The organism is Candidatus Chryseobacterium colombiense (assembly GCA_029203185.1).
In the GTDB taxonomy this organism is placed as follows: Bacteria; Bacteroidota; Bacteroidia; order Flavobacteriales; family Weeksellaceae; genus Chryseobacterium; species Chryseobacterium colombiense.
Window position 1 is genome coordinate 922,744 of the sequence record CP119310.1, and the last position, 922,746, is coordinate 1,845,489.

The 922,746-nt window shown below is 35.1% G+C and carries 837 protein-coding genes, 4 tRNA genes, 1 other RNA gene, 6 pseudogenes and 2 riboswitches (1 of these 850 only partly in view); of the genes and pseudogenes, 325 read left to right on the forward strand and 523 right to left on the reverse strand.

Going from position 1 to position 922,746, the window contains the following annotated elements; translation table 11 throughout:
- Positions 1–6 precede the first annotated feature (6 nt).
- From P0Y62_03920 to P0Y62_03945, 6 genes are all read right to left on the reverse strand, one after another.
- Positions 7–2,400 (reverse strand): 3-hydroxyacyl-CoA dehydrogenase/enoyl-CoA hydratase family protein, encoded by a 2,394-nt coding sequence (locus P0Y62_03920; GenBank protein WEK70705.1) that lies wholly within the window; start codon positions 2,398–2,400, stop codon positions 7–9.
- Positions 2,401–2,465: 65 nt separating this feature from the next.
- Positions 2,466–2,912 carry a MarR family transcriptional regulator gene (locus tag P0Y62_03925; GenBank protein WEK70706.1) on the reverse strand — a complete coding sequence of 149 codons (447 nt, stop codon included), beginning with the start codon at positions 2,910–2,912 and terminating at the stop codon, positions 2,466–2,468.
- Between the two features lie 167 nt (positions 2,913–3,079).
- Positions 3,080–4,003: an ABC transporter ATP-binding protein gene (locus P0Y62_03930; protein WEK70707.1), complete on the reverse strand. Its 924-nt coding sequence runs from the start codon at positions 4,001–4,003 to the stop codon at positions 3,080–3,082.
- 97 nt (positions 4,004–4,100) lie between these two features.
- Complete coding sequence (locus P0Y62_03935; protein WEK70708.1) at positions 4,101–4,478, reverse strand: GxxExxY protein; 378 nt, start codon at positions 4,476–4,478, stop codon at positions 4,101–4,103.
- Between the two features lie 223 nt (positions 4,479–4,701).
- Complete coding sequence (locus P0Y62_03940; GenBank protein ID WEK70709.1) at positions 4,702–5,673, reverse strand: iron ABC transporter permease; 972 nt, start codon at positions 5,671–5,673, stop codon at positions 4,702–4,704.
- 16 nt (positions 5,674–5,689) lie between these two features.
- Positions 5,690–6,244: a TlpA disulfide reductase family protein gene (locus P0Y62_03945; protein WEK70710.1), complete on the reverse strand. Its 555-nt coding sequence runs from the start codon at positions 6,242–6,244 to the stop codon at positions 5,690–5,692.
- A gap of 33 nt (positions 6,245–6,277) precedes the next feature.
- On the opposite strand from P0Y62_03945, the gene P0Y62_03950 reads away from it, so the two are divergent.
- Both P0Y62_03950 and P0Y62_03955 read left to right on the forward strand, forming a co-directional pair.
- Positions 6,278–7,402, forward strand: a complete 1,125-nt coding sequence (locus P0Y62_03950; protein ID WEK70711.1) for a ferredoxin--NADP reductase — start codon at positions 6,278–6,280, stop codon at positions 7,400–7,402.
- A complete protein-coding gene (locus P0Y62_03955; protein ID WEK70712.1) occupies positions 7,399–8,016 on the forward strand; it encodes an ElyC/SanA/YdcF family protein in 618 nt (205 codons plus the stop codon). Before P0Y62_03950 ends, P0Y62_03955 begins: the two co-directional genes overlap by 4 nt.
- On the opposite strand, the gene P0Y62_03960 is transcribed toward P0Y62_03955, so the two are convergent.
- The gene (locus tag P0Y62_03960) at positions 8,013–10,607 is read right to left on the reverse strand and encodes a BamA/TamA family outer membrane protein (protein ID WEK70713.1); all 2,595 of its coding nucleotides are present in this window, start codon (positions 10,605–10,607) and stop codon (positions 8,013–8,015) included. The two genes, P0Y62_03955 and P0Y62_03960, sit on opposite strands and share 4 nt — an antisense overlap.
- Between P0Y62_03960 and P0Y62_03965 the strand changes: the two genes are divergently transcribed.
- Positions 10,593–11,321 carry an RNA methyltransferase gene (locus tag P0Y62_03965; protein WEK70714.1) on the forward strand — a complete coding sequence of 243 codons (729 nt, stop codon included), beginning with the start codon at positions 10,593–10,595 and terminating at the stop codon, positions 11,319–11,321. The genes P0Y62_03960 and P0Y62_03965 overlap by 15 nt on opposite strands.
- A 151-nt stretch (positions 11,322–11,472) precedes the next feature.
- Here P0Y62_03965 and P0Y62_03970 read toward each other — a convergent pair whose 3' ends face one another.
- The 5 genes from P0Y62_03970 to porQ all read right to left on the reverse strand — a co-directional run bounded on the left by P0Y62_03970 (position 11,473) and on the right by porQ (position 14,566).
- A complete protein-coding gene (locus P0Y62_03970) occupies positions 11,473–11,970 on the reverse strand; it encodes a phosphoribosyl-ATP pyrophosphatase (GenBank protein ID WEK70715.1) in 498 nt (165 codons plus the stop codon).
- A gap of 3 nt (positions 11,971–11,973) precedes the next feature.
- Complete coding sequence (locus P0Y62_03975; protein ID WEK70716.1) at positions 11,974–12,282, reverse strand: phage holin family protein; 309 nt, start codon at positions 12,280–12,282, stop codon at positions 11,974–11,976.
- A gap of 79 nt (positions 12,283–12,361) precedes the next feature.
- The gene (locus tag P0Y62_03980) at positions 12,362–12,712 is read right to left on the reverse strand and encodes a YtxH domain-containing protein (GenBank protein WEK70717.1); all 351 of its coding nucleotides are present in this window, start codon (positions 12,710–12,712) and stop codon (positions 12,362–12,364) included.
- A gap of 91 nt (positions 12,713–12,803) precedes the next feature.
- Entirely contained in the window at positions 12,804–13,478 is a 675-nt protein-coding gene (gene cmk, locus P0Y62_03985; GenBank protein ID WEK70718.1) for a (d)CMP kinase, read from the reverse strand.
- A gap of 95 nt (positions 13,479–13,573) precedes the next feature.
- Positions 13,574–14,566 carry a type IX secretion system protein PorQ gene (gene porQ, locus P0Y62_03990; GenBank protein WEK70719.1) on the reverse strand — a complete coding sequence of 331 codons (993 nt, stop codon included), beginning with the start codon at positions 14,564–14,566 and terminating at the stop codon, positions 13,574–13,576.
- A 166-nt stretch (positions 14,567–14,732) separates the two neighbouring features.
- On the opposite strand from porQ, the gene pyrH reads away from it, so the two are divergent.
- Both pyrH and frr read left to right on the forward strand, forming a co-directional pair.
- On the forward strand, positions 14,733–15,440 hold the full coding sequence (pyrH, locus tag P0Y62_03995) for a UMP kinase (GenBank protein ID WEK70720.1): 708 nt from the start codon (positions 14,733–14,735) through the stop codon (positions 15,438–15,440).
- A gap of 122 nt (positions 15,441–15,562) precedes the next feature.
- Positions 15,563–16,117 (forward strand): ribosome recycling factor, encoded by a 555-nt coding sequence (gene frr / locus P0Y62_04000; GenBank protein ID WEK70721.1) that lies wholly within the window; start codon positions 15,563–15,565, stop codon positions 16,115–16,117.
- A 59-nt stretch (positions 16,118–16,176) separates the two neighbouring features.
- Here the strand turns inward: frr and P0Y62_04005 are convergent, their stop codons facing one another.
- Both P0Y62_04005 and P0Y62_04010 read right to left on the reverse strand, forming a co-directional pair.
- Entirely contained in the window at positions 16,177–17,268 is a 1,092-nt protein-coding gene (locus P0Y62_04005; GenBank protein ID WEK70722.1) for a DUF695 domain-containing protein, read from the reverse strand.
- Between the two features lie 146 nt (positions 17,269–17,414).
- Entirely contained in the window at positions 17,415–18,164 is a 750-nt protein-coding gene (locus tag P0Y62_04010) for an NUDIX domain-containing protein (protein ID WEK70723.1), read from the reverse strand.
- A 198-nt stretch (positions 18,165–18,362) separates the two neighbouring features.
- Between P0Y62_04010 and P0Y62_04015 the strand changes: the two genes are divergently transcribed.
- A complete protein-coding gene (locus P0Y62_04015; protein WEK70724.1) occupies positions 18,363–19,784 on the forward strand; it encodes a sugar MFS transporter in 1,422 nt (473 codons plus the stop codon).
- A gap of 240 nt (positions 19,785–20,024) precedes the next feature.
- Here P0Y62_04015 and P0Y62_04020 read toward each other — a convergent pair whose 3' ends face one another.
- From P0Y62_04020 to P0Y62_04030, 3 genes are all read right to left on the reverse strand, one after another.
- Positions 20,025–21,479 (reverse strand): LptF/LptG family permease, encoded by a 1,455-nt coding sequence (locus P0Y62_04020; protein ID WEK70725.1) that lies wholly within the window; start codon positions 21,477–21,479, stop codon positions 20,025–20,027.
- Between the two features lie 67 nt (positions 21,480–21,546).
- Entirely contained in the window at positions 21,547–22,194 is a 648-nt protein-coding gene (locus P0Y62_04025) for an outer membrane lipoprotein carrier protein LolA (protein ID WEK70726.1), read from the reverse strand.
- Between the two features lie 60 nt (positions 22,195–22,254).
- A complete protein-coding gene (locus tag P0Y62_04030; protein ID WEK70727.1) occupies positions 22,255–24,777 on the reverse strand; it encodes a DNA translocase FtsK in 2,523 nt (840 codons plus the stop codon).
- Between the two features lie 344 nt (positions 24,778–25,121).
- Here P0Y62_04030 and ccsA point away from each other — a divergent pair, with 344 nt between their 5' ends.
- The 3 genes from ccsA to P0Y62_04045 all read left to right on the forward strand — a co-directional run bounded on the left by ccsA (position 25,122) and on the right by P0Y62_04045 (position 29,653).
- On the forward strand, positions 25,122–28,367 hold the full coding sequence (gene ccsA / locus P0Y62_04035; GenBank protein WEK70728.1) for a cytochrome c biogenesis protein CcsA: 3,246 nt from the start codon (positions 25,122–25,124) through the stop codon (positions 28,365–28,367).
- Between the two features lie 158 nt (positions 28,368–28,525).
- Entirely contained in the window at positions 28,526–29,392 is an 867-nt protein-coding gene (locus tag P0Y62_04040; protein ID WEK70729.1) for an SPFH domain-containing protein, read from the forward strand.
- A 72-nt stretch (positions 29,393–29,464) separates the two neighbouring features.
- Entirely contained in the window at positions 29,465–29,653 is a 189-nt protein-coding gene (locus tag P0Y62_04045) for an Arc family DNA binding domain-containing protein (protein WEK70730.1), read from the forward strand.
- Positions 29,654–29,789: 136 nt separating this feature from the next.
- Here the strand turns inward: P0Y62_04045 and P0Y62_04050 are convergent, their stop codons facing one another.
- Positions 29,790–29,987, reverse strand: a complete 198-nt coding sequence (locus P0Y62_04050) for a hypothetical protein (GenBank protein ID WEK70731.1) — start codon at positions 29,985–29,987, stop codon at positions 29,790–29,792.
- Positions 29,988–30,124: 137 nt separating this feature from the next.
- Here P0Y62_04050 and P0Y62_04055 point away from each other — a divergent pair, with 137 nt between their 5' ends.
- From P0Y62_04055 to P0Y62_04100, 10 genes are all read left to right on the forward strand, one after another.
- Positions 30,125–31,675, forward strand: coding sequence for an aldehyde dehydrogenase family protein (locus P0Y62_04055; protein WEK70732.1), 1,551 nt, complete (start codon positions 30,125–30,127; stop codon positions 31,673–31,675).
- 95 nt (positions 31,676–31,770) lie between these two features.
- A complete protein-coding gene (gene lat / locus P0Y62_04060; GenBank protein WEK70733.1) occupies positions 31,771–33,099 on the forward strand; it encodes an L-lysine 6-transaminase in 1,329 nt (442 codons plus the stop codon).
- A 61-nt stretch (positions 33,100–33,160) separates the two neighbouring features.
- Positions 33,161–33,391 carry a DUF2007 domain-containing protein gene (locus tag P0Y62_04065; GenBank protein ID WEK70734.1) on the forward strand — a complete coding sequence of 77 codons (231 nt, stop codon included), beginning with the start codon at positions 33,161–33,163 and terminating at the stop codon, positions 33,389–33,391.
- Between the two features lie 274 nt (positions 33,392–33,665).
- Positions 33,666–34,178 carry a GNAT family N-acetyltransferase gene (locus P0Y62_04070; GenBank protein ID WEK70735.1) on the forward strand — a complete coding sequence of 171 codons (513 nt, stop codon included), beginning with the start codon at positions 33,666–33,668 and terminating at the stop codon, positions 34,176–34,178.
- Between the two features lie 116 nt (positions 34,179–34,294).
- Positions 34,295–34,750, forward strand: a complete 456-nt coding sequence (locus P0Y62_04075; protein ID WEK70736.1) for a transcriptional regulator — start codon at positions 34,295–34,297, stop codon at positions 34,748–34,750.
- Position 34,751: 1 nt separating this feature from the next.
- Complete coding sequence (locus P0Y62_04080; GenBank protein ID WEK70737.1) at positions 34,752–35,936, forward strand: efflux RND transporter periplasmic adaptor subunit; 1,185 nt, start codon at positions 34,752–34,754, stop codon at positions 35,934–35,936.
- Position 35,937: 1 nt separating this feature from the next.
- The gene (locus P0Y62_04085; GenBank protein WEK70738.1) at positions 35,938–39,084 is read left to right on the forward strand and encodes an efflux RND transporter permease subunit; all 3,147 of its coding nucleotides are present in this window, start codon (positions 35,938–35,940) and stop codon (positions 39,082–39,084) included.
- A gap of 85 nt (positions 39,085–39,169) precedes the next feature.
- Positions 39,170–40,585 (forward strand): TolC family protein, encoded by a 1,416-nt coding sequence (locus P0Y62_04090; protein WEK70739.1) that lies wholly within the window; start codon positions 39,170–39,172, stop codon positions 40,583–40,585.
- 265 nt (positions 40,586–40,850) lie between these two features.
- On the forward strand, positions 40,851–41,339 hold the full coding sequence (locus P0Y62_04095) for a GNAT family N-acetyltransferase (GenBank protein ID WEK70740.1): 489 nt from the start codon (positions 40,851–40,853) through the stop codon (positions 41,337–41,339).
- A gap of 3 nt (positions 41,340–41,342) precedes the next feature.
- Positions 41,343–41,828 carry a MarR family transcriptional regulator gene (locus tag P0Y62_04100; GenBank protein ID WEK70741.1) on the forward strand — a complete coding sequence of 162 codons (486 nt, stop codon included), beginning with the start codon at positions 41,343–41,345 and terminating at the stop codon, positions 41,826–41,828.
- Positions 41,829–41,883: 55 nt separating this feature from the next.
- Here P0Y62_04100 and P0Y62_04105 read toward each other — a convergent pair.
- Positions 41,884–41,957, reverse strand: a tRNA-Ala gene (locus P0Y62_04105).
- A 245-nt stretch (positions 41,958–42,202) separates the two neighbouring features.
- Between P0Y62_04105 and P0Y62_04110 the strand changes: the two genes are divergently transcribed.
- From P0Y62_04110 to P0Y62_04175, 14 genes are all read left to right on the forward strand, one after another.
- Positions 42,203–42,577, forward strand: coding sequence for a hypothetical protein (locus tag P0Y62_04110; GenBank protein WEK70742.1), 375 nt, complete (start codon positions 42,203–42,205; stop codon positions 42,575–42,577).
- Between the two features lie 161 nt (positions 42,578–42,738).
- Positions 42,739–43,308, forward strand: coding sequence for a C40 family peptidase (locus tag P0Y62_04115; GenBank protein WEK70743.1), 570 nt, complete (start codon positions 42,739–42,741; stop codon positions 43,306–43,308).
- A 149-nt stretch (positions 43,309–43,457) separates the two neighbouring features.
- A complete protein-coding gene (locus P0Y62_04120; GenBank protein WEK70744.1) occupies positions 43,458–44,270 on the forward strand; it encodes a 2,3,4,5-tetrahydropyridine-2,6-dicarboxylate N-succinyltransferase in 813 nt (270 codons plus the stop codon).
- 15 nt (positions 44,271–44,285) lie between these two features.
- Positions 44,286–44,960 carry a glycosyltransferase gene (locus P0Y62_04125; protein WEK70745.1) on the forward strand — a complete coding sequence of 225 codons (675 nt, stop codon included), beginning with the start codon at positions 44,286–44,288 and terminating at the stop codon, positions 44,958–44,960.
- On the forward strand, positions 44,944–46,044 hold the full coding sequence (locus P0Y62_04130; protein WEK70746.1) for a glycosyltransferase family 1 protein: 1,101 nt from the start codon (positions 44,944–44,946) through the stop codon (positions 46,042–46,044). Before P0Y62_04125 ends, P0Y62_04130 begins: the two co-directional genes overlap by 17 nt.
- A gap of 249 nt (positions 46,045–46,293) precedes the next feature.
- On the forward strand, positions 46,294–47,151 hold the full coding sequence (gene hisG / locus P0Y62_04135) for an ATP phosphoribosyltransferase (protein ID WEK70747.1): 858 nt from the start codon (positions 46,294–46,296) through the stop codon (positions 47,149–47,151).
- Between the two features lies 1 nt (position 47,152).
- Complete coding sequence (hisD, locus tag P0Y62_04140) at positions 47,153–48,436, forward strand: histidinol dehydrogenase (protein ID WEK70748.1); 1,284 nt, start codon at positions 47,153–47,155, stop codon at positions 48,434–48,436.
- Positions 48,433–49,458, forward strand: coding sequence for a histidinol-phosphate transaminase (hisC, locus tag P0Y62_04145; GenBank protein WEK70749.1), 1,026 nt, complete (start codon positions 48,433–48,435; stop codon positions 49,456–49,458). The genes hisD and hisC overlap by 4 nt, the downstream gene beginning before the upstream one ends.
- Positions 49,459–49,460: 2 nt before the next feature.
- Complete coding sequence (gene hisB / locus P0Y62_04150; protein ID WEK70750.1) at positions 49,461–50,555, forward strand: bifunctional histidinol-phosphatase/imidazoleglycerol-phosphate dehydratase HisB; 1,095 nt, start codon at positions 49,461–49,463, stop codon at positions 50,553–50,555.
- Complete coding sequence (hisH, locus tag P0Y62_04155; protein WEK70751.1) at positions 50,552–51,130, forward strand: imidazole glycerol phosphate synthase subunit HisH; 579 nt, start codon at positions 50,552–50,554, stop codon at positions 51,128–51,130. Before hisB ends, hisH begins: the two co-directional genes overlap by 4 nt.
- A gap of 2 nt (positions 51,131–51,132) precedes the next feature.
- Entirely contained in the window at positions 51,133–51,855 is a 723-nt protein-coding gene (gene hisA / locus P0Y62_04160; protein ID WEK70752.1) for a 1-(5-phosphoribosyl)-5-[(5-phosphoribosylamino)methylideneamino]imidazole-4-carboxamide isomerase, read from the forward strand.
- On the forward strand, positions 51,848–52,600 hold the full coding sequence (hisF, locus tag P0Y62_04165) for an imidazole glycerol phosphate synthase subunit HisF (protein WEK70753.1): 753 nt from the start codon (positions 51,848–51,850) through the stop codon (positions 52,598–52,600). The genes hisA and hisF overlap by 8 nt, the downstream gene beginning before the upstream one ends.
- Complete coding sequence (hisIE, locus tag P0Y62_04170; GenBank protein ID WEK70754.1) at positions 52,597–53,184, forward strand: bifunctional phosphoribosyl-AMP cyclohydrolase/phosphoribosyl-ATP diphosphatase HisIE; 588 nt, start codon at positions 52,597–52,599, stop codon at positions 53,182–53,184. Before hisF ends, hisIE begins: the two co-directional genes overlap by 4 nt.
- A gap of 34 nt (positions 53,185–53,218) precedes the next feature.
- On the forward strand, positions 53,219–53,362 hold the full coding sequence (locus tag P0Y62_04175) for a hypothetical protein (protein WEK70755.1): 144 nt from the start codon (positions 53,219–53,221) through the stop codon (positions 53,360–53,362).
- 52 nt (positions 53,363–53,414) lie between these two features.
- On the opposite strand, the gene P0Y62_04180 is transcribed toward P0Y62_04175, so the two are convergent.
- The 7 genes from P0Y62_04180 to P0Y62_04210 form a co-directional block, all read right to left on the reverse strand.
- Positions 53,415–54,581, reverse strand: coding sequence for a M28 family peptidase (locus P0Y62_04180; protein WEK70756.1), 1,167 nt, complete (start codon positions 54,579–54,581; stop codon positions 53,415–53,417).
- Between the two features lie 104 nt (positions 54,582–54,685).
- Positions 54,686–55,030: a 50S ribosomal protein L20 gene (rplT, locus tag P0Y62_04185; protein ID WEK70757.1), complete on the reverse strand. Its 345-nt coding sequence runs from the start codon at positions 55,028–55,030 to the stop codon at positions 54,686–54,688.
- A gap of 121 nt (positions 55,031–55,151) precedes the next feature.
- Entirely contained in the window at positions 55,152–55,349 is a 198-nt protein-coding gene (gene rpmI / locus P0Y62_04190; GenBank protein ID WEK70758.1) for a 50S ribosomal protein L35, read from the reverse strand.
- A gap of 222 nt (positions 55,350–55,571) precedes the next feature.
- Positions 55,572–56,393, reverse strand: a complete 822-nt coding sequence (locus P0Y62_04195; GenBank protein ID WEK70759.1) for an alpha/beta hydrolase — start codon at positions 56,391–56,393, stop codon at positions 55,572–55,574.
- Between the two features lie 286 nt (positions 56,394–56,679).
- Entirely contained in the window at positions 56,680–57,180 is a 501-nt protein-coding gene (gene infC, locus P0Y62_04200) for a translation initiation factor IF-3 (protein ID WEK70760.1), read from the reverse strand.
- A 153-nt stretch (positions 57,181–57,333) separates the two neighbouring features.
- On the reverse strand, positions 57,334–59,271 hold the full coding sequence (gene thrS / locus P0Y62_04205) for a threonine--tRNA ligase (protein WEK70761.1): 1,938 nt from the start codon (positions 59,269–59,271) through the stop codon (positions 57,334–57,336).
- Positions 59,272–59,879: 608 nt separating this feature from the next.
- Positions 59,880–61,424, reverse strand: coding sequence for a hypothetical protein (locus tag P0Y62_04210; protein ID WEK70762.1), 1,545 nt, complete (start codon positions 61,422–61,424; stop codon positions 59,880–59,882).
- 147 nt (positions 61,425–61,571) lie between these two features.
- Between P0Y62_04210 and P0Y62_04215 the strand changes: the two genes are divergently transcribed.
- From P0Y62_04215 to leuB, 4 genes are read left to right on the forward strand one after another with little or no spacing between them, the layout of a single operon-like run.
- Positions 61,572–62,735, forward strand: a complete 1,164-nt coding sequence (locus P0Y62_04215; GenBank protein ID WEK70763.1) for a 2-isopropylmalate synthase — start codon at positions 61,572–61,574, stop codon at positions 62,733–62,735.
- A gap of 19 nt (positions 62,736–62,754) precedes the next feature.
- Positions 62,755–64,143: a 3-isopropylmalate dehydratase large subunit gene (gene leuC, locus P0Y62_04220; protein WEK70764.1), complete on the forward strand. Its 1,389-nt coding sequence runs from the start codon at positions 62,755–62,757 to the stop codon at positions 64,141–64,143.
- A gap of 30 nt (positions 64,144–64,173) precedes the next feature.
- Entirely contained in the window at positions 64,174–64,773 is a 600-nt protein-coding gene (leuD, locus tag P0Y62_04225) for a 3-isopropylmalate dehydratase small subunit (GenBank protein ID WEK70765.1), read from the forward strand.
- Entirely contained in the window at positions 64,763–65,881 is a 1,119-nt protein-coding gene (leuB, locus tag P0Y62_04230) for a 3-isopropylmalate dehydrogenase (GenBank protein WEK70766.1), read from the forward strand. Before leuD ends, leuB begins: the two co-directional genes overlap by 11 nt.
- A 174-nt stretch (positions 65,882–66,055) precedes the next feature.
- Here leuB and P0Y62_04235 read toward each other — a convergent pair whose 3' ends face one another.
- The 9 genes from P0Y62_04235 to P0Y62_04275 all read right to left on the reverse strand — a co-directional run bounded on the left by P0Y62_04235 (position 66,056) and on the right by P0Y62_04275 (position 74,192).
- Positions 66,056–66,241 carry a hypothetical protein gene (locus P0Y62_04235; protein ID WEK70767.1) on the reverse strand — a complete coding sequence of 62 codons (186 nt, stop codon included), beginning with the start codon at positions 66,239–66,241 and terminating at the stop codon, positions 66,056–66,058.
- A 61-nt stretch (positions 66,242–66,302) separates the two neighbouring features.
- Positions 66,303–66,428: a hypothetical protein gene (locus tag P0Y62_04240; GenBank protein WEK70768.1), complete on the reverse strand. Its 126-nt coding sequence runs from the start codon at positions 66,426–66,428 to the stop codon at positions 66,303–66,305.
- Between the two features lie 11 nt (positions 66,429–66,439).
- Complete coding sequence (locus tag P0Y62_04245; GenBank protein ID WEK70769.1) at positions 66,440–67,045, reverse strand: DUF4230 domain-containing protein; 606 nt, start codon at positions 67,043–67,045, stop codon at positions 66,440–66,442.
- A gap of 5 nt (positions 67,046–67,050) precedes the next feature.
- On the reverse strand, positions 67,051–67,614 hold the full coding sequence (locus P0Y62_04250) for a thioredoxin family protein (protein WEK70770.1): 564 nt from the start codon (positions 67,612–67,614) through the stop codon (positions 67,051–67,053).
- A gap of 1 nt (position 67,615) precedes the next feature.
- Positions 67,616–68,083, reverse strand: a complete 468-nt coding sequence (locus P0Y62_04255; GenBank protein WEK70771.1) for a nucleoside triphosphate pyrophosphohydrolase family protein — start codon at positions 68,081–68,083, stop codon at positions 67,616–67,618.
- 228 nt (positions 68,084–68,311) lie between these two features.
- Positions 68,312–68,731, reverse strand: coding sequence for a hypothetical protein (locus tag P0Y62_04260; protein WEK70772.1), 420 nt, complete (start codon positions 68,729–68,731; stop codon positions 68,312–68,314).
- A 10-nt stretch (positions 68,732–68,741) separates the two neighbouring features.
- Positions 68,742–69,452, reverse strand: coding sequence for a glycohydrolase toxin TNT-related protein (locus P0Y62_04265; GenBank protein ID WEK70773.1), 711 nt, complete (start codon positions 69,450–69,452; stop codon positions 68,742–68,744).
- A 411-nt stretch (positions 69,453–69,863) separates the two neighbouring features.
- Positions 69,864–72,797, reverse strand: coding sequence for a M12 family metallo-peptidase (locus tag P0Y62_04270; protein ID WEK70774.1), 2,934 nt, complete (start codon positions 72,795–72,797; stop codon positions 69,864–69,866).
- 255 nt (positions 72,798–73,052) lie between these two features.
- Positions 73,053–74,192, reverse strand: a complete 1,140-nt coding sequence (locus P0Y62_04275; GenBank protein ID WEK70775.1) for an acyl-CoA dehydrogenase family protein — start codon at positions 74,190–74,192, stop codon at positions 73,053–73,055.
- A gap of 190 nt (positions 74,193–74,382) precedes the next feature.
- On the opposite strand from P0Y62_04275, the gene P0Y62_04280 reads away from it, so the two are divergent.
- Positions 74,383–76,248, forward strand: a complete 1,866-nt coding sequence (locus P0Y62_04280) for an endonuclease (GenBank protein ID WEK70776.1) — start codon at positions 74,383–74,385, stop codon at positions 76,246–76,248.
- Positions 76,249–76,327: 79 nt separating this feature from the next.
- Here the strand turns inward: P0Y62_04280 and P0Y62_04285 are convergent, their stop codons facing one another.
- The 4 genes from P0Y62_04285 to P0Y62_04300 all read right to left on the reverse strand — a co-directional run bounded on the left by P0Y62_04285 (position 76,328) and on the right by P0Y62_04300 (position 81,492).
- Positions 76,328–77,146, reverse strand: a complete 819-nt coding sequence (locus P0Y62_04285; GenBank protein ID WEK70777.1) for a TonB-dependent receptor — start codon at positions 77,144–77,146, stop codon at positions 76,328–76,330.
- Positions 77,147–77,208: 62 nt separating this feature from the next.
- Complete coding sequence (locus P0Y62_04290) at positions 77,209–78,756, reverse strand: TonB-dependent receptor plug domain-containing protein (protein WEK70778.1); 1,548 nt, start codon at positions 78,754–78,756, stop codon at positions 77,209–77,211.
- 25 nt (positions 78,757–78,781) lie between these two features.
- Positions 78,782–80,260 (reverse strand): trehalase family glycosidase, encoded by a 1,479-nt coding sequence (locus P0Y62_04295; protein WEK70779.1) that lies wholly within the window; start codon positions 80,258–80,260, stop codon positions 78,782–78,784.
- A 2-nt stretch (positions 80,261–80,262) separates the two neighbouring features.
- Positions 80,263–81,492 carry an MFS transporter gene (locus P0Y62_04300; protein ID WEK70780.1) on the reverse strand — a complete coding sequence of 410 codons (1,230 nt, stop codon included), beginning with the start codon at positions 81,490–81,492 and terminating at the stop codon, positions 80,263–80,265.
- A gap of 123 nt (positions 81,493–81,615) precedes the next feature.
- Between P0Y62_04300 and P0Y62_04305 the strand changes: the two genes are divergently transcribed.
- From P0Y62_04305 to purF, 5 genes are all read left to right on the forward strand, one after another.
- On the forward strand, positions 81,616–82,521 hold the full coding sequence (locus P0Y62_04305; GenBank protein WEK70781.1) for an AraC family transcriptional regulator: 906 nt from the start codon (positions 81,616–81,618) through the stop codon (positions 82,519–82,521).
- Positions 82,522–82,651: 130 nt separating this feature from the next.
- Positions 82,652–83,257 (forward strand): SatD family protein, encoded by a 606-nt coding sequence (locus P0Y62_04310; protein ID WEK70782.1) that lies wholly within the window; start codon positions 82,652–82,654, stop codon positions 83,255–83,257.
- A 1-nt stretch (position 83,258) separates the two neighbouring features.
- Positions 83,259–83,957, forward strand: coding sequence for a DUF3307 domain-containing protein (locus P0Y62_04315; GenBank protein ID WEK70783.1), 699 nt, complete (start codon positions 83,259–83,261; stop codon positions 83,955–83,957).
- 17 nt (positions 83,958–83,974) lie between these two features.
- Positions 83,975–84,694: a phosphoribosylaminoimidazolesuccinocarboxamide synthase gene (locus P0Y62_04320; protein WEK70784.1), complete on the forward strand. Its 720-nt coding sequence runs from the start codon at positions 83,975–83,977 to the stop codon at positions 84,692–84,694.
- A gap of 103 nt (positions 84,695–84,797) precedes the next feature.
- Entirely contained in the window at positions 84,798–86,297 is a 1,500-nt protein-coding gene (purF, locus tag P0Y62_04325) for an amidophosphoribosyltransferase (GenBank protein WEK70785.1), read from the forward strand.
- Positions 86,298–86,372: 75 nt separating this feature from the next.
- On the opposite strand, the gene P0Y62_04330 is transcribed toward purF, so the two are convergent.
- The 3 genes from P0Y62_04330 to aroB all read right to left on the reverse strand — a co-directional run bounded on the left by P0Y62_04330 (position 86,373) and on the right by aroB (position 89,156).
- Entirely contained in the window at positions 86,373–86,960 is a 588-nt protein-coding gene (locus P0Y62_04330; GenBank protein WEK70786.1) for a porin family protein, read from the reverse strand.
- Positions 86,961–87,203: 243 nt separating this feature from the next.
- Complete coding sequence (locus tag P0Y62_04335) at positions 87,204–87,848, reverse strand: porin family protein (GenBank protein WEK70787.1); 645 nt, start codon at positions 87,846–87,848, stop codon at positions 87,204–87,206.
- Positions 87,849–88,109: 261 nt separating this feature from the next.
- Positions 88,110–89,156 (reverse strand): 3-dehydroquinate synthase, encoded by a 1,047-nt coding sequence (gene aroB, locus P0Y62_04340; protein WEK70788.1) that lies wholly within the window; start codon positions 89,154–89,156, stop codon positions 88,110–88,112.
- Positions 89,157–89,259: 103 nt separating this feature from the next.
- On the opposite strand from aroB, the gene P0Y62_04345 reads away from it, so the two are divergent.
- Positions 89,260–90,402 (forward strand): pseudouridine synthase, encoded by a 1,143-nt coding sequence (locus tag P0Y62_04345; GenBank protein ID WEK70789.1) that lies wholly within the window; start codon positions 89,260–89,262, stop codon positions 90,400–90,402.
- A 174-nt stretch (positions 90,403–90,576) separates the two neighbouring features.
- On the opposite strand, the gene pncA is transcribed toward P0Y62_04345, so the two are convergent.
- Positions 90,577–91,182 (reverse strand): bifunctional nicotinamidase/pyrazinamidase, encoded by a 606-nt coding sequence (pncA, locus tag P0Y62_04350; GenBank protein ID WEK70790.1) that lies wholly within the window; start codon positions 91,180–91,182, stop codon positions 90,577–90,579.
- Positions 91,183–91,339: 157 nt separating this feature from the next.
- Here pncA and P0Y62_04355 point away from each other — a divergent pair, with 157 nt between their 5' ends.
- The 6 genes from P0Y62_04355 (at position 91,340) to P0Y62_04380 (ending at position 95,174) form a co-directional block, all read left to right on the forward strand.
- Positions 91,340–92,482, forward strand: coding sequence for a DEAD/DEAH box helicase (locus tag P0Y62_04355; protein WEK70791.1), 1,143 nt, complete (start codon positions 91,340–91,342; stop codon positions 92,480–92,482).
- A 144-nt stretch (positions 92,483–92,626) separates the two neighbouring features.
- On the forward strand, positions 92,627–93,214 hold the full coding sequence (locus P0Y62_04360; GenBank protein WEK70792.1) for a hypothetical protein: 588 nt from the start codon (positions 92,627–92,629) through the stop codon (positions 93,212–93,214).
- Positions 93,207–93,743 carry a putative metal-dependent hydrolase gene (locus tag P0Y62_04365; protein ID WEK70793.1) on the forward strand — a complete coding sequence of 179 codons (537 nt, stop codon included), beginning with the start codon at positions 93,207–93,209 and terminating at the stop codon, positions 93,741–93,743. Before P0Y62_04360 ends, P0Y62_04365 begins: the two co-directional genes overlap by 8 nt.
- Complete coding sequence (locus P0Y62_04370) at positions 93,737–94,198, forward strand: DUF1569 domain-containing protein (GenBank protein ID WEK70794.1); 462 nt, start codon at positions 93,737–93,739, stop codon at positions 94,196–94,198. The genes P0Y62_04365 and P0Y62_04370 overlap by 7 nt, the downstream gene beginning before the upstream one ends.
- Entirely contained in the window at positions 94,195–94,581 is a 387-nt protein-coding gene (gene ytxJ, locus P0Y62_04375; GenBank protein WEK70795.1) for a bacillithiol system redox-active protein YtxJ, read from the forward strand. The genes P0Y62_04370 and ytxJ overlap by 4 nt, the downstream gene beginning before the upstream one ends.
- Positions 94,581–95,174, forward strand: a complete 594-nt coding sequence (locus P0Y62_04380) for a Crp/Fnr family transcriptional regulator (protein ID WEK71773.1) — start codon at positions 94,581–94,583, stop codon at positions 95,172–95,174. The genes ytxJ and P0Y62_04380 overlap by 1 nt, the downstream gene beginning before the upstream one ends.
- Positions 95,175–95,234: 60 nt before the next feature.
- Here P0Y62_04380 and P0Y62_04385 read toward each other — a convergent pair whose 3' ends face one another.
- Positions 95,235–96,383, reverse strand: a complete 1,149-nt coding sequence (locus P0Y62_04385) for a helix-turn-helix domain-containing protein (protein WEK70796.1) — start codon at positions 96,381–96,383, stop codon at positions 95,235–95,237.
- Positions 96,384–96,640: 257 nt separating this feature from the next.
- Here P0Y62_04385 and P0Y62_04390 point away from each other — a divergent pair, with 257 nt between their 5' ends.
- Together P0Y62_04390 and P0Y62_04395 are read left to right on the forward strand one after the other, a co-directional pair.
- Complete coding sequence (locus P0Y62_04390) at positions 96,641–99,535, forward strand: TonB-dependent receptor (protein ID WEK70797.1); 2,895 nt, start codon at positions 96,641–96,643, stop codon at positions 99,533–99,535.
- A gap of 6 nt (positions 99,536–99,541) precedes the next feature.
- Positions 99,542–100,366, forward strand: a complete 825-nt coding sequence (locus P0Y62_04395; GenBank protein WEK70798.1) for a tyrosine-protein phosphatase — start codon at positions 99,542–99,544, stop codon at positions 100,364–100,366.
- A gap of 142 nt (positions 100,367–100,508) precedes the next feature.
- Here the strand turns inward: P0Y62_04395 and P0Y62_04400 are convergent, their stop codons facing one another.
- The 6 genes from P0Y62_04400 to P0Y62_04425 form a co-directional block, all read right to left on the reverse strand.
- Positions 100,509–100,883: a rhodanese-like domain-containing protein gene (locus tag P0Y62_04400; GenBank protein WEK70799.1), complete on the reverse strand. Its 375-nt coding sequence runs from the start codon at positions 100,881–100,883 to the stop codon at positions 100,509–100,511.
- Complete coding sequence (locus P0Y62_04405; GenBank protein ID WEK70800.1) at positions 100,880–101,182, reverse strand: DUF3817 domain-containing protein; 303 nt, start codon at positions 101,180–101,182, stop codon at positions 100,880–100,882. The genes P0Y62_04400 and P0Y62_04405 overlap by 4 nt, the downstream gene beginning before the upstream one ends.
- A gap of 2 nt (positions 101,183–101,184) precedes the next feature.
- Positions 101,185–101,643, reverse strand: coding sequence for a hypothetical protein (locus P0Y62_04410; protein ID WEK70801.1), 459 nt, complete (start codon positions 101,641–101,643; stop codon positions 101,185–101,187).
- 69 nt (positions 101,644–101,712) lie between these two features.
- The gene (locus P0Y62_04415; GenBank protein ID WEK70802.1) at positions 101,713–102,303 is read right to left on the reverse strand and encodes a TetR/AcrR family transcriptional regulator; all 591 of its coding nucleotides are present in this window, start codon (positions 102,301–102,303) and stop codon (positions 101,713–101,715) included.
- 177 nt (positions 102,304–102,480) lie between these two features.
- Positions 102,481–103,344, reverse strand: a complete 864-nt coding sequence (locus P0Y62_04420; GenBank protein ID WEK70803.1) for an NAD(P)-dependent oxidoreductase — start codon at positions 103,342–103,344, stop codon at positions 102,481–102,483.
- A gap of 38 nt (positions 103,345–103,382) precedes the next feature.
- Positions 103,383–103,673: a DUF3861 domain-containing protein gene (locus P0Y62_04425; protein WEK70804.1), complete on the reverse strand. Its 291-nt coding sequence runs from the start codon at positions 103,671–103,673 to the stop codon at positions 103,383–103,385.
- 49 nt (positions 103,674–103,722) lie between these two features.
- Here P0Y62_04425 and P0Y62_04430 point away from each other — a divergent pair, with 49 nt between their 5' ends.
- Positions 103,723–104,349: a chloramphenicol acetyltransferase gene (locus P0Y62_04430; GenBank protein ID WEK70805.1), complete on the forward strand. Its 627-nt coding sequence runs from the start codon at positions 103,723–103,725 to the stop codon at positions 104,347–104,349.
- A 56-nt stretch (positions 104,350–104,405) separates the two neighbouring features.
- On the opposite strand, the gene P0Y62_04435 is transcribed toward P0Y62_04430, so the two are convergent.
- Positions 104,406–105,572, reverse strand: coding sequence for a hypothetical protein (locus tag P0Y62_04435; GenBank protein WEK70806.1), 1,167 nt, complete (start codon positions 105,570–105,572; stop codon positions 104,406–104,408).
- Between the two features lie 167 nt (positions 105,573–105,739).
- Between P0Y62_04435 and P0Y62_04440 the strand changes: the two genes are divergently transcribed.
- Positions 105,740–107,722 (forward strand): LTA synthase family protein, encoded by a 1,983-nt coding sequence (locus P0Y62_04440; GenBank protein WEK70807.1) that lies wholly within the window; start codon positions 105,740–105,742, stop codon positions 107,720–107,722.
- A 224-nt stretch (positions 107,723–107,946) separates the two neighbouring features.
- Here P0Y62_04440 and P0Y62_04445 read toward each other — a convergent pair whose 3' ends face one another.
- Positions 107,947–108,678 carry an MBL fold metallo-hydrolase gene (locus P0Y62_04445; protein WEK70808.1) on the reverse strand — a complete coding sequence of 244 codons (732 nt, stop codon included), beginning with the start codon at positions 108,676–108,678 and terminating at the stop codon, positions 107,947–107,949.
- Positions 108,679–108,827: 149 nt separating this feature from the next.
- Here P0Y62_04445 and P0Y62_04450 point away from each other — a divergent pair, with 149 nt between their 5' ends.
- From P0Y62_04450 to P0Y62_04475, 6 genes are all read left to right on the forward strand, one after another.
- A complete protein-coding gene (locus P0Y62_04450; protein ID WEK70809.1) occupies positions 108,828–110,006 on the forward strand; it encodes an MFS transporter in 1,179 nt (392 codons plus the stop codon).
- Positions 110,007–110,040: 34 nt separating this feature from the next.
- Positions 110,041–110,739 carry a DsbA family oxidoreductase gene (locus tag P0Y62_04455; protein WEK70810.1) on the forward strand — a complete coding sequence of 233 codons (699 nt, stop codon included), beginning with the start codon at positions 110,041–110,043 and terminating at the stop codon, positions 110,737–110,739.
- A gap of 9 nt (positions 110,740–110,748) precedes the next feature.
- Complete coding sequence (locus tag P0Y62_04460) at positions 110,749–111,330, forward strand: nucleosidase (protein ID WEK70811.1); 582 nt, start codon at positions 110,749–110,751, stop codon at positions 111,328–111,330.
- A gap of 69 nt (positions 111,331–111,399) precedes the next feature.
- Entirely contained in the window at positions 111,400–112,194 is a 795-nt protein-coding gene (locus tag P0Y62_04465) for an AraC family transcriptional regulator (protein WEK70812.1), read from the forward strand.
- Between the two features lie 63 nt (positions 112,195–112,257).
- Positions 112,258–113,265, forward strand: a complete 1,008-nt coding sequence (locus P0Y62_04470) for a S41 family peptidase (protein ID WEK70813.1) — start codon at positions 112,258–112,260, stop codon at positions 113,263–113,265.
- A complete protein-coding gene (locus tag P0Y62_04475; GenBank protein ID WEK71774.1) occupies positions 113,262–113,783 on the forward strand; it encodes a GNAT family N-acetyltransferase in 522 nt (173 codons plus the stop codon). Before P0Y62_04470 ends, P0Y62_04475 begins: the two co-directional genes overlap by 4 nt.
- Positions 113,784–113,839: 56 nt before the next feature.
- Here the strand turns inward: P0Y62_04475 and P0Y62_04480 are convergent, their stop codons facing one another.
- On the reverse strand, positions 113,840–115,312 hold the full coding sequence (locus P0Y62_04480; GenBank protein WEK70814.1) for a PLP-dependent aminotransferase family protein: 1,473 nt from the start codon (positions 115,310–115,312) through the stop codon (positions 113,840–113,842).
- A 65-nt stretch (positions 115,313–115,377) separates the two neighbouring features.
- Between P0Y62_04480 and P0Y62_04485 the strand changes: the two genes are divergently transcribed.
- From P0Y62_04485 to bioA, 5 genes are all read left to right on the forward strand, one after another.
- On the forward strand, positions 115,378–116,001 hold the full coding sequence (locus tag P0Y62_04485; GenBank protein WEK70815.1) for a hypothetical protein: 624 nt from the start codon (positions 115,378–115,380) through the stop codon (positions 115,999–116,001).
- Positions 115,994–117,103 carry an aminotransferase class I/II-fold pyridoxal phosphate-dependent enzyme gene (locus tag P0Y62_04490; protein ID WEK70816.1) on the forward strand — a complete coding sequence of 370 codons (1,110 nt, stop codon included), beginning with the start codon at positions 115,994–115,996 and terminating at the stop codon, positions 117,101–117,103. The genes P0Y62_04485 and P0Y62_04490 overlap by 8 nt, the downstream gene beginning before the upstream one ends.
- Positions 117,104–117,209: 106 nt before the next feature.
- Entirely contained in the window at positions 117,210–117,860 is a 651-nt protein-coding gene (gene bioD / locus P0Y62_04495; protein ID WEK70817.1) for a dethiobiotin synthase, read from the forward strand.
- Positions 117,857–118,870 carry a biotin synthase BioB gene (gene bioB, locus P0Y62_04500; GenBank protein ID WEK70818.1) on the forward strand — a complete coding sequence of 338 codons (1,014 nt, stop codon included), beginning with the start codon at positions 117,857–117,859 and terminating at the stop codon, positions 118,868–118,870. The genes bioD and bioB overlap by 4 nt, the downstream gene beginning before the upstream one ends.
- 18 nt (positions 118,871–118,888) lie before the next feature.
- Positions 118,889–120,157: an adenosylmethionine--8-amino-7-oxononanoate transaminase gene (gene bioA / locus P0Y62_04505; GenBank protein WEK70819.1), complete on the forward strand. Its 1,269-nt coding sequence runs from the start codon at positions 118,889–118,891 to the stop codon at positions 120,155–120,157.
- Positions 120,158–120,201: 44 nt separating this feature from the next.
- Here bioA and P0Y62_04510 read toward each other — a convergent pair whose 3' ends face one another.
- The gene (locus tag P0Y62_04510) at positions 120,202–120,672 is read right to left on the reverse strand and encodes an Lrp/AsnC family transcriptional regulator (protein ID WEK70820.1); all 471 of its coding nucleotides are present in this window, start codon (positions 120,670–120,672) and stop codon (positions 120,202–120,204) included.
- A gap of 145 nt (positions 120,673–120,817) precedes the next feature.
- On the opposite strand from P0Y62_04510, the gene P0Y62_04515 reads away from it, so the two are divergent.
- From P0Y62_04515 to P0Y62_04530, 4 genes are all read left to right on the forward strand, one after another.
- Positions 120,818–122,203, forward strand: coding sequence for an MFS transporter (locus P0Y62_04515; protein ID WEK70821.1), 1,386 nt, complete (start codon positions 120,818–120,820; stop codon positions 122,201–122,203).
- Between the two features lie 59 nt (positions 122,204–122,262).
- The gene (locus P0Y62_04520) at positions 122,263–123,183 is read left to right on the forward strand and encodes a DUF3078 domain-containing protein (protein WEK70822.1); all 921 of its coding nucleotides are present in this window, start codon (positions 122,263–122,265) and stop codon (positions 123,181–123,183) included.
- 325 nt (positions 123,184–123,508) lie between these two features.
- Positions 123,509–123,793, forward strand: coding sequence for a hypothetical protein (locus P0Y62_04525; GenBank protein WEK70823.1), 285 nt, complete (start codon positions 123,509–123,511; stop codon positions 123,791–123,793).
- A gap of 202 nt (positions 123,794–123,995) precedes the next feature.
- Complete coding sequence (locus P0Y62_04530) at positions 123,996–124,817, forward strand: AraC family transcriptional regulator (protein WEK70824.1); 822 nt, start codon at positions 123,996–123,998, stop codon at positions 124,815–124,817.
- A 1-nt stretch (position 124,818) separates the two neighbouring features.
- Here the strand turns inward: P0Y62_04530 and P0Y62_04535 are convergent, their stop codons facing one another.
- On the reverse strand, positions 124,819–125,205 hold the full coding sequence (locus tag P0Y62_04535; GenBank protein ID WEK70825.1) for a helix-turn-helix domain-containing protein: 387 nt from the start codon (positions 125,203–125,205) through the stop codon (positions 124,819–124,821).
- A gap of 106 nt (positions 125,206–125,311) precedes the next feature.
- Between P0Y62_04535 and P0Y62_04540 the strand changes: the two genes are divergently transcribed.
- The 10 genes and pseudogenes from P0Y62_04540 (at position 125,312) to P0Y62_04585 (ending at position 131,128) form a co-directional block, all read left to right on the forward strand.
- Positions 125,312–125,749 carry a nuclear transport factor 2 family protein gene (locus P0Y62_04540; protein ID WEK70826.1) on the forward strand — a complete coding sequence of 146 codons (438 nt, stop codon included), beginning with the start codon at positions 125,312–125,314 and terminating at the stop codon, positions 125,747–125,749.
- A gap of 251 nt (positions 125,750–126,000) precedes the next feature.
- On the forward strand, positions 126,001–126,444 hold the full coding sequence (locus P0Y62_04545) for a sugar O-acetyltransferase (protein ID WEK70827.1): 444 nt from the start codon (positions 126,001–126,003) through the stop codon (positions 126,442–126,444).
- Positions 126,445–126,536: 92 nt separating this feature from the next.
- Positions 126,537–126,962 (forward strand): cupin domain-containing protein, encoded by a 426-nt coding sequence (locus P0Y62_04550; protein ID WEK70828.1) that lies wholly within the window; start codon positions 126,537–126,539, stop codon positions 126,960–126,962.
- Between the two features lie 45 nt (positions 126,963–127,007).
- Positions 127,008–127,211: pseudogene (locus P0Y62_04555) on the forward strand (alpha/beta hydrolase).
- 311 nt (positions 127,212–127,522) lie between these two features.
- Positions 127,523–128,392 carry a DMT family transporter gene (locus tag P0Y62_04560; GenBank protein ID WEK70829.1) on the forward strand — a complete coding sequence of 290 codons (870 nt, stop codon included), beginning with the start codon at positions 127,523–127,525 and terminating at the stop codon, positions 128,390–128,392.
- Between the two features lie 155 nt (positions 128,393–128,547).
- On the forward strand, positions 128,548–128,871 hold the full coding sequence (locus P0Y62_04565) for a metalloregulator ArsR/SmtB family transcription factor (protein WEK70830.1): 324 nt from the start codon (positions 128,548–128,550) through the stop codon (positions 128,869–128,871).
- A gap of 4 nt (positions 128,872–128,875) precedes the next feature.
- A pseudogene (locus P0Y62_04570) lies at positions 128,876–129,332 on the forward strand (SRPBCC domain-containing protein).
- A gap of 17 nt (positions 129,333–129,349) precedes the next feature.
- A pseudogene (locus tag P0Y62_04575) lies at positions 129,350–129,927 on the forward strand (YdeI/OmpD-associated family protein).
- Positions 129,928–129,995: 68 nt separating this feature from the next.
- Positions 129,996–130,553, forward strand: a complete 558-nt coding sequence (locus P0Y62_04580; protein WEK70831.1) for a DUF4256 domain-containing protein — start codon at positions 129,996–129,998, stop codon at positions 130,551–130,553.
- A gap of 74 nt (positions 130,554–130,627) precedes the next feature.
- The gene (locus P0Y62_04585) at positions 130,628–131,128 is read left to right on the forward strand and encodes a hypothetical protein (protein ID WEK70832.1); all 501 of its coding nucleotides are present in this window, start codon (positions 130,628–130,630) and stop codon (positions 131,126–131,128) included.
- A gap of 120 nt (positions 131,129–131,248) precedes the next feature.
- Here the strand turns inward: P0Y62_04585 and P0Y62_04590 are convergent, their stop codons facing one another.
- Positions 131,249–132,292 (reverse strand): aminotransferase class V-fold PLP-dependent enzyme, encoded by a 1,044-nt coding sequence (locus P0Y62_04590; protein WEK70833.1) that lies wholly within the window; start codon positions 132,290–132,292, stop codon positions 131,249–131,251.
- A gap of 85 nt (positions 132,293–132,377) precedes the next feature.
- Here P0Y62_04590 and P0Y62_04595 point away from each other — a divergent pair, with 85 nt between their 5' ends.
- The gene (locus P0Y62_04595) at positions 132,378–133,031 is read left to right on the forward strand and encodes a metal-dependent transcriptional regulator (GenBank protein ID WEK70834.1); all 654 of its coding nucleotides are present in this window, start codon (positions 132,378–132,380) and stop codon (positions 133,029–133,031) included.
- 65 nt (positions 133,032–133,096) lie between these two features.
- On the opposite strand, the gene P0Y62_04600 is transcribed toward P0Y62_04595, so the two are convergent.
- The 4 genes from P0Y62_04600 to P0Y62_04615 all read right to left on the reverse strand — a co-directional run bounded on the left by P0Y62_04600 (position 133,097) and on the right by P0Y62_04615 (position 137,414).
- A complete protein-coding gene (locus P0Y62_04600; GenBank protein ID WEK70835.1) occupies positions 133,097–134,272 on the reverse strand; it encodes an aminotransferase class V-fold PLP-dependent enzyme in 1,176 nt (391 codons plus the stop codon).
- Between the two features lie 97 nt (positions 134,273–134,369).
- Complete coding sequence (locus P0Y62_04605) at positions 134,370–135,509, reverse strand: hypothetical protein (protein ID WEK70836.1); 1,140 nt, start codon at positions 135,507–135,509, stop codon at positions 134,370–134,372.
- Between the two features lie 27 nt (positions 135,510–135,536).
- Positions 135,537–136,439, reverse strand: a complete 903-nt coding sequence (locus tag P0Y62_04610) for a TssN family type VI secretion system protein (GenBank protein ID WEK70837.1) — start codon at positions 136,437–136,439, stop codon at positions 135,537–135,539.
- A gap of 57 nt (positions 136,440–136,496) precedes the next feature.
- Positions 136,497–137,414 carry a type VI secretion system baseplate subunit TssG gene (locus P0Y62_04615; GenBank protein WEK70838.1) on the reverse strand — a complete coding sequence of 306 codons (918 nt, stop codon included), beginning with the start codon at positions 137,412–137,414 and terminating at the stop codon, positions 136,497–136,499.
- 348 nt (positions 137,415–137,762) lie between these two features.
- Here P0Y62_04615 and P0Y62_04620 point away from each other — a divergent pair, with 348 nt between their 5' ends.
- The 3 genes from P0Y62_04620 (at position 137,763) to P0Y62_04630 (ending at position 140,511) form a co-directional block, all read left to right on the forward strand.
- Positions 137,763–138,554, forward strand: coding sequence for a S1/P1 nuclease (locus tag P0Y62_04620; protein WEK70839.1), 792 nt, complete (start codon positions 137,763–137,765; stop codon positions 138,552–138,554).
- A gap of 321 nt (positions 138,555–138,875) precedes the next feature.
- A complete protein-coding gene (locus tag P0Y62_04625) occupies positions 138,876–139,742 on the forward strand; it encodes an RNA polymerase sigma factor RpoD/SigA (protein ID WEK70840.1) in 867 nt (288 codons plus the stop codon).
- 178 nt (positions 139,743–139,920) lie between these two features.
- A complete protein-coding gene (locus tag P0Y62_04630; protein WEK70841.1) occupies positions 139,921–140,511 on the forward strand; it encodes a hypothetical protein in 591 nt (196 codons plus the stop codon).
- Positions 140,512–140,600: 89 nt separating this feature from the next.
- On the opposite strand, the gene P0Y62_04635 is transcribed toward P0Y62_04630, so the two are convergent.
- The 9 genes from P0Y62_04635 to P0Y62_04675 all read right to left on the reverse strand — a co-directional run bounded on the left by P0Y62_04635 (position 140,601) and on the right by P0Y62_04675 (position 154,049).
- On the reverse strand, positions 140,601–143,387 hold the full coding sequence (locus P0Y62_04635; GenBank protein ID WEK70842.1) for a multicopper oxidase domain-containing protein: 2,787 nt from the start codon (positions 143,385–143,387) through the stop codon (positions 140,601–140,603).
- A gap of 100 nt (positions 143,388–143,487) precedes the next feature.
- A complete protein-coding gene (locus P0Y62_04640) occupies positions 143,488–143,961 on the reverse strand; it encodes a DUF3347 domain-containing protein (protein WEK70843.1) in 474 nt (157 codons plus the stop codon).
- Positions 143,962–144,065: 104 nt separating this feature from the next.
- The gene (locus tag P0Y62_04645) at positions 144,066–144,443 is read right to left on the reverse strand and encodes a hypothetical protein (protein ID WEK70844.1); all 378 of its coding nucleotides are present in this window, start codon (positions 144,441–144,443) and stop codon (positions 144,066–144,068) included.
- A gap of 106 nt (positions 144,444–144,549) precedes the next feature.
- Complete coding sequence (locus tag P0Y62_04650; GenBank protein ID WEK70845.1) at positions 144,550–146,754, reverse strand: TonB-dependent receptor plug domain-containing protein; 2,205 nt, start codon at positions 146,752–146,754, stop codon at positions 144,550–144,552.
- Between the two features lie 40 nt (positions 146,755–146,794).
- The gene (locus P0Y62_04655; protein ID WEK70846.1) at positions 146,795–147,310 is read right to left on the reverse strand and encodes a hypothetical protein; all 516 of its coding nucleotides are present in this window, start codon (positions 147,308–147,310) and stop codon (positions 146,795–146,797) included.
- On the reverse strand, positions 147,310–148,119 hold the full coding sequence (kdsA, locus tag P0Y62_04660; GenBank protein ID WEK70847.1) for a 3-deoxy-8-phosphooctulonate synthase: 810 nt from the start codon (positions 148,117–148,119) through the stop codon (positions 147,310–147,312). The genes P0Y62_04655 and kdsA overlap by 1 nt, the downstream gene beginning before the upstream one ends.
- A gap of 270 nt (positions 148,120–148,389) precedes the next feature.
- Positions 148,390–148,914, reverse strand: a complete 525-nt coding sequence (locus P0Y62_04665) for a DUF1697 domain-containing protein (protein WEK70848.1) — start codon at positions 148,912–148,914, stop codon at positions 148,390–148,392.
- A gap of 67 nt (positions 148,915–148,981) precedes the next feature.
- Complete coding sequence (locus tag P0Y62_04670; GenBank protein WEK70849.1) at positions 148,982–150,475, reverse strand: hypothetical protein; 1,494 nt, start codon at positions 150,473–150,475, stop codon at positions 148,982–148,984.
- Positions 150,476–150,563: 88 nt separating this feature from the next.
- Positions 150,564–154,049 (reverse strand): DUF2723 domain-containing protein, encoded by a 3,486-nt coding sequence (locus P0Y62_04675; GenBank protein ID WEK70850.1) that lies wholly within the window; start codon positions 154,047–154,049, stop codon positions 150,564–150,566.
- 221 nt (positions 154,050–154,270) lie between these two features.
- On the opposite strand from P0Y62_04675, the gene P0Y62_04680 reads away from it, so the two are divergent.
- The 4 genes from P0Y62_04680 (at position 154,271) to P0Y62_04695 (ending at position 159,900) form a co-directional block, all read left to right on the forward strand.
- The gene (locus P0Y62_04680; protein ID WEK70851.1) at positions 154,271–155,308 is read left to right on the forward strand and encodes a cysteine synthase family protein; all 1,038 of its coding nucleotides are present in this window, start codon (positions 154,271–154,273) and stop codon (positions 155,306–155,308) included.
- 82 nt (positions 155,309–155,390) lie between these two features.
- Complete coding sequence (locus P0Y62_04685; GenBank protein WEK71775.1) at positions 155,391–156,662, forward strand: aminotransferase class I/II-fold pyridoxal phosphate-dependent enzyme; 1,272 nt, start codon at positions 155,391–155,393, stop codon at positions 156,660–156,662.
- A gap of 87 nt (positions 156,663–156,749) precedes the next feature.
- A complete protein-coding gene (locus P0Y62_04690; protein ID WEK70852.1) occupies positions 156,750–157,634 on the forward strand; it encodes a DMT family transporter in 885 nt (294 codons plus the stop codon).
- 70 nt (positions 157,635–157,704) lie between these two features.
- Positions 157,705–159,900 carry a B12-binding domain-containing radical SAM protein gene (locus P0Y62_04695; GenBank protein ID WEK70853.1) on the forward strand — a complete coding sequence of 732 codons (2,196 nt, stop codon included), beginning with the start codon at positions 157,705–157,707 and terminating at the stop codon, positions 159,898–159,900.
- A 92-nt stretch (positions 159,901–159,992) separates the two neighbouring features.
- Here P0Y62_04695 and P0Y62_04700 read toward each other — a convergent pair whose 3' ends face one another.
- From P0Y62_04700 to atpD, 3 genes are all read right to left on the reverse strand, one after another.
- Positions 159,993–160,814, reverse strand: a complete 822-nt coding sequence (locus tag P0Y62_04700) for a hypothetical protein (GenBank protein WEK70854.1) — start codon at positions 160,812–160,814, stop codon at positions 159,993–159,995.
- A gap of 80 nt (positions 160,815–160,894) precedes the next feature.
- Positions 160,895–161,176, reverse strand: a complete 282-nt coding sequence (locus tag P0Y62_04705; protein ID WEK70855.1) for a F0F1 ATP synthase subunit epsilon — start codon at positions 161,174–161,176, stop codon at positions 160,895–160,897.
- Between the two features lie 96 nt (positions 161,177–161,272).
- Entirely contained in the window at positions 161,273–162,781 is a 1,509-nt protein-coding gene (gene atpD / locus P0Y62_04710; protein WEK70856.1) for a F0F1 ATP synthase subunit beta, read from the reverse strand.
- A gap of 289 nt (positions 162,782–163,070) precedes the next feature.
- On the opposite strand from atpD, the gene P0Y62_04715 reads away from it, so the two are divergent.
- Positions 163,071–163,991: a bifunctional riboflavin kinase/FAD synthetase gene (locus P0Y62_04715; GenBank protein WEK70857.1), complete on the forward strand. Its 921-nt coding sequence runs from the start codon at positions 163,071–163,073 to the stop codon at positions 163,989–163,991.
- On the opposite strand, the gene P0Y62_04720 is transcribed toward P0Y62_04715, so the two are convergent.
- Positions 163,988–164,341 (reverse strand): MmcQ/YjbR family DNA-binding protein, encoded by a 354-nt coding sequence (locus tag P0Y62_04720; protein WEK70858.1) that lies wholly within the window; start codon positions 164,339–164,341, stop codon positions 163,988–163,990. The genes P0Y62_04715 and P0Y62_04720 overlap by 4 nt on opposite strands.
- 93 nt (positions 164,342–164,434) lie before the next feature.
- Here P0Y62_04720 and P0Y62_04725 point away from each other — a divergent pair, with 93 nt between their 5' ends.
- On the forward strand, positions 164,435–165,091 hold the full coding sequence (locus P0Y62_04725; protein ID WEK70859.1) for an NAD(P)H-binding protein: 657 nt from the start codon (positions 164,435–164,437) through the stop codon (positions 165,089–165,091).
- A gap of 6 nt (positions 165,092–165,097) precedes the next feature.
- Here the strand turns inward: P0Y62_04725 and P0Y62_04730 are convergent, their stop codons facing one another.
- The 12 genes from P0Y62_04730 to P0Y62_04785 form a co-directional block, all read right to left on the reverse strand.
- Positions 165,098–166,003, reverse strand: a complete 906-nt coding sequence (locus P0Y62_04730) for an ADP-ribosylglycohydrolase family protein (protein WEK70860.1) — start codon at positions 166,001–166,003, stop codon at positions 165,098–165,100.
- 17 nt (positions 166,004–166,020) lie between these two features.
- On the reverse strand, positions 166,021–166,599 hold the full coding sequence (locus P0Y62_04735; protein WEK70861.1) for a glutathione peroxidase: 579 nt from the start codon (positions 166,597–166,599) through the stop codon (positions 166,021–166,023).
- A gap of 14 nt (positions 166,600–166,613) precedes the next feature.
- Positions 166,614–167,276, reverse strand: coding sequence for a histidine kinase (locus P0Y62_04740; protein WEK70862.1), 663 nt, complete (start codon positions 167,274–167,276; stop codon positions 166,614–166,616).
- A 168-nt stretch (positions 167,277–167,444) separates the two neighbouring features.
- Positions 167,445–168,167: a 3-deoxy-manno-octulosonate cytidylyltransferase gene (kdsB, locus tag P0Y62_04745; protein WEK70863.1), complete on the reverse strand. Its 723-nt coding sequence runs from the start codon at positions 168,165–168,167 to the stop codon at positions 167,445–167,447.
- Positions 168,168–168,322: 155 nt separating this feature from the next.
- Entirely contained in the window at positions 168,323–169,576 is a 1,254-nt protein-coding gene (locus P0Y62_04750) for an aminotransferase class I/II-fold pyridoxal phosphate-dependent enzyme (protein ID WEK70864.1), read from the reverse strand.
- 53 nt (positions 169,577–169,629) lie between these two features.
- Positions 169,630–169,986 carry a four helix bundle protein gene (locus P0Y62_04755; GenBank protein WEK70865.1) on the reverse strand — a complete coding sequence of 119 codons (357 nt, stop codon included), beginning with the start codon at positions 169,984–169,986 and terminating at the stop codon, positions 169,630–169,632.
- Between the two features lie 30 nt (positions 169,987–170,016).
- Complete coding sequence (locus P0Y62_04760; protein ID WEK70866.1) at positions 170,017–171,732, reverse strand: phospho-sugar mutase; 1,716 nt, start codon at positions 171,730–171,732, stop codon at positions 170,017–170,019.
- Between the two features lie 162 nt (positions 171,733–171,894).
- A complete protein-coding gene (locus tag P0Y62_04765; GenBank protein WEK70867.1) occupies positions 171,895–172,596 on the reverse strand; it encodes a DUF2807 domain-containing protein in 702 nt (233 codons plus the stop codon).
- 6 nt (positions 172,597–172,602) lie between these two features.
- Positions 172,603–173,334 (reverse strand): DUF3667 domain-containing protein, encoded by a 732-nt coding sequence (locus P0Y62_04770; protein ID WEK70868.1) that lies wholly within the window; start codon positions 173,332–173,334, stop codon positions 172,603–172,605.
- A gap of 22 nt (positions 173,335–173,356) precedes the next feature.
- A complete protein-coding gene (locus tag P0Y62_04775; GenBank protein WEK70869.1) occupies positions 173,357–173,728 on the reverse strand; it encodes a hypothetical protein in 372 nt (123 codons plus the stop codon).
- A 16-nt stretch (positions 173,729–173,744) separates the two neighbouring features.
- Complete coding sequence (locus P0Y62_04780) at positions 173,745–174,695, reverse strand: glycosyltransferase family 2 protein (protein ID WEK70870.1); 951 nt, start codon at positions 174,693–174,695, stop codon at positions 173,745–173,747.
- Between the two features lie 17 nt (positions 174,696–174,712).
- Positions 174,713–175,312 (reverse strand): DUF4199 domain-containing protein, encoded by a 600-nt coding sequence (locus tag P0Y62_04785; protein ID WEK70871.1) that lies wholly within the window; start codon positions 175,310–175,312, stop codon positions 174,713–174,715.
- A gap of 131 nt (positions 175,313–175,443) precedes the next feature.
- Between P0Y62_04785 and ffs the strand changes: the two genes are divergently transcribed.
- An RNA gene (gene ffs / locus P0Y62_04790) (signal recognition particle sRNA small type) lies at positions 175,444–175,541 on the forward strand.
- Between the two features lie 104 nt (positions 175,542–175,645).
- On the opposite strand, the gene P0Y62_04795 is transcribed toward ffs, so the two are convergent.
- From P0Y62_04795 to gyrA, 6 genes are all read right to left on the reverse strand, one after another.
- Positions 175,646–176,332 (reverse strand): metal-dependent hydrolase, encoded by a 687-nt coding sequence (locus P0Y62_04795; GenBank protein WEK70872.1) that lies wholly within the window; start codon positions 176,330–176,332, stop codon positions 175,646–175,648.
- A 331-nt stretch (positions 176,333–176,663) separates the two neighbouring features.
- Positions 176,664–177,110 (reverse strand): SRPBCC family protein, encoded by a 447-nt coding sequence (locus P0Y62_04800; GenBank protein ID WEK70873.1) that lies wholly within the window; start codon positions 177,108–177,110, stop codon positions 176,664–176,666.
- 11 nt (positions 177,111–177,121) lie between these two features.
- Entirely contained in the window at positions 177,122–178,051 is a 930-nt protein-coding gene (gene menA, locus P0Y62_04805) for a 1,4-dihydroxy-2-naphthoate octaprenyltransferase (GenBank protein ID WEK70874.1), read from the reverse strand.
- A gap of 73 nt (positions 178,052–178,124) precedes the next feature.
- Positions 178,125–178,961: a 1,4-dihydroxy-2-naphthoyl-CoA synthase gene (locus P0Y62_04810; protein WEK70875.1), complete on the reverse strand. Its 837-nt coding sequence runs from the start codon at positions 178,959–178,961 to the stop codon at positions 178,125–178,127.
- A 183-nt stretch (positions 178,962–179,144) separates the two neighbouring features.
- On the reverse strand, positions 179,145–180,188 hold the full coding sequence (locus tag P0Y62_04815; GenBank protein ID WEK70876.1) for a hypothetical protein: 1,044 nt from the start codon (positions 180,186–180,188) through the stop codon (positions 179,145–179,147).
- A 28-nt stretch (positions 180,189–180,216) separates the two neighbouring features.
- Positions 180,217–182,805, reverse strand: coding sequence for a DNA gyrase subunit A (gyrA, locus tag P0Y62_04820; protein WEK70877.1), 2,589 nt, complete (start codon positions 182,803–182,805; stop codon positions 180,217–180,219).
- 150 nt (positions 182,806–182,955) lie between these two features.
- Between gyrA and P0Y62_04825 the strand changes: the two genes are divergently transcribed.
- Positions 182,956–183,270 (forward strand): DUF4286 family protein, encoded by a 315-nt coding sequence (locus P0Y62_04825; GenBank protein WEK70878.1) that lies wholly within the window; start codon positions 182,956–182,958, stop codon positions 183,268–183,270.
- Between the two features lie 51 nt (positions 183,271–183,321).
- Here the strand turns inward: P0Y62_04825 and P0Y62_04830 are convergent, their stop codons facing one another.
- The 7 genes from P0Y62_04830 to uvrA form a co-directional block, all read right to left on the reverse strand.
- Entirely contained in the window at positions 183,322–183,543 is a 222-nt protein-coding gene (locus P0Y62_04830; protein ID WEK70879.1) for a hypothetical protein, read from the reverse strand.
- A 196-nt stretch (positions 183,544–183,739) separates the two neighbouring features.
- Entirely contained in the window at positions 183,740–184,036 is a 297-nt protein-coding gene (locus tag P0Y62_04835) for a hypothetical protein (GenBank protein WEK70880.1), read from the reverse strand.
- A gap of 106 nt (positions 184,037–184,142) precedes the next feature.
- Complete coding sequence (locus tag P0Y62_04840; GenBank protein WEK70881.1) at positions 184,143–184,637, reverse strand: GNAT family N-acetyltransferase; 495 nt, start codon at positions 184,635–184,637, stop codon at positions 184,143–184,145.
- Positions 184,638–184,642: 5 nt separating this feature from the next.
- Positions 184,643–185,155, reverse strand: coding sequence for a DUF421 domain-containing protein (locus tag P0Y62_04845; GenBank protein ID WEK70882.1), 513 nt, complete (start codon positions 185,153–185,155; stop codon positions 184,643–184,645).
- A gap of 138 nt (positions 185,156–185,293) precedes the next feature.
- Positions 185,294–185,428: a bacteriocin gene (locus tag P0Y62_04850; GenBank protein ID WEK70883.1), complete on the reverse strand. Its 135-nt coding sequence runs from the start codon at positions 185,426–185,428 to the stop codon at positions 185,294–185,296.
- Between the two features lie 142 nt (positions 185,429–185,570).
- Positions 185,571–185,972, reverse strand: a complete 402-nt coding sequence (locus P0Y62_04855; protein WEK70884.1) for a hypothetical protein — start codon at positions 185,970–185,972, stop codon at positions 185,571–185,573.
- Positions 185,973–186,723: 751 nt separating this feature from the next.
- Entirely contained in the window at positions 186,724–189,555 is a 2,832-nt protein-coding gene (uvrA, locus tag P0Y62_04860; GenBank protein WEK70885.1) for an excinuclease ABC subunit UvrA, read from the reverse strand.
- Positions 189,556–189,882: 327 nt separating this feature from the next.
- Between uvrA and P0Y62_04865 the strand changes: the two genes are divergently transcribed.
- From P0Y62_04865 to P0Y62_04875, 3 genes are all read left to right on the forward strand, one after another.
- Positions 189,883–190,452, forward strand: a complete 570-nt coding sequence (locus P0Y62_04865) for a Crp/Fnr family transcriptional regulator (protein ID WEK70886.1) — start codon at positions 189,883–189,885, stop codon at positions 190,450–190,452.
- Between the two features lie 143 nt (positions 190,453–190,595).
- Entirely contained in the window at positions 190,596–191,276 is a 681-nt protein-coding gene (locus P0Y62_04870) for a type 1 glutamine amidotransferase domain-containing protein (GenBank protein WEK70887.1), read from the forward strand.
- 24 nt (positions 191,277–191,300) lie between these two features.
- Positions 191,301–191,600, forward strand: coding sequence for a putative quinol monooxygenase (locus P0Y62_04875; protein WEK70888.1), 300 nt, complete (start codon positions 191,301–191,303; stop codon positions 191,598–191,600).
- Positions 191,601–191,887: 287 nt separating this feature from the next.
- On the opposite strand, the gene P0Y62_04880 is transcribed toward P0Y62_04875, so the two are convergent.
- From P0Y62_04880 to P0Y62_04890, 3 genes are all read right to left on the reverse strand, one after another.
- On the reverse strand, positions 191,888–193,771 hold the full coding sequence (locus P0Y62_04880; protein WEK70889.1) for a type VI secretion system baseplate subunit TssF: 1,884 nt from the start codon (positions 193,769–193,771) through the stop codon (positions 191,888–191,890).
- A 25-nt stretch (positions 193,772–193,796) separates the two neighbouring features.
- The gene (locus P0Y62_04885; protein ID WEK70890.1) at positions 193,797–194,237 is read right to left on the reverse strand and encodes a GPW/gp25 family protein; all 441 of its coding nucleotides are present in this window, start codon (positions 194,235–194,237) and stop codon (positions 193,797–193,799) included.
- Positions 194,238–194,381: 144 nt separating this feature from the next.
- Positions 194,382–195,797 carry an amino acid permease gene (locus P0Y62_04890; GenBank protein WEK70891.1) on the reverse strand — a complete coding sequence of 472 codons (1,416 nt, stop codon included), beginning with the start codon at positions 195,795–195,797 and terminating at the stop codon, positions 194,382–194,384.
- Positions 195,798–195,940: 143 nt separating this feature from the next.
- On the opposite strand from P0Y62_04890, the gene P0Y62_04895 reads away from it, so the two are divergent.
- Positions 195,941–196,447, forward strand: a complete 507-nt coding sequence (locus P0Y62_04895) for a DUF4920 domain-containing protein (protein WEK70892.1) — start codon at positions 195,941–195,943, stop codon at positions 196,445–196,447.
- Positions 196,448–196,551: 104 nt separating this feature from the next.
- On the opposite strand, the gene P0Y62_04900 is transcribed toward P0Y62_04895, so the two are convergent.
- Positions 196,552–197,661: a M14 family zinc carboxypeptidase gene (locus P0Y62_04900; GenBank protein WEK70893.1), complete on the reverse strand. Its 1,110-nt coding sequence runs from the start codon at positions 197,659–197,661 to the stop codon at positions 196,552–196,554.
- Between the two features lie 843 nt (positions 197,662–198,504).
- Between P0Y62_04900 and P0Y62_04905 the strand changes: the two genes are divergently transcribed.
- Complete coding sequence (locus tag P0Y62_04905; GenBank protein ID WEK70894.1) at positions 198,505–199,044, forward strand: helix-turn-helix transcriptional regulator; 540 nt, start codon at positions 198,505–198,507, stop codon at positions 199,042–199,044.
- 55 nt (positions 199,045–199,099) lie between these two features.
- Here the strand turns inward: P0Y62_04905 and P0Y62_04910 are convergent, their stop codons facing one another.
- From P0Y62_04910 to udk, 22 genes are all read right to left on the reverse strand, one after another.
- Positions 199,100–200,269 (reverse strand): proline dehydrogenase family protein, encoded by a 1,170-nt coding sequence (locus P0Y62_04910; protein ID WEK70895.1) that lies wholly within the window; start codon positions 200,267–200,269, stop codon positions 199,100–199,102.
- Between the two features lie 64 nt (positions 200,270–200,333).
- Positions 200,334–201,263 (reverse strand): UbiA family prenyltransferase, encoded by a 930-nt coding sequence (locus tag P0Y62_04915; GenBank protein WEK70896.1) that lies wholly within the window; start codon positions 201,261–201,263, stop codon positions 200,334–200,336.
- Positions 201,264–201,273: 10 nt separating this feature from the next.
- Positions 201,274–202,200, reverse strand: coding sequence for a mevalonate kinase (locus P0Y62_04920; GenBank protein WEK70897.1), 927 nt, complete (start codon positions 202,198–202,200; stop codon positions 201,274–201,276).
- A gap of 82 nt (positions 202,201–202,282) precedes the next feature.
- Positions 202,283–203,761 carry an MFS transporter gene (locus tag P0Y62_04925; protein ID WEK70898.1) on the reverse strand — a complete coding sequence of 493 codons (1,479 nt, stop codon included), beginning with the start codon at positions 203,759–203,761 and terminating at the stop codon, positions 202,283–202,285.
- A gap of 191 nt (positions 203,762–203,952) precedes the next feature.
- The gene (locus tag P0Y62_04930) at positions 203,953–205,131 is read right to left on the reverse strand and encodes an acetyl-CoA C-acyltransferase (protein WEK70899.1); all 1,179 of its coding nucleotides are present in this window, start codon (positions 205,129–205,131) and stop codon (positions 203,953–203,955) included.
- A gap of 52 nt (positions 205,132–205,183) precedes the next feature.
- The gene (locus P0Y62_04935) at positions 205,184–205,576 is read right to left on the reverse strand and encodes a hypothetical protein (protein WEK70900.1); all 393 of its coding nucleotides are present in this window, start codon (positions 205,574–205,576) and stop codon (positions 205,184–205,186) included.
- A 149-nt stretch (positions 205,577–205,725) separates the two neighbouring features.
- Positions 205,726–206,808 (reverse strand): hypothetical protein, encoded by a 1,083-nt coding sequence (locus P0Y62_04940; GenBank protein ID WEK70901.1) that lies wholly within the window; start codon positions 206,806–206,808, stop codon positions 205,726–205,728.
- Positions 206,809–206,896: 88 nt separating this feature from the next.
- The gene (locus tag P0Y62_04945; GenBank protein WEK70902.1) at positions 206,897–207,577 is read right to left on the reverse strand and encodes a hypothetical protein; all 681 of its coding nucleotides are present in this window, start codon (positions 207,575–207,577) and stop codon (positions 206,897–206,899) included.
- Positions 207,555–208,100 (reverse strand): sigma-70 family RNA polymerase sigma factor, encoded by a 546-nt coding sequence (locus tag P0Y62_04950; protein ID WEK70903.1) that lies wholly within the window; start codon positions 208,098–208,100, stop codon positions 207,555–207,557. The genes P0Y62_04945 and P0Y62_04950 overlap by 23 nt, the downstream gene beginning before the upstream one ends.
- Before the next feature lie 115 nt (positions 208,101–208,215).
- Positions 208,216–209,598 (reverse strand): nucleoside permease, encoded by a 1,383-nt coding sequence (locus P0Y62_04955; protein ID WEK70904.1) that lies wholly within the window; start codon positions 209,596–209,598, stop codon positions 208,216–208,218.
- A 21-nt stretch (positions 209,599–209,619) separates the two neighbouring features.
- A complete protein-coding gene (locus tag P0Y62_04960; protein WEK70905.1) occupies positions 209,620–210,219 on the reverse strand; it encodes a bifunctional nuclease family protein in 600 nt (199 codons plus the stop codon).
- Between the two features lie 159 nt (positions 210,220–210,378).
- Positions 210,379–211,326, reverse strand: coding sequence for an electron transfer flavoprotein subunit alpha/FixB family protein (locus P0Y62_04965; GenBank protein ID WEK70906.1), 948 nt, complete (start codon positions 211,324–211,326; stop codon positions 210,379–210,381).
- Positions 211,327–211,368: 42 nt separating this feature from the next.
- Positions 211,369–212,115, reverse strand: a complete 747-nt coding sequence (locus tag P0Y62_04970; protein WEK70907.1) for an electron transfer flavoprotein subunit beta/FixA family protein — start codon at positions 212,113–212,115, stop codon at positions 211,369–211,371.
- Between the two features lie 151 nt (positions 212,116–212,266).
- Positions 212,267–212,974 (reverse strand): SDR family oxidoreductase, encoded by a 708-nt coding sequence (locus P0Y62_04975; GenBank protein ID WEK70908.1) that lies wholly within the window; start codon positions 212,972–212,974, stop codon positions 212,267–212,269.
- Positions 212,975–213,049: 75 nt separating this feature from the next.
- Positions 213,050–214,051, reverse strand: a complete 1,002-nt coding sequence (locus P0Y62_04980) for a T9SS type A sorting domain-containing protein (GenBank protein ID WEK70909.1) — start codon at positions 214,049–214,051, stop codon at positions 213,050–213,052.
- Between the two features lie 129 nt (positions 214,052–214,180).
- On the reverse strand, positions 214,181–215,560 hold the full coding sequence (locus P0Y62_04985; GenBank protein ID WEK70910.1) for a dipeptidase: 1,380 nt from the start codon (positions 215,558–215,560) through the stop codon (positions 214,181–214,183).
- A 167-nt stretch (positions 215,561–215,727) separates the two neighbouring features.
- Positions 215,728–215,997: a hypothetical protein gene (locus P0Y62_04990; GenBank protein ID WEK70911.1), complete on the reverse strand. Its 270-nt coding sequence runs from the start codon at positions 215,995–215,997 to the stop codon at positions 215,728–215,730.
- A 138-nt stretch (positions 215,998–216,135) separates the two neighbouring features.
- A complete protein-coding gene (locus tag P0Y62_04995) occupies positions 216,136–217,284 on the reverse strand; it encodes a class I SAM-dependent methyltransferase (protein WEK70912.1) in 1,149 nt (382 codons plus the stop codon).
- A gap of 28 nt (positions 217,285–217,312) precedes the next feature.
- Positions 217,313–217,753 (reverse strand): DinB family protein, encoded by a 441-nt coding sequence (locus tag P0Y62_05000; GenBank protein ID WEK70913.1) that lies wholly within the window; start codon positions 217,751–217,753, stop codon positions 217,313–217,315.
- Positions 217,753–218,904, reverse strand: a complete 1,152-nt coding sequence (locus tag P0Y62_05005) for a methylmalonyl-CoA mutase family protein (protein WEK70914.1) — start codon at positions 218,902–218,904, stop codon at positions 217,753–217,755. The genes P0Y62_05000 and P0Y62_05005 overlap by 1 nt, the downstream gene beginning before the upstream one ends.
- Positions 218,905–219,057: 153 nt before the next feature.
- Positions 219,058–219,411: a septum formation initiator family protein gene (locus P0Y62_05010; GenBank protein ID WEK70915.1), complete on the reverse strand. Its 354-nt coding sequence runs from the start codon at positions 219,409–219,411 to the stop codon at positions 219,058–219,060.
- A 1-nt stretch (position 219,412) separates the two neighbouring features.
- A complete protein-coding gene (gene udk / locus P0Y62_05015; GenBank protein WEK70916.1) occupies positions 219,413–220,027 on the reverse strand; it encodes a uridine kinase in 615 nt (204 codons plus the stop codon).
- 219 nt (positions 220,028–220,246) lie between these two features.
- Between udk and P0Y62_05020 the strand changes: the two genes are divergently transcribed.
- From P0Y62_05020 to P0Y62_05030, 3 genes are all read left to right on the forward strand, one after another.
- Positions 220,247–220,627, forward strand: a complete 381-nt coding sequence (locus tag P0Y62_05020) for a VOC family protein (GenBank protein WEK70917.1) — start codon at positions 220,247–220,249, stop codon at positions 220,625–220,627.
- Positions 220,628–220,888, forward strand: a complete 261-nt coding sequence (locus P0Y62_05025; protein ID WEK70918.1) for a hypothetical protein — start codon at positions 220,628–220,630, stop codon at positions 220,886–220,888.
- A 104-nt stretch (positions 220,889–220,992) separates the two neighbouring features.
- Positions 220,993–221,625: a suppressor of fused domain protein gene (locus tag P0Y62_05030; protein WEK70919.1), complete on the forward strand. Its 633-nt coding sequence runs from the start codon at positions 220,993–220,995 to the stop codon at positions 221,623–221,625.
- Between the two features lie 17 nt (positions 221,626–221,642).
- On the opposite strand, the gene P0Y62_05035 is transcribed toward P0Y62_05030, so the two are convergent.
- Complete coding sequence (locus P0Y62_05035; GenBank protein ID WEK70920.1) at positions 221,643–222,104, reverse strand: Lrp/AsnC family transcriptional regulator; 462 nt, start codon at positions 222,102–222,104, stop codon at positions 221,643–221,645.
- A 154-nt stretch (positions 222,105–222,258) separates the two neighbouring features.
- A riboswitch (cobalamin riboswitch) is annotated at positions 222,259–222,445 on the forward strand.
- Positions 222,446–222,839: 394 nt separating this feature from the next.
- Between P0Y62_05035 and metE the strand changes: the two genes are divergently transcribed.
- The 3 genes from metE (at position 222,840) to P0Y62_05050 (ending at position 226,736) form a co-directional block, all read left to right on the forward strand.
- Positions 222,840–225,158 (forward strand): 5-methyltetrahydropteroyltriglutamate--homocysteine S-methyltransferase, encoded by a 2,319-nt coding sequence (metE, locus tag P0Y62_05040; GenBank protein WEK70921.1) that lies wholly within the window; start codon positions 222,840–222,842, stop codon positions 225,156–225,158.
- 133 nt (positions 225,159–225,291) lie between these two features.
- Positions 225,292–226,209, forward strand: a complete 918-nt coding sequence (locus P0Y62_05045) for a hypothetical protein (protein ID WEK70922.1) — start codon at positions 225,292–225,294, stop codon at positions 226,207–226,209.
- 80 nt (positions 226,210–226,289) lie between these two features.
- Complete coding sequence (locus P0Y62_05050) at positions 226,290–226,736, forward strand: KTSC domain-containing protein (protein ID WEK70923.1); 447 nt, start codon at positions 226,290–226,292, stop codon at positions 226,734–226,736.
- 80 nt (positions 226,737–226,816) lie between these two features.
- Here P0Y62_05050 and P0Y62_05055 read toward each other — a convergent pair whose 3' ends face one another.
- Both P0Y62_05055 and P0Y62_05060 read right to left on the reverse strand, forming a co-directional pair.
- The gene (locus P0Y62_05055; protein WEK70924.1) at positions 226,817–227,617 is read right to left on the reverse strand and encodes a Cof-type HAD-IIB family hydrolase; all 801 of its coding nucleotides are present in this window, start codon (positions 227,615–227,617) and stop codon (positions 226,817–226,819) included.
- A gap of 126 nt (positions 227,618–227,743) precedes the next feature.
- Entirely contained in the window at positions 227,744–228,616 is an 873-nt protein-coding gene (locus tag P0Y62_05060) for an AraC family transcriptional regulator (GenBank protein ID WEK70925.1), read from the reverse strand.
- Between the two features lie 155 nt (positions 228,617–228,771).
- On the opposite strand from P0Y62_05060, the gene P0Y62_05065 reads away from it, so the two are divergent.
- Positions 228,772–229,368 (forward strand): hypothetical protein, encoded by a 597-nt coding sequence (locus P0Y62_05065; GenBank protein WEK70926.1) that lies wholly within the window; start codon positions 228,772–228,774, stop codon positions 229,366–229,368.
- 569 nt (positions 229,369–229,937) lie between these two features.
- Here the strand turns inward: P0Y62_05065 and P0Y62_05070 are convergent.
- From P0Y62_05070 to P0Y62_05085, 4 genes are all read right to left on the reverse strand, one after another.
- On the reverse strand, positions 229,938–233,129 hold the full coding sequence (locus P0Y62_05070) for an efflux RND transporter permease subunit (GenBank protein ID WEK70927.1): 3,192 nt from the start codon (positions 233,127–233,129) through the stop codon (positions 229,938–229,940).
- A 7-nt stretch (positions 233,130–233,136) separates the two neighbouring features.
- Positions 233,137–234,198, reverse strand: a complete 1,062-nt coding sequence (locus tag P0Y62_05075; protein ID WEK70928.1) for an efflux RND transporter periplasmic adaptor subunit — start codon at positions 234,196–234,198, stop codon at positions 233,137–233,139.
- 9 nt (positions 234,199–234,207) lie between these two features.
- Complete coding sequence (locus P0Y62_05080; GenBank protein ID WEK70929.1) at positions 234,208–235,560, reverse strand: TolC family protein; 1,353 nt, start codon at positions 235,558–235,560, stop codon at positions 234,208–234,210.
- A 94-nt stretch (positions 235,561–235,654) separates the two neighbouring features.
- Complete coding sequence (locus P0Y62_05085) at positions 235,655–236,248, reverse strand: TetR/AcrR family transcriptional regulator (GenBank protein WEK70930.1); 594 nt, start codon at positions 236,246–236,248, stop codon at positions 235,655–235,657.
- A 178-nt stretch (positions 236,249–236,426) separates the two neighbouring features.
- On the opposite strand from P0Y62_05085, the gene P0Y62_05090 reads away from it, so the two are divergent.
- Positions 236,427–240,455: a T9SS type B sorting domain-containing protein gene (locus tag P0Y62_05090; protein WEK70931.1), complete on the forward strand. Its 4,029-nt coding sequence runs from the start codon at positions 236,427–236,429 to the stop codon at positions 240,453–240,455.
- A gap of 52 nt (positions 240,456–240,507) precedes the next feature.
- Here P0Y62_05090 and P0Y62_05095 read toward each other — a convergent pair whose 3' ends face one another.
- From P0Y62_05095 to recQ, 8 genes are all read right to left on the reverse strand, one after another.
- On the reverse strand, positions 240,508–241,332 hold the full coding sequence (locus tag P0Y62_05095; protein ID WEK70932.1) for a S1-like domain-containing RNA-binding protein: 825 nt from the start codon (positions 241,330–241,332) through the stop codon (positions 240,508–240,510).
- 136 nt (positions 241,333–241,468) lie between these two features.
- Complete coding sequence (locus P0Y62_05100; protein WEK70933.1) at positions 241,469–242,311, reverse strand: DUF4476 domain-containing protein; 843 nt, start codon at positions 242,309–242,311, stop codon at positions 241,469–241,471.
- Between the two features lie 92 nt (positions 242,312–242,403).
- A complete protein-coding gene (gene lpdA / locus P0Y62_05105; protein WEK70934.1) occupies positions 242,404–243,807 on the reverse strand; it encodes a dihydrolipoyl dehydrogenase in 1,404 nt (467 codons plus the stop codon).
- Between the two features lie 113 nt (positions 243,808–243,920).
- Positions 243,921–244,577 carry a hypothetical protein gene (locus P0Y62_05110; GenBank protein WEK70935.1) on the reverse strand — a complete coding sequence of 219 codons (657 nt, stop codon included), beginning with the start codon at positions 244,575–244,577 and terminating at the stop codon, positions 243,921–243,923.
- Between the two features lie 68 nt (positions 244,578–244,645).
- Positions 244,646–245,749, reverse strand: a complete 1,104-nt coding sequence (locus P0Y62_05115) for a helix-turn-helix domain-containing protein (protein ID WEK70936.1) — start codon at positions 245,747–245,749, stop codon at positions 244,646–244,648.
- A gap of 45 nt (positions 245,750–245,794) precedes the next feature.
- Positions 245,795–246,139, reverse strand: a complete 345-nt coding sequence (locus tag P0Y62_05120) for a hypothetical protein (protein WEK70937.1) — start codon at positions 246,137–246,139, stop codon at positions 245,795–245,797.
- 74 nt (positions 246,140–246,213) lie between these two features.
- Positions 246,214–247,293, reverse strand: a complete 1,080-nt coding sequence (locus tag P0Y62_05125) for a glycosyltransferase (protein WEK70938.1) — start codon at positions 247,291–247,293, stop codon at positions 246,214–246,216.
- A 42-nt stretch (positions 247,294–247,335) separates the two neighbouring features.
- Positions 247,336–249,540 carry a DNA helicase RecQ gene (gene recQ / locus P0Y62_05130; GenBank protein ID WEK70939.1) on the reverse strand — a complete coding sequence of 735 codons (2,205 nt, stop codon included), beginning with the start codon at positions 249,538–249,540 and terminating at the stop codon, positions 247,336–247,338.
- Positions 249,541–249,698: 158 nt separating this feature from the next.
- Between recQ and P0Y62_05135 the strand changes: the two genes are divergently transcribed.
- From P0Y62_05135 to P0Y62_05150, 4 genes are all read left to right on the forward strand, one after another.
- On the forward strand, positions 249,699–250,658 hold the full coding sequence (locus P0Y62_05135; GenBank protein ID WEK70940.1) for a KpsF/GutQ family sugar-phosphate isomerase: 960 nt from the start codon (positions 249,699–249,701) through the stop codon (positions 250,656–250,658).
- Positions 250,659–250,725: 67 nt separating this feature from the next.
- Complete coding sequence (tatC, locus tag P0Y62_05140) at positions 250,726–251,553, forward strand: twin-arginine translocase subunit TatC (protein WEK70941.1); 828 nt, start codon at positions 250,726–250,728, stop codon at positions 251,551–251,553.
- A gap of 210 nt (positions 251,554–251,763) precedes the next feature.
- Entirely contained in the window at positions 251,764–253,392 is a 1,629-nt protein-coding gene (locus tag P0Y62_05145; protein ID WEK70942.1) for a M1 family metallopeptidase, read from the forward strand.
- Positions 253,393–253,540: 148 nt separating this feature from the next.
- Positions 253,541–255,385 carry a peptidase M61 gene (locus P0Y62_05150; protein ID WEK70943.1) on the forward strand — a complete coding sequence of 615 codons (1,845 nt, stop codon included), beginning with the start codon at positions 253,541–253,543 and terminating at the stop codon, positions 255,383–255,385.
- 156 nt (positions 255,386–255,541) lie between these two features.
- Here P0Y62_05150 and P0Y62_05155 read toward each other — a convergent pair whose 3' ends face one another.
- The 3 genes from P0Y62_05155 to pepE all read right to left on the reverse strand — a co-directional run bounded on the left by P0Y62_05155 (position 255,542) and on the right by pepE (position 258,956).
- The gene (locus P0Y62_05155) at positions 255,542–256,714 is read right to left on the reverse strand and encodes a HAMP domain-containing sensor histidine kinase (protein WEK70944.1); all 1,173 of its coding nucleotides are present in this window, start codon (positions 256,712–256,714) and stop codon (positions 255,542–255,544) included.
- Positions 256,715–256,720: 6 nt separating this feature from the next.
- Positions 256,721–258,094, reverse strand: a complete 1,374-nt coding sequence (gene dacB, locus P0Y62_05160) for a D-alanyl-D-alanine carboxypeptidase/D-alanyl-D-alanine-endopeptidase (GenBank protein WEK70945.1) — start codon at positions 258,092–258,094, stop codon at positions 256,721–256,723.
- 169 nt (positions 258,095–258,263) lie between these two features.
- Complete coding sequence (gene pepE / locus P0Y62_05165; protein WEK70946.1) at positions 258,264–258,956, reverse strand: dipeptidase PepE; 693 nt, start codon at positions 258,954–258,956, stop codon at positions 258,264–258,266.
- 198 nt (positions 258,957–259,154) lie between these two features.
- Between pepE and P0Y62_05170 the strand changes: the two genes are divergently transcribed.
- The gene (locus tag P0Y62_05170) at positions 259,155–259,685 is read left to right on the forward strand and encodes a hypothetical protein (protein WEK70947.1); all 531 of its coding nucleotides are present in this window, start codon (positions 259,155–259,157) and stop codon (positions 259,683–259,685) included.
- A gap of 36 nt (positions 259,686–259,721) precedes the next feature.
- On the opposite strand, the gene P0Y62_05175 is transcribed toward P0Y62_05170, so the two are convergent.
- Positions 259,722–260,207, reverse strand: a complete 486-nt coding sequence (locus P0Y62_05175; GenBank protein ID WEK70948.1) for a YdeI/OmpD-associated family protein — start codon at positions 260,205–260,207, stop codon at positions 259,722–259,724.
- Between the two features lie 221 nt (positions 260,208–260,428).
- On the opposite strand from P0Y62_05175, the gene fsa reads away from it, so the two are divergent.
- Positions 260,429–261,082 (forward strand): fructose-6-phosphate aldolase, encoded by a 654-nt coding sequence (gene fsa, locus P0Y62_05180; GenBank protein WEK70949.1) that lies wholly within the window; start codon positions 260,429–260,431, stop codon positions 261,080–261,082.
- A gap of 61 nt (positions 261,083–261,143) precedes the next feature.
- Here the strand turns inward: fsa and P0Y62_05185 are convergent, their stop codons facing one another.
- The 5 genes from P0Y62_05185 to P0Y62_05205 all read right to left on the reverse strand — a co-directional run bounded on the left by P0Y62_05185 (position 261,144) and on the right by P0Y62_05205 (position 267,469).
- Positions 261,144–261,989, reverse strand: a complete 846-nt coding sequence (locus tag P0Y62_05185) for a GLPGLI family protein (GenBank protein WEK70950.1) — start codon at positions 261,987–261,989, stop codon at positions 261,144–261,146.
- Between the two features lie 118 nt (positions 261,990–262,107).
- Positions 262,108–263,010, reverse strand: a complete 903-nt coding sequence (locus P0Y62_05190; GenBank protein ID WEK70951.1) for a GLPGLI family protein — start codon at positions 263,008–263,010, stop codon at positions 262,108–262,110.
- Positions 263,011–263,021: 11 nt separating this feature from the next.
- On the reverse strand, positions 263,022–265,019 hold the full coding sequence (locus P0Y62_05195) for a M56 family metallopeptidase (GenBank protein WEK70952.1): 1,998 nt from the start codon (positions 265,017–265,019) through the stop codon (positions 263,022–263,024).
- An 8-nt stretch (positions 265,020–265,027) separates the two neighbouring features.
- Positions 265,028–266,881: a M56 family metallopeptidase gene (locus P0Y62_05200; GenBank protein ID WEK70953.1), complete on the reverse strand. Its 1,854-nt coding sequence runs from the start codon at positions 266,879–266,881 to the stop codon at positions 265,028–265,030.
- A 222-nt stretch (positions 266,882–267,103) separates the two neighbouring features.
- Positions 267,104–267,469, reverse strand: a complete 366-nt coding sequence (locus P0Y62_05205) for a BlaI/MecI/CopY family transcriptional regulator (GenBank protein WEK70954.1) — start codon at positions 267,467–267,469, stop codon at positions 267,104–267,106.
- Positions 267,470–267,801: 332 nt separating this feature from the next.
- On the opposite strand from P0Y62_05205, the gene P0Y62_05210 reads away from it, so the two are divergent.
- Positions 267,802–268,380 carry a hypothetical protein gene (locus P0Y62_05210; protein WEK70955.1) on the forward strand — a complete coding sequence of 193 codons (579 nt, stop codon included), beginning with the start codon at positions 267,802–267,804 and terminating at the stop codon, positions 268,378–268,380.
- Positions 268,381–268,486: 106 nt separating this feature from the next.
- Here P0Y62_05210 and P0Y62_05215 read toward each other — a convergent pair.
- Positions 268,487–268,559: transfer RNA gene (locus P0Y62_05215), tRNA-Met, on the reverse strand.
- A gap of 101 nt (positions 268,560–268,660) precedes the next feature.
- Between P0Y62_05215 and P0Y62_05220 the strand changes: the two genes are divergently transcribed.
- From P0Y62_05220 to P0Y62_05240, 5 genes are all read left to right on the forward strand, one after another.
- Complete coding sequence (locus tag P0Y62_05220) at positions 268,661–269,272, forward strand: L-threonylcarbamoyladenylate synthase (protein WEK70956.1); 612 nt, start codon at positions 268,661–268,663, stop codon at positions 269,270–269,272.
- 52 nt (positions 269,273–269,324) lie between these two features.
- Positions 269,325–270,083 (forward strand): peroxide stress protein YaaA, encoded by a 759-nt coding sequence (gene yaaA, locus P0Y62_05225; protein WEK70957.1) that lies wholly within the window; start codon positions 269,325–269,327, stop codon positions 270,081–270,083.
- Positions 270,084–271,013 carry a peptide chain release factor N(5)-glutamine methyltransferase gene (gene prmC / locus P0Y62_05230; GenBank protein WEK70958.1) on the forward strand — a complete coding sequence of 310 codons (930 nt, stop codon included), beginning with the start codon at positions 270,084–270,086 and terminating at the stop codon, positions 271,011–271,013.
- 3 nt (positions 271,014–271,016) lie between these two features.
- The gene (locus P0Y62_05235) at positions 271,017–271,376 is read left to right on the forward strand and encodes a DUF4180 domain-containing protein (protein WEK70959.1); all 360 of its coding nucleotides are present in this window, start codon (positions 271,017–271,019) and stop codon (positions 271,374–271,376) included.
- Positions 271,377–271,639: 263 nt separating this feature from the next.
- A complete protein-coding gene (locus P0Y62_05240; GenBank protein ID WEK70960.1) occupies positions 271,640–274,141 on the forward strand; it encodes a T9SS type A sorting domain-containing protein in 2,502 nt (833 codons plus the stop codon).
- Between the two features lie 116 nt (positions 274,142–274,257).
- Here the strand turns inward: P0Y62_05240 and P0Y62_05245 are convergent, their stop codons facing one another.
- The 5 genes from P0Y62_05245 to P0Y62_05265 all read right to left on the reverse strand — a co-directional run bounded on the left by P0Y62_05245 (position 274,258) and on the right by P0Y62_05265 (position 280,949).
- Complete coding sequence (locus tag P0Y62_05245; GenBank protein WEK70961.1) at positions 274,258–274,911, reverse strand: rhomboid family intramembrane serine protease; 654 nt, start codon at positions 274,909–274,911, stop codon at positions 274,258–274,260.
- A gap of 14 nt (positions 274,912–274,925) precedes the next feature.
- Entirely contained in the window at positions 274,926–277,511 is a 2,586-nt protein-coding gene (locus tag P0Y62_05250) for a DNA gyrase/topoisomerase IV subunit A (GenBank protein WEK70962.1), read from the reverse strand.
- The gene (locus tag P0Y62_05255) at positions 277,508–277,990 is read right to left on the reverse strand and encodes a hypothetical protein (GenBank protein ID WEK70963.1); all 483 of its coding nucleotides are present in this window, start codon (positions 277,988–277,990) and stop codon (positions 277,508–277,510) included. The genes P0Y62_05250 and P0Y62_05255 overlap by 4 nt, the downstream gene beginning before the upstream one ends.
- 40 nt (positions 277,991–278,030) lie before the next feature.
- Positions 278,031–279,902, reverse strand: a complete 1,872-nt coding sequence (locus tag P0Y62_05260; protein WEK70964.1) for a DNA topoisomerase IV subunit B — start codon at positions 279,900–279,902, stop codon at positions 278,031–278,033.
- Positions 279,903–280,166: 264 nt separating this feature from the next.
- A complete protein-coding gene (locus tag P0Y62_05265; protein ID WEK70965.1) occupies positions 280,167–280,949 on the reverse strand; it encodes a TIGR00266 family protein in 783 nt (260 codons plus the stop codon).
- Between the two features lie 102 nt (positions 280,950–281,051).
- Here P0Y62_05265 and P0Y62_05270 point away from each other — a divergent pair, with 102 nt between their 5' ends.
- Positions 281,052–282,200: a methionine aminotransferase gene (locus tag P0Y62_05270; protein WEK70966.1), complete on the forward strand. Its 1,149-nt coding sequence runs from the start codon at positions 281,052–281,054 to the stop codon at positions 282,198–282,200.
- 5 nt (positions 282,201–282,205) lie between these two features.
- Here P0Y62_05270 and cls read toward each other — a convergent pair whose 3' ends face one another.
- From cls to P0Y62_05420, 30 genes are all read right to left on the reverse strand, one after another.
- A complete protein-coding gene (gene cls, locus P0Y62_05275; GenBank protein ID WEK70967.1) occupies positions 282,206–283,672 on the reverse strand; it encodes a cardiolipin synthase in 1,467 nt (488 codons plus the stop codon).
- A gap of 78 nt (positions 283,673–283,750) precedes the next feature.
- Complete coding sequence (locus P0Y62_05280) at positions 283,751–284,515, reverse strand: SDR family oxidoreductase (protein WEK70968.1); 765 nt, start codon at positions 284,513–284,515, stop codon at positions 283,751–283,753.
- 87 nt (positions 284,516–284,602) lie between these two features.
- Positions 284,603–285,550 (reverse strand): helix-turn-helix transcriptional regulator, encoded by a 948-nt coding sequence (locus tag P0Y62_05285; protein ID WEK70969.1) that lies wholly within the window; start codon positions 285,548–285,550, stop codon positions 284,603–284,605.
- A 67-nt stretch (positions 285,551–285,617) separates the two neighbouring features.
- Positions 285,618–286,685 (reverse strand): hypothetical protein, encoded by a 1,068-nt coding sequence (locus tag P0Y62_05290; GenBank protein WEK70970.1) that lies wholly within the window; start codon positions 286,683–286,685, stop codon positions 285,618–285,620.
- Between the two features lie 87 nt (positions 286,686–286,772).
- On the reverse strand, positions 286,773–287,864 hold the full coding sequence (ychF, locus tag P0Y62_05295; GenBank protein ID WEK70971.1) for a redox-regulated ATPase YchF: 1,092 nt from the start codon (positions 287,862–287,864) through the stop codon (positions 286,773–286,775).
- Positions 287,865–287,973: 109 nt separating this feature from the next.
- Positions 287,974–289,929, reverse strand: coding sequence for an AAA family ATPase (locus P0Y62_05300; GenBank protein WEK70972.1), 1,956 nt, complete (start codon positions 289,927–289,929; stop codon positions 287,974–287,976).
- Positions 289,930–290,028: 99 nt separating this feature from the next.
- Entirely contained in the window at positions 290,029–290,580 is a 552-nt protein-coding gene (locus P0Y62_05305; GenBank protein WEK70973.1) for a ferritin, read from the reverse strand.
- A gap of 197 nt (positions 290,581–290,777) precedes the next feature.
- Positions 290,778–292,367, reverse strand: a complete 1,590-nt coding sequence (locus P0Y62_05310) for a family 10 glycosylhydrolase (GenBank protein ID WEK70974.1) — start codon at positions 292,365–292,367, stop codon at positions 290,778–290,780.
- Positions 292,368–292,491: 124 nt separating this feature from the next.
- Positions 292,492–294,297, reverse strand: a complete 1,806-nt coding sequence (gene typA, locus P0Y62_05315; protein WEK70975.1) for a translational GTPase TypA — start codon at positions 294,295–294,297, stop codon at positions 292,492–292,494.
- 186 nt (positions 294,298–294,483) lie between these two features.
- The gene (locus P0Y62_05320) at positions 294,484–294,741 is read right to left on the reverse strand and encodes a DUF1294 domain-containing protein (protein ID WEK70976.1); all 258 of its coding nucleotides are present in this window, start codon (positions 294,739–294,741) and stop codon (positions 294,484–294,486) included.
- Positions 294,742–294,793: 52 nt separating this feature from the next.
- On the reverse strand, positions 294,794–294,967 hold the full coding sequence (locus tag P0Y62_05325) for a hypothetical protein (protein WEK70977.1): 174 nt from the start codon (positions 294,965–294,967) through the stop codon (positions 294,794–294,796).
- A gap of 347 nt (positions 294,968–295,314) precedes the next feature.
- Positions 295,315–296,061, reverse strand: coding sequence for a hypothetical protein (locus tag P0Y62_05330; GenBank protein ID WEK70978.1), 747 nt, complete (start codon positions 296,059–296,061; stop codon positions 295,315–295,317).
- Positions 296,062–296,065: 4 nt separating this feature from the next.
- Complete coding sequence (locus P0Y62_05335) at positions 296,066–297,526, reverse strand: AAA family ATPase (GenBank protein WEK70979.1); 1,461 nt, start codon at positions 297,524–297,526, stop codon at positions 296,066–296,068.
- 434 nt (positions 297,527–297,960) lie between these two features.
- Positions 297,961–298,602, reverse strand: a complete 642-nt coding sequence (locus P0Y62_05340; GenBank protein ID WEK70980.1) for a DUF6266 family protein — start codon at positions 298,600–298,602, stop codon at positions 297,961–297,963.
- A 710-nt stretch (positions 298,603–299,312) separates the two neighbouring features.
- Complete coding sequence (locus P0Y62_05345) at positions 299,313–299,576, reverse strand: helix-turn-helix domain-containing protein (protein WEK70981.1); 264 nt, start codon at positions 299,574–299,576, stop codon at positions 299,313–299,315.
- Positions 299,577–300,280: 704 nt separating this feature from the next.
- Positions 300,281–300,670 carry a hypothetical protein gene (locus P0Y62_05350; protein ID WEK70982.1) on the reverse strand — a complete coding sequence of 130 codons (390 nt, stop codon included), beginning with the start codon at positions 300,668–300,670 and terminating at the stop codon, positions 300,281–300,283.
- A 34-nt stretch (positions 300,671–300,704) separates the two neighbouring features.
- Positions 300,705–304,145 (reverse strand): DUF6443 domain-containing protein, encoded by a 3,441-nt coding sequence (locus P0Y62_05355; GenBank protein WEK70983.1) that lies wholly within the window; start codon positions 304,143–304,145, stop codon positions 300,705–300,707.
- Positions 304,146–304,151: 6 nt separating this feature from the next.
- Positions 304,152–307,514, reverse strand: coding sequence for a hypothetical protein (locus P0Y62_05360; protein ID WEK70984.1), 3,363 nt, complete (start codon positions 307,512–307,514; stop codon positions 304,152–304,154).
- 5 nt (positions 307,515–307,519) lie between these two features.
- Positions 307,520–309,163, reverse strand: coding sequence for a T9SS type A sorting domain-containing protein (locus tag P0Y62_05365; protein WEK70985.1), 1,644 nt, complete (start codon positions 309,161–309,163; stop codon positions 307,520–307,522).
- An 816-nt stretch (positions 309,164–309,979) separates the two neighbouring features.
- Positions 309,980–310,549 (reverse strand): hypothetical protein, encoded by a 570-nt coding sequence (locus P0Y62_05370; GenBank protein WEK70986.1) that lies wholly within the window; start codon positions 310,547–310,549, stop codon positions 309,980–309,982.
- 5 nt (positions 310,550–310,554) lie between these two features.
- Positions 310,555–311,811, reverse strand: a complete 1,257-nt coding sequence (locus tag P0Y62_05375; GenBank protein ID WEK70987.1) for a hypothetical protein — start codon at positions 311,809–311,811, stop codon at positions 310,555–310,557.
- A gap of 98 nt (positions 311,812–311,909) precedes the next feature.
- Positions 311,910–312,635: a hypothetical protein gene (locus P0Y62_05380; protein WEK70988.1), complete on the reverse strand. Its 726-nt coding sequence runs from the start codon at positions 312,633–312,635 to the stop codon at positions 311,910–311,912.
- Between the two features lie 6 nt (positions 312,636–312,641).
- On the reverse strand, positions 312,642–313,562 hold the full coding sequence (locus P0Y62_05385) for an RHS repeat-associated core domain-containing protein (protein WEK70989.1): 921 nt from the start codon (positions 313,560–313,562) through the stop codon (positions 312,642–312,644).
- Between the two features lie 131 nt (positions 313,563–313,693).
- A complete protein-coding gene (locus tag P0Y62_05390; protein ID WEK70990.1) occupies positions 313,694–314,182 on the reverse strand; it encodes a hypothetical protein in 489 nt (162 codons plus the stop codon).
- Positions 314,160–317,648, reverse strand: a complete 3,489-nt coding sequence (locus tag P0Y62_05395) for a DUF6443 domain-containing protein (GenBank protein ID WEK70991.1) — start codon at positions 317,646–317,648, stop codon at positions 314,160–314,162. Before P0Y62_05395 ends, P0Y62_05390 begins: the two co-directional genes overlap by 23 nt.
- Before the next feature lie 10 nt (positions 317,649–317,658).
- Positions 317,659–321,156: a hypothetical protein gene (locus P0Y62_05400; GenBank protein ID WEK70992.1), complete on the reverse strand. Its 3,498-nt coding sequence runs from the start codon at positions 321,154–321,156 to the stop codon at positions 317,659–317,661.
- An 8-nt stretch (positions 321,157–321,164) separates the two neighbouring features.
- Entirely contained in the window at positions 321,165–322,754 is a 1,590-nt protein-coding gene (locus P0Y62_05405; GenBank protein ID WEK70993.1) for a T9SS type A sorting domain-containing protein, read from the reverse strand.
- Between the two features lie 265 nt (positions 322,755–323,019).
- Complete coding sequence (locus P0Y62_05410; protein WEK70994.1) at positions 323,020–323,286, reverse strand: hypothetical protein; 267 nt, start codon at positions 323,284–323,286, stop codon at positions 323,020–323,022.
- A gap of 101 nt (positions 323,287–323,387) precedes the next feature.
- Positions 323,388–323,984 (reverse strand): hypothetical protein, encoded by a 597-nt coding sequence (locus tag P0Y62_05415; GenBank protein ID WEK70995.1) that lies wholly within the window; start codon positions 323,982–323,984, stop codon positions 323,388–323,390.
- A 120-nt stretch (positions 323,985–324,104) separates the two neighbouring features.
- The gene (locus P0Y62_05420) at positions 324,105–324,782 is read right to left on the reverse strand and encodes a YceI family protein (GenBank protein ID WEK70996.1); all 678 of its coding nucleotides are present in this window, start codon (positions 324,780–324,782) and stop codon (positions 324,105–324,107) included.
- A 302-nt stretch (positions 324,783–325,084) separates the two neighbouring features.
- Here P0Y62_05420 and P0Y62_05425 point away from each other — a divergent pair, with 302 nt between their 5' ends.
- A complete protein-coding gene (locus tag P0Y62_05425) occupies positions 325,085–327,487 on the forward strand; it encodes a hypothetical protein (protein ID WEK70997.1) in 2,403 nt (800 codons plus the stop codon).
- A 166-nt stretch (positions 327,488–327,653) separates the two neighbouring features.
- Here P0Y62_05425 and P0Y62_05430 read toward each other — a convergent pair.
- From P0Y62_05430 to P0Y62_05440, 3 genes and pseudogenes are all read right to left on the reverse strand, one after another.
- Positions 327,654–328,009, reverse strand: a pseudogene (locus P0Y62_05430) (IS1 family transposase).
- Positions 328,010–328,082: 73 nt separating this feature from the next.
- The gene (locus P0Y62_05435; GenBank protein ID WEK70998.1) at positions 328,083–328,358 is read right to left on the reverse strand and encodes a hypothetical protein; all 276 of its coding nucleotides are present in this window, start codon (positions 328,356–328,358) and stop codon (positions 328,083–328,085) included.
- Between the two features lie 98 nt (positions 328,359–328,456).
- Positions 328,457–328,648 (reverse strand): hypothetical protein, encoded by a 192-nt coding sequence (locus P0Y62_05440; GenBank protein ID WEK70999.1) that lies wholly within the window; start codon positions 328,646–328,648, stop codon positions 328,457–328,459.
- 324 nt (positions 328,649–328,972) lie between these two features.
- Here P0Y62_05440 and P0Y62_05445 point away from each other — a divergent pair, with 324 nt between their 5' ends.
- From P0Y62_05445 to P0Y62_05475, 7 genes are all read left to right on the forward strand, one after another.
- Positions 328,973–331,096, forward strand: a complete 2,124-nt coding sequence (locus P0Y62_05445) for a Tex family protein (GenBank protein ID WEK71000.1) — start codon at positions 328,973–328,975, stop codon at positions 331,094–331,096.
- 290 nt (positions 331,097–331,386) lie between these two features.
- Positions 331,387–332,205: a hypothetical protein gene (locus P0Y62_05450; protein ID WEK71001.1), complete on the forward strand. Its 819-nt coding sequence runs from the start codon at positions 331,387–331,389 to the stop codon at positions 332,203–332,205.
- Positions 332,206–332,368: 163 nt separating this feature from the next.
- Positions 332,369–332,773 carry a hypothetical protein gene (locus tag P0Y62_05455; protein ID WEK71002.1) on the forward strand — a complete coding sequence of 135 codons (405 nt, stop codon included), beginning with the start codon at positions 332,369–332,371 and terminating at the stop codon, positions 332,771–332,773.
- Between the two features lie 7 nt (positions 332,774–332,780).
- Positions 332,781–333,512 (forward strand): CsgE family curli-type amyloid fiber assembly protein, encoded by a 732-nt coding sequence (locus P0Y62_05460; GenBank protein ID WEK71003.1) that lies wholly within the window; start codon positions 332,781–332,783, stop codon positions 333,510–333,512.
- Between the two features lie 11 nt (positions 333,513–333,523).
- Entirely contained in the window at positions 333,524–333,937 is a 414-nt protein-coding gene (locus P0Y62_05465; GenBank protein WEK71004.1) for a curli assembly protein CsgF, read from the forward strand.
- Between the two features lie 21 nt (positions 333,938–333,958).
- A complete protein-coding gene (locus tag P0Y62_05470; GenBank protein ID WEK71005.1) occupies positions 333,959–335,326 on the forward strand; it encodes a CsgG/HfaB family protein in 1,368 nt (455 codons plus the stop codon).
- A gap of 11 nt (positions 335,327–335,337) precedes the next feature.
- Positions 335,338–336,849, forward strand: a complete 1,512-nt coding sequence (locus P0Y62_05475) for a carboxypeptidase regulatory-like domain-containing protein (protein WEK71006.1) — start codon at positions 335,338–335,340, stop codon at positions 336,847–336,849.
- A gap of 188 nt (positions 336,850–337,037) precedes the next feature.
- Here P0Y62_05475 and P0Y62_05480 read toward each other — a convergent pair whose 3' ends face one another.
- A complete protein-coding gene (locus tag P0Y62_05480) occupies positions 337,038–337,688 on the reverse strand; it encodes a response regulator transcription factor (protein ID WEK71007.1) in 651 nt (216 codons plus the stop codon).
- Between the two features lie 371 nt (positions 337,689–338,059).
- Positions 338,060–338,236 (reverse strand): histone H1, encoded by a 177-nt coding sequence (locus P0Y62_05485; GenBank protein ID WEK71008.1) that lies wholly within the window; start codon positions 338,234–338,236, stop codon positions 338,060–338,062.
- A 246-nt stretch (positions 338,237–338,482) separates the two neighbouring features.
- Here P0Y62_05485 and P0Y62_05490 point away from each other — a divergent pair, with 246 nt between their 5' ends.
- The 8 genes from P0Y62_05490 (at position 338,483) to P0Y62_05525 (ending at position 349,034) form a co-directional block, all read left to right on the forward strand.
- Entirely contained in the window at positions 338,483–338,890 is a 408-nt protein-coding gene (locus P0Y62_05490) for a VOC family protein (GenBank protein WEK71009.1), read from the forward strand.
- Positions 338,891–339,098: 208 nt separating this feature from the next.
- Entirely contained in the window at positions 339,099–340,502 is a 1,404-nt protein-coding gene (locus P0Y62_05495; protein ID WEK71010.1) for a glycoside hydrolase family 28 protein, read from the forward strand.
- Between the two features lies 1 nt (position 340,503).
- Positions 340,504–344,112 carry a DUF4450 domain-containing protein gene (locus P0Y62_05500; GenBank protein ID WEK71011.1) on the forward strand — a complete coding sequence of 1,203 codons (3,609 nt, stop codon included), beginning with the start codon at positions 340,504–340,506 and terminating at the stop codon, positions 344,110–344,112.
- A gap of 137 nt (positions 344,113–344,249) precedes the next feature.
- Positions 344,250–346,385, forward strand: a complete 2,136-nt coding sequence (locus P0Y62_05505; GenBank protein ID WEK71012.1) for a hypothetical protein — start codon at positions 344,250–344,252, stop codon at positions 346,383–346,385.
- Positions 346,386–346,643: 258 nt separating this feature from the next.
- Positions 346,644–346,844, forward strand: a complete 201-nt coding sequence (locus P0Y62_05510; GenBank protein ID WEK71013.1) for a hypothetical protein — start codon at positions 346,644–346,646, stop codon at positions 346,842–346,844.
- 102 nt (positions 346,845–346,946) lie between these two features.
- Positions 346,947–347,678 (forward strand): IS1595 family transposase, encoded by a 732-nt coding sequence (locus P0Y62_05515; protein ID WEK71014.1) that lies wholly within the window; start codon positions 346,947–346,949, stop codon positions 347,676–347,678.
- Positions 347,679–348,108: 430 nt separating this feature from the next.
- Positions 348,109–348,789, forward strand: coding sequence for a uracil-DNA glycosylase family protein (locus tag P0Y62_05520; GenBank protein ID WEK71015.1), 681 nt, complete (start codon positions 348,109–348,111; stop codon positions 348,787–348,789).
- Positions 348,790–348,863: 74 nt separating this feature from the next.
- Positions 348,864–349,034, forward strand: coding sequence for a hypothetical protein (locus tag P0Y62_05525; protein ID WEK71016.1), 171 nt, complete (start codon positions 348,864–348,866; stop codon positions 349,032–349,034).
- Positions 349,035–349,043: 9 nt separating this feature from the next.
- Here P0Y62_05525 and P0Y62_05530 read toward each other — a convergent pair whose 3' ends face one another.
- Positions 349,044–349,238 (reverse strand): hypothetical protein, encoded by a 195-nt coding sequence (locus P0Y62_05530; GenBank protein ID WEK71017.1) that lies wholly within the window; start codon positions 349,236–349,238, stop codon positions 349,044–349,046.
- A gap of 192 nt (positions 349,239–349,430) precedes the next feature.
- Here P0Y62_05530 and P0Y62_05535 point away from each other — a divergent pair, with 192 nt between their 5' ends.
- Both P0Y62_05535 and P0Y62_05540 read left to right on the forward strand, forming a co-directional pair.
- Positions 349,431–350,474 (forward strand): GntR family transcriptional regulator, encoded by a 1,044-nt coding sequence (locus P0Y62_05535; GenBank protein WEK71018.1) that lies wholly within the window; start codon positions 349,431–349,433, stop codon positions 350,472–350,474.
- Positions 350,475–350,555: 81 nt separating this feature from the next.
- Positions 350,556–350,999 (forward strand): nuclear transport factor 2 family protein, encoded by a 444-nt coding sequence (locus P0Y62_05540; protein WEK71019.1) that lies wholly within the window; start codon positions 350,556–350,558, stop codon positions 350,997–350,999.
- Between the two features lie 225 nt (positions 351,000–351,224).
- On the opposite strand, the gene P0Y62_05545 is transcribed toward P0Y62_05540, so the two are convergent.
- From P0Y62_05545 to P0Y62_05615, 15 genes are all read right to left on the reverse strand, one after another.
- A complete protein-coding gene (locus P0Y62_05545) occupies positions 351,225–352,376 on the reverse strand; it encodes an alpha-hydroxy acid oxidase (GenBank protein WEK71020.1) in 1,152 nt (383 codons plus the stop codon).
- 92 nt (positions 352,377–352,468) lie between these two features.
- The gene (locus P0Y62_05550) at positions 352,469–353,854 is read right to left on the reverse strand and encodes an FGGY family carbohydrate kinase (protein ID WEK71021.1); all 1,386 of its coding nucleotides are present in this window, start codon (positions 353,852–353,854) and stop codon (positions 352,469–352,471) included.
- A 394-nt stretch (positions 353,855–354,248) separates the two neighbouring features.
- Complete coding sequence (locus tag P0Y62_05555) at positions 354,249–355,529, reverse strand: sugar isomerase (protein WEK71022.1); 1,281 nt, start codon at positions 355,527–355,529, stop codon at positions 354,249–354,251.
- A gap of 217 nt (positions 355,530–355,746) precedes the next feature.
- Positions 355,747–357,849: a bifunctional aldolase/short-chain dehydrogenase gene (locus P0Y62_05560; GenBank protein WEK71023.1), complete on the reverse strand. Its 2,103-nt coding sequence runs from the start codon at positions 357,847–357,849 to the stop codon at positions 355,747–355,749.
- Between the two features lie 197 nt (positions 357,850–358,046).
- On the reverse strand, positions 358,047–360,110 hold the full coding sequence (locus P0Y62_05565; protein WEK71024.1) for a RagB/SusD family nutrient uptake outer membrane protein: 2,064 nt from the start codon (positions 360,108–360,110) through the stop codon (positions 358,047–358,049).
- An 18-nt stretch (positions 360,111–360,128) separates the two neighbouring features.
- Complete coding sequence (locus tag P0Y62_05570; GenBank protein WEK71025.1) at positions 360,129–363,173, reverse strand: TonB-dependent receptor; 3,045 nt, start codon at positions 363,171–363,173, stop codon at positions 360,129–360,131.
- 320 nt (positions 363,174–363,493) lie between these two features.
- Positions 363,494–364,582, reverse strand: coding sequence for an L-rhamnose/proton symporter RhaT (gene rhaT, locus P0Y62_05575; GenBank protein WEK71026.1), 1,089 nt, complete (start codon positions 364,580–364,582; stop codon positions 363,494–363,496).
- 495 nt (positions 364,583–365,077) lie between these two features.
- A complete protein-coding gene (locus P0Y62_05580; GenBank protein ID WEK71027.1) occupies positions 365,078–366,232 on the reverse strand; it encodes a glycoside hydrolase family 88 protein in 1,155 nt (384 codons plus the stop codon).
- 4 nt (positions 366,233–366,236) lie between these two features.
- Positions 366,237–367,013, reverse strand: coding sequence for a rhamnogalacturonan acetylesterase (locus P0Y62_05585; protein ID WEK71028.1), 777 nt, complete (start codon positions 367,011–367,013; stop codon positions 366,237–366,239).
- Between the two features lie 182 nt (positions 367,014–367,195).
- Positions 367,196–369,070 (reverse strand): rhamnogalacturonan lyase, encoded by a 1,875-nt coding sequence (locus tag P0Y62_05590; GenBank protein WEK71029.1) that lies wholly within the window; start codon positions 369,068–369,070, stop codon positions 367,196–367,198.
- Between the two features lie 369 nt (positions 369,071–369,439).
- Complete coding sequence (locus P0Y62_05595) at positions 369,440–370,243, reverse strand: DUF4350 domain-containing protein (protein WEK71030.1); 804 nt, start codon at positions 370,241–370,243, stop codon at positions 369,440–369,442.
- Between the two features lie 164 nt (positions 370,244–370,407).
- Positions 370,408–373,179, reverse strand: coding sequence for a glycosyl hydrolase (locus P0Y62_05600; GenBank protein WEK71031.1), 2,772 nt, complete (start codon positions 373,177–373,179; stop codon positions 370,408–370,410).
- A 229-nt stretch (positions 373,180–373,408) separates the two neighbouring features.
- Positions 373,409–374,731 carry a rhamnogalacturonan acetylesterase gene (locus P0Y62_05605; GenBank protein WEK71032.1) on the reverse strand — a complete coding sequence of 441 codons (1,323 nt, stop codon included), beginning with the start codon at positions 374,729–374,731 and terminating at the stop codon, positions 373,409–373,411.
- Position 374,732: 1 nt separating this feature from the next.
- Positions 374,733–377,588: a glycoside hydrolase family 2 TIM barrel-domain containing protein gene (locus P0Y62_05610; protein ID WEK71033.1), complete on the reverse strand. Its 2,856-nt coding sequence runs from the start codon at positions 377,586–377,588 to the stop codon at positions 374,733–374,735.
- Positions 377,588–378,967: a glycosyl hydrolase family 28 protein gene (locus tag P0Y62_05615; protein ID WEK71034.1), complete on the reverse strand. Its 1,380-nt coding sequence runs from the start codon at positions 378,965–378,967 to the stop codon at positions 377,588–377,590. Before P0Y62_05615 ends, P0Y62_05610 begins: the two co-directional genes overlap by 1 nt.
- 265 nt (positions 378,968–379,232) lie before the next feature.
- Between P0Y62_05615 and P0Y62_05620 the strand changes: the two genes are divergently transcribed.
- The 5 genes from P0Y62_05620 (at position 379,233) to P0Y62_05640 (ending at position 382,746) form a co-directional block, all read left to right on the forward strand.
- Positions 379,233–379,613, forward strand: coding sequence for a hypothetical protein (locus P0Y62_05620; protein WEK71035.1), 381 nt, complete (start codon positions 379,233–379,235; stop codon positions 379,611–379,613).
- Between the two features lie 13 nt (positions 379,614–379,626).
- Positions 379,627–380,142 (forward strand): hypothetical protein, encoded by a 516-nt coding sequence (locus tag P0Y62_05625; protein ID WEK71036.1) that lies wholly within the window; start codon positions 379,627–379,629, stop codon positions 380,140–380,142.
- A gap of 96 nt (positions 380,143–380,238) precedes the next feature.
- Positions 380,239–380,751 carry a hypothetical protein gene (locus P0Y62_05630; protein ID WEK71037.1) on the forward strand — a complete coding sequence of 171 codons (513 nt, stop codon included), beginning with the start codon at positions 380,239–380,241 and terminating at the stop codon, positions 380,749–380,751.
- A 631-nt stretch (positions 380,752–381,382) separates the two neighbouring features.
- A complete protein-coding gene (locus P0Y62_05635; protein ID WEK71038.1) occupies positions 381,383–381,643 on the forward strand; it encodes a hypothetical protein in 261 nt (86 codons plus the stop codon).
- A complete protein-coding gene (locus P0Y62_05640) occupies positions 381,640–382,746 on the forward strand; it encodes a glycine-rich protein (protein ID WEK71039.1) in 1,107 nt (368 codons plus the stop codon). The genes P0Y62_05635 and P0Y62_05640 overlap by 4 nt, the downstream gene beginning before the upstream one ends.
- Positions 382,747–383,094: 348 nt before the next feature.
- On the opposite strand, the gene P0Y62_05645 is transcribed toward P0Y62_05640, so the two are convergent.
- Together P0Y62_05645 and P0Y62_05650 are read right to left on the reverse strand one after the other, a co-directional pair.
- Entirely contained in the window at positions 383,095–384,078 is a 984-nt protein-coding gene (locus tag P0Y62_05645) for an aldo/keto reductase (GenBank protein WEK71776.1), read from the reverse strand.
- A 92-nt stretch (positions 384,079–384,170) separates the two neighbouring features.
- Positions 384,171–384,914: an SDR family oxidoreductase gene (locus P0Y62_05650; GenBank protein WEK71040.1), complete on the reverse strand. Its 744-nt coding sequence runs from the start codon at positions 384,912–384,914 to the stop codon at positions 384,171–384,173.
- Between the two features lie 59 nt (positions 384,915–384,973).
- Here P0Y62_05650 and P0Y62_05655 point away from each other — a divergent pair, with 59 nt between their 5' ends.
- Positions 384,974–385,345, forward strand: coding sequence for a helix-turn-helix domain-containing protein (locus P0Y62_05655; GenBank protein ID WEK71041.1), 372 nt, complete (start codon positions 384,974–384,976; stop codon positions 385,343–385,345).
- Positions 385,346–385,663: 318 nt separating this feature from the next.
- Here the strand turns inward: P0Y62_05655 and P0Y62_05660 are convergent.
- The 3 genes from P0Y62_05660 to P0Y62_05670 form a co-directional block, all read right to left on the reverse strand.
- A tRNA-Arg gene (locus P0Y62_05660) sits at positions 385,664–385,735 on the reverse strand.
- Positions 385,736–385,772: 37 nt separating this feature from the next.
- Positions 385,773–387,536, reverse strand: a complete 1,764-nt coding sequence (locus P0Y62_05665; protein ID WEK71042.1) for a TonB-dependent receptor — start codon at positions 387,534–387,536, stop codon at positions 385,773–385,775.
- 87 nt (positions 387,537–387,623) lie between these two features.
- The gene (locus P0Y62_05670) at positions 387,624–390,587 is read right to left on the reverse strand and encodes a tetratricopeptide repeat protein (GenBank protein ID WEK71043.1); all 2,964 of its coding nucleotides are present in this window, start codon (positions 390,585–390,587) and stop codon (positions 387,624–387,626) included.
- A 250-nt stretch (positions 390,588–390,837) separates the two neighbouring features.
- Here P0Y62_05670 and P0Y62_05675 point away from each other — a divergent pair, with 250 nt between their 5' ends.
- Positions 390,838–392,508: an amino acid permease gene (locus P0Y62_05675; protein WEK71044.1), complete on the forward strand. Its 1,671-nt coding sequence runs from the start codon at positions 390,838–390,840 to the stop codon at positions 392,506–392,508.
- A gap of 118 nt (positions 392,509–392,626) precedes the next feature.
- Positions 392,627–392,971, forward strand: a complete 345-nt coding sequence (locus P0Y62_05680; GenBank protein ID WEK71045.1) for a DUF962 domain-containing protein — start codon at positions 392,627–392,629, stop codon at positions 392,969–392,971.
- Here the strand turns inward: P0Y62_05680 and P0Y62_05685 are convergent.
- Positions 392,964–393,419 (reverse strand): lipocalin family protein, encoded by a 456-nt coding sequence (locus P0Y62_05685; GenBank protein WEK71046.1) that lies wholly within the window; start codon positions 393,417–393,419, stop codon positions 392,964–392,966. The genes P0Y62_05680 and P0Y62_05685 overlap by 8 nt on opposite strands.
- Before the next feature lie 173 nt (positions 393,420–393,592).
- Between P0Y62_05685 and P0Y62_05690 the strand changes: the two genes are divergently transcribed.
- The gene (locus P0Y62_05690) at positions 393,593–393,940 is read left to right on the forward strand and encodes a DUF4377 domain-containing protein (protein ID WEK71047.1); all 348 of its coding nucleotides are present in this window, start codon (positions 393,593–393,595) and stop codon (positions 393,938–393,940) included.
- Between the two features lie 35 nt (positions 393,941–393,975).
- Here P0Y62_05690 and P0Y62_05695 read toward each other — a convergent pair whose 3' ends face one another.
- Both P0Y62_05695 and P0Y62_05700 read right to left on the reverse strand, forming a co-directional pair.
- The gene (locus tag P0Y62_05695) at positions 393,976–394,926 is read right to left on the reverse strand and encodes an SPFH domain-containing protein (GenBank protein ID WEK71048.1); all 951 of its coding nucleotides are present in this window, start codon (positions 394,924–394,926) and stop codon (positions 393,976–393,978) included.
- A 170-nt stretch (positions 394,927–395,096) separates the two neighbouring features.
- Positions 395,097–396,452 (reverse strand): deoxyguanosinetriphosphate triphosphohydrolase, encoded by a 1,356-nt coding sequence (locus tag P0Y62_05700; protein WEK71777.1) that lies wholly within the window; start codon positions 396,450–396,452, stop codon positions 395,097–395,099.
- 69 nt (positions 396,453–396,521) lie between these two features.
- On the opposite strand from P0Y62_05700, the gene P0Y62_05705 reads away from it, so the two are divergent.
- The 5 genes from P0Y62_05705 (at position 396,522) to P0Y62_05725 (ending at position 400,493) form a co-directional block, all read left to right on the forward strand.
- On the forward strand, positions 396,522–397,256 hold the full coding sequence (locus tag P0Y62_05705; protein ID WEK71049.1) for an endonuclease: 735 nt from the start codon (positions 396,522–396,524) through the stop codon (positions 397,254–397,256).
- Between the two features lie 915 nt (positions 397,257–398,171).
- Complete coding sequence (locus P0Y62_05710) at positions 398,172–398,675, forward strand: MepB family protein (GenBank protein ID WEK71050.1); 504 nt, start codon at positions 398,172–398,174, stop codon at positions 398,673–398,675.
- A gap of 92 nt (positions 398,676–398,767) precedes the next feature.
- Complete coding sequence (locus tag P0Y62_05715) at positions 398,768–399,502, forward strand: ATP-binding protein (GenBank protein ID WEK71051.1); 735 nt, start codon at positions 398,768–398,770, stop codon at positions 399,500–399,502.
- Positions 399,503–399,518: 16 nt separating this feature from the next.
- Complete coding sequence (locus P0Y62_05720) at positions 399,519–400,055, forward strand: GNAT family N-acetyltransferase (GenBank protein WEK71052.1); 537 nt, start codon at positions 399,519–399,521, stop codon at positions 400,053–400,055.
- Positions 400,056–400,145: 90 nt separating this feature from the next.
- Positions 400,146–400,493 (forward strand): hypothetical protein, encoded by a 348-nt coding sequence (locus P0Y62_05725; protein ID WEK71053.1) that lies wholly within the window; start codon positions 400,146–400,148, stop codon positions 400,491–400,493.
- An 83-nt stretch (positions 400,494–400,576) separates the two neighbouring features.
- On the opposite strand, the gene P0Y62_05730 is transcribed toward P0Y62_05725, so the two are convergent.
- Entirely contained in the window at positions 400,577–403,573 is a 2,997-nt protein-coding gene (locus P0Y62_05730; GenBank protein ID WEK71054.1) for a T9SS type A sorting domain-containing protein, read from the reverse strand.
- Between the two features lie 294 nt (positions 403,574–403,867).
- Between P0Y62_05730 and P0Y62_05735 the strand changes: the two genes are divergently transcribed.
- The 3 genes from P0Y62_05735 to P0Y62_05745 all read left to right on the forward strand — a co-directional run bounded on the left by P0Y62_05735 (position 403,868) and on the right by P0Y62_05745 (position 405,553).
- Positions 403,868–404,308 (forward strand): hypothetical protein, encoded by a 441-nt coding sequence (locus P0Y62_05735; protein WEK71055.1) that lies wholly within the window; start codon positions 403,868–403,870, stop codon positions 404,306–404,308.
- 31 nt (positions 404,309–404,339) lie between these two features.
- A complete protein-coding gene (locus P0Y62_05740; GenBank protein WEK71056.1) occupies positions 404,340–404,792 on the forward strand; it encodes a lipocalin family protein in 453 nt (150 codons plus the stop codon).
- Between the two features lie 221 nt (positions 404,793–405,013).
- Positions 405,014–405,553: a contractile injection system tape measure protein gene (locus tag P0Y62_05745; protein ID WEK71057.1), complete on the forward strand. Its 540-nt coding sequence runs from the start codon at positions 405,014–405,016 to the stop codon at positions 405,551–405,553.
- A gap of 144 nt (positions 405,554–405,697) precedes the next feature.
- Here the strand turns inward: P0Y62_05745 and gcvP are convergent, their stop codons facing one another.
- Positions 405,698–408,556: an aminomethyl-transferring glycine dehydrogenase gene (gene gcvP, locus P0Y62_05750; GenBank protein WEK71058.1), complete on the reverse strand. Its 2,859-nt coding sequence runs from the start codon at positions 408,554–408,556 to the stop codon at positions 405,698–405,700.
- 393 nt (positions 408,557–408,949) lie between these two features.
- On the opposite strand from gcvP, the gene P0Y62_05755 reads away from it, so the two are divergent.
- Positions 408,950–409,105, forward strand: a complete 156-nt coding sequence (locus tag P0Y62_05755) for a hypothetical protein (GenBank protein ID WEK71059.1) — start codon at positions 408,950–408,952, stop codon at positions 409,103–409,105.
- Here P0Y62_05755 and P0Y62_05760 read toward each other — a convergent pair.
- The 20 genes from P0Y62_05760 to tpx (P0Y62_05855) all read right to left on the reverse strand — a co-directional run bounded on the left by P0Y62_05760 (position 409,102) and on the right by tpx (P0Y62_05855) (position 422,968).
- Complete coding sequence (locus tag P0Y62_05760) at positions 409,102–409,752, reverse strand: J domain-containing protein (protein WEK71060.1); 651 nt, start codon at positions 409,750–409,752, stop codon at positions 409,102–409,104. The genes P0Y62_05755 and P0Y62_05760 overlap by 4 nt on opposite strands.
- A gap of 254 nt (positions 409,753–410,006) precedes the next feature.
- Positions 410,007–410,279: a hypothetical protein gene (locus tag P0Y62_05765; GenBank protein ID WEK71061.1), complete on the reverse strand. Its 273-nt coding sequence runs from the start codon at positions 410,277–410,279 to the stop codon at positions 410,007–410,009.
- Between the two features lie 86 nt (positions 410,280–410,365).
- Positions 410,366–410,707 (reverse strand): hypothetical protein, encoded by a 342-nt coding sequence (locus P0Y62_05770; GenBank protein WEK71062.1) that lies wholly within the window; start codon positions 410,705–410,707, stop codon positions 410,366–410,368.
- Positions 410,708–410,720: 13 nt separating this feature from the next.
- Positions 410,721–411,275 (reverse strand): sigma-70 family RNA polymerase sigma factor, encoded by a 555-nt coding sequence (locus tag P0Y62_05775; protein ID WEK71063.1) that lies wholly within the window; start codon positions 411,273–411,275, stop codon positions 410,721–410,723.
- 188 nt (positions 411,276–411,463) lie between these two features.
- The gene (locus P0Y62_05780; protein WEK71064.1) at positions 411,464–413,467 is read right to left on the reverse strand and encodes a S9 family peptidase; all 2,004 of its coding nucleotides are present in this window, start codon (positions 413,465–413,467) and stop codon (positions 411,464–411,466) included.
- 174 nt (positions 413,468–413,641) lie between these two features.
- Positions 413,642–414,100, reverse strand: coding sequence for a hypothetical protein (locus P0Y62_05785; GenBank protein ID WEK71065.1), 459 nt, complete (start codon positions 414,098–414,100; stop codon positions 413,642–413,644).
- 45 nt (positions 414,101–414,145) lie between these two features.
- A complete protein-coding gene (locus P0Y62_05790; GenBank protein ID WEK71066.1) occupies positions 414,146–414,592 on the reverse strand; it encodes an SRPBCC domain-containing protein in 447 nt (148 codons plus the stop codon).
- Positions 414,593–414,623: 31 nt separating this feature from the next.
- Positions 414,624–415,052 (reverse strand): SRPBCC domain-containing protein, encoded by a 429-nt coding sequence (locus tag P0Y62_05795; protein ID WEK71067.1) that lies wholly within the window; start codon positions 415,050–415,052, stop codon positions 414,624–414,626.
- 98 nt (positions 415,053–415,150) lie between these two features.
- A complete protein-coding gene (locus P0Y62_05800; GenBank protein WEK71068.1) occupies positions 415,151–416,017 on the reverse strand; it encodes a VOC family protein in 867 nt (288 codons plus the stop codon).
- Between the two features lie 23 nt (positions 416,018–416,040).
- Entirely contained in the window at positions 416,041–416,280 is a 240-nt protein-coding gene (locus P0Y62_05805; GenBank protein WEK71069.1) for a hypothetical protein, read from the reverse strand.
- A 32-nt stretch (positions 416,281–416,312) separates the two neighbouring features.
- Complete coding sequence (locus P0Y62_05810; protein ID WEK71070.1) at positions 416,313–416,726, reverse strand: SRPBCC family protein; 414 nt, start codon at positions 416,724–416,726, stop codon at positions 416,313–416,315.
- A gap of 76 nt (positions 416,727–416,802) precedes the next feature.
- On the reverse strand, positions 416,803–417,234 hold the full coding sequence (locus P0Y62_05815; GenBank protein ID WEK71071.1) for a VOC family protein: 432 nt from the start codon (positions 417,232–417,234) through the stop codon (positions 416,803–416,805).
- A gap of 121 nt (positions 417,235–417,355) precedes the next feature.
- Entirely contained in the window at positions 417,356–418,129 is a 774-nt protein-coding gene (locus P0Y62_05820) for an alpha/beta hydrolase (protein ID WEK71072.1), read from the reverse strand.
- 3 nt (positions 418,130–418,132) lie between these two features.
- Positions 418,133–418,657, reverse strand: a complete 525-nt coding sequence (locus P0Y62_05825; protein ID WEK71073.1) for a DinB family protein — start codon at positions 418,655–418,657, stop codon at positions 418,133–418,135.
- 26 nt (positions 418,658–418,683) lie between these two features.
- Complete coding sequence (locus P0Y62_05830) at positions 418,684–419,136, reverse strand: hypothetical protein (GenBank protein WEK71074.1); 453 nt, start codon at positions 419,134–419,136, stop codon at positions 418,684–418,686.
- Between the two features lie 135 nt (positions 419,137–419,271).
- Entirely contained in the window at positions 419,272–419,679 is a 408-nt protein-coding gene (locus tag P0Y62_05835) for a VOC family protein (GenBank protein WEK71075.1), read from the reverse strand.
- Positions 419,680–419,714: 35 nt separating this feature from the next.
- Positions 419,715–420,125 (reverse strand): VOC family protein, encoded by a 411-nt coding sequence (locus P0Y62_05840; protein ID WEK71076.1) that lies wholly within the window; start codon positions 420,123–420,125, stop codon positions 419,715–419,717.
- Between the two features lie 76 nt (positions 420,126–420,201).
- Entirely contained in the window at positions 420,202–420,792 is a 591-nt protein-coding gene (locus P0Y62_05845) for a Crp/Fnr family transcriptional regulator (GenBank protein WEK71077.1), read from the reverse strand.
- Between the two features lie 296 nt (positions 420,793–421,088).
- A complete protein-coding gene (locus tag P0Y62_05850) occupies positions 421,089–422,300 on the reverse strand; it encodes a DUF763 domain-containing protein (GenBank protein WEK71078.1) in 1,212 nt (403 codons plus the stop codon).
- 170 nt (positions 422,301–422,470) lie between these two features.
- Positions 422,471–422,968, reverse strand: coding sequence for a thiol peroxidase (gene tpx, locus P0Y62_05855; protein WEK71079.1), 498 nt, complete (start codon positions 422,966–422,968; stop codon positions 422,471–422,473).
- Positions 422,969–423,344: 376 nt separating this feature from the next.
- Between tpx (P0Y62_05855) and P0Y62_05860 the strand changes: the two genes are divergently transcribed.
- From P0Y62_05860 to P0Y62_05880, 5 genes are all read left to right on the forward strand, one after another.
- Entirely contained in the window at positions 423,345–425,072 is a 1,728-nt protein-coding gene (locus P0Y62_05860) for an HAD-IIIC family phosphatase (GenBank protein ID WEK71080.1), read from the forward strand.
- A gap of 6 nt (positions 425,073–425,078) precedes the next feature.
- On the forward strand, positions 425,079–425,315 hold the full coding sequence (locus P0Y62_05865) for an acyl carrier protein (protein WEK71081.1): 237 nt from the start codon (positions 425,079–425,081) through the stop codon (positions 425,313–425,315).
- Between the two features lie 6 nt (positions 425,316–425,321).
- Positions 425,322–426,755: an MBOAT family protein gene (locus tag P0Y62_05870; protein ID WEK71082.1), complete on the forward strand. Its 1,434-nt coding sequence runs from the start codon at positions 425,322–425,324 to the stop codon at positions 426,753–426,755.
- A gap of 2 nt (positions 426,756–426,757) precedes the next feature.
- Entirely contained in the window at positions 426,758–427,693 is a 936-nt protein-coding gene (locus P0Y62_05875; GenBank protein WEK71083.1) for a hypothetical protein, read from the forward strand.
- 363 nt (positions 427,694–428,056) lie between these two features.
- On the forward strand, positions 428,057–430,276 hold the full coding sequence (locus P0Y62_05880) for an NADP-dependent isocitrate dehydrogenase (GenBank protein ID WEK71084.1): 2,220 nt from the start codon (positions 428,057–428,059) through the stop codon (positions 430,274–430,276).
- A gap of 324 nt (positions 430,277–430,600) precedes the next feature.
- Here the strand turns inward: P0Y62_05880 and P0Y62_05885 are convergent, their stop codons facing one another.
- From P0Y62_05885 to P0Y62_05900, 4 genes are all read right to left on the reverse strand, one after another.
- Positions 430,601–431,833: an MFS transporter gene (locus P0Y62_05885; GenBank protein WEK71085.1), complete on the reverse strand. Its 1,233-nt coding sequence runs from the start codon at positions 431,831–431,833 to the stop codon at positions 430,601–430,603.
- 37 nt (positions 431,834–431,870) lie between these two features.
- Positions 431,871–432,872, reverse strand: a complete 1,002-nt coding sequence (locus tag P0Y62_05890) for an aldo/keto reductase (protein WEK71086.1) — start codon at positions 432,870–432,872, stop codon at positions 431,871–431,873.
- Positions 432,873–432,960: 88 nt separating this feature from the next.
- On the reverse strand, positions 432,961–433,866 hold the full coding sequence (locus tag P0Y62_05895) for a helix-turn-helix transcriptional regulator (GenBank protein WEK71087.1): 906 nt from the start codon (positions 433,864–433,866) through the stop codon (positions 432,961–432,963).
- Between the two features lie 120 nt (positions 433,867–433,986).
- On the reverse strand, positions 433,987–434,406 hold the full coding sequence (locus P0Y62_05900) for a hypothetical protein (protein ID WEK71088.1): 420 nt from the start codon (positions 434,404–434,406) through the stop codon (positions 433,987–433,989).
- 316 nt (positions 434,407–434,722) lie between these two features.
- Between P0Y62_05900 and P0Y62_05905 the strand changes: the two genes are divergently transcribed.
- Complete coding sequence (locus tag P0Y62_05905) at positions 434,723–435,010, forward strand: GNAT family N-acetyltransferase (protein WEK71089.1); 288 nt, start codon at positions 434,723–434,725, stop codon at positions 435,008–435,010.
- On the opposite strand, the gene P0Y62_05910 is transcribed toward P0Y62_05905, so the two are convergent.
- Positions 435,011–436,105 carry an MBL fold metallo-hydrolase gene (locus P0Y62_05910; protein WEK71090.1) on the reverse strand — a complete coding sequence of 365 codons (1,095 nt, stop codon included), beginning with the start codon at positions 436,103–436,105 and terminating at the stop codon, positions 435,011–435,013.
- A 139-nt stretch (positions 436,106–436,244) separates the two neighbouring features.
- Between P0Y62_05910 and P0Y62_05915 the strand changes: the two genes are divergently transcribed.
- Entirely contained in the window at positions 436,245–437,780 is a 1,536-nt protein-coding gene (locus P0Y62_05915; protein ID WEK71091.1) for a S41 family peptidase, read from the forward strand.
- A gap of 8 nt (positions 437,781–437,788) precedes the next feature.
- Complete coding sequence (locus tag P0Y62_05920) at positions 437,789–438,349, forward strand: YdcF family protein (GenBank protein ID WEK71092.1); 561 nt, start codon at positions 437,789–437,791, stop codon at positions 438,347–438,349.
- A gap of 35 nt (positions 438,350–438,384) precedes the next feature.
- On the opposite strand, the gene P0Y62_05925 is transcribed toward P0Y62_05920, so the two are convergent.
- The 6 genes from P0Y62_05925 to P0Y62_05950 all read right to left on the reverse strand — a co-directional run bounded on the left by P0Y62_05925 (position 438,385) and on the right by P0Y62_05950 (position 444,990).
- Entirely contained in the window at positions 438,385–438,981 is a 597-nt protein-coding gene (locus P0Y62_05925) for a hypothetical protein (GenBank protein ID WEK71093.1), read from the reverse strand.
- A 17-nt stretch (positions 438,982–438,998) separates the two neighbouring features.
- Positions 438,999–439,499: an RNA polymerase sigma factor gene (locus tag P0Y62_05930; GenBank protein ID WEK71778.1), complete on the reverse strand. Its 501-nt coding sequence runs from the start codon at positions 439,497–439,499 to the stop codon at positions 438,999–439,001.
- Positions 439,500–439,629: 130 nt separating this feature from the next.
- On the reverse strand, positions 439,630–441,690 hold the full coding sequence (locus P0Y62_05935; GenBank protein ID WEK71094.1) for a M4 family metallopeptidase: 2,061 nt from the start codon (positions 441,688–441,690) through the stop codon (positions 439,630–439,632).
- A gap of 92 nt (positions 441,691–441,782) precedes the next feature.
- Positions 441,783–442,595 carry a hypothetical protein gene (locus tag P0Y62_05940; GenBank protein WEK71095.1) on the reverse strand — a complete coding sequence of 271 codons (813 nt, stop codon included), beginning with the start codon at positions 442,593–442,595 and terminating at the stop codon, positions 441,783–441,785.
- 18 nt (positions 442,596–442,613) lie between these two features.
- A complete protein-coding gene (locus P0Y62_05945) occupies positions 442,614–443,114 on the reverse strand; it encodes a sigma-70 family RNA polymerase sigma factor (protein WEK71096.1) in 501 nt (166 codons plus the stop codon).
- A 247-nt stretch (positions 443,115–443,361) separates the two neighbouring features.
- Positions 443,362–444,990: an NADP-dependent glyceraldehyde-3-phosphate dehydrogenase gene (locus tag P0Y62_05950; GenBank protein WEK71097.1), complete on the reverse strand. Its 1,629-nt coding sequence runs from the start codon at positions 444,988–444,990 to the stop codon at positions 443,362–443,364.
- A 165-nt stretch (positions 444,991–445,155) separates the two neighbouring features.
- Here P0Y62_05950 and tpx (P0Y62_05955) point away from each other — a divergent pair, with 165 nt between their 5' ends.
- A complete protein-coding gene (gene tpx / locus P0Y62_05955) occupies positions 445,156–445,728 on the forward strand; it encodes a thiol peroxidase (protein ID WEK71098.1) in 573 nt (190 codons plus the stop codon).
- Between the two features lie 196 nt (positions 445,729–445,924).
- On the opposite strand, the gene P0Y62_05960 is transcribed toward tpx (P0Y62_05955), so the two are convergent.
- The 5 genes from P0Y62_05960 to P0Y62_05980 form a co-directional block, all read right to left on the reverse strand.
- Positions 445,925–446,650, reverse strand: a complete 726-nt coding sequence (locus tag P0Y62_05960) for a TonB-dependent receptor plug domain-containing protein (protein ID WEK71099.1) — start codon at positions 446,648–446,650, stop codon at positions 445,925–445,927.
- Between the two features lie 58 nt (positions 446,651–446,708).
- Positions 446,709–447,647, reverse strand: coding sequence for a tetratricopeptide repeat protein (locus P0Y62_05965; protein WEK71100.1), 939 nt, complete (start codon positions 447,645–447,647; stop codon positions 446,709–446,711).
- A gap of 197 nt (positions 447,648–447,844) precedes the next feature.
- Entirely contained in the window at positions 447,845–448,603 is a 759-nt protein-coding gene (locus tag P0Y62_05970; protein ID WEK71101.1) for a hypothetical protein, read from the reverse strand.
- Between the two features lie 13 nt (positions 448,604–448,616).
- Positions 448,617–449,195 carry a hypothetical protein gene (locus P0Y62_05975; GenBank protein WEK71102.1) on the reverse strand — a complete coding sequence of 193 codons (579 nt, stop codon included), beginning with the start codon at positions 449,193–449,195 and terminating at the stop codon, positions 448,617–448,619.
- A 219-nt stretch (positions 449,196–449,414) separates the two neighbouring features.
- On the reverse strand, positions 449,415–450,113 hold the full coding sequence (locus P0Y62_05980; protein WEK71103.1) for a DUF6261 family protein: 699 nt from the start codon (positions 450,111–450,113) through the stop codon (positions 449,415–449,417).
- A gap of 385 nt (positions 450,114–450,498) precedes the next feature.
- On the opposite strand from P0Y62_05980, the gene P0Y62_05985 reads away from it, so the two are divergent.
- Together P0Y62_05985 and P0Y62_05990 are read left to right on the forward strand one after the other, a co-directional pair.
- Positions 450,499–451,359 carry a type II restriction endonuclease gene (locus P0Y62_05985; GenBank protein WEK71104.1) on the forward strand — a complete coding sequence of 287 codons (861 nt, stop codon included), beginning with the start codon at positions 450,499–450,501 and terminating at the stop codon, positions 451,357–451,359.
- On the forward strand, positions 451,349–452,284 hold the full coding sequence (locus tag P0Y62_05990) for a Dam family site-specific DNA-(adenine-N6)-methyltransferase (GenBank protein WEK71105.1): 936 nt from the start codon (positions 451,349–451,351) through the stop codon (positions 452,282–452,284). The genes P0Y62_05985 and P0Y62_05990 overlap by 11 nt, the downstream gene beginning before the upstream one ends.
- A 49-nt stretch (positions 452,285–452,333) precedes the next feature.
- On the opposite strand, the gene P0Y62_05995 is transcribed toward P0Y62_05990, so the two are convergent.
- From P0Y62_05995 to P0Y62_06025, 7 genes are all read right to left on the reverse strand, one after another.
- On the reverse strand, positions 452,334–454,319 hold the full coding sequence (locus P0Y62_05995) for a urocanate hydratase (protein WEK71106.1): 1,986 nt from the start codon (positions 454,317–454,319) through the stop codon (positions 452,334–452,336).
- 263 nt (positions 454,320–454,582) lie between these two features.
- A complete protein-coding gene (locus P0Y62_06000) occupies positions 454,583–455,002 on the reverse strand; it encodes an endonuclease domain-containing protein (GenBank protein ID WEK71107.1) in 420 nt (139 codons plus the stop codon).
- Positions 455,003–455,174: 172 nt separating this feature from the next.
- Complete coding sequence (locus P0Y62_06005; GenBank protein WEK71108.1) at positions 455,175–455,465, reverse strand: hypothetical protein; 291 nt, start codon at positions 455,463–455,465, stop codon at positions 455,175–455,177.
- Between the two features lie 52 nt (positions 455,466–455,517).
- The gene (locus P0Y62_06010; protein WEK71109.1) at positions 455,518–456,501 is read right to left on the reverse strand and encodes a D-glycerate dehydrogenase; all 984 of its coding nucleotides are present in this window, start codon (positions 456,499–456,501) and stop codon (positions 455,518–455,520) included.
- 88 nt (positions 456,502–456,589) lie between these two features.
- Positions 456,590–456,823 (reverse strand): prevent-host-death protein, encoded by a 234-nt coding sequence (locus tag P0Y62_06015; GenBank protein ID WEK71110.1) that lies wholly within the window; start codon positions 456,821–456,823, stop codon positions 456,590–456,592.
- A 68-nt stretch (positions 456,824–456,891) separates the two neighbouring features.
- Positions 456,892–457,287: a DUF1801 domain-containing protein gene (locus P0Y62_06020; protein WEK71779.1), complete on the reverse strand. Its 396-nt coding sequence runs from the start codon at positions 457,285–457,287 to the stop codon at positions 456,892–456,894.
- 240 nt (positions 457,288–457,527) lie between these two features.
- Positions 457,528–458,178 carry a protein-L-isoaspartate(D-aspartate) O-methyltransferase gene (locus tag P0Y62_06025; protein ID WEK71111.1) on the reverse strand — a complete coding sequence of 217 codons (651 nt, stop codon included), beginning with the start codon at positions 458,176–458,178 and terminating at the stop codon, positions 457,528–457,530.
- 125 nt (positions 458,179–458,303) lie between these two features.
- On the opposite strand from P0Y62_06025, the gene P0Y62_06030 reads away from it, so the two are divergent.
- The 8 genes from P0Y62_06030 to P0Y62_06065 all read left to right on the forward strand — a co-directional run bounded on the left by P0Y62_06030 (position 458,304) and on the right by P0Y62_06065 (position 465,760).
- On the forward strand, positions 458,304–459,266 hold the full coding sequence (locus tag P0Y62_06030; GenBank protein ID WEK71112.1) for a Gfo/Idh/MocA family oxidoreductase: 963 nt from the start codon (positions 458,304–458,306) through the stop codon (positions 459,264–459,266).
- A 285-nt stretch (positions 459,267–459,551) separates the two neighbouring features.
- On the forward strand, positions 459,552–461,273 hold the full coding sequence (locus P0Y62_06035) for a cellulase family glycosylhydrolase (protein WEK71113.1): 1,722 nt from the start codon (positions 459,552–459,554) through the stop codon (positions 461,271–461,273).
- Positions 461,274–461,338: 65 nt separating this feature from the next.
- Positions 461,339–461,797 (forward strand): DUF5362 family protein, encoded by a 459-nt coding sequence (locus tag P0Y62_06040; GenBank protein ID WEK71114.1) that lies wholly within the window; start codon positions 461,339–461,341, stop codon positions 461,795–461,797.
- Positions 461,798–461,864: 67 nt separating this feature from the next.
- Complete coding sequence (gene bla-A, locus P0Y62_06045; protein ID WEK71115.1) at positions 461,865–462,743, forward strand: CGA/CIA family class A beta-lactamase; 879 nt, start codon at positions 461,865–461,867, stop codon at positions 462,741–462,743.
- A gap of 30 nt (positions 462,744–462,773) precedes the next feature.
- Positions 462,774–463,196, forward strand: a complete 423-nt coding sequence (locus P0Y62_06050) for a hypothetical protein (GenBank protein WEK71116.1) — start codon at positions 462,774–462,776, stop codon at positions 463,194–463,196.
- Positions 463,196–464,086, forward strand: coding sequence for a 3-hydroxybutyryl-CoA dehydrogenase (locus P0Y62_06055; GenBank protein WEK71780.1), 891 nt, complete (start codon positions 463,196–463,198; stop codon positions 464,084–464,086). The genes P0Y62_06050 and P0Y62_06055 overlap by 1 nt, the downstream gene beginning before the upstream one ends.
- 76 nt (positions 464,087–464,162) lie before the next feature.
- Positions 464,163–465,482, forward strand: a complete 1,320-nt coding sequence (locus P0Y62_06060) for a hypothetical protein (protein WEK71117.1) — start codon at positions 464,163–464,165, stop codon at positions 465,480–465,482.
- Between the two features lie 38 nt (positions 465,483–465,520).
- Entirely contained in the window at positions 465,521–465,760 is a 240-nt protein-coding gene (locus P0Y62_06065) for a hypothetical protein (GenBank protein ID WEK71118.1), read from the forward strand.
- Positions 465,761–465,828: 68 nt separating this feature from the next.
- Here the strand turns inward: P0Y62_06065 and P0Y62_06070 are convergent, their stop codons facing one another.
- The 5 genes from P0Y62_06070 to dnaN form a co-directional block, all read right to left on the reverse strand.
- On the reverse strand, positions 465,829–466,233 hold the full coding sequence (locus P0Y62_06070; GenBank protein WEK71119.1) for an META domain-containing protein: 405 nt from the start codon (positions 466,231–466,233) through the stop codon (positions 465,829–465,831).
- Positions 466,234–466,517: 284 nt separating this feature from the next.
- Positions 466,518–468,920 (reverse strand): phenylalanine--tRNA ligase subunit beta, encoded by a 2,403-nt coding sequence (gene pheT, locus P0Y62_06075; GenBank protein WEK71120.1) that lies wholly within the window; start codon positions 468,918–468,920, stop codon positions 466,518–466,520.
- 158 nt (positions 468,921–469,078) lie between these two features.
- Positions 469,079–469,801, reverse strand: a complete 723-nt coding sequence (locus P0Y62_06080) for a LytTR family DNA-binding domain-containing protein (protein WEK71121.1) — start codon at positions 469,799–469,801, stop codon at positions 469,079–469,081.
- 2 nt (positions 469,802–469,803) lie between these two features.
- On the reverse strand, positions 469,804–470,835 hold the full coding sequence (locus tag P0Y62_06085; protein ID WEK71122.1) for a histidine kinase: 1,032 nt from the start codon (positions 470,833–470,835) through the stop codon (positions 469,804–469,806).
- Between the two features lie 382 nt (positions 470,836–471,217).
- On the reverse strand, positions 471,218–472,348 hold the full coding sequence (dnaN, locus tag P0Y62_06090) for a DNA polymerase III subunit beta (protein ID WEK71123.1): 1,131 nt from the start codon (positions 472,346–472,348) through the stop codon (positions 471,218–471,220).
- Positions 472,349–472,544: 196 nt separating this feature from the next.
- Here dnaN and P0Y62_06095 point away from each other — a divergent pair, with 196 nt between their 5' ends.
- Positions 472,545–472,916: a diacylglycerol kinase family protein gene (locus P0Y62_06095; protein ID WEK71124.1), complete on the forward strand. Its 372-nt coding sequence runs from the start codon at positions 472,545–472,547 to the stop codon at positions 472,914–472,916.
- On the opposite strand, the gene P0Y62_06100 is transcribed toward P0Y62_06095, so the two are convergent.
- The 11 genes from P0Y62_06100 to P0Y62_06150 all read right to left on the reverse strand — a co-directional run bounded on the left by P0Y62_06100 (position 472,897) and on the right by P0Y62_06150 (position 489,530).
- Complete coding sequence (locus P0Y62_06100) at positions 472,897–473,139, reverse strand: gamma-glutamylcyclotransferase (GenBank protein WEK71125.1); 243 nt, start codon at positions 473,137–473,139, stop codon at positions 472,897–472,899. The two genes, P0Y62_06095 and P0Y62_06100, sit on opposite strands and share 20 nt — an antisense overlap.
- An 88-nt stretch (positions 473,140–473,227) precedes the next feature.
- A complete protein-coding gene (locus P0Y62_06105) occupies positions 473,228–473,854 on the reverse strand; it encodes a GDSL-type esterase/lipase family protein (GenBank protein ID WEK71126.1) in 627 nt (208 codons plus the stop codon).
- A gap of 271 nt (positions 473,855–474,125) precedes the next feature.
- Positions 474,126–474,431: a ribonuclease inhibitor gene (locus tag P0Y62_06110; protein WEK71127.1), complete on the reverse strand. Its 306-nt coding sequence runs from the start codon at positions 474,429–474,431 to the stop codon at positions 474,126–474,128.
- Positions 474,409–478,104, reverse strand: a complete 3,696-nt coding sequence (locus tag P0Y62_06115) for a phosphoribosylformylglycinamidine synthase (GenBank protein WEK71128.1) — start codon at positions 478,102–478,104, stop codon at positions 474,409–474,411. Before P0Y62_06115 ends, P0Y62_06110 begins: the two co-directional genes overlap by 23 nt.
- 140 nt (positions 478,105–478,244) lie before the next feature.
- The gene (gene purB, locus P0Y62_06120; protein WEK71129.1) at positions 478,245–479,672 is read right to left on the reverse strand and encodes an adenylosuccinate lyase; all 1,428 of its coding nucleotides are present in this window, start codon (positions 479,670–479,672) and stop codon (positions 478,245–478,247) included.
- A 350-nt stretch (positions 479,673–480,022) separates the two neighbouring features.
- Positions 480,023–480,433 carry a hypothetical protein gene (locus tag P0Y62_06125; protein WEK71130.1) on the reverse strand — a complete coding sequence of 137 codons (411 nt, stop codon included), beginning with the start codon at positions 480,431–480,433 and terminating at the stop codon, positions 480,023–480,025.
- 112 nt (positions 480,434–480,545) lie between these two features.
- The gene (bglX, locus tag P0Y62_06130; protein WEK71131.1) at positions 480,546–482,873 is read right to left on the reverse strand and encodes a beta-glucosidase BglX; all 2,328 of its coding nucleotides are present in this window, start codon (positions 482,871–482,873) and stop codon (positions 480,546–480,548) included.
- Positions 482,874–483,028: 155 nt separating this feature from the next.
- Positions 483,029–483,736 carry a prolyl oligopeptidase family serine peptidase gene (locus tag P0Y62_06135; GenBank protein WEK71132.1) on the reverse strand — a complete coding sequence of 236 codons (708 nt, stop codon included), beginning with the start codon at positions 483,734–483,736 and terminating at the stop codon, positions 483,029–483,031.
- Between the two features lie 69 nt (positions 483,737–483,805).
- Positions 483,806–485,194 (reverse strand): glucoamylase family protein, encoded by a 1,389-nt coding sequence (locus P0Y62_06140; GenBank protein WEK71133.1) that lies wholly within the window; start codon positions 485,192–485,194, stop codon positions 483,806–483,808.
- Positions 485,195–485,266: 72 nt separating this feature from the next.
- The gene (locus tag P0Y62_06145) at positions 485,267–486,700 is read right to left on the reverse strand and encodes a RagB/SusD family nutrient uptake outer membrane protein (GenBank protein WEK71134.1); all 1,434 of its coding nucleotides are present in this window, start codon (positions 486,698–486,700) and stop codon (positions 485,267–485,269) included.
- A 10-nt stretch (positions 486,701–486,710) separates the two neighbouring features.
- On the reverse strand, positions 486,711–489,530 hold the full coding sequence (locus tag P0Y62_06150) for a SusC/RagA family TonB-linked outer membrane protein (GenBank protein ID WEK71135.1): 2,820 nt from the start codon (positions 489,528–489,530) through the stop codon (positions 486,711–486,713).
- A gap of 413 nt (positions 489,531–489,943) precedes the next feature.
- On the opposite strand from P0Y62_06150, the gene P0Y62_06155 reads away from it, so the two are divergent.
- Positions 489,944–490,621, forward strand: coding sequence for a DUF4197 family protein (locus P0Y62_06155; GenBank protein WEK71136.1), 678 nt, complete (start codon positions 489,944–489,946; stop codon positions 490,619–490,621).
- 41 nt (positions 490,622–490,662) lie between these two features.
- The gene (locus P0Y62_06160) at positions 490,663–490,968 is read left to right on the forward strand and encodes a DUF493 family protein (GenBank protein ID WEK71137.1); all 306 of its coding nucleotides are present in this window, start codon (positions 490,663–490,665) and stop codon (positions 490,966–490,968) included.
- Positions 490,969–491,021: 53 nt separating this feature from the next.
- Here the strand turns inward: P0Y62_06160 and P0Y62_06165 are convergent, their stop codons facing one another.
- From P0Y62_06165 to P0Y62_06235, 15 genes are all read right to left on the reverse strand, one after another.
- Entirely contained in the window at positions 491,022–491,372 is a 351-nt protein-coding gene (locus tag P0Y62_06165) for an arsenate reductase (glutaredoxin) (GenBank protein WEK71138.1), read from the reverse strand.
- 26 nt (positions 491,373–491,398) lie between these two features.
- On the reverse strand, positions 491,399–492,013 hold the full coding sequence (locus P0Y62_06170; GenBank protein WEK71139.1) for a deoxynucleoside kinase: 615 nt from the start codon (positions 492,011–492,013) through the stop codon (positions 491,399–491,401).
- A 24-nt stretch (positions 492,014–492,037) separates the two neighbouring features.
- Complete coding sequence (locus P0Y62_06175) at positions 492,038–492,955, reverse strand: hypothetical protein (protein ID WEK71140.1); 918 nt, start codon at positions 492,953–492,955, stop codon at positions 492,038–492,040.
- A gap of 253 nt (positions 492,956–493,208) precedes the next feature.
- Positions 493,209–494,234, reverse strand: a complete 1,026-nt coding sequence (locus P0Y62_06180) for a glutaminyl-peptide cyclotransferase (protein WEK71141.1) — start codon at positions 494,232–494,234, stop codon at positions 493,209–493,211.
- A gap of 35 nt (positions 494,235–494,269) precedes the next feature.
- Positions 494,270–494,653, reverse strand: a complete 384-nt coding sequence (locus tag P0Y62_06185; protein WEK71142.1) for a VOC family protein — start codon at positions 494,651–494,653, stop codon at positions 494,270–494,272.
- A gap of 4 nt (positions 494,654–494,657) precedes the next feature.
- Positions 494,658–495,083: an SRPBCC domain-containing protein gene (locus tag P0Y62_06190; protein ID WEK71143.1), complete on the reverse strand. Its 426-nt coding sequence runs from the start codon at positions 495,081–495,083 to the stop codon at positions 494,658–494,660.
- 34 nt (positions 495,084–495,117) lie between these two features.
- Positions 495,118–496,731: a Na+/H+ antiporter gene (locus tag P0Y62_06195; protein WEK71144.1), complete on the reverse strand. Its 1,614-nt coding sequence runs from the start codon at positions 496,729–496,731 to the stop codon at positions 495,118–495,120.
- A 53-nt stretch (positions 496,732–496,784) separates the two neighbouring features.
- Complete coding sequence (locus P0Y62_06200) at positions 496,785–497,459, reverse strand: DUF2490 domain-containing protein (GenBank protein WEK71145.1); 675 nt, start codon at positions 497,457–497,459, stop codon at positions 496,785–496,787.
- 223 nt (positions 497,460–497,682) lie between these two features.
- The gene (locus tag P0Y62_06205; GenBank protein ID WEK71146.1) at positions 497,683–498,132 is read right to left on the reverse strand and encodes a VOC family protein; all 450 of its coding nucleotides are present in this window, start codon (positions 498,130–498,132) and stop codon (positions 497,683–497,685) included.
- Between the two features lie 60 nt (positions 498,133–498,192).
- Complete coding sequence (locus tag P0Y62_06210) at positions 498,193–498,564, reverse strand: VOC family protein (GenBank protein ID WEK71147.1); 372 nt, start codon at positions 498,562–498,564, stop codon at positions 498,193–498,195.
- Between the two features lie 3 nt (positions 498,565–498,567).
- Complete coding sequence (locus tag P0Y62_06215) at positions 498,568–498,966, reverse strand: hypothetical protein (GenBank protein WEK71148.1); 399 nt, start codon at positions 498,964–498,966, stop codon at positions 498,568–498,570.
- A 2-nt stretch (positions 498,967–498,968) separates the two neighbouring features.
- Positions 498,969–499,439 (reverse strand): hypothetical protein, encoded by a 471-nt coding sequence (locus P0Y62_06220; GenBank protein WEK71149.1) that lies wholly within the window; start codon positions 499,437–499,439, stop codon positions 498,969–498,971.
- A gap of 53 nt (positions 499,440–499,492) precedes the next feature.
- The gene (locus P0Y62_06225) at positions 499,493–499,948 is read right to left on the reverse strand and encodes a DUF1569 domain-containing protein (GenBank protein ID WEK71150.1); all 456 of its coding nucleotides are present in this window, start codon (positions 499,946–499,948) and stop codon (positions 499,493–499,495) included.
- 130 nt (positions 499,949–500,078) lie between these two features.
- On the reverse strand, positions 500,079–500,564 hold the full coding sequence (locus P0Y62_06230; protein WEK71151.1) for an ecotin family protein: 486 nt from the start codon (positions 500,562–500,564) through the stop codon (positions 500,079–500,081).
- A 192-nt stretch (positions 500,565–500,756) separates the two neighbouring features.
- Positions 500,757–506,666, reverse strand: a complete 5,910-nt coding sequence (locus P0Y62_06235; GenBank protein ID WEK71152.1) for an MG2 domain-containing protein — start codon at positions 506,664–506,666, stop codon at positions 500,757–500,759.
- An 18-nt stretch (positions 506,667–506,684) separates the two neighbouring features.
- Here P0Y62_06235 and P0Y62_06240 point away from each other — a divergent pair, with 18 nt between their 5' ends.
- From P0Y62_06240 to P0Y62_06250, 3 genes are read left to right on the forward strand one after another with little or no spacing between them, the layout of a single operon-like run.
- Positions 506,685–507,440 (forward strand): hypothetical protein, encoded by a 756-nt coding sequence (locus P0Y62_06240; GenBank protein WEK71153.1) that lies wholly within the window; start codon positions 506,685–506,687, stop codon positions 507,438–507,440.
- Between the two features lie 3 nt (positions 507,441–507,443).
- Positions 507,444–508,523 (forward strand): DNA replication/repair protein RecF, encoded by a 1,080-nt coding sequence (locus P0Y62_06245; GenBank protein WEK71154.1) that lies wholly within the window; start codon positions 507,444–507,446, stop codon positions 508,521–508,523.
- A gap of 1 nt (position 508,524) precedes the next feature.
- Entirely contained in the window at positions 508,525–508,818 is a 294-nt protein-coding gene (locus P0Y62_06250) for a hypothetical protein (GenBank protein ID WEK71155.1), read from the forward strand.
- Here the strand turns inward: P0Y62_06250 and P0Y62_06255 are convergent.
- From P0Y62_06255 to P0Y62_06265, 3 genes are all read right to left on the reverse strand, one after another.
- Positions 508,796–510,823 (reverse strand): recombinase, encoded by a 2,028-nt coding sequence (locus P0Y62_06255; protein ID WEK71156.1) that lies wholly within the window; start codon positions 510,821–510,823, stop codon positions 508,796–508,798. The two genes, P0Y62_06250 and P0Y62_06255, sit on opposite strands and share 23 nt — an antisense overlap.
- Positions 510,824–510,912: 89 nt before the next feature.
- On the reverse strand, positions 510,913–511,557 hold the full coding sequence (gene mtgA, locus P0Y62_06260; GenBank protein WEK71157.1) for a monofunctional biosynthetic peptidoglycan transglycosylase: 645 nt from the start codon (positions 511,555–511,557) through the stop codon (positions 510,913–510,915).
- 42 nt (positions 511,558–511,599) lie between these two features.
- Positions 511,600–512,646, reverse strand: a complete 1,047-nt coding sequence (locus P0Y62_06265; protein WEK71158.1) for an ABC transporter substrate-binding protein — start codon at positions 512,644–512,646, stop codon at positions 511,600–511,602.
- Positions 512,647–512,705: 59 nt separating this feature from the next.
- On the opposite strand from P0Y62_06265, the gene P0Y62_06270 reads away from it, so the two are divergent.
- Positions 512,706–512,779: transfer RNA gene (locus P0Y62_06270), tRNA-Arg, on the forward strand.
- On the opposite strand, the gene P0Y62_06275 is transcribed toward P0Y62_06270, so the two are convergent.
- From P0Y62_06275 to P0Y62_06310, 8 genes are all read right to left on the reverse strand, one after another.
- On the reverse strand, positions 512,745–514,319 hold the full coding sequence (locus P0Y62_06275) for a recombinase family protein (protein WEK71159.1): 1,575 nt from the start codon (positions 514,317–514,319) through the stop codon (positions 512,745–512,747). The two genes, P0Y62_06270 and P0Y62_06275, sit on opposite strands and share 35 nt — an antisense overlap.
- A 97-nt stretch (positions 514,320–514,416) precedes the next feature.
- Positions 514,417–514,638, reverse strand: coding sequence for a hypothetical protein (locus tag P0Y62_06280; GenBank protein WEK71160.1), 222 nt, complete (start codon positions 514,636–514,638; stop codon positions 514,417–514,419).
- 301 nt (positions 514,639–514,939) lie between these two features.
- A complete protein-coding gene (locus P0Y62_06285; protein WEK71161.1) occupies positions 514,940–515,203 on the reverse strand; it encodes a hypothetical protein in 264 nt (87 codons plus the stop codon).
- 645 nt (positions 515,204–515,848) lie between these two features.
- Positions 515,849–516,502, reverse strand: coding sequence for a carboxymuconolactone decarboxylase family protein (locus P0Y62_06290; protein ID WEK71162.1), 654 nt, complete (start codon positions 516,500–516,502; stop codon positions 515,849–515,851).
- 75 nt (positions 516,503–516,577) lie between these two features.
- Positions 516,578–517,039, reverse strand: coding sequence for a cupin domain-containing protein (locus P0Y62_06295; GenBank protein ID WEK71163.1), 462 nt, complete (start codon positions 517,037–517,039; stop codon positions 516,578–516,580).
- Positions 517,040–517,088: 49 nt separating this feature from the next.
- Complete coding sequence (locus tag P0Y62_06300; GenBank protein WEK71164.1) at positions 517,089–517,463, reverse strand: cyclophilin-like fold protein; 375 nt, start codon at positions 517,461–517,463, stop codon at positions 517,089–517,091.
- Positions 517,464–517,590: 127 nt separating this feature from the next.
- Positions 517,591–518,640, reverse strand: a complete 1,050-nt coding sequence (locus P0Y62_06305) for an alpha/beta hydrolase (protein WEK71165.1) — start codon at positions 518,638–518,640, stop codon at positions 517,591–517,593.
- Between the two features lie 12 nt (positions 518,641–518,652).
- Positions 518,653–519,216, reverse strand: a complete 564-nt coding sequence (locus P0Y62_06310; GenBank protein ID WEK71166.1) for a sugar O-acetyltransferase — start codon at positions 519,214–519,216, stop codon at positions 518,653–518,655.
- A 203-nt stretch (positions 519,217–519,419) separates the two neighbouring features.
- Here P0Y62_06310 and P0Y62_06315 point away from each other — a divergent pair, with 203 nt between their 5' ends.
- Positions 519,420–520,316 carry a helix-turn-helix transcriptional regulator gene (locus P0Y62_06315; protein WEK71167.1) on the forward strand — a complete coding sequence of 299 codons (897 nt, stop codon included), beginning with the start codon at positions 519,420–519,422 and terminating at the stop codon, positions 520,314–520,316.
- Between the two features lie 346 nt (positions 520,317–520,662).
- Here the strand turns inward: P0Y62_06315 and P0Y62_06320 are convergent, their stop codons facing one another.
- From P0Y62_06320 to P0Y62_06395, 16 genes are all read right to left on the reverse strand, one after another.
- Complete coding sequence (locus tag P0Y62_06320; GenBank protein WEK71168.1) at positions 520,663–521,373, reverse strand: hypothetical protein; 711 nt, start codon at positions 521,371–521,373, stop codon at positions 520,663–520,665.
- 1,081 nt (positions 521,374–522,454) lie between these two features.
- Complete coding sequence (locus P0Y62_06325) at positions 522,455–522,652, reverse strand: hypothetical protein (GenBank protein ID WEK71169.1); 198 nt, start codon at positions 522,650–522,652, stop codon at positions 522,455–522,457.
- Positions 522,652–522,948 carry a hypothetical protein gene (locus P0Y62_06330; protein WEK71170.1) on the reverse strand — a complete coding sequence of 99 codons (297 nt, stop codon included), beginning with the start codon at positions 522,946–522,948 and terminating at the stop codon, positions 522,652–522,654. The genes P0Y62_06325 and P0Y62_06330 overlap by 1 nt, the downstream gene beginning before the upstream one ends.
- On the reverse strand, positions 522,924–523,352 hold the full coding sequence (locus tag P0Y62_06335; protein WEK71171.1) for a transposase: 429 nt from the start codon (positions 523,350–523,352) through the stop codon (positions 522,924–522,926). Before P0Y62_06335 ends, P0Y62_06330 begins: the two co-directional genes overlap by 25 nt.
- 322 nt (positions 523,353–523,674) lie before the next feature.
- Positions 523,675–526,152 (reverse strand): hypothetical protein, encoded by a 2,478-nt coding sequence (locus P0Y62_06340; GenBank protein ID WEK71172.1) that lies wholly within the window; start codon positions 526,150–526,152, stop codon positions 523,675–523,677.
- A gap of 10 nt (positions 526,153–526,162) precedes the next feature.
- Positions 526,163–526,927 carry a helix-turn-helix domain-containing protein gene (locus P0Y62_06345; GenBank protein WEK71173.1) on the reverse strand — a complete coding sequence of 255 codons (765 nt, stop codon included), beginning with the start codon at positions 526,925–526,927 and terminating at the stop codon, positions 526,163–526,165.
- A 198-nt stretch (positions 526,928–527,125) separates the two neighbouring features.
- Entirely contained in the window at positions 527,126–528,250 is a 1,125-nt protein-coding gene (locus P0Y62_06350) for an MBL fold metallo-hydrolase (protein ID WEK71174.1), read from the reverse strand.
- Between the two features lie 102 nt (positions 528,251–528,352).
- A complete protein-coding gene (locus P0Y62_06355; GenBank protein WEK71175.1) occupies positions 528,353–529,930 on the reverse strand; it encodes a Na+/H+ antiporter in 1,578 nt (525 codons plus the stop codon).
- Between the two features lie 59 nt (positions 529,931–529,989).
- Positions 529,990–530,649, reverse strand: coding sequence for an NAD-dependent epimerase/dehydratase family protein (locus P0Y62_06360; protein ID WEK71176.1), 660 nt, complete (start codon positions 530,647–530,649; stop codon positions 529,990–529,992).
- Positions 530,650–530,699: 50 nt separating this feature from the next.
- Positions 530,700–531,221: a GNAT family N-acetyltransferase gene (locus tag P0Y62_06365; GenBank protein WEK71177.1), complete on the reverse strand. Its 522-nt coding sequence runs from the start codon at positions 531,219–531,221 to the stop codon at positions 530,700–530,702.
- A 50-nt stretch (positions 531,222–531,271) separates the two neighbouring features.
- Positions 531,272–532,066 (reverse strand): SDR family oxidoreductase, encoded by a 795-nt coding sequence (locus tag P0Y62_06370; GenBank protein WEK71178.1) that lies wholly within the window; start codon positions 532,064–532,066, stop codon positions 531,272–531,274.
- A gap of 19 nt (positions 532,067–532,085) precedes the next feature.
- Positions 532,086–532,685: an NAD(P)H-dependent oxidoreductase gene (locus P0Y62_06375; protein ID WEK71179.1), complete on the reverse strand. Its 600-nt coding sequence runs from the start codon at positions 532,683–532,685 to the stop codon at positions 532,086–532,088.
- Between the two features lie 14 nt (positions 532,686–532,699).
- The gene (locus tag P0Y62_06380) at positions 532,700–533,335 is read right to left on the reverse strand and encodes an NAD(P)H-binding protein (protein WEK71180.1); all 636 of its coding nucleotides are present in this window, start codon (positions 533,333–533,335) and stop codon (positions 532,700–532,702) included.
- A gap of 5 nt (positions 533,336–533,340) precedes the next feature.
- On the reverse strand, positions 533,341–533,847 hold the full coding sequence (locus P0Y62_06385) for a cyclophilin-like fold protein (GenBank protein WEK71181.1): 507 nt from the start codon (positions 533,845–533,847) through the stop codon (positions 533,341–533,343).
- 101 nt (positions 533,848–533,948) lie between these two features.
- Entirely contained in the window at positions 533,949–534,404 is a 456-nt protein-coding gene (locus P0Y62_06390) for a cupin domain-containing protein (protein WEK71182.1), read from the reverse strand.
- A 23-nt stretch (positions 534,405–534,427) separates the two neighbouring features.
- Positions 534,428–535,339, reverse strand: coding sequence for an alpha/beta hydrolase (locus P0Y62_06395; protein ID WEK71183.1), 912 nt, complete (start codon positions 535,337–535,339; stop codon positions 534,428–534,430).
- Positions 535,340–535,700: 361 nt separating this feature from the next.
- On the opposite strand from P0Y62_06395, the gene P0Y62_06400 reads away from it, so the two are divergent.
- The 3 genes from P0Y62_06400 (at position 535,701) to P0Y62_06410 (ending at position 537,638) form a co-directional block, all read left to right on the forward strand.
- A complete protein-coding gene (locus P0Y62_06400; GenBank protein WEK71184.1) occupies positions 535,701–536,306 on the forward strand; it encodes a TlpA disulfide reductase family protein in 606 nt (201 codons plus the stop codon).
- A gap of 275 nt (positions 536,307–536,581) precedes the next feature.
- Positions 536,582–537,100 (forward strand): HEAT repeat domain-containing protein, encoded by a 519-nt coding sequence (locus P0Y62_06405; GenBank protein ID WEK71185.1) that lies wholly within the window; start codon positions 536,582–536,584, stop codon positions 537,098–537,100.
- 31 nt (positions 537,101–537,131) lie between these two features.
- The gene (locus P0Y62_06410; protein ID WEK71186.1) at positions 537,132–537,638 is read left to right on the forward strand and encodes a GNAT family protein; all 507 of its coding nucleotides are present in this window, start codon (positions 537,132–537,134) and stop codon (positions 537,636–537,638) included.
- A 45-nt stretch (positions 537,639–537,683) separates the two neighbouring features.
- On the opposite strand, the gene P0Y62_06415 is transcribed toward P0Y62_06410, so the two are convergent.
- The 4 genes from P0Y62_06415 to P0Y62_06430 form a co-directional block, all read right to left on the reverse strand.
- Entirely contained in the window at positions 537,684–538,553 is an 870-nt protein-coding gene (locus P0Y62_06415) for a helix-turn-helix domain-containing protein (protein WEK71187.1), read from the reverse strand.
- A 483-nt stretch (positions 538,554–539,036) separates the two neighbouring features.
- Positions 539,037–540,056, reverse strand: coding sequence for an alpha/beta hydrolase (locus P0Y62_06420; protein WEK71188.1), 1,020 nt, complete (start codon positions 540,054–540,056; stop codon positions 539,037–539,039).
- An 18-nt stretch (positions 540,057–540,074) separates the two neighbouring features.
- Positions 540,075–540,980 (reverse strand): alpha/beta hydrolase, encoded by a 906-nt coding sequence (locus P0Y62_06425; protein ID WEK71189.1) that lies wholly within the window; start codon positions 540,978–540,980, stop codon positions 540,075–540,077.
- Positions 540,981–541,130: 150 nt separating this feature from the next.
- Positions 541,131–541,640 (reverse strand): Lrp/AsnC family transcriptional regulator, encoded by a 510-nt coding sequence (locus tag P0Y62_06430; protein WEK71190.1) that lies wholly within the window; start codon positions 541,638–541,640, stop codon positions 541,131–541,133.
- A gap of 100 nt (positions 541,641–541,740) precedes the next feature.
- Here P0Y62_06430 and P0Y62_06435 point away from each other — a divergent pair, with 100 nt between their 5' ends.
- The 3 genes from P0Y62_06435 to P0Y62_06445 all read left to right on the forward strand — a co-directional run bounded on the left by P0Y62_06435 (position 541,741) and on the right by P0Y62_06445 (position 543,481).
- Entirely contained in the window at positions 541,741–542,646 is a 906-nt protein-coding gene (locus P0Y62_06435) for a DMT family transporter (GenBank protein ID WEK71191.1), read from the forward strand.
- A 16-nt stretch (positions 542,647–542,662) separates the two neighbouring features.
- Positions 542,663–543,202 carry an alpha/beta hydrolase gene (locus P0Y62_06440; protein WEK71192.1) on the forward strand — a complete coding sequence of 180 codons (540 nt, stop codon included), beginning with the start codon at positions 542,663–542,665 and terminating at the stop codon, positions 543,200–543,202.
- 99 nt (positions 543,203–543,301) lie between these two features.
- A complete protein-coding gene (locus tag P0Y62_06445; GenBank protein ID WEK71193.1) occupies positions 543,302–543,481 on the forward strand; it encodes a hypothetical protein in 180 nt (59 codons plus the stop codon).
- A gap of 12 nt (positions 543,482–543,493) precedes the next feature.
- On the opposite strand, the gene P0Y62_06450 is transcribed toward P0Y62_06445, so the two are convergent.
- The 6 genes from P0Y62_06450 to P0Y62_06475 form a co-directional block, all read right to left on the reverse strand.
- Complete coding sequence (locus P0Y62_06450) at positions 543,494–544,339, reverse strand: helix-turn-helix domain-containing protein (protein WEK71194.1); 846 nt, start codon at positions 544,337–544,339, stop codon at positions 543,494–543,496.
- A 372-nt stretch (positions 544,340–544,711) separates the two neighbouring features.
- Complete coding sequence (locus tag P0Y62_06455; GenBank protein ID WEK71195.1) at positions 544,712–546,358, reverse strand: alkaline phosphatase family protein; 1,647 nt, start codon at positions 546,356–546,358, stop codon at positions 544,712–544,714.
- A gap of 105 nt (positions 546,359–546,463) precedes the next feature.
- Positions 546,464–547,573, reverse strand: coding sequence for an alpha/beta hydrolase-fold protein (locus P0Y62_06460; protein WEK71196.1), 1,110 nt, complete (start codon positions 547,571–547,573; stop codon positions 546,464–546,466).
- Between the two features lie 16 nt (positions 547,574–547,589).
- On the reverse strand, positions 547,590–550,223 hold the full coding sequence (locus tag P0Y62_06465) for a TonB-dependent receptor (GenBank protein WEK71197.1): 2,634 nt from the start codon (positions 550,221–550,223) through the stop codon (positions 547,590–547,592).
- Between the two features lie 31 nt (positions 550,224–550,254).
- Complete coding sequence (locus tag P0Y62_06470) at positions 550,255–551,736, reverse strand: trehalase family glycosidase (protein ID WEK71198.1); 1,482 nt, start codon at positions 551,734–551,736, stop codon at positions 550,255–550,257.
- A gap of 2 nt (positions 551,737–551,738) precedes the next feature.
- Positions 551,739–552,968, reverse strand: coding sequence for an MFS transporter (locus P0Y62_06475; GenBank protein ID WEK71199.1), 1,230 nt, complete (start codon positions 552,966–552,968; stop codon positions 551,739–551,741).
- Between the two features lie 120 nt (positions 552,969–553,088).
- On the opposite strand from P0Y62_06475, the gene P0Y62_06480 reads away from it, so the two are divergent.
- Positions 553,089–553,937, forward strand: a complete 849-nt coding sequence (locus P0Y62_06480) for an AraC family transcriptional regulator (protein ID WEK71200.1) — start codon at positions 553,089–553,091, stop codon at positions 553,935–553,937.
- Positions 553,938–554,090: 153 nt separating this feature from the next.
- Here the strand turns inward: P0Y62_06480 and P0Y62_06485 are convergent, their stop codons facing one another.
- From P0Y62_06485 to P0Y62_06495, 3 genes are all read right to left on the reverse strand, one after another.
- Positions 554,091–555,116, reverse strand: a complete 1,026-nt coding sequence (locus P0Y62_06485) for a PDDEXK nuclease domain-containing protein (protein WEK71201.1) — start codon at positions 555,114–555,116, stop codon at positions 554,091–554,093.
- A gap of 130 nt (positions 555,117–555,246) precedes the next feature.
- Positions 555,247–555,762, reverse strand: a complete 516-nt coding sequence (locus P0Y62_06490) for a hypothetical protein (GenBank protein WEK71202.1) — start codon at positions 555,760–555,762, stop codon at positions 555,247–555,249.
- 448 nt (positions 555,763–556,210) lie between these two features.
- A complete protein-coding gene (locus P0Y62_06495) occupies positions 556,211–556,777 on the reverse strand; it encodes a serine protease (GenBank protein ID WEK71203.1) in 567 nt (188 codons plus the stop codon).
- Between P0Y62_06495 and P0Y62_06500 the strand changes: the two genes are divergently transcribed.
- The 3 genes from P0Y62_06500 to P0Y62_06510 all read left to right on the forward strand — a co-directional run bounded on the left by P0Y62_06500 (position 556,710) and on the right by P0Y62_06510 (position 560,548).
- Entirely contained in the window at positions 556,710–557,255 is a 546-nt protein-coding gene (locus P0Y62_06500) for a hypothetical protein (protein ID WEK71832.1), read from the forward strand. The two genes, P0Y62_06495 and P0Y62_06500, sit on opposite strands and share 68 nt — an antisense overlap.
- Before the next feature lie 1,540 nt (positions 557,256–558,795).
- A complete protein-coding gene (locus P0Y62_06505) occupies positions 558,796–559,680 on the forward strand; it encodes a LytTR family DNA-binding domain-containing protein (GenBank protein ID WEK71204.1) in 885 nt (294 codons plus the stop codon).
- Between the two features lie 76 nt (positions 559,681–559,756).
- Positions 559,757–560,548 carry a CPBP family intramembrane metalloprotease gene (locus P0Y62_06510; GenBank protein WEK71205.1) on the forward strand — a complete coding sequence of 264 codons (792 nt, stop codon included), beginning with the start codon at positions 559,757–559,759 and terminating at the stop codon, positions 560,546–560,548.
- A gap of 47 nt (positions 560,549–560,595) precedes the next feature.
- Here the strand turns inward: P0Y62_06510 and P0Y62_06515 are convergent, their stop codons facing one another.
- Positions 560,596–560,826: a recombinase family protein gene (locus P0Y62_06515; protein WEK71206.1), complete on the reverse strand. Its 231-nt coding sequence runs from the start codon at positions 560,824–560,826 to the stop codon at positions 560,596–560,598.
- Complete coding sequence (locus P0Y62_06520; protein ID WEK71207.1) at positions 560,814–561,683, reverse strand: hypothetical protein; 870 nt, start codon at positions 561,681–561,683, stop codon at positions 560,814–560,816. Before P0Y62_06520 ends, P0Y62_06515 begins: the two co-directional genes overlap by 13 nt.
- Positions 561,684–562,227: 544 nt before the next feature.
- Between P0Y62_06520 and P0Y62_06525 the strand changes: the two genes are divergently transcribed.
- The 6 genes from P0Y62_06525 (at position 562,228) to P0Y62_06550 (ending at position 571,700) form a co-directional block, all read left to right on the forward strand.
- A complete protein-coding gene (locus tag P0Y62_06525) occupies positions 562,228–563,625 on the forward strand; it encodes a beta-lactamase family protein (protein ID WEK71208.1) in 1,398 nt (465 codons plus the stop codon).
- A 684-nt stretch (positions 563,626–564,309) separates the two neighbouring features.
- Positions 564,310–564,990: a response regulator transcription factor gene (locus P0Y62_06530; protein ID WEK71209.1), complete on the forward strand. Its 681-nt coding sequence runs from the start codon at positions 564,310–564,312 to the stop codon at positions 564,988–564,990.
- Positions 564,990–566,360, forward strand: a complete 1,371-nt coding sequence (locus P0Y62_06535) for a HAMP domain-containing sensor histidine kinase (protein ID WEK71210.1) — start codon at positions 564,990–564,992, stop codon at positions 566,358–566,360. Before P0Y62_06530 ends, P0Y62_06535 begins: the two co-directional genes overlap by 1 nt.
- Positions 566,361–566,491: 131 nt before the next feature.
- Positions 566,492–567,196: an MgtC/SapB family protein gene (locus tag P0Y62_06540; GenBank protein ID WEK71211.1), complete on the forward strand. Its 705-nt coding sequence runs from the start codon at positions 566,492–566,494 to the stop codon at positions 567,194–567,196.
- A 38-nt stretch (positions 567,197–567,234) separates the two neighbouring features.
- Positions 567,235–569,940: a magnesium-translocating P-type ATPase gene (gene mgtA, locus P0Y62_06545; protein WEK71212.1), complete on the forward strand. Its 2,706-nt coding sequence runs from the start codon at positions 567,235–567,237 to the stop codon at positions 569,938–569,940.
- Between the two features lie 623 nt (positions 569,941–570,563).
- Entirely contained in the window at positions 570,564–571,700 is a 1,137-nt protein-coding gene (locus P0Y62_06550) for a DUF4236 domain-containing protein (protein WEK71213.1), read from the forward strand.
- A gap of 104 nt (positions 571,701–571,804) precedes the next feature.
- On the opposite strand, the gene P0Y62_06555 is transcribed toward P0Y62_06550, so the two are convergent.
- From P0Y62_06555 to P0Y62_06600, 10 genes are all read right to left on the reverse strand, one after another.
- Entirely contained in the window at positions 571,805–572,545 is a 741-nt protein-coding gene (locus tag P0Y62_06555; GenBank protein WEK71214.1) for a M17 family peptidase N-terminal domain-containing protein, read from the reverse strand.
- Positions 572,546–572,915: 370 nt separating this feature from the next.
- Positions 572,916–573,626, reverse strand: coding sequence for a 6-phosphogluconolactonase (gene pgl / locus P0Y62_06560; GenBank protein WEK71215.1), 711 nt, complete (start codon positions 573,624–573,626; stop codon positions 572,916–572,918).
- A 22-nt stretch (positions 573,627–573,648) separates the two neighbouring features.
- Positions 573,649–575,130 (reverse strand): glucose-6-phosphate dehydrogenase, encoded by a 1,482-nt coding sequence (gene zwf / locus P0Y62_06565; protein WEK71216.1) that lies wholly within the window; start codon positions 575,128–575,130, stop codon positions 573,649–573,651.
- 9 nt (positions 575,131–575,139) lie between these two features.
- Positions 575,140–576,558: an NADP-dependent phosphogluconate dehydrogenase gene (gene gndA, locus P0Y62_06570; protein WEK71217.1), complete on the reverse strand. Its 1,419-nt coding sequence runs from the start codon at positions 576,556–576,558 to the stop codon at positions 575,140–575,142.
- Positions 576,559–576,711: 153 nt separating this feature from the next.
- Positions 576,712–577,299 (reverse strand): Crp/Fnr family transcriptional regulator, encoded by a 588-nt coding sequence (locus P0Y62_06575; protein ID WEK71218.1) that lies wholly within the window; start codon positions 577,297–577,299, stop codon positions 576,712–576,714.
- Positions 577,300–577,461: 162 nt separating this feature from the next.
- Positions 577,462–577,809 (reverse strand): hypothetical protein, encoded by a 348-nt coding sequence (locus P0Y62_06580; protein WEK71219.1) that lies wholly within the window; start codon positions 577,807–577,809, stop codon positions 577,462–577,464.
- A 132-nt stretch (positions 577,810–577,941) separates the two neighbouring features.
- Positions 577,942–578,562: a dienelactone hydrolase family protein gene (locus P0Y62_06585; protein ID WEK71220.1), complete on the reverse strand. Its 621-nt coding sequence runs from the start codon at positions 578,560–578,562 to the stop codon at positions 577,942–577,944.
- Positions 578,563–578,564: 2 nt separating this feature from the next.
- Positions 578,565–579,518 (reverse strand): ring-cleaving dioxygenase, encoded by a 954-nt coding sequence (locus tag P0Y62_06590; protein ID WEK71221.1) that lies wholly within the window; start codon positions 579,516–579,518, stop codon positions 578,565–578,567.
- A 56-nt stretch (positions 579,519–579,574) separates the two neighbouring features.
- Positions 579,575–579,871: a GNAT family N-acetyltransferase gene (locus P0Y62_06595; protein WEK71222.1), complete on the reverse strand. Its 297-nt coding sequence runs from the start codon at positions 579,869–579,871 to the stop codon at positions 579,575–579,577.
- 150 nt (positions 579,872–580,021) lie between these two features.
- Positions 580,022–580,954, reverse strand: a complete 933-nt coding sequence (locus P0Y62_06600) for a ring-cleaving dioxygenase (GenBank protein WEK71223.1) — start codon at positions 580,952–580,954, stop codon at positions 580,022–580,024.
- 224 nt (positions 580,955–581,178) lie between these two features.
- Between P0Y62_06600 and P0Y62_06605 the strand changes: the two genes are divergently transcribed.
- From P0Y62_06605 to P0Y62_06655, 11 genes are all read left to right on the forward strand, one after another.
- Entirely contained in the window at positions 581,179–581,652 is a 474-nt protein-coding gene (locus P0Y62_06605) for a DNA starvation/stationary phase protection protein (GenBank protein WEK71224.1), read from the forward strand.
- Positions 581,653–581,709: 57 nt separating this feature from the next.
- The gene (locus P0Y62_06610; protein ID WEK71225.1) at positions 581,710–582,405 is read left to right on the forward strand and encodes a LytTR family DNA-binding domain-containing protein; all 696 of its coding nucleotides are present in this window, start codon (positions 581,710–581,712) and stop codon (positions 582,403–582,405) included.
- A gap of 240 nt (positions 582,406–582,645) precedes the next feature.
- On the forward strand, positions 582,646–584,853 hold the full coding sequence (locus P0Y62_06615) for an ATP-binding protein (protein WEK71226.1): 2,208 nt from the start codon (positions 582,646–582,648) through the stop codon (positions 584,851–584,853).
- 12 nt (positions 584,854–584,865) lie between these two features.
- Entirely contained in the window at positions 584,866–585,924 is a 1,059-nt protein-coding gene (locus P0Y62_06620) for an NADH:flavin oxidoreductase/NADH oxidase (protein WEK71227.1), read from the forward strand.
- A 25-nt stretch (positions 585,925–585,949) separates the two neighbouring features.
- Positions 585,950–586,498 (forward strand): antibiotic biosynthesis monooxygenase, encoded by a 549-nt coding sequence (locus P0Y62_06625; GenBank protein WEK71228.1) that lies wholly within the window; start codon positions 585,950–585,952, stop codon positions 586,496–586,498.
- Between the two features lie 407 nt (positions 586,499–586,905).
- Positions 586,906–587,463, forward strand: coding sequence for a hypothetical protein (locus P0Y62_06630; protein ID WEK71229.1), 558 nt, complete (start codon positions 586,906–586,908; stop codon positions 587,461–587,463).
- 424 nt (positions 587,464–587,887) lie between these two features.
- The gene (locus P0Y62_06635) at positions 587,888–588,952 is read left to right on the forward strand and encodes a cupin domain-containing protein (protein WEK71781.1); all 1,065 of its coding nucleotides are present in this window, start codon (positions 587,888–587,890) and stop codon (positions 588,950–588,952) included.
- 5 nt (positions 588,953–588,957) lie between these two features.
- The gene (locus tag P0Y62_06640) at positions 588,958–589,650 is read left to right on the forward strand and encodes a YoaK family protein (GenBank protein WEK71230.1); all 693 of its coding nucleotides are present in this window, start codon (positions 588,958–588,960) and stop codon (positions 589,648–589,650) included.
- A gap of 5 nt (positions 589,651–589,655) precedes the next feature.
- Positions 589,656–590,117 (forward strand): redoxin domain-containing protein, encoded by a 462-nt coding sequence (locus P0Y62_06645; GenBank protein WEK71231.1) that lies wholly within the window; start codon positions 589,656–589,658, stop codon positions 590,115–590,117.
- A 2-nt stretch (positions 590,118–590,119) separates the two neighbouring features.
- Positions 590,120–590,638: a thioredoxin domain-containing protein gene (locus P0Y62_06650; GenBank protein ID WEK71232.1), complete on the forward strand. Its 519-nt coding sequence runs from the start codon at positions 590,120–590,122 to the stop codon at positions 590,636–590,638.
- Positions 590,639–590,949: 311 nt separating this feature from the next.
- Positions 590,950–591,771 carry an alpha/beta hydrolase gene (locus P0Y62_06655; protein ID WEK71233.1) on the forward strand — a complete coding sequence of 274 codons (822 nt, stop codon included), beginning with the start codon at positions 590,950–590,952 and terminating at the stop codon, positions 591,769–591,771.
- A 131-nt stretch (positions 591,772–591,902) separates the two neighbouring features.
- On the opposite strand, the gene P0Y62_06660 is transcribed toward P0Y62_06655, so the two are convergent.
- The 5 genes from P0Y62_06660 to P0Y62_06680 form a co-directional block, all read right to left on the reverse strand.
- A complete protein-coding gene (locus tag P0Y62_06660) occupies positions 591,903–592,469 on the reverse strand; it encodes an NAD(P)H-dependent oxidoreductase (protein WEK71234.1) in 567 nt (188 codons plus the stop codon).
- Between the two features lie 4 nt (positions 592,470–592,473).
- Positions 592,474–593,277 (reverse strand): enoyl-CoA hydratase/isomerase family protein, encoded by an 804-nt coding sequence (locus P0Y62_06665; GenBank protein ID WEK71235.1) that lies wholly within the window; start codon positions 593,275–593,277, stop codon positions 592,474–592,476.
- A 106-nt stretch (positions 593,278–593,383) separates the two neighbouring features.
- Complete coding sequence (locus P0Y62_06670) at positions 593,384–594,280, reverse strand: AraC family transcriptional regulator (protein ID WEK71236.1); 897 nt, start codon at positions 594,278–594,280, stop codon at positions 593,384–593,386.
- 255 nt (positions 594,281–594,535) lie between these two features.
- Positions 594,536–595,066, reverse strand: coding sequence for a RidA family protein (locus tag P0Y62_06675; protein WEK71237.1), 531 nt, complete (start codon positions 595,064–595,066; stop codon positions 594,536–594,538).
- Positions 595,059–595,757, reverse strand: coding sequence for an alpha/beta hydrolase family protein (locus tag P0Y62_06680; GenBank protein ID WEK71782.1), 699 nt, complete (start codon positions 595,755–595,757; stop codon positions 595,059–595,061). Before P0Y62_06680 ends, P0Y62_06675 begins: the two co-directional genes overlap by 8 nt.
- 229 nt (positions 595,758–595,986) lie before the next feature.
- On the opposite strand from P0Y62_06680, the gene P0Y62_06685 reads away from it, so the two are divergent.
- A complete protein-coding gene (locus P0Y62_06685; GenBank protein WEK71238.1) occupies positions 595,987–596,556 on the forward strand; it encodes a Crp/Fnr family transcriptional regulator in 570 nt (189 codons plus the stop codon).
- A 19-nt stretch (positions 596,557–596,575) separates the two neighbouring features.
- On the opposite strand, the gene P0Y62_06690 is transcribed toward P0Y62_06685, so the two are convergent.
- Both P0Y62_06690 and ribA read right to left on the reverse strand, forming a co-directional pair.
- Positions 596,576–598,018, reverse strand: coding sequence for an SDR family oxidoreductase (locus tag P0Y62_06690; protein WEK71239.1), 1,443 nt, complete (start codon positions 598,016–598,018; stop codon positions 596,576–596,578).
- A gap of 46 nt (positions 598,019–598,064) precedes the next feature.
- Positions 598,065–598,655, reverse strand: coding sequence for a GTP cyclohydrolase II (gene ribA, locus P0Y62_06695; GenBank protein ID WEK71240.1), 591 nt, complete (start codon positions 598,653–598,655; stop codon positions 598,065–598,067).
- Between the two features lie 97 nt (positions 598,656–598,752).
- On the opposite strand from ribA, the gene P0Y62_06700 reads away from it, so the two are divergent.
- From P0Y62_06700 to P0Y62_06735, 8 genes and pseudogenes are all read left to right on the forward strand, one after another.
- The gene (locus P0Y62_06700; protein WEK71241.1) at positions 598,753–599,412 is read left to right on the forward strand and encodes a TetR family transcriptional regulator C-terminal domain-containing protein; all 660 of its coding nucleotides are present in this window, start codon (positions 598,753–598,755) and stop codon (positions 599,410–599,412) included.
- 219 nt (positions 599,413–599,631) lie between these two features.
- Positions 599,632–600,951, forward strand: coding sequence for an AarF/UbiB family protein (locus P0Y62_06705; GenBank protein ID WEK71242.1), 1,320 nt, complete (start codon positions 599,632–599,634; stop codon positions 600,949–600,951).
- A 3-nt stretch (positions 600,952–600,954) separates the two neighbouring features.
- Positions 600,955–601,077, forward strand: a pseudogene (locus P0Y62_06710) (DUF2256 domain-containing protein).
- On the forward strand, positions 601,020–602,360 hold the full coding sequence (locus P0Y62_06715) for a DASH family cryptochrome (GenBank protein WEK71243.1): 1,341 nt from the start codon (positions 601,020–601,022) through the stop codon (positions 602,358–602,360). The pseudogene P0Y62_06710 and the gene P0Y62_06715 overlap by 58 nt, the downstream one beginning before the upstream one ends.
- A complete protein-coding gene (locus P0Y62_06720) occupies positions 602,345–603,823 on the forward strand; it encodes a cryptochrome/photolyase family protein (protein ID WEK71244.1) in 1,479 nt (492 codons plus the stop codon). Before P0Y62_06715 ends, P0Y62_06720 begins: the two co-directional genes overlap by 16 nt.
- Positions 603,824–603,994: 171 nt before the next feature.
- Positions 603,995–604,276: a TIGR03643 family protein gene (locus P0Y62_06725; protein WEK71245.1), complete on the forward strand. Its 282-nt coding sequence runs from the start codon at positions 603,995–603,997 to the stop codon at positions 604,274–604,276.
- A gap of 20 nt (positions 604,277–604,296) precedes the next feature.
- The gene (locus P0Y62_06730) at positions 604,297–604,995 is read left to right on the forward strand and encodes an SDR family NAD(P)-dependent oxidoreductase (GenBank protein WEK71246.1); all 699 of its coding nucleotides are present in this window, start codon (positions 604,297–604,299) and stop codon (positions 604,993–604,995) included.
- A 34-nt stretch (positions 604,996–605,029) separates the two neighbouring features.
- Positions 605,030–605,680 (forward strand): MarR family winged helix-turn-helix transcriptional regulator, encoded by a 651-nt coding sequence (locus tag P0Y62_06735; protein ID WEK71247.1) that lies wholly within the window; start codon positions 605,030–605,032, stop codon positions 605,678–605,680.
- 8 nt (positions 605,681–605,688) lie between these two features.
- Here P0Y62_06735 and P0Y62_06740 read toward each other — a convergent pair whose 3' ends face one another.
- Both P0Y62_06740 and P0Y62_06745 read right to left on the reverse strand, forming a co-directional pair.
- Entirely contained in the window at positions 605,689–606,312 is a 624-nt protein-coding gene (locus P0Y62_06740) for a response regulator transcription factor (GenBank protein ID WEK71248.1), read from the reverse strand.
- Positions 606,313–606,319: 7 nt separating this feature from the next.
- Positions 606,320–608,503, reverse strand: coding sequence for a sensor histidine kinase (locus P0Y62_06745; GenBank protein WEK71249.1), 2,184 nt, complete (start codon positions 608,501–608,503; stop codon positions 606,320–606,322).
- Positions 608,504–608,894: 391 nt separating this feature from the next.
- On the opposite strand from P0Y62_06745, the gene P0Y62_06750 reads away from it, so the two are divergent.
- On the forward strand, positions 608,895–609,701 hold the full coding sequence (locus P0Y62_06750) for a hypothetical protein (GenBank protein WEK71250.1): 807 nt from the start codon (positions 608,895–608,897) through the stop codon (positions 609,699–609,701).
- Between the two features lie 112 nt (positions 609,702–609,813).
- Complete coding sequence (locus P0Y62_06755; GenBank protein ID WEK71251.1) at positions 609,814–611,352, forward strand: membrane-binding protein; 1,539 nt, start codon at positions 609,814–609,816, stop codon at positions 611,350–611,352.
- Between the two features lie 371 nt (positions 611,353–611,723).
- Here the strand turns inward: P0Y62_06755 and P0Y62_06760 are convergent, their stop codons facing one another.
- On the reverse strand, positions 611,724–613,760 hold the full coding sequence (locus P0Y62_06760; protein ID WEK71252.1) for a M13 family metallopeptidase: 2,037 nt from the start codon (positions 613,758–613,760) through the stop codon (positions 611,724–611,726).
- A gap of 267 nt (positions 613,761–614,027) precedes the next feature.
- Here P0Y62_06760 and moaA point away from each other — a divergent pair, with 267 nt between their 5' ends.
- Genes moaA through P0Y62_06785 form a run of 5 tightly spaced genes read left to right on the forward strand, consistent with a single transcriptional unit; the run spans position 614,028 to position 618,344 of the window.
- The gene (gene moaA / locus P0Y62_06765; GenBank protein ID WEK71253.1) at positions 614,028–615,014 is read left to right on the forward strand and encodes a GTP 3',8-cyclase MoaA; all 987 of its coding nucleotides are present in this window, start codon (positions 614,028–614,030) and stop codon (positions 615,012–615,014) included.
- Positions 615,015–615,016: 2 nt separating this feature from the next.
- Complete coding sequence (locus tag P0Y62_06770; protein ID WEK71254.1) at positions 615,017–616,216, forward strand: molybdopterin molybdotransferase MoeA; 1,200 nt, start codon at positions 615,017–615,019, stop codon at positions 616,214–616,216.
- A gap of 7 nt (positions 616,217–616,223) precedes the next feature.
- Complete coding sequence (gene moaC, locus P0Y62_06775; GenBank protein ID WEK71255.1) at positions 616,224–616,700, forward strand: cyclic pyranopterin monophosphate synthase MoaC; 477 nt, start codon at positions 616,224–616,226, stop codon at positions 616,698–616,700.
- Positions 616,681–617,289: an NTP transferase domain-containing protein gene (locus P0Y62_06780; protein WEK71256.1), complete on the forward strand. Its 609-nt coding sequence runs from the start codon at positions 616,681–616,683 to the stop codon at positions 617,287–617,289. Before moaC ends, P0Y62_06780 begins: the two co-directional genes overlap by 20 nt.
- Before the next feature lie 11 nt (positions 617,290–617,300).
- Positions 617,301–618,344, forward strand: coding sequence for a HesA/MoeB/ThiF family protein (locus P0Y62_06785; protein WEK71257.1), 1,044 nt, complete (start codon positions 617,301–617,303; stop codon positions 618,342–618,344).
- 193 nt (positions 618,345–618,537) lie between these two features.
- On the opposite strand, the gene P0Y62_06790 is transcribed toward P0Y62_06785, so the two are convergent.
- The 10 genes from P0Y62_06790 to P0Y62_06835 all read right to left on the reverse strand — a co-directional run bounded on the left by P0Y62_06790 (position 618,538) and on the right by P0Y62_06835 (position 632,639).
- Entirely contained in the window at positions 618,538–619,455 is a 918-nt protein-coding gene (locus tag P0Y62_06790; protein WEK71258.1) for a bestrophin family ion channel, read from the reverse strand.
- Positions 619,456–619,489: 34 nt separating this feature from the next.
- Entirely contained in the window at positions 619,490–621,892 is a 2,403-nt protein-coding gene (locus P0Y62_06795) for an FdhF/YdeP family oxidoreductase (GenBank protein ID WEK71259.1), read from the reverse strand.
- 196 nt (positions 621,893–622,088) lie between these two features.
- Positions 622,089–622,439, reverse strand: a complete 351-nt coding sequence (locus tag P0Y62_06800) for a hypothetical protein (GenBank protein WEK71260.1) — start codon at positions 622,437–622,439, stop codon at positions 622,089–622,091.
- On the reverse strand, positions 622,436–623,311 hold the full coding sequence (fdhD, locus tag P0Y62_06805) for a formate dehydrogenase accessory sulfurtransferase FdhD (protein WEK71261.1): 876 nt from the start codon (positions 623,309–623,311) through the stop codon (positions 622,436–622,438). Before fdhD ends, P0Y62_06800 begins: the two co-directional genes overlap by 4 nt.
- Before the next feature lie 45 nt (positions 623,312–623,356).
- Entirely contained in the window at positions 623,357–623,773 is a 417-nt protein-coding gene (locus P0Y62_06810) for a molybdenum cofactor biosynthesis protein MoaE (GenBank protein ID WEK71262.1), read from the reverse strand.
- Between the two features lie 5 nt (positions 623,774–623,778).
- Entirely contained in the window at positions 623,779–624,021 is a 243-nt protein-coding gene (locus tag P0Y62_06815; GenBank protein ID WEK71263.1) for a MoaD/ThiS family protein, read from the reverse strand.
- A gap of 15 nt (positions 624,022–624,036) precedes the next feature.
- Positions 624,037–624,786, reverse strand: coding sequence for a sulfite exporter TauE/SafE family protein (locus P0Y62_06820; protein WEK71264.1), 750 nt, complete (start codon positions 624,784–624,786; stop codon positions 624,037–624,039).
- Positions 624,787–625,031: 245 nt separating this feature from the next.
- Positions 625,032–630,368 carry a hypothetical protein gene (locus P0Y62_06825; GenBank protein WEK71265.1) on the reverse strand — a complete coding sequence of 1,779 codons (5,337 nt, stop codon included), beginning with the start codon at positions 630,366–630,368 and terminating at the stop codon, positions 625,032–625,034.
- A 1-nt stretch (position 630,369) separates the two neighbouring features.
- Entirely contained in the window at positions 630,370–631,788 is a 1,419-nt protein-coding gene (locus P0Y62_06830; GenBank protein WEK71266.1) for a hypothetical protein, read from the reverse strand.
- A gap of 2 nt (positions 631,789–631,790) precedes the next feature.
- On the reverse strand, positions 631,791–632,639 hold the full coding sequence (locus tag P0Y62_06835) for a hypothetical protein (GenBank protein WEK71267.1): 849 nt from the start codon (positions 632,637–632,639) through the stop codon (positions 631,791–631,793).
- 651 nt (positions 632,640–633,290) lie between these two features.
- Between P0Y62_06835 and P0Y62_06840 the strand changes: the two genes are divergently transcribed.
- The 4 genes from P0Y62_06840 (at position 633,291) to P0Y62_06855 (ending at position 637,910) form a co-directional block, all read left to right on the forward strand.
- Complete coding sequence (locus P0Y62_06840; protein WEK71268.1) at positions 633,291–634,610, forward strand: aspartate kinase; 1,320 nt, start codon at positions 633,291–633,293, stop codon at positions 634,608–634,610.
- Positions 634,611–634,764: 154 nt separating this feature from the next.
- Complete coding sequence (locus tag P0Y62_06845) at positions 634,765–635,070, forward strand: hypothetical protein (GenBank protein WEK71269.1); 306 nt, start codon at positions 634,765–634,767, stop codon at positions 635,068–635,070.
- Between the two features lie 150 nt (positions 635,071–635,220).
- Positions 635,221–635,784 carry a hypothetical protein gene (locus P0Y62_06850; GenBank protein ID WEK71270.1) on the forward strand — a complete coding sequence of 188 codons (564 nt, stop codon included), beginning with the start codon at positions 635,221–635,223 and terminating at the stop codon, positions 635,782–635,784.
- A gap of 5 nt (positions 635,785–635,789) precedes the next feature.
- Positions 635,790–637,910 carry a cation:proton antiporter gene (locus P0Y62_06855; GenBank protein ID WEK71271.1) on the forward strand — a complete coding sequence of 707 codons (2,121 nt, stop codon included), beginning with the start codon at positions 635,790–635,792 and terminating at the stop codon, positions 637,908–637,910.
- Positions 637,911–638,046: 136 nt separating this feature from the next.
- Here the strand turns inward: P0Y62_06855 and P0Y62_06860 are convergent, their stop codons facing one another.
- From P0Y62_06860 to P0Y62_06885, 6 genes are read right to left on the reverse strand one after another with little or no spacing between them, the layout of a single operon-like run.
- Positions 638,047–638,418, reverse strand: a complete 372-nt coding sequence (locus P0Y62_06860; GenBank protein WEK71272.1) for a response regulator — start codon at positions 638,416–638,418, stop codon at positions 638,047–638,049.
- Between the two features lie 27 nt (positions 638,419–638,445).
- A complete protein-coding gene (locus P0Y62_06865; protein WEK71273.1) occupies positions 638,446–639,015 on the reverse strand; it encodes a chemotaxis protein CheB in 570 nt (189 codons plus the stop codon).
- Between the two features lie 13 nt (positions 639,016–639,028).
- Positions 639,029–639,859 carry a protein-glutamate O-methyltransferase CheR gene (locus tag P0Y62_06870; GenBank protein ID WEK71274.1) on the reverse strand — a complete coding sequence of 277 codons (831 nt, stop codon included), beginning with the start codon at positions 639,857–639,859 and terminating at the stop codon, positions 639,029–639,031.
- Positions 639,860–640,225, reverse strand: a complete 366-nt coding sequence (locus tag P0Y62_06875; protein WEK71275.1) for a response regulator — start codon at positions 640,223–640,225, stop codon at positions 639,860–639,862.
- Between the two features lie 15 nt (positions 640,226–640,240).
- Positions 640,241–643,849 carry a response regulator gene (locus P0Y62_06880; protein ID WEK71276.1) on the reverse strand — a complete coding sequence of 1,203 codons (3,609 nt, stop codon included), beginning with the start codon at positions 643,847–643,849 and terminating at the stop codon, positions 640,241–640,243.
- 4 nt (positions 643,850–643,853) lie between these two features.
- Entirely contained in the window at positions 643,854–645,329 is a 1,476-nt protein-coding gene (locus P0Y62_06885) for a response regulator (protein WEK71277.1), read from the reverse strand.
- A 333-nt stretch (positions 645,330–645,662) separates the two neighbouring features.
- Between P0Y62_06885 and P0Y62_06890 the strand changes: the two genes are divergently transcribed.
- Together P0Y62_06890 and P0Y62_06895 are read left to right on the forward strand one after the other, a co-directional pair.
- Complete coding sequence (locus tag P0Y62_06890) at positions 645,663–646,073, forward strand: NUDIX domain-containing protein (GenBank protein ID WEK71278.1); 411 nt, start codon at positions 645,663–645,665, stop codon at positions 646,071–646,073.
- Between the two features lie 249 nt (positions 646,074–646,322).
- Complete coding sequence (locus P0Y62_06895) at positions 646,323–646,706, forward strand: low affinity iron permease family protein (protein WEK71279.1); 384 nt, start codon at positions 646,323–646,325, stop codon at positions 646,704–646,706.
- 141 nt (positions 646,707–646,847) lie between these two features.
- Here P0Y62_06895 and P0Y62_06900 read toward each other — a convergent pair whose 3' ends face one another.
- Both P0Y62_06900 and P0Y62_06905 read right to left on the reverse strand, forming a co-directional pair.
- Entirely contained in the window at positions 646,848–647,018 is a 171-nt protein-coding gene (locus tag P0Y62_06900) for a lmo0937 family membrane protein (protein ID WEK71280.1), read from the reverse strand.
- 244 nt (positions 647,019–647,262) lie between these two features.
- The gene (locus P0Y62_06905) at positions 647,263–647,451 is read right to left on the reverse strand and encodes a hypothetical protein (protein ID WEK71281.1); all 189 of its coding nucleotides are present in this window, start codon (positions 647,449–647,451) and stop codon (positions 647,263–647,265) included.
- A 245-nt stretch (positions 647,452–647,696) separates the two neighbouring features.
- On the opposite strand from P0Y62_06905, the gene P0Y62_06910 reads away from it, so the two are divergent.
- Entirely contained in the window at positions 647,697–648,296 is a 600-nt protein-coding gene (locus P0Y62_06910) for a Crp/Fnr family transcriptional regulator (GenBank protein ID WEK71282.1), read from the forward strand.
- A 101-nt stretch (positions 648,297–648,397) separates the two neighbouring features.
- On the opposite strand, the gene P0Y62_06915 is transcribed toward P0Y62_06910, so the two are convergent.
- The 26 genes from P0Y62_06915 to P0Y62_07040 form a co-directional block, all read right to left on the reverse strand.
- On the reverse strand, positions 648,398–649,012 hold the full coding sequence (locus P0Y62_06915; GenBank protein ID WEK71283.1) for a hypothetical protein: 615 nt from the start codon (positions 649,010–649,012) through the stop codon (positions 648,398–648,400).
- Positions 649,013–649,100: 88 nt separating this feature from the next.
- Positions 649,101–649,853, reverse strand: coding sequence for an SDR family oxidoreductase (locus P0Y62_06920; GenBank protein WEK71284.1), 753 nt, complete (start codon positions 649,851–649,853; stop codon positions 649,101–649,103).
- Positions 649,854–650,005: 152 nt separating this feature from the next.
- Positions 650,006–652,141, reverse strand: coding sequence for a catalase (locus P0Y62_06925; GenBank protein ID WEK71285.1), 2,136 nt, complete (start codon positions 652,139–652,141; stop codon positions 650,006–650,008).
- A 50-nt stretch (positions 652,142–652,191) separates the two neighbouring features.
- Complete coding sequence (locus P0Y62_06930) at positions 652,192–652,563, reverse strand: hypothetical protein (GenBank protein WEK71286.1); 372 nt, start codon at positions 652,561–652,563, stop codon at positions 652,192–652,194.
- An 8-nt stretch (positions 652,564–652,571) separates the two neighbouring features.
- Positions 652,572–652,877 (reverse strand): hypothetical protein, encoded by a 306-nt coding sequence (locus tag P0Y62_06935; protein WEK71287.1) that lies wholly within the window; start codon positions 652,875–652,877, stop codon positions 652,572–652,574.
- Positions 652,878–652,941: 64 nt separating this feature from the next.
- Complete coding sequence (locus P0Y62_06940; protein ID WEK71288.1) at positions 652,942–653,538, reverse strand: ferritin-like domain-containing protein; 597 nt, start codon at positions 653,536–653,538, stop codon at positions 652,942–652,944.
- Between the two features lie 82 nt (positions 653,539–653,620).
- A complete protein-coding gene (locus P0Y62_06945) occupies positions 653,621–654,400 on the reverse strand; it encodes a KGG domain-containing protein (protein ID WEK71289.1) in 780 nt (259 codons plus the stop codon).
- Between the two features lie 255 nt (positions 654,401–654,655).
- Positions 654,656–654,829 (reverse strand): hypothetical protein, encoded by a 174-nt coding sequence (locus P0Y62_06950; protein WEK71290.1) that lies wholly within the window; start codon positions 654,827–654,829, stop codon positions 654,656–654,658.
- A gap of 212 nt (positions 654,830–655,041) precedes the next feature.
- Positions 655,042–655,482, reverse strand: coding sequence for a lysozyme (locus tag P0Y62_06955; GenBank protein ID WEK71291.1), 441 nt, complete (start codon positions 655,480–655,482; stop codon positions 655,042–655,044).
- Positions 655,479–656,048, reverse strand: a complete 570-nt coding sequence (locus tag P0Y62_06960) for a hypothetical protein (GenBank protein ID WEK71292.1) — start codon at positions 656,046–656,048, stop codon at positions 655,479–655,481. Before P0Y62_06960 ends, P0Y62_06955 begins: the two co-directional genes overlap by 4 nt.
- A 79-nt stretch (positions 656,049–656,127) precedes the next feature.
- Complete coding sequence (locus P0Y62_06965) at positions 656,128–657,417, reverse strand: ATP-binding protein (protein WEK71293.1); 1,290 nt, start codon at positions 657,415–657,417, stop codon at positions 656,128–656,130.
- Positions 657,418–657,438: 21 nt separating this feature from the next.
- Positions 657,439–658,344: a hypothetical protein gene (locus tag P0Y62_06970; protein ID WEK71294.1), complete on the reverse strand. Its 906-nt coding sequence runs from the start codon at positions 658,342–658,344 to the stop codon at positions 657,439–657,441.
- A gap of 11 nt (positions 658,345–658,355) precedes the next feature.
- The gene (locus tag P0Y62_06975; protein ID WEK71295.1) at positions 658,356–658,544 is read right to left on the reverse strand and encodes a hypothetical protein; all 189 of its coding nucleotides are present in this window, start codon (positions 658,542–658,544) and stop codon (positions 658,356–658,358) included.
- Positions 658,545–659,755: 1,211 nt separating this feature from the next.
- Complete coding sequence (locus tag P0Y62_06980; protein WEK71296.1) at positions 659,756–660,502, reverse strand: hypothetical protein; 747 nt, start codon at positions 660,500–660,502, stop codon at positions 659,756–659,758.
- A gap of 683 nt (positions 660,503–661,185) precedes the next feature.
- The gene (locus P0Y62_06985; GenBank protein WEK71297.1) at positions 661,186–662,046 is read right to left on the reverse strand and encodes a hypothetical protein; all 861 of its coding nucleotides are present in this window, start codon (positions 662,044–662,046) and stop codon (positions 661,186–661,188) included.
- A gap of 237 nt (positions 662,047–662,283) precedes the next feature.
- The gene (locus P0Y62_06990; GenBank protein WEK71298.1) at positions 662,284–662,694 is read right to left on the reverse strand and encodes a hypothetical protein; all 411 of its coding nucleotides are present in this window, start codon (positions 662,692–662,694) and stop codon (positions 662,284–662,286) included.
- Between the two features lie 385 nt (positions 662,695–663,079).
- Positions 663,080–663,298 (reverse strand): hypothetical protein, encoded by a 219-nt coding sequence (locus tag P0Y62_06995; GenBank protein ID WEK71299.1) that lies wholly within the window; start codon positions 663,296–663,298, stop codon positions 663,080–663,082.
- A gap of 82 nt (positions 663,299–663,380) precedes the next feature.
- Positions 663,381–663,788 (reverse strand): hypothetical protein, encoded by a 408-nt coding sequence (locus tag P0Y62_07000; protein ID WEK71300.1) that lies wholly within the window; start codon positions 663,786–663,788, stop codon positions 663,381–663,383.
- Positions 663,789–663,802: 14 nt separating this feature from the next.
- Positions 663,803–664,021 (reverse strand): hypothetical protein, encoded by a 219-nt coding sequence (locus tag P0Y62_07005; protein ID WEK71301.1) that lies wholly within the window; start codon positions 664,019–664,021, stop codon positions 663,803–663,805.
- Positions 664,018–665,688 (reverse strand): hypothetical protein, encoded by a 1,671-nt coding sequence (locus P0Y62_07010; GenBank protein WEK71302.1) that lies wholly within the window; start codon positions 665,686–665,688, stop codon positions 664,018–664,020. The genes P0Y62_07005 and P0Y62_07010 overlap by 4 nt, the downstream gene beginning before the upstream one ends.
- A 131-nt stretch (positions 665,689–665,819) precedes the next feature.
- A complete protein-coding gene (locus tag P0Y62_07015; GenBank protein ID WEK71303.1) occupies positions 665,820–666,095 on the reverse strand; it encodes a hypothetical protein in 276 nt (91 codons plus the stop codon).
- 371 nt (positions 666,096–666,466) lie between these two features.
- Entirely contained in the window at positions 666,467–666,997 is a 531-nt protein-coding gene (locus P0Y62_07020) for a hypothetical protein (protein WEK71304.1), read from the reverse strand.
- Positions 666,998–666,999: 2 nt separating this feature from the next.
- Positions 667,000–671,022 (reverse strand): hypothetical protein, encoded by a 4,023-nt coding sequence (locus P0Y62_07025; GenBank protein ID WEK71305.1) that lies wholly within the window; start codon positions 671,020–671,022, stop codon positions 667,000–667,002.
- A 404-nt stretch (positions 671,023–671,426) separates the two neighbouring features.
- Entirely contained in the window at positions 671,427–671,804 is a 378-nt protein-coding gene (locus P0Y62_07030; GenBank protein ID WEK71306.1) for a hypothetical protein, read from the reverse strand.
- A gap of 46 nt (positions 671,805–671,850) precedes the next feature.
- Positions 671,851–672,012 carry a hypothetical protein gene (locus tag P0Y62_07035; GenBank protein ID WEK71307.1) on the reverse strand — a complete coding sequence of 54 codons (162 nt, stop codon included), beginning with the start codon at positions 672,010–672,012 and terminating at the stop codon, positions 671,851–671,853.
- A gap of 312 nt (positions 672,013–672,324) precedes the next feature.
- Positions 672,325–672,483, reverse strand: a complete 159-nt coding sequence (locus tag P0Y62_07040; protein WEK71308.1) for a hypothetical protein — start codon at positions 672,481–672,483, stop codon at positions 672,325–672,327.
- Positions 672,484–673,297: 814 nt separating this feature from the next.
- On the opposite strand from P0Y62_07040, the gene P0Y62_07045 reads away from it, so the two are divergent.
- Complete coding sequence (locus P0Y62_07045; GenBank protein WEK71309.1) at positions 673,298–673,960, forward strand: S24 family peptidase; 663 nt, start codon at positions 673,298–673,300, stop codon at positions 673,958–673,960.
- 69 nt (positions 673,961–674,029) lie between these two features.
- Here the strand turns inward: P0Y62_07045 and P0Y62_07050 are convergent, their stop codons facing one another.
- The 17 genes from P0Y62_07050 to P0Y62_07130 form a co-directional block, all read right to left on the reverse strand.
- On the reverse strand, positions 674,030–674,956 hold the full coding sequence (locus P0Y62_07050) for a hypothetical protein (protein WEK71310.1): 927 nt from the start codon (positions 674,954–674,956) through the stop codon (positions 674,030–674,032).
- 89 nt (positions 674,957–675,045) lie between these two features.
- Entirely contained in the window at positions 675,046–677,625 is a 2,580-nt protein-coding gene (locus tag P0Y62_07055; GenBank protein ID WEK71311.1) for a hypothetical protein, read from the reverse strand.
- 123 nt (positions 677,626–677,748) lie between these two features.
- Entirely contained in the window at positions 677,749–681,003 is a 3,255-nt protein-coding gene (locus P0Y62_07060) for an Ig-like domain-containing protein (GenBank protein ID WEK71312.1), read from the reverse strand.
- Positions 681,004–681,016: 13 nt separating this feature from the next.
- Positions 681,017–683,845, reverse strand: coding sequence for a hypothetical protein (locus P0Y62_07065; GenBank protein ID WEK71313.1), 2,829 nt, complete (start codon positions 683,843–683,845; stop codon positions 681,017–681,019).
- A gap of 24 nt (positions 683,846–683,869) precedes the next feature.
- Positions 683,870–686,923: a baseplate J/gp47 family protein gene (locus tag P0Y62_07070; protein WEK71314.1), complete on the reverse strand. Its 3,054-nt coding sequence runs from the start codon at positions 686,921–686,923 to the stop codon at positions 683,870–683,872.
- 88 nt (positions 686,924–687,011) lie between these two features.
- Positions 687,012–687,422, reverse strand: coding sequence for a GPW/gp25 family protein (locus P0Y62_07075; GenBank protein WEK71315.1), 411 nt, complete (start codon positions 687,420–687,422; stop codon positions 687,012–687,014).
- Between the two features lie 127 nt (positions 687,423–687,549).
- On the reverse strand, positions 687,550–687,840 hold the full coding sequence (locus tag P0Y62_07080; GenBank protein ID WEK71316.1) for a PAAR domain-containing protein: 291 nt from the start codon (positions 687,838–687,840) through the stop codon (positions 687,550–687,552).
- A 5-nt stretch (positions 687,841–687,845) separates the two neighbouring features.
- Positions 687,846–689,591, reverse strand: a complete 1,746-nt coding sequence (gene vgrG, locus P0Y62_07085; protein WEK71317.1) for a type VI secretion system tip protein VgrG — start codon at positions 689,589–689,591, stop codon at positions 687,846–687,848.
- Position 689,592: 1 nt separating this feature from the next.
- The gene (locus P0Y62_07090; GenBank protein ID WEK71318.1) at positions 689,593–690,312 is read right to left on the reverse strand and encodes a LysM peptidoglycan-binding domain-containing protein; all 720 of its coding nucleotides are present in this window, start codon (positions 690,310–690,312) and stop codon (positions 689,593–689,595) included.
- 14 nt (positions 690,313–690,326) lie between these two features.
- Positions 690,327–690,485: a DUF5908 family protein gene (locus tag P0Y62_07095; protein WEK71319.1), complete on the reverse strand. Its 159-nt coding sequence runs from the start codon at positions 690,483–690,485 to the stop codon at positions 690,327–690,329.
- A 200-nt stretch (positions 690,486–690,685) separates the two neighbouring features.
- Positions 690,686–691,153 (reverse strand): phage tail protein, encoded by a 468-nt coding sequence (locus tag P0Y62_07100; GenBank protein ID WEK71320.1) that lies wholly within the window; start codon positions 691,151–691,153, stop codon positions 690,686–690,688.
- A gap of 2 nt (positions 691,154–691,155) precedes the next feature.
- Positions 691,156–691,587 (reverse strand): phage tail protein, encoded by a 432-nt coding sequence (locus P0Y62_07105; GenBank protein ID WEK71321.1) that lies wholly within the window; start codon positions 691,585–691,587, stop codon positions 691,156–691,158.
- A gap of 32 nt (positions 691,588–691,619) precedes the next feature.
- Positions 691,620–692,996 carry a phage tail sheath C-terminal domain-containing protein gene (locus tag P0Y62_07110; GenBank protein WEK71322.1) on the reverse strand — a complete coding sequence of 459 codons (1,377 nt, stop codon included), beginning with the start codon at positions 692,994–692,996 and terminating at the stop codon, positions 691,620–691,622.
- A 23-nt stretch (positions 692,997–693,019) separates the two neighbouring features.
- Entirely contained in the window at positions 693,020–693,451 is a 432-nt protein-coding gene (locus P0Y62_07115) for a phage tail protein (GenBank protein ID WEK71323.1), read from the reverse strand.
- 32 nt (positions 693,452–693,483) lie between these two features.
- Positions 693,484–695,208: a phage tail sheath C-terminal domain-containing protein gene (locus P0Y62_07120; protein ID WEK71324.1), complete on the reverse strand. Its 1,725-nt coding sequence runs from the start codon at positions 695,206–695,208 to the stop codon at positions 693,484–693,486.
- A 79-nt stretch (positions 695,209–695,287) separates the two neighbouring features.
- Positions 695,288–697,009 carry a phage tail sheath C-terminal domain-containing protein gene (locus P0Y62_07125; GenBank protein ID WEK71325.1) on the reverse strand — a complete coding sequence of 574 codons (1,722 nt, stop codon included), beginning with the start codon at positions 697,007–697,009 and terminating at the stop codon, positions 695,288–695,290.
- 44 nt (positions 697,010–697,053) lie between these two features.
- The gene (locus tag P0Y62_07130) at positions 697,054–697,635 is read right to left on the reverse strand and encodes a DUF4255 domain-containing protein (GenBank protein WEK71326.1); all 582 of its coding nucleotides are present in this window, start codon (positions 697,633–697,635) and stop codon (positions 697,054–697,056) included.
- A gap of 515 nt (positions 697,636–698,150) precedes the next feature.
- On the opposite strand from P0Y62_07130, the gene P0Y62_07135 reads away from it, so the two are divergent.
- The 6 genes from P0Y62_07135 (at position 698,151) to P0Y62_07160 (ending at position 707,917) form a co-directional block, all read left to right on the forward strand.
- A complete protein-coding gene (locus P0Y62_07135) occupies positions 698,151–698,471 on the forward strand; it encodes a hypothetical protein (protein ID WEK71327.1) in 321 nt (106 codons plus the stop codon).
- A gap of 44 nt (positions 698,472–698,515) precedes the next feature.
- The gene (locus P0Y62_07140) at positions 698,516–699,964 is read left to right on the forward strand and encodes a contractile injection system tape measure protein (protein ID WEK71328.1); all 1,449 of its coding nucleotides are present in this window, start codon (positions 698,516–698,518) and stop codon (positions 699,962–699,964) included.
- A 437-nt stretch (positions 699,965–700,401) separates the two neighbouring features.
- On the forward strand, positions 700,402–704,376 hold the full coding sequence (locus P0Y62_07145) for a hypothetical protein (GenBank protein WEK71329.1): 3,975 nt from the start codon (positions 700,402–700,404) through the stop codon (positions 704,374–704,376).
- A 2-nt stretch (positions 704,377–704,378) separates the two neighbouring features.
- Complete coding sequence (locus tag P0Y62_07150) at positions 704,379–705,020, forward strand: hypothetical protein (protein ID WEK71330.1); 642 nt, start codon at positions 704,379–704,381, stop codon at positions 705,018–705,020.
- Between the two features lie 154 nt (positions 705,021–705,174).
- Entirely contained in the window at positions 705,175–705,441 is a 267-nt protein-coding gene (locus P0Y62_07155; GenBank protein ID WEK71331.1) for a hypothetical protein, read from the forward strand.
- A 76-nt stretch (positions 705,442–705,517) separates the two neighbouring features.
- Positions 705,518–707,917: a hypothetical protein gene (locus tag P0Y62_07160; protein WEK71332.1), complete on the forward strand. Its 2,400-nt coding sequence runs from the start codon at positions 705,518–705,520 to the stop codon at positions 707,915–707,917.
- 72 nt (positions 707,918–707,989) lie between these two features.
- Here the strand turns inward: P0Y62_07160 and P0Y62_07165 are convergent, their stop codons facing one another.
- The gene (locus P0Y62_07165; GenBank protein ID WEK71333.1) at positions 707,990–710,230 is read right to left on the reverse strand and encodes an outer membrane beta-barrel family protein; all 2,241 of its coding nucleotides are present in this window, start codon (positions 710,228–710,230) and stop codon (positions 707,990–707,992) included.
- A gap of 330 nt (positions 710,231–710,560) precedes the next feature.
- On the opposite strand from P0Y62_07165, the gene P0Y62_07170 reads away from it, so the two are divergent.
- A complete protein-coding gene (locus P0Y62_07170; GenBank protein WEK71334.1) occupies positions 710,561–712,933 on the forward strand; it encodes a TonB-dependent receptor in 2,373 nt (790 codons plus the stop codon).
- A 13-nt stretch (positions 712,934–712,946) separates the two neighbouring features.
- Positions 712,947–713,660, forward strand: a complete 714-nt coding sequence (locus tag P0Y62_07175; GenBank protein ID WEK71335.1) for a hypothetical protein — start codon at positions 712,947–712,949, stop codon at positions 713,658–713,660.
- Between the two features lie 60 nt (positions 713,661–713,720).
- Here P0Y62_07175 and P0Y62_07180 read toward each other — a convergent pair whose 3' ends face one another.
- From P0Y62_07180 to P0Y62_07210, 7 genes are all read right to left on the reverse strand, one after another.
- Positions 713,721–714,137 (reverse strand): EamA family transporter, encoded by a 417-nt coding sequence (locus P0Y62_07180; GenBank protein WEK71336.1) that lies wholly within the window; start codon positions 714,135–714,137, stop codon positions 713,721–713,723.
- Positions 714,138–714,147: 10 nt separating this feature from the next.
- On the reverse strand, positions 714,148–714,879 hold the full coding sequence (locus P0Y62_07185) for a phosphatase PAP2 family protein (protein WEK71337.1): 732 nt from the start codon (positions 714,877–714,879) through the stop codon (positions 714,148–714,150).
- A 77-nt stretch (positions 714,880–714,956) separates the two neighbouring features.
- The gene (locus P0Y62_07190; GenBank protein ID WEK71338.1) at positions 714,957–715,547 is read right to left on the reverse strand and encodes an HD domain-containing protein; all 591 of its coding nucleotides are present in this window, start codon (positions 715,545–715,547) and stop codon (positions 714,957–714,959) included.
- 188 nt (positions 715,548–715,735) lie between these two features.
- Positions 715,736–718,783, reverse strand: coding sequence for an efflux RND transporter permease subunit (locus tag P0Y62_07195; protein WEK71339.1), 3,048 nt, complete (start codon positions 718,781–718,783; stop codon positions 715,736–715,738).
- 93 nt (positions 718,784–718,876) lie between these two features.
- Positions 718,877–719,800 (reverse strand): efflux RND transporter periplasmic adaptor subunit, encoded by a 924-nt coding sequence (locus tag P0Y62_07200; GenBank protein WEK71340.1) that lies wholly within the window; start codon positions 719,798–719,800, stop codon positions 718,877–718,879.
- A gap of 2 nt (positions 719,801–719,802) precedes the next feature.
- Positions 719,803–721,068 carry a TolC family protein gene (locus P0Y62_07205; protein ID WEK71341.1) on the reverse strand — a complete coding sequence of 422 codons (1,266 nt, stop codon included), beginning with the start codon at positions 721,066–721,068 and terminating at the stop codon, positions 719,803–719,805.
- A gap of 88 nt (positions 721,069–721,156) precedes the next feature.
- Entirely contained in the window at positions 721,157–721,882 is a 726-nt protein-coding gene (locus P0Y62_07210; GenBank protein ID WEK71342.1) for a polysaccharide deacetylase family protein, read from the reverse strand.
- A 93-nt stretch (positions 721,883–721,975) separates the two neighbouring features.
- Between P0Y62_07210 and P0Y62_07215 the strand changes: the two genes are divergently transcribed.
- From P0Y62_07215 to P0Y62_07230, 4 genes are all read left to right on the forward strand, one after another.
- A complete protein-coding gene (locus tag P0Y62_07215) occupies positions 721,976–724,552 on the forward strand; it encodes a phosphatidylglycerol lysyltransferase domain-containing protein (protein ID WEK71343.1) in 2,577 nt (858 codons plus the stop codon).
- Positions 724,549–725,229, forward strand: a complete 681-nt coding sequence (locus tag P0Y62_07220; protein ID WEK71344.1) for a hypothetical protein — start codon at positions 724,549–724,551, stop codon at positions 725,227–725,229. The genes P0Y62_07215 and P0Y62_07220 overlap by 4 nt, the downstream gene beginning before the upstream one ends.
- A gap of 283 nt (positions 725,230–725,512) precedes the next feature.
- Entirely contained in the window at positions 725,513–726,067 is a 555-nt protein-coding gene (locus P0Y62_07225) for a hypothetical protein (GenBank protein WEK71345.1), read from the forward strand.
- A gap of 73 nt (positions 726,068–726,140) precedes the next feature.
- Positions 726,141–726,836, forward strand: a complete 696-nt coding sequence (locus P0Y62_07230; protein WEK71346.1) for an ATP-binding cassette domain-containing protein — start codon at positions 726,141–726,143, stop codon at positions 726,834–726,836.
- Positions 726,837–726,922: 86 nt separating this feature from the next.
- Here the strand turns inward: P0Y62_07230 and P0Y62_07235 are convergent, their stop codons facing one another.
- Positions 726,923–728,860 carry an SPFH domain-containing protein gene (locus P0Y62_07235; protein WEK71347.1) on the reverse strand — a complete coding sequence of 646 codons (1,938 nt, stop codon included), beginning with the start codon at positions 728,858–728,860 and terminating at the stop codon, positions 726,923–726,925.
- Positions 728,861–729,314: 454 nt separating this feature from the next.
- On the opposite strand from P0Y62_07235, the gene P0Y62_07240 reads away from it, so the two are divergent.
- Positions 729,315–729,746: a hypothetical protein gene (locus P0Y62_07240; GenBank protein ID WEK71348.1), complete on the forward strand. Its 432-nt coding sequence runs from the start codon at positions 729,315–729,317 to the stop codon at positions 729,744–729,746.
- Positions 729,747–729,784: 38 nt separating this feature from the next.
- On the opposite strand, the gene P0Y62_07245 is transcribed toward P0Y62_07240, so the two are convergent.
- From P0Y62_07245 to P0Y62_07260, 4 genes are all read right to left on the reverse strand, one after another.
- The gene (locus P0Y62_07245; GenBank protein ID WEK71349.1) at positions 729,785–730,585 is read right to left on the reverse strand and encodes a patatin-like phospholipase family protein; all 801 of its coding nucleotides are present in this window, start codon (positions 730,583–730,585) and stop codon (positions 729,785–729,787) included.
- 94 nt (positions 730,586–730,679) lie between these two features.
- On the reverse strand, positions 730,680–731,273 hold the full coding sequence (locus tag P0Y62_07250) for a hypothetical protein (GenBank protein WEK71350.1): 594 nt from the start codon (positions 731,271–731,273) through the stop codon (positions 730,680–730,682).
- A 66-nt stretch (positions 731,274–731,339) separates the two neighbouring features.
- On the reverse strand, positions 731,340–732,728 hold the full coding sequence (gene lpdA / locus P0Y62_07255; GenBank protein WEK71351.1) for a dihydrolipoyl dehydrogenase: 1,389 nt from the start codon (positions 732,726–732,728) through the stop codon (positions 731,340–731,342).
- A gap of 233 nt (positions 732,729–732,961) precedes the next feature.
- Positions 732,962–733,213: a hypothetical protein gene (locus P0Y62_07260; protein WEK71352.1), complete on the reverse strand. Its 252-nt coding sequence runs from the start codon at positions 733,211–733,213 to the stop codon at positions 732,962–732,964.
- Between the two features lie 145 nt (positions 733,214–733,358).
- On the opposite strand from P0Y62_07260, the gene P0Y62_07265 reads away from it, so the two are divergent.
- Positions 733,359–733,733: a hypothetical protein gene (locus P0Y62_07265; GenBank protein ID WEK71353.1), complete on the forward strand. Its 375-nt coding sequence runs from the start codon at positions 733,359–733,361 to the stop codon at positions 733,731–733,733.
- Positions 733,734–733,787: 54 nt separating this feature from the next.
- On the opposite strand, the gene P0Y62_07270 is transcribed toward P0Y62_07265, so the two are convergent.
- The 13 genes and pseudogenes from P0Y62_07270 to P0Y62_07330 form a co-directional block, all read right to left on the reverse strand.
- The gene (locus P0Y62_07270) at positions 733,788–736,439 is read right to left on the reverse strand and encodes a glycoside hydrolase family 3 N-terminal domain-containing protein (GenBank protein ID WEK71354.1); all 2,652 of its coding nucleotides are present in this window, start codon (positions 736,437–736,439) and stop codon (positions 733,788–733,790) included.
- Positions 736,440–736,692: 253 nt separating this feature from the next.
- On the reverse strand, positions 736,693–738,135 hold the full coding sequence (locus tag P0Y62_07275) for an alpha-L-fucosidase (GenBank protein ID WEK71355.1): 1,443 nt from the start codon (positions 738,133–738,135) through the stop codon (positions 736,693–736,695).
- Positions 738,136–738,269: 134 nt separating this feature from the next.
- Positions 738,270–739,162: pseudogene (locus P0Y62_07280) on the reverse strand (TIGR01777 family oxidoreductase).
- Between the two features lie 131 nt (positions 739,163–739,293).
- Positions 739,294–740,019 carry a DUF2071 domain-containing protein gene (locus tag P0Y62_07285; protein WEK71356.1) on the reverse strand — a complete coding sequence of 242 codons (726 nt, stop codon included), beginning with the start codon at positions 740,017–740,019 and terminating at the stop codon, positions 739,294–739,296.
- 131 nt (positions 740,020–740,150) lie between these two features.
- The gene (locus P0Y62_07290) at positions 740,151–740,600 is read right to left on the reverse strand and encodes an SRPBCC family protein (GenBank protein ID WEK71357.1); all 450 of its coding nucleotides are present in this window, start codon (positions 740,598–740,600) and stop codon (positions 740,151–740,153) included.
- Between the two features lie 67 nt (positions 740,601–740,667).
- Positions 740,668–741,480, reverse strand: a complete 813-nt coding sequence (locus tag P0Y62_07295) for a hypothetical protein (GenBank protein ID WEK71358.1) — start codon at positions 741,478–741,480, stop codon at positions 740,668–740,670.
- A complete protein-coding gene (locus P0Y62_07300; GenBank protein WEK71359.1) occupies positions 741,477–741,857 on the reverse strand; it encodes a hypothetical protein in 381 nt (126 codons plus the stop codon). The genes P0Y62_07295 and P0Y62_07300 overlap by 4 nt, the downstream gene beginning before the upstream one ends.
- Entirely contained in the window at positions 741,841–742,245 is a 405-nt protein-coding gene (locus tag P0Y62_07305) for a hypothetical protein (GenBank protein ID WEK71360.1), read from the reverse strand. Before P0Y62_07305 ends, P0Y62_07300 begins: the two co-directional genes overlap by 17 nt.
- A gap of 79 nt (positions 742,246–742,324) precedes the next feature.
- Positions 742,325–742,729 (reverse strand): hypothetical protein, encoded by a 405-nt coding sequence (locus P0Y62_07310; protein ID WEK71361.1) that lies wholly within the window; start codon positions 742,727–742,729, stop codon positions 742,325–742,327.
- 6 nt (positions 742,730–742,735) lie between these two features.
- Positions 742,736–743,080, reverse strand: a complete 345-nt coding sequence (locus P0Y62_07315) for a hypothetical protein (protein ID WEK71362.1) — start codon at positions 743,078–743,080, stop codon at positions 742,736–742,738.
- Positions 743,081–743,212: 132 nt separating this feature from the next.
- Positions 743,213–743,713: a helix-turn-helix domain-containing protein gene (locus tag P0Y62_07320; protein WEK71363.1), complete on the reverse strand. Its 501-nt coding sequence runs from the start codon at positions 743,711–743,713 to the stop codon at positions 743,213–743,215.
- Between the two features lie 117 nt (positions 743,714–743,830).
- Entirely contained in the window at positions 743,831–746,374 is a 2,544-nt protein-coding gene (locus P0Y62_07325) for a von Willebrand factor type A domain-containing protein (protein ID WEK71364.1), read from the reverse strand.
- Positions 746,375–746,386: 12 nt separating this feature from the next.
- Positions 746,387–746,905 carry a sigma-70 family RNA polymerase sigma factor gene (locus tag P0Y62_07330; GenBank protein WEK71365.1) on the reverse strand — a complete coding sequence of 173 codons (519 nt, stop codon included), beginning with the start codon at positions 746,903–746,905 and terminating at the stop codon, positions 746,387–746,389.
- Between the two features lie 222 nt (positions 746,906–747,127).
- Between P0Y62_07330 and P0Y62_07335 the strand changes: the two genes are divergently transcribed.
- Together P0Y62_07335 and P0Y62_07340 are read left to right on the forward strand one after the other, a co-directional pair.
- The gene (locus P0Y62_07335; protein WEK71366.1) at positions 747,128–748,330 is read left to right on the forward strand and encodes a C1 family peptidase; all 1,203 of its coding nucleotides are present in this window, start codon (positions 747,128–747,130) and stop codon (positions 748,328–748,330) included.
- Positions 748,331–748,465: 135 nt separating this feature from the next.
- Positions 748,466–748,627 carry a hypothetical protein gene (locus P0Y62_07340; protein ID WEK71367.1) on the forward strand — a complete coding sequence of 54 codons (162 nt, stop codon included), beginning with the start codon at positions 748,466–748,468 and terminating at the stop codon, positions 748,625–748,627.
- 178 nt (positions 748,628–748,805) lie between these two features.
- Here P0Y62_07340 and P0Y62_07345 read toward each other — a convergent pair whose 3' ends face one another.
- On the reverse strand, positions 748,806–749,867 hold the full coding sequence (locus P0Y62_07345) for an NADH:flavin oxidoreductase (GenBank protein ID WEK71368.1): 1,062 nt from the start codon (positions 749,865–749,867) through the stop codon (positions 748,806–748,808).
- Between the two features lie 122 nt (positions 749,868–749,989).
- Between P0Y62_07345 and P0Y62_07350 the strand changes: the two genes are divergently transcribed.
- Both P0Y62_07350 and P0Y62_07355 read left to right on the forward strand, forming a co-directional pair.
- Positions 749,990–750,379, forward strand: coding sequence for a helix-turn-helix domain-containing protein (locus P0Y62_07350; protein WEK71369.1), 390 nt, complete (start codon positions 749,990–749,992; stop codon positions 750,377–750,379).
- A gap of 49 nt (positions 750,380–750,428) precedes the next feature.
- A complete protein-coding gene (locus tag P0Y62_07355; GenBank protein ID WEK71370.1) occupies positions 750,429–751,370 on the forward strand; it encodes a hypothetical protein in 942 nt (313 codons plus the stop codon).
- Positions 751,371–751,446: 76 nt separating this feature from the next.
- Here P0Y62_07355 and P0Y62_07360 read toward each other — a convergent pair whose 3' ends face one another.
- The 6 genes from P0Y62_07360 to queA all read right to left on the reverse strand — a co-directional run bounded on the left by P0Y62_07360 (position 751,447) and on the right by queA (position 759,516).
- Positions 751,447–753,879, reverse strand: coding sequence for a thiamine pyrophosphate-dependent enzyme (locus P0Y62_07360; GenBank protein ID WEK71371.1), 2,433 nt, complete (start codon positions 753,877–753,879; stop codon positions 751,447–751,449).
- A 431-nt stretch (positions 753,880–754,310) separates the two neighbouring features.
- On the reverse strand, positions 754,311–755,288 hold the full coding sequence (locus tag P0Y62_07365) for a polyprenyl synthetase family protein (GenBank protein WEK71372.1): 978 nt from the start codon (positions 755,286–755,288) through the stop codon (positions 754,311–754,313).
- A 72-nt stretch (positions 755,289–755,360) separates the two neighbouring features.
- Complete coding sequence (locus P0Y62_07370) at positions 755,361–756,269, reverse strand: hypothetical protein (protein WEK71373.1); 909 nt, start codon at positions 756,267–756,269, stop codon at positions 755,361–755,363.
- Positions 756,270–756,342: 73 nt separating this feature from the next.
- Positions 756,343–757,284, reverse strand: coding sequence for a sterol desaturase family protein (locus tag P0Y62_07375; GenBank protein ID WEK71374.1), 942 nt, complete (start codon positions 757,282–757,284; stop codon positions 756,343–756,345).
- Between the two features lie 76 nt (positions 757,285–757,360).
- Positions 757,361–758,395, reverse strand: coding sequence for a 23S rRNA (adenine(2503)-C(2))-methyltransferase RlmN (gene rlmN / locus P0Y62_07380; GenBank protein ID WEK71375.1), 1,035 nt, complete (start codon positions 758,393–758,395; stop codon positions 757,361–757,363).
- 71 nt (positions 758,396–758,466) lie between these two features.
- Positions 758,467–759,516, reverse strand: coding sequence for a tRNA preQ1(34) S-adenosylmethionine ribosyltransferase-isomerase QueA (gene queA, locus P0Y62_07385; GenBank protein ID WEK71376.1), 1,050 nt, complete (start codon positions 759,514–759,516; stop codon positions 758,467–758,469).
- Between the two features lie 264 nt (positions 759,517–759,780).
- On the opposite strand from queA, the gene P0Y62_07390 reads away from it, so the two are divergent.
- A complete protein-coding gene (locus tag P0Y62_07390) occupies positions 759,781–760,854 on the forward strand; it encodes a serine hydrolase (GenBank protein WEK71377.1) in 1,074 nt (357 codons plus the stop codon).
- A gap of 1 nt (position 760,855) precedes the next feature.
- Here P0Y62_07390 and P0Y62_07395 read toward each other — a convergent pair whose 3' ends face one another.
- The 4 genes from P0Y62_07395 to P0Y62_07410 all read right to left on the reverse strand — a co-directional run bounded on the left by P0Y62_07395 (position 760,856) and on the right by P0Y62_07410 (position 764,506).
- Complete coding sequence (locus P0Y62_07395) at positions 760,856–761,344, reverse strand: DNA-deoxyinosine glycosylase (GenBank protein ID WEK71378.1); 489 nt, start codon at positions 761,342–761,344, stop codon at positions 760,856–760,858.
- 127 nt (positions 761,345–761,471) lie between these two features.
- A complete protein-coding gene (locus P0Y62_07400) occupies positions 761,472–763,466 on the reverse strand; it encodes a S9 family peptidase (GenBank protein WEK71379.1) in 1,995 nt (664 codons plus the stop codon).
- A gap of 189 nt (positions 763,467–763,655) precedes the next feature.
- The gene (locus P0Y62_07405; protein ID WEK71380.1) at positions 763,656–764,000 is read right to left on the reverse strand and encodes a phage holin family protein; all 345 of its coding nucleotides are present in this window, start codon (positions 763,998–764,000) and stop codon (positions 763,656–763,658) included.
- 83 nt (positions 764,001–764,083) lie between these two features.
- A complete protein-coding gene (locus P0Y62_07410; protein WEK71381.1) occupies positions 764,084–764,506 on the reverse strand; it encodes a PaaI family thioesterase in 423 nt (140 codons plus the stop codon).
- 120 nt (positions 764,507–764,626) lie between these two features.
- Between P0Y62_07410 and P0Y62_07415 the strand changes: the two genes are divergently transcribed.
- Both P0Y62_07415 and P0Y62_07420 read left to right on the forward strand, forming a co-directional pair.
- Positions 764,627–765,379 carry an AraC family transcriptional regulator gene (locus P0Y62_07415; GenBank protein WEK71382.1) on the forward strand — a complete coding sequence of 251 codons (753 nt, stop codon included), beginning with the start codon at positions 764,627–764,629 and terminating at the stop codon, positions 765,377–765,379.
- A 24-nt stretch (positions 765,380–765,403) separates the two neighbouring features.
- Complete coding sequence (locus tag P0Y62_07420) at positions 765,404–766,570, forward strand: NAD(P)/FAD-dependent oxidoreductase (GenBank protein WEK71383.1); 1,167 nt, start codon at positions 765,404–765,406, stop codon at positions 766,568–766,570.
- 53 nt (positions 766,571–766,623) lie between these two features.
- Here P0Y62_07420 and P0Y62_07425 read toward each other — a convergent pair whose 3' ends face one another.
- The 4 genes from P0Y62_07425 to P0Y62_07440 all read right to left on the reverse strand — a co-directional run bounded on the left by P0Y62_07425 (position 766,624) and on the right by P0Y62_07440 (position 771,034).
- The gene (locus P0Y62_07425; GenBank protein WEK71384.1) at positions 766,624–768,747 is read right to left on the reverse strand and encodes a DNA topoisomerase 3; all 2,124 of its coding nucleotides are present in this window, start codon (positions 768,745–768,747) and stop codon (positions 766,624–766,626) included.
- Between the two features lie 111 nt (positions 768,748–768,858).
- Positions 768,859–769,605, reverse strand: coding sequence for a metallophosphoesterase (locus P0Y62_07430; GenBank protein WEK71385.1), 747 nt, complete (start codon positions 769,603–769,605; stop codon positions 768,859–768,861).
- A gap of 65 nt (positions 769,606–769,670) precedes the next feature.
- Positions 769,671–770,414 carry a pirin family protein gene (locus P0Y62_07435; protein WEK71783.1) on the reverse strand — a complete coding sequence of 248 codons (744 nt, stop codon included), beginning with the start codon at positions 770,412–770,414 and terminating at the stop codon, positions 769,671–769,673.
- Between the two features lie 323 nt (positions 770,415–770,737).
- Positions 770,738–771,034, reverse strand: coding sequence for a GNAT family N-acetyltransferase (locus P0Y62_07440; GenBank protein ID WEK71386.1), 297 nt, complete (start codon positions 771,032–771,034; stop codon positions 770,738–770,740).
- A 424-nt stretch (positions 771,035–771,458) separates the two neighbouring features.
- Between P0Y62_07440 and P0Y62_07445 the strand changes: the two genes are divergently transcribed.
- From P0Y62_07445 to P0Y62_07465, 5 genes are all read left to right on the forward strand, one after another.
- Complete coding sequence (locus P0Y62_07445) at positions 771,459–772,457, forward strand: EamA family transporter (GenBank protein WEK71387.1); 999 nt, start codon at positions 771,459–771,461, stop codon at positions 772,455–772,457.
- A gap of 12 nt (positions 772,458–772,469) precedes the next feature.
- Positions 772,470–773,498 (forward strand): ATP-binding cassette domain-containing protein, encoded by a 1,029-nt coding sequence (locus P0Y62_07450; GenBank protein WEK71388.1) that lies wholly within the window; start codon positions 772,470–772,472, stop codon positions 773,496–773,498.
- Positions 773,491–774,147 (forward strand): methionine ABC transporter permease MetI, encoded by a 657-nt coding sequence (gene metI / locus P0Y62_07455; protein ID WEK71389.1) that lies wholly within the window; start codon positions 773,491–773,493, stop codon positions 774,145–774,147. Before P0Y62_07450 ends, metI begins: the two co-directional genes overlap by 8 nt.
- Before the next feature lie 206 nt (positions 774,148–774,353).
- Positions 774,354–775,166 carry a methionine ABC transporter substrate-binding lipoprotein MetQ gene (metQ, locus tag P0Y62_07460; GenBank protein WEK71390.1) on the forward strand — a complete coding sequence of 271 codons (813 nt, stop codon included), beginning with the start codon at positions 774,354–774,356 and terminating at the stop codon, positions 775,164–775,166.
- Between the two features lie 353 nt (positions 775,167–775,519).
- On the forward strand, positions 775,520–777,781 hold the full coding sequence (locus tag P0Y62_07465) for a glycoside hydrolase family 3 C-terminal domain-containing protein (protein WEK71391.1): 2,262 nt from the start codon (positions 775,520–775,522) through the stop codon (positions 777,779–777,781).
- A 54-nt stretch (positions 777,782–777,835) separates the two neighbouring features.
- Here P0Y62_07465 and P0Y62_07470 read toward each other — a convergent pair whose 3' ends face one another.
- The gene (locus P0Y62_07470) at positions 777,836–779,338 is read right to left on the reverse strand and encodes a carbon-nitrogen hydrolase family protein (GenBank protein WEK71392.1); all 1,503 of its coding nucleotides are present in this window, start codon (positions 779,336–779,338) and stop codon (positions 777,836–777,838) included.
- 169 nt (positions 779,339–779,507) lie between these two features.
- Here P0Y62_07470 and P0Y62_07475 point away from each other — a divergent pair, with 169 nt between their 5' ends.
- The 3 genes from P0Y62_07475 (at position 779,508) to P0Y62_07485 (ending at position 781,487) form a co-directional block, all read left to right on the forward strand.
- Positions 779,508–780,050, forward strand: coding sequence for a helix-turn-helix domain-containing protein (locus P0Y62_07475; protein ID WEK71393.1), 543 nt, complete (start codon positions 779,508–779,510; stop codon positions 780,048–780,050).
- 87 nt (positions 780,051–780,137) lie between these two features.
- Positions 780,138–781,049, forward strand: a complete 912-nt coding sequence (locus tag P0Y62_07480; protein WEK71394.1) for a hypothetical protein — start codon at positions 780,138–780,140, stop codon at positions 781,047–781,049.
- Positions 781,050–781,103: 54 nt separating this feature from the next.
- Entirely contained in the window at positions 781,104–781,487 is a 384-nt protein-coding gene (locus tag P0Y62_07485) for a VOC family protein (GenBank protein WEK71395.1), read from the forward strand.
- 77 nt (positions 781,488–781,564) lie between these two features.
- On the opposite strand, the gene P0Y62_07490 is transcribed toward P0Y62_07485, so the two are convergent.
- A complete protein-coding gene (locus P0Y62_07490) occupies positions 781,565–782,539 on the reverse strand; it encodes an AraC family transcriptional regulator (GenBank protein WEK71396.1) in 975 nt (324 codons plus the stop codon).
- A 164-nt stretch (positions 782,540–782,703) separates the two neighbouring features.
- Here P0Y62_07490 and P0Y62_07495 point away from each other — a divergent pair, with 164 nt between their 5' ends.
- Together P0Y62_07495 and P0Y62_07500 are read left to right on the forward strand one after the other, a co-directional pair.
- On the forward strand, positions 782,704–783,201 hold the full coding sequence (locus tag P0Y62_07495; GenBank protein ID WEK71397.1) for a transposase: 498 nt from the start codon (positions 782,704–782,706) through the stop codon (positions 783,199–783,201).
- The gene (locus P0Y62_07500) at positions 783,194–784,378 is read left to right on the forward strand and encodes an NAD(P)/FAD-dependent oxidoreductase (protein ID WEK71398.1); all 1,185 of its coding nucleotides are present in this window, start codon (positions 783,194–783,196) and stop codon (positions 784,376–784,378) included. The genes P0Y62_07495 and P0Y62_07500 overlap by 8 nt, the downstream gene beginning before the upstream one ends.
- Before the next feature lie 61 nt (positions 784,379–784,439).
- Here the strand turns inward: P0Y62_07500 and P0Y62_07505 are convergent, their stop codons facing one another.
- The 4 genes from P0Y62_07505 to P0Y62_07520 form a co-directional block, all read right to left on the reverse strand.
- A complete protein-coding gene (locus P0Y62_07505) occupies positions 784,440–785,846 on the reverse strand; it encodes an MFS transporter (protein WEK71399.1) in 1,407 nt (468 codons plus the stop codon).
- A gap of 38 nt (positions 785,847–785,884) precedes the next feature.
- Positions 785,885–786,529, reverse strand: a complete 645-nt coding sequence (locus P0Y62_07510) for a hypothetical protein (GenBank protein WEK71400.1) — start codon at positions 786,527–786,529, stop codon at positions 785,885–785,887.
- A 16-nt stretch (positions 786,530–786,545) separates the two neighbouring features.
- Positions 786,546–787,682 carry a glycoside hydrolase 100 family protein gene (locus P0Y62_07515; protein ID WEK71401.1) on the reverse strand — a complete coding sequence of 379 codons (1,137 nt, stop codon included), beginning with the start codon at positions 787,680–787,682 and terminating at the stop codon, positions 786,546–786,548.
- A 61-nt stretch (positions 787,683–787,743) separates the two neighbouring features.
- Positions 787,744–790,167 carry a TonB-dependent receptor gene (locus P0Y62_07520; protein WEK71402.1) on the reverse strand — a complete coding sequence of 808 codons (2,424 nt, stop codon included), beginning with the start codon at positions 790,165–790,167 and terminating at the stop codon, positions 787,744–787,746.
- Positions 790,168–790,408: 241 nt separating this feature from the next.
- Between P0Y62_07520 and P0Y62_07525 the strand changes: the two genes are divergently transcribed.
- Complete coding sequence (locus P0Y62_07525) at positions 790,409–791,344, forward strand: LacI family DNA-binding transcriptional regulator (GenBank protein WEK71403.1); 936 nt, start codon at positions 790,409–790,411, stop codon at positions 791,342–791,344.
- 484 nt (positions 791,345–791,828) lie between these two features.
- Here the strand turns inward: P0Y62_07525 and hxpB are convergent, their stop codons facing one another.
- The 3 genes from hxpB to P0Y62_07540 all read right to left on the reverse strand — a co-directional run bounded on the left by hxpB (position 791,829) and on the right by P0Y62_07540 (position 794,606).
- The gene (gene hxpB, locus P0Y62_07530) at positions 791,829–792,494 is read right to left on the reverse strand and encodes a hexitol phosphatase HxpB (protein WEK71404.1); all 666 of its coding nucleotides are present in this window, start codon (positions 792,492–792,494) and stop codon (positions 791,829–791,831) included.
- A gap of 13 nt (positions 792,495–792,507) precedes the next feature.
- Positions 792,508–793,029, reverse strand: coding sequence for a hypothetical protein (locus tag P0Y62_07535; protein ID WEK71405.1), 522 nt, complete (start codon positions 793,027–793,029; stop codon positions 792,508–792,510).
- Between the two features lie 170 nt (positions 793,030–793,199).
- Positions 793,200–794,606: a PLP-dependent aminotransferase family protein gene (locus tag P0Y62_07540; protein WEK71406.1), complete on the reverse strand. Its 1,407-nt coding sequence runs from the start codon at positions 794,604–794,606 to the stop codon at positions 793,200–793,202.
- A 129-nt stretch (positions 794,607–794,735) separates the two neighbouring features.
- Here P0Y62_07540 and P0Y62_07545 point away from each other — a divergent pair, with 129 nt between their 5' ends.
- Positions 794,736–795,941 (forward strand): MFS transporter, encoded by a 1,206-nt coding sequence (locus tag P0Y62_07545; GenBank protein WEK71407.1) that lies wholly within the window; start codon positions 794,736–794,738, stop codon positions 795,939–795,941.
- 155 nt (positions 795,942–796,096) lie between these two features.
- Here the strand turns inward: P0Y62_07545 and P0Y62_07550 are convergent, their stop codons facing one another.
- The 5 genes from P0Y62_07550 to P0Y62_07570 all read right to left on the reverse strand — a co-directional run bounded on the left by P0Y62_07550 (position 796,097) and on the right by P0Y62_07570 (position 802,297).
- Positions 796,097–797,224, reverse strand: a complete 1,128-nt coding sequence (locus P0Y62_07550; GenBank protein ID WEK71408.1) for a serine hydrolase — start codon at positions 797,222–797,224, stop codon at positions 796,097–796,099.
- A 323-nt stretch (positions 797,225–797,547) separates the two neighbouring features.
- Complete coding sequence (locus P0Y62_07555) at positions 797,548–799,890, reverse strand: TonB-dependent receptor (GenBank protein ID WEK71409.1); 2,343 nt, start codon at positions 799,888–799,890, stop codon at positions 797,548–797,550.
- Positions 799,891–800,303: 413 nt separating this feature from the next.
- A complete protein-coding gene (locus tag P0Y62_07560; GenBank protein ID WEK71410.1) occupies positions 800,304–801,401 on the reverse strand; it encodes an ionic transporter y4hA in 1,098 nt (365 codons plus the stop codon).
- 123 nt (positions 801,402–801,524) lie between these two features.
- Positions 801,525–801,983, reverse strand: coding sequence for a MaoC family dehydratase (locus P0Y62_07565; protein WEK71411.1), 459 nt, complete (start codon positions 801,981–801,983; stop codon positions 801,525–801,527).
- Positions 801,984–802,102: 119 nt separating this feature from the next.
- Positions 802,103–802,297, reverse strand: coding sequence for a cold shock domain-containing protein (locus tag P0Y62_07570; GenBank protein ID WEK71412.1), 195 nt, complete (start codon positions 802,295–802,297; stop codon positions 802,103–802,105).
- Positions 802,298–802,743: 446 nt separating this feature from the next.
- On the opposite strand from P0Y62_07570, the gene P0Y62_07575 reads away from it, so the two are divergent.
- Both P0Y62_07575 and P0Y62_07580 read left to right on the forward strand, forming a co-directional pair.
- Positions 802,744–802,995, forward strand: a complete 252-nt coding sequence (locus P0Y62_07575) for a hypothetical protein (protein ID WEK71413.1) — start codon at positions 802,744–802,746, stop codon at positions 802,993–802,995.
- A 22-nt stretch (positions 802,996–803,017) separates the two neighbouring features.
- Positions 803,018–803,689, forward strand: a complete 672-nt coding sequence (locus P0Y62_07580; GenBank protein WEK71414.1) for a beta-1,6-N-acetylglucosaminyltransferase — start codon at positions 803,018–803,020, stop codon at positions 803,687–803,689.
- Between the two features lie 381 nt (positions 803,690–804,070).
- On the opposite strand, the gene P0Y62_07585 is transcribed toward P0Y62_07580, so the two are convergent.
- Entirely contained in the window at positions 804,071–804,547 is a 477-nt protein-coding gene (locus P0Y62_07585) for a helix-turn-helix domain-containing protein (GenBank protein WEK71415.1), read from the reverse strand.
- Positions 804,548–804,574: 27 nt separating this feature from the next.
- Here P0Y62_07585 and P0Y62_07590 point away from each other — a divergent pair, with 27 nt between their 5' ends.
- The 3 genes from P0Y62_07590 to P0Y62_07600 are packed head-to-tail and all read left to right on the forward strand — an operon-like array spanning position 804,575 to position 806,019.
- Positions 804,575–805,366: an SDR family oxidoreductase gene (locus P0Y62_07590; GenBank protein ID WEK71416.1), complete on the forward strand. Its 792-nt coding sequence runs from the start codon at positions 804,575–804,577 to the stop codon at positions 805,364–805,366.
- 11 nt (positions 805,367–805,377) lie between these two features.
- Positions 805,378–805,668 (forward strand): DUF1330 domain-containing protein, encoded by a 291-nt coding sequence (locus P0Y62_07595; GenBank protein WEK71417.1) that lies wholly within the window; start codon positions 805,378–805,380, stop codon positions 805,666–805,668.
- 27 nt (positions 805,669–805,695) lie between these two features.
- A complete protein-coding gene (locus tag P0Y62_07600) occupies positions 805,696–806,019 on the forward strand; it encodes a nuclear transport factor 2 family protein (GenBank protein WEK71418.1) in 324 nt (107 codons plus the stop codon).
- Positions 806,020–806,374: 355 nt separating this feature from the next.
- Here the strand turns inward: P0Y62_07600 and P0Y62_07605 are convergent, their stop codons facing one another.
- Genes P0Y62_07605 through P0Y62_07615 form a run of 3 tightly spaced genes read right to left on the reverse strand, consistent with a single transcriptional unit; the run spans position 806,375 to position 808,389 of the window.
- Positions 806,375–806,761 carry a VOC family protein gene (locus P0Y62_07605; protein ID WEK71419.1) on the reverse strand — a complete coding sequence of 129 codons (387 nt, stop codon included), beginning with the start codon at positions 806,759–806,761 and terminating at the stop codon, positions 806,375–806,377.
- A 36-nt stretch (positions 806,762–806,797) separates the two neighbouring features.
- On the reverse strand, positions 806,798–807,562 hold the full coding sequence (locus tag P0Y62_07610; GenBank protein WEK71420.1) for an AraC family transcriptional regulator: 765 nt from the start codon (positions 807,560–807,562) through the stop codon (positions 806,798–806,800).
- A gap of 44 nt (positions 807,563–807,606) precedes the next feature.
- Positions 807,607–808,389 carry an AraC family transcriptional regulator gene (locus tag P0Y62_07615; GenBank protein WEK71421.1) on the reverse strand — a complete coding sequence of 261 codons (783 nt, stop codon included), beginning with the start codon at positions 808,387–808,389 and terminating at the stop codon, positions 807,607–807,609.
- A 91-nt stretch (positions 808,390–808,480) separates the two neighbouring features.
- Here P0Y62_07615 and P0Y62_07620 point away from each other — a divergent pair, with 91 nt between their 5' ends.
- From P0Y62_07620 to P0Y62_07635, 4 genes are read left to right on the forward strand one after another with little or no spacing between them, the layout of a single operon-like run.
- Positions 808,481–808,714: a hypothetical protein gene (locus tag P0Y62_07620; protein WEK71422.1), complete on the forward strand. Its 234-nt coding sequence runs from the start codon at positions 808,481–808,483 to the stop codon at positions 808,712–808,714.
- The gene (locus P0Y62_07625; protein ID WEK71423.1) at positions 808,714–810,048 is read left to right on the forward strand and encodes a TolC family protein; all 1,335 of its coding nucleotides are present in this window, start codon (positions 808,714–808,716) and stop codon (positions 810,046–810,048) included. Before P0Y62_07620 ends, P0Y62_07625 begins: the two co-directional genes overlap by 1 nt.
- Before the next feature lie 10 nt (positions 810,049–810,058).
- Positions 810,059–811,105 carry an HlyD family secretion protein gene (locus tag P0Y62_07630; GenBank protein WEK71424.1) on the forward strand — a complete coding sequence of 349 codons (1,047 nt, stop codon included), beginning with the start codon at positions 810,059–810,061 and terminating at the stop codon, positions 811,103–811,105.
- The gene (locus P0Y62_07635; GenBank protein ID WEK71425.1) at positions 811,105–812,697 is read left to right on the forward strand and encodes an MFS transporter; all 1,593 of its coding nucleotides are present in this window, start codon (positions 811,105–811,107) and stop codon (positions 812,695–812,697) included. The genes P0Y62_07630 and P0Y62_07635 overlap by 1 nt, the downstream gene beginning before the upstream one ends.
- Before the next feature lie 383 nt (positions 812,698–813,080).
- On the opposite strand, the gene P0Y62_07640 is transcribed toward P0Y62_07635, so the two are convergent.
- Entirely contained in the window at positions 813,081–814,760 is a 1,680-nt protein-coding gene (locus P0Y62_07640; protein ID WEK71426.1) for a phospholipase D-like domain-containing protein, read from the reverse strand.
- A gap of 240 nt (positions 814,761–815,000) precedes the next feature.
- Here P0Y62_07640 and P0Y62_07645 point away from each other — a divergent pair, with 240 nt between their 5' ends.
- Together P0Y62_07645 and P0Y62_07650 are read left to right on the forward strand one after the other, a co-directional pair.
- Entirely contained in the window at positions 815,001–817,013 is a 2,013-nt protein-coding gene (locus tag P0Y62_07645) for a hypothetical protein (GenBank protein WEK71427.1), read from the forward strand.
- A gap of 77 nt (positions 817,014–817,090) precedes the next feature.
- Complete coding sequence (locus tag P0Y62_07650) at positions 817,091–819,604, forward strand: hypothetical protein (protein WEK71428.1); 2,514 nt, start codon at positions 817,091–817,093, stop codon at positions 819,602–819,604.
- A 145-nt stretch (positions 819,605–819,749) separates the two neighbouring features.
- On the opposite strand, the gene P0Y62_07655 is transcribed toward P0Y62_07650, so the two are convergent.
- Positions 819,750–820,148: a helix-turn-helix domain-containing protein gene (locus P0Y62_07655; GenBank protein WEK71429.1), complete on the reverse strand. Its 399-nt coding sequence runs from the start codon at positions 820,146–820,148 to the stop codon at positions 819,750–819,752.
- 172 nt (positions 820,149–820,320) lie between these two features.
- Here P0Y62_07655 and P0Y62_07660 point away from each other — a divergent pair, with 172 nt between their 5' ends.
- The 3 genes from P0Y62_07660 to P0Y62_07670 all read left to right on the forward strand — a co-directional run bounded on the left by P0Y62_07660 (position 820,321) and on the right by P0Y62_07670 (position 822,013).
- Positions 820,321–820,761, forward strand: a complete 441-nt coding sequence (locus tag P0Y62_07660) for a nuclear transport factor 2 family protein (GenBank protein ID WEK71430.1) — start codon at positions 820,321–820,323, stop codon at positions 820,759–820,761.
- Positions 820,762–820,783: 22 nt separating this feature from the next.
- A complete protein-coding gene (locus P0Y62_07665; protein WEK71431.1) occupies positions 820,784–821,143 on the forward strand; it encodes a DoxX family protein in 360 nt (119 codons plus the stop codon).
- Positions 821,144–821,302: 159 nt separating this feature from the next.
- Positions 821,303–822,013: a TetR/AcrR family transcriptional regulator gene (locus tag P0Y62_07670; protein ID WEK71432.1), complete on the forward strand. Its 711-nt coding sequence runs from the start codon at positions 821,303–821,305 to the stop codon at positions 822,011–822,013.
- 79 nt (positions 822,014–822,092) lie between these two features.
- On the opposite strand, the gene P0Y62_07675 is transcribed toward P0Y62_07670, so the two are convergent.
- A complete protein-coding gene (locus P0Y62_07675) occupies positions 822,093–822,848 on the reverse strand; it encodes an NAD(P)-binding domain-containing protein (GenBank protein ID WEK71433.1) in 756 nt (251 codons plus the stop codon).
- A gap of 314 nt (positions 822,849–823,162) precedes the next feature.
- Positions 823,163–824,077, reverse strand: coding sequence for an NAD(P)/FAD-dependent oxidoreductase (locus tag P0Y62_07680; protein WEK71784.1), 915 nt, complete (start codon positions 824,075–824,077; stop codon positions 823,163–823,165).
- A gap of 620 nt (positions 824,078–824,697) precedes the next feature.
- Here P0Y62_07680 and P0Y62_07685 point away from each other — a divergent pair.
- From P0Y62_07685 to P0Y62_07705, 5 genes are read left to right on the forward strand one after another with little or no spacing between them, the layout of a single operon-like run.
- Entirely contained in the window at positions 824,698–825,462 is a 765-nt protein-coding gene (locus P0Y62_07685; protein WEK71434.1) for an SDR family NAD(P)-dependent oxidoreductase, read from the forward strand.
- Between the two features lie 45 nt (positions 825,463–825,507).
- Positions 825,508–826,116, forward strand: a complete 609-nt coding sequence (locus tag P0Y62_07690) for a TetR/AcrR family transcriptional regulator (protein WEK71435.1) — start codon at positions 825,508–825,510, stop codon at positions 826,114–826,116.
- Between the two features lie 45 nt (positions 826,117–826,161).
- Complete coding sequence (locus P0Y62_07695; protein WEK71436.1) at positions 826,162–827,532, forward strand: TolC family protein; 1,371 nt, start codon at positions 826,162–826,164, stop codon at positions 827,530–827,532.
- Positions 827,533–827,536: 4 nt separating this feature from the next.
- Positions 827,537–828,583, forward strand: a complete 1,047-nt coding sequence (locus P0Y62_07700; protein WEK71437.1) for an efflux RND transporter periplasmic adaptor subunit — start codon at positions 827,537–827,539, stop codon at positions 828,581–828,583.
- A 12-nt stretch (positions 828,584–828,595) separates the two neighbouring features.
- Positions 828,596–831,655 carry an efflux RND transporter permease subunit gene (locus P0Y62_07705; GenBank protein ID WEK71438.1) on the forward strand — a complete coding sequence of 1,020 codons (3,060 nt, stop codon included), beginning with the start codon at positions 828,596–828,598 and terminating at the stop codon, positions 831,653–831,655.
- A gap of 110 nt (positions 831,656–831,765) precedes the next feature.
- Here the strand turns inward: P0Y62_07705 and P0Y62_07710 are convergent, their stop codons facing one another.
- From P0Y62_07710 to P0Y62_07775, 14 genes are all read right to left on the reverse strand, one after another.
- The gene (locus tag P0Y62_07710; GenBank protein WEK71439.1) at positions 831,766–832,449 is read right to left on the reverse strand and encodes an MBL fold metallo-hydrolase; all 684 of its coding nucleotides are present in this window, start codon (positions 832,447–832,449) and stop codon (positions 831,766–831,768) included.
- Between the two features lie 53 nt (positions 832,450–832,502).
- Positions 832,503–833,090, reverse strand: coding sequence for a Crp/Fnr family transcriptional regulator (locus P0Y62_07715; protein WEK71440.1), 588 nt, complete (start codon positions 833,088–833,090; stop codon positions 832,503–832,505).
- A 69-nt stretch (positions 833,091–833,159) separates the two neighbouring features.
- Positions 833,160–834,161 carry an NADP-dependent oxidoreductase gene (locus P0Y62_07720; protein ID WEK71441.1) on the reverse strand — a complete coding sequence of 334 codons (1,002 nt, stop codon included), beginning with the start codon at positions 834,159–834,161 and terminating at the stop codon, positions 833,160–833,162.
- 10 nt (positions 834,162–834,171) lie between these two features.
- Positions 834,172–834,936: an SDR family NAD(P)-dependent oxidoreductase gene (locus P0Y62_07725; GenBank protein WEK71442.1), complete on the reverse strand. Its 765-nt coding sequence runs from the start codon at positions 834,934–834,936 to the stop codon at positions 834,172–834,174.
- 78 nt (positions 834,937–835,014) lie between these two features.
- Positions 835,015–835,743 (reverse strand): SDR family NAD(P)-dependent oxidoreductase, encoded by a 729-nt coding sequence (locus P0Y62_07730; protein ID WEK71443.1) that lies wholly within the window; start codon positions 835,741–835,743, stop codon positions 835,015–835,017.
- A gap of 49 nt (positions 835,744–835,792) precedes the next feature.
- The gene (locus P0Y62_07735; protein ID WEK71444.1) at positions 835,793–836,884 is read right to left on the reverse strand and encodes an alkene reductase; all 1,092 of its coding nucleotides are present in this window, start codon (positions 836,882–836,884) and stop codon (positions 835,793–835,795) included.
- Positions 836,885–836,952: 68 nt separating this feature from the next.
- Positions 836,953–837,546, reverse strand: a complete 594-nt coding sequence (locus P0Y62_07740) for a TetR/AcrR family transcriptional regulator (protein WEK71445.1) — start codon at positions 837,544–837,546, stop codon at positions 836,953–836,955.
- Between the two features lie 363 nt (positions 837,547–837,909).
- A complete protein-coding gene (locus tag P0Y62_07745) occupies positions 837,910–838,896 on the reverse strand; it encodes a site-specific integrase (GenBank protein ID WEK71446.1) in 987 nt (328 codons plus the stop codon).
- A gap of 69 nt (positions 838,897–838,965) precedes the next feature.
- Positions 838,966–839,382, reverse strand: coding sequence for a helix-turn-helix domain-containing protein (locus P0Y62_07750; GenBank protein ID WEK71447.1), 417 nt, complete (start codon positions 839,380–839,382; stop codon positions 838,966–838,968).
- A gap of 453 nt (positions 839,383–839,835) precedes the next feature.
- Entirely contained in the window at positions 839,836–841,221 is a 1,386-nt protein-coding gene (gene mnmE / locus P0Y62_07755; protein WEK71448.1) for a tRNA uridine-5-carboxymethylaminomethyl(34) synthesis GTPase MnmE, read from the reverse strand.
- 84 nt (positions 841,222–841,305) lie between these two features.
- Complete coding sequence (locus P0Y62_07760; GenBank protein ID WEK71449.1) at positions 841,306–841,884, reverse strand: NAD(P)H-dependent oxidoreductase; 579 nt, start codon at positions 841,882–841,884, stop codon at positions 841,306–841,308.
- The gene (locus P0Y62_07765; protein ID WEK71450.1) at positions 841,881–842,906 is read right to left on the reverse strand and encodes a saccharopine dehydrogenase; all 1,026 of its coding nucleotides are present in this window, start codon (positions 842,904–842,906) and stop codon (positions 841,881–841,883) included. The genes P0Y62_07760 and P0Y62_07765 overlap by 4 nt, the downstream gene beginning before the upstream one ends.
- 53 nt (positions 842,907–842,959) lie before the next feature.
- A complete protein-coding gene (locus tag P0Y62_07770; protein ID WEK71451.1) occupies positions 842,960–843,526 on the reverse strand; it encodes a Crp/Fnr family transcriptional regulator in 567 nt (188 codons plus the stop codon).
- Between the two features lie 283 nt (positions 843,527–843,809).
- The gene (locus P0Y62_07775; GenBank protein WEK71452.1) at positions 843,810–845,579 is read right to left on the reverse strand and encodes an aminopeptidase P family protein; all 1,770 of its coding nucleotides are present in this window, start codon (positions 845,577–845,579) and stop codon (positions 843,810–843,812) included.
- 160 nt (positions 845,580–845,739) lie between these two features.
- Between P0Y62_07775 and P0Y62_07780 the strand changes: the two genes are divergently transcribed.
- The 7 genes from P0Y62_07780 to P0Y62_07810 all read left to right on the forward strand — a co-directional run bounded on the left by P0Y62_07780 (position 845,740) and on the right by P0Y62_07810 (position 851,357).
- Entirely contained in the window at positions 845,740–846,177 is a 438-nt protein-coding gene (locus P0Y62_07780) for a DUF6526 family protein (protein WEK71453.1), read from the forward strand.
- Positions 846,178–846,204: 27 nt separating this feature from the next.
- Positions 846,205–846,372, forward strand: coding sequence for a phosphatidate cytidylyltransferase (locus tag P0Y62_07785; protein ID WEK71454.1), 168 nt, complete (start codon positions 846,205–846,207; stop codon positions 846,370–846,372).
- Between the two features lie 9 nt (positions 846,373–846,381).
- The gene (locus P0Y62_07790) at positions 846,382–847,485 is read left to right on the forward strand and encodes a DNA topoisomerase IB (protein WEK71455.1); all 1,104 of its coding nucleotides are present in this window, start codon (positions 846,382–846,384) and stop codon (positions 847,483–847,485) included.
- A gap of 161 nt (positions 847,486–847,646) precedes the next feature.
- A complete protein-coding gene (gene pruA / locus P0Y62_07795; protein WEK71456.1) occupies positions 847,647–849,272 on the forward strand; it encodes an L-glutamate gamma-semialdehyde dehydrogenase in 1,626 nt (541 codons plus the stop codon).
- Positions 849,273–849,492: 220 nt separating this feature from the next.
- Positions 849,493–849,660 carry a hypothetical protein gene (locus P0Y62_07800; protein WEK71457.1) on the forward strand — a complete coding sequence of 56 codons (168 nt, stop codon included), beginning with the start codon at positions 849,493–849,495 and terminating at the stop codon, positions 849,658–849,660.
- A gap of 140 nt (positions 849,661–849,800) precedes the next feature.
- The gene (locus P0Y62_07805) at positions 849,801–850,019 is read left to right on the forward strand and encodes a hypothetical protein (protein WEK71458.1); all 219 of its coding nucleotides are present in this window, start codon (positions 849,801–849,803) and stop codon (positions 850,017–850,019) included.
- A gap of 174 nt (positions 850,020–850,193) precedes the next feature.
- The gene (locus P0Y62_07810; protein WEK71459.1) at positions 850,194–851,357 is read left to right on the forward strand and encodes a thioredoxin family protein; all 1,164 of its coding nucleotides are present in this window, start codon (positions 850,194–850,196) and stop codon (positions 851,355–851,357) included.
- Between the two features lie 64 nt (positions 851,358–851,421).
- On the opposite strand, the gene P0Y62_07815 is transcribed toward P0Y62_07810, so the two are convergent.
- A complete protein-coding gene (locus P0Y62_07815; GenBank protein ID WEK71460.1) occupies positions 851,422–852,444 on the reverse strand; it encodes a ketoacyl-ACP synthase III in 1,023 nt (340 codons plus the stop codon).
- 72 nt (positions 852,445–852,516) lie between these two features.
- Between P0Y62_07815 and P0Y62_07820 the strand changes: the two genes are divergently transcribed.
- A complete protein-coding gene (locus P0Y62_07820; GenBank protein WEK71461.1) occupies positions 852,517–853,416 on the forward strand; it encodes a CorA family divalent cation transporter in 900 nt (299 codons plus the stop codon).
- A 204-nt stretch (positions 853,417–853,620) separates the two neighbouring features.
- Positions 853,621–855,207 carry a patatin-like phospholipase family protein gene (locus P0Y62_07825; GenBank protein WEK71462.1) on the forward strand — a complete coding sequence of 529 codons (1,587 nt, stop codon included), beginning with the start codon at positions 853,621–853,623 and terminating at the stop codon, positions 855,205–855,207.
- Between the two features lie 597 nt (positions 855,208–855,804).
- On the opposite strand, the gene P0Y62_07830 is transcribed toward P0Y62_07825, so the two are convergent.
- The gene (locus P0Y62_07830; GenBank protein ID WEK71463.1) at positions 855,805–856,356 is read right to left on the reverse strand and encodes a DNA-3-methyladenine glycosylase I; all 552 of its coding nucleotides are present in this window, start codon (positions 856,354–856,356) and stop codon (positions 855,805–855,807) included.
- Between the two features lie 131 nt (positions 856,357–856,487).
- Here P0Y62_07830 and P0Y62_07835 point away from each other — a divergent pair, with 131 nt between their 5' ends.
- Positions 856,488–856,865: a hypothetical protein gene (locus P0Y62_07835; GenBank protein WEK71464.1), complete on the forward strand. Its 378-nt coding sequence runs from the start codon at positions 856,488–856,490 to the stop codon at positions 856,863–856,865.
- Between the two features lie 50 nt (positions 856,866–856,915).
- Positions 856,916–857,932 (forward strand): TQO small subunit DoxD, encoded by a 1,017-nt coding sequence (locus tag P0Y62_07840; protein WEK71465.1) that lies wholly within the window; start codon positions 856,916–856,918, stop codon positions 857,930–857,932.
- A gap of 96 nt (positions 857,933–858,028) precedes the next feature.
- Here the strand turns inward: P0Y62_07840 and P0Y62_07845 are convergent, their stop codons facing one another.
- The 6 genes from P0Y62_07845 to P0Y62_07870 form a co-directional block, all read right to left on the reverse strand.
- Entirely contained in the window at positions 858,029–858,928 is a 900-nt protein-coding gene (locus tag P0Y62_07845) for an EamA family transporter (GenBank protein ID WEK71466.1), read from the reverse strand.
- A gap of 169 nt (positions 858,929–859,097) precedes the next feature.
- The gene (locus P0Y62_07850) at positions 859,098–860,672 is read right to left on the reverse strand and encodes a DHA2 family efflux MFS transporter permease subunit (protein ID WEK71467.1); all 1,575 of its coding nucleotides are present in this window, start codon (positions 860,670–860,672) and stop codon (positions 859,098–859,100) included.
- Positions 860,673–860,862: 190 nt separating this feature from the next.
- Positions 860,863–861,966, reverse strand: a complete 1,104-nt coding sequence (locus P0Y62_07855) for an HlyD family secretion protein (protein ID WEK71468.1) — start codon at positions 861,964–861,966, stop codon at positions 860,863–860,865.
- Between the two features lie 18 nt (positions 861,967–861,984).
- Positions 861,985–863,301 (reverse strand): TolC family protein, encoded by a 1,317-nt coding sequence (locus P0Y62_07860; protein ID WEK71469.1) that lies wholly within the window; start codon positions 863,299–863,301, stop codon positions 861,985–861,987.
- Positions 863,285–863,911 (reverse strand): TetR/AcrR family transcriptional regulator, encoded by a 627-nt coding sequence (locus tag P0Y62_07865; protein ID WEK71470.1) that lies wholly within the window; start codon positions 863,909–863,911, stop codon positions 863,285–863,287. The genes P0Y62_07860 and P0Y62_07865 overlap by 17 nt, the downstream gene beginning before the upstream one ends.
- Before the next feature lie 271 nt (positions 863,912–864,182).
- Entirely contained in the window at positions 864,183–865,301 is a 1,119-nt protein-coding gene (locus P0Y62_07870) for a DNA polymerase III subunit delta' (GenBank protein WEK71471.1), read from the reverse strand.
- Positions 865,302–865,538: 237 nt separating this feature from the next.
- Here P0Y62_07870 and P0Y62_07875 point away from each other — a divergent pair, with 237 nt between their 5' ends.
- From P0Y62_07875 to P0Y62_07885, 3 genes are read left to right on the forward strand one after another with little or no spacing between them, the layout of a single operon-like run.
- On the forward strand, positions 865,539–866,873 hold the full coding sequence (locus P0Y62_07875) for a hypothetical protein (GenBank protein ID WEK71472.1): 1,335 nt from the start codon (positions 865,539–865,541) through the stop codon (positions 866,871–866,873).
- A gap of 3 nt (positions 866,874–866,876) precedes the next feature.
- Positions 866,877–867,467: an LPS export ABC transporter periplasmic protein LptC gene (lptC, locus tag P0Y62_07880; GenBank protein ID WEK71473.1), complete on the forward strand. Its 591-nt coding sequence runs from the start codon at positions 866,877–866,879 to the stop codon at positions 867,465–867,467.
- Positions 867,468–867,476: 9 nt separating this feature from the next.
- Positions 867,477–868,520: an anhydro-N-acetylmuramic acid kinase gene (locus P0Y62_07885; GenBank protein ID WEK71474.1), complete on the forward strand. Its 1,044-nt coding sequence runs from the start codon at positions 867,477–867,479 to the stop codon at positions 868,518–868,520.
- A gap of 30 nt (positions 868,521–868,550) precedes the next feature.
- Here the strand turns inward: P0Y62_07885 and P0Y62_07890 are convergent, their stop codons facing one another.
- Positions 868,551–868,940, reverse strand: a complete 390-nt coding sequence (locus tag P0Y62_07890) for an SRPBCC family protein (protein ID WEK71475.1) — start codon at positions 868,938–868,940, stop codon at positions 868,551–868,553.
- A 36-nt stretch (positions 868,941–868,976) separates the two neighbouring features.
- On the opposite strand from P0Y62_07890, the gene P0Y62_07895 reads away from it, so the two are divergent.
- Entirely contained in the window at positions 868,977–869,585 is a 609-nt protein-coding gene (locus P0Y62_07895) for an NUDIX domain-containing protein (protein ID WEK71476.1), read from the forward strand.
- 70 nt (positions 869,586–869,655) lie between these two features.
- Here P0Y62_07895 and murF read toward each other — a convergent pair whose 3' ends face one another.
- A complete protein-coding gene (murF, locus tag P0Y62_07900) occupies positions 869,656–870,927 on the reverse strand; it encodes a UDP-N-acetylmuramoyl-tripeptide--D-alanyl-D-alanine ligase (GenBank protein ID WEK71477.1) in 1,272 nt (423 codons plus the stop codon).
- 63 nt (positions 870,928–870,990) lie between these two features.
- Positions 870,991–872,592 (reverse strand): gliding motility lipoprotein GldJ, encoded by a 1,602-nt coding sequence (gldJ, locus tag P0Y62_07905; GenBank protein WEK71478.1) that lies wholly within the window; start codon positions 872,590–872,592, stop codon positions 870,991–870,993.
- Positions 872,593–872,756: 164 nt separating this feature from the next.
- On the opposite strand from gldJ, the gene porU reads away from it, so the two are divergent.
- The 3 genes from porU (at position 872,757) to P0Y62_07920 (ending at position 880,237) form a co-directional block, all read left to right on the forward strand.
- Positions 872,757–876,653, forward strand: coding sequence for a type IX secretion system sortase PorU (gene porU, locus P0Y62_07910; protein ID WEK71479.1), 3,897 nt, complete (start codon positions 872,757–872,759; stop codon positions 876,651–876,653).
- A 61-nt stretch (positions 876,654–876,714) separates the two neighbouring features.
- Entirely contained in the window at positions 876,715–877,878 is a 1,164-nt protein-coding gene (gene porV, locus P0Y62_07915; GenBank protein ID WEK71480.1) for a type IX secretion system outer membrane channel protein PorV, read from the forward strand.
- A gap of 76 nt (positions 877,879–877,954) precedes the next feature.
- Positions 877,955–880,237 (forward strand): FUSC family membrane protein, encoded by a 2,283-nt coding sequence (locus tag P0Y62_07920; protein ID WEK71481.1) that lies wholly within the window; start codon positions 877,955–877,957, stop codon positions 880,235–880,237.
- Here the strand turns inward: P0Y62_07920 and P0Y62_07925 are convergent.
- Positions 880,218–880,832: a 4'-phosphopantetheinyl transferase superfamily protein gene (locus tag P0Y62_07925; GenBank protein ID WEK71482.1), complete on the reverse strand. Its 615-nt coding sequence runs from the start codon at positions 880,830–880,832 to the stop codon at positions 880,218–880,220. The two genes, P0Y62_07920 and P0Y62_07925, sit on opposite strands and share 20 nt — an antisense overlap.
- A gap of 247 nt (positions 880,833–881,079) precedes the next feature.
- Here P0Y62_07925 and ahcY point away from each other — a divergent pair, with 247 nt between their 5' ends.
- Together ahcY and yiaA are read left to right on the forward strand one after the other, a co-directional pair.
- A complete protein-coding gene (gene ahcY, locus P0Y62_07930) occupies positions 881,080–882,393 on the forward strand; it encodes an adenosylhomocysteinase (protein WEK71483.1) in 1,314 nt (437 codons plus the stop codon).
- A gap of 120 nt (positions 882,394–882,513) precedes the next feature.
- On the forward strand, positions 882,514–882,906 hold the full coding sequence (yiaA, locus tag P0Y62_07935; GenBank protein ID WEK71484.1) for an inner membrane protein YiaA: 393 nt from the start codon (positions 882,514–882,516) through the stop codon (positions 882,904–882,906).
- A 33-nt stretch (positions 882,907–882,939) separates the two neighbouring features.
- Here the strand turns inward: yiaA and purE are convergent, their stop codons facing one another.
- Positions 882,940–883,443, reverse strand: a complete 504-nt coding sequence (purE, locus tag P0Y62_07940; GenBank protein ID WEK71485.1) for a 5-(carboxyamino)imidazole ribonucleotide mutase — start codon at positions 883,441–883,443, stop codon at positions 882,940–882,942.
- Positions 883,444–883,602: 159 nt separating this feature from the next.
- On the opposite strand from purE, the gene P0Y62_07945 reads away from it, so the two are divergent.
- The 3 genes from P0Y62_07945 to P0Y62_07955 are packed head-to-tail and all read left to right on the forward strand — an operon-like array spanning position 883,603 to position 885,721.
- A complete protein-coding gene (locus tag P0Y62_07945; protein WEK71486.1) occupies positions 883,603–884,508 on the forward strand; it encodes an EamA family transporter in 906 nt (301 codons plus the stop codon).
- 38 nt (positions 884,509–884,546) lie between these two features.
- Positions 884,547–885,362 carry a hypothetical protein gene (locus tag P0Y62_07950; GenBank protein WEK71487.1) on the forward strand — a complete coding sequence of 272 codons (816 nt, stop codon included), beginning with the start codon at positions 884,547–884,549 and terminating at the stop codon, positions 885,360–885,362.
- Positions 885,359–885,721: a hypothetical protein gene (locus P0Y62_07955; GenBank protein ID WEK71488.1), complete on the forward strand. Its 363-nt coding sequence runs from the start codon at positions 885,359–885,361 to the stop codon at positions 885,719–885,721. Before P0Y62_07950 ends, P0Y62_07955 begins: the two co-directional genes overlap by 4 nt.
- A gap of 44 nt (positions 885,722–885,765) precedes the next feature.
- On the opposite strand, the gene P0Y62_07960 is transcribed toward P0Y62_07955, so the two are convergent.
- Together P0Y62_07960 and P0Y62_07965 are read right to left on the reverse strand one after the other, a co-directional pair.
- A complete protein-coding gene (locus tag P0Y62_07960) occupies positions 885,766–886,878 on the reverse strand; it encodes a 5-(carboxyamino)imidazole ribonucleotide synthase (GenBank protein WEK71489.1) in 1,113 nt (370 codons plus the stop codon).
- Positions 886,879–887,040: 162 nt separating this feature from the next.
- Positions 887,041–887,589, reverse strand: a complete 549-nt coding sequence (locus tag P0Y62_07965; GenBank protein ID WEK71785.1) for a DUF1543 domain-containing protein — start codon at positions 887,587–887,589, stop codon at positions 887,041–887,043.
- A gap of 84 nt (positions 887,590–887,673) precedes the next feature.
- On the opposite strand from P0Y62_07965, the gene P0Y62_07970 reads away from it, so the two are divergent.
- Together P0Y62_07970 and P0Y62_07975 are read left to right on the forward strand one after the other, a co-directional pair.
- The gene (locus P0Y62_07970; GenBank protein ID WEK71490.1) at positions 887,674–888,504 is read left to right on the forward strand and encodes a sulfite exporter TauE/SafE family protein; all 831 of its coding nucleotides are present in this window, start codon (positions 887,674–887,676) and stop codon (positions 888,502–888,504) included.
- Complete coding sequence (locus tag P0Y62_07975; GenBank protein WEK71491.1) at positions 888,501–888,884, forward strand: DUF1634 domain-containing protein; 384 nt, start codon at positions 888,501–888,503, stop codon at positions 888,882–888,884. The genes P0Y62_07970 and P0Y62_07975 overlap by 4 nt, the downstream gene beginning before the upstream one ends.
- Positions 888,885–888,887: 3 nt before the next feature.
- Here P0Y62_07975 and P0Y62_07980 read toward each other — a convergent pair whose 3' ends face one another.
- Entirely contained in the window at positions 888,888–889,265 is a 378-nt protein-coding gene (locus P0Y62_07980) for a VOC family protein (GenBank protein ID WEK71492.1), read from the reverse strand.
- Entirely contained in the window at positions 889,265–889,708 is a 444-nt protein-coding gene (locus tag P0Y62_07985; GenBank protein ID WEK71493.1) for a nuclear transport factor 2 family protein, read from the reverse strand. Before P0Y62_07985 ends, P0Y62_07980 begins: the two co-directional genes overlap by 1 nt.
- Positions 889,709–889,843: 135 nt before the next feature.
- Here P0Y62_07985 and P0Y62_07990 point away from each other — a divergent pair, with 135 nt between their 5' ends.
- On the forward strand, positions 889,844–890,929 hold the full coding sequence (locus P0Y62_07990; protein WEK71494.1) for an endonuclease/exonuclease/phosphatase family protein: 1,086 nt from the start codon (positions 889,844–889,846) through the stop codon (positions 890,927–890,929).
- A gap of 66 nt (positions 890,930–890,995) precedes the next feature.
- Here P0Y62_07990 and P0Y62_07995 read toward each other — a convergent pair whose 3' ends face one another.
- From P0Y62_07995 to P0Y62_08020, 6 genes are all read right to left on the reverse strand, one after another.
- Entirely contained in the window at positions 890,996–892,054 is a 1,059-nt protein-coding gene (locus P0Y62_07995; GenBank protein ID WEK71495.1) for a diphosphomevalonate decarboxylase, read from the reverse strand.
- Positions 892,055–892,114: 60 nt separating this feature from the next.
- Positions 892,115–893,884, reverse strand: a complete 1,770-nt coding sequence (locus tag P0Y62_08000; GenBank protein ID WEK71496.1) for a long-chain fatty acid--CoA ligase — start codon at positions 893,882–893,884, stop codon at positions 892,115–892,117.
- Positions 893,885–894,898: an NAD-dependent epimerase/dehydratase family protein gene (locus tag P0Y62_08005; protein WEK71497.1), complete on the reverse strand. Its 1,014-nt coding sequence runs from the start codon at positions 894,896–894,898 to the stop codon at positions 893,885–893,887.
- A gap of 460 nt (positions 894,899–895,358) precedes the next feature.
- Positions 895,359–896,138 carry an alpha/beta fold hydrolase gene (locus tag P0Y62_08010; protein ID WEK71498.1) on the reverse strand — a complete coding sequence of 260 codons (780 nt, stop codon included), beginning with the start codon at positions 896,136–896,138 and terminating at the stop codon, positions 895,359–895,361.
- Positions 896,139–896,204: 66 nt separating this feature from the next.
- Positions 896,205–896,930, reverse strand: coding sequence for a pyridoxine 5'-phosphate synthase (locus P0Y62_08015; protein WEK71499.1), 726 nt, complete (start codon positions 896,928–896,930; stop codon positions 896,205–896,207).
- Positions 896,931–896,940: 10 nt separating this feature from the next.
- On the reverse strand, positions 896,941–898,209 hold the full coding sequence (locus P0Y62_08020) for a mechanosensitive ion channel (GenBank protein WEK71500.1): 1,269 nt from the start codon (positions 898,207–898,209) through the stop codon (positions 896,941–896,943).
- 261 nt (positions 898,210–898,470) lie between these two features.
- Here P0Y62_08020 and P0Y62_08025 point away from each other — a divergent pair, with 261 nt between their 5' ends.
- The 3 genes from P0Y62_08025 (at position 898,471) to P0Y62_08035 (ending at position 900,769) form a co-directional block, all read left to right on the forward strand.
- Positions 898,471–899,664 carry a carboxypeptidase-like regulatory domain-containing protein gene (locus tag P0Y62_08025; GenBank protein ID WEK71501.1) on the forward strand — a complete coding sequence of 398 codons (1,194 nt, stop codon included), beginning with the start codon at positions 898,471–898,473 and terminating at the stop codon, positions 899,662–899,664.
- 84 nt (positions 899,665–899,748) lie between these two features.
- Positions 899,749–900,240 carry a DUF456 domain-containing protein gene (locus P0Y62_08030; GenBank protein ID WEK71502.1) on the forward strand — a complete coding sequence of 164 codons (492 nt, stop codon included), beginning with the start codon at positions 899,749–899,751 and terminating at the stop codon, positions 900,238–900,240.
- A gap of 10 nt (positions 900,241–900,250) precedes the next feature.
- Positions 900,251–900,769, forward strand: a complete 519-nt coding sequence (locus P0Y62_08035; GenBank protein ID WEK71503.1) for a hypothetical protein — start codon at positions 900,251–900,253, stop codon at positions 900,767–900,769.
- On the opposite strand, the gene P0Y62_08040 is transcribed toward P0Y62_08035, so the two are convergent.
- The 4 genes from P0Y62_08040 to P0Y62_08055 all read right to left on the reverse strand — a co-directional run bounded on the left by P0Y62_08040 (position 900,735) and on the right by P0Y62_08055 (position 903,183).
- A complete protein-coding gene (locus tag P0Y62_08040) occupies positions 900,735–901,376 on the reverse strand; it encodes a uracil-DNA glycosylase (GenBank protein ID WEK71504.1) in 642 nt (213 codons plus the stop codon). The two genes, P0Y62_08035 and P0Y62_08040, sit on opposite strands and share 35 nt — an antisense overlap.
- 8 nt (positions 901,377–901,384) lie before the next feature.
- A complete protein-coding gene (locus P0Y62_08045) occupies positions 901,385–902,056 on the reverse strand; it encodes a hypothetical protein (GenBank protein ID WEK71505.1) in 672 nt (223 codons plus the stop codon).
- A 106-nt stretch (positions 902,057–902,162) separates the two neighbouring features.
- On the reverse strand, positions 902,163–902,663 hold the full coding sequence (locus tag P0Y62_08050) for a GNAT family N-acetyltransferase (protein ID WEK71506.1): 501 nt from the start codon (positions 902,661–902,663) through the stop codon (positions 902,163–902,165).
- Positions 902,656–903,183 carry a hypothetical protein gene (locus P0Y62_08055; protein WEK71507.1) on the reverse strand — a complete coding sequence of 176 codons (528 nt, stop codon included), beginning with the start codon at positions 903,181–903,183 and terminating at the stop codon, positions 902,656–902,658. The genes P0Y62_08050 and P0Y62_08055 overlap by 8 nt, the downstream gene beginning before the upstream one ends.
- A gap of 83 nt (positions 903,184–903,266) precedes the next feature.
- On the opposite strand from P0Y62_08055, the gene P0Y62_08060 reads away from it, so the two are divergent.
- Both P0Y62_08060 and P0Y62_08065 read left to right on the forward strand, forming a co-directional pair.
- The gene (locus P0Y62_08060) at positions 903,267–905,414 is read left to right on the forward strand and encodes a DNA mismatch repair protein MutS (GenBank protein ID WEK71508.1); all 2,148 of its coding nucleotides are present in this window, start codon (positions 903,267–903,269) and stop codon (positions 905,412–905,414) included.
- Positions 905,414–905,911: a YcxB family protein gene (locus tag P0Y62_08065; protein WEK71509.1), complete on the forward strand. Its 498-nt coding sequence runs from the start codon at positions 905,414–905,416 to the stop codon at positions 905,909–905,911. The genes P0Y62_08060 and P0Y62_08065 overlap by 1 nt, the downstream gene beginning before the upstream one ends.
- A gap of 47 nt (positions 905,912–905,958) precedes the next feature.
- On the opposite strand, the gene P0Y62_08070 is transcribed toward P0Y62_08065, so the two are convergent.
- Complete coding sequence (locus tag P0Y62_08070) at positions 905,959–906,999, reverse strand: GEVED domain-containing protein (protein WEK71510.1); 1,041 nt, start codon at positions 906,997–906,999, stop codon at positions 905,959–905,961.
- Between the two features lie 356 nt (positions 907,000–907,355).
- Here P0Y62_08070 and P0Y62_08075 point away from each other — a divergent pair, with 356 nt between their 5' ends.
- The 3 genes from P0Y62_08075 to P0Y62_08085 all read left to right on the forward strand — a co-directional run bounded on the left by P0Y62_08075 (position 907,356) and on the right by P0Y62_08085 (position 909,571).
- Positions 907,356–908,018 (forward strand): ATP-binding cassette domain-containing protein, encoded by a 663-nt coding sequence (locus P0Y62_08075; protein WEK71511.1) that lies wholly within the window; start codon positions 907,356–907,358, stop codon positions 908,016–908,018.
- Between the two features lie 33 nt (positions 908,019–908,051).
- Positions 908,052–908,849, forward strand: a complete 798-nt coding sequence (locus P0Y62_08080) for a hypothetical protein (GenBank protein ID WEK71512.1) — start codon at positions 908,052–908,054, stop codon at positions 908,847–908,849.
- A gap of 45 nt (positions 908,850–908,894) precedes the next feature.
- Positions 908,895–909,075, forward strand: a riboswitch (cobalamin riboswitch).
- 112 nt (positions 909,076–909,187) lie between these two features.
- Entirely contained in the window at positions 909,188–909,571 is a 384-nt protein-coding gene (locus P0Y62_08085) for an acyl-CoA thioesterase (protein ID WEK71513.1), read from the forward strand.
- A gap of 125 nt (positions 909,572–909,696) precedes the next feature.
- On the opposite strand, the gene P0Y62_08090 is transcribed toward P0Y62_08085, so the two are convergent.
- Positions 909,697–910,287, reverse strand: coding sequence for an HD domain-containing protein (locus P0Y62_08090; protein WEK71514.1), 591 nt, complete (start codon positions 910,285–910,287; stop codon positions 909,697–909,699).
- 303 nt (positions 910,288–910,590) lie between these two features.
- Between P0Y62_08090 and P0Y62_08095 the strand changes: the two genes are divergently transcribed.
- The 8 genes from P0Y62_08095 (at position 910,591) to P0Y62_08130 (ending at position 918,252) form a co-directional block, all read left to right on the forward strand.
- Positions 910,591–910,920: a PadR family transcriptional regulator gene (locus tag P0Y62_08095; protein ID WEK71515.1), complete on the forward strand. Its 330-nt coding sequence runs from the start codon at positions 910,591–910,593 to the stop codon at positions 910,918–910,920.
- A gap of 11 nt (positions 910,921–910,931) precedes the next feature.
- The gene (locus P0Y62_08100) at positions 910,932–912,653 is read left to right on the forward strand and encodes a PspC domain-containing protein (protein WEK71516.1); all 1,722 of its coding nucleotides are present in this window, start codon (positions 910,932–910,934) and stop codon (positions 912,651–912,653) included.
- A 314-nt stretch (positions 912,654–912,967) separates the two neighbouring features.
- Complete coding sequence (locus P0Y62_08105; protein WEK71517.1) at positions 912,968–913,564, forward strand: 1-acyl-sn-glycerol-3-phosphate acyltransferase; 597 nt, start codon at positions 912,968–912,970, stop codon at positions 913,562–913,564.
- A 77-nt stretch (positions 913,565–913,641) separates the two neighbouring features.
- Entirely contained in the window at positions 913,642–914,073 is a 432-nt protein-coding gene (locus tag P0Y62_08110; GenBank protein ID WEK71518.1) for a PaaI family thioesterase, read from the forward strand.
- Between the two features lie 111 nt (positions 914,074–914,184).
- On the forward strand, positions 914,185–915,258 hold the full coding sequence (locus tag P0Y62_08115) for a hypothetical protein (GenBank protein WEK71519.1): 1,074 nt from the start codon (positions 914,185–914,187) through the stop codon (positions 915,256–915,258).
- Positions 915,259–915,262: 4 nt separating this feature from the next.
- Entirely contained in the window at positions 915,263–916,357 is a 1,095-nt protein-coding gene (locus tag P0Y62_08120; GenBank protein ID WEK71520.1) for a sigma-70 family RNA polymerase sigma factor, read from the forward strand.
- A 12-nt stretch (positions 916,358–916,369) separates the two neighbouring features.
- A complete protein-coding gene (locus P0Y62_08125) occupies positions 916,370–917,263 on the forward strand; it encodes a hypothetical protein (GenBank protein ID WEK71521.1) in 894 nt (297 codons plus the stop codon).
- Between the two features lie 20 nt (positions 917,264–917,283).
- Positions 917,284–918,252, forward strand: a complete 969-nt coding sequence (locus tag P0Y62_08130) for a chorismate-binding protein (GenBank protein ID WEK71522.1) — start codon at positions 917,284–917,286, stop codon at positions 918,250–918,252.
- 151 nt (positions 918,253–918,403) lie between these two features.
- Here the strand turns inward: P0Y62_08130 and P0Y62_08135 are convergent, their stop codons facing one another.
- The 5 genes from P0Y62_08135 to P0Y62_08155 all read right to left on the reverse strand — a co-directional run.
- Complete coding sequence (locus tag P0Y62_08135; GenBank protein ID WEK71523.1) at positions 918,404–918,598, reverse strand: hypothetical protein; 195 nt, start codon at positions 918,596–918,598, stop codon at positions 918,404–918,406.
- Between the two features lie 5 nt (positions 918,599–918,603).
- A complete protein-coding gene (locus P0Y62_08140; GenBank protein ID WEK71524.1) occupies positions 918,604–919,206 on the reverse strand; it encodes a MarC family protein in 603 nt (200 codons plus the stop codon).
- A 43-nt stretch (positions 919,207–919,249) separates the two neighbouring features.
- Positions 919,250–920,992 (reverse strand): BatD family protein, encoded by a 1,743-nt coding sequence (locus P0Y62_08145; GenBank protein ID WEK71525.1) that lies wholly within the window; start codon positions 920,990–920,992, stop codon positions 919,250–919,252.
- Positions 920,992–921,735 (reverse strand): tetratricopeptide repeat protein, encoded by a 744-nt coding sequence (locus P0Y62_08150; GenBank protein ID WEK71526.1) that lies wholly within the window; start codon positions 921,733–921,735, stop codon positions 920,992–920,994. The genes P0Y62_08145 and P0Y62_08150 overlap by 1 nt, the downstream gene beginning before the upstream one ends.
- A gap of 98 nt (positions 921,736–921,833) precedes the next feature.
- Positions 921,834–922,746 carry the 3' portion of a VWA domain-containing protein gene (locus P0Y62_08155; GenBank protein ID WEK71527.1) on the reverse strand. 95 nt of this gene lie beyond the right edge of the window, so the window shows 913 of its 1,008 coding nt (coding positions 96–1,008); the start codon falls outside the window, past its right edge — the gene reads right to left on this strand; its stop codon occupies positions 921,834–921,836.

A 922,746-nucleotide genomic window follows, 5' to 3' on the forward strand; every position in this document is an offset into this window, starting at 1 on the left:
AGATGATTAATTTCTAAGTGGCTTTCCGTTTTGCAACATATACTGAATTCTCTCCAAAGTTTTTCTTTCCCCACAAAGCTGTAAAAAGGTCTCTCTTTCAAGATTCAATAGATATTGCTCAGTAACGACGGTTGGTTCAGAAAGATTTCCTCCCACCATAACATTGGCCAATTTATCTGCAATTTTCTTATCGTGTGCAGAGATGAAGTTCCCTGTTAACATTTGGTCGGTTCCTACATAGAACATTCCTAATGCATCTTTACCTAAAACTTTTACTCTTTGTTCGATTGGCTGAGTATAACCTTGTTCTGCCAATAATTTTGCAACTTTTTTAGCTTCTGCAATCTGTCTGTTTTTGCTTACTGAAACGATATCTTTTCCTTTTTCAAGGATTCCCATATCATAAGCTTCGTAAGCTGAAGTTGCTACCTTACCCATTGCGATATTCATGAAAGCATCACGAAGTCTGTTATTTTTAACATCATCGTTATGGAATTCTCTTGACGTTCTTAAAGTCAGTTCTTTTGTTCCACCACCACCAGGAATTACCCCAACTCCGGTTTCAACCAATCCGATGTAAGTTTCTGCTGCGGCAACCACTCTGTCGGCATGCATTGTCATTTCACAACCACCACCAAGCGTCATTCCGTGAGGAGCAACAACTACTGGAATAGAGGAGTAACGAACTCTCATCATAGATTTTTGGAAGTAAGCGATTGCCATGTTCAAATCATCCCAATCCTGTTCGATCGCCATCATTAAAATCATTGCTAAATTGGCTCCCACAGAGAAATTTGCACCCTGATTTCCGATTACTAAACCGTCATATTCTTTTTCAGCTAAATCAATAGCTCTGTTTAATCCATCTAATACTTCACCTCCCAAAGAGTTCATTTTAGAACGGATTTCAAAATTGATAATTCCGTCGCCTAAATCTTCGATTGCAGCACCAGAATTGCTCCAAAGCGTTTTGTTTTTTCTGATATTATCTAAAATAATGAAAGCATCCTGCCCAGGAATTTTGTTGTATTCTCCTGAGTTTTTATCTACATAAATACTTTGTCCTTCATCATTTACTTTGTAGAAAGTTTCCACGTTTTTAACCCAGTCAGAAACCTGATAACCTGCTTCTGTTGCTAATTCAATACCTTTTTGAACGCCAACAGCATCCCAAATTTCAAACGGACCGTTTTCCCAACCGAAACCAGCTCTCATGGCATCATCGATTTTGTAAACTTCATCAGAAATTTCAGGTACTTTATGAGAAACATAAGCGAATAATGCACCTAAAGACTTTCTGTAAAGTTCTCCGGCTTTATCTTTTCCACCAATCAATACTTTAAATCTGTCGATCGGTTTGTCGATATTTTTGGTTAATTCTAAAGTAGGGAAAGAAGATTTACCTTGAAGTTCATATTCTAACGTATCAAGATTTAATCCATGAATTTCAGATTTTCCCTCTGCATTTTTCACTTTTTTATAGAAACCCTGTTCCGTTTTTGAACCTAACCATTTATTGTCAACCATTTTCTGGATGTAATCAGGTAGTGCAAAAACATTGTTGAAATCATTCGCTTCAGCGCCACTTTGACGAACTCCATTTGCTACCATCACCAAAGTATCCAGACCAACAACATCCGCAGTTCTGAATGTCGCAGATTTTGGACGTCCGATAACCGGACCTGTTAATTTATCAACTTCAGAAACCGTTAAACCCAATTTCTGAACATTATGAAGCAAATCCATCATTGAAAATACTCCGATTCTGTTGGCAATAAATGCAGGCGTATCTTTTGCTAAAACCGTTGTTTTTCCTAAGAATTTCGCTCCGTAATTCATATAGAAATCTATAATTTCCGGAGCTGTATCATTTGTTGGAATAATCTCTAAAAGAGGAAGATATCTTACAGGATTAAAGAAGTGTGTCCCTGCAAAATAATGTTTGAAATCATCACTCCTTCCTTCTGTTAATAAGTGAATAGGAATTCCCGATGTATTGGAAGAAATCAATGTTCCTGGCTTTCTGAACTGTTCGATCTTTTCGTAAACTGATTTTTTAATATCAAGTCTCTCTACGACCACTTCAATAATCCAGTCTGTATTTTTTATTTTTGGTAAATCATCATCAAAGTTTCCAACCTTGATTCTATCTGCGAATTTCGGAGAATAGAGTAGAGCCGGACTTGCCTTTTTAAGTTTTTCAAAGTTTTCAGAAGCGATTCTGTTCCTTACCGCTTTATCCTCTTTGGTCAAACCTTTCTTCTGTTCTGCTTCAGTTAATTCAAAAGGAACGATATCCAAAAGCGAAACTTCTACACCAATATTGGCAAAGTGAGCTGCAATACCGCTTCCCATAATCCCTGAACCAAGAACTGTAACGTGTTTGATTCTTCTTTTCATTTGATTTATTATTTGTAATTGTTTTAATTTTTCCATCATTCTAAGAGAATGACATAACGCAAAATTTATTTTCTGTTGTTTAAGTCTGTGGCTATTTTCATGATTTCACACATCACTTCTTTGAATATATCCAGCTTTTCAGGAGGAATCTTTTCCATCACTCTTTTGTTGAAATTGACCACAACTTCTTTAGACATATTTCTGGAATTAAGACCTTTATCCGTAAGCTTAATGATTACTTCACGTTTATCAGTGGTTGTTTTTTCCTTATAGATATATCCGTTATCTTCCAACAGTTTGATAATCCTTGTCAAAGAGGTGGGCTCAATAGCCATTTTAGGACCTAGATTCGTACTTCTTGTTCCTTCTTTAGGATCAATTTTAAGAAGAGTAAGGGCTTGTACTGCCGTAGAATCATGCTCCTGAGCCAATTCTGTGTACATTTTAGAAACAGCTAACCATGTCTGTTTTAAAATTAAGTCTACGTTTTCTATTTTATCCTTATTATCCATCAATATTTTTTTGTAATGGTTTTACCCAAATTTAGCAAATATTATGCATGCATAATATTTATTAACGTTAAAATTTGTTAATACACTGAAAATAAACAGGTTAATTGATATGACAAGCATAATACTATGCATGCATAACATATGGAATATACAAAGAAAAAAGAGGATTAGTAAATGGTTTTCACTAAATTAACGATTTCTTCAAAAGATTCACATTGATACTTTGAAGAATCAGTAGAAATTAACCAAAAGTTGTTCTCAAATTCAAAATGTAGGGCAGAAAGATCTTTTTGGAAGTTTTTTTGAAGCAAAGAATACAGCATTTCTTTATAAAAATTGGGAGCTGTGATTTTTGGAGCCACAAACTGATCGTTAATTTGAAATAAGGAAGCATTGGTGAGTTCCTCATGTTGCAGCAAAACATCCTCAACAATTCCGGAATATAAATGATGGTCTTTAACATACCAGATTTTATCTGCAAACTCCTTCGCCAAACGCCAGTCGTGGGAAGAAAAAAGAATAAGCTTATTTTGTTCCTGTGCTAATTTCCGAAGTGTTTTTAAAATAATGATTTTATTTTTCTCGTCTAAATGTGTTGTAGGCTCATCAAGAATAATAACAGGAGAGTGCTGCGTTAAAGCTCTTCCAATAAAAGCTTTCTGGAGATTTCCGTCTGAAAGATTTTTAAGCGAGGTATCTTTATATTGTACTAAATCAAGTTGCTCTATAATATGGAAAACTTCTTCACGATCTTCTTTTTTAAGCTCAAAATAAAAAGGATAATAAATATATTTCCCCAGCGAAATAAGGTCTTCAACCGTATAATTCTGCGGAACAACAGACTTTGAAAAAACGACTGCAATATGTTCTGCAATTTCTTTCACCGAAAGATTCTTTACATTTTTATGATGAATAGAAATCTCTCCGCTCAAAAGCGGGATCTGATGTAAAATCGATTTGATTAAAGTTGTTTTTCCGACACCATTATTACCGATCAATAAGCATACTTCTCCTAAATTCAAATAAGCATTTGCATTTGAAATTAGGTTTTTATTGTAGCCGATATTTGCCTGGTGAATTTGTAGGTGCATTTTTATTGGTTTTTCGCAGAGACGCTAAGTTTCTTTTACAAAAATAATGTTTTAAGGCGCAAGGAATTTGACAAAGTCAAATTTTTGTTATGCTTATTTACAAAAAGTTGACAATTCTTGTTAAACCGCTTTTAAAAACATCAGATTGAAAATTTAAAAGTAATCCTAATTTACAATTTGTCATTTTCAGATAAGTCAAAAGTTGAGCTTTATGAGTGGGATTAATATATTCAACAGTTTTGATTTCCAAGATTAGTTTATTCTCAACAATCAAGTCTAATCTGAACGCATTTTCAATTTTCAATTCTTCATAGATAATTGGAAGAAGTTTTTGTTTTTCTACGAAAAGCCCGGCCTTTGTCAATTCATAAAACATACATTCTTCATAAACATGTTCAAATAATCCGGCACCAAGTTTCTTGTGTATTTTTAATCCTATTTCAAAAACTACTTTTGAAAGTTCATTTTCTGTCATTTGTATTGTGTTCTTTATTTATTGTTTTTTTTGCTAATCGCAAAGGCGCAAAGATTTCTAATTTTCAACCCTTTTTAAGGCGCAAGAAAATCGAAGATTTTCAGCAAGCGATGTGCTAACTTTACAAATATGCAGGTTTAAATTTTATCATAGATAAAATCCTTGCGCCTTAAAAACATTATTTTTGCAAAATAAACTTAGCGCCTTTGCGATTAACTAAAAATCAAATGTTATTTTGTTTCAAAAGCATCATCAAAATTACAGGAATTCCGAAAACAGAGCTTATTACATTTAAAGGAATCTGTGTTTTTTCTGCTATTATTGAAAAGAATAACATGATGAGCATTCCTAAAAACATATTTAAAATCCATTGCTGCCAAAGTTTTGCAGGATTATAAATTAATCTGCAAAAATGCGGAACAATAATTCCTATGAATAAAATAGGTCCTAAAAAAGCCGTAACAGAAGCTGAAAGCACTGAAGAAGCAACAATAATCAATATTTTCAGCTGATTTAAATTGACTCCTAAGCTTTGCGCATATGAATTCCCTAATGAATTTCCAATTAGTGGTTTTATGCTTTTAAAACAAATAAATAGACCCAGTAAAATTAAAACAGATAATACATAAATCTGATTTCTTGAAACCATATTATTAGCTCCGAAAGACCATAAAATATAGTTTTTTAGACTTTGATTTTCCGCATAGAACTGAAGCAGGGAAACAATAGCACCTGCAAAAGCTGAAACCAGAAATCCAAAAATGATTAAATATGATTTATCCTGAAACTTATTGGACATTGATAATAACACCAACATTAATAATAAGCTCCCTGCAATTGCGGCTAAACTTAAAAAGCTGTTTTGAAGAAATTCAGGAATAAGAATGTCATGTGAAAAAAAAATATAAAAAGCGACAGATAAACTTGCTACTGAAGTGATTCCAAGAATATCCGGTCCTGCTAAAGGATTCTGGAAGTATTCCTGCATCAGAAAGCCAGAAGTCGGAATTGAGATTCCAGCTAAAATCATTACCAATACACGGTTTACACGAATTTCCGCAATTTGGCTATTGGCTGAATCCTGAAAAAAATCATGAAGATGTAAACTTAAAAATCCTGTGTTCAGATTGATAATAGCAGTCAGAAAAATTGCGATTATTAAAACTAAACACAGGATTTTAAACTTGTACGACATTCTAAGAGTCTAAAGTTTATTTTAAGAAAGAATTGATTTTCTCGTTTAATTGTTCTTCACTGATCATACCTAATGTTTCATCAGTCTTATCACCTTTTCTCATGAATGTAAAAGGAATAGCATTTCCAGTCCACTGCTTGAAATTATTTTTGAAGAAATTCCCATCCATAAGCTGTCCGTCTACAATAAACGTATGATTCTGAATTCCCTGTTCTGCTACAAAACGGGGAACTTCGGCATTCCATGCTTCTTTCTGATCCAGGCTTATAAAAGTAATTTTTACCGGTTTTCCTTTTAGTTCCTCTATTTTATTTTTAAAATGCGGTATTTCTTTTATACAAGGACCACACCATGTAGCAAAAAAATTGGTTACATATAAGGTGTCGTTTTTTTTATTTAAATATTCTGAAACTTTATCCAGTGTAAGCATTTTCAACGGAGCAGCCACAGAAGTTGGTTCTGGAGATGAAATAGAATCTGCCACAACAGTAGTTTCATCATTTTTCTGGCTTTCTTTTTTGCAACTTGCAAGAGCAAATACAACAAGCGTGGATAAAATTATCTTCTTCATAAATTATTTTTTATCTATTTTTGATATTGAAGTATGGAACAACAAATCTATAAGGGGAAACTGACACAGTTTCATTGGTTAAAAATAGCGAAAAAGGTAGAACTGACCAAAAATACTTTTTCTCTGGAGTTTGAGATTCCTGAGAATTTAAAATCAAATTTTAAGTTTGAAGCAGGGCAGTTCGTAAGCTTAAAGTTCAAATCTCACGGTGAAGATGTGATTAATGATTATTCAATGACTTCAGCACCTTATGAGAAAAAAATTTCTTTGGGGATAAAAGTAAATTCTCCAGATGGAGCAACTTCTCAATTATTTAAAAATTATAATGTAGGGGATGAATTGCTGGTGAGCGAACCGAGCGGCAGGTTTACACTGGTTTCTAAACCCAGTGAATTCAGAACAATTGTCGGTTTTGCTGCAGGAATAGGAATTACTCCCATTTTAAGTCATTTTAAGAATATTCTTCATAACGAACCCAGAACAAGACTGTTTTTATTTTTTGGAAATAAAAGTTCACAAGATTTAATCTACAGAGAGCAATTGGATAATCTTGCAAGAACTTGTGGAGACAGGCTACAGATCTTCTATTTTTTTTCCCGGGAAAAAACGTCTAATAGTTTGTTCTATGGAAGGCTGGATGAAAAAAAATTAGCTTTAATTATCAATCAAATTCTACATTTAGATGATACAGATGAAGAATCGACGATTTGGGATGCGGTGGATGATGTTTTGATTTGTGGAAAAGGAGAAATGATTAAAACCTTAGCCAATGCCTGTTACCATCACGGAATTCCGAAAAAAAACATTCATTTTGAACTTTTTGAAGAGTTTAATGATGATATTTATCCTGTTGAAAAAGAATTCCCACTCATTGAAAATGTAGAAATGGAATTCAAAATACTAGGACAAGACTATAAAGCTGAACTTCCGACCAACAAAGAAAAAATTCTCCAACAATTGCTTATTCAGAAATTTCCTGTACCTTATTCATGTAAATCAGGAATCTGCGGAAGCTGTGAATGCATTTTGGAAGAAGGAGAGGTTGAGCTGCTTGAAAACGAATATTTAACAGAAAAAGAAGAGGAGAAGGGGCATATTTTAGCTTGTATGTCTATTGCTAAAAGTAAAAAAATAAAACTTAACTTTGATCTTAGTTGAGAATTCTAAAAAACATATTTAGACTTATTTTATCATCAATAGAGCTGAGCGTTTTATTGATTATCTTGGCGAATGCCTGGGTTTTTGCGCTTACCAACGGAAGAACATATACCAAAATCTCCAAAATACCTCCAAGAGAAATTGCTCTTGTGCTGGGAACTTCACCTAAAATGAGATCAGGAGTTTCCAATCCTTATTTTACAAAAAGAATGGACGCAGCTGCTTTGCTTTATCATCATGGTAAAATAAAGAAAATAATTGTAAGCGGGGAAAAAAGCAAAGGATACAATGAACCTGCGGCGATGAAAAATTATCTGGTATACGAAGAGGGAGTTCCTGAAGAAATTATTATCGAAGATCCTAAGGGATTCAACACCTACAAAAGTATTTTACGTTGCAAGAACGTATATAAAGGTAAGCATGTGATCATCGTATCACAAGGCTTTCATAATCTCCGCGCGTTGTTTTTTGCAAGGAATAATAATATGAATGCATTAGGATTTGATGCTCAGGATGTGAACAAGCCGGAAAGCTACTACAGAAACCAGTTCAGAGAAGTCTTTGCCCGAACGGCCGCTGTAGTATATTATATTTTAGGAATTTCCCCAGATTAGAAAGGATAACCGAAACCTATATTAAAGGTAGGTTTCAAAGGATTGAATTCTTTAAATCGCCATTTTTCTCCCTGAGGTTTGTTCGGATCGTAGATTTTGTAGGCAAAGTCAAAACGCAGCTTGATATAAGCGATATTTAGTCTTATTCCGACACCGCTTCCTACACCAACCTGACTTAAAAATTTATTGAATTTAAACTGATCATTAAATCCATTATCCCTTAAACTCCAGATGTTACCAATATCGGTAAAAACAGCTCCTTCATACATATCATTAAAAGGAACCCGATATTCTATATTGGTAGTCAGCTTCAGGTTATCCATTACATATGTACGTACTTTTTCATCTACCTGAGAATTTGCAGGTCCTAAACCTCCGAAGACAGTCCAAGCTCTGATATCATTTGGTCCTCCATTAATATATGAACGAATCACCGGCATTGAAGAAGAGTTTCCATAAGGAATTCCTATTCCCATGAATTGTCTCAGAACTAAAGTTTGCTCTCCAAACTTAAAGTATTTTCTTATATCAAAATCAAATTTCACAAACTGTGAGTATGCAACTCCAAATATAGTACGTTGCGGATTGGATGCCACGATACCGCTTTCTTCTCTTCTTTGATTAAAAAGACTTGGAATATTACCTGCAAATTCTACTTTACCATTAAAATAGAAAGGGTTTTCATAATCTTTTTTTCCAATTTCATTATAAATAAAATTGTAGATCATTGAAGAAATAATCACATCCTGTGTCTGCCTGTCTTTATTAATTAAAGACTGATGGAAACTGCTCAGATTATTTGCCTGCTGTGTACTGAGGCTGTTTTTATAGTCATTATTATTAATAATAATCCCCGATACATCATCTCCTGAAAGTAATCCATTATCATAATCTAGCTTTGTAGCGGGATCAAATAAAAAGTAATCCTTAAAAACTTCTTCTCTGATTATAGCATCATTCACAAAGTAATCATAGTAAGCACTTTTATTTTTTGTTAAACTCAGTTGCAGATTAAATAATGTTAGTTTATGGGTAATCCTGTCATTCACATTGGCCGCAAAATTAAGTCCGGTATTAAAGTTGATTCTACCCAGTCCTATATTATTTTGAATAGATGATCCTAAAAGAATGGAAGTAGTAGGAGTGTAACGTTTGGGAATCAGTTTATAATAATTAAAAGGAACTAATAATCTAGGGAAATTAAGCGCTACCTGTGCTGTTAACTCGTACGCCAGAATCCTTTTATCCAAATTTTTAGGGTTTTTAATTGACCCAAAAGTCCCTGCAACACTCGTCGATAGGTTTTCTGCACCTCCAAAAACATTTCGGGTCGTTAAATCTACCGATGGTGCAACTCCAAAATTTAAGAGCGGTGAATAATTCACGTCTGTAGCCACTTTAATATCGTATTTATCAAGCGGTTTTAAAACATAAAGAACATCAACTATACTATCATTTGGAGCAGTTCCGCCACCACGTCTTAAAGAATCCTTTGCCTTCAGAATACTGAAGTTATTCATTGACAGGATATTCCTTTTGGTTACATCAAGCTGCTTCTGATCATAAATAGACTTCGGACTTACAATAATGGATCTCCATAATGCAGGAGTTTTATACTGCTCGTTTATTTTATGAAACCTTATTCTTCGTAAACTGTCTTTTTTTGTATTCTTGGGAAAATCACTCATTCTGTCTACGATTGCTACATCTACGTTTCCTATGGTAGCAATTTTATAAGGCGTGTTTACAGAATCTTTATGGATTTCTAAAGTCAAAGGCACATTTTTAGTGCTCTTCAAAGAGTCTGCTACAAAGCCGACTTCTTCTCCGAAAGCATTAAATTTGTAATATCCTTGGCTTCTCATTAGTTCATTAATTCTATTTACCTCTTTTTCCAATATAGTCTGATCAAGGATTTGTCCGGATCTGATAAGACTTTTGTTTATATTGAGCTGATAATTTGCTTTTATTCCCGGATCCGGAATATTATAGTAATATTCTTTGATGAACGTCGGATCATTATGCTTAATATAATAGATGGTCTGGGCTTTTTTGGAAGTGGAATCTGTCACATTTTTAAAGTTCACTTTGGCATCCCAATATCCTCTGTAACCCATTCTGTTTTCAATAGATTCTGCTCCTTTTTCAGTTTTTGTAGGATCTAAAATTACAGGTGCAGATCCCCAGTTATGATATAGTCTATCCCAAAATAAGCTTTTCCCAAGACTGCTTTTCATATCATATTTCAAGAAAAGAGAATCTCTGAGCTTTTGATTTCTCATTTCATTGGGATAACTCATATATTCATTAAAGAACTCGTCATATTTAGGATCAGCAGCATTATAAAGCCATAAACTTAAGGGCATAAAAAGAAACTGTTTTTTATTCGGCTTTTGCTGCACATATCCTTTTAATTCACTGTCAAAAGGCTGTTTTCCATCTTCAAACTCCAATGAATTCTTAGTAAGCAAATATTCTCCGTCCGGAACTTTTTTGGTGGTACTACAAGCATAAAGCAACCCCACAAATGTTGCAAATGATATAATTTTATAATATTTTTGAGGAGAATTCATAAAATGCTTACAGCTCATACAATAAAAATTTTACAGTCTTTAGATAAAAAGAAGTTCAGACAAAAATACAATTTGTTTTTGGTTGAAGGTAATAAAACCATTCGAGAACTCTTCAATTCTAACTTTAAAATTAAAGAAATATTCTCTACCGATCCACAAAAACTGGACCACAGTAATGTACCTGTTACTCATGTCTCTGAAAATGAATTAAAAAAGATCAGCTTTCTTATGAATCCTAAAGATTCTGTTGCCGTTTGCTGGTTAAATGAAGAGCCAACTGAAATTGAAGACAAAAAAATTCAGCTTGTTTTGGATGGTATCCAGGATCCTGGGAATTTAGGAACTATTATCCGTTTGGCAGACTGGTTTGGAATAGAACAGATCGTCTGCAGTGAAGATACGGTAGATTTTTATAATCCTAAAGTAATTCAGGCAACCATGGGATCATTTACAAGAGTGAATGTTCTTTATACTCGTCTAACAGAATATCTTTCCAATACGAAAAATATCAACGTAGGAACGGATATGATAGGAGAGAACCTTTATACATTTGAAAGGCCTGAAAATTTAAATTTAATTTTAGGTAATGAAGGAAACGGAATGCGCTCTGAAACTGAAAAATTACTTCAGAAAAACATTACCATCCCTAGATTCGGAAAATCTCAATCTACAGAAAGCCTGAATGTTTCTATGGCAGCAGGAATTATTTTAGGTCAATTGTTTTCTAAATAAATTTAGATGCTTCGCCTTCGCTCACCATGACACTGTAAAAAATCACAGCCACAAAACAGAAAGTATTAGAAATGTTATACTGACGGAAATCTAAGCATCTCCAATATTAAAATAAAGCAATAAAAAAACCGCTTTTTGAGCGGTTTTTAATTTATATAAGTTGTTCCAGGCTTGAAACACTTTTATTTTTTTGATATTCTTCCAGTTTTTTTCTTACCATTTTTAATGCAATAGGAGCAATATAAATTAATGCAGCACCGATCAGTTTTTTCTTCCAATTAGAACTCCCCATATTCTTTTTTGCATAGTTTCCTACAAGAGCGGTTACTCCCAGTTTTACCACACTATCCAAAGCGTTTCCTTTAAATGCAGAAGTCGCAATTCCTAACGCTGTATTTTTATTCATAAATACATCTTTCACTTCAGTGGCAAGCTGTTTGGCAATTACATCTTTTCTTAAAACAATCTTTTCATCTCCATCTTCATCTACTTTCTCCTGCAGATATTGGTCTGTAAGTCCGTTGGTAAATGCGCTTAAACTTTCTTTTGTATTTTTAAAAGTTAATAGTCCTTCCAAATCATTAATTTCATTTTTTAATAATTTTTTCTTGATTCTTAACTCCTGTATGCTCTCATATTTTGCACTCATGGTCTAATGATTTAAAAATTTTATTACCTTATCTGCTACAGAATATACTATTTTTTGTTTGAAAGCTACAATGAAAATCATAATAACGAAATAAAATGCAGCAACAATTAAAAAACCGTAAGAAGTATTATCCAGTGCCTTTCCTATAAGAAATGCAATTCCAAAATTAAAAAGAATAATGAAAAATGCAAAAGCAACCAGCATGATAACAAGATAAGTAATAATACCCGCAGAAAGCGAAGACTTTTCCGTGGCTTCCAGTTTCAGCAGATCTATCCTCTTCGACGCATATTCTTTAATAGTTTCTATCATTGTTTTTGTTTAAAGTTACAAAAAAAGGAACTTTAGTTCACAAAGTTCCTTCTTATAATTTACTCAAAAAATAAATTATTTATGATTTCAGATCATTCAATTCTGCTTCTACATCTTTTACAACATCTGTAGTTTTAGCAACAATTTGATCTTTGTATTTATCATAGCCATCCTTTACTGTATGAGCCACGCTGCTTGCCGTTTCTTTAAAGGTAGACGAGATACTGCCATACTGATCTTTTACCTTTTCAGAAACTTCTCCGTACTTATTTTTAGCCTGATCTTTAAGATCATTCGCTTTATTTTTAATTTTCTTTCTTGTTTCTTTTCCTTCTTCCGGAGCATAAAGCATTCCTAAAATAACCCCTGCAGCAGCTCCTGCAAGAAGTCCTGCTAAAATTCCAGCTGTATTGTTTCCTTTTCTAGACATTTCTTGTTTTTTTAATAGTTAATAAAATTAGTTTTCGATAAAAATAATTACAATTAATATACCAAAAGCGGAAAAAGGCTATTAAAAATTGTTAAATCTTCTGAATATAGGCTAATATACTCTCTATAGTCTGTTCCTTGGTCAAAAGGCTGTTATCTATGACAATAGCATCATCGGCCTGCCTTAATGGCGCAATTTCCCTTTCACTGTCTATTCTGTCACGTTCGATCAGATTTTCTTTTACCTGCTGTTCCTCGGCCGGTATTCCTAATCCTATCAGTTCCTGATATCTTCTTTTAGTTCTCTCCTCTATACTTGCCGTAAGAAAAAATTTGTAATCTGCATCGGGAAGAACCACCGTTCCTATATCTCTTCCATCCATGATAATTCCGCCTTTTTCAGCCAGAGAACGTTGCGATTGCAATAAAAAATCTCTCACTTCTTTCTGTTTGGCAACCATGCTTACATTATCTGAAACTTCATTGGTTCTAATAGGCTTAGAAATATCAATATGATTAAGAAAAAGAACAAGTTCTGTTCCCACATTTTTAAATTCCAGTTCAATCTGGTCAAATGAAGAAAATAATTCATCCAAATTGATCGTTCCATCTTCATTAAGGCAATTCTGAAGAGCAAACCAGGTTACTCCTCTGTAAAGGGCGCCTGTATCTAAGTGAATCAATCCAAGCCTTTCAGCAATAACTTTAGATATTGAACTTTTTCCGGTAGATGAGTACCCATCAATTGCAATTACAGGTTTTTTCATACTGCAAATTTCAAGAAATTTTCTTAAAAAGCAAGAAACCCTGAGAGATTTTCTCAGGGTTTCATCGTATTTATATTTAAAATTTCGAATGCTGATTAATATCCGGCATGGCTTGTAAGGTCTACAGAGATTCCTATCTGATTGACATTAGAAGAGTTGTGATATCTTACATGAGCGTAATCTATTCTGAATCTTGAAAGCTTAATTCCGAAACCACCCGAAAGACCTGAAAAGTTTCTTTGATCGGCAACAGCCAATTCGTTTCCTCTTTTCACATTATACCCTAATCTTATATTGAAGCTTTTTTCCGGGAAGAGTTCAGCTCCGATAGAAAAGTGATCGGCAATTTTTCTTCCGATATTCACTTCCTGTCCGTCTATATTATACTGAGAAGAGATATCAAACTGCTGGATGTCATGAGCAGTAATGGTAACCGCCAAAGGAATCGTCTTCAAAATCCTTGTGTATCCTAAATCTATTCTGAAGGGAAGATTTTCTCTTGTCCCATTAAATGATTTGAACTGATAGCCGAAATTTCTTGCCACCGCAGAGACAGTTTCTTTGCTTTTTTTGTTATGATATGTAATTCCTGCAGTTCCTGAAATAGCAGAAGACGTATAATTATCAATTTTTGAAGTGATAAAGTTTAGCCCACCTCCAATCGTCCAGTCTTCTTCAAACTGATAAGCATATCCTGCTCCGATTGCAACATCCGAAGCTGAAAACTGACCGTTTTCAAAACCGCTTTCGTCTGTTCTTGGAATATTTCCATAACTCATATAACGGGCATTGATCGTAGCCATGTGACCATTTTCAAAATCTTTAGCGTAGGCAATGGTCCCATATTTTGAATCGGCTAGATAAGCTGCTCCGTTCACGGAAAGTTGCTGGTCTGAATCTTTATTTAATAATGCCGGATTTGCGATTGCAAAGGAAACATCATAATCTCTTATCGTAATTGCATCTCCTCCTAAAGCTGCTTGTCTAGCAGATACAGGAATATTTAAGAATGGATAAACATTTGTTCCTGTTTGTGCAAAAGAAACAATTCCTGACAGAAATAATGAAAAAATGATAATTTTCTTCAATTCAATTTATAATTAATGCAAAAATAATTCTTTTTCGTACGTATCAAAATATTTAGAACATTATTTACGCCTAAATATTTTTCTTTTTGCAATATTTTTAATGATTATATTTGCAGCATCAAATTTAAAAGAATTTGATTGTAAAATAAACTCTTAAAAATAAAAGATGAAATATAAAAGAATCCTTCTAAAACTTAGTGGTGAAGCCTTAATGGGAAACAGACAATATGGTATTGACAACGAAAGGCTACAGGAATATGCTTCGGAGATTAAAAAAGTGGTAGATAAAGGGTGTGAAATTGCTATTGTAATTGGAGGAGGAAATATTTTCCGCGGAGTAGCCGGAGCTGCGAAAGGGATGGACAGAGTACAGGGAGATTATATGGGAATGCTTGCCACAGTGATCAACGGAATGGCTCTACAAGGTGCATTGGAAGACGCGGGAATAAAAACAAGACTTCAGTCTGCTATTGAAATGGATAAAGTAGCTGAACCTTTCATCAAAAGAAGAGCTGTAAGACATCTTGAAAAAGGTAGAGTAGTCATTTTTGGAGCGGGAACAGGTAACCCGTATTTCACAACAGATACCGCAGCCACATTAAGAGCGATCGAAATTGGGGCAGATGTAATTTTAAAAGGAACAAGGGTAGACGGAATCTACGACAGCGATCCTGAAAAAAATGAAAACGCCGTAAAATATAATTCATTATCTTTCGACGAAGTTTATGCTAAGAATCTTAAAGTAATGGATATGACAGCATTTACTTTAAGCCACGAAAATAAATTGCCAATTATTGTATTCGATATGAATAAAGATGGTAATTTGGAAAGAATTGTTGACGGAGAAAATGTGGGTACTTTAGTTGATCTCTAAAATAAAGAGCCAGGTAAAAGTAAAAAGAGCTAAGTAGAACGGAGGTTATAAAGTTTGTAAGTAAATTAAACTTTTAACCTGAATCTCATTAAATGTGTAATTTATCAAATTTTTATTATATAATGGAAGAATTAGATCTTATATTAGAATCTGTACAACAGGACATGGATGCAGCAGTAAAGCATTTGGATCATGCATTTCAAAGAATTAGAGCAGGCCGTGCTTCTACAACTATGGTTCAGGATGTGATGGTAGAATATTACGGAGCAATGACTCCAATCAACCAGGTTGCTAACGTTTCTGTACCAGATGCCATGACGATTTCTATTCAACCTTGGGATGCAAAAGCCATTAATGATATTGAAAAAGCAATCATTAATTCAAACTTAGGTTTTGCACCTTCCAATAACGGAATCAATATTATCCTGAATGTACCGCCATTAACGGAGGAAAGAAGAAGGGATTTGGCAAAACAGGCTAAAGTGGAGACTGAAAACACTAAAATTGTAATCAGAAATGCAAGACAAGATGGTTTAAAAGAACTTAAAAAACTTGATGGTGTTTCCGAAGATGTTGTAAAAGGAGTGGAAGCCGAAATCCAGGTGCTTACCGACAAATATGTTAAACTGTGTGATGAGCATTTGAAAGCGAAAGAAGCTGACATCATGAAAGTATAACTTTCTGACAAGAATATAAAATAAAAGAGGTTTTCGATTGAAAGCCTCTTTTTATTTTGCTAATATTTGAACCTGTCAAAAGTCTGCCAGTATTTATCTTTATAGATATGATATTCAATTTTTAATTTATCTGAATATTTGGTGATAATTTCATGAGTAATCCTGGAGGACTCTCTAAATTCTCTGCATGCAAAGAAAATTTCTCTCAGGCTATCAGCTGTCTCTCTACCTATATTCAAGTAACCTTTTGTATCAATAAGAATAGTATTCAGTTCTTCTTCAAAGGCATTCATTAGATTCATATCTTCGGGATTTGGCAATCCGCGATTGTCTTTTCCTTCATAGCGGATCTCTATCTTCAAAACCCAAGGATGGGAGGCTTTATCATCCCACTCCAAAACAGTGGTATTGGCGATTGCAAAATATGGTTTTCCATTGCTGAGAGCTGCTTCAAAACTTCCCCAACTGTCTTTTTGAGCAGAATATCTTTTATGCTGATATTTTTGTTCGAACTCACTTTCTCTCCATGTCAGATAATCTTTCAGCTTATCAATCGGAATAAGTTCTACATTCTCCAGACTATTTCCTTTTATCTGCAAATGATCAATCATCGTTGCCGAAGATAATTCGCCCAGAAGATTATTAAGATAGATATATACTCCGTTTATGATTACATTTTTTTCTGCTTCGTTGAATTTATCATATACTATTGTAAGATCTATTTCGTCGGGATAATTGTCATCCCGAGTGGCATAAAAAAACAGATTCTCTGTAGTAAAGGTGTGATTTTCTATTTTTATCTGGAATTTGGAAACATCAACTTCGGGTTTTAATGCTGTAAATCTCCAATTATTAATATCAGGAGCTGATTTTATAAGATCTTCGACAAAGACAATATTTTTAATATTCGTATCAGCAGTTAAAATCAGTTCTGCAGTCTGGCTGTCATACATTCCTGTAAGAAAATAAATTCCGTCTTTAATCTGATTCAGCTTTGACATCATTGTATCAAAAAAAAATTCTTCTATCTTTTCTCCGTTATGTACTGTTTTCCAGAGTTTTTTCTGGTAGGTCGTAAACCAATCCCAAAAATCTTGGTGAGTAACAATATTTTCGTACTTAGAAGGGAACATTCTACGTAAAAACTTCATCTATTTGTGTATCTATTTGTATTAATACAAAATTAAGAAAGAAGTTTCTAAAAATATCCTTAATTAAATTAAATTTTTAAATGTTTTTAATGTTTTTAATGTTTTTTTATTGAAATTTTTAACGCCCCATCACATATGAGTTCTATTTACCAGCTATTAAGTCCATTTTCTAAGGCTTTCTTATAATTTTCTTCATCAAAGCTATATAAATCAGGAGATTTATAGGCTCCTCCACGACGTTGTTCATCGAGTTTTCTCAGAATCCCGAGATTTTTGATTTTTCTGTAAAAATTTCCTCTGTTTAATTCTTTTCCTAGTATGGCTTCATATAATTTTTGCAGTTCAGGTAAAGTAAATTTTTCGGGTAGAAGATTATATCCGATGGGTTTAATAGATATTTTTTCTCTTAAAGTAAGCAAAGCCTTTTCAATGATTTCACGATGATCCATTGCCAATTCTATTCCAGACAGTTCACTTAAATAAATCCATTCGCAGGTTTCACTCATTTCATCGGCTACAGGATGGAGCGCAGTGGCATTATAAAGCGCATAAAAACCAATGGTAATAAATCTTTGTTTTTGGAACAACGTTTCATCAAAATCTTCAAAGTAAAACTCGCTTCGGTTCTTTTTCCCAAAAACACCAAATTCTTCAAGGTAGGACACTGTTACACCAGCTCTTTCTTTCAAAAGCCTTACAATGCCTTCATCCAAATCTTCATCTTTACGAATATAACCTCCGGGAAGCATCCATTGCTTTCTATAGTTCATTTTAAGAAGCAAAACTTTCAGTTCATTATTATCAAACCCAAAGATCACAGGATCTGTTGATAAATGGGGCAGGAATATTTCTTTCGCTTCTAAAGATTTATCTAAAAATTGTTGTTTAGAATCCATACTACAATACTGGTATAATCTGAAACACAAAGTTAAATTTAATTTCCGAGATCAGTCTAATTCTACTTCCTAGTTTAGTGAAATTTATTTTTTTCTCACAAATTATATGCACATTTAATAAAAAGTTTGGGATTTAAAAGTTTAAAATCAAATAAAAAGGAATTACCTTTAAGCTCTTTTTATTTTAAATGAATGATTATGACGAATGAAGTAAAAACCAAAAGCAGGAACTATACCGTTCCTCTTATTACCATTACGCTTTTATTTTTTATGTGGGGTTTCATTACTTGTATGAATGATATCCTTATTCCTTATCTGAAACAGCTTTTCAAACTGACTTTTTTTGAATCTATGCTGGTTCAGTTTTGTTTCTTCGGAGCTTATTTTATAGGTTCATTAATTTATTTCCTGATCTCCACTTCGAGCGGGGATCCCATCAACAAAGTAGGCTATAAGAAAGGAATTCTTTTCGGGATTTTTCTGGCGGCTTTAGGATGTATTTTATTTTATCCTGCAGCTACTTTTTCTTCTTATGGATTATTTTTGGGAGCTTTGTTTGTATTGGGATTAGGATTTACTGTTTTACAGATTACAGCCAATGCCTACGTTTCTCTTTTAGGATCAGAAGAATCTGCATCCAGCAGATTGAATATGACACAGGCATTCAATGCATTCGGTACCACTATTGCTCCTGTTTTGGGCGGACATTTGATTTTTGAATTTTTCTCAGCCGCAGATGGATCCTTCAGTGCTGTAGCAACTAGAATTCCTTATTTAATTTTTGCAGCAATTTTACTTTTGGTGGCTTTATTGATTTCAAGAGTGAAGCTTCCTTCTTTCCAGACTGCAGAGGACGAAATTGAAAAAGGTTTTGGAGCTTTCCAGTTCGCTCACCTTAAATTCGGAGTTTTTGCCATGTTTTGTTATGTTGGTGGAGAAGTAGCGGTAGGAAGTTTTATCATCAGCTTTTTGGAACAGCCTCAGGTGATGAACCTTAATGAAGTTGTAAGTAAAAACTACCTTTCTCTTTATTGGGGCGGAGCGATGATTGGTCGATTCTTAGGGGCAATTTCGTTAAATCAATCTATTAGTCAGGCAAAGAAAGCTATTTATATGCTGGGTGCAGCCACTTTGGTTTTCCTTGTTATTTTCAGTATTGTAAACTTAACGTTTGCACAAATAAGTTTCTTCTTAGTATTTATCGTTCTTAATTTTATTGCTTTCTTTATTGGAAAAGCAGCGCCTGCAAGAACACTATCAATCTTTGCAGCTGTAAATGTAGTTCTCCTTATCTCTGCAATGCTGAATCACGGAGAACTTGCTATGTACAGTATTTTAGGAATTGGTATTTTCAACTCTATTATGTTCTCGAATATTTACACCTTAGCTATTTCAGGATTAGGAAAATATACCAGTCAGGGTTCTTCACTAGTTGTAATGGCGATTTTAGGGGGAGCAATCGTTCCTATTTTCCAGGGATATCTTGCTGATCATTTTGGAGTGCAACACTCTTTTATCATTCCTGTTTTCTGTTATCTCGTGATCCTAATTTTTGGTGCGTACTGTACCAAATATTTAAGTCATGTCCATCACGATGCCAATACAAAATCCGGACACTAAGATTATTTTATATATTATAAAAAACCTGCTTGTAAGCAGGTTTTTTTATTTAAATACTGTATTAAGATTTATTTTTGATCATCTTATTTAGCGTTTTATTTTGAAGTAGAAAAGTTCAGTTAATTTTCTAATCATATGAAAAGAATGAATCCTAATAAAAAAGCAAAGCTTTGATCATACAAATTCAGTCTATTGTCAATTGTTCACAAATAAAAAAATCCGGAAAACCCGGATTTTAAATTATTGATATCTTTTATGTTCTTTACTTTTTGAGAACCTTTTCGTAATAGGTTTCAGAAGAGATTTATATTTTTCAGCATCAAAAAGCTGAGAATCGGTAAGGGCTTTATAAGTCATCCAGACTCCAAAAGGGAACAAAACCATATTCGGAAGCCAGGAAGCCAGATAAGGATTCATTTTTCCTGCCCAGGCTATGTTTTCCATTCCAACATTGATAATGTAGAAAATAATAAAAATAACAATAGCTATAATTACAGGCAATCCCATCCCACCTTTTCTGATAATAGATCCTAAACTCGCCCCAATCAAAAAGAATATAACACAAGTAAAAGAGTAGGTCACAATTCTCTGCTGATACATGACCACTTTGCTAAAATATTTTATACTCGGATTTATTTCACTGTTTTTAGTTTCTAAAGTAGCTTTTAAATTATCTATTCTGGTATAAGCATTAGAGATCATTTCCAGTCTTTTCTCTGCTTTTACAGTATCCAGCTTTATCTGTTGCTTCGCTGCAATTTTAGACTTGCTTTTATCCATGTAGGTTACCACAGAATTCACCTGGTTCAGAACATCTCCATTTACGGTATTAAAGTAAGATGAATTATCTTTTTTACTTTTCTGAATCGTTTTATTAAGCTCACTGTACGTCTGAAAACGGTAATCATCCGTGATTTGTTCTTCCTCAATCGCTTTATTGATAAGCTCGCTGACATCAAAGTGAGAAACCAGGGTATCAAACTTAATAACCTGATCAGGCTGCTTAAGTCTTGCATTCTCTCCTTTACCTGCAAAATTGTCTTCAGTTACATAACCATCATACAATTCAAGTTTCAGAAAGTTTTTATTCGCGGGAGTCACAAACTTTCCTTTTTTAGCGACGATCGTTTGCTGATTTTCGAAAGTACTTGCCTTTTTATGAACAAAAACACCTTCTATATCTTTTCCGTCTTCACCATAAATTTTATCAAATTTCACCATATATCCCGGAAGCTGATCAATAAACTGACCGGGAGTGAAATTCAGTGCCGGTTTTGTCTGGGCAATGTTGAAAAGCATATTTTTTGCTTTCCTCTGAAAGTCGGGGATAATGTCATTGGAAAAGAAGTAAAGCATAATTGCGAGTACTGTGGCAACTCCCAAAAGCGGCGTCATTACTCTGGTTAGCGAAATTCCTGCCGCTTTCATGGCAGCAAGCTCATAGCGTTCTCCAAATTCTCCAAAAGACATGATACTCGCCAAAAGTATGGTAAGCGGTAATACCATACTGATAACACTTACTCCGAGATAAAACAGAAGCTTAACGATTTGAAAAGTAGTAAGCCCTTTTCCCATAAACTGCCCCAATTGCACCCAGATAATATTGACAATGAATATAAAAAACAATACACTGAAAATAAAGAAAAAGGGACCAAAAAAGGTTTTTATGATATAGCGGTCTAATATTTTAAACATTTGCCAAAATTAAAAAAAAAGCCACAAAGTTGTTCTTTGCGACTTATATATTTTATAGATATTAAGATTATAATTCTGTGATGATATAATTTTTAAACTTATTTTTATCAAAAACAAACATATTGGGATCCAGATTTTGATTTTCTTTGTATTCTTTTATAGAAATAACGGCAATATCTTTATTGTTTCCGTGCTGTTCAAGCTTTAACATTTGTTTTTTCGCAGAGTTTACAAAAATATAAACTGCTTCCAGTCCGTTATTCTTTACAGGAGTCAGTTTTATAAAATCTGCACTTACTCCGTCTACAGTTTTTTTGCCGCTGTAGGTTACATTATAATCTTTTCTGTATGTTGTCAGATAGTTAATAGGGGAGAACATCGCAGTGCTTCCGTTAGGTTTAGCAATGGTAACCTCCATATCTTCTGTATTAATATTGTAGATCTTATTTCCATCGAAAATCTGTTCTGTTTCCATGATTTTCAGCTTATATTTATCTCCGGCTGCATAATAGATTCCAGGTTCTGTTTTGGTAATCTGTCCATTCACGCCGCTTCCAAAAGAGAATTTGAAATAAGAATTTTTCTTAGAATTATAATTTGCAGTTACATCATCCAGTATTTTCTTAGCCTTTGCATCAATTTTTTGTGCATTTGCCAATCCTACTGTTCCCACAACTAAACCACTCAGTATAATTTTTGAAATAATATTTTTCATTTTTTTAATTTAATAATATAGATATTTTAGACTTATAAAGGTTAAACAATCATTTTTCCTCTATTTACGCAGATCTTCCAAAAACTGTTCCAAAGAATGAAGATCCCCGATGATCACTTCTCTTGCTTTAGCTCCATTAAATCCTCCAACAATACCACTTGCTTCCAGCTGATCCATGATTCTCCCGGCTCTGTTATATCCTAATTTCAATTGTCTTTGAAGCATAGAAGTAGACCCTTGTTGTGTAGAAACGATAATTCTTGCCGCTTCTTCAAATAAAGCATCTTTTTCGTTCGGATCAAAAGTTCCGACTGTGCTTGTTGAATCTTCGGAAACATATTCAGGAAGCATAAGAGCAGAAGCATATCCTTTTTGTTCACCAATAAACTCAGCCAGTCTTTCCACTTCAGGAGTATCTACAAAAGCACACTGAAGCCTTAAAATTTCGTTTCCGTTAAAATAAAGCATATCTCCTTTACCAATCAGCTGATCTGCTCCCGGAGAATCCAGAATCGTTCTGGAGTCTACACTTGAGATTACTCTGAACGCAGCTCTCGCAGGGAAGTTAGCTTTAATCATCCCGGTAATAACGTTTACAGAAGGTCTTTGTGTGGCAACAATCAAGTGAATACCAACCGCTCTTGCAAGCTGTGCCAATCTGGCAATCGGTAATTCCACTTCTTTTCCGGCTGTCATAATCAAATCGGCAAACTCATCTACCACCAAAACGATATAAGGTAAATATCTATGTCCGTTTTCAGGATTAAGTTTTCTCTCAGAGAATTTTTTGTTATATTCTTTCAGGTTTTTACAAAACGCATTTTTAAGCAAATCATATCTTGTATCCATCTCTATACAAAGAGAGTTCAGCGTATTGATTACTTTATTGGTATCTGTAATAATTGCTTCTTCTGCATCCGGAAGTTTTGCCAGATAATGTCTTTCAATTTTTGAATATAAAGAAAGTTCCACTTTTTTAGGATCCACCATGACGAATTTCAATTCGCTTGGATGTTTTTTATAGAGTAGGGAAGTCAGAATCGCATTAATTCCTACCGATTTTCCCTGACCTGTTGCACCCGCCATCAATAAGTGCGGCATTTTAGATAAATCGGCCATGAAAATTTCATTGGAAATCGTTTTACCAAAAACAACAGGAAGATCCATGTCCGTATTTTGGAATTTCTGAGAACCAATTACAGAACGCATAGAAACCATGGTAGGATTTTTTCTCGGAACTTCTATTCCAATTGTTCCTTTCCCAGGCATTGGTGCAATAATTCTGATTCCTAAAGCAGATAGGTTTAATGCAATATCATCCTGAAGTTTTTTAATGGCTGCTACTCTGATTCCCGCTTCGGGTACAATTTCATATAAAGTAACCGTCGGACCAATCGTAGCTTTAATCTCAGCAATTCCTACATTAAAGTTTTTAAGAAGACCTACAATTTTGTTTTTATTTTCTTCTAATTCTTCCTTATTGATCGAAATTTCCTCGTTTCCATAATCCTTTAAAAGATCTACAGGTGGCATCTGGAAATTAGCAAGATCTAATTTATGATCATACAGTCCGTGTTTTTCTACAAGCTCCTGTGATTTTTTATCAGACTCGTCCAACACATCAATAACGGGAGCAACTTCTACATTAAATTTAATATTCTCATCGCTTTGAGCCAAAGGTTTTGAAGGAGTAATATCAAAAGCTTCTGAAGGACTTGCAACAGGAGTTGAAGGTTTCGTATTAAGATTTAAATTAATGGATTGAGTAATTTCTTTATCATTTTCAAAAGATGTCTGATTGGGAGTAGAAATCGTTTCAATAACAGGAGAAGATGGAATTTCCGTAAAATCTTTTGCCGTATTTACAGGCTCTTCAGTAATTTTTGGAGTCACCATTTCGGTAACGGTTACATTATTTTCAACAGATTCTTCTTCCAATTCTTCGTCTGCCTCAAAGTTCTCATCAGAACTCGGCATCATAGATTTTACTCTTCCGATGGTATTTTCATTTATCTCACCCAATTTTGCTTTTACAGCACTCGGACGCAGGTTGAATTCTAAAATAAAGTACAAGGCAATACTTGCTACCAATACCAACCACATTCCGACATCTCCGATAAGCGCATTTAAAGAATCCATGATCTGATAGCCGTAAACTCCGCTTAATACACCTCCCTGATGTTTTGTAAATGCAGCACCAAAGAAAATAGGAAGCCAGCAAATGAAAAACAAAGAATGTCCAATGGTTTTCCACGGTTTGAAATAATTCTTTTTCAGAATAAGCGTTCCGAAAACCAATACTAAAAACGCAATGATAAAAGATGCAATCCCGATACTTTCAAAAATGAAAATATTTCCCAGCCAATCTCCAACCTTCCCGAAAAGATTGGATGACTTTATGGTCTTATCAAGCATGGTTCCTGCCTGGCTTTGATCTGATTTCCAGTTCATCAGATAGGAGATGAACGAAAACGTAAGGATAATAGAAAAAAGTATAAATATAAGCCCGAAGAATATACGCGGCTTCGATAATATTTTGCCTTTATCAGGCGATTCCTGTGTTTTTGTTTGCGTCTTATTCATAATATCAATGTGGGCAAATTTAATGTTTTTTAGACATTAAAAGATAATTTTGATTTCTAAATTTTAGATTCTAATTTAATAGTATTTTATTAAAAACACGTGCTTTTTTAGCTGAAATATGGAAGACTTTCACTCCATAATAAATAGACGATTACAATAAACTTAATAGCTTTTATTAATTATTACCCATAGGATATTAATATTTAAATTTTTCTCAATATTTTCAATACTATTAAGAACGAATCAAAATAAGGTTTTACAGGCTTTCAACTGATAAATGACAGTTTTTTTTGTCTACCTTTTGATTAATCATCCTTATTTTTGCATGTCAAGTATATAACATCATGAAGAAGATCCAGGATATTCTTATTTCAACCAGGACAATGGCTGTATTGCTGCTGGTTTATGCATTTGCGATGGCTTATGCAACGTTCTTAGAAAATGATTACGGAACCCCAACAGCAAAAGCACTCATTTATGAAGCATGGTGGTTTGAATTAATCATGCTACTGCTTATTTTAAACTTCATTGGAAATATCGCAAGATACAGACTTTGGAAAAAAGAGAAATGGCCGGTGCTGGTTTTTCACTTAGCCTTTGTTTTAATATTTATCGGAGGTGCTATCACAAGATACATCAGCTTTGAAGGTCAGATGCACATCCGAGAAGGAGAGACTTCTAATGAGATTGTAACAGACAAAACCTTTCTTAAAGTACAGATCGAAGAAAAAGGTGACGTGCTTAATTATCAGGACATTCCTTATTTAATGTCTCCTCTGCACAAAGATCTTCACGCAACCTATGATTTCCACGGAAAAGAAGTGAAGGTGGTCGCAAAAGAGTACATTCAGAGAAAGAAAGACAGTTTAGTGGCCGAAACAAATGGAGCTGAATATCTTCACCTGGTTTCTACAGGAAATACCGGAAGACAAAATATTTACATCAAACCGGGAGAAACAAAATCAATCAACGGAACATTGGTAACCTTCAACAGACCTATCGAAGGGGCTGTTGAGTTTAAAAATGAAAACGGGCAACTATTCATTAAAACTCCCGTAGATGCAGCTTATATGACCATGGCAACCAAAGCCACCGGAAATACTGTAAAAGATCAGTTTCAGCCTCTTGCTTTAAGAAGTTTATACACGATCAATGAATTAAAACTTGTTGTTCCTGAAGGATTGAAAAAAGGAAGATTAATGGCCATTGAAGGAGACAGAAAGAAAGACCAGAATGTTCCCGATATGCTTACCGTTGAACTTCAGGGTCCTAAAACGAAACAACTGGTAGATTTATCCGTTGAAAAAGGAAATCCAAATGCTTACAAACAGGTAACTATGGATGGACTGAACATCATGATCGGTTTCGGACCAAAAATTTACAATACTCCTTTTGCCCTTAAACTGGATGATTTCGTGATGGAAACTTATCCCGGAAGTTCATCTCCCAGTGCCTATGAAAGTCATGTAAAAATCATTGATGAAGGCAAAGAAACTCCTTATAAAATATATATGAACCATGTTCTCAACCATAAAGGTTACCGTTTCTTCCAGTCAAGTTTCGATCCGGACAGAATGGGAACCGTACTTTCTGTAAATCACGATTATTGGGGAACTCTGATCTCTTATATCGGTTATACTTTATTATTTGGTGGAATGTTCTTTATCTTCTTCTGGAAAGGAACTCATTTCTGGAAATTGAATAAAATACTGAAAGACGTTAACAAGAAAAGAATTGCAGCGGTATTGTTACTATTTTTAAGCTTAGGTTTAAATGCTCAAAAAATTGAGACTCACGGTACAACGGACGGAAGCAGAGAACACATACATGTGGAAGGAGAAAATCATAATCACACTTCTACATCTGAAGCAGTTCAGCCACAAGGTGCACAGCCATTCACAAAAATGAAAATGGTTTCGGCAGACGAAATCATCGCAAGAAATAAGATCAGTAAAGAACATGCAGATAAATTCGGGTACCTTTTAGTTCAGAATTTTGAAGGACGAATTGTTCCGATCAATACTGAAGCATTGGATGTTTTAAGAAAATTATACAAAAAAGATGAATTCAAAGGAACTGACGGAAAGTATTTAACCGCTAATCAGTGGTTCCTATCTATCAACACAGATACTCCGAGCTGGACTATGGTTCCCATGATTAAAATCGGACCTAAAGGTGGTGATGAATTAATAAAAAAGACAAAAGCTAATGAAGACGGATATACTTCACTAATGAATCTTTTCCCGGCAGATGCCAATGGAAATTTAACCTATATTCTTGAGCATGATTACAATATTGCCTTCCGTAAAAAACCGGCTGAACAGACCAATTATGACAAAGAAGTAATCTCTGTAAACGAAAGGGTTCAGATTTTTAATGAATTTTTCAGTGGACAGTTTATGAGAATTGTTCCGGTAAAAAATGATGCGAATCATACTTGGCATTCTTGGCTTGACCAAAAATTTGAACCGGATATGGAGTCTCAGCAGGTAATGGGACCTTATTTTGCAGAAGTTCTGCAGGCACAGCAATCAGGAAACTGGAGCAAAGCAGATAAAGAATTGGCAAAACTTTCCGATTATCAGCAGAAATGGGGGAAAGCAGTAGTTCCTTCAAAATCTAAAGTTGATCTTGAAGTCTTTATGAATGAAGTAAACCTTAACTTCAAATTACTGATTTTCTATACCATTATCGGAGGATTATTATTAATCTTAGGATTTGTTGAATTATTTAAACCTAAAAAAGTCTTAAATAAAGCCATTAAAGCAATTATTGTTCTCGGAATTGTGGGATACGTTTTCCATTTCTTAGGATTAGTTGCAAGATGGTATATTTCAGGACACGCTCCTTGGAGTAACGGATATGAAGCAATCATCTTTATTTCATGGGTAGGGATTACTGCAGGTTTAATACTCTATAGAAACGCAAATGCATTAATTCCGGCAGCTGGATTCATGGTAGCAGTCATTATGATGGGATTTGCTCACGGAGGTTCAGCGCTTGATCCGCAGATTACACCGCTAGTACCTGTGTTAAAATCTTACTGGCTAATTGTACACGTTGCCATCATTACATCAAGTTATGGTTTCTTTGCCTTATCAATGATTATAGCCGTACTCAGTTTAGTATTCTATATTATATCTAATAAAGAAACATACAAAATTCACCACGACACTACATTGAAAGAATTGGCCATTGTTTCTGAAATGTCTTTAACAATAGGTTTATTTGCGTTAACAGTAGGAAACTTCTTAGGAGGTATCTGGGCCAACGAATCCTGGGGAAGATACTGGAGTTGGGATCCAAAAGAAACATGGGCATTTATTTCAATCATGGTTTATGCATTTGTATTGCACATGAGATTAGTTCCTGGGCTAAGAAGCAGATGGGCTATTCACGTAGCCACTATGTTTGCTTTCTGTTCAATGGTAATGACGTATTTTGGAGTTAATTATTACTTAAGCGGACTTCACTCTTATGCAGCTGGAGATCCGGTTCCGGTTCCGGCTTGGGTTTACATTGGATTAGCAACAATGTTAACGTTGTCCATTGTTTCTTACATTAAATTTAAAGCATTGACTAAAAAGTAAATTTAAAAATTATCAATAATCAATATATGAATCCCGGGAATTTCTCCCGGGATTTTTTTGTTGTGGCATCATAGAAATAAATTCAAAAAAATGAAAATTATTCAAAATTTAATAATACCTTTATGATATCAAAATAATATCAAACTAAAAATCATATCATGGAAAAAGTTTTAAAACCAATGTCCGGCTATTTAGCTTTAGTAATATGCTTAATACTTTTCGTAGCCGCTATTTATCTTTTTATAACAGGAGTTGACAGAAACATTACCTTTGTTATCCTTTCTGTCCTTTGCTTTCTTGCATTTTGTTTTTTCATGAAAGGGTTGATGATTATTCAGCCTAATCACTCAAGAGTATTGAACTTCTTTGGAAAATATGTAGGAACTGTAAAAGAAAACGGGTTATTTTTTATTAACCCATTATACTCTTCTCAAAGAATCAGTTTACGTTCAGAGAATCTTCAGGGACAAACTTTAAAGGTAAATGACAAAATGGGAAATCCGATTGAAATTGCCGTTGTTATGGTATGGAAAGTAGGAGATACTTACAAAGCAGCATTTGATGTAGAACGGTATTCAGATTTTGTAAAAATGCAGAGTGAAGCAGCTGTACGTCATTTGGCAATGAGCTTTCCTTATGATAACTTAGAAGATGACCATGCTCCGATTACCTTAAGAGAAGGAGGAGATAAAATCAATTTAATTCTGGAGCAGGAACTTACAGACCGACTCTCAAAAGCAGGAATTGTTATCCAAGAAGCCAGAATTTCACACCTTGCTTATGCTTCTGAAATTGCAGGTGCCATGCTTCAGAGACAGCAGGCAACGGCAATTGTAGCAGCCAGAACCAAGATTGTGGAAGGAGCAGTCGGAATGGTAGATTTAGCTTTAAAAAAACTATCCGAAGAAAATATTGTCGAGCTTGATGACGAAAGAAAAGCTGCCATGGTAAGCAACTTAATGGTTGTTTTATGTGGTGAGAAAGCGGCTACTCCTATCTTAAATGCAGGAACTTTGTATAATTAATCTGCCGTTTCAACAAAGCAGAAATGTTTTTGAAACAATCTGCATTAAGCAGATAAATAGAAAATTAAAAATATGAAATCTGATAAAACTCAAGCTTCTTCCGAAAGCAAAAGCAAAAAATCTTTTGTAATCAGGATAGATGAGTCTACTTACAAACTTCTGGAAAAATGGGCCAATGATGAATTCAGAAGTGTAAATGGACAGATTGAGTATTTGCTTCATCAAAACTTAATCAACTCGGGAAGAAAGAAAAAAGAATAAATTTTATTTAGGCACTGTCATTTCGACGAAGGAGAAATCCATTGAATTTTAAATCCGAATGACAGAAATAAAAAATTTTTAATAAAGAAAAAGCAGAGAAATTTCTCTGCTTTTTACATTTCATATATCAATTAAATTAATCAAAAATTGTAGTAAAATAATTGCTGATTACCGTCCAGAAATTTTTGCCCAGAAAATAAATAAGGGTAGAAGTAATAATTCCCTTCACTGTAAAGAATATAATTCCTCCGATTCCAAACTTCTTCACCAGACTTTTCCATTTAGAATTTTTCTTTAGTTCTTCAGATTCTTTTACATCTTTGTTATTTTCCATTTCTGAAATTCAAATATTTACCTTACAAAGATAATCACGTTTATAATTAGTCCAAATAAAAAATAAGTTAAAAAAAATTAAATTTTGAGGTTCGCATAATATTTTTATCTTTAGAGAAAACGAAAAGTAAAATTTTTATGTCTAAAAAAATAAAGGATTTCGGAATCGAAAAAACACTGAAAAACTTAGGAATTAAAGAGGAAAACAAAGGAACTTCGGTAGGCGGAAAATATTTCGCATCAGGAAAAACAATAGAAAGTTTTTCACCTGTAGATGGTAATTTAATTGCCAAAATCAAGACTTCCGGAGAATCAGATTATGACAAGGTAGTTGAAACGGCAGAAAAAGCCTTTAAAGAATTCAGGTTGATTCCGGCTCCTAAGAGAGGGGAAATTGTAAGACAACTGGGACAAAAATTAAGACAGTACAAAGACGATCTTGGAAAACTGGTTTCTTATGAAATGGGGAAATCTCTGCAGGAAGGTTTAGGAGAAGTTCAGGAAATGATCGACATCTGTGACTTTGCAGTAGGGGTTTCAAGACAGCTTCACGGTTATACAATGCATTCTGAAAGACCCGGGCACAGAATGTATGAACAATATCATCCGCTGGGAATTGTGGGAATCATCACCGCTTTTAACTTTCCGGTAGCGGTTTGGTCATGGAATACAGCTTTAGCATGGATTTGTGGTAACGTTACCATCTGGAAACCTTCAGAGAAAACGCCACTTTGCGCTATTGCCTGTCAAAATATTATGAATGAAGTTTTAAAGGAAAATAATCTTCCTGAAGGGATTTCAAGTGTATTGGTTGCAGATCATGAAATCGGACAGAAATTAGTGGACGATAAGAGAATATCTTTAATTTCTTTCACTGGTTCTACTAGAGTAGGAAGAATGGTTTCTACCAATGTTGCTCAGAGATTTGGAAAATCAATCCTTGAATTAGGAGGAAACAACGCGATTATTATTTCTAAAGATGCAGATATTGATATGTCGATTATCGGAGCTGTTTTCGGAGCTGTTGGAACAGCTGGTCAAAGATGTACTTCCACGAGAAGACTGATCATTCACGAAAGCGTTTATGATGAAGTGAAAAACAGACTGGTAAAAGCGTACGGACAATTAAAGATCGGGAATCCTTTGGATGAAACTAATCATGTGGGACCGCTTATCGATATGGATGCGGTAAATATGTATCAGGAAGCCATTAAAAAAGGTAAAAAAGAAGGCGCAAAATTCATCGTTGAAGGTGAAGTTTTAAAAGGAAAAGGATACGAATCAGGTTGCTATGTAAAACCATGTATCGCTGAAGTGAAAAACTCTTACGAAATCGTTCAGCACGAGACTTTCGCACCGATTTTATATTTAATTAAATACAAAACGCTGGAAGAAGCGATTGCCATCCAAAATGACGTTCCTCAGGGATTATCATCTTCGATCATGACACAAAACTTAAGAGAAGCAGAATTATTCCTTTCTCATGCAGGTTCAGACTGTGGAATTGCCAACGTAAACATCGGAACATCCGGAGCTGAGATTGGAGGAGCTTTCGGTGGCGAAAAAGAAACAGGAGGTGGTAGAGAATCTGGTTCAGATGTCTGGAAATATTATATGAGAAGGCAAACCAACACTATAAATTACACAGCACAACTTCCTTTAGCACAAGGAATTAAATTTGACTTATAAAAAAAATAATTTAACCATTTAAGTTATTTAAAGATTTAAAAGTTGAGGCTAAATCTTCTAATTTTTAAATCTTTAAATTTTAAATCACATACAATATGGAACACACAACAATTGATATACAGGCAAACAAAGTAAAAGAAACCGTAGGAAGACACGTTTTGGCAGATGGTTTTGATTTCGTAATGGATATTGAAAAATCTCACGGATCCTGGTTATATGATAAACTTACCGACAGAGAATATTTAGATATGTTTTCGATGTTTGCCTCAGCTTCTATAGGCTATAATCATCCCTATATCGTTGAAAAATCGGCGTGGCTGGGAAAAATGGCTGTTAATAAACCCACTTTGGCAGATGTATATTCCGAAGAATATGCCCATTTTTTAGAAGTTTTTGAAAGAGTCGTGATTCCAGAAGAACTGCAATATGCTTTTTTTATTGAAGGAGGAACATTAGGAGTAGAGAATGCAATGAAAGCTTGCTTCGACTGGAAAACCAGAAAGAATTTTGAAAAAGGCCTTACTACTGAAGCCGGAATCTGTATCCATTTCAGACAGGCATTTCACGGAAGAAGCGGATATACCCTGAGTCTAACCAATACTTCCGACCCGAGAAAATACCAATATTTTCCAATGTTTGACTGGCCAAGAATCTTAAATCCTAAGTTAACTTTCCCAATCACAGAAGAAAATCTGGAAGAAACCATCAAGAATGAAAGACTGGCTTTAATTCAGATTGAAGAAGCTATTCTGATGAATCCTGATAAAGTAGCTTGTATTATTATCGAACCTATACAGGCAGAAGGTGGAGATAATCATTTCAGAGATGAATTCCTGCTAGGATTGAGAAAAATCTGTGATAATCATGAAATTCTATTGATCTTCGACGAAGTTCAGACCGGAATCGGGATTACAGGAAAAATGTGGGCTTTCCAGCATTTCACAGCTAAACCGGATATTATTTCTTTCGGAAAAAAAGCACAGGTTTGCGGAGTTTTAGCGAATAAAGAAAAATTTGATGAAATCCCTAATAATGTTTTCAGGGAAAGCTCAAGAATCAATTCTACCTTCGGAGGAAACTTTATTGATATGCTTCGCTTTCAGTTGGTAATGGAGGTGATTGAAAAGGAAAACCTTGTAGAAAATGCAAGAATTGTAGGAGATTACTTATTGGAAGAATTAAAAAAATTAGCAGAAAGATATCCTGAGAAATTATTGAATGCAAGAGGAAGAGGATTGATGTGTGCGATTGATCTTCCTACTGCCGAGCAAAGAAACTTTCTAAGAGATGAATTATGGAATGACGGCATGATCATTCTTTCCTGTGGAGATCAGTCACTTAGATTCAGACCTCATTTAAATGTAACGAAGGAAGAAATCCAGCTTGCAATAGAAAAAATAGAAAATAATATTAACAAAATTTAAAATCCGGATTTGGGATTTAAAAAAAATTGTCATATATTTAGATACTCAAACGAAAAAGAATATGGAAAGAAGCACAAGAGTATCAGTTTTTGAAAGTGACAAATCCACAGAAATCCAGTTAATCAAGTCTAAATTGGACGATGCGCAAATTGTAAATGCGATAGAAAACAATTATCTGACTTTTACGACAACGCCTACAGCAACATCGTTGAAAGTGATGGTAGATTTACAGGATGAGAAGAAAGCATTTGATATCATAGATGCATATCTTCAACAAAGTGAAAATCAATAAAAAACAATTTCATAATTTTAAATTTTACTACTTCGAACCGAAAATTAATCTCAATTAGTTTTCGGTTTTTTAATTCAAATTTTTAAACTTTTATATTAAGATTATTAAAAATTGAAAGATAGTAGATGCTTCGGCGGGCTCAGCATGACAGTGCACAAGTGACATTTAGTACTAGAGATGTCATGCTGAGCGAAGCCGAAGCATCTCAAACTTTGATAAACGGCATATTTTTTACTTAATTAAAATTTAATCTTTTAATTAAAATTTCACAGCAATGAATTCAGAAATTAAACTAAGAAAGGCAGACATTGAAGACAGAGATAAGATCTGGACTATTTTGCAACAGGCTATTGAAAGGCGAAGACAAGATGGAAGTTCACAATGGCAAAATGGGTATCCCAATTTGGATACAGTAGAAAGTGATATTGCAAAGGGGTTTGGATATGTAATGACCGTAGACGGTGAAATTGCTGTTTACAGTGCATTGATCATTAATGATGAACCTGCCTACAGCACCATAGAAGGAGCCTGGTTGAGCGATGGGGAATTCGTTGTGGTACACAGAGTTGCTGTAGATGAAAAATTTGCAGGACAGGGAATGGCGAAAAAGCTTTTTGACCACATTGAGGAATTCACCAAATCTAATGGAATTCAGAGCGTTAAAGTTGATACCAACTTTGACAATACAGCCATGTTAAAAATTCTTGAGGGAAAAGGATATTCTTATTGCGGAGAGGTTTGCCTAGCCGGCGGAATGAGAAAAGCTTTTGAGAAGATTATAATTTAATCAAAAAGTTAAATCATCTTTCATTGAATTTTTAAAAGACCCAATATCGAGAAACTCTATTGGGTTTGTTCGTTTAGTTCTGAACTAATTTTTACATTTGTTCAAATTTATATACCATGCATAAGAGTATAGAGATTGATGAAAAAATTTTTCAGGATGCTGTAAGGTTTTATGGCACCATTTTCAACGTACCTCCATTAGCTTCTAAAATTTATGCCTACCTGCTTTTCGATTATGAGAGGGTAGGAATTACTTTTGATGAGTTTGTGGAAGTTCTTTCTGCAAGCAAAAGCTCGGTTTCTACAAGTATTTCTTTACTACTGAAAGCTCAGCTTATTGTAGATCATAATAAAATGGACGAACGAAAACGGTATTTTTTCATCAATGATGAATATAAGAAGATAAGATTTGAAAAAATAGTTCAAAAGATGCAAGACGAATTAAAACTACTAGATGACTTAGATCGGTTTAAAAAAAATCATGACGATGTGTATAATGAGAAAATGGAGGCTTACAAAGCGCTTTTAAATAAAAACATAATTAATATTCAGGAATCTCTTAATAAACTATAAAATGAACAGTAAACTAGTTATACTTTCTATTGCAGCGCTTTCGCTCACTGCCTGCAAAAAAGAAGCTCCGAAACAGGATGGTGCAAAACCATATCCTGTAGTGAATGTGGAGTCAAAAAATATAGTCGGCTATCAGACTTTTCCCGCTACCATTCAGGGAAAAATAAATAATGATGTTCGGGCTAAAATACAAGGTTATATTACGCAGGTTTTGGTAGATGAAGGGCAGTACGTTACAAAAGGGCAGCCTTTGTTCCGCCTTGAAACCAACATTTTAAATGAAAATGCAGCTGCTTCCAAAGCAGGAATCGGTGCTGCTGAATCTAATATTGCAGCAGCTCAGGCTTCTGTAAATGCAGCTCAGGTGGAGGTGAACAAACTAAAACCTCTTGTTCAGAAAAATATCATCAGCAATGTTCAGCTGCAGACAGCTCAGGCAAATCTTGCTCAGGCTCAGGCTCAATTACAACAGGCCAATGCAGCCAAAAGACAAGCGGTTGCCAACTATAAAGGAGTAGAAGCCAACATCGAATATTCTGTTATTCGTGCACCTATTTCGGGGGTTATCGGGAAACTTCCTTTAAAAGTAGGGAGCTTAGTAGGCCCTACAGATCAGACTCCTCTAACTACAATTTCAGATACTTCACAATTGTATGCTTACTTTTCAATGAATGAAAAGGAGTATTTTAATTTCCTTGAAAAATCTCCGGGTGCTTCTTTACCTGAAAAAATTAAAAATCTACCCTTGGTAGAATTGCAATTGGCCAACGGAAGTATTTACGGTGAAAAAGGTAGAATTGAAACAATGACGGGGCAGATTGATGCTACAACGGGTACGATTCAGTTCAGAGTCGGCTTCTCCAATCCTCAGAAACTTTTGAGCAATGGTAACAGTGGGACAATCAGACTTCCAAAAACATATGAGAATGTTTTAGTAGTTCCTGAAAGTGCTACCTACGAACAACAAGGTATTGTTTACGTTTATAAAGTAGAAAAAGATACTGCTAAAAATGTGGTGGTCAACGTAATTGATAGAATCGACAATTTAGCTTTAATTAAATCAGGTGTCAACAAAGATGAAACCATCATCGCGGCTGGTATCGGAGGTTTAAAACCTGGAACAGCAATCATCAAAAAGCCTGTAAAAATGGATAGTCTTGTTCAATCAATAAAACCGAAATTCTAAAATGATTAAAAATTTTATAAACAGACCGGTTTTATCCACGGTAATCTCAATCTTGATTGTGATTCTCGGGGTTTTGGGATTGATCTCACTACCGGTTACACAGTATCCTGATATTGCGCCTCCTACAGTAAGTGTTTCAACGAACTACACCGGAGCCAATGCAGAAACCGTGATGAAAAGTGTTGTAGTACCTTTGGAAGAACAGATCAACGGGGTAGAAGGTATGGATTACATCACTTCTTCGGCCGGAAACGATGGTTCAGCTCAGATCCAGGTATTCTTTAAGCAGGGAATCGACCCGGATATTGCAGCGGTAAACGTACAGAACCGTGTTGCAAGAGCAACTCCTTTATTACCGAGTGAAGTTACACGTTCAGGGGTTGTTACTCAAAAACAGCAGACCAGTGCCTTGATGTATATGTCTTTCTACTCTGAAAACAAAGATTTAGACGATGTATACCTTCAGAACTTCCTAAATATTAATATTATCCCCAACCTAAAAAGGATTAACGGGGTAGGTGATGCCAATGTTTTCGGAGGTAAAAACTACTCGATGAGAGTCTGGTTAGATCCTGCTAAAATGGCGGCTTACGGAGTAACTCCAACTGATGTTACCAATGCAATCAATGAGCAGAGTAGAGAAGCGGCTGCAGGTTCTATCGGACAAAACAGTGGAAGCTCTTTCGAATACATCATTAAATATGTTGGTAAATTCAACGATAAGGCACAATATGATAATATCATCATTAAAGCTCTTCCGGACGGACAAAACCTGATGTTGAAAGACGTTGCTAAAGTAGAATTGGCAGGTCAGTCTTATACAGGAATCGGGGAAAACGGGAACAATCCATCCATCAGTATGGGGATCTTCCAGACACCGGGTTCTAATGCTCAGGAGATTATTAAAAACATTAAAGCTTATCTAAAATCTGCAGAAGGAACTTTCCCTCAGGGAATTAAGTATACATTTAACTTTGATACCAACGAATTCCTTGAAGCATCCATCGATAAAGTAGTTCATACTCTAATCGAAGCATTTATACTGGTATTTATCGTTGTTTACATTTTCCTTCAGGATTTCAGATCGACTTTGATTCCAGCAATTGCGGTTCCGGTTTCTATTGTGGGAGCATTTTTCTTCCTGAATTTATTTGGATATTCCTTAAACCTATTAACGTTATTTGCCTTGGTATTGGCTATCGGTATCGTTGTTGATGATGCGATTGTCGTCGTCGAAGCCGTGCACGCCAAGATGGAACATGGTATTTCCGATGCTAAAAAAGCTACCGTAGAAGCAATGGATGAAATTACAGGGGCAATTATTTCAATTACTTTAGTAATGGCAGCTGTATTCGTTCCCGTAACATTTATTACAGGTCCGACCGGAGTATTTTACCAACAGTTTGGGATCACGCTTATTATTGCGATTATCATTTCGGCAATTAACGCTTTAACTTTAAGTCCGGTTTTATGTTCATTATTCCTAAAACCTCACGAAGCACATCATGCAGAATATAAGAATCTGAACTTCCTTCAAAAATTCTTCTATAAGTTCAATATTGCTTTCAAAACAGCTACTGAACGTTATGGAAAAGGATTCGTATTCTTATTGAGACATAAATGGGTTACGTTAATCATTTTTGCGGTAACAGCCGGTATATTATATTGGGCAAGTTCTACCATGAAAAAAGGTTTCGTACCTACAGAAGACAGAGGGATTATCTTTACTGATGTTCAGCTTCCTCCGGGAGCTTCTATGGAAAGAACCTATAATGCGTTAAAAACCCTTCAGGCAAAAGCTTTAAAAGTTCCTGGAGTACAAAACGTTACCATTTCTACCGGTAGAGGATTCTTATCCGGAAACGGGAGTAACAATGGTCTTGCCTTCATTAAACTGAAACCTTTTGACGAAAGAAAACAAGGCGGACAGACTTCTGAAGACATCACCAAACAGTTATTCGGAATTTCAGGAGCCGTTCCTGATGCAAAAGTTGTATTCTTCCAGCCACCGAGTGTACCCGGTTTCGGTAACAGTGCGGGTTTTGAGATGGTATTATTGGATAAATCGGGGGGAGAATATGCTGACTTAGATAATAAAATGAATGAATTCATCGGTAAATTGATGCAAAGACCAGAAATCGAATTTGCACAGTCTTCATTCAACACAAAATATCCTCAGTATGAAATGCAGGTAAATGTACCATTGGCTAAGCAGATGGGAGTTTCTGTAAGTGATATTCTTGCTACCATGCAGGGCTATATCGGAGGAATTTACACTGCTGACTTTACCAAATATGGAAAACAGTTCAGGGTAATGGTTCAGGCTCTTCCTGATAACAGAAAAAGCATTGAAAACCTTAATGAACTTTATGTAAAAACAGGTTCAGGCGTAATGTCACCGATTTCTCAGTTTGTATCGATGAAAAAGGCATACGGGCCACAATCTGTAAGCCGTTACAACCTATTTACTTCGGTGAAAATTACTGGGGCCAACTCCGCGGGATACAGTTCCGGAGATGCCATTACGGCTGTTCAGCAGGTAGCTGATGAAACTTTGAACCAGAATTATGCTGTAGAATTCACAGGATTAACGAGAGAAGAATTAAATTCTGGATCTCAAACCTTATTGATTTTCGGATTAAGTTTAATTTTCGTTTACTTTATTCTTTCTGCACAGTATGAAAGTTATATTCTTCCGCTTATTGTGGTAATTTCTCTTCCTCTTGGGGTAATGGGAGCTTATTTCGGTCAGAAAATCATGGGCTTGGAAAACAATATTTATTTCCAGATTGCCCTGATCATGTTGGTTGGTTTATTGGCTAAAAATGCCATTCTGATTGTTGAATTTGCTGTCCAGAGAAGACACCACGGTGAAACGATCGTTATGTCTGCCATTAATGCTGCAAAAGCAAGATTAAGACCTATCCTGATGACCTCATTTGCATTTATCTTTGGTCTATTGCCATTGGTTTTAGCAAGTGGAATTGGTGCGGTTGGTAACCGTTCCATTGCAACCGGTGCGGCAATAGGATTATTGATAGGTACGATTCTGGGATTATTCGTAATTCCGGTATTATATGTAATTTTTGAATACTTGCAGGAGAAAATTAAGCCTATTAAAAAAGAAGAAATCAATTTAGCAGAATAAAATTAAGTTAGTTTAAGGTTTCTGAGTTCAAAGTTTAACAACCAGAGCCCGAAACCTTAAACCTAAAACTTTAAACCTTTAAAGAATGAAGAGTTTATTAAACATCATAAAAGGAATAACATTTTCAGTCGCAATTCTTGCTGCCGTATCCTCTTGTATGGCGAGAAAAGAATATCACAGACCAGATCATGTTGTTGACGAAAAGCTGTACCGTACAGATATGCTTCCTGCTGACAGTACAAACATTTCTAATGTTTCCTGGAAAGAGATTTTTACAGATCCTATCCTTCAGAGGCATATTTCAAAGGCACTGGAAAACAACCTGGATATAAGAATTGCTTTACAGAGTATCAATTCTGCGGAAGCTTATTTAAAACAAAGTAAAGCAGCTTATGAACCGACAGTAACGGTTGGTCCCGGCTATACTTTCCAGACCCAGTCTTTGAATACACAAACCGGACAGTTATTCGGGCAAAGAAGATATATCAACCAGCTTGACATTACGGCAAGTATTGGTTTTGAAGCTGATCTTTGGGGAAAATTAAAAGCCCAGGAAAAAGCTCAGTTAGCTACTTATTTAGGAACAGTTGCCGCTCACAAAGCAGTAAAAAGTGATTTGATTGCTTCCATTGCTTCTGCTTATTATCAGTTATTGACTTTTGATGAGCAGAAAAAAATCATCACAGAAACTATTAAAGTCCGTGAGCAAAATTTAGAAACCACCAAAGCTTTAAAAGTTTCAGGAACCGTTACAGAAGTAGCAGTTCAGCAGAGTGAGGCTTTAGTGTATAATGCAAAATCCTTATTAATTGACATCGATACCCAGATTCAGCTGTTGGAAAATACAATGAGCTTATTGATGGGAGAACCTTCTCATTCAATTGAAAGATCATCTTTGGAAGCTCAAAATGTTCCGATTGATTTAAAATTGGGATATCCGGCTCAGTTGTTATCAAACAGACCGGACGTAATGAAAGCGGAATACAGCTTAATGAACGCTTTTGAGCTTACAAACGCTGCAAAAGCCCAGTTTTATCCTACTTTAAAAATTACAGGTAGCGGAGGTCTTCAGTCTATGGATATCGATCACCTGTTCAGTGTCAATTCTTTGTTTGCAAGTGTTGTAGCAGGTTTAGCACAGCCTATCTTAAACAAAAGAACAATCAAGACCAATTATGAAGTAAGCCTTGCCAATCAGGAAACTGCTTATCTGAATTTCAGAAAAACAGTTCTTACTGCAGGAAAAGAAGTTTCAGATGCAATCCGCGTGTTCTCAGTTCAGGATTCTTATATCGCACTGAAGCAGAAAGAACTGGATTCCTATAAAAAATCTGTAGATTACTCTCAGGAATTGGTGAACTATGGTATGGCCAATTATCTTGAAGTGTTAAATGCAAGTGTCAATTCATTAAATGCGGAATTGAACATTGCCAATGCAAAATACAGTAAAATGAAGGCTGGAGTAGAGCTTTACCAGGCTCTTGGAGGTGGTTGGAAATAAATTCTAATATTTAAGTAAGTAAAACGTGTATTGATGAACTTCAATGCACGTTTTTTATTTTAATTTAATCATAACTCAAAAAAAAATAACTCTCTCTGTCATTCTGAATGAAACAAAATGCAATGAAGTATCTCACTTTACTTTACTACACCATTTAAAACTTAAATTAATTTAAAAAACTCATTATCAATATATTAAATATAATTTTTCATCTTTATTTGTAAATATGTAGTTAACTACGTAGTTTTGTACATAAATAATTACAATGTTAGAAATCAAAACAATAAACAACACCTATTCAAAATCAGTTATAGACCTTGTTTTGAATATTCAGCAAAAAGAATTCAATGTTCCGATCACGATAGAAGATCAACCCGATCTTATGCAAATTGAAAATTTTTATCTAAACAGTGGCGGGAATTTCTGGGGAGCTTTTATTAATGATGAACTTGTGGGAACCATTGCATTGGTAAAGTTTGATGAAAATGCCGCTGCTATCCGAAAAATGTTTGTAAAAAAGGATTTCAGGGGAAAAGAACACAATATCGCTCAGCAACTATTAGAAACGCTCATTACTTACTGTCATGAAAATGGAATAGAAGAAGTATATTTGGGAACGGTATCGATACTCAAAGCTGCGCTACGTTTTTACGAACGGAATCACTTTAAAATCATTGACAAGGAAGACTTACCTGCAAAATTCCCTTTGATGAGTGCCGATAATGTATTTTGTTTCTTAGATCTAAAATCATAAACTATGAATGTCATTAATGAATCCGGAACCCTCGCTTTATCAACAAGACTGCAGCGCCTCAGTGAACAGTTGCGTAAGGACGGAGCTTTAATTTATAAAGAATTCGGAATCGATTTCGAACCCAAATGGTTTCCGGTGATCTTTACCCTGCATCATAAACAGACACTCAGCGTAGTAGAAATCGCTAACGAAATAGGCTATACCCATCCTTCCACCATCAGTCTTTTGAAAGAGCTTGAAAAACAGCAGATGATACAGTCCAAAAAAGATAAAACCGACGAACGAAAGCGCCTGATAGAAATTGCACCTAAAGGAATGGAACTCATAGAAAAAATGAAACCGGTCTGGGAAATTATCTCAAAAGTATTAGGTGAAATAGCTGATAATGAAAACCATTTACTCAAAGCTATCAATGAGGCGGAAGAAAAAATTACCCATCAATCTTTTTTGCAGCGGGTTTTACAGCTGAAGAACGCGGATAACAAATAATTTAGACAAAATAACTTCATAAAAAAAAGAGTTACAATTAATTGCAACTCTTTTGTGGAGAATACGGGGATCGAACCCGTCACCTTTAGACTGCCAGTCTAACGCTCTAGCCAGATGAGCTAATTCCCCAGTCCGTTTCGTGGTTGCAAAAATAGAAATTATTTCCAAAATTCAATCATTATTATAAATAATTTGTTAAATAGTTTTTCACAAAACTGATTATTATGAATTTGATTACAATATCAATTGAAATTAAATCTTTCTTTAATTACTGAAAAATAAACATTTCAAAAAGCCTAAGAAATTAAATTAAAATTATATATTTGCCAAATTCAAACTCAACAAGATTTATTTCATAAAACTTTTATTAAACTATGAAGAAACTTTTTTTACTCTTATTAACAGCTTTTTTATTTATCGGATGTAGTTCGGATGACGACAGCATTTATGATTTTATCGGGACTTGGCATGGAACATATGAAGGAAGTGATAAAGGAGTGTGGAATATTGTTGTAGCAAGTGATGGAAAAGTGACCGGAACAATGCATTCTGATGTGAATCAGGAAAATTACAATATTTCCGGAAATGTTAATTCTTCCGGAGATTTAAATGCTGCAGTGGGTCTTCCGTCTGACGGACAATTCAGAGGAAATCTTAACACTGATAAAAAAGGAAGTGGAAGTTGGGTAAATTCAGTTCCTACACCTGAAAGATCAGGAACATGGAGTGGCGAAAAAGATAAAAAATAAGATTTAAAAATATATAATAAAATCCGGAAAATTAATTTTTCCGGATTTTTTGTTTTTAAAGAAAAAAATGTTTTTAATCTGTTTAATTTAACAAATCCTCAATAATATGTAATGTACTAAATTTATATATTTGCAATACATCATTAAACAATCGGAAACGCATGAAATTGGGATTATTGGAAAATCATTTAAGAATAAAACAATTATCTGTTTTACTGATTGTATCATCAATTATCATTTCCTGTGGAAGTTCAAAAAGTGTTACTGAAAAGAATTCAAAAAATAAATCAGTAGCAAGAACCGAAAGCCTTCGAAAACTGGATTCCAAATTCAGCGGAAAAGTTTCCAAATCAATTAATGACATTTTAAGGGACGCAGAAAAGTATATGGGCACTCCATATAAATTCGGAGGAAATAATTCTTCTGGCTTCGATTGTTCCGGATTTACCGTAAAGGTATTCGAAGAAAACGATTTTAAACTTCCCAGAAGATCATCAGATCAGGCTTTAGCCGGAGAAAAAATAGATATTACATACGTAAAACCCGGAGATCTTTTATTTTTTGCAACAGGAGGAGGAAGCAGGGTCTCACACGTGGGTATCGTTCATGATATCGGAAGTGATGGCGAAGTGAAATTCATTCACGCCTCCACATCAAAAGGAGTGATCATCTCTTCGCTCAACGAAAAATACTGGAATAAGGCTTATCTTCATGCTCAAAGAGTCTTATAAATAAAGATTTTATAAAATTGATTTTTCCAATCATCACGTTTTCTATAAAGGTCAAAAACTGACGCAATAATCAAATTTTTGTAGCTCTTATGGTTCAGAATAAGATGAACTTTTTTGTATATTTGGCAAAATAATTTTAAAGTAGAAACATGTCGTTACAACAAACAATTGAAAATATCTGGGACAACAGAGAATTATTGCAGAATGAAGATAGCCAAAAGGCAATTAGAGAGGTTATTTCTTTGGTTGATAAAGGAGAGCTTCGTACAGCTGAACCTACAGAAAACGGATGGCAGGTAAATGAATGGGTGAAAAAAGCTGTCGTAATGTATTTCCCGATCCAGAAAATGGAAACTATTGAAGTAGGTCCGTTTGAATTTCACGACAAAATGCCTTTGAAAAGAAACTATGCTGAAAAAGGAGTAAGAGTTGTACCTCATGCGATTGCAAGAGAGGGAGCTTATATTGCTCCGGGAGTCATTATGATGCCTTCTTATGTAAATATCGGAGCTTATGTAGATTCAGGAACAATGGTTGATACTTGGGCTACTGTGGGAAGCTGTGCACAGATCGGTAAAAACGTACACTTAAGTGGTGGTGTTGGTATCGGTGGTGTTTTAGAACCGCTTCAGGCTGCACCGGTAATCATTGAAGACGATTGTTTCATCGGATCAAGATGTATCGTTGTTGAAGGAGTTCACGTAGAAAAAGAAGCTGTTTTGGGAGCCAATGTTGTATTAACCGCTTCAACTAAAATTATCGACGTTACAGGTCCGGAACCTATTGAAATTAAAGGAAGAGTTCCTGCACGTTCAGTAGTAATTCCTGGAAGTTATACAAAACAATATCCTGCAGGAGAATATCAGGTTCCTTGTGCTTTGATCATCGGTCAGAGAAAAGAATCTACAGATAAAAAAACATCTCTTAATGATGCATTGAGAGAAAACAACGTAGCAGTTTAAATTCATATCAAAACTATGGCCATTCCTAAACAGATCTTTCAGACCTTTAAAACCGATAAGCTCCCGTGGCTTACGAGGTTTCATATAAAAAGAATGCTTAAGAAAAATCCTGAATATCAGTATCATTTCTATGATGACAAAAGGATTACCGAATTCTTTAAAGATGAGTTTCCGCCTGAATATCTGAAAGCCTACAACAGGTTAACTATAGGTGCGGCTAAAGCAGATTTTTTCAGATATGCCATCCTGTACAAAAAAGGAGGAGTATATCTGGATATCGACAGTGGAATTAATATTCCTTTGCGAAAGCTGATTCGCGAAGATGATACTGCGTTAGTAACGGATGAAGATCCACCAACATATTATGTACAATGGGGTCTGGTGTATGAAGCCGGACACCCATTTTTACAGAGAACATTAGAGAATATACTGGACAATATTAAAAACAACCCATATCCTCATAATGTTCATAAAACAACTGGACCAACAGTGTACACAGACTCAATTAAAGAATGTCTTAAAGAAAATCCAAATATTCCGCACCGGTTTTTGGGACCTCATTACGACAACAAAATGCAGTTCAAATACAAGCTTGGTAAATTCTTCCTTTATAAAGACAAATCCGAACACTGGAAAAAGAAACAACTGACTCAAAACATCATAAGACCTGAGAATGAAGATAGCTTATGATGCAAAACGTTTCTTCCATAACACATCAGGATTAGGAAACTATTCCCGGGATCTCATTCGTATTTTGTCAAAATATTTTCCAGAAAACGAATATATTTTGCTGCATAAAAATAAATCGGATAGAGGGAAAGAAATTTTAGAAAATCCAAATGTTCACTTTGTCGAAACCTCGAAAGGAAATATGTCCCGCCAGTTCAAAATGGGGAAGGATGCACAGAAACAAAATGCAGATATTTTCCATGGATTGTCCGGTGAATTACCTTTGAAATGGGATAAAAAGCCAATCAAAAAAATCGTAACGATTCACGATCTTATTTTTATAAGATATCCGCAGTACTATTCCTTTTTTGATCAAAAAATCCATTTTTGGAAATTTAAAAAAGCAGCAAATACTGCCGATAAAATCATTGCCATTTCAGAACAGACGAAAAGAGATATTGTTCAGTTTTTAAAAGTTCCGGCCTCGAAGATCGAAGTGATTTATCAGGGTTGCCATAAAGCTTTTAAAGAACAGCAGTCCCAAGAATTTATTCAGGCTACAAAAGAAAAATTCGGCCTGCCTGAAAGATTTATTCTAAATGTAGGAACCATAGAAGATCGCAAGAATCTCCTAAATATCGTAAAAGCAATAAGCGGAACGAATATTCCATTGGTTGTAGTCGGAAAGAAAACAAAATATTTTCAGAAAGTAGCAGGTTTCATTCAGAAGAACAAAATGGAAAAGCAGATTCATTTTTTAGAAGGTGTTTCTATGGATGAATTGGCCGTTCTCTATAAATTAGCCGATATTTTTGTTTATCCAAGCTTTTTTGAAGGCTTCGGAATTCCTGTGATAGAAGCACTTTTCTCAAAAACGGTTACTGTTACAAGCAATACAAGCTGTCTTCCGGAAGCAGGAGGTCCAGATTCTGTGTATATTGAACCTAAAAATTATTTAGATATTCAGTCAAAAATAAAGTTTTTGTGGGAAAACGAATCCGAAAGAAAACGCCGCGCTGAAAAGAGTTTTGAGTTCGTTCAGAAGTTCAATGACGAACCTATTACCAACGAACTTATGAGTCTCTACAGAAAAATTATTTCTTAAAATTCTTGGAAGTTTAAAAATAAGTCCTACATTTGTACCACAAAATTTCAACAATGAAACCGAATTTTTTAACAGTACATCATTATCACCATCATATCTGCTAGACGGAATTGATTGAGATGTAATATGTTAAAAATCAAAATAATTAAAAACCGTCTGAGTAAATAGACGGTTTTTTTGTTTCTAAATTTATCCCGGGAAATTTTTTCAATTCAACCATTTTATTTGCTCAGACACAACAAAAGTGAAATGAGTACATTAAAAATAGCAATACAAAAAAGCGGACGACTTTACGAAGAATCTCTTCAGCTCCTCAAAGACTGTGGAATTTTCATCAACAATGGAAAAGACCAGCTCAAAGTTTCTGTAGATAATTTTCCGATGGAAATCATGTATCTAAGAAATTCAGATATTCCTCAATATCTGGAAGACGGAGTGGTGGACATTGCCATTGTCGGGGAAAACCTTTTAGTCGAAAAACAAAAGAATATTGAAATTATTCAGCCTCTGGGCTTCTCAAAATGTAGGGTTTCTTTAGCCATTCCAAAGGAAATTGAAACGGATGATCTCAATTATTTTCAAGGGAAAAAAATAGCTACATCTTATCCGAATACACTTAAAAACTTTCTTCAGAAAAATAATGTTTCAGCAGATATTCACGTTATTTCAGGCTCAGTCGAAATTGCCCCCAATATAGGTCTTGCCGATGGAATCTGTGATATTGTAAGCTCAGGAAGCACCTTATTCAAAAACGGTTTAAGAGAAACAATAACCCTCTTGAAATCTGAAGCTGTATTGGCAAAAACGTCACAGTTAAGCCCGGGAAAAATCATCATTTTGGAGAAATTCCTGTTCAGAATCAAGGCTGTTTTAAAAGCCAAAAACTCAAAGTACATTCTGATGAATGTCCCGAATGAAAAGATTGAACTCATTTCAAAAACACTTCCAGTACTTAAAAGTCCCACTGTAATTCCCTTAGCGGAAAAAGGCTGGAGCAGTATTCATTCGGTGATTGATGAAGAACGTTTTTGGGAAGTTATAGACGAACTTAAAGAAAAAGGAGCCCAAGATATTTTAATAATTCCAATCGATAAAATGGTAATTTAATATGAAAATTAACAAATATCCTCAAAAAGAAAGCTGGACTGAACTGGTAAAAAGACCAGCTTTACAAAAAGAGAAACTTTCGGAAATTATTGCCAATATTTTTAAAGAAGTCGAAAAGAATGGAGATGAGGCACTGCTTGATTTTAATAAAAAGTTTGATGGAGTTGAAATTAAAAATATCAAAGTTTCTGAAGAAGAGATAAAAAATGCTGAAAATTTCATCAGTATTGAATTAAAACAAGCTATTCAACAGGCAAAAGACAATATTACAAAATTTCATGCCTCACAAATTGTCACAGTAGAAAAAATTGAGACTACAAAAGAAGTAATCTGCTGGAGAGAAAACAGAGCAATTGAAAAAGTTGGAATTTATATTCCTGGAGGAACAGCACCACTATTTTCCACAGTTTTAATGCTTGCTATTCCTGCTCAGTTGGCAGGATGTAAAGAAATCATTCTATGTACTCCTCCTGATAAAAAAGGAAATATTAATCCGGCCATTTTATATACCGCGAAACTTTGCGGCGTGACTCAAGTGTTTAAAGTAGGCGGAGCACAAGCCATTGCAGCCATGACTTTAGGCACAAAAAGTATTCCCAATGTGTATAAAATCTTCGGACCGGGAAATCAATACGTTGTTGCAGCGAAAGAATTCGCCCAAAACTATAATATTGCTATTGACATGCCTGCAGGACCAAGCGAAGTTTTAGTGATTGCAGATGAAAAAGCAATTCCTGCATTCTGTGCTGCAGATCTGCTGTCTCAGGCCGAACACGGAAGTGACAGTCAGGTAATTTTTCTTACAACGGATGAAGAAATTTTTAACCGGACAATTAAAGAAACGGAAATCCAGCTTCAGAAGCTTCCCAGAAATGAATTCGCAAAAGAAGCGCTGAAAAACAGTCATTTTATTTTATTACAAACATTAGAGGATGCTATGGAATTCAGCAATCTATATGCTCCGGAACATTTGATTTTAGCTTTGGATGACTTTGAAAAATATATCCCGAAAATCCAAAATGCGGGTTCCGTTTTTCTTGGAAACTATTCCTGCGAAAGTGCCGGAGATTATGCAAGCGGAACCAATCACACGCTTCCTACCAACGGATTTGCAAAGAATTACAGCGGAGTTTCTTTAGACAGCTTTGTAAAGAAAATCACTTTTCAGAACCTGTCAAAAGAAGGTCTTCAGAATTTAGGGAAAACAATAGAGATCATGGCAGAAGCAGAAGGGCTGTTTGCCCACAAAAATGCAGTAAGTATAAGATTAAAAACAAGAAAATGAAAGAATTCAATATCAATAATTTAGTAAGAAAGAATATCCTGGAATTGCAGCCTTATGTAAGCTTTAGAGATACCAATGAATTTGAGAACCCAGTTTTACTGGATGCCAATGAAAGTCCGTTTGGTGAGATGAACCGTTATCCAGATTCCACTCAGAAGAAGTTAAAACAAAAACTTTCCGGGGTAAAGAATATATCACCGGATCAAATTGCAGTCGGAAACGGAAGTGATGAGTTGATCGATCTGATTATCAAGGTTTTTTGTGAGCCGAAAAATGACTCTATTTTAATGATGAATCCTTCGTTTGCTATGTATGGTTTTTATGCCTCTATCAATGAAAATAAAGTAATAAAACTAGATTTAAATGAAAATTTTGAGATTGTAAAAGATGATTTTCTTGCGATTTCAAATGATTTCAAAAGCAAGATTTTTTTCCTGTGTTCTCCGAATAATCCTACCGGAAATTCTATTGAAGACATTGAATTTTATATTCAAAACTTCAAAGGGATTGTAGTAGTGGACGAAGCGTATATAGAATTTTCCGGAAAAAAATCATGCATTGAATTACTCGACAAATATCCGAACCTGATTGTGCTTCAAACGTTTTCAAAAGCATGGGGAATGGCTGGAACAAGAGTTGGTATTGCTTATTCTTCCGAGAAAATAATCAGGCTGATTAATACAGTAAAAGCACCTTACAACGTCAATTCATTAAGTTTAAATAAAATAATTGAAATAATTAATAAACAAGAAATTGCAAAATCAAACCTAGAAAATACTTTAAATGAAATCTCCTGGCTGAAAAATGAATTCAGAGAAATAAAATGTATCAAAAAAGTGTATCCGACCGATGCCAATTTCTTTCTTATTGAATTTGAAAATGCAGAACAGGTCTACGCAAAACTATTGGAAAATAAAATTCTGACCAGCAAAAGAAGCCCGCAAATTTCGAATTCTATCAGAGTGAATGTGGGAAATCGGGAAGAGAACATTCAATTCATTCAGGTTTTAAAAAGTATTTAATCATGAAAAAAGTATTATTTATAGACCGCGACGGAACTTTGATTATAGAACCGCCAACAGATTTCCAGGTAGATTCCTTAGAAAAACTTGAATTCTATCCCGGTGTATTTCAAAATCTTTCAAAAATTGTGAAAGAACTTGATTTTGAACTCGTCATGGTAACCAATCAGGATGGTTTGGGAACGGAGAGTTTTCCTTATGAAAATTTTATACAACCTCATGAAAAGACGCTCAAAGCATTTAAAAATGAAGGAATTATTTTTAATGATATTCTGATCGATACAAGCTTTGAAAACGAAAATTTACCTACCAGAAAGCCCGGAATCGGAATGTTGGGAAAATACATTTACGGAAATTATGATCTCGAAAATTCTTTTGTGATCGGAGATCGGTTAACAGACATTCAGTTAGCCCAAAATTTAAGTTCAAAAGCAATTTTCATTAGTAAGGACCAGAATGAAAATGCAGCATTAACGACTGAAAGCTGGAGTGAAATTTACCAATATTTAAAACAGATTCCACGAAGATCTAAAATTTCCAGAAAAACCAATGAAACCGATATTGAAATTGAAGTTAATCTTGATGGAAGCGGAAATTCTGAAATCTCAACGGGTTTACATTTTTTTGATCATATGTTGGAACAGATTTCTAAACACGGCAATTTAGACCTGAAAATTAAAGTAAATGGAGATTTACAGGTGGATGAGCACCACACGATTGAAGATACAGGAATTGTTTTAGGAGAAGCCATTTTAAAAGCTTTAGGAAAGAAAAAAGGAATAGAGCGATATGGTTTCCTGCTTCCGATGGACGATTGTTTGGCACAAGTTGCTCTTGATTTCGGAGGCCGTTCCTGGCTAATTTGGAAAGCCTATTTCAAACGCGAAAAGATCGGAGATGTTCCCACTGAAATGTTTGAGCATTTCTTCAAATCTTTCACAGATTCTGCTAAATGCAATTTAAATATTCAAGTAGAAGGAGAAAATGAACACCACAAGATTGAATCTATTTTTAAAGCCTTTGCGAAAGCAACCAAAATGGCAGTCAATCAATCTGATCAGAATTTTAATTTACCGTCAACAAAAGGAAGCTTATGATAGCGATTATAAAATACAATGGCGGGAACGTCAATTCTGTACAGAATGCCTTGGAAAGATTGGGAGCAGAATCAATCATTACGGATGATTTTGATTTGATCAAAAAGGCAGATAAAGTAATTTTTCCGGGAGTCGGAGAAGCGTCGTCTACAATGAGCAATTTAAAGGAAAAAGGATTGGATCAGTTAATTCCGACATTAAAACAGCCTGTTTTGGGAATTTGTTTAGGGATGCAATTGATGTGTAAAAACAATGAAGAAGGCAGCACGGTAGGAATGGGAATTTTTGATATCAACGTAAAGAGGTTTCCGGCGAAAGATATTGTTCCGCATATGGGATGGAATACAATTTCAGATTTCAAATCAACCATTTTTTCCGGAGCTGAAGAGGAAAGCGATGTCTATTTTGTTCACAGTTATTATTGCGAACTCTCGGAAAATACAACTTCTGTTTGTGATTATATTCTGCCGTTCAGTGCGTCTCTGCAAAAAGATAATTTTTATGCGATGCAGTTTCATCCTGAAAAATCAGGAAAAATTGGAAATCAACTATTAGAAAACTTTTTAAAACTTTAGTTATGAAAATTATTCCTGCCATTGATATTATCGAAGGAAAATGTGTCCGTCTGTCAAAAGGAGATTACGGAACTAAAAAAATATACAATGAAAATCCGGTTGAAGTAGCGAAAGAATTTGAAAATTTTGGAATAAAATATCTTCATCTGGTCGATTTAGATGGTGCCAAATCCAAACATATTGTCAATCAGAAAGTATTGAAAAATATTGCGAGAGAAACTTCTCTGGAAATAGATTTTGGAGGTGGATTAAAAACCTTGAAGGATATTGAGATTGCTTTTGATTCAGGAGCGAAACAAATCACCATAGGAAGCGTTGCTGTCCAAAATCCTGAGTTTTGTTTCGATTTAATCAAAAAATATGGTGCAGAAAAAATTATTCTTGGTGCAGACTGTGAAAATAGAAAGATCAAAACTTCAGGCTGGCTGGAAGAAAGTGATCAGGATGTTATTTATTTTATTTTCCAGTATCAGAAAAAAGGAATAAAAAATGTGATATGCACAGATATTTCAAAGGACGGAATGCTGGAAGGAGCTTCAACAGATTTATATAAGGATATTTTAAACCAAACCTCAGTCCAATTAGTGGCAAGTGGTGGAATTTCCTGCATGGAAGATGTTTATGAGATGAAAGAAATCGGCTGTTCCGGAGCAATTATCGGAAAAGCGATTTATGAAGGAAGAATTGAATTGAAAGAACTGCAGAAATTGATTGAAAATGCTTAAAAAGAGAATTATTCCCTGTTTGGATATCAAAGACGGAACGACGGTAAAAGGAATTAACTTTGAAGATCTGAGAAATGCCGGAAATCCAATTGAACTGGCAAAAAAATACGAATATGAAGGAGCCGATGAGTTGGTTTTTCTGGACATTACAGCCACCATTGAAGAACGAAAAACTTTTATTGAATTGGTAAAAGAGATTGCTCAGGAAATCAGTATCCCTTTTACCGTAGGTGGTGGAATTTCAGCGATTGAAGATGTCAGAAAGCTACTGGAAGCCGGAGCCGATAAAATAAGCATCAATTCTTCCGCAGTGAAAAACCCAAAGCTGATCTCTCATTTAGCCGAAGAATTTGGAAGACAATGCATTGTTGTTGCCATTGATACCAAGTTTGTTAATGGTTCTGATTGGGTTCATGTGAAAGGCGGACGAGAAATTACGGATTTAGGAACGTTGGATTGGGCGAGAAAAGCAGAAGAACTGGGAGCCGGAGAAATTCTTTTGACTTCTATGGATGGAGACGGAACCAAAAATGGTTTTGATATAAAAATTACAAAATTGGTCTCCGAAAACGTAAATATTCCGGTAATTGCTTCCGGTGGAGCTGGAAAAATTGAAGATTTCGAGAACGTTTTTACTCAAACAAAAGCGACAGGAGGTTTGGCAGCAAGTATTTTCCATTTTGGAGAAATAAAAATTCAGGATTTAAAAAATGAATTAAAATCTAAAAAAATTGCAGTACGATGAACATTAATTTTAATAAGGGAGAAGGTTTAATTCCAGTTATTATCCAGGATGACAGAACATTGCAGGTTCTTATGTTGGGATACATGAATGAAGAAGCTTTTGAAAAAACAAAAAACGAAGGAATAGTGACCTTTTTCAGCCGTTCAAAAAACAGGCTTTGGACGAAAGGGGAAGAATCCGGCAATTTTTTAACGGTAAAAAGTATTGAAATGGATTGTGACAATGATACAGTTTTAATTAAAACCATTCCAAAAAATGTAGCCTGTCATACCGGAAGTTTCAGTTGTTTTGGAGATAAAAATGCTAAAGGTTTTCTCTATGAACTTGAAGAAAAAATTAACCAGAGAATTGAAGAAAAAATTGAAGACTCTTACACATACTCATTATTTCAAAGAGGAATCAATAAAATAGCCCAAAAAGTAGGAGAGGAAGCTGTAGAATTGGTAATAGAAGCCAAAGACAATAATGATCATCTGTTTAAAAATGAAGCCGCAGATTTACTTTATCATTATTTGATTTTATTAAAAGCCAAAAATATGAGTTTAGAAAATATTGAAGAAATTTTGATGATTCGTAATAAATAAATCGTATTTTTATTTTTAATTAAAAACGAAAACCATGTCAGAAAACGAAAAAAAGGAAAATCCTCAGTTACCTAAAAATGAGGAAGAAAATTTAACCGCACTTTCTCAGAAAGGAGGAACGCGCGGAGGAAAGAATCCCATTAATGAAGCTTCAAAAAGCGGTACTACGGGAGGATAAAAATAAAGAGCCAATTATATTAATTGGCTCTTATTTTTTATAGATGATAATCTTATTTAATTAAGAACTTTCTCACCGCAGTTTTACCTTCTGATTTAATGATTCCTAAATAAGCCCCTCTCTTCAACATCGAAACATTCACTTTTGTTTCGTTTTCTGTTTTCAGCAAAGACCTTCCTGACAAATCCGTAATTTCAAAATTAAAATTCCTGATATCCTTAGGAAGTTCAATATTGAGAATATCTTTTGCAGGATTAGGATACATCCTAACTCCATCAAGTCTGTTGATTGTAATATCGGATGTTCCCAACGTTGTACTGGCGATTGCAAAATGCTGAAGTGCACCCACCGAAGCTTTTCCTACATTAAAAACATAAGTAGGATCTACATTGGCAAATGTATCATTTGCGGTATGCTCATTGTAGCTTCTTGTTGTTTCATAAAAGCCGGTAATGATGTCTCCTTTTCCCTCAAAAGGCATATAATCTGAAGAATAAGCATTTGACATATTTACTTGAAGTGGTGAATATAATGTGGTACAGTTTGCCAGCTGTTGCGTCATTGCTAAAGACGGGGCATTATTTCCGGTCTGTCCGCTCTGATCGCTTTCACAATTAATTGTATTGTTTGTATTTCCTATTTTGCCGCCTACCTGATCAATATTAAATATTACGCGTAAATCCAGCTGACGAACATTATTCTGGAATACTACATTATTTACATAGTGTGTACTTCCTACCAAACCTTGCTCTTCCCCTGAAAAATGAATAAATTTAATAGAATATTCCGTAGGAACATCTTTTAAAATTCTTGCAGCTTCTAATATGATAGAAGTTCCACTTCCGTTATCACTTACCCCAGGACCTACGATTGTATCGTAATGACCGCAGATAATGACATACGTATTGGGATATAAAGTTCCTGTTTTGGTAATAATAAGGTTTTTGGATATTGAGCTTCCATAAGTAAAAGAATCTTCCGTAATCTGGCTTGTAGTATAACCAAACGACTGGTATTTTGCTTTCAACCAATTCAAGGCATCAGTATTCGCTGTAGAACCCGTAGTTTTCACTCCTAAATTGCCAAACTCCTGTAAAAGAGTCGTAACATTCGTTTGGGAAACCTGGTTGGCTCTTGTTTGATAAGCCTGAATAAAACTTTGTGCCTTACTGCAAAATCCGACAACTGATAAAAATAGGAGAGTACTGATCTTTTTCACTGGAAATCCTCGATTTTAAACTTTATTAATAAAGGACAAATGTAAATAATAAAAAAATCCCGAGCAAAAAACCCGGGATTTATATTGATAACAAAAATTTTACATTATTTTACTTGATCTACAACTGCTTTGAAAGCTTCAGGGTGATTCATTGCTAAATCTGCTAAAACTTTTCTGTTAAGCTCAATGTTGTTCTTTTTAAGAGCTCCCATAAATTGAGAGTAAGACATTCCGTGTACTCTAGCTCCCGCGTTGATACGAGTGATCCAAAGTGCTCTGAAGTTTCTTTTCTTCTCTTTTCTACCACGGTAAGCATATTGCATTGCTTTTTCTACCGCGTTTTTAGCTACAGTCCAAACGTTCTTTCTTCTACCGAAAAAACCTTTAGCTTGCTTAAAAATTTTCTTTCTGCGTGCTCTTGAAGCTACGGCATTTACTGATCTTGGCATAATTTAAATTGTTTTTTTGAAATGTGCGGCAAACTGTTTCATTGCACTTAGCTGCTCCATTTCAGGGTTAAATTGTTGAATTTGTTTGAATTCTTATAAACCGAATATAGATTTATAAAAACTACTTAATGGCTAGTTGACGTTGAACGCTTTTCTCATCCACTTTAGCTACGTAAGAAGTAGTAGTAAGATTTCTCTTCTGCTTAGTTTCTTTCTTAGTTAAGATGTGGCTTTTGTAAGCATTTTTTCTTTTGATCTTACCTGTACCAGTAAGAGCAAAACGCTTTTTAGCACCTGATTTCGTTTTTAATTTTGGCATTGTTTTGCTTTTTATTGTTTTGTTATCAATATCTGTATTGGCTATTCCTAAATAGATTAGGAATAATAGTCTGCAAAATTAAGAAAAAAAAACGAGACTTGAAAAGAAAATTTCCAACCGGAATTAATCTCAGCAGTAACATACAAAAGCTTTTTGATGATTAAATAAAAAACTACAATCGGTATCTCCAATTGTAGTTTTCTTTTAAATATATTGACAAAATTAAGACTGGATGAACTCCAATAAGTCTTTATTAATTGTTTCGTGCTCCGTAGTTGGCATTCCGTGAGGGAATCCCGGATACGTAATCAACTTTCCGTTTTTCAAAAGTTTTGCTGATTTGATAGCAGAATTTTCGATGGGTACGATCTGATCATCTTCTCCGTGAAGTACCAGAACCGGAATATCCACAGCTTTCAGATCTTCGGTAAAATCAGTTTCAGAAAATGCTTTGATTCCGTCATAATGAGCCACGATTCCGCCCATCATTCCCTGTCTCCACCAGTTTCTCTGTACACCCTCTTTTACATTAGCGCCTTCTCTGTTGTATCCGTAGAAAGGGAACGTCAAGTCAATATAAAATTGGTTTCTGTTGTTCAAAGTTTGCTCTCTGATGCCGTCGAAAACTTCCATCGGAACTCCGTCTGGATTCGTTTCACTTTTAACCATAATTGGAGGAACAGCGCTGATCAAAACAGCTTTTTTAGCTCTTCCGTTAGCATATTTGTTAACATAACGGATTACTTCACCACCTCCTGTAGAATGTCCGATATGGATAACATCTTTCAGATCTAAAAATTCAACCAGTTCTGCTGCATCAGAAGCATATTGTTCGATCGTGTGGTTATAAATATTCTGGCTTGATCTTCCGTGACCTCTTCTGTCGTGAGAAATCACTCTGTAACCTCTCTGTAAAAAGAAAATTACCTGCGCATCCCAATCATCTGAAGATAAAGGCCATCCGTGGTGAAACATCAATACTGGTCCTGCTCCTTGGTCTTTGTAAAAAATCTCTGTTCCGTCTTTTAATTTTAGTGTGCTCATGTTTTGCTGTTTAATTTGTTATTCTTTGGTTTAAATAATTTTTTGTTTCTTATTTCTAAAACAAATGTATAGCAAAAATTTTATCAAAATATTGATTTATGATAAATTTTAATACATAATTAATAAGTATTATCAATTTATACAAAATAGTAATCAATTTTTAATAATTTATTGAGTTATGTTAATAAAAAATTATTTTTAAAATTTAATAGCATAAAAAACAAAAACCTCAAATTACTTTGAGGTTTTAATTATTGTAATCAGATCTTCATGATCTGGCTGTAGATTATTTAGCCGGCTTTTTAGGACTCATCATCATAATCATTCTTTTTCCTTCAAGCTTAGGAAGCTGGTCTACTTTTCCAACGTGCTCCAGTTCCTGAGCAAGTTTTAGAAGTAAGATCTCTCCCTGATCTTTAAAGATAATAGAACGGCCTTTAAAAAATACGTAGGTTTTTAATTTTGAACCTTCTTCAAGGAATTTTTCAGCATGCTTCTTCTTGAATTCGTAATCGTGCTCATCAGTCTGAGGTCCGAAACGGATTTCTTTTACTACAACTTTTACCTGCTTGGCTTTTAGTTCCTTTTGCTTTTTCTTTTGCTCATATAAGAATTTTTTGTATTCTAATATTCTTGCAATAAACGGTTCTGCCTTATCGGAAATTACTACTAAATCCAATTCTTGTTCTGCAGCAATCTGTCTTGCTTTGTCGATTGGGTAGATTCCCGGCTCTACGTTATCGCCCACTAAACGAAGCTCTCTCACACGAATTTTATCGTTGATCAAGTGAGCGTCCTCTTGTACCGGACGTCTCTGTGGGCCCCTGTTGTTAAATCTTTGTGCTATTGTATTATAATTTTATTGGTTAATCTTCTATTTTTTATCAATCATTCTGAACAAAATTAATTTTTAAATTTTCTAGAATGATATTTTTTTGATTTAAGCATTAAACTCAAATCCTGTTTTTGATGCTTCTTTAAAATAAGTAACAAAATCTTCAATCTTCATTACTCCTAAATCACCTTCACCACGTCTTCTTACAGAAATTGTGCCATCATTTTCTTCATTTTCTCCCACTACAATCATAAATGGAATCTTTTTCAATTCTGCATCACGGATCTTTTTACCCGTTTTCTCGTTTCTGTCATCAATTAATCCGCTAATATCGTGATTTTCCAGTAATTGAGAAACTTTTTTAGCATAATCTACATATTTCTCACTGATTGGTAAAATAATGAACTGATCCGGAGCCAGCCACAATGGGAAATCTCCCGCTGTATTTTCAATCAGGATCGCAATAAATCTTTCCATAGAACCGAATGGTGCTCTGTGAATCATTACCGGTCTGTGCTTTTCTCCATCATTTCCAGTATACCAAAGATCGAATCTCTCCGGTAGGTTATAATCCACCTGAATAGTTCCTAGCTGCCATTTTCTTCCTAGCGCATCTTTTACCATGAAATCCAGTTTAGGACCATAGAATGCCGCTTCACCATATTCAGTAACTGTATTCAAGCCTTTTTCAGTTGCAGCCGTTACGATTGCATTTTCAGCTTTTTCCCAGTTTTCATCGGTTCCGATATATTTTTCTTTGTTATTTGGATCTCTTAATGAAATCTGAGCCGTAAAATCAGCAAACCCTAATGAACCAAAAACATAAAGAACTAAATCGATCGTTTTCTTAAATTCATCCATCAACTGATCAGGAGTACAAAACAAATGTGCATCATCCTGAGTAAATCCACGAACTCTCGTTAAGCCGTGAAGCTCACCACTTTGCTCATATCTGTAAACAGTTCCAAATTCAGCGTATCTTTTAGGTAAATCTCTATAGCTCCATTGCGAAGTTTTATAAATTTCACAGTGATGCGGACAGTTCATTGGCTTCAGCATGAATTCTTCTCCTTCATTCGGAGTTTTAATAGGCTGGAAACTGTCTGCTCCATATTTATCCCAGTGTCCTGAAGTTACATATAATTCTTTTGCTCCGATGTGCGGAGAAATAACGAACTCATAGCCTGCTTTTTTCTGAGCTTCAGAAAGGAAGTTTTCTAATTTCTTTCTTAAAGCAGCTCCTTTTGGCAACCATAAAGGCAATCCCTGACCCACTTTTTCAGAAAAAGCAAAAATCCCCAGTTCTTTACCTAATTTTCTGTGATCTCTTTTCTTAGCTTCTTCTAAAAGCTCAAGATATTCTGTTAAATCTTTCTGTTTCGGGAAAGAAATACCATATACTCTCGTTAATTGAGGGTTATTTTCGTTTCCTCTCCAATATGCTCCGGCAGCATTTAAAATCTTCATTGCCTTCACAATGCTTGTATTCGGAATGTGTCCTCCACGGCAAAGATCTGTGAAATCATCGTGAGTTACAAAAGTGATTTCTCCATCATTCAGGTTTGAAATCAATTCCACCTTATAAGGATTATCCGCATATACTTTTAATGCTTCCTCTTTAGAAACAGGGTATAATGAGAACGTTGAGCCTTTTTTAGCATTTTCCAATACTTTTTTCTCAATCTTCTCAAAATCTTTATCTGATAAAGTTTCGTCACCGAAATCTACATCATAATAGAATCCTTTTTCGATTGCAGGACCAATAGTCAGCTTAGCATTAGGATAAAACTCAAGGATAGCCTGCGCCAAAAGGTGGGCAGAAGAATGCCAGAAAGCTTTCTTTCCAAGATCATCATTCCAGGTTAACAATTGTACCGTAGCATCCGTGGTGATAGGCGTGGTTGTCTCTACTTGTTTGTCGTTTACAACTGCGGAAATGGTATTTCTAGCCAATCCCTCGCTTATAGATTTTGCCACATCTAGCGGAGTAACTCCTGCCTCGAATTCTCTGACACTATTGTCTGGAAGTGTAATTTTTATCATTGTTTACTAAGAAATTTTAAGATGCAAAAATACGCATTTTTTAGTTAAAATACTATATTCGCATGTACTTAAACCCAGAATTAATATTAAATAATGAAAAAAATATTTTCAGTCTTTACAATTACTATTTCCATATTCAGGTTTTCATAGAAAAACACTTCAAAATTTTCAATCGGTTATAACGAAAATGTTGAAACTTCAGCGATTTCGTTCCGCAATTACTAAAAGCGTTTGAAAACAGTAGTATCGAATTCATTAATTCTGAACTGGCAAAAGCAAAAGAATAATTTCAAACTGTATTTTTCAGAAGAAATTTAGTAATATTGATGTTTAAAAGCTATCCTTATGACCATCAAAAACTTAGTAATAAATATCATTATTTTAGTCGTGATTGTTTTGATCATTAAGATTATTGTGAAATTTTTCAATATTAATATAAATGACAATCTTTTGATCGTAGTATTTACAATAAGTTTTGTAATATTCAGTTTATTGTATTGCAGATCAAAAAAATTGTAATATAATTTTAGCGAAAAAAGATTACTCAATGTAATCCTTTACTTTTTAAGATTAATAAAATAGTGTATTAGACTGTTCTTAGAAAACTGTCAGTGCCGCCTTTTATATCTTACTTTTTCCTTAATAATTTCAATCACATCCACATTTCTTACTCTAGATTTTACCCAACCGTGAATATCTATATAAAACAAAGATCTACGATAATATTCATTCTCAGCAAAGACCTCTAACTTTTTATCAAAATCTTTAAAGGAATTCAATTGCTTGTCCGGGGTTAAATTATTCAGGTTTTTAAAAAATTTAATTCCCTCAAAATGAAATTCATCAGGTTTTTTCATTTTTTTAGCAAATTTTAAGGTCGCTTTTATAAACTCATCATAATCTTCATCATTTCCAGATTCATATTTGGCCATTAAAATCAAAATTCTGGTATGGAACAGTAAATCTTCCTGTACATTTCCCTTAGATTCAATCACTCTTAGAGAATATTTCACAGTCTCTTTAAATTTTTTACTTCCAAAGAACATAGCCGCCATTTTCAGATAAAGAATCATGAAATGATGCTCATCAATTTTATCACGAAAACGCTCCATTTTAAGCTCAATTTCCGGGATCAGTTTAGAGCCTGAAAAGAATTCACCTTTCACAAAATGAATGTTCATCAAAGTATTATAATACGTCAGAAATACAAGCGATTGTATATTTTCATTTTGAGCAAAACTTGAAGAAGATACCTTTTCATTAAATTCTTTAAAACTGTCCTCAAGAATATCAATATTTCCATAGAGAAAAAGAATTTTCAAGAGGTAAGTATTTCCTTTAACATACCAGACCGGATGGCTGATTATCATTTCAGGATTTTTATGAAACAGATCCACCCATTGATAGGCATATTTCAAGGTATACTTATAGTCCTGAAGAAGTTGGTTTTTCCAGACATGTGCTTTGAAATACCATAATTTTTCGGTGAAATTCAGTTTTTCAAAAGTAATTTTCTGAATTTGAGCATCAAATATATTCATAATTTCTGCCCGGTCTTCATCATTTTTCACATAACCATGCGTCAGCATTTCACTGTATAATTTCAATGAAAGATTAGACAATTCTGTGGCATAATGATTTTGCTTGCTGATTTCCGTAGACTGCCGGATCAGTTCCTCTGCACGCCCTTCAATACTTCTCGTAATGAATTGTGATTCAATTACCTTCTCTAAATTTATTATTTCCGAAGCAATACTTTTTTCGTCTAATTCTAAAGCGGACTGTTTCGTTTTATCCAAGATTTTCAAAGCCTGTTTGTAGAGCCCTTTCTGATATAAAATATTTGCAAAATCAAGCTGTTCGCGGAGTTGTATCCTATAATTCTGATGGCTCGGATTCATTCTTAAACTCACCAGAATCTGCTTATAAAGATGAGCTTTCAGATTGGACAGCTGTTGTTTCGTTGAAATTTTCTTGTCTATAATAATATTTTCATCATATTCATTCATCTTATCGATTTCTGAAAACAGGAGTAGAAACTTTGCATCTACATTAATTCCGAGACGGTTTACATAGAGCTTAAATTGCCTTTTTTCGGAGGTTGTTAATGACTTAATCAATACAAATAAAAAATCTTTCTGCAATTCTGCCATTGTAAATTTATAGAATTTAAAATATTGATAATCAAAAAATTAAAATAAAAAATTCATGTTTTGACTATTGTAATTTTTATAAAAATTGAAAACCAAAAACCTTTTCAACTTTCTAGTTTTGAATCAAAATTAAGTAAAAACTTCATTATGAATTCCGAAAAAGTCGAAATTTTTGATACCACACTGCGTGATGGAGAGCAGGTTCCGGGGTGTAAATTAAATACCGAACAGAAATTAATGATCGCCGAAAAACTGGATGGGCTTGGAGTAGATGTTATTGAAGCTGGTTTCCCGATTTCCAGTCCAGGAGATTTTCATTCCGTTTCGGAGATTTCAAAACTGGTAAAAAATGCAAAGGTCTGTGGACTGACAAGAGCCAATCAGAAAGATATCGATGCAGCAGCTGAAGCTTTAAAATATGCTAAAAGACCAAGAATACATACAGGAATCGGAACCTCCGATTCTCATATTAAGTTCAAATTCAACTCCAACAGAGAAGATATTATTGAAAGGGCAGTCCAGGCTGTAAAATATGCCAAAACGTATGTAGAAGATGTGGAATTCTATGCTGAAGACGCAGGAAGAACAGACAATGAATATTTGGCAAAAGTTTGTGAAGCTGTTATCAAAGCAGGAGCAACAGTGCTGAATATTCCAGATACAACAGGGTATTGTTTACCTGAAGAATATGGAGAAAAAATAAAATTTTTGAGAGAAAATGTAAACGGCATTGACAAAGCTATTCTGTCTTGTCACTGTCACAACGATTTAGGAATGGCAACCGCCAATTCTATTGCAGGAATTGTAAACGGTGCCCGACAAATCGAATGTACGATCAACGGACTTGGTGAAAGAGCCGGAAATACGGCCTTGGAAGAGGTAGTAATGATCCTTAGACAGCATCCACATTTAAAATTATATACTGATGTTCAGTCCAAAATGCTCAATCCTATGAGCGTTTTGGTTTCTGAATTGATGGGAATGCCGGTTCAGCCTAATAAAGCAATTGTTGGTGCGAATGCTTTTGCCCACAGCTCGGGAATTCATCAGGATGGTGTGATTAAAAACAGGGAAACTTATGAAATCATAGATCCTGAAGAAGTAGGCGTAAATACTTCAACTATTGTACTGACAGCAAGAAGCGGACGTTCCGCACTAGCTTACAGATTCAAACATATTGGTTTTGAGGTGACCAAAAATGAACTTGATTTTTTATATCAGGAATTTTTAAAAGTTGCCGATATGAAAAAAGAGGTTAATAATGATGATTTAAGTTCAATCATCGAAAAAGCAACGAGAAAAATAGGGTAGACTTATTGATGTAAATAAAATGAATAACGATAAAAAGACACTTTTTGATAAAGTTTGGGATGCTCATGTTGTAGAAACTATTCCAAACGGGCCACAAATCATCTATATTGACAAACACCTGATTCACGAGGTAACGAGTCCACAGGCTTTTGCAGAACTGAAATCCAGAAATCTTGAGATTTTCAGACCCAAGCAAATTGTAGCCACAGCCGATCACAATGTCCCGACATTAGATCAGGATCAACCCATTCGTGATGAATCATCAAGAAATCAGGTAGAACAGTTAACAGAAAATTGCAGGAAAAACAATATTGAATTATACGGATTAGGCCATCCTTATCAAGGCATTGTTCATATCATCGCTCCTGAATTGGGAGTTACACAGCCAGGAATGAGCATTGTTTGTGGCGACAGTCATACTTCAACCCATGGTGCTTTCGGTTCGATTGCTTTTGGCATCGGGACCAGTCAGGTAGCACAGGTTTTTGCCAGCCAATGTTTACTGCTGAACAAACCAAAATCAATGAGAATTACCGTAAATGGTAAGCTCAATAAAAATGTTCAACCGAAAGACGTGATTTTATATATCATTTCAAAAGTCGGAACCGATGGTGGAACGGGATATTTCTGTGAATATGCCGGAAACGTTTTCGAAGAAATGTCGATGGAAGGCAGAATGACAGTCTGCAATATGAGCATTGAAATGGGAGCCAGAGGAGGAATGATTGCTCCTGATGAAACTACATTTGAATATGTAAAAGGCAGAACTTTTGCGCCAAAAGGAGAGGAGTGGGAAGAAAAATTAGAATACTGGAAAACCTTGAAAACAGATGATAGAGCTGTTTTTGACGCCGAATTTTCTTTTGATGCTGCTGAAATTTATCCCATGATAACCTACGGAACCCATCCGGGAATGGGAATTTCAATTCATCAAAATATTCCGGATCCACAGAATGAATCTGAAGAAAAAGCTCTGAAGTATATGGGACTAAAAGCAGGTCAAGCGCTTTCCGACATTAAAGTAAACTACGTTTTCATCGGAAGCTGTACCAATGCAAGAATAGAGGATTTCCGTTCAGCAGCGAATTATATCAAAGGAAAAAATAAATCGGAGCATGTTCAGGCTTTGATCGTTCCAGGTTCTCAACAGGTTGTAAAACAGATTTTTGAAGAAGGTTTAGATAAAATTTTCAACGAAGCCGGTTTTCAGATCAGACAACCGGGATGTTCAGCGTGCTTAGCCATGAATGATGATAAAATTCCGGAAGGGGAATACTGCGTTTCCACTTCCAACAGAAATTTCGAAGGCAGACAAGGACAGGGGGCCAGAACAATTTTAGCAAGTCCTTTAACCGCTGCAAAGGTAGCTATTGAAGGGAGAATATCCATCTTTGAAAATTTAAACTAAACACATTACAATTATTTGATTTCAGATACCATGCAAAAATTAGTCATTATCAAATCCCGCGCAATTCCTTTGCCGGTAGAAAATATAGATACAGACCAGATTATCCCTGCCAGATTTTTAAAAAGTATTGATAAAAACGGTTTTGGCAATAATCTTTTCAGAGACTGGAGATACAACGTTCATACGAATGAGCCCAACTCAGATTTTGTCCTGAATAATCCAAAATACAGCGGTGAAATCCTTGTTGCAGGAAATAATTTCGGTTGTGGAAGCAGCCGTGAACACGCAGCCTGGTCTTTAACGGATTATGGTTTCAAAGTCGTTGTTTCAAGTTTTTTTGCAGATATTTTTAAAGGAAATGCATTAAACAACGGATTATTGCCTGTAAAAGTTTCCGAAGAATTTTTGAAAGAAATCATGAACAGCATCACAGAAAATCCTGAAAAAGAAATTTTGGTAGATGTTGAAAAACAGACAATCACTTTCAATGATAAAACAGAAAGCTTTGAAATTGACTCTTATAAAAAAATATGCCTGATAAATGGTTATGATGATATTGATTTTTTAATCAGCAGAAAACAGGCTATTCATGAATTTGAATTAAAAACACAAAAAGTATATGAAAACTGATTTTAAAATTGCTGTTCTTCCGGGAGACGGAATTGGACCTGAAGTAGTACATGAAAGTATTAAAATTTTAGAGGCTATCGAAGAAGCTTTCCACTATAAATTTGAATTTAAGTACGGATTGGTAGGAGCAGAAGCCATTTTTAAAACAGGAAATCCTTTACCGGATGAGACTTTAGCAATCTGTAAAGAATCTGATGCTGTACTTTTTGGTGCTATCGGAGATCCGTCTTTTGATAATAATCCCGATGCGAAAGTACGTCCTGAACAGGGTTTATTGAAGCTTCGTAAAGAATTAGGGCTTTTTGCCAATATAAGACCATTGAAAACGTATCATTCTTTAATTGAAAAAAGCCCTTTGAAAAAAGAAATTATTGAAGGTACAGATATCCAGATTTTCAGAGAGTTGGTGAGCGGAATTTATTTTGGTGAAAAATTCACTGATGAAGAAGCAGGCTATGCTTATGATATCTGTAAGTACAACCGTGATGAAATCGCCCCAATCGTTCACATGGCTTTTCAGGAGGCGCAAAAACGCAGAAAAAAATTAACCTTGATTGACAAAGCGAATGTATTGGATACTTCCAGATTATGGCGAAAAGTATGCAAAGAAATTGCTGGAGAATATCCTGATGTGAAACTTGATTTTATGTTTGTAGATAATGCAGCAATGCAGTTAATTTTAAATCCAAAACAGTTTGATGTGATCGTTACAGAAAATATGTTTGGAGATATTATTTCTGATGAAGCGAGTGTAATTGGCGGTTCTATCGGATTGCTTCCATCTGCTTCCATTGGTCATGAAAACGCAATGTTTGAGCCTATTCATGGTTCTTATCCGCAAGCTAAAGGAAAGGGAATTGCCAATCCGGTTGCTTCAATTTTGAGCACAGCAATGATGCTTGATCATTTAAAACTGGATGCTGCCGCAGAGAAATTAAGAGAATCTGTAGAGCATGCCATAGAAAATAAATATGTTACGATAGATCTCAATACTGAACAGCCTTATTCTACCAGTGAAGTCGGAAGCTTTATCGTAGATTATATTAAATATTCTGAGAAATATTATAATGTTGAAAATGTTAAGATCGGAAAATCAACAATTGTATAGAAAATGACGAATCAATTCTGCTTCGTGAGTCAATTCGTCAAATAGTTAGGGTAGTTCACAAGCGAAGCGAATTGACCGCTGTCAGTTCATTACTGTGTTTGACTTTTATTTTTATATTTTTTTTTGAAAAAAGGTTCGGTCTCATAGAGACCGAACCTTTTGTATTTAATAAGATTATTCTTTCGTATTGTCTGTTTTTCCTGATTTGTTTTTTGAAGATTTCTGAACATCTTCTTTATCAATATCAGGCGGATTCGTTTTCTTTGACGAAGCAGGAATATTGGGAAAATCCTGATTTTGTTTCTTTGTTTCTGCATTATTGGCAGATTCTTTTCCTTTTGTATTTCCTTTGGTGTCCATAATTTTAAATTTTTATGGTTCATATCATTCAAAGGGCTTGCCAAAAAGAAACTGAAGTGAATTAGCCGCCGTTTTTCCCTGATTTATTCGCTGTTGATTTAGGAAGATCTTCTTTTTCAACCTTCTTACGAGGATTAACTTCTGTATTTTCTTCTTTTTTAGAATTTTGCTCGTTTTCTGTTGTCATGGTATTATTTTTTAAAGACCTAATATACCAATTTTTCCTGTCTGATCTTCAATTTTATAATTTAATGCTTTTGCCAAAACAAAAATATTATTCAGATTTTCCATTAATTGTTTATGTCCTTCTGATCTTAATTTATTCTGATCTACAGATTTAACGGCAGTTTCTTTTGCTTTCTGGGTAACATTCCTGATATCTTTTTCAGAAATTCTGTTAAAAAAAGAGTCATCCAGTGATTGAATCTCCACACTTGGTGTAATTCTTATATCAGCTTCCGGAAGATCTGTAATGACTAATTTTTTATTGATGGAGTCAACCTTAATTTTCATTTTATTAAGATCGTAAGAAACCTGCGCATTAGTTTTGGTATACGTAATAATGCTGTTGCTGGAAACTTCTTTTCCGAAAAATTCGTATCCCATTTTCGTCTTCTGCATGGAAGAAAAATTCTGTTCGATCACCACCATTTTATTCATTTTGGAAATCTGATTGGTCAGAATGTAATAATCTGACTGCTCCGTTTTTCCTCCAAGATTCAGGCAGGATTTCAATCCAAAAAATAACAAAACCATCAGCAGGGCTCCCGCTATGAAAGGTATTATGAATCTGGTATTTTTCAAATCTGTTATTTTAAAATTTCTTTGATTACCGATTGGTCATCTTTCTTCAGAATATTCACTAAATCTCTTTCAATATATCCCGTGGTAGGCATTTCTATGATTCTTCCGATTTCTTTGCCATATTTTTCAACAATAATGGTTGGAACTTTCTGAATATTATAACGACCTTCATCTCCGGTCGGAGATTCTTTTTTACGGTTCACCGCAATAATGGTCAGTTTATTTTCCGGATATTTTACCTCCTCAAGAATTTTCATTAATCTCGGGAAATCTCTATGACTGTCCTCACACCAGGTTCCCATGAAAACGGTAATATTATAAGAATTGATTTTATCCTTTTTAAGATCGGTAATCGCTTTTTGATCCATCGCATATTCATCATGCTCTTTCACATACCAGTCTGCATACGGAGCTTTCAGAAACTGTTCTTTCAACTGGTTTCCTAAAAGCATTTTGCCATCATTTGTTGTTTCAACCTCACGGTTTACGACTACTTTCTGAGCACTGAACTGTTGAGCTGTAAAAGCTAAACAGGAAATCACGGCAACATTTGTAATGAGTTTTTTCATATTATTTTTCGATAATGGTCTTCAAATCAGCCGGAGAATAATATTTATTTTTCAGGACTTTATGATCTGCCTGTCTGTAAACATTGAATTTCTCACCCGATTTTTCATAAAATGATTCTACGTCTTTTGCTTTGTAAAATTCAACGGTTTCCTGTGCCTGTTCTTCATTATCGCAAGCTTTTGACATATTGGAACGCTGAACTTCGTTGAATAGTTCTACAAATTTGCTGCCAAGTCCGAATTCTAATACTGCGCCGCTCAAAACATATTGTAAATCGCACAACGCATCAGCAATTTCTACAATGTTGTTATCTGCAATTGCTTGTTTCAATTCATTTAATTCTTCCTGCAACAACTCTACTCTAAGGTTACATCTTTCCGGAGAAGGAATTTGTGGGGTATCTAAAATAGGGGCTTTGAAAGTGGTGTGGAATTCTGCTACTTGGTTCAGACTATCAATTTTATCCATGAATATTTTTTATTTAAAGCAAATATAAAAAACGATTTCGAGAAATTTACAACGCTTCTTGGAATAAAATCCCATCCCTTTGAATTGCTGCATCTTCCAATAAAAAAAATCCACAGTTCTAAACTGTAGATTTTTTCAAATTATCTATTGTCATTCTGAATGAAATGAAGAATCTCTTCATCATCAATTAGATTTCTCCTTCCGTCGAAATGACAACCAATTATCTCTCTAATTATAATCTTTATACTCCCAAATACCAGAAATATCTAAAACCGTTAATCCCGGCTGTTTTTCACCATAGCTGAAAACTCCTATATAGTTGGATTGACAGGATTCGCAATGAGTTCCAAAGTATAATGTAGGTAAGTCATTCACTGTTAATTCTCCATAATGAATTCTTCCCGGTGAAGTCTCCTTCACAACATTATTATTTAAAAGCTCAGCTTTAGCCAGTACTTTATCTTCATTATAGATCTGAAAAATCGGAAACCCTGATTCGTAAGGAGTTATTTCAACTGTATTTACGTGGTTACAGTTATTGCAGGTGAATTTCACCACAGCCGATGGAATAATTTCATCATTGCTAAAGTAATTTTTTGCAATAAGAGCTTTCTTTACTAGAATTATTTTGTTTACTATTGAATGCATTCAGGCTTGTCTATTTTTGTATCACTGTACCCACCAAATTATTATATTTCCCACTCGGGCTTTTTTTGATGGTCAATTTGATATACCCCTCTTGAGCTAATTTATTCCATGTTTTCTGATATCCTGTTGTAGCATCAATCGAAATTTTCCACATGGTCTGTACACCTCCTCCCACTTGACCAAACCAAGGAATAACATCTGCAATTTGAGATTTGAAAGGTAGCGAATTATTTAATACCTCAATTTCGTAATAGAAATCATAGGCACTTTCCGGCTGATTTAAGGCTCTTTGTGAGAATGTGTATGTATATCCGTTAATAATCGGACTTGTAAAACTTCCTCCTAAAGTAGGAACTCCGGTTCCGTTATAAGTACCGATAGCACCACTGTATCTGTCGAATTTTTGTCCGGCCTGGAAAGGTATATCATCAATGATATTGTATCCTCCGTTCGCGGGTGGCCATCCTCCGTTTAAATTATCTGCTTTAAAAAGAGATTCTAATTCTCCCCATTTCCCTTGCTTATAGAGTGTAAATATACGATCTCTTGTTGGCTGACTTACTTTTCCTCCGGAATCATAAGTTGCCGCAAATTCGTTGGCACTTTTGTAGAATACCGTTTGAACATTGGGGATATGCGGTTCTACCTCATTGTCCGAATTACAGGCAATTGATAAGAAAGCCGTTGATAAAAAAAATAAATACTTAAATAAATGTTTCATATAAAAATTTTAAATTATGTAAGATGAAGACGACTGCATAATAGTTTATCTCGTTCTTAACAAAATCTCATTCTTATATGATTTACTATTATTTTACTGGAAAGATCTAAGTAAATCAAAAAGCAAGAAGAGTATCACCCGTTTTTTTCAAAATAATTTTAGAAAGTCCTTTCAGTGCAGTAGGATAGGTGGTACAATAGAAATAATTCCGCGGATAAAATTAAATAAAAAATTCATTTGTCAGTGATTTTCGGAAAAAAATTATCATTAGTACATTCATAATTACTTTTAAAAGAAAATTTAATATTCACATTTACCTGATTCTTAATTAATAATCGAAAGAGTATCAATGATTTTCAATAAAAAAACTGCCCGTTTTCACAGGCAGTCATACATAATTTAATAACGTTATTAGTTTTTAATGAATCTCTTAGAAGCCTCTCCAATCTGAATAATATAAGCGCCTTTTATAAGACTGCTTACGTTTACAGAGCCTCTTTCTAGTTTTCCTGAATTAATTAGTTTTCCACCCATATCGAAGATTTTATAATCTTCTGAGGTCGAATTTGAAACATTTAAGATATCTCGTACCGGATTTGGATACAATTTAATATCAGTTATCAAGTCTTTAGTGTTCAGTACATCACCTCTTCCTGATGAAACAATATTTAAGGTATAATCTTCAACCTGTCCGTACGTATATGTTCCGCAAGACGATGAAGGTACAGAACTGTACTGCATCATGACTCTCATTCTTGTGTTTCCAAGTGTTGCTGTTGACGGAATAGTAATGGATCCTGTTACAGGTGTAGTTGTAGATCCTGTTTTAGACCAAGCCAATTCTCCACTGTCTGCAAAATCCCCATCTCCGTTGTAATCAATATAAACAGCATATGCCTCACTATACACTGTTGATGTCCAAACCGGAGTTACAGAAATTGTATAGGCAGAACCTCTGGTTACATTTGTGGAAATGGAAGTAAAGTTCTCATATCCTGCAGTTCCTGTTGATGTATTATTAATTGTTCCAAATTTCACATTTCCGATTCTTTCGTCCGCTGTATTATTTGCTGAAGCTGAACAATAAGAAACCGTACTTCCTGCCAAAGTTGTTACACTTACCGTATTACTTGAAACAGAAGCATTTCCTGCTGCATCTTTTGCTTTTACGGTGAAACTGTAGGTTGTAGATGGAGTCAAACTTGTTACAGTATAAGAAGTAGATGCTGTGGAACCGATCAGTGAAGCGCCTTGATAAACATCGTAACCTGTAACTGCTACGTTGTCTGTCGCTCCCGACCAAGAAAGATTTGTGCTTGTATAAGTAGTGCCTGAAGCTGCTAATGTAGGTGCTGTAGGAGCCACAGTATCTGAAGATCCTGAACCTGCATTTACAGTAATATTTGCGTTATTGACGTCGAAGAAAATATGATTTGAGCCTTTCACCATAATTCTTCCTGTTGTTGTAGAAACATTAGGAATGGTTACAGCTTCGCTTCCGTCGTTTGGAGTTCCTGCCAATAGAGTAGTCCAAGTATTTCCGCTGTCTGTAGACCAAAGAATATCCACATTGGCTGCGTTTACATTATTAGCCGTAGTTCCTGCTACATTCCATGTTACCGTTTGAGAAGTACCTCCTGAATATGTGGTTGCTGTATTTTGTGAACTTACACTGAAAGGTCCGGCTGTCGCATTTACTGTAATTACGGCATCATCCGAATTGTTACCTGAACCTCCGGCTCTGTTATCCCGAACCGTAAATCTAAAATTATAGGTTCTTGCTACATTAGATAGAGCTTCCACTGTAATTTCGGAACCAGCCGTTGTAGTTGCACCAGCCAACACAGAAGCCATTCTTGGGAAATATCTTGTTGGAGTTGTTTGCGGAGTCCATGATCTGAAAGTAGGACCTGTCGCTTTTGTAGCACTTGCTGCCGAACTCGCACCGGTTTGTGAGGATGAAGCATTATCCATCTGCTCCCAGATATAAGTCAACGAATCTCCGTTTGCATCAGTTCCTGTACCAGTTAGCACAAATGGTGTTCCTTTCGGAATAGTATAATCCAAACCTGCATTTGCTGTCGGAATTGAATTCCCTGTAGCCGTATTCACAGAGCAGGTTTTGGCTTTTATATTATTAGTGATCTGCTGAACACTGATAGCATGGAAAAATGCATCGGAATGCGGCTGAACATCCTGGCTTGTAATTCCGGCATACCCCATAATCGTAGATCCTGAACCAGGCTCCATATTAGCCCCTGTTCCTTCATTATTATAAGAAAATGTATGATTTCCTCCAAATTGATGCCCCATTTCGTGAGCTACATAATCTATATCAAAATTATCACCTGAAGGGATTGCATCTGCAGGAGAAGTATAACCACTTCCTTTTGAACCATTTGTACAGATACAGCCAATACAACCTGCGTTTCCACCTCCTCCGGAAGCACCAAACAAGTGTCCTATATCATAATTGGCCTCACCGATAACTGAAGTTAAAGTAGATTGAAGTTGTGAATTCCAATTACTCATTCCTGAGGCTGCAGAATAAGGATCGGTAGAAGCGTTGGTATAAATTACAGCATCATTATTAGCAATTAAAACCATTCTAGCCGCAAAATCTTTTTCAAAAACTCCGTTTACACGTGTCATTGTATTATTCATGGCTGCCAAAGCATTGGCTTTTGTTCCACCAAAGTAGGTGGTGTATTCTCCTGTACAAGATAACGCCAGTCTGAATGTTCTCAATAACGCATCATCCGCATTCGGTCTTGCAGCAAGATTCATGGTGTTTGCAGCTCCTTTCTGAGCTACGTCAATTACGCTGCATTCAAATTTACTCAGATCATCTTTTTTATCAGACTTTTTATACACTACATAAGTGGAAAGGTCTTTTGTATAAGGCTCGATAAAAACAGCAGATTTATCTCCGTAAATCTCCATTGAAGACAATCCTAAAGGGGAAATACTAAAATAAACGGTAGAATTAGGATCTTCCAGACCAGTTCCTACATAAGACTTAATTTCGGGGTACTTTGCAGCGAGTGCAGGATCAAAATTCGAATTTTCTTTTACTTTAAAGTTTTCCATTTTCCCTTCAGAATTCGGGAAAGAAACTATAATTTGAGATTTTTCTCCGGCTGCCAATCTTTTTGGAGCTTTTGCAAGAACATTTTTCAGTCCGTTAATGTCCAGACTGAAAATCCGGGGAGTAGTAATAGAAGATTTGTTTTCAAAGATTTCCGAACTTGTTTTTCTAGAACCTTCGGACCAAAGACGGTCGGTTTGCGCGAAAGAAATTCCTGAGATCAGAAGTACTCCGATCATCGATAATTGTTTTCTCATATAATCTTTATTTTGTTTGTGGAATATCAAAGCTAATAAAAAATATATTACGAAAAACAAATTTTTTTAAGAAAATTTTAGATTATGTATTCAAAATATTATGCAATACATTGAAAATGATTGAAATCTTATTGCATCATAAAAAGAAAATAGCATACGCAAAATACGTATGCTATTCAGTTATTGATATTATAATTCTAAATTTCTAATCTCATTTACAGTTAGAAATTTTATGTTGATTAACTTTTAAAACAGTTATTTTGTAATATCTCTACCGATTACTAATCTCTGGATCTCAGAAGTACCTTCTCCGATCGTGCAAAGCTTAGAGTCTCTATAGAATTTCTCGGCAGGGAAGTCCTTTGTATAGCCATATCCTCCGAAAATCTGAACTGCATTGTTAGCAATTCTTACACAAGCTTCAGAAGCATACAGTTTTGCCATAGCTCCTTCTTTTGTCATTTTCTGTTTAGCATTTTTCAATGTCGCCGCTCTCTGAATCAATAATTCAGAAGCATCTATTTCAGTTGCCATATCTGCCAACATGAAATTGATCGCCTGGAATTCAGAAATTGATTTCCCGAACTGATGTCTTTCTTTAGCATATTTTAAAGCTGATTTATAAGCTCCTCTAGCTGTTCCCAAACTCAATGCAGCAATAGAAATTCTACCTCCATCAAGAATTTTCATAGCCTGTTTGAAACCTTCACCCACTTCTCCTAAACGGTGAGAATCCGGAACACGAACATTATCGAAAATTAATTCTGCTGTTTCCGAAGCTCTCATTCCCAGTTTGTTTTCTTTTTTACCGGAAGTAAAACCAGGCATTCCTTTTTCTAAAACAAAAGCTGTTGAATTATTTTTAGCTCCTTTTTCACCTGTTCTTGTCATTACCACTGCAATATCTCCTGAAATAGCGTGAGTAATAAAGTTTTTAGCTCCACTTATGATCCAGTCATCTCCGTCTCTTACCGCTGTTGTAGACATTCCTCCCGAATCTGAACCTGTATTATGCTCTGTTAATCCCCAAGCTCCGATTACTTTACCCGAAGCCAACTGAGGAAGCCATTTGTTTCTTTGCTCTTCATTTCCGAATTCGTAGATATGATTGGTACAAAGAGAGTTGTGAGCTGCCACAGAAAGACCGATAGAAGGATCTACCTGAGAAATCTCATCAAGAATCGCAACATATTCATGATAACCAAGACCAGAACCTCCGTACTGCTCAGGAACAACAATTCCCATAAAACCCATTTCACCTAACTGATGAAACAAATCTTTAGGAAAAGTCTGGCTTTCGTCCCACTCCATAATATTAGGTCTGATATTCTTCTCAGCAAACTCTCTTGCTGTTTCCGCTATCATTTTAATGTTGTCAATAGTCTCTGTATTCATAATAGATAATAGTTAGTTCCCAAAGATAAATAAATTGACGGAACGCCCAAAAAATTATTTTCGCCATAGCAATTGATTAACAAATCTTTAGTTTTCAAATTCTTACATTCTAATATTTAATGATTATTTAATAAATTTTTCTTAAAAACAAATTTATTAATTTACTAATTTTGCCTCCCAATACTAAAACATGAAAAAATTTCTACTTCCTGTAATTTTGATTTCATCATATTTTACAGCGCAAGCTCCGGCAGGGTATTATAATGGCACAACCGGTTTAAGCGGTTATGCCCTGAAATCAAAACTCCACGACATTATATCTGCAAAGAATATCAACTGGAATTATAGTGATCTTACCAATTATTACAATCAGACTGATTTGGATAAATATTATGATTACGGACCCAGTAACACTACTATTTTACTAGACATCTATTCTGAAATTCCGACAGGACCGGATGCTTATGAATACACCACAGCAAATATCATTGGAAGTGCAAGCGCAGAAGGGCAGGGCTGGAACCGTGAACACATGATGCCTCAAAGTACTTTCTACAGTAATTATCCAATGTATTCAGATTTATTTTATGTAGTTCCTACAGATGCTAGAATAAATCAGTTGAGAAGTAATTATCCCTATGGAATTGCGGGTTCTACAACTTATTATACATTTACCAATACTTCCAAAATCGGAAACTGTGCCATTCCGGGAATAGCTTATACAGGCCGTGTTTACGAACCCATCAATGAATTTAAGGGGGATGTAGCAAGATGCTTATTATATTTTGCAGTAAGATACGAAGGTAAATTAGGCACTTTCAATTTCAACAACAATACAAATCCTGCTTCTGATACCAATCCTTTGGATGGAACCGAGGAAAGAGCCTTTGATCCGGCTTATATCGCCATGCTTCTTCAGTGGCATCAGCAAGATCCTGTTTCTCAAAGGGAAATAGACAGAAATAATGAAGTATACGCTATTCAGAAAAACAGAAACCCTTTTATTGATAATCCAACATGGGTAAATGCAATCTGGGGACAGACTCCTGATACTATAGCACCGCAAACTCCCACTAATTTAACTGTAACTCAAAACAGTGCTTACTTCACCACATTAAGCTGGACTCCAAGTTCAAGCACAGACGTGATCGGTTATAATATTTATCAAAACGGAACGCTTGTCGGAGCAACGAAAAACACAACATTCAGCGTAGATCATTTGACTCCTTCAACAGCTTATACTTTTACAGTAAAAGCCTATGACAACGGATATTTGCTTTCTTCCGACAGCAATATTGCCTATGCAACAACTTTAGCATCCGACACCTATGCTAAAGATCTAATGGTAACAAAATACCTGGAAGGAACCTCCAACAATAAAGGATTAGAAATTACCAATAAAACAGGACACCCTGTAAATCTGAGCGACTACAGGTTATCTATTCAGTTTGCAAGCGGAAGCAATTATTATTTTCCGGCTCCTTACGAATTGGAAGGAATTGTTCAGAATAATGAAACGTTTGTAGTCCTGCATCCTGAAGCTAATTTTTCGTGCTATACCATCAATCAGGCAAAATTTGTGACAGCAGCTCCGCAAATGACGTATTCAGGAAGCCAGTATGTGGAATTAAGGTATAAATCAGCAACCGTAGATGCCATTGGAATTTCTGGCACAAATAATTTTTCAACCTTAGGTAATGTTTCTTTATACAGAAAAGCAAGCATAAATCAGCCAACAACAAGTTTTACACTCTCTGAATGGGATTCTTATGCAAGCAATTATTGCCAGAACTTAGGATCGTTATCAACATCAGATCTTATCACTTTCCGTAAAGAAGAATTTAAAATTTATCCAAATCCAGCTAATGAGAACATTTTCGTAAGCGGGAAAACTGAAGATATACAGTCAGCACAGATTTTAGATTTTTCAGGAAAAGTGATTTCTACAGAAAAAACTCCATTCAAAAACAAAAAGAATATTTCTGTTCAGCATTTATCTACAGGTTCTTATTTATTAAAACTGGATGATAAAACCTATCCGTTTATTAAAAAATAGATTTACACTTTCAAAATAACAACAAAAAAAACCGTCGGAAAATATCTGACGGTTTTTTTAATTGATAGAGAAACTAATTTTAGAAATCTAATGTAATGGATGCTCTTACAGCAGCTCCCATGATAGGTCTTGCCATTCTGATATCTCCCGTTCCTGTAAGCGGAGATCTTGGATCACCTTCTGTAATACCGATGGTATTGAAAATATTGGTTCCGTCAACTGCAAATCTTATTTTTCCAAACTGATAAGAAGTTCCTGCCCCAAATTCTGAAAATGAAGGCAAGATATTCTTGTCCGTATTCGCTTCATCCTGGAAACGTTTTCCATAATAATTCATGCTCACATAAGCTCTCCATTCTTTGGTAATATTGACTGCAGGAGCAATATTAAAGTAGAATTTCGGCATTCTTCTTACCGTATTTCCATCATAATTAAATGCGGTTCCATCAGAATTTCTTCCTGTAAAATCTTTATATTTAGGATTTTGAATCGTTCCGTTGAAAGTCACTTCCAGCAAATTGTTGAACAATCTTGCATACCCTTCCAATTCAACTCCAAAGTTAGTGGTGTTGGCGAATTTATTTTCAGAAGTTCCGTCAGAGAAAACATCTGTGAACGAAAGATTTTTCAAAGTAGAGTAGAACGGAATCACCGCTACATCAAATGTTCTTGAGTAATATTTATATCCAACCTCCAACTGATTAGTCGTCACCGGTTTTATAGCAGACAAATCATTCATATTGTTATAGTACGCTTCTTCATTCGGCGATCTGAAACCATTAGAAAAACGTGCATACACCGCATTTTCTTTATTGATTTTATAATTCAAAGCCGTTGTGAAAGAAACCCTATTCACATCGTAATACCAATACGTATATCTATTACCCAGCACAGCCATATTATCATCAGCAGTGGTTGTTAAGAAAGAATGGGTTCCGTCTGTTGTGAGCCCGGAATTATTCAGGTTTGAAGTTGTTGATAAGAATCTTTACTGTAACGAATTCCTCCATTGAAACTTAAATTATCCGTAATATTATAATCCAGATTCAGATAAAGATCATTTAAGCTCCCTTGGATTTGAGAGTCTCTAACCAGAAACGACATATCAGTAACGCCATTATACGTTTTTGAATATCCGGTACTTGTTGGAGTTAATGAAGTATCAACTAAATTCAAAAGTTCAGGTCGGTCTGTTGCTGTTGTTAAAATATTGCTCCAGTTCCAGTATTGATGAGATTTCCAGTTAGATTTATAAAATCCTGCTGTTACATTTCCTTTGTCAAATTTATAATTAAATTGTAAATCGTTGACAAAATTATTCATCTGCTTATCAATCGCCCAAAAACCTAATTTCTGAACATAAGCCGGGTTCACAACAGCTCCGTTGCTTACTAATGAATACTGATAATTATTTCCTGTAATCCCTTCCGACTTTGCAAAATCAGCCATTGTTTGAGGTCCTCCTGCCGGGAAAATTCCGGTATAGTTCATATTGATATTCGTGTACCTTGTTTTATTAATCACCGAGAAATTACCTCCCAGATCATATTTAAACTCAGCACCTAACACATCTACTCTCGGGTGAATTCCGTCTTCTAAATTTCTATTGAAAAATCCTCCTCCGGCTTGCGGAATATTCAACTGGCTGATCGCTCTGTAACTGTATGTTCCGTAATTAGAATCAAAACCCGGGAATTCTTTCAGATCATTTCCATTTTGCACCAAAGGAATAGGAAGAAAGAATGTATTTCTGTCATCAAGCTTCTTATAATAAACCTTTGCATAGCCTTTATCAAAAACATATTTAAGATTCATTCTGACTTGTCCGCCATTATTAGCCTTAAAGCCTGTTTTTCGGATTCCGTTATCTGTTCTGTAGAAACCACCGACGTTAAAGAATAGTTTATCCTGTATCAAAGCTCCTCCTAAATTAACATCAGTACGCATTAAACCATAAGTACTCGTCTCCAGTTTTGCAGTCCCTTTAAAATCATTACTTCCTTCTTTTGTAATAAAGTTAATTAAACCTCCAGGAGAATTATTGGCATAAATAGATCCCGAACCACCTCTCAATGCTTCCAGTCTGCTTACCGAATTATCTACACGGAAAAAGTTATCTGCATTCGCAAACTGCAAAGCTCCGTCTTCAAAAACAGGAAGTCCATCTTCCTGAACCTGTACAAATTCATAAGCTCCTGCGGAAGGAATACCCCTTGCAAAAAGGTTGTTTCCGACTTCACCACCCGAAGTTTCCACTGCAAAACCAGGAACTCTCTGCAATAAAGCAGCCGCGCTAATAGGGTTTTGTTTCTGAATTTCTTTCGCTGTAAAAGTAGAAATCGCCGTACTGGATTCTATTTTCTTTTTTGGATTGGAGTTTCCTGTGATTACCACCTGATCAATAGATGCCGTTCTCGTAGAATCCTGTGGAGTCTTTTCCTGAGCGTACGTATTATTAAAATAAAGTGTCGCAATTCCGGCAAGTAAGAAAATCGATCTTTTTTTCATAGCCTTTAATTTTTTATAGTTAGTTTTAATTTTGATTCAATTTAAGATAAACACCATTTGTCCATCCGAAACCGTCCTGATTAGGATATTCTCCACCTCCCGCAACAGTTTCTATATCTAATGCATTGTATTTCTCCATCAGCTTTCCTGTATTTTTATACACTCTTTCCACATTTGCACACCAGTTGTTTTTAATCTTTTCCGCTAAGTCATCAAAACCGTAGCTTTTCATAGATTTATAACCCAGCCATTGATACGGCGCCCATGCATTCGGAAGATCCCATTGCTGTCCGGTTTTCTTTGTAGTGGTAACCAAACCGCCTTGATAAAGGAATTTTTCTTCCATATTTTTTGCGACTGATTCTGCCTGTTTTTCATTTGCTAATCCAAGAAACAAAGGATAAAGAGCAGCAATATGTTCAGATGAGGTTGTTGTATTTTTCTTCGTATGATAATCTCTGTAAATTCCGGAAGCTTCATCCCAGAAATACTTGTTGATCATTTGTTTTCTGTTTTGTGCTTTTTCTTTGAAAACATTTTCCTTTTCCATTAAGTTCTGAAGTGATGAGGATTTCGCCAGTGTAGTTTCCAAATGCAACAACAGACAGTTCAGATCCACTTCCGCTAAGTTCAATGTTTCAATAGTCTGTATATGTTCTCCATCTCCAAACCATCTGCTGGAAAAATCCCAACCCGATTCACAGGCACTTCTGATATTTCTGTAAAATTCTTCACCTGCATTTTCGGCATCTTCAATATCAATTAAATAACTTTCGGGACGGGGTTCATTCTCTGCATCATAATACCTGTTTAAAATATCTCCGTCAACCGTTTTCAATACTCTTTTTGAACTTGAACCCTTTTCCAGTTTTTCAACACCATTCATCCAGAAAGCATATTCTTTTTCTAGCGTATCATGATATTTAATGTAAATATTTTCGTCTTTTGTGGTTTCAAAAAGCAGATCCAACATCAATGAAAAATAAGGTGGCTGAGAACGGCTTAAAAAATGAGTCCGGCTCGCATTAGGAACAAAACCAACAGTCTGAATTAAATAAGAACAGTTTTCAATAATATTTTCCATCATCTCCACTCTTCCGGAAACCTGCAACCCCAACATGATGAAATAACTGTCCCAATAGAAAAATTCATTAAAACGACCTCCCGGAACAATATAAGGCTTTGGAAGTTTCAGCAATGTTCCTTTTTCTTCGTAAGCTGTTCTGGTCAGCTCATCCCAAAGTTTTTCGATGTGCTCTTCAATCGGCAAATGATCTTCTCTCTGAATAGATATTTTCGCTCCTAAAAAGTCAAAATGGGATAGGACAAATTCTTTCAGATCAAAATTCTCGAACTGTTTTTCCTTTTCGTATTTTATATTAATTTCATCAATCGGAAATAACGGAACCGCATCAGTCATCATCTTCTGATCCTCGAAGATTTTCGATCGTTGAACATCGTCAAACAGAGCCTGAATTTCATTGATATATAATTGTTTGTTCATCTTTATTTTTTATGGTTTATTTTTAATTTATTCATGAAAATTGCCGAAATAATCAACAAGGAAAGAGGAATTAATGAAAGGTAAAAAGCCTGTTGCCCACTAAATTCCTGAAACACAAAACCGGTAATAACGGATCCGATGGTTCCTCCGATTGCAGAGAAAACCACGATCAAACCTGACATTGCACTATGTAAGTATTTTGGAATGGACGCTAAGATCACTGAATTGATACTTGGATAAATTGGTGCTAATAACCCTCCCATTAATGGAAATAAATACACAACCAATGGAGCATTCATCCAAGTTGTAGAAGTATTAATATGAATATTGTGAGTCAATGGAAGCACCAATAAAATACTGACTGCAAAACCCACCACACAAAAAGAAACAACATAGATCCAGCTAAATTTTTTGGAGAAAAAGCCTGACAAAAATCTTCCTAACGCAAACGCTCCCGCTAAAACCGCTCCCGCCTGAATACTCATCGAAGTCGGAACTTTTAAAATTTCTTTATAAAAAGTCGGTGTCCATGTCTGGAAACTCTGTTCAACCAAAACGAAAAGAAAAGCACATAATAAAAAGAACAATACTTTTCTGTAACCAAATAAACTCGCACTGTTTCTTAAATCACCCAGTAAATCCGTTTTCTCACTTTTTGCTTCATGCTCATCTAATTTTGTAAAAAATAAAAACAAAAATGACAAGGTTGAAATACCTCCTAAAACCCAATATACATTCAGCCAGTGGGTTGATCTTGGATCATGGTCATCTATGAACAAACTGAATAAAACATTTCCCATTAATACGCCGATCATAAAAAAACCTTCCAGATAACCCATAAAGCTTGAATGTTCCTTATCTGTATTCGTCACCAATCCGATGGAGGTGAAAACTGAAATCTTAATTAACGCGAAAGAAATTCCAACAATGGAAAATAAGAGTTTAAAAAACCAGAAATCATTGGCGAAAGGCATTACAAAACACATACAGCTTACCAAAAGCAAAGCGATTAACATAGAGTTTTTTATTCCTATTTTTGGTAGAAACGACGCCAGAATGAATGAACAGATCGCAATCGGCAGATCTTTGAACCCTTCCAGAACACTGGCATGGGATTTTGAAATTCCGAAGTTTTGCTGAACCTGCAGAATTACCGTTCCTACAGAATTCAGAAGAATTGCAAAAACGAAATAATTTAAAAATAAAACCGCCTTAATATTGAAATTTTTCATTCATATAATTTCTTGTTGGCTAAGATAGAAGCATTCAGCTTCACATTAATTTAACATTATAAATCAATATTTGAACTATATTAATATAATTATTATTTTAGAGAACAAAATTTGATTAAATAAATGAAAGTCACTTTTGAAAGGGTAGTTCCCAATGAAAAGAGCTCTTTTCGGACGATTCACAACAATTCTCCGATTTCAGAATTTAAATGGGAATATCATTATCATCCCGAAATTGAGCTTGTATGTGTAATTTCCGGGAACGGAACACGACACGTCGGATATCATAAAAGTAACTACACGAATGGGGATTTGGTATTAATTGGTTCCAATATTCCGCATTCAGGCTTTGGATTAAACTCTATCGATCCTCACGAGGAAATCGTTCTTCAGTTCAAAGAAGAAATTTTACAGTTTCCACAACAGGAAGTAGAGGCGAGGTCTATTAAAAATCTTTTGGAACTTTCTAAATACGGAATTCATTTTCATGATGAAGTACATAAAACAATGCTTCCAAAATTGAAATTAATGTTGAAGTCAGAAGGGTATAAAAGATACTTATTGCTACTGGAAATCTTGTTTGAGCTTTCAAAATGCGAAAATTACGAGCTTTTAAACAAGGAAATTATGCCTTATACCATTATCTCAAAGAACAAAACCCGTCTGGAAAATATTTTCACTTATGTTGAACATCATTATGATAAGGAAATTGATATTGAAGATGTCGCAAAACTGGCCAATCTTACGCTACCCGCGTTCTGTAATTTTTTCAAAAAAGCAACTCAGATTACGTTCACAGAATTTGTGAATCGTTATCGGATTAATAAAGCCTGTTTGTTGATGGCGCAGGATAAAAGTATTTCAGAATGCAGTTACAGCTGTGGTTTCAACAATGTGACTTATTTTAACAGAATGTTTAAAAAATATACTGAGAAAACACCTTCAGAGTTTATGAAGAATTTTGCACAGAATAAGGTGAATGTAGATTTGAAGGTAGAAGATGAGGTAAAACCTAAGGCTACTTTTTAATACCATCTACATCTATTAAAAATCTTTTGATAAAACATTATTGATATAAGTAGATTCACTAATAATTAACATCTATAAGTCTTTCCGCTTATATTTTTTATTTATAAGTAATTATGCTTATATTTGCAAAATGATAGCGGTCATTACCGGAGATATTATAAATTCACAACACGCGGAAACGGAAGTTTGGATTACCAAACTTAAAAATCTTCTCGAAAATTGGGGAAGCGCTCCTCACACATGGGAAATCTACCGAGGAGATGAGTTTCAGTTCAAATGTAATATTGATGACGTTTTCTGGCATTTCTTAGCCATAAAATCACTCATAAAAAGTCAGGAAAATTTAGATGTAAGAATAGCCATAGGAATCGGTGAAGAGAACTTTTCGTCTGAAAAAATCACTGAGTCCAACGGAACGGCCTATGTGTATTCCGGAAGGCTTCTTAATGACTTAAAAAATGACGGTCATACCGTTGCCATCAAAACCTCTAATGATTCTGTAAATAAAGATTTGAATATTCTTCTTAAATGGTCATCAAAGGATTTTGACAACTGGACCATGGCAACTTCAGAAATCATTCACGAAATGATTATGAATCAGGACATTACACAAGAAGACTTAGCAAAAAGGTTTAATATATCTCAGTCTTCAATAAGCCAGAGACTTAAACGCGCCAACTACGAACTTATCGTAGAAACCAATCAATATTTTAGAAAGAAAATTTCAGAACTGTAAGATGATTTTTATTCAACTCATATTGGCACATTTACTCGGAGATTTTATTCTTCAGCCAAATTCTTGGGTTGCAGATAAAGAAAGTAAAAAACTCAAGAGTAAATATTTGTACCTTCATGTTTTGATTCATACGGTATTAAGTTTTATTTTCCTTTGGAATCCGGAACTTTGGTGGGTAGCCATTTTAGTAGGAATTTCACACTTTATTATTGATGCCGCGAAGCTGAGTTTTCAAACTGTTAAAAATCAAAAAAACTGGTTTTTCATTGATCAGGCTTTGCATATTGTAGTTATTGCAGGAGTTTCTTTTTATTATAATGAATTCAATATTGAATTTTTAAAAAATCAGAACTTCTTAAAAATACTGATGGCAGTATTGTTTTTAACAACACCTGCTTCAATTTTTATTAAAATATTATTGTCTTCATGGACGCCCGTTCCGGAGACCGTAAGCAATATACAAACTGAATCTCTATCCAGTGCAGGAAAGTATATTGGAATTTTAGAACGTTTACTCGTTTTCACTTTTATTATGGTGAATCACTGGGAAGGCGTAGGTTTTATGGTGGCTGCCAAATCTGTTTTCAGATTCAGCGACTTGGTACAGGCCAAACAAAGAAAACTGACAGAATATGTATTAATCGGTACATTGCTGAGCTTTGGAATGGCTGTTTTAACAGGAATTTTAATTAAACAATAAAATAAATCTAGTAAGAAATGGAAAAGAAAGAAATGTTGTACGAAGGGAAGGCAAAACAAGTATTTGCTACCGATAATCCTGATCAAGTAGTAGTACGTTTTAAAGACGACGCTACAGCATTTAATGCTCAAAAAAGAGGGTCTGTTGATTTAAAAGGTGAAATGAACAACGCCATCACCACTTTGATTTTTGAATATTTGAATGAAAAAGGGATTAAGACTCATTTCATTAAACAATTGAACGAAAGAGAGCAATTGGTAAGAAAAGTATCTATTATTCCTTTGGAAATGGTGGTAAGAAACTATTCTGCAGGAAGTATGGCTCAAAGATTAGGAGTTGAAGAAGGAATCAAATCTCCGGTTACCATCTTTGATATCTGCTACAAAAAGGATGAATTGGGAGACCCGTTAATCAACGATCACCACGCGGTTTTCTTAGGTGCTGCAACTTATGAAGAGCTTGACGAAATGTATGAATTAACTTCAGATATTAATGAAATCCTGATCGATCTTTTTGATAAAATGAACATCATCCTTGTTGATTTCAAAATTGAATTAGGAAAAACTTCAGACGGTGAGATCATTCTTGCTGACGAAATTTCTCCTGATACTTGCAGACTTTGGGATAAAGACACCATGAAGAAGTTGGATAAAGACAGATTCAGAAGAGATCTTGGTGAAGTTACTGAAGCTTACGTTGAGATCTACAACAGGCTAAAAACTGTTCTTAACAAGTAAGATTTTAGATTTAAACAAGATGCAGCTTAATTTAACATAATATTAAACGTGGCATCTAATTTAAAGATCTATCAAAATAAAATCTAGATTAGAAAAAATAGAAATGAAAAGTTTAGACATTCATAAAAGTGAATATTTAAAACAGTTTGAAACCCAAACGTACGGAAGAAATCTTTTCAGAACGCAGGAAGAAGAAAGACTGGATGCTCCGAATGAGGAGTGCGGGATTTTCGGAATGTATTCTGACAATGATCTTGATACGTTTTCTCTTTCACAGTTCGGGCTTTTTGCCTTACAGCACAGAGGTCAGGAAGCTTGTGGTATTTCTGTCTTAAAAGATGGAAAAATCACCAATATGAAAGATGAAGGTTTGGTTTTGGACGTTTATAAAGAGATCGCAGATCCTGAAACTTTTATGGGAAATTCTGCAATCGGTCACACCCGTTACACGACTGCAGGAGATAAAAAGAAATATAATTTCCAGCCATTTTTCGCGAAAAACGAATATGACCAGATTATTCTTTCGATTGCACACAATGGTAATCTTACCAATGCAAAAGAACTGAAAGCTCAATTGGAAGCTGAAGGAGTAGTTTTCAGAGCAACTTCAGACTCTGAAGTTATTTTAAGATTAATCCAAAAGAATCTTGATTTGGGACTTCGTGGAGCCATCAAAGCTACCATGGAAAAAATTGAAGGAGCTTATTCAGTTGTGGGAATGACGAGAAATAAATTCTTTGCATTCAGAGATTTCAACGGAATCAGACCTTTGGTTTTAGGAGCCATCAATGAAAATTCTTATGTTGTGGCTTCAGAATCTGTAGCCTTAGATGCTGTTGGAGCTCAGTATGTTCGTGATATTTTACCGGGAGAAATCATTTATACCAATGAAAATGAACCTGGAAAACTTCACTCGTACATGGTAGATGAAGAAAAAGGAAAGCAAAGAATCTGTTCTTTCGAGTACATTTATTTTGCAAGACCTGACTCGGCTTTAGAAAATATTAATGTTTACGAAATCAGAGAAAAATCCGGAGAGAAAATCTGGGAACAGGCACCTGTAGAAGCTGATGTTGTCATTGGAGTTCCGGATTCCGGAGTTCCTGCTGCCATTGGTTTTGCTAAAGCTTCCGGAATTCCTTTCCGTCCGGTTCTGATTAAAAACAGATATATCGGAAGAAGTTTTATCGTACCGACTCAGGAAATGAGAGAAAGGGTAGTAAACCTTAAACTAAACCCGATTATTTCTGAAATCAAAGATAAAAGAGTCGTAATTATTGATGACTCTATCGTTCGTGGAACAACGTCTAAAAGATTGGTTAAAATCCTTAAAGACGCAGGAGTAAAAGAAATTCACTTCAGAAGTGTTTCTCCTCCAATCATTGCACCTTGTTATTTAGGAATTGATACTCCATCAAAAGACGATTTGATTTCTGCCAATATGACTACTGAAGAACTTAGAAATTATTTAGGAGTAGATTCTTTAGAATTCTTAAGCATAGATAATTTAAAGAATATTTTAGGTTCTGCCAATCACTGCTTCGGATGTTTCACAGAAGAATATCCTGTAGGGAAAGGAGAAGAATTTGAATTATTCAATTAAAAATAATTCAAATAAAAATGAAAGGTCAGGTTTCGTAATGGAAACCTGACCTTTCTCTATTGAAATCAAAACTGTCTAGTTAAATTTGTATGCTAAACCAATCTGGAATACATTATTTTTTCCTTCAGGCTGAACTCCTCCTGTTTTTTTAGCAATATCTACTACACCGGCAACATATCTTGCTGTCACTCCGAAATTATCCGTAATATAATATCCTGCACCAATTCCGATTCCGAAATCAAAACCTTTGATATAATCATTACCTTTTACAGATACAGACTGATATTTGAATTTAGAATCTACTAAGAAACTAAATTGTGGTCCTGCTTCTAAATAAAAATTCGGCAGAGCATTATACTGAAGCATTACAGGAACAGAAATGTAGCTTAAATTTACTTTTAAATCCTGCATTCCATCTGCTTTTGCTCCTACTCCGTTGTATAAAATTTCTGGTTGAACACTAAAACTTGATGCAACAGGAATATTTGCAAATGCACCTCCATAAAATCCAGCTTTAGCCTTAGAATCTCCTCCAGAAATAGTGGAAACATTAAGACCTGCTTTTACACCAAATGATACCGGTGAAGATGATGCTTTTGCTTTTTGCTGAGCGAATGTTAGTGAGCTAATTGCGATTGCAATTCCTAAGAATGTTTTTTTCATAATTATTAATTTTTTTTCAATTAATGATTTGTATCATTATTACACTTCAACATGCAAATATCTTGCCAAAATTTATTAATTTAATTTATTATCAACAATAAATTAACCGTATTTCATTTAAAAGCAAAAATAAAGTATAAATAAAAGGCTTTCAAATACATTTATCATAAAAAAATGTCATACTTACATGTAAGTATGACATTTTATATTGAATTAAAATTTGTCTTTGAGAATACCCAACGATTAGAATTTAAATGCTAATCCAACTTGGAATACATTATTTCTTACAGCATCTCCGTTGTTGTTTTTATAAATATCAGTCGCTCCGGCAACATATCTTGCAGTAAGACCAATATTATCTGTAAAATAATATCCTGCTCCGATACCAACTCCGAAATTGAATGTATTGAAATCATCCTTATTCAATTCTGCAGTTTGAGAACCGTTAGAGTTTCCGTTTGTAGAGCTTTTGAATTTATCTTTTGCGCTCACTAAGAAACCAAACTCAGGACCTGCTTCTAAATAGAAGTTAGGAACAAACTTATATTGGAACATTAACGGTACTGCAATGTATCCTAAATTTCTTGAAGACTCAGTGGTATAAGTGTTTCCTAAAATAACATCTTTGGTAGTTACTTTAGCTCCTAAATCACTATACAAAACCTCCGGCTGGATACTGAATGAACTAGCAACTGGAATATTAGCAAAAACACCTGCATTAAAACCAATTTTAGATTTCTGATCATCCAATCCCTGATCTTTAGATAATGAAGCAACGTTCATTCCAGCTTTAATACCAAACTGAACCGGGCTAGATGAAGATTTTGTCTGCTGCGCAAACGCCAATGAACTTGCCGTTACTGCTAATCCTAAAATTAACTTTTTCATAATTTTAATTTTTTAATACTACTATTTCTAATTTTAAATTTTACTACTGCCTGAGTTTTTCATCAGACGCAGAGTATCTTTCAAATTGCTTGCCAAAAATAAAAACAAGTAAAAACCAATAAAAAAACCGTCAATTTTGTTGACGGTTAAAATTTATATAAAACTGATATTCAATAAAATAAAAATAAAACATCCATAATCTTTAGAACGATTCTAAATTTTATTTTTCATTAAAAACGTCTTAAAAATGAGTCAAATTAACTAAGCATTATTTAATTTTCTGTAAAAATTTAATGATTCAAGTATGTTTTTCTGACTGGACTGATGATCAAAAACACTTATTCCAATTCCGGAAAGTAAAGAAAAGTTGATATTGCTATTTACATTCTTCTTATCATTTAATAGTAAGGCAAAGATGTCTTCATCCTTAAAATCGCTGATATCTAAATAAGGATAATATTTTTGAATCTTTTCAATGATCATTTTAGAATCATCTTCTGAAAGTAAACCTTCAAGATAAGAGAGATGTGCTTCACAAATCATCCCAGCAGCAACTGCTTCACCATGAAGAATAGGATTTCCCTGACTAAGACATAAACTTTCGATCGCATGTCCGATAGTATGTCCAAAGTTTAAGGTTTTTCTAATATTTTTCTCATGAAAATCCTGATCTACAACATTCTGTTTAATATTCATGGATGTTACAATATAAGGAATCACACTTTCAGTATCCAGCTTATTGATGTAAATAAGGTTTTCCCAATGCGATTTATCTGCAATCAATCCGTGTTTAAGCATTTCGGCGAACCCGCTTCTCAACTCTTTAAAAGGAAGAGTTTCTAAAAATTGAGGATATATAAAGATCTGTTCAGGGAAGGTAAAGGTTCCCACCATATTTTTAAAATGCATAAGGTCAATTCCTGTTTTTCCTCCTATAGAAGCATCACACATTGACAAAAGGGTGGTAGGAATATTGATAAACTGAATTCCTCTTTTATAGGTAGATGCTACAAAACCTCCCATATCCGTAATTACACCACCGCCGAGATTAATAACCAAAGCTTTTCTGTCGGCCTGCATTTCTGTCAAAATTTCCCAAAGCTGATTAGCGGTCTGGATATTTTTCATTTCTTCTCCCGCTTCTATCTCCAGAATTTCAAACCCCAAATCGGTCTCCATATTTCCTAAAAGAACAGGAAGACAATATTCATGGGTATTTTCATCGACCAGAATAAAAATTTTGCTAAACGATTTTTCGTGTAAGAATTCGTTTAACTGAGAAAAATTATCATTTAATATTGTTATCATTTCCAGATTTTCTGTAGGGTTAATTATAAAACTATATTGCAAAGTTATGATTCTTAATTTTTAACTCGTAACTAAATTACTATCTTTGCAAAAATATTTTAGCATGAGCAGAGACAATAATTCAGGAAAACCCAAAAGACCAAGAACTTCAACTAGAAATAATTCTGATGATTCTCGCGCTTCAAGATCCGGAAATTCTGGACCTAAATCCTTTAAAAAATCTTTTCCTAAAGCAGGAGAAAGAAATTCTGATTCCAAAAGGAGTGGTAGCACAAGTTACCAAGACAGAATGGATAAGAAATTTGGAAAAACTGAACAAACAGATTTTATTACCAATTCGAGTGAAGAGAGAAAGACTTTTGGTAAATCTGCACCCAAAAGAGGGGGCAGTAGACCTAATAGTTTTGACACCCGAGATAAATACGAAAGAGGCAGCCTAAAATACGGAAAAAGGCCAGGAACAGAAAACAGAGAAGATAAAAATAAATCTTTCGTACAAAAAAGAAGATTAAACAAGATTGAAAAAGATGTTCATAAGGACACAATCCGTCTTAATAAATATATCGCAAACTCAGGAGTTTGCAGCAGGAGAGAAGCTGATGAACTAATCACCCAAGGTTTAGTTGAAGTCAATGGAAAAGTGGTAACTGAAATGGGGTATCAGGTTCAGAAAACAGATAAAGTAGTTTTTGACGGACAGAACATTACTCCTGAAAAACCGGTTTACGTTCTTCTGAACAAACCTAAAGGATATATTTCTACTACAAAAGATGATAAAGCCAGAAAAACGGTAATGGATTTGGTAGCCAATGCTTCTCCTTATCGTCTTTTCCCTGTCGGAAGGCTAGATCGATCCACAACAGGAGTTATTCTTTTAACGAATGATGGGCATATGACGAAAAAATTGACTCACCCTTCATTTGATGCTAAAAAAATCTATCATGTAACGTTAGATAAGAAACTAACACATGAAGATATGAAGTTAATTGCAGAAGGAATTCGTCTGGATGAAGGAGTAGCAGTTGTAGACCAGATTTCTTTCATCGAAGGAAAGCCTAAAAATGAAGTCGGTATTGAAATCCATATCGGATGGAACCGCGTTATCAGAAGAATATTCCAACGACTAGGATATGAAGTTGAAGCTCTTGACAGGGTAATGTTTGCAGGATTAACAAAAAAGAATATTAAGAGAGGACACTGGAGAATCCTTACAGAGCTGGAAGTGAATAATCTTAAAATGCTTTAAAAGTTATACATTTTGAATGATGAGTTATGAATTTTCATAATTTATACTTCAAAGTTTAAAATAAACAAAGACACTGAATAATTCAGTGTCTTTGTTATTTCTGTCATTCTGACGAAGGAAGAATCCTTACATTTTAGATTCTTCCTTCGTCAGAATGACAATGTAAGATTATAATTAGCCAAGAACAGTCACGCCTTTCTCAATCATTTCATAAATAGCATCTCTTCCGTTGTCGGGCTTCACATTTACAGCTTTTGTTCCATTAAAATGCAAACAGGTAATATATCCGTTAGCTACGGCATCCAAACAGGTAAACTTCACACAGTAATCCATCGCTAATCCAACAATTTCCACCAATTGAATTTCATGGTATTTCAAGAAATCATCCAATCCTGTTTTCATAAAGTGATTATTATCCTGAAAACCGCTGTAGCTGTCAATTTCAGTATTTTTACCTTTCTGAACGATATGCGTTACCTTATCTCTGTTTAAATCTTTATGGAATTCAGCTCCAAAAGTTCCCTGTATACAATGATCCGGCCACATAAACTGAGGAATACCATTTAGAATAATACTTTCACCTACTTTTCTGCCATTATTACTGGCAAAACTTTTATGATTGGCAGGATGCCAATCCTGTGTCAGTACGATTTGATCATACTCGTTTTCTTCCATCAGAAGATTAATATAAGGTATTATTTCGTTTGCTCCCGGAACAGCCAATGCGCCTCCTTCACAAAAATCGTTCTGTACATCGACTATTATTAATGCTTTTTTCATATTTAGAATTCTCGAATTTTTGATAAATTTACAAAAACTAATCTTCAAAAATTTGTCCAAATCTGAATTTTCGGCCAAATCGGCATTCTAACAGTAAAGCCAATCTATTTTGGCTATTTCAGAGATCAATAGCTTATCTTTGCACGAAATAAGTTTTATGTCATTTGAATCTCTGGGATTATCATCCAATATTATTCGTTCTGTTAAAAAACTGGGTTATTTAAAGCCTTTTCCTATCCAGGAACAGGCTGTTCCCGTCATTTTACAGGGAAAAAACCTGATGGGAATTGCACAGACCGGTTCCGGGAAAACAGCTTGTTTTGTAATGCCTATTTTAGAAAAATTACAAAACACAGAAATTAAAAAGGACCGTAATATACAGGTTTTAATATTGGTTCCAACAAGAGAGCTGGCCATTCAGATTGATGAAGTTTTCAGAGCTTTTACAGATGACTTAAAGCGGGAAATCCGTACAATGGCTGTTTACGGAGGTGTTTCCATCAATCCGCAGATGAAGGGAATGCATGGCGTAGAAGTTCTTATTGCCACACCTGGACGTTTATTGGATCTCATTGATCATAATGCCTTAAGTATTTCCCGGATTCAGCATTTGGTGATTGATGAAGCCGATAAAATGTTTCAGCTGGGATTCGGGGAAGAAATGAATAAGCTTTTTGCCATGATGCCCGTAGCAAAGCAGGTAACGTTATTTTCTGCGACGCTGAATGATAAAGTTTCTGAAATGAAGGAACGTTTATCTATCAATCCTACAATCATTGAAATCAAAAAAGAAGAAGTTGAAATTGATAATATTGAGCAATTGGCTTATCACGTTGCTCCGGAAAATAAAGGTCCTTTTTTACGGTATTTAATTAAAGAAAAAAACATTGAAAAAGCATTGATTTTTGTTTCCTCTACAAGATCTGCAGATAATCTGGTAGAAAAACTAAAAAAGAACAAAATAAAAGCAGTGGCCATTCACAGCCAGAAATCGCAGGGTGCACGTAGAAATAATTTAGAAGAGTTTAAAGGAAAAGGTGCTCAGATTTTGGTTGCCACAGATTTAATCGGCCGTGGAATTCATATTGATGCTTTGCCTTATGTTATCAATTACGAACTGCCACGTTCTCCTTTAGACTATGTTCACCGTATCGGAAGAACAGGGCGTGCTCATGAAAAAGGAACTGCAATCAGTATCCTTACCGATGATGAATTACATCATTTTCGTGTAATCCAGAAAAAAATGGGAAAAAAGGTTACTTTGCAAAGAACTGAGGATATTAATTTACACGGTTATTAAGACCTGATTTTCCATACAAAGCTTCAATTTCCATAGAATTGAAGCTTTTTTTATATTCTGATATTCTCGAATTTTTGGTACATTTACGAAAACTAATTCTTAAAATTTTGTCCGAAATTAAATTTCACAGACAAATTACCGTTTATGAAAACATTTACTATTGTTCGCGGATTATTTGATACAAGGAAACGAACATTATCCATCGACCAAAATTCTGTGAAATTTGAAAATAAAGATCGGAATAATGATCTTTTCACTACTATTAGCAGGGAAGATATTGCAGGAATCCGCTATGGCATTCATTTCATCAGAGGATACAGAATGACTATTGGAAGGGAATACCAGATATTTATCCGAGATACGTCCAATAAAGAACTTAAAATATTTTTCAAACTCTTTTACGGAAGAAAATTACAGGAAAAACATAAGCTGTATGCCGATATTGTTGATGAATTATGGAATAATTTCATCGATGATCTTGTTAAGAATTACCTCGAAATGTTTAATCGTAATGAGAAATTCAATATTTCCGGAATTCATATTGCTAAGGATAAAATTACATTTGACAAAAAAGAAATATTATTGAAAGATGTAAGAATAAAAAAATATCATCATCATTTTATTATTTATTCTCTGGAAGACCATTATAAAAACAAAATGCTTTATTATTTAAAAGATAAAGATTCCGTAATTTTATTAAACCTACTCAACCAAATAATCAGTCATGAATGATTTAAATTTAAAAAAATTTCCGATAGGCGAATTTTTACAGCCAGAAAATATAACCCGTGAACAATTATCTGATGCCATAGATACAATCAGCGACTTTCCTAAAAGATTAAAAAAGCTGGTAGAAAACTGGTCCGATGAACAATTAGATACACCTTACAGAGATGGAGGATGGACTGTACGACAGCTTATCAATCATATTGCAGACAGCCATATCAACAGCTTTACAAGATTTAAACTGGCATTGACGGAAGATAATCCTACTATAAAGCCTTATGAAGAAGCAAAATGGGCTGAATTGGCAGACAGTGCAACGATTCCTGTAAAACCGGCTTTAAGAATGATCAAAGGCACCCACCAAAGATGGGCGGTTTTGCTGAAAAGTCTCTCTGAAGAACAATTTAACAGAACTTTTCACCATCCGGAACAAAATATTAATTATACTCTAAAAAACAGTGCCGCTTTGTACGCGTGGCATTGCAATCATCATTTTGCACACATTGAAAATCTGAAGATCGAAAAAGGTTGGTAAAAAAAACACTCCATAACAAATACTTTTTTGATGAGATTATACTAAGAATCTCTAAACTATCTGCCGATTCCGAACGGAAATGGGGTAAAATGAATGTTGCTCAAATGTTGCATCACTGCGATTTGGTCTTACAAATTCCTCTTCAGAAAATTGAACTTCAAAAGATCAATTATATTTTCAAGGCTATAGGGATTGCCACAAAAAAAGAAATGCAAATTTTTAATAACGGAATTCCTCATAATATGCCCACTTTTCAAAAACTAATCGTTAATTTTGAGTGTAATTTTGAAGAAGCCCAAAACCATCTTTTAAAAACATTGGATCTTTATTGGGAAGCCTTTGAAAAAGAACGTTTACCAAAAGAACATGTTCTTTTTGGAACTATGAAAAAAAAGGACTGGGGGTTTTTAGAATACAAACATCTCGACCATCATCTTAAACAATTTAATGTATGAGTTTTTTTGATAAAATATTTGGCGGAAAAGAAGAGCCAAAAGAGCAGAAATCATATTGGAACAGAATAGAATCCGAAGATGACCTGAAAGTTGCCATTGAAAATTCTCATGCCCGTAAAATTGCCATATTCAAACATTCCACCAGTTGCTTTATCAGCAAAACAGTTTTAAGGAATTTTGAAAAGGATATAGAAAGTCTTGAGCAGACAGATGATATAGCAGAACTTTATTTTTTAGATTTACTCGCTTACAGATCTTTGTCCAATAAGATTGCGGAAGATCTTGGTATAAGGCATGAAAGCCCGCAATTGATTGTCATAGAAAACGGAAAAGCAATAAATGATGCTTCCCATCAAAGCATATCCATAAATCAAGTATCATGATGAAAAATATTAACACCTATTTAGCAGACATTCTCGAAGTTCCCGTAGAAAATGTAAGTACATGCAGCCTTCATTATGAAATAAAAAAAGTAGCTAAAAATGATTTCCTTTTGCGATACGGGGAAGTCTGCCGATACAATTTCTTTGTAGAAAAGGGATTGATCAAGATGTATTCTATTGATAAAAACGGAAAAGAGCACATCATACAGTTTGCACCGGAAAGCTGGCTGATTTCTGACAGAAGCAGCCTTTATTTCAATGAAAAATCAGTTTACTATATTGAAGCGGTAGAAGATTCTGAAGTCTTATTGTTACAGCCTGATTTTTTTAAAAAACTGGTAGAACAATTCCCAAATATTGCTTCAAAAAATGATATTCTGCTGCAAAAGCATGTAAGAAGTCTTCAAAACAGAATCAATTCTTTATTAGGAGAAACAGCAGAAGAAAGATATCTGAGATTTATAAATATGTACCCGGATTTGCTGTTAAGAGTTCCGCAGTGGATGATTGCTTCTTATCTAGGTATTACCCCTGAAAGCCTGAGCCGAGTAAGAAAAGAACTGGCAAAAAAGAATTTTGTAACAGATAAATAAAACAATATTCATTGTTTTCGAAAATATAAAAATCATTTTCTTTTTAGGAGATGATTTTTTTTATGCACTAATTTCAAAGCTGGGCTGTTTATTTTCATTGACAGCACTTTTATAGTATTCTGAAGGTGTTTTACCAATTATTTCTTTAAAATAACGGTTAAAAGATGATTTCGATTTAAAACCAGCTTCGTAGGCAAAGGACAGGAAATTGATATTTTCATCTTTTTCTATAGCCTTTTCCACTATATTTTTAAAGTATTCAATGCGATATTCATTGATGTAGCGGTAGAATGGCTTGTGTTTATAAGCATTCAGCATTTCGCTGATCTGATACTTGTTGATTTCCGTTTGCAGAGCAAGTTGATCAAGATTCAGATCACAGTCTCTGTACAACTGTTTTTGTCTTACCGACTGATCCATCTTTTGCCAGAGTTCACTGAATTTTATCTCGTAATCAACTGTATTGAATGTTAAAGCATTCTCATTAAAAACATGATTAACAGGTATTTGATCTGTAATATTTGAATCGATTTGCTGAATAAAAGCATGATCGGTTTTTAAGCTTTTTCTTACAATTAAAAGACAGATCACCAACAGTAAAAAATAAGCGGCAGTCCGTATAGACAGATTGATTATATTCGCTTCTTCAGGAAACATATAAAGCATTGTTTTGGAAAGTATGACTCCGAATTCCATAAAAAGAATGCAGTAGGAAATTCTTGTAATTACATCGTATTCAATCTTTTCAACCTCAGTTTTTCTGACTATTAAAATACTTTTTAAAGGATAATATAAGTTGATTGTAAATATTAAATATAAACTGAAATTATTGTATAAATCGAGTAGCTTCTGATCGACATGATTTAAAATCACAAATACACAGGAAATGGTAAAATAAGCGATCATGAGTACAAAAAGCGGAATAAAAATAAACCATTTACCGGCAATGGAAAAGTCCTTTTTTGTTTTACTCAGAACATATAAATAGATCAAAGGACCATAGCAGACTCCAATAAACGTATTCATTTGCTGTCTGATACTTTCGTCAAGAATAAAATTGAAAATAACGAACTTAATTGCCAAATGAACAGCAATGGCTGAAAGAAGAAAAATAAACAGATAATTTGATACTGATTTTTTCTCTCTGAATTGCAAAAGCCAAAGCGCCACAACAGCCTGAAAAGCCCCAATAATAACTATATATTGCATTCTTCCTTAGGTTTTCACAAAATAAATACAAAATCATCATTTTATCATTCCCAGGTCTGTTATCTATCTATTAAAAATTGTGTTCTCAATTTAATATTGCGTTCATAAATAAATAACAAACAGTTCAATAACCACAAACAACTAAAAATCAATACCTTAAAAGTCCTTTTCCAACAAGCGACACGCTACAGAATTTGATTTTTTCCTTCGGACGAATAGAACCGATTGACATCCCAAATTTGCATCAAAAAAAATCTATGAACAATTCAGTTGGTTTTTCAAAACAAAAGTCAAGAATCATTCAGATATCTGCATTTTTCCTGATGGCTTCTTTGGGAACCATTCATGCACAGTCTATCAAAGGAACCATAGTAGGGAAAACAAACGGAGCTCTTCCGGGAGCTAATATTTCAATCGTAGATGCTGATGCAAAAGCAGTTTCTTCATTAGACGGAGACTTCAGCCTTCTTGCTCCGAGATTAGGAGAGATCAATCTGAAAGTAGAATATATCGGTTATGAAACAAAAATTTTTCCTATCACCATAAAGGAAGGAACTAATGATATCGGATATATTACGATAGCGCCTGAAGAAAAAAAGAATAAAGAAAAGGTAAGCGATATTCAGCAGGTGGTTATTTCAAGGCCGAATGCTTTAACTCAAGCCAAAGCTTACGAAATCAAGAAAAACAACAACGCTATTATGGAAGTGATTGCAGCCGATGCGATCGGGAAACTGCCGGACAGAAATGCCGCTGAAGCGGTACAGCGGGTTCAGGGAGTCGCAGTGGCTAGATATCATGGTGAGGCAGATCAGGCAACGGTAAGAGGAACTCCTTTTGCATGGACTTCAGCATTATTCAACGGAAACAGGCTTCCCAGTGCGAATGTTTTAGGAAACAGATCGTTTGTTTTGGATGTTATTCCTTCTGAACTGATTCAATTTGTACAGGTCTCAAAAGCAGTAACTCCGGATATGGACGGTGATGCGATTGGTGGAAGCATTAATTTCATTACAAGAACAGCACCCGCAAAGAAAACTTTGAGTGTAAGTGGAGCAGGAGGTTATAATACTTTTTCACAGAACGCTACCTATAACGGATCAATTGTGTATGGTGACCGTTTTTTTAAAAACAAATTAGGAGTTATCCTTTCAGGTGCAATCTGGGACAGACAATGGGGAGCAGATTCGTTTGATGTGACTTACAATACTGGTTCTTCCAATAATGTTCAAAAAAATTCCATCAGTACGGTTATGATGAAGCGGTACATGGGAACAAGAAGAACGATAGGTTTAAATGGAGGACTAGAATATAAGTTTAATGCAAATAATAAAATCTATTTCCGCGGTATGTTCAATAAATTTGATGACATCCGTCCGGTTTATGAATCTTATGTAGATTACAACAACAGCCGCTATCAATATAATTTCAGATATTCTCATTATCAAACCGAATTATACGGAATGGAATTAGGGGGAGAGCATTCACTTTCTAAAAAACTAAATTTAGATTGGATGTTAAGTGATTATCAGGCTAAATATTTTCTTAATACGCCTCCGACCAATGATATAAAAGGACTTCCTATTGCCACTTTCAGACAAAAAATTACCGGAGGCTTTGCCAATCTTTCGAATGATGGGAAACGGTATTGGAGTTTTGACTCACCGAATGGAGTTGGAGGAGAATATTTAGATTACGGTTCAGAAACAACCAATCTAAACGAAGTGATGAGTGCAGATAAATTGCTGCTTTCTCAATTGGTGATTGCAAAATTAGATAATAATGAAAGAGACAAAATCGCAAGATTAAACCTGAAATATGATGTCAATTCAAATATTACCTTAAAAATCGGGGCAAAATATCGTGAAAAGGACAGAAACAGTACTTATGGATATAATGCTGTTTATATTCCTACCACCTCTTCATTATTGAGTCTATCTCAATTAGCTACAACAGAGCCACCAAAAGGAACAACTTTTCTAAACGGGATGAATGGCGATTACAGTTCATACATCATGAATCCGCCAACAAAAGATCAGCTTTTCCAGATGTATTCTCCTCAGTTTCTGCAGCAGAATGGCTTTAAAGATTTTTCTAGTGCAGATGCCAATGCAACAAGTGTTTACACCGGGGAAGAAAATGTTTTTGCAACTTATGCCATGGCAGAAATTAAAGCCAGTGATAAATTTAAGATTGTCGGAGGTTTCAGAAACGAAACAACAAGACTGACTTTATACGGTTCAAAAGCTACTAAAGAAAGTGCTGCTTCCACGGTAATCAGCCCATCAACTGTAGAGAGTAATTATAATGCTTTTCTTCCCATGCTTCATTTACGATATACTATTTCACCAAAATCAAACATAAGATTTGCTTATACAAGGTCGTTCATCAGACCCAATTTCGGAGATATGTCACCGGGTTCAAGTATTGATAATACAACCAGCCCGAACAAGATCACCAGAGGAAATCCAGATTTAAAACCGACTTTCAGTCACAATTTTGATTTGATGGGTGAGTATTATTTTGACAATATTGGTATTCTTTCAGGAGGTGTCTTTTATAAAAAGATTTCAGACATCGTTTTTCAGGACACCTCCATTATGAATCTTAGCGGAACGGATTATATGGTCACCCAGGCCAAAAATCTTAAAGATTCAAATCTTCTTGGTTTTGAAATGGGAATCAATAAGCGTTTTGACTTTTTACCTGGTTTCTGGAGTGGTTTTGGGGTAGAGTTTAACTACACCTATATCGATTCTAAAGTTGATGTTTCAAGAAATGACGCCAACGGAGCATTGATCGCTACAGACCGTACTTCGCTTCCTAATCAGTCGAAGAATCTTTTTAATACTATTCTTTACTATGAAGGAAACAAAGTAATGATCCGTTTTGCCGGAAACTTCAGAGGAAAGTCTTTAGAAACCATCAATAAGGATCTTGGTCCTCAATATTACATCTGGTCAGACAAAAACTTTACAATTGATTTTTCTGCAAGCTATGACATCAGCAAGAAACTTAAATTGTTTATTGAACTCAACAACCTAAGCAATGAAAGCTTAAGACTTTATATGGGAGACAACAAAAAAAGAATCACTTCCAATGAATGGTACGGAAGCAGAGGACAATTGGGAATTCGTTGGCAAATATTTTAAAATTATATGAAAAAATTAGTATTAATAATGGCTATAACAGCTTTAGGAACAGGAGTAAATGCACAAATTAAAGACAGCCTTCGTCGTGTTGTAAAAATGGAAGGAGCATACAATTTCAGAGATACCGGAGGATACAGAACCTCTGACGGAAAAGAAGTAGCATTGGGAAAAGTATTCAGAAGTGATGCCATTGATAAATTATCGGATAAAGATTTGAAAACCTTTAAAGATAAAAAAATTGTAACGGTTCTCGATTTCAGAGGAGTTGAAGAAGCTAAAAAAGCTCCGGACAGGCTACCTCAGAATACCAACTATCTACTTTGCCCGGCAGGAAGCAATAATCTTCCTACGGCTCAAGATATGGTTAAATTCCTAAAAGACAAAAACTTTCTGTTTGATATGTACGGAGAAGGAGGACTGCCTTATTTTGGGGAAAGGTACAGATCTTTATTTGTACAGTTACTGACTTTAAAACCGGATGAAGCATTGCTTTTCCATTGTACGGGGGGACGTGACAGAACCGGAATGGCATCAGCTTTATTCCTGAATATTTTAGGAGTTCCCCAAGACGTCATTGAAAGTGATTATGTAGCTTCAAACTATTACCTGGCTAAAAATCCAACAATGAGAGGAATGTATTCCGGACTTTCAAAAATGTCGGGACTGACAGAAGCAGAAATCAAGCAACAGATGGAATTAAGGCCGGAACTGATCAGAAACTTCTTTGCAGCCATCAATAAAAAATATGGAAGTGTGGAGAATTTCTTCCAGGTAGAAATGGGGATAGGACCGCGAGAAATTGCCGTTTTAAAACAGAAATATCTTAAGTAATTAATTGTGAATCGTCAATTCGCTACGCTTGTCAATTTAAAACTTGCTATAAATTCACTATTGACTTCATTGACAATTGACTATCAAAAAAAGACCTAGTTAGATTTTTATTAAAATAAGCCGTGTAGACTGTTCTCACGGCTTATTTATTTTCTGAAACTTTTAAATTAAAACTTTTCTGCAGATCACTCCATGCTCCGCCGTTATACACGTGTTTAAAGCCTTTTTCTTTTAGAATGGTTTCCACTTTTACACTTCTCAAACCATGTGAACAAACCGTGATATACGTTTTATCCGGATCAAGTTCAGTATATCTTTCCCTAATTGTCCCTAAAGAAATATTTTTTGATCCTTCAATATGGCCGGTTTCGTATTCTTTTTCAGTTCTTACATCCAGAATTATGGCTCCCTTTTTAATTAATTGGTCCAAGCCATCATCCAGCGTCTGGTATTTATATACGCGATACACCATATAGATCAACAAAACGATTCCACAGAAGATTAATATATTTTTCATAATCTGCTTAATATTTTTCTGTCAATATAAAATGTCCCGAATGGAATAATACATGCTAAAAGTACTTTCCAGGTTGTTTCTTTAAACTTCCAGTTTTGTTCAACTCCAACACTTAAAGTATTGAATAAAAACAATAAAAATAAAGAACCATGAATAGGTCCCATCATCTTTACAAGAGCAGGATTACCAAATCCGTACTTCAAGGGAACGGCTATGAATACTAAGGTCAGCAAAGAAATTCCTTCAAGAATCGCAATAATTCTTAAACGTCCGATTTTGGTTTTCAATAAATCAATCATAATTATCTGAAATAAGGTCTGTTAGCAAGAGGAGAGAACGGCCACGGAATGGCTACAAAAATGATCAGTAAAGCAAGAACAAAGTAAATCAGCATTGTTTTAAACTTCTCCTTATCCAATGTTTTTCTTTTTGAAACCGCCGATCCGATGGTAATTAAAATAATGGAAAACAACATCAGGAAAATATGAATGAGACCGAAAAATAAAAGATCAAAAGATTCTTTGGCTTCGTTGAAATTCTTCCAAAAGTATTTAACGATAGGACTTTGAGAATATAATGTAATTCCAAGAATCAATTGAATATGAGCAATCGTTGCAGTCCAATGTCTTACACTATTATCGGTTTTCGAAAATATTTTTTGAGAAAAATATCCTTTATAAGCTCTGAAAATAGCATACAATAAACTCAGTAAAACCAGCCATCGAAAAGTGGAATGCAGAAAGGTGAGTGTCTGATACATGATCAAATTTTTATGAACACGACAAAGGTAAAACAAAACATACTAATTAGTATGTTTTTGTTGAAAAAATTATTTCAAAGTTTCAAAATAAGCCTTAAGACCTTTTAAATAAACAAGATAAACCGATTTCGAATTTTCTAATTTTCCTAAATTTCTTACTCCCCAATATCCGGATAGAACAAAAACAGCTACTTCTTTTGCATTCACCTCTGCTTTTATAATACCATTTTCTTTTCCTTTTTCAATAGATTCGATCATCGTGTTTTCCCACTGCTGAGAAAGCTGATTTAGAGCTTTCGTAAATTCGATATTCCAGGGAGCCATTTCCTGTGTAAAATTAGAAGCGGGACATCCGTATTCAACCTTCAGGTTTTCATTCTCAATTAATAAGCTGTACATTAAATTATAAATTGCATCCAACGGATTTACAACACTTTGAAAAGGCTCAATAAAAGTATTTTTGAAACTGGGAATCATAAGTTCATTAATAATTGCCACTCCCATTTCATCCTTTGTTTTAAAATGATAATAGAAAGCTCCCTTGGTTACCTGAGTGGTAGCAATAATCTCATCAACACTTGTAGTCTGATAACCATGTACATAAATCAGTTCAAATGCTTTCTGAAGGATAGTCAGGCGTGTTGCTTCCGATTTTTTCATAAAATACCAGTTAGTCTCTTTTACAAAGAAACGATATTTTAGATAAGAAAAAAAGAGCTGCCCCCAAAACAGCTCTTTAATTGAGTTTGTAAACCATTAGTCATTGTTATCAACTCATAGTAAACAATTAGATTTTCTGTTATTTTTCACTTCTAAACTACTAGATAAAAAATACTTTTAACTTTTTACTTGATTCTTTTTACTTAAAAACCGAATAATCCCTATCACATCATCTTTTCCAAAACCTTCATCATGAGCTGCCTGGTAGGTTTCGATCAAAGTTTTTGATAAAGGAAAATCTGCACCTGCATTTTTGGCCAGTACAATATCTTTTAACATTAAATCCAGTGCAAAAGCCGGATTATAAGTATCTTCGATCAATAATGGTGTTTTTACTTTTGTAGCACCGCTTCCGCTTGCACTTTCATTGATGATTTCAAGCATATCTTTTCTTTCAATGCCCAATTTATCCGAAAACAGAACAGTTTCTGCCAATCCCTGATAAATAGCTGAAATAAAATAATTAACGGAAAGTTTTGCGGCAATTCCTTTTCCGTTTTCTCCCAGATGCTTGATCGTTTTTCCTAATTTCTGAAGATAAGGTTCAGCACGCTGAAGATCTTTTTCTTCACCACCCACCATAATGATCAAGGTTCCTTCAGCAGCCGGTTTTGTACTTCCGGCAACAGGAGCATCAATAAATCCCGCTTCTTTTATTTTTACAGCACTGGATATTCCGCTTGTGGCTTCCGGAGAAATGGTACTCATATCCACAAAAAGTTTTCCTGTGACATTTTGAGTCAAAATTTCCTCATAAACAGCTTTCACTGCTTCATCATTGGTAAGCATGGTGAAAATAATATCACAATTTTTTACCACATCAGAAACTGTATTACAAACCACTGATTTTTCCTTAAAATCATCCGCTTTTTCTAAAGTTCTATTAAAAACATACAGTGGAAAACCCGCCTTTTGCAGATTTTTCGCCATCGGATGGCCCATATTTCCCAATCCTATAAAACCTATTTTCTCAGTATCCATATTCCGTTCTTATTTAAGATTTAAGCTATAAAATTACATTAAATACTTTTCAGTTTCTTCATAAATTCCACCATGGCAGGTCTGAATTCTTCAAATAACGGATGTTTTTTGCTTTTGAGCATCACTTCTGTAAAAAGCTTTACACCTAAAGCAAATTCGTGAGCTGTATTTTCATCTTCAAACAGTTTTTTCGATTGAATGACATCGAAAATGTGAAACAGATCATCATGATTTTCAAAGCTAAACTCTAATGTTTTACTTCCTTCTGACCCATCTTTTAATGATAATTCCTTAAGCTCAAGATGGTATGCATTATTTCTTTTTTCCATAATTTTTAAATTTCGTAAAACTTACGGAGATTTGCAAAAAATAAAATCAATGAAGGTAATAGATTTTGAAAGTTGGAATAGAAAAGAGCATTTTGAATTTTTCTCAGGGATGAAAAGTCCGTTTTTCGGATTTACAACAGAGGTTGACTGTACAAAAGCTTATGATGACGCCAAAGAAAAAGGATATTCTTTTTATGCTGTTTACCTTTATAAATCGATGGTGGCGATTAATACCGTAGAAGAATTAAAATTAAGAATTGTTGATGGAAAAGTCATTTTATTTGATGAAGTGCATGTAGGCGGAACAATCGGGAGACCGGACGGAACCTTCGGGTTTTCATTTTTCCATTATTCTCCGGATTTTAAAACTTTCAATGCACATCTGCAGGAACAGATACAATCCGTTCATAATTCAACAGGTTTAGGAATCAGCAATGATGTTTTGCCGATCAATCACATAAGACATACGACAATTCCATGGAATTCTTTCAGTGCGATATTACATCCGACAAATTTTGATCCTAAAGAGTGTATCCCTAAAATTGCATTTGGAAAATTCAGTATCAGAAACGGAAGAAAGTTCATGCCTGTTTCTATAGAAGCCCATCACGGATTGGCAGATGGAATTCACTTAGCAAAATATATTGAAGAATTCCAAAGACAGCTTGATCTTTAATCCATAAAAAAAACGGGCAAATTTCTTTGCCCGTTATCTATTTTAAACGTATTCTTTTAAGATTTTTCATTCTTAGGAAGACTATATGCTTCATTGAATAAATGATTCGGCTTCAGATACACCACATTTTCCTGAAAATCAAGAATTGTATTGAAACGCTTCAGAACTTCACCGCCTAAAAAATGAGTGGCAAAACCCGCAGGTTGACTGTAAGAATTGATTTGGGCAGGTACATTTTTCAAAACATATTTTCCGAATATCAGTTTTTCATTAAGTACTGTTTCTACAGGGATTTCGTCTTTATTGGAATTGTACATCACGGTTTTCGCAATGACCGGTAATTCGGCTTTAGGATAGCCGCTTTTCTTTATTAATGCATTATCCAGCATCAGTGTTTTCTGAAATCCGGAATCAAATAAGAATCTGCTTTTGAATTTTTTATTATTAACTTCCATTTCAGCATTGATACAGAAGTGTTCCTTCATAAGCTCCATCTCGAATTTTTCATAATCTTTGCTTATTTTAGGACGTTGAGAATGAACAATGATGATGTTCTTATCATAATCGATCTCCACAACTTTGCCATCAAAAGCATTCCAGCCGAACATTCCTTCGCAGCCATGTCCTGTAGTTTCAATAGGGTAGACTTGCTCATGGTGCCATTCCAGACCTCCTATCGCAAAGTCATTATCACTGATGTCTTTCATCGTCAATGGCAGTCCGTTTGGATTCAGGTATTTTTTTATGGCATCCTTTATGAGATAAAAACCTGATGCTCCGGTATCAAACATCAGATCCACTACATATTTTTTATTAAGCTTACCCTTAATTTTTATATTGTTTTGTTCTGTAAGAATAAAAGGAATAGTATCTTTTCTGGCAGGTTTCACCTTAGAAAAATTCCTGATTTCAGGGCTTTCAAATCTCGTAAGGCAAGAATCTTTACCTTTATAGAGTACAATAAAATCAAACTTTTCAGTAGGTTTTAGTTTAACTTCAATAGAATCTATGTCGGTTTTTAATTTTACTTGTTTAAACTTTACATTTTTTCCCGTGATATAAGTATCCGGTTTCACTTTAGAATTCAGAAACCACTTTGTGTTTAATTCATTATTCTCGATAATGGTTACCTCTTGCGTATTAGATTTCACAACAGGTAGCTTTTTCTGCGAATAGAAGAGGGTAGAACCTAGAAGCAGAAGAATAGATATTGATAATCTCATTTTTTATATGATATAGGTTATAGGTGCACAAATATAGGTTCTAAATCACCAAATAAAGAATAAAACAGTTTTAAAATAGACAATAATTGCCAGTTTTTCTATAATCTTTCCTCAAATTCAATTTTTTTTCAAAATTTAATAGTTACTTTACATTTTTAAAAATAACTATGTCTTCAAAAAGTTTTTCAAATCTAAGTCAGAAGATCTTCAAAGGTCGGTTTTCTGCTTTATTTAGTATTTTAGTGCTGTACATGTCTTTGTCTTTTTTGATAAGAACCGGTTTTCTTATTATTTCCATAAAAGATATCGATTTTAGTATTGTCTCTCTTTTCAGAGCTTTTTTTACAGGTTTTCTTTTTGATTTTACAATAGGATCCCTGTTTTTGCTTTTATATGCGACCTATCTTTTTGTTCTTCCGAAAAGATTCATAGGTTCTGTGTTTGACAAAATTTTCAGCTATTTCTATTTTACGCTTATTTTTATCATCATTTATTTCAGCCTTTTGGCAGAGATTCCGTTTTGGGATGAGTTTGGAGCAAGATTTAATTTTATTGCGGTAGATTACCTTATCTATACGTATGAAGTGGTAGAAAATATCAACCAGTCTTATCCTTTACCGCTTATTGCCGGAGTTTTGATTCTTTTAATTGTTCTTACCTTCGTTATATTTAAAAAATTAAAAGTTTTCAGAAACACTTTTGCGGATAAAAAACCATTTACCTCAAGATTAAAATATTACCTGCCGCTTGCAGTGGTTACCATTCTTTTAGCAGTCGTTTTGAAAAACAAGCAGGCTGAATTCAGCAACAACCTTATTGTAAATGAATTAGGAAAAAACGGGGCATTTTCTTTTGTAACAGCTTTCAAATCAAACGAACTGGATTATCTTACTTTTTATCCTAAAGTATCTGACCAGGAAGCTTATAAAACATTAAAACAAAACCTTTTACAAAATAATCAGACGTATACCTCTGCTCAATATGATGATATTTCAAGGCTTACGAAAGGGGAGAATGAACAAAACCCCAATATCATCATGATTGCGATTGAAAGCTTCAGTGCAGATTTTTTAACCGCTTTCGGAAATAAAAATAACCTTACGCCGAATTATGATAAAATGGCCAACGAAAGTATATTCTTCACGAATTTATACTCAACGGGAACCAGAACGGTAAGAGGGATGGAAGCATTGACGCTTTGTGTTCCTCCAACTCCGGGAAACAGTATTGTGAGAAGACCTAACAATCAGAATTTATTTTCAATCTCTACGGTGCTGCAATCCAAAAAATATCATCCATATTTCATTTACGGAGGAGACGGTTATTTTGATAATATGAACAATTTCTTTGGTGGACAGGGCTTTGATATTGTAGACAGAGACAGAGGAAATCCATTATCCGATGAAATTAAAACCAAAAGATATGCTATCGAAGATAAGGACGTTAATTTTGAAAATGCATGGGGAATCTGTGATGAGGATCTTTACAAGCAGTCTATCAAATATGCTGATAAAAGCACTAACGAAAACAAGCCTTTCTTCCAGTTTGTGATGACAACATCCAACCACAAACCTTATACTTTTCCTAATGGTAAAATCGACCTTCCACAAGGCGACAGAGATGCAGCAGTGAAATATACCGATTATGCCTTAGGACAGTTTATTGCGACTGCTAAAACCAAACCTTGGTTCAAAAACACGGTGTTTTTAATTGTTGCCGACCATTGTGCAAGCAGTGCAGGAAAATGGGAAATCAATATTGCTAAACACCACATTCCAGCGATTATTTATAATCTTAACCATACCCCGGAAAAAATAGACCGACTGACTTCTCAAATCGATCTTATGCCGACATTATTCGGATATTTAAACTGGAATTATAAAACAAGTCTGTACGGAAAAGATATTAACCAGACAAAACCAGGAGAGGAAAGAGCCTTCCTTGGAAATTACAGAACATTAGGATTACTAAAGAATAATGTATTTACTCAGATTGACGACAGAAAGAGAGTAAAACAGTTCAATGTTACCGGAGCAGATGAGTCTTTATCCGAGGTAAAAAATAAAAATAACAATTTGGTTACGGAAACAATTTCTTATTACCAGACGGCAAGTGAAAGATTTAAAAACGGAAAAATGAAACAAAAATAAGCTGATGTTTCAATTATAAAAAAAACTCTTCTCTGTATTTAGAGAAGAGTTTTTATTTAAAATTAACCTCATTTTTATTTAGAAATACCATTGAGGCATTAAGAAATTTAAGACCTAATCTATGATACTAAAAAAATAGATAATGCTTTTATCTTAATGGTTAAAATCTAAAACATATCCATTCTTAATTTTAAACTTAAAGGAAAAATCAAATACTTGTTAGATTAAAATTCTATTACAGCTTTCTCAAGATCATGATATAACAATATTTTCCAATGATTTTCGATCGCTTCCTGCTGCCATTTCAATCGTAGTTCCATTGCCTTTCTGCCATCAAAATCGCTTTTATAGGCAAGATGATATTTCAAATAAGATTCCTGTGGAAGATCATCGGCTCCGTAAAAAACTATTTTGTTATTTTCTCTGATCCAGAAGACCTGCATAAATGGAGTGTGTCCCCCTACAACCTCAAAGGAGATTTCTTCGGTGATGTTTCCTTTATCTTCATCCATCCAGACTATATTTTCTAATTCGATGAGTTTTTCCAGCGTATCAAAATCAAAAGAATGATTTCCTTTATTTTCCATGGCAAAGCCAAGTTCACGCTTCTGAATATAGATTTCAGCATTAGGAAAAGTAGCTTCAAATCCGTTTTCATTTCTAGTGATCACTGTTTCGATATGGTCTTTATGAAGATGCGAGAGCAAAACTTTAGTGACCTGATCCGGATAAATATTTTCCTTTTTGAGTATTTCAGAAATTACATTTTCTCCATCTTCATTTTTCCATCCGATGCCTGCATCCAGCAGAATAATGTCTTTTTCTGTAATAATTAAAAAAGGGGTGACCGACATTTTAATTCCTTTAACAATATCCTTATTTTCATCTGTTAAAAGAGTAAAGTCTTTAGTTTTACTGGTAGAAAAATTTCCTTCTTTTAATGGTATAATTTTCATACTGCAAAGTTCCTTATTATTTTTAAAATAGGAAAAGCTTTTTCTCAATAGGGATTATTGGTAAAACCGATGAACTCTTAAGGAATGCTTAATCTTAAAATGAGTATTTTTGTGTTGCAAAATTCAAAACTTACACAAAATTTATGCAGATGAATTCTACCAGCGGTATTTCACGTACTGTTATTTGGTTGATGTCCGTGATTTCCGGACTTGTTGTGGCAAACAATTATTATAACCAGCCTTTGCTGGCTCTTATCTCTGAAGATTTACATGTTCCGGAAGCTGCTGCCAGCAAAATTTCAGTTCTTACCCAACTGGGATATGCAGCGGGTTTATTACTCATTGTTCCTTTGGGAGACAAACTTTTCCGTAAAAAATTAATTTTGATCGATTTGGTTTTGGTTTTTGCTTCACTGCTTTGGATGACTTTCGCTCAGGAATTATGGATGCTATATGTAGCCAGTTTACTGATCGGTGCTACTTCTGTGATCCCCCAATTATTTGTGCCTATTGCTGCAGAATTATCTTCGGATAAAGAAAAATCTTCCAATATCGGGATTGTCATGTCCGGATTATTGCTGGGAATTCTTTTATCCAGATTCGTAGGAGGAATTGTTGGGGAAATGTGGGGTTGGAGAGCCATGTTTGGTATTGCAGCCGGAATCATGGTTTTGGTATGGATTGCTGTTTATAAAATGCTGCCTGATTTAAAACCCAATTTTAAGGGAACTTATGGTGAACTCATGAAATCCGTATTTCATCTGGCAAAAACCCAGCCCATTCTGCGACTGGCTTCTTTCCGCGGAGCTATGGCTTTCGGATCGATGTGTGCGTTATTTACAACGCTGGTTTTCCATATGGAAAAACCTCCTTTCAATGCGGGATCATCGGTGGTTGGAAGTTTTGGATTGGCAGGAGCGGTTGGAGCTTTGGCTGCTGCAAAAGTGGGAAAACTGCAACGTTTTTTAGACCTGAACAGAATTATCCTGTATTCTCTTTTGATTGTTCTGGGGAGCTGGGCTTTTACCTATTTCGCAGGAGAAACTTATTGGGGATTGATTGTAGGCGTGATCCTGGTTGATCTTGGAGTACAGTCCAGTCACATTATGAATCAAACCAATTACTTTTTAATCAAATCCAACGCAGTTAACAGGCTGAATACCGTTTATATGGTTTCGTATTTCATCGGAGGATCTTTAGGAACCTGGACCGCTTCAGTCGCGTGGCAATATGCACAGTGGAGCGGAGTTTGTCTGGTAGGAGCAACGATGGGCGTATTGGCGTTAATAGCTCATATCATCTTTAGCAGAAAATTACGTTTAAACTAATTATTTACTATAAATTCGAATAAAAATAAATACAATGAAAATAGAAATCTGGTCGGACGTAATGTGTCCGTTTTGTTATATAGGAAAAAACAATTTTGAACAGGCGTTGGAAAAGCTGCCGTTTAAAGATGAAGTGGAAATAGAGTGGAAGAGCTTTCAGCTTGATCCTACCTTAAATCCTGGGGAAACCAAAAATACCATGGAATATTTCAGGGAAAAGAAAGGTTTTCCCGAAGCTCAGGCTCAGCAAATGATAGCTCAGGTTTCACAAATGGGAAAAGGAGCAGGGATTAATTTCAACTTTGAAAAAGCCTTAATTACCAATACCTTTTCAGCGCACAAGCTTCTGCATTTAGCAAAAAAATACCATAAAGCCAACGAAATGGAAGAAGCGCTTTTCATTGCGCATTTCATTGACGGAAAAAATGTAGGAGATGTAGAAACTCTGGTTTCATTAGCAGAATCTTTAGGAATCGACAAAGAAGAAGCACAAAAAGCTTTAACATCAGAAGAATTCGATTACGAGATCAACCAGGATATTCTGGAAGCAAAAAATAATGGAGTTTCGGGAGTTCCTTTCTTTGTTTTAAACGGAAAATATGCTGTTTCTGGAGCGCAACCTGTCGAACTTTTTGAAAATGCCCTTCAGCAAACTTACAATGAAACAGTAACTCCTTTGAAAAATCTTTCAGATAACGGAGCTTCATGTGATGCAGATGGATGTGAAATTTAAATTGTAAAAATGATAAAGATTAATAACGATCATCAATTTGCTCTTGAAGATACCCTTTTTGTTTTTGCATTAGATTCGGAAGCCGGAAAGGTTTTTAATGATAAAAATAAGCTCATTACAGGGATCGGAAAAGTAAATGCAGCTATGGAACTTACTAAAGAAATTCATAGGAAAAAGCCTAAATTAATTGTAAATTTAGGATCTGCAGGAAGCCAGAGTTTTCATAAAGGAGAGGTGATTTGCTGTACCAAATTCATCCAGCGGGATATGGATGTGAGAGGACTAGGATTTAGCCTGTATGAAACTCCTCTTTCCGGAATTCCTCCTGTGCTGGAATACGGACTAAAGAAACACGACCTTCCGGAAGGCGTTTGCGGAAGTGGCGACAGTTTTGAAATGAACCATTCCGAAACCGTTTACAATATTGTTGATATGGAAGCCTATCCTTTAGCATTAATCGCTATGAAAGAAAACATTCCGTTCCTTTGTTTAAAGTACATTTCTGATGATGCAGGAAGCGATGCCGCAGACGATTGGACAGTTCAGGTTCATTTGGCTTCTGAAGCATTTAATAAAATTCTATTTTCGTAAATTTAAAATCTGGAGACTTTTCTTCAGATTTATTTTTATAATTGTTTTCTACAGTTCAGCCATTTTACAATGAAAGTGAATTTCTACAAACCCAATCATCCTGTTCTTGAAAAATATATTGAAGGATATTATTTTATTGCAAAAGATGATTCCGATACAACGTTGAATTATCTTACCTTTCCGGATAATTATTTTATTATTTCAGCTTGTGAGAATATTTCATTTTTTCGTGATGGAAATAAGATAGAGATTGATGCATCAGAAGAAGAAAATATTATTATAGACTTTGTTTCGCGCTGCAATTCTCCCGTAGAGATTCTTTATAAGCAGCCTATCAATGAAATTACCGTTTATTTTAAACCCTTAGGAATCTATCATTTTTTTAGTTCACCTGAAAGCCGTTTTTTAGAAAAGGAAATCATTTCATCGGATTGTAAAGAAGTCATGAAAACTATCCTGGCTAAACAAGACAGAAAAAATCAGATTGATATGCTGGAAAAATATTGGCTTTCAAAATATCAGGAAAAAGAATTAACCACTGTTCAGTCTATTATTAATGATTTAGATTCTGATTTAAAAATCGAAGAGATTGCAGCAAAATATACTATTTCGAGACAATATGTAAATAAACTCTGTACAAAATATTTAGGAAAACCCGCCTCAGAATTTAGAAAAATCCAACGTTTCAGAAATGCAGTTTCTTTAAATAAAAACATGAAAAATTTAACGGAGCTTTCTTATGAAAACCTTTTCTATGATCAGTCGCATTTCATTAAAAATTTTAAAGATTTAACGAAATTACAGCCTCAAAAATTTTTCAGGAACGTCAATACAGAAGAAAAAAATATTTGGTTTTTTATCTGAGTTTCCATTTTTACAATTATGATATTGGATGTGCAGATATTTTTGCATCAAATTAAATCATCAATGAAAAAAATAGGCTTATTAAGTTCAGTTTTATGGTGTTCATTAGTATTTGCACAAAATGATAAAACAAAAATACTCACGGAAATTTCGGAGAAAATTAAAGAAAATTATATTGACGAAAAGGTTTTTAAAAGTATAGATTCCTTGTTTCAAAGCGAAATTAAATCCGGAAACTTCAATTCGTTAAATGAGAAAGAATTTGCTAAAAATTTGACTCAAAAGTTAAGAACAGTAACACAAGACAAACATTTTTTTGTTAAATATTTGGACAATTATTCCCCTCAAAATCCTATCAACGAAAAAGAACGGGAAAAGCAGGACAACTTCAGCAACAGTCTTGAGAATTTTGGATTTGAAAAAGTTGAAAGGCTGGAAGGGAATATCGGATATATTAATTATAAAGGTTTTGCAGAACTGAAATCCAGTAAGAAAACTTTAGAATCGGCCATGAATTTCGTTGCCAATACCAATTCTTTAATTGTCGATTTGCGGGAAAACGGAGGAGGAAATGGTGAAACATTGATTCAGTTTTGCAGTTATTTTTTCGATAAAAAAGACGTTTTGTACACCACCTATTTCCGAAATTTAGGAAAAACGGTAAAAAACAGAATACAGTCAAATGTTTTAGGTAAAAAATATCTCAACAAAAACATTTATATTCTTACCAGCCCAAAAACATTTTCTGCAGGTGAAGCTTTGGCCTATTTTTTACAGGAAAGAAAGTTAGCAAAAGTAATTGGTGAAAAAACCGGAGGAGCCGCCAATCCTGTCGATCCCTATTATATTCAGAACAAATATCTGTTATTAGTTCCGGACGGAAAAATCACCTCTACTTATTCGGGGAAAAATTGGGAACATGTCGGAGTCATTCCAGACAAATTGGTAAGTCAGGAAAATGCTTTGAAAACAGCTTATTTACTAGCTTTACAGGAAATTATAAATCATAAAACAAAAACTGAACTTTCGGAAAACGATATCAAAAATCTTATTATTAAATTAAATCAATAATGTCAATACTCATCACAAAAGCATCAATACAAGATTTAGCAACCTTACAAAGCTTGGGAAAAGAAACCTTTTATGAAACTTTTGCTCAACACAATTCTGAGGAAGAAATGCAAAATTATCTGAATAAAAGCTTTGCTCTCGATAAATTAGCAGCTGAGCTCAACCATCAGGATTCACAATTTTTTCTGGCCTGGGAAGAAACTCTTCCGGTTGGATATTTAAAAGTAAATTCAGGAACAGCCCAGACAGAGCTACAAGATGAAACCTCTCTTGAAATTGAAAGAATATACGTAAAAAGCAGCCATCACGGTAAAAAAGTAGGACAGATTTTGTACGAAAAAGCATTAGAAATCGCTCAGAAAGAAAATAAAAAATACATCTGGTTAGGAGTCTGGGAAGAAAACATGAGAGCCGTTAATTTTTATAAAAAAAATGGTTTTGTGGAATTTAACAAACACATTTTCAGGCTGGGAAAGGAAGAACAAACCGACCTTATGATGAAAAAAATCCTTGATTAAAAAATATTTAAGAATCATAAAGACATAATTTCCCTTTTATGTTTTTATGATTCTTATTATAGTAATTTTCTGAGATTTTCAGAAAGAATTTCCACACTTTTTTCCATTTCATGCGTATTCAGATTTCCAAACCCCAATCTCATGGCCGTTAATTGCTGATTCTGATATAATAGCGTTTTAGGAATAAAAAGTTGATTCCGGCTACAGTTTCTGCTGAGCTGCATCAGATTTATTTTAACATCCAGTTCCATCCATACCGCAAGACCTCCCGCCGGTTTTTGAAAACGGACAAACTCCCCGAAGTTTTCCTGAATCAGGCACGCAAAATGATCCCGTCTTTCCTGGTAAATCTTGAGTGATTTCTTCAGATAACGGCTGATTTCCCCTTCCGCAATCATTTCTCCCAATACATGCTCCATTAAAATATCACCCTGCCGATCGATAATCCCGAGATATTTTCTCATCTCGATCATAAGATTTTCAGGAGCAACAATAAAACCTGTTCTAAAACCCGGCGCCAAAGATTTCCCAAAAGAGCCTATATAGATCACCATTCCATTAGTATCTGCACTGGCAAGCGGTAGAATAGGACTTTTATCATAATGAAAATCATAATCGTAATCATCTTCCAGGATAATAAACCCAAACTCATTGGCAAGATTTAATAATTCTAATCTTCTCTGGGCACTCAAAGTAACCGTTGTAGGATAATGATGATGTGGAGTAAGGTACAGCATCCTTATTTTTTGCCGTTTACATATTTCTCTTACTTTTTCCACATCAATTCCTTCATCATCAATAGGAATCGTGACAATTTTCACCCCGGCTTTCTGGAAAATCATGTTCACGGAGAAATAGCTTAAAGCTCCTACCAGAACTGTATCTCCTTCTGATAATAAGATTTCGGATACAATATAAATACTCATTTCGGTGCTTCGGGTGATGAGAAGATTATTATTGGAAATCGGCAGTCCCCTCGATAAATTTAAGTATTGAGCCAGATGCTTTTTAAAGAACTCGCTTCCGTCCTGATTATAATGTCCTATTTTATGGGCTCTTCTTTTTAAAGTGGAGCTATAGATTCTCGATTGCTGATCAATTTGAGTCAGACGGATATCCGGAGCGCCGTCATTTAAAATAAATTCGCAATCTGAATGCTCAAAAGGATTATCTAAAATATTGGAAGTTTTAAAGCTAAATCCTGTTGATTTTGGATAGTTTTTAAGATTAATTGTATTGAAATCAATTGATTTTTCTTCGTTTTTACCAATAATGAAAGTTCCTTTATTGGGAAAACTCTCCACCCAGCCTTGTGCAAAAAGCTCATCATATACCGCAACAATAGTATTTCTGTGAACTTCTAAAATCTGACTTAACGTTCTTGTTCCCGGAAGCTTAGTCCCGAAAGGCAAAAAGCCTCTCTGAATAGCATTGATCAGCTGATTGGTAATCTGCATATAAATCGTAGCTTCAGAATTTCTATCAATTTTAATGAAACTTTTATAAGGAATTTCAACCGGACTATTCATAATATAAAAACTGGCACCATTGAACCATCCGGCAATATACTACTTTTGAACCAAAACAAAAAAGAATGGAATTTTACGATCTTTTAGAAAAAATAGTTCAGCAGAATGAAACTCACGCCAAATGGCTGAATACTCTTTCCTTTATGGAAAACGCTGGAGCAAGAAAAATTTCGGCTTGTGAACACTCTACAGAAGTGAGTTTAATCCAGCTAAAACATGCAGCAGAAGAACATCGACATGCATATTACCTTAAAAAACAAATCCTGAAGATCAGTTCCGAATTTTGCAAAACCTATAACAGCACAGAACTTTTAGCTTCAACAGCAACAAGACAATACCTTCATTCATTGGATATTAAAGCCTGTAAATACCTTCAGCAGGTTTTTAAATTGACAAAAGAAGAATTAAAATATGCTGCGTATCTTTTCGTTACCTACGCCATTGAAGTCCGTGCCGATGAATTATATCCTTTGTACCAGGAAATCCTGACAAAGACCTCATCCAAAATTATGGTCAAATCCATCATTCTGGAAGAAGAAGGACACTTAGAAGAAATGATCAATCAGCTTAATGAATTTTCAGAAGACTGGAAAAAACATGCTGAAATCATTTTAACTATTGAAAAAGAGCTTCATGATCAATGGATCAAGGCTATTTCTCAAGAGATCTTAGAACTCAATTATGCTTAGTAAGTTTCATCATTTTCAGGAAGCTTTAGATAAAAGAAAAGAAAACGGGACATTAAGGGTTTTAAAACCTAAACCGGAAGGAATTGATTTCTATTCCAATGATTATTTAGGATTAGCAAGAAATACAAATTTTCAAAATTTATTATTAAAAAGTGTTTTAGAAAATCCTGAATTGCTTACAGGAAGCACCGGTTCGAGGTTGATAAGCGGAAACAGCTCTATTATCAACGAAACCGAAGAATATATTGCAAAAGAACATCAATACGAATCGGCTTTGTTTTTCCCTTCAGGATACAACGCCAATCTTGCTTTGCTCTCTACGCTTCCGACGCGTCATGACACCATTATTGTCGATGAAATGATTCATCGATCTGTGCATGATGCCTGCAAAATGTCGCTTGCCAAAAAGCTAAAATTCAAACATAACAATCCTGAACATTTAGAAGAAATTTTAAAAAGGCAAAATAATCACTGTTATGTGGCAATAGAAAGTTTATATTCAATGGATGGAGACATTGCACCCCTTCAGGAAATCGTACGGATCACCAGAAAATACAACGCGAGCCTCATAGTAGATGAAGCTCATGCTTTCGGTGTTTTCGGATATGGCTTGGTTAACACCCTACAACTGCAAAAAAATGTTTTAGCCACTGTAATCACCTACGGAAAAGCACTGGGAACACACGGAGCCGTAATTTTAACTGACAAGCTTATATACAATTACCTCATCAACTTTGCTTCTCCTTTTATCTACACCACATCAGCACACGATTTCCTCTGGATGAGCATTCAAAAAGGATATGATTTTTTAAAGGATAATCTACACTTAGCTATCCGGCTGCAGGAAAATATTAAATTTTTCACAACGCAAAATACATCCGGCATATCTTCTGAGAAAAGTCCCGTACAGGCCATAATCATTCCCGACAACCAACAGTTAAAAGCTTTGAAAGAAGCTTTATCTGAAAACGGATTTTTGACATATGCAGTTTTCAGCCCAACAGTGAAGGAAGGAGAAGAGAGATTAAGAATCTGTCTTCATAGTTTTAATACACAAGAGGAAATTATTGATTTAACAAAGATTATTAAGGATTTTATTTAAAGTAATCTGTTATGCTGAACGAAATATAATGGAGCGAAGAACCTTTTACTTAAAAGGATTTCTCCTTCGTCGAAATGACAGAAGATAACCAAATACATATAAAATTATGAATTTAGAAATAGAAACGAAAAACATAGAACAAAAACAGCTTTTCGTCACAGGAATAGGAACTGAGGTCGGAAAAACCGTGTGTTCGGCGGTTTTAACAAAATATTTCAATGCAGACTACTGGAAGCCTGTACAGTCGGGAGATTTAGATTTTTCTGACAGTCAGAAAATCAAAGAATGGGTAGGAGAGAACACTGTTTGTCATTCTGAAACTTACCGTTTTCAGCTTGCCGCTTCACCTCATCAATCTGCATCAGAAGAAAATGTTTTAATTGATCTCAACCAATTTAAAATTCCTGAAACTCAAAATAATTTAATCGTAGAAGGAGCAGGAGGTTTACTGGTTCCACTCAACGAGAAAGATTTCATTATTGATCTGATTATAAAACTAAATCTTCCTGTTGCTTTGGTGGTAAGAAATTACCTCGGCTGCATCAATCATACCTTATTATCAATCTCAGTTTTGAATCAGAGCGGAATAAAGCTAGAATATCTGATCCTGAACGGAGATTTTCCAAAGGATACGGAAAGAATAATTCGCAACCATATTCAACAGGAAACAAAAATCATCAGGATCCCAGACTTAGAAAAAATAACAAAAGAAAATATAGAAAACATAGTACAACACTTAGAAAAAATAGACTTATGAATAAAAAGCAATTAAGAAACGACTGGACAAAAGAAGAAATAGAGGAAATTTATAATCTTCCACTTCTTGAACTCATATACAAAGCAGCCACTATTCATCGCGAATGGCATAATCCCGAAGAAGTACAAATGTCCACTTTATTATCGATAAAAACCGGAGGATGTCCTGAAGACTGTTCGTATTGCGGACAGGCAGCCCGTTATCACACCAATATCAAAGTTCAGGCACTGCTTCCCACAGAAACAGTAATTGAGCACGCTAAAAAAGCTAAAGAAGGAGGCTCATCCCGTTTCTGTATGGCTGCAGCATGGAGAGAAGTCCGTGACAACCGTGATTTTGATCGTGTAATTGATATGGTAAAAGGTGTCAATGATCTCGGAATGGAGGTTTGCTGTACCTTGGGAATGTTGACGGAAGATCAGGCCATTCGACTGCAGGAAGCTGGTCTATATGCTTACAACCATAATCTTGACACTTCCGAACAGTATTACGAAGAAATTATTTCCACAAGAACTTTTGATAACAGAATTAATACCATCAACAACGTAAGAAAAGCAGGAATTACTGTTTGCTCGGGAGGAATTATAGGATTGGGGGAAACTCATAAAGACAGAATTTCTATGCTATTGACTTTATCAACCATGCCCAAACATCCGGAATCTGTTCCTATCAATGCATTGGCCAGAGTAGAAGGAACTCCGCTTCAGGACAACGAGAAAACAAACACCTGGGAAATGGTAAGAATGATTGCTACGGCAAGAATCGTCATGCCTTCATCTATGGTTCGTCTAAGTGCCGGAAGAATTGAAATGACCGAATTTGAACAGGGGTGGTGTTTTATGGCAGGCGCCAATTCTATATTCACAGGAGAAAGAGAAACTTTATTGGTCACTCCTAATCCCGGAGTTTCTGAAGATATGCAAATGCTGCAGACATTAGGATTAAAACCAATGAAAAGACAAGCAGAAAAAGCTATGGATCAGTTTGAAACCTGGAAAGCCAATTTCTAATTGCTTAATTTCTAAAACATGAATTTACAAGAACGCGATAAGCTTGTCAACTGGCATCCTTACACGCAAATGAAAACCGCAGAAGACGCAATCCCTATTATAAAAGGAAAAGGGGTTTATCTTTTTGATGATCAAGGAAAGCAATATATTGATGCCGTTTCTTCCTGGTGGGTAACCTTACATGGTCATGCTCATCCGTATATTGCTCAAAAAGTTTCGGAACAGCTACACACCTTAGAACAGGTAATTTTTGCAGGTTTTACACACGAACCCGCCATCCGGCTTTCGGAAAATTTATTAAAGCTTTTGCCCGAGAATCAGGAAAAAGTATTTTATTCCGATAATGGCTCAACCGCAGTAGAAGTTGCTTTAAAAATGTGTATTCAATTCGCATATAACCAAGGAAAAGAAAAGACAAAAATCTTAGCTTTTAAAGATGCTTATCATGGAGATACTTTCGGTGCCATGTCTGTAAGCGGAAGAAGTATCTGGACAAAACCTTTTGGAGATATGCTGTTTGATGTTGTATTTATTGAAACTCCAACCTCAGACAACCTGGAAAGCTTAAGGTCTCTGATCAAAAATATTGCTGATGAAATCGCGTGTTTCATTTATGAACCATTAGTTCAAGGTGCGGCAGGAATGCTGATGCACAATCCGGAAGATTTATCCGAATTAATGAAATTTTGTAAAGAGCTAAACATTTTAATGATTCAGGATGAAGTGTTCACAGGTTTTGGCAGAACAGGGAAATTATTTGCAGCCGATTACCTTACAGAGCAACCCGATATCATGTGTTTCTCAAAAGGATTAACAGGGGGAACAATGCCTATGGGAATTACGACTTCCTCTAATGAGATCTTCAACGCTTTTTTATCTGAAGACAAATACAAAACTCTGTTTCACGGGCATTCTTTTACGGCGAATCCATTAGCATGTACTGCTGCTTTAGCCAGCATGGAGCTTTTGTTGAAAGAAGAAACATGGGAAAATATTCATTCAATCACTAAAAAGCATAAAGAGTTTTCTAAAACTCTACAACAGCATCCACAAGTTGAAAATGTACGCCAGACAGGAACCATCTTAGCGTGGGATTTTAAGACAGAGCATGGAACTTCTTATTTTAATACGATCGGAAAGTTCTTTTATCATGAATTTCTGAATAAAAGCATTATTATGAGACCTTTAGGGAACGTAATGTACCTTGTTCCTCCTTATTGTATCACTTCTGAAGAACTGGACTATATTTATCAATCTATTCTGGAGGTTTTAGAAATGAAACCCTAATTAAAAAATCAAAGGTCTCCGAAAATGAAACAGAGACCTTGATTTTATATAATCTGATAGCTTTCTTTAATACTGTTCATCACAAAGATGCTTTTCGTCTGTCCGATTCCTTCTATCTCGGAAAGCTTATTGACGAAGAATTCATGAAAATCATCCATATTGGCCGCCAAGATTTTCAGCATAAAATCAAACTCTCCGCTTATATTGTAAAATTCTACCACTTCTTTTAGTTTGCCCACCTGATCAATGAAAGCTCCTGCTGTTTTTTTATTATGAACATTCAGAGCAACCATACAGATCACCATCATGCCTTTCTCAACTTTTTTTCGGTCTATAACAGCAGTGTACCCTTTAATGATTCCCAACTTTTCAAGCCGCTTTATGCGTTCATGAGTAGGAGTAGGGCTCAAATTAATTCTTACTGCAATATCACGAATACTCAGCTTTGCATCTTTCTGCAGAATTCGTAAAATAGACAGGTCTTTCTCATCCGGTATATATATTTCAGCAGCCATACGTTCTTTTTATTATTTTAATTGCCTGTAAAATAGAACAATTGATCTTTTATTAATTCAAATATATAAATATCGTTCTGAATTTATATTAAAATTTTATAAAAAGTTCTATAAAATTTAATTTTGCAACACAAAAACATGTACAATGCAGTCCAGAAAAAACCTTATTTTAATATTAGCATCGATCGGAACCTTTGTAGAAGCACTGGATATTGCGATTATCAATTTAACCATACCTTCTATTCAGTCACAGTTTGCAATCAGTGCGAATACCGTACAATGGCTGCAGACCTTATATGTTCTTTTTTTTGGAGGATTTTTAATTATTGGCGGAAAACTTTCCGATCAGCTTGGTCGTAAGAAAATTTTCATCACTGGAGGAACAATATTTATGTTAACTTCTTTAGGAGCAGGACTGTCACCTAATTTTCAAACTTTAGCTATTTTCAGAGCTCTTCAGGGACTGGGTGCTGCATTCATTATGCCTTCTGCATTATCTATTGTCACCCATACTTTTCAAAAAGATCAGGAGAGAAATCGTGCATTAGGTATCTTCAGCGCTTTCGCAGCTATCGGATCGGGAAGTGGCTTGTCAATTGGAGGAATTATCAGTACGTATCTGAGTTGGCACTGGGTATTTTTAATCAATGTACCTATACTTTTTATTACGATCATATTATCTTATAAATTTCTTCCTTCGGATCTGCAAAACAAGAATCGGGAATCTACGGATATGGTTTCGGGTATTCTCTTAGTTCTAGGATTATTACTATTGACTTACGGCACGCACGAATTCATTCACATTCAGGAAAAACCTGTTTTAATTTTGGGTTCTATTATTTTATCTTTCTCCTTATTAGGTACATTTATTTACCGTTTAAAAAATATTTCCAATCCGCTAATTGACCTTAAACTATTCTCTCACAGATCTCTGGTCACTTCTAATCTTGCTTTTTTTTCTCTGGGTGCTTTTTTCATCTCCTTTTTATTCCTCATTTCCCTGATGCTGCAAAAAGACATGGGATATAGCGCTGCCAATTCAGGACTTATGCTTGTTCCTTTTAGTATATTATCCGCTCTGATCGCCAAGTTTATTCTTCCCGCTATTTCAAAAAAACTGAATTCTGTACAAATCGGACTTTTAGGCTGGTCTTTTATGCTTACAGGAGCATTATGCTTAATTTTTGCTATTTACCTTGATCATCCAACGGTTTTGGTCTTAACCGGAGCGGCCTGTATTTCCGGAATAGGGATGACATTATGTTTTACAAGCTTATCCATACTGGGAATTCGTGATGCTGAACCAAAACAATACGGAGTTGCATCCAGCTTAACCAGTACCAGTTATTTTTTAGGAGCAGGAATCGGGTTATCACTGATGACATTAATGACTCAATTCTTTACTTCTGATTGGACAGTAAGCACTCTGTCTTTATCTATTCTTTTTACATATGGTTTTATCGCAATACTTTTCCTGTTATTCTTTATTGTAAAAGAGTATAAAACCTTACGGACTTCTCTCAATTATTAATGACAATTTATAACCAATAAGTGAAATAATATTTTTAATTTTATAGAAATTAATAGACTATGAAAAAGATTTTATTACCACTTAGTATTTCTTTGGGAGCCCTCATATCAGCTCAGGAAAAGTCTGAAGCTCCGGTTATTGACACCACAAAAGCATGGAGTATACAAGGTCAGAATACATTAATGCTTAATCAGGCAGCTTTCTCAAATTGGGTAGGCGGTGGAGCTAACAATATTGGTTGGCTTGCCGGAGTCAATTACAATCTCACTTACGAAAAAGAAAAAGATCTTTGGGAAAATATTATCATTTTAGGCTATGGACAAAACAACACCAAAGGAGTAGGGACAAGAAAAACACAAGACGTTATCAATCTATCTACTAATTATGGTAGAGAATTCGCGGAACACTGGTATATTTCCGCAGGAGCGAGTTTACAGACTCAGTTTGCAGCAGGTTACGAAGACGGCAATAATCCTGAAGCTCCAAAAATATCCAACTTCATGGCACCTGGTTATCTAAATATGGGTGCAGGGGTTACCTACCGTCCAAACGATAATTTTACAATGACTTTAAGACCTGCTAATGCAAGATGGACCTTTGTATTAGATAAGGATTTACAATACGCAGGAACCTACGGCCTTAAAAATGATGGAGATTCTTCGTTATTTCAATTCGGTTTTCTAGGTACTGCTATATATAAGGTAAAAATCATGGAGAATATCAATCTGACCAATACAGGTTCCGTTTTTTCCAATTATCTCGACCATCCCGACAGATTAGTGCTTTCTTACAGTGGTGTTCTTAATATGAAGATCAATAAATTTATTTCTACGAATGTTACCTTAGATCTATTATATGATCATAACCAGATTCAGAAAACGCAGCTGAAACAGACATTGGGAGTTGGATTTGCATATAATTTTGACAACGGAAAAAAGAGATCCGAGAAAAAAGACAACCAATCCTGGCTAAAAAAATAAAAAAGAGGAAGCTAAAATCGCCAGATTTTGTTTAAAGTAAGCACTTTTACATCTCTAAAAGACTACCTATTCACATATTATTGAAATAGAGGTGCAATTTCTAAACAAAAAATTAATCTTAAGAAATAGCTCAATTTATACTTTTACATTTTTTAACATTTAGAAAATCAGCAAAATAGAATAAAAATGAAATCCGCACCAAATACTGTTTATATTAATGAAATATTAAATCATAAAAAAAAATCATTATTTTTTTAAAAAACATATAAACATATCATTATTATTCATATCTTAGTGATGTATTAATCATATAAATAACATTCACATGAAAAATTTGAAAAAATTAAACAGAAACGAGTTGAAAACTATTTCAGGAAACGGATTACTTGACAACATCACAGGTGCTGTTAATGGTTTAGGTGGTGCCGTAGGTGGTGCTATCGGAGGACTAGGAGGAGTAGTTGGTGGTGTAGTAGGAGGAGTAGTAGGAACAGTTGGTGGTGCTGTTGTAGGTACTGTTGGTGTAGTAGGAACTACATTATGCAACGTTCAGTGCGTTGTTAACGGTATCGTTACAATCAAAGTACTTGCTTGCGGATCTACTTGTTAAGAAAAAACCAAGTTTAGTAAGGTATAACCGCTCTTTAAAAGAGCGGTTTTTTTATTGTTAAATTTTGAGATAGCTATCCTTTAATAACAAACAATACAAATTATTCATTTAATGAGCTTCTCAGAAATAATATTTGAGCTTCAGAGAAAGACCTAAGAAACTATTAATATATATTTTTACTAACTTTAATATTATTTTTAACATGGATCAGTCAGAAGCCTTACAAACAATAAGCTATTCAGGCATTTTTCTTTCCTGTTTTTCAGAGGAAAGCACAAAATGCATCCATTCTACACCGGAACATGTTCTCGTATATTTATATTCCGGTGAGCAGATCATTGAAGACAGAAATAAAACAATAAAACTTAAAGCAGGAGAGTGCGCTTTTGTTCGAAGGGATCACAGACTGAAAATGTATAAAAACGGGAAAGGAAATGATTTATACAAAGGGATCTCTCTTACTTTCAAACGAAATATCCTGCGTGAGTTCTATAGTAATTTAAACAAAAATGAAATTCCTGAACATATCAATATTTCAGATACCCATGTTTTTAAAATAAATCCTGATGCGGCAATCACAAGCCTTTTTCAATCACTGACTCCGTATTTTGACAGCAATGTAAAACCTACTGAAAATATTACCCATCTCAAGTTACTGGAAGGAATTTATGCATTGTTAAATACTAATGAGCAGTTTTATCCTGTATTATTTGATTTTGCTGAACCCTGGAAAGTAGACATTCTGGAATTTCTAAACGACAATTATATGGATGATCTTTCAATGGAACAAATAGCCTCATTTACAGGACGGAGTCTGGCAACTTTTAAGAGGGATTTCAAAAAAATCAGTAATCTTACCCCACAAAAATGGATTATGAAAAAACGTCTCGAAATGGCCTATATCAAACTAAAAGAAGAAGGAAGAAAAATACATGATGTTTATTTTGAAGTAGGCTTTAAAAATCCTTCTCACTTCTCAACAGCATTTAAAAAGCAATACGGTTTGGCGCCTTCGGAAATTTAATTTATTTAACAGAAGACATTTCGCTTTTTACTTTTTCTCTGTGCTGCATTCCCCATTTTGTAAGAGCTCCCACAACTTCTTCCAGAGTTTCGCTGTAAGGAAGCAATTCATATTCAACACTTACGGGATAGCCAACTGCCACTTTCTTAATAACAAATCCGTTCAACTCCAGTTCTTTAAGTTCATGGGAGAGCACTCTCGCAGAAATTCCCTTAACCTGCCTCTGAATTTCCGTAAATCTTTTGTTTCCTCTCGCCATTGCGATGATGATCATTAATTTCCATTTGCCGCCAATTACATATAATGCATCCGAAACCGCCATTAAAATGGTATTGCATTCTTCTGTGAATGCTTTTGTATCTATTTGATTTTCTTCTTTTTTCGCCATAACTAAGATAATTGTTAGTCACTAACCTTTTGGTAACAACTAATAAATTGTAAGCAAATATACTATAGTTTTGTCATGTAAAAACAATTCAATACAATTTAAAATTATGACAACAGAAGTTTTTAAAATTAAAGCAGAATTAAGAAATCTAATTGATACTTATGCAACGTTAGGTGATGAAAAAAAAATCTCGGAGCAAATGCAGTTGTTCATGCTGGATGCTTCGTACAAAGTTTATATAGGAAATATTTTGGCTGCAGATGTTACAGGTCGGGGTAATCTTGAAAAAGAATTTAATGGTCATGCATCTCTTGTAAAAAAATATTTTACACTTAACGGGCAACATATTGTAGAAATAGAGGGAGATACAGCCAGAGGAGCTTCATTCTCCCAAATCAAAATGATCCGAGAAACAGATGGAAAAGAAAATATTACGGATTACAGTGTAAAATATGAAGATCAATACGTTTTGCAGGATGGCAATTGGCTGATAAAAGAACGTACCGGATATTTCATCATTGTAGAGACAAGAGAATTTGCATAAATCATTTAATTCAAGTCTAAATTTAATAGAAATAATTTAACATTTATTTAGTAAACTGAGCTTTTCAGAAAACTAATTTGAGCCTCGCAGAAATATCACTGCGGGGCTTTCATATTAATTTTGTATAAAGAATTAAAGATGATACCAAAAGATAAATCCACCGAAGATATTTTTACCAAACTATTGAATGGTGAAAAGATATTGGCAGATTAAGAGAAGAAGCGTATAAAACAAAGAAACTGCTGATAAAAATGAATAATTCCTCCGATCCCGGGGAAATTTCAGAATTGCTGGAAAAGATAGTAGATAAAAAATTAGAAAATGTTGCTGTATTTACGCCCATCTACATCAATCATGGAAAGAATATCAGCATAGGAAAAGATGTTTTCATCAATTTCGACTGTACATTTCTTACACTGGGTGGAATTACGATTGAAGACGATGTTCTGATCGGGCCTAAAGTAAGTCTTATTACAGAAAATCATCCTTTAGAACCTGAACAAAGAAAAGGATTGATTGGTAAATCGATTCATATTAAAAGAAATGCCTGGATTGGCGCGAATGTAACTATTTTACCGGGAGTAACTATTGGAGAAAATGCTGTGATTGCTGCAGGCGCAGTAGTTTCAAAAAATGTTCCCGACAATACAATTGTCGGAGGTATTCCGGCTAAAATTATTAAAGTTATTCCTTGAAAATGAATCTAAAATGTCTAACAAAAGCTACATCCATTGGTGTATTATTTCTTTCACTGATGTACTGCAGCCTTATGAAAAGTCAAAATAAAATGAATACAGAAATTCCCAAAATAAGCAGTTTTCCTACAGGAGAAGAAAATACGGCATATGCACAATATTTTACAGGAAAATCCTGGCTCGCTCCATTAACGAAAAACAGTGATTTGAATATCCCGTTATCCAATGTGACATTTGAGCCAAGAAGCAGAAACCATTGGCACAGCCATACAGGTGGACAACTTTTAATTGTAGTGGGTGGAGAAGGATTATACCAGGAAAGAGGAAAACCGGCAAGACACCTTAAAGCCGGAGACATTGTTGAAATTGCCCCCAATATAGAACATTGGCACGGTGCAACTTCCAAAAGCTGGTTTTCGCATCTCGCTACAAACAGAAATCCTGAAACAAACGAAAATAGATGGCTGGAAGCTGTAACAGATGAAGTTTACAATGAAGCCAATACTCAAATAAAATAATGAATAAGAAAAATGAAAAACATAAAATTATTATCAATAGCAGCAATGCTTCTGTTTACACAACAAGCATTCAGTCAGACAAATTCAAAATCAACAAAAATGAATAATACAACAGAACATTATACATTCCCATTAAGTGATAAAGTTATCCGTAAAGAAGTTACATTTAAAAACAGATACGGAATTACGCTATCGGGAGATCTATATTTTCCAAAAAATGCTGAAAATAAAAAACTGAGCGCATTAGCAAACAGATATTGAAAAGGGTTGATCCGTTAATTTGAATTCCAGAAACAAATATAATTTAACATAATATAAATTATAGGACTTTTAATTTTTAATTATAGGAGAGTCGTTTTGATATTTTAACGCTCTTTTTCTATATTTGCTCTATTGAAATAAATATGAATCATTCGAGCTGTTTACCTCCACCAGTAATCTAATATTTTCAAATTCAATTTGAAGTATTTCTCAAGCAGATAAATTATATCAGCTGTTTTTTTACGCTTCAGATTTTGATTATCTATTAATTACTAATCTTTATACAGTTCATTTTTCAAATGAAAAAATCATATTTATTATTGCATCTGGCCGTAATTCTGGCTGGATTCACAGGTGTATTCGGAAAATTAATCTCTCTTAATGAAGGTCTTCTCGTTTGGTACCGGCTTTTATTTTCCTCAATCATTTTATTCTTTATTTTAAAATTGCTGAGAATCGGCTGTACGATTTCGGCTCGGGAAAAACTCCGTATATCCAAAGTTGGATTGCTTATCACATTGCACTGGATTTTCTTTTATGCAAGTATAAAGTATTCTAATATTTCCATCGGTGTGGTTTGTTATTGCCTTACCAGTTTTTTTACCGCAGTTTTCAAACCTTTGATTGATCAGGAAAAATTTAAAATTTCCGAATTATTGCTCAGTACATTTACACTTTTAGGAATCAGTCTTATTTTTCATTTTGATACTTCTTATCAGTTAGGAATTTGTTTAGGTGTAATTTCCTCAGCAATTGGTGCTCTTTATACTATCTATAACAATCGTTTGGTACAAAACTTTGACACTAAGATCATTAATTATTATCAAATGATTTCCGGAACCATTGTTTTGGGGCTTTTTATGCCTGTTTACCTTTATTTTTTTCCTTCAGAACGCATAATTCCTGATACAAAAGATATGGGATATTTGTTACTATTGGCTTCGTTCTGCACTGTAGGTCTTTACGTTATATTTGCTGAAGTCTTGAAAAAAATTCCTGCATTTACGGTGAATCTGACCTTCAATTTAGAACCTGTCTATTCAATTATAATGGCTTTTTTATTCTTTGATGAAAGTAAAGAAGTCAATATTTCTTTTTATATAGGAATTTCATTGATTATCACTTCAGTTGTCCTGCAAACAGTATTATCTATCAGAAGTAAAAAATAACCTTTCAGATAAGGCGCAAAGAATTTTCTAGGTGCCTTATCTTTAGTATTTAAAATACTAAAGATTTTCAAAACTGTTATAAATCAATAAATTTCTTAGAAAACATTTGCGTAGTTAAATAACTACACATAAATTCGTAGTTAAATAACTTCATAATGAATTTAAGACGAGATGTATTTCAGGCTATAGCTGATCCTACCAGAAGATCAATATTGATGCTGGTTGCTGCACAATCTATGACTGCGGGTGCAATTGCTTCAAATTTTGATACCGCGAGACCTACCGTTTCAAAACACCTTCAAATCCTTACAGAATGTGAATTATTAAGATCTGAACAAAACGGCCGTGAAATTATCTATCATTTAAATCCTGTGAAAATGAAAGAAATCGCAGACTTTATCGAACCTTTCCGCGAAATGTGGGACGACAGATTCAACAAACTGGAAGACTTAATGAAAAATTACCAATCAAAAAAATAGAAATATGGAACTGAAAACCAAAATACACGCCGAAGACGGAAAGCAGGAAATCTTCATCACCAGAGAATTTGATTTACCTATCGAATTATTGTTCAAAGCTTATACAGAAGCTGAACTTTTCGAACAATGGATGGGTACAAAAGTGACAAAATTTGAAAACAAACCGCATGGAAGCTATCGATTTGAAACCTCCAATCCAGAAGGCAATATAGTTTTCAGTGCCAATGGAACCATTCACGAAATTGTTCAGAATGAGAAAATTACAATTTGAAAAAATTACTGATACCACAAGTAAAATAACCATTCAGACGATTTATAAATCAGTGGATTTTAGAGATCAGATGCTGAAATTACCTTTTGCACAAGGCATCAATATGGCTCATAACCGTTTACAGGAAATAATTCAGAAATTAGTTGTTAGTTGTAAAATTAACAATTCACTATTGGCAATTGACCATTAAAAAATTACTTATAAATTATGAATCCAAAAGTTGATTTCTTCTTTGATAAAGCCACACAATGGCAAAAGAATTTGAAAGACTAAGAGCAATTGCCCTAGAAACCGAAATTATAGAAGATCTGAAATGGGGATGCCCGTGTTATACGTATGAAGGAAAAAATATTTTCTTAATTCACGGTTTTAAAGAATATTGTGCACTACTCTTTTTCAAAGGTGCTTTAATGAAAGATCCTGAAAAGATTTTAATTCAGCAGACTGAAAATGTACAGGCAGCAAGACAGATCCGATTTACAGATGTACAGCAGATCATTGATTTGGAAAAGACTCTCAGAGCTTATATTTTTGAAGCCGTAGAGATTGAAGAATCCGGAGCAAAAGTTGAGATGAAGAAAACGAAGGAATTCGAAATGCCCGAAGAATTTCAACAACAGTTGGATGGAAACATGACTTTGAAAGAAGCCTTCCAAGCTTTAACACCGGGAAGGCAGCGTGCTTACCTGCTCTATTTTTCGTCCGCAAAGCAACCTAAGACGAGAACCTCCAGAATTGAAAAATGCATTCCGGAAATTCTTAATGGAAAAGGGTTGAATGATTAAAATGGGAATTATATACAGTAAAACAAAGTCTCATCGTAACTTCCAAAAATACCATAACAAAACAACATATGAACAGAAAAACAATGACGCTCCAACAAAGCGAAGAGCTTTTAAAAGTTCTGAAAATCCGTTTTGAAAACAATATGAACCGCCACGAAGGGTTAGATTGGGATAAAATTCAGGCAAAGCTGGAGAAAAATCCTGAAAAACTTTGGTCTTTAAATCAAATGGAAGAAACAGAAGGTGAACCTGATGTAGTAAGTTATGACAAAACAACTGATGAATATATCTTCTTCGACTGTTCACAGGAAAGTCCGAAGCGCCGAAATCTCTGCTATGATTATCCCGCCTGGGAAGCCCGAAAAGCCAATAAACCTGAAAATAACGTGATCGACACGGCTTCGGAAATGGGAATTGAACTTCTTGATGAAGAACAGTATCGCCAACTTCAGAAATTTGGGAAATTTGACCTGAAAACTTCGAGTTGGATAAAAACTCCTTCGACAATCAGAGAATTAGGAGGAGCAATTTTCTGCGACCGCCGTTACAATACTGTATTCACTTATCACAACGGAGCAGATTCTTATTACGCAGCAAGAGGTTTCCGGGGATTTTTGAAGGTATAATTTTTAATATAGATTCAATAATAAAATGATTATTTTAGCAACTTCGAAATTTAGCTAATACAACAAAAAGGATTATGAAAAAGTTGATCTTATTAAGTACAGTATCCGTTTTTTTAATGAACTGTAACAAAAAAACAGAAACAGCAGCTCCAAAAATAGAAGCAGATTCTACTGCAACTACTGAAAAAGTAGTTGATACTTTAGGACCAAAATCATTCTGCTATATGGGAGTAACCGGAAAAGATTCTGTATTTGCCAGTATTGATGATAATCTGGGAACCATTACCGGTAAAATGTCTTATAAAAACTTCGAAAAGGACAGTAACAAAGGTGATATTTCAGGTTATAAATCCGGAGATACCTTAAAACTGACTTATGAATTCGAATCTGAAGGCAAAAAAAGCTCAAGAGATATTTTCTTTATTCAAAAAAATAATTCTTTATTAGAAGGTATTGGAGCACATAAAGAAGAAAACGGACAGGTAAAATATAGCAGTGAAAAAAACATCAGTTATAAAGATGGTCAGAAACTGGAAACTGCCGACTGCAATATAGTAAACAAAGCTTTAAAATAAATAAAATTAAAATATTTGAACCATTAAGATGATTTAGAAGTTAAGCAAAATTAAGATGAAGCGAAATCAACTTAATATTCTTAAAACAAAATCTTAATGGTTCAGATTTATGTTAATCAATTATATCTCAATACTTAATTCTTTCTGAATAATTTTAATAAAATCATTTACAGGCTCATCTCCCGTATTCCAGGAAGTAATTAGGCGGATGGCTGAGAAGTTTTCATCGATTTTTTTCCAGACATAAAATTCAAATTTTTCGGAGAGTTTCTGAATTAAATCATTGCTTAAAATCGGGAAAATCTGATTCGTGTAAGTATCTGATAAGAACTTTACTCCTCTTTCCTTCATTACATTTTTGATTTTCATGGCTTGCTGATTCGCATGTTTTGCAAGATCAAAATAAAGATCATCTTTCATCAGTTCTAAAAACTGAATTCCAAGCAGTCTTCCTTTTGCCAGCAATGCTCCTTTTTGTTTAATATTAAAAGCAAAGTCCTGTTGAAGCTCTTTATTATTGATGACGATGGCTTCACCAATTAAAGCTCCGTTTTTAGTTCCGCCCAAATAAAAAATGTCGGTAAGCTCTGCAACCTTTTCCAATGTCAGATCACTGATTTCGGAAGTCAGGCCGTGTCCCATTCTTGCCCCGTCCATAAACAATAATAAATTGTTTTTCCGGCAAAATTCTGATAGTTCCTGCAATTCTTTTAAGGTGTAAATTGTTCCCAGTTCCGTAGAATTAGAAATATATACCAGCTTAGGCATTACCTGATGCGGAACATTTTTGTGGTTTTCCAGGACAGGAATGATATCTTCGGGAATCAGTTTTCCATCCTCTTTTTCTATGCTTAAAATCTTATGTCCGGTTGCTTCAATGGCACCGGTTTCATTATTCAGAATATGTCCGGTTGACGCTGAAACAGCACATTGATAAGGTCTTAAAACGGAAGAAATTACAATTAAATTAGCCTGGGTTCCGCCGGAAACAAGATAAACTTCTGAGTCCGTTTTTTTTATTCTTTGTTTAATTAATGCTTTAGCTTCTAAAGAATACCGGTCTTCTCCATATCCAGCCTGCTGATCTGTATTATACTCTGAAAGAGCCCGTAAAATATGAGGATGACACCCCTCTGAATAGTCGTTTTTGAATGAAAATTTCATAAAGTAAAATTAAAAAAACTTAAAATATCAAGCATCAATATTTCACAATATTTTGTTAGATTTGTAACGAAAACCATCTAACATTTTGAAAACAACATTAACCGAAGAAAACTATCTGAAAGCCTTATTTCATTTGGTTGACGTCGAAAGCAAAGTAACGATTAATGAGCTCAGCAAATTCTTGACCGTAAAAATGCCGAGTGTTAACAATATGATGAAGAAATTTGCTGAAAAAGGCTGGGTGATCTATGAAACCTACAAACCGCTTATCGTGACTGAAAAAGGGCATCGTGAAGCTGCTTTGGTAGTACGAAAACACAGGCTTACGGAAATGTTTCTGGTAAAAAAGATGAATTTCGGCTGGGAAAACGTTCATGAAATTGCAGAACAGCTGGAACACGTTCATTCTGCTATTTTCTTTGATAAGATGGACGAAATTCTCAATTACCCGAAATTTGATCCTCATGGAGAACCTATTCCCGATAAAGACGGAAATATTATTGCTCAGGATTTACAAAAACTAAGCAACTGTGATCCCGGAGAAACTGTAGTTTTCACTTCTGTAACGCTTTCTGATGATGCTTTTCTTAATTATTTAACAGAAAGAAATTTGCTCCTGAATAAAAAAATAAAAGTCATCAAAATTGAAAATTTCGACAGATCCATTACCATAGAAGTGGATGGCAAACAGGAAGTTCTAAGCAGAAAAGCGACTGATAAGATATTGGTAAAAAAGTAGATTGAAATATTTCAATCTACTTTTTATTTTATTATTTATAAAGATCTTTAAATCAGTGATATAATTTACTTCAAACTGTTCTTTAAGATTTCCGAAACTTTTTCAATTTCTTCCATTGTATTGAAATAATGAGGTGATAAACGAATGGCATGGTCTACCTCTTTAAAACTAAAATCAATTAATGCATCTCCTTTACGATGTTCTTTAAAGAATACATTATTATCAGTCAGTATCTGATAGATTTTTTCAGTCTTTCCGTCTGCCTGACAAAAGGTAACAATACTGCTCAATCTATTTCCCTGATCCAAAACCCTGAAACCACTTTCCTTCAGATGGGTTCTCAAAGTATCTGACAATAAACGGTTGTAGTTCTCGATCTGGTTTATTCCAATAGCGTTTGCATAACGTAAGGCTTCTGTAAATCCTACCAGAGCTGGATAGGGTCTTTCAAAAAGCTCAAATCTTTTAGCAGTTTCACAGAGTTGAAAATCATCAAAAGAAATCCACCTGGCTCCGATACTATCTAAAAATAAGGGATACATTGTATGATGTAAAACTTTATCCGAAACGTACAAAAATCCTGTTCCTCTGGGTCCTCTCATGAACTTTCTTCCGGTCGCTGTAAGAAAGTCACAATGAATTTTTTCAACATCCACTACGATCTGTCCTACAGACTGGCAGGCATCGACAAGATAAAGCACATCATATTGCCTGCAAAGTTTCCCTACTCCTTCTACATTCTGAATAAGTCCTGAATTGGTAGGAATATGAGTAACAGCAATCAATTTAGGCGAATGCTTTTTGATTAAATTTTCAAGATCTTCAAGATCCAGCTCGTGATCTGGAAGATTGGCAGTCCTGATGATTTCAATATGATATCTTTTCTGTAAAGAAATAAAAGCAATCTGATTGGATATATAATCATCATTGGTCGTTATGATGCAATCTCCTTCTTTAAAATCAATGCTTGATAAAGCCTTGGCATAGCCATCTGTAGAACTGCTTACGAAAGCAATATTGGAAGGTTTTGCATTGATCAGCTTTGCAGCCTCTTCATAAAAATAGCCGATCTTTTCCGAGTTTTGCACGACGGCTTCATAACCTCCGATCTCCTGCTCTTCATATAAAAACTCAATTGTAGCGTTTACAACGGACCTGGGCATTAATGACGCACCGGCGCTGTTTAAAAAAATCTTATCCGAACAACCCGGCGTTTCCTCTCTGATAACATCTAAATTCATTCTTATCAATGCTTACAACAAATTTACTTTTAATTTTTTACAGGTACATAAAAAATCCCGGATTTTCACCCGGGATTCTATTTTATAATAAAAGATTTTAATCCAAAACGCTCCAACCTCTTTTCGGATTGGTATTAGAAGAAACTTCCTGCTCGTTGACAATAATATTTTCTTTTCTCTGACCGATATAATCCAGTTCGCTCAGCTTAGAGAAAATAGTTTCAAGACTTTTCAGCATCTGCTGGATATACAATAAAGGTTCACCACAGTTGTGATGGTCATAATTGGTTTCAGCCACAATTGACAGCTGGTTCAATAAAGTATGGGGAGCAATTTCGCTCCATTCTAAACTATAGTTCAGCATTTCTTCCAGTTCTGCAGGCACAAGCACTTGGGTAGAATTGTATAAATTCAGGGCTAATTTTGCAAATGATTCAATCATAAATACCGGGGGTTGCCAAGGCGTAATATTTCTAAACTGGAAATACATATCCGCAAAAGTCGTCACCATGGTATTACACAAAAATTTAACATTCTGTGCTAATGCTGTATTCTGATTTTTATGGGATGCTTTCTGAATAATTTTAAATGCATATTGCTGCAGATTACCAATTGATTTGGCAAAACCGTTGTAATAGCTCAGCAATGCAGGGTGGCTCTGAATGGAAGTACATGGCGGAATAAAATTAGAATCTACCTGTGCAATATTTCCCTTAAGATCAACTTTCCCTACAATAAGATAGTTACCTCCTGAATAACTGCTGTTTAGAGCATTTACCGGAAGTAATTCTATATGGTAATTAGATTGTGCATTGGGATGTCTCGGTGGAATTTCTTCAGGATCAATATCTCCAAAAGGAACCTTATCAAAAGGATTTACAGAAATCAGAATATAGTATTCTCCATCTATCTGCTCCTCGTTCATAGATTTTGCCAATGACTTTACGCTTACTCTCCTATCATTAAGTTCTACCCTGTATCCGGCTAATGTAACAGCACTGCAATGTTTTATCACGAGTTGTACATCATTTGTTGCCGTATTATGAACATCAAAAATAGTTTTGTCGGTAAACTCATTAGGAATCGGCAAAAGCCCGTAATTATAATTGGTAATTCCCAACGAATTAGAATCTCTGATGGTATCAATTAAAAAATTATCCTGATCATTCAAATGTCTCTGGGAAACTTTCATTCCGTCTACCCAATTGATCGCAAAATGTTTAATTGGCTGTATCATATTAAATACTTTTAAAATTTGTGTGTGTTATGATTTTTTAGCAATTCCTTCTTCTTCATGCTGAATTACTCTTTTGCAAATGACCACTTCATTTTCTGAAATGCTGTTTGCTGAAATATCCTGATCGAAATTGATATATTTTCTAAAACTGAAAAATGATTTTTTAGTGTAAAAAATCCAGTAGTAAGGCGAATTCTCATTATCTGAGAGATGAATAATAGATCCCGGATTTTTGTGATTATAATCATCCACTACTCTGTAGAACCAATCACCAAAAGTAACGCCTGTCGGTAAGGTTTTAGCTTTAATCCTGAAACGGTTGGATTCTTCTAAATTTTTACTTAATTCCACATTCAAGACCATTAATCTGTCAAAATCTACGCCTTCAAAATCGGGAAGTTTCTGATCCGGCGAATATCTCCAGGTCTTATAGATATCAACCGGAATACTGATAAACTGAACATAGCAATAATGAAATACCAACGGAACAAGGAATATACATACACTTGTTGCAGCCATTACAGGATAACCGGTTCCTTTGCTCATCAAGTTAAAGATCAATGTAAAAAGATAGCCTCCAAATACAATACAAGTTAAAGAAAGCACTGACTCAAACAATATACTCATCGATAAAGAATCAATGTGCTTTTTAAAATATCTGTCTAAAAGATTAACATGGATAATCCCCAAAATGAAATAGACAATCTGAGCAATCAGATACCAATAAGGATTAAAAGAATTTCCGGAAAAACCAAAAAATCCGGGTACAGCTATACACAAACTGCACAGAAGAACGTATATAATGATGGTTTTTATTTTAATGGCAGGTTTATTTCTTCTGATTATTCCCAAAATAACCATCATGATTACTGCAATTAAAGGCATCAAAATATATCTTAAAAATATACCTTTTACTGAAGAGATTTCCATTTGTCTTTTTTCAATTAATAATATGTAGGTTGGTGTTTGTAAATATAATAAAATATTTTAGAGGAATGTGGAGTAACCAAGACGGTTTGCATTTCTTTCATCATCTTCCAGAGCAAAAGAATATTCCTGTTTTTCCGTAATGAAATTTTCTTTCACATCTACGCTTACGGGTAAAAAGTAATCGTATAGTGTATGAAGAACTTTTCTAAACGGACTTCCGTCAATAAACTTTTTCATCTCTGAATAAGGAATAGGTCCAATGTTAACTACCCAGTTCCTTTGTCCGTCCATATGACTTCCGCTCGGGATATAAGTCACTCCTAATCTTGAGTTTCCCAGCAACATAGAATCATCATTCTCCTCTATATTATCTATCACGTTGGGAGCAAAGGTAACTTCTACAGGAATCTGAAGAAAGGCTGTCATACACCTCTCAAACCATCTTTTATCTCCTCTGATCTGATGAAAAAACGGTAATATATAAATAAAAATATAGGCATTTTGCTTGTCAAGCATCTTAATTAAAGGCCAAAGCTCACTGATGGTATCCAGCAAAGAATCAGTATCACTTGAAATATCAAAATCGAACTCCTTTAGCAATGCACTTATTTCAGTAAAGAAAATTTCCAGCTCAAACGGTTTGAAGAATTTTCTTGCATCTTCTTCTACTCTTTTCTGCTTCCGGATTTCTTTAACAACGGTTTCTATATTTTTTCTGGAAGCTCCTAATGAAGGTGGGTGAAACAGTCCTTCAGGAAGATAATCATAAATTCCTTCCCGATATGTTTCTATGGTAAAGACTTCTTCATCAAAACCTAGAAAGTGACTTGAAATACCTTTTATATCCTTAAGGTAAGCCCTGTCATTAATTCCTAAACGGTCTATAAAAATATTACTTACCGCTCTATGGTATTTTAACAGATTCACAGCCACAGCTTCAGCTTTGAAATCTGTCTGCAGCTTATTGTAATTCATTTCTACAATATGATTCTCATACATAGTGTTTCCTGTGATTTGGGCTTGTAAAGGTAATATATCTCGTACTATTGAAAAAATATTTTTTCAACTAATTTTACCTTAAAAATACTAATTTAATCCTATTAAAAAGAATAATCAAGGTAATTATCCGTGAAAATACGGTAAAAAAAATTTAAGCGATGTCTTTAGCTTTTTCTTTTATTTTAAAAACAATTCAGAAATAAATTAACAAAATATTTATTTAGATTAAATTTTATTAATACTATTCCTGGAAAGAATTCTGTGATAATTAATTCTATTTCGAAAAGCGAGCCGTATCTTTGCACCCTGAAAATGTTATTTACAATGAAAAGTATTTATTCTAAAATTCTGCTTTTAGCTTTCATGGCATCTTCGCTTTATTCTTATGCGTGGGGACTGACAGGACACAGAATTATTGCAGAAATCGCAGAAAATCATCTTTCCGGAAAGGCAAGAAGAGAAATTAAAAAAATAATGGGGAAAGAACGCCTTGCCTATTGGGCAAACTGGCCGGACTTCATCAAATCTGATACAACAGGGGCATGGAAACAGGCTTCTGCTTGGCATTATGTAAACATCGATCCACAGACAGACTTTAAGGCCTTTGAAAAAAATTTAGAAGCGCAGGCTGGTCCAAGCTTATATACGCAGATCAAAGTATTGTCAAGCCAGATCAAGGATGAAAAAACCTCTGAAAAAGACAGAAAAATCGCTTTAATTTTCCTTATCCACATTATGGGAGATCTCGCACAGCCTTTACATGTAGGAAGAGCGGATGATTTAGGCGGAAATAAAATAAATGTTACTTATTTTGGAGAAAAAACAAATTTGCACTCAGTTTGGGACGGAAAATTGGTAGATTCTCAAAAATACAGCTATACAGAATATTCAAAATTACTGGATATCAAATCTAAAGATGAAGTAGCAAAAATTCAGTCAGGAACAGTAGAAGACTGGTTGTATGATTCTCATCAGATTGCCAATAAAATTTATGCCCAGACTCCTAATGATTCAAAATTGGCGTACGATTATCAGTACAAATTCAATGATACAATGGAGAGACAGCTTCTATACGGAGGTTTAAGATTAGCTAAGTTTTTAAATGATCTTTTTTAGAAGATATTAATTAGAATTTATTATCACTATAATATAATAAGCGGAACCTAGGTTTCGCTTTTTTATTAATAACTATTCCTCAGAAACTGATATTTTTATGTAATTAAAATTTACTTAAAAAAAACATTTCTTGGTATGATTTTTTCAAAACTCTTATAAGTAGTAAATCATAAAATCGCTGTTCTATGACATGGGAGCGATAATTTACGACTATTTTTCTAATTTCAGTTGAACTAAACAAAAAATAATCAAAATAGGTGTAACCTTTTTACCTCTTGATACGTATAATATATAGTAACTCTTTTTTGAGGATAAAAATAGATGAGACAATTAAAAATCACTAAGCAGGTTACCAACAGGGAAACTGCTTCATTAGACAAGTATTTGCAGGAAATTGGTAAAGTAGAACTAATTACTGCGGACGAAGAAGTAGAATTGGCACAAAGAATCCGTGCAGGCGACAGAGCAGCACTTGAGAAATTAATCAAAGCCAACCTTCGTTTCGTAGTTTCAGTATCTAAGCAGTACCAAAATCAAGGTCTTTCTTTACCCGATTTAATTAATGAAGGTAACTTAGGATTGATGAAAGCGGCAAAAAGGTATGATGAGACAAGAGGTTTCAAATTTATCTCTTACGCGGTTTGGTGGATTCGTCAATCAATTTTACAGGCATTGGCTGAACAGTCAAGAATTGTAAGATTACCATTGAACAAAATCGGTTCCATCAACAAGATTAACAAAGCATACGCTCACCTTGAGCAGGAAAATGAAAGACCACCTTCTCCGGAAGAATTGGCTGAAGTTCTTGACATGAGCGAGGAAGATATCAAGGAATCTATGAAAAACTCCGGAAGACATTTGTCTATGGATGCACCTTTAGTGGAAGGTGAAGATTCTAATCTTTATGATGTATTACGTTCAGGAGAATCTCCAAGTCCGGATAAAGATCTGATGCTAGAATCTCTACAAATCGAGATTGAAAGAGCATTGAATACTTTGACTCCAAGAGAAGCCGATTTGGTAAGATTATACTTCGGATTGAACGGAAAACACCCGATGACGTTAGAAGAAATTGGTGAAACTTTTGATCTTACTAGAGAAAGAGTTCGTCAGATCAAGGAAAAAGCGATCAAGAGATTGAAACACAATACCAGAAGTAAGATTTTGAAATCTTATTTAGGTAAATAATTTTACGCAAAAATTTACTAACGGAGTTTGATTTTCAGACTCCGTTTTTTTTGCAATAATTTTGAAACTAAATTATATTTGTCATTCTGAACGGAGCAATGCGAAGTGAAGAATCCTCAAGAATTAAATAAATTCTTCCTTTCGTCGGAATGACAATAATACATTTATAATAATATCCATGAAAAAAATACTTATTACTTCTACTCTATTTTTAATACTTTCTTGTACTGAAAGCAAATTTGAAAATAAACCAACTGTAGAAAACGCTGTTGATAATACTGATTCTTCTATAAAAGGGTCTTTCTCAAGTCGATATGATGACAATATGATTGACAAGATTTATTCTGAACTGATCAAAAACGATAAAAAACTCTCTGCTCTTGATGATAGAATGCTAAAATCGTATGATCATCAAAGAAAAATTCTTGAATATTATAATGTTGTTCTTGATAAATCAGAAGCCTATTACAGAGATGCACATTATCAGACCAATAGTATTACCGATTCGCTTTTAAAACATCAGCTTGAAAATCAAATCAAGATAAATGCTGAAAAACATAATTTAAAAATAAAAAATATCAAAACCCTAATTTCCCAGCTTACAGCAAATGCTGAAAGAATAAACAATTTATACACAGCTTTCAAAATCAGAAAAACACTGCCTGAAATCGAAAAATATCAAAATGCCCACCCTTTAAAAACCGACAGTTTAGAGACTTTCATCAAGAAGCAGAATCAGTTATTGAATGAACTTAAAAATTTAAAATAGGGAATCAATTTTAATAGCCGAACTATAACTTTTAAAATAACATCTGTAGAAAATAAAAGACTGCTTCAACATTGAAACAGTCTTTTTTATTAATAAGTCAAAGTAATTCCGGCTCCCCATCCCATTTCGTTGTCATAATTCCCGGAAACTGACACCCATTTCTGTAAGATATACCGTAATCCTGTGTTAAATTCACCGTCAGAATTTAAGCTGAAATTTCCTCTTAACCTTCTGGAAAGCGGAATATCTTCCCTACTCAATTCCAGCAAAACTTTTCCGTTTTGATCAACACTTGCATCGGCTGTCACCAACATCGGCAAAAGATATTGCATACCCACAATAAAATTAGCTTTATTTTTAGAAGCTGTTTGCTGGCCAAACCAACTTTTCTTTCCATGGAAGTCCATTTCCATTTCTTCTGTCATTTGTCTTTCCATTATCTCATGGTTTTTCTGAATCCTGAAACCTGCATAAGGTAACGCCCATTGAAATTTCCCTAAGAATCTTCCGACTTTTACATTTCCCTCAAAATGATCGAAATCCCAATTGGAATGAAATTCATTAAGATTAGCCCATCTCGGTCCGAACATCGTCATGGTTTCAGCATGGAGTTTATTACTCTGAAGATCCAGCATAGCCATTGAGCTTATCATTCTGTTATCTTTTAAAAAGTTTTTCCATGCTAATTTTCTATTCGGAAGCTGTGGATTCGGCTTTGAGTTTTCATAACTGAAAATTCTTCCCATTCCTGCCATCATATGGTATAAAATATGACAGTGAAAGAACCAATCACCATCCTGATTAGCTGCAAATTCTATCGTATTGGTTTCCATTGGCATAATATCCACTACATTTTTAAGCGGTGAATATTCTCCTTTTGAATTAATCAGTCTGAAATCATGACCATGAAGGTGCATTGGATGACGCATCATGGAATTATTATACATGGTAATTCTCAGAATTTCTCCTTTTTTCACTAATATCTTATCTGTTTCTGTAACCGTTTTATTATCTAAAGTCCACAGATAATGATTCATATTTCCTTCCAGCGTAAATTTCAACTCACGAACATTTTCTGTAGGAAGAATTGTTTTTTCAGGAGATTTTAAAATATTATAAGATAACCTTTTAATTGATTTTTCTTGCTGCATATTCATAGCAGAATGTTCAGAATGGTCTTCATTTTCTTTTTCTTTGGTTTTGATTCCCATCATTTCATTCATATGCTTCATCGTTATTTTGCGCTGGCTTTCAGGAAGTTCTGGGTACATGACTTCATTCATGTCCATCATCTGATTGCTCATCGTCATATTCATTGGCTTCATATTTCCGCTCATTTCCATCATTCCGTTCATCATTTTCATTCCTTCAAAAAGTTTTAGTCTCGGTAAATTGGGAGCTTCAACCTTATCTCCCGAACCTAACCAAAGCGAAGCATAACCAATTCTGTCTTCCGAAGTCGCACGGAATTCAAAGCTTTTATTCTCAGGAAGGGTCACTTCAATATCATACGTTTCGGAAACACCGACTATTAAACGGTCGACTTCCACAGGAACTACATCATTTCCGTCATTTCCTACCACTTTTATTTTTCCGCCTCCGAAATTCAGCCAAAAATAGGTGGAAGAACCTCCGTTGGCTACTCTCAATCTGACTTTATCTCCTGCTTTTAATTGGGAATATTCTGAACTGGGCTGTCCGTTGATGAGAAATTTATCGTAATACACATCACTTACATCCATTGCTTCCATCCTCTTCCATTCATTCAGCGCTTTGGTTCCGAAGTTTCCGGATTTTATGGCTTCCCAATAACTTTGTACTGCATTTTTCTTAATGGCATACCAATCCGTATTCGCCATATGAAGCCTTCTTGCAATCTGCATGGGATCATCATCGCTCCAATCTCCTAATAAAACAGGAATTTCCTTTGTATATTCTGTTTTTGGTTCACCTTCTCTTTTTTGAAAAACCAGAATTCCGTTCATTCCAATCTGCTCCTGTAAACTTTCATGGGAATGATACCAATACGTTCCGTTTTGAGAGATTTTAAATTTATACAGATGGGTTTCTCCAGGTTGTACTGGTTTTGTGGTCAGATAAGGAACACCATCGTGCTCATTGGGCAAAATCACACCGTGCCAATGAAATCCGGTGTTTTCTTTCAGCATATTGTGAAGATAAATTTCTGCAGTATCTCCTTCTGTAAAATATAATGTCGGAGCCTTCAATTTTCCGTTCACAGCAATTGCTCTCCTATTTTTACCGGTAAAATTCACGATCGTATCTTTTACATAAAGATCATAACGGACTGTTTTTCCTCCAAAACTTATCCTGCCATTTTCTGAATTTCTTTTTAAAACAGAGCTTTTAGTCTCAGGTTCAAGTTCAAGTTGAGCATGATTTTCAATTTCAACCAAATCCATTCCACATTTCGGGCACTTTCCTTGTTTATCAGAAATTACTTCCGGATGCATCGGACAGGTATATTTTTGAGGTTGAAGTAGAGATTTAGTTTGAGACTTTGATTCTACTTCTTTTTTGTTTTTATTATTTAAAGCAGATTTAGGAATAGTAATTTTATCGGTTTTGCTAAATTTATTTACCTCATTTTTTTTCTCAAGCTTAGCCTTAACCTTATTCTTAACTTCTGTTGATTTTATCTCTGTTTTAGGCACAGTTTTCACTTCCGGTTGGGTAACAACTTTCGGCTTCATAACAATTGTTTTCTTCCTTAAAGTCATTCCGCATTTGGGACAATCCCCTGGTTGAGAAGAAACAATTTCAGGATCCATCGGACACGTAAAATAGATTTTTGTCGTCTGTGAAAAACTAAAGACAGGGAATAAAAGCACCAGAAACATTATTATTTTTTTCATAATATTTCGAAGTTTTAAAGCTGTATAATTTCAATTAAATAATTAAAGTTAATTCTAATTAAAACTATACAACTTATTATTTTTAAATAAAATAGATAAATTATTTAATCTCTGACTTCACACTTCCACATGAAAGCATAGAGCTTCCATAATAAGGATTTATGATTTTCTTTTCATCGCTCAGCCAGCTTCCATCAGCCATAGGGCAATATTGAACGTAAATAGGATTTTCCGATAATTTAAACTCTTTAGTCAGAGCAATCATGTTGTCTGAAAGGTTGAAAAAAGTTTCTCTTTGAGTGTTTATATTTCTTGCTTCAGAAATTGCGGTGGCGTCTTTTCTTAGGATATTTAAATTTCCTTCAGAAACCAGCTTATAGTCAATTGCAGAAGCCGTTTTAATGAATTCTGTTGCAGCTTTCGATGTTTTGTCTGCATCGTCTGAAGCTAAAGCCGATTTAATGGCAATATAATTTTGGTAAAGCTTAGAAACCTGAGCATCTTTTTTAGATTGAGCCGAAAGGGAAATGATTGAAAATAAAGATAATGCTGCTGTAATGATATATTTTTTCATTGTATTAAATTTTAGAATTAATTTTTTAGGATAAGAATTTTAATCGCATAAAGCGACAGGTCATGTCGTTACTTATAATAAACTTATCAAACGACTGACGAATTCTAAATTCTAAAATTACAATGATTGATATAGATAGGAACCGACCGGTTTTCCGGCGGTGCATTGATTTGAATCTGTGTAAATTTCGTAGCTGAAAAAGACCGGTCAGGAAAGAAAAAATCGTAATGCTGAATTTCTGATATTTGTTTTAGGAAATCAATTGTAAGAAAATCTGATTTTTGGGAATCATCAACTTTTACAACTTTGATTTCGGTTTTGCAGCAGTCTTTTTTTGTTTTAACTCCGCATTTGCTACAAACATCATCAACTTTCTGACTTATAGAGGCAAATTCCTCCATACAATAGTGTACACTGAAAACTGCTCCGGAAGAGAATCCGAAGTAGAAAACAGAAAACAGTATGGCAAGAATCTTTTTCATTGAGACAAAGTTAAAAATATCTTTAATAGGATGGTTACAGAATTTTGTATTGTTGTTATAAAATTCGGGAAAGAAAAAAAGCTTCTGGAATTCAGAAGCTTTTCATTTATAATTTAAATTCTAATTTCACATTAAAGAACCTTCCTGTAAGACGCACCGGAACCGGATACATCAGATTAGAGTTATAATCCGTAATCCACTGATTGGCAACTGTATTATTGATATTAAATGCATTAAATACCTGAACTCCCAATGTCAGTTCATCGAAATTGCTCCAGAAACCGTATGTTTTTTTATTGTCTTTTCTATCAATAAATACTTTGGAAAGTCCAAGATCTACCCTCTTATATGAAGGTAATGTATTCTGATACTGATAAGGGTCCGTAAATACAGGCGCTCCGTTTGGCAATCCCATGGCATAGACCAGAGTAAGGTTTACACGCATGGAAGGAAATTTCGGCATATAATCCTGATAAAACATCGCAAATCTCAGTCTTTGATCCGTAGGTCTCGGGATATTTCCTCTGCCATCAATATTTTCGTAGGCTCTTGCATAACTCGCAGACAACCAAGAGTCTATACCCGGAACAAATTCCCCGTATAATCTGGTATCTATTCCGTATGCATAACCTGAAGCATTGTTCTGACCTGAATAACGAATTCTGACATTATCCATATAATAAGGGATCAGATTATCCATTTTCTTATAATAGAGCTCTGTAGTCAGCTTAAATGGTCGGTCATACATCTCAAATTCGTAATCATTTGCTAATACAAGCTGTATAGAACGCTGAGATTTTATATCAGAATTGAAATTCCCCTCCAAGTCTTTGATTTCTTTATAAAAAGGAGATTGGTAATAGATACCACCATTCACTTTAAATAACATATCTGAATCCCAGTCAGGCTTTATAGCAAACTGGAATCTTGGAGAAAAAATAGTTTCTTTATTAAAACTCCAATTGGCAACTCTTGCGCCTACGTTTACAAATACCTTACTGTTTCCCCAATAAAACTTCTGAGAATATTGTGCATAAGCAGATAGTCTTGTCGGCTGAATATGATTTTTTCCTGCTATGCTGTAAAACAGCTCAAGATCACCTTCATTCATTCTTGGATTAAGAATATTAGCTGGTCTTGGAATACTGTAACCTGCAGAATCTACCAACTTCCACTCATTCGTAAGGTCTTTCAGATTCTCTTTTTCATATTTGAAACCCACTTCAAAATCCGAATTTACATTAGGAGAAAATTTCGCTCTGAACTGCGTTCCGTAGGTTCTTACAAAAAGATCATTTCTTGCACTCTCAATCTGACCTCCTACATCATAGGAAACAACAGGAGCTCCCGTCGCCGGATCAAAAGTCTGAAGTTCGTATTGAGAATGAATGGTATAATATTCTTTTTCTCTGTTCTGATAAGAAAAGCTGTCTAAGGTAAATCTCCATTTATCTGATGGTTTATAATTCATAGAGAATGTTCCCATCATATTTTTATACATATCCTGCTCCTGTCCGGCATAACCGATATTGACAGTAATAGGCTGCTGAAGACTTCCAAAGGTTACACTTTTTGCTTTGGGAATCATTTCATAATCATTCTTAGAATAGTATCCTATGAATGAAAGTGAAAATTTATCGCTTACATGATAATTGATGTAAGACTGAAAATCCCAATAGGAAGGGTTAAAATCCGTATCTTCATTTAAAGTATTTAGTACCAGATTGGTATTTCTGTACCTTCCTGAAAATAAAGCGGTCAGTTTTTTATTTTTTGAAGCCAACCCTGCCGTTAATCTGCCTCCGATAAGACTGGCTTCTCCCGAAAGTTCAAGCTTTTTAGGTTCTCTGTAATAAATGTTAAGAGCGGAAGACATTTTATCTCCATATCTTGCCTCAAAACCTCCTGCTGAGAAATTAACCGTAGAAACCATATCCGGATTAATGATACTCATCCCCTCCTGCTGAGAGTTTCTGATCAGAAACGGGCGGTAAATTTCAATATCATTAATGTAGATAAGGTTTTCATCATAGTTACCACCACGAACCATATACTGGGAAGAAAGCTCTGTATTGGAGTTTACAGAAGGTAGGGTTTTAAGAATCCCTTCAATTCCTCCTGAAATACTGGCCACATTCTGAGCATCTTTTGCTGATATCTTTACAGCGGAAAGGTCGGTTGTTTTTCCTGACTGTCTCTGGAAAACGACTTCCTCGATATTGGTAACTCTAGTTGTTGTATCTTTTTTCTTGGTCTGAGAAAATACAAATAGAGGAGCCATTAAGCTCAATGGTAAAACTAGTTTTTTCAAAAGAAATGTTTTAAAATTTCAAACGGTTAATTTATAACTTTTATTTTATTATTTGACTCTGCAGGAAAACTTTTGACCATTCTTCCACAAATTTTTCAGGTAATTTCTTTTCTTTTATGGCAGCAATGCACATAAATACATCATTATTCCCTTTTGTAAAGTAATAAATCTGAGACTCCGTAGTTTTGGAATCTTTATAAGAATCTGCCTCCATTGTAAAAAGAATGTACTCTCGTTCATCTTTTTTATTTCTTGCCAATTCTTTTATTTTTAGATTTTTGGTCTTTGCCTGAGTACTTTTTTTAATATTATCAAAAAAAGTCTGTAGCGGAACTGAAGCTACATTTTTAGTAACTAATTTTGTAACAATAATATCATAGTTATCCCAATTCTGACCTTTAGGAATATATTCCATCATGATCATCTGATCATTTTCCTGTTTTTCTTCCAAATGAAGATTATATTTTTCAGGTAAGGAAAATTGTAATGAATCTCTTTTCTGGGCATATACAGATAGAGAAAAGGAGATTGATAAGAACAATAAAAATTTCTTCATTATAAAATAGCTTCTCTTACTCTTGTCAATTTTTGTAATAAATCTTCTAATAAATCAAGTCTTAACATATTGGCTCCATCAGATAAGGCGGTTTCAGGTGTTGGATGGGTTTCTATGAAAATCCCGTCCGCACCTACAGCAATTCCTGCTTTGGCAACCGTTTCAATAAGATCCGGCCTTCCTCCTGTCACTCCTGAACTTTGGTTAGGCTGCTGTAAAGAATGCGTAACATCCAAAATAACCGGAGCATATGCTCTCATCGTAGGAATTCCCCTGTAATCTACAATGAGGTCTGTATATCCGAAAGAATTTCCTCTTTCAATGATCGCAACTCTAGGATTATCAGAATCGGTAATTTTCTGAACAGCAAATTTCATAGATTCCGGGGAAAGGAACTGCCCTTTTTTAAGGCTTACACATTTTCCTGTTTTTGCTGCAGCGACCAAAAGGTCTGTCTGACGTACTAAAAAAGCAGGAATCTGCAGAACATCAACATACTGAGCTGCCAAAGCAGCATGTTCGTTCTCATGAATATCTGTTGTTGTTGGAATATTGAATGTTTCCCCGACTTTTTTAAGGATTCCCAAAGATTTTTCTTCGCCAATTGTCGTAAACGAGTCTACTCTACTTCTGTTGGCTTTTTTGAAACTTCCTTTAAAAATATAGGGAATATTATATTTATTAGTCAGTTCTACCACTTTTTCAGCAATTCTAAGAGCCATATCTTCGCCTTCAATAATACAAGGACCGGCAATAAGGAAAAAGTTTTTTGAATCTTTGTGATGAATATTATCTAAATACTGAATCATTTTATTTTTTATTAAAAAGTTCAGTAAAAATACTGAGAAAGTTTCAGAATCGGAAATTATTTGAAGGCTTTAATACTATGATGATAATAGCTCTAGTCTTTCAATTTCTAAATTTTTCTGAGTTTTAGTTTATACGAATGGATGGATGCTTCGACTTCGCTCAGCATGACATCGTTACAAAGCAATATTAAGTTAAAGATTGATAGTATTCGGCTGTCATGCTGAGCTTGCCGAAGCATCTTTTCTATTCAATCCAAGAAGGATTTGAAATTAAAATTTCTTTAAAATCTTTTCAAAAGTATTGATATTCCTGCTTGTAAACTGATCTTTCAAAGTTTTCTTTCCTAAAATCTTTCCAAAAGTAGAATCTAAAGTATTCCCTTTCGGAACTTGCCAGTAAAAGATATTATTCACGATCTTAGCGTCTTCATGGTCTGTTTTTACGGCGTTTTCAAATTCCTGCATCAGAACTTTTTCAACACCATCGTTTCCGACAAAAGTATAGGAATGAAGATCATCATTTTTTTCAAAAGGGTTCCCCTTCCAAAATTGTTCTATTTCCTCCTGGGATTTAATGAACAGATAAGCCTCGTAAGAAAAATGTTCAGACATGGCTTTTTCAAGAATTTCTTTTAGTTCTCCGGCTTTTTTATCTGATGAAAAAATAATATTTCCGGAAGCCAGAACGGAAGCAACATTTTTCACTCCTGCATCTTTAAATACCTGGCAAACTTCTGCCATTTTCATATTGGTTCCTTTTACATTAACTCCGCGAAGAAAAGCACAGTATTTCATGGTTGATAGATTGGTTAAATTGTTAAGCTGCTAAGTTGTTAATTTGTTGAATTGTTGAATGATTATATTATTTAATTTTTACATATAAGTTATAATCTGTTCCGGATGGTTTCAGATGATAAATTTTATCAAGAATTTTATTCTGGCTGTTTAGATGTTCTTTAATTCGAAATTCCTTCAAAAGCTTATAATGGGTTTTATAATATTCAGCATCTTTTTCGGTAAACAAATCTTTATAAGAAAGCAGGTATTTAGGTTTTCTTTTCTTTACCGTATTGATCCAATAATTGACTTTGTCTTTTTTGATCTCTTCCTGAATCTGCTTATCGACCAATCCTACTTCATCAATTGTTTTTAATCCCGAGAAATAAGGAATATAACCTGCAGGTTCAAGCAGAATCCATTGTTTTTTGTCTTTTTCATATAAATCCAGATAAAGCCCGATTGATCTTCTGTAATTCCATTCCCCGTTTCCTGTGGCAATGGAATGTACCGTCTGAAAAGCCAACATTGGAAGAATATAGAAAACAACCAGAGAACACAGCCAAATATTTCTTTTTTCTTTCTGCTCTAATACAAATACTATAACCGGAACAAAAAGTAAAATTTGAGGAATCCAATAATACCAATCGAAAAGACTTTTCTGTGAAAGAAAAATAATCTGTTTCGTCCAGGCAAAAATAAAAATCATCCACAAGAATTTATTTCTTTGCGTTTGTGCTTTCTGTCTTATGATAAAAATGAAACATACGATCTCAAAAACAGCCACAAGAATGGTAAAAGGATTCAAATCTCCGGGTAATTTAAGCATTCCCCAAAAGTTACCGTAATTCAGTCTGAAATAATCCCAGTTTTGCTGTAATGTAAAATTGTTGTCATAGCGCAGTTTTTTAGCAACGATTGTATTGTTGATCAATTCTCCAAAATAAAACCAGTTAAAAGCTAATGCGATACTGATTCCTAAAATACCTCCGAAAACATAGCTCCATTTTATTTTTCGATTCCAAAAAGTATCGACTAGAAAGACAATTCCCAAAAAAATGGCTGAATCTATTCTGGTAAATAAAATTAAAACAGGAAAAATAAGTAAAGCCCATTTTTGCTCTTTTTTGAAGCCATAATACAGCAAAGTCATTTCTAAAAAGAACAGGATTCCGTATTCCATTCCTAAAATAGAAATCTTAATAGAGGGAGGGAGAATACCAAAAAGAAATATGAAAATTGCTTGATGCCAAGCGTTTTTAAAAATCAAATTTGAAAGGAAAAGACTTCCTATTGTAAACAATACGGTATTAAAAATAAGTAATGGTTCTATAAAGTTTTCTTTCCCGAAAATCAGATTGAAAAAATAGGATACAAAAACATATAGATGCGTAGTAGAAGCAGAGATTTTAGTAGCTCCGTTAAAACCTATAACTCCATAATCCATAAGGTTCTGAGCGACTCTCCAGGTAATAAAAGCATCTTCCTGAATATGATGGGTGAGCAAAAAATACAGTTTTACAATAATTGCAAAGAAAACAGCATAAATGGGAAGATATTTATTTTGAGGTTCGGTCATTATGTATTTTTAATGACGCAAAGATAATTTTAAAATTTCTGATTATCAACAAATAAAAAAACGGAACCGAAGTTCCGTTTTTAAATACTTATTGTGTCGCTTTTATAATCGCATTGGTAATCTGTTGTTCTTTTTCTTTGGAGTAAGTAGAATCGTATGGTTCCATCACATCAAATAAATATTGGTAGAAAGGCGTTATCTTTTGTACTTTTTCAGATTCTTTCATCGCCTTTTCTTTACCCATTTCTTTAAGATTCTCTACAAATCTGTTGAATCTGCTGTCAATAGGCTCTATTGATTTTACCAGATAATTATACGCTTTATCTTTTTGACCTATTTTTCTGTATCCATCAGTAACCGCAGAAACAACTAATGAATATTCCATAGGTTTGCTTCTCATTTCCCTTCCTATCAGTTTCTGGTCATGAGGACTTAGTTTCAGATAATATTCGTATTCTTCAAAGATTCCTTTTTTGAGCACGTCTGCTAATTTCAATGCTTTCTGTTCCTGGCCTGCAACAATATATCCGTAAACTATAGAGCTTAATGAACGAGGATCATTGTATTTTTCTGCAGGAATTTCTTTTGCCGCAAGATCCAGTAATTCTAAAGCTTTTGCCTTTTGACCGCTTAATGCCAATGTCGCTGCTGCTCTACCTGCAGAGCTTCTGTAGCTGATAATATTTGAAGTAGCCGTTTCATCAAAATGCGTATTCAGATCTTTAAAATTACCCCATCTATAGTTTTTAACCACATTATAAAGTGAATTTCCATCTACTCTTCCTAAATCTCCGTCTGCAGTTTGAGGGGTATGAATAGGAATTAATCTATAACTAAATCCGTCAAACTGTAAATATTCATCAAGATAGAAAATATTTTCACTGTCATAGATACCTCCTGAAGAGAAGCTTACCGGTCTTTTCCAATCAAAGTTAGCAAGCAGATCAAGCATCATCAGGTTGCTCTTGTACAATGTATTGGCTTTATAATCAATCATAATCTGATTCGCTACATTTGGAAGATCTGACGCATTGATGATTCCTGCTTTTACCGCATTTTCTTTATTGACAGGCAAGATAAATTTGGTTACCGGAAGGATATTGTATTTTTCATATTTTTCTTCTCCGAAGTACATTTTTAAAAGCTCATCTTTTTCAGGTGATTTCGTTTTGATGAAGTTAAGAGCTTCTTTCAATGTTATAGAATCCTGTGTAAGATATTTTCTGAATGACTGGAATTCTGTTTCCGGAGCGCCTTGTTGTTTCAACATTGAGAAAACTCCTTCCCAATCTTCTTTCTTCATCAGATAAATCTGGTCATTTACACCGTCTCTGTAGTCATCATGAGTAAGGATACCCGGAATTCCTGCTGCATTGTACGTTCTTCTTTTTACCTGATCCAAATTCCAAGGAGTCGATGCCAACGTAAAGTTAACCACTTTCACGTCATCACGGAATCTTTCTGTCTCCTGAATTGCCCAAACCGGATAAGTATCATTGTCTCCATACACCAATAAAATATCATTCTTTGGCAAAGATTTCAAAATTGAATATCCGTAATCGTAAGAAGTATATCTGTTGTGTCTGTTGTGTACATTATAATTCTGGAAGCCCATCATAAAAGGAACTCCTAATAACACTACGCCTGCAACAATATTTGCGGCATTGGATTTTATTTTAGACTGTAAAAACCAAAGAATAGCTCCGGCTCCTAAACCAATCCATATCGCGAAAACATAGAATGAACCTACCATCGCATAATCTCTTTCCCTTGGCTCAAAAGGTTTTACTCCTGTATAGAAAATAATCCCAACGCTCATTATAATAAAGATTGAAAGCATTGCATAGAATCTTCCGAAATCTCTGTTTAACTGGAAAAAGAATCCAATTAACCCTAAAATTAGAGGTAAGAAGAAAAACTTAACGGTACTTTCATTTTTATATTTTGCAGGCATTGCTTCCTGATTTCCCCACATCGCATTATCAATAAAAGAGATTCCGGAGATCCAGTTTCCTCTTGTATTTTCAGTGCTTCCTTCAAGGTCATTCTGTCTTCCTACAAAGTTCCAGAATAAATATCTTACAAAATAATATCCGTTTTGGAAAGTAATAAAGTAATCCATATTCTGAGCCAATGAAGGCTTCTGAACATTAATCAAATCGTAAGGTTTTACTTTAAGATAATCTGAAGCGGTAATCGTTCCGTCTTCGTATTTTGCTCTTAATTCTTCAAAAATCTGTTTTGCCTGAGGATCATCAGCAATATCTGCATTGTCATAGTTGAATGTAAAATCAGGCGCTCCATACATAGAAATATAGTTAGCCATTACCTGCTTATCTTCACTAAACATTCTCGGCATTAAGCTTACATGCGATTTGTTGAACACATAGTTGAATCGATCTCCCGTTTTTCTGTAGGTTCCGCTTTTTTCATCTTTTTCGTAGATGTCACCTGTTTTAACTGTTTTAAAGCTTCCATCCTCATTTTTCTCAATTCCTTTTGCATCTAAAAATGCTGTATAATTCTGTCCATAAATTGTTGGCCAGTCACCATACTGTTCTCTGTTATAATAATCCAGCATACCAATTGCTGTATCAGGATCATTAAGGTTCATTGGCGGATTTGCATTGGCTCTGATCGGAATTACCATCCAGCAAGAGAAACCGATAATCATATATACTACAGATAATGCAGCCGTCTGAAATACGTTTCTTTTTGATTTTCTTGCATACTTAATAAGGAAATAACAAATGGCAACCATTAAGATAAACGCAACGATAGTTCCTGAATGGAAAGGTAGTCCCAATCCGTTTACAAAGAAGATCTCAAGTCTTCCGAACATCGTCATGATCAATGGGAAAATAATTTTGAAAACAATAATTAAAATTCCCAAAGTAATTAAGTTTGCCCAGATAAAATTCTTCCAGGTGAACTTATAGTTTCTTGCATAATACACTAAACAAACTGCCGGAATTGCCAGCATACACATCATATGCACTCCCACAGAAAGACCAAGGATGAAGAAAATAAGGATAATCCATCTTTCATTGGCAGCATCTTTATATTCATTTTCCCATTTAGTAATCAACCAAACTAATAAAGCAATAAACATAGAAGCCATAGAATATACTTCACCTTCTACAGCAGAAAACCAAAATGTATCTGAAAAGGTAAAACACAAAGCGCCTACAACTCCTGCAAAAAGGATAGAGATTTCCTGATGTTTTGTTACTTCTTCAAAATCTTTGTTCAGAAGTCTTCTTAAAAAATGAGTGATCGTCCAGAACAAAAACAAAATTGTAAATGCACTGAATAATGCAGACATTCCATTAATAACAATTGAGTAGTTTTCACCATTTCCAAAAGCAAAAATAGCTGCTACTGCGCCCACGATCTGGAACAATGCTGCTCCCGGTGCGTGTGTCACTTCCAGCTTTACTGCCGAAGAAATATATTCCCCACAATCCCAGAAACTAAAATTGGGCTCTATGGTCGAAAGATAAGTGAAAAATGCAATGACAAAAATCACCCATCCGAGAAAGGTGTTCCATTGCCTAAAAGTCCAGTTTTTCATAGTATAAAATCAATTATGCGAAAATAACGTTTTTAGATCATTCCGTGGGGATTTTAACAAAATTTAAAAATTTGGCGTAGTATTTGCCAAGTCTCTACAGGGAAAATTATAAATTAAAAAATATTTTTTAACCAATCGATCGTTTGAAATTCAACAAAAGTTTAAAAATTATTTATTTTTTTGTATTTTTGCCGTCAGATTTTTATTGAAAATAACAAATAATGAGTAATGTTTACGATAATATTCTTGGCCTAATAGGAAACACTCCTATGGTGAAGCTTAATACTGTTACGAAAGATATTCCTGCAACCGTTTATGCCAAGTTAGAATCATATAATCCTGGACATTCCACTAAAGATAGAATCGCACTTCATATTATAGAAAACGCTGAGAAAAAAGGCTTGTTAAAAGAAGATTCTGTAGTTGTAGAAACAACTTCCGGAAATACAGGTTTTTCTATTGCAATGGTTTGCATCATTAAAGGATATAAATGTATACTTGCTGTAAGTGATAAGACAAAGCCTGAAAAAATAGCTTATCTGAAAGCACTTGGAGCCACTGTTTACATATGCCCTGCCAATGTTCCTGCAGACGATCCCAGATCTTATTATGAAGTTGCTAAAAGAATCGCTTCAGAAACACCAAATTCAGTTTACATCAATCAGTATTTTAATGAATTAAATATTGATGCCCACTACCAAACAACCGGACCTGAAATTTGGGAGCAGACAGAAGGTAAGATCACTCACCTTTTTGCATGCACTGGAACTGGTGGAACTTTATCCGGATCAGCAAAATTTTTAAAGGAAAAAAATCCTGATATCAAAGTGATAGGTGTAGATGCCGATGGTTCTATCCTTAAAAGCTACCACGAAACAGGAGAAATTCATAAAGAAGATGTACACCCTTATCAGATCGAGGGAATGGGAAAAAACTTAATTCCTTCTGCCCTGCTTTTTGATAAAATAGATGAGTTTGTAAGAGTTAATGATGAAATGTCTGCTTACAGAACCCGTGAAATTGCTTTAAAAGAAGCTATTATGGGAGGATATACAACCGGGGCAGTGACTCAGGCATTGATACAATATGCACAATCTCATGAGTTTTCTGAAAATGATCTTGTAGTTTTAATATATCCGGATCATGGTTCAAGATACATTACCAAAGTGTACAGCGACAAGTGGATGGAGGAACAAGGGTTTATAAACAACTGTGTTCATAATTACGATGAAGTTTTTAAAACAGAATTCATCAAATAAGAAGAAATAAATTTATTATACAAATAAAGCCTTTTTTGTAGATCATTAAAGGCTTTTTTACTTAAAAATTACTAATAAAATGTTGGATATTTTTGAAAGAATAAAAGAAAATCCAGGACCTCTTGGACAATTTGCAGACTATGGAGAAGGGTATTTCATTTTTCCTAGATTAGAAGGTCCTATCGGTCCTAGAATGCAGTTCCAAGGAAGAGAAGTAATTTTCTGGAGTGCAAATGATTACTTAGGAATGTGTAATCACCCGGAAGTTTTAGAGGCTGATGCCAAAGCTGCTGCAGAATTCGGAATGTTCTATCCTATGGGAGCAAGAGCAATGTCGGGAGAAACTGAACAGCACTTACAACTCGAAAGAGAACTTGCTGATTTTGTTCAGAAAGAATCTGCTTATTTATTAAATTTCGGTTATCAGGGAATGGTTTCCACCATCGATGCTTTGGTAGGAAGAAATGATGTAATCGTTTATGACGTAGATTCTCACGCTTGTATCGTAGACGGAGTAAGACTTCACGCAGGTAAGAGATTTACTTACAAGCACAACAATATTGAAAGCTTAGAGAAAAATCTTCAGAGAGCAACAAAAGTAGCTCAGGAAACTGGAGGTGGAATTCTTGTTATCACAGAAGGAGTTTTCGGGATGAGAGGACAGCAAGGTAAACTTAAAGAAATCTGTGAACTGAAATCAAAATATCAATTCAGACTTTTAGTAGACGATGCTCATGGTTTCGGAACCCTTGGTAAGACAGGAGCCGGAGCTGGAGAAGAACAAGGATGTCAGGATCAGATTGATGTTTACTTCTCTACTTTTGCTAAATCTATGGCTGGTTTCGGAGCTTTCCTTGCCGGAGATAAAGAAATCATCAGATATCTGAAATTCAATTTAAGATCTCAAATTTTTGCTAAATCTCTAACAATGCCAATGGTAATCGGAGGTTTAAAAAGATTGGAGCTTTTGAGAACAAGACCTGAAATCAAAGCTAAACTTTGGGAAAATGTAAACAAATTACAAAGCGGGCTTAAAGAAAGAGGATTCAATATTGGAGATACCAATACTTGTGTAACTCCGGTAATGATGCAGGGAACTCCGGTAGAAGCTACTCTATTGGTAAAAGACTTGAGAGAAAAATATGGAATCTTCACATCTGTAGTAGTTTATCCTGTAATACCTAAAGGAATGATTCTACTAAGATTAATTCCGACAGCATCTCATACCGATGCAGAAATCAATGAAACTCTTGCGGCATTTGAAGCAATTCATGACAAATTAGTAAGTGGTTACTATAAAGAGCAGGAGCAGAAATTATTAGAAGAACAAGGTTTAAGTTTCAAACCGATTTAATAATAAAAATAAAAAGCCACTGAAATTTCCTCAGTGGTTTTTTATAAATAATATTCTATAAAACCGAATTTATACAATAAATAATTAATGAAGCTGAGAGGTTATGTTTTGGGTATTATATCTGCAATTTCTTATGGATTGCTTCCGATTTTTATATTACCCATCAAGCATGCACACTTTTCTTTAGATATTACTTTATTTTATAGATTTCTGTTTTCAGCATTGATGATCGGAGGATATTTATTATACTCCAAAGAAAGCTTTCTAATCAGTAAAAGAGAATTATTCGTATTTGCAATTCTCGGGATTTGTTACGCACTTTCTTCAGAATTTTTATTTTTAGGATACGATTATCTTACAGCCGGAATCGCATCAACCGTTTTATTTATCTACCCGGTTATTGTTGCACTCATCATGTTTTTCTTTTATAAAGAGAAATTAACGAAACTTTCCATACTTTCATTATTCCTGGCTTTTGCCGGAGTTATTATACTTTGTTTAAAAGGGAATAGTATGGAAATCAATTATCTGGGATTAGGAATTGTAATGTTAAGTTCAATATTCTATGCACTTTACATTGTTATCGTAAACAAATCGAAGATACAGGCTTCAGGATTTAAGCTTTCGTTTTATTCCATGTTGTTTACTTCCGGATTTTTTATGGCAAAAGCAGTTCTTGGAAATGAATCTTTTATCATTCCGTCCGTAAATATTGTTGTCAACTTTTTAATTTTTGCGTTGCTTACTACAGTCATTTCAAGTTTATGTCTGGTCTATGCCATTAAATATATCGGATCTACTCCGGCTGCAATTCTGGGAGCTTTGGAACCTGTTGTTGCAGTATTGATCAGTGTCTTACTATTTCATGAAAAATTTACTTTTAATCTCTTTTTAGGAATTACTTTAATTTTAATCGGAGTGATTTTGAACGTAGTTTCGGAAAGTAAAAAATTAATTGAAGTTCAAAAATAAAAGAATATTATTCAATATAGACAGTCCATAAAAATTCAATTATTTAAAATAAATTTGTAAAAAATTTCTCTTGAAAGATCTGCTTCTCATTACTCCGCCTTTTACCCAGCTTAATACTCCTTATCCTGCAACAGCTTATATCAAAGGTTTTTTAAACACCAAAAATATTTCAAGCTACCAGATTGATTTGGGTATTGAAGTTATTTTGGAATTATTTTCTAAAGACGGAATTCTGAAAATATTCAGTAAAGAAATTGATTTACAGAATGTTTCAGAAAACTCTCAGCGAATTTTTGCATTAAGAGAAGAATATACAAAAACCATTGATCAGGTTATTTCTTTTTTACAAGGTAAGACTCCAACATTGGCAAGACAGATTTGTTCAATGAACTTTCTTCCCGAAGCTTCCCGGTTTAATCAGCTTGATGATATGGAGTTTGCATTCGGAAATATGGGACTTCAGGATAAAGCTAAACATTTGGCAACCTTATATTTAGAAGATCTGTCCGATTATATTGTTGAAAATATCGATGCAGATTTCGGGTTCAGCAGATATGCAGAAAGATTAGGGAAAAGTGCCAATTCTTTTGATGAATTATATTCAAAACTATCACATAATCAAAGCTTTATTGATGATTTTACTTTAAAAATTCTTCAGGAAAAATTAGAGTCGGTTCAACCTAAATTAGTTTGCTTTTCTATTCCTTTTCCCGGAAATTTATATTCAGCTTTTCGTTGTGCAAAATATATTAAAGAAAATTATCCTGATATAAAAATTGCCATGGGAGGAGGTTTTCCCAATACTGAATTACGGGAAGTAAAGGATAAAAGAGTGTTTGAATTTTTTGATTTTATCACTTTAGACGATGGTGAAGTTCCTCTTGAGCTACTTTATGAAAATATTTGTCATCCTGAACAAGGCGAAGAATTTCAATATAAAAGAACTTTTTTAATTGAAAATCAAGAAGTTACTTATAAAAACAATTCCAAAAGACATGACTATAAACAATCAGAAATCGGAACTCCGGATTATACTGATTTACAATTAGATAAATATATTTCCGTGATAGAAATCGCCAATCCGATGCACAGCTTGTGGAGTGACGGAAGATGGAACAAACTTACGATGGCTCACGGTTGCTATTGGGGAAAATGTACTTTCTGCGATATTTCTTTAGATTACATAAAAATTTACGAACCTATCTCTGCAAAAATTTTAGTTGACAGAATGGAAGAATTGATCCGGACAACTGGTGAAACCGGATTCCATTTTGTGGACGAAGCAGCTCCACCCGCTTTGATGAGAGAAGTTGCTTTAGAAATTTTGCGAAGAAATCTTGTGGTAACCTGGTGGACCAATATCCGTTTTGAAAAAAGTTTTACCCGCGACTTATGTTTTTTATTAAAACTTTCCGGTTGCGTTGCGGTTTCTGGAGGACTTGAAGTTGCGAGTGACAGATTGTTAAAATTAATTGACAAGGGAATTTCTGTAGAACAAGTGGCCCAGGTTACGAGAAATTTCACTGAATCAGGAATTATGATTCACGCTTATTTGATGTATGGCTACCCAACTCAGACCATACAGGAAACGGTTGATTCTTTGGAAATGGTTCGTCAATTATTTGAAATGGGAATTTTGCAAAGTGGATTCTGGCATCAGTTCGCTATGACTGCTCACTCACCGGTCGGATTGAATCCTGAAGAATTTGGAGTCACACCAATTAAACAAGAAATCTTGTTTGCCAATAACGATATTGATTTCACGGATAAAACCGGAATTGATCATGGAAAATTTAGTTTTGGTTTAAAGAAATCATTATTTAATTATATGCATGGAATTAATTTTGAGCTTCCTCTTCAGGAATGGTTTGATTTTAAAATTCCAAAAACAACTGTCCATCCGGATCATATTCATGATTGTTTATTGGAGAGCAATGATTTCAAATTTAAAGGAAACTCAAAAGTTGTTTTTCTGACTAAAAACTTAATCGCTGAGAATCGCGTAAAAACAAAAAAGAAATATACTTACCCGTACACGCAACTTACATTCCACTTAAAAACGAATATTGTATCCATAGATCTGGATCAGGATCACGCGGACTGGCTGTTAAGAAGTATGGAAGAATATGTTATAGAGAAATCAAAAGGTATTACACTTCAGCAACTTAAGACAAATTTTGAAGAAAAATTTGAAGATTTTGAATTGTTCTGGTTCTCAAAATCCATCCAACAGTTGAAAGAAAATGGTGTAATTTTGAGCTTATAATTTTTATATTTTTAAACTCAAAATTTATAAAAATGGTAAAAATAAAATCCTGAAAATCATTTCAGGATTTCTTATTCTTAAAGAACAGTAGTTTATTTTTCAACACCATCTTTTTTAACTTCACCAACAATTATCTTGTCTTGATTTTTGATAAAGTTTGGATCCAAAATGGCCATTCGTTCAGCAATTGCTTTATAAGTCGGAAATTTTAAAATTGATGCTCTCCCAGACATTTGTCTATAAAGTGTAAAAATTTTTCCACCGGCAGTTTTTATTTGTTTAGTCGTGGTTATATATTTTCCGATATACTTGCTATTGGCATCATAGACCTCAATATCAACAAAAGTTTTTTCAGAAACGGTATCATCTGATCCAAAGCTGACAGGTAAATTCGTAAAGTAACCAACTGGTTTTCCATTACTTAAAATTTCTCCGACACTGTTTACCGTAATATTCAGTTTATCGATTTTACTTCTTGTAGTATAAGCATCTTTAGTTTTGGTATCTAGCTTTCTTTTAGGGGAATTAGTGAAAAGTTCATCAAGATTTTTAACATTAATTCCTTTATTATCAATGAGTTTCAATCCTTTAATTGAAGTATAGACTGCCGATTTTTCTTCACCTGAAAATGCTGAAGGTGAAATATAATCGAGTTCAAGTGTTTTATCACGATTATAAACTCTGTTCAATTTTATATAACTATCTCTTACAGAATCAACTACACTTTTATCTACAAATTCTATTGTATAAATGGGAGTTTCTTTCAGATCAAAAAAAGTATACTCATTAGATTTGCTTGAAACTTTAGCTACATGAACTCCATCGATACTGATAATTCCTCTTTTGGTTTTAATTTCCTGAGCTTTTAAAAAAAATCCCAGTATTGTAAATAAAATGATTAAACTTTTCCTCATAAAATCAGATTTTTACATGACATAAAAAAAGTGTAACCAAAGTTACACTTTCTTGAAAATATATTTAGCTTTTCATTTAATTATTCACAAAGGATAATTCCTTTATCATGATTAAATTCTACAACACCGCTTTTGATTGGATAAGAAAAAACAGAATCTTTATCGCTTTCTCTAGTAAAGTTTTTAGCATATGCTTCATCAATAGAATTAGCATACAATTTTACTTTACCACCAATTAAAGAAGAAACAATTCCTGCGTGGTTTTTCATGATGTGAAACTCACCATTTTTTCCAGGCAACAATACTGAGTTTACTTCTCCTTCAAAAACTACGTATTCTGGTGTTAAAATTTTTATATTCATTTTAATTTAGATTAAAAGATTAAAAGATTGAAGATTAAAAGATTTTTGACAAATAATGTCTCTTATCTCAGGTCTAAAAATCTTGTGTCTAATTTATTAAGCGTTTTCAGCCAACATTTTTTGTCCAGCTTCGATAGCTTCCTCGATAGTCCCTTTCAAGTTGAAAGCAGCTTCTGGTAAGTGATCTAATTCACCATCCATAATCATGTTGAATCCTTTGATGGTATCTTTGATATCTACCAATGATCCTGGAATACCTGTAAATTGTTCAGCTACGTGGAAAGGCTGAGATAAGAATCTCTGAACTTTTCTTGCACGGTAAACTACTGATTTATCTTCTTCAGAAAGTTCTTCCATACCAAGGATCGCGATGATATCTTGAAGCGCTTTGTATCTTTGAAGAATTTCTTTTACTCTTTGAGCACAGTTATAGTGATCGTGACCGATAACTTCAGGAGCCAAGATTCTTGAAGTAGAAGCCAAAGGATCTACCGCAGGATAAATACCTAATGAAGCAATCTTTCTATCAAGTACCGTAGTGGCATCCAAGTGAGCAAACGTAGTTGCAGGAGCCGGGTCAGTTAAGTCATCCGCAGGTACATAAACTGCTTGTACTGAAGTAATTGAACCGTTTTTAGTTGAGGTAATTCTTTCCTGCATCGCACCCATTTCAGAAGCAAGTGTCGGTTGGTAACCTACTGCAGATGGCATACGACCTAGAAGTGCAGATACCTCAGAACCAGCCTGTGTAAAACGGAAGATGTTGTCTACGAAGAAAAGTACATCTCTACCTTGTCCGCTTTCTCCACCGTCTCTATAATATTCAGCCAATGTAAGACCAGAAAGTGCAACTCTCGCTCTCGCACCAGGTGGCTCATTCATCTGTCCGAAAACGAATGCTGCTTTTGAATCTTTCATAACTTCTAAATCTACTTTAGAAAGATCCCAACCTCCGTTTTCCATAGAGTGCATGAAATCTTCACCATACTTGATGATTCCTGATTCTAGCATCTCTCTCAAAAGGTCATTTCCTTCTCTCGTTCTTTCACCTACTCCGGCAAAAACTGAAAGTCCTCCGTGTCCTTTTGCAATATTGTTAATCAACTCCTGGATCAATACTGTTTTACCTACACCTGCACCTCCGAACAAACCAATTTTACCTCCTTTTGCGTAAGGCTCAACTAAGTCGATTACTTTAATACCTGTAAATAAAACTTCTGCAGAAGTTGAAAGTTGATCAAATTTTGGAGCTGGTCTGTGAATTGGAAGACCACCTTCCTTAGAAATATCTTTAAGTCCGTCGATAGCATCACCAACAACGTTGAATAGTCTTCCATTTACAGCCTCTCCGATTGGCATTGTAATAGGATTTCCGTATCCGATTACATCCTGCCCTCTTTTAAGACCGTCAGTAGCGTCCATTGCGATACATCTTACTGTATCTTCGCCAATATGTTGTTCTACCTCTAAAACTACTTTTTCACCGTTTTCTTTTGTAATTTCTAACGCATCATAGATCGCTGGAATTGCTTCCACATCACTGAAGACAACGTCGATTACCGGACCAATAATTTGAGAAATTTTACCTTTAATTTGGTTTGCCATTGCTAAATTTTTTCTTGGTGCAAATATAATGATTCTTCATAAACTCACAATTGGTAAAAAAGAGATTTTTATCATGCTTTTAGAAGAATTTAAAATTTGGATTTTAATATTTATTTTTTTGAAAAATCTGCTTATCAACACAATTTACAAAGATTCTATGAAATAGAAAAATTGTTGATCAGATTCGAATAATAGATGGCATAAAAAATCATTACTTGAAAATAACTCTTACGATATAATAACAGATAATTTTAAAGGCTTTATATTTGCAGTCAAAATTTTTCCCGTTTTGAAAGTTTTCAAAAATTTCACAGATTACACTTCTCAAAAACCTTTGGCACTGTCTTTAGGGATGTTTGACGGGGTACATCTTGGGCACAAGAGTATTATTGACGAATTGCTAAAAATAGGTTCTGAGAACAATCTTGAAACCGCAATACTTACTTTTTGGCCCCATCCAAGATTTGTTTTTAATCCTAATGAAGATTTAAAACTTCTGAATACATTGGAAGAAAAAAAATATCTGATGGAAAAATACGGGATTGATAATCTTTTTCTAAAGGAATTCGATGATGAATTTAGAAATTTAACAGGAGAAGAATTTGTACGTCAGATTTTAATTGATAAGTTAAATGTAAAATATCTTATCATCGGGTACGATCATTCTTTTGGAAAAAACAAAAGCGGAAACTTTGAGTTGCTTCAAAAGCTTTCAAAAGAACTTGATTTTGAAGTAGAACAAATGGAAGCTATCAATATTCACGAAAATAATATCAGTTCTACCAAGGTCCGAAATGCACTTTTAACAGGAAACATCAAAGAAGCAAACGAAATGCTTGGCTATTCCTATTCTGTTACAGGAACTGTTGTTCATGGCAAAAAAATAGGAAGAACCATAGGTTATCCAACAGCCAATATCGAAACAGAATCTTTCAAACTTTTACCTAAAAAAGGAGCTTATATCGTTGAAGTTTTTGTAAAAGGACAGCAATATAAAGGAATGCTAAGTGTGGGAACCAATCCTACCGTTAATGGGGAAAAACTGACCGTTGAAGTTTACATTCTTGATTTTGAAGGGGATATTTATGATGAAAAGATTATCGTAAAATTCAGGGATTTTCTTCATGATGAAATCAAATTCGAAGGACTGGAAAAATTAATTGAAAGACTAGATGAAGATAAAAGATTGACAGAGGAATTTAAGTTCTAAGCATTTGAAATCTCTTCCCTTACTTTTTTTGTTAAAGAATTAAATACCAAATCATAAGACTGATCGATCAATTTAAAAATTAAATCTCTCTTGAGACCATCTATCATTACAGAGTTCCAGTGGGTCTTATTCATATGAAATGCTCCTGTAATCTGCGGATATTGTTCTCTCAGCTCTGCACTCCATTCCGGATCCGTTTTGACATTAATTCCTAAAGGCTGCTTTTCTAAAGCCATTAATAAAAACATTTTTGTTCCAACCTTCATGACAAGGGTTTCATTATCAAAAGGAAAACTTTCGGTAACTCCTTTTTTGGCAAGACAGTAATCTAAAATTTCGTTGGCATCCATATTTTGTGGGTAATGGTATATTTTTTATAAAACTTTACGTCAAATTTAGTAAATTTAAGAAAGAAACATCATTACTACAAACAACATTATTTTATGAAAGCTTTGGTAATCGGCGCTACAGGTGCTACAGGAAAAGATCTGGTAAATCAGCTACTCAATGATCAGGATTTTGAAGAAGTGGATGTTTTTGTAAGAAAACCCATTGATATTCAAAATAATAAGCTCAACGTCCATCTCGTGAATTTTGAAAAGCCTGAAGAATGGAAAGATCTTGTAAAAGGAGATGTTGCATTTTCCTGTCTCGGAACAACGTTAAAAGCTGCCGGAAGCAAAGAGGCACAACGAAAAGTGGATTATAATTACCAGTATGAGTTTGCACAAGCTGCTAAAGAAAATAATGTAGAAGATTATATTTTAGTCTCAGCGTATGGAGCCAATCCAAAATCAAAGATCTTTTATTCTAAAATGAAAGGTGAGCTAGAAGAAGCAGTAAAACAACTTCATTTTAATAAGATAACTATTTTTAAACCCGGAATGCTTGAAAGAAAAGATTCGGACAGAACCGGAGAAGTCTTAGGAAGCAGAATTATAAAATTCGCCAATACATTGGGTTTACTAGAAAGTCAAAAACCTTTACCAACAAATATTTTAGCTAAAGCTATGATCAAATCTTCAAAGATAAAAAGCAATGGCTATTCCAGCATTAAGCTCGGAAATATTTTTTGTTTCGCGGAGAAAAGCAATGAGTAAGAAATATTATTTTATCATTAATTTTGTTTCATCAATAATCTTTTCAATCCAGCTATATTCTTTTAAATTCTTAAGTTTTGTAATCAATTCTTGGGGGATATTTTTGTATCCTATTAAAGTTCCAGCAATTTGTCCAGCTATTGAAGCATTGGTGTCCGTGTCGCCACCCGAATTAATAATTTGTTGAAACATTTCTTCTAGTCCCAAATCAACAACTTTAGTTGAACAGAAAATTGCAAATGGAATAGAATTTACAACATACCCGTTATTTCCCAATTCTGCTATTTCAGAAATTTTAAAACTTGATCCAAGCTCATTTATTTTAATTAATCGATCTCTCACATTTGTATCAGGAAGCTCATGAATAATCACATCGAAGAGGTTGTTATTTCCAGTCCAGTTAGAATTCAAAATGGCTTTTAAAGACAAATATACAGCCAAAGCTCCTGCAAAAGCTTCATCATTTCTGTGAGTAATTTTACATGCATTAAAAATGTCTTCCCTTGTAATGTTTTCAAAAAAAGCAAAAGGAGCAATTCTCATTGCTCCTCCATTTCCTGCGGCAAATTCACCTGTACGCCCACATTGGCTCCAGTGAAAACCAGATTCTTTATCTAAAATAGCTTTAAGTGTAGATGCTCCAACACCAGTTAATTTATTATTTTTATAATAATCAACAAATGTATTAAGTAAATTTTCAGGATCAAATTTACCTTTGGCTAAAGTTTCGCAAGTTGCAAGTGTAAATTGGGTATCGTCCGTTATTTGCCATTTTCTTAGCTTTGAAGGCTTTTTACCCCAATAATAAATTTCTGAATCATTTAATAAAGTTTCATTTTCATAACCGCTTCCCCAAGCATCGCCGATTGCTCCACCAATAATACATGCTTTAAATTGATCCTGAAAATTCATTAAATTTGAGTTTCTATTTACTTCAAGTACTTTGTAATCGCTTCATCCGTAGGTTTTGTAGTACTTACAAAAGAATCGATTAGTTTTCCGTTTTCATCAATCAAGAATTTTGTGAAGTTCCAAAGAATCGTAGTATTCTTCACTCCATTTAATTCTTTTTCTGTTAGATACTTAAAGATAGGAGCAGTATCATCCCCTTTTACAGAAACTTTTGCTGCCATAGGAAAAGTCACTCCATAATTTTTCTGGCAGAAAGCACCGATTTCATGATTGGTTCCCGGTTCCTGTCCTCCAAAATTATTTGCCGGGAAACCTATAACCACTACCTTACCTTTGTATTCTTCATATACCTTTTCCAGATCAGCATATTGCGGGGTAAATCCACATTCAGAAGCTGTATTTACAATAAGGATTTTTTTACCTTTAAAATCTGCAAAGTTGATTTGTTTTCCTTCTTCCAAGGCATCAACTTTAAAATCGTAAATTGATTTTCCCATAAGTTCTTTAGTTTTAGCTTTAGATGATTCACTTTTTTTCTGAGCACAACTATTAAAAAACGCTACAAAAGAAAGCAGCAATAAAAAGATTTTTTTCATTTTAATATTTTTATTTAGAATTTGAAAATATTGGCCGGAAATACTTTATTGATTTCTATTTTATTCAATAACATTACATAATCTCCGTCTTTTTTCGCACTTGAAGATTCTATTCTGAAAGGCATTAAAAGGCTTCCAACTTTTTTATAATCAGAATAATCCAACGTTTCATCTTTTTTTATTTCTCTCAGCAACATATAAGTTTTGCTGTCAAAATAATAAATATTCTTGTTTACATTTTTAGTTAATTCAACCTTATAGCAATATATATTTCCTATTTTCTCTTTCCCGACATATTTTGCTTCAAAACCTTTATTTTCCCAGTCTATAAAGTCATTATCAAAACTTTCAGGCTTATAATCCGTATATTCCTGAAGCTTATTGGTCGCATAGTTCATCGCATAGCCTTTTACTCCGTCATAACCTTCAATCGCAGTATCTTTATTATTAATAGTCAGAACCGTTTTGGTAAGATTAGGACGTTGCTGATAAATTTTGATCGGATATTCATCTTTGATTCCTAAAATTACTTTCCCTTGAAGTAATACTGAATTTAACAGCTTCCAATTTGTTAATCCTCCGGACAATTCAATATTTTTATCTATAATTTCCTTTGCTGTCTGAGCATAAGAGAAATACGAAAATGTCAGGACGAAAACTAAAAGTAACTTCTTCATTAATTTTATTTATAAATTCAAATATAAGATTTTTACGGTGAATCTGTAAGAATGTAAAATCGTAAAAATGCTTTTGTGTAAGCAAATACTCAAAAAATGTAATTTACTTTAAGATTGTTCATTCTGCTACGCTTCCATCTGAATGAAATCAACCCAATTATTAAGCAGTTAGATTAATTTTCTTGCTTTTTCCAGATCTTCCGGAGTATCGATACCAACTCCTACAAAATTGGTTTCTATAAGCTTGATTTTCATCCCATATTCAAGATAACGGATGCATTCTATTTTTTCAGAGATTTCCAAAGGTTTCATTTCTAATTTTGAAAACTGGATTAAAGCATATTTTCTGAAAGCATATACTCCAATATGTTTAAAATAATCTACTTTATAGGAAATTTCGCGGTGAAACGGAATTACGGAACGGCTGAAATATAATGCGAAACCATTGTTATCGGTAATAACTTTCACGTTATTTGGATTTTCAATCTCTTCTTTTTCAGTAAGTTTAATTTTTAAAGAAGCTAAAGAAATTTCCTGATTATCATCATTATGGAAAACATCAATCAATTGTTGCAAAGGCTCTAATTTAAGAAAAGGTTCATCTCCCTGAACATTGATCACAATATCACAGTCAATATTTTGTACAGCTTCAGCAATTCGGTCGCTTCCTGTTTCATGTTGACCTGTCATAACGGCTTTTCCTCCATTTTGTACAATTTCATCAAAAATAATTTCCGAATCCGTAGCCACAAATACTTCATCAAACAAACCTGTTTCTACCACATTCTGATAGGTTGTCGTAATAACGGTTTTTTCACCCAACATCTGCATAAGTTTTGCCGGGAAACGGCTTGCTTCGTAACGTGCAGGAATGACTGCGATAATTTTCATAAGTTAAAATCGTTATAAGTTATTAATTATGAATCTTCTTATTTTGAAAGATGCTTCGACAGGCTCAGCATGACATTGCTAAAAAAAACAAAAAATAAATTGTTAGTATTAGAGCTGTCATGCTGAGCCTGTCGAAGCATCTGATTTTTTTAAAATTACTTCAAATTATTCAAAGCATTTTCTAATTTCGGCATCATTACAGAAATTTCGTCAGTTGCCAAACCTCCTACAGAAGCTCTGAACCAAGGCTCAGTTTTTTCTTCTCCGAAAGCAGAGAAAGGAACTAAAGCAACGCCTGCTTCATTGATTAAATAGAATACCAAATCAGAAGAATTTTCGATAAGTGTACCGTCCGGTTTTGTTTTTCCGATATAGTCCAATTTGATTGTCAGATAAAGTGCTCCCATCGGTTCGATACTATCAACTGCAAGACCTTTGCCTTTTAAATCCTGAATTCCACCGTGAAGAACTTTTAAACTTGCTTCCAATTTATTTTTGAAATCTTCTACGAAAGCATTTACTTCTTCTGGGTTTTCATAATATTTTGCAGTAGCTTCCTGCTCAGGTTTTGGTGCCCAAGCTCCAACGTGTGTCAGAAGAGCTTTCATTTTATCCAAAATATGAGAAGGACCGAATCCCCATCCTACACGAACTCCTGTTGCAGCAAGACATTTTGAAATACCATCAATGTAAATTGTGTATTCTCTCATTTCCGGGAAAAGAGAAACAGGATCTACGTGTTCTGCCCCGAAAGTAAGGTTAGAATAGATCTGGTCATACATTAAGTATAATGGCTTTTCATCTTCTCCTCTCTTTTTATTTTCTTCTAAAATCAATTCGCAGATTTCTGAAAGTTGTTCTTTTGTAAACATTGTTCCAGTAGGATTCAATGGAGAACAAAGAGCAAGTAAAACAGCACCAGATAAATGCGGCCTCAAATCATCTGCAGTGGGAAGAAAATTATTTTCAGGAGTAGTCTTCACTTCTACAGCATCCGCAGAAGTAAGGTATGCATAATGATTATTATTCCATGATGGTGTAGGATAAACCACTTTATCCCCTTCATCAACGATTGTTTTGTAAACTGCGTAAATTAATGGTCTTGATCCGGCAGTAATTAAAATATCGTTTGGTGAATAATTAAGGTTCCATCTGGTTTTTAAGTCTTTGGAAACTTCTTTTCTTAAAGATAAAAGTCCATTTGCAGGCGGATAATTTGTCAGATTATTCTGATAAGCTTTCTGAATTTCTTCCTTCAATTTTGCAGGAATCGGATAAATATTAGAATTCAAATCACCAATCGTAAGATTCGCGATCTCCGCTCCTTTTGCCTTTAAATCGTTTACTTCATTACCAATTTTTACAATTTCAGAACCGATCAGGTTCGCCGCTAATTTTGAAACTTTCACTTTATTTTAAATTTAGAATTATAGTATTAATGTTATAAGTTATTAATGATGAGTTATGAGTTTTTATTTTTTGTTGTTATAATTATACTTCTTATGATTTTTAAAATTTCTGTAGCCTGATTTTTTAACTTCTCAAATTCTTCTTTTGATATATAATCTGTTGCAAACAGAAGTTCAAGCCAGTAAATTGTTTCGTCACATTCTTTTTGAGAAATAGAAAGTTTATGTATAAAATCCATTCTGCTCTGAGCATTTAAAGCTTCCCTAACATTGGCTCCAACAGAAGTTCCTGATCTCAAAACCTGTTTAGAAAGTATAAATTCTTTTTTCTCTGAACTGAATTTTTTATAAAAATTTACAATTTCTATAGCAAATTCAAAACTTTTTTTCCCAATAATACTGTCACTCATAATTCATAATTCAAAACTTATAACTCATTATCATGTTAGTTGTAAATCGTTTTTTACCTGATTAATTTTCTCTTCCAAAGATTTTAGTTTCTCTCTGAAATCTGCTTCGGAGGTAACAGAATCTTTTACAGAAACATAGAACTTAATTTTAGGTTCTGTTCCCGAAGGTCTTACGCAGACTTTCGTTCCGTCCTGGGTGTAATAAATCAATACATTTGATTTTGGAATATCATTCATTACTTTTTTCTCATTCGAAGAAACAATAAAGTTTGTCTGTTCTTTAAAGTCTTTTACTTCTTTAACCAATGAACCAGCTAGTTCTTTCGGAGGGTTTTCACGGAAATTCTTCATCATATTCTGAATTTCTTCTGCTCCATCTCTACCCTTTCTTACAAGATTGATCAGACCTTCGTAATACATTCCCAATTCCTGATAAATTTCAATCATGTATTGGTACATCGTTTTTCCGTTAGCTTTACACCAAGCCGCAATTTCGCACGCTAAAATGATACTTCCGCAAGAATCTTTATCACGAACGAAATCTCCCGTCATGAATCCGAAACTTTCTTCACCTCCACAAATGAATTTTTCTTTTCCTTCAAAATCACGGATCATTTTCCCGATCCATTTGAATCCGGTCAATCCAACTTTACAGTCAACTCCGAATTTTTGAGCAATATCAAAGAAAATATCAGAAGTTACGATCGTGGAACCGATGAATTCTTTTCCTGTGATTTTTCCTTGCTTTTTCCATTCATTCAGAATATAATAGGTAAGAATTGTGTTGGTCTGGTTTCCGTTTAACAATTCAATTTCACCATCCAAATTTCTAACCGCAATACCTAATCTGTCACCATCCGGATCCGTTCCGATCACAATATCTGCGTTAGTAATTTTAGCAAGATCCATTGCCATTTCCAATGCAGCCGGTTCTTCCGGATTCGGAGAATCTACCGTAGGGAAATTTCCGCTCGGGATCATTTGTTCTTTAACCAAATCTATTTTTTTGAAACCTGCTTTCTCCAAAGCTTTTGGAACCGTTGTATATGTTGTTCCGTGGATAGAGGTGAAAACTATATTTAAATTTTCTTTTCCAACATTCTGATAAGTTGAGTTTTCAATACAAGCATCGATATAGACATCATCCTGCTCCTCTCCGATCCATTCAATCAGATCATCGTTTCCATTGAATTTAATTTCTTCAAATTTTACGGAATATACTTCGTTGATGATCGCTTCATCATTTGGCGGGACAATTTGTGCGCCGTCATTCCAATATACTTTATAGCCATTATATTCTGGCGGATTATGAGAAGCTGTCAACACAATTCCTCCGTTGCATTTTTTATCACGTACAGTGAAAGACAGTTCCGGAGTCGGTCTGTGATTTTTGAAAAGCAATACCTTGATTCCATTTGCTGTCAAAACATCTGCTACCAATTTTCCGAATTCTTTTGAATTATTTCTTACGTCATAAGCAATCGCAACTTTGATTTCTTCTCCTTCAAACTGCTTTAACATATAATTCGCAAGTCCCTGTGTTGCTTGACCTAACGTATATTTATTTAAACGATTGGTTCCAACCCCCATAATCCCTCTCATCCCTCCTGTTCCAAACTCCAGCTCTCTGTAAAATGAATCTTCCAGGTCAGGCGAATTGCCCTCAATTAACAATTGAACAGCATCTCTCGTTTCCTTATCGAATGTGTCACTTAACCAAAGTTTCGCTTTTTCTAATGTTGTCATATTTGTATTTTGTTCTTTATATAGTTTGTAAAGTTCCTTATTTTTCGTTTTAGACTCTGTCATTTTGAAGAAAGGAAAATCTTTTTACTTTAAAAGAGATTCTTCATTTCATTTCACTTCATTCAGAATGACAAAATTGTAATTTAATTTACAGCAATTTACTTAATCCAGTTTTTTATTTTCTACCCGTGTATTTTTATCAATTTTAAAGGCTCGGATCGGATCATTATAATATAAGAATTTCGCAGTATTCTGTATATGTCCTTTTAGTGAATCTTTTACATTTACTTCTGCATAATTTCCATTTTTTGAATAGATATTCAGGTTATCTATTTTCCAATAGGGAGCAATTAAACTTGCTGTATCAGAGATCTTTATCACTGCATTTCTTGTTTGTCCCAAAAAATTGGCGCGGCTTCGGTTTTGCATTTCCACTTCTGCTCTCCTTGTATTTACCGAACCCATAAATGTAGCGTAATTTTTTAAATTCAATCGAAAGTTATCCGTCTTTATTTCGCTTGAAATATTCATTTCTACGGAATCTGAGATAGTCACTTTTTCCAGATTATATTTTGAATAGATCGTAACATTATAAAAATCTACACCTTTGGTCTCCCGTTTTTCTTTAATAGAAAGCGTTTTGTTATCTACATCAACATCCAGGTTATCAGCAACATTCGGGTATGTTTCTATTTCCACAAAGTTTTTAGCCCCTCTTGCATAAAACACACGAAATTTTCCTTCCAGATCCAGATTTACAAATTCTGAAACACCTACATCTTTCCTTTCAATTTTTCCTTTGGGAGAAACTTTTCCACAGGAAACCACAGCAACCAAAGCCAATGTGTACAATATTTTTTTCATATTCAATTAAAATATTTCATATAAAACCGCAATTATACCCAGACTTTCTACTCCCATCAATACATAAAGAACTGATACTCTCCACAGTAATCCTGGTTTTGAGTATGAATTTTTAAAAGCATTCCAATAAGTAATTGCCGGAAAAAGAATAGAAAGACCGAATAAGATTTTATCAATGATATTGAAAATTTTCTCAACAGGTTTCCATAAACCTATTAAACTTACCATATCACTTAGCAAAAATAGGATTAAAATTCCTAAAAGACTCACTGTTCCTATGATAAAATGCTCCGCAATATTCAATTTTATCCTTTTAAATAAATAATAAGCATTAAAGGCAAGCATTGGAATAATCACAAATAAGATAGTCTTGGAATATTTTGAAATGAAATTCATCATATCCAGAACATCATCTGTAAGCACTTCCGGAGGAGCAAACTTTTTATAAAAATGATATGTTAAAACATTAAAACCAAAAAGAATCAGCAACAACGATATAAAATTGTTGTATCTGATTCTTTTCCCTGAGATGTAGTTCATAGCCGTTATTCCAGGCCTGAACAAAAGATTTTTTAAAGTATGGAAAAATTTAGCTTCTACATGCCAAACAGATCCTAAAATATCATTTTTGATGAGCGAATGTGGAGTTATTCTTGCTGTGTCAGCTTTCTGTCCGCAATGAGCACAAAACTCATTGGAGATTGAATGACCACAGTTCAAACAACTTTTTTTACTCATTGTTCAAATTAATACATCCTATTTAATTTTTTATTTTCCTATAAAACCATGTTGTAGGCCTTTCCGATAATGATGATAATAATAAATAATTTTTATCTAAATAAGAAATATTCATTACAACAGTATCTTTATCAGTCGTATATTTTAATTTTAATAAACTTTTTCTTTTTTGATAATCACCTTTCAAATCCATTGATGAAAAAGTCTGGTCATCATTAAAAACCAAAGTTCCGGTTCCTTTTTGAGAGTTATTTTCCTTAATTCTTAGAGTATCAATAGTATTAATTACAACTCCTTCATAAACTTCAATAAACTCCCAAGCTCCTACGACATTTTTTGACCTACATGAAGATAAAATGACTACAACAATTAATGATAATTTAAAAAATTTCATTTTAAACATCAATTAATTAGATCACTTCATCAATATTATAATTCTTATGCTCTCTGTTGGTTCTGATAATCATTTCCCCTAAAAATCCTGCTACAAAAAGCAATGTTCCCATAAGCATCATAGTCAATGCAATGTAGAACCAAGGATTATTGGTAATTAAATGTCCGTAAATTCCTCTGGCAACATCAATTAATTTTGAAATTCCCAGCCAAAGCGCAGAAAGGAAACCCACAATAAACATTAAAGTTCCCACCGCTCCGAAAAAATGCATGGGTCTTCCACCGAAACGACTTACAAACCAAAGGGTTACCAGATCTAAAAATCCCCTAATAAATCTTTCTGTTCCGAATTTTGAGGTTCCGTAAGGTCTTGCCTGATGTTGAACTTCTTTTTCAGTAATTCTTCTGAAACCGGCATTCGCAGCTAAAACCGGAATGTAACGGTGCATATCTCCATATACATCGATTGTTTTTACGACCTGCTTTTTATACGCTTTTAACCCGCAATTGAAATCATGAAGATAAACTCCCGAAACTTTTCTTGCTGCTGCATTGAATAATTTTGACGGCACATTTTTCGTCATTATGTTATCAAAACGCTTCTTTTTCCATCCGGAAACAATGTCGTAATTTTCATTGACCACCATTGAATATAATTCTGGAATTTCTTCAGGAAAGTCCTGTAAATCAGCATCCATTGTAATAATTACATCTCCATTTGTTCTTTCAAAAGCAGCATGTAATGCCTGAGATTTTCCATAATTTTTTGAGAATTTTATAGCGTGAACCTGAGGGTGCTGAACCTTCAGGTTTTCAATAATGCTCCAGGATAAGTCTGTACTTCCGTCATCTACAAACCAAATTTCGTAGGATAGACTGTTTGACTGGCAAACATTATCAATCCTGGAAAAAAGTTCTTCCAAAGATGCTTCTTCGTTCAGTAACGGAATAACTATAGATAAGTTCATTTAATTTTAAATAAATATTATTGGTTTTCAGTTGTTTCGGGTTGAATAGTTTTTGTTCTGAAAAACGCCCCAAAAAACACTGACAAAACTACGTAAAATATCAGAATTGCAGCAAAATATCCTGAAAAATGACTTGCTGTAAGCATATCTTTTCCCTTAATTGCCTGCGGATTAAATCTCTGAAGTCCTTCTTTGTATTTCTGATCGAGTTCATCAATATCTTTCTGATGCTTCAAAATCTTCTTTGCTGAATTGTATTCTGCATCAAGTTCAGATTTTTGTCTGGTTACATACTGGTAATTCAGCAATTTTTTAGCATCGGTATCTACAAAATTTAAGAATGCATAAATACTGAAAACAGAAAGAATTCCCCCAATAAACATCGGAACAAACGCTCTTTTGAATGCATCTTTGAAACTTACTTTTCTATGGTTGTTCCAATAAGATTTTACAGACCAGAAAGCAGTAGCCGCATATAAAATAGGCAAAACGAAAGCATTGACTTTCAATGAAATATCAAAATAATTGATTCCTGAGAAAAAGTGATACACTACAAAAAAGACAAGCATTGTAGCGATAAAAAGTATAATTCCTAATGTTGATGGACTTTTCGTCATATCTAATTTTTTTGAAAAAAGTTGAAAAATTATTGTTCTAAATTTCAATTATTTAGCTCTATTACTAGAGTTTTCAACTATTTTTTCTTTAATAATGTTTTGAAGTTTATAAAATATTCCTACCTTTGCAACGGCAAGTCCTAAACAACCAGCTCCTGAGAACCCTCCAGGGTGGGAACGCAGCAAAGGTAATCGGTCGTAGCGGTGTGATTTAGGTAGCTTGCCATTTTTTATTGGTTTAAGTTGAAGAGAGGTAATTTGAAAATTATCTTTTTTTGTTTCTCAAAACTTCAACATTTTAATTCTGATTTTCAAATTACCTTTCAACATTTTTTAAAATTCGAACTCCTCTCCTAATTTTGGTAAAACAAGTTCTACATTTTTATCTGCAAAATGTTTCAATGCGCTTTCATGATCAATTTCAATCGCAGGGAAAGTATCAAAGTGACATCCGATTACCTTCGGTGTTTTCAATAATTCTGCTGCTGCAAAAGCCGCTTTTCTCGGACACATGGTGTAATGACTTCCAATAGGAAGAATAGAAAGGTCTAAATTCCCGTATAATCTTGGAAACAGCTCCATATCTGCCATTACTCCAGTATCACCAGCCAGATAAATGTTTCTACCTTCAGGAAGTCTGAAAATATATCCTACAGGAACACCTCCATAGCTTCCATCAGGGAAAGAACTTGTATGGTGAGCCGGAACCATGGAAATTTTAAGATCGTCGATTTTTGCCGACCCTCCTAAGTTTACGTCATCTGTATTTTTTGCCGTTTTGAAATATCCACAGATTTCAGGAACAGCTATAAGAGTGGCTTCCGAGTGAAACTCTAATACTTCCGCCACATCCGCAATATGATCTCCATGTGCATGAGTCAATAAAATATAATCAATTTTCTGAGCGGAGATATCAAACCCTGATTCTGCTTTTTTGTAGTTGTAGAAAGGGTCGCTCAAGATTGTTTTGTCTTTGTAAGTGAACAAAAAACAGTTTTGTCCTAAGTATTGTATTTTCATTTTTAATTTATTTTAAAATTTATGGAGTTATAACTAGATCTACTTTCACTGACATATCACTATTGTAATAGTAGATCAGGTACAAACAATATATAATGATTACAGTTTGAAATATTTGAATAAAAATATTCGGTTTTATCTTCTGTTTTAATATCCAGAAAGAGATCAAAAAATCAATAGTCAGAATTATTCCTAAAATGATAGGTAATATCGCAATTTCTGATAAAGATGATTCTCCAAATATTAATTCTTTAAGTAGTAACAAAAAGAAACCAACAGATAGAATTATTGATAACCAGGAAATAATTTTATAACTATTTCTCATTGATGATTATTTTGATGGAAATTTATCTTCAATTAATTTCAAATTGATTCCATGTTCAAGATAAGCTTTACAGCCATCCAAAACCGTTGTAAAACCTCCTGTATTATCATTAATGATTTTCAGCAAATCTTCTCCTTCCTGAGAAAATCCGTAGCTTTTAATAATCACAAGAGTCCCTTTTTCCATTTCTTCGAATATGTAATCTACATTCGTTGAAGGTTTTCCCCAGACGGTTTTTATTATCCGATTTTCAATAATCTGAATTACTTCAACATCTGTTTTCACTCCATACATTTCCCATTCCCAAGTCGTTGTTTTTCCTTCTTCTAATTTTCCGGTTGATTTTGTAAACCAAAAATGAGTGGTCACTTCCGGATTAATAAATGCATTAAAAACATCTTGAACCGGCTTTCTGATCAGCATCTGAGCTTCAACGTAGACATTTGAATTCACAATTTTATATTTTAATGGAAAAAATTAAGTCCAAAAGCGGTAAGAACTGCCATTACAAAAGTCATAATTCCAACCTGCTTTAAAAACGGATCAAGTTCTTTAGGATTTTTTACCGCCATGATCTGTCTTCTTAGTTTCATTAACGGAAGCATAAGAATCATCACAATAAAAACGTAATAGTTTTGCGTCTGGAAGAATCCGTTTACTGCTAAAAACATCAACATTAAAATTAATGGAAGCTGCAGAAGAATCATTTCGTAGATCATTGCATTTTTAAATCCGATTCTCAGTGCAAAACTGTTTTTTCCTGACAGTTTATCACTTTCGATATCTCTCATGTTATTCAGATTTAAAACAGCCATACTCATCATTCCAATGGCTGTTCCCGGCAATAACATATCCCAACTGAACGATTTTGTAAATAAGAAGTAACTTCCGCATACAGAAACCAATCCGAAAAAGATAAACACGAAAATATCTCCCAATCCCATATATCCGTAAGGTTTTTTCCCTACCGTATAACCAATCGCCGCTAAAATAGAAGCAACTCCCAATCCGATGAAAATATAAAATTCTTTCATATAATTCGGAATGAACGCAACATATAAAAGGGCAACTGTTGCTACAAAAGATAAAACAGAGAAAAGAATCACTGCATTTTTCATTTGCTTCGCGGTAATTTTCCCTGAAGCCACCGCTCTTGTTTCTGCTTCTGAAGCTCGTTTTGCATCTGTTCCTTTTACTCCGTCTCCATAATCATTAGCGTAATTCGAAAGAACCTGATATAACAAAGTCACAACCAATGCTAATGCAAAGATTCTCCAGTCCCATGTTCCGCCTTCACCGTAAAGTCTCCATTTAGCAATGAAAGCTCCCATTATAATTCCGCTCAGTGAAAGCGGCAATGTACGTAGCCTTGCGGCTTTTATCCAATCAGTCATATATTATAATTGATAAACGATAATTGATAAATAATATTCGATGTTATCATTTATCAATTACCAATTATTTTTTTTAAGATATCCATTTATCTTTTCCGAAATTCGGCTTTCTTTTTTCTAAGAATGCATTTCTTCCTTCCTGAGCTTCTTCTGTCATATAAGCCAAACGAGTTGCTTCGCCTGCGAAAACCTGCTGTCCAACCATACCGTCATCTGTAAGGTTCATCGCAAATTTCAGCATTCTGATTGATGTCGGAGATTTTGCCAGAATTTCCTGAGCCCATTCGTAAGCTGTATCTTCTAATTCGTCATGAGGAATTACAGCATTTACCATTCCCATTTCGAAAGCTTCCTGAGCGGAGTAGTTTCTTCCTAAAAAGAAAATTTCACGAGCTTTTTTCTGTCCTACCATTTTTGCTAAATAGGCAGAACCGTACCCTCCGTCAAAACTTGTAACATCTGCATCGGTTTGTTTGAAAATAGCGTGCTCTTTACTGGCCAATGTCAGATCACAAACCACATGAAGAGAATGTCCTCCTCCAACAGCCCATCCCGGAACAACTGCAATAACAGCTTTTGGCATGAAACGAATTAAACGCTGAACTTCCAAAATATTCAACCGATGTCTTCCGTCTTCTCCCACATATCCTTGATGTCCCCTTGCTTTTTGATCTCCACCACTGCAGAAAGCCCAACCTCCGTCTTTTGGACTTGGTCCTTCACCAGAAAGCAATACAACACCTATCGACGAATCTTCTGATGCATCATAAAAAGCATCATATAATTCTGAAGTAGTTTTAGGTCTGAAAGCGTTTCGAACTTCCGGTCTGTTAAAAGCAACTCGCGCTACACCATTACATTTTTTGTAAGTAATATCATCGTATTCTTTGACGGTTTTCCACTCGATCATTTTTGTAAAAATTTTTCTCAAAGATACGGAATTGCAGAGAATTTTAACATTGATTTTTGATGAGAATAAAGGGAAAAGTTAACCGAATTTTCTTAAAAATCATTATATCTAATATTTGACTAAAAAATAAAAAACCGAAACTAAAATGTTTCGGTTTGTATCTCGTTCTGATATTTATAGAAATTATTTAGCAGCTTGTTTTGCTTGAATTTCAGCTTCTTTAGCTTTCATTTCATTGTACTTTGCTAGATTTTTAGTAATACCATATATATCTTTCAAAGTAGAAACAGCATCTAAATTTCCAGGTTGAGCTTTATACCAGCTTTCAGCGTGAGGTAAAGCCTGATCAAATCTAGCTCTTCTGGCCTCTATTAATTTAGTAGCATCATCCGGCTTAGTTTTTCTCAGACCATTAATTTCTTTTACTGCAGCATCATCATCTCCAATCGTTGTATATACTAAGTTTTGGTATGCATTACCAAGCAATTTAGGATCATTGGCAGCAAGTGCAATTGCTTTTTTAAATGATTCAAAAGAATCATTTTTAGTAGCTGGATTTTTAGATTGTAAAACTCCTAAATTATACCAATTGGTCGCATCATTAGGATTTTTAACTAACTGCTCTTTTAGGTTCTGCATAAATTTATCTGTATTTCCAGATGCATATAATGCAGTTCCCTGATATTCTTTTAACTTAGCATTATTAGGATATTTTGCCAATCCTTTTTCGATGATAGCCAGAGCTTCATCATTTTTCTTGGCATTTAATAGTAATGTTGACAAAGTTTCGTACAAATCCGGCTCTACACTTTTAGTCTGTTCAGTTTTAAAATCAGAATAATCCGGATTTTTTTTCATTAACTCAAAAGTATTTTTATCCAAAGGAACGGTTTGTCCTGTTTTCTTATCTTTTGCCGAATAAGTTGTTTGAACACCTGTATATCCTGAGTTGATTAAGTCAGTATAAATTTTTATAGCAGGATCTATACTATTAGCTAATGCATAACTTAGACCAGCATAATACATATAGGTTTTATCATCCTGTCCGCTACTTTTTAACAGCTCATATACTTCAATAAACTTAGGAGCCGCAACAGCATAATTCTTTGTATTATAAGCATCCATCGCCGTTTTGTTAGCGGCTTGCAACTTAGCATTTACATCCTCTTTCTGTCCGAAAGCAAAAGCAGATGCAACAATAGCCATACCTAAAATTAGTTTCTTCATAATAACTATTTTATATTAATTGTACAATTTATTCTTCTGAATCAGAATTCTCAGTTTCCTCTGCAGCGTTTTCATTTTCTACCTGAGGTATTTCTGTATTGTTTTCCTGGTTATCAGCTACAATTTCTGCTCCTTCTTCATTTTCTTCATCTTCTTCTGCTACATCTTTATCCATTTCTACTTTTGCAATTGCTGCAATTTCGTCATTTTTCTTAAGGTTAATCATTCTTACCCCCTGCGTATTTCTACCCATCACTCTCATTTCATCCATATTCATTCTGATCGCAACACCGGATTTATTGATAATCATCAATCCATCTTCATCTGTTACATTCTGGATAGCAATCAGATTTCCTGTTTTTTCGGTAATGTTTAGAGTAATCACTCCTTTTCCTCCTCTGTTGGTGATTCTGTAGTCCTCAACAGCTGTTCTCTTTCCGTATCCTTTTTCAGATACCACAAGAACCGTTTCTTTCTCCACATCATTCACAACAATCATACCAATAGCCTCGTCATTATCCTCCATAGCAATACCACGAACCCCAATAGAACCTCTACCTACTTCTCTTACCTTCTCTTCCGGGAAACGGATACATTTACCATTTTTGGTAGCAATCATGATCTGGGAATTTCCGTTTGTTAAATAAGCGCCTAACAACTGATCATTGTCTCTAATTTCAATCGCATTTACCCCGTTTACTCTCGGTCTTGAGTACGCTTCCAATGATGTCTTCTTAATAGTACCATTTTTAGTAACCATCACAACACTCATCTGATTTACGTATTCAGAGTCTTTTAAGTTATTTGTTCTGATATATGCTTTGATCTTATCATCCGGTTCAATGTTAATAAGGTTTTGTACTGCTCTTCCTTTAGCCGTTTTAGAACCTTCAGGAATTTCGAATACTCTTAACCAGTAACATCTACCTTTTTCTGTAAAGAACAACATATATTGGTGGTTTGTTGCAGAAACAATGTATTCTAAGAAGTCAGAATCTCTTGTTGTTGCCGCTTTGTTTCCTACGCCACCTCTACTTTGAATTTTATATTCCGAAAGAGAAGTTCTCTTAATATAGCCTGCGTGAGAAATAGTAAGAACTACAGATTCGTTCGGAATAATGTCTTCAATAGACATTTCACCTCCTGAATAATCGATTTCAGTTCTTCTTTCGTCGCCGTATTTTTCTTTAACTTCAATCAATTCATCCTTAATGATCTGGAATCTTCTAGGCTCATTAGCTAAAATATCTTCCAGGTCTGCAATTTCTTTCATGATTGCATCATACTCATCACGGATTTTATCGAGCTCCATTCCTGTCAAACGTGCAAGACGTAAATCTAGGATTGCCTGAGCCTGAATTTCAGAAAGTTCGAATGCTTCAATCAATCCTTCTTTTGCAGCCTGTGGGTTTGCAGAGTGACGGATAATTGAGATTGCTCTATCTAAAGAATCCTGCGTTCCGATCACTTTCATGAAACCTTCTAAGATATGTGCTCTTTCTTTTGCTTTTTTAAGCTCAAATTGAGTTCTTCTTACAATAACTTCATGTCTGTGCTCTACGAAGTGATGAATGATGTCTTTTAGGTTTAATTGTTCCGGTCTACCATGAACCAGAGCAATATTATTAACACTGAAAGATGTCTGAAGTGAAGTATATTTATATAATAAATTTAAAACAACATTAGGAATTGCATCATTTTTCAATTCATAAACGATACGAAGACCTCTTCTGTCCGACTCATCTCTGATTTCATAAATTCCTGGAATTTTTTCATCTTTAACAAGTTCGGCAGTTCTTGCAATCATTTCAGCCTTGTTTACCTGATAAGGAATTTCGTTGACGATAATCGCATTTCTGTTTCCGATTTCTTCGAAAGCAACTTTAGCTCTAAGAACCACTCTTCCTCTACCTGTATGGAAAGCATCTCTTACCCCATCATATCCATAAATAATCCCGCCAGTCGGGAAATCCGGAGCGATGATGTGCTGCATTAATTCATCAATTGTAATTTCTCTGTTATCAATATAAGCACAGATTGCATTTACGGCCTCAGTTAAATTATGAGGAGCCATATTTGTCGCCATCCCTACTGCAATACCGGAAGTTCCGTTTACCAAAAGGTTTGGAATTTTTGAAGGCATTACTGTCGGCTCTTGCAAACTGTCGTCGAAGTTATTCTGAAAATCAACTGTTTCTTTGTCTAAGTCAGAAAGAACCTCATCAGAGATTTTTTTCAACCTTGCTTCAGTATAACGCATTGCTGCAGGTGGGTCACCATCCATAGAACCAAAGTTACCCTGACCATCTACCTGAGGATAACGCAAACTCCAGTCCTGAGCCATTCTCACCATTGCATCATATACAGAGGAGTCTCCATGCGGGTGATATTTACCCAAAACATCCCCAACAATTCTCGCAGATTTTAAATATTTTCTATTAGAAAAAACCCCTAATCCATACATACCGTAAAGTACTCTTCTATGAACAGGTTTCAAACCGTCTCTTACGTCTGGTAACGCTCTTGAAACGATAACCGACATCGAATAATCGATATAAGACGACTTCATTTCATCAACAATGTTGATAGGAATCAATCTTTCTCCTTCTTTTTGCATAAACAAATTTTATTATAATGATAGTCAGACGCTTAGCTGTATGTCTGAAAATTATTCTTTTTGAATTTTTATTAACGGGCTAATTTACGAAAAATTTGCCGATTTTTGCAGTAAAATTTATCCACAAGAATCTTAAAAATTCATAAAAATATGAGCGTATTAAGTATAACTTTCCACTGCACGAAAACTCATCTTGAAGAGTGGGAAAATTATATTGACGAAACACTGGTTTTAATGACAGAAAATTTAATGGATGTCAACAAATATATTCTTTCCGAAGTACACAGTGAGTACATTGAAGAAGGGAAAAATTACAATCTCCTTTTGCTTTTCGACAATGATGGACTGAGAGATGATTTCGTAAAAAGTGAACTGGAAAATATTGCTGAAAGAATTGAAAAAAAGTTCGGACAGGAAGTAATGATCTTTAATACTTTTCTCAATCCTAAAAAATCAAGATTTTAATTTAACCAATAAAACAAAAGCACTGAAAATTTTCAGTGCTTTTTATTTCAATTACCATCTATGATTATGGTGATGTCCAAAACCCCTGTGATACCCATAATGATGTCCACCATAATATCCTCCGTGACCATAAATATATACTCTATCACCATATCTAGGTCCGTACACTCTATATCCAGCCGGAGCTCTTCCTACATAGTCCTCTCGAACCATACATGAGGTAAGGGTAAAAAATAACACCGATACACTCATGATTTTGATTAAATTTTTCATTTTGTTGCTCTTCTCAACTTTCTAACAGAAAGATCAATAGGAATGCCCAAACAGTCATTAAGTTATTAAAATAAAATTAAAAAATAAAGCATACGATACTTGTTAGTTTAATAATAAGCAAATCATACACCTAAGAATGAGCGATCTCGAATTAAGTTCATAAAAAAATGACTGTTAGCAACAGTCATTTATATTTTTATAATTTCACTATAATTACAGGTCTAGAAACACGATGCGGTCTGTGAGAGTAATATCTTGGTCTTACAGGTTCGTAGTAATACCTTTTATAGTGATGTCTCGGTGGACGATGATAAACTACGGGTCTATAATAAGGTCTAGGCGGACCATAATAATAATGTTTTGAATGCTTTGGTCCGTGACCATGACCGTGCCCATCTCCATGTCCATGACCTCTCTGCATTGGTGAAGCCTGATAGAAAGCAAAGGAAAAGATGATTAAGAAAAATCCTAATACTTTAGTTAAAAAATTCATAGCAAGTTATTTTCAAATTTACATTACGAAACTTACAAGACTAATGCCAATAGTGCATTATTATTGAATTATATGAAAATTTTAAGAAAATTTATTACTTTTTTTGTTAAAAAACATTTTCGCTTCTTCTTTCAAGCATAACAACATCCTTCCATACTCCGTTTAATTTGCCTATTTTTTTTCTAACCCCTACAATTCGGAAACCATTTTTTTGATGTGCTTTTAAAGCCCCTTCATTTTCGGGAAAGATATTCGTCTGTAAGGTCCAGAAACCATGCTCTTCGCTATCTAAAATCATCTTTTTAAGCAAAACAGAGCCTAATCCTTTCCCTTGATAATTATTCTCAAAGTAAATGCTTACTTCCGCCACTCCTTTAAAACTCTCTCTTTTACTCACAGGTTTCAAGGCACACCATCCCACAACATCACTGCTTTCATTTTCAAGAACCCAACGGCAGTCGTTAAAATACTCCATATTCCAAGCTTCAGTGGTTGGAACTGTAGTTTCAAAAGTAGCCATCCCTCCTTCAACACCCTGTTTAAATATTTCTAACACTCTTGCTTCATCCGCCGGAAGCATTTCTCTTAATTCATAATTCATTTTGCTTAATGGTATTTTCTTTTATTTTTCCTCTTAATTCTGGAATATCGTGTTTGCTTATTATTATCATCTTCTGAGATCACACTTATATTTCCATCCACTTCAAGAATAGAAAGTTTTACCTTCTCTATTCCGTCTACACCGTGTTCTCTGATGGATTCCTCCAGTTCATCCCTCGTAATCTTTACTTTATCCAAGGCTTCCTGAATGACCACTCCGTCCTTTATTAAAATGACAGGATCTTCCTCCATAAAAGTTTTAAATGACGGACTTCTGAACATTAATCTCTTTAAAATAAAATTAGCGGCAAAAAGCACCAAAGCAGCAACCAAACCGCCTTGTAAGGAAGTATCCGGACCTACCATTGCATTCTGAACCGCATTCGAAATCAGCAAGAGTAAGACAACATCTCCTGCATTAAGCTGTGAAAGCTGATTTTTACCAAATAAACGAATAGCAACCACCATGAAGAGGTAAACACAAAGCGAACGGATAACGACATCTAAAATGGGATTCACAATAGTTTTTTATACTATCAAATGTATTGATTTTTTGCTTTGACTGACAAAAATAAAATTCTAAATAATAGAGTCGTGTTTTTTAATATTGTAATGATAGCAATAAAAAAACCGCTTTATAAAAAGCGGTTTAAATTCTTAAGGACATTGCCCGATCGGAACTGTACTACAAACTGTTTTATTCAATCTTTCGCAATAAACGCAGTATTGTTTAGGTTCTCCTCCGTACACTGACTTTAATTCTGTTTTTGTTAGTTTTTTAAAATTTTTCATATTGTTTTAATTTGGTAAGTTAAATATAACAAGAAAATCATTATCTCTCATTACATATTAACTTCAAAAATTTGTAAGATTTTCATAAAAAGAAAAAGCCACACAGACTTTGTATGGCTTTGTATAAAGGTTTCATAAAATATTATCTGTTGTTGATTTCCACTGTTACAGGCATTACATAAGTATAAGCCACCATATTTTCATTTATTTTTTTACGGTCTACTCTATAATCCAGTTCGCTTAAAACAGTTTCAATTTCCTTGCTTACACTTTTGCAGTCGCCGTTGGAATGTACATTCACAATTTTTCCGTTTTTGGAAATATCAAACTTCACGACTGAATTTACAGTTCCTTGCTTATAATCTGTATTTGTAAGGTCAAAATTTTCCATCAACCGGCTTCTAATGTCATTAAAGGTGGCTTCGTTTTTATTTAGCTGCACTTCTTCAATAACATTAGAAGTTTGTGCTTTAGCTGTATTTAGAACACCAATAAATCCGAAAACTAAAAATGAAGCAACTATTATTTGAATTTTATCTTTCATAACTATTTGGTTTTAAATGTTATATTAATTTTGTTTATATCTCTTAACCAAAGTTATTAAAAATAATTCATATTAATTTTACATTTAGTTAACATTCAGTTAACATTAAAATTCAACTAATTGATTATCAATAATATTAAATTTTTAAATAATTGAAAATTTAATATTGGGAATTTAAAAATGGTTTAAATTATCCAAATATTTCTCATATCACAAGGCTTAAGCTTTGGAATTATACTATTTGATAAACATTATTCTTTTGAAAATTTATAAATTGTTAAGTACCAAAAAGTGAGTATAAATAAAATACTGATAACCAAATTTTCAAATTGAAAGTACTCGAAAATATTCGTTAAAATTAATCTATTAACACAATAGCAAAGAAAAACCTGCAGTGAAACCAATATAATCAGAAGCCATATTTTTTTAAACCTGAATTTGAGATATTTATAGATATAAGAACTTATTACGGAAAAAAACATGAAGTAGATAATCCACCAAAATGAAATTCTGAAAATACCGAAACCAAAAGTACTGTCAGCTTTCATTTCTGTATATGTAAAATCCTCATATCGGGAACCTGAATAAAAAGGAAAAATAAATTCTTTTGCAACCAGAGTTATATTTAATAACAAAAGAAGAATAAAATTAAAAATAATTAGTTTTTTCATGGTATAAAGAGTTTTTTATAAAAATAAAAAAAGGAATCTGCATTTACAAATTCCTCTATATAATTAATCAAGCTATATTTTTACTCAAACTCTCTCTTCAAAAACTTCCCGGTCAAGCTCTTCTTAGACTTCACTATTTCTTCAGGGGTTCCCTGTGCAACAATCTGTCCACCGTGTTTTCCTCCTTCCGGACCAACATCGATGATATGATCGGCAAGTTTAATGACATCCATATTATGTTCGATAATAATGAAAGAGTTTCCTAATTCTACCAGCTGATTAATAGCATCCATAAGGATTTTTACATCTTCAAAGTGAAGTCCGGTTGTCGGCTCATCAAGAATGTATAATGTATTTCCTGTTTGTCTTTTTGCTAATTCTGTTGCCAGCTTAATACGTTGCGCTTCTCCTCCGGAAAGTGTGGTCGATTGCTGTCCTAAAGTAATATAACCTAAACCTACATCCTGCAATGTTTTTACTTTCGTAAAGATCTTAGGAATCGGCTGGAAAAATTCCACTGCTTCGTCAATTGTCATATCCAGTACATCAGAAATCGATTTTCCTTTGTAACGAACTTCCAATGTTTCCCTGTTAAACCGTTTTCCGTTACAGGTTTCACAATGAACGTATACATCTGGTAAAAAATTCATTTCGATCACTTTTAAACCGCCTCCCTGACAAGTTTCACATCTTCCGCCTTTCACATTGAAAGAGAATCTTCCAGGCTTATAACCACGGATTTTGGATTCAGGCAATTCTGCAAAAAGATTTCTGATATCGGTAAACATTCCGGTGTATGTTGCAGGATTCGAACGTGGCGTTCTTCCAATCGGAGTCTGATCTACATCGACGATTTTATCGATGTTTTCAAGACCTTCAATCTTTTTATATGGCAAAGGCTCCTGAACGGCTCTGTAAAAATGTTTGTTTAGAATCGGGTATAAAGTTCCGTTAATCAAAGAGGATTTTCCACTACCAGAGATTCCTGAAACCACTACCAGTTTTCCCAAAGGAATATCAAGGGTTACATTCTTAAGGTTGTTTCCTGTAGCTCCTTTTAATACTATATTTTTACCATTTCCTTTACGTCTTTCCGCAGGAATTTCAATCTTTCTTTTTCCATTGATATATTGCGCCGTAATAGTATCAGCTTTCAATAAATCTTTTGGTTTTCCCTGCCAAAGAATCTCTCCACCAAATTTTCCGGCTCTCGGACCGATATCTAGCACCTCATCAGCTTCAAGAATCATGTCCTTGTCGTGTTCTACAACTAAAACAGAATTTCCAATATCACGAAGGTTTTTTAAGGAGTTGATCAATCTTTCGTTATCTCTCTGGTGCAGTCCGATACTCGGTTCATCCAAAATATACAAAACATTCACCAACTGGGAACCAATCTGCGTGGCCAGACGAATTCTTTGAGATTCCCCACCGGAAAGCGTTTTTGAACTTCTGCTCAGACTTAAATAATCCAAACCAACATCCAATAAAAACTGAAGCCTGGTTTCAATTTCCTTTAAAATTTCGTGAGCAATGATTTTATTTTTTTCTGAAAATTTATCTTTAATATCCGCTAACCAATCTTTCAGATCAATTAAACTTAATGCATTGACCTCAGCAATATTTTTTCCGTCAATTTTAAAGCTTAGACTTCCAGGCTGAAGACGCGTTCCTTTACATTCAGGACAGGTTTCTTCCGTGGTGAAATGTCTTTCCAGTAAGATTGCTTCGTAAGATTCTCTTTCTTCAATAATCTCCTCTATAAACGGAATTAGCCCATCAAAACTGATCTTGATCTTTTTGGTAATTCCTGCGTATTTTAAATCTTTATTAAATTCCTTATGACAGCCGTTATAGATATAATCCAACGCTTCTTCGGGAATATCCTGAAAAGGAGTTGTTAATCCTAATCCGAAAATTTCAAGAATATTTTTAATCTGAGCGAGAATCCATTTGTTAGATTTAATATCTTCCAAAGGTAACAAACCTCCCTGATTGATTGATAATTTTGGATTTTCAACAAAGTAATCAGTGTTGATCTTTTTGATTGTTCCCAGTCCTTTACAGCTTGGGCAGCTTCCTTTCGGAGAATTAAAGGAAAAGGTATTGGGTTCCGGTAAAGCCAGTGAATGACCGGTTTCAGCATCCATCAGGTTTTTAGAGAAATATTCAATTTCCGTACTTCCCAGTTTTTGAATTCCGATCAGTCCTTCTCCCATTTCCATTGCTGTCCGCAACGATTTTTCCATTCTGTTTTCTGAAGCTGACTCGCCAATAATCCAACGGTCGATAACGATGTCAATATCGTGGGTTTTGTAACGGTCAAGTTTCAGATCATATTCGATATCCTGCAGTTCACCATCAATTCTCGCCTGTCCGTAACCTTTTTTAGCCATTTGCACGAAAAGTTCGTGATAATGTCCTTTTCTGGAACGTACTACAGGTGCCATCAACATGATTTTTTCGCCTTTGTAATTTTCTTTGATCGTTTCAAGGATCTGGTCTTCGGTATAGCTTACTAGCTTCTTTCCTGTTGTCTGAGAATAGGCATCAGAAACCCTTGCATATAAAAGACGGAGAAAATCGTACAGTTCTGTAACAGTTCCTACAGTTGAACGAGGGTTTTTATTGGTTGTTTTCTGCTCAATGGCAATTACAGGGGATAATCCTTCTATTTTGTCAACATCGGGACGTTCCAATCCTCCTAAAAACTGTCTTGCATACGCAGAAAAAGTTTCTATATAACGACGCTGACCTTCCGCAAAAATAGTATCAAAAGCCAATGAAGATTTTCCACTTCCCGAAAGCCCTGTAATTACGACCAATTCATTACGTGGAATTTTTACATTGATGTTTTTAAGGTTATGCTCGCGCGCACCGTAAACTTCTATATATTCTGTTGATTTACTCATAATTTGGTGTGACTTTACCTGAAAATCACGATGTGCAAAATTAAGGAATTTTTAGGAATTTTTTATGTTAAAGAATGTTAGGAATTTATGGATTTATTAAGTTGGGATTTGTTTTAAAAATTAGTTTAAAGCTTTCCGGACGTTAGATCCTTCGACTACGCTCAGGATGACAGCTCTATACTAACTGTTTTTGAGCGTAAATATGCAACGTATTTTCCATTGTCATTGTGAGCGTAGTCGAAGGATCTCCAATATGACAGTAAAATGTTCTTTAATTATAAAACTCTCCCCCTTTTTCTTTAAATTTACAATAAATACAAACTCTTCATGAACAGACTGCGAGAACATATCGAGGAAATCATTTCCCTCAGCGACGAAGAATTTGATCATATAAAAACATTTTTTACTTTAAAAAATGTTCGTAAAAATCAGTTCTTGGTACATGAAGGTGATGAAGTGAAATTCGAATTTCTTACACTTGACGGAATCTATAAAGTTTTTTACATTGATGAAGACGGTAAAGAACATATTCTTCAGTTTGCAAAAAAAAATTGGTGGATGACAGATTATATAGGATTTTTTAAACAAAAAAATGCAACTATGTTTGTAGAATGCCTGCAAGACGGCGCTGTTGCCTGTCTTACATTAGAAGGAAGGGAAAAACTTGCTTCAGAATTTCATAAGATGGAATATTTTTTCAGAACTAAATTAACAAATGGCTATATCGCCCTGCAACAAAGAATTATGCTATTATTATCAAGCACACCTCAGCAACGGTATGAAGAATTTTCAAAATTGTATCCCGATCTTATTTCTCAGATTCCGAAAAAATATGTGGCGGAATATCTGGGTGTAAGCAGGGAAACGCTGAGCCGACTGTATTCTAACAATAAATAAACTGTAAGTGTGATCCGGATCACACTTTTTTTGTGACTTCGCTCCTTTGATCTGGGAATCAAATCGACCTACATTTGCTATAGAAATTTAAGTGATTTCAAACAATCAAGTAAAATAGTAATTAACTAAAAAATTGTAAAGTCATGAAACCAAAAGTATTAATCATTGTATCCAATGCCAACACCATCGGACCGAACAAAAGAAGAACCGGAACTTTTCTATCAGAAGTTGCACATCCTTACGCAGAATTCGAAAAAGCTGATTATCAAATTGATTTTGCAAGCTTAACGGGCGAATCTCCGTTTTTAGATGCTTTAAATTTGGCCGACGATCCTGATAATTTAAAATTCCTGACAGGAAAAGGCTGGGAAAAAATGCATAATGCAGGAAAACTTTCAGACGTGAATACAGATGAATATGATGCTGTTTTTGTTCCCGGAGGCTTAGCTCCAATGGTCGATATGCCCGAGGCTGCCGAACTTAAAAAAGTGATTGCCGGTTTTTATGAAAGCAATCGTATTGTCGGTGCAGTTTGTCATGGTCCTGTATCTTTGTTAAACGTAACATTAAGCGACGGTACTTTCTTAGTAAATGGCAAAAATATTGCGTCTTTCACTACTGAGGAAGAGGACAATTACGCGAGACCGGACGTTCCTTTCGATCTTCAGACTGCTTTAACGGAGCAAGGTACGATTTTCCATGCTGCAGAACCTTGGTCTGCCAACAGTATTGCAGACGGAAATATTGTAACCGGACAAAATCCTGCCTCTGCGAAAGGCGTTGGTGAAAAAATGGTAGCTTTAATTAATGCAAAAAATGCATAATTATTACCTTATAAATTAAAAATTATGAGTCAAAAAGCAGTTTATGTTTGTGCCAAATGGAAGGTAAAAGAGGGAAAACTGGAGGCTGTTCTGCATCTGATGAAAGAAGTAGCGGAAAAAAGCACTCAGGAAGAAGGAAATATTCTTTATAAGCTCCATCAAAGTAAATCCGATGAAAATACTCTGATCATTTTTGAAGGATATAAAAACGATGATGCCGTGGAATTTCATCGTAATTCTGAACATTATAAAAATATCGTGGCTGAGCAGATTATTCCGTTATTAGAAAATAGAGAGGTGACTCTTATGGATCTGTTATTTTAAATATTGTGTTTTTAACAGGCTTCGGGAAAACCTTTGGTTTTCCCGAAGCCTGTTAGTTTTATGTCAGATAATTCCTTTGAATGCGTATGTTGAGATCCTCTAGCTTCGCTCAGGATGACATCGCTAATACTATTTTTTACAAACAAAAATTTAATTTTAACTGTAAATTTCATAACTAAATAAACAGGCTAGTATTAGAGCTGTCTGTCCGAGTTTGTCGAAGCCTTTTAACTATAATTTCAATCAACGAAAAAATTCATTAGTTTAGTTTATATCTCTACTGTGATTTAATAATCTCCAAAATCAGAATCTTCGTTGCTTACTTTGACTAAGTATTCTATTCCGTCGATAGCTTTTGAAATAATACGGTTTCTAAGCATACTAGCCATATTTTCCCAATAGACTCTTCCATAGAAAGAATAATTTTGAGGAATAATCTCCACTTCTACCGTACGTACAAAGCCTTCTTTAGGTTTATTACTGATCATAGTCCCTCTGGTTACTCTTACTTCTTTCAGTTCATCCTTCAGTACCATTCTGCAGTAGTTTTTTACATCTTCCAAAGAAATGATCTTATCCCGGGTCGTCAAAGCATATTTATAGGCCTGAATGCTATCCGTTCCTTTTTGCTCCTCTGCTCCTCCGATCGTTTCGGTAAGAAGTACCAGCATTTGAGATTTCAGCTGATTGGATAATTCTGTTCCCGGGCGCATATGATTGGCTAATGTAGAGTGAGTCACCCAAAACGACGCATAGGTATGATCTGTTTTATCAACAGGTTCCATGATCACATAATTCAGCTCCTGTTTAATACTTCTTTTAGCATTATTGACTTTTTGAATCATAGATTTCATCTTATCCGACATTTCACTCAGAATACCTTTTACATTATCCCTGTTCAACAGTGAAAATGCTGCGATTTCATCTCTGGTGAGCTCCAGTACACTTGCAATCATATCGACTGCATTTCTGTTGGAAAAGCGCTCCATACCACCTTTACGAACAGTATACAATCCTTTTTTCAGATCATCGTTTGGCGTAAACGGAATTTCGGTATACCTTCTTCCGTCACCGTCCTGAACTTCGTCCACATACAGGAAATGCTCTCCGTCATCCGTAACTAAAGGAATATTATTTCCCATGATATCAAGACTGTATTCCGTTTTCTTCCAACCTCTGTTGTAAATAGGGAACGCATTCAGCACAAATGAAAAATTATCCAGGATCTCAGCGGAAAACTGAGGCGGAAACTCAAAAGTAAGCCATAAGAATTTTTTTCCGTCTATATACTTGTTGATTTCTTCTTTATAATCCAGGAAGCTCAAATTTTCAGGAAGCTTTCCTGCTTCAGTAAATAGGCTTTCCGAAATTCCTTTTATTTCTATAAACTTATGATGATAAACACTTTTAACATCTTCTATCAATTTATTCTGGATTGACTGCTCTTTAAAAATTTGTTCATAACCATCAGTCTGATTATTTTTTAAATAAGTAAGACCTTCCCTTACAAACAGCGGATTTCCATTACTGGTAACTGTGATGTAAGGTAAAAGCTTATAGACAAAATCCATGTGTTCAAACGCCGGATTTGAGCAATAAATACTTAGATTTTTAGGAAATTTTTCACTGCTGTATTTTGATACATTAATTCCAATGGTAACTTTTCTGTAATCTTCAGGTCTTCCCTGAAATCTGGCAATGGGGATTTTATTCAGCCTGTCATCTATGCCGTAACATGTATTCCCGACAAACATTATAGACGTTTGGACTTTATTGATCCTTACATTTCCTACCGGAGTAAAAGGAATATTAATTTGCTTATCAGACTCTGATTTCACTGTAGAAATCATTTGTTTTCTGAAGAAAAACTCCGTATGCTCCAGTAAAACCTCCGAAGATTCCGTCGGGTTGGTAAATGCAACCGCATGGGCAGGAACTGGATGGGTATAAATAGACGGAGTGAGAAGCTTAGCCAGCTTTTCTAAAATTCGGGCATTTACCGTCTGTATTTCATTGTTTGCTTTGAAAACTTCTGTACTGAATGCATCGATCAACAGTTTTACAAAAGGATCTAAAGACTGTGGACTTTTCAATCCCCAAACTTTAGTTGCATTCTGAAGCATTCTCGCTTTTACTGATTCTTTGGAATATATATTCTGATCTAAATTCATAATTTGTGATTACCTTTTAAAAAATTTAATCGATAGACATCGGGCTCAAAAACAATTCTGTAGAAAAGCTGAACCGCTCTCCCGTCATCTCCATTTTTGCATTGATGGCTATCTTTACTTTTTTCTTAACTTCTGTGTGCTCTTTTGTATCGTAAGTATGCTCTACAAACTGAATATGGGCTTCAATTTGAGGCTGTACAATCCGGGGTTCGTATTCCTGTATCTGTCTTTTCAGACTCTTAATGAAAACGTTTTCCCATACAGCACTGGTAACTCCATTATCGAATTCCAGGTTCCAAACATCGTTTCCGTAATTTTCATCATATCTGTTTTCGCCTTTTTTAGTAGTGATCAGCAACATAATGTTGTGGGCAATACTCTCACCCATATCGCAGGTGTCAATACTCCCCCCTTCAGTCATTAATGTTGACGGAACAAAAGGCATTCTGTAATTTGGTGTGTCCATGATTCAACTTCTGTGATTTACTTCATAATTCTGGTTTACTTGAAAAGAAATACCAAATTAAACATTTTTCACGAAATAGAGTATTACAATTTTGAAAGATCATTTATAAAACAAAAGCTGCCCGTTTTTAGAGCAGCTTTATATTTATTCTTCAACTTTCTTATTTCTATTAATAAAATAATATACAGGAAGTCCGAGCAAAACCAATAAAAATCCGGGCCAGGTGTATTGTTGCTTATAAATTAAAAGTAAAATACAAAATCCTGCCCCAATCAATAAATAAACAATTGGCGTGATTGGATATAACCATGTCTTGTAAGGCCTTTCCAGATTGGGCTGTTTATATCTTAAATAGATTACTCCAAAAACCGTAATCATATAAAACAGTACGATAACAAAGGAAATCATATCTAAAAGATTCCCGTACTGACCGCTCAGACAAAGTAAGGAAGCCCAAATTCCCTGCATCCACAGAGCATTGGCAGGAACTTCATTTTTATTGTTTTTTTCAGCTTTCTTAAAAAACATTCCATCTTTTGCCATCGTCTGGAAAACCCTTGCTCCTGCTAAAATCAATCCGTTATCACAGCCAAAAGTAGAAACCATTACCAATACCGCGATAATTATGGTTCCTGCACTTCCGAAAATAGAATGAGAAGCTGCAACCGCTACTCTGTCATTTTCTGCAAACGCAATGGCATCTCTGCTTAATGCGTTTAAATACACATAGTTTACGGCAATATATAAAATGATAACAGCCGAGGTTCCATAAATCATTGATTTTACGACATTCCTCTTTGGATTCTCAATTTCTCCAGAAACAAAAGTTACACTTTCCCAAGCCACAGAACTGAAAACAGAGCCAACCATTGCCGCGGCAATTCCGCCCATTAAAGTCATTCCGCCAATAGGTTCCCAACCTTCTTTCAGAAAGTTTCCAAGTGTGTCTTTTTTAAGGTTATTAAAAGAATCCATTCCAAAACTGAAGTTTTCGGCCATATGAGAAATATCCACCAGCATAAAACCGGCAGCTATTAATCCTACTAATGCAATAATTTTAGATCCTGTGAATATGTTCTGCAGCAATTTTCCGCTTTCTACCCCTCTTGTATTGATATACGTAAGTAAAAGAATAATGGCGATCGCCAGAATCTGAATCCAGGTAATTTTAAACTCTCCACTCTGAAAAATAGGTGCTGCATCATTTAAAGCAGGAACCAAATAGGCTGTAAATTTTCCAAATGCCATAGCTACAGCTGCAATAGTTCCGGTCTGTATCACTGTAAACAATCCCCATCCGTACAGGAAACCCATCTTTTTTCCGAAAATTTCTTTAAGATAGGTGTATTGTCCACCTGCTTTTGGATACAATGCGGAAAGTTCTCCGTAGCTTATTGCTGCGGAAACAGTCATAATTCCGGTAATCACCCAGACAACGATCATCCAGAATCCTGACCCTAAATTTCGCATCATATCGGCGCTTACAATAAAAATTCCGCTTCCGATCATAGATCCCATTACCAGCATAATGGCATCCCAAAGTTTTAGTTTTTTCTGCATAGTGAAATATAGGCTTCAAATATAGATAAATATGCAATGAGTTTGGAGTTTTGTTTCAAATTTCAAAAATAAGTCTGTTTTTTATCAATTTTTTCTGCATTTATGATTCAATTTTTATTACTACTTTTGAAAAAAATATAAAAATGAAATTCAAAGCAATATTATTTGCAGTAACAGTAAGTGCATCTTCTTTAGCTTTTGCACAGGAATCAAAAAAATCAGGTCCACCGGCAGGAAAAGCACTTGTAGGTGATACTTACGGTGGAGGTGTAGCTTCCAATGTAGAATCCAAAGCTATCTCAGTAGATAAATTAAGCAAAAAGCTTAAAAAAGAGAAAAAAGTAGAAAATGTTGCGATAAAAGGAAAAGTAACGGATGTTTGTGATAAAAAAGGATGCTGGTTAACAATCCAAACCGAAGATAATTCTAAGTTTTTCGTAAAAATGAAAGATTATGCGTTCTTCGTTCCTACTGCCTTAAAAGGTAAAACAGTGGTAATGGACGGAACGGCTGAAAGAAAAGTAACTTCTGTAGATGAGCAGAAACACTATGCAGAAGACGCTAAAAAACCTCAGGCTGAAATTGATGCCATTACAACACCGAAAGAAGAAATCAGATTTGTAGCCAACGGAATTAAGGTGGTAAACTAATAAAACAAAATTGTTATTCTGAATGAAGTGAAGAATCTTATATTTCTCCTCTTGTCAAAATGACAATGATATAAAATAAAAGCGGAACAATTAGTTCCGCTTTTTTAGTCTTCTATGGTAAAGTTTACTTCTGCATCCAGTTTAGGATATTTAGTCGCCGAAATAAATTTCTTTCCTGTACAATCTATTTCCAGCCAGCCTTTTCGCTGTTTTACATCTCCTACTTCCATGACAAAAGGAATAAAAGATATTTCATCCTTGCCCTCTTCTTTTATTTCTCTGTATTGTACCGCCACATCTAAGATACATTCATGTTCTGTATTCAGCTTTACATTTCTATAGATGATATCGTAATGCGTTTCTCTGTTCTCCGGAATGTCAAGATAACCTTCCCATCCGTCAATCCCTGAATTAAGTTCACTGATCGCCTTTAATGCATAGTAGAGCGCAATTGTATAATATTTTCTCGTTCCCTGTCTGGTATAGTCATCTACAAAATGTCCTCCTTCAAATAAAATAGTAGGCATTCCTGCTTTAATAAAGTTATCTCCTGTAGAAGTCGGATAAAATTCATCTGAATATCTGCCGATCTGATTCGGGATCATCTCCTTTAAATGATTATAAACATTAGCAATTACTGCCATACATTTTTTTCGATTCTCCGTCACCGTTCTTTCCACATCTTCAGAAGGAGCAAGAAAAGATAATGTAGCAGGATGAATTCCATTTGTACTAAAAATAGTTCTTTGCTCATGAAGATTAAGAGCATAATCATATTTTTTAGAAGCCACCGCATTTTTAAGAAATTTAATCTCCGTACTTGCTTCGTTGTGGAAATCTCTGTTCAAATCAATCTCTGCAGCATTCAGTCTAGTCCATTTCTCCGAACCGTCAGGATTTAACATAAAAATAAAATCCAGTTTTATCTTACTGAACAACTCTTCCTTCAGCTGAGGAGCTTTATCTAAAATCATTAACAAATCCAGCATCGCGTGGGTTGCATTCGATTCGTTTCCGTGCATTTGTGACCACGCAAGAACGGCAATATTACCATTCCCAACAGTTAGTTTATAAATAGGTTTTCCTAAATAGGATTTTCCTATCTCCTGAATATAGTTGCTGAGATTCTTCTGTAGATAAGAAAATAATTTTTCAGGGGAAATATAGCGATTAGGGAAATCAGGATTTTTCTGATAGATCTGCTCAAAGTTCATATTGTAATAATTTACAAGAGTCAAATTTAGCCATTTTTAAGGAAAAAATAAAATTAACATTTGTAATCATATTAAACAATGTAAATTGCCAGAATGTCTGTGGATAAAATTGTGGATTAACAATAATTCAATATAATTAAATCATAAATCTTAAAATCAATTAGTTACAGTGTTTATTTAAATGTTAATTTAAAATTTACTTTAAGTCCAATTTCTTCCATTTATCAACATTTGGGTGTAATTCTATTAAACATGGAAAACTGTGGAAAATGCTGTTAATAATTATATTATACAAATGTAAATTGTTGATAATTTAAGCTTGAATTTTGAAATTTAGCCTACATTTTAAGTTGAATATATTCCTGTAAGTATTTTAGAAGTTTAATAGATCAGCAAAATATTTCTATTTTACTATTTATCATCAAATAGCCTTATATCGGCTGCTTCCAGTCATTTATCAGCTTAAATTAATGCTCTCAAATCGCATTTTACCTATGTAATCAGGCATTTATGCTATCTCCCACTCTATATCTTTTAATTTCCATAAAAAAGCTTCGTTATTGCCTATTAATAGGATATTTATTTAGCCATATAGAATTAAAATTTTTGTTAAGTCATTTATCTCATCTTTTACTTTAAGTAAAATGTAAAAAAGTGAATTTTGGGGAAAATTTGTTTATTAAAAATTGTCATATAATTTTATAAACAATATAAATACTTGTTTATTAGATAATTAATACTATTTACAAATGTATTGTCAATAAATTTAAAATTGTTTACATTTGTATTTTGCATTTGTAAACTTTATTTTTACATTTGTAACACGATTAAAAATCAATTTTTATGAGTTTAAACGAGAGAATTTCCAAAGTTATAGAGTATTCCAATCTTACCTCATCCGAGTTTGCTGACGAGATCGATGTTCAACGTTCTTCTATTTCGCACATCACTTCGGGAAGGAACAAACCTTCTTTAGAATTTATCATAAAAATAAAATCACGCTTCCCTGAGATTCTTTGGGACTGGCTCGTAACAGGTGAAGGTCAGATGCTGAAATCCGGTTTACCCGAAGCCAAAGAAATTCCTGAAGAGAAAACTGAAGAAGAAGTTTTAAAACCAACCTCTCTTCCCGATCTTTTTACAATGATGAATGACGATGAAGATTTAGGGTCAGAAGAAACTGAAATTAAGTCTCTAAAACGAAGTCCTGGAGAATCGTTTATACCGCATCAAAGTACAGCACAGGAAAAAATATCCGATTCTCAGCGATTAGAAAATTCTCAGCAGCAAATAATTAACCAAGTGCCTGTAAACCAGCAAAGTAAGATAAAAAGAATTGTTTTGTTCTACGAGAACGGAAAATTTGAAAGTTTCGAGCCATAAAAAAAGTCTGATCAAAAAATGATCAGACTTTTTTATTTTTATATTCAAGGAAAAATTATCTTCCTTTTCTTCTTTCCAGTTCTTTTTTGATAAGACCTAACTCTCTTCCGGTTTGTCCGGCAACAGAAGTATTTTCCTGGGCTCTTCTTGTAAGGTAAGGAACTACATCTTTCACAGGTCCGTAAGGAAGGTATTTTGCCACATTATAGCCCTTATCAGACAGATAGAATGTTATGTTATCACTCATCCCGTAAAGCTGCCCAAAATACACATGAGGATTATCATTTTCAAGATTTTTAGCCTTCATTTTATCCATGATCAGCTCAGAAGAAATCTCATTGTGTGTTCCAAAGAATGCAGACACTTTATCCAAATGATTCATTACAAAATCAATTCCTGCATTATAGTTCTTATCTGAAGATTCTTTGTTAGGCTGTATCGGATCTGGATATCCTTTTTCTGCTGCTCTGGCTCTTTCTTTTTCCATATAGGCACCACGAACAATTTTATATCCAATAAAATACCCTTTTTCTCTTGCTCTCTGAAGGTTTTCTTCCATGTATTCCAGTCTTCCGGTTCTATACATCTGGATGGTGTTCCAAACAATGGGCTTTTCCTGATTGTATTTTTCCATCATTTCTTCACAAAGATGGTCTGCAGCATCCTGCATCCAGGTTTCTTCTGCATCTACCATCACCTTTTTATCATGTTCATGACAAAGTTTGCATACTTCATCAAATCTTTTTACCACTCTTTCCCATTCTTCTTTTTGGCTGGAAGTAAGTTCTGCATTTTTACCAACAGCTTCATACAAATCGATTCTACCGAAAGCTGTCGGTTTAAAAACGATAAAAGGAATCGCCGGATTTCCCACAGAAAATCTTACGATATCTTTAATCTCATTACAGACCGCATCGAAAGTTGCTTCATCTTCTTTTCCTTCAATAGAGTAATCAAAGATACTTCCAACACCTCTTTTAAACAGCTGTTTCACTACTTTCATACTTTCTTCGCGGGTTTCTCCGCCACAAAACTGCTCAAATAAAGTATTCTTTACAATTCCGGTAACAAAAGGAAAATTATTATGAACGGTGAAATTAAGAACAGAAGTTCCTATTTTAGTCAGTGAAGGCTGTTCAATCATTTTGAACATCCAATACGCTTTCTTTAACTGTGCATCAGATTTATCTGCGAATGCAACTTTAGTATCGTTAAAAATGGGCATTACAATTATATAGTTTAGGGTTTTGCAAAGGTAAGCATAACCGTAGTTTTTTAAAGAATTTTTTCTATAATTTATTCTCTATTCCGTTGAGCAGCATTGCAATAATACCGACAAAAACCCAAAATCTCAAAATATTAAGTGTCAGGAATTTACTTTTTCTAGAGTAATTTAAAATAAGGTAAACACATAGAATGATAACGAATAATCCTCCTGTAAAATAATAAGCCATAAAGCCGGAAATCCCGGTACGGGTAATCAGTTTCATTGAAACTGCCATCGTGATGATCAGCAGTGAAATAATAATAATCTTAGTGTTCCTGTTCGTAAAATAATTGGGAATGGTAATATAATCAAAAACCTTATCCACTCTTTTCGTTAATGTATCTTTTACAATATCAATGCATAAGAGAATCAGAAACAGAAAAACTGCCATCAATAAAACCTTCTTTGAAAAGGTTCCATAATATACCATCATTCCAAAGAAAGGATATAAGGTAAGGCTTACAAAAGTGAGATTATTTAAAATTAAAACGCGACTTAATTTATGGCTATAAAACCACATAAAAAACTGGTATACAACAAAAAACAAAAATACTCGATGCGAAATCAGCCAAGCTACTCCTAAAGAGAGAACACTTAAAAACAGATAGACATATAAAAAATATTTCTGCTTAATAAAGCTTTGAATTCTGGTTCTGAATGGCTTTACCAGGTGATCTTTTTCAAAATCATAAAATTGATTAATGATTCCTCCAGCTAGAATCGTAAGAACCGTACAGAAAATAATACCATGAACCTTAAAATCAAAGACAAATTTTCTGAAATTCTCATCCTGATTAAAAAGGAAAAACGTGGAAACGTATAAGGCAAATGTAAGTAAGGCAGCAACAAAAAAGCGAGCTCCTAAAAGAAAGCCCACAAATTGTGAAAATCTATAAAATAAAGATTTTTGAATATAATTTTTCTGTTGGAAAGTTTCTTTTTCAGAATTCATTCCAGGCTGTTTAAAATCTGTAAATCACTTCTTTTTGGAAACCGTCAAGCATTTTTTCAGCTTTTTCATAGTCTTGAGTAAAGCCTAAAATATATCCTCCGCCACCACTTCCGCAAAGCTTCAGATAGTAAGCATTAGAGTCTAAGCCCTTTTTCCAGATATTAAAAATACTTTCAGGAATCATCGGACGAAAATGTTCATAAGCCCAATGAGAAAGTTTTTTAAGGTTTCTAAAGAAAGGATTCATATCTTTTTTAAGGAAAGACTCTATACAGGCATTATTATAGCGAATAAACTCTTCTTTCAGCGTTTTACGGAAACCTTCTGTCTTCATTTTTTCAAAGAAAATCTGAATCATAGGTCCTGTTTCGCCTGTAATTCCTGAATCTATAAGGAAGATAGCCCCTTTCCCGACCTGACCGTCCGGAATAGCGACTTTATCTAAGTTTTCTTTATTTTCGATAAGAATCGGAAGATTCATATAGCAAATCAACGGATCCATTCCTGAGCTTTTCCCATGAAAATAGCTTTCCATTTCTCCAAAAACTGCTTTCAGGTTTTTTAAATTTTCTTTGGAAATGGTTTCCGGATTAAACTTTTTAACAGAATATTTTTCAAAAATAGCGGCAACCAAAGCTCCTGAACTTCCTACTCCGTATCCTTGCGGAATATTGGAATCAAAGAAAAGCCCGTTGGAAATATCTGTTTTAAAATGTTCAATATCAAGTTTAAAGTCTTCAGGAAGGCTTAAATCAGCCAAATAATCTGAATATTTCTGCAGATGATAATTTGATTTTTTTTCAAACTCTGACGAAAGGTCAGAATATTTTAAAGTTCCTTTATAAAAACTGTAAGGTACTACCAAACCTTGGGAATCTTCAATCATTCCGTATTCACCAAACAAAATTATTTTTGCGTAGAATAATGGGTTTGTCATTTCTTGTAAAGCAATTTTAAAACTTTATACAAAGTTACTATAATTCTGCTGAATATTAACAAATTTTAAGCCATACTGTTTATTAGATCTTAGATTTTAAAAATCTTATAAGTAGAGCTCCTGCTGCAAAAAACGCCGACATTGTTATGAATGCGTACTGCATATTATGAAACTTCTGAATAAACACACTGAAAATAAGCATTCCGCAAATGATTGCAATTTTTTCAAGCACATCATAAAAACTGAAATAGGTCGTGTTTTCCATAGAATTTTCCGGCAAAAGTTTAGAATATGTAGATCTCGACATTGCCTGAAGACCACCCATAACCAAACCAATTAAACCTGCCAAACCATAAAACTGAAGCTGTAGATTCGGATTTTCCTTGTTTAACGAATACGCTGATAAACAACATATAATCCATATAATAACTGCAATCGTAATTACATTTTTGTTCCCTATTTTCTTAGATAATTTTGAGAAAAGGAAGGCACCAAAGATTGCAATAATCTGAATGACCAAGATTGTAATAATCAATTTATATTTATCTGCTTCTTTCGGGAAAATTACCGTACTTCCGAAAGGCACTGCCATCAAGAAAATAGTCTGCATTCCTACACTGTAAAAGAAAAAACTAGACAGGAAGAATTTTAAACCTCTATCTGAGAAAAGTTTGCTCCCAACACTAAATAATTCTCTAAAACTCTCTTTGGCAATATCTTTATAAAAACTTAGATTATCTTTTAGCACTTCAAAAAATCCTCCTTGTTCTTCGTGTTTTTTAAATATGTTCTTATAATTTAGAAGCACTAAATCTTTAGGAAGTTTTTCTTTCACGTCCCCAAACTGAGGCAAATGTTTAAAGGTGTATTGTGAGAAACCAAACCACCAAGCTCCTGTTAATAAAAAGCTGACTCTTATGTATATTTTAGCTTGTTCAGGGCCTTTAGCAACCATTTGGATCAATACCAAACAGATAATCAATAAAACAACAGAGCCAATATACCCGTAAATATATCCTTTGGCAGAAAGTGCATCTTGTTTTTCCGGAGTTGCAATATCGGGTAAAAATGAATTGTAAAACACCAAACTTCCCCAAAAACCAACACTTGCAGTAATGCTAAACAGTAAACCTAGAAATACATTTTCCATACCGGTAAACATTGCCAATCCCATACAGGAAGTCGCTCCAAGATAACAGAAAAACTGCAGGAAGGATTTTTTATTTCCGATGGTGTCTGCCAAAGAGGAAAGAAACGGAGATAAAAGCACGACCAAAATAAATGAAATAGCATAAGAAAAGCTCAAAACAGCTTCTGGTTCATACGCTTCTCCAAATATTTTAATCATATTTCTCACCGGAATTTCCTGAATTTCTTTTGCCTCAGGAACGTATTCTTTTTTATTATAAGCAGTTGTGAGAATGGTATAATAAATAGGAAATATGGCAGATGTAATTACTAAGGAATATACTGAATTCGCCCAGTCATATACAGCCCAGGCTTTCATTATTTTAGGGTTATTCTTTATAATTTGAGGTTGTGGATTCTCAATTTCAGACATTTCAAAAAAGTATTAGTAGCACAAAAATAACAAAACCTCTGAATATTCGGGGGTTTTTATTTTTTTTCAGTGAAATTTTATTATTGGGTTAAAATTAAGTCACTTTTGAGATGATAATTAAACCGTATATAAAGACAAAAATCCGAAAGCATACTTAACTTTCGGATTTTTATCTACGATTAAAATAAATATTACATATTCTCAATAACAATCGCTGAAGCTCCACCGCCACCATTACAGATCGCTGCAGCACCATATTTAGCGTTGTTTTGTTTTAAAACGTTGATCAAAGTAACAATAATTCTTGAACCTGAGCTTCCAAGTGGATGACCAAGAGCAACTGCTCCTCCGTTTACATTTACTTTAGAGGCGTCTAATCCTAAAATTTTATTATTTGCCAAACCTACTACAGAGAATGCTTCATTAAATTCGAAGAAATCTATATCTGTAAGCTCTAATCCTGCTTTTTTAAGAGCAATCGGTAATGCTTTTGAAGGTGCAGTCGTAAAATCTTCCGGAGCCTGAGCTGCATCCGCGTAAGAAATAATTCTTGCCAAAGGTTTAAGACCTAATTCTACCATTTTCTCTTTAGAAACAAGGATCAAAGCAGAAGCTCCATCATTAAGAGTGGATGCGTTTGCTGCTGTTACCGTACCTTCTTCTTTTTTGAAAACTGTTGGAAGCGTCGGAATTCTGTCAAAACTTACCGCTTTATATTCTTCGTCTTCAGCAAAAATAATAGGTTCTCCTTTTCTTTGAGGAATTGAAACAGAAACGACTTCTTCAGCAAATTTCCCTTCGCTCCAAGCTTTTGCCGATCTTTTATAAGATTCAATAGCAAAATTATCCTGTTCTTCTCTTGTAATGTGATAATCGGCTGCACATTTCTCTGCACAAACTCCCATATGAACTTTGTTGTAAACGTCTGTAAGCCCGTCAAGAACCATCCCGTCCAACATTTTAACATCTCCTAATTTTGTAGCATTTCTTGCATTATAGTAGTGAGGAACTGAAGACATATTTTCCATACCTCCCGCTACGATGATGTCTGCATCTCCCGCTTTAATTGCCTGTGCAGCCATAGAAACGGCTTTCATTCCTGAAGCACAAACTTTATTTACTGTAGTAGAAGGTGTTTCAATAGAAAGTCCGGCACCTAATGCCACCTGACGAGCCGGAGCCTGTCCTTCACCTGCCTGTAATACATTTCCCATATAGATTTCCTGAACCAGTTTTGGATCAAGACCAATTTTATCTAATGCTCCTTTTACAGCAACAGATCCTAATTTCGTAGCCGGAACTGTTGATAAGCTTCCCATAAAACTTCCCATAGGAGTTCTTACTGCGGAAACAATGAATACTTCTTTCATGTCTATACTTTTATTTTTATTTAATTTTTGAACCTTTCGGTTATCTCTATATTTAATTTAATTTCTTTGTATTATCCTTTACTACAATCATCAGAAAAGCTCCTAAAAATTCTACCATCCAGCCCCACTTTAATTTAACTACGCCCGCCAATGTTTCTTGCCAAGATTTAAAGGGTAAAAAGCTAAAATATTCCTTAGACTGAAACTTAATGGCAAATAGGGTAAAACAGAATAGCAGCAATAATAGAATTCCGAAGATTTTTCCTATTTTAATGGTATTATTCACAATACCAAAAATGGCACAAGCCGATAAAATCCAGCAAGTAATGGCCAAATAATGATTAAGATCCCAATAATTCCAATTTCCAACCACAGGAACATGAACTAATGGCAAAAAACTGCCTATAATCACTAAAATTAACCCGACTAATTGAATATTTTTCATATTTCTTAAAGTGCCAAAATACAAAAAAAAACACACTTAAAATCAGTGTGTTTTAAAAACGTGTTATTTATAGACAATCAATTATTAATACTAAAGTTTTTAAAATAAATTTAATTAATTCACAACAAAATACATTAAATTTTGTTAACTTAAAAATTAATATATAGTAATTCTAATCCAATTTGTATCCCATATTTATTATTTATTTTAGCATTTTCATTAAAAATCGGAGTAAAATCTTTCTTTATAAATACATTTAGAGCACCATATCCTAAAGATAGCTTTCCGCCAAATAAAAAGTTGTTCACAGAACCATTAATGTTTTCCCTGTAATTCACTTTATGGTCTTCAAAATTCTTATAGATGATCTGGCTTTGAGACAGAAATCTTACTCCTCCATAAATTCCTGCTGAAATTCTAAAGTTTCCTTTGGAATTGTCCAACATTTTTTCACTGTTTTCAGTCGTATATTTAGGATTGAGAACAAAAACAAAATCAATAGGAACTGTAATGTAATTATTGCCTATTCTTGAATTTCTTAAATATCCTGTGGTAAAATCATCCAACGATATTTGGCGGTCCTGCTGAACAATAACTTTAGAGTCTGCCAATTTATAGGTATCACTTCTTACACCTAAACCAATGCGGTAAAAAACAGGTGAAGTAAGCTTTCCAAACTGTCTTGTAGTACGATATTCAATAACAAAAGAATTAGATCTTCCAAACATAACTTCTGACGAACTGTTTCCCAAGGCCAGAGAACCGGCAGATTTTGTAAGATTGGTAAACCCAAAAGAAACATTGAAATCTTCTCCTTTCAACAATTCTTTTTTAGTTTTTTTATTATCTCTAAAACTCAGAATCGCATTATTTTGTGTGTAGCCTATTCTGTCGAAAACTTTTCCCTTCCCCATCACAGAACTTTTCACAAGTTCTTTGGTAGCTTCTTCCAGAGCAACTTTTTGCCCATCTACTTTATCATTAATGATCTGTTCATATTTCTTTGCCACTTCTGTACGCTGTTTCTGTTTTTCTTCTGCAGAAAGTTTATTCTCCTTAAAAGTTTTATCCAATGTATCCAGTTCGTTATTCATTTTCGCCTTTTCCGAGACGATAATACTATCAATTTTTTTTGAATAATTGCGCATTTGAATATCTGTATAAGGTGTTTCCTGAGATTTGGCATAAGAAAATGCCAGTGCAGCCGAGAGTAAAGCAACTTTTGTTTTCATGATATTTTTTAATTTTTAGACACTATTTTACTTCCGTCCGGATTTGTCCGGAACGTTTATACTTAACAATATAATTTTTCTGATTATTTTATTTATTTTTCAGGGAATCGGAAATCACCGTAAATCCAAGAATTTTTAGAGAGCTCGGGCCTTTGATTTTTATTTTGCTCATATCAATTACCCCAAATTTTCTTTGATCGTTATAATTCTCTTCTCTTGTCTTATCAAGTTCTCTTCCGATAAGCAAATCTTCTGCGCTGATGTAGGATACTTTTTTCCGATCGGCTACAAGAGGTTTTCCAGAATTGCTTTCTGGTTTTTCGACAATTGCGGGAACTTCTGCCACGATATTTTCTTTTACCTTTAAACTTTGAAGTTGCTCAGTTTCGGATATATTTTCAGAGTGAAAATTGGATTGAGTATGACTTCTTTTTATTTCAGAAGAAATTGGTTTTTGTATTTGATTGTCATTTAAAACCAATCTTTTGTCCTGTTTTTCCAGTGGTTTAAGGATATTTTCTGACGTATTCTGAGCAATCTTTGCTTCATTGATTTGAGAAGGATGTTCTGAATTAAAATAAAACAAACTTCCCAACGAAATCACAAGAGCAATAGCAGCCGCATATTTCCACCACTGTAAAGATGGTTTTAATGCAATTTGAGGCTTTTTATCTAACTTTCCTTCCAATCTATCCCAAAGATCAGAAGAAGGCTTTATTTCAAGCTCTTCGTAGTCAGATTTTAATTTATCTAGCATATTGTTTTTCATCTTTCTTTTGTTTTAAAAAATCTGCAATCCATTTTTTAGATTTACTCAACTGGCTTTTGCTTGTACCTTCAGAAATATTGAGAATTTCTGCAATTTCATGATGTTTTTTCTCTTCAAATACATATAAATTGAAAATCAGTCTATATCCATCCGGCATTTTAGAAAAAATCTCATCCATATTAATTTCTTCTGTTTCTTCCCAGTCATCTTCAATATTCTCGATTTCATTTATTTCAACATCTGTGTAAAGGATGTTCTTGTTTTTCCTGATAAAGTTTATCGAATTATTAACTACAATTTTCCTCAGCCAGAACTGAAAGGTTTTCCATTCTCTACATTCATCAATTTTTGAAAAGCAGGTAAAAAAAGAATGCATTAAAATATCTTCTGCATCATGAAGATTATTGACATAAGAATTTGAAATAGCCAGCATTTTTGCCGAGAACATTTCGTAAAGCGCTTTCTGCCCTCTCCGATCCTGTTTTTGTGCCAGTTTAAAATTCTCTTCTAATAAATTCCTCATGTATCTGTTTCTATCTATAAGACAATGCATTGTTTAAATGGTTGCCCATAAAAACAAAAAAATTGCACTTTTTTTGAAAGTGCAATTTAATATATTAATTATCAACGAAATAAAATTAGTGATTTACATTCGCTACATCTTTTGGATCGTGCTTGTGTTTGAACAAAAATGCAAAAAGTAAGGCAAGAACCAACGCATATGCCGCAAAGGCCAACCAAATATTTGGCCAGTCTCTTAACATAACAGCGGATGATAAAGTACCATCTGAATTTACTGCAGAATTAAATGTATTTTTAAGAATATCTAAAAAATTCTGATTATTAGGTGTTGTATCCAGATAAGACGATAATGTTGTCGCGTCCGTAAATTTATGGGTGAAAAATTTATCAATTGCCCAACCCGCAATATTACTTCCGAAAAAAGCTCCAAAACCGTTAGTCATCATCATGAATAATCCTTGAGCAGAAGAACGTATCTTTTTATCTGTAGTCGTTTCCACGAAAAGCGACCCTGAAATATTAAAGAAGTCGAAAGCCATACCGTAAACGATACATGATAATATAATCAATGAAACTCCATATCCATCGGGAGTTCCATAAGCAAAGAATCCGAATCTCAATACCCAGGCAAACATCGAAATCAACATTACTTTTTTAATTCCGTATCGTTTTAAAAAGAAAGGTATAGCCAAAATAAACAAGGTTTCAGAAACCTGAGAAATTGACATGACAATCGTTGATCTTTGAACTACAAATGAATCTGCATATTTAGGAAAATGAGAAAATTCGCTAAGAAAAACATCACCATAAGCATTGGTAAGCTGTAATGCAGCTCCTAAAAGCATCGAAAATCCAAAGAACAACGCCATCTTATAGTTCCCGAATAATTTGAAGGCATTAAGTCCTAATTGTTCAAATAAAGGTGCGCTTTTATCGATTAGTTTCTGTGGTGGACATTTCGGCAAGGTTAAAGCATAAATTCCTAAAATAATAGCTGCAGCACCTCCAATGTAAAACTGACCTTCTGTAGCTTTATTTCCTGTAAGATTGGTAACCCACATTGCTACAATGAAACCGATTGTTCCCCAAACACGAATCGGAGGAAAATCTTTAACAACATCCAAATTACTATTCTTTAGAACAGTATACGAGATTGAGTTTGCAAGCGCAATGGTCGGCATATAAAAACACATTGCTACAAGCATTACATAATAAAAAGAATCAGGGTTTTCTGTATGAGGTAAAAAGAAAAGAACCACACCATACAAAATTTGTAAAGCCGAAAAAATTCTCTCTGCGTTTACCCAACGATCGGCAATAATTCCGGTAATAGTCGGCATAAAAATGGAAGCAATCCCCATGGTTCCGAAAACAGCACCAAACTGTGCTCCGTCCCAATGCTTTGTGCCAAACCAGAAGTTAGCCATCGTAATCAGCCACGCTCCCCAAACGAAGAACTGTAAAAAGCTGAGGATGGTCAGACGTAATTTTAAATTCATAAGTCAGTATAAAATATCTCTTTAATCAATTTTCTTTTTTCTCCTCTTGATTTCTTCCTGAATCTCTAAGGCTGTATCATAATCTTCTTCTTTTACTGCTTCTTCAAGCAATTTTTGAAGCTCTTCCATGGAAACAGATTTTAAATTATCTTCCGTAGAAACTGTTTCGGAAAACGATTGCTCTTCTTTAGCCACTTCTTCCAGTTCGAGAAGAATTCCGGCTTCATTCAAAACCTGCTGGGTAGTAAAAATAGGGGCATCAAAACGTACTGCCATTGCGACCGCATCAGAAGTTCTTGCATCCAGGATCAATTCTTCTTCTGTAGCTTTATTTTTAAAGTTAATATTAGAGAAGAAAACTCCATCTACAATCTGATAAATGATCACAGAAATCAGTTCATAATTAGCAGAAACAATAAATTTGGTGAATAAATCATGTGTAAGAGGACGGGGCGGATGAATATCTTTCTCCAGACCAAGAGAAATGGATTGTGCCTCGAAATTTCCTATAACAACAGGTAATTTTATATGTGTTTCTTCATGTTCCAATAATAATGCGTACGCTCCTGATTGTGTCTGGCTGTACGATATTCCGCGAATAATTAGCTGTTTATAATCCATAACTACAAATATAGATTAATTTTTCATAGTTGTTTTCACTTTTTTAGACAAAAATAAAAGCTCGGAAGCCGAGCTTTTATTCGTATTTTGAAGGTTTACAATTTGTGAATTATTTATACTTCATGAGTTTAATTTATAAAGCAAAATTCACTTTTAATTTTATCCTTTTAATGCTTTAATTTTCTCCGTCAAAGCAGGAATAATCTGGAAAGCATCTCCTACTACACCGTAGTCAGCTGACTTGAAGAACGGCGCTTCTGCATCACTGTTGATTACTACGATAGTTTTAGAAGAGTTAACACCAGCTAAATGCTGAATCGCTCCGGAGATCCCTACTGCAATATAAAGATTTGGAGAAATTGCTTTACCTGTCTGTCCCACGTGTTCTGTGTGAGGTCTCCATCCGATATCTGAAACTGGCTTAGAACAAGCTGTAGCAGCTCCTAAAACATTGGCCAACTCTTCGATCATTCCCCAGTTTTCAGGACCTTTCAATCCTCTTCCCGCAGAAACTACGATTTCAGCTTCTTTTAAGTCTAATTTTCCAGAGCTTTGTTCATGAGAAATTACTTTAGTATCTTCATTAGCTACTGAAAGATTTTTCACTTCTTCAGAACCTGAAACAGCGTTTTCTTTAACACCAAAAGCATTTTGGGAAACTGTAATGATAACTCCTGTCCCTTCAGCTTTTGCATGCATGAACCCTTTTCCAGAGAAAGATCTTCTTTTCACCTGAAATGGAGAAAGACTTTCCGGAGCAGCAATTGCATTAGTGATTAAAGAATGTCCGTTCATGATCGCCAGCATAGGAGCGATAGAAGAAGCATCTGTGGTATGAGGGAAAACGATGATATTTCCGTTTGCCACTTCACTTACAGCCTGTGCATAAGCTTTAGCTGAAAAATTTTTAAGACCTTCGTCTTTGATGTTGATTACATTTGAAGCTCCATATTTGTATAATAAATCTGAAGAATCCGTTGGGTTTACGGAGATCGCCGTAACTGTTTCACCAGCCTGATCTGCGATCGCTTTAGCATAAGCAACAGCTTCAAAAGCCGCTTTTTTGTAAACTCCGTTTATATTTTCTGCGTATACGAATACTGCCATTTTGTTTAAATTTAAAAATTAAAAGATTTAATGATTAAAAGATTAGATTACTTTCGCTTCTTCGTGAAGTAATCTCACCAATTCATCCAAATTATCCGGAGAAACCAATTTCACAGCAGCTCTTGGCGGAACGCTGTCATAAGAAACTCCCTGCACCTTCACTTCAGAAGAAGTAGGCTCAACAACCTGCAAAGGTTTTGTTCTTGCAGACATAATTCCTCTCATGTTAGGAATGATCAAATCTTTTTCATCCACTAATCCCTTCTGTCCAGCAATAACAGCCGGTAATTTTACAGAAATAGTTTCTTTACCACCTTCAATTTCTCTTACTGCAGTAGCCTCACTTCCGTTTACATCAAGACCTACAGATGCGTTTACGAAAGGCTGGTTTAGTAACTGAGCTACCATTCCCGGAACAGAACCTCCATTATAGTCGATTGATTCTTTACCACAAAGAATTAAATCATATCCTCCGTTTTGGGCAACAGCAGCAATTTCTTTTGCTGTAGAATAGCTGTCTTTCGGATCTAAGTTTACTCTTACCGCATCGTTTGCTCCGATTGCCAAAGCTTTCCTTACAACGGGTTCTGTAGCAGCATCCCCCACGTTGATTACCGTTACAGTAGCTCCTTGAGATTCCTGAAGTTTAACCGCTTTTGTTAATGCAAATTCATCTAATGGATTAATTACCCACTGAATTCCATTTTTGTCGAAAGCAGATTTGTCTGCTGTAAAGTTAATTTTGGAAGTAGTATCCGGAACACTACTAATACAAACTAATATTTTCATGTGTACTATATTTATTGTTTCTCTTTTTGTATAAAAAATTAGGGAATTTTATACTGAGATTTTGTTTGAATTAATTTTTGCTAATATAAATAAAATATATATTATGCATGCATAATACTTATTATTTTACTATTCAGCGCATTAGATGTATTTATTTACCGGGTTGAGATGCCCTAAATTCGATCTTACTGGGCAAAACTCTGGGATTCATTTTTAAAATATCCAATACCAAATTCCCCATATCTTCCGGCTGAATCTTCCAGGCATCTTTTTCCGAAGGAGTATTTCCATTGAAATGGGTAGCAACTGAACCCGGCATAATTACCGTTGATTTAATATTGTATTTTCTTAAATCAATCATTGCAGCCTGTGTAAATCCTACAACACCAAATTTTGAAGCATTATATCCCGTCCCATTTTCAAAGAAATTTGCTCCTGCCAAACTTGAGATGGTAATATAATAACCTTCTGTCTTTTTCAGTTCTTCTACAGAAGCTTTTAAAGTGTAAAAAACTCCCGTTAAATTCGTTTCGATCATCTCATTCCATTCTTCGGCAGAAAGTTCATCTACAGGTTTAAAAATTCCAAGTCCTGCGTTTGCAATCACAAAATCCAGTCTCCCGAATTTTTCTTTTATGTATTTTACAGCCTCACTTTCACTTTCAAGACTTCTTACATCGGAAACAATTCCTAAAACATTTTGGGAAATCTGTTTTAAATCCTGTTCCGCTTTTTCAACATCATCTCTTTTTCTTCCTGAAAATGCTACTGAAACTCCATTTTCAAGCAAAATTTTTGCAATCCCGAAACCTATTCCTTTCGTTCCTCCTGTAATATATACTACTTTATTTTCTATCATATTTATAAGTTTAATTCTTAAAAATAACAAAAACGCCCCAAATGGAGCGTTTTTCACAAGGTAAGATTTATCATCTTATTTTTTAATGAATTTCTCAGTAGAAACTCCATCTTTTGTTTCAATATTTATTAAATAGGTTCCAGAAGGTAAATTTTGCACATTCACTCTATTTCCTTCTAATTTAACACCTAGCTTTCTTCCCGTAAGATCTACAACAGAAACTGCATTGATTTTAGAATCTGTCTGGATATTTAAAATATCTGAAGTTGGATTTGGAAATACTGATACTTCAACATTTTTAATAACTTTAACATCTTGAACACCTAATGATGCACTACTTATATATTGTAAACTAAGGTTATCAACACCTGCAATATTAGCGACAGTATTGCCTGTCAATGTTGAAGAAATAAAGTCATATTCAACAGGGTCTAATCCAGGGCTTAAACTGTATGAAGTATTTGAGAAAGTAAACGTACCCTCTGGAGTAATCCATGAGTAAGCGCCAGTTGTTTTATCATATGTGAAAGAGACCGTAACCCAGGTATTTGCCGGATAAGTATTCGTTTGAGTCAAAGTAATAGAATAATACGAACTTACTCCCGTTGAAATTAGCGTCAACCTCCCTTTTCCTATAATTTTTTTAGTTGCGTAATCATATCCTACTCCTACAATACCACTCGTTGCATCATACAGATCTACAGATACTCTTCCAGCGCCAGTAGCAGGTCCCGTATAAATATCAATGGACCCTTTAACGATATTATTACCTGAAGTTGGTGTAACAGGAGTTATACTTTTAAATGCAAATCTGTTATAGGTATTTGCTGTAGCGCTATAATTATTACCACTAGTTAATCGTAAAGAATTACCGTGGGTCGCATCTATAGCAGCTATTTGATAGTCTGTAACAGCACCACCATAAATATAATAGCCTCCTTGCCCAGCTGTTGCACCTGTAAGATCTGTGGCTAAATTACCTAATGTAAGTGAATTGAAATTCTCAGTAACAATTGTTTGTGCAGACAATGTAAAACATACTGAAAATAGCGTACTCAAAAATAAAATTTTTCTCATAATATCTTCATTTTAAATTAAATATATGCTAAAAGTAACAAAAATATTTTAAATAAAAAAACATTTTATTACTTAAAATAAAAAATCCCTAAGAGTTTCTTAAGGATTTAATATCTAATTTTAAAATTATCATTTCGCATAATTCTCAAAAAACAAAGGGATACTTTCAATTCCTTTATAAAAATTGAAAAGTCCGTAATGTTCATTTGGAGAATGGATCGCGTCAGAATCTAACCCAAATCCCATCAAGACAGATTTAGCGCCTAAAACCTGCTCAAACATGGCCGTAATAGGAATACTTCCGCCCCCTCTGTATGGAAGAACTTCTTTTCCGAATGAAGATTCCATTGCCTGTTTTGCGGCTAAGAATTCTTTTGTATCTGTTGGCAATACGTAAGGCATTCCTCCGTGATAGGGTGTAATTTTAACTTTTACATTATCAGGAGCAATTTTCTCAAAATATTTTGTGAATTTTTCTGTGATTTCTTCCGGAGTCTGATAAGGAACCAAACGCATTGATATTTTTGCAGAAGCTTTAGAAGGAATAACTGTTTTGGCGCCTTCACCTGTATAGCCTCCCCAAATACCATTACAATCCAAAGTTGGACGGATAGATGTTCTTTCAAGCGTTGTGTAGCCTTTTTCACCTTCTACTCCATTTAATCCTATAGATTGTTTGAATTCTTCAGGGTTGTCTTTCAACTTATTCATATCTGCTCTGTCGGCATCAGAAACAGTTTCTACATTATCATAAAACCCGTCGATTGTAATACGACCATCTTCATCAATCAACTTAGCAATCATTCTTGAAAGCACATGAATCGGGTTTGGAACCGCCCCTCCGTATAGTCCTGAATGCAAATCCCTGTTTGGCCCTTCAATTTCTACTTCTACATAACTTAGCCCTCTTAATCCTGTTGTAACGGTAGGCTGTTCGTTACTATAAATATGAGTATCCGAAATCAGGATACAGCCGCAAGATAATTTCTCTTTATTTTCATTAACGAAATCCCCTAAGCTTACAGAACCAACCTCTTCTTCTCCTTCCAAAATAAATTTAACATTACAAGGCAAAGTATTAGTCTTCATCATGGCTTCAAAAGCTTTTAAATGCATGAAAAACTGTCCTTTATCATCTGCAGAACCTCTTGCAAAAATAGCTCCTTCCGGATGAAGCGGAGTTTTTTCAATATATGGTTCAAAAGGTGGTTTTGTCCATAATTCTAATGGATCAGCTGGCTGAACATCGTAATGTCCATACACCAAAACCGTTGGTAAACTTTCATCTAAAAATTTTTCCCCAAAAACAATAGGATATCCTTTTGTCTGGCAAACTTCTACATTATCCGCTCCAGCATTTTTAAGGTGTGTTGCCACTACCTCTGCACATTTTAAAACGTCATCTTTATACACAGGATCTGCAGAAATAGAAGGAATTCTCAATAACTCAAATAATTCATCTACGAAACGTTGTTTGTTTTCGTTGATGTAATTTAATGTCTCTTGCATTGTAAAATAATATTTTGTTAAAAGTAAAAAATTTGCCCCGCAGGAACAAACAAAAACATATAATTTTCCTCAGGTTTGTTATTTACTGAAAGTTAAAACCTTATCAATTTTATTTCATAAAAAAAGTCTCACATTTTTGCGAGACCTTCTTTATATTGTACTACTAATTAGTGTTCAGCTTTAGGAGCCTGAGCTTCTGCCGGTTTTGCAGGAACAGCCGCACTGTCAGTTTTTGGAGCTTCTGCCTCATGTTTTTCTGCAGTTGCTTCAGTGTGAGTTGCAGCAGCTTGATGACTGTGAGCTTCACCTTGTGGATCATCTGAATATCTTTCAGCACCTTCCTCAAGCTTCAAAGTATTCTTATTTCCTCCAGCCTGAATTTTTTTACAGCTTACCGCAACAGTCGCAAGAGCTAAACATATAACTAATTTTTTCATATGTAAAATTTATTTTTTTAAAGGACGTACAAAATCGCGTTATTTCAGCTGGTGATAATTATTTTAACAGCAAGCGATTTCATGCTTAAATTTTTGATTGCCCAAAATTAAGAAATCCTACATTTTTCGGCAACATTTTTATACTGATTTTATTATTATTTTTCCTTTTTTGGATTGTGTAAAAATAAGATAACTTTCACCACCGTCTTTTAAACTGTATTTCTTCTTTATTTCTTCCGGTTTTAAGGGATAGTTTTTTGAAATAATATTAAACTGGCTTTTCTTCTTAATATGTTTATTATCAATAATTTCAGTCTCTAAAATTCTTCCCGGAAATTCTTCTATTTTTTCACCTGAAGTATAAAGATGTGTGTTCGGATGAAGCTTTTTTACTTTAAATTTTTCCGAAATCAAATTAAATATTCCCGCCTTCAAAATTGAATTGTTGGGAATATAGATAAACTTTTCAGGTTCAGCATATTCTGAGTGAGCATCTTCTTCTTCCCCAAATTTAAATGTAACCGCAGGCTCTTCACTTTCTAAATTTACACAATTACAGACAATCTCTCTGGAAGCTTTACCCGATAAGAAAACAACCACTTCTTTTACATCATTTTTTAATGCAATAATATCAATTCTGGCAATATTTTGTAAAACAGAAACAAGATATTTCAAATCGATAAGCGGAGACAGTTTGATAACAATCTCATCAGCAATCGAAAGCAGTTTTTCCTGAATTTCAAGAATATTTGGTGAGAGATCCTCCAGCAAAAACACTTTGTTTTTATTGTTATCTCTTCGTGCAGGGTCTAAGTAAATCACATCAAACCTTTCCTCATTTTCATTAAGGAAATCTTCCAGTTTACGATTGATAAATTTTGCTTTTTTCCCTAAAACAGTCCAATTGTTCTTAACTATTTCCAAAAGTTCGGCATTTTGCTCTACTAAAGTAACCTCATCAAAATTTGCAGACAGATAATAAGCATCAATCCCAAAACCGCTCGTAAGATCAATAAACTTTTTTCCTTTTAAAATTTCAGATTTATAAAGAGCTGTTTTCTCTGAGGATGATTGTTCTAAATTGAGTTGTGGCGGAAAAACAATTCCTTCTTTCAATAAGAACGGAAACTTTTTCCTTGCGACCTGCTTTCCTTTGATCTGCTGAACGATTTCCTGCATAGAAACATCAGAAAACGGAGATTTTTTCAATAATAAGGAATGCAAATCCGTATTTAGATTTGCATTGATATATTTTTGAACCTCTTCTTTTAGAATTTCTTTACTCACAGATTCTTCCGGATTAAATATTTAGGGTTTATCTTTTATAAAAAATATAATCCGTTAATACAGGCTCTATTCCTTTTTGTTTTAATTGAGCATTTATTTGCCCTCTATGATATGTAGAATGATTGATCGCCTGAAAAAGCATTTCAAAAATAGTATTCTCAAATGTTGCTCCTCTTGAATTTTGATATGTTATTGCTTTGTCTAAATTAGAATCTTCAACAATTCTCATACTTTTTTCAAAATTCTGTCGGTTGATTTCATTTAAATTTTCAAAAGGATTAACCTGCCAAACTTCAAATGGTTTTTCATTTAAAACTCTTGAGTTCCAGATTTGTTGAGCATTTAAAGTATGATTGATTAAGCTGACTGTCTTTTCATCTGTTTTTTCAAGATTTTCAGCAATCACTTTTATCATTTCTCTATTAAAATGGTAGGTATATTCAAATAAATCAATTAGTTTTTCTTTCATTACTCAAACATTTCAGCCCAACGAACAGCTTTTATTTCGCGTTGATTATATAATTCGTCAATAGATTTTTTAACGTCTAATTTTGGATATAAGTTGACTCCAATCAATTTTATTTTTCCTTCTTCTATCCATCTTTGTTCTTCAAAAGCGTGATCGTAGATTTTCTTTTGAATAATGCCTTGCTTTAAAAGTTCTAAATAACCGCCCGCTTCTTCAATTTCTATGAATAAAGCCCAAGATTTTTCAGCGATTTGCTGTGTAACATCTTCCACGTAGTAACTTCCATTGGAAGCATCTTCAAATACATTGATAATACTTTCGTAAGCCAAAACAATCTGTTGTTTGAAAGAAATTTCTTCTGAATTTTCAGTGCTTCGGTCAACCAGATAATTATTACTGAAAACCGCATCAGCTCCTCCAATCATTGCGGAAGCCAGTTCCAACGTCGAACGGATCAGGTTATTTTCATTATCCGAAACCGCTTTATTTCTCAGTGAAGTCTCCGCAAAAATGTACGGAATTTCATCTAACCCATATTCCTTTGATAATTGATTGAAAACCATTTTAAAAGCTCTCAATTTTGCCATTTCAAAGAAATAATTTCCTCCGATAGCAATTCTGAAAATCAGTTTATTTAGGATTTCAGCTCCGTATATTTCAACCAATTCTTTTGTTTTGCCCAAAGCAATACCCAGTTGCTGATATATAGCTGCTCCGGCATTTTGATGAAGAGATATATCTACACAGATATTTCTTTTAAATTCTTTTGCCAACAACTCTTTTACCAGCTGATCATTGATTACTGATTCTTTTTCATCAAATACATCAATTAAAGAAAAATACTGATCTTCTTCTTTTGGACTGATATGTCCTGCCAAATCAACATTATTAACAAAAATTGTTTTCTGTTCCAGATTTTCTACATTTTGATCTAAAATAAATGCAAAAACATCTTCTTCCAGACTTTCGTGATATCTTGCCACCAAATGTGTACTTTCCTCTATTTTTGGCAGGTTTACCAAAGGTTTCTGTACCGAATCATAGAAAGGTTTCACTTGGATTCCTTCCAGATTTTCTTTGGTAAGAATAGAATAAATATCTTCTGTTTTAAGTTGTTTCTTTACTAGATTTTCCCAGGCTGTATTTGACATTGGTTATGGATTATTTTGTGAATTGTCAATCGTCAATTTTATTTCACAAGTAAATTATGAATTGACAACTTTCTCACATTCTTTTTATTAGATTTTTAGATTAAAAAAATTGACAAGCAAAGCGAATTAATCATTCACAATTCACTTTTTAAATTATTTTTTCGCCTTTGTGCTATCGACCACCAAAATAAAGATCTCTTCATTCGGTTTTTTCATAAAATAATTTTCTCTTGCGTATTTTTCTTTTTCAGATTTATTATTCATCAATTTTTTATAAAACGCATCATTTTTTTCATATTCGGTTTTATAATATTGAAGCTGATCTTCGTACTTGCTGATTTCCCCATTCAGTTCATTAATCACCAAGAACGAAGTTTTATCAAAGAAAATCATCCAAACCAGAAACAGACAAATGGTAAGGGTATATTTATTCAAAACATATTTTTGAATAAGCTTAAATGTCTCAGATTTTGGCTGAATGTCTTTAATAAGTTTGTTTTCTTTCATTTTAATGTTTTCTCAACGAATTTTTAATAACAGTAGTTAAAAAATCAATCGCTACGGAATTTTGCTTCATATTCGGGATAATTAAATCTGCTTCATTTTTTGAAGGCTCAATAAATTCCTGATGCATCGGCTTCAAAGTGGTCTGATAACGGTGCAGTACTTCATTCAGATCTCTTCCTCTTTCCTGAGTATCCCTCCTGATCCTCCTGATCAGTCTTTCATCGGAATCTGCATGAACGAATACTTTTAAATCAAACTCTTTCAGTAGTTCTTTGTTGGTAAGTACCAAAATTCCTTCTACAACCAATACATTTTTAGGTTCTACAGTTACATGATCTCCGGTTCTTCCATGGGTTACAAAACTATAGATCGGCTGTTCGATCGGTTCATTGTTTTTTAAAGCCTTCACATGTTTTATCAACAGATCAAAATCGATGGATTTGGGATGATCATAATTTAAAGCTTCTCTTTCCGCTAATGTAAGATTATGATTATCATGATAGTAATTGTCCTGTGAAAGGATATTCATTCCTTCGATGTCAAGCTGCTGAATGATCTTATCAACAACCGTAGTTTTGCCGGATCCTGTACCTCCTGCAATTCCTATTACAAGCATTCTTTTTTGTTTCTTTATAGTTTTTACAAATATACTATTTTAGATGAATGCAAATAAAATAAATGAAGATGCTTTTCATTCTGTGCTATCTGTAGGGTAATATTTATTCTGTTATATTTCATTAAAAAATAAAGAGTCTTTTAGCTGATAAACAATACCCAAAATATTTCGTCAATTTAAAATTTCTTCCGAAATTTGATTGCTTTTAGTTAAAAAATTATGGAAATCAAAAATATAGATCATCTTGTATTAACGGTTGCTGATATTGAAAAATCGATAGAGTTTTATACTCAGATTTTAGGTTTTGAAGTCGTTACTTTTGGAGATAACAGAAAAGCGCTCACTTTCGGAAATCAAAAAATCAATCTTCACCAAAAAGGAAAAGAGTTTGAACCTAAAGCAGATCACCCTACTCCTGGTTCAGCAGATTTATGTTTCATTTCCAAAACAGATATTGATGATGTTCTAGAAGAATTACAGCAGAAAAACATTGAAATCACAGAAGGAATTGTTGACAGAACGGGAGCATTGGGAAAAATAAAATCAGTATATTTCAGAGATCCGGATTTGAATTTGATTGAAGTAAGTAATTATTTATAAATGATAGATATAAACCATCCTAATTCTGAATTTATCTTTCAAGCTGGTGCATTTACAGATAGAATCAAGAGATTTTGTCAGAAATATATTTTAGAAACGTTTGAACAACGAAAAATTACTTTTCAGGATATGAAAATTGAAGCCTTACTATTGCAGGAATTTTCAGAAATCCATTTTAAAGAAAATTTATCTTCTATTTCTAAACTAGTAAATGATTTAAATAAAGAAATTGATAAACTAGAAGTTATCAAATATTATTAGTGAAGAGGGAAATTGTACCGTTTGTAATATAAAACTTAAAACATTCGATACTTTAATCAAAGAAAAAAATTTCAGACTTATGACTGTATGTGAAAAATGTCCTAATGAAATTTATAATATTATCAATCAACTTGATTGGGCAACAGGAGCGGCATTTATATAAATACAAAAACTATATGACACCAATTGAAAAATATCTTGAGCATTTAGATAACATCTTTCAACAAGAACCTGAATTTTATAATAATGACAGTCTAATTGAAGGCATTAAAGGTGTGACTTCAATTGTTTACAGAGATATTCCCGAAAAAGGTTTTATAACAGCAATTACTTATGGATTATCACTTGTAAAACATCCTGATTGGAAATTAGGAAGAGCAGAATTATGCATTTCTGTCGAGTCTGAAAATTTAGATTGGGGGATTGTATCCGGCTTTATTGCCAATCAACTTAGAGGAAAATCAGCATTTTGTTATGGAGAAACAATCAATTTTGGCGAACAAATAAGTGAAGATTCTGAAATGGATGCTTTCTTAATATTTTCCCCCTGCACTTTAGATAAAAAAGAAGATTACTTAGATATCAATATTGGAACAGATTACAAAATCAATATTGCAGGTCTTCACCCAATTTATTCTGAAGAAATCGAAGTTTACAATCAAATAGGTTTAAAAGAATTTTGGTTTCATCCGGATTTTGACATTTATAATGTGAAAAGAAAAAAAATCAAAATATAATTTCTCTTTACACTATATCAAATATTTACCCCATGAATATTCTTTACTTCCGCCATCACAAAAGTACTATGTGTGCTCCCGATAGAATCTACAGAGCCTAATTTATTAAAAACAAAATCCTGATAGTGCTTCATATCTCTTACCTGCACTTTCAGCAGAAAATCAAAATCCCCGGAGATATTATAGCATTCCGCGACTTCATCAATCTGTACAATATCTTCAACAAATTGATTTCCGACAGAACGGTCATGTATTTTTAATTTTACCTGACAAAAAACGGTAAAACCACGGTTCAGTTTTTCAGCTTCCAGAACGGCAGCATAATGTTTAATATACCCTTCCTGCTCCAGTCTCTTCATCCGTTCAAAAACAGGAGAAGCGGATAGGTTAACTTCTTTCGCCAACTCTTTTACCGTTAGTTTTGCATTTTTTTGAAGGATTCTCAGCAGCTGAAGATCCTTTTCATCCAGTCTTTCCACAGAATAATATTCTTTTTTTGATTTTAATTTTCAAATTTACAGAATAATAATCTTTTAAAATAAAATAAACTAAAACAAAATTCTTATTTTAATCATTTAAACAAATTAATATGCTTTAATTATTATTTTTGAATCCTATTTTGTTCTTTAACATACTTCATCAAACGGAAAAGGTTTTACTTAAGGTAAATTAATTAGGGAATCGTGTGAGAATCACGAACTGTCGCGCAACTGTAAGTAACACGCCAAAGGTTTTTGTCCGCGTATATCCACTGTGCAAACGGGAAGGATGACAACAACTGTTACAAGTCAGGAGACCTGCCTATTCCGAATTGACAATGCTCTCGCGGTTTGGAGTTTTTGGTTAGACAGATGATATTTTGGAAATGTATTTGAGTTTTGAATTTGAATTGATTTTAAATTTTGAAACGCAAAGTTTTTTATTATAACTTATTATTTTTTAAGGAGCAAAGAATTGCGACTTCGTCGCTGATGAAGCGTATGGATAAAACGTCCGCTTCTTACAATCAATGAAATTGATTACTCTTTGCTCACTTAATTATCAAGAAAGTTTAATTAAACTTTGCGTCAAATAAATAAAAAACATACAATTATTATCTAAAAAAATACGTCTTCACTATATCTTATCAATTCCACAAAACTTTTTCCCACAAGAGCATTATGAAGCATCTGAAGAACTTTTAAAATCATTGTTTAATTTAAAAGTTGTAAGAAATGCAAACACACCTTCTTGGCTATCCGCGTATTGGTAGCAACAGAGAACTCAAAAAAGCCTGCGAGCAATATTGGACAGGCAAAATTGAATTAAATGATCTATTAAAAGTCGGGGAAACCATTACTCAAAGTAATTGGAAACTTCAGCAAGAAGCAGGAATTGACCTTATTCCCTGTAATGATTTTTCATATTACGATCAGGTTTTGGATATGACTTTAACGGTTGGAGCCATTCCTGAACGTTATCAGGAAATTGCATTAAAAAAGCCTGAACTGGATCTGTACTTTGCAATGGCAAGAGGTTTCCAGAAAGACGGTTTGGATATTACCGCCATGGAAATGACGAAATGGTTCGATACCAATTACCATTACATTGTTCCTGAATTTCAGAAAAACCAGAAATTTAAATTATTTTCCAATAAAATCACCAAAGAATTCATCCGCGCTAAACAGTCCGGAATCAATGCAAAACCTGTAATTATCGGTTTGCTGACATATTTGTTGTTAGGAAAAGAGAAAGAAGAAGGTTTTGATAAATTGGATTTAGCGCAAAACTTATTACCTGTTTATATTCAGATTGTAAAGGAGCTTGAAAATCACGGGGCGGAATATATTCAGTTTGATGAGCCATTCTTAGCTTTAGATTTAACTGAAAAAGCAAAGGAAACTTATCAGTTTATTTATGCTGAAATCAGAAAACAATTCCCCAACCTAAAATTCATTGTTACCACTTATTTTGAAGGGTTAAAAGACAATCTTCCATTAGTTACTTCCCTACCTGTCGATGTTTTACATATTGATTTGGTTCGTTCTCCTGAACAATTGGATGAAGTTTTAAATACCATTCCCAATACTCTAAACCTTTCTTTGGGTATTGTAGACGGAAGAAACATCTGGAAAAACGATTTCCAGCATTCATTACAGTTGATTAAAAAAGCGGTTCAGAAAATCGGCTCGGAAAGGATTTATATCGCACCATCATGTTCTTTATTACACTCTCCTTTCGACTTGGATGCTGAGCAAAATGAAGAAGTCTTGTCTCCTGAGATCAAACAATGGATGGCTTTTGCCAAACAGAAAGTCTATGAGGTTGTCAATTTAAAGGAATTAGCCTCAGAAAACCCAGATTACAATACACTTCAAATTTTGGCTGAAAATAAAAAAGCCATTGAAAACCGTAAAACATCTGCATTAATCCACAATCAGAATGTGAAAACCCGTGTCGAGGTAACAACGAAAGAGGATGCACAGAGAAATTCACCATTTACGATAAGAAAAGAAACTCAGCAAGACGTATTACAACTTCCTTTGTTCCCAACAACTACTATCGGTTCGTTTCCCCAAACAAAAGAGGTGAGAAACTGGCGTTCGAAATTCAAGAAAGGGGAATTGAATGCTGAACAATATGATACTTTGCTAAAACAGGAAACCGAAAGAACGATCCGTTGGCAGGAAGAAATTGGGATTGACGTTCTTGTGCACGGAGAATTTGAGCGAAACGACATGGTGGAATATTTCGGGGAACAATTAGCCGGATTTGCTTTTACTCAAAATGGTTGGGTCCAAAGCTACGGAAGCCGTTGTGTGAAACCTCCGGTTATTTTCGGAGATGTTTACAGACCGAACCCAATGACGGTATATTGGTCGGAATACGCTCAATCCTTAACAAAAAAATGGGTAAAAGGAATGTTGACGGGACCTGTAACGATTCTTCAATGGTCTTTTGTACGTGACGATCAGCCACGTTCACTAACCTGCAAACAGATCGCCTTAGCGATTCGTGATGAGGTAAATGACCTGGAAAAAACAGGAATCAGGATTATCCAGATTGATGAACCGGCAATTCGTGAAGGTCTTCCATTAAGAAAATCCGACTGGCAGAGTTATCTGCAATGGGCAGTTGAAGCTTTTAGAATTTCGGCAAGCGGTGTGGAAGATGCTACCCAAATTCATACGCATATGTGTTATTCTGAATTTAATGACATCATTCAAAATATAGCCGATATGGATGCCGATGTGATTACGATTGAATGCTCCAGAAGCCAGATGGAATTATTAAATGCCTTTGCAGATTTCAAATATCCGAATGAGATCGGACCGGGAGTTTATGATATTCACTCCCCAAGAGTTCCGTCTAAAGAGGAAATGGTGGAATTGTTGAAAAAAGCTCAAGCCGTTATTCCTGCACGGCAGCTTTGGGTAAATCCTGATTGCGGTTTGAAAACCCGTCATTGGGATGAAACAAAAAAGGCGTTGATTGCGATGGTGGAGGCTTCGAGGGAAGCAAGTGAAAACTTTTTGAAAGAAAAGACTTTATAAATTTATACATTGATTTTGATTTGAAGGGCAGAAGTTTAGACTTCTGCTTTTTTGTTATCAACCTTTAGCAAATTATTATTAATAATAAAACTGTTTTCATAAATTCGATAAAAATTAATTTACCAAATTTTACATGAATCAGTTTTTTATCACACTAACGCTATTATTTTCAATTCTATCATATTCACAAGATTTTATTTTTGATGATGGATATGATTTTAATAAATATAATAAATCAATTAAAAATTATAAAGTTTATCAATATTTGGATAATGACAGTACAAATATTAAACTAACAAGAACAGTAAAATTTGATGATAAAGGACGTAAAATTTTTGAATCAACTAATAATTATAAATTTTCAAAGCTAACAGGAATTGAAAACTATATTACAAACTCATTCTATATTGATAGTTTATTGTATAAAACAGAAACTACATATCCTAACTCTATAAATAAATATTTTAGCACTTTCAGATATAATAGTAAAAAGCAACTGATCAGCATCACTTCAAAAAAATTTGAAAAAGGGTTTAAAACGAAATATAAAAGAAGTTCTGCAGGAGATTTAATAGATGAAGAAGATTTTGAAACTAAAGCTAAATGGACAACTGATTTGAAAAAGTATTTTGAATATGATAAATCGGGAAGATTAATAAAAACAACTATTCCTGAAAAATTTAAGAAAAGTCAAAATATTTATTACTATTATTACTTAGAAAACACCCCTATAAAAATAACGTCATATGATAAAAACCGTTTAGTTTGGGATGAATATCGTGAATATCATAATAAAAATGATTACGATTATATAAGAATATGGCCTGATTATGATTTTAAAATTTCAGAAATATGTAGAAGCATTGGAAAAGTAAGTTTTAAATATGACAATCAAAATAACTTAATTGAAATATCCCAACCTGATTATACAGGAATCATAGGTAATATGAAAATAAGATTCTCATACAGTAGGGAAAATTTATTAAAAAAAGTAGAAATCATATCTGTTGATAACCAAATAGAATTAACAAGTTTGTATATATACGATTAAAACAAATTAATAATCAAAAACTTACGTTTTTCTAAATAAATTTTCTTAATTTTGCACCCCGAAAATAAGGGATAGAAAATATGAAAAAAATTGGCGAGCACAGAAAACTTTTAGGAGTTGATCAGAATGTAACTTTAAAAGAGCTGAAAACCATTTACAGAAATGCGATGAAAGATACGCATCCTGATAAGTTTATCAATGATGAAGCTGGACAACTGAAAGCAGAGGAAAAAAGCAAATCTGTAATTGAAGCTTACCATTTTTTAGTAAGTATCAATCCGGAAACGCAGGAGAAATATAAAGAAGAATATACAGAAACGATTACCAAATTCAATATTCAGGATTTTTATCTTGAGAAATCGATTCTTACTGTCCTTCACCTGAATGGAGTTTCTTACGAATATATGGGCGTTCCGAAAAACACCTACATTAAGATGATCAATTCGGATTCACCAAGCCGTTTTGCAAGAAGACATATTTATGGAAATTTTGTGTTCAGAAAAGCTGGCGAAGTGATGCAGGATTAATTCTGAAACAATCAACTGTATAAAATAAAAAAACCGTATGTTCAATGAGATACGGTTTTTATTTATCGTTTTTTGAACGTTTACATTCCGTTCAGATAGGTTTTTATGGTTTCCAACACTCCAAAACGGTCATTGGAACAGGCTTCAAATTTTGCCACTTCTTTTACCGAAGGGTGAGCGTTTTCCATGGCATAGGAATAACGGGCATTTTTAAGCATTTCAATATCGTTTAGGTAATCACCGAAAGCCATCGTCTGCTCCGGAAGGATATTCAAAGACTTCTGCAATTTTTCAATAGCATTTCCTTTATTGGTATGCTTGTTCATAATATCCAACCAGTTTTTCCCCGAAACTACCACTACTAAATCTTCATCTTCAAACTTTTTCAAAGCTGGGTATAAAAATTCTTCAGCACTTACCGGATGATAAACTGCAATTTTGAAAACCGAATCGTTCACTTCCTGTGTAAGATCTTCTTTTTTCTGATTTTGAGTATAGTATTTGGAAAAATAATCTACAAAAGTATGATCACTGCTCTCATAATAAGAACTTTCTTTTGCACTTAAAACCGCTCTTGCGCCAGGAATTTCTCTAACTGTCCGAATAATATCAGCAATTGAATTTTGACTAAGCTTATCCGCAAAAATCTCTTCATTTTTATATACGATATATCCTCCGTTTTCAGCGATAAAACCTATTTCATTCTGGATTTCTCCAAAATATTTGGTAATTCCCGACATCTGTCTCCCGCTTGCAGGAACGAAAAGAATATCCCGTTTTTTCAGTTCTTCATATACCGCTGGAAAATCCGGACTTACTTCATATTTTGAATTCAAAAATGTCCCGTCCATATCGGTTACAATCAGCTTTATATCCTTCATAAAATTCTTTTTTCTTCTTCTTATTTCTCAAACCTTATACAAATATAGACTTTAAAATCTTAAAGAGAAGTTCAGTCTTTATTATCATTAAACGGTTTAATTTTAATTTTTTTTAATATGAAATCCTTAATCAATAAGATAATTAAATTCTTTTCTGTATTGTGAAGGACTTTTTCCTGTGTACTCTTTAAATGTTTTATTAAAGTAGCTGAAGTTATTAAAACCGGATTCAAAACAGACTTCAGTAATGCTTAAAGGCTGTTCCGCGAGGAGTTTTAATGAATGGGTAATCCTGTATTCATTCACAAACTGTGTGAAGGTTTTATTGGTTATCTTTTTAAAATAGCGGCAAAAAGAAGGAACTTTCATGTTCGCTAGATCAGAAATCTGTTCCAAGCTAATCTGTTCTTTAAAATGATCTTTTACAAAGTTGAAAATATGATTGATTCTTTCATTGTCTTCCACCTGTGTCTGAAGATAATATTTTCCGGCGTTCAGAATTCTGTATTCATGGGTTGAAGCCAGTTCTTCCAGGATTTTAAGAAACTTCACCAGCTTGTCCAAAGCTGAAGATTCATGCATTTCCACAATTTTCAATCCGATCTCTTTTTTTATCTTTTCTGAGAATACAATGCCTGCTTTTGCTTTTTCCAGCAGAACCGTAATTTTCTGCATCTCGGGCAAAGTCCAAATCTCTTCTCCTAAAAAATCGGGCTTAAACTGAATGACCATTTCATAATCATTATTAGTATTTTCATTCGTCATTCCACAGTGCGGAAGATTTGTTCCCATTAAAACCAGATCTCCATCCGAAAAATAGGATATATTACTTCCTATTTGTCTTTTTCCTGAGCCTCCACATACAAAAATGAGCTCAATTTCAGGATGATAATGCCAAACATGTGATTTAATGTTTTCATTTTTCTGAAACTTTAAACTCGTAAAACTGCTTCCTATATTAGGTTTTACGGCTTCGAAGGCGGGATGAGAATGTTTCATATCGGTTGAAATAATTTCATACACAAAATTAACAAATAATATTTAAATAATTAATTTAAAGGTTAAAATAGTACATAAATATGAAAATTGTATGGTAGAATAGTATTGGTAGCGCATCTAAATTTGCAGTATTAACAAATGAAAAAATAAATAGTATGAAAAAAGTATTTAGATCAGCTTTATTAATAGGTTTTTTATCTATTTCAGCAAGTATGATGAGTAAAGACAGAGACTTTTCACTTTCATTTGGAAAAACAGAAGCAGAAACTGTACAATTTGAAGTATCCAATGCAAAAAATGTATCTGTCGTTATTTACAACGATACTTACGGCGAATTGTTTTCTGAAGATTTAGACTCGGATAATAACGTAACCAAGTCTTATAATTTTAAAGATCTGGATTCGGGAGTTTATTTTTTACTGTTAGAATCTGATAGAAAAATAGAAAAATATAAAATAAGAGTAAGTTCCGACAAAAAAGTGATCATTGATAAAAAGCCTGTCGCTGAAATCATGAAACCGGAATTTCTTGTGAATGGTAATAAAGTAAAATTACTTTTATCCGGTTTAAAAAATACCGCAAAGATTTCCGTATCTGATTTCTCCGGTACTATATATTATAATGCTACGAAACCGGCAATTGATGGTAAACTGGAAATTACTTTCGATTTAAACCCGAAAACTGCGGACAACTACATTATCAGCGTGGAAGAAAGTGGAAAGGTTTTTAATAAGACAATCAGTCTGAAGTAAAAAATACTTCTGATAAATATTTTTTATATAGTTTAATTTTAAAGTCAGATTTTTCAGTAAATCTGGCTTTTTTCTTTACTTATATTTAAGCTATTATATTTTTATTCTCTTTTTCAATAACATTAACATACTATTTGGAGATTCCTCCTTCGTCGGAATGACATCGTGGATAATTCGTATAATGGTATCTACACTCAAAATTATATCAGGACTTTGCTTTCAAATAATATTAACAGACTTTGCTTTGAGATTCCTCCTTTGTTGGAATGACATTGTGGATGCATTGAGATTGTACATTCAAAATTTATCAAGACTCTTTCTTGTAAACAACATATCTACTTTGACTTTGGGATTCCTCCTTTGCCGGAATGACATTGCGGATGCATTGTGATTGTAAATTTAAAATTGTTTGTAAATACTCTTGCTTTTAAAAAACATTAACAAACTGTACTTTGGGATTCCTCCTTCGTCGGAATGACATTCTATATATTTAAAAAGCATTTATTACCAAAAATAAAAAACCATATCATTTCTGATACGGTTTTAAGTTAATTAAAGGTTGTTATATTTTAGTCTACGTGTTTTGCGGTAAACCCGTCCTCACTTAGTTCTCTGTGCTCATAATCAGCTTTCATTTCAGCTTCATAGTCTACTTTTTCATGTTTACCCATTCTTCTTAATACAGAATCAAATAAAGAGTAAACTACCGGTACGATAATCAAGGTAAGGAATAATGACGATGTCAAACCACCGATGATTACCCAAGCCAATCCGTTGTTCATCTCCGCTCCTGCTCCTTTTGCAATCGCAATCGGGATCATTCCGAAGATCATCGCAATCGTCGTCATCAAAATCGGACGAAGACGTGCATGGTTAGCCTGAATCAAAGCGTCGTGTGTATTGGCTCCTGCTGCTTTTCTCATATTGGCAAAGTCAACAATCATAATCGCATTCTTCGCTACCAAACCAATCAACATGATCATCCCCAACATCGTAAAGATATTCAGTGAGTTTCCGGTGATGGCCAAAATAACCATTACCCCGATCAATGCCAAAGGAATTGAGAACAGTACCACAAACGGATATACAAATGAGTCATATAAAGAAACCATTACCAGATAAACCAATACGATAGCAGCCATTAAAGCAATTCCCAACGTACCGAAACCTTCAGTCTGGTTTTCCATATCACCACTCCAGATATAACTTACACCGGCAGGTTTTGTTTTTTCATTGTTCATGAACATAGCAGCCCATTCGTTGGCAACGTCTCCTACAGGACGACCTACTACTTTAGACTTAACTTTTACAGAAGGTGCTTTATCTCTACGTTCCAACAAACTTGGCCCTGAACCCATCTTCACGTCTGCAAACTGGCTCAATCTGATTTGTTCTCCCTGAGGATTTGTAAACATCAGGTTTCTAACATCATCAATGGATTGTCTGTTCGCATTACCAAAACGGATATTGATATCATATTCATATTCTCCGGCTCTGAATTTCCCGTCTGTATTTCCACTGAATGCAGTCTGCATCGTTTGTCCTACACTGGAAAGGTTTAAACCTAGAGAAGCCATTTTATCCCTGTCGATATTCACCTGAACTTCCGGATTTCCAGAGTCGGTTGACAATTCGGCATCTACAGAACCAGGAACTTTTTTAAGCAATTCAAGAATTCTGTTCGCTTCTTTATTGGCCGTTTCATTATCCTGAGCGGTTACTACAAGTTCAATCGGTGCATTATCTGCTCCCATTAATCCGATTGGTGCTGTTTTAAATTCAACTCCGGTAAATTTCTCTTCTAACGCTCTTTTGATTCTCGCAGACTTGATATCCGTACTTTCATTACGCAAAGATTTATCTACCAGGATCACCTGAATTTCTGACTGATACAAAGTTGCCTGAGCACCACCAAAACCTGATGACTGCTGACCAACTGTTGTAATCATATCTACAACATCTTTATCTTTTCTAAGGTATTTTTCAACTGCCAGTGTTACCTGATTGGTTTTTTCTACTGAAGCATCTTTTGGTAATTCCATCTGAACAAGGAACTGCCCTCTGTCCATTTTAGGGAAGAATTCACCTCCGATAAATCCGCCTCCCATTAATCCCATTGTTGTAACGATAAGAAGTACAAAAGTCAGTACAACTGTCATTACTCTTCTTAAAGTTGTTTTTAAAGCCCACTCCAAAATTCCGGTAATCCAGTGTGTGAATTTTTCCAATTGCTTTTCAAACCAAAGGATGAATTTCTCAAAAGGATTTTTACCTGACAAATGAACCAATTTTCCAAATCTTGATGACAACCAAGGAATAATCGTAAATGATGCCAACAATGAAAATAAAGTAGCAATAACCACCGTTACACAAAACTGCGCCAGAATATTAGACACCAAACCGGAGCTCATCGCAATCGGTAAGAATACCACCACGATTACCATGGTAATTGCCGTTACGGTAAATCCAATTTCCGAAGCACCATCGTACGCAGCACGAATTCTGCTTTTTCCCATTTCCATGTGACGGTAAACGTTTTCCAATACTACGATCGCGTCATCCACAAGAATACCTACTACAAGGGATAGTCCTAATAAACTCATCAGGTTTAAGGTATATCCCATCAGATACATTCCGATTACGGTAGCAATCAATGACATAGGGATCGAAACCATTACGATAAATGCGTTTCTGATGTTGTGAAGGAATAATAACATTACTACCGCCACCAAGATAATTGCCAGGAATAAATCGAAAATTACGTGATCTGCTGCTGCAAGAGTAAAGTCTGTTGTATCATCTACAATATTTACTTTAATATCCTGAGCTTTATAATTATCCTGAACCTGAGCAATTGTTTTCTTTACTAATTCTGAAACGGATACAGCATTCGCATCTGATTGTTTTTTAACCTGAAGTAAGATCGTTGAGTTCTGGTTGTATCTTGCCACTTTTTCTACATCTTTCTGGGTATCGAAAACCGTAGCAACATCAGACAAACGAACCTGAGCTCCATTTTTATTGGAAACTACAAGGTTATTCATTTCCTGAACATTTTTATACTTTCCGGAAAGTCTGATCGTAGATCTTGAAGTTCTGGTCTTTAAAGCTCCTGTCGGGAAATCTAAGTTTGAAGAAAGGATAGCCTGCTGCACATCTGCAATAGCAATACCGTATCCCTGCATTTTCTTTTCATCCAGATTTACCTGAATCTCTCTTTCTTGTCCACCAACAAGAGTAACCTGAGCAACTCCGTTTACACGGGAAAATACCGGCTCAATTTTTTTATCTAAAAGATCGTAAAGATCCTTATTATTAAGCTTACTACTAGATATACTCAATGTCATGATTGGTAGATCATCCAATGAAAATTTCTGTAATGACGGAGCATCTGCATCATCAGGAAGGTCTGCCAAAATAGCATTTACCTTTCTCTGGGCATCATTCAGAGCATAGTTTACATCGGCACCCGGATTTAGCTGAACCATGATTACCGATAAACTTTCGTAAGATGAAGACTCTACTTTTTTCACGTTTTCCAAAGAACCAACGGCATCTTCAATCTTTCTGGTTACCGATGTTTCCACCTCACTCGGAGAGGCTCCCGGATATACCGTAGAAATGGTTACCATATTGGTTTCGAACTTCGGAATCAATTCGTACCCCATCATGGAGTAACTTAATAAACCACCCAGCGTAAGTATCGTAAATAACACGATAACCAGCGATGGCCTTTTGATGGATATTTCTGCTAACTTCATCTTCTGCTTACTTTACGATATTGATTTTTGAACCGTTATCCAGGTTGATTTGCCCACTGGTAACCACCTGTTCACCTCCATTTAATCCACTTAGGACCTGAACCTTATCTCCATATACTTTTCCGGTCTGAACCTTGATTAATTTAGCTACCCCATTATTCACAATAAATAGCTGCCCTGAACTCACTCCGTTTACAAAAGCTTCTGCAGGAACCGTTAGCATATTCTGAGTTTCTGCACCATGATTTGTTTTAAATATAGCTGTTGCATACATCCCCGCTTTAAGATTTCCTCTGTTTTGAACTTCAATTTCAACAGGAAAATTTAAAGAGGCATCACTTTTAGGAGCGATGAAAGTAATTCTTCCGCTGAAAGATTCCCCAGGTAAAACATTAACATTAATAGCAACTTCTTGCCCCAATCCAATTTTTCCTACCTGGCTTTCGTCTACCAATACAGAAAGTTTAAGCGAATTAATATTTACAATTTCAAACATAGAAGTTCCAGGAGACACAACCGTTCCCGGCTCCACCATTTTTTTGTTGATTGTACCGCTGATTCCTGCTCTTATGTTAGTATCGTTTACTTTAACACTTTGAGCTTTTACAGCTGCCTGGGCATTTTTCAGCTGTAATCTTGAATTATCAAGCTGTTGTTTTGTAACACCACCTGTTTTATATGCGTTTTCATAACGTTGGTTATCGATAATAGCATTTTGTAAATTGTTCTGAGCCTGCGTAACATCTACTTCAATCGCATCTCTTTTAATGGTTGCTAAAGTTTGCCCCGCCGAAACTCTTGATCCTTCTTTCACCAAAACACTTACAATACGTCCTGAAATTTCTGAGGACTGATTCATTTCCTGCTTAGGAATGAAAGTTCCGTTAGCAGAATAATCCGTATCAATATTCTCTCTTGTTACAGTGATTACATTCACATTGATTTTATCAACCTGCTTAGCTACCTCTTTTACTTCCTGCGTCTGCTTTTCTTTATTGCTGACAATTTTATATGCCGCCAAACCTACTAATACCGCCGCGACGATGATATATATTAAAGTTTTTTTCATTTTCGTTTATTATAAGTTTTGTAGTGTGTTTAATTCTCCTTTTGCTTTAATAAGTTTTATTTCGGCCTGTTTATAATCCAACAGAGCGTTTGCATAATTTTGCTTAGCCTGAGTCAATGCGTTTTCTGCATCCAGCACTTCTGTAAGTGTTGCCAAACCGTTTTGATAGTTAGACTGAGTATTTTTCTGAACTCTTTCTGCCAATCCTACATTATCTTTCATGCTCTCAATATTGATTAATGCATTTTCCATATTTGAAATAGCATTTTTATAATCTAAGCTTAAACTCAATTGGGTATTTTGAATATCCTGATCAAGATCCTGGATATCAATTTCTGCCTGGTTAATTTTAGCTTTTGTGGCTCCTCCTGTAAAAATCGGGATACTTACATTTAAACCAATCGCAGAATAATCACTCCAAAGCACTCCATTTTTAAGACCATTTGTCAGTGGGAATTTAGCTCCGTTTGCTCCCCATCCGTAATTTGCCGTTAAGCTTACTGTAGGATAAAGATATGCCTCCGTAGCTTTTTTATTGAAAACCAAAAGCTCTCTGTTTTTATTTAAAACTTTAAGCTCCATACGTTCATCAAGATTTACTGTACTTGCGATCAACTCAGGTTTTGGCTCAATTGTTTTCTCCTCCAGTTCGATATCGGTACTGATCGGAATGCCCATATAAAATTTCAAAGCATTTTTTGAAAGTTCCACAGAGTTGATTAACTGCTGCTTGTTTGAACCAATATTAGTTAACTGTACATTCGTACGATCCAAATCTATTGGTTTTGCCAATCCGTTTTTCACCAAGCTCTGGATTACATTTCTTACTCTCTCCGTATTGGCATAGCTGGCTTCAATGGTTTTAAGATTTTCCTCCTGTACAAAAACCTGATAATAAGCTGTTGCAACATTTTCAATCAATTGTTCATTCGTTAGCTGAGCATTCAGAATATAGAACTCTCTTGTTGACTTTGCTGCTTTTAAACCTGTAAATACTCTCTGGTCAAAAATCGCCTGCTGAAGCTGTACAGAAGCCGTAGAATTCCATGGCTGCCCAAACTGCGCTCTGATCTTTTCTCCTCCAAATTCCAATAATGACTCTTGTATAATCGGATTATAAGTCACCCCGGCTGTAGCACTTATCTGCGGCAAAGCACCGGCTTTAGCTTCATCAATCTTATATTCGGCCTTTTTGATCTGTAAAGCAGCTTTTTTTGCCTCTGTCTTGTTCTGAAGAGCCTGTTTTATGGCCTCCTGAAGAGAGATCTGCTGCTGTGCAGATACTGATGAAAAACCGAAAATCATACATGCAGCTGCTATCCCAATTTTTAGCTTTCTTGCAGTGATACAATTTCTTTTCATAATTTTATACTCGTTTATTTTTTTAATGTAATTACTATCTTCAAGGTTTTTATTTCTAAAGGACGAATCATTTCTTAAAATACTTTAACATTTCTTAATTTTTAAATAACATATTCAAAATAATCTCCTTTCTCTCAGAAATAATCTTATCAAATTCTTTATCACTGATCATTAAATTCTCCATCAATAAAGGTCTTACAGCACTTGGAAAAACCAATAATGAAATCATATTGAGAACAAACTGAATAGGCTTCATTTTTTCAATGGCTCCCCTTTCCATTTCCTGTTCTATATCTTTATATAACTTATTCAGTTCATCTTCTTCTATATCTCTTTTATGACAATTTCCTTTATTGATCTGTGATACGATATAAGTTTCCAAGTATGGATACTGGAGGCTTGTGGATAAGCTTCCTTCAATAAACTGACCTATCTTTTCTTTAAAAGGCAGATCAGAATTCATTATTATTTCAGATTTTTCCTTTTCCACTTTTTGCGCTTCATCAAAAATGATCTGAATTAGATTATCTCTGGAACGGAAATAATAATTAATAAGCGTTCTGTTAACACCTGCTGCATCAGCAATTTCCTGAGTAGTGGCATCAAACTTCCCTTTCACAAAGAATAAGTTCTTCGTTGTCTCTTTGATCAATTCTTGTGTTTGGTCTTTTTTGGCTTGATTTGACATTATTGTTAAACAATTTTGTGCAAATATAAATCAATCAAATGTTTTGACAAAATTGTTAAACATAAAAATTAAACAAAATTGTATGATTTGCATCATATTTTGAAACTCAAATCATGGATTAATGATTTATTCATCCCTAAAAATGTCCTGTTTCATTATATTTGCCGAAAAATTAGTAATGATGAAAAAAATTTTATTTCTTTTTTCAATAATTAGCTGTGCTTTTTTGTCTGGACAGAAAAATCTTCAAAAGAATAATGAATATTATTTTTATGAAAATAAAGGACAGATTTTAAATCAAGATGGTAAGGAAAATAAAAATGTTCAATACTTATTTTTATCAAATGGTTTAAATGTTCAATTGAAGAAAAACGGGTTTTCTTATGATGTATATCAAGTAGAAGAGGTCGCTCAAAATAATCCTGCAAAATTGAAATTAGCAACACCTGAATCAGAAAAAAAATTCAAATACAAATTTCACAGAGTCGATATTGAATTGCTTCATTCAAATAATAACTCTGAAATTATTGCCGAAGGAAAATCTCCTGACTATGAAAATTTTTATACAATTCCTGATAAACCTTCAGGGGTTCTTAATGTTCATAGATATAAAAAAGTTACATACAAAAATATTTACAACAATATTGATCTTGTATTTTTCAAGCCACAAGATACATTGAAACCAATTGAATATAACTTTATTATTCATCCAGGAGGAAGAGTTTCTGACATTAAATTAAAATTTAATGGTATAAAAACCCACCTAAAAGATGATAAAATTGTAATGAACCTCCGCTTTGGAGAAATGCAGGAAAACATTCCTCAATCTTGGATAATTAATGAGAGCTCAAAGATAGAAACAGAAATAAAATTCAGGCAGATTGAGGACAACACTTATGGATTCATTGGAAGCAAAGATAATTATGACAAAGTTTTAATAATAGATCCCGTCCCAACTCCACTTTGGATAAAAAATCTACCCAATTGGGTCTACCAATCAAATAGCTACTATAGGGTTTTTGCAAATAACAACCAAGAAGTTTACACCAGTTTTACTACTATTGCAAAGTACAATTTTGCAACAGATACTTATACGATTATGGATTCTTATTCACAAAACTACGGTTATGTGTCTAAGTTTGATCCTTCAGGAAATAAAATATGGGGTGTTTTTATTGGAAATCATCATTATAATTATAATGGAGACAGTACAAATATGCTAAAAGATATTGTAGTCAATTCAAATAATGAAATCTATGCAATTGGTCATGCTAGAGATACTACAAACGGAACAAACACGATTACAACCCCAGGTGCACACAAAACTAACTCTTCATTTGTGAGCCAATATTATCCGATGGATAATACTGATGGTTTCATTATGAAATTCAATGACAATGGAATTAGAATTTGGGGCACGTATTTCGGGGGGAATAATGGAGATAGTATTAACTCTATTGTTTTAGATTCAAATGAAAACTTAATATTAGCTGGTTTAGCTTTAGGAAATGATGGCATCGCTACTCCAAATGCTGAAATACCTACTAATTCAAACATTTTAAACGGAACATCATTTATAGCTAAGTTTTCTGCCAGTGGCCAACAGCTTTACGGATCGTACTTCAATTTAAGAGAAGGTATTAAAAAAATCGATCGGGATACTTCAGGTAATATATATTTAACAGGAGATGTCTACAGAAATTATAACACTAGCGGACCCGGTACAACAGGAACTCATCAGCAGAATATTATTGGTGAAGGAAATACATATTTAGGGAAATTAAACAGTAATTTTCAATTTCAATGGGGAACTTATTATGGAGGACGTAATTGGTATGGAATTTTACATAATATGAATGAAGGCTTTTCTAGAGTTTCGGATTTGAAAATAGATCAAGATGGAAATATTATTTTATTAGGTAATACTAATGCACAAGAAAAAATTGCAACTTCAGGAACTCATCAGCCTGCCTATACAGGCCAAACAGGAAACGACATATACCTCACAAAATTTAATCCAAATGGAACGCAAATCTGGGGTACATATTTTGGAGCAACAACAAATATTAACGTTGATGATGATGTTTCATATTGTATTTCTATAGATGACAATAATAATATTTTGTTTGGTGGAAGAACCTCAAACAATATCAATATAGCTACAACAAACGCTTTCCTTCCCACTAATAATGGAGGATATTATTCCGGCTTTTTTACTAAATTTAACACTACAGGAAATCAAACTTGGGGTACCTATTATTATCTTACAATCAATTCTATTTATGCTCGAGCAAATAATATATACATTTTGGGAGGTGCACAGATAAATAATAATTTCGCAAAATTCTATGATTGTGCTGCTGGAATTTCAGCAACATCAAACTCTCCCGTTTGTATCAATTCAAACATACAATTAAATGCTTCTGGTGGTACGATGTACAGTTGGACAGGTCCAAACGGATTTACATCTAACCAGCAAAATCCAATAATCCAAAATGCTACGATAGCTAATGCGGGAACCTACACATGTCAAATCACAGGATCGGGCGCTTGTGACGGAACTTTCAGTGTAAACGTAGTCGTTGGAGACAACACTCCCCCTGTTCCCAATACAACAACTCTTCCGGATATTACAGGAGATTGTCACACTACAATTTCAACTATTCCTACCGCCACGGATAATTGTGCAGGAGCCATCAACGCAACAACAACAGATCCATTGTCATATTCTCTTCCCGGAACTTATATTATTCATTGGACTTATAATGATGGAAACGGAAATACAGCAACACAAAATCAAACTGTAATTGTAACCGCTCCTGCACTCCCAACTACCATAAATGCACAACAAGTATTTTGTAAAACCAATAATCCAAAAGTTTCAGACCTTCAAATTACCGGGCAAAATATAAAATGGTATGATGCGGCTGGAAATATTTTAACCCCAACAACAGCTTTAGTAAATGGACAAACTTACTATGCTTCACAAACCATCAATGGATGTGAAAGTAATAAGGTATCTATTCAGGTAACGATAAATGAAACTCCTAAGCCTGCAGGAAATACAGCTCAAGATTTTTGTTCTTCAGCAGCTCCAAAATTAGCTAACCTAATCGTTTCCGGAACTGCTTTACAATTCTACGATGCCGCTGGAAATATACTACCATTAACAACTCCATTGGTTCATGGTACTACCTATTTTGTAACTCAGACATTGAATAATTGTGAATCGGAAAAACTGACAATTTCTGTGACTCTTTCCAACAACAATGTCCCGGCAAATGCATATTCTGTAACTTTATGCAATACCACAACAGGAAATTCAATGGTTGTGGATTTGACATCCTATCAAGGTAACATTATTGCCAATCCAGCAGCTTATATATTTACTTATACAGATACTGCAGGAAATGTAATTTCAAATCCGTCAAACTACATTTTAAATATTGGACAGAATGGAGTTTTTGTAAAAGTTTCCACTCCGGACGGGTGTTTTAAAATTGTAAGATTAAGTATAACACTCAATCCTAAACCAGAACTGAATCTTCCTGAAAAAATAGATTTCTGTAAAGGGAAAAGTATTGTTTTAGATGCAGGAAGTGGATACACATCCTATGTATGGAATACCGGAGCAACAACCCAGACAATAACAGTTTCTACGCCTGGAAATTATTCAGTAACCGTAACTAATAATTTCGGATGTCAGGATACAGACAATACTCTGGTAAGCTATACAATTTTACCTGAGATTGTTTCGGTTAATATCTCCAATAATACAGCAACCGTCATTCTTTCAGCAACAGGAAATTTTGAATATTCACTGAACAATTCAGCTTGGCAAGATTCCAATATTTTCTCGAACTTGAGTATGGGAGAATATATAGTGTATGTAAGAACAAAAGAAGGATGTATTATTGGCCAAAAACCTTTCTCTATTTTCAACATACCTAATACTTTTACTCCAAACGGAGATGGGTATAATGATAAATGGAAAATCGCAGGATTAGAGAATTATTCAGGATCCGAAGTAAGTGTTTATGACCGAAAAGGTCTTCTGGTTTTCAAGGAAACAATTACTAAAAAGCCTTTAATATGGGATGGAAAACAAAATGGAAATCAACTTCCGACAGGAACCTACTGGTACATCATAAAAGTTTCTGATGGTAGAATTTATAATGGTTGGGTACTTATTAAGAACAGGGAATAACAAAAAGCGAGCAGAAATTTCTGCTCGTTTTTTTTATTTTTACAATAGCTGGCTAAAGTAATTTAATTTTATCTTCTTCAATATCAATAATCTTATCTTTATAAAGCCCTCCAATCGCTTTTTTAAAGTTCTTTTTACTCATCTGAATTTCATCTTTAATCTCTTCCGGAGTGGATTTATCTGAAAGGTAAAGCAGTCCGTAGTTTTCTTCTAATTTGTCTAAAATTTTCTTTTTAAACTCATCAATATTTTCAAAACCTTGAGGTTGTAAAGAAACATCTATTTTCCCATCTTCTCTGATTTCTTTGATATAACCTGATTCTTCAGACAAAGGGTATAATTTTTTGAAAACGTCCGAACTGTAGATTAATCCAATATATTTTTTATTGATCACCACATTCCAGCCCAATTCACTTTCATTCATCATCATCAAATCAACTTTATCTCCTTTTTTGAAAGGTAAGTCCTGATACTGCGGATTTCTTTTAAATTTTGTCGTTCCTGTAATTAAATCCAGATCTTCATCTACATAAAGGTAAACCAAATATCTTTTACCATCAATAATTTTAGTTTTTTGCTGTTTGTAAGGAATAAATAAGTCTTTGATAATTCCCCAATCCATAAAAGCGCCACTTGGCAAACTTTGTACACAGCTCATTACTGCAAACTCTCCCACTTCAGCCAAAGGAATTTCCGTAGTTGCTTTCAGTTTATGATCGTCTTGATAAACGAAAACTTCCATTTCATCACCAATTTCTTTTTCATCCTGAACAAAAATTTTAGGTAAAAAGGCTTTTTCACCAGTATCATCTGTTAGGATCCATCCTGAATTGTTTTTGTCTGAAATTTTTAAAGTCTGAGTTTTTCCGGGTTGCATGTATGATAAATTAGCTCACAAAGGTACGGAAATATAAAAGGAAATTGCAAAACTGAAAATCATATCATAAAAATAGAAGGATTACAATCTCATCTCTCTTCACTCTACTTTAGGAATTTGAAACAAAATCCATTAATTATCTTTTACTGCTTTCAAAATCAAACGCATCACAAACGATAAAATATTTATGTTTATCAACACAATTATTAAATATGGATTTTGCCAAAGACAATTTATTTTTATCAAAACTCATTTCTTTCACCAAAGTCTGAATCTGTAGAGATGTAAACATTGTTGTACGCATCTGTTGTCGTATCATAGAAAGTCTGTCGTCGTCAAATCTTGCATTTTTCTGAAGCATAAAAAGAAAATCACTGAAAGAATTGTTATCCATCACATTAGCATAATTTCCTCCGTTATTCCAATTATTGCCCTGATTTCCATAAGGATTATTCCAGACATCGTTCCAATTATTAAAACCATAAGACTGATTTTGAACGGGATAAGAATCCAACAGATACAACCCTTTATTGGTAAAAAAATCAAGGACTAATCTGCTGTTATTACGGACATTTAAAGTTGTTCTGTATAATAAATAGCCATTTTCATAAATAGAAATCGGAATTCTTCCCGATGGCAAATCAAAAAATCTAAATTTCCCGGAATTGTTAGCCATAAACTGATCGCCTAATTCTACACTAAATATCCCCTGCTCCGGGATTCTAAGAAAAACTTCAGAATAACCATATTCATTATTCCATTGATAGCTTGGATTTTTAATTGCGGAACTGTTATTTCTATTTTGATTTCTAAATCCAGAGTTATTGCCCGTCCTTTCCTCAATTCTTGGGAGATTAGATGATGATTCTATCTCAGTTTTTGAGGCTTCATTTTTTAAAAGCTCACCTGTCTTTCCTGCTTCTTGTGCAAATGAAAATGTTCCTGTAAGAAGCAATAAACCTATAAATATATTTTTCATAAACCTTTTTTAAACTCTATCGCTACTTTTATGCCAAAAAAAAGAGAAACCATAGTATGGTTTCTCTTTTTTTATATATGATTATTTTTCAATTACATATGAATTGGTCTTTTCGCCGTAGCATCCAAAGCCGCTTCTTTAATTGCCTCAGCATACGTTGGGTGTGCGTGAGAACTTCTTGCAATATCTTCTGCACTTGCACGGAATTCCATAGCAATTACACCTTCTGCAATAAGATCAGCTGCTCTTGCTCCTACGATATGCATTCCTAACACTTCGTCAGTTTTTTCGTCTGCAATAATTTTAACCAAACCATCAACATCTCCACTTGCACGGCTTCTTCCCAAAGCTCTCATCGGGAAAGATCCCACTTTGTAAGCTACTCCTTCTTCTTTTAGCTGCTCCTCAGTTTTACCTACTCCCGCAACTTCTGGCCAAGTGTAAACAACTCCAGGAATTAAATTATAATTAACGTGAGGTTTTTGTCCGGCTAAAGTTTCAGCAACGAAAACTCCTTCTTCTTCAGCTTTGTGAGCCAACATAGCCCCTTTAATCACATCTCCGATTGCATAGATATTAGCAACATTAGTCTGAAGATGATCGTTTACCTTTACTCTTCCTCTTTCATCAAGCTCAACACCGGCTTTCTCTAATCCAAGACCTTCGGTATAAGGCTTTCTCCCTACAGAAACTAAACAATAATCTCCTTCAACACTTACTTCTTCTCCTTTTTTATCTTTAGCAGTGATTTTTACCGTATCTCCGTTTCTTTCAACCGCAGAAACCGCTGTAGAAAGCATGAATTTCATACCTTGTTTTTTAAGAACTTTAGTTAATTCCTTGCTTAAAGCTCCATCCATTCCAGGGATGATCTTATCCATAAATTCAACAACAGTTACCTGAGCTCCTAATCTTAAATAAACTGAACCTAATTCAAGACCGATAACACCTCCACCGATTACGACCAAATGCTTAGGAATTTCCTTAAGATTTAAAGCTTCTGTAGAAGTGATTACTCTTTCTTTATCTAAAGTGATGAAAGGCAAAGTAGATGGCTTAGAACCTGTTGCAATAATGGTATATTTAGATTCGATCGTTTCCGTAGAACCGTCGTTTTTCGTTACTTTAATCTGAGTAGCAGATTCGAAGCTTCCCACCCCTTCAAAAACAGTGATTTTGTTTTTGTTCATCAGATAGCTGATTCCGTCTGTATTTTGCTTGATCACCTCATTTTTACGCTCGATCATTCTTGCGATATCAGCCTGAGGTTCATTGATAATGATTCCGTGACCTGCAAAATTGTGTTTTGCATTCTCAAAATGCTCAGAACTATCCAAAAGCGCTTTTGACGGAATACATCCAACATTAAGGCAAGTTCCTCCCAAAGTAGGATATTTTTCAATAATTGCTGTTGTAAAACCTAATTGTGCAGCACGGATTGCAGCAACATAACCACCAGGACCAGAACCGATTACGGTAACATCGAATTGACTCATGTTATTTTATGAATTTGTTTATTATTAACTTTCTTACTTCTTACAAATTTAACGATTAATTACCACGTGAGAAAGTGAGATTTATCAATTTTTCAACAATGAATTCAAAGTTTTTATTTTGAGTTTCTTATTTTTCCGCGATTGTCAACACCAGTTTTAATAATAAAAAAAACAATCAATAAAGTCATTAATAAGGAAGGCAAAATCTGACTGTACGGTTTATAATCAGGTAAAATGGTTCCGACAAATGCAGAGAACAAACCTCCTAATGCGCTCATCATTTTAGCCAGGTGTTCATACAGCCAAAGCTTTCCGTATTTCGATTGAGGAATATAATACCGAAAAATATCGTATCCTATCACCATAAACAAATATCCAACTGCGGAATAGATAACTACCGAATTCCAGTAAAATCCTACAGATTGTAAATAATATAAAAAAAACAAAGTTGTAAGAACCGAAATAATCATCACCAATACATCTTTCCAGTAAAACACATTAGATTTTTCTTTCACAATCCGAAATCCTGAATACGTGTTATAGCCCGCCAAAAGAGTAATAACAAGAAGAAACAGATTACGCTTAAAAATAACAACACCTAAGATACCCGTGATAATAACGAAAATCATAGCAAAAGTAAAAATCTTCCCCGCTTTCTTATGCCATACCGTTCCTTTTGGTTTGAATAAGATAATAAATCCTAAAATCAGAGCAATACTTCCTGCAATGATGTGAATGATAATGTTTACCGAATGAAAAATTGTGTTCATAGTTTTTAGCGACAAAAGTGATCGAAAATCGGTCATCAGTCGTCCTAAATGATAGATCCGGACCTATTTTATACAGATTTTTTGTATTCAGAAGGCGTTTTTCCGGTTTCTTCTTTGAAGATTTTGTTAAAAGTCGATTTGGAATTAAAACCGGATTCAAATGCAATTCCGAGGATGGAATATTTTGAAAAATCAGGATTGCTGAGTTTGTTTTTTACCTCTTCTATTCTGTAAGAATTCACGAATTTGTAAAAATTGGTATTCAGATTCTGATTAATGATCTGAGAAAGCTGATGCGTCGAAATATTCATTAATGAAGATAATTTCTGTAAACTCAGTTCTTCATCCAAATAAGGTTTATTTTCCTGCATGAAGACCAGCAGTTTTTGAGAAATTTCAGAAAATTCTTCCGACTGAACAGTTTCCTTCTCTATTATCTTTACTTTTTTCTCTAAAACGACCGGATGATAGATAATACTCTGTCTTAGACTAAAAAATACAATGCAAAATAAATACAGACTCTGAACAGCTGCAACAATAACAAATATTTTTACGGAAGTAACATTAAAAATATCATTTCTAAAGCTGATCATTGCCAAAACAATGATAAAAAGAAAGATCAGGGAAGCCAAAATATACTGCAACCAGTTCAAACTGATCTTTTCCAAGGCTGAATAATATTCCAGAAGTATTTTTTGATATTCTCTCAAGGCTAAAAAACACAGTACAATGTATATTACCGGAATTATTGCCATTGGGAAAGTCAATACATTAAGTAATACTCCATTTTCATGTTGTGAAAAATAAGGAATACTGTTTTTGAAATTTATTTGGAGATAAAAATCAGAAATACAATATAGTACAATGGTGTAAAAAATATAAAGCAGGGAATGCTTTACGATATATTTTATCTTAAAATCAATAGTAAATGTAATGGAAATAATATAAAGATACAGCATTCCAATACTTAAGACAGGAATTGTAAAACACAAAATCTGGAGCCGAGCCGGAATCTCAGAAGAAAAAAGATAATATAACAGATTGAAGCAAGAAACGATCATCCATACCACCAAATACTTGTCAGAAGATGTCTTTTTGTTTTTCGAAAATACCAGAAAAATGCATAACAATGCAATCATGATTCCCGAAAAAGCAATGCTTTCAATTATCATATAGTCTCAAAACATTTTATATTGATATTTAGGCATTTAAATTAGCTATAGATTAAGCTTTCCTTGTCCAAATTCTCCCATGCTCTCAAAAAAAGAACCACCATATACGTACCAATCAAGGCTTTCAAGAAATTCTACTGCATTTTCCGGTGTAATGTTCGGGCGATCTTTTTTAGAAACAATTCCTTTGTACCATCTTCCTGATTTAGAATAATGTTCATATTCAACGAAATAATGAATCCAAATTCTTTGACAAAGTTTGCACTGCTGAATCGTCACTTCTCCATATCTTCCGTTCGTATGATCTATACCCAATTCAGAACTTCTGTATTCTGTATAATTTGAGGTCGGTTTTTCACAAGCGCATCCTAATTTCTGAATTTTATTCATTGAGTGATCGATTTACATAAAATAATGCCTCAAATGTAAGAAAATAAGACTCTACAGCGCAAATACAGTGATTTCTATTTCATTAAATCCAACAAAACCTTTTCATATTTATCCAGAATAATTTCTTTGGAAAATCTTGATTTTATTGAGTTTTTAATAGAATTACTATCATAACTTTCATGTAAGACCTGAATAATTTTTTGTGAAAAATCATCATAATTTTCAATATCCGAAATTTCCCCGTTAATGCCGTTTTGAATAATTTCATTGATTCCTCCCGGACAGTTATTAACCAAAGAATACGTTCCGCATGCTCCTGCTTCCAATAAAACATTTGGGAAACCTTCATATCTCGAAGAAAGAATAAACAGATCTGCATATTTCAGAAACTGATAAGGATTCTCCTGTCTTCCGTGAAAAATAACTTTCTTTAAGTCTAAAAAGTCTCTCATCTGATGGAGAATTTCCCTGTCTTTTCCATCTCCAAGAATATGCAATAAAATATTTTCGCTTTTGAGTCTGGAAAATACTTTCAGAAGATTATCAAAACCTTTTCTTTCTGATAAATTCCCAATAGCTACAACGTTTTTATAATTGTACTTGAAACACTCCGGCTTGTCTGAAAGAGCCAGTTTTTCTTCAATAAAATCAAAATCGACAGGATTGTTTATTTTAATGATTTTCTTTTCTTTTACATTGAAATTATCAATCAGATCCTTTTTCATATCATCACTTTGCGCAATAATTTTCTGATAGTTATTATAAAAGCTGTAAAAGAATTTTATTTCTTTTCGGGTAACATGATGGGAAACTACATTCGTTTCTCTTGCAATAAACTTTGTTCTGGGAAAAAGCTTAACAAACAGTGACAAATAAGCATTTACTTCTCCAAAACCTGAAAATACAATATCCGGCTTTCTTCGGTAGATCTCACCTAAAATAGGCTTTAATGAATGTCGGATTCGTTCTGTATCTAAATCAATAATTTCAATATCTTTTCTCACCAAATGAAGATATCCGCCTTGTTTGCGCAAAAGCAATATTTTCGGTTCGAACTTATCTCTGGAAAGATGGTTCGCAATGGTGGTAATGATTCTTTCCGCACCTCCGGTTTCTAAATCCGGCAGAATAAATATGACAGAAATCTTTTTCATTATATCAAAAAACCTCACCTATAATCAGGCAAGGTTATATTTTTAGTTAGCAACGTCACTAATAAATTTTATTCTCAACATTCTCACTTCTTCATCAGAAAGTTCATCTCCGAATTCATCTAATAAAACCTTCATACTATCGCTTTCAGATTCGTTCATGAACTCCATGAAGCCATCTACAATATCTTCATCAAAATTGTCTTCAATATAATAATCAATATTTAACTTAGTTCCCTGATAAACAATACGCTCCATTTCCTTCAACAATTCATCCATCGAAAGATTTTTGGCTCTTGCAATATCTTCTAGATCAATTTTTTTATCGGTACTCTGGATAATGAAAACCTTATGACTTGATTTGTTTGCCACCTGTTTCAATACCATATCCTGAGTACGTTCGATATTGTTGTCTTCTACATATTTACTGATAAAATCCGCGAATTCTTTACCATATTTTTTGGCCTTTCCTTCACCTACTCCATAAATTTTTGTAATCTCTTCAACCGTAACCGGATACTGAACCGTCATATCTTCCAAACTTGGATCCATGAATACAGTATATGGTGGAATTCCGTGTTTTTTGGCTACTTTTTTTCTTAAATCTTTTAATAAAGTAAATAAATTCTGATCCAATCCACCTCCGGATTGCTGCTGAATCTGGTCACTTTCTGCTTTAGTCTGAGTTAAATCGAATTCTCTGTCTTCTGCAATCAGGAATGAATGTTCCAATTTTCCTTCCAATACCAGTTTACCTTTTTCGGCAATCTTTAAAACGCCATAGGTCTCAATATCCTTCTGTAAGAAATTCTGAACGGTTGCCTGTCTCAGAATGGTTTTCCAGTGGTTATCCTTTTCTTGTTTTCCAAAACCGAAATAAGAACTCTGCTCCAATTTATAAGATTTTGTCACTGCCGTTTCTTTTCCGACAATCACAGAAATCAGATCTTTAGATTTGAATTTTTCTCCGGTATCTTTAATAAGCTCCAGAACTTTTTTCAAGTCGTCTGTAGCATCTTTCAGCTTCGGTGGATTTGATGAATTATCACACATTTTGGCTCCGTCCCCGTTAATCGGATCAAAGTTTTCACCAAAATAATACAGAATATATTGTCTTCTGCTCATTGAAGTTTCGGCATAACCTACGACTTCATTTAAAAGCTGTAACCCAATTTCTCTTTCAGAAACAGGTTTTTGCGCTAAGAATTTTTCTAACTTTTCAATATCTTTCGGATCATAGAACGCCAGACAATGTCCTTCTCCACCATCTCTTCCTGCACGTCCTGTTTCCTGATAATAACTTTCCAACGATTTCGGGAAATCATAATGAATCACAAAACGGACATCCGGTTTATCGATTCCCATTCCAAATGCAATTGTAGCCACAATCACATCCACTTCTTCCATCAGGAATTTGTCCTGATTGGCTACTCTTATCTTCTGATCAAGACCGGCATGATAAGGTAAAGCATTGATTCCGTTCACCTGTAAAAGCTGAGCAAACTCTTCCACTTTTCTTCGGCTTAAACAGTAAACAATTCCTGATTTTCCTTTGTGCTGATTAATAAATCTGACAATTTCCTTATCTACATTTACTTTTGGCTGTACTTCATAATAAAGATTCGGTCTGTTAAAACTTTCTTTAAAAACCAAAGCATTACTCATCCCTAAAGTTTTTTGGATATCATCCTGAACCTTAGGCGTTGCAGTAGCAGTTAAAGCAATCACAGGAACATCTGCAATTTTATCGATAATAGATTTCAAATTTCGGTATTCCGGTCTGAAATCATGTCCCCATTCTGAAATACAGTGGGCTTCGTCAATAGCAAAGAAAGAAATTTTCACGTCTTTCAAAAAGTCCAAATAATCCTCTTTAATTAAAGATTCGGGAGCTACATAAAGAAGTTTAGTTTTACCGCTTTTAATATCATCAAAAACCTGTTTGGTCTGCGTCTTGTTTAAAGATGAATTGAGAACATGGGCTACTCCATCATCAGATGAAAGTCCGTTGACTGCATCTACCTGATTTTTCATTAACGCTATTAACGGCGAAACTACGATTGCCGTGCCTTCCGAAATAAGTGCCGGAAGCTGATAACATAAGGACTTTCCACCTCCTGTAGGCATCAACACAAATATATCCTTCCCATTCAACAGGTTTTCTATAATTTGCTCTTGCTGCCCTTTAAAAGTAGAAAACCCGAAATATTTTTTCAATTCGCCTGATAAATTGGCTTTTTTTGCGCTCATCTAATTTTCTATTGCTAAATTTGCATGTAACCCAAAGTTATGAATTTTTCGCTTAAAATAAAAGTGAACGAATTTATTAAAAATAAAACTTATATTAAATATTCTTTTTAAAATATAACATTTTTTAAGAGATTTTTTGTATACCCTATAAAAGTAAAATGGAAAAAGCCAATATCATTTCGATAGCAAAAAGTACTTTAGAAATTGAGATTTCAGAACTTGAAAAACTAAAAAACAGACTTGATGAAGATTTTGTAAGAGCTGTGGAAATTATACATTCTGCACAAGGAAAATTAATCGTAGTAGGAATCGGAAAATCGGCCCATGTTGGAAATAAAATCGTTGCCACTTTAAATTCTACGGGTACTCCGTCTCAGTTTCTTCATGCTTCAGAAGCTATTCATGGTGATTTGGGGGTGATCCAAAAGCAGGATATTGTATTATGTATTTCACAATCCGGAAATTCACCTGAAATTGTGAATCTTGTTCCTTATTTAAAAGATTATTCTTCTGCACTGATCGGAATGACCGGAAACAAAAACAGTAAACTGGCAGAATTCTCCGACATTATTTTAAACACGCATGTAGATTTGGAAGCCTGTCCGAATAAACTGGCTCCTACGAGTTCTACCACATTACAAATGGCTCTTGGAGATGCTTTAGCCGTTTCTTTAATGGAAATTAATGATTTCCGAGCGAATGATTTTGCAAAATTCCATCCAGGAGGAAGCTTAGGTAAAAATCTGATTTCAAAAGTCAATGATTTCCTTTCTTCCCAAAAACCACAGGTTACAGAAAATGATACAATCAAAGATGTCATTATTTCGATCAGCAGCTCGAGACACGGAATCACTGTGGTTACTAACGAAGATGAAATTATCGGAGTAATTACAGACGGAGATTTGAGAAGAATGTTGATGAAAGGAGACGACATCTCTAAAGTATTGGCCAAAGATATTATGTCTGCCCGACCTAAAACCATTGAAAGAACAGCGCTGGCAAAAGATGCTATGAAAATTTTAAAAGAAAATAATATCGGGCAGCTTGTTGTAACGGAAAACGGAAAATATTTCGGAATTATCGATCTGCATAAACTTTTGGATGAAGGGATAAATTAACTTCTAATTTATAGATCAGAACTTCTTTAAATATTTCATAAATTTGAAACCTTAAAAATATTATTCTGTGAGTGATGCTAAAGACATGTCCTTCCTTGGGCATATTGGAGAATTAAGAGGTCATCTTATCCGCTCGATTATTGCGATTATCATTGCGGCTTTTATTGTCGGCTTTAACATCAATTGGATTATGGATCATATCTTTTTTGGTCCTACCCGAAATGATTTTTTAACTTTTAGGGTTGTTAATCACTTTTCCCAAATGATCTTGGGCGAAAACAGCATTCATCTTCCCAAAGAATTTCCTGTCCGTGTAAGTAAACTTTATCAGCAATTTAATGTCATGATGGCGGTTTCTATTTTTGGAGGAATGGTGGCTGCATTTCCTTATATTGTCTGGGAACTTTGGAGATTTATCGGTCCTGCGTTACATCCTAAAGAAAGAAAAAACTCGATCCTTATCATCAATTCTGTCTGGATTCTTTTTATGACAGGGGTTTTATGCGGATATTTTTTAATTCTTCCTTTTGCAGTTAACTTCGGAGTTATTTTCAAGATTTCAGATATTATCGTTCCGCTTTATGATCTGAGCGATTATACTACATTGTTCTTACAGGTTGTTTTAGGGATGGGGGTAATTTTCTTATTTCCGATCCTTATCTATTTCCTTACATCAATCGGGATTTTAAACCCTATGTTTATGAAAACTTACCGCAGACATGCTATTGTTTTGATTATGGTAGTAGCCGCAATCATTACTCCAGCTGATGTTTTAAGTATGATAATGGCTGCATTGCCACTACTATTATTATATGAATTTAGTATTGTGATGTGCTCTTATACTTACAAAAAAGTACAAAAGCGTGAAGAGAATCTTCCGGCAATTCAGAAATAATTGTAAAATTTTATTCAAAATATATTCCCGCAGACATTCTGCGGGATTTTTTATACCTGAATTTTCAGTCTGAAGTTTTTGGAACAATTTTTATGTATGAGAAGTAACAAAATTTTACTTCTTTCGTCTAATCAAAGAAATCCGATAATTTAGACTTTCTAAATTTAGAATCGATTAATTATTTATTTTTGATCATTAATTTAATTTCAAATGAAAAAACTGACATACACCCTTTTATTTGCTTCGGGACTTGTATTTGGACAATTCTTTGAGAAAGATAAAACTTTCACGAAACAGGATACTTTAAAAGGCTCAAATACCATATTCCGAAACTTTTGGGATGCAAAGAAATATGATTTATCTGTTGAACCTGATTTTGCTCAGAAAAGCATCAAAGGAAACAATACCATCAGTTTTGAAATTATTAAAGACGTAATCAATCCAACGTTTCAAATTGATTTGCAGCAACCTATGAAGGCGGATAAAGTAACAGGAACTTTCCCGATCTCAGAATATAAACAGGAAGGTGATTTTATCTGGGTTAAAGCAAAAAAAACCTTTAAAAAAGGAGAAAAATATACAATTGACATCGCATACTCAGGAAATCCTACTATTGCCAAACATGCACCCTGGGACGGAGGATGGGTTTTTACTAACGACCAGAACGGAAATCCCTGGATGAGTGTCGCTGATGAAGGAATTGGTGCTTCCATCTGGTTGCCTACAAAAGATATCTGGAGTGACGAACCCGACAATGGTGTTGTTATGAAAATTATCACTCCAAAAGATCTGGTGGGCGTAGGAAACGGAAGGCTAATCAACACAAAAACTGTCGGGGATAAAACCACGTATACCTGGGAAGTAAAAAATCCGATCAATGCCTATTCTATCATTCCGAATATTGGAAAGTATGTGAATTTTAAAGATACATTCAACGGAGAAAAAGGAAAACTTGATCTTGATTACTGGGTTTTGGATTATAATTTGGAGAAAGCAAAAAAACAGTTTCAGCAGGTAAAACCGATGCTCTCTGCTTTTGAATATTGGTTTGGAGCCTATCCTTTTTATGAGGATTCTTACAAACTGGTAGATTCTCCTTATTTGGGAATGGAGCACCAAAGCAATGTAGCTTATGGAAACCAGTACCTCAACGGATATTTAGGAAATGATCTTTCAGGAACAGGAGTCGGACTCAACTGGGATTATATCATCATTCACGAAAGCGGACATGAATGGTTTGCGAATAATATTACTGCAAAAGATCAGGCAGATATGTGGGTTCATGAAGGTTTCACGATGTATTCCGAGGTTCTTTTTACCGAAAAGTATATGGATAAAAAATCGGCAGACCTCTATGCTGTAGGAATTCGAAAAAGCATAGAAAATGATATTCCGATCATCGGGAAATACGGGGTAAGAAATGAAGGGAGCGGAGATATGTATTATAAAGGAGCCAGTATGATCCATACCATTCGACAGGTGATTGATAATGATGAAAAATTCAGACAGATTTTAAGAGGCTTAAATAAAGACTTTTACCATAAAACAGTCACTACTGAAGAAATTGAAAATTACATTTCAAAAAAGTCAGGAATTGATTTTTCAAGTGTATTTAATCAATATTTAAGAACAACAAAGATTCCGACACTAGAGTATTCTCAAAATGGAAATACTTTGAAATTCCGTTATACAAACGTGGTTAAAAACTTTAAACTTCCTATAAGAATTGATGGAGAACAAACCATTAATCCTACAGAAGAATGGCAGACTGTAAAGCTGAAGAAAGAAACTCCTGTGGAGTTCAATAACGCGTATTACATCAATTATATAAAAGCTTAGTCATAACGAGAATAAAAGGGAGCAAAATTAGACGTTTGCTCTTCTTTTTTATCATTTAGCCTTTATGATTAGTTTTAAGAAAAATTTAATACATCTCTTCGTAACAAATTCATAAAAAAAACAACTATTTAACTATAATTTAAACTCAATGAAAAAATTTGCACTTAGTTTAGGAATTTTAGCCACTTTCTGGCTTAATGCCCAATCAATTAAGACAACCATTGATCTTGTCAATGTAAAAAATGATAAAGTTGCCGTAACGATGGAATTCCCGAAAATGAAATCGGGAGATGTGAAATTCCATTTTCCCAAGACTGTACCAGGAACTTATTCTGTAGACGATTATGGGAGATTTGTAGAGGGCATCAAGTTTTTTGATAATAAAGGAAAGGAAATAGCTTTTACAAAAGTTAATGATAATACCTACTCTCTTAAAAATGCTCAGAATTTAAGCAAAATCACTTATCTGGTCAATGACAGCTTTGATGATGAAATGAATACGGCAAAGCATAAAGCCGTTTTTTCTCCTTCAGGAACGGATATTGAAGAAGGAAAGGTTTATCTGATCAACACCCACGGTTTTATCGGATATATTGATAATATGCAAGATGTACCTTATCAGTTGATCATTCAGAAACCAACAGATTTTTACGGAACAACAGCTTTGGTGGATCAGGATAAATCTGAATCTACGGATACGTTTACCTTAGCAAATTATGCGAAAGTAACCGATTCTCCATTAATGTATACCAAACCGGACTACATCACGTTCAACGCCGGAGGAATGGATCTTGTGTTAGGAGTTTATTCTCCGACAGGAAAATACAAAGCAGCAGATTTTAAGGATAATTTAGAAAAAATGGTTGTTGCCCAGAAGAAATTTTTGGGTGATATGAACACCAATAAAAAATATGCGATCATGCTTTATCTTTCTGGTGGAGACGGACCGCAAATCAAAGGTTTCGGAGCATTGGAACATCATGAGTCCACCAGCGTTGTATTGCCGGAAATGATGCCTAAAGAAGCAATTGATAAAACCATTACAGATGTGGTTTCCCATGAATTTTTCCATACGGTAAATCCTTTAAAAACACATTCTGAAGAAATCCATTATTTTGACTATGCAGATCCTAAAATGTCTCAGCATTTGTGGATGTATGAAGGAGGAACTGAATATTTTGCCAACTTATTCCAGATCCAAGAAGGATTGATTACTAAAGATGAGTTCCTTCAAAGAATGAGTGAGAAAATCGCAAACTCTAAGAACTATAACGACACGATGCCTTTTACGGTAATGAGTAAAAATGTTCTTCTGGATGAATATAAAGATCAATACAGAAACGTTTACGAAAAAGGAGCACTTCTTGCGATGTGTCTTGATATTGAGTTGAGAAAATTATCTAACGGAGAAATGGGCTACCGTGATATGATCCGCAAACTTTCCCAAAGATTCGGAGAAAACAAACCGTTTAAAGACGATCAGCTTATTGATGAACTGGTAACGGTTACAGGCTATCCTCAGGTAAAGGATTTCTACAACAAATATATTGCAGGAAGCGAACCCACTCCTTATGAGAAATACCTGAGCATGGTAGGCGTAGACATTAAAAAACAGGAAACTCCACCTATTTTCTGGTTCATCAAAGATCCTAACCAAACAGGGTATAATGACAAGAACAATACCTTTGTATTTGATGAAGGTGCAGCATTGTCACCATTTGCAAAAAGTATCGGTTTCAAAGCTACAGATGAAATTGTTGCATTAGACGGCAAAACAATCAATATCCAGAATGTACAGGCATTTATCGATTATTCTAAAACGATCAAGGAGGGGCAAAACGTTACAGTTACCATTTTAAGAAATAATAATAAAATGGAATTGAAAGGGAAAGCCATTCTTGATAAAATGACGATGGAACATCTCCAGTTTAAAGCCAATCCAACTGCAGAAGAACAAAAACTGCAAAACCAATGGTTAACCGGTAAAAAATAAAAGAAAAGCGAGGAATTATCCTCGCTTTTTAATTTATAAATAATTGAAACATTAAATCTCTAAAATTGTCATTCCGAGGAATCGAGGAATCTCACTCTTCAATGCGCTTCGCTCTTTTTGAATAAAAAATTTCCTTTGCAACAGTTTAATAAACATTTAAACTTTTTCCCCTTCAATTTTCCTGATCGTAATCCTGAAAGTAGTTCCCTTTCCTACTTCTGTCTGAACAATTTTGATATCTCCGTTATGGTATTCCTGAATCACTCTTTTAGCTAATGACAATCCCAATCCCCAACCGCGTTTTTTAGTAGAATATCCCGGCTTAAAGGCATTTCTGGCCTGCTGTTTTGTCATTCCGCTTCCGTCGTCTTTTACCTCTACAATAATGTTTTTACTTCTCTCAAAAACAGTCATCAACAAGTTACCTTGCCCCTTCATTGCGTCTACAGCGTTCTTCACAAGATTTTCGATCACCCAGCTCATCAGTATTTTATTGTGCGGAACCCAAATGGTATAAGTAGGCTGATGCAGCGTAAAATTGATTTTTTTAGAAATCCTTGTTTTCAGATAATCATAATTTTCCTGAATGGTTTCATTAAAGTTTTTATCATTGAGCTCCGGAACAGAACCTATTTTAGAAAATCTTTCCGAGATCGTACGTAAACGCTCAATATCCTTTTCAATCTCGTGTACGCCTTCAGATTCAGGATTTTCAAGCTTCATAATTTCCATCCATCCAATCATGGAAGAAAGAGGTGTACCAATCTGATGGGCGGTTTCTTTTGCCAATCCTGCCCAAAGATACCCTTCATCCGTTTTCTTGATCGTTCTCAGAAACCAAAATGAAAACAAAAAGTAAGACAGCACGAACAGACCTAATAGAAAAGGAAAATACTGAAGATCATTAAGAATTTTTGAATTATCATAATAAACAAACTGGTTATTTCCGTGCAGAATTTTTATTTCAATGGCCGGATATTTTTTTTCCATTTTTTTGGCTAAAGCAATAATTTCGTTTGGATTATCATGGATTTCCTGCGGCAAATTCTTATATTCTATAAGCTGATCATTGTTATCCAAAATAATGAGCGGAATCGTTGTATTGGAGCTGTAGATCGTCAAAAGCAATTCCTGAACCTCCAGACTGGGAGTCGTAACTTCCTGTTGAAATTTGATAGCATTCACCAAAATATCAACCCTTTTTACTTCTTCTTTCTTTAAATAATTTACGATGAGTGTTGATGCTATAACGATAGACACAACGACCAGCGTCATGAGAGAAAAAATAAACCAGTTGTTGAATCTGGAAAATATGGATTTCTTTTTCAAAGCAGGCTATTTTAAAACATTCAGGATTTTTTGAAGCTCTGTACTTCCGCTTCCCTGATAATTGTTGATAATAATCGAAAATACATATTTTTTTCCGCCCTTCGAAGTATGAAAACCTGCAAAAGATTTGGTATCCTTCATCGTTCCGCTTTTCATTTTAAGACCGTTATCCTGAACCGGAAAACCATCATAATAAGCATCAAACCAAGGTTGCTTTTTAGTATACAATAATGCCTGAACTTCAGCTTTTGCAGAAACATAATTTTGAGGCGAAAGTCCGCTTCCATCTGCAAAATTGATCATATATCCGTTAATTCCCTTTGATTTCCAAAACTCTTTAAGGTAAGCCACTCCACTTTTAAAACTGGGATCTCCCTTTTTCTCTTTCCCTAATGTTTTAACTAAAGTTTCACCATACATATTCACACTCTTTCTCAAAAACCAGTAGACAATTTTATCTAATGTAGGGGATTGATAGGTAAGAATCATATTATTTTTGGGAGAAACCTGTATTGGTTTTCCTTCGATTTCAAGCTGAGCATTGGTAACTACTTTTCCGGAAAAATCAATCCCTGATTCTTTCAGCCATTCTTTTACTTCCATTCCCAACTGCAAAGGCGGATTCGGTACGGAACCCGAAACGGTCGTAACTTTTCCTGCGGGTAAGGTACCGTTAATTACAGCAACATCGGAATAGGGTGCTGTAAATACTAAGCTCTGATCAGAATTTCCGCCTGTTTTCAGATCATTCAGCCATTTTATTCCGGCCAAAGGATAAGAAAAGTTCTTAAAATCTGTTCCGCTGATATTCACATCAAACTGATTTTCTCTCCAGTTCACACTCCATACCCCGGCTCCATAGTAATTTCCTAAATCATCCCAAGGCCAGCCTCCGGGAATCGTCTGATGGTCAAAATAAGAATCATCAATAATTAAATCGCCCGAAATTTTTGTGATTCCGGCATTTTTTATGGCTTCAAGAAGTTCCTTTTTAAAATTTTCAGGCTTAAAAGATTCATATCTCCAGCTTCCCAACGTAGGATCTCCGGTGGAACTGATAAAAAGATTACCGTTAAGATTTCCTCCTGAAATACTTCCGGAATAGCTTGATGTTGTTTTATAAGTGTAATCTTTGCCTAATGTTTCTAAAGCTGCTGCCGCCGTAAATATTTTCTGGGTAGAAGCTGTAGAAAAGCCTTTATTTCCCTGATATTCATAAATGAGTTTCCCTTCTTCATCAGATACATAAAATGATAGACTGGAAGCAATTGCTCCTGGAGAATTCATCAGATTTTTTGTAGCATTATCCAGCTTTTGGGCAATATCCTGAGCAAAAATAAGTTGTGTTGATAAAGTAAGAACTGCAAATGTTTTTTTCATTGCGTTTTTTATTTTCTTTTTGTGAGATACTTCACCTCATTCAGTATGACGTTTTTAATAGTAAAAAGTCATTTTATATTGTGTCGTGCTGAGCGGAGTCGAAGCATCCTTACCTATTAAATATGATCCTGAAACCATATTATTTAATTCAAATATAATTAAAATAAAGTTACAGTTCAGAACCCGCCTCAATCTCGTAAGGTTCCTTATCTTTTTCAAAAACTCTTGTTAATTCATTACCTTCAACAGTGATTTTATCTCCAATTCTTCTGATCCAGTTCCCCTCACGAAGTCCCACAACTTTTAGATCATTCTGCGTTAAAAATTCTTTGATTCTGGTTTCTCTCGTTTCTCCGTTATGCTTCAAATCAGGATTCGGGTCCAAATAATGCGGATTCAAATTAAACGGAACCAGTCCCATACAATCAAAACTTGGCGGATAAACAATAGGCATATCATTCGTTGTTTTCATATTTTGTCCGCCGATGTTACTTCCCGCACTGCATCCCAAATAAGGTTTTCCACTCTCAACATTTTGCTTTACAACAGACATTATTTTTTCTTCATGCAATGTTTTTACCAGCAAAAAAGTGTTTCCGCCTCCTGTAAAATATCCTTTTGCACTGTTTAAAGCTTCAGTTTTATCTTCAAATTCGTGAAGACCTCTCACTTTTATATTGATGGTTTCAAAAAAAGAACGTGCTTTTGCTGTATAATCATCATGAGAAATTCCACCTGGTCTCGCAAAAGGTATAAATATAATCTCATCTATCCCGTTATATAACTGAATTAATTCTTCTCTTAAATACTCCAGATATTCTCCTCCGAAAAGTGTGGAAGTGGAAGCCAATATGATATTCATATAAAATATATTTTGATAAAAGTTCAGATACAAAGATAGCTGAAACCGCACCGAATCAAAAATTTCGATAAAAAAAGATAGAATGTTCTTAATATTTTCTAAAAAAACTTAAGGGTTCTAAAATTTAGATTTTTATGGAATTATTCTTGAACTTTCTCTATCACAATTCGAAAATATAATGTTATGAAAATGATTAAAATGAACACAAAAAGTCTGATTGCAGGTTTATTATTTGCAGGAGGTTTAAGTTTGATAAACGCCCAAACGACTCAACAGACAGATACCCAGAAAACGGTTCAGAATGCAGTCAACCCAACTATTGATGGTCTTAAAAAACAAATTGAAGCCAATCCAAAAGATACCAATGCTTTGGCAAAGTTAGCCACCGCTTATCAGGAAGCTTCAGATTGGGCCAATGCTGTAGATACGTGGAAAAAAATATCTGTTTTACTTCCCGATTGGGCACCGTCATATTATAGCCAAGCCTATGCTTATCAATCTGCAAAAGATGATATAAATGCGAAACTTGCCTATGAAAAGTATATAGCCACTGTAAAACCGGAAGAGGTTGAACAGAATAAGAAAAACCTGGCGTATGCTTATTTTTACCTTGCTTTTTCTGAGCAGAAAAATAACCCGGATAAAGCAAAAGAGCATATTGCCAAATCCATACAGTATGATCCAAGCAATGAGGATGCTGTAAAATTGAGTAAAGCTTTAAATTCATAGATCATTAAAAAGGTTCAGAAATTAATCTGAACCTTTTTAATTTATTTTCTTTCCGAAAAAATCGGTTTCACCATGCAAATGCTTTATAATCTTTTCTATATTCCTCTGAATGCTTGCTTCGGTTTTCAGATTATTGATATAGCGGATAAGCTCTGTTTTTCTCGAAGGAATTAAATTTTCAAAATTTTTTAAAGCAACTGGATTTTCCTGTATCGCTTTCTCTAACTGAGGATGAATAGAAACTGTTCTGTCTTTATTATCATATTCAACAAAGACTTCTATGTTCTCTCCTACTCTTTTCGGAGAATCTTTGAGCATTATCATATTGATATACAACCGCCATTCTCCGAGATATTTCATGAGATTCTGTGTATATTCTTTGCCATTTACAGTTCCTTTCACCGGAATCGGGCTCTTATTTCTTCCAGAGGCTTCAAAAATTTCATTCAAAACTTCCTCAGGAAGAAAAACAAAAGGATTGATTCCGATAATTTCCAACTTTGCTTTGAAGAGGTTTTTCATTGTTATAAATTTAATTATTTTTAAACCATCCTGTCAAAAATTCTTTGAATTTTCGCCACCCCTTCAAAGGAGGAGAATTTTAAGTCATTAATGCAGCCTTTACATTAATTGCACAAAGTTTTTAACAAAAAATCAAGAAACACGAATCCCAAATCTCAGCCTAAATTAATTTTCCACTCACAAAGGAATCATTATCTTTGCATCAATAAATCTAGAAACAAATGAAATTTTTTATTGACACAGCCAATTTAGATCAGATTAAGGAAGCTAAAGATCTTGGAATTTTAGATGGAGTGACTACCAATCCTTCATTAATGGCAAAAGAAGGCATCCAGGGAGCTGAAGCGATCAAAAATCATTACAAGGCGATCTGCGAAATTGTAGACGGAGATATTTCTGCGGAAGTTCTTTCAACTACGTATGAAGAAATGATCAAAGAAGGGGAAGAATTGGCGGCAATCCATCCAAACATTGTGGTAAAAATTCCAATGATTAAGGATGGTATCAAAGCGTTAAAATATTTTTCTGATAAAGGAATCAAAACTAACTGCACCTTGATTTTTTCTCCGGGACAGGCTCTTTTAGCAGCTAAAGCCGGTGCTACTTATGTTTCTCCTTTTTTAGGAAGATTAGATGATATTACTACTGACGGATTAAACCTGATTCAGGAAATCAGATTGATTTTTGATAATTATATGTATGAAACTGAAATTTTAGCAGCTTCTATCCGTCATTCCATGCATATTATCGACTGTGCGAAGATTGGTGCAGATGTAATCACCTCTCCACTGCCTCCGATCTTGAGTTTGTTGAAACACCCGTTAACAGACAGCGGATTGGCTCAGTTTATTGCAGATTCTCAGAAATTAGCTTAAGAAATCTTTTTTAAGTTCAAATAATAGAAACGCGCGAAACTTTCAGTTTCGCGCGTTTCTATTATTTGAGTAAATACAGCTCAAGAACATTATTGTTTTTTGCATTTTCTTCCTTCGCTTTCTTTTCCCTTTCTCTAAACATTTTTTCGGGATCCAGAGGTTTCCCACTTTCGTCTACGATGGTTACTTTTGTATTTCCGGACATCATCTGTCTCATCCCTTTGTTGGGATTCTTTCGGTGATCAATAAACTGTTTTTTATATTGATCGGGGTCTACTTCAACCATACTTCCGACGATTTTCTTTTCCGAATCACTTTTCCATTCCGGATTATTGGGAATTTTTACAATCCCCTTCAGTACAAAAGAATGAGATTGGGTTTTATCTTCTATTTTAATAATCATTCCCGGGAGTCCGCGAAATTTATAGGGACCATCCTGAATAGGAAGATCGGGAACAAACCAGGCAGTCCATTGCCTTCCTGCAAAATCTGTTGTTGCTTTCTGAGCACTAAATTCGCCGATTTTTTCTTTTTCCGGAAGGATTTTCCAATCCATTTTTCTCTGATCATTCACTTTATAATAATCCACCTCCAATGGGTTAAAAAATAAAACTTTATAATCAGGATATGATTTCTCAACGGTGAAAGCTATTTTCCCATAATCTATTCCACTGAAATCCCGCATGCCTTTTGTGATTCTGTCTTCTCTTGTTGAATCTGCGGCAAAGTTTTTTTTGCTGTAAAACTTAGATCCCTTTTTAGCGATATCCAGGTACATGATTTCCTGCTCCGCATTATTTTTATCCGTGGAATCCGTCACAAATTTATATTCATAAATAAAACGCTGGTTCTGAGCCAGCATGAAAACGCTTAAAAATGAAAACACTCCCAGAATAATTCTCTTCATATTGATTTTTTTCAAAGATAATTTTTTTAAATTAAATTTTTATTGGATTTGTTTGAGGTATAAAGAAAAAGCAGGAAAATTTTTATTGATCCTGCTTTCATTAGAAAATATATGTATTTTAATTTACTAGGTCCGGTTCGATAGGATTATTATTTTTGGCTAAATTTTCTTTAGTTCTTTTTTCCATTTCTCTGAACACCTGATTAGGATCCGAGATTTCTTTTCCGTCCGCCGTTTTTGTTTTAAAAACCATTTTCGTGTTGCCATCATTTTTCATCATCATTTCCCTCATATTTTTTGTAGGATCATTCACATATGCTTTCCATGCTTTTTTAAACTGATCTTTTGTTATCTCAATATCTTTACCTCCCATTCCGAATAATTTGATGTTCTCAGGTAAAGTAAGCTCTTTCTCTTCTGTTTTGTTCTGAAGCACTTTATTTCCTATCAAAGTCATCACATGAGAACCTGTCGTGTCCTCTATTTTAACAATCAGTCCTGGTAATCCATAAAAAGTATAAGGTCCGTCCTGAAAAGGGAGATCACTGGCAAACCAGGCGATCCATTCTCTTCCTCCAAAGTTTGTTGTAGCTTTCTGGGCCATATATTCTCCAACTTTTTGTTTTTCAGTCTGTATTTTCCACTCAGGCTTTTTGTCTTCTTTTATCTTATAATAATCGTTGGAAATATTTCTGAAAAGATAGGTTTTAAAGTCTGGATATGACTTCGTTACTCTATAAGATACCTGTCCCGGTTTTTCTCTTTTACTGATATTTATATTTCCTGAGAATGCTTTGATCTGCTTTTCCAGATCTGCTCTTTGAGTGGAATCTGCAATATATTTGTCACGGCTGTAGTAGGAAGATCCTGTCTTATCTATGTCCAGAAACATCATTTCTGTTTTCACATCCGTTTTATCATTAGAGTCGGGAATAAACTTATATTCATAAAAAAATCGGTTGATCTGAGCATGGGCAATAAGTCCAACCAGGATAAGGCTAAAGATTAAAAGTTTTTTCATTTTTTTCTCAATTAATAGGTGGTAATCTCCATTCTCTTAGCGTAAGATCTTTTACTGTCTCCTACTCTGTCTATTTTAAAAAGCTTGATGTTAGGAGCCGAATTTTCATCTTTGAAATCGCTTTGATACTTCAAAAACTCTTCTTTGCTTACTTTTTTTCCATTAACATACAATTCAGGTACATCTACATTAACAACAAGCAAAGCAGTTTTGCTCACAGGAGATTTTTTATTTTTTTCATCTTCAATTGCAGCGCCATGTATATCAACTATCTTATTTAAACTATTATCTATTCTAAAGATGGCAAAATTGTTTTTGTTAGGTACATTCTGATGCAAATCCTGTATTTTTTTCGCTTCTTTTTTTAACAGTTCTTTCTCTGTTTCAGACAATGGATTTTTTTCATAATCTCTGCTTTTAGGAAACTTTTCATCAAAAGCATATTCTTTCCGGGTCAGTTCTATCGTTTTTGTAAGTTTCTGTTTATCTTCGGCAGTTTTTTTAACAGCATCCTGTCTTTTCTTTTCGGCATCTTTATAGAATGTTTCCAAATCCTGTTGCGCCGCTTCTCCTATTTTTCTTGCTTCTTTCTCGGCTTTTCTTGCAGCCTTTTCTGCTCTTTTTATTTTTCTTTTAAATTCAGGAGAATTTACCATAGCCTCAGCTTTTTTCGCGGCTTCTTCGGCTTCTGCTATTTTTCGTTTAAACACCGGAGAGTTTACCATAGCCTCAGCTTCTTTGGCTTTCTTTTCTGCTTCAGCAATTTTCATCTTAAACTCCGGAGAATCATAATACTTTTCAACACTGCTGTAATGATCTTCAAGAGCTTTCAGATTCTTTTTATACTTTTCTGAGTTTACAATTTCATCAATTTGATCAGATAATGCTTCAATTTCATTTTGTTTGGCTTCAAACTCTGGTGTTTCAGTTTTTTTAGATTTTATAAGCTTTTGAATTTCTGCACTCTTTTCATTGATTTTCTCACTGATTTTATTAATTCTCTCATGATCTTCTTTTAATGCTTCATTATAAAGATCTACTGTTTTTAACTGTTTTTGGAAAGCCTCTTCATTCGCATCAGGTCGTATGGTATCTTTTTTAATTTGGGAAACTGCTTTCTCTATTTCAAGATTCGTTTTGGCTATTTCTTTGTTCTTCGCATTGACCATATAGGCAAACGCCACTGTGAACACTACCGGTAAGGCTAAAATTCTTCGCGCATACCCGAATTTCGTCTGTGATTTCTGTAACATTGTTAATCGCTTTTTTAGATTAGAACTTAGAAACGGACTCGTGGCAGGTAACTCTGTTCCGGAAAAGTGACTTGCTAAAAGCATCTGCGCAAATGCTTTGGTGTCCGATTGTCTTACGGCTTTTTTATCAGCCAGATATTCGTGGATTAAATTAATTTCTTTTTTTATAAGGTGGTAAAACGGGTTAAACCAGAATACCGAGGTAATGATTGCTAAAATGATCTTATCAAACGTATGTTTCTGTTCGATATGAACCATTTCATGTTTTAGGATCTGTTTTCCTATTTCTGAATTCAGCGTAATAGAGTTCTTCCAGAAAAGGTTTTTAAAATAGGAAAAGGGAGCATCGGTAAGGTCGGTACGGTAAAAGTTGATCCCTTCTATATTTTCTCTTTCAAATTTTCTTTTCAGTTCATGTATTTTAAAGGTTCCGTAGATGAATTTGCCTAAAAAATATACGGAAATGAGTCCTAAAACTGAAAATGCTGCTGTAAAATATAAGTTTTCATGGGTATTTACATTTTCTGATGGGCTAAAATTCTGCACCTTATCGATCAGCATATAGATATTCTGATTGACCTCAATGGTAAAATCTTCAAGCTTTATCAGTGGAAGCAGTAAAGAAATCAGGATTGAAAACAACAGGTAAAACCTATTGTAATGGTGAAAAGTCTTGTCCTTGAGCGAGAGATAATAGTATCCCTGCAAAACACCTGAACAGATAATCACTTTTAAGATGTAAAATAATACTTCCATGATTGAGATTATAACTCGTCTTTCTTATTTTTCGTATTGATAGAAATTTCACCTTCCATTTTCCCGCTTTCCATACTCTTTTTTACACTGATCGATTCTATCTGATCAGGTTTCAATATTTTCAGGTCGTCTCTGGTAGATTCTTTTCCGTCGATAATTACTTTTATATTTTCATCAAAAGCATTTTTTCCGTTAATGTAAATTCTGGAAACATTTCCATCGATTTTACTCACGCCTGAAGCTTTAAAATTACTTCCGTCAAGATTTCTTACCATCGAATTTGCTGTAACTCTAATAACCTCTGGTTTGGAATAACTGAAATCATAAGAAAAAGATGTTCTCATTTTATCGCCTTCTCCTCTAGCTTTCTCGTTTTCAATTCTCGCTTTTTCACTCTGAATCCTTGCCTTTTCTCCGGCTTCTCTGGCTTTTTCAGCTAGTTTTCTCGCTTTCCTCATTTCTCTTTCAGCTTTTTTACTGTACACCGGATATTTCAGATCACTGCTCTTGAATACTCTTATTGTCGGAGCATTTGGAGCACGCGGTGGAATTGGAGGATTCGGAGGTGTGGGAACTACAAATACAGCTCCTTTTTCAAATTCAGGAAAATCAGGCATTTCGAATTTCAGATTTTTCAAATCCTTCAATTGATTTTTCCATTGATCCGAATTGAAGAATTCCTCAGTACTCATTTCCTTACCATTAATCTTAATTCTGCTTAAGGATTTTTGAAAGTCTTGTGAACTGGTGATTTTCGCGATCTCTCCGGAAAGCTGTGTTATTTCGTCTACATTTTTATCGAATTCTTTAGTTTCAGGCTTTAATTGTTTAAGCGCTTTACTTTTTTGTTCGATCTTTTTCCCCAGTTCCGCTATTTTTTTCTCATCATTTGTTTTTTTATAAATTTGAACTGATTCATTTTTATTATAACCAGGTCGTATCGTATCCTTTTTAATCTGGGAAACTGCTTTTTCTATTTCAAGATTCGTCTTGGCTATTTCTTTGTTCTTCGCATTGACCATATAGGCAAACGCTACTGTGAACACTACCGGTAAGGCTAAAATTCTTCGCGCATACCCGAATTTCGTCTGTGATTTCTGTAACATTGTTAATCGCTTTTTTAGATTAGAACTTAGAAACGGACTCGTCGCAGGTAACTCTGTTCCGGAAAAGTGACTTGCTAAAAGCATCTGCGCAAATGCTTTGGTGTCCGATTGTCTTACGGCTTTTTTATCAGCCAGATATTCGTGGATTAAATTAATTTCTTTTTTGATAAGGTGGTAAAACGGATTGAACCAGAATACCGAGGTAATGATTTCTAAAATGATCTTATCAAAGGTGTGTTTCTGCTCGATATGAACCATTTCATGCTTTAAAATCTTCTTTCCTATTTCTGAATTCAACGTGATGGAATTCTTCCAGAAAAGATTCTTAAAATAGGAAAAAGGGGCATCGGTAAGATCGGTACGGTAAAAGTTGATCCCTTCTATGTTTTCTCTTTCAAATTTTCTTTTCAGCTCATGTATTTTAAAGGTTCCGTAGATGAATTTGCCTAAAAAGTACACGGAAATAACTCCTAAAACTGAAAATGCTACTGTATAATATAAGTTTTCATGGGTATCGGTGTTTTCTGGAGAGCTAAAGTTCTGCACTGTATCGATCAGCATATAGATATTCTGATTGACCTCAATGGTAAAATCTTCAAGCTTTATCAGGGGAAGCAGTAAAGAAATCAGGATCGAAAGCAAAAGGTAAAACCGATTGTAGTGGTGAAAAGTCTTGTCCTTGAGCGAGAGATAGTAATATCCCAGTAAAACACCTGAACAGATAATCACTTTGAGAATGTAAAATAATGCTTCCATGATTTGATATTGCTTTCAAATGATAATATGGCTTGGATTTTCACAGATCAGATTCTCTACAATATAGAGATCAACCAATCCCACAGCCTGAAAAATATTTCGATAATAAATGCAGTCATTGTATATGTTTATTGAGGTTAATATTCTCTTTTTTCACTGATGCTTTGTCTTTTAAAGACAACTGAACCTTTCAAAATGTTACAGAGAAACCTCATTTAAAAATCAGCTTTTCTTTTTAAGCTCATTTAATAACATTTCCAAGTCTTCCACACTCATTTCATTCTTTTCCACCAGAAAAGAAACCGCACTTTTATAAGAACCTTTAAAATAATTCTTCACAAGGCTTTTCATGGTCTTCCCAGAATATTGCTCTTTCGTCACCAAAGGAAAATATTCATGTTGTCTTCCGATCACTTTATAATCTACAAATTCTTTATCCTTCAATACTTTTAATATGGTAGAAACCGTATTGGTATGAGGTTTGGGTTCCGGAAATAAATCAAGAATGTCTTTTAAAAATCCTTTTTCTATTTTCCATACGTATTGCATTACCTGTTCCTCAGCTTTTGTAAGAGTTTGAATTTTCATATCCTATGTTTAATACTATTATATATAGAGAGAGTCAACTCTATATCACTAACAAATTAGTTATACAAATATAGAATTAAATTCTTTTCGAACAACTATTTTTTTAGTGATAAGGCATTCTAAAATCATAACCTACTTAAAATCAGACAAATAATTTTATGTTTCAATTATATTTTTTACAAAAAGTAACGATTCTGATATATTTATTCTTCACAAAAAAAGCTTTATTACACTAAAAATCCTTAAAACATGTTAAATTTTATTAAATAAAATTAAAATGAAGTTGTCAAAACTGAGAAAATATATTTATTTTAGTGGCTTAAAAATTTCTCATGAAAAGATATAATTTATTGATTGTACTATTACTGCTTGCTTTTAATGTAGCGACTGCACAAAAGAATTCTCCTGCAGCAGACTTCAGCGCGATAGGGGAAGCTAAAACAAAAATAGAAAATACAGTTCCTTTGGTTCTTGAGCATCTTAAAAATATTGCGGATAAGGAAGGAGATAACAGCATCTATACCAACGGAAAAACTGCACTGGGAAAAGAATATGCAACTTTACAATCAGAATTCTGGTTATATAACGGTAATATGTCTAACTGTATCATGAATAATTCTTCAAAGAAGGCAAAGAAATGTATGCAGTACCACACTCAGTATTTAAGAAATACGTTTATTAACTATAATAATTATATCACTTATATCACAAAGAAAAACGGTTATATCGGTGTAGACAGTGATGTTAAGAAAGATTTCACACCTTCAGAAATTACAAAAAAACTGGGTGATGCTTATTATGCAGCAAGCGAAGCAGCGCAGAGAATGAAAGGCACTCAGAAAAAAGAATTCTTAGACCAGCCAAAATCTGATGATTACAAACTCAGACCTTACGCTGAACTAATAAAATAATAAAAATTCCGCTTTAAAAAGCGGGATTTTTTTATGTCTAAATAGTTTTACATTTCACAAATAATAAAAAAAGAGAACTACAAATTGTAATTCTCTTTTTTTTTAGTAGCGGGAACCGGACTCGAACCGATGACCTTCGGGTTATGAGCCCGACGAGCTACCTACTGCTCCATCCCGCGATATTGTGATGCAAATATACAACAATATTTTTAAAATCCTAATTTTTCTTTTAAATAAAGGATTTTTATGAAAACTATTTTATAATTTGTATCTTTGTTATATGGCAAAAATATTAAGAATCTATCCGGAAAACCCACAGGAAAACCTTATGAATGAGGTCATTAAAACCCTGAATAATGGCGGACTTATTATCTATCCTTCCGATACAATTTATGCATTGGGCTGTAATATTTTTGACATCAAAGCCATGGAAAAGCTGGCCCAGCTGAAGAAAGTTAAGCTGGAGAAGGCTCAATTCTCTATAATATGTAACGATCTAAGTCATCTTTCTGACTTTACAAGGCCGATTGATACTTCGGTATTCAGATTTTTAAAGAGTCATCTTCCGGGGCCATTCACTTTTATCCTGGAAGCCAATAAAAGTCTACCATTAGCTTATAAAGGACATAAAACGATAGGGATTCGTGTTCCTGATCATTCCATTCCGCAGCTTATTGTTGAAAAACTTGGACATCCCATTGCCTCTACCTCCATTAGAGATGATGATGAAATTATTGAATACTCTACCGATCCTGAACTTATCGCAGAAAAATATGATCACCTGGTAGATATCGTGATTGATTCAGGATATGGAGATAATGTAGCTTCTACTATTGTGGATCTTACTTCGGGTGAACCTGAAGTAATCCGTCAGGGAAAAGGAATATTATAAATTCCGGACCCATAAGTTCATCCTGAACTGAAAATTAAACTTTGACTTTTTTATGAAAATTATAACATCTCCTGCCAAATTAATGAATGTAGAAAACTCAACCGATTTATTGAGAACCACCACTCCGAAATTCATTGAAGAAGCAGCTTATATACAATCTTATTTAAAACAAAAATCCCCGAAATATCTGTCTGAACTCATGGAGATTTCTCCCAAACTGGCAGATGAGAACTGGGAAAGAAACCAAAAATGGAAATCAAAACCGGGTGCGAAGGAATCTGCTCCTGCGATGTATGCTTTTACCGGTGAGGTTTACAGAGGACTGGATGCAAAAGCGTTAGACAAAAACGCGGTAGACTATTTACAGAAAAATTACAGAATACTTTCCGGGCTGTACGGACTTTTAAAGCCTTCTGATAAAGTAATGCTTTACAGGCTTGAAATGGGCCGTCCCTTTGAATTTGACCAGTATAAAAATCTTTATGACTTCTGGAAAGAAAAAGTGACAGAGCAGCTGAATACCGAAATGAAAAAGAATGAGATTCTGCTTCATCTGTGCAGCAACGAATATGGAAAAGTAATCGACCGGAAAAAACTCAACCATAAAGTGATTGATTTTGATTTTTATGAATTGAAAGACGGAAAGCCAAAAACCATCGTGGTTTATACCAAACATGCAAGAGGTTTGGTCGTAAGGTTCTGTGCAGAAACCAATGCTAAAACATTAAATGATGTAAAAGCATTCAACTATGAAGGTTACAGAATTGATGAAGAAAAATCTACAGATACAAAACTGGTTTTTACGAGATAAATGACAATTTTAGAATTTAAAAGACATTTTAAAAGAGAGCTTTCTGAGCTTTATACAGAATCTGAAAGCACTTTTTTATGTTCAGTTTTTGTGGAGAAAATTATAGGTTTTGACAGTTTTCATCAAAGAAGATTTTCAGATCAGGAATTACTGATACAGGATGAACAGAATCTTTTGCACGTTATTTCAGAATTAAAAACCGGTAAACCTTATCAGCATATTGTAGGGGAAACTGAATTCTATGGAATGAAGTTCTTCGTAAACGAACATGTATTGATTCCACGGCCTGAAACAGAAGAGTTGTTGGAACTTGCCATTCATAAAATACAGGAAGCAATTGTCATTCTGAATGCAGCGCAGCGAAATGAAGAATCCCAAACTCTACTCACAAAAGATTCTTCACATTCAGTTCAGAATGATCGCAAAAATATGTTAAAGATTCTGGATATCGGAACAGGAAGCGGAATCATTCCTTTAGTATTAAAAAAGCATTTTCCGGAAGCAGATATCACTTCCATTGACTTTTCTGAAAAAGCTTTAGAAACGGCCAGAAAGAATGCAGATCTTCATCAGCTCAGCATCAACTTTATTCATACCGATTATCTGAATTTTGAATTAAAGCAGGAGTTTGATGTAATCATTTCAAATCCGCCCTATATTGGCATTGAAGAGGAGCATGAAATTGCAGATTCTGTGAAAGAATTTGAACCTAAAATGGCTCTTTTCTCCCCTACTTCAGATGCTTTAATCTTTTATAGAAAAATTGCGGAGGATACGGAAAAATATCTTAATGACAATGGATTATTGTTTTTGGAAATCAATCAGAAATTAGGTCCCGAAACATTGGAGCTTTATACTAAGAATTTTTCTGAAGCCTTATTAATAAAAGATCTATCAGAGAATGACCGATTTATTTTCGGAAAGAAATAAAATATGGAAATCAAAGCACATCAAATCAATACGACCAAAGTAGCGGAAATAATTGCAGAACACATCATCATTCATTCCGCTCAGGACGGACTGGATCTTTTAGGTAATATGTATTATCAGGAGTTTGACAGCGTTGTTTTATATGAAAAAAATATCAGCCCCGAATTCTTTGACTTAAAAACAAAGATGGCCGGTGAGATTCTCCAGAAGTTCTCAAATTACCGGGTAAGATTAGCCGTTGTAGGTGATTTCAGTAAATATGAAAGTAAAAGTTTTAAAGATTTTATTTTCGAAAGCAATAAAACCAGGCATGTCCAATTTGTCAATACCCTGGAGGAAGCTTTAGAAAAACTTTCAAACTAAAATAAAAAGTCAGCATCCTTTGCTGACTTTTATTATTAGTGACATTTCCATACTATTTTGGGGAAATTCTTTTCAAAAAAAAAGATTAAATGATTGATAAATCATCAACATAATTACAAAAAGCAGCTCTAAAAAAGCCTATTATCCGCAATTTTGCAACAATTTCACAACAAAATGATTTATATTGATAATTTATATATATTTGTGTGTAATCGATTACATTTTATCAATTAAAAATTAAAACCAAACAATAACCATCAATTATGAAAAAAATATTGATTTGTTTTGCATTTGTATGTATATCAGCATTCGCAAAATCACAGCTAACGATTACACAAACTACAGGATGGCTGGAATCCGCTTATGTAAAATGGAATCCTGTAAACGGAGCCGACAGTTACAGAGTATATTATTCAGGAAACGGAATTACGAATAAGCTGATAGACAATCAACTTATAAGAAGTTATGGCTCTTATTTCAGAGCAGATATTCCCGGGTTGAGCGCAGGTAATTATACTTTTAAAGTTGTTCCGGTAGTCAATAATACAGAAGGAACAGGTACAACATCTTCCCAGGTAACAGTTTTGCCGCAGGATCGTACCGGTTTTGCCCACAGTGACGGCAGAGTTCCCGGAGCTTACAATGTAGACGGAACCTTAAAAGCCAATGCCGTTGTTTTGTACATCACTCAAAACACAAAAAATACGGTTTCTCTAAATGTCACAGGTGCAACCACTAATCCCTGTGTTGGACTTCAGTCCATATTAGACGGATTCAAAAAGGGAAATGATACCCGTCCGCTCGCAATAAGATTTATCGGAAACATTACCGACCCTAGCTATTTACTGAATGGTGACGCAGTAGTAGAAAACAATAAAAATGCATCCAGCTCAATCACTCTTGAAGGGATTGGCTCCGATGCGGTCATTAACGGATGGGGAATCAGAATTAAAAATGCGACAAATATTGAAGTCAGAAATCTGGCATTTATGCTTACGGATGCAGATGAAGGTGACAATCTGAGCTTACAACAGGATAATACGTATATATGGGCACATAACAATGATCTTTTCTATGGTAAACCGGGCAGTGATGCAGACCAGATTAAAGGGGACGGTGCTTTAGATGCTAAGAAATCAACCTATATTACTTTTTCTTACAATCATTTCTGGGACAACGGGAAAAGCAGCCTTTTGGGATTAAGCGAGAATACAACAGCCGGACTTTATATTACGTATCATCATAACTGGTTTGATCATTCAGATTCCAGACATCCGCGTATCCGGTTTTATTCTGCCCATGTGTATAACAATTACTATGACGGAAATTCGAAATACGGTGTTGGCTCTACGATGGGATCATCTGTTTTTGTAGAAGGAAATTATTTCAGAAACTGTAAATATCCTATTCTTACCTCTAAACAGGGAACTGATATTGCCAGTGGCTCCGGAGGAACTTTTTCAAATGAAAACGGAGGGGTTGTAAAAGCTTTTAATAATTTCATGACAGGCCAGAATGCTTTCGTTGCATACAATTCTTCTACTGTACCCAGTCAGTTTGATGCCTATGTCGCAACAACAAGAAATGAGGTTTTAAGTGCTCAGATCAAAGCTTTACAGGGAGCAGGAACTTATAATAATTTTGACACCAACTCTGCTCTTTATATTAATTCTATTTCTCCGGATTCTCCTACGGTAGCAAGAGATAAGACCATGCAATATTCTGGCAGAGTATCGGGAGGAGATATAAGCTGGACTTTCAACAACGCTATAGATGATACTTCTGATGCGGTGAACACGGGATTGATGTCTCTGCTTCAAAACTATTCTTCTGCAATGGTTTTTGTACAGGGGGAATCTGGTTCTTCAACTTCAGGACAGACCTTGCTTATCGCATCAAACAACAGCCAGACCGTTGCTTCAGGAACAGCAATAAGCCCAATGGTATTCACATGGGGAGGAACAGCTACTGATGTGAATGTTTCCGGATTGCCAAATGCAGGAATCAGCTTTGTGAAGAATACATCCAACAAAACAGTAACGATCTCCGGGACACCAACTGCAAATCTTGATTTTACGATTACGACGATCGGTACTTCAGGTACTTCTGTTTCAGGAACCGGCAGTATTACAGTGACGACCACCGGAACAAATCCTCAGGGAAATGAAGTTCACAATTTTACAACTTCAGGAGTAAGCAGCTCATTTTACACTTTTACATCTGCCAATATGAACTCTACAGACGGATCTGCAAGCTATGACGGAATCAGCTTTACCAAAAGGCTGAAAATAGAATCATCCACCGAGATTTCATATTCTACCAGTGCAACCTCATCTTTAACACTAGTTTTTGATCCTACATTCTCAGGAACAATAAAAGTTGACGGTACTTCTTATACGGCAAGTTCCGGTATTGTGAGTATTCCGAATATTGCAGCGGGTTCTCATTCGATTACCAAAGGAAGTGTAGCCAATCTTTATTATATTAAAACTCAATATCAGTCTGCACTTGCTTCAAAACTTTCACAGGAAGAAATTGCAGAGCCGAAAGCCATTCTTTATCCTAATCCGGTACAGGATGTTTTCAGCATATCAACAGCTTCGAATATTGAATCAGTTATTATTACCAACAGCACCGGAAAAGTGATGAAAGAGATAAGAGGAAACGTTCAAAGAGTCAACATCAGCAATTTTGAAAGCGGGGTTTATTTATTATTAATTAAAACCAATAAAGGATTGCTTCAGCAAAAAATAATAAAGAAATAAAAAATAGTCTTAATAAATATTTGTTAGCCGTCTTTGTCACAATGACAAGGGCGGTTTTTTATATAAAAATAACCAATGAAAGCTCATCGGTTATCTAGATTATATTTTAATTATTTCTATCTTATTTTCTTATTAATGAAGATCTCATAACTTAAATAAAGTAATGGGAGCGCCATAATTCCGAGATATAGTGAATTGGCTATTGCTGCCTGCGGTTGATTAGCAACGGCATAAAGCAGTCCGAAAAAAGCTCCTCCTAAATGTGCTGCGTGGCCAATATTATCGTGCTGACTGGGGTTCAGCATCATATAAACAGAATAACTAAAATAAACAAGGCCAAATATATATCCAGGAATACCTATCGGAATAAAAAACATATAAATTTCCAGATGGGGAATCATTGCGATCGATGCAAACAAAATCCCAGAAACTCCTCCACTCGCGCCGATTGCAGAGTACCATGGTTGCTTTTGATACACAAATAATGAAAATATATTACCTAATACAATAGACCCAAAATAAATAAGTATAAAGCCTAAATTTCCAAACCCCTGGATAACAACAGGGCCAAAGAAATATAGCGTTAACATATTAAACACCAGATGCATAAGATCTGCGTGTAAAAATCCTGAGGATAGTAAACGAATATATTCCTTTCGGTTCAAGATTGCCCCTACACTGAATTTATATTTTTCAAAATTACTGCTTCCATTAGGAGCTACAAAGCTTATAATGGCCGTAATTGCTATAACTAATATCAGAATGTTCATAATTTTCTCAACATTTAATTTTCCGGATTCTCATCACTTTGAAACAAATCTCCGATGGTACCACCTTCATCATCTCCTTCAAAACGTTCCGGTTCTTCATATACTTCAGGTTCCTCTTCTTCCGGTTCCGGAACCGTTATATTGATCGACTTTACTTTAAATTTCGTAAACTGATTTCCAATTGCTTTTATTCCTTTCACCGTAATGAATTCATCAATATTGATCGTTTCCGGATCACGTTCTTTTCCTTTGTCTTTTGCAAAAATAATTTCAGCAGTGGCATTATTGGCTACGATAATGCTTTCTATAAAAGACTTCGGGTGTTCTGAAGGCATGAACGTCTGTGGATTGGTATTATTTTCCAGCAAGAATCTTTTAATAAAATAAATTTCCTTCTCCCCGTCATAATAAATGCACGTTACCGGCTGTTGCGGTTTCCATTTCTCAAGGATTAAATATTCGTCATCAAAGCGGTTACCAAGATCAAAGCTTACTAGTTTAGCTTCTCCATTGGTATTGATCGTTAAGATTTTATCATCTCCTTTAAAGCTTCCCAGTAAAGTTCCTCTTACATCTGCATTCAGCCTTCGTACTGTTTCATCAAACCAGATTTTTCTTGGGGCTAATGTAGAAACTCCTTCTTCTTTCAGGTCTACTTTTTTCACCGAATATTTGGTGACCAGATTTCCTTTTGAATCTCTTCCTTTAATAGCCAATTCAGAGAAGTCAATATCCATTTTATTTTTTCTGATTCTCGGATTCGGCTTCAAGAGTACGGTTACAGTTTCTGCTTCACCATTCGGATTGGCAGAAAAATAAAGGGTTTCTGAACCTTTTTTATCTGAAGCCAAAGGATAATCCGTATTTCGCGTCACTCCCGTTACGGAAAAACGTTTCATATAATAAGGTCCTTCTCTTCCTTCCCGATAAATCATGTTGTAAACGGTTCTCTTATCGTTTTTCTTCCATATTGCAACATGAAGAATATCTTTTCCGATGAAGGTTTTTGCTTCTACCTTTACCACCTTCATACTTCCGTCTTTTCTGAAGGTAATGATATCATCAATATCTGAACAGTCAAATAAATACTGATCTTTTTTCAGGGATGTTCCGATGAAGCCTTCTTCGAAATTGGCGTAGAATTTTTCATTAGCCACCGCCACTTTAGTAGCATCTATGGTATCGAAGATTCTTAATTCTGTTTTTCTCAGTCTGTCTTTTCCGTATTTCTTCTGAATATTCAGGAAATAATCAATAGCATACGGGATAAGATGTTCCAGATGATGTTTTACCTGCTCTATTTTTCCTTCAAGAGCGGCAATATTTTCTTTAAATTTATCTAAATCGAATCTCGAAATTCTCTTGATCCTGATTTCCGTTAATCTTAAAATATCCTCTTCCGTCACCGCTCTCAGAAGATGCTTGGTATGAGGTTTTAACCCTTTATCAATTGTCTTTAAAACTTCCTCCCAACTTTTAACCTCTTCAATATCGTGATAAATCCTGTTTTCAATAAAGATCCTTTCCAGGGATGAAAAATGCCAGCTTTCCTGTAATTCGTGAAGCTCGATCTCCAATTCTTTTTTAAGCAACGAAACGGTGTGATCCGTATTCATTCTCAGAATTTCGGAAACATTCAAAAACATTGGCTTATCACCTACAATAACGCAGGCGTTCGGAGAAATGGTCACCTGACAGTCCGTAAATGCATATAGTGCATCTATCGTTTTATCAGGAGACATATCATTGTGAAGGTGAATCAGGATTTCTACTTTATCAGAAGTATTATCTTCAATCTTTTTGATCTTGATTTTCCCTTTTTCATTAGCTTTTAAGACAGAATCGATCAGATCTCCCGTATTTTTAGAAAAAGGAAGCTCTGTGATCATCAGCGTATGCTTGTCAACCTGGTTGATTCTGGCTCTGGCTCTTACTTTTCCTCCTCTGTGACCATCATTGTATTCGGAAACATCTAAAAACCCTGCCGTAAGGAAATCCGGAAAAAGTTCGAACTTTTTACCTTTTAAATACGCAACAGAAGCATTAATCAGCTCATTAAAGTTATGAGGAAGAATTTTGGTAGAAAGTCCAACCCCGATCCCTTCCACTCCCTGTGCAAGAAGTAACGGGAACTTCACAGGCAAATCTATGGGTTCATTATTTCTGCCGTCATAAGACTTCGTCCAGTCTGTAGTTTTTGGATTGAAAACCACTTCTAAGGCAAAAGGAGTTAATCTTGCTTCAATATATCTTGCAGCAGCAGCGGAATCACCGGTATAGATATTTCCCCAGTTTCCCTGAGTATCTATCAGTAATTCTTTTTGCCCGATTCCCACCATAGCATCGGTAATAGAAGCATCACCGTGAGGGTGATATTTCATGGTATTTCCTACAATATTGGCAACCTTGTTATAACGCCCGTCTTCCAGCTCTCTCATGGAATGCATGATCCTTCTCTGAACGGGTTTGAAACCATCATATACAGACGGAATAGCCCGATCCAAGATCACATAAGAAGCATAATCCAGAAACCAATCTTTATAGAGTCCGGAGACTTTTTTCAGGCTCTCACCTTCATGCGAATTCTCTTCTGTCATCATTTAATTAACTCTTTTTTCTCGTTATTAGTTGTTACTACTTTATTTAAAGAGAATTTCAAATCTTTTATTTCTTTTTTAGAAAGGTATGATATTTCATATTTCAGCATAGTAGAGCCTGTATTCTTGCTGGATACTTTTACATACAGCCTTTTGATCAGGAACATATCCACAATTTCGTAGCTGATCAGCTTATACTTTGGAAACTCATCACTTAATGGTTTGTTGATAAAAGGAACAATATTTCTGTTCCTGAAATTCAAAGCTTCCCCGTCGCTGTCGTATTCAAAAATCTGCCTTCCGATAAGATAAAAAGCAATCAGCATGGCAGCAGGAATCACTATAAACAGATAACTAAGGTCTCCTAAAAGATTAAACCTGTCTTCCAATAAGAAAGCAAATATACCACCTGCTAAAATCAACACCAGCAACATATTGATGGAATTATATATTGAAATTTTACTGCGGTTACTTATTCTCATATAGCTGTTCTATTTTTTCTATTTTTTTCTACGATCTAATTTAGTCTAAAATTTCTTTAATCTGAATATCCTGATCTTCCACAACCAGATTTTCTAAAATGAAAGTCTGTCTGTCGGGAGTGTTTTTCCCCATATAGAATTCTAAAAGCTGCTCTATGGTCTGGTCTTTTCCTATCACCACAGGCTCCAGTCTGATATCTTTTCCTATGAAATGTTTAAATTCATCCGGAGAGATTTCTCCCAATCCTTTAAATCGGGTAATTTCAGGATTTTTGCCTAATTCATTCAGGGCTTTTACTCTTTCCTGCTCGCTGTAGCAGTATCTCGTCTCTTTTTTATTCCTTACTCTGAACAATGGAGTCTGCAGAATGTAAAGATGCCCGTTTTTAATAATATCCGGGAAAAACTGCAGGAAGAAGGTAATCATCAGCAACCTAATGTGCATACCATCCACATCGGCATCGGTCGCAATAATGACCTGATTGTATCTTAAATCTTCCAGGCTTTCTTCAATATTTAAAGCAGCCTGAAGCAGATTAAACTCTTCATTTTCATACACCACCTTTTTGGTAAGACCATAGCAGTTCAGCGGTTTCCCTTTTAAGGAAAATACAGCCTGAGTTTCTACATCCCTGGATTTGGTAATAGATCCTGATGCTGAATCTCCTTCGGTAATAAATATCTGCGTTTCTGCTTTTCTTTCTGCTTTCTGGTCGTTATAATGCTGTCTGCAGTCCCGAAGTTTCTTATTATGAAGCGATACTTTTTTTGCCCTTTCTCTTGCCAGCTTCTGAATTCCTGAAAGCTCTTTTCTTTCTCTTTCGGAAATTAAGATTTTTCTTTGGATGGCTTCAGCAACTTCAGGATTTTTATGTAAAAAATTATCTAATTTACTTTTTAGGAAATCAATGATAAAGGTTCTGACAGTAGGTCCGTTAGGTCCTATATCGTTGGATCCCAGCTTTGTTTTGGTCTGAGATTCAAAAACAGGCTCTTCTACATTGATGGAGACCGCGGCAACAATTGATTTTCTGACGTCTGATGCATCGAAATTTTTATTAAAAAACTCGCGAATCGTTTTTACGTACGCTTCACGGAAGGCATTCAAGTGCGTTCCTCCCTGCGTGGTATTCTGTCCGTTTACAAATGAAAAATAGGTTTCCGTCTGCGATTTATCGGTATGTGTAATGGCAACTTCTATATCATTATCTCTTAAATGAATAATGGGATACAAGGTTTCATTTTCCAGCTCTTCGTCCAAGAGATCTTTAAGTCCATTCTCAGAGTAAAATTTTTCCCCGTTGAAAAGAATCGTAAGTCCCGGATTCAGGTACGCGTAATTACGGAGCATCCTTTCGATATACTCTTTTCTGAATTTAAAATGCAGGAAGATTTCACCATCGGGAATAAAAGAAATCTCGGTACCGTTTCGGTCTGAAGTATCTTTTTCATCGAAGTTTTCAGTAATCAATCCTCTGGAAAATTCTGCAACTTTCATTTTCCCGTCCCGGAAAGATCTTACACGGAAATACTCTGACAAGGCATTGACAGCTTTTGTCCCGACTCCGTTCAGACCCACAGATTTTTTGAAGGCTTTGCTGTCATACTTACCTCCCGTATTCATTTTGGAAACTGCATCCACCACTTTTCCCAGCGGAATCCCACGGCCAAAGTCACGAATGGTAACTTTACCGTCGTCCAGTTTTATTTCGATTCTTTTACCGGATTTCATTCTGAACTCATCAATCGAGTTATCCAGAATTTCTTTAAGTAAAATATAAATACCGTCATCAGCAGAAGATCCGTCTCCCAGCTTCCCGATATACATTCCGGGGCGTAAACGTATGTGTTCCTGCCAATCGAGGGTTCTGATATTATCTTCGGAATAGATTGGGTTTATTTCTTGTGACATATGTAATTTCAGCAAACATACAAAAATATGAAATTGAATAAAATTAAGCTAAAAAATTAGAGTCTTTTTCCGAAATACTTATCCTCATTTTATCTTTAAAATTATCAATTCAGTATAAATTTAAAACATTCGTTCTTTAAAGCTGAAGCAAACTTTAATTTTATTTCAAAGTCCTGTGAGATCCAACCTTCTTCTTTCATTTGTCAGAATTCATAAAAAAGGACTATAAACTAGCCCTTTCATTATATCGTATTCAATTTTGTATTAAAATCCGTCGCCATCCAACAGGTTTCCTATTCCTCCCAGGATACTTCCCTGCTCTTTATTTTTAGTCGTTCCGTACTGGAGAATTCTGCTTGCCAGTCTTGAAATAGGCAGAGTCTGGATCCAGACTTTTCCGGGACCTCTCAATTGGGCAAAGAACAATCCTTCCCCTCCGAAAATGGTATTTTTGATCCCGCCTACAAACTGAATATCGTAATCTACCGTATGGGTAAAAGCAACGATACACCCAGTATCTATTTTCAGAATTTCTCCCGGCTGAAGTTCTTTTTCTATGACGTGGCCTCCACTGTGAACGAACGTCATTCCGTCCCCTTCAAGCTTCTGCATGATAAATCCTTCCCCACCGAAAAGTCCTGTCCCTAACTTCTTTTGAAATTCAATTCCTATGGTCACTCCTTTCGCAGCACAAAGAAAACTGTCTTTCTGGCAGATTACCTTATCTCCCAGTGTACTCAGATCAAGAGGAATGATTTTTCCCGTATAAGGTGCAGCAAAAGTGACATGTCTTTTATCTGAAGAAGTGTTGGTAAATACAGTCATAAAAAGGTTTTCTCCGGTAAGCATTCTTTTTCCGGCAGAAAATAATTTTCCCATCAGTCCCTTTTCCGTTCCGTCTCCGAATAAGGTTTCCATCTGTATTCCGTCTTTCATCATCATAAAACTTCCCGGTTCTGCAATGACGCTTTCTCTCGGATCCAGCTCGATCTCCACGCACTGCATTTCTTCCCCGTAAATTTTATAATCAATTTCATGATTGACCATAGTGTTCAAAGTATTTTAAGTTATTTGCTGCAATATTAGCATTTTTTACATTCCATTTTGAAAAAATAAATTAAATTCGGTGTGATTAAAAAATTTCAGTTCATGATTCAACTTCCTGTATCCAAACTTTCCAACGTAGGAACTACCATATTCAGCCGGATGACCCAGCTTGCCAATGAAAATGAAGCCATCAATCTATCACAGGGATTCCCTGATTTCATGCCCGATGCTGAGCTCCTGAATTATGTAGATCATTTTATCAAAAAAGGATTTAATCAATATGCTCCCATGGGCGGAATGATCGGTTTGAAGGAAGAAATTGCCCGAAAAATTGAGAACGCTCATCAGGCTATTTATCACCCCGATACTGAAATAACAGTTACCGCAGGAGGAACACAGGCTATTTTTACCGCCATCGCCACTTTTGTAAAAAAAGAAGATGAGGTGATTATTTTTGAGCCGGCTTACGACTGCTACGAACCTACCGTTGAGCTTTTCGGTGGAATTATAAAACGTTTTGAAATGAAAGCTCCCGACTATGAAATCGACTGGAATGCAGTAAAGAGTTTAGTTTCGGATAAAACCAAGATGATCATCCTGAACAATCCTAATAACCCTTCAGGAAGGATCTTAAAAGAAAAAGATATTCAGGAATTAATTAATATTGTAAAAGGTACTTCAATCCTAATTTTAAGCGATGAGGTGTATGAAAATATTGTTTTTGACGGCAAGCAGCATCTGAGCATCTGCAAATACCCGGAGCTTAAAGAAAGAAGTCTTCTGGTAGCTTCGTTCGGAAAACTGTTTCACGTTACGGGCTGGAAAGTAGGGTATTGTGCAGCGCCTAAAAACCTGACCGACGAGTTCAGAAAGATTCATCAGTTTAATGTTTTTTCTGTTAATACGCCTATCCAGATGGCGTTGGCCGAGTATATGAAAAATGATGAACACTACAGCCAGCTTAATCAGTTTTTTCAGGAAAAGAGAGACTTTTTAAGACAGGGATTGGCGACAACTCCTTTTGAGCTTTTAGATTGTGAAGGCACCTATTTCCAGGCTTTGAAATATGACAAGATCTCTGATAAGAACGATCTGGATTTTGCAAGTGAACTGACCATCACCCATAAAGTGGCCAGTGTTCCGTTCTCTTCTTTTTATAAAAATAAAAGAAATGACCACGTGATCAGGCTGTGCTTTGCCAAAAAACAGGAAACTTTGGAAAGGGCCCTTGAAAACCTGGCTAAGTTATAATCCTTCTACATGAGTGGAGAAAGAAGCCTTGCCAGATGTTCAAAAAACACCTTATACTTTGGCCTTTTTCTCCATTCATCCAAGGACAGCTCTACGCAGTCTTTCATATCTTCCAGGAAAACTGCTTCCAGTCTTTGATTCGTTTCCTGATCAAAAATCAGGGTATTGACTTCAAAATTCAGTTCCTGACTTCTTACATCCATGTTGGCTGTTCCCACACTGGAAAAATCATTATCTACGATCATGGTTTTGGAATGAATAAAGCCTTTCTGATAAAAGAATATACGGACTTTATTTTCCAGCAGCCCTTCATAATAAGAATATGCCGCAGAATTCACGATAACCGAATCCCCTTGTTCAGGAACCATGAGCCTTACATCCAGTCCCGCCTGTGCTACCTGTTTTATCGCATTTAAAATAGTTTCCACAGGAATAAAATAAGGCGTCACAATATATACTCTTTTTTTCGCGGACAAAATCGCAGAACTTGTACTCAGCATGATTACAGGGCTTGTATCAGGTCCGCTTGCAGCTGCCTGAACCAGTTTATTCCCTTCAAATTCATCATGATAATCAAAATAGTCTTTCGAAAGCTGAGGAATTTTCTCTGTGGCAAATACCCAGTTGGTCAGAAATAAAAACTGAAAATAAAACGCCGAATTGCCTCTTAAATACAGATGAATATCCCGCCAGTATTGTTGGGCATTAGGATTAATATACTTGTCAGAAACATTGATCCCACCTGTAAAAACTTCTTTTCCGTCGATAATAATGATCTTGCGGTGATCTCTGTAATTAACCCGGTTAGCCAAAAGCCTGAAGGTAATTTTATTGACCGGAGATACTTCAATGCCTGCAGCTTTTAGTTTTGCAATCAGCTTTTTACCAATCTTGCCGCTTCCCAGCGCATCATACAAGAACCGGATCACAATCCCTTCTTGGGCTTTAAGAATCAGTAACTCTGCAAGTTCATTTCCAATCCTGTCATTTTCATAGATATAGTATTCTAAATGAATGTGGTGTTTTGCCTTCCGGATGCATTCCAGCACCTTGGCAAATTTTTCTTCTCCATTCACCAGTATTTCCACCTCATTTTTTGAAGATAAAGGAGAATGCGCCGCATTGTAAAGGAAATTGATGGTGGTACTATATTCCTTCAGCTTATTTTCGCTTTTGTTTAAAGATTCAAAATGGGTCTTTTCGATATAATTCTGAATATCCCGGTAGATTTTTTCATTGATCTCAAACTTAAAATTATAGAATTTGTTTTTCCGGTAATTGACTCCAAAAACAAAATAAATAACGATACCTACCACCGGAATAAATATAATCAGCAATAAATACGCTAAGGTTTTACTGGTCGTTTTGGTATCCATAATAATTTTACCCGCAAGAAGAACCACTGCGGCAAAATACATTATTTCCAGAATAAGCAAAATATAAGGGAACTGATCTAAAAACTCTTTCACCATAAGAATATGATAGTCCTGTTTTTAAACTAACCTAATAAAGATATAAAAAAAAGCGGTAGAAAACTACCGCCTGATTTTTTAAAAGAACATTCCTCCCGAAACTTCTATTCTTTGCGCAGTAATCCATCCTGCGTCTTCTGTACATAAAAAGGCTATCACTCCCCCGATATCATCAGGCAGACCGGCTCTTCCCAACGCTGTATTGTTCGAAACCATTGCATTGACATTTTTATCGTCTCTGGTTCTTCCCCCACCGAAATCGGTTTCGATAGCACCGGGAGCCACTGCATTTACTTTAATTCTTCTCGGTCCCAATTCCTTTGCCATATACTTGCTCAGCTGATCAATCGCAGCCTTCATAGAACCATAAACCGCAGAGCCCGGCATTGCAAATCTTGCCAAACCTGAAGAAAGATTGATGATTCCGCCATTGTCGTTCATAAATGGTAAAAACTTCTGAGTCAGGAAAAATACGCCTTTAAAGTGAATATCTACCATATCGTCAAGCTGTTCTTCCGTAACCTCAGTGATGGGTGAATACAGCGCTGTTCCTGCATTATTGACCAAATAATCAATATTTCTGCTTCCTGTATTTTCTTCCAGATGATCTCCGACCTGTTTTATAAAAGCATCAAAGCTTTTGGTATCTTTTGTATCCAGCTGATACGCGATCGCCTTTCTTCCCAGCGCCTGAATTTCTTCAACAACACGGTTAGCTTCTTCCTGATTGCTTCTGTAAGTAATGATGACATCCAATCCTTTTTGAGCGATTTTAATGGCTGAGTTTTTTCCCAGTCCGCGGCTTCCTCCGGTTACCAATGCGATTTTTGTTCTTGTTTCCATTTATTGTTTGTTTTTGATGATACAAAGTTCTGACAATTTAGGGATGAAGTGTTTGCTTGAATCAAACAGAAATTTGCAAAATTCAAATCATGAACGAAATTCCAACGGAGCCAGTGAGGTTTTCTTTTTAAAGAAGTTCGAAAAATGGGCTATTTCTTCAAAACCTAACGAATAGGCAATCTCGGAAACATTCCATTTGGTCTGCTTCAAAAGGATTTTGGCTTCCTGGATGATTCTTTCCGCAATAATCTCTGTAGTAGTTTTCCCGGTGCTTTCCTTTAATTTTTTGTTGAGATAATTCACATGCACTGACAATCGGTCCGCATAATCTTTCGCACTTTTCAACTGCAGTCGTTGGTCTGAATTTTCAATCGGAAACTGCCTTTCCAGCAATTCTATAAACAACGAAACTACCCGCAATGAAGCATCATTCGAGGTTGACAGTTTGGAAGCCGGCTGCAGCTTCTGACCGTAATGAATCAGCTCCAGCACATAGTTTCTGATCAGATCATATTTAAAAATATAATCGGAATCGATCTCTTTTTTGATCTTGGCATACAACTGCTCTATCTCGTCTGCCAGTGCATCATCAATTTCAAACAGCGGAATATTTCCCGGCTGAAAAATCGGTAAATCCTCAAGCGTACTGTGAGATTTATCTTTGATAAAAAAATCTTCCGTAAATACACAAAAGCTTCCCGATTGTTTCGGATCTTCAGGCACCCAATGGTAAGGCACCTTGGGAGTTGCAAACAGCAAAGCATTCTTTTCGATCTGAATAATTTTATCTGCATATTCCGCACGGTTCCGTCCTCTGATAAGGCTTATTTTATAGTATTTCCTCCTGTTATAAGGCATTTCTGAGGTCGTCTTTACTCGTTCAATCGTCTGGGCAATATCAAATACATTAAAATGACCGATGTCTTTATGCAGCCCTTTAGGAAAGATCGTTTCTATATCTGTTCCCAGTTTCTCGGTCATTTCCTTATAGAAATCATCGAGAGAAGTATATGAGGTATGCAATGTTTTTTCCATAGCATTAATTTGTAAAAATCAAATGTACAAAATAAATACAATTAAGATTTCACATCCTCATCATATTCTATATCACAATACCTCCAATCATTTCCAGCGTCCATTTCTCGTTTTTATATTCTGCCGCATAATCATTCGTATAGCTGCTTCCTGATTTGGAAATATAAAATCTATTCGGATTATTTTGATCTCTTTTCATTTTGGAAATCCCATTTCTACTTACATCTGTAATTTTTGTATAATAAGTCTTTTCTTTATCATTTTCAGGAATAAAAAGAACTCTTATTTCAGGATTGATCTGATGAAAATAATCACAATCACTCCGGAATATTTCAAAGGTGTAATGCGCCTTTTTAAAATCCATATCTTCTGTATAAGAAGGAAGCAATAAAGTATAAAGTTCGGAAAATTTGTTCTTTTCAGATTTATATAGCGGATTCATATCCTCAAAATCGTTGATTCCGTCACCATCTGTATCTTTATTATTGGGATTTAAGGCAAATGTCTTTTCAAAAATATCATTATAACCATCCTGATCAGAGTCTTTCATCAGATCATCCAATTTTATTCTAAATAGCTTTCCGTCTTCCATCGCGGAATAATCGTCATAACCGGGCAAACCGGGAACCTTGATGATTTTCACCAGGCTTCCTTCAAACTGCAGGAATCCATCTTTAATGAGAGGTCTTTCCTGAACCTCATTGATATAATAATGGCTAAAACTTAATCCTAAAAAATAAGCGGAAGGCTTGTCATTTTCGATTTTCATCAGCCAAAATCCCAATGTATTTCTTCCCAGTGCATATAAAACATTTCCAACCTGCTGCGTTGCAGAATAAGAAAAATAATCTGGAATTTTTTCATGAAAAAGCTTATATTCTTCCTTTTTCGCGTTCCATCTTTCTTCGGAAAACCCTCCTTTGGATTCTGTACTGTCCTTTTTAAAGCTTCTGTAATCTTTAAGGTCGTTAATCTGGAGATAACCCGGTTTTTCACTAAGAATTTCTTTCACCGTGTAAGGCTCTTTCTCAACATATACAGGCTTTTCTTCTTTTTTAATAAAGCAATTATCTTCAATCGTATTTTTGGAACAAGAGAGTAAGAAAGCGAGAATGGCAAAATATAAAATCTTCATTTATTAAAAGTTTCACATAGGAATGCAAAAAGCGCTCCCAAAATACATTGGCAGCGCTTTTCATTTATAACTAACTTTAATATTTTCTTATACGTTGAATCTAAAGTGCATGATGTCTCCATCTTTCACAATATATTCTTTACCTTCTACAGAAAGTTTTCCGGCTTCTTTTACTTTTGCTTCAGAACCGTACTGCATATAATCGTCATACTTGATTACTTCCGCACGGATGAATCCTTTTTCAAAGTCTGTGTGAATCACACCAGCCGCCTGAGGAGCTGTCCAGCCCTGCCCGATCGTCCATGCTCTTACTTCTTTTACCCCAGCTGTAAAATACGTCTGAAGTTTCAATAAATCATATGCTTTTCTGATCAAACGGTTCACTCCCGGTTCTGTAAGGCCTAATTCTTCAAGGAAAATTTCTCTTTCCTCATACGTCTCCAGTTCATTGATATCCGCTTCGATCTGAGCTGCCAAAACTACTGTTTCAGCGCCTTCTCCTTTCGCCATTTCTTCAATTTTACCAATCCACTCATTTCCGTTTTTAATAGAATTTTCATCTACGTTACAAACGTAAAGAACTGGCTTATTGGTCAACAACTGAACTTCCCCGATCACTGATGCTGTAAAATCATCCGTTGCAAATTCTCTGGCATTTCTACCATCTTCAAGGTGCTTCTGAAGATTCTGAAGTGTTTCGTATGTCAGGATATCTTCTTTCTTCCCTGATTTGATGAACTTCTTAGCTTTTTCTACTGCTTTTCCTACCGTCTCTAAATCTTTCAGCTGAAGCTCAATGTCGATAATTTCTTTATCTCTTAACGGATCTACCGAACCTTCCACGTGAACGATATTTCCGTTGTCAAAACATCTTAAAACGTGGATGATCGCTTCACACTCGCGGATATTAGCAAGGAACTGATTTCCTAACCCTTCTCCTTTGCTTGCTCCTTTTACCAAACCGGCAATATCTACGATTTCAACAACAGCAGGCAACACTCTCTCAGGTTTTACTATTTTTTCCAGTTCAAACAATCTATGATCCGGTACGGAAACCGTTCCCAGGTTAGGTTCGATGGTACAGAAAGGATAGTTTGCCGACTGTGCTTTGGCGTTGCTCAGGCAGTTAAAAAGAGTTGATTTACCTACATTCGGTAAGCCTACGATTCCACATTTCATAACGTTAGATTCAAAGTTTAAGGGTTAAAGTTTAAGGTCCCCTACGATGAGTTACCTTATTACTTTCAGCGTGCAAAGATAGTGAAGTTTACTGGGATTTGAAAATGATTTATTTATTATTAGATTTTTGAATGAAATCGTATAAAGATTCAATAATAGATACAATCTTAGGATTCTTCTTAAAATCTTCCCACGTTATTTCTCCTTTTTCTGTTAGTTCCAATACTTTGTAGCTAACCTCCGCTTTATTTATAATTGTACCTTCAGCTTTATTCCATATTTTATTTAATTCCGGAGCGTTAGATTTGATATTTTTAAGAAGTTTTCCAATATATGCATCTTTATAAGTTTCCTCCTTTTTTCTACTCAAAGAGTCTGAAATTTGTTTTTGTATTCTTTCTACATCTTCATCAGTTTTAACTTTTGTTTTATTACAAAAATGGATTAGAATCTTATCCCATACTTTAAACGGTAAAATATTCTCTACCTCTTTATAATCTTTAGTTGTATAATATTCAAAATTCTCATTTTCTTTTGCTATTGCTTCGTAAATTTCATGCTTCTTATTTCTGTATTCACCGTCATAGTCAGAAATTAAAAATATCTTGTTGTTAATTGAAAAAGCATTAATTTTTTCTTTCAGAACTTCCTCATCAAAGTTATAGTGATCAATATTGCTTCCTGCATATTCAATAAATGCAAATTCAATATCTTCTTTAGGGTAAGTCTTATTTGAAACATCTCTACAATAAGCTTTTAAAAAAGCTTTCAAATAATTTCTGTCCGAAATTCCTTCAACCCAAATTGAACAATTAGCTAGAAACACAGAGGAATTTGTAACTCCTAAATATTGAAGTGCTGAATTATCACCATGATTAACATTCTTAACAACAAATTTATCCTTATCAATTTTATTAAAAAGGAAAATGGAAATATTCTCTTTTTCAATCGTTAAATCTAAAAAGTGATTAGAGTGTGTAGAAATAAAATAAATCAGTTTTTTTTCTTTTAAAAATTCATTTGTGGTAATCTGTTCCAAAAATAAACGTTGCATTCCCGGATGAAGATTTATTTCAGGCTCATCAATGAAAATTAGACTTTCATTTTCACAGGTATAAATTTTGTACATTAAAATAAATAATGCTTGAATTCCATCTCCTAATTCATGCAAATCTTTACTTTCTCCATCAATGTAAACATTAATTATTTCAGAATCATCCTTTCCATCATGTTTGTCATAAATATTGAATTTAGCAACTATTTCTATTTTCTTGTCTTGAAAAAAATATTTTGAAAGAAATTGTTCAAACTTTTCAAAAGATTCTCTTTTATCTTTTATATCATTTCTAATATTTACAATTTGACAATAAAGATCTAATCCAGTAAATACCTCTATTTTTTTAGGATCAAACTCATAATTTTTTATAATAGTATTTTTAAAAATGTCATCCGAAAGTTTAGAAAATGAATCTGATTTTTTAATAAAAAGAGAATGTGCAGTTCTTAATGTAGGAATGAAAACTTGTTTCTTATTTTCGATAAAATTATAATGGATCATACTTTTCAATTCATTAAGCAAATTATAAATCATAACTTTATAATCTCCTAATAATCTTGTATAATTATCTCTTCTAAATACCAGGGATAAATTTACACTCTCATTACCTGAAAGAACTTCAAGAATTTCAAGATTAAAATCAATCAATTTTAACATTTCAAATTGATTATATGAATAAATTAAATCTTTAAATAATATTTCTCCATTTGCATTTTGATACTTCTGATATTTTACATTTCTATGAATATTATGTGCTCCAAATTTATTTTCATTTATTATTGAATTATACTTTAAAATAATACTTTGCATATAATATCGGTTTTCATAAAAACAAGTTTTACACTTCAGAAAATTTCTGATAAACCTACTTTTACCGCTATTATTAGCTCCTACTAGAATATTTATATTAGATAAATCTTTTAATCTTTCTAATTTTTCGTCAATATCATTAAAATAGCTCTCATAATCTTTCTCCTCAGAAAAAATAATATCAAATTTATTGTCCATTATTATTAGTTTTTCTCAAAAATATCAAAAACTAAATCATAAAAAAAATCCACCGGTATTCCGGCGGATTGTAAACTGTAAGATTCTTAATTATTTTATCTAGGGATTAGCTCCCGTTGCTTCCTGCGCCAAAGGGACATCATTCGGTGCTGAAGCCAGGGCACTGTCGAGCGTGAATAAAGATTCATCGGTCGCTCTGTCACCTCCGGCAATTTTTAATTTATCGATCAGGTTCTGAGCCAGTGTTTCTTCTTCGATCTGTTCCTGAACGAACCACTGCATGAAATTCCAGGTAGCCCAGTCTTTTTCTTCCAGGGCTAAATCAACAATTTTATAGATGGCTGTTGTATTATCCACTTCATGCTGAAATACCCCGTCAAAGCAAGCTGACAATGATTCAGGATCAGCCGGAGGAGCCGGAATCGCCTCTACTTTAGGCTTTCCTCCTCTGTTCAGAATGTATTCCATGAACTTTATAGAATGATTTCTTTCTTCCTGGGCATGTCGGTAAAGGAAATTGGCAATTCCCTGATAGCCTTTATCATCCGCCCAGATTCCGTAGGATAAGAAAGTGTGGGATGCATGAATTTCTTTGTTCATTTGTGCGCTTAATGCTTTTTCCAGCGTGGGTGAAAGTCTGTTGGTATTCATAACTCATATTTTTTGTGATGGTAAGTTATGATGCAAAAATGATTCCGATCCCTTCTTCTCCTTATATAACACACAGTCATACAAACTCACAAAATACTGAAAAACAATAATTTAATTCAATAATTTATAGTTATTCTAAAATATAAAAACCGTTCCATAGACGGAACGGTTTTCTTTTTTAATAAATGAACAGCCAATTACTTTATTTTCTTAGCCAAATAATCACTTTCATTTCCTAAACGGTCAATTGCTTTAACAGCAACGGCATTCAGTGTTTTTCCTTCCTTATATTTAGGAATTTCTCTGGAAAGCTGATCCATAGTCAGGATTTCGGTTTCCCAGACTCCGTTATACTGGGTGAAAAGCACCCACTGGAAAACGTCTTTGATGTTCTTCACACTCCAGCTGGCCTGTACAGAAGTTCCGTTATCGGTCATAAACAAGGTGGGAGCCTGCAACGGAACCGCATTCAGCCACGGACTTCTCGGAATCAAAGCTTTTTCTTTATAGGGCCCGTTTTTCAGGGTTGGAAGCATACCGGCATTTTTTGTCAGCCCGGCAATGCTCCAGTGGATTTCCCCGGCATCATTTTTTAAAATCTGTCGTGAAATCTCGATCTGGTTTTTAATTTCTGTCGGTCTGTCAGAAGATCTCACCTCAACGGTATTCAGTCCCGGCCAGAGATGGCGCTTCATGGTGTTCTCAGATTCCCACCAGTTTAATAAAGCAGCAAATCCCTGACCTTTAGAATCGATCGTCCAGTACAGCTGGGGAGAAAAATAATCGACCCAGCCTTTATTGAGCCATAATTTGGCATCAGCATACAGCTCGTCATACTGTGAAGAGCCTGTAATCCCTTCCGGATAGCCTGGCTTCCAGATTCCGAACGGACTGATCCCAAATCTTACATAGCTTTTTTCTGAGTGGATTTCTTTATAGATCCTTTCCACAAATTTATTGACATTATCCCTTCTCCAGTCGGCTCTTGATAATGTTCCGCCACTGCTTACATAGGCGTTCCAGGTTTTATAATCCGGAAAATCAGCGCCTTTGTTGTAGGTGGCATACGGATAGAAATAGTCATCAAAATGGACGGCATCAATATCATACCGCTGCACAATATCTTTTACCACATTGGAAACGTGGCCCTGGGTTTTAGGATCGGCAGGATCAAACCAATACATCCCGTTCTTTAGCCTGACCACAATATCCGAAAGCTTATTCACCATGGATAAACCGTTGGGCGAACCTCCATTCGCGTGATGGGCACGGTAAGGATTGAGCCAGACATGAAGCTCCAGCCCTCTTTTGTGAGCTTCTTCAATCCAGAACTGTAAAGGATCGTAGTTCGGATAGGGAGCTTTTCCTGTTTCTCCCGTTAAAAAATACGACCAAGGCTCGATATTACTCGTATATAAAGCATCTGCCGAAGGTCTTACCTGGAAGATAACGGCATTAAAGTTATTGTCCTTCAGCATATCCAGCATACTGATGGCTTCGGCCTTCTGCTGATCTACGGTCAGATTCGTTTTAGAAGGCCAGTTAATATTGGCTACACTGGCAATCCACGCTCCCCTGAATTCTCTTTTAATTTCCGGAAGATTAGCTTTAAAGACTTCTTCTGCCGGTACTTTTACTGTTTTACCAGCAATGGCAGAGTCTTTCGCTGCTGTCTGTGCTGTATTTTTATTTTTTATGGGTTTGGTAGTATCTGCCAGCGTTTTAGAGCTGCTGCACGAAGCAAAAACACCCAGTAAGACGATTAATTTTAATTGATTCCCTCTCATCGGTTGAAAAACTGCATTAAATTAGAGTTCGTTTAAATGAAAATGAAAAATAAACATTTTCTTTTATTTTATAATAAAAAAGCCCCGAAAAGTTCGAGGCTTTAATATATGTAAGAATCTTAGATTATGCTTTTGCTGATCTTTCCACTCTTTTTCTTTCTTCTTCAGAAAGTAATTTCTTTCTCATACGGATGAAGTTCGGAGTCACCTCAATCGCTTCATCACCCTGGATATATTCCATACATTCTTCAAGAGAGAATAAGATCTTCGGAGCAACTCCTGTATCTTTATCTTTCCCTGAAGCTCTCATGTTGTTCAGCTGTTTTGCTTCTACGATGTTTACAACAAGGTCGCCCGGCTTATTTTGTTCCCCGATGATCATCCCTGCATAGATTTCCTCACCCGGATCCACAAAGAACTTCCCTCTGTCCTGTAGCTTAGCAATAGAATATTCTGTTGCAGGACCTTGGGTCTTGCTGATCAATACTCCATTGTTTCTTCCAGGAATTGCCCCTTTGAAAGGCTTGTATTCTGTAAAACGGTGCGCCATGATCGCCTCCCCTGCAGTAGCCGTCAACATCTGAGAACGCAATCCGATCAATCCTCTTGAAGGAATTTCGAATTCCATGTGCTGCATCTCTCCTTTTGTTTCCATGATGTGAAGATCTCCTTTTCTCTGAGTCGCCAAATCGATTACTCTGGAAGCGTATTCTTCAGGAACATCCACTACCAAAGATTCATAAGGCTCACAGTTTACTCCGTCGATTTCTCTCAGGATTACCTGTGGCTGACCGATCGTCATTTCATATCCTTCTCTTCTCATCGTTTCGATCAGAACTGACAAGTGAAGAATCCCTCTACCGAATACTAAGAATGTGTTGGCATCATCAGTCTGCTGAACTCTTAATGCCAGGTTTTTCTCTAATTCTTTGTGTAATCTTTCTTTAAGGTGGTTTGAAGTCACGTATTTACCATCTTTCCCGAAGAAAGGTGAATTGTTGATCGAGAACGTCATGTTCAAAGTAGGCTCATCAATTGCCGTTCTTTCCAATGGCTCAGGGTTTTCAAGATCTACGAAAGAATCCCCGATCTGGAAAGCATCGAAACCTACCACCGCACAGATATCTCCAGCCTGAACTTCAGTTACTTTTTTCTTTCCTAATCCTTCGAAAACGTATAGTTCTTTTACTTTTCCTTTCACCACTTTTCCGTCTGCCTGCGCAAGACCGATCCACTGAGATTCTTTAAGCTCCCCTCTTGTCACTTTACCGATCGCAATTCTTCCTAAGAAAGAAGAGAAATCCAATGAAGTAATCTGCATCTGAAGGTTACCTTCCGTTACTTTCGGTGCAGGAACATATTGTAAAATACCATCCAATAATGGCATAATGTTGTCAGTTTGTTCTAGTGAAGTGTTGAACCAACCTTGCTTAGAAGATCCGTAAAATGTTGGGAAATCCAACTGCTCTTCTGTAGCCTCCAGGTTGAAAAACAGGTCAAATACCTGATCGTGAACCTCATCCGGACGACAGTTTGGCTTATCTACTTTGTTGATTACCACTAATGGTCTTAATCCTAATTCCAAAGCCTTTTGAAGTACGAATCTTGTCTGTGGCATCGGTCCTTCGAACGCATCCACCAACAAAATAACCCCGTCAGCCATTTTCAATACTCTCTCTACTTCCCCACCAAAATCGGCGTGACCAGGCGTATCGATTACGTTAATTTTCGTGTCTTTATAAGTAACAGAAATATTCTTGGATAAGATCGTGATCCCTCTTTCTCTTTCAAGATCATTGTTATCCATAATTAATTCTCCACTCTCCTGATTTTCTCTGAAAATATTGGTAGCGTGGATGATTTTGTCAACCAAAGTCGTCTTCCCGTGGTCAACGTGTGCGATAATCGCAATATTTCTAATGTTTTGCATAAAAGATTTTTACGGGTGCAAAAATAGTGATTTTTAATGAAAAACTCACTAATAAGTTTTGATAATTAACAAATTCATAATGAGAAGGTTAAAAGAAACCTATTCTTAAGCCTCTAACATTGAGTCTATTATCCTGATATTCCTGCTAAAAATCATCAATACCGGATTAAGCTTTTATGATCCATCTCAATATTTTTTTTCAAAAAAGTAAATCAAAGCCACCTGAATTAAAACAATGAAACCGAATTTCAGTAGAAATGAAGTCTTGGAAATCTTATGCATGAAGATCAGCATCGCCAGTATCGCTCCGATACTTCCACCCAGGAAAGAAATCCCCAATAAAGCAGTTTCCGGTATTCTCCGCCGATGTAGGACTGCCTTTCTTTTGTCCAGCCCGAACATAATACCACTGAAAAGGTTGATAATAAGTAATACATAAATCATTGCGGCAAAGCTAAATAAAAAAAGAGTGTTACAAAACACTCTTCTTTTTTCTTTATGCACATATCATGACTTCGCATGGATCCTGTGGTGGAGCATCTCCGCAGACAATATCAAAGGAGCCGCAGCTGCTTGGATCACCTGTCCCCCATCCCCACTGAAGTACGCATGTTTGCGGGTTTTTACATCTTACCATTCCTTTAGCAATTCCTCCCTGAATGGATCTCATTTCACTGCGTGAAACTTTCTTTAGTTTTTTCATGATCTATTTTTGATTAGTTTGAGAGATAAATATATAAAAAAATATTGATGAAAATAGGTTTTGATAAAAATATTTCATTTTGTAATGAATTATTACACCCATATATACTGACTGTATACTATAGATTGTGATTTTATTTACTTAAAATATTTTTATCAATTCTACATTACTTAATTTATATTCGTATTCTAAAAATCTTTGTAGGCTGTTTTCTCTAAATTTGTATATTTATCTAATTAAGTTTTTATTTTTTTAATAATCATTGTCTCAGAAATTCTTCTTTAGGTTTTTAAAATTCTGAGTTAAATCTTAATTTAATTATCAAAAAAATACTTGTATTTTATTGTATCCTTTACTTTATCCTCATCAGTAATTAGATCTAAATAATATGGATCACTTTCAACTAAATACAAAGCGGAAGCTATGGTTCTTATTTCGTTTTTTAAAGTATTTATATCTGTTGGTATAGGATTATTTCCTACATTATTTTTTAACTGACGCCAGATTTTTCTATTTCTCTTATAATAATCCCCCGCCAAACCAATCGATACAATTTCATTGAAATATTGAGAAGAAAATATATTACCTTGATCATCATACAAAAATTTAGTTTTAACTATAGAATCAAAAATGAATGGTATAATATCTTTATTACCTCTTTCTCCATTACATTTTGAACAACAAGCCAACAAGTTATAATATGAAATATCATGAGGTAAATTATCTAAGTTTGAACTAGGAATGTTTTGAACTGAATAATCAAATACTCTATTATCAATACACATAATAGAATATGTGGCCAAGCTACTACTTGCATTGGGATTTTGAGGATAAATATGCTCTAATGTAGTAGAATTATTTTTTTCAAGTATCTTCAAGCAATAACAGCATTTTTCTTTTTGCTCATCTATTAATAAATTACGAATAATTTGCTTTGTTGGTGAAAATTTACTGTAAGTATAATCTATATATTGCATACTTATTATATCCCATTTTAAATTTTCAAAGCTCAAATAATATGGAAAAAAAAGAATTTGGTTGCATTTATTAATAAATTCCATAAAACTATAATTTTTCTTTTATGAAATCAGGTATTTTTCCATCAAATAAATCTTCAATTTTTTGATAATAATCCTTTGCCATTGGATTATTTTCACCATTTAAAAATCGAAAAGCATTAATGTAAGCATCTAATAATTTATTTGAAATATTTACTCCCATCACATTTACTAAATTTGAATTATAATCCATTGAAAATAAATTCGGTAACTCTTCATCAATATAAATCCCATCTTTCTTTTCTAATTGTATAATCTTGGTGCTTTCTTCATCAGCATTAAAATTACTTAAAATAATTGGTGAATGTGTAGTTACAATAAACTGTAAACCAGGAAATGTTTTCCTAAACCTCTGCAATACTGTCTGCTGTAAACTTGGATGTAAATGCAATTCTAACTCATCAATTAAAACTAAACCATCAAATAGTAAGGCTTCTCCGTTAAGTAAATACCATCTATATGCAATATCATAAACAATGTGAAGCAATCTCATATATCCCATAGGTAAGGCTTCCTCATTAAATACCCCTTCATTAATGGAATTTTTTTTACCAAAACTAAAAAATAATGCCTCAGATTTTTCAGTCCTTCTTTTTTTGATATCAAACAAAATTAAATCATCTGTATCCAATTCTCCAATATTTGAAAAAAACTGCATGACTTTCTCAGTAACAAATTCATATTCCTTTTCTAAAGGCCGAGTTTGATCATTATATCTTTTTTTTATTAAATTCAATCGTTGATCAAGAGTTTTAATCTGAATTAAAGAAGCATTAATATCATCGACAACTGAAAAACTTGATAGTCTTTTTTGTAGTTCATTTATCTCTTCAGAAATAATCTTTATACTATCAACATCTTTTTGTATTTCATTAAGTATAAATTTTGTCCTCAAAAACCAAGAAGATGTAATACTTCCTTCGTCACTCCAAAGAGCATAACCAATATCACGGGGAAGAGAAATTGATTTAGTTAAAATTTTATTGAAATCATTTACAACCTTATTATTCTCTTTTCTTTTGTGAGGATAACAATCACCATAGAAACCAAGTAATGGAAGAATATTAGATTCTATTAAATAATGTTTTTGAAACTTTTGCTGTGCCGATTTGTAATATGTAGGATGTAATTTTCCTCCATATTTGTCTTTGTAAAATTTCCAAGATATTGAATCATCATCTGTTTCTATTTCATAACCAATATTTGTAGGCCATTGAAACCCCTCTCCAAATTCTAAATAAGTTGTATCCCAATCATTTAAACCTTCAATTTTATTTGAGTTATTCTTTATTAATTCATTTGAACCAGTATTTGAAAATATAAAAGACATTCCTTTACGAATTGCACTTAAAAGTGAAGACTTTCCAGTACCATTTTTTCCAATTATTAAAGTCGTATCAGAACCAAAATGAAAATCATTCTTTTCATAGCACCGGTAATTCTTGAGTTCGACAGTTCTTAACTTCATATGTCAATTATATTATTATTTTTAGATACTAATATAGTATTTTTTAATATTTTTCTTCGCCTTATTATTACTTTCCTAACCATTCGAAACAATTTCTTTCTCTCACATCCAAATCAAAGTCTTATAAAGCCTATTTTTATATTTTATTTTACTCAGCGTTAGGATCGGTGTAATATAGATTATCAGTTAGCTTTGCTCAACGTATACAATTCACTGAGAAAATTAAAACTTGGTTTTATAGACAACTACGAAATAATTAGTTTTCGACTTCAAATATAATTAAAAACTATTTTCATAATTAAGGAAAATAGCATCTATATCAAAAACTTTTATCTTATTTATAATTGATTAATAATTGAATTATATACATTTTTTTAAAGTTTAGGAGTATTCAAATTATAAAAAATCTCCACCCTTTCAGGCAGAGATTACATTTAAATCAAAGTCAGGTTTCCGAGATAGGCACTGTTGCAGGCAACCGTCTCTTTTGCGTTATTAAAAAAGACCCAGAGCTGAATTTCTTTTCCTGCATAATAGGCCGGAAGCGTGAGATCTGCAGTCAATACATTTCTTTCCGCTACCGATTCGAAAATCTCGAAACTTCCCAGTTCTTCGCAGTAGCATACCGCATTGGCCAGGTCTGTGGCATCTGCATTGCCCTGTGCCGAATTATCTTCCCAGTTCAGGCTGATTCCGTTTCCGGCTTGCGGCGTGGCAGTTACGTTTTGAAATCCTGCCAGGTCGCCTTTTGTGATCAGTACCTTGTTGTAAAGGAGTTCGGCAACGTCTCCTACCATCTGTACCGCTTCATTGATGGTGTATGAAACCGCCAGATTGATTCTTGATTTGGAACCGCTTCCCGATCCGAAGTACCTGGTCTGGATATTCTTAACGGGCTGCAGAAAACTGATTACCAGTTTAAATTTCGTCTGCTGTACAAGCTGTTTGTCGCTGGGAGGCCTGCTGCTGGGTTTTGGGGTACTTCTGATGATGTCTTTTCCGCGCCAGTTAGCGCCTACCACTGTTCCTACTTTTCCTGAAAATCCGCCCAGGATACCTTTTGTTATTCTTGCCATTTTTTTGTGTTTTATGGGTTAACTGAGACGAAGATATAGCGGAAATTCTCATTTTCAATCGCTTAAGAAAATAATGACCGGCTTTGAATAGTTTTGACCGATTTTGACCGGTATTGCCCCACCTTTCTTCGGGTCTTCTTCGGATCACCTTCGGGTCAGCTTCGGAAAAACGGTACTTTTTCCGAAGAACTTCCGAAGAAGACCCGAAGGATTGCTGTACAAAATTGAGGGGATTTTAATTTTATAGATGATTTTTGAACTTCTTAAGTTCATACTTTTAGTAATTCCAATAAAAAATTGATTATTATATGCAATTTTTTATTAGTTCTGCTGTCTTCATGATGATGAGGCTGTCATTCTGAATATAAACTGAAGGTTTACGAACGAAGTTCAGAAGTGAAATGAAGAATCTGAGCGATCATGAGATTCTTTGAACTACATTCGCATCCCTTCAGGCTCTGTCAGAATGACAATGGTGCAAAATGGTATAGAGTCGCCAAAAAATTGTATAGGTAACCTTTTGAACCATTAAGAGAATTAAGAGAGTAAGAAAGAGTAAGTAAATGTTATTCTTGCAATGTTACAATGCAGCCTGAAGATTTTCTTAATTACTTTCACTGCTTTATGTCTCTTAACGGTTGATAAAAAGTTGTAAAGCCTGAACCTTTTGGGGTTCAAATAAAAAAAAAATTTCAGTTCAAAAAATATTCTTATTTCTTGAGTCTATTGATGAAAAACGATTTGGGATAAAAGATTTTCCGTCCGATTTTAACATAGGGAATGTGTTGGGATTTCCGGATCCGGAATAAAGTGCTGTCGCTGATGTTCAAAAGCCGTTTCACATCGGCGCTGTCATAGAACAATGAATCATTGTTCTGATTCTCTTTTAAAATGTTTACCATTTCTTCAAAGACTGCCAAAATAGTGTTCAACATTTCATCATCATACATAGATGTACCTGATTTCTTTTTCATATTGTGTTTTTTTAGATTAAAAGAATCAAGTTTTTGTGCTATATTTCAAACGTAAGAGAATTAAATTTATTGTTTGCTATTGAAAAATATATTTGATGAAAAAATGCTATCTAAGGTAAAAGACATCTTAGATTCACAATGATTATAGTTTCTATTTAACTTTTCTAAATTTTGAAAGAAACAAGTTATCATTAGGAAAATAGCCGCTAGTATTGGTGATCAGCTATTCATTATTTTCTTTTGTAATTATACATTCACCAACTATAGTAATCTGTTCAGCCGATTATACTGATAAGAATATTTTTTAAAGATATCATCTTTCGAAGTTCGCCAATCTACTTCTGCAATTTTTCTGTTGTATTTTTCGGAAGCAAGCGAAGTATATTAAGGGTTGTATATCATATTTCATATTCAAACTGATCGTTTCCTAAGTTGGCTGGATCATTGATCTGGGTCATCCAGCCTCAATCAATTTTAATTAATCTGTTTAAAATAACATGAACAAGAGGTTTTGTATCACTAATTCTGATACATCAGAAATGATCTTCAATCATTTATCTATGCTTTTTCTTTGAAAATAAACAAGAGCAGGGATTACCCTGCTCTTGTTTTATGATTACATTCTTTAATAAATATTGAAAATCAATGATTTAATTTTCAAAAAAGGTTTCATCTAACTCTGAAACACTACCACTTTGTTTACATTATGGCATATAATCTATATTTATAATCTTCCATTTTCCATCTTTAAAATTCAATGTGTATGTGACTGATTTTAAACCATTTTTATATGGAATAAAGTTTATTAAGCATTCATTCTCATCTTTTTTTTCAGTTATTATATTATAGTCATAATACTTAAAAACATTTGTGAATTTTTTATCTCTACTAAATTGATAAGAGGTATTAACTAACTCCTTCCAATATTCTTCAGGAGTTATTCCAAGAGGTTTGGAATATTTAGAATAAACCTTATCAACGTCTAAATAATTAAGTGCCTCTTTGAAGTTTTTGATTTCTTCTGCTGAATTTAATTTTATCACTGCAATAAGAGGTTCGTTATTACTATTATTCTCTTTTTTTTGGCAAGACATATTTAATAATAAAAACAAAAAACTGATTAATATTCTATTTTCCAAAATATTGTAAATATGGTTTAGCGGTTACTGAAGAAGGTCCTTTGATATTTGTTGCACCTTTAATTTTCAAAGCAGAATTATACAGATTATTTGGAGCTACAACACTAGTTGGCTTATAACTTAAAGGCCATCTAGCCAACATTCCTGTAGGAGTTACTGTCTGTGAAGCATTAATGCCTGGATTAATAGCAGAGTTAATAACTCTTTGAGAAAAAGTAGAACAGTTATTCGTGCAAGCATTATAATCTTTATTGGCATTAATTTCTGCTTTTGCCGTACTTTTAGCTATTGCATCTTGTTGAGGAGTTGTCGGGATTTTAACAATTCCATCAGCTGACCTTCCTTCGGCATCGACGTTTCCACTTCTATGAGTTGTAGGATCTTTACTCATTAAATCACTTAAGCTATTGATTTTAATACCTTTACTATAGTCAGCATCTACATTACTTTGCATCTCTGTCTTTCCAACGGGATCATTTGGCCATAAATCATAATAAGTAAATGTCCCATCTTTAACTTGTTCTGTCACTGGTTTTCCATTTTTATCTAAAATAGCATTCCCATTCTTATCTTTCTTCGCAACAGTTTTATAGTTATCGATTGCGACTCCTGCGTGTCCAGTTTCACCTCCATTTTTATCAGTAGAAAACCAAGTGAGTAAATAAATATCATTACCATCCGGGTCAATTACATTGATTGGATTATTAATAGCATAGTTATAAGGAGACATAGGATTATATTTTTCGGACATATTATCCATCACCCCCCATCTTCCAATATCCGGCATATACATCCTCGCTCCGTAATCATACATCCCTGTTTCCTGTAGTTCCTTCCCGTTGTACTGGTAATTATAATACTTTCCATTCGCCAGTCCCAAATAAGTGGTTTCATGCTTTAATCCAAACGGATAATAATTATTCTCTTCCTGAATTTCTAATGCAGATACACCTTTCATATAACTCAATCTTATATTTCCTAAATGATCTGTATAATTGTAAATATACTTATTTTTTACAAAATCATAATATCCCTCAGAGGTTGGAATAAAACGGAGTAAAAGTGGAGATACTGAACCAAAATTAACATTCTGAGAGTACTGAAAACCATCGAGATAATAGGTCTTAAGCTCAACAGGTTCAAGATTCCCTACAACATCCATCTGTGAAGTAATATATGTTTTCTCAACTTTTTGTCCATCTGATCTGTATTTATAATACAATTGATAGGTATTGAAGAATACCTGAGAACTTGTCAAAATCTTATTGGGAAGGTTCAGATAATTATAGTCTATGGAGCTGATTCCGTTATCCATATGAACTTTCATATTTCCATTATTGTCATATCCAAAATCATTTTGTGCGGCATTATATCCTGAATAATTATTCACAACGCCTGTAGGTAATTGTATTTTATTCAGTCGATTACCGGTATACTTATATTCTAAATCATCTATAAGCTCTGCTGTTGTTCCTGAAGAAGGTTTAGAAAATCTTTTTAAGGTAAGAATATTACCGTTAAGATCATAAGTCAGCTGTTCATTATAATTATTGTTCGCTATAATTGAAGATCCGGGTTCTGAATAAACTCCGGCCAGAAGTCTATTGAGTCCATCATATTGATATGAGTATCTTTTTTTGTTATTATTAAAGCTGGATGCTGTCCTCCAATCAATCTCGGATATGTTACCGTTATATTTTGGTGATGACTGATTGGTATCTTCCGGGTTGGTATATTTTATTTCATATCCAAACAGATCGTTTCCTAGGTTCGCAGGATCATTGATCTTTGTCATCCAGCCCCGGATATTGTAAGTGTAATTAACATCCTGAAGCCCGGTTCCTAAAGTCGATCCTCCCACTTTCTTTGTGGTCAGCTGAGAGAGCTCATTATACTCATTCTGCGCTAAGATTTCTTCAGGGTTAGAGTCTACTTTATGTTTGTGGACTTTCAGCCTGTTTTGTGCGTCGTATTCAAAGGTTTCGGTAATTACTCTTTCTGTATCTGTAGAAAGTCTTTTGTGACGGGTAATGGTCTGCTGAGCTAATCCAGCAAAATCAAGTTTGGATTCTGTCTGGGTATAGCCTCCCAAATGGTTGATGGAATGAGTGGCAATGATTCTTCCTCTGGTATCGTAATAGCTGTAATTCTTTGTCCAGTTATCATCTTCTATGTTTTTAACATAGGATGCTAAAGGCAGCCCTTTTGTACGAAGCTCCAGGTTCATATTATCTGTTAATACAGGACTCTGATTGGGAATAGTCGGTGTAAAAGAAGGGGTTCCTGCGGGATAGGCATCATAAAAGTTTACCGTAAGTATACTTTCTATATTTTGAGGATAGGCAGTATTTCCATAAGGAATCTGCATACCGCTTTGGGTATACGATCCTGATACTTCCGTATTGATCCCATAAGTGAAAAGAATCCAGCCTTGTACAGCATTTCTATCCCCATTATCAATAGCAATTCCTGTATAGATTATTCTGCCGAATTTATCGTATTTATTGAAAGACCATTTATGATCAGGACGCTGATTACCATCCTGTGTCAATACGAGACGATCTGCTTTATCATATACCATGTACTCCCAGTCTTTACCCGGAAGTCTTTTCTCAACCAAGCGGTTTCTGCCATCATAACGGTATTCATAGGATAATGCCTGTTGATCATCCCATCCCCAGGTTTGTTTTTTTGAAAGAAGGGGCGGAATAACCCATGCCAATTGGTCATATTCATTATATACATAATAGGTATCAGCACTGTCAGTAGCATTTAGCACCTTTCTGACCAATACTACCTGACCTTTCCCATTCTTAAATTCTATGGTTTTGTTACCATCTTCATCAGTAACCGTATTTTTATAGAGTTGTCCTACAATGTAAGTACCACCATATTCAATGGTTGACTTTGTTGCTCCGTTTTCCCACGTGGTAGTGGTGGTATATTTAATGACTTCTCCATCAATATTGGCATCATATCCAAATTGTACGGGTTTATCATTCCAGGCATTACCAACCTGCTTTTGGCTTAGAATCCGATCTAATGGAGAGTTCTCTAATTGTTTTTCGGCATAGATCTTTTCTGAACCGTAAGGAGTACTCGTTACATTAGCTAATGGATCAGTATAAATTCCGCCATTCAGAGTTCCGTTTTGGGGAACGGGAAGGTAATCTAAGGTCTGTCTTCCGAACTGGTCGTAGGTTATTTTGGTGACAATATCCTTACTTAAAGGTGAAGCTTTGATATTGACAATCTGCTTGGGTCTTCCCAACCCATCGAAATACTGAACGGTTTCGGAGGTTTTGGTTGGTGTGGCTCCGTTATAGTCTAAGTAGTTCTTACTGTAGACGTAGTTTTCGGCGGTGTTGAGCTGTGCCTGGGCAAAGCCGGTTACCAATAAGGCACTGATAGGGATTATAATTTTTTTCATCGGGTCTTAGTTTTTGTAATGGTACTGGTATTCTTTTAAGAGTTTGCCGGTCTGATTTTGTTCTCTTACTTCTTTCAAGCGGTTGGCAAAGTCATAGATATATACTTCCCTAATTCCTGATGGTGGAGTAATGCTTCTTACACCAACCAATGGATCGTACGTATAGGTGGTGATCTGATACCTGGATAGGCTTGCATCGGTACTGAAGGTATTCAGAGCTGCTAATAATGCAGTTTCGTCGTTGTTAAGAGCAGCTGCTGCATCGTTATTGGAAGCTGAAACAATGGTATCAATCAGAGACTGGCTGATGTCGGAAAGTTTTGCCCCTTCTATCTTGGCAATGGGCTGGGTAGTATTGTAGCCCCAGATAATGGTAGTGGAAATTCCGTTCTTCGTGGTGTACTGCTGTAAATTGCCTTTGTTATCATATTGGTCATAGGTAATCTCCGTATTCATTACGGAAGCTTGAGGATCTAATGATAACACTGAAGTCGGAAAGAAGTGAGACGGATCATTATAAAGGGTTTCGGTTTTGCCTACGATTCTATTATTATTTTTACTCTCGATTTCAAGCGGAATGGCAATCATATTGGCATTGATAAGTCTTGTATTCCCTTTTTCGTGTGCATATTTATAGGATGTTTCATTCAGACTGCCGTCAGAATGGGTTTGCGTCTTTTTTATCAGATAATCCCTTGTATTATACTGGTTAAAAACATTTTGGGTGACTGCATTCTGATTATAATACATTATTGATTGTTCTTCCACCAGGTTGGCCGTACCGGAATACTCTTTTTCAAATCCTATATTCATAAAACTGAAGGCATTTTGCCCTGTTGCAATAGAATAAGCTTCATATGTCTCATATTTACCTCCATGCAGATAATATCCCTGAACCATATTTTCTTTCAGGCTTACTGCTGCTCCTGTTGAGACTTCATAATCATTGTACTGATAGGAAAAACGATCTTCGGACAACAAAGCGTTGTTTTCACCATACACTTTTTTATTAATTAAATTTCCTCTTAGATAATCGTAATTCGGAACACTATTAAACGGAGGTATTAATGTTGGAGTATACAGATTAGGCTTATCAATCGGTGAGGTATACTGGTACAGTGTTTTTCCGCGTCCTGTTTCGGATACGCTTACAAACTGATATCCTATATCTCCGCCTTTTGTTTTTTGAACAGGTAAAAAATTTCTTGATGAATTATATATAATATCTGCATTGAATATCTCTTTGCAAGGATAATTAAGGTCTGAACTGCATACATATTCAAGAGTAGCTCTATAAGGATACGTATATCGATATACCGGTCTAGGAAATACCAGAGCTCCTGTACTTTTCTTAACATTCGCAGGATCATTATATCCGAAACTTATAGTTCTAGAAGGTGTACCGGACTGATCTGTATAGTAATTTATATTTTTGATGCGCACATTTCGGTAGTCAAATACATACTTCAGGTTATTTGTATTTCTTATTTTATAAAAAAGATTAAAACTTGTATTAAATGTCGGATTGCCAATACCAATCTGCTGATTGTTTAATTCTAAATAATATTCACCAGCCGGAAAAGTATTTTCATACACTGTCGGGATAGGATCAGAAGTTGACAGTATGGATGTATCTATGCCGGCAACATGACTATAAACACCTCCTTCTTTTCTATGAATTCTGAATATGAAACCGTACGAATTGATCGCAGCAGTTTCCAGTTGTATTTTAACAGAAGTAGATTCAGTAAGGGTAAAAGCTAATTTTTTCTCTTCGCTGAATTTACTAAAGACTACCATAGTATTGGCATCATCCCAATTCAATGGATTTTCATCATAATTTGATAATGCGTCAGCTCCATCTGCCATGCCTGAAGAAGTATCTTTTGGTACATAAGAATAGGTTCCTGTCTCATAAATAAACTCTGACTTTCCTTTTGTAGGATAGGTTATAGATTTCAGGAGTTCAATATGTGAGCAACCATACGGGTATTCTTTTGAACATTTGTAAAAGCTATCGTCCTCTGCTACAAGTGGCAAACTGATTCCAGGCAATCCATAATATTCTAAAGCATAATCCTGATCGTGAATATAAGTACCATTGCTCTTATTCTGTTTTTCTATAGACGTCAGAAAAAGCCTCTTGTAAACTCCCAAATTTTTATAGGCATATGTAAAATTGAATTTTTCATCATATTGGCCATCTGTACTTCTTACGGTGATACTTTTTAATTTTGAAAGCTGAGAAAGGCTGTTTTCATAATTCGTATCTTCTCTGCCATATTCATAATCAAATAAAACGCTTCCCTGTCCTACCACGTTTATTTCTTTTAATTTTTTTGTATTAGCAATGGTCGTATTCGTAGAGGTTTCGGTAATTTTTGGAAGATATCCTGCATTTTGTGCTATAATCTGCCTAAAAATATTATCTGCAGAATAGTAGATGGTATTGTTGCTGGTAGTATTTTCAGAAGAAACAATTGTGCTAGGCTCTGCATCATAGATCAGGTTCACTTTTACATCGTTATTACTATTCTTTATTTTGCTCAAATGAAAAGCACTGTTATACAAATAGTTCATTTCCGAGTATCCCGTATTGGTATATGATTCTACCCCGGATACATTATTAACGGATAGACTTTTCGAGGTTTCCAAGACATCAAATACAAAGATATTTCCAAAATCATCGGTAATTTCAAAAGAAACCGGTGCAAAGTCTGCCGGTGCATTAACGGTAATCTTAAGATTATTTTTATCAAGCTTCACCGCCTGCAGCTGACCGTTAATTTTTTTTATTATAAACCTTCCCGTATAGTTTAAAAAATTATACTGGTACAGATCATATTTTGTGTCATATCTATTTTTATAGTGGGCTTCAAAAATACTTTTTTCCGTATACATAGCTGAGTTAGGATTCTCAATCATGCTTCCGAAGTAGTTTTTATAATTACTCACATTGGTATTTTCGTCAAAATAGATCCCTATTTTTTTATTTGCGCTTCCTAATGAATATGAAATTATCTTTTCATCAGGACTATCCATAACAGTTCTTGAGATAGTTCCCCCGGCTAGCAAACTCCAACCTAATCCAGCTTCACCTGCTTTCGATTCAGATTTGGCATTATTCACATGATATTTGAGCTGAAGATTCAAAGAGACATTACTAAGCCCTGTAGACAGGCTTTTTATTGGAATGGTAATATCCGGTATTCCTGTATAATTGCTGACAGGGACTTCTTCAAATTTCATTAAATTATTCACTGTAGTAGATGGAGGAATAATATTCAGTTTATATTTATCAGATTCTTGCCCTTTTACTAGAGATATGGACAAAAAATTCAGTACAGTCAATAAAATTATTTTTTTCATCTTATTTATTTCTTAATCAATTTCGCATTAGCGGTTTTGTTGGTATCCGTTTTTATGGTGATCAGGTAAGCTCCCTGTATCAATGGCTGGGTATTGATCTTGGTGACCTTATTCTTAGTTTTGATTTGTTGAAGCTGTCTGCCCGCCATATCATACATCGTAATATCCGCTTCCTTAAAGTCAAATCCAATCTCCACATACGCATAATCGGATACGGGATTCGGATAGATTTTGATATCCTGCTTCTCGATGAGCTGGTCTACCTGCTGATCTCCCAGCTTTACAATCTTCCAGTTCTCTTTCCCTAATTCTTCTGCGCTTGTTCCTGCAAGGATAATGGATCCGTCCCGGTTTAACTTTATATCTGCTAACCGTTCTTCTCTTTTTCTGGATTCTCCTTTGACGTGTTTTCGCCACTGTTCGTTTCCGTTTTCATCTACATACAGCATCCAGAACGTCTCATCATCGGTTTCTATTTTGCCTTCTGCCTGGGTGTAACCTCCTAATAATACACCTTTGGTAAGGTCTTTATTTTTTTCTCTTTCGTTATGGCCTAAGATGACATGCATGCCCATGAGAACATCCCTGTTTTTAAAGTTGTAGGATTTCTGCCAGATCTCTTCGCCTTTTTCGTTTAGGGAAATCAACCAAAGGTCGGTGCCTTCTTCTATGCCTACGGTTTTATTGCCTGATCTCTCGGAACGGCTTTCACCTCCTATGATAAAACCTGAAGTGGTCATAGCCATGGTTCTTAGGTGATCGTCTCCTGTGCCTCCATAGTTCTTTTCCCATTCTACTTTGCCGTCTTTATTCAGTTTAATGATCCAGTAATCGCCTTCTCCCTGATTATTCGTGGATTTAGGATAACGGGATACGGGATTCGGGGTAGTACTGCCAGTACCTGAATTTGTCTCCGAATTCTGTAACCCGGAACCCGAACCTCGAACCTCGGAACTTCTGGAATAAACACCTAGTAAAACGCCTCCGTCTCTGGTGGGAATCATTTTTTCTACTTCGTCTAAGCCTTTTCCGCCTAAAATGAGTTGGGAGATTTCTTTTCCGTCTTTGTCTAGTTTAATGACAAGAACATCTTTGGAACCGTAACCTTGCGCGGAGTTTTGAACGTTTCCTGCGACAAAGAATCCTAAGTCAGTGGTTTGAATGACGGCTCTGGCTTCTTCATCGGAAGTGCTTCCAATGGTTTTCTGCCATAATTCATCTCCGAATTCATTGATTCTGATAAGCCAGATATCGGAGCCTCCTTTGGAGTCGTCTTTTTTGTCTAGCCCTTTGCCTGAATAGGAAGTTCCTGCGAGAACAAAGCCTCCATCCTGAGTGGAAAGGGATGCGGAAAGGTAATCATGGTTCTTGCCTACAAAGTATTTTTCCCAGACGGCTTCGCCTTGCTGGTTAAGTTTTACGAGATGGAAATCGTAACCGTTGTTCTGCTTTTGGCTGCCGGCTGCTTGCGACAGGCTTTTAGACTGAATGGAGCTTCCGGTAATTAGGTACTGAAGATCTACGGTTGGAGTTACCTGGCTTAAGAAATCCTGAGTGGTGGATTTGATGTCTTTCTGCCATAGAACTTCCTGAGCGGATAGGCTCAGAGCCGTGCATAGAAGGTATGCACCGATATAGAGTTTTTTCATCTCAAGTTTATTTGTTAATAGTTGTTAAAATTTTTGCAAAAATATCATTTTTAGTTCACACCAATTAGATTTATAATGAATATTTCCGGAATTCATTAGCTTATCATAAAGTGAACTTGTTCATGATCATTATAAAACAAAGGTATAGCTGTGTAGCGATAAAGGGTGGCGTGTTTGTAAGCTATTAAAATAAATTTTGGGATCTTTACAATATCGTACTCTAATCCATCAACTTCTATTATTAGCTCAGTAAGCATTCAATTGCCAGCTATATAACATTCTTACCTCCATATCTGTAAGTAATACCGGCATGTTACTGCATAATTATAAGGTTGTCATGCTTCATCAGGAATAATCTTGAGTTTATTTGTCCATGTTTTCCTTTCAAAAAAAACAAGAGCAGGGATTACCCTACTCTTGTTTTAAGATTATATTCTTTAATGAATATTGAAAATCAATGATTTAATTTTTAAAAAGGCTCATCACTAACTGTGAAACACTACCATAGCTGTAAAAATATTTATTTCTTTCAAAATTAATCCATCACTAACTCTGATACACCAGGAATGATGTTCAATCATTTACCTATGCTTTTTTCTTCAAAAATAAACAAGAGCAGGTATTACCCTACCCTTGTTTTAAAATTATATTCTTTAATGGATATTGAAAATCAATGATTTAATTTTCAAAAAAAGTTCATCACTAACTCTGAAACACTACCAAGGCTATAAATCCAAAATATTAGATTATGTGTAATGTAATTATTTAATAATACAGTAAATAAAATATCTACATTATCAAACTTATATAACTTTGTTAATGAGAATATGGATAAGTTTTAACAAAATTCAAGTTTAACCATTTTAAAGCTTCCAGATTATTCATATTTGTTTTCAATAAATTTTTATTGATTTCAAAATTTTCATCCATAAAATACGCTTTTCCTTGATAATTAATTTTTTCACCTTCTCTTTGATTCATATTACAAGAAAATAAATTAGCAGAAATGGGTGTAATATATATATTAATTTTAATTTTTTTGTTATTTCTGCCAACTTTCCATTGTTTTTTGATATTTAAAACACTTACTCTATTTAGAAATATTTTATCTGTAATTTTATCTACTCCAGTAATTTTAGGATCCTCGCTAAAAATTTGTATTTCTTTATATTTTGAACAATATTCTTTTTCTTCTTCATCAATTTTCCAGAGGTATAATGGAGATATTTTATTTTCTTTTTCTGCCAAGTCAATGACCCAAAAATACAAAGGATGCTCATTTGGATAATTTTTATCCATTTTATCTATAGTAACTATAAAATAGTTCTTTTGACTGTAACAAAACAGAACAAAAAATATTGGTATAATTTTGATAAGTTTTTTCATATAATTTATTTTTTTGCTGGATATGCCTCTTTAAGCATTGTGTCAATTTGAGTTGGAGTTAGTGGATCAGGAGGATAATGCATTAATCCATCAGCATTAATACCTCCATTTGGATGGTCCAATCCGAAAGTATGTCCCAATTCATGAGAAAAATTACCAATAGAAGGGTCCTGATTATTTATTTCATAAATCATAGGTCCTAAAACTTGTGCTTTTCCGGTTGAGGATGTATATACTGTTGTCCAAATAGATGCTGGAGATCTTACATTTTTACCATCAGCTTTAACAATTTCTGATTCTATTCCATTTCTCCAAGCTATTGTTGTTAATGGAGTTCCATCTATTATCCCGTCTTTAGCACTAGTGTCATTTACTTTCATTTCACTAATATTAATTTTCAAAGTAACAGTCTCACCTGCACTATTTTGATGCGCTCCAGAAAAATAATTACTCACATCTTCTTTTGCATAATTTATTCTAGCTTGGTTTGCCGACTCTATTCTTTCATTTTGACGAATAATTTTATCTCTAACTCTCATTTCTTCCTTTGTTGGGCTAGATGATAATATAGGAATCTCCTGTGTTTTATTAGTTAATACAATGAGATTTTTTTCTAAAGTGTGAATTTTTTTTCCATTCTGATCAACTTGAGTGTGATGTATCCCTTCAAGACCTTCCAACTCTCTAAATGCAATAACTTTATTTTCTGCAAAGTTATAATGAGATTGGTACATATATTTTTCACTTAAAGGGTCAACATTAAAGAACCTTCCAACGTCGGGCATATAATTTCTCCATTTAAAGGAGTAGAAACCTGTCTCCTGTAACTCTTGCCCTTGGTACTTGTATTGATAAGCCTGGTCAAAACTATGGCTCTCATTATTATGCATCAACCCAAAAGGATAGTAGTTGGTGACACCTTCTGCTTCTCCTGTGATGATATAGTTATTACAAACCTGTCCGTCCGGTGTATCATAACAATTATTTACTACAATATCTCCTGTGACAATCCCGTTTCCGTCTGCATCGCTGTAACTTAATCTTACATTCCCCAAATGATCGGTGTAATTATAAAAATACCGGTTGCGTAAGGCATCAAAATAACCTTCTGAGGTCGGGATGATTCTCAGCTTCATTTCATCGTTCATCGTAGTTCCCGTTTCATCTTCCCAGGCATAGGTGTATTTATATTGGAAACCATCCAGATAATCGGTCTGCAATCCTCCAAAGAGCTTCTTTACTTTCACCCTCCTTGCTATCATAAATGAAGATATATTACTAAAAAATGAAGCATAAGAATTATTTAGAAGTAACAGTCATTCAATTTATTGGAAAAGTTTTATAAGCAAATAAGTTATTTTTATTGTTTTATCCATTCTACTCCCTTCCACATTAAAGTTTTTTTATCTTTTATTAAAATATAATCATGATAATATGGTTCAAACTCATAAAAGCATTGGTCAAAATATGGTAGACTAATTGTAAAATAATTAGCTTTACTAATATCTAATGTATAATTTTCAAGAATACGATATCTTAATCTATTATTATAAAAAATATTTCCATAAACTTTAAATAAAATATCAAAATTTATGGTATTTTTAAAATTATTTGCTAATACTTTTTTAGAGATTTTAATATTCTGACTACTAGTTTCTATTAAATTAGAAGTATTACTATTTATTAATACATTAAATATAGGTGTCGGTATTACATCATTAAAATCTTTTGAAAGTTGGATATTAATATATATACTATCGTTAGAATGCTTATTTTCACTTTTTATTTCAAATTCAAAACCTTTTTGTCTTTGATAATAATTTTCGCTTATTAAATCAATAGCATTATTATCATTTATATATCTCCATTGCCCCTTAGAAGCATAATTACATTGTTCTATAACAAAATGATCGAGACTTTTGGGATTGTACAAAGTATATAATCCTTTTGCATCCAATTCTAACTTGGTACTTGAATTGTTTTTTTTATAAATACCTTCAATATTTATAGGTTCCACATTTTTTCTTTCTATAGAGTGACAAGAAAATAATAGCAAAAAAGTAATTAAAAAAAATATATGTTTCATAATTTATTATTTTTGGGGACCATCTAAAGCCTGATATACAGAAATACCATCACTTGTTTTCAAATTCATAAGATTTACTTCGTTTATTTCATCTAACGAATTTACAGGAAGAGGATAACTGTTTTTATCATAAGAATATCCAACTTTATACGCTCCAACCTCTAACGTTTTACTTAATGGGTAATCTTGTTTTTCTTTCGTTATAGCTGCATTTAACAGTTGATTATTTTTATTAAATCGTAATCCTCCAGCTTCGTAGCTCTGACCAACATGTCTTATTTCATGTAAATGTAAAGCAGTATCATAACCTTCAATATTAATTCTTTCTTTTCCGTCTTTATCTATATTCTTATTTACACCGTGTGTTTCTCCTCCAGAACCAGTTAGATAAAAAATTTCTTTAGCACCTGCAATAGTTTGAATGTCTTTCAGTGATTGGTTCATATAACTAATCATAGTATTGTTCTCTACCAATTGACTATTAAGATTGGCTAGTTGTTTTTCGCTTAATTTCCCCCCATCTATTTTTGCCTTTAGATCAATATTACTCTTTTGCAATTGATTAATCCTATTATTCACATCTTTTGTTAACCTTTCTTGATCTTTTGGATTTCCCCAAGTTCTTCCATCAGGATCAACAAATCTTATTGGATTATCAGCAACATATAAATATGGTGTCCATCTCCTAGTTTTCTCTGCCAGCGGATCCACTACACCCCATCTTCCCAATTCAGGCATATACATCCTCGCACCATAATCATACATTCCTGTCTCCTGCAGCTCCTTTCCGTTGTATTTATATTGATAAGAGAGATTTCCCATTATCGAATTATATCCTTCATGTTTCAGCCCAAAGGGGTAATAATTGTTTTCTTCAAGAGCTAATCTACTCATCACTAACTCTGATACACCAGGAATGATCTTCAATCATTTACCTATGCTTTTTTTCTTCGAGAATAAACAAGGGTAGGTACTACCCTACCCTTGTTTAAGATAAATGTGCATCATTAACTCTGAAACACTACCTAATTCCAACAGAAGCTTATTCTATTGTTATATTAATTACATCCCTTAATAAAAAAGTCGTGTGTTCTTTCTGTATCCTTAATAAATTTTTTATTCTTAAAATACATTATATAAGAAAACATAAGACTTTGATTCCCTCTTTGAAAAATAGTATTTATATCATCTTTAGATTTTTTAAAGTAAGAATCAAAAAAATTGATCCACTTTAGATTTTTAACAGAATTTATGTCGTATAGAATTATTACTCCATTATATTTATAAATTTTATATTTGGAATAATCAGTATCTATAACTGTCAGCATTCTTACCCTAAATCCAGTCTCATTTTTACATTCTTTAAAAAAACTTATTTCTAAAAAATATTTTTCATCATTTTCATTAAAAATACTTATTCTTTCATCAAGAGAAGTGTAAAAATCTTTTTTAGAATTTTGTATCTGTGAGAAACATAACTGAGTCATAAATAAAAAAATAAAGAATATTTTTTTGTGAATGTATTTATTTTTTAAACTTTCCTTCATATGCTTTTATATATTGATTATACTTATATATAATTGTTGTATTGTAAGATGGTGCGTAAATGAATAATATGGCATTAGGATTAGATTTTGCACTTAAATTATCACCACTGTCACTAACTCGATTTACTTTAAAAGAGTATCCATTTTCTTTAGTAGGAAATTGATTCATTTCAAATCCACTAGGATTTAGCTGCATTGATGACCAAGCATCTAAATATTTGGATTCGCCGGGATGTAAATGACCCGTTAGTTTTACATTGTCCCCCCAATAAGCTAGATCAGTAGATTTTGGGGAGTGGGATGTATATACAACTGAACGATCTTGGCTCTTCTCACCAACGGTTTGTACTGAAAACTCTACTTTAATTTTCCCATCTTTCATCCAATCACCTATTTGATAAAAATATTCTAAAGCTTTATTTTCATCAGATCCAAAATCCATATATTTATCACCCTTATAGTTATATTGTGTAAAATGGTCTTTTATAAAATCCTTTTTTCCAATTTCATAACCCTGCTCTCCTTCTTTTACTGTTTTTCCATCACTTTCAAATTGATCTTCTGTATAAATTACATCTGTTTTAGAATCTGAAACCAAAGAAAGATGCCCTGTTTTATCCATTTTATAAACATCTTTACCTTGTCTTCCATCTGGATCAATAAACCTTAAAGGATTATTAAAAACATAAGTATAAGTCGACCAACGTCTGGATGTTTCCGCTAACGGATCTACCACTCCCCATCTACCTAAATCCGGCATATAGAACCTCGCTCCATAATCATACATTCCGGTCTCTTGAAGCTCCTTACCATTGTACTTGTATTGATAAGCCTGATCAAAACTATGATTCTCATTATTATGCATCAACCCAAAAGGATAGTAGTTGGTGACACCTTCTGCTTCTCCTGTGATGATATAGTTATTACAAATCTGTCCATCCGGTGTATCATAACAATTGTTTACTACAATATCTCCTGTGACAATCCCGTTTCCATCGGCGTCGCTGTAACTCAGCCTCACATTTCCTAAATGGTCAATGTAATTATAAAAATACCGGTTGCGTAAGGCATCAAAATACCCTTCTGAGGTCGGGATGATTCTCAGCTTCATCTCATCATTCATCGTAGTTCCTGTTTCATCTTCCCAGGCATAGGTGTATTTATACTGGAAGCCATCCAGATAATCGGTCTGCAATCCTCCAAAGAGCTTCTTTACTTTCACCCCGTCTGCACGGTAGGTATAGCCTGTTACCTGAGCATTCTGGGTGATCTGTGTGGGTAAATTTAAGTAATTATATTGAATGGAAGAAATCCCTTTATCCCGTAAGGAGGTCATATTTCCGTTGGCATCGTATGCTATACTGGTAGGATTGGCTTTGTACGGGTATCCCTGTGCAATGGTAACGGCATCGCGTACGGTCTGCAACCGGTTGGATGCATTTCCATTTTCATATTCATAGGTAAGGTTGTCGATCATTAAAGAAGTGGGCCCTATTCTCTGGGCGGTTCTTACCATTGTTTTTATATTCCCGTTCAGGTCGTATGTTGCCTTCTCATAATATTCTCTCAGGGAAGGGTTGGTCGCGTTCTGGTAAAAGCCTGCCGAGAGGCGGTTGAGGCCATCATATACATAGCCGTATCTTTTCAGAGATTCGTTGGGGGTGGCTCCTGTTTTCCAGTCTACCTCGGCAATGTTCCCGTTGTATTTTGGGGTTACCTGCAGAGAGGTATCGGAAGCATCGGGAGTCTGAAGGCCTTCTACCTGATTGTATTTGATCTTATAGCCGAACAGGTCTGTATCCAGATTATTGGGATCATTGATCTGCGTCATCCAGCCGCGGATATTGTATTGGTAATCTACCGTCTGCAGCCCGCTTCCTACTACCTTGCCTCCTACTTTCTTAGACTTCAGCTGCGAAAGCTCATTGTATTCGTTCTGGGTAAGGATTTCCTCGGCATTGTTGTCAATTTTATGCTTGTGAGTCAGCATCCTGTTCTGATGATCGTAGGTAAAGGTTTCGGTGATCATTTTTTCAGGATCGCTGTTCAGTCTTTTATGCTTTGTGATCACCTGCTTTGGGGTTCCCGAAAAATCCAGCTCGGATTCTGTTTGGGTATAGCCCCCCAGATGGTTGACGGAATGGGTGGCGATCACTCTTGCCCGGGTATCGTAATAGCTGTAGCTCTTCGTCCAGCTGTCGTCTTCTATGTTTTTCACATAGGATGCCAATGGCAGGCCTTTGGTATTGAGTACAGCGCTCATGGTATCGGTAAGTACGGCAGCCTGCCCCGGAATAGCCGGAGTAAAGGCAGGGGTTGCTGCAGGATAGGTATCGTAGTAATTGATCGATAAAACGGTTTCTATGTCGGTGAAATAGGCATTGGTATAGTATACCTGCATTCCGCTTTTGGTAAATCCGCTTCCGCTTCTGCTTTCCGCAATCACCAGATTTGCGGCCTGGCTCTGCATGGTTTCTCTGGATCCGCCTGCGATTATTCCTGTATACACGGGTCTTCCGAGCTGGTCATATTTCGTGATCAGCCATTTTCCCTGGGCGTTCAGATTGGCATCACGGGTCATGATCAATCGGTCGGCTTTATCATACACCATATATTCCCAGCCTTTGCCGGGAAGTTTCTTTTCTGCCAGGCGATTTTTCTGGTCATATTTATACTGATAGCAGAGATTGTCCAGCGTTATGCTGTCAACAGCATTTGCTGCTACGGCCAATGGAGGGATAACGTAGGCCAGCTGGTCGTAATCGTTGTACACATAATAGGTATCTGCGCTTACGGTGGCGCTTAGCATTTTTCTTACGAGCACCGTCTGTCCCTGTCCGTTTTTAAATTCTATGGTTTTGTTACCGTCTTCATCTGTAACGGTATTTTTGTACAGCTGACCGGCTCCGTAAGGAGTGGCAGAAAGCGTGATGGAAGCGGTAAATGAGGCGGCATCAAAAGTCGCAGTGTATTTTTTTACTTCCCCGTCCGTATTCGCGCTATAGCCCAGCTTCACCGGTTTATCTGCCCATGCAGCTCCTACCTGTTTCTGTTCCAGTACCCTATCCAGCGGAGAGGCTTCGAATTCTTTTTTGGCAAAGATGATCTCATTACCGAGCGGGGTATTCACTGCGTTGGCCAAAGGATTGGTTATGATCGCACCGTTGGCTGTGGCAGACTGGGGAACCGGAAGATAGTCTACGGCCTGTCTTCCGTACTGGTCATAGACTATATGGGATACAATGTCTCTTTGCAGCGGAGAAGCTTTTATATTAATTATCTGCTTGGGTCTTCCCAGCCCGTCGAGATACTGCACGTTTTCCGAAGCTTTCGGGGCAGTTCCCGTTGGGTCAGTTAAATAGGTTTTTGAATAGACATAGTTTTCTGTAGTGCTCAGATTCAGGGTCTGCGCACGTACAACACCTGCTACAAACAATGCACTGATAGGAATGATTAGCTTTTTCATAGTTTGTTTTTTAATGTTTGTAGTTGTATTTGAATTCTTTAATCACTTTTCCGGAAGTACTTCCCTGTCTTATTTCTTTTAGCCTGTTCGCCGAATCGTAAATATATATTTCGCGGACTCCTGAAGGCGGAGTTACACTGGTTACACCAATCAAGGGATCGTAGGTGTAGGTACTAACCTGCAGATTGGCTAATGCCGGAAGGTTTCTAAAGCTATCCAGAGCACTTATTAATGCAGCTTCATTGGAAGGGTTTGAGGCATCTGCATCTGATGCTTCAATACTATTGGCAGCCAGCCCGCTTACTGCTGAATAAGGCAGCCCTATAATTTTCGCAATAGGCTGCGTACCACTATATCCCCAGATAATGCTGGTAGGTACTCCTTCTTTGGTTGTATACTGAAGAATATTTCCTTTAGCATCATACAGGTCATAGGTAACCTGAGTTTCCAGTGCTGCGCTCCCAAAAGATGCCTGTATTTGGTTTGAGAGATAGGAAACGTTATTGGGCCAGCTATTGCTGTAGTTTATTTTTTGGGTTCCCTGGAGCTTCCCGTCTTTATAGCTTTCAATTTTCTCTATTTCAGATATTCTGTTTTGTGAATAGACCGAGTTTCCTGTATGATAAAAATATTTAGTTAATAGTGCAGATCCCTCTTCTGTAGTAATATTGTGCTGAGCAAGCTGTTTATTCAGTGAGTTATAAATAAAACTTTCATTCTTCTCTGTCATTCTTTGAACTCCGTTGTCATAGAAATAATTTTTAGTTTTTGTTGACGCCAGCTTTGTCCATCCATAGGTTTCAAAAACGGGAACAGGTACAAAGCTAGGAGCCCCCACCTCTAAAGGCAAGCCTCCCCAGAAGCTTTTTGGACTGGAATAATTGCTGTTACACTGCATACATGAATTCCCGTTAGTCAAACTGCTTTGATAGACACTGAATGTTTTAGGATAATTTTCGCTGGTTCCGTTATAAATACTGTTAGGTTTTACAAATCTAACACCGGTATATTCCTCAAAGTTTTCGTAGCTGTATTCATTCTCCACTTCAGACAGTTTTCTGAGGCTGTTGTCATACACCGTCTGCCTTATTAAGTTTCCTCTTTTGTAATCAAAATTTTTAGGCTGTACAAATGGAGGTCCCTGAGGATATTCGATGTTGGGAAAGTCTAACGGTGAAGTATATTCGTACGTAATTTTTCCTTTATCCACTCCTTCCTGCACTGTCACATATTTGTAGCCTACTGCGCTTCCCTGCGTTTTAAAGAGCGGGATATTGTTCTCGGTAGTCACAACATCATAAGAGTTGGAGTACAATTCTCCGTTTGAACAGCCTACCGTTCCTCCATAAGGTGCAAATATTAACCTGGCATTGAAACTTTCCGTATATCTGAATAATGGTTTAGGATCTACCAGAGCGCCACTGCTTAAAGTGGTGCTGTCATAATTATAACTATATTTCTTTTCTTTGGAAGGACCGGATAAGCCATGATAAAATGCTTTGTAATAATCTGCTGGTGTATCATTATCAAAATAGCCTATTCTTCTGATCCTGTTTCCTCCACCGTAAAGAAAGTTATTTACCACCGCATCTTCTGAAAAATAGTGGATTCCCAAAATATCTGTGCCGGTATAGTTCAGATCAAGGTTCGTCCATACTACCCGATAGCTTTTATTCTTTTCCAGTGTGAAAGAAACACAACAATTGGGACCTGATGAAGGGCATGTAATATTATTATACGCGACTTCCCAACCCGAGCCATTATATACTTCAAGCGAAAACTTCCTTGTATTTAAATTCTCCAGAACAATACTTGGAAAAAACAAAACCTTTCTGTTGGAAGTAGATATTGGTAACAGTGTCGTATTAATGCTATTTTTATTAAAGTATAAGTTCTCCTGAGACAAAGCTGTAAAAGATTTGTTTTCACTAAAATCGGTGATCAGACTGTTTCCGATATAAGAGTACTGATTGGACTCAAAATCAAAAATAGCACTTCCACCGGTAGGGTATTTAATTTTTTGTAAAATATCGGTGGTTGAATAAACCGGAGATGTATTTCTTCTGTAGTCGGGTGAGGAATTAACGTCACACTGATCGAAGGCATTAAAATATCCCCACGCATCTTTTCCTACCGCTTTACCCAGAAAGTCATTATTTTCATAAGAAAGCTGATAGCTTCCCACTACATTGTTTTCTCTGTTAATTTCTTCAATTTTACTGAGAAACATCCTTTTTTCCAGGACCGTTCTGTATTCCTGAGTGAAATTATATTTTTTAATAAAGCCATTGTTCCAGTTAAGCAATGTAACCGATTTAAGGGAAGATGCTGTTTCCGGTAGCATCAGATTGGTATCTTCCCTGTTTTGAAGATAGTCGAATTTTATTTTCGCCATCCCTGCAATATTGATCTGTGAAATCTTTTTCACCTTTATTAAAGTGGAAGATCTGTTAAAGCTTTGTACAGGAGGAAAGTTTCCGCAAGCATTATAAAGTTCGTAAACGGTAGAAAGATTGCTTCCAAGATTACCAAATTCAGAAACTCTGTAAGTAACTTTGGTAAATCCTTCTTTTATTTCGTTTTCATTATATATGTATTCTATTAACGTATTATTGTTGGGATCAATAACTTTAGACAGATGGAAAGAGCTGTTAAATTGTTTATCTTCGTAAATGTTGTCAAACGGAGCTAACAACCCATTGCTGTCATAATAATAGTTTCGTACGCCTCCTGAATTGCTTGAAATTTCAATCACGTTAAAAACATACTGATATCCTAGATCATCAAATACTATAAACCCGGTAGGTTTATATGTACTGCTGTCATATTGATTAATGATTTTTATTGTATAACTGTCCAAAGGAACTACCTCAAGAGTCCCTGAATCATTTTTTTTGATATAAAACCTTCCGGTTCTTCCAAAGAAGTTAAACTGCCAAAGATCGTGCTCGGTATCATATTTATCGGTACGGTTTGCGGTCCAGATAAATTCGTTTCCAACTGATTGGTCACCTGGCGACAAATTTGATCTGTAACCTGCTTTATAATCATTCAGTATATTCTTAGAAAAATAATAGTAATTATTAATATGATTGGCTACACTCGTCTGGTAAATCCCTACTTTTCCGGGCTTATCTGATGATGCTAAAATGAGGTCTTCATCAGGATGCCCTTTTACGGTGCGTGATATAGTTCCCCCGGCAAATAAATTCCACCCCAATCCTACATCGCCAGAGATTTCATCTGCTGCAATACTGGAGGTATGGTACTTGAGACTTATATCCACCGAAATATCCTTTGATTGTGAAGGGATATTAAAAAGAGGGATGGAAATATCCGGAACTCCTGTATAATTACTCACAGGAACTTCTTCAAACTTCATTAATGATGATACCGTAGGGGAAGGAGGAATCATCTGAGGCAAATCTGTTCTTATTTGAGGTCCTGTAGATTGTGCAAAAGATATTTGTAGGGCTATTAAGCTTATAGCAGTAACTATTTTCTTCATTATTAGTTTTATTTCTTAATCAATTTAGCATTAGCAGTTTTATTCGTATCAGTTTTAATGGTAACCAGGTAAGCGCCCTGGATCAAAGGCTGCGTATTGATCTTCGTGATCTTGTTCTTAGTTTTGATTTGTTGAAGCTGTCTTCCCGCCATATCATACATCATGATATCCGCTTCCTTGAAATCAAATCCAATCTCCACATACGCATAATCGGATACGGGATTCGGATAGATTTTGATATCCTGCTTCTCGATGAGCTGGTCTACCTGCTGATCTCCGAGTTTTACAATCTTCCAATTCTCTTTCCCTAATTCCTCTGCACTTGTCCCTGCCAGAATAATGGAACCATCTCGGTTTAATTTAATATCTGCTAATCTCTCTTCTCTTTTTCTGGATTCTCCTTTGACGTGTTTTCGCCACTGTTCATTACCGTTATCATCTACATACAGCATCCAGAAGGTTTCATCATCGGTTTCTATTCTGCCTTCTGCCTGGGTATAACCTCCTAGTAATATCCCTTTGGTTAGGTCTTTATTTTTTTCTCTTTCATTGTGTCCTAAGATGACGTGCATTCCCATGAGAACATCTCTGTTTTTAAAGTTGTAGGATTTCTGCCAGATCTCTTCGCCTCTTTCATTTAAGGAGATCAGCCAAAGATCAGTTCCTTCTTCTACGCCTATGGTTTTATTGCCTGATCTTTCGGAACGGCTTTCGCCTCCGATGATAAAGCCTGAAGTGGTCATAGCCATGGTTCTTAAGTGATCGTCTCCTGTGCCGCCATAGTTCTTTTCCCATTCTACTTTGCCGTCTTTATTTAATTTAACGATCCAGTAATCGCCTTCTCCGAAGTTTTCAGTTTGTTTTGGGGTTGCAGATGGTAGGTTGTTGGTTGCAGTTTTTCCACTTCGTGAATAGACTCCGAGTAAAACGCCTCCGTCTTTAGTTGGAATCATTTTTTCTACTTCGTCTAAGCCTTTTCCGCCTAAAATGAGTTGGGAGATTTCTTTTCCGTCTTTGTCTAGTTTAATGACAAGAACATCTTTGGAACCGTAACCTTGCGCGGAGTTTTGAACGTTTCCTGCTACGAAGAATCCTAGGTCGGTGGTTTGAATGACTGCTCTGGCTTCTTCATCGGAAGTGCTTCCAATGGTTTTCTGCCATAATTCGTCTCCGAATTCATTGATTCTGATAAGCCAGATATCGGAGCCTCCTTTGGAGTCGTCTTTTTTGTCTAGCCCTTTGCCTGAATAGGAAGTTCCTGCGAGAGCAAAGCCTCCATCCTGAGTGGAAAGGGATGCGGAAAGGTAATCATGGTTCTTGCCTACAAAGTATTTTTCCCAGACGGCTTCGCCCTGTTGGTTGAGTTTTACGAGATGGAAATCGTAACCGTTGTTCTGCTTTTGGCTGCCGGCTTCTTGCGACAGGCTTTTAGACTGAATGGAGCTTCCGGTAATTAGGTACTGAAGGTCTACGGTGGGAGTCACCTGGCTTAGAAAATCCTGGGTATTAGATTTGATGTCTTTTTGCCATAGGACTTCCTGAGCGGAAATGCTCAGAATTGTGCATAGAAGGTATGCACTCAGATAGAGTTTTTTCATCCCGTGTATGTTTAAGTTTACTGTTATTAATTTTTTAAAAACGCTGCAAAAATATGGTTTTTACTTCATTTGAACAGGGTTTGTATTGAAATATTTCTGAAATTCATCAGCTTATTTTAGTGTTAATTTATTGCTGATAACGCTGAAACAAAGGTATTATTGCACAACGACAAGGGGTGTCGTGTTTTAAAAAATAATTTTACCATATTTTTTGGAAGGTTTAGATCTCCTTACGCTCACACATTCTAGATAATGACCCTAAAAATCATTTATTTTTTATAGCTATTTTTGAAAAACGATTTGGGATACAATATCTTTTTCCCGATTTTAACGTACGAAATATGCGGGATTTTCGGATTCGGAATAAGGTGCTGTCAATGATTTTCAGAAGTCTTTTCACATCGGCGCTGTCGTAGAACAATGAACCATTGTTTTGATGCTCTTTTAAAAGGATGACTATTTCTTCAAAGACTGCCAAAATAGTGTTCAACAATTCATAATCACAGGTGGATATACCTGATTTCTTTTTCATATTGTGTTTTTTTAGCAAGTTTTGTGCTTTATTTCAATAATTAAGGGAATTAAATTTATTGTTGGCTATTCAAGAAATTTATATCTGATGAAAAAGCTTCGTTATTCTAATTTAACTTTTCTAAATTTTGAAAGAAACAAGTTATCATTAGGAAAATAGCCGCTAGTATTAGTGATCAGCCATTCATTATTTTCTTTTGTAATTATAAATTCACCAACTATACCATACTTATAACTGGCCACATAAACTTTTGCTAAATTTAATGTGTAATAATTACCAATATTGTTAATTTTAAACAGTCTGAATTTATTTTTATCTGAAATGATGTCATTAAAAAATGATATTTTTAATTTTAATGAATCATTTATAATAAGCAAACCTGATTTCTTTTTAGAACTAAAGTCAAACAATATATTATTTTTATCATCATAGTAAATGCTATCTTTAATGTAGATTTGATTTTTGACAGGATAAGTATTGGAAAAATATTCGAATTTTCCAATAATATAAGTCTCGCTTCCCTCCTTATTGGAATTCATTACAAGATTTGTCTTACTGATTTTATATTTTTTAGAAAAAGAATAATCTATTAGGTCCTGTTTTTCTTTACAATTTATGAAAAACAGCCAAAAACCACATAAAGCCAATATATTAATCCTCATTCTTTCATTTTTAAAGTTTTCAAGAATCTGTTTCAATTTTTTAAATTGATAAATCTTCTTCTAAGCGTTTTGGTATTCTGATCTTATTTAAAGCATGCAAACATAAAAAAGCTGCCTTATAAAAGACAGCTTCAAAGATTTTATAGTCTAACAATATTATTTCTTAGCTTTCACGTCTACTGCGATTTCGATGTCTTTGCTGATCATCCATTCTGCAGGGTCTGCTTCTGAAGTTCCGAATTTGATTCCCCAGTCTGCTCTGTTCACTGTAAATTTAGCCTGAATCGCTGCAGAACCTTCTGTAACGTCTACTTTAGCCGGGAATGTAACATTCATTGTTTTTCCAGATAGTGTAAGGTTTCCGCTTACTGTTTTGTTAGCTCCGGCTACTGCATCTTTCGGTGCTTCTTTAAGATCTGTTACGCTTGTGATTTTGAAATCTGAAGTAGGGTTTTTCGCTACGTCGAAGAAGTCAGGGTTTTTAAGGTGCGCTTCAAGATCTGCAGGTTTTTTATCTTTTTCAGTTACTGAAGCGGGATCTACTTTAAGAGAGTTCATATCGATTACAAAGTTTCCTGCTGCTACATTTCCGTTTTCGATGCTAAGATCTCCGGATTTCACCGTCAAAGTTCCCCAACGAGGAGCCATTCCTCCTTTGTGGAATGCTTTCCAGTTCACTACAGAAGCTACTGTGTCAACAGCCAAAACTTCTCCTTTGCTTTCTGCTACTGCCTGCTCTGTTCCCGTAGCTGCTGCTTCTGCTGATTTGTTTTTGTCACAAGATGCCAAAAGTAATCCTACTCCTACTAATGCAATTACACTGATTTTTTTCATATTATTCTATTGTTTAAAAAGTTTATGTTCTAAATATAAGCAAAATGAAATATTCTGCAAGTATTTCATTTCCTGAATTGTTTGAGGCCCCAAAGATAGGTGCATCTTCTATTATTTTTATTGACATACATCAATAAATGATACCTATACTATTTATTTTTCTGATTCAAAATCTAATCGCCCATAAACTCATCTCATTTTTAATAATATTTTAATATCCTTTGAACTGATTGCCATTGTATTAAAGCATCAAATCGCGTACTTTTATAGTTAAATATTTCAAACAGATATTTTTCGTTGGTATGGCAAAAAAACTCATCTTCTTTCTGTTCATAATAATGACAGCAGGCTGTTTCCGGGCACAGGATAAGGCGGAGAAAGCACTAGAACTGTTTTCAGAAAAATATCCGCAGGAAAAAGTGCATCTGGTCTTTCATAAAAACAGCTTTATCGCCGGAGAAAATCTTTGGTTCAAATCCTTTGTTTTCGACGGTTATGATATTTCAGGGGTTTCCACATCTTTATTTGTAGAGCTGTATGACAGTAATAAAGTACAGATCGGCAAAAAAATTGTCCCTTTAATCAACGGACAGGGCAGCGGTAATTTTTCCCTACCTGAAAGCCTGAAAGAGGGAATTTATTATGTACGGGCCTATACTACCTGGATGGCCAATTTCAATGAAGATTTTCAGACTGTACAATCTGTCGTTGTCTATAATCCTTCTTCGCCCCAGAAACTTGTGCTGAATACCGATTCGAAATGGACTGCCGCAGCATTTCCGGAAAGCGGAACTTTTATAGACGGGATCAGTACCAAATTTGCGGTCCGACTGCAGTCTAAAGGCCTCACTCCGTCCGACTGGAGCGGCTATGTGGTAGATGCTGAAAAACCGGATGTGAAAATAACTTCTTTTAAAGGATTTGACCGGAATGTCGGAGCATTTTCAATCACTCCCCAAACCGGAAAAAGATACCAGCTTACCGTAACCGATTCCAAGGGGAATAAACAAACGATAAATTTACCTCCTGTTGCTGATTCCGGAATCCATCTTCAGGTAACGAGCGGCAATGACGCCATAAAATTCTCTTTAGCATCTAAAAACATTGCTCCGGGAACTTTGTATAAAGTAATTGCCATGATCAACAATCAGTTGGTTTTCAAGGTAAATTCAGAAAAAATACTGGAAAAAACTTATTTTATTCCTACCAGTCAGCTCATCAACGGGATATTGCAGTTTACCGTATTTGATGCGAAGGAAAATGTGGTAGCGCAAAGACTTTGTTTTGTGCAGCCTGATCAGTTAAAAATCAAAAAGCCTGCCCTTCAGTCTGTATCGCTTAACGAATCCCCAAGAGCTTCCAATTCTTTCACGATCGCTCAAAACCCTGATCAGGAAGGTTATGCCGTACTGGTTCTCGATGAGAATTCCGAAAGCCCGGAAGATGAAAACAGTATGCTGAGTACTTTATGGCTTACCGGAGATATTCCTTCAAAAATATATACCCCGGCTCAATATTTTGCCCCCAATCATAATTCTGAAGCACTGGATGCCCTTTTAATGACCGAAAAATGGAAAAGATTTGACTGGAACGCGATCATGGCCGGAACCTACCCTATTATCAGCTATCAACCTCAACCTTACATTTCTTATAAAGGAAAAGTAACGATCCAGGGTAAACCCGCTTCTGATACAGATATGAATTTATTGTTCAGCATGCCGGATAAAGGGATAAAAATCTACCAGGTAAAAACGGATTCGAAAGGCTTCTTTTCTTTAAGAGGTCTGATCTTTGAAGATGCTATTCAATTTTCTTACCAGCTTAATGATGCTAAAATCCCTAAAGAACAGGTGCAGGTTATTTTTCAGCCGGATTTTTCTTTTGTTCCTCTGAAAGGAAATCTTCCTTCCAATAATTATACCCTGGTACAGCGTACCGGCGAAGAGTCTACCCCTGAAATCAAAAGATACATGGTAACCAAGAGCACCCAAAATACCATCAACGAGAAAGCAACGCTGATTGAGGAAGTAAAGCTGATCCAGTCTAAAAAGGATAAAACCCGGGAGCTTAATGAGAAGCTAAGTGGTCCTCTGTTCCAGGGAGCCAATGAAACCATTTTTGATTTTGTGAATGACAATAATTCTGCACAGGGATCTATGAACATCCTGCAATGGCTACAGGGAAGGGTTGCCGGACTGACGCTGGAGATGGATATGGGAAATTACGTTCCGAAGTTAAGAGGAAGTACGGTAAACATCTACCTGGATGAAATGAGGATCGATCCTTCCCAGGTAAGTACGATCTCCACCTCGGATATTGCCATGGTAAAGGTGATTAAAGATTTCTTCGCAGGTGGATTTGGAGGCGGCGGAGGCGGTGCCATTGCGATCTATACCCGCAGAGGAGGCACTACAGGCTCCGTAAGCAATTCCAGCATCCCGTCAAAGCTGAAACAAATCACGCTGAACGGTTTTGATAAAGAAACTCCATTTGTAAGCCCAATATATGGGAATGACAATTTTAACAGCATTTCGCAGGATCTCCGTACCACCCTGTACTGGAATCCTTATCTACAGGTACAACCTAAAGAACCGACTACGGTACAGTTTTTTAATAATGATGACGCGAAAAGCTATAAGGTTATTATTATGGGATTTGATGAGAAAAATTTAGCGCCTGTTTATTACAGCGAAACGATGAAATAAAGCCTATTGTTAAGAGAAAAGAGGCTGTCTCAAAAGTCAAACAATTGGCTTTCTGACGAAGGAAGAATCTTATTGATAGCCAAATATATGAGATACTTCACTACATTTTATTCCGTTCAGAATGACACTGTTGAGACAGCCACTTTTTTATTTTGAAACTTCATGATTATAACCAGAAATATATTTTTAAAATACAGCTGAGTATTAAACTGCTTTTACTAAAGCAAATTGTTTTTCTGTTCAATCTTTTAAGGTGAGTTCTAATACTTAAATTTTTCTTTCTATGGAATTGGTTCCAAATCTTTTAGTATCATGAATTTCTTTTGGAATCAGATATTGATAATTTCTAAGTTTATCAGTATAAATCTTTTGCGGTTTTGAATGTAGTAAAGTTTTTATAACAGCACTTAGGGTTTTGTTTGTTCTTTTTCCAATGTAAAATGCTGCAATGGTTTTGGTATTTTTATGAATGGCATACACCAGCCATTGAGGATTTGCTTTTTTCCTGATAAAGATTCTCATCTCATCAAGTTCATACTGCTGATGAGCATAGTTTTCAGGCTGGAAAATCTTGCCGGCAATACGGGTAATTCTTTTAAGCAAGGTTGTTGTAGAAATTTTTTAGTATCCGTGCTGTACTTCTTATTCCTAATCCTTCCTTTGTCAGTCGAATAATATTTGAATTGGTAGTTTTCCGATAAGCATTATAAGTATAATATTCTATAAATCTTTTATGGCAGTTTTTACAGAAATACTGTTGTTTTCCTGTTTTTGTAGTCCCATTTTTAATAATATGTTTTGAATAGCAGGAACAGCAGATTTTTGTATCACTAAGTCTGATACATGAGGAATGATCTTCAATCATTTGCATTTATTCTTTTCTGCAAAAATAAACAAGAGCAGGTGTTACCCTACCCTTGTTTTATGATTATCTTTTTTAATAGATATTGAAAATCAATGATTTAAATTTTATAAAATGTTTATCACTAACTCTGGAACATTACCGCTTCCGGTAATTAGGTACTGAAGATCTACGGTTGGAGTTACCTGGCTTAAGAAATCCTGAGTGGTGGATTTGATGTCTTTCTGCCATAGGACTTCCTGAGCGGATAGGCTCAGAACTGTGCATAGAAGGTATGCACCGATATAGAGTTTTTTCATCCCGTGTATGTTTAAGTTTACTGTTATTAATTTTTTAAAAACGCTGCAAAAATATGGTTTTTACTTCATATGAACAGGGTTTGTATTGAAATATTTCGGAAATTCATCTGGTTATTTTAGTGTTAATTTATCGCTGATAACGCTGAAACAAAGGTATTATTGTGCAGCGACAAAGTCTGTCGTGTTTAAGAATTTGTCAAAAAATAAATTTTAGAATACAACGCTTATTAAGCATAACACAAGTTAAATAGAGCTACTTTTTTAGTTATACCCACATTATTCTTTTATAAAAAAGTCTGTATTTTTGCCATTCAAAAAAATAAAATGAACACGACCCGCTATATACAGCAAACACTCAATATATCCGAAAAAAGCATCCATGCTACTTTAGAATTATTATCAGAAGACTGCACCATTCCTTTTATTTCGCGTTACCGGAAAGATAAAACCGGTAACCTGGATGAAACGCAGATCGAGCAGATTTCAAAGCTAAATAAACAGTTTCAAGAAATTCTTAAAAGAAAGGAAAGCATTTTAAAATCCATTGAGGAACAAAATGCCCTGTCTTCCGAACTGAAGCAAAGAATAGAAGAAAGTTTCGATATTCAGGAGCTTGAAGATTTGTACCTGCCCTTTAAGAAAAGAAAGAAAACCAAAGCTGATGTTGCAAAGGAAAAAGGACTTGAGCCTTTGGCCAAAATCATCATGAGCCAGAAAAACAACGATCTATTGTTTTTAGCTTCAAAGTACATCAATGATCATGTTCTGTCCGAAGAGGAGGCGTTGCAGGGGGCAAGAGACATCATGGCAGAATGGATCAACGAAAATATGTATGTTCGAAAAAATCTTCGCCGACTGTTTCAAAGAAAAGCAGTGGTCACTTCAAAAGTCGTAAAAGCGAAAAAGGATGAAGAGGATGCTCAAAAATTCTCCCAGTATTTCGAATGGGAAGAAAACCTCAGCAGAACCCCGTCCCACCGATTGTTGGCCATGCTGAGAGCGGAAACGGAAGGTTTTGTGAAGACCAACGTAGGAATTGATAAAGAAGAAGCGATCGACTTTATTGAAAATGCCGTAATAAAATCCAATAATGAAACAGCTGAACAGATTTCATTAGCGATCAAAGACAGCTATAAAAGATTATTGGAGCCTGCGATTTCCAATGAAACACTGCAGGAAGCCAAGGAAAAGGCAGATAAAAAAGCTATCGAGATCTTCTCGGAAAACTTAACGCAATTGCTATTGGCAGCTCCATTAGGAGAAAAGAGGATTCTTGCCATTGATCCGGGGTATAAAAGCGGCTGCAAGGTAGTCTGTCTGGATGAAAAGGGAGACCTTCTCCATAATGAAACCATTTATCCTCACGCTCCGCAGAATGAAAGCGGAATGGCGATGAAAAAGATACGTTCGATGGTAAACGCCTATAATATTGAAGCCATCTCGATCGGAAACGGAACCGCAAGCCGAGAAACTGAATTTTTTATTAAAAAAATTGCTTTTGACAAGCCACTACAGGTTTTTGTAGTTTCGGAAGCCGGAGCATCGGTATATTCAGCAAGTAAAATTGCAAGGGACGAATTTCCTACTTATGATGTGACCGTTCGTGGTTCGGTTTCCATTGGCAGAAGATTGGCCGATCCATTGGCAGAGCTTGTGAAGATTGATCCGAAATCTATTGGAGTCGGACAGTATCAACACGATGTAGATCAGACTCAACTGAAAAACGAATTGGATTCTACGGTTATGAAATGCGTAAACTCTGTGGGAATCAACCTGAATACAGCCAGTAAGTCATTATTAAGCTACGTCTCGGGAATCGGAGAAAAAATGGCTGAGAACATCGTGAATTACCGTACTGAAAACGGTGCTTTTGAAGACCGGAAACAGCTGAAAAAAGTTCCGAGATTGGGTGAAAAAGCTTTTCAGCAGGCCGCAGCCTTCGTGAGAATTCATAATGCTAAAAATCCGTTGGACAATTCCGCCGTGCATCCTGAAGCCTACGGAATTGTTGAAAAAATGGCTAAGGATCTGGGAATCAAAACCAACGAACTGATTGCCAATAAAGAGAAAATTGCCTTAATACATCCTGAAAAATATATTGCAGAAGACATCGGTATCTTAAGCATTAAAGATATTTTAAAGGAGCTTGAAAAACCTGGATTAGACCCGAGAAAAGCCGCCAAAGTCTTTGAATTTGATCGTAATGTAAAAAAGATTACCGATTTAAAACCAGGAATGATCTTACCGGGAATTGTGAACAATATCACGGCTTTCGGATGTTTCGTAGATGTAGGGATTAAAGAAAGCGGACTGGTTCATATCTCCCAATTGAAAGATGGTTTTGTTTCAGACGTTAACGAGGTGGTAAAACTGCATCAGCATGTTCAGGTGAAAGTCACTGAAATTGATGAGGCCAGAAAGAGAATTCAGCTGAGTATGATATTGTAATAACAAATAAAAAAAACACTGTTTAAGGAATTTAAGCAGTGTTTTTTTTTAATAATTTCTATTTTCCATTTTATTTCATTTTGAAATTCCTTCAAGATTTCAGCTACTTATTTTTGGTGATGAGACACCGTGATTTCCCGTAACAATAATCTGGTAGATGAGAAAAACCACAAACGGTTAGTTTTAATACCGTATTTGGTTATTTTACTAATTTACACGGGTTTGGTGGTTTCTCACTTTAGTTTTGCGTCTACCTTTGTTTCACTATTAACCAATTAATTTTTACCAAAATGAAAAATTTTATTACTGGTGTATTTACACTATTGGCAACAGGATTCGCATTCGCTCAAGCAAACATTGATGTGAGTACTCAAATGGGAAACTTAAATGTAGCAACTGTGAATCAGGCAGGACTTCTTAATCAAAATTATCTTGTACAGGACGGTAATCGTAACAGTGCAGATATTGATCAAACCGGAGCTTTTAATCTAAATATTGCTTCGAGTCATGGTAACAGAAACTCTATTGACGTAGACCAAATAGGTTTAGCAAACGTAAACGTAACCAATCAGTTTGGGAATCGAAATTCTGCCAAAACATGGCAAGTAGGAGCTTATAACTCTACTACCCAAACACAAATTGGTAGAAGAAATGATGCAACTTCCACACAATGGGGATGGGGAAATGAAGTAATACAATATCAGAATGGTAGAAGAAATGAAGCATCTGCCTTACAGGTAGGAATCGATAACAGCGCTACACAAATACAGGCAGGTAGAAGAAATGATGCTTCAGCCGTACAACTTGGAAGTGGAAATTCTATTTTACAATATCAAATCGGTAATGATAATATGGCTTCTCACACTCAGGTAGGTATGGATAATGTGGCTGCTGCTACACAGGTAGGTAATAATAATTCTGCAACAGGAGTACAAATTGGTTCTGACAACGAATTGTATCAATTACAGATTGGTAATTCGAATACAGCAATTGATTCTCAATTAGGAAATAGTAATATGACATCAGTAAGTCAATTCGGAACTTACAATTTCCACTTAGGAACTCAGGTTGGAAATGGTAATTCATTGACAGTAGTACAATCTAACTAATAAGTTAATAAGCAATGAAAAGGAGAAGCTAAAACACTTCTCCTTTTCATTTTTTAACAACCGTATTTTCCCTATTGAATGTAACTGGAAACAATGATTTTAATAGTGTACCCTATTCATGTGTTTTGTGGAAATAAGTATTAAGGTACCTTTAAATAAAAAAATGAACACCCTCGTCCGATTCTTTTTCTGCGTTGGATTGTTACTTTTTTCTTATATGAAATCGCAACAGGTAGAATGGAATCAAATTAACAGCAACAATGCTTTAGATTTAACGCTCGTACAGGCTAAAGATAATTTTACTTCATATTCAAATATTATACAGATAGGAGATGCTAATAATGTGGAGGCCATGATCAATGCGAAAACCAGTATTCTTATCCAGCAGCTTGGAGATTACAACAGCTTATTCTTTAACAATTCTTTTTCGGATACCAAGACAAAAAACGCAATCAGCACCCAAGGTAATAACAATATTATCGATATAACGGGAAGCAACAGTGTATCTGAAAACATGAAGCTGAATGTAAAAGGTGATAATATGACCATATTTATGCGGAATTATTAAAAAAGAAATGATGAGAAAAATTCTTTTACTGTTTATTTTTCTTGCCATCTTTCTGTCCGTTGACTGCTATGCTCAGGAAGAAAGAAAAGTATCTGCCAAAATTGAAAGTGAAACCATAGAACAGCAATTAATTGTAAAAGCTTTTGCCTCCAACAGCACCACTGTCTATAAAGAACTGAATTATCTTTTAGTATCCATCAAAAAAGGAAACGGGGGCAATCTTTCCAATAACCGCCAAAGCGGAAAGTTTTCCATAAACCCCAATGAAGTAAAAAAGCTATCCGAGCTCAGTGTAAATCTGGATAAAAAAGATGCTTTAAAAATATTTCTCTATATAAGAGATGAAGAATCTCAAAAACTTATTGCTAAAGATAGTCTGGAAATCAACCAGGAAGCCTTTAGTAAGAAAACAAGTAAAATTGAAGAAGATGTTTTCTCAGAACTTAAAGGACTGACCATAGATGAAACAAAAACCAAAGTGGGAAAAGACTTTTATGATTTGTTTTACATGCAATACAGCCAGCTTCCGGAGAAAAACAATTCTACAATCACGATATCAGAGATTCCTACACGGGGAGTAAACGGACAGATTAATATTGCAATTGAAGATAAGGTTATCTATAGTTTCATGACCAATCCCAGTGAAGACTATTTAAAAGAACAGCTTTTTAACAGCTTCCGCTTGATTAAAGAATTTATCGCTAAGAAAAATCTTATTAAAAATGAATTTATATACTAAAAACAATGACCATGAAATCACTTTTCGTTTTTCTTATTCTGTTTTGCGGAGCATTTCTTGGGAAATCTCAGCAGCTTGTATATAAACCTATCAATCCCGCCTTTGGGGGAGATACTTTTAACTACCAATGGCTATTGAGCTCTGCAAACGCTCAGAATCAATTTGATAACAATAAAAACAATTTGAACGATTTGCTAGGCAAAATGAATTCTATGGATAGTTTCAGTGAGAGTTTAAACAGACAAATTCTCAGTCAATTATCACAGAAATTGTTTGAAAATCAATTTGGTAACGGTGAACTTAAACCCGGAAATTATCTTATAGGCTCCTTGTATGTACAAATTTCCAGCACAGCACAAGGACTGTTGATTAGTATTTTGGATACCAGTACGGGAGATCAATCTGAGATTGTGATTCCAAAATAAAAATAATAAAACTAATTTACCATGAGATTTTACATTTACATCAGAATTTTTTTCTGTGTAGCACTTTTAGGTGTTTCTATAGGATGCAGTTCTTTATTCGGACTTCCTTCTACCCCAGAAAAATCAACACTTGGCGAAAATACTCCTTACACAAAAGAGTTAAAAGATCTTATTCCGCCAAAAGAACGTATTGTAATAGGTGTCTATAAATTTAGAGATCAGACAGGTCAGTATAAACCATCCGAAAATGGGAATAATTGGAGCACGGCCGTACCTCAAGGTACCACAACAATTCTTATTAAAGCGTTGGAAGACAGCAACTGGTTTATCCCTATAGAAAGAGAAAATATCGCCAACTTACTGAACGAAAGACAGATCATTCGATCTACACGTCAGGAATACCTGAAAGACACAGACAAAAATACTCAGACATTACCCCCACTTCTTTATGCAGGAATCCTTTTGGAAGGCGGGGTTATTTCATATGATAGCAATGTCATGACAGGAGGTTTAGGAGCCAGATATTTTGGAATAGGAGCATCTACACAATACAGACAAGACAGAATTACTATCTATCTGCGTGCAGTTTCTACTTTAAATGGAGAGATACTCAAAACAGTTTACACTTCAAAAACTATTCTTTCTACGAGTGTTAATGGCAGCTTTTTCAGATATATAGATACCGAAAGACTCTTGGAAGCCGAAGTTGGATTAACACAAAATGAACCTGTACAGCTTGCAGTGACAGAAGCGATCGAAAAAGCCGTAAAAGGATTAATTGTTGAAGGAGTAAGAGATAAAATATGGGGTAAAGCGGTAGATGATAATACAGCCATTTATCAGCCTCTTATCAAAAGCTATGAAAACGAACAAAATGATAATCAGAACAGAGTGATTGGAAATAAATATCCTGCCGATTACAGACAAAAGTTCGCTTTGTATGCCAATCTTGAAACACAAAAAGTAAAAGATGACTACATCAATTCTAAATTTAATCTGGGAGCTAAATTTGGTTTCAAATACTTTATTAACCCCTATTTAAATATAGACTTTAGTGCTAGTGTTTTAACTCTAGAAAATCAAAATATTTTTTCCCGTACCTATTTTGCACCTGAAGTAAACTTAGAATGTATCGTTTTGCCCCAGTATAAACTTACACCCTTTATTTATGGGGGAATCGGAGCCATGTATTCCGGTGTGAATCCTCAGTATAAAGGCCAGTTTGGTGGCGGATTAGAATATATGGCCGGAAAAAACTTCGGAATAAGAGCTTCTTCACAATATGATTTAGGATTTAAAGATGATTGGGACGGAATTGTGAATGGAAAAAGAAAAGACCAGGCTTTGCGATTTTCAATAGGAGTTAACTTTTACATTGGAAAAAAATAAAAACTTAAACTATGAAAACTATATTTAGAATTCTCAGTATACTCATCTTTTCAATTTTTCTTGTTTCTTGTAACGAAGATCTTATTGATCAGGTTCAATCTGGAACACTAAGAGGGAAAGTAGTGAAAAGAGGAACGAATGTGCCTATTGAAAACGTGAAAATCTTTACGGCACCCACCACAGAAACTGTTTTTAGTAAAGCAGACGGAACTTTTGAAATACCTAATATGCCTGTTGGAAATTATTCTGTAAAAGCTGAATTGAGTGGATATTTGACCACATTTCAGGCAGTCAACATTCAAAAAAAGGATCAGATTGTCACCGTTGCTTTTGAATTAGATGATGATAATTCGCTGAATACAGCACCTACAACACCACAATTACTCAGCCCTACAGACAACTCCGTCAATCAGCCTCTCACGGTAGAACTTACCTGGAACTCTACAGATCCGGATACAGATGATGTACTAAAATATAATCTGACCATTAAAAATAATCTTGATACGAATGTGATTCAGGTCAATGATCTTACGGCCAAGCATTATACACTTTCGAATCTTAAATTCGGAGTCAGCTATTTCTGGCAGGTTTCAGTTTCTGACGGAGTACATTCTCCGGTATTAAGTGCCATCAGCAAATTTACCACCAATACAGTTCCACTTAATCGATATCATTATGTACAAAAACAGAATGGGAATTTATTCATTGTATCGAGTAATGAATTAGGAGTCAATTTCCAATTTACCAATTCATCTTATAACAGTTGGCGACCTAGAAAAAATAATAATGCAGGATTAATTGCATTCCTAAGAACCGAAGGAGGAAATACCCATATTTATACAGCCAATCCAGATGGTTCTAATGTATTTAAAGTAACGACCGTTCCTGTTGCCGGATTTAACAACAACGAGTTGGATTTTTCTTGGAGTACCAATGGACAGGAATTTCTCTACGCAAACTTTAATAAACTGTACAGAATAAATAAAGATGGTAGTGGTTTGAATTTAGTATACACCGCACCTTCCGGAACAATGATTTCAGAATGTGACTGGAGCTATGACGGAAGCAAAATTGCATTAAAAACTAATAATGTGAATGGGTATAGTACGCAGATTTATATTATTGATATGTTGGGCAATACCTTAAAAACAATTTTATCGGGAACTTTAGGAGCTAGTGGCGGTCTCAATTTTTCAGTTGATGGAAACCGACTTTTGTATACCCGTGATATGTCAGGATTTGAAGATGGAAGTGGTAATTACAGACAGTTGGATACAAGAATTTTTGTCTACGATTTTCTGACAAACACAACCTACGACGTATCTTCCAAAAGTGATAGACCTCAGGGAACAAATGATTTAGACCCTCGGTTCTCACCGAATAATGCACAAATTATTTTTATGAATACCTCTAATGATAATATTTCTCAGAAAAATGTAGTTGTAGTAGATTTGAACAGTGCCATGACTGATATGACAAGAACAATTCTCTTTACCAATGCAGAAATGCCGGATTACGAATAAGCATTTTTAAATAGTATAAAAGACTTACCTCAAAAAGTAGGTCATCAGCTAAAGCTCAGATTTTATTATCTGAGCTTTAATTTTAGAAGAAAAATAGAAAATGATAATACATTACACGCCAATTCATAAAAATAAACACCAGATAAAACTTTATCTGGTGTTTATTTAAGAAATGATAATGTTGGTTATTAGTCTATAATATGATTTTCAATCGCATATTTTACAACACCTACAGAATTTTTAACATTTAATTTCAATAAAATTCTTTTACGATGGGTTTCTACGGTATTTATACTTATAAAAAGTTTTTCGGAAATATCCTTACTGCTTAAGCCGTCACAAATTAATTTTAATATTTCCAGTTCGCGTTTAGTAAGCGGATCTTGAATATGAAGTCTTTGCTTTCTTTCATCTGTGTTCAAGAAGTTGATCATTTTTTCTTTCGCATAGTCACAAATATAAATTTCATTTAAAAGCAAAGCCTGTATAGATTTTAAAAACTCATCATATCTGCTGTTTTTATCGAGGTAGCTTTTTATCCCTTTATTAAACAGTTTCCTTATATCCATTATATCATAATTGTTTCCTATGATAATGATCTTTATAGCTTTATTATTCGTAGTAATTTTTTCTACATTTTTATAAAGATCTGTAAGCATAAGCATATTGGAACTGATCATTAAGAATTCGGGGGATTTGTCCTGAAGATTTTCTTGAAGAGCTTCATTAGAATTACACAAATCAACCACACTAAAAAGGTTGCTCTGAGTCAGGAGTTTTGATAAACCTTCAGTATAAAGCATGGGCTCATCAAAAATTGTTAATCTTGGCTTCATCATGGTTTAGTTTTTTTCACATAGTAAATATACAAAAAAAAGCTCACCTTTTTAATTAAACAGCTAATTTAATTCTGTTTTTATTGTTTTTTTGTTTTGTTTTTTAAATATTTTTTAAATATTCAATAAATAATTCTCTTTTTTTTGATTTGTATAAAAAAAATATGAGTTATTATTTGATAAACCATTTATTGATAGGCTTTTTTGAAATATTTTTCAATTTAATTAACGTTTTAGTGATATGTAATTGTACATGGTGTATAAAAAGAGAGACCATTAAAATAGTCCCTCTTTTATTTTCTTTTAACTTAAATATACCGCTACTCATTAAAAGACACAAAAAAACCGGCTCAAATAAGCCGGTAAAGAAATTTTTATTTTTTAGATTCTTCAACAGAAACTTTTCTGAAATCTTTGAACAGTTTGCTCAATTCCAAAGCTGCTTTACGAGCTCTAGTCCCAGCTGCTTTGTTTCCTTTCTCAGCTTGTTGGTTAGCTTCAGTTGTAAAAGTTTCGAATTCCGCGTTGATTTTTTCAATTAGTTCTTTCATGTATTTAAAATTTTAGGCTGCAAATATAGGTTTTCAGGTGATTCTAGCCTAATTGTGAAGAAAAAAATTGTGAGAATTAATGAATAATTGATAATGTTAATTTGAAATTGCACAAATTGTTGCCTTTTTTAAATCAAACCCTCTTTATCCAAGATTAAAAACAATATTAAAAAAAAGAAAGAACTACTGACAGACTCATGTCACAATCCCCTTCTATTTTTGTCTTACAATTTTAAAATTAAAAAAATGAAGTTAGTATCAACACGTATTATTACAGCCAATGTAGAAAGCCTAATCCGGTTTTATGAAAAAATAACAGGGATTCACGCCATTCAATATACTCCTGATTTCGCAGAATTGAAAACAGCAACAGCAACAATTGCTATCGGAAGTATTAATACTCTACAATTTTTCGGAGGAGAGAGCGTGGCAAGACCTGCAGACAATAAAACGGCCATCATAGAATTTTGGGTTGATGACGTAGACAATGAATTTGAACGTTTAAAAACCTACTTATCATCTTCTGTAGTGCAGGAGCCTACCACAATGCCTTGGGGAAACAGATCATTATTATTCAGAGATCCTGACGGAAATTTGATTAATTTTTTTACGCCTGTTGCCAAGGAAGCAGTAGAAAAGTTTGCTGCAGAATAAGCAACCTATTAGGAATACCTTTAATAAGAATCGTCTTAATTTTAAGGCGATTTTTATTTTATACTATCGATTTAAAATTTCACTATTTCTCATAAACCTTAAAATATTTTTACTTTGCCGACAGTGCAGGATAATTTTTAAACATAATTGGTTTAGATTGCGATACATAAAGGAAAATAGCTGCAATAGCCTCTTAAAACCTGACCTTATGAAAAAATATGCCTTATTCTTTTTACTCTTAGCATTATCGGTACCGTTTTCGGCTCAATATAAACCCTGGACTTCCGCACAGCAGCCTTTAAAAGAAATTGAAGCGCTCAAACAGCAGATTGTGAAGCCCAATTTTAGAAAAAAAGATTACCTCATCACAGATTTTGGAGCCATTGGAGATGGAAAAACCAAAAATACCGAAGCATTTAAGAAAGCGATTGAAAAATGCAATGCAGAAGGTGGCGGAAGAGTCGTAGTGCCTAAAGGTATTTTTTTAACCGGGGCTATCTATTTAAAAAGTAATGTCAATCTTTATGTAAGCAAAGACGCTACCATTCTGTTCAGCCAGGACAGCAACGACTACCCTATCGTTTTCACGAGATGGGAAGGGATGGAATGCATGAACTATTCCTCCTTAATCTATGCTTATGAAGAAGAAAATATTGCCGTAACCGGAGAAGGAACATTGGATGGAAATGCAGATATGGACAACTGGTGGTTTTGGTGCGGTGCCGCAAAATATGGCTATAACGAATCCCGTTCGGGAAGACAAAATCCGGCACGTGCAAAACTTCACGAATATATGGCGCAGAGAAAACCTGCAAAAGAAAGAATTTTTGGTGACGGACATTATTTAAGACCCAATTTTGTGCAGCCTTACCGATGCAAAAACTTCTGGATGGCAGATGTCTTGGTTAAAAACTCCCCGATGTGGAATCTGAATCCTGTTCTGTGCGAAAATGTATTGATCGAAAGGGTAAAAGTAATCAGTCACGGCCCGAATAATGATGGGTGCGATCCCGAAGCCTGCAAAAATGTATGGATCACAGACTGCTATTTTGATACCGGAGATGACTGTATCGCCATTAAATCAGGAAGAGATGAAGACGGAAGAGATATCGGAAGACCGGCCGAAAATCATATCATAGAAAATTGCGAAATGAAAGACGGTCACGGAGGAGTGGTAATTGGAAGTGAAATTGCAGGAGGCGCCAAAAACATTTACGCGATTGGCAATATCATGGACAGTAAAAATCTGGAAAGGGCTTTAAGAATCAAAACCAGCTCAAGCCGTGGCGGAATCATCGAAAATGTATTTTTTTACAATACCAAAGTAGGCGCTTACAAAGAAGCAGCGGTCCGTTTCAATATGCATTATGAAAAACCCGGTAACTTTATTCCTACCATCAGAAATATCTGGGTGGAAAACCTGACGGTTGAAAAAGGAGGAAAATATGCTGTATTCTCCGATGCTTATGAATCTTCTCCGGTCACCGATTTTACGATGATCAATTCTAAAATGAACGGTATCGAGATTCCGTATAAAGTGGATTATTTGAAAAATGTCACATTGAAAAACGTAAGTGTAAACGGAAAACCTTTAACCGAGCTAAAGCCTTAAAATGCGAAGAAAATCCATTTTCACCGGACTGATTTTTTTATCCGCAATTTCACATTCTTATTCCCAGTCAAAACACTGGCAGAATAATGACCGTGAGCTGCATTATAAAGAAGACAAAGGTGATTTTTTATTGGTCAACGGAAAATACCGTTTCAATCGAGCATTATACGGTGATCATCGTGCTTCGCGTGTAGAAGCCGGAGATCTGCCGGAATTTGCGCTCTATCTTCCGGGAATGGGCGGAAATCTACAATTCATCATTCAGAAAGGAAAGTCAATTAAAAAATTAATTAACGCTGACAACATTGAAACCCGTTATCGTCCAGGAACGATGCTGTATGAAATTCAAGATCCTATTCTTGGAAGCGGAAGTTTAAAATTAACCGTTTTAGCACAAGCGAAAGAAGAAGGTTTGGTTGTAAAAATGGAAACTGTCAATATAGATGCTTCAACAAAAATCTATGCAGTTTATGGCGGCGCAAGCGGAACGACTTTCAGCAGGAACGGCGATATCGGCGCGGATCCGGAATCCGGATTTTACTTACTCCCTGAATATTGCCTGCAGAATCAGTTTCAAATCAATAAAAACCATTTTCAGCTTACTTATTTAAATAAGAAAAAAGAAAATCAGATTGTTAACGGAAGTTTTTCAGGAATTAATTCATTGCAATCAACTGATGCTAAAACGTTAGACCTACTCTTTGAACTCACTCAAAATAAAACGGAAAAATCCCCGATTGTTTACGCTTCTTATTCTTCACAGAAAAATCCGGTTTACATTCAGGTTGCCAAAGGAAAATTAGCTAAAAACCTTTCGGATGAAGAATTGAAAAATATCTTTAATGAAGCCGAGAAATCGCGCCTCATTTTAACCAATCGAATTCAATTAAAGATTCCGGATGCAGATTTAACTCAATTCGGAACCAATTTAGCAGTAGCCGCAGACGGAATCTGGGAAAGTCCGACCTTTTTACACGGTGCTGTAGCGTGGAGAATGCGACTGAATGCGTGGCGTGGCGCTTACACAGCCGATGCATTGAGTTGGCACGACCGGGCAAAAGAACACTTTGAAAGTTATGCCAATTCACAGGTTTTGAAACCCGATTCTGCACCTGTGGAAATGGACACGTTATTACATTTGGCTAGAAGTGCGGAAAAAATGGGAACTTCAGTTTTCTCGAGCGGATACATTTCGAGGAACCCAAACGACAATACAAAACCGCATCATTACAATATGAATCTGGTGTTTTTTGATCAGTTATTCTCCCATTTCAATTATACCGGAGATAAAGAGCTTTTGAAGAAAATGTGGCCGACAATGGTTCGTCATATGAATTGGGAAAAACGGAATTTCAAACGGGGTGATCTGTATGATGCCTATGCCGCGATTTGGGCGAGTGATGCGTTACAGTATTCAGGGGGAAAAGTGACGCATACTTCGGCCTATAACTACAGAGCCAACCGTGAAATGGCGAAACTCGCAAAGATCATAGGTGAAAACCCTCAACCTTATGAACAGGAAGCCGATGACATTATAAAAGCGATGAAAAATCAGCTTTGGATTAAGAACAAAGGCTATTTTGCAGAATACAAAGATGCTTTAGGCAATCAAATTATTCACGACAAACCTGGAATCTGGTCAATTTATCATGTTTCAGATGCTTATATTCTGGATGAATTTGAAAATTATCAGAACTTACAATACATCAGTAATTATACTCCTAAAATCCCGATCACAGTAAAAGGAGCGGTAAATAAAGACTATTATACTTTATCAACAACCAATTGGCAGCCTTATGACTGGTCGATTAACAATGTTGCTTTAGCGGAAAATTTACAGACGGCTTTAGCGTACTGGCAAGCCGGAAGAAATGAAGATGCCTATCAACTTTGGAAGGGAAATCTAGTTGAAAGTATGTATTACGGAATAAGCCCCGGAAACTTCCAGCAGCTTTCTCATTATGATGCTTTCCGTGGAGAACTGTACCGCGATTTTGCCGACCCGATTGGTGTGGCTTCAAGAACTTTGACAGAAGGACTTTTCGGAGTATATCCAAACTTGCTTGAGAATAAAATCAGTATCAACCCCGGATTTCCAAAAGATTGGAATTCTACATCCTTGAAACTTCCGGACTGGGAATATCAGTTTAAAAGAACTTCGAATAAAACAGAATATATTTTCACATCAAAATATCAGAATCCGGTGGCATTGGAAATGCAGATCCCTGTGAATTATTCCAATATACAATCGGTAAAAGTAAATGGCAAAAAGATAGACTGGAAAATTAAATCCAATTCTATTTTACAACCGATTATTCAGTTTGAAACACCTATAGGAAAAGATTTTAAGATTGAAATCAATTATTTGGGAGAAGAAATAAAAAATGAACAGACGGATTACATCAATTATATTTCTGAAAATTTTCAGTTGAATTTTGATTCAAAAAAGAAAATAAAGCAAGTCTACGATCCGCAAGGACTAATCAAAAATTCCCCTCCTCCGGAGGGGTGGATTCGACCGAAGGGAGAAAACGGGGTGGTCAGTCCACAATTTGAACTCCCTAAAGAAGAAAGAAAAGGAACATTTTTCGTTCAGGTCGAACAGAATGGAACAACTTGGTGGCTACCTGTGAATGTGGATATTCGTTTTCCTCTAGAGACAAAATGGGTGAATAAAAAACTTCAGATTCAATCAAAATTATCGAATCCAATTAATGGAAAACTGAGTATTAATGGTTTAAATAAAACCTTTTTAGTTCAACAAGGACAAACTGCATGGATTGAAATTCCGGCCGATGCTTTAAGCAAAGGAACCAATTCCATAGAACTCGAATACAACGGAATTAAACAGAATATTGAGATCACAGACTGGGAAATTGAAAATCAAGGTCAGTTCAATACGATCTCATTAGCTTCAAAATACAATGAAAAAGTTACTGAGATTTTCAATCAGAAATACCTTTCGCCAAGGCTGAAAGTCCCTACTCTACAACTTCCGTGGCAGGGAATCGGAAACTGGTGTTATCCATTGATTACCGCTCAAATCGATGATTCCGGATTGATGAATAAAAGAATAAATAACAAAGTTGATTTCTTAGGAATTCCTTTTTTAATTGATAAAACGGATAAAAATATAGTCTTCGTTAGTCAATGGGACAATTATCCGAAATCGGTTGAAGTTCCGGTTTCCGGCAGAGCAAAAAAGATCTATTTCCTGATGGCGGGCTCTACCAATCCGATGCAGTCACAAATTATTAACGGGAAAATTACCGTTCAATATGTTGATAGTTCAACTTCAGAATTGGAATTGAAAAATCCGGTGAATTGGTGGCCGATTGAACAGGATCTGTTTGATGATAATTTTGCGTTTGAAATTCCGGATGATAAAATTCCTTACAGAGTTCAACTGAAAACGGGAGAACTGTACAAAGGCGGAAGTTTGAGCAACTATTCCAGCATCAAAGGATTTACAGACCGTCAGGTTGATGGTGGCGCTGCCACGATTCTGGATATACCACTTGACCCAAATAAAGAATTAAAATCTGTAAAACTGACAGCGGTAAGTAACGACGTAGTGATCGGAATGATGAGTGCCACTGTTTTGAAATAGTTATAATTATTAATAATAAAATAGAACTGGCGGTTTGTCATTCCGAGGAACGAGGAATCTGTTGATAATTGAAAGATTCTTCTTTTCACTTCGTTTCAGTCAGAATGACAAGAGTCAATTAAAGAAATAATTTAAAAATGAAGAAAATAACCATATACCTAAGTCTGTTCTGCATCGGATTTTCTCCTCTCAATGCCCAGAAGATCGACCGTAAGAAGGTAGTTCAGCGTCATAATATAATCAATACCAAAGCGGATACTCTCTCCTCTTTAACGGTAGGAAACGGAAAATTCGCCTACACTGTTGACATAACCGGAATGCAGTCGTTCCCGAAATATTATAAAAACGGAGTCTCGTTGGGAACGCAGTCAGAATGGGGATGGAACAGTTTTCCCAATACTGAAGATTATAAATTTGAAGAAACGTTAAAGCCTTACGATTTTAATAATGACGGGCGAAAAGCATTGTACAGCGTCCAGATCAAAGACCCGGAACGCAACAAAAAGGCTGTTGAATATTTTCGTGTGAATCAGCATCGTCTGCAATTGGGAAATGTTGGAATTGAATTGTATAAAAAAGACGGTCAGAAAGCTAAAGTTTCAGATTTACAGAACATCAATCAGAAAATTGATTTGTGGACAGGAATTATTACAAGTGAATTTACTTTGGAAGGAACTCCTGTAAAAGTTTGGACGGCTTCTTTTCAAAATTCGGATAAAATCGGGGTTAAAATTGAGTCAGATTTAATTCCTCAAAAAAGACTTAAAGTTTTCACCCATTATCCCTATCCCAGCGGACAATTCTTAGATGAAGCCGCATTTTATGGAAATGAAGATCAGCATTCAACAAAAATTATTTCATCAAATGCAACTCAGGGATTAATTGAGCATACATTACAAACGGCCGATTATTTTACCCAGTTGTATTTTACCGATGGAAAATTAAGCGAGACAGGAAAGCATCATTTCGTTTATGAACCTTCTGCTAAAAGCAAAATCCTTGAACTGACGGTTGAATTTTCAGCTAAAAATCCAAAATCAGGCAAAAGCTTATTTACCGATGCAGAAAAGGAAAGCACATCCGGCTGGAAAAACTTCTGGGAAAGCGGTGCAGCCGTTGATTTTGAAGGAAGTACTGATAAAAGAGCGAATGAATTGGAACGCAGGGTTATTTTGTCCGAATATTTAACGAAAGTTCAGTGTGGAGGAAGCAATCCGCCTCAGGAAACAGGTTTAACCTTCAACAGCTGGTACGGAAAACCTCATACGGAAATGCATTGGTGGCATGGCGTTCACTATGCTTTGTGGGGAAGACCTGAAATTTTGGAAAAGCAGTTGGATTATTACTTTAGATCATTTGAAAAAGCAAAAAAGTTAGCTGAAAGACAAGGATATAAAGGAGTCCGATGGATCAAGATGTCGGATAACGAAGGGAATGAAAGTCCGTCTTCTGTTGCTGCATTTTTGATTTGGGAACAGCCGCATTTAATCTATATGACCGAACTTTTATATCGAAATAATAAAGATAAAAAAGTCCTAGAAAAATATAAGGATCTGGTTTTTGCAACAGCAGAATTTATGGCTGACTTTGCGACTTATGATAAAGAGAAAAACCGTTACAATCTTGGAAAAGGTGTGATTCCTGCACAGGAAGTTTTCCCTGCAAAAGACACCTACAACCCGACTTATGAATTGGCGTATTGGGATTGGGCATTGAAAGTAGCTCAGCAATGGAAAGAAAGACTGGGCCAACCTAGAGATAAAAAATGGGATGATGTGATTTCAAAATTGGCTCCACTTCCGGCTCAGGATAATGTTTATTTGTCGACTGAATCGGCAAAAGATTCTTTCACATTTCCTAAGTGGATGACCGATCATCCTTCTGTTTTGGGAGCTTTAGGAATGGTTCCCGAATCTCCGAAACTGGATAAAAAAATCATGAAAAATACGCTGGATATCGTCTGGGAAAGATGGAACTGGAAACATACCTGGGGTTGGGATTTTCCAATGACCGCCATGACTGCAGCAAGATTAGGATTACCCAATAAAGCTCTGGATGCTTTATTCATGAATATTCAAACGAATACCTACCTGAAAAACGGACATAATTATCAGGACGGAAGACTGAGAATTTATCTTCCTGGAAACGATGGTGTTTTAACGACTGTTGCTATGATGCTGGAAGGATGGGACAATTCTGCAGGAGAATTCCCGGGCTTTCCAAAGGACGGTACATGGAAAATAAAAGCAGAAGGCTTTAAGAAAATGCCTTAAAAAAATTTCACATTCATGCTTAAACCGAGGTCTGTTCTGAAACGAGCAGGCCTTTTTTGTATCTGAGATTAGTTATTTTATTTTGGAATTTAATCCATGACTGGTTTATTTAAAATATACCACTTTCTCCTATTCAAATTCAATTCTTAAGTTTACTAAATGGATCATTATTAATTTAGGTAATGATATTGATAACTAACCTTGATTTAATTTAAAATCCTTTTTTCTTTTTTAAGATTAATCATAGTTATCTATCTTATGGAGGATAACAAAATAACACCCGAAACGATATTAGATAATTATTCTGATTTGAATAAAACTAATATTATTGAAGCAATGAAAGAGTTCGCTGGAATTAAAGTGATTGAAGCATTAGAAATAATACTTAAAGACCTTCCTGCTAATCAAACTGAAAAAGCAATGATGAATATTGATTTCGTATTAGAAGAAATTTTATAAATACTTTATTTATCAGCGTTTCCGAAGCTTTTTATATGTAAAATAACCTTTTTAGTTCATCATAGTTAAAAGGGAAGTTATTACATATAAAAAGCTTTTATTATGAATAATTCTCCAAAAGGGATTTTAAGTCTAATCCAAAAGTTTCCTACTGAGGAAAAGTGTATAGAATATTTAGAATCAATACGCTGGAATGGACATATTGATTGTCCTCATTGTGGTAGTACTGAAAAAATATATAAGTTCAAAGATAATAGAACTTATAAGTGCGCAAATTGCAAACGGAATTTTAGTGTAACCAAGAATACTATTTTTGAACGCTCTCACATTCCTCTTAAAAAATGGTTTGTTGCCATTTATCTTTTCGCTTCACATAAAAAGGGGATTTCTTCACATCAATTAGCACGTGATTTAGACATAACTCAGCCAAATGCTTGGTTTTTACTACACCGTATTAGATTCGCAATGAATAATAATCCTGATTTCAAAAGGGTTATGAATGGTATTATTGAAATAGATGAAACATATGTAGGGGGTAAGAATAAAAATCGTCATTGGAGCAAACGAATTCCTAATTCTCAAGGTCGTTCATTAGCCGATAAATCAGCAATATTTGGCATTTTAAGCCGTGAAAGCGGCGTTATTACCTTTCACGCTAAACAACTACCCAAAAAAGGACTTCAAGCTATTATTAAAGCAAAAGTTGCTGAAAATGCCATCGTAAATACAGATGAATATAGAGCCTATTTAGGATTAAACAAATTCTTCACTCATAAGGTTGTTAATCATGGAGCTTATCAATATGCCAATGGTGACATTCATACAACAGTATAGAAGGTTTTTGGAGTTGGTTAAAAAGAAGTATTATTGGTATCTATCATAGTGTGAGCAAAAAATACTTGATGAGATATTGCCGTGAAATGTGCTTTAGATATAATTTGCGTAAGAAAGAAAATGAGGGTATTTTTGAAACGAATTTATTTCAATGTTTTAATTGCAGATTAACATATAAAGATTTAATTTCATAACTATTTAAACATTAGCTTATAGTAGACAAGAATTAACATAAAACATTTGTATCTCATAATGTTGTCGTTCTAAATTACCACAAATACAATTAGTACAACTTATGACATTGATACGTCCAGAAATGGGCGCAACTTTGTCTTTTGTACTAATGGCTGTGGTAAGCCCTGAACGACAGAAGAATTTAGGTTGCGTCCTGTTTATTTTAGGTCTGTTATTAACGTTCAAAATTACCACAATGAAAAAATTAATCCGCTACAATAATTTAGTAGCGAAATTCAAAACTCATCAATTCAAAGACCTTGAACTGGTCAATCCTCACAATATTGATGGATTTAACTTTGAAGTTATTAATCCATGGGAATTATGGCATAATGATCTCAACGCTGATATTATGTTCATTGGACAAGATTTTAGTGATACAGTGTCATTGCAATCTAATTTATCAAATAATTGGGAGAAAGAAAAGAAGACCGCCACTAATAAAAAGATAATTGAATTTTTCAACATTTTAGGTTATCCGTTTCATGAAATAGATTACACACCAAACAGCAATACACATAAATTGTTTTTCACTAATGCAATTTTAGGCATTAAACAAAGTGATGTAACAAATATGAGTAAACCAGTGAAAGAGGCTTGGTGTCTTGAAACTATTGATTATCTCAAAGAACTTATAGATATAGTTGATCCTAAATACATAATCGTTATGGGGAAAGTTGCTTATAAAGCCTTATGCTCCATCTATAATATCATTCCTAAAGAAACAATTTCACAAGCAATTGGAGAACCTATCAAATTACCTAACAATAAGACTCTATTTATCGTACAGCATTGCTCTCCATTAGGTCAACGAACACGACCTTTGAAGGATCAAGTTGATGATTGGATAAATATTAAGGAGATAATGAAAAATTAAGATTTATTTGCTATCTTTATATGACGAAAGGAGGCTTTCTCAGAGCCTCCTTTCTAAATAATAAATATTTAAAAATGAATAATATTAATATTTTACTTGAGTTATTACAACTTTATAATAAAGATATTGCTACTCATACGCCTAAAGCAATCACCACCGCTGTTGAGCCATCAACTGAATTAGATGAATTAGATACTTCTGAGTTTGAGGAAGAGTTAAATCCTGCCTTGTTTCTTGATTTATAATAACTGCTTTTAATCTTCGGTTTTTTCCTCTATTGGTACAACAGATAGCTGTACTAAAGAACCTCTTATACCATCGTGAGCTTTGTCATTATCAAAAAGAGTGTAATCCTCATTGAGAACGCCAATCACGCAATTATGTTTGTGTTGAAACTCATCCAGCATCTCATTGATTTTAAGTTCTAAATCTATTAACTCTGATTCCATTTTAATATCATTTTAATTTTACTTGAATATAATAACTTTGTTTTTAATCAAGGTTAGTTAACAATATCGTTGCCTTAATTTAACATCACTAAAGAATAACTTATAAAAAATTCGTAACTTGTCTCCCATGATTGTAAGTCAAATTTTGGAGTTATTTCAGAATTTGATGCTAATATCCTTTTATTTAAAGCCATGGCAGAAACATTCGAAATTTACATTAATGAACATTCAAGAGTTCCGAAATACAAGCAGATTGTAGATTCTATTCTGAATGGAATTGATGGCGGAGAGATCCAGATCGGAGAAAAAATCCCTTCCATCAATGAGCTTAGTGAATCCTGTTTTCTTTCACGGGATACCGTGGAAAAAGCCTATAAAGAGCTGAGGAAAAGGCAAATCATCGAATCTGTAAAAGGCAAAGGATATTATATTTCCCGTGTCAATAAGAATGACATTATCAATATCTTCTTTCTGATCAACAAACCGAGTACTTATAAAATGATGATTTATAATTATTTCGTGAATGCAATCGGTACCAAAGGAAATGTGGAGATGTATATTTATCATTGTGATGAAACCCTTTTCGTCAATTCATTAAAGAAAAATCTTGGCGGATTCGATTATTATGTAATCATGCCGCATTTCCGGGATGAACAATCAAAACATACAAGCTCAACACAGGAAGTGATCGATATAATCGAAAAAATCCCAAAAAATAAACTGCTGATGCTGGATAATACAAAACCCAATATTTCAGGGGAGTACGGTTCTATTTTCCAGGATTTTGAACACGACATTTATGATGCTTTGGAGGAAGGTTTAGATAAGATCAGGAAGTATGAAAAAATTATCCTGGTATATCCTGATAAATCCATACACCCCTATCCTTTCCGTATTGTACGTGGTTTTGAAAAATTCTGTAAGGATTTTAAACTCGATTATGAAATTCTGGACGAGATCTATCCCGATATGGAATTACAGAAAGATATTTTCATCACCATTCGTGAGCGTGATCTGGTAAATCTCGTAAAACAGGTAAGACAAAACAATTTGAAATTGGGTGAAGATATCGGCATTATTTCCTACAACGAAACCCCTTTGAAAGAATTGCTTGGAATTACTGTAATTACTACAGATTTTAAGGCTATGGGCGAATCTGCAGCGTATATGATCTTAAAAAATAAAAAGGAATCCGTGAATAATGTGTTTAAATTTATTCAGAGAGATTCTCTTTAAAATGTAATTATTTAAATTTATTCAAAGCGCAATCGATTGCATTAAATTTCTAAAAAACTTTTAAAACTATATAATTCAATTATGATCAAAAAATTAATGTTTGCCATGAGCTTTATAATGGCAATAACTGCTTCAGCGCAGAAAATCAGTGATAAAGATGCGGTGAATGCTGCTGCGGAAAAATTAAGATTGTCCATGATCAGTGGAGAAAAACCTGAGCTGGAATCCCTAATTCTACCGGAATTAACCTATGGACATTCGGGAGGACATATTGATGATGCCAAAGAATTCGTAGAAAAACTAGTAAGTAAAAAATCTGACTTTTTAACCATTGATATTACAAATCAAACTGTGAATATTGTTGGAAATACGGCGATTGTCCGTCATCATTTTTATGCAACGACTGCTGATGCAGGAAAAGCTCCGGGTGATGTAACACTGGATATTTTATTAGTTTGGGCTAAAGTGAAGAATGACTGGAAATTATTGGCGAGACAGGCTGTGAAATCTGAAAAGAAAAAATAATATCAAGATTCTAAATAAATACCTTACAAAGTTAGCTTTTTTGGGTATTGTCCTTCTGACGAAGGAAGAATCTCAACCCTTATTTATAGATTCTTACTTCGTCAGAAGGACAAACTGTTCATGAATTTAGGTTTCAATACAAGTTCATTTCGCGTTGAATATAAAAAAAGTTCGCAAGAGAAATCTCTTCGAACTTTAATATAATTTAAATCTCAAAACTGATTCTTACTTTACTCTAAAGTTCTGCAGATCTTCCGGTTTTTCACAGCACACCTGTTCCATTACCTGCCTGAACTGCATTTTCAACATTTCAATGATGTGATCTCCGCCTTTGTCACCTAAAGCTCCGACTGCATACATAAAAGTTCTTCCCATAAAGGTAAATTCTGCACCACAACTCAAAGCACGGGCAACATCCGGACCGGTTCTTATCCCACTGTCCATCATGATCTTAATTTTATCTTTATATTTTTCGCTGATTTCTTTTACTACTGTAATTGTAGATTCTCCGGCATCCAATTGCCTTCCGCCATGGTTTGAAATAATCATTCCGTCAAATCCCAACCGTACGGCTTCTTCGGCATCTTCATCGGAAGCAACTCCTTTAATGACCAGTTTTCCTTTCCATTTATCACGGATGGCTTTGATTCTATCCGAATTCAATCTTCCCGAGAATGTGGAATTCATGAACTGCCCCAATTGTTTCACGTTCATATTTTTATCCATATATTTTTCCATAGTCTTAAAATTCGGAACCCCATGTTTGAGCATTTCTAAGCACCATTGAGGTTTTACCAACGCCTGAGAAACATTTCTGAAATTCAACTGAGGCGGCATTGCCAAACCATTTCTGATTTCTTTGGCTCTGTAACCGAAAGTAGGAACATCAGACAACACACATAGTACATCATAGCCAGAAGCTTCACAACGATCGAGAATATCATCCCTTAACCATTCTTCTCTTGGATGATACAACTGATACCATGCTTTTCCTTCCGTTAATTCTGCAATTCTTTCAATACTGCTCGTTGTAACAGTACTTAAAATGAAAGGAATATTATGTTTAAAAGCCGCTTTTGCCAAAATTTCAGGAGCGTTTGGCCACATCAAACCCTGCAAGCCAACCGGCGAAATTCCGAAGGGGGCTGAATATTTTACGCCGAATAATTCGGTTTCCATATTGGCTTCTGCGTAATTATTATTCAAATAACGCGGTCGAAGCAGAACTTCTCTCAATTCGCTTGTATTACGATCTCTGTTGATGTTTTCGTTACAGCCTCCATCCAGATATTCAAAAGCGAAACGAGGCATCCTTTTTCGGGCTTTTTCAATCAGTAATTCAAGAGAAGCGTAACGGGTATCAAATGGAAATGACATAATGGATTGTTGATTGTTGATTGTTGGTTAGTAGTTGCTAGTTTTTGAGATTTGCCATCCACTGATAACAATCAACCAACAACTAAAATATTTTATAAATTAAGGATTAAAGGTTGAAGCACTTTCATCTGATAATGCTGCTGTAAAAAAGTATCGTCGATTTTCTTATTCGAGATCACCATTGAAGCTCCCAATGCAGAACCTAATGGTGAATGCGTAGACATCACATGATAATCCTGAAAATGGTGAGACATCAGCTTCATAAATACATCATTATCGGTGAATCCGCCATCGATATAAATGGTTTTGATTTCGGAATTTCCAATCGCATTTTTAATGGTATGAATCTGTAAATCCATTAATTCGATCATTAATTGATGATAGGCTTCTTCAAAAGTAGCAAAAGAATTTAAATCGGTCTCACTGATCATTTTTCTTTTTAAAATAATCCCTTCAAAACGGAAATACACCGCTTTATGCTTCATTAAACGAAGATACAATTCCTGATCAAACTGAACTTCCCTGTGGAATCCATATTCTTTACCATAATGAGCACACAGTTTCTCCACCTGAATTTTGTATTCATTTCCCATGAAAAATCGGGAGGCTTTCACCCGTTTCCCATCTATCCGCATATAATTCAGACAGTTGTTTTCGATATCTTCGTCGGTTAAACTTTCATCATTGAACGGATTTAAAGAAATGCTCCAGGTTCCTGTAGAAAGCAATAAAAACGGTTCTTTTTTACTTAAAATATAGGGTAAAAGTGCAGAGGAACTGTCGTGAATTCCAACACCTATTTTAATTTTTTTATTCCTGTAAGAAGTATTAATGCTTGCAGAAGTCGGTACAATCGGTGGTAATAAAGCATCTATTTCTTCTTCGTACACCCAGTCATGATAATCTGCTTTATCGTAATCCCACAAATTGGTATGGCAGCCGATTGAAGTAAATTCCGACACACAAATTCCGGTAAATAAATACGATAAATATTGAGGCAAATGAAGGCTGTAACGGATCTTCCTGAATACTTCCGGATGTTTATATTTTAACCAGAATAATTGTAAACCAGAGTTCAGCATTCCTGCTTGTGGAGAAGCTGTTTCGCGTGCAATTTTCAGCTTGCTTCCGTGTTTTTCGTAAAACAGATCAAGAATTTCCTGATCCATCGGTTTGGTATAATTGTATAAAGGCGTCAGAACATTTCCTTTCTGATCCAGATGCACAAAACTTGCTCCATAAGTCGAGAAATTAATGGCTTTTACTTCAAAATTTTCATCATCTAAAATCGCATTAAAATTATCTTTAATCCAGTTTTGTAATGCAGCAAGGTCTTCTGTAGGATAACCGTCTTCATCGGTTGTAAGCGGCAGTTCTGTGTACTCACGAACGACTTCCTGATAATTTTTATCAAATAAAAAGAATTTTTTATTGGTCTTTCCAATATCAAATACGATGGTTACCTTTTTTTTAGACATTCCTGGGATTAATTTTTTTTATTTTTTAAACACTAATGCTATGAATATTTCTCATTAATGGCACTATCTGTTTGTTTCTATTTCATTTTAACGCAAAGTTCACAAAGATTTTTTCTGACAACTATACGTTTTTAAGTTTGCAAAGGCGTTTCACTTAACTAAGCACGCAAGGAATAAATTATATTTTTATATTTATTTCAATCATTATTTTCACACCATTAAGGAGTGTTCAGATATTAAAATTTATTTAGAAAAATCCACTAGTTCCTGAGGTATTACACCTAAAATCTTAATAATCTAAACACTTTCAACCTTAATGATAAAAAAATAAGGATACATATAATTGAAAACTTTCGATTGCACCTGAAAGTTCAAATTATCAATTCTAAACAAGTTATAATCCTGTCGCTTTTGCATTCAAACCTCTTTCAGAGATTAAATGTTCTCTTACTTTAAGGTTTCTGTAAGCCGCGATCGGATCCAGAGCTGCTCCTGTCTGTAATCTTGCAGCTCTTAGTAACGGACGAACATCTGTTCTGTACGCGTTTTGCAGAATCTCCTGTGCACGGACAACATCGTTATTCACCTGTGCATCTTTCAATGCTTTCTGATCTACCAAAAGTGCCTGTGCGTAAGCAATTAAAATCGCTTCTAGAGACTGGATCAAATCTTCCAACGGATCTTTGATATTGTGACTTGCATCGATCATCCAGGCCGGATAAGGATTCTGAGGATTGTTCTCCATTCCGTATACCAATTCATTGAAAATTAAGAACAACGCATAAGGTTTGATAGAACCCACCGTTAAATCATCATCTCCATATTTACTGTCGTTGAAATGAAAACCTCCCAACTTTCCTTTATACATTAATGTCGCAACAATTTGCTCAATGTTTGAATTGGGTAAATGATGCCCTAAATCGACCAATGTATACGCTCTTTCCCCGCAAGCATTGGCCAACATGAAAGATGTTCCCCAATCCTGGATGGTTGTTGAATAGAAATTTGGCTCGTAAGGTTTATATTCGATGAATAATTTCCAGTCTTCCGGCATTCCCGCGTAGATTTCCTTTAAACTCTGCTCTGTTTTTGACAAAGCCGTCTGGAAATTCAATTGTCCAGGAAAACTAGCTCCGTCTGCCAACCAAACGGTTAGGCTTTTTGAATCCAATTCTTTCCCAATCCTGATCACTTCTTTATTGTGTTCAACGGCATAGGCTCTTGAATCTTCATTTACGGAATTTAATGACCCAAATTTATATGAGTGTTTTGCATCCGGCTGATCCTGAAACGTATTGGAATTCATCGCATCAAAAACAAGTCCGTGAGAAGCGGCTTTTTCTTTGATTGCTTTCACATCGCCTGGAATATCCCATGGAATATGTAAAGAAACGGCTCCTGCAGAATGCGTCAAAGCATGAATTAATCCAACATCATCAAGCTTCTGTTCTAAAGTTGCAGGTTCTCCGCCGTAAGAAAATCTTCCGAAACGTGTTCCTCCTGCTCCCAATGCCCAACTTGGAATGGCCACCTGAAAATCAGCAATTTTATTGACGATTTCAGAAACGTTAACTCCTGTTTTTGTTAATTTATTGTGTAGAAAATCAAAATCTATATTAAAATTTTCAACTTCATTTTTATTGTGCTGTTCTATAATTTCTTTTCCTATAATCATACTTTACTTTTAATTTTTTAGATTGAATTAATTTGTTTAAATATTTAACTTAAACCATTAAGATTATTTAAGTTATTAAGTTCTTTAATAAAAATGAATTTGATTTTTTAAGCCTATCTCTTAAAGTAAAGCTAAACTTAACAATCTTCAACTTCCTCATAAAACTTTATGGTTCAAATATTTAATTTATCAAATTAAAATAATCTCTTTTAAAAATTTATCTCGGGAAAGCATTTGCCATTCCGCCGTCTACATTGATAATGTTTCCTGTACTTTTATCTAAAATCGCAACACAGGCAAATACTCCGTTGGCGATATCTTCCGGAAGAATGATTTCATTCAATAAGTTTCTCTTCGCATAAAACGCAGGCAATTCTTCAACAGAAATTCCGTTGGCTTTTGCTCTGCCTTCCGCCCAAGAACCTTCCCAAATTTTGCTCCCAACGATCACTCCGTCCGGATTTACAACATTTACTCTGATCTTATCTGCTGCCAATTCTGCTGCCAATAATCTTGTCATGTGCTGTTGAGCTGCTTTTGCGGTTCCGTAAGCTACATTATTGGGTCCGGCAACTAATCCGTTTTTACTAGCGATGTTTACGATATCACCTCCTAAACCTTGTTTTTTGATGATCTCCACACCGTTTTTAATCATTAGGAACTGACCTTTTACCAATACATCTTCTAATAAATCCCAGTCCTTTGTCGTAGTATCTTCTAACGATTTAGAAATTGCCAACCCTGCGGAATGCACAATGATATCTACCCCACCGAAAGCTAAAATGGTTTCTTTGAAGGCGTTTGCGATTGCCTGCTCATTGGTGACATCACACGGAACACCTACTGCCTGATCTTTGCTGTATTTCGCCGTTACAGAATCCAAAGCTTCCTGATTTAAGTCTGTGAATACTACAACTGCACCTTCCTGAACCATTTTATCAGCAATTGCCTGTCCGATTCCACCTCCGGCTCCGGTTACCACAGCAATTTTTCTCGATAATGGTTTTTCCTTAGGCATTCTCTGCAGTTTTGCTTCTTCTAACAACCAATATTCGATGTCGAACGCTTCCTGCCTTGGTAAAGATGTGTATTCAGAAATAGCTTCCGCACCACGCATTACGTTGATTGCATTTACGTAAAACTCACTTGCAACACGCGTTGTCTGCTTATCTTTTGAGAAACTGAACATCCCTACTCCCGGATAAATGATGATCACCGGATTCGGATCACGCATTGCAGGGCTATTCGGATGTTTGCATGTTTCGTAATATTTTTTGTATTCTTCTCTGTATTGTTCGAAAAGCGGAGTCAGCTTATTTAAAATTGCAGTTGAGTCTGTCAAGTCTTCATTTGGAGAAAGACTTAATATCAACGGCTGGATTTTTGTTCTTAAAAAGTGATCAGGGCATGAAGTTCCCAATGGAGCCAAACGATCCAAATCATTGCTGTTGATAAATTCCAAAACGGTATCGCTGTCTGTAAAATGACCTACCATTCTGTTTTCCGAAGATGCTAAACCACGCAATAAAGGCATGATCTGAGCCGCTTTAATCTTACGGCCAACCGGAGAAAGAGATTCTACTTTCTGTCCTCCGAAAACCTGTCCGTTTTCTTCAATTTTTTCAGCAATATATTCAGAAGCCATTTCAATGACTTCCAAGCTGTTGATATAACATTCGTGAGAGGTATCTCCCCACGTAAACAAACCGTGGCTTCCTAAAACAATTCCACGGATTCCCGGATTATCATGTAAACATTTTTCCAGCTGTAATCCTAAATCGAAACCGGGGCGTTGCCATGGAACCCAGCCCATTGTATCTCCCCAGATTTCTTTTGTAATTTTTTCACTGTCTTTTGCGGCAGCAACTGCAATTAAAGCATCCGGATGAAGGTGATCGATATGTTTAAATGGAAGAAGCCCGTGAAGAGGGGTATCGATAGATGGCGCTTTGCTATCTAAATCAAAAATACAGTGATTGAACAATCCTACCATTCTGTCTTCGTCTGCTAAGCCCTGATAAACATTTTTTAAGTTTCGTAGTCTCTCTGTATACAAACCTGCGATTCCTTTTCTTGTTAAAGTTCCGATGTCACCACCTGAACCTTTCACCCACATTACCTCAACATTCTCATTGGTCAGCGGATCTTTTTCGATGGTTTTGCAGCTTGTGTTTCCTCCTCCATAATTTGTGATTCTTAAATCAGCCCCTAAAATGTTTGAACGGTATAAAAATAGAGCAACCTGATCGTCTCCTAAAGCCGCTGCCTTATTTTCATCCCATAGATAGTCTACATATTTGAATGTTTTTACTTTTTCCATTGTTTGTCTTATATTTCTAAATTGTAATCCAAAATTAGATGGTAATCTCCGGTACAGCATCCCGTACTATACTGGTAAATACTGATTTTAAAGATAAATTAACGTTCGATTTTCTTTAACTTAATTTATATCCATCTTATTGGATGATAATTCGTATTTTATGATTTGGTGTTTAAATATTTTTATTCAGGTATTGATTAATATCCGGGAAGCTGGGTCAGGTTTGGATTATCAACCAAAGGATGTCCTGCTGAAGCTGCCGCGAAAGGAAGTAATTCTGTTTTATTAGGTACAAATCCGTAGAAAAGTCCATCTCCTCCACCTTCAATCCAGTTTGGATAGGTTCCTCCGTTTTCGGCTGAACCGGTTGGTTTTGTATAGATGATATTTCCTATTTGCAGCGCATTAAATCCTCCTGTAAATCCTACTGCTTTTCTTGCATTTCCGTTAAAAGTACTTGTATAGGCTTCGAACATCTTTGCAGGATACCATTTGTCTCCGGCAACTACAGTTTGTCCATGTGCGGTAACTATGCTTGCCAAAGCTGTCTGATAAGCAGCATAATTTGCAGAACTCGTCGGTACATTTTGAACCACTGCAATCTCAGCAGGACTTGTAATATCTATATATTTAAGGGCTAAAAATGGATCTCCATATACCTGTGCATTCTTTTCAAATTTATAAAGACGCAAAGCAGGTGTGTTTGCATAGACTCCAGTTTTGTTTGACAAATTTTTCATCGCTTGTCTTGTAGCATCGATTTCACTCGCCAAACGGTTCATTCTGATCAAATCTGTACGAAGATTAAATTCACCGGCAAATTCCCATTTACGCTCCTGAACAATAGCGCTTTCAAATGCCTGTTGACCAGTCGGAATCGCTAAAGAACCTATTCCTGCACGAGTTCTTACTTGTTGTAAAGCAGCAGTTGCCGCAGCAGTAGGGCCTCCGTTCAAATAATTTTGAGTTTCTGCATACATTAATAAAACATCTGCATATCTGATCAAAGGAATATTTAAATTACGTGCATCCGCCGCCTGAGGTGCAACACACCATCCCATTCTGAATTTACCAGACATGATACATGAAAATGTAGTTCCTACATTTACCCAGGTATCTGTTGCAGCACCGGCATTTAAGAAATAAATACTGTAGGATGTACAAGAAACATCTCTACGTGTATCTCCGAGATTAAAAGACAGGTAATAACTTGGTAATATAAATTGCAATGCCTTTCTGGATCCATAAGTTCCTCCACGAGATCCCTCCATTGCGTAAACTCCAAAAGCGGAATTGGTAGTCGCTCCGTATTCAGCGATATGCCAGAGCATTTCTGTATTGGTAACTGAAAATTTTCTTTGATCGAAATTGAACCATAATGCTTCAAAGCCGCTTTTACCACCCTGAGCCTGTACTAAGCTCGCTGTACCTCCATTAATCACCGCAGCTGCTGCATTGTCTGCAATCTGATACAACTGTTGAACTCTCCCGTTATCGCTGCGACGAGACATCATAGCTCCACTTCCTGTATTCAGATCCCATCTCAGAGAATACCCTGCCGCATATAAAGCAATTCTTGCCAATAAAGCATTTCCCGCAGGTTTTGTTAAACGTTCTGTTGTTATTCCTGTAGCAGGCAGATCATTGATAGATTCCTGCATATCAGCAATAATGCGGTCGTAAATTATGTCACGAGAAGTTCTTTTCGGATAAAAAGTATTTGGATCTTTAGGATCTGCTTCTTCCAAAGGTATCCAAATGGCGGGTACATCACCATAAACCCTGATTAAGTTGTAGTAACAAAATGCCCGAATCGCTTTCGCTTCTGCCAATAGAGCATCTCTTTTTGAGCTTGCTGCCATCGTCGGTAATCTACTGATCGCAATATTGGCTCTTTCTATAATGGCGTACATGGCGGCGTAAATTCCTGTAACTGTATTAGGCGTATAAGCATCATATTGATAGTTACAGATATTGTATTTGGAATTATTGGTAGATCCGTCTTCTGAGGAGTGGGTAACTGTATCTCCTGCTCCCAGTTGATAATACATTTCGGTAGGAACAATACCTCTGTATAGTCCCTGAACGAAAGCATCTGCAGTGTCAAGGTTCGTAAATACTGATTCTGTATCGGATGAGTTATAAGCAGGTTGATTTAAAAAATCGTCGCTACAAGAATTGATGCTTAAACCGGCAATCAAAATTGCTGGAACGATAATCAGCTTTTTTATAAGGTTATTTTTATTAAATATAGTATTCATGATGGAAACGTTTAAAGATTAAAAAGTAAGATTGATACCCAACACATAGCTTCTGGATCTTGGATATGAAGAACTGTCGTATCCTGGCGTGACTGTAACACCACTTGCTGCGGAAACTTCAGGATCATAACCTGAATAGCCTGTAATTGTTGCCAAATTATTAACCGTTGCATAAATACGGGCATTGGTCAATTTAACATGACTCAAAAACTCTTTGGGAAAAGAGTATCCCACTGTTACCATAGAAATTCTTAGATATGAACCATCTTCTACATAATATGACGAAGGGTAAGTTATATAACTTGAATTGGTAGTTCCTAAACTCCAAAGGCGTGAATCTTCATTGGGATTAAGCTCTTTTAGTCGCACCAAGCTTGTTGCAGCCTGTCCGGTATTAGGATCAATCACATGGTAGTAATTATCTCCAAATTCTGAAGGTACATTTTGAAACATCGCATAAGGGCTCATACTGTGTTTTGTTGCATTATAAACATCACCTCCTACGCTAAACTTAAGAAATACAGCCAGATCAAAGCCTTTGTATGAAAAGTTATTGCTAATTCCTCCAACAAAATCCGGAGTACCATTTCCTATCTTCACTAATTTTCTTGTAAACTGGTCTCCGGCTTCGTTATCAGCTGCAAACTTAATGTCCCCAGGTTTGGGTGTCCCAGATGCAGGTTTCACCACACCGGGTTTTAAAGTTAATGTTCCGTTTGATGCCTGAATAAAATCATCAGTCGTGTAAATCCCCTGATATACATATCCATACATATCTCCTAATTCTTCTCCAACTGTAGCATAATACGTTACCATACCGGATCTGTTGCCTCCAACACTGAAGTTCCTAAAGGTTCTTCCCTCATCAAGTGATAATACTTTTGACTTATTAAATCCTATATTGGCATCTGTAGACCATCTGAAGTTTTCAGATTTTAAGTTTATTGAATTTACTGTAAATTCCAGCCCCCTGTTTCGCATAGAACCAACATTCACAAACTGACTTTTATATCCTGTAGATGCAGGAATTACAGTTTCCAGCAACATTCCGCTTACATTGTTGTTATACCATTCAGTCGTTAATTTAACTCTGCTATTAAATAAAGCCAGATCAACCCCTAAGTTGGTAGATTTCATCTCTTCCCATTGTACCCAACGATTTCCCAACACAGTGCTTGTTACCAAAGCCAGGTTACCCACTGTATTATTAATAGGATAGTCCGAGCCTACCACATTGGTTCTGAATACGTTATTAGGGATACTATTATTACCTACGATTCCAAATTCATATCTGAATTTCAAATCATTGATATATTTCTCAATTTTAGAATCTTTCCAGAAACTTTCTTCGGACACTCTCCATGCAGCAGCCACTGATGGAAATACTCCCCATTTTTTACCCGGTCCAAATTTTGAGGAACCATCTCTACGAATAGTTCCTGTTAACAGATACCGATTATCATAATTGTAATTAACACGTGCAAAATATGACAATAGAGAATTACTGGATTTGTCAGCATCTTTATCTGCAACAGTGGCATTGGTAATATCATCTAATCCGTAATTTAAAATCGTAGGAAACTTTATCAATCTCATGCTATTGCTTTCGTTTTCCTGATAAATAATTTCATTCCCGATAAGCCCTGTGATCTTATGTTTTTCGCCTAAAGTTTTGTTATAGGTTAATGTATTCGTAATCTGGTATCTGTAGGCTTCAGAATTTCCAATGCTCCCGTTAATTCCTGTATTCACAGGATCTGTAAGATATGCACGGGAATTTTTATCTGAAAAGGAAGTGGATTTACTGTTGGTCCAGTTATAAGAACCCGCTGTTCTGAATGTGAAGTCTTTAAACAGATCAAACTCAAGACCTACATTAGCCAAAAATGTTCTTATTCGCCTGTTTTGTGTGGATGCTGCAGTTTCAATATATGGGTTTTCTGTATCAAAGCTTGAATCTAATGCGGAATAATCAGTAAAAGTCTGTGTATTGAACAACTGATCTTGTGTAAATAAAGTTCCTCCTGTAATAGGCTGAAGCAATATTTTTTTCATTCCCGAATATGCTCCGCCACCATTGGTAGAATTAGAAGTAAACATTGAACTAAAATCCAAACGTATTCCTTTGTACAATTCTGAATTGACATTGGCACGTAATGAATTTCTGGTTTCACTAAAGTTCTGTAACAGACCGTCTTGTTTATTGTAATTATAACTGATGAATGTCTGAGTTTTATCGGTCCCTGCTGAAACACTTATATTATGATTCTGTGTTAATCCTGTTCCTCCTAACATTTTTTCCTGCCAGTCTAATGCAGGTGCTGATCCGTAACGATTACTTATTCTGCTGAAAACACCCGTATAAAATCCCGGAGAATCTATTCCTAGACTATTATCGAAAACATTACTCCATTGTGTTGTTTTGCCCTGCAACTGAGCCATTTCATACTGATATTTTACATATTGTTCCGAATTAGAAACCATATCCAGCTTCTTGGAAAGCATATCAAATGACATAAAAGTATTATAATTGATAGTAAGCCTTCCTTTTTTCCCGGTTTTTGTTTTAATAACAATAATACCATTAGAACCTCGGGCACCATATATGGCGATGGCAGAAGCTCCTTTCAGGACATCAATACTTTCAATATCATTAGGATTAATAACATTTAATGCATTATCCAGCTGGAAGCCGTCAACAATATACAAAGGTTCCGTTCCTTGAGTAATTGATGCACCACCACGAACAGTAACGTTTGCACTTGCTCCCGGAGCTCCGCCTGCTGTTACAATATTCAAACCAGCTGCTCTTCCCTGTAATGCCTGTAAAGCATTCATGGCCGGAGTAGCCGCTAAATCTTTTGCTGAAACTGAAGATACTGATCCTGTTAAATCTGATTTCTTAACTTTACCATAACCAATTACCACTACTTCTTCAATATCTTTAGTTTTACTTTTCACAGTATCATTTGCCACCTTTTGCCCCCAGACAAAACTCGTTGAAAGCATAAATGCCGGAAACACTATCCGCTTTATATTTTTGTGTTTAACTATTAAAGACATATATTAATTTTTATGTTACCAAAATACACCGTTACAAAAATTCGAGCATCCTGCCATATCCTGCATTGAAATATTCACATTTTAACTCAAATAAATACAAAAATCACAACCAATTACCACAAACCATTGAAAATTTAATCACATTATATAGAATTAAATTATGAATTCGTAAGAAATACATTCCCAAAAAAGGTCGTAAGCTCTCAAAAAGGTAATTCTACACATAAAAAGGCACCGAAAAGATCAGTACCTTATAAGAGCTATCAACTAACTCTGAACTATATGAATGATAAAAAGTCTATTACATCCTATTGACAGTTCTATCGTAAAGAATTTCCGTATCCTACAATCAGGATAGAAACAAACATTACAAGCATTCCCATAATAATGGTAGAAATTGTTTTCTTCGAAACGCCCTTCCATTCTTTGATAATAACACCCCATAAGTTGGCAATTAAAATGATGAATGCCATGTGTAAAATCCATGAACTTGGACCGTTCCCCATTTTACTTTCCCCCATTCCATAAAAGAAAAACTGTAAAAACCACATGGTTCCTGCCAATGCACAGAAAATAATATTCGCTACAACAGGTACATTTTTTTTCTTATAATCCGTATACGATTTATTTTTAAAAGAAAGATAAAGACAGCCAATAAGATTCGTTGCCATCCCTCCCCAAAGTACTACAACATAGGTGACATTATTCTGAAAAAGGAATTCTCCCTGTCCCGGATTAGCGGCTTTCCAGAGATCATTAGCAATAATTGCCATGGGTTTTCCTGCTTCGAGACCAAAATTAAAACAAGCGCTTAAAACTCCAGAAATAATAGAAACCAGCAAACCTAGTCCAAATTTATATTCCGTTTTTACTTCTGTTCCGTGAGAATCCAAAGAATCCTTCTGCAATTCTTTTTCCTTCATCATTCCCGCTTTTCCACTGATGATAATTCCTATCACGCAGACTAAAAGTCCCAGTAAAACAAACTGCCCCCATGTATTAGAAAACATCAGACCTATATTATCCTTTCCTGTTTGAGGAGAAAATTCGTAATAGATGGAAGGAACCAGCGAACCAAATATCATACAAAGTCCTAAAATAATGCTGCTTCCTAACGCAACGCCTAAATATCGGACCCCTAAACCATATGTGAAACCTCCTATTCCCCACAACGCGCCAAACAGAAATGTTAATCCTAAAATTGAAGAGCCTTCATTCCGGATGATTTCCCAAAAGTTTGGAATCGTCATAAAAGCAGCCAGCGGGGGGACAATAATCCAGGAAACAATTCCTCCGATCAACCAATAGGTTTCCCAGGACCAGCCTTTTACTTTTTTATAAGGCAGATAAAAACTCCCCGACGAAAAACCACCCAAAAAATGGAAAAAAACTCCTAATAATGCGTTCATATTTTTAACTTATGATTGAATTTGAAAATTAACACTATGGAATCGATTGCGCATCTTGTAGTGTCATGTACAATATTTTATTGTTTTATTTCCGGGAATAAAACTAAGATTTTTTATTAATTCTGTTAATTCTAAGCAAATATTAAAGTATCCAAATACCCCTAAACCTATAATACACATATTTTCAAATAGATACAATGTTATTGAAGTGAAAAATAAGCTAATCCTTTTACTTTTTAAGCGACTATTTCCTCTTCTGTTTTTACATTTTTTAGACTTAGAATCATAAAACTGAGCTTTAAAAATAAAATCATTGCATAAAAATAAGGCTTCAACCAAAATCTTTGTTTAATTTTAGTCAAAGCCTTTAAATAGTATATTTTTATCAGTCGGAGTAAAATTAATCCTTCTGAAGTCGAAAAATGTTGTCATTCTGATGAAGGAAGAATCTCAACGATAAAAATTTAAGCTTCTTCATTTCATTTTACAACAGTCTTATTTCAATTGATAAACCTCACTCGCTGCAAGCAACAAGCACCCTAATCCGTAATCTTCAAAATCAGGAACTTTATCGATCGCCAAAGGCTGTCCGTCTTTCGGTTCTTTTCCGGTTCCCTGGACCCATCCTAAAAATCCGTTGGGCTGAACAGAATCTTTTACAATAGCATTCCACGCTTTGATAATCACCGGTAAATAGGTCTTTTTATCGATTAAACCTTTATTGATTCCATACGCCATTCCGTAAACAAATAAAGCAGTTCCCGTCATTTCTTTTCCACCGAAATTAGTCGGATCGTGCAGACTTACATTCCAGAAACCATCTTCCCGCTGAAGAGGAAGTAAAGCTGACAAAAGATCTTTATAATCCTGTAAATATTCTTTATAGTGAGGATCAGATTTTGGTGTATCTTCCAATGTACGGGCTAAAGCAGCTACAACCCAGCCATTTCCGCGGCTCCAATAGCAATCTTCCCCATTTGGTTCCTTGTAAGGAGGAACAAAACTCTTATCTCTCCACCAAAGTTTGTCTTTTGCGTTGTACAGGCCATTTCCACCGTGTTTGTATTTGGTATAGGCATACATTTCGTAATTTTTGTCAAAATACTTCTGATCTCCCGCAATTCTTCCCAGTTTTGTAAAAATAGGCATCGACATCTGCAAAGCATCAATCCACCACCAATCATCAACCTGTTTCGTGGCAATCATACTGTCCATCGAAGCTTTTACCGCTTTAATTCTTTCCGGATTTTTTTTGCCATCAATTTCGTAAAGATCAATATAGGTCTGTCCACAAGCCTGATGGTCTGCATTTCGTGTGTAGGTGTCGCGCATCATATTCCAATTGTGCTTTTCAGACCAATCCAAGGCGTAATTATAATATTCTTTTTTAGGATTAACTTTATACAGCGCAATTAAACCTTCATAATAAACGGCACGTGTCCAGAGATTACTTGGCCAGACTTTTTTTCCGACAATTTCTTTTCCCGGATCTGGCCATTTGTCCATGAAATATTTATTGGCCCTTTCGGCAACCTCCAAAACTTCTTTTTTATTGGGAAGATCAGCTTTCTTGTTTGCCTTCTGAGCCGAACAAGAGTTTGCCCCTCCCATCACTAATGCAAAAAAGCTGGCTGCTAATAGTTTTTTCATAATGCTATTTTATATATTTTTTCAATTCACAATTTTTCAGTTGTTTAATTCCTTCTGTAACCAATTCTGCATTTAAAATCGCTCCTTCTTTATTGGTGTGGGTATGATCTTTGGGAAAGAAGCGGTTTACTTTTTCAGCTCCCAATTTCTCATATTTTTTAATAACCATTGTATTTAAATCTAAAAAATAAGCTCCTGTTTGCTGTGCAACTTCTTTTGCCCAAACTCCGTATTGATCTTTTTCTATTTTTCCTTTATCATTAAATTTATTTCTCGGAACTGGCGAGACAATAATTGGAATTGCTCCTTTAGATTTCGCGTCATTTGCATATTTTCTCATGTAATGACCATATGTATAAACGGTTTCATTCACTTTTCGGATGGGATTATAAATATCTTTTGACTCTTCTCCGATTCCTTTAATCGTTCCTCTGGCTCTTAATGTATCTGCCAATTCACCCCCGTCATTATGACCGAACTGCATTAACACATAATCTCCTTTCTTAATGGTTTTCATGATAGAATCCCATCTTCCTTCTGTTAAAAAAGTCCTGCTGCTTCGTCCACCTTTTGCATGATTCTGAATTTCGATTTTATTGATATTGAAATATAAATCCATAAAACTTCCCCATCCCCAAAGTGAATCAGCACCTTTTCCAGAACCGTTTTGCACTGTGGAATCTCCGATGATGTATAAAACGGGTTTATCCTGAAACTTTTGGAATGATGCTGCAATTAAGACTATTAAAGCTACAACCGGAACTAAGAATTTTATTTTCATAATTTTTATTTTTTTTGAACACTAAGCTCACAAAGTTTTTTACTTTTTTATATAAAAGACGAACTGAAAATCTTTGATTTCAAAACTTATGTGCTCTTCTCAAAAGACGAATCACAATCTTAAAAACTAATGTGTTTAAAATCTTTTGTGACTTTTGTGGTTAAAATACTTCCCACAAAAACCTATTTCTTTTCAGTGAAAATATTCGGTTTTGGAATTTCCTTCACTGATTCATCCAAATAATAATCTGTATGTGGAGGTTGATTATAGCCTACATTTTGCCAGACAATACTCAAACGGTATTGCGGATTGTGCATCAAAGTGTACAAACGATGTTTTGTCGGAATCGTTGTACTGAAAATTCTCAACTCCTGATTATCGGTAGTTCTGTAAATCAATTCTTCTCTCCAGTCTCCGAATAAATCTGCAACCAAAGATGGGTTTTTCTTTGTCCCGTTATTTGATTCACATTGAAAATCTTTGGCGTTAAAAATGACATTTGATTTTTCTTTTTTCCAGTCCCATTTTGAAACGACGGTTCCGTCTAAAATTTCGCTTAAAAAATCGTCGTCCCAATAAATCCCCATATTACAAGCCGGAGTTTTATCGGCAATTTTCTTTCCTTTTGCGTTGTAAAGACCTTTCACTCCCGCTCCTGCAGCCCAAGATTCTGAACCTTCATAACGAGGGTCAATATTTAACGATAAACCTCTACCCGGACCCTGAAACTTACTGTCTTTGCTGTAGGTTAAAGAAGGTAATTTCCACAAAACTTTTCCTGTTTTTCCATCTCTGAAATGGGCTCCTGCATCATCAAATCTTTCCTGAATATCAAAAATTTCCAATCCGGGATTTGATGGGTCTAAATCTCCAACGTGCAACGCATCGCCGTGACCGTAACCTGTACTGTTTAACACTTTTCCGTCGTCATCAACCGTTATTGCACCGAAAACAATTTCATCTTTTCCATCATTATCAACATCAGCAATCGTTAAATTATGATTTCCCTGTCCGCGATATTTTTTGTTTTCTTCTGAACTTTCAGTATCAAAAAGCCAGCGAAGACTGAGTTTTTTATCTTTATAATCCCAAGCCGCAATCGCCGTTCTTGTGTAATATCCTCTCGACATAATCACACTCGGAGTTTTTCCGTCCAAGTAAGCAACTGCTCCCAAAAATCGGTCGATACGGTTTCCTTTGGCGTCGCCCCAGGTATCGGTCATTTCTTCATTGGTCGGATTTAAACTTCCTGCAAATCTTGGAACCTGATAATTGACTGTATTTATTTCTTCACCCGTTTCTCCATTAAAAACCGTTAGAAATTCCGGACCGGAAAGAATCATTCCGTTTTCATTGACGTAATTTTTGGTCGGGTCGCCAATGAACTTTCCTTTTCCGTCTTTGCTTCCATCGGCGGTTTTCATTACGATTTCTGCTTTTCCGTCCTGGTCTAAATCGTAAACCAAAAACTGCGTATAATGCGCTCCTTCTCTTATATTTTTGCCTAAATTAATTTCCCACAAAAACTGACCATTTAATTTATAAGCCTGAATAATCGGTGGGTCGGTTTCTCCTTTTTGGCTGTTATCTTTTGACCTTCCTGTTTGGTGAAGAATGATTTCGTATTCGCCGTCACCATCCAAATCAGCTACAGATGCATCATTAGGAGTGTAACCTTGCGGCGTTTTCAACGGAATTGAAAAATATGGTTTCTGATTCGCCGTATATTTTGCAAAATCCTGGTCAACGTCCTGATGTTGTGTGTTCGATTTTACGAAATAGGTGTAATTTTTTCCTTTGTCAGCGGTTTTATCTAAAAAATTAGTTTCGTTGAGTAACGGCTTTTCATTCAGTTTTCTGGTGTGATTATTTTCTGTGCGATACACATCAAAATGAGTATTCTGAGCTTCTGTTCCCAACAATCGCCAACTTACAAAAACGCCTGATTCTGCAGGAATGGCAACGATTCCTCTTTTCAGGTACTCCATTTGTCTTTGCGCAAAGATGGTTTGCGAAAGAAATAAGACGGATGTAATGAATATGTATTTGATTTTCATATTTGAAATCTCTTGCTTTTATAAGTTTTGGCTAAAGCCGAATTTGAAACCTCATTTTTTTAAACGGGCTAAAGCCCGTTCCTATTGATTTGTAATCCTTGCAAGGTTTTGAATTTTGATAAGGATTAAACTAATATTTGCTCAATGTCATTCTGACGAAGGAAGAATCTTATCAATTTTAGTTGAGATTCTTCACTCCATTTCATTTCGTTCAGAACGACAAACGCTCTATCAATAACGTTTTAAACGTTGAATCGCTCACAACCCGGCCTGAGTTGAACCCTTTTATCGCAGTAAAGCGGAGACAAAAAAGCGGAAGGCAGATTAAGCTACTCAAATAAACAAATTCAATCGATTGCACATATTGGATTATTTTTTAGAAACCTGGTTCAGCAACCACTTTACCCATTCTTCAGTTCCTTCGTAATTGGAAAAATCCTCGGTCAGTTTTTTTCCGTCAATATATTCGTTATAGCACCAAGGGTCACCCAAAGCGAAGACTGTTCCTTTTCCAACTTTTGCAATGGCACCAATCACTTGATTTTCAGCATACAAGAATGGTTTCGCAGGCGCTTTTACCGCAATAGTGCTGACTTCTTTCATATATAATTTAAGTTCCGAAAACACTTCATTTTCCGGTTTTACGTAGACTGCACCTTTCTCAAACTCCCTGCCTTTAAGTCTGTTGATGCTGTCATCGTTAAAATGAATACCAAACTTTTCCGCCAACTTGTTGAAATACTCAAACTCAGAATTGCCGTTATCGTTGCTTAAAAGAACAAGAACACCGCCGTTTTTCACCCACTTTTTGAGGTTTTTTATCGTTTTAGTATCTATCAGGTTGGCTTTTCCACCGTAAGCTTCTTTGTCGATATCTGGGTCAACGATGATATAAATATTGGCATTTTTCAAATCTTTTTTAGATGGAGCTGTTGTTAAACTTGAAATTTCTGCACCTTGTTTTTGAAAAAGTTCGCCCAACATAGAAAAGCCACCATTTGTCGTATCATTCCAGGTATAATGCCAAGATTCCAGAACTTTGGTTTCTTTGTTTTCCTTTTTTTCATTGTTGAAAAAGTTGTCTAAAACAACTTTCGGTTTGTTTTGAGCATTGGAAAACTCGAATGTGAGGAGTGTTCCTAATGCTAATGTTTTTACGATATTTTGCTTCATATCTATTTATTTTAAATTATTTGTTGGTTTTTCGCAAATCGAAGATTCGACGTAGTCAAAAACGCAAGTTAATGAGAAAAATACTTATTTAAGGCGCAAAGATTTTATCTTCGATAAAATTCTTTTTTAGAATTTTTCAACAAATAATGTTTCATTTTTATAATTTATTTTGTGTAAAATACTGGAATTAATTGAATTTCGCCATCCAAACCCGAAGGTTGTACTTTCCAATTTGAAGCGTCAAAAGGTTTGTAATCGATGTTTACAAAATTGATTTCGTGGTAATTTCGCCACTGGATTTTATTCTGGTCCATATAACGGATTCGGTTTGCCATCAAATTTGAAACCTCAATCTGAATGGTGTTTTTTCCTTTTTTCAAATATTTTCCGACGTTGATTTCAAACGGAAGGCTCCAGACAATCCCTGCGTCCTGTCCGTTGACAATCACTTTTGCGCTTTCATATAATTTGTCAAACTTCAGTACAAAATCGTCGGCTTTTTTATTTAATTTAAATGAAGTTGTGTAAACTCCTGTTCCTGAAAAGCTTTGTGTTGAAGCATCTTCTGTGAAATTTGTCCAAGATTGAAGCTTATTCAAGGTTTTTGATTTCGGAAGTTCAGGCCCACCTTCTTTGAAAGTCAGTTGCCAAGGTTGGTTTAAAATAATTGGAGTTTCTGTTTTATCAACGTATTTCCATTTTGAAATTGAATTGTCCGGAGTTTCTGAAGCTTTTATAATTAAAGATTCTCCTGATTTTAATTGAACTTTGACCGAATTATTCTGCGTTTCTGCAATTCCAAAATTGCCGTTTTCAGGATTCATCAAAGCGACGTGTTTTCCAATAAAATTTAACGGAATATTTTGATTGATTGCTTTCGAAGTATGATTGACGATGTAATAATATTTCCCTCCGTCAAATTTTCTTCTGACAAATTTCAATCCCGTATCGACTAATTTTTCTCTTTCAATTTTTAAATATTCCAACGCTTTTTCAACATCAGAGCTCAAAACAATTTTCCCTTTTCCGAAGGTTGCTGATTTTACATTTCCGTCTTGCTGAAAAGGAATTTGAGTCCATAAAAATTGTAATTCATTTCTTCTTTTTTCCACTTCAAAATTTCCCGGAACATTTTTAGGTTCGCTTTGGAAAATCACTGAAGCGCCATTCTGAGCCAAGTTTAAAATATTTTTTAAGGTTGATTCAGAGAAATAATTCAGTTGAGGAATAATTAAAACTTTATAAGAACCTCCATTTTTTGAAACCTGAATATTTTGATTTTCAAACTTTGCTTCACCAATCATTTTATCCGAAATCATATCCAAAGAATAGCCGGATATTCCTAATTTCTCAAGGTTTTCATAAAACACAGTCGGGTGCAGCCATTTCTCAATATTATGAATTTTGAACGCCATATCTTTCCCTTTCGGACTCGCCCATTGGTCGTAAATCGGCCAGTACATCAGGATTTCGTTGTCTGATTTTCCGTTTTGCAAAACAGATTGCGTTCGCTCAATGTAAGAATTTAAGTCTTTAATGTTTGGCCACAAACTGTTTTCAGGAACAAAATTCGTCGAAGCATAAAATAGCCAGCCAGGAAACTGAACATCAGTCGGCGTATAAGTCGTTCCGTGGTAAAAAATATGATTGATTCCTGATAAAAAAATCTGTTCCGCTTCTGGTTTTACCTGTGACCAGGACGTTTTGAAATGCTCTGTCAACCAAGTGAAAGATTCGTTGGAAATCAAAGGCTTTCCCGTAATATTTGCCGCTGAAGATGCGAATTTCAGCATATTGATATCGGGAACTTCTTTTGTATTGATGTCTTCCACATTCCTTTTCAAACCCTGAATATCGAATTTTGTGCTTCCGAAAGTTTCAGATTCCGGAATATCGACTGCCACATATAAATCCAGCAAATTTCCCGGTGAACCGTGTGCCTGATTTGTATTTTTGGAGTTTTTGGAATGTGCCCAATTCGTGAAATTTTCGGTGAAATTATGAAGAATCAGTTCGCTCATCGTTTCACGATAATCCGATTTTATTCTTCCAGCCATCTCACTTTCATTATCCTCTACCAAATATTTAATGTAAGGAGCTAAATCGTAACCTCTTCTTTTTTTGAATTCTTCTTTAAAATCCGTCGTCCAATCGGCATTATAAACCTCATAACTATCATTGAAAAACGAACGAATTCCATAGTTTGAATTTCCAAAAGCTTTATCGAAAGTTTTCAGATAATCTTTGGTCGCATCAGGCGAAAAATGATCTAAAGTATAGCCGTCACCACCCGGAGCGGCACGTTTTACTTTCTGCAACGTTTTACCTACAAAAACTGCATAAATTGTCCATTTTCCAGAGGTTGGTTTCCAATTTAAAGTTCCGTCTGCATTGATTTTATCGGTTAAAACTACCGCTTCATTTTTTTCATTGTAAGCGGTAACGATGTCAAGTTTTATGGTTTTTAAATTTTTCTGTTTTTCGTCTTTTAAAACAATATTTTCAGAAAATTTTTCATTCGGTTGAATCTCATAAATCTGAACAATCATTTTTGTCGCCGCATCCTGCTCATCAACTTGCGGTCCGCCAATTGGCCAGCCTGTTCCTACAGCCATATCAACGCCCATTTTCAGGCTTTTAGCTTTATCTGTAGTGAATTGCAACATTTTCATCCATTCCGGAGAAAGGTAATTGATGTATTTATTTTCAAAGCCTCTCGCTCCGTAAATCGGAACAATTTCAACTCCACCGAAACCTGCATTGGAAAGGGTTGTCAATTGTTTATCCAGGCCTTTTTCGTCAACGGCACTCCCCATCCACCACCAGCGCGTCCACGGCTGAGCGGTGTTGGTCGCCTTTGGCCACGGATTCTGTGCGGAAAGATTTCCGAAGGCAAAACAGAGAACGCTGAGTTTGACTATATTTTTGATTTTCATTTTTCAACTTTTTATTTTTAACCACAAAAGGCACAAAAATTTTTACACATTAGTTATTTTGAAGTTTGTGATTCGACTGTTGAGAAGAACATTTTAGTTTTCGCAAATCTTTGATTTTAATTATCAAATTTTGTCATTTCGAGGAACGAGAAATCTGTTTATAAATAGATTCTTCACTACACTTCGTTTCGTTCAGAATGACAAGCTGCAAATTATTACTAAAAAAAAATTAATTTCCATCAGGCTTTAAAGATTCCATAAAAACAGATTCCGGCCAGTGGAATTTTTCGACATTATCAGGTTTATTCGGGTCAAAACCTTTATAATTTTTAGACACATATTTACTCAAAGGCAACTTTTCATCTACAATACTTTTCACGACACATTTTGCCAATTCGTAAGCTCCGTAAGGATTAAAATGGGTATCGTCTGCCAAGTCTTTCGGCTGATTCGGGTAAGAATTTGCAGGATAATGAACAAATGCTTTCTTCGCTGCTTCCGGTCCCATTGCTTCGAACAGGTTTTTGCTTAATGCATTTAGATCAATCAAATCCACTTTTTCTTCTTTTGCAATTTCCCGCATTGCATCAGGAAAGTCATCTAAAGTATTGACAATTTTATTGTTTTCATCAAAAACTCTGCGATTCATTGAGGTTACCAAAACCGGAATTGCACCCAATTGTTTTGCTTTTTGAATCCATTCTTTTAATCTTTTTCTATAACCCGATTTTACGCTGTTTCCTGCTTTTTGGTCGTTGTGCCCAAATTGAATGAATAAATAGTCTCCAGATTTTATTTTATTCCAGATTTTATCGATTCGGTGACGGTCTTCAAAGGCTTTCAAAGTTTCTCCGCTTTCGGCATAATTGGCAATCACCACTTCATTCGGAACAAAAAAATACGGCAACATTTGTCCCCAAGAAGCCCACGGTTCGTACTGCGCATCAACAACCGTAGAATCTCCCGTCAAGTAAATCGTCTTCGTCGTTTTATTAGGTTGAATAATTACCGAGCAAACTTTCGGAGCTTTATCATTAAATTCAATAGTCAACAAATTGTCCCAGTGTAGATATTTTGTTTCTCTCGGTTTTAATTTTACAATTCCGATTTTTTCGCCGTTTTGATTTCTAATGATGCTGTCTTTTACGTGAACTGAAATTTGTTTTTCGATAATTTCTCCTTGTTTTGTTTTGACATCACTTAACATCAAACGGCGATTTTCTACACGAACTGTAGTTTCAGAACTTCCTTTTGTATCGCCTAAATTCAGTTTAATATCATAATTCCCTTCAGGAATTACCACCGAAAAATAGAAAGGTTTGTCGCTTGTGATAAAATCTCCCGTTAAAGCATTTCCACCGTTATCAACAGATTTTAAACCGGAAATATCCATAAATCCATAACCGATTTTTCTATCAAATTTTGAAGTTGAAGTAATAGGAATAAAACCTTTTTCCACTCTGTCTCCGCCAAAATCAAATTTGAAAATGGTTTGCTGTCCAAAATAAAATGAACAGATCAATAGTACTAAAAATGATAATTCTTTCTTCATTTTAATCTGTTAAAATATTTTCTTTTGGCATTGTAAACTGTTTATTTTCATCGCCCAAATCCGGCAAACCGAAGTAAAAATATAAGGTTCTTTTAAATGTTCCGTTCAGATGATTCGGTTCGCTTTCTAATCCTAAAGATTCAGTTTTATCGTTAATGTTAAACGCCAAAACAGTTCCCAACGGTGGAATTGAGTCGAGGAAGGAAATATTTCCGCTTGGTAATTTTGGATAACCTTCTGCTCCATAAATTCCGTAAAAATCAAAAAGTCTGACGAACATTTTTTCTTCCTTGGTTCCGACTGTTATTTTTCCTTCCGCAGTATCGAGTTGCAACCACGAAACATCATCAAAATAACCTTTAAATTCAGGATAAATCCAAGGTGATTGTCCGGTTCTTGTTGAATTTTTTAAGTTCTGCCAAACATTATAAGCCTGTCCCTGCAAACGGTTTTTCCAAACGTGATAAGGTCCTTTTCCGAGCCATTTTGCATTGATAACATAATTTTCCGGATAGTCGAAACTTACGCCCGAAAATTGATAGTCTCCAGATAAAGAATATTCATAATTTAATTCTAAAATTCCATTGGGATTGAGTTTCCAAAGAATTTTATTTCCGTTTTTATAAGTGACTTCAATTAATTGATTTTGCCCTTCCACAAAAGATTTGATGGAAGACAATTCCATTTTTCCGTTTACGAAAACAGGACCGTTTTTGAAGGTCATTTTTTTGCCTTTCTTATCGAGAATAACAGATTTTAATAATCCGTCTTTCTTTCCGATTGAAAATTCTTTTTCGTCTGATTTTAAGATAAATAATGAATCATTTTCGGCTACAGAAATAGGAAATTCTTTAGCTAAAGTTTTAGAAAACTGTTTTGAAATTTCATCATTAGATTTCAATTTCCAAGTCCAGGTGTAAATTTCTTTTCCGAAAGAATCGGTTGCTGTTAATAACAAGCCTTCATTTTCTTTCCAGTTTGCAGGAAGATTTAAATTAATATTTCCTTTTTCTGTCGGTTGAATATTTGGTGATTGTACTTTTCCTGATTTTATCACATCAAAACCGGATTCCGAAGAAAATGGTGTTTTAAATTCAACTAATTTCCATTCAAACTGACATTCATTTAAATTCGTAAAATGATAACGGTTTTCGACAGGAATCATTCCATTAAAATCATTCGGAAACGTTTTCAAATCAATTTTTACCGGACTGTAAATTTCACGGATAGCGTAAAAACTTCCTTCTTTTTCACGATGGGGTCCCAAAACTCCGTCGGGTGCGTTGATTGCATTAACATCGATTTGATTATTGAAATCCGTTCTTACCAAACCTTCATCCACAAACGCCCACAAAAAACCGCCCGCTCCTTTTTTGGAATTCCAGTGCAATTCCCAATAATCTGCTAAAGAAGTCCCTCCACCACCATCGTCCTGAGCGTGGAGAAATTCGGTCGGCATATAAATATTTTCACCTTCAAGGATATTTTTTGTGCTGTAATAATCTTCGTAATGATTGCAATCGATTCCGTTGAAAGCGTTTCCCGGCTTGTGATGCGCGTGAATGACAGGACGATTAGATAGGTCGTATTTTGCAAACTCATTATCCAAATCAAAATTATGTCCGCCTTCATTTCCGTTGCTCCAGAAAATAATCGATGGATGATTGGCATCTCTCACAACCATTTCTTTCACAAGCTTTTTCCCGACTTCCGTGCTGTATTTTTTTTGCCAACCCGCCAATTCATCCAAAACGTATAAACCGAGCGAATCGCAAATTTTTAAAAACGATTTATTCGGCGGATAATGAGAACAGCGAACGGCATTCATATTCATTTCTTTGATGAACTGAACGTCCATTAAATCGATATTTTCCGTAACTGCTCTACCCGTTTCCGGCCACCAAACGTGACGGTTGATGCCTTTCATTTTCACCTTGGTTCCGTTGATGAAAATTCCGTCGCCTTTTCGGATTTCTATGGTTCTGAAACCGAATTTTTCTTCGGTTTGACTGATTGTTTTTTTGTTTTTATTTAAAGTGAATTTTGCTTTGTACAAATTCGGTGTTTCAGCCGTCCAAAGTTTCGGATTTTTAATGGAAAACTGAACCTGTTTTAAAGTATCGCCTTTTTGGATTTGAACCTGAGATTCTCCGACCAGATTATTTTTAACATCAAAAATTTCAACTTTCAAATTATTTGTGGAATTAATTCCTTTCAAGCTAATATTCGAACGGAAAGTTCCGTCTGCTTTAGCATCAATTACCGTTGATGAAATATGTTCTTTCGAAGTTGCTTCCAAATAAACAGGTCGGAAAATTCCACCTAAAATCCAATAATCAGCTAAGCGTTCCGCATTGTTGACCGATTTATCAGCCGACATTTTGGAAACTTTGACTTCTAAAATATTTTCTTTTCCGAACTGTATTTTATCTGAAATATCATATTTAAATTCATAAAAAGCACCTTGGTGAGTTGCTCCGGCTGATTTTCCATTGATTTTCACTTCGGTATCGGTCATCGAACCTTCGAAAACAATGTTAATGATTTTGCCTTTCCAGGAATTTGGGACTGAGAATTTGTGCTTGTAAAGACCTATTTCATCATTAAATTTGAAATTTTTGCCGTACGTCACATAATCCCGACCATAATTGTACGAGCCAAATCCTTGCTGTTCCCATTGTGAAGGAACCTGAATTTTATTCCAGCTTCCTGATTTTCGTCCCCCGCTTATCCAAAAATCCCATTCTTTTGTGTGCTCAGCATCTTTCCCAGTTAAGAATTGAATTTCTTTAGACTGAGAAAACAAGAGTTGTGAATAAACACATAATAAAGCAAATATTTTGGAAGAAAAACTCATTATTTTGCGGCAATATCGGAATCGTCTTTTTTATCGTAAGATTTCGTAAGAGAAGCTAGTTTCGTTACCCTAACTTTAGTTTGCTTTAAATTCTGAATAGCGTTTAAATTTTGCTCCTCAGACTTCAATGCTTTGATTTTCAAATTTTCAAACTTAAAATCTTTCAGCTCATACAAGTCTGATTTTTCAATATCAAAAGCGGTTTCACAACTGATATCAATATTTTTTAGTGTAATATTATTGGCTAATCTCATTTTAGGTTTTTCTTCCCCTTTCAGATCAAAAAACTGGTTCCAGCCTTTTACATATAAGAACGTTTTTACGTTTCCTTTGATGTTGTCGAGCATAATGTATTCGTAATGTTGGGGCGTATCGGGACGCATTTTCAAATGCAGTAATCTTGAAGCATCTTTCACCGTAGAATTTCTGAAAATGATATTGTAATTATGAATAGATTCGCTTCCGCAAGTCAATGCAGAATGGCAGAATCCGAAAGTATTGTCTTCGATGATGATGTTCCTGTTTTCTCCGTTATTTGGGTCAACGTCTGCTTTTGGACCTTTTCCTCCTTTTAAAGCAATTGCGTCATCATTTACTGACATGTAACAGTTCTTCACCAGAAAATTTGAACAGGCATCAATATCAATAGCGTCCGTACTTGGCGCCTTTACTGGAGCTTTCGGAGCAAGAATCGTTAAGTTTAATAATTTTACGAATTGGGATTTATAATAATGTGTGCTCCAGAAGGGTGAATTTTTAAGGGTAATTCCTTCAATCTGAATATTTTTTGAATTGGAAACATAGATAATTCTAGGTCTCATTTCGTCCATATTGGTACATTTAGGATTCCATTCGCGTCTTTTCCAGAATGATTTCCAATATCTCAAGCCATTTCCGTCAAGTGTTCCTTTTCCGGAAATTGTGAAACCATCCAATCCATCTGCGTTAATTAAAGCGGGAAAATATTTCACGGTTTGACCTTCTATTCTTGTGGTGACTACAGGAAAATCATTAATATCATCGCTTCCTTTTAATTTTGCTCCGTTTTCTAAATGCAAATGAGTTCCTTGTTTAAAGAAAATTGAACTGATTAAAAAAGTTCCTGTCGGAACGATAATAACGCCTCCTCCATTTTTAGCTGCCAAGTCAACAACAGCTTGAAATTGTTTGGTCTGAAGAATTGTACTGTCATTCTTGATGCCATTTTCTGTGATAACATATTTTTTTCCTAATGTATTAATATCTGTTGGTTTGTTTTCTTTAAACCATTTCGGAATGGCAGTTCCGTCCGGGAATTTGTCCTGACTTTTTACGTTTATTGAAAAAAGAAAAAGTATTAAAAAAGAGAATGTGAAGTTATATATATTGTGAAATTTCATAATTTTTAAGTAAATCTTGAATTTATTTTAATTAAACCAATTAACAAAATAAAAGTATACATTTTACCTATTCATGGCATCCTGCTCTTTCATGCTGATCAAGTACGCCCTGAAATACCTATCCTTATAAAAGAATAAATCATTATTACGTCCGGTCTATTTGGCATTTACATGCATAAATTTATTTTTTTTGAAAATTAAACACAATAAAGTGAAATATTTATTATATTCGCAACACTAAATACATTTTTAAATATTAATCATTATGAAAAAAATCTTTTTATCGGCAATCTTTGCCAGCATTTTCTGTGCAGTTGTTTCATGTTCAACAGAAAGAACCACTTTAGCATCTGTTGAGGATATGAAATCAACAGAAATGTCCACTTTTGACAAAGCGCTGAAAGACATCATGAAACCTGAAAATCTTTCAACACCGGAGGAAAAAGCTCGATTGGGTGCACAATTGAACGACAGAGCACTGAATATTCTTTTTAATGCCTCATTAAAACTAACAGGAAAAAACGGCAATAACAGCCTCAGTGAAAACAGCAACAGAATAGAAAAAGAAAAAGTAATTGTACAGGCTACTGAGCTTTATTTTTCTAAACTGAATACAATAAAAGCTAAACAAAAAGCAGAGAACTAAAAAATTTTAAGTCATGAAAAAAATAATTCTCTCCCTTTTTGTTCTGAGCACATTGCAGATATATGCTCAAAAAACAATTAATATATTTAATTATACCGGCTATAATTTAATCAATTCTTTAGTTGCTTCAGATCAGGCTAATAATTGTTATCCTTCAGTCAGTGGAACTAATTACCCAATTCCGGTTCCTCCTTTAGGCGCAGTAAGCTATACGGGTTATTACAATAGCCAACTCCAAAATCCACCCATAAATAGCTGGGATGTAGTACTTGCTCCTAATAATGGCAGCGTACAGCCCAGTACCTCTCCTGTTCTTATCGCATTGGGAGCCAGTACGGACTGGATGATGAATAAATTTTATGTATATGACCCAAATGGAGCTCCGCTCTATTACAGTGGCGCTTCTATAGGAACAATCAGCTGTGGTACTCCTTTGGTAAGTACCTTAATACCAACTTCTACAACACCTTATCCTTTTGAGGCATTTTGGTTTGTTGCAGGTGGTCAAACGTATTTTGTACTCCAATAATTAGTTCTTTATACCAACTCTTACAACAATATCCTTTTTTAGGCATTTTAGTCTGTACGATTGGTCAAATATTATTCTATAATCCACCTAAAAACTATGAAAAAAATTTTAATTATATCATCTATACTTCTGTCTTCAGTGTCATTTGCACAAGGAAGCTTAAATATTTTTAACTATTCGAGTTATGATCTTGCTATGCGTGTTGAAGCAGGCAATACCACCAATTGTCTACCTTCTGTAATAACCAGCATGAATTTTCCTGCCTCTACACAGGATGTAATCAATAATTTCAATGATTCACTTCCTTATGCTGCAGGCTGGTCTGTGAGGTTATCCACAACAGGCAGCCCAACGAATGTAACAGTTCCTTCAGGTCTGCTAACGACCGTATCATCCCTTACTCGCTGGCAATTTTGTTGGTATCAGACTATGGACCCCGTTACGGGTAATACAGTCTATGACACAGTAGACTTTAATATGGGGGATACTTCAGCATTCCCGAATTGCGGATGGAGCAGCTCGACTGATATTGTAGGAACTGTTACCAAAGCAATTTGGTTTTATATTCCTTCGTCAAATGCAACTTATTTAATTATTAACCCTGCTTAAATTTTGAAAAAAATTGTTTAAAAATACTCGCAAATTCTTTCAATAATTAAGTATATACATTAATTGAATTTAAATCCCTGAACTTTTTTGGTTTGGGGATTTGTATTATAAACTTAAGGGATAAAAAGAAACCTCAACAGGATTCGAACCTTTTACAAACTATTCGCCTATAGTTCACCCTCTTCTAAACTAAGCCCTTAATACTGGAAGGTACTTTTTATTTAGTCACAATTTATGCCTAAGAATATTTATCTGTTTTCAAACAGTTAAAATCAGTTTCAATAACATTAATAAATTTCACAACAACAGGATATATACATTTGTTTATTTTATTGAATATTTCTTATTTATTTTTTTCATATATTTAATTTTTAATCACATATCTTAAATATATTTATCAATTCTATATTTTAACATTTAAATAAAATAGCCTATGAAACAACATCTCTACACAATTACAAATTCTTTTTTCTTTAACTCAACCTAAAAATCTACAGCAGAAAATAAAGCTATAATCTAGTAAAAAACACATTTACTTGGATAAGCAAATAATGAATTTACTGTTTAATCAATAAGAATAATTGTATAAATCTAAAAAAAACTACTATTTTCTCTAGCCATTTTACCATCAATGCAAAGTTTTGGATTGCAGTATGAGTATGATGGTAGTGCTCATTGTGTAAGTATTAAAATGTTATTTACAAGTGAGACAACTTCCAATTTCAGACAATTAATATATTCTCCTTCTGATTTTACTACTGTAACTCAGGCAGGAAATATAATAACTGTTTATACGAAAGCCTCCAGCGATAACTCAATCACCAATTTAACGGTGAAAATGGGAACAATGGGCTCAAAACATATGTTTAATACATTAAAATTAAAATCATGAAAAAAATTACACAACAATCAAAGATTAAGATATGGGGATTAAAAACTAAAACCTCATTTTTAATATTATTTGGCGCAATTTTATATTTCACTCAAATACAAGCACAAACTTTCTCTTATACAGGAGCTGTACAATCGGTAACCCTTGCTGCAGGTTCTTATCAGATAGAAATGTGGGGAGCTGATGGAGGTGATGCACTTAAGGGAACTGGCGGTAAAGGTGGATATAGTACAGGGACTTTAACGGTTGCCACCTCTACAACTTATTATATTTATGTTGGCGGTAAGGGAAGCACGGCAACGAGTTCAACACCTGGCGGATGGAATGGTGGTGGCAGCTGTTTAGGCACATATACTACCGGTTATAACGGAGGAACTGGCGGTGGCGGAACTGATATCAGGACTACTCAAAATACTACCTATGCGGACAGAATAATTGTTGCTGGCGGCGGCGGCGGCGGTACCGGTTATAGTACTTATACTGGAAATGGAGGCAATGGAGGCGGTACTGCTGGAAGTAATGGGGGAAGTAGTCGTGGGGCAACTTATGCAGGGGGTGGTGGAAGTCAAACAGCAGGCGGTACATCTGCAACTGGAGGGATAACCTCTTATTCTTTAGCTGGAGCATTAGGAACTGGCGGAAGCTATTCAAGTACAGGAACTTTGGGTGGTACTGCTGGTGGCGGTGGATATTATGGTGGTGGTAGTGGACACTGGGGAGGAGCTGGCGGCGGCGGTTCTTCCTACGTGGGTGGTGTAACAGGTGGTGTAACTATACAGTATGGTCAAGCAGGTTTTGTTTCCAATCCTGATACTACGGGTAACGGGAGGGTTACTATCACCAATTCTTCGTTGTCAACATCTGAAGTAAGTACCAAGAGTACTATAAATATTTATCCCAACCCAACGACAGATTTCTTAAACGTAACAAAAGTTTCAGATAAAGCAACATATAAAATTTATAACCCCGCAGGGCAATTAGTAAGTAAAGGATATATGAATGGTGGAATAATTAATGTTTCGGCATTGACAAAAGGTACTTATGTGATTGCTATTGAAGATAGAGGAAACGATTTGTTTACATCTAAGTTTATTAAGAAGTAGTAAACTAATTTAAATTTTAAAGAATCTGTTCTTCTAAATTTATTAATGGAATGTATATAATCGATATTCAAGATGTCTCAACTTCAGTTCAGAAGAAATTCATCAAGAAATAATAATTATTTAATTAATTTTTTTAATGAATAAGCTCTCATTTCTGAGAGCTTATTTTTTTAAACACTTTAAAATTTTAAACCTCAACTCTGTAGAAACATCATTTAGTGTCTAATAAATTGTCTCTTAAAGGATCAATTTAAATTAATATAAACTATATTTAGCCTACTCACACTAAGATTGCTTTTGGTAATCATTCTCACAGTAGATAATCAAATATCTCATAAAAGTATTCATTTACCTGCCTTGTAGATCTGCCGCGCTTGCGGAATAGCGTTCTCCCTGAAGAATGATGTTGTCCAAAGCTTTATGAATACTGGATAGATCATTATCGCTCAAATGGATTTTTGCTCCACCTATATTCTCTTGTAAGCGGGTAATTTTTGTGGTTCCCGGAATCGGTGCAATCCACGGCTTTTGCGCCAACAGCCATGCCAACGCAACCTGTGCTGGCGTTGCGTCTTGTTCTCTCGCAATTTTTGTTACAAGGTCAACAATAGCCTGATTCGCTTCGCGGTTTTCTTTGGTAAAACGAGGAAAAGAATTTCTAGCATCGGTCTTGTCAAATTCAGTATCTGCATTCATCTTACCCGTTAAAAATCCTTTCCCTAATGGGCTAAACGGAACAAAGCCAATGCCCAATTCTTCAAGCAATGGAATGATTTCCTTTTCAGGTTCCCGCCAGAACATGGAATACTCGCTTTGCAGGGCAGTCACGGGTTGTACGGCGTGCGCCCTGCGAATACTTTGCACGCCGGCTTCACTCATACCAAAGTGTCTTACTTTTCCTTCGGAAATCAAATCTTTTACGGTTCCGGCAACGTCTTCAATAGGCACACCTGGGTCCACGCGGTGCAGATAAAACAAGTCAATATAATCGGTTTGCAAATACCGGAGCGAGTTTTCTGCCACCTGCCTGATACGTTCTGGACGGCTATCCAAACCATCTGTATACCTACCATTTTTAAAGCCAAACTTGGTAGCGATGATAGCCTTATCACGTACATCGTACAACGCTTTTCCTACTAACTGCTCATTGGCGCCTTGTCCATAAGCTTCTGCGGTATCAAAGAAAGTAATGCCCGATTCATAAGCTTTTTGGATAAGTGCAATGGCCTCTTTTTCATTTGTTGCTGGACCATAAGCAACGCTTAATCCCATGCAACCGAGACCAAGTTCTGACACTTCTAATCCCGAGTTCCCTAATTGTCGTGTTTTCATTTTGTATTTTATATTAATGTTTAAATATGTCATTGGATCTTTACTTCCGCCTTCCCCGTCTTTTATTTTCGGCACATTGGTTCTTTAGGTCTTTAAAGAAGCGACATTCCGCCATCCATAACAATTTCAGCACCAGTGATAAATTTTGCAGCATCAGTACAGAAATATGCCACCATTTTAGCCACGTCTTCTGCTGTTCCTTTTTTCTTAAGCGGAATGCGTTCAATCATCCAATCATGCAAAGAAGATAGTGTCTTTTCATCCAATCCCATTTTATTAAGTATTTCCGTATCGGTGGGTCCCGGGCTTACCGCATTTACGCGAATACCCCTTGGAGCTAACTCCAATGCAGCGATGCGCATCACCGAATTTAGAGCTGCCTTGCTGGAAGAATAAACAGAAGAATTTGCACCGTTCATACTGGCAGTGTTAGATGACAGGAATACCACAGAAGCACCATCTTTCAAATGTGGAATGAAATTGCTGAGCACAAAATAAGCTCCTTTGAAATTGACGTTGAAGATGTTATCAAAGAATGTTTCAGTGACCTGGCCAATCGGGCTTGAGTTTACTATTCCTGCGTTGATAAAAAGTATGTCTATTTTCCCAAACCGTTCAGTGACCTCAGCAACAAGATTTTCAGTTTGTTGAATGCTGGACTGATCGGAAACTATACCGGTTACCTCAAGCTCTTTAGACGCCTTATCAACGGCTTCCTGGCGTCTTCCAGTGATAATTACGATTGCCCCTTGCGCTTTTAGCTCCTTTGCGGTAGCATAACCTATGCCGCTATTTCCGCCAGTAATTACTGCAATTTTGTTTTTTAAATTTTTCATATAACAAAATTACCCCAAAATGGTATAACTTTGTTACCAGTATAACAGAGTATACCAAAATGACTAAACAGGAAAAAGCGGCCGAAATCTTATCGAATCCGCGTAATCAGAAAGAAGAAGTCCAAGCTTTACAGGACACTATTTATGTTATTGGAGGCAAATGGAAATTACCTATAATCAATTCACTTTGTAATGGTAATAAGCGCTTCCGTGAAATCGAACGAAGCATACCCGGCATTACAACCCGTATGTTATCCCGGGAACTAAAAGAAATGGAAGCTAACCAGCTCGTAAAAAGAACTGTTACGCCGGAAACCCCGGTGCTCGTTGAATATACCGTTACAGATTACTGTCAAAGTTTTGGAAATATAATTCTTGAGATGATTAAATGGGGAAAGGAACACCGAGAAAAAATTAAAAATACCATGTAATTTTGTTCTGTCGTCTCGAATATGAAAGGTTCGTTTCATTCGTCAATCCATTTTCTGCATATTCTCTGGTTTTTTTAGGCAGTAAAACTCACGATATTCAAAAAGTTTTGATTAGTAAATTTTTAAAGTCCTTGATAATAATCTTTCGCCAATCTACTTAGTAATTCATTGTCATGTTAGATTTTGTCGCTATTCTCCGAATTTTGGAATTTAAGATATTGAACTCAAAAAATAAATTCTTAAACCATGATTATCTATCTTAACACCAATAAATTATAGAAAAAAGGACAAGCCTTTTTTTAGACTTGTCCTAAGAGGTGACCGCAGAAGGATTCGAACCCTCACTGTCGGAGCCGAAATCCGAAGTTCTATCCATTAAACTATGCAGCCGGCTTTTGCATAAATGATAATCATTTATCAAAAATTTTTAGAATGTAATCTTTACTCCTCCCAAAACCTGAGCTCCAAGAACTTTATATCCTTTGTAGGTCTGATATTTTGAGCTTAGAAGATTATTTCCGAGTGCGAAAATACTGAAATTTTTGTGAATTTTGTACTCTGCCGAAAGATTTAGATCTGCATATCCTCCCACTTTATCATTCGTATTTTCGGTAGACTGATACATCATTGGGCTTCCAACTCCCTCAATCATAAAGGAATTCGTGGTTCTGTCGCTTGCAAAAATCCCTTTAAAACCTAGTAATAATTTTTGATCAAGCATGGTATATTTTGCCCCGATAGTTGCAGTTAACAACGGTACATTGTAGATATCCGAGTAGTTTTTCAAGTCAAATTTTGTAAATTTAACTTCAGCATCCAACACTAAATTAGCCAGTGGAAAATACTGAAGGCTCCCTTTGATATCACTTACATTTCCGTCATCATACACCGCAGAGAAAGTATTGGCAAAATTATACGCTGAACGGTTTAAGGTATAAGTATTGTCAAATAAGCTGTTAGCTTTAAAGAACATAATATCTCTCATTTTTCCGTATCCAGCTGAAACATCATATTTGAAAGTTTCGTCAATATCACCTCTCAACCCTACATAGAAATGGTATTTTGTTTCTGTAGGTCTCAAATACTGGTCAGAAACAATGAAAGGATTCTGCTGTAATAAATCTGCGTAAGTATTCAGTTTTAAACCTCCGTCAACTCCACCATAGAATTTAAATCCATTGATGGCTGCATATTGAAACTCAGCTTTAGGAAACCAATAAGTTTTATTGTTTTTCAGTTGTTCAGCCATTAAGTCATTTGAATTTTTAGCATTCAAGAACTCAAATGAAGAACCCAGCATTAAATAAGAATCTCCTTTTCTGAATGTTACTTTCGGAGCTAAATTGGTATTGAAAAAATTTGACGAATTTTTATCTCTTATGGCAAATTCACTCTTTACAGCTTCTAAACCTACTCCTAAATCAGCATTTAAGTTAATTCCTGATTTTCCGATTTCAACCGCATGTTTCGAAAGATTGGCCAATACGGAAACCTGGTTCTCCTGTGCGTCAAAATGATCTTTTAGGAAGGAAGATTTTACTCTGATATCATTTAATATTTCATTGGAATAGAAGTCATAGTACCCATTTACTTTAAACTGGTTTACGCGCTGATCCAAATCAACGTTTCCAGGTTCTAATGCATAAATTCCGTAGTAATTATAGCTGTTTAAATTGTATTCAGCATTTAAGTTGAATTTTCCTTTATCTCCGTAAGAATTAAGGAAAGCACCAAGTGTTGTAGCACTCTGCTTAGAATCCCAGGCATATTCTTTTTTAAGTCCCTGAGTGGATAGGAAATGCGCATCAGCACCTACTTCGATTTTATTTTCCAATGTCTTCGAAATATTGGCATCACCCAAAATTTTCCCGTAATTCCCCATTCCGAACTGGATATAATTATTCTGAGCAGTTCCGTCAAATTTAGGAGTTACATCAGCACCCTGAATGGTTGAAGTTTTGAAATCCGAAACCGCAGGAACATCTGTGATGGTATATTTTACTGGATTCTGAGATTTCTCTTCCGGTGGATAGTTTTTAATCGTCTCCACAGAAGTTTTCTTTTTTTCGATCTTCTTTACTTCCGGTTCTCTTTTTTTATTAAGAATCAGTTTTTCTTCTTTGATCTGGGAAAACGCCACCGACGAAAACCCTAAAAATATGATGGATAATAATTGAATTTTTCTGTTCATTATTTTTGTATTTAAGTATTTGTGTAAAAAGTATTATTGATTTTCAGTTATATAAATACGTTTTACGTTAATACATTAGTACACTTTTTACTTTTTAATCTGCTTTTTAACTTCTTTAGCTTCGGCTACAATTTCAGGGAAATCTTTATAATTTTCAATAATCTGATCACATGTATAACTTGCCTGATAATTGTCTTTTAATCCTATATAATTTTTCGCCATCAATACTAATGCTTTCGCACCCCAATATTCTTCTGAAGCGTAATTATTGGCTAGTTTAAAGATGGTTTCATTCGAAGATTTGAAAGCCTTTCCTTTGTTCTGATAGAAAGCTTTTGCATACAGAGATTCCGCTGCAACCGAAGTGTTTGATGATTTTTCAAGAGAAGCATATGCTGTTTGTGCATCTTTATCTTTTCCTGAATTCATCAAACTTCTTGCTTTGATTACTTTTGCTGTTTCAATAACGGCAGCTGAGTTTTTCGTATTCGCAATTACTGCATCCGCCAGTTTTTCAGCTTGTGAAAAATTCTTTTCATCTGCGTAAATTTTCATCAATTCTACATTTGCATAGTTCTTGACACTTACGTTTGATGAATTTTTAATGTTTTCCAGGTATTTTTTAGCCTCATTAGTATCGCCCTGCGTTACATAAATCTGTGCTAAACGGGTCTGTGCATCATCCTGATAATCGTTCTGAACATTCGCAACTTCCTGTAAAACAAGCAATGCTTTTGTTGTATTATTGGTTTGATAATAACTTTCCCCTAATTCATATTTCGCCTGGTAAAGTCCTTCTCCTGTAGGGTTTTGCGTTAAATATTTCTCGTAATAAGAAATGGCATTCTTATAATCCTTCTTCGTGAAATACTGTTTTGCAGTAGACAGGTTAATTTCGTCAATTTCTGCCGCATCTACATTGATACCGATATTTCTTGCAAAACTTTGATATCCGGAAACATCACCATTTTTCGTGAAAATCGGTTTCGCTGCCTGAACAACTTTCTCTGCATAAGGAGTATTTTTATATTGTTCACCTAGAGATTTCAATTCCGACAATGCCTTATCATTCTGATTCTGGTCAATATAATTCTGTGCCCTGTAAATAGAAGCATTGGCTACTAAATCTTTATCTGAAGAAGTCTTAATGACTTTAGTAAAGAAATCATTGGAATTATTAAAATCATCCTGATCCGCATAAGCCGTTCCGATCTCATATTGAGCATCATCATAATATTCAGAGCCCGGATATTTTGACAACAGATTTTTTAAGTTGGTAATTTTTGCCTGAGTATCTCCTTTAAATCCTAAAGCCATGGCTTTTTGATATAAAGTATAATCCGTAGCATCCTCGTTTTTATCATAGATAGCAATCGCTTCATTCAGATCATTATTCGCATAATGAATATCCGCCAAACGAAGTTCCGCATCATTTTTAAACTCAGGCTTCGGATTCGTCAAATACTGTTTAAAATAAGTTGCCGCCTGATCGAATTTTTTAGATTTAAAATAAGCGTATCCTAAATCATAAGGTAACTGCTGCTTTTCAGGGAAATTTTCATTCAGTAATTTTTCATAACGAACAATGGCAGACGGATAATTTCCTTTCTGATAATACACCTGTCCCAACCAATATAAAGCTCTGCTGTTGAATTCTTTATTGATATTGAATTCTAAACTTCTAAGGAAGTATTTTTCAGCTTCATCATAATTCCCTTTATTGAACTCTTCAGTCCCTAATAAATAAGAAACTTCCTGATCTACTTTATCAATATCAGGAGAAGAAGTCTTAAGCTTATCAATAGCATTCAGCGTTTCTTTAAAGTTTCCGGAATACAGATAAGATTTCACCAAAAGAGACCTCATTTCCGAAACATTCCCTGCATTCTGATTTTCATTGATGTAATTCTGAATAACCGTAGAAGGACTTTCGAATGGATTACCGATATCGTAACTTAATTTGGCATATTGTTCGTGTGCCAGTTTTTTCACCTTCGGATCATAATTCATCTGGTAAGACGAACGGAAAGCAGAAAGTGCTTCCTGCTTTTTATCAACCGCTAGATAAGCATTTCCAAGTTGATAGTATGCATTTTGAGCCAATGCAGAATTGCTGTTCAGCAATTGATTATAATAAGATACGGCTTCATCATATTTTTTAAGCTGAGCCGCAACAAATCCCATTTCATACAAATCATTTTCGGAAGGGTTCTGCTGTACACTTAAATAATCTTTTAAATGCGGATAAGCAGCATTATAATCATTCTTCATGAAATAACTCTCACCAATGATCTTATGAACTTCCGCTTTATAAGATTCTGAAATATCTTCATTCAACAAAGCATTCCCTTCTGTGATGGCCTTATCATAATTCTTATCATTATAATACATCTGTACATAATAAGGACGCACCAGTTTAGAATATTTAGGCTGGTCTTTTACCGAATCAAAATATTGGAACGCTTTATCATTCTGTCTGTTTGTATAGTACAGGTGTCCCAACATATAGGCAATATCTCCTTTTTGAGAAGCATCAGCTGTTTTATAAGCTTCTTCCAAAGCATCTGTTGCTCCTTTAGAATCACCCAACATAAATTTAGCATATCCCAGTTTCAGAATATACTGTGTATTTTCCTCTTTTGAAAGCTGATACTGGTTTACCTTCTTTAAGGTTTCCAAAGCTTTGTCAAAATCTTTTTTAGCCAAATAATAATCCGCCAAAGGAAGATTAGCCTGAGCAAAATAAGCAGAATTTGGATATTCTTTCATAAAAGCAGTCAATCCTTCTTCAGCATGATTTTTCTGAAGGATTACTCCTATTATATTATCAAAAAACTGCGCTGCTTCTTTTCTTGATCTCGACAAGTTCTGATTATAAAAATACTGTCTCGCATATTCGAATTGCGAGGCATCATAGATCTTGGTCTGATAAAGATTTTCAGCAAGATTGAATCTGTAATTTTCTTTTTGTGTAAAATATTGGGACTGCTGAGCCTCGGAAATTCCGAAATACACCACGGCAGCCGCTAGAAGTATTTTTTTTGATTTCATTAATATCAAATTTTAAAATGTTTAGGCTCTGAAAATGAGCTGAATATTTTAAATTGAAGGTGAATTTTATCCACAATTTATCAACGAAAATATTGAAAAGATATTGTATAAACAAGCGTTTTAACATATTGTTAAAATGTGGATTATTTTTTAATACTTCTTAACTTTTCAAATAAGAACTATTAAGAAAATCAAAATTATTTCCTAGAAATAATTACATTTGCTTTTTTCAAATCAAATATAAGATTGGATGAGTCAACTTTTTAGAAGGAAAATCTATTCAGAATCAGATACATCGACAAACCTTTTAAGGGTTTTGGGTGTTTGGGATATTGTGTTTTTTGGTATTGCAGCCATCATTGGCGCAGGAAGCTTTAGTAGTTTAGGAGAAGCTGTTTTCAGAGGAGGCCCCGGTGTTATTTTACTGTATTTGATTTGCGGCTTTGCGTGTGGTTTCACGGCTCTTTGCTACGCAGAATTCGCGAGCAGAATCCCGACAGCAGGCTCTGCTTATACTTATGCATATGCCAGTTTTGGAGAATTAATTGCATGGATCATCGGCTGGGCATTGATTATGGAATATTCTTTTGGTAATATCTATGTTGCCTTTTCATGGTCAGATTATTTTACCAGCTTTTTAGAGCGTTTGGGAATGCACATTCCGGATTATCTGACCTGCAGTTATACTGAAGCTAAAAAAGCCATTATGAGCGGCTCTGAAAACAAAGTTCTTCTGAGTGCGTGGAAGACCGCTCCGTTAATAGGAAACTTAAGATTCATTGTTGATATTCCTGCTTTGGTTATTAACGGATTGATTACCTGGTTATGCTACGTTGGGGTAAAAGAGAGTAAAAACTTCAATAACTCATTGGTAATCTTAAAATTAGCCGTAATTATTTTAGTCATTTTAGTCGGTTATTCCTACATTCATACGGAAAACTGGACCCCAATAAGCCCGGCAACAGGGGAACCATCTTTCATGCCGAATGGTTTTGTGGGAGTTATGAGCGCCGTTTCCGGAGTTTTCTTTGCCTATATCGGTTTTGATGCATTAAGTGTACTTTCTGAAGAGACCAAAGATCCTCAGAAAACATTACCGAAAGGAATGATCATTTCTTTGGTTTTGTGTACATTCATTTATATTGCTTTAACTTTAGTGTTGACCGGAATGGTTGATTATAAAAAGTTTGATGGTGTCGGAGATCCGCTTTCATTTATCTTTGAAAAAGGAAATGCCAATGTTGCCTGGATGGAGCTTACGGTTTCATTTATAGCGATTGTTGCCATCACAACGGTACTTTTGGTTTTCCAGATGGGACAGCCTAGAATCTGGTATGCGATGAGCCGTGACGGACTAATGCCTCAGAAATTCCAGACGGTACATCCGAAATACAAGACCCCTTCTTTTGCTACTATTGTTACTGGTATTGTTGTAGGTATTCCTATATTATTTACGGATAAAACGTTCATCTTAGACTTTACAAGTATCGGAACTATTTTCGCTTTCGTGTTGGTTTGTGCCGGTGTTTTAATGCTGCCTGCCAAAGAAAAAATAAAAGGAAGATTCCATTTACCCTATATCAATGGAAAGATCATTTTCCCTGTTATTTTCATTGGAGGGCTAATTGTTTTTTACAAATGGCAACCTGAATTTTTCCAAAACTTAATGGATTGGAAAGATCCTAAAGAAGGAGAATTCAGAGCATCCATTTTCTTTTTTATCTTAATTAATCTAGCACTTTGTGTCTTGACTTTCATTAAAAACTTATCTTTAATTCCACTAATAGGATTGAGTTCTTGTCTCTATCTTTTAACAGGAATGAGTCACGACAACTGGTTCTGGTTCGGACTATGGTTCGCTATCGGATTGGTTATTTACTTCTTCTACGGATATAAAAACAGTAAACTGCATAAAGCATAGTTTCTAAAAAATATAAAAAATAAAAGCAAAACTGTACTTACAGTTTTGCTTTTATTTTTAGACGTCATATATAAAATGGCGAACTTATTGCTTACATCATTTTACAAACTTTAACACCATGTCTGAAAGAATTAAAACCTTCAAAGAATTTTACCAGTTCTATCTTACAGAACATAGTAAGACAGGAACCAGGATTTTCCATTTCATAGGAACGCTTCTTGTATTTGTAGTGATTGGTTATGTTATCAGCTCCGGGAAAGAAAGATTTCTGTGGTATATTCCAATTTTCGGTTACGGATTTGCGTGGTTCAGCCATGCCGTGATTGAAAGGAATAAACCTGCTACTTTTAAATATCCGTTGTGGTCTCTGATTTCAGACTTCAGATTGTTCTTTGAACTACTTGTCGGTAAGCAAAAATTTAGAGAAGCAAAGCCAAAGGAAAACGAATATAATATTAATTAGCAGGTGCTAAAATATCGTAATGAACGGTATTTAATATCTTTTCCAGCATTGGATCTTTATCTTTAACCGGTTCAGGAATATAACTTAAAAAAGTCAGTGTTTTATCTTTGTTTAAAGTCACCTCCACTTCTTCAAGAATATTTTTATCATCCGCATAAAACTGAATCCTGTTGTCTACCACTCTCCAAAATGAAAGCCTGGGTTCTGATATACTACAGTTCCCTGCATTTCCTTCTACATAATTATAAATAGCAAAGCCATCTTCTCTTATAGAATAATTCCTCATTAATTGACAGTCATTAAAAGCTTTCACAACCTTTTTCTTTCCTTCATAAAAGCCGGATTCCTTTAGCTTCCAAAATCCTATAACATCTTCTTTTTTCAGCTTCTGTGCATTCATTAAACTACTGCATACTAAAATAGAAACTGTAGAAAGTAATATTCTCATCTGTTTTATTTTTGATTCTTCTTTACTTTAATTATAAACATTCTCTTTTTACAGATCTGATTACAGCTCTCAAAATAAATGATAAAAAAAGAGTAAAGCAATAGAAGAACCGCGACAATTAACGAAAATACTTCGGCATGGTAATTGCGAGCTATGATTTCAAAATCAAGTTTATGAAAAGTATAGCAACAATTCTGAAAGGAGCAGCACCTGCATTAGCCATATTTACAATGATCCAGTGTGGAACAACTTCTGCAGCTTCTGCAGCTGATGAAAAAACATTTATCGTAGGACCACAGACAGCAGACTGTACAGGAGTAGCTCCTATGAAATGTTTACAGGTAAAAGAAAAACCAACGGATAACTGGAGTAATTTCTACACGAATATCGAAGGGTTTACTTACGAACCTGGATATGAATATGTAATCAAAGTAAAAACTGAAAAAGTGGAAAATGTACCTGCAGATGCCTCTTCTATAAAATATACATTAATTAAACAGGTTTCAAAAACTAAAAAATAATAAAAAACTCTCGAAAAATTTCGAGAGTTTTTTATCTATATATTGCTTGGCCTGTTATGATCGTGATCTTTCGGAGGTGACGGATAGCTTCCTTTACTGGCCTCTCCTACCGTATTGGCTGTAGTCATTGCCACAACAAGATCATTCAGCATTCCGCTTGCAGCAGTAGGCGAGTTAGGAAGCAATACCAAATTACTTCTATTGCTTGCTCCTACCGAATGTAAAGTATCATAATGCTGGGTAACGACAATTAAAGCAGATGCTTCGTGTGAATTGATATCGACATTATTCAGCATTCTTACTGATTCTTCAAGACCTTTGGCAATTTCTCTTCTCTGATCTGCAATCCCTTGTCCCTGTAATTTTTTAGATTCCGCTTCTGCTTTTGCAACCGCTACAATTCTGATTCTCTGTGCTTCAGACTCATATTCTGCCGCGGTTTTTTCTCTTTCAGCCGCGTTGATTCTGTTCATGGCGTGTTTTACCTGCTCATCCGGATCAATATCAGTTACCAAAGCTTTGATAATATCATATCCATAACTTTGCATGGCTTCCTGAAGTTCTGCTTTTACAGCAATAGCAATATCATCTTTTTTTAAGAAAACATCATCTAATTTTAATTTTGGAACTTCCGCTCTTACCACATCAAAAACATACGAGGTGATTTGGTCATGTGGACTCTCCAAACGGTAATATGCATCTCCCACTTGGGTTCTAATGACCTGAAACTGAACGGAAATCTTCATTTTCACAAAAACATTATCCAGTGTTTTGGTGTCAATCATTACGTCCAATTGTTGAATCCTTAGATTCATCCTTTTTGAAATTCTGTCCAGATAAGGTATTTTCAACTGTAATCCCGCGTGACGGACAGAATGAAATTTGCCTAAACGTTCTACAATTGCTGCAGTTTCCTGCTTTACAGTAAAAAAAGAGGCAAATAACGTAACAAGGCCGATAAAAACAATAATTCCTAAATATGTCATAATTTGATTTTTTAATGAGTCGTAACTATTTATGTTTTGTTAAAAAAAATACAGATCAAGTGTCTTTTTTAAATATACTAAAATATTTACATTCTTAAAAAATGAAACTTGTAAAGTCTAATCAGGTTTTTATAATTAGAATTTATTATTTAGGTTAATAAATATAGAAATTACATCGTCATTCCGATATCAATTCCCTTAATTTTCCTGTAAAGGTCAGTCGCATAATTGTCCGTCATTCCGGAAACAAAATCAATAACACCTAGAACTTTCTGGTAATCGGTTCCGTCTTGATAAACGAATTGTTTAGGAAGAAGTTTCAATGCTTTTTTATCGTAAGATTTCCTTTCATCTTCGTGTTTTAAAATAGACGGAATAAAATGGTCTAAAAGCTCATACATAACGTTGTAACCAGCATTTTCAATCTCTACTACCGCTTTATGATTGTAAATTTTTTCAACCGAAAAACTCTCTATATCCTGTAATGCTTTATTTTCAGCTTTGTATATATCGAGTAAAGCTTTATCGAGATTTCCTTCAAGAATTGTCGTGAAATTCTGCTTATACATTTCAATCGATTTATTGATTAAAGCATTGATCACTTTTGCTCTTAAATAAGAAATTTGTTCATTTTCATTGGAGATAGAATTTAATTTCCTTTCTATTCTCTCAACATCGTCTGTTTCGGATTTTACCAGCTCGAAAAACAGGTTTTTACAGTCTGCCGTTGAAACAATCCCTAATCGGTGCGCATCTTCCATATCAATGATATTATAGCAAATATCATCGGCCGCTTCTACCAGCCAAACAAATGGGTGTCTTTTAAAAATGTAGGGATCTTCACTTTCGGAAATCAGGTTTGTTCCTTTTGCAATTTCCAGGAAAATATCTTTTTCATTCTGGAAGAAACCGAATTTCTTTCGGTGGATGATTCCTTTCTTTTTAGCAATGGCTTCACAAGGATATTTTGCAATACTTGCCAGTGTGGAAAATGTTAACTGAATTCCTCCCTCATCTTTCCCTTGCTGCTGATGTCCCAAAACCCTGATTGCATTGGCATTTCCTTCAAAATTTACAAGATCTGCCCATTCTTTTTCATTGAATTTAGGTTTCAGATCATTTTCATTTCGTTCGAAATAGCTTGCAATGGCATCTTCTCCGGAGTGCCCGAAAGCCGGATTTCCCACATCATGACAAAGACAGGCTGCAGCAATTACATTTCCCAAATTATGCAGGTAAAAACTTTTAGCATCTTCGTTGAGATCATTTTTAAAACCATCATGAATAAATTCTCCAATGATGCTTCCCAAACTTCTTCCTACTGATGAAACCTCAAGAGAATGTGTCAGCCGATTATGCACAAAGACACTTCCCGGAAGCGGAAAAACCTGGGTTTTATTCTGCAGTCTTCGGAAAGCCGATGAAAAAATAATTCTGTCAAAATCTCTTTGAAAATCCGTTCTGGACGCTTTCGTATGTGGATTGTTTCCTGTACGCTGATTGGTGAAAATCTGGTTTAAATTCATCATTTTTCAAAATTACTTCAAATTTATTTTTTACGGAATAATATTTGAATTTTTCTTAAAAAGAAAACTATGCCCGAAGGTCCTACTATTATTCTGATGAAAGAAGATCTGCAAAAATTTGTAGGTCAAAAAGTAATTGAAGTTAAAGGAAATTCAATTAAAGAAAAATCAGGAGTTAAAGATGAATTTTTACGCGAAATAAAAACATTCGGCAAACAGACCTATCTTATTTTTGATACTGTAAATATTCGAATACATCTTCTGATGTTTGGTTCTTACAGCTTATTTGAGAAGAGAGATCAGAGAGATAATCTGCGTTTGGGACTGATTTTTAACGATGGTGGAATGTACTTTTACACCTGCAATGTAAAACTTGTCGACTCTGAATTTTTATCAAAAATAGATTGGAAGGCCGATGTCATGAGTGATGAATGGAATTCTACAGACGTCGAAAAAAAGTTGAAATCCAATCCTAAAACGATGGTGTGCGATGCATTGATGGATCAGGATATTTTCTCAGGAGTTGGGAATATTATTAAAAATGAAGTTTTATTCAGAATTGGTGTACATCCCGAAAGTCTGATTGAAAATTTGCCTCCAAAAAAATTAAAAGAATTAATTGCCGAAGCCAGAAATTACAGTTTTGATTTTAAAAAATGGAAAAAAGTGAATGTCTTAAAAAAGAATTTTCAAGTATATCATCGAAAAAACTGCCCAAAATGCGGTGCAGAAATTATTAAAAAAGACACAGGATACGGAAAACGAACAAGTTTTTTCTGCATACATGATCAAAAACTATATTAATCAAAATTCAGAGAACCTCCGGAATACAAGTTCTCAAGAACTCATTTGCCGGAATTTTTGATGAATTGTTTTCAAATTCATAATCCATTTTCTATTCAGTCATTACATTGACATCGGATTATAAAAAACATCATCATTTCTGTTTTATTAAGAAGCCAGTTTCTTCAGCTTCAAAAAATTTATTCAGATTTTTTTTTTGAAAAACATGTCCTAAAATGTGTTCATGACAACATTTCTTAACATTCAGTACATATAAATATCAAAAACATGTGATATAATATTGTCTCAAAGAATGTTATTATGTATTGCATTTTTTCTTTTTTGTATTATCAACTTTTAAATACAAAACCGAGAATCATTGAAAGATTAATAAAATTTTACATATAACGCAATAAAACCCTTTATAAATTTTTAATTTTATATTAACTTAATGTAAACTAATTTTATCAAAATCTTAAACAAAACCACTCTAAAACACTGATATACATCATAATTATTTGTTTTGGCATATCCTTTGAAAGTTGTAATATTGCAAATGTAAAATTGATAATAAAAAGTCAAATAATTAAAAATAAAACAAATGATAACTTACATCGGAATTGCAACATGTTTAATAGTATTCTCATCTTATTTCTTGACTGTTAGAAAAGAAGGGAATTAATTAAATCCTATATAAGAATAAGTATCTTATAAAGCAGATTTACTAATTGTATTGTTATATGTTTTCAATCTGTACACAGATTGTTCGCTCTTTTACTCAACAGAGTAAAAGGGCAAAAAAAACATAATGGAAAAAATTTAACGCAACAAATTTTAATTTTTATAATAGCCGATAGGGTCGAACTTTATGTTCGGCTTTTTTGTTTTTATATACTTTAGATATTTATGTTTGCTTCTTGATAAACCAACAATTCAATGATAAAGGAAATTGAAACCCTCCAAAATGCTATTTTCAGGCAGTTAAATTTAAGCATTTCACACCTGCAGCCGGATCCGGACTCTGCCGAATATTCAGGTTATGATTTTCAGCTCAACCAATTTCGAATAAAATTCCGGAAGGCAAAGATTACCCCTAAAAAAACAGGACAATTCGTAACACTTTGGAAAAGAAATTCTGAAACCCAAGAGACAGAGCCTTTTGATAGTGAAGATCCTTTTGATTTTTGTATCATTCTAACTGAGTTCAACAACCAATCAGGATTTTTCTTCTTTTCAAAAAATATTTTGTGTGAAAAACAAATTGTCACCATTTCATCAGGATCAGGAAAACGGGGCTTTAGAGTTTATCCGGATTGGGATATCCCCACTAATAAACAAGCTGAAAAAACACAGAATTGGCAAACTTTATTTTTCATTCCCTTTACCGAAATCAGCTCTCTTGAAAAATTCAATACTATTTTAGAAACTTCACTCTTCTAAAAATATCTTTAAGTTTTATCTTTGCAGAAATATTTACGCGTTACATTAGAGTCATTGTAAATTAACCCATCTGTTAAATAATTTTATCCGAAATGAACCTGTACAACCTTATTATTCAAGACAAAGAAGAAGTAACCCTGGATGATGTTTTTCTTGACCCTCAAAACAGGGAACAGATTGTACAGCTCATCAAAGAAAATACCTATTCTAAAGAATTACAGGAATATGGACTTCCTGTAAACAACAAAGTTCTTTTGGAAGGAAATTCCGGCTGCGGAAAAACCATGACTGCAAAAGCAATCGCTCATGCTTTAGGCAAAAGTATTGTTATTTTAAACTTAAGCAATATTGTATCTTCCAGAATCGGAGAAACTTCCCAGAATATCAAAATGATCTTTGATAAAGCCGCCCGTGAAAGATCGGTTCTTTTTCTTGACGAGCTCGACCAGATCGGAAAAGCAAGAGGCAGCGACGATAAAGATGTAGGCGAAATGAGGCGACTGGTGAATACATTGATCCAACTGATCGATTATTATCCTGAAAATGCGCTTTTACTTTGTGCGACCAATCATCCAGAAATCATTGACATGGCTTTGATTAGACGTTTTCAGCTTAAAATCAATTATAAAATGCCTTCAGATGCCTTTCTGGATCAGTTTTATGATGCTTTATTATCTAAATTTCCGGAAGATATAAGAACGATTGAACGTAAATACGGAATTTCATTTGCGGAAGCGAAAGATTATACTTTTACTGTTATTAAGGGAAATTTGATTAAAAAGCTGGAAGGAAAATCTCAAATTAGTTCTTATTCAAATTTCAAATAAAATCATTCAGCTTTAAATGAAAGAAAATAAAAGTTACTTATTCACATCGGCTCGGCTTGGATTTAGAGATTGGAGCTTGGATGATGTTGAGAAAATGCACGAAATAAATTCTGACAAAAAAGTAATGGAGTTTTTCCCAAGTATTCCAACCAAAGAACAGACCAATGACTTTATCAGAAGAATGGCAAAGCAATTTGAAGATAAAGGGTTTTGCTATTTTGCTGTAGATAAATTGGAAAACAACGAATTTATAGGTTTCATAGGACTTTCTGAGCAAACTTACGATGCGGCTTTTACTCCGTGTATTGATATTGGCTGGAGAATAAAAAGCAGTGAATGGAATAAGGGTTTTGCAACGGAAGGCGCTAAAAAATGTCTTGATTACGCATTTGACAATCTCAATCTAAAGGAAATATATTCGGTGGCACCTAAAATCAATGTAAAATCAGAAAGTATTATGATTAAAATAGGTATGAAAAAGGAATATGAATTTGAACATCCATTATTAATGGAAAACAACAAACTAAAAACCTGTATATTATACAAAATCTAAGCATTTCTTTTCTAAAATATACTTATGGATTCCCGTAATGAATTTAAATTTTTCATATTCATTTTTGTAAAAATATTAAAAAAATAAAATATGGCACTTTTAGATCACAACGGAGAAAGCGAATTCCCTTTTAACAGAGAAAAAGTATTTGATGCTTTATGTAAAGCTATTCCCAAAATTGATGGAATGAAAATAAGCAATGCAGACAAATTATCAGGTAGAATTCTAGTAAAAGCAGGAGTAAGTTTATTTAGTTGGGGAGAAAATATCCCCATTCAACTTACGATAATTTCAGATAACTTAACAAAAGTATCAATAACATCTTCACCCAAAACAGGGATAATGTTTGGGGGAGCATTTGATATGGGAAAAAATAGAAAGAATATTGAAAAAATCCTGCAAACGACCTCAAATGTTTTATCAACTACAGTCTCCTAAAACAAACAATTTGTAAAAATAAAAAAGTCCTTCAAATATCATTGAAAGGACTTTTTTAAATATGAATACGTTAAATGATCTTCTTACTTCACAACTACTTTAAAATTGCTATTCACGTTTTCTCCCGAAACATTCAAAATATAATTTCCGGATATTTTTTTATTTGTGAGATTTAATTCAAAAATACTATTTCCTTTGGAAGTAATTTTTTCTTTAATAAGAATTCTTCCTGTTATATCAATCAATGTAGCAGTAAGATCTGATTTTTTATACTCAGGAAGTTGAATGAAAATCTGGTCTTTTACAGGATTTGGATACACAGTTCCTGTGTTTTTACTAATGCTGAGTTCATCATTTCTCAGTACATCCTGATTGTATAAAGCACTTATTTCGGATTGAGACAATGCGTAATTGTACATTCTAAGCTCATCAATTGCACCTTTGTAAGGAGCAGGAGCATTTGCGGTTGACAAAAATTCAAGCTCGCCAATATTTCCGATGATAAAATCACTCGTTTCACCGATATCTGTGACCGCTGTTTCATCTCCTTCTGCTGATAAAACACCATTGGTATAAATTCTCATTTTATGGGCGGCAATATCTCTCATGATCACAACATGCACCCAATTTCCCGTAAAATAATTAGCAACAGGTGATGTAATTTCCTTTTTGGTGATATCATCATCGATCGCATATCGGAGCTGACCTCCTTTTATCTCTACATTAAAACGTTTTCCAGTAGCACCTGTTGCTGTATTTTTGGTGAATGAACCTTTACATAATATGTAAAGACTTGTCGAAGATGATGCCGGAATCATGGTAGTCGGAGCTTTCATCCAGAAAGAAACCGTAAAAGAATTATTATTAAAGAAAATCTGATCCTGATGCGGAATACTTGCTATATAGGTATTAGGTGCAGTGGCAAGATCAAGAGCAAAGTTTTCTTTTCCCGGAATTCTTACATTAGAATTATCATAAGCTACGTTTAATGTTCCGTGATTAGCAAAAGATGAAATATCTGTAATCTGTTCACCAGATAAAGGCGCTTCTAAAAACGGCCAGTTCCCTACAAGACTTGGTGTTAAAGCACGGAAACTCCACACATCTCCTGTTACAGATCCAAGAGCATTGGAAGCATCTATTCGCCAGTAATAATCTGTTCCCGTATTTAAGTTAGTTAATTGATATGATGGAGTCACACTATAAGCTACCGTACCAATGTTATTTAAGCTTTGAGGGTTTGTTCCAAAATACACTGAATAGGTTGTAGTATTTAAACTTCCATTCCATTTTAAAAGCACGTTAGCATTGCTAAGTTCTACATAATTATTTCCATTTGCCGGAGTTGGAGTCGTAGGCTTTGTCGGTGCTGAAGGAACAGACGGCGTAATTACAGATGCATTTGAAGTATATACAGAAGATTCTGTAGCATTGATCGCTTTTACTCTGTAATAATACTGGGTATTGGGTGCTAAACCTGATTCGTTATAGCTTACCGTATTGACTGGAAGCGTTGCAATTACTGTAAAATTAGTTCCGTTAGCTGATCGTTCTAAAATATAATTGGTTTCGTTAGCCGCATTATCATTCCAGTTTACCGTTAAAGAACTTGCAGCCGGAGTTCCTGTTGTGGCTGCATTCGTAAAGTTCAGATTGGTCGGTGGAATAATAAAGTCCGGAGCAGGTGTATTCGGTAAGCCATTAATATACACCTCAATATTCAGGTAAGGAGCATATGTTGTACTTACTGCTAAAGCATCAAAAACATTCGGATTCAATCCGTTCGCAATTTCCCATGCGTCCGGCATCCCGTCATTGTCTGTATCCAAAGGAGCCGGAGCACCATATACATGACCCGCTCCGCCATTGGTGAAACCAAATTGAGTCGTTAAATCCGTTTGCACATAAACATAAGTGGCAGTTGTTCCTTTCGACATCAGATCCGAAATCATTAACTGATCCACCTGATCTCGTCTGGGATACGATGCTCCTGCACCTGCAACAATATTATTATAGGCAGTTTGAGCGGTTACTGTCGTATTTTTCATTGGATAATCATACGGAGCTGATTGTATTGCTGTTATATCTCCTACCGGATATCCTGTTAAATTCTGCGGAACTAAAGTTCCGTCTAATGCTCCATTTTTATTGTTATCAAAATAATTTCCTGAACCGTATAGGTTAAAATTGGCATTTCCTACGCTGAATGGTGTTGTAACCGTAGTACTTGTGTTCGGTCCTCCGATAAAATAGTTATTGATGATATTAGCATAAGAAGGTCCCGCAGAATCTCCACCCATAATGTAGGCTTCACCAGATTGCGTGTGTCCGTAGGTATTCCCATAATTTCCCCAGTTATAAACCACATTGTTGACAAACTCATTGATTCCTTTTATCTTATTATTTCGGGTTTTATTACAGATGTATAGATTTCCAATTAAACTGATTTTTCCGCCTGCAGGAGGCTGCATTAATCCGCCCGCCGAATGATTATGACGGTGCATTCCCTGTCCGATAATTGAATTCTGAATTGTTATATTATCAGGACTCGTCCCGTTGCCATCCCAATTAACAGAAAAAACCTCATCGGTTCCCCAGGTAAAAGTCATATGATCCAAAATGATATTGGCTCCATTAGCAATTCCCGACGCATCCTGATTTTGAGAAGTCCCTCCATAACGAAGACGAAGATACCTTGCAATCGTATTATTGGCTCCGGTAAATGATACTCTTGGTCCCAGGAATACAATTCCTTCTCCGGGAGCCGTTTGTCCGGCAATGGTTGTATTAGCTGCAACAGCAACCACCGATTGTAAATTTACAATACCTCCCACTCTGAATATGACAAACCGCCCTGGCTGGCTCACCGCATCACGAAATGAACCGGGACCGCTGTCATTCAAATTAGTAACCAGATAAATCTGAGGATTTGTCGCACCTCTGGCTCCTGTAGTATATCTCCCGAAACCTGTAGCCTCCGGAAATGCCAAAGTTTGAGCATTTGAATCAATTGTGGACAATGTTAAACCACAAAAAAGCAAAGAAATGAGAGTTTGCTTGAAGGGTAATGATTTTTTCATAGAATTAATTTTGTATTAACTAATCTAAACACAAACGCAAACACCAGCATCCTGCTGCATCCTGATTATAATATTAAAAATCAAATAATTACATATAAAATTATTATTTTGATACTAAAAAAAATTATTTCAATACATGAAAATCATTGAAATGTAGAGAGCTTTTTTAAATATTATCCTTAATCGAGATTGACTTATTCATTGTTTAAACTAGAATTTATGTAATTTTAGAAAGTATAAATAGGATATGCTGAAGTACAAATCTCAAAATCATACTATACCTAAAAAAAATCTATGAAAAATATTTATTCATTACTGTTTTTATCATTTTTCTTTATGAATTTTGCACAAAAAAAAGAATCAAAAATCAATAACAAAAATGGTGAAAATGAAATATTCAAAGTATCCAAATTTGACGAATATGATATTTCAATGTTGAGATTAATTGTCACACCAGAAAAATATCATAATAAAACAATTCAGATTATAGGATATTTAAATCTTGAGTTTGAGGGTAATGCAATATATTTTCATAAAGAAGATTATGAAAATGGTTCTTCAAGAAATGGAATGTGGGTTTCTTTTAATGATGAATTTTCGAAAAAGAATGACTTACAAAAGTTAAATAAAAAATATGTTATAATGATTGGAAAGTTTGACATGAACACAAAAGGCCATATGGGAATGTTTGGGGGATCAATAAAAAATATTACTAGACTTGACGAATGGAAATAAAATCCTATAATAGATTTAGTATTAATTAAAAATGAAAAAAACAAATCCACCAGAGTACTTCACAAAATACAAAGTATTTATCTTTTTTACTATAATTCTTTTAAATAGCTGTAATTCAACACAAAAACAAATTGTTGGAACATGGAAATTATCTGCAATAATCAAAAGCAATGATTCTTATGCAACTCGCTCATCTCTGGTTCCACAAAATATACAAAGCAATACCATTATAAATTTTAAAAAAAATGGAACTTTTACTTCTAATGAGGATTATTGCTTCGATGGAATCAAAAGAGAAGAACCTTCTTCCGGAACGTTTTATATAAAAAACCATAATCGAACAGACAAAATATTTACTCTTGAATCTAGCAAATGTCCCGGAATTGGAAGTGATCTTAATTTTACTTTACGAGATAAACATTTAGAATTAAATCTTCCATCCGCTATTGGGTACCAAATTCAAATTTTTGAAAAACAAAAATAAGAAGCGAATTACTCCAATAGTTGCAATATCCTCTCATCACGGAAAGGGATTTGGTATTACAAGTTGCAATGATTTCTTTCTCAAACATTCATTTCAACTCCACAACAAATAACCATATTATGAGTTTAAAAATCCACTATTAACATCTTAGAATATGTATTTATATTAAAAAAATTTACATTAAAAGATAAATCATAAAATATTAAATCACTGCTGATAAAATGGAAATTACACAAAACTCAAAAATAGATTTAAACAAAGGAATTATAATCCGGAATGCAGGAATTGTAATTCTAAATAACTCTTTCGGTATGTTATTTGAACGCTTAGGTTTATCACGTGAAAATAAATTTACATCACTGGAGAATCAATCAAAAGCTGCACAATTTTTACAATATATAGCTACAGGAGTAAGTATTACTGAAGATATTGATCTGCCATTAGACAAAGTTCTTTGCGGGCTACCTATTAGCCATAGCATCCCAGACACAATTGAAATAACAGCAGAAAACGAAGTAATAATAAATTCCTTAATGCAATCAACAATTTCACAATGGAATACAATTGGAGATAGTTCTTTAGATGGTTTTAGAGGCAACTGGCTTATTAGGGATGGAATTTTAACAGAATTATCCGACAAATGGGAACTTACAATAAATAAGAGAGCTTATGATATTTTGATTAATAAATCTCCGTTCTCTTTTTCTATTATAAAATATCCATGGATGAAAAAGCCTCTACATGTTACTTGGCCTTATTAAAAAATAGCACTAAAATAAGAAGCAAAGCTAATTGTCTCTAAAAACATGAAGCTTTAGATATAAAAAAATCGCTTCAACCCTCCTAAAAGCAAAATTCCTCTCAAAAATGAGAGGAATTTATATTGATATCTAGAAAATATTCTATTACATATAAGCTTCAATCGGCTCACAAGTACAAACTAAGTTTCTGTCTCCGTAAGCTTCATCCACTCTAGATACAGAAGCAAAGAATTTGTGATCTCTCACCCACTCTAATGGATAAGCTGCTTTTTCTCTGCTGTATGGTTTATCCCAAGAATCAGAAATTACAACCTGCTCAGTATGAGGAGCATTTTTCAAAACGTTGTTTGCTGCATCAGCCTCACCATTAGCAATCTCATCAATTTCTTGTTTGATTGCAATTAAGGCTTCCGCAAAACGATCGATTTCTGCTTTGCTTTCAGATTCAGTCGGTTCAATCATCAATGTTCCTGCAACCGGGAAAGAAACCGTTGGAGCGTGGAATCCGTAATCCATCAATCTTTTCGCTACATCAGCAACTTCAATTCCTAACGATTTAAACTGTCTGAAATCTACGATACATTCGTGAGCTACTTTTCCGTTTTCGTTTGAATATAAAATCGGGAAATGCTCTGCCAATAACTCTTTCAAATAATTAGCATTTAAGATCGCATGTTCAGTTGCTTTTTTCAGTCCGGAAGTTCCTAACATTTTGATGTAAGCGTAAGAAATATTCAGGATTAGTCCAGAACCGTAAGGTGCTGCAGAAATACCGTCGATAGCTTCTTTTGCTCCGATTTTGATGTTCGCATTAGAAGGCAGGAAAGGAACTAAGTGTTTAGCCACACAGATCGGGCCAACTCCAGGACCTCCACCTCCGTGAGGAATTGCGAAAGTTTTGTGAAGATTCAGGTGACAAACGTCTGCTCCGATGTTTCCAGGACTTGTATATCCTACCTGAGCGTTCATGTTCGCACCATCCATATATACTTGTCCTCCATGTTGGTGAATCAATGCTGTAATTTCTTTAATGTTGGCATCAAAGAATCCGTAAGTAGACGGATACGTGATCATCACACAAGATAAGTTTGAAGAATGTTCTTCAGTTTTAGCTTTTAAATCTTCGAAATCAATTTCTCCGTTTTCAAGATTTTTAACCACAACAATCTTCATTCCTGCCATTGCTGCAGAAGCCGGGTTGGTTCCGTGTGCAGACTGAGGAATCAGCACTACATTTCTATGCCCCTCTCCTCTTGAGATGTGATATTCTCTGATCACCATCAATCCTGCATATTCTCCCTGAGCTCCGGAATTCGGCTGAAGAGAAGTTCCTGCAAAACCAGTAATTTCAGCTAAGTCTTTCTCCAGTTCACGAATCATTTCCTGGTAGCCTGCTGCCTGATTTACCGGCACAAAAGGGTGAATGGCTCCCCAGTTTTCCCAAGAAAGCGGGAGCATTTGGGTTGCTGCATTAAGCTTCATCGTACAAGAACCCAAAGAAATCATTGAATGTGTCAATGACAAATCTTTTCTTTCCAGACGCTTGATATAACGCATTAATTCTGTTTCCGTATGATATTTGTTGAATACTTCTTCTGTAAGAATTTCATCTTTTCTTAAATTCTCTTCAGGAATACTGTATCCTTCTTTAATTTCTAATTTGAAAGTCTGCTTGTCTTTAAACTGAGCAAAAGAAGCCATTAGAACATTTAATTTATCTAATGTTGTACTTTCATTGATTGCGATACTTACTACTCCTTCTGTGTAATAGTTCAGATTCAATCTGTGATCAAGCATCATTCTCATCAATCTTCCCTTTTCATCTTCATTCATCGTGATTTTTACCGTATCAAAGATCGGTTCTTCAACGATTTCATATCCTAAAGCTTTCAGACCTCCTTTTAAAGCGTTTGCTTTAAAATGAATCTGATCCGCAATATAGTTTAATCCTTTCGGACCGTGATAAACGGCATACATTCCAGCCATTACAGCAAGTAAAACCTGAGCTGTACAGATATTAGAAGTTGCTCTTTCTCTTTTAATATGCTGCTCTCTTGTCTGTAAAGCCATTCTCAATGCACGTCTTCCGTACATATCCTGAGAAACCCCGATGATTCTTCCCGGAATATCTCTTTTATATTCTTCTTTACAAGAGAAAAATGCTGCGTGAGGACCACCATACCCTAATGGAATACCAAATCTCTGAGTAGTTCCAACTGCACAGTCTGCACCCATTGAAGCCGGAGATTTTAATTTAACCAAAGCCATCGGATCACAAGCAACAACTACTTGTAGATCTAATTTTTTATATTCAACGATATTTTCTGTATAGTCTAAAACGATACCGTTTTTACCAGGATACTGTAATAAAACTCCGTAGTAAGACCCGTCAAACTCATGAGTTTTGTGATCTCCTTCTACGATTTCAATATCTAAACCTTCAGCTTTTGTTTTTAAAACAGATACTGTCTGAGGCAAAACAAGATCAGAAACAAAGAACTTATTGGCTCCAGCTTTCTTCTGGTCTTTTGTTCTGTTATTGAAGAACATATGCATAGCTTCTGCAGCAGCTGTAGATTCATCTAATAATGAAGCGTTTGCTAAAGCAAAACCTGTAAGATCACACACAACAGTCTGAAAATTAAGAAGAGCTTCCAGTCTTCCCTGCGCGATTTCCGCCTGATAAGGTGTATAGGCTGTATACCAACTTGGATTCTCAAAAATATTTCTCTGAATTGCTGATGGCAACAACGTATTGTGATATCCAAAACCAATGTAGCTTGTATAATCAGTATTTTTCGATGCCAGTTCCTTAGAATGGTTCAGCATTTCGTATTCTGAAAGCGGTTCTGAGATTTCAAGATCTTTTTCTAAACGGATAGAAGAAGGGATGGTTTGAGAAATTAACTCTTCGATACTTGAAACGCCAACTTTTTCCAACATCGCCTGTTTATCGGCTTCATTCAAGGAAATGTGACGGCTCACAAACTGTTCTGTATTCATTTTTTATATTAGATTTTGTTTGTAAAAAAGATGGGTAAAATTACGAATTTTTAGAAAATTGTACAAGTAAGTTGAAAACGCAAATGATTTGAATAATAAATCTATCTTATTCAATATTAGCATTATTTCATTATCGCCTACATCATAAAAACAGTTAAAAAACCTATTAATATTAAATTAACATTAATTTTAAAAACTTCAGATTCTTATAAAAAGAAAAGATTTTACTTGAAAATTTCATTTTTGGTGTTTGCTGTAGTTTTCTGAAGATAATTTCTCACTTTTTTTATTTAAAAGCTATTTTAAAAACCATTTAAACCATTAAAAATCAATACAATATTATTTTAACATATTTTATTATCTATATTTATTCTAAATTAATATATTTGCAGCATGAATATGATTATCCCTTTTAAAGTTGCGCCTTTGGCTCCTGCATTTTCTATGACTCCTGAAGAAATGTATTGTGGTGATAAGAAATCCTGCTGCAAGAAATTCAAAAAAGGAAAAAGATGTAAAAAGTGTCCGGGAAGAAAGAAGTTGGCTTAGTGGCTAAAGCTTTTTACTAAAAAATAAATTGCCAAAACCAGTAATAAAATTCCTGCGATTATTCTTATAATTTTTGGCTGACCATGCGGATTCGCAACTGTTCTCGGTTGTGATTTAAATAATTCTTCCGCTTTCTCTTTGAATTTTTCCGTATCGCTTTCAAAAACTTCTGTAATGGTAATTCCTTGAACAGCTGTTTTATTCAGCAAAGAATTGGTTGCATGAAGTAAGATCTGAAATTTTCCGTCTTTAAATTCTGTTATTTTAAAAACTCTTTCGCCATAAGGCTTTTCCAGTCCAAAAGGCAAAACCTTGACTACATCGGCATTTTGCGTCTGCCAATTGATAATAATCTCTTCTCCTTTTTTCGCATGAATTTTATTGGCTGTAAAAGTCTTAATAGAAGGCGGAACATTATACCTGAAACTTTTCTGATGACTCTCCAAATTCTGATCATAGGAATATCTTCTGCTTTTGTCGCTTAACGTTTCGTAAGCCTCCTGAATTTCACGAAAGCGATCGGCAAAGAAATCGTCATTTTCATTTTTATCAGGGTGGTATTTTAAAGATAATTTTCTATAAGCCTTTTTGATGTCCTCTTCTGAAGCATCGTGAGAAATCCCGAGAAAATAATAGTAATCTTTCATTGAACCCTACAAAAATAAGGATTTTATTTTCTTTTTTTCTTATTATTTTAGGGCAAATTTATTTATGATTACCTGTCATTATGAATGGAAGAAGAATATAAAAGTATGATGTAGTTAAGCTAATAACAGATTCTTCCTTCGTCAGAATGACAGCATTTCTGTTTGTTTGTTTGTTTGTTTTAAATAAAAAAGTTCCGGGTCGGGAAGCTTCGCTTCCCGACCCGGAACTAACAATTTCATTTAGTTACTTTTTATTATGCTTCCACAATATTTTCTTTTTTTTCAAAACCTCTGTGATGGCATCTTGAAGCAAATTCTTTCTTGAATTTCCCTTTCAATTCCTGATATTCTTCTTCATTCATTTCTCTTATTTTATCTGCCAATCCGAAAGGTGATTTTTCTTTGATTCCGTATTCTTCAAAAATACCTTTTACAAATCTTTTTCTTTGAATTGCTTTTTTTGCGATCATGGCAACTCCGGCCACTGCTAATGCTCCTAAAGCTCCTTTTAATACTGAATTTTTCATTTTTTCAAAATTTTAAATTTTACTACTTTGTTTTTGTATATAGACGAATGAATTTTTAATTTTACTTTACTACTTCTAAAATTTAATTATTCGTTTGTTCTGTTGTGTCTGTTGAAGAAACCGCCTTCGCATTTATTTCTCCAAACTTCTTTGAATTTTTCTCTTTCTTCTGGAGACAGATGCATCATTTTCTCTCTCATTTTTCTTTCTTTAAAATCTTTCATCCCTTTTCCGAAATGGAAACCTCCGAAAAGTATTTTACTTAAAATCAATATTCCCATTGCCTGCAAGTAAGTTATTGATTTTGCACCCAGAATTTCCGGAAGGAGACAGTTCCACAAAGCCATGACGATCCATGTAACTCCTAAGAAAATTAACGGGGGACACAGAATTAAAAAAATCCACCCTTTTTTATGTTTATGATTCATATCTTTCTTTTTACTAACTATTTAAATCTTCGTATAATCTTCTCAATCTGTTTCTCAAATGCTTTACCGCATAGTTTTTCCGACTGATAATTGTTTTTATATTTTCGCCCTGTTCATCGGCAATCTCTTGGAGGGTTTTGTCATTGAGCTCGTTTTCCACATAGACAAGCCTTTGTTTTTCGGGTAATTCATCTAAGGCTTCAAAAAGCTTTTTCCAGATTTCATCCTGAAACATCTTTATTTCCGGACCTGCACTTTCGTCCATCAGCAGAATATCTTTAATCGAAAAGTCCCCGTCTTCATCTTCGTAAACGAAATCTTCCAAATTTTCGGTTTTCTTTTTACGGTACTTGTCCGTGATCTTGTTTGCGGTTACTCTATACAACCAGCCTCCGACGTTCACAATCTCAGAAAGGTTGGTAAGGCTACTGAACTGATACCACACCTCCTGCAGAATATCTTCCGCATCTTCCGTATTTTTCACTTTCGGACGAATATACGACATCAGCTTTCCTCCGTACTTTGAAACGGTTTGTGAGATGATATTTTCCTTCTCCTTCTGTGGCATTGTTATTTTTTCGGCAACCTCCATATTGCTATGACGATTGAAAATTTTGTTTTACTTTAATAAATTTAAAATAATTTTCCGGAATTTCAATTTTTCTTCTATTCATCGGATTTCAAAATCTAATAAAAAACAAAAACGGAAAGTAAAACCTCACTTTCCGTTCCAATTAATTATAAAAATATCTGTGTTTATTTATTAAAATTCTCGGCAAAAAAACCAAGCATCGATTTGTATAATTCCAGTCTGTTAGGTTCTTTTCCAAATCCGTGTCCTTCATCATATTTTACCATGTAGGGTACTTCAAAACCTTTGCTTCTTAAAGCTTTTACAATTTGATCAGATTCATTGATATTAACTCTTGGATCATTGGCTCCCTGAACGACGAATAAAGGCTTTTTGATTTTATCGATCTGGAAAACAGGGGAAACTTCTTTGGCAATTTTTGCTTCTTCAGGATTGTCAAGATCATACCAGATCTGTTTTACCATCTCTTTGTAAGGTTTCCAGTATTCAGGAAAAGAATCAAAGAAAGTAAAGATGTTGGAAACGCCAACATAATCAACACCGCAGGAATATAAATCTGGGGTTTTAATTAATCCCATTAATGTTGCATAACCTCCATGACTTCCTCCATAAATAGCCACTTTATCTTTATCCACCCAACCCTGCTGAATGACATATTTTACGCCGTCTTCCACATCATCCATTGCTTTTCTTCCGATCTGTTTGTATCCTGAAGTCTGGAATTCTTTTCCATACCCTCCTGAAATTCTGAAATTCACCTGTAAAGTAGCATATCCTCTGCTTGCAAACAATTGAGTTTCCGGATTGAAACCCCAACTATCCCTAATTCCTTGCGGACCTCCGTGAGGATTTACAATTAACGGAACTTTTTGACCTTGCAAAGCTGCTTTAGGTAATGTAATATACCCATGAATCGTCAGTCCGTCACGGCTTTTAAATTCAATAGGCCTCATTTCCGCCATATCTTCTTCTTTCAGCTGCGGCATTAGATCGAAAAGAAGTTTTATATTTTTGGATTTGGTATCATATTCATAGTATTTTCCATACAGTTTATCACTGCTTACAACTACCAAAAGTTTGTTCTCATTATCGTCTGAGGAAACAACATAGTATTGTTTTTCACCAAATTCTGATTTCAGCTTTTCATATACTTCTTTGTAAAACTTACTTACAGGAATCACTTCATCTTTAATTCCGTTATAATCAATATAATCCAGCTCATAATTCCTGTTTTTCTCGGCAAGACTTATGGAACTCACGTCAAATGTCGGATTAGAATATACTTCTTTGATGATTGCATTTTTCTTTAAATCGTATAATACAATTCTTGCTTTATCGCTATCTAAATTAGTTACCACATACGCTTCATCCTTATTATTAGAATTATAATTAAAGCTGGCCACACTAAAGGTATCTTTCCAGTCTGTTGATTTTAACAGATTAAATTTCCCGGTCTTCAGGTCCTTATAATATGTTTTTGTAGTCAGGCCGTTTTCAAGAACAATATATCCTCTTAAGTTACCGTCTTTGTCAAAAAGATAGTCATCAATGGGACTTTTCGTATCTTTGTTTTCATACAGCTGGGTTATTTCTCCTGTTTTAAAATTGATTTTATAAGGTTCAAAAATCTGTTTGTTGTTTTTATTCATGGTAACAACAACATAGTCAGTATCTTTTATAACTTTCACTGTACCTAAGGTAATCCCATCAAAAGGGGTTAAATCTTTAAGATTTTTCCCGTCAATATCTGCTGCATACAAATGAATATTCTCATTTCCTCCTTTATCCTGGGTATAGAAAAGGCGGCTTTTATTGAGCCAGCCATAACTTTTTATAAGATCTTCTTTTTCAACAATTGCTTTTGTAATTTTTCCCGATTTTAAATCTTTTACATAGACGTGATTTTTCATGTCTTTGTCTTTTTCTTTGTAAGAAAGATATTGTCCGTCGGGAGAGATTTTAAATTGTGAAGCTTTAGGTCTTGCAAAGTAATCTTCAACTTTATATTTAAAATTGCCTTTATCATAAGAGATAAGCTTTTCTAAAGTAGCCTTGGAAGAGACTAAAGTCGGATCACCGGGTAATTTTGCGGTCGAGCTCTGTGCGTTGATCATAATCGTAGATATTACAATGTGGGCAGTGGTTAGGATTTTGTGATTGAGGTTCATAACTTATATTTTGGTTAGCCTTATAATATTCATTCTGTCTAAAAATAAATATTTAATAATAAGACAGTTAAACCAACCAAAAAGTTACATTTTTTTCACAATTTTTTGAAAAATATTTATATAAAAAAACCCGGAAGTTAACTTCCGGGTTTTTTTTCTCTTGTTATCTTAAGTCTAATTCAGATAAATCCCAAAGTACCAGGTCCAGGCTATTAAAATAATCTGCATCGGAATTCTTTCTTTGTAGAGATAATTCATTCCGGGTCCTGTATAATCGGCTTTAAAAATATTGATCTTTTTCTTTGAAGAATTGATATTGGCCATAAAAACCAATACATAGAAAATAATCAGCAGTATTGCCGTAATTTCACGGAGGGAAGGAATCATCAATCCTATTCCTGCCGCTATTTCAATAATTCCGGTAGCATATACCCAAAACATTTTAGCGGGAATAAAATCAGGAATCATCATCGCCATTCCTTTCTGAAATTTAAAATGAGAAAGTCCCGTGAAGATTATAAAAACAGCCATTCCTAGGTTTCCGGAAAATAAAAAATTCCAGCTTCCCTGAAAAATTTTAGTTCCCAGCAAAGCCAGAATAAAAGTTACGAAAAGGATTGTCAATAATTTCATATATATTCTTTTTTCTCAACACTTAAGAAATTTTTCCTTTCATTTCTATTTGTTATGCTCAGCAAGATCTTTCACTATTTCCAGTCCTTTTATAAAGCCTGTATTGATATGATCCTGCCATTCTTTTTCTGTCTGAACTTCTGCATGAAGCTTGGTTTTGCCACCAAAATCAATTAAAATATATTTTTCAAAACATCCGCTCCATTCCATCACTTCTTTGCTGTGAATGTCTTCATTTCCTTCTTTATCAATCATTCCTAAGTGTTTGAATATGATCTGATCCGGTTGTTCAATACTGTCGATTGTAGAAACCATTCCTTCCCCTTCCGGATTCAGGAAATAAGTCTTTCCTCCTACTTTCCAATCCGATTTCATCACAGAACCCGGACTGAAAAATTTCGTCCATTCGCTGTAGGTTTTTTCATTCCAAAGGACGTCCCAAATTTTTTGCTTTGGAGCATCTATTACTTTTTCAAATGATAGCGTTTCCATTTTTAAAATTTTAGCCGTGATTTTTTATTTTTCAAAGCTGATTTTCAGAAAGGTTTTTCACTATTCCCAAGGCTTTTGGAAATTTTTCTTCAAAAAAACCTTTAAATTCTGCCGGTGTCTGAATTTCACTTTTCAGTTTTGTACCTTCATCATTTTCTTCCAGAATGTAGGCTTCTGTTGCTTCTCCCCAATCCTGAGGAGCTTCTACTCCGTTATAAATTTCTCCAAGATGCAGAAATTTAATTTCTTTTGCCGGAATGTTTTTTTCTACGCGACTAAACATTCCGTTATTGTTGGGATCCAAGAATTTAATGGTATTTCCTTCTTCTAAAGTCCCCTGATAAAATGACCCTTCAGCAAAAGCAGTTGTCCACTGTCTATACGAGATATCATCCCAAAGTACACTCCACACTTTTTCGGGAGACGCATTTATCTGTATTTCAAAAACCAGTTTTTCCATGACTCAAAATATTTTTAGATTAATCTTTCACCCGTTTCGTAACCAATTTATCTCAATAATACATCAAACAACAAGCCGAAAGTGAAAAACAATCCTATTTAGGAATTATAGGCCGCTTCCAGTTCTGAAATAATGATTTTCTGCATTTTCATCATTACCTGAACTACTTTTTGAGCTTTTTCCTGATCCGGATCACTCATCAGCTGAATCAGTCTTTTGGGTACAATCTGCCAGCTAAAACCGTATTTATCCTTCAGCCAGCCACACATACTTTCTCTTCCTCCGTTAGAGGTTAAAGCATTCCAGTATTGATCTGTCTGTTCCTGATCATCAGTCATTATAACCATCGAAATTCCTTCATTGAAATCAAACGGGTGATCATAAGAATTATCCATACAAAAGAAACTATAACCGTCAATTTCAAAGTGGGCGTGCTGAATATTTTCAGCAGGCTCCGCAATCGGATGTCCTTCGCTCCCTTCGCCATATCTTAAAATATTTCCAATTTTAGAATTTGGGAAAGTACTTGTATATAATTCCATGGCCTCCATGGCTTTTCCATTATTTTCATTGATGAACATTAATGTGGGAACTACTTTTTGTTGGCTGGCCTTCTCTCCCAGAAAAATCTGCCAGGATACTCCATATTTATCCTGAACCCATCCGTATTTTTTACTCCATGAGTAGGAATCGATGGGCATCAAAGCCATTCCGCCTTCCAACAGCTGATCCCAATATTTCTGAACTTCAGCTTCCGTATCACAAATGACCATAAAAGAAACGGAAGCATTTTTTGTAAAATAAGGTCCTCCATTCAAAAGCATCAATTTTTGTCCGAAAATCTCTATATTCATTACAACGGGAGTATCTGCTGTAATTTTCCCGTCAAAAACTTTACAATAAAAATCGGAGGCTTCTTTTGCGTTTCCTTCATACCAAAGGCAAGGAAAAATATTGTTATTCATAGTTTTAAATTTTAAGTTGGTTTTTAATTCTCATTAAAAGAAAGATTATTTTCTCTCATATAATTTTTAAGCTTTTCCATTGAATTTTTCCCAAAACCATGCATCTGCCTAATTTCTTTTTCAGAATAATCCGAAAGCTTTTCCAGAGAATCTATTTTTTCTTTTCCCAAAGCTCTTCTTGCAGGCATGGCAATAATCCCTTTTAGAAAATCATTTTCCACAACATGATTAACAACGCAAATAGAGCTTAAACACTTTGCCATTATTACTAAGTTTATCATGATGATCAATTTTTTTAATGATTTTCTACGTATTTATGAAAATTGTTCAGGATCGCGTACCAACCGTCTCTCTGCATCTCTACGGAATTTTGTTTTTCCGGATCAAACTTGATTTTAACTTGGGTTGTATTTTCATCAATAGTGTGAAAAGCCACTTCTACATTTCTTCCGTCTTCGATATGATATTTTATCTTTTCTTCAGGAACAACCTCATCATACACACCTTCGAAATCAAATCCGAAGCTTCCGTCTTTCGCTTCCATTCTGTTTTTGAACTTTCCTCCCACTTTTAAATCATTTTCAGATCTCGGACATTGCCAGGATTCGTGGGCAAAGTTCCATTTGGTGATATGTTTAGGATCGTTATAGTAATCCCAAACTTTTTGTACAGGAGCTAGAATCGTAATATCAATTTTAATGGGTTCCATATAATTACATTTTTTTGGTGGTGAAAAGGGCAACCCAAACAGTTACCCTTTTATATAATTTAGTTTAAAGATAGGGTTATTTTGTATAGTTTTCATTGTAGTTTACCATCCAATGAACACCATATTTATCCTGAAAGCTCCCAAAATAGTCGCCCCAAAACTGGTCTTCAATAGGCATTTCAATATTTCCGCCGTCAGAAAGTCCTTTAAAAAGTCTGTCTGCCTCTGCTCTTGATTCCGGGAAAATAGAAACATAATTGTTATTTCCTACATTCAGATTCTGTCCGAAACTAGGGACAATATCGGAAGCCATCAAAAGATCCCCCCCAATTGGAAGAGCAATATGCATGACTCTGTTTTTTTCTTCGTCCGATAAATTTTCGGTTCCGGGAGCATTTCCCATTTTATGAATTTCTCCTAAAAACTCACCTCCGAAAACGGATTTGTAAAAATTGAAAGCTTCTTCTGCTTTCCCGTCAAAATTTAGGTATGGATTTAATTTAGCCATGATTTTTATTTTTTGTTGTTTGTATTTTGTGTATGATTAGAAGAATCTTAAATGCTTAAGAAAGATTCTTCCTTCGTCAGAATGACAGGACGAAATTGTCTTTTATAAATAATTATCGTCTTTAATTCAAAAACTTCTCAACTTCACCTGCTGTAAAGTCAATCAATTTTCCGTCAACATTTCCTCCAAAATCAGCCATCATATAAGAGCCATGAGTAGCAGGAAGAATCATCAACTGAGAGCCTTCCACCAAGCGCCACATTTCGACAGTATGTTCAGGCTTTATAACATCTTTATCTCCTGAAATAAATAAAGTCGGGGATTTTATTCTTTTCAGAATATCTTCGTTCCAGTCTTCAAAAGTCTGCATTCTTCTGCTGTCTTTTTCAAACATATTTTCAAGTGCGGAGAAATCTGGATTTAAGTTTAAAAAATTAATTTTTAAAGGTTCCGGCATTGAATCTAAGGTAGCATCCGCCATACTTTCGAAAAATCCATCCATCATCCCGTTTCTTTTGAAAAGTGCAGAGGCAACGATTAGTTTTTCTATCATTCCAGGATAAAGATGAGCAATCTGCATCACTGTACTTCCGCCATTACTGAACCCCCAGAAGGACGCTTTTTCGATGTTAATCTCTTTCAGAAGAGCAGCAATATCATGGGCATCCTGTTCAAAAGTTTCAGGAATATCCCGGTGCTCTGTCATTCCGTGATTTTGAAGATCAATTCCGATTAATTGAAATTTATTTTCCAGCCTTGAAATAATTTCCTTATAATCGAACAGAATTGAAGAACCTCCGCCATGAATCAATACTAAAGGCTTTCCGGAACCATATATTTCATAATACATTCTGATTCCGTTCACTTTCTTATACCCTTTTTCTACCGGATTCATGAATTAATATTTTAAGTTTTTATCAAAATCGTATTTCATGCCTTCGTATCCCAGAATTTTTCGCATTAATCCCATTTGTCCACAAAGATAATCTTCGCGTCCAATGCACATTCCTACGAAATTCAAGACCGTTTCCGGAAAGAAATCGATATTCATCCCCATTGGAAAAGCCTTATCCAATTCTTCATCTGTTGCCTCTAATAATTTTTGATAAACTAGTGGAGAAATCTTATGAAAATCTTCTTTCAGCTCCTGTAAAGCCGGGTAAGTTAAACTTTCATCCAAAGCTTTCCCCTGAAAGAAAAAATCTTTATATCTGAATTCTTCGGTAAGCCCGAGAACAAATCCTAATCCGTAGCGCATATCCAGAAAGTTCCCGACCATCCAAACGATATGATTGGTTTTTCCTTCGATCCTTTTCAGGGCATCTTCTTCTGAAACCCCGTCAAGAACTAATAAAAAAGTCTGACTGTGTGCACGATAGGCAGGAATTATGATCTCTAATTTTTTCGATTTTGGTGTATCCATTTGTTTGATTTTAATTGTTTGTTATCTTATTTAATTGCACCTGTTTTTCCAAGAACCCTTCTTATATAACCTAATTGCCCGCTGTGATAAATTTCATGAAAGCAAAGAGTAGAAATATCCTTAATCTGTTCAGGATTGAAACTTTCCATTTTATCAAGTTTTGAATTCAGTCTGTCTTGAGATTGTTTCAAATAAGATTTCAATTCATCAAAAGAAACAAATTCATCTTTCCGTTCTAAAGGAATTTCCCCTCTGTTGTAACAGGAAAATTTTTCACTGTCCCAAACCGGTTCTTCACCTAAAATATTTAATAAAGGATTTCTGATGTGGATCAAATGTCCCAGTACCCAGTTCATGCAGTTGGCTTCACCGTTAGGAAAAATCAGAGCTTCCTCATTGGTAATACCTTCAATATTCTTCGAGACTACAGTGTAACTGCTCGATATCTGGATCTTAACAATTTCAATATCATTTTTCATAATATGATTGGATTTTGGTGTGAGAATTCACAAAAACTTTAAGAATGTTTCCAAAAGGACGAAGCTATTTTTGAAACTGTATAATTTTTCAGGATTAACAGATTACGCTTTATCCTTTTATCCTTGAAAACTTATTTATTCTGTAGGTGTTTGAGACGGATCAGCATATATTACGTTCCAGCCATGCCCGTTGATATCCCAAAAGGAATTCTGATACATCCAGCCATGATCCTGCGGTTCTTCGTGCTGATAAGCTCCGTTAGCTACTGCTGTATTCACTACCTGATCCACTTCTTCGCGGCTGTCTAAACCAATAGCCACCAAAACCTGCGTGGTATCGCCTTTCGGAACCGGTCTTTCAGAAAAAGTTTCGAAAAACTCTTCTGTTAAAAACATCACCTGGATATTGTCATTCAACATTACACAAACTGCTTTTTCATCAGTAATTTGTTCATTGATTGGAAATCCGACATTTGTCCAGAATTCTTTTGTCTTCTCAATATCCTTTACCGGAAGGTTTACATAAATTTGATTGACTTTCATTTTGTAATTTTTAGGATTATTTCATTTTTTGAAATTTATTCTGTCGGAAGCTTAGACATATCTACAAACATGACCTCCCACTGGTGACCATTCAAATCTGAAAAAGCATTCTGATACATCCACCCGTGATCTTGCGGTTCGCTGTATTTTGAACCTCCGTTTTCAATAGCCGTTTTCACCATTCCATCCACTTCTTCACGGCTGTTTACACCAATGGCAAGAAGTGTCTGTGTAGTATCTCCTTTCGCAATAGGTCTATCTGTAAAGGTTTGAAAAAATTCCTCTTTTAAAAACATTGCATAAATATGATCCTCCTTCATGATTACACAAATTGCCTTTTCATCTGAGAATTGTTCGTTGATTGAAAACCCAAGTAGAGTCCAAAATTCTCTTGTTTTCTGAACATCTTTTACCGGAAGGTTTACATACATTTGATTGATTTTCATTTTTTAATTGTTAGGGTTAAACTTTTATTCAAAATTATCAAGTACCCGTGAAAATCAACTTGTCATAAGGCAAGATTTAATTTTTATTTGGATGGGAAACCAATTCTTTGCGGATACGGCTTAAAGAAGTATCTGTAACACCCAGATAGGAGGCAATTTGCTTTAAGGGAGCAAACTGTATTACATGGGGTTTTTGTTCTAAGAGATTAAGGTAGCGTCTTGTTGCGGAAAGGATAAACATTTCCACAGAACGTTGTTTATATACAAAAAGCTGCTGAGACATCCACGCTCTTCCCCATTCTCTGAGGTTTGGGATTTTGTGGAACAGTTCCTGAAAAGTTTCGAAATCAAACTTCCAGCATTCACAATCCATTATACAGACAATGTTTTCCTGTGTCGGAATTCTTTGAAACAGTGATGAAACTTCAATAATGACTTCATTTTCCACAAAAAAATGGGTAGTTACTTCATTTCCGTTAAAATCATTAACAAATGAACGAGCCAGTCCTTTCTCCAAAATATAGTATTCATTAGCTGTTTTTCCTTCTTCCAGAATAAAATCACCTTTCTGGAAAAATACTTTTTCATGAGCCTGAAATATCTCATCGAGCTCTTCCTGCAGGAAAAAAGGAAAATCATAACAGATTTCTAAGGCTTTATTGCTCATCAAATTCTATGTTTTTGTAAGGTTTTAAAATTAGAATTTTTATCTGAGATGATGAAAAGAATATTAAACAAAATAATAAATACGACATGCAAAACAAATGCAATCCACTACATATGAACAGCATAAACTATTTATAATAATTATAAATTAGTTAAACACATTTCAATCACCTCGTCATTCTGCTGAAGAAAGAATATTTACTTATTTATAGTTTAAAGAAAAAACAGCTGAAATTTTGTTATCGAGATTCTTCCTTCGTCAGAATGACAAAAGAACCTTTAGTGTTTTACTAAAAATTAAAACAAAGAAAGCTGGATCGGTTTGGAAGGAGAAGGTTTCTGAGCATCTCCAAAAACAGTCTTCCCACCGAAACGCCATGAATTTTGTCTTTCTTCTTCAATAACCTGTTGAATATCAAAATCTGGGGTAAAATCTTTTTCAGTAGATTCAATAATTTGATGAAGCTTATTCAGTGTTTTTAATTTATCTGAGTTCCCAAGTTTAGATTTTTCAATTCCGCTCTTAAGGATTTGAATGCTTTCGTCATACACTTTTGTCGGCACAGGAAACGGATGACCGTCTTTTCCGCCATGAGCAAAGGAAAATCTAGCTGGATCTTTAAACCTTGAAGGCGCTCCATGAATCACTTCGCTTACCAGAGCTAAAGACTGCATGGTTCTCGGACCCACCCCTTCCAACATTAGTAAGTCTTCGAAATTTTGAGGCTGCCGTTCTCTTGTCACATACAGAAGGGCTCCAAGCCGTTTCAAATCAACATCAGACGCCTGAACATCGTGATGATTAGGAAGAATCAATCTTGAAAAATCATTCATCACCTCTGCAGAATCTGTATGGGAAATTTCTAAAATCCCTTTCCGGTTTTCTGAAGCTTCTGAAGCGGTTAAATTCAAAATATGACCTCTTGAAATTCCGTTAATTCCTGTATGAGGTTCTTCAACAAAGGATTTTATGTTTTCGGAATGCCAATGATAACGTCTGGCCGTTCCGTCGGATTCATGCATTCCCTGCTGAACAACACTCCAGCTGCCGGTATCGGACAGAATAAAATTATGCAGATACAATTGATAACCATCCTGAATCGCCGTATTATCAACCTTTGCAGAAAGTTTACTGGCTCTTACCAAATCATTCCCGTTTAAACCTGTTTTATCCGCAATTTGAATTAATTCCGAAGGAGTATCCCTCGAAAATTTGCCTTTTCCTCCACAGATATACAGCCCAAGAGACTGAGAGTTTGGATTAATAGATCTTTTCAAAGCGCCCATCACAGAAGTGGTAATTCCGGAAGAATGCCAATCCATTCCCATTACAGCACCGAAACTTTGAAACCAAAACGGATCTGACAGTCGGCGAATAACTTCATCTTTCCCATAATCCATCAGGATAACCTCAACAATTGAAAGCCCGAGAATCGACATACGTTCATACAGCCAAGGTGGTACTTTGCCGTAATGTAAAGGTAAATCTGCTGTTCCGGAACGTTTCATTCTGTAAAGGTAGGTGTATTGTTTTTAATTTTTATTGATTTGAATCAGGAATTGTGATACTAATACAGATTTTTCCTTTCATCGAAATGACAGACTTCATATATATTTAAATTAAAAATTCCCGTGAAAGTTTTCACAGGAATTTTAACAGAAATTTTATTTCTATTATCTTATTTCAATGCTGCTAAAGCTGCATCATAATTAGGCTCATGTACGATTTCCGGAACCTGCTCTGTATAGATTACTTTATTATTTTCATCCGTTACAATTACAGCACGGCTCAAAAGTCCCTGCATTGGAGAATCAGTAATCGTCACCTCATAATCATCCCCGAAACTTCCTCTGAAATCTGAAAGGGTTTCTACATTGTCCAAACCTTCTGCTGCACAAAATCTTCCTAATGCAAAAGGCAGATCTTTAGACACATTAATTACAACCGTATTTTCCAAATTTGAAGCTTCTTCATTAAATTTTCTTGCTGAAGCCGCACAAATTCCTGTATCAATGGATGGAAAAATATTGAATACCTTTTTCTTTCCTTCGAAGCTTTCCAAAGTTTTTACATTCAAGCCAGAATCTACCAAAGCAAAATCTCTGATTGTAGTTCCTACTGACGGAAGAGTTCCTATTGTATGTATTTCATTTCCTTTTAAAGTAATCGTTGACATAAATTTATTTTTTAAGTTTTTCAAATTTACTCAAAATAGAAAAGATATCAACAGATTTTTTAACTAACATTTAAACATAAATTCTAATAATTTATTTTAACCATAATAGCCATATTACAATTTACAAAGAGAAAATCACTTAATTTTATAATTCATAATCAACGCATTGTTTAATTGTTAATTCTTCCAACATTATCATAATAAAATATGGTATAAACATGAAATTTAACTATATTTACAGTTCACCAAAATCCGAATATTATTAAGTTAGATTATGATTTTTAATCATAACATCAAATAATTGTCTAAAAAATCCCAAAAGATGATTATTGATGAATAGATTGAAAAAAAATATCATTTTCTTTAAAAACTAATAATGATGTATAAAACATTTTCGGAATTAAAAAAAGCTGAAAAAACATACTTTAATTCACCAAAAACGATTAAAGTAGCCTTACTTGGTGATACTGCTACACAGTTTTTACATGTTGCTTTAAAAGGAACAGCAAAAACGGAAGGTTTCAATCTGGAAATATTTGAAGCAGATTTCGGACAGATATCCCGCCAAATTATGGATCCCTCTTCGGAATATTATGCGTTTGATGCAGATTATACCGTTATTTTTGAATCAACCCACAAATTACTGAATCAATATTATAAATCTTACGATTCTGCTAAAGATCTTGCAAATAATAAAGTCAAATACATTAAAGAGCTTTACAATACGATACAAAACCGTACAAAAAGCAGAATCATTTACTGCAATTTTCCCATAATCGACAGTAAAGTTTTTGGAAATTTTTCTAACAAAGTAGAATCATCTTTTAATTTTCAGCTCAATAAACTTAATTATTTACTTTCTCTGGAAATAGCAATGAGCAAAAACAACTTTTTCATTGCAGATTTGCTTTCTATTCAGAATAAATGGGGAAGAGATTTTATTTTTGCACCCAGCATTTACGTGAACACTGAAATGGTCATTTCAATAGATGCTTTACCCATTGTAGCTCATACGATATTCAGCATTATCTCTTCTCTGGAAGGTAAATTTAAAAAATGCCTTATTCTGGACCTGGATAACACAACTTGGGGAGGAATTATAGGAGATGATGGCCTGGAGAAAATCCAAATCGGAAATTTGGGAATCGGAAAAGCTTTTACGGAATTTCAATATTGGGTAAAAGCACTGCAAAAAAGAGGGATTATTCTTGCTGTTTGCAGTAAAAACGACGAAGATAAAGCAAAAGAACCATTTGAAAAACATCCGGATATGGTTCTGAAGCTGGAAGATATTGCTGTTTTTGTTGCCAATTGGGAAAATAAAGCAGATAATATCAGAAAAATTCAAAGCATATTAAATATCGGATTGGATTCAATGGTTTTTCTTGATGACAATCCCTTTGAACGAAATCTTGTGAGAGAAAATCTTCCCGAAGTATGTGTACCCGAATTACCGGAAGATCCTGCAGAATATCTGGAATATTTATATGGCTTAAATCTTTTTGAAACAGCAAGTTTCTCGGAAAATGACGTGGAAAGAACAAAACAATATCAGGTAGAAGCACAGCGGGTGGTTGATCTGGAAAGTTTTACCAATGTTGAGGATTTTCTGAAAAGCATGGATATGCTTTCTGATGTTCAGGAGTTTAATGATTTTTCTAAACCAAGGGTTTCCCAGCTTACCCAAAGATCCAATCAATTTAATTTGAGAACAGTAAGGTATACTGAACAGGAAATTGATACTCTTATTGCTTCTGAAAAGCACCACACCATTTCATTTACTTTGGAAGATAAGTACGGAGATAATGGTTTAATTTGTGTTATCGTGCTTGAAGAACAGGATAAAGAAACACTTTTTATAGAAACCTGGCTGATGAGCTGCAGGGTTCTGAAAAGAGGAATGGAAGACTTCACACTCAAAACGATTGCAGATCTTGCTAAAAAACAAGGTTATACCTATATAATAGGAGAATATATTCCCACATCTAAAAATCAAATGGTAAAAGATCATTATGAAAATCTGGGCTTCATCAATAAAAATGACAAATGGATTCTGAATGTAAATGACTATCAACCAAAAGAAATATATATTAAAAATAAATAACACATTATGGAAAGAAATGAGGTTTTAACAAGACTTACGCCTATTTTTCGTGAACAATTAGACAATGAAGACATTGAACTGAATGCTGAAACTACAGCAGACGATATTGAAGAATGGGATTCGCTTTCTCATATTCAGCTTATTGTAGCTATAGAAAAAGCTTTTGGGATTCGCTTTACGTCTTCAGAAATTCAAAGCTGGAATAATGTAGGCGAAATGATAGATTCCATTATCAGCAAATAAAATAGTATGCTTCTCAATTCTTACTATTTTATCTTTTTCTTTGCTATACTATTTTTTGCTTATTACATTTTTGGAAAAACATCAAAAATTCAGAATCTATTTCTTTTAATAGGAAGTTATATTTTCTACTCGAGCTGGAGCTGGAATTTTTTATCATTACTGATTATTTCTACTTTAGCTACTTTTTTTATTGGAAACAAAATAAAGAAATCGGAAGGAAAAGCAAAAGCATACTGGCTCAGAACAGGAGTCTTTTTAGTATTGATACAGCTTCTGTATTTTAAATATTTTAATTTTTTCATTGAAAATTTTAATGATTTATTAAAAATATTCGGCTGCAAAGATCAATTGGGTTTACTGAAAATTATATTCCCTATAGGAATCAGCTTTTATTCTTTCAGAATGATTGGCTATTTGCTGGATATAAAAAATAATAAGCTTAAAGAACTTCCGACCCTTTTAGATTATTCTGTTTTTGTTGCTTTTTTCCCGTGCATCATTGCAGGACCAATCGATAAAGCTTTGCCGTTTTTAAATAATCTTAAGGTCAAAAGAACGTTTTCGTCTTCACAGTTTGCAGACGGGTTGAGACAAATATTATGGGGAGTTTTTAAAAAACTGGTTATCGCAGACAATATTGCCACGATTACTACCCCATTATTCGAATCTTATCATACAATAAACGGAAGTGCTTTGTTCATTGGAGCGGTTTTGTATTTTATACAATTGTATTCAGATTTTTCGGGGTATACAGATATGGCAATAGGAATTTCCAAATTATTGGGAATCAAAATTCAGCCTAACTTTAATTATCCTCTTTTTGCACAAAATGTTGCCGATTATTGGCGAAGATGGCACATCTCATTAACTTCATGGCTTACTGAGCATGTTTTCACTCCCCTATCGATTCAGTTCAGGGATTATGATAAATACGGATTGATTATGGCCATAATCATTAATTTTCTGGTTGTAGGTTTTTGGCATGGTGCAGAATGGCATTATATTTTTCATGGACTGATAAGCGGCATTATGTTTATTCCTATCATCTGGAAAGGAAAAATGAACAAGAAGATAAAAAACTCGAACAATATCATCCCGACCAAAGAAGAGCTGAAAAACATCCCTTTAACATTTGTTATGTTTGCATTACTCATGGTACTTTTCTTTTCAACAGATATGAAAATGGCAATGAGTTATTATACAAAAATTTTCTCTACTTCTTTTTTCCAGTTTCCAAACTATCAGTTTCATAAAGAAATAGCCCTGCTTATTATGTTTACATTAGGTATTGAATGGATTGGAAGAGATAAAGAATACGCCATAAAAGAATTGTTGATTAGCAAGAATGTTATGATAAGATGGGGATTTTATTATGTGCTGGTATTTTTGGTATTTTTATTTTACATTGCCCCGAAGGGATTTATCTATGCACAGTTTTAATTATGAAAAAATCAATCTTTAGATTACTTACATTTTCTATACTTCCATTGCTTTTCATCTGCTATGCAATATACTTAACCGGAAAAAATACAGATGATTTTTATAAAAGATTTTCTTCACCTCAGCAAAATTCTTTAATACTGGGAAGTTCAAGGGCTGCATCTATGAACCCCGAAATTATAGATAAGGTGATACATTCTAAATATCCAAACGCAAAATTATACAATTATGCTTTTACATGGGCACATTCTCCTTATGGTCCAAAATACTTAGAATCCATAAAAAAGAAAATAAAACCAGACACCAAAGACGGGGTTTTTATTGTAACTGTAGAACCCACTGCATTAATGGTTTACAAAAATCAACCGGACGACCCGCAGTATTATACCGAAAATGACAAGTCGGTTGCCAAAACTTCTATGGTTGCAACCAATCCTAATCTGGAATACCTGCTGGAAAGTTATGATTTCTCTATTACCAATGAACTCAATAAAAAAATAAGACCTGAAAAAAATCTCATGATTGAAGTTTCCATATTGGATAATGGGAAAGTAAATGGAAAAGTGATCAAAAGATTTTCTGCTGAAAAAAGAAAGGAAATAAACGCAGAAAAAATGAAGGAATTAAAAAATAGATTTACCGAACTTAAACTTTCTGCGATCCGATTGGATTATCTCTCAAAAACAATTGATTTTTTAGAAAAGCACGGAAAAGTAATCGTGGTAAGAATGCCTGTAAGCAAAATCCCTTACGATATTGAAAATTCTGCACTTCCTGATTTTGACAACATCATTTTAAACATTATGAAGTCTAAAAAAGTTCCGTATATCAATTATAACAATTATCCTAATCATTATCAATGGGTAGACGAAGTCCATTTGGAACCTGAATCTATGGATAAGTTTTCAGCAGTGATTGCAGGAGATATTATTCGATAGAAAATCAATAATCTTAAAGCAAAAATAAAAATACTCATTTATAATAAATGTACGTGGAGCTAGTAATCCAATGGTGGATTTTTTATATTCAGTTGACTCCAAGTGGTACAGAGCCGGAAGATTTAAACATAATTTAATGATGGATCATTTGATGTAAATGAATCCTTTAATAATTTTCCGAATCCTGTTTCTACTCTTAAAACTTCAAAATTGAATCTGAACTTAATTTTGACACAACAAGAACCCGCACAATTATAATTTATAGAGGCAAACACCTCTTTTTTTATGCAAATAGCTTAAATAAAACAAGGATATTTACTAAATTTGTGAGTCTTAAAAAATCAAATAATAAATAACAGTATAATGTCAGACAAATCAAAAATCTATTACACCCTTACGGATGAGGCTCCAATGTTGGCGACACACTCGTTTTTACCGATTGTAAAAGCTTTTACAAAATCAGCAAACATCGAGATCGCAGTTCCGGATATTTCTTTGGCTGGAAGAATTTTAGCAAACTTCCCTGAATTTCTGAAAGATGATCAGAAAATCGGTGATGCGTTGGCTGAATTGGGTCAATTGGCGACTCAACCTGATGCGAACATTATCAAATTACCAAATATTTCCGCTTCTGCACCGCAATTAGATGCTGCTATTGCTGAATTACAGGCTAAAGGTTTCGCAGTTCCAAATTATCCTGCAGAACCTAAAAATGATGAAGAAAAAGCGATTAAGGCTAAATATGCGAAGGTTTTAGGAAGTGCCGTAAACCCTGTATTAAGAGAAGGAAATTCTGACAGACGTGCTCCAAAAGCTGTTAAAAACTACGCAAAAGCAAATCCTCACAGAATGGGTGATTGGGCTTCCGACAGCAAAACTGATGTAGCTCACATGAATGAAGGTGATTTCTACGGAACTGAAACTTCAACAACGCTAGAAAATGCTACAAAATACAGAATCGTTTTCAAAGGAAACGATGGTTCTGAAACTCAATTAAAAGATTTCGCCGCTCTTCAGGCTGGAGAAGTTATTGATTCTTCTGTAATGAACTTAAACGCTTTGAAAGCTTTCGTACAGCAAGCTATTGAAGAAGCTAAAAACAGAAACGTACTTCTTTCTGCTCACCTGAAAGCTACGATGATGAAAATCTCTGATCCAATCATTTTTGGAGCTATCGTAGAAACTTTCTTTAAAGATGTTTTCGCCAAATATGCTGAGACTTTCAAATCACTAGATATTAATCCAAACAACGGTCTTGCCGATCTTTTTGATAAAATAAAAGGAAATGCTCAGGAAGCTGAGATCAAAGCGGATATAGAAGCTGCTTTGGCAAACGGACCAAGAGTGGCAATGGTAAATTCTGACAAAGGAATTACGAATTTCCACGTTCCTTCTGACATCATCGTTGATGCTTCTATGGCTGCTTTAGTAAGAGGTGGAGGTAAAATGTGGAACAAAGAAGGAAAAGAAGAAGATACAGTCGCTATCATTCCGGACCGTTCTTACGCAGGATTCTACCAAGCTGTAATCGATGATATGAAAGCACACGGAAAATTGGATCCTACAACAATGGGTTCTGTTCCGAATGTTGGTTTAATGGCTCAAAAAGCTGAAGAATACGGTTCTCATGACAAAACGTTCCAGGCTTCTGCTGAAGGAAAAATTGAAGTTCAGGACGAAAACGGAAACGTTCTTCTTTCTCGGAAAGTAGAAAAAGGAGATATCTTCAGAATGTGTCAGACTAAAGACGCTCCAATCCAGGACTGGGTAAAATTAGCGGTAAACAGAGCAAGATTATCTGATACACCTGCAATCTTCTGGTTAGACAAAGGAAGAGCTCACGATAGAGAAATGATCAAAAAAGTAGAAAAATATTTAGCTGATCACGATACAAACGGTCTTGACATCAAAATTCTTGATGTAAAAGATGCCATGACTGAAACATTAAGAAGAGCAAGAGAAGGAAAAGATACGATTTCTGTTTCCGGAAACGTATTGAGAGATTATTTAACTGACCTTTTCCCGATTCTTGAACTTGGAACTTCTGCAAAAATGCTTTCTATCGTACCATTAATGAATGGTGGTGGTTTATTTGAAACAGGAGCCGGAGGTTCTGCCCCAAAACACGTTGAGCAGTTCATCGAAGAAGGATATTTAAGATGGGATTCTCTAGGTGAATTCTTAGCACTTCAGGCTTCTTTAGAGCATTTGGCACAAACGCAGGGCAACACAAAATCTCAGGTTTTAGCCGATGCATTGGATGAAGCAAATGCTAAATTCTTAGCTACAGATAAATCTCCTGCAAGAAAAGTAGGACAAATCGATAACAGAGGTTCTCACTTCTATTTGGCAATGTATTGGGCTGAAGCATTGGCTAACCAAACTGCTGATACTGAATTAGCTGCTCAATTTGCTCCTGTTGCAGAAGCAATGAAGGAAAATGAAGAAGTGATCAACGCTGAATTAATTGGCGCTCAAGGGAAACCTCAAAATATTGACGGTTACTACAAAACTGACACGTATAAAACGTATGCAGCCATGAGACCAAGTACAGTTTTAAATGAAATCATCGACGGAATTTAATTTTCGGTTTTGATATAAAAATGAAAAGCTCCTTTTTTTAAGGAGCTTTTTTTATTCATTTAAACTTAAGGCTTTGGAATGAATAAATATATGAAGCGAGAACAGATTAGATTCTTCCTTCGTCAGAATGACAGCAATAGCCTGATATCTTGTATTTGAAATCGGAAATAACAGTGAAAGAAATTTAAAGTAAAAATAAATATCATCCGTCTATGATAAAAGCAAATATCAACTTTTCAAATTACTTATGTAAAAAATAAATCCTCTCAGTACTGGGAGGATTTATTGTTCAATATGATGAGTAAAATAATATTCCGATCTTCGCTAAGCGTGTGCTTTTCTTATTTTAATCATACTTAAGATAATCAGCCCCAAAATTCCTAAAACAAAATAGCCTTCTGCAACCTGCAACTGAATCTGAGGTTTGATTAATGCTGCAATTCCATAGCTGAGAGCCGAGGTGATGATAAAAGCAATTCCGCCTGTTAAACCACCTGCGATACCTGCAGAATTAGGGAATCTTCCGATACAATATGAAAAATAATTGTTAAAAATAAACCCAGCCGTCACGTGAATCACAAAAGCAAAGGCAACCAGACTGTAAATATTACTTGAAAAATACGAAGCCGCAAACATCAGAACAATTAAAGCTAACTGGATAAAGTTCGCATACCGAATTTTAGGTAAAAATGCTTTGTTAATTAATGCTTTTCCTAAAAAACCACCCGTCATCCAGGCAAAACCAAGGATAAGAGAAACATACCCGGCTACAACTTCAGAATATCCCATTTTATGCTCAATGATAAAAGATCCGCATAAATTGAAGAACATTATCATTGAATAGCTCAATCCGCACATCAGCATTCCGTAGAAGAAATCTTTAGCTTTAAACATTGATTCGTATTCTTTTAAGAGGAATTCCACATGAAAAGGATTTCTCTTTTTAAGTGTTTCCCCGGAAAATATGAATTCTAAAATTAAAAGCAGTAAACTGTATCCGGCCAGAACATAGAAATTGGACTGCCATCCGAAGTTTTTCTGTAAATATCCTCCGATAAACGGCGCAATGATCGGTCCAACAGACCAGACAATGGTCATAATACTTAAATAATGTTTTCGCTCATCTCCTTCATAAACATCCACAAAAAATGCTCTTTTGGAAACTACGGCAAAACCTGATAAAATACCTTGCAATACACGCATTGAATAGATGACAAAAATATTCTGCGTAGTCGCTGTCACTAAAAATGAAACGATAAATAAAGCCAGAGAAGCCATTGAAACCTTATACCTTCCGAAAGAATCAACAATACTCCCTGCAAAAAACTGAGTCAGCCCGTAGCTGATTAAAAATAGGGATAAAGTAAGCTGAATATTGCTTTCCGTCTGATGCAGTTCTGTTGCCATACTCGGCATTGAAGGCAAATAAATATCGGTAGCAAGACCCGACATCGGAATGACTGCAAATGCTAAAATTGTAGCAATAAATTTATTTTTTTCTTTGAGTGTTACCATTCTGTCATTACATCTTTTCATTAAAAATTCAGATTCCAGCATTATCTCCGGAATTTAAATTTTACATAATCGTTTTATTTTAATTGTTTACCAATTTCATAGAGCCTTCATTGTATCTTTCTCCGGTATTGGGATACTTTTTCAAAATAGCATCAATAGTTTCCAAATCTGACTGTGAAAGCTCGATATTGATAGCTGCTATATTTTCCTCTAAATATTTAATACGTTTGGTTCCTGGAATCGGAATAATATCTTCACCCTGACTTAATACCCAAGCAAGTGCCAACTGAGTTCCTTTTACCCCTTTTGAGGCCGCAAAATCATTGATCTCCTTAGCTAAATTTCTGTTATTTTCAAGATACTCCGTCTGATAACGAGGCAATGATTTTCTGAAATCTTCATCTCCAAAATTCTGAACCTCATTGATATTAGAGAAAAGCCCTCTCGCCAAAGGAGAATATGGCACTAAAGCAATTCCCAATTCTCTGATTGTAGGCAGGATTTCTTTTTCAACATCTTTTGTCAAAATAGAATATTCTGATTGTAAAGCAGTAATAGGATGAATTTTATTTGCTTTTCTGATAGATTCCGCAGAAGCTTCCGATAATCCTAAATACTTTACTTTACCTGCTTTCACAAGATCTGCCATTGCTCCCACTGTTTCTTCAACAGGAATGTTAGGATCTACTCTGTGAGCATAATAAAGGTCAATTTCATCAATTTTCAATCTTTGAAGACTTAGATCAACTGCCTGTTTGATCCACTCCGGCGAACCGTCAAAATAGGTTCCGGGAGCTCCGCTGTGACTGGCTTTTCCGTCTTTAAATCTGAATCCGAATTTGGTAGCGATAAAAATTTTGTCACGATTCGGAACCAATACTTTGGAAATAAGTTTTTCATTTTCCCCGTTCGCATACATATCTGCCGTATCCCAGAAGTTGACTCCTAAGTCTAAAGCCTTATGTAGCGTGTTAATACTTTCCTGCTCATCCGTCGGTCCATACGCAAAGCTCATTCCCATGCACCCCAAACCGATCGCCGATAACTGTTCTTCTGTGTTTCCTAATTTTCTAAATTTCATGATAGATTGTGATTTTAAATTTACAGGACAAAATTATAACTGAATTGTAAAGATTCTGATATAGAATTCAAACGAAGAATTATAAAATTCAAACAACAGAAGTTCTGACCGCATTGGGCGTCATTCCGGTTTGTTTTTTAAAATAATTGGTAAAATACGCTGGCTCTTCGAAACCTAATCCATAGGCAATTTCAGAAACGTTCCAGTCCGTATGTTTCAATAGCGCATTCGCTTCCTGGATAATTCTGGAAGCAATCTGCTGGCTTGTAGTTCTTCCCGTAATTTCCTTTACGGAGCGGTTGAGCGAATTAACATGAATGGAAAGGCTTTCCGCATAATCCACCGGACTTTTCAACCTTAAAAATCTTTCCGGACTGTCGATCGGGAACTGTCTTTCCAATAATTCCATGAATAAAGAAGCTACGCGTTGGGAAGCATTCTGATAAGGTTCAAAATTTTCCGCAGGATGCATCTTCATGGTTTCATGGATCAACAGATGAAGATAAGCACGCAACATATCGTATTTATGTAAATAATCCGACTGTATTTCCGTCATCATTTTAACAAAAATATCTGAAACGGTTTTCTGCTGTTCTTCATCAATAAAGAAAATCGGAGTTCCGCCAATTCTGAAAAGCGGTGATTCCTGAAGAGTCCCCAAACGGTTTCCGTAATGTAAAAACTGGTCTGTAAAAAGACAGAAAAAACCTTTTTGGTCATCGTCATCCGCTTCCCATGAATAGGGAACCACAGGATTTGAAAATAATAAAGCCGGACGGTCTACATGAATCCATTTATCTGCATAATGGAGCTTTCCTTTTCCTATAATTAAAGAAATTTTGTAATAATCTCTTCTGCTGTAAGGCGTAATTGACGAACAGTTTTCACGCGAAAAAACATTGAAATGCCCCACTCCCGGAGTTTTGACACATTGCAAGCCATAGTTATGGGCATTCCGCTCATAAAAACCTTTTATTGTTTCTCTGGATTCCATAGTTCAAAATTATAAAATTCAAACATAAGTTGTGTAAAAAATAATGATGATCGATAAAATAAAAAATGACTAACCTTACGATTAGCCATTTCAAAATTGAATGTATAGTTGATAATTGGTTTAATAATGATATCCGTGGTTCTCTTTTTCTTTATATTCTTTTTTATTTCCGTGTTTGTATTTTTTATCATAATGCTTATTACGGTTATACACTGCCACCGGATTTTGCCCTTTATAATATTTATTTTTGAATTTTAAATATTTCTCATGCCCCATAATTCTTTCCAACTCCACATATCTATCATCTCTCCATCCGTCGGGATTGTGGACATACACTCTATTCCACGAATTATAATTATCGTATCTATCGTTCAGAACATAAATCTGATTGGCCTGTGTCTGTGACAACACCAAATCAGCAATTACGGATGCCCAGTTGATATCTGTTATACTTCTTCTGTAATCGTTATAATAATCCGACTGTGCATATGTTAATCCAAATGTTCCGACAAGCATTGCTGTTATTATTAACTTTTTCATTTATCATCCTTTTTAAATTAAACTATCTATTAATTTTCAATTAGGATGCCAAATCAGCTTTAAATTATGTATAAAAGCTCTTCAAAATTCATAAATAACTGATAATCTACAAAATAGACTTCGAATATTATGAAAGAACTTATTCTATTTTCAAGTCTAATAAATTAGGCTATCAGAATTTTTCAGTTTCTTAATTTCTCAATAATTAGTTTTAAAAATATATAAAAAACAATTATTTTTCATTTTAAATTTGTAATTTTAAGAAGAGAAAAACAACAAAACCTCATTTTTTTAACTTCCAAAAAACCTCAATATTATGGAAAATATAAAATTTGAAATATCTCCCTATCAAGACGAATTGCAGATATTGATTGATGAAAAAAAAGCAGGCTATATGTCCATAGAAATTGACGGAAGACTCCTTATTGTGTATTACACGAAGCTTAATGAGGAAGTGGAGGGAAAAGGATACGCCAAAATGCTTTTAGACGAATTGGTACGCTATGCCGAAGAAAAAGATTTGCTGGTAGATCCTGAATGTGATTTTGTGAGACAACAATTCGAAAATCATCCGGCAAGATATAAAGACATTTGGCATGCCTGATCAGTCTTCCCACCAGATCCTGAACTGCTGATCTTCTTTATTGAGGTCAACAGGCTCACCAATCATAGGCGTCAAAATATTCATTTTTTTTTCTTTTCCGAGAGCGACTACTTTTTCCAAAGGTTCATTCCATGGATGCAATGCCAGTGCGAATTTTGAAGAGTGTACCGGAATAATCTTTTTTGCCTTCACATCTATACTTGCCTGAATCACATCTTGCGGTAAGGCATGAATATATTTCCAAGCTTCATTATACTGTCCGTTCTCCATAATGGCATAGTCAAACGGGCCAAATTGTTCTCCGATCATTTTAAAATGGGTATCATATCCGCTATCACCTCCTAAAAATATTTTTTTGGTAGGAGTTTGCAATACATAAGATGTCCATAATGTAACATTCCTTTTCATCTTTCTTCCCGAAAAATGCCTTGCAGGAGTAAAAATTATTTTAATGGTATTCTTTAAGACAGCTTCACCTCCCCATTCTTCTTCAATAAGCTGACCAGGTGAATATCCCCATTTTTCTAAATGAGCCCCCACACCGAGAGGTACGATAACTTTTCCTACTTTATCTTTAATTGCTTTTACGGTCGGATAATCCAAATGATCATAATGATCATGTGTAATTACTAAATAATCTATCGTCGGAATATCTTCCGGTTTGAAAATATCGGCTCCGGCAAATGCCTTATTGAAAAATTTGAAAGGAGAACCATACAAACTGAGCACGGGATCAATCAAAAATGAAACCCCATCTGTCTGAATAAAATATGATGAATGTCCTATCCAGATAAAAACATCCTGATCTTTTGGAAGGTTTTTCAAATCTGTATGAATAGACGGAAGTTTTTTTGAAGGCTTCAAAAACGGAGTTTTCTTTTTGAAAAAGAAATCATATAATACTTTAGGCATCGAATATCCTTCTGCCAGTGAAGGGGTATGGCTTAAATTCTGGAACTGCTTATCTTTAAAATGCTTTGACTGCTGCATTCTTGCCAGTCTTTCCCCTTTTGCCTCTGCCCCGAAAACATCCTGACTGGTCACTATAAAATACAGGATGACTAAAACCGTTATTGTAATAAATATATATATCATTTCTTAAATAGCCAAATGTATGACATTATCCTCTATGACGATCAATAAAGAGAATACCTTTATTTTTTACTTAATTTTATATAAAAAGCAAAACATTATTCTAAACTTTTATAAATTAGCCCATTGAAATTTCTGAACATTGAAAAAGTTTTCCCCCATTCTATTATTCATGTTCATCCTTTCGTCCTGCTCATCTGTTAAAAAACATAATGAGCAGAGGAGTGTATGTATTGCCCCTGAAGACCTGAAAGAGGATGTAGACTACGCGTATGCAAAAATCAAGGAAATGCACCCCAGACTTTACTGGTACATTTCAGAAAGCCAGTTAGATTATAAGTTTGACAGCCTTAAGCATACTATAAACCAGCCCCTTACTCCGCTTGAGTTTTATTTTAAGTTACAGCCCGTAATTGCCAGCATCAAAGAAGGGCATCTTTCTTTAAGAATCCCGATAAAAAAATTCACGAAAAAAGAAATCAGATCCTTAGATAATAAAAAAGGGATGTTCAGCCGGTTTGAATATTATGTAACCGGTGAGCATCTGTATATTATTGAAAACAAAGATTCGATAGAAAATATAAAACCGGGAACTGAAATTTTAAAAATCAATGATGTTCCTGTACCTGTGTATTTAAAGAAGTATAAAAACCTCATCAGCAGTGATGGGTACAATACTACCTTTCAGCCTTATTTTTTAAAGGATATATTTTTTAATTTTTACAGTGCCGAATTTGGCTTTAATGATACCGCGAAAATCGAAACTCTTTATAATAAAAAAATTAAAACCTATACTTTAAAAAGAGCCGAAAAATCTAAAACTGATTTCGAAAAAGATAGGGAACAAAAAAAGAAAACGCTGGAGAAAAAGGTAAATGACTATGTTGCCTTTAATGACTCATATAACCGTACCTTCAAATTTGTGGACCCAGATAGCAGTATTGCGTACATTAAAGTCAAAAGCTTTTCGAGAACCTATTCAGAAAAATTTTACAAAGAGACTTTTACCAAAATTAAAAATGCAGGTGCAAAATACCTCATCATAGATATCCGTAATAATTATGGCGGGTCTCTGGATGAAATTAACAATCTGTATTCTTATTTGGCTCCCGGACCATTTACCTTGATTAAACGTTCTCAGGTCACTTCAAAAACGAGCCCCTTAAAAACCAATTATTTCAGAAAAAGCAATGCATTAGACTACACTTTTAAAAGCTTTCTTTATCCTGCATATATTATAAGTCAGACGATGAATACTTATAAAAAGGACAGCATTGTTTATTATAAAATGAAAGCAGATCGAGAAACCCAACCTCAAAAAGATGCTTTTCACGGAAAGGTTTTTGTGCTTATCAACGGAGGAAGTTTTTCAGCCTCCTCAATTTTATCTGCAAAGCTTAAAAATGATAAACTAGCGACTTTGGTTGGAGAAGAAACGGGAGGTGCCAATGACGGCACCATTGCCGGATTTTATTCTTATCAGAAACTGCCTCATTCAAAAATAAGCTTACCGATCGGATTGGCTCTAGTACAGCCCAATATTTCTTTCACGAATACAGAAAGGGGTGTTCTTCCTGACGTAACGATTACAGAAAACATTCAGGACATTTTAGATAAAAAAGACCGTCAGATGGAATGGGTGATGAAGAAAATTGGTAATGAGAAAAATGGAAAATAATCATTTTGATGAGTAAAAATATTTTTAAATTCTTTAAAATTTTTGCTTCTGTAATTATTTTATGGTTTTTCGTTCATTCTACTTACATTACCATTGATGGCCTTTCTGATCATGATCAACATGCTGATCTTGCTGTTATTTTGGGAAATAAAGTTAATGAAGATGGAACTTTATCTAAAAGATTGGAAAAACGTCTGGAAAGCGGAATTGATCTATATCAAAATCATCGTATAAAAAAGATTTTAGTGAGTGGCGGATTAGGGAAAGAAGGATTTTATGAAGGCGACAAAATGAAAGAGTTTCTTGTTGAAAAAGGTATTCCAGATTCTCTGATTATTGTTGATAATCATGGAGATAACACAAGAGCAACCGTTATTAATACCCTAAAACTAAAACCTCAGCTAAAATTCAACAGTATCATTATTGTCTCTCAGTATTTTCATGTGACACGGACAAAAAAATTATTTGAAGATCAGGGTTTTGAAAATGTAAGCAGTGTAAGCCCCAATTATTTTGAATTCAGAGATCTTTACTCAATTTTAAGAGAATTTCCGGCTTATTATACCTAATAAAATAGTTTCGGCGGGCTTTCAGCCCGCCGAAACTATTTTTTCAACTCATTCAGAAGATTTTCAATCTGATCAATATGTTTTCCGTAAAACACTTTAAACCACCATTTCCCAAATAAAAACAAACCAGGTAATGTAACGACCATTGTTCCAATAAGAATACTTGCAATTTTCAAGTCTGACAACGGAATCGGACGTGGAATAAATTCCAGAACAATAATTATTTCACAAACCAAAAACGGAACAAAAGCAAGATAGAATGACAGATAATACTGTTTATTCAAATTAAATTGGTGCAATAAATCCTTTAATCCTTCATATGTTTTCATTGTGGGTTCACTCATATTTTTATACAATTTAAAAAACTGACTAAAAAAGAAAAACGTAACAAAAACCATTGAAGCAATCAGAATGGTAATGTAAAATTTAAACTTAAAAGGTCCGGGAGATAAAGTAATCAGAGTAAAAGAAAAAACGAAAATTCCTACGGTAGACCAAAACTCCATACGCATATTCTTTCGCATTTTCTCAAGGGGAAGATTGATTTTATTTTTTTGCTCAATACTGATCTGCGGAACTTCTTCAAAAGAATCGTCTGCATTCCAGGTATTTTTCAGTTCATCTATATTCATGATAATTGATTTAAAAATTAGTATGTATTTGTGTTTAAGATATCTTTCAATTTATTTTTTGCACGGTTCATTTTTACCCTTACATTTCCTTCGGAAATCCCCATTTGTTCGGCAATTTCTTTTCCCGAAAAATCTTCGAGATAATAAAATATAAAGGCTTTATCAATCGGATTCAGTTGATGAATCGCTTTGTACATCGCGCTCAGTTTTTCTTCTTTTTCGTGGTCAAATTCTTCCTGAATGATTTTATATTCGGAAAAATCTTCATTTCCGATGAAATTTCTTTTCTTTTCATTTTTAAGAAAAATAATGGCTGTATTCAACGCAATTCTGTACAGCCAGGTTGAAAATTCACTTTCTCCCTTGAACTTAGGATAAGCTTTCCATACCTGATACGTGATCTCCTGAAAAAGATCATCCCGATCATCCTTTTCGTCCATGTACATTTTAGAAATCTTGAATATGATTCCTTTATGCTTTTCGATCTTTTCTAAAAATTCCTGTTCTAATGAGGTCATGATTTTCATTACTCTAAAGAGTTAGTTGTAATTGAAAAAAATTGTTACAGCTTTTGTGAAAATAAATAAAAAACCCGGCAGAAATATTTCTACCGAGCTTCCATTGTGTTTTTTTTTTGATCGTGAAAATTTATTCGACCACTATCTTTTTAGAAATAGCAGTACCATTGTAATTAATTTTAATTATATAGACTCCTTTCAGAAATCCGTTGATTATAATTTTATTATCACCTTTATTTAATTTTTCTGACGGTCTTACCAGCTTTCCTGAAACATCATAAATTTCAAATGTTGCCGTATATGTACTGTTATTATCTATTGTGAATGAGCTGTTCTTTACAGGATTCGGATAGACAATGATATTCTGCGCATCAGATTTTGTGCTTTCATGCACTGCTAATAAATTTGCACAATTACCTAACCCTACTGCACACCAAGCATTTTCTACCTGTTGTAATTCGTTACTGCCAGTTCCGTAAAGAGCAATAGCAGCTTGCTTTGAGGCATTATACAAGCTTAAATATGTTGCATTTGCAGTAAGATATCCTCCTGTCAAAGCTTTAAATGCTATTTTTTCAGCTTTTTGTATGGTAAGGCCGGTTACATTATATGTAGTTCCATTATCATTTGTACCGATTCCTCCTACAGAAAGTAGATAAAACCATTTATTTCCTACCCCACTGTTGGTATGTACTCCTCCATTGTCCGCAGCTCCGGCAGCTGTACTTTGCCAATATGTTCCGTTGTATGTATCAGGCTGTTGTGAGCTAAGTGCTGCAGGTCCTGTTTTAGGAGCAGCCATACTTCTCAAATAACCTGGAGCAAAGTTGCATAATCCTTCCCCGATTGTCCAATTGGCTTGTGAAGGTGCTGCATAAAACTCGATACTGGTTCCCAGAATATCAGCAAAAGATTCATTAATTGCCCCAGATTCACCTTGATAATTAAGCCCTCCCGTTCCATTAGTAGCTACAACTAAATGTGAATATTCGTGCCCCCCCACATCAATTCCGGCGAAGGGATTAAAGGCTCCCGGACTGGATGGAAGATTTCCGTTTCCATATGCCATAAAATGAACCTGTCCGCCTGCACTTGTGCCAAAAGTAATAGCAGTTGCATTTGCACCATATCCTGCAGGTGTAGGATTTGCCTGACCCGGCTGATTAAAAATGGAAAAGTCTACATTATAATAATTGGCAATGGCAGTCCCATTTCCATCAAAACTACTTCTATTGAATATAGTACTGTAAAAATCATTCGCTTTTTGTATTGCCCAGTGGATTTCTACCGGAGCTTTAGTAGATGTAGCTGTAAAATTAGCCGTAGAACTAGTATATTCTACAGGACCAGATGCAGGAAGAACATAACCCTGTGCATCCAAACCATATCCACCTGCACTTCCTAAATTTGTTCCGTCCAGAGTCCATACTTTTCTTGCATTGTCTTTTAACCTATAGCTTCCGTTGTAAGAATCTACAGTCATGTTCTGATTTCCTTTATAATAGGTACTACTTAAAGATGGTGTATCTGCATTATGAATAAGAGATATTTCATTTACAACCTGTTTCTTAGTATTGTCAATATAATAAGTTTTTGAAAAAACAGGTGCAATCATTGAAGATGCAGATACCATTGTACTGCTGTTTACCTTCAATCCTATTGGAGAGTTTGTTTTAGAAATAACACTTTCTGCAGGTGATAACGTAATTTTCTCAGAAGACATTCTGGAAGCCGCTGCAATAATATTTTTTAGTTCATCCGGGGAAATAGGTGATGTAACAACAGGAATATCAATATTTTTTACAAATTCACCATTTACATATACAACCTTTCCACCTTTTTCATGAACAACAACAATGTCATCCTGAACTTTTATATTTTTATAAAAATGCTGATACATTGTTTTTTTAATTCCTAAATCATCCTCCCATGTCTTTACAATTTTAAATGTATCATCACTTTGGCATCCTAACCATTTTCCCAAATTTGCTTCAAGATCTCTGGAAGAAATATTATAATTAATAAAATTAGAATAAAAAGTACCTAATTCTGACGTATTTACTATTACAGGCAAATTTTCAACGGAACTTTCTGATATTCCTTTATTTTGAGAATAAACATAAGAAAGCGGAGCAACTCCGATGAAAAATGTAAAAATCAAAGCTTTAGCAAAAGTAACTGTCTTTTTCATATTTTATTTTTGATTAAATCTGACAGTTAGTAGAAGAATTTTCAAAATGTTACAAATTATTTATTTTTTTAAACAGTTTGCAATTCATATTATTAATTTCCCTGATTCAAGGCTTTTAAAAGAGTATTTAAATTGATCAGATCAAGCTTTGCTCCTACAATAATAATGATACTGAGAATTACAATGAGTACTACAATCAAAAGTAAATACACTGAAACAAACCATAAAATTGTATTTAAAATATTCCCTTTCACTCCTAGCTTATTGATAAAATATCTCTGAGATCTTTCAAACCAGGACTTATTTCTTACTTTTAGGGGAGGTAATCCAATTCCGTTCAGCTCATCTACCAAACGTACAATATCCTCAATATATTTCCCGTACATATAATAGACCCAATATTTTAAAGTAATGCAGAGTAACAAAATTATAATCAGAAAACTTATTGCAAAAATGGCAATATGATAATCTTCGTCAAACTGAAAATTGATCTGTTGTAAAGAAGAAACAAAAGCTAAAGGTAAATAAGAAATATAATAAGAAATATAGATCTCTCTACAAACCAAAAGCTGGGTTTTGATATTGAAAAGATCGTAATTGGTATTGGTACTGGTTTTTATAAGCCTCTTGTAAATTCTCAAAAACCTGGAATAAAAATAAACAACCAATCCGATGGTTAAAAATGTTACAAATATTGAAATTATTCTTACATTAAAATTATTGGTGGTAAACGGAAAGCCGATGAAAACCATAGGCAGCGTAATAACCATCAGCCAAAATTCGGTTTTCATATTAATCTTAATCATCTCCAGCGGAGAATAAATTTCATTCTGTTTTTCCAAAGAAATTTCCGGAAGATCATGACCGTCTTTGTTCCAGAGCTCTTTAAAATTATCTAATTCCATACTTTAGATGTTTAAAATTTAAACCGTCCTTTTTTCAATTATCTCTTTCAGCTTAGCTTTTGCCCGATTAAGCTTCACCCTTGCATTTACCTCCGTAATTCCTAACTGCTTAGCGATTTCTCTGCCCGGAAAGTCTTCTAAAAAGAAAAAAATAAGTGCTTTGTCGATTGGACTTAATTGATGGATAGCTTCATACATCATCTTCATATTCCTGTCTTCTGTATCATTATAAGATTCCTGATGAACATTGAGATTTTCTATACTTTGATTCTGTATAAAACTACGTTTTTTTTCATTTCGAAGAAATACAATAGCTGTATTGAGTGCCGTCCTATAAAGCCATGTTGAAAATTCACTCTTTTTCTGAAATTCACTGTAGGATTTCCATGCCTGATAAATGATCTCCTGATAGAGATCATTCTGATCGTCGGGATTGTCCATATACATCTTGGAAATTTTGAAAATCACACCTTTATGCTTGTCAATTTTTTCCAGGAATTCCTTTTCCAGTAAAGACATTAAATTAGGCTATGTTTCAGTTAGTAGGAATTTTAAATATTTGTTACATTTTTAAATTAAATTTTTAATACAGTTGTTTATTTTATTGACTTCATATTAAAACTCATTTATAATATCCTAAAAGGAATTTATCATTACATTTTAATCTCACATAATTTTTTTCAGTTCTCTTTTGATTTTCATTGATCAAAAAAATCCGCAATAATTAATTTTATTGCGGATTTTATTTCAGTAAGCAATCATTTAATCAAAAAATATAATCTGTACTCAGGAAATTAGAATCATGATCTCTTACAATAGTATTCAACAGCTCCTTATTGGAATCGGTCACTTTTGCTGCTACCAAAGAACGGATAGAAAATGAACGCAAAGCATCAAAAACAGAAAGAGTACCTTCCGCACTGTCTTTTCTACCTGTAAAAGGAAAAACATCCGGTCCTCTTTGAGCCTGACAATTGATATTTACCCGGCTTACCAGATTGACAAAAGGATCGATCAGCTTAGCTACCTCAACAGGATCTTCACTGAAGATACTCACCTGCATTCCGTGGTCGGCGTTCACCTGATAATCAATAGGTTCTTCAATATCATCAAACGGAACCACAGGAATTACCGGTCCGAATTGTTCTTCATGATACAGTTTCATATCACTATTCACCGGATAAACCACCGCAGGAAAAACAAAAGACTCTTCTGTAAATCCTCCGTTTTCATTAAGCACTTTTGCCCCTTTTGACACTGCATCTTCAATACATTCTTTCAAATATGGAGGCTTGTTTACTTCCGGAAGAGGCGTAATTTTCACATCTTTTTCCCATGGAAGTCCCGGTTTCATTGCTGAAACAGCAGCCGTCAACTTCTGGGTAAATTCTTCAGCAACCTCTTTCTGAACGAAGATCAGCTTCAACGCAGTACATCTCTGTCCATTAAAAGAAAGTGAACCTAAAATACATTCGCTCACGGCAACATCCAGATTGGCATTTTTCGTAACGATCGCTGCATTTTTAGCATCCAGGCTTAGAATTGCTCTTAAACGATTAACTTTTGGATGAAGCTTTTTCAATCCATTGGCTACTTTGCTGGATCCGATAAACGCCAACACATTTACTTTTCCGCTTTCCATGATGGGAGTAATAATTTCAGATCCTTTTCCATACAGCGTATTCACGGTTCCTTTAGGAAAAGCTTCTTTAAATGCATTTAATAAAGGATAATGCGCTAAAACCCCGTGTTTAGGAAGTTTAAACAAAATGGTATTTCCCATGATCAGAGCGGGAATCAATGTTGTGAAAATTTCATTTAAAGGATAATTGAATGGTCCCATACTCAAAACAACCCCAAGCGGTGCTCTTCTGATCTGAGCAATTGTTCCTTCTGCCTGTTGGAAACGTGAAGATTCTCTGTCTAAATCCTTTAAGGCATCAATAGTCTGATTGATATAATCTACCGTTCTGTCGAATTCCTTGGTCGAATCAGCCAGTGTTTTCCCTATTTCCCACATCAGCAGTTTGATGATCAGGTCACGTTGCTGAATCATCAGATAGACAAACTTCTGCATACATTTTATTCTTCCTTCTACTGACATTGTAGGCCACTCTCCTAGTCCGTTATCATAAGCTTTCACACATGCATCAAGAACTTTCATAGCTTCATCCGGACCGATATTCGGAATACTTCCCAATAATTTTCTTTCGAGACCGTTTTCCGTAGGAATGCAGACCGGTGAATAGATATTTTGTACATCGCCATTCCATTCTACCAATTCTCCGTTTAAGAGATACACCTTCTGATGAATTTCCGGGATTTTATATTCTTCGGGAATTTCATTTTCGGATTTGAATATTTCGTGAAACGATGCTGTATTTAATGAATTCATAAATCTTTTATTTTTTTAATAGTGTTATTGCAATTTTTTTTAACAGAATAAAGGTAGAGTGAAAAATTGACTTTAAAAAGAGGCGTTTAATAGATTTGTTCTATTTGAAAAAAAATTAATATTGGAAACTTGAAAAAAGAATAATTTTGTTTAAAAATAAATCTCATGTATTCAAAATTCGTTTTCGGAGCACTATTGTTTCTTTCATCATTGGCTTTTGCCCAAAAGTCTAAAACATCAAACACCGTTTTAGCCGGGGGAAAACCCGTTCATACATATGCCCAGTTACCGCCCATTAATAAACCGGCACCTAAATTCACCCTTACAGATGTTACGATGAAAGATCAGACGCTGGATTCCTATAAAGGAAAATACCTGATCCTGAATATTTTCCCGAGTGTAGATACGGGAGTTTGTTCTGCTTCCGTGCATCATTTCAATGAAGATGCTGCCAATATTCCGAATACGGTGGTTCTTTGCATCTCTAAGGATCTTCCATTTGCACAGAAAAGGTTTTGCGGGGCAGAAGGAATTAAAAATGTAGTCATGCTTTCCGATTTCCGTTCAGATTTTGGAAAAACATACGGTGTAGAACTTACAGATTCTGCGATGAAAGGATTGTTGAGCAGAGCGGTTGTGGTGATCGATCCTTCAGGAAAGATTATTTATGAAGAACAGGTTGCCGATATTTCTCATGAACCGAATTATGAAGCAGCTATTAAAGCAGTAAAAAATTAAAGTACTTTTTTAAATAAATGAACCTTCGGTATTAATTGCCGGAGGTTTTTTCATGAAAAGATGCTTCGACTCCGCTCAGCATGACAGGTACTAATTAGTTACTATCCGTTACATTTAGTATTAGAGATGTCATGCTGAGCCTGTCGAAGCATTTTTATTCATGAATTCCTTAAAAAGAAAATTACTGAAAATTTAATTATTTTTTAGCTTTCCATTTCTTTTTCGTAGTCACTACAATGACACCATTTTGAGCTTTTAAACCATATAATGCGGTCGCTGAAGCTTTATTTAAAGTATTTACAGTTTCTATTGAATTAGGATCCAGTGCTTGTATTTTTTTTAAATCAACTACTTTTCCGTTTAGTACAACCAAAGGTTGATGATCTTGCATCAGACTTGAATTTGCTCCTCCAATCCTTATCCTATTGTTTACATCTTTTTGAGGCATTGGATTGATCTGTAATCCTGTTATTTTTGAAGTATCTGCTTTAGAATTATTTTTCTGAGCCATAAGCAAATCAGCTTCCGATACAACGGTTGTGGTTCCGGTAAACCTGTTTAATACATGATGTCTACTAGGAATGATTATAATCCCACCTAATTCTTTTGTCTTTAAGGTATCTACCCCATTTTGTTGTGCCTGTAAAGAAACCAGACCTCCTGTTGTTAGAATAAATCCTACAGCAAACTTTCCCAAAATAGAATTGATGTAGGAATATTGCAGATTTCTGTTCAGTTGAGACTCATAGAAATTACCACAGATTTCCTCTGTAGAGTTAGAGAATACATCTATAATCTCTTCATCCGAAGCAGCGGTAAAATCTCGCACTGTTTTCGAGCAGACTGAACAAAATCTTCCTTTTTCTTCGCCAGTCATTGCTTCCCAGTTTTCATGACATGGTGTAGGGATTGTGATTTTCATAATAGCTTCTTTACTTATAAAGATGCTTTATTGCAAAAGAAGGTTGGAAAAATTTAAATTATTTTATCATTAATAAAATTCGCTTTCTAAACTTAAAAACAATTAACCCTGAAAAAATTAGCGCAAAGACAGAAACAAATATTCCTATGAGACGAGCTTTTCTTGTTGGTTTTATCTGGTGTTTTATTTCTCTGATTGCTTTTATTTCCAGATTATCAATAACCGGCGGAGAATACAATGCCATTCTTTCCTTTAATATAGGCTGATCAAATCCGTATTCTTTCGCAATTTTATAAGTTTCCAGCGCCTCTTCTTTCTCACCGCATAAGTAAGAAGTATTTCCTAAATCAAATAAAAGCTGTGCTACGATTTTATCCTTGGGTTTCACAAATGAAATTCTCTCATTCAATTGATAGTAAATCATCCCCCTAAGCTTAAAAATCTCTTCTTTTTCCAAATTCGATGCAGGATATTTTTTATTACCAAAGTCTTGCTCAATTAAAAACTTCGATGTGATATATTTTTCACCTTTAATTTTAGCTTTTAAAATGTTTATATGAATCCATTCCGAACCAAAATGAGATATAGGATTAATTTTTACCGCCTTTTCAATCCATTGTAAAGCCTCAGAATTATTACCTGTTAATTCATAAGCTGTTCCTATATTTGAAGCGGTAGAATATCTGTTGGGATGAAGCTGTTCAATTTTTTTATACAGATCAATCGCTTCCTTATATTTTCCCTGAATAATTAAGATCAGTCCTTTATCTGATAAATACTCTATTTTCCCAGTTTCTCTATAACTTTTTTCCAATGAAGCTAAAGTCTGCATCAATTCTTCATTATTCCTAAACTGATGACCATAAGGAACGTACCCTTCATAATCTTCGTAAAGGACAGAGCCATCTTCTAATCGTAAGCTCTCGCCGTTCAGGCATCCAAAAACTGGAATTGAAAATAAAACACCGAACATTAAGCTAAAAAAGGATTTTCTCATATTAACATCTCTTACTTTCTAATGATTATTGGATAAAAATAAAGAATTTAATAAAGTCAGAAATCGTTATTCTTACATAAAATATACAGTATTCTTTCTGACGAGAGAAGAATCTCTTCATTCAACAGATTCTTCACTTCACTCTGTTCCGTTCAGAATGACAGGTTACTTATTATTTTAGTAACAATGACTGGTATTTAAAGATGAAAATACCTTGGATCGGGATATTGAAATTCAAAATTCAGCTCCGAGATGAGTTTTGCAGAAGAAATAATCCTTCCTTTTTGGTTCCGTTCTCCCGAATACGGCAGACCTTTCTGCGCATTAATAATTTCTTCTTTGTTCGGATGAACCGGAGCTACAATATTATAGACTTTAGATTGAGAATGGATATCAAGCATTTTTTCAATCACTGAACAAATGTCTGCATAATGAATATGATTCACTAACTGATCAAGATTGGAAATAGTATAGTTCTTCAACAACCTTGCACCTCCCATTAAACCTCCCAGTCTTAGAATATTCGTGTGGGGAAATTTCTCCAGTATAAAGCTTTCACTTTCCACTTCAGATGCAGGTTTATCACTCTCCGTAAATTCTTTTTCGACATCCGGATATATTCCTGTTGAACTGGTATAAAAAATCTGGCCTTGAAAATCTCCAAGAAAACGGATCAGGTTCTCCCGTTTTCCGGTCATAGGAATTTGTGAACCTCTCAATCCTGAAAAGGGAACAGCAATAATAATTGCATCCAGCATTGATACAACACTCCATTGTTTTATTTCAGCATTCGCTTCATCAGGGAAACTGACTAAGGTCGGGAAATATCCTTTGGATTTAAATTCTTCTATTTTAGATTCAGAGGTCGTGGTTGGGAAAATTTCATATCGGTTTGAAAAATGTTCTGCAATCTGGTTTCCTAACCAGCCGCAGCCAATGATTCCCAATTTTTTCATATTCATTTTATAATTATCTCTCGAGTTCAATTCCAAATAGTTGATACAACTGAATAAATTTCATCAAAGGAGAGCTTTCAGCACTGCACTTTGCATTATTTTTCGGCAAATAAACCATGATTGTATTTTGCTTTCCGTTTTGGGTGATCATTACAAAATTTTCCGGTGCATCATCAACATAGTTGGTCGCACAAATTTGATGATTCTTTTCTGAGTATCGGAAATCTGCCTGAGTATATTTAACAAAATCTTTGAAAAATGCTGAGTTTATAATTTTCTTTAACTCGATCTCTTTAGACGCATCAATTTCTGTCTTGTTTCTTCGATGCTTTTTGCCCTTATTAAAATATATTTTGTCCTGATAATGTAAAACATTCCCGTTTTCTTTATAAATAAAATGATCTATATCAAATTGAGAAGACAATCCTCCGTTGGTATAAAAAGAAACCGCGATCTCATTTCTTTTAAGTTTCAATAATTTCTGAACCTCATTACCCGCATCAATACTATTATTTAAATGTAAATCAGGAAGACCGCTTTGTGCAAAAATTAAAATCGGAAACAGGAAAAGGATAAGCTTTAAGATTTTCATTTTTATCAATAATTTAATTTTCAAAAAATATTATTTTTAAACCGTACTAGCATTTATTCCTATAATAAATCCGCCAGTCCGGGTGAAATTCTGAACGATTTTGTATCGGCAACTCCACATATCCTACATACACAGCTCCTGATACATTTTCCCTAAAGAAAAACACTCGAACTGATGGAAGTAAACAAGTCAGCACAATGCTGCATTGTTTTTTCTCATTTAAGATGGATTTTCATCCTTTTTTTTCAGTTCAGAATTTTTTGCAGCCTTTACCAGCTCATTCGTATCACTGTAAAGAAGTTCCCATCCGGGGACATCTTTCATGACGGTCAACAGATTAAAATACGATTTCAGGTTTTTCTCTAGTACTTTTCGAATAGCAGTCGCGCTCGTCAACTGGCGAAGGTCGGCATTGGCTCCTGCCTGATCGGCAAAAATCACTTCAAAGGTTTCATGCTTCGCTTTCATGTCTGCAAAAGCAGCATCCAGAGAAAGCAGGGAAATTTTATTAAGGTTTTCTGCAGTTTCCAGTTCTTCGATCAGCTTTTTCATCTGAGCCGTCTGTGATGAATAGCTTAACCGATCCACATTCAGCCCGAACTTCTTAAAGATTCCGTACAGGTCTTCCGCATACTCGTAATGAGAAGCCGAAGACAGCTTTCGGTACCCGTTCAGGAAAGCCTTGAGATTGGTATAGGCAAGATCCCTTTCCTGATCCGCCGTAGCAACATCTTTTCCTTTCCCGCTATACACCTGTTTTGCATACACTTTATCATACTCCGTAAATGAAGCCTCCAAAGTAGTAGTAAGCGGATGGTTAGTAATCACAGGATATTTTCCTGACTGAACATTCGAAATAACGCGTTGGGCTAAGGTTGCAAGGTCCTTAGTACCTAGCCTTGCTAATGTAATTTTCATACGTGATTTGTGTTTTTATTATTAAATAGGAACTATTTCCTTGAAACAAATATAAAAAAATTAGTATTTATTTATAAACAATAGTTTCAGAAATAAAATACAATTGTATTTGATCGCAAACAATCCTGTTGTAAAAAAATGTAATTTGTATTTTATGAGAAACAAGGTTGTTTTAAATAAAATGCAGATGTGAGTGGTTTTGATTGAGTTGTTTTGAATATTTGATAGTATATCCCACCTGCGTAAGCTTCGAACGGGTGCTACGATTTTATATTTGGAATATGAGAAAGATACTCGCACCTGCATTATATTAGATCATTAAATAATAGGAAAATTTGAGAAGTGAAAAAATAGCAAATCCAATTAATTTATTACCTTTGAATTTATGAATAAAGAAGATTTTATAATAGCCTTACAAAACGAGATTCTACAGTATAATAAAGTAATTGCAACAGACAATGGAGATTGGATTGTTAAAGGATTTATTGATATTTATAAAAATATATATACTATCACCATCGATACAAAGGTTGTTTCGAAAGTCATCGAAATTTTATTAATTCCTGAATTTGAAAAATTCTCAAAGAAATATAATCTTGATTTAATTTTACCTCCACAACAAAATTTTTATCCCGATTTATCATTTGTATGTAAAGAAACGGGTAATAAATTCGCAGTAGATATTAAAAGTACTTTTAAGGATTCTAATAATAAAATTAAAAGCATGACTCTTGGAGCGTTTACAGGTTATTTTAGGAATCGAGAGTCAACAAAAAACACTACATTTCCTTACCAAGAATATCAAAGTCATTTAGTTTTAGGTGTTGTATATTCTCAAGTTGAATCGTCTTCTAATGAAAAAGAAGTATATCAATTAGATGAATTAGACAGCATTAAATCTGTTATTCAAGATTTTCAGTTTTTTGTTCAACCTAAGTATAAAATTGCATCTGCGAGCCCTGGTAGTGGAAATACCAAAAACATTGGAGCGGTTAGCAATTTGGAAAAATTAATTAAAGGACAAGGTATATTTTCAGAATTAGGAGAAGAAGTTTATGATGACTACTGGACTTTTTATTTAACAAATGATATGGCAAAAGCATTAGAAATTAAAAGGCCATATACGAACTTAAAGTCATATTTAGAATATAAGAGTAAAGGAATAGATAGTTTGACTAAACATAAGCAAGAAATTCTAGAAATGAACGAGGAGGAAATTAAAGAAGATTTAGAAAATGAAGAGTAAAATAAATGTACCACCTATAAAAAGCCAAGGTATTAAAACTAAATTAGTACCTTGGATAAAGGATTTAGTTAAAATTGCTAATCAAAAGGGAACTTGGATCGAACCTTTTCTAGGAACAGGCGTTGTTGCTTTTAATTCGGATTATAAGAAAGCAATTCTTAATGATACCAATCCTCACATAATTAACTTCTATAGGGGGGTTCAAACGAAAGAGATAACAGCTCCCTTATTGAAGAATTATCTTGAAATTGAAGGAGAGTTATTAAGTAAAGCTGAGAATGATGGATATGAGCATTATTTAAAGGTTCGTTCACGTTTTAATAGTGGTGAATTTTCACCCTATGATTTTATTTTCTTATCAAGAGCAGGATTCAATGGAATGATGAGATTTGGAAAAAAAGGAAATTGGAATATACCTTTTTGTAAAAAGCCAAATAGATTTGCCCAAGCATATGTAACTAAAATTACTAATCAATTATTAAAGGTATCTCAAATTATCCAACCTGAACCAGACTGGTATTTTTATAATAAACAATTTAGCGAGATAATTCCATTAGCAACAGAAAATGATATAATATATTGTGATCCTCCTTATTTTGGAAGACATGTCGATTATTATAATGGCTGGACAGAAAAAGATGAGGAATTACTTTTCTCCTTATTATCAACTACTAAAGCAAAATTCATTCTTTCCACATGGCATCATAATGATTGGAGAAAGAATGAAATGATAGACAAATTCTGGAATAAGTTTAATATTATTACAAAAGATCATTTTTATCATAATGGAGGTAGTATTGAAAATCGTAAAACAGTTGTTGAAGCATTAGTTTGTAATTTTGATGTCTTTGATATTGAAAGTCATAATCATGGCTTCAATCAAATTAAAAAAGATGAACAGTTAGAAATAAATTGGAGTACTTAATATTATAAAAAACCTGCCTCACGGCAGGTTTTTCTATATCTAAAAAGTTTTAAAACAAACTATCATCCACAAAATTCGGAAGTGTTACTTTCAAATTCGGTTCTGCTTCCATCGCTCTTTTAATGGCAAAAACAGCGCCTTCATTTCTTGCCCAGCTTCGTCTTGAAATTCCATTGTTTACGTCCCAGAACAGCATCGATTTTAATCTTCTGTCAGCATCATCGCTTCCATCCAATAACATCCCGAAACCTCCGTTGATGACTTCTCCCCAACCGACACCACCTCCATTATGAATAGAAACCCAGGTTGCTCCACGGAAACTGTCACCGATCACATTGTGGATCGCCATATCTGCGGTAAATCTTGAACCGTCATAGATGTTGGAAGTCTCTCTGTACGGAGAATCCGTTCCCGAAACATCGTGATGATCTCTACCCAAGACTACCGGTCCGATCTCCCCGTTTTTGATGGCTTTATTGAAAGCTTCTGCAATCTTCATTCTACCTTCTGCATCAGCATATAGGATTCTCGCCTGCGAACCTACCACAAGTTTGTTTTCCTGTGCACCTTTGATCCAATGAATATTATCTTTCATCTGCTGCTGGATCTCTTCAGGTGAGTTCTGCTCAATTTCTTCCAACACTGTGCATGCAATATCATCGGTTTTCTGTAAATCTTCCGGCTTTCCGCTGGTACACACCCAACGGAACGGTCCGAAACCATAATCAAAACACATCGGTCCCATAATATCCTGAACATAAGAAGGGAACTTAAATTCTCTTCCCAGCGTAGGATTTTCCGCCATTACATCGGCTCCTGCTCTTGAAGCTTCCAACAGGAAAGCGTTTCCGTAATCGAAGAAATAGGTTCCTTTTTGGGTATGTTTATTGATGGCTGCAGCGTGTCTTCTTAATGTTTCCTGAACTTTTTCCTTGAATAATTCAGGATCTTCTGCCATCATTGTATTGGATTCTTCAAAACTTTGTCCTACAGGATAATATCCTCCCGCCCATGGATTGTGAAGGGAAGTCTGATCTGAACCAATATCAATTTTTAAATTCTCCTGATCAAATTTTTCCCAAACCTCAACAATATTTCCAAGGTAAGCTAGGGAAACAGTTTCCTTATTTTCCTGGGCATTTCTTACTCTTGCCACCAATTCATCAAGGTTTTCATGGATCTCATTTACCCATTTCTGATCGTGACGAATTTTGGTAATCTTTGGATTCACCTCAGCACAAACCGTAACACAACCTGCAATATTTCCTGCTTTTGGTTGAGCACCACTCATTCCTCCCAATCCCGAAGTCACGAAAAGTCCGCCTTTTGGCTCCTTATTGATTTTTCTGAAAGCATTTAAAACGGTAATCGTCGTTCCGTGAACAATTCCCTGCGGACCAATGTACATATAACTTCCCGCCGTCATTTGTCCATATTGTGTCACACCAAGCGCATTGAATTTCTCCCAGTCATCCGGTTTAGAGTAATTCGGGATCATCATCCCATTAGTTACAACCACTCTCGGCGCATCTTTGTGAGAAGGGAATAATCCCATCGGATGCCCTGAATACATGACCAACGTTTGTTCGTCTGTCATTTCAGACAGATATTTCATCGTTAAAAGATACTGTGCCCAATTGGAGAACACCGCTCCGTTTCCACCATAGGTAATAAGCTCATGAGGATGCTGCGATACTGCATAATCCAGATTATTCTGAATCATCAACATAATTGCTTTTGCCTGCTCAGATTTTCCCGGATATTCAGAAATCGGTCTTGCCTTCATTTCATACTCCGGACGGAAACGGTACATATAGATTCTTCCGTATTTCTCTAATTCTTCCTTAAATTCAGGCAGCAATTCTGCATGAAACTTAGGTTCGAAATAACGTAAAGCGTTCTTTAAGGCTAATTTTTTCTCTTCATCTCCTAAAATTTCTTTACGCTTGGGAGCATGATTGATATTGGTTTCGTAAGGTCTGGATGGTGGTAACTGGCTTGGAATGCCTTGTTGTATCTGTTCCTGGAAAGTCATATTATAGTTTAAGTTCAGTTAAAATTTCAAAGTTTTAAAGATATTCAAATTCAAAAATCCGTGCAACTAATGTGTTCAATTTTGCAACACCTTGCAATTCCCCTCCTCTGGAGGGGTGGCGAAAATTCGTGAAAATTTTTGACGGGGTGGTTTGAAACTTGTGTATTCTATTATTTTTTTGATGTATGTTTGAACCACCCTGTCTTCTCCCTGTGGTCGAATCCACCCCTCCAGAGGAGGGGAATGTTGTTGTGCATTTTGTTTTACTGATGGCTGTAGTGTTCAATAATGAAATTTTCTAAATCTTTCATTACAATACCCAGGTTGTTTTTAATATCAAAATCGGTAATTCTGAAAATATGCAATCCAAGAGATTTTAAATATTTTTGCCTTTCCATATCATAAGATTCTTTTGTATCATGACTCCAACCATCAATTTCAATAATCAGCCCTAAGTTCTTCACATAAAAATCTACAATATAATTTCCTATGATTCGTTGCCTGTCAAAATCTATTCTATGAAAACTTTTTGCTCGGACCTGTTTCCAGAATATTACTTCACTTAGAATTCCGGCTTTTCTTTTTCCATTAAGTAGTGGTTTTAATTTGGGGTTGTAGGGCAGGTTTTCTATATAGTTCCTGTAAATAGGGATTTCTTTAATTTCGGTTAAGATTTCTTTCATTATTTGTTGTTTTTATTTGTTTATGTTTTTTAACCACCCCGTCTTCTCCCTTCAGTCGAATCCACCCCTCCAAAGGAAGGGAATCTTTTCGCAGATTATTAAAACACTTCTTTTCAAAAATAAAAAAACCTCACTGAATTTCAGTAAGGTTTACATTGTATATCGTTGAAGTCTATGTCAGAACATCATCATTTTCTTCTTCGTGATCGTCTTCATTATCACTTATGCTCCAATAATTATTTTCTTCGTCTTCACTCCCAATCTCTTCCATTTCATCGTCATCCTCCACTCCCGGAATATCGAGCCCTTTGTCTAAGCTGTCATAAAATTCTTCATCTTCTATAGGATTGCCATCTCCGTCGAGCGGAATATGTTCTTCGCGGTTAAAAATGTCTTCGTTTGACTTGTATTCACGCTGTTCTAATCTTCTGTCTTGTTCTTGTTCGCTATTTTCAGGTATCATAATTCTTGTATTTAGTGGTTATATAAAGGTAAACAAAAATAATTCCAAGTTTCTAAGAATTTTGAGAATATACTTCCGGATTTGCACAAGACGGCATTTTCTCTCCTTTTGAAAAAGCAATCAGGTTTTCTGCTGCTAATTTTGCCATTCCGCTTCTTGCTTCTATAGTAGCAGAGCCGATGTGCGGAAGAACACAAACATTGGAAAGTTCCAGAATAGGATCTTCTTTAAAAATCGGTTCAGGATTTGTCACGTCTAATCCCGCTCCCCAGATTTTCTTTTCTGCAAGTGCATTATATAAATCTTTCTGATTATGAAATCCTCCTCTGGCTGTATTAATGAAGATCGCGTTTTCTTTCATTTTCTCGAAAACCGAGGCATTGAACAGTTCTTTCTGCTCAGGTTTGAAGCTGGCGTGAATACTTAAAACATCAGACTGTGCAATCAGTTCTTCAAAGGAAACATATTTTGCATTCAGTTCTTCCTCAGCTTCTTTATTTTGATGGCGATTGTGATAAATAATATTCATATCGAAAGCTTTCTGTGATTTTTTCGCCATTTCAAAACCGATTCTTCCCAATCCAAAAATCCCTAATGTCTTACCATATAATTCCTGACCTAATGCATGCAAAGGATCAAAATCGCCCCAATTTCCGGATTTTACTTTTTCAAAATTATAGCTGGCTCTTCTTGCAACCGATTGCATTAATAAAAATGCAACATCTGAAGTAGCTTTACTTAAAACATCAGGTGTATTTCCAATCGGAATATGCCTGTGAGTAGCTTCCCGAATATCAACATGGTCAAAACCGACAGAATACAATGCAATTGCCTTTACATTCGGACATTCTGCAAAGAAATCTTTGTCATATTTGAATTCACCGCCCACACTCAGGATGGCATCGTGGCCTTTACAATAACTTAGCCATTCATCGTGAGACAGGTTTTCATGTTCAGGAATAAAAACTTCCCATCCTGCATCTTTCAGCATATGAATTCCGATTTCGGGAATTCTCTTATTTACGAATACTTTCATTTTTTATTTTGTAATTAATTTGATTGTCTTCAAATAAAAAACCTTACTCCTGTTAAAAGCAAGGTTTTTCTAACTTTAGTATTAAAAATTATTTTTTGTCATCTCTATATCTGGCTTTAAAATTCATTTCCTGAATTTCTGCCCAAACTTCTTTCACTGTTTTTGGAGCATGAGTCACGAAACCATTTTTTGATGATTCCTGATTCTGGTTTTTCATATCGGCTTGCTGAAAATGTCCTTCTGATCTATATCTTCTGTTGTTAGAAAGATTTTTCTGAATATTGCTGAAATCATGTGAGGCTTTAAATCTGTTAGTGTCCATAATAATAAGATTTAAAAGATTAGGTTCTGTTTTGAATCCAATTATCGTTCCGAACCCTTCAGAAAATTTTATTTTTTTATCTGAATTAACTGTCCTTTTCTTTTCACTATATTTTTATAATCCCACTGAATTTTTTCAGATTTTTCAAGGCATCTTTTAATGTCTTCTTCATTGATTTCAGAAGCATTATTGTAAAAGACAGAAGCATCCTGAAATTTTACTCCATGAACATTTAAGAGCTCTTCATTAAAGGATTTTCCACTCCAAAACATCAGTCTGATTCCTTTCTTTTGTTTGCTATAACCTACAATCGGATTTCCTTCTAAAAACCAGACTGGATGAGCATGCCATACTTTTGATTCGGCCTCCCTTAAATTCTCATTAATGATTTCTGAGAGTTTTAAACAAATCAGCTGGTCTGATTCTGTTTGTGATTCAATGTATCGTTGAATATCAGAGTCCATATTTTTCATCTTAATAATCTTTTAAAATTAAAACAATTACATCGAAAAAATAGACTTCTTGGAAAATTAAAATACTTAACTTAATAGTATTAGTTATGCAACCAATACATATCCCAATTCTGTTTTGTTGTTCCGACACAGGAAGAATCTACTATCAAAAGATTCTTCATTCCACTTTGTTTCATTCAGAATGACAGTATGATATAATGATTTTATAAAAATGATTATGCAAATAGGAATTTACTGATTGGTGTTTCCCAACATCGGTACAAATTTATACGCTCCGAATTCTTCTTTTTCAAATTCGGTAGGTGATATTTTTGTAAACCTGAATAAAACCTGCTCATCAGTAGGTCCTAAAGGAATAACCATTTTTCCGCCTACTTTCAGCTGTTTTAATAATTCTGTAGGTAAAATTGAAGCTCCACAGGTTACAATGATTTTATCAAAAGGAGCAAATGTAGGAAGCCCTGCAAACCCATCTCCAAAACTCTGAAATTTTGGGAACAGATGCATTTCACGAAGTTTTTTCTTTGAAAAATCAAAGAGATCTTTCTGCCTTTCCACCGTGTATACATGAGCCTTCATCGCCAATAAAACAGCAGTCTGGTAACCGCATCCGGTTCCAATTTCCAGGACTTTTTCGCCTGATTTTACCTGCAAAAGTTCTGATTGTTCCGCTACCGTGGAAGGATGAGAAATCGTCTGATGAGCCAGAATAGGGAAAGCACGGTCTTCATAAGCAAAGTCCTCAAAGATGCTTTCAATAAAAAGATGTCTCGGAACTTCATTCATTGCCGAAAGTACATTTTCATCCGAAATTCCTATCCTATTCCGAAGATAATCAACCAAAATCTTTCTTTTTCCCTTGTGTACAAACGAATCCTGCATGTCACAAAAATAATAAATTAGAACTTAGATTTCCGGGATTCAGCAAAAGATTTATCCACAAAAAATTAAATTCTGCCGTTTAAAATCTAACTTCTTTATTATCTTTACAAAAATTTAATACAGCTATGTTAAAAGCAGGTTTGGTAGGTGCCGGACATTTAGGAAAAATACATTTACGTCTTCTGAATCAGTCTGATAAGTATGAATTTGTAGGATTTCATGATAAGGATGCAGAAAACGGAAAAAAACTGGAAGCAGAATTCGGATATAAGTATTTTGAAAACTTCGATGAATTACTTGAGCAGATCGAGATGTTGGATATTGTGACACCCACTATTTATCATTACGATTATGCTTTAAAAGCCATTGAAAAAAAGCTTCACTTCTTCATCGAAAAACCGGTAACCCAGACATTGCAGCAAGCTGAAGAAATTCTCTATAAATGTCGTGAAAATGGCATTAAAGCTCAGGTTGGACATGTTGAAAGATATAATCCGGCTTTTATCGGAGCGAAAGATTATATTCAAAATCCGATGTTCATAGAAATCCACAGGCTGGCTGAGTTCAATCCTCGTGGGACAGATGTTTCCGTAGTACTGGATTTAATGATTCACGATTTGGATATCCTATTAAGTATCGTAAAATCTAAGGTTAAAAATATTCATGCAAGCGGTGTTTGCGTGGTAAGCAAAACTCCGGATATCGCCAATGCCAGAATTGAGTTTGAAAACGGATGTGTTGCGAATCTTACGACTTCAAGAATTTCGATGAAGGCCATGAGAAAGAGCCGTTTTTTCCAGAAAGATGCTTATGTTTCTGTTGATTTCCTTGAAAAAAAGGCCGAAGTCATCCGAATGAAAGATGCTCCTGAAAACCCTACTCCATTCGATATGATCATTGAAAACGCTGATGGAGAAAAGAATCAGATCTTATTTGAATATCCGAATATTCAGCCTAATAATGCGATTCTGGATGAGCTTAATTCTTTTGCAGATTCTATCATGGAAAATAAAAATGTGGAAGTTTCTCTTGAAGACGGAACAGAAGCTTTAAAAGTAGCTTTGGAGATTATGAAGCTGATTTCATAATTTTTTTAATTACATCAATTTTTATATTATACACAAACGGGCTAAAGCCCGTTTTTTTTATGATTAACTTCAGATGAGTTCACCAAAAACTCTTTTTCAATTATTAAAGATAGATTAAGTTTAATTAAGAGTCATAATTTAGCCTCAATCTCTTTATTTTTTAAACAAAATCTTTTGGGTTTATTTATTATTTAATTTTTATTCAACAATTTTTAAATATATTTGTCATTGTAGAAACTCTAATTCTTAAAAAACAATCCCTAATATTTAAATAATTAAACTATTATGAAAAGAGTCATCCTTCTATCCGCTTTTTTATTGTCTCAATTTGGGACATCACAACTTTTAAAGACCAGTGGTCAGAAAATCGTAAACGACAAAGGAGAAAATGTTCAATTGAGAGGCCTCGGTTTGGGAGGATGGATGCTGCAGGAAGGTTATATGCTGAAAACTGCAGATTTTGCCGGTCCACAGTACAAGATCAAGCAAAAAATAGCTGAACTGGTTGGTGAAGACGGAATGAATGAGTTTTATGCAGATTATCTTAAAAACGGAATCACAAAACAGGATGTTGATTTTCTGAAGAAAGCAGGGTTCAATTCCATCAGGCTTCCTATGCATTATAACCTTTACACATTACCAATTGAAAAGGAACCTAAAAAAGGACAAAATACCTGGCTGGAAGAAGGTTTTAAAATGACTGATGATCTTCTGAAATGGTGTGCTGACAATAAAATGTACCTGATTCTGGATCTTCATGCTGCACCTGGCGGACAGGGAAATGACGTCAATATTTCTGACAATGATAAAACTAAACCTTCACTTTGGGACAGCGAAGAAAACCAGAAAAAGACAATTGCTTTATGGAAAAAACTGGCAGAACGATATAAAGATGAACCTTGGATCGGAGGCTATGATTTGATTAATGAGCCGAATATCAATTTCACCGGGAAAAATCCTAACGGAACAGATGAAATGTCTAATGCTCCTCTTTGGAAACTACAAAAAGAGATTACAGAGGCCATCCGTACGGTTGATAAAAAACACATCATTATTATCGAAGGAAACGGTTGGGGAAATAACTACAATGGTTTAACTCCGCTTTGGGATAACAATATGGCATTCAGTTTTCATAAATACTGGAATTACAATGATGATGCGACATTAAAATTTGCTTTGGATTTAAGAGAAAAGCATAATATTCCTATCTGGTTGGGAGAAACAGGGGAAAACTCGAATGTATGGTTTACAGAGCTTATTCAACTGTTAGATAAGCATAATATTGGTTATGCATTCTGGCCGATGAAAAAGATAGATAATATTGCAGGGATTACCAATGTGAAAATCACCCCGGAATATCAAAAGTTGTTAGATTACTGGAAAAACGGAGGTGAAAAACCGTCAAAAGAATTTGCTAAAAAAGCTTTAATGCAGATTGCAGATAATTATAAATTCAGTAATGTTGAGATTAAAAATGATGTGATTGATGCGATGTTCAGACAGACCAAAGATGGTTCTACAAAACCTTTTAAAAATCTTCAGGCTCCGGGGAAAATCCTGGCTACAGATTATGATTTGGGAAGAATGGGTGCTGCTTATTTGGATAAAGACTTCATTAATCTCTGGGTAAGTGATGCTTCAAAAAGATCTGAATGGAATTCAGGAAATCAGCTGAGAAACGACGGTGTTGATATTTACAAAACAAAAGACAATCAATATTACGTCGGAAAAACAGAAAGTGGAGAATGGCTGCAATATACCATTAATGCAAGAGACAGCAGAATTTATACTTTTGATATCAATTATGCCAGCAATACTAGTGCAAAAATTAGGATTGAAGAAGTATCCGGAAAACAACTGGCAACCGTTTCATTGAATTCAACAGGAGGAAATGAAATCTGGAAAACTGCTTCAACTAAGGGAATCAACCTAAAAAAAGGAAAAAATAAAATCCGGATTTATTTCGAAAACGACGGAGTAAACCTAAAATCCTTTGAAGTAAAATAAAAATTTAAGATTTATAGGGCAGAGTTAAAATAATTTTAATTATTTTGCCCAAAAATTAAATAATTATGATGGAAACAAATTCTCCTTTCGAACAATTTGAGGAGTTAAGAATCGACAGAATTTCAAGAGAATTTCTTGCAGAAACTGCAAAATGGGCTAACTTTTTATCTATTCTAGGCTTTATCGGTATTGGACTTATGGTGATTGTAGCTTTATTCGTATTAGTAATAGGTGCTTCAACGAGTACATCGGCAAGTTTTGCGCCTTTGGGTGGTGGTGCCTTTGTAAGTATTTTTTACTTTATTGTTGCAGGATTTTATTTCGTACCAATTAATTACTTGTATAAGTTTGCTTCTAATATGAAGAATGCGATACGTACAAATAATCAATCAAGTCTCACCACTTCATTCGAGTACATCAAATCACATTATAAGTTTATAGGAATTCTTACCATTGTAATGATCGGAATCTATATTCTTATGATATTATGGATGATGTTTGCTGCTTTCGGACGTGTGATGTAATTTATTTTATTTATATTTGAATACAATCCTTCTTAGTTCTAAGAAGGATTTTTTAATCTCTATTATTATGAAAAAAATAAGTCTGCTTTTCCTTTTAATTTCAGCGTTTATATTCGCTCAGCAATCCGTTTTAGATCAGAAGATTAATTCCATTATCAAAGATAAAAAAGCCACTGTCGGAATTTCTGTATTGGGTTTTGAAAATGGTTTTAAATACAGTAAAGATGCAGACAAAAAACTGCCGATGCAAAGTGTTTTCAAATTTCATATTGCAGCAGCTGTTTTAGATTTTGTAGATAAAGGAAAGCTTTCTTTAGATCAAAAAATAGTATTGGATAAATCTAATTTACTGGAAAATACATGGTCGCCTCTTCGTGACAAATATCCTAACGGAGGGGTAGAAATTCCACTGAGCGAAGTTCTTGAAATGACCGTTGCCAGAAGCGACAACAACGGTTGCGATATTCTTTTGAGGTTATTGGGAGGTACACAAACCGTTCAGAAATTTATGGATGCTAAAGGCGTGAAAGGATTTCAGATTAAATATAATGAAGAAGCTATGCACAAAGACTGGAATGTTCAGTATGAAAATTATAGCACCATGAATTCCGCAACAGATGTATTGAAAAAATTTTATGATGGAAAACTATTATCAAAAAAATCGACGGATTATTTGATGAAAGTCATGCTATCTACTTCAACAGGATTAAACAAATTAATCGAACAGCTTCCAAAAAACACTCCTGTGGCCAGAAAAACGGGAGCTTCTGGAAAAAATAAAGAGGGTTTAACGGGTGCAGAAAATGAAATTGCGATCATCACTTTACCGAATGGCAAGCATTATGCAATAGCTGTATTTGTCAGTAATTCAATGGAAACGGATGCTGTCAACTGCAAAATGATTTCAGACATTTCAAAGACGGTCTGGGATTATTTTAATAAGTAAAATTTAAAGCTTAATTTTAAAACCGTCAAAATGAAAAAAACATTTTTAATATTAGGAATTTTCACCTGCTCATTTTTCTTTGCGCAGAAGAGTGAAACATATCTTTATCTGGACTATAACAGTATGTGTTGCGGAACTCCCTCCACAAGTCCTGTCATGACTTACATTGAAACTTTTCAAAACAAAAACAAGACAAAACCGATTGAAACCTACAGACAATCAGGACTAGGAAGAGAAGGTGAATTCAAGCTTTTTATCGGAATTGATGCGCTTTCGAAATCTCAAAAAAAACAATTCATAAAAGGTCTTGAAGAAACAGTGACTTCACAGAACAACAGAAGAAACCGCAGCAGCGACGGTTCTGTATTTTTCACGCCTACGGAATCTTTAAGTAAAGACAATCTAAACAAATTAAATAATTTAACTATCTATAAAAAAGAAAAATTAAAATGATCAAAAACATTGTAGTTATCGGAGCAGGAACCATGGGGAATGGTATTGCACATACTTTTGCACAAAGCGGGTTTAAAGTGAATTTAGTAGATGTATCTCAGGAAGCTTTAGACAGAGGGTTGAAAACCATTACTACCAATCTTGACAGAATAATTGCAAAGGGAAACCTTACAGAAGAACAAAAAGCTGAAACTTTAGGAAATATTACAACTTTCACAGCGCTTCAGGATGCTGTAGGATCTGCAGATCTTATCGTGGAAGCGGCTACTGAAAACCAGGAACTGAAGCTGAAAATTTTCGGACAAATGGATGAATTTGCCCCTGAAAACTGTATTTTGGCTACCAATACTTCGTCTATTTCCATTACTAAAATCGCTGCAGCTACAAAAAGAGCGGATAAAGTAATCGGAATGCACTTTATGAACCCGGTTCCTATCATGAAACTGGTTGAAATCATCAAAGGTTATTCTACTTCTAAAGAAACGTTTGATGCGATCTATGAAATGAGCAAAACCTTAGGAAAAGTTCCAGTAGAAGTAAATGATTATCCAGGATTCGTGGCTAACAGAATTCTGATGCCAATGATCAACGAATCTATCGAAACGCTTTATAGCGGTGTTGCAGGCGTTGAGGAAATTGATACGGTAATGAAATTGGGAATGGCTCATCCGATGGGACCGCTTCAGTTAGCAGATTTTATTGGTCTTGATGTTTGTTTAGCGATCTTAAACGTAATGTATGACGGATTCAAAAATCCTAAGTATGCTCCTAACCCATTATTGGTAAACATGGTAATGGCAGGAAAACTAGGAGTAAAATCAGGAGAAGGATTCTACGACTATTCTGAAAGTAAAAAAGCGGAGAAAGTAGCAAAAATGTTCTCAAAATAGACTTTGAGTTGTGAGTTTTAAGTTATAAATTTGGCTTATTTAAAAGCTACGATCCATACACTTAATAACTGCAACCTTGATAAAATTCAAAGAAAAATATATTCAGATATTATTGGTCATCATTACGGTAATGGTGACCATTTTACGTTTTTTACTCAATGAAAACGGAAGAGTAAGCCCCGATTCTATACGGTATATGAAATTTGCTCACGTACTTCCTGAGATCGATAATACGATTACACCTTTAGGCTATCCTTTGGCTATTAAAATCTTTACTTTCTTAGGGACCGATGAGTTTTGGGCAAGTAAAATTGTAGGAATTGCAGCCATGCTGTTTATTGTTTTTTTCTCGTGGAAAAAGAACTTTTATTCGAGGGAATCTACCGTTTTAGTGGCTCTTTTCAGCTTTGTTTCCATTTTTGCAGTCACTTTGAGTGAGGGATGCATTCTTCCTTTCGTTTTTCTTTTCCTGTTTGTAGCAGACAAAATTATCAAAGAGAGCCTTAAAGGATGGAAAGCTGTTTTTTATCTTTCTCTAAGTTTAATTATCCTCTACAATATAAGGTATAGTTCATTGTTTATCATGGGAGCTGTAGGACTTTACGGACTACTATTCATCAAACGTAGTTATGGGCGTTCATTTTTATTTTCAGGAATTATTTCAGGAGTTTATATTATTCTTTATAAGCTTTTATTCATTGATTATTTTAATGAAGATTATGTAAAACAGTCTTTAGAAATAGGTTTATATCCTACTTCGAAACTTCTGCTTGAGCTATTTCAAGGACTTTGTACCACTTTCAACCCATTCATCCATATGTCTGATCCGGGAGGCGGGATAATTAATTATGGAATCTATGGACTAGGAGCTTTCAATATTATTCTCATGATCTTTTTATTTACAAGATCAAAGCTTACCAATTCAGAGTTTTTCTTTGTTTTTACAAGTCTTTTTGGTGTTATATGTTCGTTTTTTATCCAGTATTTTTATCCTGTAGATGCGATTGGCTATAGGATACTTGCTCCGTTCAGCTTTCCGCTATGGTTGGTTTACTTTAGAAAGTTATTTCAGCTTTTTGATGTTAAAGTGTACGTTATCGGAATTTTAAGTATCATGTCAGGAGTTCTTTTCACATGGCTTTCCAAAGGAAATTATCTTGAAAACAGAAAGGAGGTGGTTCATTTTTTACAGTCTGAAAAATTAGATAAGGTTCCTTTACAGTTTTATTTACAATCTATGGAAGACCTTGATAAAATGCAGGTTGCAGAGCTTGTAAGTACAGTAAATTCCAATTTAGAGGTAACATTTAAAGCTTCTGATACCTTAAAAAAAACAACTTTAACCTACTATAAAGTTTCACAAAAAATTAAAATCGACAAGAACAAATATCAATAATTTTGTTATCTTTGATTCAAAGTTAAAACATTAGAAAAATGAAATTACCAAAGTTTTTATTAGCAGATAATTCAGAATTTCCGGAAGATCTTTTCGTAGTTCATACAGAATATCCAAGATTTATCTTAAACGTTGAGGAAGAAGAAGTTGAGTGGTTAGACGATCTAGAAGGTGATGATGAAGAAACGATGGCAGATGAGGCTACTAAAGTAGTAGAAGCTGCTTTCAAATGGTGTGATGAAGAGTTGGCTAAGTACGATGAAGAAGAGGAAGATTGATAAGTAATCCCATTAAAACATAAAAAGGAACTCCATGGAGTTCCTTTTATTTTTATATTCTTTATTTTTTATTCTGCCTTGTTGAATTTAAGCAATAAAAGATTGTCCTGATACAATTCCAGCGTACTTCCGGAAACAACGTATCTGTTTGCTTTCTGCACCATATCCAGGAAGTTTTTTTCTACGCTCATATTATCACAAGCCATTTTGGTAGACCCCATCTGTGAAGCAGCAAACTTTCCTGAAGCAGTTTCCATAGTTACAGCACCAAAATAACGGTTACACCCTGAATTTCCATTGATTTTTCCACCTTCTACATTCAATGTTGGAGTCTGCCCTTTTACATTATCTGCTAAAGTCCATTTTGTATTGGCAATGGATGGCTGTGCTTTTCCGGCTTTTGATGAAGAAGCCACTGTTCCGCACGATACCAAAACTGCTGCTGTGCATATGCTTAAAAAAAGGTTTTTCATTTTATTCTTTTGATTTAACCCAAATTTACGGAAATTATATTATTTAAAAAGTGATCAAAAAATTTTATTGTTTTTTTAACGGTTGTTTTCTAGGGTTGTAAAATCTATTGCTGTTTTCCTGGGAAAAGATGCTTCGGCTTCGCTCAGCATGACAACGCAGCAAATTATTTTCTAATAAAAAATTAGTATTATAAATGTCATGCTGAGCCTGCCGAAGCATCTATAAAAAAGAAACGGACTTTTAAAAAGTCCGTTTCGTAATATATTGCATAATTATTTGAAAACTATCCCCTCAATTCAGCATTGAATTCTTTTTGGAAAGATTTAATCAAAGATTCCATCACTGATGCAATTTCTTTTTCCTCCAACGTTTTTTCTTCGTTTAAAAGCTCGAAACTCATTGCATAAGACTTCTTGCCTTCCGGAAGGTTTTTCCCTTCGTATACGTCAAATAAATTAATGTTTTTAATGTAGGGCGATTTATTCTTTTTAGCCGTCTGATACAGATCTTCGTAGTTCACCGTCTTATCAATCAATAACGCTAAGTCTCTTCTGATTTTGTTGAATTTAGGAATATCCTTAAATTTCAATTCATTTTTAGAACGTAATTCCTGAGCAAATTCCAATTCTATTTCTGCATAGAAGCATTCCTGGTCGATGTCAAAATCTTTCAATTGCTGAGCAGAAACTTTCCCGATTCTTACTAAAGCTTTTCCATCTACTTCATAAGCTAAAGCATCAGAAAATCTGTCGTCTGATAAAGCAACTTCTTTATAATCAATTGCCAGTCTTTCCAAAAGAACTTTTACATAAGCTTTTAAGTTATAAAAACTTGTAGCAGATTTAGGCTGCAACCAGTTTTCAGCTACTTCTCTTCCTGAAACTAAAATAGCCAGCTGCTTTCTTTCAGTATATTTATCTTTTTTATGATAGATTTTTCCGAACTCAAAAAACTTGATATCCTGGTTTTTTCTGTTGATATTGTAGATGGCGTTCTGAAGAAGACCTTCCAGTAAAGATTTTCTCATGAATGCCAAATCACCGCTCAAAGGGTTCAATAGCTTAACGGCATCGGTCTCATCTTTTACGGAAGTTAATGAATTGTTCATGACTTCATTGAAACCTAAGCTTTGCAAAGTTCTTGCCCAGTTGTTTTCTAATTCATCCTGATCGTTTGCACTCAGCTTTACCGGAGTAAATGAAATCTTTTGCGGAGCATCAATTTTGTTGTATCCGTAGATTCTTAAAATTTCTTCAATAACGTCAATTTCTCTAGTTACATCAGCTCTGTAAGCAGGAACAGAAATTTCCAATCCGTTCTGAATTTCATTTAAAACCTGAATTTCAAGTGATTTTAAAATTTCCTTTACTTTTTCTCTGTGAATTTTTGTCCCTAAAATCTGCTCGATTTTAGAGAATCTGATGATCACATAGCTGTCTTCTATTTTCTTTGGATATTCCTCCAACAACTCTCCTATTAATTTACCTTCTGCCAATTCTGAAATTAATTTAATGGCATGCGTAATCGCAGTTCTTGTAATATTCGGATCTACTCCTCTTTCAAATCTGAAAGAAGCATCTGTATTCAATCCATGGAACTTAGCTCCTTTTCTTACCGCAACAGGATTGAAATAAGCACTTTCTAAGAAAATTTTTTTTGTTTCTGAGGAAACCCCTGAATTAGCACCGCCAAAAACTCCGGCAATACACATTGGGTTATCTTTTCCGTCTTTAATCATGATTTCAGAACCGTTCAAAGTTCTTTCCACCCCATCCAAAGTCGTGAATTTTGTTCCTTCTTTTACTGTTCCTACTTTCACTTTTTTGTCTGCAATTTTATCTGCATCAAAAGCATGAAGCGGTTGACCGTAACCGTGAAGGATATAATTTGTAATGTCAACAACATTATTAATCGGGCTCAATCCGATGGCTTTCAATCTGTCTTTCAGCCAAGAAGGAGAGTCTGCCACTTTTACATCTTCAATTACCGCTCCGATATATCTTGGACACAATTCAGCATCTTCAACTTCCAATTGGAAATCATGAGAGCCTTCATTATTCAGCACTACTGAAGAAACTTTTTCAAAAGTAGATTTTAACTGATTAGTAGAAAGGAAAGCATACAAATCTCTTGCAACACCATAATGAGACATTGCATCAGTTCTGTTTGGCGTTAAACCAATTTCGAAAACCTCATCATTAGTCAATTCAAAATAATCTGCGAAATTTTTCCCAACCTCATATTTTTCCGGATCCAGCACCATGATTCCTCCGTGGTCTTCACTAAGCCCCAATTCATCTTCTGCACAAATCATTCCCTGAGAAACCTCTCCTCTGATTTTTGCTTCTTTTATTTCAAAAAAGTTTCCGGTTTTATCATAGATTTTAGTTCCGACAACGGCTACAGGAACTGTTTGCCCGGCTTCCACATTCGGAGCACCGCAAACAATGTTCAAAACTTTTCCTTTTGCTACTTCTACCGTAGTTTTCTTCAGTTTATCTGCATTAGGATGTTTTTCGCAAGTTAAAACCTTACCTACTACAATCCCTTCCAAGCTGCCTTTTACACTTTCAAATTTTTCAATTCCTTCAACCTCAAGGCCTATATCGGTAAGGAACTCTCCTATTCTTTCAGGTTTTAATTCCGTTTTGATATAGTCTTTAAGCCAGTTATTTGATATCTTCATTGCTCTATTTTGAAAATTTTTAAATGAATTTTGCGTCTACAAATGTCGTCATTTTTTGAGAGATAGAGAAATTTAGAGGAAACTTTAAAGCAAATATTCCGCTTTTTATTTTCCGAGAAATGACAGATTTCGCCAATAAAAAGCAGGGATTAAAGTTTTTATAAACTTTTTCCTTCAATATAATCCATGAGTGTCTTCTTGTAATTCGGAGCAATCACAATCTGCTGATTTCCGATAACGATATGATTTCTTTCAATGGCTTCTATTTTACTTAAAGCAATAATGTAGGATCTGTGAACCCTCATAAAGTCTTCGGAAGGTAATTCTTCTTCAAGCTTTTTCAGGCTCGTGAGTGTTAAAACAGGTTTAGGATTATCTTTGAGATATATTTTAACGTAGTCTTTCAGTCCTTCGATGTACAGCACTTCTGAAAAATCAATTTTAACCTGTCTGTATTCTGATTTTACGAAAATAAAACTTTGTTTTTTCTCTGTTTTTTGCTCAGCGGCAGGTACCGTTTCAAAATAATTTCTTGCTTTTTGAGCAGCATTCAGAAACTCATTGTAGTCAAATGGTTTTAAAAGATAATCTAGAGCACTTACCTTATAACCGTCAATTGCATACTGATCGAAGGCTGTTGTAAAGATCACTTTGCTTGTTGCAGGCAGTAGTTTTGAGAATTCCAACCCCGAAAGTTCGGGCATCTGAATATCCAGAAAGAAAAGATCAATATCTTTTTCCTTTTCACACACCTGCATTGCTTCGATAGCACTGCTGCATTTTGCCTTTAGTTCCAGAAAAGGAGTTTTCAGAACATAACTTTCTATAAGGTTTAAAGCCATCGGTTCATCATCAGCAATCAAGCAGGTAAGTGTTCTCATATTTATTTTATTTTCAGTTTCATTTCTGCAATATACATTCCGTTATTGAGATGAGAGTGAAATTCATATTTTCCAGGATACAGCAGACTTAATCGTTTTTTGAGATTTTCCACCCCGATTCCGGATCCGCTTTTATCCATTTCTGTTTTTGGAAAATTAGAGTTGGAAGCGGTAAAATGAATTTCATCATCCACAATTTCCATTTTAAAGCAGATATCGGAATGCTGTGTTGCCGAAACTCCATGTTTAAAGGCATTCTCTACTATAGAAATGAAAAGTAAAGGCGCAATTTCAAGATTCGGAATGATTTTCGGAAAGCTTATAAAAACTTTGGTATTATCATTCAGTCTGAGTGTCATCAACTCGATATATTTGTTTAAAAAATCGATTTCATCAAAGAGTTTTATTTTCTCTACGTCTGTTTTGTAAAGAAGGTGTCTCATAAGTTTGCTTAAACTGTGGATACTGTGCTTTGCTTTTTCCGGAGCAAAATCAATGAGTGAATAGATGTTGTTTAAAGCATTAAAGAAAAAATGGGGCTGTAACTGATATTTCAAATGCTGTAATTCCGATTTCAGTTTGATATTATCCGCTTCACGTTTGATTTCTTCTGCGTGCTTCATTTTCTGTCCGAAACTTATGGCAATAGAAAAAGCTACCGGAATCATGTAAATCAAAAAGTCCGTAAAATAAATAAATCCTTCAGGTGGGCGTCTTCCTCTTCCTGAACTTCTTAACCGCTGAACTCCAATCCAATCAAAAATCTCATGTTTAAAAATGATAAATACAATAATAACTGCCAGATTTACCAGTACAAAACGGAGTTTCTTATCGGTATAAAGCCAATTGACAAATATTAAGTAATTAAGATAGAAAATAGCTGCGAGAAGAATCAACTGCAACCAAAAATGCTTAAAAAGACCTAACCAGTCACCATCAAAACCCAAGGAAAAAGCCACAGGAAGAAAGAAAAGAAACAGCCAAATCAATACATGAATACTGACTTCTAATTTTTTATTTTTAAGATTAATCATTATCTATTTATTGCTTCAGTTTTCCGCGATATTGTGAATGAAGAAATTCCTCATCTTCAGAATTTAAATTTATTCAATCCATTAAAAATGGTTGATTTATGAAATCTACGGATCAGTGAATTTAAAATTTTTTCCAACATTTTCTATCAAATTTTAAAATTAAATATTCAGCCTATTCTGATCTGTTATATAGATTTATAAGCTATCTACCCTATGTAACAAAATTGTTCAATTATAAGGCCAATAGCAAATCTAATAGACAAACGATGAAATTATATGGAAGAACAGCCTTTTTTTAAGGCCGAAAACGATAGTCTTATTTTTATAAAACAAAAAAAGAGACTGAAAAATCAATCTCTTTTTTATCTATTTTTTAATATTGTTACAATCCGATTACAGGCATTGATAACATTAAAATGTTTTCGTTGTCTTCAAGACCATCAAGCGGTTCGATGATTCCCGGTCTGTTCGGCTGAGACATTTTCATTGTGATATCGTCTGACCCAAGAATAGTCAACATTTCTGTTAAGAATTTAGAGCTGAATCCAATATTGATGTCTTCTCCGTTATAATCGCAAGGAATCTGCATATCTGCCTTGTTTGCGTATTCCGTATCTTCTGCATGAAGGTGAAGAATGTTTGCAGACAGCTTAAATCTTACCTGATTGGTAGATTTGTTTGACATAATAGAAGCTCTTTTGATTGCTCCTAATAAAAGGTTTCTGTTGATCGTTAATACGTTTGGATTTTCTTTTGGAATTACCGCTGTATAGTTGGGATATTTTCCATCGATCAGTCTACAGATCCAGATATGTTTACCAAAAGTAAACTTAGCCATGTTCTCGTTGAAGTCGATGGTAACGTCTTCATTCGAGCTTGCCAAAATATTTTTGAAAATATTCAGCGGTTTTTTAGGCATGATGAATTCCATTGGTTCGGCATTCATCAAATCTGTTCTTTTATAAACAACCAGTCTGTGAGAATCGGTAGAAACAAAGTTTGTTTCATTTTCTCCAAACTGGAATAATACTCCCGTCATTACAGGACGAAGAGAATCATTACTTGTTGCAAAAAGCGTATTGGTAAGTGCTTCAGACAAAACGCCTGCAGACATGGTAACACTTTGAGAAGCGTCAAATTCCGGCAATTCAGGGTAATCATCCGCATTATCTAATGCTACTGCGAAATTATCTTTTTCATCCAAAATCTCCAGCTGACTTCCCGTTCCTTCCGCATTGTCTTTTACCGCCAACGTAAGAGGCTGCTCTCCGTAAGTCTTAATAAAATCTTGAAAAATCTTAGCAGGAACAGCAAATTTCCCCGTATCATCAGACTTCACTTCAAGAGAAGTCACAAGAGTTGTTTCGCCATCAGATGCTGTAATGGTAACGTTGGTTCCGTCTAATTCAAAAAGATAGTTTTCTAAAATAGGTCTCGATTGAGAGCTTGATATTACACCACTTACAGTTTGTAACGCCTTCTGCAGTTCACCACTTGAAATAATAAATTTCATAGATTTAAAAATAAGTTTCTACAAATATAATAAATAGAAAACAGATAGAAAAGAATAATTAGGTGAGTTATTAACAACCATCAAAAGAATTTTATAAATATTTCGCTTTCACTTTTGTTCGACACAGATTATATTAATAGGATCAATTACCTATTACTTTTCATCAATTAAGTATATTTGTCAATAAATTTTTACCATGCGAAAACCACCAATCCATACAAGTTTTCTAAACGCTTTCCGAGGTGTTTTTTTAATGATAAAAAGTGAAAGAAATTTTCAGATTGAAATGTTAGCTTTTGGTATCAATCTGTTTTTAATTTTTTATTTGAAGCTTTCTTCAACAGATACCATTTTAATTTTAACCGTCTCGTTCGCAGTTTTATCCTCTGAAATTTTCAATACCGCTATAGAAAAACTCTGCGATATTGTACAGCCGGAGTTTGACAGAAGAATTGGTTTTATCAAAGATATTGCTGCAGGAGCTGTTATTTTAATGACAATTTTGTCGGTTGTTGTCGGAATTTTGATCTATTGGAAATATATTGAAGCTATTTTCCAACATATATAAATCCTGACTTTCCTGATTTAAAAAATGTTTCTATTCTTTTATAATCATCCACTTCATATTCGTCGGCTTTTAGAATTTCTTCTTCTGTAACTTCAAATAAAACACCTTCTACCTCATCCTCTACATTTCCGGAAAACACTAAAATCGGATGGTATTTCTGATTACTTTTTCGTAAAACTTCAGGATCTGTGATTTCCAGCATTTCAAGTTTAAAGCCCTTCAATACATCTTTTTCGCCTTTTAAAATCCGTCCGAAAGTTTCGATCTGAACCTGCTCTTTTGCAAAGTCCCGTAAGAAAATAAATTAAGCATTACAGATATTTTTCAATAATTGGGATTGCAATTTCAGCCATTATTCCATAGCCTTTTTCATTAGGATGAACGCCATCAGCCGAAAGTAAAATTTCTTTATCTTCTAAAAAAGCAGAATAAAAATCAACATAATGTAATGAATTTTCATCTGCGATATTTTTTAAAATTTGATTGTAAACCAAAACTTCATGATTTGTTCTCAGCTTTCCTGAAGCAACAACAACTCCATCTACGTTTTTAGAAAAAGGCAGAATGCTCACCAAATAAATATCATCGGAATATTTTTTTGCTTCCTGAATGGCAGCCAAAATATTCGTTTCAAACTTTTCCGGATTTACCATCTGAACTCCTTCTTTCATAGCCAGATCATTGGCTCCATAACCAATGAAAATGATATTTCCATCTGCAGCATTTCTTGCTTCCATTTCGTAAGGCATTCTTTTTAACAAACCTCCCGTTGTTTCGCCACCGATTCCGAGATTGAAAATAATCAATTCATTACTGCCCTCATTGTATTTTTGCAGGGCATATCTTTTCAGAATATCTACCCAACCGCCAAAAACGCCATCGTATTCTCCGTAAGTAATGCTGTCTCCGAAGAACAATCCGTACATCATCTTTTTCATTTGCTTTTTGAATGTTTATTATTTGATTTTAATTTAAATAAGAATTTCTGAGATGCTTCGACAGGCTCAGCATGAAACCTTGCTAATACTAACTGTTTTAACCTTTATGATACTAAAAATTGCATTCATTGCATTGAGCTTAATTAACCTTAACTTCTTAAATAAAATCTTAATGGTTTAATTAAAAATCAATCCAAAATTAGTGTAATATTTTTATGTGACTCTATAATTTCAATTAAAATTTCAAATAAGGTTTGCCCTTTTCCTTCAATCAATTCCAGTTTTGCTGAATTAATTTTACATTAAAAAGCTTTCCAATTCGAATTTTATTTTGATAAAATTCTTTTGTTGCAGTAAAACCCAGATCTTCTTTTGATTTTTGTGAATTTTTCCAGATAATATCAGTTTTTACTCCATACAAAACATCATTGAACCCGTCCAAAGTTCCTACTTTCCAATCCTCATTTTTCATAAAAAGTTGAGAAACTTCTTCGTAGAAACCTTCCAGATTTGAAAAATGACTGCCATTGATGACAGTCATTTTCTTTTTATTGTTATTTGAAGTATTCAACTCCATTTTTAAAGATATTGTGGTAATTCGCGGTTGGAATATTTTTCATCAATCCTTCTGCAAAACGTTCCGGATGTCCCATTCTACCGAAAATCTTTCCGTCCGGACTTGTGACACCTTCAATTCCGAACAATGAATTATTTGGATTGAATGGCATTCCGTGAGCAATGTTTCCTTCTAAATCTAAATATTGAGTTGCAATTTGTCCGTTTTCATACAACTTCTGAATTTCCGCTTCCGAAGCCATAAAACGACCTTCACCGTGAGAAATCGGAATGGTGTAAACTTGACCTTTCATTCCTTTTAGCCAAGGCGATTCATCGTTGAGAACTTTCACATTGACCATTTGAGAAATGTGTCTTCTGATTGCGTTATGAGCCAAAGTCGGAGAATTTTCATCTAAATCTTTAATTCTACCGTAAGGCAATAATCCTGATTTAACTAAAGCCTGGAATCCGTTACAGATCCCGATAATCATCCCGTCTCTGTCCAGCAATTCGTGAACTGCATTTCTCATTTTTTCGTTTTTCAAAACGTTGACAATGAATTTTGCAGAACCATCCGGCTCGTCACCTGCAGAAAAACCTCCTGAGAACGCCAGAATCTGAGAAGTTTTGATTTCTTCTACCCAAGCATCAATACTTTCATCCAATAACTGGTGATTGATGTTGATCAAAGGCAGACTACTGATCGCAGCTCCTTCTTTTGCGAAAGCGTTCAAAGTATCATATTCACAGTTTGTTCCCGGGAAAACCGGTGCAAATACTTTTGGCTGAGCAATTCCGTGTTTTTTAATAATGATATTTCTTGGATTGATCGAGTTTAATTTCTCGTCGATCTCAACTGTTATTTTTTCTTTTTCAATTGTTGGGAAGAGATTTTCAAATGTATTTGTGTTGGCAGCTAGAAGTTTATTGATAGTTGTTGGTTGATTGTTGATGGTTAAAACTTCATCAGCAACAACTTCTCCTATCAAATGAAGGCTCACAGAGCTTAATTCTTCTTTAGATTCAATAATTAAGCTACCGATATTTTTAGCTAATAAAACAGATTCATCAACCGTAACTTCAGCACCTAATCTGTTTCCGAAGCTCATTTTTGCCAAAGCAACTGCAACACCGCCTTCTTTCACCGTTTTCACAGAAACGATTTTTCCAGCTTTGATGTTTTCGAAAATAAATTCGTAAACAGTTTTTAAAGCATCATAATTCGGAAGTCTGTTTTCCTGAGCGATATGATTGAAGAAATAGATTTTATTCCCTTCAGTTTTAAATTCAGGAGAGATAATATTTTTCTTTTCTCCGTTTGCACAAGCGAAAGAAATCAACGTTGGCGGAACATTCAGATCCTGATACGTTCCACTCATTGAATCTTTTCCTCCGATTGCCGCTAAACCGAAATTGATCTGAGCATCATAAGCTCCTAAAAGTGAAGCCAAAGGTTTTCCCCATTTTTCAGGATTTTGCCCTAATTTTTCAAAATATTCCTGGAAACTGAATCTGATATTTTTATAATCGCCACCCATCGCAACGATTTTAGCAACACTTTCTACCACTGCGTAAGAAGCTCCCAACAAAGAATTCTGTTTAGAAATCTCCGCATCGAATCCCCAACTCGCCAAAGAAACTGTTTCGATATTTTTTGCTCCGATAATTGGCAATGTTTGAACACTTCCCTCCATCAAAGTCTGTTGGTATTTCCCACCTAAAGGCATCGCAACCGTAGTCGCACCGATTGATGAATCAAACATTTCCAACAAGCCTTTTTGGGAAGCTACATTTTTATCGCTTAATATTTTTAAGAAATTCTCTTCATTAAATGCAGGAGTTTCTTCTTTTACTTCATTAAGGTGCGTAATTTTAACTTCCTGACTTTTTGAACAACCGTTCGTATCAAGGAATGCTCTTGATAGATCAACGATTTTATCGCCTTTCCAGAACATCTGCATTCTTCCTGAATCGGTCACTTTAGCCACCTCAACAGCTACAATGTTTTCAGCTTCACAGAATTTGATAAATTGTTCTTTATCTTTTGGTTCAACCACAACTGCCATTCTTTCCTGAGATTCAGAAATAGCAAGCTCGGTTCCGTTCAAACCTTCATATTTTAAAGGTAAAACATCAAGATTAACTTCCAAAGAATCAGCGATTTCACCGATGGCCACAGAAACACCTCCGGCTCCGAAATCGTTTGATTTTTTAATCAGTCTCGTTACTTCAGAATTTCTGAATAATCTTTGTATTTTACGTTCTTCAACGGCATTTCCTTTCTGAACTTCAGAACTCATCGTGTGGATCGAAGTTTCATCCTGTTCTTTTGAACTTCCGCTCGCTCCACCAACTCCGTCTCGACCAGTCGCACCACCCAAAATAATGATAGAATCACCAGCTTCAGGTTTTTCACGTCTTACCCAATCCACAGGAACCGCTCCAGCAACGAAACCAACTTCCATTCTTTTTGCTTTGTAACCTTCATCGTAGATTTCAGAAACCATCGTAGTTGCCAAACCAATTTGATTACCGTAAGAAGAATATCCGTTTGCAGCCTGTTTTGTGATTGTTTTTTGAGGTAATTTACCCGGCAAAGTCTGATCAACAGACTCCAACACATCTGCAGCACCCGTTAATCTCATCGCCTGGAAAACGAAAGAACGTCCGGACAAAGGATCTCTGATCGCTCCTCCTAAACAAGTTGAAGCCCCACCAAAAGGTTCGATTTCCGTAGGGTGATTGTGCGTTTCATTTTTGAATAATAAATACCAAGGTTCTTTTTTACCATCGTATTCAGCTTCGATCTGGATGGTACAAGCGTTGATTTCATCTGAAACAACTAGGTTTTCTAAATTACCTGTTTTATGGAAATATCTTCCGCAAACTGTCGCCAAATCCATTAAAGAAATTGGTTTCAATTCGCGACCTAAGAATTTTCTTTTCTCGATATAATCATTGAAAATCGTTTCCAATGTATGCTTGAACTGTCCTTCAAATTCAATATTTGACAACTCTGTTTCAAATGTTGTGTGACGACAGTGATCGCTCCAATAGGTATCTAAAACTTTAAGTTCAGTTTCCGTAGGATTTCTGTTCTCGGATTTAAAATATTCCTGAATAAATTTTAAATCGTCTAAACCTAATGCAAAACCATGTTTATTAAAGAATTCTTCAAGCTGAGCATCATCAAAACTGATGAAATTTTCATGAACAATTACTTTTGACGGTGTTTCTTCTGCAGGAATGTCTAAAATTGATAAATCTTTTTCCTGAGATTCCACTTTATTGATTAAAAGGTCTTTTATTTTTACTAGATCAGATTCCGAAACACCTTCAAATTCGATTAGTTTTCCGCTTCTTACTTTAGAATTCTCATTTCCAGTCAATAAAGCAATACACTGTTGAGCGGAATCCGCACGCTGATCGTATTGGCCAGGTAAAAATTCTAAGGCGAAATAAATTCCCTGCGCAGGATTCTCCTCGATTAAAATATCAGTAACCGGATCTACAAAAGTACTGTTAACCACTTTTTCGAACTCACCGTCATTTAATCCAAAAATATCGTAAACGTTATACACTTTTACGCTTTGGATAGACGGAACCACCGCTTTTACTTCATCAAAAATTTTTGGACTTTCCACATCGAAAATTCCTCTTTTTTCTACGAAAATTCTTTTGTTTTGAGACATTAGATGTCAGATATTTATTAGATTTATTTTTAATTTTAAATTGTCATTCCCAAGAACTATAAATCTATTCAAAGATTCTTCATTTCGCATACTCCATTCAGAATGACAGACACAAAAAAATGCAGCCGAAGCTGCATAGATTATACTTTAAGATCAGCCTCTAATCCTATCAAGTCTTTGTTTTGATCAATAATCGGCTGGACTTCATTTGCAATGAACTCTTCCGTCTGAATTGGTGCAAAACCAATGAAGTTTTTAGGATCAAGAACTTCTTTTAATTTTGATTTATCCAGTTTTAATGAATCGTCATTTAAGATTCTTTCGATAAGGTCATTTTCTTTTCCTTCTTCTTTTACTTTTTTCGAAGCTTCCATAGAATGAACTCTGATTACTTCGTGGATTTCCTGACGGTCACCACCAGCTTTCACTTCTTCCATGATGATGTATTCTGTCGCCATGAAAGGAAGTTCTTCCATAATATGCTTGTTGATTCTGTTCGGATACACCACAATTCCGTTCATGATATTGTTCCAGATCAATAGAATTGCATCAACTGCTAAGAACGCCTGAGGAATTGTTAATCTCTTGTTTGCAGAATCGTCCAACGTTCTTTCAAACCATTGAGTTGAAGCCACCATTGCGGAACTTGTCGTTAAAGACATTACGTATTTTGCCAACGCTCCGATTCTTTCGCTTCTCATTGGGTTACGTTTGTAAGCCATTGCCGATGAACCGATTTGGTTTTTCTCGAACGGTTCTTCAATTTCCTTAAGATTTTGAAGTAAACGTAAATCGTTTGTAAATTTATGTGCTGATTGCGCGATATTTCCTAATAAAGCAACAACTTTAGCATCGATTTTCCTGTCATAAGTCTGTCCGGAAACTCCGAAAACTTTTTCAAAACCGAATCTTTTTGACAATTCTTTATCTAGGTGCTTTACTTTAGAATAATCTCCGTTGAAAAGCTCTAAGAAACTTGCCGCCGTTCCAGTCGTTCCTTTCACCCCTCTGAATCTCAACGTTTCCAAGAAGAAATCAAGCTCTTCAATATCAAGAACCAGACTCTGTAACCAAAGTGTAGCTCTTTTTCCAACAGTCGTTAATTGAGCTGGTTGGAAATGTGTGAATCCTAACGTTGGAAGATCTTTATATTGAATAGCAAAATCTGCTAAGTTTTTCATCACGTTAACCAACTTTTTCTTCAAGATTAAAAGTCCGTCACGAATCTGAATTAAATCTGTATTATCTCCTACAAACGCTGAAGTTGCTCCCAAGTGAATAATTCCTTTTGCAGAAGGCGCCACATCACCATAAGCGTGAACGTGAGCCATTACATCATGACGGAATTTTTTCTCGTATTCTGCTGCTTTTTCATAATCGATGTTTTCAGCATTGGCTTTCAATTCGGCAATTTGCTCGTCTGTAATATCCAGGCCAAGGTCTTTTTCTATTTCAGCAAGGGCAATCCAAAGCTTTCTCCAATTCTGGAATTTATTGTTGTGAGAAAAGTTAAATAACATTTCTTCGCTTGAATAGCGTTCTTCCAAAGGATTTTTGTAGGAATTCATTCTTTTCTTTTACTTTTTTTAGATATGCAAAAATACTATTTTTCAGTGAGAGATAAAAATTAAGGCAGTTGATTTACTATTTTTATTAGAATAATCCAAAAGAACCTATTTTTAATGGGGTTACAACCATAATTACAAGAAGTTTTTAATTAAACACTCCATTTTCATTAGCCCCGATTGTAATGAAAATCCTTTTTTGAAAAAAAAGATTGAAATGAAAAGCGGGAAACAGCTCCGAAAAATAATTATGGTTGTTAGTTGATGGTTGATGGATTGCTCTTTAGAGTATTTTATGCAAAATATTGTTCTTATTAAAAACAAAAAAGCCACTCTTTCGAATGACTTTAAATTTATTGATAAATGACAGCATCATTTTTCTTAATCTGATATCCTGCTTTTTTATAAGGAACTAAAGTATAGGTGTCTTTTATATGACTTCCACTTTTCCAAAGTTTTTCTTTACCCTGCCTGTCAAGAATAATACTTTTGGCACTTGCATCGGGAATAAAAACCTCAGCTTTCTTCATGTCTTTACTAAAAATAACTGCCGTCATTGTAGTATAACTTTTGTCTGAGCTTACTTCTTTTAGCTTAATTTTCTGCTCGAAAACCCTTACACAATTATTTTTGATTTGTGAATAGGTATATCCCGCAGAAGCTTTACAGCCATGAACATCTTTGTCTCCTCCGACAACCGGAGCTTTTTGTGCAAACACAAAGGAGGCAAAGAACATTGCTCCAAATAAAATTGTTTTTTTCATGTTTTTAATATTTAAGTTTATAGTCTGGTTAAATTTATACCAAAATAGGATATCAGTTTATTTTATTCTAAATTACAAAAAAAGCCACTCAATTTGAGCGGCTTATAAAAATTTATTTTGTCCAATTGATTTTTGAATGTTTCACGTCGGAAGAGTTAGTCCCGATCATAATATCAAATTCTCCGGGTTCCCAATCGTATTTTAAATCTCCGTTGTAGAATTTCAAATTTTCAGGAGTAATATCGAAAGTCACATTCTTAGATTCTCCTTTTTTCAACATTACTTTTTGGAATCCTTTCAGTTCTTTTACCGGTCTTGTTATACTTCCCACCATATCTCTGATGTACAATTGAACAACTTCTGCTCCGTCATAATTTCCTGAGTTGGTTACTGTAACTGAAGCCTGAATCGTCTGGTTTCCTTTTGGATTTGTATTGGAAACCGTCATATCAGAATAATTAAATTTGGTATAACTCAAACCATACCCAAACGGATACAAAGGGGTATTACATTCATCCATGTAATTAGAACGGAATCTCTGATATTCGCATTTATCAACCAATGCCTGATCTAACGGGCGACCTGTGTTTTTAGCATTATAGTAAATAGGAACCTGCCCTAAGCTTCTCGGGAATGTCATCGGTAATTTTCCTGAAGGATTTACTTTTCCGAAAAGAACGTCTGCAATTGCATTTCCTGCTTCCGAACCAGCAAACCAAGCATTCAGAATAGCATCAGGAGTATCTTTTACATTCGTCAAAGCCAAAGGACGACCTGTGAAAAGCACCATTGCGATTGGTTTTCCTGTTTTCTTTAATTCATTTAACAAATCTACCTGAGACTGAGGAATCGTAATTTCAGTTCTTGAAGAGGATTCCCCACTCATTTCTGCTGATTCTCCTATTGCCAAAACAATAACATCCGATTTTTTTGCAATATCAACCGCTTCTTTCAACAGCTCCTCTTTTGAACGGTTATCTCTGTCGGTTTTTTTACCGTGAGCCGCATAAATATCTTCTAATTTTGCGTCATAATCAATATTAGCTCCTTTAGCAGATAGGAATTTTACTTCTTTACCATAATTCGCCTGAAGACCCTGCATTAAATTAACTGAAATCGCATGTTTTGTAGCCACACTCCAGGTTCCTGCCATATTCATAGAATTATTTACTAATGGTCCGATTACCGCAACAGTTCCTGATTTTTTCAAAGGCAGTACCTGATTTTCGTTTTTCATCAATACCATCGATTGAGCAGCTGTATTTCTTGCGATATTCCGGTTTTCCAAATTGTAAACCTCTTTTTCCGCCAATTTTGCACTTCCATATTTGTAAGGATCATCAAATAAACCTAAATCATATTTCGCTTCAAGGATTCTTCTTGCTGCCATATTGATTTCAGATTGTGTGACTTTTCCTTCTGATAAAGATTTTTTCAAGGTTGTTAAAAATCCTTCTCCTACCATGTCCATATCCACTCCTGCTTTCAGTGCCAAAGCTGAAACCTGCTGAAGATCTCCCATTCCGTGATCAACCATCTCGTTGATTCCTGTATAATCGGTAACAACGAAACCTTTAAATTTCCACAGATTTCTTAAAACGTCAGTTTGCAGCCATTTATTTCCGGTTGCCGGAACTCCATCTACTTCATTAAAAGAAGCCATTACAGAAGCTACACCAGCATCAACAGCTGCTTTGTAAGGCGGAAAATATTCATTGAACATTCTCACATGGCTCATGTCAACCGTATTGTAATCCCTTCCTGCTTCACCCGCTCCATATAATGCAAAATGCTTTACACAAGCTAAAATCGTATTTCCTATAGAAAGATCTTTTCCCTGATAACCATACACCATATTTTTAGCAATTTCACTTCCTAAATATGGATCTTCACCAGAACCTTCCGAAACTCTTCCCCATCTTGGCTCACGGGAAATATCCACCATTGGAGAGAATGTCCAGTTAATCCCGTCAGCGGAAGCTTCTCTTGCCGCCACTCTTGCTGACTGCTGAACCAAATTCATATCCCAGGAAGCAGCTAACCCCAATGGAATTGGAAAAGTTGTTTCATAACCGTGAATAACATCCATCCCAAAAATCAAAGGAATTTTCAGGCGGCCATTTTCTACAGCAACTTTTTGAACGGCTCTGATTTTTTCAGCTCCTTTTATATTAAATAGTCCACCCACTAAGCCTTGCTCTACCTTTTTTCCAATATCCGAGCTTTTAGCTAATCCTGTAGTAAAATCTCCTGAACTTGGTAAGTTTAGCTGACCGATTTTTTCATCTAATGTCATTTTAGATAAAAGATTGTCTACAAAAGCTTTCTTTTTAGACTGATATTGAGCCGTCTGATAAGACTGAACAGGCTTCGTTACCATTTCCTGCGCCGAAAATACAGGAGCTAATGCTAACGTTGCAATTACAATTAACTTTTTCATAAATCTATCTTCTTTAATTATAGTTTCTTTTTTTATTAATAATTTATTTTAAACGCAAAGCCCGCAAAGATTTTCTTTAAAATTATTCTGCATATTTTTCGTTCGCAAAGGCGTTTCACTCAGCAAAGACTTCTTGTATAAATATTTATACTAAATTATTTCTCTTTTCTTTTTGATAGCATCCATTCATACAATTTAGGATCAGAATAGGTTGAATCCCACGAATTATGATTATCATTTGGGAAAATCGTCAGTTCCGCAGATGGATTAACCGGATGAAGTTTTTGATAAAAATTGAATGCATTCTCTGGTAGAACCACATCATCCATTCCGCCATGGAAAATTTTCATATTTAAATTCTTGTACTGATCGATGTTTGCATACATTACTCTGTCTGTTGGAGCACAAACTGAAACTACAGCAGCAAACATTTCCGGATGCTCCATTGCCAGTTTTAATGTTCCCCAACCTCCCATAGAAAGCCCAGTAAGATAAATTCTGGAAGCATCAATCTTATATTTTTCCTGAATCTCTTTAATCAAATGATAAACCGTTACGGTATCCCACCAAGTATTTTCCGGACATTGAGGAGCTAAAATCGCTACAGGCTCCTTTATCAAATGTTTATAGGTAAAAGGGCTGTGGGCTTTTACAAGTTCTAAATTACTCCCTCTTTCACCGGAACCATGCAGAAATACAATTAACGGAACATTTCCTTTTGCCTTTTGAGGATAATCAAGAATGTAAGAGATTTTTTCCTGTCTTTTAATTTCTTTATTCAATTCCGCCTTGACCTCCTGAGCATTGACACTCAATGATAGTGGCAGAAGCAGAAGCGGTAAATGGATTAGTTTTAAATTCATTTTAATATTCAGATTTTGTTTGATTTTTAACATGCTTCAGATTAAAATACCATTAAGCTCTTAAAAAGATCATTTGATGTTATATTTCTCAGATTTGAAACTTAATTTCTTCAATCCCTGTTGGATTTCAGGAGCATTCATGAATAATTTCCATAAAAATCCAGTTCTGTAGTTTTCAATCATCGGAGCAATAGTCCCCTGATCGATTGCCAAATATCTCGGCGTGGTCCAGTTGTTATAATTGATTGAAGTTGCATCATAAGGTCCCGCAGAACCAATAAATTCAGGTTTCTGAGTGTACATAAATCTCAGGAAATCCATAGATTCTTTTGGTAAATACGGAAAACTGCTCAAAGCCGCCGTGGGAGTAATTACCCCACGGTCATTTTGTGGAAAGTGTGCATCATAACCTACACTTCCATCCTCATTTCTTGAATACCCAGCTGTTAATCCCCAATAATTCGGACCATAACCTTTCCAGCCTTTTGGATTTTCAACACAATATTTATAATCGATAAGCACCTGATTTTTATTTAAATCAAAATAATTTTTAATTAATTTATCAGATAAGTTCGTTGGGTCTAAACCAATATAAGAATATTGAGTCCAAAACAACGGTCCTCCATATTCTTCAGCCCCATTGTGCTTGACATACATCGGAAGCCCGTATTTTTCTTTATCTGAAAGATAAGTACCGTTTCTTGTCCATCCTTTGTAATAGGTTTCTGAGTCTATAGAGTAAGTGGGTGAAGATGCCGCTAAAATATAAGTAACAAGACATTCATTATAGCCCTGAAGCGGAAAATTCATTTCCCACTGATATTCCAGAGACCAGTGCCAGTAAAGAACTTTTTCTCCTCCTTTCGTATACCAGTTCCACTGAATACCTTTCCAAAGCTCATCACATTTTTTAGCCAGTGCTTTTTCCTCCGCATTTCCGTTTTTGAAATATTCACGAACCATCAAAATTCCTGAAGTAAGAAATGCTGTTTCCACCAAATCTCCGCCATTATCTTTTTTTCCAAACGGAACAGTCTTTCCGGTTTCTCCATTGATCCAGTGTGACCAAGCCCCTTTGTAACGGTCTGCTTTTGCAAGAAAATCCATCATAGTTGTCAATCGTTTCACCGCATCTTTTCTGGGAACAAAGCCCCGCTCAACTCCAACCAATATTGTTGCTAAACCAAATCCTGATCCTCCCGTTGTCACAACGTGTTTATCATTATCCGGATAGATATCGTCTTCGTGATAGCGCTCTCTTCCCAACATTGAATTGGGTTCCGCATAATCCCAGAAATATTTCAAAGCATCCTTCTGAACCCTGCTCATCAGCTGTTCATCGGTAATATTGCTTTTTACAGCTTCAATTTTTGAAACCTCTTGTTTAGCATTTTGAGAATTCTTGCAGGAAAAGGCAAATAGTGATGCTGCAATGATGGGTAATAGTATCCTTTTCATTGTATCATTTTTTTATTGGAATATAAAAGAAGAGGAGAACTTTCATTCTCCTCTAAAGTTTATCAGTAGTTATTAATAACCAGGGTTTTGAACAAAAAGTCCGTTACTTTGATTCATTGCATCTAAAGGAATTGGGAAAAGTTCATTTTTTCCTACCTTAAACCCTTTAGGTCCTAAATAAGTAGCTGCTTGTCCTGTTCTTACTAAATCTGGAAATCTATCCATTTCCATTGCCAACTCTACTCTTCTTTCTTGCCAGATTGCATTTCTTAGAGCAGCCTGAGTTGAAGCTGTAGTATTAGGCAATTGAGCTCTTGTTCTCACTTTATTAATATTTGTAATCGCAACCGCCGTGTTTCCTAATTCGTTTGCAGCTTCCGCATTGATTAAAAGAATATCAGCAAATCTTAAAATTCTTATATTTTGAATAGATCCATATCCACAACTGCTATTATTAAGAGCTTTTGGAACGTATACTTTCTGATTCCACATATTTCCTGCTTGAGGATCTCCTTTATGAATCAAATCTCCTTCCGGGGTTGTCTCTCCTTCTCTCAGAATCGTCAGTTCTTTTCTGATATCTCCTGGTTCAAATGCATTTTCCAACTCTGTTGTCGGAGTAAAGAACCCCCATCCAAACTGATTTCTTACTCCCTGTACTTCAGCATACTGACTTCCTGCAGATGAACCTAAAGAAGGATCACAACCACAGTTCACTTCAAATACAGATTCTGACCCAAATTCTCCAGCAGGACGGAATAAATGATTAAAATCAGGATCAAGAGAGTACCCTAAACTGATTACCTGGTTTGAAGTCTCGTACGCTTTTTGGTAGTCTTTCATATAAAGATATACCTTTGAAAGCAATCCTAAAGCACCTCCTTTAGTTACTCTTCCAAGATCTGATGCAGGATAAGTCTGAGGTAAAACTGCAGCTGCAGCAGTAAGATCTGAAACAATAAAATTATAAACTTCCGCTGCTGAGTTTCTTGCTTTTACATAATTTCCATCTGCAGGCAATCCATCATATATTGGAACTCCACCATAAATTCTTACCAAATTAAAATAGAAATAGGCTCTCAACATTCTAGCTTCAGCTACCAGTCTGTTTTTAAGATTTTCGTCCATTGCAATTTTAGGAACGTTGGTAATCACCTGATTTGCCCTGTTAACTGCCTGCCATTGACCAATCCAATATCCTCTTACCCCGTCATCACTTATGGTAAATGTAAAGTTGTCATAAGCATTGATAAATGATGCGTCTCCGGGATTAGATCCTTTTTCAACATCGTCGCCCGTCACTCCAAATACATACTGCGCAGGAAAACCCGAATTTTCCCAACTTCTTAAAAAACTGTAAATCGCACTAGTTGCCTGCATCGCATCATCCTGTGTTGTGAAGAAATTCGATGCATCAGTTCGTCCTTCATCCTTAATATCTACAAAATCATTGTTACAACTCACAATCAGTGATAATATAGAAAGTGTTAAAAATATTTTTTTCATGATCTTTTAATTAAAATGTTAAGTTCATACCAAATGTATAAATTGCAGAAATCGGATAAATATTATTATCAATTCCCATCTGTACTCTATCCGTATTTGTAATTTCTGGTGAGAAACCATGATACTTAAAGCTAGTCCACGGGTTCTGTGCACTTACATATAATCTTAGCTTTGTAATTGACAGAGCATTTGCAAAAGCTTTTGGTAAATTATACCCAACCTGAATATTTCTGATTCTGATATAACTACCATCCTCTACGTAGAAGCTGTTAGGTAAAATAATTGATTGATTAGAAGTAATCATAGAATTCGTATTGGAAGTACCCGCTCCATGCCATCTGCTATTATACATATCTAAATCCCACGTTTCATTTCCATAACGTTGTTCACGATTGTAGTTGTAAATTTTATTACCAAATACACCTTGGAAGTCAATACCAATATCAAACGAATAAACATTAAAATTAACACCAAAACCATAAGTCCCCTTAGGAATTGGACTTCCTAAGAATGTTTTATCTCTAGAATCAATAATTCCGTTACCGTCCTGATCAGCAAATTTAAACCATCCTGCTTTTGCTCCACTCTGCCCTGATGCAGCCGCTTCTGCGTCTGTTTGGAAAACACCTGCAACCTGATAGCCATAATAAGAACCAACCGCCTGACCTTCTTGTAATCTTACAATAGAATTTCCGAATAAACTAGCTCCTGTTTCCAAATATGAACCACCATATACTGATGTAATCTTGTTTTTAAGCGTCGTAAAATTACCATATACTCCAAAACTAATGTTTTCATTAATTTTTGTATTGTAATTCGCGGAAATTTCAAAACCTCTGTTATTAAAAGAATAGGCATTCGTATAAAAACTATTCCAGTTACTTGCTCCAGATACGGTTCCTTGAGTTACAGCATACACTACATTTTTAGAATCTTTATCATAATAAGCTGCATCAATTTTAAGCTTATTATTCAATAATGCCATCTCTAAACCTACATCTTTTCCAGTTGTTGTTTCCCAACCAATACTAGGATTAATGAACTCTGTGATAGTTTGAGCTGGATAGCCAACATTTCCAAAATACGCACCACTTCCAATAATAGTTGTATTTGAATTAAATTTTCTTGTTACATTAGGATTTCCTAATTCACCATAACTAGCTCTCAGTTTTAGTAAATTGAAGACGTTTTGATTACTCATAAAATCTTCTTTAGATATTACCCAACCAGCACTTATTGCAGGAAATACTTTAGCCCTGTCTACACTAATTTGAGAACTCGCATCTCGACGTATAGAGGCATTAACTAAATACTTACCTTTATAATCATAGTTAAGTCTTCCGAAGAAAGATTCAATTCTCTGCTGATCTTGCTCTACACTTAAATCTGATCTATCTACACCATCAACATGAAAAATATCTGTTCCGTTTGAAATACTTAAAGAGCCATTTGTTCCATCATACTTAACACCTCTTGAAGACCAATAATCTTGTGAAAGCGAAGTTCTTGTTCTTGAGAAACCTCCAAGAATATCAAAATTATGATTGCCAAAACTCTTTTTCCAGTTAATTGTATTATCCCAAACGTAATTTCTGTTTCTGTAATTTCTCGTAACTAAAGTCGAAGGCACCTGATTAGCAACAGGAACATAAGTAAGCGTTGGAGTATACTCATATTGACTAGGGCTATAGTTATCACTTGAATAACTGATTCTAAATGTGAAATCTTTCAAAAATTTCAATTCTCCCCAAACATTATTAAGCAATCTTTCTTCTCTTTTTTGAGAACGGTAAAGATCCAACTGTGCTCTTGGATTCACTATAGAATATCCATTAAAATACTGATAGTCTCCTGTAGCAGGATTCATTGTTGAAAATATTGGTGGAGCAATAAATGCTGTCAACAAAGGATTCTGTGCAATATCAGTACGCATTTTGGAAAAACTGAAATTATCTCCAATTGTAATATTATCAGTTATTTTATAGCTAAGATTTAATTTAGTATTAAATCTATTAAAACCACTTCCGGAATTTATTCCCTGCCCTGCAGCAAGATTTCCTTCATCCTGAAGATACCCTACACTAGCATAATAGTTCAGTTTTTTCCAACTTCCTGTTGCAGAGAAATCATTAGAGTTTATTATGCTTGTTCGTAAAATCTCTTTGTACCAATCCGTATCTGCCGGAAAATCTGCCCTTGAAATAGAACCTGCACTAGAACCATTATCATTCATCAGCTTTTCATTATACAACTCTATATACTGATCAGAATTAACCATTTTAGGTACATTCGTAACTTTTTTTATTCCTATATAAGAATTAAAACTGTAAGAAGGTTTTCCTTTTCCGGTTTTAGTTTTAATGATTACAGCTCCGTTAGCAGCCTGAGCTCCAAAAATAGCTAAAGACGAAGGATCTTTCAAAATACTCATTGATTCTATATCCTGAGAATTAAGATAAGAAATATCAGTCGTAATCATTCCATCTACAATGAATACCGTATTTCCTGTTAAAGAGCCGACACCTCTAATATCTATTCTTGGAGAACTTCCCGGGGTCCCCGAGTTCGTAATGTTTACCCCTGCCAATTTTCCTTGGATAGAACTAATTGGATTAGCATTAGGCTTGTCTGCAAGATCTTTTGCAGAAACAGTACCAATACTTCCGGTAACATTTTCTTTTTTCTGAGATCCATAACCAATGAGTACCACTTCCTCAATTTTCTGTTCCTTAGTTACAGAATCTTTTTTAGGAGCAACCTGCGCATTGACATTCATACCAAAGTATAGAACAGCAATGAGACATGAATACTTTAAATCACGTTGTTTCATATAGTTTAATTTTATTCGTACAATCAAGTCAGGATAAAAACTTTTCAGTTTTTATGGTCTTTTATGGGAAAATCTTTATTCTCAAAAAAAGACATTAGTCAAAAGTAAAAAAATATCCTAAACAATGTTAAAGTTACTTAAAAAATAATATTAAATGACATTAAATGAATAAAAAATCAAAAAAAATATTAAATAACTGAAATTGTCACAATAAAAAATAAATATAATTAAATTATTCATACCAACAAAAACCTTCAAAAATCATAAAAAACACCAAAAAACAGCTATCAATGCTTCGTTTTAAAGCTTTAAGATTTTTTTTGTGTTGGAAAGGGAATAAATACTGTTATTTTTCGTTAAATCTTTACCTTTGGTTCGGTATTTGAAACCATTAAGAATAATTATCAAGATTCATGAAAAAGTACATTATTGCCGCAAGTTTAATAATAGGAACAGGAGCCATCATATCATCGATTACTCATTCCTGCACTTCCTTAGCGACAAGCGATTTAGGATTATCGGTCATCAGAAATATTTTATTAAACGGTATCGACAAAGGAGCACAAGTCTACGGAAACAGAGAGGCTTTTCTTCAAAATAACCTTGTAGATAAAGCTTTACCTAAAGAGTTAAGAGATATTAATTCAACGCTGGAAAAAATAGCACCCTCTTTGGTAAAAAAAGAAAGAGAATATATTGCTGATGCTGCCGTATACACAGTAAACATCTCGAAACCCATTCTTCAAAATGCTGTTCACAGCTTAAATGCTCAGGATGTTACAAGAATTATTCAGGGAGAGAAAGGCACAGCAACTCTTATTTTAAAGGAAAAAACCTCCCAACAACTTATTGCTGCTATTTCTCCCAAAGTAGAGGAAGAGCTTAACAAGTACGGAATAGTAAAAACCATTAATACAGCTTTATCCGGAAGTAATCTTCTGGGAAGCCTATTAGGAGGAAATCAATCCAACGTAAATGCCGGCGGATTGAGTACATTAGCTTCAGAGCAATTGGTAAACGGAATTTTTAATATTATTGAAGATTATGAAATCCAAAACTCCAAATCGCTTTTAGGTCCGCTTGGTAAATAGGAAAAAAATTGCTATATTTATATATAACTTTATAATTGCAGATGGATATATTACAAGGAAATCAACATGCAAGCCCAGAGGATTTTTACAAATCTCTAAAGGCTAAACTGGAAGATCACCACGATTTTCCGGAAGATTATTTATTCAAATTTATCATTCCTACAGATCAGTCGAAACTTACCGAAATATACAAGGTTTTCGACGGCATTAAATTTACACTAGGGAACCGTGAAAGTAAAAACGGAAAATACACAGCCTGCAATATCAATGCATTTGTTTTAGATGCTAATCAGGTAGTTGCGATCTACCAAGAGGTTGCGAAAATAGAAGGAGTAATCTTATTATAATAAAAAGTCAGCGGAAATGCTGACTTTTATTTTTTTGATATGATAAAATTAAATTATTTATTTCCTACGAAGCTTTTCACATTTTCAAAAGGCCTTCCCATGATTGCTTCAGAACCTTTTATCAAGATAGGGCGCTGAATGAGAGACGGATTTTTTGACAAAACTTCAATCCAGGCTTCATCTGTAAGCGGCTTACCCACGAAGTTATCCGTATACAACTTATCTGTTGCCCGTATAATATAAGAAACATCTTTCCCCAGCTTCTTCAAAACTGTTTTTATTTCTAAAATACTTAAAGGATCTTTGATAATATCAATGATTTCAAACGGGATATTATTCTGCATCAAATATTCTAATGCTTGGTTTGATTTTGAACAGTTTCCGTTATGCAGAATTTTAATCATCTTTCTGTTTTATGATATTATTTTTTTTAAAACAAGCCATTCAGTTCAGCCTCTATTTTTTCTAAAATAAAGCCGAAATCTTCAGGTTTTTCAACAAAATCCAGATCATCAACTTCTATGATTAGAAGTTTTCCTTCTGTATAATTGGAAATCCATTTTTCATATTTTTGATTCAGTTTAGATAAATATTCTATACTGATGGATGCTTCATACTCCCTTCCTCTTTTATAAATCTTTTTTACCAGATTCGGAACATCGGATTTTAGATAAATCAACAGATCCGGAGCAGAAACAAAAGATTTCATCAGATTGAATACGGAAGCATAATTATTGAAATCCCTATCTGAAAGAAGATTCATATCGTTCAGGTTTTCCGCAAAAATATGAGCATCCTCATAGATCGTGCGATCCTGAATAATATTTTTTCCGCTTTCTCTGATTTCTTTTACCTGACGGAATCTACTTCCCAGAAAATAAATCTGCAAAGCAAAACTCCATTTGCTCATATCGGCATAAAAATCTTCCAAATAAGGGTTATGATCTACATCCTCAAACTGAGCATCCCAACCGTAATGTTTAGACAACATTGTAGTTAAAGTCGTTTTTCCCGCTCCAATATTTCCTGTAACTGCAATATGCATCCTTGTATCGTATTTAACTGATGATTATAAATTATCTACTCCTAATGACTGAACCTGCGAAACCTCTTCCATAAGCTTGATTAAATCCGGCTGTTCTTTTTTCTCTTTATGTTCCTCCGGATTTTCATTTTTCTTTGGAGTTGTTTCCGGTTCTGCCGGAGGTTTGGTTTCCTTGTTATTTTCAAGGGTGTAAAGATAAAGTTTGTTGGCTTTGATTTCAAAATAAGCAAGCGTGTTTTTATCCACAATTTGCGCATCAGGATCATTGAAAATCTTAACCAATTCTTTACCCGGAATATATCTTAAAATCGTATTTTTAGTGATTATTAAGATCATATCATTTTCTCTTCTGAAACGTTTCCCGTTTTCTACCTCAGCCTCAAAAAGCTTTTCAAATTTCAGACTAAATACCCTAAATTGCTTTTTGGTCAGGATATAGACCTTATTATCATATACTAAAAGATCAATAAGGTCGTCAAAATTAGCATCAAAAGGATAAGAATTGATCATCGTCTCGTTTCTGAAGTTGTATTGAATAAGACGCTTCATACTTTCGTCCATCAGCCAGATCTGCTGTAAATCTTCTGCGTAGGCATATTTTATAAAGCTGAATTTCTGCTTAAAATCTACCCGCTGTATTTCGTTTAAGTTCTGATCTACAAATTTCAGCTCCTGAGCGTTTTCAGAAAACAGAGCCACACTCAAAGGATTCTGGACATTTTGGGGTTTAAAAGGTACAGTAAGCATCATTTTTCCGATCTGCTTTCCGGTAGAATCGTATTTTGTAAAACTGAAGTCTTTATTCTTATAAATATACAGGTTACCATAATCATCAGCCAGCATATCTCCTGCTTCCTTAAGCTTAAGACTATCTAAAGGAAGAGTCTTCTGTGCAGACAATGAACAGAAAAAGAAAAATAATATAATTTGTAAAAACTTCACTCAGTTTTTTTATACGGTCAATATACTAAAAAAACACAACTCAAAAGATTGTCAAAGGTAATGGAATCATTTTTAAAATGACTATTTCAGCGGAATCATTTTATACTAATTTTTGATGGCTACTTCATAGATTACGGAACAGAATCAACAGGTTCTTTTCATTGAATTTTTAATCTTGTCCAAAAATAGGATTTTTCTATTATAAAAAAAGCGCTCCATAGGAACGCTATATTTATGTTTAGGAGATCACCGATTATTCTTTAATGGCTACCTCATATATTTTTGACCAGTTTTTACCGGTTACCAGCATATTATCTCCTTTAAAAGTAATTCCGTTTAATACATCATCACTTCCTTTTGTATTTTGTTTGGCAATTTCAGTAAAATCAAATTTTCCTATAACCTCCCCGTTTTCCGGATTGATTTTTAGGATAATAGGCTTTTGCCAAACATTTGCATAGATAAATCCATTATGATATTCCAGCTCATTCAACTGGTCGTAAGCCTGAGAGCTTCCCGCAACTGCAATATATTTTACCAATTTGGATGGATCGTTCGGATTTAAAAAATACAATAGCTTACTTCCGTCCGAAGCGATCAGATTTTTACCGTCATACGTCAATCCCCAACCCTCTCCAAATACATTCGGATATGCAAATTCTTTTAATAATTTTAAAGAGCTTTTATCGTAAATATATCCTTTTTTACTTTGCCAGGTCAACTGATATACTTTATCTCCTACAATGGTACTTCCTTCAGAAAAGTCTTCCTGAGGCTGTTTTGTGGAAGCAAGGGGCGTTGTCGTTCCCAACGTATACTTCAGAATTTGTGAAGATCCGTTCTGCCCGTCACTTTCATAAATTGTATTTCCTTCAATCTGGAAACCCTGTACGAAGTTTTTAGGATCATGAGGATATTCCGCTACGATTTGATAGGCAATATTTTTTTCAGGACTTTTCGCAAAGACATTAATGGTAGCATCCTGGTTCAAAGTTTCTCCTCCTTTTGTTTTTATATTGAAAGTAACAGCATTATCTCCTAATGTAAAAAATTTAGGATCTACTGTTAAATCTGTAGTTTCTTTATCTCCGAAACTTACAGTGATACTTTCTGCATTATCCGTCACTTCTTTAGGAAGGTTCAGCTTATCTCCAAAATGATATCCTTTTGCTTCCATAGAATTGTTATAATCACTTAAAGTACTTAAGATCTTTTCATCTTTATTACATGAAGCCAATAACAAAATTGCAGCAAAACCTGCTATGATATTCTTTTTCATTGAATTTCTAAATATTTCCCCAAAAATAGCAAAATTTATTCCTCCTTGCTAATTTCATCAATATGTTGACCAAATTGTAATATATATCCGTTATTGTCATATACTGCAAACTCTCTCATTTCCCAGTCGAAAGTCTCAATTTCGTAGCAGACTTTTGCTTTTGTTTTCAAATCTTCCCAAAGCTCATCCACATGATCTACAGTAAAATAAAATGAGCCTGTAAAGCCTATTCCTTTAAAATCTTCATGCTGATTCGGTTTCGTAAGCATAATTTCTATTCCGTCTTTCTCCAGGGAAGCCCATTGCCAGTCATCATTTCTTTCCTGCAATGTAAATCCCAGGACGTGAATATAAAAACCAATAGTATCCTCCAGGTTTTCTGTCCATAAAATAGGACGAAGTGATTTATATTTTGACATATTTTTAGTTTTCCAGATAAGATTTTAAACTTTGCTTCAGAATTCCATTCCAGCCATCTGCAAAAGCTTCTCTGGAAAAGTTTACTCCCAATTCCTTCAAATGATCAATATCATCATGAATAAGTGTGACCGATGTTTCTTCTCCTTGTTGATTCAGTTCCCAGGTTACAGTAGTTATTCCGTCCGACAGTTCCGGATAAGACCAGGTATGTTTAAGCTTTTTATGAGGAATGATTTCCAATATTTCTCCCTGGTGATGATATTTCCTTTCTTCCCCGGGTTCATAGAAATTAAAGATTTTTCCTATTTCCGGTTCAAAATCGGGAATATCAAAATACCAGAATTTCATTTCCTGTTTATCGGTCAAAGCCTTCCAGACTTTTTCAACCGGAGCTTTTATATTGTACTGAACTATAATTGGAATACTCATTATAATCTTATTGAATAGAGGTTCTTATTTTAGTTTATCCATGAGAAAAACCTGTGATTTTAGCCTCATCGAAATCAAGCTGCATTTCAATGGTTCTCATGACATGATCGTCAAATATTTTTTCACGTTTCAGGCGGTGAAGCTCGTTTCTCTGAGCCTGAATAATCTGTCTCATTACATCTTTATTTTCATTCATCGCCGTTACATAATCTCCTGTTGTTGCCATACATTGTGCTTTATCTGCCATCATCATCATTTCATTTTCCAGTTTATGTTTCTGATGTTGTACCAAACTGTTTTTTTTGGCCAGTTCCAAAAAGTCATTATCAAGTTTATGCAAAGCCGTTTCTTTTAATTTTCTCATTAAAATTACTTCCTGCTTTTCTTCAGGCAGCTCGCTTCCCGCGTCACTTATTTTTAAAAACTTTAAAATCGGTGTAAGAAGTAATCCTTGTCCAACCAAAGTAATCAAAATAATCACAAAAGTGACAAACAAAATGATGTTTCGGTGTGGAAAAGCTTCTCCATTAGGTAAAAATGCCGGAATTGATAATGCTGCGGCTAAAGAAACCACTCCTCTCATTGCCGCAAAACTGATAATAAATGGTTCACGCCAGTCGGGTTTCGGAGCTTTCAGCCTAAATTCTTTTGAACAAAGTCTCGGGAAATACATAATTGCATAGCTGTACAGGATTCTGGTAAGGATGATGGCCCCACCGATAACAATACTATAGAAAATCCCTTCAGAAATGGTATAATCCTGCATCCCGGCAACTACAACAGGCAACTCCAACCCGATAAGGATAAAAATAATGGTATTCATTAAAAAGATAAGGACACTCCACACATTTCCTGACTGAATCCTGGAAGTATGACTCAGGTAGCAATGAGAATTATAAGACATCAATAATCCTCCTGCAACCACAGAAAGTACTCCGGAAAAATGAAAATGTTCCGCTCCCACATACATAATGTAAGGAACAATTAAAGTAATAATGGTATCAATATTTGAATTGGAGGGAATAATTCTCAGTAAAGCTCCGAAAAGCAATCCCGATCCTACTCCAATCGCAATTCCTCCAATTGCCATTGTGAAAAAGTCTTTTACCGCTTCTCCAAAAATGAATTGTCCGGAAACCACAGCTGCTAAAGCAAATTTGAATACTATTAAACTGGATGCATCATTAATTAAGCTTTCTCCTTCCAGAATACTGGTAATTTTTTTGGGGATTTTCATGTGCTTTAATACAGAAGTTGCAGCCACAGCATCCGGCGGAGAATTGACTCCTCCCAACAAAAATCCCATTGCAACAGTAAGTCCTGGAATAATTGATGATGACAAATAAGCGACAACAATGGAAGTTAAAAAAACCAGGCCGAAAGCCATAGAAAATATCTGTTTTCTCCATTTATGAAAATCCTGCCATGAAGTAAACCAGGCAGCTTCAAATAAAATAGGAGGAAGGAAAATCAGAAATACCAAATCGGGTTCTATTTCAATATGGGGCATTCCGGGAATAAGGCTTATTAAAAGCCCTGCAATGACCAGAAATATAGGATAGGCGACTTTCAGCTTCTGCCCTATCATTACCAATATCATCACAGACAACAATACCGCGATTGATAGTATGACATAATTGTGAATCATTTATATTATATTTTATGAAATTAATATTTTTCTAATTCTTTTTTCGAAATCTATTAGTCTTTCGTAAACGGAATATTATTATAAAAACCGATCTGAATCTGCCCTCTGTTTCGGGTTTCCTGAATCTGATTCATATATCCTGCTTCTATTCTCATATTTTTATTAATAACATATCCTAAAGCTCCATACACACGGTTCCTGTCAAAGGTAGGGCTATTAAAATGCAAAAAGATTTCATTATATACAGATCCATAAAAAGTTTTCGGAATCATTTCTTTATTATTAATCGGAATATTTAATCCTAACAGATATCGAAACCTCATCCTGAAATCATCCTGTAAAAAACGTTCTTCTAAACGGTAACGGTGCTGAATATTAAAGCGGCCAAATTTCTGCTTTGTAATAAACTGCTGAAAAATACGGTGTTCTATGTTTTCTGTTTTCTCTCCGTTTACATAAGGCTGGCTTAGTATAAAACCATATCCTAATAAAATGTTGTTATTATTTTCTGTTAAATCATATCCTATTCCCGTACGGATTAAAAGTTGCTCCAAATCTCCAACAGCATCAAAATTTCTATATTGAATTTCATTATGCAGGTTCAGCTTTTTACTTATCTTGTTGTTTCCAAAATACATATACCAAGCTCCCAGATCATTTTTTTGAGCAGATAATCCTATACTTCCGAACAGACCAACGCTTATCGCCAATATTTTAAAAATCTTCATTCCGTTTATTTTTCAATTATTAAAATCTATCAAATTAATTAAATTCAATATTAATTATCAATAATAAGAAAAATATATTTTTTATGAAAGTTTTCCTATCTGTTTAAAATCAGTCAGAAAACTTTATATTCAAATTTAAAGATTTTTGGAATGCAGTGTATAAAAAACGAAAACCGACAGCTAGTGACTATCGGTTTATTATATTTTAATTTTCAGTTTTATATTATGGGTGCTGCTGCATTTTTGCAGGATCATCATAATTTACCATCCAGTTGATTCCGAATTTATCAGTAAACATTCCGAAATACGCTCCCCAAAATGTATCTGCCATTGGCATGGTCACCATTCCACCCTCTGATAATCCAGCGAATAATTTATCGGCTTCTTCTTTAGACTCTGCATTGATGGAGATGGAGAAGTTATTCCCTGCTTTATAATGAGAAGCCCATTCTCCGCCGGTATCACTTCCCATTAAAATTGTTTCTTTAGAGATCGGAAGAGAAACGTGCATAATTTTATTTTTTTCTTCTTCAGGTATTTCTTTACCTTCTTCTGAAGGCATTTCGCCGAAAGTTCCTATATAAGGATATTCCCCGCCGAAAACAGATTTATAGAAATCGAATGCTTCCTTACAGTTTCCATTAAATGTTAAATAAACGTTTACTGACGCCATAATGTATTTTTTTAGTTAGTTAGATTTGTATTTAAGTTAGTTTCAAAGTTTCTTCTTTACCTATCTGTGCTGATCGATCAAAATCATATTTCCATCAGGATCTTTAAGGAAGATATGTTCCGGACCTTGTGTGGTTTCGTCGGCTTCTTTACTCAATTCTATACCCTGACTTTTTAAATGTTTCTGAATATCCCGAACATCATCAAAAACCTCCAGATTCTGCGCGTTTTGATCCCATCCCGGATTAAAAGTCAGCATATTGCCATCAAACATTGCTTGGAAAAGACCGATCAAATGATCTCCGTTTTTCATGATCAGATAATTATGTTCCATACTTCCGCCCATTGAACTGAAACCCAGTTTTTCATAAAATTCTTTTGATTTTTGTAAGTCTTTTACACTTAAACTTACTGAAAATGCTCCTAATTTCATCCTTTATTTTTTATTTAAAGCTAATTTATATCCTACTAAAACCAGTCCCCAAACAGCTATTCCCAATACCCAGAACCAAACCGGAGTTGGTAAAACCAACATATTGTAAATAGTGAAAAAGAGAAAGATACCTCCACAAACGATAGCCGCCGCCGGTTTGTTATTATTAGCCACTTTTGTTGCAACGAATCCTGAAAGCAATGCTCCTAAAGCATACCCTAGAATGACAATAAATTTGCCCATAAAAGGCAGGTTTTCAACATAGGCTTTAAACCCCTCAATATCATCGGGTTTCAAATCTGCAGGAAAAGGATACAGTGAATGTCCCAGTCTTTCCATTAGCCAAATACCTATAGAACCAACTATAATTCCGGCTATTACAGCTAAAAACTGTTTTAACATGATTATTGATTTTTTAATCGGGTTTTAAAATCTAAACTTCCGTCGTAACTTTTCCAGTCACCAATCAATTCAATATATTGTCCTTCAATTTTTTCGGTTATTTTATTCCATTTAAAATTATAGACAAACTTACCCGTGAAAAGTCCGGAATGCTTTCCTTTGTTTTCTTCTGCCAGTTCGTAAGTTCCGTACACGGTTCCGCTTTTTTTATTGTCTTTGTATTTGGTGATGGTAAATTTCCCTTCAAATTTAGCATATACATTATCTACAAGAGAATATCCGGAAACGAAATATTCCTGGTCATTTTTTTTATTTTGCTCCGAAATATTGATCTTCAGTTTCAGAACCTCTTTATCTTTTCCGATTGTTCCAAGATACGGCTTACTGTTATTCAGCCAGACCGATGAAATATCCGGCATCTGGGCAAAGAAAAAGTTGGAAACAAGAATGAGGAATAATAAAGCTTTTTTCATGTGTTCTTAAATATTAGGTTGATATAATTTATGCATCCTCAAAACAGTATGATTTACACACCAAATTGCGCTAAATGATGATTGAGGTGTTTTGCAAACATATTGTTCCATTCCTGAGAAGTCAACTTACCAAAAGAATGAGATTCTTTTCCGTCGAAAGCGGATGCTCCCAGTTGTTGGGTTTTCTGGATAAAACCAATTAACCTCTTTTTTTCCTCTTCAAAGTTTTTTCGTCCTGTAATAATAAACTGCGGTGCTGTAGGAGAATCTCTAGGATAAGATTTTTCACCTACCACTTTAGGCTTCACGAATCTTTTTAATATAAATTTAGCAATAGCTCCCGGTTTTTTATGTTTTTCAGGTTCATAAACCATTTCATAAGACACACAACAATGCGCCAACATTTGATCAACCGTCATTCTTCCCCAATGACCATGAGTGTCCTCTACAAGGTTATTAATCCTATCAATGTAATTCTGAGCATCTTTGATATCAAATACGTTTTCCATAGTCCATATAATTGTTGAAAAACAAATATATCAAGTTTTTCTGATGCTTCCATATTATTTTTAACTACAGAAACATTATTAATAAAAAAACCTCACAAAATTTGTAAGGTTTTTATTTATAGATTATCATTTATTTTTGAATCGCTTTCTTCATTACATCAGGTCGAAGAACTCTGTAACGGACTTCCATATCTTTCGGAATATAGAAAACCAATGGCAATTTACTGTTATATCTTACGGTTTCAGGTTGAAGATAAACAAACTTTTTGGTCAGTTTTTGATCCGGACAAGCCATTAGTGTTCCGCCAGTTTCTCCTTTTGATTCTACTCCATAATAATTGTATCCCCAACCCTGAAGATCCTGATTATTTACTTTTCCGATCAGAAAATGCTTGTTACAGTCTAACATTTTTTCCATTCCAACAAAAAACTCCACTTTTAGATCACCTTCATTTTTTGCAACAGGAAGCTGGATATAAACTTGCTTAAATCCTTCTTTTGCTTTCGGGAACATTTCAATCTGTAATTTCTCAAACTTTTCAACTTTCTTCTGAGCGAAAATATTCGTTCCGGCAACCATCATTAATCCTAAAATAATTGTTTTTGAAAATTTCATAAATTTTGTATTTTATTTTTTATAATTCTTTAAATTCAAAAACCGTTCCAAAAATTAAACAATTGTTTAATTTTAAATATATCCGCAGTGAAATCTATAAAATAACCCAACTAAAAAAGGCTGGAACATGAAGATAACCTTCAGCTAAATCTCATAAAAAAACTGCAGTAAGATTACTGCAGTTTTATTTAATTATTCCGAGATTATTACATTGGTTCCTTTTGTATGCGCATTCATCTGCGGAGCGTAATAATTCTGAATCGTAGTAATTCCGTTGGAAAATTTTCCGGATGCATTCGCAACATAATCATACTCGAATACATATTTACCTTTTGGCATATATTGAATATAAAAATTGGTGGACGCATCTTTAGTAGACTGATAATAGCCTAAACTGTTTTTCCACTGGTATCCGGACAATACATCTACAGGCTCAAATCCGGCAGCTCTCATATCTTTGATATGAATGAATTCCATTGGACGATCGGTATTCAGAATCATTCTTACAGTAACTTTATCGCCCACTTTTAACGGAGTTTGAGGAGAGATTTGCTGAAGTTCTTCACCATTTACTGTTTTAACCTTTTTATATAATTCTTTGGTAACTGAAATGTAATTTTCAGAAGATTTTATTTTATCCAGATCTTCATAATATTGCCAGAACAGTCCACCCTGAACAATTCCAGGACCTGGTTTTGTTACGGTAACAGTCGCTAAATTTTTATCTATAACATCAGTTTTCACCGAAGATTTTACATAACCCGTTGCCTGAGTTTCCAGCTTCAGTTCTTTCCCTCCCCAAACAATTGTAGCTTTATCACTTTCAGGACTTGTCCAGGATTTACCTGAGTTCAGAATCGTGAAAATTACTTCTGAAGTTCCTCTCGAGCTTCCCCATGAATTCACTTCTTTTTGGGTGATCAGCCAGATTTTCATGTCTTCAATAAATTTCTGATCATTTGGCTTTAAAGTATTGAAAGCTTCCAAAGCTCCTGCATGATTCACCACTTTTGAACTGAACCATCCCCAATCATCCAGATTCTGTTTCCAGTAAACTCCCTGGTTTTTCGAATCTACAGAGGTTTCTTTCAAATAGGTCATTAACTTATCGGAAACATCTTTTAATCCGTAATCATTCATCAATAAAGCTGCTCTGTGCAGTCCGAAGAACGTAAAATCAGTAATTTTTGCCGTTTTGGCTTTTTGTTTTACTAACGATTTCAGGGTTGCTCCTTTACCTTTTAAAGGATATTGTTTTTCCCAGTAATTTCTGGTATCCAGATAATCTAACGCCCAATTACTCCAAGCATTTCCTTTCTTTACATCCCAATATTTGCCGATCTCGTCATCTACATATTTCACCAAATTTGCAACCAGTTCTTTCTGTTCCGAACTCTGATAATCTTTTACATTATCCTTTAACCAGGAATTGATTTTCCCTAAGTTTTTCAAAATATACAATGATGTTGAATAAGAGCTTGGATAGCCTTGATACCATGAAAAGCCTCCATCAGGATTTTGTAGTTTTTTGAAATCGTCCCAGTCGCCCTGAATGGTATTCCGCATGGTATTGACATCAAATAGAAGTGAAAGTTTCTGCATTTGTTCACCTTCATTTTTACTTTCCAATACCCAAGGTGTTTCCTCCAATAATAATTGTTTTAATTCCTGATTTTTTTCAAGGTTTGAATTTAACAGACCTTTGTTCTGATATTCTTCGAAAATAGTTTTCATTTTTGGATTGGCTTTGAAAATTTCCGAAGCCAAAACATCAGCAAACCATTTATTAAAGATGACGTCGGCAGAGTTATTCTGATCATTTTTAAGACTTGGAAGCGCAAACATAATTTCCCAAACAGGATTGGTTGTCAGTTCCAATGTATTGGAAACATTGGAAACCGTTGTTGAAGTTGTATTTTTAAGATTTTCCAGTTCGAAAGTCTTTGTTTCGCTTTCTTTCACAAAAATCGGAAGCGCATCCGTTACCAGCATTCTGTTAGGTAAAACTGCAATAGCCTTTTGTTCTCCATCCGAATATTGTCCGGCTTTTGCAACCACTTTCAGAACAATTGAAGAAACATCTTTCGGAACTTTTATTTTCCATGTTAAAACGGAATTCCCATTTTCGTCTAATGAAAAGGCCTGTTCTCTGTTATATCCAGAAACCGCTGTCAGAGTACTTAGTCCAAATTTCTCCGAAATATCTTCATTGGTCAATGCATCAAGAATCTGTAATTGAGCAAAACCGTTCAGTTTTTTGTTGGTTAAATTTGAAAGTTTAGACTGAAGATTCAGTTCATCTCCTTCTCTTAAAAATCTCGGATAGTTTGGCGTTACTGAAAATTCTTTCTGAGTTACCACTTCTTTTTCCAATGTTGCTGCTCTTGCATCTTTTGTATGAGCCAGGAACATCAGTTTCCATTTTGTCAAAGCTTCCGGAGAAGTGAATTCAAAACTTACATTTCCTTCCGAATCTGTTTTTAAGTCCGGGTAGAAGAAAGCAGTTTCATTTAAATTTTGACGGACTGGAACTTTATTAAGATCCGCTTCTACCTTTGGAACTTTCGCTGGCTCAGGAACAACATTTTGTACTACATCTATCATAGCATCATTAACCATTGTTTCTTTTTTTGCCATTGCAACACTTCTCTTCGCTCCTCCAATTGGCGGCGGCGGGGGTGTATACGCAGCTGCTTTTACTCCTTCCTGATTCACTAAACCTGTAGTTGTTTCTAGTAAACGTGTATTCCTCCATAAAACACTTGCATCAAACCAATCAAAAGCAGGAACTTCTACTTGTTCACCATTAAAATATTCTAATCTTTTTTGATAATACTTTTGACTCAAATATTGTCTGATATCATAAAATGTTACAATAGAAGTCGCGGTATAGAACTGATACCAGTCAAACTTATGAGCCGCAAATTTATCCAACGACATATCATACATATTTGCTAATAGCTCTGCACTGATTTTCTCCTTTCCGTTTCCTAAAACTTTTACAGACCATTTTTCTTTGGAATTGGGCTGAATTTTATCTCTGAAAGTAACCGTTTCTATTGCTAACTCTTTTTCTTTGGCATCTTTTATTTCAAGATTTACAGACTGTGTCTGAACATCATTAAATGTAACAATCTGAAACTGTACATTCAATATTTGTACAGTTTTATCTTTTGGAATTTCTACCCCATATTCCAGGATTCCGTTTTTAAGCTGATGAACCTCTGAAGTTGTTTTTCCTGATCCGTCCTGCACAAAAACATTGACTAAAGCGTTGGGAATCGAAGAATACACATAAAAAACAGCTTTCTCTCCTCTTACAAATTCTTTTTTAGGCTCTACAACAGTAAGAAATGTCTTCTGATTGGCCAGCGAAGAATTCTTATTCCAGACACTGAAATTCTGTACAGTTTTTATGGTGTCTTTACCTTCAATATTAAATAATTCAAGCTTATAATCTCCTGCTTCTAATTTTCCGAGCTCTAAATTTTCAGAGGATTCGGTTTTGGTGGTGAGTACCTGAGATTTCCAATTTTCCGCCTTATCATTTTTATCATACAGATCATGTGGAAACTTACTGATGAATTCTTCCTTTGAATATGTTGGTAAATCCTGAACTTCGGAAATAAAGTTATTTCTAAAAATCCGGTCAGGTGACTGAAGCTTTGAAAGTTTTACCTGATAGGACTTTTTAAGAAGCTGGTCGTTATAATTCTTGGTTTCAACCTTTACTTTTACATTTTCGCCGGAGAAAATATTCTTAATTTCTTCTGCTTGAATATAATGAGAAACCGAAGATACTTTCAGGTTCGTATCCGCTGTTTGTGTCTCCCCATTAATATCCGTCACAGAAGCGTTAATTTCATAATTGTCAATTTGAATCCCTTCCAGTTTTTCATCTTTCTTAAGATCTAATTTGATGATAAATTCTCCCTTCTCATTCGTTTTTGCCTCCCCTAAAATCGAGTTTTCATTATCGTCATCTTGCGGATACCAGCTGAAATACCTCCAGCGGATATTCCGTTTTCTGATTTCATAATTGACCGTTGTATTACTTAAGGCAACTCCGGAAAACATCATGGCTTTACCTTTCAGTTCAATAGTCTGTCCGTATTTGTACTCCTCTTTTACCGGATCAAATGTCACTTCGAACTTAGGTCTTTTATATTCTTCAACCCTAAAGTTGAAGTAACCATCGTTTTCTGAAGTTTTCAAATAAAATATTCCATTCAGTTTACCTTTTGGCAAAATGAAACTTCCGTGATAAGAACCAAATTCATTGGTCTTAAATGTTTGAGAAGAAACTTCCTGCCCATTCGTATCTGTAAGCGTAATTTTTTGTTGTAATCCAGCAATGACAGATTCAACCTCTTTATCACGCTGAATATTGATCACTTTAAAATATACTGTTTGTCCTGGTCTGTAAATAGCTCGGTCTGTAAAAATCTGCGCTTTACTACTTTTAGTATCTTTATTCTGATCGATTGTATTCATCGCCCTATTTCCATAGATCTGCATTATCTGGAAATCATTTGTTTTGGGCTGTCTGGTCAAAAAAGTTCGGTAATATTCTGTATTCGCCGTTGTTGGAAATTTAAAAACTCCTTTATCGTCAGTTTTTCCTTCGGTTTTAGTTAACGTTTTATTTCCGACAAATTCATAAAATGTAAGATTTTCATTAACAGTCGGTTTTCCATTTTCACTATTCACCAGTTTCAGTTCATCTGATAACGGATTATTATTTGTCTTTTTCTGATAAATAATTTTGTTATCTGAAACCAGGAAATAAAAATCTTTCTCATCATCACTATCCTTATCATTAATTCCTGTTACAACATATTCTGCAACATAGACTCCGGAAGGAAGCGGCTTGATTTCTAAAGATGTTTTATGGGATTGAAAATCTTTCAGATCGCTTAATGTATATGCTTCTTTTCTAACCAGACTTTTTTTAATTTTATTCAATGGATTTCCGTAAGAATTTCTTGCATATTGTAAAAAAGAACTCAGGTCTTCTTTTACTTCATAAATATTGATTGAAAACGCAGAGACATTTTTATATTCTGCTACCAGATGAATCGGCTTATTACTTTGTGTCTGCCCTTCATATTTAATATTCAGAGAAGGATTCAGAATCTGGTTTTCCTTGTTTTTAATATGATCAATAAAAGGAGATTTTGGATATTGAGCTTTGGCCTGATTAATGAACTCAATTGCTTCCTTTTCTTTATTTTTACTATTCAGTTCATCAACAATATCACCAATAATCAAAACTTTATAGTCGCCATTAATATCAGATTTCAAAAGTGTTTTGAGCTGCTCTAACTTATCTTTGCATTGATTAAAATCACAATTATTCTGTAATTTTCTGTGCATAAAATACAATTTGGAATTTCCAGTATTCTGAGCAATCAATTCATTATAAATCTGGTCAGTAACGGTATGATTCACTTCCAATTCATTCTTGGTAAAAAGATCATTGCTGGAAAGAAAATCTATTTTCTTTACTGAATACCAATCCCATAAGGTTGGGAAATAGGAAATATAATCGTTAGGTGAAAAAACATTCTCATATTTTTTAAGAGCAATTTTTTTCATTTCAGCTTTTAGCTCATCAAGCTTCTGGTAATTTTTATTCAGATAGTTCTTAAAATCCAATTTGCTCCAGGTTTCAATTTCAGAATTATCCTGAGAATTGATATTTGTCCGGCTTCTGATCTCCCAAGAATGTTCATTATAATAATCCATGAGAAAACCACTTAACAGAACCTCAAAGACAATTTTATCTTCTCCTTTCAGTTGTTTATCAACTTCTTGTAGTTTTTTGAAAAGCTTACTTACAGAATCATTTTTCTCATCGTCTCTTGTTCGGTTCACAATGGAGAATTCTCCTTTCAAAGATTGTATAAGCTGCACAATATTATTTTCTTTCATCGCCTGTTTTTGTATGTCTAAAATGATGGGAAGACTCGATTTGTATATGCCTTTTTGAGAATTAGCAGATACTTTTTTCCACTGCTCATCATAATATTTCTGGGCAAAAGCAGCAGAAAAATTCAATAGGAACAGCAAAAGCAGAAAAATCTTGGATTTTTTTTTCATAAATGTTATTTTTGATCAATGAACTTTTTAAAAATACTGAAAAAATCCTTTATCGACAGTCAATTGTATGTGTCTTTAATGGGAACTCTTTTTGCAGTGTTTTTCATGGAAGAGCAAAATACATTCCGTTTACCGAGTGTTATTTTAATTTTCATCACCTATTTCAGCGGTTATCTTTATACAAAGTATCAGCATACCAAATATTTTTTTAAAATTCTCATTTTAAATGGTATTGCAGGCATTATCTGCGCTTTGCTGATTTATCATAATCACAATGAAATAAGATTGGTAAAATGGTTTATCATCGTTGTTTTGGGATTGCTTTACAATAGTTTTTTTCTCGATGTTTATATTCGTAAAATTCCTCTTTTAAAAGTATTCTATGTAGGGCTAGTCTGGGCTTTGGTTAATTGTTGGCTGACTTTACCTGAGTTTAATTTTCCAATCTTTTTTATCAGCTTATTTTTCATTACGGCACTCGTTTTACCCTTTGATATTCGGGATATGAAACGGGATACAGTACAAACCTTTCCCATGCTGATCGGGGTTCAGAATACAAAATACATTGCTTATTCACTGATTTTTGCAAGTACGGTTCTGTCTATTTTTTATTTAACACCGCATTATTCCATTCCGTTTTTTCTGTCGGGAATTATCTCTTATATTTTCATTTATTTTTCTGAAAATGAGAGGAGTGACGCTTATTTTTCATTCGGAGTAGAAACCTGCTCTGCACTTCCTTTTTTATTTTTACTAATAATGGAGTATTTTTGACGAATGATTATTAAGAAGCTTTCCCTGTACAATTTCAAAAACCATTCTGAAAAGAAATTTGAATTTTCGCCCCAAATCAATTGCTTTGTGGGAAACAACGGTGTAGGGAAAACCAATATCCTGGATGCATTGCATTATCTTTCTGTGGGTAAAAGCTTTCTGGGAAATACGGATCTTAATAACATTCTGAAAGACGAAGATTTCTTTACCATCGATGCTGAAATTCTAAGTGAAGACAGTGAAGACAACATCAAAATCCTTCAGCCTAAAGAAGCCAAAAAAGTCATTAAAAAAAATGACAAAAGCTACGATAGAATGGCAGATCATATCGGATATTTGCCTAGTGTAATGATTTCGCCATATGATTCTAATCTAATTTCAGATTCGGGGGAAAGCAGGAGAAAATTCCTGGATTCCATGATTTCCCAGACTGATTCTGAGTATCTTTTTGATTTGATTCAGTATCAAAAAACAATTCAGCAGAGAAATGCCTTATTAAAGTACTTCGCAAAAAATCGCGTTTGGGATAAAGATTCACTGGAAATTTATGATGATCCGATTTCTAAATTCGGGACTAAGATTTTTGAAAAAAGACGGACTTTCGTGGAAAAACTGAATCCTATCGTTCAGAATTTTTACCAGATCATTTCAGGCGGAAAAGAAACGGTTTCTGTTATCTATGAATCCCATCTCCTAAACGATTCTTTTGAAAATCTTTTAAAAGAAAGTCTGGAAAGAGACAGAATGCTTACCTATACTTCAAAAGGAATCCATAAAGATGATCTTCTTTTTGAAATGGATTCTGTTTTAATCAAGAAAACAGGTTCACAAGGGCAACAAAAATCATTCTTAATTTCATTAAAACTGGCACAAATGAGCCTGATAAAAGAATTAACGAATAAAACTCCGATCCTTCTGTTAGACGATATTTTTGATAAATTGGATGATCACAGGGTTTCTCAATTAATTGAACTAGTCAACCAGGAAAATTTCGGGCAGATTTTTATTACGGATACGCACAGAGAACGTACGGAAAGTGTAGTAAAAAAAATAAATGAAGAGAGTATAATTTTTGAGATATAATATGAAGAAGAAAAAACGCGAATACCAATCCTCAGAACTTGTAAAGTCTTTTGCAAGAATTCATGGTTTTGAAGGTAAACTGGTTGCTTTTGAAATTAAGGATTTTCTGGAAGAATATCTTGATGAAAGTCTTTTCCGTGAAATAAAAAGTGTGAATATTGAAGACCGTTGTATAATTATAAAAATCAATTCTCCTTTATTAAAACATGATTTTCAGCTTCGTAAAAGTTTTTTTCTGAAAAAATTCCAGGCTCAGTTTGGAAAAGAAAAATTTAATGATCTTCAGGTTTTGTAATGGTGCTATTTCTTAAATCATCCGCTTTCTGATCTAATTTTGAACGCAACGGAATAAAAAACCTCAACGGATTTTTCAAAAAGTATCTGAAAATTTCTTTATAGATTTCACTTACCTGACCAAAGTTTAATTTTCTTGATCTAAATGCCAAAAACATTGACAGTGTGAAACTTACCAGGAAGTTGAAAAATCCAATAAGGAAAACCGTGACAAAGGAAATCCAAAATGTATAAGAATCTACTGAAAAATCTTTCCCGTAAAGTCCTAAGGCAAAGTTTCCGGCAGCAAAGGTAATGTGGCGAATATCCAGGTCTAATCCCAAGAATAATCCAACCGGAGCGGTTGCGCCTAAAAATACCCCAAACCAGAAGTTAGATATAATTCCCGGCCAATTTTTAGCATAATATTTTGAAAGACCTTTGGCAAATTTCTTTCCAAAGAATTTTCTGATGGAAAGGTTTTTGGCAATACGTTCAGGAATCTGATAAAAGACAGAATTATTCCCAATATTCCCTGAGATAATCCCAGAAATAAAAAGATAAAATCCGGCGATACTCGCATGGAGAATTGCCTTTGACTTAAACGGATCCAGATCTTTTAGCAGCTTATCTGACCGATCTATCGCCATATTCTGAGAGGTAAAAACATCCAGTCCGTAAATAATGATCAAGGCAATCGGAAAAGAAAGCAAAACGTTTCCAACGAAAGCGATAAACTGACTTCTGAACAACTGGGAAACAAGATGGGCAAATTCCGTATTATTTCTTGTTCCTCCCCCTTCTTCCGAAAGCACTTTGGTCATCGTCGCCGCCGTCATTGCAGGCTGCTTGGTTGCCAACGTGAATCCCATCAGATAAATCATGATAAATCCCATTGCATAATTCATGGAATATAAAAAAGCATGGAAAAAATCACTTCCCGGAAAGTATCCGTAAAGCATTTTCAACACACACAAAGCTCCTACAATGATCCCTCCTCCACTGGCTTTATAGAACATCTTCATGTATTCTTTCCGGGAAGAAGTAATGTAATGGCTTCCGGTTTCTGCTGTATGATTCGTGATAAGATGAGAAATAAGCCTCGTACTGTCGTTGACAAGCTCAGAAATATTATTCTTATGAGATTTATATCTTATAATATTAAATATCAGTTGCTTCGAATTGATAAAAACATCTTTTTCTTCATCAATGATCAGCAACTGAACTATTTCATAAATTCTATTGGTTTGCTGACGGATTTTCAGCAAAGATTGATTGATCTTACCCGAAATTCCATATTTGCCAGAGTTTTTAAAGGCAATCGTTACAAATTCCAAGCATTGCTCTGCATAGATTTTTATCTGCTTATAGCGACTGTCTTTGGAATGGAGCTGTAATTCCGGGTTATTATCGAGTTCTTCAGCAAGTCCTTCCAGTTCATTCTGTAATGCTAAAAAAGGATTATCAAAATTTCTGTATTCCGGTGCCATTCTTACGACCTCAACTTCCATTGCCATTCCAGTAGCACGCCAAGAAAGGATATTCATCGCAAAAATCAGTTCTTTTTTGACTACGGGTTTGGTTATAAAGTCTGAAGCTTCAAGAAGTTTCAAGAACTCATCCACTTCATTTTCGGGAAGGTTCTGGAAAAATTTAAGATCTTTTTGTGGGCTTAAACTCACGTTATCGATCATATACCATACTGTATTTTCATTTTCTACAGGTGGTAAGACTTTGTTTAAGATTCGTTTTTTAAGCTCCGGGAAAAAGGAATTCTCAGATAGAATATTAGCTTCAGTCAATGATAAATTAAAAGGTCTTCCCTTAAAAATATTATGAATGTAATATTTAAAATTTTCAGTGATCTGAGGATTGCTTTTAAAAAAATTGAGTACATCCGTAAAGTCTGCCTTTTTAATACTCTCTAAGAAATCTGCGAACGGTTCTAGAGAGAGGGTTTCGTTCTTAAAGGAAAAATATTTTTTAAGAACAGACTCAAAGTTTGTGCTGGAATTAAAAAGCTTCATTAGTACAAAGATACTAAACTTGTTTAAACTTATTAATAACAATAAAAGATACCCAGCTTAAATCCTTAAGCTGGGTTAAACTTTCACGTTTATTTCAAGCTCACGTTTCTCATCTGTCTCATGATCCAATTGTGCTTCTTAGTCAGATATGGTGAAGGATTTTTCGGATCATATTTTTTGGGATTTGGCAAAACAGCAGCAATCCAGGCTGCTTCGGAAGTTGTAAGATCTTTGGATGATTTTCCAAAATAGTATTTTGAAGCGGCTTCTATTCCAAATACCCCCTGTCCCATTTCGATAGAATTCAGATATCTTTCTAAAATAATATCTTTACCCCAAACTTTTTCAATAATAAAGGTATAAACAGCTTCCAAACCTTTTCTTAACCAACTTCTTCCCTGCCAAAGAAAAATATTTTTTGCTGTTTGCTGAGAGATCGTACTGCCACCTCTTATTTTTTTTCCTTGTTCATTGTGCTTCATCGCTTTTTCGATCGCAGAATAGTCGAAACCATCATGCATGAAGAATTTTTGGTCTTCAGAGGCAATTACCGCTTTCTTTACTTTGTCTCCCATTTCATTGTAAGAAATATAATCTCTATGAAGTTTCCCATATTCAAAAAGACCTCCGATCTGTGTAATGGTAATGGGCGGATTGAAAAACCGTCCCCAAACAATAAAAAAAACATTCAGAATAAGGATTATAAAAATAATCTGCTTAATTTTTTTCCACATAAGTTCTAAAAAAGAGACACAAAAATAAATAAATCCATCGACTTATTTTAATTCTTTCATATAAGTCAGCTGATAATTCGGTAACAATTCGGGATGAAAAATTTTAATATAATCTTTCAGTACCCAGTCTGCTCTTACAATACCACTTTCGAAAAAGTCATTGGCTTTTTCTTTTTCTCTGCCTCCAATGCCATAAACATAGCCCTTATTAAAAACATCCAGCTTGCCATAGAACGGATTCATATTCAACATTTCTTTTTTAGAAGCGTGATTGCCTGCATTTACCCAGTATTTTACCCCATTAGCTTTTGAAAACACTTCTTCAAAGCTCATTGTTACTGCTTTTTCTTCTGTATTATTATTCAGAATATATTGCGCATTCGCATCTGAAATATAGTTGGCTACAGAGGTTTTTCCTCCCGGAAGATACCAAACATCGCCATACATTTCATTCGCCAGAACCACAGGCTTTTGTGTAGCTTTTAAAGCTAATTGCTTAAGTTCATTATAATTTTTTTCGATTTCCGCATATTCGGTTTCGGCTTTTTCATCCATCCCAAATAATTTTCCGAAAAGTTTTAGATATGCTGTTTTTTCCAATGGTTTCTGTTCTTTATACTCATCCAAAAAAATTACCTGAATACCATTGTTTTTCAACAGTTCATATGTATTATCAAAACTGGCAATATGATTGGTAAAAATTACATCTGGTTTTAAAGATATAATCTGTTCCACATCATATTTCTGTTCATTTCCAACATTTTTTATTTTACCCTTTTTTATTTTTTCATGAATTTTCTCAGAAAAAATATATTCCGGGCTGGAAACTCCGGTAATTAAATCTTCAGCTCCAAGTTCGGAAATATAGCCTGCCATACTTGCATTTAATAAAATCACTTTCTTAAAAGGAATCTGGCTTTTCTTAAAATCGTAGTTGAAATTTCCTGATTTTAATTTTAAAACATCTCCTGTTTCGTTATACTGTACATATTCTGATACAGAAATCCATTGTGAGGATGAAATTTTTGGGTCTCTTTTACAAGAGATTAGCGCACAAATGGCAAATATTAGAAAAATTCTTGATTTCATGTTTCAAAGAAAAGAAAAAAGCGCTATATTTGCAAACCTTTAAACAATAAGGAAACAACGGCCTCGTGGCGCAACTGAATAGCGCATCTGATTACGGCTCAGAAGGTTACAGGTTTGAATCCTGTCGAGGTCACAAGACCGACATTTGAAGATTTTTCACTTCTTTGTCGGTTTTTTTTATTTCCTAACTCCTTCTTAATCAGAAAGATATTATTGAGAAAACTGTTGATTTTTGTGGTTTGAAAATTCTCGCCGTCAAAGATTATCTTTTCAGGATATATCAAACCAACAATCGCTCTTTTATCTATTGTATTCGCATTTTTGTATCTCTCAGAAATATTTGTAATGGAATTTAAAGCTTGATTTATTTTTTCTTCTAAGTTTTCCTCTTCACTAGAACTTTTTAGTGAATCTAACTTAAATGTAAGATCATCTATTTCAATTTTATACTTGGTCTTTATTCTACGAAAATCTTCCTCATCTAATTTATCTTCAATATACATATCTCTTGCCTTATCAATTCTTTCTTCGATATTTGTCAGTTTACTTTTAAGAATTTTTCGTTCCTCATTTATACCATTTGATGCCAGGGAAAAATTTTGTAATAGTATTGTTTTTAGTACCTTGTCGGCACCATTAGCAAAACTAAATTTAGTAAGCTCTTCAACAAATAAGTCATTAACTATCTCAGAATTATGCCTAAAACCGCAGGGGGTAGTACAATGATAATAGTAATAATGCTTACTTCTACCTTTTGCTCCACTAGCGGTTAGATTTTTATTGCAAATTGGGCACAAAAGAAGACCTCGCAAAGGATAACGTTCTTCATTAATTATTCTACCTGCTGGTAAAAAAGCATCTTTGTTACTTTTTCGATGGAGAATTCTTTGAACTTTCATAAATAACTCTTCGGAGATCAATGCCTCGTGTTTTCCTTCAATAATTCTTTCCTCCTCATCATTGTAGGCCTTTAAAAAAAGTTTTCCTGTGTATGCAATATTTTTTAAAGCTTCCATAAATGAATTTTTGGTCAGATTTCGACCATCTCTTTTATTCATTTGCTTTAAAACTACTGCAGTAGGTAAATGTCCTTTTGCAACCTGTTTAAAAGCCCATACGATATTTGTTGCTTCAGGCTCTTTTACTGCAACATATTTCCTTCCATCTTCTCTACTTCTATTAATATACCCGTAAGGAGCAATTCCCATCATTCTGCCTTCCTTAATTGCTCTTCTCATGCCGTAAGTAACATTAAGGGCTCTTCTATCATTTTCTACCTCAGGAGTAGATAAATAAATCGCCAGTAAAAGTTTATTTTCGGGAACTCTTAAGTCCAAGGGCTGTTCAATAGCTTGGGGAGTAACGTTATATTTATTTAGATTAGAAATCATCTGATAGGCTTCGCTCGTATTTCTACTAAATCTATCCCATTTTGTAAAAAACAAATACCTGCTATCTTTAGCACCTCTAGTTCTTCGAATTCCACTTATATATTTTTTCCATTCTGGTCTTTCGAAAGTTTTTGCAGAATGGTCTTCATAAATAATTTTATCAATAGCTATATTCAAAGAAGCGCAATGCTTTTTTAAACGTTCTTCCTGATCACGTTGCGAATAACCTTTATCAGCCTGTTCATCAGTTGATACTCGAATATATAAATCGGCAACCTTCATAATTAGTAGTTTATTATTAATGGTAAAAAATCTAGAATTATCTATAGAGAATTACTTGTGTAAAAAATACAAGCTTCTAAGTGACTAAAATAAGGAATTAATTTTGAGATATTAGAAACTCTTTAATAGTAATTTTTGCGATAGTATGAAAAAATTGCAATATTTCAGCAGCTTCATCTTCTGAAACAATAATCCCGGAAGCCGCCAGCATTTTCATTGCAACATCCAGCTTCATCTCTTGAAATTTTATGAGATGCTCCAGTTCAAATAAATTTGAACTGTCAATAGATTGATGTTTAGATGTTTTCTTTTTAGACATGAGCAATGCCAGCACTTTTAATCTCCTTCTTAATAAAAGGAATTCTGTGTTATAATTTGAATAAATTTCGAAAAATTTATTGTAAAAAAGGTGGTTAATTAAGTTGGTTGGGCTATTGAAGAATAGTTTGGGTTAAAAAAGTAAATTAAAAGTCTATTTTGTAATAAAAAAGAAGTTTGTTAAAAATATGTTGCACTACGTATTGTTTCGTTACCTTCAATTATTTCTAATGTGGCTCTAAGTGGAAGTAGAAAAAACTATAGTTCTATCTTCAATAAAATATTGGTATTTTGCTGAAGATTCACACCTTCCTGAATAGTTTCACTTCTGAGAATAATTTGACTTTCTCGGAAGTGAAATCATACTGAATTTTCAGTCTGTTCGGTTTACTCGTTGCAAAAGTAATTACACCGATTTCATAAGGTTTGTAACCAAGTACCGTGATGAGATAATCTATATTTTCGGAAATTCTGAAACTGTCAATTCGGAAATATATGATCTGGTTAGAATCAAACATATCTTTCTTATTCTGCTGTATCAAACTTATCATCTCAATTAGTATCATAAATAATGTGTAGGGCGGAAACTTTAGAGATAGTAGTCACAATTGGATAAGTATTGGCGTAAAAATTCATAACAGCTTCCACACTCCACTTCGGTCCTGGGTACAAAAAATCCTCTGAAACGATTGTTATCAGAGGATTTTCTTTTTAAAGGGTGGCTAAAAGGGTGGCAACAATTTTATCATATTTTTATTATCTTAATGTCGCCAATCCTATATATATTAAGTTCACATTGATAAAATTTCAAAAAAATTTTATCCGTCCGAAAAAAAGAACTTTACTCAAACGGATAGAATACCCTTATCTATAAGAGATAATTTCTTACCGATATCTTTGATATACTTATTATGATCCTTAGCATTTCAGATATCCATTTTTCTAATAATATCTGCTACGGCTATATCCATTATCATTTTATATCATAGGTCTCATATTAGTTATTATAAAAAAGTACTGATTTCTCAATACTTTTTATATTTTCAATTTGTTCGCTACATAACCGATTTCCAAAATAAGCACTATCGGTTCCTGTTGTTATGTGTAAGCAATTTCATTCACAGAAAAGCATTACGATTGCAAGTATAAATGACTTCCAAAGGCAAATACAGTATTCAAAAATGTAATTACCATAGTGGTAATAGCTTATTTTACTTCTTCATTTTAGAGAAAACTGCTCTTGTGATGTCAGCCTGCTCCTTACTGACAGACCTTTCAATAATCTCAAATACCCCTGTAACCTGCCCGGCTGTAATCCCTGTGTTCATCCCCATACCGATATGTGCTTGTAATTGACCTTCTGCTCCGGGAATGGTTGCCAAAGCGGAAATGGTTACCAATTCTCTTTGCTGGTAAGTCAGCACATCGCTGTCAAAGATGTCAGCAAAAAGGTGTTCTTTGAGAAAAGCATCAATACGTGGTGCAAACTCACCGAAACCCGGTGCAGGTTTTGCCTGCGGTATTTGGGTCAGGGTTTCAAGTGTTTTTCTCCCACGCTCATACGTATCTGAACTGCCCTTTAATGGTGTTGCTTGCTTACCTGCCACATCTGTGATCCCTTTCTTTTTCCTTTCCTCCAATACTTGCATAAAGGCATTGATACCATTAAGGCTTCTTGGAAAACCGCAATAGGCATACAACTGTACCAATATCTCTTTTATTTCGTTCACGGTAAGCCCAGCATCCAACCCTGCATTGAGCTGTGTTTTCAGTTTTTCAAGATTTCCTGTTGCAGTAAGAGCTGAAATCATTACTAAACTTTGCTGCTGTACATTTAGGCTATCACAATTATTTTGTGCACTCATTAAGTTTACGTTTAGAATTAAAACAAAAAACAATATTCATTTTCTAAATTTGTTTTTGTTCACTGGCTTGATTATTTATTTTACAGCTTTTGTATATTCTTCATCAGTAACAGGCTCCAGCCAATTATTTTGATTGGTCTGCAGATTGCAACCTACGGCGATATGTGAAAACCAACTATCAGGTGCGGCTCCGTGCCAGTGTTCAACATTTGGGGCAATTTCGATAACATCACCCGGCTCCATTCGTACCGCAGCTTTTCCACGTTCCTGATAATAACCTGCACCACCAACGGCAATAAGGATTTGCCCACCGGTATGGCTGTGCCAATTGTTACGGCACCCCGGCTCGAATGTGACGTTATTCAAAGGTACATTCAGATCTTTGTTATTTGCCAATGGGGCAAGCCATGACTTACCTGAAAAATATTGTGCAAATGATGTATTTTCGTCCCCGGTTGGGAAATCGCTGATTTTTGGGATTTCTGTTTTCATTTTATTTTGATTTTTATTGTTATAACAGGGTATGAGTGCAATCATCGTACCTGTAAGAAAGCTGATTGTTATTAGTAGACATAGATTAATAGATTTATCTTTTGTACGCAGCTCTTTCCTTTTCAATAGCAACAGTTACATTTCCCGAACCTAATGCAGTTGCCAAACCTGCCGTATCATCTATCTTTCCCAATTTTGTATAACTGTACGAAGTTGAAAACGTCTTATAAAACAATACTAATGTCTTTGAGCCATACAGCATTAAATCGCCATTTTGTATTGTACCGGGATTGAATGAGTTGGTTGGAAGACTTTGTGATAGGTCAAAGTATTTTTCGTTTCCGTTCAGCTCCGTCATGTTGATAGTTAACGGGAGCATTTCTTTGAATGTCTTTGCTGCATTGTTGTCTAACAGTGTCGCTGTAAAGGTTTGTGAACCAGCTTTTATTTTGATTTTACTATTTGCCATAGGAGTATTATTTTCGGTATTAGTGTTACTACTATTGTCATCTTCTTTGCTACAAGATGATGCACTATTTATAAAAATTGACATAAAAGCCAAGGTCATCAAAAATGTACGCTTCATCATTGGGTTATTACTTTAAATGTTCCTTAAAGAATGTTTCTAATTTATCGAATGGAATAACATCTACTTTGTCGTATAAATCAGTGTGTACAGCATTCGAAATAATCATTAACTCTTTTGGTTCGGCTGCCATTTTAAAGGCATCTTCACTGAAATAACGGGAATGTGCCTTTTCCCCTGCAATCAATAACATTGGTCGTGGCGAAATCTCTTTGATATAGGTCAATATCGGCATGTTCATAAATGATAACGCAGTAGTTGCATTCCATGCACCTGTTGAATTTAGGGAACGATTATGATATCCTCTTGGGGTACGGTAATAGTTGTAATAGTCCTTTACAAATTGCGGTTCATCACCTTTCAGTTTTTCAGGATTTAATATGGCTCCTGCCGCAAATGTTCCAGCTTCTGCATCTTTCCAGCGCTGCTCACCCAATTGCTCTAGCGTTTTGGTGCGTTGTTCTAGAGTAACTGTATCATTGTAACCTTTCGACATCACTCGTGTCATATCGTACATGCTTGTTGTGGCAACAGCTTTTACACGTTTGTCGATAGCAGTAGCATTTAAGGCAAAGCCTGCGAAACCGCAAATCCCGATGATACCTATTTTATTTCGGTCAATGTTTTTCTGTATGCCAATAAAATCTACTGCGGCACTAAAATCTTCTGTGTTAATGTCAGGCGATGCCACAGCACGAGGTTCGCCACCGCTTTCGCCTGTATAAGAAGGATCAAATGCCAATGCCGCAAAGCCACGTTGTGCCATTTGGTTAGCATACAGTCCTGAAGATTGTTCTTTTACCGCTCCGAAAGGACCACTAATGGCAATAGCTGCTAAAGGCTCGTTGCCTTGCTCTTTCGGAAGGTACAAATCTCCGGTAAGCATGATGCCGTAACGATTTTTAAAAGTTACTTTTTGGCGTGTTACTTTGTCGCTCAATTCAAATGTATAATGGTCTGCTGTATTCATTTTTTGAGAATTTGATTTTTTATTTTGTGCAAATGACTGTCCCATAATAAGGAACATCATCGTTATAGTGCTTACAATTGCTATTTTCATGCTGACTATATTTTAAATTGATTTAATAACTTTTGCAGGAATACCTCCAACAATAGTATTATTTGGAACATCTTTAGAGGCAACCGCACCCGCAGCGACAATTGAATTTTCGCCGATAGTTACACCGGGGAGTATAGTTGCGTTTGCCCCAATCCAAGCATTTCTTTTGATATGAATACTCCCTGAAACAAGTGAATGTCTTTTTTCAGGAGCAATCGGATGTCCCTCCGAAAGCAAACTGACTTTCGGAGCAATAAGCACATCATCTTCTATGATAATTCCACCTAAATCTAAAAAGGTACAGTCAAAGTTAATAAATACGTTTTTGCCAATTTTAGTGTTTTTACCATAATTGATGTATAGTGGTGTAAATACAGCAACGCTTTCATCAATTTCACTATTGGTAATCAGGCTTAATATTGTTCTGATTTCTGCCGGGTCTGCTGAATTATTCATTTGAATAAGCAGCTTTTTTGTGGCATAGGAAGCTTCTCTCAACTTATAGCCATTCGGATCATTTGACGATATGGTTTCACCATTTTTCAGCCGTTCAAAAATGTCTTTTTCGTTTTCCATTACTCATAAATTTATCTATTTGTCATCTTATTTGTAAATACGATACTGAAACCCCAATTAATTATTCTTCTGCAAATTTCGATAGTATAAGCGTCAGCTTATTTATACAGGATACTGTTCTTTTTACCACTTTTACGGATTTTACTTTAAATGTATTGAAGACGGGTTAAGGTTTGCTAAATTTGTAAGATAATAGCTGGATTATGGAACATTTTGAGCGAATAGATACGGTAAGGAATTATAATGACTACGCTGGTGTAGATACTTTACATCCGTTGGTAAGTGTTGTCAAATTCAGTGAACTTCCTTTTATTAGAAACTTCAGGCGCTATATGAATATCTATGCCGTTTTCTTAAAAGATACCAAGTGCGGTGATATAATCTACGGCGGGCAGCCTTACGATTATGAGGACGGAACTCTTGTTTTTGTTTCTCCCGGACAGGTTTATGGTATAGACAACCATAGTGTGAATGAAAACCCGTCCGGTTATGGCTTGCTGTTTCATCCGGATATGGTTGCAGGTACTCATCTGGCAAAAACAATCAAAGAGTATTCGTTTTTCTCTTATGAAGTAAACGAGGCATTGCACCTGTCAAAAAAGGAACGAAAAACTATTGTGGAATGCCTTGAAAAAATTGCATTGGAAATGGAACAGAATATTGACAAGCACAGTAAAACGCTCATCGTATCGAATATTGAACTTCTGTTGAACTATTGTATGCGTTTCTATGACCGCCAGTTCATTACCAGAAGCCATGCCAATAAAGATATTTTAGTACAGTTTGAAAATCTACTATGTGATTATTTCAAATCTGAACAGGCACAGTTATTGGGCTTACCTTCTGTGAGCTGGTGTGCGGAGCAACTACATCTCTCTGCTAATTATTTTGGCGACCTTATCAAAAAGGAAACAGGCACAACCGCGTTAGATTATATACAATCCAAGCTGATTGATGAAGCTAAAACTAAAATATTCGATAACACTAAAACTATCAATGACATTGCCACAGAATTAGGCTTCAAATACCAACAACATTTTACCCGACTTTTCAAACAAAAGACAGGAGTAACGCCTAATGAATACAGATCATTAAATTAAAAAGGATGTTTAAAAGCATTCTTTTTCTAATTTCTATACTATTTTTTGACATAGCTGTTTGACAGTAAGCACAGATTATAGCTAATTTTTGAAGCCAATTTTAAATCTCCTGCCAGAATAGCTTTCCCCTATACGAATCAAATATATTGATATAAAACTTAAACAAAATAAAATCTGATAAAAAACTCATATACTCCAGTTCTGGGCACAAAAAATCCTCCGAAATGACTGTTATCAAAGGATTTTCTTTTTAAAGGATGGCTAAAAGGGTGGCAACTATTTTATCATATTTTTTATTATCTTAATGTCGCTAATCCTATCTGTGTTAAGTTCACATTGATGAAACTTAATTTGAAACTTTAGCAATGTGGAGATTTACAGCACCTTGGGTAACAAGCCCTAAACTAATCGGAAGGAGCCCATTGGCTTGAAATACAAATGTTAATGTATCATTGGCATTCAAACGGACAAACGTATTGAGAGTTGTGGAAGATATTGGAATTTCAACAATTCCTAAAGCAAGATTGACCCTTACTGCGTCCAATTTTTTGTCTTTCCAAACAATATTGTTTTTTAAAACCCCCAGTTTTCGTCCTGTCAGTACTCCTAAGTCTAGTCCAGATTGAGGTTGCAGCTCATAGCTAATCATATACACTCCTGATGCAGGAGCAGTAAAAGTGCCATCTGTGAATAAAGATGAATCCCCAATTATAGTGTCCGCCACCCCAGTGAGATTCATCCTATACCAACCTCCTCCAATTGACAAATCAATAAGCTGCCAACCTCCACTTTTGGCTGCTGAATAGACTAGTGAAGAGCCTAATAACGCTAGGTTCGTCGCAGTGATTTCTTTAACCTCATGATCACCAGTAATGGAATTATCACGAACTAATATAGAATGATTACCTGTTAAAGCTACCAATGAAGTAGATGTCCTGATTTTAAGATTGCCATTAATATCTAACGTAGCTGTAGGATCAGTAGTATTAATACCTACTTGTCCATTATGAGATAATGAAAATAAAAGCATTGCTGCTGTAGTAATTAATGTTTTCATGTGTTTGGTATTAGATTAATATGTTTTTGCAAGTTCTATTAACTATTATACCTACTGCATTACGTCCAATTCATTATTATAGTTTGAGTTGTATGCTTTTATTAAAATTACAACTTCAAAAACATACACCCGTTGAATAATCACGAATAAAATCATCACATTAACGAATCCCAACTAATTATAATTAGTTATTAATACAAATAATAAACAAATAATACATTATAAAATATTATTTACTAGAAACACCAAATTTATCAATCCTCAGTTTAGAATGGTTTGTTTTCTAAAAAAACAAACGAAGCTATGTTTGATAGCTTCGTTGTTAGATTACAATCTTAAAGTTACATTTTTAAGACTGTTAGGTTAAATTGATTGTTATACTAAATTTTTTTTCTCATTTTGTAATTGTATTCCTGCTCAATGAAAAGTGCTTTGCCAATTCAGTATTATTAAGCTTATGCTTTTTTATAGTCCGATATTCTAAAAAATCTGGTTTGTTTAAATATTAAGTTATTTCATTAAATTACAATAACATGATTAAGAACACAACAAACAAAGCCAGGCAATAGTGACTAATAATCATTTAATGATATCACAAAAATCAAAAATTGCCTGACAAGACTTCAACATTTTATATAATAAATTTGTGTTGTCAAAATTATATCATAAGAATTAACTCTTCTTCGGTGAAACCTGAATTTCGGTATGTATTTAAATTATCCTATACCAATGTAATAGTCCCGAACTATTCCTCTATGAAAATATAAGTAAAGCCTCCTTTTATAAAGCCCCCAAAAATACCTTTTAACCATATAAATATATTGTTCGTCACATTTACTCTCTAATCGAAAATCTAGCAGGTTTTCTATTTCTTCCCGGGTTTTTCCAATGATTTCCTGTTCAAAAATCTCAAAATTTTCACTGTTTATCTTCATTTCATTCTCAGGTATTTCTATTTTTCTATGAATTCACCTCGCAACAGATTTATAATCTCAATTTTTGTTTTTCCTTCCAGTGATAACTGTCCTATTTTTTATTCATTTCTTTTTGATTTTATCTTGTAATAATTGTGTACTTCTATTTATTTGATATCTGTCCTGTAATAACAATCCTGAACTCTTCCGTTGACATCACAAGTAATGTAAAGTTCTTTTTGAAGCAGTCCAAAACAGTAATTCTTCACTGTGATTGTATACCAATTCTTACAAATCTTCTTCGCAGAACGACTAAAAATAATTTCTATCTCTTCCAGTGTTTTTCCTATATATTTTTTGTCCATTACTCTCTTTCATAAAATTTAAACACTTTGTATTCCGGAGTTCCGTATTCATAATAAAATATGTTTCCGTATTCCATCCACAAGAAACATTCAGTAATTGTAATATCCACTACCTTATCGCTCTCAAAAATAAAAGCAATTTCGTCTCTAAAAATTCCCCAACAATAACGGGAATAAAACCAGAATTCCTCGTCTGAACCTTTTGCCGGTTCTCCCCAGATTTTGCGTATATCTTCTTTCTTTTGAGAGATATGCAATCTCACTATTTTTTTTAGTTTCCGTATTTGCTTATCCATTTGTATAAAGTTGTTTTAGGAATCCTGTAACGCTCCAATACTTGAATTTTAGTCATTTCACCTGTCGCTATCTGTTCAACAATAAAATCTATAATTTCCCTGGTATAGATATTTTTTCGGAAGTGAGGTAAGGTCTTTTTATTATTTTTTTGTTTTTCTGTTTTTTCAACTCCGGCAGGTGGGGAGTACAAAATCAGATGCTGCGAATAAAGCCTGAAAAAATCATATTCCAACAATTTACTCCATTTTAAAAGCAAATCTGTATCTAAGCTTGCTGACCTATACATAAGTTCTATAGCTTGATCTGTACATTGAAAAAAGTTAATTATTCGATTCTTGCTAATCTTTTGCTCTTGAATTAGAAGTTTAATCGCTTGTCCTATGTGTATTTCTTTAATATTCAATTATATATTATTACTTTTTTATCACTAAATACATTTATAAATTAACTGATTTATCAGTGCTAATCCACTATACAATAGCGAACAATTACTGTATAAAAACGAAGCTCTTCGATAGTTCAACACCTTTCTGCGAATTACCGACTGCTTTTTCCGACATATAAACAAGATCGTCCGTTGGATCTACTATCTATCTTCCGAGCAGAGGTGTGAAAGACGAGGTAATTAAGATCATTATCTATCCTCATATGCTTAGTATTTCTTTATATTTCATAAAAAGGCTGCCTTTAACAGACAGCCTAAGAAAATATACAATTTTGTGTTTCTAATCATTATCAATCCTCACCCACTTACCATTCTCCACTCCTTCATAGAAACGATCATTGTGATAAATAATCGCTCCCTGGATATAAGGTTTATTTGCGGGTAAAGTGAGTGTTTCCGGTAAGGCATCCCTATTTCTCAGCAAGAAAATACCCGTTCCTTCTTTGACAACGATTCCTGTTCCCGGGACTAGCTGTATTACATTAGCATCTACCGTTGGATTAGCAATAGTAATCGAAGATAATTCGGCTAATCGTCTTGCTCCGGCACTTACTGTACAGCCTCTCAATTCGTTTCCGTACAATTGTACAACACCCGGTGTTGTACAATCAGGGTTGATATTTACTACAATATCTTTATTGCTGATTGCCACAGAACAAGCCAAACCGCTTGCAAAACGAACACCTTTAAGATGATAAACAAAAGTTCCTGCAACATTTCTTGGGTGGTTAATAGTCGCCACTCCATTTGCATTGGATGTAATTTCTATATCAGCACCATTATTAATATTGTAAGTAAAAATATACGTCTGATTGGTAAGACTTCCTTTAAAAGTTACCACAACATCACCTGTCGGCTGCACCAGAACACTGGTTGTTGTAAGTGCCGTATTGTCTACCGGCAGAGCAACAGATGTAATCGTAAAATTTTCTGTGATGTTACATCCATCCTGGCTGTAAGTTACACTGACACTGTAACTACCCGGTTGGGTAAAGGTAACCGTTGGCGAAGTGCTGATAACTCCTGTACCTAACCTTGTCCAGGTATACGATGCATTAGGATCTGTACCAAATAATGCTGCGGCATCATAAGTCTTAGGGAATTCTGAAGCACAAAGTGTTTTGTTACCACCAAAGCCCGCTGCCTGCACATTGGTAGGCACAATAGTAAGATTGGTAGTATTTCCCAGATCCTGGCTGTTACCGTAAGCGCTAACCGGGCGTGAGAAATTAATATCCTTAACTGAAGCATAGAACATCGTATAATTAGCTGCCGGATCAAGGTTAATGGTACTTTGTCCCGATGCTGCTGTTCTGCTCACATTAATCCTGTTACACGGTGTTCCCGTCATAAAGAGATTTTCTGATACATTTTGTCCGCTGGCAATTGTATAGGTTCCGGGATTAAAATACAAAGTTTTGTAATTGCCCGGAGAAGATAAAGTGCTGGATGTGCTTGTATTAGAACTTCCCAGGAAAGTAAGTTTTTCATAGTTATGAGCAGTGCTTCCCGTGTTCACAATACCGTCTTTCCAGATCGTTACTTCTCCAAAGCTGGAAGCATTTGGAACTCCCGGTATCTCAAATATTTTCATCATAATTTTAGATTGAGACGCGATAATAGTTACAGGCGTATTGTTACCTGAGTTTACATAAAATTGTGGGAAATTATCTGTATAAAGTGTACTTCCTGTACTACTGGTCTGTATCCCTGTAATAACCGATTGACCAAAATCCAGCGTTGTATTAGCCGAGTTAATATTCTGAAAAAATAAACGCGTTAATGTCATCGGATAATTATTAGTTTTAAAGCTGTTGCTATTAAAACTATAAAGAGAACCTTTATACGCACTTAGCAGCTCAACGTTTGCAGGAATAGTATTATCAAACGTAATATTTACATAAATCCCTTTTGTGTCGATGTAGCGTGCCGCATTGGACACACTATTATTCTGCATTCTTATCGGATAATACAAGCTGTTATATGAACTCTCCTGGAAAACAACTTTCATATCACTTTGCAAGGTAAGGTTACCATATACATAAAGAGGTATTACATTATAACTATTGTCAACACTGTTAATCTTCAGTACCGGCGTATTGGGTGCATTGCTGAAAGTTACATTATTCGCCGATGCAGATTGCCCTCCGAAATTATCAACCATTACCTGATTTAGCGTAGGAGTAAAGCCAGAATTCTGGTCAAAGAAAACATTATCATTCGGTCTTGGTGCACCACAACCTGTAATAGGCGAACCTCCAGATGTTAACGACCAATGCGATAGGTCGTTCCAGCTGCCTTGCCCTCCAATCCAGTAGAGATCTCTGGAAGCAGAAGAAAGAGAATTGGTAAAATCAATACCTGTATTGCCTCCCAAATCTGTACTTGCGGAAGTAATGTAAGTTTGTCCGCCTGATGAAAATATATTTTGCAGACGCACCCTGTCTATGATAAAATCTGTGGTATTGTATGTAGGGATAATAATCTGTTTTGCCGCGCCGTAACCACTTACTTGTAACCGGTCACCATCCAGACAGTCGCCTTGCAGCTGCATACTTTGGTTTACTTTTATATTACTCTGTAATCCCACAATATTTCTTTTCTGGATATTGAGATGATTGATTTCTTTTAAGCTGACGATCATTACAGTCGGATTACCAGGTGTTACCAAGGTATTACTTACAGGCATTATGTTGAGTCTGTTAATTGTTGTATTCTGTAAATCGGTATATATAGTACTACCATTAACACCCTGCATATCTATCCTTTCAAAGAAATGAGAAAGTTTTATAAACTAGTAATCTTTTGATTTCTAAAATCAGTCTATTATTCATCCAAACATAAGGGGTCGTTTCTTCTAATTCTTTAAATGCCTTTTCTAAAGTCCGAACGTTTACATTTAGATAAGATGCAATCTGCTTTACAGATAAAGATTTGTTAAGATCATTACTATTAACAAAGGTCTTAAACTTAGATATCAAAATTTTTCGCGGTGAAATGTCGACAGTATTAGAGCTATCTGGCCGAAATATATTTTCGCAAATTAATAAAAGGCTAAACAAATGATTATTAAGAATAATATGTTGATTCTCATTATCACAATTTTTAAGTTCAGCTTCAATCAAGTTGAATAAAAGCAAAACATCATCATACCTGTTACCCAGATCAAAATAAGGTAATATTGCAGGGTCATTAAACAAACAAGTATTGTGAAAAAAACCTAAATGCATTTGGTTAAGACAAAAAAACTCTTTAGTGAAGATTAAGATTTTCGCTCCATAATTGACAGGAGGAAAAAATTGATTAATTTGATTTTGAGCTACAAAAAGTATATGCTTTTCTTTAACTTCGATCTTATTAAAATCTACCATATGCAACCCTTCTCCTTTTTCGAAGAGATGCAATGCAAAAAATGATAATTTATGCGGTTCTATAATTTGAGGTCTGTCTTCAAGTAGTTCCGCTATGGATTTGGTATTAATATTCAAATTACCGTTAGGGAATAAAAATGGCTCAATGCTGTAATTTGACATATACAAACAATTTATATTTAAAAAAATGGATTTTTTATAAATTACTAAGGAGATATTTCATTTTTTTTAACAATCAAACTTTTCTCAAAAATAAGAGTGTCGTATTGAAGTGAATCCCTCTTCAAACAAGACATTAACGAACATAGGATCAGACTCTTTAGTTACGTGTGCATCTAATCTCTTTTCTAACCGCATATATTATTTCCACCATTTTTTAAATGTCTGTGTACTATCCTTAAACATCACAGGTTCTCCTATCATTGGAGTAATCATTTTGAAATCATACTTCTCAGATGCTTCTGAAATTTTATTCAACGGCTCGTGCCAGGAGTGTCTTCCCAGTGCATATTTGGAATTGTGGACAGTCATTACCCTTTTGGGCTGAAGAACCTCAATAGCTTTTACCAAGTCATCAGGCATCAAGTGGATATATTTCCAGTCTTCATTATACTGCCCATTTTCCATGATGGCAAAATCAATGGTTCCAAACTTTTTCTTGATAGCGAAAAAATGGTCATCGTATCCCGTATCCCCGCAGATAAAGACGTTGCCTAAAGACGATTGAAGCATATAAGCTGTCCATAACGACTGGTTGGCTTTTAGTCCACGTCCTGAAAAATGCCTTGCCGGCAAAGAAGTTAGTTTGATGTTGGTATCCATCTGCAGACTGTCATTCCAGTCTACTTCCAGAATCTTTTCAGGGGCAAAACCCCAGTATTCAAGGTGAGTACCTACCCCTAACGGACATATCACTTTTCCGACACGGTCTTTAATCTGCTTCATTGTTTCATAGTCCAGATGATCCCAATGATCGTGTGTTATCAGTAGATAATCTATCTCGGGCATATCAGCAGGTGTATAAGCATCAGCCCCTTTGAAAGCCTTGTTGTAAAATGAGAAAGGTGAAGCTGAAACCAGTACCGGATCGACCAGCAATTTTTTGCCATCGGTTTGTATGTAAAGAGAGGAGTGCCCCATCCAGACCAATACATCCTCTTCCTTTGCAATTTTTTTAAGGTCGGTCTTTATACTTGGAAGATTGATATCTGGTCGAAGTTCTTTAGATTTTTCGTCGAAAATAGCTCCCAGCCAAGCCTGAATGATAGATTTATCACCCACCAACAAAGGTGTATAGCTCAGATTCTGAAATTTACCATCCCTGTAATTAGGTGATTTTTTTATTCTTACCAAACGCTCCCCACTGGGAAGTTTCCCAAAGCTGGGCTGGTTGACTACAACAACGCTAATAACAACCAACAACAGCAGTATTCCAATAATGCTCCAGACCATTCTTTTTACTATTTTCTTTATTTTTATGTTCATCTCAATCATCTGCTTTATTCGTTAGGTAATAATGTAAACATCCTTATACCCTGTACACAACATGGTATTTTCAATACATCAATATATCTCAAATTAAAGCGGTTAAGTATATTTCAGCTTTTCTTCTTCTAAGTCTATTGCGAATAAATATTTGCGGATGAGCTCTTCGTCCATTTTGTCATCTGTCTTGTTTTTATTCAACAGCCAAATCCTTTGCTGCTCTAAAATTTCAAGATAGATATTCCTCGTTTCGACAGACAATTCATCTTCCTGCGGTGTGCTGTTCCTGTATTCCCACAGTGTGGCTATCTGCTGTAAATATCTGTTGCTATCAAGCTGTTGCGGGTATCCGGTTTTTAAATAGTGTAAGGAATGTTCAGCCATACCTCTCTTCAGCATCATTTCTGCTTCTTCCTCTTTGTAGTGGTCGCCATAGTCGGGAATATTTGCCTTTTTAATCAGCCACGGGAGCGTGAGTCCCTGTAAGACCAATGTTGCCAATATCACGACAAAGGTGATAAAGAGAATAAGATCTCTATAGGGAAAGGGAGTACCGTTGCCCATTTCAATCGGTATTGATAATGCAGCAGCAAGCGAAACTACACCCCGCATTCCCGACCAGCCTAAAATCAATGGGGCTTTTAACCCCGGATTTTTGTCTGCTACCGGAATAAAATTGCTGACTATTTTTGTGACCAATACTGCACCGAATGAGGCAAAAAACCGACCAATAATCAATACGGCAGTTATAAGCAGACCATAGCTTATAGCTGAAGGAAGTCCTATGCCTTCCTGTTTCAACCCATCAGTGATTTCGGGTAAATCCAGTCCAATCATCAGGAATACAAGTCCGTTCAGTAGAAAAATAAGGCTTTTCCATACCTTGGCGCCTTGTATACGTGAAGAGCTGCTCAGAAAATCATTTCTTCGTGCGGACATCAGCAGACCACCGCTTACTACCGAAAGTACGCCCGAACTATGAACCTCTTCGGCAAGTATATACATCGCATAAGGAGTTACGAGCGTAAGAACAATATCAATGTTGGCATCAGTAGGCAGAAGCTTGTGCGCTTTCATCATCAGCCAGCCAATCAGCAGACCGATAGCAACCCCGCCAACGACCATCCACCCAAAACTTAATGCGGCCTGCTGCCAAACAAACTGTCCTGTGGCTACGGCAATCAGGGCAAAACGAAATATGATAAGTGACGAAGCATCGTTCAGCAGACTTTCACCCTCTATTACAGAGGACATCCGCTTTGGCAGTTTTACAAATTTCAGGATAGCATTTGCACTGACGGCATCAGGAGGGGATACAATACCACCCAACAGAAAGCCTAATGCCAATGAAAACCCTGGAATAAACCAATTGGAAACAAAAGCTACCGACATCGCCGTAAGAAAAACCAGCACAAAAGCAAAGCTGCCGACAATCCGTCTCCAGCGCCAAAGCTCTTTCCACGAGATAACAAATGCAGCTTCATATAACAATGGTGGCAAAAAGATAATGAAGATAAGTTCAGGCTCAATGTGTACCCGGGGCATATCTGGTATCAGGCTTATCATCAATCCTGCGATGACCAGCAGCACGGGATAAGCAACTTTTATCTTGTCTGCCAGCATAATAAGCAATACAATCACTACAATCAGTATCAGAAATAAAGTAAAATATTCTATCATAATGCTATTTTTATATGATGCCGAGTATCAATCAGCTGGTATTTTTATGATTATGCCTTTTATTTTCTCTTGCTCAACAGGAGTATATCCTTGGTTTCCAGAATGTTTTTTTTGTAGCCATTGGCGGTAACATTAATCATTGCCTTGCCTACTTCTTCCAACGTCAGGAAAAATGGCTTACTGAATAGTCGCAGGAAAGGATATAATCCATTGATTACCTTGTAAAAACCTTTTACATTTTTTGCTCCTTTGGTAGGCTGCATAAATGCTGGTCTGAAATTATAAACGGCTTTGAATGGCAATTTCAGTAAAGTATTCTCGGTTTTTCCTTTTACTCTTGCCCACATGGTGCGACCTTGCTCTGTACTATCCGTTCCGCCGCCTGATATATAACAGAATGTCATTTGGGGATTAATCGTAGCCATAGCAGATGCAAAGTTTACGGTAAGATTATAGGTGAATTTTGTATAGTCTTCTTCAGTCATTCCAACGGAAGAAACGCCTGCACAAAAATAGCAGGCATCGTAGCCCTGTATTTTTTCTATAATTGGAGAAAGGTCGTTGAAATCTCCGTGCAGCACTTCCTCAACTTTAGTACCTGCATAGCCGCTGGGTTTACGGTTGATGAGTAGTATTTTTTCTATTTGGGGATTGGCAATACATTCCTGTAGAACGCCTTCTCCAACCATTCCTGTTGCTCCTGTGATGATTACTTTCATAAATTCAATAGTTTAAATTGTGTTTTTTTGTTATGATGATATTGGATCCTTTATTTCAGTTTTAATTTCATCATAATATCGGTTTGTTCATCTTCTCCCAGCTTGAAAATATGCTTGTCAAATGCTACAAAACCATTCTTTTGGTAAAAAGCGATTGCTCTGTGGTTTTCTTCCCAAACACCCAACCAGACATAATCTGAATGTATCCGTCTGGCTACATCAACCGCTTTTTCGTATAAAATCTGTCCGGCATTTTTGCCGTGAAATTCTTTTAAAACATAAATCCGTTCTATTTCAAGCGCATTTTTGTCTTTTAGTTCGGTTTGTGATGCGCCGAAATTGACTTTCAAATAACCGATTACTTTTGTTTCAGATAGTGCGAAATAGAACCGGGAATTTTCATTATCAAGTTCATTAGTGAGCTTTTCGATAGAAAATCCTTCCTCTAAGTATTTTTTCATATTTCCTTCGGTATTGCTCGAAGAAAACGTTTCTGAAAAGGTTTTCCTGCCTATTTCCTGAAGCTGTTCAAGGTCGTTTAGGTTGACTTTTTTGATGACGATATCATTCATATCTAAAATGAAAGATACTCCTAATAACCTTTGCTATCAGGAGTATATATTTACTTGATTATTTTATCTGCTAATTCATCCATATAAGCTTGGCGACCCATTTCTTCATATTTGGCAAAATGTCTGTTTACATCTTCGCCTGCAATGTATCTAATCTGCTTTTTACCATCGGTAGCCGCTTCGTAAACAATATCTGCAATCATTTCAGCTGTAGAAAAATAGCTTCCGAAATCAAAATGTGCCATTGATTTTCCAAATCCTTCTTTGTATTCTTCCGCCACAGCCCATATAGCGTTTTCGCCGAACTGCGATTTGATGATGCCTGGAGCAATCGTTTTTATCCCGATATTGAACAGCCCAAGCTCCGGAACCATTCCTTCTGTCCAGCCTTCAATAGCCACCTTGGAGGCATTGTATATCGTATTGAAAGGAACTGGCATCAGTCCGGCCATCGAAGTGGTCGATATAAACAATCCTTGTTTTCTCTCTTTGAAATGAGGAATAAATGCTTTGGTAACACGTATCGTCCCCAGCATATTGGTGTCAAATAGTTTTACAATTTCTTCATCGGTAAGGTTTTCCAATGGACCGCCCAAGCCGTAACCTGCATTGTTGAATACCACATCTACCGTTCCCAGCTCTAATGTTTTTGAAACGGTCTCTTCAATCTGTACCGGGTTGGTTACATCCAATGGAAGTACCGTTACGTTTTCCAGCTTTGCCAGTTCTTTTCCTTTGCTTATATCACGCATCGTTGCGATGACGTTCCAACCTTTTGACTGGAATAACACTGCCGTTGCATTTCCTAATCCGGTGGATGCTCCTGTAATAAATATTGTTTTCATTTTTATTCTTTCTATCGTTTTAAATAATACTTGCCAAATAGATCTTATAATTCTCCAAGTCTTCTTTGGGAGTGCCATTCTTCACCACATCAAAACTGTTAAATCCCGGTAGTATGTCTGCTCCACAAAAAGCATAATTACTCGTAATATTCAATAAGAGGTCATCTGTGGTTTTACCTTTCATCAGGTTCTGATTTTCATCACCGAAAGCTTCTCCGGGAGCATTCCACGTGGCGGATACCAAGAATTTTTTGCCCTTTAATTTACCGCCTGAACCGTATTGCTTACTTGAATCCTGTCGGGTACGTCCGTCGCCTTCCAGAAACTCACGTTTGGCGTGACCTGCTTCAAAAAGTTCATCTGTATACTTTTTGTAAATCCAGGGAGCACCGAACCAGTTGATAGGCGTTTGAAGGATAATAATATCTGCCTGAAGATGCTTGGCAACCTCTTCTTCGGAGTTGTAGCCGCCTTCTACTTTAGTCTCTAATACTTCGTAGCCGTTGGAAAGAAAAAAATCTTTTGCTACCTCTTGCAAAGAAGCATTTAACTTACCCTCAGATCTGTTCGGGTAAGTTAAATGCGTATTGATTAATAAAACTGTTTTGGTTTTATCCATTCTTATTCTTTCGATTAATAAAAAGCAGGCTTATCTCCGTAAACGCCAGGTTTATTAATACCCACACTCGCTTTTACGTCTTTTTCAGGGTGCAGAATAACATCAGCAATGTAAGCACCTACGGCTTTTCTTGCTACTTCAGTACCTAAGAAAGGTTCTCCTTTTTGAGTGGTTTCATAATCCGTCTCGTCTTTGTCAGTCAACCAAGATGGACGCACTACAGTATAATCCAATCCTGATTTTTCTACATTACGTGTTGCCTTACCGTAACGTACAAGATCAGAACCTATCATACGATTGTTCCATTCCCCGAACTTACCTGCAACCTCGTCATAAACGCCAAGACAAGTCACGAAAATCAGACGTTTTACGCCTTGCTGTGTCATTGTTTCAGCGATGGCTGTCGCCATTTTATCCACATCTCCTGCAAGGTTGGCATACACAATATCCTGACCTTTGATAGCGTTGGTTAAGTCTTCGTTGTTCAAAACATCACCGCTGATAAGGTTAATATCAGAACCGCTTTGTGGTAATTGTTCCGCATGTCTTGCGAATAATGTTAATTCTATATTTTTATTTTCCTGTAGGAAGCTGATTGCATGTTGTGCAATTGCACCGCCAGCTCCCAATACTAAAACTTTTGTACTCATTTTTGTTATTTTTTATTTTTCTGGATTAATTCTATCTTCATATCTACCTGACCTTTCGATGCTTTTAAAGTGGAAATGTCGCCTTCCACTTCGCCTATGATAACAAACTCATTATTTTCGAAATGACCGGCTTCAAAAAATACTCCTAAACCATTGTATTCCTGTGAATAGATCAACTGACCTTTCTTGGCTGTATTTACAAAGGAAGCATTGTCTATAGGAAGAATTTTTGGAGTTACACCATAATAATGATTGTCGTGATATACGGCTGCTGTTGTTTCAAATGAACCAATTTTCAGCAATGCTGCTGCCGTTTTATTGTTTGCCAGCTTAAAAACAAAGGATTTGCCATCAATGCTAATCTTTATTTTATCACTTTCGGATGTGTTGTTATGAATTGTTGTGTTTTCAACCAACGGAAGTTTTTCTCCATTGGTCGAAGTAGCCTTGTTACTACAGGAAATAATCCCGATTGTTGCGGCTATTGCTAATAATGAGATATACTTTTTCATCCGTTACTATTTTTGTTTGCTGTTTCACAGCGATTATTTTGGTCGAATGGAGCGCTTATAAAATTTTCTGATATAGAAAATTTGTATAGGCGTTTCATTTTTTATTTTCCGTTGTACGCTTCATCAGACACTGGTTCCATCCAGTTCACCAGTCCCTTTTCAGCATTAAGTCCTATTGCCGTATGGATCATAATACCATCAGGTGATGCTCCATGCCAGTGTTTAACCTCCGGCATAATATTTACAAAATCTCCTGCTTTGATTTTTTGTACAGGTTTTCCTTCTTCCTGATAGTAGCAACCCCCTTCACGAACCAATAAAATCTGATTGCTTGCATGTGTATGCCACTTTGTACGCGTTTTTGGTTTAAACAAAACTTCACCGATATATGCATTGGTCTTTTCATCAGGATTTACATAGGTTTTTAGCAAAGCCTGTCCTGTAAAATAATTCTCAGGGGCTGGTTGATACCCCATTTCCGTTATTTCTTTTTCTGTGTACATTATATCTGACTGAAATAGAAAAATACCAATGACTTTACCAATTGATAAAGCCATTGGCAATTACTTGTTATTATTGATTAAAGATTCTCTTGATAGAACGGAATCAATTTATCCAATGCGATTTTCACCGGTTCCGGTTTGTCATATAGATCATAGTGAGACCATCCTTCAACCACTACCAACTCTTTTTTAGTAGAAGCAGCACGGCGAATGATTTCAAAACCATCTCTGTACGCTCCGAAAGCTCCAGGTTTGCGTCCTACAACAACCATTAACGGCTGCGTTAATAATTTCTCTGCTAAGTTGTAAGCATCCCACGTCATTGCTGCTGCATTGTGAGAGAACAACGTTTTGTTTACACCGTTTGGTTTTTCACCACGAGCAGTACGGTAGTATTCTGTAGCTTCTAAAATGTCAATATCCGCATTCGCTTCTTTTGCCATTTCATATGTTGGATACAATCCCTGATCAACTCTTAATGCTTCTCCTCTTGCTTCTGCCGTTCTTTGTGCCGCAATCGCTTCAAGATTGGCAATCGGGTCACCAAACTCACGCATTACACGACCATAATTTGCTCCTGTAAGTGTTGCGACCGCTTTGATACGACGTTCTTTCATGGTTGCGCTGATTACATAACCACCTGCACCACACATTCCTAATGCACCAATACGGTTTTCATCAACGAAAGGTAGCGTTACCAAATAGTCACAAGCATAGCTGTAATCTTCCACACGGAATGATGGATCTTCCAAAAATCTTGGTTCACCGCCGCTTTCACCCTGGAAAGATGCATCAGGAACCAGTACTACAAACCCAGCATCGGCAAATGCCTGTCCGTAAACGTTTCCTGAAGTCTGCTCTTTACAGCTTCCGATTGGGTGGGTGCTGATGATAACAGGATATTTTTTGTTCTCGTCAAAGTTTGGAGGGAAAAGCAAATCTGCTGCGATGTCCCAATAAAGTGCTTTAAATTTTACTGATTGTTTCATTTTATATTTTTTTTAATTGTGGTTAAACATTCGCTTATTTTAACAATACAAAGGTAAATAGACATATAAGCTACATTTGAAAACAAAACACTTTAAAAACGAAACTTTTTACGGATTGGGGAATGTTTGTGAAAAGCGAAAGATCAACTTATCTTTTTTTGTATTTTAGCAGTTAGAAAATACAGATATAAATATTTGATGATTTAGAGAACTTCGCATATTTATGTGTTATCTGCAAGCGTTTTAAAAAATCGCGTAATTAAGTTAATAAAATCTAAAAATGATGTGCAAAAAAAATTTCATTATCTGTTTATTCATATTATTAAATGTTCACATTTTTGCTCAAAATAACTTCTATAAGATGGCGAATGGTAAGGTTTTGAGTCAAGAAGAATTTAATAAAGCGAAAGAAAATGCTTCAAAAAACGGAAAGATAGAAGAATCGATTTTAAAAAGTGAAACAAAAAATGATTCAATAATTAATACAACGAGAATAACAATTATAACAAAAGATGAAGATGGAAACTACTTCGATCCATATTCTGAACCTAAAAAATTGTTATACAAGCATTTTCCTATTGAAAATTTTAAAAATAATGCTAAGAAACAATTTTCACAAAATTATCTTAAAGGGAAACCCACTTTTATAAATTTTTGGTTTAGGCATTGTATACCTTGTATAAATGAAATTCCACTTTTAAATTCACTAAAAGAAAAATATGGAGACAGAGTGAATTTTTTATCTATTACTTATGAAAATAAAAAAAGTGTTGAAGAATTTCTAAAGAAGAAAAACATAAACTTTAAACATATAACTGATTCTAAAAAACAATTAGATGATTTAAACTATTCTTCTTATCCCACAAATCTCATTTTAGACAAAAATGGAAATGTAAAATATGTTTTCGGAGAAATCTCTAATTCTGAAGATGATTTAAGCTTAATTCTTGATGAACTTTTAAAATAGAACGCCTGATGCCAAAAGCAGTGCAAATGCTCACGGCACCACAACCAAATAATAAAAGCCTTTCTGTATTTTATAAATATAGAAAGGCTTTTTGGATTTTTTAAGAAATGGGTGCTGTCTAATACTTTTGAACAAACAAAACACTTTAAAAACGAAACATTTTACTGAATGAGGAATTATCAGTTCGTGCTAAGTGAACGACAATAGCAATTCATCTAACCGACGATACAACCCCAGAAATATTTGTATAATTTTGTATAGAATAGAACATTAGTATGACAATAGAAGAAATATTTCAAGATAAAACCATAAAAGCAAAAGGTAAGGTTTCTGCAATCGGAGAATGGCTGCTAAATAACGAACTACCTTTGGACGAGTTACTGGCTTATGCCGAAAAACAAAAGGCTACAGATAAAGCTACCTGCATAGAAGCTGTGGAGTATGCAACTAAAAAAAATCTCAATCTTGCTGATGATAATTTGCTTAACTATGTAACCAAGGCACTAAAAGACGAAGAGCCGAGGGTTAAATGGGAAAGTGCGAAAGTAATAGGAAACATTGCCAAACTTTTTCCGACACAGCTAAATCAATCTATTGATAATCTTTTGCCAAATGCAGAAAATACGGGAACGGTTGTTCGCTGGGCAACAGTTTACGCATTGGCAGAGATACTAAAACTAAAAACAGAGAGCAATATAAAGTTGCTACCGAAAATTGAAGTCCTTTGCGAAAAGGAAGAGGATAACGGCGTAAAGAAAAAGTATCTTGATGCATTAAAGAAAATGAAGAAATAAAAAATTATACAAATAGAAGCTCCGTGCAAATATGATAATAGAAACCTCCAGATTAAAAATAATACCATTATCTTATAATCAGTTATTAAATTATACTTTTCCGAACCAATTGGAAAGTTCTTTGGGTTTAATTGAAAATGGAAGATTGGTTTCTTCAAAGGTTACCAAGAAAATCAAAGAACAAATTCTTCCAAAAATAGCAGTCGAAAGTCAGGATAATTTATTTATTACATTTTGGATAATAATATTGAAGTCGGAAAATGTAATGTCCGCTGAGTTCTGCTTTAAAGGAAAGCCGGATGATAACGATACTGCAGAAATTGGCTACGCCACTTTTACGAATTTCCAGAATTTAGGAATTATGACAGAAACTATAAAAGCCATCACAGGTTGGATATTTGAAAATACTTGCGTCAAGACCATAGTTGCAGAAACTGACCCGAATAATTATAGTTCTCATCGGACTTTGGAAAAGAATAATTTTAGAAGAGTAAAAGAAAATCCCGATAACTGGATTTGGAAATTGGAAAAACAGTAGATGAGCTATAATTATCTTAAAAACATCTTAAACCGAAACATTATTTTACTGATTCCTGAAAACTTTAGGTGAGATACCTGTTTTCTGACGGAAGAATCTGGCGAAAGAGGTCGGGTAATCAAATCCTAAACTGTAACCGATTTCACTTATAGAGAGTTTTGTGTTTTGTAGTTTCTTTTTTGCTATCTGTATAATTTCTTCATGGATATGATCAATAGGTGTTGTACCAGTGAAATGTCTAATAAGGTCTCCAAAGTAGTTAGGGGAAAGGTTGCTTTTTTGTGCAAAATAGGCAACCGAGGGTATCCCAGGTACACTTTTGTTCAAGTGGTAGAAGTCTTCTAAGTTTTTACGAAAATCAGCTATGGTCGTTTCGTAAATATCGCTACGGGTTTCAAACTGACGTTCATAAAAGTTCTTAACAGAGGTCAGTATTAGATTCAAGTATGATATAACTATCATTCTTGAATAGTCAGTTTTTTCAAATTCGTTTTTAGCTTTTTCGAACAGGTCTAACAAAAGGTTTTCTTCTTGGGATGTAAGAATAAGCGCTTCATGATTATTGTAATGGACAAAGTTATAGTCCTTGACATACTTTTCAAGGTAATTGCTGCTCACCATAATGGCATACCCTGACATCGGTCGTGTTATTTTCCATTTCACAGTATTCTGAGGGCAGTCTACGTACAAGTGGGACGAATTTGTCTGGTCAATCCAATGTTTATAAAACGGTTGCTTTTTATCCAATGGTGGATTTATTGCAATTAGATAAAAATCAATTGTAACAGGATTTGATTCTGGACTCGCGTTTTCATTCTGGTCCCCGAAAAAGACAATATGCATATCGTCGTTTTTTAGGTCATTTATACCCAAATAATGGGCATATTCACTGAGGTTATAAATCTTTTTATTCATTATTATAATTGTCCAAAAATTTTAAAAATGCAATAATTTAAGTCCTTTAATAATCGCTATTTTTACGCTTAACCAATAAATGTTTTCAGTGTAAATATTCTTTCATCATAAAATTCATCATAATTATCCCCATACAAACGGGGCTTTCTTGTTCATGTTCTTTTATATATGGCAAATGCGTATGAACTACAATAAGAAAAATAGTTTTAACGAAGTTTCATTCTGTAAAAAGTGGCACTCCATCATTGATTTCTGAAATCTTTAAAGTGCTTTAAATTTTACTGACTTTTTCATTTTCTATTTTTTTAATTGTGATTAAACATTAACCTCTTTTGATGATACAAATGTAGACCAACATTTAAGCAAGGTTTGAAAACAAAATACTTAAAAAACGAAATGTTTTACTGATTGAGAATTTATGTTTCCAATTGTCATAAATTAAAAAAACTACGGAAGATATTTAAAGCTTCCGTAGTCTTGTTTTTATTTCATATGTTTCTCTAAGAAAGCTAATGCTTTTTCCGGAGTTCTGCCGAAGTAATTATAACCATCTTTAAATCTTAATGTACTGTCAATCCAGATAAGTTCTTTATCACTTCCTGGAATGGCATCAAATGTAGCCTGATCTGTTTCCGGGTTTTTGGTCCAGGTATCATGCTCCACTTGCCACATTAACAAAGGCATTGTTACATTTTTTGCATATTTTTTCGGATCCATTTCTTTGCGGGAAAAGCCACCTGCTTTCAGTAATTCGAAATCCAATAAATCAAGGTATTGAGATACGCCGTACAACTCTGAAAACGCTTGATAAATAGGTCCCATATTAGGTACGAGCGGACTTATGAAGCATTTTACGTTTGCAAATAATTCGGGTTGTTTATCCAGTGCCACCCATTGCGAAATAGCACCTAAACACTGATTGAACAAAGCGACTTTCATTGTACCTAATCTTGGATGATTGTCCACATATTTTTTCACTCCTACACAATCTCTCCATTCCAATTGACCAATACCGCTCATACCTCCGTTAGCTTCTCCACTTTGTCCGTGGTTTCTTAGGTCATAGGCTAAGACATTGTAACCAGCATCGGTTAAGATTTTCATCTGATACACGAAATCAATTTCGATATTGTCAAATCCGGCCCAAGGCATTCCCAAGTGCCCCTGAAAACCTGCACGTGACATTGGCAATGCGTGGTTGAAGATTATCAGCTTATCGCTTTCTCCACCTTTTGCGGGAATATACCATCCGCTAAGCGGCACGCCGTCATCCGCAAGAAAATAAATATCTTCCCAATTGGTCATACCATAATCGTCCGGTGTTTTGTGGAGGATACTACGCCATTCTCTTTTGCAAACGTTTACCAAGCCCATGACTTTGGCATAATCTTCTTCCGAAATTTTGTCCATTTGTTTTTTTGCTGTTTCCAACAATTCTTTTGGCATTCTTGCTGTAGCAGTTGGCTGATGCTCCATTCCTGCTAAATTGATTTGATTTTCCATTTTTTTTGTATCTATTTATTAAAGGTTTTCTGAAAAGAACTGGGTACTTCTTTCAATAGCCTGATCCACATATTGTGGAATGTCATAGAGGTCAAAGTGATTGGCTTCATCCACAATAAAATATTCCTTGTTTTTACTTGCCGCATAAACATACAGGAAATCACTGTTCCATTTAGAATTGGCTTCCCTTCCTGCAATCACCAGAAGAGGCTGCGTCAATAAGGTTTCAATCCGGTCAAAAGCGCGGAAGTTGATAAGTCTGCTTAGATCAGTTAATAGAAATACTCCTGTAGAATTAGGATGTTGCGCTCTGGCGGTACGGTAATAATCATACCCGTCTGTTGCTTCTTTACCATACTCAGGATGGCGTTCACCCACCCAATTCATATATACAGGTTCTGCACCTGAGGCTTCTGCGGTACGCTGATTTGCAACTGCTTCCAAAGTTTCTTGTATATTGACTGTACCTCCTTTGCCATTCCAGCCCTTATGGTACATCTGACCAATATCAACACCACTTACAGTTGCTAAAGCTTTGATTCGTTTTTCCTGTTTTGTAGCCGCCACAAAATAACCGCCACTGGCACAGATACCAATTCCCCCGATGCGTTCTGCATCAACGTAGGCTAAGGTGGTCAGAAAATCGACAGCAGCACTGATGTCACCAACTCTGGCTGAGGGGTTTTCAGTATTTCTTGGTAGACCGCCGCTTTCACCCTGATAACTGGCATCAAAAGCAAGGGTAACAAATCCTTTCTCTGCCATTTTTGAAGCGTATATGCCAGCTGTTTGTTCTTTCACTCCTCCTGCGGGGTGACCAACGACAATTGCTGGGTATTTTTGGGTTGGGTTGAAATCAGAAGGAAGGAATAGATTTCCTGCCATTTCGATTTCACCGTTCCTGAATATTACTGACTGTTTCATTGTTCTGTTCTTTTTAATTGAATGTTTAACATTCAATCATTTTGACAAAACAAAGTTATAGAGGTCAATAAGTTAAGTATGAAAACAAATCACTTAAAAAACGAAACATTTTACTGATTAGGGATTTTTGTTTGTCCCAGTAATTGATACTCAAAAAGGTAAAGCAGAAGTCTGTTTAATATAGCGCATTACAAAAGAACTTTGGATTTTACTGATATGAGGTGTTCTCGAAAGTTTGTTAGAAACAAAATCATTGTATGCATCCGGGTCTTTGACCATCACTTTTAAAACGATATCAAAAATCCCGCCCGTAACGTATGCTTCCATCACCTCGTCCAAGTCGGAAATTTTCTCCAAAAATTCATCCACATATTCAAGGCGTTGACTATTGAGCGAAACATTCACGATGACGGTAAATTTAAGTCCGACTTTCTTTTGATCAACGATGGCAACATATTCTTTGATATATCCCTCGTTCTCCAGTTTCTTTATCTTGTCATAAACAGAAGTCCGGGACATATTCAGCCGCTCCGTCAGGTCTGAAATATCAAACCGTGAGTTTTTTTGCAGCAATCTTAACAGCTCTATTTCCTGTTTGCTTAATTCTTCCATCGGATTTTTTCCGATAAATATAAAAAGAAAATAGTTTGTATTGGACAAAATACGGAAATTTTAATTTTTATTGGATATTTTACTTATTTGTAATGTGTAATCTATACAAAAAATGTTATTTTATAATTTTGCATGGACAAAATAATTTATGACAAAGTATATTATTATAGTTGCTCTTGGAGCATTGAGTTACGGGATGCTGTCATCGTTTGCAAAAATCGCATACGAACAAGGTTATAGTGCAGGGGAAATAACCTTTACCCAGGCGAGTATCGGTGCAGTAATACTTGGAGCTATCGCTTTTATTCGTAACAAGAAACAAAAACAGGCTCATAAGACCAAAAGATGGAAACTGCTTTTAGCGGGTACATCAATGGGCATTTCAGCCTATACCTATTATTTGTCGGTAGCATACATCCCCGCATCATTAGCCATCGTCCTGCTCATGCAAATGACCTGGATGAGTATGCTCGCCGAATGGATTTTCTTTAAAAAGAAACCCTCAATGGTTGAAATCAGTTCGGCAGCCATTATTATTGTGGGAACTATCTTTGCAGGCAATTTACTAAATGCCAAAGACCTGAATTTCTCCCGTTTAGGCATTGCTTTAAGCATAGGTTCGGCTTTGTTATACACTTTATATGTACTGTTTACAAGCAAATTGGGAAATGACGTACCCATGTTTGAAAAAAGCGCATTAATGACAACCGGTTCAGCAATGATGATTTTACTTATCAACCTCAAATCCATTACCACAAGTACGCATTTAGATTTAGGATTACTTCAGTGGGGAGCATTCTTAGCCATTTTCGGAACTATAATACCGCCGATATGCTTTACCACAGGAATGCCTAAAATCGGCGCTGGTTTAAGTGCCATTTTACTAACCTTGGAATTGCCAGCAGCCGTTTTCTGCGCACACCTCATTCTTCACGAGCAGGTTATGTTTTTACAGATAACAGGTATTGCTATTATGCTTGGGGCTATTATCTACCTTAACCTTTCTAAATCCTGGCAGGAGAAAAAATCTTTAACTGCCAAACCAACCGTATAATCCATTTATCCATATTATGACAGAGAAAAACATTAATACATTATTAGATATAAACGGCAATCAGCTTTATGTAGAATTGCAGTACGATTATCCCAATAATCCGACTATTGTTTTTTTACACGATAGTTTAGGTTGCGTACAGCTTTGGCGGGATTTTCCTCAAAAATTAGCAGAAGCGACTCAGTGTAATATATTGGTATATGACCGTTTAGGCTACGGGAAGTCTGAACCTATGCCCACTCATGAAAGACCAATCCATTATATGGAATTGGAAGCCGATATTTTGAACGGCTTACTGACTACATTGAATATTGATAACGCTATCTTATTCGGACATAGCGATGGCGGTAGTATTGCATTACTTACCGCAAGCAAATATCCTCAAAACATTAAAGCCGTTATCTGCGAAGCAGGACACATTTTTGTAGAAGCCGTTACGCTAAAAGGGATTTACGAAGTGATGGAAGCCTATAAAACTACCAATCTACCTGAACGCCTGGCGAAGTATCACGGCGACAAAGTGGACACCATATTCAAAGCGTGGACAGAAACATAGACACGGGATGATTACAGAAATTGGAACATAGAACATTTTTTATCGAAGATTACCTGTCCTTTACTTTTCATACAAGGCGAAGCCGATGAGTACGGAACATTGGCACAAGTTGACAAAACGGCTGCTCAGGTTTGCGGGAAAGCAGAAAAGTATATCATTCCAAATATTGGACACACGCCGCACAAAGAAGCAGCAGAATTAACTTTTAATGCAGTTAAAAATTTCATTACTAATGAAATAGCCAGACCTTTGGTTACATTAGGAAACAAAACACTTTAAAAGCAAAACGTTTTACTGATTCCTGAAAACTTTAGGTGAGATACCTGTCTTCTGACGGAAGAAACGTGTAAAATAGGTAGGATATTCAAAGCCCAGACTATAAGCTATTTCATTAACTGTGAGCTTAGTTTCTCGTAACTTAGTTTTAGCTACTTGTATGATATATTGGTGAATATGCTCTATAGGTGATTGTCCTGTAAAGTGCTTGATAACATCCCCAAAATAATTGACGGAAAGGTTGGCTTTAGCTGCGAAATGATTGACAGTGGGAAACTCCTCTTTTCTGTCATTGTCAAAGTATTGGTCTAACTGCTTATAGAAATCAGCCACAACCTTATTGTAGATTTTGCTTCGGGACTGAAACTGACGCTCATAAAAAGTCTGTGTATAGGAAAGAATCAATGATGTATAGGATGCGATTACATCTTCCGAAAACTCATTCTGATTAAACTCATCATGAGCTTTTATAAAAAGGTCAAGCAGTATCTTACTTTCACGCTCGGTCAAATAAAGAGCCTCATGCCTGTTGTATCCAGTAAATGTATAATCCTTTGCATACTTCTTTATCAGCTTATCGCTGATAAATATACCATAACCCAGAAAGGACCCGGATAAATCCCATTCCATCAGGTTTCCCGGTCTGTCTAAAAACAGATATGATGCTGACATTTCTTCGATGGGCGGTTGTACATCGATATTGCTTTTTATGGCAATAAGATAGAAATCCAACTCAACGGGCTCGGATTTTAGTAATATATTTTTGTGTTCATCGTAATGGATCACCTGTATACTGTCATTCAATGATCCTTTGATATTGATGTATTTTAAAAATGAAGGTATATTATATTTCTTTGCCATTGCTGTGATTCTACTTTTACAATTTACAAAATTAGGAATTGGAAATAGGAAAGAGCTATACTTTTAACAGTTAAAACGAAACTTTTAACGGATTTCGGAAAAAAATATAACTATAGAACACTTCAGCAATCTTTGTAAAAAACTGTCTTATGAGACAGTCTGTATAAGATTTAAATTAAATTCTTATTTAGAAAATTATCTATTTCAGAACTCTAAAGTTTAGAATTTATTAAAAGTATAATTGAAAAATCTATTAAAAAACACCTAAAACAAATGGCAAAACTCAATAAATTATTCATAATTTAAATACTATAAAATAGTAATATAAATTAATCATATTTAACTCATATTACTATACTGATTTATATTTTACTATTCCCCAAGCACTTCTATAATCGGATTACCAACCGTTCCACTTGGAAACTCGATACGCAACAAAGCTGAAATCGTAGGCGCAATATCGGTCATATAATAATCGGTATCGCTTTTTCCATTTTTAATTCCCCAGCCCATAAAAATAAGCGGTATATGAGAATCATAAGAGTTCCAGGCACCGTGGGTAGTTCCTTTTTTTGCATAGTTTGGTAATATTCCGTCACGGGGAACAATTTGTATATCACCACTTCTTTTCCAGTTATAACCATTTATCGCACGTGATTTTAACGGCTCCGGAATAGGATATGTTACTGTTTTTTTCAGATCAAATGCAAACAAAATCTCAGTTTTTTTATTTAAATAACCAATGATTACTGATTTTACATCTTCTGTATTTAATCCCTTTTCATTTATTATATCATCATTAAGGTAAATCTGATAATTGTCGATACCCAAAACAATTTTTTCAGTCTGATATTTCCTGTAAAGCTCCCCTTCTAATATTTTTTTTAAATCTTCATCAAAAAACCCGCTTGGTATCTTATTCGATTTTAAAAATCCTTCCGAGTTAGCTCCGCCGTGATCGGCGGATAAGAAAACCAAATAATTATTTTTTCCTACTTTTTCGTCCAGTGTCTTAAAAAATGCGGACAGATCTCTGTCTAATCGGATATAGGCATCTTCAACTTCAATAGAATTAGGTCCATAAGAATGTCCTATATAATCTGTAGAGGCAAGATTAATTGCCAGAAAATCGGTTTCCTCCCCTTTTCCTAATCCATAATGATCCAAAGTCGATTTAGCAAACTGCAACGTCAGCGTATTTCCAAAAGGAGTTGTTCTTATTACTCCTTTATTCATAATATAATCGGTCATTAAATTTTTATAGGGAAATATCGGTTCTTTAGCATTGCCGACAGCTTGCTCCCATTGCACATTGTCTTCCGTACTTTCTGTATATTCATTTATTGGTAAAATGGTATTCCAACCATTGGACAATAATTTTTCAGGATTCTTTTCATTATTGAAGCTGTTGACCCAATTGGGCAGTTCATTCATATAATATGAGCTGCTAATAAAATTTCCGGTAGAGTCATCAAACCAAAATGCAGCTGTAGGATTATGCCCGGCCGGTAAAATAGAAGCGCGGTCTTTTAATGAAACCCCAACTACTTTTGATCTGAAGTTACTGGCGATCCTCAATTGATCCGTAACTGTGGTTGTCCATAAATTGACGGGAGAATGGCTACCGTTTTTCCTATCTGCAGAACCAACAGGGTTTACATTTGGATCAGCTGTACAATACACGCTCTTTCCTGTTTCTTTATCCATCCAGTTGTTTCCTATAATTCCGTGAATGGACGGAACAGACCCGGTATAGATAGAAGTATGTCCGACAGCAGTTATTGTCGGAATGTAAGGGATGTGAACATTATTGAGAGAATAACCCTCTTTCAGCATTCTTTTAAAACCTTCTTTACCGTATTTTTGTTCATAACGGTAGAGATAATCCCAACGCATCTGGTCAACAACAATCCCCACAACAAGTTTGGGTTTTTCGACTGCATTAACTTTCTTTTTTTGTGCACTTAAGCCTGTTAAAGCGAGAGATATGAATAGTATTTTTATAGTTTTATCAAACATAATATTTAAAATTAATTTATAAAAAAACTGGATGTCCCTACTCTATGAAATGTATCTCAACATTTAATACCAATACGGACATCCAGAAAGATAAGTTCAAACAGCTTATTTGTTATTTAGCCAAATCAGGAATTCATATAAACATCTCCGCCACGTTAACCACTCGTGATAGGTGCCTGAAGATTCATAGGATTTAAGATCAGTATTTTGTGTCTCTAACTCTTTGATTAAAGAATTTCTGAAATTAAAATATCGTTCTTTTTCTATGCTTCCGATTCCAATAAAAAAAGATTGATCTTTAAATAATTGTGTATTTAATAACTTAAACCGGTCATCATTGTTCCCTCCATAAATAACAGGACTGAAAAGTCCGATTTTTGAGAACATGCCAGAATAATCATTACTGATTTTTAGGGCTTGAAAACTTCCTCTTGATAAACCGGCAATATAGAAATCAGAAAAATTAAATTTATTTTTAAGTGAAAATAAAACACCCTCTACCAGCTCTTTCTCTACTGAATTGATGTTTTTCAAAGTAGAAGTTTCTATATCAGAATTTTTATGATCCTGAATTTCACCTTCCACCAATACGATCATTATTGGTTCGATCTTTTTCTCAGCAATAAGATTATCTAAGATATTTTGAATCTTACCCTGTTTTATCCAGCCTGTATTATCTTCACCGGCACCGTGATATAAAACCAAGAGCGGATACGTTTTGTTTTTATTAAAGCCAGACGGATAATACAGATAGTAATTTCTTTTTTCGTGAAGGTTTTTTGAAAAATAGTTTTGTTTTTTGATGATCCCCTTTGGAACATTTTTATTTTTGAAAAAATCTTCACCCGAATCTACTTCGAAACCATTTACCAATGAATTGTATGCATAATACTTTTCATTTTTTGGAAGCAGGTATTTTTCTTTATCTACCTCCAGCCAAAAATAATGGAAACCTATATCTACGGGTGAAGTTATTATATTCCAATATCCGGACGCTTCTTTTTGCACATCAATATGCAGGTTTGAAAAAACATCACCACCTTTCAGCTCAACAGTTTTAGCTTCAGGTTTATAGAACCTTATATTAAGCTGATTGTTTTTATTAACAACAATATGATTTTGTTTTAATAATATATTTGAGCTCGATAGTTTTTGAGCAGTGATATTATTAATGATGCATAATATGATTGTCGCAGTGATGATTTTTCTAAACATGTTCGGATTTTTACAATTAAAACTTGTATACCACTGAAACAAACGTAGATCTTGGAGGGTTGGCTACCGTAAAATAAGGCATATTAGCGGCTTCTGCAGCCTGATAATTTGCTTGTGTAAAACCATCTAAGCTCGCTCTTTGGTCAGCATAAGACCCAGGTCTTGTCCAGCTCATTGTCGCATAAGTGTTGAACAAATTATTAACATTTACCGAAGCTGATAATCTCTCATTGAAATTATATCCTGCTCCCAAATCAAACATAGAGAATGCCGGTAAAGTAAATGCGTTAGAATTATTTGCCTGTCTTTTACCCATATAATTCCACGTTAGGAACGTGTAGAATTTGTTTAAGGTTAAGTTAGGTGTAATATTAAAAAATAATCTTGGCGTAGCTCCTGTTTCATTTCCAGAGAAAGAAGCAATCTCATCATCTGCCATTCCCGGCTTGTTAACCACCCAGTACGTTCCATCTGTGATTTTAGATTTTTGTAAAGTAACAACCGCTCTGATACTTAAAATATCGATAGGTCTTACATTGGATTCAACTTCTAAACCAAAAGTTCTGAAATCATTGTATAAAGTTGGTAAAGCATAGAAACTACCATCTGCTAAAGTTGCAGATCCTCCTGAAGGAACATTTTTCAGTACACTGTAAAATGGTGTAACAAAAAGGTCAAATTTATTATACTTGGCCTTCAGACCTGCTTCCAGCTGATTGGTTGTACGTTGCTGAGGGTCTAATAAACCGATTGTTCCAACACGGTTTGCTGCAAAATAAACATCCAAATCCGGAGATTTTTTACCTTGAGAAAATCGGGTATAAACTGATAAATTAGTATTAAATCTATAATTAAGAGCCGCCGAATAAGAAAAAGCCTCTAATGTGCGATCGTATTCTACTGTTTCATTTCTATCTAATACCGTATTGTCATACGTTGTCAAAGGATTTCCGTCCGGACCTGCAGTTGATTTCAGGTAAGCTCTTGTATTATGCCCTTTGATGTTTTGGCTTTCATATCGAACGCCCCAATCCAAAGTAAGCTCTGGTGTAATATCCCAAGTATGTCCAAAGAATCCAGCAATCTGTCTTTGTGTAGCATAAAACCCTAATAAAGAACCATTATTGCTTGCAAATTGTGCCATACCACCAAGGTTGGTCATTTGATAAGTTCCTGTATTTCCGTTTAAAGTTCCTGTAAATTCCATATCGAGAATTCTTGGATTCGGTTCTATTGCTGTAATGGCAACACCTCCTCCACCAGAAACTCTTGCAACATCAGAATACCCGAAATATCCACCAAGTGCAAAGTTCATATTGTTCCACTTTTTGGTAATGGTAAGCTGATTAAGCACTTCTTTTACTTTATTTTGGTACGTCTGAAGCGGTGAAATAAATACGCCATTATTTCTCAGGCTCTGCCCAGGCAGATTATTGGCTGTTACCGAATACACCGGAGCACTACCGCCAGTAGAATTAATACTGTATAATGCCTGTCCCGTGTTATGATCTCTGAATGTGAAAGTTCCGGCACCTTTTTCCATTCCGAATAATTTAAAAAACTCTGAGTTATCTGCCGCAATAATAGAAATATTGGTAGACGAATTGTAACGTACATCGTTATTAGACACTCTTATTTTGTTATCAAGATTCCAACCATCTCCTAATTTTTGCTCCCAATTCAGTCCTACGGAACGATATGTATTATCCACCAGCCTTCTTGAATCATAATGCAGATTTCCGCCTTCTACAAAATTCCCCTGATCGTAAGTTACCGGCGGTAAAAGAACAGATGAGCTATTATTAAATCCTTCTGCAGGCCTAGGATCTCCGTAACCCCTTGTCGGAATTGCCATAGAATAACCGTTTCTGTCTTTTAGATATTTTACATAAAGCTTTAATGACCCTGTACTGTACTTTTTGACAATATTGGCTTTTATCTGTCCACCATTGTTCAAAGGATAGCCACTCGGACTTCTTGCACCTTCATCATAACGGTAAAATCCACCAATATTGAAAAATAAATTTTCAGCTAATGGCCCACCTACATTAAGATCTGTACGGTACAATCCGTTGTTGTCGTGACCTTGAAATCCTGTTCTGAACCTTGCTTCACCTTCAATTTTTTTTCCTCCGGTTTTGGAAATATAATTGAAAATACCTCCAGGGGCATTCGCTGTTGTAATGGAAGAAGATCCTCCTCTTACTGCGTCAAGCCTTTCGATAGTTGCATCTGCACGAAGGAAAAAATCAGGGCCATAATTGTAATAGGTTGTATTGGTAATTGGCAAGCCATCTTCTTGCATTGATACATATTCATAACCAAAACTGCCATCCTGAGTTCCTACGGTAATACCTCGGGAGGCCACACTGTTTCTGATCTCTCCGTTGGAAGAATTTACATATACGCCGGGAACATTTTTCAGTAGATCTGATGCACTTACCGGAACCTGTTTTTCTAGAATATCTCCCTTAAGAACTGAAATCGCAATAGGTGAATTCATTCTCAATCGTTTGTCAAATACACCGGTAACCACTACCTCGTCAATATTTTTTGATTTGAGAGAGTCCTGTTGAGTTTGCTGTGCGTAAGCATTGTTCAGGTAGAGTGATGCAATGCCTACAATGAAAAGAATTGATTTGTTTTTCATACCGTAGAATTTTTAATGTTGTTTAATTTTATTAATGTTTGTTTTTAAGTTTCAAGTAAACTCCATTAGTCCATCCGAAACCATCCTGGTTTGGATATTCTCCTCCACCTGCAATACTGTTGGCATCTTCCACATTATATTTTTCCATCAGCTTTCCGGTATTGTTGTATACACGTTCTACATTGGAACACCAGTTATTTTTAATTTTTTCGGCCAAATCATCAAACCCATAATTCTTCATCGATTTAAAACCCAACCATTGATAAGGAGCCCAGGCATTTGGAAAATCCCATTGCTGACCGGAATTTTTGGTCGTGGTAGCTAAACCTCCTATATAAAGAAACTTTCCCTCAATATTTTCAGCAACCGATTTTGCTTGATTTTCATTCGCCAAACAAAGAAACAAAGGATAAAGAGCTGCAATATGCTCCGACGAAGTTTGTATATTTTTTTTCGTGTGATAATCTTTATATGTTCCTGAATTTGCATCCCAGAAATATTTATTAATTATCTGTTTTCTGCCTGTCGCTCTTTCTGAATAATATTTTCCTTTTTCAGATAAATTTTGAAGTGATGAAGATTTTGCTAAAGTATTTTCCAAATGCCATAAAAGACAGTTCAAGTCAACCTGAGCAAGATTTAAAGTTTCAATGGTCTGAATTGTTTCTCCGTCCGCAAACCACCTGCTTGAAAAATCCCAACCTGATTCACAGGCACTTCTGATGTTCCTGTAAAATTCTTCACCCGCATTTTCACTGTCTTCGATATCAATTAAATAACTTTCAGGACGAGGTTCGTTTTCAGAATCGTAATATCTATTCAAAATATCTCCATCAGTTGTTTTTACTACTCTTTTCACAGCCAAACCGTTTTCCAGTTTTTCAGCTCCGTTCATCCAGAAAGCATATTCTTTTTCTAAAGTGTCATAATATTTTATGTAAATATTCTCATCTTTCGTTGTTTCAAAAAGTAAATCGAGCATTAACGAAAAATAAGGCGGTTGAGAACGACTTAGGAAATGAGTTCGACTTGCATTCGGTACAAATCCAACAGTTTGAATTAAATAAGAACAGTTTTCAATGATATTTTTCATCATTTCTACTCTGTCGGAAACCTGTAAACCCAACATAATAAAGTAACTGTCCCAATAGAAAAATTCATTGAAACGTCCTCCCGGAACAACATATGGTTGTGGAAGTTTCAGCAAGGTTCCTTTTTCTTCATAAGCTGTTCTGGTCAATTCGTCCCAAAGTTTGTCAATATGTTCATCAATTGGCAACTGTATTTCTCTTTTAATTGAAATTTTAGTTCCAAGAAAATCGAAATTTGACAATACAAATTGTTTTAAGTCAAAACCTTTTGCATTTTTTTCATTTTCATATTTAGAATTAATTTCAGCAACAGACAATAATGGAAAAGCATCTGTCATTGTTTTTTGGTCTTCAAAAATCTGAGACCTTTGAACCTCATCAAAAAGCGTCTGAATTTCGTTGATATATAGTTGATTATTCATCTTTATTTTTTAGGATTTATTTTTAATTTGTTCATAATAATTGCAGAAACAATCAGTAAAAAAAGCGGAATTAATGAAAGGTAAAATGCCTGTTGTCCACTGAATTCCTGAAATACAAAACCTGTGATAATCGATCCGATTGTACCTCCGATTGCAGAGAAAACAACTATTAAACCTGCCATTGCACTGTGTAAATATTTCGGAATTGATGCTAAAATCACAGAATTGATACTCGGATAAATCGGGGCCAACAACCCGCCCATTAATGGAAATAAATACACGACGAGCGGAGCATTGAACCAAGTGGTATTTGTATTAATATGAATGTTATGAGTTAATGGTAAAACCAGTAAAATACTTATCGCAAAACCAACGACACAGAAAGAAACAACATAAATCCAGCTGAATTTCTTAGAGAAAAAGCCCGATACAAATCTTCCTAAAGCGAAAGCTCCTGCCAAAACGGCTCCTGCCTGAATAGACATCGAAGTAGGAACTTTCAAAATTTCTTTATAAAAAGTGGGAGTCCAGGTCTGAAAACTCTGCTCCACCAAAACAAAAAGGAAAGCACATAATAAAAAGAACAGTACTTTTTTGTAGCTGAATAGACTGATGCTGTTTCTTAAATCTCCAAGCAAATCGGTTTTCTCACTTTTCGCATCACTCTCATTGAGCTTAGTAAAGAATAAAAATAAAAACGACAAGGTTGAAACTCCACCCAAAACCCAATACACATTGAGCCAATGCGTAGATTTGGGATTATGATCGTCGATAAACAGACTGAATAAAACATTTCCTGCCAAAACTCCAATCATAAAAAAACCTTCCAGATATCCCATAAAACTGGAGTGTTCTTTATCTGTATTGGTCACCAATCCGATAGAGGTAAAAACAGAAATTTTAATTAATGCGAAAGAAATCCCTACAATGGTAAACAGTAATTTGAAAAACCAGAAGTCGTTAGCAAAAGGCATCACAAAACACATACAGCTTACCAAAAACAATGCAATTAACATAGATTTTTTGATTCCTATTTTTGGTAAAAATGATGCTAAAATAAATGAGCAAATTGCAATCGGCAAATCTTTAAAACCTTCTAATACACTTGCAGAAGACTTTGTAATTCCAAAATTTTGTTGCATCTGTAAAATAACCGTTCCAACAGAATTCAAAAGAATTGCAAAAACGAAATAGTTTAAAAAGAGAACAATTTTAATTCTAAAATTTTTCATTCATTTAATTTATGTGACAAAAATATTAACATTGCGTTTACAATTATTTCACATAATAAATCATTATTATCACTCTATTAATTAAAATAGTATATTTGATATAAATTATAAGTTAAAATAATGAAAGTTAGTTATGAAAGCATTCTTCCGGACAAAAATTGCTCTTTTAGGATTTTACATAATAATGTACCGGTAAAAGAACTGAAATGGGAATACCATTATCATCCAGAAATCGAACTGATATGTGTTATTTCAGGCAGTGGTACGAGGCACGTTGGCTATAATAAAAGCAATTTCAGGAACGGAGACCTGGTATTGATAGGATCCAATATTCCGCATTCCGGATTTGGTATCAATTCTCTTGACCCTCATGAGGAAATTGTTGTCCAGTTCAGAGAAGAAATTATTGCTCTACCTCGGGAAGTGGAAGAAATTTCAGGTTTAAGAAAATTAATTACACTATCGCAGTTTGGAATTTTATTCAGTTCAAAGGTTAAGAGAAAATATTTGCCAAAACTTGTTCAATTGCTTGAAGCTGAAAACTCCAAAAGATATCCTCTCCTGCTTAATCTATTATTCGAATTAGCGGATGAAAAAGATTATGTACTTCTTAATAAAGAGGTAATGCCACATACAATTATCTCGAAACATAAAGAACGGTTACAAGTTATTTTTACCTTTCTTGAAAAAAATTATGATAAGCAGATTGATATTAATGAAGTTGCAGATCTTGCCAATCTTACTCTACCCGCATTTTGTAATTTTTTTAAAAAAGCCACAAAGCTTACCTTCTCTGATTTTGTCAATCAATACAGGATGGAGAAAGCTTGTACCTTACTGCTGGAGGGTAAGAGTATCACAGAAGCCTGTTACAGTACGGGATACAGCAGTATCTCATATTTTGGCAGGACTTTTAAAAAATATATGGGGAAAACGCCTACAGAATTCAATAAAGAGCTAAACAAATAACGCCTCCTGACATTTATTTATTCATAATGTTTAAAAGAGAAGTAATAACTCCGCATCTGAACCATTACCACCTAGTTAAAAGCTGAGTGATCTAAATATAGGAATATTAGAATGCAAAAGTAAAAGTAGTTGTTTTTCTAGTCGTACTTTTTGCTATTCTTCAGCTTCAATAAGTTTAATCAACGTTTCCTTACTTGGTAAAACTGTTAAGTATTTACTCGCAAAGATTTGGGTGTTATTATCCGGAAGTGTGAATTCAACCACTGCTTCGCTTTTATTTTGGCAAAGTATTATTCCGATTGTTTTATTCTCATCTTTGAGTTTTACTTTTCGATCATAATAATTTACATACATCTGCATTTGCCCGATATCCTGGTGTTTCAACTCCCCTACTTTAAGATCGATCAGCACAAAACATCTCAGGATTCTGTTATAAAATACCAGATCGATTCTAAAATGCTTATCATCAAAGCTTATTCTGTTTTGTCTTGCTACAAAAGTAAATCCCGTTCCAAGTTCCAGCAGAAAATGTTCAAGTTTATCGATTAGCTTTTGTTCCAATTCATTTTCTGAATATGTATTATGTTCCGGAAGTCCAATGAATTCTAAAATGTAGGGATCTTTAACAACATCCTGTGGCTTTTCAATTACCTGCCCTTTTTCAGCAAGCTTTAAGATTTTGTTTTTATCTTTACTTAATGCAAGCCTCGTGAACAACGCAGAATCATACTGTCTGTTAAGTTCTCGGAGACTCCAATTGTTTTTGAATGCTTCAATTTCATAAAATTTCCTTTCCAGCTCATCATCAATTCTCATCAATTTTAGATAATGCGACCAGCTTAATTTGAATTCAGCAGACGATTTCTGCTGTTTCTCAGAAATAACAGACAGTGTCTGTTGTTTTGAATAAACAAGATAAAACTGCCTCATTTGCTGCAAGTTTGTCACTGAAAATCCTTTCCCGAACTCCGTTGTAAGATTTCGTGATAATTCTGAGATCAGTTGCTTTCCATAATCGGCTCTTTCTCTTCCGTTTTGCTCCTCTTCAATGATCATCCGTCCGATCTCAAAATAAGTTACAACCATCGTGTGATTTACAGTCTGAACCACTTTCTGACGAGCTTCATTCAGTAAAACAGAAATCTTTTTTGATAAATCGTTCGAGAATATATTCGACATATACTTGTGTTCTAATTCTTATTGCAAATATACATTATGAAATGGGCTTTAACATCCAAAAATACAATCATTTTTGGATCCTAGCTCCGTTATTAAATGTATAGATAACATTATTAACTCGTGGAACCTGCTACTGAAAATCAATTTTATAGATATTAATTTTCATGGTCTCCAAAGGATTTAAAATCACATACTTGTTTGAACTGTGATCCTTTTTTAAGATTTGGTAATCATTCAAAGAAATGAACTTTTTCTTCGCAATTTCTTTTATTTCATTTTTTCGAGATTGTAAAAGCTTTTGCTGATCTGATTCATTAATCACAGAAGCATCAAGGTAAATATTGCTATACTTAAATCTAAACTGGTTAGCAACAGTTTCCGAATCTCTTGACTGAGGAATTGATTTCCTGATACTTTCCCGATAGATAACTTTGCCATTATATACTATTTCAAAATAATAGATACTCGATGTTTCAGCAAAATATTTATCAACTGTTTTTGCTGGAATATCTCCAAAAGGATTATCCTTATTTATAAACAACTGATCTAAATTATCGTTGATTAAGGTTTTACTTATGGCTTGTCCGTAAGCCGTTGTAAATAATGAGGTAAGGAACAGAGATACTATTACATAGATTGACTTCATGATAGATTTATTATTAGGTTTACTATTTAAAGTTTGAACTCAACTCCCAATATACTATTTTCCTGTTAAATTCGAAAAACGATCATTCCTCTTTAAGTTTTAATTTTTAGTCAAACTGATTATTACTACTGTGTGCAAGTATTGTTAGATGTTTTCGTTTCAATAAAAAAGTCCTCGAAAAATATCGGGGACTAAAAACTAATAACCATTGAAAACTCAAATTATATGAGATTCAATACAAATATATAGATTTATATTAAATGGTCATAACCTACAATTTGTATTTCAAACATTCTACTTATGCCAACTTGTAAATAATCCATGTCTCTAGTTTCAACACTCCTTCGCAGAATATTAACCTACCTTTATCCCATAAGAAATTATTTGCTGTTCTTAAATACAAATAAAGTAAATAATACCTGTCCCCAACAGGTTTGGTTTGTGAACATCACGTTATGATTCTAAATCCTTTATCTATGTTTTCACATTGAAATATTGTTACATCTTGATTTTTTTCCCCGCCTCCTAAATACTTAACTATTTCAGTTGATGGTGTCAGGATCCCATATCCTAATTTATCAATTTTTTCAAAATCTTCTGAGTCCATTGGTATTTGAATTATCATCCCAATCATATTTCCCTTACGGTTGATAACCGGGCTACCACTGTTTCCTCCTTTTACTTTGGCATTTAGAATAAAATATTCAATACTGTCGAGATAAGAAACTTCTTTACCAATAATTTGTCCATTTGAAAATTTGTAGCTGTTATTTATTGACGATATTTCATATAACTGAAAAGCATCAAAGCCTGGAATGGGAGGATATCCGATTGTTAAAACCTGTTCAAGTATTTCCGGAGCTACTACATTAAAATGTTTTGTATCATAGAATACAAAATTGTCAACAACAATAATTGCAATATCAATATTCTTATCATTGGGAAAGATGACTTCTTTCACGGTTGCTAATTCACCCTTGTCATTTGTCAATGTAATTAAGTTTGCATTTTCCACAACGTGCCTTGATAAAGTTAAAATATGGGCGAACTATAAATTTGTCGGCTCTATATGGTCAAAAACGAATGCTCCAATTAATGAGTTGCTGGATGGAGATTTATCAAAACCATATGGTACCGGTAATGGGCAAAGTTTTGGTAGTTTAGATTTAGCAAATGTCACTATGGAAACCACATTCCAAGCAGAAGGAATGAATTGTTTTACTTGTCACTCTATGAATAATAATTTATATAGAACAAATGCATCAAAAAAAATAAATGTTAAGTCTCCTTTAATTAACTCACATTTATTTGAAAAATATGCAGAATTAAAAGCAGCATTATTAGCAAGTCAAGGAGCAGCCAAAACTGAAATGAATAAAGGATTGAATACTAATACAAGAAAATCTTATAATAATGTAGATGAAATTAGTAAGTTAAAAAACAGCATAAGGGAATCATCTCGTGAAGAAGCTAGAGAATTACTTAAAAAGTAGTTATAATACCCTTAAAATACTGGATCGATATTTAATTTTAAAAATATTTACTTTAAATAAGTCCAAAAAAAAGAAAGACACAAATTCGATCCAGTATTTAAGACAAAAGATGGCCAAACCAATTATTTTGGAATAGGCGTCACTGTCTTAAATAAGCATTATTGATGAAATTAAGTTATGGGATTTACTTAAAACTAAGGCAACAGCATACTTGAATATAGCAGGCTTCATCTTTACATAAATCCTATTAATTACATTCAAATTAAATATTGTCCTTAAAATCTTCATAAATGAGAGAAACCAATCGAAGTAAAATGAAGCCAAACGATTTCAATTTCGATTGTTTCAAATATTTAAAATCATCTTGAAAAAAAATTACAACTATAAAAAATTAAATTCTAAATTCGGAACTGCTAAATCCTTTTTAATTTGGCTCAAACGAATCAAATCATCGACAAAAGAGTTTGAATAGACGCTCGTAGCTCTAAAAGGAGAATATTATAGACTCGTTAAAAATCAACTGGAATTAGGCAATTAAATGTGAAAAATAATTCATCCATGTCAGAATTATTTTTATATTTAAATCTAATTAAAAGCGTTATCCGAAAAGCTATAAGAGAGTAGGAAAAAACCAAAAAAAATAATTTTTATGAAAAATTTAAAAAAACTATCAAGAGAGAATTTAAGAACAATTAAAGGCGGAGCTTGGTGTCTTGGTTGTGGGTGCGCTACAAATGGTGCTACAAATTTCTGGAATGGTGCTTGTGTAGTATGTGAAAATAATGTTGTTGTATTATGCCCAATTCAGCCATGCGAGCTATGCGGGTAGTAAAACAATTATTTAGGGTAAGAGGGTAATCAAAAAAGATTACCTTTTTAATAAAATTAAAGTGAGTTTTGGATAATTTACACAACATAGAACTTTCAAAAATGATTCAATTTTTTTTTGTCTTGGTTATAAGATAGAAACAGACAGTTGAAGACTTACCATTCCAATATTTGCTGTTAATATTTTAGAAATTAAATTGAATTAAACTAAAAGAAATTATTTGGTAAAAATTGGGGATTGTAAATGACTTTTAATTTGACTTAAGCGAACCAAATCATCTATAAAAGTGTTTGAATATACGCCCGTTAAGGTCACTTAAATAGACAGCTATCAAATAGTTGTCTATTTTTTTTACACATAAAATCTCTATATCAAACTTTTACAGTCTAATATTTTATGGTTTGAATTTTTTACGAGAAATCTTTAGCCAATCTAAAATAATAACCTAAAAGTGTTACATAAAAGATTTCATATTTCTTACCATTTCTTAAGTGTTTTTTGATAATATTTTTGAAAATGTTTGATTTAAATCTAAGAAGGATAATATTGAAATGACCTACCACTCTGGATTGTTAATAATCTAAAAAAACAGATAATTCAAAAGAATTGTTATTGTTGGGATAATAAATATAATTTTGATACATATTCAGTTTTTTGTAAGTTTAGCTTTCTGAAAAATGATGTAGTATTTTTAAATGATTTCAACTACTAATGTTTTATAAAATCACTTACCCTAATAATGAGACACCGAGAGAAATTATCTTAACCTCATCTCTGGCAGGAGTCTCTTTGTATACTCTCCTAATTATTTATCAGCCATTTGGTACAAATGAATTTGAACATTCTTTTAAATACTTTCTTTTGCTACCCTATGCCTTAATATCTGCATTATCGTTTTTGTGCTTTTCAGTGCTTTTCAAAAGAAAATCAAATTGGACTATTATTGCTGAAGTTTTTAAAACCATACTTGCATTAATTGCATCTTCAATACTTTCGTACTTTTACAATACATTCTTTCTTAGCAGGGTCAATGTTTCTGTCGAAAACTATCTGTATATGTTCTGCTATACGGCTGCCTTAGGAGCTCCTGTTGTAATTATATATATTCTGGGTAGATATATTTACCTTAATCATAAAGCAAAAGCAAAACCTAAAGCCAATAAAAATGAAACTCAGAACCAACAACACACTCAAACAAACACAGAGCTAATTTTTAAAGAATCAGAAACCTCAGCAAATTGCAAATTGATAATCACCGCCAAGTATTCGAACATTAATTTAGAAATGCTTGTAGACGACTTCGTCTTTGCCGAGGCTGCTGATAACTATTGCATCATATATTTTTATAAAAATAATACTCTTAAAAAAGAAATGATCAGAATATCATTGAGCAAATTAATTAACCAAATTGAAAGCGACTCAATAAAACAAATTCATCGATCATCAGTGGTTAACCTTAAAAAAGTTATAAAGTTTAAAGGGAACTCATCTGGCTATAAAATCACATTAGACAATATTGAGAATGAACTTTCAATATCCCGAAACTACATCACTTCAATAGTCCCCATTCTTAATAAGCTTGTCACTCGTCCCTAAACTTTGTCAGTGACCACTATTATTTGAATCATCATTTTAAACTGTTCTACTTTTGCTGAGAACGTAAATATCAGCTATGAACAAATTAAAATTTTATTCAATTTTTATTCTAGGATTTTCCATCTATTTTTATTTAGATGCAGCCTACTTTTCTTATCTGCAAAAAGAAGTTTTACTTCTTACAAAATCAAAATCAGCCGCTCATGTATTTGCCTATACAGTCACTTTAATTCCTTTGTTGATCACCACCCTACTTCTTAAGAAAAGTAAACAAAGTCTATTTAATTCATTTGGTTTATCCCGGGGTATCATAATAGGACTTATTTTTGCATTTACCGTCACCTTACCAATGCTAATCGGCTATGCTATAAAGTTTAAAATAAATACAGACTTATCTCCTGATACAGTTTTCATTAACACTCTATCATCAGCATTTTTTGAAGAAATCATCTATAGAGCATTTTTGTTTGGCATGCTTTATCGCTTTACCCAATTAGGATTTCTACTTTCTGTTTTTTTTGGCTCATTACTCTTCGGAGTCATACACCTGTATCAAGCCTCTAACATAAGCGAGACAATCGGAGTTTTTCTAATTACATTTTTAGGATCTTTATTTTTTTCTTGGATCTATGCAGAATGGAAATTTAATCTTTGGGCCGCAATATTCTTGCACTGCTTAATGAATCTGTATTGGCTTGTTTTTAATGTTGATGAAATTGCAATCGGAGGTATGTACGCCAACATTTTTAGGTTCTCAGTTCTATTGATTGCCATTACGATAACGATCTTCTATAAAAGAAAACAAAAAATACCTTTAAAGATTACAAGAAAAACATTGTGGATGAAATCACAGGAAGAACTACAATGATAATGGTAGTAATGCTTTTTCTTCCTTTTGAACCATTCGCATTAAGATTATGGACAGGGCAAAATTCCTCGCAAAGGGTATCTTTCATCATTAATTGCTTTTACTCCCAGCAACCTCAGGTCCTTTTTCCCTTTTCGCCGTAAAACATTTTGAACTTTCAAAAAGAGTTCTTCCGATATTAACGACTCATGTTTTCCTTCCATTATTTTCTCCTCTTCTTTTCCATTAGCCCGTAATAATAACTTTCCACGGTAAGCTACATTCTTTAAGGCTTCCATAAAAACATTCTCTTTAAAGCCGGTTCAATTGCCAAAATATGACCATGACCAAATACAACCATTACTTTATCATGAGTTTTCAGTTCATGAGAGATTTTCCTTAATAATACAGAATCACGCAGCACTTTAGAGGTTCTGCCTATAGCACAATAAGTACAATCAGGATTTACATAATCAAAAAGCTCAATATCTGGATTTAGACTTAATTCCAAAGGATGTCCTATTTTGGATTGATATAATTTTTTAAACCCTTCAAAATCCTGCAGGTCTTTGTCGACTGGAAATCCTTCCTTGATAAACCATTTTTGAAGGGCTTTTGCATACAGTTGATCAAACGGTTTATCACCATAAGCGCCATTCAGATACGGAATGACAAGTCGTTCCATAATATAATATAGAAACAGATCTTCCTTCGGGTATTTTTTTAACATAAGTTTAAACTCCAGAGAATCCTCAATATCACCATTTATTAAAGGTTTATGATCAAGATCGCTTAGATATTTTACCAATCCTATTTCTCCATTTTGTTCTACTGCTTCTTTTTCTATTCCGAATGTTTTGGTAATCTGTCCTCCCTCATTGATTGTAATATCAGGTTTAAAATTAAGATACAATTTTTTCAGAGCCGCTATCTGAGGATTGTTATTATCATAGGTATGAGAAATTCCTACAGCTATCAAATGTTTATTGCTCCTATGCAGATCTACAGTATAAGGTAGTTGTACAGAATCCATCACCTTTCCCACTTCGATATAGTTTCTGGAATAGTTCACCAGATTCTTTGGAGTAGAGCATTCCATACACAGCAGAATGGCTGATAAAACTAATGAGAGCTGGAATTTTATTTTATAATGCATATCTGATGAATATTCAATAATAAGCTGAAGGATAAGGAAATTTTTACGAAAGTGAACTTACGAAAAAAAGGATATGAACTCATAATAATTATTTTTTTTTGAATATTTTTTTAACCTGTCTAGTTTATATCATACCACACAAAGCAACTTGTGCATAGTCCCTTATAGATTTATAAAAGTTCAAGTTTATCCGGTTTTTTTCATTTAATATAAATCCCGCAACCAAATTGCTTATTTCTAACTCTTTTTGAGTAAAACCGATCTGTCTATCATTTTTGAAAATTATCTGGTAGGTATCACCAGATTTTTAATGCTAAAAAACATTATTCAATCCAAATACATCAATAGACGTCCTTATCAAAGCTATAGATACACAGTTGTCCACTCTACCTATTGAATATGTTCTCCCATTTGCTTTTTATTTGTATGTTAGCGATGTGGAAATATATAGAATACACTCCAGCTGAAATCAGCTTTCCATCTAATTTATTTACCACTTCGTCAATGCATTTTCCGTTGACTTTTATTATAAATGAACAATCGTATGAAAAAACTATTATTTTTTCTCATCTTACTCTTAATAACAAATTTATTATTTGCTCAAACGGACAATTATAAAATTGCAATTGACAATTTCCAAAAGAATTACAATGCCGAAAAGTATGCCGACATTTTCAACAACTTTTCGCCTGAAATGAAACAAGCATTACCGATTGACCAAACAAAACAATTTTTAACAGGCTTGAAAGCTCAAGCCGGAAAAATAGAAAACAAGGAATTTGTAAGCTATCAGCAAGGAACTTATGCTATTTACAAAACGAATTTTGAAAAAGCAGTTTTGGCTGTAAATATTTCACTTAACAATCAAAATCAAATCAATGGACTTTTCATAAAACCTTATGAAGAACCTAAAAAGGCCAAAAGCCATGCAGTAAAAGCACTGAACAGCTATCCAACTAAAATTTCCGAAATCATCTTTTCAAAATCCAAAAACTTCCCGAACAACACACAACTTTCTATTGCAGTAGTTCAGAACGGAAAAACAAATTACTATGGAATTTTAAAGGTAAACGACACAATAAAATCAACCGAAAATCAAAACAAAATTTTTGAAATCGGCTCTATTACAAAAGTTTTCACCTCAACCGTTTTAGCTTCGCTTGTTGAGAATAAAAAACTTAAATTGACGGACGAAATCAATGTTTATTATTCATTTCCTTTCAAAGATAACATCAGAATAAGTTTTGAAAGTTTGGCTAACCACACTTCGGGCTTACCAAGATTACCTGAGAATTTAAAGCCAGCTGACGAAAACAATCCATACAAAGACTATGGTAAAAAAGAAATTGAGGAATACTTGAAAAATTTGTTGAAACTTGAGAACAAACCATTAATGGTTTCATCTTACTCAAATTTAGGGGCAGGGCTTTTAGGGTACACACTCGGTTTATCACAAAAAACGAGTTTCCAGCAATTAGTACAAAAGAAGGTTTTTGACAAATATAAAATGACAAGTTCTTTTACAAGTTCTCAAAATTTAGGAAACAGACTTGTAAAAGGATTAGACGTAAACGGAGAAGTTGTGTCTAATTGGGATTTTGATGCTCTGTTTGGAGGTGGCGGAATATTGTCTACAACAGAGGATTTGGTAAAATTCTCAAATGCACAATTCAATCCTAAAAACACAGAATTAGCACTGACCCGAAAACCAACCTTCAACGTAAGTGAAGATATGAAAATTGGCTTGGGTTGGCACATTTTAAAATCAGACAATAACAAAGATTTACATTGGCACAATGGAGGAACTGGCGGGTATTCTTCTTCAATCGCTATTAATGTCGAAGAAAAAACAGCAGTAATTATCTTGTCAAATGTCGCTGACATAAATGACGAAATTGATGATTTGTGCTTTGAATTGATAAATAAAACGAACAGAAAATAACGAACAGCTACTTTTCTGCCGTCTCCAGTAACGAAAATCCCTTTGCAAAGTATTACCCCATCGTTTTTGGGATTATATCTATAAATATTTTAGGACTTGTTCCAGCAAATATTCCTTTAGCAGCAAATCCACCCAATAAGCTCAACCATAATCTATTCTTAGTTTAACAACCGGAGCTAGTCAATTCAACCGGACTCTACAATTAAAATTCCTAATCCTTTTAACACACCACACACACAGCCGTGTTTTTATAATTTTCTCGCTTGCCTTATTAAAAATTGATTTTATTTGTTTGATTGAAATATGTGCTTCTGTTACTTCAGCAGAATTGTCATTTTCTCTAACTTTATTTATCCAATTCTTAAAAAATTTTGAAGTTTTAAGATGTCTTAGTTTGAAAATATCAGAATTTTCAAAATGGTTTTGTGAAAATATCCGCTGTAAATCGGGATTATTTTTATACCTAATATTTCCGCTGTATTCTAATTTATGTTAAATGCTTTGCCAATATTATTGCATGTATTTTGAGCCATTTCAAAACTGCCGCAATTCTCATAACTTTTAAAAGAATTTTTAGATATTATTCCCATTTCGAAGTAAGCAACGACTAAAACCCGAAATTGTGGATAATATGGAATCCCAAAGGATAATATTTTCTAAATTTGTATTTATTAAAGGTTGAGAATGACAATTTTAATCATAGAAGACGATCAAAGAGTAGCAGAGCTCATAGAAAGAGGATTAAGAGAACAAGGATTTACCCCTACTTTGGCGTATGATGGGCTTTCAGGAAAGAAATTGGCCTTACAAAATAATTTTGACCTTATCATTACAGATATTATTCTGCCCAAAATGGACGGGATAGATCTTTGTAAAGAGATCAGACAAATAAAGCCTGACTTACCCATTATCATGCTTACTGCACTTGGTACAACAGATGATAAAGTGGAAGGTTTTGATGCAGGTGCAGATGACTATTTAGTTAAACCCTTTGAAATGCGCGAGCTTTTGGTGCGGATAAGAGCATTATTGAAGCGAAACAATAAAACTGCGAATGCTACCGGTTTCATTTTAAAATATGATGAGCTGGAAATGAATCTTCATACCAAAATCGTGAAACGTGATAATCAGGAAATTAACCTTACGCCCAAAGAATTTAAATTATTGGAGTATATGGTACAAAACCCAAACAGAGTACTATCACGATCGGAAATTGCTGAAAAAGTATGGGAAACACATTTTGATACCGGAACAAATTTTATAGATGTTTATATCAATTATCTTCGGAAAAAAATAGACCGGAATTTCGACAAGAAACTTATCCATACCAAATCGGGAATGGGCTTTATTTTGAAAGCAGAATAATGAAAATAAGAACACGGCTCATCATACTTTTTACCCTTACTACGGCAATTATTCTGTCGCTGTTTGCTACCGTTATCTATCTTTCTGCGAAGAAAAACAGGGAAAAAGAATTTTATAGCCTGCTTGAGAAAGAAGCCGTTACCAAGGCAAATCTTTTCTTGAATGCACACGTCGATAAAAAAGTGCTTCAAAATATCTATCATAACAATCGAAAAATTCTAAATGAAGTTGAAGTAGCTATTTATGACACTCATTTTGTACTGCTTTACCACGATGCAGTGGATATAGATTTTGTGAAAGAAACCCAATCGTTAATTGATGAAATCTCACAAAAAGGAGCCGTAGAATTTTATCAGAAAAACTGGCAGGTAGTTGGCTTGCGGTATGAATATAATGGAAAGCAATTTATAATTACCGCAGCTGCATATGATCAGTATGGATATAGCAAATTGAACAGCCTTCTCACCAATATTATTATTGTTTTTATTGCTTCTATCCTAATTACTATCATTATCGGAATATTTTTTTCCAGGAAAGCCTTTCAGCCGGTAAGTGAAATGATAGAAAAGGCAAAGAATATAACGGCCACTAACCTTGATTTACGCTTACCAAGCAATGAAAGCAAAGACGAACTTTCCGAATTAGCCGACACATTCAATGAGATGTTGAACCGCTTGGAAAGCTCATTTGATGCCCAGAAACATTTTGTTTCAAATATTTCCCACGAACTTAGGACCCCTCTTTCAGCCGTGATTACCGAGCTGGAATTATCTGTTAATAAAGAGCGTGCTGCCGAAGAATACAAAACAGCAATTATGAATGCGCTAAAGGATGCGAAAAAAATATCCCGTTTATCCAATAGCCTGTTAGATTTTGCAAAGGCAAGTTATGATCCTTCCGAAATTAAATTTAAACATATCCGGATTGATGAAGTATTGCTGGATGCCCGACAACAAGTAAAAAAAGCAGACCCAAACTATAAAATTGACATCCACTTTGAAAATGATTTTGATGAGGATAACCAGATATCCGTCAATGGCAACGAATATCTTTTGAAAGTTGCGTTTGTTAACTTGTTTGAGAATGGCTGTAAATTCTCAGCCGATAAGCAAAGTATAGTTTATATTTCATTTAGCAACGGAAAAATTACGCTGCGCTTTACCGATCAAGGAGTTGGCATTTCCCAAAATGACTTGGAAAATATTTTTACGCCCTTTTATCGCGGGGATAACAAAAAGTTTGCAGAAGGCAACGGCATCGGTTTATCACTTACCCAAAAGATCATCACACTGCATAAAGGAACAATTAACGTTCTGTCTAAGGAAAACCTAGGAACAACTTTTACCGTTGAATTACCTGCTATTGCTTAAATAAATTTCATTCTCATAAACTCTTTAATAAAATTCTAATTTTTTTCTGTTAGATCTCTAACCATCTTCTTCATCAAGGTTCCCGAATTTTGTCACAGGTTACAATGTGAAATTAATTAATCTGTAATGACATGACAACGCTGGAATTCGCTATCAGACTATTTATTGCACTGGCATTCGGGGCGGCTATTGGCGTAGAGCGACAATGGAGACAAAAAAGTGCCGGGCTCAGAACGAATACATTGGTCTCAATGGGATCGGCTGCTTTTGTATTGCTTTCAATAAAAATCGGAGGAGATGCAACCGGAAGAATTGCTTCTTATATCGTTAGTGGCATTGGTTTTCTGGGTGCAGGAGTTATTATGAAAAACGGACTCAATGTACAGGGACTTAATACTGCAGCAACAATATGGTGTTCCGCAGCCGTTGGAGCATTGTGCGGTATTGGAATGATCGCAGAGGGAGCCATTGTTTCCGCCGCCGTTATGCTCACCCATATTCTTCTTCGTCCGGTGGGTGTACAATTAAGCAGGGTAACTTATATAAAATCAGCCACTATTCAAACCGATTACTTGTTTACCATTAAATGCAAGACAGATGTTGAAAACCATATCAGGGTATTGTTGATGCAAATGCTCAGCAATGACGAAAAACTACTACTCAAATCATTGACAAGCGACGAAAACAATAGTATCACGGATGTCATCATAACAGCAGAAATAAAATCTGCTACACCACAGGATAGTTTGATGGAACGGGTAGCCAGCCGGCTAACTATTGAAGATAAAGTAACAAGAGTGAGTTGGGAGATCAGCGGAACACAGACAGACCTATAAAAATTTCCCGTAATCATCAATGAATATAACAACAGGCTATGAAAAAATTGAAAGAAACCATAAAAAATCCTTTTCACTCTATTATCAGCCAGAATGGAATGAATGTAGGGACCGTATTAAAACTACAGAATGCAGCAAAGCAGGATGAAAACTTCGTGTACGCTATGCTGGAAAGCAGTGAAGACGGTATCACAAACATTACAGCGGAAGATCGGTTGATAAAATTTGGGCACAATGAAATACATCATCAGAAAGCACCGCGATGGTATACGCAGTTGTTCCGGGCATTTCTTAACCCTTTTATCTATATCCTGCTTGCCATTGCCTTAGTGTCTTTTATTATTGATGTTTGGTTACCGCCTGCATCGGAACGTGATTTTAAAACCGTAATTGTAGTTTCTATCATGGTAATGGTAAGTGCCTTGCTCCGTTTTGTACAGGAATACAGAAGTAACAAAGCTGCCGAAAAGCTAAAAGGCATGGTAAAAACAACAGCCACTGTTTTACGTAAATTTCAGGGAAAGATAGAATTGCCTATTAATGGACTGGTTCCGGGAGATATTGTTTACCTCTCAGCGGGTGATATGGTTCCTGCAGACTGCCGTATTCTGAAAAGTAAAGATTTATTCATTAGCGAAAGTATGCTTACCGGTGAAGCTCTCCCGGTAGAAAAGAATTATCTCGCTATACGTGATGCAGATAAAAAACAGCCCACAGAGCTGAATAATCTTGCTTTTATGGGAACCAATGTTATAAGTGGTTCCGCAACCGCAGTTATCGTCGCAACGGGCAGTTATACCTATTTCGGGAGTATCAGCAGATTAATAACAAGTGAACGCCCGGAAACCAGCTTTGATAAAGGAATTAATAAAGTCAGTTTTTTGTTAATTCGCTTTATGCTGGTAATGGTCCCTGTTATTTTTTTAGTCAATGGATTGGTAAAAGGAAATTGGCCTGAAGCCCTTTTATTTGCTATTGCCGTTGCAGTGGGTTTAACTCCTGAAATGTTACCAATGATTGTTACAGCCAATCTCGCGAAAGGAGCTGTTAATATGAGCAAACGTAAAGTGATTGTAAAACGTCTTAATTCCATTCAGAATATCGGCGCTATGGATATACTCTGTACCGACAAAACCGGGACTTTAACACTTGATAAAATCGTGCTGGAAAAGCATTTGAATGTTTTAGGTGTTGAGGACGACGAAGTGCTGAAATGGGCTTATCTGAACAGTTTTCATCAGACAGGATTGAAGAATTTGCTGGATAAAGCAGTATTGGATCATATTGAACTGCACGATTACCTGAAAGTGGAGGAATATTTTATAAAAGTTGATGAAATTCCTTTTGATTTTCAACGCAGACGGATGTCAGTAATCTTGAAAATGCGAAATGGAAAACATCTGCTTATTTGTAAAGGCGCCGTAGAAGAAATGCTGGAACTTTGTAACAGCGCTTTTGATCCGGGTGATGATCGCAGCCTGCATATAGAAAACGATAAAGTTGTTCCGATGGATGTAAGTATGCGTGATGTTGTATTGCGCACATCCAAAAAGATGAATGAAGAAGGATTAAGAGTATTATTAGTGGCCATTCGGGAATTTGATGCTACCCATCCGCTGACCTATTCTATTGAAGATGAAAGAAATATGACACTCACAGGTTTTATCGGTTTTCTTGACCCTGCTAAACCGTCAGCACAACCTGCTATTGAAGCATTGCAAAAATTAGGAGTTCATGTAAAAGTACTTACAGGGGATAATGAAATTGTAACCCGCAAGATTTGTAGTGATATTGGAATTCCTGTTCAGCAGGTGATTAATGGTAACGAGCTTGAGGACGTATCAGATGAAGTATTGGCAGAACGAATAGATAGGGTTTCCGTATTTGCAAAACTAAGCCCTCTCCAAAAGGTTCGGGTAGTAAAAGCATTACGTGATAAAGGACATACCGTCGGGTTTATGGGGGATGGTATTAACGATGCGGCAGCACTAAAAGAAGCTGATGTGGGTATTAGTGTAGATACCGCTGTAGATATTGCGAAAGAAAGTGCCGACATTATCTTGTTGGAAAAAGACCTGATGGTATTACGCAAAGGTGTAATCTACGGAAGAAGGACTTTCGGGAATATTATAAAATATATAAAGATGACAGCCAGCAGCAATTTCGGGAATATGTTCAGTATGCTTGGAGCCAGTGCCTTTCTACCATTTCTGCCGATGTTGCCAATTCATCTTTTGGTACAAAACCTTTTGTACGATATTTCGCAGGTATCTATTCCTTGGGATAAGATGGATGAGGAATTTTTAACAGAACCAAAAAAATGGGAGGCAAAAGGTGTTTCAAAGTTTATGTTATTTATCGGTCCGATCAGCTCTATTTTCGATTTTGCTACGTTTGCTGTAATGTTCTATGTCTTCAAAGCAAATTCTCCGGAGCATCAAACCCTGTTTCAGAGTGGCTGGTTTATCGAAGGATTACTTTCACAAACGCTGATCATACATATGATACGTACCCGAAAAATCCCTTTTATACAAAGTTGGGCTGCAACACCGGTAGTGGCGCTCACTACCCTCATTATGCTTATTGGTATTACAATACCGTTCTCGCCTTTTGCAGGAGCTTTAAAATTACAGCCGCTGCCTATAAGCTATTTCCCTTGGCTCATTGGTATTTTGCTATCATATTGTTTGCTTACTCAATTCGTTAAAAACTGGTTTATCCGAAAATTTCAAACCTGGCTATAAATCTAAAAGGGCTTGCAAAAGTGTTGTAAACCCTTTACTTATCTTGAATAAAAATATGGAGAAGTATAACTACGGAAAACCGTAATTAATTCCTTTAAAGTTCACTTAGCTTTGTAGATAATTAAACTGTCTACAATGAAAAAATCATTACTTTATCTGTCATTATTTCTATCAATAATTTCATGTACAAACTATTACACTGTTCTACTACAGGAAGATACGCCGCTTTATCCTGACAACAAGAGTGAAACATCTGTCACAGTTATCCCTAAAGGTACTGAAGTATACATATCGTCAAAAAGTAGTAAGAAAAATTATAGAAAGCTTACATGGGGAAGCTATTCCGGTTGGGCAAATAATCCAAGCTATTTAGCCAGCAGTAATTACACAAAGACTTCATATAGCTCGCCCAAAGTAAGCTCTTCCTCCAATTATAATTCCTCAAGTGTAAGTCACTCTGTACATGTTAATGGGTATACCCGAAAAAATGGAACTTATGTGCGACCCCACACAAGAAGTGCCCCGAGAAGGAGATAATTATGATCTAGATTAATTATGGTTTACCGTAAAACTTCCAGTTTAGGTAATTTAAATTTATATACATATTCCTAAATAAATATATTATGACTTGGTCTTACAGAAAGAGAATCAAAATTATACCTGGCGTACATCTGAATTTTAGTAAAAAGGGGATTTCAACCAGTATTGGAGTCAAAGGAGTAAGCCTCAATTTCAGTTCATCCGGAACAAGAATAAATACAAATGTTTTAGGATTTTCTAACTCTTATAAACTTTCAGGATCTTCTCCACAAAGAAGCAAATCTCAATATTTTCCTGAGCCACAGCCTTTATATACAGCTTTATCAGACAACATCTTTAGCGCAGATCTTCATGAAATTACTTCTCAGAACATGGCAGGGATTAAAGAGTCAATTATTATTGCTCAACAGCAAAAAGCAGAATTGCAAACAGATTTAAAGAAGATAAAAAAAACGTTAACTTTTACCAAGGCTAAGAAAGTAGCAAGTTATGTTTTTATGTATGGCCTAATTAATAAAAGGATTATTCCAAGACTCAATGAAGATATTAATGCACAAAAAGAAGCAATTAGAGAAACACAGATTGTTATTGACAACTCAGCAGTGAATATCGAAATAGAGTTCGACAGTTCCATTAAAAGAAATTATGAGCATTTACACAATACCTTCAAAAATTTAAGCACATCACATAAAATATGGGATATCACCGGAGCACACTTTCAGGATCGTGTGGCTGCTCGCTCAAATGCCAATACTGTTGTCAACAGAAGGGATACTAAAATTGGTTTCAAATCACTTCCGATCATTAGATCAAATTATGAAGCTCTGTATTTTCAAAATGTAAATGGAGCTGACTTGTACTTCTATCCTACATTCGTCTTAATGTATACTAATAATCAAAACTTTGCTATCATCGGAATTGACGAATTAAGCGTTACGTTTTCTTCTTTACGCTTTACCGAAACCAGCACAGTTCCCCGTGATTCGAAAGTGATTAGTAATACTTGGGCGAAAGTAAATAAGAACGGAACTCCTGACAAAAGATTTAAGAACAATTATCAGATACCGGTAGTGTTGTACGGAAGACTACGCTTTTCTACTTCAACCGGCCTCAATGAAGAATATCAGATCAGTAATTTTGAATGTAGTGAAGCGTTTTATAATGCATTCCAAGAATATAAAAGTTTGTATAAAATAGCTTTGCAGACGGAAATGAATTAATTAAAGATTGTGTCGTGAGTGTCCTTTTAAGTTGACCAGCAGCCAAACGGCCACTTTAAGACAAGTAGCGCCATTCTATTTATTAACTTCAGTTTATCAAATTTTTATTTCGTCACTGCTGCAATAGCACTCTGAATTCCACCGCCTGCAACTTCAAAAAAAGAGGGCCCTGCCAAAAGATATACTTTCTCTAATTTTTTTGTTTTGGAAAGGTTATGCTCTTTTAAGTAAACTTCAGAACGGTTTGCATTTACAATACCTTTTACTACATTTCCTGCCACCAAAGCTGTTGGAGAGTCTATTCCGGCATCTTTTAAATCACTTGCAAAAGCAAAATTACTGACACCTAACCTCATCGCTTCACGGGTAGCAACCTCTCCTACTGAGATCATTAAATCCGGAGTAAATTTGTTTCTATCACCCAATCCGATTAACAATAATTTTTTTGCAGATATAGAACCTTTTGGTGGAGAAATCAATACCGTTTCCAAAGAATGTCCTTTGAAATAACCTGCCTGTCTGATTTTTGTAAATTCTCCTTTCAAAGCTTCATCTAAATGCACAAGTCCGTTCAGATTTGCAGGTAATGCTTGTGCACTATGAATGTCATTATCTGTATATTCGAAAACACAGGCAATCTGTAACTGGGCATCGGCAGAAGACGGTCCCTGAACTAATCCTATCATTGAAATTCCATCAACAGACCCCCAGTTTTTTGATGTTCCTACTGATGCCGGAGTCGCAGAGGAATTTGCAGATGTCGTTTGAGAAAAAGTTAAAGTAGAGAAAGCGAGTCCTGAAATTAATAATAAATTGCTTAAAGCATTTTTTACTGTATTTTTCATAATAATTTATTTTAAAATTTAATGTATTTAAAGTTTGGTTTTTCTTTTACCGTGTATCAAAGATAGGTTTAGAAATAAATTTCAGCATTGATCTGAGATAATTAAAAGTATTTGATCTATTAATAAAATTTAAATACAATTCCGGGATAATAAAAGTCTGTCTTTCTTATTCTCGATAATATCATCTAAAAACTCCGGTTTTAAAATACTGAATTACACAAACAATGAATGTGATGTTAAAATCAAAAAATCAGGCTCGGATTAAAGAATCCAAGCCTGATTTAAATAAATATATACTAATAGTAAACTATTGTTTAACTCTTTAAACGTAATGATATGCTGTTTTATAATGAAGTCAACTTTGTTAACATTAAACTCCTGCCTCTTCGTCAGTAAAAATCTGTACACCTTCTCTTTTATTAATGAGCTGAAGCGGATATTGTTCAGGATTATATATTCCATTCAGAACCTCATTCAGAGCATGTTTTTTAGATTTGCCAAATGTGACAATCAAAATATTTTCAGCTTTATTGATGATAGGCTCAGTCAACGTAATTCTATACATTTCCTGAGGTTCTAGATAATAAGCATCTACCCATTTTTCTTTTTCATATAAAATCTTTTCTCCCGGGAACAAAGAAGCGGTGTGACCATCATCTCCCATTCCTAAAAGAATAAAATCAAAAGTACCGCTATCGCCTAAAATGTTTCTGATTTGTGTTTCATATTCCTTCGCATAATCTTCAGGCTCGACTCCGTCTTTATACATCGGAAAAATCTGAGTTTTATTTACAGGAACTTTATCTAAAAGCGTCTCCAAAGTCATTTTAAAGTTACTTTTTTCATCATCAAGGGAAACCCATCTTTCGTCTACCCAGAAAAAATATACTTTGTTCCACTCTATTTTGCCTACATACTCCGGAGTCGCCAATAAGCTGAAAATAGCTTTCGGTGAAGAACCACCGCTTAATGCAACTACGAACTTATTATGTTTTTGGATTGCCTTTTCAGAAAGCTCCACAAAAGTGTCAGCTGCTTTTTTGTATAAAATATCCAGATTATCAAATATTGTAATATTCATTCTTTAATTCTTAATTAAAATTTTAAACCCATTGATGCCCCTGTCTTTCTACCAGAAGATTGCTGTCATCGGGTCCCCAACTTCCGGCATCGTAATTTGGGAAAGAAGAATCTTTGGTTTTTTCCCAGGTCTCCTGAATAGTTTTTACCACATCCCAAGCTTCTTCTACTTGATCAGAACGCATAAACAAGGTAAGATCTCCTATAAGTGCCTCTAATAAAAGGGTCTCATAAGCTTCCGGAGTATCAGTCTGACAGGCAAAATTATCAAAAATCATTTCTACGGGTTTCAATTCCAATGAAAGTCCCGGCTTTTTAGACATGAATTGTAGTCTGATATCCATTTGTGGCTGGATATTAATAATCAGCCGGTTAGCTGATAATAACGATGAGCTTTCTGAAAACGTAGAATGCGGCAACGGTTTAAACTGAATCGTAATATAAGAATGCTTCTCCTTCATTCTTTTTCCGGTACGAACGTAAAATGGAACATTTTCCCATCTTTCGTTATCCAGATAAAATTTGATCGCAGCAAATGTTTCCGTGTTTGAATCAGGAGCGATGCCTTCTTCCTGACGGTAACCGTTTACTTTAATTCCATTAACTTTCCCTTTTCCGTACTGACCTCTTACAGCATAATGATCTACTTTATCCGGCGAAATTCTACGGATCGATTTTAAAACATCCACTTTACGATCTCTGATTTCATCTGACTCCAGGGAAACAGGCGGTTCCATAGCAACCATGCAGAGAATTTGCAAAAGATGGTTCTGAATCATATCTCGCAAAGCACCGGTCTGCTCGTAAAAACTAGCTCTGGTTTCTACACCCACCTCTTCTGCAACGGTAATCTGAACAGATTCTATATGCCTGTGATTCCATAAAGGTTCAAAAATTGAATTTCCGAATCTGAAGGCCAAAATGTTCTGAACCGTTTCTTTTCCTAAATAATGATCGATGCGGTAGATCTGTTTTTCCTGGAAAGTTTGTGAAAGAAGCTTATTCAGCTCTATAGCAGATTCTTTATTGTGACCAAAGGGTTTTTCGATAATAATCCTGTCTTTATCCGGATCTGATGCGATAGAGGTATTCTTAATATGATTTGAGATAACCGAAACAAAATTCGGAGCAATTGAAAGGTAGAAGAATCTGTTCCCCCGCATTCCGTAAACTTTATCAAAACCTTCCAGTTTCTGATATAAATTTTGATAAGAGCTTTCTTCATCCAGCTGATGCTGAAAATAGCTGATGTGTGCCTGAAAGCCAGCCCAGTCATGTGGTGTTACAGCCTTTCTGGAGAAATTATCTAGATTTTCTTTAATATAGGCTCTGAATTTTTCATCTGTATTTTCAGCTCTCCCCAAAGCTAAAATATTAAAGCCTTTTGGCATTCTGCCGTCTATATATAAATTGTAAAACGCAGGAAAAAGCTTTCTCTTTGCCAAATCTCCCGTTGCACCAAAAATAACGATAGTCGTTGGATGCAGAGTGGTATTGTCGCTCATTTTCTGATCTTAATTATTTAGGTTTTGCCATGAAGTATGAAAAGTTCCTTCTCTGTCAAGTCTTTGGTAAGTATGTGCACCAAAATAATCACGCTGAGCCTGAAGCAGATTTACCGGTAAAGATTCTGTAGTGTAGGCTTCGAAATATCCTAAAGCTGACTGAAGTCCCAAACTTGGAACGCCGTTTAATACAGCAAAAGCAGCTGTTTTTCTTAACGAAGAAATCTTTGCTTTTACAATTTCTGAAATTTCCTGATCCAGTAAAATATTAGATAATTCTTCATCTTTAGAGTATGCCAGATAAAATTTCTCCAACAGAACAGAGCGAATGATACATCCCCCTCTCCAGATTTTTACCACATCTTTTAAAGGAATTTCAAACTGATATTCTTCTGAAGCTTTTACCAATAATGCCAAACCTTGTGCATAACTGATTAAAGTAGCCAGATAAAGCGCATCGCCCACCTCTTTGATGAACAGTTCTGTATTTTCAGAAGTTGTTATTTCTTCTTTAACATATAAATGAGATGCTTTCACTCTCTCATCTTTATAAGCCGACAAAATTCTTGAAGTAACTGCAATATCAATGGTAGGAATAGAAACACCTATTTCCATAGCCTGCTCGGAAGTCCATTTTCCAGTTCCTTTTGCTCCAGCTTTGTCCAAAATCTGGTCAACAAGAAAACCGTCTGTCAACTGGTCTTTTTGTTGGAAAATATCTCTTGTGATTTCAATAAGGAAAGAATTCATTTCACCTTCATTCCATTTTTTGAAAACCTCATACAACTGTTCGTTGTTTAAACCAGCTCCTTTTCTCAGCAAATCGTAGGCTTCGCTGATCAACTGCATAATGGCGTACTCGATACCATTGTGAACCATTTTCACGTAGTTTCCTGCAGAGCCTTTCCCCATATAAGCAGTACAAGCTTCTCCGTTAACTTTTGCCGAAATTAATTCCAACATCGGCTTAACCAGAGTAAAGGCTTCCCAATCTCCTCCAGGCATAATGCTCGGGCCTTTTCTTGCTCCCTGCTCTCCACCTGAAACTCCCATCCCCATAAAATGCAGGTCTTTAGAAGCTAAATCAACAATTCGTCTATCGGTATCTTTGAAATAAGAATTTCCCGCATCAATTACAATATCTTTCGGGCTCAGAAGCGGTGTAATGTTTTCCAAAACAGCATCAACCGGCTTTCCTGCCGGAACCATTAAAATGATTTTTCTCGGAGTTTCCAAGGCTGACACAAAATCTTCTAAAGAAGCTGTTCCCTTAACAGAAGTTCCGGGAGTTGCTCCATTATGAAGCTCTCTTACTTTTTCCTCATCCAAATCGAATCCCGCTGTAGAAAAACCATTATCAGCAATATTGTAAAGCAGATTTCTCCCCATTACTCCGAGTCCGATGACTCCATAATTATACTTTTCCATTCTTATTTTTTACTTAGAATTTATTTTTACAGATCAAATTTACGTAAATGAATACCAGTAAAAAAATTATCCAAAATTTTCTTTCAATTGTTGTGGTAGTTATTATCAACTGAAATTGAATTCTCATTCCAGATGAAAACAATTATGGATATATTATTCTTTATTTTTATTCGCTAAGCGTTTCCTAATTGTACTCACAAATTCCTTAGAAACGCCTAGATACGATGCAATATAGTACTGTGCTACACGCTGCGGAATTGTAGGATACACCTTGATAAACTCCAAATAACGATCTGTCGCAGGTTGAGAAATAGTCTTTACCAATCGGTTTTGCAGGGTCACTACATAACGTTGCATCATCATGCGGAAAGCCCTTTCAAACTTTGGAACTTTCTCCAGCAATTCCTCCTTCGTTTCCGGAGTCAGCATATAGATCTCGGTATCTTCCAGCGTTTCGATAAAAATCTTCGAAGGTGTTTTGTTGTTAAACGAATCAATATCGGTAATCCACCAGTCTTCAACAGCGAACAGAAGCGTCACTTCAAACCCGTTTTCATCAAGATAATATGTCCGCACACAACCTTCCTTTATAAAACCCTCGAACTGGCAAATCTCTCCTTCACGCAAAAGATGCGTTTTCTTCGGAAACTTCTGAAGCGTCAGCAAATCTTCATAAATCTTTTCCTCTTCCGGAGTTAAGGTGATAAATCGCGAGATATTTTTGATAATATTTTGAAACATAGGTTTATTTTACGACTGCAAATTAGGAAAAAGTCCGTAAAAATCCTTACTCATAAGCCGCTTCCAAAGCCATAATGGTCAATTTCATTAAAACCTTTATTTCATGAACTTTTCATTTCATACTGAACTCAGCAAAACAATATAAAATTTTAACGCCTTACTTTATAAATGAATAAAAACTGAAGTTCTTTCCTTCTTTTCGAGGTTTTTGGTTTTGTGACCTTTACCGGAAATATCTTCTACCAAAAGAATTTCTCCCGTTTGTAACTGTCTGATTTCTCCAAGCGAAGTTTCAATTTCTACGCCGCCATCCAACAATACAATATATTGCTTTTGTGGAGCGTGATGAAAATCGTAATCATAATCGGCAGAAACTTTTCTGAATTGAAGTTTTTTGACATTGATATCATCTGACAAAAATCCAATTTCTCCCTGATTGATTAAAGGAATTTCGATGTCTTGAAAGTGAGAATCGCCGTTTTCGTCGCTGAATATTCTTGTGATTTTCATTATGTGATTAATTTTTATTGGAGTTTAAAAGTATTTTAAATTCTCGCAGATTTTTCTGATTTAGCAGATCAGTGAAATCTGCTAAATCAGAAAAATCTGCGAGAAAATATTTTTAAAAATTACTTTGAATAATTATTTAAAAACAATAGAATTTGCCAATTCAATTTCCTCCTGATTGATGGAATGTCCGAAGTTGGCATAGATTTTCTCGGTAACATCAGCATTCATTTCTTTCAAAATATTTGCGGTTGCATACACTCTCTCCACCGGAACGTGGAAATCAGGATTGCTCGTTCCCAGGAAAATCGGAGTCTGTGCAAAATCACCCTTGTAATTTTCACGATTGATTTTTTCACCAATAACTCCGCCGATGATAGCAACCGCCCCACCAAATTTTCGGGCATTTCTTGCCAAAAATTCCAATGTCAAACACGCACCCTGTGAAAATCCAAAAAAGTAAATATTTTCAGCCTTGATTCCTGCATCCAAAGCAGTTTGAACCGTTTTTCCTATAGTCTCTATTGCTGAGGACAACCAAGGTTCGTTTTGTTCTGTTGGTGCAATGAATGAAAAAGGATACCACGTTCCGTTCGTAGCCTGTGGTGCCAGTAATGCATAGCCTTCTACATTCAAATGTTGTGACAGGCTCAAAATATCCTGTGCGCTTCCACCTCTTCCGTGAATCATTATTAAAACTTTTTCAGCTTCATTCAATGATTTCCCTCCTGTTTTTATATCTAAAATATGACTCATTTTTATCTGTATTTTTCTGTTGGATAATTAAATTGGGGTAAAACCTCAACCAAATGTTCTCTTTGCTTTTCAAACTGTGATGGCAGACTTAAATGTTCGCCCAGAGATGCCAATTCTTCATCTACATCGAAACCTGGTCCTGAAGTGGCGATTTCAAATAAAACTCCGCCTGGCTCCTTGAAATATACAGAGGTGAAATATTTTCTGTCTTTCACTTCGGTATGTTCCAACCCGAATTGGTTTAATTTTTCAATCATTTCAAGCTGAGTTTCCGCATTCGGAGTGGCAAAAGCGACGTGATGAACGGTTCCTCTTCCCGCCAAACCTTTCAGAGCAGTCGGTGTGCATAGCAAATCGATATATTTCCCCGGTTTATCTTCAGTTCCAAACCTGAATCGGTCTGAACTTTCTGCAATTAATTGATGATCCATTTGAGTAGTCAGCAAAGCTGCAGTTCTTTCGTAAGCATCCAGCCAGATTTCTACGTGGTGAATTCCTTTGAGGGCAAAATCTTTCGGAATAAATCCATTGTTATAACCTTTTCTATCATCCTTCTCATTGAAAACCAGCTCCAAACCCAATCCGTCAAAATCTTCCAGATAAATAAAAACTTCGCCCGAAAATCTTTGCTGAGGCTGTTTAAAAGGAATATTAAACTGTTCTAAACGGTTCATCCAATAATCAACAGCATCCATCGAAACCGAGAAAGCAGTCGTATTCAGCATTCCTTTGCCGTGTCTTCCGTTGATTAAGCCTTTTCCATAAGGGAAAGTTGTCATAATAGTTCCCAGCGTTCCGAACTCGTCTCCGAAATACAAATGATAAACCTCAGAATAATCAAAATTAACGGTTGTTTTTACCAATCGAAGGCCTAAAACTCCGGTGTAAAAATCTATATTTTCCTGTGTATCGCCTGTGATAGCGGTAACGTGATGAAGTCCTGTGATGAGTGACATTTTAGTTGATGGTATTTGTTGATTGTTAATGGCTTTCAGTGTTTGTTCTTCAGATTTTATGCTTCTTCTTTAAACCAGACATCGCTGTATTCTTCCGGATGACGTTTGAATTGCGCGTGAACGTACGGACAAAGCGGAACGATTTTCAAATCATTTTCTCTGGCATAAGAAACCAATTGATTTAATAATAATTTCGCAAAACCATTTCCTGCATATTCGTCATCAACCTCGGTGTGATAAACAGTTAATTTATCTTTAATCACCGAAATATCCATTTTGCCTGCCTTTTTATCGTCTGAGAAAAGCTGAACTTCTCCTCTTGCGTTTTCTAAAACTACTTTTGTTGTTTCCATAATATTATTGCTTATTGCTTATTGCTTATTGCTTATTGCTTATTGCTTATTGCTTATTGCTTATTGCTTATTGCTTATTGCTTATTGCTTATTGCTTATTGCTTATTGCTTATTGCTAAATTACTCTGTTAATTAATGATAATGAATGACCTATGATAACTTCGGCAACACTTCTTCTATTTTTGAACGTAAAGGTTCGTGCTGTTTTGGAAGTTTTAAGTTGTTTCCCAATTCATTTAACGGTTCATCTACAGTGAATCCTGGATTATCGGTTGCGATTTCGAATAAAACACCGCCCGGTTCACGGAAATATAATGAGTAGAAATAATCTCTGTCAATTTTTGGGGTAATATTCAATCCTGCAGACATTACTTTTTCACGGAATTCCATTAAAATATTGTCGTCTTTTACTCTGAAAGCTACGTGGTGGTTGGTTCCTCCCGCATTTCTTCCGGCCAGAATTTTATCATTTTCAATAATATCGACAAGATTTGCAGTTTCAATGGCATCGGTCGCAAATCTGTATCTTTCGCCTTCCTGTTTTTGTAAATCGTATCCGAAAATATCCGTTAAAACTTTAATCGTTGGATCAGCTTTTTTCAAGGTTAAAGTGATATTATGGAAACCTTTCAAAGCATTTTCGTCTTTGATATCATCGGTTGTCCAGACTTTTCTGTCATCTGGTGTAGAAGATTCGATAAATTGTAATTGTAAACCGTCCGGGTCTTGAAATGAAATCAGTTTTTCACCGAAAATTTCTCCTTCTTCAACGTTTACATTAAACTGCTGCAATCTGTTTTTCCAAAACTCTAGGCTTCCTTTTGGAACAGAATATCCGATGTGCGTCGCCAAACCTGAACCGTTGGTTCCTTTACCAATTCCTTCCCAAGGAAAGAACGTTAAAATTGTTCCCGGAGTTCCTTCCTCATTTCCGAAATAAAAATGGTAGGTTCCTGGATCATCAAAATTGACCGTTTTTTTTACCAGTCTTACTCCTAAAACCTGAGTGTAAAAATCTAAGTTTCTTTTTGCGTTGTCTGCAATCGCTGTAATATGATGCAGCCCTAATATTCTATTTTCCATGTTGTTGATTATTTAATTTTGATATGACAAATTTATGGCGACTGAAAATACTGTGCATTTAACTAGTTTAATAAATGAGCTTTCAATCAAATTAAGATAAAATCTTTATACTATCGAATTCAACGACTCATTTTGCCTGTTCATCGAAAAATATCCCAATTCTAAAATATACTGACCGAACTTTACATCAATAAACAACAACAACAACTTAAATCTTAATTATTATGAAAACAAAAATCGGAATTACAGAAAACAACACAGAAGCAGTTGCAGAACAATTGGCAAAACTTTTAGCTGATGAAACACTTCTTTACATCAAAACAAGAAATGCCCACTGGAACGTAACCGGAGATAACTTCCACGCCAATCACATCTTTTTCGAAGAGCAGTACAAACAATTAGACGAGATTATCGACAGTGTTGCAGAACGTATGCGAAAAATAGGACATTACGCACCTGCAACAATGAAAATCTACCTTGAATTAACCCATCTTACAGAATACAGCGATAGAACCAACGACGGTTTAGGCTATATGAAAGACCTCTTGAGCGACCACGAAAGCATCATCGAATTCCTACGAGGAAACATCACCCCTTTTGCCGAAGAATTCAAAGATTACGGAACCAGCGATTTCATTACGGGATTGATGGAAACCCACGAAGAAATGGCCTGGATGATCCGTTCATATTTCAGATAATTGGGAAAAGAAAAAAGGAATAATTATATTTGTGTAAAATCATAAATAACTATCCCTATGAAAGCTTTAATCGTCGATGACAACGACATTGCAAGAACAACATTATCACATTTGGCAAAACAAATTCCGAATCTTACAATTGTCAATGAATTTTCCAACGCGATTGAAGCTTATAATTATCTGCAGACCCATCCTGTTGATCTCATTTTCTTAGACATCGAAATGCCTGAAATGACAGGGATAGAACTCACCAAGAATCTCTCAGGAAAAGAAACGATCATCATTTTTACTACATCCAATAAAGAATATGCACTCGAAGCTTTCGAATTGAATATCGCTGATTACCTGTTAAAACCTGTGATGCCGGCAAGATTTTTACAGGCAGTAAGCAAAGCACAGGCTATTCTTGAAAGCCGAAAGGAAAATGTAGAAATCACAAAAGACGAGTTTCTTTTCGTACGGGATTCCAATATTACAAGACGCCTGAAACTGGATGATATTTTGTATGCAGAAGCAATGGGCGACTACGTTAAGTTCTATACAAGAGAAAAAATGTTTGCCATCCACGGGAAAATGAAAACTGCGGAAGAGCGTCTTCCAAAAGATCATTTCATCAGGGTTCATCGGTCTTACATCGTTTCTGTCGGTAAAATTGATACGCTTCAGGACGGCGGAATTATGATTAACGGAAAATTCATTCCTGTTGCAGATGCATACAGAAAAGCACTCAATACGAGAATGAATGTTTTTTAGGATTTGGGCAGCTTAATCCGCCTTCCGCTCCCGCTTTTTTGTCATTGCGAACGAAGTGAAGCAATCTGTTGAACTATTCAGCAATCGCAATGACAAAAAGAGCTCCGCTCTAGTCGGGCTGCAACAATTCGCCGTTCCAATTGCAATGCAAAAATTCCCCTCTTTTGGAGGGGTGGCGAAAATTCGAAGAATTTTTGACGGGGTGGTCAACAATAATTTTAAAGTCAATATTATAGACTTATGAAAAAGATATCCTCAGTAATGAACAACAAGCGCTTCAGCTATTTTATCATCCTCACATTTATTGCGGGTTCTCTCCTATTGATAGCCGTTCAGATTAATTCAGCCCAAAATACAAAGGAGCTTATCCGTAATAACAATAAGCTTCTCAACGAATTACGTTCGAGCAATCATCTGCGTGAAATCGACCGTGACATTCTGGGGGTTGAAAGCCGAATCAGAGCTTCCATTGCCACCAATGACACCACTCACCTTGAAGGCATCGACCAAAAGATCAGCCAGATAGAAAACTTTTTGGATTCCCTTTCCAAAGATAACGCTGATGCGGAAGAAGAAAGATTAATTCACCGGTTGAGTGTTCTTGCGATGGACAAGAAAACAACGAAGGACAAATTATTGCTTCGTTTCAATACTCTCGGAAATATGGATGATCAGACTTCCATTGCCAATCCAAGAGCCAGAAAAATATCAAATGAGATTACTTCTATCACGGCAAAGATCTATGAAAGCCGTAAGCTTCATATGGTAGACCTCAGCAAAAAAAACGAGGAAATGGGACAGAAAGCCAGATTGTATGATATTTCCTTGCTGATTCTTTTGATTTTAAGTGGATCCATCGTTGGTTATCATATTCTTCGCCAGTTCAAACGTCAACGATTATTAATTCAGGAATTGGACGTAGCTAAGAAAAAAGCAACCGTTGCCGCGGAAACCAAAGAAAATTTTCTTGCCAATATGAGTCACGAAATCAGAACACCTTTGAGCGGAATCTTGGGCTTTACGAACCTTTTACAGAAAAGACCTTTGGATGAGACTTCAAAAGAATTTGTCTCATCCATTCAACGCTCAGGAGAAAATCTGATGGCTATTATCAATGATATTCTGGATTTATCCAAAATCGAAGCCGGAATGATGCGCATTACCAAAGGAATCTTCAGTATCAATGGATTGGTGAATTCTGTCGAAACGTTTTTTATGGAGCGTGCCAAAGAAAAAGGATTGACGATTTCCAGCAAAATAGATTCCTCGATTCCTGATACTTTGAATGGTGATGCAACAAGACTCACTCAGATTTTAGTCAACCTCATCGGGAATGCTATTAAATTTACCCATCAAGGTAGCATTACTATTGAAATTTACAATAAACAACTGACAGAAAATGAAGTCATTGTCGGTTTTAAAGTTTCAGATACCGGAATTGGAATCGATAAAGAAAAGCTCAGCGAAGTTTTTGAAAGATTTAATCAAGGAGAAGATTCTACAACCAGAAATTATGGCGGAACCGGACTTGGTTTATCGATTGTAAAAAGTCTGATTCAATTACAAAACGGTGATATTGAGGTAATGAGTGAACAGGGAAAAGGCACGACTTTTCATTTTTTCATTCCTTATGCCATTGCGAAAGAACAGATTAATGTGACGCCTTCTGTTAACATCAATTATTTCAAAGATAAATCCAACGTACCCTTAAAAGTTTTAGTTGTAGATGATAACGCGATCAATCAAAGCCTGATGAAACATCTTCTCTCGCAATGGAACATTGATTATGACATTGCAAACAATGGTCTGGAAGCGGTAGAATATCTCAGAAATAACGATTGCGACTTGGTTTTAATGGATATTCAGATGCCACAAATGGACGGTTATGCCGCAACACAAAAAATCCGTGAAGAACTAAAACTTGATATCCCGATTATCGCAATGACGGCGCACGCATTGGCGGGAGAACGCGAAAGATGTATGAGCCGTGGAATGAACGAATATATTTCCAAGCCTGTCAATGAGGAAGAACTATTTAAGCTAATTTCAAATTTCGGATTGAAAGGAGCGAAAAAAATTGAAACACAAAACACAGAAACTACTTCTGGCTATGAGTTCATCGACCTTACTTATATGAAATCCATCAGCAATGGAGATAAGGATTTTGAAAGAACGGTCACACAGCAGTTTTTAGACAAAATTCCGGGGCATCTTCAGGAAATGGAATCAGGTTATGAAAAAGCCGATTTTACGATCGTAAAATTGAGAGCACACGATTTGAAATCAAGTGTAGCAATAATGGGCTTGCTTCCTTTATTAGAAGAAAAACTGAATATTTTGGAATTAACCAACAACGAAAATCCAATATCGAAACAGGCTTTGGAAGAAACACAAGATATTTTGCTGAAATCACTTGATGAAAGCAAATTATTTTCACAATCACTATAAATATAAAATATAATGAACTTATTCTCACCTTTAACCCTGCGCCAGCTGACCCTGAAAAACAGAATCGTGGTATCACCAATGCAACAATACAGTGCAAAAAACGGCATCCCGGGAAATTGGCATCTTGTCCATCTCGGTGGAAGAGCCGTTGGCGGAGCAGGTTTGATAATGACCGAATGCACCGCTATATCTCCAGAAGGTTTAGCTACTCTGAGCGACGTCGGAATCTGGAATGACGAGCAGAAAGATGCGTGGAAAAACATTGTCGATTTTGTACACGAGCAGGATGCAAAAATAGGAATGCAACTCTGGCATTCCGGTGGAAAAGGAAGCCTGAAACATCCCAAAGAAAAAATGAGGCCACTTACTAAAGAAGAAGGTGGCTGGACTGTAAAATCCTCTTCGCCTACAGAAATGAACGGTGTGATTCCTGAGGAATTGACGGTTGATGAAATTCAGGAGTTGAAAGTAAAATTTGTAGAAGCTTCACACAGAGCTGTGGAAGCAGGTTTTGACACCATAGAATTGCACGCCGGTCACGGTTATCTTTTCCACCAGTTCTATTCCGCAGTCATTAATAAAAGAAATGACGAATATGGCGGAAGTCTGCAAAACAGAATCCGTTTTCTGGTAGAAACTGTTGGCGAAGTACGAAGATCAATTCCTGACGGAATGCCTCTTTTGGTGAGAATCTCGGCGGTCGATTATCTGGAAACACCGGATGCGTGGACTTTGGATGACAGCATTATTCTCGCAAAAATTCTTAGGGAAAACGGTGTCGATCTTATCACGGCTTCAGGCGGTGGATTTGCCAACGTCAGCAAAGACCGTGTTTTTCCTAATTATCAGGTTCCGTTTTCATCAACTATCAGACAACAGACCGGGATTGCAACAGGTGCGGTCGGGATGATTACCGAAGCTGTTCAGGCAAATGATATTATCGTGAATGATAAGGCAGATTTGATTTTCATCGCCAGAGAACATTTGCGTGACCCTTATTTTGCCTTACATTCCGCGAAAGAATTGGAATTGGAAGTTGAGATTCCGTGGCAGTATAAAAGAGCTTTTTAAATATCATTCATTTAAAATTAAGAGTATGGAAACTCAAGGCGCATCGGTCGTAATTAACCATCACGTTTTAGACGGCAAAGAGGCAGAATACGAAAAATGGCTGGAGCATATTGTTCCGCTCACAAAGCATTCAGAAGGTTTTATTGACCATCAGATTGTGCGCCCGATTCCCCATCTTACGTTTATTTACACGGTAATTATTCGGTTTGACACTATTGAAAATCTCAAAAAATGGATGGAATCTGACGACAGAAAAAAACTGATTGAAAAAGCCAATCCACTTTTCCGAAAAAATGATAATTACAAAATAAAATCCGGGCTCGATTTTCTTTTTGAAACTGAAAACGAAACAAAAGTTCCCGTACGATGGAAACAGTTTTTGGTAACCTGGTCAGCCATTTATCCATTGTCATTGTTGGTTCCATTGGTACTTCTCCCCTTTTTAAGGTTATTAAAAATCCCTGCAAATCATTATTCAGACGGACTTCTGATTTCAGGATGTATTGTTTTCCTGATGGTTTTCGTAGTAATGCCGAATTATACAAAACTGATTAGAAAATGGCTTTTTAAATAATATGTTTAAACCAATTTCAGAATTAACCACAAAAGTCACAAAAGACCATCATAAAGCAATAATCAGAATATTCAAAGTTCTCAAAGAGTAAAAATCAAAGATTTTTAAAAGCTATTGTGACCTTTTTCATTTATATTATTACTTTAAATAAACGTTTTAACTCATCTTTTGTTCCTTTTGTGGTTAAATAAAACTTCAAACAAACTTAATATTGATTACATCATTAATTAAAAACCACTGTGAAATGCAGTGATTTTTTTTATTTAGTAGCCAAATTGGTTACAAAATTTCATCGTACTGATTCAACGATACTTTTCGCCCGTTCACCGAACACCAATTGATTTTCCATTAAGTTGCCTGTAGCTTTACGTCATCAATTAATACAAACAATTAAAACCAAAAACATTATGGAAATTCTACAAACACCAGAAAACGCACTGTCTCACTCAAGTGTAACCGCTATTATCAATGCACCCATCGAAAAAGTTAACATCGCAAATTGGTTATTAAACTTACCCGATGCCGAATATCAAAGATGTTCAACACAGCACATTGGCGCAGCAATTTCTACCACTTTTGATGGCGAACCGGTTTCGTTAAATGTTGAAACAATCGGAGATGCTTTGATGGTTCAGCATTATGTAGCCACAGTGTATCGCCCGGATTATTGCAGAATGTTATCAATCTCCGATTCCATTACCAAAAACGGAAGAACGAAAGTTCAGGTTTTATGGGAGCTGAAAGCCACAAAAATTGATGACAACACGACTTTGTACACCAACGAAATTCACGCAACAGCAACTCCCGAAATGTTTGAATATCTGAAAGAGCACAATATTAATCTTGCAGATGCTGCAGCGTCAAGACAGGCGGCTTCCGACGCTCACAACCACGAAGAAACACCCAATTTTGCAAAAAGTATTGAGAATAAGGCTTTGACAGGCCAATACAATCAGCCTTTTTAAAATCAATATTTTATATAGCAATTAAAATCATTGGGTTCATCCAGTGATTTTTTTGTTTAAAAGCAATCTGTTTGTAACCAAATGACTTTATGTTTTGTTTCCTATAGCTTGTTTGAAAAATGTATTTTACTTTAATCTAAAATAAATTGTTCAAATTAAAATTAACTATTAATAGATAAACATATAAAGATACATTAAAGCTCTGTAAGAGCGACCTGTGAACCAATAATTATAAGGTCGTTACTACGGAACTCCTCCGACCAAATTTCAATCTATTAACAGAATGCTCCTACGGAGCTGAAAAAAAAATCATCATCTTTTATATCATAAAACTCAACGACTGATTTTGCCTATTCACCGAATAGAACCTGAGAAAAGCCAGATTTGGAAGTAGCTTTACCATAGAAATTAAGAACAAGAGATAATCACTAAAAATAATACGATGAATACTTCAACTTTAAGCTTCAAATACGAGTTAGAAAAACAAAATCCCCGCACCAATGACGGAGGAACTACAAGAGGTGCTTCTGTAAAAGATTTTCCTGCATCAATTGGTATTGCCGGAGTTTCTATGAGACTGCAGCCCGGAAGTATGAGAGAACTGCACTGGCACGCCAATGCCGCAGAATGGGCGTATGTGATTTCAGGAACCGTTCGTACCACTATTATTCATCCGGACGGAAAAAGCTATACCGATAATTTTGAACCGGGAGATGTATGGTATTTCCCAAAAGGGTACGGCCACTCGATCCAGGCGACAGGAACGGAAGAGTGCCATTTCATTCTGATTTTTGATAACGGTAATTTTTCTGAAGACCATACGTTCAGCGTTACAGATTTTATATCCAGTGTACCGCCTGAAATTGCCGCTCAGAACTTAGGATTAACGCTTGAAGAAGTGGCAGCATTACCACAAAAAGAAGCTTATTTCGCTGCAGGAATTGTTCCTGATGAATTATCCTTCAATGCCACAGCAAGACCTGAAGAATCTGATATTGAATTAACCAATCTTCACCGTTATCCTTTGCATTCCCAACAGCCGAGAATTATTCCCGGAGGTGGTTTGCAGAGATTGGTAACGAGTAAAGAATTTCCTATCAGCAAAACAATGGCTGGTTCTATTTTGGAACTTCAACCCGGAGCTTTGAGAGAAATGCATTGGCATCCGAATGCGGATGAATGGCAGTATTTTATTTCCGGACAGGCCGAGATGTCGGTTTTCTTAGCGGAAGGAACAATTGTTACCGAACAGTTCAATGCGGGAGATGTCGGTTATGTTCCGATGGGAGCCGGACATTACATCAAAAATACAGGCGATACGGTTTGCAAAGTTTTAATTGGATTTAATAGCGGAACTTATGAATCCATTGATCTGAGCGAATGGTTGGCTGGAAATCCAAAGGATGTTGTTGTAACGAACTTTGGTTTGAAGGAAGGCGAAATTGAAAAATTCCCTTCGAAGAAAGTATTTATTCAACCTGAAAAATAACGGTTTTGATTACGGAAAGATCTCTTCTGTCATCCGACGAAATTAAAGTACAGGAGAAATTGGCCATTTTTTTAGCCTTCATCGCAGGATATATTGACGCAACGGGATTGATCAAATGGAAAACCTATGTTTCCTTTATGAGTGGAAATACCACGCAATTGGGAGCGGCTTTTTTCAGTGGAAAATATGGAGTCATCATTATATCAGTCACAGTAATTGGAAGTTTCTTAATTGGGATTTTTGCCGGGACCTGTTTATCATTATGGAAGAAATGCAGCACTAAAACGATTGCTTTTTATATTGTTTCGGGAATTTTGATTTTTTATACATTCATCAACTACTGTGTCCAAATGGGCAATATTCCATCCGTTGCTATTCTTGGTTTTGCGATGGGAATGATGAATACAATCGTAACAACCGTTGGACATCAAAAAGTAAATACCAATTTTGTAACGGGCACTTTGAACAGCCTTGCAAGAAATACTGCAATCTTTATGATGAGCAATGACAGAGATGAAAAAAATCAATCTAAAGCCAATGCAGTTCATTTGCTGCTCTTATGGATGGGATTTTTGTCAGGTGCTGTGGTCTCTCCGTTCTTACAAAATATATTGGGAAACTGGATTTTGCTTTTACCTGCAGTTTTATTGCTAACTTGTAGAGGATTAATTTTCAATTCAATAACACCCAAAAACTAAATATTATGTTACAAAAAGGTACTGCTGCTCCCGATTTTACATTGTTTGCAACACCAGACCAGAAAGTCACTTTATCAGAATTTAAAGGAAGAAATGTCATCCTCGCTTTTTATCCCGCAGACTGGAGTCCGGTTTGCAGCGACCAGATGGCTTTATACAACGAAACTTTGAAGTTCTTCCATAAATATGACGCAGAACTCTTTGGAATCTCTGTGGACAGCAAATGGTGTCATCTTGCTTTTTCACAATCCAGAAACCTACATTTCCCATTGTTGGCTGACTTTGAAGCGAAAGGAGACACGGCAAGACAATACGGGGTTTATGATGAAGAAGAAGGAGAATGTAAACGTGCATTGTTTGTCATTAACAAAGATGGCATCATCGAATGGAGCTACCTGTCTCCTACCTCCATCAATCCCGGCGCAGACGGAATATTAGAAGCTTTGGAGAATCTTAACACAAAATAATTATGTCACTAAAACCATCAGTCAGCATAACTGACCACGCCCAAGGTAACGACAATGCCGACCTTGTGATTGTAGAATACGGCGATTATCAGTGTCCGTATTGCGGAGCCGCTTATCCTGTTTTGAAAGAATTAATGAAAGAATTCGGAAGTCGGGTAAAATTTGTTTTCAGGAATTTTCCTTTGTCGGAAATGCATCAATACGCAAGACCTGCCGCCATTGCAGCTGAAGCCGCCAATCTTCAGGGAAAATTCTGGGAAATGCACGATGCGATCTACGAAAACCAGGGATCTCTGAATGAAAATTTTTTAATTGAGCTTGCAGAAAAAATAGGCTTAAATGTTTCTCAGTTCAAAACAGATATTCGAAAAGCTGAGCTGGAAGAAAAAGTAGATTCGGATTTTGAAAGCGGGATTATCAGCGGAGTGAACGGAACACCATCTTTCTTTGTGAATGATAAAAAATTCAACGGAAGTGCGATGGATTTGCTTCAGCTGATACGGGAGAATGCAATTAGGTAAACCAAAACAGGCACAAAAGTTTTTTGACACTTAAGCTATTATAAGTTCATACTAAACTTTATACCTAAGTTTTTTTACAGCGAATTGCGCGCAGCCTGACTTGAGCGGAAATCCTTTTTACGCAGCGTAGCGGAGTGAAAAGATTGGGAGCGGAAGGCGGAAACAGCTGCCCCAATAAAAAATATTCAACAAAATATACGAAGTTAAACTAGATTAATTTCTATCAACTTTATCCATCATACATTTGCTAAAGAAATAAGACAAAACAACTATCAAATAAATTAATCACAAACATTAAAAATTTAAACAAAATGAGTACACTAACATTAAAAGACGGAACAGAGATTTTTTATAAAGACCAAGGAGAAGGACCAATATTGATGTTTCACCACGGATGGCCTTTATCTTCAGACGATTGGGATGCACAGGTTATTTTCTTTTTACAGAGAGGTTACAGGGTAATTTCTCACGACAGAAGAGGTCACGGAAGATCAAGCCAAAATATTTATAACCACACGATCGAACAATACGCTTCTGATGCTGCCGAATTGGTTGAATTCCTTGATTTGAAAGACGTAGTTCATATCGGTCACTCTACAGGAGGTGGTGAAGTGATCCGTTATGTAAATAAATATTCTAACGGAAGAGCTAAAAAAGCTGTTTTAATCAGCGCTGTTCCGCCGATAATGGTAAAAAGCGAAAGTAATCCAGACGGAGTTCCGATGGAAGTTTTCGACGGCATCAGAGAGCAAACTTTGAATAACAGAAATCAATTTTATATTGACTTAACTTTTCCTTTCTACGGATATAACAGAGAAGGCGCTAATGTAAAAGAAGGTGTACAAAGAAACTGGTGGAGACAAGGAATGATGGGCGGAATCGTGGCTCATTATGACGGAATCAAAGCATTTTCTGAAACTGATTTCACAGAGGATTTGAAAGCTGTGGATATTCCTGTTTTGGTGATGCACGGTGAAGATGACCAGATCGTTCCTATTGCCAATGCTGCATTAAAATCAATTATATTATTAAAGAACGGAAAGTTAATTACTTACCCAGGTTTCCCTCACGGAATGCCGACTACTGAACACGAAACAATTAATAAAGACTTATTGGAGTTTATCCAGTCTTAAAAGACGAATATATACTGAGAAGGTGAAACAAAAATGATTCACCTTTTTATTGATTAAAATTCAATACTATTTAATCAGTAAATAAAAAGTCGGAAAAATAAATTTTCCGACTTTTTTAATTCAAGCTTTTATTAGATATAATTTTCCAGATGCTTTTCAAAAGATAATAATTCCTTATCAATATCAGGATTTTTAAAAACATCATAGAAAGCAAAGGTCGGTAATGGCTGAACTCCTATAAACTGAAGTGTAGCCGTGAAAGGTCTGGTAAACTCTTCCATTGAAAAATTTTCTAAGAGCTGTCCGGAATTCCCGAAGGCTTCCTGCGGAGCATTCCATGTATTAACGATGATCCCCTTGGATTTAAGTAAACCGCCCGTTCCGTAGTTTCCACCATTGTTTCTGCCGTCTCCGGCGTAGATTTTTCCGTAGCCGCTCATCAGAACCTTATCGATATAATCCTTTGTTTTTGCAGGCATTCCAAACCAGTTGATCGGGAAATGAAACAGAATAACATCGGCATTTACCCACTTTTCAATTTCCTGTGGAATTTCATAACCAGAGTCAATGACAGTTTCGAGGATTTCGTAGCCTTTTCCGCTGAAAACTTCTTTACTTTTCTCAAAAATGGTTCTGTTAAGATTTCCTTCTGCAATTTGTGGCCATTTGATATGTCCGTTGATTACTAATGCTTTCATTTAATTATAAATATTTTCCTAGATTAAGCTCTACATCTCCATAGGTCTGTAATCCCCGATCCAACAGTTTTTTAATTCTTGTTCTCGCCTCGGGCTCAGTTAATGATGCGAAAAATCGGGTCTGGGTTTCCATAATATGTTCATTTTTTGGAATGATTACCCTTTCATTCATAATGGATTTTATAGTTGTGATGATTTTTTTGTCGAATGAATCGATTCTTCCTGCTAAATTCTCTACGAAAGCATCCAGTTCGTTATCCGGGAAAGCTCTGTTGATCCAGCCATAGTTCGCCGCAGTTTCAGCATCATAATCATCACCGCTTAAAATAATTTCCAAAGCTCTTGCTTTTCCAGTCAACAAGTGAAGGCGCTCCAATCCGCCGCCGCCGGGAAAGGAACCAATTCCAATTTCGGGCTGTGCAAAAAAAGCTTTTTCCTTACTCGCAAAACGCATATCAAAAGCCTGAATAAATTCACTTCCCAAACCTCTTGCTCTTCCTCTGATGGAGGCAATACTTACAAACGGGGCCTGTTCCAGACGCTTTGCAACATCGGGCCAGGAAATGGAAAGGCCTGTTTCTCCTGTTCCTTTCGGGAATTCAAAAATATTGACTAGTTCTGCGTGAGCAACATAAAACTCAGGGTTAGAGCTTTCAAAAACTACAACCTTCAGATTTTCATTAGCTTCCAGCTCTTCCATTGTTGTTCTCAGCTGAACTGAAAATTCAGGGTCAAATACGTTTACCGGAGGATGATTAATGGCTATTTTCCAATAGCTTTCGGTTATTTTCTGTGTTGTAAAAATCATAGTAATAATTTTAATTGATGCAAATCTTTATTTAAGACATAACTTTTTTGTCTGTTCAAAATTAATTGCACAAATGCTGGATTTTTAACACAAATCGGGGAATATCTTATACTTTTCTCTGATTTCTGATCTCTGTTGGTGAAAAGCCTTTGACTTTTTTAAAAAACCGTGAGAAATAAGGAACATTGGTAAAACCTAACTGGTAAGCAACATCGCTGATATTCATATCGGTCTGAAGCAATAAAATTTCGGCCTGCTCAATTACAAACTCCTGAATAACGCTGATAGTACTTCTCCCGGTTTCTGAACGGATAAGGTCTGTAAGGTAGTTGGAAGACATATTAAGCTCATCGGCAACAGACGAAACAGTAGGAAAATTTGAAACGGGTTTTGATAAGTCTTTATAATGGTTTTGCAGTAAGTTTTTTAATTTTGAAGACACTGAAACCGATTTTGTGGCTTTGTCTTTAAATTGTCTTTCATAAAAAACATCTGCGTACGAAAGAACGACATTTAACAGCGAAAGAATAATATTAATGTTGGCTTGAGCTTTATTTTCAACCAATTCCATATGAATTTTTGTAAAAAGCCAGGTAATAATTTCTTCCTCCTCCGCTGTCATAAACAACGCATCATTGATCTCATAACTGAAATATTTATACTGATGGATTTTGTTGGCAATCGGATTTTGTTTAATAAGATCAGGATGAAAAACAAATGCATAACCATCCCAGAAAGTCAGACTGTCCCAGGAAACAACCTGTCCCGGTTCACTGAAAAGCATTAATCCATTCTCCGTATAATATTTATTATTTCCGTAATTGATATCTCCGGTAAAGTTTTTCTTTAACGAAATTTTAAACAGATTAACCTGAATTTCACCACTCGCCTGTGGAAAATTTGGAATGGCTTGTTTACAAACCCTGCTGTCCATTAATGGATGTAAAGGAGCTGAGAGATTAAGGTATTTATTGTAACCGGCAAGATCGTTAAAGGTTTTCATAGAAACAAATTTGCGAAATTGTTTTATAATTTCGGTATAAATATAATGTATTGGAAATGTTTGATATAAAAAATATTCCTAATTTTTAATTAAACTGAGCTAAACTCTAAGGAGCTTAATATACTTTCATATTGACTGTAAGCACAATGAAATTACTAAGACAATAAATTGAATACTTCAATATCATTGCTACTCATAAAAAGCAAAGCATCCGAATGTAGTCGGATGCTTAAAAACATGGAAATAGAAAATTATCTATAATGGCTTAAATGCAATGGCGTCAACTTCTATGAGCATACCGTCTAAAGCAAGCTTTGGAACGGGTACTAAAGTACTCGCAGGAAATACGTTATCTTTCCATACTTTCCGCATTTCCTCACTCCATATCTGGAGTTTTTCCTGATCATGGTCAACAATTAATATTGTGATTTTAAGTACATCATCATGGGTTAAATCCGATGCTTTAAGAACAGTATTCAGGTTTTGTAAAGCCACTTTCACCTGTGTCCTGAAATCTTTGGAAAGGTGATGATTTAATCCTTCTCCTCCGCTTTGCCCCGAGATGAACACATAACTTCCTTTATTTGAATTCGTTGTAGAATGTGAAAAGGCAAATGGCGTAGGATCAAAAAGTCCTTTAGGATTTCCATATTGAACGTTTGACCTATCTTTTGGGATATGGACCGGATGATTTTCATTTTTAAAACAACCCGTAAGTAATAAAATAAAAAACGGAGATATCAGAAAATATTTTTTCTTACCTGTAAAATATTTAAAATTAATCATGGTTGGTAAAAAATTGATGAAGTTGGAATATTTGATTAACAGCGGCTTTCGACCAATATCCAGCGTCGTGCCCACCAGGACGCTCTTCATAGATATGAGGAATTTTCAATGAGATTAACTGCTCGTGAAATTTTCTGTTTTGTGCAATCAGGATATCGTCGGTTCCACAACCAATTAAGATTTTCTGCCGGCTGCCTTTAAGCTTATCTATCTGTGAAATTGCTGTGTATGAGGTCCATTTTTCAGGATTATCACCTAGTAATTTAGGAACACCATATTCTTTTCCAAAAGGAACGAAATCTATGACGCCACACATGCTCCCGATAGCACTAAAGGTTTCCTGGTGCCGTGAGCCAATATACAGTGCTCCATGTCCGCCCATACTCCAACCCATCAAGGCCGTTTTAGACTGATCCGACTTGTATTTTTTTTGAATATAACCGGTCAATTCTTTAGAAATAAAAGTCTCATACTTTGAGTTGGGGCTGTCTATATACCAGCTGTCATAATTTCCGTCGGGCAACACAAATATCATCTGCATTTCTTCACTTAGCGCTGATAAAGAGGGAATATCCTGTGTTAAAGTTCTTTTAGGATAACCGCTGTAGCCGTGCAGTATATACACTGTTGGCAGTTTTTTATTCCCGCTATTTAACGGATGTACTACAAGTGTTTTAATTTCCTTGTTCATAGCAGTGCTATAAACATTCAATGAGTCGATTTTTTGAGAAAACATTTTGCTTCCCATACACATAACGACTAAGGCAAATAATGATTTTATCATTGTAATTGATTTTTTGTAGTAGCAAAGTTAGAGGCCCAAATTCTCAAAACACTTTACATATGTTGAGGAAATCAAAAAATGATTAAATTTTAAAAATTCAATTAATTAGTTTCAATTTTTCCTTTATCTTTATGGTATGACAGCATTTTGGGAAATTATAGATCATTATTCCTCGATCTCTGAGGAATCAAAAAACGCATGGTCTGCTTTATTGAAAACATCCAATATTGTAAAAGGAAATAATTTCTTAGATCAAGGAGTGATACCTAAAGATATTGCTTTTGTCAGTAGTGGACTGCTTTCTTATTATTACCTCAATGAAAAAGGTGAGAAAATAATTAAAAGATTTTTTCAGGAAAATTCACTTGTAGCGTCTACAAGTGCATTATTAAAACAGGAACCGGGATTTTTTGCCATTGAGGCTTTGGAAGATACAGAACTGATCAGTTATTCTTTCAGAGATTTCAGAAACTTGGCAATGAAATATAATGATATTGCCAATTTCTACATCAGCTATCTGGAACGCCATTGGGTTATAGAAAAAGAATTTGCCGAAATCACCCTTAAATCAACTACCGCCAAAGAAAGATATTTAGAATTTGAAAATGATTATCCAGATTTGATCTCTCGTTTAAAACTTCATCAGATAGCCTCTTATCTAGCCATTACTCCTACTCAGCTCAGCAGAATCAGGGCCGAACTTTAACGATTTTTAATATAGATTACTATTTATAGCCATCTTTCCCAGCCAATCTTCTTACCATCCCTTTAAAAATAATCCCGTGAAATGGCAAAACAGAATACCAGTAAAGCCTTCCCGTGAGTCCATGAGGACGAAAAACCGCCTTTTGCCAAAGCTTGCCTTTATATACTTTAAACATCAGCCAAGCTTCACCGGGAAGCTTCATTTCTGCGAAGAGAATCAGTTTTCCTTCTTCTTTGTCTGCATACAGAACTCGCCAGAAATCTAAAGCATCTCCTTCGTGAATTTTATCAGGATGCGTTCTTCCACGTCTCAATCCGGGACCACCAACCAACAGATCCATAAAACCACGAATTTTCCAGAGACTTTGTCCATACCATCCATTGGCACCTCCTAAAGAAAAGACCCGATCAAGGCACTTTTCACGACTGTCATATTCTTCGGTTCGCAAATCGGTAAAACAGCCGTATTTAGGAACATCGAGATAATCTTTTAAACTGGAATCGCTCCGGCTGCTGATAAAACTGTCCTTCCAGCTTGATGCAATTTCATTATCCTGAATTTTAGCCAACGTTCTTTTCAAAGCAGTCTCATAAGAAAAAGGATGAACTTCGGTAATTTCTTTAATTTCAGCAAGACTTTCCGGTCGGCATATTACTTCAATCTTCATACTTCCCACCAAAGCAGAAGCCAGATTATAAGATGTTGAAGTAATGAAATACAGCCAATAGGAAGACAGTTTTGGCGTCATGACAGGCACCGTAAAAATTTTTCTTTTTAATCCCCTTATTTTCGCAAACTCCAAAAGCATTTCTTTGTAAGTGAGTACATTATCACAGCCAATATCAAAATTTCTGCGATAAGCCTTTTCTTTAAATAAAGTAAAAATCAGAAAGTCCAGAACATTGGCAATTCCTATCGGTTGACATTTCGTGTGAAGCCATTTCGGAGCCACCATTACCGGTAATTTTTCTACCAGATCTCTAATGATTTCAAAAGAGGCACTTCCTGAACCGATAATAATTCCCGCTCTCAAAACAGTTGCCGGAACTTTACATTCCATGAGGATTTTCTCAACAGCAAGCCTTGAACTCAAATGCTCTGAAAGCTCTTTTTCATTAGCTAAACCTGAAAGATAAATAATGTGTTGACATTCGGTGGTTTCTATAAAGTCAGAAAAATTAACGGCACATTGTTTCTCGATTTCTGCATAATTATTGCTGTTGCTCATGGAATGCATCAGGTAATATGCACCGGATATATCTTTCGGGATATGTTCCAGCGTTTCGGGTTTCAGAAAATCAACTTCCACCACTTCAATCTGTGCATCGTCAATATCCACACTTTTGGAAAAACGGTTTTTATCCCTGCAGCAGCAAATTACCTGATAACCCTGTGCAGCGATAACATTAATCATTCTTTTCCCAATGTATCCGGTGGCTCCGGTAAGCAGAATTTTTTTCATGTTAATTAGCTTATGATTTGACAATGCTTCTCTACTAATGAGAATATCATACCTTTTCCAAAAGATGCCCGAAATAATTTTTCTTTTTCGATAGATAACTTTCGTTTACTCCATTGGATTCTATTTCCAGAGGAATTCTTTGATTCAGTTTAATTCCACTGTTTTGCAGAGACTTAAGTTTATCCGGATTGTTGGTAAGCAAATTGATTTCTTTAACATTCAAAATCTTCAGCATTTCTACTGCTACATCAAAATTTCTTCCGTCTGCAGGCAACCCAAGTTTCAGATTGGCTTCCACGGTATCAAAACCTTTTTCCTGAAGTGCATACGCTCTTAACTTATTAATGATTCCTATATTTCGCCCTTCCTGACGAAGATAAATAATCATCCCTCCATTTTCCGACATATATTTCATAGCTGTATCAAGCTGTTGTCCGCATTCACATTTCTTGGAGTGAAAAATTTCACCTGTAATACATTCCGAATGAAAACGGACATTCACCGTTTTGTTAAAATCGGTATTTTCTGCCACCCAAACCAAATGAGGATTCCAGTCATCTTCGTGGTCTGAGAAAGCATAAACAGTGAACATCCCAAAATCTGTAGGTATATTCGATTGTGCCTGTATTGTCAACATAATTCAATAATTAAATGGTTTATATAGTACAAATTTATACTTTATTTTAATTAAAAATAAAATTAATTACTAAATTTGTCAATAAATAAATTCTATCATGCAAGAACAAGCCCATATCACACAGGAAAAAATATTTGAATTATACGGTGATTATCTTCTTAACCATGGAGAAAAACCGAAAAACGTTTATCTTTTTGCCAAGGAAAACAATTTCGAGGAAAAAGAATTTTATCATTACTTCTTAGGATTCGAGCAAATTGAAAGAGAAATACTGAATCATCTTTTCACAAAATCGCTAGAACTCGCTTCGGAAGTTAATTCTTCCGATGAAGTAACCACCAAAGAGCAACTGCTGAATGTTTATTATATTTTCTTTGAAAACTTAACAATGAATCGTTCGTTGGTATTATCAATTCTGGGAGCTCATAAAATTCAAAGCATCAAAACCCTTCAGAAACTTCGGGAAACGCACAAAGAATTCGTTAAGACTTTAGATTTCAATGAATGGGAAATCATTGAAAAAGCGAAGGAAGACATCCGGAAATTCAACGAAAAATCAAGACAGGAAGCATTTTGGCTGCATCTTATTTCAGCAATCGATTTCTGGAAAAAAGATACTTCTCCCGATTTTGAAAAGACCGATATTTTCATCGAAAAAACGATCGACACAGGCTTTGAACTTATGGACAACGAACCCTTAAGAAAAGTCTTCGACCTTGGTAAATTTTTATGGAAGGAAAAGTTTAAGATGAGCTGATGTATGGCTTTTGGCGATTTGATTTTGGCTTCAAATAAGTTTCGGCTAAAGCCATTTGGAAATCAAACTTTAACATCGGGCTAAAGCCCGACACAATTGATTACTATACTCTTACTTTTTTGCTGAATGCAACGCTTTTGCATTCTTAAAACAGTTAATATTAAAAAAAATCTTTGTGTGCTTTGCGTTTAAGAAACCCACAACAAACAAAATCTAAAAATGAAAACACTGGATAAAATTCCTACAGGAAAAATTGAACGGACAGGAAGTCTGCTGAAAGCAGGAGCTAAAGTCGGGGTCAATTACCTGAAGTATTACGGAAACAAAATCACTAAAGATGAAGAAAAAGCACGAAAAATCCTGAACGAGGACAATGCAACCGATATTTATGATTCTCTGAAAGAACTCAAAGGTTCAGCTCTGAAAGTTGCCCAAATGCTGAGTATGGAAAAAAATATTCTTCCGGTAGAATATGTTGAAAAATTCTCGCTTTCTCAATTTTCCGTTCCGCCTTTATCGGGAGCTTTGGTGAAAAAAACTTTCAGGAAATATTTCGGGAAAAATCCGGAAGATATTTTTGATGAATTTTCTGCCGAATCAGTCAATGCAGCGAGTATCGGGCAGGTTCATACTGCTAAAAAAGGGGGAAAGAAACTCGCAGTAAAAATCCAGTATCCCGGTGTGAGAGAAAGTATTTCCAGTGATCTTAAGATGGTAAAACCGATTGCCATGAAGATGTTCAATATCAAAAAAGAAGGTTCGGAATCTTATTTTCAGGAAGTGGAAGACAAGTTGTTTGAGGAAACGGATTATAATCTGGAGCTCAAACGCAGCCAGCATTTTGCAGAAGAATGTCAGCATCTTCCGAATGTAAAATTCCCACACTATTATCCGGAATATTCGTGTGAAAAGATCATCACGATGGACTGGATGCAGGGAATTCATTTTTCGGAATTTACTAAAAAGCAGAATACTCAGGAAGATTCGAACAAAATCGGACAAACGCTTTGGGATTTTTATATGTATCAAATGCATATCCTGAAAAAAGTTCACGCCGATCCGCACCCGGGAAACTTCCTGATTTCGGAAAACAAAGAATTATTGGTTATTGATTTTGGCTGTATCAAAGAAATTCCGGAAGATTTTTACATTCCGTATTTTGAATTGGCAAAAGAAGAAAATCTTAAAAATCCTGAATTTTTCCGTGAGAAGTTATTCACACTTGAAATTCTCCGTGAAGAAGATTCGCCACAGGAAAAAGAATTTTTCGCCAAACTTTTTTACGAATTGCTGGAGCTGTTTACAAGACCTTTCAATCAGGAAAAATTCGATTTTTCAGACGAGTCTTTCTTCCAGGAGATTGCCGATCTGGGACAACGATATGCCAAAATCAGCGATATAAAAGGAATGAACACCAACCGCGGTTCCAGACATTTCATTTACCTGAACAGAACATTTTTCGGGTTATATAATATTATGCATGACCTGAAAGCGAAAGATGTTATGATTAATAATTATGAAAATTTCATAAAAGCCTAAAATATGCCTTCAGAATTACCGTCCAAAATCTGTGAAGTCTGTGGACTGCCTTTCAACTGGCGGAAAAAATGGAAGAAAAACTGGGAAGAAGTAAAATATTGCAGCGAAAAATGCCGGAAAAACAAAAAATCAACGTCCTCTGGTTCACAAAAGATCTTAGAACAAGAGATTCAGAATCATTATACAAAGTGATGCAGGAAGGCTTGCCTTTTCTTGCCGTATATATTTTCGATGTTGAATTTTTTACAAAAAAACAGTTCGGTTTCAGAAAAATCGGGAAATACAGAGCGAAATTCCTTCTGGAAAGTGTAGAAGGTTTAAAACAGAATCTGACCAAACAGCATATTCCGTTTTTAGTGAAACACGACAAAACTGAACACGTTTTTAAAGAAATTTCCGAAGAATTTGATGTGGTGAAAATTTTCTGTCAGGAAGAATGGACAAAAGAAGAAACCGAACTTCAAACAAAAATACGGGAAGTAGTTCCGGCCGCGATTTGGGAAAAATCTTACTCTCAATTTTTACTGCATCCACTTTTTGTATTTAAAATTTGGGATAAAATTCCGATGCTTTTTACCACGTTCAGGCAGAAAATTGAAAAAAATTTATTAATTCGTCCTGAATTTGAATCTGAAAATTTGATTTACAATAAAACAGATATTTACATTAAAAGTGATGACATTTCATTAAAATCATTAGGTTTTGAAGATTTTGAAACTGATGAAAGAACAGCTTTTCCTTTTTCGGGCGGAGAAAATGAGGCTTTGAAAAGATTACATTATTATTTCTCAGAAACTAAAAAACTGAGTCAATACAAAGGAATCCGAAACGGCATGGTTGGAACGGATTACAGTTCAAAATTTTCGTCATGGTTGTCCGACGGAAGCCTTTCCGCAGTAAGTATTTACCACGAAGTTAAAATATATGAAGAAGAATTCGGAGCCAATGAATCTACATCTTGGTTAATTTTTGAGTTGTTTTGGAGGGATTTTTTCAAATATGTGTCCCTACAGTACAAAGATTCGATTTTCTGGAAAAGCGGAATTAATCATCAAAAATATTTCACCGAAAACAGTAAAGCATTGATTCAAAAATGGGAGTATGGAGAAACTGATTCTGATTTTGTAAATGCAAACATGCTCGAACTGAAAAATACAGGATGGATGAGCAACAGAGGTCGCCAAAATGTAGCTTCCTACTTCTGTAAGATTTTGAAACAGGATTGGAGAATCGGAGCCGCCTATTTTGAAGAAATGTTAATTGATTATGATGTTCACAGCAATTACGGCAACTGGATGTATCTCGCAGGAGTCGGAAATGACAACCGAGACCGGACTTTCAACCCCGAAAAACAGGCAGAAATCTATGATCCGAACCAAGAATTCAGAAAACTATGGCTAAAACAGTAAAACATACCGCCCAATTGATCTTTCCACATCAGCTTTTTGAGGATACTGATTACCTGGATAAAAGCCAGCCTGTATTTTTAGTGGAGGAATTCCTGTTTTTTAAACAATATTCATTTCATAAACAGAAGATTGCGTTCCACCGCGCAACTATGAAATTTTATGAAAACGAACTGAAAAAAGCAAGTTTTAAAGTTGAATATATAGAAAGTTCATCAAAATTTTCGGATATCAGGAATTTAATTCCGAAACTTGAGAAAGAACATTTTAAAACCATAAAAACAACCGACGTTTGTGATAATTGGCTTGAAAAAAGGCTGAAAAAAATAAAACTGGAGCTCGAAATTCTGGACAGTCCACTTTTCATCAACACCAAAGAAGAACTGAAAGATTATTTTGATGGCAAAAAATCATATCATCAAACGGATTTTTACAAACAGCAGAGAATCACCCGAAATATTCTGATGAAAGCCGGAAAACCTTTGGGCGGAAAATGGACATACGACATTGAAAACCGAAAAAAATATCCAAAAAATAAAAAAGCGCCTGCGATTCATTTCCCGGAAAACAATGAATATTACGAGGAAGCTAAACAATATACAGAAAAATATTTTGCTAAAAACTACGGAATGCTTACGGATGAACAGCTCTACCCTGCTACTTTCAAAGAAGCTGAAAAGTGGCTGGAACAGTTTCTGGGAACCCGTTTTCATGAGTTTGGAGTTTATGAAGACAGCATGGTGGAAAAGGAACATTTTCTGCATCACAGCGTGCTATCTCCGCTAATGAATGTTGGGCTTTTAACTGCTGAAAATGTTTTGGAAAGAGCAATTTCTTTCGCAAAAGACCATGATGTTCCGGTAAATTCTTTAGAAGGTTTTGTACGGCAGATTTTAGGCTGGAGAGAATTTGTACGTGGTGTTTATGTGTATCAGGGAACGTATCAACGAAATAAAAATTACTGGAAACACAAACAAAAACTTCCGGAATCATTTTATACTGCTAAAACGGGAATCCGCCCGATTGACAGTTCACTTCAGAAAATTCTGAAAACCGGTTATGCCCATCACATTGAACGACTGATGATTTTTGCCAATTTTATGAATCTTTGCCAGTTCAATCCTGATGAAGTCTATCAGTGGTTTATGGAAATGTTCATCGATTCCTACGACTGGGTGATGGTTCCGAATGTATACGGAATGAGCAGCTTTTCGGATGGCGGAAAAATGAGTACGAAACCTTACATCAGCGGAAGCAATTACATTAAAAAAATGAGTGATTATCCCGATGGAGACTGGACGGAACAATGGGATTCGCTATTCTGGAATTTTATTAATAACAACAAAGACTTTTTTACCAAAAATCCAAGGCTGGGAATGATGCTGAAAACGTTCGAAAAAATGCCGGAAGAGAAACGAAAATACCACTTAGAAATGGCAAAGAAATTTATTGGGAATCTGAAATAATTTTTCAACCTCAAAAAGAAACAAAAGAATTTTTGAAGATTAAGTTTTTTAAAATAGGAGGCTTCAACAAGCTCACCCTGACAAAGCAAAAAGAACCGTTAGTATTAGAGATGTTATCTAGATTAGAGATGTCATCCTGAGCTTGTCGAAGGATCTTTCAATTAAAATAAAATGAACAAAAACCTCAACATACAGGAAATCGACAGAATCATCGAAATGGCGTGGGAAGACAGAACGCCGTTTGAAGCCATACAATTTCAGTTTGGAATCAGCGAATCGGAAGTGATTGAACTGATGCGTTCAGAACTGAAGGAATCGAGTTTTAAACTTTGGAGAAAAAGAGTGAATTCCGGAGTAAGTCAAAAGCATCTTAAAAAGAGAAGCGAGGAAATTAACCGCTTTAAATGCAGCAGACAAAGAATTATCAGCAATAATAAAATTTCGAAGAGATAGTTGGTTAAAAATAAATCATTATGAAAAATATAGTCATCATCGGTTGCGGAAAAGGAATCGGGCTTACAACGGCAAAAATCCTTTCCGAAGAAAACAAAATCATTGGAATTTCAAGAACTGAAAATCCGGAACTGAACCATCCGAATATAGAATTTCACACAATGGATATTCTTTCTGGAAATTTAGACGAAATTACTTTTCCGGAGGTCGTAGACGGATTGATTTATGCACCCGGAAGCATTAATTTAAAGCCTTTTAACAGACTTTCTGGAGATGATTTTAAAAATGATTTCGAGATCAATGTTTTGGGAGCTGTGAAAATTATCCAGAAGCTTTTGCCGAATCTTAAGAAATCTGAAACCTCATCCATTGTACTTTTCAGCTCGGTAGCAGCAAAACTGGGAATGCCGTTTCACGCTTCAATTGCAGCCAGTAAAAGTGCATTGGAAGGTCTTACGAAAAGTTTAGCGGCGGAATTTTCAGCACAGAAAATCCGGGTAAATGCGATTGCTCCGTCTTTGACAGATACTCATCTCGCTACCCTGCTTTTATCAACTCCTGAAAAAAGAGAAGCGTCTGCGAAAAGACATCCCTTACAACGAATTGGAAACGCTGAGGAAATTGCTGCAATGACAGCATTTCTGATCTCGGACAAATCTTCTTGGATAACGGGACAGGTTTACGGAATCGACGGCGGAATGGGAAGTGTGAAACTGTAATAAACGGAAAAAATATTTAGATTAAATTTGCGCTATGAATACTGACTTTTTCATTGATCTGCTTCATCAGGTAAAAGAATTTGAAAATTCTGAATCTTGTAAACCTCACTCTAGTGTTGAGGATTTCCGGCTTTGGCTCAATGACAAAAAATATAGAGAAGAAAGTCCGACCAAGCTTTTTAAGAACGAAAAGCATGAAGTTTCTTTTATTGAAAACGAAATCTGTAAACAGGTTTTGCTTTTGGGAAGGTATTCCAAACAGTTAATCAGAAAAGGACTTGGTGAATTTCCTGAATTGGCCAACGAGGAATTCACGTATCTCTACAGATTAAAAGATGAACCGAACTTAACAAAAATTCAGCTTATTGAAAGAAACGGACACGAAAAACAGACCGGAACGCAAATCATCAAACGCCTTCTGGAGTACGGATTGATTGAGGAAAAGAACGACAGCGAAGACAAAAGAAGCAAACGTCTAACTATTACAGAAAAAGGTAAAGATTACTTCCACCGTTCTGTAGAAAAAGTAAATATGACCTCAAGAGTCCTTGCCGGAAAGCTGGAGGACAAAGAGAAAGCCGAACTTTTAGAATTGCTCAGAAAGCTGAATGACTTTCATTCACATCTCTATTCAGAATACAAAAACTTGCATATTGACAAAATCTTTGAGTTATCTGGTTCTTAAAGATATAGTCAGACTAATCCGTATTCCATAGCCAATTTTACTGCGGTGCTTATATTGGTTGTTTTGAATTTAGCAATCAGGTTTTTGCGGTGACTTTCTACTGTGTGTGGACTTATACATAGTTTATCAGCTATTTGTAATGTTGTAAGACCTAAAGATGCTTCCTGTAAAATTTCCTTTTCTCTACGGGTTAATTTTGGGACCGTATTTAAGCCGGAATTCACTTTCATCTCTACAATTTTTTTGGTTTGATTGCATAAAAATTTCTCCCCTTTAAGTATGGTCTGTATTCCTAAAATGATTTCTGTAACCAGAGCGTTCTTCTGTATATATCCCATAGCTCCTTCTTCCAGAGTACTATTAATCACTGCAAACTCATTATGTACACTCAAAATCATGATCTGAATAGCCGGATATTTTTTTAATATAGGTTTAATCAAATCTATACTGTTGCCATCGGACAGGTTAATATCTAATAATAAAACATCTAAAGCATCATTTTCCAGTCCTGCAAAAAGTTCATTTGAAGAGGAATAGCAGCCAACAACCATAAAATTCTCCTGCTGGGAAAGAATATTTTTTAAGCCTTCCAGCAGTAATGGGTGATCATCCGTTATAGCAATTTTAATCATAGTGTTTTTATTTGGGAAATTTGATTTCAATATTGGTTCCGATATTGATCTGGGATTCTATTTGCATTGTTCCTTTCAGAAACTCAACCCGGGAACGTATATTGTGAAATCCTGCAGAATGTAAATGATTCAAAATATTGATATCAAACCCTTTTCCGTCGTCTTCTGCAATAATAACGTAATCGGATTCATTTTCGATAAACTGAATAATAATCTGCTCTGCAGAAGCATGTTTTACAGCATTATTGACCAATTCCTGAACAATTCTATAGACAAGCAACTGACTTTCCGGCGGAAGCTGATTTGAATAATATAAAAACTGAACATCAATATCCAACTTTGGAGTAGCCATTCGGGAAACATATTCCGTCAAGGTTTCCTGAAGACCGTACTTCAGCAACAGATCCGGCATAAGATTATGGGCAACACGTCGAAGCTCGTCAACGGCAATGTCGATCTGTTCCATTGATCTCTCTATTTGCGGCTGATCTTCATCATCAGATTTATCCTTTAATAAGAATAAATTCATTTTCGTTCCGGAAAGTAAACTTCCTAATCCATCATGCAGGTCCCGTGCTATTCTTTCCCTCTCCTGCTCCTGCCCTTTCAGCATCAGGGTAAGATTGGATATTTTTGAGTTCTGCGTCATTTTTTCCATTTCAAGAAGATGTAATTTTTCTTTTTGCCTGATTCCTTTGGTTCTCTGAAAATAGGCGTACAAAAGCAACAGAAGTAATAAAGAAACAGAAGCTGTTAAACCGATATAAAATGTATTGATTTTCTCTTTATAATTGATGCGTTCTTTATAAAAATCTACTTCCTGTTTTCTATTAAAGGATTCAAGCTGTGACAAACGAAGTTCCTGAGCCTTTCTCCGATTTTCTATTTCAGTAAATTTCAGTTTTCTAAGCTGGTTTTCTTTCGTTAACTCAAGATTTTCCAATTTCTGAGCCTGCTGTAAACTTTGCCAGCTCATTTCTTTAAGCTGCTGTTCCTGCTTTTGAGAGGCCAACTGTAAGCGGAGCAATTGCTGTTTCTGCTTCTCCTTTTCGTATTGGATCTCCAGCTTTTTACCTAAGGCCGCATTCTTTTGATCATAAATTTGTTTGAAGGTTTCTATATATTTCTTTTGGTAGAATATAGCCTCTTTAAAGTTATTTTCGTTTTGAAAGAGCTGGGAAAGATTCTCAAAAATGGCCAGCTTGATCTTCGGATCGGTATCATCGCTGTATTCTGATTCTGCAAGCGCTGTTAACAGATAATCTTCTGCTTCTTTATTATTTCCATTCTGTAAAGCTATTCCAGCCAGAAGGCCACTTGCGGAGGCTACATGGTCATGGTTTTCTGTAGCAATACCCTGGGTTTTAGCTAAATTGGCATAATACAGAGCTTTGCCTTTATAGGATTCAGGAAAATAATTTAAATATAAATTAGCCAGATTTATTGCCACAAAAGAAAGATGAGAAGGGATCGGCATACGTGTCTTATTGGCATTATAAGTATCTATCGCCTTGATATAGTATGACTCTGCATTACGGATAAAAATTTTATTTTCAGTAGATTCATATCGTTTTTCATACACATATCCCATAGCCATATAAGCCTCAAATAACCCTGTTGGATCATTTTGCTGCAAAGCGATTTCCAATGATAACTTACTGTATTTTTCCTGTAGCTCATATTCATTCCAATCGGCATAAATACTATTGAGTTCACGGTATACAGATGCTTTTCTACCGTTTAAGCTTTCAGAATGAGCAGATTTTTCATAGAATGACAAAGCTTTTAAAAAATAACGAACCGCTTCAGCTTCTTTATTAGTACGCGTACAGATCCAGCCCATTCCATAGGCTACATACCCTTTTGTTTCCTGATCTTTTGTTTTTGACACATAGAACTGAGCAAGTCTGGAAGCATTTTCACAGGCTTTAGCATAGTCCAGCAGCTTGTAATTTATTGCAGCAACCGTATATAAATAAGCAGCATATTTACCGTCTGTCTCCCTTTTAGCATAAGCAATATTTTCATTTAAAACAGCAAAAGCTTTATCTTCCTGTTTATTAAAGAAAAGAGCTTGTGCATACTTTCCGGTTATCATCATTCGCTGGATGCTTCCCGGTTTATATTTTTGGTATTGCAGTTCCAGGGTATTAGTCAGTTTCTGAGCCGATACGCCATGACCTACTAACACAAGGCATATAAAGATAGCGGAGAAACGAAAAAAAGAAAAAAATCTGATCAGCATTTTTAGGTGGTGAAAGGATGCAAAGGTATCACTTTATCATTTCTTCCCGGTTATTTTTAATATTCAATTCAATGACACTGTCAAAAATCGTTATTCTTATTCAATTTCTCAATCCCTGATTTCAGCTAATTTATACTTCTTATTTTAGTCATTAAAAATTGGCTGAAATCAGGGATTTTTTAATAGATCAATTTTCCTCAATTTTGCCAATATATTTCTTAAAAAACACAAATGATGAAGAAATATATAATGATATAAAATACCAATGATTATAAATAGGAATTGGTATTTTGAATTACCGGATTTGCTTATGGTAAGCATATCAAAAAAGTAAACAATGAAGAAGCGAATTATTTTTTTATCAACCCTGATTGTACTGTTTTCCTGCAAAGATAAAACAGAAAAAACAGAGCACCATCTGACCAATTCTAAAAAAGAAAATCATTTAAACAGCAAAATCACCGAACCAAAACCCGTGATAACCGAAAAAAAAAATGATACTTTCGAAATTCTCATTCCTAAAGAATACCGTGATCAGGGAGAAGAAAATGAAGTCAATGGACTCACAAAGAACTGGCTCGATTTATACAAAAAGGGTGGGAAGTATTATTTAGGTAAAGCAGATTATAATATTGTCAGAGGTTTTTCCGAATGTTCCGGGGATTCCACAAAAATTATTAATTCTAAAAACAATTCCATTTTACTGATGAACAGCCCACAATTGACACTTGGTGAAATAGAGACTGTTACAATCGGGAAAAAGAAAATTTGGCCAAAAGAAAAACTGAAATTTCATTTCGCAAATAAAGAATATACATTACGGGCAGAAGGCCAAGTACTTTCATCTGAAAAAGTCTACACCGATAATGGAGAAGAAATATTTCAAAATGTAAAAAATTACAAACTGTATATATCATCAAATAATTCTCCGGAACAGCTGTTTTTAGAAGAAGAATCATTTAATGACACTTTTGTTGAGCTTTTTTTTATCGGAGATATTGATAAGGATGGAAAACCTGACTTTATTTTTGGTGCCAACAGAGATTATGAAGAAGAGCGGGTTATTTTATACCTTTCTTCTAAGGCAGCCAAAGGGAAATTAATTAAAAAAGTATCGGAGGCAGATATTCAATTTGATTGTTAAAATTTCAATGGGTAACATTCACTTAGCTACAATAAAATCCAAAAGCAATTTCTCTTTTGATGATTTAAAAGCACATTTATAGCTTTTTTATATTCCAAAATCTTAAAAAAACATGAAAAAATTATTTACATCAGCGGTTCTTGCCCTGATCATAAGCATTCACGCAAATGCACAGGAAAAAATCTATTTTGATGAAAACTGGGAAAAAACCACCCAAAGCAAAATGGAATATTATCGTGAAACAGAAAGCAAAGGAAAACTCACTTTAATCAGAGACTATTATAAAAATGGAACGCTTCAAATGGAAGGCCTCGCTTCAGATGCTACACCGGGAAGTGAAGTCTTCGAAGGTAAAATCACATGGTACAATCCTGAAGGTAAAGTATTGACCACAGGAACATTTTCCGGAGGCAACCAGGTTGGGCCGGCTAAAACTTTTGATGAACAGGGAAGAATTTTGGAGGATCTGACTTACAAAGCGGACGGCACTTTTACAGGGAAGATTTATATGTATAAAAATCCGGAAGAAATGTCCTACAATAATACAGTTACCACCTATGACACTCCGGATAACTTCAAATCTGTGATTTATGATGAAGATATAAAAGGAATACGTTATGAAATCGTCACCGATAATAAAAAGGGATCTTATGAAACTAAATTTTATGGTGAAAAAGGAAAATATATTGGCACAAACAACTCCGCAAATTCCGGAGACAATGTGACAGTAGAATATTATTATGATCCAATGAAAGTTGCTAAAATTGAAAAGCGAAATAAGGACGGAATAGCAATGGAAAGCGTAATCTACTCCAAGAAAGGGGGAATTCTACAGGAGGAAAAGAAAGGCAAAAAAGACGGCTATAAAAGAACCTATGATGAAGCGGGTAAGCAAATAGGTAATCTGACCTACGTTTACGAAAAAGAAAACGATTTCTACAGACCGTTTGAGGGCGACGATTATCAATTCAATTATCTGTTTTCAGGGTTTACGTCTATTGATACTTATAAAAACGGAGCAGCAATTCTTAAAAAAATTTTTGATGAAGATGGAAAGCTATCTTACGACAGGATATTAAAAGATGAAATGACCCAGGAGATCAAATATTATGATCCAAACGGAAAACTGAAAGGAACCATAACCTATAAAGATGATATGCCGGATACGGGTACGCTTTACGAAGGCCTTATCGAACAGCAATATAAAGATGGTGTTTTAGTGAATTCAAAATCTTTCAGAGAAGATGGAAAGCTAAAAAAAGAAACAAAGATCAATAAGGATCAGACTGTATACAATTCTACTGTTTTTGATGAAAATGGAGCTGTTGCCTACACGTATAGTCAATCGGCTGATCAGTCAAGTGATTTCACAGCACAAATCGTACAGTATGCTAAAGGAAAAGTTGCCAATAAAGCATCTGTAAAAGACGGCTTAATCCAAAGTGGAAAAATTAAATATAAATGCCAACAAGGTGTAAAGGAGCTCGAGCGTAATGGAAAATGGGTATTGATAAAGCTTTTCAGCCCTGAAGGAAAATTAATTCAGGAATCTAAAGTTCTTGCAGAAATGGAAGAACAGGATCCGTACAGCCCGTTAAATACCCTGATTACAGAAGATGATCTTCAGTATGAATTCTATGAAACATTGTAAGCATCATAACTAAAAGATTTCATCTAGCTTGATTAAGTTGCATAATAAAAATAATTCATCATAAAGACCAGCCAGTCGCAGGAAGTATTTTCACCAAATCAAATTTAAATACAAAGGGCATCGTTTTGTCTCCAACAAGAGTCCAATTTTAATTTCCTGCGATTTGGATGGTAATTATTCATCGAATATTTATTTTTATATATCTACAATTTATAAATTTTAGACTTCAATTTTTTAGCTTGCATAATCATTTTACCTATCTAGTAAAAAGAACCTCAGAAGTCATTGATAAAATAGATTAAATGATATAAAAAGGCTGATCTTTCGATCAGCCTTTTCTATTTCTACTCTATTTATCAGAATAGGATATATTACCAGATTTTTATCCTGTCTTTTGGCTCTTTATACATTTTGTCACCAGGTTTTACGTTGAATGCTTTATAAAACGGATCAAAATTCATTAAAGGTCCCAGAACCCTCCAATTATCTGGAGAATGGGTATCAACATTAATCAGCTGACGGGATAATTCATCGGTCATTTTTGTACGCCATGCATTTCCCATTGCCAAAAAGAATCGCTGATCTGGAGTAAAGCCGTCAATTTTCTTATTTTCTTTTCCCTGTTCTGTCATTTTAAAGGCATCATACGCAATCGCAATTCCTCCAAAATCGGCAATATTTTCCCCGGTAGTCAGCTCACCATTTACATGAAGATTATTAAGGATTGTAAACCCACTGTACAATTTCTGGATTTGTTTTACTTTTTCATTGAACTTTGCTTTGTCCTCTTTTGACCACCAGTCTTTCATATTTCCCACTTTATCATATTGAGAACCCTGGTCATCAAACCCGTGGGTTAATTCGTGGCCGATAACCATTCCGATTCCACCATAATTGATCGCATCATCAGCGTCCTTATCAAACATCGGGTACTGTAAAATTGCCGCCGGGAAATTAATATCGTTCAAATATGGATTATAGAATGCATTCACCGTTGACGGTGTTGTTATCCACAGGGTTTTATCAACAGGTTTACCCAATTGGGATAATTGAAATTCGAAGTTATTTCGATTACAGGCAACTGTGTTTTCAAAATATTTGGTCTTATCAATATTTACTTTACTATAATCCCTCCATTTATTCGGATAACCAATTTTTCTTGCAATAGCATTTAGTTTTTCTTCTGCTGTTTTTTTGGTGACATCACTCATCCAGTCCAAATTCTGAATACGGTTTGCAAAAGCCTTGGTCAGGTTAGAAATAAGCTCATCCATCCTCTTTTTTGCTTCCGGTGGGAAATATTTCTCCACGTACAATTGCCCTAAAGCATCTCCAAGCTCTCTATCTGTAGCTATTCCCAATATCTCCCATCGTGGCTTTTGCTTCTTTTGTCCTGACAAAGTTTTACTGTATTCAAAAGATGCTTTTTCAAAATCACTGCTCAGAAGATCAGCATACGAATTAAGCGAATGTGCTTTCAGATATACCTTCCAGTCTGAAAGCGGAACTGATGCGAGCATAGCATTCAGCTTATCGTAATAGGCAGGCTGTTCCATATCCAGCGATTCCACTTTAGTACCTAAAGTTGCAAAAAACTGATTCCAGTTTAGATTAGGCTGATCCTTTTCTATTTTAGACAATGTCACCTTGTTATAATTGGCGGCAACATCACGAAGCTGTACATTTGTTTTATGAGATAATGCTAAATTTTTCTCAATATTATAAACGGTTTCTGTATTTTTAGCCGCTGTTGAAGGATCGGAACCGGTAAGCTTAAATAAAGTGGTTAAATAATTTTTATAGGCATCCTGAACCGCTTTGGTTTCCTTATCATTTTTAAAATAATAATCTCTGTCGGGAAGTCCAAGTCCTTTCTGAGACAGCCAGGCAATGTTCATCGTGCTGTTCTTTTGATCTGCATACACCATAAAACCGATGAGGCTTTCGGAACCGTTCCTTTCTTCTTCAGCCACAAACTTCATAAGTTCTGGTACAGATTTGATAGCATCTATTTTTGTTAACAATGGCTTTACAGGCTCAAATCCACGTTTATTAATGGTTACAGAATCCATCCCCGAAGCATAAAAATCACCTACTTTTTGCTGAATACTTCCCGATTTTCCCTCATTTTTTGCAGCGTCTTCCAAAATAGACTTCAGTCTTTTCTTTGTTGAATCTACAATGTCATAAAAACCTCCCACATAAGCCTGATCGCCCGGAATTTTTGCCGTTTTCATCCAGCTTCCATTCGCATATTCATAAAAATCATCACCCGGCTTTACCGACTGATCCATATTTTTTGTTTCAATATAATGTTCACGGGAAGCCTCAGTTTTATCTTGTTTACAGGAAATGAAGCAACAGACAGCAATTCCTAATGCTGCAACAGACAGAATTTTTGTTTTCATATTTTTTTTGATCATTAATATTTTAATTGGTTGTTTACAAATTTTATTTGTTACATAACCATAGCTATTTTTCCAAATTTATTGAAAAATTTAGCTCTCCATTTCAAGAGGTTCCAATATAAAATAAATATTTATCATACTCAGATAAAATGATTCAAAATGCTAATACTTCGTGACAATCCATAATGGTGAAAAATTGTTCGCTATCTTTAAAGTCTTTTGCAGAAAAACATTCAGTATATTTGTAATAAGACTTATTCTATTTAAATGTTGACAGATCAATTTGGAAGGAGCATCAACTATCTTCGGCTTGCTATCGTAGACCGGTGTAATCTCCGATGTACCTATTGTATGCCGGAAAACGGTCTTAGCTGGATCAAGCAAAATGAATTAATGACAGATGAAGAAATGCTCAGAATCTGTTCGGTATTTACAGAAATGGGTGTCGATAAAATCAGGATAACAGGTGGGGAACCTTTTATTAGAAAAAACAGCATTGAGCTTATCCGAAATCTATCGCAATTAGCCGGACTTACTGATCTCAGCATAACAACCAACGGTCTTCTTACTGAACAATACATTCCGCAACTTAAAAAATACGGGATAAAATCTGTCAATCTAAGCCTTGACACCCTTGATAAAGAACGTTTTTTCAAAATTACAAGGAGAAACAGTTTTGATAAGGTAATGAAAACCTTAGACAGTTTATTACAACATCATATAAAAGTAAAAATCAATACAGTGGTAATGGAAGGAGAAAATATTGAGGATATTATTCCTTTAGTAACGCTTACAAAAGACCTTCCCGTAGACGTTCGCTTTATTGAAGAAATGCCTTTTAACGGTGGTAATAATGATATTTCCCTGAAATGGAATTTCACACAAATTTACAACTATATCAAAGATCATTTTCCTGAGATCCAAAAGACAGAGGATCCTAAAAGTTCAACATCATACAATTATAAAATTCCGGGATTTTCAGGAAATATAGGAATTATTGCAGCTTATACCCGTTCATTTTGTGGAGACTGCAACAGGATAAGAATTACGCCTTCCGGAATCCTCAGAACCTGTTTGTATGAAGGAACCGGTATCAACCTGAAAGATGAAATCCGTATGGGAAAAACTGATGAGGAGCTTAAAAAAATCATTATCAACAGCATACACAAAAAACCGAAAGACGGCTGGGAAGCACAGAAACTGAGTTTAACTGCTTCTCAAATTCATCAGTCAATGGCAACAATAGGAGGATAATTATGGAAATGATCAGTGTACAGCAGGCAGAAAACATCATCTTTTCCCAGGTAAGAAATTTCGGGACAGAAGAAATTTTCTATGAAAATGCCTCAGGAAGAATTTTAGCGGAAAATATTCTGGCAGACCGTGATTTACCGCCTTTTGACAGACCGACGGTGGATGGAATTGCCATCAGTTTTAAATCCTATGAAAAAGGAATTCGTGACTTTACCATCAAAGCTGTACAGGCAGCCGGAGAGACTCCGCTTTCTATTGATGAAGAAAACGAATGTATAGAAATTATGACCGGAGCCGCATTACATTCTTCGATGGATACCGTTATTCGCTATGAAGATATTCTGATCAACAACAATATTGCGACCATCAATATTGATATCAAAAAAGGACAGAATATCCATCTGAAAGGAAGGGATAAAAAATCGGGAGAAATACTGGTAAAAGCCAATCAGGTCATCACTCCGTCTATTCTCGGGATTGCTGCATCAGTCGGAAAAACATTTCTGAAAGTGAAAAAACTTCCCAGAGTCGCTATTATTTCAACCGGAGACGAAATGGTTCCGCCTGAAAATACTCCTACTCCATTTCAGTTGAGACGCTCTAACGGAATTACTATAAAATCCGTTTTGGAAAAATATAAAACCGATGCTGACCGGCTGCATTGGAATGATGATTTTGAATTGATAAAAAAAGAACTCTCCCAATGTATCGACAACTATGATATTCTACTGATGAGCGGCGGGGTTTCTATGGGAAAATTCGATTATCTACCCAAAGCCTGTGAAGAGCTGGGAATAGAAAAGCTTTTTCACAAAATAAAACAAAGACCGGGAAAACCTTTCTGGTTCGGAAAAAGCCAAAACGAAAAATTGGTTTTTGCATTCCCTGGAAATCCGGTTTCCGTATTCATGTGCCTGCACCGGTATTTTATTCCCTGGCTGGAAAGATCTTTGGAAATCCCGGAAAATCCTCAATATGCCGTTTTACAAAATGATATCGATTTTCCTTTTTCATTACAATATTTTGCCCAGGTAAAACTCAGCGTGAATCCATCAGGACAATTGATTGCAGAATCAGTAAACACCAATGGTTCCGGAGATTTTTCCCATCTTGCGGAAACCGATGCGTTTATAGAACTTCCTCTGGAAAAAAGTGTATTTAAGAAAGGCGAAGTGTATAAAATATGGAAATATAATTTTTAAAGTAATCATGACAAATTTTTCACATCTCAATAAAAAAGAACAGCCCGGTATGGTGAATGTAGGCGGTAAAAAGATTACCCACCGGAAAGCCACTGCCAAAGCCATTGTGTTACTTCCTGAACATATTCTGGAAGCGCTTCAAAAAGATGATTTTAAAACTAAAAAAGGTTCCGTTTTCCAAACCGCCATCATTGCAGGGATAATGGCAGCAAAAAAAACGGGAGAACTGATTCCTCTCTGCCATCCTATCGGTATGGACAACTGTGAAATAGATATTGAAATCAACGCTCAAAATGAAATTGAAATCTATTGTACTGCCGAAATCGAAGCTAAAACAGGCATCGAAATGGAAGCATTGACAGGCGCATCTGTTGCCGCACTTACCATTTATGATATGTGCAAAGCAATGAGCCATGACATCGTAATCAAAGAAATACAACTCATCGAAAAATCCGGAGGAAAAAATGATTTCAAAAGAGACTGATGTTCCCAAATTAAACGGGCTTGTACTGGCAGGAGGAAAAAGCCAGCGAATGGGGAACCCTAAAGATAAAATCAACTGGCACGGCAAAGAGCAGCGGTATTATGCGGCTGATCTTTTAGCTCCGCTTTGTGATGAGGTTTTTATTTCCTGCAGACAGGATCAGCTGGAAAATTTTGATCCAAATTACAATGTCCTTACTGATACTTTTCTGAATATGGGACCTTTCGGCGGAATACTTTCGGCGTTGCGTTCTCAAAGAGATAAGGCATGGTTAGTCGTTGCCTGTGATTTACCTTTATTGGATGAAAAATCGTTAGAGTTTTTAATTGAGAACAGGAATATAGAAAAAGTAGCAACCACCTATGAAAGTTCTTTTGATGGCTTACCAGAACCATTGATTACGATTTGGGAACCTAAAAGCTATCCTTTGCTCCTCAATTTTTTAGGATCAGGAATTACCTGCCCAAGGAAAGTGCTTATCAATAGTGATACATTAATCCTGAAACCAGGCAACCCGGATTCTTTAATGAACGTAAACACGCCTGAAGATAGAGCAAAAGCACAGGAAATTTTAAGAAAACAGATTTAAGACAGAAACAGATGAGTAACCCGCTTGAACGTTATCATTGCCAAATGGCTTTACCCGGATTTGGGTCTTCGTCCCAGGAACTTCTTAAAAACGCTAAAGTTCTGATCGTGGGAATGGGCGGTCTTGGCTGCCCTTCGGCACAATATCTTGCATCTTCAGGTATAGGAACCATTGGTCTTGCCGATCATGATACCGTCTCTGAAAGCAATCTTCACCGCCAGATCTTATATGCTCCGGAAGATATCGGAAAATCAAAAGTTGATATTGCCGCTACAAAATTACAGCAACAAAATCCATCGGTAAAAATCATTCCGTTTAATTTCCGGGTAACCTCTGAAAATGTAATGGATTTGATTTCTGAATTTGATCTGATTATTGAAGGAACCGATAATTTCGAAACAAAATGTCTGCTGAACGATGCATGTGTATTAACTGGAAAACCTTTGGTATATGGCGCTATTTACCAATACGAAGGCCAGGTAAGCATCTGGAATGTTTTACAGAAAGATGGCACTTATTCCCCTAATTACCGTGATGTTTTTCCGAATGCGGAAGAATCGCAGGTGCCGAACTGTAGGGAAGGTGGCGTACTGCCTACACTGGCAGGAATTGTCGGGTGTATGCAGGCTAATGAAGCTATAAAATATTTTACCAATCCCGATGATTCGCTGGCAGGAAAACTCTGGATGATGAATGTTCTGAATGGCAAAACCCAGATTATCAGATTAAGAAAAACTTCTGTGCAGATTACAGGTTTACCTCAGACCATAAAAACCATTATGTTTGAGCAGCTGATGCAGGAAAAGAATCATTTTGAAATCATAGATGTCCGCACACCACAGGAACATGAACAGTTTAATATCGGAGGAATTAATTTTCCTGTAGAAGAATTACAGAACCATTCAGATTATATTTCGGGTTGTGACAGACCTATTCTAGTTTACTGTCTATCCGGGAAACGCAGTGCAGAAGCGGTGAGAAAAATTAAGAACATTTTTCCTGAAAAGGAAGTGTTTTCTTTAAAAGATGGCATTCAAAATATCATAAATAAATGATTATGTATTTTTTAAATCGATCAAAATAAAATTTAAATCATTAAGAATCAAATAAACGCAATTTTTGTTTTACTTTTTTAAATGAAATGCCTTTGTTTAACTTATTAAGATTGATATTGTAAAAAATTTGTCTAACCTTGCGATAGTGGAGACTATAACACTTGGAAATAAGATAAAACTTCTTTTTATAATGCTAATCAATAATATTTTGAGTGATTTTGTGAGAAACAACAATATGTTCTCCCACCATTTCATGAATGGTTTCATCAATCATCACACACATGCTGTTCAGAGCCAGATCATTGGCATCAGTTCCAAAAGGCTCCTCAATTTCATCAGCTATCGCTTCAAAGGCCACAAAAGTATAGGCTACAAATACGACAATAAGTGGCGTAAACCATCCCAAAGAATCCACCAATCCGAAAGGTAACAGAAAACAATAAATATACACCGTTCGATGCAACAAAACACGATAGCTATAAGGAATCGGGGTAGAAACCAATCTTTCACAACCACCTAAAATATCAGAAAGTTTATCAAAATTTTCATCAAAACGTGCCTGTTGAATAGAATCCAGAAAACCTTCATTTTTCGCCTTTTGAACCCATTCCGCAAGCAATCTCATGATAACGGCAGGTTTATACTTTGATTCTGCCACAATTTTCAGTTGGTCTTCATTAAGCCTTAATTTTAAATCTTCATAAGCGTCTGTTCCCCGAAGCTGATGTTTCAGCGCAAAAACGAAGGCGCTAAGTAAGTTAACAAAGCTATGGACCGAAATCGTGTCATTCTTTGTATTGCTCAAAGTCATTGCCTGTCTCGTCAGTGCACGTGAAGTGTTCAACAGAGCTCCCCATAATTTTCGTCCTTCCCAAAACCTGTCATAACTGGCATTGTTTCTGAACCCGAGGAATAAAGCCAGTACAAAACCGAACAGCGTGAGCGGCGCAGGATTTAACGGAACTTTAAACGAGAGAATAATCCCATGAAAATAGGTCACCAGCAAAGAGAGAATTAAAAGCAATCCCAAACGGGGAAGCAAAGCAGGCAAAACAGAGCCATGCCACACAAAAAGCATTCTGAACCAGTGTTCCTTTTTTCTTATGATCATTATTGAATGATAATTTGTTTACGTAATATATATTTTATGGTTGTTCTAGGCTTGTTCCGGCTGCTGCAATGACATGATCATCAATCTTTTTAAAAATATCAGGATCATGTTTGCGGATTTTGATGCGGACATATTTCGAAGCCGGCATATTGGCTCCGTTTACCACGTTATTGATGGATACCAGAACGTTGGTTTCCGGGAAATAGGTCATGGTACTTTTCTGAGGAATAGGGTATTTTACGACAATGAAAAGCGGTGCGATCCTTTCGATTCCGTCATCATAATTGAAAAGATCTACGTGATCGCCTTCTTTAAGGCCTGCCTTTTCAATATCTTTTTCATTCATCATCACTACCCTTCTTTCATTGAAAATCCCGCGGTAACGGTCATTTAATCCATAAACAACCGTATTGAACTGATCGTGTGTTCTGGTGGTTCCCATCAGATATTCGTCTTCTGCAAGCGAATTATCCGGTACGGCAGTTATATTGAAAGCGGCTTTTCCGGGATTAAATTCACTATTGAAATTCCCGTCTCTTGGTCCGTTCGGAAGATAGAAACCTCCTTTCTGAACTACCCTTTTGTTATAATTTTCAAATCCGGGAATGCATTGTTCGATATCGTTGCGGACAGCATCATAACTGTTGATAAATTTGTCCCAATCCACTACGGAACGTTCTCCCAGAACCGCTTTTGCCATTCTGCAGGCAACGTGTGTTTCGTTGATCAGATGTTCTGAAATAGGATCGAGAACTCCTCTTGACCATTCTACCACGCCCATTGAATTTTCCGTACTTACGTGTTGAAGTTCGCCATTTATCATATCTTTCTCACTCCTGGAAATGACCGGTAAGATCAAAGCTTCTTTTCCATGAATAAGATGACCTCTGTTCAATTTTATCGAAACAATGACGGACATTTCTAATTTTCGCATTGCTTCCGCCGTAAAGGTCGTATCCGGTGCTGCAGAAAGGAAGTTTCCTCCCATGCAGAACATGAATTTCACCTTTTCGCTGTGCATCGCTTTTAATGCATCTACAACGTCGTAACCGCCTTCTCTCGGAACTTTAAAGCCATAATATTCTTCCAGTCTGTCCAATTGCTCAGTTGTCGGATGATGATTAATCAGTAAAGTCCTGTTTCCCTGCACATTGCTATGACCGCGAACAGGACAGGCTCCTCCGCCCTGGATTCCTATGCTTCCTTTCATCAACAGGAGATTCACGATATTGTAAATCATTTCTACACCGTTGTGCTGTTGCGTGATTCCCATTCCCCAACAAATGATCATGCGTTTTTTTGAAGCGATCATCTGTGCAGCTTCTCTTAAGTTTTCAACCGAAATACCACATTCTTCCGATAGAAAATTGAGGTCATACCGTTTTAATTCTTCCACCAATTCATTGAAACCTGCCGTTTTATTAGCTATAAATTCCTGATCAAGAACTTTTCCCGGATTTTTAGCTTCTTCTTCCAGCACAAGAATCTGAAGTGCTTTTAGAAGCGCCATATCTCCGTTAATTTTTACAGGAAGATACAGATCCGATAATTCATAAGGTTTATTAAGCAAAGCACGAACTTCCTGAGGATTCCTGAAACCTTTTAATCCGGCTTCCGGAAGCGGATTGATCGCCATAATTTTGGCTCCGTTTTTCTTTCCTTTTGTTAATGCAGAAAGCATTCTCGGCGAATTGGTTCCCGGATTCTGACCGATGATAATGATAAGATCCGTATCGTAAAAATCTTCAAGCTTTACGGTTCCTTTCCCAATACCTATGCTTCTGGAAAGGGCATAACCGGAAGTTTCGTGGCACATATTGGAACAGTCCGGAAAATTATTGGTCCCGAATTCACGGGCAAATAACTGGTAAACCCAGGTCGCTTCATTGCTTGTTCTTCCTGATGTGTAAAATATGGCTTCGTTTGGCGAATCGAGGGCATTTAATTTTTCGGAAATTTTTGTAAAGGCATCATCCCAGCTTATTGGCTGATAATGTGTTCCTCCTTTCGGTAAGTACATGGGTTCTGCAATTCTTCCCAACTGGCTGATTTCAAAATCTGTCAGTTTTGCTAAATCATAAACCGAATTTTCCCTGAAAAACTCTGCTCCGATCTTTTTCGAAGTGGCTTCTTCTGCTAAAGCTTTTGCACCGTTTTCGCAGTATTCGCCCAATTTGGAGCGTTCATCATCCGGATCGGGCCATGCACAGCTCGGACAATCGAAACCGTCAAACTGGTTCATACTGAAAAGAGCTCTTCCGCCACGAAGAACAGAAGCATTAAGCACCAACTGATCCAGTGAATGAATCACGGCCGGAACACCTGCAGCCCAAACTTTTGGCGGTTTCAGCTTAAGATCCAGCAATTTATAAGGCGGTTCGGCAGAAGGTAATCTGCTGTCTTCTTCTTTTTTATTGAATACATCTTTGTTTTGCATGATTTCTACATTTTAAAAATAAGTCCGTTTAAACTAATTTTAATTTAACCGCAAAAAGAGACAAAAGACTTCATTTAAAGTATTTCAAAAGTCTGCAAAAGGAAAAAATCTAAGATTTTTTTTACTTATGTACTCTTTTTTGTATTTAATCATTAAACTTAAATAGCTAAAGTGTTAATCAAGTTTAATGAAAAATTTAGCATTTTATATTCGGGTTGGGATAATTGTCGCTTTGATCTTCCAGCGTATTATCGATACAGACAAAATCTTTTTCCACTAAAATCTTTACCAATCCTGATTGTCCGTCAAAACCCACCCTGTCCGTGGAAATCCATTCTGCAATCATTGCTGCAGGCATTTTCAGAACCATTCTGTTCTCGATGAAAGCGGCTGAAAGTTCTTCGTCTTCTGTTTTTTCAATTGCATAAATAAACGGACGGTCTACAAATTCCGTAAAGCTTGAAATGACGCCATCTTCCCCCAATTTTGCCACTTCGGACTGAGTAAGACGGAATCTTATGGAGTTGTCTTTAATTCTTATTTTCATAATATATTTTCAATGTTAAAATGGCTGCCGGAATGGTAAATATTAAACCGGTTGTCTCTTAGAAAGCCTAATAAAGTAATATCAAATTCTTTTGCAAGGTCTATTGCCAGACTGGATGGAGCTCCTATTGCCGCGACAATCGTAATTCCTGCCATTGCAGCTTTCTGAATAAGCTCAAAGCTGGCTCTTCCACTAAGAACCAAAATTTTATCGTCGAGAGGAAGCAAATCTGCTGATAAAGCATATCCTATAAGTTTATCCAGTGCGTTATGCCTTCCTACATCTTCACGCAGTGCCAGAAGATTGCCTTCCAGATCAAAGATGCCGGAAGCGTGAATACCACCTGTAGCACTGAAATTATTCTGGAAAGACTGCAGTTTTTCGGATAGCTGATACAGAGTTTCCAGGGAAACTTCTTTGTTATTTTTTCTATGATTATGAAAAGTGCTCACAGTTCTTATAGATTCAATGGAACCTTTTCCGCATACACCACAGCTGGAAGTGGTATAAAAATTCCGGTCGGCTTTCATAAGTTCAGGAACGAAGCCTTCTGTAAGTTCTACAATAACAATATTTTCACTGTTCCTGGAACATTCCGCCTCTGGAGAATAGATGTCTTTAAGCTGTTCACGGCCGGCAATAATTCCTTCCGTAAATAAAAAACCTGCGGCAAGTTCTGTATCATTTCCGGGAGTCCGCATGGTTACAGAGATATTTTTAGTTTCTTTTTTATCTGCTACGTGATAAGCAGCCCTTATTTCCAAAGGTTCTTCAACAGAAACATCATCCGTATAATGAAAACTGACGTTGTCCTTCACTTTGACGATTTCTATCTGCTTTACCGATTTATTTGATAACAGATGAGCTTTCATAATTCAATAATTGGTACATAAAGGTACAAAATTTTAGTCCTCAAACTATGGGTGTGCCGAAACCCACTCTTCCCCATCCTCAAAAATTTCTTTTTTCCAGATGGGAACCGTTTTTTTAATATTTTCAATCATAAAGCTGCATGCATCGAAAACCGCATTTCTATGTCCGTCACTTACCACGATGATCACGGCAGCATCACTGGGAAATAAAATTCCGGTACGGTGATGAACAACAATATTTTTTACCGAAAATAAAGAAATGGCTTTATCCGCTATTTTCTGTATTTCCTTCACCGCCATAGATTCGTAGCATTCATATTCCAAACGGGTAACAGGTTTACCTTTGGTATGATTCCGTACTGTTCCTACAAATGATGCCATTCCTCCACAAGCAGGATCGGAAGCAAGGGTGAAGCAATCCGTAAGATCGAGTTTATTTTCTGTTATTTTAATATCAACCATATCTGTTATCCGCCGCTTACCGGAGGGATTATTGCTATTTCGTTAGAGACTGTTACGATCTGATCGTCTTCTGCATATTCATCATCAACGGCAATAAAATAGGACTTTAATCTTTTCAGTTCCGGAAAGTCTTTTTCCAAAAACTCCTTGAGCGCTTTTATGCTTGCTCCTTCATTGATTTCTATTTCTTTTTCTGAAATTCCGAAAATATCTTTCGTTATTCCGAATGCTAATATTTTAAGTATCATTTTAAATGTAGCTTATTACCAATATTTTATTAAAACGTTTATTCCGGCTACCAGAACCAGAACAGCTGTCATTCTTTTGATGAGCAAAGGATTCCATTTCAGAGACATTCTGGAACCGATCTGTCCGCCGATGAATACGGCAAAGCACAAACTCAGGATCATGAAATAATCAATGTCTGAAGATAATTTGGACAATTGCCCGAAAATACCCGAGACTGAGTTTACCAAAATAAAAATGCTTGATGTTGCCGCAATTTTTCTTGGAGTATCCCATTTCATCAGATTTAACAATGGTGAAAGAAAAATTCCGCCGCCAATGCCTACCAATCCTGATAAAAACCCGATTCCACAGCCTAAAAATCCGTTTCTGAGTAAAGAATTCCCGGTATTTCCTGAGATCTCTCCGTTATTTTTCGTGCCTGTTTTTATCCATAATAATAGGGCTGCAATGATTAAAGTAATTCCCAAAGTCAGAAAGAAAAATTCCTGGCTGATTTTTAAGACAGCTCCGAGATAAGCCATAGGAACGCTTATAAGCGTAAGCGGCAGTATTTTTTTCCACTCGACCTGATTATTTTTGATGTAAATAAATACCCCTCCTATTACTACAATAATATTACAAATAAGTGCCGTTAAACGTATTTCCTGATAAGGAAGGCTGTACATTGCCAGAACTGCAAGATAACTGGAACCACCGCCAAATCCCACCGAAGAGTAAATAAAAGCGATGATTAAAAAAAATAAAAAAATTTCCCAGTGCCCCATAAATTTTGCAGTATTAATTTTCTTACAATAATACTGATTTTTATAGCGCTATGCAGGGATTTTATATCATAATTTAAAAGGATCTATTTCAATGCTGTTGCTTTTATTTTCCTAATATTAATTGATAATTTTTTTACAAATATCTAACAACATAAAACCCACAATCAGAGGTTTTTGTCCTCCAATTGTGGGCTTTGTGATAAAATTAAATTATTTGTCAGAAGCTATTAATTGTTACCTATTATTTACCAGACAAAATCACACGGCTGTTGTCTTTCTGCAATCACTCGTAGCGAATCTGTAACATATAATCTAAGGAAACAATGTTGTTCTATATAATATATGGTTTTACCATTTATTAGAACTTCCAAACCATTACCTTTCTGATCAAAATTATAAATGACTATCTGTTGTTTAGGGTAAATCTTATTAAAATTAACACGCATTTCAACCTGTTCCCCAACAATATGGATAAGTCTGTTTCTATCATCTACCTCAAGGGTACTATAAGCATCGATTCCATATTCGTGCGGATTTAATCTAATGGCATATTTTTCATTAACAATTTCATCTCTGAGAGTCGCTAACCGCCCATCCGGAATGAACATCGTATCAGCTTCTTCATCCTCTGATTTAAAATTTTGGCTGGCTTTTACAGATCCTTCTACTGTTAATTTATCTGTCTTATTAGCTTCTCTCCCCATTCCAAAGAGCTGTCTCTTACAATGAAAATTTAAGCCATCAAACTTTCCATAATTGGAACCATAAAAATAGTAGCCATCTTTTTTCGCTGTGACAAGTCTTTCCAACTGTTCATCTATAATTCCCGACTCACCTCCGAAATAATCATCTGCAATGATTAGACCTGACCATGTGTTTACTGTAAATTCTTTGTTTAACTGAATTTGATTAGCGAAATTAGATGATACCCAAGATTGAGTAGCTAAGAATACATAACCGTCAGTAGCATGATATATATAAGGGGCTGCTGTAGATAAGCCTGAAGAAAAACCTACTGCATAAGCATTTTCCCAAGCATTAACTTTAGTTGCAGGATTGAAGTTAGCCGAAGTCCAAAAATCACTTAAAGGCTTATGATCTCCATATCCTAACAGTACAAAATTATTTGACGAGCCTGTTTTTAAGAACCCACCTGCTCGAACATTCTGTTTAAACTCACCAAAGCCTGCTGATGTAACTTGAAATAAATTTTCAAGCGTAGAATAGTTCTTAACGGCAAACCCTGAACTTACTCCAAAACCATCCGTATCATCTGAAAAATGTCTAATATAGTGAGCTGTATCTGATGAACCTTTAAGATAAATAGATTGACCATTAGCTATGGCAAGAGTAGCATAAAATTCTTTTAAAGCAGTTATAGCCTGTACTGTATTTGTAGTAACAAATGACTGTCCATTAACCCAATTCTGGGTAGCTACTGTAGCTATAGGAATACTTACTCTTTTAATACCTCCCGGATCGGATGCATCAGCTATTTGGTATGCTCTATTTTTTGTAGTTGTCACACCTGCTGATGTAACATCAGTTACTTTTACAGAGAATCCCTGCCAATAAGATAGCCTTGGGAACCAAAAACAAAGTTCACCATTTAGGTTTAAAGCAATAATTTCTGTTAAAAGTGGATGCGTAGAGTAACCATTAACATTAATAATAGTATTATTATAAATGTAACCTTGTACTTTACAATCCATTACCATACCTCCACCATACATATTTCCTTTAATTTCTAAAAGAAATGCTGCACCCTGAGTTTGAGAATAATCTATATTAGTAAGTATTCGGGTACCTTGAGTGAAGTCCCTGCCTGAATGAAGCCATGCACTATCTTTTGAATCAGGGTTAAAATTCTTCTTATCCCATAACTCTACCCATTCAGCATTAGCATCTCCATTCTCATATTTCTTATACCACATAGAGTAACCACCTGTCATCTGTACAGCTATTTCAGTAAAGTAACCACTAGAATTATCATGTAGCATCTTAATTCTATGGAACCAACTGTCTGTAGGATTTCCTTGAGCAGTTCCACTACTGTTTAAGAAACCATGTACATCTCCATAAGTAGCTTCATTAAGATGAACAGTACCCGCACTATTCATAGTTCTGCCTGAAACATAAGGATTAGTAGCTAATACTTTTGCAGCATTAGCCCATGTATCACTTGCATTAGAGCCATTAGATAAAGCATAATTAGATAAAGCGGTTGTAATATCAGTGTTTTTAGCTATCCTTTCAAAATTTCCCCAAGTATTTCCTACGGAAGTCCTGATATAAATTGAATCATTTATCCCATTAGAATATGGAATCGCTATTTGTGCTCTATATCCCCCACTAGTATATGATCCTAACTGTATGATATAATGGTATGTTGCAGTAAGACCTTGACCAATAGAATAACCTTCAGCATTATAAATCCCAGGTTGTAAATCCATTGAATTTAGTTGAGCCAATGATATATTTATATTCCTTAAACTACCAGCTGTAGCTACATTACCATTTATTAACTGTGCTAAATTTACAGCATGACTGTCTAAAGTTCCTTGAGGAATAATAGGACTTTGATTAAAAACATTTGTATTAGTAAAAGTCTGAACACCATTTAATGTTGCATAAGCAGAAAGTTGAGAATTTAATGAGTTTTGAGTTACATAACTTGCAGGATTGAAATTATTTGAAGTCCAGTTTGTAGCACCTGCTGATATTAAATCAATATATCCTCTAAGAGACATATCAGTAGTATTAATACCTTGGTATAGAAACAGTTTCTCCGCATTAGTAGGAAAATCTAGTCTATTATACCATGTATCTGGTCCTTTAAAATGAAAAGAAGTTCCATAGTAAGATTGAAATCCAGTTGTTGATGGGTCTCCTGCATGGTCAGTAATAGCTAATGGATAAGTTGGGTGAGCAACTGATCCTTGATTCCAAACTCCTCTATTTGTTAAATATCCGCTTAACTCAGTATTAGTCCAACTTCTTGTAGCCACAACTTCTGTAGGGAGTGTTATATAATTAGATCCATATTGAGTAAGACTTGATTCTAAACCATGAGCCCATCCTGAACTCCAATCTTGATACCAGTTACCATATTGAACTTGAACTCTAGCTACTTCAAACGACATATATCCTTCCCAGACTGTATTAGGATCTCCAAATAATATACTCACATATCCATCAGAGCCTATACCCACTCTAATAGTTGTAGTAGGGAAATTATCTGTTACTTCAAGAAGTGCAGTTCCTCCATTAGGTATTATAGCTCCACTCAGATATTTATAAAAAGCTATTTTAGCTTTTCCTATATATTGATTACTATATCCATAGATATTAATATCCATACTAAACATAGCTTGGTCAATCGAAGCTTGTGGCATCTTAATAGCCAATATACCTTGATTAGTTCCTACATCAAAATAACCTTGATATACTCTATTAAATACTTGAGTATTATTCTGATTTTTAGATGTTGCCCCACTTGGTCTTATTTTAAATGTTTCTGCTCCATCATTATTAACCCCAATTACAAAATCATTACCTAGTGGACCCATACTCCAATTGGTAAGTCCAGTATTCTTAAATCCTATCCTTGGATAATACTGACCACCTCCATAATCTTTATAACCTAATAGAATTCTATTACCTGATGGAGTAGTTGTTCTTAATGGTTTAGCATCGCTACTAAATAGTCCATCTGAAGTATAAGTGTCATAATATGTAGCAAATGTTTTCTGAGCAAAAATATTTTGTTCTGTAGTTAAAGTTACGTATCCTGATAAATCAGTAGCTAGGGCAAAATCAGATAATAACTTATGACCAGTTCCACCAAGTAATACATATGAATCAGATGAACCTGATTTTTGAAAACCATTTGCCGCAATTGGAACATATGTTCCAGCATCTATATTCATGAAATGGAATCTGCCATCACTCCTATAGCTCATTGTTGCTGCATACAATGTAGGCTGGTGAAATGCTATTGTTGGAAATATTGTATCTGTATTTCCATTACCATTAACCATAATAGCTGCTCCCGTATAGCTATTATCTGTAGCACCGTTAAATGTTTTATGGGCTTCAATAGTTTGACCAGTATTTATGGTAACATAATTCGTAAGATCAACTGTTTCTGATAGTTTATCCCATCCAGGAATTCCTGTATTATTTACATTGGTAACCCATACATAATTAGCTCCTGTATCTAATACATTCCATACATCACCTTCTGTATTTCCAGGAGTGGGTAATGAAGCAAAATTAGCTACAGAACCTTTAGGTCTATATACCGCAGAAAGTTTAGCATCTACTTCTGCTTTATTATATGTCTCTGATTTAGTATAATAGTTTGCTAATAATGCAGATACACCTGTTGAAGTTAAATAATTATCTGTTATGTATTTTTTCTGAATATACTGTAAATCATCAGTAGGATTTTCATAATCTTCTCCTATAATTTTACCTTTAGTATCTATTTGGTCATATGACACATTAATATACTTTGTAGGAAGAATACTGTTTGATGCTGAAATTCTCGTTCCTGCATAATATGTTTGTACTGATGAAAATGTACTATTACTAACATTATAAGCATTTAATATAACACCATTATCATCAGTTAAAGTTACATCTCTTTGAATTGTACCATTATCTGAAAAAAATCCTGCTGCTGTATTAACTGGCTCAATATGTATATAATCAGTTAATGGTTTACCTGGTAAAGTTCCACTAAGGGGAACATAAGGTAAACTACTTGTAGCAGAACTAATGTTATCATCTACATATTTTTTCTGAATATAACTACCATCTTGAGTTGGAACTTTATAATTTCCAAAAAGTCCTCCATTAGATAATTCTAATTCTGTAAAAACTCCCCCTTCTTCTACACCAAAATTTATTGTTGAATTACTTATATTAAAATTAGTATATGTTCCTAGACTAGCATTATTTCTATAAAAATAAAATCCTTCTTCTGTATTTATCCCTAATGTTAATTCCTGGTTTGGAAAATTAGGATTATCAGTGTCATACAGATTTAAAAAAGCTTTATAATAACCATCGTTTCCAAACTGTATAGATGAATTTGGATTTTTAATAGCTCCTGTGAAATCCCCTGTACCTGTTAATGGTATATAATTATTTAATTGATTCTGTGTTGCAAAATCAGAAATAGCTTTATGACCTCCTCCTCCTGTTAGTACATATGAATCAGATGATCCATTTTTTGTATATCCATTAGCTTTAACTGGAAAATATCCTGTACTATTAGTATTTACAAATTGAAATTCATATCCACTAAATGCTAACTGTGCATTATCTACACCATCTTTAGTAAATGACATTGCTGGGTTTGAACCATCGCTAGATCTTACCCATAATCTGTTATTCACTACATCTCCACCTAAATAGGTATTAAATGATTTAATACCTGTTATATCCTGAAATGAAGTTTTATCAATATACTCTGTGCCATCTAAAGAACCATCAGCCTTTAAAAAGTGGACGGCTGTACCGCCCAATACCCTATAGCCTTTAGAGGTATTATAATATGCGTATTTTATGTCCATGTTAAATATCTTTACGGGTTACTGTTACTGATACAGTATTAGGTAAAGCAGAATCAAATTCGATATCTATTTTATTAGGGTCGGTTAATTTTATTCTGCCTTCAATTTTATAAAATGTTACAGTATCATACATTATCACATCCACATTTCTAGTTCCTAAATTGTGTGCTATACTTGCAGTTCCGGAAATAGCAGTCGTGTACGATTTTAAAGTATTACTTCCAGCAGTAACTCTACCCTTAGAATCAACAGTAACCTGATCGTAAGTTCCGGCGGTTACTCCTGTTGCAGCCAATGTCAATGCAGAGGTTACATTTGCCGAACCGTCAAAGGTTGTCGTCCATGAAGCGTCACCTGTAGCAGAAATTGTTCTTGGTGTTGTCAGTTTTGCGGCTGATCCGGTTGTATTGATTGCCGCGGTTCCGGTTAATAGTGTTGCAGGAACTGCAGTAATAGGGATGGTCACGCTTCCGGAACCATCAATTGTTTGTGCCGTTGCGGTAACTCCGGAAAGCGTAATGGTTTGAGCTGCAGTCCATTTTGTGGCAGAAAGAACGTTTTTCGCTGCATCTGCTGTATTATCAACATTGTTTAAGCCAACATGAGATTTGTTTAAAACCACAACACCCGTCAATCCATTTACAGAATCTACAGCACCAGAGGTGATATAAACGAACGTTGTCCCAGTCCATCGGTACGTTTTGTTAGTATCAAGAGATACATAAATTTTACCAGTTTCTCCATCGATAAGGTTGGTATATGCTGCTTCTTTATAGAACTTTCCATCAGCAGTTTTATAATATCCCTCCAAAACATCATCCACATAAGATGGTAATTGAGATGCCGGAACCTGCCCTGCTCCATCCAATGTAGCAACCCCGTTTGCCGCACCTTTCTGAGACAATGGAATATAATTAGCCAAATCAGATGAAGTAGGCATAGAACCAAGATTCACCGTTATTCCGTTGGTAGTCTGGCTAATTCCCGTAACTACATTCCCTGTCCCTGAAGTAGTAACCGGTAAAGAAAATGAAGTTCCTGTTAAGGTCAAACCATTACCCGCACTGTACGTTGTATCAGTAGAAGCTAATGTAATGGTATTCCCGGTTTGGCTAATCGTCATATTAGAACCTGCAGCAAGGGTAACATCTCCAGATACCAAAGATCCTGATGCACCGCCTTTCAGACGGGTAACTGTGTCCGGCGTAGTAAATGATCTGTTTGCTGACAAATCATAAGATATCCCGTTGATTGTTAATGTTCGTGTTTTGGGTACATAATCCAGCGGATTTAAGTTTCCATCATGCCAAAAAGAATTGATTGATCTTGTACTTCCTCCTGCGGTTAAAATATCATTGTCTGTTTTCCCTTCTATTTTGTATCCTACAGAACTCCGGTAATAAGCGTATTTAATGTCCATAATTATATTTTTTTAATTGTTAACTGAATTATATTGGGTGGTACAGAATCAAACAGCACTTCAATGGTATTGGTGTCTATTCTCCTCACCTTAAGAGGTATTGTAAACATTGTAACTGTGTCGTAGGCATCAATCACAAAACTCAATGTATCAAGGTTATGATGTATTCTGGAGTCTCCTCTAATTCTTTCTTCGTATTTAATTTTTCCTGAACTGACGGTATCTTCAATCGTTTTAATTTTATCATATACCAAATCATTGAACTGGTTTTGATAAGAGATTGCTCCCCAGTTTAAATAACGTCCCACTACGTTGAGCTTATCATCTGAACTGTTGATGACAGCCTCTTTAAGCAAGTCTATCTGCTCCTTGTTTGCTTTGATGTAATCTACTATTTCCTGAAGTTCATCTAAAGAAGGATCATTGGACAGGAGTAATTTTTTTATCTTTTCTACCTCAGATGTTAAATCTTTATCCGCATCTTTCAACTTACCAACAAAGCCATCTACCTGTATTTTGGTGTACACATTACCCAGCTGATCAGAGCCATCAATCGTAGCAGTGTTGCTGATGCCGAGCTTAGTTTTCCAGCTATTCACATCAGCCGGGGTTAAATTACTGGCATTAAGGAGAGCCAGAAATTCCGAATGAGCCTTTGGATCTGTTAAATGACCTTTAAAGGCTTCTGCACTTGCAAATAGTTGAAATATTTCTCCAAACCCTTCAATATTCTCCATAGGGATTAAGCTATCCTTATGATAAAAAGATGAAAAAGTTTCTTTAAACTGTGTCTCTGTTGGAAAATCTCCAGCTTCAAACCAACTGAAAATTATATCTAGTGGTGTACTCATTTGATTATTGAAAATTAGTTTTGATAAAAAAATTGATGATTGAGAGGTTTAATACATAATTTTGAATTCAGTGACTTTTCATTTCTTTAGAATTCAAATTTTATATTTCTCCAGCTTTTATGAAAGTTTTTTGCCCTCTCTATTCTGTAGTTGCAGCACCTTTTATTTTTTGAAATTGAATGGTACTGATTGTAATTTCAATGTTCAAAATTCATTTTTTTTTCTTTCATATGAAAGTTTTTCGGGCCCTCCATTCTGTAGTTGCAGTAAGTCATGAAGCTTCCTTTAGTAAAATTCAGGCTGATTATCTTATCAGCTCATTAACCGGAAAAAATAGGAAATATCATTACCGCAGGATTAGTCTTAAATAAGTTCCATGAACGTTATTTTCTTCGGTCAGCATGGCAGGTATTACAGAAGTCATGAAAAAAGCAGAAGTAATTGATTAAAAATTTTAAAAACATAAATTTTATTTTTTATATTTGCCCAGCAAAAAAAGAAAATGATAGTATCTAACTTAAAAAAGGGAAAGAAACAGTACTTACGCCGAATGTCGTGAGTCATTTTCCTTTGGTTAGAACCCAGATACAGGAGCTTGTCATCACGACAAGCTCTTTTTTTGTTTTAATAATTAACATTTTTACCTATACTATGAAAGTTTTAAAATTTGGAGGCACTTCGGTTGGAAGTCCGGAAAGAATTGAGCAGTTATTACCTATTATCAGTTCTCAGGCAGCAGACAAACATCTGGTTGTTTTATCCGCTGTATCAGGAACTACCAATGATCTGGTAACTTTATCTGCATTGTATGCAAAAAAAGACGTTCAGGCTGCGTACGCACACATTGACAAGCTGTATGAGCAATATAAAAAATTTATTCATCAACTATTTAAAACCGAGGAAGGTATTTCAGAAGCCACCGAATTCATTGCTAAGGTATTCGATTTGTTTTACCAGTTTAAAAATAAAAATTTCACCTCAACAGCAGAACGAATCATTCTGGCTCAGGGTGAGATTATTTCCACGACTCTATTCCATTTGCATTTAAAAGAAATTGAGGTACCTTCTGTACTTTTACCAGCGCTGGATTTTATGCTGATTGATGAAAACAACGAACCCGATATCGAATATATTCAAGAGCACCTAAGTCTGGAAATTTCAAAATATCCTGAGGAAAAACTGTTTATTACCCAAGGATATATCTGCAAAAATGCTCAGGGAGAAATCGATAATCTTCGCCGTGGAGGTTCTGATTATACCGCTTCATTAGTAGGTGCAGCACTACAGGTTGAAGAGATCCAGATCTGGACAGATATTGATGGATTTCACAATAATGATCCGAGATATGTCACGAACACCAAGTCCATCGCCAAACTTAATTTTGATGAAGCCGCAGAGCTGTCCTATTTTGGAGCCAAAATTCTGCATCCCCAAAGTGTTTTCCCGGCAAGAAAGTATAATGTTCCTGTAAGATTATTAGATACAATGAATCCGACAGCGCCGGGTACGTTGATTTCAGGAGAAACCACTAATCAAAACCAGATTGTAGCCATCGCTGCTAAAGACGGCATTACCGCCATCCGTATTCAATCTTCCCGAATGTTGATGGCGTATGGATTTTTGAGAAAGGTTTTTGAGGTTTTTGAACGTTTCAAAACTCCTATTGATATGATCACCACTTCTGAAGTAGCCGTTTCCCTTACCATAGATGAAACCGCCTCTCTTTCTGAAATTGTAAAAGAATTGGAACTATTTTCATCCGTTGAAATCGATCATGAACAATCGATTATCTGTATTGTCGGAGATTTCAGAAAAAGCAATCACGGATATGCCAGTATCGTTTCAGATGCCGTAAAACACATCCCTATCAGAATGATCTCTTACGGAGGAAGCGAAAATAATATTTCATTATTGGTTCCTTCCATTCATAAAATTGAAGCTTTAAGATCTTTACACAACAGATTATTCTAATTGATTTAAGCTTAAAAGCCTATTTTTATCAAAAATCACTTTATTCTTAAGGTGATTTTTGATATTGATCTTCGGTTAAAAAACGGTAGCCATGCAATAAAAATGGATGACAAATGGTCGGAAAGTTTAAAAATTCTTTTCTAGCTTTGCCTTAATGAAAAAACTTCCACACTTTAAAGCACTCATTAATTATTACTCCACCGAAAAAGGAGGATTGGTAAGTCCTGTTTCGACAGGTTTCCGTACAGCATTTCAATTTCCTTTTGAGCTGCAAACTTATATTGGGGCTCATATGCCTGAAGAGGAAGAACTTATCTTTCCGGGAGATTCTGTTACCGTGGATATTACATTGATGAATGCAGAATCATTTCTGGATAAATTATATACCGGAATGGATTTTGAAATTTCTGACAATACCGGCACGATTGGTAATGGAATCATCGTCGCAGTTTATTCTTGAATTTAGCCAAATCAATTTATATTTTTTTGTTCTAAAAAGCTTTATTGGCAGTTAAATTAACCATTTCTTTATCTTTCTTTTATTTTTTCTTTTCATGTAAAGTTGGATTTGGCCTTAAGTTTTCTTATATTTAGGCAGCAACGTACTTCTATGAAAAATCTAATATTTTTAAATCTTCTTTTATTACTGCTCGTAAACTGCAATAACAAGGATAAAACGAAAGAATTAGCTTTAAAAGAGCAGCAGCTACTGGAAAAAGAAAAACTATTTGCCCAGAAAGAAGCAGAATACAATGCGCTGCTGAAAATGAGGGACAGTATTTTTAGTACACGGCATTCAGATTCAATCAAAATCATTAAATGGCCTGATACTATTGCAGGTTCATGGACCGGAAAAGTGATCTGTACAGAATCGAACTGTAGTGATTATGTAGTGGGAGATCAACGAACCGATATTTGGGAATTTGCCAGTGACTCTATTCAGCTCTTCACAAAAATCATCAACAATAATAATTTAGTAAGATCATATTCCGGCAATTTTGAGAATAATGAAATCAAACTCAATTTCAAAACAGATTCCACTGCAAAGAAAAAGGTGGATATGAATGTTTTGCTGAATGATATTTCGGCAGATAAAATCCGGGGAACAAGGACTATAGCTGTTGACAATTGCCTGGCAAAGTTCTCTGTTGAGCTGATCCGTTCTAAAAAATAATGTTCATGACTTTACTTACCCTACATACAAGTCTTCCCGTTGAAGATCCCGTACTGAAATTTCTTTTGGTTCTTATCATTATTCTGGCCGCACCACTTTTACTGAATAAGATTAAAGTTCCTCATTTACTCGGTTTAATTATAGCCGGAGCAGTGATTGGTCCCAATGGATTCAATATTTTGGCAAGAGACAGCAGTATTGTTGTCACCGGAACAACCGGGCTTCTTTATATCATGTTTCTGGCAGGTCTGGAAATCGATATGGGGGATTTTAAAAAAAATAAATGGAAAAGCCTCACTTTCGGGATCTACACCTTCACCGTACCTTTTATTTTGGGATATCTAGGAGGCGTTTATATTCTGAATTTTTCGGTACTGACTTCCATACTTTTTGCAAGTTTATTTTCATCGCATACATTAATAGCATATCCTTTAGTCAGTAAATTAGGAATATCTAAAAACTCTGCAGTGAACATAACCGTAGGCGGAACAATGATTACCGATATTTTAGCCCTCTTGGTTCTTGCCATTATTGTAGGAATGTCTCAGGGTGATGTTAAAACAGAATTCTGGGTCAAGCTTTCCGTATCTTTTATTGTTTTTGCATTGGTTGTATTGCTCATATTCCCGATTATCGGGCGATGGTTTTTCAAAAAAGTGGATGATAAAATTTCCCAATATATTTTTGTGTTGGTGATGATTTATCTGGCTGCTTTATTAGCAGAATTTGCAGGCGTTGAAGCCATCATAGGGGCATTCTTTGCGGGACTGGCTTTAAACAGGCTTATTCCGCATACTTCTTCATTGATGAATCGCGTAGAATTTGTAGGGAATGCCATATTCATCCCGTTCTTCCTTATCAGTGTGGGAATGCTGATTGATTTTAAAGTTTTTTTTAAAAGCTGGGAAACTTTAGAAGTGGCGGCAATTATGCTGATTGCCTCTATAGGAGGAAAATATGTTTCTGCTGTTATGACCCAGAAAACCTTTAGACTTACCAAAGAAGAAGGCCGGCTCATTTTCGGATTAAGTTCGGCATCCGCAGCTGCCACATTAGCATCTGTAATGGTTGGATATAATATTATTCTTTCTGAAAGTGAGACAGGAGAACCTGTTAGATTATTAAATGAACACGTCTTGAACGGGAGTATTTTATTGATTCTTATCTCATGTACTATTTCATCATTTATATCGATGTCTAATGCACAAAAAATTGCAGAACAAGACAACGAAGAGACGGTATCCGGAAACAGCCACGAACAGGAAAATATTCTTTTGGCACTGAATTATGAAACAACAGTGGAAAGAATGGTTAACCTTGGGATTTTAATTAAAGCACATACTAATCTTGAAAACCTGTTTGCTTTAAATGTCATTAATGAAGATAAAAATGAATCATCCGTAAAAAATGCCGAGAAACTGTTACATTCCGCTACCGATGTCGCCGCTGCTGCAGATGTAAAAATTCAGCCTTTAAAAAGATATGATAATGATGTTATTAACGGAATAAACAACGTCATTAAAGAACAAAATATTACAGATCTGATCATTGGACTGGAAGATGATAAAGGCTTTTCTCCGTCCTTTGTTTACAATCTTTATAATGGATATCTACAGAATGATGATGTGAATGTAATGGTTTATCATGCCGCACAACCTCTTTCTACCATAAAAAGATATGCCGTTATGATTCCGGAGAATGCCCACCGTGAGGCAGGCTTTTTTCATGCTTTGCTCAGGGTATGGAATATTGCACGGAACTCCGGGGCAACTCTCACTTTTTATGCTCCCGAAGAAATTATAGCGATCCTCCAGAGAATTGTAAAAAAAGCCAATATTGAAGCGGAATTTATCATCCTTAATAAATGGAAAGACGGTGAAAAAACCGCAACGGAATTAAAAGGAAACGAAGCTCTTATTATTTTCATGGCAAAAAGAGGAATGAGATCTTATGTTCCCCAGATGAGACTGATCCCGGAGCTGCTGAATAGGTATTTACTTGATAAAAACTACCTGCTTATTTTTCCTTTTTCTGAATTTGACACTACTAACACTGAAAAAAGATCGGTAGGAAACCATACTGACTTTATAGAGATCGGAAAGATCATCACTAAAATTTTCAAATAACATTTTAATGAGTTTATAAATTGCTCATTAAATAAAAATAAAAGGTAAATAGTAAGTTACTATTTACCTTTATAATATAAGCCTGTAAATAATGATTACACAATCATTTATTCCACGCTTTTAAAACTTCAGTGTTTTACACTTGTTCTTTAATATATTTTGCCACTTTTTCTTCAAGATCATCCAGATTAAAAGGCTTTGAAATATAATCATCCGCCAAAGCTTCCGAAGCCAAAGCAGCAATATTATTATTTGCTGTCATATAGATCACCGGAATATGCTTAAATTCTGCATTGTTTTTCAGGATTTTGGTAGCTTCCACTCCTCCGATCTTCGGAATCCAGTTATCCATTAAAATAACATCGGGTTTACACTCCCCTACTTTTTCAAGAATATCGTGTGAAGTCTCCGAGATCTTGACATCGTAGCCATTTTCTTCAAAGATGATGGTAACTACCTCTAAAATAGCAACATCATCATCAAATATTAAAATCTTTTTATTCTCCATATTTTTAAGTTTAATTCATTCGATATATTACAACTGATTGATATCATTTGCTAAACTATCCGGTCTTATGATGAGATCATAATCAATTTCTTCCATAGCATGTTTAGGCATATAATCAACTTCCGCTGTTTCAGGATCCTGGATCCATACTTTTCCTTTATACTTTTTTATATAGCTCAATCCTTCAGTTCCATCAGCATTAGCACCCGATAAAAGAATTCCAATCATATCTTTTCCATAAATTTCCGCTGCACTTCTAAAAGTAACATCAATGGAAGGACGGGAATAATTCATTTTCTCCGAGCTGTCCAATGACATATATTTCTTGCTTTCAAACAACAAATGGTAGTCTGCAGGAACAATATATATGGTATTATTCTGAATCTCGGTTTTATCCTCAACCTCAACAACCGGTTTTCTTGTAAATTGCTCCAGCAAGGTACGCAAAATATCACCGGATTGCGCTTTACGATGAACAACCAGTACAATGGGGATATCTAGAGTATCATCTAGGTTTTTGATCATTTTAATAATGACCTGTAAACTTCCTGCTGATCCTCCGATAACAATTAATTCTATGGTATCCTGTGATTCCAATCTCTAAATTTATTTAATGATGATCAATTTTTTTCCAGATTTTCTGTTCCTCGACCTGATGATAGTTCTTTTCAATGGTAGAAAACCTAAGCGTTTCTTTTGCTCCCAGTGCAAGAAATCCCAAATTTTCCAAACTGTTATCAAACAGATTGAAAACTCTTTCCTGCAATTCCCTGTCAAAATAAATCAAAACATTTCTACAAATAATCAACTGAAAGCTGTTGAAAGAGCTGTCCGAAACCAAATTATGGGTAGACAAAATGAGTTTTTCCTGTAAACTTTTGTCAAACCTCACACTATCATAATTCGCGGTATAATACGTAGAAAAATCTTTAACTCCTCCCGAAAGCATATAATTCTCAGAATACTGTTTCATCTGCTGCAATGGGAAAACACCTGCTCTTGCCGTTTCCAAGACAGAGGGATTCAAGTCTGTACCATAAATAAGAGATTTATGATAGAGCCCTGCTTCTTTCAGCAAAATGGCTATAGAATAAGCTTCCTCTCCTGTTGAGCATCCGGCAATCCATATTCTGATCAGCGGATAGGTTCCAAGCTGGGGTAATATGTTTTCTCTTAAAGCTTTAAAAAAAAGAGGATCTCTGAACATTTCTGTAACGTTTACGGTAACTTCTTCCACAAAACGTGTTATATACTCAGGATCATTCATGATTGTATATCTGAGTTCGGCGAAGCTGGTAAACCTGTCCAAGAGACATATCCTGTTCATTCTTCTTTTAAGAGAAGCTCTGCTGTAACCCGAAAAATCATAGCCATACATCTCATAGACATCATGAATGAGGTATTCTACTTCCTGATCTTTTATGATATTCGGTTCTAGCATCTAGGTAAGTTTTTCTATCGCAGTTAGTAAAAGATCTACATCAATCGGCTTCGAGATATAGTCATTTGCTCCCACTTCAATACACTTCTGACGGTCTTCAGGCATTGCCTGTGCAGTCACAGCAATAATGGGAATATCTTTGATCTCAGAAGTATTTCTTATGATTCTCACTCCTTCATAGCCATCTATTTCGGGCATCATCATATCCATCAAAATAACAGAAAAATCGTATTCAGACTTCATAATATCCAAAGCTTCCTGAACCATTGTGCAGGTTTCTACGGCATAGCCACGTGCTTTAAGGGTTAGTTTTAAAGCAAATATATTACGTGGATCATCATCCACTATTAAAATTTTCTTGTTCATCAGAATTTTATCTGTTTAACTTTCATACAGCCATACACGCAGTAATGACAAAAGCTGATCAATATCTACCGGTTTGGAAATATAATCTGAAGCACCTGCATTAAGACATTTTTCACGGTCTCCAATCATCGATTTAGCAGTCACTGCGATAATAGGCAACTTTTTGAATGCCGGTATTTTCCTGATTTCCATGATAGATTCATAACCATCCATTTCAGGCATCATCATATCCATCAAAATAACATCTATATCAGGATTGTCACGAAGCTGCTGAAGGGCATGTTTTCCGTCCATAGCTACAATAACATCCACTTTATATTTTTCCAGCGCTTTAGTCAAAGAAAAAATATTTCTTACATCATCATCCGTGACGAGAACTTTTTTTCCACTTAACACTTCTGTAAGAGATCCTAAAACTCTTCCTCTGGTATTCTCAATAGAACTGTTTTTCTCTTCTACCAAATGTAAAAATAATCCTACCTCATCTAAGATTCTCTGGTAAGAGTGTGCTGTTTTTACAACAATAGAATCAGCATATTGCTTGATTTTCAGTTCTTCTTCCTTTGATAAATTATGTTCTGTAAAAATAATAATCGGAAGATTTTCCAGCCCCTCATAACTTTTTATGGATTCTATTACCTGGTATTTGTTTCCTTTTAAATCTCCGATATCCAGAATCACGCAATCAACATGATTGGAAGTCAACGCATTTACACTGTCCTCCACATTATGCTCTACAGATAAGGAAATATTAAAATTACTCAGATAATAAGACAATGCACTGGCATGTTTGGCATTTTCCTCTACGATGAGAACTTTTTGAGGACCTTTTTTTAAAGCATCTTCGATTTTTCTAAATACATCGGTCATTTTATCAAGAGCTACCGGCTTGCTGATGAAATCGACCGCACCTTTCAGGAGGCTTTCTTTTTTAACATGCAGAACAGACATCATATGTACCGGAATATGTTTGGTGTCTGTATGAGATTTTAGCTCATCCATAACCTTCCATCCGTCTTTTACAGGAAGCTGAACATCCAATAAAATGGCATGTGGCTGAAACTTCTGAGCAGCTGAAGGCCCATGGTCTCCTCTTACCACAACAACTGCTTTGTAATCCTGTAAATGGGCATATTTCAATAAAGCTTTCGCAAAATTGATATCATCTTCGATAATCAGAATTACTTTGTCCCCATCCTTAATATTTTCTCTGTCATCCTCAACATCTTCCGGAATTTCCAGCTTATTTACCTGTGACGTGTCTATTCCTGTTTCATCAAGTATATGTTGAATTTCTTCAACGTCCTCACGGATAATTTCTACCAGATTATTTTCTGTTTCAATTAGTCTGTTTTCAGCGATGGCATTTACCGGAATAATAAAGCTGAATTCACTTCCTTTATTAAGCTCACTCTGCAAGATAAGTTCACCTCCAAGAAGTTTTGCGATTTCGCGGCTTATTGATAGTCCTAATCCGGTGCCTCCGAATTTTCTTTTTGTAGATCCATCCGCCTGTTGGAATGCCTCAAAGATAATTTTCTGCTTATCTTTTGCGATCCCTACTCCTGTATCTTTCACCGAGAAAATGATAAACCCGGGCTTTTCAGAATGGTTTCTGATATGTAAATCAATACTTCCCTGGGTTGTAAATTTTAAAGCATTGGACAACAGATTTCTTAATACCTGATCGATACGAAGGCGGTCTCCCTCAATAATCTTTTGAACATCGGGTTCAATCTGAATTTTAAACGGAAGACGTTTTTCCTGAAATACCGGATTGAAAAGATTTTTTAAATCTTTAACCACATCTTCAATATATACATCCTGATACTCAAGAGTCATCTTACCGGATTCTATTTTAGCTAAATCAAGAATTTCATCAATCAAGGTTAATAAACTTGTTCCCGAACTCTGAATAACCTTCGCTGATTCTACCTGGTCTTCATTGAGGTTTTTATCCGGATTTTCAGCCATTAATCTTGATAAAAGGAGGATCGAATTCAGAGGAGTACGCAATTCATGTGACATATTCGCCAAGAACTCAGATTTGTACTTGGTGCTTAAAGCCAACTCCTCTACTTTTTTCTGAATTTCATTATTACGTTCTGCAATCAGATGATTTTTTTCTTCCAGCAATCTTGAGCGTTCTTCCAGCTCGACATTTGCCTGCATCAGTTCTTCCTGCTGTACTTTTAATTCCTCTTCCGAAGCCTGAAGTTTCTGAGTCTGTGCTTCCAATTCCGTATTCAGATTCTCCAGCTCGGAATGCTGAACCATAAGCTCTTCAGACTGAGCCTGGGTTTCTTCCAACAGCTGTTGTTCTTTCTCTCTCCCTTTCGCTGCATTTAAAGCAATTCCGATATTGATGCAACATTCCTCAAAATAAGTAATTCTATCCTCTTCAAAATTAGAAGTAGATCCAAGCTCCAAAATACCTATTATATGACCGTCTGCAAAAATAGGGAGCAATATAATTCCGTAGATTTTGATGGTACTGCTGGCGAAAGTTACGACAAAATCATCTTCGTGAAGATTGTTATAAACCTGAGTTTTGGAGGTAATAAAAGCTTGGCCAACCATTCCTTCTCCGGGCTCGAAGCTTTTTTTCATGTTGGCTTCCAATCCAAATGCATTGTTAAGCTTTAAAGCTCCTTCGTCATACAAATACAAAGAACCATTGATACATTTTCCATACTCTATCAACTGCTTTAAAGCTCTATTGGAGACTTCTTTCACCGATTTGTTTCCAACAAGAGATTCATTGAGCAAAGCAAGCCCCTTCTGTCTCCAGTCACTTTTATTAATTTTTTCAAAAGAATTTTTTAGAGATTCTGTCATATAATTAAGAGATTCTGCAAGATCTCCAAGGTCTCCTCCTGCATTATCAATAACTTTTTCGGTATAATTACCATTAGCTACTCTATTGGCAATCTTTTGGATAGCACTTACACGGCGTGTCATTTCCTGATCTTTCTCCTTGAGCATTCTTTCCAGCTTATCTCTTTTGATAAGATCTGCTCTCATTTTAATATAGAAGAATGTAGTAACCACCACAGCGGCTATAGCGGAAAAAAGAATAAAAAGAACCGTGGTATTGGATGAACGGTTTAAGTCTTTATTTTTAATTTCAAGCTGACTTTCTTCATACTGTACAAAATCATTGACAATTTTACGGCACTGATCCATATAATCTTTCCCAGTAACAATTTGCTGCTGAGTCATGATACTGCCTCTTCGTCTCTGCTCAACCAGATATTTCAGATTATCTGTTACCTGATTAACTGAAACTTTTAAACTTTTAAGTCTTTCCAGCTGGTTCTTATCATCCAGCCCCAAAGATTCTGCACGAACCATAGCTTTAGGATATTCTCTCATCCCACGTTTGTAAGGTTCAAGAAAATCTTCTCTTCCGGTTAGCTGATATCCACGGTTTCCGGTTTCTGCATCCAGTAAAGATACCAGAACATCTTTCACTGCTGTTATTGCAAGCCTGCTTTTAGAAAGATTTTCACGATGATTCATCTGTTTCTGGATGCTCCAGTAGGAAGCCATTGAACTGGCTATTAAAATCAACAATGAAAGGCCTATTCCAAACTGGAGATTTCGTATAATTTTTTTTGGCATACAACTAATTTAATGGTAAGGTGAAATAAAAGGTAGACCCCTCATTTAAAACGCTTGAAACCCCTACAGTTCCATGATGTTGTTTAATGATTTCAGAACAGATAAACAATCCTATTCCCATTCCCTGAAATTGCAGTGAAGATTCTTCCACGCGATAAAACTTTTTAAATACGGCATCCTGTTTAAAGTCCGGAATACCGATTCCAAAGTCGGTTACATTCACTCTCACTTCCTGCGCTTCTTCATCTACAAAAGTGGTAATAATCACCTGATTGTTATGAGGAGAATATTTGATTGCATTCGTCAGGAAATTGATCAGTACCTGCTCTATACGAATTTCATCCAGAGGAATTAAAATATCCGGCTTCATCCCCTGACGTTCGATCTTCACTGTTCGTTCCTCATGGGTCTGTTGTATGGTCTCAATAGCATTACTGATAACACTTTCAAGATTTACCGGTTTTTTATTAATCTTTAATTTTCCGTTTTCAATTTTGGAAACATCCAGCAGATCCGTAATGAGAGCATTCAATTTTTCAATCTGGCCCTGGAGTTTAGTCACAAATCCCGCTTCCGAACTGTCTTTATCAAGCTTCAGTTTTCTTTCCAAAAGCTGTACATAAGCTTTGATACTGGTTAAAGGAGTTTTTAATTCGTGACTTGCAATACTCAGGAATTCATCTTTCTCTTTTTCTATCTTCTTCTGATCATCAATATCCGTAAAAGTTCCGACCCAATTTTTAATACGGTCTTCCTCATACACCGGAGTTACTCTCAACAAATGATAACGATAATCAAGACAAATAATATTTTTAATTCTAACCTCCAATTCAAGAGCTTTTCCTTTTCTTTTACATCTTTCAAATTCTTCTCTAATATCCGCATCATCAGGATGACTTTCAGGAAAATCCTGTTCGTTTTTTGAATACTGGTACCATTTACCATTCACAAAATCAACAATTCCGTCCTCATTAAGTGTAAAAGCAATCTGGGGAAGCGATTCAAGCATCAAATGAAAATGATCGATCTGAGATTTCATCGTGACCTGCGATTCCCGTCTTCCTTTCACTTCCAGCTCAAGATTCTGTTGCGTTTTTTTCATCGCAATATTCTGCTCCTGGAGATTATAGAAAGTTTTTACTTTAAGCAAAAGTATTTCCGGATCTACGGGCTTTGTCACATAGTCTTTGGCTCCAGATGCATAACCACGCGTGATGAATTTTTTATCCGTATTTACAGCAGACAGAAAAATAATGGGAATGTCTTTTGTCTTACTATATCCCGACAACGATTCTGCAACTTCAAAACCATCCATATCCGGCATCTGAACATCCAAAATAATTAAGGCATAGTCATTTTTTAGAGCTTTACCCAATGCCTCTTCACCAGAACCGGCTGTTTCCACTTTGAAATCCTTAGATTCAAGTAATTTTTGTAGAGAATACAGGTTACTTTGATTGTCATCAACAATTAAAATCATAGAAGTTAGAATGAATTATAAGTTACGCGTAGTTTGGTCTCAAAAATACTTACAATATTTTAAAAAACGGTAATTTTTCAAGGATTATCCAAGGCTTTACATTTATTATTTTCTATCGTTAAAAAACATCATTATTAAATTCCTTTGCATTGTTGATCCTACCGCATGAAGAATGAAAAAAACTTGATTAAAACACAAAGAATGATTCAAAAATCTGAATAATCCAAACTTTATCATTTGCTTATTTTATACTGATTTCTATTAATCATTTGTGTAAAAAACAGCACCAAAACGTCCGGTTGTTCTTAAATATTTATTCATTAGATTTACGTTATGAAAGGAAAAATTATTGATAAGGTAGCCCTGATCAGCATTTCGGATAAAAAAGTTCTCACTGCACTTTCTAAATCGAAATCAAAACTTTATTTACCGGGTGGCAAAAGAGAACCCAATGAATCTGATATCGAATGCCTGAAAAGGGAAATCAAGGAAGAACTGAACGTAGAAATCAAAGAAGATTCGATCCGTTATTTTGATACCTTTGAAGCTCCAGCTGATGGTAAAAATGAAGATATTCTGGTAAAAATGACGTGTTATTTTGCAGATTATTCAGGTACACTTGAAGCTTCAAGTGAGATAGAATCTTTTGAATGGATTGGCTTTGAAGACCGTCATAGAACATCAGCAGTTGTAGCTCTTATACTAGACCGCTTAAAAGCTTTAAATCTGATCAGCTCTTTTTAACTACTATTTTTCCAAGCTTATTTAATCTTCCAAACTGACCGACATTATTTTTCTTTACATATTACCATAAAACAGCCTGCAATTGACTGTAGTTTTTAATATTCATATATTATTACAAACATCCCTGAAATAGTTACTTTCAAATGTGTATTTCTTTTTGATTCATAATGATTGAGATCATATTTTTTATAATAATTCTTCCCGAATTTAGAGTTAAAAATTATTTGTAAAACTCATATTTAGATTATTATGAAAAAGAATTTTTTTGACAAGTTTGCAGATCAGGCTGCATACTTTGCAGGAAGCCCGGCTGCGTTTATCGGGGCCAGTGTACTGGTAATTATATGGGCTGTTACGGGACCGTTTTTTAAATTTTCCGAAGTTTGGCAAATGGTCATCAATACGGGAACAACCATTGTCACCTTCCTTATGGTATTTCTGATTCAGAAGGCCCAAAATAAAGATTCAAAAGCCATTCAGATTAAATTAAATGAACTTGTTGCGGCACACGAAAACGCTAACAACCGTATTGTGGATATAGAAGATCTAACGGAAGAGGAACTGGATGAGATTCATAAATTTTATGAAAATCTGAGAAATTCCCGCAGTACAAATTCCTCTGAAAAAGAATAAATATGGTCTGAAAGTAAGAGATCTATACTCACAAGAAAAGTTTACTTTTATCATTCATACTTTTTACATTATCCCCCTCTTTTTAAGAGGGGGATTTTAAACATAAATAAAAGTAAATTCATTACTGTGTAATGAAAGATTTTAATCCAGAGGTTTTCTCCCCGTAATAATATTATATAAAACCACAATTATGGCAATTACCAGTAATATATGTACCAAATATCCCGTACTTATCCCCGGTATTACCCCTAACATACCTAAAAGCCATACAGCAATACAAATGACCGCGACTAACCATAATATACTTCTCATAACTGTAAATTTTTAAATTATACATTTACTGTCTGCATATTTTATGCCTTTTTTCTATGCAAAGCTTATGAAATCATGTTTTAATGCAAAACGTGTTTCAACATTTTTTTAGATATTATTTCTTTTCGGCCTTAGTATCAATCTGATGGAAGGATATTGGTGATAAAAAGTCTTAGCCAATAGAATACTAACCGAATTTTATTACGAAAGCCTACCAAAGGTATGATATGTATAAAAAGCCCAGCTAAAAATCCTTTAAAAGAAAATTCGGGAGGTCTACTACAGCATTGAATTTTGAGATAATTGCCATACTCCCCTGATCCTTATATTTAAAAGGAACTAAAATCTTTTCATCTTCAATTCCCTTCAAACTTTTCCCTTGCTGAATTGCTACCTGTGCCAACTGAGGCAAATCCACCGCCCACAATGACAACGTGCTTTTTCATATGTAATGAATGAATAAATATGTGATTATAAATAATCCTTTTAGAAGTTACCTAAAAATACAACAGGTTAATTTTACTCATTATGACTCGAGTTATAATTGCAGCAACCCTTATTTTTTTAGATCATCCATCATTTGCTTAGACCTTATTCAACTATAGAATTTGGCTTATTTTTTGATGTACGCTACACTAATTTTACTAAAACTTATTACTTATCTAAAAATGTAAGAATATGATTATCAGTGAAGATCTTTTAATAGCTTTCGGCGGCGAATACGAGACCTATCCTGCTAATACAGTCATATTTAGTGAAGGAAGCCAGCCGAAGTATTATTTTCAAATTGTGAATGGTAATGTTGAATTAAACAATTACCATGAAGATGGAAAAGAATTTACCCAAAATATTCTTTCAGACGGTCAAAGTTTTGGTGAATCTCTCCTGTTTGGGGATCAACCTTATCCTATGAACGCTATAGCCACTACAGAGTGCTACATTCTGAAACTTTCAAAATCAGATTTCCTTACCCTGATCAGTCAAAATAAAGAAGTTGCTTCCAATATGTTTAAATGCCTATCAGACAGGCTGTATTATAAATATCTTATGCTGTTTAGCATTACATCTGCGAATCCTACATATAAAATCAGAGCACTCATGGATTATGTAAAGGGATATAATTCTTCTGCCATTCCCCAACATTCATTTCAGGTTCCTTTTACCCGCCGTCAAATGGCTAACTTGACAGGTCTAAGAATAGAAACGGTGATCCGAACGATTAAGAAAATGGAAAAGGAAAAGATTTTAAAAATAGAAAACAGAAAAATATATTATTAGTACAATCTATTCTTTTTTAATCCCAACAGAAACCGCCATGGTATTAACATAAATATTGGCTCTCCAATTAATTTTTTTAACCACATCAACTTCACCCTGGATCAAAAATCCAGAAACCCATTTACCAATGTTTTCCACTGAATTTTTGAAATGCCGATCATTCCGCCTGCGGCAATCAAGAGATTTCTTGCTTTGTCCATAAATTCTGCATCAAGATTAGGCGTTTCATTTCTGCCGTAAATTCCGGCCCGAATAAAATCTCTTCCTTTAAAGATCCCAAATGTAGAGGTAGCTTCATCGGAATAAAAATGTACAATATGTTCTGAAGTTTTATCCTGTGGATTTTTTGAAGGTCTGCATGTCATTATTACAAAATCAAGACAAATACCATGGGTACGTTCTTCAAACACATCTGTAATCTCTACCCAGTCGAAACCTTTGGCTTCAACCGTTCCCGGCCCCGGAATATCTATCCTTATATAATCTCCAATTAATGGATACCGATCAACCATTTTCCCTTCTGAATCGAACAGTTTAAAATCGGCAAAGCTTTCTCCACAATAGCTTTTCCAATTGTTTATCAACATAAACCTTTCTTTTAATCGATTGAATGCTTCATGCACTTCTTCCGGATTAATATAGTTTTTCTTAGCCTCCGTATCATGAAAGCTTCCTTTCTCCTGAACAGGCACTCCAAAAATTTCTTTAGGTTTCATACTGTATCATTTTTAGTTTTCATCGTAGGTCTTATCTATCGGTTTAGATTCCTGAGAACTTTTTTCTAAGTTCAAAAACACATATTTGTTAGCCGTTGATAATCAAGCCTCCGTTTGGATGAAGAACCTGCCCTGTGATCTGAGCTGCTCCTTCGGACGCCAGAAATAAAAAGCTTTCTACTACTTCTTCCGGTGTCGCATTTCTCTTAAAAGGAGGTTTTCCGGGATCTTCTTCTTTTTCATCAAAAGTTTCCTTGGTAAGCGGTGTTGCCACAGGTCCGGGTGCAACGGCATTTACTCTTATTCCTTTTGGTTTTGCCTGTAATGCCAGAGACCGGGTAAAAGAAACGATTGCCCCTTTTGTTGCCGCATAATCAAGTAATTCCGGATGTCCTTGGTAAGCTACCGCCGAAGTTGTATTGATAATACAATCACCTTCTTTTAAATACGGGAATATCACTTTTGTCAGTAAGATCATCCCAATGATATTGGTATCAAATGTTTTCCGGATATTTTTCTCTTCCAGATCGTGAATATGCTCTGCCGGAAACTGAGTTCCTGCATTATTGATCAGAATATTAATTTTACCCCATTCAGAAATTAGTTTTCTTACCGTCTCTTCACAAAATTCATAATCATTGATATCTCCTGAAAATAAAATGCATTTTCTTCCTAAGGCTTCAATTTCCATTTTTACTTTTTCAGCACCTTCGTCATCTTCATGATAAATAATGGCCACATCGGCACCTTCTTTTGCAAAAAGTAATGCTACTGCTTTTCCAATTCCACTGTCGGCTCCTGTAATAAGAACCGATTTGTTAGCTAACTTTAATTCTCGCATTTCCATTTGTTTTCAATTGTAATCTTGATTGTATTTTTACTGATTTGTGTTTTAAAGCACCCCAAAATGAATTCAATGTAATATAATTGGGCATTCAGGGCTTGGGTTTTGGGGTGCAGTTCCAACTTTCCAGTATGAAATTGTTCTATACTTTAAGCGTTTCTTTCAAGTTCCAGCTCCCACACTCTGTGCTTAGCGATTGCAATGATGAATTTTTCGGCACCCTTTTTATCTTCCCACGTAATAATTGCAGAATCTTCATGGGCTCTTGTTCCCACATTACTGCTTAGGTACAAAGGTTCAGTTCCTTCATCAAAGTAAATCGCCTTGCAATGTTTATAGGCTTCATTGATGAAATGCAGTACCAGATGCTTGTTTTCCGGAATTAATAATTCTTTGACAGCATCTTCTCCTCCCGCTATATACAAAGCATCAAAGCAAACACTTGCCGTACTCGTCAACGAATGCTTGGCAATCCAAGTAGAGCCGTCACTTGTTCTTAAAGGAGCCAAACTAGGGGCTATAAGTTCCACTGTCGCTCCTTTTTCTTCCAGTTTTATTTTTACATCATTGCTTGCTTGTACATTTACACCACCAGCAACAATAAAACCAATTTTTCTGCCTTTAATAGTATCTTTAATGGTATTCTGCATACTCAAAGCTCCCGAAATTTTTACTTTAGGTTCTTTTTCTTCACTCTGCAGATCAATAGGATTGGCATCCGCCGGAAGGCTCTGGTTCGGAAATTCCAGCTCTTTAACCTCAACTCCTATTTTTTCTGCTACCCGCCATGCCAAAAATTTATCTATATACACTAATTGTCCTACCAATCTTTCTCTAATTTCCGGGATTGTTACTTTTGACAATTCAAAAATAAGTGCATTCTGAAGGTGTATTTTTTCTGGAGTTGACTGGCTATTGTAGAATAATTTTGCCTGTGAATAATGATCTACAAAACTTTTGCTTCTCTCCCGAACTTTTTTTCCTGAAACTCTTTCCTCCTGAGAAGTGAAGCCACCTTCTTTCATCATTGCCTGAAACGGGCAGCCTCCTCCTATAGAATTGGGTTCGTAGCTCACTTTTCCTTTTACTATCTGTTGTCTCATGTGCCCATCACGCTGGTTATTATGGACAGTATTAATTGACCTGTTAATAGGAATTTCATGAAAATTGGGTGAGCCTAATCTTGACAACTGGGTATCTGTATAAGAAAACAGTCTTCCCTGTAAGAGTGGATCATTGGTAAAATCAATCCCGGGAACAAGATCTCCCGGATGAAATGCTACCTGCTCTGTCTCTGCAAAAAAGTTATCCGGATTTTTATTCAGTGTTAAAGTTCCGATAATTTCTACCGGAACAATTTCTTCAGGTACAATTTTCGTTGGATCCAGGAGGTCGAAATCAAATTTATGCTCATCTTTCTCTGGAATCAACTGTACTCCGAGATCCCATTCGGGAAATACTCCTTTTTCTATAGATTCCCAAAGATCACGCTTATGAAAATCAGGATCTACCCCCGAAATTCTTTGAGCTTCATCCCAAGCGACGGAATGTACTCCCAATTTTGGTTTAAAATGGAATTTAACAAAATGTACTTTTCCTTCTTCATTGATAAATTTAAAGGAATGAACTCCAAAACCTTCCATTCTGCTGAAACTTCTGGGAATTGCTCGGTCACTCATCAACCACATGATCATATGCATACTTTCAGGCATTAATGAGATAAAATCCCAGAATGTATCGTGAGCGGAAGCCGCCTGCGGAATTTCATTGTCAGGTTCCGGTTTTACAGCATGTACAAGATCCGGAAATTTGATAGCATCCTGAATAAAGAATACAGGCATATTATTTCCCACCAGATCATAATTTCCTTCTTCTGTATAGAATTTAATGGCAAAACCACGTACATCTCTTGCCAGATCTGTACTTCCTCTGCTTCCCGCCACAGTAGAAAATCTTACAAAAACAGGCGTTTCTTTTCCTTCTTCAGTCAAAAATTTAGCTTTTGTATATTGAGCAAGGCTTTTATTAAGCTTAAATACTCCGTGTGCACCGGATCCTCTTGCGTGTACTACTCTTTCAGGAATTCTTTCGTGATCAAAATGGGTTATTTTTTCTCTCAAGATAAAATCTTCGAGTAAGGTAGGACCTCTGTCTCCAGCTTTTAAAGAATCCTGATTGTTATTGATCTTGAGTCCCTGATTGGTGGTCAGCTTTTCATTTTCATTCAGGGTACTGTGTATTTTCAGCTGATCTGTTTTCTCGTTGATATTCTTGTTTCTTTTCATATCTATTACTTTTATTGTTTGATGTTTCTATTTAAAATTTTATTCCCAAATCACATTTGTTCAATGTTGTTTCTTTCCAAAGTGTCCAGTAATCTGCTTAGGCATTCTTCTTCTTTTAAGACTTTATTATAAGCGGTTTTAGCGTAGAGAATAAAGGAAGAACCTTTAGCTGAAGTTTCTTCGATCATATTTATTATGGTATCACGGTTATTATCTTTTATATGAAATACATATTCTTCTATATAGGTATCGATCAGTTTTCTGAGCACTTCGGATCCTGTGTTCTTTTTTATCTTTTCTAAAGATCTTATCAGAAAAGCCGCTCCATAAGAACTTCCTTCTTCGGAAGAAACAATTTCATTTTCGGAATAGTTATTTTTATAATGCAATACAGTAGATTTCAATGGATCATTTTCTCTCATCTTTATATTTATCGGTTTTCGGATATATGTATAAATTTGTCAAAATAATGCATATCTTCTTCGTCTTTAAAAGACATATAAAACATGGTTTTTATCGGTTCTTTTTTCCCTATACTTCCCAACGAGTCAAACTGTGCAATAAGTGCCTGAATATTTTCCAGATCAGCACCTTCTTCAATTACAAATACTAAAAAAATATTATGATCAATCTCTTTTGCATATATTGAAGCCCCCTCATTAAACAGTCTTCCATTGTGGGGAATTTTGATAAAGCATTGTTGCTTTAGTGTCTTTAAAATTTTCTTAGAATTCATAATTGTTAATGTTAAAAAGCCATATAGATCGCCTCTATATGGCTTTACTATATCTAATGGTGTATTAATTTTCCTGCTCTGCGTCAAAATTGATCAATGTCTCTGCGATCTCTGTAAGATCCTCATCGGTCTCTTCTTCTTCCTGCAGTGTTTTTTCCAGGAGATCCGCAGCTTTATCATGCCCCATGGTGATTGCCAGCTGAGCCAATCCTCCGTAAGTAGCTATTTCATAATGCTCTACTTTTTGGGCAGCAATAATGAGGGCTGCATCTCTTGTCATGGAACCGTCTTCAGTGGATTTTATGATCTCTTCTCCTTCTTTGATGATTCCTTTAATTGCTTCGCATTCCTTTTTCTCAGGTTTTTCATCTATCAGTTTAAAAACCTTTTCTAATCTGCTGATGTGTTTTTTGGTCTGTAACTGATGGTCTTCAAATGCATCTTTAAGCTCTTCGGTCGTTGCTGCCTCCTGCATTTTTTCCAGCGCATCAACGATTGCATTTTCTGCATAGTAAATATCCTTAAGCGCGGATACAAAAAACTTATGAAGGGGAGCATTTTTCATCTCCTTTGCATCTACAGACGCATTATCTACTGACATATTTTTTTTCTCTGCGACAGCTGATGTACTGCTGTTATTATTTTCTGCTGTTTTTGCCATGATGTGAGTGGTGTTTAAAAATGAATAAAAAGATTACCCCTTTATTTTTCTATTGATAAAGAGGCAATCATTGAAAAAAGAATTATGAATTTCGTCTGCCTCCAAATCCGGATCTACCCGAACCTGAAGATCTGCCACCTCCGTGAGAAGCCTGGCCTCCCATACGGGCGATTCTTGTACGCTCTGCTTTACTCATGGAAGCAAAACCTCTTTTTGATGTTCCTGAGCCGGAATTAGAGCTTCTACCTGAACCGCTGCTGCTTCCGGATCTTGAACCTGAACCTGAATTGCTTCTGCTATTTCCTGAACCAGATCTGCCTGAATTTGAACTTGAAGATCTTCCGTCGCTATTTCTGCTGCCTCTCGGCCTTCCCGGATTGTCATGTCTATGGTCATAATTGTCGTCTGATGAACCTGATGAAGACCTTCCTCTTCCTCCTGATCTTGAACCCGAACCGGAACCTGATCTGCCAGAATTTGAACTGGAGTTTCTTCCTGATCCGCTACGGGAACCGCCTCTACCGCTTTCAGAAGTGAATCTTCCCTGGCTGTCTCTTTGCTGGTTACCATTATTACTTCTGCTTCTTCCTTGGCCTCTGTTTTCATCATCGTAATCATCATCGTCATAGTCTTCATCATCATAATCATCGTCATCGTCGTTATTATAATCATCATCGTTATTATCGTAACTATTTTCATAGTCATCATCGAAATAATCTTCATATTCTGAGAAATCATCATCATACTCTTCATCTCTCGATGCATCGTTATAACCATGATCATAACCTAATTGGTATACTTCTTCAAGATTGCTGGATGAATTCCCTCTTGAATTACGATTTTTTGAATTTCTAGTGTTCATAACTGAATTTTTTGTAATTAATATTAAGTGATGGCTATTGCTGGCCGTGACTAGTATTAGACAGCAATCAGTTTAGTTTTAATGGATATTGAATGCCGAAGCAACGCTTCGTAAATGATCCCTCTCTTAAGAGGTTTAGAATAATTTGTAAATCAAATGTACAGCTTAGTAATCCACTAATTTATGACCTCAGTCATATTGAATTTTATTTGTACAATTTTTTACTTTAACCTTATCTTTCAAGGATTTTTGTTTCTAAACCCTATCGGGCTGTATGTTAGTTAGAGCATCCTGAACAGGAATTTTATCGTTTAAGGTATCAGAAGCAATAATTGTATCCTGAAGTGACGAATTCCTATACTCAGCCTGTTTTTTACAGCTCAAAAGTACACCTCCCAGTGCACATGAGAATAATACAATAGATTTCATAATTTTAAATTTTGTGATGTGATTTCAAATTTAGAACATTCTTTTTCCCCTCTGTTATGATCTTAATCATAATGGATAAAAAATAAATTATTTGTAAATTCTAAAACCAAATCAATTGAAGAAGAACTCTATTTTTAAAATGTTTAGTATTTCTGATATAAATGACGGAATAACAAAAAACAAAAAATCCCCACTTCATTTGTGGGGATTTTTTATCTGGAAAAGAACAAATCAGCTTCAGCTTTTCTTCTCCGTATGAGTCCGTTTAAAAGTTTGCCGCCTGCGGTAATGTATTTAGAAATAAACCATTCTCTAATTGTTTCCGGATCGGCTTTTTTATTAATCAAAGAAAAGAGGGTGTCAGATCCTCCTGTATTATAGGTATGAGATACAAGAGCATCAAATTGATTTTGGGTAAGTAATACTTTAATTTTATTATTGACAATCTTTTCATAGGTTGGTAAAATGGATGAAAATAGCTCTACACCTTTTTCTTTACTAATTGGCGGGTCTTTCAAGGTTACTTTTTTACCACCCGGATAATAAGTATTTCCATAGCCTATTGTGGGAATTCCGGCTGAATCCAGATAGGGTTTAGAACTGAAACCTTCAAATGATACAATCAGATTTATTCCTTTTTGTGATGTTTTCATTTTCTAAAATATTTATAGGTGAAGAAAGCCAGGATTAAAATAATGGCAATAAGTGTAATGACGATCCAGGCTCCGGCTTGAAATCCATTCGACTGTATTTTTTTTATATCCTGAGATATAGCTGAAGAAATTTCTTTATTTGTTTCTTTTGAAACAACATTTTTAGCTATATCCTGAACTTTATTAACAGATTCACTTTTTTTACTTTCCGATTGGTTATGATCAGACTTTATATAATGATTACTGATCGAATATTCTGCACTTCCCATGATGGAAATACTCTGAATGGTATCGTTTCCAATAACATTATGAAAAACAAACGGATTGGATGCATCAGATTTTCCTTTAATCAATATTTGTCCAGATGTTTCATTCTTCTTTTCATTCAGCAATACATCGGCAGATGAATTCTGAACTAATTTTAAGTTCTGTACACTCAAAGAATCAACTTTTACTTTTGCCGTTTCTTTTTTATCTTCTTGGTAGCTGGTTGTTATTTTATGTTTACTTCTGCAGCCCAATATAAGGCTGCTCAAAAATAGCAACAGTATAATTTTCTCTTTCATAGGTTTTGTTTTTTGAAATTAAAAGAATGTAAATCCCCTATTATCGAAGTTTTTCCGACTTCTTAAAGAATCCAGATTTTTATGAGAATATCTTATCTTCCTTTACATATTCTTTTTTGATGCTTTCTAGCAACATCTCTAAGCTGACCCTGTAATCTGGTGCTTTTGATGCAATGGTTTTTAAGCTTACATCCTGTATGACGTTCATAATATTAGAACCGGTAAGTTCGTATCGTGTGGCAACTTCTTCTAAATTAATATCTTCAAGCTGTAATTGTTCAGGCAAATTGTGCTGCCAAATGCGCAAACGTTCTTCCTTCTTTGGATTATTGAATTTTATGCAGCTATGAAAACGTCTTGTAAAAGCTTTATCCATATTATTTTTAAAGTTGGAAGCCAAAATAATAAGCCCCGAAAATGTTTCTATTCTTTGTAGCAAATAAGAAACTTCCTGATTGGCATATTTATCATGAGCATCCCGCACATTGGTTCGTTTTCCGAAAATAGCATCCGCTTCATCAAAAAATAAAATCCAGTTCTTATTTTCCGCTTTGTCGAATAATTTTGCCAACTGTTTTTCTGTTTCCCCAATATATTTCGAGACCAGCATAGAAACATCGACCCTGAAAACAGGACGTTTTGTATACTTTCCTAAAAGACTGGCTGCAAGAGTTTTCCCCGTTCCCGGATCTCCGTAAAACAATACTCTAAAACCAGGTTTAAGTTTTTTCTGCATCCCCCAGTCTTCCATAAGAATTCGACTGTTATTATACCAGGCTTCAATTGTCTGAAGCTCATTTAATGTATTCTGAGGAAGTATCAGATCGGTCCACGATCGACTCGTGTTTATTTGTTCTGCCGGAAAATCATTACTCATTTTCGGCAATAATTCGACTCCAAAAATGATGGTATTAAAAGCTTCCTGATCAACATATATTGAACTGTTATGCCTTGCAATGAGTTCGTCCTTAATTAAAACTGAATCCGGATTGAAATGATCCAGCGCCTTTAATCGTTCAGAGATACTTTCTCCTCCTAAAACATATTGTACAGCCTGAACTGTCGGGTAAAAGAGCCTTCCATTTTCATTGGTTGAACAATAATCAAACAACGCACTGCTTGGAAATTCTAAATAAATATTTTTCAGCAATGAAGGATCCAGTCTTGGCAATAAAGCCATTAAGAGAATAATAACTTCCTGATGCGTAAGTCCTTTCGCTGAAACATAGTCTCCCAGTTGAAAACCTTGATAGTTATTCCTGATAAATTCAGGTGCTCCGACATCAAAATATTCTGAAGAATTATTAATGCGCCAGGTAATAACCTCTTCTAAATGAGTAAATAATTTTTGTATATGCTCTGTTTCCATTGGTTTTTAGTCTTTTTATTTTTAAATAGGCAGTAATGGATCTGGTCTTACAGTACATACTTTACTTACTGGTATTCCATCTACATTGAAATTTATTGAAAATCCAAATGTATTAGATAGAGATACATTAGCTAGATGTATACTAACTCTTTTAATTTTAAGATGTATTTTCATATCTGTAACTGCATTTCCGTATCCACCTCCAAACATTACGGAGTAGGTAACATCAGATGATGGGATTTCTACTGAACCATTAGAACCTGTAACTTTCGTGTTATTAGTATCTACAGTTACCACTGGTCTATTCCACCAATCCGGAGCTTTTAAATATTGAAAACCTATATCAAATATGACATAATCCTGTTCTATATTTCTTTCTAATATTGATGAAAATACCCCGAATATTTTAGGGGCTGTAGTTTTAGGCTCATACCCTATTGTACCATCGTTTTTCTGTACTAATTGTCTTGTATAATTTGTATCGCTTTGTGCATTGGGTATGCTGTCACAAATAAAATTTTTAGTCGTGAATCTAATTCCATCCTCTCTAACAAGGATTCTATTGATATTATCCTCCCTTATAACCCTGCTTGAAAGCTCTATATTCCCTGGAGATAATTTAAATTCACTGTCATGAGGATAATCGCTCTGATAAACATAAAATAATGCAGTCTGAGTCCTGAAAGATCCAGCTATCTGCTGAAATGGATCAGTTCCTGATGCTCTTAAATAGTTAGCCTGGGAACCATTGGATTGTTTAGATATTACTCCTTCATTGTCCACAACATATCGATCGTGGGATAAGTCTTCATTGGGAACTAAATAAATATCCAAAGGCTGAACAGGTTGAGTATTACCTGATAAATCTACGTAGGTGTTGTCAAAAACATTGACATATTGTATAATTATTTCTTTAAATTTTGGCATATCTTTTTATATTAACTACTTATTGGAAAAATCCAAACTCCACCTTCATTTCCTCCTTCTACGTTTGCTATAGCATCATCAACGTATTTCTTTTGGACATAATCTAAGTCCTCCAGTCCGTCGACTTCTGTAATGGGGATTTTTGTGTTTTTGTGCCTAAAGGAAGAAAATGTTTGTCTAAATTCCTCTTCCGTAGGCATATCGCCGGTTTGAAACCAACTTAATATTGTTTCTAAATCTGTCATGTATTGAAAATTTGATTTTAATGAAAATTGATGATTGGATATGGATTAAGAATAGTACAGATTAAGAGCTTTCATCCTTTGTTACTGTAAGCTGAACACTATTAATCTCTGTCAATTTAAAATACAGTTTCTCAAATTGTTCATCTTTTTTTGAAGATAGCCTAATGCTTATTATCTGCAATTTTAAATTTTTTAAAATCTATTGGTTTCTCACTTTAAAAAACCTCAACCGAAAAGTAGCTCACATTGGGGAGTCTTACCCAACTGCCGGAGCAGCTATTTTTAAGAAAGTCTCTCACTCACCGAAATTCCTACGTTTAAGGAGTTAATCCTGCTCTTGAAAGAAAATAATCCATTGATAATTTATCATTTTACTTCGTGGAAGAGATTTTAATGTTTGCACATCAAAAAATTCCAGTATTCCAAAAGCTAAAGGCTTCCCATTATTGAGTATCTTACTCGATTGAGGTTATGATTATGTGTTTTTATGTTTTATTATTATGTTTTTAAAATACTATGTTTCAATTTTTTATAATATTACACTTGTATTTTATGGTTATTTTTTAATAAACCTCAACCGAAAAGTAGCTCACATTTGGGAGTCTTACCCAACTGCCGTAATAGCTGTCTTAAGAAAGTCTCTTACTCACCGGAATTCCTACTTTTTAAGGAATCAATCCTGCTTCTGGAAGAAAATGATACATTGATTCATCATTTTACTTCTTGGAAGAGATTCTCATGTTCATACATCAGAAAAATTCCAGTATTCCAAAAGCTAAAGGCTTCCCATTATTGAGTATCTTACTCGATTGAGGGTATGGTTATATGTTTTTATGTTCTTAAAATACCGTGTTCCATATCTTTGAAATATCTCACTTGTATTTTATTGCTATTCTTTAATAAATCTCAACCGAAAAGTAGCTCACATTGGGGAGTCTTACCCAACTGCCGTAACAGCTGTTTTCAAGAAAGTCACTCACTCACCGGAATTCCTACTTTTTTAAGGAATCAATCCTGCTCTTAGAAGAAAACGAAAGATCTGATCGTCTATCATTCTGATTCATGGATGAGATTCTCATGCTAACACATCAGAAAATTCCAGTATTCCAAAAGCTAAAGATTTCCCATCATTGAGTATCTTACTCGATTGAGGTTATATATTTTTATTAATCAATAATATAGTTGATTACATCATTATCATCCCGCCCTAAAATAATTTTTATGTTAACGGGATTCGACCTTATTTTTGTTCCGTTTACATCAATCTCCAAACACATTTGAATCAGTGAAAACGGTTTTCTATGATGAACTGTATATCGAAATGAACCGGGTCTGCTAAATGTACCAGCAGGATAGAACTCAGCCTCTCCCTTTCTATTTTTGTAAGGTCTGAAATAGTTAATAGGATTAATATCTATATCCATTTCATTAGACTTAACAGGATATTCTGATTGTCTGTCCCATTTTTTTGCATCTTCCGGAAGCTCCTGATAAAAACCCGATGGTTTTAAGTAGCCACTTTTAAGCCTTTTTCTTTGCTTGTAACGTTTTATGATAATCTTAGGCTGATATTTATCTATATCTAATTCGCCTGATAATTTGATATTTAAGCATTTGTATCCAACATATCTACTTAAGACATGGGTATAGCCTTCTAATTTTTTGTACTCACTTTTTTCTTCAACCTCCCTATTTATATGCCCTTCTGACCTTTGAACTTCATCAGAAACATAAAAATGATAGAATTTTCTTTTATTTCTCCCCGTTGCCTTGACATCGAATCCAAAATTAAATTCCTTTAAATGGACATAATTATCTATGAATCGACCAAATTGACTTTGTGTCGGATATTTACCTGTTTCAAAATAGGTTTTTAATTCCTCTCTTTCGGTTAATTTATTTATTTTTTCCATGATATTTTAATGTTCTGTTTGTTTCTAGGCACTCAGTAATCAAGTTATTATCTGAGGGGTTAATTTGTTTGAAAATCTATTGATTTGTCATTGAAAAATAACCTCAACCGAAAAGTAGCTCACATTGGAGAACCTTACCCAACTGCCATAGCAGCTGTTTTAAGAAAGTTTCTCACTCATTAGAATTCCTACTTTTTAAGGAGTCAATCCTACTCTTGAAAGAAAACAATACATTGATAATTTATCATTTTACTTCGTGGAAGAGATTCTCATGCTTGCGCATCAAAAAATTCCAGTATTTCAAGAGTAAAAGGCTTCTCATTATTGAGTATCTTACTCGATTGAGGTTTATATTTTTTAGTTGTAATGGATTGTATTTTGCTCGTCCTGCAATCTCCAAATAACTTTTATATGTATGGGGTGTGACTTGTGTTTGATGGGACAAAATTCATGTTTTTTTTCTTATCATGAAAGTTTTTCGGGCTTCCCATTCTGTAGTTGCAGTAACCTTATTTCTTTAAGAATTAAATAATCTAACACTTAATTGAGAATTCAAAATTCATCTTTTTTTTCTTATTATGAAAGTTTTTTGATCTCGCTATTCTGTAGTTGCAGTACGTATATTTATTTTATTAATGATCAAATGGTTGATCAATCCTTATTTCAATTTTATTTAAAGCGTTTTATTTGCTAGTATTTTCATATTCACATACAATTCTTAAATTTCTAATCTCCTTTATAATCCCTCCAGACCAAACATTTTGATTATTTTGTCCAGATAATAGGATACCGGTCATTAAAAGCGTATTATTATCTGCATCATAAGCCTTACATTCTATCGACTGAGTAATTCCCCTAAGGTCTGCCTTGTACCAAAAAGTCATAGAATCCCATAAATCATAATGGTCTGTAATGACATCTTCAGAAGTATACGCATTCGACCAAAAAGTGCTATATGCTGCATATTGAATAGGTACTTCAGTTTTATTAACAAGCTTAATATTTGTATTGACAATTTTTACTTTTTGCCCTAAATCCTGCTTGCTTAATTGTAATTGAAATTTTGTACCTTCAACCGTTCCCAAATCAAATCCATCAGGAATTGTAGCCAGATTATTTCCGAAGAGTCTATTAACGCCATATGTTCCATCTATTTGACAACTAATGTAATAATATTCGTTTTCACCCAATTCCTCAGCTGGAAATTCTTTTGTTGTAATAGAGTAAGGAGCACTACCCAAAAAATATCGTTTTTCTTCTCTCCAGTCAGTATTGATTATTGTAAACAACTGATCCTCTTCACCTTTCGAACTTACTATTATAGAAAATTTTAAATCTTTAATATTATTTCCGGAGTAAATAATATATCCATTCTCCATAGTAGCCAAACGGTTGGCAAGAATTGCCATTTCATTATTGGTAAGAACATCTTCTTTAAGTCTCAAAAGATCTATAAGATCTGAAAATTGACTTTGTGTGGGATATTTGCCCGTTTCAAAATAGGTTTTTAATTTGTCCCGGGTAGTTAATTTGTTTTTTTCCATATGCTTTAATATTTCTGAGTGGCTTACATTTTCAAAGCCCAAAATTCATTCTTTTTTCATTCTTATTAAAGTTTTTTACCTTCCCGATCCTGTAGTTGCAGTAACTAGAATAAATCGCCGAAAAGTTCTCAATTCATATCAGATATTTCATATTTTCACACTTATTCAAAAACAAAGGCCCGGATTTTAATAATCCGAGCCCTGACTTATATATTTTAATGAGAATCTATACTGATATTAATCCAACTTAAAGAAGAAAAAAGCCACCGCCGCCCATTCCTTTTCAACTCCTCTCGCATAACCAATCGTACTATGACTGCTGCTTTCTACCGTTCCATCATCTTTGATATAACCAATAGTGGAGTGACTGCTATTTTCTACCGTGCCATTACTCTTTACATAACCCACTGTAGAATGGCTCTTATTTTCGATAGTTCCATCACTTTTGATGTAGCCAATTGTGCCGTGGCTTTTGTTTTCTATCGTACCATCACTTTTGATGTAGCCTACCGTAGAATGGCTGCTGTTTTCAATTGTTCCGTCTGATTTGATGTAACCTGTCGTATTATGACTCCCTGATTCTATAGTTTGGGCGCTTATGAAGGAAAAACTGAGTAGGAGGGCGCAAATTAGTATTGTTTTTTTCATATTTAGATTTTAATACGGTTATTAATTTTAATTTACTTTATGTATTCAAAAGTATTGATTATTCTTTTATAAAGATAAAACTTATAGATAAATGGTTGAAAATAAAACCACATGAAAGGATTCGTGCGGCAGCGGGATCTTTTTTATTTAAATTTTTCCGGCATCTCCATATCCATCAAGAATAAAGAATGTAATTATAATGTTCAATACTTTATCAGCCAATCCACCTATTCCCAATAATTAAGCTAAAAAGCCAATCAGTACAGGAACCGCCCTTCCAAAGCATTTTCTATTGATTTGGCTACAGCGTGTATACATTTCCGCTGGCAATTGCTTTTATGCTGTCTGTAAATGCTTTTACCAATTCCATAATTTGCGCTGCTCGTTAGATGAAGAATTTAACTACATCTATAATCGCCATTGCTGCTTTTATAAATGCCCCAACTGGAGTAAGCATTCCCATCACCCATTTGATTCCCGCCTGTATTACCTGCTTCTGGACAATATCCATAACAGTATCCATCACCGTAGCTTTAAGGTCAGCAAATTGATCTTTCAGATATTCCCATAATCCGGCAGCACTATATTTACGGACAACCTGCATTATTGCAAGACCCTTTTCATTATTGAACATAAAAAAGCGAAACTTCTGATTAGAAGTTCCGCTTTACAATTTTTTGAAAAATTTATTTGTCCTTATTAGAAAGCCTTAAACTTTCAAACTTGGCAATGAAATTTTCCCATGTCCAATCTGGAAATATTTTTGGCATCTCTGTTTTGAAGGTTTCTGTTTCTACTGAACCAATGCCTTCTCCATCCATATAGTACAATAAAACTCTTTGCCAATGATTAAATACACGAGCTTCTAATGCCATTTGAGTATAGCCTTCGTAATCTAAATCTAAATTGTTTAGTTCATAATCGCTTATACTCATATAGTACAATGATTCGCCAATTGTGTCCGGCGTTATGATAAAACCTACATAACTTTCCGGAGTTGGATAATCTAGTGGTCTAAAGTATTTAAGATCTTCATCATCTCCCTCATCATATAAACCATTATTTTCTGCAAATAGATATTTAGTTTCGCTCAATTTTATATTACCCCTTATACCTTTTCTATGTCAGAAGCCCATTCCAACTCATAACCATCACTTCTTTTTTCATAATATTCTTTTATTCCTGTATGAATGACATTTAATTTATTTAAATCGTCCAATTCAACTTTTAAAGAAGGATTATTCCATGAATTAATAATATTAAGCATCTTATTTTTTTCTGCTTTTGCTAATTCATATTTTAAATCATCACTAAAATAAAATTTCATTCTTTATTTTTTTCAAGGTTTACATTTTTCATGTTACTTAACTTTTCAAGTTCCATAGACAAAATGCCTAATGCTCTCTCATCTTTTATTGTTTTAGACATTTCTTTCTCAATTTTTTTCACAGTTACTCTTCCTTCTATATTTGAAACTGCTTCTTTAATTGGTATTAAAATATCAATTGCAACACCCGTTTGATTCTGTATATCTTCTAAAGATGAATGCAAGATACTAACTTTTTCTTTTTTAACTTTATTAATTTCATAATTTTTAATATTAAAGTCAACAGGATTTAATATTGAACTTATAACTACTAATTCTTTATCTTTTACATATTTCCCTCCTTCTTTTTTAAGATAGTTAGATCTTAATGTTAAACCTTTCGGTACATGCTGCTCCGCTTTTCTGATTTTACGAACTTTTTCTTTATCCTCTTCACTTTCAAAACCTGCTTGCTCTAATTCATTATCACTTACTTCCGGTATAGACTGACCATATTTTACAAGTAAAGTATATTCAACTATAGCCCCACTTAAAACTGCAATTTTAATCGGTTCTTCTGCAGCACGCAAATGATTTTTATTTCCTTGCTGTGATAGCGGAGTTAAGTTTGTTAAAATACCTTCACCATGCATATGCTCATTCAATAAGTGTCCTCTTACATAATAACTTCCATTATCATACATTCGATAAAACAAATCTTTATAAATATCATTTGTCTCTTTAGGCCCAGATCCACTTATACCTTCTCTGGTTAATATTCTTGCATACATATACGTTGCTAATGTACCTCCGCTAGTAGATTTTGATGAATGTTTTATTTCCGATTGTGGTAAGCCACCTTCTTTATCTATACCAAAGAGTATTGCAACATGCTTTGAAAGATCTCTGGTCATTTTTGCGATATCCTCTTTTTTCTTTTGTTCATTTTCTTTCTCTCCCCCAGTTCTCTCTTTTTTACGAGCATCAATCTTTGTTGCTATAGATTTGGCTTTAGTTTTAGCATTTTTTGTATGATCATCGTCATTCCTTGGCTTTATACTTTCAATAAAGTCAGTAAATGAAGTAGGTGTACTTGCTACCATCAATACCGTTTGACCTCCTCTGTCTTGGAAATATAATGTATGCCTGTGATTATCTTCTCCTTCAAAAGGTATTTGGATATCGTCCCAATCTTTATTAGGATCATTTTCAATTTCTTTTGCTTTACTATCTTTAATAGCTTCCTTCTTACTTCCAAAACCAATTTTTCCAAGTAGTTTTTTAGCCCTATCTTTAATAAAATTCCAGAACTTCACAATCGCATTCTCAATACGCTGGCGTATTTTTCGGATAACTCCCAATATTTTATCTGCCAATCCGCCAAGATTCAATAATGAAGCTAAAAAGCCAATCAGTACAGGAATTGCTCTTCCCAATGCATTTTCTATAGATTTGGCCACTGCACCTACATTTCCACTCGCAATTGCATTGATACTATCACTAAAAGCTTTCACCAGTTCCATAATTTGTGCTGCTCGCTGGATGAAGAATTTCACCACATCTATAATTGCCATTGCTGCTTTTATAAATGCTTCTACCGGAGTCAGTAATCCCATCACCCATTTGATTCCCGCCTGATTACCTGCGTCTGGACAATATCCTTTAAGGTCTGCAAAATGGTCTTTCAAATATTCCCATAATCCGGCAGCACTATATTTAAGGAAAACCTGTACCTTTTCAAAACTTGCTTAAATATTGAGCATAAAAAAGCGAAATTTCTAAAAATAGAAATTTCGCTTTTTTAATGTATTTCAAGGATTTATTTATCTTTTAAATACTCTTCTAAGCTCCATTCATCAGTTGGTTCTAAATAGCGCTCTACTTTTACAGGTTTACCCAAATTATGCAAACGCAAACTTTTATCTTCATCACCGCCTACATGTCTCCATTCTTTAGCATCTGAACTCACTATAAAATTAGAAACAATTTTTAACTCTTCATTAATTGAAGTCACTAGAAAACATTCCTTTATTTTTTTCATTATTGCAGCAGGGTTTGAAAAAGAAACATAACCATAATGTACCATATTTTTCATGAGTATATTCACTTATTTTGAATAAATAGCGAGGAACTGGGTAAGAACTCTTTTTGGACTGCTCATAAAAACGATCAGAAAAAGGCGATATTATTTTTCCTTTAATATTAAATTCTACTTTTTTGCCTTCAGAATCATACTGATCTTCGCAGTAAATGTTCAGCTCTTTTTCTACAAATTCATTATATTTTTCAATTTCACCTTTGTTCCTTTGTAAATTTACTGCGATTTGTTCTTTTTCAAAAACATTGTCTACTAATTCTTTTTACTTCTTTCATGGTTATTTTTATAATAATTTATTCCCCGCAATATTACAAATTTTGCAAATAAATAAGCTAAACTTAAAAATAGAAACTTTACGTATTTTTGATTTACTTATCTTTTAAATACTCTTCTAAGCTCCATTCATCAGTTGGTTCTAAATAGCGCTCCACTTTTACAGGTTTACCCAAATTATGCAAACGCAAGCTTTTATCTTCATCTCCATCTACATGTCTCCATTCTTTAGCGTCTGAACTCACTATAAAATCAGAAACAATTTTTAATTCTTCATTAATTGAAGCTATTAGAAAACATTCTTTTATTTTTTTCATTGATTCATCTGGGTTGAAAAAAGAAACATAACATGCCCATACTGTACCATATTTTTCATGAGTATATTCACTTATTTTGAATAAATAGCGAGGTGTTACTAATAAATTTGCATTCGCCTTTATTGACATTTCTACAATCATAGATAATGGCTCAAACTTCTTTTCTGCTAGAAACAAATCTTTACCACTAATTTCTAAAATTTTATCTACTAAAATATTATGCTCAATTAAATTTCTATTTCGTAATGAAACTTCAATTTTTTTTTCAATATCAATAAAATATTCTATAATTTCTTTTACTTCTTTCATAGTTATTGTATGTTAAATAAATCATTAAGCCAAATATCTGGTTTCTTTGTTTCTGCGGTTATTAAACCTTCTATTGTAGTTGAATTTGCATATAATTGAGCAGCATATTCTACCTTTTCACAACGTCTTGGGAGTTGTTTCATTCTTTGTAGTTTAAGTCGTGTCGCTTTCCTTTCTTCGTCAGTCATCCCTGTATGTACAGCTTTTAATGCTTCTACCAAAGGATCTTCTTCTAATACTTGATAAGTAGAAACTACTGTTAAGTCAAAAGTAACAAAATTATCTTTATATTTATTCATTTGCGCTTCAATTCCTTCTTGAATTATTTCTTCAGCTGCAAACATAGTTTTTTTGTTAAACTGATCAGAAGTTAAAATTAGATTTAATCCTTTCTTATAACCTGACCCCAAAAACTGATCTCCAATAATGTGAGCAGAATTCAGCATCAAACCATAGTTATACTTTGCTAATTGCCCCGCAGGTATTGTAAGCCCACGAGAACCTACTTTTTTCAAAACAAGGTTTTTACCTTCATTTACGTGCCTTACAACTCGCTTATTCACATCTTGTACACTAATTGTAATAGTAAAATCCTGTTGACCATATTCATGAGCTTCTTTATCATAATAATAGGTAACGCTTACTTGATGATCTCCAATAGCTTCCAATCTTACTGTTTTTGGTTCATACTCTTTGTGTTCTCCCCCATCATTATCAAAAATATCCCTCAATTGATAGGTATCTCCAAAGTTTTGGATGATTCCACCTAATCGTTGCAGTTTGTCTTGAGCTTTCTTTATTTCATTTTGGTCTCCTGAGTCCTCCGCTTTTTCTAATTCTTTTTCTGTACGACCTTGTATATCCTTTAGTCTAGTTAATTGATGTTTTATAAGTTCTGATTTACCTTGATAAGCGCTTGAGGTTGGATACCTTTCCACTTGTTCTTTTCCTCGATTTAATTTTGTGGAAAGTTTTGCTTTCTTACTTTCCATATAAATCTCATTATCTTCAAAACTTAACGTGTGAGATTTTCCAGACATAGAAAAGCTTTCAGAGGTAATATAATCCTTATCTTTTTTCTCTTTCTTATTAATCTTATCTGCCTTGTCTTTCTTTCCTGTTATACCAATTTTCCCCAGCAATCCTTTAGCCTTCCCTTTAATAAAATTCCAGAACTTCACAATCGCATTTTCAATACGCTGGCGTATTTTTCGGATAACCCCAACCACTTTATCAGCCAATCCACCTATTCCTAGTAATGAAGCTAAAAAGCCAATCAGTACAGGAACTGCTCTTCCCAATGCATTTTCTATCGATTTGGCTACTGCACCTACATTTCCACTGGCAATTGCTTTGATGCTGTCTGTAAAGGCTTTTACCAATTCCATAATTTGTGCTGCTCGCTGGATGAAAAATTTCACTACATCTATAATTGCCATTGCTGCTTTTATAAATGCTCCCACCGGAGTAAGCAATCCCATAACCCATTTGATTCCCGCTTGGATCACCTGCGTTTGGACAATATCCATAATAGTATCCATCACCGTAGCTTTAAGGTCGGCAAACTGGTCTTTCAAATATTCCCAAAGTCCGGAAGCCCCTTCTTTACGAACAATTTGCACCACTTCCAAACCTTTTTCAGAACCTGTCTCAAGAACCTTCATTACGGGTTCCCCTATTACTCTGGCTCCAATTGATCTGATTCCTCCCCACGTCAAGCCAAGAACCTGTGTGGTAATGGAGAAAATTCCTTTTAAAGAGAATACATCTTCAGGCATCGTTAAAGAAATTCCTTTCATTGCCCCGGTCAGCCATCCGAAGAATCCTGTTTTAAGGTGAGTCCAGATATTGGCTCCGAAATTGGTAAATCCTTGCGAAACTCCTGCAATAAGGTTTTTGAAGAATCCTATTGGATCCATGATAATCGCCTGAATGGCACTGATCACACCGGATAATAAATTGGTAAGCGTATTTTTAATTTCAATAATAATAGCAAACACGCTGTTTTTAAGCACATCAAGAACTTGATTAACCAATCCGCTGTTTTGTGCTTTAAGATCTGCTATTCGGGTATCAATACTTGCAATATTGTCGGCATACTTTTTAGCCAGTACATCGATTAAGGCATCTTTTTTATTGTTTACGCTTTCTTCCAATGCATTGAATTTACTTTGGATCTCCGCTATGGCATCTTTTCCTATCTTCCTTAAGCTTGGTGATAGACTGTTCACATAGGTTTGAACGTCTTTTTTGCCTTTAGCAATTCTGGTTTTGGCAGCATTAAGCTGATTGGTAACATGGGTTGCAATATCATCGATATATTTATCCATTGTTTTAATATACAAGGCCTTGCCGCTTACAAAGTATTTATTGACTTCAGGCGGTAAACCGACAACCTGGTCCTTCACCCATTTACCAGCCAAACCTAGAACACCGTATTTCGCATACGCATCTCCGTAACGTTTCTTTTTATAAGCCTTCATTCCCTGATCAACATGAACTTCAAATGCTTTTTTGGCTTCCACACTACCTCTCGCAAATTTATCCGCAACCGTTTTATCCAAACTATTTAAAATAGAGTTCACGTCCGTTTTAGAACTTTGATAAATACCATTGATATGATCTGCAATTTCTTTTCGTTTTTGGCTGTCTCTTCCGGAGGTTTGCTTTTGCTCGCCATGTACATTGCCCAGTCCGCCTTTTCTTGCACCATGCATTCCACTAATCTGACTTACAGCTTGTGTCTGTGCATCAGTACGTGTTTTTGACAACTCTTTATTTTCTTTGTCTCTAAACTGTTGAGTTGCTTCAACACTTTGGGTTTTGGCTTTATTCTTTTGTGCCAAAGCATCTGTAAATGTAGGTTCATTCGATTTCGCCAGCATATTATCAGTCACTCCATTAGCCTGCATTTCATTGTCGATACTTGCTCTCTGTTCCTTAATAGGCTGTTCTACGCTTTCTACATTTCTTTTCACCGGCATTGCTTTCGCTGCATTTGGTATTCCTGGAGCTTTACCAATATTCGGTGTCGGCATTTTGGCAACGGCACGAGTTGGCTGAGCGTTAGTATTCGGTTGTGCAGAAGTTGCAGAAGCAATATCATTAGATGCTGTGTTCTTCTCTTTTTTAACATCTCCTACCGCTTTCTGATTAACCTCATCTATATTGTTATGCTTTTCAAATTCATCTGCCTGTTCTTCATTTTCCGGAAGTTTAATACCTTCTATTTTTTCAGTCAACTGCGCTTTAAAATCTTTTTTGCTGAACATCCCTGCTTTCTGCTCGTCCATCGTGTTTACCTGACTCGCCTGTGCCATACTTTGACGCTCATTGGAAGGTGATGGCGCTGCAGCCTGTGCATCGTTGCTTGCTTTTTGCGATGGCTCGTGTTGCTTCTGCAACTTGGCCGTATTAGCTATATTTCCGCTTAATGCTGTAAATTCAGGATTACTATTTGCATTTGGCGATACTTTTTCAATTTCGCCTGCTTCAGCTTTGTCAGGATTAACAGCCTGAGACTGGTCTGCATCCGATTTAATTGGGGTATCTTTTTTATCTGCTGGTTTTACTGCCGGATTTGTTTCTTCAATTTTTTTACTTTGCTGATGAACCATTGCCTGTTCTTCCAACGTCTTTGGTACATACGTTCCGGATTTAAGATCATTATAATTCTGCGCCTGATTTATATTTAATGTAGCTAAATAGCCTTTTTCAGTCTCTTTTGTATCAGGATGGTTTATATCTCCTGTTTGAGCTAAACTTTCCTGATGTTTTTTATGCATTATTTGCGAACCTTGATCATAGATCGTTTGCGAACCATGAACGGCCATCACATGATTATTAAGATTAAACTGATTCGGATTTACCGATCCAGCTATACGTTTTGAATCTCCAGAATTTTGCGTCTTTGTATTGGTCATTTCCACCTCAGATAGAGGTACCACCGATTCTTGCTGCCTTTGCTTTCTGCTTGGGCTTTGGTAGGCATTGCTGTCTTTTTCTACAGGAGTTGCTGCTTTCATTGACTTAGTTTTTTAATTTCATATTGATTTTTGAAGGCATACAAAACGCAATTAATACAATTGCGTTTTATACTACCTGTTGAATGTGAAAATCAGACCGCGTGAGGGTAGATTTTTTAAAGAATTTAAGTAATAGGAAGTGGCATTTGGCTGGTGATAAGAAACAGGTAATGCTGGAACCACTTCTAGTTTTTCTCTTGTTATTTTATTTTCGAGTTTTCAGTTTTTCTAGTTCAAATTTGACTCTTTTCTTTAAGAATTCACGATTTTTTGAGCAATGGATTCTGTAGTTACAGTAAAGAGCTTTTCACGATTTTTTTCCCCTTAATGACGCTGTTTTCCGAGGCATTTTTAAATTATTCCCAGATTTAAACAGCCTTTAATTTCATTATTTACTTAATTTCTTATTGAGCTGACTCATCTGTCTTTTCTTCTTTATCAGATTGCCTGTCTGTGTTTACACCATATCGGTTTTCAATAAGAAGATTCACTGCTTTATCAATCCAGTTGGGCAGGTTTGTGGTTATCATTTTCAGAAATTTATCATAACCATAACCCAGTACGAACAGTACACCCGTTGAGTACCATTTGTCGTGCAGCTCTGCTCTATTCATTAAATAGCTCATCGTAAAACCGACAATTATCACGATCAATAATGTGACAAAGTGTTCCCATGGTTGTTTTTTTTCTTTGTTTTGTATTGAGACCAATACTCTTAGTAATCCTCCTGAAAATGCAATTGCAGTTCCGATTAAGAGAGCTTTTATACTATCCAGATTCATTCTTTCCTATATATTATTAATTAAAGATTTTGATTGTTTCATACTTCTAAATATCCTGATCCAGTATGTACATATCATCTAAAAATCTTTTGCTTTTTCGAATATTTCCATTTTTATTTACATAAGCCAGCTCATCGATAAGATCATAGATATCCTTTGTTGGCTTTTCTTCTTTTTCTTTATTTTTTTTCTTTTTTCTCTTTTTCATGGTTCTAAATTTTTTAAATGAACAATTTCTTTTTGTCTTTGTAAGATTGATTTTTCACGTCATCGAGGTTAGACGGTTCCTCTTTTCAGGTTCACATTTCGTCTGAAACAACAGAACTTAAAAGAAAAACCGTTTTCACCTTAGTATTTACCTATAAACTTAAATTTGAGAAAGGTATCTGAACAGCCCTTTAGTTGTGCTTTGCGGGTTATCCATGAGAATAACTTGGGTTCTTTTACTGTTTAGAATGTATAATTACAAGATCTAATTTCTGAGTACTGTATCCAGCAAGACCGAACTTTTTTACTCCTGTTACGCCTGAAGAATAATATTATATATTGTTCTTTCGGACAAAAACAGCATTTCCGTTAACTCTGTCACAATCACTTTCATCTGTTTGTTTTGATTACGTTTTACATATTCAATAACAAAATCTTTTCTTTTTTCTACTAATTCTTTGCTTCGTTTCATTTTGGTTAGGAGTTTATTGTATTATTAATGTTTTATTTTGTTTATATTTTTATCTTTAATTAAGTCAACAAGAGTCCCCAAAGACAATATTCAAGTCTTTGAACAGGGTTCCATTCAGATATTAATTTTGATTTTAAGAAGTTGATATCGAGTATTTTTTCAGTAGAAACAAGACAACAACTTATTACTGTTACTTTTTAGTAAATGACTTCTTGATGTTTACAAATAATCGGTGTTTTGTTAACAACCAAGTATCATTACTTAATTTGTTTAAAGAGCTCAACATTTAGTTTATTTTTATCCTTAATTTTTGACAATTTTACTGCTATAATAATTTTGATTATAAAACAGCACTTCTACATTTCTGGCTTATTTTGATATTTTCGAAAAATAAAAGAGCAAAACGGATTACCTTAAGGACCAAGTAATAAAAAAACGCATTTATATCGCTAATAAATTATTTAAAATGCACAAATTTCATATTAAATTCATATTAAAAAATGCAATTTTTACACTTAAATAGGTTAAAAAAATTCTTATTTCTTTAATTAATGCTTTAAAAAACTAAAAAAACAAGATTCAGGTCCGAGAAACACTCCATACAAACTAATTATCAAATTCCTGAATAAAAGCATAAAACAACTCTAAACAGGGCTTTTAAATATGAAATAAATATTAAATTATAAATATAATTTGTATATTTGTGCCGTACCATTTTAACAGCGAAACAAATATACGAACATTGTTCGTTTTTCAAAATAAAAAACGAATATTTTACGTATTTATTTTTACAAGTAACCCTAAACATATCAAAATGAACTATTTAGAATTCAAAGAAATTAGAAAGAAGCTAAACATGAAGCAGGCTGATATAGCAAAATCTATAGGAGTTGGTACTAGAGCTGTACAATATTGGGAAAAAGGCGAACGAAAAATACCAGAAACAACTGCTTATTTTGTGAACAATCTACTTCAGGAACAACAAAAAAAATTGAATAACAGTGCCTCTCCTGTTGTTTTTTCAGATTTAAAAATCATGAATGTTCCTCTTGCGAATCAATATGCACAAGCCGGCTATTTGCACAACTTTGCAGATGAAGAATATATAGAAAGCCTGCCTACAATTCCTTTTACGGATGACGTAGAACACCGAGGCGAATACATGTGTTTTGAGGTAAAAGGAGACAGCATGGATAACGGATCGTACGAAAGCTATCTTGAAGGCGATATTATATTATGCAGAAACATCAGGCAAGATTATTGGCTGAGTAAATTACATTATGATAAATGGGATTTTGTGATCGTTCACAAAGAAAAAGGAATTTTAGTAAAGCGAATCACCAACCATGATGTTGAGAAAGGCATTATTACTCTTCATTCTTTAAATGAATATTATGATGATTTCGAAATCCACCTTCAGGATGTTGCAAAACTTTTTAATATTATAAGTACGAGACGTAAAAACAATAGAAGATAAATAAAACAATTGATTAACTGAATAAAATCCTCAATACTGAGGATTTTATTAGCTTTTTAAAACCACTATTTAGGTAGCACATGTAAAACGCACCGATTTATCACCAATACGTCCGGTTTTGGGATCTACATTGTAAATTACAGTCGGATCAAATTCTTCAAATCTAATCCATGCTATTCCATTTTCATTGAATCCGATGCTTGGACTTGATCCTCCAGGTATATCAAAACTTGATAGATTCCCAGGTATTGCACGGGTTACACCATCACTCAAATAAATAAGACTTCCCGGTCCGGGAGCAGCCCCATTAAGATTGATAGTTTTCAACAATTCTTTTGTACCACAAATACTCGCTTTAAATTGGGAAATATCTGTCGGAATTTCAAATGCCGCCGAAACACAATAAGCTTTAATCGTTTTTCTCCATTTTCCAGATGTGAACGGAACTACTTCCGACCAATCTGAAACATCAGATACAGAGCAGTGTTTTCTTGCTCTAATGTATAATTTAGTTCCATCAGGAATAGTTCCGTCATTCATTTCGATATATTCTGTTGATGTGTAATCACTTCCCATGATTACCCGTAACTGGACAATATATTTAAAATCAATGTCTGTAGCTATCTGATATTGTACTGCATAAAAATTTTCTGCATCTACTAAATAATCCATTATTATCTGATCATTCGTTCCCAAATACACCTGCTGAATATCCGGAGCTTTGCAAGATATAGGGTTACATTTTCCTATCTGAAAAGAATTTGTCTGCCTAGCCGTAACTCCACCCACACCTAATTCTACCATTAAATCATATTTACCCGGAGCCTGAATTACAGGAAGTTCTACCAAAGTAACACCACTTACAGGTATCGGTTGGGGTATGTCATATTTTGTATATAATGATACATCTTTGAGTTTATAGAAAGCTGTTGCCTTTTGAATCGGCACAGAGGAAGTGTAATTTAGCTTAAATGAAATTTTGCACGCTGTTGCCATTACATTATTTTTTTATTGTTATTATATAAGTTATTATTGGGGATTTTCAATCTACCTCCATTTGTGACAGTATATTATACAGAGATCTATCATCCTTCATAATATACATTTACTACAAAGTATTCAGATTTAGCAAACAGACCTGTATCAGCATCCACAACCGTAAGCTGGAATACATATTCGTCAGCAACTAAGCCGCTCACATTCAGTTTATCCTTGTTAACTCCTGTAAGCGTTACGACCGGACCTTTTATTTTAGTCCAGGAGTATAGAGGTGATGTCGCTCCACTGCTTTTTCCTATTAATTCAAAACTTCCGTCTTTTAAATATACAATTGAAGGTCCTGTAGCTTCAGCTCTAACTTCGGTAATTTCTCCTTCACAACAATTTACTCCCTTATCGTCAAAGTAAATAGTGTTGAATACAATGGTAGGAACAGCAGGAGCATCATACCAATCACTTATAGCGATATCCTGAGTACATCCATTAAGACTCACCTTCACTCTTATTGTTGGAATTATTTTTGGATTTAACTCCCTGAAAACGTAACTGAATCCTCCTTCACCATCTGGTTTCAGATTCACCCAATGATCATCCCCCCAGAAGTCCCAACTGTAAGTATAATCTTTAAAGTTGCTTTCGGAAACAGTGAAATGTACTGTGGTTGCCGTTGAATCCCCACTTGGATAAGTAACGGAATCAATCTTTATGTGTACATCTGACTGCTGAATAACTTTAATACTGCAATTGGTTGGTTTTCCGTTTACAGTAAAGGTAATTTCCTGACCATACAATTCATAGTTTACTATTGAAGGATTAAAGAAATATCGTCCATCAATTATTTCTACACCAGCGTTTAAATCCGAGTTCGCCTTCACGACTCCATTCATTGGAAACACGGTAAAAGGAATAGGAGCCGCATTGGTACAAATAACAGTTTCAGGCAAGGTTAATTTAACATCAACTTTTGGTGTACAGCAGATGTAGGGAAGCGAAAAATCGGCAACAACTCTTTCTTCTCTTCCGTTGATCTCATATACAATGCCGAAGGTACCTCCTTCTTCAACTCCGCCCCTATGTTCTAATCCCGGATGTTTTTCTAAATACTCATTAAAATGAGCTTTCAGCATGTCTTTATTATCTATTAATTCAGCCAAGGACAGTTTCATGATATCAAATCCCAGCTGTTTTTCGTCCCTGATTTTCTTTATTTGTTCAAAAGCTTCCTGATAGCGCATTCCCTGATGCCCCTCGATATAATAAAAAGAATTGTCATAGATGTTAAAATCTACAGGATGTTGTACATGTTCGTTCGATGAGAGCAGGCTTGTATCATATGCTAAGTTATCTCTATATGATCGATTGCTTGTTTTATCAAAATTCCAGGCTTTTAAAAATTCATCTGTAATCTGATAATAAAAAGGAATTGTTTTGTTATTCAGAGGATTTATTTTTTTTGACGGAACAATTTTAATTTGAGCCGTATCTCCAAAGTCTTTAGAATAACTAAAATTCTGCGCCTGTTGCTTAAAGCGATTCACCAGCAATTTAACCCTCTGCGTTGCTTTTTCATCATCCAAAACAGGAGAATTATAAAACTGATGTCTTGCTGAATCCAACTGAGTATCCAGAATTAATTTTCCAAGCATGATGTGTTTAGGAAAAGAACCAAAATCCGGAAGAGACTTGGTAAAAGCTTTAGGAAGCAGTTTAATAATTTCAGAGTAAGTATCTGTTAAATCTTTTACTACATCATAGGCATATTGAAAACCTATTTTCTGAGCAAGACAGGCTTCGAGTTTACTTTTAAAAGACTGATGATCAACACCCGGAACTCCTGTTAACCTGCAAATTTCATTGATTTTTTTAAAAATAACCTCTCCGTAACCGTTTCTTTCTAAAACATCGGAGTAAAGTTTTTTTAAATCGTAAGGAGAGAAATAATCATCAACTCCCCTTTCTGAAATAAGCCTTTCTACAACAACCCTTTCCAGCTTTGATGGATTTAACACATCTTCTATAAACAATGGATGCGGCTGAATCCAATCTCTCCCAAGAATGTTTTTAATTCCTTCCGTTGTAGTAACCAAGACTTTGAGGTTACGGATCTGCTGAACTCCATGATTATCACAGTCAACGCCTCTACAGGGTTTAACTTCTTTCTCATAATCTTCTAAATACAACAACAGGTACTTGTCGTCTAAATTTAAAAGATTACTCACAGGCTGGAAATCAGAAGCAGCCTCCAAACTGGTTGCCAGCTCCCAAAGTTCAATCTGATTATTTCCTACATTAAATGCCGGATATTTAACTTTGAAATTATCATACACTTTAAAATGTGTATAATTTTTACTTTCTATATTGATTTTTCTCAAATCACTCACATACAAATCTTTACTTGCTTCACCTGTAATATTTAAGGTTAACAAATCTCCATCTGTCGTTAAAGCCACTCCCTGAGAAAGTTCTATGCCGCTCAACTGACCGCTTAGATAAGTAAGTTTGGGCTTGAGCCCGCATACAATACCTACCCCCTGCAACATCACTCTGGACAAACGGTCCTGATCTTCAAAAAAATCTAAAAACTCGTTGAATTGCGTATGTTCTATGTATTGCCCTTTACTGAATTTACGGTATTGGGTTGATATATTGCTTAATTGATTATTCATTATGATTCATTTTTAATGATTTCTAAAGGTAATTTTCAGAAACTTCTCAGGCAGATCAGTCACTGCCTAAGAAGTAAGTTTACAACTGCAGAATATTATTCTAAATTGTGAGTTTTCAGATTATTATTTAGTACCTCCACAACCATTTATAATTGCTGCCTGAATAGCACTTGCATTATAACTTGAGTTCCAAGAACCTCCTGTTCCGTCTGCTAATTCTCTCCAGATGTATGTTCCATTAATCTGACTGTTAACACCATCTCCCAGTACAATCACCTTAATTGATTTGGCAATACATGCATTTTTAAGCCTGTTCATTTCAACAACATCTACGGCTGTAGCATTATCATCATTACCTCCAGGAGTAATATCTGTTATAATGATCACATATTTTGCCACATTATTTCTGAATTTCCCAGCAAAATCGTATTCCACGACTCTACTCAATGCCATGTCAGTTGGTTCTGGTCCTCCGACTCCGTATCCAAGACTTAGTCCACCTCCCGGATTATTCAATTTTTTAAGCTGAGCATCAAAAGTGAACTTATTATTTTCAGACATCATTTCCATTGCTGTTATCCATTGGAAACTTGAATTAAGTCCGGTATTGACAAATTTTTGAGATGGATTTAAGCTTGTGTAAGCCGGAGCAGTATGATAGTTGGAAACTGTTTTAGATCTATATTCATCAGCTAATACAATACCTAATCTGTAAGCATTTCTATCGGATTGCCCTTCTATTGTATTGATAATGTTTGCAGCTCCAGATTTAGCAGCCTCAATCTGACCACCCATACTTCCTGTATAATCAAATATAAATACAACGTCCATACCCGAATCACACGGAGGAGGCGCAATACTGATTGTTACTGTAGCAATATTACTGTCTAATTCACCATCGTTTATATAATATGTAAACGAATCTGTAAGGTTTGTAGAGCCATCATGCGTATATCTTATTGTTCCATTTGTATTTAAACTTGCGATTCCGTGTGCTGGCTGGGTCTTGATAAACACAGTTAACGGAGTATTTCCTAGGTCATAATCATTGTCTTTCACCGCTATATCAACATATCCGCCAATTGATGTTGAAGCATGATCATTTACTGCTACCGGTGCCGATTTGATATTAATAGATACCGTTGCGATATTACTGTCATCTTTACCGTCATTAACACAATATGTAAATGAATCTAAGAGATTAGGCGTACCATCATGAGTATAAGTGAATGTACCATCACCGTTTAACACTACTGTTCCGTGAGACGGATCGGATTTTTTAATAACGGTCAGTATGTCGTTATCCGCATCATAATCGTTATCCAGAACAGATATAATCACTGTTTTACCGATCATACATGAAGCTTTATCGTCTAAAGCGATAGGAGGAACGTTTGGTTTTTCTTTAGAACAGCACAAGTATGGTAATGAAAAATCTGCAATCACCTGATTGTTTGTTGCAGATACTGCAATTAAAACAAAGGTTCCTCCAGGCATTACTCCTGCCTTATGCTCTAAGCCAGATTTTCGATCTAAAAATTCGCTCAAAAGCTCGGCCGTAATTTCTTTTTTTCGCGGATCTTCCTTTACAATCGTAACATCTTCTCCTGAAGATCCTTTAGCTGTAAAATCTACCTTATTTAACAACTTTAACTGGCTGTCTAATTTAGACAAGTTCAGTAAAGCGCTTTTTGTATCCCCTTTTTCTTTGCTAATGTCGCCAGAAATAGCAACCAGCTGCTTTCTAAGTTCTTCTATTGATACTTTTTTCGGTTCAGCTACTACTACTTCTCTCTCCACTTTTTCATCTTCTCCCAAAAGCAATACAATGACATCAAATGCCAATCCGTACTGTCTTTTAAGATCGTTGATATTTTGATAAGCGGTTTCAAAAGGCAATCCTAAAAAACCTTCAATTCTATAGAAATCATTGTTATCAATATTATAGTTCAATGGATTTTGAACAAAGTCCGCTGTCGCCAAATTCGTTGTATGATAACTTAAATTATAAGTTTCTCTATCTACTTTTGTTTTTTCAAAGTTCCATTTCTCCAATAATGGTTTATCTACATTATAGTAATATGGGATTGCTTTTTCACCCAATCTTACGTTAAGGTTGGAAGGTGTGATTTTAACAGGTCCTATATATGACTGAAATCCATTTATCTTTTGTACAAAACGACTGGCAAGCATTAGAACTCTTTCATAGTTCTCATCATCATTTGTAGTGACCGGTGAGTTATAGAAATCGTGGCGGAAACGAGTATGATCTCCTAATTCCAGCCTTGCTCCCACAGGTCCCAACATCAAATGCTTAGGGAAAGACGCTATACTAGGACAACATTCAACATTAAGCTGTAAAATCAAGTCTTTTATTTCATTATATGTATCTATTAAATCTTTCAGCAGATCGTATCGGTACTGATAATCATCAAGCCTTGAAACTTCCGGATACAACAAAGAATTCAGTTTATCATAAAGGTTTTGCCCACCAAAGTTGACATTCACATTAAAAATGCCAGCAATTGCATTAAAACCTTCACTTAATTCTTTAATAACACTATTGGCAGCTTGAAATTTTGTTTTTAACAGTCGTTCTGTATTGGTTTTAGCATCCAAAATAATTCTTTTGGCCTCTATTTTAGGCAGATGATCAAACAACTCTTCATAAGCATTGTGAACATTATAAATAGTGTCTTTGGCATCACCTTTGGCAAGAAGATCTGAAACCGACTGAGAATCCGCCAAAAGCACTTTAAGATTAGATACCTGTTCAGCTCCTGTATTATCACAATCAGCATCCTGACATGGCGTCTCTTCATTGGAATAACTTTCTAAATACAGAATAACAATCTTATCATATATATTCCGAATGCTACCGAATAGCTTAAAATCTGCTGCACTAGCACCTGCCGCTGTTAGTTCATTAAACTCTTCTTCGGTAATTAATTCTATAAGGGGTATTTGCTGACCGCCAATACGGAAATGCTCATATCTTACTACATCTGTATAATCTCTGTAATATTTGTATCTTATTTCGCTGAAATCGATCAAAGCTTCTGATGCATTCTTTCCCTTTTGACGCAGCGTTATCAGATCTCCATCTGTCGTAACTCCGACTCCCTGTGCAATTGAAATGGTCTGAAGGAAAGGATCCCGTCCGATTTTTTTCACCATATCAATTTCAGAAGGTAAAAGTAAATCTGTGTATTCCGATTTAAAACCACATACTACTCCTACACCACTCAATCGTGTTCGTGACAGCCTGTCCTGATCCTCGAAATAGTCTATAAATTCGTTTAGTTGCCCCTCTGTTAACGCCTGATTTTCGTTGAACTTTCTATATTGGGTTGTTACATTATCTAATTTAGTATTCATTGTTTGTCAATTTTTATATGTTTGATTGTCCTAATATGATTTTTCCGTCTAAGTCATCATCATTTTCCATGGCGCAGTCCAGAAGTCTTCCCGGTCGGTAGATATTGTTCAGATTGGTAAGAGCAATCAGTAAATCATGAATACTATTTCCAAGATTAGCAGTATTGTCTTTCGACTTATCTGAAAGATATTTTTTAAAAGCCACTTCAAATTCCGCCAGGTCATTCTGAGCTGTTTCTTTTTCGCTCAGGCGGTCTCCTACCCAGCAAATTTTTGCCAGAACATGGGCAGGAATCTCCTGTCTAATGACTGTTTCTGCATAGCGTCTGAAATCCGGATCCTGAAAACGATAAGCAAATCCCGGAAGAACCACACTTACTCTGTAAGAATAAGGATCGAAAACATCTGTTTCACAATCTTCTTCACAAGAAGACATGAAGGCATCGGAATATTCCACCGAACCAGTAGCTGAATCCTGGGTATCAATATCATACATTACTTTAAAGGTTTCTTCGATTGACATACAACCAATACCTCCTACGATTTTATAATCTTTAGCGGTTGGTTTCAGTAATAAATGTTCAACAAGAAAAATTCCTTCTTCTGTAAATTCATATTTAAAATACTTTACTGTCTGTCTGATTCCATATTTCAGTTCTTCCAATGTAGAATAAGGACTGGTTTTTTTATGAGTCGCAATCACATTTTGCTGTTCGGTATCGTCTATTACTTCAAAATAGTAATTACCCCCTAATGAAACACGCACTTTTATATTCCCAATCAGACAGTAATTATCTTGGCAATTTTTTATTTTTTCTATGGTAGCAGCATCTTCTTCATCGAATTTCTTCAATGCATTTTCCAGGTCTTCCTGATCTATCTGAATGGTTTGATAAATTGCTTCATTGAGGTTTTTGGTTGCAGCATATTCAATCTGATAGGTATTGACAGATGATAAGATAATATTGCCATCACCATCTTTGATTTTCCAGGTATAACTTGCCTTACCTCCACCATTTTCTGTTTTAATAATCGACACCGGCGACTGGGACAAGCTTCTTTGGGTATAGTTTTTAACGCCCAATAAACGCGCAATTCTTTTCTGTACCCCGGAAATATTATCTGTGTTCCAAAGCGCTGAATCTGCGAACAAAGTATAATTATAACCCAATCCGCGATCTTTACTTAAAGATTTGTATTCGTTTAAGAACTTCTCTTTGTTGCTCAGTACAATTTCATCGGTAGATTTTCCATACAGTGATTTCATTAAGAAAGTATAGTCACTGAAGGTTTCAGCAAAACGGGAAATCAGATGGTCTAAAACTTCGTTTCTACGTTCTACACTGTTATCAAGCTCTTCATATAGGGAATCTGTAAGTTCATCATCATTTTCGGTAGGATAATTAGAAACCAGCTCATCAAAACCTTTAATATTTTTAAGAGCCTGTGTAAAGAATGTTCTTTTTAAACCGCCATTTACACTCAATACTTCTTTTACTTTTTCAAGATGTTTGAAGTAGCCTGCCAATATCTGATCAAAAAACAATAAATATGCTTTTAATTGTTTTGCCAGAGCTTCTCTTTCGGGAGTATTATTTCCTATAATCCCTGATATTCCTACTCCGTAAGTATCCGGAAATTCATTTAAAATAGTGGCATAGTTGGCTACATCATAGGATGTTCCCTGTGGCAGAGCCAATTCTTTATTTAATCTTGCATCATCTCTGAGTACATCTTCTTCTCTTTTAAGGGTTTCTAAATACTCCTGAACTTTTTTCTTATTGATATTTAACGGAAGCGAACCTTTACTGTAGCTGAACGAACTCAGCTCACACAATTCCGGTTTTCTGCCTTTTTCAATACAGATCAGCCAATCGTTGGTCTGCTTGATCACGTTATCACAACCTGCAATAGAGATTTCGTGAATTTCTTTAACGCCATCAATTTTCATGATTTCACTGATAAGATCAGAAAGGCGAACCTCTCTTCTTAGCTGACTATTTTTAAGTTCTTCGGTATCAATAAAACCATTATCCAGAAGCGGCCCATCAAAAATTTGATCCGTAGTCAGACCTTTTTCAAGCATCTGTTTTAAAGAATAAAAATGGACTTCCGGAGATAAGTAATTATTGATCGTTTTTATTACTTTGGCATGTACCAGCTCTTCATCAGCTTTGTTTACCAATCCGATACGGGCACACACAGCAACTTTCTGGATTTCAACTTCTTTAATTTCAGCTAAATCTTCACAAAGGCTTCTATTGGCATGATAACGGTCTAATATCTGAATTTTGACATTGGATTTTTCGCATCCTGTACCTATATCATTAATATCTTCAGCATAATCTACATACAGATCATACAGTCCTTTTATATCGAAGTGCTGTGTCTTTTCTCCAATAGGTTTAAAGTCTATCTGCCCCGTTTTACAATCCACATACAATATTTCATTTTTAGGTACTAACCAACAGTTACGAATGGGCCTCTTATGACCTGCCACTGAGTTGATATCTATAAAAAGCTTTCTATAATCAAGCTCATTAAGAGGTCTGGATGGCAAAATCTCTGTAGCTTTCAGAAACTGTGTATGAATGTCTTTATTTACATCTTCGGATGTTAAGATATCTTCCATATTCAGATTCATTCTCATCCCAAGATCTGTTATGGCATAGCTCAACACTTCTAAAGTAGTAATACCAGGATCGTGGGAATTATAATCTGTCCAAAGTTTTCCTCCCAGCTTTTCTATGTATTCAATACCTGTTCTGCGTAGAAAATGAAAATCGGTCTGATCTCCGGTTTCTATATTTTTTGATATACTAATGTGCTTATTTTCTGACATAATTATGTTCTCTTCTTTTTATTATTAAATACATACCTGGTCTGTAATCGTAATATTATGCTGCTTCGCAGATACCAGGATTGATTTTGGATCCACCTCAATTAAAGATTGTCTTTGCAAAACATTATTCACCAGTATTTTGATCTCATCAATATAATCCACATAATACAGCTGCTCCAGATAACTCACCAGTTGATTGACATTCAATTCTACATTAAAATCAATGTCTTTAGTGTCTGTAAAAGCCCAAGGAGAGATATATTTTTTAATATCTTCATCCAATTGTCTGGTATAGAATGTTTCATCATATTGCTCAAAGAATTTAACCTTTGCTTCTATTTTGGCTTCTTTATAATTAGGATTGATTACCTGAGCAGTAACATGCATCGTATTTAATTCATTTACATAATTTTGAATTTTATTCAGACTGGCTCTGCTTACTCTTGGCTGATAGATATCAAAAGCATTTTTATTTTTAATATTCGGTACTACCATCAGCGTAACATGGCCGGGAGCCATATAGGAATTTTCAGAAGTGTGGTTTAAACATTTTACCTTAAAGACTTCCGGGAATTCCTGCAGTACCAGACTTTCATAATCCCATTGGGTGATTGCTCTGTGCTTATGTCTTAATCGTTCACTCACGCGTCTGTAAAACTCAACATCTGTTTCCTTGTATTTACCATCGAAAGAATTATAAGGCTGATGCACCGATTTCACTTGTGGAACTCTGGTAATAAGCTTCTTAATGGTATTGGCTTCTAACCCGTTATTTAAATGAGATAAATCATTGTCCTGGTTTTGGAATGTTGCTAAAACAGCCTGAGTATATATTCCCTGGACTTTACATACCGCATCATAGCTTCTTCCTGATTTGGCTCTGATCCAGACTAATCCATCGGTGAATCTTGTATGGTTTGTATCGATATCTTTAGGAATTTTAAACTTTACAATCCCCGATTCCAGGAACTTTCTGGTTTCATTCTGCAGCATATAATCTGACAGATCAATCCATGTATTATTTGAAAGGATATGCCATTCTATAAACTCTTTTTCCAGGAAAGTTTTCGCTAAAGGATTTTCGCTTCCTTCCAGCATTTGAATCAGTAAAGAAACTGTGGTTTTAGGCATCGCTTCAAGACCGATGTACAGTTCCCCTCCATTTTGGTGTACAGGTACAATACTTTTGGTTTCAATTTCTTTTTCGTACTGCCCAAATGCATCTTCATGATACACCTGTACTCCTTCGCTTTTTGTAGCTTCTCCGTTAGAGTCTTTTCTTAGATATGAATATGCAGTTTCTTTGGCGCTATAGCTCAGTTCTATGTCTTCAGCAAACGGAATATAAGGTTCATTCGGAATGAGCTTTTTATATTGTGGCGCGCTTGATAATGCCAATGTATACAATTTAGGATATACATCATGTAAAGAAGACTGATTCAGCGTCAACCGGATAGACTCACTCGTTCCCGATTCATTGCTTGTATTATTAATAGAAAACCGGGTTTTATAAACACCGTCTATTTTTTTGAACAATTCAAGATCATTCACTTTATCATACCATACTTCTTTCTCCAACAAGGCAGCATCTGCTTTAAAATAAGCATCAGAACTTACAATTGAAGAAGCTTCCAATGTCTGGAAATCTCCCAAACTAATGTTTTGACCAGGCTGGATTATATATCCGTTGTATAGATCTTTTATGGAATCAGGAGCATTTTTCCAGTTGATGGTAATGTCCGCGTTCAGCCATTTTTTAGAAAACATCTCAGGATATTTAATATAAAAATTAGAACCTTTAATGGGTTGTGCAGTAAATGGGTAATAAGGTTTTTCTGAATTTAAGGTATCACTATCATTTTCTAATTGAACAGATTTTATCCCTTTTACATCAACCGCTATTTCTATGTTTTTTATTAGCTTTTCTGAAAGAGCTTCGTAGATATCGTAGTAATTTGGTCCTTCGATCATGAATCGTACAACCGGGAAATTGGTCTGGAATCTTTCCAAAAGTACTTCCTTATTGTATTTTACAACCGCGGGAAAATCTTTTGGTAATGTAAAAGAAAGCTCTAATATGTCTTCTTCCTTTTTGTTGCATTGTAAAGGGATTCCTGACAACCATTCTTTTTCGCCGCTACAAAGCACCTTAATATTATTTTCAATATATCCTTCCGGAAGTTCTTGTAGTTTTTGCGTTGAGTTTTTATTAAAATCAATTTTAAGAGTTACTGTTCTTTCACCTTCTTTCAAATCAAATAATAATGATGCCACCGAAAACCCCAGTTTAGCTTTTGGAAGTTCTTTATAAATAGATTTTTTATCAGCAATTGTTTCATTAGCATTATATCCGAAAGGCCACCAATAATTGCTCTCTTCAGGTAATTTATCACCCAAACCATCGGAAGAATTTGCTATCGAAGCCATTTTCAGCTCCCTTTCTTTTACGTCGTTTAAAAAACTTTTAACCTCAACTACTTTTGCCTGATTGGCGATAAGCTCGTCACCTGTTTTGTAAATACGTTTTTTTCCGTTCGCATCTTTATCACCATCCAGCAAGGTATCGCTTGGAATTCTCTCCTGAATTGCTTTTTTCGCCAATTCAAAAATCACATAAACCTTGTCTTCTTTGGCATCATTTTTTTCAATCTGAAGGATTTCATTATAATAAAAATCCAGATGCCTTTTTGTTAAATTATTGAAGGCCTTTTTTGAAAAATCCAATAATTTTAAAAAACAGACAAATAAGGTGAGGTGAGGCGTTAAATTACTGTCTTGTTCAAACTGGGAAATAAGGTCTGCAACCTGTTTTTTCATACTTTTATACTCCACGCTTTCTCTGCGCGGAATCGTATCGGCATCGTCACCTAAGAAGAAGTTTCCCCATCTTCCTTTTGGTGTTGTGTGATCGCCTTTGTCAAAATAGTTTACACGCTGTGCAAAATTGTTTGCGAATAATAGCCAATCAAACAAATCGAAATCGTGTAATTCAAGATTGCCAGGATCTAATTCTGCTAAAAAGCGCTGCATTTGTGATTTTCCTTCACGATAATGTGAAAATGTATCTGTTTTTTTCATTTGTTTATATTTATCTTTCTATGGTCAGATGCAATACTTATTGTAATATTGGTAGTATTCAAAATGGCTACAGACATCCCGTAATTCATTATTTTTCAGTAGCTTCCTCTTTATAAAAAGGAAAAACAATATTGCTTCTTGTATTCGTATTTCTTACTTCGTAGTCAATTTTTATCAACACTTCTCCTTCAAGCTCTTCCTGGGTATCAATGTCAATACTTAGAATGTTTATTCTAGGTTCGTGATATAAAATTGCACGTTCGATGATTCCTTTCATCTGTGTGATAAGCGTTAAATCTAAAGGCTTAAAGAGCATCTCCTGCAAGTCGCATCCGTAGTTTGGGAACATTACACGTTCTCCCGGGCGGGTTGACAATAAAATAATAAGGCTATTATTAATGTCTTCCACATCGGTGGTCATTGCCAGTTTTCCTTCAGTTTGATTAAACTCAGGCGGGAAGCTCCAGCCTATTCCTAAAAAATCTGTATTTATTTTCATACGTTATTGGTATTATATTTAGTTGTAACATCTTGCATCTGTAGCATAGAGTTTTGGTTGTTCTAACCGTTTTGTTATTGATGTTTATTTAAATAGCGGTTTCTCCTCATTTCAAACCCTGCTCTTATTATCCGCCTATTAAAACAGTAGCTTCGCCTGCGCTTATTACGCCTCCATGAGCGGTAGAATCCCCCATTCTTGCAGCAGGTTTTCCGCCTATCAAGACACTTGAAGATCCTGATGCAATAGTATCTAAAGGACCTGTACACACTGCTTTGTCTCCCACTCTGGCTGCGGGTTTTCCTCCAATAAGCACTGTAGGTTCTCCTGCAGGAATGATCGGTCCGCCTACATGCGGAACATTTCCCGTCACCATAGGACAGGTATGCATATCTGTAATTCTTGCTGCCGGTTTCATGGTTATTAATTAATTTTAACTTGAGATCCTTTTACTACTGTTACTGCTCCTGATTTAAGCTCTGAGCCGGAACTCCCTTCAGCTTTTAACTGAGCACTTGCTTTCACACTGATATTGGTTCCTTCCATTTTAATGTCACCTTTTGCCTTAATCTTGATGTCTTTTCCGCTTTCTATACTGATGCCATCTTTATTAAGCGTAAGGATATTGGAATGTTCATCTTCTATTTTAATGATATCCGCATCTTCATCCAGAATCACTTTTTTACCTTTTGGTGTTTCAAGAGTATAAGAGATTTTATCATCATTAAAGATCATTTTCATTTCGCTTCGGGTTACAAAACCCTTTTCATTGTTCTCATCAGAAGCGACAAGCGGAGCCGGTTTTTTGCTGCTGTTCAGCATTCCCAGTACCACGGCATCATTGGGATCATCATTAATGAATCCGATGATAACTTCATCCCCGATTTCCGGTCTGAAAAATGACCCTCTGTTTTCTCCGGCGTCAAGAGTAGCTATTCTAGCCCAAATTCCTTCCTCTTCATTATTAATGATCGGTATTTGCACTAAGATTCTGTCTTCTCCATCCGGATCTGATTCCAATTGTGACACAACACCAATATGCAATCCGCTTATGGAAGGAATAATTCCTGAGCCAGGCATTTCGCTTACATCATAAGTTTCTGAAAACCACGTTGGAGAAAGTCCAAACTGAGCATCAACCAGCCAGTTTCCGTCGGCTATTTCATGACGGACACCAGTAACGTATATTTTTCCGTTAAATCTATTCCCTACTCCTTGTAGCGTTAATGAAACTCCTGGTTTCACGGATGGAATTCCCTGGAATTTTACTCTTCCTCTTGTTTTAGCCAATTGCTGAAAGGTTGCTTTAGCATCGCCCCATTCCTGCAACTCGCCCTGCGTAAGATTTCCGCCATGCTTAAGCTGAAGATCTTCAATTCCGAAAACCTTTGCCAAATCGCCGGATGAAAGATTTCCATTCAGATTAATAGCCGGATCCTGAGCTTCCACTTCCGTCAGTTCCTGATCGGTATAGCTCCAGGTTTTAGCTGTAATTTTGTTGAATTGATCTCTGGCGTCAATTTCTCCGTCAAATTCGTGTACTGAGGATCCGTAAACCACTGTTTCCACTGCTTCACCGCTAAAATTCGGCTTGGCAATTTTGATCGTTCCGTCATCAACAAAACACAATTTACCGTTTACCTGTGCTCTGGTTAACATAAAATCCCAATCAGAAGCCTGATACTGCACCAGTTCTTTATGTGAGTTTGAAGTAGCTTCAACATCAGCAGTTGCACCGCTGTTACCAATTAATTCTTCAATGATATCACTGTCTTTGCTGTCGTAGAAATATTTACTTTTTCTTCCTAAAGTCATTTTTACAGCCTTATCCCTGCATTCGATAATGAGATAAGAAGCTCCGTTTCTGATTTTTATATTGTGTTTTACCACAACTCCTTTAAAGATGGTTTTTTCTTCGGAGTGATATCCTGCTGTAATTTCGATTTCTTTTCCGGGAATTAACAGTTCTTCATTACTTAGCTTGAAATCCTGCTCCGGTACACTTCCATCTAAAATAACGATACGGGCATAAGGAATTCTGTTAACTTCTTTTTCTACCACTATGCTTTTCACACCATATTTGCCAGGCAATTCTGAGTCTCCGGCCATTACCTTATAGGTTATTAAATCGGAAGTTCTTGATGTTTGTATGTATCCGCTGTTGTTCATTTTATGATGTTTTTTCTATTGGTGGAAAATAGAGTTCACTCCCTGGTTTTAATTGCCTGAAATTGACAAGACCATTTGCCTTTGCAACTTCTAAATAGTATTTGGAATCTCCGTAAATTCTTTCAGTCATTAAAGGCAATGTATCTCCATCCTGCACTGTTCTTTTATGGGTAAGATCCGGAGACGATGTATTTGCAATTTTTGCTGCAAGTTCTTTACTAATCGACCCACCAAAATTTGCTTTTCCTATAGCTCTTAAAGGAGTTCCGTCATTGTTGAATAATTTATAATCTATTGTAAACTCATTAAGAATACCTTTAAATTCAAATTTTCCCCAAATAATGATGACGTTATATGGTTTATGAATTGTCCCGTCATAATTTCCAGTTGCTTCATAAAAATCATAAAGTTGATCTGTAACCGATTTTTTGCTAAAAGGATCTTTTTTTCCTAAACCTTCTTTTATCTTATTGACAAGCTTATTACCTGGGTTATCTTTTGTTACCCCCGTGCCATCAAACAAAAACTCTAGCTGTAATGATGGCGAGGAAGTTTTATCAAATTTCTGCTCACCTGCACTTGCCCCGCTTGGCTGTGTGGTATTGTATTCATTTTTGCGTGTAAAAGAGAAACCGGTTGGATTAATCATAGCTTTAAAAGCTCCACTCTTTTTTATTTTGTTGTAGCTAGCATCCTCATAGGTATCTATTTTTACTTTCATAATTTCTCCTCCCATTATCTTTCTTTTTTACGTTGTTCAATATTTACTACTTGTTCTACACTTTCACTCACTGCTCGCATAATTTTAGCTTCATCTACCGATTGAGTAGTTGTCGCTGCTGCTTTTTCGTCCACATTTATTTTAATGTGAAGCTCTTTTATTTCTATTGGCATTTCGTTTGTTTTTTAATCAATTATTAATATCCAAAAACACTAATAACCAATGATTTAACATATTTATTTTAAAAAATCTAAGCACATACAGAGTGCGTTCAGTCTTGCGATAGACCAATCTGTTGTTATTTATCTGAAAAATTTTGCTGAATGTTATCTGAAAACTAACACACTTCCAGTGCTTAGATTAGATTTAGAAATTACAAGCCTAAGCTTGCTAATGACGAGGGTATTGTGAAATATCTGTATTTCAGTTCTATGGTTTCAATAGCAAGCTTGCTTTCTTCTGCATTGAATTCTGAAACTTCCCATTTTACAGGGTATGCTCCAACTACATTCCAAACCATTAAAGGTGCTGTAGATTGTAGACCCCCTGAAAGGGTAACGATCAGATTTCTTGGTTCAAACTCGAAGTTTTCCATCGCATTTCTGCACCAGCTTATCAATCCGGAACTTACGATCAACCCACGTTTAAGAACTAAATTAGGATATTTGGGTCTCAAAGGAAGCTGATGAGTAAATCTGTTTTCGCCTCCTTCGGCATATTCTTCAGTTGGAATTTCTGTTGATAAACCGGAGATAGATTGAAATCTGGAGTCAATACCCTCTGTTGTCGAGATCCCATTAACAATAAAAGAGAAACTGGTTGGAGGATATAAAAGAGCCATGATTAGTTATTTTCGATTGTTAATCCTTCGTGTGCAATTTCCAGCGTTTCAATGGCAACCTCATTACCTTCTGCTTTCAGATCTGTTGGATTCATTTTAAGCGGGAATGCATTTTTTACTTTCCACGTTACTGCTGGTTCTCCATTTTCGTCTAAAAGAGAAATTGTAATCGATCTTCTCTCTACTGTATTCAGCTGAATCGTCTGGAACCATTCAAAAAATTCGTTATCACTTTTGAAAGTTCCTCTCTTTAAAGTAATGTTGCTGAAAGTTTTCAATCCCGGCATTTTAATCTTGCTGAAATCGGGACTTGCTCCATGTCTGTATTCAATTAAAGCGGCTTCGGAATTTAATCCACTTACTTCCTGAAATCCTACTTTTGTTCCACCCCAATCTACTTCAAAGGCAAACTTTACTAATGGATATGTACTCATAATTTATGTATATTTATTGTTATTAATTTATTTTATGCTTCCTGTAATTTGTGTGAAAAACGTAACACAATAAATTCAGCCGGACGTACTGCTGCCATACCGATTTCGATGTTCATTCTTCCTTCCAGAATATCCTGAGCAGACATCGTTTTGTTTAAACCTACACTTACATAGTAAGCTTCTTCAGGCTTGCTTCCTGCCAATGCTCCGTCCTGCCACTGCTGGTTCAGGAAATTCTCGATCATAGTCTGCACACGGATCCATGTATTGGCTGTATTAGGTTCAAAAACAAAACGTTCTGTTGCTTTTTTCACAGATTCTTCCACCATGTTAAAGAAACGACGTACAGAAATATATCTCCATTCGTTACTGTTTCCATCTAATGTTCTTGCTCCCCAAACCAAGGTTCCTTTTCCCGTAAACGTTCTGATCGCATTGATTGATTTTCCAGCATCTGGATCTACGTTAAGACTTTCCTGATCTTCGTGAGAAATTTTTACTATTGGTGCTACTACATAATTAAGTCCAACATTAGCCGGTGCTTTAAATACTCCTGAAGTAGCATCAACTTTAGCATACACTCCCGCCATTGTTGATGATGGAGCCAATACTATTTTTTTAGATTCAATTAATTTTTTAGCCTGGTTATACAAATCAGAACTTTTTGATTTTAACCATGCTAAGTTATCTTGATTTACAGGCATTGAAACATTTACAAGAGTTCCTGAATCATCTTTTACTTTATAGCTAGTTATTTTAACAGATTTATCTTCAAAGCCATAGCTTAAAACTGTCTCTAATTTTGGATAATAAGCAGCTCCATATTTTAGACGCTCACCACTTGTACCAGAACTAGGACCCGCAGTTCTAAATGTAGAAACATCTCCAAGAACATCCATAATAACAAATCTGTCTTTCAAATCTTCTGCCTGATCTAAAGCTAAATTATATAATTGATAAGCTCCTGCTGCAGTTAAAGCTTCAGCGTCCGGGAAAACAATAAGAGTTGGTTCGTCTTCTTTTTCTAATGTATCAAGACCTGCTGTTAAATCAGCCAATTGTGCCTGCCCGTTTGATGGATAAGTTCCCGCAGAAACAATGTAACATGGTCCGCCGCCGTTTGCAAAATACATTTGCATAGCATAATACATTTTGAAAATACCGAATTTATTTCCGTAAGTTGTAGTGACAAGAGTATCTTCAATTGAAATAGAGATTTCTCCACCTTCATCTTTTGGTTTTCCGAAAAGTGTTTCGTACTCTAGCATAGAAGAGATTCTTGTCGGTTCATTTTTTGGTCCTTGCGTTGTATATCCAATAAAAGCAGGGATAGCCGTTTCTACTTGTGCTACAGAGGGTGGGAATTTTGCAATTTCCTCTACGTAGACTCCGGGTGTTTTGTAATTCATTTTTTTAAATTTTAAAGTTAATATTAGTTATTTTCGATTGTTAATCCTTCGTGTGCAATTTCCAGCGTTTCAATGGCAACCTCATTACCTTCTGCTTTCAGATCTGTTGGATTCATTTTAAGCGGGAATGCATTTTTTACTTTCCACGTTACTGCTGGTTCTCCATTTTCGTCTAAAAGAGAAATTGTAATCGATCTTCTCTCTACTGTATTCAGCTGAATCGTCTGGAACCATTCAAAAAATTCGTTATCACTTTTGAAAGTTCCTCTCTTTAAAGTAATGTTGCTGAAAGTTTTCAATCCCGGCATTTTAATCTTGCTGAAATCGGGACTTGCTCCATGTCTGTATTCAATTAAAGCGGCTTCGGAATTTAATCCACTTACTTCCTGAAATCCTACTTTTGTTCCACCCCAATCTACTTCAAAGGCAAACTTTACTAATGGATATGTACTCATAATTTATGTATATTTATTGTTATTAATTTATTTTATGCTTCCTGTAATTTGTGTGAAAAACGTAACACAATAAATTCAGCCGGACGTACTGCTGCCATACCGATTTCGATGTTCATTCTTCCTTCCAGAATATCCTGAGCAGACATCGTTTTGTTTAAACCTACACTTACATAGTAAGCTTCTTCAGGTTTGCTTCCTGCCAATGCTCCGTCCTGCCACTGTTGGTTCAGGAAATTCTCGATCATAGTCTGTACACGGATCCATGTATTGGCTGTATTGGGTTCGAAAACGAAACGTTCTGTTGCTTTTTTCACAGATTCTTCCACCATGTTGAAGAAACGACGTACAGAAATATATCTCCATTCGTTGCTGTTTCCGTCCAGTGTTCTTGCTCCCCAAACCAAAGTTCCTTTTCCTGTGAACGTTCTGATCGCATTGATTGATTTTCCTGTAGTCGGATCTACATTAAGGGCATCTTGTTGTTTATCCGAAATTTTAACTGCAGGTGCTTCTACAAAGTTAAGTCCTAAGTTTGCCGGTGATTTCCATACTCCGGAAGTACCATCAACTTTAGCATACACTCCCGCCATTGTTGATGATGGAGCCATTACTACTTTTTTAGCCTGAATTGCTTTTTTAGCCTGGTTATAAAAATCAGAATTCACTAATTTCAATCCCGCTAAACTTGCAACCCCAAATGTACCCGTAACTAAAACATCAGCCTCGTTAAAATCATAACTCAAAACTGTTTTTAATTTTGGATGATAGGTTGCACCATATTTTAAGCCTGAAGCAGTGACTTCACTTCTAAAAGTATCATCATCATCTCCAAGAACATCCATGATAACAAATCTGTCTTTCATAAGTTCTGCCTGATTCAAAGCAGTGTTATAGACAGAATAAGCCGCAGTAATATCAGTAGCATCAATTTCAGTAAGATCTAAAGCATAATTAGCAGAAGCTTGGGCATTATTTGTAGCAGTAGTAGACACTGTATTAAAAACAGCAGCGGCAGCCTGAGCAGCACTCTTAACGCTTGCAACAGTAGCATTTGAAGCAGCTGCAGCAATTTCAGCAGCATCAGCAACAGCCTTAGCAGCCTTATTAGCCGCAACCTCAATAAGGTTACTAGCATCAGCAACAGGATAAGCATTAACTTTAGCAACCGCAGCTGCAACAGTAGTTTGAACATCAGTACCTCCATTTGCAGCAGTAACTACAGCGGCGGCAGCAACTTTTGCAGCAGCAGCTACATCTTCAATATCTTCAGCAACTGTTACAGCAGCTTCAGCAACAGCAATATCAGCAGCAGAAGGAACTAAGCCTTGAAGATCCGGAAAAACAATCAGAGTCGGTTCGTCTTCTTTTTTTAATAATTCAAGACCATACAATAATGTTTTTTGTGTTGTAGAAGTTCCTACACTTACTGTATCTGTATAATCTCCTACTGATACGACATAGCATGCTCCACCGCCATTCGCAAAATACATTTGCATAGCGTAATACATTTTGAAATCGCTTACTTTAGTTTGTGTTGCTGTTGCAACGCCATCTTTGAAAACTACAGCAAAAGTTTCAGGGTTTGCTTTTCCAAAAAGATCTTCATACTCCAACATCGAAGAGATTCTCGTTGGCTTATTTTTGGGACCCTCCGCTGTATACCCGATAAAGGCAGGAATAGCCGTTTCAACTTGCGCTACGGAAGGCGGGAATGTTTCCTTCTCCTCCACATAGACTCCAGGGGTTTTGTAATTCATTTGTTAAAAATTTTAAATTAATATTAATTATTCCTCGAAGCTGTACTTCGAATGTTCATTCATCATTGAATGTTTAGAATTATTGTAATTGGTGTGAAAAGTTCAGTACGATAAATTCAGCCGGGCGTACTAGTGCTATTTTAACGATTACATCCATTGTTTTAGGCTCATGTTCGTTACCATCCACTTCAACATGGTAAGCTTCTTTCGGAGTACTTCCTGCCAAAGCACCATCCAACCATTGTTGATTTAGAAAATTCTCCAACATTGTCTTTGCCCGTAACCACGTGTAGGATATATTAGGCTGATTAATGAATTGTTTGAGCGCTTGATGTATGGATTGTTCAATCATATCATAATACCTGCGTACATGCACATATTTCCATTCGTTATCCAGATCACCTTCTTTTTTATCTTTTCCATCAAGAGTCCTTGCTCCCCAAACCAAAGTACCTTTTCCTGTAAAAGCTCTAATCGCATTAATTGATTTTCCTAAAACATCTATGTTTAGATCGGACTGGTCCTGGTCCGAAACTTTTTCTGTCGGAGCCACTACATAACTAAGGCTTACATTAGCAGGTGCTTTCCATACTCCTCTTATATTGTCTATTCTTCCATATACTCCTGCCATTGCTGAGGAAGGCGGCAAAACAACATGTAATGACCTTATTTCTTTTTTTATCTGATTATAAAGTTCTGAATTGGATGATTCTAAATTTTTAAGTGTTATTCCGTCTGCAGCTCCTTTTTCGTCTTTTACATTAAGGATCGCAGCTTTTAATGCATCAAACTCTTCACTAAAGGCCGGTGTATTTCCGCCCGTACCATCCGGGATTACAAAATCGTCTATTATTCCGTCATATATAGCTTCTGATACAGCTTTTGCTTCTTCAATTACCTCTGTTAAAGCCGTTTTTGTATCTGGTATTTCGCCATGTGTATCATCAGCAGCCTCATTAATTTCCTCCGCAATAGCAACAGCCTGGTCTAATAAGTCCGCAAGAACAAATGCATCTGCTGATCCATTTAAGATTTCCTCACTTGCCAACCTTTTTAATTCATCTAAAGCAGCAATCTCACCTGCATAAAGATCAGCAGTGGTTTGTCCTTCGCTTTGTAAGCCTATATGATTAATTGGTGTTTCACTCTCATCAAAAGTATAATTCAATATGGTTTTTAAATGTGGAAAATAAGCTGCTGCATAGCTGGATGAGGTTACTTTATTTCTAAAGTATTCAATTGTATTAAGGTTATCTGATAAAGTTGCAGAGTTTCCGTAATAAGTATCCAGAATGACAAATCTGTTTTTCACTTGTTCAGCCTGAGCTATTGCTTCATTATAAAGTGTATAGAATTGCTCCTGATTTGTCAATGATATGGCATCAGGAAAAACAAGAAGCGTAGATTCATTTGAATTTTCAATCTTATCTAAACCAGTTTTTAAGTCGGTATATTGAACTTCCGCCGATGTATAATTTCCTACCGAAACAATATAACACGGTCCACCACCATTCGCAAAATACATCTGTAAAGAATAATACATTAAAAACTTTACCGGAGGTGGCACCACAGTTACTCCCTTATCTTTTATATCTTTTAATTGAATACTTTCTTTTTTGGCTTTTCCAAAATATTCTTCATATTGCAAAAAAGAATTGATTTTGAAGGGTTTATTGTAGCCAACAGTTGCAAAGTCAGTATACCCAATGAATGCCGGTATAGTTGTATCTGCTAATGTAACTGAATAAGGAAGTCTTGTAATTTCTTCAACCGAAACACCTGGTGTTTTTAGATTTAACATATTCGAAAATTTAAATTGAGGGTTATTTGTTTTTATTTTTTGGATTAATCGACTTTAATACTTTCTATATTTACTGTATCAATTAATTTAACCGGAACTTCATCTACAGCCTCTATTTTGATTACACTGATCTTGTATAAGACAGAAGGCATCACTTTTCCTCCTAATAATCCCCAGATATAACTTAGCTGATCAAAGGGAATAGAATGCAGTTCGATTCTGAACTTGAAGTTTTTCTCTGCGTTAGAATCAATATATTCCAATACATTATTGGTCTGGAATATCTCAATAACTTTTGATATGTTTGTTAACGCTTTATCATAGGCAGTTCTGTTGGCAGAGATCATCAGATATAAGTTCAAATAAGCCGGAGGATTCTGCTTTTTCATATCATACACAGGAGGATTTTCGCTTATCGTTTTTCTTGTGTACCAAGATTTGTTCTTCAATGTTGACTCTTCCTCTACGTTCAGTAAAGTAATTACTACTTTATTATCAAGCTCCGAGGTATCATCATCATGTTTTGCTATATCATCAACAACTGCAATTTCGCCGTCATCATCCATCAAGCCTTTTGCCGGATCATTCAGCTTATTTTTTAAAATCATCAATACTTCTTTAATCATAATTTTGCTCTTTGTTATTATGGTGCAAACATACAATAGCCCCCATCCAAAAGACAAATATTTTGAGGGATCAAACCTGTCTTTGCAGTAAATAATATTTCCAATATTTTTGAAAAAAATTAGAATTATTTAAAATAAAAAATTGATAATCAATAATTTAAAAACAAATAAAATAAACAACACTTTTAAATAATCTTATTGAAGTGAAATATAACCTCAGCATTTAAATTTAATTTTGTTATTAAAGACCTATACATCTATACGGTATTTGGCAATCAATTGAATTGTCATTTTTAAGCTTATACATCAACACCTGTTACCAATAATCGAATTGAAGATTGGATATCATTTGAAGCATTACTTTTGAAGGCTCCGTTGGAATACTTTTATCAGAAATATCCCCCTAATTATAATTTTATCTTTTACTGCAAAGACTGAATAGAGAGGCCTCATAATTCGTCAAAGGATTTTTCTTCCTTTAATTTTGACCCCAATAATTTTAAAACTTTAATCACATGAATATCAAAAAACTTTTTAGCAAGCGTAATGAAATTATTGATGGGCATTTCAATGAACTCCGCTCAAAAATAGGCGTGGCCAATCAGGATGAGGAATTTATTTTTTCCATAAGAGAAGAAATCTGTAACCAATGTCCCTTAAAAAATGGCAACAACTGCAATGCTATGAAATGGATGGATCCTAAAACACTGGAAGTTTCAGACTCTTCAAAAGACGGATTTATAAGAGGATGCGGATGCAGATTGAGTGCAAAACAAAGATCAAAATTAAGTCTTTGTCCTGCAGGTTTCTGGGGAGGCGAATTTGATAAGAAATAAGCCGTTCAACCTTTATAAATATTGTGTAATTAAATCTATTGAATGTGGAACAGGACCATATCATTCAGAAAGTTTTTGTCGAAATTGCAGTCAACAACAAAGAAAAAGCAATGAGTATTAAAGAAGATATCAATAGCTTTTTGTCTGTTGATGTATTTCCACAAATAGAAAAGTATATCAATGCTTTAGAATATAAATTAGAAGGTCATACCTTACAAATTCCCCGGCTGGAATTGGATCTGAATGTAAAAAGTAGTTCATTAAATGTCGAATTGAAAGATAAAATTGTCCAGCTTTTTGAAGAGAAATTATCTGAAATGATAAAGCCTATTGAAATTTTAAATCAAGAAGCAGAAAACGATTCAAAGGCGTATTGGATAAGCAATCAGGAAAAAATGGTTCGGACTTTTATCTATTTTTTAGAAAAAGGACATATGCCTTGGTGGAATTCAGAGAAAAAGGGTTTTTCTTTTTTAGAACCTGAGATTTTTGACGTTATGATTCAGTCCGATAATTTCGAAAAAAGCATAATAAGTGTTTTGCCAAAACACGAAGTTCAAAATCGAATGATCAATCAGCTTTCCAACGAGCAAATTGCGCAAATATGTCTGACAATTCTAAAAAGTAAGGAATTAAAAATAAGCTTGGAGCCTAATATAATAAGCTATATAGCAAAGCTGAATCATAAAAACAGATTGATCATTTGGAGTCTAGTATTAAATGTAATATCAGAATATCTGATCTCACCAAAAAGCCATCTCCAGGAATATATTGTACAACAAATATCAAAAATAGATGCGGCCGATTCCTTACAGATAAAAACTAACCGTCAGAATTTAAAAACTGTAATTAAAATTTTCCCTTTCATTGAAGAAATCGAAATCCTGGAGAGCATTAAAAAAGATGTATTCAAGAATCAGGAAAAAGAAGAAAATTCGGTTGAGACCATTGATGATCATGAACCTGAAACAACTTTTGACGATTTAGGCTTTAAAGAAGATGGACATTATATTCAGAATGCAGGACTTATTATACTACATCCTTTCCTCAAAACCTTTTTTGAACATTGCGATCTTATTCATCCGAAAACCCAGCAACTTACGGATCCTGAATTATGCGCTCATTTATTACATTATATTGCCACCGGAAAAACAAATGCTCCGGAATATGATATGATTTTTGAAAAATTCTTATGCAATATTCCAATGAACCAAAGCATTAATAGGCATATTAAACTATCACGCAAACATAAAACACAAGTTAAAAATCTCATAGAAAGTGTTCAGCAAAACTGGAAACCAATGAAAAAGTCATCTGGAGCCTTATTACAAAATGAATTTTTTCAGCGCTCAGGCAAATTAGTGGTCACAGATCATGATTACACACTCACGGTAGAACGAAAAACACAGGATATTTTGCTTGATAAACTTGCCTGGGGAATAAGTTTTGTTAAACTGCCCTGGAAAGAAAAATTCATGTTTGTGAACTGGTAATGGCCTTCACTTTCTCAAAAAATTGTTTGAATTGTTAATCCCATCAACTACAAAAGGCGAAGATTTATATAATCTTCGCCTTCTAATTTATTGATTTCAACCATCAACATTCTTCTATATTCTATCTTACAGTAAGGAATCCTTTAAAAACTCTTTACTGCAACTACAGAATCCTTTACCAAAAAAACAGACAATTCTTCTAAAAAAAAGTGAACTTTGATTCTGTAAACGCAAAAAAGTAAGAAGAAAAGCCAGAAACAGCTCAGCACAAGCTATTTCTCATCATAAAACTGAACACTACTCCAGTTACTCAGATTCTAAAAAAATCCACCATACACAATCTGTTTTTCAGATGCAACAGGTAGTATAAAACGCAATTGTATTAATCGCGTTTTGTATGCCTTCAAAAATCAATATGAAATTAAAAAACTAAGTCAATGAAAGCAGCAACTCCTGTAGAAAAAGACAGCAATGCCCACCAAAGCCCAGGCAGAAAGCAAAGGCAGCAAGAATCGATGGTACCTCTATCTGAGGCGGAAATAACTAACGTAAAGGCACAAAATCCTGAAACATCACCTATTAAGCTTGGATCATCAAACACTGATAATAACCGTCTCAGTTTTAATGGCGGTATTGCAGCGGTTCATGGTTCCCAAACTATATACAATCAGGGTTCAGAAATAATGTATGACAAACTTCAGAAGAGTTTGTCTCAAACCGGCGATATCAATCATCCTGATACTAAAGAGGTTGAAAAAGGCTATATGACGACTTTGAATGTTGATCAGATAAACGATTATCAAAACCTTAAATCGGGGACCTATCTCCCACAAACAAATGAAGAACAAGCGGCAGCTTATCAAGAAAACAAAGCAAAACAAAAAGAAAAAAAGGCTGATAAAGCTACTACTGATATTTCATTAGCAAATTTGTCAAATTCTTCGGCAACAGAATTGGTGGCTAATTTTAATACCGTTCAAAATAACACTACCGCTTTTTTTAATAGTCAAACGGAAAAAGCAACAGGTGAACTCCCAAAAGTGAACGCAAAAACAGGTAGCGCTTTTTCAGGATCTAAATCCCAAAATAAAACAAATACGGATAAGACTGTTGCAAAATCAAGTAAAAAAACAGTTAAATCTGCTACTCAAAAATCAAAATCAAAGGAAATTTCTTTTCCTCAAAACGAGCCATTGAAAAAAGCAAATTACTCTTTCAAAACAACAGGAAATAAAAACGGAGAACTGGAAAAACAAGCTAAACAGCAATTTAGAGCTGTTAGTCTGGATACTTCGTCAATTCCTACAACAATGCAGCAAAATACTAACGTTGATCTTACAGGTGAAGCTGATACAGAGCATTTAGCAATCGAACAGAAAGATGTAGCACAAGATTTAAGCATCAAAAAAAATCAGGCGGCAAAAGATATCCATAAGGATCATGGTGAAAACAGTATTATTAAGAAGCCAAAAGATGAAATACTAAAACCTTCCCGTAAAATAAAGTCCAAAGCTATTAAGAAACAGTCGCTTGATGCAATAAAGATGGAAGGTATTGATGAAGCAAGTATTAATGCTCAGTTTGATCCTATTATTCAATCAAAAATAGGTGCGGAAAATGCAAAATATGAGGCCGCAGAATTAGAGCATAATCAGAAAATCCTTGAACAGGAAAAAGCTACCGAAACACAGATAGGCATCGAAAAAGACCAATCTCAGGAAAAGCAAAGAAAATCGGTAAAAGATGCTCAAGCAGATGTACACAATTCAAAAGTTGAGTGGCAAAATACGCTAAATAAGACAGAATCCGATTTTGCAAAAAAATCCGGCGATCAGGCTAAAACCACTCTTGGAAATATAAAAACCGAAAAGAATAAAGGGGAAGCACAGGCGCAAAAACATATTAATAAGGCTAATGAAGATGCATTAAAAGAGAAAAAAGAAGCTGATAGAAAAGCGGCAGAAAAAAAATCAGAAATGGAGCAAAAAAGTGGTGGTTTCTTTGATTGGCTGGCTGATAAAGTTTCAGATTTTATCAATGCGCTTAAAGATGCCTTGAATGTTGTTTTCACTGCCCTCAGAAAAGCTGTAAAAGCTATTTTTGAAATCGCTAAAAAACTGGTTTTAGAAGCATTGGAAATAGCCAGAAAAGCGATAGTAGTCTTTATTAAGGGATTTGCATCCTTGCTAAAAGGATTCTTAGACATCGCTTTGGCTGCATTTCCTGGTATCAGAGACCGATTGAAAGCTAGAATTGATAAATACGTGGCTGCTGCCGAAAAATTTGTAAACCAAACCTTTGAAGCCTTTAAAAAAGCAGTGGTTGCAGCAATTGATTTCTTAGCAGATGTAGTGGATACACTTATTGGGGCATTACAGGACTTCTACAACCTTATTCTCGATGCAACCAACTTTATTGTGGCTGGAATTATAAAGATAATGGAAGGCTTATCCAATTTAGTGAGTTCTGCTATGGTAATGCCGGACAACTTCATGGGGCAAATTTCTGAAGAATTCCTGGGAATGGATGTTACACAGCCGTTACCGTTTGAGAAAACAGCAATGGCTGAGATGACGAGCTCAGGATCAGATTCAGGATACTCTGAATTTTTAGGAAGAAATTCTTATGATGAAAGTGATTTTCATGTTGACCCGGTTGCCAATGATATGGAACTGAGCCCGGAACTTCTTGCTCAACTCCAAAATAGCAATGGAGAAATCAATTTCGGAGCCAATGAAAACACACTTGATACTTTCAAACAGGATGCAGTTGGATCAGAAAGCCAGACAGAAGCCCCAACAGGAAATCAAAACATTCCAGCTGATCCGTACGCTCAGGCCGATTGGTTCATCAATTACCAAAACAGCCAATCACCACCTAGTACAGATACAGAAAGTGCTTCAGGAAAGCAGCCTGCTACTAAAGGTTCAATGCCTGAAGAAATGAAACTGGTTGGACCGTGGACTCCAGGTGTTCGTTTGTATTATCTGAAAGAACAGATGTGGGCAGGAATTAAAAAAAATTGGGCAGAAAACAAATGGAAATACATCGGTATCGGAGCGGCCATAGTTCTTGGAATAACCGCATTAGCAATTCTTACAGCAGGAGCTATTTTTGCACTTATTCCACCTGCACTCGAAATCTTTGCTGCCATAATGATGGCTGCAGCTGTTGCCAAAGCCAGCGGTTTCTTCAAAACATTTATGACTGATGGTTGGCTGGGGAAAACAGCTACAGCAGGAAAAGCTTTAGCAAGAGCAATTGGGATTATTTTAGTTGAATTAATTTTCATACTCTTATTCGATTCAGCAGCCTTGTTTAAAGTGCTGAAAACGGCAGCTAAAGGTGGCGTAAAAGGAGTATTCAATTTAGCCAAAACAGGAGTTAAGAGTACTCTGAAAGCAGGAAAAAATGCCCTTGTAGCAACAGGAAAAGGATTTGTAAAACAAGCTGGTAAAGCGAAGTTCTTTGTTCAAGGTTTAGGCAAAGGAATCGTGAAAGGAGCTAAGAACCTTGATGAATTAGGTGAAAACCTGGCAAAACGTTTTAAATTTAAAGGATTTAAAATTGTTATAAAAGGATTTAAATTTTATCTTTACGGAAGCGTTAATCCTTGGGTTTTACTGGCGAGTGGAAAATTAGAATTTGTAGATGATCCAAAACTAGGAAAAGTTGGGGATAAGGTAAAAGTTGGTACAGAGGAAGCGTTTATCGTTGGAAGGAATAGTTCTCAAGGTGCTAAAACTGCCAAAGAAGCATTGGAGAAAGGAGGTGTTAGTAGGTTTGTTGACGATCTGGTTGAAATATCTGATGATGTTGATGCACTAAAAGCTAAATTTAATGAATTGGATCTAGCTCCAAATGCAAGCACTATAATTAGTAAAGGGAGTAAAGATCCCGAATGGTTTAGTAGTCCTGACATTTCTCAGGCGGCAAAAGATGCTGCTAAGAACAGATCTCAGCTTAGAAAAAATCTGAAAACAGTTGCAGGAGAAGAGGCCCATCATGCTCTTCCAATTTCAGCTATTGGTGAAAGTAAAATTTATCAGGATGCTATAGATGCTGGATTTGAAGTAAACACCAAAGCAAATGGTATTAATCTTAAAAAATTCAGCAAATCATTAGGTTTGACCGATGGTGTACACGCAAGTCACCCTTTGTACAATCGTGTAATTGATGGAATGCTGGAAAGATTTCGAGTAGAGTTTACTCATTTGCCAACTTATACTAAATCCATGGCAAAAAATTTTACGGAAGAATTATCTACAAGAATGTTAAAGGAGTTAGATATATTATCTAAACAAAAAGGAATAAAAGTAGATGATTTATTTAGACAAGGGGAAGGAATGGGTAATTTAGTACCAGATACAGTATATAATGAAATACTAAAAAGTTTTTATAAAAAATATTAGATATGAAAAAAGTCATTTATTATGAAATGGACTTGTCTACAGAAAGTGAAATTGTTGGAACATATCCACAAGTAGATATACCACAAAAATACTTTAAAGTTCCTAACAATTTTGAGACACTATCTGTGAGATCTTTTCCAGAAACAAATCCCAATTTAGAAAATTTTGTTTTTAAAAGAGCAGCAAAGCTAACAGATGTATTAAGTTCACATATGTTACATTCTTCCATAGGAGTTTTTGTAGACAAAAAATTTAAGGATTTAATTGAAAATTTTTATGTTAAGAACTTCCAGTTTTATAATTGTTCATTAATTGCAGCCGACAAAAATTTGGCACAGCAATTGGCTGAAAATCATTATTTTTTTCTTCATCTGATATATGCAAATGAAATTGTTGATTTTAGTCAGTCTGTATTTGAAGATTTAAAAACCGATGAAATAGTTAAGATAGATAATGAAGAACAAAGAGCTCCTTTTTTACGCCCAGTAAAATTATTTTTAAAAGAGACTCCCGATTTATTTCGTTCTCCTTTTAATATAGCTCTTTTAGTTTCAGAATCACTTAAAAAAGCTCTTGAAGAAGCTAATATTTCCGGTATATTGTTTAAAGAATATAAAAATAACGAATTTTATATCGAAGCATAAAACATAAAATTAAAAATGAAATAAAAACCGAACTCTAAAAAGTTTCGGTTTTTTTATTTAAAGTTTAGCCAAACGTTCTAAAATTGTTGTCAAAGGATTTAAATTTTATCTTTACGGAAGCGTTAATCCTTGGGTTTTATTCCCGAGTGGAGAAGTGAAAGAAATATCAGATGAATTAGCTAAAGGTAAAAAATTAGGCGATGAAGTTGAAAAAGGTATTTTAGTAGGAACAAGAGGGACGGGTAGAACTGCTGATGGTAGTGCTTTTATAAAAGCATTGGGAGAGTTAGCTCAAACTAGTGAATGTTTAGCCAAAATATTACAAGGTGGGAAAGGTGTAGCTAGAGATCCTAAAAAGTTTGTCAACGTTTTACTTATTTTAAGTAGCGCTTTTCCTTTATTACTGTTAAAATCTCCTTAATTTTTGAAATTAGAAAATTTTAACGTCTTTAATTGAGTAATTTAGCATTGGATTAAAAAATGCGTTAAGATTCTCTATGAAAAATATCTTCTTTTTATTGCTTATTTCAGCGGTACAGCCTGCCTTGGCACAAACCAGATTGGAAAAAGCAATTACGAGTCTTGAAAATAATTACGAACAGGAAAAAGTATACCTCCTTACCGACAAATCACAATATGCAGCTGGAGACCAGATATGGTTCAAGAGTTTTGTCTTTGATGGTTACAATCGTTCTGCATTGTCTACTACTCTATTTGTTGAATTGTATGATTCTGATAAAAAATTAATAGACTGGAAAACCATACTTCTCACCAATGGGGAAGGTAGCGGAGATTTTAAACTCAAAGAAGATCTTTCTGAACAGGTTTATTTTGTAAGAGCTTATACGCCTTATATGACGAATTTTAACGAGGATTTTCAGATCGTTAAAACAATTCCGGTTTATAATCCCACCTCCACTAAAACATTAGAAATTGCTAAAAGTACAGACTGGTCTGCAAAAGCTTTTCCGGAAGGGGGAAATTTCATTAATGGAATGCCTACGAAATTTGCCGTAAGATTATCTGGTAATGCCTCTTTACCGGAAAACTGGAGCGGAAAAGTAATAGATGCACAAAATCCGAATATACCTGTTACGACCTTTACTTCTTTCGATAAAAATGTTGCTTCTTTTACAATAACTCCGGCTTCAGGAAAAAAATACCAGGCTATCATTCAGGATAATGCAGGAAAAAAGCTGACGATAGATTTACCCGAAGTGGTAGAGAATGGGGTCAGTCTGCAGGTTTCAAGCTCGAAGGACGGGATTAAATACAGCTTAAAAGGGGTCAATTTAAAACAGCAGCTTCAAAATTATAAAATCGTTGGAACCATCAACAACCATTTGGCGTATAGAGCCAATATCAATCAACTGACTAATGAAGTTTCAAGCCTTATTCCTACCAAAATAAGCAACGGATCCAATGGTATTTTACAGCTAGCCATTTTTGATGATCAAGATAATGTAGTGGCCAAAAGACTTTGCTTTATCAAACCCAATAATTTAAAGATTGAGAAAGCAGATATTATCAGTAAGAATGTAAAAACCACGCCAAGATCCTTCAACAGTATTGATCTTTCCCCGGAATCCTATTTTAAAAATTATACCGTCTTGGTAAGCGAAGATAACGGCAGTACTACTCCGGAAGAAGAAAATCTTATGAGCAGCCTTTGGTTAACGGGAGATTTCACTTCAAAAATAGACAGACCTGCACAATATTTCTCCAGCAATGCGAATAGTGAAGCTTTAGACGCATTGCTTATTTCTGAAAACTGGAAAAGATTTGACTGGAATTCTGTTCTTAGCGGTTCTGTTCCATCCATTAAAAACAATTCTCAAAAATTTCTTTCTTATAGGGTAAAACCTCTTAAAAACAATGCTATGCTGAAAGATACCAACGTCACTTTAGCATTAAAATTAGGAAAAAATGACCCTACTATTAATCTGTTTAAAACGGATCAGAACGGATATGTCTATCTAAATAATCTTAGCTTTGATGAACCTTTAAGCGTTTCGTTATTTGTAAATGCAGAAAAAGATAAAGAATCAAATACGGATAACTTATTCGTTACCGTAGAACCACTGGTACTTCCTACGGAATTTAAAGGCAACTTTCCAACCACAAAATACAGACTGGTAACAGCTGCAGAAAACAGAAAGCTTACACCAACAATTTCCAGAGCCATCAATACGCAGAAGAACATTAAAAAAACGGAGAATGTTGATGTACAAATCGAAGAAGTAAAATTGGTAGGAAAGAAAAAAGATCCTAAAGAAGAATTGGATAAACAGCTTTCTACCGGAATGTTCAGCTCTATTAATTCCACTATATTCGATTTCGTAAATGAAGACCAGCATGTTGCAGGATCAGCTAATATTTTTGATTGGCTACAGGGAAGAGCAGCCGGTTTGACATTTCAACGGGACAATTCAGGAGTGAACGTTCCTTACATTCGTAATAGTCAGGCAAAGCTCTATTTGGATGAAGTACAAACCGATCCAAGTATGATTGCAAGCCTTCCTGTAACCAATATTGCTATGGTAAAAATTATTAAAGGAGCAGGATTGATAGGTGATGCCGTATTAATTTACACAATGAAAGGCAATATGAAGCCTAAAAGCAACGAAAAAGCAACACAAAACAATAATTTGGCGGTCATAAAAGGATACGATAAACCTTCCGAATTTCCTGTTGAAATGATTGATAATGATTCTCCGGTTAAAATAGAAAATGATACCCGAGAAACATTGTACTGGAATCCGAATTTATTTGAAGGCGATTATGTTCCTCCGAGAATTAAGTTTTTTAATAATGACACGGCAAAACAATATAAAATGCTCATCATAAGCTTTGATGAAGACGACAATCTTCTTTATGATCAGCAAATTTTAAAATAATAGGTTTATCCAAAATTAAAAACGCCTTTCATAAAGATGAAAGGCGTTTTTAATATTATATACACTTCTTGATTAATTTCCTTGAGAAGGCTCATTAAGATAATCACTATTAATATCTTTTTCTTTTTTGATATCTGTTTTTCCAAATTTATAGCTGAAACTTATCCCGAAAGAACGGAATGGCAACTGTCTCACAGAATATGAATCATAATCTCCCGTGTTCACTGTTGTTACCTGCTTGATGTATTTATTAAAAGGATTCGTCATCGTAAATCCTATACTTGCTTTTTTATTCCAGAACACTTTTCTTCCTGCAAGTGTGTAAGTAATCGACTGCGGATTTTTTCCCTGGATATTTTTCGCTGCAGAATTATAATTTCCAAAAGCTTCTACAATAAAATTGTTGGGTAATTGATAATTCAGATTCAGGTTAAAACGGTAACGCATTCCCATATCAAGATTCCCAACATAGATATGACTTACAATATACCGGTGAAATATCATTAAATTTCCACGCAGATTCAGCTTATTATTGAAAAAAGGAAGTGAGGCAGAAACAATTCCTCCGGAATTATATTCTTTTCCGATATTATCTCTCGAAGAAACTGAAACATTGGTATATTCCACTCCGTTGGCCGTAAAAACAGGATAAAATGTTGTGATCTGTTTTAAATCCTGACTGTTAATCCTTTCCACCAGCGTCATAGAGATATTTCCTCCGTTTCCAAAATTTTTGCTGTACCCGAATTCCATATTATCACCAATTTCAGGCTTCAATGCAGGATTTCCGGTGGTAATATTATGAGGATCACTGATGTTTAAAAATGGATTTAATTCAGAATACTCGGGTCTTTCAACCCTTCTTGTATAGGCTAATTTTAAAGTTCCGTTATTCTCAAATTTATGAGATAGAATAAGAGAAGGGACAAATAAGCCGTACGACGGGATGTGTGTTCCCGGAAAATCAATCTTCAAAGTGGTGTATTCGTAGCGTGCTCCTGCTCTCAGATCCAGCCAGTTAAAAAATTTAAAGGTGGAAGAAAAATAAGCGGCATAAATTCCCATATCATATTTCAGTTTATAAGACTGCAAAGGATCTGCTTCATACTGATTGAAAGTATTCAAAACACTGACATCGGTGGTATTCGTAATATGCTGAAGTATTGTTTTTGCTCCCGTTTCAAAGGTGATATTATCCGTAAGCGGATGTACATAATCGATAGAAAAATTGTGACTGTTATCTGTTCCCGGATTATTGGCTGAGGTTCCGTTGTAAGGAAAAGCCGCTCCGTACAAACTTTGGGTCTGAATATAGCTGCTTTCAGGTGTTCCGTAGCTCACAACATAATCTGCCGTAAGTTCCTGCCCTTCTTTCTGAAATGTTTTTCTATAGCTTAAACTTCCATCAACAGAATTCACGTTGGAACGGTTATCTGAATTCCGGTATCCCAGAATAGACTGTTCGTTACCGGCTGCATCTGTAATATATTGTTCCTGATTGATAAAACCGATACTTTTATTCCCAAAACTATTGTAAGAAACAGAGCCGCTGAATGTATTGGATTTATTAATTGACCAATCAAATCCTACCCCTGTTCGATAGCCGTGTCTTTGAAAATCCGTATACCCATCCTGCATCAGTCTTGTTTGGGAATGAGTTTGATTATCTCTGGAAATTCTATCCTGTGAAAAAGGAGTTCTTGATTTCAGCTGGGTATTACCACTGAAAAAAGCATTCATGCTGAAATTATTATTTCTGTAGTTTACATTTAGAGAACCTGTTTCAAATCGTGTTCCTAATGAACCATTGACAATTCCGTTGATCCCTTTTACTTTGCTGTCATTTAAAATAATATTAATAATCCCTCCTGTTCCCTGTGCATCGTACTTTGCACCCGGACTCGTAACTGCTTCAATACTTTTAATTTGACTCGCCGGAATGGAAGCGAGCGCATCGGCAAGGCTGTTCCCAAATATACTGGAAGGTTTTCCGTTAATCAAAAATCTAACATTCGGATTCCCCTGCAATTCTACATTTCCATCTGCATCTACGGTTACCTGAGGTACTTTTCTCAAAACATCTATGGCAGCTCCGTTTTGTGAGGTCACATCATTCGCAACATTATAAACTATTTTATCTATTTTATTTTCTACAACTGCTTTTTTACCGGTAATGGTAACGGTTTCAAGGGTTTTGATCTGGTTTCCTTTTATCGAATCACTCGCTTTTCCTTTTACAGTTTCTGGGTTTGTTGTTTGTGCATTTGCTAATACTACGGATATGGTGGCTAGAAGAACTGATATTCGCTTCACTATGTTCATTATTATAGCGCAAATTTGAGAGGCAATTTTGAAAAAATATTGAATTTTAGAAATATTTCAGCAAAATAATAATCGAACACTCTATTCCAATTTATTAAAATTCTTTTTGTTTTTAGATTTATTTATATCATCTTTGCGCTTTATTAATATTTGGTCTAAATAAATATAATGAAACAGATTGTACCTTTTACTTCCTCAAAAGCTATAAAATATAGGGATATTAATTCTAGCTGACTTATCAACCTCTTCAATTCAGCACTTTCAAAACATTAATAAAATTTACCCCCTCAGAAATATCATCTGAGATCAATATTTTTCAACATGATTAAACGATTAATATTTTTATCCTTATTTCTTTTCAGCTTTTTCTTTTCAGCGCAAAATAAAACAGGAAACATATCCGGAAATATTACTTCTATCGAAGACGAACCGCTGGAACTTGTTTCCATATCTCTGATCGAACTTAATAAAAGTACACTTACCGATATTAAGGGAAACTTTAATTTTTCTCAGGTAGCTCCGGGAAATTATACCATTAAAATACAGATGCTTGGTCTTAAAGAACAGCAGATTCCCATTGAAGTTAAGGAAGATGAAAATACTCCGGTCAATTATAAACTGGCAAAGGAAAATATTCTCGCATTGCAGGAAGTAAGAATTGTCGGAAATAACTCTAAAATAACCCGAAAAGAAAGTCCGTATGTGGCGAAACTGCCTATTAAATATTTAGAAAACCCGCAGGTTTACAATACCGTTCCCAAAGAATTAATTACTCAGCAAATGGCAGTTGATCTGGGAAGTGTTTCAAAAAATGTTCCAGGGGCAGGTATTCCGATGATTGCCAATCAGGGAAGAGTCACTTTCCGTTCCCGCGGATTTGAAACTGAACCTAATGCAAGAAACGGTGTTGCAGGAGCAGCATTTTCATTTTTAGACAATGCCAACTTAGAGAGAATTGAGGCTATTAAAGGACCGTCGACCACATTATTCGGAACTCAGGTTTCGAGCAGTTATGGTGGTTTATACAACAGAGTCACCAAGAAACCTTATAACGGAACCGGTGGGGAAGTAAGCTACACCGGCGGAAGCTGGAATTTCAACAGACTTACTTTTGATGCCAATACCCCGATCAACGGAGATAAAACGGCATTACTGAGATTAAACGGAGCAACAACCTTCGAAAAAAGCTTTCAGGATAACGGCTTTACAAACAGTTTAGCACTTGCTCCAAGCTTTTCATATCAGATCAATGACAGATTATCTTTATTATTTGATGTGGAGTTTGGGATTGCAAAAGGAACTTCGGTAGTACGTTTCAATCCGTACACAAAAAGTAACAAAATTCAGTCGATTGAAGATATCAACTTTCCTTATAAAAGAACTTTCTTAGGAGATGATATCACCTACTCTACTCAAATGATGAATATTTTCGGGCAGCTCAACTACAAAATATCATCTTCATGGACTTCCCAAACCATATTTTCCCGGGCCAGATCTACCATCAATGGTTACATCACAGCACTGAACGGTAAATCGGATACCACGATTCAGCCCAGTGTAATTGTAGGAAATACTAATTTTATTGCAACTAATTTACAGCAAAACTTTATCGGTGATTTCTACATCGGAAAATTCCGAAACAGAATGGTTGTAGGACTGGATTATTATAATAATTTTAATAATTTCGACAGGGTAACGGTGAATGCTCCGGCTGTAGATTTTATAAATACTCCAAGTACATACAGAGTAACGAGAGACATGTTGGATACCCTTACGAACACAGGCACTCCAAGAAAAGAAAAAAGCAGTGATGATACCTATGCCGCATACGTTTCAGATGTTTTTGATATTACTGACCGTTTAAAGATAATGGCCAGCTTAAGGGTTGATAACTTCCATTACAATGGGGTGTATAATATTCTGACCGGCGAAACAGCAGGTGGTCTTAGTGTGAGCGGTTTGCAGGCAGGACCTTATACTCAAACAGCTTTGTCCCACAAATCCGGTTTAATTTATGAGCTTTTAAAAAATAAACTGTCTTTATTTGGAAACTACCTGAATGGATTCTTTAACATCAGCGGCGTCGATAAAAACGGAAACAATTTTATTCCTCAAAAAGGAAACCAACTGGAATTCGGAGCAAAATCAGACTTGTTTAGTCACAGACTTGTCGGTACCATCAGTTATTATGATATTAAAGTTGATCATGTTTTAAGAGCAGATCCTGATGATGCTAATTTTTCTATTCAGGATGGTTCTCAGTACAGCAAAGGGGTAGAAATAGATATTACCGCAAATCCAATGGCTGGTCTGAATATTATTGTCGGATATGCTTATAATGACAGTAAATTCACAAAATCTGATGCTTCGGTTCTGAACTTACGCCCCGCTGCTTCGGGACCTCAGAATATGTACAATTTCTGGGTGAGCTATTCCCTTACAAAAGGTAAATTCAGTGGTTTGGGAGCTGGTTTTGGCGGAAACATCGGAAGCATGTCTTATCAGACCAATACACAAACTGCCAAAGTGATCATTCCTTCCTATAAAATGTTTGATGCAAGTATTTTCTATGACCGACCGAAATACAGATTAGGTTTAAAAATAGACAATATTACCAGTGAAAAAGCATGGTCTGTAAGACTTACCCCTCAAGCTCCGATCAGATTCCTGGGAAGTATTTCGCTAAAATTTTAAAATAATTCTTCCTGTGAAAAATATTTTTTATGTCTTATTTTTTCTTTTACTGAGCAATCTGGCTTATGCAGACGGATATTGGCTTGAACTGGAAAGTTCCGGAAAAAAAGGCGATACTTTAACGATAAAAATCCGTTACGGGGGTGTCAATGAAAACAAGGAAAGATACATCAAAAGCGGAGAAGACCTTAATAAAATGAAAGATTTTGTTGTTAAGGTTATTGATCCGGATGGAAAGAAATCTGAAATTTCAATTCAACAGAAAAACGATTTCTGGGTAGGATATTATATCCCAGAAACAGATGGAACCTATCATATTTTTGCCATTGATGAAAAGCTTCCTGTTGTAGAAAGAGAGGATCAGAAGCAGAATATTAAGCCTTCCCAATACCTGCATACAACTTTTGTTATCAATAAGGAGACTGATTCAAGAATCACAATGCCTTATTTAAACCTGGAGATTAATTTACAAAATAAAGCCGCCTTAGTTTCTGCTTATATTGACGGAAAGCCCGCAGAAAAAGGAACCTTGCTGCGTATTTTCTTACCTAACAACCAGGATATAAAAATAAGTATCAATGAAAAAGGAACAGCCTGGATTCCGCTTCCTTTAAAGGGGCAATATCTTGTGAGATTAGATAAAACGACAGAACAGGAAGGCACTTTTGAAGGAAAAAAGTATTTTGCAGAAAGACATCGCTGCGATTACAGCCTGATTGTCAATTAGAATAGAATAAAAAAGATACGAACACAAGCTCGTATCTTTTTTATTTTTTAGAAGATTAGACTATTTTATAGCAAATAATATCGTTCCGCCTATGATTAATAAAGCTCCTATTGCGGTTTTCAAAGTCAGGGTTTCTTTAAAGAATAAAACGGATAAAAGGATGGCAATTGCCACACTGAGCTTATCTACAGAAGCTACCTGTGAAACTTTCCCGATCTGTAAGGCTTTAAAATAAAACAGCCAGGACAATCCTGTTGCAGCTCCCGATAATATCAGAAAAAGAATATTAAACTTAGATAACGAACCGATCTCTTTTGCTTCACCTTTTATAAAAACGACACTCCAAACCAGAATCAGAATAACGACCGTTCTGATTCCCGTTGCCAGATTAGAATTGATATTAGAAACTCCTATTTTAGCAAAAATAGCTGTAAATGCAGCAAACAGAGCGGATAATAATGCATAATAGAACCACATCTTTCAATAATTAAAAGTTTTTAACAAAGCCAATTCCCACCGTTTTATTCTGATAATAAGGCATTACCATTGTTGCTGAGTTTTTATTTTTCCCGCCTAAAAGAGTATTGATTTTAGGATATAACCAATACGCCAGTTCCGTTGAAAGAATCCCAAATCCGGCTCCCCCAACAACATCTCCAAACCAATGCTTATCGTTCAGCATACGGTAAACTCCTGTGAAAGCAGCCAAAGAATATCCTGAAATTGCTAATAAAAAATTGGTGTCTTTATATTCTCTGAACATAAACTGTGCAGATGCAAATGCAATAGCCGTATGACCGGAAGGAAAAGAAAGGTTGTTGGACTGATCCGGCCGTTCTTCTTTTACAATATGCTTTAATGGAACGACAAAGGCAGAGGTTATCAGCATAGAGGTTCCGTAAATGATAGTCCTGTCCCTGAAGTTGTGTTTTCCTTCCACTCCAGCTGCATTTAATCCGTAAACCAATACGGCAGGAGCAAACTGGGTATAATTATCAAGCTTAATATGATCGGGTTTATGTTCATTGATTTCATCCCTTGTAGAGAAGTTTAATTTTTTCAGATTTTTCACGCTTAAGCTCGCCACTCCATATCCGATAAGTGCTGTCGGAATGATTAATTTTTTATAGTTTAAAGCGTTTTCTTTTGTATTTAAAACAATTGCGCTGTCCTTCTTTACCTCATCAGTCTTTATAGTATCACTATTTTGAGCTGCCATTCTTCCAAAAAATGAGAGTATAATGAAAAAGCTGATTGCAGTTTTTTGACGATAATTTAACATTTCTTTCTTGTGTATTAAAATTGATTGGAATCATTCATGAGCCGGACATTGACTTCTTTAAATTTTGCGAGAACCTGTTGTCCGTATTCCGTAAAGTATTGGTGATTTTTTAGAAAATCATTATTCTCCATCTGCCATTCTTCATCTGTAAAAATGAGTCCAAGATACGTGCTGAACTCCAGTCTTAAAGCTTTTTCATATTTAGCGTAATCTGTTCTTGTTAAATGAAACATATCTGCATCACAGATAATCTTTTCGATTTCTGAGGAAGGGTTCTGAGGATACTGAGTAGCGCCTATACATCGCAAAACCTTTTGAATAAAATCAGTTTCACAACCGAGATTTCCCAAAAAATTCTGGGCAATCCTTTTGCTTTCTTCTTCATGCCCTTTGTAGCAAAAAGCATAGCCACAATCGTGAAACCAAGCCGAAACCTGCAATGCACAACGATCTTCTACAGAAAGAACACTTTTTTCACTTATCTGCAGCACCGCAGATACGACTTCATAAGTATGTTCTATATTATGAAAAGTCAGTTGAGCGGAAAGCCTCTCTGTAAGAAAATGAATTACATACTCTCTTACGGCTTGTAATAAATTATTCATAATCGCTGTTCACCTATATTTCTTAGCAATTCTCGTAGTACAAAACCCTTTTCAAATAATTTTTCTAGACATCTGCTTCAAAAAACATCTATAAAAAACAAGAGTTCCGGCTTAACAACAAGAATTTATAACAACAAAGAAAAAACCTGATTTTGAATAAATTTTGAAGATTTGTTTTTCTTAAATTTTTATTCCGTTGGGGAAGTATCGATTTGCTTTTCTTCTTTAAAATTAATTTTGCTCAACAAAGTAGGCAATACAATAAGCAAAAGCGGCAAAGCAACAATAAACCCTCCGATCACTGCAATGGCTAAAGGTTGGTGCATTTGTGCACCGGTTCCGATTCCCAGAGCCAATGGCATTAATGCGATAATGGCTCCTAAAGCGGTCATTAATTTAGGACGAAGCCTTGTGCTGATTGCATAAATGACCGCCTGTTCCTTAGATTTTGTTTCCAAGCTTTCATGAAACTGTAAATACGTAAAAATTGCATTTTCCCCGATAATTCCTACCATCATGATCAGTCCGGTATAACTTCCGACATTCAGAGGTGTGTTGGTAAGGTATAATAACAAAATTCCACCCGAAATTCCAAGTACGGAAATAAATAAAATAATAAGAGCTACCAGAACATTCCGAAATAAAAACAGCATCACAGAAAATACCAATAAGCTTGAAACAATCAGAATGATCAGTAGTTCTTTAAACGATTGCTGTTGTTCTGCGTATGCACCGCCGTAAACGATGGAATATCCGCTTGGCAATTTTATCTTTTGAGAAATCTGTTTTTGGATTTCCTGAATGGTTCCTCCTAAATTTCCGTTATCCAATCTTGCCGTCACAATTCCTAAGGTCTGGAGATCTTCCCGGTTTACTTCCGCAGAACCTTTAACTACATTAACAGTGGCAAATTCGCTTAATGGCTTTAAAGTTCCGTTGGGCAAAGAAATCATACTGTTATTAATCTCGCTTAAAGACGCATTGCTTTTTTCATTAAACAAAAGTCTTATAGGCGTATATTGGACATTGTCAAATATATTTCCGGCTACATTTCCATCTAAATTAGCTTGTAATTGATTCTGAAAATCAGGTAAGGAAATACCATATTGAGCCAAAACAGGAAGTTTGGGAGTGACCACAATGGAAGGACCCGCAATTACGATTCCGTCAAAGACATCTGCAGTCCCGTTGACTTTGCTTACAATCCCTGCAATTTTTTGAGAATAATCTTCAATGACTTTATGATCCGTTCCAAAAACCTTGATTTCAATAGGCTGTACACTGCTCATCAGATCTCCGAGCATATCTCCGATCACCTGTCCGAAATCGACAGTTAAAGGTAATCCCGAAGCATCAATTTTAGCACGAATGTCGTCGGTGACTTCATTCGTCGTTTTGTTTCTGTCCTTTTTTAATTGAATTAAATAATCACCTCTGTTCGGTTCAGTAATGAAAAATCCCATCTGAGTACCTGTTCTTCGGCTGTAAGCTTCCACTTCGGGAGTCGAGGTAAGGATCTTTTCTACTTCTTTCAGTTCTCTGTCTGTTTCCTCGAGGGAAGTTCCAGGTGGCGAATTGTAATCTAAAACAATACTTCCTTCATCCATTTCCGGAAGAAATCCTGTACTGATATTGGGAAGAATAAGCACCATTAAAACAATAAGCAATCCTATGAATAAATAGCTGTACAAAGGTCTTTTAATGAAAAATCCTACCCATTTTCGTTCCCGCACATCATGATGCTGAAGATTTTGGGATTTTGATTTTGCCGAAAGCAATAAATAAACAATGGGCAGTAATATCCAGGTTGCAAAAAAGGAACAGATCAGCGTAATGATCATGGTATCCGTCATGACTTTGAAATACGCACCTGCAACTCCGCTCATCAGTATAAAAGGAACAAATATGACAATCGTACTCAGCGATGAGCCTACCATTGCTTTTAGTAGATAATTAATGGCTTTTTGAACGAGCTTTTTAGAAGATTCTTCAGGATGTTCTTCATGGGTCCGGTGAATTTGTTCAACAACGACAATGGCATCATCAATAATTAATCCGATGGCCGCGGCGATAGCTCCCAATGTCATAATATTAAAAGTCTGCCCTGTTGCATAAAGAACAAGCATCGTTAAACTTAAAGTAATAGGGATGGTAATGAGAATAACAGCACTTGCTTTCCATGAGCGAAGAAAAATAACGGCCACAATAATGGCAAGTATTAACCCGATCCATAACGCATCGGTAACACTTTTAATAGAATCATTCACAAAATCTGCCTGAACATAATAAGGTTTTATGACCACATCTTTAGGCAATGTTTTCTGTAGTTCCGCCAGCTTTGCTTCCATCGCTTTGGTTACATCCACCACATTTGCATTGGGTTGCTGAATGATCGCAATCAAAATACTTTCCTGTCCGTTGGCATTTACTTTAATGTATTGTTTGGCATTATGAACATTTATCTGGGCAATATCTCCCAATAAAATGATACGGTTCCCGTTATTGCTTACGACAAGGTTTTTTAATTGGCTTTCATTCCGGATTTGTGCATCGGTAAGCGTTAAATAAAGATACCGGAAATCAGAAGAATACCCGTTGGATTTAATAAAATTGGTGGTATTGATAGCCTGTTCTACGGAAGCGGGAGTGATCTTTAATCTTGCCATCATCGCCTGATCCATTACCACACGGAATTCTTTATCCTGACCGCCGATAATCCGTACTTCGCTTACTCCCGGAACCTGCGAAAGAAAAGGTTTGATGGTATAAAGCGCCAGTTGTTTCAGCTCAATCGGATCTTTTATATTCGAGTTTAATGAATAGCCCATCACAGGAAGGATAGACGGATTCATTTTTTCTACCGAGATATTGACATCTGGAGGCAACTGATTTCTGACTTCGTTAATACTGCTTTCTATCTGTTGTTTGGCAAGATCTACATTCACATTCCAGTCCATAAATGCTGAAATTTCACAGCTTCCTCTACTGGTAGTACTTTTTAAAATTTGCAGATCGGGAACTTTTTTTACAGCACCTTCCAAAATCTTTGTAACGCCTACTGTCATTTGATTGACAGGCTGTTGCCCTGCATCCGCAATAATTTTTATTTTCGGAAAGGTGATCTGCGGAAATAAAGCGGACTGAATTTTCGTATAAGAGTAAATACCTCCTGCCAATATTAAAAATATCAGTACAAGCAGGGGACTTTTATAGGTTACAAAAAATGATTTTTTCATCTGTAGTTATCTATTTTTTTTATTGCCAGATGGAATTCGCCAAAGGAATATTTGTCATCAATCAGCGACATTTCAATGGCTCATTTCATCGGATCAGGGTTTTTGTATTTTAACAATAGCCGTATCGCCCAATCCGAAGTTTCCTGAGGTAATTACTCTGTCTTTTGTCGTCAGATTACCGGATTTAATCTGGATGTATTTATCCGTTTCCACTCCTTTTGTAATCTCTGTTTTTACGGCAGTTGTATCATTGATTAACTTCATCACCCAAAAGGAAGACTGGGTTTCATCGCTTACCACGGCCATTTTAGATACGGATAATCCATATACCGAGGTTTTAGAAAAATTGACCGTTCCGATGAGGTTTTCAGGAATGGTACTGTCGGGAACATGCAGCAAAACTTTCACAGTTTGAGAAACGGGATCTACAGAAGGCATGATTTTCGCGATCTTCCCGTCCAGTGTTCTTCCATCCGGAAGAGTAATTGGTAAGCTATTTTTCTGCTTTATAATCTGTAAATATTCATAAGGCACATCCATTACAAAACCAAAACTGCTTGCATCTGTAATCGTTGCCAAAACTTCTCCATCCTGAACATAATCTCCGATCTGATGGTTTACCATAGCGACATATCCTGTTGCCGGGCTTGTAACCGTCGTTGCTCCGTTAAAACGAAAAGAAGGATCCAGTTTATTGATTGTATTTCCTAATGCTCTTGCTTCCTTAGTCTGCAAACCGAAAAGCACAGAACCCTTACCCACATGATCAGCCAGTTTTATGGTCATTTTTGTAATATACCCCGTGCTGTTGGCTTTTACATCAGATTTTAATAAATAAGTCGCCGTTGCATTGAGCGTAATGGTATTATTAAGCTGTACCGTATCTGAAGGATAAGCAATGGTAACCATTGTTTTAGGCTTAGGTTCTGTTTCAGGAGCTGCAGGAGTATTTTCTCCGGTGTTTTTACAACTGAAAACGATGAAGGACATGATCATAAAGAGGACTATCTGTTTCATGGCTATTGGATGATTAGATATTGCAATTGATTTTTCAGGTTGAACAATGTGGTATTGTACTGAATAATATTTCCTTTCAGGCTAAGCAAATTATTAATGGATAAAATAAAATCTACCATTCTCACATCTCCCGTCGGAAGCTGTTTTGCATTGGCTTCCACCAAAGTTTTGGCATAGGTGATCTGTTCATTCGCAGTATGAATCATTTTATCATACCAAGCCATCTGGTTCTGGATTTGAAGAATCTGTTGATTGTATTGTCTTTGGGTTTGTTCCAGATATTTTTGCTTGGCTTGTAATGACAATTGGTTTTGCTGCAAAAGCATTTTTTTCTGATGACCGTCGTATATCGGGATCGTAACTCCTACCCCAACACTCATTCCAAAATTTTTATAAGGCGTAAGTGCAAATGAAGACTGATAACCACTGTCTGAAAAAGCGGTAATCTTTGGTTTGTAATCATACTGTACGATTTCCGCATCATTGGCAAGCTTCAGACTATCTGCTTTGAAAGCTTTTGAATACATACTTTCCTCAAAGGAAACAGGATTTAGATTTTCGTTAAAGGAAGGCGCTTCAATGGGTTCAAAAGTATCATCTACAATGCCGGAAAGATATTTTAACAAAGAATAATTATTTTGCCAGTCTGCTTGTTGCTGTTCTAAAGTAAGTTCGTTTTGCTGAAGTGTTACTTTGAATGTCAGATAATCAGTTTGCTTAAAAGTAGAAGCCTGAGTAAGTTTTTTTAAAACAATATCTTCCTGATTCAGCAAATGAATGATCTCTTTACTTAAATTATACTGCTGCTGGCTTCTGTAAGTGGCAATATATTGATCTGTAATCTGTTTTTTAAGAGTTTGGAGGCTTATATTCTTTTGGGCTAAAACCTGTGCAATACTTGCATTATAACCAGCAAGACGGGTATTCAGATTGTTGCGGCTTATAAATTCTTTGGCAACTCTTACCCCTGCAAATACAGACTGTCCGTTGGTGATGGCATTATCATAGCCCCAACCTTTAATATTCGGAGAATAACCTGCATTACCTTCTCCTGTAACAATAAATCCATAAGAAGCTCTTAATTTCAAACTGTCGATCCGATTGGAAATTACCTGATTATTATAATCATTTAAAACCGGGCTATTGGTTTCCGCAGTGGTAAGAAAATAAGATAATGTGTTTTTAGATTGCGCCTTGATCTTAGAACAACCCAAAAACAGTATTGAAAACAAAACACTCCGAATAAAATAGGTATGAAAAGTATCCATATTCTATAAATTATTCAGTAAAGATGAGGTGGGATTCTGTAGAAATTTAGAATCCTTTCATTTAAATGGTAAACTCATTAGAGTTTTCCTATTGTGGGTAAAACTTCATCTGTTCAAAAACATAATCAGGTTGTGATCTCAGCAGATCAATGAGTTGTTTCAGCTCAGATTCTTCCCACGATTTCTGAAACATTTCATCATGAATAAGCATCACGACATTATTTTTCGTGAATGTATTGCCTGAATTACAAAGACCTTGTACCGATTTATACATTTCCTGCACCGATTGTATCGGCGTTCCGTCATTATCATGATGTTGCCATTCGAGATCCCAACCCATCACTTTATATCCCAGTTTTGCCAGCTGATCTGCCGTCTGAATTCCGTTTGAAACATCATTTTTTGATTTGCCATTGAGACGCCACATATTACGCCCAGGAAGACGCACAATTTTATACGGTAGTTTCAGTAAATTCTGGTTGTATAAAATATCGTTCACGGACTTCTGAACATTATTATAAAATGCTTCGTAATGATTATTAGCATGGGTAAAGCTGTGATTATACTCCTCAATATAAGGGTTCTCCTCATAGTATTTTGCATAGGTATCCATCTGTTTATCCTTGATCACATGCTCTCCAACCATAAAAACACTGATTTTTATTTTCTCCTTTAAAATAATAGCATTGATGTTTTCACTTCCGTTTAAAGGTCCGTCGTCAAAAGTGAGGTAAATATAGCATTTGCTTTGTGCATAGGTTTGATATAAAATTCCTGCTATAAGTATTGCCAGAAATGAAAGGATTTTTTTCATATCAATAGTTTTTATAAAGATACCTAAAAATCAAAAGATTTTTAATTACTTTTGATCAAAACACGGCTCTATGTTTACGATAAAAAAACTACTATGAAAATTGCCAAATTATCAAATATATTCAGATTAATTCGATGGAAAGAAATATTAGCAATTGTAGTTTTATTGTTAGCTTTTGTATTTTTCAGAAGCGAAAGGCATGAGTTGGCTTCTATAGGTCCACAATTAAAAAATTCAAAAACTGAGTGGATCTTAATAGGAATACTTTTGGTTTTTGTCTATGTTTTTCTTCAGGGTTTAATGTATGTCACCAGTTTCAGGAGTGTTCAATTAAATGTCAAGCTCTCAGATTCCATCAATTTATTCCTGAAACGCAATCTCCTGAGTGTTTTTCTTCCTGCAGGAGGAGTGAGTTCCCTTGCTTATCTGCCCCGAAATATCAGGATTAAGGGTTACAAATCTTCCAAAATTCATCAGGCAAGTGCTATTTATGGCTTTGTGGGATTTTTAACCGTACTTATCGTGGGAATTCCCCTGATTTTATATGCAGTATCTGTTAATAAAGCTTTTAGCAACAGTTGGATAGGAATTGTCTCATTATGCCTTATATTGTTAGTGCTTTATGGTATTTTTATATCATTCAGAAAAAAGAATTTCCTCTACCGTTTCATTGAAAAAAAGTTTCCGAAGATCATCAGTTCTATGGATGAGATCTTCAATAACGAAATTGATAAAAAATATTTTTGGTATACCGTTGCGGTATCAACTCTTATCGAATTTTGCGGCGTCTTTCACCTGCTGATTGCAATGTATGCTTTTGGGGTACATGCTTCATTCACTGCAGCTGCCATATCTTATGTGGTTTCCATATTACTGATGATTGTTTCTCCTTTTTTAAGAGGATTAGGAGCCGTTGAGTTTTCATTGACTTACATTCTTTCCAATTTTGGCTACCAACATTCCGAAGGTTTAGGCATCACATTACTTTACCGCTTTTTCGAATTCTGGCTGCCTTTATTACTGGGAATAGGTGCTTATTTATGGAGTGGCAGAAAACTCTTTGCCCGATTGCTACCTGTAATAATGATTTCATTGTTGGGTATTATTAATATCCTTTCTGTGATTACACCTGCATTAGCCAATCGTCTCACTATTGTAAAAAGCTACCTTTCAAGGGATTTTATTCACATTTCAAAAATGTTTACGCTTTTGTCCGGTGTATTATTGCTGATTACCTCCGCAAATTTATTCAAAGGAACTAAGCGGGCATGGTATTTTGCATTAACTCTTACAGTCAGCTCCATTATTTTCAATCTTACAAAAGCTTTAGATTACGAAGAATCCCTTTTTGCATTATTTACATTGGCATTATTGATATACAGCCGTAAAGAATATACGTTCAAAGTCAACAGAATTTCACTGCAGCGCGGATTCAGCTGGTTTGTCGGGATTTTCATCAGTATTTTCATTTTCAATTGCCTTAGTTTCTATTTCATTGATAAATCGCATTTTGGAATAGATTTCACCAAAAAAGAAGCCCTTTACTATACATTCCATACCTTTCTTTTATTTAAAGACACAGGATTAGTGCCTCATACAGGTTTTGCAAGAGATTTCCAGAAGCTTAATTATATTCTGGGAGCCATTTCCTGGCTGGTTCTCATCTTTTCTTTTTACCGTACAAACAAACAGTTAGAAGACGATAATAAGTTGAATCATGATAATGCAAAACTTTTAGTTGAGGAATATGGCAATTCTTCTTTAGATTATTTTAAATTAACCTCCGACAAGCAATTATTTTTTGCAGAAGGAATAGCTGGTTTTTTAGCCTATCGCACCGCAAATAGTTTTGCTGTGGTGTTGGAAGATCCGGTTTGTGTAGAACGCGATAAAATCCGCCTGATACAGGAGTTTGAAAATTTCTGTAAAAATAACAGTCTGAAAACGTCTTATTATCGCGTAGGAGAGAGTGAACTGAGCTATTTTTCACCTTTTAGAAAACAACGGCTGTTTATTGGTCAGGATGCCATTCTGGATGCTGAAAACTTCAGCTTATCCGGAAAAGACAAAAAATCCATCAGAAATGCAGTAAATGCCCTTGAGAAATCAGGATTTAAATCGGAAATAAAATATGCTCCGCAGAATGACACACTATTAGATAAGATCCAAAATATATCCGATGAATGGTTAAGAGAATTTGATAAAAAGGAAATTGTCTTTGCTGAAGGAATGTTTGACCGTGAGATACTGAAAGATCAGGATATGATCGTCATCACTGATCATGATGAAAATTATGTTGCTTTTTTAAATATCATTCCCCACTGTGCCCTGGATGAATGCAGCTATGACATGATTCGGAAAACGGAAAAAGCTCCCAACGGCAGCGTTGATGCTTTGATTCTGAAATTGGTGGAATATGCCAAAAACAAACAGCGAAAATTTATCAATATGGGGATGACTCCGATGGCGGAAATAGAACAACCCAATAATACCGCAGAAGAGATATTGAAATTCGCTTATCAAAGGATAGGAAGTTTTAAGCATTACCAGACTCTTAGAAATTTTAAAGAAAAATACGCAGATCTTTGGGAAAACAAATATCTTGTCTATAATAATGATCTGGATCTCTTACAATTACCTGCCGCCTTAAATAAAGTTATGAAGCCATGAAAAGGATTTTAAAGTTCATATGTTGTCTGGCTGTATTCATTCTGTTGATAAGCTGTGATTCTAAAAACGATTTTAAAATTACAGAATGGAATAATCACTCTGACAAACCTATTATTTTCTATATCAGCGGCGATTCAGGATTCAATACTTTTTCGAAAAATTTCGGAAAAAACCTTCACGCTTTCGGTTATGATGTATTTGCCCTGAATACCGAATCGTATTTCTGGAATAAGAAAACTCCGGAGCAAACCTCAGCTGATATTGAAAAATATATTAATCAACAACTAATAGGAAGACAGAATCAGAAAGTGATCCTTATCGGATTTTCTTTCGGAGCAGATGTCACTCCTTTTGTCTATAATCGGTTTTCAGATTCTTTAAAAAATAATATCGAAAAAGTATTTATTATCGGTCCTTCTAAATCCAATGACTTCAAAATTCATCTGGGAGAGTATTTCGGACAGGAAATTAAAGGCAGTCTTCAAGTAATCCCTGAAATCAATCAGATGAAAAATGTTCCTGTCATGGTCATTCTAAGTGATTTTGAATTTACCCATTTCCCTTATAAAGGCATTAAACTAGGTGATAATTACAAAATGAAATATATTGCAGGCGATCATCACTACGGAGGAAATACACAAATGCTAGCCAGCTTTATAAGCAGTAATCTTAAATAATGCCATTGAATGTATAGATTTTCAAAACTTCAGTAATCAGAAAAAAGATGAATTCCGATAATTTCCTCCTTTTTATCTGTCAATAAATCAACAAAACAGGAATTCTGAAAAAATAAAGTATTTATAATCAACTACAAATCCTTTCATTGCAATAACGTAACACTCTTTACAATAGCAATATCAAAAAAAGTACTATTTTTGTGGGAGATTGTAAATGTTGTCTAATAGCAGATTTATTATTAAATTAGACATACCAATTTATGAAATATTAAAATTCACCCAAATGAAAAAATTAATTCTACTCCTTACTTGTTCGTTCGGTATTTCGGTTTTTTCACAAATTAAAGTACTAAAGAACGAGACTTTAGTAGAAATTGGAAAAGATAATTCTGTAGGTTTAGTTAAAAAAGATGATAAATTCACCATTAACTATCAGGATCTCAATACCAGTAATCTCAATACTTTCAGATCATTTTCATTTTTAGATGTCAATGGTGATGTAGAGGGTCTCTATAAATTAATTACCGATGGTTTTGTAGATCAGCCAACAGGAAATATCACCCTTGAGCTTCCTAATGACATTATTGAGCTGCATTATGAAAAAAACTACGGCCAACCTACCGTTCAATTCATTCAGTACATCAATAAGAACAGAAAATATGTAGGTAAATCCCAGTTTTTGAATAAAAAACAGATTGATAAAATCTTTGGAATAGGAACTCCCAGATCAACATTATATAAAAATGCTGCCAAGAACAACTTAGTCCCTGTCAATCCAATGCCTACTCCGGAAAATTCAAAGCCGGCCAATACAAAAGGAAAGAAATCAAAAAAATAATCAATAATACTCAACTCATTCTATCAGGATGAGTTTTTTATTTTATTTTTGTAAAAAAGATTCTCATACAATTATGTCCCTTCAAATAACTCAACTAACAAAAAAGTTTGCTGAACAAACTGCACTGAACAATATTAATATTTCAATTGATAAAAATGAGATCATCGGTCTTCTGGGTCCTAACGGTGCCGGAAAATCCACTCTTATGAAATCTATTGTAGGTGCGCTTACCATAGATGAAGGCGAAATTATTTTTAACGGGAAGAATATTACGGAACACGAAATCGAAAGCAAGAAAAAAATCGGTTTCTTACCGGAAAATAACCCTCTGTATCTGGAAATGTATGTGAAGGAATATTTACAATTTGTCGCCAATATTCACAAAATACCAGTATCCAGAGTAGATGAGGTGATCGATTTAGTAGGAATTACTCCAGAAAAATCTAAAAAAATCGGGCAGCTTTCTAAAGGATATAAGCAAAGAGTTGGTCTTGCACAGGCCATCATTCACCAACCAGATTTATTGATTCTGGATGAACCAACCAACGGTCTCGATCCTAACCAGATTATCGAGATCAGAAATGTTGTGAAAGAAATCGGGCAGCAAAAAACGGTTTTGCTTTCTACTCACATTATGCAGGAAGTTGAGGCACTTTGTTCCCGTGTCATCCTTATTCATAAAGGAAATATACTTCAGGATTGTCCGATTGGAGAGTTTAAAGGTAAATTTGAAAGCCTGGAAGAAGCTTTTGCGAGCTATACTGCATAAATAATAAAATGCTCCAAGTTTTTTGGAGCATTTTTTTTGACGTTGGATTTTTATCACAAAAGATTTAAAAGCTTTTAGTTTAAAATTTAAGAATTGTTTTCATTTTTTTCTTCAATCACTGGAACAACTTCTGCGTTTTTTTTCTGAACCTGCTCCAAGAGTTGCAATCCTAAAAGTCCGCTAATTCCGCCATTAGCAGCATCACCATTTCCACCAATCAAAACTTCAGGCATAATTCTTACATTCTGGCTCGCAATATTTTCCATAATTTTCAACTGAGTAAAGTTATTACCTCCCATTGCTTCTACCGATAATTTATAAGATTCTGCATTAGATTTACCGATAGCGAGAATTTTTTCCGCTTCCGCATTACCTGTTAATGAAATCTGTTCCGCACTTGCTTTTGCCAGCAATTCTATTTTTTCTGCTTCGGCTTTAGCCAAAAGTCTTGTTTTTTCAGCTTCACCGGTTGCCAGAAGTTTCAGTCTGTCTCCTTCTGCGTTCGCCTGCAATCTCACAGAATTCGCATCTCCGGTTGCTTTTTTTACGGAAGCATCTGCAATTCTTTCAGCAATTAAAACACCTTGGTCAGCTTTTACGATTTCTTTCTGCATATCGGCAACAGCAGTTTCTTTCTCTAAAGCTTGGCGTGTTTCCTGAGCCAACATTTCTGTTTCATAAGTGATCTTTTGCTCTTCTGCCAATTTTCTGTCCGTTAAAGTTTTCATTAAACTTTCCGGAGGAACAATGGCACCGATTAATGTATCTACCGCATTTACATTATATTGTTCCAAAACACTGCTGATGTGATCTTTTGCCGATTGCTGTCTTTCTTTACGGGTTCCTAAAAAAGCAATCACATCACTATCCTGCGCTGAGTTTCTGAAATAGTTTCCTATCGTAGGCTCCAGAACCTGGCTGACAAGATTGATCATATTCCCGAAACGGGCAATTACTTTTGGAGCTTCATAAGTAGGAATGTGGATGATTTGCGAAACATCAAGATTGAAAGGGAAACCGTCTTTACTTCGTACGGTAATTGTGGAAAGGTTTTTATCGAGTTGATGAGACTCACTTCTTTCATAAGCCCAGTTTAAAACCAAATTGGTGGTAGGAACCAGCTCTACTTTCATGATATACGGATTGATCGGATATTTTCCGGGACCGATTGGTTCTGCCCAAACTCCTTTATGCCCTTTTTCAACAATATTTCCGTGTTTAAAGTCAACTCCGCTCAAATCCTTTCCTTCCTCTCCCACATAGCTTATAATTACTCCCACATGACCAATCGGAATTTCAGTCATTTTTACCATTTCAACTTTTGTAAACCACGGATTTAAAAAATAGGATCCTGCTAAAATCACCTGTTCCTGTAATCCTTTATACCCTCCATTGTTTAAAAAAGTATCAACATCCTGAAATTTATTATGATCATTGATAATTTTACCGGCAATCTGCCCTTCTTCTAAAGGACTTCCCTCCATCGTTGTAATAATTCCCACCGCATTATCCGGAATTTGCGTCATATCCGTCAATTCAATTTCAAATAACAAGGTATTGATTCTGTACGATCCAGGCGCAATAATGGCAGTTTGTCGACCTTTTCTTCCTCCGTTCTTTAAAAAAGCTTCGGCATCCTGAAAAGAATCGCAATCAACTTTACGCCCTAAAATTCTTCCGGTTTCCAGCTCAACCCCGTCTTTTGCCAAAAGCAATCCTATTTTTCCGGTAGGAATTACAGTGAATGCCTGAAAATCGATGGAATATTGCCAGATCCACTTTCCGAAATACACTCCGGGAGCTAAAGTCTGCGCCTGAAAACCGGCTTCTCCGTTAGTAGCAATGATTCTCCCTTCAGGAAGTTCCTGCTTACCGACTAATACAAATTTTTTGGTAACCAAACCAATTTTATCCTGAGGAACAATGATTAATCCAAAGAAAATTCTTAGAATAAATTTGTAAAAAATGACGCACAACAGTGCAATGACAGCCGGAATCATCCAGCCATGAAAAGTTAATTCCATAGTTTTTGTTTTTTGTTTATGATTTAAATTTGAAAACAGGGATTCTGCTCTATTTCCTCGAAAATGAAAAAACAGAGTATGAATTATGTGATAATTCTTTCGAAAAAATTAAGAAATTATTGGAGGAGATGTATTAAAAATCGTGAAGGTGATTTCTGATACTTTTAATAGAAAAAACTTAAAGTTAATTAGTTTCATTTCAATGGTAAAGGAACGAGATCCTTTTGTGATACAAATGTACATAAGAAAAATATTCACTTGTTTCAAAAAGCTAAAATATTTTCCCACCACAATCATAACAAACTGAAAATCAATTCAATTATTTTTATAAAAGTCGTATTATTAAAAAAAAGCCCAGCATATTCGCTAAAAAATATTTTTTTTAAATTGTAAAAAACAGGGCTGATTGGCTTTAAATTTGATAAATGTAAACATCACCAATGCCTATAAAAAAATGATCAAAAAACTTTTATTTGCCACACTTTGTATTGCTCAGTTTTCACTGATTACCGCAAATCCGGTTCATGAGAATCCCATTTCAAAAGAGAATTATCAACAGGAAAAAGTTCCCAAATCGGTTATCATTAAAACCAAAAAGTTTAAGCTGAAAATAGACAAACAACCCAATGGAAAATATCTTTATCAATCGTGGGCAGCGACTGGAAAAGTAACTTCAAAACCTAATATGATCATTTCTGATGGAGAATTGATTCCTGATGGAACCGGAGGAAACTATTACTACGAGTTTAACAACAATGGACACATCTATCAAGTCTGGAGAAATTATTTAACCGATTCTCCTAAAAAAGCACCTTATACTCTTTCTGTAACTGATCCCAATGGAAAAAGAATCGTGAATCAGGATGGGCAGATTGTAAAAAATTAAAATAAAAACTCTCTCTTTTGAAAGAGGGAGTTTTGTTTTTATGTTCCGGACTGCTTTATTTTTATTTGAAAATTACTTTCATTGAAACTGTCTCTTGCTGCGTTATATCCTATATTAAAAATCTGCTCAAGACGGTCTTTTTTTCTTTCAAAGGTTCCGAAACTGGATAATTTTTGAGACGAAATAAACCAGTCACAATACTCGAATTTTACTTTCTCAATTCTGTAGGAAAGAAGATCGTAAGAACGTGAAACAATGGCTTTAATCGATTTTAAATCATCAATTTTAATGTCATGAGGCGGAGAAACAAACACCCCGATCAGCTTATCACAGTCATCACGAATGACATCGGCAGGAAAATTATTGAGAACCCCACCATCACAAAACATTTCTTCCCCTAAAATGTAAGGTGTCGTAATGCCCGGGATAGAACAGGAAGCTATAATGGCGTCGGTAACCAGAAAATCGTTATCAAAGATCTTTTCTGTTCCGGAAACTAATTCTGTAGCAACAATTCGGACCTCTTTCTCTAAATCTCCGATTTTCATATCCTGAAACACCGGCTTCAGATAATTGTTAAAAATAATGGAAGAAACCAGGCCCGGCTGATTGAACGTAAAATGTTTCCAGTTGAAAAAATACACCGACTGGAAAAAATCAAGGATTTCTTCCGGTGTTTTCCCTACAGCATACAGACAGCCCACAATAGAACCCGCGCTGCAACACGACAGAATATCAATATCTATATTTTTTTCATGCAAAAATTTTAAAACTCCTGCGTGGGCAATTCCTTTAGTACCGCCACCTGATAAAACCAATCCTGTTTTTTCAAACTTCATTGAATAAATTTAAGAAAACATCGTTACACATGTATTTAAATATTCTAAATATTTTGTTAAATATCAGATTACTTTGTTTTAAAACAGTTTATGATTAATTTATTTTTTTATCATAAAGCTGAAGTATTTTCAGAAGGTCTTCATCAGTTTTCCAGGAATCAAGTAAAGCTAAAAGGTCCGGATACTCTGCAAATCTTACTTTCAAACTATTTTTAAGGCTTGGATTGAAAAATCCAGATTCATTGATAATTTTCTTATTTTTTCCATCAATCAAGAAGTCCGTATTGGTAATTCTACCTGTGCCGTAAGCATAAAACCTGTACCAATTCATTTTCTCTCCTTCATATAAAATTTCAATAAGTCCATTGTTCATTACTATTTTACCTGCTGAATCGAAATATTCATGATTAACATTATTTTCATCAGTAATTTTAATGTATTCAACATCTTTAGGCTCTACCCAAGTTTCTGCTCCATTGGCATCTCTCATTTTCATTTTAAACAGAATCGTAGCAAAGTAATATTTTGTATTTGAAAACTTTCCGACATTTCTTATTCTGGTTCTTATTGTATCATTGGAGGTTTTCAAAACATATTTTACAGGAAAATATCTTTTATCATCTTTTTGTTGTGAAAATACTACCGTTAAACTTAACAAAAGGGCAGCTAAAAAAAATATCTTTTTCATCATCAATAATTTAAAAAAGCCCAGATATAAATCCAGGCTTTCGGTATATTTAAATTTTAAATACAATTAAATGTGAATCACTTCTCCGTAAGCAGCAGCAGCAGCTTCCATAATAGCTTCAGAAACTGTCGGGTGCGGGTGAATAGACTTGATGATTTCATGACCTGTAGTTTCTAATTTTCTAGCAACAACAGCTTCAGCAACCATATCTGTAACTCCTTCACCGATCATATGACAACCTAACCACTCACCATATTTAGCATCGAAAATAACTTTGATGAAACCATCTGTATTTCCGTTTGCCGTAGCTTTTCCACTTGCAGAAAGAGGAAATTTACCCACTTTGATTTCGTATCCTTTTTCTTTAGCCTGCTTTTCTGTAAGACCAACTGAAGCAACTTCAGGGTGACAGTATGTACATCCAGGAATATTGCCATAGTCGATTTTTTCAACATGCATTCCTTTGATTTTTTCAACACAAGTAATTCCTTCAGCAGAAGCAACGTGCGCTAAAGCCTGAGTAGGAATCAAATCTCCGATTGCATAATATCCAGAAACTGAAGTTTCGTACCATTCGTTTACTAAAACTCTTCCTTTATCTGTCTGGATTCCTACTTCTTCAAGACCTATGTTCTCGATGTTAGCAGCAATACCTACAGCAGATAATAATATATCAGCTTCAAGAACAATGTTTCCTTTAGCCGTTTTTACAGTAGCTTTTACACCTTCTCCGCTTGTATCCACACTTTCTACTGAAGCGTTGGTCATAATTTCGATACCCGATTTTTTCAGAGACTTCTCTAAATGTTTAGAGATTTCCTCATCCTCTACAGGAACGATGTTTGGCATAAATTCAACAACAGTTACTTTTGTACCCATTGTGTTATAGAAATCAGCAAATTCAACTCCGATAGCTCCAGAACCTACAACGATCATAGATTTTGGCTGCTCAGGAAGAGATAATGCCTGTCTGTATCCGATTACTTTTTTACCATCCTGAGGTAAATTCGGTAATTCTCTTGAACGAGCTCCCGTTGCGATAATGATATGAGTCCCTGTATATTCAGTTACTTTTCCTTCGTTATCTGTAACAGAAACTTTTTTACCTTTCTGTACTTTTGCCGTTCCCAAAATAACGTCGATTTTATTCTTTTTCATCAAGAATTCAATCCCTTTGCTCATTTTGTTGGCAACACCACGGCTTCTCTGAATTACGTTCGGAAACTCAAAACTAGCTTCCACTTTATTCAAACCATAATCTTCAGCGTGATTAATATAATGAAAAACCTGAGCCGACTTCAATAAAGCTTTCGTTGGAATACATCCCCAGTTAAGACAAATCCCTCCTAAATTTTCTTTTTCGATAATTGCAGTTTTGAAACCTAACTGTGCCGCTCTAATTGCAGTAACATATCCACCAGGACCACTTCCGATGACAATAATATCGTAATTCATTAGTTTAAAATTTTTATGCGAATTTAAGGAAAAATATTGGATGAAGCACGTTTCTGGAAATTCGTGAAGCAATGCATAACAAATCCTATTTTCATTCAATTTAAAGCAAAAAAGAGAACACAAAAAGCTCTCTCTTTTAATAAATTTTATTTTAAATTGAAAATTTCATAAAAAGGTAAAGTATAGAATTAAACTATATCCATTTTACTGTTTCAAAAAAATAGGATATAACATTACATTTTTTTAAGCAGTTTTTTTTGGCTTTGGTATTTCTCATCCAATGCCTTCAACTGATCTCTTTTCATCTTTTTAGTTGCCAGCGGATGGTTCAGAATCGCTTTTCTTTCTGCATTGTATCTTTTATCCAGCTCCTGTCTCTTGTGATTTATAAGCTCCTGTTTTGAAGGATGCGGCGGCAATTCCTGAGCGGAAACGTTCATGGACAGACCTAATAACAATACTGCTGATATCAATAACTTTTTCATAACATTTATTTTTTTGAAAGATTTTAATTAAATAAGTTCCTTCTGGTTCAAAATGAATATTACATATATTATACCAATTATTCTATCTACTGATTGTAAACTATTTATTACTTTTATAATACTTTAAATAAACTATATTACATGTATGAAAAAAAATATTGTAACCAAAGATAATATCTGGCTGAAAGAACCTGAAGAACATGACTTTCCAGCAGCTCAGGATTATCTGGAGCTTCTTTTTATCCCGGAACAGGCACAGAAAATAGTGGCAGAACTTAAAAAGGCTTCTACGATCATGAAAAAATCAAAAGATATTCTGAGAGCAAGCAGACTGGCTTTACTTCCGGAAACGAATATCCATGTTAAAGAAAACCTGAGAAAAGTACAGAAAAATAAAAAATTATCGCCTATTCTATTGGTAAGAGGGCAAAATGAATTAATCATTGCCGATGGCTATCACCGCCTGTGCTGCAGCTACTACCTTACAGAAGATCTAGAAGTTCCCTGCAGATTAGTATAATACCCAAAACCAACTAGGAATTGGGTATTTTTAAGGTTTAGCTATAAAAACAATCTATTGTATTTCAATGTTTTGTTTTAAAGGTAAATTTTTGGAAGAATTGCCCACAAAAATTCTATAGGTTCCTTTTTCTACAATCCAGTTCATTTTCTCATCTAAAAACTGTAATTCTTTCACAGGAACTTCAATGGAAACCTGTTTTGATTCTCCAGGTTTCAAATAGATTTTCTGAAAACCTTTCAGCTCAATAATTGGCCTTGAAACCGAAGCCAGCAAATCTTTTACATACAACTGCACGACTTCACTTCCGGCTTTTGAGCCTGTATTTTTTACATTGACTTTAGCAATGATGGTTTCGTTTTCAGAATATTTTGATTGACTTAACTGTAAATCGGAAATTTCGAAAGTGGTGTAACTTAATCCAAAACCGAACGGATACAACGGTTCGCCACTCAGATCATAATAATCATTTCCTCTTCCTGTCGGATGATGAGTATAAGTTAAAGGCAACTGTCCTTCTTCAACAGGAAATGTTATCGGTAATTTCCCTGACGGATTTTCTGCTCCGAACAGCACTTTTGCGACGGCATTTCCTCCTTCTTCTCCGGGATACCAAACATCTAAAATTGCCCCGACTCTATCTTTCCAGTCTTTCGTTTTTATCGCCGAACCTCCAACCAAAACCACTGTAGTGGGTTTATTTAATTTTGAAACTTCCTGAATAAATTTTTCCTGATTTCCGGGAAGACTTAATGACGACCGATCCTGAAATTCACCTTCATGAATTCCTGCTGTAACGATGATGTAATCTGAATTTTGAGCTAATTGTAATGCCTGATCAAAATCTTTCTGATAGTCATTCAAGCCATAATTCCAGATCAGTTCGATATTCGCTTCTCCCCTATTTTCATGAAATTCCACAGCGATATCGTACTTCTGACCTTTATTGAAGTCAATATCAACCATTTTTGTTGAATAACTCAGCTTTTCCCAGTTATCAATGATTATTTTTCCGTTTAAAAATAATCTAAAACCATCATTTCCACGAAGACCTAATTGGTATTTTCCGGAATTGGGAGCTTCCAGTTTTCCCGTCCAACGAACGCTGTAATTATCTGGCTGCAATTTTTCCGGATTTGGAGAATACAATGTCCACTTGAAATTCAATTGCTCATCTTGCTTTTCAAATACCGGATTTCCTTTTAAATCAGAATTGGAAAAATAAGTTCCTTTTAGTCCTTTTTGATTTTCTGAAGATAAAAATTCGGCAGGAACCGTTGCAAATTGTTTTAAATTCCAATCAATTCCTTTCGAATAGTTTACTTCTATATTTTTGTTTTTGACGAAATTTTTAATTCCATCCAAAATATTAATCTTTTTATTTCCAGGCCCTGAATAACCGCCTAATCTCGCATCAACAGCATCAGTTCCAACGACTAATATTTTTTTATAATTTCCAGAAATTGGTAGCGTTTTATTATTATTCTGGAGCAAAACAAAAGATTCAACAGCTGCTTTTTCTGCCAAAGGTTTATGATCGATTTTTTTTAAATCGTCAATATCTTTATTAGAAACATAGGGATTTTCAAACAAACCCAGTTCGAATTTTGCTCTCAAAACTCTTGCCACCGCATCATCGATTCTTTCCTTTGAAATTCTTCCATCCAGAAACGGTGGAATAAATAATTTATAATGTTGATATTCTGTCTGGAAAATGACGTCAAGACCTGCATTAATTGCCTGTGCAGAGGCATCATCATAATCCTTAGTCGTAAAATGCAGCACATTAGCCCCACCAACTGCACTCGCATCACTAATGACAAAACCTTTGAAATTCCATTCTTTTTTTAATTTCTCTGTCAATAACCAATGATTGGCCGTAGAAGGCCGGCCATCCAATAAATTATAAGAAGTCATCACCGAGCGGCTTTTTCCTTGTTGAAAAGCTTTTTGAAACGGAATTAAATGCGTTTCCTCTAAATACCTTTTGCTCCAATGAATCGGGTAAGAATCACGACCGCCTTCTCCAACATTAGCCAGAAAATGCTTCGGAGTCGTAATAATTCCCTGACTTTCAAAAGAACTAACAAAGTTCACACCCATCACGGAAGTTAAAAACGGATCTTCACCATACGTTTCCTCCGTTCTCCCCCATCTTACATCGCTTGCCAAATTTATAACCGGAGTCAAAACCTGGCGAATTCCTCTCAATTTTGTTTCTTTGGCAATTGCCTTGGAAACCTCTGTCATCAGTTCAGAATTGAATGTTGCTGACAAACCAATAGCTTGAGGAAAAGCAGTCGCCCCTTCACGCATCAATCCGTGCAAAGCTTCATCAAAAGGGATAATCGGGATTCCCAACCGGGATTCTTCCACGAAATATTTCTGAATAGCGTTTATTTTTTTTGCCAGTCTTTCCGCATCTTCATTCGCGTTGTATTTCAGCAATTGTCCGGCAACTCCGCCGCCTTGATTTCCTGCACTCACCTGTAAACCGAAAATTCCATGAGCATATTGAGCTTTCGGAACATGATCCAAATCTCCGGGAATCATAAAGCATTGCCAGAATTTTTCTTCGGGCGTCATGCGCTTCAGCAAATCCTGAATTCTGGTTTCAACAGGTTGTTTTGGATCTTTGTATAATGGTTTTTGAGCGGCAATAAATGTTGTGCTCAATAATGAAATTGCTATGATTTTAAAGCACATAAAAATTTGATTTAATTATTATTCTTTTGTCTTGAAACAAAAGAACCAAAAGTTCAAGACTTGGAACTCTCCGCTAAAAATTAAAATTTTATCCTAAAATTCCCAAAATTTGCGCGAATTCAATATTTTTTCTTCGGTTCAATATTTGTGTCGCGCTTCAAACAATGGGAATTTCTTAACGGATTAAATTTTATTTTTTTTAACGCTCCGATTTCCTATGTCATTTTAATATAAAAGTAGTCCACAATTTTAACTATTGTGTAATTTGAATTACAGTTGAATATTTTAACTGATTTCTTTCTTTTGGCAAATTAATTTCAATTGAATTCCCCGATTTTTTCCATTGAATTTTGTTCGATAATCCTAAAATTTTCAATGATTTAGGTTTAAAATTTTCAGGAATTGTAAAGTTTAACGTTGAGGGAGATTCATAATTTGTGTTTTCATCCAAATGAAAAATATTCACTGTTTTTCCGTCTTTGCTCTGAGTGTAATAAAAATTTCCATCGTGATAAGGAGCAACACTTCTGGTTGCAAAAACCGCAGACTGGTTCTTATCCATCCAAGCTGAAATTTCATTTAATCTTTCATACACTACGGCATCATAATCTCCGTTCGGTCCGGGAGCAATATTCATCAGGTAATTTCCTCCTCTTGAAATAATCTTCACCAACGTTTCAATGATTTTTTGAGATGGTTTATAATTGTCATTCGGAACATACGAAAATGAATTCCCCATCGTGATACAGCTTTCCCACGGAATTGAAAGTGGTTTTTCAGGAACAGCTTGTTCAGGTGTCACATAATTTTCCCATTTTCCGGGAACCGTGCGGTCTACAACAATAATTCCGGGCTGATTTTTACGAGCCATTGTTCCAATTTTATCCATGTCGATATCCTGTTCAACCTTGATTGTTCGCTGCCATTCAACATTGGGATCTATGGTATGGAATGGACGAACCCAGCCTCCGTCTAACCAAAGAATATCGATCTTACCATAGTTTGAAGTAATTTCATTCAGCTGATTAAAGGTGAAATTTTTGAAACTGCTCCATTTTTCAGGGTATTTTTTCGGATCATAATTCACATTTCGGTCTTTTGGAGGAAAATAGGACCACCAATAATCGTCGGAATGCCAATCGGGTTTTGAGAAATAGGCCCCGATTTTGAAGCCGTCTTTACGGAATGTGTTGAAAATTTCCTTTGTTACATCTGCTTTCGGATTTTTGGAAAAAGGAGTTTTCGAAGAAGTTATTTTATAATCAGACTGTTGGGTACCAAACATTGCAAAACCATCGTGATGTTTTGTTGTGAACACCACATATTTCATTCCCGCCTTTTTTACGGCATCTGCCCATTTTTGAGGATTGAATTGAGTCGGATTGAAAGTCGTCTGAAGATTTTCATAGTTTTTTACATATTCGTAGTATGATTTTCCGTGTTCCGGTTTTCTCTGCGTCCATGATTCATCTTCCGGGCAAATGCTCCAGCTTTCGACAATTCCCCATTGGCTGTACGTTCCCCAATGCATGAAGAGTCCGAATTTTAAATCCTGCCAGTTTTCCAGATTCTGAACGACCAAAGGATCTGTCGGCTTTTGGTAGCCTTCGGAAACATTATGAGCCTGTGAAAAAAAAGCTGATGAAAATAAAAGTGATAAGAAAAGGAGGGTTTTAGTTTTGGGTGTAATAAACATTGAGTTTTGTTTGTGCTAATTTAATCATCATTTACAAAACCACAAAGTTCATCAATGATTTAGGACATAAAGAAGTTTCGGTGTAAAAATAATTTAGATTTACTTATAAATTCATAAAACCGGCTTATCATCATTTAAATTAAATTTTCAAATGCTTCCTCTATTTCAGAATAAATGAATTTAAATCCACTTTTCATTAATTTTCCGGGAGCGACATTTCTGCTTTTCAGTAATAATTCTGTTTCAGTCTTTAAAAACAGGGATGCTACTTCCAGTTGCCAGACAGGAGCATTTAGCCCGAATGGAATTTTCATTTCTTTTCTTAGTTTTTTCATGAATTCTTCGTTAGGCAATGGATTCGGAGCTGTTATATTAATCTTTCCTGAAATATTTTCATGATCGATTATAAATTCAACTGCCCTGCAAAAATCCTCAATATGAATCCAGCTTATGTATTGATTTCCTCTTCCTTGTTTTCCGCCCAATCCGAATTTTGTGAGCATTTTTAACTTTGGAAAAGCGCCTCCGTTATTCCCTAAAACAATCGAAGTTCTTAAAGCGACTTTTCACACATTTTCTGTTCTTACTTTAAAAAATTCTTTTTCCCAGCTTTTGCAGATGTTCATAGAAAAATCGTCACCAATAATTCCGTTTTCTTCTGTATTTAAATGAATTTCTGAATGAACATAAATGGTTGCCGAACTTGCATTTAACCAAATTTTAGGCTTATTGCCACATCCATCAATTGCCTGTTGAAGAACTTTTGTGCTTTCAATTCTTGAATCGTAAATTTCTTTTTTGTTCTTTTCCGTATATCGGCAATCGACAGATTTTCCTGCGAGATTGATTAAAACATCAGAATTTTCGAGTGATTTTTTCCATTCACCCAAAGTTTTTCCATCCCATAAGATTTCATTTTTACGTTTTGGATTTCGGGTTAAAATATAAACCTCATTTCCCTTTTCTGTAAAATATTTTTCGATATTTTTCCCAGGAAACCGGTTCCGGCTGCGATGATTATTTTCATTTGGTTGATAGGATTTAGTTGATGGTTGATAGATTTAAATATTGAGATGCTTCGACAGGCTCAGCATGACATTGTGATTATTAAATATCTTTTATCTAAACTTATACTTTTTACCTGTCTTTTTTTACTTTTTACTTAATTCTTTTTACTTGGCTCTTAAGATACTTCTTGGTTTTCACTTCAATTTCAGAACCTTCTGCAAGCATGACAGAGATTGGCTTTTGATAATCTAATGATTCAAAATCGTTTCCGTAAATGGTTTTAAAATCTATTTCAAGCTTATAATTTTTAACCCAATAATAATCCCACTTCGGATGACAGACCTGATATTGTAAAGTTTTGCTTTCTTTTTTTGTAAAACCGTAATAATGTTCTGTTATAAATTCAAATTCAGAAGCGGTTTGCATTTTCAGAGGTTTGTTATCTGCTGTAATCACGATAGAATGCCAGATTTTATCTTTCCATGAGTATTTGATCAATAATTCATTGTTTTTTTGATGAATTGTATTGTTCATTGGCATGGTTTTATAGTTCTCTTTGTAAAATGAATTGGCAACAAAGCTTAAAGCAGGTTTTGGAACGATTTCTTTGATGAATACCACTCCTCTTTTCCATTGGCTGCCTTCTTTTTTCCTGACATAAAATCTTAAATTCACTTCTTCAAAATTCCGGTGAAAAGGAATTGGAAGTCCTAGTAATTTTGTATTTAAAAACATAAATCCAACTAAGCTTATATAACATTTTCCCTGGTAGAAATCAAGTTCTGTATTTTCAGGAAGGTATCTTAATAAAATTTCAGGATTTATTTCGTAGTTGATGATGGCCAGTTTTCGCCATTCGGCTTTTAAGAAGTTCATTGTTATTTTGGTTGATTGTTAATTATTGTTGGTTGATGTTTTTTAATGTTGAGACGCTTCCGCAGGCTTAGCATGACAGTTCTAATACTAACTGTTTTCGACGCTCGCGTTCATCCTACTTTCTTAGTTCCTTATTTTTCTGCTGTTATTTTTATCAACCGATTTCGTTCTAAAAGAAATGTTTTCATGTAGTTTTTAAGATATATTGTGTTGAAGATTTTTCCGATGATTCCGAAAGGCGATTCGAATTCAAAAATATCTGTCATGACTGTGTTTTTACCTTCCTGGGTGAAAATATGCTGATGTTTCATTGATTTAAAAGCTCCTTTCTGCATCACATCTATGAAATGATGAGGTTTGTTCATACTCACAATTTTTGTGGTCAGTGTTTGATAAATTCCTAAATGTTTTGCTTTCCAGGTTACGGTTTCACCTTGTTCAATTAATCCTGAGGTTCGCCCTGCAATTGCTTTTTCATTGGTTTTGGAAGTTGATTTCTGATGTAAATCAATATTTCTAGATAAGTCGAACACTGTTTGAATATCTGCTTCGATTATTGTACTTAAATGGATTCTGGACATTTTCTAAAATTTTGTTTAATAAAGATGCTTTGACAGGCTCAGCATGACAATGCTAATACTAACTGTTTTAGTGATTTAATAGGATTAAAATGATTGCCGTCGTTATTCTAAAAATAACCCATGAAAGAGTCGGAAGAAAGTTTATTTTTAAAATCCGACACCTTCTTATATGCTCCAGAAACATGATGAATACTACAATGCCGAAGTAAATCATCGAAGAAACCGGATTTAGATTTAAAAATAAAGCTGGAATCAAGAGTAAAGTTCCGATCAGAGAAACTGTCATCATATTTCCCAGATAATTCCAGATTTTATCTTTCAAATAAGATGTTAAGAATAGAGTCTGCCAAAAGATTTGCCCAATGCAAACGATTAATTCTCTCCCAAAGTTCTGATGGAGACCTAATCCTAATTTTGTCGAAAATAAGCTTAAAATATAGCCTGAGAAAATCACGACAAAAGCCATGTAAGCAAGTCTGTAATTCAAGTTAAAATCAGGAATACAGGCTTCTTCTGTCTGATCTTTTTTTGAAGGGATAATCTGTTTTCTGTTATAAGAAACAAAGGAATACAACTTTTTGAAAAACCAATAGAAAGGTTTAATTCTTGCTGTTTTTTCTAATACTGGAAATGAATTTCCAATGATTAACAATAAACTATCTAACCCGTAAATTACTTTATTTCTTTGATGATCCACTAAAGCAATTTCGTTTTTTGCCCGGTTGAAATCAACCAGATTTTTATTCTTAAAACTCAGTTCTGTAAAGGCTTCTCTTCCGTTTTCATCCAACATTCCCGCTTTTATAAAACCTTTTGAATAGATATTGCACATCGGACATTCGTTGTCGTAGATGAGCGTGTGATTTTTAAGGGTTTTCATTGTGTTTGTTTTTGAGATTCATAAGTTATATACGTATAAATAATATAGGAGATTGCCATAAGCGGACTGTAAAAGAAGGCCGAGAAAAGTATATAGAAAAATATTTCCCCAACTCTTGCAATTTGAATGTCATAGAAATAGATTAACCAAACAGGAATAATTAAAATTCCATATAAAACATACATTAAATTTTTAGGATATCTTATTCCTAATCGAATTAAATAACTTAATAACTGAGCTCCTCCAACAACATGATAAAATAACAGAAAGTAATTTTCAAAAACCAAGTCATAATGTTTAATGATAAGCCATCCAATGATATATGCAATGAAAATTGTGAACTGAACATAGAAATCATATTTAAAGAATGTTTTCATGAGATTGATTTTTAGTTTGAAATTTAAACATTGTCTGATAACAATCTATGAGATAGAGAATCGCCAATACCGGACTGTAAAAAAGGGAAAGTATAGGAATTATCATGAAAATTCCGGCAAGATCATCAAAACTTCCACTAATCACCAGCAAAATAAGTGATAGAAAAACAGGTAAGATAAGATAACCATATATTTTAAAGATTAATGATTTTTTATAATTGTAGGAACATCTTATCAAATAGCTTACTAACTGTGAAATTCCTACACCGAAATAAAAAAGATAGATTAATTTTTCACTTCCTAACAAAAAGCTAATCAATACAATTATTGAAATAATAACAAAAATTGTTAATTGGAAGTAAAAATCGTTCTTGGCAAAAGTTTTCATGGTCATTAATTTTTAAAGGTTTAAAAAATCTCCTCTTGTTCGTTTATTCTGGATTTTAAAAGCGAAATACATCCAGATTTTAAATATCAGTGTTTTCATTTTTAATGATTTTATCTTTATTCATTGCATGTTTACGACCTTTTAAGAAAAGCAGCAGGTTCAGAAGCATCATTATTCCAAGGTAAATGGAGAATCCGCCGATCTTTTTACTTAATGCGACCACCAGTCTTTCAACCGTTTCAATTTGGAAAAACTCAATGATACAAAGCGCAAAACCAATATTCAAAAGATAAAACCCGATTTTAAACAGTGAATTTGTTGCCATTGCAATATCTTCTTTTTGGTGGAAAATATCGATCATAAAAGTTTTGGAATTTTTAAACAAGAACTGAGACACAAAAACCGTCAACATAATGACAATAGGCAAATAAATCATGTAAGCAGAAAAATTGTAGGTTGCTGTGGTTAAAACTGTTGCATTCATAGTATATTATTTTATAGTTAAATTTTTTCTCAGAAAGTAAAGTGTAAAAATGTTCATATAATGTAAAAAGCAAAGAATCAAAGTGATATATCCTATTTTGATAGCAGTGACTGTCAGAACCTGTTCCAGGGAATTCACCTTGTCCCAATTACTCAGATTAATGGCGATATAACCGAGATTGATCAAATAATAACACCCTAAAAGTATTCTGTTGATTGTCAAACAAAGATTAGCATCATGAATCAGATAATCCAAATAGTATTTCCCTGCATTATAACATCTTCTCCCAACATCAATCGTGATATATGAGCTTATGGAAAGGAAAAGTATATATGAAATAATATTGAACATTTTGTAAATATTATATTTTCAATAATTTTTGAAAGTATATTTGAAATAAAAAAGGAGATTTGCTCCTTAAGTATTCTTATAGGTATTAAAAAGATTCTTCGCTTTGCTCAGAATGACAATCTTTAATATCCTTTATTTTAATAAATTAGTGATCTTTCCGACCAGCCAATGATCATCACTTTTTATGGCAAGATCCATGATATTGAATATTTTTCCCGTCACATTTTCCATTTCGTCCATTAAAGCGGTAAATTTTTGAGCCTCTTCCGTATTTTCATCTATATTTTTTAATTCAGAAATTGAACTTAAAACAGGTTCGATTTCTCTTTTCTTACGTTCTTTCACCAACTGTTTAAAAAGATACCACATATCTCTTTCTGCAAAAAAATATTCTTTTCGGTCCCCCTTCATCAATTCTTTTCTTACCAAGCCCCAATCCATAAGGTTTCTCAGATTCATATTGGCATTTCCCCTTGAAATTGCAAGCATTTCCATCACCTCATCAGTAGAGAGTGGTTTTCCTTCAGCCAAAAGCAATGCATGAACCTGTGCCATCGTACGGTTAATTCCCCAATTGGTCGCCAAAGTTCCCCAAGTCTGAATATATTTTTCTTTAGCTTCTGAAAGTTGCATTTTATATTTCTTTTAAATTCTAATACAAATATAATTATAATTTTTGAACTTTCAATAATTTTTGAAAATAAAGTTATAATAAAAAACAGACACCCTTTCGAATGCCTGCTTCATCTATCATTGCTGTGTTTTATAACTTTCTACTAATCTCACAAACTCAGCTCTATACCCTTCATCATCTTTACCTCTTCCTTTTTTTGCAAGATTTTCTACTTCTTTCAGATCTTTATTTTGGATGAATTTTGAATTTCTTAAAATCAAACCAAACCATGCAACGGAAGAAGCAAACTTAAAATCCTCGCTCGCTCCGGAAATGGAAATATCAGATTTTTGTACTACCTGAGTGATCTCAGTACTTTTGTCACCATCCGGTTTTTTATACCTGAATTTTACCGTTGCCAGTTCGTTTCCAAAATTTGAATCGGAAGTTTGATGAGTATATTTAAGTTCAGTTTCTTTAGGAAGAAAATCGGATTGCACATCGTTTGGAATGATCTCATACAAAGCCGTTACTGTATGTCCGCTTCCCAATTCTCCAGCATCTATAGCATCGTTGGTAAAATCTTCATTCTTCAGCTTTCTGTTTTCATAGCCGATCAATCGGTACGATTTTACAAATTGTGGATTAAACTCGATCTGAATTTTTACGTCTTTCGCTATAGCATACATACTTCCTGCAAACTCTTTCCCGAGAAATTTATTTGCTTCCTGCATATTGTCGATATAAGCATAGTTCCCGTTGCCTTTGTCGGCTAAAGTTTCCATACGGTTGTCTTTAAAATTACCCATTCCGAAACCTAAACACGTAAGAAAAACCCCTGATTTTCTTTTTTCTTCTACCAAGGTCTGTAGATCTCCTGTTGAAGAAGCTCCGACATTGAAATCTCCGTCTGTAGCAATAATAACACGGTTATTCCCTCCTTTTATGAAGTTTTCCTGGGCAAGTTTATAGGCCAGTTCAATTCCTTCTCCTCCTGCAGTACTTCCTCCTGCCTGAAGATTATCCAAAGCTTCAATGATTTTATTTTTTTCACGGGCTGAAGTAGGAGAAAGAACCATGCCTGCGCTTCCTGCATAAACTACAATTCCAACTTTATCTTCAGATCTTAGTTGATCCAGCAAAACTTTAAAAGAAGATTTCAGTAACGGTAATTTATTGGGAGCATCCATAGAACCGGAAACATCGATCAGGAAAACAAAATTGGAAGCCGGAAGCTGATTCGCCGGAATACTTTTCCCCTGAAGGCCAATCTTTAAAAGCTTGTATTTAGTATTCCAGGGAGAATCACCGTACTCTGTATTAATAGAAAAAGGCTGATCGTTTTTCGGCTGTGGATAGGAGTATTTAAAATAATTGATCATTTCTTCAATTCTCACCGCATTTTTATCTACCATTTCTCCATTATTAATCATTCTCCTGATATTGGAATAGGCAGCATTATCAACATCGATTGAAAACGTAGATACCGATTGGTTCTTAGTCAACTCAAAAGGATTTTCTATAAACGCATCATATTCCTCATTATTTTGCTTTTCAATGAATTTTGCTTTTTTAATACTATCCTGAACTTTCTGAAGTTTTTCGTATGCTTTTCTTTGTTTTCTTGAAAGTTTTTTGGTAGTAATAACAACTACTCCGTTTGAAGCTCTGCTTCCATATAATGATGTTGCTGAAGCATCTTTTAATACATTGATACTTTCAACAGTATTTGGATTTAGCTTGCCAAATTCTTTTGCATCCGAAACTTTACCGTTAATCACATATAAAGGTTGTGCATTACCGTTCAAACTTCCAATTCCCCGAATTAAAACTGTCGGCTTTGATCCAGGTTGTCCACTTCCAGTGTTAATATTAACTCCAGCTAATTGACCTTGAACTATATTCATAATATTTGCATTAGGGCGCTTTTCAATGAACTCAGTTCTTACATTAGGAGAGTTCGAAATATATCCGTCATTTGTCTGACCTTGAACATAATTTAAAGCAATCGAAGGTGATGAAGTAATATTTTCCTTATATTTTTTTGAACGCTTATTGCTTACAATTTCTGTTGATGCAATAGATGTAGCACTTGAAGTATAAGATTGTTTTTTCACAGTTCTGTAACCTGTCACTACAACTCCTTCAATACTAGTTTCTTTATCTTCTTTATCCAAAACACCATCACCATCCGTTCCTTCATATTTCTCTTTTTCAGATTGTTGATTATCTTTTTTCTTAATATAATATTGATCTGTAGTATAAATTTCATTGACCTTTTTTACAGGCTCAGGAATTTTATCATCAAACACTAAAGTTGAAGGTTTTTCGACTGAAGATTTAGCTACCGCAATTTCCTTCTCAATATTAGACTTCACCGTACTATCGATCGCTTGAACACTAGAATTTACTTTAGGATAAACCGTATGCTGAGCAATTGCAGTTTTTTTAATTGCTGAATCATCATTTTTATTAATAAAGTAAAAAGCACCTAAACCGATGATTAAACTTACTGCAATACCGTAAGGAAGCCAAATTGGAATAATTCTTTTTTTATTTTCTTTTATATCTAATTTTTCTTCAACCTGAGCCCAAACTTTATCAAACCCAGGAAAAGTCATAGGTTCTTCCACTTTTGAAGCCTCATTGAATTTTTTATCGATATCGTGATTATTTTCCATTTTGTAAAGTTTTTAAATGTTGTGATTAACCAGAAGTTCCTGAAGTTTTTTTCTCGCGAAATTCAGTTGGGATTTTGACGTTCCTTCACTGATTGAAAGCATTGTTGCAATCTCCTTGTGTGGATACCCTTCAATGGCAAATAGATTAAAGATCGCCCGGCAACCTTCCGGAAGAAAATTGAGAAGTTTGAGAATATCTTTTTCGAAAGAAAGATTTTCTACTGGTACATCTGAAGATTCAATCATATTCTCATCCAGCGAAATGTGAAGTGCTTTCATGGCTCTTAATTTCTGCAGGCATTCATTCACCGTAATTTTTTTTGCCCAGGCTTCAAAAATATCCGGATTCTGTAGCTGATCGAGCTTTGTGAAAATCTTATAAAAAGTATCGGCCAGTACTTCCTGTATATCTTCATCATTTTTCAGGTAACGTCTGCAAACCGAGTAAAGTTTGCCTGCCATATTTTCGTAGACTTTCCGCTGTGCGTTACGGTCGTTCCGTTGACATGCTATTAGTAATTCGTGTTCCATAGGTTGGCTTTATACTCTAATAGATGCAGGAAACTGAGAAAGGGTTGGAAACATCTAAAACTTTTTTTAAAAATATGAAATTTCTCTTTTGCATAATGACATCATATTGAGACAAGAATTAAAAGAAACTTTTCATAAAAAGTAAATATTCGATTTAACTTTTTGCCTTGTAACAAATCTGTAATATGAACGACTATTCATATAAATAATCTTTTTATAGTAATGAAAAATACCAAAATTGCGTCATTACTTTTTGTTTTGTCTGCAGGAAGTATAATGTTTGCTCAGGATGACTTAATCAACAAGTTAAAAAACAATCAATCTCAAAATGCTAATTTCCAGTTCACAACGTTGAAAGACGTAGGAGCAACTTCGGTAAAAAACCAAGGTTCTTCAGGAACCTGCTGGAGTTATTCAGGAAACTCTTTTCTTGAATCTGAAATGCAGAGAATGGGTAAAAAGCCAGTTGATTTAGCGGAAATTTTCACTGCAAGAAATTCTTATCATGATAAAGCAAAATTATACGTTCTAAATAATGGTGCCATCAGTTGGGGAGACGGAGGAGAATTGCACGACGTTATCAACATGTATAAAAAATACGGAGCAGTTCCTCAAGATGTTTACACAGGTTTAAAATCCGGACAAACATTGAACAATTTCTCTGAAATGCAGGGTAAAATAAAACCAGTTCTGGATAGCTTGGTTCAGGCTGCTTCCAAAGGGAAATTAACGGATAACTGGATGGCTTCTGTAGATGCTATTTTAGATGAATATTTAGGGAAAATTCCGACCAACTTTACGTACGAAGGAAAATCTTATACTCCGCAAACCTTTGCTAAAGAAGTGGTAGGTATCAATCCTGAAGATTATGTAGAAATTTCTTCTTATAAAGATTATCCATATTACCAAAAATTTGTAGTTCCAATTCCAGATAACTGGAGCCATGATTCTGACTGGAATGTACCGATGAAAGATTTAACTGCAATTATCGATAACGCAGTAAGCAAAGGATATTCTGTAGGTTGGGCAACCGACGTTTCCGAGCCTTATTTCTCTTACAAAAACGGAGTTGCTTATGTTCCGGATATGGATTTAGATCAAATTACTAAAGACAACAAAGGAACTTTATTCACAGAGCCTAAAAAAGACAAAACGATCACTGAAGATATGCGTCAAAAAGCCTTGAATAATCTATCTACAACCGATGATCACGGAATGCACATCGTAGGATTGGCAAAGGATCAGTCCGGAAAAGAGTATTATATGGTGAAGAATTCTTGGGGAGTTACCAATGATTTCGAAGGCTACATCTATGTAACCAGACCGTATGTTGAGTACAAATCTACAGCAATTCTTGTTCACAAAAATGCGCTTCCAAAGTCTATTAAAAAGCAATTGAAGCTCACTAAAAACATTGGATTATAAGAATCACTTTTTGCCTTTACCGGCAATTTAGATATTTAAATCTGTTAAAGAAACCGTTTTCAAATTTTGAGAACGGTTTTATTTTTTCAATCAATAGAGAAATATTATATTTGATCTTCATCAAAATTATTTACTATGAAAAATCTAAGAAAATTAGTGAAGACCGATTTAAAGAAGATCAACGGAGGAAATGCTCCGGAATGTCCGTTGGATACCGTTGAATGTTATTATCCACCCAAAAACGGAAATCCGGGATACTGGAAATGTATTTCAATAACTTTTGGCTGTCCGAATTAAGACTAAAAACCGCTTCAAGATCATTCTTGAAGCGGTTTCGTTTAAAATAATTGATAGGTAAAAATTTAAATATAAAATGTGAATTGTTAAAAGTTACTTTTATTCTCCCTTAAGCCAGAAAAGTTGTAAAATAAATTGAAGGCCAAACAAAACCACGATTACAATTCACAATTGTTTTTTAATAAAGGGTTGCCATACTTGCAGCGTTGAAATCCAATAGCTCTTCTGTTTTTCCTTCTTTTACTTTTCTCACCCATTCCGGATCCTGTAAAAGCGCTCTTCCAACAGCTACCAGATCAAAATCTCCTCTTTCCAGCCTTCTTGTTAATTCCGTTAAATCTGCCTTTTCAGTTCCCTGCCCTGCAAATGCTCCCATAAAATCTCCTTCAAGACCTACAGAACCTACAGTAATTGTCGGCTGACCTGTAATTTTCTTGGCCCAACCTGCAAAATTCAAGTCAGAACCTTCAAATTCAGCTTCCCAGAAACGTCGTTGTGAGCAGTGGAAAATATCAACTCCGGCTTCTTTTAATGGCAATAACCACTCTTCCATTTCTTCGGGAGTATTGGCTAATCTTGTAGAATAATCCTGTTGTTTCCATTGAGAAAGACGGATGATAATTGTAAAGTCTTCCCCTACAGCAGCTCTGATTGTTTTTACAACATCTACAGCAAATTTGCTTCTTTCTTTTAAGGTTTTTCCTCCATACTCATCGGTTCTTGTGTTGGTAACTTCCCAGAAGAACTGATCGATCAAATAACCGTGTGCTCCATGGATTTCAACGACATCAAAGCCAAGATCTTTTGCAGATTTTGCAGAAGCCGCAAACTGTGCAATCGTATCCTGAATATCCTCCAATGTCATTGTAGAAGCTTTTTCCATATCCACCAAAGGATAATCTTCTGACATCCTCGTATCTCCAACGTGCCAGATTTGAGGTCCCATTTTTCCCCCGTTTTCATGAACAGCATCGATAACATTTTTCCATCCGTTTAATGCTTCTGTTCCATAAAAATCAGGGATATTCTGCATATTTTTTGAACCCGGTCTGTTGATCACAGTTCCCTCCGAAAGAATCAATCCCACTTCTGAAGCCGCTCTTCTTGCATAATACTCTGCAATTTGCTGAGTCGGAACTCCGTTATCAGATTGAGCTCTCGTCATCGGAGCCATTACAATTCTATTTTTTAGTTCTAAATTCTTATATTTAAAAGGTTTAAATAATGATTCTGTGCTCATCTTTACATTTATATTTTATAATTGTTACACAAAGTAACTAATAATAGTTCATTTTTGTATCTTTTGAATTTAAAAAAGTGGTAACTTTGCAGTAACCTACATTAGTAACGTAAAAGTAACATATGAAGCAAAATGAATTAATGGCATACAGCTGCCCTTTAGGAAAGGCAATGTCTGCCTTAGGAAGCAAATGGAAACCCATCATCGTACTGGTCATCAAAGACCGGAAATTACGTTTTGGGGAACTTGCGGTGCGCATTAATGTAATTTCCAGAAAGGTTTTAACCGACCAATTACGTGAAATGGAAGCCGACGGATTGGTGATTCGTGAAGAGTTTAAAGAAATCCCTCCAAGAGTTGAATATTCTCTGACTGAAAAAGGTTTGGCATTGTTGCCTATCTTATACCAACTGGAAGAATGGGAAAAGAAGTATCATGTGCATGATCCTGATAAAGAGAAAGATTGTAAAACTGTTTTAGAGCAAAAGAATATAAAAAAGGCTACAGTTTGATGATGATTAAAGCAATAAATATTATGTATATTTAAATTTAATTAAAATTATGCAAGTATTATACGATATCAAAAATTTTTTCAAAGAATATCCTTTATATAAAGAGTTTTTGTACATTGAAAATTATGTTAGAACACAAAAAGGTATTGTTGATCCCTATGATTTTAATCAATTATCTTTCGAATATTTTTGTGATGAAGAACAAACAAATAGAACTTTTGAGATTGACTTACTAAAATCAACAAAAGAGTATTATAACAAATTTGCTGGAAATAAAATTCCAAGTGACTGTTTTGATGAAAATGATCATTTAAGTTATGAAATCCATTTATTAGGAATTTGTAAATCTTGTCAAAAAAAACAAGTCGATTTTTTAATTAAAGTTAAAAGTGATCAACAGTTTCCAAATGATAAAGATAATATCGTAGGACATGGTAAAGATGGTGTTCAGCATATTGATATTATTCAAAATAAACAAATTAAAATATACCTAACTAAAGTTGGCATAAATCCAGAACCTAAAATAAATATTGATAAATCTATCCAAAAGTATTTTGACCGAGAAACAAATAATTGGTATTTCAAAGGAATTAAGCAATATCAAATTGGATTCGGAATTGGATCTTTAGCTTACTTTAGAAGAATTATTGAAAAAGAATTATTTCACATCTTAGAAAATATTAGTGATTTAAACTCTTCAGATCCCAAGCTAAAAAAAATTATTGAAGAGTTTGACAAAAATTCTAAAATGAGTACGCTTTACAATAGTACATTTTCTCTTTTACCAAAATCTTTACAAATATTAGGACATAATCCTCTTGAAATTTTATATAGATTAACATCGGAAGGGCTACATAATATTTCAGAACAGGAAAGTTTAGAAAAAGCGGATAAGATTCATAAATTATTAGATTTTGTAATAAAAAAAATCAATGAAGAAAATTCTGAATTAAAAGAAATAAGAGACCTTATTAATGAGTTAAAAAAATAAATATTCACTAAAATTAACTTTATTAAAAAACCGCCTCCAAAAAGAAAGCGGTTTTCAAATTTATCTAAAATCTCAATTAAAATATCGCAGGATATTTCTGAGGATTTGTTTCGTTAAACATCGCATAGATTTTCTCAACCATATCATCTGCAGATGGCTTAGAGAAATAATCTCCGTCACTTGCATAAGCAGGTCTGTGATCATTTGCAGATATCGTCAATGGATCAGAATCTAAGAATCTGAATGCCTTTTGCTTTTCTAAAATCTGCTGAAGTATAAATGCTGAGGTTCCGCCTTCCACATCTTCGTCGATTACAACCAATCTGTTTGTTTTCTTTACAGATTCAGCAATTTCATGCGTTAAATCGAAAGGAATTAAAGATTGAACATCAATAACTTCCGCAGAGATTCCTAATTTTCCTAATTCTTCTGCAGCTTCCATTACAATTCTCCAAGTCGAACCATACGTTACTAATGTAACATCAGATCCTTCTTTTGTAACTTCAATTTTCCCAACAGGAACAGTAAATTCACCTAAGTTATCCGGTTGTTTTTCTTTTAATCTGTATCCATTCAGACATTCAACAATTACGGCCGGATCGTCGCTTTGAAGCATGGTATTGTAGAATCCGGCAGCTTTAGTTAAGTTTCTTGGAACTAATACCAAAATCCCTTTTGAAAGATTCAGAATTCCCGCCATTGGAGAACCTGAATGCCAAACTCCTTCTAATCTGTGACCTCTTGTTCTGATAATTACCGGAGCCTTCTGCCCTCCTTTTGTTCTGTATTGAACGGTAGCCAGATCATCGCTCATTCCTTGTAAGCAGTATAAAATATAGTCTAAATACTGAATCTCAGCAATTGGTCTCAATCCTCTCATCGCCATACCAATTCCCTGTCCAAGAATTGTAGCTTCACGGATTCCTGTATCAGCAACACGAACGTCACCGTACTTTTCCTGCATTCCTTCTAGACCCTGGTTTACGTCACCAATATTTCCGGCATCTTCACCAAATACTAAAGTTTCAGGATATTTTTCAAAAATTTTATCGAAGTTATTTCTTACCACTACTCTTCCGTCTACATCTTCAGAACTGTCAGAATAGATGGGCTTAATTTCTTTTACGTTCTCTGCTTTCCATTGAGACTGAGAATACAAATGAGAAGAATAGTTGTCTTTTTCAACTTCAAAAATCTCGTTGTACTTCTGCATTAATTGGTTTCTTTCTGCAGAGTTTGTTCCTCTTGTCGCCAATAAAGACCTTCTTACCAAATGGAAAATATCTTTTTTAGCTTTTGAAACCAATTTATTGAACTGATTGATATAATTTTCAATTTCAGCATTTTGCCCTTTAAGATTTTCAACTAAAGGTAACACTGAGCTGATCAAATCTGTGATTGTCTTCTGATAATTTTCCCAAGCCTGCTTTTGACCTGCTTTTACCGTTTTTTTAGCGTCTTCATCAATGGCTTCCAATTCTTCTGCGGTTGCCAATACTTCTTCCTTACCTTCAATTTCGATAGAATAATTTAAAATCCATTCTTTGAATTTTACCAATCCATCAAACTGAGATTCCCAAGCTAAACGATCTTCATTTTTATATCTTTCGTGAGACCCCGAAGTCGAGTGACCTTGAGGCTGTGTAACTTCAATAACGTGAACCACAACCGGAACACTTTCAACTCTTGCAAACTGCTCTGCTCTTGCATAAGCATCCAATAATGCGGCATAATCCCAAGCTTTCACCTGAATGATCTCACAGCCTTGAGCTTCCCCGTCTTTTCTTTGGAAACCGCTCAACATTTCTGCAATATCGGCTTTTGCTCTCTGATTTTTTGTAGGAACTGAAATTCCGTAACCATCATCCCAGATGGATACCACCATAGGAACCTGAAGCGCACAAGCCGCATTCAAAGTTTCCCAGAAATGCCCTTCTGCCGTAGAAGCATCCCCGATTGTACCAAAAGCAATTTCGTTACCGTCTTTTGAGAATTTTTCAGAACCGTCGAATTTAACTGATTTATATATTTTTGAAGCCTGAGCGAGTCCTAATAATCTTGGCATTTGCCCTGCAGTTGGAGAAATATCCGAAGAAATATTTTTCTGAGCGGTCAAGTCTTTCCAGCTTCCGTCTTCATTCAAACTTCTGGTCGCAAAGTGACCGTTCATTTGTCTTCCAGCCGATGCAGGCTCTCTTTCAACACTCGTATCTGCATACAACTGCGCAAAGAAACTCTCCACTGTCAAAGCATCTACAGCCAATGCAAAAGTCTGATCTCTATAATATCCTGAACGGAAGTCTCCATTTTTGAAAACTTTCGCCATTGCAAGCTGAGGAAGTTCCTTACCATCCCCAAAAATACCAAATTTAGCTTTTCCTGTAAGAACTTCTCTTCTTCCTAAATAGGACATTTCACGAGAAATCCTTCCTAACTTGTAATCTTCAAGTATCTGATTTTTAAAATCTTGAAAGGAAATTTGCTGTGTTTCAATATAGGTTGTTTGCATAGCCAAATATAAAATTTTTAAATTCTCGAAGTATTTTGCTAATATACACTTTTTAAATTAATTTTAATTTTTATTAATCTTTTTTAAAAATTTGATAATAAAAAAAATTGTGCTTTATTTTGGTTAAATTTGTATGGATGGAAAAGAAATCGACACATATTTTGAATGCATCGAGCAATCTTTTGGGGTTTTCTTTATTGATTATAACATCATTAAAAATCTCCAGAATGAGTCACAGCACCTATTTAGACGAATTTGCAGGTGTGGCAAGTATCTGTTTTGCCTTCAGTTGTTTTTTTTCGTTTTTATCAATAAGATCAGCTCATCAAAAGAGAGGAAACAAGTTTGAAACCATTGCGGATTATTTATTTTTAACCGCCTTATTTTGCATTATTTTAGCCGTTATTATTGTAACAATGAAAATTATTTAATTAAAATTTTCTTTCAATTACGTAGTCAAGCATCAGATGTAATGCTTTTTTAGGCTCAGAATCGGGAAATTCATTAAGAATATCTTTTGCTTTCTGCTGAAAATCTTTCATCACAGAAACAGCATAATCAAGCCCTCCAGAAGATTTCACGAAATTTATCAACTCTTTTACACGTTTCTGATCGTTATTATACCGTTTTATTGTATTAAAATAGTATTTTTTATCTTTTTCGTTGGCTGTTTTTAAGGTATATATTAAAGGAAGCGTCATTTTTTGCTCCTTAATATCGATTCCGACAGGTTTGCCGATAACATTGGAGCTCAGATAATCAAAAAGATCATCTTTGATCTGGAATGCCATTCCTGTATAGGTTCCGAAGTTCATCATTTTTTTTGCCAGATTCTCATCGGCATTATTGGATAAAACTCCGATCTCACAACAGGCTGCAATTAATGTAGCCGTTTTCTGGCGAATAATTTCATAGTAAACATCTTCCGTAATATCGAGTTTTCTGGCTTTCTCCAGTTGAAGAAGCTCCCCTTCGGACATTTCACGGATCGTTCTGGAAATCACACCCAATAAATCGTAGTCTTTATGGTCTGTAGATAACAAAACTGATTTTGAAAGAAGATAGTCTCCTACCAAAACTGCAATTTTATTTTTCCATAAAGCATTAATAGAAAAGAAATTACGTCTTTTGAAACTTTCATCCACCACATCATCATGAACCAATGTCGCAGTATGAATTAACTCGATCATAGACGCTCCACGATAGGTTTTCTCGTTGACATCTCCGATAAGCTTTGCACAAAGAAATACAAACATAGGACGCATCTGCTTTCCTTTTGTTGTAACGATAAAACGAGTGACTTTATCTAATAAAGGTACTTTGCTCTGCATCGATTCATAAAACTTCTGTTCAAAAAGTTTCATTTCCTCATTGATCGGTTGCTTAATTTCTTCTACGACGTTTGCCACAATCTTCGAATGATGGGTAAATAATTATTAATTCTCACAAAGATAATTTTTTTCAGGCAATTTTAAGAGAATTTAATCTTTGAGTTTGTCTTTAGGGATAAAATATAAGCTTTGCTTTGCTCCTCCCAACGGAGAATGGAATTTCTCCCCAGAAATGTACACACCTGACTCATCCACTGCAACTCCTTCAATCTGTCCTATTGAAAGTGCACTTCCCAGATAATAACGTTTCGGATCTTCTTTAAAAAATATTCCGGGTTCTGTTTCTCTGAAAATATTTAAAAAGACTTCTGTTTTCTTTGTATAGCCCACCAAATAAAGTTTCTTATCAAAATAGGCTGCATCGGTCACCACAAAATTGGTTTGAAAAACTTCGATTTTTTTTGCTTCCTGTTTTTCAGAAATTTCAGGATCTACAATATAATGAGTTGTAGATCTTGACGCCCATTCCTTGGTAAAAAGATGAATTTTGCCATCTAAAAAAATCATGGCCTCTGCATCAAAATCGGTTTTTAAATTTTTAGGTGTAAAATCAGTTTGTTCAGGATAGAAAAACGGAATTGAATTACCTGTTAAAGTTTTTTCTGAAACAGAAATCTGAGTGGAATTCGCTTCATTAAGTTTTTCATAAGGCACTTTATAAATGGTAAGATCTTTCCTAACTCCTGTATTATTACCGAAATCACCTATATAGAAATTTTCACCATCATTGGTTAAAGCTTCCCAATCAGTATTCGTTAAATTGGTTTTATATATTCGTATAATTTCACCATTATTTTTATCTATCTCAAAAAGATCAGGAGTATTGCCACTGTCGTTAAAGGTATAAAGTTTTCCATTCAATATACTTAATCCAGATGTTTCCTGAATTTTTGTATCTAAATAATTCACCCTGTATTTTCTTATTTTAAAAATATTGGACTGCTGAGAGAATAAAAATACAGAAGCTGAGAGACAGATAACTAAGAAAAACTTTTTCATACAACAAAATTAACTTTTTCCTATAAAACAAAAGACAGGCAAAAAAGCCCGTCCATTTGATTATATTTTTTCATTAAGCAGATTTCTCATGAACATGTTCCTTTTTCCTGTTCTTTTTTTCCCAATATTCCTTTTGGTAATCCTTAACGGTTTTTCCAGTTCCGTCGTGTCTCCATCCCGGAGAATTAAATATATAATTAAAACGGTCTTTAATGGTAAGATTAGGTTGTTTAAGATCTTTAGCAATTTTCTGCCATTCGTACAGTAAGGTCGTTATCGGGCCATCATCCGGCATTTTAGGATAAATTCCGAATTTTACCGGAACTTTAGGATCTTCGGGTTCAAAAGTACCAAAAATTTTATCCCAGAATATGAAAACCATTCCCATATTTCTATCCAGATATTTGATATTACATCCATGATGAACACGGTGATGAGAAGGTGTTACCAGAATGTATTCTAAGAACCCCATCTTTTTTACAGTCTGTGTATGTACCCATGTTCCGTAAACCTGACCAATGGCATAGCAAACCATAATTGTCCAAGGATTAAAGCCCAAAAATGCCAAAGGAGAGAAAAACAGATAACGATATAAAGGCTGAAAAACCGGGCTTCGGAATCCTGTTGTTAAATTAAAATATTCGGAATTATGGTGGGTAATATGTACTGCCCAAAAGGCCCTGGATTTATGGTCAACCAAATGATGGAAATAATATGCCAGATCTGTTGCCAGGAAACACAACACCCAATAATACCAGGTACTCATATCAAAATCAATCAGCCTGAAACTATAGAAAAAAAACATTACACCCATTGCAAATGCCTTCATCACAAGATCCAAACCGAAATTCATCAGTGCTAGATATATATTGGTCAATAAGTCTTTACGGCTATACAAATGTGCCTGAGCTACACTGCTGTAAATCATTTCTGCCAAAATAACGGCAGCATGAACGGGAACAGCCCAAGCATAGACACTTTCTAGTCCATTTTCACTCATAAAGTAATCCATCATCTGTTACTTAAATTAAGTACAAATTTAGGAATTTAAGAATTCGTTAAGGATTTTTTTTGATTTTTTTAATGAAATTTTAATCCGCAGTTTTATTAGCAAGCTGTCCGCAAGCGGCATCAATATCGCCACCACGACTTTTTCTCACCACACAAACAATTCCCGCATTTTCTAGTTGACGGATATAGTTTTCTTCTGCCTGCTTGTTGCATTGATCGTATTTTCCGTCACCAATAGGATTATACTGAATGAGATTCACTTTGGAAGGAACCTGCTTACAATATTTAATCAAAGCTTTGATATCCTCATCACCATCATTAATTCCTTTCCAGACACAGTATTCGAACGTAATAACAGATCCTGTTTTTTTATACCAGTACTGAAGGGCTTCCATAATATCCGTTAAAGGAAATTTATCGGAAAAAGGCATAATTTCATTACGCTTAGCTTCGATTGCAGAGTGAAGTGACAAAGCCAGTTTCACTTTCAATTCGTCATCAGCCAGCATTTTGATCATCTTCGGAATTCCTGAGGTAGAAACGGTAATCCTTCTAGGGGACATTCCCAAACCTTCGGGCTGGGTAATTTTTCGGATAGCTTCGACCACATTTTTGTAATTCATCATCGGCTCTCCCATTCCCATAAAAACGATATTGGAAAGCGGTCGATTGAAATACATTTTACTTTGGCTGTCAATGAGAGCAACCTGATCCACGATTTCCGCAACTTCAAGATTTCTCATTCTTTTAAGCCTCGCAGTTGCACAAAATTCGCAGTTTAAAGAACAGCCTACCTGTGAGGATACACAAGCTGTTGTTCTGGTTTCTGTAGGAATTAAAACGGATTCCACCATTAATCCGTCATGAAGTTTTACTCCATTTTTAATGGTTCCGTCAGAACTTTTCTGAAGCAGATCAACTGAAACAGGGTTGATGGTATATTCCTCAGAGATTTTATCTCTAAGTTGTTTCGAAAGATTCGTCATCTCATCAATCGAGTGGAGATTTTTACTCCATAACCAGTCATATACCTGTTTCGCACGAAACGGTTTTTCTCCTAAAGACAAAAAATAGTCTTGAAGCTGGTCTAATGATAAAGTTCGGATATCTTTCATTGTAAGGTTTTAGATTCTAGGTTTAAGGTCGCAGGCAACTAGTACCTGCAACCTTTTACCTTATATCTTTATTAAAGAATTAACATTGCATCTCCGTAAGAGTAGAATTTATACTTCTCTTTTACAGCTTCTTCGTAGGCATGCATTACGAAATCTCTTCCTGCAAACGCTGCAATCATCATAATCAATGTAGATTTTGGCGTGTGGAAATTGGTAATCATACAGTTGGCAACTCCGAATTCGTGTGGAGGATAAATAAATTTATTTGTCCAGCCGTGGAATGCAGAAATCTTCTTGTTTGAAGAAACTGAAGTTTCAAGCGTTCTCATTGTCGTTGTTCCGACAGCACAAACTCTCCTGTTGGCTTCAACAGCATTGTTGATGATCTGAGCATTTTTCTCATCGATGAAGATCTCTTCCGATTCCATTTTATGTTTAGAAAGATCTTCTACTTCAATCGGGTTGAATGTTCCTAAACCAACGTGAAGGGTAACTTCAGCAAAATCAATTCCTTTGATTTCCAATCTCTTCATCAAATGCTTTGAGAAGTGAAGACCTGCAGTAGGCGCAGCTACCGCACCTTCTACTTTTGCGTAGATCGTCTGGTATCTTTCAGCATCTTCCGGCTCAACGTCTCTTTTGATATATTTTGGAAGCGGAGTTTCTCCCAATTCCTTTAATTTAGCTCTGAATTCTTCGTAAGAACCATCAAATAAGAATCTCAATGTTCTTCCTCTTGAAGTTGTATTGTCAATAACTTCAGCTACCAAAGATTCATCTTCAGTGAAGAACAGTTTATTACCAATTCTGATTTTTCTTGCAGGATCTACCAAAACATCCCAAACACGAGTTTCTTTGTCAAGCTCTCTCAACAAGAAAACTTCAATTTTAGCCCCTGTTTTTTCTTTATTTCCATAAAGACGAGCTGGGAAAACTTTAGTATTGTTGAAAATAAAAAGATCTCCTTCGTCGAAATAATCAACAACATCCTTGAACAGCTTATGCTGAATAGTTTCAGTTTTTCTGTCCAAAACCATTAATCTGGCTTCGTCTCTGTGTTCTGATGGGTGTTCTGCCAATAATTCTGCAGGAAGATCAAAATTAAAATCTGATGTTTTCATTTTTTAAATTACGGTTTAAAAATTATTGAAATTACAAGGTGTAATTTTCGAGGTGCAAATATACGACATTAAAGCCCCCTTTGTCAAGTCTTATTTTACATCTGTTAAAAAACAGTGACTATAGGGCAGGAAAATGTATTAAAATTAATCAGACACCAAAGTTATAGAGTTGATAACTTATTCTTATAATTAATTTTAATTATGTAATCAACAATTGGTTATTTTTACAACACAGATATTCAATCTCGTTAAAAATATACAGCTATGAAAAATTTATTGTTTGTGCTTCTATTGATAGCCGCCAATACGGCGTATTCACAGGTTCAAAAAATCGAACAAGTAATTGATTCCTGCATGAAAAAGGACAATTTCAACGGCTCTGTATTATTCGCTAAAAACGGTAAGATTGAATTACTTACTTACAAAGGATTATCCAACAGACATTATAATATTCCTTTTTCAGACGAAAGCAGATTTCATATTTTCTCACTTACAAAAACCTTTACAGCAGTTCTCATCATGCAGCTGTACGAAAGGGGAAAGATAAATTTAGACGCTACCATTTCTACTTACTATCCTGAATATAAAGGTGAAGCTGCTCAAAAAGCAACGATCAGAAATTTATTAACTTACAGCAGCGGACGTGAAAACAAAGACATCAGTTCGCCAGAGCTTATTCATGAGGCTTATGACAATACTATCTGGAATCTTGATGATTTTATCACAACATTTTTATCAGAAAAACTAATCAGTAAACCGGGAACAAAATTTGAGTACAACAATGGAGATTATATCCTTTTAGGTAAAATTATAGAGAAAATCTACAACAAGCCATTTGAAAAGGTGTTAAACGAACAGATCTTAATTCCTTTAAAAATGTCAAACACAGGATTTCTTCATCATAATGACATCATTAAAAATCTTGATGAAGGCTATTCTGCAGACGATTCAGATCCATTTGCCCTTCATATGCCCACCAATATGTATATCGATAATCTTTATTGCGCCGGAGCAATGTATTCTACCCCGAAAGATCTTTTGGTATTTGACCAGGCAATTTTCAATCATACTTTGATTAAGAAAACGACTATGGATTTAATGCTTACGCCTTATCCGGAACTTGGGGATACAGCATTCAGCTTCTGGGTATATCCAAAAAGATTTGGAAGTGTTGAGACCCTGTTTGCAGAACGTCAGGGTGAAGGATATGGCCACAGCGCAAACTGGGTGCACCTGATTGATAAAGGTGTCTCTCTTTTCATATTATCGAATACCAAGGATATCAAATATCTTAATAAAATGAGAGAAAAGATTCTCAATGCTTATTACAGAAAATAGTTTAAAGAAAATTCAGAATCGCTTTCCAGTTTTCTAATTTTTTTTCAAAAGAAACCGTATGAAGAGGGCTTGTAGAAGGCATTAAAAATACAGGAATTCTAAACTGCTTCCCTAAGACCTTTTGTAAATTTTTATAGGATTTTCCTCCGTTACAGAAAATAGCTGTGATGTTTGGATATTTTTCCAGCAGCTCTTCAATCTGATTGGCTTCTTCATTTTTGATTTCAGAATCCAGACTTCCTTTTCTTTCACAGGAATCAATAACATCCCAAAGCGCAATATGATTTTTCTTTAATACGTTCATTTTTTTCTCATAATCATCGGTAAAATCCTCATCAAATAGTTCAAAAATAATTTTCCAGAATTTATTTTGCGGATGAGCATAATACTGCTGTTTTTCCAATGATTTTACTCCAGGAATTGAACCTAATATTAAAATTTTAGAGTAATCATCAATGATAGGAGGAAAAGAAGAAATTCGGTTTTGCATAATCAAATATATAAATTTTGGCTAAAGCCATTTACCTATTATAAAACAAAAAGCGGGCTAAAGCCCGCTCCTATTGATATTTTTCAGAACAATTTGTTTTTAATTGTTCATTCTTATCTTTTAATTTTTAAAGTGTTTCTTTCAACCAATCGAAAAATTCTCTCTGCCAAACCAAACCGTTTTGAGGATGTAACACCCAATGGTTTTCGTTCGGGAAATAAACCAATTTTGATTTTAACCCTCTTAATTTAGCCGCCTGGAAAGCTTCCTGACCTTGCTCGTAAGGAACTCTGAAATCAATTCCTCCCTGAACGATCATAATTGGCTTATTCCATTTTTCTACATAATTGCTCGGATTGAATTCCGTATATGCTTTTGGCAAAGGCTTTTCCCAAGGAGAACCTAAATCCCAATTGGCAAACCAAAGTTCTTCGGTTGTTAAATACCAAGATTTCATATCAAACAATCCATCGTGAGCAATGAAAGTTTTGAATCTGTTCTCATGAATTCCAGCTAACATAAATACACTGTAACCTCCATAACTTGCTCCAACAGCCGCTACTCTGTCTCCGTCTACATAAGGCAATGTTTTAGCATAATCTGTAGCAGCCAAATAATCTCTCATTGGCTGTCCTCCCCAATCTCTTGAGATCTCTTCATTCCATTTGGTTCCCCAACCCGGCATTCCTCTTCTGTTAGGTGCTACAACAATATAACCATTTGCTGCCATTAAAGCGAAGTTCCATCTTGTACTGAAAAACTGGGTTAATGCAGATTGCGGACCTCCCTGACAATATACTAAAGTCGGATATTTTTTATTCGGATCGAAGTTTGGCGGATAATGGAACCATACGCCCATTTCTTTTCCGTCGGAAGTTTTCACCATTTTCAGTTCAGATTTTCCCTGAGCTAATTTTGAATACATTTCTTTATTCGCTTCAGTGATCTGCTTCATTTCTCCGTTTTTGATATTGACAGAGAAAATATCTGTTGCATGGTTGATATCTGTTCTTCCTACTAAAAGTGAGTTTTTCTGATCTGCAAAAATTTCATTCACATCAAAATCACCTCTTGTGATCTGCTGAACCTTAGCACTTTTCGGATCTAATGAGAACAGTTGTTTTGTTCCTCTGAAAGCTGCAGTGAAATAAATCGTTTTAGAATCCCCGCTCCAGAAAACATCTCCGGAAACACTTTCATCCCAACCATTCGTTAAGTTTGAAATTTTTCCTGATTTCCAGTCCATGATTTTTACATCATTCTTGTCCGCTTCATAACCGTCTCTGGCCATACTCTGCCAGATCAAAGATTTTCCGTCCGGACTGAATTTTGGATTTACATCATATCCTTTATTAGCTTCCGTAAGGTTTTTAGTCTTTCCTGAAGCTAAATCGTAAGCAAAAATATCTGTATTGGTACTTGTAGAATATGCTGCGCCACTTTTCGGTTTCGTTACATATAAAAGCTGTGCAGAATCAGGGCTCCAGATGAAATCTTCCGCTCCACCAAACGGTCTTTGAGGAGAATCCCACATTTTTCCGTCCAGTAAATCTTTTGCAGCATCTGCTTTATCTGAAGTATTTACTACAAAAACATGGTTGTATTTTCCTTCATTGAAGTAATCCCAGTGTCTGTGGTTCAGATCTGTGTAAACTTGTGCTGTAGTTTTAGGGGTATCGGAATATTTATCTTTCCCCATTACTTTTTCCACCAAAACCTGCTTGCTGAAAGCGATCTTTTTACCGTCAGGAGAAATTACCACATTATCAGCTTCCCCGATTGTGTAAAATTCTGACCATGTTTTACCACTGTCTTTGGAAAGAAAAATCTTGTCTCCTTCCTGAGCATAGATTCCGTTTTTATCCCACTGGATAAGTGCTTTCTTACCTAAATCAATTTTTGTGGACTGATTATTAAGAACGTTTAAGAGATAGTTCTCACTTTTCGTTTTTTCAGTTTTAAGATCAACTTGTCCTACTTTGTAAATAAGTGAAGACTGATCCGGTGAAACTGCCTGTACTCCCACTTTTTTCAAAGTCCATAGGATTTCAGGCGTCATTACTTGTTGTGCATTCATTAAAAGCGGAGCTGCCAAAGCCAGCAGACTGTACTTAAGTTTCATATTCTGATATTCATTTTAGCGGATCTATAAAATCTTACCTGATTTCATATTCCTAAATTCAAAGATTGCCAAAGTTAATATTTAAAATAAAAATGAACGAAAGAATTAACATTTAAGTTATCCTGCTTAAAAAGAAAATCCGCCAATTAAAAACTGACGGATTTTATATGGTATAAGAGATTTATTCTATTAATCTCCATCTGAAAAGATTGAATTGGCCAGAGAAGTAATAATCGACAGCAAAATACTGAAAAGAAATGCCCACCAAAAGCCATCCACATGCATGCTATCAATAAAATAGTCTGCAATCAAAACAATTAAAGCATTGATAACCAAAGCAAAGAATCCTAAAGTAATAATAGTAAGCGGCAATCCGAATAAACTTAAAATTGGCTTTACTATTATGTTCAAAACACCTAAAACGATGGCAAAAATAATGGCTGTACTAAACCCATCAAAATGCACACCCGGTAAAATCTTAGTGAGAAGATATGCAACAATTGCAGTGATCAGTAATCGGATAATTAAGTTCATGTTATTTTATTTATTGTTATTATTTGTGGTAATTATCGAACAAAACTCATTCCATTTTGCAGGGAAAAGTTTTTTATATCATTTTATCTGATCTTCATCATGGTGACCAAAGACGTTGCTACGTGACTTTCATTTTCCCCATTTTCATCTACAACATAAATTTCCGTTCTTACAACAATGATCTTTCCGCCTCCTTTTATCACATAAGATTTTGAAACCAGCGCCTCTCCTATTGCCGGTCTTAAATAATTAACTTTCAGCTCAACCGTTACCACATAGCAGTCTTCTTCATAATGACTTACAGCAGCATACCCCGAAGAAACATCCACCAGAGAGGCAATCATGGCTCCGTTGAACATTCCTGCTTTTCTGGTCATCATTTCCATTTTAGGAATTTTAATAGAGATGTAATCTGTTTCCACAGTCAATAATTCCGCCTTATAAAATTTCAGGGTTTCGGAACGGTTGAAACTATCTAAGATGAGTTGTTTTTTTTCTGAAGTCATTGTTTTAATTTAAAGCAAATGTAGTGCAACCTTAAAAAACGTGAAAATTTTCAGTTACTATTCATGTATGAAAACAATAAACTGTAAATTCGTTCTACAGAAATAGGTTACAGACCACCCATGAGCAACGAGTTAGTATATCGATTCATTAAACCTGAAAAAACACTTGCTGATTTTGTGTACGGCTATTCTTCGCTGCAAAATCTGTCAACATTTAAAGAAGGCGTGATCATTCCCAACGGAAAAATCGATCTGCTTTTCTGTAAAACCACCGATAACCGGTTTCAAATTGTTTTGATGGGACTGGAAACCCAACCTAAATCAATGCCGGAAACGGAATTTTCAACTTTTTTCGCGATCAGTTTCAATCCGCTTGCATTGGAATATATTCTGCATCAATCCATTGCTGAATTTGTGAACGGTGGAAAAGAATTACCCGACAATTTCTGGGATTTCAGTATGGAGGATCTGAACGATTTTGAACAGTTCTGTGAAAAAGCTTCTCAAAAAATTAAATCTTTACTTCCGGAAGAAATTGACGAAAGAAAAAGAAAATTATTTGAGCTTATTTTTTCGACGCATGGAGAAATCACCGTTAAAGATCTTTCGGAACAGGTCTTTTGGAGCGAACGTCAGATCAACCGCTATTTTAATAAACAATTGGGTATTTCATTAAAATATTATTGTAAGATTTTACGTTTTCAGGCTTCTTTACATCATATTAAAGACGGAAATCTTTTTCCGCAGCTTAATTTTACCGATCAGTCCCATTTCATCAAAGAGATCAAAAAATTGTCCGGAGTTTCACCTAAAGAACTGTTTAAGAATCAAAACGACCGTTTTTTACAATTTTTGGTATATCATACACCATAATTTTGCAGCATAAAATTTAAAATTATGCTTATAAAAGATAAATCAATTGCCATTGTTGGCGGTGGTCCCGGAGGATTAACATTAGCAAGACTGTTACAGCTAAAAGGTGCTGATGTAAAAGTATTTGAAAGGGATCTTAATAAAAATGCACGTGTTCAGGGAGCTCCTCTTGATCTTCATGATGATTCCGGATTGGCAGCCATTCGTAAAGCAGATTTGTTAGAAGAATTCAAACAGAATTATCTTGTGGGAGCTGACAGAGAACTGATCGTAAATGAAAATGCAGAAATATTTTTCAGCGATCACGACTTAAAACCTGAGGAAAATTTCGGACATCAGCATTTCCGTCCGGAAATCGACCGTGGAACATTAAGAAAGATCTTATTGGAATCTTTAGAACCTGAAACCGTAGTCTGGGACAGCCATTTTATTTCTATGGAAAAGCAGAATGAAGGATGGCTTCTGCATTTCAAAAACGATACAACAGCATATGCCGATATTGTGATTGCCTGTGATGGAGCCAACTCAAAAATCCGTCCTTATATTACTGACAGTAAAGCTTTCTATACCGGTATCACGATGCTTGAAGGAAATATACTTCAGGCAAAAGAGAATGCTCCAAAAGTTAATGCTTTACTGAAAGGTGGAAAAATAATGGCTTTCGGAAACAAGAAAAATCTCCTAATGGGGCAAAAAGGAAACGGTGACATCGGCTTTTATGCAAGCTTAAAGGTTAATGAAAACTGGGCTGCAAACAGTGGATTAGACTATAATGATAAAGCTCAAATACTGGATTGGTTCAAATCTACTTATCCGGAATGGAATCCTATCTGGCTGGAATTGTTTGAAAATGCAGAAACACCGTTTATTCCACGTCCTATTTACTGTATTCCTTTTGATCAGACCTGGGAAGCTCAATCCAATGTAACCATGATCGGAGATGCAGCCCACGTAATGCCTCCTTTTGCAGGAGAAGGTGTTAATATGGCCATGCTGGATGCGTTGGAACTGAGTGAATGTTTGACATCGAATCAATACCAAACTTTACAGGAAGCCATTTCCGGATATGAAACCCAGATGCGAAAAAGAGCTGCTATTATGGCAAAAGAATCTCTTGATAACGGAGAACGGATGCATGCAGAGAACGCTCTTGAAAATATGCTGAATTTTTTCAACGGGCTTCATGAATAATAAAAAGAAACGGTTTATGCCGTTTCTTTTTATTTATGCTATATATTTTGACCTTAAGGAATAATGACAGCAAACTGATCATTAAAGGATAAAACCCCTTCGGTTATGCTTTCAGGATGAGCGTTGAACCCTTTTAGTTTTGATGTTTTGCCTTTTAGTACTAAATCCATCAGCTGTTTATCCGACAGTTTTTTACCAAAAATTTCAAAATTTACTTTAAAGCCACAGTTTTTAAAATCCGAACAACCGACAGCGGTTTTTCCTTTCATTAAATGATGATCCTTACATTTCGGGCATTGGGTTTCTTCCCAGGATTGAAGTTCTTTTTTAACAGCAGGTTCCCGTTTTTTCTTTTCTTTTGCCTCAACTTTTTCTTCTTCCAAGGTAATTACTTTTCCTTTTCCGTCGACCACTTTTTTAGTAAGCTCGGTCACCATCTGGATCAGTTCTTCTTTAAACTGATTAGCTTCATATTCACCACTTTCAATTTTACGAAGTTTCAATTCCCATTCTCCAGTCAGTTCGGGGCTTTTCAACAATTCGTCTTCGATGGTGTCGATCAGCTGAATCCCGGTTTGAGTGGCAATTAAGTTCTTTCTTTTCTTTTCGATATATTTTCGCTTGAAAAGAGTTTCAATAATGTTGGCGCGGGTCGATGGCCGGCCAATTCCGTTGGTTTTTAACAATTCCCGAAGTTCTTCATCTTCTACCTGTTTTCCGGCAGTTTCCATGGCTCTCAGAAGCGTGGCTTCCGTATAAGGTTTTGGCGGCGAAGTTTTTCCCTGGTGAATCATCGGATCATGAGGTCCGGTTTCTCCAACCGTGAATTCCGGGATCGTCTGTTCTTCTTCCTTTTCTTTTTCTTTATCGTTGGACTCTTCTTTGGGTTCTTTAGCATAAACGGCTCTCCATCCTGGTTCCAAAATCTGTCTTCCACTGGTTTTGAAAGGAATTGTTCCTACTTTTCCTTCTACTAAGGTGTTTGAAATTTTACATTCGGGATAAAAAACTGCAATGAAGCGTTTAGCGATTAAATCGTAAATCAACTTTTCTTCCCTGCTCAGGTTTTGAGACGGCGGAACTTCGGTTGGAATGATCGCATGGTGATCCGTCACTTTCGTATCATCGAAAACCGCTTTTGACTTTGGAATCGGAGCTTCCAGCAGAGGTGATATTAAATCCTGATAAAAATACATTTTTCGCAAAATCCCTTCTATTTTAGGATATAAACTTTCGGATAAATAGGTTGTATCAACACGCGGATAGGTCACGTGCTTTTTCTCGTATAAACTCTGGATATAATTCAGGGTATTTTCTGCAGAATACCCATATTTTTTATTGGCTTCCACCTGAAGTCCCGTCAAATCAAAAAGTCTCGGATTTTTTTCTTTTCCTTCCTTAATCTCAAAAGAAACGATCTCAAAAGGATTTACTTTGAGGTATTCCAATCCTTTTTCAGCACGTTCCAGGGTTTTTAAGCGATCGATGGCTGCATTGAAAATAACATCCCGGTATTTGGTTTTAAGTTCCCAATATTCTTCGGTGGTAAATGCATCAATTTCTTTCTGGCGCTGAACCAGCATCGCCAATGTAGGAGTCTGCACTCTACCGATGGAAAGAACCGCTTTATTTCCTCCGAATTTTTTAGTGAAAAGTCGCGTAGCATTGATTCCCAGTAACCAATCTCCAATGGCTCTTGCATTTCCTGCGAGATACAGGTTTTTGTAATCTTCAGCCGGTTTTAAGCTTGCAAAACCTTCTTTAATGGCTTCTTCGGTAAGGGACGAAATCCACAAACGCTGAACCGGTTTGTTGCATTTTGCTTTCTGCAATACCCATCTCTGAATCAGTTCTCCTTCCTGACCGGCATCCCCACAGTTAATCACTTCATCACATTCTCCGACTAACCTTTCAATCACTTTAAACTGGTTTTCAACACCTTTGTTAGGAATTAATTTGATCCCAAAGTTGTTAGGAATGATGGGTAACAAAAATAAATTCCAGGATTTGTACTGCGGACCGTAATCATGAGGTTCCTTCAGAGTGCAAAGATGTCCGAACGTCCATGTCACGCAATAACCGTTTCCTTCCATATAGCCCTGCTTCGGAGTGGTAGCGCCCAATACTTTAGCAATATCTCTGGCAACACTGGGTTTTTCGGCAATACAAAGTTTCATGAATTTTCGGAATTATAGAAGAGGGGCAAAATTCGGGATTTTTTTTGGATTTTGCTAATTTGTTCTTTCCAATCCGCAATGATAAGGTATTCGAAAATGATTAAAAAAAAGTTAAATTTCTATAATCAGCTCCTTTTCATAGCCGTTATATTTTTCATCAATATATCCATGAGGATTACAAGTAATCTTTGTAGCCCCAATTTTATAGTCTGAAGGCGTGTGAATATGGCCATGAATCCAATATAAAGGTTGATATTCCTGAATTAAATCTTCAAGATTAGAGGCATAAGCTGATGTTACCGGATCATTTTTATACTGTTCCGGAACCGAATGAATACTTGGAGCATGATGAGTCACCACAATGTTTTTCATCCCTCTTGCTTCTTCTAAACTTTCCTGTAACCATAATTTTGAGAACTGATGAATCTTAAATATATCCACTGTTCTCATTTTGGAATAAGAAGGATCACGTCTTATCTTTTTATAATCATTCATGACCGACTGACAGATCATTCCATATTTTACAGGGTTTCCAAAAATTGAAAAATCCGTCCACAAAGTAGTTCCGTGAAAGCGAATTCCTTCAATATCCACAAAAGAATTTTCCAGTACAAAAATATTGGAATCTTGTGCTGCCTCTTCTATTTTATGTAATGTTTTTGGATAAGAACCCTTATAATATTCATGGTTTCCCAGAACATAAATTACAGGTTTACCGGGAATTTTAGTCTTAATCCATTCAATTCCTTTTGTTCCTAAGTTTACATCTCCCGCTAAAACAATTATATCCGCATTATCAAATGATAAATCGGTATATCCAAATTCCTGATGGAGATCACTTATGATTTGTATTTTCATTTTCACAAATTACAGAAAAACTCCCTTAAAGAAGAGAGTTTTCTAACAATATTTATAAAACAAAATTAATTAATTTCCATAGGAACTTCCATCAAAAGGATCTCCGTATTTTCTGAAGTTGTTTTTATCTTTAATTCAGAAATATCTTGGACTCCCAAACCATCTCTTTCTTTCAGTTCCTGGCCATCAATTTCAGCGCTTCCTTTAATGATAAACGCATAGACACCATTTCCTTTTTTCCTGATCTGATATTGGGTTTCCGTAGTATTTTCAAAATTTCCTAAATGAAACCATGCATCCTGATAAATCCAGACGCCCTCATCATCCGCGTTGGGAGAAAGGATCTGCTGGAATCTGTTTTTACTTTTTGCTGGATCCAGCGTAATCTGATCATATCTTGGGCTCACATTTCTTTTTCTGGGATAGATCCAGATTTGCAGGAACTTTCCGAGTTCTTCATCATTTTTGCTGAATTCACTGTGCATCAGCCCTGTTCCGGCACTCATTACCTGGATTTCACCGCTTTTTATAACGAGCTTATTTCCTAAGCTATCCTCATGTTCCAGAGAGCCTTCAAGAGGAATGCTTATAATTTCCATATTATCATGCGGATGCACTCCAAATCCTTTTTCTGCTTCTAAAGTATCGTCATTTAATACTCTTAAAGTACCAAATTGAATTCTGTCAGGATCGTAATAATCACCAAAGCTAAAAGTCTTTTCACTTATCAACCATTCATTCTCAGTTTTTCCTCTGGAATCAGCTTTATGCAAAACATTTTTAGTTTCATCCGGTTTGGAAAAAGCAATATTCACTTCACTCTGTAATAATCCGCTTCCGCCTCCGTAATGTTGTATTACCTTAACTTCCTTATCTAAATTTTCACAAAAAGCTTTAATATCCTGTTCAAACTGATCTTCCAGCCCGGAACTCAATAAAACAACATCAACTTTATTGTTGGTGATATAATCGTAAGCTTTACTTTCAGAGCTTGAAAGTAAAGCTTTCCAGCCTTCATTTTTTTCTATAATTCTTTTTAAGACATCAAGAATTTCCTGATTTTTTCCGAGGACTAAGAAATTAAGCATTTTCATTTCAGATAAATTAAGGGTTAAAATTAGAGTTCAGTTTCCTAAAATGTCTCTTTGAACCAGACATCACTATATTCTTCCGGATGACGCTTAAACTGAGCGTGAACATAAGGGCATAACGGAACGATCATCAAATGATGTTCTCTCGCGTAGGAAACCAGTTTTTCCAATAATATTTTTGCAAAACCTTTCCCTTCATACTCCGGATTCACTTCTGTATGGTAAACCGTTAATTTATTTCCAATAACTGAAATATCCATTTTTCCGGCTTTGTTGTCGTCTGAGAAAAGCTGAATTTCTCCTCTTACGTTTCCTAAAACCACTTCTGTTCTTTCCATTGTTGTAATTTTTAATAATAACAAAGTTAAGACCTCTCACAAGATTATATCATGATCTATGATAATTTCGTAAAAGTTTTTCATTTTGTCAGACTCTCAAGAAATAAAAATAATCTGTTAAAAATCAACACATTAAAAAAATAATTCAAAATTATTTTCAAAAAAGTCTACTTTTTTAGTAGACTAATAAAAATTTATCTCTTATATTTGCAACCGTAATCAGGACATTAAAAATAAAATGAAATCGAATTTTAGAAATCAATCCGTTAAAAAGCACACCATCAATATGATGATGATGTATTGCTGTATGCCTGAATTACGAAATTGCTGTGGTTGACCTTACTTTTATATGACATATTTTTAAAGGCTTTACCACGTTGTAGAGCCTTTTTTATTTCAATTAACAACATCAAAAAAACAAACAATGACTCATTCTAAAAATAACTGGCTAATTCCAATAGCTTTTACCAATATCTACGTAATCTGGGGAATAACATTTTTAGCAATTTCTTTTGGATTGAAAGGTTTTCCTCCTTTTATACTTTCGGGTATCAGATTTTTGGCTGCAGGAATACTAATGCTGGGTCATCTTACTATAAAAGGGGAAAAAGCCAATTCAATAACCAACTGGAGAAAAAACGGGATCACAGGAATTCTTATTCTTACCGGAGGAACCGGATTGGTAGCTTGGGGAGAGCAATATGTTACAGCATCGGAGGCCGCAATTACAATTGCTACAGGACCATTCTGGTTCATTGCCATTGATAAAAAGAACTGGAAATATTATTTCTCGGATAAATTTATTCCCATAGGTCTTGTTATAGGTTTTATCGGATTGATTTTATTTTTGAAAGGAAGTGTTAATTCAAACGCCCATAATCCAATAGTAAATGGTTCTCTGCGAGTAACAGCATTTATTGTTTTAGCATTAAGCTCCGTTGCGTGGGTTTTAGGATCTTTATATTCTAAAAAGAATCCGGCAAATCATTCAACTTTTATGAATATTTCGCAACAGCTGATCGTTGCAGGAATTGTTTCTTTCATTATAGCCTATTTCAGAAAAGAATGGAGCCAGTTTTCGATCACAGAAGTTCCGTTATCAGCTTGGCTGGGCGTATCATTCCTGATTTTTTTTGGTTCCATCATTGCTTATCTTTCTTATATATGGCTGTTATCGGTAAAACCAGCTGCTTTGGTAAGTACTCATACGTATATTAATCCGATCGTGACCGTTATTTTTGGTTGGATTATAGCCAATCAATCGATCAATGGAAGCCAGCTGTATGGATTATCAATCATATTAATTGGAGTTCTTCTTACGAATATTACTAAATATTTCAAATTGTCAAAAAGATCAAAAGTAAAAATCCGAAGAGTGATAAGGCACCTCAACAGAAGTGGAAGACCTTATCAACCTATATAAATTTTAAGTAAAATGATAGAGATAAAAAACATTTCAAAAACATTTCACCAGAAAAAACAGTCTTTCCAAGCGCTGGATAATGTAAGCCTGACTATTGAAAAAGGCGACATCGTCGGAATCATCGGATTTTCAGGAGCCGGAAAAAGCACTTTAATCCGAACGGTGAATCTTCTTGAAAAACCGGATAATGGCGAAATCATTATTAACGGAAAGGATTTTACAACATTAAATTCCAAACAATTAGCCCACGAAAGAAAAAAAATAGGGATGATTTTCCAGCATTTTAATCTTCTTTCTTCAAGAACGGTTTTTGAAAATATTGCCCTTCCATTGGAGCTGGATCATGTCAACAAAACGGAAATTCAAAGAAAAGTCAGTGAACTTTTAAAAATCGTTGGTCTGGAAGATAAAGCCAATGACTATCCTAAAAGTCTTTCGGGTGGACAAAAACAAAGGGTTGCGATTGCAAGAGCTTTGGCAAATGATCCTTATCTCCTGCTTTGCGACGAAGCAACAAGTGCACTCGATCCGGCAACTACTCAATCGATTTTACAGTTGTTGAGGGATATTAATCAAAGGTTGGGAATCACCATTCTGCTGATCACCCACGAAATGGAGGTCATTAAAACGGTCTGTAACCACGTTGCTGTGATTGACAAAGGAAAACTGGTAACCAAAGGAACTTTAAGCGAGATTGTCTCCAACAAAGAGAATCCTATCATCAAACAATTTTTAAACTCTAGTGTTATGACTATACCACAAGAACTGAATAAAAAACTACAAAAAGAACCGCAAGACGGATTGTTCCCTCTCGTTGAGGTTGAACTTAATGAACAAATCTCTGTTGAAGAACTGCTTTCAATAGTGTATGATAAATATAAAATTCCGTACAAGCTTTTGAAGGCTGATGTTGAATACTTAGGTGATTCCAACTTCGGAAAACTGTTATTACAGCTACAGGGAGAAGAGGAAAAAAACCAGCAGGCTATTTATTTTTTCAACCAGAATAAAATTCAAAATACGGTAAGAGGATATGCTTAGTGATACGGTGATCTCTCTTTTATCGAAAGGAATTTGGGAGACAGTTTATATGACATTTGTGTCAGGATTTTTTGGATTTGTGTTGGGACTACCCATTGGAATTCTCTTGTTTTTAACCAAAAAAGGACAGCTTTTGGAAAATGTAATTTATAACAGAATTTTATCTGTTTTGGTTAATATTTTCCGTTCCATTCCTTTCATTATTCTGATTGTGTGGATGATCCCGTTTACAAGAAGCCTGGTCGGAACATCCATTGGTGTAAATGCCGCTTTGGTTCCTTTAAGTATTGGTGCAGCACCATTTATTGCAAGATTGGTAGAGAACAGTTTATTGGAAGTTCCTTATGGATTGATTGAAACTGCAAGAGCTTTGGGAGCAACTCCACTTCAGATCATCCGGAAAGTTTTGTTGCCGGAAGCGCTTCCGTCTTTAATTAACAACGCTACGATCACACTGATCACCCTGGTCGGGTATTCCGCAATGGGAGGAGCAGTTGGGGCAGGAGGATTGGGACAGATAGGTTATCAGTACGGATATATTGGGTATGACGCAGTTATCATGAATCTGGTCCTGGGTTTACTCGTTGCGATTGTATTTATTATTCAGTTTTCAGGTGACCGATTAGCCAAAAGATTTGATCATCGGTAATTGAAAATTAAAAAAAATATTACAGCGTTTCAATGCTTTGAAAATAATATGTGAATGTGAAATAGTGTGGTGGTTTGATGATTTCAGCCATCGATCTGGCGAAAAAGGTAATTCAAAAAGGTACAAAGCCATATTTTATTATTATCAAAGAATTTAAAGATTACCTTTTTGCTTTTTCGCCATTTTTTTAAGAAAAATAGTTAACAATGAAAAAAATAAAGATTTTAGGAGTGGTTGCAACAGGTTTATTATTATTTACAGCCTGCAATTCACCGAAAAAAGACGATCCGAACGTGATTAAAGTAGGTATTACTTCCGGTCCTGAACAGGAAATTGCTGAAGTGGCTAAAAAGGTGGCCAAAGACAAGTATAACCTTGACGTAGAGCTGGTTTCTTTCAACGACTATGTTGTTCCCAATGAAGCTTTAAATAATGGAGATATTGATGCAAATGCTTTTCAGCATGTTCCTTATTTAAATGAACAGTCCAAACAGAGAGGCTATAAACTGGCTGTTGTAGGAAATACTTTTGTTTATCCAATTGTTGCCTATTCAAAAAAGATTAAAAGCATTAATGAACTTCAAAACGGAAGCACCGTTGTCATTCCAAATGATCCGACAAATGGAGGACGTTCTTTACTTTTATTACAGAAAAACGGATTGTTGAAACTGAAAGACGGAATCGGTCTATTACCTAAAGTAACAGATATTGTTGACAATCCCAAACAATTAAAAATTCTTGAAATAGAAGCCCCACAATTACCAAGAGTATTGGATGACAAGGAAGTTGTTATTGCTATTATTAACAACAATTTCGCAGCGCAAGCAGGATTGGATGCAGAAAAACAGGGAATTTTTAAAGAAGACAAAAATTCACCTTATGTGAATGTAATCGTTTCGAGAGAGGACAACAAGACTTCTGAAAAAGTAAAAAACTTTGTAAAGGCTTACGAATCTGATGAGGTTGTTAAAAAGGCGGAGGAGATTTTTAAAGGTGGAGCTATTAAAGGCTGGAACTAGTTGGTGAATTGTGAATTGTCAATGAGTGAATTTTTCCATTATGCTGTAAAATTCACTATTCACATCTGACTATTAATTTTTAAAGAAGTCTATTATTATATATGTAGGCATCGTTTCATGTATTTGAAATGGTGCCTTTTTTATAATTATTTTCTTTTGTTCCGAATGCTTGCCTCTCACTTCTAACAATGGGAATTTTTTAATGCTTTATTTTCCTAGGTCATTATATTGAAATTAATCCATTTTAATAAAAACTGATGATAATTAGCCATTTATTCAAAAAAATATATTTTCTCAATTTGAGATAATAAATATTTTTGCTATTTTTGTTACCAATCAAAAAGAAGGCTTTTATGTTAAAGAAAACCGCCATTGTAAGTTTATTCACGCTTATTTCTGCTTCGTATATGGCTCAAAATACTATTCTACCCGTTTATTTAGACGAATCAAAACCCGTTGAGCAACGAGTTCAGGATGCACTTTCCAGAATGACACTGGAAGAAAAAGTGGCCATGCTTCATGCACAGTCGAAATTCAGTTCCCCGGGAGTTCCAAGACTCGGAATTCCTGAATTCTGGACGACAGACGGACCTCATGGAGTTCGCCCTGAAGTAATGTGGGACGAATGGAACCAGGCCGGCTGGACCAATGATTCAATTATTGCCTATCCTGCTTTGACAGCACTTTCTGCAACATGGAACAAAAAAATGTCTTGGAACTACGGAAAAGCGCTTGGAGAAGAAGCCCGTTACAGAAAAAAAGACATTCTTCTGGGACCCGGAGTAAATATTTACAGAACTCCACTAAACGGAAGAAACTTTGAGTATATGGGGGAAGATCCTTATTTAACATCAAAAATGGTGGTTCCATACATCAGAGGAGTTCAATCCAATGGTGTGGCAACTTCTGTGAAACATTTCGCTCTGAACAATCAGGAAATGTTCCGTCACACAAGTAATGTAAAAGTGGATGACAGAACATTGTATGAAATTTATCTTCCGGCTTTCAAAGCGGCTGTAACGGAAGGAGATTCCTGGACGATCATGGGAGCTTACGACATGTACAAAGGGCAGTATGCAAGTCAGAACCAATATCTTTTGAATGATATTTTAAAAGGGGAATGGAAATATAAAGGAGTTGTAGTTTCCGATTGGGGTGCAGTAAACAATACCGAACAGGCTATTCACAACGGATTAGACCTGGAATTCGGAAGCTGGACCAACGGACTTTCTGCCGGAACGAAAAATGCTTATGATAATTATTATTTGGCAAAACCTTACCTAGATTTAATTAAATCCGGGAAAGTAGGGACAAAAGAGCTTGATGATAAAGTTTCAAGACTTTTAAGTTTAGCTTATAAAACAACGATGAACAGAAACAAGCCTTTCGGAAACATCGCTTCTGAAGAGCACAAAGCGATTGCTAAAGAAATCGGAGAAGAGGGAATTGTTTTGCTGAAAAACCAGGGAAATGTACTCCCTATAGACATCAATAAAGCTAAAAAAATTGCTGTGATTGGTGAAAATGCAATCAAGATCATGACTGTTGGCGGAGGTTCTTCATCATTAAAAGTAAAATATGAAACACTTCCTTTGGATGGAATTAAAGCAAGATTCGGTAAACAGTCTGATGTACAATATGCGAGAGGTTATGTGGGAGATATTGGTGGAGAATACAACGGTGTAAAATCCGGACAGGATCTGAAAGATGACCGTTCTCCTGCTGAATTACTAAATGAAGCTGTTGAACTGGCTAAAAAATCTGATTATGTAATTTTCGTTGGAGGATTAAATAAAGCTGATTTCCAGGATAGTGAAGGAAATGACAGAAAAAGTTACGGATTGCCCTACAATCAGGACAATGTAATTGCTGCCTTGGCAAAAGCAAATAAAAATCTTGCGGTAGTTCTAATTTCAGGAAATGCAGTGGCAATGCCTTGGATTAAGGAAGTTCCTACTGTTTTACAATCCTGGTATTTAGGTTCTGAAGCAGGAAATTCCATCGCTTCAATTTTGGCTGGAGACGCGAATCCATCAGGAAAATTACCATTTACTTTCCCGGTAAAGCTAGAAGACAATTCAGCTCACCAATTAGGAGAATACCCTGGTCAGAAAGATGAATTGGCAGCCGGAAAAGGAAAAGATCAGAAAAACCCGATCAACATCACGTACAATGAAGGAATCTTTGTAGGGTACAGATGGCATGATACGAAAAAAATCAAACCTTTATTCAGTTTCGGACATGGTTTAAGCTATACCACTTTCGAGTTTGGAAAAGCTAAAGCAGATAAAACTACAATGTCTCAGGATGACAAAATTACGTTTACGGTTTCTGTGAAAAATACAGGAAAAAAAGCCGGAGCAGAAGTTGCCCAGTTATATATTTCCGACTTAAAATCGTCTGTTGAAAGACCGACCAAAGAATTGAAAGGTTTTGAAAAAGTATTTTTAAATCCGGGAGAAGAAAAAGAGGTAACATTTACTATTGATAAATCTGCTCTAAGTTTCTTTGATGCTCAAAAACACGACTGGGTCGCTGAACCCGGAGACTTTGAAGCACAAATCGGAAATTCTTCTGATGCTATTAAAACGAAAGTTAAATTTACTTTGAAGTAGTCTTACTTATTATATATTTCTAAAACGGGAAGAGTCCAATTGCTGGACTCTTCTTTATTTTAAATAAGTTTCATACAAATCTGTCCTCCTATCTTTCAAAACCTGTACAGAACCATGATAATGTAAATCTTTCAGAAGATTAAGGTCAACATCTACAATTAAAGTCATTTCTGTGTTGGGAGTTGCCTCTCCTTTTATTGCATTGGAAGGAAACGCAAAATCTGAAGGCGTGAAGACCGCTGCCTGCCCAAACTGAATATCCATATTATTAACACCCGGAAGATTTCCTACACAGCCTGCAATAGCAACGTAGCATTCGTTTTCAATTGCTCTGGCTGCCGCACAATGCCTTACTCTGATATACGCATTCTGAGTATCGGTAAGATAAGGCACAAACAGGATTTTCATTCCCTGGTCCGCCAATATTCTCGGAAGCTCAGGAAATTCTACGTCATAGCAGATTACCAATCCTATTTTACCACAGTCGGTATCAAAAACTTTAATCTCATTCCCTCCTTTCATTCCATAATACTTCTTTTCATTGGGCGTGATGTGAATTTTCCTGTATTCATCTATTCTTCCGTCCCTGTGCAGAAGATAACTTACATTATATAGATCATTATTCTCAAATACCGGCATACTTCCTGAGATAATGTTCACATTGTAACTGATGGCTAATTCAGAAATTTTACTTTTAATATCTTCAGTCATTTTGGCCAGCTCAATCATACTGTCTCTTCCTGATAAGCTATTGAACGGAGCTAATAAAGGTGTATTAAAGAGTTCCGGAAAAAGAACAAAATCCGATTTATAATCTCCCATTACATCCACAAAAAATTCCACCTGCTCATAAAAAGCATCAATATCCTTAAACTGTCTCATCTGCCACTGCACAAGACCGATCCTTATAATACTGTCCTGCATCGTATTTGGTTTTTTACTGTAATAGATGTTGTTCCATTGCAGCAAAACAGCGTTTTCTCTGGACGATTCATCTTCCGGAAGGTATTTTTTCAGCACCTTGATAGGAAGAAAGTTATTGGACAACTGAAATGAAAGAACCGGATCATAAATTTCTTTATCTCTCACCTTACGTATATAATCTCTGGCAGAAAGTTCGTGGCTGTATTCGTGATAATTCGGAATTCTCCCGCCCAGAACAATAGATTTCAGATTCAACAGTTCACAAAGCTCTTTACGTGCATCATAGAGCCTTCTCCCCAGTCTCAGTTCACGATACTGCGGATCTACAAAAACTTCGATACCATACAAAACATTTCCTGTGTCTGAATGGGTATTAAAGGTGTTATTTCCTGTAATATCACTGTAGGTATGATCATCTCCGAAATCTTCATAGTTCACAACAATTGAAAGAGCGACTGCCGCAAGTTTTCCATCCACCGTAATACAAATCTGACCTCGAGGAAAAATCTTGGTAAGCTTGGCAATACTTTTCTTTGACCAGACGTATTCTGACATTTTAGGATAAGCAAGCTTCATAATTTCTACCAGTTCGTCATAATCTTCCAGCTTTAATGTTCGTGTTTCAATTTGCATATTGTTTATTTTTATGATTTGTAAAAAGTAATAGCTATTCCATATGTGATGCTAATTGCTAATACAACTAAAATATACGGAATTTTTGATTTTAAAGATTAATATTTTTGTGCTCTTTTTAATTATTTGTTAAGTTTACTTATTGAAATTTGACTTAAACTAATACAAAATGAGCAATCAGGTTAAAACCTTCAGAGAGCAACACCATATGACACAATCCGAGCTTGCTGAAAAATCGGGACTTTCATTAAGGACCATTCAGAGGATTGAGGCAGGAAATATTCCCAAAGGCTTTACTCTAAAAGCCATTGCAAAGGCCTTGCAAACTGAACCTGAAAAGATCGTGCCATCTGTTCAGGAAAAAGCCCAAAATAACAGAGCAAAACTGATCAACCTATCGGCTTTAGCCGGCCTTATTATTCCATTCGGAGGCGTGGTTCTGCCTTTAATTCTGACTCATAAAACCCAAGATATTAAGACCAAAGAGATCGGAAAAGACATTATCAGTATACAAATTTTATTAGCTGCTGTTTTGTCTCTTTTTATGATTGTAAGTCCGTTTATTCAGCACCTTTCAGGAACCCGGTTTCCTCTTTTTCTTATCCCTCTTGTCAGCTTACTCGTTGTAAAACTGTTCATTATTATCAGAAACGGCATCAGTTTGAACCAAAGCAACAATTTATATATTAAACTGAAAACCAATTTTTTATAGTTTAAAAAATTTAATTGTCGTAAAATTGTCGCCTCGTTTTTGTAAGAACTCTGATTGAAATCCCCGAATCTTGCAAAAAATATAATAATGAAAATTTTTAAGAAAATTACGGTGACTTTTTTAGTCGTTTTGACCCTTGCTTTTGCTGGTGGCTATATTTATTTTAATCAGAAATTCACTCCCGAAAAAAATTATTTAACAGTAAAAAACGAAAGCGGAAAAGTTTCTATGATATGGCTAGGAAATGATAAGAATGCTTTGCTTGTCCCTGTTCATTTTCCGGCAGATTCCACCACTTATCATTTACAGTTTGATACTGGTTCTCCTTCCACGGTATTATATACCCAGGCTATTAAAAAGATTAAAGCAATACAGATCAATCATGGCCGGGCAAAAGCATTATTTACTTTAGGAAAAACTGAAATCTCTTCATCTCAGTTCAAGATTATCGATCAGGGTAAAAACCATCATAAAGACACTCTCCGTATTATCGGGACTTTGGGTTCAGATATTATGGAAAATACTAAAACCCTTATCAATTTTAAAGAAAATTATTTAGTTTTTAATCTTTCAAAAACGCCTTCTCAATACCAAAGTCATCTGAGAGATTTTAAATTTAAAAAGAGAAAAATTATTTTAGAAGGGATATTGAAGGATCAAGAAGAGCAGTTCCTGTTCGATTCCGGAACGAGTGCATATGAATTGTTGACCAATAAAGAAACCTGGGTTAATTTAAAATCTTCAAACTCCAAAGTCAATATTGAGAAAGCTCAATCATGGCAGAATATTCTTACCACATTTACTGCAACCTGTAATCAGGATATTCAATTTCAAAACAAGAAAATTCAACTCCGACATATCACTTATGTAGAAGGTTTTTCACAGACACAATATGCCCTTATGAAGTTTTCCGGAATGACGGGAATGCTTGGGAATACTGTTTTTCTGAACAATGTTTTATATCTGGATTGCAAGAATGAAAAATTTGCCATAGAATAAGCTTATCCTTTAGATTTTTTTTATCTTTCCTTTTCATAAAATAACCTTACAACAATGAAAAGAGTAACAGGAATAGGCGGAATTTTCTTCAAATGTAAAGATCCTAATGCCATGAATGATTGGTATAAAACCCACTTAGGATTTGAAACCAGCCCTTACGGAACAAGTTTTGAATGGCGCGAAGAACATGACTCTTCCAAGAAAGGAACAACACAATGGGCTCCATTTTCCGAGGACACGAAATATTTCGAGCCGGCAACCAAAGAATTTATGATCAACTACAGAGTGGAAAATCTGGAAGCTCTGGTGGAAGAATTAAAGAAGGAAAATGTAACTATTCTCGACGAAATTCAGACTTTTGATTATGGAAAATTCATTCATATTTTAGATATGGAAGGAAATAAAATAGAACTGTGGGAACCTACAGATCATGAGTAATTCATTATTTTTTTAATGATAAAAGGCTAAAAGAGCAGCAATTAATCCGTCTTTTAGCCTTTTTTAAACCTTTTCTATTAACGCCTCACCTGGCTCGGAGTAATACCAAACTTTTTCCTGAATGCACTACTAAAATGCTGTAATGAGCAGTACCCCAATTCATACGCTATTTCAGTAGCTTGTTTTTTGCCTTCAAGCAGATTATTTTTTGCCAGTTCTAAACGTAAATCAGACAAATAAGAAAAAGCTGTTTGATTAAACACTTCTTTAAAGCCCCGTTTCAGTTTGTATTCATTTAACCCTGTTATTTTTGCCAATTCTACCAATGTTGGTGGTGATTCTATATTTTTGACCAGATAATCACGGGCAAATACGATTCGTTCTTTGTCGTAATCAGATTTGATATATGCAGATTCTGAATTTTGAAAGTTATTAAACGATTCTGCCTGTAAAACAAGTAACTCAATTGTTTTTGAAAGAAGGAATAATCTCTTTAAGCCATTCGTATAATCACAATTCAAAATCGAATTAATGCAGGTTTGTAAAGGCAGATCGATATTCAGATTAGAATTTGAAAAAGCTACAGGTATTCCTAGAATTATTTTGTCTGCAAACTGTTTCAGTGATTCATTCCCGTTTTTGGATATTTTCAAAAAGGAATCCTTTGAAAACTGAATCATAAATGATTTCATCCGCAACTCGTCAACCTTCATTTTGCCTTCAGCGCTTGTGCCATAGAATAAATTATGCTGGTTCGCATTCAATACAAAAGAATTGCTCATTCCATCCTGTTGTATTGAAGTTCTTCCTTGCAAATTAAAATGCATGGTTACTAATTCCGAATCTCCTTTCCAATCCAGTTCGGTTGGTTTATCAAGATCAGTTTCGGAATATAAAATCTTGATGCCATCAAAAAGCCATTGTTTGCCTGTTAATTGTCCAAAAGGGATGCTGATCTTAAAGACATCTTCTTTAAAACCTTGGTTGCTAAAGTTATTTTCTTCGAAGGCCATTTTAAAAGCCTTTTCATTATTTCTTAACTCAAATCCCATTGCTCCCTATTTTGCCAGTTTAACTCCTTTTTTTGCAACCTCATCTTTTGATCAGAAAATAATTTTGTACTGTGAGGTTATGCAAGATGAAACAAAATCAAAGTTAGAAAAAATTCCATAGCCTGATTTACCTAAGAACATAGACCGTACCATCAATTTTAAACATGGACAATACATATCAATACTCAAACGCTACCAAATGGTTATTTTATGCCATCTGTGCTTACTTTATAATGAATGGTGCACAATTATGGGAAACCGTTCTGATGGTTCCTGCGTGGACAGCAGCTCCGCCTTCTTCATTAATCTTTTTTCAAAAACCTTATGGCCTGGATTTTAAAGTGTTCTGGATCATAACACATGGAGTACATGAATTAATATTTATTGCAGCTTTAATTTTTAACTGGAAGATCAGGAAACGCAGAAATTTAATTTTACTGGTTTTGGCCGGACATATTGCAGTCAGGATTTGGACATTACTGTATTTTGCCCCGACAATCATGGAGTTCCAGCAATTACCGTATAGCAATACTGTTGATGTATTCTTACAGGAAAAAGCCGCTCAATGGCGCAATCTGAATGATCTGAGAGTGGCGATATTTTTTATGCTTAATTTTTTACTAATACCCGGATTAAAAATTAAAGAGAAAAACAATGAATAAAAAAGCAATCATCATAGGTGCAGGTGTAGCAGGACCAATTCTGGCTTTACAACTAAAAAAAATAGGATTTGACTCTGAAATATTTGAATCGAGATCAGAAGACAACACAAAAGAAGGCGCTTTTTTAGGACTTACTCCTAATGGCCTGAATGTATTAAAAGAGTTTGTTGATTTGAGGAAGCTTAAAGAAGATTATACTCCTGGCTCAATAAAGTTTTTCAATTCCAAAGGAAAAAAGATAGCCGACCTGGAAACAGCTTACCAAAAGGAACAATATGGTGTTGAGACCATTCAGATTAAAAGATCAAATCTCAATATATATGCCCGGATAGCCGCAAAAGCAGCAGGTATAAAAATATTTTATGATAAAAAATTTATTAAGTATCATGAAACAAATGAGCAGGTAATCGCATATTTTGCTGATGGAACTTCAGCCGCTGCTGATATAATGATCGGTTGTGACGGGATGTTTTCTGAGGTTAGAAGTCAATTATTTCAGGACATTTCCGCAATTCGATATACAAAACTCATCTCTACTGGTGGTTACGCAAAAATCCCTGAGCTTTCAAAACCGTTGGATTCAATACGGATGACCTTTGGCGAAAGGGGGTTCTTTGCTTATTCGGTTTCAGACCAAGGTGAGGTTTGGTGGTTTAACAACTATTTCAGAGAGCAGCAACCAAAGCCATACGAAATAGAAAATACATTAAAAACTGAAATTCAGGACCATTTGGTAATCGTTCATAAAAACGATGATCCATTATTCTCCAAAATAATCAGAAACAGTCACGAAATTATTGCATATCCTGTTTATGATGTACCGAAACTTTCGCACTGGTACAAAGGCAGAGTTTGCCTTATCGGAGATGCTGCACATGGTATTTCTCCGCATATTGGACAGGGAGCATCATTGGCGTTGGAAGATACGGTTGTCATTGCTGAGTTATTAAAATTACATCAAGACTACGGAACTGCATTTCATATTTTTCAATCCGAGCGGCAGTCCAGAGTTGAAAAAGTCATAAAAAGCGCCAGAAAAGTAGGAGATACAAAAACCAAAACGAATCCAATAGCAGCATGGTTCCGCGACCGCTTCATCGGCTTTTTCATCGGTAAGCAAATTAAACAACTCGACTGGATTTATAGTTGGACCTATTCCAACAAGAATAATACCTAGTTATTCTCACATCAATAATACTCGTTAGTATTTACGAACAGCCTTAATGATTTCTAAAATATCAACGCGTGTTTCTTGTCTCAGGTTTCATAAACATTACACACATACCTGCAAGCAGAAATAACACTCCTGTAATGATAATAACCGATGACGGATTGTTGTTCAGAAAAGTTTTATAAATGAATCCGAAAGAAATGGTCTGTATGAGCATCGGGATTACAATCATCATATTGATAACCCCCATATAGACCCCTCTTTTTTTCGGTGGAATAGATGGAGAAACCATGGAATAAGGAAGCCCCATCATGGATGCCCAGCCAATTCCCAAAGCCACCATCGGAACCAGGATAAGGTATTCGTTTTTAATGTATGGTAATGCCATGATTCCTAATCCTGTGATGCAAAGACAGAAAATATAGGTATTCTTAGAAGTAAACTTTTTGGCAAAAGGAACGAGCAACAAGGCAGAAATCATTGTTATAATATTGTAGGAACCATTCATAAGGCCGGTCTGCCCCACTGCAACTTCCACCAGGTGAAGTACATTTTTTGCCCAGGACATATCTTTTTCAGTCACAGAAATTCCGCTTTTCGCCAGTTCAATGATTTTGCCTGCTTTTTGCTCGTCTTTTTCAGAAATTCCATACAACGACCACTTGAGCATTGGCGTAATGAACTGCCAATAGCAAAACAGTGCATACCATTGGAACAGATAGACCAAAGCAAGCTGCCAAAGTAATCTGGGCATATCGCGTATTGCAGAAAAGATTTCGATAAATGGTGTAAAAAAGCGGCTTTCTTCTTTTGATTTTCTAAGTTCTTCAAGCTCTTCGTCAGATGGCGGAATTTCAGGTGTTTTGTACACTGACCACACCACTGATGCAATAGAACAGAAAGATCCCAGGAAAAAAGAATAATATACCCAAACAGGAATACCGCCGCCGGAAGCATTGCCACCGAGATATTTCTGGAAAATAAACAAAGAAAGATTCGCCAGGGTAATCCCTGCACCTACAAAAAGACTCTGCATCTGAAACCCGAAAGTCTGCTGTTCCTGTGGAAGTTTGTCTGCAATAAAAGCACGATAAGGTTCCATCGCAGTATTGTTGGCGGCATCCAGAATCCAAAGCAGTCCGACTGCCATCCAAATCGCAGAACTGAAAGGGAACAAAAATAAAGCAATACTGCAAAAAATAGCTCCTAAAAGAAAAAACGGCTTTCTTCTTCCCCATTTCGGACTCCAGGTTTTGTCACTGATCGCACCAATCAAAGGCTGAATCAGCAATCCGGTAATCGGACCGGCAAGATTCAGGATAGGAAGCTGCTCTGCGTGTGCCCCAAGAAAAGTGTATATTGGGTTTACCGCCGTCTGCTGCAATCCAAAACTATATTGTATGCCGAAAAATCCGACATTCATATTCCAGATTTGCCAAAAGCTGAGATGCGGAATTATTTTTTTTGTTGTCATAATCTAATTACATTGTAAAAGCACAATTAAACCCACCTTTATTTCAGCAAGAGCTCGTAATTCTTTCCCAAAATCAAATCTGCTTTGGCTTTGAACTGTTTAATAATCTGATGTTCTATCTCCAACACCTGTTCTACAAAATTGCTTTTCTCATCACGATTACGTATCATCCTGTTTTCGTAGGTATCTTTATAATTTCTGTCGATGAAGATTTTATAATCGAAATCATCAAGATCAAAGATATAAGTTCCCTCTACAATTAGAATTTTGGAGTCGTCCGTTTCAATCTTTTCATTTAGAATCACATTTCTCCTGTAATTTACCAGTGGCTTTTCTATAAAGGAATTGTCTTTTTTAAAAGCTTTTATATTCTCTGTAAGCCTGCTTAAATCCACCTCTTGAATTCCAACATTTTCAAGCGATTTCAACCGACTTTCATGATTGCTCTTTGGAGGAAGTTTAAAATAATCATCCATCTGCCATACCAAGCTTTTAATATTATTTTCGTTTAAAATCTTTTGAAGTGCAAAAGCAGTCACAGACTTACCGCTTCCGCTTTCTCCTGCAATTCCTATGATGAGTTTGTGTTTACTTTTTAATGGCAATTTTGCATTCAGTATTTCAAATATTTCTTTACCTATTGCCAAATGTCCTTCTTTAAGTTCTATTATATCTCCTATCATTTTATTCTTTCTTAATTTATTGATCCTGTTTTTCCAAAGTCATCATCAAATATCCTGAAGCCGAAAAGCATAATTGCTCGGTTCCCAATGGCAATAGTTTATCCGTTGAATAATATTCCCTGAAATGAAAATCTTTTTCCTGCATCAACTGTTCGTACTGTGAAAGTATCTTCCCGGGAATTTCCGTTATGCCCTTTCTCTTAAGTCCTAAACAAAGCCATCCCAGAAATATAGGCCAGGAACCGCCGTTGTGAAAATGATGCGGCTCGTTTTTAAAGCTGTAACTGTAGTTGTTTTCCAGAAGTTTCCAGTCGTAATCGCCGGGATAAATCACGGGATAGAATACGGGAAGCATCCAGTGTCCGAATTCTTTATAAAGTTCTTCCAAAAATCTGATAAAAGCTTCAAAATCCAATTCAAAACCCAGAAGAATGGCCAAAGCATTTCCTGCAAGATCGAAACGGGCATCATAACCATTGGCATTCAGCGAAGCCCAGAAATAAGGCTTGGACTCCGTTCTGGAGTATGCTGTTTCGTGGTATTTTGGTTCAGATGAATCGTTCTTGTAAAAATTTTCCTGGATTAAATTTCGGACATGCGCTGTCTGTTTTTCCAGTTCATTATTTTGATAAAGTTCCGCTGCATTTTTCAATGCCCAATAGCGCAAAACATTGTCATAGAGTGTATATCCTGAAGTCACATACTCATCTGCCCAATTGCCACCAAGCGGGCTGTAAACCAATCCTCTTTGATTGTATTCCCAAGATTTAAGACAGGAAAGTGCCTTGAAAATCTTTTCTTCGAGGTCTTTTTTAAGTTCTGTTTTATGACATCTGATCATATATTCGCAGGTAACTACTACCCACCAAGTTGTCGCATCAGTCCTGCCGACGTGTGTTCCGTAACTCGCTTTTCCATTCACGACATTGGACGGAATCTGCCCGTTTTCTGCCTGGTATTTGGCAAGCGTAAGGATAGATTGTTCCAGACCTGCAAGAATCTCTTCATCATTAACCAAAATCCCGGCATAGCCCGTCATCATAGAATCTCTTGCCCAGACTCTGGCATAGTTATCCTTTTGCTGAGCTGATGCTAAAATCCCCTCTTCTGTAATAGCTTTTCTGATAATTTCTATGGCTTCCTGTTGATACATAAATTTAGGTTTTAATAAAGCGGAATAAGTAATTGAGTTTGTTCCGCTTTTTATAAATTATTTACAAGTCAAATTTTACACTCACACTGTAGCTGGCTCCCGGAAGTGTTCTCGCTCTCACAATTCCGTTTCCGCCGGCAATGGAACCTTCTTCTGCCTCTGTCACTGCAATGGCATTGAAAATATTGTTTGCATTCAAGCTCACAGAAAGGTTTTTAAGCACCTGATAAGATACATATGGATTTACGATGGCATAGCCCGGCATTACCAGTTTATTATTATCTTGGGTAAACGCTTTGGTGGCACCAATCAAATAGAACCCAACATTGAATTTGTCCATATTGAAGTTAGGATTGAATGAGTACATCAATTTCGGTGTTCTTCTCGGCATATTTCCAATGATAGTAGGGTCAATGGCATTTTTAATCTCTGCATGAGTATAGGTAATACCGGCTTTCACATCTAACCCCTTTGTAATTTTGTAATAACCATCCAATTCTACCCCGAAAGACTGGTATTTATTTTCGGTTTTTCTCTGCGTGGTCGCTTCATAATTGGCTTCCTTAGTACCAGCATAGAACAACGTGGTGTTAAGGAAGTATCCTGAGCCTCTTAATTTATATCCAGCTTCCACCTGATTAACCTTATTTACTTTCACAGCATCCAAAGCCGGATCATCATTATTCGTATAATTGTAACCGGAAAACAGGATTCTGTCCGCAGATGCGCTTCCGCCCTGACTCACTCTTGCAAATACAGCATTTTTGTTGTTCAAAGCATAGTTTGCCCCTACTGAATATCCGAAGATTCCGTATCTGTAATTCACAGGAACATTGATGTTATCATTGGAGCCAACCATCTGCTCAGGAATGTCAATCACACCGTTTCCGTTCATATCGCGGCTGGTGTAAGTTACCGTGGCGCCTGAGAAATAGCCTGTTACTTTTCCGATGTCATATCTAGCACCCGCATCGATTGTTAATTTATCTGTAGCGTTGATTTCCACCTGAGCGTGCGGAGCGGTAATATCATATTTGGTGTTATAATCTCTTTTCAGGTTGCCCCAGTCCTTCATTCCGTAGTTAAGCAGACCATTATCGGTAATGTACTGTCCAGAAGTATTTTTCACATCAACTAATCTTGCATTGTTATCGCTGACTTCCTGCAGATAGTTATTCCACATCCAGGACATATTGATGTTCTGGGAAGATTTGTACAACCCTGCATTAAATTTCACAATATCCCATTTTTTGCTGATGTTAAAGTCGTTTACAAAATTATTGAAGTTGTTAAGCTTTACATTAAATAGAGCGATTTTCATATAATTGGCATTCATATCAACCGGCGCGTTGGTTCCCGCATAGACCGCACTTCCGAAATTGGCGAAATTAGTGGCATTGAAGAAATCACTTCCTTTACTCACACTAGCCGGGAAAGGCGCCACAAATTGTCCGTCATTGGCTGCATATCTGATTTTCTCTTCTAATTTCCAGCCTTCACCTAGGTTGTAATTAAATTCTGCACCGATCACTTTTGACAAAGAATGCATCCCGTCCGATACATCGGTATTGAAGATATTACCATCATTCCCCAACGTTCTGTCGTGTTGTAGGTTGATGGTTTGTAAAGCTCCCGTCAGAATATTGTAATTAGGCAGTGAAGACCATTTTGGGTCAGCATCCGTTCCGGTAACGCCAACAGGCATCGGCATATAGGCTGCTGTTCTGTCATCCAATAATTTAGCATAAACCCGGAAACTTCCTTTTTCAAATTTCTTAAGGAAAGAAAGCCTGAACTGACCACCATTATTGGAATTGAAACCCGTTTTTCTTGGGCCGTCTCCTATTCTGTAGAATCCTCCGACCGCCATATAAGTATCATCGCCTATTTTGGTTCCGTAATCAAAATCGGTTCTGTAATTTTTGTAGTTAAGTCCCATCTGCTGAGTAATGCTTCCCCCTTCTTTCTCGCCTGTCTTGGTTATAAAGTTGATAATCCCCGCCGGAGAGTTGCTTGCGAATACAGATGCCGAACCTCCTCTGAGCGCCTCAACTCTTGATACAAACGAGTCAAATCTTGTAAACTGGTCCTGGGTTCCGAAAGCGATGTCTCCAAATTGCATGACCGGAAGACCATCTTCCTGAATGAGCAGATATCTGGAACCTCCAGCTGAAACAGGAACTCCTCTAACAGTAATATTGGAGTTTCCCTCCCCTCCCGAAGATTCTGAACGGATTCCCGGGATAGTCCGGAAAATCTCTGCTGTCGTTCTTGGTGCCGCATTTTCTATGTCTTTCATTTTTAATGTAGAGATTGAGGTACTGGTCTTGATGGATGCTTTAGGATTAGAGTTCCCTGTAATCACCACTTCATCAATTGTTTTACCTCTGGATACTGTATCATTTACAGTTGTCTGCGAAAACATAAAAGCAGCGGTGTTCATCGCACCGAAAACTAGTAATTTGGTAAACATCTTTGATTCCATATCTTTATGAAGTTTTTGTTATGGGTTAAAAGTATTTTTTTTAGAACATCAAAAATGTGGTTTGAATGGTATATTAATTCTATGTTAACCTCAACCGATTGCACAACCGATTGCGGTTAATAACATTTTTTATTTTTAACTTTTTATTAACATTTAATTGTTTTTATTTAACACTTTTTAACTATTAAAGAAACAAAAACCATCACTAAATTATCCCAAAAATATACTCTATTAACCCAAAATGAAAAGAATCACCATAAAAGACATTGCAAAAATGCTTAATATAAGCACCTCAACTGTATCCCGAGCACTTAAAAATCATCCGGATATCAGCGCATCTGTAAAACAGCGTGTGAAGGAGGTTGCAGATACTTTCAACTATGTTCCGAACGACTTCGCCATTAATTTTCGAAAAAAGTCATCTAAGGTTATCGGACTTATCATACCGGAAATTTCAATGTTTTTTATTCCTTCTATTATTAAAGGAATTTCCTCGGTGCTGCATTCGGAAGGTTATAATTTTTTTGTGCTTTCTTCCGAAGAATCTCTGGGGATGGAAGAGGAAAACCTGCTTACCTGCATTAATTCAAGAGTAGATGGCATTTTGATTTCTCTCAGCAGACAAACGAAGGACTTCAGCCATTTCAACAAAATAAAAGAGATGGAACTTCCCTTGGTTATTTTTGATAAGACCATTCCGCAAAATCACTTTGAAGAGGTGATATTTGACAACAGACTTTATGCACAGACTGCTGCTGAAAAGCTTATAGAGGCTGGCTGTAAAAACATCATTGCCATTTTCGGTGATGAAAACCTGGAAATTTCACAAACCCGAAAAAATCATTTTTTAGAGATTATTGATAAGCACAACGATGTAAGGTGCAAGGTTATCTATTGCGATTCCGCAGATATGGTTAAGGAGAAAATGAACATTATCTTGGATTATGAAGATTTCGACGGCTATTTTGCGATGAGCGACGAAACACTGGCCGGACTGCACAGTTCGCTGGTCAACAAAAAAACAGCTTCTCCAAAAGCTAAGGTCATTGCCATAACGGAAGGTATTCTCCCTAAATACCTTGATGATTCGTATGAATGTATCATTAATGACGGCTTTGAAATGGGAAAAACAGCAGCCATGAAACTATTGACCCTCATAAAAAATCAGCCAGCATAAGTTTTAGAATATATTTTTATCAAAATTAAGTCTCCTAAACCTAAAACATTGATAATAATGATTTCTCAATTTTTAAATATTTTTTTATTTTTTAAACTCTCATTCTATTTATTTTAAAATATTTTAATTAAATTTGGTTTAGTATCAAATTTTTAATTAAATCTATATGAAAAATCTAAAAAAACTAAGAAAAGACCAATTGAAAGGTATTTCTGGAGGTATTAATGTTCCAACCTCTGAATTCTGTATGTATTATTGTAACGGTACAATCGTCTGTGCAACTTGCAGTGATGATTTTAAGTGCCCGGTTACTTCTGAAGAATCCTAAGATCTACCATCAAAAAGAAATCATGAAGCTGTCTCAAAATTGAGATAGCTTTTTTTATGTTTATAAAAAAAGACTTTTGAAACAGCCTCTTTTTATCATAAAATTAAACCTAGTTAAGATCCGCTTGCTAATTCTTCACTTCAGGAAAATTATCTATTATTTCATATTATTAAAATGCCGGATATGATCTTCATGCAGATCAAGAAAGCTCCTGATCTTTAAATCTGCTGAATCAAATTCGATATGATCATATTGGGTCTTTTCAGGAACAACGACCACAGCCATACCAGCAGCTTTTGCCGCGGCAAGACCGGATTTAGAATCCTCAAATACCATGCATTGTGAAGGATTAACCGATAACATCTGCGCTGTTTTAAGATAGATGTCTGGACTGGGCTTACCCTTCTCTACAAATTCTGATGAAAGCGTAGTATCGAAATAGCAATCAATATTCAACTTTTTGAGAACTCTGGGAATAAGTATATCCGGTGAATTGGTAGCAAGACCAATTGTATAGCCTGAGTTTTTGAAGTACGCTAATGTTCTTTCGACTCCCGGCATTATCTTTCCGTCCCCATCTATAAGTTCTCCCACCCTGTTTATAACTTGCTGCTCGACATCGGCTAAACTTATATTCTTCCAGGGTTTAAAACTGAACCAATACTCTGTCACTTCCTTTGTCGTCATGCGGCTGGTTATGGATGAGTGATCTTCTGTAACATCAATTCCCAAGGATCCGAATACTTCTCTTTCAGCTGTTTTCCAGAATGGTTCAGAATCGATCAACAATCCATCCATGTCAAATATAATCGCTTCGATCATGTTTCGGTCTTTCTTATTTTAAGCTATTTTGATAGATCATGCAGACAGACGGCAATGGTATTTCATCCAATTCAAATGTTCCAGCCTTTGATAAAAATCCTTTACTCTCAAAAAATTCGAGAATCGGATTCTTTTGGTATTCATTAATCCAGATTGCATCTACGTATTTGCATACAGAAAAACATTTCTGCCATAATGATTCTTGGACATCAGGCTTCATAAAGCTTTGAAGTATCGAAAAATCTGCTATACGAACAACCCTCTTGTCATTCAGTAATTCAGGAACTTTTCCCCTCGAAGTTACTCTCGCATATCCAACCGCTACATTATCGGCATATACCATGAGGGATTGATTGGACATACTATTCATTTCACTGACAAAATATTTGGGGCTGTAATACTTTTCGATATATTCCTGCAATTGTTGTGAATTCAATACTTGACTGTACTTTTCAATCACCAGTTCATGAACAAGCTTTAAAAGCATATCTATGGATTCATCTGTAGCTAGGGCAAATTTTGTAACTATACTCATGATTAATTTAAAAATTAAAACAAATTTATAACCGTTATCGAAAATGGTCATGATACAAATTACTGAAATATGACCAGTACAGATTCTACTATTTTTTATACTTAAGTCCGATGATTGAAACATCAGTATTACAAAAAGGATGTCAAGAATTAGGCAGTGCCCAATAAGATCTATTTTAAACGTTCTCCTAGCTGTCTGATTGCTTCTATTTTCTTGGGAGAAAAAGTATCTGCAAAAACAAGCCTGAAATATTGCTCAAAAGCTGACGAAAACGAAAAGGTATAGCCCGGTGTAAATCTAATACCTATTTTGTCACATTGTTCATAAAAGAAATTCATATCAATCGTATCGGGCATTTTCACCCATAGGTTATATCCCCCGAATGGCGTCGCCACAGAGATATTTCCAGGAAAATAGCTTAAGAGTAAATTAGTGGCAAAACGGGCATTTCTTGCCAATTGTAACCGAAAAGATCTTACATGACGGTCATAACTGCTGCCCTCAATCAAACGGTTTACCATTTCCTGATACAAAGGAGAAACACTGCTGCCCAGAGAAAATCTGATCTGTTCGGCACGTTCCATAAATTGACCTGAACTCAGCCATCCTAGCCTGATTCCCGGAGCAAGTGTTTTTGCATAGGAGGAATAAGTCAGCACCAGACCACTCTCATCAAAACTCTTTATGGTAGAGGGTCTTTGCCCTTGAAAATAGAGATCTCCATAAATATCATTTTCTATTACAGCAATACGGTGCCGTTGAGCAATATTCAATAACATTTTTTTCTGCTCGTCACTCAGTACTGTTCCCGTTGGGTTATGAAAATTCGGAGTGACCACCACTGCCTTTATGGTGTTCTTTTCACAGGCTTTATTGAAGAAATCCACATCAAATCCAAGCACCGGATCGACGGGAACTTCAATAACTTTAAGCTTCAATACCCTGATCACTTCTAAGACAGAAAAAACGCACGGACTTTCCACTGCAATCACATCCCCCGGATCGCACGTCGCGGAAAGTGCGATATACAATGCCTGCAAAGCTCCGTCTGTAACCAGCAGCTCATCATGGTTGATCATAGTCTGAGAAGATACAGCTTGTTTTATAATGTTTTCCTTTAATGAAGGGAGTCCGCTTGCTGGATAATATCGCAATAAACCGGCTCCTTTCTCCCTGATGATCTGTTGCATGGTCCTTAGCAATAACTTTTGCGGGATAACAAGGTCACCCGGAGCGGCCACATTAAATTCTGAAATTTTTCTGCCCATTCTTAAGGAAGTGGTCAATTCCAGATGATTACTGAAGATGGCATCTCTCACCACTGGCTTATGGTTAATTCTTATTAGCTCTCTGCCCATTTGCATAGTATTGCTAACATAATAACCTGACTTTGGGATACTTTCAACCGCTCCACTAAGAATTAGATGTTCATAACCCATTTGTACGGTACTGCTACTGAGCTGATATTTTTCTTTGATCTGCCTTACTGATGGTAGCTTATGACCGGGCTTGTAAATTCCGTCCCTGATATTTTTTTCAATTTCACTCGTGAATAACTCAAATTTATAGCTCTTCATCTGTATTGGTTATTTTAATTAAAACTGTACCTGTACTACAAATGTAAAGCTTTTAACTTTGATAATCATAATCCCAAATCTCCGATATTGCCATTCACTTAGCTAAAAAATCAACTCTAATCAAATAAAATGAACTCCTGTAAAAATAGCATTAAAAATAATACATCATCTTTTCACAGCCCTTCTTTCAGCTGGGTGGCCCTTCTTTCTTTAGGAACATTCATTGTATTTTTTCAGGGATTTATGGTTGCTCCCATACTTCCACAGCTTTCGGAACTCTTCAAGACTTCTGTTCAACATGTGAGTTTTATAGAACCTGCCTATTTATTAAGTTACGGTATTTCCACATTGATCTATGCGCCCTTATCTGACAGATATGGACGCTTCTCAGTAATTACTTTTTCTCTGTGTGGGTTCATATTGGTTACCGCCTTTACAGGCTTTGCACAAAACATCAATCAGCTTATCTTTCTCAGGTTGTTGACCGGATTACTCGCCGGAGGTGTAGCACCGACAACAATCGGTTGGATCGGTGACAATTTTCCGTATGACAAAAGAGGGCATGCTTTAGGTATTTTTTTCGGTTTTATGGCTGCAGGAACGGCATTTGGTTCAAGTGCCGGTGCATTATTGACTTCATTTGTAGGATGGAGAATGCTGTTTTGGATCGTTGCAGGATTAGGGCTTCTGATACTGGGAATTCTCACTTCAAATCGCAGCAGTTTCTTCCAGAAACAAAATGAAAATATAATCGAGATCAAAACAATGATTTCTGAGTACTATACCATACTCAAACTGAAAAGAGCGCGGCGTACGTATATCTTTGTTCTGCTGAACTCAATGTTTCACAGCGGCATATTTGCATGGACCGGATTTTTCTTTTTCAGCAATTATCATCTTAATGAAAAAGGTGTAGGACTAGCACTGCTTGGATATGGAATACCCGGTCTTTTTCTAGGACCATTTTTAGGAAAAATGGCTGACAGATTCGGCCTTAATAAGATCATTCCCATCGGAATCACAATGGGAGCAATATCCACTCTATTGCTGGCGATGCATTATCCGTTATGGCTTTCCTGTCTTTTAATTGCCACCCTATCCCTTGCTTTTGACATGACACATCCTCTTTTTGCTGCCATCATAACAACCTTATCTGAACGTAAGGACGTTGCAATCGGGCTCTTTGCATTTGTCATGTTTATGGGGTATGGACTTGGAAGCCTGATATTCAGTCTCATTATAAATATTGGTATCAACGAAAGTTTTCAGGTCTTTGGACTTTGTGCAGTCGTGGGAGCAATACTATCAGTTTTTACATTCAAGAATGAAAAGTAATTGTATTACATATATTTCCAATATAGTATAATCTCCTTTGTAATATTCAATGTAAAGATTTACTCTTTTCCGCATTTAAGTTTATTAATGCTATTAAGTACAATAAACTAAGTAAATTAAAAATGAAAGCCCGTCCGTCCTATTTAATAGTTTTTTTACGGTCTTATAATTTTTTCAGCCAGAAGAATGAGTTCATTTTGAGTGCCCTGATCTGCTTCATTAGATAATAGAACTATTCCCGAATTTAATTCCGGATAGAATAACATATAGCTGCTAAATCCCAGGCTTCCACCAGTATGTGAGATACTAAGTCTGCCATCTTCTGTTTTTTTTACTTTCCAGTTAAGTGCGATGGCACCATCTTCAATTTTGCCAAAAATTGGCTGATGACTTAACTTCACGGCAGTATTTTTTTCATTGAGTTGAAACATCATATACTTCAGCATATCCGAAGTGGAAGAAGCTATGCTTGCAGCTACTCTTAAATCCTCCCAGTCAGTCACAGGCATGATACGTCCTTTCCCATCATAACCTTTTGCCATATTGATAGGCAGGTTATGAGATTCAAGAAGATAGGTATTTTTCAATTTTAATGGCCTTACGAAATACTTTTTAAGGAGATTGTCATATGAATCATGATAAACATCTTCCAGTATGTAGCCAAGCAATTGTGCTGCGGTATTGCAATGCCTAGAAATGCTTCCCGGCAATACCTTTATATTCACCTGATGAAGGTCTTTGTAGAAATTCTCCCTGCTGTATTTTGTATGTACAGAATCCAAAATATAAGGAATGGAGTCAGGATCTGCCTTTCCGAAAATATCTTTATCCGGCATCCAATTGGGTAAGCCTGAAGTGAGATTAGCTAAATTAAGTAATGTAATGGGTGTTCCGTTGTAGTTCAGATTTGGATAATCTTCTTTGAGATACTTTCTAATATCATCAGTAAGGTCTACCTTTTTATCAACAACAGCCTGTGCGAGTAAAGTTGCACCAAATGTTTTTGTGATAGAGGCCAATTCATATACTGTATTTTCCGTAGGGAGATTTTGTCTGCCATTTTCGGTAGAACCATAATTATAAAGATATTGTTGCCCGTTTTTAATAATACCGATTGATATACCCACCCTTGAATTATTTTGCATAAAAGAAGACACTGACAGATCTACCAATGAATCAAAGGGCGTTTTAAGTTTGTTATCGGAGGGTAATTTTATTTGATTTGTTTGAGCAAACCATGCTGTATTGGCCAGAAATCCTAAAAATAAGAATAGATTTTTCATATTGAATTAAGTTTTTGAAAGAAAATTTGGGATTTATTAATCTACGGAAGAATAAATAAAATTTGAACTGACTATTAATTTAATACTTATAATAAAGACAAATTAGTCAATCATTTCATTACATATCAGGGAACTGGCGTACAAATACGTTTGCTTGAAATCAAAACCTCTAACTTATTTAATACAAACAAAATATTCAATCATATTGCTTATTCCAGTAATTTTAAAGTTTAGCTCCGTATTAAGAAATTCCAAAATTAAAAACTCCTTATTCGGATGACTGTTGATCATCAATATTTCATTTCATCGGTTACTTTTGCAATTTAGTTGGCCCTATTCTTTTCATCAAACATCACCTGACGCCCTCCCGATTTCACTTTACGATTTCCAAAATTGTAGGTTAGTGAAACAGAAAGGTTTCTGCCATCGTAGTAGTTATTAAAATAATGGGTTGAATCTACATAATAGATTTCACCGTGGCTTTTAGCTTGACGAAAAATATCAGAAACATAAACATTTATCAGTAGATCTTTGTTCATCAGGTTTAGTTTCAGGCCGGCCGTAAAATTACCTACAAAATAGGAATAGGTGTTCCCAATACTGGAAGGCAAACGGAACCAATAATTCATTAGGAATTGTACGCTTTTATCTTTGGTTAATGAGAAATTGTTTTTGGCGTCAAAACTGATACTGTTTCCTTTTCTGGAGGCCGCATCAGTGGCAAAAACCTGTGTTTTCATATAAGACAGATCTCCAGAGTAGTTGGCTTCCCAAAAATTAAAGAAAGTATCTGAATAATTCAGTGATATGCCTGTACTATTTTTGTTAAAAAAGTTGTAAAAATTACTGGTCTTATTCTCACCCTCCAGAACAACCAGTTGTGCAAAGGCATTCAGTTCCCGCTGGAAGTAAGTGGAAACAAAAAATTTACCTTTATATAGGTATGACAATTCGAAATTATGATTGACAGAAGGGTTAAGCGCAGGATTTCCGGAATAGTAAGAATTGATATTCGTGTACCATCGGAATGGATTAAGTGCACGGAATCCCGGTCTGTTGATACGTTTGGAATAATTGATACTGAAAGTATTATTTTCATTAGTTTTATAAGTCAGATAAGCCGTAGGGAAAAACTTACCATAGGAATTTTCTGAGCTTTGACCTGATGAAACAGAGTTTCCACTGATAGTGGAATATTCATACCTTAGTCCGGCTTTCACTGTCCATCTTTCGCCAAGCCGTTTTTCCATTCCTACATAAGCAGCATAATTTTTTTCATTATAATTGAAAAGATCACTCTTTATGGGGTCAGTTACATAATCCTGACCGACAAGATTCTGATATTGCAGATCTGAATTGTTATCAAAATTGGTAAATTTAATTCCGGCTTCTGTCTTTGCAAATTCAAATGGCAGCGTAAGATCAGCCTGACCGGAATAGATCTTATAATCCAGTTCAGACGGAGTTCTCACAACGTAGGAATTAGCAGAATTATCTTGAGTCGTAAAATCGATATTGCTGCTGGGTGTATTGGAGAAATAATTACCTGTTATGCTGAGTTTATTACTGCGCTTCCCGAACTTGATATCATAATAGGCACTTACCGTGGCTTGTCTGTTGTCATTACGATGTTCTGCATAGGTGGATAAAGTATTCGTATAGTTTTGATTCTGGAAATAATCCGAAGTGTTCATGATGTCCATTCCTGATTTTCCGGATCCGTAGTCAATCACAAATCCAAGACCTGAATTGCTATTGATCTCATAATCTGAACTGAAATTGAGACCCGTGCCTTTCCAGAAATCCCTTCTGTCATCAGCACTTTTCAGACCGTCCGAGCCGACGATTGTATAATTTTCATAGGAATGCTTCTGACTGTCATATTGCCTCAGTTTTAATGAAGACCTTACCTTTTCATTTTGATAATTTACGGTAGCAGAGTTTGAATTGCCTGTATAGGTAGTCTGAAACAGACTTGTTGTTACACTTCCATTCCAGCCCAGATTTTGATTTTTCTTCAGAACGATGTTGATGAGACCACTATTACCTTGCGCTTCATATTTGGCTGGAGGCGCTGTGATCACCTCTATTTTTTCAATGTTTTCTGATCGAAGGCTTCTGAGATAATTGATTAGCTCGGATCCGGAAAGGTTTAACATCCGCTCATTCACCATTACTGAAACTCCGCTTTTCCCAACCATTGATATCCCTGCATTCTCATCTACTTTGATCTGTGGCGTAGCGTCCAATGTCTGCAAACCGTCCATTCCTTGTGAGGCTACAGAATTGGATACGTTAAAAATCATCCGGTCCGCTTTTCTCTCTATAAGCTTTTTCCTGGCTGTTACGGTTACCCCTTCAATTTGCTTTTCATTTACATCTGCAATCAAAAGATCATAGCTGATATTACCGTTGACCTCAACTTCTCCCTGATAAAATATTTTCCCATCATATATGCACTCTATATTATATTTTCCGTTTTCCGCCAATTTCAAATTAAAATGGCCCTTTTCGTCTGAGATCGCCGACTGTTTGTAATTATCTTTTCTGGCAATAATCTCTGCATAAGAGATCGTATTTTTTGATTTTTTAACCGTTCCGTTGATACTTTGTGATAAAGCGAATAAAGGCATTAAAAGTAAAACTGACGATGTTGTCTTCAGCATGGTTGTCATTTTTGAGTTTGTTATATAATGACAATTCTAAACTGTTTGGTATTACATTGCAATCGTGTTTATTTATAATATCCGGTAAAAAACAAGGCAAATCTTAAGGGATATTATTTTTATTACCAAGTATAGTTCAACAACTTATGTACGCTCCAGGTTAACAAAATAATATAAACAATTGAATCATTAAGAAGGAACCTGACCCAATTTATATTTACAATCTTCTCCAAAAGCAATGGAGAATCTGAAGTAAACCTGTATATCTTAGATGTCAGACTTTCGGATGGTTCCGTAATCAATGCTTGCAATAGTCTAAAAAAGGCAATAAAGCGATACCAGTTCTCTTTATGAGCGCACATGCCAAAACATTTGAAATTGAGAAACGTTGTAATCCAATCGTGTTGATAGATTTAGGGAACAATCGTGATAAAAAGGTAGATCATAAATATGCCGATAAGCACAAATCCCTGCATAATATTTGTTTTTCCTGTGGCCAGCGAGATCGTGATGATAAATAGCGATAGCCCCAGGAGAACTGTCGATTTGATGTCGATTCCCAATGTCATCCGAATCCCGCTGATTACCGATATGATCGCAATGGCAGGAATGCTCAGTCCGATGCTTGCCAACGCAGAACCAAACGCCAGGTTCAGCGAAGTCTGTATCCGGTCATTTTTGGCTGCCCTGACTGCCGCAAGAGCTTCCGGTAAGAGCACGATTCCTGCAATGATAACACCTACTGCGGATCTTGGTGCTCCCACAGCTACCACAAGATATTCTACATCTTTTGAAAGAAGCTTAGCCATTATAACAACCACGCCCAAACTTACGATCAGCATAAAACTGCTGATATACATATTCTTTCTTGAAACTTTGTTTTTACCATCGTATTCCACAGTTTTTTCCTTCGCTTTGTCACTGGGCGATATAAAAAAGCTCCGATGCCTGATCGTCTGCACCATTGTAAATCCTAGATAAAGAGCCAAACATAACAATGCGATAAACAAAAGCTGAAATGAAGTATACTCACCTCCCCGATGACTAATCGTATAGTTAGGTAATATCAGAACAAAAACAACCACTGCTGTCAGAGTGATAAGAGCCGTACTTACACCTTTCAAAGTGAAGGACTGCTCCCTATATCTTATTGATCCAATAACAATACAGATACCGATAATTCCATTAAGGATGAGCATAACTGCTGCAAAGACCGTATCTCTTGCCAGAGTGATAGTCTCAAGACCTTGCGCTCCAAGCATAATGGAAATAATCAGACCCACCTCGATGACTGTTATGGCAAATGCCAGAAGAAGGGTACCAAAAGGCTCACCCAGCTGGTGTGCAAGCACTTCGGAGTGATAGACCGCTGTGAGCACGCTTCCCAGTAAAAGGGCTGTTAACAGGATCGAATAATAACCTGATGAAAAGATGAAGCTCCCAAAATAGAAGAGCCAAGATAAAAGCGGTACGACAATCGCCCAATACCGTAAGCATTTATGTTGATTCATAAAGAAGAATACAATTTAATTTTTTGATTGGGTAAGAGCTTATCATCTTTCTACAACAAAATGCGATCAATGTGCATATAAGCCATTACCCGGTAAGTTTATATGAAGAAAGAAATAGTAGCTCTATTTGAATTGATACAGAAACACAACATTGCCTGTATAGGCGGGTTTCGACTCATCCTTGATCACGAGTCTTGCACCGACAACGACCTTGACCATTCCCCGAAGGTCATTCACCGATCTGATAATAGCCTGCAATGATACTTCAGAATTTACCTTTACAGGCATGCCAAATCTCAGGTCTTCAATTCCGTAATTGATCTCAAGGCTTACATTCTGCACCGATGCGATTTGCTTCCATAGATATGGGATCAGCGCAAGGGTCAGGTATCCGTGGGCTATGGTTGATCCGTAAGGACTTTCAATGGATGCCCTCTCGCTATCCACGTGAATCCACTGGTGATCCAAAGTGGCATCTGCAAATCTGTCGATCTGCTTTTGATCAATCGTATGCCATGGAGAACTTCCGACCATGACTCCCTCCAGTGACTTATATTCTTCGTAATTGTTGATGATTCTCATATATTTATGATTTAATAGTTCAATGCAGCAGTATGATTTCCGTAAAAAGATTAAAAGCCTCTCGCAATATGCGGGAGGCCGGTAATATAACTAATATAATAATTACTATACTGATCAGATTATGCCAATTTAACGTTGATTGCGCTTAAACCTTTATCTCCTTTCTGTACGTTGAAAACAACCTCGTCGTTCTCACGGATGCCTCTTGACTGAAGTCCTGAGGTATGTACAAAGATGTCTGCGCCACCTTCTGATGGTGCGATGAAACCGAAGCCTTTTGCTTCATTGAAAAATTTTACGGTGCCTTTTTGCATTGTAATAAAATTAAAAATTAATATAATGGGATCTGTACACTTTACAGATTTCATTTTTGAAATAAAATTATGATCTGTAGGACAAACTCAAACATTTGTTTTATCTACTTATCATTCTTTGCGCGGCTCATTGATGCTATGCATAAGATATCTAAATATCTCGGTCTGCAATATCGGGTCACTTTTTAAGATCAAAGGAATCGAGATTCTCAATATCATTAAAAAATTGGATCTATAAACGGGGGAACTGTAGAAGCAAGACCGATCGGTGTCATGGGACCGGTTAAGCAAAGGCAGGAACCTTTCTTTATGAATACTTTGCAAATGTAGAACTATATTCTTCAAAATCAAAAAAATATAAATAGTTGATTATCATTGTTTTATTTGTACATTACGCACACAGAAGAATTATTTGCACAGTGCGGATGATCAAAAATTCCGTAAACATGCAGACCCATCCAATTATACCTCAGACCCTATCTCAAACCATTGGAGAGCATTCCTCACCACAGGTTCGTATTGCTTATTTCATTATGGTACACCAGCGACCTGAGACCTTTAAAGCCTTGTTTGAAAAAATTTATACCCGTGATCAATTTTACCTGATACACATTGACCGGAAAGCCAGCTCCGAAACAACGGAAGCGATCCAGGATTATATCGTTCAATATCCGAAGTCTACATTCTGGAAAGTATGAATATCGTCTCAGGGGCTTCAGCATGATCCAGGCTGAGCTCAACGCAATGGAATTCTTACTCAATGCCAGCAAGCAGTGGGATTATTTGATTAACCTAAGTGGCAAAGACATTCCATTAAGGTCCCAACAAATCATCCGGCAGTTTCTGACTGTCAATGCGGGGAGAAACTACATTTTCTACTACGATCAGAAATTTTACAGACCCGACACATTGAGGAGGATTCAGAATCATTTTACTGCATTGACCTATAGGATATCCTCACTAATCTACAAAAGAGACTTTATGAAAAATGTCACTCCATACATTGGCGGCAAATGGTTTATTTTTACAAGGGAAACATGCTCTTTCTTAATCAACAATGAGAAAGTAATGGACTTTGAAGATTATTATCTGCATACCCTCCTCCCTGCTGAGTCCTTCTTTCAGACCGTTCTAATGAATACTGATTTCAACGATATTATTGTGAATGACGACAAAAGAGCGACTTTTAATCCACCGTTGATAGGCAAAGACAATTATTACAACCAGTTCCTCAGATTTTTAAAAGAAAGCAATAGCATTTTTATTAATAAGGTCGGAGACATAACTAGTGAGCGAACAACCGAACGTATTGTTAACAGTTACGATCTTCCGTTGCCGGAAGTCAATGAGATTGAAAGAGAATTGAAAAGAGATAAGCCGGGCTTCAATTGATCCCACAGACTTACAAGACATATGGCAATTTTTGTTTCATTCAGTACTGAATGATGTTTCGGCGCTACTGTAATGCTTAGCAATGCAATAAAAAATGTATTACGAAGAAAGTCTTTCCATCTAATATACAATATTAGTTATCTAAAACATAAGGGTACTTAAGTATAAGTGTTTACTTACAGTATTTGTTCAAACAATCTTTGTTTTTCAATTTATACTATTTCAAAATAGATTCATGTTTTTTATTTTCGAAAAATATTATTTAATTCAATAAAATTTATATTTATCAACTTGTTTGAAATGCTGCCAAGCAAACCCTTAATTACGCTTATGAAGTTGGAGTTCATTAAATCATAAGTGATTGTATATTGGATATTGTTTTTATTCAGGTAAATCAGATCCCCGAATTTTCTTGGTAATCACCATTCTTAATCGATCTTCATATTGGTCTGCCCACTGTCCTAAAGTACCTATTACAGGGATCAAACTCTCACCAAACTTCGTTAAAGAATATTCCACTTTTGGAGGAACCACCGGATAGATCGTTTTTGTAACCAGTTCGTGATCTTCAAGTTCTTTCAGCTGAATATTTAAAACTCTTCGTGATGCATCTGGTATTTTCCGTTGCAATTCACTCGGCCTTTTATGGCCCTGATTAATAAACCATAGCAAACGAATTTTCCATTTGCCATACAATACTTCACCAATCAGATCAAGACCACAATTCAGGTTCGGAATTATTTTTCTCTCATACATAATGTAAAAGTAAGCGTATGTTCCGATTTGTACAATAGGGGAATAATTTACCCCTATATGAATCGTAATTCCGTACTTGTACGAACTGTTTTTATAGCCCAATTTTGTCCTATAAAACAAATCTAAAAAATGGAACAATTTAATTACAACAATGAGTTATCAGGCAAAATTGCATTGGTGACAGGAGGTACAAAAGGAGCTGGTAAAGCGATTGCAGACAGACTGCTCGAGGCTGGAGCAACGGTTATTATTACTGCAAGAAATGCACCTGAACAGGAAAACAGTAATCTGCATTTCATTGCATCCGATCTGAGTACCGCAGAAGGAGCCCAAAAAGTAATCAGCGAAGTGCTTTCAAGCTACGGAAGACTAGATATTCTAGTTAACAACCTTGGTGGATCATCCACACCTGCAGGTGGTTTTGCAGCATTAACTGACGAAGATTGGGAATCAACACTACAGGCTAATCTTTTGGCTCCGGTTCGGCTGGACAGAGGGTTTTTACCACAAATGATCGAGCGAAAAGCTGGTGTCATTATTCACATCGCTTCTATTCAGGGTAAATTGCCTTTGTATGATTCAACATTGCCTTATGCTGCTGCAAAAGCAGGGCTGAGAAATTACAGTAAAAGCTTATCGAACGAAGTTACTCCTAAAGGTGTTCGTGTACTGACAGTTTCTCCAGGCTGGATCAATACGACAGCATCGGAAGCCTGGCTGGGCGAAATTGCAAGAAACTCAAACAGTACAGTAGAAGAAGCACAACAAGGTGTAATGGATGCATTGGGAGGAATTCCTTTCGGGAGACCTGCTGAACCTGCCGAAGTAGCCGAATTTGTAGGCTTCCTTGTTTCACCAAGAGCCAGCTATTTAACAGGAACCGAATACATAATCGACGGCGGCACAGTACCAACTATTTAAAATTCTGAATTATGCCAGCATATATAATTTTTACCAGAACAAAAACGCTTGATAAAGCGGAACTGGAAACGTATTGGCCATTGATACAGGGCACAATGAAAGGTCATCCGATTGAAGTATTAGTGCCATATGGCAATTTTGAGGTTCTTGAAGGAGAGCAGATAGAAGGTGTAGTGGTAGCCAAATTCCTCGATATCCAGTCTGCCAAAAAATGGTACAATAGCGACCCCTATAAGAAAGCTACAATCCACAGACACAAAGGAGCTATTTATAATGGTATATTGGTAGAAGGTATATCATAACAAATAAGGATTATAAAATAAAATACAATGAATTTACCAAAAGTAGTATCAGAATTAGTAAGAACACAAAATAACTTTGACAGTGCAGCTTACGCCAATTGTTTTTCCGAAACAGCCATAGTTTTTGACGAAGGAAAAACGCACAACGGAAGAAAAGAAATAGAAAATTGGATAGCAGATGCTAACGAGCGTTACAAAAGCACAATGCAGCCCCTGAGTTACGAAGAAAATGGAAGAGAGAGCATTTTGGAAGCAGAAGTTTTAGGAACTTTTCCAGGCAGTCCACTTGTATTGAAATTTCATTTTGAAATTGCAGATGACCAAATTCAAAATCTGAAAGTAACTGAATAAAAGCTAGCTAAAAACACCAATAAACAAGGCTGAAATTTTCATTTCAGCCTTGTTTATTATAATTGCACAGAAATTGATAAACCACTAAAATAAGGGAATGGTTCAAATATGGAGCTATTAAATTAACTATCTGATAGACAATTCAAAAACTAAATTTACATAAAATACGTTTAGTTAACTACCATCTATTTTACAAGAAAAAGAACATTGAAACACGGCCCGAGAATCTGTTAGTATATATCTTAATAATGAATTAGGAATAGTCCTATTAGATTTCTTATCTTTCCAAAGAACTTCTCAATATCAACATTGTCGGTTGCCAATAAGCCGGTTTCAAGTAGTCTTTAGCGGAAAATCAAGCAATACTCTCCTTAAACGGATTCACACTGATCTCTATCATCAGATTTTCAAAAAAGAAATAGAATCCGAATGTATTTCTGATATTTTTAGGTTCTGCTTCCAATCGTAAGTTTTCTTCCGCTTGGAGTTTTCTGTAAACATTCCAAACAGCTTCCTGATTTTCCTGATAAAATCCAATATGGAAATTCTCCGGGTATTCCGGTATATCTTCCTTTTTATTCAATACCTGTCCCCAAATAACCAAGACAAATTGATTGCCGTTTTCCAGCACTGCCATTTTACTGTTACGGTTTACGATTATGCTGAAGTCAAAATAATCTGCAAACAAATGCACAGCCTTATCTACATCCTTTACGACCAGATTTATATGATTTAAACTCATTTTGTTATCTTTTTTTATTCTATTGATAAAACAAAATTAGGTTTCAGGAATCAGGTTCAATTGGATAAATCGGTCGTTTTCATTTTTATTTAAGATCGTGGGTTTCACTCCTGCGAATTTCTTCACTTCTCTTATAAAATGGGATTGGTCGCCATAATTAAGTTCCGGATAAAAGTCGCCATTTTTCAGCTGCCTCAATGAGTTTGAAAAACGAATGATATTAATATATGATTTTAGTGATACTCCCAGCCAGGTATTGAAATAGCGATTCATTTGCCTGCTGCTCCAAGAAACTTTTTGTGATAATTCCTTTACCGTCGTTTCTCCCTTTGATAAATAAATAAACTCAAATAATTTCTTTTTACGGCCATCAATTTCCTTTTCCAGTTTTGCCTTAATAGTTTCGCAGGCTTTTTTGTAAAACTGCTCAAAATTCGCTAAATCGTTTTTACAAAATCCCCAGTAATCTGAAGATAAAATTTGCTTATTGTCCCTTAAATCTGCAAAAGACCGCTTAAAAATATATTCAGCAGCTATCGGATGAAAGCTTATGGCAAACATAGTCGATCTTGGAAATGGAGGCTTTACAATAGGTCCGGTACAGATACCTGATAAAAAAATTTCAAAATTCTCATCTTTCCCGGCAAAAAGGAATAAATCTATTTTACCGTCCGGAACGATGATTCCCTCTCTTTTTTCATCAGTATAATTTTTTACCATCCAGATACTTTCCACTATATCCGTAAGTGAATTGTCGGGTTTAAGTGATAAATACTCTAATTGATTCACATTAAAGCTCATCTGCTGTACATCTTAATACCTGCAAAATTATAAAATAAATGGTTTTAAGACGAGATCTTAAATTCTGAAGGACGCATATTGGTTAATTGCAAAAAATTATTGCTGAATGCCGATATATTGGAATATCCAACCTCATAAGCTATTTCTGTCATATTCAGATCGGTGGTTTTTATTAATTCCATAGCCTTAATAATCCTCAACATTTTTATATATTGAATGAAAGTGATGTGGAGTTTTGTTTGGAATAATCTGGTCAGACTTCTTATGCTCATTCCAGATCGCTTTGCAGTGTCTTCTAAAGTGAGGTTTTCATTTAAGCGCATTCTGACGCTGTCGGTTATCGTATTCAGCCGCTGATCGTCTGTCGTTGGGAGTTGAATCGAAAACTTTTTAAGATTTTCTTTTGAAAGCACTTTTTTTAGCATTGATAAAAATTCAAATTCAAAAGAACTTTTGTCATAATCGCCTTGCCATTTCTCACTAAATGAAAGCATTTCTGATAACAGTTTACTTACCGGATAAATTCCTAATTCATCGTAAAAACCACTTTCATTGTCTTTCGGAAAATAGATATTAATGATATATAAATCCTGCGAATTAAACATCAGGTTGTGAGGATAATTTTTGGGGATCCAGATATAATGATTGGAAGGAATATAAAAATCCTTTTCTTCTGTCTGCAGGTAAGCAATCCCGCCATAAACCAATAACAGCTGAGCTTTATCGTGTTGATGTGAAGGCAATCGCTGTTCGGTCTGCTGCCTCATTACCAAAATTGAATCAGGGTTTTGATCAACAATGTTGATTAATTGACTGAGAATTTCCATATGGCCAAATATAACAAATATTAGGCTAATTATACAAAATAACAATAAGTCTTCTTAGATAATTTTGCTATTATAAAAAAATGGAGTCATTATGAAAAACAACACTTTAAAACTTCATAAACGGATCGGGTTGGAAATACAGGACAAAAATTCTGATAATCAATCATTCTCTTCCGAGAAGAAAATTGATATAAATGTTCTCTACCGGTTTTTCGGCAATTACTCATATGCCGGTCCTTTTATGCTAATGATCGATGTAACGTTCGTCTTTGATGAATTGAAGAAAATGGTTAAAAAATGGTTAGCTGTTAAAAATAAAAATTGATGAAATACCTTACAACAGTCTCAATTTTGTGCATAATGCTTTTCTTATGGCCACAATCTCTTAATGCACAGCATACCGAAAACGTCCAACCATTTAGTTTGGACGAAATGTGGAAAGTCGCCGAAGCTAATAATCGTACGATAAAACTTTCTGACCTAAACCTTCAACAAAGTGCATTAGAAGTACTGGAAGCCAAAGACCGTTTGCTACCGGAACTTTCGTTGGGCGGAGATGTTAAACTTAATTCCAAATTTCTGATCTATAACAACGGATTATTCTCTTCTCCTCAGGATGTACCTGTAAAAGGATATGGTTACGGTGTAGGATATAACTTAAATTTTAATTTGTTTAATGGTGGAAAGGACAGAAGAAATGTCGCCATAAAGAAGGAAGAAGAAACTCGAAAAGGATATGAATTTGAACTGCAAAAACACAATGTAAAATACAATGTTGCAGTAGTTTATTTCGACCTGTATAAATTGCTGCACTTCTATGATTTTCTTGATGCCGAAATCGAAACAGAAAAAAAACAACTATCACTGATAGAAAGTCTCCACAAAAACGGAATCGTGCTGAAGAGTGATGTACTGAGAACTTCTGTCAAATTATCGCAACTGGAACTCAATCTTTCGGAAGTTGATAAAAAGATCGCCATCGCCAAACAACAACTCAATATCCTGATGGGCCGTGAAAATGAAGCCGAATTGGCCATCAGCTCTCAGAATCTTATTGAATCGGAGTCTATCAAACCTTCAGATTACAATGATTATTTAAATATCGCTTTTAACAATTCACCTGAATATAAGATGGTTAAGAGTGACATAAAACTAAGTGAACTGAACACTAGACAGGTCAAAGCTTCAATTTTGCCCAAAATTTCCCTGTACTCCAATTATAATTATACCTATCCGCAGATTTCTTTTTATCCATATTCCAATGATCTGTGGGGCTTTGGTCAGACGGGAATTAAAATACAGTTTTCTATCGATAATCTGTACAAGAGCAAACATTCGATCGCCCATTTGCAGATGGCCAATAATCAGGCAAAAGAAAAGGTAGAGATCAGGAAGGATGAAATTTCCCTTCAGGTAAAAGAAGCTTGTCTGCAAGAGCAGCAGGCGCTGGAAAGTGTAGAAACAGCTGTAAAAAATATCGCGAAAACCAAGGAAACTGTTCGGGTGATCCGAAGCAGCTACCTCAACCAGGAATCTTTGCTGACCGATCTTTTAGAAGCCGAAAATGCTTTACTGGAAGCTAAATTTAATTTAACCACAGCACAAACAAACGTACAACTCACTCATATCAGACTACTGGCGATCGTAGGAATTCTTTAATACAAAAAATATGAATAAAAATAAAACAGATAAAATAATCGTCAATCTTACCAAATGGTTCGGCATCGCCTTATTGATCGGAGCAATTGTTTGGGGAATAAATTATTTCTTAAAAGGATACCGTTATGAACAGACCAATGATGCGCAGGTAGATGCGTACTTATCTCCCATCAACGCAAAAGTAGGCGGCTATATCAGTAAAATATATTATAAAGATAATCAACAGGTTAAAAAAGGTGATACGCTTGTTGTGATCGAACTGGACGAATATGGACTGAAAAGAAATGCAGCATCAGCGGAAATGATGAGCTCGCAGGCAAAATTACCAATTCTGGCAGCCACAGAAGAAACACAAATTAAAAATATTGAAGTTATCAAAGCCCAATTGACAAGCGCTAAGGTAAGATTAAATCAACAGCAAAAAGAATTTGACCGCTATAAAAATCTATTGGCTGATGAGTCTGCCACACAACAGAAATTCGACAACATCAATGCCTCTTTATCAATCGCGCAGTCTGATTATGAGCAGGCCAAAGCTTCTTTACAGGTTGCCGAATCTAAATTAAATGATTTCAGAGCGCAGCGTAATGCCATACAGGCAGAGATAAAGATCAAAGAAGCACTGCTTCAAAGGCAGGAACTGGACATTCGGTATACGGTGATTACAGCACCTTTTGACGGACAAATTGGTAAAAAGACCATTCAGGAAGGACAACTGATACAGCCAGGACAGACATTGGCATTTTTAGTCAACAAAGCAGAGGAAAAATGGGTGATAGCTAATTTTAAGGAAACACAGATTGGCCAATTCAAGAAAGGACAAGCCGTTTCTATAGAAGTGGATGCTTTTCCGAATGAAAAATTCAAGGGTGTGATCGAATCAATTTCACCGACGACAGGTTCCCGCTATTCATTGATTCCTCACGATAATGCAACGGGTAATTTTGTTAAAATCACCCAAAGGATTCCGGTTCGGATCAAACTGACTGATAAGCCCGAAAGATTGGAAAAACTTTCTGCAGGAATGAATGCCAATGTTTATATTTTAAAAGATTGATGATGCAGGCTCATAAAATACCGGTTTTCAAATCCTGGGTAATAGAATGGATGGCAAGGTCCATCATATTCATCATTCTGATGACTTGCCTGTTCGGATTCGCTTTTTATGGCAGTCCTGTTGCAGCGATGGGTTATTATGGTGTACAACCTACTGATGTGCAATTTGGAATGGTAGTTTTGTATGGTTCAACGGTCTCTTTTCTGGCACTGGATATTCGTATTGTAAAATATTTTCCGATAAGGAAATACCTGCTGACAGCATTTGCTCTTAATGCGGTATGTTCGGTGATCTGTTTTCATTTCAAAGATTACACCTTGTTTATGGTGTGTCAATTTGTTCAGGGAATCACCTGTGCTTTGATTTCAGGCATCGTCTTACAGTTAATTTTTCCTAGATTACATTCTCTGCGTGCACGGGTTATTGCTTACAGCCTTCTTTACGGAAGTATACAGATCGCTGCACCACTATATTCCATCTATACAAGTTTAGTTCTTCATTTTTTTGATTACAACTGGTTATTTTACGGATATACTGTGGTACTCATTATTTTGACATTTGTTGTGCTGTTAACGATGAACGGTAAAGCAAGATTTACCAAAAAAATTCCGCTGTACCAGTTGGATTGGATGGGCTATTTTTTATATGCATCATTGATATTACTATTAGGATATATCCTTGTATACGGCCGACAATTGGGATGGTTAGACAGCCCATTACTAGTTATTTTAATATTGTTCATCCTAATTATTCTTTCGGCATTTATCGTCAGAGAGCTAAAACTGAAACGGCCATTGATCAACCTGCAGATTTTTAAGGCAAAGAATTTCGTTATCGGACTATTATTGCTTTTTACCTTCTACATTTTCAAGGGCAGTACAGGACTTGCTTATGGCTATCTGGAAGTCATTCTAGGTAATGATCCACTCAGCACAATTCCAATATGGACTGCTGTGGTCGTAGGAACTGTGATAAGTATGTTCGTTACCTCAAGATTTGTATTGCTGGGCTTCAACCTCATCAAAATCATTATTATAGGTTTTGTGATGATGGCGCTGTACTATGTCTATATGATATTATTCGTTTCTGTACAGGGAGAAACCATTGATTTTATATTTCCTATGTTTATGTATGGCGCTGCAACAGGCGTATTATTTGTTCCGATAGTATCATTTACAAATTCATCAGCACCTCAGTCCATTGCCGTCAATGCATCACTCATCGGAATATTGGCGAGGTTCATTGGTTTTACTGCAAGTCTGGCATTCGGCAACGAACTTCAGTTATTTGCAAAGTCAGCAGTGAGAGAAAAAGTGAGGGAATCCATAACAGAAATTAATCCACAACTTCCTGTTACTTTACTGAATATCCAAAATCAATTTGCGACAGCGGGCAACGACATGTATACTTCAAAGGTCATTTCTACTGGTCATTTTAATAAAATGGTGGGACAACAGATATTGGCTCGTGCCACCCGTGATTATTATAATCTGATGCTAATCGGAATTATTTTGGTAATTTTTATTCTGATTATTTCGCCTCAGATCAAAAAGGTATCTTTAAAATTAAAAAAGAATCAGGTTCCTTACTGATAAATTTTTGAATATCATTTTAATTTTTCATCGAAGAGTCTTAATATTGTACATTCATATACTTATACCGTTTGATTTATTATTAGTAATGATATACTTAAATGTCCATACTTAATTGTATACGGAATAGAAAATAAAAGAAATATTAAAACTCGAATTATTTCCCGATACAAAAAATTGACATACCCTATTTAAGGGCAATAATTTCTTTTGGGGGGACAAGAAGGTACCAATTGCTCACAAACTAATAATTTATATTACTAAGTTACGATTTCGTAAGAATTTTAGTAACATTATTTACGAATTTGTTTATAAATCACCGGGTCTACCCTAGTTGTAACCCGCTATTTTTATTTTTTATATTTAATGTACTTGAAAAAGTATTATTTCGGATTACTTTTCATCCAGAAATCAAGTTCTTTCTTATAACTACCTCCATCATACCAGGATTGCCACCTGTCTTCTCTGATAAGTCCTTTCCATTTTGCTCCCTTTTTCGAACGGTAAAAACGTGATCTGAAATGGTGATAGATAGCTAGCATATGAACAGCATAACTCTGACACAATTCAGGATTATCCCTGATAATATTCAGATTGTCATCATTAGATCCACTAGCTTTAAGTCCCATATTATGTGAACCAGTTATTAATATCGGATTATCACCGAACGGATCGATGAGTACTATTTTACTATGGATGGTTACAGAAGGCTTGGGGAGTTCTTTTTTCCAGAAGCCAAAATCTTCTTTTAAATTTTCAGGTGTGGTCGCAAATAAAAAGCTTCCGCTTTGTTTCTTACCTTTATCCACAAATTGGATAGTTGGATCATCTTTACCACCTGGATCAGTGTTAATGACCCCATGAATTAAAGGGGCATTCTCCTCCTTGGCACGCTCATAGATCTTATGATATAAGACAGCGCTTTTGAGATTTCCAGGCTTGAACATTAGGAACAGGATCCCGTCCTTGGCATTATCGATCAGCTGCATTGCCTCTTCCATATCTGCAGCTTTTTTTGTTGGGGTAAACCAGGTCTCTATTTTTCCGGTCTTATTGCTTTTAGGTGTGGCATTAAATGCTTTGAATGCTTGTCCATATAAGCCAATCCCGTTTTGGTCGCAATCTTCTTTTATTTTCTGCCACTCCTGAAAATAGTAATCTGAAACTTCCTTATCCTCTATAACCACAGCATTGTTGACCTGAGTAAATAGCCCATTGTGAGTCCAGTTTGTACTGCCCATCAGAACTTTGTACGGTTCATAATTTTCGCCATTTTTCTTTGCCAAAATTGCAAATTTATTGTGTGCGAAGTGGGGAGAACGGACAATTCTCCGTATAAGATTAGTTTTATCCAATTTATCCGCATTTTCTTTCTGGGGATCTAAATCTTTATCACCAAATGCCCCATTTGCAAGAATGATGTTTGCCCTTTTACCGATTGCATTTAATTTTTTAATCAATACAGCATCGTTCAGTTCATATAACGCTGCAAAAAGATGGATATCTTCGTTTCCATTTATGCAAGGTTCATCAAGAAAACGGTAAATTGCATTGAGCAATTCCCCTCCCATTAATTTTCGGAGCGGAGATTTCTCATTATTTAGATGTTGGTCCAACGTTTTTTTTCGCTCCTTTTCTGGTAAATTTATCAATTTTCGAGAAACAAATTGCGACGAAACAAGCCCTCTATTAAAAAATGCATCTGTTGGCTTGGCCTTTAAGGTAACCCAATTGCTCCAGTCACTTATATTATTCCCATCCTGGACAAGATTGTTCTCTTGGTCAATCATAGGAATAACCCTGTATCTTACAGTATCACCGCTATCAACCAGATAATCCGTCCACATATATTTCTGGATGGGCCATAAGGTTGTATTCTTCATTTCAAAGTCTATATGTGGTTCATCTTCAAAACCAACACTGGATTTGACCCAGGAAAGCTGCGAAGTACCATTAACTTCCTTCTCCCTCTGAATGGCAAAACCTAAACAATTATCTATTTTAGGATATTTCCAGATGATTTCAACATCATCACTGTTGCAGATTGCTTTAATAATTCTCATAATCAGGTTTTTAGCTCCCTAAATTTACAGAAAATTTAGATTACAATTCAAAAAAAACATTTTGTTATTGATTTAAAATTTAACATATAACAAACTCATATCTAGCAATATTTTGAAAAATCGTTATTTTATCAAACCTCAATTATTTTATTGACCTGAATTGAAAAAAAATGTTAATTTTAAAGTAGATGATTTCAGCCAGCTGAGTCATAAAAAGCTATTAACCTAAAATCTTAAATTATGAGTTCTTTAATAATTCTATCAAGAACCTTAATATTCTATTGCATAATCTTCTTATGTGGAATATTCGGCGTTAAAGGTCAAATTATATCAATTCAGGATAAGGTTATCAATCATGTAATAAATAAAGAAAATGCTAAGGTAATCCAACTTGTGGATTCCGCTAAAATAGATGTTCAAAAACCAATTTATCAAAACTTCAGCCTACTAGATATTTCTCTATTATGTAATAATGAGGTTCTTACTCAGGATTTATTGGATCGAACTAAAGATCTGAACCAAAACATCTATCATACTTCTGTTTTCGTAGGAAACCCTGTAAATATAAAAGCAGCATTAAACAAGATGAATTCGGATGAAATTGATGATTATCTGGAATATGATCTTTTAAGTCCTATAACAGAAGCTTCAAGATTATCGATCGTTGAGGTGATAGCAAATAGAACTCCTGAAGATTCCATCGATTTTGATATAGAATATAGAAATCCTGATCAAAAGAGTATTGATTATCTGATTGAAAAATTGAATATTACATTTCCAAATGACCAAATGATAAAAGCTCTAGCTGAATACACTTTAGAATCTATACTGGAACTGGATCTCAAGAATAATTCAACAGATTGGCTACTCAAAAAATATCTTGTCAATGGGGATCTTAAAGGAAAACTCGAAGAAGGTGATAAATTTGCCAATTTAGCCTTGGAAACGAACAATAGAGCTATTTTTGAGATTTTGGCGAAAAATGGATATGCACCAAATTTAGATGTAATTAAAATCAATAAAGTTGAAGACAAAGACTTTCTGCTTGGACTGATGGTAAAAAAACAATTGATTGATCTTGATCCTCAAGGCAAAGCCTTAACTATTAACAGGTCTTGGAAATTACCCGATACAAGAATTACAATACCAGGACCTAATGAAAATGATAAAAAATTTGATCAAATTGTAAAGACTAACGCAGCAAACGACGCCGTTTTCGGAAATACTTCGATCTTAATGCAAGGCACAATAGTACCTTTTACACTTCAGATTTTTGATTCAAAACCTGCAAAAATGTCCAGAGTGCTTTTTGACCTTAACCTTAAAAGAATCGAACATTTTAGCGGTTGGGACAAACAGTTCAAAATATCCATACCCAAATCAGATACATTAAGCTGGGGAGCTTACCATACAGTTAGAGTAAAAAATTTAGGTACCAGTTCTGAAGGAAATGATCTGGGATCGAATAAATTATTTGTATATAGAGAAGGAGTTATTATTGATACCATTTATGAAGGAGGCGAAAGCGATTTTAGTAGAGCAGTTGGTCGATTGGATGTATATAGTACAATGGACTTACATACTGCCTTTGGGTTAAAAATTATATATGCACACGAGGAGCACAAAAAATTACCGTCCTGTAATATTGAAACAAGGCTGAATCTGTACCAAAAGATTTTGGGAGCTATGAAAGCCCAAAAAGATATTTCCCGTGGTCAAGGTATAGTACATGACGCTACTACGGCAAGAAGACTATATTCAGAACAACTCCTTGAAGCAAGAGCTCCAGATGTTGTAAATGGAGAACTTCGACAAGCGATGAAAAGCCTTGCAGAACAATCTTATTTTAACAGTAGTTTTACCAATTATGTCTATCAACTTATTTTAGATTCTGATGTTCCTGATGCACTAGACCCTTTCCTATCAAGCTCTGATCAACAAGTCCGACAACAGGCTGAAAAACTAGCAAGTGCAATCGATAAAAAGGATGAAGCATTGAAGATTCTAGAATCTGAAAATATAAATAATTATCTAGCCAAAATTAGTCAGGTAAAAGGACTTATCTATGAACTGGCCCAGTATTGCTCAAAAGAAAAACTAGGCAAATACTTAAATGATAATATTATGAGTTTAAGCTCCGGATTAAGAAAATCCTTTCAGGAAAATTCTAAGAACAGCCTAGCTCTATTATCTGTCAAAAAGGAAGATTTAGATGGAAAGGGTGAAATGATTTTAAATTTTTTAAGCTTATGAAATTCTTAGTATCCTTCCTATTTCTCTTAATTTACGTCCCAACTTATTCCCAAACTGAATACACGTTTGGGAGTGATATGATGGATTTTGTAAAGAAAGATGCATACAAACTTTCTTATGACCAGCTTACGCCTGATTTTACAGGAAGATCGCTAAATGGTTTCCAAATTACATTGGATAAAGCCAGAGATAATGCCAATAAAACTTATGCGGTACTTTCTGATGCGAGTAACCAATTGCATAAAAATGTAGGGTTGGTAACCTTATTAAAAAACTCACTTTCCAATCCGAATAGTACTTTATCAGCTTCCCAAATAGCTGAATTAGCTTCGGCTGTCAGTTTTACAAAAGATCTTTGTTTTAAACTTTCTCAGCAACAGGAAATGACAAAAGTGTCCATACAAAATTTAAAAAGTTTAGATCAGACTTTAGATTTTGTTTCATTTAAAAATCTTGAACTCGATAAGGTTCCCTATTTTTTTATAATGAACTCAATTGGAGGGACGAAGCCGGATTTTCAAATGTCCATCAGTGTATCGGTTTCGCAAACAGAAGGTGGGCAGGAAAATGAGAATGCAACCAATATGGGCTTTTTTCTATTCGACATCTATAACTCCTATGTGGATGATAAAAATTATAAAAAGCAAGCCAAAAAATATCAAGAGGCTCTTGACTTATTACCATCAAAACTGCCTTCTGACACGACTTGCTTTAGAATTTACAAAACAACATTTGAAACTGTCAAAAAACTATATCAAGAAGAACATACTAGTCTAAAATCCCATGTAGATTCTTTAGATCAAAACATCCATTCTGCTTACATCGCCCTTCAAAACTATAGGGAATTTTTTGAAACAAGCTTGCTCGATGATAGGGTAAAATCTGGATTTAATTCTGTAAACCTAAACTCCTTTTCACCAGAATCATTATTCTATATCAGTAAAAGAGCAAGAGAAATTATGCAATCTCGAACCTATGTTACTAATCTCAAAAATCAAGTCACTTACAATAATAAAAGTTTAGAGACGGCTATCACTTTGGACAACATTCAGAATATTTGTAAAAACATGGAAGAGGTTGTTAAAAACACTAAGTCTGAACCGTTATATCACCCACTTAATAAGCATCTGGACAATCATTTAAAATTTTTCAAAGACAATCAAACCTTTGCTGAAAATCAATTAAAGAATAAAATCCAAATTGAAAATGGGATTCAAAATAAAATGGCTATTAACGATCAGTTATTATTGGGCTTAACAAATGAGTTAGCATTGTTGGAAGTGGGATCTTATGTCCAAAATAATAATCTAAAATTAAGCGCTTATTATGATGATGGATTAAGTTTGGCACTTAAATGGCCATTTTCCACTGGTGCAACTCCTGTACAAGACAATTATTCAACATCTGGTTCTGGGGTTTGGGAAAGAGGTACTGATGGCGCATTTATTCGAGATAGTAGAAATCCAGGGCAAGGTCAAATTGGAAAGACAAGAACAAACCTGATGGAAAGGACAAAAGATGTTGTTAAAAACTCTGCTGAAGCCACAAAAATTGCCTTTTCTAACCAAGGATTAAGAAATACAGAAATTATAAAACAAAATGTAAAAGTTGCTGAGGTAAATAAAAATATAAAGGTTTCTAAAGTTGCTCTGCCCAAGATAAAGATAGAATTTGATTTACCGACTTATAAATGGGAGGTTCTGTCTTCCGTAGAAGATAAGTTACTCCATCCTGGCACCTTGGAAAGCCAAATAGATCGGGAAGATAAACAAACCGAAGAATTCTTAAAATCAGAAACGATAACTTGGAATCCCGGTGAAAAAAACCAATATAAAAATAAGTCAAAAGAATATTTACGATATGCAAAAGCATTGGAACTGGGGGGATTTGAAGGTATGTCAAATGCAATGTTAACAGCAGCATCGGCAATGAGGATCGAGAAAAGTGGAAACTTAAACGAAGCTCCCAATCTACCATCCTTCGATATTCCTTTTATTCCTTATCTGCCTTATGTTCCGACTGATGTTAAAAGAATTTCCGAAAGAAATCTCAACTATGCTATCATGGATGAAAAACTCGGCGATAAATGTTTATGGTTTAAAGCAGCCTCATTAGTAACAAGTGCAACTGAATTAGGCGTAATTGAATATGTGGAGGATATTAATGATAATTTAGGGGATGTATTTTCATTTAAACCTACTTTACAATTTCTTAAAGGCGGAAATGAGTTTCTTTATGTCGGAAACATTCAAAATGGTACTTCTATTATTAATGGTGAATTAACAGGTAGCTTCGTCACTCCTAATGGCAAAACTGTCATACTGGATGGATTAACAGGTAAACAGCTCGACTATGCGCTTGTTGAATTTGAGCAGTCAAAAATTCAAGAATATATCGGAATATTTAAAAATACAAATCCTAATCTAAATATGATTTCAATATTTGCCGATATAAATAGTTCAATGCAAACTAATCTGCACAGAGAAGAAATTAGATCAGCTATGTTTGTAGGATTCAATTTTGCTGACTATAATGATCGGGTAAAATTAGGACAAAGGATCATTGATATCCTATATGATAAGAAACCATAAAAGCCTCTAAATTTTACTTATATAAAAATATATTGAAGATTTAAAATCATTGGATTTATTCACAGCGAACTGAAACCTAAAAAATTGATGGTGATGCAATTATCCTCTACACTAAACCTATCCTTGAAACTTAGATCATCAAATACTAATGTTTTGCCGAATTATCCTTTGACATATCACTCTTTATCTTCTCTCGGTGCAGCGTTCCCCATTTTGATAAAGCACCAACAACTTCCTCCAACGTTTCACTATACGGAAGTAGTTCATAAGTAATAGAAACCGGGTATCCTACGGAAACCTTTTTGATAATAAATCCATTCATTTCCAGTTCCTTAAGCTCACTGGAGAGAACTCTTGCTGAGATCCCTTTCACCATTCGCTGTAGCTCTGTAAACCGATTATTACCCCTTGCCATCGCAATGATGATCATGAGTTTCCATTTTCCTCCAATGGCATACATGGCATCACTTACCGAAGCCAGTAGTTTGTGGCAATCATCGGAAAATTCCTTACTATTCTGAACAGGTTCTATCTTCTCTTTCATACTTACTACTATAATATTACTTCCTAACCTTTAGGTAACAACTAATAAATTGTTAGCAAATATACGGTAATTTTGTCAAACAAACAGGAGCTAAAAAGCAATCTTCAATTTGCAAAACAATTGATCCTGTGCTTATTAAAAATAATTTTTAAACAATAAAACAAACAGAATTATGTCATTAGAGAATTTGAAAACAAGACAGGAATTAAGGGATTTAGTAGATGCTTATGCCTATTTAGGTGATGATAAAAAGTTAGATGAACAGATGGAATTATTTACTCCAGATGCTACCTATAAAGTCTATATGAACGGGATCGAGGTGGCCAGTACAACCGGAACAGAAACATTGAAAAAGGAATTTAGCATACATGCAGCAGAGGTTAAAACCTATTTCACCTTAAATGGGCAGCATACAGTAAAAATAGATGGAAATAATGCTACAGGAATTTCTTTTTCACAGCTTAAAATGATCAGGGAAAATGAAGGGAAAGATATTGTCACAGATTACAGCGTAAAGTATGAAGACGTTTATATCAATCAAAACGGTAAATGGCTAATAAAAGAACGTATTGGACATTTTCTAATAATCGAGACTAGAACACTAAACAATTGATCGTTAAAATCAAGTAGCTAAAATGAAAACAAATAAAATCATCACTACTTCGCTGACTGTACTCGTAGGAATAATGGTTATTACAAGTGGTCTAATGAAAGCTATTCATTTGCCCTGGTCTGTCGCTGGTCTGGTTAAATTCAATTTGCCAAATTCTGCCACAGTACTTGGATTAATGGAAATGTCATTTGCTATTCTTTTTCTAATTCCAAAAACGATGCGTATCGGCTTTATCTTGCTGAGCTGCTATTTTGCAGGTGCAATGGCAACAGAATTATCCCATGACGGTTCAATGCTTAATCCTGGAATTCCTTTAGCCTTGATTTGGGTTACAACATTTTTAAAAGACCGATCCTTATTTTTGGGACCTTTGAATCGTTAAAATCGGCCTTGGAGGATGAAGTATTAATCATACTATATAACCTTAACAACAGGATCTTATATTATGTAAGATTCTGTTTTTGTATTAAACAAAATTAAATTCAGCTAATCTATTTGCAATAAAAAATCCTATCTTTATCTACCTACTAGTAGATAGATTATGACAACAAAAGAGAAAATAGTCAATACAGCAGCAGAGTTGTTATCCAACAATGGTTTTAATGCTTTCAGTTTCCATGACATTGCAAACGAAATCGGAATTAAAACTTCTTCCATACATTATTATTTCCCGACCAAATCAGACCTTATCATCGAAATAATACATTATTCTCAAAATATTCAAACTGCTTTATTTGAAACAATATCGGAGAAGAAGCCACAGGAAAAACTTTCTCTACTGATCGACTTTTATGTGGATTTAGCAGATAAAGGCCAGATGTGCCCAATTGTTTCTATTTCCTCGGATATGAACGATATAGACCCAAATATCAAATTGGAAGTAGGGAAATTTTATGATTTTCTTGCTGATTGGCTTACATCGGTAATTGTAGAAGGAATAACCAAAAATCACTTTGTAACTGCGCAAGAGCCGCAAGATAAATCCATGGAAATCTTGAACATTCTGGCCATGTTACCTATTTTATCTCGTCTGGGTAAAGGGCGCGAAAGTCTCAATAGTCTTAAGCAGTCTGTTATGGCTAATCTGGTAAATAAAGATATCTTAGATAATCAAATAAGCTTGCAAGCGCAAGAAATCAAACAACAACAGGAAACTATAGCACATCAAGCAGCGGTTATCGCAGCCCAACAGAAAATAATCAATTTATATGAGGCAAATGAAGCTTTAGAAAAGTGGGAACAACAGAAGTAATACTATGTCATATTAGATCAAATCCATAAAAAATAGTAGTATTTTCCTAAGAAAACACTACCAAGAAAACTTCTATAATTTAGCTTGTAGTCTTCGGATTCTTTGCAAACTGAGATCTGTTTAATTCTATTAGTCCTTGGTGTGTAGCCGGCCCATTGCCATTCATAAATTTAGCGATAACAAAATCTCTGATTTCTGCGGCCTTATTCTTATCTGCATCTAAAAGTGCATTGGAGAGATCTTTGACGTCGAGTTCAGTACAATATGCCGGTGTACCTGGTTGATGTCTCCAAGATTCCGATAAAGATCCTGCATCCACTACATCATATCCTGCATCATTAGCCAAACTGGATATAGATTTTTTGCTTTGTTCATCGTCACCCGAAATAGCCATAGCAATTCTGTTTTCCTCGCCTTGCTCCTTTCCACCATTAATCAACGTTTCCGCCAATAAATTATTGAAGGCTTTAATAACAGGGCGTCCTATTTTTTCAGAAACCCAAACACTTTCAACCTTTCCATTTTTTAGTTCCTCAATTTCACCATCACGAAATGGATAATAATTGGTAGTATCTACGATAACTAAATCATCATTTCCTGAAAACAAATCTCCAGATAATTCTGGAACAACCGTAGTCGGAACAGACAATATGAGTACATCAACATCTTTTGCAATATTATTGATGTCGGATGGCACAGTCCCCAACTCATTTGCACGTGCTTTCAGTTTTTGAGGATCACCTGAATTTGCAATCTTAACTTCATGACCAGCTTGTGACATTTTTTTGGCAATAGTACCTCCAATGGCACCTGTACCTATTATTCCTATTTTCATATTTATAATTTTAATATACTGTTATAATTTACTTCCAATATATGCTGTATAGATGAGCCCGGCGCAGCTTGCAAACCTAAGAAGGAAGATATTTTTACAATTGAACTAATTCTTGCGTTAAGCATTGAAGAATTATCGTTTTCATTCACAGAAAGTTTTCATCTGCATTTATAGCCAACTGATCTTTATTTGCGAACTTGCGTGCGATACCAGCATAATTCTTTGGCCAACATACCTAAATGTATTATTCTACCCCGATTTTTCGTTGTGCCAAACATATAACGCCACTTTTACAGTATAGGTAGCTATTATTGTTATTTTAAAAAATCCTCTTCTACCATAGCATTATTTAAAAATATCCCAGTATTATTCCCTGTTGATACAGCATAGGATACAGCGCGAAGAGGATTGGTATTGTCCCCACAGGCGTATATGTTATCCACTGTAGTTTTCTGAAATGAATCAACCTTGATAAGTCCTTGCTCTGTCAATTCACAGCCCAATAATTCCGGGATTTTACAATGTTGTTCAAATGGAGGTCTTGAATAGATAACTTCTAACCCAAAAGTCGAATTGTCTGAAAATATGATTTCTTCAACGACTCCGTTTTTGTGTTTCAATGAGGTAATTTCCTTTTCAACTATTGAAATATTATGCCTTTTGATTTCATCCGTCTGTTCTTGTGTTAATTCCGACTTTCCATTGGTAAATATCGTTACATCTTTTGTCCAGTTATGGATAAGTCGAGCTAAATGAAATGCACCATATCCATTTGCAAAAATTCCTGTTTTTTGATCCTTTACTTCATATCCGTGACAATATGGACAATGAAGCACTGAAATACCCCAACATTCAGAAAACCCTTTGATATTTAGCATGGTATCTTTTAAGCCAGTTGCAAAAACCAATTTTTTAGCTGAGAGCAATTTTCCAGATTGAGTTGAAACCTCAAATCCTTTTTCAGTTTTAGATACACTAGCGGCACTATCATTTATAAATTTTACGGTGTCGTATTTTAATACTTCCTTTTTTGCCCTTTCTGCAATAACGTTTGGCTTTTCGCCATCTTGGGTAATGAAGTTATGTGAATGAGGTGTTTGTCGGTTACAAGGCAAATCACTGTCAATGATTAGAACACTTCTTAAAGCACGTCCCAAAGCCATAGCTGCCGAAAGTCCTGCATAGCTTCCACCAACTATAATTACGTCAAAATTTTTATTATCTGTCATTTCATTAAAATTTAAAAATGATGTTAGTGTTAAAGGTAAAGCTAAAGCCGATAAAGCAATCCCACCCTGTTTGATTAGTTCTCGTCTTGATATTTTTTTCGTTTCAATAAGCACGCCCTGTGAGGCAATCCCATCGTAAATATTATGTTTCAGTAATTCTGATAATTTAATAAGTTTTTCAGTATCGATGGACGGGCTGTCATACATCTTCTTTAATTGATCCTCGCTAACACCAATATAGGTTGCATTATACTTTTCCGCCAGACCGCTTTCATTTACCTGCCCCTTTATTAAGTTACCTGAATGGCGTGAACTGATATGATATTTATATTTTGGTCTGCCTGTTTCCATACATGTACTTTAAATGATCTAAGATTATTTTCTATAAATAACAGTCACTAAACATCGTTCAAATGTATTAAAAATTTAGATCCAAACAAAATTTGGAATTAAAAGTTGAAAATCATTATGGAATCATATTTAACTACCTCAATTAAAGGTTTTTAATAAATAAATTCATCAATAGATTTGTCATAAATAATAAATTTTTACAATATTTTTTGGTTTATTAAACAGTGTTCAATAAATTTGCAGCATCAATAATTTAAATTTTTTATAAAATGAAAAAAGCATTAGTAACCGGAGCCAGTGGAGGTATTGGCAAGGAGGTTGCAAAACGGCTGGCAGCAAAGGGATATCATCTGACCCTGGTCGCACGCAACGAAGAAAAGTTAGGTTCCCTACAAGAGTCTTTAGGACGGGACCGTCATCAGATCCTGCCCCTTGATCTAACAAACAAAGAAGACATAGTCTATCTCAGTAAGCATTTAACAGAAAATAAGTATGACCTCTTGATCAATAATGCAGGTACAGGTACTTATGGTAAATTCGTTGAAATTCCATTAGAAGATCAGCTCGAAACGATGACACTCAATATGGAAACGCTTGTTTCCCTCTCCTATGCATTTTTAAAGCATGCAAAATCTGGCGATGCATTGATCAATATAGCTTCGCTCCTAGCACATTCATCATTACCAGGAGGAGCTGTGTACGCCGCAACAAAAAGTTTTGTAGCCAATTTCTCTGAATCGCTGTGGTACGAATTTAAAAATAAGGGTATATTTGTTGCAGGCTTCAATCCAGGGGCTGCGGACTCGGATTTCCACCACAATGCAGGAAGGGAAACCAGTGCATTTCCTAAATTTGTTGTCTCTTCGGTAGCACAAGTGGCTGAGGAACTAATAAATGCATTAAATAATCGAAGCAAACCAAGAATTGTTCAGGGGTTTAAAAACAGAATGATGCTCTTTGGTTTCAGATTACTCAGTAGGAAAGCCGCAGTTAATATTATGGGTAAAATAAGTCCCGGAATTCCCCATTCATAGAAGGATTCCAAACAAAAATTTTTAACGATTCATAGTGATCATAAAATGAGTATAGCAGAAAGAAAACAGGAAGAAAAACAGGAAATGCATCAACGAATCCTTAACGGGGCACGAAAGGTATTTCTTGAAAAAGGCTATGAAAAAGCAAGTATGCGCAATATTGCCAATGAAATCAATTATAGTCCAGGCACAATCTATTTTCATTTTAAAGATAAAAGCGAAATTTTTCAGGAACTTCACAATGAGGGCTTCACATTACTGGTAGACCAACTAAAAGTACTGACCAGTGTCGCAGATCCATTTGAACGCCTGAAGGCGACTGGCCGTGTATACATTAAATTTGCACAGGAGAACAAAGATTATTATAATCTTATGTTTATGGTAAATGAAACCGTGGAAGCCCCTACCGAAGGTAAGTTCCAAATAGCACAGGAAGCCATCAATCATCTACATGCTGTGATATCTGAATGCCAGAAACAGGGAAGATTTAAAGATATGGACACCGACTATTTTACATTTATGATTATTTCTGCAATGCATGGCATATGTGCTCTATTTTGTAAGGATCGTATGGCAAATTTTGTAGACAAAACAGACGATGAGCTTATGGAAAACGGCTACGAATGTTTTGTTGCTTTGCTTGAAAAGGGCTAGGCCTTTTTTTTACCCTATTATTGAACAGTGTTTAAAAATATTACAATGATTAATAAATTTCATAATCGAAAATTTTTATGGCCGGTTTTATTGGCTATATCGCTTATCACTGCGCAAAAGATCAGTGCACAAAGCAGACTTGACCTCTACATTTCAGAAGGTCTTGAGTCAAACCAGAGCATTCATCAGCAGAATTTCATGCTTGAAAAGAGCATATATGCTCTTGGCGAGGCTAAAAGCCTTTTTAAGCCCAATGTCAGCTTTTCGACTACCTATACCAAAGCAGATGGCGGCCGTACTATAGATATTCCAGTCGGTGATATGCTGAATAATGTCTACTCTACATTAAATCAACTCACAGGAACAAGCGCTTTTCCTCAGCTTCAAAACCGCAATGAACAGCTTAATCCAGATAATTTTTACGATGCAAAGTTCCGTGTTACCCAGCCGATCTTAAATGCGGAAATCAGCTATAACAAAAAAATCAAATCCAAGCAGATCGACCTTCAAAAAACTGAGGTCCTGCTCTATAAACGTGAGCTGGTCAAAGAAATCAAAACTTCATATTATAATTACCTGAAAGCTGTCAATGCCGAAAAGATCTACCTCTCCTATCGTAAACTCGTACTTGAAGGGGAACGCGTGAATAAAAAGCTTTTTGACAATGGCAAGATCAACCGCACAGCAGTAATCCGCAGTAAAAATGAAGTTTCTAAAATAGATGCTTCAATAGTCACGGCTCAAAAAACAAAAGAGTCCGCGCAGTTCTATTTTAATTTTCTACTGAACCGGCCTTTATCGGACAGTATTGCGGTGGAGGAAATCACGACTTTGCCTGAGCAGGATCTGTCCCTTATGGACAATGTTTCCGCTCGTGAAGAACTCTCCAAACTTAAAATTGCAAAAGGGATCAATGAAGATCTCACCGGGCTGGCAAAATCATACCTCATCCCAAAAATTGGCGCCAGCATGGATCTGGGTTCGCAGGCTTTTGACTGGAAATTCAATAAGCAGAGCCGTTACTATTTGTTGGGAGTCTCCTTACAATGGGATCTCTTTGCATCGGGTAAAAATACCAATCATATAAAACAGGCCGTTGCAGAGCAACACGCTATTGAGTCCCAGACAGGATATGTCGAGCAACAACTATTGACCGAACTCAGAGTCCGTCAGGCCAATATGCTCAGCGCCATTGCACAATACCAGGCCGCGCAGAGCCAATTGGCGACAAGTCAGACCTACTACAAAGATGTAGCACTGATGTACAAAGAAGGCATGGCCATTTATATCGAATTGCTGGATGCCCAAAATCAATGGGTCGACTCCCAGCTCCAGGCAAACATTGCCCTTTTTGATACATGGATTTCCTATTCGGCCATTGAACGTGCCGCAGCTAGTTTTAACATTCAAAAATAAAAAAATGAAAAAGATTCAATTCGTACTTCTTATTTCAGGCTTATTTCTTCTATCCTGCAATGAGAAACCAAAAGATAAAAGTCCAATTGGTGAACCTGATATTATACCAGTCAAAGTATCCCCTATCTCCTCATTAAATACATCCGGTTCCATACAGGTTACGGGTCTGGTAAGTACAGAAGAGGAGACTAATTATTCCTTCAAGATAGGTGGCGTTATTAGCAGTATTCTAGTGAATGAAGGACAGTTTTTCAGAAAGGGTCAACTGTTGGCAACGCTGAATACAACAGAGATCGCAGCCGGTGTCGCTCAATCGGGATTGGGTGTAGAAAAGGCACAACGTGATTATACCCGGGCAACCAATCTTTATAGGGATAGCGTCTTTACCCTTGAGCAATTACAAAATACAAAGACAGCTCTTGAAGTCGCAAGAAAGGCAACGGAAGCCGTTGCGTTTAATGAACGTTATGCAAAGATCTATGCTTCTTCCGATGGCTTTGTAGCCAAAAAAATTGCCAGTGAAGGCGAAGTTGTTGGTGGTGGTATGCCGGTACTTTTGACCAACTCGGTAAAACAAAATGCCAGCTATCTACTAAAAGTTGGCGTAACGGACCTGCAGTGGGCAGAAGTAAAAATAGGACAGCTTGCAAAAGTTAAACTGGACGGTTATCCTGATAAAGTTTTCCAGGCAAATGTTTTAAGAAAGCTACAGTCTGCTGACCAACAAATCGGTTCCTTTCAGGTCGAATTAAAACTAAACCTTCAAGGTATTGTACCTGCTGTTGGTATGTTTGGTAAGGCAGAAATTGCCACGGACAAACAGCAAACTTCTATTGTTATCCCTTACAGTTCACTGGTCGAAGCAGATGGAAAAAAAGCCTTTGTATTTACGGCAATTGGCAACAATAAAGTCAAAAAATTGCCGGTCAATATTGAAAAGTTTGACAATGATAAAGTTTATCTAACAGGTCAGCTTGAGGGAACCAATAACATTGTCATTTCAAACAGTGCCTATCTCAACGAACAGTCCATCATTAAAATAATCAAATAATTCCTGCATCCGATGAAAATAACAAATTTCGCTGTAAAGAATTATCAGTTTACGCTGATCATATTCGTTCTTTTCGCAGTTGTTGGACTGTTGACACTCTTTACGATGCCTCGATCGGAAGATCCGACAACACATTCACCACAGTATATCATTACTGCTATATATCCGGGTACCAGTCCGAAAGATATGGAGGAACAGGTGGTAAAACCCATTGAAAATAAAATCTATGGACTCGAGAACATTGAAAAGATCCTGACTTCGGTTGAAGATGGAGTCGCTGTCATTCAACCAAAATTTAAGTATGGTGTTGATGTTGACAATAAATACCAGGAAATCTCCACCGAAATCAATGCACTTAAGAATAGTGAGCTTCCTAAGGACATCTATCTCCTCAAGACTGAAAAGGTCGCCTCTTCCGATGTTAAGATTATTCAGGTTGCCCTAGTTTCAGGCACAGCGTCAGCCAAGGTCTTGCGCGATAATGCAGACATACTAAAAACAAAACTGGAAAAGATAACCGATCTAAAAGAGGTTAAATATACGGGGATTCCCGAACAGGAAATCCGGATAGACATGAAGCTGGACAAGCTTGCACAGTTAAAGATACCACTAGCTCTTGTCATCGGAAGTCTTCAGAGTGAAGCAGCCGACATTCCTGGTGGAAGCATCAACCTGGACAGCAAGGTATTCAATGTAAAGACGAGCGGCAAATTCAAAAATGTGGATGATGTTGCCAGCACGGTTATATACAACGCCAATGGCAAGATTGTTTATCTAAGGGATGTGGCTGATGTAAGCTATAAAGACGGAACAGTTAATCACATTACCCGTCTCAATGGACATCGCTGTATCTTGGTTACAGCAGCCATGAAGGACAATGTCAATATCAGCAAGGTAAAAGATGAATATATGCCTGTACTGGAAGCGTTCAGCAAAGATCTTCCTGAAAACATCGGGATGGTCAAAAATTTTGATCAGGCAGACATGGTATCCAAGCGATTGGGGCATCTGGGATTTGATTTTGGTCTTGCGATCCTATTGGTCGTTATTACCCTGCTCCCACTTGGGTTCCGTGCATCATTGATCGTTATGATCTCCATTCCATTATCACTTGCCCTGGGATTAATTGCTATGAACCTGATGGGCTACTCGCTTAACCAGCTGAGTATCGTAGGTCTTGTTGTAGCTTTAGGACTGTTGGTTGATGATAGTATCGTGGTCGTGGAAAATATAGAACGGTGGCTTAGGGAAGGGCATTCAAAAAAAGATGCTATTTTAAAAGGAACCCAGCAAATCGGCGTCGCTGTGGTCGGCTGTACAGCTACACTCGTCATTGCATTCCTGCCCCTCGCTTTTCTTCCTGATATTGCAGGTGAGTTTATCCGAAGCTTACCCATTGCAGTCATCACCAGTGTCCTTGCCTCAATGCTTGTAGCACTTACCTTAGTTCCATTTTTGGGTAGCCGGATGCTGAAAACACATACTCATGGTGGCGGGAACTTTTTTCTGCAAAAATTGCAGCAGTTTTTAAGTTTCTCTTATCGCAGAATAATGCCTTTAGCACTTTCCTGGCCGAAGGTCACCGTTGGAATTTCTATCATTTTGAGTGTACTTGCCTTTCTACTATTTCCATTGGCAGGGTTTAAGCTTTTTCCGACATCTGAAAAACCGATGTTCCTGATCAATATCAAATTACCTTTACAGGCTAATATTCCTGAAAGCGACCGCGTTGCTAAACTTGTAGAAAAGGAATTAAAACAGCATAAAGAAATTGTGTATTTCACTTCCAATGTAGGAAAAGGTAATCCGCAGATCTATTACAATGTACATCAGCAGGATATCAAGCCGGATTTCGCACAGATATTCGTACAGATGGATGAGGAAGCCAACCCTAAATCCAAACAGGAGCTGATTAAAACACTACGCAAAAAGTTCGCTGATTTTCCGCTGGCCAGGATTGAGGTAAAGGATTTTGAACAGGGAACTCCTATTGAAGCAAATATTGTCGTGCGGATATTCGGTGAAAATCAGGATACCTTAAGAGCTCTTTCTTTTAAAGCCGAGGAAATCTTACGGAAACATCCGGGAACATTCTTTGTAAACAATGAGCTCAATGCCTACAAATCCGATGTGAAAGTAACTATTAACAAAGAAAAAGCGAGGACTTTGGGTGTGCTGACCAGTGATGTAGACAAGGTGATCCGTATGGCGGTAGCCGGACTCAATGTCGGTGATTATATAGATGACAGAGGCGATTCGCGGAATGTAGTAATAACGCTTCCGCGCGAAAAGTTCACTAATCTTGATGTGCTAAAGGGACTCTATGTCAACAATCTCCAAGGAACACCCGTCCAGATTGACCAGATTGCCACTATTGGTTTCGAGACCTCTCCTACAGCGATCAATCATTTTAACAAATCAAGATTTGCCAAAGTCACTTCGCTGACCAAGGACGGTTTCTATGCCAACGATATTCTGAAAGATATTGTTCCCCAGCTCGATAAAATGAAATTACCTCCCGGCTATTATTATAAATTATCCGGTGAAGCAGAATCAGAAGGTGATGCTTTGGGTGGAAATTTCCTTTCTGTGATTTTGCTGAGCGGTTTCCTATTTGTTGGTGTACTGCTACTACAGTTCAAGACATTCAAAGGAATTATTATTGTGCTGTCCATTATTCCACTGGGTATTCTTGGCGGAGTAACTTTGTTATTGTTAACTGGCAATCCGATGTCACTGGTATCCATTATCGGTTTTATCGGCCTTTCAGGAATTCAGGTAAAAAATTCACTCTTATTGGTGGACTTCACCAATCAACTGCGCCTAGAGGGGCATAGTATTGATGAGGCAGTAAATATGGCTGGTGAAACCCGTTTTCTACCGGTTGTGCTGACTTCGATCACTGCAATTTGTGGACTGCTTCCGATTGCCTTAAATCCAAATCCACTAATTGCTCCGCTAGCTATTGTGCTGATAGGAGGACTGATAAGCTCTACTATACTGTCTAGGATTGTTACTCCGGTAATGTATAAATTAATTCCACCACAATTGGAAGCGGAAGAGAAGATTTAATACTCAGAAAAAGTGATCTACTTTATATTCGTGTAAGAAATGGCTACCAATTGGTAGCCATTTCTATAAATACTTTTTCATTTAAACTATAATTACAGAACGATTTATCTTTAGAGAATTGTACTGTATTTAGCTACAAATTGCTCAAACTTCCGATCTGTATTGCGTATGATCGGCCCGTGACCGAAACAGATAATGGCCGGGTTCAGTTTAGCTAACTTCTGGAGTGATTTTAAATTGCGCTGTTGATCTGAGGTGAATATGTTTGGCGGAAGTCGCAATCCGGTCACTGTCGTAAGCAGGTTCATATTTGTTGCGGCATCACCGATTATCAGTACACCATCTCGCTCACGGAATAAAGAAATATGACCTGCCGAATGTCCAGGTGTTTCAATTACCCGAAAGTTTCCGATCATATCATTCTCAACGATCGTCCCCTGGACCTTATGCCCCTGGCCTGCCCAATATTTTTGTTGAAATTTTGCGATCAAATGTTTCGGGGATGGATAGTCGTTGGTTACGAGACCCGTTTCGGTTCTAAAGACTTCACCTGGATGACAGAATAAGGGTATCACGAACTCAGCACAAATCTGGTCGCTACAGCCCTGATGGTCTGCATGCGCATGCGTCAGTATATGTTGGTAAACGGGAATTTCCTGGAGCGCTTTCTTTACCGTAGAATATGAACTCCGTATTCCGGAGTCTACCAATACACCTTCGATGATATAGCAGTTTATACTGTCTCGTGGCATAAGGGAAATTTGGAACACTTCCGGAGCAATTTGACGTAACATATTTTTTTGTACAAATCTACACAGCTAAGCAGATCTGCCTAAGGACATTTGTCCTATAATATGTTGGGTCGATGTATTTGTCTTTTCGCCCGTGTAAGCGATCGCTGTGTAATACCCAAGTACAACGCCAAATCCTGTGTCGATACACGCTGAACAAGAACTGGTTCGCTTGATAGGATATGAAGATATTTTTCTACTGCCGACCTATTATTGTAATTCAGCAGGTAACGTTCCTTTTGGTTATACTCCTGCTCCATTACCGATTTTATAACTCCGTTCCAAGCAGTCACCTCATCTAGCAGATATAGATAGTCTGAATAGCTTATCGCACAGATGATGGTATTTTCTATGGCCCTAAAACTCTTTTTAGATTTTTTCTGCGCTACAAATTCCGGAAACGAGGTAGCAAAATCGCTTTCAAACTTGAAACAGGTTATATTTTCCTTTCCTTCATTGTCGAGGGCATATGCTTTTACAGCGCCGCTGGCAATAAATCCAATATGACTACAAGATTCATTCTCACGAATAAAAAAATCACCCTTTTTTAAGTAGATCGGTTTGAAGAACTGTACAGAAAAGTTGATTTCCTCAGTCGATAATTCTCCTGTTGAGGATAAGTAATTTTCAAATACATCAGTCATTTTATAATATTTTCGTTCTCGTATTTTATTCTTAACAGTATGTGGATTTACATACCAATCCCGTTCCTTTTATTTTATTCTTACGACGATCTTTCCTTTTGCTCTTCCACTTGCCACGTGGTTCATAGCCTCATTGGTCTGAGAAAAGGAGTAAACTTTTTCTATGACAGTTTTAATATGACCATCTTCAATAAGTTTTGTAATTTGTTCAAGCTGTTTTCCACTAGATTTCATAAACAGAAATTGATAATCAACTCCTTTCCTCTTTGCTTTTCTCCTAATACCCGAACTTAAAATAGATAATACTGTTCGAATGATCCAAGATGCCCCAATTTCGCGTGCAAATGCAGGTGTGGGCGGACCTGAAATAGAAATGATCTTTCCTCCTGTTTTTACTACATTTAATGATTTCTCCAACGTCTTGTTATCTTGGCTGTTCAAAACCAAATCATAGTCCTTCAAAACAGCTTCAAAATCCTGTGTTTTATAGTCAATTAAAACATCAGCACCTAATTCCTGAAGCATTGGAAAACTTGCTTTTCCCGCTGTAGTGGCTACAGTAGCACCTAAATATTTGGCTAACTGAATGGCAACAATACCAACTCCTCCGGATCCTGCCTGTATAAAAATGTTTTGTCCTTTTTTTAATTTCCCTATTTCTACCAAAGCTTGCCAAGCGGTCAGAGCCACCAGGGGTACACCTGCTGCTTCGTCCATGGAAAGGTTTTTTGGTTTTAAAGCCAAATCTTTTTCTTCAGCTGCTAAGTATTCAGCAAAAGTTCCGATGTGATGGTCCGAAGGACGGGCATACACTTCATCTCCAATTTTAAACTTTGTAACTTTTGAACCTGTTTCAATGACAATACCTGCCAAATCGTGACCTAGAATAAAAGGCGTTTTATAAGGTAAAATCATTTTGAACTCACCGGACAAAATTTTAGAATCCAGTTGATTAAGTCCTGCTGAATAGATTTCAACCAGGACCTCAGCTTCTCCTATAGTAGGCATGCTAACCTCACGGAGCGTAAGATCCTCTTTTTTACCATAATTTTGAACTACAAATGCTTTCATAAGTTTTATTTTATTGGATAGATTGATAATGCTCTTTCTTATTGACTAACTGATAGGCTTTATCCGGTGCAATTCTGTTAAGGAAAAATAATGATTTTGAATTACCTACACGAATTGTCATCACATCTTTTTCAAGTCCTTTAATAAGTTCATTGACAAATAGACTACTGGACATCTTTTTATCTTTTCTTTCTGCAACCATATCGGTATCGACCAATGGTGGAAGTAATTCGAAGACCTTCACAGGACTATTTATAGTTTCTAAATGTGATCTTAGAGACTTGGTGTAAAAAGATAATGCTGTTTTTGTCGCTGAGTAAGTAGCTTCCAAAACAGAAGGAACAATACTGAGGATAGAAGTTGTATTGATAATCGCAGCTTCATTTCGGGACTTAAGCATATCCATAAAAAGATTATTTAATCGTATGACTCCAAAATAGTTAACTTCCATTTCATAAATAGCTCCCTGCAAATGTTTATCGTTCGGGATACCCAAATTTAACGGAGCAACACCGACTCCCGCATTATTATACAAAATATCAATACCTCCGAGATTATTCACTTTTTCAAAAAGCGCAATTGCATCTTCCTGTTTTGCTACATCAGATTGGATGATTATTAATTCGGGATATACTTTTTTTACTTCCTCTAGTTTGAGTAAATTTCTCCCGGTAATAATTACTTTATTACGAAGAGCCAAAAACTGTCTTGCTGCTTCCAAACCTATTCCAGAAGTACCTCCCGTAATCAGTATTGTTTTATTTGTTAAATTCATCACCTTAAAATTTAAAATGAAATATGCCAATCATCTGTATTTTCAATTTTAAAATGCAGATGATTGGTACTATTAATTTTATGCATGGGCTAATTTCGACATTGCTTCACCGATCGCTGTTGCATAGATCTTGGTATCTCCTACCGGAATATCAAATAGGTTTGTTTCTAATCCAATCAATAGCTCATCTGCCACTTCACTTGGATCAATTCCTGCTGCTCCACCTATTTCGGCAGAAAATTCCGTATTGACTAGTGGAGGATAAACTTCATAGATCTGAAGATTTTTCTGTTCTTCATAAGTTTGTCTTAAAGCAGTTGTATAGCTATGTAACGCTGCTTTAGTCGCTCCATAAGTTGGTAAGAATTTATGACTTCCATATACTGCTATGGATGATACATTCACAACAGCAGATTCTTCTTTTTCTAATAAGTGTGGAACCATTAATTCTGTAAAATGGATGATTGCAAAATAGTTGGTATTCATTTCGATCAATGCTTTTTCGTGTGCATTGGTTGTTTCACTAAGCAGATATCCAAAAGCTGCTCCGGCATTGTTGATGATGATATTAACATCAGCATGATTCGTTTTCAAGTCTTCTGCAATACGAATTCTGTCTGCTTCCACTGATAAATCACCCTGAATTGCTACTGCATCTTTCAACTCCGTTAAAGCTTTTTGAAGACGTTCTTCATTACGACCATTGATGATGATTTTATTTCCGGCAGCATTTAGTTTTTTAGCAATTGCCAATCCTATTCCCGCACTTCCACCACTGATAAATATGATATTTCCTGTTGTTTTCATTTTGATAGAATTTATTTAATATTGTATGATACTTTGTTTATGTAATAATTTATTGGTTAAGAAAAGGATAATCTGTATACCCCTTTTCTCCCGGTGTATAGAAGGTTTCCTGATCGGGAGTATTAAGTGCTGAATCAGTTTGAAATCGCTCGACCAAATCCGGATTCGCAATAAACGGAACTCCGAAAGATACCAAATCTGCATCGCTATCTTCCAAAACCTGTGTTGCTGTCACTTTGTTAAAAGCACGATTGATAATAATAGTGCCGTTATAAATTTTCCGGAAATGTTTTGCCACTTCCTGAATGGCATTTTCATTACCTGTAACATCTGTAAAAGGCTCTATTAAATGTATGTAAGCTAAACCATAATCATTTAATCGGTTAACGATATAATCATATGTTGCAATTGTTTCATCATCTACAGAAATCCCCATGATTCCATTTAGAGACGGATTGAGACGAACACCTACTTTTTTGAGATCAACAGTTTCTTTGATAGCCTCTAATATTTCAAAAAGAATTCTGGCACGATTTTCAGCTGAGCCTCCATATTCATCGGTTCTATTATTAGAATTTTTACTGAAGAATTGTTGTAAAAGATAGCCATTTGCTCCATGTAATTCTACTCCATCAAAACCCGCCTCAATCGCATTGATAGCCCCTTGCCTGAAATCATCAACCGTTCTCCTGATATCTTCAATCGTCATTGGCTGCGGAGTAACTGTAGGCCTAAAGCCTTCTGCTGTAAAAGCTTTTTGCTCAGGATTAAAATCCGAAGGAGCTAATGGTAATCTCCCTTCGTGCAAGTCAGGATGAGAATAGGCTCCTGTATGCCACAACTGAGCAAAGATATTACCTCCATTTGCATGCACAGCTTTGGTCACTAGCTTCCATCCTTCTATTTGTTCATCTGTGTAGATACCCGGAACGTTAATAAACCCGATTCCTTCCTCACTGATAAACGTACCTTCAGTAATGATAAGTCCAGCTGTTGCACGCTGAGCATAATAAGTTGCTGTCAGTTCAGTTGCAACATTTCCTTCGTTAGCAGAACGGGCTCTTGTCATAGGAGCCATTACCATTCTGTTATTGAGTTTCTTTCCACTAAGCTCGTAGCTTTCAAATAATTTGTTACTCATATCTTATTTTGAATTAATTTCTATTATTTACAAAATATACTTTTTAGTATATTTTGGGTCAAAAAAAATTACAGCGTATAACGCTCTAATTCTTTCTTAAGGTCTTTTATAAGTTCGATCATTAACTTCTTATTATCTATAGTTCTGCTAACGACAATTCCTCCCTCCACTGCTGACAATATCTTAAAGGCAAAAACTTCTGCATTGAGTTCTTTTGAAAACTCACCATTAGCAATACCATCCTTTAAAATAGTTGAAAGCCCTAGCAATCCTGTTTCTAGAACTGTTGCAACTTTCTTTTTAATAGCCGGAAAATGATCATCTGCTTCCACGGCAGTATTAAAAATCGGACAGCCGCCGGCGATATAGGTATCTATTGGGTTCTTATGAAAATCGAGATACAGAAAGATCTTTTCTTTTGGGGTTTTACCCTGGGAAACGATACCAGCCAGCTTTTGTGACATTTTTTTTAATGAAAACTCTATAACCTGTTCAGATAGATCATCTTTTCCATTAAAATGTCCATAAATACAACCTTTTGTTAATTTGGTCGCTTCCAAAACCTCATCTATGCTTACGCCAGAAATTCCCTTTTCATTATAAAGAGGGCTTGCCGTTTCTAGGATAAATAACTTCGTTTTTTCTGCCTTTGTTAACATCATTCTTTAATTTACTCTGCAAATATACTAAAAAGTATATTTTAAAAGCAAACAAAATATACTTTTTAGTATATTTTAACATATCTTACTTAAGACAAGTCGTTTATCTAGCTCCATCCTTCTCGGATTAAATACCTTAGATTTAATTTGTATATACAACTACGTACCTTTATCAATACTTCTCATGTCAAAGGTAGTTTTAGATTAACACAAAAAAACTTTTTCATAAAGAAGAATCATGGCATTAATTTGAATCTGCTTAAAATCGGGCTTTTGAACAATCTTGAAGAGGATAGTTCTGATATGTGTAGAGATCAACACTTAAGATATTCAAATACCGAGGAAATCTTAAATGTTTTATCTTAGTTATCCATTTAACTTTTTCTTTACAACTGAATTAAATGAACTGCCTACTCTAAATAATACAAACAAAGCATGATTTGCATAAGCATTGTCAACTACTCGTCTGGTAACAAGATCATACTTCAAACCGTTAAAAACTTTTTTCTCATCTTCTCCTCTAATTCCTAATAAATTAAAAGTATCATCCGATATTGGTAGATATTCTGCTTTACCTGTTTTATTTTGGTTAAATAAAATATAAAAATTACCTTGTGTACCTTGGATTGAGCCCCACTTCAGACTTTCAATATCGGAATACCGTACACCTGTTAATGCAGAAAATAAACCTGCTTTTTTAACCAAAATTGATTTACACTCAGCCTCAACCATCCTTTGAAGTTCGTCTAAAAAAAGGAATGGTCTGTGAGTATCCTTTATTTCAATATTACTAATGATATTACCCAGATCCGTTAGAAGATAATTATTTCTATAAGCTCTTCTAAGAGTACTTTTAAACTTTGCAAAATAGCATGCTGCAGTATTTTTTGAAATTTTTCTCCGATAGCGGCCTATTGCTGGTGAAGAAAGTAGATAGTTTCCATATTTTTCACAAAAATCTTCAGTAAGACCTCCAAATGGAAAACTATCCCCTGCAAATGCTTCAAGGTAATTAACAGCCATCTGCCAATTATAAGAACATCGTCTTTTATCTGCTTCTTTTTGAAAAAACAATATAAAATTGGAATTTAATCGCTCTTCAGATAAATAATTATATTTAATATTTTGAATATCGATCTGACGCTGTGCCCTAATATGCTCTGCCAATGCAATTGTCTCTCTATTATGTAATTTATCTGCCTCAGTCCTAGCCCTTTTATAGATAAATATTTTTAAATAAATTTTTCTCTCTAACTTTCCTGTCAACTGATCTTTAATGGGAGGGTAAATGTCTAAGTACAAAGTATATCTTCCCTTACTGATCATTTTTTTTCGTAAGGTTACTTTTGTCATGATTTAAATTTCATCTGTTACTAAAAAACAAATTAATAAATCCTAATTTCACTTAAGATAGTATTATAACTATTTTTTTATACCGTAAGCTTCAACACTTTTTAGTATTTCCTTTACAAGAATAGTTTTAGGATCGGAAAAAATCTGGTCAACATCCACTCTTCTAATTCTTGTTTTTCTTACGGAGAGATTAATAGCGTTTAACCGGCCTGTATTTATCAAAGAATAAATCATTCTTGAACTACATTTTAATAATGCGGCAGCCTCTTTTACCGTAAGGAAAACAGGTTGATTAAAAAAGAACTTATTTTGCTCATTATCAACTTGAAATTTCGCACTGTCCTGCCCTCTATTCTTATTTTTAAGTGCAGCTTTATACGCTTTTCTATTACAGCTATGACTACAATATCTCGTTACATTGGTTTTGGCTGTAAATTCATTCCCACAATACTGGCAAATTCTTTTTATTAGGATATTGGAACTCATAATCCGGATTTTTAAACAGAATAAATACAAAAATTTACGGCTGTTTTTCAGACAGTAATGACCTAAAAAGAAAGTCATCCTCTTCCTAACGTAAGGAAATTTCAATAAAACATAATGCAAAATTCATCCCAAAAGATTAAAATTTGAAATAAATTTTAGGACTTACATCAACATTATTTTTCTTAAAAAGAGAATATATATTATAAGGCGCAATAAGATGCAATAACCTCATTTAAAGAACAATAAATGTAATCAGATACAGTTATTTACTGCAATTTTCGAGAAAAATCTACTATCCATTGATGGGGGACAAATGAGGGACAAAAACGTCAAAAAATCAAACGCAAATCATTAAAAAAAAGACTTAAAACACTGAAAATCAATACGATAAAAAATAAAATTAATTTTGGCTTAAAAAATAATAAATAACTGAAAATCAACTAGTTATACAAATCACTTTCCGATACAAAACTTAGAAAAAATATTCCCCAAAACCTCATCATTAGTAACTTCACCAGAAATCTCACCGAGATGTTCCAATGCGTTTCTCAGTTCATAGGCCAACAATTCCGTGGAAATCTGGAAGGAGATCGCTTCTTTTACTTTATGTACTGCATCTAAAGACTTTTGTAAAGCTTCAAAGTGACGTTGATTGGTAATCACCACATTGTTTTCAGAAGCTTTTAACTGCTCTACATACGAAGACAGTTCATTCTTCAGATCCTGAATATTCTGATTTTCTACTGCTGAAATCTTAATAAAATCGAAATCGTGAGTGATTTTGCTTCTGAAAATATCTTCTACTTTTTCATAAGCTGATGGTGAAACTTCATCAATTTTCGTTGCGCAGATAATTAACTTTAAATCATCCCTCAACAGAGATTGTATCATTTCAATATCTTCAGAGAAATCCTGAGTCGCTGCATCTGCTAAGTATACAAGAATATTGGCGTTTTCTACCTTTTCCTTCGCCTTTTTTACTCCAATCGCTTCAATTTCATCCACTGTTTCACGCAAACCGGCAGTGTCAATCAAACGGAAAGCGTGTCCTTTAATATGAAGAACTTCTTCAATAGTATCTCTGGTCGTTCCGGCAATATTACTGACAATCGCTCTTTCCTCCTTTAGCAAAGCATTCAATAATGTAGATTTTCCAGCATTGGGTTTTCCAATGATAGCTACTGCAGTTCCGTTTTTAATGGCATTCCCGTATTGAAAGCTTTCAATCAGTGAATGTAATTTCATCTCAATTTTATTCAAAAGCCCTACCAATGCTGACCGATCGGCAAATTCCACATCTTCTTCAGCAAAATCCAGCTCCAGTTCAATTAAAGAAACAAAATTCAGCAAATCCGTTCTTAAAAAAGATATTTCATTGGTAATTCCCCCTTTCAGCTGATTGATAGCTACTTTCCTGGAAGCTTCATTTTCAGAAGCAATGACATCGGCAATCGCCTCAGCCTGGGATAGATCAATTCTTCCATTGATAAAAGCACGAAGGGTAAACTCTCCGGCTTTTGCCATTCTCGCGCCGTTTTTGATCAAAGTTTCAAGAATACGTTTACCGATATGTGGAGAACCGTGGAAAGCTATTTCCACAGAATTTTCAGTCGTAAAACTTTTCGGAGCCAGAAAAATTGAAAGCATGACCTCATCTATCGCTTCTTCCCCATCTACAAAATATCCGTAATGAATGGTATGAGATTTTTGCTTCTCCAGTTTTTTTGCAGGAAAAGATTTTTGAACGACCGATAAAGCCTCGTTACCCGAAACTCTTATAATGCCTAAAGCTCCTACTCCATTGGCTGTTGCCAACGCACAAATGGTATCGTTATTCATGCTGCAAATTTACGTTTTTTAATTGCAAAAGAGCCATACCCTTTATCTATTACCACGATTTTATAAATTCCAAATTGATCTTCCTTATTTTTGTTTTTGTCCCAGTAATTTTATTTTCTCAAGCCATTTCATACGTTTTGGCTCATCGGATGTTTTTATGATGCCTACATATGTAACTTTTACAGGTTTTATACCACAAAATTCTAAGGTAGATTTTTTCAGCTGATTGACACTTGGACGACCATAGAACAACCAGTAATACCATCCTGGTTGATCTAAGGTTGTAATAATATGTGCCGTTTTATTTTTCAGAAGTTTCTCCCACCAAACAGAATTTTCCTTGTACTTAAAAGCCATTCCGGGAAGAAAAAGCCGGTCAATAAATCCTTTTGTTATAGCCGGAAGTCCGCCCCACCAAACGGGATGAAACCAAACCAAATGATCTGCCCATTGTATTTTTCCCCAAGCTTCGAGCAAATCAGATTCAAGTTCCATTCGTTTCTGATAACCAAATTTTAGATTGGGATTAAACTTTAAATCTGCAATAATAATTTCCTTTACTTCAGCCCCCGATTTCAATGCCCCATTCTTGTAAGCTTCTGCAATCCCAAAATTGAAAGACTCTTTATTAGGATGCCCATTAATAATGACTATTTTTTTCATGAATCCATTTTGATATTAATCGTTTCATAATCTTCTAATGACTTTAATAAAGATTCAGGTTGATGAAGCTGATGGCTGAAATACACTTTATTTTCAGATTGATTTTTCAATAACTCTTCAACATGCAACGTTGCTGATAAAGCAGTCAGTTCTGCCTGACCTTTCAAACTTTGAAGGCTGATTTTTTTAGTTTCTGATTTATTCTTAATGATAATTTCAAAAACAGACTGATCTCCATTTCCGCTCGACCCAAAAATCATCTTCCGTTCTTTCAAGGATAAAATATTAAAAAATCTTATGCTCTGAAAAGCTCCCAAAAGCCATGTAATGAACTTTGAATTATAAGTCATTTTCACATCCACAGTTGGAATTTTTTCAATAGAATTTAAAATATACAAATCGGGAACATCGAAATTATAAGCTTGTCTTTTGCCGATTCCAAAAGAAAAATCAAAGTATTCGGAATCCAGGAAATGTTTTATGGAAACAGGCCGATTATCTTTATAATTTACAAATGGTTTTGCCACATTCTCTGCCATAAAATGAGCCGAACTTTCACCCGCCAAATCTTTCACTGAATAGTATACAAAAAGCTTGACCTCATCTATTGTATTCATTTTTTTGGATGCAAAATTCACCAAACCCGCAACGATTCCGCCCATCCATCCTGAACTGAAAATAATTCGGCTGTTCACCGGTTTCTGGATTGCCAACTGATAGGCTTTCCTCAAATCAGGAGTTGGTTTTGTGATATCCAGATAATCTATATTATTTTCAATCGCAAAACGAAGAACCTGATCTTCTTTATCATTTACAGAAAGAACAATGAGATTAATATTTTTCTCTACAATAGTTTTGAAAGTTGAAATTTTGGTGACATCAATCAACAGATCATTTTGTGATTTACCACCTTTTCGGCCTCCGATAAAAATGTTTATTTCAGGGTTTCTTGATCCTAAAATTCGGGCAATGGTTCTTCCAACCAATCCGTTTCCTCCGATAATTAAAATATTTGACTGCATTTATTTTTTTCACAAAACTATTCAGTCAACATCTCAATACACAGGACAAATGTCTAAAAAGAAATTTCTTTTCTGATTCGGCTTAAATGCCTTTGCGTAATTCCTAAATAAGAAGCAAGATACTGCAGAGAAATATCCTGAATATAATTAGGCTGATTTTCAAGTAATGACTGATAACGCTGTGCTGCAGTGTCTCTCTGAAGTTGAAAAAAGCGTTTTTCCAGTTCAAGATATTCCTGTTCTGCAATTGTTTTCAGGAATTTTATCCAATTGGGATTTTCGTCCGTCAGCTTTTGAATTTTGTCTTTTTTAATAATCAGTAACTCCGCGTCCGAAATCGCCTGCATATTTTCCATGCTTGGTTTTTCGGATATAAATGAAGAATAGGAAGCAATTAAATCATTTGGAAATCTAAAACAATACGTAATATCTTTTCCTTCATCAGAAACATAATAGGAACGGAAAACACCGGATTCTATGAAAGCTATTTCTTTGCATTTTTCACCTTCATGTACGAAAAAATCATTTTTACTTAACTTTTTCCTTTCAAAAAATTGCAGAAAATCTTCAATCTCACTATCAGAGAAAACATTGAATTTTTGGAAGAATTGACGAACCATTTTTAAGATTAATTACAATTGAAAATATTTCTGAGGCAAACAAAAATAAGAAAAACATTGATGCAAATAAAAAAATCACCTCAAGGAGTGAGATGATTTTACTGCTTTTGAATTTACTAATGTATATGAAAAGTGTGATTTGTGTATTTCTTGTATACAAATATAACATTTATTTTTCACAAATTAGAGAAAAAAGTAAATTATTATCTCTCAATGATTTCATAGAGAACCAAAAAGGCCTTGCAATCATGATTACAAGGCCTTTTTTATTTTAATGTATTAATTAAAGCGGACTTACCAAATTCAGGAACCATTCTTTAACTTCACCTTCCAAAAACGGAGCGATTTTATCCTCACAGGCTTTATGATAGCTGTTTAACCAAGCTATTTCACTTTCTGAAAGTATTTCTTTTACAATCGTATCTTTAAAGAACGGGCAGAACGTTAATGTTTCAAATTCATAGAAAGTTCCGTGAATTGTTTTTTCAGCTTCCTTTACCACTATTAAATTCTCATGACGGATTCCGTATTCTCCCTCAAGATAATATCCGGGTTCGTTGGAACACACCATGCCTACCAACAGATCCTGAGGATTCATATCTTTTCTGATGTTTTGCGGTCCTTCATGAACATTCATAAAGCTTCCTACTCCATGACCTGTCCCGTGGTTGAAATCTTTCCCTTCCATCCACAATGGTAATCTTGCGATAGCATCTAAATGAACTCCCTTTGTTCCTTTCGGAAACTTCACCATTGATAAACGGATCATTCCCTGCAGAACTAATGTCGAATTTCTCTTAAATTCCTCAGAAACTGCTCCCAAAGCAAATGTTCTTGTGATATCAGTAGTTCCCTCAAGATACTGACCTCCGGAATCTACCAGAATACTCGCATCATTGGTCACTTCCTTGCTTCCTTCACTTTTGGCTGAATAATGCATAATTGCACCATTATCTTTATAGCCAACAATACTTCCGAAGCTTTCTCCTACGAAGTTCTCTCCTTCCGCACGGAAACCTCTCAGTTTTTCACCGATTGAATATTCGTTCATTGCTTCTTTTCCGGCATTGTGAGTCAGCCAATACAGGAATTTCACCATGGCAACTCCGTCTCTCACCATTACTTTTCGGAACCCTTCCACTTCTGTTTCATTTTTCTGAGCTTTCATTAAATTTCCAGGAACCGGAGCTTTGATAAATTGATTATCCGATTTCAATGCCTCAAAAATAGACTGATTGCTGTTGGGAGAAACCAATACTTTTTCATTTTTGAACACCTTTAAATGGTTGTAAAACTCTTCATAAGGCATCATTTTCACGAAAGACTCATCCATTTGCTTTCTTGCCTCAACTTCTAATTTTTCCAGGTCGGTAAATAGAATTGCATCATTTTTAGTGATAATAATGTAGCCTAGAAATACAGGATTGCTTTGCACATCACTTCCTCTTAAATTCAATGTCCATGCAACATCATCCAGACTTGAAATAATGTGAATGGTTGCTTCCTGCTCTTCCATTTTCTGACGGATGGCAGCAATTTTATCAGTCACTGATTTTCCGGCCCATTTTACAGGATGCACGAAAATCGGGTTCTTTGATGGTGTACCTCGGTCAACCCAGATTTGCTTCAAAAGAGGACTGTCAACCAGTGTTATATTTTTTGAATTTAATTTTTGAGTTAAAAGCTCCCAGTTGGCATGAGCGGTTGCTAATGCATTTACAGCCACTTTTCCATTTGCAGGAATTTCAGAAATAATCCAGTCAATATAATGAGGCGTTCCTTCCATTCCGTCCTTGAAAAGATCGATTCCTGAGCCTTCCAGTTCTATAGCTGCCTGTGTAAAATATCTTCCATCCGTCCAAAGTCCGGCTTTATCTTTTGTAACCACTACAAAACCTGCAGAACCTAAAAATCCGGACAGCCAAGCTCTCTCCTGCCATTCTTCAGGCAAATATTCACTCATATGTGGATCTGCAGAATATACTATAAATGCATCAACATTATTTTTCTGCATTTCTTCACGAAGCGCAGCTACTTTTTCCTTTGAAGTCATTTTTTATGATTTTTTAAAGAGGGAAAGTTACAAATTTTTAAGGTTCCAGCATGAAAATTCAATGTTCAATTTGCAGCAGATGATTACCAAATCAATTACTCGGTGAAAGACGAATATTTAATTTTTATTTTTTTGGAAAGATTCTTGCAGTATTCGTAGTATGGAAAGACAGAATTACAAAAATCACAAAAAATTTTATCCGCCTCACCATTTTATATACTTACCCGTTCTCATTATTTTAGCAATTCTGGGTATTTATAAAGTTTTTAATGATAAACCTCATCAACTGGTCTGGATATTATTTTCGATTGTTATTCTCTTGCTTTTCTATCTGGCCATCATGCTGAGACAGCATTATGCTTTGGGACTTCAAAATCGACTGGTCAGACTCGAATTTAAACAACGTTATTTTGAGATTTTCGGGAAAAGATCCGATGAGGTAGAAGAAAAACTGAAATTTGATCAGATTGCAGCATTAAGGTTTGCTTATGATGATGAATTTAAAGAACTGCTGTACAAAGCCTTTCATGAAAATATTTCAGGAGATGATATTAAAAAATCAATCCAAAATTGGCGGCCCGATCTACATAGAATTTAAAATACTAAACATCAAAAATAAATTATTATGAAAAAATTAAGTTTATACAGTCTCGCAATGTTCAGTTTGCTATCATTAACAAGCTGTGAAGCAGTTGAAACCATCTTTAAAGCCGGAATGTGGTGGGGAATTATTTTAGTGGTCGGCGTCATTGGACTCATTATATGGCTATTCACCAGAGGTAAAAATTCTTAAAAACTTTCTATGGACAATTCAGATTTAGATATTATTTCTCGCCTGAAACCTTCCAAGATCGTAAAAATTATGAAAGATCCGGAAGCTTCTGCAAAAGCAGTGAACCTTATTTACACGTCTGATGCTGAAGCTTCCGGTATTATCAGAAAAAAGCGCGGTAAAAAATATTTGTATTTTAAGGACGGAGAAAAGGTCAAAGATAAGGACGAGATCAAAAGGATCAACGGGTTGGTAATACCTCCAGCCTGGGAAAATGTATGGATCTGCGCCCTGGATAATGGTCATCTTCAGGCGACCGGATTCGATGTAAAAAAGAGAAAACAGTATCGCTATCACCCGCTTTGGAATGCATTAAGAAATCATACAAAATTCTACAGAATGCTCAAGTTCGGATATGCTTTACCAGACATGAGGCTGCATATTGAACAGGATTTGGCCCTAAGAAATTTTGAAAAGAGAAAGATTTTGGCTTTAATTGTCAGCTTGATGCAAAAAACGAATATCCGTATTGGAAATAATGTCTATGAAAAATTGTATGGATCTTTTGGTTTAACAACTTTAAAGGATAAGCATGTAAAAATCAAAGGACAGAAAATCAGTTTTTCTTTCAAAGGGAAAAAAGGTATTATGCACAATGTGGATCTTAAAAGTAAAAGACTGGCAAGATTAGTCCAGAAATGTAAGGATATTCCGGGAAAGGAGCTGTTTCAGTATTATGATGAGGAAGGCAATCATCATTCGATAGATTCGGGGATGGTAAATGAATACATTAAAGAAATCAGCGGCGAAGATTTTACAGCAAAAGATTTCCGGACGTGGTCGGGAACGGTGAATGCTTTAATTGCTTTTAAAGAAATAGGCTATGCAGAAAGCAATACAGAGTATAAAAGAAAAGTAAAAGAGGCATTGGAAATGGTAGCTTCTCATCTTGGAAATACGAGCACCGTCTGTAAAAAATATTATGTTCATCCGTTGGTCATTACTTTGTATGAAAATAACAGCATCAAAAAATATCTTGATGAGCTGGAAAAAATAGAAGAAAATGACGGTAAAGCAGGCTTAACCCAGGAGGAGAAATTAGTTTTAAAAATATTGGAAAATGAGAAGATGTAATGGTATTATTGTCAATAAGTGAATGGTCAATTTATTTCATAGTCAATTTCTTATCCGATTTAAAAATTCGCTATTCACTTACGAAGTAAAATTGACTATTGACATCAAATAAATGTTGTAAATTTGTATCATTAGCAAATTAAAAAATAATACAACGTAATATGTCTAAAGCAATTTCGCAAGTACCATTTGCAGTAAACGAACCGGTAAATTCTTATGCACCGGGAACTCCGGAAGTAAAAAGCCTTATCGCTCAATACAAGAAAATGTGGGCTGAAAAAGTAGAAATCCCAATGATCATTAATGGTAAAGAAGTAAAAACTGATGATAAGGTTCAACTTCAGTCACCTCAGGATCATGCTCATGATTTTGGTTTTTACCACAGAGGAACAATGCAACACGTAGACGATGCTATCAACGCTGCATTGGCTGCAAAAAAAGAATGGAACGAGCTGGGTTGGGAACAACGTGCGGCAATCTTCTTAAAAGCTGCTGATCTTTTAGCGGGTCCTTACAGAGATGTAATTAACGCAGCAACCATGATCGGTCAATCGAAAAACGTACACCAGGCTGAGATTGATGCTGCTTGTGAGTTTATTGATTTCTTAAGATTCAATGTTGAATTCATGACGGAAATGTATTCTGAGCAGCCGGTTTCTGATGCAGGAATCTGGAATCGTGTAGAATACAGACCATTGGAAGGATTCTGTTTTGCAGTAACTCCGTTCAACTTTACGGCAATTTCAGGAAACTTGCCAACTTGTATGGCCATGCTTGGAAACGTAGTGGTTTGGAAACCTTCTGATAAGCAAATTTATTCTGCAAAAGTAATTATGGATGTTTTAACTGAAGCAGGTCTTCCTGCAGGTGTTATCAACATGATCTTTACAGACGGAAAAGAAACTGCTGAGAAAGTTCTAGCACACAGAGATTTTGCAGGGCTTCATTTTACAGGTTCTACAAAAGTATTCCAGGGAATGTGGAAAATGATCGGTGACAATATTCACAACTACAGAACATATCCAAGAATTGTTGGGGAAACTGGTGGAAAAGATTTCGTTATCGCTCACCCTTCTTCCAACGTAGAAGCAGTAGCTACAGCTTTAGTAAGAGGAGCTTTCGAATATCAGGGACAGAAATGTTCTGCAGCTTCAAGAGCTTATATTCCGCAGTCACTTTGGGCAGATGTGAAAAAAGTAATGGAAACCCAGATTGCTTCCATTAAAATAGGTTCACCTGAAGATCCATCCAACTTTGTAAATGCTGTGATCGACAAAAATTCTTTCGAAAAATGTAAAGGATATATAGACAGAGCCAATGCATCTGGTGAAGCTAGCGTAGTAATCGGCGGACAGGTCGATGATTCTAAAGGATGGTTTGTAAACCCAACTGTCATCGAAACTACCAATCCTCAGTATGAAAGTATGGTGGAAGAAATCTTCGGACCCATTTTATCTGTTTATGTATATGAAGATGCAAAATGGGCTGAAACTTTACAATTAGTAGATTCTTCTTCTCCTTATTCATTGACAGGTTCTGTTTTTGCTCAAGACAGATACGCTATCAACGAAGCATTCAAAGCATTGGAAAATGCATCCGGAAACTTCTACATCAATGACAAGCCAACTGGTGCAGTTGTTGGTCAACAGCCTTTCGGTGGTGGCAGAGCTTCAGGAACTAACGATAAAGCAGGTTCTAAAATGAACTTATTAAGATGGACTTCTGTAAGATCTATCAAAGAAACTTTTGTTTCTCCTAAAGATTACAAATATCCATACTTAGGTTAATTAGTAATGACAATAAATAAATTAATTATTGCTCATTAGTCAATACAGCCTCGGAATTTCGGTTTCGGGGCTTTTTTATGAATACAACGAATAAAGCATCAAATAAGACCATTTATCTTGTTTTAACAAACCTTAATCTATTTTATTGATATTTAATATTTTACAATCCAATCCAGGAATAATAATTGAACTTTATCATCTACACCCAAAATAAAATAATATGAAAAAGTTTTTGTTACTAGCCATAGGGCTGGGAATTTTCACCGTGAGTTGCGGAACTAAAGAATCTACTATGCAGAATAATAATTCAGATTCAGCATCTGTATCACCTGCAAAAGTTGACACTGTAAAGGTAGATTCTACCGCATTGCCACCAGCAACAAGATAAAGTTTACTCTTTAAAAAACTCAGGCGCGGAACTTCGTTCCGCGCCTGAGTTTTTTGTTACGTTAAATTAAATTTCTCTGAATTCAGAATTTCCACTCATCTTATTTTTTATTATATTTGAGCAACATTAAAAGCAATCATATGAAAAAACTATGGATCGTAACCGGTCTAGGCTTACTGTTTTTAGGAAGCTGTGCAGACAAAAAAGAAAACAGAGAAGAATTTAAAGCAGCCCACGATAAAGATTCCTTAAGAAACAGAATGGGTGATTCCGCGGTAGCAAATTCTGAACCTTCACAGACAACTCCAGAAGAATCGGCAAAAGTTCCCAAGGACAGCCTTACTTCTCCAAAAAAATAAAAAAGCTTACCCAGAACTGGGAAACATTGATACAAATCCGTAATATATATTGCGGATTTTCTTGTTGTTTTCCCTCATTAATCTCCTTTCCGTAAATACTTTACAATATTTCTTAAATAATCAAATAATGTAATGCTGTTAATGATTACATTTGTAGCGGTCAAAAAAAATTAAATGAAAAAGTTAGCAATATTATCTTCCCTGTTTATCGGAGCATTAGCATTTGCTCAGGGAATTAAATTTGAAGAAAGCAATTTCGCTAGTGTTTTAGCTAAAGCTAAGAAAGAAAATAAACTTGTATTTATAGATGCGTACGCTTCTTGGTGTGGACCTTGTAAGCTAATGGTAAAAAATATCTTTCCGCTTCAGACTGTGGGTGACTATTACAACAGCCATTTCATAAGCACAAAAATCGATATGGAAAAAGGAGAAGGAATCGAACTTGCAAAGAAGTATAATGTAAAAGCTTTCCCGACCTATCTTTTCGTTGACGGAAACGGGGAAGTAGTCCACAGAACGTTAGGATATGTAGAAGAAAATGACTTCATCCAGTTTGCAAAAGATGCAGGAGATCCTAGTAAAAGATTAACCGCTTTGAAACAAAAATTCGAGGACGGAGAAAAAGATCCGGAGTTTTTGAAAAACCTTGCCGGTCTTACGATCTATAACGACGCCGAATTTGCAGGAAGAGTACTGGAGCGTTATTTTGCTGCTAAAACTGAATTAGACAGAGATGATGTACAAATGCTGCTTTCTGGAGCTCAGACAACAGACAGTCCGTTGTATAAAACGTTTCAATCAAAAAAAGCTGAAATTGTAAAAGTTGTTACTGCTGAAAAATATGACGCCATTGATAAGAACATCAAAATCAGTTCTCTTTTCAAAAAGTCATATAATAAGGAGACTAAAACCTGGAATGATAATTATTTCCTGACGGAAGCACAGAAATTCATGCCAAAAGAAGAAGCTGAAAAAATCCTTAAAAGAACACAGGCGGGAAGAGCATTAAGAGATAAAGATTTTGCAACATACGAAAAACTGACGCTTGAACTTTACAAGGACACTTCGGCTCTCTCTTCAGAAGAACTGAACTCTATCGCATGGAATTTCTTTGAAAATGTAAATAACAAATCTTCTTTACAAAAAGCATTAGCATGGGCTCATGAATCTGTAAAGAAAAATGAAAACTATGCCAACACAGATACTTTAGCGAACATTTACAATAAAGTAGGGGACAAAAAGAATGCTAAATTGTGGGCTGAAAGATCAATTGAACTGGCAAAAAATACAGGACAGGATTCTACAGATACTGAAAAGCTGTTAAAAACTCTTTTGTAGTAAAAGAAAATTATAATAAAAAAGCCGAAGAATATCTTCGGCTTTTTTTATTGATTTATTGTAATTAATATTCAAATAAAACGCTACCCCATGTAAATCCACTTCCAAAGGCTGAAAGAAGAACCAAATCTCCCCTTTTGATCTTCCCCTCTTCTATAGCTTCACTTAAAGCAATAGGAATTGAAGCAGCCGTTGTGTTCCCGTATTTCTGGATATTGTTATGGATTTTTTCATCCGGTAATCCAAATTTCTGCTGAACAAACTGAGCAATTCTTAAATTCGCTTGATGCGGAATAAACATATCCAGATCTTCTATCGTCTTTCCTGCTTTTTCCAGGGCCTCCTGCATCGTTTCAGGAAATCTTGTTACAGCATGTTTAAATACAAAGTTTCCGTTCATAATAGGATATACCTCTTTATTCGTCACATTTTCCGGCTCTTTTCTCATTCTGTCGCTCCATCCGAATTTAGAACCCGGGAACTGAGTACACAGCTCATCGGCATATTTCCCTTCAGAATGCATATTGAACGACAAAATATCTCCCGCATTTTCATCTTCCGTAGCAGAAAGTACGATTGCTCCTGCTCCATCTCCAAAAATTACGGAAACCCCTCTTCCCTCATCAGAAAAATCTAATCCGAAAGAATGAATTTCAGCACCAACCACCAGGATATTTTTATAGGTATTCGACTTAATGAAAGCATTGGCAACACTCATAGCATAGACAAAACCTGAACATTGATTTCTTACGTCCAATGCTCCGATTGTATCACAACCTAACATATCCTGCAACAGCACCCCACATCCCGGAAAATAATAATCCGGAGAAAGGGTTGCAAAAATAATATAGTCGATATCTTTAGCGGTCAGACCTGCATTTTTAAGCGCTTTCTTTGAAGCTTTAAAACCTAAATATGCAGTGGTCTCCTGACTGTCATTTCTGTTTTTTCTGTGTCTTCTTTCTTTGATTCCCGTCCTCTCCGTAATCCACTCATCATTGGTCGTCATTAATTTTGCTAGATCATCATTCGTAACAACGTTGTCCGGAACATAAAATCCAATCCCTTTTATTGTACTTTTAATCATATAGTTTTTTAATTTTGGCAAAGATAAAATTTATTTAATACATAGGATTTCAAAATATTACTATTTTTACTTATGCCAATTAACACCATATATAGAGATTCCCACTGCGAATGGGTAGATGTGGAAGCTCCTACCGAAGAAGACTTAAAATTTCTTCATGAAAGGTATGAAATCAACAATCTATTGTTAGAAGATACCTTAGATCCGAACCACCTACCGAAATATGAAGAAGACGGAAATGTAAAGTTTTTTCTTCTCCGGGAAAGTACGGAACTTGAAAGAAAAACACTCAATACAATAAGTGATATAAGCACCAAAATCGGGATTTTCCTGATCAATCATACCATCATTACCATTCACAGGATGAAGACCAAAAGTATTGTTCATACCAAAAAAGAGCTTTCTTCCGCAGAGGGCAATACTACTTCTGACAAAATTGCTTTAATGATTGCTTTACTGATCATGAAAAGCTTTGATGATGAATCGGTAAGTCTGATGGAAACCATGGATAATATTGAAAATGAAATTTTTCTTAAAAACACCAACCATACCAATCAGATCAGAAGACTCTATAAATTAAAAAGAAAATCCGGACTGAATTCAAGGGTTCTGACTATTTCTACGGATGCGATTGATAAATTTAAGCTTCTGAATCTTCAGGATTCTGAAGTAGTGGATTTAAAAGATAAACATAAAGATGTTGTAGCCGATTTTGACCATTTAAATATCCAGATTACCAATCTTATTTCTATGTTTCTGGCGCTTTCAGATCAAAAAGCCAATCAGGTCATGAAAGTTCTGGCAATCTATTCAGTCTACTTTCTACCCATTACCTTTATTGCCGGTTTATACGGAATGAACTTCGAAAATATGCCGGAACTACGCCATAAATATGGGTATTATATTACATTAGGAGTAATGGTCTTGGTTGTTATCTGCACATTTATCTATGCAAGGCGCAAGCAATGGTAGTTTCACTGTAAAAAATCGTGAAAACACTGGGGTTAAATATTTTAAATATAATTAGTTTTGAATGATACAACAAAAAACATAATATTTTAACTGTCATTCCGACAAAGGAGGAATCTCATAAATGTTTTAAAGATTCTTCATTTCAGTCCCTTTCATTCAGAATGACAGTCTATCTTTGAATACTATTTCATAAAACACCAAACCATGAAACCTGAACAGTTAAACAACATCCTTGAAGAAGATATCCTTTCCAAAGATTCCAAAGAAAAGCTTGCTTCATTGTATGATAAGATTTCCAACAAAGAGTTTTCTGATCTTTTGGATGTCAATGGAAATCAATATATAGAGTTTGTTCAGGAAGGAGGCGGAGTCTGGGGAAGTGCACTGGTGGGCTATCTGTATGGTCTTGAAATTTTTGGGATCCGTTTCCTGAAAATCGCAGGAACCAGCGCAGGAGCTATTAATACAATGCTTATTGCAGCCTGTAAAACTAAAGAAGAGGCCAAAAGTGAAGTTATAAAAGACATTCTTTTCAACTGGAATTTTGCAGATTTTATGGATGGAAAACCCTATGTAAAGACCACCATCCATGCGATGCTGAATAACAAGAATTTCATTAAAATAAATGCAGTGTTAGCTGTCATTCTCATGCTTATTCTTGTCATTATTCCTTTTGCTGTACCGTCAGAAACTACCTTACGGGCTAAACTGCTTTTTCTGATTCCTTTGATCCCCATACTTATTGCTCTGATTTGTTTGAATAAATTGTATCGTGATTTTAAGAAACAAAATAGCGGCTTCAATCCGGGAAATGCTTTCCTAAGCCAAATGAAACAGGTTCTCAACAGCTTTGGAATAAAAACCGTAGCAGAGCTTAATAAAAAATTTATTCAAAAAGAGGATGAACTTGGCCTGCATTACCGCTATGGCAACGGCCAGGAATACTATAATAAAGCTTTGCAAAGTATTGAAAGCATCAAAGAGAAAAACTTAGAACATATTGATTCTACCCGGTATAAAATATTCTATGAAAGTTCGGTTAACAATGACTATTATAAAAACAATCCTTTTTATCAGCTAAAATCCGAATACGTTATTGTTACTACAGATATCAATGCCAAAATAAAAGTTGAGCTTCCTACCATGGCCAATCTGTATTGGTCCGAAGAAGAGCTCAAACACATAAGTCCCGCAGAATTCGTTCGGGCTTCCATGTCGGTTCCATTCTTTTTTGAACCCATGCAAAAACGTATTAATAAAGATGATGATTCGGTAAAATATGCGTGGAAATTCTGGATGAACACCAAACAGGAAGACATCTATTCTGTAGGAGTTTTTATTGACGGCGGAAGTATTTCCAACTTTCCCATCGACCTCTTTCATGCGACCGATGTCTTCTATCCAAGAATGCCCTTATTCGGAGTACAGCTGACCAGCGATTCTGACATTGCCTCCGAAAAAGGAAAAACCAGCGAAGAGATTTTAAAATCACCGTTTTCTTATGCGGGAAATATCATTAGTACTCTAAAAGGGTTTAATGATAAAACGTTTCTTACCAAACACTCTTTCTACCGTCTTTTCAGCATTCAGACCGTCAATTGCGGAACAAGCAGCTGGCTGAATTTCTTCATGAAAAAAGAGGAAAAAGAAGAGCTTTTCAATCGCGGTTTCCAGGCTGCCTTAGATTTTCTCAGCAACTTCGACTGGGAAAAATATAAGTACGAAAGAATGATGCTCTCCATGAAAGAGAAGAAGATTCTGAAAGAGGAAGACACACCGACAGTGGGATAAATCTGATACTTTTTTAATTTTAAATATATGACGAAAACATCTGCCAATGTTGTGGAAATCGTCGAAATAACACAGAGAATACATCCGGGCGTCTTAGGGTGTTGGAGTAATCCATCTAAAGATATTGAAGTCGCTCGGATCTAAAGATTAGAGCTGTCATGCTGAACGAAGTCGAAGCATCCATGTTTTATACAAAAGATTTCTCCGCTGTCGAAATGACAGTACCGGAAGTTTTTCAGTTTGTCTTATGAAATTCCTCCTAAACTATAGATTTACAAAGTTGAGTAAGATCAACAAGAGTGATGAATCACACCCGAGCGTATCCAGACTTTGGAGCCGAGGCTATTGAGGTGTTGCACTAACCCATCACTATGTCTTGGAGTAACGTTAGTTTAAAGGTTAGTTATTTTTATGATTGGCAGAACAAACTTTTCTCTATTAAAATAAAAGCTTAGAGCTGTCATTCTGAGGGAATCGAAGCATCTCACTGCTTTATATGAAAAGATTTCTCCGCCGTCGAAATAACAAGAGTGAAATTACATCAGCGAGATGACATTGGTCACACGACAGCCTTAAAATGACAAAGGTGAAATGAAACTATTCTGTTAACCACTTAGGATGGTGTTTCAAAACGGTATGATACACAGGGCAGCTTTCTGCATGCGAACCTTTCAGATAGCCGATGCTCATCAGAAATTCATTTACAATTTCTCCGCCTGTGAATTTAAAGGTTTTCTTAAAAAGCTTCATCCATTCCGGTAATGTTTTCGGGTGATGATGCTCCAGCCATTTTTCAAATGAACAGAATTCTTCCTGCAAACCGACAATTGTTTTTGCATTTTCTATGGCTGCATTCACTTTTAATTTATTTCTGATAATTCCGGGATCGCTCAGAAGCCTTTCACGGTCAGCTTCTGTATAATGGGCTACTTTTTCGATGTCAAAGTTGCTGTACGCTTTTCTGAAGCTTTCTTCTTTTTTAAGGATCGTCTCCCAGCTCAATCCAGCCTGATTGATCTCCATGATCAGTCTTCCGAACAATTCATTATCATCATGAATTGGGAATCCATAATGGTTATCATGGTAATTTTTGTGAAGCTCTCTCCTGCTTTCAGGCTGCATTCTGTCGATCGCTAAGCAATAACTCATTTTCGTTGTAATTACATTTTATACTGTAAAGATAATGGTAAGTACTGACAACTGCTTGTCAGGATTACATTTTCATATCAAATTTACTTTGAAACTGTATTAGATTAAAATAAAAGATTAGTTTTGTAATAATGTCTCACCCCAGATCACATAACGGTTTATATAAAGCAGTCACTATCCTGTTGCTTCTGGTATTTTCATTATCGCCCTGTAGTGTGAAAAGGGATTTGCTGAATATTTTTGATATTGAGCACATCGAAACTTTGAATAAGGTAAAAACAACCGCTGTTTCAACCACCAGCTGTGACACTTCTTTTCAAAATTATTCAGCTGAATCAACATTTAAAGCTGATAAAAAAGTACAAAAATCAGATTTTTCTTTTCCTATCAATCTGTATTTAAAAAATCCGGAAACAGAAAAAAAACTTCCCAACTATTCAAAAACAACTACAGGAAACAGCCCTCCAAAATATATTTTGTTTAAACGATTGAAGCTAGATCTGATTTAGGACCTGTCTCAAATCACTTTTAATTCAAATTATTAAACAAGTATACTTTCATGAATCATTATACAAAAAGCCAGAGTTATTATGCCGCTGGTTTATTTACGCTATCACTCCGCCTTGTCATTGGCTGGACTTACTTTTCAGCCTTTTGGCGCAGACTCGTCCTTGAAAACAAACTCATTCCAGACAAAGCGGGGTATATTGGAGAAAAGTTTAACCATTTCCTTCCGAATGCTTTAGGAATTAAACCTGTTATCGAATATCTTGTCACTCATCCCGATATTTTACAACATTCTATGATGGCTTTCACTATTATTGAAGCGATCGTTGGATTATTTATTATGTTAGGATTATTTACCCGACTGATGAGCATAGGCGTTTTCACACTTGCCATGGGAATTTTATTAGGTTCCGGATGGATCGGAACAACCTGCCTTGATGAATGGCAGATCGGTGTACTGGGAATTGCAGGCGGATTCACCCTTTTCCTTACCGGAAGCAGCTTTTATTCTGTTGATTATTATTTACTAAAAAACAGCTTCAGCTTTACTCACAAGAAATATTTTCCGTGGTTGCATTCAGGGGTTCTTCCTTTGTCAAATCTAAAACTATTTGTTTTCATAGGCTCTGTGATGATCTTCGGTTTGACTCTTTTTACCAATCAATATTTTCATGGAGGAGTCTGGGGAACACTACACAATAAGTCTGTGAAACCCAAGCTCGAAATCAGTAATGTTTTAATGCAGAATTCCGGTTTGTCTTTTACTGTTCAGCGTACCGAAGGAGTTGATGTGTATGGATCATTTCTCATTGGAATTTATATTTTAGATCAACACGGAAATAAGGTAAAGGAACTCAATATTAAAGAGCTTTCGGAGTTTCCAAAAGAGAATATTAAAAATCACTATGTAGCCAAAGTAAAACCGGGAAAGCATAGCTTAATTATCCCTTTAGGTTCTAAAGCTGATTTAAAAATCAATATAAATGATCTGCTCATGCAAAAAGAGAGCATTTATTCCTTACAACTGATTGACATTAGTGGAATTGAATGGAAAGCGCAGATTAATTAACGGTATAATTTAAGCCCGATTTTTTGATAAAAAATAAAACCAAAGCAATGTTTTTGCTTTGGTTTTTATTTTATTATGAGTAACAGAGAATATTATTTAAGCCATCTCATCTTGCCTTATTCTGAAAATCTCTTTGGCATTAAAAACAATCACCGCCAGGAATATGATTGAATAAGCAACAATCTGAATTCCTCCAAGTGCTTCATGATAAACCGCTCCCGCCAGAATAAATGCAATGATCGGATTGATATTGAGAATCATTCCTACTTTTGAAGAAGCAATTCCGGACATCGCGTACAAGTTTAAAAGCAACGGTACTATAGTGTACATAACGGCAATGATTTCAACATACAGATAGAATTTAAAATCAGTAGGAACCGGTCCTGAATATGATGGAAAGAACGGCAATAAAATGAGCGCAGCCAAGATCATGTGAAAATTCAAAACCAGGAATTTATCAAACTTGGAATTGACGCTTTGGGTAATCAAATAACAGGCGTAGGTAGAACCAATAATGCTGCTGTACAGCATATCTAAAAGGTTAGAGTAAGATAATAGAATACATCCTACTCCACTCAGAAAAACAGACAGCCATTGGAGTTTAGTGAGCTTTTCACGCAGAATAAAAAATGCAAGAATAGTTGTAATAATAGGGCACACCAGATAAGCCACCGAAGTCGCTCTTACACTTACATGGTTCATCACATAAATAAAAGAAAACCAATTTGCCGTGAGTAAGATACTGCTCAGAATATTTAAACCGATGATTTTCTGTTTACTCTTTTTATCAAGATTTGTAAAATATTTCAAATTCTCCTTCAGTTTCAGTCTTCTGAAAAGTACTGTTACCAAAGTCATAATAATGGCGCAGCTAAATACTCTGTAAAACAAAATATCCAAAGAAGCATAAGCGTGCAATGGTCTCAGAACGAGACTAAAAGTTCCCCAGGTTGCAAAGGCAAAAATGGCGGCTAAATAATATTTAAGGTGATTCAAGTGAAATTAAAATTTTTATTGATCTAAAAAAGAGTCAAAGATAGGCCTTTATTAGATATCTACATATTCAAGTCATTCATCATGTGAAATATTTTGCTTTAAATAGTATATAAACAAAAACCCTCTGAATTGTAAGTGTTCAGAGGGTTTTTATTAATGTAAATACGATTTAGTGTACGCCACTTAAATCTATTTTTTCTTTGCTCTTTCTTTCTTTAATGAAAAGGATAAACGGAATACAGATCAGGAATATCACTCCTAAATAAAGGAATACATCCATATAAGAGAGTACCGTCGCCTGTTTCGTTACCGATAAATCAAGCATTTTATACGCAGCGTTCAATGCTGCATCGGGAGTCATTCCTTTGGCTACAAAACTTGCTTTCAATGCATTTACTCTCTGCTGAACATCAAAGTCTGTGGAGTCCAAATGAGTGAGCAGATTTACCCTGTATTTCTGGCTTGCATTGGCAATGAATGTGGTAATGGCTGCGATCCCGAAAGATCCTCCAAGCTGTCTCATCATCCCTGTGAAAGCCGCTCCCTGACCAATTTCCTGACCTTTCAGTGTACTTAAAGACAATGAAGTAATCGGAATAAATAAAAGTCCCAGACCAGCTCCTCTTACAATCAACATCCAGAAGAAAGCATCTTTACTGGTATCGGGAGTCAGAATTTTATATCCCCAGAAACTGTAAATAAAGAATATAAATAATCCTAAAGAAACAAGAATCTGTTGTTTGGCACCTTTGGATAACAATCTACCAATGATAGGCATCATAAAGGCGGTAGTCAATGCAGCAGGAATCATCAAAGCTCCCGACTGAAGCGCCGTCCATCCCAAAATACTCTGGGTATACAACGGAACAATAAAGGTAGAGCCATACAAACCGAATCCTAATACAAAGGACATGACGGTACCGATCCTCAGATTACTGTTCTTTAAAACCCTGAGCTCTACAATCGGATATTTGAACGTAAGCTCCCTCCAGATGAATAAGATAAATCCTAATACTGCAGATATGGTGAACGTTACAATCCATCCACTTGCAAACCAGTCTTCCTCATGACCTCTTTCCAGAATATACTGTAACGATCCAACGGTAATTGCCAATAAACCAATTCCTATCCAGTCAACATCCGAAGCTTTACGTTTTTCTGCATATTTAGGACTTTTCACAAACTGAAGCGTCATTAAAGTCGCAGCAATCCCGATAGGAATATTAATGTAGAAAATATATGGCCAGCTGAAGTTATCAACGATATATCCTCCAAGAGGTGGACCCAAAGTTGGGCCGATAATTACTCCTAAACCATAAATAGCCTGAGCCATACTTCTTTTTTCAACCGGATAAGATTCCGTAATGATCGTTTGAGAAGTTACCAGAAGAGCTCCCCCTCCTATTCCCTGCATCAATCTGAAAAATACCAGTTCCCAAATATTTGTTGCATTCCCACATAGGAATGAAAAGATGGTAAAGATGATAATGGAAGCAGCAAAATAATTTCTTCGCCCGAACTGCTGGGAAAGCCAGCTCGTCATTGGTACAATAATTACGTTACCTATGGCATAAGCCGTAATTACCCAACCTACTTCAGAAAGTGTAGCTCCCAGATTTCCCTTCATTTCATTGAGGGCAACGTTCACAATCGTGGAGTCCACAATTTCCAGTAGTGCACAAAGAATCGCTGTAATCGTAATGATTACTCTTCGGGCACCGTATTCTACTAATGAATCTTGCATAGTTATTTTAACGATGTAAAAAAGTGAATTGTCAATGGTCAGTCTACTTTGTTGTCAATTTTACTACTTCATTTCACGCTGCATCACTGACCTCTTCTTATAAAACCCATCTCAACTGCATTTCAATTTACGACTTCATTTCATATTCATCATTGACCTGCCTCCGCAAAATTGACAATTCACTTATATATTATTTCAACGAAACTTCTGCTTTCACGTTCATTCCTGTTCTCAATCTTTTTGCAATGTCTTTATCAAGATTTACAAAGTCAATTTTTACAGGAAGTCTCTGCACTACTTTTACGAAGTTACCACTTGCGTTATCCGGAGGCAGAATAGAGAACGTAGCTCCTGTTGCAGGAGAGAATGAGCTTACTACTCCTTCAAATTCTTTTCCAGGGAAAGCATCGATTTCAATTTTTACTTTCTGGCCTTCCACCATTTTATCAACCTGAGTTTCCTTGAAATTGGCCACTACCCATTTCTGATCGTTTTTAACCAAAGCAAATAACTGAGAACCTGCCTGTAAATATTGTCCTGCCTGAATCGGAACTTTTCCAACATATCCGTCTTCAGGAGCAAGGATTACTGTATAAGATAAGTTTAGTTTTGCATTTTCTACATCTACTTCTCTCTGTTTTGCAACAGATCCTGCAACACTGATTTGTTGAGAACTCGCTGCCGTTTGAGAAGATGCAACATTAGTTTGCTGAGCAATTTGGTTTTTCTGGTCAATTAAAACCTGTAACTGTCTGTCAGCAGATTGTTTTGCCGCTAAAGCCTGCTCATATTGCTGTTCTGTAATAGAATGGTCTTTTACCAATACTGAATATCTTTTTAAATCCTGGCCTGTTTTCCAAACATTTACTTTAGCTGCTTCAATCTGTGCGTTTGCAGTCGTTACCGCAGCTTCTGAAGTATTAATGTTTTTAGAGGTTGCTGTAGTGGTAGCTTCTGCGTTTGCAATATTGCTTTTTGCAGTTGTCAAAGCTGCCTGAGCCTGTTCAAGAGCCATTTTCTGATCTCTGTTATCCAAAATAACCAATGTATCTCCTTTCTTTACGAATTGGTTATCTTTTACTTTAACTTCTGTTACATATCCTGAAATTTTAGAAATTACAGGTGCCAAGTTTGAAGCGATCTGAGCATCATCAGTTTCTTCATGAACCTGCCCGTAAGAATACGTTTTATAACCGTAGATTCCTCCACCGATTAAAACAACCGCCAAGATGATTGGGAAAACTAAACTTTTTTTCTTTTTAGGTTCAGCCGCTTGTGTATTATTATTTTCCATTGTTGGTATAGTTCTTAATTATTTAATTGTTAAAGTTCCTGTAGTTTGCAATAGTTTTCTGTATGCCAACGCTGCGTCTGCCTTCGCATTGATTACTCCCACATTTGCCTCAATCTGAGCTGCATCTGCATCCAGTAATTCCGTCATGGTTGCCAAACCGTTGTCATATTTATTTTTTGTGATTCTGTAATTTTCATTAGCCTGTTCCGCAGATTTTTCGAAAACAGCGATCCTCTTTTTAGAGTAATCTGTATTCTGATATTCTCTGTTTACATCAAGCTTGATGTTGTCATTTAACAATTCGTTGGTTGCAGACAACTGCATTTCTCTGGCTTTGGATTGTTTGTATGCAGAATTTTCTTTCCAGATATTTGATAAATTGTAAGAAATTCCAACCCCAACATTTACAGCATTGTAAATTGTTAAAAACTTAGGAATATCTGCTGCAACATATCCTCCTGTAAATGCAATGGAAGGAAGGTTTTCCGCTTTTGCTGCTTTTGTTCCCAATGCAGCCGCCTGTCTTTGCTTATCCAAAGCCTGAAGATCTTTACGATTTTCTTTGGCTGCGTTTACATAGAAGTCAACAGGTTTTACGTCCTCTCCTTCTTCTATATAATTTTGATCTACTTCAATTTCTGTAGTTTCTGGAAGTCCCAACAATAAATCCATATTGATATTGGCAATATTGTAATTATTTTTGGCTTCCAATAATTGCAACTCTATATTTGAAGTCTGCAGGTTGGCCTTTAAACGGTCATTTCTTGCAATAACTCCATTATTTTCAAGCTTAAGGAAAGTTTCGTCTCTTTTTTGAGAAGCAGTAAGGTTTTCTTCTAAAACTTTAATAGACTGATTGGCTTTAAATAAATTATTATAGGCCTGAGCAACGTTATAAGCAATTGCCGTTTTGTCATTTTCAGTGTTCAGTTTTGAGGCTTCCACCAAATACTTTGCAGACTGAATTCCGTATTTAATTCTTCCTCCGCTGTAGATAGGAACGCTGAGGTTAGCTGTTCCGTAAAGCACCTGATGCACTTCCGGGCTGCTTCCTCCTCCTGAAAGTCCGGGAAGCTTAATATTCACATTTGGCTTATTAGGAAGATACATATAGCTTCCTGAAACCTTCAGCTCCGGTAATTGTTTGTTTTTTGCTTCCAAAAGGTCTGCTGTAGCTTCTTCAATCTTTGCAGCATCAATCTTCAGATTTTTACTGTTCTGGATTCCCAATTGCACAGCTTCATCAAGAGTAAGTGTTTTTTTCTCCTGAGCATTTGCGTTTGCAAACCCTACGAATAGAGCTAATGCAAGGACTGAGTTATTTATTTTCTTCATAACCTAAAAGGTCTTTTAGTAAATATTTAATATGTTTATTAAGTTCTGTGTAATATTTTTCATCAAAAACTTCTTCTTCTTCCGTATCGTTCAGGAATTCCTTATACATTTCTTTAGCATTGGATGCATAGAATAGAGTTCCGCTTACAGTAGCGTGCAAAAGATATATGGGTGGGTTTTTGGTAAAAATTCCTTTTTCTAATCCACTTTCCAGGATTTTAGAATACATCGCTATGAATCCCATTTTGGTCTGCTTCAGAAACTCAACAATCTGAGGATTTTTTGTATGAAGCTGCTCTCTCTGCATGATTCTATAGAAACATTTATGGTTTCTCACTTTACCTGAAAACTGGTCTATAATTTTCTCTATTTTTTCCCATTCGTTGATATCAGTTCTTTCAAGGATGTCTTTTGAAAAGAATTGTCCTTCACTCATTCTGTATTCAACTAATTTTTCATAAAGCTTTTCTTTTGAACCAAAATAATAGGAAATCATAGAGATATTCACATTTGCTGCTTTTGCAATCTCGCGGGTAGAAGTACCTTCGAATCCCAACTCTGCAAATAATTTTTCAGCAGCATATAATATATTTTCTTCTTTTGATAACATTTCTATGTTCTATTTTCAGGCTGCAAATATACTACCGTTTTTTGACAAATCAAACGATTGATTGATTTTTAATTTAAATTTAATTTTTTGTTAATAGTACAGATTATAAATATTTATAAATCAAATAATTAAATATTATTAAAAAATTAAATAAAGATTATAGATTTTGTATTTGAATGTAATTGTAAGACAAAACAGTTCCCTAATTCAGACTTTAGAAAGGATAATTTAGGACAAAAAGAAAAATTCCGATACATAATCGGAATTTTATTTATGAGTTTTTATGTATATGTCTTGACAATTTTATTCCTAAATCTGTCCAGACTATTTTAGGATTTCCGTTTCTTGTAAGATGCAGATCAGCTGTATTGATCTCTTCCAGAATGCTTTCGATATTGGCCCCACTGATATATTTTGAAAAGCCTTTCCAATTGAAACCATTGGAATTTATTTTTTTGTATACCAAATCTTCTGACTGATAATTTTGTAGCAAAGCCAATCTGAAAATTTCCGAACAGTAATTTAAAAAGTTTTTCTGCTTCTCCCTGTTCCATCCGGCAATTTCACGTGACCAAATGATGATACTTCTCAGAAATTCCGGTTTCTTTTTCACCATAAAAGCATCACGAACCCATTGTACAAAAAGTTTTTCAAATTCTTCGTTCTTGTTTCCGGATTCCAAAAGCTTTAGAGCATCGTTAAGATCTCCCTGAGCTTCATGAACAATCTCTTTTATTTTTTCATCTGAAACATTAAAATTAGTTTTCAAATATGCCTGAATATCTTCATCATTAATTCTGGGAACTTCCACAATCTGCGTCCTTGAAAGAATGGTGGGAAGAATATCGTTGGAAGATTCTGCGGTTAGTAAAATAACAGTTTTTGCAGGAGGCTCTTCCAGGAATTTAAGAAATTTGTTGGAAGCGGCTACATTCATTTTATCGGCTCTCCACACAATCAGGATTTTGGTTCCGCCTTCAAAACTTTTAAGGGAGAACTTTTGGTTTTGATCGTCTATTTCATCTGCCGAAATGAATAGCTGCTTATTTTCAGACTCAAGAAAAGCCGTCCAGTCATCATAGCTTGAATAAGGAGAATTGAGAATCATTTCTCGGAACTCTTCAAATTTATTTTTACTTAAAGAATTTTTATTGTCCGTAAAAACGGGAAAACTAAAATGTAAATCCAAATGATTCAAATGCTCTACTTTTGAAGCAGCATGCTCATTTTCCCGGCTCAAAACTTCTTTTGCGTATGCTAAAACCATAGGCAAGGTACCATATCCTTCTTTTCCTACGAAAAGTTGGGCGTGGCTTACTCTGTTTTCGGCAATACTGTCTTTAAGAAGTTTTTTAAGATTTCCTTGTCCGGCAATGTTCTCCCAATTCATGGCTCAAAGATAAAAAAATTTAGTTTTCCGGATGCCATTATGACCATTGAAAAGCCAAAAAACCAATTATCCGTTTTTATTCTAAAAACTGTTTTCATAATTGACAATAAAGTGAATTACCTCCCTAACAATTCACCTAGTTTATGCTACACATCGTCCTTAACAAACTTTAACCTCTTATAATTTTTACAATTCATTAATATTTAAGATATTTGCGCATTGTTTTAAAAATATAGAATGAAAAAAATCTTTGTACTATCATTCATATCAGTTGGATATTTCTTACAGGCGCAAAATCTAGGTAACTCACCTTATGCAACGTATGGAATTGGAGATGTAAAATATGATAATACGATTGAAACTTCCTCAATGGGAGGTATATCAACAGCTTATGTCAGTGATTTCACCAGTAGCTTCAACTTTGCAAACCCTGCGAATAACGCTAACTTCGAACTTACAAGTATTAAACTTGAAGCAACTAACGAAAACAATTATTTCAAAACTGATTACAACAGTACAAAGTCTAACAAACATTCTACGTATCTGTCCAATATCTCTTTAGCATTTCCTTTGTCTTCAAAGGTAAAAATGGGATTATCTTATCAGCCATACAGCTCGAAAAGCTATGATATTCTTTATACACAAACTAAAACCAAGACTTTATCTGATGGGACTATTGTAAATGATGCTATTTATGCAAACCATTTCAAAGGTAGCGGTACATTAAATACAGCCCAGATTGCTTTGGCTTATAAAGTAGCTCAGGAATTCTCATTAGGTTTAAGAGCCAATTACTATTTCGGAAATCTTTCTGATTTAGATGAATTCTCTGCATCCAATGCTGAACTATATAATGGATATGAAACGACTACCAATGTGAAAAACTTTAACTTCACTTTAGGAGCAAATTATCAGCATCTTAATACAAGTACAGATAAGAAGTTAACTATTGGAGCCACTGCAACTTTCGGAAATACCAGCAATATGACGACCACTTATAAAAACAGTACTTATTTTTATACAGATGCGTCGATGGAAACCAAAAGCTACGAAACCATTATTGAACAAAAACAATCAAGTGCTAAAAACCTTCTACCTTTACAGGCTTCTTTAGGAGTAGGATATGGAAGCGAAAACCAATGGTTTGCATCTGCTCAGGTAGATTACAAAAAAGGGGAACAAACTTTATATTTTGGTCAGACAAAACAATTCCAGGATTCTTACAGGGTTTCTGTAGGAGGTTGGTATTTGCCTAATTATAATAACTTCAGAAATTATTTCTCAAGAGTTGTTTACAGATATGGAGCATTCTATGAGAAAGGAAACCTTTCTATAAACGGACAGGGCGAACTTGATCCTAATGGAAGCAGTATTAATAAATTCGGTATTTCCGGCGGTGTATTACTCCCATTCAAAAACAGCAGTATTACAAGAATGAGTGGCCTTGAAGTAGGAGTAGAATTAGGAAAAAGAGGAACATTAAAAAACAACTTGATCAATCAGAATTATATCAATTTCAAGATAGGATTCAATTTTGCGGATAAATGGTTTAGAAAATCATTGTACAACTAAAAAATGAATTTGAATTCAAAAATAAAATTTAAAAATATAGCATATCTTCTTAGTTGTGCTATATTTTTTATTATGACTTCCTGTGAAGAAGATCTCACAAAAGGAAATGGTAATAACAATAAAAACTTTCCATCACAAATTATCAATAACGCTCATATCATCCAGAGAGATTCAGGAATGGTTACTTTGAAAGCAACTGCACCTATCATTGAAAAATATGAACTGATAGATAGTCCTTATATCGTAGCTAAAAGAGGAATCAATATCGAATTTTTCGACAAAAAGAAACCTAAAACTCCGGGGAAGATCACAGCAAAATATGCCCGTATTTTTGAATATAAAAAGTTCTACGAAGCCAAGGGCAATGTAAGGATTACTACCAATGAAGGCCAGAGATTTGCCATGCAAAGCATTTACTGGGATCAGAAGAGAAACAGAATTTATACACATGACACCGTTTTTGTAACGATGGAAGACGGCTCTACTTTAGTCGGAGCTAAAGGAATGACCGCTAAAGATGATTTCTCAGAATATACTTTCTTTAATAGTTCCGGAGATATCAATTCTAAAAAACTTTCCGAAAATCAAAAATAACCCTCTATCATGATTTTTCAAGCTATCGGATTAATGTCGGGAACAAGCCTGGATGGTTTGGATATTTGTTTTGCAAAGTTTGAAAAACATAATTCATGGGATTTTGACATCATAAAAGCTGAAACAATACCTTATCCAAAAGCATTAGAAAGTCAGCTTAAAAACTCGATCTATCTTTCACCTGAAGAACTGCTGAAACTGAATTCGGAATATGGCTTTTATTTAGGAAAAACCGTAAAAAAATTTATTGAAAAACATCAGCTTAAACAAATAGACTTAATTGCATCACACGGTCATACTGTTTTTCACCAGCCTCAAAAGAAATTTACTCTGCAAATTGGAGATGGAAGAGCTATTAAAATAGAGACTGGATTACCCGTAATCTATGATTTTAGAAGTCAGGACGTTTTGCTGAAAGGAAATGGAGCTCCCCTGGTTCCGATTGGTGACGAACTTTTATTTTCACAATACGACGCCTGCCTTAATCTTGGCGGTTTTTCCAATATTTCTTTAAAAATAAATAATAAAAGAGTTGCTTTTGATATTGCTCCGGTTAATATTGTCCTAAATAAAGTTGCGCAAGAATTTAACAAGGATTTTGACGAAAATGGAGATCTTGCCAGAGCAGGTACAATCAATAAAGATTTATTATCTCAGCTCAATTCATTAGAATTTTATAAAAAGGCTCATCCAAAATCTCTAGGAATTGAATGGTGCCATGAAAATATTTTTCCATTATTCAGAGATGTTGAAGCTATTGATGTTCTTGCTACTTTTACAGAACACGCAGCCCAACAAATTTCCAGAGTTTTGAATGAGAATCAATTAAAGAATGTCCTATGTACCGGAGGCGGGACCTTCAATCGATATCTGATTGAAAGAATCAGAGATAAAACCCGTACTGAAATAATTATTCCTACAAAAGAGCTGACAGAATATAAAGAAGCATTAATCTTTGCTTTTATGGGCGTTTTAAGACTTAATGATGAAATCAATATCCTTTCCTCTGCAACAGGCAGTTCTAACGATCACAGCTCCGGAATTTTTGCATAAAAAACCTTCATTTCTGAAGGTTTTCTATTTTTATTTATAAGCTTCGATCTTATCTGTTAAAGTATTGATAAAGTTCTGAAGAGGTTTTTCCACCATCATTTTAATAAACGGATTGAATTTTCCTTCAAACAGCATCTGCACTTCAGTCTGATTTTCGCTAATAGGATTTATAGTTGCTGTTAATGCAAAATCTAAGCTGGAGCTTGCAGATTTTAAAACTGCTTTTTGGTCAGTAACTTCATCAATTTTCAAAGCAATTTCCGGCATCCCTTGTAATCCGAATTTAAATCCGTCTTCTCTTGTTTCAAACTTTTGAAGACCATCCGGCATAAAATCTTTATAATTTTCCGGAGATTTTAGGAGTTCTACCAACTCTTTAGATGATTTATTGACAATAATCTTTCGTCCTTCTAAATTCATTTTTTATTTTTGTATTTAAATTCTTAATTATTACAAATGTATAAAGTTTTTGTGAACGAAAAAAAATTATTGCTATCCAAGCAACCTGAAAATCTAGAAAAAGTGCTTGATTATGAAAACGTCACATCGTTGGAGATCGCACTTGATCTTCTTGAAAATACATCTGTAAAAGAATTGAATGTTTTTGGAGAAAATATAGATAAAATCTGGACTGAATTTCAGAATCTTTTCAGAATCATTGAAGCTGCAGGAGGTATTGTGAATGATACTGATGGCAAGATTCTGTTTATCAAAAGACTTGGAAAGTGGGATCTTCCAAAAGGTAAAATGGAAAAAGGAGAATCCCGTGAGGAATCTGCCGTACGTGAAATTGAAGAAGAAACCGGTCTTAAGGGTGTAGAATTGGTGCGGTTTATTAATACGACTTACCATATTTATATTGAAAGAAACGGGGATAAAGTATTGAAGTGTACGCATTGGTTTGAAATGAATTTCAAAGGAGAGGATACCTCAAAACCTCAGATAGAAGAAGGAATTACCGAAGTGGCCTGGAAAAACACTTCCCAGATTGAAGAGGAAGTTTTCCCCAGTACTTTTAAAAATATTAAGTTAATTATAAAAGAGTTTGGGAGCACAAAAGCTTAACAAGAAACTCTTTATTATAAAAAGTTCACATAAGAAATTTATGTGAACTTTTTTATATCAGGAGTTTATCTTAAATAAAATCTATAGATTTTTCCAGTGCAATACCTCTTGAACCTTTTAATAGGATATTTTCGGATTGGATTTTATGCAGCTTTAAATATTCAATCAATTCTAAAGTATTTTCGAAAGAACCCATAGACGAATTAATCTGCCTGAAGTTTTTTCCTACCGTAATAATTTCATTAAACCCTAATTTCTGAGCCAAATCAAGAATATTCTGATGTTCTTTCTCACTCTCCTCTCCCAGCTCCAGCATATCGCCAATAATAATTGTTTTTGTACCTTCAAAAGTAATGAAGTTCTGCAGTGAAGCCATCATTGAACTTGGATTGGCATTATAGGTATCCAGCACCAACGTTCTGCCGTCTTTTTTAACGATCTGAGAACGCATATTCGTGGGTGTATAGTTTTCTATTGCTTGTCTAATTTGAGGAAAACTAATACCAAAATGAAGACCTAAACTTGCTGCAGCACAAAGGTTGGTAAAATTATATTCTCCTGTAAGCTTTGAAACTGCTTTTTCACTGTTGTAGATTAAACCTACAAAATGTTCTTCAGAAAATAATGTAAACGCATAATCTGAACTATCTTTTCCAAAAGTAATTTTAGGTGAATAGTTCTCTGTTTTTTCTACCTGAATAGGATCATTTTCATTAACAACAATGGTTTGCTGATGATTTTTAAGATAATCATACAATTCAGACTTCCCTTTAATCACCCCTTCAAAACCTCCGAAGCCTTCCAGATGCGCTTTCCCAAAATTGGTAATATACCCGAAATTAGGTTGTGAAATTGAACATAGAAGCTCGATTTCCTTTTGATGATTGGCTCCCATTTCGATTACTGCCATTTCATGTTCAGGTTTAATCGAGAGAATAGTCAGCGGAACGCCAATATGATTATTTAAATTCCCAAGAGTATACTGAACATTGAATTTCTCTGAAAGAACTGCATGAATGATTTCTTTGGTTGTTGTTTTGCCATTACTTCCTGTAAGACCTATAATCGGGATCTGTAATTGATTTCTATGATAGATTGCCAGTTCCTGCAAAAACTCTAATGTTGATGGAACATAAAAAATATTTCGGTCTTTATTTTCAAAATCCTTTTGTTCTACAATAACTGCCAAAGCTCCTTCATCAATAGCTTTTTCTGCAATAGTTGCTGCATTGAAATTTTCTCCTGAAAAAGCAAAGAAAATATCATTCTTTCCTATTTTTCTGCTGTCAATAATTGCTTTTTCAGATCTTAAAAATAAAGGATAAAATTGTTCTACATTCATACATCAAAAATAAAAAAACCTTCCAAAATTTTGGAAGGTTTTTGAAAATTATTTTGATAAATATTATCTTCTAGTTCTATTCTTATCATTAGTTCTAGCATCTTGAGCTACACGGAACCCGATCCAGCCATAAGCTGTATTTTGGTTCTTATATCTTCTTTGACCTGGATCTAACCAATAAGCAGTATCTTGCCAAGAACCTCCTTTTACTACTCTTACATCGTTAGAGATAGCAGATGTTCTATCTTTAGTATCTTTCTGCATGATTACTTTACCATTGGCATCTACAATAAATCTCTTTTTAGGAGAATTGTACATATCAAAAGTAGTAGCAGAATCAGCTGCATTTCTATAATCTAGAGAAGACTGTCTATCACCATCTCTGTAATTTCTATAGTCTGCAATAGTTTTTCTTTCAAATTGACCTGGTAAATTTCTGTAAACTAATCTACCATCAGCCAATGTATCATATTTAATATTACTTTCATCAACCATTTTGTAAGTACCGTCTCCGTTTCTTACAATTGCCTGAGGCATATTTCCTCTGTAATAGTTGAAATCACTGTAATCTTCATCAATAATAGGTCTGTAAACATCTGCCGTCCATTCTGAAACGTTTCCGTACATACCGTAGATACCTAAATTGTTAGATGGATACTTTCTTACGTCAGCTGTTAAAGCAGAACCGTCATTTTTCCATCCAGCAGGTCCTGAGTAGTCACCTTTACCCTGTTTGAAGTTTTCAAGCAACATTCCTTTTTCTCTACCTTTAGTACCTCTTAAAGATTCAATTCCTGGAGCTTTACCTTGGTAGTTGTTATATTCTCTATTCTTCTCCATTCCCAAAGCTGCATATTCCCATTCAACTTCAGTAGGAAGTCTGAATTTTTGAACCATTGCAGAACCAGGAGAAGCGTTTGCAGCAAGAAGTCTTTGGTTGGTAGTTTTCATACCAGATTTCTGCTGTTTTCTTTGCTGGTTGATATATCCTTGCATTTCAGGATCATTCGATTTGAATTTATCCATATTGAAAGCAGTACCACCTTGGTTATTAGATTCGTTGATATACAAATCTTTTGCGATGATACCAGCATTCATTAATGCTTTTTCATTTGCTCTATCTGTTAACCATTCACAATATCTGTTTGCTTGCGTCCAAGAAACCCCTACCACTGGATAGTAGTCATATTCCGGAGAACGGAAATAGGTTTCATTGAAATCATTTCTAGATAGTTTGTTATCCCATAACAAAGTATCTGGCAAAGCACCATTGTAAATTTCTTTGAAACTTGGATCACTTGGAGGAAATACATACTTCAACCATGTAAGGTATTCGCGGTATTCGTAATTAGTAATTTCGGTTTCTCCGATATAGAATGAACTCACCTGCATTCTACGAGGTGTGTTATTCCAATCATGCATAACATCATCTTTCACTAATCCCATTGTAAAAGTTCCACCTTCTACATATACCATTCCCGGCCACCCTTTCTGCTGTTGTTGCTTTCCTGCAAAAAACCAACCCTGTTTTTCGTTTGGTTTCCAACCTGTCTTGCTGACAAATTTTTTAGTACCACCTCCTTTGCTGGTACCTGACCCTCCACAACTGGTTAATGCAAGTGTAGAACTTAATGCTATTAATGAAAACAACTTTAGTTTTTTCATAGTCGATTTAAATATTTTCAAAGTACAAAGAAAAAATAAATTATTCAATAAATCAAGTAAAGATTTGATTTTTTTGAAAAACGATAACAAATTAATTTTATTGTATCACAATTTAATTATAAAATTTTCATTTATTTTGTAATTCAGAAATTTCAATAATAAATATGAAACAAAAAGTATCGATTTTATTCCTATTCGCTTTTGTATCATCATTTTGGGCTCAAAGAACAACCATTGAATGGAACGGCTCTAAAATCCAAGATTTTGGTGAAACAAAACTGAATGTCCCAAATTTCAAAAATGAGGGGTTTTCATTTGGCCAAAATAATATTTTTATATCAACTAAACAAAAAATAGGGGAAAGAGATTTAAAAGTTTCAAATCTAAACTGGGAAGCTGTCTCATATAAGGAATTGTATGAGATTAAGAAGGATTTCCTCCCTAATCGCGATATTGCCGATATCAGTTATTATTATTTTGAAGGAGAAAGATATGCAAGTATTTCCGTTGCTTTATTTAAAAACGAAAAGGGGAAAATACTAAGGCTTTCTTCATTCGACGTTAACGAAACTACCGTTAATACAAAAAATATCGCTGCTAAAGTAGGAACTACTACCAATCCTCTTTCTACCGGAACCTTTTATAAGATAAAAGTAGACAAGTCGGGTATTTTTAAAATTACTACTCAATTTTTAAAAGATAACGGAATCAATCCGGGTTCTATAAATCCTAAGAACTTTAGAATTTATGGAAACGGAGGGATTATGCTTCCTGAACATAATCAGGATGTGAGATACAGTGCTCTTCAGGAAAACGCCATACAGGTAGTAGGAGAAGATGATGGCGTTTGGAATGATAACGATTATGCCATTTTCTATGCGCAGGGAACTAATGGATACAATCTCTATGATAAATCCAACGGAAACGGCTTTAAGAGATACGAAACAAGAAATAATGTAAGTAATAACTTAAAAAACATTTACGAAGATTATTCTTATTATTTTATCAACTTTGATAAAGGAGCAGGAAAAAGAGTACAGTCAGCGGATATCAACCTTCCTTCTACCCCTCTGATTACAAGATACGATAGTTATCAAGTGGTTAATAATGATCAAAAAAACCTACTAAAAATAGGTAGAATCTGGGTAGAAGATTCTCCTTTCACTACTGATAAAACTGTAACATTTACTACAAACTCACCCATACAAGGTGGAGATGTAATAAGATATAAAGCACAAGTAATTGGATTTAAGTCTCAGCAGAATTCAGTTGAATTTAATATCAACAACCAAAACTTCGTAACACGTACTGTTCCTCCAAACGATCCAAACTTCGTGTATGATTATCTTCCACTGAAATATGAAGGAACCTTAAGTAATTTACAAGGAAATCAAATTACCCTTACTTGCAAACCTAATATAAGTACCAATCCTAATGGAGTATTTTATTTTGATTATTTGGAAGTTCAATATAAAGAAAACTTAAGTTTCAACGGTTCACAAATGAACTTTAGAGACTTTTCTCTTGTAAGTGGCAGCAATACTTCTTATGGTTTCAGTATTAATAATGCTTCAAATATAGAACAGGTTTGGGACGTTACAGATATTACAAATGCCACAAGAAGAGTAAATAAAGCGACAGGGAATGCTATTTTTAATTTTGGATACGTTGCTTCCGACCCGAATTTTAATAACGAGTTCGTAGCGTTCAGAAATGATGCGGCTTATTCTCCTCAGTTTGTAGAAAGAATAGGAAATCAAAATCTTTCAGCATTACAAAATGTGGATTATCTGATCCTCACTATTCCTGAGATGATGGGACAAGCCCAAAGATTAGCGAATTACCACCAGACAAAAAATAGTTTTAATGTACAAATCGTAGATATTAATAAAGTATACAATGAATTTGGCAGTGGAAGCAGGGATCTTACAGCTATCAGAGATTTTGTTACTAAACTTAACACTCCATCAGGAAGTTTAAAATATGTTTTTTTATTAGGAGATGCTTCTTATGATTATAAGAACCGAATTTCCAACAACACAAATGTTGTTCCAAGTTATGAGAGTGAAGAATCTCAGGATTTCGTAAGCTCCTTTGTAACGGATGATTATATTGTAATGACGAGTCCACAACCTCCAACAAATTTATTCTTGTATAATACCTTGCCAGACCTTCCGGTAGGTAGAATTCCTGCTGCAAATGTTACCGAAGCTACTAATATGATGGATAAAACGCTTGCCTATTACAATTCTTTATCCGGCCAGTCAACTCCTTTTGGAGAATGGAAAATGAAGCTTGATTTTGTAGTAGATGATGATAATGACGGTGGTGTTCCTTTCCATACTGTAATGAATAATACCTTAGTAAATACATTTGAAACAGGAACTCTTCTTAAAGAATACAATGTAAGAAAGTTATATTTAGATGCATTCCAGGCTCAAAGTACTGCAGGTGGACAACGTTACCCTCAAGTAAATCAAGCCATCTCCAATGATATAGGAAATAGTCTCTATCTATTTTATTTTGGCCATGGAGGAATCAATGGTTGGGCACAGGAAAGAGTATTGACTTCTGATGAGGTACAAAATGCCAATAATTTCTCTAGTGTTTACAGCAGATTTCCGTTCGTTTCCACTATTACTTGTGAGTTTACACTTTGGGATGAACCAAGTACTTTTTCTGTGGGGGAACAATTTATAAAATTGAAACAAGGAGGTACCGCAGGTATGATTACCTCAAGTCGTGCTGTAGGGGTAGATTATGGAATACAGTTCACCAATCTTTATACTCAGCAAATGTTTAAGCTTACCAACGATGATTTTATCACTATTGGAAATGCTCATTTAAATGCAAAAAAACTAAAACCGGGAGACTCGAACCACTTAAAAGTAAACTTCTTGGGAGATCCGGCTATGAAATTAAGCAGACCTCAAAGATTATTGGTAATAGATAATATAGAAACTCCTGTTCCGGGATTGATAAGAGGTCTTGATTTCGTAAAAATAAAAGGACATATCAATAATCCTAATGGAACAACCAATACTACTTTTAACGGAAGAGTTGTTATTAATATTTTTGATAAAAGACTTAATAAATCTACTTTAAATAATGATGGAAATCTAACCCCTATACTAAACTATACTGAAGAAGGAAGTGCTATCGTAAAAGCTTCAGGAACGGCTGTAAATGGAGTATTCACTATTGAATTCTACGTTCCGAAAGACATTAACTATGCAGTTGGACAAGGAAGACTATTAGGATATGCAGACAATAAGGCAACAGATGTATTTAATAATCAGGCAGTACAGGTAGGAGATATTAATCCTAACGGAATCAATGACAACGAACCACCAAAAGTAAAATTATACATGAACAACACCAATTTTGCAGATGGTGGTATTACAAACCAAAGCCCTATGCTGCTTGCTTGTGTTACTGATGATACAGGAATAAATTCTACAGGATCTGGTATTGGTCATGATATTACCGTATATTTAGACGGTCAAATTATTAATACCGTTGTCTTGAATGATTTTTACTCTTCAGGAGAAGGAAATGGATGTTTAAATCCTAGTTTGGCAGATTATCAAAAAGGAAATGTGACGTATCCTTTCCGAAATCTAGCAATAGGACAACATCAATTAACATTTAAAGTTTGGGATATAAACAATAATTCGACAACTGCTACGTTAAATTTTGAGGTTAAGGATGAAGCCGATCAGCATTTAATTATTAACAGACCATTAAACTGGCCGAACCCATTTACTAATAAGACATATATTCAATTTGAACATAATTGTGATGATATTTTAGATGTGCATGTTCAAATTTATACGATTACAGGAAAATTAGTAAGAACTTTGTCTCAAGCAGTTGTTGCAGAACCCTTCTTACAAGGCTTTAGAACACCTCGCCAGGCAATAGAATGGGACGGAAAAGACGATTTTGGTGATACAGTAGCAAAAGGTACGTATATTTTTAAGATATTTGCAAAAAGTCAAAATCAAGAAAAATGTAAAGGAAGTGCTACAGCTGTAGAAAAAATGGTACTTTTGAAATAATTTTAAAATAACAAAAACAATAATATTAATAAAAAACTGATAATATATTAAAAGACAACATATGAATTTAACTACTAAACTGCTATTAGGAATTGGTTTAAGTGCTGGTTTTTTAGGCTATTCACAAGACCTGAGTAAGGTGAATCCTGTATTAACCGGAGCTCCTTTTCTAAGAATTGCACCAGACGCCAGAGCCGGAGGTATGGGAGATCAAGGGGTTGCTACCTCTCCTGATGCATTTTCTCAATTTTGGAATGCCGCAAAATATCCTTTTAGCAGAACGAGTTCTTCCGTAGGTATAAACTATACACCATATATGGGAAAACTTACTAATGATGTTTTCCTTCTTTATGCAGCTTTTCATAAATTTTTAGGACAAGAAGAAAGATCTACCATCTCTGCGAGTATTTACTACTTCAACATGGGAGAAGTTAATCTTACCTCTTTCGTAGATAATCAGGTACAGTCTAACGGGGTTTCAAAACCGAACGAATTCTCTATTGATGTTGCTTATGCTCTAAAACTTTCTGACTCTTTCTCAGGAGCTGTTACCGGTAGATTTATCCGTTCAGACTTAGCCGGAGGATTCAATACTGATACAACATTGAAACCTGCTAACTCTTTTGCGGTTGATGTTTCTGCATATTATACCTCTCCTAAGTTTTCCAGCTTTGGAGGTATGGATGGGAAATTAAATGCTGGTTTCGCATTGCAGAATCTTGGTCCAAAATTAGACTATACAGGAAATGAAGAATCAAGATCTTATCTTCCAACAATGGCAAGACTAGGAGTTGGTTACGATATGTATCTTGATGACTTAAATAAAATTGGTCTTAGTGTAGAAGGTTCAAAAATTTTGGTTCCTGGTTCTGAATATGTCGGAATCGATCCCAATACAAGACAGCCTATCTATGCGGTTCCAAACGTAGGAGTAATGTCTGGGATCGGAAAATCATTTAAAAATAAAAACTCTATCATGATGAGTGGAGCATTAGAATATTCTTATGACAATGCTTTTGCTGTGAGAACAGGTTACTTCCATGAAAGTGAAGAACAGGGAGCAAGACAATATGCTACTGCCGGTATTGGATTAAAATACCGTTCTTTCGGACTTGATGTGTCTTACCTGATCAATATGTCTAAAATTAATACGGCTTTAGATAATACGCTTCGTTTCGGTTTAACCTGGAACATTGGAGAGGAAACATCTAATGTAGATTATTAAATAAACATAATATAAAAGCTCAAAAAAGTCTCATTTTTATGAGGCTTTTTTATTTTTCAATAATTATTTTTGTAATATGAACTATTCATCGGAGCTCAAAAAATTCGTCACCAGTCAATACGTGTATTCTGCGATCAGAATTACACTGGCGACGGTTTTACCATGTTTAGTTCTTGCCCATTTCGGAATCTTAAAAGAATACTTCTTATTTCCTCTGGGAACAAGTTTTGTAGCTTTAACGGATCAACCCGGTCCTTTTATCCGTAGAAGAAATGCCTTAGCTTTTGCCATTATCTGCTTTGTTGTTGTTGCCCTCATTGCAAGTTTGGTCATGACCGTTAAGATTCTTGTTTTTGCGGAAATTATTGTTTTCGGAATGTTCTTCTCTTTAATTGGAGTTTACGGACAAAGATTGGCAGCAGTAGGTTCACTTTCCTTGGTTGTACTTGCTATTTTTATTGACGGGCATCTTACCGGAGCCGATATTCTTAAAAGTTTACTGATTTTCGCTTCAGGCTGCATTTGGTTTTTATTAATATTCTTAATTGTAACAACTATTCAGCCTTACAAACTGGCAAGTCAGATGATTGGAGAAAACTATCTTCAGCTTGCCGAGTTCTTAAAAATAAAAGCCAATTACTATCAAAAAAATCCGGATTTTGATAAGCTTTCTATACAGGTTATTGCCAAACAGATTGAAATCAAAAACCTGCAGGAAGATACCCGCGAAACCGTTTTCAAGACAAGAACGATTGTCAACGAATCTACCACAACCAGCCGTTTGCTGATGCTGATGTTCCTGAACTCTATGGATCTTCACGAAAAGCTTATGACTTCTGAAAGTGACTATCAAAAGCTTCAGCAAAGTTTTGATGACAGTATGATCCTGGTAAACATTCATGACTATCTTAATCTTCTTGCTGAAGAGATCACCAATATCGGAATTGCACTTCAGATCGGCACCAGAGCGAAACCTCTGTTTGATCTAGAACTTGAATTAAAGAATTTAAATCATGTTTATTTCGACCTGAGAAACGAGCGAATTTCACCTGATAACTTTGAGAATTTCATGATTCTACGTCAGATACTAATGCGTATCGATGAGATTACTAAAGAAATCAATGAAATCTATAAGGTATTTTCCCAAAATGTAAAACTGGCAAAAAGTCTTTCTACAGGGTTAGATCTTAGAAAATTCATGCCTAATGAAGAGAAACTTAATTTTAAAGTTTTAAGAAATAATATATCATTCTCTTCCTTACATTTCCGCCATGCCCTAAGAATTACCATTGCCTTATTGCTGGGCTATTCTTTTTCTCTGTTTCAGCTTTTAGGAATTGGTCATACGTACTGGATTTTAATTACCATCACGGCTATTTTGAAACCCGCCTACTCCATTACCAAGAAAAGAAATCTTCTCCGGTTGTACGGAACGATTGCGGGGGCTATCATTGCTTATGGAATCCTGCATTATATACATATTAATGAAGTTTTGTTTACGATACTTCTTATAAGCATGGTGATGTGTTTCAGCTTTTTAAAAGGGAGATATTTTTGGGCTGTTTTGTTTATGACGATCTATGTTTTCCTGAGCTTTAATTTTTTAAGTCCCGGAAAAGTAAATATTATTTTCAAAGACAGAATTCTGGATACCATGATTGCAGGAATCATTGCCTCGTTGGTGTCATATGTTGTGCTTCCTGTTTGGGAGCATACACAGAATCTAGAACTGATGAAAAAATCTGCAGAGTCCAATTTTCTTTATTTTCAAAGTGTGATTTCTAAATTTTTAGATGAAGATTTTGATATTGAGGATTATAAAATGAAACGTAAAAACGCAATCATTTCATTAGCCAATCTTTCCGACAGTTTCCAAAGAATGATCTCGGAACCAAAAAATCAGCAGAAAAAACTTGAAGTGGTTCATCAGTTTGTAGCCACATCACATTTGATTACCGCTTATACCGCTTCCCTTTCTCAATACGTAAAAAATGATGAAAAATACCCTGAAATAGATTCGGAAGGATGGGGAAAAAAAATAGAAGCAGAACTTCAGCAGGTTTCCAAACTTCTGAATGGAGATAAAATCAGCGAATCTTTAAAAATGAGAAGCCGTATCGAGCCTGAAGATTCATCTTTTGACGATTTAATCTTAAAAAGAAAAACCGAGCTTGCCGAACATGAAGCCAGAAATTACAGAGATCCCAGCAAAATTTCGCATTTAACTGAGTTAAAAAATGTTCATGATATTCTGGAGCTTATTTATGATGTGGCGAAAGAACAACGAAAAGTGATTGAAAAGTACAGAAATGAATCGGAAAGCGCAGCAGCTTCTGAACCTATTCCTCAACAATCGTAAAGCAATAATCATCAAAAAACTCTACCCTGGCTTTTAGTTCATCAGAAATATGATCATCATGTACTCTGCATTTGATGTGATGAAGATGCTTTAATTCGAAGGGTCTTACTTCATAATGTTTTTTCAAAGACCAGTGTTTGGAATGGTGAATTTTATACATACTTTCCTTCACACTCCAGATAATGGTATAAAAAGTAACTTCATTATCGAAAGGAATAAAGCCACGTTCGTTTTCAAAAGTAAATTTGTCGATAACCCTTAAAATCTTAGGATTAAATTTTTCAAGATCAATCCCGATTTTATTTTTTGAAATAGCAATAGCAGCAAAGGGAAAAGAATGGGTAATGGAAATTTCAGCATCTTTAGGCGAAAGAAAAGGCTCCCTGTCTTTATATAAAATTTTAGAATGCGGTTTCAGACCTTTCAACAGTTTTCTTACCATTAATACTTCCAATAGTTTTTTCGGATGATAATCCTTTACTTTTTCAGCATTTTCAGGCTCTAAAAGTTTATCCGGATTCAATTCTTCGTTTTCATCATATTTCCAAACTAGAATTGTGGCGGTGTCATCAGAAAAATCACGATAGAGAGGCATTCTTTTTTTTCCGATAAAAATAATGAAAAGAAATCATATAAAAATTGAAGGTTAAAAAAGGGATAAACAAGGCTATTTAAAAATCATGTTAGGATTATTGAAAACTTAAATAACTTCCTTGATTCAGCATTCAGCCCTATTTATTTTCAATATTTTTTTATCTCCAAAACAAGGTGTTTTTATATCTAGATTATATGTTGTAATTTTGCAATTCGTTATAAACAGAATTAAAAATTATTCATCAGATATGAGTACTACAACACAATACATTCCTTACAAAGTAAAGGATATTTCCCTAGCGGAGTGGGGAAGAAAAGAAATTACCCTTGCAGAAGCTGAAATGCCTGGTTTGATGGCAATCCGTGAAGAATACGGACCATCTCAGCCATTAAAAGGTGCTAGAATTGCAGGATGTCTTCACATGACTATTCAGACTGCAGTTTTGATCGAAACTTTGGTTGCTCTTGGAGCAGAAGTTACTTGGTCTTCTTGTAATATATTCTCTACTCAGGATCACGCTGCTGCTGCTATTGCTGCTGCAGGAATCCCGGTTTATGCTTGGAAGGGTCTTAATGAAGAAGAATTCGACTGGTGTATTGAGCAAACTTTATTCTTTGGTGAAGACAGAAAGCCATTGAATATGATTTTGGATGATGGTGGAGATTTAACCAATATGGTTTTTGATAAATATCCTGAATTCACAAAAGACATCAAAGGTCTTTCTGAAGAAACAACAACCGGAGTTCACAGATTGTATGAGAGAATGAAGAACGGAACTTTGGTAATGCCTGCAATCAACGTAAATGATTCTGTAACTAAATCTAAATTCGACAACAAATACGGATGTAAAGAATCAGCAGTAGATGCTGTAAGAAGAGCTACGGATGTAATGTTGGCTGGAAAAAGAGTGGTAGTTTGCGGATACGGAGACGTAGGTAAAGGTACTGCTGCTTCTTTCAGAGGAGCCGGTTCTATCGTTACGGTAACTGAAATCGATCCAATCTGTGCGCTTCAAGCTGCAATGGACGGTTATGAAGTAAAAAAATTAGATACTGTTGTTGATAACGCAGATATCGTAATCACCACTACAGGTAACTTTAACATCGTAAGAAAAGAACATTTCTTAAAATTAAAAGATAAAGCAATCGTTTGTAACATCGGTCACTTCGATAACGAAATCGATATGGCTTGGTTAAACAAAAACTATGGTCACACAAAATCTGAAGTTAAGCCACAGGTTGATCTTTATACCATTGAAGGTAAAGAAGTAATTATTCTTGCTGAAGGTAGATTGGTAAACTTAGGTTGTGCTACAGGTCACCCATCTTTCGTAATGTCAAACTCTTTCTCAAACCAGACTTTGGCTCAGATCGAACTTTGGAACAATTCTGCAGCTTACAAAAATGAAGTATATATGCTACCAAAACATTTAGATGAAAAAGTAGCTGCTCTTCACCTTAAAAAATTAAGCGTTGAGCTGGAAACCCTTTCTCCTGAGCAAGCTGATTATATCGGTGTAGATGTGAAAGGTCCATTCAAACCTGAATATTACAGATACTAATAAATTTAGTAGTATTATAGATAAAAGGACTCTTCAAAAATTTGAAGAGTCTTTTATTTTTGAGGAAATATTTATTAAAAAATAATATATTTGGCCTCACTATACAAAAAAATATAATTAATGAAAAAACAAGGAGTATCGAATGCATTTGTTGCGGCATCCTGGATTGCTTTAGGAGCAGGAATGATTGGCTTTATTGTAGGTTTGGCAAGAGCAGAAATGCAGCTTAATGAAAAAGGCTATTATTTTACCATCTTATTATACGGTTTATTCGCCGTAGTTTCTTTACAGAAAGCTGTTCGTGACAGATTGGAAAATATCAAAGTAACTGATATTTATTATGGCATCTGCTGGTTTGCAACCTTATCATCTATTGTTTTATTAGCGATAGGATTATGGAATGCCACCATTCTGCCAAGCGAAAAAGGATTCTATGGATTTGCCTTTTTACTGGCTTTATTCGGAGCCATTGCGGTTCAGAAAAACACAAGGGACAATATGATACAGGAATAACATAAAAAACTCTCCAAATTGGAGAGTTTTTTATTATTTATCATAATGATTAGGATGATGAGCTTTAATATCATCTACCGTTCCCAATACTTTATCCTTTAAAGAATCCTGATATTTCTGAAGGTTTTCTGCAATCTTTTCATCTCCTGTTCCCAGAATTTTTACTGCTAAAATTCCGGCATTCAAAGCACCGTTCAAAGCAACCGTTGCTACCGGAATTCCTCCCGGCATTTGCAGAATCGATAAAACAGAATCCCATCCGTCAATAGAATTGCTAGACAAAATAGGAACCCCGATTACAGGCAAAGTTGTACAGCTTGCTACCATTCCCGGTAAATGTGCTGCTCCTCCTGCTCCCGCAATAATTACCTTCAACCCTCTTTCTTTTGCCGTTTTTGCGTATTCAAACATTCTTTCCGGTGTTCTGTGAGCCGAAACTACTGTTAATTCATATGGAATATCTAAAGACTTCAAAAAATTTGCTGCTTGTTCCATAATTGGTAAGTCACTCTGACTCCCCATAATAATTCCTACCATCTTCAATTTATTAGATGTTCAAAGATAAAGAATTAATAAGTCTGAATACAAAAACCAAAAAGTAAAATTCAAATTCTGTTCCCTAAAAAACATCATTAACTGTACCCATTAAATTGCTTCTAAAAAAAATATCTTTACGTGTTACATTGCTATCACAAATTGAAAGATTATAAACTCCTTTTAGCCGTTATTACCGTTGCCGTTGTCTGGGGAACAACATTTCTGGCAATCCGTGTCGCTGTAGAAACCATTCCGGCTTGGTTTGTTGCAGGTATCCGTCAGTTTCTAGCTGCCATCATTATGTTTCTGATATTAATTTATAAAAAACAATTCCGATGGATTGGCTGGAAAAGCTTAAAACTTCAGATTATTTTCTCAATCCTCATGTTAGTTATAGCGAACGGAATGACTACCGTAGCTGAAGAAACAGTTTCCAGCAGTTTAGCTTCATTAATTAATGCTGCCTCTCCTATTCTGGTGTTTTTAGGAAGTGTGGCCATCGGTCTGCAAAGATTTAGTTATAGGGCATTAACAGGCGTATTATTATGTTTCAGCGGAATCCTCTTTATCTTTTGGGACGGGCTGAAAGATTTGGCAAACCCTGACTATAAAATGGGGATTATCTTTCTTTTCTGTGCGATTTCAGGATGGGCTTCAGGAACTATTTTCACAAAAAAGCTGAATATCCAGAGCGGTAATATTTCCTTAAATTTATTTTATCAATTCTTATTCGCGGGGATTGTCCAAATTATTTTTGCTTTCATTTTTTCAGATAACTACAATTTTGAAAACTGGTCATTAAAAAGTATTTCTGCTATGCTTTATCTTGCTGTTTTCGGATCTGTAACAGCATTTTTCGCTTTTCATTATGCCTTGACAAAAATTTCGCCTGTTCAGGTTTCTATCATGGCGTATGTAAATACAATCATTGCAATCTTTTTAGGCTGGTTGATTTTAGATGAGAATATTTCTGCTAAATTTATCGTGGCTGCGATTTTGATTATCTTAGGTGTGTTTATTATTAATTATAAACCGGAGATGTTTAAAAAACAGAAGATTGAATAGAACCCGTTATATTTGTAGCCAAATTAATTATACAAACTATGAAAAAAATTATTTCAATATTTCTAATTTTTACCTCATTATTTATTTTTGGACAAGATGTAAAATTTACAGATGCAGAAATTCAACAAAAGCTAGATTCTATAAAGGCAGAAGGTAATTTATTATTTTCCTTAGAAAATGCATCATGGCATTCTACCGACCTTGCACAAGAGAATAAAAAAATCAAAGGGGAACTTGGTAGTTATCTTACTTACAAAACCAATGATACGATTAAAACTGTTTTTCTTAAAAAAGATCAAAAATTAATTATTGCAGAATATTCTTTCAAAAATGATTCAAAAAAACCAGTAAAAGAAAATTTTGTACAAAGAAGTCTAAATCCATTAGAAACATCATTAAACAATGTACGTTCAAAATTAATTTCTCAATTGCCCGATCCTAAATATGAGGTGGAAATTCCTGGAGGTTTTAATCTAAATATAATTACAATTCCTTTTAACGAAAACTATAAAAATTACATCATTACGGGAGCATCTCAAAACAATATTATTCCTTTTGGAAATGATTATCTATTTATTACAGATAAAGAAGGCAATATTACCTCAAATAAAAAATTTCATTCAAGACTGATTGCTACAATGACAGCAATGCAAGAAGGAAGTGTAATAACACAATCTACACACAGTCACTTAAGAACCAATCCGTTCATTTCCGCAACAGATATTTGTACTTTTAAATTATATGCCCCATTCACAAAAATGGAAGAATTTTCTGTTTATTCACCAGCTTTGGGTAGCTATATGAAGTATAATTATAAAAAAGATACAATAAGTAAATCTAAAGATCTTAAATGATGAAAAAAGCATTTATAATTTTCACTTCAATCTTATGTTTACTTATTATTTCAATCGCAATCTACTGGAATTTACCCATTAAAATCACCAGAAAATCCGACATAGAAGCTGGAAATAAAATAATAAAAAGCATCGAAGCTTATCAGAAATTAAACGGTAAACTTCCTGAAAATAATGATTGGAAGACATTAAAAAGATTAGGTTTTAATTTTGAGGATTCTGTATCTTATCTTAGTTATGCAACAGATAATAACGGTAATTTTGAAGTGGCTTACCTAGAAGGTTTTGATGGACCTTATTTATTGTGGAATTCCACAGAACGAAAATGGTCGATTAATCAACTAAAAATCTATAAATAAAAAAGACTGCCGAATAGCAGTCTTTTTCAATATCATGAATTAGATTATTCCGCAATCACTCTCACCATTCCTTTCACCATCACCAATTTTTCCATCAATTCTTCTCTGGAATCTGCTAAAACATTAATATGCCCCATTTTTCTTCCCGGCTTGGTTTCCGTTTTTCCGTATAGATGGACATAAGTTTCAGGCAGTCTTAACACGTCTTCCATTCCTTCATAAATCACTTTTCCTGAGAATCCTTCTGCTCCAACTAAATTCAGCATTCCGCTGTAGATAATTGCATCCGTATCTGCCAAAGGTAAATTTTTCACGACTCTGTACATCTGCTCAAACTGGGAGTTTGTATTTCCTTCCTGACTTTGGTGTCCAGAATTATGCAGTCTCGGAGCGGTCTCATTTACCCAGACTTTCCCTTCTTTATCAAGGAACAATTCAATCGCAAAAAGTCCCGGAGAATTGATCGCACTTAAAAATTTTTCGGTAATAGAATTAATTTGCTCTTCAATATCCTCTTCTAAAAAAACCGGGCAAACATTGAAATCCAATAAGTTTAATTTAGGATCAGCAACCATTTCCGTTACAGGGAATGTCTTGGTCTCTCCGTTTTCGTTTCTGGCAACAATTACGGAAAGTTCCTTATCAATATCAACCAGCTTTTCAATGACGGAATCCTGAACCCAAAGGTTTTTCATATCTTCAGCAGTACGAATCACCTGCACGCCTTTTCCGTCGTACCCACCTGTATTCATTTTCTGTACAAAAGGAAGCGGCATTTTAATCTCGTCGGAACTTCCGTCCATCACTTCAAATTCCGGACTTGGAATATCGTGAGCCTCATAAAACTGTTTTTGAAGAATTTTTTGTTGAATGGATTTAATGATGTTAGCATTCGGAACTACTTTTATTCCTTGGTTTTCCAATTCGGCTAAAGCGTCTGCATTCACATGCTCTATTTCGATCGTTACGACGTCTTTATCTTTACCAAAGTTCAGCACCGTTTCATAATCATTGAAACTTCCCTGTGTAAAGTAAGAAATATTATGGCAGGGTGCATCTGAAGCAGGATCTAATGTATAAAATTCATCATCATATTTTAATGCTTCCTGAATCAGCATTCTTCCAAGCTGCCCTCCTCCTAAAATTCCTATTTTCATTTTTTTACTTTTATTTTTTTCTATTAGATTTATTTTTTATTTTAAAACTTACAATTGTCATTCCGACTCAGGAGGAATCTCTTCCTCAGCAGTAGATTCTTCACTTCACTTTTGAACTTCGTTCGTAAACCTGCGGCTTATGTTCAGAATGACATAAAACCTTTATATTTTATTAATATTTAAATATCCTAAACCCATTGGGTTTTCCTGATTTTCTGCATCAGATTTCTCCAATACAATTGAATATTTTTCCTTCATTTTTTGAGGAAGAATATCAGTCACATTAAAAATATCATCAATATCTACCCCGTGTTTATCATCAATATGACTTACCGCTCCTTCAAATCCCATCGTCTCATAAAACTTGGTAGCTTTTGCTTTTTTCACAATGTCCCCCATAGAAGTCCCGACCATCAGATGTTGTTCATGAAATTCTTCAAAAAATCCCCTTTTATATCCTCCAAGATTAATAAAATACAGTTGCTCTTCGGAAATTCTTTCACTTTTTTCTATGATTTTCACCTCGTATCCATCAGCAAATTTTACTTCCTGATAACAGTCCAGGTGAATTTTTCCCTCTGCTTCTTTCCAGAACTCTTTCATATCAGGAATCAGATCTTTTAAATTTTCCGCAATTCCGAAAAATACGTCGTGCTGCTCAATATTTCTGCCTTTAGGTGTCGCTCCAAGAATAATATAGAATAATTTCAGGTCTTTTTCCATACCGCAAAAATACGTTAAATTTATCTTTTTTAAACGTTTGGCAGACTAACGCAATAGTTTTATATTTGTAGCATGTCAGAAATCATTATTCTCTTCCTTGGAGCAATTTCGGCAGGCCTTTTAGGTTCACTGACCGGTTTAGGAGGAGGAGTCATTATTATTCCTCTATTAACGCTGGGTTTCGGCGTTCCTATGCATTATGCTATTGGTGCTTCTTTAATCTCTGTAATCGGAACTTCTTCTGGGGCCGCCGTTGCTTTCGTAAAAGAAGGTTTTACCAATATGAGAATCGGAATGTTCCTGGAGATCGCCACCACAGCCGGAGCAATCATCGGAGCTTTAGTTTCCGGAATGTTAAATCCGAATACCATTGGGATTATTTTCGCCAGTATTCTTCTTCTGACCGTTATTCTTAATTTAAAAGGTAAGCCGGATCACCAGGAACCTGTGATTAAAGGCAGCCTTGAAGATAAATTAAAACTGTACGGAACTTTTCCTGATAAAGGAGTTTTAAAAAGCTATTCCGCAAGAAATACAGTGCCTGGATTTTTAATGATGATGTTTGCCGGTGCTATGTCCGGTCTATTGGGAATTGGATCCGGAGCATTGAAAGTTTTGGCGATGGACAACATGATGAAGCTTCCTTTCAAAGTTTCTACAACAACCAGTAACTTTATGATTGGAGTAACAGCAGTTGCCAGTTCACTGATCTATTTTCAGAGAGGGGAAATCATTCCGGTTATCGTTGCTCCGGTTTTGATTGGTGTTGTCGTTGGAAGTTTTATCGGATCAAAAACTTTAATGGTTTCAAAAACTAAAAAACTGAAAACCTTCTTTGCAATTGTTATTACAATTCTTTCAGTTTATATGATGTATAACGGTATTAGAAGCAATTTCTCATGAGAAAGAATTTTACAGATGCTGACCTTAACCGTTCTGTTGGAAATCTTCTTCGATTGGGCGTTATTTTATCAGTTGCCACTTCACTGATTGGTTTTATCAAGCTTTTCTCAGAGGGCTTTCAAATGCCTAAAAAATACAAACTTCTCGATATGGGAAGTTCTTCCGAAAAGGTATGGGGACAATTTTGGGATTCGCTTTGTAAAGGGCAAGGAATGGCCATCATTCAGTTGGGAATTTTATTGTTAATCTTCACTCCTTTAATGAGAATTATTTTTGCTTTAATAGGCTATATGAAAGAAAAAGACTACGTATATGTAATCATTTCCTCTATTGTTTTAGCGATTATGGCCATCAGCTTCTTTACGGGTTATGCCCACTAATTATTACATTTCGTAAAACTCTAACGGAAGTTGATCCGGATCTTGGGTAAAGAAAAACTCCTTACCTGTAAATTCATCTATTCTTATTTCTTCGCAGTTGAGCCCTTTCTGAATGAGCTCCTGACGTTTCTGACCAACATTTTCAACAGAAAAAGCCAGATGCCTTAATCCACAAGCTTCCGGACGTGAAGGTCTTGCCGGAGGATTGGGAAAGGAAAAAAGCTCAATTATATAATGATCTCCGATAGCCAGATCCAGCTTATAAGATTGTCTTTCTTCACGATATACTTCACGAATGATATTCAGCCCTAAAGTTTCAGTATAAAATTTTTTGGAAACTTCATAGTTTGAGCCAATAATGGCGATATGATGGATTTTCATTATTTAATTTCTTTACAGTTATCTTTTCTTCTTGTATCGATTATATATTGGATTTTCCATTCTTCATTCTGTTTCACCAATTGAAAGCTATTGGCTCCGCAATGGGAAAATTTTCCTTTTAGGTAAAATGAATAGGGCGTAAAAACACTCGCCAGGTTTCCGTCTACATGAATCGCTTCAATGGTAATTCTTTCATCCAGATCATTTTTTCCCACTTTAGAAATTGAAGCTATAAAATCTTTTATTTCTTCGTTTTTCACTCTATCTTTTGTAATCGTCTGAAGAATGGCCGTATCGGAAAAAGCAGAATGCAGTAATTCCGGATCAGCATTTTTCATTCCTAAAAATAAGTTTCGGATTGGCTTTTCGATTTCCTGATTCTGATTTTGCTGACCGAAGTATAAATTCCCAAATAACAGAGCAATAACAGCTATTTTATTCATACCATATATTTGCTAAGTGAATAAATAAAAATAATGAAAATTCCTTTTAAACTCAAATTTAATTGATAAACTTTACATCATAATCCATTTGAAAACTTATAAAAATTAATTACATTTATCCGTTTATAAAAAAATATGTGGATATTCTACCTGAGTCTAACTGTTTTGTTATTGATTTTAACTTTATTACCTAAAATTCAGCATTCTCATTGGGTTTTTCGTGTTCCTGAGTTTGGTAAAATTCAAATCACTTTTCTTATACTTTTTACCATAGGATTAGGATTTACAATTCATTCATCCGAAAAATTCTGGTACTATCAATGCCTTCTTTTTGTGATGTTCATTCATCATAGTGTTACTCTTGTAAAATATACTCCTCTTTATCCTGTTAAAAAATTTTCCCAGAAATATCATTCATCTGAAAAACTGCATTTTATCTCGGCAAATGTTTATCAGTTTAATAAAGAATATGATCGGTTTATTCAGCTCGTAAAAAAATATCAGCCTGAAATGTTTCTTACCATGGAAAGTAACGGAGATTGGGAACAAGCAATCGAAACGCTGGAAAAAGAGTATCCTTATCAACATAAGGTAACTTTAGAAAACACTTATGGAATGCATTTCTATTCGAAAATAAAAATAGAAAGTTCACATACCCATTATTTTGTGGCAGATGATATTCCCAGTATTGAAGCGCATCTTAAAACTAAAGACGGGTTTTCTTTTGTCTTTTTTGGCGTTCATCCTCCACCTCCAAGTCCTACTGAAGAAAAAACTTCTAAGGAAAGAGATGGGGATCTTTTAAGTACTGCAAAAAGAGTAACAGAAATAAAAAAACCGGTTATCGTTGTTGGGGATTTCAACAATGTAGCATGGTCAAAATCATCTATTCTTTTCAGAAAAACAAGCCACCTCATTGATCCTCGAATCGGAAGGTCATTTGTATCCACTTTTCATGCAAAATACCGTTTACTAAGATTTCCAATTGATCTGATGTTTCATACCGAAAATATTTTTATTGAAAATCTTAAAACGCTTGATAATTTTGGATCGGATCATCTTCCGGTATATTGTGAATTTTTTATTGATCATGAGCAGGAAGAAAAACAGGAGGAACGAATAGATCATGCCACACAGGAAGAAAAAGCTGAGGCTAAAGAAATGATCGAGGAAGGTAAAAAAGAAGACGGACAACGTGACACTATCGTAACAGAAGATTAATTAAAATACTTTTACCTAAAAAGAAAAACGGACAAAAGTCCGTTTTTTTATCATTATATCTTACTTTTAAAACCTCATCACATCTTTCACCACTCCGTTTTTCTGGGTAAATGGTAAAAGTTCCTGATTGATAAAATCTTCAATTTTGTTTTGCTCCAGATCATTCGGAAAAAGTAAATGTACATTGGCACCTGCATCAAGCGTAAAAAACAACGGTAAACCCGTAATTCTCCTGAAATCCCAGATTCTGTTGATCACTTCCAGTGTTCCGGTTTTCATCAGAATAAACGCAGGATCACTCATCATCATCATCGCATGAAGTGTCAAAGCTTCATGTTCCACCAATTTGATGAAACTCTCCATATCTCCATTTGCTAAAATTTCTTTCATAGGTTCGAAGTTCTCTCTAGCTTCCTGAAATCTTCTTTCCGCATAAGGATTGGTATTCATCAAGCCATGTCCAACTGTAGATGAAACACTTTTCTGGCCTTCGTGAATCAGCAGAACCCAGTCATTAAAATTTTTGAAAATATCATGAATTTCATCATTCGGATATTGTACCGCAAATAAATCTGAGCTTCCTCTTACCTGAGATTCTCCCCAAACCACTAATCCACTGTACAAGCTTCGGCACGCACTTCCACTTCCTAATCTTGCCAAAAATGATGCTTTTCTTAACGATTCCTCTTCAGAATCTTTTCCTGAAAAAATTTCATCCAGCTTCATAAGACATTTTGCAATCGCCCCGAATCCCGAAGCTGAACTGGCAATTCCTGAACTGTGAGGAAAGGTATTTTCTGTCCTAATGATATATTTTCCTTTCAAAATCCACGGAAGATACTGCTCTATATTGTTGAAATATTTTTCTATTTTTTCAGCAAACTTGATTTCTTCATTTCCTGCTAAAAAAGTCTGTACCGAAAATGGTTCATCAGCTAAAAATTCAATCGTTGTATTCGTTTTACAATGATTCAGCGTATAACTGATACTTGGATTCGCAGGAATCTGGTGGTCATATTTTCCCCAATATTTGATCAGGGCAATGTTTGACGGACAACTTTCCGAAACTGTTTGGTTATTTATTATAAAATCTTTCTTTCCTAAAAATTCTTGTGTCGTTACCATAATTGAGTTTAAATAATAAACTTTATTTTCTTATACCACCTCAATCTTTTGTGGTCAATTTTAATACATCTTTTCAATCACATCCGCATATTTTTTCAGCACTACATTTCTTTTTATTTTCAATGTAGGCGTGATCTCTCCGGAGTTAATTTCAAATTCGGCAGGCATTAAAGTAAATTTTTTCACCTTTTCAAAGTCTGATAAATGAGACTGTAATTCCTGTATTTTTTCTTTATAAAAATGAATTACTTTTTCATTTTTCACCACCTCCGTCCAGTTGGTATACGGAATATTATTTTTCTTGATAAAATCCTGTAAAAATTCGAAATTGGGAACAATAAGTGCGGAAACAAACTGTCTTGCTTCTGCAATTAAAACAATTTGCTGAATGAAATTATTATTGGTCAACAAATTTTCAATCTGTTGCGGAGCAATATATTTTCCGTTGGAAGTTTTCATAAGATCTTTCAAGCGGTCTGTAATCGTAAGGTTTCCTTTGTCATCAATTTTTCCGGCATCACCGGTTTTAAACCATCCATCTTCCGTAAAGACCTTTTGAGTTTCCTCAGGTTTGTTGTAATACCCTTTCATGATCCCGTTTCCTCGGGCCTGGATTTCATCATCCTGATCAATACGGATTTCCACTCCCGGTAAAGCTTTTCCGCTTGTTCCGTGCTCGAAATGAGTTAAAGGAAACAACGTTAAAGTTGCCGTAGTTTCCGTCAGTCCATACCCTACCGTAACATGAATTCCTACAGATTCGAAGAATTTGGTGACTTCCGGTGATAAAGAAGCTCCACCACAAGGTAAAAACCAAAGCCTTCCTCCCATTCTTTCTTTAATTTTACTGAAAACAAGCATTTCAGCAAAAGTTTCTTTTATTTTTAATCCGAAAGGAATTTCCTTTTCGTTTCTTTTTAATTCTGCAGTCTGCCATCCAATTTCTCGAGCCCAGTTGAAGATTTTTTTCTTTAATGATGAACCTTCTTCTGCCTTTTCCAATACTCCTGCATAAATCTTCTGAAAGAATCTCGGTACAGCGCACATCATCGTTGGCTTTACCTCTTCCAGGGCTTTTGCTATGTTTTTAGGGTCTTCAAGAAAATAGACACGAGCTCCACCATATAAACATAATAAGCTCCAGCTTCTTTCGAAAACGTGACTCAATGGTAAAAATGCCAGTGAAAGTTCTTCTTCAAAGTTTTTAAATTTAAAAAATTCGAAATGAGCATCGAAAGCTTTAATAAAGTTTCCGTGTGTTAACATTACCCCCTTTGGAGTTCCTGTTGTTCCGGAAGTATAGATTAAGGTAGCAACATCTTCATCTTCTTTTTTACAGATTTCAAGCTTTGAAGACGATTTAGCAATAAAATCTTCCAGATAAAAGCTGCTGAATTCTTTTTTGATCCAGACTGCTTTTTTAGAAACAATAATGGTCTTAAGTTCGTTATCTTCCTTATGTAAAAGTTCCAGACACGCATCATACTGAGCCTGATCGCCTACTAAAATAACTTTTGAATCAGAATCTTTAACGATATATTCTGCCTGTTCAGCATTATTCGTAGAGTAAATAGGAACTGTAATCGCGCCTATTGACATCGCAGCAAGATCAAAAATCATCCATTCGGAAGAATTATCTGAATAGATGGCCACTTTATCGTTTTCCTGAACTCCTGCTCCTTTAAGAGCATTCGCAGTTTTATAGATAATCTCACTAAATTTTTTCCAGCTTAATTCCTTCCATCCCGCTTCTTTCTTTTTGAAACCAATAGCAGCTTTTATAGCGTATTTCTCTACATTTTTATGGATAATTGCTTCTGCAAGATTCATTTATTTCTTCTGCTTTTTGTCGTTAATATAATTTTTCAAATGAAAATCAACACTTTCCGTTAATGGGATAAACTGATAATCAAGTTTTTTTGTGATTTTCTCGTTTGAAATCACATTCAATGCCGATATAGATTCAATATTGGATTTGGTAATAATCCTCAGTGAAGGAATAAACCATCCGAAAAGGATATTGGCCCACCTGCCTATATTTAATTGAAATTTTGAAAGAATTTTAGCATCCTTCAATCCTAAGGTTGACCTGATCTGATGTCCCAAATCAGCATATCTTTTATTTTCAGAAATCAGGATAAACCTTTCTCCGAAAGCATTCTTCTCCATCAGCTCAACAGCAATTTTAGCAACGTCTCTTATATCTACATAGCTTGTTCCTCCGGAAAATGTAAAACCGTTTTTCTCAAAAGTAGGGAAAATATCTCCGCTGCTGTTTCCCCAGTTCCCGCTTCCAACGATCATTCCGGGATTGATAATGATGGCGTTCAATCCTTCTGCAGAGGCTCTCCAGACTTCCATTTCGGAAAGGTGTTTTGAAATTGCATAAGCAGAATGTTCTTCTTTAGGATTAAAATCAGAGGTTTCGTCCAGCTCTCCTTTTTCATTAAAAGTATCAATTACCGCAATTGAACTTACATGAAGAAATTTTTTCACACCAGAACCGTCACAAGCATATAAGAGGTTTTCTGTACCTTTTACATTTGTATGATACATTTCTTTTTCATCTTTAGGATGAAAACTTACTTTTGCAGCACAGTGATATACTTCCTCCACACCCTTCAAGGCATTCTGAAGGGAATGAATATCATCAAAGTCTACGTCTACCCATTCAATTTTGTTAAAGAAATCATCGGAATTTTCCGTATAATAGGTATACGAATGTTGTACTTCATTTAAATTGCTCGTCGGTCTTTTAGAAGCACGCACATTTTTTCCCTTTTTAAGAAGCTCCAAAACGATTATTCTGCCTAAAATTCCGGTTGCACCCGTTACAAAAACCATCAGTTATTTTTACTTGATTGCTGGCTAAATTATGACAATATTTTCAATTGGTAATTCTTCATTTTGAATAAAAAAATTAACGAAAAACTACATATTGCAAATTTGCGACTTTTAAAACATATAATAAGAATTATTATCCATGAAAATACTCCACCGTTTTGAGAAAGCACTCTTAAAGCAACACATCCTTAAAATTCCAAATATAAAGCACAAAAAAAGGAAACTTATTGCTAAGTTCCCTATAAATATAATTTGTTAATATGTTTTCTTAGAAATTTTTCATAATCTGTAACATTGTTAAAATTTTCATCAATAAAAATAAACATTTATTGAATTTTCAACTACAATAAAAGATTATTTTTAAACTTTCAACAAAACTAATTTACGTCTTTTTTCCCATATTAAAGAATAAAATAGTTTTTTAAGAAAACTTTAACAAAAATTAAATCTTTTACACTGATTAATGGATCTCCAAAAAGTCTTTAACCACCGCCATAAAATCAACAGGATTATCTGCCTGAACCCAGTGTGCCGCATTTTTAACGGTGACAAACTGAGCTTTAGGAAACTGCTGTTTTATCGCAAAATGATCCTGAGGAAGAATATAGTTTGATTTTTCACCTGCAATAAAAAGTGTTTCTCCGTCAAACACCCCATATTTTATAGCATTAGAAACAAACTCATTGTACTTCTCGGAGAGTGTTTTAAGATTAAATCTCCAGTTCAGTTTTTTATTCTCATCCCAGTACAGATTCTTTGTAAGAAACTGAATGGTAGATCTTTCAGGAATATATTGACTTAAAACCGCTTCTACATCACTTCTTGAAGCTACGGTATTAAAATCAACCGTCTCCAAGGCTTTAATAATTCCCTGATGATGGGGAGGATAGGCTTTTGGAGAAATATCAACCACAATAAGTTTTTCCACTTTTTCAGGATATTTTATTGCAAACTGCATCACAGCTTTTCCACCTAATGAATGACCTAATACAAAAGCTTTTTCCATTCCGTAGTGATTCATGTAGTTAGCAATATCATCTGCCAAATCATCGTGGGACATATTCTCAGAATGAAAACTTCGCCCATGATTTCTCAAATCAATAAGATGAACCGGTAAAAACTCTCCCAAATCTTTTCCGAAGCTTCCCCAGTTATCAAGCATTCCAAACAACCCGTGAAATACCAAAAGAGGTGTAGACGAAAGGTTCTCGCCAAATATTTTTGAATTTAAAATTTCCATAATTTTATTTAAGAAGTTAGAAAATTAGAGGCCGATAAATATTCAAACCTCAATAATATCCCATTTCTATTGAGGCCATTTTGCCAATCGCTTCAAATATGCCTGAACCGTATTTTCCAATCCCATATATAACGCTTCTGAAACCAGAGCATGCCCAATGGAGACCTCCAACAGATTCGGAATATGATCTGCAAAATATTTTAAATTATCTAAGCTTAAATCATGACCTGCATTTAGACCCAATCCATAATCAGTAGCTACGACTGCGGTTTCGTAATAAGGTTTAATAGCCAATTCTTTATTTAATGTATAGTTTTTTGCATAAGCTTCTGTGTACAATTCAATTCTGTCTGCACCGGCTTTTGCTGCATATTCTACCAACTCGGGATTAGGATCCAGGAAAATAGAAGTACGGATTCCTGCATTTTTAAATTCAGCAATGATTTCAGTAAGAAAACTTACATGTTTTAGGGTATCCCAACCTGCATTTGACGTAATGGCATCATCTGCATCCGGAACCAAAGTTACCTGCTCCGGTTTCACCTCTAAAACCATATCAATAAACTGACGATGGGGATTCCCTTCAATATTGAATTCTGTAGTTACAAGTGGTTTAAGATCATAGACATCTTTTCTGGTAATGTGTCTCTCGTCCGGTCTCGGATGAATCGTGATTCCCTGTCCTCCAAATTCCTGAATTTTAACAGCTGCTTCTGTTACACTTGGCGTTTCGCCTCCTCTTGCATTTCTTAATGTCGCAATTTTATTGATATTGACACTTAGTTTTGTCATTTTTACTATTTTAAATTTTAATATTAACCTGCATCACTTCCAGATCAAATTCCTTAGAAGCAACTAACAGATGATCAAAAATATCCGACTGAATCTGTTCAAAATGTTCCCATTTCGAATCATTGGTAAAGCAGTAGATTTCCAAAGGCAATCCTTGCGATGTAATTTCCATTTGTCTCACCAACACAGTTTCTGACTGATCGATATTTTTATTATTTCTGAGATATTCGTATGCGTATTTTCTAAAAGTCCCAATATTGGTAAGCTGCTTTCCATTAATAATTTTATCCGGATGCGTCATGTTACTTCTCTGTTCATTCAGCTCATCTCTTTTTCGTAAAAGATACTCTTTCAATAAATTAATTTCCAGCAATTTATCAAACATTTCATCATCTAAAAACTTAAATGATTTTATATTGAAAATGATAGATTTTTTTATTCTTCTGGTATTACTTTCAGACATCACCTGAAGATTTTTCACCTCTGTACTCATGAGATCATACGTGGGAATTGTAGAGACCGTTTTATCGAAGCTCTGAATTCTGGTGGTAAGCAGAGTAATATCCTCTATTGTTCCTTCCAGGTTATATTTAGGAATTCCGATCCAGTCACCGACTTTCATATTTTTAGAAGTTGCCACGTGAATACCTGTCACAAAACCTAAAATAGTATCCCTGAAAACTAACACCAAAACCGCTGTAATTGCCCCTAAACTTCCTACAATAGTGGTTCCTTTGATCCCAAAAATTACACAGATCCCCACAATTGAGAAAATAAAGATTCCAAGGATTTTCATGGTTTCCGAAATAGCATTTAACGCCATTATCTTGTAAAAATCCTGCTTTATGCTAAAATAATTTCTAAAAGCAGTTAATCCTCGATACAACATTCCCGCAAAGATCAAAACCACCCCTAAATTAATGGATCTGATGATAAATGTATTCGTTATAGGAATTGCTTTCGGAGGAAATATAAAAGCCTGTAGACTCGCCACAACTCCCAAAGCAATAAAATGAGCTACAGAGTTGCTTACTCTGGATTCATAAATGGATTTAATGACAGGGTATTTTTTCTCATTCTGAAAAAAACGGAAAATAAAATTAATGACAGGCTTTAATATAAAATCTACCAGTAAAAACAAGGCAACAAGCAACGCCAGTTTTACAATCAGATGAACAACCCAGTCAAAACCGGCAGGCGAAATCTTGCTTATATAAATATAAAGCTGATAGCTAAGATCCTGTATAAAGTTTCTTGTTTCTTGTAGTTGATCATTCATCACAGCAAATTTAGGAAAATTAAGACTGAGTTTTATTACAATTTTTCTATCAATTTTCGTCCCAAAATTGATTATCCCATAATATTTATTACGAATATTTCAAAAATATCAAATTCACTACAACAACGATAAACAAATAAAAATTTAACTAAAAATAAACAATATAAATTAATTATCTTAAAAATATTACGCATTTAACAATTTTATATCAATTATTTATTTACATTTGATTAAAACTAAACAAATCAAAATCAAATACATATGAGAAAACACTACTTATTTATTATGCTGTGTGCATTCACAGTTTTAATTAATTGTAAAGGAGATGAGTCGATCATCACTCCCGACGAAAATCCTTCCACGGTTCTCCAAACCGGAAAAGTTGAAGGAAGAGTAATGGCCAACAACGGAACAAAACCTATCGGTGGAGCTCTTGTTTTCACAATTGACAGTGACAGCAAAGTATACAACACGTATTCTGATGCTAACGGAAATTTCAGTCTTACTGCTCCGGAAGGCAATACTATTCTTCACATTCAGACCGGCGGCGGACATAATTTCAGAACAGAAATTCCGATCACTGTAAAAAAGAACGAAACCCTTACCATTCCTGTTACAGAATCTAAACTTACACAGGTTGCTAAAATGGCTTATGTGAAAGGAAGTTATGATAAGATTGAAGACATTATTACCGCACTGGGATATACAGCCACAGAAATCACTTATCAGGATCTGAAAAACCTTTCTAAAATTGCACAGTATGATATTATCTTTCTGAATTGCGGATCCAGAGGAACAACCCAAACAGGAACCAGCACTCCAAGCAATGATGCATTGGTGTATACCAATCTTTCAACTTTTGTAACCAATGGAGGAAGTTTGTATAGCTCAGACTGGGCTTCTGCCTATCTTGTAGGAGGCGACACGAATACAACGACATGTAATGCTCCCGGAGGTTTCATTAATGACAATTTACTTTGCCTAAAAAATACAGGATCAGTAGGAATGTATGCTGGCTGTACAGTTTCAAATACAGCTTTGGCAACTGCTATTGGCTTCAATACACTAGACATTAATTATGATTTAACAGCGTGGGAAAAAATCCAGACTTATGATCCTACTTTCTGGGAAGTATTGGTAGAAAAAAACAACGAGGCTCTAATGATCCGTACAGGGCATTACACCAATGCTTCTGCTCCTCAAACGTCGGTAGGAACATCCAGCAATAATAATTATATGACAATCTGCCATCACACTTCCAATGGGAATAATATTACCATTACAATCAATGCAAATGCATGGGCAGCTCATCAGGCTCACGGAGATACACAAGGTCCTTGTTCTGGAGGAAATTCAAACAGTGGCAAAATTTATTACACCACTTTCCATAATCACGCCACCGGAAATATCGGTAAAGCTGAGCCTATTCTGGAATACGTCATCTTAAATCTTTAGTCTCAATCATAAACGTAGTGTAAACATGCGAAGTGGCTTTTTAAAAAGCCACTTTTTTTATATCTTGCATAGACAATTAAAGAAATGGATACAGCATTAATCAATATTTTCTGTCTGATTTTATTAATCATAGGAATTTTAGGAACTTTCCTGCCTATTCTACCCGGATTATTACTAAGCATTTGCGGACTATTAATTTATAAATTCGGAACTGATGCTGACTTACCGATGATTTACATTTGGGCATTCGGAATTTTAACCTTAGTTTCTGTAGTTTTGAGCTATGTAATTCCTGCAAAAACGACAAAAAAATATGGTGGAACCCGTTGGGGAAGTATCGGATCTGTAGTAGGAACCATTGTAGGAATGTTTTTACCTATTCCGCTAGGTTTTCTGATTGGAATGTTTGCCGGAGTTTTTATCGGGGAATTATTACACGACAGCAAAGACATGAATAAAGCCCTAAAATCCACCAAAGGAGCCTTCGTTGGATTTATCTACGGGACAGGTTTCAGTTTTGTAGTCGGTGTGGCAATGTTTTTGGTTGTAGTTTTAAATATGCTCAATATTATTTAACAAAGAAATTATGTTACACAAAACCATCATATTCAGTTTAGGATTATTGTTTTTAATCAACTGTAATGCTCAAAAAGAAACCAAAACCTCAACAAAAGTGAACGTTGACAAAACCGGAGTGACACAAGCAAACAGCAAAGACGGAGAAATCATCTACTTCAGTGAAGGTGAAAACAAATTTCTGAAAGAATATCAAATGAATGTAACCTTCAAAGGAATTTCTGAAGACAGCCGTTGTCCGAAAGACGTAAATTGTATTTGGGCGGGAGTTGCCGTTGCCCAAGTTGAAGTGATGGGAACTGCAACACGACCAATGACTCTAAATCTTGCAAGTATTGATAACAAAGGTAGGAATTACAGTACATCAACGGATTTCAATGGGTATACGATTTCCTTAGTTGATATTCAGCCTTATCCCGGAGCAGCAGAAGGAACCAAAGCACTCAACGGAAAATATAAAATCGGGATTACCATCAAAAAGGCAGGAGAAACTCCTACCACGAAACAGGCTTCTTCCCTTTTGAAATAAGGTATTCGTTAATTTTCGAAAAAGGTTTGCTTCCGAAAAATCCTCTGTGAACAGAAAACGGAGACGGATGTGCAGATTTCAAAATAAAATGCTTAGCCGGATCGATGAGTTCGGCTTTTTTTTGTGCAAAAGCGCCCCACAATACGAAAACTACATTCTCTTTTTTATCCGAAATTTCCTTAATAATAAAATCTGTGAATTTTTCCCAGCCCAAATCTTTGTGGGAGTTCGGAGAATGGGCACGAACCGTAAGTGTAGCATTCAACAACAAAACACCTTGTTTCCCCCAGTCGTCCAACTCTTTTGAAGTTCTTACTATTCCCAAATCATCCTTTAACTCAATGAAAATATTTTTTAATGAAGGCGGTGCAGTAACCTGTTCGGAAACAGAAAAACACAACCCATTTGCCTGGTAATCGTTATGATAAGGATCCTGCCCGATAATCACTACCTCAATATCTTCGAAAGGCGTAATTTCCAACGCCCTGAAAATCTGATTTTTCGGTGGGAAAACTTTTGTTGTCGCATATTCGTGTTTTACTTTTTCCCAAAGATTGGTAAAGTATTCTGTTTTTTTGATGGGGGCTAATATTTCTGTCCAGGTCATTTTTAAATTTATCTATAAATATTAATCTTCTTTATTTTCTTTACATAATCGTATCCCAAAGCTCCTTCTGATAATGTCAGTTCAATCAATTGATTATTGGAGATATTATCATACAACTCCTTGCTTATACTTAATCTCTCGTCATTATCATATTTTGTTTTAATAAATATTTCATACGATTTACCGCCCTTTGAGCCATTATTAATGTATTTTTTATTTATTTCAACACTTTCTTGTCTGTCATTTGAAGTAGCGAATTTATAATTAATAAAAACACCCAGAGATGAAACTAAAAGAGTAAAAAAAATACAAAGACTCAGAATATTATATACCTTTTTAACACTATCAAAACTATAAAAAAATGATAAAACAAAAATTGTCAAGATATTTAAAATAAGACCTGAAAAGGCTAATTTCCAAAACAATTCATATCCTCCTAACGTATTTTCATAATACTTCCCGAATACAAGAACACAAATTAACGCAGGAAGAAAAATATATTCAAATTTTCCGCCAATTAATTTTCTAGATCTTTTAATATTTATTTTTACTATAATATCTGATAAATTATATGACAATAAAAAAAAACTGGGAATAGAAATAAAAAAATATCCGACTTCTTTTATTGAAGTAAAAATAAGAATGACAGAAAGTAGAATCAATAAAATATTTTTTTTCATCGTTTTTTAACTGTTATTTTTTCCATCAACTCATACAAGAAATAGATTATTTCACAAAAAATAATCCAGATAGATTTTTCTTTTTGTCAAAATGACAATTAAAGCATTATTTTCTCAAGCTAAAAACAAGATTATCCGGAAACCCTTCATCTTCTCTCCCTTCTTCCAACACAAAATCATATTTTAAAAGAAGACCTTTCGAATTTTCATTGAATTTATTGGTCATAGCAACCATCTCCTGCAAATGTAAATCATTAAAAGCAAAATCCAACACCGCCTTCAACGCCTCAGACATGATTCCCTGCCTGTGATAATCGGGCAATAATTCGTAACCGACTTCAGCTACTTTTCGATCTTCAGAAAAATTGTACAGGCAAATGGTTCCGATAATATTGGATTGACTTTCTAAAGAAACTCCCCAATAAAAAGATTGGTTATTTTTAGTTTTTTCTTTAATGGTTAAAATAAACTGAAGCGCATCATAATTATTTTTCGGAGAATTTCTCTGCACAAATTGATTAATGACCTCATTACTTCGAATTTTAAAAATATCTTCAACGTAATTTTCGTTGATTTCCTTCAATATAAGACGTTCAGTTTTAATCATTTTTATAATGTTTCATTTGATATTTTATATTCTCAAGAGAATGATATTGCTCTTTATGCAGTTTTCCTAAATTATAACTTTCTTCATCAAAACAGCTTATAAAAGCCTCTATGAAAGCTCTTCCATACGTGTTTTTTCTGAAACTATCAATCACATCAAAACCTATAAATGTAATTTCAAAAACAAAATTCAAACTTTTCCCTTTTAATGCAGAAATATATAATGTAATAAAATTTGCATAATTTTTAATTTCCTCTATGTGAATATCGTAAAGTTCTTTGGGAAATAAGTTTTCGTCAACCTTCCAATCGATGTATGAAGTATAGTCTTCCAGAGAACTTGTATTTATTTCTCTTTTGTAATTTTCTAATTCATAAAGATTAAATTCAATAAAGGCATATTGATGATGTTTTCTGTATTTCTGCATACCATGCCGCTTTTCCAGGTTCCAATCAATAATCTTATCATTGATGACAAACACTCTTTGAGAATTGTAAATTTTTTGATCAATACTTTCCATTTTTTATAATTTTTTTTCAATTATAAATTTTGTAAATATCTCAAATATACGTAATAATCACATTTTCTCACTAAATTTGCAGTGTGTATATAAATAAAGAAGATTTAAACGAATTAGAGTTTCCGCAATTGCTCGCGGAAATTTCTCCCTTTGCGTATTCTCCGAAAACAAGAGAAAAAATTCTTCAACTTCGTCCGATGGAAATTGACGAGGCAGAACTTTCATTGAAAAAAACTTCCGAATATCTATCGAGTTTTGAAAGTTCAAATGCGATTCCTTTTGATGAATATGAAGATATTGAAAGTGAGCTTAAGCTCATGTTGATCGAAAACTATCGTCTTGAAAATTCCGCTTTCATCAAAATAAAAACACTTACGGAACAAATCGGGAAACTGCAGAAGTTTTTCCCAACCATGCCTGAAACTTTTCCTACCTTAATTCAGGATGTTTCTGTATTGGAATTCAAAAAAGAAATTATTGATAAAGTTGATAAAGTTTTTAACCGTTTTGGTGAAGTAAAAAGTGAAGCTTCTCCCATTTTAAAAGCTTTGAGAGCAGAAATACAAGTTGCTAAAAAAGCCATTCAGGAAAATTTCAACAAAGCTTTGTTCAATTACGGGCAGAGTGACTTTTTGGATGATATTCGTGAAACGATTATTGATGATCAGAGAGTTTTGGCAGTAAAGTCTGCCTATAAGAAAAGAGTTGCCGGAAGAGTTTTAGGACTTTCAAAAACGGGTTCTATCACCTACATGCAGCCGGATTCTGTAGTAAAGCATCATTTTAAACTTAAAGAAAGCGAAGAAGAAGAGAAAAAGGAAATTGACAAAATCCTGAGGAAATTAACCGCTGAACTGGCGGAATTCCAACCTCAGCTTTGGAGATATCAGAAATATATTTTCGATCTTGATTTAACAAGAGCAAAAGCCAAGTTTGCAGAATTAATCAATGGAGTTTTACCGAAAATCAACCGTCATAAAACGCTACGGTTAAAAGAGGCTTACCATCCTTTATTATTTTTAAGAAACAAAGCGGAAAACAAAACCATTTTCCCTCAAACCCTTACTTTAACGGATCAAAACAGAATTATCTGTATTTCCGGACCGAATGCGGGAGGAAAATCGATTACATTGAAAACCGTCGGATTGCTTCAATTGATGATTCAAAGCGGAATTTTGGTTCCGACGCATCCGAAATCCGAAATGTTTTTCTTCGATAAGATCATGACCGATATTGGTGATAATCAATCTATTGAAAATCATCTTTCGACCTATTCATCAAGGTTAAAGAAAATGGGCGGAATCATCCGTGAAGCTGATGCTGAAACGTTGTTATTGATTGATGAATTTGGAACAGGTTCCGATCCTGAATTAGGTGGTGCTTTGGCAGAAAGTTTCCTTGAATTTTTCTATGATAAGAAGAGTTTCGCAATCATTACAACGCACTACACCAACATAAAATTGGTTGTGGAACAACTTCCACACGCGGAAAATGCAGCCATGTTGTTTAATGAGGAAACGCTGGAACCTATGTACAAACTGGAAGTGGGACAGGCGGGAAGTTCATTTACTTTTGAGGTGGCGGAAAAGAATAAAATTCCAAGATTTATCATTCATTCTGCGAAGAAAAAAGTGGAGCATGATATTGTGAACCTTGATAAAACGATCGTGAAACTTCAGCAGGAAAAATATGAGGTGGAAAAACTGAAAACGGATCTTGCAGAAAGAAAAGAATCCGTAGAAGACAAGCGTGATAACCTGCAAAAATTGAATGAACAGCTTCAGCAAAAATTGTTCAATTTCCAGAAACTGTATGAAGAAGAGCATCGAAAACTGCAGTTTGGAAACAAGATTGAAGCTTTTATAGACAGTTATGTAAAAGGGAAATCCAGAAAGGACGTCGTAAAAGATTTTGTGAAGATTCTGGAACAGGAAAAGTTCAGGAAAATCGGAGCAGATAAAGATGAAAGTAAGCGTCTTCAGGTGGTGAAGAGAAAGATCACCCAACAGTTGAAGAAAGAAGAAGTTATTGAAAAAATAACTGAAACCAACGAAAAGCTTGAAGAAAAACGCAAAACCGACCGTGCTCTTTGGATGAAAGTCGGACAACGTGTTCGTATCACAGGAAGTACAAGTGTCGGAACAATTGAAAAAATTTCAAGAAATAAAGTGATCGTCAATTACGGAACGTTCAAAACAACCATTGATGCTGATGAACTGGAAAGGATTTAATGGAAATGATAACGGTAAACACTCATATTACTTTTAAGGATTTTCTGATGTTTAATGTAAAAAATTCATTGACAAGGATTCTTGTTTTCCCATTATTAGCTTTGGTCTTTTTTATGATAAAGCAATGTATGGAAGAAAGTGATGAGAGCAATATTTTAGGATCTGCTTCGATGTGGTTTCTTGTTGTATTTCTTTTCATCGTTATTCGTTCGTACTTCCGTTTAAAGAGTGCTTTTTATTCGAATAAGAAGATCCAGGAAAATATTTCTTATACATTTACTGATGAAAATATTCTGAACAAAGGAGAAACTTTTGAAGGAGAATTTGGCTGGGATACGGTTTACAAGGTTAAAGAAAACAAAGAGTGGTTTTTAATTTACCAAAGTGCTCATGTCATGAATATGGTTCCGAAAAAACACTTTACAAAAGATCAGATTTCAGAGCTTAGAAGTATCATCAGAAATAATCATGTGAAGGCAAAGCTTAGAAATGATTAAAAATCAGTTTGAATAAAAAAAGAGCGCCTTAATTGACGCTCTCTTTTTTATTTTTTGATGAATTTTAATTTCATAGAATTTATCTGAATAAAATAAACTCCTTTTAATAAGCGACTAACATTTACAGTTTTATTTTTAATTTTTACTCCACTTATTTTTTGCCCGGCTGCATTATAAATTTCAAAATCTGAATCGGAAGTAATTCCTGAAATATTTAGAATGTCGGAAACAGGATTGGGATAAATATTTACCTCTTCTATTTTTTTTAATTCATTGATCGCTAAGTTACTCGAAATAAAATTCACTAAGTAATCTTCAGTTTCACCATACGTATAAATACCACACCCTGTTGAAGACATCACAGAACTTACCAAAACTCTCATTGTAGTTCCACATACACCATTAATAGCTGCAAGAGGAACATTAAAATTCGCAGAGACAGGTGTAGAAGTATTTCCCGAGGTCTCCATAATTTTTTCAGAACTTTCAAAAGTTCCGTTTGCGTTGAAATCTATCCATGCACTTACCGTTGTTGCTACAGCCTGAGTACCAGTCCAACTTGCATTTACAGAAAGAATATTTCCTACACTTCCAACATTGAGATTAATTTTCCGTGCAGAATCTCCCCGATAATCCATATAATTCAAAGCATTTGAATTACTTATCATTTGAAGAGCCCCTACTGGCGTAACCGTGACATTAGATATATGAACTAAATTAGAGTCTGTAGAAGCTGATTGACAATATTTATAAAAAGTAGTAAAAGTTACAATATTAGAAGTATCTCCTGTTGCTGTTTCTTTTATGCGAACTTCATAAGATGTGCAGGGTATGAGCGTAACAAGATTTATAATATTTACGTTCGTATAAAAGAATGCCCATGCATTAGAACCAACAGGCCTAAATTCTACTGTAAAATTACTAACCCCAGCTATAGCATCCCAAGATACTGTTGCTGTACTGGTAGTAACTGTAGATACATTAACATTTGTTGGCACCGTAAAAGCTATTTGAGCTTTTTCTTCCAAAGTTTTGGCCTGAAAAAGTACTGTTGCAAATAATAAAATGAAAAGTAAATTTTTTATCATATTTTATTTTTATTGAAATATTAAATAAAAATAAATATTTTTTCTTTATCATTACCTGTTATAAAATCAAAATACCCATTAAATGATTCGGGATTTAAAAATTCTTACCATCTTTTATATAAAACTGCTTATTCCCGCCATTCTATTTTCTTTACTCGTAAATATACAGCTTGGTTTCACTGTCGGTAATTTCGGATTTTGTTTTCTTTTATTTTTACCAACCTTACACTTTTTGATCTATGAGGTAAGGTTAAAAGATGAGTATTATTTTTATGCTAATTTCGGATTTTCAAGATTATTGCTTTGGATTTTCACCGTTATATTAAGTCTAATTGTAAATATTAGTTGTCAGTTTTATGCATAAATTACATGTAGACAGTCTCACGAAATCTTTTGATGGAAATAATATCTTAAAAGATGTTTATATCAGCTGCGAGACAGGAAAAGTTGTCGGAATCCTAGGAAGAAACGGTACCGGAAAATCAACTTTACTCAAAATAATTTTCGGAACATTGAAAGGAGATTATCAGTATATAAGAGTGGATAATAAAGTTCTTCAGGATCAATGGGACAGAAAAGATAAAATTGCCTATCTGCCACAAGATTTCTTCCTTCCAAAAAGTGTTAAGATTAAAAAATTAATCCCCATTTTCTGTAACAGTGAAAATTCGAAAAAATTAATGGAATTAGATCTGATGAAACCTTTTCTCGATGAAACGTCAAGAAATCTTTCAGGAGGTGAAAAAAAAATTATGGAAGTTTTGTTAATTATTTTTTCTGACTCCAAATTCATTTTGCTGGATGAACCCTTCAACGGATTGTCCCCTAAAATGACCAGTGAAATGCAAAAGCTTATTAAAGAACAATCAAAAGAGAAAGGAATAATTATTTCAGATCACCGCTATCAGGAAGTACTGGATATTTCAGATGAAGTTTATCTGCTTTCTGATTCTCATTTAAAACCCATTAAAGATTTAAAAGAATTGCAACGCTATAATTACCTTCCGAAAAGTATTTAATTTATATATTTGAACTATCAAAAAATTTTTAAGATGATTTCTCTGAACAAAGCATTTTGTATCTCTATCTTCAGTATTTTTTCTTTAGCTTCTGTAAAAGCTCAGAATAAGGTACCTTTCGGAGTGGTAAAAGCTGAGGAAGGCTATGCAATGGTGCGTGTTCATAAGGATGATTACCGAAAAATCGTTGATAAAATCCGTATGAAAACCGGTGACGTATTTGTCTACGTAAAGCCAGCTCCGGGAGAAACAGAATGGATATGGATCAAATATCCGGAAAAAGATGATACAGACAAGCCTTTTGTAAGATACGACAGCATTACAAAGGAAGGGATGGTGAATAAAAACCGCATTGTTTTTGTAGACCAGCTACCTAAATTCACTCCTTCTAAATCTAAAAACGGAAAATCTTTAATTTTCACAGACGATACGAACCTTAAAATCCCCAGCAACCAAAGAAGTAAAGTCATTATTGATATTTATCCTTCTTATGCCCATATTAAGAAGCAGGAAAAAGATGCTGAAGGAAATATCATTAAAATTGATAAACAGAAAACATGGGGAATCGGAAAAGAGCTTCCTGAGGGAATGACTGAAATAAAGTCTATCCGTGTACAGCAACCTGGAAGAGGTTCTGTTTTTGTAAGAGATGCCATCAAAAATCTGTTTCAGCCTACCATGGATTTTGACAAGGTTGGAGTTACTGCTTTGGATCAGGATCACATCTTTTTATACATGATTAATGGTTCCGGAGAAAACCGGTATGTCACTTTCTGGTCTATCAGACAAGGAGCGGCAATCAGTCAGATTATTTACAAAAACCCTGAATAATCCCTTAATTATTCTTATTTTTGCTTCCGAAAAAGTTTTACAGCTTTATTCATCATAGAAATTGGTTCTGCTTAGCTGCTGATTAAAAGGGAATCGTGTGAAAATCACGAACTGTCGCGCAACTGTAAGTAACTGAAGTCTTTATTAAAAATCCACTGTGCAACAGCATGGGAAGGAAATAAAGATGTTATGAGTCAGGAGACCTGCCTTTTCTTTAAACAAAAAACTTTCGCGATCTGAAGTTTATTGATCTGATGGATTTTAACAGGAATATCTATGTTCCTGCTATTCTTCTGTTATTTTAATCTATTTCATCTCGCTTTAATTAATAATGAAATATGACTACAGAAGAAAGAATTGAAGCATCAGAAACCCGAATTTTCAAAGCAGTTTTCCCCAACACAACCAATCATTACGATACGCTTTTCGGAGGTACAGCGATGCAACTCATGGATGAAGTGGCTTTTATTGCAGCTACACGATTTGCAAGAAAGCGTGTGGTAACCGTAAGCAGTGATAAAATTGATTTTAAAAGATCTATTCCCGCAGGAACGATTGTTGAACTGATCGGAAAAGTTGCTCACGTCGGAAAAACAAGTATGAAAGTTAATGTTGAAATCTATACGGAACAGATGTATTCCTATGAAAGAGAAAGGGCTATTGTAGGGGATTTTACTTTTGTAGCCATTGATGAATTTAAGAAACCAATCTCAATATTATAAAAGTTTCCGGCGACCTGCGGTCGCCGGAAACCATATTTTCGTCATGTTTATTATGAGTTTCGGCGGGCAAAGCCCGCCGAAACTTTTTTATTATAGCCCTATAATTTTAGTCCTTATTTTATAAATTATCTCAAAACTTTCTCAGATTCAAGGCTAAGATTTAATAAATGGTGAAACGCCTCTCCCATTTCATCAGAAGCTCTCACAATGGCATTTTCCAGCATATTTCTGATTTGTTTTTCCGTTACCCCGGCTTCTGTCCAGCTTTTTCCTGAAGTATGGGAATTCAGGATGAAAGGCATGATTCTGTCGATCGCACAGGCAAAAATAGCATCCGGAGTTTTTTCTTCTTCGAATTCCAGCCACAGATTAAAGAATTCTGTACGCAAAGGTTCATCTAAAATTCCAAAAATCTTTTGAGCAGAAATTTTCTCTCTTTCAAATTTACCCACCATTGCTGCTTCATCAAATAAGAATGTATCTCCGGCTTCTATTTCCACCAAATCGTGAATGGAAAGCATTCTTATGACTCTTAATAAATCAATATCTGCCCTGTTTTTCGCGTAAGGAAAAAGAATCTGGGCTAAGATAATAATCTGCCATGAGTGTTCCGCCGTATTTTCTCTTCTGGTATCATCTGCGTTATAATTTCTTCTTTGTACATTTTTCAGGGTATCTACTGCCAAGATAAAATCAATCTCCTTCTGTATCTTCATGCTTGTAATATTTATTTATTCGAATCCATTCATAGAATTTCATCAAAATTTCCGATATAAAAATACGAAATTTTAAAATTTTCAGAGAATTTTTCAATTCAAATAAAGAGTATCCAAAAACTTAATAAAATTTATTTTACTGATTTACAATTAATTAAACAAAAATATTTTAAAAATTCACTACTTTGTATTGCATAATACCATTTTATTTACATATCTTTGTAATGTAAAATCGAAATAGGATCAACTAGCTAGGTTCCGAAATTCGAAAATTATATAACTAATTAACAAAACTTATTAAAGATGAATACTGAAAATACCAAAGCGCAAATGCGAAAAGGAATTCTGGAATTCTGTATTTTAAGTCTCATCAATCATCGTGAAATGTATGTTTCCGACTTAATAGATGAACTGAAAAAAGGAAAACTGGATGTAGTAGAAGGAACACTCTACCCTCTTTTAACAAGATTAAAAAACGGCGAGTTCCTTTCATACCGATGGGAAGAATCTACAGGAGGACCTCCGAGAAAATACTACCAGATTACAGAAAAAGGTAAATTATTTTTAGATGAACTTCAAAATACCTGGAATGAATTAACAGATTCCGTAAATCAAATCACTCAAAAAAATTAAAAAACAAAGCTATGAACAAGACACTCTCAATAGGACTCGCAGGTTTTTCTTTTACCATAGAAGAACACGCATATATAAAGCTTAGCGATTACCTGAATGCACTGAGAAGCTCACTGGATGCTTCAGAAGCTGATGAGGTAATGCATGACATAGAAATCAGAATGGTGGAAATCTTCAGAGATTCTTTAGGAAAACGTGAAGTAATTAATGACACCGATGTAGAAAGAGTAATTGCACAGATCGGATCTCCAGAAAAAATCGAAGAACAGGAGGAAGCTTATTATTCTGAAAAAAATACAAAGAAAACATATTCTTCAGGAACTGAATACACGGATAAAAAACAATTGTTCCGTGATCCTGAAAGACAAAAAATAGCAGGTGTTTGTGCAGGTTTGGCTCATTATGTAGGAATGGATATTACAGCAATGAGAGCGATCTGGTTAGGAATTTTCATCTTGGGAATTTTCACAGCAGCCGTTTCTTCGACCCTTGTTTTCCTACTTTACGTAATCCTTTGGGCGGTATTACCAAAAGCAGAGACAGCAGCAGATTTCCTGAAAATGAAGGGAAAGCCTATGAACTTCGACAATCTTAAGAATGAGTCTAATAAATTGGTACAGTTTGCCAACGAATCTACTCAGAGGGTCGGAGAAATCTATAACGAGAACAAGCCTTATATCAATAACGCAGGAAGCGGACTTTGGAATGTATTCCGTTATATCTTGGGTGGAATCTTCGCATTCATGTCTTTATCTTGCTTAATCGGAGTATTTGTAGTATTCGGCTTCATGGGAGCAGACAGCGATTTCCCTCCTGTAAGCGAAATGAATTTCTATTTTGACAATGACAGTATGAAATACATCATTATGGCATTGATCACATTAGGAAGCTTGATTCCTGCAATGATCTTCGGATTATTGAGTATCAAATTAATTTCTCCTAAAACGAAATTGAGAAACACAGGATGGGTAATCGGAGCATTGTTCCTTGCATTGATCTCTTTAGGTACTTACTTCGGAATTAGCATGGCAAGACAGGAAATGTTCTTAAAAGGTCATAAAGAAGATACTGAAGAAGTTGCCATCAACACAAAATCTGACAGCATTTATGTAGATGTGAAGCAGGTAAATATTCCTCAAAACTTCAAGGGATACGATAATGATCTTTATTCCGATAAAATCTCAGTATTCAAAAAAGACTGGATCCATGTGGATGTAACAAGAAAAGCGGATATCAAAACTCCTTATTTGATCATCAAAAAAGAAGCTAAAGGATATAATCTTCCATTGAATGTAAGTGTTCCGGTAGAGGTTGTCAACAACAGGATAATTCTTCCCAACTTTGTTAAATACCCTTATGAACACAGATTCAGAGATTACAGTATCGATTATGAATTGGTAGTTCCTTTAAAAACAATTGTACTTCCTGCAAAACATGATCTTATCAGTTTCGACGGTGATTTAAACGCAGACGGAATCAATGATAATGACCAGGAAAAAGATGAAGATGGAAACATTAAAATTGAAAAGAACAAAATCACAGTAAACGGTTCAAGCATTGAATACAATTCTGATGACGAAGACAGCATTATTGTAAACGGTAAAAAAGTACCGAGCAACAAAGCCGATAAAGTAATTGATTCTATGAAAAACAGTATCAAGAAGATGAAAGGAGGCAATCTGGACATCAAAGTAAACGAAGGTAAAAACGAAATTTCCATACAAACTAAATAATTAACTGCAGAGAGTGGCAGAAGGTGTGAATGAATAACACAACCGTTTGAAATTCACACTCTTCTTCTCTCACACAAAATAAAAAATATAAATATTTAGTTCTCTATGTAAATAAAAATCTTTACATTTGTATAACAAAAAATCATAACCAAAACACTCAATAAAATATCAATAATCATGGTACAACTGGCACTAGAAATTGTAATGAAAATTGTTGATTTAATCAGCAGTCTATTTTAAGAGCGATAATATTTCAATATATTTGTAGAGTATAACCGTTTTGGTTATACTTTTTTGTTTTTAATTCAAACGATATGAGAAAGCTGATTGGCAAACTGATGCTAAAACTAATGGGTTGGAAAGTCGTCTTACAAGGCGATCCTAAAAGCCTGAACAGATGTATTCTGGTAGTGGCACCCCATACTCACAATATGGAATATATTCTGGGAAATCTTGCCTATTGGTCATTGGAAAAGCCTTTAAAAGTAATCATTAAGGATGCTCATACAAAAGCTTGGTATGGTGGATTGGTAAAAGGTTTGGGCGGAATCGGTATTGATAGAAGCCAAAAAAATGACCTGATTAACTTCGTGGCTCAACAATTTGCAAAAAAAGATTTCAGTCTGGTAATTACTCCGGAAGGTACAAGAAGCTGGGTTCCGAAATGGAGAAAAGGGTTCTATCATATGGCTTTGGCAGCAAAAGTTCCTATCGTTTTAGCGGCAGGAGATTTTAAAAGAAAAATAATTTATCTGGGCTACACTATTCCTTACGAAAGAATTGCTTCCACTCCTTTTGTTGAAATCATGGAAGAAATCCAGAATTACTATATCAAAAATGATATTGTTCCGAAAATTCCTGAAAACTGGAATCCTAATATTATAGGAAATGATACTGACGCTAGAAGCTAGAAGCTAGAAGCTAGAAGCTAGAAGCTAGAAGCAAAATTACTTTTTACTTTTTATCAACAAAAAATCACACTTTCACTATGTATAAAGATAAAACCAAAGAAGAAATATTAACATTCATAAATAACTGGGGCGACGAAACTTTTGCCAAAACGCTTGAAATAAAATTTACGGATATTGATCTGGAAAATGAAACTTTAACAGCTACAATGCCCGTATTGCCTAGAATACATCAGCCTTTCGGAATTATGCATGGCGGAGCAAGCTGTGTTCTGGCAGAAACAATGGGTTCTAGCCTGTCTAATATTTTTATCGACGGAGAGAAATATTATGGCGTAGGAACCAATATCAATACCAATCATTTAAGAAGTAAAAAAGACGGACTGGTAACAGCTATTGCACGTTTTATTAGAAAAGGAAGAACAATGCACGTTTCCGAAATTGAAATTCGTGATGAAAAAGGACAATTGATAAGCCATACTACCATGACCAATAATATCATCAACAGATAAGAAATTCAAAACAATTACATAAGACTCAAAATATTGAGTCTTTTTTTATATACTTGCTGCAACCTTTTAATTTTTTCTCATCTTATATATAGAAAATAAAAAGCTATTTATATGAAAAAACTATTATCTCCTTTTCTTGTCTTTGCTTTATGCATTTTTAATTCTTGTACCAATAACGCAAGTACAATGAATGACGAAGTTTCAAAAACACTTACACCATCTTATGATGTATATGTTGCAGGTAAAGATGACAACAAAGCCTGTTATTGGAAAAACACCCTGAAAACAGATCTTACGAATGGAGCCGATATCATTCCTTTGGAAATAATCGTTCAAAACAGTAATGTATATGTAACAGGATCTAAAGGCTCAACGCCTACAGCGATTATGCCTATCCATTTTTTTTGGAAAAACGGAACAAGATATGAAGTTAAGCAGTATCTTCACCTTCCGGCTACTGCACTAAGTGATATTACTGCCTTTACAGTATATGAAGGTGATGTCTATTTTGCCGGATATGTGGAAAATCCCAATGCAGTAAATCCATTAGAGAAATATGAACTTTGCTATTGGAAAAACGATGCTAAAAAGATACTTTCTAAAAGCCAGTACATCCCTACAGTAAAAGGTATTGCTGCAGTAAATTCAACGACAGGTACAGATGTTTATGTATCGGCCAGAATTACCGACAATAATCAAAATACAGACAGAGGATATTTTAAAAATTTGACTTTCAATTCTCTGGGCCAATCCAGTGAGGTGTATAATTTTGCAAAAAACAATAACGGACTGCATCTTCTATATCTTAAAAATAGCAACCAATATTACTCCAAAAATATTTTCACCAATTCAGATGTATATGTTGGAAATAATATCAACCCAGTAGGCGCTCTGGGACATTTAGTATCCGACAAAGGATCGAATGATCTTTATACTTATGAATTGGGAAATAATTATTACAAAAACAATACTTTAGTTTCTACTAATTTTTCATCTCTCACTAATATTCAAAATATGTTTGTGCTTAATAATAATATTTATATGATTAAATATAGTATTTCCAATGGCACTTACACCGGAAAAGTATATATAAACAGTGTGGAAGCTCAAACTATTACGAGCCTACAAAACAGTTCACAAAACTTCACAGGTACTTTCAATGCAGTGTATGTCGTAGAAAATTAAATGAATGGCAAAAATAAAAACTGACTGGCAAAAAATCTATCTCGATTATTCCCCAAAACTTTTGGGGATTTGTCGTAGATATATCCCGGATCTTTACATTGCAGAAGATATCATACAGGACAGCTTCATTACCGCCATGCAAAAAGACCATCAGCTTCACGATGAAAAGGCTCTTTTTGGCTGGTTAAAAAAAATTGTAATCAACAATTCTTTACAGTATTTAAGAAAATTCAGCAAAGACAACTTTATCAATACCGAAGCTTTGGAAATTCCAGATACGTACTCAGAAATGGAACATCATTCCCAGGAAGAAAAAAACATCTTCATTTATGATTTCTCGAATGAAGAATTATTGTCATCTATCGACAGCCTTCCGCCTCATCATAGATCTGTTTTCAATTTATACTTTATTGAAAACCATTCCCACGCAGAAATTGCCGGTTTATTAGGAATTACGATAAACACTTCAAAATCTCATCTTTTGCGGGCTAAAAAATCTATTCAAACCTACTTGCTCAATCATATTATCAATCCCAACACTCCTAAAAATAAAACAGCACAACTGCTTGTCATTTTTGGATTGGGAGGACTATTGTGGGCACAAACCTTCCGCAGTAAATTTTCAGATTTCCACATCACAACCTCTAAAAAACTGGAAGTTCCTGAAAATATAACAATCAAAACGCCTACATTTCATTCTTCACAATCAAACTTAAAAAAGAAAGTGATCATCACTTCAACCTGCATAATCATTATTATTTCCTCATTATTTTTATTGAACACACAGAACCATCTGTTTTTTCAGAATCACTCGATTCATACTGATTCAATCCAGAGAAAAAATAAGGTAATTTCTGAAAACAGATATCTAAAAGAGAAATCCGATTCCGAAAGAAGTACACCAGCAAAGACAATTAACTCTTCCATAAAAACCAAGCAGAATAAAGCAGAAAAGCTCACTATCGCTGAAGAAAAAAGTATTAAAGACAAGGGACGAACACAAAAAATACTTCTCAAAGACACTATAAAAGAAACTTCTCAAAAAGTGATTATTGTGAAAAAAATCATCAAAAGAGATACTATATTTGTAGAAAGATAAACTTATCGAGCCATGTTTTTAAAAAAGACTCTTTTCCTTTTTTGTCTCATCACCATCAACTTTTCATGGGCGCAAAAAAAGAAAAAAATAGATACGGTATATGTTTATGAAAAAGTGATTGTACACGATACGGTTTATCTGGAAAAACCTTTACGATTAAAATCAGCCAATCTAGTTATAGCTCCGTTAACGATTTCTCAAAAGGAAATAAAAGACCTATACCAGGAAAATATCGACAAACAAAAGTCTGAGAAAAAGGCAAAACGCAAAATTTTCAATACATTCCAATATGGTGTGGAAGCCGGAGTAGGATTTAAAAAATCCGCCTGGACAGCATTTGTGTCCGAAAATAAGCAACAGTTCGGCGAAAATTTAGGAATCTGGATTTCCAGAAACTTATTTGCATCTCCTTTATCTCTGTTTCTTTTAGCAAATATTTACCATTGGAATTCCACTTTTGATCTGGATGCCAATAAAGAAGATACCCTTCTCAATGGATTTTATTTTACCACAGATCAGCAGCCTTTATTATTTCAGCGTTTTAACAACAAACATTTCGAATACGCTTTACAGTTAAAAATTGCCTATGAATGGAAAAATATCCGCCCTTTTGCCGGTATCTTAGCCAATCATAATGTATACAAAATGCAGTTTCTGGTTCCTAACAATAATATTCTGAATAAATTAGACGATTTTAAGAGCCAGCAAACCAACATCGGATTTTCATTAGGACTACAATACAGGGTTTTAAAACATTTTCTTGTTTTTGCGGAATATCAACACTACCAAATGAAAAACATTTCGCTAAAAAACAGCTCTTTTGATTTTGACATTTTTAAGACTAATAATACCTTTGCAGAAAGTAAAATCAACTTCGGAATTTCTTATGTCATCTCCAAGATCTGATTTTAAAAATGCATTACATAATGATCTATTTCAAATTTCCATTCGACGAAAAACTCTATTCGACAGACAAAGATTCAAGTGAAAACCCTATCAATTTTCATTCTTTCGACGGATTAAGGCAAATCAACTGTAACGGAAAAATTATTGAAATAAATCACGACAATTTTGATCAGACAGCAATTTCAAGTAAGGATTTAAAAGAAGATGATAACAGGTTTACGCCAGAAACCAAAGACGAATATCTGAATAAATTGGATCAGGTCATTGAAGTTATTAAAGACAACCAACTTCCCAAACTGGTCTATTCCAGAAGGAAAATCTTCACAAATTTTAATCAGATCGATCTTAAAGAAAGCTTCAAAAACCTTTGTAATGCTTATCCCAATGCCTTCAGATATATCTTGATTAATAGTGAAAATTCGTGGATGGGTGCTTTTTCAGAAGTCTTGGGGAAATTCAACAAGCAAACCCATACTTTTGAAACAATGAGCCTTGCCGGAACACTTCCAATTTCAGAAAGCTGGTCTGAAAAGGAAATTGAAGAACAAAAACCCGTTTCAAACTACATCAGAGATATTTTAAAAAACTATTCGGAAACGCTCGAAGAATCGGAAACCTATGATCATATTTCAGGAAACATCAAACATCTCAGAACAGATTTTAAAATAAAAATCCACCCAGAAGAGTTAGATACTATCATTCAGGAATTACATCCTACTCCTGCTGTTTGTGGGATACCAAAAGAGTTTTGTAAAGAAAACATTCTGAAATTGGAAAAATATCCACGCGAATTGTACGCAGGTTATATCAAAATAGAAACCGACGAAAGCATTCAGTATTTTGTTAATCTTCGTTGCTCTAAACTTTACAAAAATGCGGTCCATCTTTTTGTAGGAGGCGGAATCACCGCACAAAGCAATCCGGAAAAAGAATGGATAGAAACCGAATTGAAATCAGAAGCGGTGCTAAAAAATCTTGTGGTTTCTTAAATTCATTCTTTTAAAGATTTACCTAATAAGATTGAGATTCTTCATTTCATTCAGAATGACAAGGTTTGCTTTAATGACAATTAATAATTACAAAGAAAAAACCTCTTTCAGCTTGAAAGAGGTTTATATTTGATGGTATAATTAAAAATAATTATTTTCTTACTCCGATTTTACTCCAGGTATTCATTACAAAAAGTAATATTAATCCTATAACTCCTGCTCCGATAGAGAAAACAAACTTCAGATTATCTTCGGAAAGAAGATCTGTGTTAAAATCTATTGCATATACATTGATTCCGATAATGATAACGAAAACGATCAAAAATACTTTATAAAACTTCTGCATAATTTTTAAAAATTAATATAATTCTGCACCAATTGGGCAAAGTTTGCGGTAAATAATTTGATTGAAATCGCCAGAAGAATAATTCCAAAAACTTTCTGTAAAATAGCTAATGTTGCTTCCCCCATTTTCTTTTCCAGCCAAGTAGCAGATTTCAGCACCAAATATACGAAAATTGTATTGAGAATGATTCCAAAAATGATATTAATATCATGGAATTCAGCTTTTAAAGATAAAGTGGTCGTTAAAGTTCCCGCTCCGGCAACTAATGGAAAAGCAATAGGAACAATAGACGCCGATTTTGCTTCTGAGGTCTTATTGATTTCAATACCCAGAATCATTTCCAGGGCAATAATGAAAATAACAAACGCTCCTGCAATGGCAAATGAATTGACATCTACTCCGATAAATTTTAAGATCTTGTCTCCTACAAAAAGAAAAACAAGCATAATCCCACCAGCTGTAATAGATGCTCTCCTCGCTTCAATCTGTCCGAATTTTTGCTGCAGACTTACCACAATAGGAATAGAACCAATGATATCGATCACGGCAAAAAGTACCATAAAACAGGTAATGATTTCTTTAATAGAAAAATGTTCAAATACTTCCATTACTTTAAATTAAGAATTTCGCAAAAATATGAAAAATAATTAATTATTTGCTAATGCTGGAATATAATTTAACAATTGTATCATACAGCTCATCAATTCCCTCTTCAGATTTTACCGGCGCGTATTTTTCAATCTGAATTTTTTGGGACAGAATTCTGTATTCCTCCGCAATATTATTCCCTTTATAACTTTCTAAAAACGCCACAAAATCCTTCGAAGAACTTTGAAAATATTGATTTCTGACTTCTGAATCTAGTTCTTCCACCGTTTTGAAAAACTTGGTATAGTCATTATTTTCTTTTAGATTTTTTAAATAGTTAAAATAATCTGAAATATCTGTCTTCAGCATAGTGCGGATCTCTTCCTCCGTTTCTGCAATCGTACCCAAGGATTCCGGAGATACTGTTTTGTTAACTAAAGAACGCTTTTTTTGCCAATTTCTAAATACAAGATAAGAAACAAATAAACTCAGCAGAATAGCAATATTGATAAACAGAACATTCCAATTAAATTTATTTTTTTCTTTTACTTTAAATGAAGTTGTCTTTAATACCGGAGTATTTACCGTTTCTAAAAAGTTGTTGGTATATTCATTTACCTTTTCTACCGTAGAACGGGATTCCATGATCTGGTCATGAGACAACGATTGAACACTTAATTCCCCGACAGGAACTTCAACATATTCTTTTTTCTCAGGATCAAAAAATGAAAACTCTTCGGTTTTAATTGAAATAGCGCCCTGTTTTTTAGGAATTACAATATAATTAGCAAAAATCTCACCTTTCATTCCTACTTTTCCGGGATAAACTTTTGAAGTAATTTTTGGAGTAAAAAACTCATAATCCTGGGAGGCCTCAATACCTGGCAATTTCATATCCGTAATATTGCCTTCCCCTGAAATTTTCACCACCACATGCATTGGTTTTTCTACCTCTGTTTTTTCTGCAGTGGGGCAATAAACATCTACCTTAAAATTTCCGACAGCATTCTTAAAACTTTCGGGAGCTCCTTCAGGAAGTTTCTTTACATTAAGCTTTATTTTATTGGAAAGTATTTTATTCTTACTGGAAAGCGTATTTACAGAAGCAGAAACAGAAGGTACTTCCACATACCCCGCACGATTAGGAAAAACCATAAAAACAGCAATCACCTGTGAGGCCATACTTCCTCCCATATCAGAAGGATCAATCTCTGATCTTCTGAAGTGTACCGGATGTACGTTGATATTGTCCTGCTGAGGAAGCTGAATGTTTCTAACCTTTCTTAAATTATCAATATTTTTTGAATATACCTTTAATACCGCAATGGTAGGCTGGTCCTGATAAACTTCTCTATCCTCAATCTCCATATTCAGAAATACTTCATTCTGCGCCGCAATATGTGCAGAAGATTTTTTATCAAGATCTTTTATTACGATATCAAAAGGCTCCGTTTTGTAAATTTTGTTACTTACCGTAACCAGAACCGACCCAATTCTGATTTTCCCCTTCTTTTTGGGTTCAAGCGCCAATCGGGTAATTTTTTCTGTAATGACCGTATTGGTTAAAGGATCCACGAAACTGTTGGTTACGGATCCGCTACCTATTATTGTAAATCTGGAAAGATCCGGTAATTGAAATACAGACTGCTGTTCAAGATCTCCGCCATTAAGTTCTAAGACAATGGTGAGATTAATAATTTCTCTTCCATTATATTCAGCTTTATCAGATTCCAGAGAAAGGTTCACCTGTCCATAAGAAATTATGGAAACAAATAGGAGTAATATGTAGATAAGCTTTTGCTTCATCACCAATCTTTCTCGTTGCTTTGCGGCATCGAATAAGAATTTTTATTTAAAATTCTTCTGGCGGTTTCTTTTTCTTTTTCGCTTACTTTGTTTAATATGGCATTTTCAAGATCTTTTGGTATTTTGCCTTCATTGTTCTGGTTTTGATCAGGATTATTTCCTTCCTGATTTTTCCCTTTATTTTGCTGGCCTTTTCCCTGATCCTGTTTTTGATCTTTAGGATTTCCGTTTTGATCATCATTTTGTTTTTGGTCACCGCCGCCTCCTTTGCCTGAGTTATTCTGCTGGTTCTTCTTTTGTTGGTTTTCTTTTTCCTTCAGTTTGGCAATTTCATAGTTTTTTCTTGTTGCCTCGCTTTTTGGATTTTGTTTTAAGGATTGCTTATAATAATCTGCAGCTTTTTCGGGCTGATTCATCTGCATATAAGCATTTCCTAAATTATGTAGAGCCGCCGCCTTATCCGGAAGATTCTGAGAAAGTGCTTTTGCCTTTTCAAATTCAGCCTTTGCTTCTTCATATTTTTTGCTCTTGTATAAAGCATTTCCCAAATTATAATGAGCTGTAAAATCTTTATTATTTTGTTTTACGGCTTCCACATATTTGGAAGATGCACCCTCATAATTTTTATCGTTGAATTTTTGGTTGCCTTCATACACCAAAGTCCTGTAACTCTCCTGACCGAACAAGCAGCCTGAAAAGCTTAAGGCAAACATAAACGATAAGAAAATGATTTTAGTATTCATCAAATGCAAAATTATTCCTTTATATGTTAATAAACAGATTCTAGTTTGTTAAAATTGGGTTAAAGTATGACATAATAGCCTGTAAGCTAAACAGAAAATTAAACATTAAAATCTCTTTTAGGATTAAATATATAAATTAAAAAGAAGAATAAAATTGAAATCCCCAAAAAATATTGATAATAATGATTCGCATTTTGCGATTTTACCAACGTCTCCGAAGAGAATGATTTTTTACTCAGAAAATCAAGAATTTTATTGGGCGTTTCATTGATGTTATTTCCGTCAATATATTCTCCTCCTGTTGATTCAGCTATTTTATGAAGAGCTTCCGTTTGTCTTTTAGAGATTACCGTTTCTCCGTTCATGTTAGATTTATATCCCATTAACTGACCGAAAGAATATTCAGGAACGGGTGCTCCTTCTTCTGTTCCGATTCCTACGGTCGTCACCATAATTCCTTCTTTATTTGCCAGTCGTATGGCCGCCGCATCGTTACCTTCATTATCCTCTCCGTCGCTTAACAAAATTACTTTTCTGGCTCCTTTATTTACATTTTTAAACTTTGCAGCAGCCGCTTCCATCGCTTTCAGGAAATCCGTTCCCTGAATCTGCATGGAATTGGTTTCAATGCCATTAATATAAGTTTCCGCAGAAGAATAATCAGTTGTCAAAGGCATAATAGAAGTGGCCTCTCCCGCGAAAATCACTACACCTATTTTATCACTCTTCATTTGCTGCATGGTATTGATCATCACATTCTTCGCTTCCATTAAACGATTGGGTTCCACATCTTCCGCATTCATAGAATTAGAAACATCGAGCATGAAGATCACATTATTCAGCTTCTGTTTGGTCTGAACTTCATTGGAACCACTCAAAAGATCAATAATAGAAAAAATGAGAAACAGAGTTCCTAAAAGATATAAAGCAGGAAAAAATTTTGTAAACCCTGAACTTTTTTCAAATAACTGTTCATGAAACTGATGCTCTGCAAATGCATCTCTTCTTTTC

Bases quoted from the DNA above. Each gene is read 5' to 3' on its own strand.
- P0Y62_03920 (WEK70705.1), bottom strand. From the start codon at position 2,400: ATGAAAAGAAGAATCAAACACGTTACAGTTCTTGGTTCAGGGATTATG.
- P0Y62_03925 (WEK70706.1), bottom strand. From the start codon at position 2,912: ATGGATAATAAGGATAAAATAGAAAACGTAGACTTAATTTTAAAACAG.
- P0Y62_03930 (WEK70707.1), bottom strand. From the start codon at position 4,003: ATGCACCTACAAATTCACCAGGCAAATATCGGCTACAATAAAAACCTA.
- P0Y62_03935 (WEK70708.1), bottom strand. From the start codon at position 4,478: ATGACAGAAAATGAACTTTCAAAAGTAGTTTTTGAAATAGGATTAAAA.
- P0Y62_03940 (WEK70709.1), bottom strand. From the start codon at position 5,673: ATGTCGTACAAGTTTAAAATCCTGTGTTTAGTTTTAATAATCGCAATT.
- P0Y62_03945 (WEK70710.1), bottom strand. From the start codon at position 6,244: ATGAAGAAGATAATTTTATCCACGCTTGTTGTATTTGCTCTTGCAAGT.
- P0Y62_03950 (WEK70711.1), top strand. From the start codon at position 6,278: ATGGAACAACAAATCTATAAGGGGAAACTGACACAGTTTCATTGGTTA.
- P0Y62_03965 (WEK70714.1), top strand. From the start codon at position 10,593: ATGCTTACAGCTCATACAATAAAAATTTTACAGTCTTTAGATAAAAAG.
- P0Y62_03960 (WEK70713.1), bottom strand. From the start codon at position 10,607: ATGAGCTGTAAGCATTTTATGAATTCTCCTCAAAAATATTATAAAATT.
- P0Y62_03970 (WEK70715.1), bottom strand. From the start codon at position 11,970: ATGAGTGCAAAATATGAGAGCATACAGGAGTTAAGAATCAAGAAAAAA.
- P0Y62_03975 (WEK70716.1), bottom strand. From the start codon at position 12,282: ATGATAGAAACTATTAAAGAATATGCGTCGAAGAGGATAGATCTGCTG.
- P0Y62_03980 (WEK70717.1), bottom strand. From the start codon at position 12,712: ATGTCTAGAAAAGGAAACAATACAGCTGGAATTTTAGCAGGACTTCTT.
- cmk (WEK70718.1), bottom strand. From the start codon at position 13,478: ATGAAAAAACCTGTAATTGCAATTGATGGGTACTCATCTACCGGAAAA.
- pyrH (WEK70720.1), top strand. From the start codon at position 14,733: ATGAAATATAAAAGAATCCTTCTAAAACTTAGTGGTGAAGCCTTAATG.
- frr (WEK70721.1), top strand. From the start codon at position 15,563: ATGGAAGAATTAGATCTTATATTAGAATCTGTACAACAGGACATGGAT.
- P0Y62_04005 (WEK70722.1), bottom strand. From the start codon at position 17,268: ATGAAGTTTTTACGTAGAATGTTCCCTTCTAAGTACGAAAATATTGTT.
- P0Y62_04010 (WEK70723.1), bottom strand. From the start codon at position 18,164: ATGGATTCTAAACAACAATTTTTAGATAAATCTTTAGAAGCGAAAGAA.
- P0Y62_04015 (WEK70724.1), top strand. From the start codon at position 18,363: ATGACGAATGAAGTAAAAACCAAAAGCAGGAACTATACCGTTCCTCTT.
- P0Y62_04020 (WEK70725.1), bottom strand. From the start codon at position 21,479: ATGTTTAAAATATTAGACCGCTATATCATAAAAACCTTTTTTGGTCCC.
- P0Y62_04025 (WEK70726.1), bottom strand. From the start codon at position 22,194: ATGAAAAATATTATTTCAAAAATTATACTGAGTGGTTTAGTTGTGGGA.
- P0Y62_04030 (WEK70727.1), bottom strand. From the start codon at position 24,777: ATGAATAAGACGCAAACAAAAACACAGGAATCGCCTGATAAAGGCAAA.
- ccsA (WEK70728.1), top strand. From the start codon at position 25,122: ATGAAGAAGATCCAGGATATTCTTATTTCAACCAGGACAATGGCTGTA.
- P0Y62_04040 (WEK70729.1), top strand. From the start codon at position 28,526: ATGGAAAAAGTTTTAAAACCAATGTCCGGCTATTTAGCTTTAGTAATA.
- P0Y62_04045 (WEK70730.1), top strand. From the start codon at position 29,465: ATGAAATCTGATAAAACTCAAGCTTCTTCCGAAAGCAAAAGCAAAAAA.
- P0Y62_04050 (WEK70731.1), bottom strand. From the start codon at position 29,987: ATGGAAAATAACAAAGATGTAAAAGAATCTGAAGAACTAAAGAAAAAT.
- P0Y62_04055 (WEK70732.1), top strand. From the start codon at position 30,125: ATGTCTAAAAAAATAAAGGATTTCGGAATCGAAAAAACACTGAAAAAC.
- lat (WEK70733.1), top strand. From the start codon at position 31,771: ATGGAACACACAACAATTGATATACAGGCAAACAAAGTAAAAGAAACC.
- P0Y62_04065 (WEK70734.1), top strand. From the start codon at position 33,161: ATGGAAAGAAGCACAAGAGTATCAGTTTTTGAAAGTGACAAATCCACA.
- P0Y62_04070 (WEK70735.1), top strand. From the start codon at position 33,666: ATGAATTCAGAAATTAAACTAAGAAAGGCAGACATTGAAGACAGAGAT.
- P0Y62_04075 (WEK70736.1), top strand. From the start codon at position 34,295: ATGCATAAGAGTATAGAGATTGATGAAAAAATTTTTCAGGATGCTGTA.
- P0Y62_04080 (WEK70737.1), top strand. From the start codon at position 34,752: ATGAACAGTAAACTAGTTATACTTTCTATTGCAGCGCTTTCGCTCACT.
- P0Y62_04085 (WEK70738.1), top strand. From the start codon at position 35,938: ATGATTAAAAATTTTATAAACAGACCGGTTTTATCCACGGTAATCTCA.
- P0Y62_04090 (WEK70739.1), top strand. From the start codon at position 39,170: ATGAAGAGTTTATTAAACATCATAAAAGGAATAACATTTTCAGTCGCA.
- P0Y62_04095 (WEK70740.1), top strand. From the start codon at position 40,851: ATGTTAGAAATCAAAACAATAAACAACACCTATTCAAAATCAGTTATA.
- P0Y62_04100 (WEK70741.1), top strand. From the start codon at position 41,343: ATGAATGTCATTAATGAATCCGGAACCCTCGCTTTATCAACAAGACTG.
- P0Y62_04110 (WEK70742.1), top strand. From the start codon at position 42,203: ATGAAGAAACTTTTTTTACTCTTATTAACAGCTTTTTTATTTATCGGA.
- P0Y62_04115 (WEK70743.1), top strand. From the start codon at position 42,739: ATGAAATTGGGATTATTGGAAAATCATTTAAGAATAAAACAATTATCT.
- P0Y62_04120 (WEK70744.1), top strand. From the start codon at position 43,458: ATGTCGTTACAACAAACAATTGAAAATATCTGGGACAACAGAGAATTA.
- P0Y62_04125 (WEK70745.1), top strand. From the start codon at position 44,286: ATGGCCATTCCTAAACAGATCTTTCAGACCTTTAAAACCGATAAGCTC.
- P0Y62_04130 (WEK70746.1), top strand. From the start codon at position 44,944: ATGAAGATAGCTTATGATGCAAAACGTTTCTTCCATAACACATCAGGA.
- hisG (WEK70747.1), top strand. From the start codon at position 46,294: ATGAGTACATTAAAAATAGCAATACAAAAAAGCGGACGACTTTACGAA.
- hisD (WEK70748.1), top strand. From the start codon at position 47,153: ATGAAAATTAACAAATATCCTCAAAAAGAAAGCTGGACTGAACTGGTA.
- hisC (WEK70749.1), top strand. From the start codon at position 48,433: ATGAAAGAATTCAATATCAATAATTTAGTAAGAAAGAATATCCTGGAA.
- hisB (WEK70750.1), top strand. From the start codon at position 49,461: ATGAAAAAAGTATTATTTATAGACCGCGACGGAACTTTGATTATAGAA.
- hisH (WEK70751.1), top strand. From the start codon at position 50,552: ATGATAGCGATTATAAAATACAATGGCGGGAACGTCAATTCTGTACAG.
- hisA (WEK70752.1), top strand. From the start codon at position 51,133: ATGAAAATTATTCCTGCCATTGATATTATCGAAGGAAAATGTGTCCGT.
- hisF (WEK70753.1), top strand. From the start codon at position 51,848: ATGCTTAAAAAGAGAATTATTCCCTGTTTGGATATCAAAGACGGAACG.
- hisIE (WEK70754.1), top strand. From the start codon at position 52,597: ATGAACATTAATTTTAATAAGGGAGAAGGTTTAATTCCAGTTATTATC.
- P0Y62_04175 (WEK70755.1), top strand. From the start codon at position 53,219: ATGTCAGAAAACGAAAAAAAGGAAAATCCTCAGTTACCTAAAAATGAG.
- rplT (WEK70757.1), bottom strand. From the start codon at position 55,030: ATGCCAAGATCAGTAAATGCCGTAGCTTCAAGAGCACGCAGAAAGAAA.
- rpmI (WEK70758.1), bottom strand. From the start codon at position 55,349: ATGCCAAAATTAAAAACGAAATCAGGTGCTAAAAAGCGTTTTGCTCTT.
- P0Y62_04195 (WEK70759.1), bottom strand. From the start codon at position 56,393: ATGAGCACACTAAAATTAAAAGACGGAACAGAGATTTTTTACAAAGAC.
- thrS (WEK70761.1), bottom strand. From the start codon at position 59,271: ATGATAAAAATTACACTTCCAGACAATAGTGTCAGAGAATTCGAGGCA.
- P0Y62_04210 (WEK70762.1), bottom strand. From the start codon at position 61,424: ATGGCAGAATTGCAGAAAGATTTTTTATTTGTATTGATTAAGTCATTA.
- P0Y62_04215 (WEK70763.1), top strand. From the start codon at position 61,572: ATGAATTCCGAAAAAGTCGAAATTTTTGATACCACACTGCGTGATGGA.
- leuC (WEK70764.1), top strand. From the start codon at position 62,755: ATGAATAACGATAAAAAGACACTTTTTGATAAAGTTTGGGATGCTCAT.
- leuD (WEK70765.1), top strand. From the start codon at position 64,174: ATGCAAAAATTAGTCATTATCAAATCCCGCGCAATTCCTTTGCCGGTA.
- leuB (WEK70766.1), top strand. From the start codon at position 64,763: ATGAAAACTGATTTTAAAATTGCTGTTCTTCCGGGAGACGGAATTGGA.
- P0Y62_04235 (WEK70767.1), bottom strand. From the start codon at position 66,241: ATGGACACCAAAGGAAATACAAAAGGAAAAGAATCTGCCAATAATGCA.
- P0Y62_04240 (WEK70768.1), bottom strand. From the start codon at position 66,428: ATGACAACAGAAAACGAGCAAAATTCTAAAAAAGAAGAAAATACAGAA.
- P0Y62_04250 (WEK70770.1), bottom strand. From the start codon at position 67,614: ATGAAAAAACTCATTACAAATGTTGCCGTGATTTCCTGTTTAGCTTTT.
- P0Y62_04255 (WEK70771.1), bottom strand. From the start codon at position 68,083: ATGGATAAAATTGATAGTCTGAACCAAGTAGCAGAATTCCACACCACT.
- P0Y62_04260 (WEK70772.1), bottom strand. From the start codon at position 68,731: ATGCATTCAATAGTAAACAAAATAATTCTAGTAAAGAAAGCTCTTATT.
- P0Y62_04265 (WEK70773.1), bottom strand. From the start codon at position 69,452: ATGAAACATTTATTTAAGTATTTATTTTTTTTATCAACGGCTTTCTTA.
- P0Y62_04270 (WEK70774.1), bottom strand. From the start codon at position 72,797: ATGAGAAAACAATTATCGATGATCGGAGTACTTCTGATCTCAGGAATT.
- P0Y62_04275 (WEK70775.1), bottom strand. From the start codon at position 74,192: ATGAATACAGAGACTATTGACAACATTAAAATGATAGCGGAAACAGCA.
- P0Y62_04280 (WEK70776.1), top strand. From the start codon at position 74,383: ATGAAAAAATTTCTACTTCCTGTAATTTTGATTTCATCATATTTTACA.
- P0Y62_04285 (WEK70777.1), bottom strand. From the start codon at position 77,146: ATGGCTGTGCTGGGTAATAGATATACGTATTGGTATTACGATGTGAAT.
- P0Y62_04290 (WEK70778.1), bottom strand. From the start codon at position 78,756: ATGAAAAAAAGATCGATTTTCTTACTTGCCGGAATTGCGACACTTTAT.
- P0Y62_04295 (WEK70779.1), bottom strand. From the start codon at position 80,260: ATGAACAAACAATTATATATCAATGAAATTCAGGCTCTGTTTGACGAT.
- P0Y62_04300 (WEK70780.1), bottom strand. From the start codon at position 81,492: ATGAAAAATTTCAATATTAAGGCGGTTTTATTTTTAAATTATTTCGTT.
- P0Y62_04305 (WEK70781.1), top strand. From the start codon at position 81,616: ATGAAAGTCACTTTTGAAAGGGTAGTTCCCAATGAAAAGAGCTCTTTT.
- P0Y62_04310 (WEK70782.1), top strand. From the start codon at position 82,652: ATGATAGCGGTCATTACCGGAGATATTATAAATTCACAACACGCGGAA.
- P0Y62_04315 (WEK70783.1), top strand. From the start codon at position 83,259: ATGATTTTTATTCAACTCATATTGGCACATTTACTCGGAGATTTTATT.
- P0Y62_04320 (WEK70784.1), top strand. From the start codon at position 83,975: ATGGAAAAGAAAGAAATGTTGTACGAAGGGAAGGCAAAACAAGTATTT.
- purF (WEK70785.1), top strand. From the start codon at position 84,798: ATGAAAAGTTTAGACATTCATAAAAGTGAATATTTAAAACAGTTTGAA.
- P0Y62_04330 (WEK70786.1), bottom strand. From the start codon at position 86,960: ATGAAAAAAACATTCTTAGGAATTGCAATCGCAATTAGCTCACTAACA.
- P0Y62_04335 (WEK70787.1), bottom strand. From the start codon at position 87,848: ATGAAAAAGTTAATTTTAGGATTAGCAGTAACGGCAAGTTCATTGGCG.
- aroB (WEK70788.1), bottom strand. From the start codon at position 89,156: ATGATAACAATATTAAATGATAATTTTTCTCAGTTAAACGAATTCTTA.
- P0Y62_04345 (WEK70789.1), top strand. From the start codon at position 89,260: ATGAGCAGAGACAATAATTCAGGAAAACCCAAAAGACCAAGAACTTCA.
- pncA (WEK70790.1), bottom strand. From the start codon at position 91,182: ATGAAAAAAGCATTAATAATAGTCGATGTACAGAACGATTTTTGTGAA.
- P0Y62_04355 (WEK70791.1), top strand. From the start codon at position 91,340: ATGTCATTTGAATCTCTGGGATTATCATCCAATATTATTCGTTCTGTT.
- P0Y62_04360 (WEK70792.1), top strand. From the start codon at position 92,627: ATGAAAACATTTACTATTGTTCGCGGATTATTTGATACAAGGAAACGA.
- P0Y62_04365 (WEK70793.1), top strand. From the start codon at position 93,207: ATGAATGATTTAAATTTAAAAAAATTTCCGATAGGCGAATTTTTACAG.
- ytxJ (WEK70795.1), top strand. From the start codon at position 94,195: ATGAGTTTTTTTGATAAAATATTTGGCGGAAAAGAAGAGCCAAAAGAG.
- P0Y62_04380 (WEK71773.1), top strand. From the start codon at position 94,581: ATGAAAAATATTAACACCTATTTAGCAGACATTCTCGAAGTTCCCGTA.
- P0Y62_04385 (WEK70796.1), bottom strand. From the start codon at position 96,383: ATGCAATATATAGTTATTATTGGGGCTTTTCAGGCTGTTGTGGCGCTT.
- P0Y62_04390 (WEK70797.1), top strand. From the start codon at position 96,641: ATGAACAATTCAGTTGGTTTTTCAAAACAAAAGTCAAGAATCATTCAG.
- P0Y62_04395 (WEK70798.1), top strand. From the start codon at position 99,542: ATGAAAAAATTAGTATTAATAATGGCTATAACAGCTTTAGGAACAGGA.
- P0Y62_04400 (WEK70799.1), bottom strand. From the start codon at position 100,883: ATGAAAAATATATTAATCTTCTGTGGAATCGTTTTGTTGATCTATATG.
- P0Y62_04405 (WEK70800.1), bottom strand. From the start codon at position 101,182: ATGATTGATTTATTGAAAACCAAAATCGGACGTTTAAGAATTATTGCG.
- P0Y62_04410 (WEK70801.1), bottom strand. From the start codon at position 101,643: ATGTATCAGACACTCACCTTTCTGCATTCCACTTTTCGATGGCTGGTT.
- P0Y62_04415 (WEK70802.1), bottom strand. From the start codon at position 102,303: ATGAAAAAATCGGAAGCAACACGCCTGACTATCCTTCAGAAAGCATTT.
- P0Y62_04420 (WEK70803.1), bottom strand. From the start codon at position 103,344: ATGGATACTGAGAAAATAGGTTTTATAGGATTGGGAAATATGGGCCAT.
- P0Y62_04425 (WEK70804.1), bottom strand. From the start codon at position 103,673: ATGGAAAAAAGAAATAATGCATACCATCTTGAGCTTAAGGAATTATCA.
- P0Y62_04430 (WEK70805.1), top strand. From the start codon at position 103,723: ATGAAGGTAATAGATTTTGAAAGTTGGAATAGAAAAGAGCATTTTGAA.
- P0Y62_04435 (WEK70806.1), bottom strand. From the start codon at position 105,572: ATGAGATTATCAATATCTATTCTTCTGCTTCTAGGTTCTACCCTCTTC.
- P0Y62_04440 (WEK70807.1), top strand. From the start codon at position 105,740: ATGTCTTCAAAAAGTTTTTCAAATCTAAGTCAGAAGATCTTCAAAGGT.
- P0Y62_04445 (WEK70808.1), bottom strand. From the start codon at position 108,678: ATGAAAATTATACCATTAAAAGAAGGAAATTTTTCTACCAGTAAAACT.
- P0Y62_04450 (WEK70809.1), top strand. From the start codon at position 108,828: ATGAATTCTACCAGCGGTATTTCACGTACTGTTATTTGGTTGATGTCC.
- P0Y62_04455 (WEK70810.1), top strand. From the start codon at position 110,041: ATGAAAATAGAAATCTGGTCGGACGTAATGTGTCCGTTTTGTTATATA.
- P0Y62_04460 (WEK70811.1), top strand. From the start codon at position 110,749: ATGATAAAGATTAATAACGATCATCAATTTGCTCTTGAAGATACCCTT.
- P0Y62_04465 (WEK70812.1), top strand. From the start codon at position 111,400: ATGAAAGTGAATTTCTACAAACCCAATCATCCTGTTCTTGAAAAATAT.
- P0Y62_04470 (WEK70813.1), top strand. From the start codon at position 112,258: ATGAAAAAAATAGGCTTATTAAGTTCAGTTTTATGGTGTTCATTAGTA.
- P0Y62_04480 (WEK70814.1), bottom strand. From the start codon at position 115,312: ATGAATAGTCCGGTTGAAATTCCTTATAAAAGTTTCATTAAAATTGAT.
- P0Y62_04485 (WEK70815.1), top strand. From the start codon at position 115,378: ATGGAATTTTACGATCTTTTAGAAAAAATAGTTCAGCAGAATGAAACT.
- P0Y62_04490 (WEK70816.1), top strand. From the start codon at position 115,994: ATGCTTAGTAAGTTTCATCATTTTCAGGAAGCTTTAGATAAAAGAAAA.
- bioD (WEK70817.1), top strand. From the start codon at position 117,210: ATGAATTTAGAAATAGAAACGAAAAACATAGAACAAAAACAGCTTTTC.
- bioB (WEK70818.1), top strand. From the start codon at position 117,857: ATGAATAAAAAGCAATTAAGAAACGACTGGACAAAAGAAGAAATAGAG.
- bioA (WEK70819.1), top strand. From the start codon at position 118,889: ATGAATTTACAAGAACGCGATAAGCTTGTCAACTGGCATCCTTACACG.
- P0Y62_04510 (WEK70820.1), bottom strand. From the start codon at position 120,672: ATGGCTGCTGAAATATATATACCGGATGAGAAAGACCTGTCTATTTTA.
- P0Y62_04515 (WEK70821.1), top strand. From the start codon at position 120,818: ATGCAGTCCAGAAAAAACCTTATTTTAATATTAGCATCGATCGGAACC.
- P0Y62_04520 (WEK70822.1), top strand. From the start codon at position 122,263: ATGAAAAAGATTTTATTACCACTTAGTATTTCTTTGGGAGCCCTCATA.
- P0Y62_04525 (WEK70823.1), top strand. From the start codon at position 123,509: ATGAAAAATTTGAAAAAATTAAACAGAAACGAGTTGAAAACTATTTCA.
- P0Y62_04530 (WEK70824.1), top strand. From the start codon at position 123,996: ATGGATCAGTCAGAAGCCTTACAAACAATAAGCTATTCAGGCATTTTT.
- P0Y62_04535 (WEK70825.1), bottom strand. From the start codon at position 125,205: ATGGCGAAAAAAGAAGAAAATCAAATAGATACAAAAGCATTCACAGAA.
- P0Y62_04540 (WEK70826.1), top strand. From the start codon at position 125,312: ATGACAACAGAAGTTTTTAAAATTAAAGCAGAATTAAGAAATCTAATT.
- P0Y62_04545 (WEK70827.1), top strand. From the start codon at position 126,001: ATGAATAATTCCTCCGATCCCGGGGAAATTTCAGAATTGCTGGAAAAG.
- P0Y62_04550 (WEK70828.1), top strand. From the start codon at position 126,537: ATGAATACAGAAATTCCCAAAATAAGCAGTTTTCCTACAGGAGAAGAA.
- P0Y62_04560 (WEK70829.1), top strand. From the start codon at position 127,523: ATGAAAAAATCATATTTATTATTGCATCTGGCCGTAATTCTGGCTGGA.
- P0Y62_04565 (WEK70830.1), top strand. From the start codon at position 128,548: ATGAATTTAAGACGAGATGTATTTCAGGCTATAGCTGATCCTACCAGA.
- P0Y62_04580 (WEK70831.1), top strand. From the start codon at position 129,996: ATGAACAGAAAAACAATGACGCTCCAACAAAGCGAAGAGCTTTTAAAA.
- P0Y62_04585 (WEK70832.1), top strand. From the start codon at position 130,628: ATGAAAAAGTTGATCTTATTAAGTACAGTATCCGTTTTTTTAATGAAC.
- P0Y62_04590 (WEK70833.1), bottom strand. From the start codon at position 132,292: ATGAAATTTTCATTCAAAAACGACTATTCAGAGGGGTGTCATCCTCAT.
- P0Y62_04600 (WEK70835.1), bottom strand. From the start codon at position 134,272: ATGAATTTAGATGTTATCAGAGAGGAAACGCCGGGTTGTTCGGATAAG.
- P0Y62_04605 (WEK70836.1), bottom strand. From the start codon at position 135,509: ATGATACAGCCAATTAAACATTTTGCGATCAATTGGGTAGACGGAATG.
- P0Y62_04610 (WEK70837.1), bottom strand. From the start codon at position 136,439: ATGGAAATCTCTTCAGTAAAAGGTATATTTTTAAGATATATTTTGATG.
- P0Y62_04615 (WEK70838.1), bottom strand. From the start codon at position 137,414: ATGAATTACAATAAGCTGCAGACAGATTTCAAAGCTGAAGCTGTGGCT.
- P0Y62_04620 (WEK70839.1), top strand. From the start codon at position 137,763: ATGAAAAGTATTTATTCTAAAATTCTGCTTTTAGCTTTCATGGCATCT.
- P0Y62_04625 (WEK70840.1), top strand. From the start codon at position 138,876: ATGAGACAATTAAAAATCACTAAGCAGGTTACCAACAGGGAAACTGCT.
- P0Y62_04630 (WEK70841.1), top strand. From the start codon at position 139,921: ATGAAAAAAATACTTATTACTTCTACTCTATTTTTAATACTTTCTTGT.
- P0Y62_04635 (WEK70842.1), bottom strand. From the start codon at position 143,387: ATGAAAAAAATAATAATGTTTCTGGTGCTTTTATTCCCTGTCTTTAGT.
- P0Y62_04640 (WEK70843.1), bottom strand. From the start codon at position 143,961: ATGAAAAAATATATCATTACAGCAGCATTATCTTTATTTTCAATCATT.
- P0Y62_04645 (WEK70844.1), bottom strand. From the start codon at position 144,443: ATGAAAAAGATTCTTGCCATACTGTTTTCTGTTTTCTACTTCGGATTC.
- P0Y62_04655 (WEK70846.1), bottom strand. From the start codon at position 147,310: ATGAAGAAATTTTTATTGTTCTTATCAATCTCCTTTTCTCTATCTGTA.
- kdsA (WEK70847.1), bottom strand. From the start codon at position 148,119: ATGATTCAGTATTTAGATAATATTCATCACAAAGATTCAAAAAACTTT.
- P0Y62_04665 (WEK70848.1), bottom strand. From the start codon at position 148,914: ATGAAATACTGTGCTTTTCTTCGCGGAGTTAATGTAAAAGGAACCAAT.
- P0Y62_04670 (WEK70849.1), bottom strand. From the start codon at position 150,475: ATGACCGAACCTCAAAATAAATATCTTCCCATTTATGCTGTTTTCTTT.
- P0Y62_04675 (WEK70850.1), bottom strand. From the start codon at position 154,049: ATGAAAAACTGGACTTTTAGGCAATGGAACACCTTTCTCGGATGGGTG.
- P0Y62_04680 (WEK70851.1), top strand. From the start codon at position 154,271: ATGAGTAATGTTTACGATAATATTCTTGGCCTAATAGGAAACACTCCT.
- P0Y62_04690 (WEK70852.1), top strand. From the start codon at position 156,750: ATGAAGCTGAGAGGTTATGTTTTGGGTATTATATCTGCAATTTCTTAT.
- P0Y62_04700 (WEK70854.1), bottom strand. From the start codon at position 160,814: ATGAGGAAAAGTTTAATCATTTTATTTACAATACTGGGATTTTTTTTA.
- P0Y62_04705 (WEK70855.1), bottom strand. From the start codon at position 161,176: ATGAATATAAAAATTTTAACACCAGAATACGTAGTTTTTGAAGGAGAA.
- atpD (WEK70856.1), bottom strand. From the start codon at position 162,781: ATGGCAAACCAAATTAAAGGTAAAATTTCTCAAATTATTGGTCCGGTA.
- P0Y62_04720 (WEK70858.1), bottom strand. From the start codon at position 164,341: ATGGATGCCAACGAAATTTTAGATTACTGTCTTGCCAAAAAAGGAGTT.
- P0Y62_04725 (WEK70859.1), top strand. From the start codon at position 164,435: ATGAAAGCTTTGGTAATCGGCGCTACAGGTGCTACAGGAAAAGATCTG.
- P0Y62_04730 (WEK70860.1), bottom strand. From the start codon at position 166,003: ATGAATTTTCAGGATCAATTTAAAGCATGTATTATTGGTGGAGCAATC.
- P0Y62_04735 (WEK70861.1), bottom strand. From the start codon at position 166,599: ATGAAAAAAATCTTTTTATTGCTGCTTTCTTTTGTAGCGTTTTTTAAT.
- P0Y62_04740 (WEK70862.1), bottom strand. From the start codon at position 167,276: ATGAAGAAGTTACTTTTAGTTTTCGTCCTGACATTTTCGTATTTCTCT.
- kdsB (WEK70863.1), bottom strand. From the start codon at position 168,167: ATGAAAATTATCGCAGTCATTCCTGCACGTTACGAAGCAAGCCGTTTC.
- P0Y62_04755 (WEK70865.1), bottom strand. From the start codon at position 169,986: ATGAGTGACAGTATTATTGGGAAAAAAAGTTTTGAATTTGCTATAGAA.
- P0Y62_04760 (WEK70866.1), bottom strand. From the start codon at position 171,732: ATGACAACATTAGAAAAAGCGAAACTTTGGTTAAGTGACACATTCGAT.
- P0Y62_04765 (WEK70867.1), bottom strand. From the start codon at position 172,596: ATGAAAAAAATATTGTACACATTGGCTTTGGTTGCTGTGGTTTCCTGT.
- P0Y62_04770 (WEK70868.1), bottom strand. From the start codon at position 173,334: ATGAGTAAAAAAAGTTGTTTGAACTGTGGTCATTCAATCTCCAATGAG.
- P0Y62_04775 (WEK70869.1), bottom strand. From the start codon at position 173,728: ATGAAATTTTTTAAATTATCATTAATTGTTGTAGTCATTTTATCTTCA.
- P0Y62_04780 (WEK70870.1), bottom strand. From the start codon at position 174,695: ATGAACTTATCTATAGTTATTCCGTTACTGAACGAAGAAGCATCTTTG.
- P0Y62_04785 (WEK70871.1), bottom strand. From the start codon at position 175,312: ATGACGAAAAGTCCATCAACATTAGGAATTATACTTTTTATCGCTACA.
- P0Y62_04795 (WEK70872.1), bottom strand. From the start codon at position 176,332: ATGAAAATACAATACTTAGGACAAAACTGTTTTTTGTTCACTTACAAA.
- menA (WEK70874.1), bottom strand. From the start codon at position 178,051: ATGACTGATTGGATAAAAGCCGCAAGGCTACGTACATTGCCGCTTTCA.
- P0Y62_04810 (WEK70875.1), bottom strand. From the start codon at position 178,961: ATGATCGAGTGGAAAACCGTCAAAGAATACGATGATATTACTTACAAA.
- P0Y62_04815 (WEK70876.1), bottom strand. From the start codon at position 180,188: ATGAAGAAACTAATTTTAGGTATGGCTATTGTTGCATCTGCTTTTGCT.
- gyrA (WEK70877.1), bottom strand. From the start codon at position 182,805: ATGCAAAAAGAAGGAGAAAGATTGATTCCTATCAACATTGTTGATGAA.
- P0Y62_04825 (WEK70878.1), top strand. From the start codon at position 182,956: ATGAGCGTATTAAGTATAACTTTCCACTGCACGAAAACTCATCTTGAA.
- P0Y62_04830 (WEK70879.1), bottom strand. From the start codon at position 183,543: ATGAAAAATTTAATCAAAATCATGAGTGTATCGGTGTTATTTTTTACC.
- P0Y62_04835 (WEK70880.1), bottom strand. From the start codon at position 184,036: ATGAATTTTTTAACTAAAGTATTAGGATTTTTCTTAATCATCTTTTCC.
- P0Y62_04840 (WEK70881.1), bottom strand. From the start codon at position 184,637: ATGAATTATGAATTAAGAGAAATGCTTCCGGCGGATGAAGCAAGAGTG.
- P0Y62_04850 (WEK70883.1), bottom strand. From the start codon at position 185,428: ATGAAAAATTTTAAAAAACTAACAAAAACAGAATTAAAGTCAGTGTAC.
- P0Y62_04855 (WEK70884.1), bottom strand. From the start codon at position 185,972: ATGAAAGATAAAATTCAAATAATAGTTGCTTCATTTTTAGTTTTCGGA.
- uvrA (WEK70885.1), bottom strand. From the start codon at position 189,555: ATGAGTAAATCAACAGAATATATAGAAGTTTACGGTGCGCGCGAGCAT.
- P0Y62_04865 (WEK70886.1), top strand. From the start codon at position 189,883: ATGAACAGACTGCGAGAACATATCGAGGAAATCATTTCCCTCAGCGAC.
- P0Y62_04870 (WEK70887.1), top strand. From the start codon at position 190,596: ATGAAACCAAAAGTATTAATCATTGTATCCAATGCCAACACCATCGGA.
- P0Y62_04875 (WEK70888.1), top strand. From the start codon at position 191,301: ATGAGTCAAAAAGCAGTTTATGTTTGTGCCAAATGGAAGGTAAAAGAG.
- P0Y62_04880 (WEK70889.1), bottom strand. From the start codon at position 193,771: ATGAATTTAGATCAGAATATATATTCCAAAGAATCAGTAAAAGCGAGA.
- P0Y62_04885 (WEK70890.1), bottom strand. From the start codon at position 194,237: ATGGACACACCAAATTACAGAATGCCTTTTGTTCCGTCAACATTAATG.
- P0Y62_04890 (WEK70891.1), bottom strand. From the start codon at position 195,797: ATGCAGAAAAAACTAAAACTTTGGGATGCCATTATGCTGGTAATGGGA.
- P0Y62_04895 (WEK70892.1), top strand. From the start codon at position 195,941: ATGAAATTCAAAGCAATATTATTTGCAGTAACAGTAAGTGCATCTTCT.
- P0Y62_04900 (WEK70893.1), bottom strand. From the start codon at position 197,661: ATGAACTTTGAGCAGATCTATCAGAAAAATCCTGATTTCCCTAATCGC.
- P0Y62_04905 (WEK70894.1), top strand. From the start codon at position 198,505: ATGAGTTTAAACGAGAGAATTTCCAAAGTTATAGAGTATTCCAATCTT.
- P0Y62_04910 (WEK70895.1), bottom strand. From the start codon at position 200,269: ATGCCCATTTTTAACGATACTAAAGTTGCATTCGCAGATAAATCTGAT.
- P0Y62_04915 (WEK70896.1), bottom strand. From the start codon at position 201,263: ATGAATTCTGAAAAAGAAACTTTCCAACAGAAAAATTATATTCAAAAA.
- P0Y62_04920 (WEK70897.1), bottom strand. From the start codon at position 202,200: ATGACAAACCCATTATTCTACGCAAAAATAATTTTGTTTGGTGAATAC.
- P0Y62_04925 (WEK70898.1), bottom strand. From the start codon at position 203,761: ATGTCTGAAATTGAGAATCCACAACCTCAAATTATAAAGAATAACCCT.
- P0Y62_04930 (WEK70899.1), bottom strand. From the start codon at position 205,131: ATGAAAGAAGTATTCATTGTTTCCGCAGTAAGAACTCCTATGGGAAGT.
- P0Y62_04935 (WEK70900.1), bottom strand. From the start codon at position 205,576: ATGAAAAATATTCAATTAGTCGGGTTAATTTTAGTGATTATAGGCAGT.
- P0Y62_04940 (WEK70901.1), bottom strand. From the start codon at position 206,808: ATGAAAACAAAAGTTGCTTTACTCTCGGCTGCACTGGCATTTTCTTAT.
- P0Y62_04945 (WEK70902.1), bottom strand. From the start codon at position 207,577: ATGAAAAACAATATGCTAGATAAATTAAAATCTGACTACGAAGAGCTT.
- P0Y62_04950 (WEK70903.1), bottom strand. From the start codon at position 208,100: ATGAGGAATTTATTAGAAGAGAATTTTAAACTGGCACAAAAACAGGAT.
- P0Y62_04955 (WEK70904.1), bottom strand. From the start codon at position 209,598: ATGAATTTAAAATTACGTCTGACCATCCTCAGCTTTTTACAGTTCTTC.
- P0Y62_04960 (WEK70905.1), bottom strand. From the start codon at position 210,219: ATGGATTATAAACAGCTAATTATTCGCGGAATATCGTACAGCCAGACA.
- P0Y62_04965 (WEK70906.1), bottom strand. From the start codon at position 211,326: ATGGCAGTATTCGTATACGCAGAAAATATAAACGGAGTTTACAAAAAA.
- P0Y62_04970 (WEK70907.1), bottom strand. From the start codon at position 212,115: ATGAAAATATTAGTTTGTATTAGTAGTGTTCCGGATACTACTTCCAAA.
- P0Y62_04975 (WEK70908.1), bottom strand. From the start codon at position 212,974: ATGATAGAAAATAAAGTAGTATATATTACAGGAGGAACGAAAGGAATA.
- P0Y62_04980 (WEK70909.1), bottom strand. From the start codon at position 214,051: ATGAGAAAAATTTTATTTTTGAGTACGCTATTTTCAGTATGTTTTACA.
- P0Y62_04985 (WEK70910.1), bottom strand. From the start codon at position 215,560: ATGCAAGAGACATTAAATTACATCAACGAAAACAAACAACGTTTCGTA.
- P0Y62_04990 (WEK70911.1), bottom strand. From the start codon at position 215,997: ATGAAAAAATTAGTTATATGTTTAGCTCTTGCGACTGTTGCGGTAAGC.
- P0Y62_05000 (WEK70913.1), bottom strand. From the start codon at position 217,753: ATGAAAGAAAAACTAATTGATTTATTTGAATATACCTACCATTTTAAT.
- P0Y62_05005 (WEK70914.1), bottom strand. From the start codon at position 218,904: ATGTCAAATACAGCCTGGGAAAATCTAGTAAAGAAACAACTTAAAACA.
- P0Y62_05010 (WEK70915.1), bottom strand. From the start codon at position 219,411: ATGAAAGAAAACAAACTTATTAAAGACATTCAGCCAAAATCTGAGACA.
- udk (WEK70916.1), bottom strand. From the start codon at position 220,027: ATGCTTGTAATAGGAATTGCAGGAGGTACAGGATCCGGCAAAACTACG.
- P0Y62_05020 (WEK70917.1), top strand. From the start codon at position 220,247: ATGGAAATCAAAAATATAGATCATCTTGTATTAACGGTTGCTGATATT.
- P0Y62_05025 (WEK70918.1), top strand. From the start codon at position 220,628: ATGATAGATATAAACCATCCTAATTCTGAATTTATCTTTCAAGCTGGT.
- P0Y62_05030 (WEK70919.1), top strand. From the start codon at position 220,993: ATGAAATTTATAATATTATCAATCAACTTGATTGGGCAACAGGAGCGG.
- metE (WEK70921.1), top strand. From the start codon at position 222,840: ATGCAAACACACCTTCTTGGCTATCCGCGTATTGGTAGCAACAGAGAA.
- P0Y62_05045 (WEK70922.1), top strand. From the start codon at position 225,292: ATGAATCAGTTTTTTATCACACTAACGCTATTATTTTCAATTCTATCA.
- P0Y62_05050 (WEK70923.1), top strand. From the start codon at position 226,290: ATGAAAAAAATTGGCGAGCACAGAAAACTTTTAGGAGTTGATCAGAAT.
- P0Y62_05055 (WEK70924.1), bottom strand. From the start codon at position 227,617: ATGAAGGATATAAAGCTGATTGTAACCGATATGGACGGGACATTTTTG.
- P0Y62_05060 (WEK70925.1), bottom strand. From the start codon at position 228,616: ATGAAACATTCTCATCCCGCCTTCGAAGCCGTAAAACCTAATATAGGA.
- P0Y62_05065 (WEK70926.1), top strand. From the start codon at position 228,772: ATGAAAAAAGTATTTAGATCAGCTTTATTAATAGGTTTTTTATCTATT.
- P0Y62_05070 (WEK70927.1), bottom strand. From the start codon at position 233,129: ATGAAGTTAGCAGAAATATCCATCAAAAGGCCATCGCTGGTTATCGTG.
- P0Y62_05075 (WEK70928.1), bottom strand. From the start codon at position 234,198: ATGAAAAAAACTTTAATATATATCATCGTCGCGGCGGTATTAGTAGGT.
- P0Y62_05080 (WEK70929.1), bottom strand. From the start codon at position 235,560: ATGAAAAGAAATTGTATCACTGCAAGAAAGCTAAAAATTGGGATAGCA.
- P0Y62_05085 (WEK70930.1), bottom strand. From the start codon at position 236,248: ATGTCAAATCAAGCCAAAAAAGACCAAACACAAGAATTGATCAAAGAG.
- P0Y62_05090 (WEK70931.1), top strand. From the start codon at position 236,427: ATGATGAAAAAAATTTTATTTCTTTTTTCAATAATTAGCTGTGCTTTT.
- P0Y62_05095 (WEK70932.1), bottom strand. From the start codon at position 241,332: ATGCAACCCGGAAAAACTCAGACTTTAAAAATTTCAGACAAAAACAAT.
- P0Y62_05100 (WEK70933.1), bottom strand. From the start codon at position 242,311: ATGAAAAATATATTTATAGGTTTATTGCTTCTTACAGGAACATTTTCA.
- lpdA (WEK70934.1), bottom strand. From the start codon at position 243,807: ATGAGTCAATTCGATGTTACCGTAATCGGTTCTGGTCCTGGTGGTTAT.
- P0Y62_05110 (WEK70935.1), bottom strand. From the start codon at position 244,577: ATGAACACAATTTTTCATTCGGTAAACATTATCATTCACATCATTGCA.
- P0Y62_05115 (WEK70936.1), bottom strand. From the start codon at position 245,749: ATGATAATTGAAAGCATTGCTTTTTCGGGAATCATGATTGCATTGTTA.
- P0Y62_05120 (WEK70937.1), bottom strand. From the start codon at position 246,139: ATGAATAAAATTCAGAAATTAGGATGCGCTTGTGAAAAACCGACCTCA.
- P0Y62_05125 (WEK70938.1), bottom strand. From the start codon at position 247,293: ATGAAAAAGATTTCTGTCATATTTATTCTGCCGGATTTAGAAACCGGA.
- recQ (WEK70939.1), bottom strand. From the start codon at position 249,540: ATGAGCGCAAAAAAAGCCAATTTATCAGGCGAATTGAAAAAATATTTC.
- P0Y62_05135 (WEK70940.1), top strand. From the start codon at position 249,699: ATGGAAAAAGCCAATATCATTTCGATAGCAAAAAGTACTTTAGAAATT.
- P0Y62_05145 (WEK70942.1), top strand. From the start codon at position 251,764: ATGAAAAAACTGACATACACCCTTTTATTTGCTTCGGGACTTGTATTT.
- P0Y62_05150 (WEK70943.1), top strand. From the start codon at position 253,541: ATGAAAAAATTTGCACTTAGTTTAGGAATTTTAGCCACTTTCTGGCTT.
- dacB (WEK70945.1), bottom strand. From the start codon at position 258,094: ATGAAAAAAACATTTGCAGTTCTTACTTTATCAACACAACTTATTTTT.
- pepE (WEK70946.1), bottom strand. From the start codon at position 258,956: ATGAATATCATATTGGCTTCCACTTCCACACTTTTCGGAGGAGAATAT.
- P0Y62_05170 (WEK70947.1), top strand. From the start codon at position 259,155: ATGAACACAAAAAGTCTGATTGCAGGTTTATTATTTGCAGGAGGTTTA.
- P0Y62_05175 (WEK70948.1), bottom strand. From the start codon at position 260,207: ATGAAAAACCTCTTCAAAGCAAAGTTGGAAATTATCGGAATCAATCCT.
- fsa (WEK70949.1), top strand. From the start codon at position 260,429: ATGAAATTTTTTATTGACACAGCCAATTTAGATCAGATTAAGGAAGCT.
- P0Y62_05185 (WEK70950.1), bottom strand. From the start codon at position 261,989: ATGAAGAGAATTATTCTGGGAGTGTTTTCATTTTTAAGCGTTTTCATG.
- P0Y62_05190 (WEK70951.1), bottom strand. From the start codon at position 263,010: ATGAAAAAACTTTTAATCTTTAGCCTTATCCTGGTTGGACTTATTGCC.
- P0Y62_05195 (WEK70952.1), bottom strand. From the start codon at position 265,019: ATGGAAGTATTATTTTACATCTTAAAAGTGATTATCTGTTCAGGTGTT.
- P0Y62_05200 (WEK70953.1), bottom strand. From the start codon at position 266,881: ATGGAAGCATTATTTTACATTCTCAAAGTGATTATCTGTTCAGGTGTT.
- P0Y62_05205 (WEK70954.1), bottom strand. From the start codon at position 267,469: ATGAAAATTCAAACTCTTACAAAAGCTGAGGAACAGGTAATGCAATAC.
- P0Y62_05210 (WEK70955.1), top strand. From the start codon at position 267,802: ATGAAAAGATATAATTTATTGATTGTACTATTACTGCTTGCTTTTAAT.
- P0Y62_05220 (WEK70956.1), top strand. From the start codon at position 268,661: ATGGCAAAAATATTAAGAATCTATCCGGAAAACCCACAGGAAAACCTT.
- yaaA (WEK70957.1), top strand. From the start codon at position 269,325: ATGAAAATTATAACATCTCCTGCCAAATTAATGAATGTAGAAAACTCA.
- prmC (WEK70958.1), top strand. From the start codon at position 270,084: ATGACAATTTTAGAATTTAAAAGACATTTTAAAAGAGAGCTTTCTGAG.
- P0Y62_05235 (WEK70959.1), top strand. From the start codon at position 271,017: ATGGAAATCAAAGCACATCAAATCAATACGACCAAAGTAGCGGAAATA.
- P0Y62_05240 (WEK70960.1), top strand. From the start codon at position 271,640: ATGAAAAAAATATTGATTTGTTTTGCATTTGTATGTATATCAGCATTC.
- P0Y62_05245 (WEK70961.1), bottom strand. From the start codon at position 274,911: ATGAACATTCTGATATTAGTTATAGCAATTACGGCCATTATAAGCTTT.
- P0Y62_05250 (WEK70962.1), bottom strand. From the start codon at position 277,511: ATGATGACAGAAGAGAATTCGCATGAAGGTGAGAGCCTGAAAAAAGTC.
- P0Y62_05255 (WEK70963.1), bottom strand. From the start codon at position 277,990: ATGAGAATAAGTAACCGCAGTAAAATTTCAATATATAATTCCATCAAT.
- P0Y62_05260 (WEK70964.1), bottom strand. From the start codon at position 279,902: ATGTCACAAGAAATAAACCCAATCTATTCCGAAGATAATATCAGAACC.
- P0Y62_05265 (WEK70965.1), bottom strand. From the start codon at position 280,949: ATGGTCAATCATGAAATTGATTATAAAATTTACGGGGAAGAAATGCAG.
- P0Y62_05270 (WEK70966.1), top strand. From the start codon at position 281,052: ATGATTCAACTTCCTGTATCCAAACTTTCCAACGTAGGAACTACCATA.
- cls (WEK70967.1), bottom strand. From the start codon at position 283,672: ATGGTGAAAGAGTTTTTAGATCAGTTCCCTTATATTTTGCTTATTCTG.
- P0Y62_05280 (WEK70968.1), bottom strand. From the start codon at position 284,515: ATGGAAACAAGAACAAAAATCGCATTGGTAACCGGAGGAAGCCGCGGA.
- P0Y62_05285 (WEK70969.1), bottom strand. From the start codon at position 285,550: ATGGAAAAAACATTGCATACCTCATATACTTCTCTCGATGATTTCTAT.
- P0Y62_05290 (WEK70970.1), bottom strand. From the start codon at position 286,685: ATGAAGATTTTATATTTTGCCATTCTCGCTTTCTTACTCTCTTGTTCC.
- ychF (WEK70971.1), bottom strand. From the start codon at position 287,864: ATGAAATGTGGAATCGTAGGCTTACCGAATGTAGGTAAATCAACTCTT.
- P0Y62_05300 (WEK70972.1), bottom strand. From the start codon at position 289,929: ATGGACAATAAATTTGATATTATTTTTTCTGAGGAGAAAGATTATGAG.
- P0Y62_05305 (WEK70973.1), bottom strand. From the start codon at position 290,580: ATGAATACCAACAGACTTTCACCCACGCTGGAAAAAGCATTAAGCGCA.
- P0Y62_05310 (WEK70974.1), bottom strand. From the start codon at position 292,367: ATGAGAGGGAATCAATTAAAATTAATCGTCTTACTGGGTGTTTTTGCT.
- typA (WEK70975.1), bottom strand. From the start codon at position 294,297: ATGCAAAACATTAGAAATATTGCGATTATCGCACACGTTGACCACGGG.
- P0Y62_05320 (WEK70976.1), bottom strand. From the start codon at position 294,741: ATGATTTATGTATTACTTATTATCAACCTTTTCAGTGGTATTATGTTC.
- P0Y62_05325 (WEK70977.1), bottom strand. From the start codon at position 294,967: ATGAGATCCATTCAGGGAGGAATTGCTAAAGGAATGGTAAGATGTAAA.
- P0Y62_05330 (WEK70978.1), bottom strand. From the start codon at position 296,061: ATGGAATTTATTAATAAATGCAACCAAATTCTTTTTTTTCCATATTAT.
- P0Y62_05335 (WEK70979.1), bottom strand. From the start codon at position 297,526: ATGAAGTTAAGAACTGTCGAACTCAAGAATTACCGGTGCTATGAAAAG.
- P0Y62_05340 (WEK70980.1), bottom strand. From the start codon at position 298,602: ATGGCAAGAATAACAAAAGGTATCCTGGGCGGATTTTCAGGAAAAGTA.
- P0Y62_05345 (WEK70981.1), bottom strand. From the start codon at position 299,576: ATGAAAAAGAAATCAGGTACATCTATGTATGATGATGAAATGTTGAAC.
- P0Y62_05350 (WEK70982.1), bottom strand. From the start codon at position 300,670: ATGTCTTGCCAAAAAAAAGAGAATAATAGTAATAACGAACCTCTTATT.
- P0Y62_05355 (WEK70983.1), bottom strand. From the start codon at position 304,145: ATGAAAAAAATTATAATCCCTATCAGTGCCTTATTGGTAACCGGCTTT.
- P0Y62_05360 (WEK70984.1), bottom strand. From the start codon at position 307,514: ATGAAAAAAATAATTTTATTGACTGTACTGAATTTTTTGTCCATATCT.
- P0Y62_05365 (WEK70985.1), bottom strand. From the start codon at position 309,163: ATGAAAAAACTCTATATCGGTGCATACCTTCTATGCACGGCTCTGAGC.
- P0Y62_05370 (WEK70986.1), bottom strand. From the start codon at position 310,549: ATGAAAAAACTTATCAAAATTATACCAATATTTTTTGTTCTGTTTTGT.
- P0Y62_05375 (WEK70987.1), bottom strand. From the start codon at position 311,811: ATGATAGCAAGGAGGGTGAAAGTAAAGAAGCTCTTTGGAGGATTGCAG.
- P0Y62_05380 (WEK70988.1), bottom strand. From the start codon at position 312,635: ATGAAACATATATTTTTTTTAATTACTTTTTTGCTATTATTTTCTTGT.
- P0Y62_05390 (WEK70990.1), bottom strand. From the start codon at position 314,182: ATGAAGGAAAGTTTAAAAAATAAATACATTCACAAAAAAATATTCTTT.
- P0Y62_05395 (WEK70991.1), bottom strand. From the start codon at position 317,648: ATGAAAAAGCTAATCATTCCTATCAGTGCATTGTTTGTAGCAGGTGTT.
- P0Y62_05400 (WEK70992.1), bottom strand. From the start codon at position 321,156: ATGAAGAAAATAGTTACTGCTATAAGCTTAATAGCCCTACAAATATCT.
- P0Y62_05405 (WEK70993.1), bottom strand. From the start codon at position 322,754: ATGAAAAAACTCTATCTGAGTGCATACCTTCTATGCACAATTCTGAGC.
- P0Y62_05410 (WEK70994.1), bottom strand. From the start codon at position 323,286: ATGAAAAAGAAATCAGGTATATCCACCTGTGATTATGAATTGTTGAAC.
- P0Y62_05420 (WEK70996.1), bottom strand. From the start codon at position 324,782: ATGAAAAAAATCAGTGTAATTGCATTAGTAGGAGTAGGATTACTTTTG.
- P0Y62_05425 (WEK70997.1), top strand. From the start codon at position 325,085: ATGGCAAAAAAACTCATCTTCTTTCTGTTCATAATAATGACAGCAGGC.
- P0Y62_05435 (WEK70998.1), bottom strand. From the start codon at position 328,358: ATGCAAATGATTGAAGATCATTCCTCATGTATCAGACTTAGTGATACA.
- P0Y62_05440 (WEK70999.1), bottom strand. From the start codon at position 328,648: ATGAAAAAACTCTATATCGGTGCATACCTTCTATGCACAGTTCTGAGC.
- P0Y62_05445 (WEK71000.1), top strand. From the start codon at position 328,973: ATGAACACGACCCGCTATATACAGCAAACACTCAATATATCCGAAAAA.
- P0Y62_05450 (WEK71001.1), top strand. From the start codon at position 331,387: ATGAAAAATTTTATTACTGGTGTATTTACACTATTGGCAACAGGATTC.
- P0Y62_05455 (WEK71002.1), top strand. From the start codon at position 332,369: ATGAACACCCTCGTCCGATTCTTTTTCTGCGTTGGATTGTTACTTTTT.
- P0Y62_05460 (WEK71003.1), top strand. From the start codon at position 332,781: ATGATGAGAAAAATTCTTTTACTGTTTATTTTTCTTGCCATCTTTCTG.
- P0Y62_05465 (WEK71004.1), top strand. From the start codon at position 333,524: ATGAAATCACTTTTCGTTTTTCTTATTCTGTTTTGCGGAGCATTTCTT.
- P0Y62_05470 (WEK71005.1), top strand. From the start codon at position 333,959: ATGAGATTTTACATTTACATCAGAATTTTTTTCTGTGTAGCACTTTTA.
- P0Y62_05475 (WEK71006.1), top strand. From the start codon at position 335,338: ATGAAAACTATATTTAGAATTCTCAGTATACTCATCTTTTCAATTTTT.
- P0Y62_05480 (WEK71007.1), bottom strand. From the start codon at position 337,688: ATGATGAAGCCAAGATTAACAATTTTTGATGAGCCCATGCTTTATACT.
- P0Y62_05485 (WEK71008.1), bottom strand. From the start codon at position 338,236: ATGAAAGAACTAATTGAAAAAATCAACGCGGAATTCGAAACTTTTACA.
- P0Y62_05490 (WEK71009.1), top strand. From the start codon at position 338,483: ATGAAGTTAGTATCAACACGTATTATTACAGCCAATGTAGAAAGCCTA.
- P0Y62_05495 (WEK71010.1), top strand. From the start codon at position 339,099: ATGAAAAAATATGCCTTATTCTTTTTACTCTTAGCATTATCGGTACCG.
- P0Y62_05500 (WEK71011.1), top strand. From the start codon at position 340,504: ATGCGAAGAAAATCCATTTTCACCGGACTGATTTTTTTATCCGCAATT.
- P0Y62_05505 (WEK71012.1), top strand. From the start codon at position 344,250: ATGAAGAAAATAACCATATACCTAAGTCTGTTCTGCATCGGATTTTCT.
- P0Y62_05510 (WEK71013.1), top strand. From the start codon at position 346,644: ATGGAGGATAACAAAATAACACCCGAAACGATATTAGATAATTATTCT.
- P0Y62_05515 (WEK71014.1), top strand. From the start codon at position 346,947: ATGAATAATTCTCCAAAAGGGATTTTAAGTCTAATCCAAAAGTTTCCT.
- P0Y62_05520 (WEK71015.1), top strand. From the start codon at position 348,109: ATGAAAAAATTAATCCGCTACAATAATTTAGTAGCGAAATTCAAAACT.
- P0Y62_05525 (WEK71016.1), top strand. From the start codon at position 348,864: ATGAATAATATTAATATTTTACTTGAGTTATTACAACTTTATAATAAA.
- P0Y62_05530 (WEK71017.1), bottom strand. From the start codon at position 349,238: ATGGAATCAGAGTTAATAGATTTAGAACTTAAAATCAATGAGATGCTG.
- P0Y62_05535 (WEK71018.1), top strand. From the start codon at position 349,431: ATGGCAGAAACATTCGAAATTTACATTAATGAACATTCAAGAGTTCCG.
- P0Y62_05540 (WEK71019.1), top strand. From the start codon at position 350,556: ATGATCAAAAAATTAATGTTTGCCATGAGCTTTATAATGGCAATAACT.
- P0Y62_05545 (WEK71020.1), bottom strand. From the start codon at position 352,376: ATGTCATTTCCATTTGATACCCGTTACGCTTCTCTTGAATTACTGATT.
- P0Y62_05550 (WEK71021.1), bottom strand. From the start codon at position 353,854: ATGTCTAAAAAAAAGGTAACCATCGTATTTGATATTGGAAAGACCAAT.
- P0Y62_05555 (WEK71022.1), bottom strand. From the start codon at position 355,529: ATGATTATAGGAAAAGAAATTATAGAACAGCACAATAAAAATGAAGTT.
- P0Y62_05560 (WEK71023.1), bottom strand. From the start codon at position 357,849: ATGGAAAAAGTAAAAACATTCAAATATGTAGACTATCTATGGGATGAA.
- P0Y62_05565 (WEK71024.1), bottom strand. From the start codon at position 360,110: ATGAATACTATATTTAATAAAAATAACCTTATAAAAAAGCTGATTATC.
- P0Y62_05570 (WEK71025.1), bottom strand. From the start codon at position 363,173: ATGTCTTTAATAGTTAAACACAAAAATATAAAGCGGATAGTGTTTCCG.
- rhaT (WEK71026.1), bottom strand. From the start codon at position 364,582: ATGAACGCATTATTAGGAGTTTTTTTCCATTTTTTGGGTGGTTTTTCG.
- P0Y62_05580 (WEK71027.1), bottom strand. From the start codon at position 366,232: ATGAAAAAACTATTAGCAGCCAGCTTTTTTGCATTAGTGATGGGAGGG.
- P0Y62_05585 (WEK71028.1), bottom strand. From the start codon at position 367,013: ATGAAAATAAAATTCTTAGTTCCGGTTGTAGCTTTAATAGTCTTAATT.
- P0Y62_05590 (WEK71029.1), bottom strand. From the start codon at position 369,070: ATGAAAATCAAATACATATTCATTACATCCGTCTTATTTCTTTCGCAA.
- P0Y62_05595 (WEK71030.1), bottom strand. From the start codon at position 370,243: ATGAAGCAAAATATCGTAAAAACATTAGCATTAGGAACACTCCTCACA.
- P0Y62_05600 (WEK71031.1), bottom strand. From the start codon at position 373,179: ATGAAAATCAAAAATATAGTCAAACTCAGCGTTCTCTGTTTTGCCTTC.
- P0Y62_05605 (WEK71032.1), bottom strand. From the start codon at position 374,731: ATGAAGAAAGAATTATCATTTTTAGTACTATTGATCTGTTCATTTTAT.
- P0Y62_05610 (WEK71033.1), bottom strand. From the start codon at position 377,588: ATGAGTTTTTCTTCCAAAATATTTGCTTTATTATGTGTTTATTCACAA.
- P0Y62_05615 (WEK71034.1), bottom strand. From the start codon at position 378,967: ATGAAATTTCACAATATATATAACTTCACATTCTCTTTTTTAATACTT.
- P0Y62_05620 (WEK71035.1), top strand. From the start codon at position 379,233: ATGAAAAAAATCTTTTTATCGGCAATCTTTGCCAGCATTTTCTGTGCA.
- P0Y62_05625 (WEK71036.1), top strand. From the start codon at position 379,627: ATGAAAAAAATAATTCTCTCCCTTTTTGTTCTGAGCACATTGCAGATA.
- P0Y62_05630 (WEK71037.1), top strand. From the start codon at position 380,239: ATGAAAAAAATTTTAATTATATCATCTATACTTCTGTCTTCAGTGTCA.
- P0Y62_05635 (WEK71038.1), top strand. From the start codon at position 381,383: ATGCAAAGTTTTGGATTGCAGTATGAGTATGATGGTAGTGCTCATTGT.
- P0Y62_05640 (WEK71039.1), top strand. From the start codon at position 381,640: ATGAAAAAAATTACACAACAATCAAAGATTAAGATATGGGGATTAAAA.
- P0Y62_05645 (WEK71776.1), bottom strand. From the start codon at position 384,078: ATGAAAACACGACAATTAGGGAACTCGGGATTAGAAGTGTCAGAACTT.
- P0Y62_05650 (WEK71040.1), bottom strand. From the start codon at position 384,914: ATGAAAAATTTAAAAAACAAAATTGCAGTAATTACTGGCGGAAATAGC.
- P0Y62_05655 (WEK71041.1), top strand. From the start codon at position 384,974: ATGACTAAACAGGAAAAAGCGGCCGAAATCTTATCGAATCCGCGTAAT.
- P0Y62_05665 (WEK71042.1), bottom strand. From the start codon at position 387,536: ATGAACAGAAAAATTCAATTATTATCCATCATATTTTTAGGGTTTTCG.
- P0Y62_05670 (WEK71043.1), bottom strand. From the start codon at position 390,587: ATGAAATCAAAAAAAATACTTCTAGCGGCTGCCGTGGTGTATTTCGGA.
- P0Y62_05675 (WEK71044.1), top strand. From the start codon at position 390,838: ATGAGTCAACTTTTTAGAAGGAAAATCTATTCAGAATCAGATACATCG.
- P0Y62_05680 (WEK71045.1), top strand. From the start codon at position 392,627: ATGTCTGAAAGAATTAAAACCTTCAAAGAATTTTACCAGTTCTATCTT.
- P0Y62_05685 (WEK71046.1), bottom strand. From the start codon at position 393,419: ATGAGAATATTACTTTCTACAGTTTCTATTTTAGTATGCAGTAGTTTA.
- P0Y62_05690 (WEK71047.1), top strand. From the start codon at position 393,593: ATGAAAAGTATAGCAACAATTCTGAAAGGAGCAGCACCTGCATTAGCC.
- P0Y62_05695 (WEK71048.1), bottom strand. From the start codon at position 394,926: ATGACATATTTAGGAATTATTGTTTTTATCGGCCTTGTTACGTTATTT.
- P0Y62_05700 (WEK71777.1), bottom strand. From the start codon at position 396,452: ATGAATTTAAACCAGATTTTCACCAATCAGCGTACAGGAAACAATCCA.
- P0Y62_05705 (WEK71049.1), top strand. From the start codon at position 396,522: ATGCCCGAAGGTCCTACTATTATTCTGATGAAAGAAGATCTGCAAAAA.
- P0Y62_05710 (WEK71050.1), top strand. From the start codon at position 398,172: ATGATAAAGGAAATTGAAACCCTCCAAAATGCTATTTTCAGGCAGTTA.
- P0Y62_05715 (WEK71051.1), top strand. From the start codon at position 398,768: ATGAACCTGTACAACCTTATTATTCAAGACAAAGAAGAAGTAACCCTG.
- P0Y62_05720 (WEK71052.1), top strand. From the start codon at position 399,519: ATGAAAGAAAATAAAAGTTACTTATTCACATCGGCTCGGCTTGGATTT.
- P0Y62_05725 (WEK71053.1), top strand. From the start codon at position 400,146: ATGGCACTTTTAGATCACAACGGAGAAAGCGAATTCCCTTTTAACAGA.
- P0Y62_05730 (WEK71054.1), bottom strand. From the start codon at position 403,573: ATGAAAAAATCATTACCCTTCAAGCAAACTCTCATTTCTTTGCTTTTT.
- P0Y62_05735 (WEK71055.1), top strand. From the start codon at position 403,868: ATGAAAAATATTTATTCATTACTGTTTTTATCATTTTTCTTTATGAAT.
- P0Y62_05740 (WEK71056.1), top strand. From the start codon at position 404,340: ATGAAAAAAACAAATCCACCAGAGTACTTCACAAAATACAAAGTATTT.
- P0Y62_05745 (WEK71057.1), top strand. From the start codon at position 405,014: ATGGAAATTACACAAAACTCAAAAATAGATTTAAACAAAGGAATTATA.
- gcvP (WEK71058.1), bottom strand. From the start codon at position 408,556: ATGAATACAGAACAGTTTGTGAGCCGTCACATTTCCTTGAATGAAGCC.
- P0Y62_05755 (WEK71059.1), top strand. From the start codon at position 408,950: ATGAATATGATTATCCCTTTTAAAGTTGCGCCTTTGGCTCCTGCATTT.
- P0Y62_05760 (WEK71060.1), bottom strand. From the start codon at position 409,752: ATGAAAGATTACTATTATTTTCTCGGGATTTCTCACGATGCTTCAGAA.
- P0Y62_05765 (WEK71061.1), bottom strand. From the start codon at position 410,279: ATGAAAAATTCAGTATTAAAAGGAGCTTTAGGAGCATTAGCAGTGGCC.
- P0Y62_05770 (WEK71062.1), bottom strand. From the start codon at position 410,707: ATGAATCATAAACATAAAAAAGGGTGGATTTTTTTAATTCTGTGTCCC.
- P0Y62_05775 (WEK71063.1), bottom strand. From the start codon at position 411,275: ATGCCACAGAAGGAGAAGGAAAATATCATCTCACAAACCGTTTCAAAG.
- P0Y62_05780 (WEK71064.1), bottom strand. From the start codon at position 413,467: ATGAACCTCAATCACAAAATCCTAACCACTGCCCACATTGTAATATCT.
- P0Y62_05785 (WEK71065.1), bottom strand. From the start codon at position 414,100: ATGAAATTATTGACAATCCTTTTCGTAACTTTTATTCTGGCTTTGCTG.
- P0Y62_05790 (WEK71066.1), bottom strand. From the start codon at position 414,592: ATGGAAACGCTATCATTTGAAAAAGTAATAGATGCTCCAAAGCAAAAA.
- P0Y62_05795 (WEK71067.1), bottom strand. From the start codon at position 415,052: ATGGAAAAACTGGTTTTTGAAATACAGATAAATGCGTCTCCCGAAAAA.
- P0Y62_05800 (WEK71068.1), bottom strand. From the start codon at position 416,017: ATGAATAACAATATTTTTCCTTGCCTTTGGTATGAAGGAAACGCAAAA.
- P0Y62_05805 (WEK71069.1), bottom strand. From the start codon at position 416,280: ATGGCAAAGTGTTTAAGCTCTATTTGCGTTGTTAATCATGTTGTGGAA.
- P0Y62_05810 (WEK71070.1), bottom strand. From the start codon at position 416,726: ATGGAACCCATTAAAATTGATATTACGATTCTAGCTCCTGTACAAAAA.
- P0Y62_05815 (WEK71071.1), bottom strand. From the start codon at position 417,234: ATGGCTAAATTAAATCCATACCTAAATTTTGACGGGAAAGCAGAAGAA.
- P0Y62_05820 (WEK71072.1), bottom strand. From the start codon at position 418,129: ATGAATCCGGTAGAAAAAGGGTATAAGAAAGTGAACGGAATCAGAATG.
- P0Y62_05825 (WEK71073.1), bottom strand. From the start codon at position 418,657: ATGGATACACCAAAATCGAAAAAATTAGAGATCATAATTCCTGCCTAT.
- P0Y62_05830 (WEK71074.1), bottom strand. From the start codon at position 419,136: ATGAAAAATGATATTGAAATTGTTAAGATCCAGATATCGAGCAGTTAC.
- P0Y62_05835 (WEK71075.1), bottom strand. From the start codon at position 419,679: ATGAAAGTCAATCAAATTTATGTAAACCTTCCGGTAAAGGATATTGAG.
- P0Y62_05840 (WEK71076.1), bottom strand. From the start codon at position 420,125: ATGAAAATCAATCAAATGTATGTAAACCTTCCGGTAAAAGATGTTCAG.
- P0Y62_05845 (WEK71077.1), bottom strand. From the start codon at position 420,792: ATGAGCAATAAAGCCTTAGAAATCTGTTATGATTTTCCTTTTTTCCTG.
- P0Y62_05850 (WEK71078.1), bottom strand. From the start codon at position 422,300: ATGAAACGTTCCGGAACAGCAGATTTACCTTTACATTACGGCAAAGTA.
- tpx (WEK71079.1), bottom strand. From the start codon at position 422,968: ATGTCAACGATTACTTTAAAAGGAAATGAAATACATACAATAGGAACT.
- P0Y62_05860 (WEK71080.1), top strand. From the start codon at position 423,345: ATGATGTATAAAACATTTTCGGAATTAAAAAAAGCTGAAAAAACATAC.
- P0Y62_05865 (WEK71081.1), top strand. From the start codon at position 425,079: ATGGAAAGAAATGAGGTTTTAACAAGACTTACGCCTATTTTTCGTGAA.
- P0Y62_05870 (WEK71082.1), top strand. From the start codon at position 425,322: ATGCTTCTCAATTCTTACTATTTTATCTTTTTCTTTGCTATACTATTT.
- P0Y62_05875 (WEK71083.1), top strand. From the start codon at position 426,758: ATGAAAAAATCAATCTTTAGATTACTTACATTTTCTATACTTCCATTG.
- P0Y62_05880 (WEK71084.1), top strand. From the start codon at position 428,057: ATGTCAGACAAATCAAAAATCTATTACACCCTTACGGATGAGGCTCCA.
- P0Y62_05885 (WEK71085.1), bottom strand. From the start codon at position 431,833: ATGCTGGAATCTGAATTTTTAATGAAAAGATGTAATGACAGAATGGTA.
- P0Y62_05890 (WEK71086.1), bottom strand. From the start codon at position 432,872: ATGAAATTTAGAAAATTAGGAAACACAGAAGAACAGTTATCGGCGATC.
- P0Y62_05895 (WEK71087.1), bottom strand. From the start codon at position 433,866: ATGGAATCCAGAGAAACAATAAAAGGTTTTTATGAGCGGAATGCCCAT.
- P0Y62_05900 (WEK71088.1), bottom strand. From the start codon at position 434,406: ATGAAAAAGTTAATAATAACAGCAATGCTTGTCGGAACATTTGGATTA.
- P0Y62_05905 (WEK71089.1), top strand. From the start codon at position 434,723: ATGGAAAATATAAAATTTGAAATATCTCCCTATCAAGACGAATTGCAG.
- P0Y62_05910 (WEK71090.1), bottom strand. From the start codon at position 436,105: ATGATATATATATTTATTACAATAACGGTTTTAGTCATCCTGTATTTT.
- P0Y62_05920 (WEK71092.1), top strand. From the start codon at position 437,789: ATGAGTAAAAATATTTTTAAATTCTTTAAAATTTTTGCTTCTGTAATT.
- P0Y62_05925 (WEK71093.1), bottom strand. From the start codon at position 438,981: ATGAATATAGATGAACTGAAAAATACCTGGAATGCAGACGATTCTTTT.
- P0Y62_05930 (WEK71778.1), bottom strand. From the start codon at position 439,499: ATGACCTCATTAGAACAGGAATTTTTAGAAAAGATCGAAAAGCATAAA.
- P0Y62_05935 (WEK71094.1), bottom strand. From the start codon at position 441,690: ATGAAAAAGACAGTTACTTTTGCTAAAGCTTTGATTTTTACATTTTTC.
- P0Y62_05940 (WEK71095.1), bottom strand. From the start codon at position 442,595: ATGGAATTAGATAATTTTAAAGAGCTCTGGAACAAAGACGGTCATGAT.
- P0Y62_05945 (WEK71096.1), bottom strand. From the start codon at position 443,114: ATGTCTTTACTGGAAAAGGAATTCCTGGAAAAAATTGACAAGCATAAA.
- P0Y62_05950 (WEK71097.1), bottom strand. From the start codon at position 444,990: ATGAATTCATTAAATACAGCATCGTTTCACGAAATATTCAAATCCGAA.
- tpx (WEK71098.1), top strand. From the start codon at position 445,156: ATGTATTCAAAATTCGTTTTCGGAGCACTATTGTTTCTTTCATCATTG.
- P0Y62_05960 (WEK71099.1), bottom strand. From the start codon at position 446,650: ATGAAAATCACAATCCCTACACCATGTCATGAAAACTGGGAAGCAATG.
- P0Y62_05965 (WEK71100.1), bottom strand. From the start codon at position 447,647: ATGAGAAAATCCTTTTTTAGCTTAATGTTCGGTGTTTTATTTTCAATT.
- P0Y62_05970 (WEK71101.1), bottom strand. From the start codon at position 448,603: ATGAAAAAATTGGGAATCATTGGCTGCGGCTGGTTAGGAAACCAGATT.
- P0Y62_05975 (WEK71102.1), bottom strand. From the start codon at position 449,195: ATGAAAATCTTAAAGCTTATCCTTTTCCTGTTTCCGATTTTAATTTTT.
- P0Y62_05980 (WEK71103.1), bottom strand. From the start codon at position 450,113: ATGAAAATTACATTAGCAAGGCTAGGTACTAAGGACCTTGCAACCTTA.
- P0Y62_05985 (WEK71104.1), top strand. From the start codon at position 450,499: ATGAATAAAGAAGATTTTATAATAGCCTTACAAAACGAGATTCTACAG.
- P0Y62_05990 (WEK71105.1), top strand. From the start codon at position 451,349: ATGAAGAGTAAAATAAATGTACCACCTATAAAAAGCCAAGGTATTAAA.
- P0Y62_05995 (WEK71106.1), bottom strand. From the start codon at position 454,319: ATGACTTTCCAGGAACAGATACAACAAGGCATTCCAAGCCAGTTACCA.
- P0Y62_06000 (WEK71107.1), bottom strand. From the start codon at position 455,002: ATGAAAGAAATCTTAACCGAAATTAAAGAAATCCCTATTTACAGGAAC.
- P0Y62_06005 (WEK71108.1), bottom strand. From the start codon at position 455,465: ATGATACCTGAAAATAGCGAACAAGAACAAGACAGAAGATTAGAACAG.
- P0Y62_06010 (WEK71109.1), bottom strand. From the start codon at position 456,501: ATGAAAGTATTCGTAAATAAGAGAATTCCCGAAATCGGAATTCATATG.
- P0Y62_06015 (WEK71110.1), bottom strand. From the start codon at position 456,823: ATGGACACTAACAGATTTAAAGCCTCACATGATTTCAGCAATATTCAG.
- P0Y62_06020 (WEK71779.1), bottom strand. From the start codon at position 457,287: ATGGACTCTGATATTCAACGATACATTGAATCACAAACAGAATCAGAC.
- P0Y62_06025 (WEK71111.1), bottom strand. From the start codon at position 458,178: ATGCAGGATTCGTTTGTACACAAGGGAAAAAGAAAGATTTTGGTTGAT.
- P0Y62_06030 (WEK71112.1), top strand. From the start codon at position 458,304: ATGTTAAAAGCAGGTTTGGTAGGTGCCGGACATTTAGGAAAAATACAT.
- P0Y62_06035 (WEK71113.1), top strand. From the start codon at position 459,552: ATGAAAAGAGTCATCCTTCTATCCGCTTTTTTATTGTCTCAATTTGGG.
- P0Y62_06040 (WEK71114.1), top strand. From the start codon at position 461,339: ATGATGGAAACAAATTCTCCTTTCGAACAATTTGAGGAGTTAAGAATC.
- bla-A (WEK71115.1), top strand. From the start codon at position 461,865: ATGAAAAAAATAAGTCTGCTTTTCCTTTTAATTTCAGCGTTTATATTC.
- P0Y62_06050 (WEK71116.1), top strand. From the start codon at position 462,774: ATGAAAAAAACATTTTTAATATTAGGAATTTTCACCTGCTCATTTTTC.
- P0Y62_06065 (WEK71118.1), top strand. From the start codon at position 465,521: ATGAAATTACCAAAGTTTTTATTAGCAGATAATTCAGAATTTCCGGAA.
- P0Y62_06070 (WEK71119.1), bottom strand. From the start codon at position 466,233: ATGAAAAACCTTTTTTTAAGCATATGCACAGCAGCAGTTTTGGTATCG.
- pheT (WEK71120.1), bottom strand. From the start codon at position 468,920: ATGAAGATATCAAATAACTGGCTTAAAGACTATATCAAAACGGAATTA.
- P0Y62_06080 (WEK71121.1), bottom strand. From the start codon at position 469,801: ATGAGAACACTTACCTGCTTGATTGCTGATGATGAACCGATGGCTTTA.
- P0Y62_06085 (WEK71122.1), bottom strand. From the start codon at position 470,835: ATGATTAATCTTAAAAATAAAAAATTAGAAGTCAGTATTCATGTATTG.
- dnaN (WEK71123.1), bottom strand. From the start codon at position 472,348: ATGAAATTTATTATTTCAAGTGGTGAACTGCAGAAGGCGTTACAAACT.
- P0Y62_06095 (WEK71124.1), top strand. From the start codon at position 472,545: ATGCGAAAACCACCAATCCATACAAGTTTTCTAAACGCTTTCCGAGGT.
- P0Y62_06105 (WEK71126.1), bottom strand. From the start codon at position 473,854: ATGAAAAAGATGATGTACGGATTGTTCTTCGGAGACAGCATTACTTAC.
- P0Y62_06110 (WEK71127.1), bottom strand. From the start codon at position 474,431: ATGGAGTTGAATACTTCAAATAACAATAAAAAGAAAATGACTGTCATC.
- P0Y62_06115 (WEK71128.1), bottom strand. From the start codon at position 478,104: ATGTCTCAAAACAAAAGAATTTTCGTAGAAAAAAGAGGAATTTTCGAT.
- purB (WEK71129.1), bottom strand. From the start codon at position 479,672: ATGAATTCCTACAAAAATCCTTTGGAAGAACGCTATTCAAGCGAAGAA.
- P0Y62_06125 (WEK71130.1), bottom strand. From the start codon at position 480,433: ATGAAAAAAACAATTTTATTTGGAGCAATGTTCTTTGCCTCCTTTGTG.
- bglX (WEK71131.1), bottom strand. From the start codon at position 482,873: ATGAAAAAGTTAATTGTAATTGCAACGTTAGCATTAGCTCCTGTATTT.
- P0Y62_06135 (WEK71132.1), bottom strand. From the start codon at position 483,736: ATGAATTTAAAACTAATCCATTTACCGCTTCTGCTTCTGCCACTATCA.
- P0Y62_06140 (WEK71133.1), bottom strand. From the start codon at position 485,194: ATGAAAAGGATACTATTACCCATCATTGCAGCATCACTATTTGCCTTT.
- P0Y62_06145 (WEK71134.1), bottom strand. From the start codon at position 486,700: ATGAAAAAAATATTTTTAACACTTTCTATATTATCACTGATTGTGAGT.
- P0Y62_06150 (WEK71135.1), bottom strand. From the start codon at position 489,530: ATGAAACAACGTGATTTAAAGTATTCATGTCTCATTGCTGTTCTATAC.
- P0Y62_06155 (WEK71136.1), top strand. From the start codon at position 489,944: ATGAAAAAGTACATTATTGCCGCAAGTTTAATAATAGGAACAGGAGCC.
- P0Y62_06160 (WEK71137.1), top strand. From the start codon at position 490,663: ATGGATATATTACAAGGAAATCAACATGCAAGCCCAGAGGATTTTTAC.
- P0Y62_06165 (WEK71138.1), bottom strand. From the start codon at position 491,372: ATGATTAAAATTCTGCATAACGGAAACTGTTCAAAATCAAACCAAGCA.
- P0Y62_06170 (WEK71139.1), bottom strand. From the start codon at position 492,013: ATGCATATTGCAGTTACAGGAAATATTGGAGCGGGAAAAACGACTTTA.
- P0Y62_06180 (WEK71141.1), bottom strand. From the start codon at position 494,234: ATGAAAAAGAATATCATAGCAGGTTTTGCTGCAATTTTGTTATTGGCT.
- P0Y62_06185 (WEK71142.1), bottom strand. From the start codon at position 494,653: ATGTCAAAATATAAATCACTTCGTCCTATTTTATGGACAGAAAACCTG.
- P0Y62_06190 (WEK71143.1), bottom strand. From the start codon at position 495,083: ATGAGTATTCCAATTATAGTTCAGTACAATATAAAAGCTCCGGTTGAA.
- P0Y62_06195 (WEK71144.1), bottom strand. From the start codon at position 496,731: ATGATTCACAATTATGTCATACTATCAATCGCGGTATTGTTGTCTGTG.
- P0Y62_06200 (WEK71145.1), bottom strand. From the start codon at position 497,459: ATGAAGATTTTTAAAATATTGGCGATAAGCGTTGGTCTGTTCGGAAGT.
- P0Y62_06205 (WEK71146.1), bottom strand. From the start codon at position 498,132: ATGGCGTCAGTAAACGTTTATTTAACATTTAATGGAAACTGTAAGGAA.
- P0Y62_06210 (WEK71147.1), bottom strand. From the start codon at position 498,564: ATGAAATTAGGAGCATTTTCAGTAAGTTTAAGTGTAAAAGACTTACAA.
- P0Y62_06215 (WEK71148.1), bottom strand. From the start codon at position 498,966: ATGTTAAAACAGTTTTTAGCTGTAATAGCCGGAATTATAGTTGGTTCT.
- P0Y62_06220 (WEK71149.1), bottom strand. From the start codon at position 499,439: ATGAAAAAAGCTTTATTATTCCTCATTCTTGTTTCCAACTTTTTCTTT.
- P0Y62_06225 (WEK71150.1), bottom strand. From the start codon at position 499,948: ATGGAAAACGTATTTGATATCAAAGATGCTCAGAATTACATTGATAGG.
- P0Y62_06230 (WEK71151.1), bottom strand. From the start codon at position 500,564: ATGAAATTTTCAAAAACAATTATTTTAGGATTAATGATGGTTGCCGGA.
- P0Y62_06235 (WEK71152.1), bottom strand. From the start codon at position 506,666: ATGAAAAAAAAATCCAAGATTTTTCTGCTTTTGCTGTTCCTATTGAAT.
- P0Y62_06240 (WEK71153.1), top strand. From the start codon at position 506,685: ATGAACTTTTTAAAAATACTGAAAAAATCCTTTATCGACAGTCAATTG.
- P0Y62_06245 (WEK71154.1), top strand. From the start codon at position 507,444: ATGATTATTAAGAAGCTTTCCCTGTACAATTTCAAAAACCATTCTGAA.
- P0Y62_06250 (WEK71155.1), top strand. From the start codon at position 508,525: ATGAAGAAGAAAAAACGCGAATACCAATCCTCAGAACTTGTAAAGTCT.
- P0Y62_06255 (WEK71156.1), bottom strand. From the start codon at position 510,823: ATGAAGCTTTTTAATTCCAGCACAAACTTTGAGTCTGTTCTTAAAAAA.
- mtgA (WEK71157.1), bottom strand. From the start codon at position 511,557: ATGTGGAAAAAAATTAAGCAGATTATTTTTATAATCCTTATTCTGAAT.
- P0Y62_06265 (WEK71158.1), bottom strand. From the start codon at position 512,646: ATGAAATCAAGAATTTTTCTAATATTTGCCATTTGTGCGCTAATCTCT.
- P0Y62_06275 (WEK71159.1), bottom strand. From the start codon at position 514,319: ATGAAGGTTGCCGATTTATATATTCGAGTATCAACTGATGAACAGGCT.
- P0Y62_06280 (WEK71160.1), bottom strand. From the start codon at position 514,638: ATGTCTAAAAAGAAAACATCTAAACATCAATCTATTGACAGTTCAAAT.
- P0Y62_06285 (WEK71161.1), bottom strand. From the start codon at position 515,203: ATGATACTAATTGAGATGATAAGTTTGATACAGCAGAATAAGAAAGAT.
- P0Y62_06290 (WEK71162.1), bottom strand. From the start codon at position 516,502: ATGAGTGCACAAAATAATTGTGATAGCCTAAATGTACAGCAGCAAAGT.
- P0Y62_06295 (WEK71163.1), bottom strand. From the start codon at position 517,039: ATGATTGCACTCATACCCTGTTATAACAATAAAAATCAAAATAAAATG.
- P0Y62_06300 (WEK71164.1), bottom strand. From the start codon at position 517,463: ATGGCAAATAGTAAAATCAAAATAAAAGCTGGTTCACAAACCTTTACA.
- P0Y62_06305 (WEK71165.1), bottom strand. From the start codon at position 518,640: ATGAAAATAGCAATTGTAAGCACTATAACGATGATGTTCCTTATTATG.
- P0Y62_06310 (WEK71166.1), bottom strand. From the start codon at position 519,216: ATGGAAAACGAAAAAGACATTTTTGAACGGCTGAAAAATGGTGAAACC.
- P0Y62_06315 (WEK71167.1), top strand. From the start codon at position 519,420: ATGGAACATTTTGAGCGAATAGATACGGTAAGGAATTATAATGACTAC.
- P0Y62_06320 (WEK71168.1), bottom strand. From the start codon at position 521,373: ATGAAAACATTAATTACTACAGCAGCAATGCTTTTATTTTCATTATCT.
- P0Y62_06325 (WEK71169.1), bottom strand. From the start codon at position 522,652: ATGGACAAAAAATATATAGGAAAAACACTGGAAGAGATAGAAATTATT.
- P0Y62_06330 (WEK71170.1), bottom strand. From the start codon at position 522,948: ATGGATAAGCAAATACGGAAACTAAAAAAAATAGTGAGATTGCATATC.
- P0Y62_06340 (WEK71172.1), bottom strand. From the start codon at position 526,152: ATGCAGGGTGTTAATGGTAGTACTATATATACCGATTTACAGAATACA.
- P0Y62_06345 (WEK71173.1), bottom strand. From the start codon at position 526,927: ATGTCAAATTACAGCATTGAGCCATTTTTATTCCCTAACGGTAATTTG.
- P0Y62_06350 (WEK71174.1), bottom strand. From the start codon at position 528,250: ATGAACATAAAAATAAAGAAAATAGTAAAAAGAATGGTCTGGAGCATT.
- P0Y62_06355 (WEK71175.1), bottom strand. From the start codon at position 529,930: ATGATAGAATATTTTACTTTATTTCTGATACTGATTGTAGTGATTGTA.
- P0Y62_06360 (WEK71176.1), bottom strand. From the start codon at position 530,649: ATGAAAGTAATCATCACAGGAGCAACAGGAATGGTTGGAGAAGGCGTT.
- P0Y62_06365 (WEK71177.1), bottom strand. From the start codon at position 531,221: ATGAATGATATCGTCATCAAAAAAGTCAACCTAAACGACCTTGAACAG.
- P0Y62_06370 (WEK71178.1), bottom strand. From the start codon at position 532,066: ATGAAAACAATATTTATTACAGGAGCATCCACCGGATTAGGAAATGCA.
- P0Y62_06375 (WEK71179.1), bottom strand. From the start codon at position 532,685: ATGGATAAAACCAAAACAGTTTTATTAATCAATACGCATTTAACTTAC.
- P0Y62_06380 (WEK71180.1), bottom strand. From the start codon at position 533,335: ATGAGTACAAAAGTTTTAGTATTGGGAGCTGGCGGTGCAATTGCACAA.
- P0Y62_06385 (WEK71181.1), bottom strand. From the start codon at position 533,847: ATGAAAAAGTATATCTCATTATTAGCAATAGCCGCAACAATCGGGATT.
- P0Y62_06390 (WEK71182.1), bottom strand. From the start codon at position 534,404: ATGGCTTTATCAATTGGTAAAGTCATTGGTATTTTTCTATTTCAGTCA.
- P0Y62_06395 (WEK71183.1), bottom strand. From the start codon at position 535,339: ATGAAACAATCAGTAAAATTTAAAGCACTTTATTGGGACATCGCAGCA.
- P0Y62_06400 (WEK71184.1), top strand. From the start codon at position 535,701: ATGGCGAATGGTAAGGTTTTGAGTCAAGAAGAATTTAATAAAGCGAAA.
- P0Y62_06405 (WEK71185.1), top strand. From the start codon at position 536,582: ATGACAATAGAAGAAATATTTCAAGATAAAACCATAAAAGCAAAAGGT.
- P0Y62_06410 (WEK71186.1), top strand. From the start codon at position 537,132: ATGATAATAGAAACCTCCAGATTAAAAATAATACCATTATCTTATAAT.
- P0Y62_06415 (WEK71187.1), bottom strand. From the start codon at position 538,553: ATGAATAAAAAGATTTATAACCTCAGTGAATATGCCCATTATTTGGGT.
- P0Y62_06420 (WEK71188.1), bottom strand. From the start codon at position 540,056: ATGGAAAATCAAATCAATTTAGCAGGAATGGAGCATCAGCCAACTGCT.
- P0Y62_06425 (WEK71189.1), bottom strand. From the start codon at position 540,980: ATGAAACAGTCAGTAATATTCAGGAACGGTGAAATCGAAATGGCAGGA.
- P0Y62_06435 (WEK71191.1), top strand. From the start codon at position 541,741: ATGACAAAGTATATTATTATAGTTGCTCTTGGAGCATTGAGTTACGGG.
- P0Y62_06440 (WEK71192.1), top strand. From the start codon at position 542,663: ATGACAGAGAAAAACATTAATACATTATTAGATATAAACGGCAATCAG.
- P0Y62_06450 (WEK71194.1), bottom strand. From the start codon at position 544,339: ATGGCAAAGAAATATAATATACCTTCATTTTTAAAATACATCAATATC.
- P0Y62_06455 (WEK71195.1), bottom strand. From the start codon at position 546,358: ATGTTTGATAAAACTATAAAAATACTATTCATATCTCTCGCTTTAACA.
- P0Y62_06460 (WEK71196.1), bottom strand. From the start codon at position 547,573: ATGTTTAGAAAAATCATCACTGCGACAATCATATTATGCATCATTAAT.
- P0Y62_06465 (WEK71197.1), bottom strand. From the start codon at position 550,223: ATGAAAAACAAATCAATTCTTTTCATTGTAGGCATTGCATCACTCTAC.
- P0Y62_06470 (WEK71198.1), bottom strand. From the start codon at position 551,736: ATGAATAATCAACTATATATCAACGAAATTCAGACGCTTTTTGATGAG.
- P0Y62_06475 (WEK71199.1), bottom strand. From the start codon at position 552,968: ATGAAAAATTTTAGAATTAAAATTGTTCTCTTTTTAAACTATTTCGTT.
- P0Y62_06480 (WEK71200.1), top strand. From the start codon at position 553,089: ATGAAAGTTAGTTATGAAAGCATTCTTCCGGACAAAAATTGCTCTTTT.
- P0Y62_06485 (WEK71201.1), bottom strand. From the start codon at position 555,116: ATGTCGAATATATTCTCGAACGATTTATCAAAAAAGATTTCTGTTTTA.
- P0Y62_06490 (WEK71202.1), bottom strand. From the start codon at position 555,762: ATGAAGTCAATCTATGTAATAGTATCTCTGTTCCTTACCTCATTATTT.
- P0Y62_06500 (WEK71832.1), top strand. From the start codon at position 556,710: ATGACTTCTTTCACGGTTGCTAATTCACCCTTGTCATTTGTCAATGTA.
- P0Y62_06505 (WEK71204.1), top strand. From the start codon at position 558,796: ATGTTTTATAAAATCACTTACCCTAATAATGAGACACCGAGAGAAATT.
- P0Y62_06510 (WEK71205.1), top strand. From the start codon at position 559,757: ATGAACAAATTAAAATTTTATTCAATTTTTATTCTAGGATTTTCCATC.
- P0Y62_06515 (WEK71206.1), bottom strand. From the start codon at position 560,826: ATGGAAGCCTTAAAGAATGTAGCTTACCGTGGAAAGTTATTATTACGG.
- P0Y62_06520 (WEK71207.1), bottom strand. From the start codon at position 561,683: ATGCATTATAAAATAAAATTCCAGCTCTCATTAGTTTTATCAGCCATT.
- P0Y62_06525 (WEK71208.1), top strand. From the start codon at position 562,228: ATGAAAAAACTATTATTTTTTCTCATCTTACTCTTAATAACAAATTTA.
- P0Y62_06530 (WEK71209.1), top strand. From the start codon at position 564,310: ATGACAATTTTAATCATAGAAGACGATCAAAGAGTAGCAGAGCTCATA.
- P0Y62_06535 (WEK71210.1), top strand. From the start codon at position 564,990: ATGAAAATAAGAACACGGCTCATCATACTTTTTACCCTTACTACGGCA.
- P0Y62_06540 (WEK71211.1), top strand. From the start codon at position 566,492: ATGACAACGCTGGAATTCGCTATCAGACTATTTATTGCACTGGCATTC.
- mgtA (WEK71212.1), top strand. From the start codon at position 567,235: ATGAAAAAATTGAAAGAAACCATAAAAAATCCTTTTCACTCTATTATC.
- P0Y62_06550 (WEK71213.1), top strand. From the start codon at position 570,564: ATGACTTGGTCTTACAGAAAGAGAATCAAAATTATACCTGGCGTACAT.
- P0Y62_06555 (WEK71214.1), bottom strand. From the start codon at position 572,545: ATGAAAAATACAGTAAAAAATGCTTTAAGCAATTTATTATTAATTTCA.
- pgl (WEK71215.1), bottom strand. From the start codon at position 573,626: ATGAATATTACAATATTTGATAATCTGGATATTTTATACAAAAAAGCA.
- zwf (WEK71216.1), bottom strand. From the start codon at position 575,130: ATGAGCGACAATACCACTCTGCATCCAACGACTATCGTTATTTTTGGT.
- gndA (WEK71217.1), bottom strand. From the start codon at position 576,558: ATGGAAAAGTATAATTATGGAGTCATCGGACTCGGAGTAATGGGGAGA.
- P0Y62_06575 (WEK71218.1), bottom strand. From the start codon at position 577,299: ATGTTTCAAAATATTATCAAAAATATCTCGCGATTTATCACCTTAACT.
- P0Y62_06580 (WEK71219.1), bottom strand. From the start codon at position 577,809: ATGAAAATCACAAGAATATTCAGCGACGAAAACGGCGATTCTCACTTT.
- P0Y62_06585 (WEK71220.1), bottom strand. From the start codon at position 578,562: ATGAGTCATATTTTAGATATAAAAACAGGAGGGAAATCATTGAATGAA.
- P0Y62_06590 (WEK71221.1), bottom strand. From the start codon at position 579,518: ATGTCACTCATCACAGGACTTCATCACGTTACCGCTATCACAGGCGAT.
- P0Y62_06595 (WEK71222.1), bottom strand. From the start codon at position 579,871: ATGGAAACAACAAAAGTAGTTTTAGAAAACGCAAGAGGAGAAGTTCAG.
- P0Y62_06600 (WEK71223.1), bottom strand. From the start codon at position 580,954: ATGGAAAATAGAATATTAGGGCTGCATCATATTACAGCGATTGCAGAC.
- P0Y62_06605 (WEK71224.1), top strand. From the start codon at position 581,179: ATGAAAACAAAAATCGGAATTACAGAAAACAACACAGAAGCAGTTGCA.
- P0Y62_06610 (WEK71225.1), top strand. From the start codon at position 581,710: ATGAAAGCTTTAATCGTCGATGACAACGACATTGCAAGAACAACATTA.
- P0Y62_06615 (WEK71226.1), top strand. From the start codon at position 582,646: ATGAAAAAGATATCCTCAGTAATGAACAACAAGCGCTTCAGCTATTTT.
- P0Y62_06620 (WEK71227.1), top strand. From the start codon at position 584,866: ATGAACTTATTCTCACCTTTAACCCTGCGCCAGCTGACCCTGAAAAAC.
- P0Y62_06625 (WEK71228.1), top strand. From the start codon at position 585,950: ATGGAAACTCAAGGCGCATCGGTCGTAATTAACCATCACGTTTTAGAC.
- P0Y62_06630 (WEK71229.1), top strand. From the start codon at position 586,906: ATGGAAATTCTACAAACACCAGAAAACGCACTGTCTCACTCAAGTGTA.
- P0Y62_06645 (WEK71231.1), top strand. From the start codon at position 589,656: ATGTTACAAAAAGGTACTGCTGCTCCCGATTTTACATTGTTTGCAACA.
- P0Y62_06650 (WEK71232.1), top strand. From the start codon at position 590,120: ATGTCACTAAAACCATCAGTCAGCATAACTGACCACGCCCAAGGTAAC.
- P0Y62_06655 (WEK71233.1), top strand. From the start codon at position 590,950: ATGAGTACACTAACATTAAAAGACGGAACAGAGATTTTTTATAAAGAC.
- P0Y62_06660 (WEK71234.1), bottom strand. From the start codon at position 592,469: ATGAAAGCATTAGTAATCAACGGACATATCAAATGGCCACAAATTGCA.
- P0Y62_06665 (WEK71235.1), bottom strand. From the start codon at position 593,277: ATGATTTTTACAACACAGAAAATAACCGAAAGCTATTGGAAAATAGCC.
- P0Y62_06670 (WEK71236.1), bottom strand. From the start codon at position 594,280: ATGAAAACCTTTAACGATCTTGCCGGTTACAATAAATACCTTAATCTC.
- P0Y62_06675 (WEK71237.1), bottom strand. From the start codon at position 595,066: ATGATTAATTTTAAATATTTTACAGGTAAGAAAAAATATTTTCTGATA.
- P0Y62_06680 (WEK71782.1), bottom strand. From the start codon at position 595,757: ATGAACAAGGAAATTAAAACACTTGTAGTACATCCGTTAAATAGCGGG.
- P0Y62_06685 (WEK71238.1), top strand. From the start codon at position 595,987: ATGACAGCATTTTGGGAAATTATAGATCATTATTCCTCGATCTCTGAG.
- P0Y62_06690 (WEK71239.1), bottom strand. From the start codon at position 598,018: ATGAAAAAAATTCTGCTTACCGGAGCCACCGGATACATTGGGAAAAGA.
- ribA (WEK71240.1), bottom strand. From the start codon at position 598,655: ATGTTGACAATACAGGCACAATCGAATATACCTACAGATTTTGGGATG.
- P0Y62_06700 (WEK71241.1), top strand. From the start codon at position 598,753: ATGCAAGAACAAGCCCATATCACACAGGAAAAAATATTTGAATTATAC.
- P0Y62_06705 (WEK71242.1), top strand. From the start codon at position 599,632: ATGAAAACACTGGATAAAATTCCTACAGGAAAAATTGAACGGACAGGA.
- P0Y62_06715 (WEK71243.1), top strand. From the start codon at position 601,020: ATGGAAGAAAAACTGGGAAGAAGTAAAATATTGCAGCGAAAAATGCCG.
- P0Y62_06720 (WEK71244.1), top strand. From the start codon at position 602,345: ATGGCTAAAACAGTAAAACATACCGCCCAATTGATCTTTCCACATCAG.
- P0Y62_06725 (WEK71245.1), top strand. From the start codon at position 603,995: ATGAACAAAAACCTCAACATACAGGAAATCGACAGAATCATCGAAATG.
- P0Y62_06730 (WEK71246.1), top strand. From the start codon at position 604,297: ATGAAAAATATAGTCATCATCGGTTGCGGAAAAGGAATCGGGCTTACA.
- P0Y62_06735 (WEK71247.1), top strand. From the start codon at position 605,030: ATGAATACTGACTTTTTCATTGATCTGCTTCATCAGGTAAAAGAATTT.
- P0Y62_06740 (WEK71248.1), bottom strand. From the start codon at position 606,312: ATGATTAAAATTGCTATAACGGATGATCACCCATTACTGCTGGAAGGC.
- P0Y62_06750 (WEK71250.1), top strand. From the start codon at position 608,895: ATGAAGAAGCGAATTATTTTTTTATCAACCCTGATTGTACTGTTTTCC.
- P0Y62_06755 (WEK71251.1), top strand. From the start codon at position 609,814: ATGAAAAAATTATTTACATCAGCGGTTCTTGCCCTGATCATAAGCATT.
- P0Y62_06760 (WEK71252.1), bottom strand. From the start codon at position 613,760: ATGAAAACAAAAATTCTGTCTGTTGCAGCATTAGGAATTGCTGTCTGT.
- moaA (WEK71253.1), top strand. From the start codon at position 614,028: ATGTTGACAGATCAATTTGGAAGGAGCATCAACTATCTTCGGCTTGCT.
- P0Y62_06770 (WEK71254.1), top strand. From the start codon at position 615,017: ATGGAAATGATCAGTGTACAGCAGGCAGAAAACATCATCTTTTCCCAG.
- moaC (WEK71255.1), top strand. From the start codon at position 616,224: ATGACAAATTTTTCACATCTCAATAAAAAAGAACAGCCCGGTATGGTG.
- P0Y62_06780 (WEK71256.1), top strand. From the start codon at position 616,681: ATGATTTCAAAAGAGACTGATGTTCCCAAATTAAACGGGCTTGTACTG.
- P0Y62_06785 (WEK71257.1), top strand. From the start codon at position 617,301: ATGAGTAACCCGCTTGAACGTTATCATTGCCAAATGGCTTTACCCGGA.
- P0Y62_06790 (WEK71258.1), bottom strand. From the start codon at position 619,455: ATGATCATAAGAAAAAAGGAACACTGGTTCAGAATGCTTTTTGTGTGG.
- P0Y62_06795 (WEK71259.1), bottom strand. From the start codon at position 621,892: ATGCAAAACAAAGATGTATTCAATAAAAAAGAAGAAGACAGCAGATTA.
- P0Y62_06800 (WEK71260.1), bottom strand. From the start codon at position 622,439: ATGAAAATAAGAATTAAAGACAACTCCATAAGATTCCGTCTTACTCAG.
- fdhD (WEK71261.1), bottom strand. From the start codon at position 623,311: ATGAAAGCTCATCTGTTATCAAATAAATCGGTAAAGCAGATAGAAATC.
- P0Y62_06810 (WEK71262.1), bottom strand. From the start codon at position 623,773: ATGGTTGATATTAAAATAACAGAAAATAAACTCGATCTTACGGATTGC.
- P0Y62_06815 (WEK71263.1), bottom strand. From the start codon at position 624,021: ATGATACTTAAAATATTAGCATTCGGAATAACGAAAGATATTTTCGGA.
- P0Y62_06820 (WEK71264.1), bottom strand. From the start codon at position 624,786: ATGGGGCACTGGGAAATTTTTTTATTTTTTTTAATCATCGCTTTTATT.
- P0Y62_06825 (WEK71265.1), bottom strand. From the start codon at position 630,368: ATGGACATAAAATACGCATATTATAATACCTCTAAAGGCTATAGGGTA.
- P0Y62_06830 (WEK71266.1), bottom strand. From the start codon at position 631,788: ATGGACATTAAATACGCTTATTACCGGAGTTCTGTAGGATACAAAATA.
- P0Y62_06835 (WEK71267.1), bottom strand. From the start codon at position 632,639: ATGAGTACACCACTAGATATAATTTTCAGTTGGTTTGAAGCTGGAGAT.
- P0Y62_06840 (WEK71268.1), top strand. From the start codon at position 633,291: ATGAAAGTTTTAAAATTTGGAGGCACTTCGGTTGGAAGTCCGGAAAGA.
- P0Y62_06845 (WEK71269.1), top strand. From the start codon at position 634,765: ATGAAAAAACTTCCACACTTTAAAGCACTCATTAATTATTACTCCACC.
- P0Y62_06850 (WEK71270.1), top strand. From the start codon at position 635,221: ATGAAAAATCTAATATTTTTAAATCTTCTTTTATTACTGCTCGTAAAC.
- P0Y62_06855 (WEK71271.1), top strand. From the start codon at position 635,790: ATGACTTTACTTACCCTACATACAAGTCTTCCCGTTGAAGATCCCGTA.
- P0Y62_06860 (WEK71272.1), bottom strand. From the start codon at position 638,418: ATGGAGAATAAAAAGATTTTAATATTTGATGATGATGTTGCTATTTTA.
- P0Y62_06870 (WEK71274.1), bottom strand. From the start codon at position 639,859: ATGCTAGAACCGAATATCATAAAAGATCAGGAAGTAGAATACCTCATT.
- P0Y62_06875 (WEK71275.1), bottom strand. From the start codon at position 640,225: ATGAACAAGAAAATTTTAATAGTGGATGATGATCCACGTAATATATTT.
- P0Y62_06880 (WEK71276.1), bottom strand. From the start codon at position 643,849: ATGCCAAAAAAAATTATACGAAATCTCCAGTTTGGAATAGGCCTTTCA.
- P0Y62_06885 (WEK71277.1), bottom strand. From the start codon at position 645,329: ATGATTTTAATTGTTGATGACAATCAAAGTAACCTGTATTCTCTACAA.
- P0Y62_06890 (WEK71278.1), top strand. From the start codon at position 645,663: ATGAAAGGAAAAATTATTGATAAGGTAGCCCTGATCAGCATTTCGGAT.
- P0Y62_06895 (WEK71279.1), top strand. From the start codon at position 646,323: ATGAAAAAGAATTTTTTTGACAAGTTTGCAGATCAGGCTGCATACTTT.
- P0Y62_06900 (WEK71280.1), bottom strand. From the start codon at position 647,018: ATGAGAAGTATATTATGGTTAGTCGCGGTCATTTGTATTGCTGTATGG.
- P0Y62_06910 (WEK71282.1), top strand. From the start codon at position 647,697: ATGATTATCAGTGAAGATCTTTTAATAGCTTTCGGCGGCGAATACGAG.
- P0Y62_06915 (WEK71283.1), bottom strand. From the start codon at position 649,012: ATGAAACCTAAAGAAATTTTTGGAGTGCCTGTTCAGGAGAAAGGAAGC.
- P0Y62_06920 (WEK71284.1), bottom strand. From the start codon at position 649,853: ATGCGAGAATTAAAGTTAGCTAACAAATCGGTTCTTATTACAGGAGCC.
- P0Y62_06925 (WEK71285.1), bottom strand. From the start codon at position 652,141: ATGAAAAGAAACAAGAATATCAACGAGAAAACAGATCAGCTGAAAATA.
- P0Y62_06930 (WEK71286.1), bottom strand. From the start codon at position 652,563: ATGAGAGAAAATGATCCATTGAAATCTACTGTATTGCATTATAAAAAT.
- P0Y62_06935 (WEK71287.1), bottom strand. From the start codon at position 652,877: ATGAATTCTAAGAAAATTTTAAAGACACTAAAGCAACAATGCTTTATC.
- P0Y62_06940 (WEK71288.1), bottom strand. From the start codon at position 653,538: ATGGCAAAAACAGCAGAAAATAATAACAGCAGTACATCAGCTGTCGCA.
- P0Y62_06945 (WEK71289.1), bottom strand. From the start codon at position 654,400: ATGAACACTAGAAATTCAAAAAATCGTAATTCAAGAGGGAATTCATCC.
- P0Y62_06950 (WEK71290.1), bottom strand. From the start codon at position 654,829: ATGAAATCTATTGTATTATTCTCATGTGCACTGGGAGGTGTACTTTTG.
- P0Y62_06955 (WEK71291.1), bottom strand. From the start codon at position 655,482: ATGAAAACATCACAAAAAGGAATAAATCTGATTGTATCATTTGAAGGT.
- P0Y62_06960 (WEK71292.1), bottom strand. From the start codon at position 656,048: ATGAAAGAGAAAATTATACTGTTGCTATTTTTGAGCAGCCTTATATTG.
- P0Y62_06965 (WEK71293.1), bottom strand. From the start codon at position 657,417: ATGGAAACAGAGCATATACAAAAATTATTTACTCATTTAGAAGAGGTT.
- P0Y62_06970 (WEK71294.1), bottom strand. From the start codon at position 658,344: ATGCCAAAATTTAAAGAAATAATTATACAATATGTCAATGTTTTTGAC.
- P0Y62_06975 (WEK71295.1), bottom strand. From the start codon at position 658,544: ATGCCTACGGAAGAGGAATTTAGACAAACATTTTCTTCCTTTAGGCAC.
- P0Y62_06980 (WEK71296.1), bottom strand. From the start codon at position 660,502: ATGGAAAAAATAAATAAATTAACCGAAAGAGAGGAATTAAAAACCTAT.
- P0Y62_06985 (WEK71297.1), bottom strand. From the start codon at position 662,046: ATGGAAAAAAACAAATTAACTACCCGGGACAAATTAAAAACCTATTTT.
- P0Y62_06990 (WEK71298.1), bottom strand. From the start codon at position 662,694: ATGAAAAAAACAATACTAATTTGCGCCCTCCTACTCAGTTTTTCCTTC.
- P0Y62_06995 (WEK71299.1), bottom strand. From the start codon at position 663,298: ATGCAGGTTGTCCGTAAATATAGTGCTGCCGGATTATGGGAATATCTG.
- P0Y62_07005 (WEK71301.1), bottom strand. From the start codon at position 664,021: ATGAAATTTTATTTTAGTGATGATTTAAAATATGAATTAGCAAAAGCA.
- P0Y62_07015 (WEK71303.1), bottom strand. From the start codon at position 666,095: ATGAAAAATATGGTACATTATGGTTATGTTTCTTTTTCAAACCCTGCT.
- P0Y62_07020 (WEK71304.1), bottom strand. From the start codon at position 666,997: ATGAAAGAAGTAAAAGAAATTATAGAATATTTTATTGATATTGAAAAA.
- P0Y62_07025 (WEK71305.1), bottom strand. From the start codon at position 671,022: ATGAAAGCAGCAACTCCTGTAGAAAAAGACAGCAATGCCTACCAAAGC.
- P0Y62_07030 (WEK71306.1), bottom strand. From the start codon at position 671,804: ATGAATCTGGATAGTATAAAAGCTCTCTTAATCGGAACTGCAATTGCA.
- P0Y62_07035 (WEK71307.1), bottom strand. From the start codon at position 672,012: ATGAAAAAGAGAAAAAAGAAAAAAAATAAAGAAAAAGAAGAAAAGCCA.
- P0Y62_07040 (WEK71308.1), bottom strand. From the start codon at position 672,483: ATGAAACGAAGCAAAGAATTAGTAGAAAAAAGAAAAGATTTTGTTATT.
- P0Y62_07045 (WEK71309.1), top strand. From the start codon at position 673,298: ATGAACTATTTAGAATTCAAAGAAATTAGAAAGAAGCTAAACATGAAG.
- P0Y62_07050 (WEK71310.1), bottom strand. From the start codon at position 674,956: ATGGCAACAGCGTGCAAAATTTCATTTAAGCTAAATTACACTTCCTCT.
- P0Y62_07055 (WEK71311.1), bottom strand. From the start codon at position 677,625: ATGAATAATCAATTAAGCAATATATCAACCCAATACCGTAAATTCAGT.
- P0Y62_07060 (WEK71312.1), bottom strand. From the start codon at position 681,003: ATGAATACTAAATTAGATAATGTAACAACCCAATATAGAAAGTTCAAC.
- P0Y62_07065 (WEK71313.1), bottom strand. From the start codon at position 683,845: ATGTCAGAAAATAAGCACATTAGTATATCAAAAAATATAGAAACCGGA.
- P0Y62_07070 (WEK71314.1), bottom strand. From the start codon at position 686,923: ATGAAAAAAACAGATACATTTTCACATTATCGTGAAGGAAAATCACAA.
- P0Y62_07075 (WEK71315.1), bottom strand. From the start codon at position 687,422: ATGAAAATAAATACAGATTTTTTAGGAATAGGCTGGAGCTTCCCGCCT.
- P0Y62_07080 (WEK71316.1), bottom strand. From the start codon at position 687,840: ATGAAACCGGCAGCAAGAATTACAGATATGCATACCTGTCCTATGGTG.
- vgrG (WEK71317.1), bottom strand. From the start codon at position 689,591: ATGAACAACAGCGGATACATACAAACATCAAGAACTTCCGATTTAATA.
- P0Y62_07090 (WEK71318.1), bottom strand. From the start codon at position 690,312: ATGAAAGTAAAAATAGATACCTATGAGGATGCTAGCTACAACAAAATA.
- P0Y62_07095 (WEK71319.1), bottom strand. From the start codon at position 690,485: ATGCCAATAGAAATAAAAGAGCTTCACATTAAAATAAATGTGGACGAA.
- P0Y62_07100 (WEK71320.1), bottom strand. From the start codon at position 691,153: ATGGCTCTTTTATATCCTCCAACCAGTTTCTCTTTTATTGTTAATGGG.
- P0Y62_07105 (WEK71321.1), bottom strand. From the start codon at position 691,587: ATGAGTACATATCCATTAGTAAAGTTTGCCTTTGAAGTAGATTGGGGT.
- P0Y62_07110 (WEK71322.1), bottom strand. From the start codon at position 692,996: ATGAATTACAAAACACCCGGAGTCTACGTAGAGGAAATTGCAAAATTC.
- P0Y62_07115 (WEK71323.1), bottom strand. From the start codon at position 693,451: ATGAGTACATATCCATTAGTAAAGTTTGCCTTTGAAGTAGATTGGGGT.
- P0Y62_07120 (WEK71324.1), bottom strand. From the start codon at position 695,208: ATGAATTACAAAACCCCTGGAGTCTATGTGGAGGAGAAGGAAACATTC.
- P0Y62_07125 (WEK71325.1), bottom strand. From the start codon at position 697,009: ATGTTAAATCTAAAAACACCAGGTGTTTCGGTTGAAGAAATTACAAGA.
- P0Y62_07130 (WEK71326.1), bottom strand. From the start codon at position 697,635: ATGATTAAAGAAGTATTGATGATTTTAAAAAATAAGCTGAATGATCCG.
- P0Y62_07135 (WEK71327.1), top strand. From the start codon at position 698,151: ATGAATATCAAAAAACTTTTTAGCAAGCGTAATGAAATTATTGATGGG.
- P0Y62_07145 (WEK71329.1), top strand. From the start codon at position 700,402: ATGAAAGCAGCAACTCCTGTAGAAAAAGACAGCAATGCCCACCAAAGC.
- P0Y62_07150 (WEK71330.1), top strand. From the start codon at position 704,379: ATGAAAAAAGTCATTTATTATGAAATGGACTTGTCTACAGAAAGTGAA.
- P0Y62_07160 (WEK71332.1), top strand. From the start codon at position 705,518: ATGAAAAATATCTTCTTTTTATTGCTTATTTCAGCGGTACAGCCTGCC.
- P0Y62_07170 (WEK71334.1), top strand. From the start codon at position 710,561: ATGATTAAACGATTAATATTTTTATCCTTATTTCTTTTCAGCTTTTTC.
- P0Y62_07180 (WEK71336.1), bottom strand. From the start codon at position 714,137: ATGTGGTTCTATTATGCATTATTATCCGCTCTGTTTGCTGCATTTACA.
- P0Y62_07185 (WEK71337.1), bottom strand. From the start codon at position 714,879: ATGGCAGCTCAAAATAGTGATACTATAAAGACTGATGAGGTAAAGAAG.
- P0Y62_07190 (WEK71338.1), bottom strand. From the start codon at position 715,547: ATGAATAATTTATTACAAGCCGTAAGAGAGTATGTAATTCATTTTCTT.
- P0Y62_07195 (WEK71339.1), bottom strand. From the start codon at position 718,783: ATGAAAAAATCATTTTTTGTAACCTATAAAAGTCCCCTGCTTGTACTG.
- P0Y62_07200 (WEK71340.1), bottom strand. From the start codon at position 719,800: ATGAAACAGATAGTCCTCTTTATGATCATGTCCTTCATCGTTTTCAGT.
- P0Y62_07205 (WEK71341.1), bottom strand. From the start codon at position 721,068: ATGGATACTTTTCATACCTATTTTATTCGGAGTGTTTTGTTTTCAATA.
- P0Y62_07210 (WEK71342.1), bottom strand. From the start codon at position 721,882: ATGAAAAAAATCCTTTCATTTCTGGCAATACTTATAGCAGGAATTTTA.
- P0Y62_07215 (WEK71343.1), top strand. From the start codon at position 721,976: ATGAAAATTGCCAAATTATCAAATATATTCAGATTAATTCGATGGAAA.
- P0Y62_07220 (WEK71344.1), top strand. From the start codon at position 724,549: ATGAAAAGGATTTTAAAGTTCATATGTTGTCTGGCTGTATTCATTCTG.
- P0Y62_07225 (WEK71345.1), top strand. From the start codon at position 725,513: ATGAAAAAATTAATTCTACTCCTTACTTGTTCGTTCGGTATTTCGGTT.
- P0Y62_07230 (WEK71346.1), top strand. From the start codon at position 726,141: ATGTCCCTTCAAATAACTCAACTAACAAAAAAGTTTGCTGAACAAACT.
- P0Y62_07235 (WEK71347.1), bottom strand. From the start codon at position 728,860: ATGGAATTAACTTTTCATGGCTGGATGATTCCGGCTGTCATTGCACTG.
- P0Y62_07240 (WEK71348.1), top strand. From the start codon at position 729,315: ATGATCAAAAAACTTTTATTTGCCACACTTTGTATTGCTCAGTTTTCA.
- P0Y62_07245 (WEK71349.1), bottom strand. From the start codon at position 730,585: ATGAAGTTTGAAAAAACAGGATTGGTTTTATCAGGTGGCGGTACTAAA.
- P0Y62_07250 (WEK71350.1), bottom strand. From the start codon at position 731,273: ATGAAAAAGATATTTTTTTTAGCTGCCCTTTTGTTAAGTTTAACGGTA.
- lpdA (WEK71351.1), bottom strand. From the start codon at position 732,728: ATGAATTACGATATTATTGTCATCGGAAGTGGTCCTGGTGGATATGTT.
- P0Y62_07260 (WEK71352.1), bottom strand. From the start codon at position 733,213: ATGAAAAAGTTATTGATATCAGCAGTATTGTTATTAGGTCTGTCCATG.
- P0Y62_07265 (WEK71353.1), top strand. From the start codon at position 733,359: ATGAAAAAAAATATTGTAACCAAAGATAATATCTGGCTGAAAGAACCT.
- P0Y62_07270 (WEK71354.1), bottom strand. From the start codon at position 736,439: ATGTGCTTTAAAATCATAGCAATTTCATTATTGAGCACAACATTTATT.
- P0Y62_07275 (WEK71355.1), bottom strand. From the start codon at position 738,135: ATGTTTATTACACCCAAAACTAAAACCCTCCTTTTCTTATCACTTTTA.
- P0Y62_07285 (WEK71356.1), bottom strand. From the start codon at position 740,019: ATGAACTTCTTAAAAGCCGAATGGCGAAAACTGGCCATCATCAACTAC.
- P0Y62_07290 (WEK71357.1), bottom strand. From the start codon at position 740,600: ATGTCCAGAATCCATTTAAGTACAATAATCGAAGCAGATATTCAAACA.
- P0Y62_07295 (WEK71358.1), bottom strand. From the start codon at position 741,480: ATGAAAACCCTTAAAAATCACACGCTCATCTACGACAACGAATGTCCG.
- P0Y62_07300 (WEK71359.1), bottom strand. From the start codon at position 741,857: ATGAAAACATTCTTTAAATATGATTTCTATGTTCAGTTCACAATTTTC.
- P0Y62_07305 (WEK71360.1), bottom strand. From the start codon at position 742,245: ATGAAAACTTTTGCCAAGAACGATTTTTACTTCCAATTAACAATTTTT.
- P0Y62_07310 (WEK71361.1), bottom strand. From the start codon at position 742,729: ATGAATGCAACAGTTTTAACCACAGCAACCTACAATTTTTCTGCTTAC.
- P0Y62_07315 (WEK71362.1), bottom strand. From the start codon at position 743,080: ATGTTCAATATTATTTCATATATACTTTTCCTTTCCATAAGCTCATAT.
- P0Y62_07320 (WEK71363.1), bottom strand. From the start codon at position 743,713: ATGCAACTTTCAGAAGCTAAAGAAAAATATATTCAGACTTGGGGAACT.
- P0Y62_07325 (WEK71364.1), bottom strand. From the start codon at position 746,374: ATGGAAAATAATCACGATATCGATAAAAAATTCAATGAGGCTTCAAAA.
- P0Y62_07330 (WEK71365.1), bottom strand. From the start codon at position 746,905: ATGGAACACGAATTACTAATAGCATGTCAACGGAACGACCGTAACGCA.
- P0Y62_07335 (WEK71366.1), top strand. From the start codon at position 747,128: ATGAAAAATACCAAAATTGCGTCATTACTTTTTGTTTTGTCTGCAGGA.
- P0Y62_07340 (WEK71367.1), top strand. From the start codon at position 748,466: ATGAAAAATCTAAGAAAATTAGTGAAGACCGATTTAAAGAAGATCAAC.
- P0Y62_07345 (WEK71368.1), bottom strand. From the start codon at position 749,867: ATGAGCACAGAATCATTATTTAAACCTTTTAAATATAAGAATTTAGAA.
- P0Y62_07350 (WEK71369.1), top strand. From the start codon at position 749,990: ATGAAGCAAAATGAATTAATGGCATACAGCTGCCCTTTAGGAAAGGCA.
- P0Y62_07355 (WEK71370.1), top strand. From the start codon at position 750,429: ATGCAAGTATTATACGATATCAAAAATTTTTTCAAAGAATATCCTTTA.
- P0Y62_07360 (WEK71371.1), bottom strand. From the start codon at position 753,879: ATGCAAACAACCTATATTGAAACACAGCAAATTTCCTTTCAAGATTTT.
- P0Y62_07370 (WEK71373.1), bottom strand. From the start codon at position 756,269: ATGAAAAAGTTTTTCTTAGTTATCTGTCTCTCAGCTTCTGTATTTTTA.
- P0Y62_07375 (WEK71374.1), bottom strand. From the start codon at position 757,284: ATGATGGATTACTTTATGAGTGAAAATGGACTAGAAAGTGTCTATGCT.
- rlmN (WEK71375.1), bottom strand. From the start codon at position 758,395: ATGAAAGATATCCGAACTTTATCATTAGACCAGCTTCAAGACTATTTT.
- queA (WEK71376.1), bottom strand. From the start codon at position 759,516: ATGAAAACATCAGATTTTAATTTTGATCTTCCTGCAGAATTATTGGCA.
- P0Y62_07390 (WEK71377.1), top strand. From the start codon at position 759,781: ATGAAAAATTTATTGTTTGTGCTTCTATTGATAGCCGCCAATACGGCG.
- P0Y62_07395 (WEK71378.1), bottom strand. From the start codon at position 761,344: ATGCAAAACCGAATTTCTTCTTTTCCTCCTATCATTGATGATTACTCT.
- P0Y62_07400 (WEK71379.1), bottom strand. From the start codon at position 763,466: ATGAAACTTAAGTACAGTCTGCTGGCTTTGGCAGCTCCGCTTTTAATG.
- P0Y62_07405 (WEK71380.1), bottom strand. From the start codon at position 764,000: ATGAACTTAATTATCCGATTACTGATCACTGCAATTGTTGCATATCTT.
- P0Y62_07410 (WEK71381.1), bottom strand. From the start codon at position 764,506: ATGACTTCAGAAAAAAAACAACTCATCTTAGATAGTTTCAACCGTTCC.
- P0Y62_07415 (WEK71382.1), top strand. From the start codon at position 764,627: ATGAGCAACGAGTTAGTATATCGATTCATTAAACCTGAAAAAACACTT.
- P0Y62_07420 (WEK71383.1), top strand. From the start codon at position 765,404: ATGCTTATAAAAGATAAATCAATTGCCATTGTTGGCGGTGGTCCCGGA.
- P0Y62_07425 (WEK71384.1), bottom strand. From the start codon at position 768,747: ATGAAACTTTGTATTGCCGAAAAACCCAGTGTTGCCAGAGATATTGCT.
- P0Y62_07430 (WEK71385.1), bottom strand. From the start codon at position 769,605: ATGAAAATACAAATCATAAGTGATCTCCATCAGGAATTTGGATATACC.
- P0Y62_07440 (WEK71386.1), bottom strand. From the start codon at position 771,034: ATGGAAAGAACAGAAGTGGTTTTAGGAAACGTAAGAGGAGAAATTCAG.
- P0Y62_07445 (WEK71387.1), top strand. From the start codon at position 771,459: ATGACTCATTCTAAAAATAACTGGCTAATTCCAATAGCTTTTACCAAT.
- P0Y62_07450 (WEK71388.1), top strand. From the start codon at position 772,470: ATGATAGAGATAAAAAACATTTCAAAAACATTTCACCAGAAAAAACAG.
- metI (WEK71389.1), top strand. From the start codon at position 773,491: ATGCTTAGTGATACGGTGATCTCTCTTTTATCGAAAGGAATTTGGGAG.
- metQ (WEK71390.1), top strand. From the start codon at position 774,354: ATGAAAAAAATAAAGATTTTAGGAGTGGTTGCAACAGGTTTATTATTA.
- P0Y62_07465 (WEK71391.1), top strand. From the start codon at position 775,520: ATGTTAAAGAAAACCGCCATTGTAAGTTTATTCACGCTTATTTCTGCT.
- P0Y62_07470 (WEK71392.1), bottom strand. From the start codon at position 779,338: ATGCAAATTGAAACACGAACATTAAAGCTGGAAGATTATGACGAACTG.
- P0Y62_07475 (WEK71393.1), top strand. From the start codon at position 779,508: ATGAGCAATCAGGTTAAAACCTTCAGAGAGCAACACCATATGACACAA.
- P0Y62_07480 (WEK71394.1), top strand. From the start codon at position 780,138: ATGAAAATTTTTAAGAAAATTACGGTGACTTTTTTAGTCGTTTTGACC.
- P0Y62_07485 (WEK71395.1), top strand. From the start codon at position 781,104: ATGAAAAGAGTAACAGGAATAGGCGGAATTTTCTTCAAATGTAAAGAT.
- P0Y62_07490 (WEK71396.1), bottom strand. From the start codon at position 782,539: ATGGGATTTGAGTTAAGAAATAATGAAAAGGCTTTTAAAATGGCCTTC.
- P0Y62_07495 (WEK71397.1), top strand. From the start codon at position 782,704: ATGGACAATACATATCAATACTCAAACGCTACCAAATGGTTATTTTAT.
- P0Y62_07500 (WEK71398.1), top strand. From the start codon at position 783,194: ATGAATAAAAAAGCAATCATCATAGGTGCAGGTGTAGCAGGACCAATT.
- P0Y62_07505 (WEK71399.1), bottom strand. From the start codon at position 785,846: ATGACAACAAAAAAAATAATTCCGCATCTCAGCTTTTGGCAAATCTGG.
- P0Y62_07510 (WEK71400.1), bottom strand. From the start codon at position 786,529: ATGATAGGAGATATAATAGAACTTAAAGAAGGACATTTGGCAATAGGT.
- P0Y62_07515 (WEK71401.1), bottom strand. From the start codon at position 787,682: ATGTATCAACAGGAAGCCATAGAAATTATCAGAAAAGCTATTACAGAA.
- P0Y62_07520 (WEK71402.1), bottom strand. From the start codon at position 790,167: ATGGAATCAAAGATGTTTACCAAATTACTAGTTTTCGGTGCGATGAAC.
- P0Y62_07525 (WEK71403.1), top strand. From the start codon at position 790,409: ATGAAAAGAATCACCATAAAAGACATTGCAAAAATGCTTAATATAAGC.
- hxpB (WEK71404.1), bottom strand. From the start codon at position 792,494: ATGATCGAAGCGATTATATTTGACATGGATGGATTGTTGATCGATTCT.
- P0Y62_07535 (WEK71405.1), bottom strand. From the start codon at position 793,029: ATGAGTATAGTTACAAAATTTGCCCTAGCTACAGATGAATCCATAGAT.
- P0Y62_07540 (WEK71406.1), bottom strand. From the start codon at position 794,606: ATGAAGAGCTATAAATTTGAGTTATTCACGAGTGAAATTGAAAAAAAT.
- P0Y62_07545 (WEK71407.1), top strand. From the start codon at position 794,736: ATGAACTCCTGTAAAAATAGCATTAAAAATAATACATCATCTTTTCAC.
- P0Y62_07550 (WEK71408.1), bottom strand. From the start codon at position 797,224: ATGAAAAATCTATTCTTATTTTTAGGATTTCTGGCCAATACAGCATGG.
- P0Y62_07555 (WEK71409.1), bottom strand. From the start codon at position 799,890: ATGCTGAAGACAACATCGTCAGTTTTACTTTTAATGCCTTTATTCGCT.
- P0Y62_07560 (WEK71410.1), bottom strand. From the start codon at position 801,401: ATGAATCAACATAAATGCTTACGGTATTGGGCGATTGTCGTACCGCTT.
- P0Y62_07565 (WEK71411.1), bottom strand. From the start codon at position 801,983: ATGAGAATCATCAACAATTACGAAGAATATAAGTCACTGGAGGGAGTC.
- P0Y62_07570 (WEK71412.1), bottom strand. From the start codon at position 802,297: ATGCAAAAAGGCACCGTAAAATTTTTCAATGAAGCAAAAGGCTTCGGT.
- P0Y62_07575 (WEK71413.1), top strand. From the start codon at position 802,744: ATGCAGACCCATCCAATTATACCTCAGACCCTATCTCAAACCATTGGA.
- P0Y62_07580 (WEK71414.1), top strand. From the start codon at position 803,018: ATGATCCAGGCTGAGCTCAACGCAATGGAATTCTTACTCAATGCCAGC.
- P0Y62_07590 (WEK71416.1), top strand. From the start codon at position 804,575: ATGGAACAATTTAATTACAACAATGAGTTATCAGGCAAAATTGCATTG.
- P0Y62_07595 (WEK71417.1), top strand. From the start codon at position 805,378: ATGCCAGCATATATAATTTTTACCAGAACAAAAACGCTTGATAAAGCG.
- P0Y62_07600 (WEK71418.1), top strand. From the start codon at position 805,696: ATGAATTTACCAAAAGTAGTATCAGAATTAGTAAGAACACAAAATAAC.
- P0Y62_07605 (WEK71419.1), bottom strand. From the start codon at position 806,761: ATGAGTTTAAATCATATAAATCTGGTCGTAAAGGATGTAGATAAGGCT.
- P0Y62_07610 (WEK71420.1), bottom strand. From the start codon at position 807,562: ATGAGCTTTAATGTGAATCAATTAGAGTATTTATCACTTAAACCCGAC.
- P0Y62_07615 (WEK71421.1), bottom strand. From the start codon at position 808,389: ATGGAAATTCTCAGTCAATTAATCAACATTGTTGATCAAAACCCTGAT.
- P0Y62_07620 (WEK71422.1), top strand. From the start codon at position 808,481: ATGAAAAACAACACTTTAAAACTTCATAAACGGATCGGGTTGGAAATA.
- P0Y62_07625 (WEK71423.1), top strand. From the start codon at position 808,714: ATGAAATACCTTACAACAGTCTCAATTTTGTGCATAATGCTTTTCTTA.
- P0Y62_07630 (WEK71424.1), top strand. From the start codon at position 810,059: ATGAATAAAAATAAAACAGATAAAATAATCGTCAATCTTACCAAATGG.
- P0Y62_07635 (WEK71425.1), top strand. From the start codon at position 811,105: ATGATGCAGGCTCATAAAATACCGGTTTTCAAATCCTGGGTAATAGAA.
- P0Y62_07640 (WEK71426.1), bottom strand. From the start codon at position 814,760: ATGAGAATTATTAAAGCAATCTGCAACAGTGATGATGTTGAAATCATC.
- P0Y62_07645 (WEK71427.1), top strand. From the start codon at position 815,001: ATGAGTTCTTTAATAATTCTATCAAGAACCTTAATATTCTATTGCATA.
- P0Y62_07650 (WEK71428.1), top strand. From the start codon at position 817,091: ATGATGGATTTTGTAAAGAAAGATGCATACAAACTTTCTTATGACCAG.
- P0Y62_07655 (WEK71429.1), bottom strand. From the start codon at position 820,148: ATGAAAGAGAAGATAGAACCTGTTCAGAATAGTAAGGAATTTTCCGAT.
- P0Y62_07660 (WEK71430.1), top strand. From the start codon at position 820,321: ATGTCATTAGAGAATTTGAAAACAAGACAGGAATTAAGGGATTTAGTA.
- P0Y62_07665 (WEK71431.1), top strand. From the start codon at position 820,784: ATGAAAACAAATAAAATCATCACTACTTCGCTGACTGTACTCGTAGGA.
- P0Y62_07670 (WEK71432.1), top strand. From the start codon at position 821,303: ATGACAACAAAAGAGAAAATAGTCAATACAGCAGCAGAGTTGTTATCC.
- P0Y62_07675 (WEK71433.1), bottom strand. From the start codon at position 822,848: ATGAAAATAGGAATAATAGGTACAGGTGCCATTGGAGGTACTATTGCC.
- P0Y62_07680 (WEK71784.1), bottom strand. From the start codon at position 824,077: ATGACAGATAATAAAAATTTTGACGTAATTATAGTTGGTGGAAGCTAT.
- P0Y62_07685 (WEK71434.1), top strand. From the start codon at position 824,698: ATGAAAAAAGCATTAGTAACCGGAGCCAGTGGAGGTATTGGCAAGGAG.
- P0Y62_07690 (WEK71435.1), top strand. From the start codon at position 825,508: ATGAGTATAGCAGAAAGAAAACAGGAAGAAAAACAGGAAATGCATCAA.
- P0Y62_07695 (WEK71436.1), top strand. From the start codon at position 826,162: ATGATTAATAAATTTCATAATCGAAAATTTTTATGGCCGGTTTTATTG.
- P0Y62_07700 (WEK71437.1), top strand. From the start codon at position 827,537: ATGAAAAAGATTCAATTCGTACTTCTTATTTCAGGCTTATTTCTTCTA.
- P0Y62_07705 (WEK71438.1), top strand. From the start codon at position 828,596: ATGAAAATAACAAATTTCGCTGTAAAGAATTATCAGTTTACGCTGATC.
- P0Y62_07710 (WEK71439.1), bottom strand. From the start codon at position 832,449: ATGTTACGTCAAATTGCTCCGGAAGTGTTCCAAATTTCCCTTATGCCA.
- P0Y62_07715 (WEK71440.1), bottom strand. From the start codon at position 833,090: ATGACTGATGTATTTGAAAATTACTTATCCTCAACAGGAGAATTATCG.
- P0Y62_07720 (WEK71441.1), bottom strand. From the start codon at position 834,161: ATGAAAGCATTTGTAGTTCAAAATTATGGTAAAAAAGAGGATCTTACG.
- P0Y62_07725 (WEK71442.1), bottom strand. From the start codon at position 834,936: ATGAATTTAACAAATAAAACAATACTGATTACGGGAGGTACTTCTGGA.
- P0Y62_07730 (WEK71443.1), bottom strand. From the start codon at position 835,743: ATGAAAACAACAGGAAATATCATATTTATCAGTGGTGGAAGTGCGGGA.
- P0Y62_07735 (WEK71444.1), bottom strand. From the start codon at position 836,884: ATGAGTAACAAATTATTTGAAAGCTACGAGCTTAGTGGAAAGAAACTC.
- P0Y62_07740 (WEK71445.1), bottom strand. From the start codon at position 837,546: ATGATGTTAACAAAGGCAGAAAAAACGAAGTTATTTATCCTAGAAACG.
- P0Y62_07745 (WEK71446.1), bottom strand. From the start codon at position 838,896: ATGACAAAAGTAACCTTACGAAAAAAAATGATCAGTAAGGGAAGATAT.
- P0Y62_07750 (WEK71447.1), bottom strand. From the start codon at position 839,382: ATGAGTTCCAATATCCTAATAAAAAGAATTTGCCAGTATTGTGGGAAT.
- mnmE (WEK71448.1), bottom strand. From the start codon at position 841,221: ATGAATAACGATACCATTTGTGCGTTGGCAACAGCCAATGGAGTAGGA.
- P0Y62_07760 (WEK71449.1), bottom strand. From the start codon at position 841,884: ATGAAAAAAATAGTCATTATTAATGGGCATCCTAATAAAGAGTCTTTC.
- P0Y62_07765 (WEK71450.1), bottom strand. From the start codon at position 842,906: ATGCAGTCAAATATTTTAATTATCGGAGGAAACGGATTGGTTGGAAGA.
- P0Y62_07770 (WEK71451.1), bottom strand. From the start codon at position 843,526: ATGGTTCGTCAATTCTTCCAAAAATTCAATGTTTTCTCTGATAGTGAG.
- P0Y62_07775 (WEK71452.1), bottom strand. From the start codon at position 845,579: ATGACTTCAAAGGAAAAAGTAGCTGCGCTTCGTGAAGAAATGCAGAAA.
- P0Y62_07780 (WEK71453.1), top strand. From the start codon at position 845,740: ATGGAAAGACAGAATTACAAAAATCACAAAAAATTTTATCCGCCTCAC.
- P0Y62_07785 (WEK71454.1), top strand. From the start codon at position 846,205: ATGAAAAAATTAAGTTTATACAGTCTCGCAATGTTCAGTTTGCTATCA.
- P0Y62_07790 (WEK71455.1), top strand. From the start codon at position 846,382: ATGGACAATTCAGATTTAGATATTATTTCTCGCCTGAAACCTTCCAAG.
- pruA (WEK71456.1), top strand. From the start codon at position 847,647: ATGTCTAAAGCAATTTCGCAAGTACCATTTGCAGTAAACGAACCGGTA.
- P0Y62_07800 (WEK71457.1), top strand. From the start codon at position 849,493: ATGAAAAAGTTTTTGTTACTAGCCATAGGGCTGGGAATTTTCACCGTG.
- P0Y62_07805 (WEK71458.1), top strand. From the start codon at position 849,801: ATGAAAAAACTATGGATCGTAACCGGTCTAGGCTTACTGTTTTTAGGA.
- P0Y62_07810 (WEK71459.1), top strand. From the start codon at position 850,194: ATGAAAAAGTTAGCAATATTATCTTCCCTGTTTATCGGAGCATTAGCA.
- P0Y62_07815 (WEK71460.1), bottom strand. From the start codon at position 852,444: ATGATTAAAAGTACAATAAAAGGGATTGGATTTTATGTTCCGGACAAC.
- P0Y62_07820 (WEK71461.1), top strand. From the start codon at position 852,517: ATGCCAATTAACACCATATATAGAGATTCCCACTGCGAATGGGTAGAT.
- P0Y62_07825 (WEK71462.1), top strand. From the start codon at position 853,621: ATGAAACCTGAACAGTTAAACAACATCCTTGAAGAAGATATCCTTTCC.
- P0Y62_07830 (WEK71463.1), bottom strand. From the start codon at position 856,356: ATGAGTTATTGCTTAGCGATCGACAGAATGCAGCCTGAAAGCAGGAGA.
- P0Y62_07835 (WEK71464.1), top strand. From the start codon at position 856,488: ATGTCTCACCCCAGATCACATAACGGTTTATATAAAGCAGTCACTATC.
- P0Y62_07840 (WEK71465.1), top strand. From the start codon at position 856,916: ATGAATCATTATACAAAAAGCCAGAGTTATTATGCCGCTGGTTTATTT.
- P0Y62_07850 (WEK71467.1), bottom strand. From the start codon at position 860,672: ATGCAAGATTCATTAGTAGAATACGGTGCCCGAAGAGTAATCATTACG.
- P0Y62_07855 (WEK71468.1), bottom strand. From the start codon at position 861,966: ATGGAAAATAATAATACACAAGCGGCTGAACCTAAAAAGAAAAAAAGT.
- P0Y62_07860 (WEK71469.1), bottom strand. From the start codon at position 863,301: ATGAAGAAAATAAATAACTCAGTCCTTGCATTAGCTCTATTCGTAGGG.
- P0Y62_07865 (WEK71470.1), bottom strand. From the start codon at position 863,911: ATGTTATCAAAAGAAGAAAATATATTATATGCTGCTGAAAAATTATTT.
- P0Y62_07870 (WEK71471.1), bottom strand. From the start codon at position 865,301: ATGAATTGGGAGAACATTGCCGGACAAGGAAATCTTAAAAAACTTCTT.
- P0Y62_07875 (WEK71472.1), top strand. From the start codon at position 865,539: ATGAAAAAAATCTTTGTACTATCATTCATATCAGTTGGATATTTCTTA.
- lptC (WEK71473.1), top strand. From the start codon at position 866,877: ATGAATTTGAATTCAAAAATAAAATTTAAAAATATAGCATATCTTCTT.
- P0Y62_07885 (WEK71474.1), top strand. From the start codon at position 867,477: ATGATTTTTCAAGCTATCGGATTAATGTCGGGAACAAGCCTGGATGGT.
- P0Y62_07890 (WEK71475.1), bottom strand. From the start codon at position 868,940: ATGAATTTAGAAGGACGAAAGATTATTGTCAATAAATCATCTAAAGAG.
- P0Y62_07895 (WEK71476.1), top strand. From the start codon at position 868,977: ATGTATAAAGTTTTTGTGAACGAAAAAAAATTATTGCTATCCAAGCAA.
- murF (WEK71477.1), bottom strand. From the start codon at position 870,927: ATGAATGTAGAACAATTTTATCCTTTATTTTTAAGATCTGAAAAAGCA.
- gldJ (WEK71478.1), bottom strand. From the start codon at position 872,592: ATGAAAAAACTAAAGTTGTTTTCATTAATAGCATTAAGTTCTACACTT.
- porU (WEK71479.1), top strand. From the start codon at position 872,757: ATGAAACAAAAAGTATCGATTTTATTCCTATTCGCTTTTGTATCATCA.
- porV (WEK71480.1), top strand. From the start codon at position 876,715: ATGAATTTAACTACTAAACTGCTATTAGGAATTGGTTTAAGTGCTGGT.
- P0Y62_07920 (WEK71481.1), top strand. From the start codon at position 877,955: ATGAACTATTCATCGGAGCTCAAAAAATTCGTCACCAGTCAATACGTG.
- P0Y62_07925 (WEK71482.1), bottom strand. From the start codon at position 880,832: ATGCCTCTCTATCGTGATTTTTCTGATGACACCGCCACAATTCTAGTT.
- ahcY (WEK71483.1), top strand. From the start codon at position 881,080: ATGAGTACTACAACACAATACATTCCTTACAAAGTAAAGGATATTTCC.
- yiaA (WEK71484.1), top strand. From the start codon at position 882,514: ATGAAAAAACAAGGAGTATCGAATGCATTTGTTGCGGCATCCTGGATT.
- purE (WEK71485.1), bottom strand. From the start codon at position 883,443: ATGGTAGGAATTATTATGGGGAGTCAGAGTGACTTACCAATTATGGAA.
- P0Y62_07950 (WEK71487.1), top strand. From the start codon at position 884,547: ATGAAAAAAATTATTTCAATATTTCTAATTTTTACCTCATTATTTATT.
- P0Y62_07955 (WEK71488.1), top strand. From the start codon at position 885,359: ATGATGAAAAAAGCATTTATAATTTTCACTTCAATCTTATGTTTACTT.
- P0Y62_07960 (WEK71489.1), bottom strand. From the start codon at position 886,878: ATGAAAATAGGAATTTTAGGAGGAGGGCAGCTTGGAAGAATGCTGATT.
- P0Y62_07970 (WEK71490.1), top strand. From the start codon at position 887,674: ATGTCAGAAATCATTATTCTCTTCCTTGGAGCAATTTCGGCAGGCCTT.
- P0Y62_07975 (WEK71491.1), top strand. From the start codon at position 888,501: ATGAGAAAGAATTTTACAGATGCTGACCTTAACCGTTCTGTTGGAAAT.
- P0Y62_07980 (WEK71492.1), bottom strand. From the start codon at position 889,265: ATGAAAATCCATCATATCGCCATTATTGGCTCAAACTATGAAGTTTCC.
- P0Y62_07985 (WEK71493.1), bottom strand. From the start codon at position 889,708: ATGAATAAAATAGCTGTTATTGCTCTGTTATTTGGGAATTTATACTTC.
- P0Y62_07990 (WEK71494.1), top strand. From the start codon at position 889,844: ATGTGGATATTCTACCTGAGTCTAACTGTTTTGTTATTGATTTTAACT.
- P0Y62_07995 (WEK71495.1), bottom strand. From the start codon at position 892,054: ATGGTAACGACACAAGAATTTTTAGGAAAGAAAGATTTTATAATAAAT.
- P0Y62_08000 (WEK71496.1), bottom strand. From the start codon at position 893,884: ATGAATCTTGCAGAAGCAATTATCCATAAAAATGTAGAGAAATACGCT.
- P0Y62_08005 (WEK71497.1), bottom strand. From the start codon at position 894,898: ATGGTTTTTGTAACGGGTGCAACCGGAATTTTAGGCAGAATAATCGTT.
- P0Y62_08010 (WEK71498.1), bottom strand. From the start codon at position 896,138: ATGGAAATTTTAAATTCAAAAATATTTGGCGAGAACCTTTCGTCTACA.
- P0Y62_08015 (WEK71499.1), bottom strand. From the start codon at position 896,930: ATGACAAAACTAAGTGTCAATATCAATAAAATTGCGACATTAAGAAAT.
- P0Y62_08020 (WEK71500.1), bottom strand. From the start codon at position 898,209: ATGAATGATCAACTACAAGAAACAAGAAACTTTATACAGGATCTTAGC.
- P0Y62_08025 (WEK71501.1), top strand. From the start codon at position 898,471: ATGAGAAAACACTACTTATTTATTATGCTGTGTGCATTCACAGTTTTA.
- P0Y62_08030 (WEK71502.1), top strand. From the start codon at position 899,749: ATGGATACAGCATTAATCAATATTTTCTGTCTGATTTTATTAATCATA.
- P0Y62_08035 (WEK71503.1), top strand. From the start codon at position 900,251: ATGTTACACAAAACCATCATATTCAGTTTAGGATTATTGTTTTTAATC.
- P0Y62_08040 (WEK71504.1), bottom strand. From the start codon at position 901,376: ATGACCTGGACAGAAATATTAGCCCCCATCAAAAAAACAGAATACTTT.
- P0Y62_08045 (WEK71505.1), bottom strand. From the start codon at position 902,056: ATGAAAAAAAATATTTTATTGATTCTACTTTCTGTCATTCTTATTTTT.
- P0Y62_08050 (WEK71506.1), bottom strand. From the start codon at position 902,663: ATGATTAAAACTGAACGTCTTATATTGAAGGAAATCAACGAAAATTAC.
- P0Y62_08055 (WEK71507.1), bottom strand. From the start codon at position 903,183: ATGGAAAGTATTGATCAAAAAATTTACAATTCTCAAAGAGTGTTTGTC.
- P0Y62_08065 (WEK71509.1), top strand. From the start codon at position 905,414: ATGGAAATGATAACGGTAAACACTCATATTACTTTTAAGGATTTTCTG.
- P0Y62_08070 (WEK71510.1), bottom strand. From the start codon at position 906,999: ATGATAAAAAATTTACTTTTCATTTTATTATTTGCAACAGTACTTTTT.
- P0Y62_08075 (WEK71511.1), top strand. From the start codon at position 907,356: ATGCATAAATTACATGTAGACAGTCTCACGAAATCTTTTGATGGAAAT.
- P0Y62_08080 (WEK71512.1), top strand. From the start codon at position 908,052: ATGATTTCTCTGAACAAAGCATTTTGTATCTCTATCTTCAGTATTTTT.
- P0Y62_08085 (WEK71513.1), top strand. From the start codon at position 909,188: ATGACTACAGAAGAAAGAATTGAAGCATCAGAAACCCGAATTTTCAAA.
- P0Y62_08090 (WEK71514.1), bottom strand. From the start codon at position 910,287: ATGAAGATACAGAAGGAGATTGATTTTATCTTGGCAGTAGATACCCTG.
- P0Y62_08095 (WEK71515.1), top strand. From the start codon at position 910,591: ATGAATACTGAAAATACCAAAGCGCAAATGCGAAAAGGAATTCTGGAA.
- P0Y62_08100 (WEK71516.1), top strand. From the start codon at position 910,932: ATGAACAAGACACTCTCAATAGGACTCGCAGGTTTTTCTTTTACCATA.
- P0Y62_08105 (WEK71517.1), top strand. From the start codon at position 912,968: ATGAGAAAGCTGATTGGCAAACTGATGCTAAAACTAATGGGTTGGAAA.
- P0Y62_08110 (WEK71518.1), top strand. From the start codon at position 913,642: ATGTATAAAGATAAAACCAAAGAAGAAATATTAACATTCATAAATAAC.
- P0Y62_08115 (WEK71519.1), top strand. From the start codon at position 914,185: ATGAAAAAACTATTATCTCCTTTTCTTGTCTTTGCTTTATGCATTTTT.
- P0Y62_08120 (WEK71520.1), top strand. From the start codon at position 915,263: ATGGCAAAAATAAAAACTGACTGGCAAAAAATCTATCTCGATTATTCC.
- P0Y62_08125 (WEK71521.1), top strand. From the start codon at position 916,370: ATGTTTTTAAAAAAGACTCTTTTCCTTTTTTGTCTCATCACCATCAAC.
- P0Y62_08130 (WEK71522.1), top strand. From the start codon at position 917,284: ATGATCTATTTCAAATTTCCATTCGACGAAAAACTCTATTCGACAGAC.
- P0Y62_08135 (WEK71523.1), bottom strand. From the start codon at position 918,598: ATGCAGAAGTTTTATAAAGTATTTTTGATCGTTTTCGTTATCATTATC.
- P0Y62_08140 (WEK71524.1), bottom strand. From the start codon at position 919,206: ATGGAAGTATTTGAACATTTTTCTATTAAAGAAATCATTACCTGTTTT.
- P0Y62_08145 (WEK71525.1), bottom strand. From the start codon at position 920,992: ATGAAGCAAAAGCTTATCTACATATTACTCCTATTTGTTTCCATAATT.
- P0Y62_08150 (WEK71526.1), bottom strand. From the start codon at position 921,735: ATGAATACTAAAATCATTTTCTTATCGTTTATGTTTGCCTTAAGCTTT.